The organism is Planococcus sp. NCCP-2050 (assembly GCF_023708025.1).
Taxonomy (GTDB): domain Bacteria; phylum Bacillota; class Bacilli; order Bacillales_A; family Planococcaceae; genus Planococcus.
This window is the reverse complement of record NZ_BRCX01000001.1, coordinates 860,490-1,783,235: the sequence shown is the minus strand read 5'-3', so window position 1 is coordinate 1,783,235 and position 922,746 is coordinate 860,490. Positions and strand designations below refer to the sequence as shown.

The 922,746-nt window shown below is 44.1% G+C and carries 912 protein-coding genes, 1 tRNA gene, 6 pseudogenes, 12 riboswitches and 2 other annotated features (2 of these 933 running past the window's edge); of the genes and pseudogenes, 679 read left to right on the top strand and 240 right to left on the bottom strand.

What is annotated here, in order from left to right:
* The 9 genes from mnmH to NFU07_RS08855 form a co-directional block, all read left to right on the top strand.
* On the top strand, nt 1-358 hold the final stretch of the coding sequence (mnmH, locus tag NFU07_RS08895) for a tRNA 2-selenouridine(34) synthase MnmH (protein ID WP_251476878.1). 704 nt of this gene lie to the left of the window's left edge; only the last 358 of its 1,062 coding nucleotides appear in the window; the start codon falls outside the window, past its left edge; its stop codon occupies nt 356-358.
* Nucleotides 359-502: 144 nt separating this feature from the next.
* The gene (locus NFU07_RS08890) at nt 503-3,667 is read left to right on the top strand and encodes a DEAD/DEAH box helicase (protein WP_251476875.1); all 3,165 of its coding nucleotides are present in this window, start codon (nt 503-505) and stop codon (nt 3,665-3,667) included.
* A 9-nt stretch (nt 3,668-3,676) separates the two neighbouring features.
* Nucleotides 3,677-4,291, top strand: coding sequence for an NUDIX hydrolase (locus NFU07_RS08885; protein ID WP_251476872.1), 615 nt, complete (start codon nt 3,677-3,679; stop codon nt 4,289-4,291).
* Nucleotides 4,292-4,442: 151 nt separating this feature from the next.
* On the top strand, nt 4,443-5,516 hold the full coding sequence (locus NFU07_RS08880; RefSeq protein ID WP_235199342.1) for a branched-chain amino acid aminotransferase: 1,074 nt from the start codon (nt 4,443-4,445) through the stop codon (nt 5,514-5,516).
* A gap of 142 nt (nt 5,517-5,658) precedes the next feature.
* A complete protein-coding gene (locus NFU07_RS08875; RefSeq protein ID WP_251476869.1) occupies nt 5,659-6,531 on the top strand; it encodes a proline iminopeptidase-family hydrolase in 873 nt (290 codons plus the stop codon).
* 203 nt (nt 6,532-6,734) lie between these two features.
* A complete protein-coding gene (locus NFU07_RS08870; protein WP_251476867.1) occupies nt 6,735-7,943 on the top strand; it encodes a multidrug effflux MFS transporter in 1,209 nt (402 codons plus the stop codon).
* A 179-nt stretch (nt 7,944-8,122) separates the two neighbouring features.
* Nucleotides 8,123-8,473 (top strand): PadR family transcriptional regulator, encoded by a 351-nt coding sequence (locus NFU07_RS08865; protein WP_251476864.1) that lies wholly within the window; start codon nt 8,123-8,125, stop codon nt 8,471-8,473.
* Complete coding sequence (locus NFU07_RS08860) at nt 8,460-9,458, top strand: HAAS signaling domain-containing protein (protein WP_251476841.1); 999 nt, start codon at nt 8,460-8,462, stop codon at nt 9,456-9,458. Before NFU07_RS08865 ends, NFU07_RS08860 begins: the two co-directional genes overlap by 14 nt.
* A gap of 295 nt (nt 9,459-9,753) precedes the next feature.
* Nucleotides 9,754-10,524: a TerC family protein gene (locus tag NFU07_RS08855; protein ID WP_251476837.1), complete on the top strand. Its 771-nt coding sequence runs from the start codon at nt 9,754-9,756 to the stop codon at nt 10,522-10,524.
* Nucleotides 10,525-10,585: 61 nt separating this feature from the next.
* On the opposite strand, the gene NFU07_RS08850 is transcribed toward NFU07_RS08855, so the two are convergent.
* The 7 genes from NFU07_RS08850 to ytvA form a co-directional block, all read right to left on the bottom strand.
* The gene (locus tag NFU07_RS08850) at nt 10,586-10,900 is read right to left on the bottom strand and encodes a DMT family transporter (RefSeq protein WP_251476832.1); all 315 of its coding nucleotides are present in this window, start codon (nt 10,898-10,900) and stop codon (nt 10,586-10,588) included.
* Entirely contained in the window at nt 10,900-11,241 is a 342-nt protein-coding gene (locus tag NFU07_RS08845; RefSeq protein WP_251476828.1) for a DMT family transporter, read from the bottom strand. Before NFU07_RS08845 ends, NFU07_RS08850 begins: the two co-directional genes overlap by 1 nt.
* A gap of 59 nt (nt 11,242-11,300) precedes the next feature.
* Nucleotides 11,301-11,400, bottom strand: a riboswitch (guanidine-I (ykkC/yxkD leader).
* Nucleotides 11,401-11,480: 80 nt separating this feature from the next.
* Entirely contained in the window at nt 11,481-12,092 is a 612-nt protein-coding gene (locus NFU07_RS08840; RefSeq protein WP_251476824.1) for an FMN-binding negative transcriptional regulator, read from the bottom strand.
* 13 nt (nt 12,093-12,105) lie between these two features.
* Nucleotides 12,106-12,624: a spermidine/spermine N(1)-acetyltransferase gene (gene paiA / locus NFU07_RS08835; RefSeq protein ID WP_251476821.1), complete on the bottom strand. Its 519-nt coding sequence runs from the start codon at nt 12,622-12,624 to the stop codon at nt 12,106-12,108.
* Between the two features lie 23 nt (nt 12,625-12,647).
* Nucleotides 12,648-13,100, bottom strand: coding sequence for a MarR family winged helix-turn-helix transcriptional regulator (locus tag NFU07_RS08830; protein WP_246809000.1), 453 nt, complete (start codon nt 13,098-13,100; stop codon nt 12,648-12,650).
* 126 nt (nt 13,101-13,226) lie between these two features.
* Nucleotides 13,227-13,817, bottom strand: coding sequence for a hypothetical protein (locus NFU07_RS08825; protein WP_251476818.1), 591 nt, complete (start codon nt 13,815-13,817; stop codon nt 13,227-13,229).
* Nucleotides 13,818-13,894: 77 nt separating this feature from the next.
* On the bottom strand, nt 13,895-14,689 hold the full coding sequence (ytvA, locus tag NFU07_RS08820; protein ID WP_246808998.1) for a YtvA family blue-light photoreceptor: 795 nt from the start codon (nt 14,687-14,689) through the stop codon (nt 13,895-13,897).
* 229 nt (nt 14,690-14,918) lie between these two features.
* Between ytvA and NFU07_RS08815 the strand changes: the two genes are divergently transcribed.
* The 5 genes from NFU07_RS08815 (at nt 14,919) to NFU07_RS08795 (ending at nt 20,096) form a co-directional block, all read left to right on the top strand.
* On the top strand, nt 14,919-15,497 hold the full coding sequence (locus NFU07_RS08815; RefSeq protein WP_251476817.1) for a DeoR family transcriptional regulator: 579 nt from the start codon (nt 14,919-14,921) through the stop codon (nt 15,495-15,497).
* Between the two features lie 88 nt (nt 15,498-15,585).
* Nucleotides 15,586-16,965 carry a PepSY-associated TM helix domain-containing protein gene (locus NFU07_RS08810; protein ID WP_251476815.1) on the top strand — a complete coding sequence of 460 codons (1,380 nt, stop codon included), beginning with the start codon at nt 15,586-15,588 and terminating at the stop codon, nt 16,963-16,965.
* Nucleotides 16,966-16,983: 18 nt separating this feature from the next.
* Entirely contained in the window at nt 16,984-17,454 is a 471-nt protein-coding gene (locus NFU07_RS08805; protein WP_251476814.1) for a FixH family protein, read from the top strand.
* A 254-nt stretch (nt 17,455-17,708) separates the two neighbouring features.
* Nucleotides 17,709-18,833, top strand: coding sequence for a glutamate 5-kinase (gene proB / locus NFU07_RS08800; RefSeq protein ID WP_251476813.1), 1,125 nt, complete (start codon nt 17,709-17,711; stop codon nt 18,831-18,833).
* Complete coding sequence (locus NFU07_RS08795) at nt 18,834-20,096, top strand: glutamate-5-semialdehyde dehydrogenase (protein ID WP_251476812.1); 1,263 nt, start codon at nt 18,834-18,836, stop codon at nt 20,094-20,096.
* A 201-nt stretch (nt 20,097-20,297) separates the two neighbouring features.
* Here the strand turns inward: NFU07_RS08795 and NFU07_RS08790 are convergent, their stop codons facing one another.
* Nucleotides 20,298-20,711, bottom strand: a complete 414-nt coding sequence (locus NFU07_RS08790) for a DUF4395 domain-containing protein (protein WP_251476811.1) — start codon at nt 20,709-20,711, stop codon at nt 20,298-20,300.
* Between the two features lie 195 nt (nt 20,712-20,906).
* On the opposite strand from NFU07_RS08790, the gene NFU07_RS08785 reads away from it, so the two are divergent.
* Nucleotides 20,907-21,908 carry an EAL domain-containing protein gene (locus NFU07_RS08785; RefSeq protein WP_251476810.1) on the top strand — a complete coding sequence of 334 codons (1,002 nt, stop codon included), beginning with the start codon at nt 20,907-20,909 and terminating at the stop codon, nt 21,906-21,908.
* Nucleotides 21,909-21,949: 41 nt separating this feature from the next.
* Here NFU07_RS08785 and NFU07_RS08780 read toward each other — a convergent pair whose 3' ends face one another.
* From NFU07_RS08780 to NFU07_RS08765, 4 genes are all read right to left on the bottom strand, one after another.
* Nucleotides 21,950-22,957 carry a FecCD family ABC transporter permease gene (locus NFU07_RS08780; protein ID WP_251476808.1) on the bottom strand — a complete coding sequence of 336 codons (1,008 nt, stop codon included), beginning with the start codon at nt 22,955-22,957 and terminating at the stop codon, nt 21,950-21,952.
* Nucleotides 22,954-23,952 (bottom strand): FecCD family ABC transporter permease, encoded by a 999-nt coding sequence (locus NFU07_RS08775; protein ID WP_235197663.1) that lies wholly within the window; start codon nt 23,950-23,952, stop codon nt 22,954-22,956. Before NFU07_RS08775 ends, NFU07_RS08780 begins: the two co-directional genes overlap by 4 nt.
* An 85-nt stretch (nt 23,953-24,037) precedes the next feature.
* The gene (locus NFU07_RS08770) at nt 24,038-24,964 is read right to left on the bottom strand and encodes an iron-hydroxamate ABC transporter substrate-binding protein (protein WP_251476806.1); all 927 of its coding nucleotides are present in this window, start codon (nt 24,962-24,964) and stop codon (nt 24,038-24,040) included.
* Between the two features lie 3 nt (nt 24,965-24,967).
* A complete protein-coding gene (locus NFU07_RS08765; RefSeq protein ID WP_052649651.1) occupies nt 24,968-25,759 on the bottom strand; it encodes an ABC transporter ATP-binding protein in 792 nt (263 codons plus the stop codon).
* Nucleotides 25,760-25,892: 133 nt separating this feature from the next.
* On the opposite strand from NFU07_RS08765, the gene NFU07_RS08760 reads away from it, so the two are divergent.
* Complete coding sequence (locus NFU07_RS08760) at nt 25,893-26,942, top strand: NAD(P)/FAD-dependent oxidoreductase (RefSeq protein ID WP_235197661.1); 1,050 nt, start codon at nt 25,893-25,895, stop codon at nt 26,940-26,942.
* A gap of 41 nt (nt 26,943-26,983) precedes the next feature.
* Here NFU07_RS08760 and NFU07_RS08755 read toward each other — a convergent pair whose 3' ends face one another.
* The 3 genes from NFU07_RS08755 to NFU07_RS08745 all read right to left on the bottom strand — a co-directional run bounded on the left by NFU07_RS08755 (nt 26,984) and on the right by NFU07_RS08745 (nt 29,103).
* A complete protein-coding gene (locus NFU07_RS08755) occupies nt 26,984-28,183 on the bottom strand; it encodes an MFS transporter (protein ID WP_251476804.1) in 1,200 nt (399 codons plus the stop codon).
* Complete coding sequence (locus NFU07_RS08750; protein WP_251476803.1) at nt 28,180-28,581, bottom strand: MarR family winged helix-turn-helix transcriptional regulator; 402 nt, start codon at nt 28,579-28,581, stop codon at nt 28,180-28,182. Before NFU07_RS08750 ends, NFU07_RS08755 begins: the two co-directional genes overlap by 4 nt.
* Before the next feature lie 183 nt (nt 28,582-28,764).
* Complete coding sequence (locus tag NFU07_RS08745; protein ID WP_235197658.1) at nt 28,765-29,103, bottom strand: heme oxygenase; 339 nt, start codon at nt 29,101-29,103, stop codon at nt 28,765-28,767.
* 157 nt (nt 29,104-29,260) lie between these two features.
* Here NFU07_RS08745 and NFU07_RS08740 point away from each other — a divergent pair, with 157 nt between their 5' ends.
* From NFU07_RS08740 to NFU07_RS08730, 3 genes are all read left to right on the top strand, one after another.
* Complete coding sequence (locus tag NFU07_RS08740; protein ID WP_251476801.1) at nt 29,261-30,073, top strand: PP2C family serine/threonine-protein phosphatase; 813 nt, start codon at nt 29,261-29,263, stop codon at nt 30,071-30,073.
* Nucleotides 30,074-30,084: 11 nt separating this feature from the next.
* On the top strand, nt 30,085-30,642 hold the full coding sequence (locus tag NFU07_RS08735; protein ID WP_251476799.1) for a GNAT family N-acetyltransferase: 558 nt from the start codon (nt 30,085-30,087) through the stop codon (nt 30,640-30,642).
* 76 nt (nt 30,643-30,718) lie between these two features.
* The gene (locus NFU07_RS08730) at nt 30,719-31,576 is read left to right on the top strand and encodes an AraC family transcriptional regulator (RefSeq protein WP_251476797.1); all 858 of its coding nucleotides are present in this window, start codon (nt 30,719-30,721) and stop codon (nt 31,574-31,576) included.
* Nucleotides 31,577-31,623: 47 nt separating this feature from the next.
* Here the strand turns inward: NFU07_RS08730 and NFU07_RS08725 are convergent, their stop codons facing one another.
* Nucleotides 31,624-32,082: an RDD family protein gene (locus NFU07_RS08725; protein ID WP_251476795.1), complete on the bottom strand. Its 459-nt coding sequence runs from the start codon at nt 32,080-32,082 to the stop codon at nt 31,624-31,626.
* A 97-nt stretch (nt 32,083-32,179) separates the two neighbouring features.
* Nucleotides 32,180-32,435: a binding site (T-box leader), on the top strand.
* 61 nt (nt 32,436-32,496) lie between these two features.
* Here NFU07_RS08725 and NFU07_RS08720 point away from each other — a divergent pair.
* A complete protein-coding gene (locus NFU07_RS08720; protein ID WP_251476793.1) occupies nt 32,497-33,735 on the top strand; it encodes an MFS transporter in 1,239 nt (412 codons plus the stop codon).
* Between the two features lie 292 nt (nt 33,736-34,027).
* Entirely contained in the window at nt 34,028-34,495 is a 468-nt protein-coding gene (locus tag NFU07_RS08715) for a DUF4279 domain-containing protein (RefSeq protein WP_251476792.1), read from the top strand.
* Nucleotides 34,496-34,666: 171 nt separating this feature from the next.
* On the opposite strand, the gene NFU07_RS08710 is transcribed toward NFU07_RS08715, so the two are convergent.
* From NFU07_RS08710 to NFU07_RS08700, 3 genes are all read right to left on the bottom strand, one after another.
* Nucleotides 34,667-35,395 carry a MerR family transcriptional regulator gene (locus NFU07_RS08710; RefSeq protein ID WP_251476790.1) on the bottom strand — a complete coding sequence of 243 codons (729 nt, stop codon included), beginning with the start codon at nt 35,393-35,395 and terminating at the stop codon, nt 34,667-34,669.
* Between the two features lie 59 nt (nt 35,396-35,454).
* Nucleotides 35,455-36,315, bottom strand: coding sequence for an Hsp33 family molecular chaperone HslO (locus tag NFU07_RS08705; RefSeq protein WP_235197648.1), 861 nt, complete (start codon nt 36,313-36,315; stop codon nt 35,455-35,457).
* Nucleotides 36,316-36,656: 341 nt separating this feature from the next.
* Nucleotides 36,657-37,508: a MurR/RpiR family transcriptional regulator gene (locus NFU07_RS08700; RefSeq protein WP_251476788.1), complete on the bottom strand. Its 852-nt coding sequence runs from the start codon at nt 37,506-37,508 to the stop codon at nt 36,657-36,659.
* A 126-nt stretch (nt 37,509-37,634) separates the two neighbouring features.
* On the opposite strand from NFU07_RS08700, the gene gnd reads away from it, so the two are divergent.
* The 18 genes from gnd (at nt 37,635) to panB (ending at nt 55,356) form a co-directional block, all read left to right on the top strand.
* Complete coding sequence (gene gnd / locus NFU07_RS08695) at nt 37,635-38,519, top strand: phosphogluconate dehydrogenase (NAD(+)-dependent, decarboxylating) (protein WP_235197647.1); 885 nt, start codon at nt 37,635-37,637, stop codon at nt 38,517-38,519.
* A gap of 35 nt (nt 38,520-38,554) precedes the next feature.
* Nucleotides 38,555-39,895 carry a GntT/GntP/DsdX family permease gene (locus tag NFU07_RS08690; protein WP_251476786.1) on the top strand — a complete coding sequence of 447 codons (1,341 nt, stop codon included), beginning with the start codon at nt 38,555-38,557 and terminating at the stop codon, nt 39,893-39,895.
* A 65-nt stretch (nt 39,896-39,960) separates the two neighbouring features.
* Nucleotides 39,961-41,508, top strand: coding sequence for a gluconokinase (gntK, locus tag NFU07_RS08685; protein WP_251476784.1), 1,548 nt, complete (start codon nt 39,961-39,963; stop codon nt 41,506-41,508).
* 413 nt (nt 41,509-41,921) lie between these two features.
* A complete protein-coding gene (locus NFU07_RS08680) occupies nt 41,922-43,577 on the top strand; it encodes an FAD-binding dehydrogenase (RefSeq protein ID WP_251476782.1) in 1,656 nt (551 codons plus the stop codon).
* A gap of 22 nt (nt 43,578-43,599) precedes the next feature.
* Complete coding sequence (locus NFU07_RS08675; RefSeq protein WP_251476780.1) at nt 43,600-44,064, top strand: DUF4181 domain-containing protein; 465 nt, start codon at nt 43,600-43,602, stop codon at nt 44,062-44,064.
* A gap of 41 nt (nt 44,065-44,105) precedes the next feature.
* Complete coding sequence (locus NFU07_RS08670; RefSeq protein ID WP_251476778.1) at nt 44,106-44,543, top strand: GNAT family N-acetyltransferase; 438 nt, start codon at nt 44,106-44,108, stop codon at nt 44,541-44,543.
* Nucleotides 44,544-44,773: 230 nt separating this feature from the next.
* Nucleotides 44,774-45,700, top strand: coding sequence for a DMT family transporter (locus tag NFU07_RS08665; protein WP_251476776.1), 927 nt, complete (start codon nt 44,774-44,776; stop codon nt 45,698-45,700).
* Between the two features lie 38 nt (nt 45,701-45,738).
* A complete protein-coding gene (locus tag NFU07_RS08660; protein WP_251476774.1) occupies nt 45,739-47,619 on the top strand; it encodes an EAL domain-containing protein in 1,881 nt (626 codons plus the stop codon).
* 136 nt (nt 47,620-47,755) lie between these two features.
* A complete protein-coding gene (locus NFU07_RS08655) occupies nt 47,756-48,289 on the top strand; it encodes a GNAT family N-acetyltransferase (protein WP_251476772.1) in 534 nt (177 codons plus the stop codon).
* Between the two features lie 102 nt (nt 48,290-48,391).
* Entirely contained in the window at nt 48,392-49,021 is a 630-nt protein-coding gene (locus tag NFU07_RS08650; protein ID WP_251476769.1) for a nitroreductase family protein, read from the top strand.
* A 255-nt stretch (nt 49,022-49,276) separates the two neighbouring features.
* Nucleotides 49,277-49,825: a GNAT family N-acetyltransferase gene (locus NFU07_RS08645; protein WP_251476767.1), complete on the top strand. Its 549-nt coding sequence runs from the start codon at nt 49,277-49,279 to the stop codon at nt 49,823-49,825.
* On the top strand, nt 49,822-50,526 hold the full coding sequence (locus NFU07_RS08640) for a Type 1 glutamine amidotransferase-like domain-containing protein (protein WP_251476765.1): 705 nt from the start codon (nt 49,822-49,824) through the stop codon (nt 50,524-50,526). Before NFU07_RS08645 ends, NFU07_RS08640 begins: the two co-directional genes overlap by 4 nt.
* A 10-nt stretch (nt 50,527-50,536) precedes the next feature.
* A complete protein-coding gene (locus tag NFU07_RS08635; RefSeq protein WP_251476763.1) occupies nt 50,537-51,112 on the top strand; it encodes a nucleotidyltransferase family protein in 576 nt (191 codons plus the stop codon).
* Between the two features lie 17 nt (nt 51,113-51,129).
* Nucleotides 51,130-51,636 (top strand): GNAT family N-acetyltransferase, encoded by a 507-nt coding sequence (locus NFU07_RS08630; RefSeq protein WP_251476761.1) that lies wholly within the window; start codon nt 51,130-51,132, stop codon nt 51,634-51,636.
* 168 nt (nt 51,637-51,804) lie between these two features.
* Nucleotides 51,805-52,443, top strand: a complete 639-nt coding sequence (locus tag NFU07_RS08625) for a class I SAM-dependent methyltransferase (protein ID WP_251476760.1) — start codon at nt 51,805-51,807, stop codon at nt 52,441-52,443.
* Nucleotides 52,440-52,880 (top strand): hypothetical protein, encoded by a 441-nt coding sequence (locus NFU07_RS08620; RefSeq protein WP_251476758.1) that lies wholly within the window; start codon nt 52,440-52,442, stop codon nt 52,878-52,880. Before NFU07_RS08625 ends, NFU07_RS08620 begins: the two co-directional genes overlap by 4 nt.
* Complete coding sequence (locus NFU07_RS08615; protein ID WP_251476756.1) at nt 52,873-54,006, top strand: DUF3885 domain-containing protein; 1,134 nt, start codon at nt 52,873-52,875, stop codon at nt 54,004-54,006. The genes NFU07_RS08620 and NFU07_RS08615 overlap by 8 nt, the downstream gene beginning before the upstream one ends.
* Nucleotides 54,007-54,519: 513 nt before the next feature.
* Nucleotides 54,520-55,356 (top strand): 3-methyl-2-oxobutanoate hydroxymethyltransferase, encoded by an 837-nt coding sequence (gene panB / locus NFU07_RS08610; protein ID WP_251476754.1) that lies wholly within the window; start codon nt 54,520-54,522, stop codon nt 55,354-55,356.
* 43 nt (nt 55,357-55,399) lie between these two features.
* On the opposite strand, the gene NFU07_RS08605 is transcribed toward panB, so the two are convergent.
* Nucleotides 55,400-56,701 carry a murein hydrolase activator EnvC family protein gene (locus NFU07_RS08605; protein WP_251476752.1) on the bottom strand — a complete coding sequence of 434 codons (1,302 nt, stop codon included), beginning with the start codon at nt 56,699-56,701 and terminating at the stop codon, nt 55,400-55,402.
* Between the two features lie 266 nt (nt 56,702-56,967).
* Nucleotides 56,968-57,429 carry a universal stress protein gene (locus tag NFU07_RS08600; protein ID WP_251476750.1) on the bottom strand — a complete coding sequence of 154 codons (462 nt, stop codon included), beginning with the start codon at nt 57,427-57,429 and terminating at the stop codon, nt 56,968-56,970.
* 203 nt (nt 57,430-57,632) lie between these two features.
* On the opposite strand from NFU07_RS08600, the gene NFU07_RS08595 reads away from it, so the two are divergent.
* The 17 genes from NFU07_RS08595 to NFU07_RS08515 all read left to right on the top strand — a co-directional run bounded on the left by NFU07_RS08595 (nt 57,633) and on the right by NFU07_RS08515 (nt 70,710).
* Entirely contained in the window at nt 57,633-58,184 is a 552-nt protein-coding gene (locus NFU07_RS08595; protein ID WP_235197628.1) for a methyltransferase family protein, read from the top strand.
* A gap of 152 nt (nt 58,185-58,336) precedes the next feature.
* Nucleotides 58,337-58,999 (top strand): Crp/Fnr family transcriptional regulator, encoded by a 663-nt coding sequence (locus NFU07_RS08590; protein ID WP_251477165.1) that lies wholly within the window; start codon nt 58,337-58,339, stop codon nt 58,997-58,999.
* Nucleotides 59,000-59,293: 294 nt separating this feature from the next.
* Nucleotides 59,294-59,416 (top strand): cytochrome C oxidase subunit II, encoded by a 123-nt coding sequence (locus NFU07_RS08585; RefSeq protein WP_251476749.1) that lies wholly within the window; start codon nt 59,294-59,296, stop codon nt 59,414-59,416.
* Between the two features lie 31 nt (nt 59,417-59,447).
* Nucleotides 59,448-59,915 carry a cytochrome c oxidase subunit II gene (locus NFU07_RS08580; protein WP_251476747.1) on the top strand — a complete coding sequence of 156 codons (468 nt, stop codon included), beginning with the start codon at nt 59,448-59,450 and terminating at the stop codon, nt 59,913-59,915.
* 2 nt (nt 59,916-59,917) lie between these two features.
* Nucleotides 59,918-61,570, top strand: coding sequence for a b(o/a)3-type cytochrome-c oxidase subunit 1 (locus NFU07_RS08575; protein WP_251476745.1), 1,653 nt, complete (start codon nt 59,918-59,920; stop codon nt 61,568-61,570).
* A gap of 241 nt (nt 61,571-61,811) precedes the next feature.
* Complete coding sequence (locus NFU07_RS08570; protein WP_251476743.1) at nt 61,812-62,294, top strand: GNAT family N-acetyltransferase; 483 nt, start codon at nt 61,812-61,814, stop codon at nt 62,292-62,294.
* Nucleotides 62,291-62,821 (top strand): mycothiol transferase, encoded by a 531-nt coding sequence (locus NFU07_RS08565; protein WP_251476741.1) that lies wholly within the window; start codon nt 62,291-62,293, stop codon nt 62,819-62,821. The genes NFU07_RS08570 and NFU07_RS08565 overlap by 4 nt, the downstream gene beginning before the upstream one ends.
* A complete protein-coding gene (locus NFU07_RS08560; RefSeq protein WP_251476739.1) occupies nt 62,814-63,362 on the top strand; it encodes a GNAT family N-acetyltransferase in 549 nt (182 codons plus the stop codon). The genes NFU07_RS08565 and NFU07_RS08560 overlap by 8 nt, the downstream gene beginning before the upstream one ends.
* The gene (locus NFU07_RS08555) at nt 63,359-63,904 is read left to right on the top strand and encodes a GNAT family N-acetyltransferase (RefSeq protein WP_251476737.1); all 546 of its coding nucleotides are present in this window, start codon (nt 63,359-63,361) and stop codon (nt 63,902-63,904) included. The genes NFU07_RS08560 and NFU07_RS08555 overlap by 4 nt, the downstream gene beginning before the upstream one ends.
* 96 nt (nt 63,905-64,000) lie before the next feature.
* The gene (locus NFU07_RS08550; protein WP_251476736.1) at nt 64,001-66,289 is read left to right on the top strand and encodes a bifunctional diguanylate cyclase/phosphodiesterase; all 2,289 of its coding nucleotides are present in this window, start codon (nt 64,001-64,003) and stop codon (nt 66,287-66,289) included.
* Between the two features lie 91 nt (nt 66,290-66,380).
* Nucleotides 66,381-66,572 carry a DUF3934 domain-containing protein gene (locus NFU07_RS08545; protein WP_235197619.1) on the top strand — a complete coding sequence of 64 codons (192 nt, stop codon included), beginning with the start codon at nt 66,381-66,383 and terminating at the stop codon, nt 66,570-66,572.
* Nucleotides 66,573-66,708: 136 nt separating this feature from the next.
* On the top strand, nt 66,709-67,131 hold the full coding sequence (locus NFU07_RS08540; protein ID WP_251476733.1) for an organic hydroperoxide resistance protein: 423 nt from the start codon (nt 66,709-66,711) through the stop codon (nt 67,129-67,131).
* A 44-nt stretch (nt 67,132-67,175) separates the two neighbouring features.
* Nucleotides 67,176-67,613: a MarR family winged helix-turn-helix transcriptional regulator gene (locus NFU07_RS08535; RefSeq protein WP_251476731.1), complete on the top strand. Its 438-nt coding sequence runs from the start codon at nt 67,176-67,178 to the stop codon at nt 67,611-67,613.
* A gap of 35 nt (nt 67,614-67,648) precedes the next feature.
* The gene (locus NFU07_RS08530; protein ID WP_251476730.1) at nt 67,649-68,125 is read left to right on the top strand and encodes a glutathione peroxidase; all 477 of its coding nucleotides are present in this window, start codon (nt 67,649-67,651) and stop codon (nt 68,123-68,125) included.
* Between the two features lie 120 nt (nt 68,126-68,245).
* On the top strand, nt 68,246-68,833 hold the full coding sequence (locus NFU07_RS08525) for a cysteine hydrolase family protein (RefSeq protein ID WP_251476728.1): 588 nt from the start codon (nt 68,246-68,248) through the stop codon (nt 68,831-68,833).
* A complete protein-coding gene (locus tag NFU07_RS08520) occupies nt 68,830-69,570 on the top strand; it encodes a class I SAM-dependent methyltransferase (RefSeq protein WP_251476726.1) in 741 nt (246 codons plus the stop codon). The genes NFU07_RS08525 and NFU07_RS08520 overlap by 4 nt, the downstream gene beginning before the upstream one ends.
* A 15-nt stretch (nt 69,571-69,585) precedes the next feature.
* The gene (locus tag NFU07_RS08515; RefSeq protein ID WP_251476724.1) at nt 69,586-70,710 is read left to right on the top strand and encodes a GNAT family N-acetyltransferase; all 1,125 of its coding nucleotides are present in this window, start codon (nt 69,586-69,588) and stop codon (nt 70,708-70,710) included.
* A gap of 26 nt (nt 70,711-70,736) precedes the next feature.
* Here NFU07_RS08515 and NFU07_RS08510 read toward each other — a convergent pair whose 3' ends face one another.
* Nucleotides 70,737-72,044 (bottom strand): MFS transporter, encoded by a 1,308-nt coding sequence (locus NFU07_RS08510; RefSeq protein WP_251476719.1) that lies wholly within the window; start codon nt 72,042-72,044, stop codon nt 70,737-70,739.
* A 442-nt stretch (nt 72,045-72,486) separates the two neighbouring features.
* On the opposite strand from NFU07_RS08510, the gene NFU07_RS08505 reads away from it, so the two are divergent.
* The 26 genes from NFU07_RS08505 to NFU07_RS08380 all read left to right on the top strand — a co-directional run bounded on the left by NFU07_RS08505 (nt 72,487) and on the right by NFU07_RS08380 (nt 97,721).
* Nucleotides 72,487-73,311: an undecaprenyl-diphosphate phosphatase gene (locus NFU07_RS08505; protein ID WP_251476706.1), complete on the top strand. Its 825-nt coding sequence runs from the start codon at nt 72,487-72,489 to the stop codon at nt 73,309-73,311.
* 81 nt (nt 73,312-73,392) lie between these two features.
* Nucleotides 73,393-73,570, top strand: a riboswitch (cobalamin riboswitch).
* Nucleotides 73,571-73,726: 156 nt separating this feature from the next.
* Complete coding sequence (locus NFU07_RS08500; protein WP_251476704.1) at nt 73,727-74,212, top strand: acyl-CoA thioesterase; 486 nt, start codon at nt 73,727-73,729, stop codon at nt 74,210-74,212.
* Nucleotide 74,213: 1 nt separating this feature from the next.
* Nucleotides 74,214-76,496 (top strand): ribonucleoside-diphosphate reductase subunit alpha, encoded by a 2,283-nt coding sequence (locus NFU07_RS08495; protein ID WP_251476702.1) that lies wholly within the window; start codon nt 74,214-74,216, stop codon nt 76,494-76,496.
* Between the two features lie 12 nt (nt 76,497-76,508).
* Nucleotides 76,509-77,555 carry a ribonucleotide-diphosphate reductase subunit beta gene (locus NFU07_RS08490; protein WP_251476700.1) on the top strand — a complete coding sequence of 349 codons (1,047 nt, stop codon included), beginning with the start codon at nt 76,509-76,511 and terminating at the stop codon, nt 77,553-77,555.
* On the top strand, nt 77,536-78,012 hold the full coding sequence (locus NFU07_RS08485) for a flavodoxin domain-containing protein (protein ID WP_235197609.1): 477 nt from the start codon (nt 77,536-77,538) through the stop codon (nt 78,010-78,012). The genes NFU07_RS08490 and NFU07_RS08485 overlap by 20 nt, the downstream gene beginning before the upstream one ends.
* A 169-nt stretch (nt 78,013-78,181) precedes the next feature.
* Complete coding sequence (locus NFU07_RS08480) at nt 78,182-78,871, top strand: GntR family transcriptional regulator (protein WP_309296769.1); 690 nt, start codon at nt 78,182-78,184, stop codon at nt 78,869-78,871.
* Nucleotides 78,872-78,952: 81 nt separating this feature from the next.
* Nucleotides 78,953-79,954, top strand: coding sequence for a C4-dicarboxylate TRAP transporter substrate-binding protein (locus tag NFU07_RS08475; RefSeq protein ID WP_251476698.1), 1,002 nt, complete (start codon nt 78,953-78,955; stop codon nt 79,952-79,954).
* A gap of 7 nt (nt 79,955-79,961) precedes the next feature.
* The gene (locus NFU07_RS08470; RefSeq protein WP_251477161.1) at nt 79,962-80,447 is read left to right on the top strand and encodes a TRAP transporter small permease; all 486 of its coding nucleotides are present in this window, start codon (nt 79,962-79,964) and stop codon (nt 80,445-80,447) included.
* A gap of 153 nt (nt 80,448-80,600) precedes the next feature.
* Nucleotides 80,601-81,881, top strand: a complete 1,281-nt coding sequence (locus tag NFU07_RS08465; protein ID WP_235197608.1) for a TRAP transporter large permease — start codon at nt 80,601-80,603, stop codon at nt 81,879-81,881.
* 34 nt (nt 81,882-81,915) lie between these two features.
* Nucleotides 81,916-82,674: an SDR family NAD(P)-dependent oxidoreductase gene (locus tag NFU07_RS08460; protein ID WP_251476696.1), complete on the top strand. Its 759-nt coding sequence runs from the start codon at nt 81,916-81,918 to the stop codon at nt 82,672-82,674.
* A gap of 27 nt (nt 82,675-82,701) precedes the next feature.
* Nucleotides 82,702-84,105 (top strand): glucuronate isomerase, encoded by a 1,404-nt coding sequence (gene uxaC, locus NFU07_RS08455; RefSeq protein WP_251476695.1) that lies wholly within the window; start codon nt 82,702-82,704, stop codon nt 84,103-84,105.
* A gap of 18 nt (nt 84,106-84,123) precedes the next feature.
* Nucleotides 84,124-85,194: a mannonate dehydratase gene (gene uxuA, locus NFU07_RS08450; protein WP_251476694.1), complete on the top strand. Its 1,071-nt coding sequence runs from the start codon at nt 84,124-84,126 to the stop codon at nt 85,192-85,194.
* A gap of 138 nt (nt 85,195-85,332) precedes the next feature.
* Nucleotides 85,333-86,760, top strand: a complete 1,428-nt coding sequence (locus tag NFU07_RS08445) for an FAD-binding oxidoreductase (RefSeq protein ID WP_251476693.1) — start codon at nt 85,333-85,335, stop codon at nt 86,758-86,760.
* Nucleotides 86,757-87,311 (top strand): MFS transporter, encoded by a 555-nt coding sequence (locus NFU07_RS08440; RefSeq protein ID WP_251476692.1) that lies wholly within the window; start codon nt 86,757-86,759, stop codon nt 87,309-87,311. Before NFU07_RS08445 ends, NFU07_RS08440 begins: the two co-directional genes overlap by 4 nt.
* A 140-nt stretch (nt 87,312-87,451) precedes the next feature.
* Nucleotides 87,452-87,781 carry a PadR family transcriptional regulator gene (locus tag NFU07_RS08435; RefSeq protein ID WP_251476691.1) on the top strand — a complete coding sequence of 110 codons (330 nt, stop codon included), beginning with the start codon at nt 87,452-87,454 and terminating at the stop codon, nt 87,779-87,781.
* Complete coding sequence (locus NFU07_RS08430; RefSeq protein ID WP_251476690.1) at nt 87,778-88,962, top strand: DUF2812 domain-containing protein; 1,185 nt, start codon at nt 87,778-87,780, stop codon at nt 88,960-88,962. The genes NFU07_RS08435 and NFU07_RS08430 overlap by 4 nt, the downstream gene beginning before the upstream one ends.
* An 81-nt stretch (nt 88,963-89,043) precedes the next feature.
* Nucleotides 89,044-89,667 (top strand): anthranilate synthase component II, encoded by a 624-nt coding sequence (locus NFU07_RS08425; RefSeq protein WP_251476688.1) that lies wholly within the window; start codon nt 89,044-89,046, stop codon nt 89,665-89,667.
* A complete protein-coding gene (gene pabB, locus NFU07_RS08420; protein WP_251476686.1) occupies nt 89,645-91,381 on the top strand; it encodes an aminodeoxychorismate synthase component I in 1,737 nt (578 codons plus the stop codon). The genes NFU07_RS08425 and pabB overlap by 23 nt, the downstream gene beginning before the upstream one ends.
* A gap of 139 nt (nt 91,382-91,520) precedes the next feature.
* Entirely contained in the window at nt 91,521-92,546 is a 1,026-nt protein-coding gene (locus NFU07_RS08415; RefSeq protein WP_251476684.1) for a LytTR family transcriptional regulator DNA-binding domain-containing protein, read from the top strand.
* A 119-nt stretch (nt 92,547-92,665) separates the two neighbouring features.
* Nucleotides 92,666-93,514 carry an ABC transporter ATP-binding protein gene (locus NFU07_RS08410; protein ID WP_251476682.1) on the top strand — a complete coding sequence of 283 codons (849 nt, stop codon included), beginning with the start codon at nt 92,666-92,668 and terminating at the stop codon, nt 93,512-93,514.
* Entirely contained in the window at nt 93,511-94,218 is a 708-nt protein-coding gene (locus tag NFU07_RS08405) for an ABC transporter permease (RefSeq protein WP_251476680.1), read from the top strand. Before NFU07_RS08410 ends, NFU07_RS08405 begins: the two co-directional genes overlap by 4 nt.
* Nucleotides 94,219-94,531: 313 nt before the next feature.
* Nucleotides 94,532-94,729 (top strand): hypothetical protein, encoded by a 198-nt coding sequence (locus tag NFU07_RS08400; protein WP_251476678.1) that lies wholly within the window; start codon nt 94,532-94,534, stop codon nt 94,727-94,729.
* A gap of 40 nt (nt 94,730-94,769) precedes the next feature.
* On the top strand, nt 94,770-95,186 hold the full coding sequence (locus NFU07_RS08395) for a hypothetical protein (RefSeq protein ID WP_251476676.1): 417 nt from the start codon (nt 94,770-94,772) through the stop codon (nt 95,184-95,186).
* A 34-nt stretch (nt 95,187-95,220) separates the two neighbouring features.
* Nucleotides 95,221-95,625 carry a GNAT family N-acetyltransferase gene (locus NFU07_RS08390; RefSeq protein WP_251476674.1) on the top strand — a complete coding sequence of 135 codons (405 nt, stop codon included), beginning with the start codon at nt 95,221-95,223 and terminating at the stop codon, nt 95,623-95,625.
* 218 nt (nt 95,626-95,843) lie between these two features.
* Nucleotides 95,844-96,914, top strand: coding sequence for a hypothetical protein (locus NFU07_RS08385; protein WP_251476672.1), 1,071 nt, complete (start codon nt 95,844-95,846; stop codon nt 96,912-96,914).
* A gap of 102 nt (nt 96,915-97,016) precedes the next feature.
* Entirely contained in the window at nt 97,017-97,721 is a 705-nt protein-coding gene (locus NFU07_RS08380; protein ID WP_251476670.1) for an aspartate/glutamate racemase family protein, read from the top strand.
* A 58-nt stretch (nt 97,722-97,779) separates the two neighbouring features.
* On the opposite strand, the gene NFU07_RS08375 is transcribed toward NFU07_RS08380, so the two are convergent.
* From NFU07_RS08375 to NFU07_RS08345, 7 genes are all read right to left on the bottom strand, one after another.
* Nucleotides 97,780-98,397 carry a polysaccharide deacetylase family protein gene (locus NFU07_RS08375; protein WP_251476668.1) on the bottom strand — a complete coding sequence of 206 codons (618 nt, stop codon included), beginning with the start codon at nt 98,395-98,397 and terminating at the stop codon, nt 97,780-97,782.
* A gap of 41 nt (nt 98,398-98,438) precedes the next feature.
* On the bottom strand, nt 98,439-99,209 hold the full coding sequence (phnC, locus tag NFU07_RS08370; protein ID WP_251476666.1) for a phosphonate ABC transporter ATP-binding protein: 771 nt from the start codon (nt 99,207-99,209) through the stop codon (nt 98,439-98,441).
* A 14-nt stretch (nt 99,210-99,223) separates the two neighbouring features.
* Nucleotides 99,224-99,979, bottom strand: coding sequence for a phosphonate ABC transporter, permease protein PhnE (gene phnE / locus NFU07_RS08365; protein ID WP_251476664.1), 756 nt, complete (start codon nt 99,977-99,979; stop codon nt 99,224-99,226).
* A gap of 11 nt (nt 99,980-99,990) precedes the next feature.
* Nucleotides 99,991-100,899, bottom strand: a complete 909-nt coding sequence (gene phnD / locus NFU07_RS08360; RefSeq protein WP_251476662.1) for a phosphate/phosphite/phosphonate ABC transporter substrate-binding protein — start codon at nt 100,897-100,899, stop codon at nt 99,991-99,993.
* Nucleotides 100,900-101,002: 103 nt separating this feature from the next.
* Complete coding sequence (gene selD / locus NFU07_RS08355) at nt 101,003-102,052, bottom strand: selenide, water dikinase SelD (RefSeq protein WP_251476660.1); 1,050 nt, start codon at nt 102,050-102,052, stop codon at nt 101,003-101,005.
* Between the two features lie 22 nt (nt 102,053-102,074).
* A complete protein-coding gene (locus NFU07_RS08350; RefSeq protein WP_251476658.1) occupies nt 102,075-103,070 on the bottom strand; it encodes a glycosyltransferase family 4 protein in 996 nt (331 codons plus the stop codon).
* Between the two features lie 203 nt (nt 103,071-103,273).
* Nucleotides 103,274-103,370 (bottom strand) — tRNA-Sec (locus tag NFU07_RS08345).
* A gap of 142 nt (nt 103,371-103,512) precedes the next feature.
* On the opposite strand from NFU07_RS08345, the gene selB reads away from it, so the two are divergent.
* The 6 genes from selB to NFU07_RS08315 all read left to right on the top strand — a co-directional run bounded on the left by selB (nt 103,513) and on the right by NFU07_RS08315 (nt 110,620).
* Entirely contained in the window at nt 103,513-105,411 is a 1,899-nt protein-coding gene (selB, locus tag NFU07_RS08340) for a selenocysteine-specific translation elongation factor (protein WP_251476656.1), read from the top strand.
* Nucleotides 105,412-105,442: 31 nt separating this feature from the next.
* Entirely contained in the window at nt 105,443-106,849 is a 1,407-nt protein-coding gene (gene selA / locus NFU07_RS08335; RefSeq protein ID WP_251476655.1) for an L-seryl-tRNA(Sec) selenium transferase, read from the top strand.
* Between the two features lie 412 nt (nt 106,850-107,261).
* The gene (locus NFU07_RS08330; protein WP_251476653.1) at nt 107,262-108,686 is read left to right on the top strand and encodes an anion permease; all 1,425 of its coding nucleotides are present in this window, start codon (nt 107,262-107,264) and stop codon (nt 108,684-108,686) included.
* 228 nt (nt 108,687-108,914) lie between these two features.
* A complete protein-coding gene (locus NFU07_RS08325; protein WP_251476651.1) occupies nt 108,915-109,592 on the top strand; it encodes a serine/threonine protein kinase in 678 nt (225 codons plus the stop codon).
* Between the two features lie 12 nt (nt 109,593-109,604).
* Nucleotides 109,605-109,964, top strand: coding sequence for a hypothetical protein (locus NFU07_RS08320; protein WP_251476649.1), 360 nt, complete (start codon nt 109,605-109,607; stop codon nt 109,962-109,964).
* 62 nt (nt 109,965-110,026) lie between these two features.
* Complete coding sequence (locus NFU07_RS08315) at nt 110,027-110,620, top strand: kinase (protein ID WP_251476633.1); 594 nt, start codon at nt 110,027-110,029, stop codon at nt 110,618-110,620.
* Here the strand turns inward: NFU07_RS08315 and NFU07_RS08310 are convergent.
* The 3 genes from NFU07_RS08310 to cyoE form a co-directional block, all read right to left on the bottom strand.
* On the bottom strand, nt 110,617-111,750 hold the full coding sequence (locus NFU07_RS08310; protein WP_251476627.1) for an MFS transporter: 1,134 nt from the start codon (nt 111,748-111,750) through the stop codon (nt 110,617-110,619). The two genes, NFU07_RS08315 and NFU07_RS08310, sit on opposite strands and share 4 nt — an antisense overlap.
* Before the next feature lie 56 nt (nt 111,751-111,806).
* Nucleotides 111,807-112,334, bottom strand: a complete 528-nt coding sequence (locus NFU07_RS08305) for a TetR/AcrR family transcriptional regulator (RefSeq protein ID WP_251476625.1) — start codon at nt 112,332-112,334, stop codon at nt 111,807-111,809.
* Nucleotides 112,335-112,454: 120 nt separating this feature from the next.
* Nucleotides 112,455-113,354, bottom strand: coding sequence for a heme o synthase (gene cyoE / locus NFU07_RS08300; RefSeq protein WP_251476623.1), 900 nt, complete (start codon nt 113,352-113,354; stop codon nt 112,455-112,457).
* Between the two features lie 232 nt (nt 113,355-113,586).
* Here cyoE and NFU07_RS08295 point away from each other — a divergent pair, with 232 nt between their 5' ends.
* Genes NFU07_RS08295 through NFU07_RS08285 form a run of 3 tightly spaced genes read left to right on the top strand, consistent with a single transcriptional unit; the run spans nt 113,587 to nt 116,610 of the window.
* On the top strand, nt 113,587-114,582 hold the full coding sequence (locus NFU07_RS08295) for an ROK family transcriptional regulator (RefSeq protein ID WP_251476621.1): 996 nt from the start codon (nt 113,587-113,589) through the stop codon (nt 114,580-114,582).
* 26 nt (nt 114,583-114,608) lie between these two features.
* Entirely contained in the window at nt 114,609-115,835 is a 1,227-nt protein-coding gene (locus tag NFU07_RS08290) for an MFS transporter (protein WP_251476618.1), read from the top strand.
* Nucleotides 115,836-115,872: 37 nt separating this feature from the next.
* Nucleotides 115,873-116,610, top strand: coding sequence for a MerR family transcriptional regulator (locus NFU07_RS08285; protein WP_251476616.1), 738 nt, complete (start codon nt 115,873-115,875; stop codon nt 116,608-116,610).
* Nucleotides 116,611-116,654: 44 nt separating this feature from the next.
* Here the strand turns inward: NFU07_RS08285 and NFU07_RS08280 are convergent, their stop codons facing one another.
* The gene (locus NFU07_RS08280; protein WP_251476615.1) at nt 116,655-117,347 is read right to left on the bottom strand and encodes a CPBP family intramembrane glutamic endopeptidase; all 693 of its coding nucleotides are present in this window, start codon (nt 117,345-117,347) and stop codon (nt 116,655-116,657) included.
* A 242-nt stretch (nt 117,348-117,589) separates the two neighbouring features.
* Between NFU07_RS08280 and NFU07_RS08275 the strand changes: the two genes are divergently transcribed.
* The 4 genes from NFU07_RS08275 to NFU07_RS08260 all read left to right on the top strand — a co-directional run bounded on the left by NFU07_RS08275 (nt 117,590) and on the right by NFU07_RS08260 (nt 121,262).
* Nucleotides 117,590-118,120: a YdhK family protein gene (locus NFU07_RS08275; protein WP_483879663.1), complete on the top strand. Its 531-nt coding sequence runs from the start codon at nt 117,590-117,592 to the stop codon at nt 118,118-118,120.
* Between the two features lie 84 nt (nt 118,121-118,204).
* Complete coding sequence (locus tag NFU07_RS08270) at nt 118,205-118,492, top strand: metal-sensitive transcriptional regulator (protein WP_052649850.1); 288 nt, start codon at nt 118,205-118,207, stop codon at nt 118,490-118,492.
* A gap of 74 nt (nt 118,493-118,566) precedes the next feature.
* Nucleotides 118,567-118,770 carry a copper chaperone CopZ gene (gene copZ / locus NFU07_RS08265; RefSeq protein WP_052649851.1) on the top strand — a complete coding sequence of 68 codons (204 nt, stop codon included), beginning with the start codon at nt 118,567-118,569 and terminating at the stop codon, nt 118,768-118,770.
* A 71-nt stretch (nt 118,771-118,841) separates the two neighbouring features.
* The gene (locus NFU07_RS08260; RefSeq protein WP_251476611.1) at nt 118,842-121,262 is read left to right on the top strand and encodes a heavy metal translocating P-type ATPase; all 2,421 of its coding nucleotides are present in this window, start codon (nt 118,842-118,844) and stop codon (nt 121,260-121,262) included.
* Between the two features lie 63 nt (nt 121,263-121,325).
* Here NFU07_RS08260 and NFU07_RS08255 read toward each other — a convergent pair whose 3' ends face one another.
* The 3 genes from NFU07_RS08255 to NFU07_RS08245 all read right to left on the bottom strand — a co-directional run bounded on the left by NFU07_RS08255 (nt 121,326) and on the right by NFU07_RS08245 (nt 124,854).
* Nucleotides 121,326-121,637 carry a hypothetical protein gene (locus NFU07_RS08255; protein WP_251476608.1) on the bottom strand — a complete coding sequence of 104 codons (312 nt, stop codon included), beginning with the start codon at nt 121,635-121,637 and terminating at the stop codon, nt 121,326-121,328.
* A 187-nt stretch (nt 121,638-121,824) separates the two neighbouring features.
* Nucleotides 121,825-122,058 (bottom strand): hypothetical protein, encoded by a 234-nt coding sequence (locus tag NFU07_RS08250; protein ID WP_251476606.1) that lies wholly within the window; start codon nt 122,056-122,058, stop codon nt 121,825-121,827.
* A gap of 375 nt (nt 122,059-122,433) precedes the next feature.
* A complete protein-coding gene (locus NFU07_RS08245) occupies nt 122,434-124,854 on the bottom strand; it encodes a PAS domain S-box protein (protein ID WP_251476603.1) in 2,421 nt (806 codons plus the stop codon).
* 391 nt (nt 124,855-125,245) lie between these two features.
* Here NFU07_RS08245 and NFU07_RS08240 point away from each other — a divergent pair, with 391 nt between their 5' ends.
* The 8 genes from NFU07_RS08240 (at nt 125,246) to NFU07_RS08205 (ending at nt 135,511) form a co-directional block, all read left to right on the top strand.
* Nucleotides 125,246-127,180: a fructose-1,6-bisphosphatase gene (locus tag NFU07_RS08240; RefSeq protein ID WP_251476601.1), complete on the top strand. Its 1,935-nt coding sequence runs from the start codon at nt 125,246-125,248 to the stop codon at nt 127,178-127,180.
* A 206-nt stretch (nt 127,181-127,386) separates the two neighbouring features.
* Nucleotides 127,387-128,739, top strand: coding sequence for a 3' terminal RNA ribose 2'-O-methyltransferase Hen1 (locus NFU07_RS08235; protein WP_251476599.1), 1,353 nt, complete (start codon nt 127,387-127,389; stop codon nt 128,737-128,739).
* Nucleotides 128,736-131,324 carry a polynucleotide kinase-phosphatase gene (locus NFU07_RS08230; protein ID WP_251476596.1) on the top strand — a complete coding sequence of 863 codons (2,589 nt, stop codon included), beginning with the start codon at nt 128,736-128,738 and terminating at the stop codon, nt 131,322-131,324. The genes NFU07_RS08235 and NFU07_RS08230 overlap by 4 nt, the downstream gene beginning before the upstream one ends.
* A 223-nt stretch (nt 131,325-131,547) precedes the next feature.
* Nucleotides 131,548-132,237, top strand: a complete 690-nt coding sequence (locus tag NFU07_RS08225) for a response regulator transcription factor (protein WP_251476595.1) — start codon at nt 131,548-131,550, stop codon at nt 132,235-132,237.
* Complete coding sequence (locus NFU07_RS08220) at nt 132,234-133,472, top strand: sensor histidine kinase (protein ID WP_251476593.1); 1,239 nt, start codon at nt 132,234-132,236, stop codon at nt 133,470-133,472. The genes NFU07_RS08225 and NFU07_RS08220 overlap by 4 nt, the downstream gene beginning before the upstream one ends.
* A 117-nt stretch (nt 133,473-133,589) precedes the next feature.
* Complete coding sequence (locus tag NFU07_RS08215) at nt 133,590-134,561, top strand: alpha/beta hydrolase (protein ID WP_251476591.1); 972 nt, start codon at nt 133,590-133,592, stop codon at nt 134,559-134,561.
* A 98-nt stretch (nt 134,562-134,659) separates the two neighbouring features.
* Nucleotides 134,660-135,277, top strand: a complete 618-nt coding sequence (locus NFU07_RS08210; RefSeq protein ID WP_251476590.1) for a hypothetical protein — start codon at nt 134,660-134,662, stop codon at nt 135,275-135,277.
* A gap of 96 nt (nt 135,278-135,373) precedes the next feature.
* Nucleotides 135,374-135,511 carry a hypothetical protein gene (locus tag NFU07_RS08205; protein ID WP_251476589.1) on the top strand — a complete coding sequence of 46 codons (138 nt, stop codon included), beginning with the start codon at nt 135,374-135,376 and terminating at the stop codon, nt 135,509-135,511.
* 16 nt (nt 135,512-135,527) lie between these two features.
* Here NFU07_RS08205 and NFU07_RS08200 read toward each other — a convergent pair whose 3' ends face one another.
* Nucleotides 135,528-135,806 carry a hypothetical protein gene (locus NFU07_RS08200; RefSeq protein WP_251476588.1) on the bottom strand — a complete coding sequence of 93 codons (279 nt, stop codon included), beginning with the start codon at nt 135,804-135,806 and terminating at the stop codon, nt 135,528-135,530.
* A gap of 20 nt (nt 135,807-135,826) precedes the next feature.
* Entirely contained in the window at nt 135,827-136,102 is a 276-nt protein-coding gene (locus NFU07_RS08195) for a hypothetical protein (protein ID WP_052649866.1), read from the bottom strand.
* A 143-nt stretch (nt 136,103-136,245) separates the two neighbouring features.
* On the opposite strand from NFU07_RS08195, the gene NFU07_RS08190 reads away from it, so the two are divergent.
* The gene (locus tag NFU07_RS08190; protein WP_251476587.1) at nt 136,246-137,283 is read left to right on the top strand and encodes a tetratricopeptide repeat protein; all 1,038 of its coding nucleotides are present in this window, start codon (nt 136,246-136,248) and stop codon (nt 137,281-137,283) included.
* A gap of 99 nt (nt 137,284-137,382) precedes the next feature.
* Nucleotides 137,383-137,682, top strand: a complete 300-nt coding sequence (locus NFU07_RS08185; RefSeq protein ID WP_052649870.1) for a hypothetical protein — start codon at nt 137,383-137,385, stop codon at nt 137,680-137,682.
* A gap of 32 nt (nt 137,683-137,714) precedes the next feature.
* Here NFU07_RS08185 and NFU07_RS17705 read toward each other — a convergent pair whose 3' ends face one another.
* Complete coding sequence (locus NFU07_RS17705) at nt 137,715-137,846, bottom strand: hypothetical protein (RefSeq protein ID WP_267882892.1); 132 nt, start codon at nt 137,844-137,846, stop codon at nt 137,715-137,717.
* A 287-nt stretch (nt 137,847-138,133) separates the two neighbouring features.
* Here NFU07_RS17705 and NFU07_RS08180 point away from each other — a divergent pair, with 287 nt between their 5' ends.
* Together NFU07_RS08180 and NFU07_RS08175 are read left to right on the top strand one after the other, a co-directional pair.
* Nucleotides 138,134-138,652, top strand: a complete 519-nt coding sequence (locus NFU07_RS08180; RefSeq protein WP_251476586.1) for an RNA polymerase sigma factor — start codon at nt 138,134-138,136, stop codon at nt 138,650-138,652.
* Complete coding sequence (locus NFU07_RS08175; protein ID WP_251476584.1) at nt 138,636-139,676, top strand: anti sigma factor C-terminal domain-containing protein; 1,041 nt, start codon at nt 138,636-138,638, stop codon at nt 139,674-139,676. The genes NFU07_RS08180 and NFU07_RS08175 overlap by 17 nt, the downstream gene beginning before the upstream one ends.
* A gap of 78 nt (nt 139,677-139,754) precedes the next feature.
* Here the strand turns inward: NFU07_RS08175 and NFU07_RS08170 are convergent, their stop codons facing one another.
* Nucleotides 139,755-140,966: an RtcB family protein gene (locus NFU07_RS08170; protein ID WP_251476582.1), complete on the bottom strand. Its 1,212-nt coding sequence runs from the start codon at nt 140,964-140,966 to the stop codon at nt 139,755-139,757.
* Between the two features lie 217 nt (nt 140,967-141,183).
* On the opposite strand from NFU07_RS08170, the gene NFU07_RS08165 reads away from it, so the two are divergent.
* The 4 genes from NFU07_RS08165 to NFU07_RS08150 all read left to right on the top strand — a co-directional run bounded on the left by NFU07_RS08165 (nt 141,184) and on the right by NFU07_RS08150 (nt 144,598).
* The gene (locus tag NFU07_RS08165; RefSeq protein ID WP_251476579.1) at nt 141,184-141,726 is read left to right on the top strand and encodes a dihydrofolate reductase family protein; all 543 of its coding nucleotides are present in this window, start codon (nt 141,184-141,186) and stop codon (nt 141,724-141,726) included.
* Nucleotides 141,727-141,974: 248 nt separating this feature from the next.
* On the top strand, nt 141,975-142,814 hold the full coding sequence (locus NFU07_RS08160; RefSeq protein WP_246807788.1) for an alpha/beta fold hydrolase: 840 nt from the start codon (nt 141,975-141,977) through the stop codon (nt 142,812-142,814).
* A gap of 186 nt (nt 142,815-143,000) precedes the next feature.
* Nucleotides 143,001-144,065, top strand: coding sequence for a DmpA family aminopeptidase (locus NFU07_RS08155; protein ID WP_251476577.1), 1,065 nt, complete (start codon nt 143,001-143,003; stop codon nt 144,063-144,065).
* A gap of 29 nt (nt 144,066-144,094) precedes the next feature.
* On the top strand, nt 144,095-144,598 hold the full coding sequence (locus tag NFU07_RS08150; RefSeq protein WP_251476575.1) for a hypothetical protein: 504 nt from the start codon (nt 144,095-144,097) through the stop codon (nt 144,596-144,598).
* Here NFU07_RS08150 and NFU07_RS08145 read toward each other — a convergent pair.
* Together NFU07_RS08145 and NFU07_RS08140 are read right to left on the bottom strand one after the other, a co-directional pair.
* Nucleotides 144,546-145,124, bottom strand: a complete 579-nt coding sequence (locus tag NFU07_RS08145) for a hypothetical protein (RefSeq protein ID WP_251476573.1) — start codon at nt 145,122-145,124, stop codon at nt 144,546-144,548. The genes NFU07_RS08150 and NFU07_RS08145 overlap by 53 nt on opposite strands.
* A 111-nt stretch (nt 145,125-145,235) precedes the next feature.
* Nucleotides 145,236-145,532: a hypothetical protein gene (locus tag NFU07_RS08140; protein WP_246807800.1), complete on the bottom strand. Its 297-nt coding sequence runs from the start codon at nt 145,530-145,532 to the stop codon at nt 145,236-145,238.
* A 949-nt stretch (nt 145,533-146,481) separates the two neighbouring features.
* Between NFU07_RS08140 and NFU07_RS08135 the strand changes: the two genes are divergently transcribed.
* Complete coding sequence (locus tag NFU07_RS08135) at nt 146,482-147,267, top strand: nucleotidyltransferase domain-containing protein (RefSeq protein ID WP_251476571.1); 786 nt, start codon at nt 146,482-146,484, stop codon at nt 147,265-147,267.
* Here the strand turns inward: NFU07_RS08135 and NFU07_RS08130 are convergent.
* Complete coding sequence (locus NFU07_RS08130) at nt 147,219-147,416, bottom strand: MepB family protein (protein ID WP_251476569.1); 198 nt, start codon at nt 147,414-147,416, stop codon at nt 147,219-147,221. The two genes, NFU07_RS08135 and NFU07_RS08130, sit on opposite strands and share 49 nt — an antisense overlap.
* A 263-nt stretch (nt 147,417-147,679) precedes the next feature.
* On the opposite strand from NFU07_RS08130, the gene NFU07_RS08125 reads away from it, so the two are divergent.
* The 3 genes and pseudogenes from NFU07_RS08125 to NFU07_RS08115 all read left to right on the top strand — a co-directional run bounded on the left by NFU07_RS08125 (nt 147,680) and on the right by NFU07_RS08115 (nt 150,495).
* Entirely contained in the window at nt 147,680-147,862 is a 183-nt protein-coding gene (locus NFU07_RS08125) for a glycerol-3-phosphate responsive antiterminator (RefSeq protein WP_251476567.1), read from the top strand.
* A 25-nt stretch (nt 147,863-147,887) separates the two neighbouring features.
* A pseudogene (locus NFU07_RS17775) lies at nt 147,888-148,181 on the top strand (glycerol-3-phosphate responsive antiterminator).
* A 295-nt stretch (nt 148,182-148,476) separates the two neighbouring features.
* Nucleotides 148,477-150,495: a lysophospholipase gene (locus tag NFU07_RS08115; protein ID WP_251476563.1), complete on the top strand. Its 2,019-nt coding sequence runs from the start codon at nt 148,477-148,479 to the stop codon at nt 150,493-150,495.
* A 247-nt stretch (nt 150,496-150,742) separates the two neighbouring features.
* Here the strand turns inward: NFU07_RS08115 and NFU07_RS08110 are convergent, their stop codons facing one another.
* Nucleotides 150,743-151,288 carry a GrpB family protein gene (locus tag NFU07_RS08110; RefSeq protein ID WP_251476561.1) on the bottom strand — a complete coding sequence of 182 codons (546 nt, stop codon included), beginning with the start codon at nt 151,286-151,288 and terminating at the stop codon, nt 150,743-150,745.
* A gap of 960 nt (nt 151,289-152,248) precedes the next feature.
* Between NFU07_RS08110 and NFU07_RS08105 the strand changes: the two genes are divergently transcribed.
* The 4 genes from NFU07_RS08105 to NFU07_RS08090 all read left to right on the top strand — a co-directional run bounded on the left by NFU07_RS08105 (nt 152,249) and on the right by NFU07_RS08090 (nt 154,606).
* A complete protein-coding gene (locus tag NFU07_RS08105; RefSeq protein WP_483879662.1) occupies nt 152,249-152,656 on the top strand; it encodes a cytidine deaminase in 408 nt (135 codons plus the stop codon).
* A gap of 215 nt (nt 152,657-152,871) precedes the next feature.
* A complete protein-coding gene (locus tag NFU07_RS08100) occupies nt 152,872-153,366 on the top strand; it encodes an RNA polymerase sigma factor (RefSeq protein WP_235197537.1) in 495 nt (164 codons plus the stop codon).
* A complete protein-coding gene (locus NFU07_RS08095; protein ID WP_251476557.1) occupies nt 153,363-153,911 on the top strand; it encodes a zf-HC2 domain-containing protein in 549 nt (182 codons plus the stop codon). The genes NFU07_RS08100 and NFU07_RS08095 overlap by 4 nt, the downstream gene beginning before the upstream one ends.
* A 2-nt stretch (nt 153,912-153,913) precedes the next feature.
* The gene (locus NFU07_RS08090; protein ID WP_251476555.1) at nt 153,914-154,606 is read left to right on the top strand and encodes a YfjL-like protein; all 693 of its coding nucleotides are present in this window, start codon (nt 153,914-153,916) and stop codon (nt 154,604-154,606) included.
* Between the two features lie 91 nt (nt 154,607-154,697).
* On the opposite strand, the gene NFU07_RS08085 is transcribed toward NFU07_RS08090, so the two are convergent.
* Nucleotides 154,698-155,597, bottom strand: coding sequence for an AraC family transcriptional regulator (locus tag NFU07_RS08085; RefSeq protein WP_251476553.1), 900 nt, complete (start codon nt 155,595-155,597; stop codon nt 154,698-154,700).
* A gap of 234 nt (nt 155,598-155,831) precedes the next feature.
* Between NFU07_RS08085 and NFU07_RS08080 the strand changes: the two genes are divergently transcribed.
* Together NFU07_RS08080 and NFU07_RS08075 are read left to right on the top strand one after the other, a co-directional pair.
* Entirely contained in the window at nt 155,832-156,086 is a 255-nt protein-coding gene (locus tag NFU07_RS08080; protein WP_251476550.1) for an Atu4866 domain-containing protein, read from the top strand.
* A gap of 20 nt (nt 156,087-156,106) precedes the next feature.
* A complete protein-coding gene (locus NFU07_RS08075; protein WP_251476548.1) occupies nt 156,107-156,838 on the top strand; it encodes an SDR family oxidoreductase in 732 nt (243 codons plus the stop codon).
* Nucleotides 156,839-157,031: 193 nt separating this feature from the next.
* Here NFU07_RS08075 and NFU07_RS08070 read toward each other — a convergent pair whose 3' ends face one another.
* A complete protein-coding gene (locus NFU07_RS08070; RefSeq protein ID WP_251476546.1) occupies nt 157,032-159,275 on the bottom strand; it encodes a putative bifunctional diguanylate cyclase/phosphodiesterase in 2,244 nt (747 codons plus the stop codon).
* 331 nt (nt 159,276-159,606) lie between these two features.
* Between NFU07_RS08070 and NFU07_RS08065 the strand changes: the two genes are divergently transcribed.
* From NFU07_RS08065 to NFU07_RS08050, 4 genes are all read left to right on the top strand, one after another.
* Nucleotides 159,607-160,068 carry a GNAT family N-acetyltransferase gene (locus tag NFU07_RS08065; RefSeq protein WP_251476544.1) on the top strand — a complete coding sequence of 154 codons (462 nt, stop codon included), beginning with the start codon at nt 159,607-159,609 and terminating at the stop codon, nt 160,066-160,068.
* The gene (locus tag NFU07_RS08060; RefSeq protein ID WP_251476542.1) at nt 160,065-160,457 is read left to right on the top strand and encodes a nucleoside 2-deoxyribosyltransferase; all 393 of its coding nucleotides are present in this window, start codon (nt 160,065-160,067) and stop codon (nt 160,455-160,457) included. The genes NFU07_RS08065 and NFU07_RS08060 overlap by 4 nt, the downstream gene beginning before the upstream one ends.
* A 23-nt stretch (nt 160,458-160,480) precedes the next feature.
* A complete protein-coding gene (locus tag NFU07_RS08055; protein WP_251476540.1) occupies nt 160,481-161,032 on the top strand; it encodes an NUDIX hydrolase in 552 nt (183 codons plus the stop codon).
* Between the two features lie 294 nt (nt 161,033-161,326).
* Complete coding sequence (locus tag NFU07_RS08050) at nt 161,327-161,701, top strand: DMT family transporter (RefSeq protein WP_052649928.1); 375 nt, start codon at nt 161,327-161,329, stop codon at nt 161,699-161,701.
* A 92-nt stretch (nt 161,702-161,793) separates the two neighbouring features.
* Here NFU07_RS08050 and NFU07_RS08045 read toward each other — a convergent pair whose 3' ends face one another.
* Nucleotides 161,794-162,084 (bottom strand): hypothetical protein, encoded by a 291-nt coding sequence (locus NFU07_RS08045; RefSeq protein WP_251476538.1) that lies wholly within the window; start codon nt 162,082-162,084, stop codon nt 161,794-161,796.
* Between the two features lie 187 nt (nt 162,085-162,271).
* Between NFU07_RS08045 and NFU07_RS08040 the strand changes: the two genes are divergently transcribed.
* From NFU07_RS08040 to NFU07_RS08030, 3 genes are read left to right on the top strand one after another with little or no spacing between them, the layout of a single operon-like run.
* On the top strand, nt 162,272-163,255 hold the full coding sequence (locus tag NFU07_RS08040; RefSeq protein ID WP_251476536.1) for a M23 family metallopeptidase: 984 nt from the start codon (nt 162,272-162,274) through the stop codon (nt 163,253-163,255).
* A gap of 36 nt (nt 163,256-163,291) precedes the next feature.
* Nucleotides 163,292-163,450: a hypothetical protein gene (locus NFU07_RS08035; protein WP_251476534.1), complete on the top strand. Its 159-nt coding sequence runs from the start codon at nt 163,292-163,294 to the stop codon at nt 163,448-163,450.
* A gap of 58 nt (nt 163,451-163,508) precedes the next feature.
* Nucleotides 163,509-164,285: a hypothetical protein gene (locus NFU07_RS08030; protein WP_251476532.1), complete on the top strand. Its 777-nt coding sequence runs from the start codon at nt 163,509-163,511 to the stop codon at nt 164,283-164,285.
* 71 nt (nt 164,286-164,356) lie between these two features.
* On the opposite strand, the gene NFU07_RS08025 is transcribed toward NFU07_RS08030, so the two are convergent.
* Together NFU07_RS08025 and NFU07_RS08020 are read right to left on the bottom strand one after the other, a co-directional pair.
* Nucleotides 164,357-164,542, bottom strand: a complete 186-nt coding sequence (locus tag NFU07_RS08025) for a hypothetical protein (RefSeq protein ID WP_251476530.1) — start codon at nt 164,540-164,542, stop codon at nt 164,357-164,359.
* Nucleotides 164,543-164,706: 164 nt separating this feature from the next.
* Nucleotides 164,707-165,102, bottom strand: coding sequence for an SRPBCC family protein (locus NFU07_RS08020; protein WP_251476528.1), 396 nt, complete (start codon nt 165,100-165,102; stop codon nt 164,707-164,709).
* A 129-nt stretch (nt 165,103-165,231) separates the two neighbouring features.
* On the opposite strand from NFU07_RS08020, the gene NFU07_RS08015 reads away from it, so the two are divergent.
* The 20 genes from NFU07_RS08015 (at nt 165,232) to NFU07_RS07920 (ending at nt 180,336) form a co-directional block, all read left to right on the top strand.
* Entirely contained in the window at nt 165,232-166,260 is a 1,029-nt protein-coding gene (locus NFU07_RS08015; protein WP_251476526.1) for an aldose epimerase family protein, read from the top strand.
* 83 nt (nt 166,261-166,343) lie between these two features.
* Nucleotides 166,344-166,646 carry a TIGR04104 family putative zinc finger protein gene (locus NFU07_RS08010; RefSeq protein WP_251476524.1) on the top strand — a complete coding sequence of 101 codons (303 nt, stop codon included), beginning with the start codon at nt 166,344-166,346 and terminating at the stop codon, nt 166,644-166,646.
* Between the two features lie 38 nt (nt 166,647-166,684).
* Nucleotides 166,685-166,867, top strand: coding sequence for a hypothetical protein (locus NFU07_RS08005; RefSeq protein ID WP_251476522.1), 183 nt, complete (start codon nt 166,685-166,687; stop codon nt 166,865-166,867).
* Nucleotides 166,864-167,847, top strand: a complete 984-nt coding sequence (locus NFU07_RS08000; RefSeq protein ID WP_251476520.1) for a 2-hydroxyacid dehydrogenase — start codon at nt 166,864-166,866, stop codon at nt 167,845-167,847. The genes NFU07_RS08005 and NFU07_RS08000 overlap by 4 nt, the downstream gene beginning before the upstream one ends.
* Nucleotides 167,848-168,325: 478 nt before the next feature.
* Nucleotides 168,326-169,876, top strand: a complete 1,551-nt coding sequence (locus tag NFU07_RS07995) for a class I adenylate-forming enzyme family protein (RefSeq protein ID WP_251476518.1) — start codon at nt 168,326-168,328, stop codon at nt 169,874-169,876.
* A gap of 34 nt (nt 169,877-169,910) precedes the next feature.
* Entirely contained in the window at nt 169,911-171,026 is a 1,116-nt protein-coding gene (locus NFU07_RS07990) for an acyl-CoA dehydrogenase family protein (protein WP_251476516.1), read from the top strand.
* Between the two features lie 12 nt (nt 171,027-171,038).
* Nucleotides 171,039-171,806, top strand: coding sequence for a 3-hydroxyacyl-CoA dehydrogenase (locus tag NFU07_RS07985; protein ID WP_235197514.1), 768 nt, complete (start codon nt 171,039-171,041; stop codon nt 171,804-171,806).
* Between the two features lie 36 nt (nt 171,807-171,842).
* A complete protein-coding gene (locus NFU07_RS07980) occupies nt 171,843-172,763 on the top strand; it encodes an amidohydrolase family protein (protein ID WP_251476514.1) in 921 nt (306 codons plus the stop codon).
* Nucleotides 172,764-172,840: 77 nt separating this feature from the next.
* Nucleotides 172,841-173,626, top strand: a complete 786-nt coding sequence (locus NFU07_RS07975; RefSeq protein WP_251476512.1) for an enoyl-CoA hydratase/isomerase family protein — start codon at nt 172,841-172,843, stop codon at nt 173,624-173,626.
* A 45-nt stretch (nt 173,627-173,671) separates the two neighbouring features.
* A complete protein-coding gene (locus NFU07_RS07970) occupies nt 173,672-173,977 on the top strand; it encodes a hypothetical protein (protein WP_235197511.1) in 306 nt (101 codons plus the stop codon).
* The gene (locus NFU07_RS07965) at nt 173,974-175,458 is read left to right on the top strand and encodes a sodium:solute symporter family protein (protein ID WP_251476510.1); all 1,485 of its coding nucleotides are present in this window, start codon (nt 173,974-173,976) and stop codon (nt 175,456-175,458) included. Before NFU07_RS07970 ends, NFU07_RS07965 begins: the two co-directional genes overlap by 4 nt.
* Nucleotides 175,459-175,488: 30 nt before the next feature.
* Nucleotides 175,489-175,914, top strand: a complete 426-nt coding sequence (locus tag NFU07_RS07960; RefSeq protein ID WP_235197509.1) for an acyl-CoA thioesterase — start codon at nt 175,489-175,491, stop codon at nt 175,912-175,914.
* Between the two features lie 161 nt (nt 175,915-176,075).
* On the top strand, nt 176,076-176,678 hold the full coding sequence (locus NFU07_RS07955; RefSeq protein ID WP_251476508.1) for a flavin reductase family protein: 603 nt from the start codon (nt 176,076-176,078) through the stop codon (nt 176,676-176,678).
* 117 nt (nt 176,679-176,795) lie between these two features.
* A complete protein-coding gene (locus NFU07_RS07950) occupies nt 176,796-177,119 on the top strand; it encodes a PadR family transcriptional regulator (protein ID WP_251476506.1) in 324 nt (107 codons plus the stop codon).
* On the top strand, nt 177,106-177,705 hold the full coding sequence (locus NFU07_RS07945; RefSeq protein WP_235197506.1) for a DUF2812 domain-containing protein: 600 nt from the start codon (nt 177,106-177,108) through the stop codon (nt 177,703-177,705). Before NFU07_RS07950 ends, NFU07_RS07945 begins: the two co-directional genes overlap by 14 nt.
* Before the next feature lie 134 nt (nt 177,706-177,839).
* Complete coding sequence (locus NFU07_RS07940) at nt 177,840-178,190, top strand: hypothetical protein (protein WP_251476504.1); 351 nt, start codon at nt 177,840-177,842, stop codon at nt 178,188-178,190.
* 154 nt (nt 178,191-178,344) lie between these two features.
* The gene (yiaA, locus tag NFU07_RS07935; protein ID WP_246807833.1) at nt 178,345-178,800 is read left to right on the top strand and encodes an inner membrane protein YiaA; all 456 of its coding nucleotides are present in this window, start codon (nt 178,345-178,347) and stop codon (nt 178,798-178,800) included.
* 58 nt (nt 178,801-178,858) lie between these two features.
* Nucleotides 178,859-179,077: a hypothetical protein gene (locus tag NFU07_RS07930; protein ID WP_251476502.1), complete on the top strand. Its 219-nt coding sequence runs from the start codon at nt 178,859-178,861 to the stop codon at nt 179,075-179,077.
* A gap of 121 nt (nt 179,078-179,198) precedes the next feature.
* On the top strand, nt 179,199-179,693 hold the full coding sequence (locus NFU07_RS07925; RefSeq protein WP_251476501.1) for an RNA polymerase sigma factor: 495 nt from the start codon (nt 179,199-179,201) through the stop codon (nt 179,691-179,693).
* Nucleotides 179,680-180,336, top strand: coding sequence for a zf-HC2 domain-containing protein (locus tag NFU07_RS07920; protein WP_251476500.1), 657 nt, complete (start codon nt 179,680-179,682; stop codon nt 180,334-180,336). Before NFU07_RS07925 ends, NFU07_RS07920 begins: the two co-directional genes overlap by 14 nt.
* 106 nt (nt 180,337-180,442) lie before the next feature.
* Here the strand turns inward: NFU07_RS07920 and NFU07_RS07915 are convergent, their stop codons facing one another.
* On the bottom strand, nt 180,443-180,898 hold the full coding sequence (locus tag NFU07_RS07915) for a YehR family lipoprotein (protein WP_251476499.1): 456 nt from the start codon (nt 180,896-180,898) through the stop codon (nt 180,443-180,445).
* Nucleotides 180,899-181,172: 274 nt separating this feature from the next.
* Between NFU07_RS07915 and NFU07_RS07910 the strand changes: the two genes are divergently transcribed.
* Nucleotides 181,173-181,655 (top strand): DUF2975 domain-containing protein, encoded by a 483-nt coding sequence (locus NFU07_RS07910; RefSeq protein ID WP_235197500.1) that lies wholly within the window; start codon nt 181,173-181,175, stop codon nt 181,653-181,655.
* Nucleotides 181,656-181,679: 24 nt separating this feature from the next.
* On the top strand, nt 181,680-182,099 hold the full coding sequence (locus NFU07_RS07905; protein ID WP_251476498.1) for a hypothetical protein: 420 nt from the start codon (nt 181,680-181,682) through the stop codon (nt 182,097-182,099).
* A gap of 28 nt (nt 182,100-182,127) precedes the next feature.
* On the opposite strand, the gene NFU07_RS07900 is transcribed toward NFU07_RS07905, so the two are convergent.
* The gene (locus NFU07_RS07900) at nt 182,128-182,538 is read right to left on the bottom strand and encodes an Lrp/AsnC family transcriptional regulator (RefSeq protein WP_251477158.1); all 411 of its coding nucleotides are present in this window, start codon (nt 182,536-182,538) and stop codon (nt 182,128-182,130) included.
* A 117-nt stretch (nt 182,539-182,655) separates the two neighbouring features.
* Between NFU07_RS07900 and NFU07_RS07895 the strand changes: the two genes are divergently transcribed.
* Nucleotides 182,656-183,417 (top strand): MBL fold metallo-hydrolase, encoded by a 762-nt coding sequence (locus NFU07_RS07895; protein ID WP_251476497.1) that lies wholly within the window; start codon nt 182,656-182,658, stop codon nt 183,415-183,417.
* A gap of 85 nt (nt 183,418-183,502) precedes the next feature.
* Here NFU07_RS07895 and NFU07_RS07890 read toward each other — a convergent pair whose 3' ends face one another.
* Nucleotides 183,503-184,300: a hypothetical protein gene (locus NFU07_RS07890; RefSeq protein ID WP_251476496.1), complete on the bottom strand. Its 798-nt coding sequence runs from the start codon at nt 184,298-184,300 to the stop codon at nt 183,503-183,505.
* The gene (locus tag NFU07_RS07885) at nt 184,287-184,811 is read right to left on the bottom strand and encodes an RNA polymerase sigma factor (protein ID WP_251476495.1); all 525 of its coding nucleotides are present in this window, start codon (nt 184,809-184,811) and stop codon (nt 184,287-184,289) included. Before NFU07_RS07885 ends, NFU07_RS07890 begins: the two co-directional genes overlap by 14 nt.
* Before the next feature lie 328 nt (nt 184,812-185,139).
* Here NFU07_RS07885 and NFU07_RS07880 point away from each other — a divergent pair, with 328 nt between their 5' ends.
* The 8 genes from NFU07_RS07880 to NFU07_RS07845 all read left to right on the top strand — a co-directional run bounded on the left by NFU07_RS07880 (nt 185,140) and on the right by NFU07_RS07845 (nt 191,045).
* Nucleotides 185,140-185,862, top strand: a complete 723-nt coding sequence (locus NFU07_RS07880) for a hypothetical protein (protein ID WP_251476494.1) — start codon at nt 185,140-185,142, stop codon at nt 185,860-185,862.
* A gap of 15 nt (nt 185,863-185,877) precedes the next feature.
* On the top strand, nt 185,878-186,267 hold the full coding sequence (locus NFU07_RS07875; RefSeq protein ID WP_251476492.1) for a GntR family transcriptional regulator: 390 nt from the start codon (nt 185,878-185,880) through the stop codon (nt 186,265-186,267).
* Between the two features lie 3 nt (nt 186,268-186,270).
* The gene (locus NFU07_RS07870; RefSeq protein ID WP_251476483.1) at nt 186,271-187,116 is read left to right on the top strand and encodes an ATP-binding cassette domain-containing protein; all 846 of its coding nucleotides are present in this window, start codon (nt 186,271-186,273) and stop codon (nt 187,114-187,116) included.
* Between the two features lie 22 nt (nt 187,117-187,138).
* On the top strand, nt 187,139-188,071 hold the full coding sequence (locus tag NFU07_RS07865; protein WP_251476481.1) for an ABC transporter ATP-binding protein: 933 nt from the start codon (nt 187,139-187,141) through the stop codon (nt 188,069-188,071).
* Nucleotides 188,064-189,272, top strand: coding sequence for an ABC transporter permease (locus NFU07_RS07860; protein WP_251476479.1), 1,209 nt, complete (start codon nt 188,064-188,066; stop codon nt 189,270-189,272). Before NFU07_RS07865 ends, NFU07_RS07860 begins: the two co-directional genes overlap by 8 nt.
* 71 nt (nt 189,273-189,343) lie before the next feature.
* A riboswitch (SAM riboswitch) is annotated at nt 189,344-189,445 on the top strand.
* 94 nt (nt 189,446-189,539) lie between these two features.
* Nucleotides 189,540-190,286 carry a cyclase family protein gene (locus NFU07_RS07855; protein WP_251476476.1) on the top strand — a complete coding sequence of 249 codons (747 nt, stop codon included), beginning with the start codon at nt 189,540-189,542 and terminating at the stop codon, nt 190,284-190,286.
* Nucleotides 190,287-190,435: 149 nt separating this feature from the next.
* Complete coding sequence (locus NFU07_RS07850; RefSeq protein ID WP_235197485.1) at nt 190,436-190,669, top strand: hypothetical protein; 234 nt, start codon at nt 190,436-190,438, stop codon at nt 190,667-190,669.
* Between the two features lie 28 nt (nt 190,670-190,697).
* On the top strand, nt 190,698-191,045 hold the full coding sequence (locus NFU07_RS07845) for a hypothetical protein (protein WP_251476474.1): 348 nt from the start codon (nt 190,698-190,700) through the stop codon (nt 191,043-191,045).
* Between the two features lie 50 nt (nt 191,046-191,095).
* Here the strand turns inward: NFU07_RS07845 and NFU07_RS07840 are convergent, their stop codons facing one another.
* On the bottom strand, nt 191,096-191,542 hold the full coding sequence (locus tag NFU07_RS07840) for a hypothetical protein (RefSeq protein WP_251476472.1): 447 nt from the start codon (nt 191,540-191,542) through the stop codon (nt 191,096-191,098).
* Nucleotides 191,543-191,750: 208 nt separating this feature from the next.
* On the opposite strand from NFU07_RS07840, the gene NFU07_RS07835 reads away from it, so the two are divergent.
* The 4 genes from NFU07_RS07835 (at nt 191,751) to NFU07_RS07820 (ending at nt 193,877) form a co-directional block, all read left to right on the top strand.
* Entirely contained in the window at nt 191,751-192,230 is a 480-nt protein-coding gene (locus tag NFU07_RS07835) for a DUF2975 domain-containing protein (RefSeq protein WP_251476471.1), read from the top strand.
* 9 nt (nt 192,231-192,239) lie between these two features.
* Nucleotides 192,240-192,461 carry a helix-turn-helix domain-containing protein gene (locus NFU07_RS07830; RefSeq protein ID WP_235197481.1) on the top strand — a complete coding sequence of 74 codons (222 nt, stop codon included), beginning with the start codon at nt 192,240-192,242 and terminating at the stop codon, nt 192,459-192,461.
* 313 nt (nt 192,462-192,774) lie between these two features.
* Complete coding sequence (locus tag NFU07_RS07825) at nt 192,775-193,461, top strand: FusB/FusC family EF-G-binding protein (RefSeq protein WP_251476469.1); 687 nt, start codon at nt 192,775-192,777, stop codon at nt 193,459-193,461.
* Between the two features lie 146 nt (nt 193,462-193,607).
* Nucleotides 193,608-193,877, top strand: a complete 270-nt coding sequence (locus tag NFU07_RS07820; protein ID WP_251476467.1) for a hypothetical protein — start codon at nt 193,608-193,610, stop codon at nt 193,875-193,877.
* Here the strand turns inward: NFU07_RS07820 and NFU07_RS07815 are convergent.
* Both NFU07_RS07815 and NFU07_RS07810 read right to left on the bottom strand, forming a co-directional pair.
* Nucleotides 193,855-194,244: a hypothetical protein gene (locus NFU07_RS07815; RefSeq protein WP_251476465.1), complete on the bottom strand. Its 390-nt coding sequence runs from the start codon at nt 194,242-194,244 to the stop codon at nt 193,855-193,857. The genes NFU07_RS07820 and NFU07_RS07815 overlap by 23 nt on opposite strands.
* Nucleotides 194,245-194,250: 6 nt before the next feature.
* Nucleotides 194,251-194,700, bottom strand: a complete 450-nt coding sequence (locus tag NFU07_RS07810) for a hypothetical protein (protein ID WP_251476463.1) — start codon at nt 194,698-194,700, stop codon at nt 194,251-194,253.
* A gap of 161 nt (nt 194,701-194,861) precedes the next feature.
* Here NFU07_RS07810 and NFU07_RS07805 point away from each other — a divergent pair, with 161 nt between their 5' ends.
* Entirely contained in the window at nt 194,862-195,422 is a 561-nt protein-coding gene (locus NFU07_RS07805; protein ID WP_251476461.1) for an HU family DNA-binding protein, read from the top strand.
* Between the two features lie 309 nt (nt 195,423-195,731).
* Nucleotides 195,732-196,088: a DUF1304 domain-containing protein gene (locus tag NFU07_RS07800; RefSeq protein ID WP_251476459.1), complete on the top strand. Its 357-nt coding sequence runs from the start codon at nt 195,732-195,734 to the stop codon at nt 196,086-196,088.
* Nucleotides 196,089-196,268: 180 nt separating this feature from the next.
* Here the strand turns inward: NFU07_RS07800 and NFU07_RS07795 are convergent, their stop codons facing one another.
* Nucleotides 196,269-196,700 (bottom strand): hypothetical protein, encoded by a 432-nt coding sequence (locus NFU07_RS07795; protein ID WP_251476457.1) that lies wholly within the window; start codon nt 196,698-196,700, stop codon nt 196,269-196,271.
* Between the two features lie 196 nt (nt 196,701-196,896).
* On the opposite strand from NFU07_RS07795, the gene NFU07_RS07790 reads away from it, so the two are divergent.
* The 8 genes from NFU07_RS07790 to NFU07_RS07755 all read left to right on the top strand — a co-directional run bounded on the left by NFU07_RS07790 (nt 196,897) and on the right by NFU07_RS07755 (nt 206,874).
* On the top strand, nt 196,897-199,863 hold the full coding sequence (locus NFU07_RS07790; protein WP_251476447.1) for an AAA family ATPase: 2,967 nt from the start codon (nt 196,897-196,899) through the stop codon (nt 199,861-199,863).
* A 1-nt stretch (nt 199,864) separates the two neighbouring features.
* Complete coding sequence (locus NFU07_RS07785) at nt 199,865-200,890, top strand: McrC family protein (protein ID WP_251476445.1); 1,026 nt, start codon at nt 199,865-199,867, stop codon at nt 200,888-200,890.
* 21 nt (nt 200,891-200,911) lie between these two features.
* On the top strand, nt 200,912-201,160 hold the full coding sequence (locus NFU07_RS07780; protein ID WP_251476443.1) for an NUMOD4 domain-containing protein: 249 nt from the start codon (nt 200,912-200,914) through the stop codon (nt 201,158-201,160).
* 25 nt (nt 201,161-201,185) lie between these two features.
* Nucleotides 201,186-201,581 (top strand): (deoxy)nucleoside triphosphate pyrophosphohydrolase, encoded by a 396-nt coding sequence (locus tag NFU07_RS07775; RefSeq protein WP_251477155.1) that lies wholly within the window; start codon nt 201,186-201,188, stop codon nt 201,579-201,581.
* Between the two features lie 169 nt (nt 201,582-201,750).
* Nucleotides 201,751-202,584 (top strand): EcoRI family type II restriction endonuclease, encoded by an 834-nt coding sequence (locus tag NFU07_RS07770; protein ID WP_251476441.1) that lies wholly within the window; start codon nt 201,751-201,753, stop codon nt 202,582-202,584.
* 20 nt (nt 202,585-202,604) lie between these two features.
* A complete protein-coding gene (locus NFU07_RS07765) occupies nt 202,605-203,579 on the top strand; it encodes an adenine-specific methyltransferase EcoRI family protein (RefSeq protein WP_251476439.1) in 975 nt (324 codons plus the stop codon).
* Nucleotides 203,580-204,194: 615 nt separating this feature from the next.
* Nucleotides 204,195-205,796, top strand: coding sequence for an ATP-dependent nuclease (locus NFU07_RS07760; protein ID WP_251476437.1), 1,602 nt, complete (start codon nt 204,195-204,197; stop codon nt 205,794-205,796).
* Nucleotides 205,786-206,874, top strand: coding sequence for a UvrD-helicase domain-containing protein (locus NFU07_RS07755; RefSeq protein WP_251476435.1), 1,089 nt, complete (start codon nt 205,786-205,788; stop codon nt 206,872-206,874). Before NFU07_RS07760 ends, NFU07_RS07755 begins: the two co-directional genes overlap by 11 nt.
* Nucleotides 206,875-206,940: 66 nt before the next feature.
* On the opposite strand, the gene NFU07_RS07750 is transcribed toward NFU07_RS07755, so the two are convergent.
* Together NFU07_RS07750 and NFU07_RS07745 are read right to left on the bottom strand one after the other, a co-directional pair.
* Nucleotides 206,941-207,591, bottom strand: coding sequence for a recombinase family protein (locus NFU07_RS07750; RefSeq protein WP_251476432.1), 651 nt, complete (start codon nt 207,589-207,591; stop codon nt 206,941-206,943).
* 237 nt (nt 207,592-207,828) lie between these two features.
* On the bottom strand, nt 207,829-209,661 hold the full coding sequence (locus tag NFU07_RS07745; protein ID WP_251476431.1) for a DNA/RNA helicase domain-containing protein: 1,833 nt from the start codon (nt 209,659-209,661) through the stop codon (nt 207,829-207,831).
* A gap of 143 nt (nt 209,662-209,804) precedes the next feature.
* On the opposite strand from NFU07_RS07745, the gene NFU07_RS07740 reads away from it, so the two are divergent.
* Complete coding sequence (locus NFU07_RS07740; protein WP_251476428.1) at nt 209,805-210,692, top strand: HNH endonuclease; 888 nt, start codon at nt 209,805-209,807, stop codon at nt 210,690-210,692.
* A gap of 21 nt (nt 210,693-210,713) precedes the next feature.
* Here NFU07_RS07740 and NFU07_RS07735 read toward each other — a convergent pair whose 3' ends face one another.
* The gene (locus NFU07_RS07735; protein WP_251476425.1) at nt 210,714-211,028 is read right to left on the bottom strand and encodes a hypothetical protein; all 315 of its coding nucleotides are present in this window, start codon (nt 211,026-211,028) and stop codon (nt 210,714-210,716) included.
* A 214-nt stretch (nt 211,029-211,242) separates the two neighbouring features.
* On the opposite strand from NFU07_RS07735, the gene NFU07_RS07730 reads away from it, so the two are divergent.
* From NFU07_RS07730 to NFU07_RS07705, 6 genes are all read left to right on the top strand, one after another.
* Complete coding sequence (locus tag NFU07_RS07730) at nt 211,243-212,961, top strand: S-layer homology domain-containing protein (RefSeq protein WP_251476423.1); 1,719 nt, start codon at nt 211,243-211,245, stop codon at nt 212,959-212,961.
* Nucleotides 212,948-213,196 carry a DUF3006 domain-containing protein gene (locus NFU07_RS07725; protein ID WP_246807877.1) on the top strand — a complete coding sequence of 83 codons (249 nt, stop codon included), beginning with the start codon at nt 212,948-212,950 and terminating at the stop codon, nt 213,194-213,196. Before NFU07_RS07730 ends, NFU07_RS07725 begins: the two co-directional genes overlap by 14 nt.
* Before the next feature lie 108 nt (nt 213,197-213,304).
* Nucleotides 213,305-213,631, top strand: coding sequence for a nucleoside triphosphate pyrophosphohydrolase (locus tag NFU07_RS07720; protein WP_251476421.1), 327 nt, complete (start codon nt 213,305-213,307; stop codon nt 213,629-213,631).
* Nucleotides 213,624-216,053, top strand: a complete 2,430-nt coding sequence (locus NFU07_RS07715) for a DEAD/DEAH box helicase family protein (protein WP_251476419.1) — start codon at nt 213,624-213,626, stop codon at nt 216,051-216,053. Before NFU07_RS07720 ends, NFU07_RS07715 begins: the two co-directional genes overlap by 8 nt.
* Before the next feature lie 74 nt (nt 216,054-216,127).
* Nucleotides 216,128-216,577, top strand: a complete 450-nt coding sequence (locus NFU07_RS07710) for a methionine sulfoxide reductase (RefSeq protein WP_251476417.1) — start codon at nt 216,128-216,130, stop codon at nt 216,575-216,577.
* A gap of 281 nt (nt 216,578-216,858) precedes the next feature.
* On the top strand, nt 216,859-217,851 hold the full coding sequence (locus NFU07_RS07705; protein WP_251476414.1) for a DNA/RNA non-specific endonuclease: 993 nt from the start codon (nt 216,859-216,861) through the stop codon (nt 217,849-217,851).
* 90 nt (nt 217,852-217,941) lie between these two features.
* Here NFU07_RS07705 and NFU07_RS07700 read toward each other — a convergent pair whose 3' ends face one another.
* From NFU07_RS07700 to NFU07_RS07685, 4 genes are all read right to left on the bottom strand, one after another.
* Nucleotides 217,942-218,622, bottom strand: a complete 681-nt coding sequence (locus tag NFU07_RS07700; protein ID WP_251476412.1) for a hypothetical protein — start codon at nt 218,620-218,622, stop codon at nt 217,942-217,944.
* Nucleotides 218,623-218,797: 175 nt separating this feature from the next.
* Nucleotides 218,798-219,736, bottom strand: a complete 939-nt coding sequence (locus NFU07_RS07695; protein ID WP_251476410.1) for a Gfo/Idh/MocA family protein — start codon at nt 219,734-219,736, stop codon at nt 218,798-218,800.
* Between the two features lie 461 nt (nt 219,737-220,197).
* Nucleotides 220,198-220,449: a CPCC family cysteine-rich protein gene (locus NFU07_RS07690; protein WP_251476409.1), complete on the bottom strand. Its 252-nt coding sequence runs from the start codon at nt 220,447-220,449 to the stop codon at nt 220,198-220,200.
* 79 nt (nt 220,450-220,528) lie between these two features.
* Nucleotides 220,529-220,747, bottom strand: a complete 219-nt coding sequence (locus tag NFU07_RS07685) for a hypothetical protein (protein ID WP_251476407.1) — start codon at nt 220,745-220,747, stop codon at nt 220,529-220,531.
* Between the two features lie 200 nt (nt 220,748-220,947).
* Here NFU07_RS07685 and NFU07_RS07680 point away from each other — a divergent pair, with 200 nt between their 5' ends.
* Both NFU07_RS07680 and NFU07_RS07675 read left to right on the top strand, forming a co-directional pair.
* Nucleotides 220,948-221,235 carry a hypothetical protein gene (locus tag NFU07_RS07680; RefSeq protein WP_251476405.1) on the top strand — a complete coding sequence of 96 codons (288 nt, stop codon included), beginning with the start codon at nt 220,948-220,950 and terminating at the stop codon, nt 221,233-221,235.
* A 180-nt stretch (nt 221,236-221,415) separates the two neighbouring features.
* Nucleotides 221,416-222,366: a ribose-phosphate diphosphokinase gene (locus NFU07_RS07675; protein WP_251476403.1), complete on the top strand. Its 951-nt coding sequence runs from the start codon at nt 221,416-221,418 to the stop codon at nt 222,364-222,366.
* A gap of 61 nt (nt 222,367-222,427) precedes the next feature.
* Here the strand turns inward: NFU07_RS07675 and NFU07_RS07670 are convergent, their stop codons facing one another.
* The 3 genes from NFU07_RS07670 to NFU07_RS07660 form a co-directional block, all read right to left on the bottom strand.
* The gene (locus NFU07_RS07670) at nt 222,428-223,042 is read right to left on the bottom strand and encodes a hypothetical protein (RefSeq protein WP_251476401.1); all 615 of its coding nucleotides are present in this window, start codon (nt 223,040-223,042) and stop codon (nt 222,428-222,430) included.
* 100 nt (nt 223,043-223,142) lie between these two features.
* Nucleotides 223,143-224,273 carry a M20 peptidase aminoacylase family protein gene (locus tag NFU07_RS07665; protein WP_251476399.1) on the bottom strand — a complete coding sequence of 377 codons (1,131 nt, stop codon included), beginning with the start codon at nt 224,271-224,273 and terminating at the stop codon, nt 223,143-223,145.
* Entirely contained in the window at nt 224,273-225,103 is an 831-nt protein-coding gene (locus NFU07_RS07660; RefSeq protein WP_235197449.1) for a MurR/RpiR family transcriptional regulator, read from the bottom strand. Before NFU07_RS07660 ends, NFU07_RS07665 begins: the two co-directional genes overlap by 1 nt.
* Nucleotides 225,104-225,220: 117 nt before the next feature.
* On the opposite strand from NFU07_RS07660, the gene NFU07_RS07655 reads away from it, so the two are divergent.
* Complete coding sequence (locus NFU07_RS07655; RefSeq protein ID WP_251476397.1) at nt 225,221-226,642, top strand: YfcC family protein; 1,422 nt, start codon at nt 225,221-225,223, stop codon at nt 226,640-226,642.
* The gene (menC, locus tag NFU07_RS07650) at nt 226,643-227,749 is read left to right on the top strand and encodes an o-succinylbenzoate synthase (protein ID WP_251476395.1); all 1,107 of its coding nucleotides are present in this window, start codon (nt 226,643-226,645) and stop codon (nt 227,747-227,749) included. It abuts the gene before it with no gap.
* Between the two features lie 158 nt (nt 227,750-227,907).
* On the opposite strand, the gene NFU07_RS07645 is transcribed toward menC, so the two are convergent.
* Complete coding sequence (locus tag NFU07_RS07645) at nt 227,908-228,498, bottom strand: TetR/AcrR family transcriptional regulator (protein WP_251476393.1); 591 nt, start codon at nt 228,496-228,498, stop codon at nt 227,908-227,910.
* Between the two features lie 148 nt (nt 228,499-228,646).
* On the opposite strand from NFU07_RS07645, the gene NFU07_RS07640 reads away from it, so the two are divergent.
* A complete protein-coding gene (locus tag NFU07_RS07640; protein WP_251476391.1) occupies nt 228,647-229,381 on the top strand; it encodes a glucose 1-dehydrogenase in 735 nt (244 codons plus the stop codon).
* A gap of 52 nt (nt 229,382-229,433) precedes the next feature.
* Here the strand turns inward: NFU07_RS07640 and NFU07_RS07635 are convergent, their stop codons facing one another.
* The 4 genes from NFU07_RS07635 to NFU07_RS07620 are packed head-to-tail and all read right to left on the bottom strand — an operon-like array spanning nt 229,434 to nt 232,186.
* Entirely contained in the window at nt 229,434-230,543 is a 1,110-nt protein-coding gene (locus tag NFU07_RS07635) for a metal ABC transporter solute-binding protein, Zn/Mn family (protein ID WP_251476389.1), read from the bottom strand.
* A gap of 40 nt (nt 230,544-230,583) precedes the next feature.
* A complete protein-coding gene (rpsN, locus tag NFU07_RS07630; protein WP_251476387.1) occupies nt 230,584-230,853 on the bottom strand; it encodes a 30S ribosomal protein S14 in 270 nt (89 codons plus the stop codon).
* A 54-nt stretch (nt 230,854-230,907) separates the two neighbouring features.
* Complete coding sequence (rpmG, locus tag NFU07_RS07625; RefSeq protein WP_052650078.1) at nt 230,908-231,057, bottom strand: 50S ribosomal protein L33; 150 nt, start codon at nt 231,055-231,057, stop codon at nt 230,908-230,910.
* A gap of 4 nt (nt 231,058-231,061) precedes the next feature.
* The gene (locus tag NFU07_RS07620; protein WP_251476385.1) at nt 231,062-232,186 is read right to left on the bottom strand and encodes a GTP-binding protein; all 1,125 of its coding nucleotides are present in this window, start codon (nt 232,184-232,186) and stop codon (nt 231,062-231,064) included.
* 183 nt (nt 232,187-232,369) lie between these two features.
* Between NFU07_RS07620 and NFU07_RS07615 the strand changes: the two genes are divergently transcribed.
* Nucleotides 232,370-232,726: a DUF4181 domain-containing protein gene (locus tag NFU07_RS07615; RefSeq protein ID WP_251476383.1), complete on the top strand. Its 357-nt coding sequence runs from the start codon at nt 232,370-232,372 to the stop codon at nt 232,724-232,726.
* 28 nt (nt 232,727-232,754) lie between these two features.
* Here the strand turns inward: NFU07_RS07615 and NFU07_RS07610 are convergent, their stop codons facing one another.
* The gene (locus tag NFU07_RS07610) at nt 232,755-233,144 is read right to left on the bottom strand and encodes a DUF3221 domain-containing protein (protein WP_251476381.1); all 390 of its coding nucleotides are present in this window, start codon (nt 233,142-233,144) and stop codon (nt 232,755-232,757) included.
* A gap of 103 nt (nt 233,145-233,247) precedes the next feature.
* A complete protein-coding gene (locus NFU07_RS07605; RefSeq protein ID WP_251476379.1) occupies nt 233,248-234,099 on the bottom strand; it encodes a metallophosphoesterase family protein in 852 nt (283 codons plus the stop codon).
* Between the two features lie 155 nt (nt 234,100-234,254).
* Here NFU07_RS07605 and NFU07_RS07600 point away from each other — a divergent pair, with 155 nt between their 5' ends.
* The 8 genes from NFU07_RS07600 to NFU07_RS07565 all read left to right on the top strand — a co-directional run bounded on the left by NFU07_RS07600 (nt 234,255) and on the right by NFU07_RS07565 (nt 241,947).
* A complete protein-coding gene (locus NFU07_RS07600; RefSeq protein WP_251476377.1) occupies nt 234,255-234,869 on the top strand; it encodes a glycerol-3-phosphate responsive antiterminator in 615 nt (204 codons plus the stop codon).
* Nucleotides 234,870-235,056: 187 nt separating this feature from the next.
* Entirely contained in the window at nt 235,057-236,355 is a 1,299-nt protein-coding gene (locus tag NFU07_RS07595; protein ID WP_251476375.1) for an ABC transporter substrate-binding protein, read from the top strand.
* A 57-nt stretch (nt 236,356-236,412) separates the two neighbouring features.
* Nucleotides 236,413-237,261, top strand: coding sequence for an HAD family hydrolase (locus tag NFU07_RS07590; RefSeq protein ID WP_251476372.1), 849 nt, complete (start codon nt 236,413-236,415; stop codon nt 237,259-237,261).
* Nucleotides 237,254-238,333, top strand: coding sequence for an ABC transporter ATP-binding protein (locus NFU07_RS07585; RefSeq protein WP_246807913.1), 1,080 nt, complete (start codon nt 237,254-237,256; stop codon nt 238,331-238,333). Before NFU07_RS07590 ends, NFU07_RS07585 begins: the two co-directional genes overlap by 8 nt.
* A complete protein-coding gene (locus NFU07_RS07580) occupies nt 238,320-239,249 on the top strand; it encodes a carbohydrate ABC transporter permease (RefSeq protein WP_234398911.1) in 930 nt (309 codons plus the stop codon). Before NFU07_RS07585 ends, NFU07_RS07580 begins: the two co-directional genes overlap by 14 nt.
* A 14-nt stretch (nt 239,250-239,263) precedes the next feature.
* Complete coding sequence (locus NFU07_RS07575; RefSeq protein ID WP_246807915.1) at nt 239,264-240,088, top strand: carbohydrate ABC transporter permease; 825 nt, start codon at nt 239,264-239,266, stop codon at nt 240,086-240,088.
* A 15-nt stretch (nt 240,089-240,103) separates the two neighbouring features.
* Complete coding sequence (locus tag NFU07_RS07570; RefSeq protein WP_251476370.1) at nt 240,104-240,817, top strand: glycerophosphodiester phosphodiesterase; 714 nt, start codon at nt 240,104-240,106, stop codon at nt 240,815-240,817.
* A 26-nt stretch (nt 240,818-240,843) separates the two neighbouring features.
* Complete coding sequence (locus tag NFU07_RS07565) at nt 240,844-241,947, top strand: acyltransferase family protein (RefSeq protein WP_251476368.1); 1,104 nt, start codon at nt 240,844-240,846, stop codon at nt 241,945-241,947.
* Nucleotides 241,948-242,048: 101 nt separating this feature from the next.
* Here the strand turns inward: NFU07_RS07565 and NFU07_RS07560 are convergent, their stop codons facing one another.
* On the bottom strand, nt 242,049-242,903 hold the full coding sequence (locus NFU07_RS07560; protein ID WP_251476365.1) for a metallophosphoesterase family protein: 855 nt from the start codon (nt 242,901-242,903) through the stop codon (nt 242,049-242,051).
* Nucleotides 242,904-243,068: 165 nt separating this feature from the next.
* Here NFU07_RS07560 and NFU07_RS07555 point away from each other — a divergent pair, with 165 nt between their 5' ends.
* Genes NFU07_RS07555 through NFU07_RS07545 form a run of 3 tightly spaced genes read left to right on the top strand, consistent with a single transcriptional unit; the run spans nt 243,069 to nt 244,942 of the window.
* Nucleotides 243,069-243,839 carry an isocitrate lyase/PEP mutase family protein gene (locus NFU07_RS07555; protein ID WP_251476364.1) on the top strand — a complete coding sequence of 257 codons (771 nt, stop codon included), beginning with the start codon at nt 243,069-243,071 and terminating at the stop codon, nt 243,837-243,839.
* 18 nt (nt 243,840-243,857) lie between these two features.
* On the top strand, nt 243,858-244,442 hold the full coding sequence (locus tag NFU07_RS07550) for a bifunctional transcriptional activator/DNA repair enzyme AdaA (protein WP_251476362.1): 585 nt from the start codon (nt 243,858-243,860) through the stop codon (nt 244,440-244,442).
* On the top strand, nt 244,439-244,942 hold the full coding sequence (locus tag NFU07_RS07545) for a methylated-DNA--[protein]-cysteine S-methyltransferase (RefSeq protein WP_235197437.1): 504 nt from the start codon (nt 244,439-244,441) through the stop codon (nt 244,940-244,942). Before NFU07_RS07550 ends, NFU07_RS07545 begins: the two co-directional genes overlap by 4 nt.
* A 70-nt stretch (nt 244,943-245,012) precedes the next feature.
* Here NFU07_RS07545 and NFU07_RS07540 read toward each other — a convergent pair whose 3' ends face one another.
* Entirely contained in the window at nt 245,013-245,774 is a 762-nt protein-coding gene (locus tag NFU07_RS07540) for an SDR family oxidoreductase (RefSeq protein ID WP_251476360.1), read from the bottom strand.
* 142 nt (nt 245,775-245,916) lie between these two features.
* Between NFU07_RS07540 and NFU07_RS07535 the strand changes: the two genes are divergently transcribed.
* Nucleotides 245,917-246,483 (top strand): TetR/AcrR family transcriptional regulator, encoded by a 567-nt coding sequence (locus NFU07_RS07535; protein ID WP_251476358.1) that lies wholly within the window; start codon nt 245,917-245,919, stop codon nt 246,481-246,483.
* Between the two features lie 251 nt (nt 246,484-246,734).
* The gene (locus tag NFU07_RS07530) at nt 246,735-246,899 is read left to right on the top strand and encodes an aspartyl-phosphate phosphatase Spo0E family protein (RefSeq protein ID WP_235197434.1); all 165 of its coding nucleotides are present in this window, start codon (nt 246,735-246,737) and stop codon (nt 246,897-246,899) included.
* Between the two features lie 79 nt (nt 246,900-246,978).
* On the opposite strand, the gene NFU07_RS07525 is transcribed toward NFU07_RS07530, so the two are convergent.
* Both NFU07_RS07525 and NFU07_RS07520 read right to left on the bottom strand, forming a co-directional pair.
* Nucleotides 246,979-247,884, bottom strand: coding sequence for an ABC transporter ATP-binding protein (locus tag NFU07_RS07525; RefSeq protein WP_251476356.1), 906 nt, complete (start codon nt 247,882-247,884; stop codon nt 246,979-246,981).
* Nucleotides 247,884-248,633, bottom strand: coding sequence for an ABC transporter permease (locus NFU07_RS07520; RefSeq protein WP_251476354.1), 750 nt, complete (start codon nt 248,631-248,633; stop codon nt 247,884-247,886). Before NFU07_RS07520 ends, NFU07_RS07525 begins: the two co-directional genes overlap by 1 nt.
* 119 nt (nt 248,634-248,752) lie before the next feature.
* Here NFU07_RS07520 and NFU07_RS07515 point away from each other — a divergent pair, with 119 nt between their 5' ends.
* The 4 genes from NFU07_RS07515 (at nt 248,753) to NFU07_RS07500 (ending at nt 252,625) form a co-directional block, all read left to right on the top strand.
* Complete coding sequence (locus tag NFU07_RS07515) at nt 248,753-249,469, top strand: response regulator transcription factor (protein WP_251477153.1); 717 nt, start codon at nt 248,753-248,755, stop codon at nt 249,467-249,469.
* The gene (locus NFU07_RS07510; RefSeq protein ID WP_251476352.1) at nt 249,456-251,165 is read left to right on the top strand and encodes a sensor histidine kinase; all 1,710 of its coding nucleotides are present in this window, start codon (nt 249,456-249,458) and stop codon (nt 251,163-251,165) included. The genes NFU07_RS07515 and NFU07_RS07510 overlap by 14 nt, the downstream gene beginning before the upstream one ends.
* Nucleotides 251,166-251,374: 209 nt before the next feature.
* Nucleotides 251,375-251,764 (top strand): RDD family protein, encoded by a 390-nt coding sequence (locus NFU07_RS07505; RefSeq protein WP_251476349.1) that lies wholly within the window; start codon nt 251,375-251,377, stop codon nt 251,762-251,764.
* 126 nt (nt 251,765-251,890) lie between these two features.
* Nucleotides 251,891-252,625 (top strand): class I SAM-dependent methyltransferase, encoded by a 735-nt coding sequence (locus NFU07_RS07500; RefSeq protein ID WP_251476348.1) that lies wholly within the window; start codon nt 251,891-251,893, stop codon nt 252,623-252,625.
* Between the two features lie 62 nt (nt 252,626-252,687).
* Here the strand turns inward: NFU07_RS07500 and NFU07_RS07495 are convergent, their stop codons facing one another.
* Complete coding sequence (locus tag NFU07_RS07495; protein WP_251476346.1) at nt 252,688-253,524, bottom strand: YsnF/AvaK domain-containing protein; 837 nt, start codon at nt 253,522-253,524, stop codon at nt 252,688-252,690.
* Between the two features lie 301 nt (nt 253,525-253,825).
* Between NFU07_RS07495 and NFU07_RS07490 the strand changes: the two genes are divergently transcribed.
* Nucleotides 253,826-254,023, top strand: a complete 198-nt coding sequence (locus tag NFU07_RS07490; RefSeq protein ID WP_052650118.1) for a hypothetical protein — start codon at nt 253,826-253,828, stop codon at nt 254,021-254,023.
* Nucleotides 254,024-254,098: 75 nt separating this feature from the next.
* Here NFU07_RS07490 and NFU07_RS17700 read toward each other — a convergent pair whose 3' ends face one another.
* The 4 genes from NFU07_RS17700 to NFU07_RS07470 all read right to left on the bottom strand — a co-directional run bounded on the left by NFU07_RS17700 (nt 254,099) and on the right by NFU07_RS07470 (nt 258,023).
* Nucleotides 254,099-254,941: an STAS domain-containing protein gene (locus tag NFU07_RS17700; RefSeq protein WP_285835942.1), complete on the bottom strand. Its 843-nt coding sequence runs from the start codon at nt 254,939-254,941 to the stop codon at nt 254,099-254,101.
* A 229-nt stretch (nt 254,942-255,170) separates the two neighbouring features.
* A complete protein-coding gene (locus tag NFU07_RS07480; RefSeq protein WP_251476344.1) occupies nt 255,171-256,226 on the bottom strand; it encodes a hemolysin family protein in 1,056 nt (351 codons plus the stop codon).
* Nucleotides 256,227-256,292: 66 nt separating this feature from the next.
* Nucleotides 256,293-257,597, bottom strand: coding sequence for a hemolysin family protein (locus tag NFU07_RS07475; RefSeq protein WP_251476341.1), 1,305 nt, complete (start codon nt 257,595-257,597; stop codon nt 256,293-256,295).
* A gap of 39 nt (nt 257,598-257,636) precedes the next feature.
* On the bottom strand, nt 257,637-258,023 hold the full coding sequence (locus tag NFU07_RS07470; protein ID WP_251476339.1) for a MerR family transcriptional regulator: 387 nt from the start codon (nt 258,021-258,023) through the stop codon (nt 257,637-257,639).
* Between the two features lie 482 nt (nt 258,024-258,505).
* Here NFU07_RS07470 and NFU07_RS07465 point away from each other — a divergent pair, with 482 nt between their 5' ends.
* Nucleotides 258,506-259,870 (top strand): copper amine oxidase, encoded by a 1,365-nt coding sequence (locus tag NFU07_RS07465; protein WP_251476337.1) that lies wholly within the window; start codon nt 258,506-258,508, stop codon nt 259,868-259,870.
* Between the two features lie 670 nt (nt 259,871-260,540).
* On the opposite strand, the gene NFU07_RS07460 is transcribed toward NFU07_RS07465, so the two are convergent.
* A complete protein-coding gene (locus NFU07_RS07460; protein WP_251476335.1) occupies nt 260,541-261,491 on the bottom strand; it encodes a class F sortase in 951 nt (316 codons plus the stop codon).
* Between the two features lie 65 nt (nt 261,492-261,556).
* Nucleotides 261,557-262,891, bottom strand: a complete 1,335-nt coding sequence (locus NFU07_RS07455) for a hypothetical protein (RefSeq protein ID WP_251476333.1) — start codon at nt 262,889-262,891, stop codon at nt 261,557-261,559.
* 281 nt (nt 262,892-263,172) lie between these two features.
* Here NFU07_RS07455 and NFU07_RS07450 point away from each other — a divergent pair, with 281 nt between their 5' ends.
* The 7 genes from NFU07_RS07450 to NFU07_RS07420 all read left to right on the top strand — a co-directional run bounded on the left by NFU07_RS07450 (nt 263,173) and on the right by NFU07_RS07420 (nt 269,406).
* Nucleotides 263,173-263,745 carry an RNA polymerase sigma factor gene (locus tag NFU07_RS07450; protein WP_251476331.1) on the top strand — a complete coding sequence of 191 codons (573 nt, stop codon included), beginning with the start codon at nt 263,173-263,175 and terminating at the stop codon, nt 263,743-263,745.
* Complete coding sequence (locus NFU07_RS07445; RefSeq protein ID WP_251476329.1) at nt 263,733-264,431, top strand: anti-sigma factor; 699 nt, start codon at nt 263,733-263,735, stop codon at nt 264,429-264,431. Before NFU07_RS07450 ends, NFU07_RS07445 begins: the two co-directional genes overlap by 13 nt.
* Nucleotides 264,432-264,583: 152 nt before the next feature.
* Complete coding sequence (locus NFU07_RS07440; RefSeq protein ID WP_251476328.1) at nt 264,584-265,483, top strand: SDR family NAD(P)-dependent oxidoreductase; 900 nt, start codon at nt 264,584-264,586, stop codon at nt 265,481-265,483.
* A 19-nt stretch (nt 265,484-265,502) separates the two neighbouring features.
* A complete protein-coding gene (locus NFU07_RS07435) occupies nt 265,503-266,405 on the top strand; it encodes an SDR family NAD(P)-dependent oxidoreductase (RefSeq protein WP_251476326.1) in 903 nt (300 codons plus the stop codon).
* Nucleotides 266,406-266,676: 271 nt separating this feature from the next.
* On the top strand, nt 266,677-267,477 hold the full coding sequence (locus NFU07_RS07430) for an alpha/beta fold hydrolase (protein ID WP_251476324.1): 801 nt from the start codon (nt 266,677-266,679) through the stop codon (nt 267,475-267,477).
* Nucleotides 267,478-267,488: 11 nt separating this feature from the next.
* Nucleotides 267,489-268,427 (top strand): GGDEF domain-containing protein, encoded by a 939-nt coding sequence (locus tag NFU07_RS07425; RefSeq protein ID WP_251476322.1) that lies wholly within the window; start codon nt 267,489-267,491, stop codon nt 268,425-268,427.
* A gap of 136 nt (nt 268,428-268,563) precedes the next feature.
* Entirely contained in the window at nt 268,564-269,406 is an 843-nt protein-coding gene (locus NFU07_RS07420) for an STAS domain-containing protein (RefSeq protein ID WP_251476320.1), read from the top strand.
* Nucleotides 269,407-269,461: 55 nt separating this feature from the next.
* Here the strand turns inward: NFU07_RS07420 and dapA are convergent, their stop codons facing one another.
* Nucleotides 269,462-270,352 carry a 4-hydroxy-tetrahydrodipicolinate synthase gene (gene dapA, locus NFU07_RS07415; protein WP_251476318.1) on the bottom strand — a complete coding sequence of 297 codons (891 nt, stop codon included), beginning with the start codon at nt 270,350-270,352 and terminating at the stop codon, nt 269,462-269,464.
* A gap of 126 nt (nt 270,353-270,478) precedes the next feature.
* Nucleotides 270,479-270,657, bottom strand: a riboswitch (Lysine riboswitch).
* 107 nt (nt 270,658-270,764) lie between these two features.
* On the opposite strand from dapA, the gene NFU07_RS07410 reads away from it, so the two are divergent.
* The 7 genes from NFU07_RS07410 to NFU07_RS07380 all read left to right on the top strand — a co-directional run bounded on the left by NFU07_RS07410 (nt 270,765) and on the right by NFU07_RS07380 (nt 280,039).
* Complete coding sequence (locus NFU07_RS07410; RefSeq protein WP_251476316.1) at nt 270,765-271,370, top strand: class I SAM-dependent methyltransferase; 606 nt, start codon at nt 270,765-270,767, stop codon at nt 271,368-271,370.
* 59 nt (nt 271,371-271,429) lie between these two features.
* The gene (gene ypfJ, locus NFU07_RS07405) at nt 271,430-272,278 is read left to right on the top strand and encodes a KPN_02809 family neutral zinc metallopeptidase (RefSeq protein ID WP_251476314.1); all 849 of its coding nucleotides are present in this window, start codon (nt 271,430-271,432) and stop codon (nt 272,276-272,278) included.
* A 134-nt stretch (nt 272,279-272,412) separates the two neighbouring features.
* Nucleotides 272,413-273,579: a TraB/GumN family protein gene (locus tag NFU07_RS07400; protein ID WP_251476311.1), complete on the top strand. Its 1,167-nt coding sequence runs from the start codon at nt 272,413-272,415 to the stop codon at nt 273,577-273,579.
* A gap of 118 nt (nt 273,580-273,697) precedes the next feature.
* Nucleotides 273,698-273,943 carry a hypothetical protein gene (locus NFU07_RS07395; protein WP_251476309.1) on the top strand — a complete coding sequence of 82 codons (246 nt, stop codon included), beginning with the start codon at nt 273,698-273,700 and terminating at the stop codon, nt 273,941-273,943.
* A 119-nt stretch (nt 273,944-274,062) separates the two neighbouring features.
* Nucleotides 274,063-277,119, top strand: coding sequence for an efflux RND transporter permease subunit (locus tag NFU07_RS07390; RefSeq protein WP_251476306.1), 3,057 nt, complete (start codon nt 274,063-274,065; stop codon nt 277,117-277,119).
* Nucleotides 277,120-277,293: 174 nt separating this feature from the next.
* A complete protein-coding gene (locus NFU07_RS07385; RefSeq protein ID WP_251477151.1) occupies nt 277,294-278,658 on the top strand; it encodes an MDR family MFS transporter in 1,365 nt (454 codons plus the stop codon).
* A 166-nt stretch (nt 278,659-278,824) separates the two neighbouring features.
* The gene (locus NFU07_RS07380; RefSeq protein ID WP_251476305.1) at nt 278,825-280,039 is read left to right on the top strand and encodes a NupC/NupG family nucleoside CNT transporter; all 1,215 of its coding nucleotides are present in this window, start codon (nt 278,825-278,827) and stop codon (nt 280,037-280,039) included.
* Nucleotides 280,040-280,243: 204 nt separating this feature from the next.
* Here NFU07_RS07380 and NFU07_RS07375 read toward each other — a convergent pair whose 3' ends face one another.
* Nucleotides 280,244-281,197 (bottom strand): nuclease-related domain-containing protein, encoded by a 954-nt coding sequence (locus NFU07_RS07375; protein WP_251476303.1) that lies wholly within the window; start codon nt 281,195-281,197, stop codon nt 280,244-280,246.
* 406 nt (nt 281,198-281,603) lie between these two features.
* On the opposite strand from NFU07_RS07375, the gene NFU07_RS07370 reads away from it, so the two are divergent.
* The 3 genes from NFU07_RS07370 to NFU07_RS07360 all read left to right on the top strand — a co-directional run bounded on the left by NFU07_RS07370 (nt 281,604) and on the right by NFU07_RS07360 (nt 283,524).
* A complete protein-coding gene (locus tag NFU07_RS07370) occupies nt 281,604-282,902 on the top strand; it encodes an NCS2 family permease (RefSeq protein ID WP_251476300.1) in 1,299 nt (432 codons plus the stop codon).
* 118 nt (nt 282,903-283,020) lie between these two features.
* Complete coding sequence (locus NFU07_RS07365) at nt 283,021-283,206, top strand: hypothetical protein (RefSeq protein WP_251476298.1); 186 nt, start codon at nt 283,021-283,023, stop codon at nt 283,204-283,206.
* A gap of 84 nt (nt 283,207-283,290) precedes the next feature.
* Nucleotides 283,291-283,524, top strand: a complete 234-nt coding sequence (locus tag NFU07_RS07360; RefSeq protein WP_251476296.1) for a DUF3953 domain-containing protein — start codon at nt 283,291-283,293, stop codon at nt 283,522-283,524.
* 49 nt (nt 283,525-283,573) lie between these two features.
* On the opposite strand, the gene NFU07_RS07355 is transcribed toward NFU07_RS07360, so the two are convergent.
* The 4 genes from NFU07_RS07355 to NFU07_RS07340 all read right to left on the bottom strand — a co-directional run bounded on the left by NFU07_RS07355 (nt 283,574) and on the right by NFU07_RS07340 (nt 288,473).
* The gene (locus tag NFU07_RS07355) at nt 283,574-284,479 is read right to left on the bottom strand and encodes a MerR family transcriptional regulator (protein ID WP_251476294.1); all 906 of its coding nucleotides are present in this window, start codon (nt 284,477-284,479) and stop codon (nt 283,574-283,576) included.
* A gap of 143 nt (nt 284,480-284,622) precedes the next feature.
* A complete protein-coding gene (locus NFU07_RS07350) occupies nt 284,623-285,822 on the bottom strand; it encodes an MFS transporter (RefSeq protein ID WP_251476292.1) in 1,200 nt (399 codons plus the stop codon).
* A gap of 149 nt (nt 285,823-285,971) precedes the next feature.
* Nucleotides 285,972-287,204 (bottom strand): MFS transporter, encoded by a 1,233-nt coding sequence (locus NFU07_RS07345; protein WP_251476290.1) that lies wholly within the window; start codon nt 287,202-287,204, stop codon nt 285,972-285,974.
* A 36-nt stretch (nt 287,205-287,240) separates the two neighbouring features.
* Nucleotides 287,241-288,473 carry an MFS transporter gene (locus NFU07_RS07340; protein ID WP_251476283.1) on the bottom strand — a complete coding sequence of 411 codons (1,233 nt, stop codon included), beginning with the start codon at nt 288,471-288,473 and terminating at the stop codon, nt 287,241-287,243.
* Nucleotides 288,474-288,869: 396 nt separating this feature from the next.
* On the opposite strand from NFU07_RS07340, the gene scpC (NFU07_RS07335) reads away from it, so the two are divergent.
* From scpC (NFU07_RS07335) to scpC (NFU07_RS07325), 3 genes are all read left to right on the top strand, one after another.
* Nucleotides 288,870-290,363, top strand: coding sequence for a succinyl-CoA:acetate CoA-transferase ScpC (gene scpC, locus NFU07_RS07335; RefSeq protein ID WP_251476281.1), 1,494 nt, complete (start codon nt 288,870-288,872; stop codon nt 290,361-290,363).
* Between the two features lie 113 nt (nt 290,364-290,476).
* Complete coding sequence (locus tag NFU07_RS07330) at nt 290,477-291,121, top strand: LytTR family DNA-binding domain-containing protein (protein WP_251476279.1); 645 nt, start codon at nt 290,477-290,479, stop codon at nt 291,119-291,121.
* A 228-nt stretch (nt 291,122-291,349) separates the two neighbouring features.
* Entirely contained in the window at nt 291,350-292,864 is a 1,515-nt protein-coding gene (scpC, locus tag NFU07_RS07325) for a succinyl-CoA:acetate CoA-transferase ScpC (protein ID WP_251476277.1), read from the top strand.
* Between the two features lie 43 nt (nt 292,865-292,907).
* Here the strand turns inward: scpC (NFU07_RS07325) and NFU07_RS07320 are convergent, their stop codons facing one another.
* Nucleotides 292,908-293,378: a VOC family protein gene (locus NFU07_RS07320; protein WP_251476275.1), complete on the bottom strand. Its 471-nt coding sequence runs from the start codon at nt 293,376-293,378 to the stop codon at nt 292,908-292,910.
* Between the two features lie 157 nt (nt 293,379-293,535).
* Between NFU07_RS07320 and rlmN the strand changes: the two genes are divergently transcribed.
* Entirely contained in the window at nt 293,536-294,606 is a 1,071-nt protein-coding gene (gene rlmN, locus NFU07_RS07315) for a dual-specificity RNA methyltransferase RlmN (protein ID WP_251476273.1), read from the top strand.
* Between the two features lie 316 nt (nt 294,607-294,922).
* Here rlmN and NFU07_RS07310 read toward each other — a convergent pair whose 3' ends face one another.
* The 3 genes from NFU07_RS07310 to NFU07_RS07300 are packed head-to-tail and all read right to left on the bottom strand — an operon-like array spanning nt 294,923 to nt 298,088.
* A complete protein-coding gene (locus tag NFU07_RS07310; RefSeq protein WP_309296768.1) occupies nt 294,923-295,837 on the bottom strand; it encodes a carbohydrate ABC transporter permease in 915 nt (304 codons plus the stop codon).
* Nucleotides 295,838-296,749 (bottom strand): carbohydrate ABC transporter permease, encoded by a 912-nt coding sequence (locus tag NFU07_RS07305; protein ID WP_251476270.1) that lies wholly within the window; start codon nt 296,747-296,749, stop codon nt 295,838-295,840. It abuts the gene before it with no gap.
* Nucleotides 296,750-296,765: 16 nt separating this feature from the next.
* Nucleotides 296,766-298,088: an ABC transporter substrate-binding protein gene (locus NFU07_RS07300; protein ID WP_251476268.1), complete on the bottom strand. Its 1,323-nt coding sequence runs from the start codon at nt 298,086-298,088 to the stop codon at nt 296,766-296,768.
* 241 nt (nt 298,089-298,329) lie between these two features.
* Between NFU07_RS07300 and NFU07_RS07295 the strand changes: the two genes are divergently transcribed.
* The 7 genes from NFU07_RS07295 to NFU07_RS07265 all read left to right on the top strand — a co-directional run bounded on the left by NFU07_RS07295 (nt 298,330) and on the right by NFU07_RS07265 (nt 304,027).
* Nucleotides 298,330-299,472 carry an ABC transporter ATP-binding protein gene (locus tag NFU07_RS07295; protein WP_251476266.1) on the top strand — a complete coding sequence of 381 codons (1,143 nt, stop codon included), beginning with the start codon at nt 298,330-298,332 and terminating at the stop codon, nt 299,470-299,472.
* A gap of 20 nt (nt 299,473-299,492) precedes the next feature.
* Nucleotides 299,493-299,596, top strand: a riboswitch (TPP riboswitch).
* Between the two features lie 87 nt (nt 299,597-299,683).
* The gene (tenA, locus tag NFU07_RS07290; RefSeq protein ID WP_251476264.1) at nt 299,684-300,367 is read left to right on the top strand and encodes a thiaminase II; all 684 of its coding nucleotides are present in this window, start codon (nt 299,684-299,686) and stop codon (nt 300,365-300,367) included.
* A 1-nt stretch (nt 300,368) separates the two neighbouring features.
* Nucleotides 300,369-301,154: a hydroxyethylthiazole kinase gene (thiM, locus tag NFU07_RS07285; RefSeq protein ID WP_397443709.1), complete on the top strand. Its 786-nt coding sequence runs from the start codon at nt 300,369-300,371 to the stop codon at nt 301,152-301,154.
* Nucleotides 301,151-301,987, top strand: coding sequence for a bifunctional hydroxymethylpyrimidine kinase/phosphomethylpyrimidine kinase (gene thiD / locus NFU07_RS07280; protein ID WP_251476259.1), 837 nt, complete (start codon nt 301,151-301,153; stop codon nt 301,985-301,987). Before thiM ends, thiD begins: the two co-directional genes overlap by 4 nt.
* Entirely contained in the window at nt 301,971-302,627 is a 657-nt protein-coding gene (thiE, locus tag NFU07_RS07275; RefSeq protein ID WP_251476257.1) for a thiamine phosphate synthase, read from the top strand. The genes thiD and thiE overlap by 17 nt, the downstream gene beginning before the upstream one ends.
* Nucleotides 302,624-303,112 (top strand): energy coupling factor transporter S component ThiW, encoded by a 489-nt coding sequence (gene thiW, locus NFU07_RS07270; protein WP_251476255.1) that lies wholly within the window; start codon nt 302,624-302,626, stop codon nt 303,110-303,112. The genes thiE and thiW overlap by 4 nt, the downstream gene beginning before the upstream one ends.
* A gap of 102 nt (nt 303,113-303,214) precedes the next feature.
* The gene (locus NFU07_RS07265; RefSeq protein WP_251476254.1) at nt 303,215-304,027 is read left to right on the top strand and encodes a YkuS family protein; all 813 of its coding nucleotides are present in this window, start codon (nt 303,215-303,217) and stop codon (nt 304,025-304,027) included.
* A gap of 149 nt (nt 304,028-304,176) precedes the next feature.
* On the opposite strand, the gene NFU07_RS07260 is transcribed toward NFU07_RS07265, so the two are convergent.
* Both NFU07_RS07260 and NFU07_RS07255 read right to left on the bottom strand, forming a co-directional pair.
* Nucleotides 304,177-305,163: a nuclease-related domain-containing protein gene (locus NFU07_RS07260; RefSeq protein ID WP_251476252.1), complete on the bottom strand. Its 987-nt coding sequence runs from the start codon at nt 305,161-305,163 to the stop codon at nt 304,177-304,179.
* Nucleotides 305,164-305,288: 125 nt separating this feature from the next.
* Nucleotides 305,289-306,566: an MFS transporter gene (locus tag NFU07_RS07255; RefSeq protein WP_251476250.1), complete on the bottom strand. Its 1,278-nt coding sequence runs from the start codon at nt 306,564-306,566 to the stop codon at nt 305,289-305,291.
* Between the two features lie 206 nt (nt 306,567-306,772).
* On the opposite strand from NFU07_RS07255, the gene NFU07_RS07250 reads away from it, so the two are divergent.
* From NFU07_RS07250 to NFU07_RS07235, 4 genes are all read left to right on the top strand, one after another.
* Nucleotides 306,773-307,540, top strand: a complete 768-nt coding sequence (locus NFU07_RS07250; protein ID WP_251476248.1) for an exodeoxyribonuclease III — start codon at nt 306,773-306,775, stop codon at nt 307,538-307,540.
* 87 nt (nt 307,541-307,627) lie between these two features.
* Nucleotides 307,628-308,959, top strand: coding sequence for a hypothetical protein (locus tag NFU07_RS07245; protein ID WP_251476245.1), 1,332 nt, complete (start codon nt 307,628-307,630; stop codon nt 308,957-308,959).
* Between the two features lie 27 nt (nt 308,960-308,986).
* A complete protein-coding gene (locus tag NFU07_RS07240) occupies nt 308,987-311,338 on the top strand; it encodes a coiled-coil domain-containing protein (RefSeq protein ID WP_251476243.1) in 2,352 nt (783 codons plus the stop codon).
* 12 nt (nt 311,339-311,350) lie between these two features.
* A complete protein-coding gene (locus NFU07_RS07235; RefSeq protein WP_251476242.1) occupies nt 311,351-311,947 on the top strand; it encodes a class D sortase in 597 nt (198 codons plus the stop codon).
* Between the two features lie 62 nt (nt 311,948-312,009).
* Here the strand turns inward: NFU07_RS07235 and NFU07_RS07230 are convergent, their stop codons facing one another.
* Nucleotides 312,010-313,200 (bottom strand): CDP-glycerol glycerophosphotransferase family protein, encoded by a 1,191-nt coding sequence (locus NFU07_RS07230; protein ID WP_251476240.1) that lies wholly within the window; start codon nt 313,198-313,200, stop codon nt 312,010-312,012.
* 177 nt (nt 313,201-313,377) lie between these two features.
* Between NFU07_RS07230 and NFU07_RS07225 the strand changes: the two genes are divergently transcribed.
* From NFU07_RS07225 to NFU07_RS07210, 4 genes are all read left to right on the top strand, one after another.
* On the top strand, nt 313,378-314,991 hold the full coding sequence (locus tag NFU07_RS07225; RefSeq protein WP_251476238.1) for a catalase: 1,614 nt from the start codon (nt 313,378-313,380) through the stop codon (nt 314,989-314,991).
* Between the two features lie 200 nt (nt 314,992-315,191).
* Nucleotides 315,192-315,656 (top strand): RNA polymerase sigma factor, encoded by a 465-nt coding sequence (locus NFU07_RS07220; RefSeq protein WP_251476236.1) that lies wholly within the window; start codon nt 315,192-315,194, stop codon nt 315,654-315,656.
* Nucleotides 315,653-316,867, top strand: a complete 1,215-nt coding sequence (locus tag NFU07_RS07215; RefSeq protein ID WP_251476234.1) for a hypothetical protein — start codon at nt 315,653-315,655, stop codon at nt 316,865-316,867. The genes NFU07_RS07220 and NFU07_RS07215 overlap by 4 nt, the downstream gene beginning before the upstream one ends.
* A 19-nt stretch (nt 316,868-316,886) precedes the next feature.
* On the top strand, nt 316,887-317,051 hold the full coding sequence (locus NFU07_RS07210) for a hypothetical protein (protein WP_235197366.1): 165 nt from the start codon (nt 316,887-316,889) through the stop codon (nt 317,049-317,051).
* A gap of 32 nt (nt 317,052-317,083) precedes the next feature.
* Here the strand turns inward: NFU07_RS07210 and NFU07_RS07205 are convergent, their stop codons facing one another.
* The 10 genes from NFU07_RS07205 to NFU07_RS07160 all read right to left on the bottom strand — a co-directional run bounded on the left by NFU07_RS07205 (nt 317,084) and on the right by NFU07_RS07160 (nt 325,132).
* The gene (locus NFU07_RS07205) at nt 317,084-317,785 is read right to left on the bottom strand and encodes a P-II family nitrogen regulator (RefSeq protein ID WP_251476232.1); all 702 of its coding nucleotides are present in this window, start codon (nt 317,783-317,785) and stop codon (nt 317,084-317,086) included.
* Entirely contained in the window at nt 317,769-318,512 is a 744-nt protein-coding gene (locus NFU07_RS07200; RefSeq protein WP_251476231.1) for a DUF1538 domain-containing protein, read from the bottom strand. The genes NFU07_RS07205 and NFU07_RS07200 overlap by 17 nt, the downstream gene beginning before the upstream one ends.
* Nucleotides 318,509-319,204 (bottom strand): DUF1538 domain-containing protein, encoded by a 696-nt coding sequence (locus NFU07_RS07195; protein WP_251476229.1) that lies wholly within the window; start codon nt 319,202-319,204, stop codon nt 318,509-318,511. The genes NFU07_RS07200 and NFU07_RS07195 overlap by 4 nt, the downstream gene beginning before the upstream one ends.
* Nucleotides 319,205-319,328: 124 nt before the next feature.
* Nucleotides 319,329-319,712, bottom strand: a complete 384-nt coding sequence (locus tag NFU07_RS07190; RefSeq protein WP_260107654.1) for a Na+/H+ antiporter subunit G — start codon at nt 319,710-319,712, stop codon at nt 319,329-319,331.
* Entirely contained in the window at nt 319,690-319,974 is a 285-nt protein-coding gene (locus NFU07_RS07185) for a Na(+)/H(+) antiporter subunit F1 (RefSeq protein WP_235197363.1), read from the bottom strand. The genes NFU07_RS07190 and NFU07_RS07185 overlap by 23 nt, the downstream gene beginning before the upstream one ends.
* Complete coding sequence (locus NFU07_RS07180; protein ID WP_251476227.1) at nt 319,971-320,456, bottom strand: Na+/H+ antiporter subunit E; 486 nt, start codon at nt 320,454-320,456, stop codon at nt 319,971-319,973. The genes NFU07_RS07185 and NFU07_RS07180 overlap by 4 nt, the downstream gene beginning before the upstream one ends.
* A 42-nt stretch (nt 320,457-320,498) precedes the next feature.
* The gene (locus NFU07_RS07175) at nt 320,499-321,986 is read right to left on the bottom strand and encodes a Na+/H+ antiporter subunit D (protein WP_251476225.1); all 1,488 of its coding nucleotides are present in this window, start codon (nt 321,984-321,986) and stop codon (nt 320,499-320,501) included.
* Nucleotides 321,979-322,317 (bottom strand): Na(+)/H(+) antiporter subunit C, encoded by a 339-nt coding sequence (locus NFU07_RS07170; protein ID WP_235197360.1) that lies wholly within the window; start codon nt 322,315-322,317, stop codon nt 321,979-321,981. The genes NFU07_RS07175 and NFU07_RS07170 overlap by 8 nt, the downstream gene beginning before the upstream one ends.
* A gap of 3 nt (nt 322,318-322,320) precedes the next feature.
* The gene (locus NFU07_RS07165; protein ID WP_052650260.1) at nt 322,321-322,743 is read right to left on the bottom strand and encodes a Na(+)/H(+) antiporter subunit B; all 423 of its coding nucleotides are present in this window, start codon (nt 322,741-322,743) and stop codon (nt 322,321-322,323) included.
* Nucleotides 322,730-325,132 carry a Na+/H+ antiporter subunit A gene (locus NFU07_RS07160; RefSeq protein WP_251476223.1) on the bottom strand — a complete coding sequence of 801 codons (2,403 nt, stop codon included), beginning with the start codon at nt 325,130-325,132 and terminating at the stop codon, nt 322,730-322,732. Before NFU07_RS07160 ends, NFU07_RS07165 begins: the two co-directional genes overlap by 14 nt.
* A 321-nt stretch (nt 325,133-325,453) precedes the next feature.
* Between NFU07_RS07160 and NFU07_RS07155 the strand changes: the two genes are divergently transcribed.
* Entirely contained in the window at nt 325,454-326,143 is a 690-nt protein-coding gene (locus tag NFU07_RS07155; RefSeq protein ID WP_235197359.1) for a universal stress protein, read from the top strand.
* A gap of 63 nt (nt 326,144-326,206) precedes the next feature.
* Complete coding sequence (locus tag NFU07_RS07150; protein WP_251476221.1) at nt 326,207-326,842, top strand: pentapeptide repeat-containing protein; 636 nt, start codon at nt 326,207-326,209, stop codon at nt 326,840-326,842.
* Nucleotides 326,843-326,914: 72 nt separating this feature from the next.
* Here NFU07_RS07150 and NFU07_RS07145 read toward each other — a convergent pair whose 3' ends face one another.
* Entirely contained in the window at nt 326,915-328,411 is a 1,497-nt protein-coding gene (locus NFU07_RS07145) for a peptide MFS transporter (RefSeq protein WP_251476219.1), read from the bottom strand.
* A gap of 387 nt (nt 328,412-328,798) precedes the next feature.
* Here NFU07_RS07145 and NFU07_RS07140 point away from each other — a divergent pair, with 387 nt between their 5' ends.
* From NFU07_RS07140 to NFU07_RS07060, 18 genes and pseudogenes are all read left to right on the top strand, one after another.
* Nucleotides 328,799-329,155: a helix-turn-helix domain-containing protein gene (locus NFU07_RS07140; RefSeq protein WP_251476217.1), complete on the top strand. Its 357-nt coding sequence runs from the start codon at nt 328,799-328,801 to the stop codon at nt 329,153-329,155.
* Nucleotides 329,156-329,243: 88 nt separating this feature from the next.
* Nucleotides 329,244-329,762 (top strand): RDD family protein, encoded by a 519-nt coding sequence (locus tag NFU07_RS07135; protein ID WP_251476215.1) that lies wholly within the window; start codon nt 329,244-329,246, stop codon nt 329,760-329,762.
* Between the two features lie 189 nt (nt 329,763-329,951).
* Complete coding sequence (locus NFU07_RS07130; protein ID WP_251476213.1) at nt 329,952-330,737, top strand: SDR family oxidoreductase; 786 nt, start codon at nt 329,952-329,954, stop codon at nt 330,735-330,737.
* Nucleotides 330,738-330,750: 13 nt separating this feature from the next.
* Nucleotides 330,751-331,233, top strand: a complete 483-nt coding sequence (locus NFU07_RS07125) for a DUF4334 domain-containing protein (RefSeq protein ID WP_251476211.1) — start codon at nt 330,751-330,753, stop codon at nt 331,231-331,233.
* Nucleotides 331,234-331,375: 142 nt separating this feature from the next.
* On the top strand, nt 331,376-333,148 hold the full coding sequence (gene recQ, locus NFU07_RS07120; RefSeq protein ID WP_251476209.1) for a DNA helicase RecQ: 1,773 nt from the start codon (nt 331,376-331,378) through the stop codon (nt 333,146-333,148).
* Nucleotides 333,149-333,399: 251 nt separating this feature from the next.
* On the top strand, nt 333,400-337,986 hold the full coding sequence (gene gltB / locus NFU07_RS07115) for a glutamate synthase large subunit (RefSeq protein WP_251476207.1): 4,587 nt from the start codon (nt 333,400-333,402) through the stop codon (nt 337,984-337,986).
* A 64-nt stretch (nt 337,987-338,050) separates the two neighbouring features.
* The gene (locus NFU07_RS07110; RefSeq protein WP_251476206.1) at nt 338,051-339,538 is read left to right on the top strand and encodes a glutamate synthase subunit beta; all 1,488 of its coding nucleotides are present in this window, start codon (nt 338,051-338,053) and stop codon (nt 339,536-339,538) included.
* 239 nt (nt 339,539-339,777) lie between these two features.
* A complete protein-coding gene (locus NFU07_RS07105) occupies nt 339,778-340,200 on the top strand; it encodes a hypothetical protein (RefSeq protein ID WP_251476205.1) in 423 nt (140 codons plus the stop codon).
* Between the two features lie 87 nt (nt 340,201-340,287).
* Nucleotides 340,288-341,193 carry an HD-GYP domain-containing protein gene (locus NFU07_RS07100; protein ID WP_251476204.1) on the top strand — a complete coding sequence of 302 codons (906 nt, stop codon included), beginning with the start codon at nt 340,288-340,290 and terminating at the stop codon, nt 341,191-341,193.
* 166 nt (nt 341,194-341,359) lie between these two features.
* Nucleotides 341,360-341,890, top strand: coding sequence for a hypothetical protein (locus NFU07_RS07095; RefSeq protein WP_235197348.1), 531 nt, complete (start codon nt 341,360-341,362; stop codon nt 341,888-341,890).
* Nucleotides 341,891-341,993: 103 nt separating this feature from the next.
* Nucleotides 341,994-343,457 (top strand): circularly permuted type 2 ATP-grasp protein, encoded by a 1,464-nt coding sequence (locus tag NFU07_RS07090; protein ID WP_251476202.1) that lies wholly within the window; start codon nt 341,994-341,996, stop codon nt 343,455-343,457.
* Nucleotides 343,450-344,334 (top strand): annotated as a pseudogene (locus NFU07_RS17770) (alpha-E domain-containing protein); the annotation flags it as partial. The gene NFU07_RS07090 and the pseudogene NFU07_RS17770, both read left to right, overlap by 8 nt.
* A 135-nt stretch (nt 344,335-344,469) precedes the next feature.
* Entirely contained in the window at nt 344,470-345,321 is an 852-nt protein-coding gene (locus tag NFU07_RS17765; protein WP_397443720.1) for a transglutaminase family protein, read from the top strand.
* Between the two features lie 95 nt (nt 345,322-345,416).
* Nucleotides 345,417-346,862 carry a DEAD/DEAH box helicase gene (locus NFU07_RS07080; RefSeq protein ID WP_251476199.1) on the top strand — a complete coding sequence of 482 codons (1,446 nt, stop codon included), beginning with the start codon at nt 345,417-345,419 and terminating at the stop codon, nt 346,860-346,862.
* A gap of 252 nt (nt 346,863-347,114) precedes the next feature.
* Nucleotides 347,115-347,681 carry a 3D domain-containing protein gene (locus tag NFU07_RS07075; RefSeq protein WP_251476197.1) on the top strand — a complete coding sequence of 189 codons (567 nt, stop codon included), beginning with the start codon at nt 347,115-347,117 and terminating at the stop codon, nt 347,679-347,681.
* A gap of 270 nt (nt 347,682-347,951) precedes the next feature.
* Nucleotides 347,952-349,478, top strand: a complete 1,527-nt coding sequence (locus NFU07_RS07070) for a phytoene desaturase family protein (RefSeq protein WP_251476195.1) — start codon at nt 347,952-347,954, stop codon at nt 349,476-349,478.
* Nucleotides 349,475-350,932, top strand: coding sequence for a phytoene desaturase family protein (locus NFU07_RS07065; RefSeq protein ID WP_251476192.1), 1,458 nt, complete (start codon nt 349,475-349,477; stop codon nt 350,930-350,932). Before NFU07_RS07070 ends, NFU07_RS07065 begins: the two co-directional genes overlap by 4 nt.
* The gene (locus tag NFU07_RS07060; protein WP_251476190.1) at nt 350,932-351,762 is read left to right on the top strand and encodes a phytoene/squalene synthase family protein; all 831 of its coding nucleotides are present in this window, start codon (nt 350,932-350,934) and stop codon (nt 351,760-351,762) included. The genes NFU07_RS07065 and NFU07_RS07060 overlap by 1 nt, the downstream gene beginning before the upstream one ends.
* A 61-nt stretch (nt 351,763-351,823) precedes the next feature.
* Here the strand turns inward: NFU07_RS07060 and NFU07_RS07055 are convergent, their stop codons facing one another.
* Genes NFU07_RS07055 through NFU07_RS07040 form a run of 4 tightly spaced genes read right to left on the bottom strand, consistent with a single transcriptional unit; the run spans nt 351,824 to nt 355,831 of the window.
* Nucleotides 351,824-353,299: a phytoene desaturase family protein gene (locus NFU07_RS07055; RefSeq protein WP_251476189.1), complete on the bottom strand. Its 1,476-nt coding sequence runs from the start codon at nt 353,297-353,299 to the stop codon at nt 351,824-351,826.
* Nucleotides 353,296-354,399: a glycosyltransferase family 2 protein gene (locus NFU07_RS07050; protein ID WP_251476187.1), complete on the bottom strand. Its 1,104-nt coding sequence runs from the start codon at nt 354,397-354,399 to the stop codon at nt 353,296-353,298. The genes NFU07_RS07055 and NFU07_RS07050 overlap by 4 nt, the downstream gene beginning before the upstream one ends.
* Entirely contained in the window at nt 354,399-355,076 is a 678-nt protein-coding gene (locus tag NFU07_RS07045) for a lysophospholipid acyltransferase family protein (protein ID WP_251476185.1), read from the bottom strand. The genes NFU07_RS07050 and NFU07_RS07045 overlap by 1 nt, the downstream gene beginning before the upstream one ends.
* Nucleotides 355,073-355,831, bottom strand: coding sequence for a carotenoid biosynthesis protein (locus NFU07_RS07040; RefSeq protein WP_251477144.1), 759 nt, complete (start codon nt 355,829-355,831; stop codon nt 355,073-355,075). Before NFU07_RS07040 ends, NFU07_RS07045 begins: the two co-directional genes overlap by 4 nt.
* A gap of 473 nt (nt 355,832-356,304) precedes the next feature.
* Here NFU07_RS07040 and NFU07_RS07035 point away from each other — a divergent pair, with 473 nt between their 5' ends.
* From NFU07_RS07035 to NFU07_RS07020, 4 genes are all read left to right on the top strand, one after another.
* Nucleotides 356,305-357,147 carry a MurR/RpiR family transcriptional regulator gene (locus tag NFU07_RS07035; protein ID WP_251476183.1) on the top strand — a complete coding sequence of 281 codons (843 nt, stop codon included), beginning with the start codon at nt 356,305-356,307 and terminating at the stop codon, nt 357,145-357,147.
* Between the two features lie 71 nt (nt 357,148-357,218).
* Nucleotides 357,219-358,061 carry a transporter substrate-binding domain-containing protein gene (locus NFU07_RS07030; protein ID WP_251476181.1) on the top strand — a complete coding sequence of 281 codons (843 nt, stop codon included), beginning with the start codon at nt 357,219-357,221 and terminating at the stop codon, nt 358,059-358,061.
* Nucleotides 358,062-358,081: 20 nt separating this feature from the next.
* Nucleotides 358,082-358,747 (top strand): amino acid ABC transporter permease, encoded by a 666-nt coding sequence (locus tag NFU07_RS07025; protein ID WP_235197335.1) that lies wholly within the window; start codon nt 358,082-358,084, stop codon nt 358,745-358,747.
* 14 nt (nt 358,748-358,761) lie between these two features.
* On the top strand, nt 358,762-359,484 hold the full coding sequence (locus NFU07_RS07020) for an amino acid ABC transporter ATP-binding protein (protein ID WP_251476180.1): 723 nt from the start codon (nt 358,762-358,764) through the stop codon (nt 359,482-359,484).
* A gap of 48 nt (nt 359,485-359,532) precedes the next feature.
* Here NFU07_RS07020 and NFU07_RS07015 read toward each other — a convergent pair whose 3' ends face one another.
* Entirely contained in the window at nt 359,533-359,949 is a 417-nt protein-coding gene (locus tag NFU07_RS07015) for a hypothetical protein (protein ID WP_251476178.1), read from the bottom strand.
* A 146-nt stretch (nt 359,950-360,095) separates the two neighbouring features.
* On the opposite strand from NFU07_RS07015, the gene NFU07_RS07010 reads away from it, so the two are divergent.
* Nucleotides 360,096-360,395: an AraC family ligand binding domain-containing protein gene (locus NFU07_RS07010; RefSeq protein ID WP_251476175.1), complete on the top strand. Its 300-nt coding sequence runs from the start codon at nt 360,096-360,098 to the stop codon at nt 360,393-360,395.
* Nucleotides 360,396-360,547: 152 nt separating this feature from the next.
* Here NFU07_RS07010 and NFU07_RS07005 read toward each other — a convergent pair whose 3' ends face one another.
* Nucleotides 360,548-361,264 (bottom strand): DUF6904 family protein, encoded by a 717-nt coding sequence (locus tag NFU07_RS07005; protein WP_251476173.1) that lies wholly within the window; start codon nt 361,262-361,264, stop codon nt 360,548-360,550.
* An 11-nt stretch (nt 361,265-361,275) separates the two neighbouring features.
* Nucleotides 361,276-361,983 carry a 23S rRNA pseudouridine(2604) synthase RluF gene (rluF, locus tag NFU07_RS07000; protein WP_251476171.1) on the bottom strand — a complete coding sequence of 236 codons (708 nt, stop codon included), beginning with the start codon at nt 361,981-361,983 and terminating at the stop codon, nt 361,276-361,278.
* Between the two features lie 233 nt (nt 361,984-362,216).
* Here rluF and adh point away from each other — a divergent pair, with 233 nt between their 5' ends.
* The 4 genes from adh (at nt 362,217) to NFU07_RS06980 (ending at nt 365,172) form a co-directional block, all read left to right on the top strand.
* Nucleotides 362,217-363,737 carry an aldehyde dehydrogenase gene (gene adh / locus NFU07_RS06995; protein WP_251477141.1) on the top strand — a complete coding sequence of 507 codons (1,521 nt, stop codon included), beginning with the start codon at nt 362,217-362,219 and terminating at the stop codon, nt 363,735-363,737.
* A gap of 35 nt (nt 363,738-363,772) precedes the next feature.
* Nucleotides 363,773-364,135 carry a DUF779 domain-containing protein gene (locus NFU07_RS06990; RefSeq protein WP_251476169.1) on the top strand — a complete coding sequence of 121 codons (363 nt, stop codon included), beginning with the start codon at nt 363,773-363,775 and terminating at the stop codon, nt 364,133-364,135.
* Between the two features lie 253 nt (nt 364,136-364,388).
* Complete coding sequence (locus NFU07_RS06985) at nt 364,389-364,583, top strand: hypothetical protein (RefSeq protein ID WP_235197328.1); 195 nt, start codon at nt 364,389-364,391, stop codon at nt 364,581-364,583.
* On the top strand, nt 364,576-365,172 hold the full coding sequence (locus tag NFU07_RS06980) for a Fic/DOC family protein (RefSeq protein WP_251476167.1): 597 nt from the start codon (nt 364,576-364,578) through the stop codon (nt 365,170-365,172). Before NFU07_RS06985 ends, NFU07_RS06980 begins: the two co-directional genes overlap by 8 nt.
* A 24-nt stretch (nt 365,173-365,196) precedes the next feature.
* Here NFU07_RS06980 and NFU07_RS06975 read toward each other — a convergent pair whose 3' ends face one another.
* A complete protein-coding gene (locus NFU07_RS06975; RefSeq protein ID WP_251476165.1) occupies nt 365,197-366,018 on the bottom strand; it encodes an AAC(3) family N-acetyltransferase in 822 nt (273 codons plus the stop codon).
* Nucleotides 366,019-366,144: 126 nt separating this feature from the next.
* Here NFU07_RS06975 and NFU07_RS06970 point away from each other — a divergent pair, with 126 nt between their 5' ends.
* Both NFU07_RS06970 and NFU07_RS06965 read left to right on the top strand, forming a co-directional pair.
* Nucleotides 366,145-366,627 (top strand): acyl-CoA thioesterase, encoded by a 483-nt coding sequence (locus tag NFU07_RS06970; RefSeq protein ID WP_235197325.1) that lies wholly within the window; start codon nt 366,145-366,147, stop codon nt 366,625-366,627.
* 278 nt (nt 366,628-366,905) lie between these two features.
* Nucleotides 366,906-367,118, top strand: coding sequence for a hypothetical protein (locus tag NFU07_RS06965; RefSeq protein ID WP_251476163.1), 213 nt, complete (start codon nt 366,906-366,908; stop codon nt 367,116-367,118).
* 30 nt (nt 367,119-367,148) lie between these two features.
* On the opposite strand, the gene NFU07_RS06960 is transcribed toward NFU07_RS06965, so the two are convergent.
* The 3 genes from NFU07_RS06960 to NFU07_RS06950 are packed head-to-tail and all read right to left on the bottom strand — an operon-like array spanning nt 367,149 to nt 369,657.
* Nucleotides 367,149-368,168 (bottom strand): SEC-C metal-binding domain-containing protein, encoded by a 1,020-nt coding sequence (locus NFU07_RS06960; protein ID WP_251476162.1) that lies wholly within the window; start codon nt 368,166-368,168, stop codon nt 367,149-367,151.
* A gap of 49 nt (nt 368,169-368,217) precedes the next feature.
* Nucleotides 368,218-368,742 (bottom strand): GNAT family N-acetyltransferase, encoded by a 525-nt coding sequence (locus NFU07_RS06955; RefSeq protein ID WP_251476154.1) that lies wholly within the window; start codon nt 368,740-368,742, stop codon nt 368,218-368,220.
* A 12-nt stretch (nt 368,743-368,754) separates the two neighbouring features.
* A complete protein-coding gene (locus NFU07_RS06950) occupies nt 368,755-369,657 on the bottom strand; it encodes an acetamidase/formamidase family protein (RefSeq protein WP_251476152.1) in 903 nt (300 codons plus the stop codon).
* A 139-nt stretch (nt 369,658-369,796) separates the two neighbouring features.
* Between NFU07_RS06950 and lepB (NFU07_RS06945) the strand changes: the two genes are divergently transcribed.
* On the top strand, nt 369,797-370,330 hold the full coding sequence (gene lepB, locus NFU07_RS06945; RefSeq protein WP_251476150.1) for a signal peptidase I: 534 nt from the start codon (nt 369,797-369,799) through the stop codon (nt 370,328-370,330).
* 56 nt (nt 370,331-370,386) lie between these two features.
* Here the strand turns inward: lepB (NFU07_RS06945) and NFU07_RS06940 are convergent, their stop codons facing one another.
* The gene (locus NFU07_RS06940; protein WP_251476148.1) at nt 370,387-371,550 is read right to left on the bottom strand and encodes a pyridoxal phosphate-dependent aminotransferase; all 1,164 of its coding nucleotides are present in this window, start codon (nt 371,548-371,550) and stop codon (nt 370,387-370,389) included.
* A gap of 89 nt (nt 371,551-371,639) precedes the next feature.
* On the opposite strand from NFU07_RS06940, the gene NFU07_RS06935 reads away from it, so the two are divergent.
* Nucleotides 371,640-372,428: a carbon-nitrogen family hydrolase gene (locus NFU07_RS06935; protein ID WP_251476146.1), complete on the top strand. Its 789-nt coding sequence runs from the start codon at nt 371,640-371,642 to the stop codon at nt 372,426-372,428.
* A 52-nt stretch (nt 372,429-372,480) separates the two neighbouring features.
* Here the strand turns inward: NFU07_RS06935 and NFU07_RS06930 are convergent, their stop codons facing one another.
* Complete coding sequence (locus NFU07_RS06930) at nt 372,481-372,657, bottom strand: hypothetical protein (protein WP_251476145.1); 177 nt, start codon at nt 372,655-372,657, stop codon at nt 372,481-372,483.
* A gap of 188 nt (nt 372,658-372,845) precedes the next feature.
* On the bottom strand, nt 372,846-373,406 hold the full coding sequence (locus tag NFU07_RS06925) for a GNAT family N-acetyltransferase (RefSeq protein WP_251476143.1): 561 nt from the start codon (nt 373,404-373,406) through the stop codon (nt 372,846-372,848).
* Nucleotides 373,407-373,576: 170 nt separating this feature from the next.
* Between NFU07_RS06925 and NFU07_RS06920 the strand changes: the two genes are divergently transcribed.
* Entirely contained in the window at nt 373,577-374,518 is a 942-nt protein-coding gene (locus NFU07_RS06920; RefSeq protein WP_251476141.1) for a carbohydrate kinase family protein, read from the top strand.
* A gap of 26 nt (nt 374,519-374,544) precedes the next feature.
* Complete coding sequence (locus NFU07_RS06915; protein ID WP_235197317.1) at nt 374,545-374,997, top strand: OsmC family protein; 453 nt, start codon at nt 374,545-374,547, stop codon at nt 374,995-374,997.
* A gap of 125 nt (nt 374,998-375,122) precedes the next feature.
* Here the strand turns inward: NFU07_RS06915 and NFU07_RS06910 are convergent, their stop codons facing one another.
* Nucleotides 375,123-375,800, bottom strand: coding sequence for an oxidoreductase (locus NFU07_RS06910; RefSeq protein WP_251476138.1), 678 nt, complete (start codon nt 375,798-375,800; stop codon nt 375,123-375,125).
* 141 nt (nt 375,801-375,941) lie between these two features.
* Between NFU07_RS06910 and NFU07_RS06905 the strand changes: the two genes are divergently transcribed.
* The 5 genes from NFU07_RS06905 to NFU07_RS06885 all read left to right on the top strand — a co-directional run bounded on the left by NFU07_RS06905 (nt 375,942) and on the right by NFU07_RS06885 (nt 381,122).
* A complete protein-coding gene (locus tag NFU07_RS06905) occupies nt 375,942-378,062 on the top strand; it encodes a type IA DNA topoisomerase (protein WP_251476137.1) in 2,121 nt (706 codons plus the stop codon).
* Between the two features lie 66 nt (nt 378,063-378,128).
* The gene (locus NFU07_RS06900; protein ID WP_251476134.1) at nt 378,129-378,341 is read left to right on the top strand and encodes a heavy-metal-associated domain-containing protein; all 213 of its coding nucleotides are present in this window, start codon (nt 378,129-378,131) and stop codon (nt 378,339-378,341) included.
* A 673-nt stretch (nt 378,342-379,014) separates the two neighbouring features.
* On the top strand, nt 379,015-379,707 hold the full coding sequence (locus tag NFU07_RS06895; RefSeq protein WP_251476132.1) for a Na-translocating system protein MpsC family protein: 693 nt from the start codon (nt 379,015-379,017) through the stop codon (nt 379,705-379,707).
* A gap of 121 nt (nt 379,708-379,828) precedes the next feature.
* Complete coding sequence (locus tag NFU07_RS06890) at nt 379,829-380,335, top strand: DUF2243 domain-containing protein (RefSeq protein WP_251476130.1); 507 nt, start codon at nt 379,829-379,831, stop codon at nt 380,333-380,335.
* 1 nt (nt 380,336) lies between these two features.
* Nucleotides 380,337-381,122 carry a cytochrome c oxidase assembly protein gene (locus NFU07_RS06885; RefSeq protein ID WP_251476128.1) on the top strand — a complete coding sequence of 262 codons (786 nt, stop codon included), beginning with the start codon at nt 380,337-380,339 and terminating at the stop codon, nt 381,120-381,122.
* A gap of 49 nt (nt 381,123-381,171) precedes the next feature.
* Here the strand turns inward: NFU07_RS06885 and NFU07_RS06880 are convergent, their stop codons facing one another.
* Entirely contained in the window at nt 381,172-381,756 is a 585-nt protein-coding gene (locus NFU07_RS06880) for a protein-L-isoaspartate(D-aspartate) O-methyltransferase (RefSeq protein WP_285835941.1), read from the bottom strand.
* A 106-nt stretch (nt 381,757-381,862) separates the two neighbouring features.
* Nucleotides 381,863-383,347 (bottom strand): D-alanyl-D-alanine carboxypeptidase/D-alanyl-D-alanine endopeptidase, encoded by a 1,485-nt coding sequence (gene dacB / locus NFU07_RS06875; protein WP_251476124.1) that lies wholly within the window; start codon nt 383,345-383,347, stop codon nt 381,863-381,865.
* A 153-nt stretch (nt 383,348-383,500) separates the two neighbouring features.
* Here dacB and NFU07_RS06870 point away from each other — a divergent pair, with 153 nt between their 5' ends.
* From NFU07_RS06870 to NFU07_RS06825, 10 genes are all read left to right on the top strand, one after another.
* Nucleotides 383,501-384,178 carry a peptide-methionine (S)-S-oxide reductase MsrA gene (locus NFU07_RS06870; protein WP_251476121.1) on the top strand — a complete coding sequence of 226 codons (678 nt, stop codon included), beginning with the start codon at nt 383,501-383,503 and terminating at the stop codon, nt 384,176-384,178.
* Nucleotides 384,179-384,324: 146 nt separating this feature from the next.
* Nucleotides 384,325-385,020: an MgtC/SapB family protein gene (locus NFU07_RS06865; protein ID WP_251476119.1), complete on the top strand. Its 696-nt coding sequence runs from the start codon at nt 384,325-384,327 to the stop codon at nt 385,018-385,020.
* A gap of 122 nt (nt 385,021-385,142) precedes the next feature.
* On the top strand, nt 385,143-385,532 hold the full coding sequence (locus NFU07_RS06860) for a GntR family transcriptional regulator (RefSeq protein WP_251476117.1): 390 nt from the start codon (nt 385,143-385,145) through the stop codon (nt 385,530-385,532).
* Entirely contained in the window at nt 385,529-386,629 is a 1,101-nt protein-coding gene (locus NFU07_RS06855) for a DUF1648 domain-containing protein (protein WP_251476115.1), read from the top strand. Before NFU07_RS06860 ends, NFU07_RS06855 begins: the two co-directional genes overlap by 4 nt.
* Nucleotides 386,630-386,664: 35 nt before the next feature.
* Nucleotides 386,665-386,859 carry a PLD nuclease N-terminal domain-containing protein gene (locus tag NFU07_RS06850; protein ID WP_235197303.1) on the top strand — a complete coding sequence of 65 codons (195 nt, stop codon included), beginning with the start codon at nt 386,665-386,667 and terminating at the stop codon, nt 386,857-386,859.
* Nucleotides 386,856-387,740, top strand: a complete 885-nt coding sequence (locus NFU07_RS06845; protein ID WP_251476113.1) for an ABC transporter ATP-binding protein — start codon at nt 386,856-386,858, stop codon at nt 387,738-387,740. The genes NFU07_RS06850 and NFU07_RS06845 overlap by 4 nt, the downstream gene beginning before the upstream one ends.
* The gene (locus tag NFU07_RS06840; RefSeq protein ID WP_251476111.1) at nt 387,737-388,522 is read left to right on the top strand and encodes an ABC transporter permease; all 786 of its coding nucleotides are present in this window, start codon (nt 387,737-387,739) and stop codon (nt 388,520-388,522) included. The genes NFU07_RS06845 and NFU07_RS06840 overlap by 4 nt, the downstream gene beginning before the upstream one ends.
* Before the next feature lie 139 nt (nt 388,523-388,661).
* A complete protein-coding gene (locus NFU07_RS06835; RefSeq protein WP_251476110.1) occupies nt 388,662-389,048 on the top strand; it encodes a VOC family protein in 387 nt (128 codons plus the stop codon).
* Between the two features lie 69 nt (nt 389,049-389,117).
* On the top strand, nt 389,118-389,942 hold the full coding sequence (locus NFU07_RS06830) for a metallophosphoesterase (protein WP_251476108.1): 825 nt from the start codon (nt 389,118-389,120) through the stop codon (nt 389,940-389,942).
* Between the two features lie 117 nt (nt 389,943-390,059).
* On the top strand, nt 390,060-390,557 hold the full coding sequence (locus NFU07_RS06825) for a GNAT family N-acetyltransferase (RefSeq protein WP_251476106.1): 498 nt from the start codon (nt 390,060-390,062) through the stop codon (nt 390,555-390,557).
* A gap of 55 nt (nt 390,558-390,612) precedes the next feature.
* Here the strand turns inward: NFU07_RS06825 and NFU07_RS06820 are convergent, their stop codons facing one another.
* Nucleotides 390,613-390,939: a CHY zinc finger protein gene (locus tag NFU07_RS06820; RefSeq protein ID WP_251476104.1), complete on the bottom strand. Its 327-nt coding sequence runs from the start codon at nt 390,937-390,939 to the stop codon at nt 390,613-390,615.
* Nucleotides 390,940-391,026: 87 nt separating this feature from the next.
* Nucleotides 391,027-391,257: riboswitch (FMN riboswitch) on the top strand.
* A 302-nt stretch (nt 391,258-391,559) separates the two neighbouring features.
* On the opposite strand from NFU07_RS06820, the gene ribE reads away from it, so the two are divergent.
* The 11 genes and pseudogenes from ribE to NFU07_RS06765 all read left to right on the top strand — a co-directional run bounded on the left by ribE (nt 391,560) and on the right by NFU07_RS06765 (nt 402,203).
* On the top strand, nt 391,560-392,189 hold the full coding sequence (gene ribE / locus NFU07_RS06815) for a riboflavin synthase (RefSeq protein WP_251477139.1): 630 nt from the start codon (nt 391,560-391,562) through the stop codon (nt 392,187-392,189).
* 14 nt (nt 392,190-392,203) lie between these two features.
* Nucleotides 392,204-392,815, top strand: a pseudogene (ribB, locus tag NFU07_RS06810) (3,4-dihydroxy-2-butanone-4-phosphate synthase); the annotation flags it as partial.
* A 69-nt stretch (nt 392,816-392,884) separates the two neighbouring features.
* Complete coding sequence (ribH, locus tag NFU07_RS06805; protein ID WP_251476102.1) at nt 392,885-393,349, top strand: 6,7-dimethyl-8-ribityllumazine synthase; 465 nt, start codon at nt 392,885-392,887, stop codon at nt 393,347-393,349.
* Between the two features lie 242 nt (nt 393,350-393,591).
* On the top strand, nt 393,592-394,299 hold the full coding sequence (locus NFU07_RS06800) for a DUF421 domain-containing protein (RefSeq protein WP_251476100.1): 708 nt from the start codon (nt 393,592-393,594) through the stop codon (nt 394,297-394,299).
* 11 nt (nt 394,300-394,310) lie between these two features.
* Complete coding sequence (locus NFU07_RS06795; RefSeq protein ID WP_251476098.1) at nt 394,311-394,835, top strand: histidine phosphatase family protein; 525 nt, start codon at nt 394,311-394,313, stop codon at nt 394,833-394,835.
* A 57-nt stretch (nt 394,836-394,892) separates the two neighbouring features.
* Nucleotides 394,893-396,713, top strand: a complete 1,821-nt coding sequence (locus NFU07_RS06790; RefSeq protein ID WP_251476095.1) for an LTA synthase family protein — start codon at nt 394,893-394,895, stop codon at nt 396,711-396,713.
* A 67-nt stretch (nt 396,714-396,780) separates the two neighbouring features.
* Nucleotides 396,781-397,794 carry a GTPase gene (locus NFU07_RS06785; protein ID WP_251476093.1) on the top strand — a complete coding sequence of 338 codons (1,014 nt, stop codon included), beginning with the start codon at nt 396,781-396,783 and terminating at the stop codon, nt 397,792-397,794.
* 112 nt (nt 397,795-397,906) lie between these two features.
* A complete protein-coding gene (locus NFU07_RS06780; RefSeq protein ID WP_251476091.1) occupies nt 397,907-398,590 on the top strand; it encodes a response regulator transcription factor in 684 nt (227 codons plus the stop codon).
* Nucleotides 398,571-399,977, top strand: a complete 1,407-nt coding sequence (locus NFU07_RS06775) for a sensor histidine kinase (protein WP_251476089.1) — start codon at nt 398,571-398,573, stop codon at nt 399,975-399,977. The genes NFU07_RS06780 and NFU07_RS06775 overlap by 20 nt, the downstream gene beginning before the upstream one ends.
* Before the next feature lie 146 nt (nt 399,978-400,123).
* A complete protein-coding gene (locus tag NFU07_RS06770) occupies nt 400,124-400,993 on the top strand; it encodes a peptidylprolyl isomerase (RefSeq protein WP_251476087.1) in 870 nt (289 codons plus the stop codon).
* Between the two features lie 13 nt (nt 400,994-401,006).
* Nucleotides 401,007-402,203, top strand: coding sequence for a S1C family serine protease (locus tag NFU07_RS06765; RefSeq protein ID WP_251476085.1), 1,197 nt, complete (start codon nt 401,007-401,009; stop codon nt 402,201-402,203).
* A gap of 76 nt (nt 402,204-402,279) precedes the next feature.
* On the opposite strand, the gene NFU07_RS06760 is transcribed toward NFU07_RS06765, so the two are convergent.
* Together NFU07_RS06760 and NFU07_RS06755 are read right to left on the bottom strand one after the other, a co-directional pair.
* Entirely contained in the window at nt 402,280-402,489 is a 210-nt protein-coding gene (locus tag NFU07_RS06760; RefSeq protein WP_251476083.1) for a preprotein translocase subunit SecE, read from the bottom strand.
* Nucleotides 402,490-402,545: 56 nt separating this feature from the next.
* Nucleotides 402,546-403,250: a type 1 glutamine amidotransferase domain-containing protein gene (locus NFU07_RS06755; protein WP_251476081.1), complete on the bottom strand. Its 705-nt coding sequence runs from the start codon at nt 403,248-403,250 to the stop codon at nt 402,546-402,548.
* A gap of 205 nt (nt 403,251-403,455) precedes the next feature.
* Here NFU07_RS06755 and NFU07_RS06750 point away from each other — a divergent pair, with 205 nt between their 5' ends.
* The 4 genes from NFU07_RS06750 (at nt 403,456) to NFU07_RS06735 (ending at nt 405,953) form a co-directional block, all read left to right on the top strand.
* Nucleotides 403,456-403,875, top strand: coding sequence for an organic hydroperoxide resistance protein (locus NFU07_RS06750; RefSeq protein ID WP_251476079.1), 420 nt, complete (start codon nt 403,456-403,458; stop codon nt 403,873-403,875).
* A gap of 181 nt (nt 403,876-404,056) precedes the next feature.
* Complete coding sequence (locus tag NFU07_RS06745) at nt 404,057-404,308, top strand: hypothetical protein (protein ID WP_251476077.1); 252 nt, start codon at nt 404,057-404,059, stop codon at nt 404,306-404,308.
* Between the two features lie 64 nt (nt 404,309-404,372).
* Nucleotides 404,373-405,197, top strand: coding sequence for a manganese catalase (locus tag NFU07_RS06740; protein WP_251476075.1), 825 nt, complete (start codon nt 404,373-404,375; stop codon nt 405,195-405,197).
* 60 nt (nt 405,198-405,257) lie between these two features.
* On the top strand, nt 405,258-405,953 hold the full coding sequence (locus tag NFU07_RS06735; RefSeq protein WP_251476073.1) for a YqjF family protein: 696 nt from the start codon (nt 405,258-405,260) through the stop codon (nt 405,951-405,953).
* Nucleotides 405,954-405,993: 40 nt separating this feature from the next.
* Here the strand turns inward: NFU07_RS06735 and NFU07_RS06730 are convergent, their stop codons facing one another.
* The 6 genes from NFU07_RS06730 to NFU07_RS06705 all read right to left on the bottom strand — a co-directional run bounded on the left by NFU07_RS06730 (nt 405,994) and on the right by NFU07_RS06705 (nt 412,143).
* The gene (locus NFU07_RS06730) at nt 405,994-406,389 is read right to left on the bottom strand and encodes a DUF2512 family protein (RefSeq protein WP_251476071.1); all 396 of its coding nucleotides are present in this window, start codon (nt 406,387-406,389) and stop codon (nt 405,994-405,996) included.
* A 125-nt stretch (nt 406,390-406,514) separates the two neighbouring features.
* Nucleotides 406,515-407,390: an SDR family oxidoreductase gene (locus NFU07_RS06725; RefSeq protein ID WP_235197280.1), complete on the bottom strand. Its 876-nt coding sequence runs from the start codon at nt 407,388-407,390 to the stop codon at nt 406,515-406,517.
* A gap of 123 nt (nt 407,391-407,513) precedes the next feature.
* On the bottom strand, nt 407,514-408,098 hold the full coding sequence (locus NFU07_RS06720; protein WP_251476069.1) for a superoxide dismutase family protein: 585 nt from the start codon (nt 408,096-408,098) through the stop codon (nt 407,514-407,516).
* 119 nt (nt 408,099-408,217) lie between these two features.
* A complete protein-coding gene (locus tag NFU07_RS06715; protein WP_251476067.1) occupies nt 408,218-410,800 on the bottom strand; it encodes a YfhO family protein in 2,583 nt (860 codons plus the stop codon).
* A gap of 4 nt (nt 410,801-410,804) precedes the next feature.
* Complete coding sequence (locus NFU07_RS06710) at nt 410,805-411,215, bottom strand: GtrA family protein (protein WP_251476066.1); 411 nt, start codon at nt 411,213-411,215, stop codon at nt 410,805-410,807.
* Nucleotides 411,202-412,143, bottom strand: coding sequence for a glycosyltransferase family 2 protein (locus NFU07_RS06705; RefSeq protein WP_251476064.1), 942 nt, complete (start codon nt 412,141-412,143; stop codon nt 411,202-411,204). The genes NFU07_RS06710 and NFU07_RS06705 overlap by 14 nt, the downstream gene beginning before the upstream one ends.
* 315 nt (nt 412,144-412,458) lie before the next feature.
* Here NFU07_RS06705 and NFU07_RS06700 point away from each other — a divergent pair, with 315 nt between their 5' ends.
* From NFU07_RS06700 to serA, 11 genes are all read left to right on the top strand, one after another.
* Nucleotides 412,459-413,073, top strand: a complete 615-nt coding sequence (locus tag NFU07_RS06700; protein ID WP_251476062.1) for a TerD family protein — start codon at nt 412,459-412,461, stop codon at nt 413,071-413,073.
* Between the two features lie 15 nt (nt 413,074-413,088).
* The gene (locus tag NFU07_RS06695; protein WP_235197275.1) at nt 413,089-413,667 is read left to right on the top strand and encodes a TerD family protein; all 579 of its coding nucleotides are present in this window, start codon (nt 413,089-413,091) and stop codon (nt 413,665-413,667) included.
* A 94-nt stretch (nt 413,668-413,761) separates the two neighbouring features.
* The gene (locus NFU07_RS06690; protein WP_251476060.1) at nt 413,762-414,907 is read left to right on the top strand and encodes an HpcH/HpaI aldolase/citrate lyase family protein; all 1,146 of its coding nucleotides are present in this window, start codon (nt 413,762-413,764) and stop codon (nt 414,905-414,907) included.
* Entirely contained in the window at nt 414,840-416,210 is a 1,371-nt protein-coding gene (locus NFU07_RS06685) for a phosphoribosyltransferase family protein (protein WP_251476057.1), read from the top strand. Before NFU07_RS06690 ends, NFU07_RS06685 begins: the two co-directional genes overlap by 68 nt.
* Nucleotides 416,207-417,316 (top strand): cysteine protease StiP family protein, encoded by a 1,110-nt coding sequence (locus NFU07_RS06680; RefSeq protein ID WP_251476055.1) that lies wholly within the window; start codon nt 416,207-416,209, stop codon nt 417,314-417,316. The genes NFU07_RS06685 and NFU07_RS06680 overlap by 4 nt, the downstream gene beginning before the upstream one ends.
* Nucleotides 417,313-418,128, top strand: coding sequence for an HAD family hydrolase (locus NFU07_RS06675; RefSeq protein ID WP_251476053.1), 816 nt, complete (start codon nt 417,313-417,315; stop codon nt 418,126-418,128). Before NFU07_RS06680 ends, NFU07_RS06675 begins: the two co-directional genes overlap by 4 nt.
* Nucleotides 418,129-418,144: 16 nt before the next feature.
* On the top strand, nt 418,145-419,758 hold the full coding sequence (locus NFU07_RS06670) for a YceG family protein (RefSeq protein WP_251476051.1): 1,614 nt from the start codon (nt 418,145-418,147) through the stop codon (nt 419,756-419,758).
* 20 nt (nt 419,759-419,778) lie between these two features.
* Nucleotides 419,779-420,858 carry a toxic anion resistance protein gene (locus NFU07_RS06665; RefSeq protein WP_251476049.1) on the top strand — a complete coding sequence of 360 codons (1,080 nt, stop codon included), beginning with the start codon at nt 419,779-419,781 and terminating at the stop codon, nt 420,856-420,858.
* Between the two features lie 26 nt (nt 420,859-420,884).
* Complete coding sequence (locus tag NFU07_RS06660; RefSeq protein ID WP_251476047.1) at nt 420,885-421,463, top strand: TerD family protein; 579 nt, start codon at nt 420,885-420,887, stop codon at nt 421,461-421,463.
* Nucleotides 421,464-421,682: 219 nt separating this feature from the next.
* Nucleotides 421,683-421,908: a binding site (T-box leader), on the top strand.
* A gap of 87 nt (nt 421,909-421,995) precedes the next feature.
* Nucleotides 421,996-423,153: a pyridoxal-phosphate-dependent aminotransferase family protein gene (locus NFU07_RS06655; RefSeq protein ID WP_251476045.1), complete on the top strand. Its 1,158-nt coding sequence runs from the start codon at nt 421,996-421,998 to the stop codon at nt 423,151-423,153.
* Between the two features lie 2 nt (nt 423,154-423,155).
* Complete coding sequence (serA, locus tag NFU07_RS06650; RefSeq protein ID WP_251476043.1) at nt 423,156-424,742, top strand: phosphoglycerate dehydrogenase; 1,587 nt, start codon at nt 423,156-423,158, stop codon at nt 424,740-424,742.
* Between the two features lie 18 nt (nt 424,743-424,760).
* Here serA and NFU07_RS06645 read toward each other — a convergent pair whose 3' ends face one another.
* Nucleotides 424,761-425,567 (bottom strand): HAD family hydrolase, encoded by an 807-nt coding sequence (locus NFU07_RS06645; protein ID WP_251476041.1) that lies wholly within the window; start codon nt 425,565-425,567, stop codon nt 424,761-424,763.
* Between the two features lie 127 nt (nt 425,568-425,694).
* Here NFU07_RS06645 and NFU07_RS06640 point away from each other — a divergent pair, with 127 nt between their 5' ends.
* Both NFU07_RS06640 and NFU07_RS06635 read left to right on the top strand, forming a co-directional pair.
* On the top strand, nt 425,695-426,798 hold the full coding sequence (locus tag NFU07_RS06640; protein WP_251476040.1) for a nitric oxide synthase oxygenase: 1,104 nt from the start codon (nt 425,695-425,697) through the stop codon (nt 426,796-426,798).
* Between the two features lie 12 nt (nt 426,799-426,810).
* Entirely contained in the window at nt 426,811-427,050 is a 240-nt protein-coding gene (locus NFU07_RS06635) for a hypothetical protein (protein WP_251476038.1), read from the top strand.
* A 22-nt stretch (nt 427,051-427,072) separates the two neighbouring features.
* Here the strand turns inward: NFU07_RS06635 and NFU07_RS06630 are convergent, their stop codons facing one another.
* A complete protein-coding gene (locus NFU07_RS06630; protein WP_251476036.1) occupies nt 427,073-428,212 on the bottom strand; it encodes a TerD family protein in 1,140 nt (379 codons plus the stop codon).
* A 181-nt stretch (nt 428,213-428,393) separates the two neighbouring features.
* Here NFU07_RS06630 and NFU07_RS06625 point away from each other — a divergent pair, with 181 nt between their 5' ends.
* From NFU07_RS06625 to NFU07_RS06485, 29 genes are all read left to right on the top strand, one after another.
* Nucleotides 428,394-429,113 (top strand): YebC/PmpR family DNA-binding transcriptional regulator, encoded by a 720-nt coding sequence (locus tag NFU07_RS06625; RefSeq protein ID WP_251476034.1) that lies wholly within the window; start codon nt 428,394-428,396, stop codon nt 429,111-429,113.
* 240 nt (nt 429,114-429,353) lie between these two features.
* A complete protein-coding gene (locus NFU07_RS06620; RefSeq protein ID WP_251476033.1) occupies nt 429,354-430,934 on the top strand; it encodes a class I adenylate-forming enzyme family protein in 1,581 nt (526 codons plus the stop codon).
* Nucleotides 430,927-432,156, top strand: coding sequence for an acyl-CoA dehydrogenase (locus NFU07_RS06615; protein WP_251476031.1), 1,230 nt, complete (start codon nt 430,927-430,929; stop codon nt 432,154-432,156). The genes NFU07_RS06620 and NFU07_RS06615 overlap by 8 nt, the downstream gene beginning before the upstream one ends.
* 29 nt (nt 432,157-432,185) lie before the next feature.
* Entirely contained in the window at nt 432,186-433,166 is a 981-nt protein-coding gene (locus tag NFU07_RS06610; protein WP_251476029.1) for an NADPH:quinone oxidoreductase family protein, read from the top strand.
* Between the two features lie 17 nt (nt 433,167-433,183).
* Entirely contained in the window at nt 433,184-433,960 is a 777-nt protein-coding gene (locus tag NFU07_RS06605; RefSeq protein ID WP_251476028.1) for an enoyl-CoA hydratase/isomerase family protein, read from the top strand.
* 60 nt (nt 433,961-434,020) lie between these two features.
* Nucleotides 434,021-435,133 (top strand): TRAP transporter substrate-binding protein DctP, encoded by a 1,113-nt coding sequence (gene dctP / locus NFU07_RS06600; protein ID WP_251476025.1) that lies wholly within the window; start codon nt 434,021-434,023, stop codon nt 435,131-435,133.
* A 76-nt stretch (nt 435,134-435,209) separates the two neighbouring features.
* Complete coding sequence (locus NFU07_RS06595) at nt 435,210-436,535, top strand: TRAP transporter large permease (RefSeq protein ID WP_251476022.1); 1,326 nt, start codon at nt 435,210-435,212, stop codon at nt 436,533-436,535.
* Nucleotides 436,536-436,558: 23 nt separating this feature from the next.
* A complete protein-coding gene (locus NFU07_RS06590; protein ID WP_251476020.1) occupies nt 436,559-437,107 on the top strand; it encodes a TRAP transporter small permease in 549 nt (182 codons plus the stop codon).
* A 37-nt stretch (nt 437,108-437,144) separates the two neighbouring features.
* Nucleotides 437,145-437,729: a TetR/AcrR family transcriptional regulator gene (locus NFU07_RS06585; RefSeq protein ID WP_251476017.1), complete on the top strand. Its 585-nt coding sequence runs from the start codon at nt 437,145-437,147 to the stop codon at nt 437,727-437,729.
* Nucleotides 437,730-437,754: 25 nt separating this feature from the next.
* On the top strand, nt 437,755-438,501 hold the full coding sequence (locus tag NFU07_RS06580) for a 2-phosphosulfolactate phosphatase (protein WP_251476015.1): 747 nt from the start codon (nt 437,755-437,757) through the stop codon (nt 438,499-438,501).
* A gap of 15 nt (nt 438,502-438,516) precedes the next feature.
* Complete coding sequence (locus NFU07_RS06575; protein ID WP_251476013.1) at nt 438,517-439,299, top strand: enoyl-CoA hydratase/isomerase family protein; 783 nt, start codon at nt 438,517-438,519, stop codon at nt 439,297-439,299.
* Between the two features lie 18 nt (nt 439,300-439,317).
* The gene (locus NFU07_RS06570; protein ID WP_251476012.1) at nt 439,318-440,163 is read left to right on the top strand and encodes a 3-hydroxybutyryl-CoA dehydrogenase; all 846 of its coding nucleotides are present in this window, start codon (nt 439,318-439,320) and stop codon (nt 440,161-440,163) included.
* Nucleotides 440,164-440,184: 21 nt separating this feature from the next.
* Nucleotides 440,185-441,240: a phosphotransferase family protein gene (locus NFU07_RS06565; RefSeq protein WP_251476011.1), complete on the top strand. Its 1,056-nt coding sequence runs from the start codon at nt 440,185-440,187 to the stop codon at nt 441,238-441,240.
* 23 nt (nt 441,241-441,263) lie between these two features.
* The gene (locus NFU07_RS06560) at nt 441,264-441,701 is read left to right on the top strand and encodes an FAS1-like dehydratase domain-containing protein (RefSeq protein ID WP_251476010.1); all 438 of its coding nucleotides are present in this window, start codon (nt 441,264-441,266) and stop codon (nt 441,699-441,701) included.
* Nucleotides 441,698-442,048, top strand: a complete 351-nt coding sequence (locus NFU07_RS06555) for a MaoC/PaaZ C-terminal domain-containing protein (protein WP_251476008.1) — start codon at nt 441,698-441,700, stop codon at nt 442,046-442,048. Before NFU07_RS06560 ends, NFU07_RS06555 begins: the two co-directional genes overlap by 4 nt.
* A gap of 62 nt (nt 442,049-442,110) precedes the next feature.
* On the top strand, nt 442,111-442,884 hold the full coding sequence (locus tag NFU07_RS06550; RefSeq protein ID WP_251476006.1) for an SDR family NAD(P)-dependent oxidoreductase: 774 nt from the start codon (nt 442,111-442,113) through the stop codon (nt 442,882-442,884).
* A 19-nt stretch (nt 442,885-442,903) separates the two neighbouring features.
* Nucleotides 442,904-444,427 carry a class I adenylate-forming enzyme family protein gene (locus NFU07_RS06545; RefSeq protein ID WP_251476004.1) on the top strand — a complete coding sequence of 508 codons (1,524 nt, stop codon included), beginning with the start codon at nt 442,904-442,906 and terminating at the stop codon, nt 444,425-444,427.
* Between the two features lie 12 nt (nt 444,428-444,439).
* Complete coding sequence (locus NFU07_RS06540) at nt 444,440-445,831, top strand: short-chain fatty acid transporter (protein WP_251476002.1); 1,392 nt, start codon at nt 444,440-444,442, stop codon at nt 445,829-445,831.
* Between the two features lie 22 nt (nt 445,832-445,853).
* Nucleotides 445,854-446,840, top strand: coding sequence for a quinone oxidoreductase family protein (locus NFU07_RS06535; protein WP_251476000.1), 987 nt, complete (start codon nt 445,854-445,856; stop codon nt 446,838-446,840).
* 435 nt (nt 446,841-447,275) lie between these two features.
* On the top strand, nt 447,276-448,514 hold the full coding sequence (locus NFU07_RS06530) for a dicarboxylate/amino acid:cation symporter (RefSeq protein ID WP_251475992.1): 1,239 nt from the start codon (nt 447,276-447,278) through the stop codon (nt 448,512-448,514).
* 110 nt (nt 448,515-448,624) lie between these two features.
* The gene (locus tag NFU07_RS06525; RefSeq protein WP_251475990.1) at nt 448,625-448,894 is read left to right on the top strand and encodes a hypothetical protein; all 270 of its coding nucleotides are present in this window, start codon (nt 448,625-448,627) and stop codon (nt 448,892-448,894) included.
* 185 nt (nt 448,895-449,079) lie between these two features.
* Nucleotides 449,080-449,649, top strand: coding sequence for a hypothetical protein (locus NFU07_RS06520; protein WP_251475988.1), 570 nt, complete (start codon nt 449,080-449,082; stop codon nt 449,647-449,649).
* A 1-nt stretch (nt 449,650) separates the two neighbouring features.
* Nucleotides 449,651-450,763, top strand: coding sequence for an MGDG synthase family glycosyltransferase (locus NFU07_RS06515; RefSeq protein WP_251475986.1), 1,113 nt, complete (start codon nt 449,651-449,653; stop codon nt 450,761-450,763).
* 20 nt (nt 450,764-450,783) lie between these two features.
* Nucleotides 450,784-451,374, top strand: coding sequence for a DedA family protein (locus tag NFU07_RS06510; protein ID WP_251475984.1), 591 nt, complete (start codon nt 450,784-450,786; stop codon nt 451,372-451,374).
* Nucleotides 451,375-451,415: 41 nt separating this feature from the next.
* Nucleotides 451,416-451,525: riboswitch (SAM riboswitch) on the top strand.
* A 100-nt stretch (nt 451,526-451,625) separates the two neighbouring features.
* Complete coding sequence (gene ssuE / locus NFU07_RS06505) at nt 451,626-452,171, top strand: NADPH-dependent FMN reductase (protein ID WP_251475982.1); 546 nt, start codon at nt 451,626-451,628, stop codon at nt 452,169-452,171.
* Between the two features lie 28 nt (nt 452,172-452,199).
* Nucleotides 452,200-453,582 (top strand): LLM class flavin-dependent oxidoreductase, encoded by a 1,383-nt coding sequence (locus NFU07_RS06500; protein ID WP_251475980.1) that lies wholly within the window; start codon nt 452,200-452,202, stop codon nt 453,580-453,582.
* A gap of 154 nt (nt 453,583-453,736) precedes the next feature.
* Nucleotides 453,737-454,459 carry a gamma-glutamyl-gamma-aminobutyrate hydrolase family protein gene (locus NFU07_RS06495; protein WP_251475978.1) on the top strand — a complete coding sequence of 241 codons (723 nt, stop codon included), beginning with the start codon at nt 453,737-453,739 and terminating at the stop codon, nt 454,457-454,459.
* Nucleotides 454,460-455,419 (top strand): dipeptidase, encoded by a 960-nt coding sequence (locus tag NFU07_RS06490; protein WP_251475977.1) that lies wholly within the window; start codon nt 454,460-454,462, stop codon nt 455,417-455,419.
* Nucleotides 455,420-455,429: 10 nt separating this feature from the next.
* Nucleotides 455,430-456,203, top strand: a complete 774-nt coding sequence (locus tag NFU07_RS06485) for a class I SAM-dependent methyltransferase (RefSeq protein ID WP_251475974.1) — start codon at nt 455,430-455,432, stop codon at nt 456,201-456,203.
* A 41-nt stretch (nt 456,204-456,244) separates the two neighbouring features.
* Here NFU07_RS06485 and NFU07_RS06480 read toward each other — a convergent pair whose 3' ends face one another.
* The 4 genes from NFU07_RS06480 to NFU07_RS06465 form a co-directional block, all read right to left on the bottom strand.
* Entirely contained in the window at nt 456,245-457,093 is an 849-nt protein-coding gene (locus NFU07_RS06480; RefSeq protein ID WP_251475972.1) for a YihY/virulence factor BrkB family protein, read from the bottom strand.
* A 118-nt stretch (nt 457,094-457,211) separates the two neighbouring features.
* Nucleotides 457,212-457,571, bottom strand: a complete 360-nt coding sequence (locus NFU07_RS06475; protein ID WP_251475969.1) for a YolD-like family protein — start codon at nt 457,569-457,571, stop codon at nt 457,212-457,214.
* Nucleotides 457,572-457,818: 247 nt separating this feature from the next.
* Nucleotides 457,819-459,120 carry a hemolysin family protein gene (locus NFU07_RS06470; protein WP_251475967.1) on the bottom strand — a complete coding sequence of 434 codons (1,302 nt, stop codon included), beginning with the start codon at nt 459,118-459,120 and terminating at the stop codon, nt 457,819-457,821.
* A gap of 94 nt (nt 459,121-459,214) precedes the next feature.
* Complete coding sequence (locus tag NFU07_RS06465) at nt 459,215-459,841, bottom strand: YfbR-like 5'-deoxynucleotidase (RefSeq protein ID WP_235197252.1); 627 nt, start codon at nt 459,839-459,841, stop codon at nt 459,215-459,217.
* Between the two features lie 93 nt (nt 459,842-459,934).
* Here NFU07_RS06465 and NFU07_RS06460 point away from each other — a divergent pair, with 93 nt between their 5' ends.
* Entirely contained in the window at nt 459,935-460,414 is a 480-nt protein-coding gene (locus NFU07_RS06460) for a metal-dependent hydrolase (RefSeq protein ID WP_235197251.1), read from the top strand.
* A 67-nt stretch (nt 460,415-460,481) separates the two neighbouring features.
* Nucleotides 460,482-460,670, top strand: coding sequence for a hypothetical protein (locus NFU07_RS06455; RefSeq protein ID WP_235197250.1), 189 nt, complete (start codon nt 460,482-460,484; stop codon nt 460,668-460,670).
* A 123-nt stretch (nt 460,671-460,793) separates the two neighbouring features.
* Here the strand turns inward: NFU07_RS06455 and NFU07_RS06450 are convergent, their stop codons facing one another.
* The gene (locus NFU07_RS06450; RefSeq protein WP_251475965.1) at nt 460,794-461,225 is read right to left on the bottom strand and encodes a hypothetical protein; all 432 of its coding nucleotides are present in this window, start codon (nt 461,223-461,225) and stop codon (nt 460,794-460,796) included.
* Nucleotides 461,226-461,526: 301 nt separating this feature from the next.
* Between NFU07_RS06450 and NFU07_RS06445 the strand changes: the two genes are divergently transcribed.
* From NFU07_RS06445 to NFU07_RS06435, 3 genes are all read left to right on the top strand, one after another.
* Nucleotides 461,527-463,014 (top strand): GGDEF domain-containing protein, encoded by a 1,488-nt coding sequence (locus tag NFU07_RS06445; protein ID WP_251475963.1) that lies wholly within the window; start codon nt 461,527-461,529, stop codon nt 463,012-463,014.
* A 90-nt stretch (nt 463,015-463,104) separates the two neighbouring features.
* On the top strand, nt 463,105-463,782 hold the full coding sequence (locus tag NFU07_RS06440) for an SOS response-associated peptidase (protein ID WP_251475961.1): 678 nt from the start codon (nt 463,105-463,107) through the stop codon (nt 463,780-463,782).
* Between the two features lie 55 nt (nt 463,783-463,837).
* Nucleotides 463,838-464,686, top strand: a complete 849-nt coding sequence (locus tag NFU07_RS06435; RefSeq protein WP_251475959.1) for a patatin-like phospholipase family protein — start codon at nt 463,838-463,840, stop codon at nt 464,684-464,686.
* Between the two features lie 41 nt (nt 464,687-464,727).
* Here the strand turns inward: NFU07_RS06435 and NFU07_RS06430 are convergent, their stop codons facing one another.
* From NFU07_RS06430 to NFU07_RS06415, 4 genes are all read right to left on the bottom strand, one after another.
* Nucleotides 464,728-465,756, bottom strand: a complete 1,029-nt coding sequence (locus NFU07_RS06430) for a DUF4097 family beta strand repeat-containing protein (RefSeq protein ID WP_251475957.1) — start codon at nt 465,754-465,756, stop codon at nt 464,728-464,730.
* Nucleotides 465,749-466,072, bottom strand: coding sequence for a PadR family transcriptional regulator (locus NFU07_RS06425; RefSeq protein ID WP_235197244.1), 324 nt, complete (start codon nt 466,070-466,072; stop codon nt 465,749-465,751). The genes NFU07_RS06430 and NFU07_RS06425 overlap by 8 nt, the downstream gene beginning before the upstream one ends.
* A 212-nt stretch (nt 466,073-466,284) precedes the next feature.
* Entirely contained in the window at nt 466,285-467,376 is a 1,092-nt protein-coding gene (locus tag NFU07_RS06420; RefSeq protein ID WP_251475955.1) for an FAD-dependent oxidoreductase, read from the bottom strand.
* A 16-nt stretch (nt 467,377-467,392) separates the two neighbouring features.
* Nucleotides 467,393-467,974: a CDP-alcohol phosphatidyltransferase family protein gene (locus tag NFU07_RS06415; protein WP_251475953.1), complete on the bottom strand. Its 582-nt coding sequence runs from the start codon at nt 467,972-467,974 to the stop codon at nt 467,393-467,395.
* Nucleotides 467,975-468,128: 154 nt separating this feature from the next.
* On the opposite strand from NFU07_RS06415, the gene NFU07_RS06410 reads away from it, so the two are divergent.
* The 15 genes from NFU07_RS06410 to NFU07_RS06340 all read left to right on the top strand — a co-directional run bounded on the left by NFU07_RS06410 (nt 468,129) and on the right by NFU07_RS06340 (nt 481,614).
* Nucleotides 468,129-470,015: an FAD-dependent oxidoreductase gene (locus NFU07_RS06410; RefSeq protein ID WP_251475951.1), complete on the top strand. Its 1,887-nt coding sequence runs from the start codon at nt 468,129-468,131 to the stop codon at nt 470,013-470,015.
* A complete protein-coding gene (locus tag NFU07_RS06405; protein ID WP_397443704.1) occupies nt 470,012-470,677 on the top strand; it encodes a TVP38/TMEM64 family protein in 666 nt (221 codons plus the stop codon). Before NFU07_RS06410 ends, NFU07_RS06405 begins: the two co-directional genes overlap by 4 nt.
* A gap of 25 nt (nt 470,678-470,702) precedes the next feature.
* The gene (locus NFU07_RS06400; protein ID WP_251475947.1) at nt 470,703-471,950 is read left to right on the top strand and encodes an ABC transporter substrate-binding protein; all 1,248 of its coding nucleotides are present in this window, start codon (nt 470,703-470,705) and stop codon (nt 471,948-471,950) included.
* On the top strand, nt 471,934-472,818 hold the full coding sequence (locus NFU07_RS06395; protein ID WP_251475945.1) for an ABC transporter permease: 885 nt from the start codon (nt 471,934-471,936) through the stop codon (nt 472,816-472,818). The genes NFU07_RS06400 and NFU07_RS06395 overlap by 17 nt, the downstream gene beginning before the upstream one ends.
* Entirely contained in the window at nt 472,818-473,645 is an 828-nt protein-coding gene (locus tag NFU07_RS06390) for an ABC transporter permease (protein WP_251475943.1), read from the top strand. The genes NFU07_RS06395 and NFU07_RS06390 overlap by 1 nt, the downstream gene beginning before the upstream one ends.
* On the top strand, nt 473,642-474,721 hold the full coding sequence (locus NFU07_RS06385) for an ABC transporter ATP-binding protein (RefSeq protein WP_251475941.1): 1,080 nt from the start codon (nt 473,642-473,644) through the stop codon (nt 474,719-474,721). The genes NFU07_RS06390 and NFU07_RS06385 overlap by 4 nt, the downstream gene beginning before the upstream one ends.
* Before the next feature lie 84 nt (nt 474,722-474,805).
* On the top strand, nt 474,806-475,252 hold the full coding sequence (locus NFU07_RS06380) for a GNAT family N-acetyltransferase (protein ID WP_251475940.1): 447 nt from the start codon (nt 474,806-474,808) through the stop codon (nt 475,250-475,252).
* 33 nt (nt 475,253-475,285) lie between these two features.
* Nucleotides 475,286-476,890, top strand: a complete 1,605-nt coding sequence (locus tag NFU07_RS06375; protein ID WP_251475939.1) for a gamma-glutamyltransferase family protein — start codon at nt 475,286-475,288, stop codon at nt 476,888-476,890.
* 41 nt (nt 476,891-476,931) lie between these two features.
* Nucleotides 476,932-477,483, top strand: coding sequence for a chromate transporter (locus tag NFU07_RS06370; protein WP_251477136.1), 552 nt, complete (start codon nt 476,932-476,934; stop codon nt 477,481-477,483).
* On the top strand, nt 477,480-478,013 hold the full coding sequence (locus NFU07_RS06365; protein WP_251475934.1) for a chromate transporter: 534 nt from the start codon (nt 477,480-477,482) through the stop codon (nt 478,011-478,013). Before NFU07_RS06370 ends, NFU07_RS06365 begins: the two co-directional genes overlap by 4 nt.
* Before the next feature lie 172 nt (nt 478,014-478,185).
* Nucleotides 478,186-478,668: an RrF2 family transcriptional regulator gene (locus NFU07_RS06360; protein ID WP_251477133.1), complete on the top strand. Its 483-nt coding sequence runs from the start codon at nt 478,186-478,188 to the stop codon at nt 478,666-478,668.
* Between the two features lie 22 nt (nt 478,669-478,690).
* The gene (locus NFU07_RS06355; RefSeq protein WP_251475932.1) at nt 478,691-478,915 is read left to right on the top strand and encodes a DUF896 domain-containing protein; all 225 of its coding nucleotides are present in this window, start codon (nt 478,691-478,693) and stop codon (nt 478,913-478,915) included.
* A 28-nt stretch (nt 478,916-478,943) separates the two neighbouring features.
* Nucleotides 478,944-479,822 (top strand): Hsp33 family molecular chaperone HslO, encoded by an 879-nt coding sequence (gene hslO, locus NFU07_RS06350; RefSeq protein WP_251475930.1) that lies wholly within the window; start codon nt 478,944-478,946, stop codon nt 479,820-479,822.
* A 169-nt stretch (nt 479,823-479,991) separates the two neighbouring features.
* Entirely contained in the window at nt 479,992-480,594 is a 603-nt protein-coding gene (locus NFU07_RS06345) for an alpha/beta hydrolase (RefSeq protein ID WP_251475928.1), read from the top strand.
* A 54-nt stretch (nt 480,595-480,648) separates the two neighbouring features.
* Nucleotides 480,649-481,614 (top strand): glutaminase, encoded by a 966-nt coding sequence (locus tag NFU07_RS06340; RefSeq protein ID WP_251475926.1) that lies wholly within the window; start codon nt 480,649-480,651, stop codon nt 481,612-481,614.
* A 23-nt stretch (nt 481,615-481,637) separates the two neighbouring features.
* On the opposite strand, the gene NFU07_RS06335 is transcribed toward NFU07_RS06340, so the two are convergent.
* Nucleotides 481,638-482,195, bottom strand: coding sequence for a hypothetical protein (locus tag NFU07_RS06335; RefSeq protein ID WP_251475924.1), 558 nt, complete (start codon nt 482,193-482,195; stop codon nt 481,638-481,640).
* Between the two features lie 270 nt (nt 482,196-482,465).
* On the opposite strand from NFU07_RS06335, the gene NFU07_RS06330 reads away from it, so the two are divergent.
* From NFU07_RS06330 to NFU07_RS06310, 5 genes are all read left to right on the top strand, one after another.
* Nucleotides 482,466-483,713 carry a DUF2382 domain-containing protein gene (locus NFU07_RS06330; RefSeq protein ID WP_251475921.1) on the top strand — a complete coding sequence of 416 codons (1,248 nt, stop codon included), beginning with the start codon at nt 482,466-482,468 and terminating at the stop codon, nt 483,711-483,713.
* A gap of 102 nt (nt 483,714-483,815) precedes the next feature.
* A complete protein-coding gene (locus NFU07_RS06325; protein ID WP_251475919.1) occupies nt 483,816-484,016 on the top strand; it encodes a YwbE family protein in 201 nt (66 codons plus the stop codon).
* A 31-nt stretch (nt 484,017-484,047) separates the two neighbouring features.
* A complete protein-coding gene (locus NFU07_RS06320) occupies nt 484,048-484,275 on the top strand; it encodes a hypothetical protein (RefSeq protein ID WP_251475917.1) in 228 nt (75 codons plus the stop codon).
* A gap of 87 nt (nt 484,276-484,362) precedes the next feature.
* Nucleotides 484,363-486,489, top strand: coding sequence for an ATP-dependent helicase (locus NFU07_RS06315; RefSeq protein ID WP_251475915.1), 2,127 nt, complete (start codon nt 484,363-484,365; stop codon nt 486,487-486,489).
* 42 nt (nt 486,490-486,531) lie between these two features.
* Entirely contained in the window at nt 486,532-487,803 is a 1,272-nt protein-coding gene (locus NFU07_RS06310; RefSeq protein WP_251475913.1) for an MDR family MFS transporter, read from the top strand.
* 30 nt (nt 487,804-487,833) lie between these two features.
* On the opposite strand, the gene NFU07_RS06305 is transcribed toward NFU07_RS06310, so the two are convergent.
* Nucleotides 487,834-488,142 carry a DUF3243 domain-containing protein gene (locus NFU07_RS06305; protein ID WP_052650535.1) on the bottom strand — a complete coding sequence of 103 codons (309 nt, stop codon included), beginning with the start codon at nt 488,140-488,142 and terminating at the stop codon, nt 487,834-487,836.
* Between the two features lie 160 nt (nt 488,143-488,302).
* On the opposite strand from NFU07_RS06305, the gene NFU07_RS06300 reads away from it, so the two are divergent.
* The gene (locus NFU07_RS06300) at nt 488,303-489,142 is read left to right on the top strand and encodes a VLRF1 family aeRF1-type release factor (RefSeq protein WP_251475912.1); all 840 of its coding nucleotides are present in this window, start codon (nt 488,303-488,305) and stop codon (nt 489,140-489,142) included.
* Nucleotides 489,143-489,174: 32 nt separating this feature from the next.
* Here the strand turns inward: NFU07_RS06300 and NFU07_RS06295 are convergent, their stop codons facing one another.
* Nucleotides 489,175-489,870, bottom strand: coding sequence for a hypothetical protein (locus NFU07_RS06295; protein WP_251475910.1), 696 nt, complete (start codon nt 489,868-489,870; stop codon nt 489,175-489,177).
* Nucleotides 489,871-490,018: 148 nt separating this feature from the next.
* Between NFU07_RS06295 and NFU07_RS06290 the strand changes: the two genes are divergently transcribed.
* Nucleotides 490,019-490,396 (top strand): VOC family protein, encoded by a 378-nt coding sequence (locus NFU07_RS06290; RefSeq protein ID WP_235197221.1) that lies wholly within the window; start codon nt 490,019-490,021, stop codon nt 490,394-490,396.
* A 76-nt stretch (nt 490,397-490,472) separates the two neighbouring features.
* Here NFU07_RS06290 and hmpA (NFU07_RS06285) read toward each other — a convergent pair whose 3' ends face one another.
* Complete coding sequence (gene hmpA, locus NFU07_RS06285) at nt 490,473-491,654, bottom strand: NO-inducible flavohemoprotein (RefSeq protein WP_251475908.1); 1,182 nt, start codon at nt 491,652-491,654, stop codon at nt 490,473-490,475.
* Nucleotides 491,655-491,824: 170 nt separating this feature from the next.
* Nucleotides 491,825-493,015: an NO-inducible flavohemoprotein gene (gene hmpA / locus NFU07_RS06280; RefSeq protein ID WP_397443492.1), complete on the bottom strand. Its 1,191-nt coding sequence runs from the start codon at nt 493,013-493,015 to the stop codon at nt 491,825-491,827.
* A 91-nt stretch (nt 493,016-493,106) separates the two neighbouring features.
* Between hmpA (NFU07_RS06280) and NFU07_RS06275 the strand changes: the two genes are divergently transcribed.
* Entirely contained in the window at nt 493,107-493,541 is a 435-nt protein-coding gene (locus NFU07_RS06275) for an Rrf2 family transcriptional regulator (protein ID WP_235197218.1), read from the top strand.
* 35 nt (nt 493,542-493,576) lie between these two features.
* Here the strand turns inward: NFU07_RS06275 and NFU07_RS06270 are convergent, their stop codons facing one another.
* The 3 genes from NFU07_RS06270 to NFU07_RS06260 all read right to left on the bottom strand — a co-directional run bounded on the left by NFU07_RS06270 (nt 493,577) and on the right by NFU07_RS06260 (nt 495,326).
* Entirely contained in the window at nt 493,577-493,999 is a 423-nt protein-coding gene (locus tag NFU07_RS06270) for a pyridoxamine 5'-phosphate oxidase family protein (protein ID WP_251475906.1), read from the bottom strand.
* A gap of 95 nt (nt 494,000-494,094) precedes the next feature.
* Nucleotides 494,095-495,000: an EamA family transporter gene (locus NFU07_RS06265; protein ID WP_251475904.1), complete on the bottom strand. Its 906-nt coding sequence runs from the start codon at nt 494,998-495,000 to the stop codon at nt 494,095-494,097.
* Nucleotides 495,001-495,095: 95 nt separating this feature from the next.
* Nucleotides 495,096-495,326 carry a hypothetical protein gene (locus NFU07_RS06260; protein WP_052650542.1) on the bottom strand — a complete coding sequence of 77 codons (231 nt, stop codon included), beginning with the start codon at nt 495,324-495,326 and terminating at the stop codon, nt 495,096-495,098.
* Nucleotides 495,327-495,502: 176 nt separating this feature from the next.
* On the opposite strand from NFU07_RS06260, the gene NFU07_RS06255 reads away from it, so the two are divergent.
* Nucleotides 495,503-496,522, top strand: a complete 1,020-nt coding sequence (locus NFU07_RS06255) for an STAS domain-containing protein (protein WP_251475902.1) — start codon at nt 495,503-495,505, stop codon at nt 496,520-496,522.
* 22 nt (nt 496,523-496,544) lie between these two features.
* Here the strand turns inward: NFU07_RS06255 and pepT are convergent, their stop codons facing one another.
* The 6 genes from pepT to NFU07_RS06225 all read right to left on the bottom strand — a co-directional run bounded on the left by pepT (nt 496,545) and on the right by NFU07_RS06225 (nt 502,797).
* Nucleotides 496,545-497,768 carry a peptidase T gene (pepT, locus tag NFU07_RS06250; protein WP_251475899.1) on the bottom strand — a complete coding sequence of 408 codons (1,224 nt, stop codon included), beginning with the start codon at nt 497,766-497,768 and terminating at the stop codon, nt 496,545-496,547.
* A 132-nt stretch (nt 497,769-497,900) separates the two neighbouring features.
* On the bottom strand, nt 497,901-499,103 hold the full coding sequence (locus NFU07_RS06245) for a M20 family metallopeptidase (RefSeq protein ID WP_251475898.1): 1,203 nt from the start codon (nt 499,101-499,103) through the stop codon (nt 497,901-497,903).
* A gap of 174 nt (nt 499,104-499,277) precedes the next feature.
* Nucleotides 499,278-500,114, bottom strand: coding sequence for a MetQ/NlpA family ABC transporter substrate-binding protein (locus NFU07_RS06240; protein WP_251475896.1), 837 nt, complete (start codon nt 500,112-500,114; stop codon nt 499,278-499,280).
* Between the two features lie 30 nt (nt 500,115-500,144).
* Nucleotides 500,145-500,795, bottom strand: a complete 651-nt coding sequence (locus NFU07_RS06235) for a methionine ABC transporter permease (protein ID WP_235197212.1) — start codon at nt 500,793-500,795, stop codon at nt 500,145-500,147.
* Entirely contained in the window at nt 500,785-501,816 is a 1,032-nt protein-coding gene (locus NFU07_RS06230; protein ID WP_251475894.1) for a methionine ABC transporter ATP-binding protein, read from the bottom strand. The genes NFU07_RS06235 and NFU07_RS06230 overlap by 11 nt, the downstream gene beginning before the upstream one ends.
* A gap of 123 nt (nt 501,817-501,939) precedes the next feature.
* Nucleotides 501,940-502,055: riboswitch (SAM riboswitch) on the bottom strand.
* A gap of 103 nt (nt 502,056-502,158) precedes the next feature.
* Nucleotides 502,159-502,797 (bottom strand): glycerol-3-phosphate acyltransferase, encoded by a 639-nt coding sequence (locus tag NFU07_RS06225; RefSeq protein ID WP_251475892.1) that lies wholly within the window; start codon nt 502,795-502,797, stop codon nt 502,159-502,161.
* Nucleotides 502,798-502,929: 132 nt separating this feature from the next.
* A riboswitch (SAM riboswitch) is annotated at nt 502,930-503,041 on the top strand.
* Between the two features lie 103 nt (nt 503,042-503,144).
* Between NFU07_RS06225 and NFU07_RS06220 the strand changes: the two genes are divergently transcribed.
* The 16 genes from NFU07_RS06220 (at nt 503,145) to NFU07_RS06145 (ending at nt 518,262) form a co-directional block, all read left to right on the top strand.
* The gene (locus NFU07_RS06220) at nt 503,145-504,434 is read left to right on the top strand and encodes an O-acetylhomoserine aminocarboxypropyltransferase/cysteine synthase family protein (RefSeq protein WP_251475890.1); all 1,290 of its coding nucleotides are present in this window, start codon (nt 503,145-503,147) and stop codon (nt 504,432-504,434) included.
* Nucleotides 504,435-504,446: 12 nt separating this feature from the next.
* Nucleotides 504,447-505,460 (top strand): homoserine O-acetyltransferase MetX, encoded by a 1,014-nt coding sequence (gene metX, locus NFU07_RS06215; RefSeq protein ID WP_251475888.1) that lies wholly within the window; start codon nt 504,447-504,449, stop codon nt 505,458-505,460.
* Nucleotides 505,461-506,186: 726 nt separating this feature from the next.
* Nucleotides 506,187-506,984: a Flp pilus assembly protein CpaB gene (cpaB, locus tag NFU07_RS06210; RefSeq protein ID WP_235197207.1), complete on the top strand. Its 798-nt coding sequence runs from the start codon at nt 506,187-506,189 to the stop codon at nt 506,982-506,984.
* Between the two features lie 11 nt (nt 506,985-506,995).
* On the top strand, nt 506,996-508,135 hold the full coding sequence (locus tag NFU07_RS06205) for a CpaE/TadZ family protein (protein WP_235197206.1): 1,140 nt from the start codon (nt 506,996-506,998) through the stop codon (nt 508,133-508,135).
* Between the two features lie 28 nt (nt 508,136-508,163).
* Nucleotides 508,164-509,528, top strand: coding sequence for a TadA family conjugal transfer-associated ATPase (locus tag NFU07_RS06200; RefSeq protein WP_235197205.1), 1,365 nt, complete (start codon nt 508,164-508,166; stop codon nt 509,526-509,528).
* A complete protein-coding gene (locus tag NFU07_RS06195; protein ID WP_251475880.1) occupies nt 509,519-510,448 on the top strand; it encodes a type II secretion system F family protein in 930 nt (309 codons plus the stop codon). Before NFU07_RS06200 ends, NFU07_RS06195 begins: the two co-directional genes overlap by 10 nt.
* A gap of 9 nt (nt 510,449-510,457) precedes the next feature.
* Entirely contained in the window at nt 510,458-511,393 is a 936-nt protein-coding gene (locus NFU07_RS06190) for a type II secretion system F family protein (RefSeq protein WP_251475879.1), read from the top strand.
* A 20-nt stretch (nt 511,394-511,413) separates the two neighbouring features.
* Entirely contained in the window at nt 511,414-511,635 is a 222-nt protein-coding gene (locus NFU07_RS06185; protein ID WP_235197202.1) for a hypothetical protein, read from the top strand.
* Between the two features lie 81 nt (nt 511,636-511,716).
* Nucleotides 511,717-513,126: a VWA domain-containing protein gene (locus tag NFU07_RS06180; RefSeq protein WP_235197201.1), complete on the top strand. Its 1,410-nt coding sequence runs from the start codon at nt 511,717-511,719 to the stop codon at nt 513,124-513,126.
* 96 nt (nt 513,127-513,222) lie between these two features.
* Nucleotides 513,223-513,609, top strand: coding sequence for a TadE/TadG family type IV pilus assembly protein (locus NFU07_RS06175; protein ID WP_251475877.1), 387 nt, complete (start codon nt 513,223-513,225; stop codon nt 513,607-513,609).
* Complete coding sequence (locus NFU07_RS06170) at nt 513,606-514,343, top strand: pilus assembly protein TadG-related protein (protein WP_251475875.1); 738 nt, start codon at nt 513,606-513,608, stop codon at nt 514,341-514,343. The genes NFU07_RS06175 and NFU07_RS06170 overlap by 4 nt, the downstream gene beginning before the upstream one ends.
* 10 nt (nt 514,344-514,353) lie before the next feature.
* A complete protein-coding gene (locus NFU07_RS06165) occupies nt 514,354-514,542 on the top strand; it encodes a hypothetical protein (protein ID WP_251475873.1) in 189 nt (62 codons plus the stop codon).
* A gap of 18 nt (nt 514,543-514,560) precedes the next feature.
* On the top strand, nt 514,561-515,283 hold the full coding sequence (locus NFU07_RS06160; protein ID WP_251475871.1) for a hypothetical protein: 723 nt from the start codon (nt 514,561-514,563) through the stop codon (nt 515,281-515,283).
* Between the two features lie 24 nt (nt 515,284-515,307).
* Nucleotides 515,308-516,639 (top strand): hypothetical protein, encoded by a 1,332-nt coding sequence (locus tag NFU07_RS06155; RefSeq protein ID WP_251475869.1) that lies wholly within the window; start codon nt 515,308-515,310, stop codon nt 516,637-516,639.
* A gap of 44 nt (nt 516,640-516,683) precedes the next feature.
* A complete protein-coding gene (locus NFU07_RS06150) occupies nt 516,684-517,466 on the top strand; it encodes a hypothetical protein (protein WP_251475866.1) in 783 nt (260 codons plus the stop codon).
* A gap of 142 nt (nt 517,467-517,608) precedes the next feature.
* Nucleotides 517,609-518,262: a DUF4309 domain-containing protein gene (locus NFU07_RS06145; RefSeq protein ID WP_251475864.1), complete on the top strand. Its 654-nt coding sequence runs from the start codon at nt 517,609-517,611 to the stop codon at nt 518,260-518,262.
* 46 nt (nt 518,263-518,308) lie between these two features.
* Here the strand turns inward: NFU07_RS06145 and NFU07_RS06140 are convergent, their stop codons facing one another.
* Complete coding sequence (locus tag NFU07_RS06140; RefSeq protein WP_052650566.1) at nt 518,309-518,539, bottom strand: helix-turn-helix domain-containing protein; 231 nt, start codon at nt 518,537-518,539, stop codon at nt 518,309-518,311.
* A 109-nt stretch (nt 518,540-518,648) separates the two neighbouring features.
* Here NFU07_RS06140 and NFU07_RS06135 point away from each other — a divergent pair, with 109 nt between their 5' ends.
* The 4 genes from NFU07_RS06135 (at nt 518,649) to NFU07_RS06120 (ending at nt 522,869) form a co-directional block, all read left to right on the top strand.
* The gene (locus NFU07_RS06135) at nt 518,649-519,524 is read left to right on the top strand and encodes an EamA family transporter (protein WP_251475862.1); all 876 of its coding nucleotides are present in this window, start codon (nt 518,649-518,651) and stop codon (nt 519,522-519,524) included.
* A gap of 358 nt (nt 519,525-519,882) precedes the next feature.
* Nucleotides 519,883-520,575, top strand: coding sequence for a response regulator transcription factor (locus tag NFU07_RS06130; protein WP_251475860.1), 693 nt, complete (start codon nt 519,883-519,885; stop codon nt 520,573-520,575).
* Nucleotides 520,553-520,714 carry a hypothetical protein gene (locus NFU07_RS06125; RefSeq protein WP_235197191.1) on the top strand — a complete coding sequence of 54 codons (162 nt, stop codon included), beginning with the start codon at nt 520,553-520,555 and terminating at the stop codon, nt 520,712-520,714. The genes NFU07_RS06130 and NFU07_RS06125 overlap by 23 nt, the downstream gene beginning before the upstream one ends.
* A gap of 1 nt (nt 520,715) precedes the next feature.
* The gene (locus NFU07_RS06120; RefSeq protein WP_251475858.1) at nt 520,716-522,869 is read left to right on the top strand and encodes a sensor histidine kinase; all 2,154 of its coding nucleotides are present in this window, start codon (nt 520,716-520,718) and stop codon (nt 522,867-522,869) included.
* Between the two features lie 34 nt (nt 522,870-522,903).
* On the opposite strand, the gene NFU07_RS06115 is transcribed toward NFU07_RS06120, so the two are convergent.
* From NFU07_RS06115 to NFU07_RS06095, 5 genes are all read right to left on the bottom strand, one after another.
* Nucleotides 522,904-523,539 carry a response regulator transcription factor gene (locus NFU07_RS06115; RefSeq protein ID WP_251475856.1) on the bottom strand — a complete coding sequence of 212 codons (636 nt, stop codon included), beginning with the start codon at nt 523,537-523,539 and terminating at the stop codon, nt 522,904-522,906.
* Complete coding sequence (locus NFU07_RS06110; protein ID WP_251475854.1) at nt 523,517-524,560, bottom strand: sensor histidine kinase; 1,044 nt, start codon at nt 524,558-524,560, stop codon at nt 523,517-523,519. The genes NFU07_RS06115 and NFU07_RS06110 overlap by 23 nt, the downstream gene beginning before the upstream one ends.
* Entirely contained in the window at nt 524,557-525,252 is a 696-nt protein-coding gene (gene liaF / locus NFU07_RS06105) for a cell wall-active antibiotics response protein LiaF (RefSeq protein ID WP_251475852.1), read from the bottom strand. Before liaF ends, NFU07_RS06110 begins: the two co-directional genes overlap by 4 nt.
* A gap of 65 nt (nt 525,253-525,317) precedes the next feature.
* The gene (locus NFU07_RS06100) at nt 525,318-525,956 is read right to left on the bottom strand and encodes a PspA/IM30 family protein (protein WP_251475851.1); all 639 of its coding nucleotides are present in this window, start codon (nt 525,954-525,956) and stop codon (nt 525,318-525,320) included.
* Nucleotides 525,957-525,968: 12 nt separating this feature from the next.
* Nucleotides 525,969-526,310, bottom strand: coding sequence for a lmo0954 family membrane protein (locus NFU07_RS06095; protein WP_251475849.1), 342 nt, complete (start codon nt 526,308-526,310; stop codon nt 525,969-525,971).
* 174 nt (nt 526,311-526,484) lie between these two features.
* On the opposite strand from NFU07_RS06095, the gene NFU07_RS06090 reads away from it, so the two are divergent.
* The 4 genes from NFU07_RS06090 to trhO all read left to right on the top strand — a co-directional run bounded on the left by NFU07_RS06090 (nt 526,485) and on the right by trhO (nt 530,363).
* On the top strand, nt 526,485-527,570 hold the full coding sequence (locus NFU07_RS06090; RefSeq protein ID WP_251475848.1) for a metallophosphoesterase: 1,086 nt from the start codon (nt 526,485-526,487) through the stop codon (nt 527,568-527,570).
* Between the two features lie 13 nt (nt 527,571-527,583).
* Nucleotides 527,584-528,201, top strand: coding sequence for a DedA family protein (locus NFU07_RS06085; RefSeq protein WP_251475846.1), 618 nt, complete (start codon nt 527,584-527,586; stop codon nt 528,199-528,201).
* A gap of 84 nt (nt 528,202-528,285) precedes the next feature.
* Nucleotides 528,286-529,236, top strand: coding sequence for a 2-hydroxyacid dehydrogenase (locus NFU07_RS06080; protein WP_251475844.1), 951 nt, complete (start codon nt 528,286-528,288; stop codon nt 529,234-529,236).
* A gap of 164 nt (nt 529,237-529,400) precedes the next feature.
* Nucleotides 529,401-530,363: an oxygen-dependent tRNA uridine(34) hydroxylase TrhO gene (gene trhO / locus NFU07_RS06075; RefSeq protein WP_235197181.1), complete on the top strand. Its 963-nt coding sequence runs from the start codon at nt 529,401-529,403 to the stop codon at nt 530,361-530,363.
* A 218-nt stretch (nt 530,364-530,581) separates the two neighbouring features.
* On the opposite strand, the gene NFU07_RS06070 is transcribed toward trhO, so the two are convergent.
* Nucleotides 530,582-531,442, bottom strand: coding sequence for a MerR family transcriptional regulator (locus tag NFU07_RS06070; RefSeq protein WP_251475842.1), 861 nt, complete (start codon nt 531,440-531,442; stop codon nt 530,582-530,584).
* 251 nt (nt 531,443-531,693) lie between these two features.
* On the opposite strand from NFU07_RS06070, the gene NFU07_RS06065 reads away from it, so the two are divergent.
* From NFU07_RS06065 to NFU07_RS06055, 3 genes are read left to right on the top strand one after another with little or no spacing between them, the layout of a single operon-like run.
* The gene (locus tag NFU07_RS06065) at nt 531,694-533,175 is read left to right on the top strand and encodes an aldehyde dehydrogenase family protein (protein ID WP_251475840.1); all 1,482 of its coding nucleotides are present in this window, start codon (nt 531,694-531,696) and stop codon (nt 533,173-533,175) included.
* Nucleotides 533,176-533,195: 20 nt separating this feature from the next.
* Nucleotides 533,196-534,362, top strand: a complete 1,167-nt coding sequence (locus NFU07_RS06060) for a saccharopine dehydrogenase family protein (protein ID WP_251475838.1) — start codon at nt 533,196-533,198, stop codon at nt 534,360-534,362.
* A gap of 22 nt (nt 534,363-534,384) precedes the next feature.
* Nucleotides 534,385-535,578 carry an acyl-CoA dehydrogenase family protein gene (locus tag NFU07_RS06055; protein WP_251475836.1) on the top strand — a complete coding sequence of 398 codons (1,194 nt, stop codon included), beginning with the start codon at nt 534,385-534,387 and terminating at the stop codon, nt 535,576-535,578.
* A 31-nt stretch (nt 535,579-535,609) separates the two neighbouring features.
* Here NFU07_RS06055 and NFU07_RS06050 read toward each other — a convergent pair whose 3' ends face one another.
* Nucleotides 535,610-536,521: a diacylglycerol/lipid kinase family protein gene (locus NFU07_RS06050; protein ID WP_251475834.1), complete on the bottom strand. Its 912-nt coding sequence runs from the start codon at nt 536,519-536,521 to the stop codon at nt 535,610-535,612.
* A 196-nt stretch (nt 536,522-536,717) separates the two neighbouring features.
* Between NFU07_RS06050 and NFU07_RS06045 the strand changes: the two genes are divergently transcribed.
* The 5 genes from NFU07_RS06045 to NFU07_RS06025 all read left to right on the top strand — a co-directional run bounded on the left by NFU07_RS06045 (nt 536,718) and on the right by NFU07_RS06025 (nt 542,699).
* On the top strand, nt 536,718-537,911 hold the full coding sequence (locus NFU07_RS06045; protein ID WP_251475832.1) for an alanyl-tRNA editing protein: 1,194 nt from the start codon (nt 536,718-536,720) through the stop codon (nt 537,909-537,911).
* A gap of 56 nt (nt 537,912-537,967) precedes the next feature.
* The gene (locus tag NFU07_RS06040; protein WP_251475830.1) at nt 537,968-540,115 is read left to right on the top strand and encodes a beta-propeller domain-containing protein; all 2,148 of its coding nucleotides are present in this window, start codon (nt 537,968-537,970) and stop codon (nt 540,113-540,115) included.
* Between the two features lie 101 nt (nt 540,116-540,216).
* Entirely contained in the window at nt 540,217-541,356 is a 1,140-nt protein-coding gene (locus tag NFU07_RS06035) for a zinc-dependent alcohol dehydrogenase (RefSeq protein WP_251475828.1), read from the top strand.
* A 107-nt stretch (nt 541,357-541,463) separates the two neighbouring features.
* Complete coding sequence (locus tag NFU07_RS06030) at nt 541,464-542,219, top strand: threonine/serine exporter family protein (protein ID WP_251475826.1); 756 nt, start codon at nt 541,464-541,466, stop codon at nt 542,217-542,219.
* Between the two features lie 12 nt (nt 542,220-542,231).
* Nucleotides 542,232-542,699: a threonine/serine exporter family protein gene (locus tag NFU07_RS06025; RefSeq protein WP_235197172.1), complete on the top strand. Its 468-nt coding sequence runs from the start codon at nt 542,232-542,234 to the stop codon at nt 542,697-542,699.
* A gap of 74 nt (nt 542,700-542,773) precedes the next feature.
* Here the strand turns inward: NFU07_RS06025 and NFU07_RS06020 are convergent, their stop codons facing one another.
* Nucleotides 542,774-544,780 (bottom strand): sensor domain-containing protein, encoded by a 2,007-nt coding sequence (locus NFU07_RS06020; protein WP_251475824.1) that lies wholly within the window; start codon nt 544,778-544,780, stop codon nt 542,774-542,776.
* 146 nt (nt 544,781-544,926) lie between these two features.
* Here NFU07_RS06020 and NFU07_RS06015 point away from each other — a divergent pair, with 146 nt between their 5' ends.
* The 5 genes from NFU07_RS06015 (at nt 544,927) to NFU07_RS05995 (ending at nt 551,292) form a co-directional block, all read left to right on the top strand.
* Complete coding sequence (locus tag NFU07_RS06015) at nt 544,927-545,502, top strand: copper resistance CopC family protein (RefSeq protein ID WP_251475822.1); 576 nt, start codon at nt 544,927-544,929, stop codon at nt 545,500-545,502.
* Nucleotides 545,499-546,560: a copper resistance D family protein gene (locus NFU07_RS06010; RefSeq protein ID WP_251475820.1), complete on the top strand. Its 1,062-nt coding sequence runs from the start codon at nt 545,499-545,501 to the stop codon at nt 546,558-546,560. Before NFU07_RS06015 ends, NFU07_RS06010 begins: the two co-directional genes overlap by 4 nt.
* 120 nt (nt 546,561-546,680) lie before the next feature.
* Nucleotides 546,681-547,586 carry a DMT family transporter gene (locus NFU07_RS06005; protein WP_251475818.1) on the top strand — a complete coding sequence of 302 codons (906 nt, stop codon included), beginning with the start codon at nt 546,681-546,683 and terminating at the stop codon, nt 547,584-547,586.
* Nucleotides 547,587-547,748: 162 nt separating this feature from the next.
* The gene (locus tag NFU07_RS06000) at nt 547,749-549,476 is read left to right on the top strand and encodes an ABC transporter ATP-binding protein (RefSeq protein ID WP_251475816.1); all 1,728 of its coding nucleotides are present in this window, start codon (nt 547,749-547,751) and stop codon (nt 549,474-549,476) included.
* Nucleotides 549,469-551,292, top strand: coding sequence for an ABC transporter ATP-binding protein (locus NFU07_RS05995; RefSeq protein WP_251477130.1), 1,824 nt, complete (start codon nt 549,469-549,471; stop codon nt 551,290-551,292). The genes NFU07_RS06000 and NFU07_RS05995 overlap by 8 nt, the downstream gene beginning before the upstream one ends.
* Nucleotides 551,293-551,335: 43 nt before the next feature.
* Here NFU07_RS05995 and NFU07_RS05990 read toward each other — a convergent pair whose 3' ends face one another.
* The gene (locus tag NFU07_RS05990) at nt 551,336-552,385 is read right to left on the bottom strand and encodes an acyltransferase family protein (RefSeq protein WP_251475814.1); all 1,050 of its coding nucleotides are present in this window, start codon (nt 552,383-552,385) and stop codon (nt 551,336-551,338) included.
* 195 nt (nt 552,386-552,580) lie between these two features.
* On the opposite strand from NFU07_RS05990, the gene NFU07_RS05985 reads away from it, so the two are divergent.
* Nucleotides 552,581-553,426 (top strand): GNAT family N-acetyltransferase, encoded by an 846-nt coding sequence (locus NFU07_RS05985; protein ID WP_251475813.1) that lies wholly within the window; start codon nt 552,581-552,583, stop codon nt 553,424-553,426.
* 80 nt (nt 553,427-553,506) lie between these two features.
* Here the strand turns inward: NFU07_RS05985 and NFU07_RS05980 are convergent, their stop codons facing one another.
* The gene (locus NFU07_RS05980; protein WP_251475811.1) at nt 553,507-554,013 is read right to left on the bottom strand and encodes a YusW family protein; all 507 of its coding nucleotides are present in this window, start codon (nt 554,011-554,013) and stop codon (nt 553,507-553,509) included.
* 130 nt (nt 554,014-554,143) lie between these two features.
* Here NFU07_RS05980 and kynA point away from each other — a divergent pair, with 130 nt between their 5' ends.
* Complete coding sequence (kynA, locus tag NFU07_RS05975) at nt 554,144-554,998, top strand: tryptophan 2,3-dioxygenase (protein WP_251475808.1); 855 nt, start codon at nt 554,144-554,146, stop codon at nt 554,996-554,998.
* A gap of 29 nt (nt 554,999-555,027) precedes the next feature.
* Complete coding sequence (locus NFU07_RS05970) at nt 555,028-555,741, top strand: glycerophosphodiester phosphodiesterase (RefSeq protein ID WP_251475807.1); 714 nt, start codon at nt 555,028-555,030, stop codon at nt 555,739-555,741.
* 69 nt (nt 555,742-555,810) lie between these two features.
* Here NFU07_RS05970 and NFU07_RS05965 read toward each other — a convergent pair whose 3' ends face one another.
* From NFU07_RS05965 to NFU07_RS05950, 4 genes are all read right to left on the bottom strand, one after another.
* Entirely contained in the window at nt 555,811-556,830 is a 1,020-nt protein-coding gene (locus NFU07_RS05965) for a DUF2804 domain-containing protein (RefSeq protein WP_251475805.1), read from the bottom strand.
* 126 nt (nt 556,831-556,956) lie between these two features.
* A complete protein-coding gene (locus NFU07_RS05960) occupies nt 556,957-557,814 on the bottom strand; it encodes a DegV family protein (protein WP_251475803.1) in 858 nt (285 codons plus the stop codon).
* 137 nt (nt 557,815-557,951) lie between these two features.
* Nucleotides 557,952-558,518 carry a glycerol-3-phosphate acyltransferase gene (locus NFU07_RS05955; protein ID WP_251475801.1) on the bottom strand — a complete coding sequence of 189 codons (567 nt, stop codon included), beginning with the start codon at nt 558,516-558,518 and terminating at the stop codon, nt 557,952-557,954.
* Nucleotides 558,519-558,650: 132 nt separating this feature from the next.
* Nucleotides 558,651-560,024, bottom strand: a complete 1,374-nt coding sequence (locus tag NFU07_RS05950) for a dipeptidase (RefSeq protein WP_397443702.1) — start codon at nt 560,022-560,024, stop codon at nt 558,651-558,653.
* 146 nt (nt 560,025-560,170) lie between these two features.
* Between NFU07_RS05950 and NFU07_RS05945 the strand changes: the two genes are divergently transcribed.
* The 3 genes from NFU07_RS05945 (at nt 560,171) to NFU07_RS05935 (ending at nt 563,753) form a co-directional block, all read left to right on the top strand.
* The gene (locus tag NFU07_RS05945) at nt 560,171-561,418 is read left to right on the top strand and encodes a CNNM domain-containing protein (protein WP_251475797.1); all 1,248 of its coding nucleotides are present in this window, start codon (nt 560,171-560,173) and stop codon (nt 561,416-561,418) included.
* A gap of 224 nt (nt 561,419-561,642) precedes the next feature.
* Nucleotides 561,643-562,179 carry an RNA polymerase sigma factor gene (locus tag NFU07_RS05940; protein WP_052650605.1) on the top strand — a complete coding sequence of 179 codons (537 nt, stop codon included), beginning with the start codon at nt 561,643-561,645 and terminating at the stop codon, nt 562,177-562,179.
* 113 nt (nt 562,180-562,292) lie between these two features.
* Entirely contained in the window at nt 562,293-563,753 is a 1,461-nt protein-coding gene (locus tag NFU07_RS05935; RefSeq protein ID WP_251475793.1) for a phospholipase D family protein, read from the top strand.
* Nucleotides 563,754-563,834: 81 nt separating this feature from the next.
* Here NFU07_RS05935 and abc-f (NFU07_RS05930) read toward each other — a convergent pair whose 3' ends face one another.
* Nucleotides 563,835-565,400, bottom strand: coding sequence for a ribosomal protection-like ABC-F family protein (gene abc-f / locus NFU07_RS05930; RefSeq protein ID WP_251475792.1), 1,566 nt, complete (start codon nt 565,398-565,400; stop codon nt 563,835-563,837).
* A 461-nt stretch (nt 565,401-565,861) separates the two neighbouring features.
* On the bottom strand, nt 565,862-566,044 hold the full coding sequence (locus tag NFU07_RS05925) for an SE1832 family protein (RefSeq protein WP_052650608.1): 183 nt from the start codon (nt 566,042-566,044) through the stop codon (nt 565,862-565,864).
* A gap of 151 nt (nt 566,045-566,195) precedes the next feature.
* On the opposite strand from NFU07_RS05925, the gene NFU07_RS05920 reads away from it, so the two are divergent.
* Together NFU07_RS05920 and NFU07_RS05915 are read left to right on the top strand one after the other, a co-directional pair.
* On the top strand, nt 566,196-568,058 hold the full coding sequence (locus NFU07_RS05920) for a cation:proton antiporter (RefSeq protein ID WP_251475791.1): 1,863 nt from the start codon (nt 566,196-566,198) through the stop codon (nt 568,056-568,058).
* A 105-nt stretch (nt 568,059-568,163) separates the two neighbouring features.
* Nucleotides 568,164-568,727 carry an NADPH-dependent FMN reductase gene (locus NFU07_RS05915; RefSeq protein ID WP_251475789.1) on the top strand — a complete coding sequence of 188 codons (564 nt, stop codon included), beginning with the start codon at nt 568,164-568,166 and terminating at the stop codon, nt 568,725-568,727.
* A 131-nt stretch (nt 568,728-568,858) separates the two neighbouring features.
* Here the strand turns inward: NFU07_RS05915 and NFU07_RS05910 are convergent, their stop codons facing one another.
* Nucleotides 568,859-569,797 (bottom strand): nuclease-related domain-containing protein, encoded by a 939-nt coding sequence (locus NFU07_RS05910; RefSeq protein ID WP_251475787.1) that lies wholly within the window; start codon nt 569,795-569,797, stop codon nt 568,859-568,861.
* 235 nt (nt 569,798-570,032) lie between these two features.
* Between NFU07_RS05910 and NFU07_RS05905 the strand changes: the two genes are divergently transcribed.
* The 9 genes from NFU07_RS05905 (at nt 570,033) to NFU07_RS05865 (ending at nt 580,452) form a co-directional block, all read left to right on the top strand.
* Nucleotides 570,033-572,192, top strand: a complete 2,160-nt coding sequence (locus tag NFU07_RS05905) for a DNA topoisomerase III (RefSeq protein ID WP_251475784.1) — start codon at nt 570,033-570,035, stop codon at nt 572,190-572,192.
* A 62-nt stretch (nt 572,193-572,254) separates the two neighbouring features.
* A complete protein-coding gene (gene ybaK, locus NFU07_RS05900; RefSeq protein WP_251475783.1) occupies nt 572,255-572,746 on the top strand; it encodes a Cys-tRNA(Pro) deacylase in 492 nt (163 codons plus the stop codon).
* Between the two features lie 58 nt (nt 572,747-572,804).
* Nucleotides 572,805-573,452, top strand: coding sequence for a YczE/YyaS/YitT family protein (locus NFU07_RS05895; RefSeq protein ID WP_235197151.1), 648 nt, complete (start codon nt 572,805-572,807; stop codon nt 573,450-573,452).
* 100 nt (nt 573,453-573,552) lie between these two features.
* Nucleotides 573,553-574,188, top strand: coding sequence for a class I SAM-dependent DNA methyltransferase (locus tag NFU07_RS05890; RefSeq protein WP_251475780.1), 636 nt, complete (start codon nt 573,553-573,555; stop codon nt 574,186-574,188).
* A gap of 39 nt (nt 574,189-574,227) precedes the next feature.
* Nucleotides 574,228-574,701 (top strand): S-ribosylhomocysteine lyase, encoded by a 474-nt coding sequence (locus NFU07_RS05885; RefSeq protein WP_052650615.1) that lies wholly within the window; start codon nt 574,228-574,230, stop codon nt 574,699-574,701.
* 11 nt (nt 574,702-574,712) lie between these two features.
* Nucleotides 574,713-575,648 carry a PLP-dependent cysteine synthase family protein gene (locus tag NFU07_RS05880; RefSeq protein ID WP_251475777.1) on the top strand — a complete coding sequence of 312 codons (936 nt, stop codon included), beginning with the start codon at nt 574,713-574,715 and terminating at the stop codon, nt 575,646-575,648.
* On the top strand, nt 575,645-576,778 hold the full coding sequence (locus NFU07_RS05875) for a bifunctional cystathionine gamma-lyase/homocysteine desulfhydrase (protein ID WP_251475776.1): 1,134 nt from the start codon (nt 575,645-575,647) through the stop codon (nt 576,776-576,778). Before NFU07_RS05880 ends, NFU07_RS05875 begins: the two co-directional genes overlap by 4 nt.
* A 221-nt stretch (nt 576,779-576,999) precedes the next feature.
* A complete protein-coding gene (locus tag NFU07_RS05870) occupies nt 577,000-579,147 on the top strand; it encodes a M6 family metallopeptidase (RefSeq protein ID WP_251475774.1) in 2,148 nt (715 codons plus the stop codon).
* Nucleotides 579,148-579,261: 114 nt separating this feature from the next.
* On the top strand, nt 579,262-580,452 hold the full coding sequence (locus NFU07_RS05865) for a glycine C-acetyltransferase (protein ID WP_251475772.1): 1,191 nt from the start codon (nt 579,262-579,264) through the stop codon (nt 580,450-580,452).
* Nucleotides 580,453-580,512: 60 nt separating this feature from the next.
* Here NFU07_RS05865 and NFU07_RS05860 read toward each other — a convergent pair whose 3' ends face one another.
* The 4 genes from NFU07_RS05860 to NFU07_RS05845 all read right to left on the bottom strand — a co-directional run bounded on the left by NFU07_RS05860 (nt 580,513) and on the right by NFU07_RS05845 (nt 584,155).
* Nucleotides 580,513-581,706: a M20 metallopeptidase family protein gene (locus NFU07_RS05860; protein ID WP_251475770.1), complete on the bottom strand. Its 1,194-nt coding sequence runs from the start codon at nt 581,704-581,706 to the stop codon at nt 580,513-580,515.
* Between the two features lie 122 nt (nt 581,707-581,828).
* Entirely contained in the window at nt 581,829-582,578 is a 750-nt protein-coding gene (locus NFU07_RS05855) for an amino acid ABC transporter ATP-binding protein (protein ID WP_251475768.1), read from the bottom strand.
* A 52-nt stretch (nt 582,579-582,630) separates the two neighbouring features.
* Complete coding sequence (locus NFU07_RS05850) at nt 582,631-583,332, bottom strand: amino acid ABC transporter permease (RefSeq protein ID WP_251477125.1); 702 nt, start codon at nt 583,330-583,332, stop codon at nt 582,631-582,633.
* Nucleotides 583,319-584,155, bottom strand: a complete 837-nt coding sequence (locus NFU07_RS05845) for an amino acid ABC transporter substrate-binding protein (protein WP_251475766.1) — start codon at nt 584,153-584,155, stop codon at nt 583,319-583,321. The genes NFU07_RS05850 and NFU07_RS05845 overlap by 14 nt, the downstream gene beginning before the upstream one ends.
* A 403-nt stretch (nt 584,156-584,558) precedes the next feature.
* Here NFU07_RS05845 and NFU07_RS05840 point away from each other — a divergent pair, with 403 nt between their 5' ends.
* Nucleotides 584,559-585,503, top strand: coding sequence for an L-threonine 3-dehydrogenase (locus NFU07_RS05840; RefSeq protein ID WP_251475764.1), 945 nt, complete (start codon nt 584,559-584,561; stop codon nt 585,501-585,503).
* A 54-nt stretch (nt 585,504-585,557) separates the two neighbouring features.
* Here NFU07_RS05840 and NFU07_RS05835 read toward each other — a convergent pair whose 3' ends face one another.
* From NFU07_RS05835 to NFU07_RS05825, 3 genes are all read right to left on the bottom strand, one after another.
* Entirely contained in the window at nt 585,558-586,922 is a 1,365-nt protein-coding gene (locus NFU07_RS05835) for a YjiH family protein (RefSeq protein ID WP_251475762.1), read from the bottom strand.
* A 158-nt stretch (nt 586,923-587,080) separates the two neighbouring features.
* Complete coding sequence (gene bshB2 / locus NFU07_RS05830; RefSeq protein ID WP_251475760.1) at nt 587,081-587,770, bottom strand: bacillithiol biosynthesis deacetylase BshB2; 690 nt, start codon at nt 587,768-587,770, stop codon at nt 587,081-587,083.
* Nucleotides 587,771-587,784: 14 nt separating this feature from the next.
* On the bottom strand, nt 587,785-588,135 hold the full coding sequence (locus NFU07_RS05825) for a YojF family protein (protein ID WP_251475758.1): 351 nt from the start codon (nt 588,133-588,135) through the stop codon (nt 587,785-587,787).
* Between the two features lie 138 nt (nt 588,136-588,273).
* On the opposite strand from NFU07_RS05825, the gene NFU07_RS05820 reads away from it, so the two are divergent.
* Both NFU07_RS05820 and NFU07_RS05815 read left to right on the top strand, forming a co-directional pair.
* A complete protein-coding gene (locus tag NFU07_RS05820) occupies nt 588,274-589,137 on the top strand; it encodes an ABC transporter permease subunit (protein ID WP_251475756.1) in 864 nt (287 codons plus the stop codon).
* A complete protein-coding gene (locus NFU07_RS05815; protein ID WP_251475754.1) occupies nt 589,138-590,148 on the top strand; it encodes an ABC transporter permease in 1,011 nt (336 codons plus the stop codon).
* Here NFU07_RS05815 and NFU07_RS05810 read toward each other — a convergent pair.
* Nucleotides 590,136-590,897, bottom strand: a complete 762-nt coding sequence (locus NFU07_RS05810) for an HAAS domain-containing protein (RefSeq protein WP_251475752.1) — start codon at nt 590,895-590,897, stop codon at nt 590,136-590,138. The genes NFU07_RS05815 and NFU07_RS05810 overlap by 13 nt on opposite strands.
* Complete coding sequence (locus NFU07_RS05805) at nt 590,897-591,220, bottom strand: PadR family transcriptional regulator (protein WP_251475750.1); 324 nt, start codon at nt 591,218-591,220, stop codon at nt 590,897-590,899. Before NFU07_RS05805 ends, NFU07_RS05810 begins: the two co-directional genes overlap by 1 nt.
* A gap of 200 nt (nt 591,221-591,420) precedes the next feature.
* Here NFU07_RS05805 and NFU07_RS05800 point away from each other — a divergent pair, with 200 nt between their 5' ends.
* A complete protein-coding gene (locus NFU07_RS05800; protein WP_251475747.1) occupies nt 591,421-592,305 on the top strand; it encodes a GNAT family N-acetyltransferase in 885 nt (294 codons plus the stop codon).
* A 65-nt stretch (nt 592,306-592,370) separates the two neighbouring features.
* Here NFU07_RS05800 and pdxK read toward each other — a convergent pair whose 3' ends face one another.
* Nucleotides 592,371-593,204: a pyridoxine/pyridoxal/pyridoxamine kinase gene (gene pdxK, locus NFU07_RS05795; RefSeq protein WP_235197132.1), complete on the bottom strand. Its 834-nt coding sequence runs from the start codon at nt 593,202-593,204 to the stop codon at nt 592,371-592,373.
* A gap of 60 nt (nt 593,205-593,264) precedes the next feature.
* Nucleotides 593,265-593,519 carry a hypothetical protein gene (locus NFU07_RS05790; RefSeq protein ID WP_052650633.1) on the bottom strand — a complete coding sequence of 85 codons (255 nt, stop codon included), beginning with the start codon at nt 593,517-593,519 and terminating at the stop codon, nt 593,265-593,267.
* Nucleotides 593,520-593,563: 44 nt separating this feature from the next.
* Here NFU07_RS05790 and NFU07_RS05785 point away from each other — a divergent pair, with 44 nt between their 5' ends.
* The 4 genes from NFU07_RS05785 to NFU07_RS05770 are packed head-to-tail and all read left to right on the top strand — an operon-like array spanning nt 593,564 to nt 595,712.
* Nucleotides 593,564-594,310: a DUF4230 domain-containing protein gene (locus tag NFU07_RS05785; RefSeq protein ID WP_251475745.1), complete on the top strand. Its 747-nt coding sequence runs from the start codon at nt 593,564-593,566 to the stop codon at nt 594,308-594,310.
* A 12-nt stretch (nt 594,311-594,322) separates the two neighbouring features.
* Nucleotides 594,323-594,997, top strand: a complete 675-nt coding sequence (locus NFU07_RS05780; protein WP_251475743.1) for a uracil-DNA glycosylase — start codon at nt 594,323-594,325, stop codon at nt 594,995-594,997.
* A gap of 58 nt (nt 594,998-595,055) precedes the next feature.
* Nucleotides 595,056-595,313, top strand: coding sequence for a YwdI family protein (locus NFU07_RS05775; protein WP_251475741.1), 258 nt, complete (start codon nt 595,056-595,058; stop codon nt 595,311-595,313).
* A gap of 21 nt (nt 595,314-595,334) precedes the next feature.
* Nucleotides 595,335-595,712 (top strand): DUF423 domain-containing protein, encoded by a 378-nt coding sequence (locus tag NFU07_RS05770; protein ID WP_251475739.1) that lies wholly within the window; start codon nt 595,335-595,337, stop codon nt 595,710-595,712.
* A gap of 50 nt (nt 595,713-595,762) precedes the next feature.
* Here the strand turns inward: NFU07_RS05770 and NFU07_RS05765 are convergent, their stop codons facing one another.
* Both NFU07_RS05765 and hemQ read right to left on the bottom strand, forming a co-directional pair.
* The gene (locus NFU07_RS05765) at nt 595,763-596,776 is read right to left on the bottom strand and encodes a beta-carotene 15,15'-monooxygenase (RefSeq protein WP_251475737.1); all 1,014 of its coding nucleotides are present in this window, start codon (nt 596,774-596,776) and stop codon (nt 595,763-595,765) included.
* A 275-nt stretch (nt 596,777-597,051) separates the two neighbouring features.
* On the bottom strand, nt 597,052-597,801 hold the full coding sequence (gene hemQ, locus NFU07_RS05760; RefSeq protein WP_235197125.1) for a hydrogen peroxide-dependent heme synthase: 750 nt from the start codon (nt 597,799-597,801) through the stop codon (nt 597,052-597,054).
* A 172-nt stretch (nt 597,802-597,973) separates the two neighbouring features.
* Here hemQ and lipL point away from each other — a divergent pair, with 172 nt between their 5' ends.
* The 3 genes from lipL to NFU07_RS05745 are packed head-to-tail and all read left to right on the top strand — an operon-like array spanning nt 597,974 to nt 600,665.
* Nucleotides 597,974-598,795 carry an octanoyl-[GcvH]:protein N-octanoyltransferase gene (lipL, locus tag NFU07_RS05755; RefSeq protein ID WP_251475735.1) on the top strand — a complete coding sequence of 274 codons (822 nt, stop codon included), beginning with the start codon at nt 597,974-597,976 and terminating at the stop codon, nt 598,793-598,795.
* A gap of 55 nt (nt 598,796-598,850) precedes the next feature.
* Nucleotides 598,851-600,155, top strand: coding sequence for an HD domain-containing protein (locus NFU07_RS05750; RefSeq protein WP_235197123.1), 1,305 nt, complete (start codon nt 598,851-598,853; stop codon nt 600,153-600,155).
* On the top strand, nt 600,156-600,665 hold the full coding sequence (locus NFU07_RS05745) for a YwgA family protein (protein WP_251475733.1): 510 nt from the start codon (nt 600,156-600,158) through the stop codon (nt 600,663-600,665).
* 11 nt (nt 600,666-600,676) lie between these two features.
* Here the strand turns inward: NFU07_RS05745 and NFU07_RS05740 are convergent, their stop codons facing one another.
* Nucleotides 600,677-600,847: a hypothetical protein gene (locus NFU07_RS05740; protein WP_251475731.1), complete on the bottom strand. Its 171-nt coding sequence runs from the start codon at nt 600,845-600,847 to the stop codon at nt 600,677-600,679.
* A gap of 36 nt (nt 600,848-600,883) precedes the next feature.
* Nucleotides 600,884-601,069: a 2-hydroxymuconate tautomerase gene (locus NFU07_RS05735; RefSeq protein WP_052650641.1), complete on the bottom strand. Its 186-nt coding sequence runs from the start codon at nt 601,067-601,069 to the stop codon at nt 600,884-600,886.
* Nucleotides 601,070-601,130: 61 nt separating this feature from the next.
* Here NFU07_RS05735 and NFU07_RS05730 point away from each other — a divergent pair, with 61 nt between their 5' ends.
* The 28 genes from NFU07_RS05730 (at nt 601,131) to NFU07_RS05595 (ending at nt 630,989) form a co-directional block, all read left to right on the top strand.
* Complete coding sequence (locus tag NFU07_RS05730) at nt 601,131-601,646, top strand: YwhD family protein (RefSeq protein WP_251475729.1); 516 nt, start codon at nt 601,131-601,133, stop codon at nt 601,644-601,646.
* 376 nt (nt 601,647-602,022) lie between these two features.
* Nucleotides 602,023-602,856 carry a spermidine synthase gene (gene speE / locus NFU07_RS05725; RefSeq protein WP_251475721.1) on the top strand — a complete coding sequence of 278 codons (834 nt, stop codon included), beginning with the start codon at nt 602,023-602,025 and terminating at the stop codon, nt 602,854-602,856.
* A gap of 1 nt (nt 602,857) precedes the next feature.
* A complete protein-coding gene (speB, locus tag NFU07_RS05720; RefSeq protein ID WP_235197118.1) occupies nt 602,858-603,730 on the top strand; it encodes an agmatinase in 873 nt (290 codons plus the stop codon).
* A 331-nt stretch (nt 603,731-604,061) separates the two neighbouring features.
* Nucleotides 604,062-604,559, top strand: a complete 498-nt coding sequence (locus tag NFU07_RS05715; protein ID WP_235197117.1) for an antibiotic biosynthesis monooxygenase family protein — start codon at nt 604,062-604,064, stop codon at nt 604,557-604,559.
* Between the two features lie 139 nt (nt 604,560-604,698).
* On the top strand, nt 604,699-605,109 hold the full coding sequence (locus NFU07_RS05710) for a YwiB family protein (RefSeq protein WP_235197116.1): 411 nt from the start codon (nt 604,699-604,701) through the stop codon (nt 605,107-605,109).
* Complete coding sequence (gene argS, locus NFU07_RS05705; protein WP_251475713.1) at nt 605,106-606,767, top strand: arginine--tRNA ligase; 1,662 nt, start codon at nt 605,106-605,108, stop codon at nt 606,765-606,767. The genes NFU07_RS05710 and argS overlap by 4 nt, the downstream gene beginning before the upstream one ends.
* A 47-nt stretch (nt 606,768-606,814) precedes the next feature.
* A riboswitch (cobalamin riboswitch) is annotated at nt 606,815-607,000 on the top strand.
* Between the two features lie 132 nt (nt 607,001-607,132).
* The gene (locus NFU07_RS05700) at nt 607,133-608,110 is read left to right on the top strand and encodes an ABC transporter substrate-binding protein (RefSeq protein ID WP_251475711.1); all 978 of its coding nucleotides are present in this window, start codon (nt 607,133-607,135) and stop codon (nt 608,108-608,110) included.
* Nucleotides 608,111-608,117: 7 nt separating this feature from the next.
* On the top strand, nt 608,118-609,095 hold the full coding sequence (locus NFU07_RS05695; protein ID WP_397443719.1) for a FecCD family ABC transporter permease: 978 nt from the start codon (nt 608,118-608,120) through the stop codon (nt 609,093-609,095).
* A 1-nt stretch (nt 609,096) separates the two neighbouring features.
* Nucleotides 609,097-610,557 (top strand): adenosylcobinamide amidohydrolase, encoded by a 1,461-nt coding sequence (locus tag NFU07_RS05690; RefSeq protein ID WP_251475706.1) that lies wholly within the window; start codon nt 609,097-609,099, stop codon nt 610,555-610,557.
* On the top strand, nt 610,554-611,507 hold the full coding sequence (gene cbiB / locus NFU07_RS05685; protein ID WP_251475704.1) for an adenosylcobinamide-phosphate synthase CbiB: 954 nt from the start codon (nt 610,554-610,556) through the stop codon (nt 611,505-611,507). The genes NFU07_RS05690 and cbiB overlap by 4 nt, the downstream gene beginning before the upstream one ends.
* On the top strand, nt 611,494-612,573 hold the full coding sequence (gene cobD / locus NFU07_RS05680) for a threonine-phosphate decarboxylase CobD (protein WP_251475702.1): 1,080 nt from the start codon (nt 611,494-611,496) through the stop codon (nt 612,571-612,573). Before cbiB ends, cobD begins: the two co-directional genes overlap by 14 nt.
* Complete coding sequence (locus NFU07_RS05675) at nt 612,555-613,103, top strand: bifunctional adenosylcobinamide kinase/adenosylcobinamide-phosphate guanylyltransferase (RefSeq protein WP_251475700.1); 549 nt, start codon at nt 612,555-612,557, stop codon at nt 613,101-613,103. Before cobD ends, NFU07_RS05675 begins: the two co-directional genes overlap by 19 nt.
* Nucleotides 613,104-613,110: 7 nt before the next feature.
* Nucleotides 613,111-613,878 carry an adenosylcobinamide-GDP ribazoletransferase gene (cobS, locus tag NFU07_RS05670; RefSeq protein ID WP_251475698.1) on the top strand — a complete coding sequence of 256 codons (768 nt, stop codon included), beginning with the start codon at nt 613,111-613,113 and terminating at the stop codon, nt 613,876-613,878.
* A complete protein-coding gene (locus NFU07_RS05665; RefSeq protein WP_251475696.1) occupies nt 613,842-614,435 on the top strand; it encodes a histidine phosphatase family protein in 594 nt (197 codons plus the stop codon). The genes cobS and NFU07_RS05665 overlap by 37 nt, the downstream gene beginning before the upstream one ends.
* Nucleotides 614,387-614,797, top strand: coding sequence for a bifunctional adenosylcobinamide kinase/adenosylcobinamide-phosphate guanylyltransferase (locus NFU07_RS05660; RefSeq protein WP_251475694.1), 411 nt, complete (start codon nt 614,387-614,389; stop codon nt 614,795-614,797). Before NFU07_RS05665 ends, NFU07_RS05660 begins: the two co-directional genes overlap by 49 nt.
* Nucleotides 614,794-615,381, top strand: a complete 588-nt coding sequence (locus NFU07_RS05655) for a cob(I)yrinic acid a,c-diamide adenosyltransferase (RefSeq protein ID WP_251475692.1) — start codon at nt 614,794-614,796, stop codon at nt 615,379-615,381. The genes NFU07_RS05660 and NFU07_RS05655 overlap by 4 nt, the downstream gene beginning before the upstream one ends.
* Nucleotide 615,382: 1 nt before the next feature.
* Nucleotides 615,383-615,856, top strand: a complete 474-nt coding sequence (locus NFU07_RS05650; protein WP_251475690.1) for an ECF transporter S component — start codon at nt 615,383-615,385, stop codon at nt 615,854-615,856.
* Nucleotides 615,856-616,548: an alpha-ribazole-5-phosphate synthase gene (locus tag NFU07_RS05645; protein ID WP_251475688.1), complete on the top strand. Its 693-nt coding sequence runs from the start codon at nt 615,856-615,858 to the stop codon at nt 616,546-616,548. The genes NFU07_RS05650 and NFU07_RS05645 overlap by 1 nt, the downstream gene beginning before the upstream one ends.
* Before the next feature lie 303 nt (nt 616,549-616,851).
* Complete coding sequence (locus NFU07_RS05640; RefSeq protein ID WP_251475686.1) at nt 616,852-618,990, top strand: (Fe-S)-binding protein; 2,139 nt, start codon at nt 616,852-616,854, stop codon at nt 618,988-618,990.
* 570 nt (nt 618,991-619,560) lie between these two features.
* Nucleotides 619,561-620,757 carry an acetyl-CoA C-acetyltransferase gene (locus NFU07_RS05635; protein WP_251475684.1) on the top strand — a complete coding sequence of 399 codons (1,197 nt, stop codon included), beginning with the start codon at nt 619,561-619,563 and terminating at the stop codon, nt 620,755-620,757.
* Between the two features lie 2 nt (nt 620,758-620,759).
* On the top strand, nt 620,760-621,611 hold the full coding sequence (locus NFU07_RS05630) for a 3-hydroxybutyryl-CoA dehydrogenase (protein ID WP_251475683.1): 852 nt from the start codon (nt 620,760-620,762) through the stop codon (nt 621,609-621,611).
* 16 nt (nt 621,612-621,627) lie between these two features.
* The gene (locus NFU07_RS05625) at nt 621,628-622,764 is read left to right on the top strand and encodes an acyl-CoA dehydrogenase (RefSeq protein WP_235197103.1); all 1,137 of its coding nucleotides are present in this window, start codon (nt 621,628-621,630) and stop codon (nt 622,762-622,764) included.
* Nucleotides 622,765-622,779: 15 nt separating this feature from the next.
* Complete coding sequence (locus NFU07_RS05620; RefSeq protein ID WP_251475680.1) at nt 622,780-623,919, top strand: acyl-CoA dehydrogenase; 1,140 nt, start codon at nt 622,780-622,782, stop codon at nt 623,917-623,919.
* A gap of 15 nt (nt 623,920-623,934) precedes the next feature.
* On the top strand, nt 623,935-624,576 hold the full coding sequence (locus NFU07_RS05615) for a TetR/AcrR family transcriptional regulator (RefSeq protein WP_251475679.1): 642 nt from the start codon (nt 623,935-623,937) through the stop codon (nt 624,574-624,576).
* 6 nt (nt 624,577-624,582) lie between these two features.
* Complete coding sequence (gene icmF / locus NFU07_RS05610; protein ID WP_251475678.1) at nt 624,583-627,834, top strand: fused isobutyryl-CoA mutase/GTPase IcmF; 3,252 nt, start codon at nt 624,583-624,585, stop codon at nt 627,832-627,834.
* Nucleotides 627,835-628,116: 282 nt separating this feature from the next.
* Nucleotides 628,117-628,413, top strand: coding sequence for a hypothetical protein (locus NFU07_RS05605; protein ID WP_251475677.1), 297 nt, complete (start codon nt 628,117-628,119; stop codon nt 628,411-628,413).
* Nucleotides 628,414-628,659: 246 nt separating this feature from the next.
* Nucleotides 628,660-629,238 carry a DNA-directed RNA polymerase subunit delta gene (gene rpoE / locus NFU07_RS05600; protein ID WP_251477122.1) on the top strand — a complete coding sequence of 193 codons (579 nt, stop codon included), beginning with the start codon at nt 628,660-628,662 and terminating at the stop codon, nt 629,236-629,238.
* Nucleotides 629,239-629,393: 155 nt separating this feature from the next.
* Nucleotides 629,394-630,989 carry a CTP synthase gene (locus NFU07_RS05595; RefSeq protein ID WP_251475676.1) on the top strand — a complete coding sequence of 532 codons (1,596 nt, stop codon included), beginning with the start codon at nt 629,394-629,396 and terminating at the stop codon, nt 630,987-630,989.
* A gap of 43 nt (nt 630,990-631,032) precedes the next feature.
* On the opposite strand, the gene NFU07_RS05590 is transcribed toward NFU07_RS05595, so the two are convergent.
* Complete coding sequence (locus NFU07_RS05590; protein WP_251475675.1) at nt 631,033-631,518, bottom strand: DUF2529 family protein; 486 nt, start codon at nt 631,516-631,518, stop codon at nt 631,033-631,035.
* Nucleotides 631,519-631,689: 171 nt separating this feature from the next.
* Here NFU07_RS05590 and NFU07_RS05585 point away from each other — a divergent pair, with 171 nt between their 5' ends.
* The 34 genes from NFU07_RS05585 (at nt 631,690) to NFU07_RS05420 (ending at nt 662,261) form a co-directional block, all read left to right on the top strand.
* Nucleotides 631,690-632,049, top strand: coding sequence for a response regulator (locus tag NFU07_RS05585; protein ID WP_285835940.1), 360 nt, complete (start codon nt 631,690-631,692; stop codon nt 632,047-632,049).
* Between the two features lie 85 nt (nt 632,050-632,134).
* Nucleotides 632,135-632,992 carry a class II fructose-bisphosphate aldolase gene (locus NFU07_RS05580; RefSeq protein ID WP_251475673.1) on the top strand — a complete coding sequence of 286 codons (858 nt, stop codon included), beginning with the start codon at nt 632,135-632,137 and terminating at the stop codon, nt 632,990-632,992.
* Between the two features lie 103 nt (nt 632,993-633,095).
* Entirely contained in the window at nt 633,096-633,758 is a 663-nt protein-coding gene (fsa, locus tag NFU07_RS05575; protein ID WP_251475672.1) for a fructose-6-phosphate aldolase, read from the top strand.
* Between the two features lie 94 nt (nt 633,759-633,852).
* Nucleotides 633,853-635,151: a UDP-N-acetylglucosamine 1-carboxyvinyltransferase gene (locus NFU07_RS05570; RefSeq protein WP_251475670.1), complete on the top strand. Its 1,299-nt coding sequence runs from the start codon at nt 633,853-633,855 to the stop codon at nt 635,149-635,151.
* A 69-nt stretch (nt 635,152-635,220) separates the two neighbouring features.
* A complete protein-coding gene (glpX, locus tag NFU07_RS05565; protein ID WP_251477120.1) occupies nt 635,221-636,186 on the top strand; it encodes a class II fructose-bisphosphatase in 966 nt (321 codons plus the stop codon).
* A gap of 125 nt (nt 636,187-636,311) precedes the next feature.
* Nucleotides 636,312-637,595 (top strand): transcription termination factor Rho, encoded by a 1,284-nt coding sequence (gene rho / locus NFU07_RS05560; RefSeq protein WP_251475662.1) that lies wholly within the window; start codon nt 636,312-636,314, stop codon nt 637,593-637,595.
* Nucleotides 637,596-637,748: 153 nt separating this feature from the next.
* Nucleotides 637,749-637,964, top strand: coding sequence for a 50S ribosomal protein L31 (gene rpmE / locus NFU07_RS05555; RefSeq protein ID WP_074510520.1), 216 nt, complete (start codon nt 637,749-637,751; stop codon nt 637,962-637,964).
* A 167-nt stretch (nt 637,965-638,131) separates the two neighbouring features.
* On the top strand, nt 638,132-638,725 hold the full coding sequence (locus NFU07_RS05550; protein WP_235197091.1) for a thymidine kinase: 594 nt from the start codon (nt 638,132-638,134) through the stop codon (nt 638,723-638,725).
* Between the two features lie 398 nt (nt 638,726-639,123).
* Nucleotides 639,124-640,197 carry a peptide chain release factor 1 gene (prfA, locus tag NFU07_RS05545; RefSeq protein ID WP_251475661.1) on the top strand — a complete coding sequence of 358 codons (1,074 nt, stop codon included), beginning with the start codon at nt 639,124-639,126 and terminating at the stop codon, nt 640,195-640,197.
* The gene (gene prmC / locus NFU07_RS05540) at nt 640,190-641,047 is read left to right on the top strand and encodes a peptide chain release factor N(5)-glutamine methyltransferase (protein WP_251475659.1); all 858 of its coding nucleotides are present in this window, start codon (nt 640,190-640,192) and stop codon (nt 641,045-641,047) included. Before prfA ends, prmC begins: the two co-directional genes overlap by 8 nt.
* A 90-nt stretch (nt 641,048-641,137) precedes the next feature.
* Nucleotides 641,138-642,130: an L-threonylcarbamoyladenylate synthase gene (locus NFU07_RS05535; RefSeq protein WP_235197089.1), complete on the top strand. Its 993-nt coding sequence runs from the start codon at nt 641,138-641,140 to the stop codon at nt 642,128-642,130.
* A gap of 24 nt (nt 642,131-642,154) precedes the next feature.
* On the top strand, nt 642,155-642,598 hold the full coding sequence (locus tag NFU07_RS05530) for a low molecular weight protein arginine phosphatase (protein ID WP_251475657.1): 444 nt from the start codon (nt 642,155-642,157) through the stop codon (nt 642,596-642,598).
* Nucleotides 642,599-642,760: 162 nt separating this feature from the next.
* Entirely contained in the window at nt 642,761-643,198 is a 438-nt protein-coding gene (gene rpiB / locus NFU07_RS05525; protein ID WP_235197087.1) for a ribose 5-phosphate isomerase B, read from the top strand.
* A 21-nt stretch (nt 643,199-643,219) separates the two neighbouring features.
* The gene (locus NFU07_RS05520; protein ID WP_251475655.1) at nt 643,220-643,804 is read left to right on the top strand and encodes a TIGR01440 family protein; all 585 of its coding nucleotides are present in this window, start codon (nt 643,220-643,222) and stop codon (nt 643,802-643,804) included.
* Nucleotides 643,791-645,026 carry a serine hydroxymethyltransferase gene (locus NFU07_RS05515; protein WP_251475653.1) on the top strand — a complete coding sequence of 412 codons (1,236 nt, stop codon included), beginning with the start codon at nt 643,791-643,793 and terminating at the stop codon, nt 645,024-645,026. Before NFU07_RS05520 ends, NFU07_RS05515 begins: the two co-directional genes overlap by 14 nt.
* 182 nt (nt 645,027-645,208) lie before the next feature.
* Nucleotides 645,209-647,383: an EAL domain-containing protein gene (locus NFU07_RS05510; protein ID WP_251475651.1), complete on the top strand. Its 2,175-nt coding sequence runs from the start codon at nt 645,209-645,211 to the stop codon at nt 647,381-647,383.
* Between the two features lie 159 nt (nt 647,384-647,542).
* Nucleotides 647,543-648,172, top strand: coding sequence for a uracil phosphoribosyltransferase (gene upp, locus NFU07_RS05505; protein ID WP_235197082.1), 630 nt, complete (start codon nt 647,543-647,545; stop codon nt 648,170-648,172).
* 388 nt (nt 648,173-648,560) lie between these two features.
* Nucleotides 648,561-649,679, top strand: a complete 1,119-nt coding sequence (gene wecB, locus NFU07_RS05500; RefSeq protein WP_285835939.1) for a non-hydrolyzing UDP-N-acetylglucosamine 2-epimerase — start codon at nt 648,561-648,563, stop codon at nt 649,677-649,679.
* A gap of 237 nt (nt 649,680-649,916) precedes the next feature.
* Complete coding sequence (locus NFU07_RS05495; protein ID WP_251475648.1) at nt 649,917-650,138, top strand: AtpZ/AtpI family protein; 222 nt, start codon at nt 649,917-649,919, stop codon at nt 650,136-650,138.
* 2 nt (nt 650,139-650,140) lie between these two features.
* A complete protein-coding gene (locus tag NFU07_RS05490) occupies nt 650,141-650,512 on the top strand; it encodes an ATP synthase subunit I (RefSeq protein ID WP_251475647.1) in 372 nt (123 codons plus the stop codon).
* Between the two features lie 27 nt (nt 650,513-650,539).
* Nucleotides 650,540-651,250 (top strand): F0F1 ATP synthase subunit A, encoded by a 711-nt coding sequence (gene atpB, locus NFU07_RS05485; RefSeq protein ID WP_251475645.1) that lies wholly within the window; start codon nt 650,540-650,542, stop codon nt 651,248-651,250.
* Nucleotides 651,251-651,307: 57 nt separating this feature from the next.
* Nucleotides 651,308-651,532 (top strand): F0F1 ATP synthase subunit C, encoded by a 225-nt coding sequence (atpE, locus tag NFU07_RS05480; protein WP_006829234.1) that lies wholly within the window; start codon nt 651,308-651,310, stop codon nt 651,530-651,532.
* 163 nt (nt 651,533-651,695) lie between these two features.
* Nucleotides 651,696-652,217, top strand: coding sequence for a F0F1 ATP synthase subunit B (gene atpF / locus NFU07_RS05475; protein WP_251475643.1), 522 nt, complete (start codon nt 651,696-651,698; stop codon nt 652,215-652,217).
* Nucleotides 652,214-652,744, top strand: a complete 531-nt coding sequence (locus NFU07_RS05470; RefSeq protein WP_251475642.1) for a F0F1 ATP synthase subunit delta — start codon at nt 652,214-652,216, stop codon at nt 652,742-652,744. Before atpF ends, NFU07_RS05470 begins: the two co-directional genes overlap by 4 nt.
* Nucleotides 652,745-652,772: 28 nt before the next feature.
* The gene (gene atpA / locus NFU07_RS05465) at nt 652,773-654,281 is read left to right on the top strand and encodes a F0F1 ATP synthase subunit alpha (RefSeq protein ID WP_052650690.1); all 1,509 of its coding nucleotides are present in this window, start codon (nt 652,773-652,775) and stop codon (nt 654,279-654,281) included.
* Between the two features lie 106 nt (nt 654,282-654,387).
* Entirely contained in the window at nt 654,388-655,245 is an 858-nt protein-coding gene (atpG, locus tag NFU07_RS05460) for an ATP synthase F1 subunit gamma (protein ID WP_235197076.1), read from the top strand.
* Nucleotides 655,246-655,472: 227 nt separating this feature from the next.
* Nucleotides 655,473-656,888: a F0F1 ATP synthase subunit beta gene (gene atpD, locus NFU07_RS05455; RefSeq protein WP_251475640.1), complete on the top strand. Its 1,416-nt coding sequence runs from the start codon at nt 655,473-655,475 to the stop codon at nt 656,886-656,888.
* 24 nt (nt 656,889-656,912) lie between these two features.
* A complete protein-coding gene (locus NFU07_RS05450) occupies nt 656,913-657,317 on the top strand; it encodes a F0F1 ATP synthase subunit epsilon (protein ID WP_235197075.1) in 405 nt (134 codons plus the stop codon).
* A gap of 205 nt (nt 657,318-657,522) precedes the next feature.
* On the top strand, nt 657,523-657,756 hold the full coding sequence (locus NFU07_RS05445; RefSeq protein WP_235197074.1) for a DUF1146 family protein: 234 nt from the start codon (nt 657,523-657,525) through the stop codon (nt 657,754-657,756).
* Nucleotides 657,757-658,099: 343 nt separating this feature from the next.
* Entirely contained in the window at nt 658,100-659,398 is a 1,299-nt protein-coding gene (gene murA / locus NFU07_RS05440) for a UDP-N-acetylglucosamine 1-carboxyvinyltransferase (RefSeq protein WP_251475638.1), read from the top strand.
* A gap of 263 nt (nt 659,399-659,661) precedes the next feature.
* Nucleotides 659,662-660,654, top strand: coding sequence for a rod shape-determining protein (gene mreB, locus NFU07_RS05435; protein WP_251475636.1), 993 nt, complete (start codon nt 659,662-659,664; stop codon nt 660,652-660,654).
* A gap of 345 nt (nt 660,655-660,999) precedes the next feature.
* Nucleotides 661,000-661,266, top strand: coding sequence for a DNA-directed RNA polymerase subunit beta (locus tag NFU07_RS05430; protein WP_251475634.1), 267 nt, complete (start codon nt 661,000-661,002; stop codon nt 661,264-661,266).
* 60 nt (nt 661,267-661,326) lie between these two features.
* On the top strand, nt 661,327-661,764 hold the full coding sequence (fabZ, locus tag NFU07_RS05425) for a 3-hydroxyacyl-ACP dehydratase FabZ (protein WP_052650698.1): 438 nt from the start codon (nt 661,327-661,329) through the stop codon (nt 661,762-661,764).
* A 113-nt stretch (nt 661,765-661,877) separates the two neighbouring features.
* Entirely contained in the window at nt 661,878-662,261 is a 384-nt protein-coding gene (locus tag NFU07_RS05420; RefSeq protein WP_251475632.1) for a hypothetical protein, read from the top strand.
* Between the two features lie 105 nt (nt 662,262-662,366).
* On the opposite strand, the gene NFU07_RS05415 is transcribed toward NFU07_RS05420, so the two are convergent.
* Entirely contained in the window at nt 662,367-662,804 is a 438-nt protein-coding gene (locus NFU07_RS05415) for a YwpF-like family protein (protein WP_251475630.1), read from the bottom strand.
* A 291-nt stretch (nt 662,805-663,095) separates the two neighbouring features.
* On the opposite strand from NFU07_RS05415, the gene NFU07_RS05410 reads away from it, so the two are divergent.
* Together NFU07_RS05410 and NFU07_RS05405 are read left to right on the top strand one after the other, a co-directional pair.
* Nucleotides 663,096-663,509: a single-stranded DNA-binding protein gene (locus NFU07_RS05410; RefSeq protein ID WP_251475628.1), complete on the top strand. Its 414-nt coding sequence runs from the start codon at nt 663,096-663,098 to the stop codon at nt 663,507-663,509.
* A gap of 23 nt (nt 663,510-663,532) precedes the next feature.
* The gene (locus tag NFU07_RS05405) at nt 663,533-663,676 is read left to right on the top strand and encodes a hypothetical protein (protein ID WP_235197068.1); all 144 of its coding nucleotides are present in this window, start codon (nt 663,533-663,535) and stop codon (nt 663,674-663,676) included.
* Between the two features lie 52 nt (nt 663,677-663,728).
* Here the strand turns inward: NFU07_RS05405 and NFU07_RS05400 are convergent, their stop codons facing one another.
* Nucleotides 663,729-666,452: a DEAD/DEAH box helicase gene (locus NFU07_RS05400; RefSeq protein ID WP_251475626.1), complete on the bottom strand. Its 2,724-nt coding sequence runs from the start codon at nt 666,450-666,452 to the stop codon at nt 663,729-663,731.
* Nucleotides 666,449-667,981 carry a hypothetical protein gene (locus NFU07_RS05395; protein ID WP_251475624.1) on the bottom strand — a complete coding sequence of 511 codons (1,533 nt, stop codon included), beginning with the start codon at nt 667,979-667,981 and terminating at the stop codon, nt 666,449-666,451. Before NFU07_RS05395 ends, NFU07_RS05400 begins: the two co-directional genes overlap by 4 nt.
* Before the next feature lie 349 nt (nt 667,982-668,330).
* On the opposite strand from NFU07_RS05395, the gene NFU07_RS05390 reads away from it, so the two are divergent.
* From NFU07_RS05390 to NFU07_RS05360, 7 genes are all read left to right on the top strand, one after another.
* Complete coding sequence (locus NFU07_RS05390) at nt 668,331-668,687, top strand: hypothetical protein (RefSeq protein WP_251475622.1); 357 nt, start codon at nt 668,331-668,333, stop codon at nt 668,685-668,687.
* 107 nt (nt 668,688-668,794) lie between these two features.
* Nucleotides 668,795-669,250, top strand: a complete 456-nt coding sequence (locus tag NFU07_RS05385; protein ID WP_251475620.1) for a transcriptional regulator — start codon at nt 668,795-668,797, stop codon at nt 669,248-669,250.
* Between the two features lie 526 nt (nt 669,251-669,776).
* On the top strand, nt 669,777-670,601 hold the full coding sequence (locus NFU07_RS05380) for a M55 family metallopeptidase (protein WP_251475619.1): 825 nt from the start codon (nt 669,777-669,779) through the stop codon (nt 670,599-670,601).
* A 41-nt stretch (nt 670,602-670,642) separates the two neighbouring features.
* Entirely contained in the window at nt 670,643-671,566 is a 924-nt protein-coding gene (locus NFU07_RS05375) for a S66 peptidase family protein (protein WP_251477117.1), read from the top strand.
* 480 nt (nt 671,567-672,046) lie between these two features.
* The gene (locus tag NFU07_RS05370) at nt 672,047-672,268 is read left to right on the top strand and encodes a DUF2187 family protein (protein ID WP_052650706.1); all 222 of its coding nucleotides are present in this window, start codon (nt 672,047-672,049) and stop codon (nt 672,266-672,268) included.
* Between the two features lie 318 nt (nt 672,269-672,586).
* The gene (locus tag NFU07_RS05365; RefSeq protein WP_251475617.1) at nt 672,587-673,204 is read left to right on the top strand and encodes a hypothetical protein; all 618 of its coding nucleotides are present in this window, start codon (nt 672,587-672,589) and stop codon (nt 673,202-673,204) included.
* Nucleotides 673,197-674,504 carry an efflux RND transporter periplasmic adaptor subunit gene (locus NFU07_RS05360; protein ID WP_251475616.1) on the top strand — a complete coding sequence of 436 codons (1,308 nt, stop codon included), beginning with the start codon at nt 673,197-673,199 and terminating at the stop codon, nt 674,502-674,504. Before NFU07_RS05365 ends, NFU07_RS05360 begins: the two co-directional genes overlap by 8 nt.
* A gap of 120 nt (nt 674,505-674,624) precedes the next feature.
* On the opposite strand, the gene NFU07_RS05355 is transcribed toward NFU07_RS05360, so the two are convergent.
* A complete protein-coding gene (locus tag NFU07_RS05355; protein WP_251475614.1) occupies nt 674,625-675,536 on the bottom strand; it encodes a C40 family peptidase in 912 nt (303 codons plus the stop codon).
* Between the two features lie 346 nt (nt 675,537-675,882).
* Here NFU07_RS05355 and NFU07_RS05350 point away from each other — a divergent pair, with 346 nt between their 5' ends.
* From NFU07_RS05350 to NFU07_RS05270, 17 genes are all read left to right on the top strand, one after another.
* Complete coding sequence (locus NFU07_RS05350; RefSeq protein ID WP_235197057.1) at nt 675,883-676,152, top strand: YhdT family protein; 270 nt, start codon at nt 675,883-675,885, stop codon at nt 676,150-676,152.
* Entirely contained in the window at nt 676,149-677,609 is a 1,461-nt protein-coding gene (panF, locus tag NFU07_RS05345; protein WP_251475612.1) for a sodium/pantothenate symporter, read from the top strand. Before NFU07_RS05350 ends, panF begins: the two co-directional genes overlap by 4 nt.
* A 28-nt stretch (nt 677,610-677,637) precedes the next feature.
* Complete coding sequence (locus tag NFU07_RS05340) at nt 677,638-678,549, top strand: DMT family transporter (RefSeq protein ID WP_251475610.1); 912 nt, start codon at nt 677,638-677,640, stop codon at nt 678,547-678,549.
* Between the two features lie 199 nt (nt 678,550-678,748).
* Complete coding sequence (locus tag NFU07_RS05335; RefSeq protein ID WP_251475608.1) at nt 678,749-679,909, top strand: aminotransferase class I/II-fold pyridoxal phosphate-dependent enzyme; 1,161 nt, start codon at nt 678,749-678,751, stop codon at nt 679,907-679,909.
* Nucleotides 679,910-679,924: 15 nt separating this feature from the next.
* A complete protein-coding gene (locus NFU07_RS05330; RefSeq protein WP_251475606.1) occupies nt 679,925-681,538 on the top strand; it encodes a M20/M25/M40 family metallo-hydrolase in 1,614 nt (537 codons plus the stop codon).
* Between the two features lie 530 nt (nt 681,539-682,068).
* Nucleotides 682,069-683,025, top strand: coding sequence for a nuclease-related domain-containing protein (locus NFU07_RS05325; RefSeq protein ID WP_251475604.1), 957 nt, complete (start codon nt 682,069-682,071; stop codon nt 683,023-683,025).
* A 486-nt stretch (nt 683,026-683,511) separates the two neighbouring features.
* Entirely contained in the window at nt 683,512-684,633 is a 1,122-nt protein-coding gene (locus tag NFU07_RS05320; RefSeq protein ID WP_251475602.1) for a mandelate racemase/muconate lactonizing enzyme family protein, read from the top strand.
* A complete protein-coding gene (locus NFU07_RS05315; RefSeq protein ID WP_251475594.1) occupies nt 684,634-685,728 on the top strand; it encodes an amidohydrolase in 1,095 nt (364 codons plus the stop codon).
* Between the two features lie 134 nt (nt 685,729-685,862).
* Nucleotides 685,863-686,897, top strand: coding sequence for a CAP and S-layer homology domain-containing protein (locus tag NFU07_RS05310; RefSeq protein ID WP_251475592.1), 1,035 nt, complete (start codon nt 685,863-685,865; stop codon nt 686,895-686,897).
* Nucleotides 686,898-687,019: 122 nt separating this feature from the next.
* The gene (locus NFU07_RS05305) at nt 687,020-688,432 is read left to right on the top strand and encodes an alanine/glycine:cation symporter family protein (RefSeq protein WP_251475590.1); all 1,413 of its coding nucleotides are present in this window, start codon (nt 687,020-687,022) and stop codon (nt 688,430-688,432) included.
* Between the two features lie 94 nt (nt 688,433-688,526).
* The gene (locus NFU07_RS05300; protein WP_251475588.1) at nt 688,527-689,003 is read left to right on the top strand and encodes a VanZ family protein; all 477 of its coding nucleotides are present in this window, start codon (nt 688,527-688,529) and stop codon (nt 689,001-689,003) included.
* A 98-nt stretch (nt 689,004-689,101) separates the two neighbouring features.
* Nucleotides 689,102-691,285, top strand: a complete 2,184-nt coding sequence (locus tag NFU07_RS05295; RefSeq protein WP_251475586.1) for a 5'-nucleotidase C-terminal domain-containing protein — start codon at nt 689,102-689,104, stop codon at nt 691,283-691,285.
* 222 nt (nt 691,286-691,507) lie between these two features.
* Nucleotides 691,508-692,959 carry an N-acetylmuramoyl-L-alanine amidase gene (locus NFU07_RS05290; RefSeq protein WP_251475584.1) on the top strand — a complete coding sequence of 484 codons (1,452 nt, stop codon included), beginning with the start codon at nt 691,508-691,510 and terminating at the stop codon, nt 692,957-692,959.
* Nucleotides 692,960-693,195: 236 nt separating this feature from the next.
* Nucleotides 693,196-695,094 (top strand): S8 family peptidase, encoded by a 1,899-nt coding sequence (locus NFU07_RS05285; RefSeq protein WP_251475582.1) that lies wholly within the window; start codon nt 693,196-693,198, stop codon nt 695,092-695,094.
* A 317-nt stretch (nt 695,095-695,411) separates the two neighbouring features.
* Nucleotides 695,412-696,467 carry a C40 family peptidase gene (locus tag NFU07_RS05280; RefSeq protein ID WP_251475580.1) on the top strand — a complete coding sequence of 352 codons (1,056 nt, stop codon included), beginning with the start codon at nt 695,412-695,414 and terminating at the stop codon, nt 696,465-696,467.
* 211 nt (nt 696,468-696,678) lie between these two features.
* Nucleotides 696,679-698,637, top strand: coding sequence for an S-layer homology domain-containing protein (locus NFU07_RS05275; protein WP_251475578.1), 1,959 nt, complete (start codon nt 696,679-696,681; stop codon nt 698,635-698,637).
* Between the two features lie 317 nt (nt 698,638-698,954).
* On the top strand, nt 698,955-700,985 hold the full coding sequence (locus NFU07_RS05270) for an S-layer homology domain-containing protein (protein ID WP_251475576.1): 2,031 nt from the start codon (nt 698,955-698,957) through the stop codon (nt 700,983-700,985).
* A gap of 186 nt (nt 700,986-701,171) precedes the next feature.
* On the opposite strand, the gene murJ is transcribed toward NFU07_RS05270, so the two are convergent.
* The 3 genes from murJ to csaB form a co-directional block, all read right to left on the bottom strand.
* Nucleotides 701,172-702,692: a murein biosynthesis integral membrane protein MurJ gene (murJ, locus tag NFU07_RS05265; RefSeq protein WP_251475574.1), complete on the bottom strand. Its 1,521-nt coding sequence runs from the start codon at nt 702,690-702,692 to the stop codon at nt 701,172-701,174.
* A gap of 106 nt (nt 702,693-702,798) precedes the next feature.
* Nucleotides 702,799-703,971 carry a glycosyltransferase family 4 protein gene (locus NFU07_RS05260; RefSeq protein WP_251475573.1) on the bottom strand — a complete coding sequence of 391 codons (1,173 nt, stop codon included), beginning with the start codon at nt 703,969-703,971 and terminating at the stop codon, nt 702,799-702,801.
* Nucleotides 703,972-703,995: 24 nt separating this feature from the next.
* On the bottom strand, nt 703,996-705,105 hold the full coding sequence (gene csaB, locus NFU07_RS05255; protein ID WP_251475571.1) for a polysaccharide pyruvyl transferase CsaB: 1,110 nt from the start codon (nt 705,103-705,105) through the stop codon (nt 703,996-703,998).
* Nucleotides 705,106-705,241: 136 nt separating this feature from the next.
* On the opposite strand from csaB, the gene NFU07_RS05250 reads away from it, so the two are divergent.
* The 5 genes from NFU07_RS05250 to NFU07_RS05230 all read left to right on the top strand — a co-directional run bounded on the left by NFU07_RS05250 (nt 705,242) and on the right by NFU07_RS05230 (nt 710,982).
* Nucleotides 705,242-705,955: a WecB/TagA/CpsF family glycosyltransferase gene (locus tag NFU07_RS05250; RefSeq protein ID WP_251475569.1), complete on the top strand. Its 714-nt coding sequence runs from the start codon at nt 705,242-705,244 to the stop codon at nt 705,953-705,955.
* A 17-nt stretch (nt 705,956-705,972) separates the two neighbouring features.
* Complete coding sequence (locus NFU07_RS05245; RefSeq protein ID WP_251475567.1) at nt 705,973-707,244, top strand: nucleotide sugar dehydrogenase; 1,272 nt, start codon at nt 705,973-705,975, stop codon at nt 707,242-707,244.
* 14 nt (nt 707,245-707,258) lie between these two features.
* Nucleotides 707,259-708,128, top strand: a complete 870-nt coding sequence (galU, locus tag NFU07_RS05240; protein WP_251475559.1) for a UTP--glucose-1-phosphate uridylyltransferase GalU — start codon at nt 707,259-707,261, stop codon at nt 708,126-708,128.
* Nucleotides 708,129-708,455: 327 nt separating this feature from the next.
* Nucleotides 708,456-709,571, top strand: a complete 1,116-nt coding sequence (locus NFU07_RS05235) for a glycosyltransferase family 4 protein (protein WP_251475557.1) — start codon at nt 708,456-708,458, stop codon at nt 709,569-709,571.
* 16 nt (nt 709,572-709,587) lie between these two features.
* The gene (locus NFU07_RS05230) at nt 709,588-710,982 is read left to right on the top strand and encodes an O-antigen ligase family protein (protein WP_251475555.1); all 1,395 of its coding nucleotides are present in this window, start codon (nt 709,588-709,590) and stop codon (nt 710,980-710,982) included.
* Between the two features lie 46 nt (nt 710,983-711,028).
* On the opposite strand, the gene NFU07_RS17695 is transcribed toward NFU07_RS05230, so the two are convergent.
* Entirely contained in the window at nt 711,029-711,154 is a 126-nt protein-coding gene (locus NFU07_RS17695; RefSeq protein WP_285835938.1) for a hypothetical protein, read from the bottom strand.
* Nucleotides 711,155-711,368: 214 nt separating this feature from the next.
* Nucleotides 711,369-712,646 (bottom strand): ArnT family glycosyltransferase, encoded by a 1,278-nt coding sequence (locus tag NFU07_RS05225; RefSeq protein WP_251475553.1) that lies wholly within the window; start codon nt 712,644-712,646, stop codon nt 711,369-711,371.
* Nucleotides 712,647-713,347: 701 nt separating this feature from the next.
* Here NFU07_RS05225 and NFU07_RS05220 point away from each other — a divergent pair.
* From NFU07_RS05220 to NFU07_RS05195, 7 genes and pseudogenes are all read left to right on the top strand, one after another.
* Nucleotides 713,348-716,092, top strand: coding sequence for an S-layer homology domain-containing protein (locus NFU07_RS05220; protein ID WP_251475551.1), 2,745 nt, complete (start codon nt 713,348-713,350; stop codon nt 716,090-716,092).
* A 354-nt stretch (nt 716,093-716,446) separates the two neighbouring features.
* Nucleotides 716,447-716,722, top strand: coding sequence for an excalibur calcium-binding domain-containing protein (locus tag NFU07_RS05215; RefSeq protein WP_052650735.1), 276 nt, complete (start codon nt 716,447-716,449; stop codon nt 716,720-716,722).
* Between the two features lie 124 nt (nt 716,723-716,846).
* Complete coding sequence (locus tag NFU07_RS05210) at nt 716,847-718,100, top strand: serpin family protein (RefSeq protein ID WP_251475548.1); 1,254 nt, start codon at nt 716,847-716,849, stop codon at nt 718,098-718,100.
* Between the two features lie 228 nt (nt 718,101-718,328).
* Nucleotides 718,329-718,748: pseudogene (locus tag NFU07_RS17745) on the top strand (lamin tail domain-containing protein); the annotation flags it as partial.
* Between the two features lie 771 nt (nt 718,749-719,519).
* The gene (locus tag NFU07_RS17740) at nt 719,520-720,320 is read left to right on the top strand and encodes an endonuclease I family protein (RefSeq protein ID WP_397443717.1); all 801 of its coding nucleotides are present in this window, start codon (nt 719,520-719,522) and stop codon (nt 720,318-720,320) included.
* 323 nt (nt 720,321-720,643) lie between these two features.
* Nucleotides 720,644-724,255 (top strand): DUF6359 domain-containing protein, encoded by a 3,612-nt coding sequence (locus NFU07_RS05200; protein ID WP_251475544.1) that lies wholly within the window; start codon nt 720,644-720,646, stop codon nt 724,253-724,255.
* Nucleotides 724,256-724,419: 164 nt separating this feature from the next.
* Nucleotides 724,420-725,715, top strand: a complete 1,296-nt coding sequence (locus NFU07_RS05195) for a S1C family serine protease (RefSeq protein WP_251475543.1) — start codon at nt 724,420-724,422, stop codon at nt 725,713-725,715.
* A gap of 466 nt (nt 725,716-726,181) precedes the next feature.
* Here NFU07_RS05195 and NFU07_RS05190 read toward each other — a convergent pair whose 3' ends face one another.
* Entirely contained in the window at nt 726,182-726,940 is a 759-nt protein-coding gene (locus NFU07_RS05190; RefSeq protein ID WP_251475541.1) for a C40 family peptidase, read from the bottom strand.
* A gap of 646 nt (nt 726,941-727,586) precedes the next feature.
* Here NFU07_RS05190 and NFU07_RS05185 point away from each other — a divergent pair.
* Complete coding sequence (locus NFU07_RS05185; protein ID WP_251477114.1) at nt 727,587-729,758, top strand: S8 family serine peptidase; 2,172 nt, start codon at nt 727,587-727,589, stop codon at nt 729,756-729,758.
* Nucleotides 729,759-730,085: 327 nt separating this feature from the next.
* Here the strand turns inward: NFU07_RS05185 and NFU07_RS05180 are convergent, their stop codons facing one another.
* Complete coding sequence (locus tag NFU07_RS05180) at nt 730,086-731,138, bottom strand: acyltransferase family protein (RefSeq protein ID WP_251475539.1); 1,053 nt, start codon at nt 731,136-731,138, stop codon at nt 730,086-730,088.
* A 174-nt stretch (nt 731,139-731,312) separates the two neighbouring features.
* On the opposite strand from NFU07_RS05180, the gene NFU07_RS05175 reads away from it, so the two are divergent.
* The 4 genes and pseudogenes from NFU07_RS05175 to NFU07_RS17690 all read left to right on the top strand — a co-directional run bounded on the left by NFU07_RS05175 (nt 731,313) and on the right by NFU07_RS17690 (nt 741,251).
* Nucleotides 731,313-732,332: an acyltransferase gene (locus NFU07_RS05175; RefSeq protein ID WP_251475537.1), complete on the top strand. Its 1,020-nt coding sequence runs from the start codon at nt 731,313-731,315 to the stop codon at nt 732,330-732,332.
* A 260-nt stretch (nt 732,333-732,592) separates the two neighbouring features.
* Nucleotides 732,593-736,822 (top strand): S8 family serine peptidase, encoded by a 4,230-nt coding sequence (locus NFU07_RS05170; RefSeq protein WP_251475535.1) that lies wholly within the window; start codon nt 732,593-732,595, stop codon nt 736,820-736,822.
* A 422-nt stretch (nt 736,823-737,244) separates the two neighbouring features.
* Nucleotides 737,245-737,439: pseudogene (locus NFU07_RS05165) on the top strand (helix-hairpin-helix domain-containing protein); the annotation flags it as partial.
* A 182-nt stretch (nt 737,440-737,621) separates the two neighbouring features.
* The gene (locus NFU07_RS17690) at nt 737,622-741,251 is read left to right on the top strand and encodes a S8 family serine peptidase (protein WP_285835937.1); all 3,630 of its coding nucleotides are present in this window, start codon (nt 737,622-737,624) and stop codon (nt 741,249-741,251) included.
* Nucleotides 741,252-741,545: 294 nt separating this feature from the next.
* On the opposite strand, the gene NFU07_RS05145 is transcribed toward NFU07_RS17690, so the two are convergent.
* Together NFU07_RS05145 and NFU07_RS05140 are read right to left on the bottom strand one after the other, a co-directional pair.
* Entirely contained in the window at nt 741,546-742,607 is a 1,062-nt protein-coding gene (locus NFU07_RS05145) for an S-layer homology domain-containing protein (RefSeq protein WP_251475533.1), read from the bottom strand.
* 32 nt (nt 742,608-742,639) lie between these two features.
* Nucleotides 742,640-743,722, bottom strand: a complete 1,083-nt coding sequence (locus NFU07_RS05140; RefSeq protein ID WP_251475531.1) for an S-layer homology domain-containing protein — start codon at nt 743,720-743,722, stop codon at nt 742,640-742,642.
* A gap of 371 nt (nt 743,723-744,093) precedes the next feature.
* On the opposite strand from NFU07_RS05140, the gene NFU07_RS05135 reads away from it, so the two are divergent.
* Nucleotides 744,094-746,454 carry a bifunctional 2',3'-cyclic-nucleotide 2'-phosphodiesterase/3'-nucleotidase gene (locus NFU07_RS05135; RefSeq protein WP_251475529.1) on the top strand — a complete coding sequence of 787 codons (2,361 nt, stop codon included), beginning with the start codon at nt 744,094-744,096 and terminating at the stop codon, nt 746,452-746,454.
* 416 nt (nt 746,455-746,870) lie between these two features.
* Here NFU07_RS05135 and NFU07_RS05130 read toward each other — a convergent pair whose 3' ends face one another.
* Nucleotides 746,871-747,806 carry a nuclease-related domain-containing protein gene (locus NFU07_RS05130; protein ID WP_251475526.1) on the bottom strand — a complete coding sequence of 312 codons (936 nt, stop codon included), beginning with the start codon at nt 747,804-747,806 and terminating at the stop codon, nt 746,871-746,873.
* 408 nt (nt 747,807-748,214) lie between these two features.
* Here NFU07_RS05130 and NFU07_RS05125 point away from each other — a divergent pair, with 408 nt between their 5' ends.
* Complete coding sequence (locus NFU07_RS05125; protein ID WP_251475524.1) at nt 748,215-749,612, top strand: trypsin-like peptidase domain-containing protein; 1,398 nt, start codon at nt 748,215-748,217, stop codon at nt 749,610-749,612.
* A gap of 159 nt (nt 749,613-749,771) precedes the next feature.
* Nucleotides 749,772-749,981 carry a hypothetical protein gene (locus NFU07_RS05120; RefSeq protein ID WP_235197017.1) on the top strand — a complete coding sequence of 70 codons (210 nt, stop codon included), beginning with the start codon at nt 749,772-749,774 and terminating at the stop codon, nt 749,979-749,981.
* Between the two features lie 167 nt (nt 749,982-750,148).
* On the opposite strand, the gene NFU07_RS05115 is transcribed toward NFU07_RS05120, so the two are convergent.
* A complete protein-coding gene (locus NFU07_RS05115; protein ID WP_251475523.1) occupies nt 750,149-751,051 on the bottom strand; it encodes a hypothetical protein in 903 nt (300 codons plus the stop codon).
* A gap of 176 nt (nt 751,052-751,227) precedes the next feature.
* Between NFU07_RS05115 and NFU07_RS05110 the strand changes: the two genes are divergently transcribed.
* Together NFU07_RS05110 and NFU07_RS05105 are read left to right on the top strand one after the other, a co-directional pair.
* Nucleotides 751,228-753,081, top strand: a complete 1,854-nt coding sequence (locus tag NFU07_RS05110) for an S-layer homology domain-containing protein (protein ID WP_251475521.1) — start codon at nt 751,228-751,230, stop codon at nt 753,079-753,081.
* A gap of 122 nt (nt 753,082-753,203) precedes the next feature.
* Nucleotides 753,204-753,971, top strand: a complete 768-nt coding sequence (locus tag NFU07_RS05105; protein WP_251475519.1) for a tyrosine-protein phosphatase — start codon at nt 753,204-753,206, stop codon at nt 753,969-753,971.
* Here NFU07_RS05105 and NFU07_RS05100 read toward each other — a convergent pair.
* The 6 genes from NFU07_RS05100 to NFU07_RS05075 form a co-directional block, all read right to left on the bottom strand.
* Nucleotides 753,929-754,264: a hypothetical protein gene (locus NFU07_RS05100; protein WP_251475517.1), complete on the bottom strand. Its 336-nt coding sequence runs from the start codon at nt 754,262-754,264 to the stop codon at nt 753,929-753,931. The genes NFU07_RS05105 and NFU07_RS05100 overlap by 43 nt on opposite strands.
* A gap of 512 nt (nt 754,265-754,776) precedes the next feature.
* Nucleotides 754,777-755,826: a hypothetical protein gene (locus NFU07_RS05095; protein ID WP_251475515.1), complete on the bottom strand. Its 1,050-nt coding sequence runs from the start codon at nt 755,824-755,826 to the stop codon at nt 754,777-754,779.
* A gap of 11 nt (nt 755,827-755,837) precedes the next feature.
* Nucleotides 755,838-757,280: an MBOAT family O-acyltransferase gene (locus NFU07_RS05090; RefSeq protein ID WP_251475513.1), complete on the bottom strand. Its 1,443-nt coding sequence runs from the start codon at nt 757,278-757,280 to the stop codon at nt 755,838-755,840.
* 608 nt (nt 757,281-757,888) lie between these two features.
* Nucleotides 757,889-758,257, bottom strand: a complete 369-nt coding sequence (locus tag NFU07_RS05085) for a DMT family transporter (RefSeq protein ID WP_251475511.1) — start codon at nt 758,255-758,257, stop codon at nt 757,889-757,891.
* Nucleotides 758,254-758,613, bottom strand: a complete 360-nt coding sequence (locus NFU07_RS05080) for a DUF2304 domain-containing protein (RefSeq protein WP_235197008.1) — start codon at nt 758,611-758,613, stop codon at nt 758,254-758,256. The genes NFU07_RS05085 and NFU07_RS05080 overlap by 4 nt, the downstream gene beginning before the upstream one ends.
* A gap of 15 nt (nt 758,614-758,628) precedes the next feature.
* Nucleotides 758,629-759,318, bottom strand: coding sequence for a glycosyltransferase family 2 protein (locus tag NFU07_RS05075; protein ID WP_251475509.1), 690 nt, complete (start codon nt 759,316-759,318; stop codon nt 758,629-758,631).
* A 548-nt stretch (nt 759,319-759,866) separates the two neighbouring features.
* Here NFU07_RS05075 and NFU07_RS05070 point away from each other — a divergent pair.
* From NFU07_RS05070 to galE (NFU07_RS04990), 17 genes are all read left to right on the top strand, one after another.
* A complete protein-coding gene (locus tag NFU07_RS05070; RefSeq protein ID WP_251475506.1) occupies nt 759,867-760,595 on the top strand; it encodes a YveK family protein in 729 nt (242 codons plus the stop codon).
* A gap of 5 nt (nt 760,596-760,600) precedes the next feature.
* On the top strand, nt 760,601-761,308 hold the full coding sequence (locus NFU07_RS05065) for a CpsD/CapB family tyrosine-protein kinase (protein WP_251475505.1): 708 nt from the start codon (nt 760,601-760,603) through the stop codon (nt 761,306-761,308).
* Between the two features lie 332 nt (nt 761,309-761,640).
* Complete coding sequence (locus tag NFU07_RS05060; RefSeq protein WP_285835936.1) at nt 761,641-763,479, top strand: polysaccharide biosynthesis protein; 1,839 nt, start codon at nt 761,641-761,643, stop codon at nt 763,477-763,479.
* Nucleotides 763,480-763,533: 54 nt separating this feature from the next.
* Nucleotides 763,534-764,646 (top strand): DegT/DnrJ/EryC1/StrS family aminotransferase, encoded by a 1,113-nt coding sequence (locus NFU07_RS05055; protein WP_251475501.1) that lies wholly within the window; start codon nt 763,534-763,536, stop codon nt 764,644-764,646.
* A 2-nt stretch (nt 764,647-764,648) separates the two neighbouring features.
* Nucleotides 764,649-765,284 carry a sugar transferase gene (locus tag NFU07_RS05050; RefSeq protein ID WP_251475499.1) on the top strand — a complete coding sequence of 212 codons (636 nt, stop codon included), beginning with the start codon at nt 764,649-764,651 and terminating at the stop codon, nt 765,282-765,284.
* A gap of 20 nt (nt 765,285-765,304) precedes the next feature.
* On the top strand, nt 765,305-765,823 hold the full coding sequence (locus NFU07_RS05045) for a GNAT family N-acetyltransferase (protein ID WP_251475497.1): 519 nt from the start codon (nt 765,305-765,307) through the stop codon (nt 765,821-765,823).
* Between the two features lie 4 nt (nt 765,824-765,827).
* Entirely contained in the window at nt 765,828-766,889 is a 1,062-nt protein-coding gene (locus tag NFU07_RS05040; protein WP_251475495.1) for a DegT/DnrJ/EryC1/StrS family aminotransferase, read from the top strand.
* Nucleotides 766,890-766,923: 34 nt separating this feature from the next.
* A complete protein-coding gene (locus tag NFU07_RS05035) occupies nt 766,924-767,982 on the top strand; it encodes a GNAT family N-acetyltransferase (RefSeq protein WP_251475493.1) in 1,059 nt (352 codons plus the stop codon).
* Between the two features lie 121 nt (nt 767,983-768,103).
* Nucleotides 768,104-769,558, top strand: a complete 1,455-nt coding sequence (gene wzy, locus NFU07_RS05030; protein WP_251475491.1) for an O-antigen polysaccharide polymerase Wzy — start codon at nt 768,104-768,106, stop codon at nt 769,556-769,558.
* Nucleotides 769,549-770,940 carry an O-unit flippase-like protein gene (wzx, locus tag NFU07_RS05025; RefSeq protein ID WP_251475488.1) on the top strand — a complete coding sequence of 464 codons (1,392 nt, stop codon included), beginning with the start codon at nt 769,549-769,551 and terminating at the stop codon, nt 770,938-770,940. The genes wzy and wzx overlap by 10 nt, the downstream gene beginning before the upstream one ends.
* A 67-nt stretch (nt 770,941-771,007) precedes the next feature.
* Nucleotides 771,008-772,018, top strand: a complete 1,011-nt coding sequence (locus NFU07_RS05020) for an NAD-dependent epimerase (protein ID WP_251475486.1) — start codon at nt 771,008-771,010, stop codon at nt 772,016-772,018.
* Nucleotides 772,018-773,298: a nucleotide sugar dehydrogenase gene (locus tag NFU07_RS05015; RefSeq protein ID WP_251475483.1), complete on the top strand. Its 1,281-nt coding sequence runs from the start codon at nt 772,018-772,020 to the stop codon at nt 773,296-773,298. Before NFU07_RS05020 ends, NFU07_RS05015 begins: the two co-directional genes overlap by 1 nt.
* A 20-nt stretch (nt 773,299-773,318) precedes the next feature.
* Nucleotides 773,319-774,203, top strand: a complete 885-nt coding sequence (locus tag NFU07_RS05010) for a glycosyltransferase family 2 protein (protein ID WP_397443699.1) — start codon at nt 773,319-773,321, stop codon at nt 774,201-774,203.
* 2 nt (nt 774,204-774,205) lie between these two features.
* A complete protein-coding gene (locus tag NFU07_RS05005; protein ID WP_251475470.1) occupies nt 774,206-775,408 on the top strand; it encodes a glycosyltransferase in 1,203 nt (400 codons plus the stop codon).
* 16 nt (nt 775,409-775,424) lie between these two features.
* Nucleotides 775,425-776,756, top strand: coding sequence for a polysaccharide pyruvyl transferase family protein (locus tag NFU07_RS05000; RefSeq protein ID WP_251475468.1), 1,332 nt, complete (start codon nt 775,425-775,427; stop codon nt 776,754-776,756).
* Between the two features lie 15 nt (nt 776,757-776,771).
* Nucleotides 776,772-777,896 (top strand): glycosyltransferase family 4 protein, encoded by a 1,125-nt coding sequence (locus NFU07_RS04995; RefSeq protein WP_251475458.1) that lies wholly within the window; start codon nt 776,772-776,774, stop codon nt 777,894-777,896.
* 97 nt (nt 777,897-777,993) lie between these two features.
* Nucleotides 777,994-778,992, top strand: coding sequence for a UDP-glucose 4-epimerase GalE (gene galE / locus NFU07_RS04990; RefSeq protein ID WP_251475456.1), 999 nt, complete (start codon nt 777,994-777,996; stop codon nt 778,990-778,992).
* Between the two features lie 61 nt (nt 778,993-779,053).
* Here the strand turns inward: galE (NFU07_RS04990) and NFU07_RS04985 are convergent, their stop codons facing one another.
* Nucleotides 779,054-780,574 (bottom strand): YifB family Mg chelatase-like AAA ATPase, encoded by a 1,521-nt coding sequence (locus tag NFU07_RS04985; RefSeq protein ID WP_285835948.1) that lies wholly within the window; start codon nt 780,572-780,574, stop codon nt 779,054-779,056.
* 173 nt (nt 780,575-780,747) lie between these two features.
* Here NFU07_RS04985 and NFU07_RS04980 point away from each other — a divergent pair, with 173 nt between their 5' ends.
* The 5 genes from NFU07_RS04980 (at nt 780,748) to NFU07_RS04960 (ending at nt 783,061) form a co-directional block, all read left to right on the top strand.
* Nucleotides 780,748-781,221 (top strand): ParB N-terminal domain-containing protein, encoded by a 474-nt coding sequence (locus tag NFU07_RS04980; protein WP_251475451.1) that lies wholly within the window; start codon nt 780,748-780,750, stop codon nt 781,219-781,221.
* Nucleotides 781,222-781,259: 38 nt separating this feature from the next.
* Nucleotides 781,260-781,796, top strand: coding sequence for a DUF7713 domain-containing protein (locus tag NFU07_RS04975; RefSeq protein ID WP_251475449.1), 537 nt, complete (start codon nt 781,260-781,262; stop codon nt 781,794-781,796).
* A gap of 246 nt (nt 781,797-782,042) precedes the next feature.
* A complete protein-coding gene (locus NFU07_RS04970; RefSeq protein ID WP_251475447.1) occupies nt 782,043-782,336 on the top strand; it encodes a type II toxin-antitoxin system RelB/DinJ family antitoxin in 294 nt (97 codons plus the stop codon).
* Nucleotides 782,336-782,626 carry a type II toxin-antitoxin system RelE/ParE family toxin gene (locus NFU07_RS04965; protein ID WP_251475445.1) on the top strand — a complete coding sequence of 97 codons (291 nt, stop codon included), beginning with the start codon at nt 782,336-782,338 and terminating at the stop codon, nt 782,624-782,626. Before NFU07_RS04970 ends, NFU07_RS04965 begins: the two co-directional genes overlap by 1 nt.
* A gap of 285 nt (nt 782,627-782,911) precedes the next feature.
* Nucleotides 782,912-783,061, top strand: a complete 150-nt coding sequence (locus tag NFU07_RS04960) for a hypothetical protein (RefSeq protein WP_251475443.1) — start codon at nt 782,912-782,914, stop codon at nt 783,059-783,061.
* 179 nt (nt 783,062-783,240) lie between these two features.
* Here the strand turns inward: NFU07_RS04960 and NFU07_RS04955 are convergent, their stop codons facing one another.
* A complete protein-coding gene (locus NFU07_RS04955) occupies nt 783,241-783,873 on the bottom strand; it encodes a hypothetical protein (RefSeq protein WP_251475440.1) in 633 nt (210 codons plus the stop codon).
* Between the two features lie 12 nt (nt 783,874-783,885).
* Nucleotides 783,886-784,470: a hypothetical protein gene (locus tag NFU07_RS04950; protein WP_251475437.1), complete on the bottom strand. Its 585-nt coding sequence runs from the start codon at nt 784,468-784,470 to the stop codon at nt 783,886-783,888.
* A gap of 283 nt (nt 784,471-784,753) precedes the next feature.
* Between NFU07_RS04950 and NFU07_RS04945 the strand changes: the two genes are divergently transcribed.
* The 21 genes and pseudogenes from NFU07_RS04945 to NFU07_RS04845 all read left to right on the top strand — a co-directional run bounded on the left by NFU07_RS04945 (nt 784,754) and on the right by NFU07_RS04845 (nt 805,699).
* Nucleotides 784,754-786,388 carry an ABC transporter substrate-binding protein gene (locus NFU07_RS04945; protein ID WP_251475435.1) on the top strand — a complete coding sequence of 545 codons (1,635 nt, stop codon included), beginning with the start codon at nt 784,754-784,756 and terminating at the stop codon, nt 786,386-786,388.
* 17 nt (nt 786,389-786,405) lie between these two features.
* A complete protein-coding gene (locus tag NFU07_RS04940) occupies nt 786,406-787,476 on the top strand; it encodes a M42 family metallopeptidase (protein ID WP_251475433.1) in 1,071 nt (356 codons plus the stop codon).
* An 846-nt stretch (nt 787,477-788,322) separates the two neighbouring features.
* Nucleotides 788,323-788,529, top strand: coding sequence for a hypothetical protein (locus NFU07_RS04935; protein ID WP_251475431.1), 207 nt, complete (start codon nt 788,323-788,325; stop codon nt 788,527-788,529).
* A 510-nt stretch (nt 788,530-789,039) separates the two neighbouring features.
* Nucleotides 789,040-789,645 (top strand): competence protein ComK, encoded by a 606-nt coding sequence (locus tag NFU07_RS04930; protein ID WP_251475429.1) that lies wholly within the window; start codon nt 789,040-789,042, stop codon nt 789,643-789,645.
* Nucleotides 789,646-789,723: 78 nt separating this feature from the next.
* A pseudogene (locus NFU07_RS04925) lies at nt 789,724-790,787 on the top strand (SDR family oxidoreductase).
* A 255-nt stretch (nt 790,788-791,042) separates the two neighbouring features.
* A complete protein-coding gene (locus NFU07_RS04920; protein ID WP_251475427.1) occupies nt 791,043-792,635 on the top strand; it encodes a PucR family transcriptional regulator in 1,593 nt (530 codons plus the stop codon).
* Between the two features lie 127 nt (nt 792,636-792,762).
* The gene (locus NFU07_RS04915; RefSeq protein WP_246808434.1) at nt 792,763-793,410 is read left to right on the top strand and encodes an aspartate/glutamate racemase family protein; all 648 of its coding nucleotides are present in this window, start codon (nt 792,763-792,765) and stop codon (nt 793,408-793,410) included.
* Nucleotides 793,407-794,969, top strand: coding sequence for an OPT/YSL family transporter (locus NFU07_RS04910; RefSeq protein ID WP_251475425.1), 1,563 nt, complete (start codon nt 793,407-793,409; stop codon nt 794,967-794,969). The genes NFU07_RS04915 and NFU07_RS04910 overlap by 4 nt, the downstream gene beginning before the upstream one ends.
* A 12-nt stretch (nt 794,970-794,981) precedes the next feature.
* Nucleotides 794,982-796,031, top strand: a complete 1,050-nt coding sequence (locus tag NFU07_RS04905; RefSeq protein WP_246808436.1) for an S-methyl thiohydantoin desulfurase family protein — start codon at nt 794,982-794,984, stop codon at nt 796,029-796,031.
* A gap of 13 nt (nt 796,032-796,044) precedes the next feature.
* Nucleotides 796,045-796,986: a DUF1177 domain-containing protein gene (locus tag NFU07_RS04900; protein ID WP_251475423.1), complete on the top strand. Its 942-nt coding sequence runs from the start codon at nt 796,045-796,047 to the stop codon at nt 796,984-796,986.
* Nucleotides 796,983-797,651, top strand: a complete 669-nt coding sequence (locus NFU07_RS04895; protein ID WP_251475421.1) for an AroM family protein — start codon at nt 796,983-796,985, stop codon at nt 797,649-797,651. Before NFU07_RS04900 ends, NFU07_RS04895 begins: the two co-directional genes overlap by 4 nt.
* A gap of 41 nt (nt 797,652-797,692) precedes the next feature.
* Complete coding sequence (locus tag NFU07_RS04890) at nt 797,693-798,553, top strand: DMT family transporter (RefSeq protein WP_251475419.1); 861 nt, start codon at nt 797,693-797,695, stop codon at nt 798,551-798,553.
* Nucleotides 798,550-799,461 carry an aminopeptidase gene (locus NFU07_RS04885; protein WP_251475417.1) on the top strand — a complete coding sequence of 304 codons (912 nt, stop codon included), beginning with the start codon at nt 798,550-798,552 and terminating at the stop codon, nt 799,459-799,461. Before NFU07_RS04890 ends, NFU07_RS04885 begins: the two co-directional genes overlap by 4 nt.
* A gap of 259 nt (nt 799,462-799,720) precedes the next feature.
* Nucleotides 799,721-800,122, top strand: a complete 402-nt coding sequence (locus NFU07_RS04880) for an S-layer homology domain-containing protein (RefSeq protein ID WP_251475416.1) — start codon at nt 799,721-799,723, stop codon at nt 800,120-800,122.
* Complete coding sequence (locus NFU07_RS04875) at nt 800,094-800,783, top strand: S-layer homology domain-containing protein (protein WP_251475414.1); 690 nt, start codon at nt 800,094-800,096, stop codon at nt 800,781-800,783. Before NFU07_RS04880 ends, NFU07_RS04875 begins: the two co-directional genes overlap by 29 nt.
* Before the next feature lie 90 nt (nt 800,784-800,873).
* The gene (locus tag NFU07_RS04870) at nt 800,874-801,251 is read left to right on the top strand and encodes a PLC family EF-hand domain-containing protein (RefSeq protein ID WP_251475412.1); all 378 of its coding nucleotides are present in this window, start codon (nt 800,874-800,876) and stop codon (nt 801,249-801,251) included.
* 453 nt (nt 801,252-801,704) lie between these two features.
* Complete coding sequence (locus NFU07_RS04865) at nt 801,705-802,799, top strand: NAD/NADP-dependent octopine/nopaline dehydrogenase family protein (protein ID WP_251475410.1); 1,095 nt, start codon at nt 801,705-801,707, stop codon at nt 802,797-802,799.
* A 93-nt stretch (nt 802,800-802,892) separates the two neighbouring features.
* Nucleotides 802,893-803,102, top strand: a complete 210-nt coding sequence (locus NFU07_RS04860; RefSeq protein ID WP_251475408.1) for a hypothetical protein — start codon at nt 802,893-802,895, stop codon at nt 803,100-803,102.
* Nucleotides 803,103-803,394: 292 nt separating this feature from the next.
* A complete protein-coding gene (locus tag NFU07_RS04855; RefSeq protein ID WP_251475405.1) occupies nt 803,395-804,213 on the top strand; it encodes a transporter substrate-binding domain-containing protein in 819 nt (272 codons plus the stop codon).
* A 110-nt stretch (nt 804,214-804,323) separates the two neighbouring features.
* Nucleotides 804,324-804,980, top strand: coding sequence for an amino acid ABC transporter permease (locus NFU07_RS04850; RefSeq protein ID WP_251475403.1), 657 nt, complete (start codon nt 804,324-804,326; stop codon nt 804,978-804,980).
* Nucleotides 804,977-805,699 carry an amino acid ABC transporter ATP-binding protein gene (locus NFU07_RS04845; protein WP_235196961.1) on the top strand — a complete coding sequence of 241 codons (723 nt, stop codon included), beginning with the start codon at nt 804,977-804,979 and terminating at the stop codon, nt 805,697-805,699. The genes NFU07_RS04850 and NFU07_RS04845 overlap by 4 nt, the downstream gene beginning before the upstream one ends.
* Before the next feature lie 58 nt (nt 805,700-805,757).
* Here the strand turns inward: NFU07_RS04845 and NFU07_RS04840 are convergent, their stop codons facing one another.
* Nucleotides 805,758-806,315 carry a hypothetical protein gene (locus tag NFU07_RS04840; protein ID WP_251475402.1) on the bottom strand — a complete coding sequence of 186 codons (558 nt, stop codon included), beginning with the start codon at nt 806,313-806,315 and terminating at the stop codon, nt 805,758-805,760.
* A gap of 221 nt (nt 806,316-806,536) precedes the next feature.
* Between NFU07_RS04840 and NFU07_RS04835 the strand changes: the two genes are divergently transcribed.
* The 8 genes from NFU07_RS04835 to NFU07_RS04800 all read left to right on the top strand — a co-directional run bounded on the left by NFU07_RS04835 (nt 806,537) and on the right by NFU07_RS04800 (nt 815,058).
* Nucleotides 806,537-806,872 (top strand): hypothetical protein, encoded by a 336-nt coding sequence (locus NFU07_RS04835; RefSeq protein ID WP_251475400.1) that lies wholly within the window; start codon nt 806,537-806,539, stop codon nt 806,870-806,872.
* A 186-nt stretch (nt 806,873-807,058) separates the two neighbouring features.
* On the top strand, nt 807,059-807,601 hold the full coding sequence (locus NFU07_RS04830) for a DUF2179 domain-containing protein (protein WP_235196959.1): 543 nt from the start codon (nt 807,059-807,061) through the stop codon (nt 807,599-807,601).
* A 278-nt stretch (nt 807,602-807,879) separates the two neighbouring features.
* A complete protein-coding gene (locus NFU07_RS04825) occupies nt 807,880-808,305 on the top strand; it encodes a hypothetical protein (RefSeq protein WP_251475398.1) in 426 nt (141 codons plus the stop codon).
* A 70-nt stretch (nt 808,306-808,375) separates the two neighbouring features.
* On the top strand, nt 808,376-809,167 hold the full coding sequence (locus tag NFU07_RS04820; RefSeq protein ID WP_251475396.1) for a hypothetical protein: 792 nt from the start codon (nt 808,376-808,378) through the stop codon (nt 809,165-809,167).
* Between the two features lie 63 nt (nt 809,168-809,230).
* Nucleotides 809,231-809,893 carry a hypothetical protein gene (locus NFU07_RS04815; RefSeq protein ID WP_251475394.1) on the top strand — a complete coding sequence of 221 codons (663 nt, stop codon included), beginning with the start codon at nt 809,231-809,233 and terminating at the stop codon, nt 809,891-809,893.
* Nucleotides 809,890-810,429, top strand: a complete 540-nt coding sequence (lepB, locus tag NFU07_RS04810) for a signal peptidase I (protein ID WP_251475392.1) — start codon at nt 809,890-809,892, stop codon at nt 810,427-810,429. Before NFU07_RS04815 ends, lepB (NFU07_RS04810) begins: the two co-directional genes overlap by 4 nt.
* A gap of 447 nt (nt 810,430-810,876) precedes the next feature.
* On the top strand, nt 810,877-813,318 hold the full coding sequence (lexA, locus tag NFU07_RS04805; protein WP_251475390.1) for a transcriptional repressor LexA: 2,442 nt from the start codon (nt 810,877-810,879) through the stop codon (nt 813,316-813,318).
* Between the two features lie 288 nt (nt 813,319-813,606).
* Complete coding sequence (locus NFU07_RS04800; protein WP_251475388.1) at nt 813,607-815,058, top strand: amidase family protein; 1,452 nt, start codon at nt 813,607-813,609, stop codon at nt 815,056-815,058.
* A gap of 52 nt (nt 815,059-815,110) precedes the next feature.
* On the opposite strand, the gene NFU07_RS04795 is transcribed toward NFU07_RS04800, so the two are convergent.
* From NFU07_RS04795 to NFU07_RS04780, 4 genes are all read right to left on the bottom strand, one after another.
* Nucleotides 815,111-815,935, bottom strand: a complete 825-nt coding sequence (locus NFU07_RS04795; RefSeq protein ID WP_235196954.1) for an aldo/keto reductase — start codon at nt 815,933-815,935, stop codon at nt 815,111-815,113.
* A 250-nt stretch (nt 815,936-816,185) separates the two neighbouring features.
* The gene (locus tag NFU07_RS04790; protein WP_251475386.1) at nt 816,186-816,584 is read right to left on the bottom strand and encodes a DUF2512 family protein; all 399 of its coding nucleotides are present in this window, start codon (nt 816,582-816,584) and stop codon (nt 816,186-816,188) included.
* 97 nt (nt 816,585-816,681) lie between these two features.
* Complete coding sequence (locus NFU07_RS04785) at nt 816,682-817,524, bottom strand: ABC transporter permease (RefSeq protein ID WP_251475383.1); 843 nt, start codon at nt 817,522-817,524, stop codon at nt 816,682-816,684.
* Nucleotides 817,525-817,539: 15 nt separating this feature from the next.
* Nucleotides 817,540-818,517 (bottom strand): ATP-binding cassette domain-containing protein, encoded by a 978-nt coding sequence (locus NFU07_RS04780; protein ID WP_251475382.1) that lies wholly within the window; start codon nt 818,515-818,517, stop codon nt 817,540-817,542.
* A 371-nt stretch (nt 818,518-818,888) separates the two neighbouring features.
* Between NFU07_RS04780 and abc-f (NFU07_RS04775) the strand changes: the two genes are divergently transcribed.
* The 16 genes from abc-f (NFU07_RS04775) (at nt 818,889) to NFU07_RS04700 (ending at nt 835,125) form a co-directional block, all read left to right on the top strand.
* Entirely contained in the window at nt 818,889-820,517 is a 1,629-nt protein-coding gene (abc-f, locus tag NFU07_RS04775) for a ribosomal protection-like ABC-F family protein (RefSeq protein ID WP_251475380.1), read from the top strand.
* Nucleotides 820,518-820,797: 280 nt separating this feature from the next.
* A complete protein-coding gene (locus tag NFU07_RS04770; protein WP_251475378.1) occupies nt 820,798-821,793 on the top strand; it encodes a GNAT family N-acetyltransferase in 996 nt (331 codons plus the stop codon).
* Between the two features lie 139 nt (nt 821,794-821,932).
* Nucleotides 821,933-822,094, top strand: a complete 162-nt coding sequence (locus NFU07_RS04765; protein ID WP_235196933.1) for a hypothetical protein — start codon at nt 821,933-821,935, stop codon at nt 822,092-822,094.
* A 181-nt stretch (nt 822,095-822,275) separates the two neighbouring features.
* Complete coding sequence (locus NFU07_RS04760; protein ID WP_235196932.1) at nt 822,276-823,100, top strand: sugar phosphate isomerase/epimerase family protein; 825 nt, start codon at nt 822,276-822,278, stop codon at nt 823,098-823,100.
* Between the two features lies 1 nt (nt 823,101).
* A complete protein-coding gene (locus NFU07_RS04755) occupies nt 823,102-824,004 on the top strand; it encodes a sugar phosphate isomerase/epimerase family protein (RefSeq protein ID WP_251475376.1) in 903 nt (300 codons plus the stop codon).
* 92 nt (nt 824,005-824,096) lie between these two features.
* On the top strand, nt 824,097-824,861 hold the full coding sequence (locus tag NFU07_RS04750) for an IclR family transcriptional regulator (RefSeq protein WP_251475374.1): 765 nt from the start codon (nt 824,097-824,099) through the stop codon (nt 824,859-824,861).
* Between the two features lie 153 nt (nt 824,862-825,014).
* Nucleotides 825,015-825,662, top strand: a complete 648-nt coding sequence (locus NFU07_RS04745; RefSeq protein ID WP_251475372.1) for a bifunctional 4-hydroxy-2-oxoglutarate aldolase/2-dehydro-3-deoxy-phosphogluconate aldolase — start codon at nt 825,015-825,017, stop codon at nt 825,660-825,662.
* Nucleotides 825,663-825,677: 15 nt separating this feature from the next.
* Complete coding sequence (locus NFU07_RS04740; protein ID WP_251475370.1) at nt 825,678-826,700, top strand: 2-dehydro-3-deoxygalactonokinase; 1,023 nt, start codon at nt 825,678-825,680, stop codon at nt 826,698-826,700.
* 21 nt (nt 826,701-826,721) lie between these two features.
* On the top strand, nt 826,722-827,705 hold the full coding sequence (locus NFU07_RS04735; RefSeq protein WP_251475368.1) for a tripartite tricarboxylate transporter substrate binding protein: 984 nt from the start codon (nt 826,722-826,724) through the stop codon (nt 827,703-827,705).
* A 92-nt stretch (nt 827,706-827,797) separates the two neighbouring features.
* Nucleotides 827,798-828,241 (top strand): tripartite tricarboxylate transporter TctB family protein, encoded by a 444-nt coding sequence (locus NFU07_RS04730; protein ID WP_052650813.1) that lies wholly within the window; start codon nt 827,798-827,800, stop codon nt 828,239-828,241.
* Between the two features lie 15 nt (nt 828,242-828,256).
* Nucleotides 828,257-829,747, top strand: a complete 1,491-nt coding sequence (locus NFU07_RS04725; RefSeq protein ID WP_235196926.1) for a tripartite tricarboxylate transporter permease — start codon at nt 828,257-828,259, stop codon at nt 829,745-829,747.
* Nucleotides 829,748-830,896, top strand: coding sequence for a galactonate dehydratase (gene dgoD / locus NFU07_RS04720; protein WP_052650815.1), 1,149 nt, complete (start codon nt 829,748-829,750; stop codon nt 830,894-830,896). It abuts the gene before it with no gap.
* A 15-nt stretch (nt 830,897-830,911) separates the two neighbouring features.
* A complete protein-coding gene (locus NFU07_RS04715; RefSeq protein WP_251475367.1) occupies nt 830,912-831,898 on the top strand; it encodes a 2-hydroxyacid dehydrogenase in 987 nt (328 codons plus the stop codon).
* Nucleotides 831,899-831,923: 25 nt separating this feature from the next.
* Nucleotides 831,924-832,754 (top strand): aldo/keto reductase, encoded by an 831-nt coding sequence (locus tag NFU07_RS04710; RefSeq protein WP_251475365.1) that lies wholly within the window; start codon nt 831,924-831,926, stop codon nt 832,752-832,754.
* Between the two features lie 202 nt (nt 832,755-832,956).
* Nucleotides 832,957-834,180 (top strand): MalY/PatB family protein, encoded by a 1,224-nt coding sequence (locus NFU07_RS04705; RefSeq protein ID WP_251475363.1) that lies wholly within the window; start codon nt 832,957-832,959, stop codon nt 834,178-834,180.
* A gap of 522 nt (nt 834,181-834,702) precedes the next feature.
* Nucleotides 834,703-835,125 carry a hypothetical protein gene (locus NFU07_RS04700; protein WP_251475361.1) on the top strand — a complete coding sequence of 141 codons (423 nt, stop codon included), beginning with the start codon at nt 834,703-834,705 and terminating at the stop codon, nt 835,123-835,125.
* Nucleotides 835,126-835,202: 77 nt separating this feature from the next.
* Here the strand turns inward: NFU07_RS04700 and NFU07_RS04695 are convergent, their stop codons facing one another.
* Nucleotides 835,203-836,165, bottom strand: coding sequence for a GNAT family N-acetyltransferase (locus tag NFU07_RS04695; RefSeq protein WP_251475359.1), 963 nt, complete (start codon nt 836,163-836,165; stop codon nt 835,203-835,205).
* 266 nt (nt 836,166-836,431) lie between these two features.
* Between NFU07_RS04695 and NFU07_RS04690 the strand changes: the two genes are divergently transcribed.
* Nucleotides 836,432-836,776: a hypothetical protein gene (locus NFU07_RS04690; protein WP_251475357.1), complete on the top strand. Its 345-nt coding sequence runs from the start codon at nt 836,432-836,434 to the stop codon at nt 836,774-836,776.
* 72 nt (nt 836,777-836,848) lie between these two features.
* Here the strand turns inward: NFU07_RS04690 and NFU07_RS04685 are convergent, their stop codons facing one another.
* The gene (locus NFU07_RS04685) at nt 836,849-837,850 is read right to left on the bottom strand and encodes a GNAT family N-acetyltransferase (protein ID WP_251475355.1); all 1,002 of its coding nucleotides are present in this window, start codon (nt 837,848-837,850) and stop codon (nt 836,849-836,851) included.
* 362 nt (nt 837,851-838,212) lie between these two features.
* On the opposite strand from NFU07_RS04685, the gene NFU07_RS04680 reads away from it, so the two are divergent.
* The 10 genes from NFU07_RS04680 to NFU07_RS04635 all read left to right on the top strand — a co-directional run bounded on the left by NFU07_RS04680 (nt 838,213) and on the right by NFU07_RS04635 (nt 848,492).
* Nucleotides 838,213-839,121, top strand: a complete 909-nt coding sequence (locus NFU07_RS04680) for a GNAT family N-acetyltransferase (protein ID WP_251475352.1) — start codon at nt 838,213-838,215, stop codon at nt 839,119-839,121.
* Nucleotides 839,122-839,173: 52 nt separating this feature from the next.
* Complete coding sequence (locus NFU07_RS04675; protein WP_251475350.1) at nt 839,174-840,181, top strand: GNAT family N-acetyltransferase; 1,008 nt, start codon at nt 839,174-839,176, stop codon at nt 840,179-840,181.
* Nucleotides 840,182-840,247: 66 nt separating this feature from the next.
* Complete coding sequence (locus NFU07_RS04670; RefSeq protein ID WP_251477107.1) at nt 840,248-840,718, top strand: VanZ family protein; 471 nt, start codon at nt 840,248-840,250, stop codon at nt 840,716-840,718.
* Between the two features lie 200 nt (nt 840,719-840,918).
* The gene (gene galE, locus NFU07_RS04665; RefSeq protein WP_251475348.1) at nt 840,919-841,980 is read left to right on the top strand and encodes a UDP-glucose 4-epimerase GalE; all 1,062 of its coding nucleotides are present in this window, start codon (nt 840,919-840,921) and stop codon (nt 841,978-841,980) included.
* A 133-nt stretch (nt 841,981-842,113) separates the two neighbouring features.
* The gene (galE, locus tag NFU07_RS04660; protein ID WP_251475346.1) at nt 842,114-843,097 is read left to right on the top strand and encodes a UDP-glucose 4-epimerase GalE; all 984 of its coding nucleotides are present in this window, start codon (nt 842,114-842,116) and stop codon (nt 843,095-843,097) included.
* A 299-nt stretch (nt 843,098-843,396) separates the two neighbouring features.
* On the top strand, nt 843,397-844,599 hold the full coding sequence (locus NFU07_RS04655; RefSeq protein ID WP_251475338.1) for a glycosyltransferase: 1,203 nt from the start codon (nt 843,397-843,399) through the stop codon (nt 844,597-844,599).
* Nucleotides 844,600-844,688: 89 nt separating this feature from the next.
* Nucleotides 844,689-845,426, top strand: coding sequence for a YveK family protein (locus NFU07_RS04650; RefSeq protein WP_251475336.1), 738 nt, complete (start codon nt 844,689-844,691; stop codon nt 845,424-845,426).
* Nucleotides 845,423-846,109 (top strand): CpsD/CapB family tyrosine-protein kinase, encoded by a 687-nt coding sequence (locus tag NFU07_RS04645; protein ID WP_251475334.1) that lies wholly within the window; start codon nt 845,423-845,425, stop codon nt 846,107-846,109. The genes NFU07_RS04650 and NFU07_RS04645 overlap by 4 nt, the downstream gene beginning before the upstream one ends.
* Nucleotides 846,110-846,334: 225 nt before the next feature.
* The gene (locus NFU07_RS04640; protein ID WP_251475332.1) at nt 846,335-847,465 is read left to right on the top strand and encodes a right-handed parallel beta-helix repeat-containing protein; all 1,131 of its coding nucleotides are present in this window, start codon (nt 846,335-846,337) and stop codon (nt 847,463-847,465) included.
* Nucleotides 847,466-847,517: 52 nt separating this feature from the next.
* Nucleotides 847,518-848,492, top strand: coding sequence for a hypothetical protein (locus NFU07_RS04635; RefSeq protein WP_251475330.1), 975 nt, complete (start codon nt 847,518-847,520; stop codon nt 848,490-848,492).
* 60 nt (nt 848,493-848,552) lie between these two features.
* Here the strand turns inward: NFU07_RS04635 and NFU07_RS04630 are convergent, their stop codons facing one another.
* Complete coding sequence (locus NFU07_RS04630; protein WP_251475325.1) at nt 848,553-849,554, bottom strand: GNAT family N-acetyltransferase; 1,002 nt, start codon at nt 849,552-849,554, stop codon at nt 848,553-848,555.
* 514 nt (nt 849,555-850,068) lie between these two features.
* On the opposite strand from NFU07_RS04630, the gene NFU07_RS04625 reads away from it, so the two are divergent.
* From NFU07_RS04625 to NFU07_RS04510, 24 genes are all read left to right on the top strand, one after another.
* Nucleotides 850,069-851,034 (top strand): glycosyltransferase family 2 protein, encoded by a 966-nt coding sequence (locus tag NFU07_RS04625; protein ID WP_251475324.1) that lies wholly within the window; start codon nt 850,069-850,071, stop codon nt 851,032-851,034.
* A 39-nt stretch (nt 851,035-851,073) separates the two neighbouring features.
* Nucleotides 851,074-852,567: a lipopolysaccharide biosynthesis protein gene (locus NFU07_RS04620; RefSeq protein WP_251475323.1), complete on the top strand. Its 1,494-nt coding sequence runs from the start codon at nt 851,074-851,076 to the stop codon at nt 852,565-852,567.
* A gap of 18 nt (nt 852,568-852,585) precedes the next feature.
* Nucleotides 852,586-853,737 (top strand): DegT/DnrJ/EryC1/StrS family aminotransferase, encoded by a 1,152-nt coding sequence (locus NFU07_RS04615; protein ID WP_251475322.1) that lies wholly within the window; start codon nt 852,586-852,588, stop codon nt 853,735-853,737.
* Between the two features lie 17 nt (nt 853,738-853,754).
* Entirely contained in the window at nt 853,755-854,642 is an 888-nt protein-coding gene (gene rfbA / locus NFU07_RS04610) for a glucose-1-phosphate thymidylyltransferase RfbA (protein ID WP_251475321.1), read from the top strand.
* Between the two features lie 17 nt (nt 854,643-854,659).
* Nucleotides 854,660-855,676: a dTDP-glucose 4,6-dehydratase gene (gene rfbB / locus NFU07_RS04605; protein WP_251475320.1), complete on the top strand. Its 1,017-nt coding sequence runs from the start codon at nt 854,660-854,662 to the stop codon at nt 855,674-855,676.
* Between the two features lie 115 nt (nt 855,677-855,791).
* The gene (locus tag NFU07_RS04600; RefSeq protein ID WP_251475319.1) at nt 855,792-857,900 is read left to right on the top strand and encodes a hypothetical protein; all 2,109 of its coding nucleotides are present in this window, start codon (nt 855,792-855,794) and stop codon (nt 857,898-857,900) included.
* A gap of 20 nt (nt 857,901-857,920) precedes the next feature.
* Nucleotides 857,921-859,387 (top strand): MOP flippase family protein, encoded by a 1,467-nt coding sequence (locus NFU07_RS04595; protein ID WP_251475318.1) that lies wholly within the window; start codon nt 857,921-857,923, stop codon nt 859,385-859,387.
* A gap of 304 nt (nt 859,388-859,691) precedes the next feature.
* On the top strand, nt 859,692-860,642 hold the full coding sequence (fcl, locus tag NFU07_RS04590; RefSeq protein ID WP_251475316.1) for a GDP-L-fucose synthase: 951 nt from the start codon (nt 859,692-859,694) through the stop codon (nt 860,640-860,642).
* 11 nt (nt 860,643-860,653) lie between these two features.
* Nucleotides 860,654-861,727, top strand: a complete 1,074-nt coding sequence (gene gmd, locus NFU07_RS04585; protein ID WP_251475314.1) for a GDP-mannose 4,6-dehydratase — start codon at nt 860,654-860,656, stop codon at nt 861,725-861,727.
* 230 nt (nt 861,728-861,957) lie between these two features.
* Nucleotides 861,958-862,914: a glycosyltransferase family 2 protein gene (locus tag NFU07_RS04580; protein WP_251475312.1), complete on the top strand. Its 957-nt coding sequence runs from the start codon at nt 861,958-861,960 to the stop codon at nt 862,912-862,914.
* A 48-nt stretch (nt 862,915-862,962) separates the two neighbouring features.
* On the top strand, nt 862,963-864,327 hold the full coding sequence (locus NFU07_RS04575) for a hypothetical protein (protein ID WP_251475310.1): 1,365 nt from the start codon (nt 862,963-862,965) through the stop codon (nt 864,325-864,327).
* Nucleotides 864,328-864,355: 28 nt separating this feature from the next.
* On the top strand, nt 864,356-865,504 hold the full coding sequence (locus NFU07_RS04570; protein WP_251475308.1) for a glycosyltransferase family 4 protein: 1,149 nt from the start codon (nt 864,356-864,358) through the stop codon (nt 865,502-865,504).
* A gap of 11 nt (nt 865,505-865,515) precedes the next feature.
* Nucleotides 865,516-866,757 carry a glycosyltransferase family 4 protein gene (locus tag NFU07_RS04565; RefSeq protein ID WP_251475306.1) on the top strand — a complete coding sequence of 414 codons (1,242 nt, stop codon included), beginning with the start codon at nt 865,516-865,518 and terminating at the stop codon, nt 866,755-866,757.
* Between the two features lie 368 nt (nt 866,758-867,125).
* A complete protein-coding gene (locus tag NFU07_RS04560) occupies nt 867,126-868,511 on the top strand; it encodes a sugar phosphate nucleotidyltransferase (protein WP_251475304.1) in 1,386 nt (461 codons plus the stop codon).
* A gap of 32 nt (nt 868,512-868,543) precedes the next feature.
* Nucleotides 868,544-869,527 carry a mannose-6-phosphate isomerase, class I gene (gene manA / locus NFU07_RS04555; RefSeq protein ID WP_309296767.1) on the top strand — a complete coding sequence of 328 codons (984 nt, stop codon included), beginning with the start codon at nt 868,544-868,546 and terminating at the stop codon, nt 869,525-869,527.
* A gap of 262 nt (nt 869,528-869,789) precedes the next feature.
* Entirely contained in the window at nt 869,790-869,951 is a 162-nt protein-coding gene (locus NFU07_RS04550) for a hypothetical protein (RefSeq protein WP_251475302.1), read from the top strand.
* 450 nt (nt 869,952-870,401) lie between these two features.
* Entirely contained in the window at nt 870,402-871,292 is an 891-nt protein-coding gene (galU, locus tag NFU07_RS04545) for a UTP--glucose-1-phosphate uridylyltransferase GalU (protein ID WP_251475300.1), read from the top strand.
* A gap of 15 nt (nt 871,293-871,307) precedes the next feature.
* Complete coding sequence (locus NFU07_RS04540; RefSeq protein WP_251475298.1) at nt 871,308-872,633, top strand: UDP-glucose dehydrogenase family protein; 1,326 nt, start codon at nt 871,308-871,310, stop codon at nt 872,631-872,633.
* A gap of 78 nt (nt 872,634-872,711) precedes the next feature.
* A complete protein-coding gene (locus NFU07_RS04535) occupies nt 872,712-873,368 on the top strand; it encodes a sugar transferase (RefSeq protein WP_251477101.1) in 657 nt (218 codons plus the stop codon).
* Between the two features lie 166 nt (nt 873,369-873,534).
* A complete protein-coding gene (locus NFU07_RS04530) occupies nt 873,535-874,080 on the top strand; it encodes a glycerol-3-phosphate responsive antiterminator (protein ID WP_251475296.1) in 546 nt (181 codons plus the stop codon).
* Nucleotides 874,081-874,321: 241 nt separating this feature from the next.
* A complete protein-coding gene (locus tag NFU07_RS04525) occupies nt 874,322-875,155 on the top strand; it encodes an MIP/aquaporin family protein (RefSeq protein ID WP_251475294.1) in 834 nt (277 codons plus the stop codon).
* 21 nt (nt 875,156-875,176) lie between these two features.
* Nucleotides 875,177-876,700: a glycerol kinase GlpK gene (gene glpK / locus NFU07_RS04520; RefSeq protein WP_251475292.1), complete on the top strand. Its 1,524-nt coding sequence runs from the start codon at nt 875,177-875,179 to the stop codon at nt 876,698-876,700.
* A gap of 129 nt (nt 876,701-876,829) precedes the next feature.
* Nucleotides 876,830-878,530, top strand: a complete 1,701-nt coding sequence (locus tag NFU07_RS04515; RefSeq protein ID WP_285835935.1) for a glycerol-3-phosphate dehydrogenase/oxidase — start codon at nt 876,830-876,832, stop codon at nt 878,528-878,530.
* Between the two features lie 176 nt (nt 878,531-878,706).
* Nucleotides 878,707-879,801, top strand: coding sequence for a threonine aldolase family protein (locus NFU07_RS04510; protein WP_251475288.1), 1,095 nt, complete (start codon nt 878,707-878,709; stop codon nt 879,799-879,801).
* Between the two features lie 49 nt (nt 879,802-879,850).
* On the opposite strand, the gene NFU07_RS04505 is transcribed toward NFU07_RS04510, so the two are convergent.
* Nucleotides 879,851-880,255 carry a GIY-YIG nuclease family protein gene (locus NFU07_RS04505; protein WP_235196884.1) on the bottom strand — a complete coding sequence of 135 codons (405 nt, stop codon included), beginning with the start codon at nt 880,253-880,255 and terminating at the stop codon, nt 879,851-879,853.
* 201 nt (nt 880,256-880,456) lie between these two features.
* Nucleotides 880,457-880,653: riboswitch (cobalamin riboswitch) on the top strand.
* A 173-nt stretch (nt 880,654-880,826) separates the two neighbouring features.
* Between NFU07_RS04505 and NFU07_RS04500 the strand changes: the two genes are divergently transcribed.
* From NFU07_RS04500 to NFU07_RS04490, 3 genes are all read left to right on the top strand, one after another.
* On the top strand, nt 880,827-881,375 hold the full coding sequence (locus NFU07_RS04500) for a hypothetical protein (protein WP_251475286.1): 549 nt from the start codon (nt 880,827-880,829) through the stop codon (nt 881,373-881,375).
* Entirely contained in the window at nt 881,372-882,322 is a 951-nt protein-coding gene (locus tag NFU07_RS04495) for an ABC transporter substrate-binding protein (protein WP_251475284.1), read from the top strand. Before NFU07_RS04500 ends, NFU07_RS04495 begins: the two co-directional genes overlap by 4 nt.
* A 122-nt stretch (nt 882,323-882,444) precedes the next feature.
* On the top strand, nt 882,445-884,289 hold the full coding sequence (locus NFU07_RS04490) for a glycosyltransferase family 2 protein (RefSeq protein WP_251475282.1): 1,845 nt from the start codon (nt 882,445-882,447) through the stop codon (nt 884,287-884,289).
* A gap of 50 nt (nt 884,290-884,339) precedes the next feature.
* On the opposite strand, the gene NFU07_RS04485 is transcribed toward NFU07_RS04490, so the two are convergent.
* Both NFU07_RS04485 and NFU07_RS04480 read right to left on the bottom strand, forming a co-directional pair.
* A complete protein-coding gene (locus NFU07_RS04485; RefSeq protein WP_251475280.1) occupies nt 884,340-885,641 on the bottom strand; it encodes a glycosyltransferase in 1,302 nt (433 codons plus the stop codon).
* Nucleotides 885,628-885,837: a hypothetical protein gene (locus NFU07_RS04480; protein ID WP_251475278.1), complete on the bottom strand. Its 210-nt coding sequence runs from the start codon at nt 885,835-885,837 to the stop codon at nt 885,628-885,630. Before NFU07_RS04480 ends, NFU07_RS04485 begins: the two co-directional genes overlap by 14 nt.
* A gap of 289 nt (nt 885,838-886,126) precedes the next feature.
* Between NFU07_RS04480 and NFU07_RS04475 the strand changes: the two genes are divergently transcribed.
* From NFU07_RS04475 to NFU07_RS04460, 4 genes are all read left to right on the top strand, one after another.
* Nucleotides 886,127-886,684 (top strand): DUF4126 domain-containing protein, encoded by a 558-nt coding sequence (locus tag NFU07_RS04475; RefSeq protein WP_251475276.1) that lies wholly within the window; start codon nt 886,127-886,129, stop codon nt 886,682-886,684.
* An 80-nt stretch (nt 886,685-886,764) separates the two neighbouring features.
* Nucleotides 886,765-887,469, top strand: coding sequence for a GDSL-type esterase/lipase family protein (locus NFU07_RS04470; RefSeq protein WP_251475275.1), 705 nt, complete (start codon nt 886,765-886,767; stop codon nt 887,467-887,469).
* A gap of 185 nt (nt 887,470-887,654) precedes the next feature.
* Complete coding sequence (locus NFU07_RS04465; protein ID WP_251475273.1) at nt 887,655-888,707, top strand: HEAT repeat domain-containing protein; 1,053 nt, start codon at nt 887,655-887,657, stop codon at nt 888,705-888,707.
* A complete protein-coding gene (locus NFU07_RS04460; protein ID WP_251475271.1) occupies nt 888,704-890,113 on the top strand; it encodes a glycosyltransferase family 2 protein in 1,410 nt (469 codons plus the stop codon). The genes NFU07_RS04465 and NFU07_RS04460 overlap by 4 nt, the downstream gene beginning before the upstream one ends.
* A gap of 39 nt (nt 890,114-890,152) precedes the next feature.
* Here NFU07_RS04460 and NFU07_RS04455 read toward each other — a convergent pair whose 3' ends face one another.
* The 4 genes from NFU07_RS04455 to NFU07_RS04440 form a co-directional block, all read right to left on the bottom strand.
* The gene (locus NFU07_RS04455) at nt 890,153-893,356 is read right to left on the bottom strand and encodes a hypothetical protein (protein WP_251475269.1); all 3,204 of its coding nucleotides are present in this window, start codon (nt 893,354-893,356) and stop codon (nt 890,153-890,155) included.
* 162 nt (nt 893,357-893,518) lie between these two features.
* Nucleotides 893,519-894,547, bottom strand: coding sequence for a LysM peptidoglycan-binding domain-containing protein (locus tag NFU07_RS04450; protein WP_251475268.1), 1,029 nt, complete (start codon nt 894,545-894,547; stop codon nt 893,519-893,521).
* A gap of 480 nt (nt 894,548-895,027) precedes the next feature.
* A complete protein-coding gene (locus tag NFU07_RS04445; protein WP_251475266.1) occupies nt 895,028-898,201 on the bottom strand; it encodes an efflux RND transporter permease subunit in 3,174 nt (1,057 codons plus the stop codon).
* A 13-nt stretch (nt 898,202-898,214) separates the two neighbouring features.
* Entirely contained in the window at nt 898,215-899,033 is an 819-nt protein-coding gene (locus NFU07_RS04440; protein ID WP_251475255.1) for a TetR/AcrR family transcriptional regulator, read from the bottom strand.
* A 244-nt stretch (nt 899,034-899,277) separates the two neighbouring features.
* Here NFU07_RS04440 and NFU07_RS04435 point away from each other — a divergent pair, with 244 nt between their 5' ends.
* Both NFU07_RS04435 and NFU07_RS04430 read left to right on the top strand, forming a co-directional pair.
* Nucleotides 899,278-899,799, top strand: a complete 522-nt coding sequence (locus NFU07_RS04435; protein ID WP_251475253.1) for a GyrI-like domain-containing protein — start codon at nt 899,278-899,280, stop codon at nt 899,797-899,799.
* Between the two features lie 282 nt (nt 899,800-900,081).
* Nucleotides 900,082-900,576 carry a sigma factor gene (locus tag NFU07_RS04430; RefSeq protein WP_251475251.1) on the top strand — a complete coding sequence of 165 codons (495 nt, stop codon included), beginning with the start codon at nt 900,082-900,084 and terminating at the stop codon, nt 900,574-900,576.
* A gap of 55 nt (nt 900,577-900,631) precedes the next feature.
* Here NFU07_RS04430 and uvsE read toward each other — a convergent pair whose 3' ends face one another.
* Complete coding sequence (gene uvsE, locus NFU07_RS04425; RefSeq protein WP_251475249.1) at nt 900,632-901,510, bottom strand: UV DNA damage repair endonuclease UvsE; 879 nt, start codon at nt 901,508-901,510, stop codon at nt 900,632-900,634.
* A gap of 136 nt (nt 901,511-901,646) precedes the next feature.
* Here uvsE and NFU07_RS04420 point away from each other — a divergent pair, with 136 nt between their 5' ends.
* Nucleotides 901,647-902,132, top strand: coding sequence for an SRPBCC family protein (locus NFU07_RS04420; RefSeq protein WP_251475247.1), 486 nt, complete (start codon nt 901,647-901,649; stop codon nt 902,130-902,132).
* A 68-nt stretch (nt 902,133-902,200) separates the two neighbouring features.
* Here the strand turns inward: NFU07_RS04420 and NFU07_RS04415 are convergent, their stop codons facing one another.
* On the bottom strand, nt 902,201-902,989 hold the full coding sequence (locus NFU07_RS04415; protein ID WP_309296766.1) for an NRDE family protein: 789 nt from the start codon (nt 902,987-902,989) through the stop codon (nt 902,201-902,203).
* A 232-nt stretch (nt 902,990-903,221) separates the two neighbouring features.
* Here NFU07_RS04415 and NFU07_RS04410 point away from each other — a divergent pair, with 232 nt between their 5' ends.
* The 4 genes from NFU07_RS04410 to NFU07_RS04395 all read left to right on the top strand — a co-directional run bounded on the left by NFU07_RS04410 (nt 903,222) and on the right by NFU07_RS04395 (nt 908,387).
* Nucleotides 903,222-905,249, top strand: coding sequence for a sensor domain-containing protein (locus NFU07_RS04410; RefSeq protein ID WP_251475245.1), 2,028 nt, complete (start codon nt 903,222-903,224; stop codon nt 905,247-905,249).
* 21 nt (nt 905,250-905,270) lie between these two features.
* Complete coding sequence (locus NFU07_RS04405) at nt 905,271-906,926, top strand: sensor domain-containing protein (RefSeq protein WP_251475243.1); 1,656 nt, start codon at nt 905,271-905,273, stop codon at nt 906,924-906,926.
* Between the two features lie 185 nt (nt 906,927-907,111).
* Nucleotides 907,112-907,942, top strand: coding sequence for a DUF3100 domain-containing protein (locus NFU07_RS04400; RefSeq protein WP_251475241.1), 831 nt, complete (start codon nt 907,112-907,114; stop codon nt 907,940-907,942).
* Nucleotides 907,935-908,387, top strand: a complete 453-nt coding sequence (locus NFU07_RS04395) for a hypothetical protein (protein WP_251475239.1) — start codon at nt 907,935-907,937, stop codon at nt 908,385-908,387. Before NFU07_RS04400 ends, NFU07_RS04395 begins: the two co-directional genes overlap by 8 nt.
* Nucleotides 908,388-908,577: 190 nt before the next feature.
* Here the strand turns inward: NFU07_RS04395 and NFU07_RS04390 are convergent, their stop codons facing one another.
* The gene (locus tag NFU07_RS04390; protein ID WP_251475237.1) at nt 908,578-909,501 is read right to left on the bottom strand and encodes an LCP family glycopolymer transferase; all 924 of its coding nucleotides are present in this window, start codon (nt 909,499-909,501) and stop codon (nt 908,578-908,580) included.
* Nucleotides 909,502-909,799: 298 nt separating this feature from the next.
* Between NFU07_RS04390 and NFU07_RS04385 the strand changes: the two genes are divergently transcribed.
* The 6 genes from NFU07_RS04385 (at nt 909,800) to ystJ (ending at nt 915,847) form a co-directional block, all read left to right on the top strand.
* Entirely contained in the window at nt 909,800-910,498 is a 699-nt protein-coding gene (locus NFU07_RS04385; protein ID WP_251475235.1) for a response regulator transcription factor, read from the top strand.
* Between the two features lie 98 nt (nt 910,499-910,596).
* Nucleotides 910,597-911,289 carry a CpsD/CapB family tyrosine-protein kinase gene (locus tag NFU07_RS04380; protein ID WP_251475233.1) on the top strand — a complete coding sequence of 231 codons (693 nt, stop codon included), beginning with the start codon at nt 910,597-910,599 and terminating at the stop codon, nt 911,287-911,289.
* 16 nt (nt 911,290-911,305) lie between these two features.
* Nucleotides 911,306-912,664 carry a phenylacetate--CoA ligase family protein gene (locus tag NFU07_RS04375; RefSeq protein WP_251475231.1) on the top strand — a complete coding sequence of 453 codons (1,359 nt, stop codon included), beginning with the start codon at nt 911,306-911,308 and terminating at the stop codon, nt 912,662-912,664.
* 139 nt (nt 912,665-912,803) lie between these two features.
* Nucleotides 912,804-913,946, top strand: a complete 1,143-nt coding sequence (locus NFU07_RS04370; RefSeq protein ID WP_251475229.1) for a YeiH family protein — start codon at nt 912,804-912,806, stop codon at nt 913,944-913,946.
* A 143-nt stretch (nt 913,947-914,089) separates the two neighbouring features.
* A complete protein-coding gene (locus NFU07_RS04365; protein ID WP_251475226.1) occupies nt 914,090-914,419 on the top strand; it encodes a hypothetical protein in 330 nt (109 codons plus the stop codon).
* Nucleotides 914,420-914,605: 186 nt separating this feature from the next.
* Entirely contained in the window at nt 914,606-915,847 is a 1,242-nt protein-coding gene (gene ystJ / locus NFU07_RS04360) for an NADP-dependent malic enzyme (protein WP_397443697.1), read from the top strand.
* A gap of 104 nt (nt 915,848-915,951) precedes the next feature.
* On the opposite strand, the gene NFU07_RS04355 is transcribed toward ystJ, so the two are convergent.
* Nucleotides 915,952-917,127 (bottom strand): aminotransferase class I/II-fold pyridoxal phosphate-dependent enzyme, encoded by a 1,176-nt coding sequence (locus NFU07_RS04355; RefSeq protein ID WP_251475225.1) that lies wholly within the window; start codon nt 917,125-917,127, stop codon nt 915,952-915,954.
* Nucleotides 917,128-917,231: 104 nt separating this feature from the next.
* Nucleotides 917,232-917,337, bottom strand: a riboswitch (SAM riboswitch).
* 207 nt (nt 917,338-917,544) lie between these two features.
* Here NFU07_RS04355 and NFU07_RS04350 point away from each other — a divergent pair.
* The 5 genes from NFU07_RS04350 (at nt 917,545) to NFU07_RS04330 (ending at nt 921,132) form a co-directional block, all read left to right on the top strand.
* The gene (locus NFU07_RS04350) at nt 917,545-917,850 is read left to right on the top strand and encodes an antibiotic biosynthesis monooxygenase family protein (protein WP_235196844.1); all 306 of its coding nucleotides are present in this window, start codon (nt 917,545-917,547) and stop codon (nt 917,848-917,850) included.
* A complete protein-coding gene (locus tag NFU07_RS04345; protein ID WP_251475223.1) occupies nt 917,847-918,218 on the top strand; it encodes a hypothetical protein in 372 nt (123 codons plus the stop codon). Before NFU07_RS04350 ends, NFU07_RS04345 begins: the two co-directional genes overlap by 4 nt.
* A gap of 4 nt (nt 918,219-918,222) precedes the next feature.
* The gene (locus tag NFU07_RS04340; protein ID WP_251475221.1) at nt 918,223-918,876 is read left to right on the top strand and encodes a cobalamin B12-binding domain-containing protein; all 654 of its coding nucleotides are present in this window, start codon (nt 918,223-918,225) and stop codon (nt 918,874-918,876) included.
* Nucleotides 918,854-919,627: an STAS domain-containing protein gene (locus NFU07_RS04335; protein WP_251475219.1), complete on the top strand. Its 774-nt coding sequence runs from the start codon at nt 918,854-918,856 to the stop codon at nt 919,625-919,627. The genes NFU07_RS04340 and NFU07_RS04335 overlap by 23 nt, the downstream gene beginning before the upstream one ends.
* 497 nt (nt 919,628-920,124) lie before the next feature.
* A complete protein-coding gene (locus tag NFU07_RS04330; protein WP_251475217.1) occupies nt 920,125-921,132 on the top strand; it encodes an LLM class flavin-dependent oxidoreductase in 1,008 nt (335 codons plus the stop codon).
* A gap of 65 nt (nt 921,133-921,197) precedes the next feature.
* Here the strand turns inward: NFU07_RS04330 and NFU07_RS04325 are convergent, their stop codons facing one another.
* The 3 genes from NFU07_RS04325 to NFU07_RS04315 all read right to left on the bottom strand — a co-directional run.
* Entirely contained in the window at nt 921,198-921,365 is a 168-nt protein-coding gene (locus tag NFU07_RS04325) for a hypothetical protein (protein WP_251475216.1), read from the bottom strand.
* Between the two features lie 122 nt (nt 921,366-921,487).
* Entirely contained in the window at nt 921,488-922,057 is a 570-nt protein-coding gene (locus NFU07_RS04320) for a hypothetical protein (RefSeq protein WP_251475214.1), read from the bottom strand.
* 92 nt (nt 922,058-922,149) lie between these two features.
* On the bottom strand, nt 922,150-922,746 hold the 3' portion of the coding sequence (locus NFU07_RS04315; protein ID WP_251475212.1) for a hypothetical protein. It continues 294 nt past the right edge of the window; only the last 597 of its 891 coding nucleotides appear in the window; the start codon falls outside the window, past its right edge — the gene reads right to left on this strand; it ends in the stop codon at nt 922,150-922,152.

The following is a 922,746-nucleotide window of genomic DNA, read 5'->3' as shown; positions in this document are numbered from 1 at the left end:
CAGCCTTCATCTGATCATCGACTTGCCGATGGAAGAGCGCATCAAGGAAATCATGGAAGATTACACGCCTTCAAAATACCAGGAGGAATGCTTGGAAGCTTTCCATCGCATCCAGACGCGCATCCATGTGCCGGTTGCGAAAAAAATCGAAGAAGATCTCCAAACGGGTAATTTTGAATCCGCTATTCGCCTGCTGCTGGAGTATTATTACGATTCCCGGTACAAGCACACCGGCCTGCAATACCCGGATTCCCAAAAACTGCATTTAGACGTCAAAAATCTTGAAGAAGCCATTCAGGCAGTCAAAGAGCAATTGCCTGAAACGGAAAGCAAACTGTCGAGCCCGATAAATTCATAAATGCGCCCAAAGCCAGCTCTTTAAACCGAGCTGGTTTTGTTTTCTTTTACCGCCGTCGGAAATTTTGACCCTTTGTTGAGCGGGTGGTAGGGTGAAAAGACAAGAAAGTTAGCTTGATCTGAAAAGCTAGGAAAGGATGGCTGAATGAACTTTGCATTAAGTGAACAAATGATTAAAGAACTGTGCGGAATCGCCGCTTATAAAAAAGGAAAAGCATATTTCGAAGCAAATAAAGTAATATTGCATGCGGGCTCCAAAGAGGAAGCAACGATTAAAGCTACAGTAAAAGCTGGGGAAGATTTCACTGTTTTGATTCGCCAAGGCGAGCACAATCAGCTTGTCGCCGAATGCAGCTGCCCGCCTGTCGGTTTTATCAAAACCCATTGCCAGCACATTGCAGCCGTACTGCTTGCAGCAAGAGATGTTCAGGCTGTTGGCAGTCCATTGGCTGACCAGATGCTGAGTTTGTTCAGCAATCCATCCGGGCGTCCTGCCGGAAAGCAGCTCCATTTTGATACGCGCCAAACAGTAGCGGTGGAGTTTACCTGCTTTCCTTTTTTGCTGGAAAACGCGGAATATGGAATTGGCCTTCGTTTGCAGGCAGGAATCAGCGAACGGCATCCCGTCCTAAGGGTTTTAGAGTTCTTGAAGAAAGTCGAACGGAAAGAACCGGCGGAAATCACCAGTGATTTTACCTATAATCCACAATGGCATAATTTCAACCGTGAAACCGATGCGGTCCTGCAGTTCCTTATTAAGAGCTCCCGCATTCCAAGTTTGCTGACGGACCGGGAAGGCATGATCTTAGTTTCGGTGTCGGATTGGCTGCAGCTTCTGCCGCTATTGCAGCAAGCGCCCCACGTCAGCATCCAGCAAGGAGATCAATTATATAAAGAGCTGCGGTTAGCGGAGCGGCTCCCTGTCCGTTTTGAAATTGAAGAAGGGCCGTCGGGGAGTTATGTACTGGAAGCAAAAGGCCTGAATGGCATTTTGGTATTAAGTGCTTACGGCTACGCGTTTACTGGCGGAGAGCTTGTGCCGCTGCCCGAAGAAAGCTGCAGGCAGCTGATGGAACTGAAGAACCTGCTGGAGTTGGCGGGAGAACCGCGTTTAACGATTCCGGCAAGCCAAATGGAGCATTTCATGAAAACGGCCATTCCAGGACTGATGAAGCTTGGAAATGTGAAAATGGATGATGGCGTAGCCAGAAGTTTAGGCGAAGTGCCGCTTCGGGCAAAATTATATCTGGATCGCGTCAGCAACCGGCTTCTCGCAGGCCTTGAATTTCATTATGGGCAATTGATCATCAATCCGTGTGAAGAAGAGGAAGCAGGCCTTGAACATTACCCGGGGCTTCGCCGGCATATCGCGGAAGAGCAGCGCATCATGCAGATGATGCACGACAGCTTGTTCAACCAAACAGACGGCGGCTTTTATATCCATAACGAAGAGGCGGAATACGATTTCCTTTATCACTGGATCCCGAAATTTGAAGAGGTGGTTGAAGTATATGCCACCACTTCGGTAAAGATGCGCCTCCATACTGGCTACATTGGACCGAAAATCAAAATGGATTTTGGCGAAAGGACGGACTGGCTTGAATTCCGCTTTGATTTGCAGGGGATTCCGGAGAAAGAGATCCAAAAACTCCTGAAAGCTCTTGAACATAAACGAAAATATTACCGGATTCCGAATGGCCAGCTGTTATCGCTTGAAACGCCGGATTTTCTTGCATTCAACGATTTTATGAATGAAGTGGAACTGACAGCGCAGCAATTGGATGAGCAGGAATTCCGGATTCCGCTGCTGCAGGCGATGAAAATGCTGGATGTGGTGGAAGGCGGAGAAGTGATTGAGCCAGGCGAGAATTTTGCGCAGCTTCTCAAGAACTTGAATCATCCGCTTGACCATGCTGCGGCTATTCCGAAACGTTTGGAAAGCATTATGCGGGACTATCAGAAAGCGGGCTACAGATGGCTGAAACTGCTCGCGAAATATCAATTCGGCGGCATTTTGGCAGATGATATGGGACTTGGGAAAACCTTGCAGAGCATTGCTTATATCGTGTCGGTGCTGCCGGAAATCCGTGCGCATAAACGGCCGGTGCTCGTCGTTTCACCGGCCTCGCTCACCTACAATTGGCTTAATGAAATGAAAAAATTCGCACCCGAGCTGAATGTCCGCATCATCGACGGGACAAAAGCAAAAAGAAAAGCCGTCTTCGAAAGTTCGGTGGGTACGGATATCTTCATCACCTCTTATCCTTCACTGCGCTCAGACGCCGCTTTTTACAGCGGGAAAATTTTTCATAGCCTGTTCTTGGACGAAGCCCAGGCATTCAAAAATCCATTGACGAAAACCGCCCGGTCGCTGAAGTCGATAGAAGCGGATTATAAATTTGCATTAACGGGAACACCAATAGAAAACTCCATCGATGAATTATGGTCGATTTTCCATGTGGTTTTTCCAGAGCTGCTTCCGGGAAGAAGGGCATTCAGTGAACTTAGACGTGAAGAAATTGCGAAAAGGGTTCGTCCTTTCATTCTCCGCCGCTTGAAAAAAGAGGTATTAACCGAGCTGCCAGAGAAAATAGAAACGATGCAGTATTCTGATCTGCAGAAAGAACAGAAAAAAATCTATGCCGCTTATTTGGCTGAACTCAAACATGACGCGTTGAAGCATTTAGCGAAAGGCAGCCTGAAGAAAAACAAAATCCGGATTTTAGCCGGACTCACGAGGCTTCGCCAAATCTGCTGTCATCCTGCGCTCTTTGTAGAGGGCTACACGGGAAGTTCTGCGAAATTCGAGCAGTTGCTTGAGATTATTGAAGAAAGCCGGCTAGCAGGCCGCAGGGTGCTGATTTTCTCGCAGTTTACCCAAATGCTTGGACTCATCGGCCGGCAGCTTGCACGCCAAGGCCAGCCGTACTTCTATTTGGATGGACAGACGCCTGCTGCAGAACGTGTAGCGCTTTGCGACCGCTTCAATGAAGGGGAAGGCAATCTCTTCTTGATTTCATTGAAAGCGGGAGGTACGGGCTTGAATCTGACAGGGGCTGATACGGTGATTTTGTACGATCTTTGGTGGAACCCTGCAGTTGAGCAGCAGGCAACAGACCGTGCCCACCGGATGGGCCAGCAAAATACGGTGCAGGTGATTCGTATGGTGGCCAAAGGAACGATCGAAGAAAAAATCAACGAACTTCAGGAGAAAAAGAAGAACCTGATTGATGAAGTCATCCAACCTGGAAGCGAAGCGCTGACGGCAATGACAGAAGAAGATATCCGGGAAATCTTGATGATTGAATGAGGTGATGGAATGGAACCGGAAAAAATACTCGAAAAGATAAAAGCGCATGACCCGGCTGTCTTGGGCAGCAAGGATTTCTCGAAGTACGCCATCTTGTTGCCGCTGTTGGAGCGGAACGGAGAAATCCACATTGTTTTTGAAGTCCGGGCCCATACATTGCGGAGGCAGCCGGGAGAAATCTGTTTCCCGGGCGGCCGGATCGATGCGGGAGATGCGACCCCGCAAGCTGCGGCGCTTCGGGAAACAAGAGAAGAACTTGGCATCCGTTCAGAAGAAATTGCCGCTGTTTATCCGCTCGATTACATGGTCTCGCCGTTCGGCATGATCATTTATGCTTTTGCAGGTACAATCGACGCAGAAGCGGAATTTAAACCAAACCCTTCCGAAGTCGATAGCCTTTTTAGTGTGCCTTTGTCTTTTTTCTTAGAAACCCGGCCGGAAATTTACTATATGAATTTTAATATACAGCCAGAAGAAAATTTCCCATATGACTTGATTGAAGGCGGACAAGATTACAGTTTTCAGCCAAGGCAGATGGAAGAGTACTTTTATTTATATGAAGACAAGGTCATTTGGGGGCTAACGGCCCGTATATTGGCACATTTTATGGAGATCATTCGCTGAATGGTCTCTTTTTTATGAAAAAATGGTTCGGGTCTTTTTTCTTAATTTTCACTAAGTGGATAAAAATAAACTTGAAATTAATTTAAGAGAATGTATAATTATTCAAATACCTGCAATTATATTGTTTAAATGAGAGGAGTGCCTCACAATGGTGAATACATATCAATTGGAAGTTGTAGAAAGCACAAATAAGAAGGACAAGCCTTTGCATGACCAAGTGCCGTTTGGCACCATCTTCACGGATCACATGTTCACACTGGAATATGAAGAAGGAAAAGGTTGGCATGAACCGAAAATCGTTCCTTATGGCCCGATCACATTGGATCCGGCAGCAATGATTTTCCATTATGGGCAAACCGTTTTTGAAGGCATGAAAGCTTACCGTACAGAAGATGGCCGCGTCTTATTGTTCCGTCCGGAAAAGAACTTTGAACGTTTGAATTTATCAAGTGAACGTTTAAGCATTCCGCCGGTAGATGAAAAAGCGATGCTTGACTATTTGACGGAGCTGATCAAACTTGAGAAAAATTGGGTACCCGCCACACAGGGCACTTCCTTATACATCCGTCCGTTCATCATTTCGACAGAAGCGAACCTTGCAGTAGCCCCGGCAAAAGCTTACAAGCTGATGATCATCCTTTCACCGGTAGGTTCGTATTTCACAGGCGGATTGACGCCTGTCATCATCCATGTTGAAGACCAGTTTACAAGAGCGGTAAAAGGCGGCACAGGAATGGCGAAAACGGCCGGGAATTACTCTTCCGGCTACCAGGCACAAGCGAATGCGAAAAAAGCTGGGAATGCCGATGTATTATGGCTTGATGGAATTGAGAAGAAATACATCGAAGAAGTCGGAAGCATGAATATTTTCTTCAAGATTAACGGAGAAATCATAACACCGGAGCTTAACGGCAGCATCTTGAATGGCATTACCCGGACATCGATCATCGAATTGCTGGGTTCATGGGGCATTTCAGTCACGCAGCGTAAAATATCGATCAACGAAATTCATGAAGCATACGAAGCGGGACAGTTGGAGGAAGTATTCGGAACTGGAACGGCTGCTGTTATTTCGCCAGTCGGCGAATTGAACTGGCAAGGGAAGAAAATGGTCGTCAACAATCACCAAATCGGTGAATTGTCTCAAAAATTATATGACACGATTACGGGCATCCAGACAGGAAAAGTGGAAGATTCGCTTGGCTGGACTGTGGAAGTGAAATAAGAAAAGAAGGTGCGCATCTGCAATGGATGCGCGCCTTTTTTTGTAAACGTGAAAGTTAGCCATAAATGACTGAAATAAAGGAATTACACGCAACCTGGAGAATCAATAAACGAGTGATGGTGAAAAAGGGGGAGAAAAAACAATGAATGACGTAACGGAAGGGTTTATTCCAGTCAATGGCGGGAATGTCTGGTACCGCATTACGGGCAATGGACGAGGAACACCGCTCCTTCTGCTGCACGGCGGCCCTGGAGGGAAAAGCAGTGATCGAGATCCGCTGCGCTCGCTAGGACAGGAACGTCCGATTATTCAATATGACCAATTAGGCTGCGGTAATTCAGGGCATCCTCGCAATACCGAACTTTGGACAGTCGAGCGCTATGTGGAAGAACTGGAACAGGTTCGAAAAGCGCTTGAGCTGGAAGAAGTCCATATTCTTGGCCATTCGTGGGGAACGATGCTTTTAGCAGCCTTTCTTTCGAAACAGCCGAAAGGGGTAAAAAGCGTCATTTTTTCAGGACCGGCCCTGCAAGCGCGAAGGTGGGAGCGAGACCAGCGAAATCATTTGAAAAAAATGCCTTTGGAGCTGCAGGCAGCCATTGAAAAAAATGAGCGTCAGAAGACAACCGATTCCCCTGAATACCAAACGGCCATGTATGGCTTCTATCATCGTCACCTTTGCAGGCTCGATCCGTGGCCGCCGGAAGTAAGCGAGGAATTAGAGAATATGAATCAGCAAATCTATAATTTCATGTGGGGGGCTTCAGAATTTACAGTGACGGGTACATTGCAAGATTATGATGCTGCAGAATGGCTTCGAGAATTGAAGATGCCGGCCCTTTTCACTTGTGGCCGCTACGATGAAGCGACACCGGAAGCCACTGCTTATTACGCGAGTCTAGTGCGGGATTCCCAATTTCATGTATTTGAAAACAGCTCCCATATGCCAAGTGTGGAAGAACCGGAAGCCTACACGAAAAAAATCCGGGAATTTTTAAATCACCAGAAAACATAAATGGACTCCATGCCTTCATTCTCAGGATGAAGGTTTTTTATATGGATTAAAAAAGGCATTTCATGCGATGCAGGAATAAGAGAACGAAAAAGTCAAATAAATTCAAGCCGGCAAAGTTTTATGCTACTGTATAAAGATGTATTTCAAGTCTCGAAATAAAAAGCAAGATTTCATGTTTTTTATGCAGAAAGGTTGTTGCACGAATGGAAACACTGGTTGGCTTTAAACGTATCCGCTTCATTCTTTTATTAGGAGCCCTTACTTCTTTGATCCCCTTTACCATCGATATGTACCTGCCGTCTTTTCCCGTCCTGGCAGAGGTATTTGAAACAAATGCTTCATCTATCCAATTAAGTTTGACAGCTTGTTTGCTTGGACTTGCCGTAGGACAGCTAGTCGCAGGGGCTTTAAGTGACGTGCATGGACGGCGCAAGCCTTTGGTGATTTCGCTGTTTGTATACGCAGCAGCTTCTGCAGCTTGTGTATTTGCTCCCAACATTTATATTTTTGTCTTGCTTCGTTTTTTGCAAGGCTTTGCGGCTTCTGCCGGCCTCGTTATTTCCCGGGCAATAGTAAGAGATGTGAGCAGTGGGGCAGAATTGACTCGGCTGTTTGCACTATTAATGGTGGTAAATAATCTTGTGCCCTTATTGGCACCATCTGTAGGCAGCGGCGTGTTATTGTTTGCCGACTGGAAAGGGATTTTCCTGGCCCTAACGATTTTAGGAGTGGTTCTATTATTGATTACCGGTTTCCGCCTTCCTGAAAGCTTGCCGGTAGAACGGAGAGTGCCAAGCAATTTAAAAGCTACATTCTCCAATTTCGCTTCCATATTAAAGGACAAACAATTTACGGGGTATGCACTGGCACAAGGCTTTTTAATCGGCGGCGTGTTCGCCTATGTTTCCGGAACGCCTTTCATTTATCAAAATATTTACGGCGTGTCCCCTCAAGTATTCAGTTTGCTTTTCGGTATGAATGGCATCGGCTTGATTGCCGGCAGTTATGCGGTAGGACGGTTCAGCCATGTATTTTCCGAAAAGAAATTTCTTGAAACCGCTCTTTACGGGGCGACTCTTGCCGGAGCTGTGCTGCTCTCCGTAGTGATTTTACAGGGGCCATTATGGGCAGTCGTAGTGCCGATTTTCTTTTTCGTTACATCGATCGGAATTGTCAGCACGGCTTCCTTCACATTGGCGATGGAATCGCAAAGCCAAGCGGCCGGTAGTGCTTCAGCGTTATTGGGGCTTTTGCCGTTTGTTTTGGGTGCGTTAAGTGCGCCGCTCGTCGGGATTGCTGGAGAAGAAACAGCGGTGCCCATGGGCTTGACCATTTTTTCCATGTGTCTGATTGCTTTAATGGCTTATTTGTTCTTAGTTAAGAAGACGGCGAAAAAAGCCGCAAGTTTATAAGTAAAGCAGGAATTAATAGGAACGAAATGCAATGTGGAATTGGCTCTTTAAGGGGCCAATTTTTTTATATCCATAAGTATATTTAAATTATCAGATTATTATTGTTTTATTTTTCATAATAGTGTATGATACACAGTATAAAGGTGTACGTCGTACAGTATAGCTAGGGAGGTGTAAAAATGGACAATTCCTTATTTAATAGCTTATCCACTGAACTGCGAAGAGGAACTTTGACTTTAGCCGTGTTAAGCCAGCTCCAAACTCCGCAATACGGTTATTCGCTTGTTCAGTTATTGGAAAGCAGCGGAATTTCAATGGAACAAAGCACCTTGTATCCGCTGCTCCGCAGGCTGGAAAAACAGGAACTTGTCACAAGCAGTTGGGATACGACCGAAAACCGTCCGCGGAAATATTATGTTTTGAGCGATTACGGGACAGAGATTTTTGGCATGCTGAAAGAAGAATGGGAAAAGACGTCGCGTGAGCTCTACACTTTACTTAAAGGAGCGGAGACAAATGAATCTGATTGAGCTGTACATTGGAGAAGTGACGCGCAGGCTGCCTGAGAAGAACAGGGAAGACATTGCCTTGGAATTGCGATCGACCATTGAAGACATGCTGCCAGAGGATTATACGCTGCATGATGTAAAGGAAGTGCTGGCAAAGCTCGGAAATCCTGCGATTCTCGCCAGCGGCTATAAAGAACGGCCGATGCATTTAATCGGGCCGCGATTCTATGATCTTTACATCGATTTATTGAAACTGATATTGCCGATTGCCGTCCTTGTCTCACTGATTGCCGTCGTCATTACGTCGATTTTCACTGCAGATGGAGGCGCTACGATTACAGAAACCATCACGGCGCTTGTGGGGGATGCCATTTCAGCGAGCGTAAATGCAGCCATCCAGGTGTTTTTCTGGCTGACGATTGTTTTCGCGATTATCGAAAGAGCCGATCATTCCACATCCCATGCGCCTTTGACGTCGAAATACCAGGAGTGGACGCCGGATGATTTAAAGGAAACGATCCATATTCCAAAAGAAAAAAAGATCACCAAGTATCAAATTGCAGGAAGCTTGATTTGGACCGCCATTTGGTCTGTGTTCTACTTTAATGCGGATGACTGGATAGGGGTTTACCAAAACGGTGAACTGATCACGCCGACGTTCAACCAGGAAGTTCTCGTGTCCTATTGGCTGCTCGTGGCACTTGTCATCGTATTGGAGATTGCATTATCAATCTATAAATGGCGTGAAGAGCAGTGGACAGTGAGGTTGGCCGTGTTGAATGCTGCTGTCCAAGCAATTTCGACCGTTGTTTTCGTCATCATTTTCACAGATGCGACATTATTCAACGAGCGCTTCCTAGTTGAAGTCAACGCCATATTCGGCGCAGATTTCAATATGAACTGGGTGATTGGCGGTATTTTGCTGCTTGTCATCGTGACAGCTTTAATGGATATTGTGCAAGGTTTCCAAAAAGCCCGTATCCAAGAGGCGAAAAGAAAAATTTAAAAAGTCGAGAAATCGCTGGTACAGCTAAGCTTCATCTGTTGAAAAATGACTGCGCCATAATTTAGACAAATGTGATGATTCATCGTGTTTAAAGAGATGCTATACTAACCGTACAACTCAATAGACTTTGACTTTATGTCAAAGGGGAGTAGCTATAGGGAAACCTATTTCACAGTCGTCATTACATGGTTCGTAGCCATCGGTTGTGATAGCAAACAATTTTGCTTAGCGAGACCTTTGCCTTTTATTAGGCAAGGGTCTTTTTTGTTGGCAAAAATTAGGAGGAGGATGAAAGATGGAAGCAATTTTATTGGAATATTTATGGGTGCTGCTCGTACTGGTAGCATTGGAAGGGTTGTTGGCGGCCGATAATGCGGTGGTCATGGCGGTCATGGTGAAGCATTTGCCGAAAGAGCAGCAGAAAAAAGCGTTATTTTACGGGTTATTAGGAGCGTTCGTTTTCCGTTTTGCCGCATTGTTCATGATCACGTTATTGGTAGACGTTTGGCAGATTCAAGCGCTTGGGGCAGCGTACTTGCTATTTATCGCCTTTAAGCATATTTACGATCAGCGAAAAGGGAAAGACCACACGATTGAGCCGGAAGCGACAAAAGGCTCTGGTTTCTGGATGACGGTATTGAAAGTCGAATTGGCGGATATCGCTTTTGCGATCGATTCCATGTTGGCTGCAGTTGCTCTGGCAATTACTTTGCCGCATTTGGATTTATTCGGCGTCAGTGAAATTGGCGGCATCAACTCCGGGCAATTTGCAGTGATGCTAGCGGGTGGATTGGTCGGACTCGTCATTATGCGATTTGCTGCTCATAAATTCGTTAAACTATTGGCGAACTATCCGCAATTAGAGACGACGGCCTTTGTTATTGTCGGGTGGGTGGGCGTCAAATTGACTGTCCTCACTCTGGGACATAAAGAGCTTGAGATCATCCCTTATGAATTTGCCCATTCGACAGAATGGAAACTGATTTTCTGGGGAGTCCTACTCGGAATTGTAGCAGTCGGCGCATTGATCAGTGTGAAAAAGAAAAAACAGGAACAAGCACAATAAATAACTGTATAAGAAATGAAAAGAAGGCAAAGTCTCCTGCAGACTTTGCCTTCTTTTCCGTTTAAGAAACCAATTTCAACCCCACAGCTGCCCCCAATACCAACGCAATGAAGAAAATCCGTTTCCAGTCTTTTGATTCGTTGTAAAAAAGCATTCCGAGAATAGCGCCGCCGGATGCACCGATGCCGGTCCAGATGGCATAAGCGGTTCCCATCGGCAAAGTTTTCATCGCGTAGGCCAAAAAGACAAAGCTTGCCCCGAACCCTAAAACGAGTAGAACAGCGGACTGCCAATTGCGGTCCTGATGCAGTTTATTGATCATTGCGACGCCGAACATTTCACAGATGCCAGCTAGTATTAGTGCTGCCCAAGCCATTACGCATCGCCTCCTTCCGGTTTTGCATCAGGGGTGACGAGCTTCAGCCCGATGACGCCAGCCAGCAAAACGCCGACCAAAATTAATTTTTCGATTTTCAGCGGTTCATTGAATAATAGAATGTCTGAGAGAACCGTCCCAGCGGTGCCAAGCCCGACAAATACCGCATAAACTGTTCCAACCGGCAGTTTTCGGCCGGCCATAATCATCACGGTAAAACTGATGATGATCGCAATGACCGTAATCGTCCATTCCAAAAAATTATCCGCATGCTTTAATCCGATGACCCAAACCACCTCAAAAACAGCTGCTAGTATGACTTTTAGCCAATTTAAATTCACGATTGCTACCTCCTTTTGGATAATAAAAATAAAAAGCCTGGGAGAACTGTAAAAACAGTTTCTCCCAGGCTTTTGTCCTTCCGTGGCATAGCAACAAGCTATGAGTTTTCTCTCGGACCAGGCCAGCACGGAGGCTGCGGAACCCTAGAAAACATTTCCGATATGCAGTTAATTCAAAGCTTACTTTATTTAGAGCGATGTTTCAATCCAAAAGGGTCAATGGACAGAAAAAGCAGCGCTCAACGTTTCTTTTCCATCACACGCGCCATTTCCTGAGAAGCAGCAGGCTTTTCTTCCTGCAATTTTTGAACGATGTTCCGGTAATCCGCTTCATTGCGATTTTGGCTGAGTTTATTGGCAGCTTGGATTTCGGTCACGCGGATCTTGAAACCGACGATGCCTTTCAGTTCTTTTTCGAGCAATTCAGGAGATAAGTTTTCCCAAAGTACAGCGTGTTCGCGGTGTTTCTCGTAGTTATTCAAAAACTCCGATAAGTCGTGCTCCAGTTCTTGTCCGGATAGAATTTGCGGCGTTCCGTAAATGTGGACGGACTGATAGTTCCAGGTTGGCACATTTTCCTGTTCGTACCAGGAAGAGGAAATATAGGCGTGCGGCCCTTGGAACATGACGAGCACTTCTTCCGTATGTTCGAATGTTCGCCACTGGGGATTTCCATAAGCCATATGCCCGGTTAAATAATAGTCTTCCTGTTCTTTTGTAAACTGGAAAGGGAGGTGGGTGGCAATGGGCCGCCCTTTTCTTGTGGTGACGAGCGTTCCAAACGCGTGCTGCCGGAGAAACTCACGGACTTCTTCGAAATCGTTGACTTTAAACTGTTTTGGAATGTACATAGCGTTCCGCCTTTCACGAAAGGGTTTTGATCATGATCAAATCGATTTGCTCGTCATCGCCCATAAAGAATGAATGCGCACCTGTCTGGACGAATCCTTTGTTCTGATAAAAGCCGATGGCATTTTTGTTATCTTCCCACACGCCAAGCCAAATTTTCTTTTTCCCTAATTGCAGCGCAAGGTCGATCGCTTTTTGCAGCAATTGTTTGCCGAGCCCATATTTATGGAATTTTGTTCTGACGTAAATCCGCTCGATTTCAAGCGCATCCTCGCCTGATTCTTCTGTCTGGGCTGATCCGGTATTGATTTTCAGATAGCCGGCAATATCCTGGCCGCTGTAGACGAAAAAGAAGTGGGAGAGCGGATTCGCCAACTCCTTTTTCAATTGCTCTAAATTATAGGCTTTTTCCAGGTAAGCCTGCAAATGTTCGGGCGAATTCTGCTCCTGGAATGTATCCGTGAAGGTTTCAATACTGATTTTCTGAAGTTCCTGCAAATCTTCTACGGTGCATTTTTGTATAATTGCTGTCATCGGGCCGCCACTCCTTTTCCATCTTAATAAATTCGTTTATGTCCTTTTTTCACGAATTCCCAATCTTTTTCTACATTTTTTCGGATACGTTGGAGTAAGGAAAATGCCATTTCCTTCTCTTCTTCTGAAAATCCATCCATAGCCATACGATCCGAATGGACATTTTCCTTTTTGATAAAAGGATAAGCTGCTTTCCCTTTTTCAGTAGGAAACAGCTTTTTCGTTTTTTTATTCTGCGGGTCTTCGCGTTTCTCGATAAAACCGTTAGCTTCCAGCTTTTGAACGGCCCGGGCTGCGGTGGAACGGTCAACTTTAATCAGTTCCAGCAACTTCTCCTGAATGATGCCGGGATGTTCACAAATCCGGACCAGATAGAGGTATTGCCCTTTTGTCAGATTCAATTCCTTGAATTCGATATTGCTGATGGAATCCAATGCTCTGGAAATCATCCCAATTTCCCGAAGAATTTCTTTCATGGCTGCCGCCTTTCTTTTTGTTGCAAATGCAACAAAAAATACGTTAGATTCAATTTAATTCATTTTAAGATCAATTGCAATCGTAATCGTATTTTTTATGAATTAATAATCAAGCAAAAAATCCAGTCAGTCTTCCCAATAAAAGAAAGCATCAAGTATCAAGTAATCTTTCGGCTTGCGATAAAGGGTGGGAATCCGGCTCTTAAATGGGAGAAGTTCACCAAGCTTTTCGGCTTCCATTTCTTCGTAGCCAAATTCTTTCAATGCTTGGACCAATTGAGAAGCAAGAGGCTGTAATTTCTCCGGCACGTTTAATCGTTCTGGTCCGTCCAGAAGGGAGCCGTATGCTCCACTGATTTCTTCGCCTGTCCTTCTGTCGATGGTTCGATAACGGACATCTCCACCTAAAATGGCTGCGGGGGCCAATCGGCATATATCAATAATCAAGCCTTCTCTTTTTTCCTCACGGATCGTTGCTTTTTCTTGAATGACAGAAACATCCTCGTTTCGATAACAGAAAAACTCCACAAAAGAAGCATAGCCGCTGCCGAAATGATTCCATTCGGCTTCGCACACCACATTCGGAATTCTGCAGATCCGGTGGAACAAGCGGTTAATATGGGCGCTGACTTCCTTTTCGTCCCGAGTATCGTATGGGAATTGATCGCTGATGATTCTTCCGGCAATCAATTGTTGCAAGTCGTCGTTCGAAAACATAAACAGCCTCCTTAAAAATAAGCCTTGATCCCTCGTTGGTTGCGAAAGGATTAAGGCTTCTGATTTATCTAGTTGTTTTAGTTGTTCAGTTTTCCGTTAGCACCCATCACGGTTTCGATCGCTTGCTGAACGGTCGAGAACGTCCGAAGGGAATGCTCAGGTGCTTGCATGCTGGAGATTTCGATAGCAGTCTTTGGTGTGATGCCGGTAATATACAAAGTTCCGCCCATTAGGCGAAGGACATCCTGAATCATTAAGAGCCGGACATATAAGAAGCTTTCTTCCCAAATGACGCCGGAAATATCAATAATGATATGGCGGGTTGCATTCTTTTGGACGTATTCACTCAATTTTTCAGTTAAAACAGTAAAACGCTCTTCATTCATTTTGCCGACTAATGAGACAGCACCCAAGTTTTCGTGGATGGGTAAAATCGGCAGCAGCAGACGATTGATTTCGTCCTCTTTTTCTGCAAGCAAAAGGCGCTGATATTCTTCAGTTGAAACATCTGTCTGGGTTCCGATGAAGTATAGATGGTCTTCTATAGTTATAGGTTCAATATTCAAACGGTTCCAGAAAGCTGTACCGTCTTTACGGAAGTTCTTTATGGTCACAGTAGTTTGCTCTTTGTTGGCAATGGCATCTCTTAATTGCTGAATCGCTGCTTGATCCGTTTCCGGCCCTTGCAAAAAGCGGCAATTGTGTCCGATTGACTCTTCACGGGAGTAGCCGGTCAGTTTTTCAAAAGTTTTATTCGTATAAATAATCGGGTTATCTTGCTGCTGCGGATCTGTCACAACAGTCGCTACACGACTGCCATTCAACATTGCTTCAAAAATAGCAATTTGTGTTTCAGGGGTTAAATTTTTCATGAAGATTACTCCAGTCTATTATGGATTCGCATACTGTTTTCAACTATTTCAATTTTATAGATAAATTAAATTCTACAGAATATGAGAGGTTTCAGCAAACTGGAAACAAGGGATTGTGAATGTTCATCATAAATTCACATTTATCAACAAGAAGTACTAGTTCTTTCATAGCCTTTCTTTTAAGATGAAACTTAAGAGCAAAAATTATAAATGAGAAGAGGGACAAGCCATGCTTCCTATTGAACGGCAGCAACAAATACTAGACTGGTTAGAAAAAGAAGGGGCATTAAAAGTTTCCGCCATCAGCAGTCGATTAGGCACATCAGAAATGACAGTGTACCGGGATATACAATCACTCGTCGAAGAACAGAAAGTGGAAAAGACATCGAACGGGGTAGCGTTAAAAGCAGCGATTTCCGCAGCGGCAGATACGTGTTCTTACTGTTTTAAAAAAGCGGATACGCGGTTAGCGTTCCAACTGATCAAAACGAATCATCAGGTAGAACAAGCTTGCTGTGCTCATTGCGGGTTGCTGCGTTATCGCGACATCGCTGATGAAGTGGCCTATGTCATCGGCAAAGATTATTTAACAGATACAACCTTCAATGCGAAAACGGGGACTTTCTTGATGAACGCGGAGATTAAACTCAATTGCTGTGAACCACAATTGATCCCGTTTGCAAACAGCAATCAGGCAACTCGCTTCCAGCTTGGTTTCGGTGGTGAAAGTTACCCCTTTGAAGAAGCGGTGGAACGCTTAGCCAAAGAGATGGGAAGCGGACCATGCTGCAGCAAAAAAGAGATCTAAAACTGGAGTTCTCCCGTTAGATAAAGTAAAAGATCAAACTGCAGGGATTCACCGGAAATCTGTAAGTTTCTGAAATGAGGCAAACCAAATGGAAGAAAACAAAGAACAAAAGGGTATTGCTGGCACAAAAAAAAGTTCGAAAAACAATCAGCTCCATAAGACCATTTGGCGTTGGCATTTTTATGCGGGCATTATTTTTGCGCCGATTCTCGTGCTATTGGCAGTAACAGGATCCATTTATCTATTCAAGGCGGAGATTGAGAATGTACTATACGCGGATTATTACCAAGTGGAGCCTCTAGGCGATAAAGTATCTGTATCGGCGCAGCTAGAGGAAGTGCAAGCTTTGCATCCAGGGGCAATTGTCACCAAATACCGTCCCGGAGAAGATGAAGCGCGATCCAACGAAGTGACGGTCAGTTCAAATGGAGAATCGCTTACGGTATTCATGGATCCTTATACGGGCAAATCAATAGGTGAATTAAAAGATGACGACCGAATCATGGATAAAATCGAAGAAATCCATGGGGAGCTGATGGCGGGTACGCTTGGCGACCGCATTGTAGAGTTAGCTGCCTGCTGGACGATTGTGCTGATGGCGACCGGCTTTTTCCTGTGGTTTCCGAAAAAGCGGAAAGGCCTCGGCGGCGTATTATTCCCCCGCTTTGGAAAAGGCAGCAAAATCCTTCGTCGCGATTTACACGCTGTACCGGCTTTTTGGGTAACGGGCGGTCTTCTGTTTTTAGTAATGACCGGCTTGCCGTGGTCCGGCTTTTGGGGAACCAATTTCCAAGCCATCATCACAAATTCCGGTGAAGGCTATCCGCCATCAGTATGGATCGGGGACGCTCCATCTTCAGACATCGAGACCCAGGAAATTGCAGAAGTTCCATGGGCAGCAGAAACATTGGATGTCCCGCTTTCGTCTGTGCAGGGACTGATTCCTATGCCAATAGATAAAGTAGTGGAAATTGCAGATCAGCAAGGAGTCTATCCGGGATACTCGATTTTCATTCCGCAAGAGCAAGACGGGGTTTATACTTTGTCAGTCTTTCCGCCGAAAGCACAGGATGAAGCGACGATGCACATCGATCAATACTCAGGTGCTGTTTTGGCCGATTACCGGTATGACAATTACGGCATCATCGGAAAAATAGTGGCATGGGGAATTACGCTTCATAAGGGGTCGCAGTTTGGGTTGGTTAACCAGTTAATCAGTTTAGCCATCTGCCTAGGGGTGATTTTCACCGTTTTCACCGGTATTTATCTTTGGTGGAAACGCAAACCGAAAAAGGGGTCAGGCGCTCCGAAAGTACCGGCCATCTTCAAGACAAAACCATTCTTGGCGCTAATAATCGGCTTGGGGATTTTGTTCCCATTGGTCGGATTGTCGATCCTGATTGTTTGGCTTGTGGATTGGGCAATCATCCAGCGCGTGCCTGCAGTTAAGCGATGGTTGAATGCTTAGTGAAAGGGGGAGATTCAGATGAAATCAATTCGTTTGCTGCTGTTGCTCTTTAGCAGTTTGTGCATTCTCTCCGCTTGTTCTGCAAGCGAGGATGCGGGAGACTTATATAAAAAAGAAAAGCCGCTTCAAGTGGAAGTCGATATGCCGGAGTCGCTGTCGGCAGAAACCACACAGACAGTGAAGGCTATCTTAAAACAAGACGGAAAACCGGTGGAAGATGCCGGGTTTGTCCATTTTGAAATTTGGAAACAAGATTATTCAGTCCGTTACCCGATGGAAGAAGCGGCAGAAGCCGGAAACGGCGTCTACCAGATGGATGTCCGGTTTAAAGAAGATGGCCTGTATTACCTGGAAGTGCATGCCGGAAACGAAGGTTCGCTGATCAGTCCGGTCCGGCAATTCATCGTTGGTGAATTGTCCGAACAGGAGATGGAGAGCTTGAAGCAAGGTGCTCCAACTCAGCAGGAAGTTCCGGGACACCATCATTGAAGGTGTTTTGCTGCGAATTCAACAATTCCATTTCTACGAAAGCCTGAGAAAGTCATTCTCGGGCTTTTATTATGCATTGAAAAAGAATAAATATACATAACAGGTAAATTGAAATTGTCGAAAAGCCAGAAAATAAAAGAAATAATCCGAAATGATTTCTAGTATAGTGTTGACTAAAAATTCAATATAACGCATAATAATGCTATTATTCTTTTTCAGAAAAGTCTCGGAATACAAACAGGTGGTGTCGGTGCGTGAAAAAGAAAAGAATCGTAGTGAAAATCGGCAGCAGCTCGCTGACGAACAAAAATGGGGGCCTGTGCCTGGAGAAATTGCAGGAACATGTCGAGGCGCTTGCCCGGTTAAAAGAATTGGGCCATGATGTAATTTTAATTTCGTCTGGGGCGGTTGCGGCTGGTTTTACCGATCTTGGCTATACAACGCGTCCGGTCAGCATTGTTGGAAAACAGGCAGCAGCTGCTGTCGGCCAAGGGCAATTGCTGCACGCTTATTCGCAGGAATTCAAAAAACATGAAATCGTGTCAGCCCAATTATTATTGACGAAGCAAAACCTGCTGGCCAAAGACCTTTATCAGAATGCGACAGCGACTTTAACCGAATTATTAAAACGCAATGTGCTGCCGATCATCAATGAGAATGATTCGGTATCCGTAGACGGCCTTACATTTGGAGACAACGATATGCTGTCGGCGCTTGTCAGTGGATTGGTACAAGCACAGATGCTTATTATTTTAACCGATGTAAACGGAATTTACCGGGACGACCCGCGCGTGAATCCGGAAGCCGGAAGATATAATTTTTTGTCGGAAATTCCGGATGAGCTGATCAAAGCCACGTCCAGTGAAGGTTCACTTGTGGGAACCGGCGGCATGAAATCCAAAGTTGAAGCGGCACAAACCGCTTTGGCCCTTGGATCGCAAATTTTTATCGGCACCGGTTCAGGCAGCGAAAAACTCGTGCAGATTCTTGAAGGCAATGGCGATGGCACCTATATCGGTGACGATCCGCAGGCGACGGTCAAGAATTCCAAACAATGGCTGGCGCTCCATTCGATGCCAACAGGAAAAATCGAAGTGGACGACGGAGCAGCGCTGGCAATTTCAGCGCAAGGAAGAAGTTTGCTGCCGGTAGGCATTACAAAAATTGGCGGCCGCTTTAAAGCGGATGATGTTGTCGAAGTCCTAAATCCAGCCGGCGAAGTAATCGGCAGAGGACAAGTGAATTTTTCTTCGGAAGATTTAGCGGAAATTAAAGGGTTGTGCAGCGAGGAAGCCCGAGTCATTACAAAAACAGGAAAAAGGCAAGTCGTCATCCATCGAGACCAGTGGTTCAGCGCTACCCGAAAGGAGCAGTTGTGAATGAGTGAAATTCTTCAGAAAACCAATGACCTTTTAGAAAAAGCAGCGCTTGCCAAAAAAGCGGCTGCTGAAATGGCCAAACAGTCCACTGACGCAAAAAATAGGGCTTTGCTGCTGATGGCGGATCAACTGTTGGAGGAACAGGATTTCCTTCTGGCTGAAAATGAAAAAGACATCGCTGCCGGTAAACTGGCAGGAATGAGCGATTCGCTGATTGATCGGCTCCAATTAGATGCAAACCGGTTAAAAGATATAGCGGATGCGCTGGTTTTATTAACCGAATTAGAGGACCCGGTTGGAGAAGTGTTGGAATCATGGAAGCAGCCGAACGGTCTCGAGATGACCAAAATCCGTGTGCCGCTCGGTGTCATTGGCATGATTTATGAAGCGCGCCCTAACGTAACAGTCGATGCATCGAGCCTTTGCCTGAAGACAGGGAACGCTGTGGTGCTTCGCGGCAGTTCAACTGCCATCCATTCCAATAAAGCTTTGGTTGCCGTCATTCACCGGGCGCTGAAAAGGAGCGAACTGCCGGTTGAGGCGGTTCAATTGATCGAAGATACCAGCAGGGAAACCGCATCCGATATGTTCAAGCTGAGTTCTCACTTGGATGTCTTGATCCCAAGAGGCGGTGCTAAATTGATCAAGACAGTGGTGGAAAACTCTACCGTTCCCGTTCTGGAAACAGGAGCGGGCAATTGCCATGTTTATATTGATGAAACGGCGAATGTGGAGATGGCTATCGCCATTGCACTGAATGCGAAAACGCAGCGTCCATCCGTCTGCAATGCGTGTGAAACGATTTTAGTGGAAAAAAATTGGGCAGCTGCCCATCTTGGAAAGCTAATTGAAGCCTTGCAGAAAAAAGAAGTCGTGATTCATGGCGATTCTTTTGTGCAGCAATGGGAGCATGTGATTCCGGCAACGGAAGAAGATTGGGGGACGGAATACCTCGGTCTTGAAGCTTCGGTGAAAGTGGTGGATACAGTGGGAGAAGCGATCCGGCACATCAATTCATACGGCACCAAGCATTCGGAAGCCATTATTTCAGAAGCCCCTGGAAATGTTGAAAAGTTCTTTATGGAAGTAGATGCAGCAGCAGTCTACCATAATGCGTCTACGCGTTTCACAGATGGCTTTGAATTTGGTTTCGGCGCAGAAATTGGCATCAGCACGCAAAAATTGCATGCACGGGGCCCCATGGGGTTGCCAGCTTTAACATCGACGAAATACTTGATTAAAGGCAATGGCCAAACAAAATAAGTGTATGAAAAAGGAGTTGTCCCAAAAGTAATTTGGGACAACTCCTTTTTGCGATGAAGCTAGCGCAGCGATGCAATTTTTTTCATGTCTCGAAGCTAGCATAGCGATGCAGAGACAGGAGCAATAGTATAATCACACGCTTTATTAGAAAAGAAGGGGCTGTCCAATAAGTCTTTATTTGACTTATTGGACAGCCCCTTTTTAATTTGCCGCTTTCGTGCGATGATGCTTCCACATCATATAGCGGTAGCGGATGGTACAGCCAATGCAATATCCGAGGAGTGCTACGCCTGCTGCAACCACGACCATGATGCTAAAAGCATAGCCTATTATGGTAAAGCCAAAAGCGAAAAATGCCAGCGACAAGCCAAGGCAGATTGTCGCAATCCATTGGTTGAACAATTGCTGGTCTTTGTCTTCCTGAATATAAGACATGGGAGGATTTTTCAAGAATCGTTTGCTGAACCGGATGACCGGATTGGACTTTGTAGCCAAGGTATAGACGCCGACTGCAAAAGGAAGGAGCAAAATCGCTTTATGGAAAATAAGCGCTATTATTACAGTCAAAACGATAAAAGCTTGATTGGTTTGCACAAGCGGTTTTGGAATGGTCAAGAAGAGCCCTCCTTTTTTTATTATTATACCAGGTTGTTTACTCGGGATAAAAGAATTCCATCCTATTTATCTTCTCAATAGTAAAATATTTTGCTTTAAATAAATATTTCCTGCAAGTTAGGTACAAAATACTTTGTTTGATTAGGTATTTTGAAGTAGACTCAACTTATACAAGAAAAAGGGAGGCTTCCTAATTTGGAATGCAATAATTGTTCCGTTAATGAACTGAAGTTTGAAATTAAAGTTGAAGGCGAATTGAATCAGTCGATTTTGCCGCAAGTCATTGACCATTTAATGAGAAGAGATATAGAAGTAAAAGAAAAAGAGCAAGGCATCATTATCCCGGAATCCGGCGCGAAAGAATTTATGGATTTTTGTGAGCACTTCATGGTGACGGAGCAGGTCGAATTCCGTGTCAACAAAGAAGAGTGGAAGCCATTTTCTCAAATTGAAACAGTCATAGATATGCAATGGATCGACAACGTCATTAAAAAAGAATTGATCACGTGCCATTATCAGCCAATAGTTGATGCTAGAGGTAATGTGTTCGCTTATGAGATGCTGTCGCGTTTTAAAAACGAAGACGGTTCGATGATTTATCCGAATGAAATTTTCCCGGCTGCGAAAAGCCGTGGCCGCTTGTACGCGCTTGACCGGGTGTGCCGGATGACCGCTGTGAAATACGCAGCTAAACTTGAAGATAAAAAAGCATTCATCAATTTCATTCCGACATCAATTTATTCTCCTGAATTTTGCCTGCGTTCTACGACGCTTTTGGCAAATCAATTGGACGTGGATCCTAAGCAATTGGTATTTGAAGTCGTGGAAACGGAACAAGTCGACGATTTGGATCATTTAAAGAAAATCCTTACCTACTACAAAGAAAAAGGCTTTAATTACGCCTTGGATGATGTGGGCGAAGGGTTCAGTACGGCGGAAGTATTGGCTGAGCTGAAACCGAAATACATGAAGCTTGATATGCAATATGTACAAGGCGTCGCCGAGGAAACTGGCAAGCAAAAAGTTGCCTTGTCATTCCTGGAAAAAGCGCTTGCTGTGGGTTCTGTGCCACTGGCTGAAGGGGTGGAAACCGAGGAAGACTTCAATTGGCTGAAAGAAAAAGGCTATGAATTATTCCAAGGCTATTATTTCGGCAAACCTGAAGCGGAACCGAGAACGGAACTCGCATTTGCATAAAATCGAAAAAGCACTTGGGAAGCAGCCGCTTCCCAAGTGCTTTATTTTTTAAGCAATAAATACATAAAATACGGTGCACCGATCAGAGCAGCGACAATTCCAGCTGGAATGCCCGTAGGTTCTAAAACATTCCGGCCGATCGTATCTGCCAAAAGCAGCAGCCAGCCGCCGATTAAAATAGCGAGCGGCAGTGCCAATTGATTGCGCGGACCGATTAATGATTTAGCGATGTGCGGTGCCATCAGTCCGATAAAAGCAATTCCGCCCGTAACCGATACAGCAGAAGCTGCTAAAGCCACAGCGGCAAGCAGCAGCACAATCCGTTCTTTCTCGATGGAAAGGCCAAGGCCGATGGCGACAGGTTCGCTAAGGCTCAGCATATTCAGCTTATTCGCTTTGTATAAAGTGAAAGGGATCAAAATGAGCAGCCAAGGCAGTAATGCCCAGATAAACGGCCAATCGGCCCCCCAGATATTGCCGGCAAGCCAGCTTGCGATGAAGTCGACTTTTTCCCGCTCGGTAGAGGATATCAGGACAATCATGACACCTGACAAAGCTAGGGAAAAACCGATCCCTGTCAATACGAGGCGAACAGGCTGCAAGCCCGTCTGGCGGCTATAAGAAAACACATAAATCAGTACAGCTGTAAGCAAGGCGCCACAGAATGCCACAACCGGCATCAAGTAAACGAAAGAACCGGCTTCAACTGGGATGAACAAAAAGAACACAGCAATGGCAACACCAGCACCGGAGTTGATGCCGATAATGCCGGGATCTGCTAAGTCATTCCGCGTCACACCTTGAAGGATGGCACCAGATAACGCAAGGGCCATACCTGCGAGCAAAGTGATGAGAATGCGCGGCAAGCGAATAGAGAATAAGATGAAATCCTCTTTAAATGTTCCGTTTCCAAGAAAAGCGGGCAACAGTCGGTCAATCGGGATGGAAGAATAGCCTAAGCTGAGTCCCAGAACAATCGTGGTAAGGATCATAGCCAAGAGAATTATCATAAGTATGCGTTGTTTTCGCAATAAGGCAGGTTGCATCATGAGAAAGCTCGCCCTCCTTTACGGACAATGAATAAGAAGAACGGCAAGCCGAAAATGGAAACGATGGCAGCGACCGGCGTTTCGAAAGGCGCATTGATCGTGCGTCCAAGCAAATCTGCAAACAGCATAAAAATAGCACCGGCAATGGCAGACATCGGGATGATGAAACGATAATCGGTTCCGACAATCGCACGGACGATATGCGGGATCATCAAACCGATAAAGGCCATATTTCCTGCAAGGGCCACTGCGGCCCCGGCTAAAATGGTGATGCCAAAAAACAGCACGGCTTTGATCAAGCCTGTTTTTTGCCCAAGGCCGATAGCTGTTTCTTCGCTTAAACTTAAAATCGTCAATTGTCTGGCAAGGATCATGGCGATAATCAATCCAACGGCGATAAACGGCACGACGATCTGCAATTGTCCCCAGGAAGTACCGATTAAACCGCCTGCAGTCCACATGGAGACGTCTTTTGAAATTTTAAAGTAAAGGCCGATGCCTTCCGCAATAGCGGCAAGGAAGGCCGACACAGCGGCTCCCGCAAGGACAATGCGAAAAGGCGAAAAGCCGCCGCGCTTGGATGCACCAAGGCCGAAAACGATGCCGGCGCCAGCCGCTGCTCCGATAAAGCAGGCAACCGTAATCCAGAAATAATTTGCCGCAGGGATGAAGGCAAGCGTTAAGGCCAAAGCAGCGTTAGCGCCCGCTGTAAGTCCGAGAAGTCCGGGATCCGCTAGGGGATTCCGGGTCATTCCTTGCATCATGGCACCGGAAACCGCAAGAGCGGCACCAACAACAATAGCGGCTAATTCACGCGGCAGGCGAATTTCCTGGATAATGGCAATGCTGTCATTCGAGGCATTCGAGAAGAGGGCAAGCCAAACATCTTTCAGGCTGATATCTGCTGCACCAAAGACGATAGAAGCAACGAACATGATGATGAATACAGCGAGGCTGATTATTATTTTGATTGAAAAAGACATTTTCCCGGGCATAGTCTACCATCATTTCTGTTATAGAGTGAAAAGAGGGATTCTCATAAGCAGAATCCCTCTTTTTTGTATGGTCCAGATTCTAAAATTACTTGCCTAAAAAATTCTCCAAGAAGAACTCAAGCTGATACTCTAATGAAATGGGGTCATTAAAGTAAAATTCTTTTGCATTGGCTTCAAATACTTGGCCGTTTTTAACAGCAGGCGTATTTTTGAACAAATCGGTTTCTTCAAATGAATTATCTTGCTCGCTGTCTTTACTGAAGATGACATAATCACCCATGTATTCAGGAAGCACTTCCTGAGACAATGCATAGAATCCATCAGCTAATGCCATTTCTTTTACTTTTTCAGGCATTTTCAATTTCATTTCCTGATAAAGGATTTCTGTGCCACGGCCCCAGTTATCCCCGAAAACGTATAATTGCTTATCAAAATTTTCGATGACCGAAACTGTAGCGTCTTCGCCGATTTCAGCACGGACTTCTTCTCCAGCTTCCTGAGCGCGTTTTTGGAAATCTTCAATCCACGTTTTTGCTTCTTCTTCTTTATTCAACAGCTTGCCAATCTCTAAATGCTGATCAAGGTAGCTGAGTTTGCCGTATGTGAATGTCACGGTTGGAGCGATTTCTTCTAGTTTATCGATATTGTTGATCGTAGACAAGCCGATAATCAAATCGGGATCCAATTCGATGATTTTCTCAAGGTTCTGGTCGGTCACTTCTTCTACGCCTTCCAGATCTTTATCGAAACGAGGGTTCATCTTTGACCAAGAATCAACGCCAACTAAAGGCACGTCAAGCGCCATAACATCACCGGCGTATGTAGACAGCACGATGACACGTTGAGGATCTGCAGGTACTTCGACAGGTCCGTTTTCAGATTCAAATGTGATGGTTCCAGATTCTTCTTCCGGTTTTTCTGCCGCATTTTCATCTTTTGCTTCATCATTTCCGCATGCTGCCAGCAGCATGACAACAATCAGTAAAAATGGAAGGATTAATTTCTTTAACATGATTCAGGCCCCTTTTATTAAGTTATAAGTAATGCACATTGGTTTTTGCGTTCGCGGATCCAGGCCGATTTCTGCGTCGATTCGGAACACTTCTTTTAACACAGGTTGTGTGATGATTTCGTGGCAATTTCCTGCTTTCACCACTTGGCCGTCTTTCATCGCAATGATATGGTCGGCGAAGCGGGCAGCCTGGTTTAAATCATGGAGCACCATAACGATAGTGCGGTGCTGTTCGCGGTTCAACTTTTCAAGAAGTTCAAGGATTTCCAATTGATGGGCCATGTCCAGATAAGTGGTCGGTTCATCGAGGAAAATCATTTCCGTTTCTTGGGCGAGTGCCATCGCAATCCAAACACGCTGGCGCTGTCCGCCCGATAAAGCATCTACCGGGTGGTATTTAAAGAATTGTGTGCCTGTGACATCCAATGCCCAATTGATGATTTCATAGTCTTTTTTCGAAAGGCGGCCGAATCCTTTTTGGTAAGGGAAGCGTCCGTAAGAGACCAGCTCTCCAACGGTCAATCCATTGGCGCTTTCCGGCGTCTGGGGAAGAATCGCCATCTTTTTCGCCAATGCTTTGGTGCCTTCCTTGGCAATATTGCCGCCATCCAATACAACAGAACCTGATTGATGGGAAATAATGCGCGTAATCGTTTTCAGAAGCGTCGATTTGCCGCAGCCATTCGAGCCGATAATTGTTGTGATTTTTTTATCCGGAATTTCAATGCTTAAGTCTTTTACGATTAATCGCTCACCATAACTTACATTCAAATCCTCTGTAAAGAGACGAACCATAATGAAGGCCCTCCATTTCTCAAAAATTTATTAACAAATCAATTGATAATGATTATCATTTTCGGTACAATACATACTATAAGATGAAATTTTTTCAATGTCAATTGAAAATATGTGAAACGGGAGTGATCACGTGAGGGAACAAGAGGTTTTCGACGTAACGATTATTGGTGGGGGTCCGGCTGGATTGTATTCAGCTTTCTATAGCGGGTTGAGAGAGATGAAAGCGAAACTGATTGAATATCAACCGCAATTAGGCGGAAAGATTCATGTCTATCCTGAAAAAATGATTTGGGATGTTGGCGGCCAAATGCCGATTCAAGGAGCGAAGCTCATTGACCAACTGGTTGCCCAAGGACTGACTTTCAATCCCGAAGTCGTGCTGAATGAAAAAGTTGAAATGATTTCACGCAATGAAAAAGGGCTGTTCGAATTAACAGGCTCTTCAGGTGAAATCCATCTCTCAAAAACCGTAATCGTTGCAGTCGGCGGCGGAATCTTGAACCCTCAGAAACTCGAGATCAAAGGTGCAGAACGTTTCGAGGTCTCAAACTTGAATTATACAGTAAAATCCCTGGAACGGTTTAAAGATAAGGTTGTCTTAATTTCCGGCGGCGGCAATTCCGCAGTGGATTGGGCAAACGAATTGGAGCCGATTGCTGAAAAAGTTTTCGTCACATACCGAAAAGGTGAGTTGGCTGGCCACGAAGCGCAAGTTAAACAATTGATGAACAGCTCAGCCCATTGCCTCCTGAATACCACCATCACAAAATTGATCGCTTCGGATGGACGGGATGCGATTGAGTTGGTGGAACTGACAAACCAGGAAAACGGCGAGGTTTCCTTATTGCCGATTGACGAAGTAATCATCAACCATGGCTATGAACGGGATGCCACCTTATTGGAAGAAAGCGATCTGGATATTGAAATTGCTGACGGCTATTACATCTCAGGCAACGCCAACAGCGAATCATCGGTTCCAGGGCTTTACGCAGCAGGCGATATTCTGCAGCATCCAGGGAAACTGAACCTCATTGCCGGCACTTTCCAAGATGCAGCGAATGCGGTCAATAAAGCGAAGAAATACATCGAACCGGATGCAAACGGCATCGCGATGGTTTCCTCGCACAACGACGTCTTCAAAAAACGCAATAAAGAACTTGTCAAACAAATGATGTCTTAATATAGAAGAGGTTCCTCGAAATGAGGAACCTCTTTTTTTATTTATTGAAGAATGGTTGTGCGGTTGGCTCGGTGTTCTTTTATGCCGTGCAGGAAGTAATACAGAACGGCAAAACCGAGCGCTGCAAAAGCTAGAATGACATACATGGAACTATAGCCGATCAACGGAATGATGAAGCCCAAAACATAAGGCCCAAAACCGAGTCCGGCATCCATAAAGATGAAGAAGGTCGAAGTTGCCAGCCCCATCCGATGCGGCGGCGTCAATTTGACGGCCACGGCTTGAGTCGTGGACTGCATGTTACCGAAGCCAAGACCGATCAATGCACCTGCCAACAATAACGTAACGCTATTGCCCGCGGTGCTGAGCAATAGCAAGCCGGCGGCGAAAAGGATAAAGGCCGGATACATGACATAATTAGCTCCTTTGATATCCATCAAACGCCCAGTAAAGGGACGGGAAACCAACACCGCTAATGCATAAACCACAAAGAAAAAGCTGGCGGCGTCGACCAGGTCAATTTCAATGGCATAGAAATTGATGAACGATAGGACGCTTGAATAGCAAAGGCCGACCGCTAACGTAATGACGGCAATTGGAACCGCTTTTGGTTCCAGGAAGTTCGAAAGCTTAAAGCCTTTAGAGTCGTCTCCTTTTGGCGCTTCTTCTAATGGCGGAACTTGCACTAATAAGGAAATCAAGAAACTGATGACGCCTAAAGCAAGGCAAAGCGCAAAGATGGTTTCGAAGCTGGTGCGCTGGCTCATGAACAGCCCGATAAATGGTCCGATGGCCGTTGCCATGGTGGCGCTCATACTGAAATAACCGATCCCTTCCCCTTTGCGCGACATCGGAATGATTTGCGCGACAATTGTTCCGGCAGCGGTGCTCGCTAAACCGAGTGTCATGCCGTGCAGCAACCGGGTGACGATGAGGAACGCAGTACCGAGATGCACGAAGTACAAGAGACTGGTGGCTGTAAATAGGATGAGCCCGATGATCAAGGTCCGTTTGCGCCCGATCTTATCGATATAGCGTCCGATAGCAAGACGCCCGATTAATGTCCCGATGATGAAGATGCCGGTTACGAGGCCGGCTTCACTTGTAGTGGCACCGTATTCTTTAACTGCAAAAGTGGCAATGGTGACCATCAATAGATAGAAGATAAGAATGAGGAAAAAATTGATTCCGGAAGCGGCGATAAAGTTTTTTGTCCATAATTTAGGTTTGTTTTCGTTCATTTCGTTGACTCCTTATTGATTAAATTCATACGGATCGCTTTCATCGATTCGATGATCAACTGTTGAGTGTCTTCAGGAATTCCTTCAAGAATTTCCTGTTCGAACTTATCGATGGTAATCCGTACTTTCTTATAGACCTTAGTGCCTTCAGCTGTCAGCTGCATGCGTTTTTCCCGGCGGTCTTTGCCAGGGAGATGCTCGACATAGCCCAATTCTTCCAAACGGCTGACTGTGCGCGTCATGGTCGGTTTCTCGACGCGTTGATAATGGGCAAGTTCAACAAGGGTGGATGGGCCTTCATTGACCAAGTAATAAAGAATCGTCCATTGGGCTCTATGTAAACCATGCTTGCCAAGCTCCTGGTTCAGCTGGCTTTCGAATGGGCGGTACATTAACATGTATTGCTGAAAAAATTCCTGAAACGTTTTGATCGGACTCACTCCTTTAGTTAGTTTAGCTAATGGTTAGCTTGGATAACTAAATAACAATAACAAATTAAAATAAAGTTGTCCACTAGACAAGACCAATAAAAAAAACGATCCGCCTCTTACAAAAGCAAGAGGCGGATCGTTTTTTTCGTCTTATTCAGCTGGTGCTGCTTCAATTGATGAAGCCACTTTTGTGATGACCAGTTCGCTGCCAAGCATTGGAGATTCTTTTGGAGCTTCGCTGGAATCGGCTTCTGGGCGTTTATGGGATTCTTTGAAAGCGTCGCTGTTTTTCCAAGCGTCAAAACTTTCAAGGTCTTCCCAATACATGTTCACATTCAGTTCATCGTATTCAGTTAAGTTTTGTGTAATCGTCACTTCGACTTTTACAAAACCTTTCATTTGCTGCAAAGCTCCTGGGCGAGTGAAGTTCGGCGCCATTCTTTCGGCAAAGCCGGGTTTCATTTTAATGCGGTTCGTTACGATATACATGAGGCAGATCTCCTTTAATATGATTTGTTTTCGTTTTTCTATTCGTTTCTATTATAACGAAGCGATAAATAGGAATCTATTATTTGCATGAGGCCATGTACCAATAACCGGTACGTGCCTTATAATTGTAAGAATATTGTCACGGGGAGCTGCAGATATGAGAAAAGTTGAAGAACGTATCAAGTGGACAGGCAATGAATATTCTTTCGTTGATGAGCCTGATGTAACGAAGTTTAACGATCTGGTTCTTGGGCGTTTTGGCGGCAACTCGTCGGCAGGGCAGTATAAGAACGAAGACGGCTGCCTAATATGGGCAGATGGCGACAAGCAATGGGAATTCGTTCTGCTTCTGGATGCCCATAAAACAGCGGAGAGTGCAGAACTTGTTGCAAATTGGGTACAGCAGGGTGAAACAGATTTGCATAAGCTATTGAATCATAAAATCCATAGCACCTATTTTAAGGAGTTGGAAAACTATTTCGTCTCCCTTTTTGAAGAAACGCGGTTTTTAGATGCATGCCGCAGTGTTCAAGGAGAGACAGCTTGTTTGATTGCGGTTCGAAAAGAAAAGTACCTCTGGTGGTTTTCTGTCGGTGATTGCCTGCTGTACTTATTTCATCCGGAATTGATGAAGCTTGGCCAATATGCGGTAAATCAACGCCAGTTTTTTGAGTGGGTCGGAGCAGTCAATACTTTCGGGCAGGCCGTTCCTTGTTACTCCAGCGGCACACGTGAATTGCGACAAGGGGAAAACCATGTGTTCCTTACTACAGACGGTTTGGTTGAATGCCCCGGTCTTCCTTTTGCTGACCCAAAAGCGATTGTAAAAAGCTTTGAAGGGGCAACAAACGAGCAAGGCGTTGAAAAATTATTGAAAACGATACAGGAGCATGGTGTCAGAGACAGCACGACGATTGTATCCTGGAACATTAAGAGGAAAGAAACAGCTGCGATGCCGAGTGATCAATAGGAGGAGAGCGAATGGACGCTGAAAAGTTTTATGGAAAAATGCCAATTATTGAAACGGAAAGACTGATATTGAGGAGTTTAAGAGAAGGGGATGCAGAGGATTTGTTTGACTATGCTTCAGAAGCAAAAGTTTCACGTTTTATGCCTTGGGAAGCCCATAGAACCATTGAAGATTCCAAAGAATTCATCGCCTTTGTATTAAATGCGTACAAGCAAAAAAATAAACTGACATGGGCAATCGAATTGAAAACGGATGAGAAAATGATTGGCACCATCGATTTTGTAAAATGGCTGCCGAAACATTCACGGGGGGAAATCGCCTATACGCTATCGCACCGGTATTGGGGAAAAGGCTTTACAGCAGAAGCTGTAAAAGCACTGCTTGAATTCGGTTTTACAGAAATGCAGCTGAATAAAATTGAAGCACCGATTGTACCGGATAATTTCCAATCGCAGCGTGTCCTTGAAAAAGCGGGAATGAAATTTGAAGGCGTAGCGAGGCAGCATTTTCGGATAAAAGGGCAACTCGTCGACTTAGCGCAGTATTCGATTTTAAAAGAGGAATTTTGAAATGGTCTGAAGAAAGCACAAACGGACAGGAAAAACGCAAAAGATGCCGATAAGATGGAAGCAAGGGGTGAGCAATATGGGGTGGGTAGAATCTTTGCAGCAGGCAATCGATTACATGGAAGCGAATATAACGGAATCGATCAGCATGGAAGATATTGCACGCGAAGCGAATAGTTCGGTGTTTCACTTTCAACGGACATTCTCGATTTTGACCGATATGTCAGTAGGCGAGTATTTGCGGGGCAGGCGCTTGACTTTAGCTGCACATGAATTGGCGAGTACAGACCATAAAATCATCGATATCGCCTCCAAATATGGCTATGACACCCCCGAGGCTTTCACGAAAGCTTTTCGGCGACAGCACGGCGTCACGCCGAGCGGTGCGCGAAAGCATGTAGGAGAGCTGAAATCCTATAATCGCCTGGGAATCCAGGTGAATCTGAAAGGGGCAAGTCCGATGAAGTACCGTATTGTGGAAAAGGAAAGTTTTCAGGCAGTGGGCATCAAGGAAGAGTTTTCACTGGTAGACGGAGAAAATATGCAAGGCATCCCGAAAATGTGGGAAAGAGCCAATGCCGACGGGACAAGTGATTTGTTAGCCGGCTTGAACAATGGAGAAATCAAAGGGCTGCTCGGGATTTGCGATGGCAATGCGGATGGCCAAAAAATGGACTATTGGATTGGTGCAGAGTCGACTGAAAAAGCACCGGCTAATCTAACGGCCCTTGAAATACCCGCTGCAAAATGGGCGGTATTCGAAGTGCACGGCGCCATGCCGGAAGCCATGCCTATTGTATGGAAGCAAATTTTCTCGGAATGGTTTCCGTCAAACCAGTATGAACATGCACCGTCTCCTGAGTTGGAAGTTTATCCGGCTGGCGATGCTTATCGAGATGACTATTACTCCGAAATTTGGATTCCGTTGAAAAAATAAGAAAAGAAAAGCGGCTGGAGTTTCTCCAAGCCGCTTTTGCCATTCAATTATTTATAGACCACATATGAATTTGCAATGTAATCGTGAAGTCCGCGCTTCTTTTCGGTGAAGGCAATCATGATATAGCCGAAAAACAGCAAAAAGCCGGACGGGATATAGCCTAGATATCGGTTCGCGGAACGAAGAAAGCCCATACGCTGGCCATTTGCATCTACAACTTTAATGCCCATCGCCATTTTGCCGAACGTCGCTTGTTTTTTAGACGAGGTCAGAATTCCGTAGTATAGGATGCCGGCTAAGGTAGTGAAAAGGAAACTGTACCATAGATAGGAAGGCGGGGCACCAGCTGTCGAAAGTTCATTTAAAGCATAATATTGTTCTTCGGTCATCCCGGTTACTTGTTTAAAAATAACTTGATCGACTATAAAAATAGGTATGCCGAGAATAATGCCGTCGATCAAGTTCGCGATGAAACGAATCCAGAATCCTGCATAATCTTTAGTCATGAGATGCCCTCGCTTCCACTCGATTTCTTTTAACTTTAACATGAATTTTTAATTTTTTGTTTACTTTCCATTCTATCAAATGCTATTATTAGCAAAATCAAATGCAATGAAGAGAAGAGTAAGTGAGGAATTTCTTCAAAGAGAGCCTTGTATGCTGAAAATAGGCAAGAACCATTCACTGAACCAAAACTCTGAGCAGCGCATCGGAACCGTTTTTCGGAGGTGATGCGACAGGAGCTCCTGTTATCGGGCAAGAGTATAAGCAGTGAGAACTGCCGTACTTAATGAGCTTAATATGGCGACATATTAAAGGAACTGGAGTGGCACCGCGATTTTCGAATCCCGCCTCCAAGACAAACAGGTCTTGGAGGTGGGATTTTTTGCGTTTTATGAAAATCGAAAGGGTGGGTGCACATGGCTGAAACACGATGGAGAAATCCAGTAATTTTATTGATGAGCATTGGGATTGCGAATATCGGTGCCTGGATCTATTTAATCGCTTTAAATCTAACGGTGCTGGAAATGGCAGAGGGCTCCGCTTTGGCCGTTGCGGCATTATATGCCATTGCCCCTGCTGCGATGTTAGTGACGAACGGCTGGAGCGGCAGCGTAGTGGATCGAATAAATAAGAAGCGGCTGATGATCGGCTTGGATATTTCCCGGGCAATACTGATCGGGCTGCTGCCATTCATCCACTCACTTGAGATGATTTATTTATTCGTATTTTTATTGGGGATATTAAACGCCATTTTCGTACCTGCATCCATGGTGTATGTCACCATGCTGCTGGCGCCGGAACAACGCAAACGCTTCAATTCCTTTCGGAGTCTGGTGGATTCAGGAGCCTTTTTACTAGGTCCGGCAATTGCGGGAGTATTATTCGTCATAAGCACACCGGAAATAGCGATAGAGATAAATGCAGCCGCTTTGTTGGCATCCGGTCTGCTCGTAATGGCTTTGCCGAATTTAGAAGGAAAGAAAGCGAGAGGAGAAAATGCCGAATCGATCTCTTGGACTCTATTAAGGAAAGATCTTGCGATGGTCTTTGCTTTCAGCAAATCTAACCCTAACGTTGCGAGAGCGTATTTGATCTTCAGCGGAATGATGGTAGCTGCCACTGCTTTAGATTCAATGGAAGCGGCTTTTTCCACTGAAGTCCTGCAGTTGGAAGAGGATGAATACGGATTTTTAGTCAGCACCGCGGGAGCGGGAATCATCGCCGGCTCCATTACGACAGCGATTTTTATCAAGAAGCTCGCAGTATCATCTCTTATGCAAATCGGTGCAGCGGGTACGGCTGGCGGATATTTGATTTATGCATTTTCATCGTCTTTCTGCGGTGCTGCAGCCGGTTTCTTTGTGTTGGCATTTGCCCTCGCATTTGCCAACACAGGCTTTCAGACTTTTTATCAAGAGCAGATTCCTGCAGAAGTATTGGGGAGAGTATCCAGCATCTATGGTCTTGTAGAAGCGATGGGCATTATTGTCCTGACAATGGGATTCGGTTCGGTGTCTTATTTCTTTTCCATCCGGTTGGCTGTCATTATCGGTTGTTTCGGGATAGCAGCTATTGCACTGGTTCTTTGGCGGTTGGACTTTCCAAACAGTAGGGTGCAACAATTGAATGCGGAAACTTCTTTGAAAGAATCATAGAAGCGGAAGGGCTTGTTATTTCAAAAATCGGCCTATAAACCGTTCGTAAACATGTGTCGGAATCGGCGGACGTTCGTAAAGTATTTTGACACGTTTACGAACGCTCTTTTCGGTCATTTTCGGCCCTTTTTAAAGCGTTCGGAAACGTGTACTTTTACGAACGGTTCACGAAATTCTTATATAGCTAATAGTATTTCAATTATTCATATTATTTGATAAGATAACTGGAAGAGTTTGTATAATAGCAGATGCCGAACATAGTATTTTTAAAATATATGATATGGGGTGTCCAATGGAAAAAACGAGTAGTTATACTTATTTTGGAATTCAAAGTAACGGTACGAGTGATAGAGGGTTCGTTGCGTATGAAAAAGGGATTTTTAATCCGGAAGACATTACGCGTCTTCTGGAAATTCATCCATTTAAAAGCTGGGCTTATGGAGATAAGCGAGTCGACGGATCTGAGTATCTTTTCTCCAGATGGAGTGCTGAAAAATCTGAGGTTGGCCGATTGGATGTGGAAGCCCAGTGCAGAGACACCATCAAGAATCTCAAAAATAAAATCCCTCAACTGAATCAAATAAAGGAACAATATGACGTGAGCTTTGTCCTTACGATTGTTCCGACTATTCATGGAGAAGAACAACCTTGGATATCATTTGATAAAGAGATTATTGAGTTTTGCTATTTAACAGGCACAACCATCGGAGTGGATATGTATATTTATCCGCTGGAGAATGAAGACAAAGAATTGCTGTGAGCGATGAATTCTAAAAGAAAAACCGACACCCACAGATTCGGTCTTAAAACAGAATAATCAGCTGGATGGAAGTTTACATATCATGAATTTATCGGAAGTTTCTTTTAAAAAAATACAAGAAAGGAAGAGGGAAGCCAACTTATCAGCTTTTCCTCTTCCTTTCATTTAAAATCACTTATGATTCAAAGCTTGATTGATAAATTGGTATAGCTCGCCATCTATTTCATATTGCAGTTCGTTCCCTGGGTTTTCGGCGTGGAAATGTTCGGCTTGCTTGCGGAAAGTCCTATCGTCTTCGGAAAAGGCATTCACGATGTCATTCCATTTTTTCGCTAAATCTTGTACTTTTTCATCGGAAGGAGAAGCGCCTTTTTCTTTTTCCAAACGTATTTCCTTGATAAGATCGTTAAACTCTTGCTCGGCCTGCTTTAAGAGTTGTTTATCAGCATTCTCATATCTGCTTTCCATGGTATCCAATTGCTGCTTCGAAAAGTATTTTTCCTTATTCATTTTCAGCGCCTCCATTAATTTAGTAAGTTCTGGAATCGACATGGTCCGATTGCTGCGCGCAGCCGATAACGCATTTTCCAGCTCTGCTACTAGTTTTTGCTGAACCTCTATCTCTTTTTTGACGCGGGAAATTTGGGTTTGCAAAATCTCTGCAACGGTTTGTTCCTCCGGATTAGACAACAGAAGTTGTATTTCTTCTAACGACATGCCCATCTGCTTTAAGGACAAAATTGGCTGAAGACGGACCAAATCTGCTTTCGTGTAAAGCCGATGCCCTGACTCCGTATACTGAGAAGGTGAAAATAAACAGATTTGATCGTAATAGCGTAAAGTTCGAATCGTTAAACCCGCCAATTCGGCAACTTCTCCGACTTTCCAATGTTCCTTCATTCGCTTAGCCTCCATTTAACAACATTTCTATTCACCAACTAAAACCGAGAAATTCGAAGTTAGAAGAGTTGCTGCATCTCCTTTTGCTCAAACGTGTAGGTTTTCCCGCAAATATGGCAAAAAGCTTCAATGTCTTCCTTTCGTTCAATGCTCCGTTTGATTTCCTCTTCACTCAATGAATAAAGCATGCCATAGAACATTTCTTTACTGCATCCGCAGAAAAATTGACTGGAGCTATGGCCAATAATTTTTGCATCCCCAAACAACTGGGTTAACGCTTCTTCGCTGTCACTCGCTTCTTCAGCGTTTAGTTTACTGAAAATATCCGGATTGGCTTTCACAATCATTTTCACTTCTGAAAGCAGTTGTGGTGGTGCACCGGGAAGCAGTTGTGCATATAGTGCATGGCTGGAAAGAAGGGAACCTCCCTTATCCAACTGAATGTCGGAATAAAGATAGGTCGGCGTCTGATCACTCTGCACAAAATAGTTGGCGATATCATCCGTGATATGTTGATTTGGCATATCGGTAATGCTGGTGAATTGATTCATCTCAGAACCCTTTATGACACGGATCATCCCAGAAGGTCCAATCAAATCTTGCATCGACTTTTCTTCTATATTAGAAGATCTCAAAAGTTCCTCGTTCAGGTATCCTCTGACATTTCCATTGGCTTCGGCTTCCGCAAAAATCTTATGGCGAGTGTTGCTCAACGTTACCTGGAGGCTCATTCGCTGGTTCCCTTTGAGCGTACCAGAGAGTATGCTCATTGCTGATATCGTTTTGCCTAACAGTAGTTTAAGCGGTTTAGGAAGTTCCTGGTTTAAGGCATAGATATCGCGAAGCAACTGGGAATTATCAATAAAATATAGACGAATCTGTTCTTCTTTAATTAATGCCTTAACAATGGCATTTTGCACAACGATTCCCCCTTTGCAAAAGTAAGCTAGTTTCACTATAAAACATTACCCTACGTAAGGTTCAAGGGGAGAATGAAATTTTCACGATATTTATTTTTAGTTAACATATGAGGGCTTATCGGAAGTTTATATACGAAGTAAAGAACTTGAAAAGCTAGTGACCTCTTTATTTAAGGTTATTGGTCTTTCAAATTTTATGCAGATTAAATCCTGAATTGATACAATTTTTATTTAAAAGTGACATTCATATTTATACAAGCAATTATCAAATAGCTACATAAATTTCATAGAGAAAAAAATACTCGGTAGCCAGTCGACTGGATTACCGAGTATTTTTTAAGTCACAGCCGCTTTTGGGACATCGCTTCGCGCATGCTTTGAAGAGCTTTTTTGCCTTCTTCTCCGCGTGCAATCATCAAGTTCGTATAAAGGGCATCGATCAAGGTGAGCTGAGCAATGCGGGAAGAAAGTGCCTCAGAACGGAAATCCGTTTCTTCAGACGAGGTGTATAAGGCGATATCCGCGTCTTTAGACAGCGGGGACTTGCCGAAATTGGTGATGCAAATAATGGTCACACCTTTTTCTTTTAAGATGCGCAGAACATCAAGGACGTCATTGGTTGATCCGGAATGGGAAATGACAATGGCCGCGTCTCCTTGCTGAAGCTGGGAAGCAGCCATCAGCTGCATATGGGCATCAAGGTTGATGGACACTTGGAGGCCGAGCCGGATGAACTTATGGTAGCCGTCCATGGCAATAGCCGCCGAGCCGCCGTTCCCAAAAAACTCGATTCTTCGTGCCGTTATGACTGCATTGACCGCTTGCTCCATCGCAGAAGCGTCCACGATCTGCAGCGTATCTTCTATCGTCTTGATATTGGAGCGGAAAACTTTTTCCGTGACGCGCTCGACGCTGTCGCCTTCTTCGATTTTTTCATGGATGTCTTTCAGCGGCGCTACTACTTCAGCGGCTAATGAAATTTTGAATGCCTGAAAACCTTTAAAGCCGATTCGCTGGCAGAAACGGAAGATGGTGGACTCAGCTAAGCCGAGTTCATCGGAAATTTGGTTGATGGTCAAATGGATAATATTTTTAGGATCGTTCAAGACATAGTCGGCGATCTTTTTTTCTTTTTCGCTGAAGTGGCGGTAACTGCCCCGGATGGCAGCCAGCGCAAATGCCTGTTCTTTCATAAATTCGCGCCTCATTTCTTTGGTGAGTTTCCTTTAATTATAGAATAACATGTTGTGTATGGAAAAATATTTGATATAATATTTTTAATACGGAAAAATATTCTTTTATTCATAGGAGGTTTTATTATGCAAATCGGTGTAATCGGTTTAGGCAAAATGGGATTGAACTTGGCCCTTAACTTGGTGGACCACGGACATAAAGTGATTGGCTACGATAGCCATGCGGCAATTGAAGAAAGCGGTTTCAAGAAAACTTCTTCGATTTCAGAGCTTGTGGAGAAATTGGAAACACCTCGCACAGTATGGCTAATGGTGCCGGCAGGGGAAATTACGGAGTCGGTGATTACGGAACTCACGCCGCTATTGGAAAAAGGCGATTCGATTATTGACGGCGGAAATTCCAATTACAAAGACACGGTGCGCCGTGCTGAGCAATTAAAGGAACAGGGCCTTTACTTTTTTGACTGCGGAACAAGCGGCGGAACAGAAGGGGCACGCAAAGGAATTTGTTCGATGATCGGCGGAGACGCTGAGAAGTTCAAGGAAATCGAGCCTTTGTTCAAAGACATTTCGGTAGAAGACGGCTATTTGTATACGGGAGAACCGGGAAGCGGGCATTTCTTGAAAATGGTGCATAACGGAATTGAGTACGGCATGATGCAATCGATTGCCGAAGGATTTGAAATTCTGAATAAAAGCAATTTCGATTTCGACTACGAGAAAGTGGCGGGCGTTTGGAACAACGGATCTATCATCCGTTCGTACTTGATGGGCTTGACGCAAAATGCATTTTCAAAAGACGAAAAATTGGATGGCATCCGCGGCGTCATGAACTCATCAGGTGAAGGCAAATGGACAGTTGAGACAGCTTTGGACTTGAATGTTCCGGCTCCGGTTATCACATTATCGCTGATGATGCGCTACCGTTCGTTGGAAGATGACACCTTCACAGGAAAAGTTGTGGCGGCACTCCGCAATGAATTCGGCGGGCATGCAGTAGAAAAAAAGTAAGATAATAAGGCTTTACACAACGAGGAGGGACGAAGATGTCAGGTTCAACATTGATTTTGGTGGCGGTAGCCGGTATTTTTCTTTTATTGTTTTTGGTTATGCGCACGAAATTGCATGCGTTTGTGGCATTATTGCTTGTCAGTTTATTAGTCGGCATTGCGGCTGGCATGCCGCTTGGCCAAGTAATTGAATCGGTTCAAAATGGTATGGGCGGTACGCTCGGATTCGTCGCAGTCGTCGTCGGACTTGGTGCAATGTTCGGTAAAATGCTCGAAGTATCGGGTGGCGCTGAGCGCTTGGCAGGCACGCTGATCAGTAAATTCGGAGAGGAAAAATCACCTTGGGCTCTTGGGCTTACCGGATTCATCGTTGCCATTCCCGTTTTCTTTGATGTCGGTTTTATCATTTTGGTGCCGATCGTCTATGGTCTGGCCCGCAAAACCGGAAAGTCGCTTCTTCATTACGGAATTCCGCTGCTCGCAGGTCTTGCCGTGACGCATAGCTTTATCCCCCCGACTCCAGGGCCGATTGCCGTTGCGCAATTAGTCAATGCGGATATGGGCTGGGTTATTTTATTCGGCGCAATTGCAGGGGTGCCCGCAATGATTTTAGCCGGGCCGCTCTTTGGCCGTTACATAGGAAAGAAAATTCACGTCGCCATTCCGGATTACATGGAATTGGAACAGAAAGAGTACGATAAGGAACTGCCGAGTTTTGGTTTGATCACTTTCCTTATTTTGATTCCGCTTATCTTAATTTTGATGAATACGGTTTCAGGGGTTGTTTTAGAAGAAGGAAATACAGTACGGGATATTTTGACATTCCTGGGCCATCCATTTGTGGCTTTGACAATTGCTACATTATTGACTTTCTATATTCTTGGAACGAAACGCGGCTACACACGCCAGGAAGTTCAGGATATCGCGACGAAATCGCTTGAGCCAGCAGGAATCATCATCCTTGTTACTGGAGCCGGCGGTGTTTTCAAGCAAGTTCTGATCGATTCAGGCGTTGGGGAAGTGCTTGGGGATATGATGGCGGGTTCACCGCTGCCGCCAATCGTTCTCGCTTTCCTAATTGCCACAGCTGTCCGGGTAGCGCAAGGATCGGCAACAGTCGCTATGGTAACTGCAGCCGGATTAATTACGCCGCTTTTGGAAATGGTCAATATGACGGGGCCGGCACTCGGTTTAGTCGTTATTGCCATCGCTTCAGGTGCGACGGTTCTGTCGCATGTCAACGACTCGGGGTTCTGGCTAGTAAACCGGTATTTCGGGCTTGACGTGAAGGATACACTTAAATCATGGACCATTATGGAAACTATTATCGGGTTAACCGGATTCGTGGTCGTTTTAATCATCAGTTTCTTCATTTAAACAACTTCGAAAAAGAAAAAGGGGAGATTCCTTTTTCTTTTTCTTGTATCTAAAGGAGGGCTACCATGCCTGAACAAGCATATTACTTAGGAGTCGATATCGGCACGACGTCGACAAAATCGGTTTTATTCAATAAAAAAGGAAATGTTATCGCAAGCGACACGATTCTTTATCCGCTGGATACACCAAGTCCGATTATCGCAGAGCAGGATCCGGAAGAAATTTTCCGCGCTGTCCTGGGGACGATAAGAGAAACGATTCGAAAAAGCGGCATCGGTCCGGATCAGTTGAAGTTGGTATCGTTCAGTTCGGCGATGCACAGCTTGATCGCAATCGACAGTGAAGGGGAATTGCTGACGAAAAGCATCACGTGGGCGGATACGAGAAGTTCAAGGCATGCGAAAAAAATCAAGGAACAGCACGATGGACACGAAATTTACTTGCGCACCGGAACGCCGATCCACGCAATGTCGCCGCTTGCGAAATTGGTTTGGCTGAAAGATGAAAAGCCGGAAGTTTGTGAACGGGCGGCTAAATTTATCGGCATCAAAGAATACGTCTTCTTTAAGCTTTTCGGCGAATATGTCGTCGATCATTCCATCGCTTCTGCTACCGGCTTATTTAACCTGGAAAAGTTGGACTGGGACCGGGGAGCACTCGAACTGGCCGGTATTTCACCAAACGAGTTGTCGCGTCCTGTGCCAACAACCCATCAGATGAAGGGAGTCTTGCCGGAGTATGCCGCGTTCATGGGGATTCCTGAGCAGCTGCCGTTTGTAGTAGGGGCGAGCGACGGCGTCTTAGCGAATCTCGGCGTGAACGCCATCGAACCTGGCGTCATTGCTGTCACGATCGGCACAAGCGGGGCCATCCGCACCGTTTCACCTGTTCCGAAAACAGATCCAAAAGGGCGGACGTTCTGCTATGCTTTGACGGAAGACCACTGGATTATCGGCGGTCCCGTCAATAACGGCGGAATCGTGCTGAGGTGGCTGCGGGACGAGTTCGCATCCTCTGAAGTCGAAACGGCCAAACGCTTAGGAATCGACCCTTACGATGTGCTGACCAAAATTGCATCGACTGTCAATCCGGGATCGGACGGCCTTCTGTTCCACCCGTATATGACCGGTGAACGGGCGCCGTTATGGGATGCCAATGCACGGGGATCGTTTTTCGGCCTCAGCATTCACCACCAAAAACAGCATATGATCCGTTCGGTTTTGGAAGGCATCGTTTACAATCTGTACACGGTCCTGCTCGCGGTAGAAGAATTGACCGGTGAACCGCTGCGCATTCAGGCATCCGGCGGCTTTGCACGCTCTGAAATGTGGCGCCAGCTGATGGCGGATGTGTTTGATAAACCGGTAATCGTGCCGGAAAGCTTCGAAAGTTCTTGTCTTGGAGCTGTCGTGCTTGGCATGTACGCCCTCGGTGAAATAAAAGATTTCTCCATCGTTTCGGAAATGATCGGAGAAACCCATACCCACTATCCGGAAGCTGCAACGAGTGAAATCTACCGTGAATTACTGCCGATCTACATTCGCTTGTCACGTTTGCTGACGGAAGAATATGAAAGCATTTCTGAATTCCAGCGAAAGCATTTGGAAGGATAGGAAAAAAGCCGAAACCGGTTGAAGGTTTCGGCTTTTATTGTTGATAAGGGAGTGATGGATGGGAATATTTTCTATTATTTTATTTGAAAGCTGCATTTTCTTCATGGCTATGAATTTGCGCGCGTTCAAATGAAAATGCGCGCGCTCACTGAAGTTTGCGTGCGTTCAGACAGAAATGCGCGCGTTCAAAATCATTTGCGCGCGTTCGTCATAGATTCGACCGCTTTTCTCAAAAATTTTTATAACAACAAAAGAATATTCCAATATAAACCAAATCCAAAACGAAATAAATTCATCGTCATTCCTGCCTTACTACGCAATCCGATTAATTATCAGAAAATATCTATAATTTACCAATCGTTTCTGCTACGATGAAAGAAGAAAGAACAGCGGACTGCAAAGGGGATGTCGGCGTGGGATATGATGCGATTATAGTGGGGGCAGGTTTAGCCGGATTGGTGGCAGCAGCGGAAATTGCGGATGCGGGAAAAAGGGTTTTACTATTGGATCAAGAACCTGAAGCATCTTTTGGCGGCCAAGCGTGGTGGTCATTTGGCGGATTGTTTTTAGTGGATTCACCTGAACAGAAACGCATGGGGGTCAAAGATTCGAAAGAGCTGGCATGGCAGGACTGGCTTGGGGCAGCCGGTTTTGACCGCGAACAAGACGAAGATTATTGGGGAAGAAAATGGGCGGAAGCCTACGTGGATTTTGCTGCGGGTGAAAAGCGGGCGTGGCTAGCGAGTATGGGCGTAAAGTTTTTTCCTGTCGTCGGCTGGGCAGAACGCGGCGGCTATTTAGCGGAAGGCCATGGCAATTCCGTTCCGCGTTTCCATATTGTTTGGGGTACTGGCCCAGGGATTGTGGCACCTTTTGAACGCCGTGTACGCGCGCATATGAAAGCAGGATTGGTCGACTATAAGCCGCGCCATCAAGTGGATGGACTGGTAAAAGAAGGCCATGACGTTACGGGAGTGTTCGGTTCGGTGCTTGAGCCAAGCGAGGCGGCAAGAGGAGAAGCGAGTTCCAGAAAAGCGGTCGGGGATTTTCTGTATCACGCAGAAGCGGTCGTAGTGACAAGCGGCGGAATTGGCGGGAACCATGAATTGATTCGGAAGAATTGGCCGGAGCGGCTAGGGGCAGCTCCTGAAAATATGCTGTCGGGTGTCCCTGCCCATGTGGACGGGCGCATGCTCGCCATCACTGAAAAAGCAGGCGGGCGGCTTGTGAACCGGGACCGGATGTGGCATTACACGGAAGGCATTAAAAATTGGAATCCGGTCTGGCACAAGCACGGCATCCGGATTTTGCCGGGACCGTCATCGATGTGGTTCGATGCCACAGGCAAGCGTTTTCCGGCGCCGAACTTTCCGGGATTCGATACTTTAGGGACATTGGAAACGATTCAAAAGAGCGGCTTCGATTATTCGTGGTTCATTTTGACGCAGGCGATGATCGAAAAGGAATTTGCTTTGTCCGGTTCGGAACAGAATCCCGATTTAACCGGCAAAAGCATTCCGCAAGTGCTATCGCGCGTGCGAAAAGGGGCGACTGCACCGGTTCAGGCGTTCATGGACAAAGGGGAAGATTTTATTGTTGCCGATTCGTTAGAAGAGCTGGTAGCCGGAATGAACCGGTTGACCGGCGAAAATCTGGTGGATGTTAAAGAAATCGAACGCCAAATCATGGCAAGAGACCGGCAAATGGACAATGCTTTTACGAAAGACCTTCAAATTACTGCGTTGCGCGGCGCCAGAAATTACCGGGGCGACCGGCTGATCCGGGTAGCAGCGCCGCATAAGATGCTCGATCCGAAAAAAGGTCCGCTCATTGCGGTCCGTTTGAATATCGTCAGCCGCAAAACGCTTGGCGGTTTGCAGACAGATTTGTCAGCCCGTGTCCTTGATGAGGCCGGCCAACCGATTCCCGGGCTTTATGCTGCAGGGGAAGTCTGTGGTTTTGGCGGCGGCGGTGTCCATGGCTATCGCTCGCTTGAAGGAACGTTCCTCGGCGGCTGCCTGTTTTCAGGAAGAGTGGCAGGCCGTGCAATAGCAAACAAACAAAAATAACGCTAGAAAGGGGGAGATTGATTTGAGTACTTATCCGAGCGGCTTGCCGCCTGAATACACTTCTCAGTTCACTTCGGAATTCTGGTGGAGCATGGCATTTTTCTTGATTGGGAGTGCAGTGGTGATTTTCCTTTTGAACATGCTATTAAGAAAAATGTTAGGCGTCGAGAAAAGAAAAAGATTCTCTAATAATTATGTAAATGAAAAGCATCAAAGAATCGATTGGACCATTCGGATGGTGGCGGTATTTGTGGTTGTCATCACTGCCATTTTTGCGTTCTATTCCATTCAGATTTACATGATGTTCATCTTTGTCATCTTCGGTGCCATACAGGAAACTGTCCGGGCCGTCATGGAGAAAAAGTATGCTAAAAATCCGAATGATTATCTTTTCACTTTGATTCAATTTCCATTGTCGATCATCGTAATTTTCACTTTGGCTTATGCGGCGTTTCCTGAGGTTTTTGGAGAGTTGCTAAGCGCCTAGGAAGGAATGCGGAGTGAATAAAATAGTAAAGGAAGAGGAGCATGACCATCAAACAAAGCGATTTTTCAATACGTCCATATAAAGAATCCGATTTTCCAGCCATTCACCAATTAAATCAAAAAGAAGGCTGGACGAATCTGGCTGCTAAACAAGACGAAACGAAATCAGCCTGGAACCATTCCCAAATCGCTTTTGTAGCGGAACGAGATGGAGAAGTCATCGCCTGCATAAGAGGGTTGACTGACGGATCGATTAGTTTGTATATATGTGAACTGCTAGTCGATGAAAAAGAACGCGGAAAAGGCATAGGCCAAGCGTTGTTGGCATATGTGCATAAACTTTATCCAAAAACACGGATGGAGCTGCTCGCGAGCACGACTTCACAAACATTCTATGAAAAACAGAAATTCCGTCCCTTCTATGGATTTCGGAAAACACTAGAGGAATTGGAAAGCCCCATTGATTCTAATGAAGCATAGGGGAATACGGTTGCTCCTATCTCTGTCTTTGCGCTAGCTTCGCCACAAAAGGAGTTGTCCCAAAATTATTTGGGCCAACTCCTTTTTGTACTTTTCTAGTGAAGTGGTAAAAAATGCGTTTACAAGGGTCCGAAAAAAGGGAAATCTAAGACATTACATGACGAACAGCTCCTTTTGAAAGCGTAAGGTTAAGAAAATGGGAACTATAGCCGATAAAAAGAGGGATGAGCATGAGCCAATTTAAAATTTATCTGTTGCTGGTCGCTATTATGTTTATTTGGGGCGTTAATCTTCCAGCAGTAAAATATTTAACTGCACAAATGGGACCGGTCACCATGACTTCACTCCGTATTTTTTTAGCGGCGTTAATGGTCTTTGGCGTCCTGTTTTCATTTGGCATGGCCCGAAAACTCACAGCTAAAGAGTGGCGGTACGTAGCGGTCGGATCGCTGCTCAATGTCGTCATCCACCATTACTTTATTTCGGTTGGACTTTCTTTAACTTCCGGAACAAACGCCGGATTGATTCTCGGGACCAGCCCTATCCTGACGGCTATCTTCAGTTTGGCGCTGCTTCGCATGCGGCCGTCGAAACTGCAGTGGATTGGCCTGATGCTCGGGTTTATCGGCGTATCCGCGACCGTATTGTCCGGAAATAGCGAAACGAGCCGAGTATCTATAGGGGATGTATACATATTACTCGCCATTCTTGGCCAGGTGTTGAGCTTTTTGGTCATCAGCAAAGCTTCTGAAACTTTGGATCCAAGGCTGCAGACAGGCTATATGTTTCTTGTGGGCTCGGCCGGCCTGTTTATGATCAGTTTGATCCAAGAGCCCGGGGAATGGCGGATGTTCGCTGAAATGAATGCAGCATTTTGGCTATTGGTGATTGCCTCCGGTGTGATTGCGACGGCACTTGGCCATATGCTTTATAATTATTCACTGGGCCAAGTCGGACCGCCAAAAGCCGCAGTTTTCATTAATTTAAATACATTATTCGCTTTGCTCGGTTCTGCGGTTTTTCTTGGGGAAACGATTACAGCCGTACATTTGGCAGGATTTGTCGTCATCATGTTCGGTGTGCTTTTTGGTTCAGGCGCTGCAGAAGAACTCTGGCGGATGAAAGCCAGAAATGCGAATCGGAAGAAAACGGTATAATTGAGCAGCACAAGTTTTTTTGAATGGAGTTTGAATAGATGAACATTCATCGCGTGAATGGAAATTATATAAGTGAGGCTGATCGATTGAAGGCTCGTTTCTACAGTTTAATCGGGTATGTCATCGGTTGGGGAAATATTATAGGCGGATTGGCGTTTGGGTGGTTTGTAATCGCCGATGAACAGGGTGCGACTTTTAGCGAATACCCGGTGCCTCTCGCCATGCTTATTTTAGGCGGATTTTCGCTATGGCTTGGGAAGACTACGATTCAAGGTACGGTTAAAGAGCATTTATACGCCATAAATTCCGTTTCGATTCCGCTTATTTTGTTTTATTTTATTGATGAAGTGGCGGTTTCGATTTGGGCCGTCGTCTTTTTATATTTGATGGTGGCTTTGATCCTTCAAAGTTTTTTGCTGGTTTCCTACGTGCTGGCGGTTTCACTCGCTGTATTAGTGAGCTTGATCGTCCTCGTGCCGGAGGAGCTAATGGTCGTGATTGGTACAGATCATCATCTTTTCCGCTTGGCTTTAATGATTTTGGCTGCAGGGCTCGCCTATTGGGGGCTGAAATCGATGAACAAACGGGAAAAGATGCTTTTTCACTATATGGATCAAGCGGAAGAGATGGCTTATCAGGATCCTTTCCTGAAAATCCCGAACCGGATGGATTTTAACTTATACATAGATTACATGCTGAAAGAAAAGCATTTCATTGTCGGCAAAATCGAAATCAATCATTTTCAATCGGTTTATGATGTGCTGGGGCATCAAAAAAGCGATGAATTGCTGAACTTAGTCAAAGTTCGCTTGGAGGATAAGCTGACCGGACATTCCTATTTGGCAAAAGCGGAAGGCAGCACATTTTTGATTGCTGTAGAAAATAGTTTTGCAAAAGAAGAAGTCGTTTCCTATTTTCAAGATATTCTGCAGGTCTTGTCAGCACCTTACGAATTGAAAAATCACAATTACATGCTGACATTCAGCATTGGGACGAGCTGCTCCAAAACGGATGGCCAGACCAGCGATGAATTGATGCGGCATGCACAATTTGCACTGGATAAAGCGAAAGATTCGGGCATCAACCGCTGGGTGTATTGTTCTGAAGAAATCAAACGCGATAGCATGAACCAAGTAAGAATTTCTGAAGCTTTATACCAAGCGGATTTGGAAAAGGAATTCTGTGTTGTCTATCAGCCTCAAGTTCAATTGGAGACAAACCGCATGGTGGGAGTCGAAGCGCTAGTGCGCTGGCAGCATCCGGAAATCGGCCCCATCTCTCCAGGAGTCTTTATCGAGATTGCGGAGAAGAACGGCTTCATTGTCCCATTGGGCAATTGGATTTTAGAGCGGGCATGCCGGCAAGTACAGGAGCTTACGGGGGTTTCCGAAGAGCCGCTGAAATTGGCGGTCAATGTCTCCTTTATCCAGATTCAGCAAGAGCATTTTGTGGAAGAAACGCTAGCCATCCTGAAAAAAACGGGATTCCCGCCGGAAAATCTGGAAATTGAATTGACGGAGCGGTCGCTGTTTGAAAACCGGATGGAAGATCTTCAAAAAATCGAAGAACTGAGGTCCCATGGCATCCGCATTGCCATCGACGATTTCGGAACCGGCTATTCTTCTTTCGGCATCTTAGCTAAGGTCAAAGTCGATAAAATCAAAGTGCCGCGCGAATTCATCGACCGGGTCGACAGCAACCAAAACAGTCAGCGCATCGTAGAGACCATCACCTCGATGGCAGAGCGTTTCGAGTTGACTTGCCTTGCCGAAGGCATTGAGCGGGAAGAGGAAAGTACGTTTCTCCGTCAGCTCATCTGCCAGGAAGTCCAAGGCTATTATTACGCTAAGCCCGTTGAAATCCATCAAATCAAGCAATGGAATAAACCCAAAGAAGAATTTTCGATCGAACTTCAGTAAAAATAACCATTCAAGCCGGTCCATCAAAGGACCGGCTTTTATTTATCCGAAATGAAAGTTTCATGTGGAACATGGAAGTTGGGGAATTATGATAAAGTTGAATGACAAGATGATTCTAGCAGAAATGGGGAGAAGTATGGAGAGCGAAAAAATTGTTTTGCGAAAATTGACAGAAGCGGACTTGCCGGATATTTTAGCAGTGGAAATCAAGAACAAGGACTTATTTGAACAATTTTCAGTAACGCGGAGTGCGGATTACTACACTTTAGAAGGACAGGCAGCGAGGCTGCAAAGGCAAGAAGAAAACCGTCAAAAAGACAAAGAGTATAATTTCGGGATCGTCTTAAAAGACGGGACTTTGATCGGCAGCATCAACTTGGTTCAAGTGGTTCGCGGCCCTGTTCAAAGTGCCATCATGGGCTATACCGTAGACCAGGACCATAACGGCAAAGGCTATGCCACAGAAGCCGTGAAGCTGCTCGTCAACTATGCATTTGAAGAATTATTGCTGCACCGCATCGAAGCAGGGGTGAAGCCGGATCATATCGCGTCCATCCGGGTTCTGGAGAAAGCAGGCTTCCATAAAGAAGGGATCAGCCAGAAAAACGTTCAGATCAATGGTGTCTGGGAAGACCATCAAATGCTTGCCATCATCAATCCGAACGATTAACGAAAGGCGTGCAGGTCAACTTCTTTGACAGGCTAAAGGCTGCGTGATAAATTACTCTTTGTCAACTTACTAAAAGTAAGTGTAAACAGAGGAGGCATTTCCATGTCAGTAAACGTAGAATCACCCTTATATAAAGTAATGAAAGAAAGAAAATCGGTGCGTATTTACGATCCGAGCTTCAAAATCGAAAAAGAAGAACTGGAAGAAATGCTGACACTTGCAACAAGTGCTCCGTCTTCTAGCAATCTTCAAGCTTGGAACTTCATCGTGATCCAAGATCAAGACGTTAAAAGAGAATTGCGTGCTATTGCGAATAACCAAGCGCAAGTCGAGCAATCATCAGCTGTTATTGCGATACTCGGCAATATCGACGCATACAAAAACGTTGAAAAAATCTACACGCAAAATGTAGAAGCCGGACATATGGACGAGTCCATTAAAGAACGGACTGTCGCTAATACGTATGCAACGTACCCGAACGCTCCTGTAGAAGCGAGAATGAATATCGCAGCATTCGACGCTGGGCTTGTCTCCATGCAATTGATGCTGATTGCAAAAGAGCGAGGCTACGATACAATCCCAATGGGCGGTTTCGACAAAGCGAAATTTGCTGAGAGATTCGAACTGCCGGAACACCTTTTCCCGATCGTCTTGATCGCTGTCGGAAAAGCGGCGGCTCCAGCTTTCGGAACAACGCGTCTGCCGTTAGAAGAAGTAGCAAAATTCATCTAAACCAAAACCTGAACTGCCGGCCGGCAGTTCAGGTTTTTTTATTGGATCGCGGCCAATCGGCGGAGTTGGGCGTATTTATAGAGAAGTTGGGAGTATTTCAACTAAAGTTGAGAGTATTCCAGTTAAAGTTGGGAGTAAAAGAAGGAACCGCCATTTACGGACGGAAAAAACTGCGAACTTCCGAGCGAGGCAGGGGAAACAGCCGGCCGTGGCGAAAACAGGTAGATGGATTCGTTAACTCAAGGAGGCAATCTAATGGCATTTCCTATATTTGAAACGGAACGATTGAATTTAGTACATATTACACAGCGCTACAAAGACGAGTTTTTTGATATCATGTCACGGGATGAAGTGACAAAATACTACGGGAGCGAAAGTTTAACCGATCCGGAAGAAGCAGCCCGCATCATTGATGCCTTTCAGTTTGGATATGAAAGCGGACGAGGCATGCGCTGGGGAATCATCTGGAAAGAGAGTGGACAATTTCTGGGGACGGTAGGATTGAATAATTTGAATGTCCGTGCGAAGAAAGCGGAGGTCGGCTACGAATTGCATCCGGACTTTTGGGGGAAAGGAATTACGAAAGAAGCAGTCAGTGAAATCTTGCGGTATTGCTTTGAAGAACGTGAGTTGTACCGTATCGGAGCCGTGACTTTCCCGGAAAATGAACCATCTAGCGGGCTCTTGAAGAAACTAGGTTTCAGCGAGGAAGGACGTTTGCGCGGCTACCTCTATCAAAAAGGCGAATCGCATGATGCATTGATTTTTTCATTGTTGAAGCCGGAATGGGAGGAAAGAACATGAAGCAAATTATCGCGCTTGGTGGAGGCGGCTTTTCCATGGAGCCGGATAACCCCTTATTGGATCAATACATTCTTCAGCAATCTGGAAAAGCAAAGCCCAAGATTTGTTTTATCCCGACAGCGAGTGGCGATTCGGAATCTTATACGCAGCGTTTCTATGATTTTTTTGAGAAGCAGGAATGTTCGCCTTCGCACCTTTCTTTATTCAACCCGCCTGCCGGAGACCTTGAGGAATTTGTGTTGGATCAGGACATTCTCTACGTCGGAGGCGGCAACACAAAAAACCTTTTGGCTTTATGGAAAGACTGGGGATTGGACGGCATCATTCGAAAAGCTTGGGAACAAGGAACGGTACTTGCGGGAATCAGTGCTGGGTCTCTCTGCTGGTTCGAAGATGGAATCACGGATTCTTACGGGGAACAGTTGGAGCCGATTCACTGCCTCGGTTTTTTAGCAGGCAGCAATTGCCCGCATTACGACGGCGAAGAAAATCGACGGCCGGTATATCAGCATTCAATTGCATCGGGAGCGATAAAAGGCGGAATTGCTGCAGATGATGGAGCCGCTTTGCATTATATCGGAACGGAACTCCATCAAATCGTCAGTTCAAGGCCGGCAGCAAAAGCGTACCAAGTTTCTTTTGATGGGGCTTTGCAGGAAATGGAATTGCCAGTCGTTTACTTGGGCAACCGGAATGACTGAGGAGAAAAAGATGAAAAACGAAGAAGATATTTTACGCGCGATCCAAGCGGACGCCTGCATGATGGCTGCACTCGAGACAGCGGGGCGACTGAATCTGCCGGATTGGTGGATCTGCGCAGGCTTTGTCCGGACCAAAATCTGGGATGAATTGCATGGCTTTAACGAACGGACGCCGCTTGAAGATATTGACGTGGTTTACTTTAATCCGGAAGCGGTGGATGAAGCGGAAGAAAAGCGCTTTGAAGAAAAGCTCCTTCAGCTGATGCCGGATTTGCCTTGGTCGGTGAAGAATGAAGCCAAGATGCATCACATCAATAGCCTTCCGCCATACGCATCTTCTATTGATGCCATATCGAAATTCCCGGAAACTGCAACGGCGCTTGCCGTTAAATTGGACGAGCGAGGGCAATTGGTTTTAGCAGCTCCTTGCGGATTAAACGATGTATTGAACTTAATCGTGAAACCGACACCGCATTTTATTGAAAATAAAGAACTAAAAGCGGTTTACGAAAAACGCTTGAAGACAAAGAACTGGCTTGTAAAATGGCCAAAATTAACGATTGATCGGATGGACAAAAACAGTTAGCGAAAGGACCTTTCACCATGAAAATACAGACAGAACGATTGGATTTCCGCTTCTATCGCGACGAGGATTTCGAATTCCTTTATTCCATGCTGGCGGACCCGGATGTCGTTCGCTATATCGGCAACGGCCAGACGCGGACTCGTGAAGGCGCAATGGAATTTTTGTACTGGATTTACCGCTCGTACCGGGAAGATCCGGATTTTGGTTTGCGCGTGCTTGTCCGGAAAAGCGATGGACAGCCCATCGGACATGCAGGGCTTGTCAGACAAACAGTCGAAGGGCAGCCGGAACTTGAAATCGGCTATTGGATCGCCAAGGAATATTGGGGGCAAGGGTATGCAAAAGAAGCAGCAAACGGCCTCCGCTATTACGGCACCCATTACCTTGCCAAAAAACGCTTCATTTCCCTCATCCAGCCCGGGAATATCGCTTCGCAAAAAGTAGCTGAATCGATCGGCATGGCGTTGGAGAAAAAAATTGTCATGAATGAAAAAGAAGTATGGGTTTATGCGTTGAAAGTTTGAGGATATTTTTCTGTAAAATTATGCTAATATTTAATTAACAATGAAAGGTGGAGATTGGAATGAAACAGGCAAGATTAAGTAAAGGACAAACAAAACGAGGACAACAGCGCACCAACTGAAGAGTGGAGAATACTCTCGGTTTGGTTTAGCTAACAGGAGGAGTATTCAATGTTAAACAAGCAAGGTTTTGATTTATGGGCAGGGCAGTATGACAAAACGGTTCAACTGAGCGAAGAAAATAACCAATACCCGTTTGCCGGTTACAAGGAAATCTTAAATACAATTTATAACGAAATTAGAGAACGGGAAAATTCAGAGGTGCTGGATATCGGTTTCGGAACAGGGATACTGGCGAGCCAGTTATATGAAAACGGCCACCAAATCGACGGCATCGATTTTTCATCGGAAATGATTGCCATTGCGAAAGCGAAAATGCCGGAAGCGAATTTATTGGAATGGGACATCACGGAAGGCTTGCCAAACGAGCTGGCAGGCAGAAAATACGACGCGATTGTCAGCACTTACGCTTTGCATCATCTTTCGGATGAACAAAAAGTGGATTTCCTGAAGAATCTTCGGCCGCTGCTTAAGGCAGAAGGCAAAATCTATATTGGGGATATTGCGTTCCAAACCCGTGCAGACTTGGAGAAATGCCGAAAAGACAGTGAAGGTTACTGGGATGAATCGGAGCATTATTTCGTCTACGAGGAAATAAAAAACAGTCTGGAAAATCTTTTCCATTGTGAGTTTTATCCGCTTTCACATTGCGGCGGTGTCATTGTACTGGATCCAGAGGCGACTAGATGAAAACGGTGAAAATCGGACCGTGGACAGTGAAACTCGATACGGAAAAAACACGCGATTTTTATAAAAAACACCATCGCATCACCGAAGATTGCAGCTGCCATCACTGCGAGAATTACAGTTTGGCTGTGGACTCATTTCCGGAACAAGTGCAAACTCATTTTGAACGGCTCGGCATCGATCCGCAAAAAGAAGGCGAAGTTTTTGTAGGAGAAGATGACGGGAAGGATATGCTTCTTTATATGGGGTTTTACCACGTGGTCGGCGAACTGGTCGAAGGGCCAAAACAGGCAGTGGCTGAAGAAGATGGATTGAGATTTTATTTTTCAGATCAAACGGATCTAGTGCCGGAAGGGTTTCCGGAACCGGTCCTGCAATGGGAATTTGAACTGGAAGTGCCGTGGCTTCTTGAGAAAGAGAAAAGGGATGCTTATGAATAAAGCGCGAATGGACGGCTTCACATCCTTCATGGATAGCCATTTTCCGGATTTGACCTTGTTGCCTGCCTTGTTTTATTCGTGGCCAATCGGCATTCGTTTTGAACTGGGCACTCACTGGAACAAAGGTTTAGGCTATGAAGGCAGCCCTTACCTTGAAAAAGTCTATAGCCGGGCCATTCGTTTATTTGAAGCGGGGCACGGCGAACAGGATGAATTGTACATCGTTACGCATCTCCCGGATTTTGGCGACTTGAAGCGAAACTGCAAAAAGCTGCTGATGACGCGCTATGTGAATAAGAAATCTTTGCGTTACCGCTTGATGCATCAAGAACGGCTGTACGTGATTCCGGAAGACAACGAAGAAGGACATTACAAAAGCCATTTTTTCGTTTTGCCGTGCCGGCGAAGCGAGATGGATTACACGGGTTTATTGAAGGAATGCTGCAACGAAGACATGGGATTCAAAAAAACGGTCTACCAGGAGATCTTCATCGTCAATAAAACCCGGAAAACCGTTTTCCATGTGTACGACGACCGAGGTTGCGACTTGATCGCCGCGTCTGTCGAAGCTATCCGGCCGATGTATGAAACCTTCAACGGCTGGATATTGGATTACGACCGCTTGCAAATCGATCAAGTTTTCAATGGAGGGAACACGATGAAGCCGGTAATGAAGAGAAGCGAACTGCAAAGCAAAGAGGACATCTGGAATGCCGTAATCTCAGCCATCAGCAATGTGGATTTTCCTTCCGGAGATCCGGCCGCCGATGAACTTTCCATCCTTTTTCAGTATTATTCCGAGAATGAAAGCGGCGGGCATGAAATTTTGCTGAATTGGGGCAGTGAATCGATTGAAGAGCAGGGCATTGATGCTTATCTCGAGAAACTCACATCAATCTTGGAGAAAATTGGAGCGGGCGAATACGCAGCAATCGAGCAGCGCTACTTGAAGGGAATCTGGCAGCTCTACAAGGAGCTGGAGCAAGACGAACTAAAAGAAGACGCTTTTCTAAAAGCGGTCGAGCAGGCCGATCGAGCCTACCAAGCCCTTGGAAAGCAGTTGGAGAACAAGATGGAAGCGTATTTTGTGGATGTTTATCCTAAGTTAATTGAAATCGTCGAATGATCGACAAGAGGCAAAGGGGTTGTCCCAAAAGTAATTTGGGACAACCCCTTTTGCGACGAAGCTAGCGCAGCGATGCAGGAGCAATAGTATAATCACACGCTTTATTAGAAACGAAGGGGTTTCTTGGGTGCGGACAGTAAAACAGCGAAAACGGACAGTATTTGGACGCGAATGGACAGTATTTTGAGGTGAACGGACAGTATTTGGCGCTTCATGGCAAGTAAGTTTACTATTAGACTGTACACCAGCCAAAAAGTTCATGGGGAAAAATAAAAAATTTCACCAGAAATAGCCGTTTGTCAGACTATTGCCATTTCTGCTATAGTACGAGTAAGGGCGGTATCATTGTTGAACTGCACCTGGCTATCCCATTTTCAACAAATGAATAGTTCTGCCTTGATCTTAATATGACAGGGACGGAGAAAACCAATTAACGTAAATTTCTGTCCGTCTGTCCATTTTTGGATTAGACGGGCTTTTTTGTCGGTTTTCCTCCCGGAAGGAGAGAAAAAAATGAAGAACACTGCATCATTCAGCAAAATGAAAACACAAAGCGAGAAAATCGCCATGCTGACAGCGTATGATTATCCATCAGCAAAATTGGCGGAAGAAGCTGGCATCGATGTCATTTTAGTAGGAGATTCGCTCGGCATGGTCGTGCTTGGCTATGATTCCACGGTGAAAGTGACAGTCGAAGACATGATCCATCACGGCAAAGCTGCACGCCGGGGTGCACCGGATACTTTCCTTGTCGTCGATATGCCGTTCGGTTCATTCCATGGCAGCTTGGACCGCACTCTTGAAAATGCTATCCGAATCTTTCAGGAGACAGGGGCAGAGGCTTTGAAACTCGAAGGTGCCGATGAAGTGATCGACGTCATCCGTTTACTGACGCGCACCGGTATCCCGGTAGTTGGGCATCTGGGACTGTTGCCGCAGACAGCCGGCGTTCTCGGCGGTTATAAAGTGCAAGGCAAAACAGCAGGTGCAGCTCAGAAATTGATCGAAGATGCCAAAGCCTGTGAAGCGGCAGGTGCTTGCATGGTCGTACTTGAATGCATCCCGTACCAATTGGCACGTGAAGTCACGGCGGCTGTATCAATCCCAGTTATCGGGATTGGCGCCGGCGCCGAAACAGACGGCCAAGTGCTGGTTTATCATGATACGTTGAAATACGGCTCGCACCATTTGCCGAAATTCGTCCGGTCCTATGCAGAAAGCGGAGAAATCATGAAAAACGGTTTGACGGCTTATGTAGAAGAAGTGAAATCAGGGGCATTTCCTGCCGAAGAACACCGCTTCACGATGAAAGAGGAAGAACTCCAGCAATTATATGGAGCCGGAAAATAGTAAAAAGCCCTGCTTGAAGGTTCAAGCAGGGCTTTTGTTTGGTTTATCTGATGTATGGAGCAGGGTTTACTGCATTTGAACGTGCACCGTTCCAAGATCCGATATGGATTTCAAAGTGAAGGTGAGGACCGGTTGAACGTCCTGTACTGCCGACTTCTCCCACTTTTTGTCCTTGGGAAACAGATTGGCCGACAGAAGCGCCAATCGAGCTCATGTGTCCGTAAACTGTTGCGTAAGACCGTCCGTTAATGGAGTGGGTCATGATGACAACATTGCCGTAGCCGTTCATATAGCCGGCATAAGTGACATAGCCGCTTGCTGCAGCGACAATCGGTGTGCCTGTTACATTGGCGATATCCATTCCAAGATGCGATTCCGCGCCTGCACCGATGTCGCGTCCGCCGAAGCCAGATGTAAATCTTCCTGGAGCCGGTTGGATGAAGGTTGCGCTGCCTGCCGCCGGTGCGACATAAGAAGAACCGGAGCTTGCGCTCTTAGCTGCTGCCGCTTTACGGGCAGCTGCTTCTTTTTTCTTGCGCTCCGCCTCCGCTTTGCGTGCAATTTCAGCTAGACGGGCTTGTTCTTTCGCAATTTTCTTTTCCAAGCTTGCGCTTAAGTTAAGTGCTTCATCGCGTTGTTTCTCCAAAGTGGATTTTTCTTTAGCCAAGCGGTTTTGTTCAGCTTTTAAATCTTTCTCAAGCCCAGCTTGTTCTTGTTTCTTGGCATCAAGCGAGTTTTTCAATCCGACCAATTCGGCTTTTTGCTTTTCTTGTTCGGCTAGTTTATTTTCAACTTCCGCTTTTTGCTCAGCCAAAAGTTTTTTATCATCCGCTTGTTCTTTCATGATTTGGCGGTCAGCTTCGATTAAGGTATTCACTGCTGAAAAACGGTCGATAAAATCGATGAAGCTGTTTGCTCCAAGCAATACATCTATGTAATCCACAGAGCCGCCGCTCAATTGGATGGCGCGCGCCCGGTCTTTCAATAATTCTTCACGTTCGGCAATTTTCCGTTCCAATTCTTCGATGGATTTTTTCAGTTCGTCGATTTCAACTTTTGTTTGATCGATTTGTGCTTGGACCCCGTCGATTTTCGCTTCGGTTTCCTGGATTTGCTGGTCCAATTTCTCGATTTGGCTGATGATCTTTTCAAGTTTCGTCTGATTTTCTGAAATCTCGCTCGCTTTTTGCTGGATTCCGGAATTCAATTCGTTTTTCTTTTGTTCGGCTTGCTGTTGCTTTTTCTCTAGGTCGCTTAATGCATCTGCATTCGCTGATGGCATGATAAGCGTCAAAGACAACACCGCGGCAATGGCCGTCGCAGCCCATTTCGATAATTGCTTCATGTGTTCATTTCCCTCCTGCATAACTGGTTCTCTCTATAAAATATTTTACTTGGATAATAAATTCATTTAATGGCTGGTACTGAAAAACAGCAACGAACCTATTGTAACATGATTGAAAACTGTTTTTTATTACAGTTTTGTATCAAAATTATGCCGATATACTTTGCGTGAAGAGACCTAATGCTCATAAAAGAGGAAAACCCCTTCCTTTAAAGAAAATGTAAAGGAAGGGGTTTTGTATCCTATATGAAAGTTTACTTAAAGGATTACGCTTCAATGCTTTCAGGATCCTCGGTTCGGACGACAAGTACATCACAATGGGCAGAGCGGATGATCCGTTCGGATACGCTTCCGAGGAAGATGCGTTCTGCTGCATTCAAGCCGGTAGCTCCGCAAATAATCAAATCGATATTGTATTTCTTGACCAAATCGACGGGAATCAACTTTTTAGGCGAACCGTACTCGATCACGACGTGGACATTTTCTGCTCCAGCGGAAGCGGCTGTTTGCTTATAGCCCGCCATCAATTTTTCAGAAGATGCCATCGCTTCTTTTGCGATTGCTTGGCTGTAAGCCTCCACTGAACCAAAAGATTGATTGTCGATAATATGGACAAGATACAAGTGGGATTTATTGCGGGCAGCGATTCCGATCGATTTTTTGAAGGCAAGGTCTGCTTCATTCGAACCATCCACCGCAACTAAGATATTTTGATATTGTAAGGGCATTTGAATTCCTCCTGTCTATATTGTTCTCTTTCCACATCCGTGCTGTAAATTCCTTTTTTATTTCATTATTCTTACATTAAAGTATGTCGATAAGGTGAAGAGCTGTTGAGTTTAACCCGGGAAGGGAAGAGATTTGTTTTGAGAAGCAATGTTCTATATATTGACTATAAGAGAAACTGAAGATTTGGGTGAAGATGATGGCGATGGCGGAATGGATTTTTATTGGAATTAGCGTGGTTTGGATCGGAGAATTCATTTTCTTTCGAAATCGGGGCGTCGGAGAAGGCGATCCTTACGAAAAAAAATCTTTCTATTATATTTTAGCCGCGCTCGGAGCTACGATTGCTGCGGCATTATTGCTGCAGGAGATCGGAACAGACACAGAAATTGGCCAATTTATGCGCTGGACTGGCCTCGTGCTATTTGCTATGGGTGTATTCTTGAGGTTCTGGGGAATCCTTCATTTGAAAAGCCAATTTACCCGGCATGTCACAGTCCGAGAAGGCGATGAAATCGTCAGTTCCGGCCCTTACCGGATGCTGCGGCATCCGCTGTATACGGCCTTGCTGCTGATTGGTATTGGCATGGCTTTATTTTGTACAAGCCTGATTGCGGCAATTTTGGGCGGAGCCGTCGTCATTTGGACTTTGCTAAAGCGCATCAGCTACGAAGAAGAGCTTTTGATCGAAAAATTCGGTCCGGAATATGTTCGATGGATGAAAAAAAGAGCAAGACTGGTTCCCTTCATTTATTAATGCCACAGCTGCCATAGTTGGCAGTTTTTTTATTGGGAAATTACATTTTTTGCTTCCGAAATATGATAATCTTTACATACAGGGAACAATATTCTGAGGAGTGAGGGTTCAATTTGGAACGGACGGCAGCAACTCAAAAATTCACGATAGAAATGGACCTGCATGCGGGCATTAAAAAAATAGAGAAGTCTTACTATAAAAATAGTTATCTTTTTCGAGAAGGCGATGATGTTGAAGGAATCTACATCATCCAGTCCGGAAAAGTCCAGATCGGAAAAGTGACGCCGGACGGTCGCGAACTTACATTGAAAATTTGCGGTCCGGAACAGATTGTCGGGGAAGTCACCGTGTTTTCCGAAGCTGCGAAATACATGCTGGATGCAAAAGCGATTGAAGATGTTGTTTGTACGAAAATCGCGATAGAAGATTTGGAAGAAGGGCTTCTGAAGAATCCTCGATTATCGGCGGCTTTCATGAAATGGATGGGCATCGATCAGCAAAAGACACAGACAAAATTCCGCGATCTTCTCCTTCACGGCAAAAAAGGAGCGCTCTACTCTACGTTAATTCGTTTGAGCAATAGCTACGGAATCCAGCAGCCTGAAGGCATTTTGATCGATATGGTCTTGACCAATCAGGAACTTGCCAACTTCTGCGGAATGACCCGTGAAGTGGTGAACCGGATGCTCAGCGACTTGAAAAAGGAAAAGATGATTTCGATGGTGGGTGGAAAAATGTTGATCCACGATCTTTCCTATTTAAAAACCCAGATCAATTGCGAAAATTGCCCAATTTCATTTTGCAAAATCGACTAGGAAAGTTAAACCAAATTATTGAATCAAAAAGGAGCTGTCCAATAAGTCGAGTAAGGACTTATTGGACAGCTCCTTTTACTTCTAATAAATCGTAGGGGAAAAATATTGCTCCTGCATCGCTTCGCTAGCTTCGTCGCAAAGGAGTTGCCCCAAATTACTTTTGGGGCAACTCCTTTTTTGTCTAAAATTCGACAGACGCCATAAAAAGGGGGGCATGTGTGAGAAATATCACAATGTTCGAAGGCAGAAAAGATTACTTTAGGAGTAAGAGATTGATAGAAGAGGTGAAGGGAAATGAGAAAAAAAAATGATCATGCGAATATAGACCTCCGCGGCACCTTGATCAGTGTATTTTTTGTGGGTGTTGTGATTGTGGCCATGTGGGTCATCGTCTATTCCATGTATGTGGCAAGGTGAAAAAGGAACAAAGAAAAAGGAGTAGAGGAATATGCATCTTCATAAATTCGAAAAAATTTGGCTGGCGTTCGGAATTGTTGCGTTAGCAGTGTTTCTAGGTGTCGTCGGCGTGAGCGCATTTTCACAGGACCATACCCCAGCAGGCGGGATGGACACGATCGATCCGAAAAAAGTGAACGAGACAGCGCCTTTCGATAAACCGGGAGTGACGCAATTGGATGACGACACATACCAAGTGGCAATCGTCGCTATGGCTTTCGGCTATAATGCGCCGGATCTGCGGGTGCCAGCCGGAAAAGAAATCATCTTCAAAGTGACCAGCACCGATGTGGTCCACAGTTTTACGATTGATGATACAAAAGTGAATATGATGGTCGTGCCGGGGCGCATCACGACAAAATCCTATACATTCGATAAACCCGGAAAATACTTGATTCTCTGCAATGAATATTGCGGAACAGGGCATCATATGATGTTCAATGAAATAGAGGTGTATTAAACATGATTGCTGCACAAGATCGAAAAATAGCTTTATGGAATATCGGCGTTGCGTATACGGCCTTTTTAATCGGGACCTTATGCGGGCTGCTTCAAGTTTTTATCCGGAATGATGCACTTCAATTGCCGGCTTGGCTGGATTATTATCAAATTTTAACGGCACACGGTGTGCTGCTCGCACTTATATTTACGACCTTTTTCATCTTTGGATTTTTCATTACCGGCATGAGTAAAAGTTTGGGGACGTTCGGCCCGAAAGTCCGTCTGTTTTCATGGATCGGCTTCTGGGTAACTTTGCTTGGCACGGTGATGGCGACAGTCATGATCGTTTCCGGTGAAGCTTCAGTCCTTTATACATTTTACGCACCGCTTAAAGGCAGCGGCTGGTTTTACGTCGGCTTGGCATTGGTCATTGTCGGAACATGGATCAGCAGTTTCGCTTTAGTCGGCCATTATGTGGTGTGGCGCAGAAACCATAAAGGGGAACTCAGCCCTTTATTCGCTTTTATGACGATTACGACGATCATCCTTTGGATTATTGCCTGTTTAGGGGTTGTGGCAACGGTCTTATTCCAATACATCCCGTGGGCATTCGGCTGGACAGATACCATAAATGTTGAATTGAGCCGTTCCCTGTTCTGGTATTTCGGACATCCGCTTGTCTACTTCTGGCTGCTGCCTGCTTATATGGCTTGGTATGTGATCGTACCGAAAATAATTGGCGTCAAAGTTTTCAGTGATTCCTTGGCACGCTTATCGTTTGTCTTATTCATCCTATTTTCCATTCCGGTCGGGTTCCACCACCAGTTGACGGAACCGGGGATATCGAACTTCTGGAAATTTCTTCAGGTAGTTTTGACATTCATGGTTATTATTCCGTCTTTGATGACGGCATTCTCCATGTTCGCCAACTTTGAGATAGCGGGACGCAAAAAAGGCGGAACCGGTCTATTCGGCTGGTTCACAAAACTTCCGTGGAAAGATGTCCGCTTCACTTCCATCTTTATCGCCATGGCATTCTTTATTCCCGGTGGTGCCGGGGGAATTATCAATGCAAGCTTCCAGTTGAATGAAGTTGTTCACAATACCTTATGGATTGTCGGCCACTTCCATATTACGGTCGGTACACCGGTAGCGATGACTTTTATGGGGATGACGTTCTGGCTCATTCCTTACTTGACCGGCCGTAAATTTACGAAGTCAATGCAAATTCTCGGATTCGTCCAAATCATCACATGGTCGATCGGGATGCTTCTGATGTCAACAGCCCAACACGTCCTAGGGCTTCTCGGTGCGCCGAGACGGACCGCGTATTCAGGCTATAACGGGCACGAGTCCGCTCTTGAATGGTTCGATGGCATTTTAACCAATCATGTAACGATGGCAGTCGGGGGAAGCATCCTCTTCCTCTCCGCCATGATTCTCATCTATATCGTCGTCATGACGATGTTCTTGTCGCCGAAAGCTGTAAAGCCGGAAGATGTAGTCGAATTTCCGCTGGCAGACAGCGACAAAGAAAATACACCGAAATGGCTGGAGAATTGGTGGATTTGGATCGGAATCGCTGTCTTCCTGATTGTCGCAGCTTATGCGATTCCGTTAAGCCACATGATTCACCATGCACCGCCTGGATCGGAAGGATTCAAAACTTGGTAGGAGTTGAGTGAAATGTTGATCACCGCGTTATCATTAATGATTATCTTCATCGTTTTTACTGCCATGCTGATTGAAACGAGTATTTCTGACGAAGAATAAAACGAAAACTGCCTTTCCGGACAACGGAGAGGCAGTTTTTTTCTTTCCAATAAAAAAACAGACTATTCAGCAATGAGGCTTCATGCCTATAATGAATTACTACAATAAAAATTACTTAAGTCGGGGAACAGGAAGTGGCAGGATGGAAATATTTTTAGAACAGGCTACAGCAGAAGATGCAGCGGCACTCCATGGATTGCAGAAAGCGGCTTTTCAGCCTTTGCTGGATAAGTACCAGGATTTCGAAACCAACCCTGCCAACGAATCCATAGAACGGCTGTTGCTGAGAATCGAACATCCGGCAGGGCGCTTTTATAAAATCATAGCAGACGGAAAGTTGGCTGGAGGTATCCGGATCCATTGGAAAGACGACCGTCAATACTGGATCGGGCCGTTATTTGTCGACCCTTCGTTTCAAGGTTGCAGCATTGCCCAGAAAGTGATGAAGCGAGTGGAAGAAGATTTTGCACAAGCGGCTACGTGGGAATTGGCCACCATTCTGGAAGAGCGGGGCAACTGCCATTTGTACGAAAAACTGGGGTATGGACAAACAGGAAAAACCGAAAAATTGAATGGGAAAACGACGCTCGGCTATTTCAAAAAAGAAGGGGCTGCCAGAAAATGAACTACACCATTAAACCGCTTCAAGGCTTCAGCGAAAAAATCGGAGAATTGCTGTTCCAGCTTGACCACACACGTTCTCTTACCAAAGTTGAAGTTGCTGGGCTTCAAGTATGCGAATTGGATTATGTGGAAGACGCCGCCAGCAATTCAATCGGGGCGCTTCTATACCATATGGCAGCGATTGAAAAAGTCCATCAAGTGATTGCGTTTGAGAAGCGTGATTTGACAGAAGAGGAGTTGGCAGATTGGTCGGCGGCTCTTGAGTTGGGGGAAAGCGGACGAAAAGAGATTCCTGGAAAATCGGTGGGCTTCTATCTTCAGCTGCTTGATGACACACGAAAAGAAACCTTGCGCCTCTTTAAAGAAAAAGAAGACCACTGGCTTTACGAAGAAGGCGTTTGGCCGAACGGCGTTTCGTTCAATCATTATTATTTATGGTTCCATGTGATGGAAGATGAAATTAGCCACCGCGGACAGATCCGGCTGCTTAAACGAAAATTAAAAGCGGAGACGACAGCCGATGAATGAGCCGATAGAGAAAAGAATTCAATTGCGGGAAATCGTGGAAGAAGATTGGGGAAGTGTCCATGCTTACGCATCTTTGGAAATAGTTTCTCGCCATCAAGCCTGGGGACCAAATTCAGAAGAAGACAGCAGGGCCTACGTGCATGAGGTGTTGAAGGAAGCAGAAGCCATTCCGAGAAGGCAATTCGTTTTCGCGATTGCAGTCGGAGAAACGAAAAAGATGATAGGAGCAGTTGAATTGAATATCCGGGACGAAGTCAATCGGACTGGTGAGATCGGCTATATTTTGCATCCGGATTTTTGGGGCCGGGGCATTGCGGGAAAAGCAGCTGACCAGGTTTTGCAATTCGCATTTAATGGCCAGAAACTTCATAGGGTGTTTGCGACCTGCGACCCTAGGAATACCGCTTCCTATAAAGTGCTTGAGAAGTTAGGCATGTCAAAGGAAGGACGGCTCCGGGAAAATATTCAATTGCGGGACGGTTGGCGGGATTCCTTCGTCTACAGCATCTTAGAACAGGAATGGAGAGAGTCAAGGCAATGAAGAAAATCCAATTAGTGAAACACGACTTGAAATACGCGGAAGACATACATACATATTCCTCAGCACCTCCTGTGAAAGATGCATTAGGATTGCCGGATGGCACGGTTGAAGATACAAAAGCTTTTATTAGAAGAGTGCAGATAGAAGAGCAGGAAAAGAAAACGGTGCCTCGCGTCATTTTAAATGAAAATGGAGAACTGATTGGACTGACCGATCTGATGTTCATCGACAGAAGCAAAAAATCCTGCCATATGGGCACCTGGATTGCCCATCCGTTCTGGGGGCAAGGATACAATAAGGCTTCTAAAATCGCCATTTTGAAAATCGCATTTGAAGAGTTGGGCTTGGAGCATGTGTTTGCCGGTGCGCGGAAAGTGAACATCCGGTCGCAAAAAGCTCAGGAGAAATTGCCGTTCATCCGCCTTAACGCAGAATCGGCTTTCCCGGAGGAGCTGGCGGCCCTGGAAAAAAAGGAAAAACAGCCATGTGTATTAAATGCCTTTTATCGCGAGGATTTCTTGAATTTCGTCAAGTATCGTTAATTTCCATTAAGAAAATCAAAAAACTGCCGATAGTAAAAGAAAAGCCGTTTTCGTAAAAACGGCTTCAAAACATCACGAAGATTTGGGAGAGACGATATGACACTAAAGATGAAGACTGCGGGAACAATTGGACTCACGATGGCAGCATTTATCGTATTGCTTTTCCTTTTTATACGTCCGGTTCTGCTTGATGACGCCGAGTTGTTGGATGAACAATCCCTTGAAATCGATATGGAGAGAGTGAAGAGCTATATCCAGTCAGAAAAATCGGATTTACAGCGGCTGAATAGGGACTGGGCCATTTGGGATGATTCGTATACATTTGTACAAAACCGCAATGAGGCATACATCGATTCTAATTTGATGAAGGAAACCTTTGAAAACAATGCTGTCAATTTAATTATCTATACAGATAGTAAAGGAGAAATCGTCTACGCTGAAGGATACGATTTAACGGACGGTTCGGCATTGAATCTGAACGACAGCTTGCAGAATATTCCTGAAATCCTCGAGAAAACTAAAAAAGAGGATGGCCTGGCGATTATAAGAGACGGAAACTATAGCCATGTATTATTTAGCGCGGGAGAAATTTTGACGAGCGAAGAAGAAGGACCGCCAATGGGCCATCTGATCATGGGGATTTTTATGGATGAAGCTTTTTTTGAAGCGATGCGCAATGAATTGGCGATAGACGCTCAGGCAGTGAACGAAGAATCGGTAAATCCAGGTATCCGGGAGCTCGATAACGAGATTTTAATCGGCTCAATCGCAGTCGGCGATGGATTAAATCTTGAGGTGCTGAAGGAAAGAAAATATTTTCAGCAAAAATCAAACAGTATGAATGATCTGTTCCTTGCTTTATCGGTAGCTACAGTATTGTTGGTCATCCTTGTCTACTATTTAATGGATATGCTGGTCTTATCACGGATTTCGTATCTTTCCGTGCAACTGAAAGATGTAGATTTCGACAAAGCCCAATCATTGGAAGTCGAAAATTCCAGAAATGTGGAAGATGAAATCACCGATCTGGAAAATTCGATCCAAAATATGCTGACAAGTTTGGAAAAAGCCCATGCCGATGTATCAAAGCTGGCCTTTTTTGACCAACTTACCGGCCTTCCAAACCGATTCAGCTTGTATAAAGATTTCTTAAAGCGCATCGAAAAAGAACAGGCTTCTTTTTCCGTCCTGTTTTTCGACTTGGATGGCTTCAAGCGGATTAACGATTTATATGGCCACAATAGCGGCGATGAAGTATTAAAACAGATTGGCCGGCGCCTGAATGCCAAGTCTTTGCGGAAAGGAAGCCGCTTGTATCGGATCGGCGGCGATGAATTCATTTTGATTTCAGATACTGCCGAAAGGACGAAATTGACCGGTGAAATCACAGAAGTGATGGCAGCGATCCAGAAAGTATTCAATCTAGGCAAAGTGACCACCAGCGTTTCGGCAAGCATCGGGATCAGCTTTTATCCGGCGAACGCCAGAACTTTGGATGACTTGTTGCAATACGCGGATGTCGCGATGTACGCAGCAAAAAAGAATGGCAAAAACAATTACGTTTTCTACGAAGACATCACAGACAAGCATCTGTACAAATATTTGTTGAATCTTAAAAATGACTTAGTGGATGCCGTTGAAAATAATGAGTTTTTCTTGGAGTACCAGCCCATTATGGACAATAAAGGCGAGCGCATCCAAGCTGTAGAAGCGCTCATCCGCTGGAATCACCCGAAAGAAGGACTGATTGCGCCTTTGCGTTTCATTCCGTTGGCAGAAGAAACGGGAATGATGAAAGACATCGGCGATTGGGTCATTCGCAATGCGGTAAAGGATATTCAAAAATGGAACGAAGAAAATGGACAGGCGCTTTCACTGGCGATCAACGTTTCAAAAGCCCAGCTGAGATTTAAAAGCGAATTGATCGAACTGATTGACGACGTCCTGGAAGAAAACGATTTTCCGGCGCATCAGCTGCAAATCGAAATCACGGAAAGTGATACGGTAGCAGAACATGAAGAAATCGTGGCTTTCATCAATGAGTTGAAGCTGCGCAATATCCAAGTTGCCTTGGATGATTTCGGCGTTGGGACTTCCTCGCTGTACCATCTCCTGGAACTGGATGTCGATATCGTGAAAATCGACCGCAGTTTCCTTCGGCAAGTGCCTGCCAGCGAAAAAGACACGGCCTTGCTGAAAGGAATTTACAGTACCTTGTATGACTTGAATATTCAATTGGTGACGGAAGGAATCGAAACGGAAGAGCAGCGCGATTTCGTTTCCGCAAAAAACGGCTCGTATCTGCAAGGCTTCTATTTCAGTAAACCGGTTCTTCTGAAAGAGTTGAAGAAGATGCAGGAGAGTTGGGAAAAGACTTTATTGTAAAAGGGAGCTCGTCCATATTTTTAAGAAAGATGTGAAAATGGCAAAAACCTGTTATGATAAGAGGATTCCCAGAAAGTAACGGAGTGATAACATGACTAAAAAAGCGAAAGCCAAAAGCGGCGTAGGCCAAGGGACCGGAAAAAAAGGCTGGAACCGTTGGAAAACCGGCGCCAACAAAGCGAAAAGCTTTAAGCCGTATACGAGCAAAGCCAACAAAAAATCTGATGGATCAAAATCTGATCAATCGGCTAACAACGAGCCGCCTGAATGGATTGACGGTTAAATACAGAATGATGAAGCTGCCCTTTAAAGGCAGCTTTTTTTGATAGGAAATAAAAGCGGGATGAGCAGATTCGTTTACATCGTGCGCGATGCAGTTTAACATAGATCGTGTAAGATATAAAATATTGGAGGGATGAATGATGAAAGCACTTTATGAAACAACCATCATCAACACTGGCGGAAGACAAGGGGAAGTATATTCGGAAGACAATATCTTCTTCATGGATGTAGCGAAACCGAAAGCACTTGGAGGAGAAGCGACAACTGCTACGAATCCTGAACAATTATTTGCAGCAGGCTATAGCGCTTGCTTTAACAGTGCCTTAGAATTAGTACTAGAAAAAGATAAAGTGGAAGTTGAAAAAAGCGAAGTCAAAGCTACAGTTTATCTGATTGGCGATAAAGAAAAAGGCGGCGTGAAGTTAGCTGCGAAGTTAGAAGTCGACATTGCCGGCATCGATCAAGAGAAAAAACAGGAATATGTGGCAAAAGCGCATGACTACTGCCCGTATTCAAAAGCGATCAAAGATTCCATTGACGTGGAAATCGTCGTCCTGTAAAACGCTCTTGGGTGCCGGTGAAATATAAAATAGGTGTGATGGAAATGGAAAGAATGACTCAACTGGATCAGCAATTATGCTTTGAAGTCTATAAAGCTTCAAGCAATTTTACGAAAATGTATGCGAGGGTCCTCGAACCGTTCAATCTGACATTCACGCAGTACTTGGTTTTGCTTGTCCTCTGGGAAGAAGACCGGCTGCTCACAAAAGATATCGGTGAGCGGCTCGGCCTTGGAACCGGAACGTTGAATCCGATCATCAGCCGGATGATTGCACAAGGCCGGCTCAACAAGGAGCAGTCAAAAGAGGATAAGCGTGCCTACATTATTTCACTGACCGAAAAAGCGAAAGCAGAACATGAACCGATTGAACAGGCAGTTGCAGAAAAGCTGATTAGCTGCAATTTCATGGATGTGAATGCCATTACGCTGATGAAGAATTTAAAAGAGCTGAATGCCTTCTTCAGTGAAATGGATTTATAAAAGCGAAACGAAGCGAAGAACGGGAGTGATGTGGGATGAGTATTTATGATTTGACGGTTCCAAAAGCAGATGGGGATGCCTATTCTCTCAGCGAATACAAAGGCAAGGCTATGCTCATCGTCAATACGGCGACAAAATGCGGATTGAGCGATCAATTCGACAGCTTGGAAAACCTGTATTCCACTTACAAGGATGACGGCCTGGTGGTGCTCGGTTTTCCTTCGGACCAATTCAAGCAGGAGCTTGGGAGCGCAGAAGAAGCGGAGGAAGCGTGCCGCATGAGCTATGGGGTCACTTTTCCCATGCATGGGATTGTCAAAGTCAATGGCAAAGAAGCGCATCCGCTTTTTAACTACTTGACGTCCAACAGTAAAGGCTTCTTGTCGAAGAGCATTAAATGGAATTTCACCAAGTTTCTAGTGGATCCTGAAGGAAATTTGATTGCGCGCTATGCACCGCAGGAAAAGCCGGAAGCATTTGAAAAAGACATAAAAAAAGTTTTGGGAAAATAATCACCCATCCTTGCTTGGAAAGCTGCTGCAGCTTGCCAGGCTTTTTTTATTTTCAAAGGAGTTTGCGCTTCGAAAACAGAAATAACTACAGACGATGGTATTCAGGAAAGGAAGATTCGGATGGATAAAGGAAAAACGGCATTATTGATGGTTGATGTGCAGCAAGCTTTTGATGATGAATCGTGGGGAGAGCGAAATAACCCGGAAGCGGAAGCGAAGATGGCTGAGATTTTGGCAGCATGGAGAAACAACAATGGATTCGTCCTTCACGTTCAACACCGGTCTGACAATCCGGAATCGCTGTTCTATCCCCACAAGGAAAGCTATGAAATTAAAGAGGACCTTCAGCCAACAGGCAAGGAAACGGTCATCACGAAGAAAGTGAACAGCGCCTTCATCGGCACCAATCTGGAAGAAATCTTGCGCATGAATGGAATCACGACAGTAGTGATTGTAGGATTGACCACACCTCACTGTATTTCCACTACTGCGAGGATGAGCGGAAACCTGGGCTTCTCGACTTATGTCGTCTCAGATGCAACGGCTGCCTATGAACTAAATGATCCGAATGGAAACCGGATAGATCCGGAAACCATCCATTCGGTTTCGCTCGCAACTTTGCACGGGGAGTTCGCGCATGTCGTGACAACGGCAGAATTAATGCATGAATTTACTTCTCAGCCTTCCAGAAGTGAGGAGGAGAAATGAACGAAGAACAATTTTATGAAGCGGTCGGGAAAGTGAATGGCTGGGATTTCAGCCGTCTGCGGAGCCGGACGGAAGGAGAGCTCTGGGATTTCTATAAGATTGTGGCGGAAAATGCAGAAGGAGCCGCCGCGCTACTGGATCTTGGGACAGGCGGCGGTGAAAAAATGCTGGAAATCGCCTCTTCCTTTTCAGCCGTGACAGCGATTGACCGGTCAAAAGCCATGATTGAAACGGCTAAGGCCAATTTGGCTAAAACCGGTTATGCACATGTGCGTTTTCTGGAAGCATCTTCTGAAACACTGCCGTTACCGGATAGTTCTTTTAATCACCTATCGAGCCGACATGCTCCGTTTGATGCCAAAGAAGTATGGCGAGTATTGAAAAAAGGCGGGACTTTCTATACACAGCAAGTCAGTGAGGCGGATAAAGCAAATCTGAAGGCCGCATTTGGACGCGGCCAGTCGTTTGGAGAGCAGGACGGCACATTACGGGATGCTTGCAAAAGCGAACTGGCAGATGCCGGGTTTTCGAACATAGAAATTCGTGAATACGATGCAACGGAATACTTGGAGCGCCCGGAAGATTTGCTTTTTCTTCTCATGCATACACCCATTATTCCGGGCTTCGGGGAACAAGAAGGAGATTTCGCTCGCCTTCAGGAATTCATCGAGCAATATCAAACTGACAAAGGAATCCAGACGAATTCAAAGCGATTTCTGGTGATTGCTAGGAAGTAAGGAGATCTGAACAGAATGGAAAGCCGCTATCTATCAATTGAACCTTTAATTGAATATAAATCAGGGTTTCATATAGTGCTCTATCATGGCTGGGGCACTTCTACAGAAAGTTTTAACTCATTGGGGCGCCGGATGGCAAAAGCAGGCCACCGGGTTATCATTCCGGAAATTCTCTACCACGATTCCAGAAATCGGCTCAAAAATCCGTTTACAAAAGAAGCCATCCAACGCCACTTTTGGGAAACCATTTTTACGAGTATAGAGGAATTCAGCGATTTAGCGACGGCTGCTGATTTGCCGGTTTCGAGAACAGTCGTAATTGGCAGTTCAATGGGTGGTTTTATTGCCAACGGAGTATTTTCAAGAATGCCAAATTTAGCCGGAGCGGCCAGTATTAATGGCTCCGGTTCCTTTTTATTCACTGAAAAACGCTTCCGGGAAATGGATGGCCGGCCAAAGCCGACTGAAAAAGAAGAGGCCAATCTCAGAGAATTCGATCCGAAGGGAAAGGGGATAGGGGCTTCTCCTGTCTTACTGCTTCATGGAAGCGAAGACCGAACCATTCCGGTAGAGGGACAAAAAGATTATTACGGTTATTTGATTGAAAGTGGAAAGTCCAATGTTGAATTGAAATTATATGAAGGTATTAACCACCAATTTTCCGAAGAGATGGTCTTGGATTTAATCGGTTGGTTAGCAGATTTGAGCATAGAAGAGATTATTTCCAAGAGCCTGCATCCAGACATCCGTCAACTTCTGGCCTATGCCACATCAGAGGAGCGGATAGAAGTGGAATATGCAGCCTATCAACACGATCCAAACCGGAGATTGTACGGCTTGAAAAAAGAAGGGAATTTTATAGGCTGTATTGGAGTCGAGCAAAAAGGACTCGGGCAGCTTGAAATTATCCATTTAGCTGTTTCTCCGGTAAATCGGAAAGCTGGAGCTGGAAAGAAGCTTGTGGAGTGGGTTTTCCGCACATATTATCCGAAGGTCATGATTGCTGAGACAGATAGCGAAGCTGTCGGTTTTTACCGCAAGTTGGGATTTGAGGTTCACAGCCTAGGTGAAAAATATCCAGGGGTTGAGCGTTTTCTCTGTAAACGAAGTTCGGCCAACTCTGAAGAACAAAATAAATGATTTTAATGTCTATATACTAAGAGCCCTTACTCATGGAGTAAAGGCTCTGTCTGTTTTTGAAGAAATTCTTCTTTGAACGATTCCGCGCTTTGTTCACCTTGTTTACGAGGCGGGCTCGCAAGGAAAGCGGCGAACATGCCAAGCAGCGGAAACAGCAAGATTCCCCAAAGAATTTCCGTATAGCCGCCGAACAGATCATACGCGATGCCGAGCGGCAATGGGCCGAGTGCTGAGCCGGTCACGATCATCGCCATTGAAATGCCGCTGATGCTGCCAATGTGCTTGCGCCCGAAATAATTCGGCCAGACGACAGCCATGACAATGCGTTCAACGCCCATGCTGACTCCCCAAACAAGACCGAACACAATGGCCATTGCTAAGGTGCTAGTGTTTTGAAGCAGCAGCAAAGAAATGATTTCTCCGAAAAACAGCAATGCCAGCATATATTGCACTTTCACTTTCTCAAGCAGCATGCCCGTCAAGAAAGTCACAGGCAAACCGATCAAAGCAGTGATACTTAAAACGCTGGCAGCTGTTTCAAGAGATAATTCTTTTTCTTGGAAAATCGAAACTAAATGAAAAGTAAGGCCGGTATTAACAATGCCCGGAATGGCTGCACAAAACAGCAAAAGCCAAAACGCTTTTGTTTTGGAGGCTTCTTTCACCGTCCAGCTGATTTCTTCCACAGTCTTCTGCATCTTTCCTTGTTTTTTGGCGTCTCCATTATCAGGCAGCAAGCCCATGTCTTCCGGTTTGTTCTGAATCAGGAAAAAGGCCAGCGGGGTAAAGCAGATAATAATGATAGCGCCGAGGATCAGCCAAGAAGCGCGCCAACCAAAAGAACCGATCAGCCACACGTTCAGCAGCGGAAATGCGGCCGAACTGACCAAGCCGCCGATTGCTGCGATGCTGATGGCTCGGCCTCTTTTTTTCACAAACCATTGGGGGATCAAGGAGCTGGAAATCAGCGCCATCGATCCTTGGCCCAATAAGCGGATGAAAAAGAAACCGATAAAGAGCATGACAAGGCTGGTGACAAAACTATTGAACATACAGGCAACCGCAAGTGCCAAAGAAACAATGACGGCCATTTTGCGGGATCCGTTGCGGTCGATCAAACGGCCGATAAAGAATAGCAGAAATCCGGAAGCCAGAGTGGCCGCTGAATAGATGCCAGAAACCGTTGAACGGCTCCATCCAAATTCATCTATGTAATAATCAATGAAAATTGAGTTGGAATAAGTTTGTCCGGGACCAGAAAAAAACTGGGACAGCGCTGCAAGCGCGATAATCACCCAGCCGTAATGAAAAGAATATCCTGTAATTTGTTTCATCGTACATCTCCATTTTTAGCGGAAAATTAATAAGTTAACGCCATTAATATATTGAAATCACAATTTATTATCATACCATCATTTTTTATTATTAAAAGGTATTAATATCAAAAGACAAAAAGAAAAAGGATTCAGAAATTAATTATTATGGAAAAACAAAAAAATCTTCTTAAACTTAGGATGAATAGATTAGAGTTTTTCTTTTTAATGGTTTCGAAGCAAAAAGAAAGGAAAAAAGGTATAAGATAAACAAAGCCATTGCTTTCTGGAAGCGGAGAGTAAAGAAACGTGCAAATAAGCACTTCAGCGCTGCTTGACTTTATAGGGCACAGTCGAGTTAAATGAAAAAGACTTCTTTTTTAGCTGCTCACGACATGGAAGAGAAATTAGATAAAATAAAACGAATCGGACAATATGAACGATTTTAAGGAGAAAGAACAGAATGGATTTGTGGGAAATTTTTGTTGCGATTGTACTGGGAATTGTGGAAGGTTTAACAGAGTTTGCGCCAGTTTCTTCAACAGGGCATATGATCATCGTTGATGACATCTGGCTGAATTCAAAAGAGCTGTTCAGTGAACCGGTGGCGAATACGTTTAAAGTCGTCATTCAGTTAGGTTCTATTTTAGCGGTAGTGATCATCTTTAGAGACCGTTTCAAAGACTTGCTTGGTTTAGATAGAAGCAAAACGGCTGAGAAGAAGCAGCGTTTGAGTTTGACGAAAGTAATTGTCGGGTTAATCCCGGCCGGAGTGCTTGGTTTGGCTTTCGAAGATTACATAGATGAATACCTTTTTTCGGTTGAGACCGTTATTATCGGCTTAGTGCTGGGTGCAGTGCTTATGCTAATTGCGGATTACTTTACCAAAAAGAAACCGCATATCGATACGGTTGACCAGATGACTTATAAACAAGCGCTTGGCATGGGGCTTTTCCAATGTCTTGGTTTATGGCCAGGTTTCTCCCGTTCAGGATCGACCATAGCCGGCGGGGTTCTTTTGAAAATGAGCCACAAATCAGCAGCCGATTTTACCTTTATCATGGCAGTGCCGATCATGCTTGGAGCAAGCGGCTTGTCGTTATTGAAAAACTGGCAGTACATTACGGTGGACGCTCTTCCATTCTTTGTGGTCGGATTCATCAGTGCTTTTGTGGTAGCTTTAGTTGTTGTTAAATTCTTCTTGAAATTGATTGATAAAATCAAATTGGTGCCATTTGCGATTTATCGAATCGTACTTGCGGCCTTGATTTTCGTTGTTTACCTGTAATCGCTTGTAAAATTCATAAAGCTGGATTATAGTAAATAAATACAATAATTAGTGTTTAGATTTATTTTTGAACACTATATATAGTGTCGCCGATAATGATGGTGCCTGAAAAGGCTTAATAGGGAATCCGTGAAAACCGGAGCTGTACCCGCAACTGTAAGTGCTGACGAACTATGGAAAACCACTGTCCAATGGATGGGAAGGCCGTAGTGTAGGTGGAAGCACAAGCCAGGAGACCTGCCTCGTTATAAGTTTATGATCTTCTCCGGGAGCTGGGAGGTATAACGAAGGTACTCTGCAAGGAACAGTGGTTTTCTGCTGTTTTCCGTTGGATTATTTGCGTTTATATACCCGTCTTCTCTCAGAGAAGGCGGTTTTTTTGTCTTTAAAACAAGTAATGGAGGATTGAGCTGCAATGGAAAAACAAATTTCGGCAAGCATTTCACGGACGGTGCAAACAAGACTCGTGCTGCCGCCTGACACAAATCATATGGGAACTATATTCGGCGGGACGGTACTTGCCTATATTGATGAAATTGCGGCAATTACCGCCATGAAACATAGCGGAAAAGCAGTAGTGACCGCTTCGATCGATACGGTCAACTTTTTATCTTCCGCTACAGTCGGGAATGTTCTTCTTTTGGAAGGAGTTGTGATCTCGACAGGCCGGACATCAATGGAAGTCTATGTAAAAGCGGAATGCCAAAACATTGAAACAGCCGAAAAAACCTTGACCACAACAGCCATTTTGACAATGGTCGCGGTAGATGACGCTGGCAAACCAACGCCGGTGCCCGCAGTGGTGCCGGAAAGTGAGAAAGAAAAACAATTATTTAAAAGCGCACAAGATCGAAAGCAGCAGCGCATGAAAATCAATGAATTTGCAAAGGAGCTGATTTGATATGAATACCATCAACCAGTTGGAAAAAGACACAGTTGAAAAAGCCATCCAACGGGCAAAAGAAGTCTATAACTTGGATACAGCACCTCTTCTCGATAAACTGGCAACACTTGAAAGTGCAGCGAAGGCGGAGCAGTCGCTTATCTATGCCCTCAACCGGATTTCCATGGCAGAACCCGATTGGACATTTGTAGCGGCGGAGCTATATTTGGAAGAATTGTACAAAAAAGCTGCAAAGAACCGAAACTATCCGCCGCAAGATAAATACGGCGATTTCTATAAGTTGGTGAAGAATTTAAGTGAAGTCGGCATCTATTCGAGCGACTTGATGGAAAGCTATTCCGAGGAAGAAATCAAGGTGTTGGGCAAGGAAATCGATGCTGAGCGAGACTTGCTGTTCAATTATATCGGCCTGTTTTTATTGGCAGACCGCTATGTAGCGAAGGATTATGAAGGAAATATCCACGAATTGCCGCAGGAGCGCTTCCTGGTCATCGCGATGACTTTGATGCAAAATGAACCACGAGAAAAACGGCTAGATCTGGTAAAAGAAGCTTATTGGGCGATGAGCAACCTTTATATGACAGTGGCAACACCGACCTTATCCAATGCCGGCAAGAGCTTCGGGCAGCTGTCTTCCTGCTTTATCGACACGGTGGACGATTCGCTCGACGGCATTTACTTAAATAACTGGGATATTGCCCGCCTGAGCAAAGACGGAGGCGGCATCGGCATTTACTACGGCAAAGTCCGCGCTCTAGGATCGGACATTAAAAAATTCAAAGGCAACTCATCCGGAGTCATTCCATGGATCCGCTTGGTCAATGATACAGCAGTCAGTGTGGATCAGCTTGGACAGCGCCAGGGTGCGGTAGCTATTTACTTGGACGTCTTCCATAAAGATATTATGAACGGCTTCCTGGACTTGAAAACGAACAATGGCGATGAACGCCGAAAAGCGCATGATATTTTCACGGGAGTTTCGATACCGGATCTATTTATGGAAAAGCTGAATGAAAAAGATGAGAATGGCCGGAGCATCGGTGAATGGCATACCTTCTGTCCGCATCAAGTTAAAAGCGTTATGGGCTGGAAGGATGAAAACGGGACGGCACTTGGACTTGAGGATTTCTATGATGAAAACGATGTAAAGCATTTTACTGAAAAATACGAGGAAGCGGCAGCGAATCCGCTCTTGCCGCGAAAAACTTACCGGGCGATGGATATCATGGCGCGCATCATGGTGTCGCAGCTTGAAACGGGGACACCTTATATGTTTTATCGCGACGAAGTGAACCGGCAAAATCCGAACAAGCATATGCGCGGAAAAGGGCGTACGTCGATCTACTGCAGTAATTTGTGTACAGAAATTGCACAAAACATGTCAGCGACAACGATTACAAAAGAATATACCGACGAAGACGGCAACCTGGTCATGATCCGGAAACCGGGCGACTTCGTTGTCTGCAACTTGTCGTCGATCAACTTGCCGCGTGCGGTGAAAGCGGAAGTGCTGGAGCGTCTCATTCCAATCCAGATGCGCATGCTCGATAATGTCATCGACTTGAATACGATTTCTGTCGGGCAGGCGGATGCGACGAATAAAAAATACAGAGCGGTAGGAAATGGGACTTTCGGATGGCACCATTTGCTCGCACTTGAAGGTATCCACTGGGAATCAGAAGAAGCCGTAACGTTCGCTGATAAGTTATATGAAGAAATTGCCTACCATACGATCCGCTCTTCTATGGAACTTGCCAAGGAAAAAGGTGCTTACCGCGAGTTCAGCGGCTCGGAATGGCAGACAGGCGAGTATTTTGAACGCAAACAATACACAAGCGGCCGCTGGACCGATCTGCAAAAAGAAATCACTGAGAACGGCGTTCGCAACGGCTGGATGATGGCAGTCGCGCCGAACTCGTCAACAGCAAAAATCGGCGGTTCAACGGACGGCATCGATCCATTGTATGCAGTCGAGTATGCAGAGGAAAAGAAAAACTTCAAATTCAAAGTGACAGCACCTGACTTGAACCACAATACGTACGATTACTACCGCCGGGCCCGCCATGTCCTGGACCAAAAATGGAGCATCCGTCAGAACGCGGCACGCCAGCGCCATATCGACCAAGGCATCAGTTTCAATTTGTATGTTCCGCATACGATCAAAGCAAAAGATTTGCTGGAAATGCATATTGAAGCCTGGGAACAAGGGTTAAAAACGACTTATTATGTCCGCAGCACATCACAGGCGGAAATTGAAGAATGCGAAGCATGCCAAAACTAAGGAGGAACGAATATGTCCATACATGCACCTTTATCCAAAATTAAGCTGCTTAATCCGGAACATCCGAATAAATCGACAGGTATCCTGAATGGCCAATCTTCCGGTTTATTGAATTGGAACGACATTGCCTACCCGCAAATGTATGATCTTTACCAGACGCTGCTATCGAATTTCTGGAAAGCCCAGGAAATCAATATGCAGGATGACATCAAACAATGGGATAGCTTAACTGCAACCGAACAGGATGTATTCTTGCGGTTGAATACACAATTAGCATCACTCGACAGCCTGCAGACGCCGACGATGAGCCAGGTGATGGACTACGTGACCGACTCGAGCTTTAAAGCGATATTCGCTGTTATTGCCCAACAGGAAGCAGTCCATACGGAATCATATTCCTATATCCTCAGCTCATTAGTGGCGGTAAGTGAACAAAATGAACGCTTCAATCAAGCCAAAAGCGATCCGATCGTCCGCAAGCGCAATGAGCTGATCTTGGATGCATACGAGGAATTCCGGCAAAATCCGACTGCTCAGAACCTCTTCAAGCTAAGCGTCAACTCCATTAACTTGGAAGGGATTTATTTCTACGCCGGCTTTGCTTTCTTCTATCATTTGGCGCGCCAGCAGAAAATGCTGAAAACCAGTACGATGATCAGTTATATCCAACGCGATGAAATGCAGCATGCTTATTTCATCGCCCAATTCATCCGGATCCTGTTGACGGAAAACCCGGAATTGAACACAGATGAAAATATTGCTTATGTCTATGAAGCAATTGACAAAGCAGTTCAGCTGGAAAAGGAATGGGCTCACTATATTCTAGAAGGCATTGAAGGGCTCGACCTTCAGGAGTTCGAAGGCTACGTGGAATATTTGGCGAACAAGCGCCTGCGGCAGCTCGGGCTCGATAATCTTTACGAAGAACGCAGCAATCCGATGCCGTGGATACAAGTATTCGGTGATGACATGATGAATGACACGAAAACCGACTTTTTTGAACAAAAATCCCGGACTTACTCGAAAGTGTCGCAGTCCAATGGATTCGACGAATTATAAGCCGAAAATCGCCATTGTCTATGCGTCCATTACCGGCAATACAAAAGCAAGCGCAGAAATGCTCGCGGAAATCTGCCAGGCGAATGGTTTAGAAACGGAGCTTTGGGCCATCAACGATTTCCCTTTAACTGAACTCTTACGTTGCGATATTGTCTTAGTAGGCACCTATACTTGGGGAAACGGCGAGATCCCAAAAGAGCTGTACAGCTTGTTCCATGCCTTTGAAACCTTGGAGCGGAAGCATCTCGTAACGGCAGTTTTTGGCACCGGCGACAGTTTTTTCGCAGAATTCTGCGGAGCTGTAAACCGGTTTCGGGATATGCTATTTGTCCAGACCGCTTTAGCGGCTACCTTGAAAATCGAGTTGCAGCCGCAAGAAATAGATAAAATCCGCTGTGAAAAATTCATTGAAAGTGCATTGAAAAAGCATATAGAATTAAAAACAGAAAATACATGAGAATGTAGTATGAGAACAGATCCCTTAAATTTAAGGGGTCTGTTTTTAGTTAATCCGAGTGAAATTATCGGAAAAGTCATTGAAACTGAATTGAAAAATAATTTGAAAAAATACTACCATACAAGTATGCTAATGTGGTAACATGAAATCCAAGCAAAGGAGGGATTAAGTGCTGAACATCGATTCAACTAAGAAAATCAAAAGTTTTTCTACTAAAGACTACGTTTATGAAATATTGAGAGAAAATATCATTTCATTGGCTATCGAACCTGGCCAACAAATTTCTGAAAAAGAAATTTCGGATTTGCTGCAAGTAAGCAGGACGCCAGTTCGGGAAGCATTTGTTAAATTAGCGCAGGAAGAATTACTGGAAGTTTTCCCGCAGCGCGGCACGAAAATCGCTTTAATCGATTTATATCATGTCGAAGAAGCACGCTTTATCAGAGAACATTTGGAAAGAGCTACTGTACGAGTGGCCTGTGAAGATTTCCCGGAAGAAAAGTTGAAGGACTTGGAAGCCAATCTGCAATTGCAAAAGAAATGCGTGGCTGAAAAAAACTTTACCCGGCTTTTTGAACTGGATGAAGAATTTCATAAAATCATTGCTGAAGGAAGCGGAAAAGAGCGGATTTGGGCATTGATCCAACAGATGAATGCACATTTAAACCGGATTCGGATGCTGAGCTTGGCAGCCAACTATAATTGGGAATTGATCCTATCGCAGCACGAAAAGATCTTTACTGCCATTAAAGAGAAAAATGCCGACCTGGGAGAAAAAGCCATGGAGGAACATTTGAAAAAGCTTCTTTTCGAGCAGGAAAAACTGAAAAGCGAATACCAGCAATATTTTAAGCAATAAGCTTTTGGGACCAAATGTAAGCGCTTTAAATAAACGGATTAAAAAATTTTGCTATCCAATAAAACCAAGGGGGATTTACGGATGAAAAAACGCAGTATTATGTCAGCATTAATGATTTCTTCAGCTTTATTACTAGGGGCTTGCGGCGGTGAAAGCGCTGCCGAAGGGGACGACAAAGTCTATACACTGAAAGTCGGAACCGCTTTAGCTGAAACAGATCCGATTTATGAAGGATTGGTGGAGTGGAAAGACAGCGTAGCTGAAAAGACGGACGATAAAGTGAATATCGAAATTTTCGGCAACGGTTCGCTTGGGGATGACAAAGATATCCTGGAACAAGCAAAAGTGGGCACGAACGTGGCAGTTATCGTAGATGCTGGGCGTCTTGCTGAAATGGAGCCTGAAATGGGCATTTTGGCTGCTCCTTACGTAGCGGACAGCTACGATGAAGCGAGCAAAATTGTCCAGTCGGATCTATTCAAAGGCTGGGAAGAAGAACTTGCACAAAACCATAACCTGAAAGTGCTTTCGTTCAACTGGTACCAAGGCGACCGCCATCTGTTGACGAATAAGAAAATTGAAAAGCCGGCCGATCTTAAAGGTTTGAAATTGCGTACACCGGGAGCGGAAATCTGGACAGAAACCATTTCTGCAATGGGAGCAAGCCCTTCAGGCATGGCCTTCTCAGAAGTTTATCCGGGGATCCAACAAGGAGTTATTGACGGAGCGGAAGCGCAGCATCCGGCCACTTACGGGGCGAATCTTCAAGAAGTCGTTAAATACATTACGAAAACGAGCCACTTCCAATTGTTGACGGGCATTGTAGCAGGGGCTGACTGGATGAATGGCCTGCCGGAAGAATATCAGGACATCGTCATTGAAGAATCGTTCAAAGCGGGAGAAGAAGCTTCAGAAAATACGATCGGCATGCTTGATGAATTCGAGCAGAAGATGATTGACGCAGGCGTAGAAGTCAATGAAGTGGACATCGAGCCATTTAAGGAAGTAACCAACACAGTTTATGAAAAATTCGACGGATACACAGAACTTCGTGAAGAAATCAATAAAATCCTAGGAAAATAAGTGAGTGATGAAAATGATAAAAAAAGTAGCTGGCGGCTATGCAAAATTCGAGAATTTTATTACTAATTTATTGATGATCGGTGTTGTAGCGTTTGTCTTTATCGCCTCAATCATGAGATGGGTGGGATTCCCCCTCTCATGGTCTGTGGAGTTTGCTCAATTCTTATTTGTTTGGGTCATTTTTTTAGGTGCCAATCGCTGTCTCCGGGAAGACCGCCACATTGGAGTGGATTTTTTCGTGAAAAAACTGCAGCCGAAAACAAAGGCTGTGCTAGAAATCATTATTAACGTATTGATTATGGCCTTCCTGGTTTTCCTGATCAATTTTGGAATCCAGTTAAGCATCGAAAACTCAGTGCGCTTAATCAGTAACCTTCCACTAAGTTATTCCTTTATCACAATGGCTGTGCCGATTGGAAGCATCTTAATGTTGATCACCCTGATTTTTAAAGTGGCACAGAAAATCAACGTTTTAAAAACAACATCTGTATAAATTGAATAAACGTTACGGATAGTCCGCTAAACTGCTTTGAAGTTATTGGCCGAATTCAATTCGGCCGATGGCTTTTCTTCGGGAAAAGCCTAAAGCAAAGAGCGATTTCTTTCGTTCAATTTTTACAGTCATTCAGAATAAGAGGTGGAAACCATGTTACTTGTCGCTGTTATATTTTTCGTTTTGCTCTTTTTGAATATGCCTGTGGCTTTTGCCATCGGTATTGCAAGTTTGTCATTCTTTATCTTGGAACCGAATTTGCCGGTTGAAATTACAACACAGCGAATGGTAGCGGGGACGCAGTCATTTCCGTTGCTGGCTGTGCCTTTCTTCATTTTAGCCGGAAACTTGATGAACTCTTCTGGGATCACAAAACGGCTGATCCGTTTTTCCAATGCGTTAACAGGACATTTAGTCGGAAGCTTGGCGCACGTTTCCATCGTACTTAGTACGATCATGGGCGGTGTTTCTGGATCTGCCAATGCGGATGCAGCGATGCAAAGCCGGATCTTAGGACATCAAATGATTGCTAGGGGCTATTCAGGCGGCTATTCGGCTGCAGTTATTGCAATCAGCTCATTGATCACCGCAACAATCCCGCCGAGTATCGGTTTGATCCTCTACGGATACGTTGGCCAAGTGTCTATCGGCAAGCTCTTTTTAGCGGGAATCATTCCCGGTATTCTCATGATGATCGTATTGATGCTGGTTTCATACCTCGTCGCTAAAAAACGCGGATATGATCAAGATGAAAATATCAAACGAGCCACATTCAAGGAAGTGGCTGTTTCTTTCAAAGACAGTATTTGGGCGTTATTATTCCCGGTCATTTTAGTCGTGGGAATTCGTTTCGGCATTTTCACTGCTTCAGAAGCGGGCGCTTTTGCCGTAGTCTATGCACTTGTAATCGGCTTCTTCGTTTACAAAGAATTGAACTGGAAGAACTTTATCGAATCCATCGAGCAATCGGTTACCGATAATGCATCCATTCTCTTGATCATTTCAACATCATCCATTTTAGGATTCTTGATTACATACGACCGTCTTCCGCAGAACGCAGCGGACTTCCTGATCGGCATTACAAGCAATGGCACATTGATGCTGCTGTTGATCTTGCTGTTCCTGGTCATCGCAGGGATGTTCATTGAATCCACCGTATTGGTTTTACTATTAACACCGATTTTCCTGCCGATTGTCACCCAAGTGGGCGTAGATCCTGTTCATTTCGGTATTTTGATGATGACAATCGTTACATTCGGAGGCATGACGCCGCCGGTCGGGGTAACGATGTATACGACAACTTCCATTATGAAAGTGCCGATTGAAGAATACATCAAAGAAGCCCTTCCATTTATCGGAGGCGTGGTCGTATTGGTTCTGATCTTGGTATTCGTACCGGAAATTGTGACATTCATCCCTGATTTATTGATGTAATGCGTAAGCTTTGAATAGAGTGGAGGAGCATTTTATGTTTTCTTTTGAAGGAAAAGTGGTTTGGGTTACAGGCAGCAGTATGGGAATCGGAAGAGCGATTGCTGAGAAGTTTGCAGAATGCGGAGCAGATGTCGTCGTTCACGGAAATTCCAACGCGGCAGAAGCTGAAATCACATTGAAAAATGTCCAGGATAGAGGAGCGAAAGCTCATTTGGTTATCGGCGACGTGACGGACCGCAAACAAGTGGATGAAATGGTTGAAGACATCAAAACCAAATTCGGCCGAATCGACATCCTCGTCAATAACGCCGGCACGATGGTCAAGCGTGCCAAAATTGAAGACCTTGAAATCGAAGCATTGGAAAAAATCATCAACATCAATTTCACTTCCGTATTCCATGTGACGCAAGCGGTCTTGCCGCTTATGAAGAAGAGCGGGCAAGGCAATATCATTAACATGACGTCAATTGCTGCACGAAACGGCGGCGGTGGAGGCGCAGTGGCTTATGCTGCTGCTAAAGGAGCGGTCAGTACATTTACAAGAGGGCTTGCAAAAGAACTGGCTGGAGACCGTATCCGGGTGAACGGAATAGCGCCGGGAATCATTACGACGCCGTTCCACGACCGCTACTCCACACCGGAATTGAGAGCATCGATGGCACAACAAGTGCCGCTTGGCAGAGAAGGCACGCCTGAAGAAATTGCCGGTACTGCCGTGTATCTGGCTTCTGACATCGCGGGCTACATTACGGGTGAAATCATTGAAGTCAACGGCGGATTATTGACGGACTGATCCAACATTCGCCAGAGGAGGATTTGTATGAAAGCATTCATGGATGAAGATTTCCTACTGGAATCCGAAACGGCTAAAACTTTGTATCACGAATTTGCAAAAGACATGCCAATTTTTGATTACCACTGCCATTTGACGGCTAAGGAAATTGCAGAAAATAAAACATTCGCCAATTTAGCGGAGATTTGGCTGGACGGAGACCATTATAAATGGCGCGCATTGCGCAGCAATGGCGTGCCGGAAGAATGGGTGACCGGGAAGGCAGACGACCGGGAGAAGTTTCAAAAATGGGCGGAAACCGTTCCTTTTACATTAGGAAACCCGCTTTACCATTGGACGCATTTGGAATTGAAGCGGTATTTCGGCATTGCTAAACCGCTCAGTCCAAAAACAGCCGATGAAATTTGGGAAACGTGCAATGCATTGCTTCAAACAGAGGAGTTTACGGCGCAGCAGCTGATCAAGCGATCGAATGTCAAAGGCTTGTGTACGACAGATGATCCGTTGGACGACTTGGCGTATCATAAGCAAATTAAAGAAGATGAGTCGTTTGATGTCCATGTCTTGCCGACATTCCGGCCGGATGGTGCGTTGAATATCGAAAGCCCGTCGTTCAAGGAATGGATTTCCAGAATGGAAGAAGTCACGGGCGTAAAAGCCGAAAACTTCGCCGGATTGGTGGAAGGCTTGGAAGCACGAGTCCAGTATTTCCATGAGTCAGGCTGCCGTTTGTCCGACCACGGATTGGATTCGAATTTTTATCTCGAAGCAAGCGATGACGAACTAAATCGTGTCTTTGCAAAAGCTTTGGCGCAGGAAACTTTAGAAAAAGATGAAATCGTCAAATACAAAACGGCTGTCATGAAAGCCCTAGGCAAAATGTATGCGCAGCATGGCTGGGCGATGCAGTTGCATATCGGAGCGCTAAGAAGCAATAACCAAAGGAAATTGGAATCTGTCGGACCGAATACCGGATTTGATTCGATTCACGATTTTACTTATGCGGAAGATTTATCGAACTTGCTGAACGCATTGGATTACGAAGGGGTATTGCCGAAGACCGTCATTTACAACCTCAATCCGCGGGACAATCATATGGTGGCATCCATGATCGGCAATTTCCAGGAAGAGATTCCGGGAAAAATCCAATTCGGTACGGCGTGGTGGTTCAATGACCAGCGCGACGGCATGGAAGAGCAGATCAAAGTGTTGGCCAATCATGGCTTGCTTGCCCGGTTTGTCGGCATGCTGACGGATTCGAGAAGCTTTTTGTCCTATACAAGACATGAATATTTCAGAAGAATTCTTTGCAATATTATCGGGAAATGGGTTGAAAACGGGGAGTATCCTGCAGATTTCGACATTTTAGAGATTATCATAAAAGATATTTGCTACGGCAATATCGAAGCGTATTTAGCAATAGAGTCCTAGGATGATTGGGTGATAGACATGCAAATGGTATTTAGATGGTTTGGAGAAAACGATGATCATATTCCGCTTTCAAATATTAAGCAGATACCAGGCGTGACAGGCATCGTCTGGGCACTGCACGACCAGGCGGCGGGCGACAGATGGCCGCTGGATAAAATTCAAGCGATGAAAACAGAAGCTGACAATTATGGATTCAATATAGATGTAGTGGAAAGCGTGAATATCCATGAAGATATTAAGCTCGGGCTGCCTTCGCGGGAGCAGTATATTGAAAATTACAAAGCGACGATCCGAGACCTGGCTACAGTAGGAGTCAAAGTGATCTGCTATAATTTCATGCCGGTCTTTGACTGGATCCGCACGGATTTATTCGGGGAAGTGGGAGATGGCTCGACGGCTTTGTTCTATGAGAAAGCAAAAATCGATGCAATGCAGCCGGAAGAATTGGCGGCAAGCTTCCTTTCAAACGATGAATTTTCATTGCCGGGCTGGGAACCGGAACGGCTTGGGCAATTGGCAAATTTGTTTGAAGCTTACAAGAACGTTTCAGAAGAAAAGCTGTGGGACAATCTTCAATATTTCCTCGAGCAGATTATTCCGGTAGCAGAAGAGAACGGCATCAAAATGGCCATCCATCCGGATGATCCGCCGTGGCCGATTTTCGGTTTGCCGAGAATCATCACTAATCAGGACAATATTAGACGGTTCCTAAGTCTAGTGGATAGCCCGTCGAACGGCTTGACGTTTTGCAGCGGCTCACTCGGCGCCAATCCCGAAAATGATTTGATCAGCATCGTTAAAGAATTTGGCGAACGAATTCCTTTCGCGCATATCCGGAACTTGAAGCATTTCGACAACGGAGATTTTATCGAATCCTCCCATAAAGCGAGCGATGGGTCCGTAGACATTGTAGGCATTGTCAAAGCCTTTCATGAAATTGGATTTACCGGCTATACAAGACCCGACCATGGCCGCCACATTTGGGGCGAAATCTGCCGTCCAGGATACGGTTTATACGACCGGGCGCTTGGCATCATGTATTTATGGGGAATTTGGGATAGCCTGACTCAAAGCAGGAAAGTGAACTAAAACCGATTTAGCCGAAACCACTAAGGGATTTCCCCTTAGTGGTTTTCTTTTGGAAAAATATCCTATAACGCCATAAACTCCAGCCGCTTCGTGTAATATAAAGGGTAAGGATTTGTGAAGGAGTCGATTTTTAACTTTATGAAACGCTATATCATGCTTATGGCATATGTTCTTATTTTTGCTGCATCGCTCCATTATTTTACAGACCAATCAGCCGGTCCGACTGTAGAAGACCGCAGCCGTCTATTGCCAGTGAAAATGAAGGCAGTTAAAGCGGGCGACAGCCCTTCCGCTATCCAGCAGATTGTACGGGATGCGAATGCTGCAGATGACGAGATTGCGATTGCCGGCATGCAGCATAGCCAAGGCGGCCATACGGAATACCCGGATGGAATTCTTTTGGATATGAAACCGTATAATGAAATTTTGGATTTTGATGCTGAAAAGAAAACCATCACGGTCCAGGGCGGAACTACGTGGGCGGATATTCAAGAACGGATCAATCCATACGGACTGGCCCTGAAAGTTAGCCAGTCGCAAAATATATTCACAGTCGGCGGATCCATCAGCGTGAATGCCCACGGCCTTGATATACGAAACCACGGTCTGATCGATACGATTGAATCCATGCGCCTGCTTGATGCAACAGGAACTATCCTGGAACTCAGTGCGGACCAAAACTCAGAACTTTTCAAAGCGGCCGTCGGTGGCTACGGTTTAATGGGTGTAATTTTGGACGTGACGTTAAAACTGACGGACGATGCCCTTTACCAAATCGAGTCGGAGCAGCTTCGTTACGACGAGTATAGTGATTACTTCAAAGAAAAAATTAAAAATGACCAAGTGAAAATGCACTTGGCCCGCATCTCCATTTCCCCGGAATCTTTTCTGGAAGAAATGTATGTGATGAATTACAGCGAAGTGGCACAGCAGGACCTTTTAACAGAGCCTCAGAAACTGAAAGAAGAAACACTGATTGCTGTGCCGAAATTCTTTTTAGGTCTCGCCCGGTTGAATGATGAAGGGAAAGAGGCCTTCTGGAAAACCCAGAAAACGTATGCCGAGTCGGTTGATGGGAAAAAGATTTCACGGAATAACGTCATGCGCTCGGATTCCGAGTTTATGGAGTACAGCCATCCGAAAAACACCGAAGTGCTGCAAGAATATTTTGTCCCCGTGGACAATTTTGAAGCGTATATCGATGATTTAAGAAAAACCTTAGCCGAGGAAGAGTCGTTTAATCTATTGAACATCACGATACGGTATGTCGAAGAAAATGAGAAAGCAGTGCTGTCCTATGCAAAAGAAGATATGTTTTCCCTTGTCCTCTTGATCAATCAAGGAACAGATAGCCAAAGCATTGAAGATACAGGAAGAGTCATCCGCAATATGATTGACGTCACACTCGATCACGGGGGAAGCTACTACTTGCCGTATTATGGTTATCCGACAAAAGAACAAATGGCGGAAGCCTATCCAAGAACAAAAGAATTTTTTGAGCTGAAAAGAAAATACGATCCAAAAGAGCGATTTATGAACCTTTTCTATGAGGAGTACAAGCAATGAACTACAAACGATTTATCGTCTATCAAGGTGCAATTGGCATGGCTTCAACTATGATTTTTCCATTCTATATTTTATTGATCAATAATGTCGGCAATTCGTATTCCCAGTTTGGCTGGGCGTATGGACTTTTTGCATTGACTGCTGCTATTTGCTATCCATTTATCGGCAAAATGGCAGACAAAGTGGGTGATAAATGGCTGCTTGGCGTTTATTCGTGGGGGATGGCGCTGACGCTCTTATTCTTTCCGCTGGCCAATGAAATCTGGCACGTTTATATTCTACAAGTGATTATGGGTGTCTTCGGGGCAGTGCAAAGAAATTCAGAGAAAACGGTGCTCGCGCGGCATGTCATCAAAGAAACGGCAGGAAAAGAAATTGGCAAATACCATATCTGGACCTCCATTGCGGCAGCTGCGGCTGTCATCGGAACCGGTTACCTTGTAGACTTTTTCACCATCTCCAGTATTTTTTATATCGCTTCCGCTGTTTTTGCCTGGAGCGGATTTATCGTCATGAAAAAAGAAAAGCAATTCTCCGGTTTATCCGAATAGGCGGTTCTGGACGAATTTCTTTAGATAAGAGGAGCCGATTGCCAAGAGCAGTCGGCTCTTTTTAATTAAATTTGATTGCCTTAATATATCACGTCGTGATATAGTCGTGGTGTGACATAGTAAAGGGAGAAGGAATTTCAATGAATGCAGATAAAGTGATGAAAAAATATATTCCGATGACAGAAACGGCTTACTACATCTTGCTGTCGTTGACAGAGCCGCGGCATGGCTACGGCATTGTAAAGCATGTTGAAGAGATTTCAAGCGGCAGGCTGCGCCTAGGGTCAGGGACTGTCTACGGCACATTGACGAAAATGCAGAAAGATGGTGTCATCACAGTGTTTGCCGATGAAGAAAGAAAGACCCTGTATGAAATTACGAATCTTGGCAAACAATTGATCCTTGCGGAAATTAGCAGGCTGAAGGAACTTCATCAGAATGCAGTGAAATACGAGGGGGATTTTTTATGAAAAAAGCAATGAAGCTATTTTGGAGCTATGACGTTGAACAAACAGAGAACTGGCTGAAAGGTATGGCTAGTCAAGGATACATTCTGAAAAAATTAAAAAGAGCATCACGGACTTTCTATTTTGAGCAAGCTACGCCGCAGAAGCTTTCATACCGAATCAGCTTTGATCGAAATCAGGGGCCGGTGCTCGCATCCAGTTTGACGGAAAACGGCTGGGAAATTGCTGCAGCGAGCGGCAAATGGCAAATCCTTAAAAACAGCTATTCCGAAAAAGACATCAAGACAGCGCCAGTCCGCCAAGGTGTCATCACCCACAACCGGAATGTTTCCTTCGTTTTCTTCGGCCTTCTGTTTTATCTGTTAGGTGTGCTGTTGGCGAATGTGTCGACGCTTGCTTCTTCCTGGTTCCAAGATGGAACAATCGCAGTGGAACCAAGTCCGTTATGGGCCATTACCTATCTTTTCCTGGCTTTAACGCTTGGAGCCATTGGTTTGGCAAGCTACTCAATTTATAAAATTAAAAAATCCAATCAGGCGATGCTGCGAGAAGAAGCGGGTGCAGCAGCTGCAAAACAGAAGCATCATCAGCCAGTACCTAAAATTCCGCAGCCCTCCGGTAATTTTGTAAAAAAGGTCAAGCTTGGCTGGATGTATGCTCCTGACCGCTTGGAAAGCTGGCTCGAAAAAATGGAGCAGCAAGGCTATCAGCTGCATCACGTCGGAACGATCGGTACGGTATTTTACTTTGTGAAAGGTGAACCCCGGCGCATGAGCTATCACGCTGAATACATGAGCACGGTTGAAAGCAGTTATTTCTCGATTTATGAAGACGCGGGATGGCTGAAAATTTTTGAATCCTGGTCGGCAATGGAAAAATGGGTGATTTGGAGCCGGGAATATGGAGAAGGCGAAGAAAAGCCGCGTATTTATACGGAAGGAAGCAGCCATTTAAAACGTGCGCGCCGGATGGCCAGCCTCTATACAATTCTGTTTTTGCCAATGCTTTTCATTTATGCGTTGAATGCCAATAGGGAATTTCAACAGTTCATGCATGAAGGCACTACGCTTTCTTTGTTCGGAGTGCTGCCGGCAATTGCCTTTGTCTTATTTCTTAGCTTTATTTATCGGATGTGGGCGTATTACATCCGATTGAGAAAACATTACTCCGTTCTGAACAGTTAAAGGACAAGCTGTAAAACTCGCTCTCATCCTTGAAATGCCCGTATAATGGAGCTATCAACGATTCTTAGAAAGAGGTCAGCCATGATAATTGTCATCGATAACCATGACTCCTTTACGTATAACCTAGTTCATTACCTGGAACAATTCGACCCCGAGCTTTTGGTTTTTCAAAATGAACAAGTGACGGCAAATGAAATAAAGAAACTGGTGCCTGATTTGATCGTGTTGTCTCCAGGACCTGGGCGTCCAAAACAAACCGGAGCAACAGGAGAGATTCTATCGGGATTAAGTATGGAAGTCCCCATTCTTGGCGTATGTCTTGGCCATCAAACCATCATCGAATATTTCGGGGGGAAGGTCGTGAAAGGGCGGCAGCCCATGCACGGAAAGTCTTCCTTTATCAACCATGACGAAACAGGAGTGTTTGAAGGGGTTGCTTCGCCGACAAGCGTAGCGCGTTATCATTCGCTGGTTGCTGATGCGGCGGCCTTGCCGGACTGCCTGGAAGTCACAGCTAAGACAGAAGATGGCGTCGTAATGGGCGTGCGCCATCGTACGTTGCCGGTTACCGGCATCCAGTTCCATCCGGAATCCGTGAAGACTTTGGAAGGGTTTCAGATGCTGAAAAACTGCTATGAACAGGCAGTTGCTTGGAAAAAAGACCGACAGGGAGAATCATCGAATGAATCCATATTTGCTGTATGAATTTCGCAATAGCGAGGGAAAGATAGAACCGAAAGCTTTCAAAGACCCGGTAGAAGTTTTGCAGACGGAACGTTTGGAAGACATCCCTGCAATCATGGAAGCGATAGAAGCAGCTATCGACAAGGGATTTTATGTGGCGGGCTATTTGTCTTATGAAGCAGCACCTGCATTCAATCCAGCGATGAAAGTAAAAGGTTCAACCGAAATGCCTCTTGTCTGGTTTGGAATTTTCGATCAGGTCCATATCCAAAGCGAAGAATTCCCGGAAAAACCGTATCAAGTATCCGAATGGATAATGGCGAGTTCGAAAAGCCTTTATAAAGAAGGCATTAGCCGGATTAAAACGGCTATTGAAGAAGGGCATACGTACCAAGTGAACTACACCGAACGGCTGCATGCCGATTTTACTGGCAGCCACCGTTCTTTTTATCGTCAATTGGCCCGCAATCAGCAGGCAGATTACGGCGCTTATTTGGACTTAGGAAAGCATCGGATCCTGTCAGCATCGCCCGAACTGTTCTTCCGTATAAAAGACGGAACAATCGAAGCAAAGCCTATGAAAGGAACGGCTAGAAGAGGACGTACACTAGCAGAAGACAAAGTGAAATCCGAGGAATTGCTGGCTTCCGAAAAAGAGCAGGCTGAAAATTTGATGATTGTTGATTTGCTGCGAAATGATATGAGCCGTTTGGCGAAAAAAGGAACCGTCCACGTATCGGACCTGTATAAAGTGGAAACATACCCTACGGTGCACCAGCTAACTTCGACAGTTAAAGCAGAGCTGCAAGATGCACTGACAGTTTTTGATTGGTTCAAAGCCTTATTTCCTTGCGGATCGATAACAGGAGCACCAAAAGTCAGTACGATGGAATACATTGCAGCGCTCGAACAAACTTCGCGTGATGTGTATTGCGGGGCTATCGGATTTATCACACCGGAAAAAGAGGCAATATTCAATGTGCCGATCCGGACCGTTGTCATCGACACTGAAAAACAGACCGCACGCTACGGTGTCGGTGGCGGAATTACATGGGATTCCACTTCTGAAGGCGAGTATCAGGAATTGGTTGCAAAAGCGGAAGTGCTGACAGAGAGACGCCCTGAGTTTCAACTGCTCGAGTCGTTGAAATTGGAGGATGGCCAATATCCTTTGATCGACTACCATATGGAACGAATGAAAAATTCAGCTGCGTATTTTTATTTCCCGGGAAATGAAAGGAAGATTCGCAAGCAGTTGAAAGAATGTGCGAAAAAGCATTCACAAGGTGTTTATAAAGTGCGCTTATTGCTCAGCAAGACTGGGGAAATAACAGTGGAAGCGCAGAAAATCACGCCGATAAAAGAGCCGGTCCTCTGTAAATTGGCCGTCGAACCCGTAAACAGCCAAAACCCTTTTCTTTTTCACAAGACGACGCACCGGCAAGTATATAAACAGCATGAATCTGAAGTGGAGGGTGTATTTTCAGTCCTTTTATGGAATGAACACGAACAACTGACGGAGTTTGCCATTGGCAATCTTGTTGTGGAAATGAAGGGCCGCCTGTACACACCGCCGGTAGAAAATGGCTTATTGGCAGGTACGTACCGGCAATTTCTACTCGATACCGGAAAACTTGAAGAAAAAGAGATTTACAAAAACGATTTGGAAGATTGTGAAGCTGTCTGGTTTATAAATGGTGTACGCGGATGGCTTAAAGTGAAAATTATTCAATAATCGATCGAAAAAAGCTGCAGAAGTAAAATTCTGCAGCTTTTTTATCGTTGCAGTGAACCGAATAGCCGATTCTTCGATAGGGCAAATTTTGCTATAATTTTATTATTGAGAAAATACAAGCAAGAGAAGAGGTCATCACATGGCATTGGCATTTATTGATGCAGAAAAGCATAAAAACGATGCGTTGGTTTTTCCTGCGTTCAATTTATCCTTAATTGCAGGGGAAGTTTTGGCAATTTATTCGAATGTGAACATTCGATCCCAATTGATAGAGCTGCTTTTACAGAAAAGTTCTTTATCGCGAGGCGAAATTCAGTTGGCGGGTCAGGCCTTAGCCAAAAAATCAGTGAATATGGGCTTTCTATTCCTAAACGATGGCGTATACAAAAGGCTCACGGTTTTAGAAGCTCTGCGCTTTTATAAAAAACTTCATAATTCCCCTGATAAAGTGGACGATATCCTTCGGAAAGTCCAATTAGAGCTAAAGAAAAATACCAAGCTTGAAAAATTGACGCTCTCCGAAAAAAGGCGAATCCAATTGGCAGCTCTGTATATTCAAAACCCTGACGTATGGGTGATGGAAGAGCCGGACCAAAACCTGGATATGGAATCGAAGCGGATTTTACTTTCGCTGTTAACTGAACTCCGAGCAGCCGGCAAGACCGTTTTCATCTTGTCTGGAAATCTGGAAAACGCCGTAATCGCAGCAGACCGCGTATATCGGCTTGATGAAAATGGGCTTTATCAAATTCAAACTTTAGAAGAAGAACCGGCAGTGGAAGAAGAAATCGAAGAACCGGAAGCAGCAGAAAGTATCCAGCCCATTCGTTTTGAAAAGATCCCGACCAAAGTGAATGAAAAGATTGTTCTATTTGATCCGCCCGAAATCGATTACATCGAGAGTTCCGAAGGGCAATCCTTTTTATACATTAAAGGCGAAGCCTTCCCGAGCTATTTTACATTGAGTGAACTTGAACAGCGATTATTGCCTTATGGGTTTTTTCGCTGCCATCGTTCCTATATCGTTAACCTTCAAAAGGTGCGGGAAGTAATCACTTGGACGCGAAACAGCTATAGCCTTGTTCTTGAAGATGCAAAAAAGTCATCGATTCCTTTGTCAAAAAGCAAAATGGCAGAGTTAAAAGGAATATTGGGCATGAAATAAGCTCCATTCACCCCAGAAATGGCTCCTTTCATCTGAAATATGATGTTTCACCTGTCTTTTCCCTTTAATCTGTAATTAGCAACAGGCAGAAGCCGAAACAGATTCAGGAGGAATGACAAATGGAAGATATCATCGAAGTAAACGCAATGGCAAAAATCTTTGCCAACCAGCCAGCAATTGAAGATTTGAGTTTTACGGTAAAACGGGGAGAGATTTTCGGTTTTCTCGGACCAAGCGGATCTGGGAAGACCACAACGATCAAAATTCTTACCGGGCAATTGGAGCCGACTGCAGGAAGCGCGACTGTCTTCGGAGAATCCATTTCTAAATTAAAGAAGCCCGAATATCGCCAACGATTTGGTGTTCTTACCGATAACAGCGGCTTGTATAAAAGAATGACCGTTTATGAAAACCTGAAATTATATTGCGAACTGTACGGCATGCCCCTCAGTAAGATCGATGAAGTGCTGGAATCGGTCAATTTGCAGGAAGACCGGAAGAAAAAGGTTTCCACCTTATCGAAAGGCATGACGCAACGTGTGCTTTTGGCACGTACCTTGCTCCATGCACCGGAGCTGCTGTTTTTGGACGAACCGACGTCAGCGCTTGATCCGGTCAACACCCGCCATATCTACAAAGGGCTTCGTGCACTGAATGAAAAAGGGACGACGATTTTCCTGACCACGCATGATATGGAAGAAGCGGATACTTTATGCGATCGGGTGGCTTTCCTGAACAAAGGGAAAATCCAGTTGATGGATACACCGGATCAACTGAAGAAACGCTATGCAGACGGCACGATGACAGTCGAATTGAAAAATGAAGAAAAAGTGGTGCTGTCTACAGGCACTGAAGATGCGCAGGTGTTATATGAGTTCATGAAAAATGGACAAGTAGCAACCATCCATTCAAATGAACCGACACTCGGCGATATTTTTGTAAAAGCGACAGGGAGGGTATTAGCATGAACGAATCAATCAAACGGGTAAACGCAATTTTTCAAAAGGATTTCAAGGATTTTTCACGGAATATAGCGGTTTCAGTCGTCCTCTTTATGCCATTATTTGTAGCGGCACTTTATGGGCGCATGGGAGTCGACACGCTTGATGCACATTATATGATTATCAATTTGACGTTTGCCATGGTCGCAACCTTTGTCCAATGCTGCTTGATTGCAGAAGAAAAAGAACAAAATACGCTTCGCGGTTTGATGCTTTCACCGGCCAGTACGTTCGAGATCCTTAGCGGCAAAAGTTTGCTAACGTTTGTATTGACCATTTTGGTTATAGTAGCCGGTGCCCTATTGTCCGAATATCAGCCAGCGAATCTACTGATTGTGTCACTTGCGATTGTCTTGTCTTCGTTTTTCTATATTGCGCTTGGGACGCTGCTCGGCTTATGGGCAAAATCCGTTATGGAAGCTTCCGTCATTATCTTGCCGGTTCTTGGCATCTTCTCGTTCGGTTCATTCTTATTGCCTTTAGCAGAAAAGTATTCTGTTTTAAAAGTGGTGGAATACCTTCCGAGTGTGCAGCTTATTGAAATTGCATCGAAAGTTGAAAATGGCGCCGGTTTTAGTGAAACGGCTATGCAATTTGGCATCATTTTCATCTGGACGATAGCTGCAGGCGCGCTAACTGCATTGATTTACAAAAAAAGAATGGTGGATTAAAAAAGGTTTAAGTGAAATACATAAGGGGAAATGATAAACTAAAGGCCCCTTAACATCAAAAAAATGATATTTAGGTAATTAAAGTATAACTTACCGGGACTAACGACTTTACAAACCCTAAATTTTGTATTAGTCTGAAAGCAGCTAAAAAACATCAATTTGTTGTTTGGCCTCAAAGTTGCTGAGGATAAACAATTGGATAAAAAGGCAGGATGGAACAGACAATAGTGCTGTAAACAACGCCGCAAAGAATTACGTCAAATTCTTTTCGGTGTTTTTTTGCGTCTTTTATTAACTAAAAGGGGCTTTGTTTATGAATTATTTCATTGATCATCGAAAAAAAAGTATCCATCTCCAGAAGTTTGCCGGTGACCGTTGCGGATTTGTCGGAACCCCAGCTGCATTGAGAGAATTTACGAATTGTGTCAATTACATCAATCAGTTAATCCAAGCGAAGCGGTACAAAAAATGCTGTTATTGTGAAACGTTTCATACGAGCTTAGAAGATTAAATAAATGAATGGAGAAAAGAATCAATAGGAGCTGATGGAAATGGATCGGTTAGAGCAAATGTGCGAAAAAGTCGGAATGGTCATGAATGCGGAGATTGAATGGTTGGGTGAAGAATGCACAGTCAAAAAACAGCGGACATTAGAAATACGGGCAAGTAAGTCTTGCTTTTATTGCACATTGGACCTTGATATTTCTTTCCGCCATTTGAGAGATGACGGTTCTGCTTTCAACAAAGCGGAGATTTATCTCTTGCCAGAAGAATACCCGGCTTTTTTAAATCGATTAAGAAAGCATCAGAATCCGTTGCCGACGAATTATCGGCAGAGATTGGTTTCTAATCCGAATATTGTGTGCGTTTATATGGAATCGAAAGAGCCCCCTGAATTTTTTGCAGAGCGGCTGGCGGCAGCTTTGGAAATTATTGATCAATTGGACGGACGAGTTTACATGAATTGACCACCAACAGGATCTACGAATCGAGGATGTGCTTATGTTAGTCAGATACAAGAAATCATGTGAAAAGATTGCTATGGGATTACTGTCGTTCATGCCTCAGGAGAAAAATTTAACTAATTTGCGCCATACCATGCGCTGCTATGAAAAAAACCCGTCCTGGCAATTGTATTTGCTGAAAGTCAGCGAGCGTTATGTCGGGCTGATCGGGATTGAAGTCGAAGAAGATTATTTTACTGTCCACCACGTCTCGGTTCTACCTTCGCATAGAGGAGAAGGATACGGTCTAATGATGGTGGATAAACTTCAGCAAATGATATTGAAAAAAGAAATGAAAACCACTGAAGAAACAGAAGAATTTCTCGCTAAATGCAGAAGTAAAATGGCGCATAGCGGAATTACTGGACTTGCACATACTGGATTAAACCATTCATATAAGTAAACGAGAAGACGGGTGACAGTTCATGTCACCCGTCTTCTTATTATTTCCGGATTATAAAATCTAAATATTCTAAATTTTATTGTATTTTAGTAAAATTCCATTTATACTTAAAAAAATTCCATACCAAAATAACCTTTCAAAATATTTACAAAAAAACTGCATGTTTTATGAAGTGTCTGATTCTGCTGGAGACGGCTTACAAGGAAAGGGGAATGACCATGGAGCGGATTGAAAGAGAGCTGCTGGAAGCAATTTCTGAAAATCAACTGCAATCATTTAAGAACCAGTTTATCAAAGAAACGAGTTTTCCTGTTGCAAAAAAGGAGCTTCGCAGTTTCCAATATGCCAAAGAAGTGCTTGAGATTCTAGGCGTAGAAGCGAAATTGAGTTTCCATGACAGCTTTATCAGTTTACCGATCCATGCCCGTTTATCCTTGCATAGCGAAGAATTTCTTTGTTCGGCACATTCGATGTCAACTTCTACGGGGGAAATCGGATTAAACGGTAAGCTTCGCTACGTTACATGCTGGCAAGAAAACATCGCACCTTCAAAAGAGATTTTTGTAACTGAAGGGATCGCCTCTTCAGAAATTGTCAAGAGGGCTGAAAAGGCAGGAGCCAAAGCAATTGTTTTCATTGAAGGCGAATCGGTTCGGGAAGCCTTATCTCTAAAAAGACAAGAGGCCAAAGTCGACTTTGACTCAAAATACTTTGCAGGCATCCCTGTTCTGTCCATGAGCGAGAAAGAAGGAGAGAGATTGAAGAACGGCTGGTCTGCAGCTCCAGAAGAAGCGTGCTGTTGGCTGATGACCGAAGTGGAAACGGGCTGGCGGGAAATTCCAACGCTTACAGCCGAAATCAGGAGCCGAGTTTCCCCGGACTTTATCCAAGTCAGCAGCACCATCGATTCTTCAGAAAGTGCTGGAACTAATGCACTGCTATTAGAGATGGCACGTGTCTTGTCATTGCAGAACCTCTTCTTGGATAAATCGGTTCGTCTGCTCTTTTTATCCAAGCACTATCAGGCTTCATGGGAAGAGCAGCAAAGTGAATGCCTGCTGCATCTTCATTTGGATGCCGGACATCACGAAGGCTTCGAGCTAAGAAAGGGCAGCCTCCCTGCAACTGCAAGGGCTTCGATTCAAGCAGAACGAAGTAACCGAAAGACGGCAGCAGAAGATTTAAGAGCAGATTGCCTGCAATATATGACCATTATTTTCGAAGCTTGTACAGATCAGTTGCCATTTACGATAGAAACGGATGAAGAAGGATTTAAAGAAGCGAAATAATAAGGTGAGGAAGAATTTTATTATTCTTCCTCTATTTTATTGCAGCTAAACGGGTATACATCAAGAGAGTGGGTTTTAGCCGACAGGAGGAGTGGATTTGATATGAAGACTTTAGGATTGGTCGGAGGCACTGGCCCCGAGTCGACCGTTGAATATTATCAGGCGATTATTTCAAAATTCCAGAAGAAATCCGGAAATCCGGAAAATCTGCCTGAATTTCTGATAAACAGCATCAATATGTATAAAATTTTCGAGCTGTTGGAAAATGACAAGACGGATGAATTGATCGATTACTTAGTAGGGGCAGTGCATCGATTAGAAAAAGCAGGTGCCGACTTTGCTGTCCTTGCAGCAAATACGCCTCATATCGTTTTTGGCCAAGTCCAGGAGAAAGTGGGCATTCCGCTGATCAGCATTGTAGACGAAACAGCAGAAAAGGCGCGCCAGCTCAATATTAAAAAAGTAGGGCTGCTTGGAACAAAGTTCACGATGGAAAATGACTTTTTCATCCATCCTTTTGAAGAGAGCCGCATCGAAGTGCAGATGCCGAATGAAGAAGAGCGGCAGTATCTCCATGAGAAGATCGTCAAGGAATTGGAGAAAGGCATTGTTGAGCCGGACACGAAAGAGCGGTTCCTGGACATTATCTCCAAGATGGAAAAGCGCAACGGGATTGAAGGGATTATTCTCGGCTGCACCGAATTGCCGATGATCATCAAGCCGGAAGATACAAAGATGCCTCAGCTGAACACCACTGACATCCACGTGGACGCAATTGTTGCCGCCATTTTAGAAATGAACAAATAAAGAGGCCTGGAACTTTGAAAAACACAAAGTTCCAGGCCTCTTCGGTTGAAGAAATCCATTAAGCATCCAGTAATTTGAACGTATAACCTTGCTCACGTATCGCTTGGATCAATTTTGGCAGCATCTGAACGGTATGCTGAAGTTCATGGAGCAGAATAATCGCGCCGTCTTCTAAATTATCAACAACAGTGGGCACTAGATTTTCCGGGTTCTTTTGAAGCTCCCAATCCATAGAGGCCACCCGCCACATGACGGTTTTTAAATTCAATTCACGTGCGGCCTTTAAGGTGTCATCATTAAATTGACCAAAAGGAGGACGGAAATAAACAGGATCTGCTCCAGTGATTTCACTGATTTTTGATAGGCTGTTTCGGATATCCTGATACTGTTCCTCGTAGGAAAGAGCCGTCAGGTTTTTATGCTTTACCGTATGGGTTCCAATTAAATGGCCTTCATCCAAAACTCTTTGCCATGGACGTTTCGGGTGGAGAAGGCGTGTCTGCCAAAAGAACGCAGCGGGAACATTTTCTTGTTTCAAGATATCCAGAATTTCCGGCAGCACCCGGCTCGGGCCGTCATCAAACGTAAGGGCGACCGATTTTACAGCTGGATCAGGCTTTAGGCTAGTTACAATTTCAGGGTTGGAAGAGCCGTACACGACTCTGGTGTAATCCACTGCTCAAGGGCTTTTAATCATCAAAAAAACTCCTTTTGATGTCAGATTTCGGCGCCAAAGTATGCATCTGCCGATTGGGATTCGTAAGTTTCCTGGTACTCGGCTTCCTTGAAATCTTTCGGAAGCCCATCAAAAATCACTTTTCCGTCTTTTAATGCCACAATACGTGTCGCGTAGCGCTTGGCCAGTTCAATGTCGTGGACATTGATAATGGTCAACAGTCCAAGGCGTTCATGCATTTCTTTCAATAGCGTAAAGATGCGGTCAGATGTTCCGGGATCTAGACTTGCGACCGGTTCATCGCCGAGCAAAACACGCGGCTGCTGGACAAGTGCCCGTGCAATGCCGACGCGCTGTTTTTGGCCGCCGCTTAGATTTTCAATCCGTCGAGTGGCCATTTCAGCCAATCCCACTTCGGCAATGACGCTTTTAGCCCGCTTTAATTCTTCTGCCGTAAACATGCCGAAAAGATTTTTAAAAGAATTGCGGTAGCCGAATGTTCCCGTCATGACATTTTGCAAAACGCTGAGACGGGGAATCAAATTGAAATGCTGAAAAATCATTCCCATTTCCCGGCGTATTTTCCGCAGATTTTCTTCTTTTGCATAAGTGATCGTTTTCCCGTCCAGAAGAATTTCTCCGCCGGTCGGTTTTTGCAAACCATTGATGCAGCGGATAAAAGTGGATTTCCCGGCGCCGCTTTTTCCAAGTACGCAGATAAAATCTCCTTTTTGAAGAGAAAGATTCACATCCGAAAGCGACTCTTCGGTATTTCCGGCATAAAGCACCGATAAATTCTTTATCTCAATCATGGATCCTGCCTCCTTCATATAATCCGCTTCCGGATGGAGCTGGCCAGAAAGTCGATGATAATAACCATAATCATGATGATTAGCACATCAAGTGAAACGGAAGAGTATTGGAAGGTCTTGAAATCATTGAACAGCCGTTGTCCGATTCCGCCGCCGCCGATAAACCCGAGAATCAGGGAAGTGCGGATGGCCACTTCGAAGCGATAGAAAAATTGAGACAGCACATTCGGCCAGATTTGCGGCAAAATGCTGAAAAGATTGGCTACCCAAGTTTTCGACCCGACCGCTTTCATCGCTTCTTGCGGACCAGGATCGGCAGCTTCGATCAATTCCGAAATCAGTTTTCCGAACACGCCGATATTGTGGAACATAATCGCGATAACGGCTGGGAATGGTCCAAGGCCTAAAGTGGTCAGCAAGATCAAACCGAACACAATTTCCGGAATCGAGCGTACAAAGCTCAGCGCGATTCGCGAAAATTGGAAGAGAATCGGTGAAGGTGATGTGTTGCGGGCAGCCAAGAAGCTGATCGGCAAGGCAATGAGCAAACCAAAGACACTCCCGAGAAACGCCATTGCCAAAGTTTCAAGCGTATCTTGCACCATATTCGGGAGCAAGGAGAAGTCCATCGGGAACCATTGCGATAAGAAGTCGATCATATTGCGGAAATCCTTGAATTTCGACAAATCGAATTCCGTCAGCCGCATGCTGAAGAACACCAGTAAGATCAGTATAGCTAATGTAAGGAAATTGCTTTTTTTAAACCACACACGGATCAACTCTATTCTTTAATGATTCCCTGCTGAATTGCTGCCTGTTTAATGCTTTCATAATCTTCGTTTGAAGCTTCAGTAAACCCGCTCGCTCCGAATGCACCTAAAATTTCAGGGTCTTCGATAGCTAAGAAAGTTTCCTGTAAAGTCTTGATCGTTTCGTCATCTGTGCTTTCAAGGACTGCCCAAGGGTATTGGAACAATTCCTCAGATTGCCAGATCGTTTTAAACTGTTCGCCGTCCACTTTGCCGGATTCAACCAGCTGATCATAAATGGCGCTGTCAATCGCTGCTGCATCAACTTGCTTGTTCTGTACAGCTAAAGCTGTCGCATCATGTGAACCAGTGAAGCGCACTGAAGCAAATTCGTGGTCGTCTTCTGATTTGTAGACACCTTGCTCCTGCAATTCAATCATCGGGATCAATGCACCGGATGTGGAGTTCGGGTCACCAAATGCAAAATTTGTTTCCCCTGCACTTGCCACCAAATCTTCCATTGAAGTCAACGGGCTGTCTTTATGAGTCACGATGTAAGAATGGTAATAAGGTTTGCCATCGATCAGCTGGGTAATGATCGCTTTCGCATTGCTGCTCGCTTCAGCGATAACGTAAGTAAGAGGCCCTAAATAAGCCATATCGATTTGATCGTAATTCATCGCTTCTACAACACCATTATAGTCTGGGTAGACCTCAACAGAAACTTCGCGGTCAAGCTCTTCGCTTAAAAGCGCTTGAAGCTTTGTCATGGCTGTATCCATTTCGCCTTCTGTTTGAACGGGAATAACGCCGATCGTGAAGGTGTCTTTCGCTTCTTTTGTATTGCCGGATTCTGAACTTTCATCTTCTGAAGCATTGCCGCAGGCTGACAATATCAATGCCAAAACCAATACGAATGCCAATAAATTCCACTTTTTCAACTTGCACACCTCATTTTTAGTATGGTTCCATTAAATTGGAAAACAAGGGCTCTGCATGAGCCCTTGTGGGTTAATTGGTCTGTTCCCTATAAATCTTCGGAGATCAAATGACGCGGATTCTTCCGGCATTCTCGCTTGTCACTTCTCCAACAATAGAAGACTGGACATTACGCTCCAACAAGTCGCGCTGCAGCGCATCCGCTTCATCAGCAGGAACAGAAATCAAGAGGCCGCCCGAGGTAACAGCATCGCAAAGGATCAATTGATCGAGTTTGCTGATATCACTGCTGTAATCGATGTCTTCGGCTAGCCAACTATGATTTTTGTATGTGCCGCCAGGAATCACGTGTTTTTCAGCAAGCTCTCTTGCTTTGGATAAGACTGGAACATCTTTATTGGAAATCGTGACACCGACGTTTCCGCCTTTTGCGATTTCCATCGTGTGTCCAAGGAGCCCGAAACCAGTAATATCGGTACAAGCGTTGACCTGGTAATTCTCCATCGCTTCTGCCGCATCCTTGTTCAAAGCAGCCATGACGTTCATGACTTCTTCCAGATCTTCTTTTTCCAAAATGTCCTGTTTGATGGCCGTCGTTAAGATGCCGACGCCGATCGGTTTCGTCAAAATCAGACGGTCGCCCGGTTTTGCGCCCGCATTCGAACGGATGCGCTCTGGGTGGATCGTGCCTGTGACTGAAAGGCCAAACTTCGGTTCCTTGTCGTCGATGGAATGGCCGCCGACCAAAGTAGCGCCGGATTCTTTCACTTTATCGGAAGCGCCGGCTAAAATATCTGCCAAAATGCTTTTATCCAAGGTATTGATTGGGAAAGCAACAATGTTCATGACCGTCAGCGGTTTTCCACCCATGGCATAAACGTCGCTCAATGAATTTGCGGCACCGATTTGCCCGAACATATAAGGATCGTCGACAATCGGTGTGAAAAAGTCCAAAGTCTGCACTAGTGCGACTTCGTCGTTGATTTTATAGACACCTGCATCATCAGCGGTATCCAACCCGACAAGCAGGTTAGGGTCTTGCACATTTCTCGGTAAATGGCGCAGAACCTGCGCCAGGTCCTCAGGACCAATTTTGCAGCCTCAGCCGCCTTTCGTTGATAAAGTCGTTAAACGTACATTTTCTTTTTCAGCCATTTTTTTTCTCTCCTTTAATAAGTCAGTTTAAAAGCCTTTTGTAAATTTCGAGGAACTTTTCGGCCTCGTTCTGGCCAGAATGCTGTTCAGCAACATGCTTTTGGGCATTCATCCCAACTTTCTGCCTCAATTCACTATTTTCCATCAATCGCCTTGCGTATTCTATGAATTCAGATTTGCTCTTATAAAGCAAACCCGTTTCCAAATGAGACACAATGCCATTATTGCCTTGGACATCTGAAACCAATACAGCGCATCCATAACCCATTGCCTCTAAAATCGCAGCGGGCTGGCCTTCTGAAAGGGAGGTGTTGAGCAAAACATCTGCTTGGCCGTAAAGGGATCCCATGGAAGAATGGGGCAGTTGGCCAAGGTAAGAAACCCAGCCGCTGTGTTTTTGTGCAAGCCCCAAAACAGTTTCGCCTTCGTCCTCTTCAAGGACCGGACCCACAATCCATAGCCGCAGCTCCGGCTTCATCTTATGAAGTTCTGCCAGCATTTCAATCGCCGCCGGTACATTCTTCACTTTGCGGATGCCTGCCGGAAGAATGAAGAGAAAAGTACCTGGCTCTTTCAATGCAGGAGAATCCGAGTCAGAAAAAACACTGTTGCCTTGAGCGATGACCGAAATCTTCTCGGCGATTTCAGGTAATTCTTCTACTAGTATGCCCGCAGCCTGTGCATCAAAAACATGGACAGCTGAAGCGCCTCTTAAAGAAGAAAGGACATCATTCCGCTTATCCTTATCGAATAAGTCGAGATTCAGATCAGTTCCGGTCAAGGTGACTACATATTTTTTAGGCGGAGCTGCTAATTTCTTCATAAACTGATAAAACTGGTAGGCATGGAACCCATGCACAAGATCAGCTTCCGGAAGCGACTGTGCGGAAAGATCATCTGTTGTAGAGATGATCGTTGTTTCAACCCCGAGCTTCTGCAGATTATCGGAAATTCGCTGCACGGTTACCGTATTTCCGCGGGGCTGAGGAAAATTAGGTGAAGCCAAAATAATTTTCATGCTTTTCAGTCCTTCATCTACTCGATTTTGAGTATGGTTGAGGAAATACAGAATAGAAATTCCTCTTTCAATTATCATGAATTCATGCTAATTTGTCACTTTTAATGCTTTAGTGAACTGAAAAGGAAAAATTTTGAGCGCGCCAGGCGGATTCAAGACAAAAAATAAAAAACCGCCCGCAGGCGATTTCCAACAAATATGTATGGCGGGATTGTGTGGGAATCGAACCCACCGAGCCTGGCACGCAGGCCCCTCAGGGTTTTGAAGACCCAGGAAGACACCAGTCACCCATCCAACCCCATAGATGAACCTGTTCCAGTTTATAACGAAAAAATCAGGAGTGCAACAAAGCTGTTTTCCAGATGGATTCCTTTCCTTGAATACGCACTCGCCAAGGATTAAAGTAAAGATACGAATCACTCAAAGAAAGTGTGTGAAGGCAATGGCGGAGACTTATTATACGATTGGAATGGCAGGGCATATCGATCATGGGAAAACGACTTTGACGAAAGCTCTGACCAACGTCGATACGGACCGATTAAAAGAAGAGAAAGAGCGGGGCATTTCCATCGAACCGGGTTATGCGCCATTAAAAACAGAAGAGGGCACCCATGTTTCGATTGTCGATGTGCCAGGGCATGAAAAATTCATCCGGCAGATGATTGCAGGCGTTGCAGGAATTGACTTAGTGGTTCTTGTCGTAGCGGCAGACGAAGGGGTGATGCCTCAGACAGAAGAGCATCTCGAGATCCTTCAGTTTCTTGGCATCGAACGCTGCATTGTAGCGATTACAAAAATCGACCGGGTCGATGAACTCATGCTCGAACTAGTTACTGAAGACATTCGGGACCGGTTAACGGGCACCATCTTTGAAGAGGCGCCGTATGTCCTGGTCGACAGCGTGTCGGGCAAAGGCATCGAAGAATTGAAAACAGCGATATTCCAGGAATTGAAACAAGTGCAGATTCGCGACGCTTACGGGTCTTTCCGATTGCCAATTGATCAGGTTTTTTCGGTTCAAGGACAAGGCACCGTAGTAAGGGGAACGATTTACGAAGGGGCTGTCCACAAAGGAAGCCAATTGACCGTTTTGCCTAAAGGACTGAGCGTGAAAGCACGGCAAGTTCAAGTTCATAACGAAGAACAGGAACTGGCTCGGGCGGGCCAACGAACCGCCATCAATCTTGGCGGAATTGAAAAAGATGAAGTTTTACGCGGAGACGTACTCGTAACGTCCGATCATTTCCTTGTGACGGATACAATGGATATCGCATTGAAACTTGTCGATAGCCCGTTTGTTCCTTTGAAGCAGCGGGCTCCGGTCAAAATTCATACGGGAACCTCGGAAGTGATGGGCAAAATCGTCTTTTTCGACCGCAACGAATTGGCAGCAACAAAAAAGGAAGTGCTGTGCCAAATAAGGCTTGATGAAGAAATCGTCGTTCGCCGCGGCGATCGTTTGATCTTGCGCCGGCCAACACCCGTGGAAACGTTAGGCGGGGGGTGGGTAATTCAGCCGAAAGGCGGTAAATACCGCTTCGGTGAAGAAACCATTGCCATGCTGCAGAAGATAAAAGAAGGAACACCGGAAGACCTTTTGGTGGATATGCTGCAAAAACACATTGTTCTTGATTTCAAAGAGCTGATCCAACATACTTCGTTGGACGAGTCGGTATTGAAAGATACAGTGAGCAAAGCGTTAAGCAAAGGAACAGTACTTGAAATTGGCGGCCAACGATACAGCTTGCTTAAATCTTTTATCAAATTAGCCGATGAAATAAAAGAACGGCTAAAAGAGTATCATGAAGAATACCCGATGAGACAAGGATTAGGCAAAGCTGAACTTGTTCAGTCATTCAGTGCCGTTTACCCGAAGCCGTTTATCGAGTACACATTGGATAAAATGGCGGTAGAAAACGAGCTGAAAAAAGCGGATCAATTTATCGCTCTTGGTTCTTTTAAGCCGCATCTTCCAAAACAATGGAAGGCGCGGATGGATCAGATGGTTGCCGCCCTCCAGAAAGACGGGTTGCAAGCAGAGAAATGGGACAGTTATTCAATGGGGACGCCTATACCGAAACAAGAGCTGTTGGATCTGACATTTCATCTTCTGCAGACAGGGCAGGCATATCGCCTGACAGAGGACGTTTTGATCCATCATACTGCTTTGGATCGTTCTATAGCTGAGCTGAAAGAGGCGACAGGGGCAGCATTCACTTTAAAAGAAGCGAAAGACGTCCTTGGTGTTTCAAGGAAATACTTAATCCCGTTTTTGGAATTGCTGGATCAATTGAAATTGACGGTCCGAACAGACGAACAGAGAAAATGGACTGAATCATAGAAAAAAAGTAAGTGGGAAATGAGGAAATAGGATGAGAGATTATCTTCGTGAAATTCCGCCTGTCCATGAATTGCAGAAAGACGCACGATTTGCTGCATTGCTGGACGAACAACAATTGTCTGCAGGGCAGGCGACGAAATTCATCCAACAGGAAATCCAGGCACTTCGTGAAAGGCTGCTTTATGGTAAATTGCCATACGAACCGGAAAATCCGGATTTTCCGGAAATGATTTTTGCAAATGCCCAGAAAAAGGCGGCAAAGTGGAATGAAGATCGGTTAATGCGCGTCATTAACGGCACAGGCACGGTCCTTCACACAAATTTAGGGCGATCGAAATTGAGTGAACGCGCAGTGGAGCACGTGGCAAGAGCAGCCAGACATTATTCGAATTTAGAGTACCGAGTGGCAGATGGAAAGCGCGGGTCCCGCCATGAACTGATTGAAGAATTAATAAAGGAAGCGACCGGGGCAGAAGCGGCAATGGTCGTAAACAATAACGCTGCAGCAGTGTTTTTGGTCTTGGCTGCACTGGCAAAAGGCCGTGAAGTCATTGTTTCTCGCGGACAATTGGTCGAAATTGGCGGTTCTTTCCGTGTATCTTCCATCATGGAAGAAAGCGGAGCACATTTGGTGGAAGTCGGTACGACGAACAAAACACACCTTGCCGATTACGAAAAAGCGTTGTCTGAAGAAACGGCGATGGTGATGAAAGTCCATACAAGCAATTTTAAAATGATCGGCTTTACAGAAAGCGTAGATACACAGAAACTCGTAGAACTAAAGAACAATAACGATGGGTTAGTGTTCTATGAGGATTTAGGAAGTGGGGCTTTATACGACTTTAAAAAGCACGGCATCGGCGATGAACCGCTTGTTAAAGAAGTAATCGAAGCAGGAATGGACCTGGTGTCTTTTAGTGGAGATAAACTGCTTGGCGGTCCGCAAGCAGGCATCATCGCAGGGAAAAAAGAATTGATCGATCGATTAAAAAAACACCAATTGGCGCGTGTCTTAAGAGTAGATAAAATGACGTTTGCTGCCTTGGAGGAAACGCTAAAAGCGTACCTTTCAGGAGAAATGAAAACCCGGGAACTTCCAACTGTGCGGGATATCATGAAACCTTACGAGGAAATCCAGAAGCAAACTGAAGATTTTGCAGCTGAAATGGCTCTTCAGGCAGACACATTCCAAATCGACATCAAAGAAAGTGTTTCACAAATAGGCGGCGGAACGATGCCTGGAGTAGAATTGCCGACTTGCATCGCAGCTATATCGCATGCGCGCTACTCTGCCCAGCAGCTTTCCAATAAGCTGCGGAACTGCCGCCCGCCAATCATTGCCCGGATTGAAGGAGAAAAGGTCTGCTTGGATTTTCGGACAATTGATCCAGCAGAAATGACGGAAATCGTTGCCGGTTTTCAAAAGCTTGGAGTATAAGCATCTGCAGATGCAGTTAAGCAATAGTACTGCCAGTACTTAGACAGCAGAGTGAAAATGTATGGGTGATAGAAATGAAAAAAGAGGGTCCAGCGATTGCTGGTCCCTCTTTTTATTTGGTTAGTTATACGTAAACAGGCCAAGGGCTCGAACGATGGCCTCCCATCTGGATTTTCAAACCGTATACGCCAGTTCTGTTCTTATCTACCTTCTTCAGATTAACAAATGTATAAATATTCTAATAAATTCTATAGGATAAATAGAGTCTCATTGTATTACAAAATTTGTTTTTATATTCTAGTTCTTTAAAATGTTTTTTTATGTACAAAAAGGGGCATGGAGCACAAATAAGCAACTTGATTTAGCCAACCTACGCCGCCATAGATAACTTAAATTGAAAGGGTTGAAGACAATGGCGATTGAAAAACAAAGTGAAGTTAAGTGGGGATCCTTATTGTTGTGTTTAGCTATTGGACTTACTTTATGGCTCATTCCTGAACCCGCTGGTCTGGAACCGGATGCATGGCAGCTGTTTAGCATTTTTGTAGCAACAATTATCGCTTTGGTGATAAAGCCGATTCCTATGGGAAGTACAGCCATCCTCGCTTTGACGTTTATTGTATTAACGAAAACTCTTACTTTGGAACAATCGCTGAGCGGGTTTCAAAATACAACGATTTGGCTGATCGTCATTGCGTTCTTCATATCGCGCGGATTCATAAAAACCGGTCTCGGCACTAGGATTTCTTATCTCTTTGTCTGGCTGTTTGGCAAAAAAACTCTCGGCTTGTCGTATTCAATGCTCCTAAGTGATTTAATATTGGCTCCTGCGATGCCTTCGAATACCGCACGCGCTGGAGGCATCATCTTCCCGATCATCCGATCGCTCTCAGAAACCTACGACTCAAGAGTAGGGGACGGGACAGAACGCAGAGTTGGTGCGTTCTTGGTAAAAGTTTCTTTCCAAGGGGATATGATCACTTCAGCGATGTTTGTTACGGCGATGGCGGCCAATCCGCTGGCTGTACAGATTACAAAAGAAATAACAGGAGAAACGATTACTTGGGGCGGCTGGGCACTTGCAGCACTTGTTCCGGGTTTGATTAGCCTTGCGCTCATCCCATTGGTCATCTACAAACTGTATCCTCCGGAATTAAAGGAAACGCCCAAAGCGGCAACAATCGCCACCCAAAAGCTGGATGAGATGGGGAAACTAAAAAAGACAGAGTGGTATATGATTGGCGTCTTTGTGCTTTTGCTTGCCCTTTGGATTTTTGGGGGCAGTATCGGGCTTGGGGCAACTGAAAGTGCTTTTGTCGGCTTGAGTGTTCTCTTGCTAAGCGGCGTTCTGACATGGTCTGATATTAAAAAAGAGCAAGGCGCATGGGACACGCTTGTCTGGTTCGCAGTTCTTGTGATGATGGCCACCTATTTGAATGAACTGGGCATGATCCCCTGGTTCAGTGACTTGATGGGCAATGCAGTAAGCCAGCTGTCCTGGACCCTCACTTTGGTGATACTAGCCATTGTCTACTTTTACTCGCATTATTTTTTCGCGAGCAATACTGCACATGTCAGCGCGATGTACGCAGCGTTCCTGTCGGTAATTGTAGCAGCCGGAGCTCCACCGCTTTTATCGGCCTTGATTTTGGCCTTTTTCTCTAACTTATTTGGATCCCTTACCCACTATGGTGCCGGTCCTGCACCCGTCTTTTTTGGAAGCGGCTATATCTCCCAACAGAAATGGTGGATGCTGGGCTTTATTATTTCAGTGATCCATATCATTGTATGGTTTGGAGTTGGCGGCCTTTGGTGGAAAGTTCTTGGCCTTTGGTGAGATAATTCGATTAAATGAAGTCCCTGGATAACGGACAGCGCTGTCACGGTTCCGCCAATTTTACTTCGAAGCTTTATATTCTAAAATGCTATACTAGCGGTACATTTGGAGGCGCTTTTATCACGTGCTGAATCCGGTAGTCGATTCGCGGGAATTTTTATCTTGAAAAGTGTCAACGGTTCTAATGAACACTGTTAGGCTGAAACGAAAAGAGAATAGTGGGGACTTATGGGACATACATGGCAACATTTAGCAGATGCTTTAGAAGATGTAAAAGTCATTTCAAATCCAGGCAATGAACCGGTTACGATTGAAGGGATTGCAGCGGGGATGCGGTGTGTCGGTGTTGGAACGGATGCTGCTGTATTTCAATCGATGGTCCTGCCGCAATTTGCTTTTAAACTGTTTGCTGAAGGCAAGCAGACTAAGCTGCAGGCAGAAGCAAAAGTATATAAAATACTTGGCACAGCACCTGGTTTTTCTCGGTGCTACGGTGTTTCAACCCGATTTTTAGTTTTGAAATTTGAAGAAGGCCCCACTTTTTTTGATTGTCTTCTGCAAGGGATTCATATTCCCGAGGAAGCTGTCCGAGATGTTGAAAATGCAAGGGAATTTGTACGCCAAAAAGGATTGAATCCGCGGGATATCCATTTGAAGAACATCGTGCTGCAAGAAGGGCGTGCAAAACTGCTGGATGTTTCAGAGTATATTAAACCCGGCAATGACTTCAGATGGGATCACTTGAAAATGGGATATACGGAATATTATCACTTGATTGACAGCAAGCCAATGCCATTTTGGGTGCTTGATACGGTACGCAAAGGCCATCATCGCTGGCAGCGGTATTTCACGTCCTTTGACGAATTCATGTCTATCATATCGAAGCAAATTGGATACAGGAAATGAGGGGGTGATCGCTTGGTAGATAAAGAAAAACAAATCAAAGTTTTGCTATACGGAGATCCACGTCCATTCCAATTTGCTTGTGAGATACTTGGCGTGGAAAATATGTATGATCGCCGATATTCGGAAGTTTTTACCGTCAGCAAAGAAGAGGTATTGGCATACACCGCTTTCCATGGTCTCCCGCATAGTGAGAGAACAGGCAAAGAGGACCGAAACGAAGGGTTTCACTTTTATGAAGAAAACGGCGAATGGATTACTTTCTTCAGAGAGCGGGGCCAAATCTATGATGAAAAGAAGTTTAAAGATAGTAAACTTGCCCATCACTACATTGTCGAAACGTGGCTGAAGCTTGATGGGACTGGATTGTACTAGTCTATTAAAAGAACATAAAATTAATCTTGAATATCGATGTGTTATTGAAGGGGCAAGAGCATATGGAAGAAGAACTGAGTGAAATCGTTAAGAGAATTCCGAGAGTCGAACGGGGAAAGCGAATCATCGTCGGAATAGACGGACTAAGCAGATCCGGAAAAACCACCATCAGCATACGATTGAAAGAAGCCTTTCTGGAAACCCAAGTCTCCGTATGCCTTTTTCACATCGATGATTTCATTGTCGACCGAAAAAGGCGCTATCACACGGGACATGAAGAGTGGTTTGAATATTATCAGCTGCAATGGGATGTCCAGTGGCTGAAGGAAAATTTTTTTGAGAAATTAAAACAGGCACAAGAGTTGCAGCTGCCGCATTATGTACCACATGAAGATAAGATGAGGGTGGAAAAAGTTAGAATTCCAGAAACCTGTGTGATTCTGGTCGAAGGCGTCTTTTTGCAGCGGCTTGAATGGAGAGGGTCCTATGATTTTCTGCTATACATAGACAGTCCAAAAGAGAAAAGGTTCAATCGCGAAAGCGAACTGACGCAAAAGAATCTCGAAAAGTTCAGCCGGCGATACTGGAAAGCTGAGGACCATTACCTGGAAACGATAGAACCAATGCATCTAGCGAACGCTGTTATTCAAAATTAATCAGTTCCTTTTGAAGGAACGATAGCGGTTTTGCCAAAAACAAAAACGAATCCAATGGCTGAAAAAAGAAGAAAAGTAAAAGGATAGGAAGTCGCTTCGATCAAGTTGCCGGCGATTGCTGACCCCAGTGATTGGCCGATGCCTAGCGAGAAAAAGGAAATGCTTACGCCGACTGATGGCGTTTCAGGAAACTGGCGGGTGCCCCAGACGATAAATAAACCGGTCATAAAGATGAAGGCGATTCCGAAAAGGATGGCTGAAAAGTAAATGGCCGTGTTTTGGGAAAGGGTTAATCCGGCAATGGATAAAGCGATCGCCATCACACCGAGCCGGTAGGAAAGGCGAAGTCCCATAGATTGAATGATAGAACCTGCGATGCCGCCGAAGACGCCGGATGCCCCCATGACTATCCAAAACACGACACTTTCATTCAGCGACAGCCCATGAATTTCGGTGATATACGTTCTCGAGAAAGTCCAATAGATAGAGGAGCCGAAACCGATGCCGAGTGACGCAGCGATTAAAAAAAGCGCTTTTTTTAATGTGCTGCTGCTGAAAAGGCGTTGGACGGGCGGAGCTGATTTCTCTTTAGCTTCTTTAATGGCAACAGCATTCCACCAAAAGACCAATAAGGTGAGAAGCGCAAACAACCCGTAGCTCCATCGCCACTCTTCTGCAAGCAGCAAAGCCGAAAAGCCAGTGAATACAATTCCAAAACTGGTCCCGGTATTGATCCATGTATTTCCTTTATGCTGAAGTTCGGGTCTCATCGATTGGGCTACGACTTGGCTGAATGCCGGAGAAATCCAGCCGCTCCCAAGGCCAGCCACAAAAGCACTAAAGGCGAGCGTATAAAATCCTTGGGAAAACGCCATCCCTAATATCCCGACGAAGGCGGTCATACCTGAACAAAGCACGATGCGCCGGGCGCCGTATTTCCGAATCCATCCAGAAGAAGCAAGCAAAGCAAGCGTGTAAGCGGCATAAGCGGCTGAACCGACCGTTCCAGCTTGGCTTTCGGATAGGTTCAGCGATGCACTGATATCCGGCAAGAACAAACCGAAACTATACCGTGCGAAAGCGTAAGTCACAGCGATCATCGCAATTCCAGGCGCTATTAATTTCCACATTTCTATTCCTCCTTTATAGATAGAACGATCACTCTAATTTTTGAAAAAGTAAGAGCTTAGCTTACTTTTAGATGGTTAACTAGTGCAGTTAATGTATCTTCAACTTCCTGAATCGAAGTGGTTTCTGCGAGAGCCGTACTTCCTTCGAACAAGAGCGAAAGCCGAAGAGCTTCAGCATGCGAGAGTCCATGGGCTTGGAAAAAACGAAGCATATTTTCTTTATGGTTTTTCACGGTTTGCGCTATTATTGAAGATTCCTCGCTTCCGAACTCTTCTTTCGCGCGTAAAAACATGCAGCCGTTGGAAGCATGGTTCTTCAGCCAAGTTAAATGGGCGGCGGCCAACTCCTGTTCGACGGAGCCTGATCCGGTTTTTACTGTTTGCTCCAATAAATCAAAATAGGTTTGTTCTCTTCTATTCAAAACCTCTAAAATCAACGCCTCTTTCGAATCAAAATGGTTATATAGCGTCATAAGAGCGATGCCGGCTTCTTGGACAATGGCTTTTAATCCGATTGCATGAAATCCGTGGCGGTAAAAAAGTTTTTCTGCAGCAACCAGCAAATCTTCTTTTTTTGAGCTCATAAAATTCTCCTTTAAGATATAGATATAACGGTCACTCTAAAACTAACACGTTTTGAGATCTTTCACAATGAAAAAGCAGGGTTCCGGCTTTACGGAATCCCTGCTTTTTTAGTTTGATATTCATGAAAGAGAAGCTAGAACCAGCCCGATAGAAGCGTAGATGATGACTGTAGAGAAAATAACCATCATATGGATAAGAGAAAATAGGAACATCTTGTTTGCCCAATCTTTTACCTTCATTTTGCGTGAGCCGAACAGGCTGAGGCCCAGCCAAATCAAACCTAACAGCAAGGAAACCAGAGTCAGCCCCAAGCTGAGCGGCAGAAACAGGAAGCTCGATAGCACCAGCAAAACCAAATAGATATTGCTTTGCAGGAAAGTGCGTTTTGCCCCTTTTGCGACAGGGAGCATAGGAATTTTCGCAGCAGCATAGTCATCATGTTTGCGGATGGCAATCGCGTAGAAATGCGGCATTTGCCAAATGACCATGATCAAAAACAATGCCCAGCATGCTGGGTGCCAAATGTCGGGTGCAACGGCAGCCCAGCCGATTAAAGGCGGCATTGCTCCGGAGATGCTTCCTACTTCCGTATTCCAGATCGTATGGCGCTTTGTCCACATCGTATAAGGGACGACATAGAAAAATACCCCTAAAAAGCCAAGGAAAGCGGCTAATGGAGAAGTGAAATACAATAGCGTCAAGCCAATTACAAGCAATAGGCTAGCGACGATGGCAACTTTCTTAATGGAAATGGTGCCGGTTACAGTTGGACGCCCTTTTGTGCGGGCCATCACAGCGTCGATATCCCGGTCGTATATATTATTGAAAGAACCAGAGGCACCGATGATAAGAGCCGTTCCGATAAAGGCCAGAACAATGTCGCCGATATGATCGATAAAGCTGTACTCGTATGTGTATAAAGCGAGCATCAATCCTGCCACCATTGGAATCAGATTCGATTTGATGATTCCGGTTTTCACGACTTGAGCCCATAATGTTTTCTGTGATTGCTTTTTCATTATTTATAATATCTCCTCTTATAGCTACGAAGATTACTTTAACCTAGCCGATGCTGAATTTCCATCCTTTTCGCTTTTTGTCTTATAACTTTCATTATTCAAAGACAAGTTTCTGTTCAAAAAGTCACAAACGATAAAAAAAGCCATTGTTTTCCGGCCAGTCGGGTGATAAAGTAATAAAAAAACTTATTAAAGAAGTTTAATAAGTTGGGGGAATGGAGCGGGAAATTGAATGGGTGACTTGATAACAACACCAAAATCCATAAAGCAGACAATTTCGACAAGCATTCGCTCAACCCTTTTGGAACTTGGAAGCGCCACGAAAGCAGAGCTGAGCGAAGCGTTGGATATCAGTTTTCCGACTATCAGTAAATTCCTTGGACAAATGGAGAAAGAAGGCGAAGTTTTAGAACTTGGCCAAGACGATTCAAGCGGCGGAAGAAGAGCGAAGCGCTATGCTTACAATCCTGAATATAGCTTGGGACTGGCTATTTTCTTAGAAAAGTCTGCAACGCATTATGTCCTATTTAATTGTGCCGGAGAAGTAAAAGAGCAGGGAACAGAAGCAAGCGTTCTTACAGGGAACAGCATTGAATTATTGGAAGCTCTTATCACCGCTCGTTTGGAAAAACGCCCCAAAATCAGCTCGCTTTCGATAGGGGTCCCTGGAGCGGTCAACAATGGACGGGTCATTTACATACCGGATTACGGCCAGCTGCAAGACTTCGATTTGAAAACGCATCTTGAGAAGCGCTTTTCAATGCCGGCAGCAATTGAAAATGACATGAATGCAGCAGTGGTCGGCTACCATCGCCATCAAGGAATGACAGCTGAGCAATCGCTAGTCTACATCTATTTAGGAGAGAATGGTCCGGGTGCTGGAATTATGGTGAATGGTGATGTAGTGCGCGGAAGCACATTTTTTTCAGGGGAAATTTCGTTGATTCCGCAATATGACCAAGCGAACTTCTGGCAGGCCTTGAAGCTGAAAAACCAAAATGATGCATTAGGACGCATGGTAGCTTCGATTTCAGCCATCCTTAATCCCCATCAAATAATTTTCAGCCATGAAGACATTTCTCAAAGTGAATTAAAAGAAATTACCGAAGCCAGTTCGCAGTTTATCCCTCCCGAACATTTGCCGGAGCTTATAAGCAGTGACTGGAAACAAGATTATTTGCACGGACTCGAAAGTCTTGGGCTTCGTTTGATGCTCAACCAAAATTGAACTGTTGATAAATGGAGGGACTGCCCGTGGCTGTATTGTTTCTGATCATCATCTATTTAGCATTTATCAGCCTTGGCTTGCCGGATTCACTTCTTGGGGCTGCTTGGCCTGCTATGCAGCCTGCATTCGGCGCGCCGCTCGAAACAGCCGGGTTTTTGTTTATGGTCATTGCAGGAGGCACCATTCTTTCAAGCTTAGTGAGCGGTACGCTGCTGAAACGTTTCGGCACGGGAAAAATCGCCTTCGCAAGTTGTTTGATGACGGCTGCGGCCTTGCTCGGCTTTTCTTTTTCGCCTTCGCTTTTCTGGCTATTCCTTTTTGCCATCCCGCTTGGTTTAGGTGCCGGATCAATTGATGCCGGCTTAAATCATTATGTAGCGGAAAACTATAAAGCCCATCATATGAGCTGGCTTCATAGTTTCTGGGGAGTCGGGGCTACGCTTGGCCCGATTATTCTCGCCTTTTCATTAGCGGGCGAACGGTCCTGGAGAAACGGATATTTGATCATTGCCTGCATTCAATTCGCTTTAGTGGTGATTCTGTTTTTTGCCCTTCCTTTATGGAAGAAAAACGAAAAGCCCAAACCGGTTCTAGAAAAACAGACAAAAGAGGACGCATTGCCTGTAGAGAAAAAAAAGCTTAAAGAAACAAAGCCGCTCCGGATCAAAGGCGTGAAATTCGCTTTGGCCACATTTTTGTTTTATTGCGGTGCTGAAGCCACAATGGGCTTATGGGGCGGCAGTTTCCTCGTTGAGATGAAAGGGCTTGAAGTCGACACGGCAGCACGCTGGGTTTCATTTTACTTTGGCGGAATCACGGTAGGCCGATTCATCACCGGATTTGTGACGTTCCGTGTCAATAACCGAACCTTAATCCGAATGGGCCAATTAATCGCGCTAACCGGCGCTTTACTGCTCGTGCTGCCTTTGTCGATCGGAATTTCACTGGCTGGATTTATCCTGGTCGGTTTAGGCCTCGCGCCGATTTTTCCGTGCATGCTGCATGAAACGCCGGCACGTTTTGGCAAAGAGCATGCCCAGTCGATTATGGGGTATCAAATGGCTTTCGCTTATACCGGCAGCACGTTTATCCCGCCATTGCTTGGGGCGCTCGCAGCTTATACGACACTCGGCATTTTCCCGATTTTCGTGACAGTTTTGATCGCAGCAATGTTTTTAGGAGCGGAAAGGCTGAATACATTGATGAAAAACAAAAAAGAATTGCAGGGAAAAATAAACTCTTCTGTAACGTGATAGTATTAATGACGATGAAAATCTAGGGGGAAAAGGATTGGAAACAGAAAAAGACACAGTTTACGTTTCAACAGGCGAACTGGCAAAACGATTAGCAGTTTCTGTCCGCACCATCCGCTATTACGATCAGATTGGGCTTGTGCAGCCGGCAAAAAAAGAAGCGGGCGGCAAGCGGTATTATTCGGATGCGGAAATTTTGGATCTGGAAAAAATCCTGCTGCTCAAATCGCTGGACTTATCGCTTGAAGACAGTCGGAAAGTTCTTTCGGAACAATCACTGTCTGCAGTATTAACTGCCCATAAAGCGTTGCTGGCAGAAGAGATGGAACGCCTTCAGCTTTCAATGGACCATACGCAATCGCTGCTGAATGTACTGGATTTGGAAGGGGCGCTTCACTGGGAAGACCTGATTGAACTGGTAGCGAAGTCTAAAAAGGATAAGGATTGGAACCGGTATTTTTCTGAAGCGCAGCAAGGCCAGTTGAAACAGGCGTTGCCAAAACTTGAAAGCGCGGATGTTTCGACAAAAAAATGGATCAACCTCATCAAACGGATTGAGCTTTGTCTGGCGAGTGGTGTTTCTCCTGAGTCCGTGGAGGCACAGTTAATTGTGGAAGACATGGATTTTCTTTCAGCGGAAACGTTCGGAAATGATCTCCAGTTGGCGGATGATTTCTGGGAAGTCCGAAAATCAGCTGAAGCATCCGAACAATTAGGTTTGTATCCCATTGATTCGGCAGTCATTGAGTTTTTGGAAAAGGCGGCAAAAAAATAAACCCTTCGAGGCAAGAATCATTCTTGCCTCGAAGGGTTTTACTTTTAGGCGAATGAAGTCAGGATGACAGCCAGTCCATTGAAAGCACCATGTATGATGATGCCAGGGATGACTGAACCGGTTTTTTGGAAAGCCCAAGCAAAAATAAGTCCGGAAACAAAATTCACAGGCAAGGTATTATAGGTTGGAATGTGGACAATCGTGAAAATGGTTGAACTGATTAAGAGTCCACCAATGATGCCGAAGCGGCTGCTGAAAAAGCGATAAAGGAACCCCCGATAGAAAATCTCTTCATAAACAGGCGAGATGATCGCAGCCGAAACAAAGGCAATCGCGAAATTTAGAAGCGTCATCTGCGACTGCAGGCTTTCCGTTTTGCTGTTAGCTGTTCCGATGCCAAGGAAGGACATGCCGACGACAATTAATATACTGGCAACAATTAAAATAACAGTCCACCAAAGGATAAACTTCCAATGCTTAATCGCAAAAGATTGCACGCCGAGCGCTTTCCAAGATTGATGATTTGGCTTCAGAACGATCAAATACAGTCCGCCCAAAAAGATGAGGGACATGGCAAATCCGGTGGCAGTGCCTGCGTATAATTCATTTTCAAAAAAGCCAAGTAAGTAATGGAAAAGTCCGTATTCAATAACAATAGGTACAGCGATTAAAGTTAGAAACAATACGTACAGCAGTTCTTTCCAACTCCAGAGATTCATTTTTACATTCATTTTCATTGGTTAATTTCCCTCCAAAATTTATCTTCTTACTCTCAGCGTAGCGGGTGACGTAAGGTCACCTGCAAGCGTTTTTTTAAAAATAGCTATTAATTGGCCAAAACACTTTACATACTATAGGGGGGTATTGTATATTATTGGTGAAGCAACGAAAGGTTCTTTAATAGCGCGGGCAGCCAAACTTTTCATCTCGTTATCAAACAGCAAAGGAGACGATCACCTTGAAATTCTCAAATCTTCTCATGTATGGTCTCATGTTGGCTATTGCCATTGCATTAGCTGCCTGTTCCGGCAACGAAAGCGGGAACCAGGAAACGATGGACCATGAGAACGGGCATATGGAACATTCAAGTACAGGGGAGCTGCCGGATGGCTTGGAAAAGGCCCTAAACCCTAAGTATGAAGAAGGCAGCAGCGTTCTTATGAGTACAGAGCATATGGAAGGAATGCAAGGCGCCGAAGCAACTGTTGCGGGTGCATTCGACACAATCGCCTATGCCATTTCCTATACACCTGTAAATGGCGGAGAGCGAGTCGAAAACCATAAATGGATCATCCATGAAGAAATCGAAAATGCCGGAGAAGAAGCCTTTCAGGCAGGAGACACGGTGACGGTCGAAGCGAGCCATATGGAAGGAATGCAAGGTGCTGAAGCCATAATTGAATCTGTCGAAAAAACCACGGTCTATATGGTGGATTTCACTCCCGCTTCAGGCAATGAAGAAATAAAAAATCACAAATGGCTCGTCGAAAATGAGCTTTCAGCCGAATAAAAGCAACAATCCGCTTTTTTGACATTTTTACGGATTTGCTCTACAATACGGGTATAGGGTATTATGATTCGGGAGGTTCATTATATGGAAGAGACAATCAAATCGACAGTGCAGCCAAACAAACAGCAGCTTTTGAACCGGCTGAAGCGGATTGAAGGGCAAGTACGGGGAGTCCATCAAATGGTGGAAAACGACCGTTATTGCGTAGATATTCTTCATCAAGTAAGCGCCATTCAGTCTGCGATGAACAAAGTGTCACTTGCGTTGCTGGAAGATCATACACATCACTGCGTATCAAAAGCCATCAAAGAAAACAAAGGCGAAGAAGCGATCAATGAATTGATGGATGTTATGAAGACGATGACGAAGTAATCAAAGCAAAATCATTGTATACCCTTTAGGGGTATGGTAAGTTGAAGGAAATCAATCATTAGGAGGAATATCAAATGAATGAAACATTAAAAGTTGAAGGCATGTCTTGCGCGCATTGCGTGAATGCAGTGGAATCAAGTGTAGGAGAGCTGCAAGGCGTTTCATCTGTAAAAGTGGACCTTGAAAAAGGAGAAGTGGCAGTTGCGTTCGATAACAGCCAAACTTCATTGGATAAAATCCAGGAAACAATCGAAGATCAGGGATATGACGTCGTATAAGAGTGCTTTTCAGCACTCTTTGTTTTTAATGAAAATATACCCCCTGGTAGTATAAGAGAGGAGGACTGACGATGGCAGTAGAATCTAAGCAAGCAAATTTCCAGATTACGGGCATGACTTGTGCAGCTTGTGCGACCCGCATTGAAAAAGGCATTAGCCGAATGGATGGCGTCGAAAAAGCCAATGTCAATTTAGCGCTTGAAAAATCGTCTATCCAATACGATCCATCAAAGCTTAGCGAAGCGGATTTTGAAAAGAAAATTGATGCGCTCGGCTATGGCATCGTGAAACAGAAAGCGGAATTTGATATTACGGGCATGACGTGCGCAGCTTGTGCGACCCGTATCGAAAAAGGCATTAGCCGACTTGACGGAGTAGCATCAGCCAACGTCAACTTAGCGCTTGAAAGAGCGACAATTGAATTCAATCCGTCTGAACTGGCGATTGGCGATATCATCAAAAAGGTAGAGAAATTAGGGTACGGTGCTCATCAAAAACAGGAAGACCACGAACAAATTGATTACCGCGAAAAGGCGATCCAGGACCAGAAGCGGAAATTTATCATCTCAGCTATTTTATCTTTGCCCTTACTCTGGACAATGGTCGGCCATTTTTCATTTACGTCGTTTCTCTATGTTCCGGAATTTCTGATGAATCCATGGGTGCAAATGCTGCTGGCAACTCCGGTTCAGTTTATCATCGGGAAACAATTCTATGTGGGAGCTTATAAAGCCTTACGCAATGGCAGTGCCAATATGGACGTGCTTGTGGTGCTAGGAACATCTGCAGCCTATTTCTATTCGGTCTATCAGGCAATTGTGATGGCAGGGACGCATCACGGGGCGCAATTGTATTTTGAAACAAGTGCGGTTTTAATTACATTGATTATTCTTGGAAAGCTCTTTGAAGCAAAAGCGAAAGGCCGCTCTTCAGAAGCCATCAAAAAACTGATGGGACTCCAGGCGAAAACGGCAATGGTTTTGCGCGGCGGCGAAGAACGGGAAGTTTTGTTAGAAGAAGTTGTCATCGGCGATACGATTTTCGTGAAGCCGGGAGAAAAAATTCCGGTTGACGGAGAAGTGCTGGAAGGGTCGACAGCGGTGGATGAATCAATGCTGACTGGAGAAAGCCTGCCGGTCGATAAAACCGAAGGCGACGCTTTATACGGTTCAACGATCAACAGCAATGGATCCATTAAAATGAAAGCCACTAAAGTAGGACGGGATACCGCACTCGCGCAAATCATTAAAGTGGTAGAAGATGCGCAAGGAACCAAAGCGCCGATTCAGCGAATGGCCGATAAGATTTCGGGCATTTTCGTGCCAATCGTCGTCGGCATTGCGATTCTGACTTTCCTCGTGTGGTTTATCTGGGTGGAGCCGGGCAATTTTACGCCAGCACTTGAAGTGTTGATTGCAGTGCTTGTAATCGCTTGTCCATGTGCGCTCGGACTGGCGACCCCAACATCGATCATGGCAGGGTCTGGCCGGTCAGCCGAAATGGGCATCCTTTTTAAAGGCGGCGAACATTTGGAACAGACGCAAAGCATCGATACGGTCGTGGTCGATAAAACAGGCACTGTTACGCACGGGAAACCGGTACTGACGGATGTTCTCCTTGCAGATGGACAGGAGCAAGAAAAGTTTCTGGCACTCATTGGAGCAGCGGAAAAACAATCCGAGCATCCGCTAGCACAAGCTATTGTTCAAGGAATTCAGGAAAAAGGCATTGAACTTGGACAGGTGCAATATTTTGAAGCGGTTCCGGGCTACGGGATCCAAGCAACAGTTTCAGGGCAAGGCGTGCTCGTCGGCACCCGGAAATTGATGGAGCAATATGGTATTGACGTGTCAGCGGTAATGCCGCAAATGGAAAGTTTGGAGAGCGGCGGCAAGACAGCGATGCTTGCAGCCATTAACGGAGAATATGCCGGGCTGGTTGCTGTAGCCGATACCATTAAAGACACATCTAAAGGGGCCATCAAGCGCCTTCAGGAAATGGGCATCCGCGTCATTATGATGACCGGTGACAATGAACGGACCGCACAGGCAATCGGCAAACAAGTCGGTGTCGATGCGGTGATCGCAGAAGTGCTGCCCGAAGGAAAAGCAGACGAAGTGAAAAAACTGCAGCTCGAAGGCAAAAAAGTGGCGATGGTCGGCGACGGCATCAATGATGCACCGGCACTGGCCACAGCCGATATCGGGATGGCAATCGGCACCGGTACGGACGTAGCGATGGAAGCGGCAGATATCACGCTGATCCGCGGCGACTTGAATAGCATTGCCGAAGCGATTCTCATGAGCCGGAAGACAATGCGCAATATCAAACAAAACCTATTTTGGGCATTTGCTTATAACACAGTAGGGATTCCGATTGCTGCGATTGGCTTGCTGGCTCCTTGGGTAGCAGGCGCCGCAATGGCTTTCAGTTCCGTATCTGTCGTTTTAAATTCATTGCGCCTGCAGCGGGTAAAATTAGGCAAAAACTAAATCTTTACGAAAAAAAGCCGAAAGCATATAAAAATGCTTTCGGCTTTTGCTTAAGATAAAAAGTTAGTAAACCGCATGATTCGGTTCTATGAAATGTGTTTCTACAGCGGCAGCGACTTTTTTCAGGATTTCTGTCTTTGTAGCGGAGGTCTTAATCTCCAGAGGCAAAACAAAGGCTTCCGGTTCTTTCGCAGGGAGATGCTCAACCAATAGGGCTTGGCAAGACTCATTACGCGAGCCACTTGAAGATATCAGAAAAACCGAATACAAGCTGGTATCAATAATTTTAGATCTTACATCTTGTTCCTGGTTGAGGGCAAGGGCATCAATCACGCGGCTCACTTTCGTGTCATGATTTTCATCTCGTGTCGGCATAGTTATCCAGATCCTCTCTTTGTATCTGCCTTTTCTTTTATTTATAGTTTCCCTTTTCGTTTGGATATTAATCACTAGTGAAAATTATTTTTCGAAGGTCAATTCACCTATATTTTATCAAATGAAAAATCCGTGCTGGCTTTCGGCACGGATTTTTCTGTTCTATGAGTATCGTCTAAACGAATGATTAAGCAGTTATAGAAGAATAGAGCGCTTGGTGGATAACCTCTGCCGCCTCTATCACCGATTGATATTGTTCAATGGTTCCGGTGTGCAAGTAAGTCAGTTCAAGTATTTGGGTATTGGGTACACATTTTACAAGAATCTGATCTACGTCATCTTTTGTAAACGTTTGAGTGATTCGAACATTATTGTATTCGCAAATCGTTTCTAAAAGAGCGCGGATACTTTCTTTTTTCATAAGGCATTCTCCTTTCGCATCGGAAATTGACTAAAAAAAGTCTGGAGAATCCAAAGCTATGCTTTTGTTCTCAGTATAACACCTTATTTTCTTTCGATCGGCGAAATACAAAAATGATACAGCAATGAAATAATTGTAGTTATCAATAATTGTATTGCTGATTTTTAGAGAGAAGGTTGAATGCTGTGCTGGGACTCCCTTTTCCAAGTTTATTGAAAATCCAATTGAAGTTGATCGAACAAAAAAGGGGAGAAAAAGAAAATTCCGCTTCTATTGACAGGCAGCGGAAAAGTAGAAAATAACCTAAGATATTGAAAAAAGCCGGCGAAAAATGCTAATTTTCACCGGCTTCTTCATTTGTAGAAAAGGCTGTCTTTAACGATAGAAGCGGTATTCGTTGCGATTCGATTTTTTCGCTTCATACAAAGCCATGTCAGCGCGTTTAATCAATTGTTTTTCAGTCGTCGCGTGGTCTGGATAAATGGCAATGCCAATGCCGGCACCGATTTGAATATCGACACCATTATAGCTAAGCGGGGCTTCAAAGGACTGGATGATCCGTTTGGCCATATCTTCAGCGGCCAGCATAGAATCGATCGCCGGAAGGATGACGCCCATTTCATCTCCACCGAGCCTTGCAGCTGTCTGGCCTGGCCTCATGGAACCTTGCAGGCGCATAGCCATTTCTTTGATGACGGCATCTCCAGCATCATGTCCGAAACGGTCGTTGATTTCTTTGAATTTGCGTCCATCAAGCATCAGAATGGCTGCCTTCTTGCCGGTTTGATTCGCTTCCAGAACCGCTTTTTCAAGCCGCTCGTCAAAAGTTCTCCGGTTCGGGATGGCGGTCAAATGGTCATAAAAAGCCATTTTCGCAATTTTATCCTGGAGTTTCCGGCGCTCTGTAATGTCGCGGGCAATCGTGAAGAATTTCTTCACTTTTCCATCTTCGACAACAGGGGTTGGCGAAACTTCCATCCAGATATATTGGCCTTCATGGTTCAGGAAACGGACTTCAATCGTTGCCGGTTTTCCGCCTTCAATGACGGAGGTCACAGTACTGAGCAACAGTGCCCGGTCTTGCGGATGCACATTTGTCGTAAAGGGTTTACCGATAAACGAGTCGTTATCAAAACCCGATACCCGTTCGTAGGCAGGGGATACATACTCAATCTGCCCTGAAAGGTCGACCAAAGTGATGATATCAAATGTACTTTCGGTGATCAGTTTGTATTTTTCCTGACTTTTTTGAAGTTCGATTTCAGCTTTTTTCAATTCCGTCACATTTTTGTAAATGATCGTGGCTCCGACAATTTCCTTGTCTGCATTTCGGACAGGCGAATACGAAGAAATGATATTCAATGATTTCCCGGACTTTGTCATGCGGATGGTATCATGGGAATTCACCGTTTCCCCTTTTGAAATCCTTTCCACAATGGCAAGTTGATCTTCTAGCATATACGGTGGAATGATGGTGCCTTGTCCGTTCACCATTTCTTCTTCCGTAAAGCCGAAAGTTTCTTCAAATGCTGGATTTACTCTTACAATATCTCCGTTCATATCAATAAAGAAAATAGGGTCAGCCGAATTATTCCAAAAGACTTCGAGATTTTCTTTCGTCTCATTCAGCGCGTTATAGGCATGTTTAACTTCTGTAATATCCGTTGCAATTCCGTGGATCCCCACCAATCTTTCGTTGACGATGATCGGAATATTCATGGCCTGTAAATCAATGAGCTGCCCGTTTTTATGAAAGAAACTCAGTTCATAGCGCTGTGGCTGCTTTGTCTTGACGGTTTTAAAGAAAAGTCGCTTCACTTTATCCATTTCAGGAGGCATAAGGGCGGTTTTAAAGTACCCGTCTTTCAACTCTTGGATTGTATATCCCGTTATGTTTTCAGCGCCTGCATTAATACTTTCTAAAAAACCGTGGCGGTCAAAAGTGAAAATGCCATGCGGGTGATTGGCATACAAGGATTTATAGCGCTGCTCACTTTCCTGCAGCAGACCCATCATTTTTTTCTGTTCGGTAATGTCTTTTGCAATTATGTAGACCCCAATCACTTCGTCGTCGACAACAATCGGAATGGTATTTACATAAAAATTAATGATGGCTCCGTCTTTGTTATAGATGGCAGTCTCAAAGTCAATGGCGTGCCCTTGAAGAGCCTGGTCAAAATGGTAAAGCGTATCTTCCAGACAGGATTCCACCACCATGGCAACAACGGAATGGCCAATCAGCTCTTCTTCCGTCAACCCTGTCACTTCGGTGACTTTTTGATTGATGCGGAGGAACTTTTTCTGCTCATCAAATTCGAAGACGGCATTCGCATTATTTTCAACGATGGAATCGAGCCGTTTCCGTTCAATTTCAATCTGTTTTTGGGTTGCTTGAAGGTCTTTTTTCTTATACTCCCGTTCTGTCACATCCCGAATGATGGATAAGATATGGCGGCATTGCCCATCTGCGGAAAATATCGGATTAAGCACAGTTTCACCGATAAACTCCCCGTCTTTTGTATCCACTTTTTCAAGAAATTCAACAGATTTTCCAGCAGTAATCACTTCCTGGTGATAGCTATTGATATTCTGGCTTTGTTCTCCGTTTAATACGTCTTCTATTCGTTTTCCGATGAGATCCTGCGTCGGCATAAGTGCTAAAGCGGAGGGATTTACATAGAGGTAGCGAAAAGAACCGTTATCTTCTTCCATGAGGAATACGGGGTCTTTGACAACATCAAAAAGAGCGGTAGAAGCCAAAATGTCTTGCCCCAATTTCATTGATAAATCCTTCATATAAATTATCCCTCCCTCCCTTCATTAAAACCTTCTAGCTTCATCATCCTAAAGTCGATTTTCAAAAATAGAAGGCTTACATTCTCCAAACTTTCTTTATTTTACATGACCGTCAAAAAAAACTCACCGATTCTTTTCTAATTGTTTGAAATAAAAAGGATATAATTACCATTGTGACTATTCTACTGGGTTGCTTCCAAAGAAGATAGTACCGAATCTGGAATTTTGAATTATTTTAATTGTACATAGAATAGAAACAATATTCTCCAATTAAGCAAACACATATACTAAAGACAGTCCCATATCTGCTAAAATAGACGTACAGAATGAATTTCTGCTGAACAGCTCAGATTCAGATTCATCAGAACGAAAAATTGAAGGGGGATTCCTGATGTTAAATTTAAAGTATTTGGATTTGCTGGCGCAAAAATACGATAGTGAAGAAAAAGTCGTCACCGAAATCATCAATCTTGAAGCCATACTTGATTTGCCAAAAGGAACGGAACATTTCGTCAGTGACTTGCATGGCGAATATCAAGCATTCCAGCACGTATTGCGCAACGGTTCCGGCAACGTGAAAGTGAAGATCCGCGACCTTTTCAAAAACGAAATGCAGGAAAAAGAGCTGAACGAGTTTGCGACTTTGGTTTATTACCCGGAAGAAAAGCTGCAAATGATCAAGAGCGCTTTCAGCAGCAAACAGGAGTTGCGGGACTGGTACATTGAAGTTATCGAGCGAATGCTGAAACTTATTTCCTATGCTTCTTCGAAGTATACCCGTTCCAAAATCCGTAAAGCCTTGCCGAAGCAATTTGTTTATATTATTGAAGAATTATTATATAAAACCGATGAATTTAAAAATAAAAAAGATTATTATGACAAAATTTTAGAACGCATCATCTCCCTAGGCCAAGCCGATAAATTGATTATCGGCCTTGCCTACACGACACAGCGGCTGGTAGTGGATCATCTTCATGTCGTAGGCGACATTTATGACCGGGGCCCGGATCCGCATAAGATTATGGATACGCTCATCGACTACCATTCCGTCGATATCCAGTGGGGGAATCATGATGCATTATGGATCGGTGCTTTTGCCGGATCGAAAGTCTGCTTGGCGAACATCATCCGCATCTGCGCGCGCTACAACAACCTCGATATTATCGAAGATGTCTACGGCATCAATTTACGGCCGCTTTTGAATCTGGCGGAGAAGTATTACGAGGACAATCCGGTATTCCGTCCGAAGCGCATCTCCGGTGAGAACTTGACCGAACAGGAACAGCTGCAGATTACCAAAATCCATCAAGCGATTTCAATCATCCAGTTTAAATTGGAAGCGCCGATCATCAAGCGCCGCCCGTGCTTTCACATGGAAGACCGTCTTCTATTAGAAAAAGTGGATTATGAGAAAAACGAAGCGACCATCCATGGAAAAACTTATCCCCTTGAAAATACATGTTTTGCGACCATCAATCCGGAAAAACCGGATGAATTATTGGAAGAAGAGCAGCAGGTGATCGACAAATTGCTATTTTCAATCCAGCAGTCGGAGAAATTGGCGCGCCATATGAAATTCCTCATGAAAAAAGGCAGCCTTTATTTGAAATACAACGGCAACCTGCTGATCCACGGATGTATTCCCTTGGACGAAGACGGCAGCATGAAAGCGATGGAAATCGAAGGCAAGACCTATGCAGGACGTGAACTCTTGGATGTATTCGAACGCTATATGCGCCATGCATTTGCACATCCGGAAGAAACGGATGACTTTGCGACCGACATGATTTGGTATCTGTGGACAGGCGAAAACTCCTCGCTTTTTGGAAAACGCGAAATGACGACGTTCGAACGTTATTTCATCAAAGATAAAGAGACGCATAAAGAACGCAAAAATCCGTACTATTACTTGCGCGAAGACGAAAATGTATGCCGCCGCATGCTTGAGGAATTTGATTTGAATCCAGACCAGGGCCGCATCATCAATGGGCATACCCCGGTCAAAGAGCGGGACGGAGAAGATCCGGTCAAAGCGAACGGCAAGATGCTTGTCATCGACGGAGGATTCTCAAAAGCCTACCAGTCAACAACAGGGATTGCCGGCTACACGCTGCTGTATAATTCTTACGGCATGCAGCTCGTCGCCCATCAATTGTTCAACTCGAAAGAAGAAGTGTTATCGAAAGAGACAGATGTCTTATCAGTAAAGCGTCTCGTGGATGAAGAACTTGAACGGAAAGTGGTCCGCGAAACGAATATCGGTGAAGGATTGCTCCAGCAAATTGAAAGCTTGAACAGTTTAAGAGAACATCGGTATATGGACTGATTTACAGTGCAGCCAACGAATGAAGTCAGGAGGAAACCTCAAATTGGTTTTTTTCTGGCTTTTTTCGTTTTATATAATTGAAATAATGAGAGCATGTTTAAAAAGTAAAAAAATGAGTGGAATTAAATGGACATCGATAAAATCATTTCCAGCTAATATGATATATTGGTTTTATCTTATATGAAGTGAGAGATGGGGGATTTATTATGCAATTGACGATTCGTGCAACGGGTGAAAATGTGAAGTCGATTTCTCATCTGTTGTCTAAAAATCCAAACAATCTATATGAAAGAAATCAAAAAGGCCACTTAGTGCGCTTTTTCTATAGCAAGTTCACAGAAGATGAACTGGAGGCAACAATTTTTGTCACGCCGGACCCGATTGGACTGATTCAAAATAAAACAAATTCGTATGACATCACCCATTATATAAACGACCGGGAATTTGCAGCGAGCAGCATCTTTTTATCCTTAATCCGTTCTGCGTTGGGGACTGCTTTAAATGGCCAGCCTAAAGAAGAACAGATGGAATGGGTGGAGCATCCCTTCGCCTTTACGCTCGAACTCGGGCCAGTAAATTCAACGCTTTCAGACCGCCAACTAAGAGAATTGTTCGAACCGCTGGGCTATGGAGTGGAAATTACCCAACCGGAGCTTCACTATTCCTTTCGTTTAAAAGAAAGCAGCCAAGTACGCATGATTTCTTTGGCGGGAATCCAAACTTTACAAAATTCCTTGCGTCATTTATTTGTCCTGATTCCAGTAATCGACGACTACAAACATTATTTCATTGACGAGAAGGAGATTGAAAAGCTGGAGAGGTACGGCGAAGGATGGCTGGAAAAGCACCCCCTGAGAGAAGTGATATACCGCCGAGCCCTGCGCTTTAAGGAAGTATACAGTCTCGTTGAAAATACCACTGCAGAAGCTCCGAAAGCGGAACCTGTGAAAAAATCACGGTTAAATGAATTGCGGTATGAAAAAATTGCAGAAACTGCAGAAACGCTGCACCCCAAAACGGTCGTGGACTTTGGTTCAGGCGAAGGGAAACTGGCTGTCAAATTAGGGTTTGTCAGCGGGGTCAGAGAAGTTCTTGCAGTTGAGCCCTCTGAAGTTGAAATTATCAAAGCGAAAAAACGTTTTGAAAAAGCGAAAGGCCAAGAAGCTTTCGTTGAGCCGGAAACCTTATGGGGTTCTTTGTTCTATTACGATGAACGTTTAAAAGATAAAGATTTGATGATTCTATGCGAAGTGATTGAGCATATTGATGAAATGCGGCTTCCGAAAGTATTTGATACACTTCTTCATTTATACAGCCCGAAATCCTTGATTGTCACGACTCCTAACCGTGAATACAATGAAATCTATGATATGGCCGAGCATTTCCGCCATGATGACCATCGGTTTGAATGGACACGGGCGGAATTTCGCAGCTGGTGTGCTGAACGCAATACGAAAGGAATCTATGAACTTGAATTTACAGGAATTGGCGAAGAACACCAGGAGCAGGGAGCGCCGACGCAAATGTGCCTATTTAGAAGGAAGGTGAATGCAGGATGAGAATTGGCTTGCCGCATGCAGGAATCGTTTTGCTGATTGGTCCGTCCAACAGTGGAAAATCTACGTTCCTAAAAAGACAAATTGAGGAAAAGGCTGTTCTGCCATCTGAAGTGGTCAGTTCTGATGACTTCCGTATGAGGGTTGGCGATCTGGAATTCATTGACTGGAAAAACCGGCCGCAAGATGAAGCGAATGGTTTGATGGATGAATATCAGGAGCTGTCAAAAGAGGCATTTACCTTGATGGACAACGTGATTAAAGCGAGATGCCGCTTAAATAAACTGGTTTTTGTCGATGCAACGCACCTTCGTTCTGAGGACCGTAAAAGATACATTGAACTAGCGAAAGAAAATCATGTGCCCATTCAAGCAATCGTCTTTGATGTAAATGAACGCATTCTAACTGCCCGCGATGAAGTACGCGACAACCCGCGAGGAAAGCGTCGGATTAAGCAGCAGTACCAGATCTTCAGAAATGAAAAGCGTTTTATTAAAAAAGAAGGCTTTACAGCCGTTCATACACTGAAGGAAGAAGAAGTTGAATTCTTCCGGAGAACAAACCCGATTGAACTGGATATCGATAAAGGCATCGATGTGATTGGCGATATTCACGGATGCTACGAGGAGCTAATAGAGCTGTTAACCAAACTTGGGTATGAAGAAAATTCAGAAGGGTTTTACATACACCCCGAAGGCCGCCGGTTCGTTTCCGTCGGTGATGTAATGAGTCGAGGGCCTGAGTCGCTTAAGACAATGATGTTCTTTTATCAGCATGTCCAAAAAGGACTTGCGCTGATGGTTGACAGCAATCATGGCTGGAAGATTGCCCGGTGGCTGGATGGGCGTCAGGTCGTATTGAGCCATGGGGATGAAAAAGTGGAAGAAGAATTCCGTGTATACGAACAAAAAGTGGGAATTGAAAAGCTTCAGGAAATAAAACAGCAATTAAAAGACTTTCTTTTAAATGCTCCCTCCCATTACGTCTTTCAGAAAAACGGCGTACCGGTGGTAATCGTCACACATGCAGGCATAAAAGATGAATTTATCGGCAAACAATCCCAAACCATCAGTGACTTCTGCCGTTATGGAGATTCCGACGGATCCCGAGAAAATGGGCGGCCAGTCCGGAAAGACTGGACAATCGGCCATCACAAAAGTGTATTGGTTGTCTGGGGGCATGACCCGAAACCGAAGCCGCTTTTGGTCAATCAGACGATCAATATCGACCAAGGAGTTGTTTTCGGTGGTCAATTAACGGCATATCGATACCCAGAAAGGGAATTTGCAGCAGTCGAGGCAAAGCGGGATTACTCCGGACATCCTGATAATCCGCTTATAGAATGGGAAAAGAATCGATTGAATCCTCCCGATATTGCCAAATTCCTGAAAGGTTATTCAGTTTTGACGGAAGAGTTGGGGGAAGTGCGGATTCCGCCAGAACTGGTGAAACCGGCAATTGATACAGTTTCGCATTTTACGGTTCCGATCGAGCAATTGGTTTACATTCCGCCAACAATGAGTCCAACACCAAATCCTTCTGCGATGGAAAACTATTTGGAGCATCCAAAAGAAGCAATCGAGTATTTCAGAGCAAATGGAATCCATACCATGATTGCAGAAAAGAAACATATGGGCAGCCGCGCTATTCTGTTTTTATTCAAAGACGAGGAAGCTTCCGAAAAGCATACCGGTATCCGTTCTTTAGGGACAATCCATACGAGAACCGGAAAGCGCTTTTTCGACCGCGAAACGGAAGCGCAATTGTTGAGACAGATTAACGAGGATTTAAAGCGGATGAACTATTTTGAAGAGAAAGAAACTGAGTTTGTTCTATTGGATGCCGAAATCATGCCGTGGAATTTAAAAGCCAAAGAATTAATCAGCAGCCAGTACGCGCATGTAGCAGAGAACGCCTTATTAGACCGGACGTTTTTGAGAGACAAGCTGGCTGCAGCTGCGAAAAGCAACACAGAACTGCAGCATTGGTTGGAGGAGTACGAACAAAAACTTGGAAATGCGCAAGATTTCAATGACGTTTTTCAAAAATATTGCTGGGATGTCGATTCAGTAGAGGCCATTCAAATTGCGCCTTTCCATATCCTTGCCCACAGTAACCGGACATTCTTCGACAAGCCGCATACTTGGCATATGGAAATGAACCGGCATTTGGCCAGCCATTCTAATTTGTTTGTGGAGACGGAATACAAAATGATTTCCGATGAAGCCAGTGAAGCGGAAGTGATTGACTGGTGGAAAGAAATAACGGAAGACGGCCATGAAGGCATTATTATCAAACCGGAGTTCTATATAACCAGGCAGAAAGGGAAGCTGTTGCAGCCGGCTATTAAGGTAAGGGGCAGCCGCTATTTGAAAATCATTTACGGCATGGATTATTTAGAACCGGCTAATTTAATAAGATTGAAAAACCGAAACACCGGCAAAAAGCAGAAACTAGCCTTAAAAGAATTTACTTTGGGGATAGAGGGAATCAGTCGCTATGTAAACGGGGAAACGATTGAACGGGTCCACGAATGTGTATTAGGGGCACTTGCTTTAGAATCTGATCCTGTAGACCCGAGATTATAACAAAATGGCTTAAAGAAGTAGAAAACGTTTCAAGTTCATCAAATCAATTTATTATCTATAAGTCGAAAGGAACTTCATCTCGAGGTTCCTTTTTTTCATACACTCTAAAAAAAGCAAAAAAGTGACAAGATTGATTTATAGTTGATTGTATGGAAACATAGAAGATAAAGGCTTTGGATAAAATTCAGTGAAAGCAATTTTGACGAATGGAGGATGTATGGTGATGGATCCACGCATAATGGTGTTGATTTGTGATGATAATATTGCTGTCCATGAGAGCCTCAATGCTTATCTGCAGGCCGAAGGAATGGACAGTGTTTCTGCATATGACGGGGAACAGGCACTTCAGCTCTTAGCGGAAAATCCGTTTGACTTAGTGGTGCTGGACATTATGATGCCGGGAATTTTCGGTACGGAGGTATGCAAGGAAATCCGTAAGACGAGCGACATTCCGATTCTGATGCTGAGTGCGCGAAGTGAGGAAATCGACCGGATTATTGGGCTGGAAATCGGGGCTGATGATTACATCACCAAACCTTTTTCGCCTCGGGAAGTGGTGGTGCGCATCAAAACCATCCTAAAGCGGGTGCAGCCGAAAAAAGAAAGTTCGCAGCGTTTAACGGGCGGCAATCTTTCAATCGATGTGGAAGGCTACGAGGTGCGCGTGAATGGGAAGCTAGTGGAATTGACCGCCAAAGAAACAGAATTATTGGCGTTTCTGCTCCGAAATGCCGGGACGGTCGTGAACCGGGAAGAGCTGTTGTATAAAGTATGGGGCTATGATTACTTGGGCGATACCCGCACCGTCGATACGATGATCAAGCGCATCCGCCAAAAAGTTGCGGCCGTTTCCCCGGACTTTTCCATTAAATCGATTTACGGGGTCGGCTATAAATTCGAGGCAAACTTATGAAGCGGTTGTTTTCCAGTAACCTGTGGATCGCCTTTGTCATCTTAGCCATTTTCATCTCCGGCCAATTGCTCGGTGCTTTCGCGATCAAGCATTATTTCATCGAATCCAAATTTGAAGAACTTCAGCCGTCGCTTTCCCTGGTCGGGGAAGAAGTAGTAAAAGGCGAAAAAATCAGCAGGACCGATGATTTTCTTATCAAAGCCTATGACGTTTACGGCAAGGAAATCGATGTTTACAAGGATGGATCGGTTCCGCCGGCAGCTGAAGACGAACAAGTGAACGACAAACTCATTTCACATTTGCCAAAAGTCATCAGCGGGAAAACGGAAACGGAGATTCGGGAAGTGCCGGGCTTTTCTTCACAAGCGATCATCATTGGGCAGCCGCTTGCCGAAGGCGGTGAAGTAACCGGAGGCATTTATCTGTTGAAGGAAGCCCGTGCCTACCAGGCGGCGCTAAACGGGTTCTATTTGGTTTTCTTCGTAACCTTGGCAGTTGGGACAATCATCATTCTGGCCTTCCTTTGGACGTTCATCCGGCAGAAAAACGAATTGGAGCAAATGCGCAAAGACTATGTAGCGAACATCAGCCACGAGCTGAAAACGCCGCTTGCTTCCATCAAAGCTCTGACGGAAACGTTAGCCGATCATGTCGTGACGGACCCTCAGAAAGTGGACCAGTACTACAGCATCATTTTGAGGGAAAGCGCGCGCCTCGAAAAGCTCATCGCGGATTTACTGGAACTTTCAAGGCTCCAGCATAAACGGGCGGCTTTCACAAAATCGGTGGTAGATGCCAACGAAGTGCTCCAGGAAGCTACCGAACCTTTTGAAATATTGGCAGACGATATGGAACTGCGGTTCCGCATTACCGAGGAAGCCAAAAACCTTCCGGCTGTCTATTCCAATAAAGATCGGATTGTCCAGGTGCTGATGATTCTATTGGACAATGCGTTTAAATTCACGCCGCCCCATGGCCAAGTGACCATCGATGCGAAAACAACCGGGAGAAAAGCGGAGATTATCGTATCGGATAACGGGCCCGGCATTTCAAAAGAGATCCTTCCGCAAGTTTTTGGGCGCTTCAATAAAGAAGATTTGTCCCATACAAGCGTTGGCAGCGGCCTTGGCCTTGCCATCGCACAAGAAATCATGGAACAGCTGGGCGAAAAAATCAAAGTGGATAGCAAGCTCGGTTCCGGCACCACTTTTACGATCACGTTAAAAAGAGCATAAAAGCAATCGGCAGAAAAACGTGCGTTTTGTATCGTTTTTCTGCCATTTTTGTGCCACATTGTTTTGTTATGGTTTGGTTATAGAAAAAACGACAAAACAAAAAGGAGTGTTTGATTCGTGAAAAAATCAGCTGCAGCCATCCTCTTATCCTTCTTTCTCGCAACTCTGCTTGCGGGATGTTCACCCGATTCGGTGGACGACGTGGCAGTAGAAGCCAGTGAAACTTCCAATGAAGCCCTTGATGCTTCGTTCGTTGAAAATAAACAATTGGATGTAGCCTACGGCGGTCCTTGGGAAACGCAAAAGCTCGACCTCTATTTGCCAAATGAAGGAGAAGGTCCGTTCCCGGTGATCGTAGCCATTCACGGCGGCGGCTTTATGCAAGGGGATAAAACCGGAAAAGACATTGAACCCATGTTAGAAGGTGTGAATCGCGGGTATGCGGTGGCAGCAGTCAATTACCGCCTGTCAGGCGAGTCCTTGTTTCCCGCAGCCATCAGCGACGTAAAAGCAGCCATCCGTTATTTAAAAGCGAATGCTGAAGAATACAATTTGGATCCTGATAAAATCGCCGCATGGGGCAGCAGTGCCGGCGGTCATTTAGCAGCGCTCGCAGGAACTAGCGGGGACGATAATGCATTGGAAAGCAAGAACATGGCAAATGCCAGCTATTCTTCAGATGTGCAGGCAGTGGTTGATTGGTACGGGCAGATCGACTTCCTTAAAATTGATGAACAGTTTGAAGGTTCGGGAATTGCACCGAAAATCGGCGATCGCAGCGCCGCCGATTCACCTGAAAGCAAATTTTTAGGCGGCAGCCTTGCCGATAAAGCGGAAGCGGCTGAAAAAGCAAATCCTGAAACGTACATTACGGAAAACGATCCGGCTTTCCTGATTCAGCACGGTTCAGCCGATCCGAACGTGCCCGTCCAGCAATCCATTGATTTTGCAGAAGAACTGACGAAGACCTTAGGGGAAGACAAAGTGGAGTTCAGCCTGTTTGAAGATGCCGTCCATGGCGGCGAACCGTTCCAATCTGACGACAACCTGGATGCCGTTTTCGCATTCCTCGACCGTTTCTTGAAATAAAATAAAAAGTTTTAAAAAAACGATTCTTTTTTCCAAGTCATCCGTCTATTCGGGTAACAGCTCTTTTGAAAGAAAAGAGTGAATGAGGAGGAAGAAAGATGGAGAGAAAGAAAAAGGGGTTTTTGAAAAAAGCAAGAAACGTGATGCTGCTGGTGGCGGCATGCCTATTGATGTTGGGAGGCTTGCCGAAAGGGTTTACAGAAAACGTGCAAGCGGCGGAAGTGAAGCTCGATAACCGGACAGCCATTCAAACGGTCATCGAAAAAGAATTCAACGGACCGGACAAAAAGTACCGCGAACTTTGGAATGCAGCGATGAAAGAACTCTCGAAAGAGTTGACGGAAGAGCAGTACCAGGAATATCTGAAATCACCAACCAACTTGAATTTATTGGCTTATACGGAAAAAACCTATGCACCTTATTTCACTGAAAAAGGCTATGACGTGTTCACTTATACAGGAGATGCGTTCATGGCAAGCATGTATCCAGGCGATTTCAATTTGAAAGTGTCCAATATCAAAATCAAACAGAATATGAAAAGAACCAAATCGTATAATTTCACTTTCGAAGTGACTTACACAAATCCGCACAAACAATCTTCCGTCTTCAATTACCGAGGAAAAGCGAGTTTGCCGCAGCCCGGAAAGATCAGCGTCATCGAATTTACGGACTTGAACGGGCTTGAAGACGAATTGAATAAACTCAACAAAAAATAAAAGCTGCCTATGGCGGCTTTTTGTTTTGGCTGGAACTTTTATCGGTTTTCTTCGTTTCATTAATGAATAAGAATTCCGGTGAAGCGAGGTGGGAAGATGAAATGGTTAAACAGCAAATGGTTTGAAAAAATATTTCTGGGTGTATCCGGACTCCTGCTGATCTGGCTGATTTTCGGATTTGTAACAGTAGGAGGCTTTATACTTCTGTTATTTATGGAAGAACTTCAAAAATGAGGCTGCATAGTTCATGTCATGTGTGTTGAACTTTTTTAGAAGTGTAGCCAATGTACAAAAAGACAAAACCTGTAATTACCGTAGCTGCGGCATGCACGAAACCGCCTATGCTTGCGCTAATCCCGCCACCCGTTACGCTTGCCGCAATGTTCATAAAAAGGAACCAGACAGGAATCGGCAGCAAGAATGCCGTGAGATAGCCAGCATGAATCCACCTGTGCGATTTGTTCCCGGCAAACAGTTTTGCCGCAAAGCTCAACAAAGCGATATAGACGGCTAAAACCAAAAGCTCCATCAAAATCCCTCCTTATGCATCTAATGACCGGATTTTTTATCCCGCTCATACTCCGCTAAAAATTTCTCGTCTTTCTTTTTATCGACAAGGATCCAGATCACGTAAAGAAGAACTGAAAAAGCGAGAATCAGTAAAGACGCATTAAACACAAAATCAAAATCCATTTCTGTGATGGAATAGTTTTCTCCATTGTCATTAATCACTTCAAACGTTGGGGCGCTGTAATCCCACAAAAAGAAAGACAGCACGCCGCCTATTAAGAGCCCGCCTAAAACAGAAAGCAAAAATTTCTTCATCCGCCACCTCCTAAGCTAATTCTATCGCAACGAGAGGGAAATACTATAAGAAGTTTGACTATTCTGGATTTATTTCCAGAATAATGAAACGCTTGCCTTTTCAATGCTTATAAGAAAGAAAACCAAAAGAGGGAATGAGCGAAATGGAAAATTCTCTGAATCACGCTTTAAATTTGCGAAGAGAGGGCAAGCTGTTCGAATCCCACCACATTCTTGAAGAAATGATATCGGTGGATCCGGAAAATGCATTGCTGCGCTATGAGTATGCCTGGAGCTGCGACATCCTGGCGAAAGACGATGAAGCGATTTCTTCCTATAAACTAGCGCTAAAACTCGGACTGCCAGAACCCCAAGCGGTGAATGCATATGGACAGATCGGTTCTCTTTACCGGTTACAAGGGTGTCTTGAAGAAGCCGAACACATTTTAATGTCGGGCATGTCTAAAGTACAAGATGACAGCCTTCTTAAAATTCACTATGCATTCACTCAATATGATTTTGGGGACTCAGAAGAAGCGATGCGTTGGATGGTCGAGGCGCTCCTAAGCTCAACGAGGAAACCGGAAATTCTCTTGAATCAACGGGCAATCAGTTATCTTGGCAGCAATTTGAATGCGCCGGATATTATAGGAATCCTTAAGGGGCCTTTTGGTGACGAAATCAAAGCTTCAGAAAAGGAGAAATCACTTATAGAAAAAGTGGAGGGTGTTCTGAAGGTTTTTGAACCCACGTATTTCCATGGAGCTTGGACATTCGAATTTCATCGCTATGATCTGCATTTTGCCGATTCGGATGATCAAACCCAGCGTGCAGCATTTGCGGCATTCTCCATGATGGCTGGCATTTGGGAGACCGGAAGTGCCACTTCTTTTATGCCGCAGCACGAGCGGAAATACACCGGAGGATTTCGTCCGGATAAGCCCTATTTCGAACTCAATGGCTATATCGCTGCTTTTTATTCAAATTACACTGCTCTCGAGCAGGAATTTCCGGTCATGACGGTTTATGCTGTGGCTGCTCTTAGTGCCATTGATGGAAGAAGCAAACTTGGATTGGAACAAGATTTCCCGGAGATGGACCCGACCCTATTTCAGCAATTTAGGAAAGACATTCTTATGCCGTACCGGCAAGTAAAGAAAAAGCTCCCGCCATTCGAAGATTTCCTTAATGAAATTGGATAAAATTCTTCCTATAGTCCGTGGTAAAATTTGGAGCTGGATAAAAGAAGGAAAATGTGAGAGAGGTGTTTAAGAAAAGCCGAAAAAGAGAGGCGGGAGATCATGAAGAGGACGAAGAAGGTAGCCAGTATCGCAGTTGTGGCTTTTTTAGCTTTGGGACTTGCAGCTTGTGGAAACTATGAGGGAATTGTGGCGGGAAAAGGAGATACAAGTTTCACCGTGACGACAGATGAAGAGAAATCGGAAAAAGTGGAGGTCCATCTTACCGATATTACTGAGTTCAGCGGAAAAATCAGTTCGTACGAAGAACTGGAAGAAGGCGACCAGCTCAAGGTCGTGCCTGTGGACACCACTACTGAATTCCCGTATATCCTGGCTTTGGAAGTGGTTGTAGAAGAATAGAAGATAAGCCACGGAAAAAGTAGGCGCAAAAGCTATCGCGTCGATTTTTTCCGAGATTTGACCACTAATAGAATCAGCCGAATCAACCCGATGATTCCGAATAAGACGAAGAAAGTAAAAAGCCAATCTCCGTAATTGATGTTAGCTTCTGCAAGGCTGTTCATAACCGCTCATCTCCTTCCTTCTTTATTATACATATTAATTGCCAATAAAGTTTCAGTTTTTCTAAAAAAAGGCAGATGAACCATTATAAATCGAATGGTAAAGTAGAAAAGACTCTACAATTTCCTGTTATCTTTTATTCCAAAAGTAAAACCGATAGGGAGAGCCGAAGTCTCGCAGCTTCGCTTCTCCTTTTTCTATGCCTTCAAATGGATAGAAAAAATAATTTCAGAAACGCTGTTAACTTTTTACAAATGAAAGGGTCTTATAAGCGGAAGGAGGGGAGCAATTGAATCCTCGGGAAGAGTTGATGGCGGCATTGCATGGAAAAACAGACATCATCTTTAAGTATTTGATGAAGATCGGCGCGAGCAAAAGCGATGCGGAAGACACTGTGCAGGAAGCGGTGTACCGGCTGATGCTGTACATCGATTCAGTTGATGGGGCAAAAGCCTATAGCTGGCTGTTCCGGGTAGCCGTCAATCATTACTACGATTTGTGCCGGAAACAGAAAAAAGAAATACATACAACTTTTGATAACCTTGAATTTGTCGATGACTCGTTTTTGCCGGAAGATTTTGTCCGGCAAGGAGAGATGAGAAGTGAAATTGAGCAGGTGCTTGATCAATTGCCTCCTCTCCAGAAGCAATTACTGCTAATGAAATATGAAATGGACTTAAGCTATGCTGAGATTTCTGAAATGCTGGACTTGAATGTAGGAACGCTCAAAACTTACCTGTTCCGAGCGAGAAGAGCATTCAAAGAACAATACGAAAAGGAGATGGCAAGGCATGAAAGATTCTCATAAAGAAAAAGAACTGGATCAGCTTTTCAATCAGCATTCAACTGATGACTCATTTGGAAAGATCATTAACAAAGCCAAAAGAAAAACAATTTTTCGGAATGCCGTCATTTCAGTTTTTGTTCTCGGATTATTCACTATCGCTGCTGGAATTGGCTGGCTGTCAATTATGCGCTGGCAGGAAGCAAAAGCATTGCGGGACATTGAATTGTTTAGCCAGATTACCGATCCGAATATCGAGGAAATGGGTCCGCAGCAGCAGAGTAATGGTTTGTTTGAAAGCTTTTTAAGGTTTGAACGCTATAAAGTGATCGAAGGGATTCCGGTAGATTGGAGCGAGGAGACGATAACCTACAGCCTTTTTGGCGGCGTTAGCGGGTTTTCCGGCGACCATTCCTATATTCAAATTGTCGATGAAGCAACTGATCAAATGAAGTTTTACGACCGGAAAACGAAGCAGCGCGTGCTCGGTTTTTATCATCCGGAAGTGGAATACGCCGGACTCGCAGATGGGCTAGGCGAATTCGGAAATTTCCCGGAAGAAACGATAGCTGAACTCGCTTTGTCTTTTGACCAAGCCTATACGCCCGAACAAATCCGGGAAAGTTTGCCGGAAGAAGTCACATTGAAATGGTATTGGATCGACACGTATTCTTCGGATGACCTGGAGCGGATGAATCAAAAATTTGAAGGAGAATTCGTTAATTTCCCTGAACTTTCGGATCAAGTATACGGTATCGAAGAATTTCAATTTGATGAAGAAATCTTCGCCGAAGAAGAACAGCCGACAAGCGAAGAAGGGTTCGTAAATAGGATTCAAGAGGGGATGACGCTGGAAAATGGCAAATACTTTAGCGAATACAAGCGAATCCATGACTTGTTGAAAGGAGGCGATGAACGTTTAACGTCAACAGATGTAAAGGTTATCGGTGCAGTCGTAACGGGAACGAAAAAGAACTTGCAGGCTTTAGAAGACATGCCGATAGTGCGGGCATCAGCTTTGGGCGTCACAGTGAGTCCTTATCAATGAAGTCCGGTATTTACAGAAATAAACGCGTTTTCTAAAAAAGAACGGCTAAAAGGATCCCTCCTTTCAGCCGTTCTTTTTTCATTTTCGTCTCCAGCCTTGGAATTCCGCAGCCTTAAAATTATAGAGCGGTTTTAGAATGGACTGGATTTCAATGGTTTCTTTCGTGTTTTGGATAATTTCATCCATCGGTTTATAAGCAAATGGCGACTCATCGATAGTGTCCTGGTTCACGCTCGTCGTATAGACATCTTTCATCGTATCCGTGAAATCGTCCAAGTTCAGAAGGGCTTTCGCTTTAGTGCGGGATAGGATGCGTCCTGCACCGTGCGGGCCAGATTGGTTCCAGTCGTCGTTGCCTTTGCCTTTTGCCAGAAGGGAGCCGTCGCGCATATTGATCGGAATCAGCACAAGCTCATCTTTTCTGGCTGAAATGGCGCCTTTTCGCAAAATCATATGGTCCAGGTCAATGTAATTATGGACCGTGTCGATGCGCCCGGCTTCGTCAAAGTTCATCGCTTCCAACAACACCTGCATCATCGCTGCCCGGTTCCATTTGGCGTAACTCTGGGCAATCTTCAAATCGTTGAAATAATCTTCCATCAGGGAATCTTGCAAGTAAGCGAGATCATTCGGAATGGCCGGCTTCTTGGATTTATAAGATTTCATCGCGGCTTGGATTTCCCGCTCGCGCCCCTCGGCTTTCAGTTGGGCAATCATTTCATTGAGCCCTTCTTTATCACTGGTTAAGCTTTCAATCGCCTTTTTCTGATGATAATTCGCAACTCGCACGCCTAAGTGGCGGCTGCCGCTATGGATGACCATAAACAGCCGGCCATCTTCTGTTTGGTTCATTTCAATGAAATGATTGCCTCCGCCAAGCGTACCGAGCGAAAGAGCGGCTGTTTCTTTTGAAAAATTCGCCAGTACTTGATCAAGGTCGATGTGGCGGATATATTCATGAGCGGTTTGGCGAATCGATTGGCCGGAAGGGACAAGCGTCTGCACCGCTGCATCCAGTTTCGCAAAATCCACATCGGTCTTTTTAACTTCCACACACAGCATTCCACACCCAATGTCCACGCCCACCAAATTAGGAACGACACGGTCAGTCACTTTCATGGTAGTGCCGATAACCGCGCCTTTTCCTGCATGGCAATCTGGCATAATGCGTACATTTGCTTCATGCGTAAGTTCTTCGTTTAAAAATCCTTCTATTTGAGCAACCGTGACTTCATCAATATTATTTGTGAAAACTTTTGCATCGCTGTATTTGCCTTTAATAACTTTCATCGCCCTCAACTCCATTTAAGTGATTCATCATAATCTGCTTTATAAAATCTCTATTGTAACGGAATAAAAAAGAAAAGAAAGAAAATTCTCGCGGAATTTATTTGACAAGAGGAACTAGGAGGATAATTCCTGATTCACAATGAATGTAACAGCAAGACAAAAATCACGGCTGCTATGTGGATGGCAGGAAATTTAAAAGAGAAAAGGAGGGAAGAAGATGGCAAAAGTCTGTTTTGGAATGATCATGTCGCTCGATGGGTTTGTGAACGACCGAGACGGGGAGATGGGCAAGCTGTATGCAAGTTTTGAGCCGAACGAGGAGATCAATAACATGATGGCACGGACGGGTGCCGTCATACTCGGCCGCCGCACGTTTGACTTGGCAGACGCCGATTCCTATGCAGTGGATTACGAGTTTCAAGTGCCGCTATTTGTGGTGACCCATCATCCTCCGGCCGTACATCCGAAAGAAAATGACCGGTTGACCATCACGTTTATCACTGAAGGCATTGAAAGCGCAGTCCAGCAGGCAAAAGAAGCGGCGGGAGAAAAAGACGTGCTGATTCTCGGAGCGGATGTTTTCCGGCAAGCATTAAGAGCCGGGCTCGTGGAAGAGCTGCAGATGGCGATTGCCCCGATTCTTCTTGGGAAAGGGCTCCGTCTATTCGAGGAGCTGGAAGAACTGGAAATCCAATTAGAAAAAATCCGGGCCATCGAAACCCGCGAGCAAGTGGAGATTTGGTATAAAGTGCTTCGGTGAGACCCCTCTAACGCAAGAGTTGAAAGCCAGTAGTGAATATTCGCTCTCTATTCTACTGGTTTCAATTGAAAGAAACTTTTCATATTCCATAAATATTTCTTCTGAATTTCTACGCCTTTGACGCAACACCCTGAAAAAGGCATCCATTAATAAAATTTTCGAGGGGCAGATAAAAAGGATTAGACGACTTCAAAACAGGGGATAGGAGATACACGCTGAAAGTATTTCATGAATTGGAGGAATGGCAAATGAGCAAGGTGACAGTAGGAACAGAAAACGGTGCGCCAATTGAACTTCATGTGGAAGATGTAGGTTCAGGAAAACCAGTCGTCCTGATTCATGGCTGGCCGCTTAGCGGTAGATCGTGGGAGAAGCAAGTGCCGGCATTAGTGGAAGCAGGCTACCGGGTTATTACATACGATCGGCGCGGGTTCGGGCAATCTTCGCAGCCTTGGAGCGGCTATGACTATGATACATTTGCAGCCGACTTGAATGAAGTTTTGGAGCATTTGGACCTCGAAGATGCAACCTTGGTTGGATTTTCGATGGGCGGCGGGGAAGTGGCGCGCTATATTGGCACATATGGAACGGGACGCATTTCAGGCGCCGTATTGGCAGGGGCAGTGCCGCCGTATCTTTATAAAACAGATGAAAACCCGGACGGCGGCTTTGACGATGAAGCGATTAAAGGCTTGGAGGACGGAGTCAAGGCCGACCGGCTCGCTTTCCTTAATGACTTTTCAAAGAACTTCTTTACTGCAGGAGAAAAAAGCGATTTAGTCAGCGAAGAATTCCGGATCTACAACCGCGACATCGCTGCTTTTGCTTCACCGAAAGGTACACTGGACTGCATCGCTGCGTTCAGCAAAACCGACTTCCGGCAAGATCTCGAGAAATTTGATGTACCGACCTTAATTCTTCACGGGGATTCCGATGCCATCGTGCCGCTCGAAGTAAGCGGACAAAAAGCGCATGAACGCATCGCAAATAGCCAGCTTGTAGTTGTGGAAGGCGCGCCGCACGGGTTCAACGCCACACATGCGGAAGAATTCAATCGAGCGCTTCTTGACTTTTTGAATAATAACTAAATCATTAGTTGGCTACGAGTGGGCCTGTTCTTCGGAATAGGCCTGCTTTTATTTTGTCTATTCAACAAGGTGGAAATGGTAGAATTGATGAAAGCCCATTGTTTTGTGTAACATAGCAGGAATTTTATCGGGTACTATGGAAGGCTTCTATAAGAAAAATGAAATAAATGTGCAGGGGGAGAAGCGATGTTTAATCAAAAAAGAATACGTGATTACGGTGTGGAGATTGGCCGGCTGAAGACCGGAGCGCGCAATGCAATCACCGATGTCGAAGGCGTGTCTGTAGGACATGTGACACTCAGCGACGGCAATATGCAGACAGGGGTGACCGCGATATTGCCGCATCCAGGAAATCTCTTTAAAGAAAAATTAGTTGCTTCAAGCCATGTTATCAACGGGTTCGGGAAAACGATGGGTACAATCCAGATGGCCGAACTCGGTACATTGGAGACACCGATTCTGTTAACAAACACCTTAGGCATCGGAGTGGCAGCCGATACGTTAATCGATTACATGATGGAGCAAAATCCGGAAATTGGCCGGACAACGGGCACGGTCAATCCGGTCATCGGGGAATGCAACGACATGTTCTTAAATGACATCCGGGCGAAGCACGTAAAACCGGAACATGTGCGCGAAGCACTGGAAAATGCAAGCATCGAATTTGAAGAAGGCGCGGTTGGAGCAGGAAGAGGAATGCTTTGCTACTCGCTCAAAGGCGGCATTGGTACGGCTTCCCGCATCATGGAAATGGAGAGCGGAGAATATACAATCGGTGTTTTAGTGCTGTCGAATTTCGGCATGTTAAGCGACTTGCTGGTCAAAGGCAAAGCGGTCGGCGAAGAATTGAAACAAGCGATGTCGGATTCCCATAAAGAAGAAGACAAAGGCTCGGTCATGATTATTGTGGCAACGGATCTTCCGGTATCCGAGCGGCAATTAAACCGGATTCTCAAGCGCTCAGTGGCCGGCTTATCGAGAACCGGTTCGATCATTACGAACGGCAGCGGCGAAATCGCTCTCGGCTTTTCTACAGCGGCGAAAATCCCGCATGATAAACCTGCGCAGCTTTTGGAAATTAAACAAATCCACGAAGAAGAAATGGACATCGCTTTTCGGGCAGTAGGCGAAGCGGTGGAAGAAGCCGTCTTGAACTCACTTGTGACTGCAGAAGCGGTCGTTGGACGCGATGGAAACTCTCGCCCCGCGTTTAAAGATTTAATTGAAGAATTCGGCATATCTCTTATTTAAAAAGAAGTCCGCAAAGCAGGAGTGAAAAGATGGATAGGAAAAAGGACGAAGCAAAGAAAGGGTTAGGAAGCTATAAAGGAGGCGCACTCTTATCAGGAGTGCTTCTCATAGTGTTAATCCTTCTAAACGACCAACTCTACAGTAACGTTATGAATTTGAGTTTGCCGGTTACGCTGATTGTATTACACATTCTCATTTTTAAGCACCTGATACCACAAAAACGATATGTGGCGTATTCCGGTTTCCTGCTTGTACTGGGGCTGGCCATTTACTTGGCGCTTCCAGCACTCACGCAACAGGAGGCTCAGCATAAAGCGGCAGGGCGCTATCAGCTGGAGCAAGTAGAGGCGACGACTGTGCCTACTCTTCCAGCCAGCTCCTGGAATCCTTTTGAAGCGGATAGTGCCTACTTTTTCATGGGGCAATCGCCAGCCGGCGAACAAATTTATTTACTGGTGAACCCGGCGAATGGAAAAGTGGTTATGAGTGAACCGTATGAAGGATTTGGAAAGGATAAAAGAGATGGTGCATAACATGAGCTTTAAAAACAAAAAAGAAATCGGCTTTAAGCTGATTTCTTTTTTGTTTGGTGATGAGATCAAGCAGAATCTGCTGGTCTTCAAAAAATTCGACAACCTTTTCAGTCGGGACAAAAGAAGGGATCGTGAACTTTTTTTCGCTGCCGTCGTTCAAATAGAAGCGAAGGGTTCCGGTAGCCGTTCCGACCGTATGGAAAGTGGACTTGGTCTTTAATTCAACCTTATTGATGGCCGTGAGATGAAGATCAAAATTGTTTTTTGCTGAAAGCAGGGTTTGCGGATTCTCGCTCATTTGGCGATCGACGGCAGCTTCCCGCTTCTCGATGCGTTTGGTTAAAATGAGCTTTCGAAAAGCCATAAAGGCAATGCCCGCAACGAGCGGCAGGTTGTCGTCGCTTGCTTTATCATAAAACTGGCCGCCGACTTTTGCGAAAACGAGAGAAGATTTGGTTGGATAAACTTTATAATAATGATCCAGCGCCAATGTGCTTGGTGCAAGTAAATGGATGGTCGAATTCATTGATTTTCCCCTTTAACTATTCATTTCTTTCCTAGTATGCGTGATGAAAGAAAGAAAATAAATGAGAAACTGCCGGAGGGTGGCTTTTTTAGCATAAAAAAAAGGCGGCTGTTATACATCCGCCTGTCTTACGTTTATAATTTGTTTTCTGACAGACACCACAATCCAGCAAAAAACCAGCGAGACTGCAGGCAGTATCAGATTCCAAGGTGAATAGTAGATGCCTCCACTAAAGCCGTAGCTGCTGAAATACCAGGTTTCATAGGCCAGATTCAATAGCAGTGTCACCAATGGGCCAATAAAAATCTTTCCGGTGATAAGAGATACGGCGATGCCGATGCCAATCACGACAATGGGAAGAAGGACAAGTTGAAAGAGAAATGGATCGATTGAGTTGGTAAATTCCATAAGTAGCCTCCGCTTCAGTTGATAGAAATCCATTGTATCAAACATTTCCTTTTTTTGGTGAAAAAGTTAGATTGAAACTTTCTTTGGGATTTAACTGTCTAAATGGCACAAAGGGGAGGGAAATTAATTGATAAGAAAACGCATTCGCGATTTTTTCTTGTGGAGTTGATGGCTGGTGGTCAGCAACTGAACTTCCGGATCAACAATGGGCAGTTTGGAATGATGAAGGACAGCCCCCGTACCCTTTTAAAATTTTTAATCGATGGGAAGAAGCGATTGCCTTTCTTTGTGAAGAATTGAAAAAGAGGAAATCGATGAAGAAAATTGGTGTCCAGAAGGATTTGCCGAAGGGAAAAATGTATTCGAAAAGAAACCGGATAGGTCCATTAAATGAAGAGGTAAAAAGACAAGCTATTATTGCTAATTATTTTCAGAATACATTTTAGGTGCTATCAAATTAGTACGCTTTGTCACTGCCGGTGATAAAATGATTCTTCCGCAATTTTGATGAAGCCTCTTTTCGGGAATTACAGCAGTAACGATTCTTTCAGCAGGAAATATGCATTTGTTTTTTGAAGTCTTTTATTCACACCAGCGCACCGCAAGTTCAATTAGTAAAAGGTTCTCGGAGTGATGGGAAGCAGACCTTGTAAAAAGAACCAAAATTGAAGTAGATCATTACAACCGGAAGTATTATTATAAGCTGTCCAAAAGGGGCTATTGGTTTTTGGAATAGGACAGGTATCTGACGGCAAAACAAATAGAAATTCGTTTGAAGCATCAAGCTGCCACTAAAATACCGTACGCTCACAAATATGTATTGGTATGGATTGAGTATTTTTGAGAAAGCTAATCGGATTTTCCCATCTACTTAGTATTCTTTAATAGGTTGGGCCAGACATGGGGAAAGAATAGTTTCAATTTTTATTGATAGGAAGGAAGAGGTAGTATGCAATTTCCAACACGAATAGGCATTGATCCGGCTGGATATATCTTAAATCAAACATCAACACAGAAAATCCATCCAGTATATCGGGAACTGCTGAATCAGATCCTTGCGAGGTTAAAAAGATGCGCAGGAGCTAAGTTACATAGCGTCTATATCTACGGCAGTGTAGGAAGAGGGGAAGCGGTCCAAGGAACTTCAGATATTGATTTGACGGTCCTATTGACATCCCCGCTGCTCCCGAAAGAAAAGGCTCTTTTGGATCGTGAGACAGCAGCGCTTGTTCGCTTGAATCCGCTTGTGCCAAAAGTAGATTATGATATGGGAGTCGTAGGCGAAGTCCTAAAACAAGAAAACCAATTTTATTGGGGATTTTGGTTGAAGCATGTATGCAGCTGCATTTATGGAGAGGATCTATCCGTGAAATGGCCCCAAATGAAACCCGATATTCGAATCTGTCAGGCCATGAACCAAGATCTTATGGAGACACTGGCCGGCTATCGAAAGGCGATTTTGGAAAAAGAGACCGATGCGTATACGCTGCAATCCATTTTAAAACGGATTGTCAGGGGCGCTTATTGCTATGTAGCGGTGAGAGATGAAAGCTGGTCCACCGATATCCGTGAAAATCTCCAAATTCTCCAGCATTATTTCCCGGATGAAGCATATTTCAAGGGAATTGAAGAAGGGCTTCTTCTCCAGAAGCCCCTCAACAGAGATGATGTCCTAAATTGTTTGGATTACTTCATTACTTGGTTTAGCGAACACTCGATCGAAGGAAAAGAATAAGGATTGCAAGAATAGAAATCGTTTATTTTTTCTGTATTCAAGTCATTGGGGTTAGACGCATCCAGAAAGTAGGATGATTGCCATTTTTGGCTTTGAATCGCTTGTTTACTGCTTGGACTATCCCGGATTGGATAAATTCTTATCGCCATTTTTCCCCTGGGACGAAGAAGGTCTAAGAATATGAAATAGAAAAAAGGAGACCGGTAGTGCACCCCGAAAGTTAGAGTTCTAATCTGATTTTGGGGCGCACCACCTTCTCGACTGCGATCATAGAGGCTGATAAAGTCTTATACCAATTTTTACTGTTTTTCATTTCTTGCTCCTTATAGTGTTTTAAGTTGTGCGAGTCCAATAAACATTTGTTCAACTTATATAGAAAAGTAAATGTGAGTGAACAGAACGGAGGAAAAATATGTGCAGCCAAGGCGTCCCGGCAATCCGGAATCTGAAGGATCTGGTGAAGGTATTAAAAACTGATCATGAAAGAATTATCTTTTTAGAGACGCGCCTCTCCCAAGTGGAAAGTACAGTTACATTTGCTAAGAAGCATGGCAAAGAAGCGCTAATGCCTGTCGATTTTATTACAAGGTCTTAAAATCGATGAGTTTGGTTTAGGGTACTTGCTTAATAATGTAAAAGTCGACGGAGTTATTTCCACGCGGGCAAATGTCATTGCATCTGTAAAAAAATGAAGCATTATAGGGAGTCACAGATGGTTTGCTCTGGATTGTCATGCACTTGCCCATAATATGGATATATATCGGGAAATCCAACCGGAATTTACTGAAATACTTCCAGGCATAATTCCAAGTATTATTAAAGAGATTCAAAATGCCACTGGGATACCAGTAATAACCGGAGGCTTGACCGAACAAAAGGGCATATGGCTATCAAATCTGGGGCTTATGCTGTAATTGCATCTAATGTAAAATTATGCAAAGACCGTTAGGAATAAGAAACGAATTTATAATAATTAGAAAAATTAACGCGATTGAATTGACAGCGTTTTCATAAACTATTATACTAGGTATAAGTTAACAGCTTGTGACGAGATTAAGAGACACATTGAGTACTTTGGGCAAACCCCGAAGGTATTTGATGTGTCTTTTTGTGTGATGAGTATGAGAATAGGAGGAGTCGAGGGAGAGTTCAGATATCAAAATTACATTGAGTTACAAGTAATAACTTTGTGAAACAAGGGGGATCATCATGAAAAATGTAAAAAGACCATTAATTTTATTGATTGTCGCACTATTACTTATTGGTATCGGCAGTGCAGTTGCTGCTAGCTTTAACAGTGCCGGCGGGGATGTAGATGTGTCCCGTATTTATTTTGACACTGAGCGGGGAGAGCTGTCGGGTTTGCTTTATAAGCCAGAAGGGGCAGACGAAGAGGCAAGGCCGACAATCATCGCCACGCACGGGTATTTGAACTCTGGTGAAATGCAGGATGCCCAAGCCATCGAAATATCTAAGCGGGGTTATGTAGTCCTGGCACTGGATATGTATGATCATGGACATTCTACTGGAACGATGGAGAAACCGATTCCGTTCTTCTCCTTCTGGCCGCATGCTATGTATGATGCGGTCCAATACATGTATGAACAGGATTATGTATTGAAAGATGGCGAAGGAAATGGGATTATCGCTGTTTCCGGGCACTCCATGGGTGGCTTCTCTTCAACGCACGCAGTGATGTTGGATGAGGTTGATTTCCAGGAATCAGGTATCCGTAAAATTCAAAGTTCCTTGACGATGGGTTCTGATTATCAGTGGTTGAAAACACTTGGCTATACAGACGAACAAATCAACGCTTCCTATGGGCCGCGTCCTTCAGGGAAAATTGCTGGCGTTTACGATGAATTTTTCTTTAATGCAGAAGCAGCTGCGGCAGGTCAGCCTGTCGTTAAGAAAGACTACGTCAGTACAGCCGAAGGCCTTGGGTTTTTAGGCGGACTGGAATCAGCGCAAGCGAGTGAATTTTATGAAGTGGATGGCGGTCAACGGATTATTTACCAGCCTAATGAAACACATCCATGGAATCATTTTTCACAGCAGTCTACTGAATATGCAATCGACTTCTATGACACAGCTTTTTCGGATTACGGTAATTTAGTGGAAATCGGTGAAGATGGACAAACATGGATGTGGAAAGAGTGGTTTTCATTTATAGCTTTGATAGGTTTCTTCCTCCTTTTCATTCCAGTTATCAGCTTGTTGACGAAACTCCCATTCTTCAATTGGGTTTACACAGAGCGTCCGGCGGCGCTTTCTGCACCAAAATCAGATGGTGCGAAACTTGCTGGTTATGTACTGCTTATTGTGGGAGCGCTTTATCCGGCCCTTTTCTTTACGGCATTATACAGCGCTAATGAAACAGGGATGACCTTGCTGCGTCAAATCAGCATGATCGCCATTGGATTATCTGGGCTGATATTATTGTTCAGCTTTGTAAAAAATTCGGCCAAGTCAGTAAAAATGGGCTCGGGGCTAATTCTTGGCTTAAGCATCGTACAATATATTTTCCTCCGTCAGCAGGAACGATTTTTTGCGACTACAGAATGGTTTGGCGGAGCTACTGTCAATCCAATTCTCTTCTGGGCTATCAATGTTGCGATAGTGACGCTGATGATTTTGGTTGGTTATCACTTTGTTTCGAAAAAAGCAGAAGGAGCACGTTTCGCGAATTATGGATTACGTGCTAACATCAAAACGATCGTCTCAACTTTTGTTACCGCTATACTTGCTGTCATTATCGGATATGCTGTCCTCTATTTAGTGGATGCAATTTTCCAAGTCGATTTCCGTCTATGGACCGTAGCAGTAAAAACATTTGAAGAACAGCATGTATGGGCTCTTTTACGCTATGCGCCATTATTCTTCATCTACTATTTCATCATCGGAATATCAGTCAATGTCAATACAGCCAGCAGTTTTTATGATGGATGGAAAGGTTATGGCATATCCATTCTCCACTTTATCGGTGGATTGATCCTATATTTGATCTATCATTATGGCTTGTTGTTCATTACAGGGACGGGCGGCTATCCTGCAGAGTCATTATCATCGATTATTGTAATCGGTCTTGTGCCGATCCTTTTGGTAGCAGCAGTTTACAATCGTTACTTTTTCAGAAAAACTGGAAATGTCTATGTTGGGGCATTTCTGAATACAATTCTATTAACGATGATTACTTTAGCAAACACAGTTCTTTATACAATACTCTAGTGATTTAAAGAATGAAGGAGAAGGGAGAAGGGATAAATGAACCGCACCCCAAATGGGTCACTTTTTTAAAGTGTCTACCATTTGGGGTGCGGTTCAGTCATGTTACAAGCCCTTTTTTTATTAATAATAGAGGATTATCGATACTCTTTTCTAAAATGTTTACTCAACAATCGTACCCGATGGCTATAGACTACTACAAACTCCTTTGCCATCCGTTTATTCATACAAAATACAATTCTGTTGTGTATCATGACCGAAGAACAAGATTAACAAATTTTGTTTTTGCTTCCGTGTAGGCTTCTCGATCAAGATTAAATTCTTTTGCTAGATTACTCTTGAGACGGGCATACTCAAAAACTAGTTGCGGATCATCCCTTAATTTATCACGGAAAAGTAATTGCTTTTCCCATCGTTGTTCTCCCTTTAGCATTAAGTGAAGATGGGCTACACGTTTATCGTTTTTTACCTTCACAAAAAATCTTCTCCAGTCTTTATTATCTAAATGGGGAGGTACATAATGCCAGTCATCGCTAGATAACAACGCAGAAATATCAGTGACCCGTTCAAATGAATCAACATCAGCCATTATATCGATGATTGGTTTTGCAGGAAGATTAGGAACAGAAGTACTGCCTATGTGTATTACTTGCCCTATTCCAAATGGAGAAAGAAGTTCATAAAGCTGTTTTTCCTCTTGTTTGCCCTTTTCTAACCACATGGAATCAGGATCAGCTATTTCAATCGATTCCGTTGCCCAGACTGGCCAATTAGTTTGGTCCTCATTTTTGCTCATAATTAACCTCCTAAATAAAATGAGTTATCGGCTAATCCTTACATTTGCTAACCTTGGACATTTATTAATATTTAAAAGTCTTTCCTATATTCCACAAAAGGGCGCGTTTCTTGAAGATTAACCTTTTTTATTCACAACTATTTAATCTAACATGTCAATAAGCCATCACATCAACAGATTCATTTATACTTTCTTTTTATAAATATACCACTTGGTTATGAAAATAGAGGATTATTTTATTTAAACCGTTTTTATGAATAAAAAAATAGACAAATAAGGCCTTTTCTTTTATGTACTTTATAACGCTTTGTGAGAAACTGATATTGATATTTCCAAAAGGAAAAGCACCATCAATGTAGGATGGCGCTGTAAAGTGTAAGCATCAACTAAGGGGGATTGATTAGCTGACTCCACATATCAAGGCATTCCTCCTGGAGGAGAATGTCCCAATCATGCTTGACGCGTTTCGGGATTTCGAATGATTTGAAATCCTCTTGGAAAATTTCTGCTTGTTTGAAAATCTCAAGCAAAAAAACACCAATCAAAGATGTGGCTGAAAAATGGAATTTTTCCCGAGCCGCCATTTATCATTGTTTGGAAAAACAGTAAATCGGAAAGGTTGCTGCTTATGCAGAATGTACCACTTCCTTTAACTGGCTCTTCAGAAGAACATTGTAAGAATCCGAGAAATCGATCAACTTAGTTAGACTACACTAGAAGTGGTTGAAGCTGATCACGACAATTTAGTTATCGGTATTAAATAAACATAAAAGCTATCTTCCTTAAAAAAGGAAAGATAGCTTTTATGCCAAGTAAGACTTGAACTAGGTGCAAAATAGCACTTAGAGTGCCTGAATACGCAATTGACTATTTTCCCAATAGACTGTAAAATCAATAGTCCTGCCAGCTAAATGCTGGCATCAAGGGAACTGTGAAAAGTTCATTCTTCTAGTGAAAAGGATGGAGACCATGAATAAAGAACAATTGATGGAAAGCGCACGCAGCATGAAAGAAAGAGCATATATTCCCTACTCGAAATTCCCGGTAGGCGCTGCTTTGTTGATGAAAGACGGCACAGTGGTCAACGGGGTAAACGTAGAGAACGTTTCACTAGGCGCTACAAACTGTGCGGAGCGGACAGCTATTTTTACAGCTGTTGCCCAAGGATACAAAAAAGGTGATTTCGAAGCGATCGCAGTCGCAGGCAACACGGAAAACTACCTTCCGCCTTGCAGCATCTGCAGACAAGTTATGGCTGAATTCTGTTCGCCTGAAATGCCGATGTATTTAACGAATGAGAAGAAAGAAATATTGGAATTAAAGCTAAAAGAGTTATTGCCATATGCTTTCTTAGATTTAGAAATGTAAGATCTGGACCATCAAATGAATTAGAGAAAAGGAGTAATCCCAAGAGTGATTTGGGATTACTCCTTTTCTTTTTGGGCCAGGGTATACAAAACATTTTTAAAACTTTATTCTAGAGAAATCGTTGAAATGATAGAAGGAAAATTAATTTTAAAATAATTGTAACGAAATAGAAGGCCAAGGTATTAATACTAAGAACAGGGAAAGTGAGGGCCGCCATGAACCAGCTTGAAAAGGAGTATGAAGAAATCCAACCGAAAATCTATGCATTCTTTTACGCCAAAACAGGCAATCGGGCAACCTCACAGGATCTCTGCCACGATACGTTTTACGAGGCGTGCAAAAATATTGCGTCATTCAATGGCGAGTCCACTTTGTCGACATGGATGTTCGCCATTGCGAACAACCTCTTGAAAAAGTTTTACCGCAAAAACAAATATCAGCAAAATTTGATGGAAAAGCTAGCAGCGATTCCGGAAGCGGACATCCACTCGGTCGAAGAGTTAACGGAAATCAATGAAGATGCAAAAATGCTGCTGCATCATATCTCGAAACTCGATGATGCGGCGAGGGAAATTTTACTTCTGCGGATATACGGAGAATTGAGCTTTGCAGAAATTAGCGTGCTGATCGGCAAATCCGAAAACTACGCACGCGTTACTTTTCACCGGTTGAAATTGAGGATTCAAAAAATGATGGAGGTGACTTTATGAACAAGGATTGTGCAATCGTACAGGATTTGCTGCCTTTATACGAAGAGGAATTGCTTCAAGAGGAAACGAAAAAATTTCTGGAAGAGCATTTGCAAAGCTGTGAAGAATGCCGCCGAATTGCGGAGCAGTCGCAAATTCCGTTGCCTGCACATGTAAAACCTGGAGCTTCTTCAAAGAAAATGATCCGGAAAATAACCATGCGTTTAACAACAATCCAAATTTTCTTCGTGGCCATCGCCTTTATACTTGCGATGAGCACGACCATCATCAATGACAACAAAACTTTTATCCTGACCTATGCCATTTTAGGAGCGGTGACTTACCTGTTTTATCGTTCGGTGCTTGTTGCCGTTTTGCTTGCAGGCGTCCCGAATTTCATTTGGAATTGCTTGCTTTACATGACGGACTGGTTCGGCGAATTTTATGTGGAAAGCTTTTCGGAAGCACTTCAATTATCGCTGTTTTCTTTAGCTGTCCATCTCGTATTTACGTTTATCGGAATCGCCATCGGCTTTTGCATTCTTAAAATAAGAGAGGAACATTGATCATGAAAAAGAAACTACTATACGGTGGAATTGCGGTTTTATTGATTGGCGCCGTGATTTTTGCTTACATTCAGATGAGCGGAAATCCCATCGAAAAAAACAAGGCGAAGGAAAGCCTGGAAGCGTATTTGGAAGAAAACTATCCGGATATGGACTATAAGATCAAGCAGTCGGCAGACTATGGTTGGAGCGATGCTACATTCCGCTTTACAGTAGTCGAGCAGGATTCCGCCGCGGTTGAAACCACTTATAAAATCTATGTTTCCGCTATGGAGCCGTACGAAATACTGGGAGATACCATTCATTTTTCCAAGATCGACAAAGAGGCATCAGAAAAGTTAAATGCACAGGCAGAGGAGCACATTCTGACGCTTCTCCAGAAAAAAGTTCCAGAAGTTGAAAGTGTATCTACAGATGTAGAAGTTTATCACGACGGAGCCGACAAATGGACACCGGAGCTCGAAACGCCAAAGCCGATGCTGATCATGCTGGAAATTGAAAAAGCTGAGTTGACGAAAGATCAAATGCTGCAGCAAAGCAAAACAATCCAACAAGAGCTAAACGGCGAGTCCATCAATTATTACATGGCTGAAGTGGGTTATCGCAGTGTGGTGGACGGAGAAGAAATTTATGATTATGTCAGTTTTGCTCCGGATCAAAAATTAACGCTGAAAGATGTAAATGAAAGCAGATAGACCATGTATTTTATCGTGATCTGCACGGAAAACCTTAGATGTAGTTAAGGTTTTCCGTGCAGTTTTTATTTGCTCTGGTTACTTGGAAATTTCAAAAAGTATTTTCTTGCAGAGATTCACGTAAAAGCCGAAGATCCTGCCCCGGAGGCAAGCCGAACTTCCGGGCATATTCTCTGCTGAAATGTGAAGGGCTTTCGTATCCGACTCGGAATGCTGCTTCTGCTGCGTTCATTTCTCCATCAAGGAGCAGCCGGCGAGCTTCCTGAAGACGGAGCGATTTTTGATACTGTACCGGGCTCATACCGGTAACCTCTTTAAAATGACTGTAAAAGGAAGAGAGGCTCATTTGTGCATCTTCCGCCAGTTCTTCTACATGGATAGGTTGGTCGAATGTACAGTTTAGCCGTTCAATGGAATGGGCAATCCGTTGGGACTTGCTGCCGATAAGTGCAAAGTGTTTCAAATTATTGCTTTGTTCCGATTGCATAACTCTGTAAATAATCTCTCGAATAATACCCGAAGAAAGAAATGGAATGTCTTGCGGGGCATTCAGCAGCCGGACAAGCCGGAGTGCTGCATCTAAAAGCTCTTCATTCATGCGGCTAATGACAAGTCCTCGCTTTATTTCGTTTTTAGGCAGTTTTATTTGATCGAACGATTGAAGAATATCGAGAACCTCTTTCATATCTAGCTGCAGCTGCAAACTCAAATAAGGATTTCGAGGAGTAGCCTCGACAACCTGCCCGGCAATCGGCAATTGGACGGAAGCCGTCAAATAGCTCAATGGGTCGTAATGATAGGCCTCTCTTCCCAGTGTGACTACTTTTGAGCCTTGAGCAATGATACATAGAGAGGGCTTGTAGACAGTGTAGACCGGTTCGGAAATTTGGGAGGTTCGGATAAACTGCAAACCTGGAATAGCCGTTTCCTTTGTGCCATCGGTTTGTATAAATTGTTCAATTGCTTGCGTCAATGCTTCATTCGATTTCATAGGTGCTCCTCCAAGTTTCTAGCTGTCTTAATCTGTTTTTTCTTTCTATCCTATTTTTTTTCGGAGGATTAGGCAAGACTTAAGTAGAATTCGACTACCGCCTTGTTTGGCTGACGATTCATACTAAAACTAGAGTCAGAGATAAGCAGGTAATCAAAATTTTATTGCGCTTTCGTTTATGAAGGGAAAGGATCCATTATAATTCATGACTCGAAATTGAAAGGGGAAAATAAAATGAGCAATCAACAGGTTACATCACATCCATATATCGGCATGTGGGTCACGAAAGACGGTTATATTCGGCATGAATTGTTAGCAAACGGCCGGTATGATGAAGCTCGCGGAAAGCGCAAAAGCGCTTATCAAGGGAACTATGCAGTTAAGGGGAATCACATTGAATATGTGGATGACACCGGTTTTACAGCTGACGGAGATTTTGTCGACGGTGTTCTGTATCATGCAGGAATGGTGCTGTACCGGGAAGAATGAGAAAGAAAGGGGCGAATTGAATGTTTCCGCTTGAAGGGAAGACCGTTATTATTACAGGGGCAAGCAGTGGTATAGGGGAAGAGACTGCCCGGCTGCTTGCGCGCCAAGGAGCCAATATTGTAATTGGTGCAAGACGAACAGAACGGCTGGCCGCATTGGCAGCGGTGATTCAAAAAGATGGGGGAGCTGTAATTGCCCAAAAATTAGACGTAACAGAATTGGAACAAATGCAGGGAATTGTCGAGTTGGCTAAAAGAACTTTTGGACAGGTGGATGCAATTGTCAATAATGCCGGTGTGATGCCGCTCTCGCCGCTAGAAGCGTTGAAGGTCGAAGAATGGAATAGGATGATCGACGTTAATATCCGGGGAGTCCTTCATGGAATTGCTGCAGGACTCCCGGTTATGAAAAAACAGGGGTTTGGACAATTCGTTAACATCGCGTCCATCGGCGCCTACGAGGTGACACCCACGAGTTCCGTTTACTCCGCAACTAAATACGCAGTCCGAGCCATAACAGATGGATTGCGGAAAGAGATGGCTGGCCAAAATATTCGTGTAACGCTCGTATCTCCAGGCGTAACGGAGTCTGAACTTGCAGACAGTATTACCCACGAAGAAACCATAAATTTTATGAAGGAATATCGGCAGACTGTGCTGCCTGCTTCAGCCATTGCTCGTTCAATCGCTTACTCAATTGAGCAGCCAGCGAATGTCGATGTAAATGAATTAGTAGTGAGGCCGTTGGTTTAATATTATTTCATCTTTGAAGAATGGGAAATGAATCCATGGACTGAAAAGGACAAATTAAAAGACGGGCGAAGAATTCTGAACTGCACCTAATTTGTTAGACACCAATCTAACAAGGGGGTGCAGTTCATTCTTCAGCCCGTCTTTTCTAATGCGTTTTAGATTTCTCCAACAATTCCTCCACAACGTAAAGCGATTAATTTTCGCGAATCAGCTCTGCGAATTCACTTGCTTGTAAGGGCTTCGAGAAAAGATAACCTTGCCCGACAATAGGTCCGTTCTTTTGCAGGTATTCCATCTGTTTTTCAGTTTCAATGCCTTCAGCTACGATGCTCAAATTTAAGTTCAACCCAAGTTCAATGATCGCTTTGATGATCGGAGATTCATCCATCTGATTTAATACATCAATGAAAGATTTGTCGATTTTAATGGTGTTGATCGGCAATTTCGAGAGAACGTGCAGTGAAGAATAGCCGGTGCCAAAATCGTCGATGGAAATCTTAACGCCCAGTTCTTTTAACTGCGTTAAAATAGGGACGCTTTCTTTCACATTTTGCATAATACTTTCTGTAATTTCTAGTTCCAGGAAACTGGCGTCCAGCTGCGTCTCTGTTAAGACGTTTTTTACAGTCATCAAAAATTGGCCGTTCTGGAGCTGCGGAACCGAGACATTGACCGAAACATTCAAAGGGGGCAGCCCTTGATTCTGCCAAGCTTTGTTTTGTTTGCAGGCGGTCTCCAAAACCCAATTGCCGATAGCAATAATTTGCCCGGTCTCTTCCGCAATGGGAATAAATTCAGCGGGAGAAATAGCACCCAATTCCGGATGGTTCCATCTTAATAAAGCTTCCGCGCCTACGATATGCTTAGTTTGCAAATCCACTTTAGGCTGATAGACAAGAGATAATTGATTGTTCTCAATGGCTCTTTTCAGGTGGCTTTCAATCTCCATTTTCCGCTTCATATAGGAATTAATCTCAGCATTGTATAAAGTAAATCCATTTTTTCCGTTTTCTTTCGAAAGATACATGGCCGCATCGGCATTTTTCAGTAAATCGTCTGAAGTTTCCCCGTGGCCAGGAAAAAGGGCTATCCCAATACTTGGGGTAAGGTTTATCTCGTTTGCCAATGCCATAAAAGGAGACTGGAAACTTTCCACTATTAATTTCGCTGTAGTGAGGGCGCCAGCTTCTCCGGCATCTGGAAGGAGAAAGACAAATTCATCACCGCCCAATCGGTAGATTTGATCTTCCGGTTTCGCTGCTTTTCTGAATCTCTTTCCGGTTTCAATTAAAATTTCGTCCCCAATGTGATGGCCCAGCGTATCATTCACCATTTTAAACCGATCTAAATCGATGAGCAGTAAAGCAAACTTGCCATCCTTGCTTTCCATCATCATTTCAATATTTTGCTTTAAACTGGATCGGTTGAATAGTCCGGTAAGGGGATCGTTGTAAGCTAAATCTTTGAGTTCTTCCATAAGCTTGGCATTTTTGGATACGACATTAAGCTGCCGTACAATGACCAGCAAGAAAATGATGAGCAGCGATACATCCAAGACAGTGAGGCTAAGATGCCATTGTTTGCTGTAAATCACTAAAGCGGTAAGAAGAAAGATGCAAATATATGGGAAAAAGAATTCTTTCTTATCGAACAGCATTTCCGGTTTTACGGATTCAATTGGTTTAATGCCCTTTTTATATAAGGCTGTAAAACCGATGAGAAGCAAAACAATTATCCCGATAAGGCTTGAAACGTATTCGCTGTAATGATTTCCTGTAATAGAAACGTACGGAATTACAGCATCCGAAAGTATCTGCAGTAAAAGACCTGCAATCAAAAACAAAAGAAATCTTTTTTCGCTTTCGAATCGTATCAAATAGTAAAGGATGATGCCGAAAAACAACATGCCTAAATCAGCCAGCTGGTAGCCGATTGTATAGAGTTTCATTAATGAAGAAGTATCTTCGGTAATGAGGATCGGTTTAAGCAAATATTGATAGCTTACGCCAATAGCGCTTACCATATACACGGAAATATTGAAAAGGTACGTTTTATTGGAAAGAGAAATGCCGATCTCCTTCGATTTGTAAATTAATGCAGCCAGAAAAAAGAAATACGAAAGCACCCAAAAGAATGAAGAGCTCGCTGTCGAAGCAAGCACTTGTTGACTCAATTGGAGATAAAGCCAGATGGAGGTGCCGCTTATAGAACACAGCATCCCGATGCATAATAATAGCCAAAAATTCCGGTAGCGGCCGGGGTAGCGAAGGTATACCTGAAACAGCCAAATAAAACTAAGAACCCCTACCGTGATCTGAATTCCATTTGTCCCGATTAATTGCAGCAACTCCGAATCTGTAAAGGCCATATTCCACACGAGGAACACGGAAATAATGGAGATTATCGAGATAGCTGCTATTCTGTTCGATTTGAACACTTTATATTTCACCTGCCTATACGGTGGTTTTTATTTGAAACAAGGAGGTGAAGGTACTTCATCTATGAAAGTTTGCACCAATGAAAATTTCAATTAGTAGAACGAAAAAATTTATCATGCATTTATATGTATCGGCATAAAAAGACATTTGTGAATAGAAAAAACAGTCGAGAGAAAAATAAATGAGTAAGAGAGAAATGGCTAAGACAATGGCAATATCCCTGATCCTACTATAGCCGAATATTCTATTTATTTCCACGTGTTCCCGGTAGAATAGAAGAAAGCGGAGTAGATAGCTTCTACTAATTTTCAGCAAAAAGGAGACCCTTAAATGAAAATCGAAACAGGAAGACTCGAAATTCTCCCGTGCAGGAGAGAACATCTTCAAATGCTGGAAGAACAATATTACGAAAACGGTCCTGAAATCATAGTGTATTTGAAAGCATTGGAAGAAGATCCTGAGCTTTTGGCGTGGGGGCATTGGCTCATTATCGATAAAATGACGGGGCAGGTGATCGGCGATGCCGGCTTTAAAGGAAAGCCGAATGCCGATCAGGAAATTGAAATTGGCTACGGCCTGCTTGAACGGTATTGGAATAAAGGCTACGCGACCGAAACGGTAAAAGGGCTGATCGCGTGGGCTTTTGAAACTGGAAAAGTAGAAAAGGTGCGCGCTGAAACAGAAAAGGACAATATCGGTTCAATCCGGGTACTGGAAAAAGCGGGCATGCACAAAACCATGAAGACGGATAAGATGATTTCCTGGGAAATAAAAAAGAGCAGCGCCGTATGAAGTTCTATATTGCGTCGAGCTTTCGAAATATTGAGGCTGTTAGATTGGTAGCGGAGCGGCTGACAAGCAATGGATTCGTCCTTACCTATGATTGGACCCATGGTGCAGCCACATCCATTGCGGAACTTGAAACGATCGGCAAAAGTGAAAAACAAGCAGTGATGGAAGCGGATGTGGTGATTATCATGCTGCCAGCCGGAAAAGGAAGCCATGTGGAGATGGGCATCGCTTTAGGGACGGGCAAGCAAATTTTTCTGTATTCACCAGACGATACGGTGAATGACTTGGCGCTCACCAGCACATTCTATCATTTGCCGGAAGTTTTTAAAGTCATTGGAACGATTGAGGAATTGATAGCAGAGGTTTTTTCAAAAGCAGCTTTCTACTAAAAATGCTGAGTTGGAGGGTGGATATGGAAAAGTGGAAAACTTTAAAGTCGGAATACCTTTATCAAACACCATTCGGTAACTTACGGAAAGACAGTTGCCGATTGCCAAACGGATTGATTATTGATGATTATTACGTCAACGAATTTGCGGACTGGGTAAATGCTATCGTCGTGACGAAGGAACAACAGATTTTATTGGTTGAACAGTACAGATATGCAGGACAAGGTGTTTATCTGGAAATTCCAGCAGGGAAAATCGAAAAAGCTGAAAGCGATGAAGAAGGCATTCTCCGTGAGATTCGGGAAGAAACGGGCTATGCTTCCTTGGAAAAACCGGTTCTCTTAGGCGAATTCATGATCAATCCGGCAACGCAAACCAATAAAATCAAAACCTTCCTTGTGAAAGAAGCGTACCAAGCGGGGGACCAGGAGTTGGATGCAACCGAAGACATTAATGTAAAACTCTATGATTTTAAGGAATTCGGGCATATGATTCAAACTCAATCCATTCAGACGCAGCTTTTTACAGTCAGTGCCTACTATATGGCAAAAGCTATTTTAGAAGAGGAATGCTAAGTGTATGAAAAGAAACCGTTCAATGATGCCATCGACCATCTAGCAAGCTGAAAAGCATGCAGCGGTTATAGTAGGGCAGTTCTTACAAGGAAGGGTTGAAGAAATGAGTAAATATTATTTTTATCATCTATGGATTTCGGTCTTATTTTTAACGGTATTTATTTATGATATCTATCAAAAAGGCTCTTTCTTAACTGTAATGGCAGCCATATTATGCTCTATTTTAATTCTTATCAATAGCAAAAAGAACCGGAAACCGAAAATGAAAACGACGACCTGAAGGGAGGAGAAGAAATGCATTATCTGTTTCTTGGGCTTGCGATTGTCGGGGAGTTGATTGGGTCGTCCTTGTTGAAGGCGTCGGAAGGCTTTACCAAAATTTTTCCGACCATCGGCTTGCTGTTTGCTTTCGCCGCTTCATTTTTCTTTTTATCGTTGGCATTGAAAGTCATTCCCTTGAATGCGGCTTACGCCATCTGGTCGGGTCTCGGCATGGTCGCCACCACGATTATCTCCGTATTGATCTGGAAAGAAAAGATTAACGGGGCGAGTATAGCCGGCATTCTGCTAATTCTCGCGGGAGTGGTGATTTTAAATTTGTTTGGACCTGGCCATGGTGAATCTCGGCAAAGCGATACGTCAGTTATTGAAGAAGCAGAATCGAAATAAAAGAGAAGCATCAATGAAAGGAGAATGACATGAATAAAAAAACAAAACTACTCATCATCTTCGCTTTTGGAATACTTGCGGGTTTTCTCATTTCAGCGATTTTCAGGTAAGGTCTTGCTCGGAACGAATGGCAGCAAGACCGCATTCAGCCATGTCAGGACAGGGATTGCCAGCAATGGCATAAAGGCTTTTTCGAGGCCGACGCCGAAAGACTGCATTTCATGGTCCAAGCTATAAACGAGTGAAACAGTTACGCCAATAATGACAGTATTGATGAGAAGCGCTGAAACGATGATTCTTATTTTTCGCTGCTGCTTGCGGATCATCAGCCCGGACACGAACATTGAACTCATAAAAGAAAAGACGATTAATAAAAGATTCAACGGAGTGCTCCTTTCGTGAAAAGGGAATTACTCATTAGACTTTATTGCATAAAAGAAGTTCCGTCCAACTCCGGATCATTTTTTCGTATTTATTTACAATTGATGGAAACTTTTGGCGGCCCTAATCGTACATATAAGAATAGATAATTTAAGTTCAGTTATTCGGCGAAAGGAGCGGATGGTGTTTATGGGCAGGGGCAGGAAGAACGGATTCAAACCCGAGGAATTTGGAGAACGTTTTTTAGCGGAAGATTTTACTGCGATTTACCGCCAGTGCATCAAGGAGTTTAGGGAGACGAGTGCCCTTCGGGATTTTATCGAATTGGCGAAGTCATTCAATAGAGGCGTGAAAGGCTATCATTTGGCTTATGAGACCACCATGCCCGGATTTAAACAGTATATCTGGCTGGATGACCGAAAACAAAAAGCGATCAACGTTTCTTATGACGGCAACGAGATTCAAGGAATGTACATAAAGCCTTACGTAACGTATCCGAAAAGCGATAACCAAGTTACCAAGACAGAATTCATCATGCCGATTGCGGATGACTGGTTTGTGTTTTGGGGCGGGAAAAACGAGTTCATCAATTACCATTACGCGTACGAGCAGCAGCGCTACGCTTATGATTTGGTCGTCATGAAAGCTGGGCAGACCTACAGAAACCAAGGATTGCGCAATGAAGACTATTACGCTTTCGGCAAAAAAGTAGTAGCTCCTGCGGGTGGAAAAGTCATCGAAGTGGTTGATGGAATTTGGGACAATCCGCTTGGTGAGATGAATGAGTCAGATCCTGCAGGCAATTTTATCGTTCTGGAGCATGGACAGGGTGAATACAGTTTGCTGGCGCATTTTAAGAAAGGATCGATTCGAGTGAAGAGTGGGGATTCCGTAGAACAGGGCCAACTGCTTGGGCTATGCGGCAATTCCGGGAATTCGTCGGAAGCGCATATCCACTTTCAAGTGATGGATTCACCAGAAATGGAGCAGAGCAGCTCACTGAATATCCGCTTCAAAGGTGGTATTGAACCGATTCAAGGAGATACGGTCCATCCTGCCGCATTCGAAAAGAACAAACAGGAATTCGATGCTTTCGATAAGGCGGAAGCCGCTTTTTCCTTAGCTGATTTTTTCTTATTCATTCCGCGCCTTATCGGACAGTTTTTCAAGTAACTGAAATGGCTTGGCAGTAAGGAGGAGAGCTAAGGGATGATTTACCGGTACTTCATTATATTTTTCCTGTATTTCGCCTTGACGTTCTTATTGGATATCGATTTTTCGAATGGGTATTGGCGCGTCTTGTTTGCTTTATTCGGAGTTGGCGTCATTTGGCTCGTGCAGTCACCCAGGAAGAAAGAATCGAGTTAACTGTAACCGGCTTGTTGTTGATGCGTCTAATAAGAAAAGCGGAATGTGAGGGGGAAGTATGAAAAAGATCATTTTACTGATTTTACTGGCCTTATTTCTTGCGGCATGCGGCGCTAACGAATCTCCAGCCGCTTCTCCAGAAGAGATGCAAGAGGATGCTGTAAATGCCAAGCCGCAAATTCAGGAAGAAGGACCGGAAGCGATTTTGGATTGGGTTGATTTCATCCAATGGGATGGAAACTATTACATAGCGTTAGACTCTGCTGTTCTGGCTGATCCGGAAAAGATTGGCGAAAAAGCAGGCGAAGTAGCATTCAGGGTAAGCGACAATATCAATTCCACCCAGTACAAAGTGAAAAACGGGGATGCGGCCTTCTGGGAGCCTGGCACTGAACTCTATTACGTGGAAGGGCTGCCGGATTTTTTAGCAGCGAAAGACTCTGCAGAAATCAACGGGTATAGCCTGTACATGAATGAGGCAAAAAGCGAGGGCTACCCGCAGCATTTCAAAGACCTTAAACTGGAGGAAATAGCAAAAATCGAGATTTACGATCTATTTCTCTATGATAATTTCAGTTCACCGGAGCTGCTCAACATGCTGGAAGATGAGCAAGATGTACAAGAGTTTTTGAAGATACTTAAAGGTGAACACGCCCCGCAAGATCCGGAGCTGATCAGAAATCCGCCAGATCCTGAAATTTATGCAGCTGTTTTACATAATGGCGAGGATATTGCAAGAAAGTTCCATATTTATAAAGAAGGCAAGCAATGGCTGTGGTATCCGTGGGACCGTGAATTCCTGCCAATTGAAATGAGTTCTTTTATAAGGAAGTAATGGCGATTAAATAAAAATGGACATCAAAATGAGCTTGGATCAATTGATCCAAGCTCATTTTTGCGTCCCGGCTAAAACATGCCTTGATTGTCGCTTCGTCCCGCGTGCCGGCGGGCATCTGCTTCAGCTGCATCCTGGTTTTGCGTCTTCGCCGGTTTGCTTAGCTTATATTTTCCTTTCGTCACCACATCGACTAGAAAAGCAATTAAGAATATCGCTACAAGAGATCCCCAAAAAACCCACATCATCCAATGCATATCCAACTCCTCCTTCATTGATTTAACGTCCAACAATTTCGGTTTATAGTTAGTATACGGTTAAATCTGTAAAAAGTTTCAATAATTAATATTTTCAGAAAATAATTTGCGTATAAGACGAAACTGGAAAGACAGCCGGAGATGCATCTCTGGCTGTCTTTTTGTTAACGGTTTGGCAATTCGCGGCCTTCCGCAAATGCTTTGAGATTGGCAAGGCTCAGCTCAAATCCGTCCATATTAATATGCACGCGTGTACCGGACTCTTCCGGTACGAGGTCAAAGACGAACTTCAGGCCATCCATATCGGAAGAATAGGAAAAACGGCGATTCAAAATGACTTCTTCAATCGTAAAAATCATTTCGACATGTTCGCCTTCCTCCAATTGGTTGTGTTCATTCGGCATTAAGGTGAAAACGGCTTTTTCTCCGGCTTCCAGACGTGGAATTGTCCATAAGGAACCCGGTGCGTACCAAGTGGAAAAACTCCCTTCAATCGTCAGGGCTTTCCAGACGGTATCCAAATCGGCATCGATAAAGACAGAACGTTGATCAACACTCATCGGAAGGACCTCCCATTTCTTTACATCGTATCGAATCCGTCCAATTATTTCAACTTTCAGCCAAAAGCATTGTCAGTGTGCGGGGAAAGTGAAAGAATAGAGGAAATAGAAATTCAGGGGGAATGAAAGATGAAAGTGGAAGAAAAAGTGATTGGGACAGTGGAAGGCGAAGCGGTGAAGGCATTTACCGTCAGCAATTCAAATGGCGTGGAAGCGACATTCCTTGAATGGGGCTGTGCTATTCAGGAAATCCGTGTGCCGGACCGTGAAGGTAAAGTGGAAAATGTGGTTCTAGGCTACGAAACCTTGGATGAATACGTGAACGACCAAGCGTTTTTAGGGGTGATAGTTGGCCGGGTTGCCGGACGCATTCAGCAAGCTGTGCTTACTATAGACGGGGAATCTTTAGAATTGCCGGCAAACGACGGAAATAATACGCTGCACGGAGGGTCGGAAGGATTTCACCGGAAAGTGTGGAATGGCCAGGCAGAAGTGGACGACAAAGAAGTTCGCGTCCGTTTCACTTATATCAGCGAAGACGGGGAAGAAGGCTTTCCTGGACGCCTTGAAACCGAAGTTGTTTACACCTTGAATGAACAAAACGAACTCGCAATCAGCTATCGGGCAGTGACTGATAAAAAGACTGCTGTCAATTTGACGAACCATTCGTATTTCAATTTAAGCGGTGATTTGAAACGCAATGCTTTAGAACATGTGCTGACAATGGAAAGCGAACAATTTGTTGAACTGGATTCTTCCCTTATCCCCACAGGCAATGCGCTTAATGTAGAGGATTCAGTATTTGATTTTCGGAATGGCCGGATAATTGAAGAAGGAGTTGAATCGAAACATCCACAAATTGAAATGGTCGGCGGCGGATACGACCATCCCTTTCTTTTGAACGGAGAAGGAATGTCAAAATTGAAACTCGAAGATCCGGAGAGCGGACGGGTTATGGAAGTGGAAACGGACCGGCCGGCCGTGATTTTCTTTTCCGGCAATAATCTAGACGGCGATATCCAGTTGAAAGAACGCAAGTCCGAACGGCATCTTGGCATTTGTTTGGAAACGCAGGTGGCGCCTGGAAATCTGGCGGCTATATTGCTTGATGCAGGAGAAGTATTTGAATCGAAAACGGTTTTCCGCTTTAAAAACTAGGAAAAGGGAAAATTTTGAAACTATTTTCAGTTTGGATCGTAAGTAATAGTAAGAAGAATTAGAGAAAACAGGAGGGGAAAATCATGCCGACATGCCAAAACTGCGGACAGCAATGGAGTTGGAAGAAATCGTTTAAGAAATACATCAAATTCAATCATGGAATGGAATGTCCGCATTGCGGCGAAATCCAATACGTGACGTCCAAGAGCCGTGGCGAGGCAGGCATGTTTAATTTTCTTCCGCTTGCCATCCTGATTTTCAGCGATTTATTGTTTGATTTGAGCATTCCGGTCTATGTCTTGCTGGCTGTTGTTCTTTTTGGAATTGCGTTAATGCTCTACCCATTCAAGATGCAGCTGACAAGCAAAGACGAACCATTATGGTAAGAGAAATGATGAAGTGGTTGAGATAGGAGTGAAAACGAATGGAGCTGCAATCTATTTTCAGCTTAGTCGGATTACTGGCAATTATGTGGTGGATGCTTTCAGTTAAGAGAAGTTTGAGTGAGCAGGTACGGCAAAATCAGGAATTGATTGCGTTAATAAAAGACCAGAAAAATCATTCATCCAGAAAGAACAGACTTGAAAGCAGGGAGGAGTCCAGATGAAGCCAAAAGTTTTTATTGCGAGACCGGTGTCGCCTGAAGTGGAAACTTACATAGCGAAGCATTGCGACTATAAAATCTGGAAGAATCCAGAGAAGATTCCGAACCATATTCTGCTCGAGGAAGCAAAGAAAGTAGACGGATTGCTTGTGCAGAATGCAGCTGTGACGCGCGACTTTCTCTCGCAGCTGCCGAATTTAAAAATCATTAGCAATACTGCAGTCGGCTACGATTCGTTTGACCTGGAAGCCATGAGGGAGTTTGGCGTCATCGGCACCCATACGCCGTTTGTTCTGGATGAAACGGTTGCTGATCTTGTATTTGCATTGATTTTATCAGCGGCGAGAAGAGTTCCGGAGCTGAACAACTACGTAAAACAAGGGCTTTGGAGCAAAGACACAAAAGCGGAAGAGCTTTTCGGCACGGATGTACATCATGCAAATCTAGGAATTGTCGGAATGGGGCGCATTGGTGAAAAGATTGCACGAAGAGCAGTCTTCGGTTTTGAGATGAACGTCCGTTACTACGCAACAACGCCTAAGCCTGACCTTGATGAAAAATATGGCATGCAGTACAGCGGGCTGGACGAGCTCTTGGAGAAATCCGATTTTGTCGTCTTGATCGTTCCGCTCACCGATTCGACCCGCCATATGATGGGCATGGAACAATTCAAACGCATGAAATCTTCCGCCTACCTGATCAACGCCGCAAGAGGGGCAGTAGTCGATGAACAGGCGTTGATCGAAGCGCTGACATCCGGTGAGATTGCGGGAGCTGCACTCGATGTTTTTGAAAAAGAACCGGTCGATCTGGATAACCCATTACTGAAAATGAAACAAGTCACCGCACTTCCACACATCGGCTCAGCGACAGCTAAAACCCGTGAAGCGATGGTCATGAAAGCGGCCGAGAATTTAGTAGCGGGTGTAACAGGGGAAGTTCCGGAGAATGTGATGAAAGAATTAAAAGATACTTACAAGTGAAGTAGCTAAATTAATTCCAAGGAAATTTTTTTGATGAAAATTTGAATAATAATTTATATAGTTTTATTTTCAATTTTAGTTTCAAATAATACTATTTACAAATCCGCGCCTTGAGGGACGCGGGTTTTTTTGTTTTTCTTTCTTATTTCTTTAACAAATAGTACCATTAATTTTTTTTGATGTTTTTTAAATATAATTTATTTTTTTATGTTTTATTAATTTTCTGAATACTATTGACGGAACTATCTACCTAAGCTAGTATTTCTAAATATAAGAAAGTTCACAGAAAATTCACTAGTTAGTTTAAATGTTTATCGTAACCAAATTAACTATTCATTAATTTCTTAAATGAAAGCGCTTTACTTTAATTCTGAAATTATTAACAAGACTAAGTTTCAAAAGAACCATATTTTTTTATTTTCAAAATGGTTACGTATTCAATTTCCGGTTATAAAAATTAATTTTAGGAGTGAGAAATATGTATAAGAAGCACAATCACCGGGTAGTAGGTCAAATTCCTGAGTTTTTTGGAGAAAGTTTTCACACGAAAAATAAATTAGCTGTGAAATCCAATAATGGCTTTGAAATTACCTGGCAGCAATTAAATCGACGAAGTAATCAAGTAGCACGCATCATGAGTGAAGATTATAGTCTGCAAAAAAATGATAAGGTTTTAACTTTTTTAGTTAATTGTGGAGAGTACCCCGAGATTATATATGGGTTAGCAAAAATGGGGATTGTGGTAGCACCGATCAGTTATCGTTTTGTCTCAAGAGAACTGAAATATGCAATCGATCATTCTGATGCAAAAGCCATTATCATTTCCGAAGAATTATTGGAAACTTTTTACGAGATACAAGAAGAGGTGAATATTTCTCATGATCGAATTCTGGTTATTGGTTCAGGCAAGAAAGCCAATTACGAAGAGCGAATCCGGACAAAAGATATCTCAACGATTAGTGCAGAGGTTTATGAAGATGATTACTTTTGGATGGGCTTTACCGGAGGAACCACAGGTTATCCGAAAGCGGCTTTAACTACGCACAAGACAATCATTCAAAATTGGGAAGTGATTACAAAAGAATTTAGAGTGCTTGATGACGATTATGAATTAATTGCGGGAGCTTTTTATCACGGGCTTGGCTTCTTATATGGGCTCCAACAGCTCAATGTCGGGGGAAGTATTTACATCTTGGATAAATTTCATCCGGAAACAGTCCTTTCTTTGATTGAAAATGAAAAGATTACGGCTACTCCGATGGTGCCAACTATGTACAACGATCTTATTACTTTTAAGAGCAAAGAGAAATTCGATGTTTCTTCCATGAAAGTTTTAATTTGTGCAGGTTCAGCATTACTAACCAAAGTAAAGGAAGGGGTCATCAATTACTTCGTCAATGCTGGCCTATACGAATATTACGGCTCAACTGAACATGGTCTTTATACAATTATGAAACCGCAAGATCAAATGAGAAAAACCCGTTCATGTGGCATACCGATTTTCGGCATGGAACTCAAGATTTTAGATGAAGATGGAAATCCTGTAGAAGAGGGAGGAGTAGGAGAAGTTTATAAAAAAGGTCTATTGCTGGGAGCAGAATACTATAAAAATACACAGGCTACAGAAGAGTGCTTCCGAGGCGACTGGGTTTCTTCCGGTGATATGGGCTACTTTGATGATGAAGGTTTCCTCTATATTGTAGACAGAAAAAAAGACATGGTAATTAGTGGCGGCATAAATATTTTCACTACGGAAATCGAAGAGATAATTCTGTCGCATCCTGAAGTAATAGAAGTCGCAGTAGTAGGATTGCCGGATGAAAAATGGGGAGAAGTTTTATCCGCTTATATCGTCAGCAGCAATGAGTCTTTGTCTCCTGAAGAAATCAAGTCATATTGTGAAGGGAAAGTATCTGGCTACAAGAAACCAAAGCATGTGACTTTTGTCGAAAGCCTACCGCGTACCGCTGCAGGGAAAATTTTAAAACGTGAACTTCGGGATTACCAGCTGAGCAGCTCCAAAAATTGATCGCTTTCTGATAGAAAAGAGAAGGGGGAAAAAGATGTTTCTTTCTAAACAATGGAATCCTCAGTTAACTGAGGATTTTAGGGGATTTTATCATGCTCAAATTAGTGAACAAGTAGAAAAGACGGAAGTCCTCGGATACATTCCAAAAGAGTTGATGAAATCTCTTGGAGATGAAGGATATTTTAATTCAATCGGAGATGATTTCAAGCAAGAAATTCATTTTTTTGCAGCTGTACTAAAAGAAATTGCGAAAGTCTCCGCTTCAGTCGCCTTGTCGTATCACATCAATCATCTATGTGCACTGGTAATCAGTATGCGAATGGAAGAGAGTGATATAAAGCAACAGCTTATAAAGCGAATTAAAAGTGGAAATGCCTTATGTGCTTTTGCTCTTACAGAGCCAAGAAACGGTTCGGACCTTTCTTCGATGGATACCGTAGTAGAAGAGGATGAAAATGGTTACTCAGTCACTGGAACCAAAAAATATATCGTAAATGGTGTGAATGCAGATTTCTTTATTGTTGCTGCTCGACAAGATCAAGATGTCTATACTTTGCTGCTGGAAAAGGAGCAAAATGAACATGGAATTATGGGAGAAAAGTTAGAGACTCTAGGTGTAAAAGGTTCTGGACTTGCAACGGTTTCTTTTAAAACGGCTAAAGCAAATCATCAAAACCTATTGGCTACTAGTTTAAAGGACGTTTTGTCCGCTATTAACTTTGACCGTGTTGGAGCTATTATCATGGCACTTGGGATGGCAGAATCGGCCTTTGAAAAGGCTTTAGCTTACATAAGAGAACGCCAGCAATTTGGCCAAAACATTGGTGACTTCCAAGGTATACAATTTATTATTGCCGAAATGGCTGCTGATTTAAAAATTATTAATCATTTGGCAGATACAGAACTTAAAGACTTTGCCGCCGACAGAGTTAACATCACGTCACTTGCGGTAGGAAAATTAGAAGCCACACGCCTGGCAGAGAAAATTGCTTCAAAAGCAGTCGATCTAATGGGCGGAAATGGATACTTGATGGAAAACGAAGTCGAACGCATTTTCCGGGACAGCAAGAGTGTGGCGATCGGGGGCGGGACTCGTGAAGTATTAAAAAACATGATTGGAAAACAAATGGTTTATAAATATCAGATTTAAGGAGGAAATGAAATGGAGATTAAAGATTCAGTAGCGGTAGTGACAGGTGGAGCTTCAGGCTTAGGGGAAGCTACAGTGAGAAGAATAGTATCAGAAGGTGGAAAAGCAGCCATCTTTGATTTGAATGAAGAAAAAGGGCGTTCTTTAGCGGAGGAATTTGATGGTGACGTTAGTTACTACAAAGTAAACGTTACGGATGAGGTATCTGTTAAACAAGCACTCAATGAAGTGGTGGAATCATTCGGAGATATTGGAATTCTAGTTAATTGTGCCGGCATCGGAAATCCACAAAGAACTCTTGGGAGAACCGGAGCTCATAGTTTGGCAGATTTTACAAAAGTCGTTCAAGTAAACTTGATTGGCACTTTTAATGTAATCCGTTTAACTGCAGAAAAGATGGCAGAAAATACGCCGAATGAGGAAGGCGAAAGAGGTGTAATGATCAATACAGCTTCCGTTGCTGCCTATGATGGACAAATAGGGCAAGCATCATACAGTGCTTCGAAAGGCGGCATCGTTGGTATGACATTGCCTATTGCTAGAGATCTATCTAAGATGGGAATCCGGGTAATGACCATTGCGCCTGGCCTATTCGAAACACCATTATTCAACGAACTTTCTGAAGAAGCGCGTGCATCTCTTGGAAAATCAGTTCCTTTCCCATCGCGACTCGGGCAGCCAAAAGAATATGCTTATTTGGCCAAGTCAATCATTGAAAATCCTATGCTAAATGGTGAAACCATTCGCTTAGATGGGGCAGTTCGCATGGCTCCAAAATAATAAAAATACTTGTTTTGGAAGGGGAGTGTGTTTCCTTTGCCCATTATTGATTTTTTTGGATATGTGCCGCATGAAGCAGCGGCTAGCTTCGTAATGGAATCTGTTATTCAACAGGAAGGCTATCCTGAAACATTTGGTTCGGGTCTGGCGAAAAACCTGCATCTGGATGCTGGCCTATTAGATAACTTATCAACAAGCAAAAATAAACTAGAAAGGTTCGATCAGCTAAAAAAACAATTGAAATACAGACTGTCAGCGGAAGAATCAGTGCGAAAGCAAAAAGAAATAGGGGTTCAGCATAGTGTGGTTTTTTGCACTGCGCCCGAAGAAGCTCGATTACTAAGTAAGTTTGATTCATTCATCATTCCATTTTTAGCTCTAGATCCGTTAAATAGTGAAGGAGTAGCAATAGCTCTAGATGCAATCGAGAATGATGAGGTAGCAGGACTTTGTCTAACACCTTTCGTTTCAGGAATTCCACCAGATGATGAACGCTATTCGGCAATATATGAGGTTTGCGAAACACGTGGGCTTCCTATATGGATTCATTGTTCTGCAAATCGGAAGCCTAATAGCTCTAACTACTTGGGGCATCCAAAAAATATTGAAAAAGTGGCAATGGAATATCCAAAATTAAAAATTGTAGCAGGCCATGGAGGTTGGCCATGGCTCCATGAAATGGTAATGCTCGCTTGGAATTATGAAAATATCTATATTGATATTTCTGCACATCGGCCTAAGTATATGGAGAAGTCAGGCAGTGGGTGGGAACCTCTTTTAAATTATGGTCAAACTGTGATTCGAAACAAAGTCTTATTCGGTTCCGCTTGGCAACTTATGGCTATCTCTCAAGAATCTATTATTCAGGAAATCTTAGCACTCGATTTGAGCGATGAAACAAAAGAACGTTGGTTATATAAGAATGCTGCCGAACTCTTGGCGATACCTATAAATTAGCCTGACTTTCTGGAGCAGAAGCAGAAAAAATATTTTAGTTTAATAAGACTGAATTTTAAGAAAAGGAGGGCGTGCTAATGAGTATTGTAGAAATGTCAGTCGCCGGTCCAATAGCAACCCTAACTATCGATAATCAACCTGTGAATGCATTAAACAGTGCGATTGTTAGCCAGTTACTTAGCCATTTGCAAGAGATTGAAAAAGATGATGAATTAAAAGTGGTGCTGATAACAGGAAAGGGAGAGAAAGCTTTTGTAGCAGGAGCAGATATCAAAGAGTTTCCTCAGTTTTTGAAAAATAAAAAAGTTGGAGAAGTAGCGGGATTTGCTGGGAAGACCCATGAAGTTTTAAACAAAATCGATCACTTTCCAAAACCAATAATTGCTGTTATTAATGGTCTAGCTCTTGGAGGGGGATGCGAGTTAGCTTTAGCTTGTGATTTTCGAATTGCAGCTGACACAAGCAAGCTAGGATTGCCAGAAATTAATTTGGGGCTGTTACCAGGAGGCGGAGGGACTCAGAGGCTGCCGCGTTTAATCGGCACAGCAAAAGCAAAGAGAATGATGTTCCTTGGAGAAACCATCTCGGCACAAGAAGCGGAAAAAATTGGGTTGATTGATGAAATTGCCCCTCCTGATAAATTAATGGAATGTGCCAATCAATTGGCCGGAAAATTAGTCGATAAACCTGCAATCGCTATTACATTAATTAAAGAGTTAGTTAATCGAGGAAGTGAAATCCCGCAGGAAGAAGCTTTAAGAAAAGAAGTGGATTACTTTGAGCGAGTCTTCTTTTCAGAAGATGCAAGAGAAGGAATAACTGCTTTCATTGAAAAGCGAAAACCGGAATTCAACAATCGATAAATTTTTTGAAGTGCTCTAACAAAAAAAAAATAGGGGTGAATTCAAATGAAAACTAAAAAAGCAACAGGGTTTTATCCATTGGCACGTCATCGATTGGTTTGGAGCATTGTGATTATAGTGGCCATACTCGTTACAATGAATCCATACTCTTACCAACTCGAATTCAAAGGAACAGCTTTAATTAACTGGATGCTGCTTGGAATAATGGCATTGAGCTTTGTAATTATCCTTTATGATTTGCTGAAAGTAGAAGTTAAAGATCCTGCTGCAGTTAACGAAACAAGTAAAACAAAAGAATTCAAACGTGAAGTTCCCTTTACACAGATTGAGAAAGAGGGGGAGATGAAATGAACATTCAAATTTTACCTACATCCATAACAGTTTTATATTTGCTGCTGTGTATCGGAATCGGTATTTATGCTAAGAGATTAGAGAAAAGTGGAACGAGTCATGAATACTTAACTGGAGGAGGCGGCGTCGGATTTTGGGTCAATGGATTTGCGATTTTCGCCGCTTTTGCAACTGGCGGAACGATGATGGGGAATATGGGAGTATCCTACGCTGGCGGCTGGGGATACATTATGGCCTATAATGGTGGGGTGGCTGTAGGTTACGTCATTACGGTATTCTACTTAGCAAAAATCTTCCGCAATATGAGCGTTTCGACCGTTCCAGAGTTTATAAAAGTTCGATTTAATAGCAAGCTTTTAAATATAGTTATACCGATTGTCCTAATTTTAACTCTTGGAGCCTATGTAGTGGCACAGATGAAAATTGGCGGCTTAATCGGCGAAAGGCTTCTTGGCATTCCTTATACATGGTCAGTTGTAATTATCGGCATCGTTTATATTTTCTATACGGCTTACGGTGGCATGAAAGCGGTTACTTTGACTGATTTTTTCCAAGGTTTATTAATGATTGGTGTTGTTATTGTGACAGGAATCATTGCGTTGATGTATGGAAGTGGACCGATTGATCTGTATTCCGCAGCTCAGGCTATCAAACCAAGTTGGACAACATCTGAAACCTATCCTTATATAGCCTATTTAGGGGCATTTATCGTATGGGCTACAGCAGTGACCGTTTTACCTCATACAGTTATGAGGATTTTCGCAGCGAAAGATGAAAAAACTGGCCGAGCATCTCTTACGCTTGGGTTAGGGCTATATATCGTAACATGCGTAGTGACGTTAATCCTCGTGGTAGGATCTACAATGGTAGTAACAGGAGGAATCGCTTTACCGGATGCAGATACTGCTTTCTTAGTTTTCTTAGAAGAATTGACCCCAAGCTGGATCGAAGGAATCGCATTTGCTGCAATTTTCGCAGCAGTTATGTCTTCCGTAAGTGCAATGCTTCTGGCTCTTGGAGCGGCATTTGCATACGATCTGATTGGAACAGTCAAACCTGATTATCCAGAAGAAAAGAAAAGAAAATTAGTGCCAATCAGTATTGTTGTTTTCGGTATCATCACAATGTTGTTTGCGTTTAATCCACCTGCTTTGTTGTCGCTTTTGTATTCCGCAGCGATGGGCCTGCTTGCTTCAACGCTTTTCTTCCCACTGTTGTTAGGAGTATGGTGGAAACGGATGAACAAAGAAGGCGCGCTAGCAGCTGCTCTTTCCGGAGCTATATCTTATCTGATTTTATTCTTCGCATTTGATTTGCCAGCGCTGTCAGAAATTGTTTACGCATTGCCAATTTCATTGGTATTTGCTGTGGGAGTAACATTATTAACTCCAGAGCCTACAGAAAAAGAATTGCGTCGAATGACGATTGCCCATCAACGGGAATTCTTGCCAGAGGATATTGAACCCGTAGAACCGGTATAGAAAAGAAAAAAGAAGCAAGGAAGTGAAAAGATGTACCGTACAAAAGTGGAGCCGCGTGTTTCAGAGACGGATGGAGTTGGGCATATTAACAACACCACAATTCCAGTCTGGCTAGAAGCTGGTCGAAATCCAATTTTCACTTTATTCACTCCGGACCATTCATTTGAAAATTGGCGAATGATTATATTGAACATGAATGTCGATTACGTGAGCCAAATCTATTTTGGAAAAGATGCAGAAGTACTGACATGGGTGAATCGTATTGGAAATTCCAGTCTTGAACTGTATGAAGAAATCCATCAGGATGGAATTTTATGTGTGAAAGCTAAAGCTGTTTACGTGAATTTTAATATTGAAAAGCAAAAAGCGGAAACTATTCCAGATTCGATTCGTTTAGAATTGAAAAAGCATTTGGTTGAAGACACGGAAGTTGCTGCAGTATCTAATGGACAATAATGAAAATCTCTGTGTCTTTTACAGGACCCAGAGATTTTTTGATTTATATTTATAAATAATATTGAAAGCTTCAGGCAGTGTTTCTTGCCACCACCCTTAAAGGAATGGTAGCTTAAAGGCAAGCCTTTAGTTACAGAAATGACTTGTCTGGAGTGATGGAAATGGATGTCGACTTACGAAAAATTGATACGCAGCAAGCCTATAAACTGATGTCAGGTTCGGTCGTTCCGCGGCCGATTGCCTGGGTCTCAAGTATGGATACGGAAGGGGAGCTGAACCTTGCGCCGTTCAGTTTTTTCACAGTGGCATCAAGAAATCCGCCAATGCTGTGCATCTCCATTGGACCGGGAGTCGGCGAACGGCTTGGCACGGTCAAAGATACGCTTGAGAATATCCGGCAGCACAAGCAATATGTCATCAATATCGTCAATACGGATCTTGCCAATGAAATGCATGAAAGCGCCAAAAACTTTCCGATGGATGTGGATGAATTTGCGGCGGCTGGCGTGACGCCGGTTGCGAGCACGTCGGTTTCCGTTCCGCGTGTCGGGGAAGCGCCGATTTCGTTCGAGCTGGAACTCGACCGCATCATCGAACTCGGCAGCGACCATCTCATCCTCGGAAAAGTTGTCCACTATCACATCAAGGACGAATACTACCTCGGCAATTACAAAGTCGATCTCGACAAATTGAAGCCGCTTGGCCGTATCGCGCATCAATACAGCGAAATGCATGGATTTTTCAGTTTGCCAAGGGAAAAATAAAAGATTTTCGCTTACAGAAGGCCCTCTTTTCGAGGGTCTTTTTTATATAAAGTTGACCTATATAGTTAGACTGTATATAATGGAACTATATAGTTGAACTGTATAGGAGATGGGAAAATGAAAAGGCATAAACTGCTTCCGTTAACGGAAACGATGCACTATATTTTATTGGCCGTCAGAGAACCCCTTCACGGGTATGCCATTATGCAAGAAGTGGAAGAGATGAGCAACGGGGAAGTCCGAATCGCGGCAGGCACGTTATATGGAGCGATTGAAAACCTGCTGAAATACCAATTGATCGAACTTTTACCCGCAGAAGATTCCAGACGGAAAGTCTACCGGATTACGGATGAAGGCGTAGGAATTTTGACGATTGAACAAGGACGGCTGCAGCATATTCTTTCTCTTTATGAAGGGAGACTGACTCATGAAAAAATTTAAATTATTCATGGATATCCAAAAAGAAGAAGACTGGTTGAACAGCATGGCGAAAAAAGGCTGGTTGTGCAAACACGTTAGCGCCTGGGGAATCTACGATTTCGAAAAAACGGCTTCTGTGGAGCAAGTCATCCGCATTGACTACCCGACTTTTCGGACAAGAGATGCAAAAAAGCGCTATATCGAATTGTATGAGGATTACGGCTGGCAGCACCTCGGCGGAAACTGGCTGCATTACTGGCTCAAACCGGCTGATGGAAGAGACGAACTGTTTTCAGACCAGGCGTCGCAAAAAGCTTATCTTCGCCGGCTGCTCGAGTATTACGGCTCGTTTGGATTTGTTTTCTTGATCATCGCTTTTTCGGTCATGGGCAACGGCTCTTATTCGAAAAGTTTAAAAGGCGCCTACCTCACACCGGGATTATGGGAGAAAGAAGGAAGCGACTTTCTGTTTGCCTTTCTTTTTGAAACCCCTTTTGCCTTAATGAGATTCGGCATGCCTTGGCTGCTCCTGGTCTGGGGAATCGCTTTTATGGTGGTGTATTCGAAATACCACAAAAAAGCGAAAGAATTGGATAAGACGACTTAAGTTCAATGTATGCGGATTCGAGGAGGAAAGCCTGGCTTTCCTCTTTTTTTATTGATGTGGAATCAATAAAATAAAAAAGGAGAATTCTGTAAAATGCTCTATAATGAAAGAAAAGGCAGGAAAAGGAGATTCCCATGATACAAAACGCAGTTTCGATTATATTGGATATCTTGCTTCTAGGGTTTTTGCTCCTTACATTTTACTGGGGCTACGAATTTTTAGTAGCGACACGCTTGCTGTTAGTGGCTTTCGCGGCCGTATACCTGATTGTCCAGCTGCGAAAAAATTACATATCGATAAGCAAGTCTGTTTTCATGATCCTAAGCGCGCTCTTCCTTTTGGTGTTGACCGGGACAATTGTATTCGACCATTATTTGAGCCCAAGTTTCGCAAGCGATAGAGATTTCTTAATTCCGGTGTTTGCACTTAATCTGCTGGGTTTGCTGTATCAAGATTTAAAAACGAAAACCCAAGAGGAAGAATGATCCGGTCTGCTGAAAATATTCTCGGCCGGGTAGTTATTTGAATTGTCTAACTGTGATAAAATAGAACCATTCACAGGGGAGAAAATGGAAGAAGAGAAAATAAATTGGTGGATTTTTCTAAGCGTATTAGCTGTAAAGGAAAGGGGTCAAGTATATGTTAGGGGATAAAGACGAAGAAGTGTTTGCGGAAAAGCCAAGAACGCCGCGCAGGCTCGGGGAACCGACAGGCGCATTCAAAGGGGCTGCGTGGGGAGCGCTACTGATCGGTGCGTCATCGTATTTGATCGGATTATATAACGCCTCTATGGAACTGAATGAAAAAGGTTATTACATTGCGTTATTGATTCTCGGGCTCTATTCGGCAGTTTCGCTGCAGAAAGCTGTTCGGGACCGCGATGAAGGCATCCGGGTTACAAACTTGTATTACGGCATCAGCTGGTTCGCGCTGATTGCTGCGATTGCCCTTATGGCCATCGGCTTGTTCAACGCGGGAAGCATCATTTTGAGCGAAAAAGGCTTTTACGGCATTTCGTTCGTCTTGAGCTTGTTTGCAGTGGTCACGGTTCAGAAGAACGTCCGGGATACCGAAGAAGCAAATCAGGATAAATAAACAAAACGCCTAACTGTTTCGATGGTTAGGCGTTTTTCATCAAAGCGGGGTGAACAAAATGGGTGAACGATTTGAAATGAGTTTCCGGAACATCGAATTTCGGGCATGGTGCTATATTATGCTGCCGTGCGCAATTGCAGCTCTATTAGTTGTCTGGTATACGGACTACCGCTACCAATATTTCGGTCCGGTAATTGTTTTGCTTGGTTGGGTGATCTATTACGGTTGGCGGTACGTACATAGGAAAAAACGCAAAGAAGAAAGGAGTCGCTCATAAGGGCCGACTCTTTTTTTGCGGATTCTTTTATTCCACCGAAATGAAGCGATTCAAAAAAAGATAAAAAAGTTGTAACACAATCCGGATTCGGGAGTTGTATAAACGAGGGGGTGAAAATGGGATGGACTTTGAGGAAATCTATCGCCGCTATTTTAAAGAAGTTTTTTTGTACATCCGATCATTCAGCCGCAATGAAAAAGTGGCGGAAGAAATGACACAAGAGACATTTTTTAAGGCCTTAAAGGCCATTGAACGGTTTGATGGATCCCAAGATATTCGGGCGTGGCTTTTTGCTATTGCTAAAAATACATACTTTTCGCATTACAAAAACCAGAAAAGGCAGGTCGACTTAGAAGGAATCGAAGAACCAAACACAGGAATTCACATAGTGAAGCACTTAATGGATAAGGACGACGCGTTTATCGTCCATCAATTTCTTCACACGATGGAAGAGCCGTACAAAGAAGTGTTTTCCTTGCGGACGTTCGGCGAACTGCCATTTGAGAAAATCGGAATTCTATTTGGAAAAAGTGCAGGATGGGCGCGCGTGACTTTTCACAGAGCCCGAAAACAAATTAGAAAATACATGGAGGAGATGGACCGTGAAAGAAGTTAAATGCACAATCATCCAAGATATACTGCCTCTCTATGTCGATGAGGTAATCAGCCCGGATACAAAAGAAATGGTGGAAGAGCATTTGCAGCATTGCCCAAGCTGCCAAAAGGACGTTGAGTCGATGAAGCGCGACCTGATCCTGCCAGCGGAAAACAATGCTGCACCGCTCCAAACCATCCGCAGAAAATGGCGCAATAAAAAATGGATGATTTCCCTGGCTTCCGTGTTAACTACCGCCATTCTCTTAGCAGGGGTATTTTCATACGCGTTGTATTATGAAAGCGTCATTCCGTATTCGGGGGATCTCGTTCAGATCGAAGGCGAAAGCGGCGAATTGGTTGCCCGTTACTACGGGAAGAGCTATGCGACAGTTTATGAAACCCACCCAATGCTACTTGAAGTGGACGGAGAAAGCAAAAATGTCAGCTTTATCTACTATACGAAAACCATGGTGGACGGACCAAGCCGCAACTTGATCAACACCGAGAAAACGTCTAACGAAAATGGATACACTTTTAACATTGTCGAAAGCGAAAAAGTTGATGCAATTTATTACGCTGATTACGACATAGAAGATATAACAGAAGGCGAAGATTCATGGGAGTCCGTGCTAAAGCGCGCTGACTTGATTTGGGAAAAGTAAGATCAGGCTGTACCGGGAGACAGATTTAACAGAACTGAAAAATAGGAAGAGAAAAAGCCCAAACACTGCTTTTACTCTTCCTATTTTATTTGCCGATTTCAGTTTGTTAGTCCACTTCTTTGAAGCCTTGGCTTTCCAGAATTTCAAGGGACTTTTCCATGCTGACGCCGTTGTCTTTCGGGTCATCACTGAAGGACATGCCCGGCAAATTCTCGATTTCATCAAAATCGACCGCTTCGTAATCAATTTCCAGTGTTTCCACTGCTTTTTCTTCGTCGTATTCCATATTATGCGTGATGCCTTCGATGCCTTGGAATTGCTCGATCAACGGATCGAATACTTCCTGTGCCTGTTCTTTCGATTCGAGGCCGGCTACATCATACTGAATCAGATTTTCCGTCGATTGTTTCGTTACTTTGTCTCCTTCAGTCGTGTAGATCATCGTCGTGACAACGCCGTCATTCTCCAATTCAAATGTTCGGGTTGATTCTTCTTCTCCTCCGCATGCTGCTAATAGCATTGCTGCTGCCAATAAGGCCATTGCCCCTTTGAACTTTTTCATTCGTGCACCCCTTATGTCATCATATGTATTACATTTTTAACCATACCACTCTTCAAACAAGTTGAAACGGCAAAACAGGGCTACGGCAAGAAGAATTTCTGGTGCATACTACAAACGCCTTCAATTTCAAATTAATCAATAGGAATGTACGAGCATAAGAGTGGATATCCTAAAAAACAATACAATAGTTCTCTTAATCAATATTAATTTATTGTATTTCGATAAATATGATGATAAAATCAAATCAATATTAAAACGAAGCGAGGTGCTTATCATGAGCAGGGGATCTACACTTTTTCTGAAGTTCGTCATCATCCTCATGGGAATGCCGATTCTTGCCGGCTGCATCTACGGCTTATCACGGTTCGATCCGGATTCGCCGTACTGGGCAACCGAGGAGCTGGCAAAATTACAGTATCCATTGCTAATCGGCATGTACGCGGCCATGGTCCCGTTTTTCATCGCGCTTTTCCAAACCTTGAAACTGCTGAGCTTCATCGACCGGGATCAGGCATTTTCGCAGCTGTCCATAAAAGCGCTGAAAACCATCAAATACTGTGCTGTCGCGGTCAGTGCGCTGTTCACTATTGAGCTGCCATTCTTTTATCTCCTGACAAAAGCGGATGATGCACCGGGTGTGCTGATCGGAGCAGTCGTCATTTTCGCCTCGCTGGTCGTCGCAGTCTTTGCAGCTGTGCTTCAAAAATTGCTGGAGGACGCGATCCGGATCAAAGAAGAAAACGATTTGATTGTCTGAATGATTGAAAAGGGGGAAATGGATTTGTTGAGGAAATATGTGAGTGGATATAACTTATTATTGGCTTTGGGTGCGTTCTATATGGGGACTAGCATATTGCTTAGTGAAGGGATATTTGGGGAATTCCCGCCAGAATGGACTGGCCGTATGTCGTTTAACAGCTGGGAGAGCTTAGCGCTATTCGGAATCGTGGTTTTTGGAGTTGGAAATGCAGCGATTGCGGTAATGGGATTCGTAAAAAACACGAAACACGTATTTGGGCTGACGGCCATGATGGGTGCTTTGCTGTTCGCAGCATCCGTCATGCCTGCGGTTTTGGTAGGGGAATGGTATTTGCCGACCGTTCAACTTCTTGCGATAGGCATTCTGCAACTGGCGCTGGGGTTATTCGGAGGATTAAGGGGACAACTGAAAAGAACACAGCAACTAACAAAACAGCTCTGAAAACGAGCTGTTTTTTTATAAATGAGAATTATTTGCTGATGATGATGGATAACTTGTAATTGGCAAATTCGCTCAATCCAATCAAAAATTCATCGAGTCTTTCGTTGGAGGGGAATTTGCATTCAAGGAGGTAACAACTGTCTCCGCTGATTTTGTAGTTCTGAATGACAAAAGGAGCTTGTGCTTTTGTATAGGAAAGATAGGCTGCTTGATAGTTGCTTTTCATGATGACATTAATCATTGCATGGACAAAACAGCCCATCTTCAGCTGGTTTACTTTAATGGTATAGCCTTCAATGATGCCCGCAGTTTCCAGTTTTTCCACCCGTGCCGAAGTGGCGGGGCTGCTTAAATGCACCTTTTCGCTCAACTCTTTCATGGTGATTCGGCTATTCTTGGAAAGTTCGTCTAAAATTCGCAAATCCGTCTGATCCAAGATTTTTTCAACTCCTTTTATTAATAAAGTCAAAGCGGCAAAAGACTTTATTTAATCTATATAAATTCGAATGGGCTCTAGTATACAATGGTTGGACATCAAACAAAAGGAGTTGGAATCATGAACATTCGCCACATTCGCAACGCAACCTTGGTTGTGGACTATGCAGGGAAGAAATTTTTAGTGGATCCATTTTTATCTGAGAAAGGAACGCTTCCCCCTTTCCCGAATTCAGCAAGACAAGACCAGAACAATCCGCTGGCGAGCTTACCCGCTTCAATTGAAGAAGTAATTGCAGGCGTGGATGCTGTAATTGTTACGCATACCCACTTGGACCACTGGGACGATGCAGCAAAAGACGCATTGCCGAAAGACATAAAAGTGTTCACACAAAATGAAGAGGACAAAACCGAGATTGAAGGCGCCGGCTTCACCAACATCGAAGTTCTTCAGGAAGATACGGTATTTGAAGACATTCAATTGATCAAAACAAAAGGCGAACACGGCAGAGGCGAAATCCTGAAAATGGCCGGCCATGTATGCGGTGTCGTCTTCAAGCATGAAGATGAAAAAACGCTTTATGTTGCCGGAGACACGGTTTGGTATGAAGAAGTGGAAAAAACGATCGATGCCCACAACCCCGAAGTTATCGTAGTAAATGCAGGAGACAACCAATTCCTTGAAGGCGGTTCACTCGTCATGAATGAAGAAGATGTCTACGAAGTGCACAAAGCGGCACCGGAAGCGACGATCCTCTCGGTTCATATGGAAGCGGTCAACCATTGGAAACTTTCTAAAGCCGATTTGAAGAGATTTGCGGAAGAAAAAGGCATGGCTTCGAATGTGGTTATTCCAAATGACGGGGATTCCTATTCATTCTAAATAGCAAAAAGAGAATAAGCTTTAATCAGCTTATTCTCTTTTGTATATGAAAGTAGACAAAGAAAAACGCTGCCCAAAGGCAGCGTCAATAAATGTCTTCGTTCATGGCGGTGAGCAAGCCATCCTTATCCAGAAATTGCAGCTCCTCGATTTTTCCTTCTTCCGAAGCTATGGCTTCGCCTTCGAACGCATACGGCTGGACTTCTCCGTCTGCATTTTTGTAGTCGACTTGGAAAGTGAATTGATACATTTTCAGGTTGTTTTCGTTTTGGCTGATTTTAATATCCGACGCTGTCAGGTCATAGTCGCCCTCAAAACCGCTGTACATAAAAGCAGGAGTGGCATTTAAAAACTTGTCATAGCCGTTTTCTGTGAAGTAAGAAGCATACGTCTCCGCCATGTAGTCTAAATAATTTTGCCATACCGGCGTTTCCTGCAGGGCATCGAACTCTTCTTGAGTTGAGATATTGCTCTGAGCTTCCATTGCCGCTTCCGATAATTCTTTATACTTCTCATCGGGCCCGTCAAATTCTTTTTCAATGACAGCCTGAATGGATTCTTTGCTCGTTTCGGCATCGACCGCTTCGTTTCCTGACAAGGCAGGTTCTTCTTCTGTGTTATTTCCCGTCGTTGTTCCGCTGTCTCCTTGAAGGAGCGTTTGCGAAAGGAAAATGATCCCGGCCACTAAAAGGATGGAGCACAGCACTAAACTGGAGGTGAATTTAAAGCCATTGAAAAATCGGGTCTTGGATTCCTGCTTATCCAAATTCGATAAAATCCGGCTATGCAGCCTTGCTTTATGGCTCCCGCTCCAAACGATATCCTGATCCAATTGTTTCAACTGATTGTCTAAGGCATTTTGTGTGCCATCAGTTTTTTTCATGGATAATTCCCTCCTTATTCAACTGTTTTTCCAATGCGGAAAGGGCACGGGAAAGCGTGTTTTTCACTTTGCTCTCGGACCAACTTAAAATTTCGCCAGTCTCCTGGATACTGAACTCCCTTATTTTCCTCAAGACAATGACTTCCCGGTACGGGGCTTTCAGCTGGCCTAAGGCATCATAAAGTTCGGTGGAATTCTCCTTGATCTCCACGATGCCTTCAGGTGCCGCGTTCGCGCTTTTCCCGAGCAGCACGAGCTCTTTTAAAAGCTCCAAAGGCTTTTGCTTTCGAATAAAATCAATGGTGACATTATGCGCAATCCGAAAAAGCCATGTTTTCGGATTTGCTTTTCGTTCAAAGCTGTCATAAGACCGGAATGCTTTGATAAACGTCTCTTGTGTTAAATCTTCCGCTTGTTGATGATCGCGCACCATCAGCAAGATATATCTGAAGACCGGATCGCCGTGCTGCTGATACCACTCAGTGATTTCGACTTTTCTTTCGTTGGCCAAGGAATCTCGCCCCCTAATTTAGCTTTCTACTTGTTAGACGGAATTAAAAATCAAAAGTCGTGTTTTTGGGAAATTAATTTATTTTTTTGCATATTAGCAAAGTATACAAGAACAGTAAGCCTGCACACGGATATTTTACAAGCAATATTGCAGCTTTCCATAGTTGAATAGAGGAACCCTTCAGGAAAGAGCCCTCTTTTCTGGAGGGTTTTATCGTGTCGGAAGAATTGTCAAACTATTTTACACAATCGGTTGACAAGTCCAAAAAGGATTTGTTACTGTGTATATGAGTATAAACAGTATAACAGTTAAAAAGGAGTGTATATAAATGAGTGAATGGAAACAGGCTTCCCGGCTGGCAGCTTTTGAGCTGAAAGCCTCGATGAAAAGTTTGATCACGATTTTTGTTTTTTATATCGCCATGGCACTGATCGTCATGGCATCGTTTGACCTTTACCTGGATGGCGAGTTTCAGTTTTTTGATCTCTTATTCTTGGTGATTTTCTTCCTGTTCCCAGCTTGGATGAAGAGCAAGGAATTCCAGATGCAGAAGCTGGACGGGGATTTATGGACAGCGCCGTCGATCGTCATGCTGCAGCAGCTCCCCATCCCAAAAGATGTCATCATCAAAAGCCGATTTGTCGTACATGCCGTTTGTTCGTTTCCGTTTCAGCTGCTTTTGCTGATCAGTTTGCCGCTGATGTCGGAAAATTTCAGGAATCTGATGACGCCGGTCACCTATATCGCATTCGTCCTGATTTGGCTCGCGCTATCGATTGCAGTTGGATTCATCATGGCATCGAGTGAAGCAGGCGGCAATTTTAAGACCCGCGCGATTGTGAAGTCGTTTATCTATATGATTGCAGGCATTGCGGCCATCTACGGACTGATTTACTTATTCGCAGACCACGGAATTGTTCGCTGGACGATCACACTTGCAACGGACTGGACGTGGGTGTCTGTGATTGTGGCCATTGTTTTGAGTGTCGCCGGCTGGAAATACTGGCAGGCGGATATGCGGAAAATGATCAAGAAAACGGATTACCTGTGAGAGGGGGACTAGAGTTTGCTGCCGATACGTTTATCCAAAGATTCTCGTGAACCCATTTACCATCAAATTGAAAAGCAGCTGAAAGCCTTGATTGCCGGCGGCCATCTCGCAGCCGGAACGCCGCTTCCGTCGATCCGGGCGCTGTCGAAAGACCTGGAAATCAGCGTCATTACGATACGCCGCGCCTATCAGGATTTGGAAGCACAGGGCTTTATCGAAACAGCCCACGGCAAAGGAACGTTTGTAAAAGAAATACAAGGCACCATGAAACAAGACACGATGACAGCTTCGGTCCGGGCGGAATTCGAGCGGGCTATCCAAAACGCCATGGACTATGATTACACGGCCGGTGAAATCAAAGCGGTCTTTGAAGAGATTCTAGAAAAACTCGGAAAAGGGGAATGACAGATGCCAGCATGGATTGAACTAAAAGACGCCAGAAAGAAAGTGGACGATTTTCAGCTGGGTCCGGTAAACCTTGAAATCGAAGCGGGCACCATCACAGCACTCGTCGGGAACAACGGCTCCGGCAAAAGCACATTGCTGAAGCTGATGATGAACCTCGCCAGCATGGACGGAGGAGCAATCCGCATCCTCGGCAAACCGGTTGACGGCGGAGACGAAAGCTGGAAACGGCACATCACCTTTCAGCCGCAAAAACAGGTCGGCTGGAACGCCTATACCGGAAATGAATTGAAAAACCTCATTGCGCCGCTCTATTTAAAATGGGACGACAAGCTTTTTGAACACATCACCCGGCTCTTTGATATCCCGCTCGAAAAGCGCTTCGGCAAATTATCGCCCGGCATGCAGCAGAAGCTGAGCTTAGCACTCGCTTTGCCGCGCAAAACAGATATTTTGATCTTGGACGAGCCGACTGCATCGCTCGACATCCCTTCAAAAAAGCAGTTCATGGATTTGCTGGTTGATTGGATGGAGCCGGAAGACCGCGCCGTCGTCTTGACGACGCATCAGGCGGACGATTTGCGGAAACTCGCAGATTACCTGTTTCTCATGCAAGACGGACAAGGCGTCGGTCTGTACGAGAAAGACCGGCTGGTTGCGGGCTACCGCCGCTACTGGCTCACGGAAATGCCGGATGGACCGGTGCCGGGAGAACTTTCCCGAGAGGGACGCCAACTGATCAGCGAGAACCCTGATGCAACAGAACAGTTTATCGTGGCGCAAAAGATACAAGTCCTCGATGACCAAGCATTGGAACTGGAAGAAATCATCAGCCTGCTGCTGAAATAACAATCCGGAAAGGATGAAGAACATGGAGACGATGCTCGCTGTAGAAGGTTTAGGCAAATCATTCAAAGACAAACAGATCATCTCGAATATTTCATTTGAAGTGAAAAAAGGGGAAATCATGGCGCTGCTCGGGCCGAACGGGGCCGGAAAGTCGACGACGATCCGAAACATCATGGGCATCATGTACCCGGATGCGGGGTCAATCACATTCCACAACAGCAAAAACAAAGAAATCCCGCGCAACAAAATCGGATACCTGCCGGAAGAGCGCGGCCTTTATAAAAACGTCAACGTTATGGACATCCTGCTGTATCTCGCAGAGTTGAAAGACTATCCGAAAAACCGCGCAAAAGAACGGGCACTCGAGTATTTAAAAAAGTTCGGGCTTGAAGGAAAAGACAAAGTCGCCGTGGAAGAACTGTCAAAAGGGATGGGCCAGAAAGTGCAGTTTATCGCATCGATTCTCCATGAACCGGAGCTTCTGATTCTCGATGAGCCGTTTTCAGGGCTTGACCCGGTCAGCCAGGAGCTGTTCAAGGAAGAAATTCGTTCCCTTGCGGAAAAAGGCACAGCGATTCTCTTGTCTTCGCACCAGATGAATCTGGTCGAAGAAATGGCTGACCGTCTGTTTTTAATCCACCGTGGAACGAAAGTGATCTACGGGACGCTCAGCGAAGTGAAAAGGGAATACGCCAACTTCAAATGCACAATCAACGGCGTGAACAGCCGGAGCCTGCTTGAAGGGTTGCCGGAAGTGGAACGGGTTGAACAAAACGGGGAAATCGCGGTGCTGTATCTGTCGCGGAATGTGCAGCCGGCCGTCTGGCTGAAGAATCTGCCGGCGGAACTGGACATCCAGGAACTGTCGATCGACCGCATCTCGCTGCACGAAATCTTCATCGACATCGCCACTGACAAGAATCTTTTGAAGGAAGCGGGTGAAACACATGCGTAACACGATGAAAGTCGCCAAATGGGAAATCAAACGCAATATGAAAAGTAAATCGTTCATCATCGGCTTGTTTCTGACACCGATCATTTTCCTGGCCTTCTTCTTGCTGCCGGACCTGTTCCGTTCAGACGACGAATCGGCTGCAACGAAAGTCTACGTCAACGACGAGCTTGGAGTCTACGAACAATTGGAAGCCGCTGCAGCCTCAACCGAATGGCAGCTGGAAGAAACGCAAATCGCCGAACAGGAAGCGGAAGCGGCGCTTGAAGTAGAAGAAGATGCCGCATACGTCTTTATCAACGAACAGTCGGTTGAAAACGGCAAAGTCACGGTCTATACAAACGAAGATACCGATTCGGGTTTCATGGAGGAAGTCCAAGTGCTGAGCGGTCCGCTGCAGATGATGCAGATCGAACAGCTTGGATTGACGCCGGAAGAAGCGGGAATGGTCGCGCAGGGCATCGTCTTTGAAGACGCTTCCGTTGAAGCGGAAGATGGCGGACTGTTCAGCGAAGAGATGCTCGAACGAATCATTCCAGGCGCTTTCGCTGCTGTCGTCATGCTGTCGATCGTCTTCACGGGTATGGCGATCTTTCAAAGCGCGTCTCAGGAGAAGAAAGACAAAATCGCCGAAATCATCCTGTCGTCTTTGACGCCGGCCGATTTGATGCAAGGCAAGATCATCGGCTATTTCGTCCTCGGCATCATCCAGCTGATCGTCTATGTTGCGATCATCTTGCCGGTGCTGCTGTGGAAAATCGATATGCCGATCATGGAATACTTGCTTGTGCCGGAACTGGCCGTCTTGCTGCTGATTGCGGTACTCGGCTATCTCTTGTATGCTGCACTGTTTGTCGGCATCGGCGCCACCATGGCCGACATCTCGACCGCCGGAAACTTCCAGGGTCTTGTGATGATGCTGCCGTTCAGTCCGTTCCTGTTCATCGGTCCTGTATTCAGCGACCCGAGCGGATTCTGGGCACAGCTCGGAAGCTACATCCCGTTCACATCACCGGGAGTCTTGATCTTGCGCCTATCGCTCCTTGAAGAATGGCCATGGGTGGAAATCGGCATCGCTGTCGCCATTCTCGCCATCAGCGTCTGGGTCTTCATGAAGCTTGCCGGAAAAGTCTTCAAGACCGGAATTCTCATGTACGGCAAGAACGCAACACCGGGCGAAATCTGGAAATGGATTCGCGCTTAAAAAGAATTCAAAATAGATTGACTTTTCACTTGGCCGATTGTAGGATTATGAATAACTAATTGAATATAACTTTCTTATCAAGAGAGGTGGAGGGATTTGGCCCTTTGAAGCCTCAGCAACAGACTGCAAAGTACTGTGCTAATTCCAAAAGCGTTCAAGCTTGAAGATAAGAAGAGAACTTTGACCTTCATCTGCCAAACCCTCTTCTTAATCCAGGAAGAGGGTTTTTAGTTGCCCTCTATCCACAAACCCAAGGAGGAATTTACCATGCCCATCAAAACACTCGAAACGATCGAAGCCATCAATTTACTGAAACAGAAGACTTGGGTCGACTTGACTCATACATTCGGTCCTGACTCGCCGCATTTCTCGGCGTTTGAAGATGCGAAATTCGATACTTTGTTCAACCACGATGATGGATTCTTCGCCCAGCGCTTTACATTTCCCGGGCAATACGGAACCCATCTCGACGCACCGATCCATTTTGTCCGCGATGCCCGCTATCTTCACGAACTGGGGCTGAAGGAACTCGTTCTTCCGCTCGTTGTCATCGACAAGTCAAAAGAAGCGGAAGCAGACCCTGACTTTACGTTAGGGGTTGACGGCATTGAAGCGTTCGAAGCCGAACACGGCAAAATCGAAGCCGACACGTTCGTCGCGCTGCGCACGGATTGGAGCAAACGCTGGCCGGACAAGGAAGCCTTCGACAATAAAGACGAAGAAGGCAATAGCCATGCACCCGGCTGGTCCGTTGAAGCATTGAAATTCCTTTTTGAACAACGGGGAGTACGGGCAGTCGGCCATGAAACGTTCGACACCGACTCCGCCATCGACTACCGCAGAAACGGAGCGCTCCTCGGCGAGTATTATGTACTCGACCAAGACACGTATCAAGTCGAGCTGCTTGCGAATCTCGATCAGCTGCCGGCAAAAGGGGCCGTAATTTTCAACATCGTCCCGAAAGCGGACAAGGCTTCCGGCTTCCCGGTGCGGTCGTTTGCGATATTGCCATAAGAAATGAACGGATAGCCGATGCATCCTTTAAGGGGGCAGCGGCTTTTTCTATCCACCTTTTTCTGCAGCGCTTACATCCGCTATACAGTTGCGCTATAATGGGCTTACTCCATAGAGCTTTCACGGAGAAAACGAAAAGGGGTGACGGGATGGGAAACAAAAGCCACGGCTTGAAGCACGGCTGGACGTTTATTGCACATAAATCCTACAAGATCTATTCAAATGCCAATACCTATGTCGTCATTGATTACGAAAACGACGTCGTCCTCCAATTTACTGTGACGGACGCCGAGCTGGAAATCATCACCGCCAACTGGGGGCTCAATTTCAAAATCATTCTTGGCTTCAAGACCATCAAGATTTTGGACTACCCGGAGGAGTGATCCTAAAAAAACAGCAAAGGATGAGAAGATGCACCCGGAAATTGCTGAAATTTTAACAGACTGGACCCGCAAAATAAATGACGATGAATTTTACTTGGCCCGTTCCTTCGACCGGCTTATTGAAAAGAAGAGCAGCAGCGATGCTTTCAATTTCATTCCCGATATGATTCAGGCCATTCTTTTGACGGACGATGATTTTATCGCATCTCAGCTGGTGTTCTATCTGAACTGCCTGTACGGAAAAGCGGATACGACGGAGATTCATCCGGTGTTTCAAGAAACAAGAAGCGAACTCGAGCAGCATCTTATCCGTTTAGACGGCGATGATGCCCGAAACGAATACGAGGATTTGAAAAGAGACCTGCGTTTAACTTAAAAAATCAAAAAGCGCCTGACAGTCCGCTGTCAGGCGTTTCTTTTTGGATGTTAGTCATAAATCGACAGTTTCCCGGCATACTGCGCGCTTCCGCGGTCGGTCCGGAGGTTCACTTCGATCAAGTAATCGCCTATTTCGTCCGGCAAAGTGAACATGATGTCCTCGACTTCGACTGCTGTTTCTTCGCCGTCATGCCACAGCGTGACGCTTAAACTTTGAAGGTCAAAATCTCCGTGCTCAAAGAGTAAATCCACCTTTTCTCCCGCCACTAAGCGCATTTCCGGTTGCTTAGCGGCAAACGCCGAGAAGTCCTCCACTTCTTTATCGATCCGTTTATTTTCCGGCCCCAGCCAATCGACGTTCGCTTCCGCGAGTTTATCCCATTCGACAGGCGCACTGCTAGAAAGAGTAATGCCTGGCGGCGTAAAATCGTAGTTCTCTCCGATGCAGCCGGCCAAACAAATGAGCAGCATCAGGCCAATTGCCAATCGTTTCATCTCGCACCCCGATTCTTGACGTTCTTCTTGCTAATCTAGACCGCTTCCTTCGCGTAAAAGTTTCCATTCGCGGGGATCAAGCGGTCAGGGATGAAGAGAAAAACTAAAATTTAGGCTAATAAATTTCGCTAAACGACATTTATTTATTGATTTACGATAAATAATATGGTAAATTCAATTTAACAACAAACGAGTGAGGTGCTTTTTCATGAAACGGGAAACAATCTTTTTAAAGCTGGTCATTGTCCTGATGGCATTGCCGGCTTTGGCCATCTCTATTTTCGTCGTGCCGCCGATGACCGGTTTTGTCGGTGAGATTCTGCCGAAATGGGCGTTCCTGCAATACGTCTTTATGCTGACTTTATACGGTTCAGCCATCGCTTATTTCGCAGCGCTCTACCAAACGCTGAAGCTTCTGGGGTATATTGATAAAGGCATCGCTTTTTCGGAACGGTCGGTAAAAGCGCTGAAGAACATCAAATACTGTGCACTGACGATTACTGTGCTGTTCATCTTGAACTTGCCGATTATCCTGTATACGGCGCAGATAGATGATGCACCGGGCCTTGGGGGCTTGGGGATGATCATCACTTTCGGAGCGATCGTCATTGCGGTTTTCGCAGCGGTGCTCCAAAAGCTGCTGCAGAATGCCATCGATATAAAATCTGAAAACGATTTAACTGTGTGAGGTGCAACTATGGCGATTATTATCAATATTGACGTGATGCTGGCCAAACGGAAAATGAGTGTGACGGAACTGTCGGAACGGGTGGGCATCACCATGGCCAACCTGTCGATCCTGAAAAATGGCAAAGCGAAAGCGGTGCGCCTGTCGACACTCGACGCCATCTGCAAGGCGCTGGACTGCCAGCCGGGCGATGTGCTTGAGTACCGGGAAGACGAAAATCTGCAAGGCTAATAAACTTTTGAGAAACAGGACCCGCCAAAGCCGGCAGGTCCTGTTTTATTTTTAGAAAAACTGGCTCAATGGAAAAACGGGAAATTATGCAGTATGATGGAAGAGCAGGGAAGAGACCTGCTCCAAAGGAGTGATATCAGATGGCAATAAATCGATTGTCAGCGTCAGCAAAAACTCACGTAAAGCCTGGTATGCGGAATGGCGATACTTTATGTGGGGCAAGAAGTACGGATTAAATCGCCTGCAGATGTGTCATGGCCGATACACGGCTTCCTTATAGCATTTATCCAACAAACCATAAGGAGTGGCTCGAATGATACATGTAAAAGAAACGAACGACAAAATAGGAAACACGAATAGCGGACCGGAAGCATTTATCCGGAACGACCAATATAATTTCATCAAAGACCAGACGAAGATCCTCGTGAACGGACAGGCGACCGGCAACGACGCCGAAGTGCTGAACGTCCTTCGCCACCTGGCGCATGAAAAAGTTTTCAAGCTGTTCCCGTCGCTTGACGCCGAACAGAAAGCGGTCTTGAATCCGCTCGCTTCGGTCAAGGAAACCGCAGATGCGGAAATTTTCCTGGAACAACTATCCCCTTACGTCATCCCGTTCAAAAACGTGACCGACCAAGGCTTGAAGAAACTGTTCCCGAAAGCGAAAAAGCTGAAAGGGCCGAAACTCGACACCATCGATTTCAAGAAACGCTCGTACCTCAGCTGGATCGAAAGCTCGACACTTATGTACATGGTGATTGAAAAAGACGGCCGCTTCGAGGCGATCCACGGCAGCTTCACCCGCAGCGCCAAAAAAGGCATTTGCTCGATCTGCAACCGCCACAGCGAAGTCGGCATGTTCACCGCCAAAACGAAAGGGTCCAGCCAGGACAATTTCGTCAAACGCGGCAATTACGTCTGCCAAGACAACGAAGTCTGCAACAGCAACATCAATACATTGGAGCGCCTGCACGAATTCGTCGAGCGCCTTCAGAAATAGAAAAATGAAAAACGGCTTTCCAGGAGACTGGAGAGCCGTTTTTTTGTTTAACATATACTCGAATCACAACAACTAATCACAACACACGCTTACTTATAATATTTTTCGATTTCCGCTATAGTGAAAATACAAAGGGGGAAATAAGAATGAAAACATTAATAAGCATGGTTGATGTGGTTTCGAAAAACGGAATGTACCGCTTCTATCAATACAAAGACGGAAATCCGTTATTGCAAGTCGAGATTTATAAGATTGAAAAAGACCGGGAAATCAAAATCAATAATGTACTGAGAGAAACAAAAAAACTCAATGATGAATTCGGATTTGGAATCGAATACAGTCCAAAAAACAGGAAACATCCCTTAAACACCCGTGAGTTCAGCGACAAATTCATCAGAAGGTATCGTGAGATTTAAAATTTTTGGAGGCATGATCATCAATTGCCTGTATTGCCAACTCTAGTGATTTGATCCGCCGTTCAAGCAATGTTTTCTGCGGACTTCCTTCTTTTTGATTGGCATAAGCCTTTTCAATCGAAAGAAGCATCCCTGCTAGAACTTCGCGGACTTCCGCTAATTTTTCTTGGTCATAAGGGAGCAGCTTCCGATGCCAAACAGCTTCAAGCATTTGGAGTCCGATATTGAGGGCATTGAGCCGTTTTTCCAATAGAACCGTATTCGATCTCTTCTCGTTCATCTGCGCTAAAGCCGTTTCGCATTTGCGGATGGTGGATTTGAAAGAGCGAATGGATTCGGTTTGTTCTTTGAGGGTGACGGGTTGCATACTTGATCAGGCCTCCTTGTTTTTAATGTGCTCTCTCCAAACCTTTACCCAATTCCGGTAGATCCGCGTATTCATTTCCCAGCTTGTGATGGTTTCTTGCAATTCTTCAAACGCCAATAAATAATGATAGATTTCTTTTGAGAATACACCATCACTTCCGGCAAGTGCATAAAACGTATCAAAAAGATCCGTCGATTCCTGAATGTCTTGAATCATTTCTTCCTTTTTCAGCGATCCGCTTCTCCAGTAGTTTGTATACAAATCTTCCTCATAATGGGCAGCCCAATCTCCATAAATTCTTCGAGCAGCTTCGTAATCTTCGATATACGGATGTTTGAAATCATTCGGTGAATCATCAAACAAGTCATAGCATTCGTCCGAACAAAAAACGATTCCTTCACAATTCATCCTGCGTTCAAGCTTCGGTTTCTTCCGGCAGACTTTGCATCGTTTCATCAGTGCTCCTCCTTTGTCATTTTCAATTGCCACTATACATAGGCTTCCGAAAAACTGTTACGGAGAAAAGAAGCGTAGGCTATTTCAGCCTGCAGGAAAATGTATAATAGGAAGTAAGAGAAAGAGAGGCACGACGTCTTCTCAAAACAGGAGGAAGTATGATGAATAAAAAAGAGCTCGTCCAAGCCATTTCACATAGGAGCAAAATCTCAAAAGACCAGGCAGCGAAAGTCCTTAACGAAATCACTTCCCGCATCACTGAAGCATTAGCAAAAGGCGATGAAGTGAAGATCAACGACTTCGGCACGTTCCAGCTGACGGAGAAAAAAGAGCGGAAAGGCCGCAATCCGCAGACGGGCGAAGAAATCACCATTGCCGCATCAAAAGCACCGCAATTCAAAGCAGCCAAAGTGCTGAAAGACATCCTCAATGAAAAAAGCTTCATTGAGAAATTTGTCTCAACCGGAAAACTCAACGAGGAAGAAGCAAGCGTCCTCACGTATGTTTTCGAAGAAAGCCGGAAAGCGAAAGAAGCAGGCGAAGATGCAAAAGAAGGCAAGCTCGTAGAAGTAAAAGCAATCGCAGAAAAGCTCGGCATGGAATACCCGGAAGCGGAAATGATTGCGAGCCGATTGATCGGGAAGAAAATCCTGAATACGAAAGTGTTCACGAGCCAGATTGAAGAAGTGTTTTTGAGAGGGAATTACCGGAAGTACTTATAAGAACTAAAAAATTCAAAGCGCTTCAGTTTATATAGCTGAAGCGTTTTTTCTTGCAACTAGATTATTTATTCATTAAATCTTGCAGCTGCTTTACTGAAAATCACATAAATTAAAAGCTTGAACAATCAAATTACCGAAGAGCTGGGACAGACTTTCAAATTGGGCATAGTTAAATTTGTAGGTAACTCTTATAAAGTGGATACTGCCAAGCGTAAGTGCCTTCGGATTATAGATCACACGCTATTTTTCTAATGACTTAAATGTTTAAATAAAGGTAGTTAAAAATTTGGAACAGGGAGGTTATCGTCTATGGCTACTTTGGCAACTATTTTTGTATTGATTGTTTCACTTGAGCATTTTTATATCTTGGCTCTTGAAATGTTTTTTCTTTCGTCTAAAGCCGCTAAACGTTCATTTGGGCTAAGTGATGAAGCGGCGGCGTCCAAGCAAATACGAACACTTTTCGCCAATCAGGGATTGTATAATGGCTTTTTAGCTGCTGGTCTTATTTTCGGATTGATCCGTAATGATACAGGGGTCGTCATTTTCTTTTTATCATGCGTCATTATTGCAGCTGTATACGGCGCATTGACATCCAATCGATCCATCCTAATCAAGCAAGGTTTTCCTGCCATTATCGCTCTAATTCTCGTATTACTAATATGACAATTAATGTTTAACTTTTTAATTAGGATTCTGTGCTTGAAAAGACAGTAGGCGACGCAACTCCTAATTGATTTAGAAATGATGAAGTGTTTTGAGAGGGAACAATAGAAAATATTTTTAATAATTAAAAAGTAAAAGCGCTTCAGTCTTTATAACTGAAGCGCTTTAATCGTAACTAGATTATTTATTCATTAAATCTTGCAGCTGTTTCACTGAGAACTCTCGAACCGGGTAAGCTTTGCTGCTGTTCTGGTGATTGAAGATATAGTGAGTGCCGCCGGATACTTTGACGCGGAATTTCCAATGCGGCCGGCCGGAGCTGTTGATCACGTATTGATCGGCAGGCATCATTTCACGAATAAAGCGGTCAAGATCGGCAACAAGCAATTTGTCGAAAAAGCGGAGAACAAGAAATCCTTTGTATGTTCTTTCTTGGTAGCGATCTACGGAAGACTTACTCAAGTCAAACCAATTATGCTGATTTTGAGCAGAGGGCGAAAGAACAAAAAGCCCTTCTCTTAAAAAAACAGCCGTATTTGAGACTTGCCTTAAGCGAAGATCTTGCGTCAATACATGCTTGTTCACATTCATCGAACTTTGTTTATCGGTCATGTTTGGTACTCCTTCTAAAATAGAGTGGATATCTCAACATAAAAAGCGTAGATTGGAGCTAAACAAAGATGTTAAGTGCATCCTCATTATAAATGTAACTTCTAAAAAATGTAACTAAAGGCATATAATGAATATAGAAAAGCGCTGACATGATCCAATTGAAAGAAAAAGATTTGACCCAGGAAGGAAGATTCATATGTCCAATAAATATATATATGACACTCCACTTGAAATAAGCTCTGAACAATGGCTTGAAATGCTTCAAAATGATGAAGTGTTTAATGACCAAGATAGATATATGATTTTAGCAGTTCTTCAATATGATGGACAGCCTCATGCTACGCTGATTGCTCATGCAATTGGTTTAAAAGGTAGGGGTGCTATTAACTTGCAAGTAGATAGACTGGGTAAAAAAATTATGAAGCATCTACCCGAAGTTCTTTATCTAAAACAGGATAATGGAAGTGATCGACCGTGGCATATTCCTTTTTTAGGCGAAGAAGATCGGGTAAGCAACCACTTTCTTTGGACTTTGCGACCAGCATTAAAAGAGGCTGCAGAAATATATTTTGCCAAAGAATTAAAGGCAGAAAAAGAAATGTTATCTGAACAAGCATATTCCAAAATAAAAAAACAATTACTAAATGGTTCCTATATAGACATTTCATATAGAAGATATAAAAAGTTTAAAGAAAACGAGCTCTATGATGAGTCTTATAAATTAGAAATTCTGTCTCGCTTAAATGAATTCTTAAGAGGACAAGAAATAAACGAAATGACTGTCTTAGATATTGTAAAAAAACTACAAAAAGAAAATCCAAGTGCCGGTAGCTTTGTCCATTGGAGCAATACGGCGGATCTGGTCAAATTTACTGAAGCTAGACCAGAAGAAGTGTCGTTGCTTCTCAATAAATTATACAATCCCGACGCTCCAATTAATGAAAGGATCGAAAATTTTAGGGGGAAAGCAAAAGTTTTTAATCCGGATATTTCATTAGGTGCTCCCCTTTTTGGTTATCTATTAGCAGCAAAAGATTATACAAAGTACCCAATATATAAACAAGAGGTCTTTACTAAAATTAGGAATGATTATGCTATTGAACAAAAGTTAGGGGCGGTTGGACAAAATTACGAAGTTTATTTATTTATATGTGACTTTGTATTAAGTCATTTTAAAAGAAAAGATAGCTCATTGACGATATTAGATATCCAAGACTTTTTCTATTGCAGTACAACGTACAATCAAATAATAGTAGAAAGTGCCGTAGATTATTTATTTGAACAGGCTGTTATACTACGAGAATTTGAAGAAAACCAAGAGCAAATGTTAAATGTAATAACTAATATAGATCCTGAGATATTAGAACAGTTAAGGAATCAATATAGAAATAGTGAAAAAATCAATTTAATACGCTATAAATTGATTGAAGAAATTCTTGAGAATGGATCAGCTTCTCTTTCTAATTTAAATACCATTAAAGAAGAAATTCGAGTTAAATACGATACAAATATTCTGAATTCTTGGAGTGATTTCTCGATATTATTTCAACTTTACTACTTTGATAAAAAGAAAAAGGTGCAAGATGAAATCGGTAAAATACATCAAGCTATCCGTAGATTCGAAGAATTAAAAGACCGCAAATTTGTGGAGAATAAAGTTTTGAATGGCTTTAGTTGGAACAATCAATTTGGTACATCTCGTTGTTGGCTAGCGGTGTATGAAGTAGAATATCCGAACCATCGTCCTGCTCCACAACTATTTGTTGCAATTGATTCCGAAGGTATTGAATATGGTCTACATTTTGGCGATCAGCACGCACAGTCTGGCAGAAGAAGTGTCGCACATATAAAAAAAGCTCAAGAATTTTCTTATGAGGATTTTTACCGAAAAATTATAGAAGTGATAGGGGAATTTGACGATGATTCTTTAGTGGTTGAGCCAGTAATCCCTTATACAAAAGAACTGGGCAAAGAAACCTGGCTAGAGTTAATTGCAAATAAAGATATATTCCATGAAAAAGATTTAGTGTACCTATACAAGATGTATGAAATGGGTGGACAAGCTAGCGCTATTCAATTAGCAGAAGCTCTTGGTAAGAGTCGATCTTCTTTTAATACTCCAGTGGTTCAACTAGCGAAAAGAATCCAACAAGAAACTGGAATTGAAGATATGCACCGTGACGACGGTAGCATCTGCTATTGGTGCGTGTTATTTGAAGAAGAGTATGGAGAAAACGATCAGTTTTTCTGGCGTTTAAAACCCAATTTAAAAGAGGCTCTATCAGAGAGTTACAATGATCCTACGAGTGTTAAATATGAATCTTATTCAAAAGAAGACTTTCTTTCTGAAGTATTTATTGATGATAAAAAATATGATGAAATTACACGTCTTCTAAAATACAAAAAGAACATCATTTTACAGGGACCACCGGGTGTAGGGAAAACTTTCGTGTCAAAAAGATTAGCCTATTCATTAATGGGCTCAAAAGATGAAAGTAGAGTAGAAATGATTCAATTCCATCAAAATTATTCTTATGAAGATTTTGTTATGGGTTTCCGCCCACAAGAAAATGGTTTCTCACTTCAATTTGGAGTATTCTATGACTTTTGCCAGCGCGCAATTGATAATCCCGAAGAAAATTATTATTTTATCATTGATGAAATTAATCGTGGAAACCTTTCAAAAATCTTTGGTGAACTTTTCATGCTAATAGAAAGTGATAAAAGAGATGAATTTGTTACGATGGGCTATTCAAAAGACAAGTTTACAGTGCCTGCTAATTTGCATCTTATCGGTACCATGAACACCGCAGACCGGTCATTAGCCCAAATAGAAGTAGCCTTACGCCGGCGTTTTGCTTTTGTGACGTTAACACCTACTTTTAATGAAAAATGGCGTTTAAATTTGATGAAATCAAATGTTTCGGCAGAGATGGCTAATCAAATTCACCAGATAGTTGATCGCTTAAACAATGATATCGTTAACGATTACCAGCTTGGGTCCGGCTATGCTATTGGGCATTCATTTTTCTCTGCAAAGCCTGAAGATATTGAAGAAAAAGTATGGCTAGAAAGCATTATGGATTTTGAAATTAAGCCTCTTTTAAAAGAGTATTATTTTGATCGTCCCGAAGAGGTGGAGAAATTACTGGAGGAATTATAAGGTGAGCGAATTCTTTAAAGTACCGATCCGTAATTTATTTGTGCTTCTGAGTTATGCTGAAAATATGCCAGAATTGGCCAATAGCTTAAATGATATAGATGAAGATATTATTACGTATGATTTTATTTGCAATCAATTTTTAAAAGAAGTAGAGCGTGTGAACCACCGTGGTCTGGTCAAAAATTATATAGCAAAAACCGAGCTTACAAATCGATTGGCTGGCAGAATGATTATGGAAGAATCTATGCCATTTATTAGTGCTAAAAAACCGGTTGTAGTCTGTCAAAAAGACGAATATACAGCTAATGTTTATTTCAATCAGTTGATCAAATCTACACTAAGATCTATTTCATTAAATCGGCAGGTAAAACAAGAAACTCGAAATCGTAGTTTTAAATACATGGAGTTATTACCTGACGTCGACATAATACCGTTAACGAAATCAGCTTTTGTCAATATACATTTTGGAAGACATGATATTCATTACAAACGTGTTCTGCACATTGCTCGCATCTTAAATGAAATGGTCTTACTGTCTCATAAGAATGGAAATTGGAGCCTCTTCTCAGCGGAAATAGATGAACATATGCTAAATCATATCTTTGAGAAATTCTTATTTAACTTCTATAGGTTGGAACAGCAAGACTATCAAGTAAAGGCTGAAGGCATACAATGGAAACTTGAAGGTAATAAAACCTTCTTGCCTGGCATGCGGACAGACGTATCCTTAACTCACAAGCAGAAGCCGGAGAAAATAATTATTGACGCGAAATTTTATAAAAATATTTTCCAGGTACATTATGGCAAATCATCTTTCCATAGTCACAATATGTATCAATTGTTTACCTATTTAATGCATCAGTCATCAGAATTAAAGCTAAGAGGCGTATTAATATACCCCATGAATGATATCGAAATAGACGAAAGGTATAGTTGGAATGAACGAATAGAGGTAGAAGTGAAATCAGTGGATTTAAATGATTCTTGGGAACAAATATACAGTAGTTTGAAATCGGTACTCGTATAAATTTAATGAAGGAGAAGGATAATGAAAGAAGAACATAGAGCAATAAAAAATTATGAAGGCTTATACGATATAACAGTCTCTGGGAAAGTATTTTCTTACGCACGCAATAGATACCTAGCAAGAAAAGAAGATGAGTATGGGTTTCATATTGTCAAATTATCTAAAAAGGGCCTATCGACTAATTTTAAGGTTTTTCAAATTTGGAAAGAAGCTTTTCCAGAATTAAACGAAAACATGTTTAAAGGAACAAAAATAATTAAATATAAATAACGGTTAGGGAGGTAAGTTTTTGAATTTGAAACGAAAAAATAATATTCATGTAGTAGGAGCAGTCATTACCGACGGCGATAGAATACTTTGTGCCCAACGTGGATATGAAAAAGCTTTAGCCGGACTTTGGGAATTTCCAGGCGGAAAGATTGAACAAGGAGAATCACCACAAGATGCCTTGCGACGAGAAATCCAAGAAGAAATGCAATGTGAAATCGAAATTGGCGAACAAGTAGAACATACCGAATACGAATACGATTTTGGCGTTGTTCATTTAACCACGTTTTACTGCAAGTTAGTAGATGGAGAGCCTGTATTAACAGAGCATATCGCTATTGAATGGTTGAAGTCGGATGAATTAGAAGAATTGGAATGGGCACCAGCAGATGTTCCGGCGATAAAGAAGTTAAAAATGAATTAACCAATCCTATTAAGTTTATTAAAATACTTTTTGAAAAAGTTTAAAAGCCCTACTTGTACTTTTTCATAACTTTAGATAATAGAGGATTGTCTATAGAATGAACTGGTATAATTACGATATGGAAAAAATTACGTTTAGTTGAAAATTAAAAATAAAGGGAATGAAACTTGTGTCTAAAAAGAATCAGTCAATTAGATTAACAGATCAGCATACAAAATCAAAAGGGGTACTTGGAATATTTGGAGAGTTGGCTAAGGTACATGATATATCTGTAAGTGATATATCTAGAGCAGTTCAAAAACAGTTGCAAGAAAAATACCCTAACTTACAATTTAGGTATAGAAAAACACTCTCGAAAGCAGAAATAAATGCTTCATTACAAGAAATAGATCCTTATTTAGGCCAGACTCTGTTTTTACCAAGCTCAAGCATCATACCCGATGGAGGATTAATTGAAGTGAAAGATGATAATGACAAATGGAGATTGGTTCTAGTTTCAGAAGCAAAATTTCAAGGAAAAGATATTGAAAATATAAAAGCAGGTAAATTAGTTGGTAAAGGTATGGACCAAGACACTATGGCTGCAGGAAATGCAATAGAACGCTCACATAAAAATATATCGGAAATCGCTAATTTTATGCTAGCTGAATCACATTTCCCATACGTGATATTTTTAGAGGGATCAAATTTTTTGACAGAGACAATAGAGGTGACGAGACCTGACGGGCGTAAAGTTGTGCTAAAATATAATTCTGGATCATTAAACAGATTGGACAGGTTAAGTGCTTCAAACTACGGAATGCCTTTTAATACAAATTTATGCCAGAATAAATTTGTTAGTGTTAATGATAAATCAGTAATGCTCCAAGCAGCCTCAATATATACAACTGGCGATGGGAGTAAGTGGGAACCGGAGAAGATGTTTATAATTATGCAGAGCATAGCCGAAACATCTTTACAGTTGCTAGGGAAAGATCTTTTTAAACAAATAACGGAAAAATAATGAGATTGGACAGGATATAAATGAGGAAAAATGGTAATACGCTTTTACGCAAAGCGAAAAAAAGTAAAAATGACGAGTTTTATACCCAACTAATAGATATTGAAAGTGAATTGAAACACTATCAAAATCAATTTAGAAATAAAATAGTTTACTGTAATTGTGATGACCCCACTATAAGTAACTTTTATAAATACTTTGCTCTCAATTTCGAAGAGTTGGGATTAAAAAAACTAATAGCATCATGTTATCTAGATAATGAATCAAGTTTATTTAATTACAATCAAAAAAAATCTAGTGGTTATTATTATGAATACACAGGAGAAAAAGATGAAGTAATTATACCGACTTTTGAAGATGTAACATATTTTAAAAACAATGGTGACTTTAGGAGCGAAGAAAGTTTAGAGCTGTTAAAACAAGCAGATGTAGTTGTGACAAATCCTCCTTTCTCTTTATTTAGAGAGCATATCAATCAGATAATGGAATATGAAAAAGAGTTTTTAGTTATAGGAAATATTAATGCAATTACCTACAAAGAAATATTTAAATTAATAAAAGAAAATAAAGCTTGGATGGGCATAAATATGGGGCGAGGCATATCTGGATTTATTGTTCCCGATTATTATGAACTATATGGAACAGAAACACGTACAGATGACTTTGGAAACAAAATAATCTCTCCAAACAATGCTTTATGGCTAACAAACTTGGATAATTATCAAAGACATACAGATATTCTTCTAACCAAAACTTACAAAGGAAATGAAGAAGAATATCTGAAGTATGACAATTACGATGGAATTAATGTAAATAAAACTAAAGATATACCTAGTGATTACACAGGAGCGATGGGCGTACCTATAACATTTCTGCATAAATTTAATCCAGATCAATTTGAAATAATAAAATTTAGAAAAGGGAATGATGAAAAAGATTTGTCTATAAATGGAAAGACTCCTTACTTTAGAATTTTGATAAGAAATAAGCGAATATAAAGTATAATCATAAGATACTCCTTCCAGAATATTATTTTGGAAGGAGTATCTTTGATAAGAAAAGAGAAAGCCAGTATCGGCCAGGTCAAGTAAGCGAATACCGAAAAAGTAGTGAACACTAGTCTACTGGTGCTATAAAAATGAATTCAAAATTCACACAATGAAATATTGTATATTTTGCAACTAAAAATTGAGCCACTTGTGACTGGCTCTTTTCTACTCGTTTTTGCTTATGGCATTCTATCATTCGATAGGAAGGACCCACCACATTTACCAAATGTGCTTTATAGCCGAGGTGATTCGTAAATGTCTTTGATATATTTACTTTCAAACTCTCAAAAACGATGGTTTATAAGAGTCAGAGAAGAAGGCGTTAATTTTCTTCTCTGGCTCTTTTGCTTTGTTTCATTACTTTTTTCAAAATCAATCTCTCATAAATATTGTTTCATAATGGTTTTGAAAGACCCTTGAGGAATTAAATGATTTTTAAATACTTGATGGGGAATAAAGAAGATGTTGGATATTTATGTTAAAGTTAGAGTAGTTTGTTAATTTGGAATATATCTTATTTTTCTATGAATAATATCAGAAATTATAAAATGAGGGGCGTTTAAGATGATTGAGAAAGTAGTTATTAAGAACTTTAAATCGATCGAATCTTTATCTTTAAATGTTGATAAGGATATAAATATTTTGGTAGGGGATAATGAACAAGGAAAATCTACAATACTTGAGGCAATAAATTTAGCTTTAACTGCGAGTTTGAACAAAAGAAGCATACACAATGAAATATCACCATTTATATTTAATAGGAAAACAGTTAACAATTATCTCGAAATTCTCCGGAATAAAGCGACTATTGAGCCACCTAAAATTTTAATAGAAGTATATTTTCAAGAAAGTGAAATTGTAGCAAGTTTGAAAGGGACTAATAATTCACGAAAAGAAGATACTTGGGGGATTAGTTTATCAATAGAACTGGATGAAGAGTTTGAAGATGAGTATGCAGAATACATTAAAGACCCTGATAATATTAATAATATTCCTATCGAGTATTATACGGTTAAATGGTATTCGTTTTCTTTTTCTCCTTTGACTTTAAGGAGTAACCCAGTGAAATGTGTATTGATCGATGCTACTGAAGGAAAGGCTTGGAATGGCACAGAAAGATATATTTCTAATATTATTGGTAATACATTGGAGTTAAAACAAAAAGTAGCTTTGAATATAAACTATAGAGACTTAAAAGAAAGCTTTTCTAGTATAGGCGCTATTCAAGATATCAATACGAATCTATCGAGCAAGACAGGAGAGATATCAGATAAGGATTTAAGCATTTCTTTAGATGTTTCTCAAAAGAGTGGGTGGGAGAGCCATTTAACAGCATATTTAGACGAAATACCTTTCGATTTAATCGGAAAAGGTGAACAAAATTCTATTAAACTAAAATTATCGCTTGAAACTAACCTGGAAGACGTGCACGTTATTTTAATAGAAGAACCTGAAACACATTTATCCTATACAAATATGAGTAGGTTAGTTAAGCAGATTTCTGAGAAATGTGTGGGAAGGCAACTACTAATTACTACTCACAGTACCTATGTTTTGAATAAATTAGGTTTAGATCATGTTATTTTTCTGAACGATGGAAACACAATGACTTTAAAGGACCTTGAAAAAGAAACCTATAACTACTTCAAAAAGCTTCCGGGTTACGATACTCTTCGACTAATTTTAAGTGAAAGAGCCATCTTAGTTGAAGGACCATCTGATGAATTGATTGTTCAAAAAGCCTACATACAAAAACATGGTCGACTCCCTATAGAGGATGGAGTTGATGTAATTACTGTAAGAGGTCTTTCTTTTAAAAGATACCTGGAAATCGCTGATATTTTATCAAAAAATGTTGCTGTAATTACAGATAACGATGGGGACATTCAAAAAAATATAATAAATAAATACGGTGATAGATATTTAACACATGATAATATCAGTGTTCACTATGGTGATGATGAAAATTATAAAACACTAGAGCCTCAACTTGTAAAAGCAAATGGGGTAGAGCTTTTAAATAAAATCCTAGAGGTTGATTATTCTACTGAAGAAGACTTAATAAAGTATATGACCAGTTCGAATAAGAAAAGCGAGTGCGCAATGCAGTTATTTGATAGTGAAGAAAATCTGGAAATACCGGAGTATATAGCAAATGCAATATAATAATGAAGTTGTCATTGCTGCTGCGGGATCTGGAAAGACAAGCGAACTAATCATTAAAGCAAATGAAATATTAGATAAGAGAGTATTAATTACCACATTCACTATTGAAAACTCTGAAGAGATAAAAAAGAAGTTTTTGGAAGACTCAGGATGTCCGCCTTCCAATGTGAAGATTCAAACCTGGTTTTCATTTCTATTAAATGAAGGTGTAAGACCTTACCAAAATTTCTTATACGATAAAAAGAGAATTGATAATATCGAATTTATCACTGGACGGTCTACCAATTATGTAAAGAGAACCAATGTTGAAAAGTACTATTTTAGAGATGGGAAATATATTTATACAGACAAAATGTGTGATTTCATTATGGAAGTCAACAGACTTTCTCAACATGCTGTTATTAAAAGATTAGAGGATTTGTACGATGTAATTATGATTGATGAAGTACAGGATTTAGCTGGTCATGATTTAGAGTTTCTATTAGAACTGTTTAAGTCTAAAATTGAAATTATAGTCGTGGGAGATAATAGACAGGCCGTGTTTTTTACTAATCAATCAGCTAAAAATAAGAATAAAAAGGGTGTACATATCTTTAGTTTATTTAAAGAATGGGAAGACAAAGGCCTTTGTAAAATAAGTTATAAAACAGATTGTTATAGAAGCAATCAACAAATTTGCGATTTAGCAGATTTACTTTACCCTGAGATGCCTAAAACAAAATCTTTAAATGAAAAAGTAACCGGACATGATGGTTTGTTTCATATTAATAACCAAGATATCGAAAGCTACATATCAACATACAATCCTCAAGTCTTGCGATATGACAGAAGAACCAAATTTATAGGAGAAAGTCTGCCATTGAATTTCAGAAAATCAAAAGGACTTACATTTGATCGAGTCCTTATATTATGTAATGGTCCATTAAATAAGTTTTTGAAATCAGGGGAGTTTGAAGCGCTTTTAAAATCGAGAGCACCGTATTATGTTGCTTTCACTAGGGCGCGTTACAGTGTGTGCTTTGTAAGCCATCAACAAGACATTGAAAATAAGTACATTGAAACTTACAGGCTTGAGTAGTCGGGACAAAATAATAGAGCCTTTCTATTTAAATTAAAGAAGACCTATTAAGTTATTTTAATAACTTTAATAGGTCTTCTTTGTTTGAGTTTCTTCTATATATAAGTTGTTGTCTGTCTCTTCTTCGATGGCTTTTACTAATTTATAAAAACTAGTCTTTTTCACTCCAGCTTCCTGCATAGCTTCCACTGCCGTTAACTCTTTAGCTTTCCACCTTCTATAAACCTCTTTGAATTCCTCTGAAACAAAAACAGTTGGCCGGCCAAATTGAATGCCTTTTCGCAAGGCCAAATCGATACCTTCCCGCTGCCGTTTTCGGATACGTTCTCGTTCCTCTTCAGCCATCCAAGAAAGAATTTGCAAAACCAAGTCCGCAATAAATGTCCCCATGCTGTCTTTATATTGAGTCGTATCAAGTAACGGCATATCCAGCACCACAATATCCGCTTCAACATTTTTCGTGAGGTCATTCCATTCCTGGAGAATCTCTTCTTTGTTCCGGCCAAACCGATCCAGTGAGTGGATATACAAAATGTCTCCCTTTCGGATAACCCGTTTCAGTAATTGATAGTTTGCCCGTTCAAAGTTTTTCCCACTTTGTTTGTCCAAATAAATGTCCCGTTCAGTGATGCCCATTTTCCGCATGGCTTCCAATTGACGGCCCTCATTTTGATCTTTGCTGCTGACACGTATGTAACCAAATTTGCGATGTTCCATAATTCACCTCTATAAACGATTGTTTCCTCACATTATACCCCAAAAGCGTTCGTAAAAGTATATGTGATTTCGCGAACGTTCGTAAAGTCATTTGACACGTTTACGAACGCTCTTTCCGGTGATTTTTAGCCATTTTAAAAGCGTTCGTAAAAGTGTGCTTTAAAGAACTCTGCAGATCAGAGTAAGTCGAAACCTCCTTATTAACAGAGAGAATGTCACTTTTGTTTTAGTTAAAGATCATAACTCAGGAATTTTCAGCTCATTTTTAAAAAAAGCCCATGTTTCATCTAAGCTTGTCTTAGGGGGGACATAAATGATTGTGCCATCTCGTCCTCTTGTCAATATGACCCTATACGCATTTAATTTTATTTGAAAAGGATTTTCAACGCCCCATTGGAAGTGCTTGCCTTGCCACTTTCTGTTTTGAAGAGTTAAGTCATCATCCCAGTGAACAAGCGCCATATCTAATTCAAGTCCTTGCGTTTGAAATTCTGTCGTGCAATAGGAAAGCGTTCTGCAATAGTAAGGGGAAGAAGGATAATTGAAATACTGAGCTATCTTAGTAGGGCGCTCGTATCGTTCATCTCGAGGTAAAATTTGTACATGTTTTTGATCGTCAGCTCCACCAGTACATACGACTCCCACTGTTTTGGTATCTTGAAAATAAAGCTGGTTCAGTATAACTTTAGCTCGATCTAAATCGCGTGTGATAAAAAGATTATAATGTTCTTTAGGTAATCCTTGAATTAGTAATTTGGTCTGTTCGAATTCTTCTTGTAAGAGCGAATTGACAATCTCATAATACTGTAATGCAGCATGTGTTCGTAGAGAACAGTTTAAATGAAGATGGTTATGGGTTTTATAATTATTAGCATTGCTAAACAGAGTATTCGGATGTTTAGAGTGAACCATTACATTTTTGTCTTTAATTGCAGTATTCCATAATCCTAGACCAGCTTCTTCTCCTGAATAAATTTCTTGTCCCTCTCCAAGCAATCCAATCGTGACACTCCAAGGTTTACTAACTGTAGCAATGTTCATTATAATATCGGGTTCACTTAAATATTGTGCCTTCAGCTTTTTTCTTTTCAGTGAATGATCAACTTTCTTCGAATCCCACGCTCGTTGTGCTTCGTCAAATATAATTACATTTTCCTTAGGTATAATCCCTTTTTCAAGATAATCCATTTTATAACTATATAAACCTTGAACGAACGTTTGATTCTTTAGAACATCCTGTAAAACATTAATTAAAGGTCCATTTCCAGATAAATATACTGCGTTTTTAATATTATGAGCTAAGTTAAGTCCTAAATATGTTTTTCCTGCTCCTGGTTCACCAGACACCAAAATTAAGTGATGAGTATTCGTAATTTGAGCTTCTTTTATTACTTCTTGAACCGTTTGTTGAACATCTAGAAAATTGCTGCTAGCGACCGCTCTTATATTAGGAAGCGATTCATTGTTGAAAATTAATCTAGCAGCTTCCAACATGGAGGGGGAGGGTTCATAAGCCCCGTTTATAACATCTTCAATACTTAAAGAACTTTGAAAAGGTTTTTGGATGATTTTTTTCAGAATTCCTGATAATCCACTCATTGTCGATACTGTAACATCGTATTCTTTTATGTGAGAAGCTTTATCTCCTTCATAATTAGTTAGAAGTAAAACACCAGCAACTTTTACGTTGGATTTTTGAATAGCAGAATGATAATTTTCTAAATCTCTTACGTATAGAGAAGTTTGTATATATTCCGCTGGTGAGGTAGTGTTATAACTTTTGCACTCAAGGACAAGTAAGTAGCCATTCAAAATTAATAATACATCTGGACGGCGTCCGCCTCCACGCAAAATTTCATATTCAAATATAAGTGATGCATCGATGGTCGGGGACGTTTGAAACATTTCTTGAAGCTTATGAAAACTATCAGTCCAAGCTCGTAATTGAGCGTCCCTCTTAAGCTCATTCGTCCCAGGATTCTTGTATACATGTTTTATTAAATAAGATAGAAAAGTATCTAGTTCCAATTCAAGGAATTGAAAAACAGTACCAGCCCAACCGTAATTCATAGTCTACTTCCTCCGTTCAATAATTTAATAATAGATTTTTTTTGATACTTCATTATACTTGAAATAAATGGTTTTTTAGCAGGATTCGATATTTTAAAAAGAGGAACTAAAAGACATTTTGATAGTAGACTAGGAGGAGAATTATGGTTGTAAGGCGTCCATTAGCTATAAACGACATTATTAATAATCAAGAGTTATGTGAGGTATTTCTTTGTGCGCCACAAGGTGGAATGCGGAAATCAAACCGAACAAATACACTTACTTTGATTTCAGATAAAACTAAACTTTATGATGATCGAATTATCGGAAATATCTATCACTACACTGGGATGGGGCAGAGTGGTGATCAAAAGATGAGTGGGCAAAATTTAACTTTAGCAGAATCACACAGCAATGGAGTTGAACTGCATTTCTTTGAAGTACTGAAACCAAAACAATATACATATCGAGGTCAGGTAGAACTTGCAGGGGAGCCATACCAGGATAAACAGAAGGATCAAAATGGTCGAGAGCGGATGGTTTGGATTTTTCCACTTCAGTTAAAAGACAAACATGCAAAATTTACGGATTTATCCACTACGAAAAATAGTGTACAAGAGTTAAGAGAAGAGTTTAAAATAATCCAGCAAGTTGAAAATTTACCAATAACTGAAACTGAGAAGGAACGTTTAGTCAGAACGCGTATAGGACAAGGGAAGTTCAAAGATTTGCTACTAAAAAGAGAATGTAAATGTGCTTTATGCGGTGTAATAGAAGCTCGTCTTTTAATTGCTAGTCATATTAAACCTTGGAGTATTTCTAGTAGTGAAGAAAGACTTGACGTGAATAATGGACTTTTATTATGTCCAAATCATGATGCCCTATTTGATAAAAATTTAATCTCATTTAATGTGAACGGAGAGATAGTTATCTCAAAAACACTAAGTGAAATTACTAAAGTATTCATGAATATTAATAATAAAATGAAAATTAATTTGACTGGTAAACAAGCGAAGTATATGGCTAAGCATTATGAAAATCTGGTTATTTAAAATAAAAAATAGAAATTAAATCTATTGAATAAATAGTTCGTTTGCTTGCCAACCATTCATTACTAGCAATAAGTCTAAGGCTGACATTTCAGGCAGATCCATTACGAATTTTTTTGCACTAGCGTAACTTGAAAATACGAATGTTTCGAGTTCTTTTTGAATACGCCATTCAGAATTTGATTTGTTTATTAAATAAACTTTAATAATTGGCTGTTTAGAGTCAAGAAAGTATTCTTCGCCAGTAATTAGAATTCCTAAATATGGATCACTGGGGCTTTGCAAGGTCGCGAGTATATTTATGTTTTCGAAAATTTCTTCTTTGAAATTAAAGATCATGTATATATTCCTCTTTTCTTTATTGAAATAATCATATTCTATAAAAATATTTAGTACAATGATAGAAATACTATGTATTTGCGCTTTTTTGTTCTTTAGATATATTTATTGATTATTAATTTCTAGATATTATCAAATTTTTAGTTCATTGTATTGTTAAGTTCTTACTTCCCATTTATGATAATTATATTGGATAAGAAAAGGGGGAATAATGATGAAAAAAATATTTTTAATTACACTGATGACTATTTTATTTTTGTCAGTGGGATTTGGCGCTCAAGCAGAAGCAGCAATTTATAAAGATGTACCGAATTCTCATCGGTTTTACGACGATATTACTTACTTGTTAGAGAAAGGAGTAGTAGGATCAAATTCTTCTTATGGAGTGAATAAACAAATTACTCGTGAAGAAGCTGCAGTAATGATTTCTAAGGCTCTTGGACTTAACGGCAAGCAAACTAATACACCATTTAAGGATGTACCATCTTCTTCACCCTGGTCAGGATATATTAATTCTGCCGTTAAAGCAGGCGTTATATCAGGTTATCCAGACGGGTCATACAAACCAAAAGCAGTTGTAGATCGTGGTCAAATGGCGATTTTTTTAGCTCGTGCTTTCAAACTTAGTACGGAGTCGTCCAAGACTTTTAAAGATATAAGCCCTTCTATGGCTTCCTATTCATATATTAAACGTATAGTACATGCGAATATAACAGTTGGTAATCTTGACGGAACTTACAAGCCATATGACGTAGTTACGAAAGGTCAACTTTCTGCATTTTTAGCTCGTGCTATGGTAATGAAAGAGACAGGTAACAAGGCTGCTAAAGTTCATTTTATTAATGTCGGACAAGGCGATTCTATTCTTATTCAATCTGGTAATGGGAAGAATATGTTGATAGATGGAGGAACTAAGGCGCAGGGAGATAAGGTCGTCTCTTTCTTAAAAGCTAAAGGGGTCACAAAACTTGATATTGTGGTGGCAACCCATCCAGATGCTGATCATATAGGCGGATTAATAAATGTTTTAAATAATTTTCCTGTAGCTAAGTTCGTAGATTCTGGGAAAACTCATACTACCGATACTTATCTAGAGATGCTTAAATTAATCGATTCTAAAAATATCCCATTTGAGGTTCCAACAAACGGTAAAAAAGTTAACTTTGATAGTGTAATGGATATTCAAGTATTGAATGTAGATTCTAAAGCGAGTGACAATAACGATGCTTCTATAGTTTTGAAAGCCAAATACGGTAAAATTAGTTTCCTTCTTACAGGAGATGCTGACACAGCGATCGAGAATGTTATAATGTCGAAATTTGACGTAAAATCTACGTACCTTAAGGCTGGTCATCATGGATCTAATACAAGTTCATCGGCAAACTTTATAAATGCGGTTCGACCAGCAGGTACTGTTCTTTCCTATGGGAAAGATAATTCTTATGGTCACCCCCATGATGAAGTAGTAACAAGATTAAATAATATTAAATCGAAGATTTATTCAACTGCTGTCTCAGGGGATATAACGGTGACAACAGATGGAAACTCACATAGCGTTAGTGCTAAGCCATGGATTGTAAATCCAACTCCTGCGCCAACTAAACCAACTCCGAAGCCGCCGGTTACAGGGACTACAGGTGACTTAGATATTATTAGTAAAGATTTAAAAGCGGAAATAGTCACTATTAAAAATATGGGAAAAAAAGATATTGCGATGGAAGGATGGAAGTTGGTTTCTGTTCAAGGTAACCAGACTTTTATTTTCCCTAAATTCACTTTAAAAGCAGGGTCGTTAGTAAAAGTTACAAGTGGCCCTAATGCTATTAGCGGCAGCAATACACTTAAATGGACTACAGCTAATATATGGTTAAACAGTGGCGATGCTGCTAAACTATACGATTCTAAAGGAGCACTTATACATGAAGTCAAATAGGTATACTATAGACCGTTTTGATGGAGATTTTGCAGTTCTTCTTTCAAAGGAAGATGAAACACAGCAAAAATTAATTGAGCGTTCAAAAGTAGAAAACTATGCAAATGAAGGAGACATCATTGATGTTCAATGGAACTCAGATGGCTCTTTCAAGAAAGCTTCGGTGCTGAAATTAGAAACAGAACGGCGAAAATTAGAAGTAGAAAATTTAATTGAAAAGTTAAAACGTAAATGATTAAAAGCTATTCTAGAGATATTGCGCTCTAGAATAGCTTTTTGAATTAAACTAAATTATCTATATAATTAACTAAAGACATTATTAAATATGAAATGAGGAATTTCCTTGCCAATCTATAACAAACTAGTCCGTGATCATATCCCGGAAGTCATACAGAAAACAAATAAAGAATTTTCAACGCGTATTTTGTCAGAAAAAGAATATGAAACAGAACTAAAAAAGAAATTGTCGGAAGAACTTATCGAGTATGTAGAAGCGAGTAGCGATAAAGAAGCGGTCGAAGAGTTGGCTGATATTCTAGAATTACTACACTCTGCTGTAAAACTTCATGGTTCGTCTTTCGAAGAGCTGGAAGAAGTTCGCAAGCAAAAAGCAGAAAAGCGTGGAGGATTCGAGAAGCGTATTTTTCTTATTGAGGTCGAAGATGACTAAGCTGGAACTGGTCACTTCCCAATTACTTTCTCACTTGGAGAGATTGTCTAAAGAGGCAATAGAAATCAATTGGATTACCGCATTTGCTATGAAATCAGGTGTTAAAAAAATCATTCCATTTTTGAAGCAAGCTGCTAACAAGGGAGTACCGATTAAACTACTGGTAGGCGATTATTTATTCGTCACACAACCCGATGCATTGCAAATGCTTCTGGAAGGTTTACCTTCAGCGGAAGTACGTATCTGGAAGAGTGGCGGGACTTCTTTTCATCCGAAATCTTATTTGTTTCGGGGGAAAGATGTGTCTCATTTAATCGTAGGCTCTTCCAATTTATCCTCTTCCGCTCTGACTACAGGAGTTGAGTGGAGCTTGATTGCGCCCACTTCTGTCGATGCAGAAGTGTTTGAGGAAGCCACAACACAATTTCTTACAAGCTTTTACGCGGATCAAACGATTCCTTTAAATCCGGAGACGCTTGCTGAATATCGTTCCTTACATAAAAAAGCGAATATAAAAAATCCAATCAGTCCGGTGTGGTCGGAAGCAGAAGAAGTGGAAATGACGGTTGGACCAGGCCTTCCCCAAGAACCAGAAATTGCTGAAACTTCTGTGTCGTATGAAGTAGAAATTACTCCGAGACCTGCACAACAGGAGGCTTTAGCTGCATTAGAAAATGCAATGGCTGAAGATTATAGCCGGGCGATGGTGGTTCTTGCAACGGGGCTTGGCAAAACCTATCTCGCTGCATTTTTTGCAGAAAGATTTAAGCGGGTGTTATTTGTCGCGCACCGGGAAGAAATTCTGATTCAAGCGGAAGCGTCGTTTAAACATGTTCACCCAAGACGTTCGAGTGCTTTTTACAATGCTTCTGAGAAAAAAACAGAAGCCGATTTTATCTTTGCTTCAATTTATACCCTAGGCAGTGACTATCATTTGAACCGTTTTGAGAAAGATGCTTTCGATTTAGTCGTTGTGGATGAATTTCATCATGCAGCAGCACCTACGTATGAGCGATTATTAAACCATTTTGAACCTCAATTTTTATTAGGGATTACGGCTACACCGGATCGAATGGACAATAAAGATGTATACGCCCTATGTGACGGCAACGTTGCCATCTCAATACACTTTTTAGACGCGATCGAACGAAGCTGGCTCGCACCTTTCCATTATTATGGTGTCTACGACGACACCGATTATTCAGCAATCCCTTGGCGCGGCACTCGCTATGATGAAGAAGAACTTTTGCAAATTCAAATGCGCGAAGATTTTGCAGAGAAAATTTTTGATGAATGGATTCGATATAAACAAACGAGAACGATTGTTTTCTGTTCTTCAGTCAAACAAGCGATTTATATGAATCGTTTCTTTCAGCAAAAAGGCGTACGATCAATTGCACTTCACGGAGAATCGCATTCAAGCGAAAGAAAGTCTGCTCGGACTAAATTGGAAACCGGAGAACTGGAAACGATTTTCACAGTGGATCTGTTTAATGAAGGTGTAGATATTCCAAAAGTGGATACGCTGCTTTTTATTCGGCCGACCGAATCATTGGCGGTTTATACGCAGCAGATTGGACGTGGCCTTCGAATTGCAGAAGGGAAATCACATTGTGTCATCATCGATTTTATCGGGAATTATCGCAATGCGGACTTGAAAATGGCTGTTTTTGACAAGCAAGAACAGACTGTTGGCAATAAAGCCATCGAACCGCTTGTGCCAGCCGTATGTGAGTTCAATTTGGATCTGCAAGTGATTAACCTTTTGGGAGAGATGCGAAAGAAGAGAGCTCCGCGAAAAGAATCCATTGTCATAGCTTATAACGAATTGAAGAAAGAGCTGGGCAGACGCCCAACTTATTTAGAGTTCCATCTACAGGCGAACATCGATTCCAAAGTCGTGAAACAGGAATGCGGAAGTTACATCGGCATGCTCGCCTATGCAGATGAGCTGAATGAGGAAGAGAACGAACTCTGGCTAAAGTTCAAGCATTGGTTTATTGAGTTAGAAAGGACAGGGATGACGAAGAGCTATAAAATGGTGGTTTTAAGTTATATGTTGTCGAAAGAGCCAGAACATTGGCTGGATCCTGTGACACCTCAAGAAACAGCGCCATTCTTTCATCACTATTTAACGGCAAAAGATTACCGGTTGAATACGGATTTTAATGATGCACAAGGCAAAAGATTACGCCAGTACGATGAGAAGAAAGTCGCTAACCTTATCTCAACGATGCCGATGACTAAATGGAGCGGCAGCGCAGCAAATGGTTTAATAACGTTTTTTAATAATGAGTTTAAACTTCATTTAGACCCGGCATCAGGTGAAAAAGAGTTCCTATATAACTGGACGAAAGAAATTACGGACTATCGTCTGCATGCTTATTTCGAAAGAAAAACCAATCTTCTTCCGGTTAATTAACAAATAGGTATCTCTTAGAGCCAATCATCTCTATATATTGAGTAAAAGAAAGACAAACTTGAGGAGATGATCAAATGGCGCAGGAAATCTATGTGAAAAAGTTAGTAAATGAAAAGTACGGAGAACTTTATCAATTTTTAAAAGTAGATTTGGAAACAGGAAAAGAGGAAGTGGTTTTCCCTTTTGATATGGCTCAATTCCCGGAGATTGTTCAAGAAGTAGAACCCGAGCTTTTGACCATCCAGTCCAAAAGAGGTGCGGATGCCGTTGGCTACTCCAAAGCTTCGAGCTTTGTCGTGAAACAAGGTTCGAAATTTGCTGCATCTACCTCGCCAAAGTGTCCGAAGAAGTACATCAAACTGCGGGAAAAGTTGATATTGGATAAAAAACTTGTCCCTCTTCATAATCAATTGCTCGTCATGGAAGATATTGAATTTGATACGCCGATGGCTGCCATGGGAGCGGCAATCGGCGGTTGGGTAAGAGGGCCGCATGATTGGAAAGAAAAAAATAAGCGAAACTAATTGAAAAAAATTCTTCAACACCTTATTTAATGGAGTTTCTGTTCATTCAGAAATTCAGTAAATGAGGTGTTTTTGTTTTGGCGAGTTGGATGGATTAAGCGTTCTTCGATCAGATACTGAATAGAGCTTGATATATTAATTATTAAAGTCAAATGTTTACAATTCAGCGTTTTTATTCACTATAAAATGCTATACTTAAATACGAATCTTTAACGATTCGAAACGAATGCATATTACAGAAGCCAATAGTCGATGAAAAAACATTATAGGAGCGTCATGAAATGAAAAAGAATTATTTGATCTTACTTTTAATGGCCGTCTTCCTGGTCGGTTGTACCGACGCAGAAGATGTAGCCTCTGTTGAAGAAACAGATACAGATTTAAAGGAAGTAAGCACGGTTGAAGAAGAAAAAAGCAGCGAAGAAGAAGTGACTCCTGAAGTTGTAGAAGAAGAACCAGCAACTGAAGTTGTCGAAGAACCTGCAGTAGAAGAAACGCCGGCAGAACCTGCGAACGACCTGTTCGCTGGATACACACCGATTGAAGTGGACGGCGGCGATTTGTCCGGATATCGTGAAGCGAATGTCGTGGTCGACATTGGTTTTGGAGACCGGGAATACTGGGCTTTCACCAATGAAAACGGGCAGCTTGTGCGTGTTGTGGCAAGTGAAATCATTCTTCAAGACGATAATACTGAACCTGTAACTTCGGCAGGCAGATATTATCCAGACGAGGCGAAGGTGCCTGGCGTTGAAAGTGCTGCGTTAGACGAAGGGCATGTCATTGCGGATTCGCTTGGCGGCGTATCGAATGCCTACAATATCACGCCGCAGGAAAGTACATTGAACCGCTACGGTGACCAGGCTTATATGGAAGATGTCATCCGTAAAGCTGGAGGTGCTGTGGATTTTGAAGCAATCATCACGTATCCGGATACGGAAACGCAGATTCCTTCCCATTACCAGTACACGTATACGGTCAATGGCAACAAAGTCGTAGACAACTACGATAACGTGAACCCGGATGAAGTGAACGAATCACTCGGCTTAACGGGCGGCGATGCTGCTGAATCTGCGGAAGCTGAAACCGAAAGTGCGCCTGCAGCGCCGGCTTCAGATGCTGGTGGCGACGTTTCGACAGTTGACACAGACGGCAATGGCCAAGTGACGATCAAGGAAGCGAAAGCGGCGGGCTTCAGCATGCCGATCATGAGCGACCATTGGTTGTACCCGTATATGCGGGATAACGACAATGACGGCATGGTGGGAGAATAAATCAAATAAGATTAACACATGTAACCAGGCGGTCTCCAAAGACGCCTGGTTATTTTATTATCAAGCGGTTAAAAATTAAAAGTAATTGGATTACGAAAATGGAATAGAATGAGATTCGAAAAATTTCTTTTCATGTACTTCTTTAGTTTGAGTTTTATGTTCAGCTACAGATTTTTCTAAGTAGATTTCAAAAACAGTATTTGATAATCCTAGAGACATCTCTGCTTTGACATTTTTCGATAATTTCAAGTAAGTATTTATAATTGGATTAAGAATAATTAGAAAGAAGGACGCGCCTAATGTAATTAATATAATACTCACAAGAAATTGTGGGTATATTTGAGCGGTGATTGAACTTGTAAAAAGTAGAACAGGCAAAATCATAGATAAATAAGGAATAAAATTATACGACCTTTTATTTTCATCTGCATATTGTTTCAATAAAACTGCAAATTCCTTGTATTGCGATGAATGATTAAGTAATAGTTTTTGGCTTAAAAATTTTTTAATGTAGTTTTTCGAGTCTATTTTCATTTTAGAATAATATTCATTTAGCTTAATATCCATTAATTTACCCAAATGCTTCATATAAATATATAAACGAAATAAAATCAAGTAAGAGAAAAAATCCTCATTAATTAATATATGTAACCAAATCGTCATTAAAAGAAGGATTACAATAACAAATTGATATGTTAAATTATTTCCAATAATTTTGTATCCTTTAATTGAGTATCGAGTATAAAAATTTTGCAAGAAATTCTCAAGCATTAATCCAGCTCCTGTCTCATGATGTAATCTTTAAATATATATACGTGTTATGGCGTGAAAGGCTTCAAATAAAGAAGAATAATAATTAAGAATCTCGTTTCAATTAAAGGTAGTTAATAAGAGAACCTTAGGATTAACTATAAAAATAAATGGATTAAGAAATATTATTCAGCTCTTACATCAACAATCTTACCGTCTCCCGAGAAATTGCATGCGTATTGACCGGAGATTCAATTTCCCCATTCTCCACGCAGCGAATGAATTCCGCAAGTTCGTAGTACATCGTATCGAACTCATGCGGAACGGACAGGTCTTCGGTTCGGCCGTTGCGGTATTTCAAGGTGATGCGTTTCGGGTCACTGATGCGGTCGATTTCGATCGTGCCGTCTTCGCCTTGGATTTCGCTTGGCAGTGCGGAATCGGAAATCTTCGAATAGGTGACGACCGCTTCTTTGTCTCCGTAGTTCAGAATCATGCTGCCTTGGCCGTCGGCGCCTGTCGACAGCCGGTAATCGTTACGGAGGAACGACTCCGGTGCGCCGGCCAGGTGGACGACCGGGGCGATGCCGTAGACGCCAAGGTCCATGCGGGCACCGTTGCCGAGTTCCGGCTTGAAGGAATTTTCGATGATGCCTTGTTTGTAATTGTCGTAGCGCGACGAGTATTGGTTGTAATGGAAGAAAAAGCGGCGGACCGGTCCGATCTTGCCGAGATGTTCTTTCATGTTCAGGAACGACGGCGTCACGGTCGACTTCATCGCTTCCATGAACGTCGTCCCGTATTTTTGTGACGCTTCGATGATGCGGTCCATTTCTTCGACCGTCGTTACCGCCGGCTTTTCGCACAGGACGTGGATTCCGTGCTCCATCGCAAGGATGCTTTGTTCAGCGTGCAGCGAATTGGGGGAAGCGATATAGACCGCTTCGATGCCGCCGCTTGAAAACATTTCAGCAAGGTCCGTGTAGACGGAATCGACGCCGTATTTTTCCGCGAATGCGCGCCCCGTTTCTTCCTTTCGGGAATAGACAGCGCTGAGTGTGAAGCTTGGGTGCTGCGCGGCCGCTTTCAGGAAGCGGTCCGTAATCCAGTTCGTGCCGATGATGCCAAATTTCATAGATCTTCCTCCTCGGGTAAAAGATGGGCTTTATTCTCTCTTTTATTGCAACGTACATTGGAAACTGCTGGTCTTTACTTATTTTTTCGGCAAATTTGCTGTCAGAAAAAGGGAGATAAAGAGAGGAAGGCGTTCAACCCCTTCGTCCTTAGGGGAGTTAGAATACTAAAAATCCATCGATTTTTCCGTCTTTCGTCCAAGGAAGCGGTTCAGATTTTGGCTGATTAATATCTTCAATGACTGTGTTGTTTGTTTCAGACTTAAGAAATGAAGAGGAGAATTCTGTGTCGGCTGCATTTCCTGCTTCTAAATCCTCTTCATCAGCTTCCAGATCAAAATAAACGGTCCATTTTGTAAAATTTGAAGTGTCGTCGGCACGTTGCCAGGCAGTGCATTCTGGATATTCGAAAAAATTTTGCTTCGCTGACCCCTTTTTCTTAAATTCCTTCTGAAAATGCCCTTTACGTAAGGTCTTTTACATCCTTTTTAGTCGGTTTTCTGACAGACTCAATCGAAGCTTCATCGCACGCACCGAATGCCGCGTAGTTTCGCTGCGCTTGTCTGAGCGAAACTCCATTTGCTCCACCTTCATAATCCGGGTCATGAAATTGGACGGCATCATCTTCCCAATAGCAAATGCCGCATATCTCATACGTTCCCGGTGGTTCCTCATTTAGCGTTTTATATCCGCAGCATGGGCAAGTGTAGTTCATTTTTTCACCTTCTGTTATTTTTCATTTTACCCACTGTAGCACAAATTTTCTCTGTGAATAAAGAAGGAACCCCCAACGTTTATTTGGCTGGTTTACTTCGGTGAATCAGGACGTGCAGGCCGCCGAAAATAAGAGCCGTCGCTGCGATTTTCACGACGGATACTTGTTCGATATAGGGAGTATGTGTCGCACGGTTTGAAGAAAAAATAGACCACCAAACCACTTCTGAAAAATTGGCTGTAGAAAATAAGAACCACGCTATATAAAACAGCAGAACGGCTAGCCAGTAGAATTTCATCGGAACATCCCCTTTTAAACTTAGACGGACAGAGAGATGAAATGTCACAGCGAGAAAGCGAAACGTCGATAGGGAAAAAAGATGTAAAAGGTTAGCTTTTTCTTTTTGTGGAAACTTTTGTAAAAAAACCAACGTTATGATAAAGTAGTTAAATTTATAACGTATAAAATTAAGTCTAAAAAAAGATGGAGGAATGGTCAATGTGGTTCATTTTAGGGCTTATCGCCATTGCAGCAACTTTTATAAATCTCTACCTGTACGCAATAGGCAAAGACTATAAGTTGGCCATGGCAATTGGTTTATCATTCACCGCATTGAGCGTTGTGGCAGACTACTCGATGGTGTCCGATTGGGTACAGGCGGAAGATTGGTCTGCTTTACAGGATGTGGTGCCCATAATGGCAGGAGCATTATGGGTTTTGGTGATACTTTCGATTTTGTTGAATATAACGCCCATGTTTTTAGAGTGGAACAATAAAAAATATTAAGGTCATTCTATTCTTTATTTTGATTCCTTTTTTTATTTAATTGCATCAACGGAACTTTTAACCATTGGCTATTCCTCCCGCAAAAAGGTATCATAAAAGCAACAGATAGCGGCTGTGCGGCAAGGGTTGCCGGCCGGCCCATCATTTGATCAACCGATTTTTGCGGAGGAGGAGCACGACATGCCTTATCAATTAAGAAAGAACTTTAAATTATTCACCTTGAATTCAAATCCGGAGTTGACTCAGGAGATTGCCGACTTGCTTGGCTGCGAAATGGGCAAGAGCTCGATCAACCGTTTCAGCGACGGGGAAGTGCAAATCCATTTGGAGGAAAGCGTGCGCGGGGCGGAAGTCTTCATCGTTCAGTCCACTTCACAGCCGGGCTATGAACATACGATGGAGCTCTTGATCATGATCGATGCGTTGAAGCGGGCTTCCGCCGAGACGATCAACGTGGTCATTCCGTATTACGGCTATGCGCGCCAGGACCGGAAAGCGAGTTCGCGCGAACCGATCACCGCAAAACTTGTGGCGAATATGTTAGAAACAGCGGGGGCAACCCGCATCATCACGATAGACCTCCACGCGCCGCAGATCCAAGGCTTCTTTGATATGCCGGTCGATCAGCTGCTGGGTGAAACGGTCATCGCCGAGCATTTCCTGAACAAAGGGCTGGAAAATGCGATCGTCGTAGCTCCGGACAACGGCGGGCTGAGCCGCGCGCGGAAACTGGCGAACGACCTTGATGTGCCGATTGGCTTTATCGACAAACGCCGTCCGCAGCCGGGAGAGCCGGAAATCGTCAACATCGTCGGCGATATCCAAGGCAAGAACGCTATCATCATCGTCGACATCGTCGATACGGCAGAAACGATTTCCAAAGCGGCCAAAGTGCTGGTGGAAAACGGGGCAAAAGGCGTCTACGCTTGCTGTACGCACGGCGTATTGTCCGACGGTGCCGTCCAAAAAATCGAAGATTCCGCAGTGACGGAACTGGTCGTTACCAATACGATCTACGTCCCGGAAGAAAAGCGCACACCGAAAATCACGATCCTGTCCGTTGCGCCATTGCTTGCAGAAGCGATCGAGCACGTCCACAACGAAAAACCGGTCACGCCTTTATTCGAATAAATTCAATGAAAAAGCACGCCGATTCAATGGGTCATCGAGACCTTTTGAATTGGCGTGCTTTTTAGTTTTTGGGCATTTTGTTTTTGTTCAGCCACATAACGAGCACAGGACCAAGAATCGGAATCCACGCAAGCGCTTTTCGTGACGCATCCGGGAAAAAGCGGTAAGTGGCATAGACCGATAAGCCCCATAAGACGAACCAGTCAACAGTCATAACGGACACGAGCCCGGAATCGAAAAAAGCTTCCCGGTAAGCCGCCAGTGAAAATCCTTGCAGCAAAGTCAGTAAATTGCCTGCCCACATGAGCATCAAAACAATCAGCCAGAAGCGCGAGGACAGGAAACTTACGAGCCAATGAGGCGTCCGGTTGTTCGACCGTGATTTAGCTGGCTTGTCGCCGAACGCGAAATACGGCAGCAGTGAAAAAGCGCCGGTTCCAAGCGATAAAAGGGCAAACGGCCAAGCGGGCCATCTTCCGTGGTCGTGCAGCAAGAGAATGGTCAAAAACACGAGAGGAAACAGGCCGAGTGAATTGAATACGGCAAAGACAAGCGGATCAATTTCTCCCCATTCACCACTTAAGATTCTGGAGAATACGGGATCAGGGTTTTCACCCGCAGGAGCTAGAAATGCGGCATAACCGATTAGCAGAAGCCAAATCAACTGGAAAATCACGTCATCACCTCTTTTTTTCCATCATACAGGAAGTATGGGAGCGAGGCACAGAATTAAAAGAACCGCCCTTCGCAAAAGGGCGGTTTCGCTGTTTTTTCGGTTAATTCTGAAGTCCATAGGTTTTAAGGATGGCTTCGTGCAGAATGTTTACGCCGTCCATCATCGAGTCGTGGTTAAAGCTCATATTGGGGTGGTGAAGGCCCGGTGCCAGACCACAGCCGAGTCCGAGCATTGTCGCTTTCAATTCCGGTTTTTTGATCTTATAGAAGTGGAAGTCATCGCCGCCCGTCGTGACCAGCGGTTCTTTCAGTTTATCTTCACCGAGAACGGCAACGATGGCTTCAGTCATGATATCGATCGCATCCTGGTCTTTTTCAGCAGCTGCGATGCCTTCTCCGAAAGATGTCTCAATTTCGATGGCGTGCTGGCTCTGGATGGTTTCGAAGATTTTCTGCACTTTCTCGGTCAATTGCGCCATCAGTTCGTTGGTCTGCGCACGCATATCCAGTGAAAACGTCGCTTTGCCGGGAATGATGTTTGCACTTTTTCCGCCCGCATGGAAAGCCGTCATTTTAACGGAATGGGGCTGTAGGGGATCGAGATGGATCTGATTGAGCATATTGACGATTTGCGCGCCGATTTCAATCGCATTATTGGTGAGATGCGGTCTCGCACCGTGGGCATCATCGCCGTTGATGACACCGGTTACGACTTTTGCAGCACCATGGACGATGACAGGGGACGCATAGCCGACTGCCGTTTCCTGAACCGGCCGCAAATGGACGCCGTAGAAATAATCCACGTCATCCATGGCGCCTTTATCGACGAGCTTTAACGCGCCTTCCCCTTTTTCTTCCGCTGGCTGGAAAACGAATTTCACAGCGATTTGATCTGCCAGTTCTGGATTTTCTTCGAGTTTCCACAATACGCCGAGCACCATTGCCATATGGGCATCATGGCCGCAGGAATGGTTCGCTCTGAATTCCCCGTTCACTTCCTGCCATAGGGCATCGATATCGGCGCGGATTCCTACTACTGGCAAGCCTTTATCAAAGTTGCCGTAGCGTCCGATGACGCCGGTGCAATCATCGAACGTTTCCGTCGTGCAGCCGTGCTGCTCCAACAATTGCTGAAGGTATTTGGTCGTTTCGACCTCTTCCCAGCTGATTTCTGCGTTTGCATGCAGATGGTCGAATGTTTCTTGAACTTTTTTTGTCAGTGTATTTTCCATTAATTTTTCTCATCCTTTACAAAGTATTTGTAAGTCGGTTGAAGGCTGCCTTGGCTTTCGCCGCGTTCGATAATTTCCATCAGCAGTGCATTGATGAACGAGAGGGTTACCGGTCCTTTGGCTACAAAAGCTTTTTGGTAATTGACCTTGAGCGGAATGACGATGTCCGCAAATTCCGCAACCGGTGAAACCCGTGAATCCGTAATGGTGATGATTGGAATTCCCTTTTCTTTCGCTTCTTTAGCCAAGGCAATGGTGTCGACTGCATAGCGATAGAACGAAAAAATGACGATGCAGGATTTCTCGGCCGGCAGATTTAACAGGCCGGTATCCGTTTCAGGCCGGTATAGTGAAGCGTTTCCAAGAATGTAGTTCAAGTTGAATGATAGCCAATGGGCAAAAGCAAAAGAATGATAATAGCCGGCCACAAGAATTTTTTCGCTCGTTAAGATTTTTTGAATCGCTTTTTCAAGCGTTTCTTCATCCATCTGATCCAAATTGTCCTGGATTCTGTGGATGTCGCCGCTCATATGGCGGGCGAAAGACTGAACAAGAGCCGTTTCGCCAATCTGCTGCTTGGACTCAGTCTTTTCCAGATCCAAAAAGATGCTGCGAAGTTCGCGCTGCAGATCGGAATAGCCGGCATAGCCGATTTCATGGCAGAACCGGATAACCATCGTTTCGCTGACGCCGATAATGGCTCCTACTTTTTTAGCCGGATGGATGGCAAACGAAAGCGGTTCGGTCAGTAGCTCATCAGCTACTTTTTTAAGCCCCTTGGAGAGCTCTGGAAATTTCTTTTTCGTTTTCTCAACATAAGTGAGAGACATGCGTTCACCTCTTTTTTTTGAAGGATATACTTTATTTTGGTATTGATTTTAAGTATAAACTTCAATATAATTTGATTCAAGTTCAATTTTCGGAAAATTGGGAATGGAGGAAATAATATGACTGTCCAAGCAAGCAAGGCAAAGAAAGAAAAGAAAAAACGGGGATTGCCTGATGCTTATGTGATTTTGTTCGGGATTCTGATTCTTGCAGCACTCCTAACGTATATTATTCCGGCCGGAAGCTTTGAACGGGAAACGGTCGAAAGCGGCGCATCGGTCATCATACCAAACAGCTACGAGGCGATTGAGCAGACGCCGGTTAGTCCGATTGGTGTGTTTACAGCGATACAAGAAGGGATGATCGGCGGCGCGGGATTGATTTTCCTGGTTTTGATCATTGGCGGAACGTTCGCTGTCATTGAAAGTACAGGCGCCATCAACACCGTGATTTTGAAAACAATCGATAAGACGCGCAATAGAGAATGGCTATTGATCGTAATGGTAGCTCTTCTGTTCTCCGTTTTCGGGGGATTGGGTATTATCGTCAACGCAGTCATTGCTTTTATTCCGATCGGGATCATTTTAGCCCGTGCCATGAAAATGGATGCCATTGTCGGCGTTTCAATTATCTATTTGGGCGCATATTCCGGCTTTGCCGTCGGATTTCTGGATCCATCGACGACCGGCTTTGCCCAAACGATTGCGGAATTGCCGCTGTTTTCCGGGCTTGGCTATCGTTTGTTGATCTATGCAACAGTAGTTACTGCAACGATTCTTTATATTCTGTGGTATGCAAACCGCATCAAGAAAGATCCGAAAAAAAGTATTTTGAGAGACAATCCGTTCCCGCGGGATGAAAAAAACAACATGGAAGATGCTTCAACCGAATTGACTCTTGTTCACAAATGGGTTTTGGGTGTATTGGTTATCGGAATTGCTGCTTACGTTTACGGTGTATTCCAGCTGGAATGGGCCATTAACGAAATGGCAGGTGTCTTTATCGTCATCGCGATTCTGACAAGCCTCATCTCGAAAATGGGTGCCAATGAAATGGTCGCCGAGTTTATGAATGGCTGTAAGAGCGTGGTTTATGGCGCGTTGATCATCGGGATGGCACGATCCATCGTTGTGGTCATGGAAAACGGGATGGTATTGGATACGATCGTTCAAGGGATGGCGACGGTTCTTGAACCGTTTTCAAGCGTCATGGGCGCAGTCGCGATGTTCGTCGGCAACGGGCTGTTCAATCTGATCGTCACTTCAGGAAGCGGCCAGGCAGCCATTGTCATGCCGATTATGACGCCGCTCGCCGATTTAATGGATGTGCCACGACAGGTTGCGGTACAGGCATACTCGCTTGGCGATGGATTCACGAACATCATCACACCGCTTTCCGGTGTCTTGATGGCGACGCTTGCGATTGCCGGTGTGCCTTGGTCGAAATGGATCAAATTTGCGATTCCGCTTGTATTGATCTGGTATGTCATTGGAACGATTTATATTGTTGTCGGAGTATTGATCGATTGGGGGCCGATGTAAATGAAAATTGAAGAAATCAACTTGTACAAGATGAACATGAAGATGAAAAATCCCTTTACCACCAGTTTCGGGACGCAGCAGGAACGCCTGTTTATCCTGGTGGAGGTGAAAAATGAAGAAGGCATGTCGGGCTGGGGCGAGTGTGTCACTGCCGAACTTCCTTTGTACATTGAGGAATTTACGGATTCCAGCTGGATTATGCTGGAGAAATTCCTGGTTCCGCTCCTGCTGAAAAAAGAACTGGACCATCCGGATGAAGTGCATGAATTGTTCCGTCCATATAAGCGGAACCATTTGGCAAAATCCGCACTCGACGGGGCTGTATGGGATTTATACGCGAAAACAAAAGGCATTTCACTTGCGGAAGCGCTCGGTGGAGAAAAGTGGGCAATTGATGTCGGGGTGAGTTTAGGAATCAAGGACGATATTGAAGACTTGCTGAGCGAAGTGAAAGAAAAGACCGAAGAAGGCTATAAGCGGATTAAAATCAAGATCAAGCCCGGAAAAGACGTCGAAGTGGTCAGGCAGGTACGGGAACGTTTCCCGGATATTCCGCTAATGGTTGATGCAAACTCCGCATATACCTTGGATGACATCGACTTATTGAAAGAGCTGGATCAGTTCAACTTGATGATGATCGAACAGCCGCTGACGGCTGGCGACTTGATCGACCATGCCAAGCTGCAAAAGCATTTGGAAACGGCCATTTGCCTGGATGAAAGCATCCATTCCTATGATGATGCGAGGCAAGCGATAGAGCTTGGCAGCGGACGCATCATCAATATGAAAGTGGGACGCGTCGGGGGATTGACCGAAGCGAAGAAAATCCATGATTTCTGCCAGCAGGAGAATATTGAAATGTGGTGCGGCGGGATGTTGGAGTCCGGCATTGGCCGTGCCCACAACATCGCCATCACGACATTGGCCAATTTCACTTTGCCTGGGGATACAGCCTCATCTTCCCGCTACTGGGAAAAAGACATCATCAAGCCGGAAGTTGTGGCGACGGGTGGACAAGTGCAGGTGTCCAAAGAGCCGGGAATCGGCTATGAAGTCGATTTAGATGAGATCATGAAACATACGGTTGAGAAAAAACATTTTGTCTAATGATAAAAGCTGTGGATAACTGATTTTCCTTTTCAAAAAACTTACCCACATGTGGGTAAGTCAAAAAGGATGACGAAACGGTACAGTTATCCCCGTTTCGGCTCAATTTCATCCACATATCCCAAGCCCACCGGTTCGACCGGTGGGCTTTTCCTGTTTTATTCGCCTATAACGATGCTGCCTTCGTAAATTTTGCCATGCAGATCGGCTATTTTCTTCGCCATCGTTTCCGGTGAGTCCAGGAAGTTCTGTTTGCTCCAATAGATGAAGAAACCAAGCATTCCATAAGTGAGGTAATAATTCAATTCCGGAATTTCCATCTTAAGTTCGTTCTCGCCTGCGAGTGCCAGTTCCGTAGCGGATACCCGTACCAAGCTTTCGCAAAATTGGTTTTGCGACCCTGGCAGCACTTCGCCTTTGATGATAAGCGAGAAAATCGGCTGGTTCTGATAGATGTATTCGAAAATCGGCAAATGCCGCTGGACGTCTTTCGAAGAAAAGTGGTCCAGGTGTTTAAAGCTTTGACGGAAATATGTGATGAGCCCCTGTAGGTAATCGTCGAAGATTGCCGACAGCAATTCGTTCAAATCTTTATAATGCGCATAGAAAGTCACCCGGTTGCATTTTGCTTTCTTGGTGACTTCCGTAATGGAAAGTTCGCGAAGTTCTTTTTGTTCCAGCAAGGCGAGCAGTGCGTCTTTCAAGTTTTTCTGGGTCCGCAATACACGCCGGTCTTCAGTGGCTGCCACGGCAAGCCCTCCTCATTCGTGTCGATAAATTGAACGACAATGGTGAATTTATTATGACATGAATTCCTCCGGATGGACAAATGGATTATTTATCTGTAAATTTACAGTTGTAGTATAAAATAAATTAATCTAGTTGGAGGAATTTTTCATGGCTCGTTTAGAAGGAAAAGTTGCCATTATTACAGGAGCGGCTCAAGGTATGGGCGCATCTCACGCGAAAAAGTTCATTGAAGAAGGCGCGAAAGTTGTTTTAACGGATTTGAACGAAGAAAAGGGCCAAGCGCTTGCAGCTGAATTAGGTGAAAATGCGTTATTCGTCAAACAGAACGTAACAAGCGAAGAAGACTGGGCGCAAGTTGTAGCAGAAGCGGAAAAAGCATTTGGACCGGTCAGCATCTTAGTTAACAATGCGGGAATTTCAGTAGCTAAATCGATCCTGCAGACAACATTGGAAGAATATCGCCGCATCGTCGAAATCAACCAAGTTTCTGTGTTCCTCGGCATGAAAGCGGTAATTCCGTCCATGCAGAAAACGGTTGGCGGTTCCATCGTCAATATTTCATCGATGAACGGGCTCGTTGCCGGTGCGATCGGCTACACGGATACAAAATTTGCGGTGCGCGGCATGACGAAAGCGGCTGCGATTGAATGCGCGCATTACGGCATCCGCGTCAACTCGGTTCATCCGGGCGTTATCGCAACACCGATGATTGTACAAGAAGATTCAAAAGCGCTTATCGAAGAGTTTGCAAAAACGATTCCGCTTAAGCGTATGGCCCAATCAGAAGAAGTATCGAATATGGTATTGTTCCTTGCATCAGATGAAGCAAGCTACTCTACCGGCTCTGAATTCGTCATTGACGGCGGATTAACGGCGCAGTAACGAAAATATAAAAACCCAACTGTTACGTGACAGTTGGGTTTTTTCAGCTGAATTAATTTAAAATCTTCTCAAGCGTCTTTCGGTTTTCTTCCATCAAGGTAAAGTAAGTTTCCTTGTTCGCAACATCTTCCTCAGTCAATACGCCGAGATTATGAAGCTGGACGGCTTCTGCACCGATTTCCTTCTGGATGACTTCGGTCAATTTGGAGGAGACGTTCTGTTCAAAAGCAACATAGCGGATGTCCAGTTCTTTTGCCTGGTCGACAATCTGAGTCAGTTCTTTTTGCGACGGCTCATCTTGGCTGTTCAAGCCAGCGACCGCTACTTGCTCAATCCCGTACGTATCCGCGATGTAGCCGAAAGCGGCATGCGACACAAAGAATATTTTGTTCGCAGCGGCATCAGCTGTTTCATGGAAGGATTGATCAAGTTCTTTTAACTCTTCGATTAATGCTTCGTAATTTGCTTCATACGTTTTTGCATTTCCGCTGTCCTGTTCAACCAATTCGTTCTTGACCGATTCCGCTAATTGTTGGCTCAAGACTGGTGAAATCCATACATGGGGATCAACTGAACCGTGGCTATGGTCGTGGCCGTGATCATGGCTGTGTTCTTCATTAGCTTCGTGGTCATGATTATGTTCTTCGTCCGTTCCATGGTCGTGGTTATGCTCGTCTGCCGCTTCATGGTCATGGCTGTGTTCTTCATCAGCTTCATGCTCGTGAGTATGTTCATCTTCCGCTTCACCTTCGTGGTCATGGGAATGGCCTTCGCCAAGTGCCTCTTCTGGAATCGTTGCTGCAGTTGCGACAAATTCCACATTTTCGTTTTTCAATGTTGTCTGTGCTTTATCGATAAAGCCTTCCAGCCCCATCCCGATATAGAACACAAGATCCGCATCTGCCAGTGAAATCATGTCTTGCTGTGTCGGCTCGTAAGTATGCTCGTTTGAACCGGCAGGGTAGATGGATTCGACTTCGACCAGATCGCCGCCGATCTGTTCAGTGAAATAAGTCAGGGGATAAACGGTCGTGTAAACCGATAATTTATCGTCTTTAGCAGTATCGGCTCCGTTAGCTGCATCTGTAGAGGAATCGTTTGTTGAACCGCATGCACCAAGGAACAGCGCAAGCAGAAGGAGTAGGAATAATAGTTTCTTCATTGGACACCTCGTTGAAATTTTTTGTGTAGTTTCTCGTTGTTTACCAGCTGGCTTTTTTGACGCCCGGAATCTGCCCTTTATGCGCGAGTTCCCGGAATGCGATTCGGGACATGCCGAATTTCCGCATATAGCCGCGTGGTCTTCCGGTTAATGCGCAGCGATTGTTCAAGCGGGTAGGTGAAGCATCTTTTGGAAGGGCCGACAATGCCGCGTAGTCGTCTTGCTCTTTTAAGGCTCTGCGTTTTTCAGCAAAACGGGCAGCGGTTTCGCGCTGTTTTCGGTCTTTCGCGATCTTGGATTTTTTTGCCATGGGTTTATCTCCTTTAGTAGTAATCATTACGATTTGAAAATAACTAAAATTTTTTTATTTGGTTTCGCGGTGCAAGGTCACTTTTCGAAGGCGGGGGCAATATTTCTTTAATTCGATGCGTTCCGGATTGGTGCGTTTGTTTTTTGTCGTACTGTAATTGCGGTCACCGGTTTCGGTGCAGGCTAATGTAATATTCACTCTCATCGTTTCACTCCTCCTTAAGGGTTTGAAATGCTGGCAATGGGTCGTAAAAGCTATTCCAGTCCTGCAGCATTTCATCTTCGGCCAGCAGGCATTGGCTGAGTGAGTCAGTCAGTTCTTGTTGATCCATGCTGATGCCGATCAGTACAAGTTCGGTCATTTTCACCCCATAATCGAGATCCCAGGCACCGGCGTATTCGATGCTGAGCGAGGGGCCAGCTTGTGAAAGCAAGACGGCTGCATCGTCACGGGAGGCAATCCGTAGAAACCCCTTGGCGCGGACGACTTCCACCGGCCATTCCATCATCCAGGCCATGAGGCGCTCGGGATGGAACGGCTTCTGGCTGCGGTACACAAACGAAGTGATGCCATATTCTTCTGTTTCAGGAATGTGTTCGCCGTTAAGTTCTTTCAGCCAACCGGCGCTGTGGCTGGATTTTTCAAAATCGAATAGCTTCGTGTTTAGCACCCGGTCCAACGGGACAGTTGAAAATGCGGTCTCGATCACTTCTGCATCTGGGTTCAAGCTGCGGATGACTTGTTTCAGTTCCAGCGTTTTTACGGGCGAAAGCAAATCGGTTTTATTCAATAAAATCACATTGGCGAACTCGATCTGATCGATCAGCAGATCTGCAATTTCCCGCTCATCTTCGTCTGTCGTCTGCTGTTTGCGGTCAAGTAAAGTGTCGCCGGAAGCGAAATCTTTCCAGAAAGCATTGCCGTCCACCACGGTCACCATTGTATCAAGGCGGCAAAGTTCCAGGAGGCGTGAATTCAGGCTTTCATCCAAGTATGTAAAGGTCTGGGCAACGGGGATGGGTTCGCTGATGCCGGAAGATTCGATAACGATGTAATCGATATCACCTGACTCCACCAGTTTTTCGACTTCCAGGACAAGGTCTTCGCGGAGCGTGCAGCAAATGCAGCCATTCTGCAGTTCGACCAGCTTTTCCTCGGTTTTAACAAAACCGCCTTGTTTAATGAGGGACGCATCAATGTTCACTTCGCTCATATCGTTGACTACTACCGCAACTTTCAATCCTTCACGGTTTTGCAGAATATGATTCAGCAAAGTGGTCTTGCCGGATCCGAGGTAGCCGCTGAGCACTGTAATTGGTATTTGGGCTGTCATGCGGAAATTCCTCCTTCAAAAACTAAATAGTAATCATTACGTTTTAAAGTATAGAGAAGATGAAAATAAAACACAAGCGGTTTTTTAAAAATTTTATTCTTAGTCTTAATTTGGAACTTTTCTCCAAATATTACGTAAAGAAGGTAGAATAAAAATGAAATTGAGAGAAAGGGGGCGGCATTCATGGAAACGGTTCTCTTGTTTCTTGGTTTGATTGTGGTATTTTTCGGAGCCGAGTATTTAATGCGGAAACTCTTGAAAGTCGAGAAAGTCAATCTCTCGGAAACACCTGGCGGAAAGGTCAATAACTGGGGAAGGGGAGTTATTTTAGGGGTTGCTCTTATCGGAGTCATCCTATTTCTGGACGATTTTGCTGATGCAATTTTATGGTTCTGGATTTACTACTTTCTGTCTGTGGGTATACTCGAAGCGTTCTTGGAATGGAGATACTTCCCGGATTCCAAGTCGTATCTTGTATCGCTGCTGCAAATCCCTTTCGTTATTGGGTTCCTGCTCATCGCTATTTACCTGCTTAGTTAGCAAAAGCCTTCCGCTAAGGAAGGCTTTTTTAGTTGTATTCAGATTTTAGGATGAGGGAGGTTCCGGGAATTTGGGGAGGGTCGGACTGGTTCACCCATCCATGCCAGTAGATGCGCACCCGGTCGCCCGGCTCATATTTCGATTTCAGGTTACGATTGATCCACGGAATCGAGTACGTGGCTCCTAAGGTCGGATCTTCACTGCTTTTTTCATCAATCAACTCGAGAATTTCTTCTTGCGTCTTGCCCTTTGTTTCATCTTTCGGCAATTCAACAACGTGGAGACGCTGTTCACCATCGGTCGTTTTCCTAATCTCCATCACATAGCCGACATCAACATTTTGACTCATCCGCCAAAAGACAATAGCCAAAATAATCACGATAACGATAACTAAAGGAACCAGAATTCTTTTTCTCATTATTCCCCACCGCCTAGCATTTCACTGTTTAGAAGATTTTACCATAAAGAAAGTGAAAAAACAGGCGTACCCGGAAAAGGCCTGCCTGTTTCGATAGGTCAAATTATATTTTTTCAGCTGCTTCTTTCTCCGGCAATAGCACAATGGTATGCCGCACATCCTTTTCCGTACCAAGCTGATGAGGATTAAGCCCGAAATGGCTGATGGCGTTTCCGATATATTGGGCCCGTGTGTAAAGGTCCGGATCATACAGATCGACTGAATCGATGGAAATCTGTGAATCCGTCACTTCAATGATCCGCACGGCCTGTTCATCCAATACAGCGGACAGCTGAACGAAATTCCACTGGCTTCTTTCTGCAATCGAGTTGAAGTGATTATGGCCGTTGACGTAAAGGCCGGAGCCCTGCTTTTTATTCAACAATTCCCATACGGGGATATCGGAAGAAATGCATAACTTGTCTTTCTCAGAATTAGCAGTGGTAGCGTGGACGGGATGATGTGCGAAAACAAGCAATGGTAAATTGCCGCTCTTCTCAATCACATTGCCGAGCCAGTCGATTTGTTCGGCATCGAGGGTACCGCCCCAATCTTCGAAGTCCTGCTCTTTCGCCGTGTCAAGAAAGGCCAATACCGCAGATTCCAAAGTGATGGAATGATAACGCTGCTGGCCGGTCAGGGAAAGTACCTTTTCCCGGGTTTGGGCATAGACATCGTGGTTGCCGAGCACATGGATGAACGGTTTGCCGTGCCGATTAATCATGTCGTAAACCTGGACGAGCTCTTCCTTCAAGCCGAAGTTCGTCAAGTCGCCGATGGATACATAGAGGTCTGCGGGAATTGAGAAAAAGCGCTCAAGAAAATTCTCATAGAATATTTTGCGGTCCTCTTCGATAAATTCGTATTCCTCGTCCAAAGCCGGGTAATGCAAGTCGCCGATTACTGCAATCTTCATATCTCCATCTCCTCTCAATTGCTTACCCTCACAGTATTGCAGAACATTGCTAAGCTGCTTTAAAGAACTTGTAAAGCTTTGTAAATTTCCGGTTCCTGCGGTTTCTGGAAATTATAATGGGAGGTGTACATAAGATGAAAGGGGATTTGAGGAACATGAAAACCCAATGGAATCATGACGACATGATTTGCCGCCTAAAGCAGCGTAAGAAAATCGCCGCGGTGAAATGTCCGAAATCGATTGAGAAGGCACTCGCGAGTAAAGAAGAGATTGCTGCTGTGTTTTTATTGATGGGGTCTATTATGAACGTCAAACGCTATGTCGACCTGTTCCAGGAGGAAGGAATTCCTGTTCTGATCCATGCGGAAAAAATTGGCGGACTGCTGCTGAATAATGAAGGGCTCGATTTCATTGCCAACTACGTCAAGCCGTTCGGCATTGTTACAACCAAGCCGGCGCTGATAAAAAAAGCGAAAGAACGGAATCTTTTCGTTGTTCAGCGGGTCTTCATGATTGATTCGGAAGTTTACGGCAATGTGCTTGAGAACAAGCAAAAGCCGACTCCGGATCTGATTGAAATTATGCCGGCCACTCTTTATGGCGTCATTCGCTCCTATTCCGAACTGCTCGATATCCCGATCATTACAGGCGGTCTGCTGTCTGCGCCGGAACATGTGAGAGCTTCACTTGAGGCAGGGGCACTTGCAATCAGCACCTCCAATGAAGCCCTGTGGGCGGAAAACTTTTCCACAGTTGAAATGTTAAGGTGACTTTTACATTTTTCATACACTGGATTAACAAGCGCGCGTTACAATCAAATTGAAAAGTAGATAGATGACAGGGTGCACTAAGAGAGACCCCAAATGCCTTCGCACAAATGTATGCGAAAAGGTTATTTGGGGTCTCTTTGTTTTGCCTTGAGTCTGTTTGCTAAAAAAAGAAATTGGAGGCAGGGAAATGAAAAAACTAAGCTTTTTATTGATCTTGATGTGTACATTGCTGGTGCTTGCGGCATGCGGCGGTTCGGAAAGTGACGGAAGCGCGGAAGCGAACTCCGCTGAAGCTTCTGACGGCAAAGTGGAATTGACCTATTGGTACGCTTGGGGCGACAAAATCGGGGAGAACAATGAAAACTTAGTGAAACAATTCAATGAATCCCAAGACAAAATTCATGTAACTGCGGAATTCCAGGGTACTTATGACGAGCTTCATGCGAAGACACAAGCGGCTTTTGCTGCAGGGAACGCACCGGAAGTGACGCAGAACGAAATCGCCTCCATCGGCGTCTTTGCGAAATCAGGCATGACACAGGATTTGACGTCTTTTGTTGAAAACGACGAAGAAATCAATATGGATGACTTTAACCCGGGGCTGATGGGGAATTCATACGTCGATGATAAATTGTATGGACTGCCGTATTTGAGAAGTACGCCAATCATGTATATGAATACGACTTTGGCAGAAGAAGTGGGACTTGATCTGAAAGGTCCGAGTACGTGGGAAGAGTTCGAAGAATATGCAGCGGCATTCACAGACGGCAATGGCCGGGTCGGGATGTCCTTGCCGATCGATATCTGGTTCTATGAAGCTTTCATCGCTCAGGCTGGCGGATCGACGATGAATGAAGACGGGACGGAAGTCGCATTCAACAGTAAAGAGGGTGCCGAAGCCTTTGATTTGTTCAGAAATATGTCCAATGAAGGCACGATGAAAGTTTCTGCAGGCACGGAAGCGGGTGAAAAGGCGAGACAGGATTTCATTAACGGACATGCCGGCATGCATTTCGCTTCAACTGCAGACCTTTCGTACCTTCTGCAGCTGGCTGAAGAAAAAGGATTTGAACTGCAAACGTATTTCATGCCAAGCGGCAAAGAAACGAAAGTGCCGACTGGCGGTGCTAACTTGGTGATGACGAGTGGCTTGGATGAAGAAAAGCAGCAGGCAGCTTGGGAATTCATCAAATTCATGACAGCCACAGAACAAACGGCTTATGCTTCCGAATTCACGGGCTACCTGCCAAGCCGCTTATCGGCTGCGGAATCCGAGAAGATGCAGGCGCTTTATGAAGAAAAGCCGCAATTCAAAGTGGCAGTCGACCAGCTTGAAAATGGCGTAGCGCGTCCGATGGCTGAAAATTACCCGGAAGTCGTAAAAATCATGATTGACGAAATGACCCGCGGCATCTTGGATGAAAGCATTCCGACAGAGGAAGTTTTGGATACAGCGGCTGAAAAGGCAAATGCGGTCTTAAAATAACCAAACAAAAAGAAAGCACTTCACCGTGCTTTTTTTTCAAATCAGGAGGGCACCGGCATGAACTGGATGAAAGACATCAAAGCATTGATATTTGATATGGACGGAACACTTTATCAGGATTATTCCTTTATGGGACGCTATATTTCGAAAATGATGGCAAATCGCTTTCCGGAAGCGGAAATCGATGAAACTGTTGTCTGGGCTTATGATTTGCTGGAAGGCCGAAAGCCGATCAAACTCGGTTTCATGTATGACCCGGCAGAATTGCTTTTTTATAGCCATAAAGAATTGCAGCCGGCTGCGGCTTATAACTGGGAAGGCATCGAGACGGAAGCGCTTCAGGATGGGAGAGTTCCGCTGGTGTACCTTGGTGACCCGTGGGGAATTGCTCAATTGATCGCTATCAAAAAAGGGATTTCACCTGCCATAAGAGAACAAGCTTTCACTGACGTTAGGTTAGAGATGCTCGAGAAAGCGTATTGCATCAGCAAAAGGACAGACCTTTTCGATGAAATCAGTAAATTGGAAGGAAAACGGCTCATATTAATGACCAACTCGCCATTGCCGACTGCCCAGGAATTTGTGGATTTCATGGAACTCAACGAGGTATTTGATGAATTTCATTTCGACGGCAATAAGCCGCATGGCATTAAAGCGCTTTTCGAAGGACTGGTGGAGGAAGGATACGAGCCGCATGAAATCCTGTCTGTCGGCGACCATCCGTGGAACGATTTGTACCCGGTGCACCAAGCGGGCGGACAAACTTGCCTAATCAGTGAATACAAGCATGACGATGCGACAGAGTGGACGGTTTCCGTTGAGACAATCGATGAATTAGTTCAATTGGTGAAAAGGATGAATGGAGAATCGGCAATGGCCAATAGAAAGGAAGAAACTTATGGCTGAAATTAGACTGGACAATATCTCAAAGACCTTTAACGGAGACCAGGTCGTCAAAAACATTTCCCTGACGATCAAAGATGGCTCGTTTACAGTGCTAGTCGGCCCTTCCGGCTGTGGGAAATCCACCATTTTGCGGATGCTCGCGGGCTTTGAGCAACAGACTGAAGGCGATATCTGGATTGATGGAAAGCGGGTCAATGATCTCGCTCCCAGCAAGCGTGACATCGCGATGGTGTTTCAGAACTATGCCCTTTATCCGACCATGACCGTTAAAGGGAATATCGAGTTTGGACTAGCCAACCGGAAAGTGCCGAAAAAGGAACGGAATCTGTTGATTGCGGAAATCGCAGAAATAGTCGGCTTGTCCGATCATTTGGACAAAAAACCCGATAAGCTGTCGGGAGGCCAGCGCCAGCGGGTAGCCCTTGCACGTGCCATGGTCAAGAAGCCGAAAGTCTTCATCTTGGATGAACCGCTATCTAACCTGGATGCTAAGCTCCGCACGCAGATGCGCACGGAATTGATCCAGCTGCACGAAAAATTAGGGACGACTTTCGTCTATGTTACCCATGACCAAGTTGAAGCGATGTCGATGGGCGATGAAATCATTATCTTAAACAAAGGAGTCGTTCAGCAAAAAGCAGCACCGATTGATGTGTATCAGAGTCCGGGTAATCTATTCGCGGCGGAATTCATCGGCCAGCCGCCAATGAACGTTTTCAAAAAAGAAGAATTCCACGAACTCCAAGATGCCCTGCCGGAAGCTGCGGCATATATCGGGTTTCGGCCGGAGCATGCGGGCCTTGCTTTGGAATCCGCTCATGTGCCGCATACCATCGAACTGGAAAGTGAGATTTTGACACTCGAAACGCTAGGGGCGGAAACGGTCTATAAAGTGAAAAACCGCGTCGGTACGATGAACATCCGCAGCTTTACGGCCCCCGTATCCAAGCGAGGCAAGTGCTTTGCTACGATTCCGATGGAAAAGCTGTATGCTTTCGGAGCCGATCAGACAGCATTGCCTGCATTGGATTTCCCGTTCCAAAAGGAGGCGGCATTGAATGGCGTTCGCTAAAGTCCAGCTTGATATGGAAGAAAAGAAAGCGGAGCGGCAAGGTTTCCTTTCCTGGGTGAAACTGCGTCCCTATGCGATGATTTTTCCGGCGATCCTCATTTTTTGTTTGTTTTTCATCTATCCTATCGGCTATATGATCTATTTAAGTTTTCATGACTGGAATTTTGTCAGTCCGGTCAAGGACTTTGTCGGAACTTCCAATTTCAGCTATTTGCTGAGCGACCGGGATTTCAGGGAAGTCATTTCCAACTCATTCATCTATACGTTTTTCACTGTGTTTTTGACGATCAGCTTATCCTTGCTTTTAGCTCTTTGGCTGAACCGAGGCGGTGCTGTCTACTCATTCATGCAGGCATCGATCTTCAGCCCGCATATTATTTCACTGGTATCGGTTTCCATGCTGTGGATGTGGATCATGGATGCCGATTACGGCTTGTTGAATTGGTTCCTTAACCTGATTGGCATGGAATCGGTCATGTGGCTGACAAGTCCCGATTATGCACTCACTTCCTTGATCCTTGTGGCGGTATGGAAAGGAATCGGTTTCAATACCCTCGTTTTTATCGCCGGTTTGCAGAGCATTCCAAAAGACTTGTATGAAGCGGCGGAACTGGATCACACGCCGCCGTGGAGAAGGTTCTTGAAAATCACCGTGCCGATGCTGTCGCCAACTTTGTTTTTCCTGACAATCATTGGTGTCATCAACTCGTTCCAAGTGTTCGAGACCATTAACCTGATGACAGCGGGTGGACCGATCAACTCGACAAACACCTTTGTTTATTACATCTATCAATACGGGTTCCAGTTCTTTAAAATCGGCTACGCTTCAGCTGCCGGCGTGATTTTGCTGGTCATCCTAAGTGTGCTGACCGTCGTCTATTTCAAAGTGTTGAGCAAGCGAGTACATTACCGATAAGTGAGGGGAAACAGATGAATTCATCACCCATTTTCAAAATTGCCAACGGAATCGGATTGGTTCTGTTGTTCATCATTTTCGCCGTTCCATTCGTGTGGATGGCGAGCACCGCTTTTAAATCGCTGGGGGAGACCATGACGTTTCCACCGGTCTGGATTCCGGAAACTTTGCAATGGCAGAACTTTGTAGAAGCATGGAATTCGGGTCCATTCCTTAAATACTTTGTGAATAGCGTCGTTGTGACGCTGCTGATTCTGATTCTGCAATTTGCCACTATCATTCCAGCAGCTTATGCGTTTGCGCGCTATGAATTTCCGCTGAAGAATTTTTTCTTCGCTTTGACCATGATCTGTTTGATGATCCCGAGCCAGCTGATCTTTTTGCCGGTTTACCTGAATCTCAGTTCATGGGGCATCCTCGACACAATTTGGGGACTGATCCTGCCGTTTGCGACCAGTGCGTTCGGAATTTTCCTGCTGCGCCAGTCGTTTATGCAAGTGCCGGAGGAATTGCTCGAAGCGGCGCGCCTGGATGATGCTTCAGAATGGCAGATCATCCGCAAAATCATGCTGCCGCTTGCCAAACCTGTTTTGATCACGCTCGCGCTATTCAGTTTCATCGCGCACTGGAATGATTATTTCTGGCCGCTTGTCATGACGACAACGGATCAAGCACGAACACTGCCGCTTGGCATCGCCATGCTGCGGCAAGTGGAAGGCGGAGCGGCCTGGAACGTGGTGATGGCTGGGAATCTATTGCTGGTGCTGCCGATTCTGGTCATTTTCTTCTTTGCACAAAAGCATATTATTCGGGCTTTCGTTTACACGGGTGTGAAATAAAGAGGAGGTATTTGCATGGGACAACTTATTGCTCATAGGGGCTGGTCAGGAAAAGCGCCGGAAAATACATTGGCTGCCATCGAATTGGCGCTTGAGGAACCGAAAATCACCAGCATTGAAATTGATGTTCATCAGTCAAAAGACGGAATCCCGGTCGTCATCCACGATCACCGGGTGGACCGGACGACAGACGGCTCCGGTTATGTGATGGATTTGACTCTAGCTGAGTTGAAGAAACTCGATGCTGGAAGCTGGTTCGATCTGGCTTTTACAGGTGAACAGATTCCAACGCTTGCAGAAGTGCTTGAACTGGTTGGGGGCAAGAAGAATTTGCTGATTGAATTAAAACAGATGGCTGGCCTTTACGAGGGGCTGGAAGCGAATGTGCTGACGCTTATCCAAAATTTCAATACAGAAGCGCAGTGCAGCCTGATTTCATTTGACCATAAAAGCTTAAAGACCTGTCTGGCATTTAATCCGGAAGTCAAACGGACTCTGGTGATGCTCGGTTCGCCGCTTTTGCTGGTCGATCAAGTGAATGAAATCGGAGCTTCCGCGGTATCGATGCACCACCAGTATGTTGATGAGGAAATGATCAGCAGCTTGAAAAACAACGGCACAGATCTTGTCGTCTGGACAGTGGACCAAAAAGCGGAAGCGGATAGAGTCCTCCGTTTCGATCAGGGCATCGCGTTGACAACCAATCATCCAGAGCGGTTGTGGGTATAGAAATTTTCAGGATGAAAGGGTCTGCCATGAAGAAATCAATTCACCTTAGTTTGGAAAAGCTAAAATCCGAAAAACCGGCAGAAAAAGGGAGGGACCCTTATTTCGACAATGCCCGCTTCCTTTTAGTCGCGCTGGTGGTGCTTGGACATCTGCTGAGTCCGGTACGGGAAAGCAGCGAAGCGCTATATTTTGCAAATAACTTTTTGGCTTCATTCCGCATGCCTGCACTGATTCTGATAACCGGCTATTTCACGAAGCGTGTGTGGAAGGACAAAGAGCGGTTCGTCAAGCGTCTCGTGCTCGGCATTCTGCTTCCTTATTTGGTATTTCAAAGTTTTTACTTGTGGATGCTTGGGCTGGTTCAGACATTTCCGGAACTCGCAGCGAATCTTTTTGCACCGAGTTTCGGGATGTGGTTTTTGCTGAGCCTGCTTTTCTGGAATTTATTGCTGCTGCCGTTTTCCAAATTGAAGCATCCGATCTTGGTGTCGGCTGTTATCGCGCTTGCCATCGGCTGGGTGGATGGAGCTGGAGAATTCCTGAGCCTGTCCCGGACATTCGTTTTCTTGCCGCTGTTTCTTATGGGCCATTACGCGAAAAAAGAACAGCTGGATTGGTTCAAGACGCAAAAAGCGAAAGTTGTGTCGCTTTTCAGTGCAGCTGCAAGCCTCTTTCTGCTTTCTGCTTTTTCATTGGATCAAGCGAGAGACGCACTGTTAGCCAGGCACCCTTATGTCCAAGTAGCAGATTCCATGCTGGAAGGCACGTGGCTGAGGCTGGTTTTCTACCTCATTATGCTTTTGGGCATCATCGCTTTTCTGCCATGGGTGCCACGGCAGAAATGGTCATTTACATATCTGGGCAGAAGGACGGCCTACGTTTATGTCCTTCATCTATTCTTCATCAATCTCTTCACGCTTCTGGAACTTTTCCCGAAAGAATTGGACTGGTCGTTCTATCTCGGGTTGCCGGTTGTATGGTTCGCCATTGTCATGTTCGTCAGCTCAACACCGGTCATTTTTCTCGCCAAGCCAATTGTGGAAGGGAAAATTTCCGTTCCGGTATTGCGGGAATGGATTTTTGGAATGAAGTCATTGGGGCATTCCGGAAATTTAGCAGATAAGAAATAACGAGGACGGGTTTTCAGAACTCGTCCTTGTTCATTTTCAGCTCAAGTAAAAATCCCCTCATCCGAATAGGATGAGGGGATTGAAGGCTATCTGCTGTTTTGTTAGACTCTTTGTGCCTTCCGCACCGGCAGCGGAATCACATGCTTCACGTCGCTGTCCGGACCGAGAAGCTGACGGTTTAAAGAGAAATGTGGAATGGCGTGGCCAATCACCTGCGCACTTTTTTGAAGTTCAGGGTCGTAAAGGTCAATCGTCTCAATACTGATTTCTGTATCGGACAGATCAATGATGCGCGCCGTCTGTTCATCAAGCACGGCTGCCAGCTGCATGAAATTCCACTGTTCACGAACTGCAATGGAGTTGCAGTGGTTATGGCCGTTTATATAGAGGCCAGCCCCTTGTTTTTTATTCAACACTTCCCATACCGGAATGCCGGGATGGATGCTGCGGGATTCTTTATCTGATTGGATGGTGGTGTCGTAGACGGGATGGTGCCCGAAGACGATGAGTGGGCGATTGCCGCTTTGTTCGACGACGCCTTCTAGCCAATATAGCTGAGCGGGGTCAAGTGCACCGCCGCAGTCGCGATAATCCTGCTCTTTTGCCGTATCGAGAAAAGCGAGCACTGCTTGGTCGGTTGAAATGTCGCGGTAGCGTTTCTGCTGCGTGATGGTCAGCACTTCATGGCGGGTTTGCCCGTAGAGATCGTGATTGCCAAGGACTTGAACAAACGGCTTTTGGTGCTGATCGATGATCGCATAGATTTCTTCGAGTTCCTCTTTCAAACCGTAATTCGTCAAATCGCCGATGGATACGTACAGGTCTGCCGGAATCGAGAAAAAACGTTCCATAAAATTTATATAGAACTTTTTTCGGTCCTCCTTTATGAACGCGTATTCCTCTGCAAGTGCTGGATAGTGCAAGTCGCCGATTACTGCAATTTTCATCGTCTTCATCGTCTCCTCTCTATCATTCCTTTTAAGTATCGCAGACGAATGCTAAGCCCGCTTTAAGCCCATGTTAAGATTTGTAAACTTGCAGACCATAAGTGCAAGAATGAGGACGAACCCGTCTAAACCGCTTGGTAGAATGAAACCAAGAAGACAAAGGGGGAAGCAATCATGGATAACATCAACGCTTTTTGGGAAATGCATCAAGGGGGCAAGGTATTATTTCTGGGAAATGCCTGGGACGGTGCCTCGGCGAGAATGCTCGCAGCAGCTGGATTTCAAGCGATTGGCACCACCAGTTGGGGAATTGCCGATTCTTTTGGATTACCGGATGGTGAAAAAATGGCGTTTAATATGAATTTGAAAATCATTCGGGAAATTGTTGAGAGTGTGGAGATTCCTGTGTCTGCAGACATTGAATCTGGATATGCGGAAGATAACGAGACCATCGTCCGGCATGTATTGCAAGTCGCAAAAACCGGAGCGGCAGGCATCAATATTGAAGATTCGATGAAAAATGGAGATGGTCTTCGGGATCTAGCAGAACATGCAGAATACTTGAGCGCCATTCGTTCGGCACTGGATGCTGCCGGTTATGAACGTTTCTTCATCAATGCGCGGAGCGATATCTATCTTCAGGAAACTCCGTCGCAGGAAGAGGCGGTGAAACGTGCAAAAGCCTATGAACAAGCAGGGGCAAGCGGGATTTTTCTGCCGGGGTTAACGGAAGAAAATGCCGTCCGCGAGCTGGTGGATGCACTCGAAGTGCCCCTGAATTTATTGTCGCTGCCGGGTTTGACGAATGTGGAAAAATTGAAGAGTTGGGGAGTTCGCCGCTTCAGTATCGGCAATGCGCTTTCGGATAAAATTTTCGCTATAATGAGAGAAGAAGCTAAGCAAATGGTAAATTCCGGCGGGACATCCCGTTTATATGCCAGGTAAAAGGAAGGGGTTCCGAAAATGAAAACCACGCATTTTTCATTTGAAGAAATGTGGGAGAAAATCATGGCCTGCGACCCGGGCTATGACGGCTTGTTCTATACGGCGGTAAAGACGACCGGCATTTACTGCCGTCCATCTTGCCGTTCCCGGAAACCGAAAAAAATCAATGTTGAGTTTTATTTCTCGCAGCACGAAGCGGAAGCGCACGGCTATCGCGCCTGCAAAAGATGCCAGCCGAATGCCGGACTGTCGCCGAATACGGAAGTGGTGCGGGAAGTGGCATTATTTCTCGCGGCTAATTATAGAAAGCCTTTACTGCTGCAGGAAATTGCGGATCATGCAGGCCTCACGCCGTCTTATCTGGACCGGATTTTCAAACAAGAGACCGGGGAAACACCGCTCGCTTATTTGAAAAAAATCCGCGTCGACAAAGCGGCGCATCTTATTGAACACAGCGCTTTATCCAATCTTGATATCTGCTACGAGGCGGGATTTCAAAGTCCGTCCAATTTCTATAAAGCGTTTAAAACAATCAAACAATTATCTCCCGGCGACTACCGCAAAAACGGTGTACAAGCCGGGACAAGGAGGGCCTTATCATGAATGAAATGCATTTGCTCGATTTGCCGTCACCGGTCGGCATTATTGAAATTGCCGGAAATGCAGAAAGCATCCATTCGATCCTATTTACAGACCGAACGGAGCCGCAGCATCTTCTGACCGCCGAGACACCAAAGCCACTCAAACAATGCGCGCAGCAGCTTGAAGAGTATTTCAAAGGTGAACGCATGGATTTCGATTTGCCGCTCTATTCCATCGGGACGCCTTTTCAGCAGGAAGTTTGGCAGGCGTTGATGGAAGTCGAATACGCGAAAACCGCCTCCTATAAGGAGATTGCCGTTGCGATTGGCCGCGACAAAGCAGTGCGTGCAGTGGGGAGCGCCAACAGCAAGAACAAGCTGACCATCGTTGTCCCGTGCCACCGCGTAATCGGTTCGAACGGTACGTTGACGGGCTATGCCGGCACCCTCGAACGGAAAGAATGGCTGCTTGGGCACGAGCGGGCGGTGAGAGAACGGCAAGCGAATGCAGTAAGCAGGTAACAGCAAAAAAGCCCCGGTTCGAAGTGAACTGGGGCTTTTGCTGTTTTATTGTTTAGCGGACAAGGTTTTTTTAGAACGCTGATGTCCAGCCGCCATCTGCTGTTACAACTGTGCCATTGACGAAGTTTGATTCGTCAGATGCCAAGAACAAAGCAACTTGTGCAATATCTTGTGGCTGGCCAACGCTCGGGATAACCGCTTGAGCTAAGCGTGATCGGCCCATGCCAAATTCGTTGATGTTCTTCATAGAAGCGCTGATGTTGGTTTCAACTGCTCCTGGGGCAATCGCGTTGCAGCGGATGCCTTCTTTTGCGTACATAAAGCCAGTGTTTTTCGTCATGCCGACTACTGCGTGTTTGGATGCGCCGTAAGTAGCGCCAGCATGTGCACCGTTCATGCCGCCAGTTGACGCGATGTTGATGATATTGCCTTTCTTTTTCTCCAAGAAGATCGGAATGGCTTTACGCATAGCGCGCATTACGCCTTTCGTGTTGATGTCGAAAATCAGGTCCCAGCGTTCATCTGTAATGTCGCCGACCGGCTCGAATCCGTCCATGATGCCGGCATTATTGACTAAGATATCAAGCGTGCCGTAATCGTTGACTGCTGCATCGATCATGCTTTCCACGTCTTCTTGCTTTGCTACGTTCGCTTTAACCGCTTTTGCAGTACCGCCGTTTGTTGTGATGCCTGCAGCGACTGCTTCTGCACCTTCCAAGTTCAAGTCCGCTACGATGACTTTCGCACCTTCAGCTGCGTATAATTCCGCAATCGCTTTTCCCATACCGGATGCTGCGCCTGTTACTACTGCTACTTTGCCTTCTAATTTCATCAATAAAACCTCCTGTTTTTTAATGAACAACTGTATAATAAAATTATAATCCTTTTGAGCAATCGCTTACAATAAGCAAAAAATGAATAACTGTCTATTAAAGAACACAAATTAAAAAACTGTCTAATAAGAGGTGGAAATAATGAAGCAAGTGGATTTGCGCATCATCAAAACGAAAGAGTCTTTAAAAGAAGCGTTAATGCTCCTCTTGAAAGAAAAGACCTTGAACTCCATTTCTGTGACGGAAATTTGCCGATTGGCGAAAGTGAACCGCGGCACTTTTTATACGCATTACGGCCAAGTGGAAAATCTTTTTGAAGAATATTTCAAGGAAATCATGCAGAATTTAAAGGATTCTTATCTGGAACCCTACAAATATGCTTGGACCATCCATACGAAAGAATTGAATCCGGCGACGATCCGGATTTTCCATCATATCGAAAAATACGAAGAATTCTACCGGATTGTATTTTCCAAAACAGCTCCTTTGAACTATTATTATTTGCTGTTCGACCATCTTCAGCAATTGCTGGACGAAGATATGCGCCTTCATGGCAACGACAAAATCGATACGGGCATGCTGAGTGCATATCAGGCCAATGCCATCCTTGGGTTAGTTATAGAATGGCATCGCCAGGATTTCAAACAAAACGCCGAAGAGATGAATAAACTATTGGTGGAATTATTGAAATATGTAACTCAAGATTAAGCGAAACAGGACTTTTGATTTTTTATTTAATATTCTAAATAGAGTAAATAAGACGATTGAACCATTTCATTATTTATGTAATGATTGCATTAAGGGGAAATCTTTTCCTTTTTTAGGAGGGAATTGATAGTCTCGTGTAGAAAGTCTATAATAGAATAGATTCTATTGGATGTACGATGTCTCAACCAAGCAGAAAAGCTTGGATTTCCCGCATGGGCACTAGGCCCGCCAAAGAAGGAGGAGGTTCGGTGATGACGGACTTTGAAGAAAAGCAAGCATTGATGATCCATTCCGGATTAACAAAAGGTTTGACGCATCCTGAAACCATCCGCATTTCACAAGAGCTGGATGACCTACTTAATGAATTGATGAAACAGTCTTCGAATTTGAAAAGACATAGTGAAACCAAGAATTAGAAAATACCCGTAAACAATGAACCGCAGTGAAATGGCCGATGCCTTTCACTGCGGTTTTTGCTTATCTTTTGTTTATATTCTACTCCGCTAAGAACATTTCCTCTAACGAAGGCTCATTTACTTCCACCCGGAAAATATCGACTTGGCAGCGGGTGAAGGCCCGTATGATTTCCGCAATTCTTTTTTCGCTTCCGACTGTAATTGAAGTAGAGCCCGTTTCTTTCCGCAATTCAGAACCCGCTGTCTCAAGCCAATTGTAAAGATTGTGGGATTCGCCTGCTGGAACTGGACCGTGCTTCAGTTCAACCGTAATGGCGGAGCGGTAATAAGAGCGCAGCTCGTCCATCGTCCCACTTTTGACAATCCCGCCGTCTTTCATAATGGCAATCGTCGTGCAGATCTTTTCGACTTCGTCTAGGTTGTGGGAAGTCATGAAAACGGTCTTGCCGCGCTCTTTCAATGATCCGATCAATTTATGGATATGCAATGCCGATTCCGCATCGAGGCCGGAAGTCGGTTCATCGAGGAAAATCAGGTTCGGGTCGTGAATGATGGCTTGGGCAATGCCAAGTTTTTTCTTCATCCCAAAAGAGAACTTGCCGACTTTTTTATTGCCGGCATTTTCTAGGCCGACTTGGTTCAAGACCTGTCGGCATTCGGCAGTGGAAACCGGCTTTCCGGATAAGGAGGACAAGAACTTCAGATGCTTCATGGCGTTCATTGAATTGAATAAGGTGGAGTAATCCGGCATGACGCCGATATGCTTTTTCATCCGTTCGTCCGGCCCTTCGACGCCTAGAATCGTAAAGCTGCCGCTTGTCGGACGGGTGATGCCGGTCAGCATATTGATGAACGTGGATTTTCCTGCCCCGTTGCGCCCGAGGAAGCCGAAGATTTCCCCTTCTTCAACAACAAGGTTAATGCCGTTCACGACGGAGGTGGAGCCATATGTTTTGTTCAGTAACTTCGTTTCAATCGCTTTCATCAAAATTCCCTCCTGTTAAAAATCAGTGCAGCCGCTGCCAGCAGCAGCCCGGCGAGCCCAAAAATAATCAAAAACTGATACGTGTCTTCCATCAAATAATAATACGGGCTCGCGAATTTGAGCCATGAAAACCACGGATTGTCTGTAAAGACCAACCAAGCGCCGAGCGCCGGAAACAATAAGCCGATGACGATTCCGAGAAACATGGTCGCGGACGGTTTCGGGATGGCGACAGACAACAAAATCGTCAAGGCGATCTGGAATGTGAGCAAAGCCATCACTTGAGAGAAGATGAAGAAATCGAACTTCAAAGCAAAAATGGCGATTACTAAAAATGAAATCACAAGGCATGTAAACCAGAACAGCCAAGCACCGGCAAATTTGCCGAGCAGGATTTGCAGCCGGGAAGTCCGGGTGACGAGAAACCGCATCGTGCGTTCATGGCTTTCTTTGTTGATGCTGTCATGCGACAAACCCATCACGAATAATTGGCCGAAGATGAACAGCAGGATCAGCAGCCCGACGGTATGGATATCGGCCATTTCCTTTTCAGTAAGCGCGATGCCGGATGCTAACAGTCCGGAGAATTTCGCTGAATAATAAGAGGTGAGGAGCAGGATGGCGATGATGATAATGGATTTAACGCTTTTGAACATGCTGATGAATTCTCTTTTTCCAATGGCAATCATGATGATTTCCCTCCAAAGTTCTTTTGGGCGCACGGCCCGTTTGCTTGTATCTGTCTTCATTATAAAACCGGTTCCTTAAGCTGAAAGAACCGTTGCCTTAATTTTTCCTTAATTCTCCTTATTTAAATCACTGGGATGATATGATAAATAAAGGAAACAAGATGGAAGGGAATGTCTCGATGAAAGACCCTCAATTATTGATCGTAGAAGATGAACAAGCGATTTTACATATGCTGTTAACCATTTTAAAAAGGGAAGATTTTCGGCATATCGATACGGCCGGCACTGCGGAAGAGGCGCTGGAATTATGCAAATCGAAATCTTATGATCTGATTTTGCTGGATGTCATGCTGCCGGGGCGGAGCGGCCTCGAAATCTGTCCGCTCATCCGGGAGATCTCGGACGCGTCGATTTTCTTTTTGACCGCCCGCTCAACCGATCTCGATAAATTGACCGGATTTGCGATGGGGGCGGACGATTACATCACGAAGCCCTTTAATCCGCTGGAAGTGGCAGCCCGCATTAAAGCGCATCTCAGAAGGCGGCTTGGCAATGTGCCAAAGCTTGAACCGGCATTTTTTGACTACGGCGCACTTTCTGTCAATCCGAACGCAGGTGAAGTGAAAGTTCACGGGAATCCCGTTGAATTGCCAGCTCAAGTATATCAATTGCTGCTGTTTTTCTGTAAACATCCTAATCAATTATTCAGCAAAAGCCAGCTTTATGAAAATGTATGGGGCGAAGAATTTTTCGGCGAAGACAATACCGTCATGGTCCATATTCGGAAATTACGGGAAAAAATCGAAGCCGATCCCAGCAGTCCGGCGTTGATCGTAACCGTTAGAGGACTTGGCTATAAATTTGTTCCAGGAGGAGGCAGCCATGAATCTGCATAAGCGGTTTATGGTGCAGTTCTTTATCCAGCTCTTCCTGTTGTCATTCGTTTTTCTGTTATTCATGCTGACGCTTTGGGGAGCAATCGGCTATTTCATCACTGAAGATGAAGCAGCCCGGGATTTAGCGGATGCAGAAAGCAGTTATTTTGTGAATCAATTCGATTTCGATAAAAATGGCGCTTCGATTAAAAGCGATTTGAGAAAATTGGCGGAAGCTCAAGACGGCTGGCTGATCTTATTGGATTCCAATGGGCGGGTCCTGGATTCTTTCAATACCGATGGAAAACTGCCTGAACAGTTTGCAGTCGAAGAAATAGCAGCGCGAATTTGGAGCGATTCGGCTGACGGGCAGCATCATTATTGGGAATTGGAAAATACGGAGCGGGGAACCTTGTTTTTACTTTACGGCAAGGAGAACCTTGCTGCCCAATGGCTCGCTTCGGCTGAACCGGCAATTGACTGGGAAAAAGAGGACTTGAATTTAACGGCGGAGTTGAAAGCAGAACTGGAGGAAGAAGCGGCTTGGATGCAATTGATTGGTCCGGATGGCAAAGTCCTTGATAGTTACGGGGATGTAAAAGAACAGGAAAACTATACTATCCGAAAAGTTGGCGAGTTGACTGCGGACCACCGTTCTACGGCGATAAAGACAGATCCTGAAACCGGAAAATCGGTGATTGCAGGAGCTGCTGCGCCACCATCCGATGCGCTGGAAACCATATTGAAAACACAGAATTTCTATATCGTGCTGGTCGTCCTGTTGATTCTGTTAATCGGCGGCACGCTTTGGTATGCGCGGAAATTCGGCATGCCGCTTCTTGTCATGATGCAATGGATTAAAAATCTCGGGGACGGACGCTACGAACAACCCGTGAACCAAAAAAACGAGTCATTGATTACTAAACGAAATGGCAAAACCAAAAAGAAATACCGGCTTTATAAAGACCTTGTGGCCACGCTCGAGCAGTTGACGACTAAGCTGGAATTGCACCAGCATCAGCAAAAGCAGTTGGAACGGACGCGGGAAGACTGGATCAGTGGGTTGTCGCATGATTTGAAAACGCCTTTATCGTCGATTTCAGGCTACGCGCAAATGCTGGAATCACCGGATTATGAATGGTCTGCACAAGAGATCCGGGAATTTGCGGCCATTATGAATGATAAATCCACTTACATGATGGATTTATTGGAAGAATTGACCTTGACATTCCGTTTGAAAAACCAAGCCTTGCCGCTTTCGAAGGAGAAGGTGAACCTTAATGAGTTCATCCGCCGTATCGTCATCCAGTTCATCAACGATCCGGCGAACGGAAATTGGAAGTTTTCCTTTCATGCCGCTTCTGACAGTGTCGAGGCTGCGATCGACCCGAAGTGGTTCCAGCGCATTATTGAGAACCTGATTGTCAATGCGATGAAATACAATCCAGCGGGAACGGAAATCAAACTTTCCATTTCAGCGATTGAACAGCATCTAGCGGTGATTGTCATTGAAGACGACGGTGTTGGCATGGAAACGGAAGTCCTGGATAAATTGTTTGACCGCTATTACCGCGGGACGAATACACATGATTCCAGCGCAGGCACCGGACTTGGGCTTGCGATTACGAAACAGCTGGTCCAGCTGCACGGCGGTTCTGTCCAAGTAGCGAGCAAACTTGAAAAAGGCACATCTGTCCGAATCATCGTGCCAGTTTGAAAAGAAGGAGGCAGCCGCAGCGGCTCCAATATATGTAGAAACTGAAAAAGAAAGAGATTCATTGAATGCTTTTCCGAATCCAGAATGATAAAGACTCCGTTCCTTGAAAAGGGACGGAGTTTTTAATGTTTTGCATTTTGCTGAATAATTGCCTTCTACCCCAGAGTCTTCTATCATAAGGGTAAATCTATTGGAAAGTGGGGGATTTAATGTACGAATTGACGAAAAAACGCACGAAAGCAGTTATGGTTGATTCGGTCGTTTCTACAATGGTTACGGCAGCTTTAGAACCGGTTTTGCGTAAAAAGATCAAGAATGAGACGTTCCTTCAAGTGGTGCTGCCCACAGCCGTTTTCTGGGGGCTTGAATATGCGCAGCTTCGCCTGAAAGGGCAGACGCTTGGCCAAAAAGCGTTCGGCATTAAAGTGGAAAGCGAAGACGGTGGCGACTTGACAGATGCCCAGATTTTGAAACGTGTTGTGCACCGAGATACGATCGGTCCGCTTGCTTATTTGCGCGACCGCCAAAAATACGCAGATTCCCAAGGCGAGAAATTCCCTCACGATGCCTATGCGAATACGATTGTAAAAGAACAATGAAAAAGCGAAGCGGCTCCGAAAAATTTTCGTGGCCGTTTTTTTGCGGGTTCTTCAAGCCGTAAAACTATTTCTCCAATTGTCAGCTGATTATAATGAAGGAAAATAAGAAGGGCGGTGCAGGAAATCATGAAATTGTACAAAGAATTGGCAGAGTGGTGGCCACTCATGTCGCCGCATACGGAATATGAAGAAGAAGCTGCAATTTATGCGGAGATCATTCAACGCCATCACCCGGGTGTGAAAAAAGCTGTGGAGTTTGGATCAGGCGGGGGCAGCAACGCTTTTTATCTGAAACAGCATTTCCAAATCGTCTTGGCGGATCTTTCGCCCAATATGCTCGCTGTCAGCCAGCAGTTGAACCCGGAATGCGAACATCTGCAAGGCGATATGCGCACTTTGGATGCAGGAGCAGATTATGATTTGGTTTTCGTCCATGACGCCATCACGTATTTTAAGGAACCCGATGATTTGCTGGCCGTTTTTCGGAATGCAGGACGGCATTTGAATCCGGATGGCCTGCTGCTCATCATGACCGACCAGTTCACGGAAACTTTTTCAGGCGGCACCCATCATGGAGGAATCGATAAGGATGGGGGCGGTATGCGGTATTTGGAATGGACCTATGACAGCAATCCCGACGATCATATGACAGAGACGCATTACCTTTATATGATGAGAAATGAGAATGGAAAGGTTTTTACTGAATCGGATAGCTCGCAATCTGGTTTATTTTCTATGCCGGAATGGAAAAGCCTTTTAAAAGAGGCAGGATTTATCGCAACATTTGAACCGGTGCATTACACGACAGAGCCTGGAGATTATTATGCGATTGTTGCAAGGCTAAGTGAAGGCGCAGTATAACGAGGGGAAATCCTAAAAAAGCAGCATGGAACGGCTCTCGCCACCCATGCTGCTTTCGGTAATTATAAAGGCTTGCGCCCGTTTGTAGTTGAATCATTATCCTCATCAATATCCGCTACTTCACGGCGAGTCGTTTCTGTGACTTGTTCAGTATCTTGGACTTTGCGCTTCCCAACGACGATTTCTTCAGAAACAACATCCGTTTTCGAAACTTCCACACGCTCTTCAGAAACTGGAATGTGGATGTTGTCTCCGTCCTGATAAGCGTCTTTCCCTGTCAATCCGCCAGTAGTGGTGGAGTCTGCCGCTTCATTTACAGGGCGGCGTTCAATGTATACTTCTTCACGTTCTACTGGTACTTCAATTGTTTGCGTATCTTCAACGACATGCTTTCCGACATTGACTTCACCGGTTTGAACGCGTTCTTTATCCACTTTCAAATGCTCTTCATGCAAGCGAAGGCGCTCTTCGTCTGTTGTTGAAGCATCTGTTCCATTTGTGAAAGTAGAGCTCGCGCCGCCGGTATTTGCGCGTGATTCGCTGTAGCGGTCATAAGATGGACCATATTCACTGTCCACATAAAGCAGAATTTTGCCGTTTTCAACTTCGCGTTTATAAACATCGGACTCATCCGAATCGATTCCCATCGTATCGAATGCTTCATATGATGAAGATTCTCCTGCCAATGTGGAAATGAATCTTCCCATGAAGCCTTGATCTTCCTGGGTATCCAGTTTCACATCTGTTTGTCCTTTAATCATGGATAGCTGATCTTCATCTTGAGCAATCACATACATATCTTCTTCTCGATAACCTTGAGATTTCAGTTCTGTGATTTTGCTTAATACTTCTGCCTGTACATCAAAAGTTCCGATAAATGTATTTTCACGTTTAGCCATTATTAAATTCCTCCTGTGTAAAATTGGATTCCTGTAAAGTAAGGTACTGCTAGTGTACCCCCGTTCTTTCAAATGCTAAACATTTTAGGGCGTAAATAGGAACTAAGGAATAGAGAATCAGCCGGATTTACGAGATGTTCAAACGGCCGCTGAGCCCATGGGAGAGTAAGCTTATGTATTTTTTGTGACTTGCGTGTTTTTCAGGTTTGAATACTAGAAAAATAAGGAATGTAAAAGTACAATTATTATTAAGAGGCTGAAGAAACTTAGCCTATAATTTATTTCAAAGGAGTTGAAGGCGATGAAATTGGGAACAGTCCGAGGGTCAAGTATGATTGTCAAAACGGCACGCAGCCTGGTTGAGGAAGGCTGGTCATTCATGGTGGATGAATTCGATGTCATTATTAAAGCAGAGCACAAAGCCACCGGTGAAGCTGTGTCTTTCAACTCCATGGGAACATTGAAGCGATGGATGTATGAAAAAGCGTTGAGCTATTAAATAATTCAGTATAAAGAAAGGGCCGCTGGAAATTCAGCGGCCCTTTCTATGTGTAGTTTTATAACAGCAATCACTTTAGACGAAGTTCAATTTATTCAAACGCATAGCCTGGGCTAACGTGTTATGAATTTCGATGTTGGTGAATTTGAGGCCTAATTGAACGGCTGTCTGTGCAATATCCGGGCTGATTCCTGATAAAGCGGTCCGTACACCGATTAAATTCAGTCCATCAATTAACTGGAAAATCTGGTGGGCGACCATCGTGTCGATAATCGGGACGCCGGATAAATCAATGAAGAGCTTGTTTAAGCGTTGTTCAGCACATTGCGCCAGTGCCTTTTCAAAAATGATATACGCGCGATACGTATCGATTTCACCGACTAGCGGAAGAAACCCGATATCATGTGTTAATGAAATGACAGGGGCACTCATCTCGACAATCATTTCACGTTGGGCATTCAACCGATTTTTCGTCGCAAGTGAATTCTGGAGGGTAAACTCCAGAATAATCCGGTTGATTGTTTCAACAACCCCACGATTCCAGGCTGCCACTTGTCTGATTGAAAGCACATCTAAATTTGCCTCGGTGTATTCCTCGATCAAATTGAGGTATTGCTGCTGGGTTCTGAAAAACTCCTCGATGATTTCTTCAAGAGGAGTAGTTAAATGGGCTTCATCTTTGGCAATGGTTTTAATCCACTCTTGGAAATCCTCTATGCATTCCGTGTCGTCTTTTTCGAACATGCCGCAAAATTTCACATGGAATGCATGGTTTTGTGCTTTTACACGTTTAATGGTTTCCGGATCTGTAGCCCCGTAAACTCCGTCTTTTGATTTATCTAGCGATTCATACCATTGCTCTGTCAGGAAATCCGTTTTGCTGCACAGGAACTCATGCAGTTTTTCGTCTCTCATCATTTCTTATTCCGCCTCCGTCATTTCTTCTTGCTTCATTTCTCTGCACTCTGCAGGGCCTACAGGATGCAGTCGAATTGCATTCTGAAAAATGGCTCTGAGGCTTATTGTAATATAGAATACCCACTCAAATCAAAATATCTAGTAAAAGGGAGGGGGAAAATAAAAAAGTCCAGCAAAATGCTGGACTTTAGAATTGGGAAAACCATCTTTAGGATAGTTGCTGCATTTGTTAAATGGGATTGATCTCGAGAGACTCCTCACTGATTTCACCGACAATTTCCTCTAAAATGTCTTCCATCGTTACAATGCCTGCCGTGTGTCCGTTCGGAGCTGTAACGATTGCCATATGGGTGCGGCTTTGCTGCATTTTGTTCAACACTTTTTGAATTGGCGTGCTTTCCGGAAAGCTAGGCATTTTATGGAGCAGCTCAGCAGGATCTTGAACACGTCCAGCTGCCATTCCGGTCAACAATTCTTTCGTATTGATGAATCCGAGAATTCGATCTTTGTCGTCAGATTCGGTCACCGGATAGCGGGTGTATTCGTGCTGATCCAGTACGCTGAAAAACTCTTCGCGTGATAGCCCTCGATCGACCGTGACGATGTTCTCGCGGGGAATCATGATGTGCTTCACAATCCGTTCATCAAATTCAAAAATGTTCTTTAGATACGTTAATTCGGTTTGGTTAATTTCTCCGCTTTTATAGCTTTCTGCCATAATCAATTTAAGTTCTTCCTCAGAATGCGCTTCTTCGTGTCCGGCAGGCTCTACTTTGAAGAGTTTAAGGAATAGGCGTGCTGAGCCGTTCATGAGCCAAATAAATGGGCTCATGATTTTGCCGAACCAGTAAAGAGGAGGTGCAAGAAGCAAGGTCATTCTTTCCGCAAATTGAATCGCTAAGGTTTTGGGTGCGAGTTCGCCGATGACAACGTGCAAAAACGTGACAATTCCAAGCGCAATTGCATAAGAAAGGGCTGTTGCTAAAGCTTCCGGTACGTCAAAATAGTCGAATGCCGGATGCAGCATTTTTTCAACTGTCGGTTCCCCCAATGCCCCAAGAATCAAAGCGGTTACGGTGATTCCGAGTTGGCACGCCGACAGGTAGTAATCGAGATTGTTGGCTACTTCTTTTGCACGTATGGCCTTTTTATTGCCTTCTGAAATAAGTTGGTCGATTCTTGACATCCGCACTTTTAAAATAGCGAATTCAGCACCGACGAAAAATGCAGTCGCGAGAATCATCAGCGCGACGAGCAGCAGATTAATGATTATTTGTCCTTCCAATATGGCTCCCCTGTGACAGGGGATTCACCTCCATTAAATAGTCAAAAGCAGGATAGGCATTCAGATTTATTCAGGTTCTCGATGGAACATAACTTGTTTAATTTGTTGATTGTCCATTTCGGTGACGGTCCACAATGAGTTTTCTTTCGTCAGCGTATCGCCGGTTTGAACTTCCCCGACACTCTTGTAATGGACCCAGCCGCCAATCGTATCAATATCTGCGCTTTCCTCAAAAGTCAGGCCGAAACGCTCTTCAAGATCTCTCAGTAGAACCCGTCCGTTAATCAAATACTGATGTTCACCGATCTGGTCAATTTCAGGCTGTTCATCTTCATCGAATTCATCGCGGATTTCCCCGACGATTTCTTCCAGAATATCTTCCAATGTCAGCATTCCGGCAGTTCCGCCGTATTCATCTGCTACGATGGCGATGTGGACACGTGCATGCTGCATTCGCAGCAATGCGTTCTGCAATCCGGTCATCTCAAAAATGGTCGGAACTTCAAGGACAAAATCCTGCAATTGCCACGGGCGGCCCGCTACGATATGCGGTAGCATTTTCTTTGCGCTGACGAACCCGATGATGCTGTCTTTGTCACCGTCTTCGGTCACTGGATAACGTGTGTAATTGTTCTCATCCAGTATTTGGACGATTTCTTCGAGCGGCATGTCTTTGTCCAGCGTAATTAGTTCAGTACGAGGGACCATGATGTCTTTCGCTGCACGCTCATCGAATGTGAAGACGTTTTCCATATAAGACAACTCAGTTTCGTTCAATTCGCCTCCTTCATAGCTTTGCGCCATGACAATCTTTAACTCATCTTCCGAGTAGGCTTGGTCGTGTCCGGCAGGCTGAACGCCGAATGCTCTTAAAAGAATCCGGGCAGCACCGTTTAATAGCCAGATAAAAGGCTTCAATACTTTACCAAACCAGAAAAGAGGAGGGGCAAGCAATAACGACATTTTCTCTGCATATTCGATCGCTAATGTTTTCGGTGCCATTTCACCAAGCACCACGTGCAAGTAAGTGACAAGCAAAAACGCAATCGCGTAGGAAGAGGCAGAAGCAACCGCATCTGAAACGGAAAGAAATTCAAATATTGGATACATCAAACGTTCAACTGTCGGCTTACCAAGGGCACCGAGTCCAAGTGCCGTCACGGTGATTCCGAGTTGGCAAGCTGAAAGGTAGTAATCCAAGTCGCTGGCGACTTTCTTTGCAGTAATCGCTTTTTTATTGCCTTCTGCAATTAGCTGATCCAGGCGTGACATGCGAATCTTAACGACCGCAAATTCCGAGCCGACAAAAAATGCCGTCAGCGCAAGTAATAGTACCAATAACCCTAAATTCAGTATCGTAATTATGTCCACTTATGTTCCCTTTTAAAAGGGATTCACCTCCGTAATTAGTTACAGCAGAGCGAGCAGGGAGGCAATGGCCACCAATTTGCTCTCAAGTGCTTTGCTGATCTGCACTTTGACATGAGTCGGTGCGTTTTTCATTTGTTCCTCTAAGCGGATGATTTTTTTCTGCAGACAATCGAATTCTTCATATACGTCTTCAGCTAGCACTTCAGTTTCCGGCAGTCGGCTCGAATCGAGCAGTTCTTTAATCTCGGCAATCGACAGCCGCTGTTTTTTCAACTGGTGAATCCGTTCGAGCGTTTGAAGGGTTGAATCGGGATAAAGCCGGTAATTCTTTTCCGAGCGCTCAACTGACAATAACCCGCGATTCGTATAATAATCGATTGTTCTGGTCGATACTCCGCTTAATTGTGCAATTTCGCCAATCTTCATTAATCCCTTCCCAATGCAAACGCCTCCTTTTTGAAATTAAAAATAGTTTAGCACGAGAGCCTAAAAACCATACAGTATAACGTGCTGGTTTATCAGAGGAATTATTCCTTTTTCTTTGCAAGCCGACATTGTTTCGACAATTTTCTGGAAATTACTCGCTTTTACCGGGATAAAAATTGCTGCCATAAATCGCTTTTTTGGAAGACATTCTTAATATATTTGATTAAAATTGGAGGATTTCAGCACTTGCGCGCGCTCAGAGAAGAATGTGCGCGTTTAATCGGATTTACGCGCGTTCAAAAAGAAATGCGCGCGTTCAAGGTGAAATTCCAAAAGAAAACCACTTCCATGGCAGGAAATCGCTTCTTTCCGACAGCTTTCACTAAAATAAAATCTTTTATTCAAAAAAGTGATCTAAACCATTTCTTCCTGCGTTTTGTTGGCAGTACAAAAAATTAAATAGGAAAAAGGAGATGTTTTAGATGAAAATGAACAAACTTTTAGTAGCTCTTCCATTAACCCTTTCATTACTGGTGCCGACAGCGGCTTTGGCAGACGGACATGAATCGCATTCAGCACCGGCTTCGGCTTCAGCAATGGAAGCCGGTACAGCAACACCGGCGGCTGAACTTCGGATCGCATTGGACACGGTATTGACGGAACATGCTTTTCTGGCAGTTGAAGCAATGAGAAAAGGTGTGGATGGCGCTGAAGATTTTGATCAGGCGTCTGGAGCGCTTCTCGCAAACGCCGATGATTTAAAAGCGGCAGTCGCTTCTGTTTACGGTGACGAAGGCGCAGCGCAATTCGATGAAATCTGGAAATCGCATATCGGCTATTTTGTTGATTATGTAACAGCGACTGCAAAAGAAGACCAGGCTGGAAAAGACAAAGCCTTGGCAGATCTGGAAGAATACAAGAAAACACAATCGGACTTTTTCGATGCAGCAACTGAAGGACGTTTACCGGCAGCGGCTGTGAAAGAAGGATTGGATATGCACGTAGATCAATTAGTAGAAGCTTTTGATGCATACGTAGCTGGTGATTTTGAGACAGTGTACGCACTTGAACGCGAATCGATCCATCACATGAGCATGTTCGCGGAAACTTTGTCCGTAGCGATTGCAGACCAATTCCCGGAGAAATTCGATAATACGAATCCGGATACACCAGCTGTTGACTTGCGTGCTCAATTGAACATGACCTTCACAGAGCATGCCGGCTTAGCAGCAATGGCAATGCAGGACGGGGCAGACGGAGCTGAAAGTTTTGACCAGGCATCTGCCGCTTTGCTTGCGAACGCTGACGATTTAACTGCAGCTGTTGCATCTGTTTACGGCGATGAAGCAGGAGCTCAATTTGAAGAAATCTGGAAATCACATATTGGCTACTTTGTTGATTACGTAGTAGCAACAGGCGAAGGCAATATGGAAGGCCAAGAAAAAGCGAAAGCAGATTTGGACCAATACATCATCGAACAAGCGGCACTTCTTGATGCAGCCACTGAAGGCCGTGTACCAGCAGATGCATTGGAAGAAGGCTTGAAAGCACATACGGGCCAATTGTTAGTAGCCTTTGACTCTTACGTTGCGGGAGACTACGATACCGCTTATAACTCGATTCGTGAAGCATATGCGCATATGTCGATGCCAGCAGCCGGATTATCAGCAGCCATCGTTGACCAGTTCCCGGATCAGTTCGGGGCTGCGGAAATGCCATCTGAAATGCCGGCAACAGGTATGGGCGGAACAGCCGCTTCCTCCACAACGCCGTTCCTATGGATCATGGCCGGCTTAATGTTAGCAGCTCTTGCGACAACAGTAGCGGTCCGTTACCGCAAGCAATAAAGAATAGAAAAGCTTAAAAGCAAATCCGGATTTACCGGATTTGCTTTTTTTTCTTGCTTGTTATTGACCGTAAAATTAAAGAAGCGGCTGTTTCTGCGAATTTAAAATACGCTCAGTTAAGGAAGAAATACGCCCAGTAGTCGAAAGAATACGCCCAGTTAAGACGGAAATACGCCCGGATAAAACCGAGAGTGAAAATAGTCTTAGAAAAGAGTTTCCGCTCGAAGAAGTCGATTCGCTGCTTCAGTCGAGGCTCTCATTACTGTTCGAATGAGGACATAACTTTATTAAAAGCGAAGAAAGTAAAAATCAGCATGAGTCGCAAAGGGGAGCCCTACGACAACCCCTGCATCGAATCGTTTAAGAAAGAGCGAATGTAACGAAACCGCATCATTGCAAGGGTGGACGCCCGAGAGGCTGCTTCAGCATCCATCGTATAGAAAATATTCCACACTTTTTTCACCGCATAGACTCGAAGAAAAATACCGCCTGAAAATCTTTTAACTTATCTTCAAGTTATAAAAACGAAGTGCGTCAGGTATTAACAAAAAGAATCAGTAAAACCACAATCCACTTTCTTGGCTAAAGTCCAAGAGATGCCTAATAACCAGAAAAACTTTTAAAAGCAAATAAAAACTGTGGAAGCGCATCTCGACGACTTCCACAGCTTCTATTTTAACGCTTCTGCTTTCTTTGATTCTTTCAAATCCACGTCGACGGAGGAAACATAGTAACGCTTGCCTTCGCTTGGCTCGATCGTAATATTCTTGCGGTCGAACAGGGAGACGGTTTCAATTTTCTTCATCTCACCGGATGCAATGTCCTCTTCATAGACGCGGTAGCCGATAATGGCATCGTCCCGTACAGCGTGCCACGAAACATTGAAATCAGTTGCAGTGACGTTCTCCGGTGCTTTGGGAGCTGCAATTTCAACTGCCGAGTCGGAGATGAGTTCAGCTGTTACCACCAATCGTTCTTCGTGCGAACCGATATCACGGTTAAAGTCGCCAGTACAAGTAATGAGATTGATGAACCGTCCGTCTGCATTTCCGAAGATTTCTTCAATCGGTGCTGCATCGGTTTCATAGCTTGCCAGTTTTTGAACTTCAAATACCATTTCCCGGCCTGTTGCATCAAATAGTTTCACTTGATCACCAGGCTTAACGTCTTTCAGCTCGTAGAATACGGCTGGGCCGGTCAAGCTGTCGACATGGCCAGCAAGGACAGCATGTCCTTTAGCGCCAGCTTTGAAACCGGGTTCAAACCAGCCTACTTGATCGACATCTTCTGGGACGCCCATTTCGCCATTTTCAAGGATCCCGGTCGGTTCGATTGCTGCCTCAACTCCGATGGACTCGATTTCGATGCGCGTCGGCTCCATGCCTTTAATGCTTTCTTGCCGTTGTTTTTGGACCATTTCCAGTTTTTCGCGCTGTTCAGGAAAGATGGGGAATTCGGCGATTTTGTCGACAACATTTCCCGCCGTCACTTCTTTTTCACTGTTTTCTTCAAGTTGTACGCTTTCTTCTTTATCCGCCGGGCCATTCGCCAACGGCTTTAAAATGAAAAATAAGGCAGCGACCAAAAAAACGGCGATGCCCATTGTCACAATCTGCTTCATTTTCCATCCCTCCCATTAAAGTAGGAATAGAGAGGGCTAAAAAGCCCTCTCTTATTTCCTGTCATTTATGATTGTTGTTTACTTTGACGATACGTGATAGTTCCTGCGCCAACTAAGATCAATGCGCTTAAAGCTACCCAAAGCATCATCGTGCTGGATTGGCTTTCACTGCCGCCAAATCCGGTAGCGGGCATTTTTTCAGGGGCTGCATTGACAAAGTTCTCAGGGAATTGATCCACAACTGCACCACTTAAGCCTTTGCCGATATCGAACATGATGGCATAGCCAGTGCGGTAAGTCTCGTAGGAAGCTGCATAATCACCTGAAACATATTGCTGGAATGTATCTACTACTGATTTCTCGTGTGCCGCAACAGCAGCAATCGTTTCTTCAAGCGGCATACGGTCTTCAGTTGCAGTGTTTAGGAAAGTACCTAATTCATTTGCAAATGTATCTGTTAATGTCATGACGGCACCGTCTACAGCTTCCTGATCTTCAGAAGCGGAAGCAGCGGCTAAGTTGCCTTGGATCGAAATGTGTTCGTTGTTCCAAAGAGCGGTAAATTGGTTGCTCGCTTCCTCCCCATAGACAGAAGCTAAAGCACCGCGGAACTCTTCTGTATTCTGGTCCTGTGCCCAATCGGCAAAGTCAAAGTCTGCCGAACCGTTATAGCCTTTTGCCATGCTCAATTGCGCGAGTGCAACATGTTCTGCCGCAATGCGGTTCACTGTTGAACGGAAATCGCCGGCCGGTGTATTCGGGTCCGTGAACTGGTCAGGGAATTGAGTGGCAATTGCACCGCTGATGGCACTGCCAGCTCCGAAAATCTGCTTAAAGCCTTCGAGATAAGAAGTATAAGCCGCTTCGTATTCACCAGCTGCATATAAGTCGAATGTATCTTGTACGAAATCTTCATGCTGGCGCAACGCCTGTTTGGCTCCTTCTTCTGGAAGGTTGCCTTCCGTTGCTGTTGCGAGGAACGTGCCCATCTCGTCAACAAATGACTGGATCTGTTCAAGAGATTCTTGCTTCATTTCTTCGTTGCCGTCTTTTACAGCCATTGCATAGTCATCTGTTTCAACATTATGCTTCGCGAAAATTTCCTCGAATGCCGCGCCGCCTTCTTCGCCATAAACCGATGCGATGACCGGCTCCATATCCGCTGCATTTTCATCCAGTGCAGCCATGGCCGCTTCGGCTGCTTTGTCGCCGTCGTAGATTTTCATCATCGAGTCGACAGCCAGAGCATAATGCTCAGACAGCAAACCATCAAGCGTCGCCCGCAATTCATCTCCTGTTGTATCCACGTGCGGGCCATCGTGTGCAAATGCCGTTGCTCCCATTCCTGGCAGCAGCAGCGCTGCCCCTAATACCGGCGCTAAAATTTTTCTCCATTTCATCGTCAACACTCCTCTTTTTTCATTTCTTGCTTACCTAACGGAACCTGTTGGAAAATAGATCACTCTTTTTTAAAAAACTTTTAAAAGTGAACTAAAAAACGAATCGATCCGTTAGAGGAGTAGGAAAGCAAAAAGAAGTAGCTGCGAATAAAAGAATGAAAATGCATCGTTCATTTTCACTCTTCTTATCTTCGAATTCTCGATTCCTTAACTTTATTGTGTTGGCTAACGCTGAGTTATAGTAAGCTTGAGGAATGAAATCTGAATAAAGGGGACCAGTTATGGAGAAAAGTTCAGACTTTGTTCTATATGAACGTGTACGGAACAAAGACAAAGAAGCGCTTGAACAATTATACGACCGCTATGAAAAAATTCTTTTCTCGTTTCTTGTGAAAATGACCGAAGACCGGGATTTGGCAGAAGAAGCGCTGCAGGAAGTTTTTATAAAAGTTTGGCGGGGGGTTGGGGAGTACGATGAAAGCAAAGGGAAATTCACTTCCTGGCTGTTCACGATGTCACGGAACGCCGCCATCGATTTGATCCGCAAGAAGAAAAAACCGTCAGTGGCGCTTGAAGAGGCTGGAGAATTAGTTAGTCCAGCATCGAGTGTGGAAGAAACAGCAGAATGGCAGGAAAAGAAAGAACAGATTCAATTGGCTGTGAAAGATTTATCTGCCGAGCAGCAAAAAATGGTCCAGTTGTTTTATTTTAAAGGATACACACATGAAAAAATCTCTGAACTATGCGAGGTTCCGCTCGGGACCGTCAAAAGCAGGATACGGCTCGCTTTGAAAAAACTGAAAGGGACTTTGCATGATGTGCAGGAAAGGGGGGACTCACCATGGCGAAACTGAATTGTGACCACGTCATCGATTATTTGAACGGAACGCTCAGTAAAGAAGAACAGCTTGAATTTGAACAGCATTTGAAAACCTGTGCAGATTGTCAGGAAATCATTGAAATGACGGGCGATCTCCCTTACCTTGCAGATCCTGTCGATCCGCCTGCCGGGATGAAAGCCAGAATCTTGTCTACTGTCTTCGAAGAAGAAGAGCAGGAGAAATCCGAAGAAGTGAGGCGGGAAACCACTCCGCTTATCACACAAAAAACGGTGAAAAAGAAGAATAGATGGCCGGTGCTGATTGCAGCTGCCTTGTTTGTATCGCTGCTCGGCAATGGCTACGCCCTGCTGAAGCTGTCGGAGCAGCCGGACTTCCAGTCCATCGATCTTCAGCCGAATGAAGTATTTGGCGGAACGGCGAAAGCAGCAATCATCCGGGAAGAGGAGTCGCTTGAATTGGTCGTGCAAGCCGAACAATTGGAAGCCCTTGAAGGCGAACAAGTTTATCAGATTTGGCTCTTGAAAGAAGGTAAACCGATTCCGGCAGGAGCCTTTACACCGAGTGCCAATGGAGAAGGAAATGCGTATTACAGTCTGGAAGGCAATACCGAAGACTGGGATACCATCGCGATTACGCTTGAACCGCAGGCTGGCAATGCGTCGCCGCAGGGAGAAATCGTCTTGAGCTCCGAGATTTAAGAATAGAAGGAAGAAACGGACACTCCATTCATGGGGTGTCCGTTTTTTTAGATTTAATTCTTTGAGCGATATGCCTGATGCCCGCGTTTTCATTGCATAGAAAGGGGTATGGCAGAAGCAACAAAACATTCTCTACCTGAGGAGGAGTTTAAATGGCAGACAAAAAATCCAGGCAAGGCCTGACCGTTGTTATCACCGGTGCTTCAAGCGGTTTTGGCAAAGGGATGGCGAAGCGGCTTGCAGCAGAAGGCGCGAATGTCGTCTTGGCTGCTCGGCGAACGGAGCTGATCGAGCAGCTGGCAGAAGAACTGGGGCCGAATGCAGTTGCTGTCACGACGGATATCAGTATTGAAGGCGACATGGAACGGCTGATGGATACTGCGCTTGCGGATTTCGGAAAAGTGGATGTCTGGATCAATAATGCGGGGCTTGGGATTATCGGTTCATTCACGGAAATTCCACTAGCGGATCAGATGCGCCTCGTCCAAGTGAACCTCATGGGAACGATGTACGGCAGCCGCTTCGCTTTAAAGCAATTTAAGCAGCAAAGCTACGGCACATTAATCAATCTCTCTTCTTTTGCCACAAGCGTCCCGCTTCCATTCGGGGCTGCCTACACGGCGACGAAATACGGAATATCCGGCCTCAGCAAAGGCTTATATCAGGAAATGCGGCTGGACGACTGGAAAGATATCCAAGTTTGTGTAGTCCATCCGTGGGTGACGGACACGCCTTGGACAGAACATGCCGGAAATTACAGCGGGCATGCCATCGAAATTGGTCCAGCTGACGACCCGGAGGAAGTCATCGAAGAGATTCTCGAGCTGATCGATAATCCGCAAGAAAGTCTGGAAATCGGCTTTAAAGTAAAAGGCACAGCGGTCATGCACAAATTGATGCCGGACACCGTAGAGAAATTGGATGGCCATTTTCTGGACAAGATGCTGAAAAGTTCGCCGCCTGCTGAACCGACATCCGGCAGTTTGTTCGAACCGAGAATGGAAGGAACCGGAGTCTCAGGGAATATGCGTGAACGTTTCCGCAATAAATAAGCGGCAAGGAGGAATTCGCATGGCTGAAAATGAAAAAAGGCAGGGTTTGGCGGTTGTTATTACCGGTGCTTCTAGCGGTTTTGGAAAAGGGGTAGCGAGGCAATTGGCGGCTGACGGAGCGAATGTGGTTCTCGCTGCCCGACGGACGGCATTGATAGAAGAATTGGCCAATGAACTGGGTTCGAATGCCATTGCCGTTACCACAGACGTCAGCAAGGAAAAAGATATGAAGCATCTTTTTGAGACGGCGCTATCCACCTTCGGGAAAATCGATGTTTGGATCAATAACGCAGCGGTGGGGGCGATCGGCCCTTATACGGAAGTGCCAGGGGAAGACATGGCACGCGCAGTTGAAATCAATGTCATCGGTACGCTGATTGGAAGCCATTATGCACTGCGCCAGTTTAAGCAGCAAGGTCATGGCACCTTGATCAATATCGGATCGGTCGCAGGAAAAGTGCCTTTCCCGTATTACACGCCTTATAGCACGACAAAATTTGCAGTGATCGGATTAACGGCCTCCCTCTATCAGGAAATCGAATTGGAAGGGCATGAGAATATTCATGTCTGCATGGTCCATCCATGGGCAACCGACACGCCGTGGTTTCTGCATACGGCCAACTATACAGGCCACGAAGCGGAAATGAAGCCGATGGATGAACCGGAACCCGTCATTGAAGCGATCATCAGCTTGATCGATGACCCGCAGGAATCCATTGGAGTAGGATCGAAAGTGAAAGGTACTGCGTTGTCACGGAGCCTCATGCCGAAACTGACGGAAAAGATGAATTCGGTGCAAGTAAAGAAAGTGATAGAAGATGCGCCGCCAGCCCCGCCGACTTCCGGCAGTCTGCACGAACCGCTTGAAATCGGCACTGAGGTTTCAGGTGGAATCCGAAAACGCATGAAGTTGGAAGAGTGACCACACAAAAACGAGCCGCACGGGTTCGTTTTTAGTTTGTAGATTAAAAAATAATGGCTGGTTATAAAGGCCTTAACGGTGGTTGGAGATTTTTAGTATTTTGACTCAGCCAGAAACGTATCAACTATCTATTTGCCGGACTAATGGCGGGAATTGGGTATACATTCGAACACTTGAATTCAACTGCTGTTACTTTTAGCTAGAGATGGTAGTATGAACGATAGCGGGTATTTTTACGTAATCGGCATTGATGCATTGGGAGTGGTAAAGGATGAAAGAAGCGATTATCAAAAGAAATAATGTACGGATTATAGGGGAAGGAAAGCAAACATTGGTATTTGCTCACGGATTTGGATGCGATCAATATGTATGGAATCATATTGCGCCTGCATTTGAAGGCCAATACCGAGTGGTGCTTTTCGATTATGTAGGATCAGGAAAAAGCGATAAATCGAAATACTCGACGGAACGCTACAGCACGCTGCACGGCTATAAACAGGACTTATTCGATTTATGTGATGCTTTGGATCTTCGGAATGTGGTTTTTGTCGGACACTCCGTCAGCAGCATGATCGGCATGCTGGCATCGATTGAACGCCCCGAATTGATGACGAAACTGATTATGATAGCGCCGTCGCCTTATTATATGAATGAGGGGGATTATCGCGGTGGGTTTGAACCGGCTGATATCGATGAATTGCTTGATATGATGGAAGTGAATTATAAGGAATGGGCAAAGTATTTGGCGCCTGTTGTCATGCAAAATGATGATCGGCCCACTTTAACGGACGATTTTGAAAATGTTCTTTGTTCAAACGATCCTGTGATTGCGCGCCAATTTGCAGAAGTCACATTTAAGTCGGATATGCGAAAAGAATTGGGGAAAGTAAAAGTTCCGACCTTGATCTTGCAGACGCAATTTGATGCGATTGCACCGGTTGAAGTCGGGCGCTACGTAAATGCTGAAATTGATAACAGCCGACTGGTTCTAATGGAAGCCAAGGGACATAATCCGCATTTAAGTGATGCAGAAGAGACCATCGCTCACATCCAGGCATATTTGAAGGAATAGGGGCGAGCGAGATGGAGGAACGGTTAAATCAGGCGCCATTCGGTTATCTGGTGATGGACCACGAATGCCGGATTATCGAGACGAACGAAGAAATGAAAAAGATAATCGGAAAAGAAGAAGTTCCCGAGCATGTGCATCAACTATTGACGGTTGCTTCGATGGTTTATTTCCAAACTTATTTTTTGCCGGCCATCACTTTGCATAAAAAAGTCACTGAGATGTCCCTCACCATTAAAAGCCAGAAAGGGCCAATTCCGGTTTTGATGAATAGCATCGAGCGAAATGGCTTTTTTGAATGTGCATTGATCGAAATGAGTATCCGGGGTGAATATGAGAAGGAGCTGCTTTTGGCGAAGCAAAAGGCCGAAAGAATCAATCAGGAATCGGCGGAAGCCTATGCAAAGCTTCAAACTCTTCTTTCGGAAGTAGAAATGAAACAGCTGGAACTCGAAAAGCTCAATGGCGGCTTGAAGCACCTCGCCAACACGGATCCTTTGACCGGCTTGAAAAATCGGCGCTATTTGGAAAAGGAAATGGATAATCTAATTGGACGGGCACGAGAAGGATTGCCGCTCGCTGCGATGGTGATCGACATCGATTTTTTCAAGAACGTCAATGATACATATGGCCATCATATAGGGGATTTGGTGCTCCGTGAACTGGCTGATAAATTGCGGAGCGAAGCAGAAGCCTTCGGCATTGTAGCAAGACTTGGCGGAGAAGAGTTCATCATCGTATTGCCGGGATTTGACCACTTGCAGGCAAAGAGCTTAGCGGAAGAAATCCGAATGCGTGTAGAGCGGGATGAATGGACTCATGCAGCGATTACTGTCAGTATCGGACTGGCATCTTTTTTAGAAAAAGATAACGGCATCACGTTATACAGCCGGGCGGATAAAGCTTTGTACGCTTCGAAAAAGGGCGGCCGCAATCGGGTGACGGCATTTTAAGAATAGCAGGTGCGGGTGGCTTGTCAAGCTTGCTTATAGGCGGTTTAATTTCTTTTGAATAAAAGTATGCCGTGAACCTGAAAGGCGGTTATAATGAATTCAAAACACTACTGAATTCAAACCATGGGGGATCAGGATGGATAAAGAAATTAAAATGCTCGGCAAACGGGTGGAAGAAGAACGCTATGTCATCGCTGAATTGATACAGGAAGAAGTTTCTAAAGACATCAGTTTTGAAGAAGCAAAAGAATATGCCGGTTTTATCGATGCAGTTACTGAATTTCGCGCGGGCTTTATCGGATTGCTTGCCCAGTCATTTGAACATTTTTTGGATCCGCAAACAGCTTATGATGAAATTTCTGTCTGGGGAGAAAAAACCGGAAATTACTTTCTCGATCAAAATATGGCGCTTGATGCTGCTTTGGCAGAGACATCCCTTTACCGAAAGCATATCGGCAAAATCATTAAGACCGAAGCGATGCGCAATCAAATCAAACTCGAGCACCTTTTTGAAATCATGGAGTACTTTCATACACTTTTGGATCACGCTGCTTATTCCTATAGCTTTGCCTATATCAATTCATACCAGAAGAGCTTAAGGGAGGCTCGGGACGAATTCATGAAATTGTCTGCCCCGGTAGTGCCTGTAAACGATCAAATCGCTATTTTGCCATTGATTGGAGAAATTGATATCGATCGGGCTCAGTACATATTGGAAAAGACCTTACTGGAAGCCAGTCGTTTAAAAATCTTAACCTTGATTATTGATTTGTCCGGGGTCGTTAAAGTCGATGCGGTAGTAGCAGAACAGATTATCCGAGTGACCCAGTCATTAAGGCTGGTCGGCGTGCACAGCATGCTGACCGGCATCCGTCCGGAAATGGCACAGACGATGATCAGCCTGGGAATCGATGTCAGCCAGCTTTCGCTTGGCGGCAGCTTGAAACAAACGTTTAAAAAACTTACTGCCAATCCATAAAAAACTGCTGAAGCATCAAGCTGCTTCAGCAGTTTTTTCGTTGAATGAAATGGATTTAAAGTTTAGAAAGATTAGCTGGACTTTCCGAAAGCACGTGCTGAAGAGCTTGCTGTTCCTGCTCATTCAATGGGATCATTGGCAAACGCACACCGCCAACTTCTATGCCGCTTAAGTTCAAGGCTGTTTTTACAGGCACCGGGTTTGGCGCCGCAAATAACGCATGCATCACCGGCAAGAGTTTACGGTGAAGAGCTGCCGCTTCTTGGACATTGCCGCCTTTGAACAGGGTAATCATTTCTTGCATATCGTTCCCGATAATATGGGCTGCGACCGAAACGATGCCTTTTCCGCCGATTGAAAGCATTGGCAAGGTCAAGCCGTCATCGCCGCTGTAAACCGCAAAGTCAGCCGGTGTATTTTCAATAATTGCCGCTGCTGCATCCAGATCGCCGCTGGCTTCTTTTATCGCCACGATGTTTTTGATGGCAGACAGGCGAATGGTGGTTTCAGGAGACAGGTTCACGACACTACGCCCTGGAATATTATAAAGCATCACAGGCAGGAACGTTGAGGCGGCGATTGCTTGGAAATGCTGGAACATGCCTTCCTGGGAAGGTTTATTGTAATATGGGGTCACGAGCATGACGCCGTCCACGCCGATTTCTTCTGCTGCGCGCGTGAGCGAAATCGAAGAACGCGTATCGTTAGAGCCTGTGCCTGCAATGACCGGGATGCGTCCGTCGGTTATTTTAACCACAAACTTAAATAGCTCAATTTTTTCATCCGTTGACAGCGTAGGAGATTCACCGGTTGTGCCGGCTACGACTAGCGCGTCCGTGCCGTTCGCGATCAAATGCTCCACTAGTTTTTTGGTTGCCTGAAAATCTATATCACCTTGTGCGTCGAATGGCGTCACCATTGCTGTCACTACTTGTCCGAAATTCATCGTACCACCCTTTTCTCGTTTTTTTGGTTTGCTTTTAGAGGTAAACGGGTCGGTCATTAACAAACAAAAAGCAGCAACGAGGGTCTCGTTGCTGCCATAGAAACAATGTCATGCGTTTGTTTCTTTGTGTCAGATAGCCCTCCATATAGTTTCCTATATGACAGTTCAGCATTTGTTCAATGCAGAACCAGCGATAGCTAGTATGAGCCTTTCATCGCTTCGGCAAATTCCCCTTTCAGCATACGTCAACGGATCCCATACTCCTCGGTAAGCGTACTGATGGTCTTTGCACCTCTATCCTCACCCGGAATATCCGGGCAAGAAAATATTGAATTAGCTAGACCATATCAAAAATAATGGAATATTGCAAGCCATGCTGATTTGATTTAGTTAAAAAGAAAGGAGATGTGTTATGGAAGAACAACGAAGAGACAAGGAACTAACTATCCAAACGTCGGAAATCCAGCAAGGGTTTCCCGAATCGATTCATCACAATCGCTATGAACCGACGCCTTATTCGCTTCTTGATCAATTGTTCGACCGGTACTCCTTATCTTCTTCGGATCGGCTCGTCGATTTTGGCAGCGGGAAAGGGCGATTGAACTTTTACATTCATCACCGCTTCGGAGCCCAAACTACCGGGATAGAAATGGATCCCCATTTTCATCGGCAGGCGCTAGAAAATTTACAGGCTTATGAAAAGAAACGGAAAACAGGAGGCGGAATCCAATTTATCCAGTGTTTGGCTGAGGAATACAAGGTGCAGGAAACGGATAATAAATTCTATTTCTTCAATCCCTTTTCTGTACAGATTTTCATCGCGGTCGTCAATAACATTATGAAATCATATGAACAAAGAACGAGGGAGATGGACTTGATCTTATTTTTCCCGTCCGATGACTTTATCGATTATTTGGCGCAGCGGACTCCGTTTGAAGTGGCTGAAGAAATTGAATTGCCTGCTTCCGGAAAGAATCTTCGGGAACGGTTCTTGATATACCGGCTTTCCGTGTATTGATTTGAAAACTTGTAAATAGGGGTATAACGGGAGAAAGAGGTTGTTGAAGGAGTGGTTTGATGAAGTGGCGAGGCAGAAAAGCGAGTGGAAATGTAGAAGACAGGCGTGGGTCGGGAGGCGGCGGTAAGCTAGTTGCCGGCGGCGGAATTGGCGGATTGCTGATTGTTCTGCTTGTTGCATTTCTTGGCGGAGATCCAGGAGCGATATTGAATGGCTTAGATTCAGGCGAAACGCAGACAAACGAACCTTACGTGGAAACCGAGCAGGAAGCAGAGCTATCCGATTTTGTGGCAGTTGTCTTGGCGGATACGGAAACGGTATGGGCGCAGGTTTTTGAAGAGGAAGGGATGGAATACGTGGAGCCGACCTTAGTGCTTTTCGATGGCAGTGTAAATTCTGCTTGCGGAACAGCAGGGGCTGCAGTCGGACCGTTTTATTGTCCGGGAGACCAGAAATTATACATCGACCTCAGTTTTTATGAAGAGCTTCAGAATCAGTTCCAAGCACCCGGTGATTTCGCGATGGCTTACGTAATCGCCCATGAGGTCGGGCACCATGTGCAGAACTTGCTCGGGGTCATGAAAGAAGTCCAGCCGCTCAGAAATCAATTGAGTGAAGAGGAATACAATAAGCTGCAAGTGAAGCTCGAGCTTCAAGCGGATTATTATGCCGGCGTCTGGGCCCACCATGCACAAGGGATGGACCTTCTCGAAGAAGGGGATTTGGATGAAGCGTTGACTGCTGCAAGTGCAGTCGGAGATGATACGATCCAGCAGCGCTCGCGCGGCTACGTCGTGCCTGAAAGTTTCACGCACGGCACTTCTGAACAGCGCAAGAACTGGTTCTACAAAGGCTTTGAAGCCGGTAACCTTCAAGCCGGGGATACCTTCAACGCAAATGATTTGTGACGGGGGATCCGTGAAAATTGAAGAACTGAAGAGTCGGGCATTGATATTTTTGGCAATGTGATTCATTATTGAAATAGACAGTCTTTTCACGCAGTGCGCGAGGGGAAATTAGGTTCTATAAAGGAAGTAAATTCATGCAGGAAGAAAATATTACACGCATCCAGCTGGACGGCCGCGAGATTGTTTTAATCGGTACGGCCCACGTTTCCCGGCAAAGTGCGGAACAAGTAAAAACCGTCATTGAACAGGAACGCCCGGATTCGGTTTGCATCGAGTTGGATGCACAGCGTTACCAGTCCGTTACTGAAAATAGCAAATGGAAAGAAACGGACATCTTCAAAGTGTTAAAAGAAAAGAAAGCCAGTCTATTATTGATGAACTTGGCCATTTCTTCTTTCCAGAACCGGTTGGCTGATCAATTCGACATCAAACCGGGACAGGAAATGATTCAAGGCATTGAATCGGCAAAAGACACAGGCGCTGAATTAGTGCTGGCTGACCGGAATATCCAAGTGACTTTCTCGCGGATTTGGGGGAATCTTGGTGTCATGGGTAAAGCGCAGCTTCTGACTTCGGTGTTTTTCAGCATCTTCAGCAAAGAAACCATTTCAGAGGAAGACCTAGAAAAGATGAAATCGCAGGATACGTTAAACGCGGTCTTGGATGATTTCACGCAGTCTTTTCCAAAGTTGAAAAAACCGCTTATCGATGAGCGGGACCAATATCTAGCCCAGAAGATCAAAGAGGCTCCCGGCGAAAAAATCGTGGCGGTTCTTGGAGCGGCCCATGTACCGGGAATCACTAAAGAAATACACAACGAACATGATTTAGCGAAGCTATCAAAAGTGCCGGAGAAATCGAAATGGCCGAAAATTATCGGCTGGATGATTCCGCTCGTGTTGGTCGCATTAATTGCGATTACATTTTACAACAATCCGGCAGCGGGAATCGACCAGACCATCAGCTGGGTGCTATGGACTGCATCGCTTGGTGCAATCGGAGCAGCGGTGGCGTTTGGCCACCCGTTTGCCATCTTGACTGCATTTGTCGGAGGTCCAATCGGCGCACTGCACCCTTTGCTTGCAGCAGGCTGGTTCTCGGGCCTTGCCCAAGCGTATATACGCCGGCCGAATGTCGGAGATTTTGAAACCCTTTCAAAAGACGTATTTACGATTAAAGGCTTCTGGGACAATAAAGTTACGCGGGTTCTGCTGGTTGTAGTCCTTACCAATTTAGGAACAGCAGCAGGCAATATCATTGGCGGCGCCGATGTCATCCGCCTATTCATCAAAAATCTATAACATACGAAAGCCGAACGGAGATCCTTGCCGTTCGGTTTTTTTCTTTTTATTGTATAAAAAAGTAAGGAATAGGGTATAGGGGAGAAAATCATCCGTTAGCAGGTAAGGAGGAGCAGGAATGGGATTCTTCCTTGTTGGCATTCTTTTATGGGCACTGGTCATTGTCTCAATTGTTTTGTTCATCTACGGTCTATGGAAACAGTCTTGGAAAACCTTGGTTTGGAGTGGAGCTGCGCTGTTAGTTCCGATGCTCTCGATTTTTCTTGGCGGCCAAGGGATTTGGTTTCGTTTATGTATCGTTCCTCCGCTTGCTATTTTTGCAGTTGCTTACTATCTCAAGCAAAAAACGATACAGCCTCTTTAAAGATGAATTGAGGAAAACCTCCTCAATTCATCTTTTTATGAGAACTTAGAACTGAATCGTGGAAATAGTCAGTAGTTAGTTATACAATACTTATACAAAAATGTGAAAGGGGTTTGAAAATGAAATACATATTGGAGCGGGGAAAACTTTTTTTATTCCTGATATTTATATTAATGCTAATTGGTGTATATGTATTCACTACATTGCCGCAGCGTGAAATTCCAGAAACTCCGCCTAGCCTGGTATTGATTTCGACCATTTTGCCAGGGGCTGGCCCGGAAGAAATCGAGAATTCGATCACTAATCCGATTGAAAGGGAAATCCAGAAAGCAGATGGTGTGGCTTCTGTGCAATCCATTTCTTCGAATTCAGCTTCCATCATTACGCTGGAAATTGAAGATGGCTTCGATCCCGATGAACGGGTGAATGAAATTCAGCAGCAAGTGCAGCGGGCAACGGGCCAATTCCCGGATCAGACCCAAACACCAACCGTTGAAAAGCTGGATCTGACATTCCCATTAGTTTCCTATATGTTTTACGGAGATGAGGCAGAGCTTGCGAATATGGAAGAAGCGCTTGCTGAGTTGTCCGATGAAGTGGAATCCGTGGACGGAGTTGCCGGTACAACAGTCAAAGGCTTGAACAGCCAGCAAGTATTGATTGAACTGGACACGGAACAGTTGGCGGCCAATCAGCTTCAGCCGTTTGAAGTCATTGAATCTTTGCAACAGGCGAATCAGCCGATTTCTCTTGGAACCCATGACAACGGCAACGAACAGCTTGTATTAACGGTGCAGCAAGAAGACGGCATTGAGAAGTTGAAGGCTTTGCAAGTCGGATCTGCGGCTGTTCCATTGGAAGAGGTTGCAACGATTGAACTTGTCGACCAGGAAACGGAAGACATCGTGACTTTTGAAGGCGAGTCTGCCATTTCTTATACAGTTTTCCTGAAAACCGCCCAAGACGTACCTTCTGTTGATGAAAATGTTTCCGAAATCATTGAAGCATTTACGGACGAATTGCCTGCAGGAGTAGAGGCAGAACGCTATGAGTCGCAAGCGGAAAACGTCAATGCGATTTTCGAAGGTTTGTATGTTTCTTTATTGATCGCCGTACTTGCTGTTTTGGTCGTTACGACAGCCGGATTGACGATTTATGGCGCGTTTACAGTAGCATTGACGGTTCTGGCTTCTGTATTAATCGGGCTAATTCCGATTCCGCTGCTGGGCGTCGACTTAAATCAAATTTCGGTCATCGGGTTGATTATTGCCATCGGGATACTGGTCGACGACAGTATTGTAGTGAATGATAATATTCAACGGCGCTATAAGCTCGGCGATTCACCGTTGGACGGTGCGATTACGGGCGTCAGGGAAGTTTATCCTTCCATTATCTCTTCGAGTCTAGCGATCGTTGTGACGTTTTCTCCATTATTGCTCCTCTCTGGAGGAAATGGAGCGTTTATCAAAGCGCTGCCAAGCATTTTGATTACGACCATTATTGCTTCTACGGTGCTTTCCATCACATTAGTGCCGATGATGCAGTATTTGAAGACGAAGCGCAAGGTGAAGAAAATCTCCGATACTCCCGGATTTTTAGGGAAACCGCTTGAGTGGCTTGCAAAAGTCTATTCGGATAAAATCCTGCGCGGTGTTTTAAAACGTCCGCTTTTGGTCGGCCTTAGCGGCTTGCTGGTTGCTACTGGACTATTGTCGCTTGCTTTCTTTACACCGTTCGAGTTCTTCCCGGCAGCTGACCGCAAAGAAGTGACGATGGATGTCCGCTTGGCGGAAGGCACAAGCATTGAAGAAACAGATGAATTCTTGACTGAATTAACGGAGCAATTGAGAAATGAAGATGAAAATATCGATGAAATTTCTGTTTTCAGCGGAGAAGGTTTGCCGAATCTATTTGCTTCTTCAATGGACAATACGGGAGCGAATACAGGACAAGTCGCCTTCCGCATTGACCGGGAGCAGACTACCGCTGCAGATTTCATTGAAAAATGGCAGCCGGAATTGCGTGAACGCTATCCGGATGCGGAAATTTTCTTGAGCACGATTGTCCAGGGGCCGCCGACAGGTGCACCGGTAACGGCCACAATCAGTGGAGTGGACCTGGAAGAGCTGACAGCGATTCGCGACAGCTTAAAAGAAAAGATGCTTGAGAATGGGGCGGATGTCGTAACCGATGATTTGGGCGACAAAGTTCCAGCAATTGAATATGTACCAAATTCAGAAGCGTTAGAAGAAAACCAGATTCCGTTGAGCACGGTAACCGGACAATTGCAATTGCTGACGCAAGGTGTGCCTTTAGCGAGTATTTACGAAGGGCAGACACCTTATGATGTTGTCTTAAAACAAGCAGGCATCGAAGCGGGGGAACCAATCGATTTGGCCCAATTCCAACTGCCTGCAGCAGCTGAAGAAGGGGCGCCGCCAGGACCGCCGCAATTCGTCGGACTCGATAAGTTGTTGACGGCCGAAGAGACCACTTCTATTGCACAAATTCCTCACCAAAGCGCAGAACGGGCGATTACATTAAAAGCATTTGGCGAAATTGAAGGCTTTGAAGACAAGATGCTCGAAACCGTTGATGCACAAAAAGAGGAGTTGGCAGAAGGCTACGAAATTTCAACTGGCGGAGAGAACTCAGACCAGCAAGCTTTCTTTACCGAGATCGGGATTTTATTCCTGGTGGTTATTCTCCTTGTGTATTTAGTCATCGCTTTCCAATTCAAATCGTTCAGCTTGCCATTCCTGGTATTGCTGGCAGTTTACCTTGGGATTTCAGGAGCGATTCTTGGCTTATTCATCACACAGACGCCGCTTAGTTTCCTAGGTGTCATGGGAATCGTGTCACTGACCGGGATTGTTGTGCGAAACGCAGTTGTCTTGATCGACTTCGTGGAAACACGTCGTTTGTCCGGTGACTTTGAAATCAAAGAAGCCATCATGGAATCTGGATATGCCCGCATTAAACCGATCATCTTAACGTCGGTCACTTCGATTGTGGCGCTGATTCCAGTAGCGTTGACAGGAGATCCGCTGTTTGAAGCGCTGGCCATTACCATTATCGCAGGCTTGGCATTCTCGAGCTTGTTCACATTGGTCATGATTCCATCGTTATATCTTGTCTTTTACCGAATTAACCACCGCAAAAAGAAAGCAGCTTAAAACATGTTGCGCATAGCTGAAAAGCTATGCGTTTTTTTCTTTTGGCAAAGGGTAATCAGGGTATTAAGGATAACTGCTGTTTTTAGCAGGACAAGGCAGGTGAAGCTATTGGAGAATGCGAGTATTTCCGTAAAAGAAAATGACTTCCGGCGAGGCCCATTTTTAGCTGTATTGATGGCGGGCGTTTTCGTTGCGATTTTGAACCAAACTTTACTCGCGACGGCATTGCCGCATATTATGGAGGATTTGGAGATAAATGCGAACACTGCCCAGTGGCTGACAACCGTATTCATGCTGGTCAATGGGGTCATGATTCCAATAACTGCATTTTTAATCGGAAAATTTTCAACCCGGCAATTGTTTCTTACGGCAATCGGTTTATTTGCTTTAGGTACGATTATTTGTGCAGTCGCGCCTGGATTTAACTTATTGATGCTTGGCCGCATCATTCAAGCTTCTGGCGCCGGCATCATGATGCCGCTGACCCAGACAATTCTCTTTTTGGTTTTCCCAGTGGAAAAGCGAGGGCAGGCAATGGGGCTGTTCGGCCTTGTCATTTCGTTTGCACCAGCCCTCGGTCCGACTTTGTCCGGCTGGGTCGTTGGCCAATATCCTTGGCGGGCGCTGTTTTACATTGTTATCCCGATTGCCGTCATCGATTTGGTTCTCGCCTATTTTGTGCTGCGCAATGTGACGAAACAGACGTTTCCTGCTCTCGATATCTTATCGGTGGTGCTGTCGACGCTTGGGTTCGGCGGAATCCTATACGGCTTTTCCAGTGCCGGCAATATGGGGTGGGGCAGCGTACCGGTCCTGGTTTCTATCGCGGTCGGAATCGTTTCTTTACTCATTTTCATTCACCGGCAATCGATTTTAAAAGAACCGCTTTTGGAGTTTAAAGTTTTTTCTTATGGCATTTTTACCTTATCTACCATCTTAAGCGTCATCGTCTTCATCTCGATGATCGGCAGCGCAACGATTTTGCCGATTTATATGCAGAATATGCATGGCTTCAGCGCGCTTGAATCGGGTCTGATGCTGCTGCCGGGTGCTTTGGTGATGGGATTCATGAATCCCATCACGGGGAAGATTTTCGATGCGGTTGGCGGTAAGTGGCTGGCCATCGTCGGTTTGTCGATTGTCACTGTGTCGACTTTTCAATTTACGGTATTGACGACGGCTACTTCTTTTACTTATTTAACGGTCATGCACGCCATTCGCATGTTTGGGGTTTCTATGGTGATGATGCCGGTCACGACTGCGGGTTTGAATCAGCTGCCTGAACGCCTTGTTCCGCACGGCACGGCAATGAGCAACACGATGCGCCAAGTATCGGGGTCAATCGGCACGGCGCTGCTGGTGACGATTATGACCGGTACTGCTTTGGATCCACAGCAATACGGAATAGAAGGCCTGGTGCGCGGCGTTAACATTTCCTTTATTGTCGTAGGCGTGCTTAGCGGCATCGGTATTTTCTTGGCGTTCTTCTTAGGAAAGAAGCAACCGCAAAAAAATAGAAAGGAAATCAAGAAAGAGTGAATTTTCACGGCATTGGAACTTTTTATGGACAGCCATTTTGTCACACGATAGCCATTTACATCTCTTTTAGAATTTGGTAAGATGTCTGACGACAGAGGACTAATCTGCTAGACGACCGTCATGAAATGAAAGCGTTTCACGACGGAATAAATAATGAGGTGAAGTTGTGAATTTATTATGGGGCATCTTTGGGATTTTCGTAGTATTGGGAATCGCCTTTCTCTTATCAAGCGGTAAAAAATCGATCAAGCCACGGACAATCATTGGCGGTTTGGCCATCCAAATCCTTTTTGCATTTATGGTGCTCGAATGGGAGCTAGGAAGAAAAGCGCTGCTTGGCCTTTCTAACCTTGTGCAAAACGTAATTAACTACGCAGGAGAAGGGATTGCTTTCGTATTTGGACCAGCGGCTGACACGACAAACTTCGGTTTCGTTTTCGCCTTCCAAGTACTGACAATCATCATCTTTTTCTCTTCTCTAATTTCAGTTCTCTACTATCTTGGTATTATGCAAATCATTATCAAACTTCTTGGAGGCGCGTTATCAAAGCTTCTTGGAACAAGTAAAGCGGAATCGATTTCAGCGGCAGCGAATATTTTCGTCGGCCAAACGGAAGCACCGCTAGTTGTCCGTCCATTTATCGCAGGCATGACGAAATCCGAATTGTTTGCTGTTATGACGGGTGGTCTTGCGTCCGTAGCCGGTTCAACGCTTGCGGGATACGCACTTCTTGGAGTGCCGCTTGAATACTTATTGGCTGCAAGTTTCATGGCAGCTCCTGCCGGTTTGATCATGGCTAAAATGATGATCCCTGAAACAGAAGATGTTTCAGACAGAGAAGACATTGTGATGGAAAAAGACAAAACATCTGTAAACGTTGTAGATGCTGCAGCACGCGGTGCATCTGACGGTTTGCAGTTGGCATTGAACGTCGGTGCTATGCTTTTGGCCTTCATCGCATTGATCGCTTTGTTAAACGGTGTGCTTGGCGGAATCGGCGGCTGGTTCGGCGCTGATAACCTGACTATCCAAAGCATCCTTGGCGTCATCTTCGCACCACTTGCTTGGGCAATTGGTGTTCCTTGGGCGGAAGCCGTCCAAGCAGGTAGCTTCATCGGACAAAAATTGGTACTCAACGAATTCGTTGCTTATACTGCATTTGCCCCTGAAATTGCCGACTTATCACCAAAAACAGTAATTGTAGTCAGCTTTGCCCTCTGTGGTTTCGCTAACTTGAGTTCACTTGCTATCCTTCTTGGCGGACTTGGTGCAATGGCACCTTCACGCCGCCCTGACATTGCACGTCTAGGTATTCGTGCAGTTGCGGCAGGTATGCTCGCTTCACTTCTAAGTGCTGCAATCGCTGGTATGTTCATGTAATAAGATTCAATCAACCCCTTATCTGCAGAGAATTTCTTGCGGATGAGGGGTTTTTGTTTTGTCGGGGTGTTTCGCTGGCGAAACACTCCTGGTTTTGGCATAGCAATTGATTTTTCAGCGGGGTGATTTTGTTTGCGCGCGTTCAAATGGGAATGCGCTCGTTCAAACAGATTTGCGCTCGTTCAGCAAAAAATACGCGCGCTTCTAATTTTTCAACTGATACCGCCGTGCTTTCGATGCGCCAATCGTTTGCAAATCAAATTGGCTTAATAGCCGCCCAGCCACATGGCGAGAATCGAGTCCGCAAAACTCGCGAAATCTTTCGTTCGTGATGGTTGTATCGATTAAAGAAAAGTATTCCTGCAGCGCAAATTCGTGAGCCAGCAGGTCATGATGATGACAGGTCTGACAATGCCAGCTCCGTTTCGTACGGAACATTGTTGGCAATTGACAATTTCGGCAATATACGCCTGTCTTCAATTCACCAGGATGAATAAAATATCGTTGACACAATGGAATTTCTATAAAAGGGGTTTGACTTGATAGAAGTACATTTTTTATTTTGAGAAGTGAAAGGTTCGCAGCCGTTGGGGGGAGGGCTTCGTAAATTTTCAAAAGCATTTCAGGCATTTGATAAGTTTTGCAAATAGGCGTTCGGGTGGGTTTCGTAATAAACTCGCATTTTTTCGCTGTGAAAACGATAAGGCCGTGAATTGGCAATAAGATCTTATGTTTCTTGAACCAGACGGACAAAAAGCGGATATTTTTGCGAAGCTGAATCTGGGGATCTTCCATAACAGTCTTTAAGCCATCATCATCAATTCGGTAAAACTCACCGATCTGTTCGTCGAAATGGATTTGGCCGCTAATATTTTTGGATTCGATGATGATTGCGCAGCGTTTTGTCAAAAGCAATCCATCTATTTGGACCGGCCAATTCCCTAATTGTAATTGGACATTCCACATCACACGAAAATCCTCATCTAAATAAAACTCGTTGAACCGCGTTTCGATTCGCTGTTCACCTCTTGCACCGGAAGCCGTGCGGTGTAGCTCTTTCTGAAGATAACTTTGACTTTGATGCTCAGCCGGCAGCCGATTAATTAACCGCTTTAATCCCTCAGCACGGGGCATCATTCCGATTGGTCTCTTTTCCATAAAACACCTCTTTCGATTGAATTAAATGAAGTATAGCATTCTCTTAATAAATTGAGGCAAGCAATTTTTACAAAAGAACTAAATGCTTACTTTTCGCCTGTGAAAAGTGAAAGAAAAAAGACGGATGAGCCGATGCGCGCGTTTATTTGAATTTGCGCGCGTTCAGTGAGAGATACGCTCGTTCAAAATAAGATGCGTGCGTTCAGGAAGAAATGCGCGCGTTCAAATAGATTTGCGCTCGTTCAGCAAAAAATACGCGCGTTCGCAAATTCTGCCCTCTTTTAGTATCAAGCTCCATACCTTGACACACCTGGTTTTTTCGATTAAACTCCTATATTGGCTCACCTATTTTATTTGTTGGGAAGAGCGGGTTGGGAGAGGGCTAATTTAATAGAAGGTCGTATAAATGAGTAATTGGATGGACCGGTTTTTTGGTCTTCAAATGAACGAAACGACAGTTAAACGGGAGATGTCGGCAGGTGTTATCGGCTTTTTCACAGTGGTGTACATCATTGCCGTCAACTCATTGATCTTGTCTGAATCGGGAATGCCGCTTGAAGCAGCGATAATTGCAACCATTGCAGCGTCTGTATTTGGCTGCCTCGTCATGGGCTTCTGGGGCAATGCGCCGATTTTGCTTGTGCCGGGCATGGGAATCAATGCGTTATTCTCTTATACGATGGTGCAGTCGATGGGCTTGTCTTGGCCAGAAGCATTGACTGTGGTTTTTGTATCCGGCATCATTTTTGTCATCATCGCGTTTACGCGTTTGGCGAAAATGCTGAGTGCTGCAGTGCCATATTCGCTGAAAGAAGCGATTACGGTTGGACTTGGTTTGTTCCTCATGCTGATCGGTCTTGAAAAAGGCGGCATCGTGGTGAATGGTTCCAATTCGATTTTGGCGCTGGGTTCTCTTGGCGAAGCGCATGTATTGGCGACCGTTTTGACGTTTGTCGTGGCGATTGTCTTATTCATCCGCAATGTGCCGGGGAATTTCCTGATTACAATTGTGCTGGGTACAGTGATTGCTTCGTTTTTCGGATTGATTGATCCGAGTGGAATGAGCGGATCCGGCGTCGAATTGTCGGAAGCATTCGCTGTTTTCGGGGCGATGACTTTCGATGGCATCTTGTCCATGACGTTCTGGATTGCTGTATTCTCATTGACAATGGTCATCGTCTTTGAAAATATCGGCACCGTGCAAGGTCAGGTATCTTTCATCGAACGTCCGCAAAAATTCGGACGGGCATTCCAGGCGACTTCAGTGTCAGCGATGGCTTCCGGCATTTTCGGTACGAGCCCGACAGTAGCGAGTGCTGAAAGTGCTTCGGCGATGGCTGCTGGGGGCCGTACAGGTTTGACCGCTGTCACAACCGGATTGCTGTTTCTCGTTTCGGTATTCTTCATCCCCGTCATCAAACTGATCCCGGATAGCGCAATTGCGCCAATCCTGATCATCGTTGGCGGCTTGATGCTCCAGAATATCCGCAACTTGGACATGAAAGACATGAGCGAAAGTTTCCCTGCACTATTTATCATTGCATTGATTCCGTTTACGTACAGTATCGCGGATGGTATTGCCATTGGCTTTATCTTGTATCCCGTGCTGAAAATCGCAATCGGAAAATGGCGGGAAGTCTCGATGACGCTTTATGTCATTGCAGGTCTATTCCTGATGAATTTCGTCTTCCACGTCATCAGCTAAACGCAATAAAACAAGAAAACGCATCTGCAGAAGCAGGTGCGTTTTTCGTTATTTTGAAGCTTGCCGCGGCTAGATGGTATAATGGAGGCAAGAGATCTGAAAGGAGTTGGCACGAAACATGAAATACACGAAATCAAAGATGGAGCAGCTCGTGAACGATCATCCGGAGCTGAAAAAGCGCTTGAAAGTATTGATGAAAGACATGGAACTGGAAAAAAGTTTTGCATTGAAAGCCTTGTATCATTCGGAAGTAACGGATAACGGACCTTACCAAAAAGATTATCAAGACTTGGATTTGCTATAAATAAAAAAACTAATCAAAATGGCCATCAACTGGATGGCCATTTTTAATTACACTGCTTTGATAAATTTTTTGGAGGCGCCGCCATTGAAAAAACTCATATTTCTTTTAGCTGCCATAGTTTTGGCTTTATCTGTCTATGTTTTGGCCGCAAAAGAATCAACTAAGACCATAATCTCTTATTTGCCACTGTTTTTAGCCCTCATGCTTATCACTTCAGGCATCACTGAATTTCGCCAAAAAAATAAGGTGATGGGGACGATGAATTTCTTGGTGAGCGGCATTGTTTTGTATTTCTTATATTCTATCCATTATTCTTAAACCCAATTTTAAAATAGAGCAATGGCCTCCGTATAAACACAAAAACCCCTTAAGCTCTGCTTAAGGGGTTTTTCGCTTGTTGATCCAGCCATTCTTGCCATGATTCGTAGGAATTGCCAAGGAACCATCTGTTTTTTTCGGCTTTCTGTTCGCTGATGCCTGCACCGCCAATTAAGAATTGCATTTCGGGCTTTTCTGCGGCAATGCTGTCGATGTATTGATTGACCACAGGCAGCATGCGCGGGGAAGAAACCGCCATACAAGTAATTTCAATATCGTGGTCGACTGTCAGTTGCGCAATGCCGTCAAGCGGCGTATTTTCACCAAAGTACATCACTTGGAAGCCATTTTCGCGCATGAACAAACTAAAGAGCAATAAGCCTAATTGGTGATGCTCGCCGCTCGGGCACAATGCCATGACTTTCGGAAGCTCAGGCGAAATCGGAAATACGCGGAAAAATTGGTTAAAGCGCTGCTGGACAATATTAGTGATCAAATGTTCATGCGCCACCGTCAACGAACCGTTTTCCCATTCTTCGCCAATCCGCACCATTAACGGCACAATGATGGAAAAGAATACAGTCCGGTAGTGGAACAACGAAAAATGGAGGTCCAATAAATAATTGAAGCGTTCGGTGTCCATTTCGGAAGCTGCCAAATACAGTTCCTGGACTTGTTTATGATAAGGCTCTGAACTTACCGGTTCAGGCGTTTTCTCTTTTTCAACAGGATTTCTTTTGGAAGCATGCAATTGCTTTACAGCTTCACTGATTTTGATGCCTCGATCTTGCACTTGAATTTTAAGCCATTTTAAATCTTCGAGGTTCTGATCCGAATAAAGCCGGTGTCCGGATTCCGTACGCGCAGGCGTAATGGCGTTATAACGGGTTTCCCACGAACGGATCGTCACTTTCGGCATATCTAAAATTTTGGCAGCTGCTTTAATATTGTACATAGCATTACCTACATTTCTTTAGATTGTTTGTATAATAATTATACAACTATATAAGGAATACCGCAAAGTTTAGCCGGAATTGTATAAGCAAGAGGCAATAAAACAAGGGCTCCTATAAAAGGAGCCCTTCGCTTTAGACTTTATTAAACGGTTGCCGTGGATTTGGCAGTTCTTGAACGTTGCCATAAAACGGTGATGAACATCGTCACTAACAGCATCGCAAGGCCCAGAATGAACGGGTAGATGATGTTGACGTCATAAAGTACACCGGCAAGAAGCGGTCCGATGACATTGCCGATGCTCATATAAGCATTGTTCATGCCCATCGCGAATCCGACTTCGCCTTCTGCCATTTTTGAAATCAGCGTGTTCAAAACAGGGCGCAAAATGGAAGTCGCCATGAAGATCACGAGCGATACGCCGAAGAACATGGCGTAGCTTCCGGCAAATAATGAAAAGAGGAAACCGACTGCTGTAACTCCGAGGAAGAAAACTAAAATCGCTACTTCTCCGAAGCGTCGGACAATGCGGTCAACGATAAATAATTGAACGATGACGCTGACGACGCCTGTAGCCGTAATCATGAAGGCGATGTCTTTAGCCGTCGAGTTGAATTGGTTGTCCAAGTACAGGCCGACTACCGATTCGTAAGCAAGCAATCCGAAACTCATAACCAATGTAATAACGAGGGGAATGAAATACGGCATTTTTACTGAACGGCCGATTTTCTTGAACATGGATTCATCATCAGGTGCAGCTGCAGCCACTACTGGGTTTTCTTCCACAGCGTCGCTGTCTTTTAAAAGCGCCACAGAAAACAGCACTGCTACTAATGAAACAAGTGCCGAAATCAGGAAAGGCAGCTTCAAGCTGTAATCAGCTAAAAATCCGCCAATCCCCGGCCCCACTACAATCCCAAGCGACATAGCAGCCGAAACGAGGCTGGTGCCTTTTGCACGCTGATCAAAAGTTGTAATATCAGCGATATAGGCGAAGATAGCTGGAACGAGCATCGCAGCCCCGATGCCGCCGATTACACGGGAAATGTAAAGGACCCAAATAAGGTCTGACGCGTAAAAGACAAACATAGAGATTGTCAGGCCGAGCAAGCCGTAGATAATCATTTTCCGGCGGCCGTATTGATCCGCCCATTTGCCGGCAATCGGAGAAAACAGGAATTGCGCGGCAGCGAAAATGGCGATCATTAAGCCGGCAGCCATACCGCCCTGATTGATCGATTCTAAATAAGAAGGCAGAATCGGAATGACAATTCCGAAACTCGCAATGGCAATGAACATATTAATCATTAAAATAAAAATCTTTTTTCGTTGGTCTGGCGACATCGAAACACCCTCATTTCTTCTATATAATGTTGTGAATATTTTTTCTCAGCTTCCCTATATTATTTGAGTACATAGTCCGTGTCAACGGAATGAACTTATGCGTTAAATTATTTTTTTGCCGAAATTTTTACAATAAAAAAGCTGAGCCTCTAAGCAAGAGGTTCAGCTTTCAATTCTTCATTGTGAATGAGTGCCAAGGCCTTAGCAGCACGTGAACTGCGCCACGCCACAGCGATTGATAAAGTGACAATCAGAAGCCCGAGTCCCAGGATAAAGGGAAGATTGATATTGAAATCGAATAGCAAACCGGCAGACAATGGCCCAAGTACATTGCCAAGGCTCATATACGAAGTGTTCATGCCCATCGCAAATCCGACTTCACCTTGCGCCATCTTCGAAATCAGGATATTGAGCACGGGACGCAGGATCGCCATCGCCAGGAAAATGACAAGCGAAACGCCAAAGAACGTGGCATAGCTTCCGGCAGCCAGTGACAGCATAAAGCCGACTGTCGCGAGAGCAAGAAATGCGATCAATACAGGCACTTCTCCGAAACGGCGAACCAGGCGGTCAACGATGAACATTTGAACAATGACACTAATTGTTCCGGTTGCTGTAATCATCAGGGCAATATCTTTCGAAGTGGAGCCATATTCCGTGGTTAAGTACATGCCGATGACCGATTCATAAGCCACCAAACCAAAGCTCATTACGAAGGTGATGATGAGCGGGATAAAATACGGCATTTTGACCGAACGCCCAATTTGTTCGAGCATCGATTCGTCTTTCGCAAATTCCTCTGCCTGCTTTTGGCTGTCTGCAGTCGGTGCAATTTCTTTCAGCATGACAAATGAGAACAGTACGGCTGTTAATGTGACGAATGCTGAAACCAAAAACGGCAGCTTCAAATCGAATTCAGCCAAAAATCCGCCGATTCCAGGTCCGATGACCAAGCCGAGCGACATGGAAGCCGTCACAAGCCCGGTTCCTTTAGCGCGCTGGGCAGGCGTAGTAATGCCTGCTACATACGTGAAGATTCCGGGGACGAGGAAAGCGTCGCCGATTCCGCCGACGATGCGGGAAGCGTACAATATCCAGATGGAATCTGTGGCATAGAACATCAGCATAGAAATGGTCAGTAGCGATAAACCGATGATGATGACTTTACGCGGTCCGTGGACATCCGCCCATTTTCCGCCGAGCGGTGAGAACAATAATTGAGCGCCGGCGAAAATGGCGATCATTAATCCGGCCGCCGTTCCTCCTTGATTGATGGAAACCAAGTAGGCCGGCAGGATAGGGACAATAATTCCGAAGCTTGCGATTGCGATAAACATATTCACCATGAGGATGGTGATTTTCTTTTTTTGTTCGGGTGACATTACAGGTAAATCCTCTTTTCTTTAAAATGAATTCTTTTATTTATCGGCCAAGGCTGAAACACTGAGATCAGTTGAAAGCTCGACCGTTTTCTTATAGCGGGATAGGTGCCAAATGGCCGTAATGGAAATTGTGATGCCAAGCATAATCAGTCCCAGGATGAAAGGGAAGACTAAATTGATATCGTAGAGCATGCCGGCAGAAATCGGGCCGATAACATTGCCAATGCCCATAAAAGAAGTGCCGAGCCCCATCGCAAATCCGACTTCGCCTTTGGCCAATTTTGAAATCAGGATATTGAGCACGGGACGAAGAATCGACATTGCCATGAATATGATCAACGTTACCAAGAAAAACAGGCTATACGTATTGGCTACAAGGGCGAGCAGGAAACCGGCCGATGCGACAATCAGGAAAGTAAGGATGACACGGACTTCCCCGAAGCGGCGAATCAGCCGTTCGACTGCGAAAAGCTGTGTCAGCACACTGACGCCTTGAATGGCGATGCACATGATGGCGATATCCTGGACGCTGGCATTGAATTCATCATTCAAGACCAAGCCGAAAATCGATTCATAGGCGATCAAACCGAAGCTCATAACAAAGGTAATGATTAAAGGAATGAAATAAGACATCTTGGTCGAACGCATAAATTTCTTGGAAAGCGACTCTTCGTCTCCGAAATCTCGGATATTTGCTTGTCCGGTTCTAGCAGGATCACTTTCTTTCAAGAAGATGGTTGAAAACAAGAACGCCGTCAAGGTAATGAAAGCAGACAATAGAAACGGTGCTTTCACACTGAACCCGGACATAAACAACATGATTACTGGTCCAGCCACAAGCCCCATGGACATAGAAGCTGCCACCAGTCCAGTGCCTTTTGCCCGCTGTTCAACGCTTGTGATATCCGCTGTATAGGCATAAACTGCAGGAATCAGAAAAGCATCGCCGATTCCGCTAATGACTCGTGAAGCGTATAGAACCCATAATGTATCGGTCAGGTAAAATAAAAAACCGCCGGCAGTAATCAGCATCAACCCGATGATGATCATTTTTCGGCGGCCGAATTGATCGGTCCATTTTCCGCCAAGGGGAGCGAACAGAAGCTGTGCGCCGGCAAAGATGGCGATAATCATTCCAGAAGCCATGCCGCCTTGGTTAATCGATTCCAGGTAAGCCGGAATGACCGGTCCTGTGATTCCGAAACTTGTTATTGTAATAAATAAAGTAATCATTAAAATTATCATCTTTTTTTGTTGGGGTGAAGCCATAAATGGTGCCTCGTTTCAAATAATATTATTTCATAAACCTCACTAGTTTTAACAACTTTCCTATATTATGATGAAAAAAACGTAAAGTCAATGATTTTTAAACATAAAAATAGTATGTTATCAAAGTAATTTATTATTTCGTTATATAAATATTCACAAAACTTATAGGCCCTGCTGGAATAGGGTTTTTAACATTAAATTATTTAAATATCATAATTTTTGCGGTCAAATAAAACGCTTACATTTAGGCGTGGAATTTTTTCTATTTGTTACAGTGCTGTGAATAACTAACTTAATATAGTAGAAACACAGCGCAGGGGTTTACGGAAGAAGGGCTGAGGTAAGGTATAATTAAGATAAATAAGAACGGCATTCAAGCCACGAAAGGTGACTGTAATGGAAAAAACCATTGAACGCATCAAAGCCATTCAATTGCAGGACCGAGTTATCGACGCCGACCTTGCAGCTTCTTGGATCCAGGACGGCATGACGCTCGGATTAAGTGGATTTACACGCGCCGGAGACGCTAAGGCGGTTCCGCTGGCACTTGTTAAACGTGCTGAAACTGAAAGCTTTAAAGTGAACATATTCACGGGTGCTTCTCTAGGTTCGGATATTGACAAACTGTTTGCAGAAGCGGGCATTGTCAACAAACGCCTGCCGTTTCAGGCAGATCCGGTGATGCGAAGAAAAATCAATGAAGGCGATTTGCTGTTTGTCGATCATCATTTGTCTCAGACGGCGGAGTGGATTAAAGCGGGTGTTATTGAACCCATTGATTTTGCCATCATCGAAGCGCTTGGAATTACAGAAGATGGATTAATCATTCCAACGACTTCTGTCGGAAACTCGGCTCTTTTTGTACAGTATGCGAAAAACGTCATTGTAGAAATTAATACAGCTCAGCCAGTTCTATTCGAAGGAATCCATGATATTTATGATACCGGCAAGCAAGGGGAGCGATCTCCGATTCCATTGACGCATGTAAGCGACCGAATCGGCGTACCGGGAATCCCGGTGGATTTGGAAAAAGTGCGTGGAATTATTTTTACGCATCAACCGGATTCACCTTCAACAATTGCAGAAGCGGATGAGGAAACGGAATTGATGGCGGAGCATTTGCTGAACTTTCTGCGTTCTGAAGTCCGGGCAGGACGGCTGACTGAAAAACTTGCTCCGCTGCAATCGGGCATCGGAACGGTGGCGAACTCTGTTCTTCATGGATTGATCGATTCTGAATTTGAAGATTTGGAGGTTTATTCGGAAGTGCTGCAGGATGCGGTGTTCGAGCTGATTGATGCCGGTAAAGTCCGTTTCGCTTCCAGTTCCTCCATCACTTTGTCTGAAGAAAAAATGAAGCAGGTATTTTCGAATTTCGAAAAATACCGGGACAAACTCATATTGCGGCCCCAGGAAATTTCCAATCACCCTGAAATCATTCGCCGCCTCGGACTGATTTCCATCAATACGGCATTGGAATTCGATATTTACGGCAACGTCAACTCGACCCATGTATCCGGGACAAAAATGATGAACGGCATCGGTGGATCCGGGGACTTTGCAAGAAATGCCCGGCTTTCCATTTTTGTGACAAAATCGATCGCAAAAGGCGGGCGGATTTCAAGTGTAGTGCCTTTCGCCACCCATATCGACCACACGGAACATGACGTCGATATCGTCGTCACGGAACAGGGCTATGCAGACCTGCGCGGACTTGCGCCGCGGGAGCGTTCGAAGCTGATCATCGAAAATTGTGTACATCCGACATACAAGAAAAAAATGCTTGAATACTACGAGGAAGCACTGGAACGAGGAGGGCAAACGCCGCATGTTCTGGAAAAAGCTTTCTCTTGGCATGGAAAATTAGCTCAAACCGGCACGATGCTTTAGAAAGAAACGCAGCAGCTGTCCTATTACGGGCAGCTGTTTTAACTTTTAGTGATAGTCAGGAGACAGACCTGTATCATTAAGAAATAATAGTGAAGAAAGGCAGGGGCCGTCTTATGGAATGGTTTACACAAAGCTCGTTGCTTGATGTCATGGGAGAATTGTTCTCCGATGAAGTATCGATTGTCGTCACCAATACGAAAGAATATGTCTACTACCGGCCGAGCAAAAGAATCGATTTGAAAATTCGTCCCGGAGATCCGATAAAAGAAGGCAGCATGGCGCATATGGCATTAACAACTAATCAAAAATCTTCTGAATTCGTCGATCGGGATGTTTTTGGGGTGCCTTATCATGGAATGGCTGTGCCTTTTGAAAAAGAAGGGGCGCTCGAAGGCTGTGTGATTGCCATTTATCCGGCGCTCACCGAAGGGAAATCGGTGGTGACAGTAAAAACTTCCGATGGTTGGAAGCCCATTCCTTTTGCGCAAGTGGCTTATTTGGAAGTGAAAGAGCGGAAAACCCATGTCTATGCAGCTGAGCTATCCGGCACCAATAAAAGTACCTTGCAGGAATTTGAATTTTTATTGCCGCGGGATATGTTCATTCGTTGTCACCGCTCGTTTATCGTCAATGTTCATCATATAAAAGAAATTTATCCGGATACTCATTCCACTTTTGTGCTGGCAATGAACAATGGAGACCGAATTCCCGTCAGCCAATCCTACTCAAGTTATTTTCGGAAAATGCTCGGATTTTAGAAAATGCTGCTTGAGGCGGAAAATTTTCTGCCTCACTCATTTTTCTCACTCTTCTAACCGGTAAAACACATTTTAGACACATTTTAAGATAAAGTTATCTAATAATTAAAAAACTAGTCCCTAATTAGATTGAATGCGGATTTTGACTGAGCGCACGCTCATGAAAACGCTTTATCTTGTGAATATATGCTGTTTTATTGACTAAAAATCGGAAAGAGAGTGATCAATATGGAGAACAAACTTGGACGCATCAAGGCGGCTGAATTACAGCAGCGCATCGTGACACCGGAAGAGGCTGCTTCATGGATCCATGACGGAATGACTTTAGGCCTTAGCGGATTTACGCGTGCTGGCGACGTGAAAGCGGTTCCTTTTGCTTTGGTAAAGCGGGCAGAAACGGAAAACTTTAAAGTGAACATCTTTACTGGCGCGTCACTCGGATCAGATATCGACCGCATATTTGCAGAAGCGGGCATTGTCAACAAACGCTTGCCGTTCCAAGCCGAGCCGGCGATGCGCAAAAAAATCAATGAAGGCGAAATGCTTTTTGTCGACCATCATTTATCCCACACAGCTGAATGGGTCAGATCTGGGGTCACTGAACCGATTGATTTTGCGATTGTGGAAGCGCTGTCCATTACTGAGGATGGCATGATCATTCCGACGACTTCTGTCGGAAACTCTTCTGTTTTTGCCAAGCACGCAAAAAACATCATCGTGGAAATCAACATGGCCCAGCCTGAATTATTTGAAGGGCTGCACGACATTTATGATACCGGCAAACAAGGCGAGCGTTCACCGATTCCATTGACAACAGTCGATCAGCGCATCGGAACGATCGGCATTCCAATCGATATGGAAAAGGTCAAAGGGATTGTCTTCACAGAACAATTGGATTCACCGTCCACCATTGTTGCGCCTGATGCCGAAACCAAAATCATGGCTGATCACTTGCTTGAATTTTTCCGTGCTGAAATCCGGGCGGGGAGATTGACGGAAACTTTGGCACCGTTGCAGTCAGGCATCGGATCAGTCGCGAATGCGGTTCTCCACGGCATGCTGGATTCGGAGTTTGAAGGATTGGAAGTCTATTCGGAAGTGCTGCAGGACGCGGTCTTCGATTTGATCGATGCCGGCAAAGTGGAATTCGCTTCTTGCTGTTCCATCACCTTGTCAGAGGAAAAGATGAAACAGGTCTTCAGTGAATTCGATAACTATCGCAATAAAATCGTCATGCGCCCACAGGAAATTTCCAACCATCCGGAAGTGATCCGCCGCCTTGGTTTGATTTCCATCAATACAGCGCTGGAATTTGATATTTACGGCAATGTCAATTCAACGCATGTGTGCGGAACGAAAATGATGAACGGCATCGGCGGATCAGGCGACTTTGCCCGCAATGCCCGTCTAGCGATCTTTGTAACGAAATCCATTGCCAAAGGCGGCAATATCTCAAGCATCGTGCCTTTCGCATCTCATATCGACCACACGGAACATGACGTGGATGTCGTCGTCACTGAACAAGGCTACGCCGATCTTCGTGGACTTGCGCCGCGTGAACGTGTTGAAGTGATTATCGAAAACTGTGTGCATCCTTCTTACCGGGGAGCGCTGCGTGAATATTATGAAGAGGCATTGACGCGCGGAGGGCAAACGCCGCACGTTTTGGAGAAAGCTTTCTCATGGCATGCTAATTTTGCGAAGCACGGCTCCATGCTTCCTAAAAAAGAACAACTTGTCTAAACGAATAAAACCAGCTGATCGGTAAAAAATCAGCTGGTTTCTTTTATTTATTGGCGTACATTTCAGAGGTATTTCGCGTATAAAGCTCTATGATATTGCCGAAAGGATCTTCGGTGTAGACCAGGAAATGCGGCTTGCCTTTCGTCGTTTGCCAGATTTTGCTGCGCTGTTTGCCTCCGTGCTGGACAATTCGTTCAATCGATTCCACTAAATTATCGACAATCAGGCAAATGTGGAAAAATCCCTTATGGAGCGGAGGATTTTCATCGTTGAAAGCGGGTTGTTGGAATTCGAATAATTCGATGCCGATTCCATTATGCGACATTAAATGGGCATTGCGCATTTTTTGTATATCGGTTCCTTGCAAATCTTGTGTCATGTTTTCTTCGTCTGCTTCAACCGCTTCAAATTCAAATGGCCCTGCCAATGTGTAAAATCCGAATACTTTGCTGTACCAGTCAATGGCTTGGTCGAGATCCGGAACCGCTAAGCCGATGTGCGTAATTTCTCCCATAAACAGACCTCCTTTACCCGATTCTTTACCCGGAAATGCCGAAGATTAGACAATCTTAAAGACAGATTTTTCTGTGTAAACAAAAATAGTTGTTGTCAAGCCATATTTTTAGTATTATAATAAGCAATTGTGAAATTCTGAAATGAGGGTTCTAATAATGAAAAATTCCATCTATGGTATGACGATCGATCAGCTAAAAGAATGGTTTTTAGAAAATGGACAGAAAAAGTACCGTGCTGAACAAGTATGGGACTGGTTATATATTAAACGCGTGACTGAATTTTCCCAGATGAACAATCTGAGCAAAGAAGTCATTGAATTACTGGAAAATAACTTTGCCATCCGTACGCTTGAAGAAGCGGTAAAACAGGAATCGGCAGACGGCACGATTAAATTCCTCTTCCGTTTACAAGATGGAAACTTGATCGAAACCGTTTTGATGCGTTTTAAATACGGAAACTCGGTCTGCGTAACGACTCAAGTCGGATGCAACATCGGCTGCAGTTTCTGCGCCAGCGGACTTTTGAAAAAGAGCCGCGATTTAAATGCGGGCGAAATCGTTGAGCAGATCATGCAAGTACAAGCTCACTTTGATGCTCAGCAAAAAGATGAGCGCGTGAGCCATATCGTTGTTATGGGTATCGGCGAACCGTTCGACAACTATACGAACTTGATGGGCTTCTTGAATGTCGTCAACTCCCAAAAAGGTTTGGCTATCGGAGCTCGCCACATCACGGTATCGACAAGCGGAATCGTACCGAAAATCTACGACTATGCGGATGAAGGCTTGCAAGTTAACTTGGCCATCTCCATCCATGCGCCGAACAATGAATTGCGTTCACGCATTATGAAAATCAACAAAGCGTATCCAATCGAGAAATTGATGGCTGCGATCGATTACTATTTGGAGAAATCAAATCGCCGCATCACATTCGAATATATTTTATTGCGCGACGTGAACGACCATGTCGAAGAAGCGAATCAATTGGCGAAATTGCTTGAAGACAAGCGCCATCTGTCATACGTCAACTTGATCCCGTACAACTCGGTCAGCGAACACGATCAGTATCAGCAAAGCACGCCGGAAGCCATCAGTGCATTCTACGATGCATTGAAGAAAAAAGGCATCAACTGTGGCGTTCGCCAAGAACAAGGCGCCGACATCGATGCAGCTTGCGGACAATTGCGCAGCAAGCAAATCAAAAAAGAAAAAACAGCTGCTGTTTAAGAGCAGGGTAAAAGGGCATCCGGACATTCGGGATGCCCTTTTTTGTATGCTTGAATTGCTGAGCGCAAATAACAATGTTTTAACGCAAATAAAATCCGCTGAGCGCAAATAAAAATTTCTAAGCGCAAATAAACTTCCTTTGAACGCAAATAAAAAAATTTAAACGCAAATAGCCTTCGCTTCTCGCAATTGAAAGCGCATTTCACCAGAAAAACGCAACATTTCTGGACATGCATCCGCGCGTGTTCAGGGCAAGACGCTTTTCGAGTGAAAAAACCCTTCGCAAATTTCTGCGAAGGGTTTTTTGCAACTACATTTATTTTCCGCCGGACTGGAGGTTGATGCCTTGGATAAAGTATTTCTGGAAGAAGAAAAACAATAGAATGACGGGGAGGAGCACGAGAAGCGATCCTGCCATCAAGTAATTCCATTGCGTATCCAGCTGCCCTTTAAACACGGCTAGCCCGAGCTGCAAGGTATAGAGATTTTCATCATTCAAGTAGAGAAGCGGGCCAAGAAAATCATTCCAAGCGCCGTTAAATGAGAAAATTGCTACGGTCGCGAGTGCTGGCTTCGTCAACGGAAGTCCGATTTTCCACCAAATGTAGAAATGGCTGGCCCCTTCGATTTTTGCTGCTTCGATCAGTTCTGTCGGAATGGTCATATAAAACTGGCGAAGCAGGAAAATGTAAAAGGCACTTCCGAAAAAGTGCGGAACGATGAGCGGATAATACGTATTGACCCATCCCAATTTAGAAAATAGCACGTATTGGGGAATCAGCGTAACAAATCCGGGAATCATCATGGTCGAAAGCACAATGGCGAACCAGACGTTTTTACCGCGGAACGGAATTTTTGCAAATCCGTAGGCAATAAACGAATTCGCCAATACACTTCCGATCACAACCAAGGTTGTGATGGTCAAGGTATTGATTGTGTAGGTAGTAAAAGGCGCTACTTGCCAGGTACGGATGTAATTCCCCCATTCCCACGATTTTGGGAAGAAAGAAGGGGGATAGGACATGACTTCTGCCATCGTCTTCAGAGACGTCGCAAACATCCACCAAAGCGGCGACAAGATTAGCAGGCTTCCCGCTGCCAATAAAACGAAATTGAAAAGGCGCCACATATTATTGCGGTTTCCGCGATGTTCAAAAAATCCGGTTTTTGAAATCGTCTGAAGTTTTTCCGGTTCATCGAGATAAGCTGTTTTTTCTTCCGGCTTGTCCATTTACTTGTCCTCCCCTTCATAATGCACCCAACGGGGAGCAAGTTTCAGGTTAATGACGGTCAAAATGAATACGATGACGAATAGAATCCACGACATTGCCATGGCGTAGCCCATATCGAAATTCTCGAATGCCTGGTTCCACATATACAAATTGTAGAACAAGAGGGAATTGGCGGGACCGCCTTCACCATTCCCGGACATAATGTAAGCTTCCTGGAAAATTTGGAAGCCCCCGATTAAACTGGTCACCACGTCGAAGAAAATGACGGGCGTAATCATAGGGATGGTGATATGGACGAATTGCCGCCATCGGCTTGCGCCGTCAATTTCAGCAGCTTCATACAGTGATTTGGAAACGCCTTGCATGCTTGCAAGGTAGAGGAGCATCGAACCGCCGACGCTCCACAATTTCATCAGGATTAAAGATGGCTTAGTCCAATCCGGGTCAAAGAGCCAGTTCGGCCCATCGATGCCGACCCAGCCTAATAGCAGGTTGACCATCCCGGTTCCGGGTTCCAGCAATTGCATCCATAAAAGGTAGACTCCGACGCCTGATAGAATTGCCGGCAAATAGTATAAAGTCCGGAAAAAACGGATTCCCGGTACATCCTGATTTAAAAGGGCCGAAAGGAAGATGGCACCTAATGTCGTCAACGGGACAGAAAGCAGGACATAGTACAGCGTATTCCACAAAGAAGTCCGAAAAAGACCATCTTCCACGATAAGCGTTTGGTAGTTTTCAACTCCGATGAATTCCATCTGTGATGTTATATTGTAATCTGTGAAACTTCCCGCAAATGAAAAAAGCAATGGCCCAGCGGTAAAACCGATGAAACCGATGATGAACGGCAATATGAAAATGTAACCGTAGATGCTTTCTTTGCGCCTCATGGACAATCCTCTTTTTCCCAAAGGACCTCCTCCTAACTTATTGATTTTTTTCGATTAAGCTTTCTACATCCGTCTGGGCTTTTTCGAGTGCCTCTTCAGCCGTTTTTGATCCAAGGAAGAACTCATCGACCTGCGGATTAATGTAGTTGAAATAGCTAGGAGCTGTTACTGGTGCCGGCGTCAGCAAAGTATCTTCCATGCTGTCGACGGCCATTTGATAAACCATCTGGCCTTGTTCTGTCAGCTCATCGGATTCTGCAGCAGCCTCAGCTGCTTCGATGTTCGCTACGTTATCGAAGTTCTTAACCGCCCAGTATTCTTGCGCTTCGGCGCCAGTCAAGTATTCGATGAATTTCCATGCAGCTTCCGGATCGCTTGAGCCTTCGGGAATTTCAGCTACAAATCCGCCGCCCCAGCTCGTATGGCCGTTTCCTTCCTCGTATTCAGGCATCTGGACAACACCGAAATTCAAATCTTTCGCATAATCGCGGATTTGCGTATAAAAAGTCGGCTGTTGAACAATCATTGCCAAGTCGCCGCTGAAGAATGGGTTTCCTTGCTGGCTATCGATTTGGGCTTGGAAGGAGTTGACAACATCTTCACCGATGCGCTCTTTCCACGATTTTAGCCAGTTCAGGACTTCGACATTCTTTTCCGTATTGATATTGACGGTTTCGGTATTATGATCCGGCCCGAAATAGTTTTCGCCATTGGCGTTCAAAAGCCAGACATCGTAGCCAACTCCCCATAATGGGTAAAAGCCGAGACGGTCGTAGCTATTGCCGTTTTTGATATCCAATTTCGCTGCATATTCTTCCAGTTCAGCCCATGTTTCCGGCGGATCTTCTGGATCCAGCCCCACTTCTTCGAAGGCATCTTTATTATAGAAAAGGACGCGTGTATCAGTATTAAAAGGGATTCCGTATGAATCGCCTTCGTGAAGTGTAGCATTCCAAAGTTCTGGGTAGAATTTCTCTGAGAAACTGTCATCGTAGAATTCCGATAAGTTCATTGCTTGTTGTTCCTGTCCGCGGATTGCTGTGGCATTAATATCGTTAATGACAACATCAGGAGGATTGCCGGCAGCAATCGCCGCTAATTCCTTCGTCCAGATATCTCCCCAAGGGCTATACGTGTGCTTGACTTCGATCTCATCCTGGGATGCGTTAAAATCTTCAACGATTTTATCGACAATCGGACGGCGGATTTCAGAACCCCAGAATGTCCAAAAATCTACAACCACTTTACCGTCTTCATTAACCGCTTCTTCATCATTATTGCTGGTCTTGAAGCCGGCGCAACCACTTAACATTAAAGTAAGGCCAACAAGCGCGATGATGAATATCTTCATGTTTTTCATCCGGTTTCACTCCTTTAAGTTTATAAATACTGCTTTATTTACCGTGAAATTACTTTGATTGACGAAGTAATTAGGGGTACTCGAAAGAATTATTTATACTCGATCCTCCTTTCAAATTGAAGAAGCATAGAAGCTCCTTCTTGTGGGTAAGTATATAACAAGTTCTTCTGCTTTTCTATGTTGTATTTGTAATAAACAGAAAACTGTATATAATTAAGAAAAAGAAATGGGGAAATTGAAAATGGCAGAGATTTCAATTAAAAATCTGGGGAAAACCTATGACAACGGCGCAACAGCGGTAACAGACTTTAATCTTGAAATCCAGAATGAGGAGTTCATCGTCTTCGTTGGTCCTTCGGGCTGTGGGAAATCGACGACTTTGCGTATGATTGCTGGCCTCGAGGAGATAACGGAAGGCGAATTCTTCATCGATGGAAAACGGATGAATGAGGTCCAGCCGAAAGAGCGGGATATTGCCATGGTTTTTCAGAACTACGCTTTATATCCCCATATGACGGTCTTCGAAAACATGGCTTTTGGACTAAAATTGCGTAAGTTTAAGAAAGCGGATATCCGAAAGCGCGTAGAAGATGCGGCGGACATTCTTGGCTTGCGGGAATACTTGGATAGAAAACCGAAAGCTTTGTCAGGCGGGCAGCGGCAGCGGGTGGCGCTCGGGCGCGCAATTGTCAGGGATGCCAAGGTATTCCTCATGGATGAGCCTCTTTCAAACTTGGATGCAAAACTGCGCGTCCAAATGCGGGCGGAAATTGCTAAGCTGCATCATCGGCTGAAAACTACGACCATTTATGTCACGCATGACCAGACCGAAGCGATGACGATGGCAACGCGCATTGTCATTATGAAGGACGGCCATATCCAGCAAGTCGGCAGCCCGAAAGAAGTCTACGATTTTCCAGCCAACCGTTTTGTTGGGGGCTTCATCGGGTCGCCGGCAATGAACTTTTTTGATGGACGATTGGAAAAAGGGGCATTTGTGTTGGGAGATCGGACAATTAGCATCCCGCGGGAAACCTTGGATGTTCTGAATAGCCGCGGGTATGAAGGCAAGCATCTGACACTTGGAATTCGGCCGGAACATATCCACGTCAACAGCGAAGATTTATCCGGGCTCCCGGTCAGTGAGTTTGATGCGACGATCACCGTTTCCGAATTGACCGGTGCAGAAACCATTCTCTATGCCACTTATGCTGAACAGGAATTTATTGCGCGCGTTGAGGCAGATACCGCGATCGAGCCGGGCCATACAGCTCGCCTGGCTTTTGATATGTCGCATGCCCACTTTTTTGATACCGAGAATGGGATGCGCATCAAAGCTGAAAACTCAGATAAATCTTTTGCAGAAGTTGAATCTGTGCTATAGTGATTTCGACAACCAAATAAAACACCCACTAGGGGAGCCGGATATCGGCTGAGACGGGCATAAGCCCGGACCCTTTGAACCTGATCTGGATCATACCAGCGTAGGGAAGTGGCGAGAAGCATGCTATTTCTCTATCTTTCAATGCATACGCACACGCCGCTTTCCTTAACTGGAGAGTGGCGTTTTTATTTGCAAAAAAGGAGATGGCGAAATGAAATTTTGTGAAGAAGTCCGGTTGGAGTGCAATGGATTATGGGAAGCAAGTTTTGAACATCCGTTTGTCAAAGGAATCGCAGACGCGACACTGCCTTTAGACATTTTTCGCTATTACGTTATGCAGGATGCCTATTACTTAACACATTTTGCAAAAGTACAGGCAATCGGTGCGGTAAAAGCCAAAGATTTAGAAACGACCAAGCGCTTCGCATTTCATGCCGAGCATACTTGTGCAGCTGAAATGGCTTTGCACGAATCATTCATGAAACTTCTTGGAGTGACCGAAGAGGATTGGGCTGAGTTTGAACCATCGCCGAATGCTTACGCGTATGTATCGCATATGTACCGCTCGGCTGAAGGGGATTTGGCGGACGTCCTCGCTTCAATTCTTCCTTGTTACTGGCTTTATCAGGAAATCGGCGACCGGCTTAAAGAAGCGAAGCCGGATCATCCAATCTACAGCCGCTGGATCGAAACTTATGGCGGAGAGGAATTTGCGGCACTTGTAAACGAACAGATCGAGCGGATGGACTTTCTCGCAGAAGGACTAACCGAAACACGACGCAAAGAACTGAAGGACCGTTTCCGCAGAAGCAGCTATTACGAATGGAATTTTTGGGAACAAGCTTGGACGATGCAGACATGGACGGTAAAGCCATACACGAAGGCGGGTGTTTAAAGTGAGTGAGAAATTGCGCGCTGAAAATCCGATTGTCCACTGCATTACGAATCACGTCGTTTCAAATTTCCAGGCCAATGGATTGCTTGCAATTGGAGCTTCTCCGATCATGGGTGAAGCGCCGGAAGAGGCCGCTGAACTTGCGGCAATTGCTGGAGCCGTGTCACTCAATATTGGAACTTTGAACGCTCAAACTTTGGAAAGCATGATCATTGCCGGAAAGACAGCGAATCAATTGGGCCGCCCTGTCGTATTGGATCCTGTAGGTGTAGGAGCGACAGCTTTCAGAGCGGCTGCGGCTAAAAGAATTTTAACGGAAGTGAATATTGCCGTGCTGCGCTGCAATGCAGGCGAGCTTGCCGCGATTTGCGGAACCGAATGGCAAGGGAAAGGGGTCGATGCCGGCAGCGGTGAAGCGGATGTGAAGCAGCTGGCAGTCGAAGCTGCCGGTAGGCTCGGGCTGGTTGTAGCTGTAACAGGTTCAACTGATATTGTTACGGACGGAAAAGAAATCGTGGAAATTCCTTTTGGGCACCCGCTCATGTCGGCGATTACGGGATCTGGCTGCCTGTTAAGCGCAGTGGTTGCCGCCTATCTAGCCGTCTATCCGGAAAAGGTTTTAAGTGCTGCCGCAGAAGCCTTGCGTTTTTACGGGGAAGCGGGGGAGCGGGCAAGCCATTCAGCTCCTGAACCTGGCAGTTTTCAAATCGAATTCCTGAACCAATTGTCTCGAACTGGAAAAGGCGATACCGAACTGCCAACCGGAAAGGAGCTGCAGCAAAAATGATTCCACAAGTATTAACCATTGCCGGATCGGATTCTGGAGGAGGAGCAGGAATTCAAGCGGACATTAAAACATTCCAGGAACTCGGAGTTTATTCGACTTCTGTTCTGACGGCCGTGACCGCTCAGAATACGCTAGGCGTTGCCGCTATTTACCCAATGGCAAGAGAAGCCGTTCAGACTCAATTGCAGGCTGTCGGAAAGGATTTTCAGCTAGCGTCATTGAAAACCGGAATGTTATTTAATGAAGAAATCATTGAAGAAACGGCCAAGTGGATTCGGCATTTCAATTGGCGGCAGCTGGTTGTCGACCCGGTCATGATTGCAAAAGGCGGAGCGAATTTATTGCGCGCAGAAGCAGGGGCTGCACTTAAAAAGGAATTGCTGCCCTTAGCTGCCGTGGTGACACCGAATGTACCGGAAGCGGAAGTCTTGAGCGGTATCGAAATCATTGACTCCGCGTCCCGGAAACTGGCGGCGCAAAAGATCCTGTCGTATGGCCCTGAGTCGGTCATCATCAAAGGAGGCCATGGCAAGGACGAAAATGTCGCAGAAGATTTCTTTCTTGGTCAGGACGGTGAAGAGATGCTGTTCCGGTCGCCTCGAATTGCGACAGTGCAAACACATGGAACCGGCTGTACCTTTTCAGCAGCGCTGACTGCGGAACTGGCAAAAGGAAAATCGCTTAAAGACGCGGTTTACACGGCTAAACAATTTATCCATGCAGCTTTGAGCAGTGAATTGAATATCGGAGCTGGCCACGGGCCGACCAATCACGCCGCCTACCGGAAATATATGAACGAAAGAAGGGAAATGAATTATGTCGAAATTCAGTGAAAGACCGGTCGTTTATTTTATTCTTGGAACGGAGAATGCGGGAGGAAAAGATCCATTAGCAGTTTTGGAAGAGGCTTTAAAAGCCGGCATCGATTATTTTCAGTTGCGGGAGAAAGGGCCCAATGCGTTGAAGGGCGCGGAGTTGCTGAAATTTGCGCTCGACTGTAAAGAGTTGTGCCAGCGCTACCAAACCCCTCTCCTGGTCAATGACGATATAGAGCTAGCCTGGGCAATTGGCGCAGACGGCGTCCATATCGGCCAGGACGACGCACCAGCTGCAGCGGTTCGCAAAATTTTGGGTGCTGACAAACTGCTCGGCGTTTCGGTGCATTCCTTGGCGGAGGCAAAACAGGCAGTAGAAAGCGGAGCGGATTATGTTGGCATGGGACCTGTATTTGCGACTTCAACAAAGGCTGATGCGAAACCACCAGCTGGAGTGGCAGGCATCCAAACGGTTAAGGAAGCTTATCCAAACCTGCCGATTGTCGGGATTGGCGGAATCAGTTCTGAAAATGCTGCCGCTGTTTGGAAAGCAGGGGCTTTGGGAGTTGCGGTCATCACCGCTATTTCACATGCCGCTGATATTGCAGCAGAAGTATCAGCCTTAAGAGATTCAGCGATGGAAGGTGCCCATAAATGAAAACGAGAAAATTGGTCATCCTTGCCATGCTTTCGGCAATAAGCGTGGCAGGTTCTGCATTTGTTTCTTTCCCAGCCGGCATTGCACGCGCCTATCCGATCCAACATGCGGTGAACGTGATCACAGCGGTTATTTTCGGACCTGCCGCTGCAGTATTAGTGGCTTTCCTGACAGCAGTCGTCCGGGTTATGACAGGCACCGGCTCGTTGCTTGCTTTTCCGGGTGGCATGATCGGTGCATTGCTTGCCGGGTTGCTTTATATGAAATTCGGCAAAGTTTGGATAGCGGCACTCGGGGAAGTGGTCGGCACCGGCATTCTCGCCGCACTCATTGCAGTTCCTTACGCCAAATTATTGATGGGCACAGAAGCGGCAGCGCTGTTCTTCATGCCGCCATTTCTCGTCTCCAGCTTATCCGGAGCTATTCTTGGGGCAGTGATTGTTCGCCGTCTAGTTATGAGCCAAGCGAAATTACCCTTATATTAAAAATGTTTCATTCTTGCTACTGCGTTTATCCGACCGCTAAAGAGGGGAAATAAAACACTATAAGCAAAATTGAGACAAATTTGAAAAGGGAGTGGACAAAAGATGGTGAAAATTGCAGTAGAAGAACCGTTTGTATCCGTAAAAAATGCATTAGAACAAAAAGGCTATAAAGCGGAAATGTTGACCGACAAGACAGATTCAATGGACTACGATTGCGTAGTCGTCCGAGATCAAGAGGATTTAGCTGATTTTCACATGAATGTCCCTCTTGTTGATGCAAGAGGACGCACTTTGCAGGAAATCGTTGATGAAGTGGAAGAACGCTTAGTGCGGACTGGGAAAATTGATCAACCCTTGTCGCAAACTGGAGGCAAAGGCGGCGTTGGCAGCTCTGCATTTATTAAAGGAGCGGCTACAGGCGCCATTATTGGTGCAGCAGCCGGCCTTCTATTGACACCGAAAAGCGGTAAGGAAATGCAAGCAGTAGTAAAAGATAAAACTTCCGGCTCTTCGCAAAAACTTTCCGATACCGCGGGCAAAACGAAAGAAAAATTGAGCGACACAGTTGGGCAAGTCAAAGACAAAGTCGGACAAGTTAAAGAAAAAGCTTCCGGCGCAACAGAAGCAACAAAAGGCAAAGTCGATGAGCTGAAAGCGAAGCGTACGGAGAAAAAAGAAGAAAAAGAATTGAAGAAGCAGGAAAAAGTTGTCATCAAAGAAGCAAAAGCAGAAGAAAAAGCGAAAAAAGAGCACGAAAAAGCAGAGAAGCAAGTTGAAAAAGAAGTGAAGAAAGCTGAAAAAGAAGCCGATCAAGATAAAGGCAAAACGCAGGTAGTGGAATTGGGCGATGCCGATATCACGCAAAATGATTCAGGCGGCGCAACCATTACACCGAAGAATAAAGACAATAAATAATAAAACGATGGCTCAGGATCCGTTTTTAACGGGTTCTGAGCCATTTTTGATGTTACAGACTTTGGTTTATGAGCGAGTTTGAGTCGAATACGAGGGACTTTTCCATATTAATGAGCGACTTTTAAATTATACGAGCGACTTCACACCTTTTACGAGCGAATTGCCTCAAAGACATAATTTGTTCCTTTAAATGATCCCTGTTTTTTAATTTCCATTCCTGCCATAAGTCTTTTGACTACATGCCGATCCTCTATTTGCAAAATCTCCCGGCATCTTTTATTCGTCAGCGGTTCGTCGGTCAGCATTATCCAGTCTTTGAGTGTGCGAATGTGGGCATTTTTGTTTGAAACGCCGCAACTCGGACAAACCCATGTCCCGTACTTGCGTTTCATGCCAATGCGGCTGCAAGGCTCACACCAGACGCCGTGCTGCATCGCTTCGACAGGAAAAGCGGAATTCGCGCAGATCGGCTCGTGTGCATAAGGGGAATGTGCCGCTGCCAATTCAGTTGCGAGCTTCTCCATTTCGCTCAAACTCAGGATTTCTTTTTCAGACTGCAGTTTTCGTAAAAACATCGGCAGCTGATTCGAAAACAGCGCGATTTGCTCTCTCGGCAAGTTTTCCGGCATCTGTTTCGTATAAGAAAATACGAGCACGGAACGGATCGGTAAAAAATACGCCCGAGAAGAAAGCCATTCTTCGAGCAGCCATTCGTTTGTCGCCATTTGTTCAATGGGGCTTTTGCGCCCGATGACTGAGCCGTCTTCTTTCGTTTGGATGAGCTGTGGAGGCGATTGTTTAAAGAACAGGCGGCCGGACATATTCTTCACTTCGAACACATAGACACACCAAGGTGTGATCAACAACGAATCCAACTGGAAAGGGAGGACCGATTTCAGTGGAACATCATGTAAAATAAGATGCGGAAAATCGATTTTGCTCATCGAAAAATACGCATCAAATCGTTTTTCCCCGTTAATTCCAGATTCAGCATTCCATAAGTCATTTTTCGCCAATATATACGATGGATGGGTTTTGGGCAATCGCCTCAACAGTACTTCTGCACGTTCTTTATCAGCAGTCTCATTCCTCGTTTTCCATAGCACAGGCATCCCCGCTTTTTTAACTAAAACCATAGCACGTCCGCAAATTCAAAAACAGACTTCCTTCCATAATAAATATTTGAAGCGCCAAAACGCACCAAATCTCGAATTTGAAAAATAAAAACTGCCCAAGCCGAAGCATGGACAGTTAAAATACTTTATTCCGGAGCGACTTCATCGACTGGTGCATGGGGAGTCGGTTCTGGGACTCGTGATAGGATGACCAATCCGATAATGAACAGAACCACTAAACTGAAAACGCCCATGCTTGAATTCCCGGTTACTTGAGAAGTGACAGCAACAAGCAATGGCCCGAGAATCGCTGCGAATTTCCCAAAGATATTGTAGAAGCCGAAAAATTCGTTGGAGTTCTCTTTTGGTACAAGTTTTCCGAAATACGAGCGGCTTAGCGCCTGGATCCCGCCTTGGCTCGTTGCAACGAGCATAGCGAGAATCCAGAAATCGGTGATCGTTTCCAGGAAAAAGGCATAAATGCAGACAACGATGTAAACGCAGATGCCGACATAGAGCATTTTCTTGCCTGTGAAACGTTCAGACAGGCGACCGTATAAAATAGCAAAAGGTGCAGCCACCACTTGAGTGACGAAGAGCACAATCAGCAAACTGGTCGAACTTAAACCGAGATCGGTGCCGTATGCTGTCGACATGGAAATAATTGTGCCAACGCCGTCAATATAAAAGAAATACGCAATCAGAAACAAGAACAGCGCGCGGTATTGGCGGATTTCCCGAATGGTTTTCCCAAGACGCTTAAAGCTTTGGGCAACGGGACTCGGTTCGCGTTCAATGTAATAGCGTTGATGGACGTTTCGGAGCAGCGGGATGGAGAAAACGATCCACCAAACAGCAGTGATCAAAAAGGCGATGCGGCTGGCGTTGATGACGGAAACCGGAATGACATTATTCGTAGCAAGCAAAATGACGGCAATGGACAAGATAAACGGAATCGTCGAACCGATATAGCCTAGCCCGTATCCAAAAGCCGATACATTATTCATCCGTTTTTCTGTCGTAACGTCAACGATGAAAGCATCATAGAACAAGTTGGCCCCAGTTGCACCTAAAGCTGCGAAAGTATAGCAAATGAGCAGCATAAGCCAATTATCGCTTGGAATAAATGCGAGCATGGCGGTTGAAACGGTGCCAAGCAGGAAAAATCCGGTGAAAAATTTCTTTTTCATGCCTTCGTAATCAGCGATGGTGCCCATAATTGGCCCGATCATGGCTAAGATGAACGTGAAAATAGCGATAGTATAGCCTAAATAAGCGGTTGAATCCGATAAACTGACTCCTGCTTCGGTAGCTGCAGACTTATAGAACAGCGGAAAAACAGCAGTAGTGATGATAATGGAATAAGCTGAATTCCCCCAGTCATAGAACGCCCAACTCTTTTCTTCCTTTGTGAACTTTTTCATCTCTCTATCCCCTTTGTCTTTATCCCCCGTAATTTCTAGCTGTAGATAAATTCATTGTACAAGAACGTCCTTAAGAAAACTGCAAGTTTAGCGATATTCACTGAAATTTTACATAATTTTATTTGAACTGACAAAAAATCGCTTGTTTGAGAAGGTGCTGCCTTTTCAGTACACTAAAGGATAGAAGAGAAAAGGAAGGTGCAGTTTTGAAGTTTATTTCATGGAATGTCAATGGCTTGCGGGCCGTTATGAAAAAAGGATTTATGGATTTCTTTAAGGAAGTCGATGCAGATGTATTTTGCCTGCAAGAAATTAAATTGCAGGAAGGGCAGATTGAAATGGATCTTCCCGGTTATTACACCTATTGGAATTATGCAGAGAAAAAAGGCTATTCGGGTACGGCTATTTTCACCAAACAACAGCCGCTCTCTGTAAACTATGGGCTGGGAATAGCGGAGCATGATACAGAAGGGCGCGCCATCACCTTAGAATATGAAGACTATTATATTGTGACCATTTACACGCCTAATTCCCAGCACGGCCTGCTTCGATTAGACTATCGTTTGCGCTGGGAAGATGCGCTTCTTTCCTATATAAAAAAACTGGATCACCAAAAGCCAGTTATTCTTTGCGGGGATTTAAATGTTGCGCATGAAGAAATCGATTTGAAGAACCCAAAAGCCAATCGGAAAAATTCGGGCTTTACGCCGGAAGAACGCGGGAAGATGACGGAGTTTCTTGGAAGCGGCTTTATTTATACATTCCGCTATTTTTACCCGGAGCAGAGCGGGAGCTATTCCTGGTGGTCGTACCGCTCGAATTGCCGGGAAAAGAATGTAGGCTGGCGCATTGATTACTTTATTGCTTCTGCCAAGTTGGCGTTGAAATTTAAAGGGGCCAAAATACATAAAGACGTCTGGGGATCAGATCATTGTCCGGTGGAATTAACTCTCAAAAATTTAATAGAAAAATAATCCAAATAAGTTTTAAATAAACTCTTGTAGGGAATCAGATAATCATCATGTGAATTATTTGATAATTCGCGCTAAGGAGGTGAAAATTTGAAAAAGGGAATCTGTACTTTTATCATGGGTGCCTGTTTAGTAGCCTTATCGCCGTTCGCTGCACATGCGGATGAACTGGAGAAACCCGAAGAAAAGCCTGCAGGATTAATTAGCGGCACCTTGGATACGGTTGGAAAAACAGTTGGAAATGTCACAGGGCAAGCAGCTGAGTCGACGGGTTCAATCTTAAAAGAAACCGTTGGAAGCGTTGACAAGACGGTTAAAAATACGCTCGAATTTACAAGCAATACTTTGAAGAAAACCGCTGATCCAGTTGGCAATAAAATCATTTCTTCCACTTTAAAAGATACGGGGAAACTTGTAGAAAAAGTGGTCGGCAACACAAGGCCGGTAGCGAAGACTACTGTGAAAGAAGTGACAAATACTACTGAAAAAACGACTTCCGAAGTATTTAAAACAGTTGATCAGACGGTCAATAATTTGCCGGAAGTTCCAGTAGTGACGCCTGTCGTGAAAGAAGTGAATAAAACCGTAACCAAAGTGACGTCAGGTGTTCAGAAAACAGTTGAAAAGACGAATGACGCGGTCAATGGGACGGTGGAAGCGGTAACGGATACGGCAGAAAAAACAGTCGGCAGTACAACAGAAGTTATTGATAAAACAGCCGATTTGCCGTATCAGGAAGAAAAAACGCCAGCTTTGCCGGCCCCAGAAAAGGGTGAGCAAGCTGCACCGGCTCCAGTTGAAAATCCTGTGACAGCTCCGTCTCCAGAACCGTCAATTCCTGTCGTCGACACGCCTGCGGTAATTGAAAAACCAGTTGCAGAAGAAACTGTAGAAATTCCAACTCCTGCAGTTAATGAACCGGCTAAAGTTCCTGTCGAGTCGATGAAGCCAATTGTTGAAGAAGCATCAGCAGTGGTTCAAGGAGAAACGCCTGTTTTAGAAATTGAAAGCGGCCTTACTCCTTCAGCGGCACGCGGAGCTGATATTGACGCGACTACAGAAGCTTTAATTTATGTGGGTGAATTGGCAGAAGGGGAAAAAGAACTGGCTGCAAGTGGAGAAAATAAAGCAGCGGCAACTGTCAACAACACAAAGCAGCCGGCTTATCCGGAAGACCAAGACCAGGGGCGTTCGATAGCTACTGTACCTGCATCGTCAAGTTCTTCTTCATCGGTCTTTGCTTCAAATTCTTTTGCCGCACATCATGCGGACCTAGGTATGGGCACCTTGTCGGATGCCGAAGTTTTTAAAGCATCCACCGAAAAGCTATGGTATCACAAGAACAGTTATGCGATTATTCAATGGATTCACACTCCGTTAAGGAAACCACCCATTCATACTCCTTTTTTATATGTGATTTAAATCATAATAAAAAAGGAGAGGGAATTAATGAAAAAAACTTGGATAACTTATACTGGAGCGGCTTTTGGGATTTGGGCAACATTGAATTTTGCACCTTCGCTTGTGCAGGCGGAAGGCGAAGCATCAGGACAGCTTGAGTTGAATATTGATTTATTGAGTGAAGAGGAAATCCTGAGTGTTGAAACTTCTGACCTTCCCGTTGCAGGAAGTGTGGATATCGAAATTCCTAAAACACAAGAAGCCGCAAGCAGTGAAGAAAGTATAAGCGAAGAAGCTGCAGTAAATGTCTCGTTGGAAGATTCTGTTTTGGATGATGTAGAAGTTCAACTATTGACCAGCACAGAATCTGAATCGACTGAGAAAGAGGCCGCAGTGAATATATCCGTGGAAGATGCGATCATCGCGGACCAAGTGGAAGCCGAAGTGCTGAAAAGCGAAAGCTCGGCAACAGCTGCTGATTCTTCCGAGAAAGAAGCTGTAATCGATGTATCGATTGAAGAGACGATCATTACGGAGCAAGCAGATGTCGAAGTGCTGAAAAATGAAAGCACAGCATCAGAATCAGGCACTTCCGAGAAAGAAGCTGTAGTAGATGTGAAATTGGAAGAAACGCCTGTTGACCAAGTGAACGTAGAGGTGTTGAAAGATGAGAACACGATAACCGAAACAGACAGCTCTGAAAACCAAGCCGTCGTTGATGTCTCAATCGAAGATGCATTAGTTGCGGATGAGCTGGAAGTGGAAGTGCTTAAAAACGAAAGTGCCGCGACGGAAACAGACAGTTCCGAAAAGCAAGCCGTAATCAATGTATCAACAGAAGACACAGTTGTTACTGATGAGGTAGCGATCGATGTTTTAAAAAGCGAGAACTCTTCATCTGAAACAGAATCTTTCCAGAAAGATGCAGTGGCTGATGTTGCGATCGAGGAATTAATTGCGGTCGGGCAAACGGATCTTGAAGTCTTGAAGAACGAAAGCTCGGTAACCGAAGACGAACTTTCTGAAGAACAGGCAGCAGTTGACCTAGCTTTGGAAGAGTTGATCGTTGCAGGGCAAACAGATCTTGAAGTCTTGAAGAACGAAAACTCAGTAACCGAAGATGAAATTTCTGAAGAACAGGCAGCAATTGACCTAGCTTTGGAAGAGTTGATCGTTGCAGGGCAAACGGATCTTGAAGTCTTGAAGAATGAAAACTCAGTAACCGAAGACGGACTTTCTGAAGAACAGGCAGCAGTTGACTTAGCTTTGGAAGATTTGATCGTTGCAGGGCAAACGGATCTTGAAGTCTTGAAGAACGAAAACTCAGTAACCGAAGACAAAATTTCTGAAGAACAAGCAGCCGTTGATTTGGCTTTGGAAGATTTGATTTTAACGGGGCAAACAGGATTGGGGCTTCTGAAAAATGAAAGCACTGCCACAGAAAATGCCTCTACTGAAGAACGTTCAGTGTTGGATCTTTCACTTGAAGATCTATTGGTTGCAGATAATTTAAATCTTCAAATATTGCCGGAACGAAACTCAACATCTGTTGATGGAGCCGCAACTGAATCTTCAGGTTTCGAAGGGATTCTGCATCTTGGATTAGACAATTTGCCTCTTTTGGGAAATCTTCATGTAGGATTGCTTGAAAATCAAAACAATGCAGATGAAAGCGGGCGTTCTGCAGGTTCAAGTCTTTTGACCATCAGTTTACTGGATGGAATTCTAGGTGGACTTGATGTAACCTTATTGGGCAATGAAGGATTTGCAGCGGCACCGCCAACTGCAACACCAGAAACTCCGGGTGAAGAAACGCCAGGCACAAACCCAGGTGAAGAGCCAGGTACAGAAACGCCGGGAACAAACCCAGGTGAACAGCCAGGCACAGAAACGCCGGGAACAAACCCAGGTAAACAGCCAGGCACAGAAACGCCGGGAACAAACCCAGGTGAACAACCAGGTACAGAAACACCGGGAACTACGCCAGGTGAGCAGCCGGGCGCGGAAATACCGGGAACTACACCAGGAGAAGAAACCCCAGCATTGCCAGGTGCTCCGGTAGGCGATGGATCTCTATCAGGTGGAGATGTGATTGGAAATGATGGAAATACCGGAAATGCCGGAACAGGTACCTTGAATGGATCAAATGGAGAAAGAAATGGAAACAATGATTCTAGCGGCCGTGATGCATTAATTGGATTGACGGCTTCGGCAGGAACTTCTCCTCTGGACTTGATGGATTCCCAATTGGCATTTGGATCTGACGGCAATGCGGCAAACGGCGATTCGGCAATGGCTTCTACTTTGCCGAAAACTGGCGGTCCAGTCGACAGCATGGTGGTTTTGATTGCAGCATTGCTTTTACTTGCAGGCGGAATCACAATGCGCCGCTTTGCTTAAAGGAAAATAGCTATGAAAAAATGGATGAGCAACTTAATGATTGTTGCAGGATTAGTTTTATTGATTGTCCTCGCTTGGGGGATGAAACAAACAAAAGAAGAACAGCTGGGATTAATTGAAGCATTCGAGTCGGTGAAAACAGAAGCAAGCACCGAACTGCCTTTGCAAAATGAAGCTTTTGGCATCACTGCTGAAGCAGCTGAACTGCCCGACGGGGTGGAAGCTGTTTTGACGATTCCTGCCATCGAGTTGAAATCGCCAGTTTTAGCAGGTGCATCGCCTGCCAATCTGGATAAAGCACTGGGTTCGATCGAAGGGTTGGATGAACCGGGGGAAATGGGTGGGAGCTACGCCATAGCTGGCCATCAAGCCCATGTGTTCGGCAAGTTTTTCAATCGCTTGGACGAACTCGAATCAGGAGACCGTTTCACTCTTGAAACCATCAATGAGGAAATGGCTTTTGAAGTGTTTGATATTCAAATTGTAAAGCCAGAGCAAGTGGATGTTCTGAAACCGAAAAAAGGGATGGCGTTGGTATCGCTAATTACCTGTTATCCCGAAAATTCGAATGAATTCAGATTGATTGTCCAAGCAAAAAAAGTGGAATAACCGAAAAAGCACAACCGGAAGCTGATCACTTCTGCTTGTGCTTTTTCATTTGGCATTTTATTTTAAGCTACTCCCAGAACGCGCTGGGCCAAACGTTCGCAATTTTGCTGATCAAAAAAGTCGATATATTTTGGTGCGAGCGGATACCATTCATTGGTGTTTATGCCGCCTTCAATAATCTTCGCAAGGCTTTGGTAAACTTCCTCCACGGTTGCAGCTTTGTAGCCATACAAATCTTTATCCAAGTCCAAATAGGAACCGCGTTTTGCCTCATATTCTTCCTGGTCGAACATATTGAAGATGATGGGCTTATTCTGATACAGGAAGTCCCAGGAAACGCTTGTAATGTCAGTCAGCAGCATGTCGCTTTCTTGAATGCTGCGTTCAATGGAGACGCGCTGGGAATCGAGAAATTCAATATTGCCTTCGGAATCGCCGAGGCTTGTAAAGTAATTCTCAAATTTTTTCATGAAAGGATGTAGGGCAATTTCCAACAAAACCTCATTGCGCTGAAGCAGCTCACGGATGCCTTTATGCTGGATGATGCCGACGGTGTTTTTAAAATAAGCGCTGTTTAAAAACTCTTCTTCGCTTAATCCGTAAAGCCATTCCCGCCAAGTCATCATCATTAGGATGTTTTTGACTTGTTCTGCAGGTTTATTGGTCGGGTAGCGGTCGAAACGAGGGAATCCGGTGACAATCAGTTTGTTCTCTGGGATCTTCCATTTCGTTAGCTTCAGTTCTTTTTCATAGTTCGATGCGCAATTGAAATAATCCGTACGCTTTAGCAACGGTACATCTTCTTTTTGAATCAGAATTTTCTTGAATCCTTCGATGCCATGGCTAATATGGGTAATGACGGTTTTTTTATTGAGGAATAAAAACTTATCGACAGAAGGCGCAATGTCATACATTAGTGAATGTCCATGGAACGTATAATCTGCTTTGAAAAAAAGAAAATAATTCTTAAAGCTGCCAAGCGGAATCGCATTTGGAATTTTGCCGTTTAAGGCATATGTAGTCTTCGGATCATACATCCAGTACGCAGTCACTTGGTCTGAATGGTTTTTGGTGAGGTAGGTGTGAAAAACGGATGCGTTGTCTTCGTATTTTTCACCGAGGTTACCGCCGACTAAAACGATCTTTTTCTTCTCTTTGCGAGTGGAAAAGCGGGTAATTAAATAAGCAGCCGAAACTTTCAAAAAGACTTTCAATGGATCCAATTTTCCTTTTTCTTTTAATGTTACACTCATTTCCAGCCCTGCTTTCTCTCTGTTGTTATTCCTTCAGTTTTTCATATTTCTGTCAGTTTGTCTATCTGCAAGCAAGGACAAAAACTTCTTTATTAAAAAGAGGGATTCTAAGTTTAGCTTGGGCGGATAAAGGGAAGATGATAGGGTGATAGACTATTGTGGAGGAGGATTCTTTTAATGAAGGAAAACCATGAAGAGTTTAAAAACAAAATGGGCACTGGTGAAGACGAATCAACGTTAACAGACCGTCAAGGCCATCCGATACGAGACAATCAGAATATACGGACTGTCGGCAACCGTGGCCCGGCTACTTTAGAAAATTATCATTTCATCGAAAAAATCTCTCATTTCGACCGTGAAGAAATCCCAGAACGAATTGTTCATGCGCGAGGAGCGGGTGCATTCGGTTATTTCGAAACTTACGGCAAAGTCGGCGATGAGCCGGTAGAAAAATATACACGCGCTAAAGTATTTTCAGGTGCAGGCAAGCAGACACCTTTAATGGTGCGCTTCTCGACAGTGGCAGGATCTCGCCATTCTTCTGAAACGGCACGCGACCCACGCGGGTTTGCAGTTAAAATGTACACAGAAGACGGCAACTGGGACCTAGTCGGAAATAACTTAAAGATTTTCTTTATTCGTGATGCAATGAAATTCCCGGACATGATTCATGCTTTTAAAAACGACCCGGTTTCAAACGTTCCAAACCCTGAGCGCATGTTTGACTTTGTAGCACGCACTCCGGAAGCGACGCATATGATTACGTTCCTGTTCTCGCCATGGGGCATTCCGGCGACTTACCGCCATATGCAAGGTTCAGGCGTAAACACGTATAAATGGGTGAATGATAAAGGCGAAGCCGTTCTTGTTAAATACCATTGGGAGCCAAAGCAGGGCATCCGCAATTTAACGCAGGCGGAAGCCAACGAGATTCAAGCGGAAAATACAGGCCATGCAACAGAGGATTTGTTCGAATCAATTGAACGCGGAGATTATCCGGAATGGGAGTTGTTCGTTCAAATTATGAGCGACGACGAACATGCGGAACTTGATTTTGATCCACTAGATGATACAAAGTTATGGCCACAGGATCAATTCCCATTCCTTCCTGTCGGAAAAATGGTCTTGAACCGCAATCCGGAAAACTACCATGCAGAAATTGAACAGGCTGCATTCGGTACAGGAGTTTTAGTTGACGGACTTGATTTCTCTGATGATAAGATGCTGCAAGGACGTACATTCTCGTATTCCGATACACAGCGCTATCGCGTTGGAGCGAACTACCTGCAATTGCCGGTTAACGCACCGAAGAAACGTGTGGCAACAAACCAATATGGCGGTGCGATGGACCGTAAAGTTGAGCATGTGCCAAATCCGCATATCAATTACGAGCCATCTGTACTTGGCGGCGTAAAAGAAGCGGAGCTGGTAACACCGGATCATGAGCCGGCGTATAATGACAAAGTGATGAAAGCGCCAATCGACCGTACGAACAATTACGGGCAAGCGGGTGAAACTTACCGCAGCTTTGAAGATTGGGAACGCGAAGAATTGATCAATAACTTGGGCGACGCATTATCTGTTTGCGATCCACGCATCCAAGAAGAGATGATCCATCATTTCACGCAGGCGGACGAAGACTACGGACGCCGTGTACGTGAAAACATGGAAGCGAAAATCCAAGCAATGAAAGAAATGAAAGACAATGGCCCGAAAGTATACGGCAAGCCTGCAGCGAGCAAAGTAGCGCAAGCGGCAGCGAGCAAAGGGCATGAAGCAGACCCTTATTAAGAATTAAATAAAAAAACCGGCAAGCCTTTTGAAGGTTTGCCGGTTTTTTGCTGTGAAAGATCGAGAGAAGGAACGGCTTGAAAAGAATATGCTTCACATTAATTTAGTGTTTCAAAATTTTTTTGTTTTTTTCAAACACTTTGTCCTTCCCATCCGTTATCTTAATGAATAAGGAAATACAGCAGAAAGCGGGGAGTGGGATGGAAGCGAATACGATGTATGACAGTTTAATAAAAGACATCACCCGGTTCGCCCGCTCCATCTCCCGCCACGAGCAGGAAGCAGACGATTTGGTTCAGGACGCTTGGGAGAAGTCATTGAAAGAAAAAGAGTTAGAGCACTTACCGGTTTACAAACAGCGCGCTTGGTTTTTTCGGGTGATGAAAAATCGCTTAATTGACGATCGGCGAAAAGAAAGCCGGTTGTCTGCCTGGGAAGAAGAAATCGATTTTCCCGAAAAGCCGGCTTCATTGAATCATTTAGAAATGGTCGAATTACTGGGCCAGTTAACGCCGGAGCTAAGTGACCTCGTATTTAAGCGGTATTGGCTGGGCATGGCCAGCAGCGAAATCGGAAAACAAGTGGGAGCGCCTGCTGCAACCATTCGCTACAAACTGCACCACGCAATAAAGCAATTGAGAAAACAGTTGGAGGATGATTTATGATGGGACAAAAAATTGGCAATGTGGGACTGCTGAATTTATTGAATGCTACAGAGGAAAGCGTAAAAAAAGTCGAACGAATTGAAAATGTAGGAGCGGTGATTTATCGTTCCGGCAATGCGCATCTGCTCGGCGCATTAACGATCGGCAATTTAGGAGCAAGCCTCGAACTGCCGGAAGATTACCGTTATTATAACGGGGAACTGGCAGTCGATTCCGCCTATCTTCAATCGCTCGGCGGCGAACAGAAATTATTAGTGAACGGCACGGTCGTATTCAAAAAGGATGTTGCAGCAGAAGATCTAGAAAAGCGGCAGCTAATACTGATTGTCAATGGCGATATATATGCGCCAGAACACCTAATAGGATTAGTCAGCCGGCTGTTTCCTGAAGGCAATCGAACATTAAAACCGTACACAGGGCAAACTCCTTACTTTGAAAATAGCCATTTCAAACTCAGCAACTCTTTCTTGCATGCGGCAGAAGCGCCGATGTATTTAGTGGTTAGCGGTGTCGTCGATTTTGCAAAAGACCTGGACATGGTTCTGTTTGACGAAAAAATCGGCCAAATCGACGTTAATGGGGTTCTTCGGATCCACGAAGAACAGGAAAGCGCACTTTACCGAAAAATGAAAACGGCAGCCAATGGCATTATTCAAGTGATTCCCGCCGGTTATGCCGTTTTGCAAAAAGCATTGCGCATCAATTCCCGCTCTATCCGAAGTTTTAAAGAGAAAAAGCTGTTTACTAAAAAGCCGTTGATTTTTGAACCAGGAATTGCACGTGAAGCATTTAATGAAGCTATCGATAATATCAATTCCAAGTCCTATATCATCTGCAGCGAAGAGCTGGAAGATTTGATGTACGAAAAACTGGATCGATTGGAAACTGAGGTCCTATCATATGGGCAGCATTATATGTGGGTGGAAGGCGAGCAAAAATGGTCGGATGCGCAATTCCAGTCACTTGAACCGGCAACCAACCTGATTGTAGAGGGCTTACTGATTTTGGATGAAGACGTGACAGAAGTAACCTTGAACAGCAAGTTAGCAGCAATAGACAATTTTGGCGAAATCAAAGTTTCAAAAGATATTCAAAAAGGGGTTGTCCAAAACAAGTTGCGGGCCAATGAAGGGCAGATAAAAAATTCATCTGATGAATCTGCTGAACATGAACATACAGGCTTGCAGAATGTGGGCGAACTTGCTCTTTAAAGAGAGGAGGCGATTCCGAATGTTCTATACTGATGAAACGGTCAGGCAGCAAAAAATGAAAGATATGAAGGCGGAAGTGGAATATGGGCGAATGCGGAAACGGCAAAAAAAGGACAAGCAGCAATCAAAACGCTCATTATGGATTGTTATTGTCAGCATGCTGCACCTGCATAAGAAAAAATGAAAAAGCTTGGAATCTTCAGGATTCCAAGCTTTTTATTGGTTGAAGCTGTCAAATGAAGAATGATTGACCCCAAAGACTTTTTCAACGTCGATTAAGAAAGCGATTCCTTTGCCGGGAGCATACAAATCAATGGCATTCTGTATGCTTTCAATGACCGCTTCAGTATAGTCTTCAGGTATCAGGGTCAACACAACATCTTTTTCAGGATCTATCGTAAAATTCATGAATTTCTGCTGTTCATTGACACCGGTGCCGCGGCCCGTGAGGATCGTTCCGCCTTCCGCGCCTGCTTTAGCTGCCGCTTTTACTACTTTACTGGAGTCTCCGCTATTAACGATCGTCACAATCAAATTGAATTGTTCATGTGCAGCTCGCATCGATTGCCCACCTTTCTTTTTTTTGCCGTCATTTGGACGGTCGGAGAGATGAGGAACGCCTAAAAGCTGGCTTAAATGGACAGTGAATCCCAAACCGTAGCCTGGTTTTCCAAGTTTCCCGGCCTTGGTCACGGCATCAGCCACTGGATCTACCAGCGTGCCATCAATCGCGATGAAAATCACATCTTTTTCATGTGTGGCCGGCAATCCCAGAAAAGTAGGTTTTTCATTGCGTCCAATGCCTTCGCCGTAGAGAATAGTGGCCCCGTCAGCCCCTGCTTTTTTAGCAGCAGCGATTACTTCTCTCGAATGTCCGCGTTTAACAACAGCAATCATCAATCTATGATTCAGGTTCATTATTTTTAGCCCCACCTTTACTCTTGAAAATCAGCCCCAAAATGAGAACCGCCAATATGGGTGTCAATGCGACCAAAGCAATCAGGCCGAACCCGTCTGATAGCGGATCCCGGCCTTCGGTGACAGAAGCCACACCGACGGCCATAGCCGAAATGAACGTCACAGTCATCGGTCCCGTAGAAACTCCTCCAGAGTCAAAAGCGATAGCGATGAAAATTTTCTCGGAAAAGAAAATTAGAACCAGGGCCAGCAAGTAGCCCGGGATGAGAAAATACCAAAGCGAAACGCCGGAAAGAATGCGGAACATAGAAAGAGCGACAGACAATCCGACGCCAATCGAAACGGTATATAGCATCATTTTTTGAGAGATATACCCTCCGGTCACCCGGTCGACTTCATTATTCATGATGCTAACTGCTGGTTCCGCAAAGGTTGCTACAAAACCGAGAATGAATCCTATGGGAATAAGAATCCAAGTGGCTGACTTTTCCCCGAGTGTTTTTCCCATCATTTCGCCAATTGGGAAAAAGCCCACATGAACGCCTTGAAGGAAGAAAGCCAATCCGAGAAAAGTTAAGAAGAATCCGAGTAATATTTGCAATACCCGTTGTTTAGGCAGTTTAAGCATGAAAACCTGGAAGAGAGCAAAGAAGATAAATAAGGGGACAAGCGCAATGCCAACTTCTTCGAGGATTTGTGAAAATCCATCAAACACATGAAGGTTCACTGAAATAGCACCCCCAAAATCATAATCGCCAGGACAGGCCCTATGGAGGCTAGCCCGATAAGGCCGAAGCCTTCACTGGCAGAAGAGGAGTTTGTGCGTAAAACGGACGCTACACCGACACCGAGCGCGAGGATGAAAGGAACGGCCATTGGCCCTGTTGTCACTCCGCCGGCATCGAAAGAAATCGAGACAAAAGCATCTGGAACGAACATCGACAAAGCAAATACAGCGATGTATCCGCCAATCAGCAAATAATGGATAGGGATGCTGTAGATTGTCCGTACCATGGCTAATGCGACAAAAATCGCCAAGCCAAGGGCAACTGAGAGGATTAATATTCCGGCACTGATACCGCCGCCAGAAACTTGGTCAATTTGCTTGGCAAGCACCCGGACATCCGGCTCTGCGATTGTGACCGCCAAGCCGAGCAAAAAGCCGGTGCCGATGATAAGCCAGGATTTCTTCGTTTTCGGCAATCGTTTGCCGATCATTTCACCGACAGGCAGAAGACCGGCAGTTACGCCGAGCAAAAAGAGGAAAAAACCGATGCTGACAAATGCAGCGCCAATCAAAAATTGCAGCAAAGCCTCTAAAGGCAATTGGATGATTGTCAGCTGTAAAAGGATGACGACAATCGTGACGGGGAGAATAGCAGCGGCTACTTCTTTGAAAGTATCCTTCACATTTTCCATCTCAACACTCCTTCACCGCTCGTTTGTTTTGGTATTCCCTTATCAATTTTGGTGTAAACGTGATAAAGGGAAGAAATCCATAACCTTCCAAGTGTTCATGACAATAGAAAAAGCGGCGTTCCTTTTAGGATTCGCCGCTTTTATTGTCCGTATTTTGAGGTCTTGCAATCACATTCTCTAACGCATCTTCCGTGGAACTTTCGGATAATTTAACGTTCGAGCGATAAGCTGCCCTTGTAATCAAATGGCCAGCCACCGGAGCCGTTAAAAAGACAAAGGTGATACCGAGCAAAAGCCGGACGCTGATGAAATCCTCAGATGCCCAAAAGTAAATGAACGTGCCGATTAATGAAAGCAATACGGCTAAAGTAGAGCTTTTCGTTGCGGCGTGGGATCGCGTATAAACGTCAGGCAGCCGAAGGATTCCGATAGCGCTGATGACAGCCATTATCGAACCGATGAGAATCAGAAGAACGCCTGCGAATTCAATTATTTCTCTTATGCTCAACGATATCCCCCCTCTCAACAAAGCGAGCGAGTGCCAGGGTACTGATAAAAGCCAATATCCCGACAATCAAAATAACTTCCAAAAAAGCATGTGTATGGAGCACGACAGAAAAAACTGCAACACCGGAGATAAGGTTAACACCAATCATATCCAAAGCGACAACACGGTCTGGCATCGATGGCCCGACAATGATGCGGTAAAGAGCCAATAGGATCGCTAAACAGAAAAGCGATAAGGCAATAGTTAAGATTGTTTGTATCATCCGCGTGTCACCTCCATAATTGCTTTTTCAAAAACTTTAATTGATTTTAATACAGAATCCCGTGATTCTTCCACATCCATCGCGTGAATGTAAAAAGTTTTGCCATCGGGTGAAACTTCCATTACGACGGATCCGGGAGTCAAGGTCAATAAAAGTGCCAATGTGGTCAACTCATAATCGCCTTCCATGCTGTGTTCGTAAGTGAAAATGCCAGGGCTTATATTAAGCTTCGGACTCAGAATCTGCTTCATGATCAGCAAGCTTGACTGAGCGAGCTCAGATATAAAAATGAATAAAAGTTTTATCGTCGAGTAGACGCGGATCAAATAAAACTTCGTTCCGAAAAATCGGTGCATGAGAAAGAGAATTCCGATCCCTGTTAAATAACCGCCGATAAAAGTGGAGATATGAAACGCATCTTCATCCATCAATAATGTCCATAGAAACGCAATCATAATATTAATCAGGAACTGTGCAGGCATGTGCATCCACTCCTTTCATCGCAGCGGGCGAGCATATCCATATCATGATTCGCCGCCTCCCATCACTGCATCGATGTAGATATCCGGATTGAGAAGGGTTTCAGCTGCGTCGGTTACATAACCGGAAATCAATTCTGTACCGAGTCCAAGGCCGACAGTCAGCAATACCAGCAGTAGGCAGGGGATCAAAAGCGTCTTCTTCAAAGGCACTTGATCTTCCTTGCTGACGATGGTCTCGCCCCAAAAGCTGTTTTTGAAGATTCGCAGCAATGAGTACAGGACAAAAAGGCTGGACAGCAGAGCAAGCGTCAACAATCCATAAGAGCCGCTTTCGACAGCTCCTTCTGAAACCAGCACTTTCCCGATGAATCCACTAAGCGGCGGTACTCCGGCTAATGAAAGCATCGTAATGAAGAAAGACCAGCCAAGTAACGGATAGTTTTTCATCAATCCACTCATTTTATCGAGCATGGCAGTACCGGTTAATGAAATGATCGTGCCGACTAATAAGAATAATAATGCCTTGATCACCATATCGTGAATCAGGTAGTAAATCGCTCCTTCGACCGCATTCGGAGTCGAAACGGCCAAGCCGACTAAGATAAAGCCAACAGCGATGACTACATTGTAAGCGGCAATTTTGCGGATATCATTGAAGGCGATAGCCCCGAGGCTTCCGCCAACTAAAGTTAGCGCCGCCATCGCCCCGATAATCGTATGCGTAATTTCCGGCTGATGATAGAAAATCAATGAGAATACACGGAAAAGCGCATAAATCCCGACTTTCGTCAGCAACGCTCCAAATAACGCCGAAGTGACAGCTGGCGGTGCGCTATACGATCCTGGCAGCCAAAAGTAAAGAAGCAATCCGGCTTTTAAGCTGAAAACAATTAAAAAGATGATGCTGACTGTAGTGAGAAGCGGACCTTGTCCGGTCTCGGCCACTCTGACGGAAACATGTGCCATATTCAAAGTGCCGACAGCTCCGTAGAGATACGCTAAAGCCACCAAGAAGAACCAAGAAGAAACGATGTTAATGACTACATATTTGATTGCTTCACGAAGCTGCCGTTTATTGCCCCCAAGTGTAAGGAGAACATAGGAAGACAAAAGCATCACTTCAAAACAGACAAATAGATTGAACAAGTCACCGGTTAAAAAAGATCCGTTGACGCCGGCTATCAAGAAAAGAATGGTCGGATAGAAATAAGTTGTCTGCAGAAATTTTCCAGCTGAAAACATGGCATACAATAGGATAATCGTAGCGACAATGGTAGTGGTCAGAACAAGAAGCAAGGAAAAAGAGTCTGCCACAAACAATATACCGAAAGGCGGCTCCCAGCCACCGAAATCCAGCCTAAGAATTCCATTCGTCTGAACTTGTTCCAATAAGTAAAAGGCAATTCCGGCACTGACCGCCATGACGCCGATACTGAACCAAGCCTGGACGCGCCCGTAAGCACGTAAGAATATTAACACCACTCCTACCAGAATCGGCAAAAGCATGGGAAGCAAGACTATATTATTCATCATTTACACCTCTCATTTCTTCCAAGTCATCCGTGCCAAGTTCTTGATAAGCACGGAAGGCCAAAACAAGAATGAAAGCTGTAACGGCAAAACTGATGACGATGGCCGTCAAAATCAAAGCTTGCGGCAAGGCATCGACATAGCTTGGCGCTTCTTCGCCGAGAAGCGGCACCGTGCCTTTTTTCAAGCCGCCCATAGATAAAATCAATAGATGGACAGCATGGGAGAAAATAGCAGTGCCTAAAATGACGCGGATCAAACTTTTAGATAAAACTAGATAGATGGCGACAGCTGTAAGGACGCCGACCAATAATATGATTAAGGTTTCCATCGGCTACTCATCCTCACTTATGCTAAAGATAATATTTACGACAACACCGATAACCGTCAGTGCAACCCCAGCTTCGAAAACGGTCACTGTCGCAAGTTCTGTTTTGCCGAAGATCGGCAAGTCGAAATAGCCAAATGACTGGCTCATGAACGGCTGTCCGAAAAACATCGGAACCGTGCTGCTTGCGAAAGCGATTAAGACCCCCAAAGCTGAAATTTTCTTGAAGTCGAGTGGGATGGCATCACTGATCGTTTCCGAATCGTGAGACAAGAATAAGAGAACAAAGGCAGAAGCAAGGACAAGCCCGCCGATAAACCCGCCGCCCGGCTCATTATGGCCGGACAGGAAAAGGTAGATGCCAAACGTGAAAATAATCAGGACGGCAGCTTTGGAGACCGTTTTTAAAATGACATCATTTATCTTCATTTTTTTTCGGCTCCTTTCCGCTTTTAATCCGAATCAAGGTATATACCCCGATGCCCGCGATGAAAAGTACAAGAGATTCGAGCATCGTATCAAAGCCGCGGAAATCGCCTAAAATTGCATTGACGATATTTTTTCCGCCAGCCAGTTCATATGAATTTTCAAAATAGCTGGAAATGGATTCAAATAGTTTTCCGCTATGCACAGAAAGGGCGATCAAAACGACAGTAGCCCCGCCAGCAACAGAAATAATGGCATTGCGTATTTTGGCGCTTCTCGGAATTATGTCTTTTTTCAGTTCCGGCAAGAAATAGAAGCATAGCAGGAAAAGAACAGTCGTAACGGTTTCAATGACCAACTGCGTCAACGCTAAATCCGGCGCGCGGAATAATACAAAGAAAATCGCAATGGAAAATCCAAGGACGCCGTTCAGCAAGATAGAAGTCAATCGTGATTTTACAAATAAGATTGCTACAGCGGCAATCATCATGACCAACACCAACAAAAATTCATAAGGGCTAACAGGCGCATCGTTGGAAAAATCAATGGACAACGCACCGGTAAGCACTAGAGTGCCGCCTGCTACAAAAATGAAGAAGGTGAAGATATAAGCGAAATAATGCGGCAGATAACCGGTCATATAAAAGGAAGTCAACGTATTTGAGTTGTTTTCCAATCCGGCTAAGAAGCGGTTGTACAGATTATTGAACGTCCAAGTATCTGGAATGAACGTATAAATTCTTTTCCAGTAGCGGAAAGTCGCGAATAGAATACTGCCGACTACGATAACGCCAAGCGTCATCCAGAGTTCCGGCTGGAAGCCATGCCAAGCCGTAATATGAGGGGCGGCTCCAGTAATTCCAGGCAGCACACCGCCTAATGCCGGACGGAGCAGATGGTCTCCCAATAAATTCGGGGCAAAGAAGATGCCAACAATTAAAATAGATAGAATTGCCGGAGAAATCAGCATCCCGATCGGTGGTTCCACTGGTTTTTTATCCAGTTTTTTCAGCTGCGGCTTTCCAAGGAAAGTCCGGAATACGATAATCATACAATAGACGAAAGTCAGGACACTGGCTGTCCAAGCAATCACCGGAATTAGCCAGCCCCACGTGCCTGCTGAAAAAATCGGAAGCGTGGTCGAATTGAGAGACGCCGTAAAGAACATCTCTTTGCTTAAAAACCCATTGAAGAAAGGAAGTCCAGCCATTGAGAAGCTGCCGATCATAGCAAACGTGAAGGTAATCGGAAGAAACGAAATCAATCCGCCCAAACGCCGGATATCCCGCGTGCCGACCTGGTGATCGACAATGCCGACAACCATAAAGAGCGCGCCTTTGAATGTGGAATGGTTGACTAAGTGGAAAAGAGCTGCGAAAGTCGCGAGTCCGTACAAGGCGCCGTCGCTGCCGTCGCCGAAATAAAGAGCCGCTGACCCCATTCCGAATAAGCTCATGATCAATCCTAATTGGCTGATAGTGGAATACGCGAGCAAAGCTTTTAAATCTGTTTGGCGGACTGCGCAGAAAGAACCCCAGAACAGTGTGACCAGCCCGACCAAGGTGACTGTCCAGAACCAAGCAGAAGTGCCGCCGAAGACAGGCGTAAACCGCGCGACCAAATAGATGCCGGCTTTTACCATCGTAGCGGAATGCAGATAAGCGCTGACGGGTGTAGGAGCTTCCATAGCGTCAGGCAGCCAAATATGGAAAGGAAATTGAGCTGATTTAGTGAATGCGCCGAGCAGCACTAGGAACATAGCTGGATAAAAGAGTGCGTGGTCAGTGTACTGGCCGATCGTTGCAGCAATTTCACGTACACTGAAAGTGTCTGTCATCGTATGAAGCATGATGAAACCTGCTAACATCCCAAAACCGCCGAATACAGTGATCAATAAAGATTTTTGGGCACCGTAGCGTGAATTTTTGCGGTGGAACCAAAAAGCGATTAATAGAAAAGAGGATATGCTTGTTAACTCCCAGAATACATAAAGCACGAGCAAGTTGTCGGAAAGTACGACTCCTAGCATGGCGCCCATGAAAAGAAGCAAATAAGCATAGAAATGCGGCAATGAGTCATATGGAGATAGATAATAGATGGAGTAGAGAATGACCAAGCTTCCCATACCCGTGATCAATAACGCGAGAATTAGGCTGAGGCCGTCCAAATAGATGGAGAAGTTGATGCCCAACGAGGGAATCCATTCCAATGTTGAGGCGATCGTGTCGCCTGCAGAAACATCCGGAATCCGTAGAGCGAAAATGATGAATAATATCAATGGCACAATGAGAACAAACCAACCGATATTTAACTTTCCGACCCGCCTATAAAGAAGAGGGATGAGGGCGGCCGCAAAGAATGGAATTAAGATTGCGAAAATCAATAGATGCATAAAGTGAACCTCCTGAAACAGAATAAAAAACGGCAAAACGGGAAATAGATATGTAACGCAAAGAATAAATGTTTTCAATAGGAATAGAAAGACAAAAGACTCCATAAAGACACAAAGCCCTATAGAATAAATTATACAGGAAATAGGGCTTGCTTTCACTTGATAACTTCGATATGGTACAGATTAAGCGATAAAAAACGGAACAAAATTAAGGTGAAACACAAAAAGTATAAACCCTTGATTTTTATTAAGATCCGCAGTATAATTTCATAGTTTTGAAATTGCGGCTTACGAATATTAATCCCTGGAGGGGTACAGATAATGAAAAAAATTAGAGGACGGATGGATGAAAGCATATTGGTGTGTGTGTTTTATGGACCAAATGGTGAACGTTTGATTAACCGCGGCCATAAACTCTCAAGCATGCTTGACTGCCCGCTGTATATTTTAACTGTCGATTCGCTTCCATTTGATGAGTTTGACGCGGAGAAATCCGAGTATGTTGAGCGCTGGAAAGAATTAGCTGAAGAATATGAAGCGGAAGAATTCATAATCCGGGACAATGAAAAACGCCCCTCCGCAAAAGTCATCGCGGAAGTGGCACATGATTTAAATATTACGCAAATCATCGTCGGACAGACAGCTAAGAGCCGGTGGGAAGAAATTACAAAAGGTTCGTTCATGAACTCGCTGCTGCGTGAAATTCCTTTTGCCGATTTTCATGTAGTTTCAGTTGATCGAAGCATTAAAGGTGAAGACCATGAAGAATTTGAAAAAGGTGTGCGCTGCTATTTGGTGAAAGATGCAGATACCTACAAAATCAGTTTCTCTCAAACAAGAGAATGCCAATACGAAGGCATCTTCTTTAAAGATATTGGAACGGATTTCAACAACGGGATTTTCAAGTTTATGCACAATAACAAATTGCATCAAGTGGAAGTGACGGATGATCGGATTGTCGAACCGACTGTCGTCAATTCATGCCTGAACCGGCAAACTGTTCCCAAATAATCAATCATAAATAAACGGCCGCTGTGAATTGAGCGGCCGTTTATCTATTAAAGGAGAAATTCTGTGAGAAAATCGAAAAGAGCTGAACCGCTTATTCCTGAAGACCTGACTGTTAAAACGTTTCAGTCAGCATTGGATGACCATTACTTAACGGATTGCAAAATTTCGCAGGAAACAATCGAATACGAAGCGGAAGAAGCGCTGCATATCGATAAAGTGATATTTGAGAACGTGAACTTTCTGGAAGTCCAATGGCCGCGCAGTGAATTTATCGACGTGCAATTCATAAATTGTGATTTATCAAATGCAGACTTTAGCCGGTGCGTTTTTCACCGGGCAGAATTTCATAACTCAAAATTAGTCGGCACGAATTTTGCTGAAGCAGGCATCCGCCATACTTTATTCAAAGACTGTGTTTTAAATTATGCCACTTTCGGTTTTTCGCTTTGCAACACATCACGCTTTGAAAGTTCGTTGATGCGGTATGCTGATTTTTATGAAGCGGAGTTGAAGCAGACCGAATTCAACGGCTGCGACATGAATGATGTGAATTTTGTGGGAACCAGCTTAAATGGGGTAGATTTGAGCAGCAACGCGTTTGAAAACATTCAAGTGACCATTGAAAAATTGGCAGGCTGCAAAGTATCGGAACAGCAGGCCTTGGCTTTTGCAAGACAATTAGGATTGGAAATTGAATGAAATTAATATAGTAGAATATAAAACAAAACCCCTGAAGCGTCTGCTTCAGGGGTTTTGTAATAATTTGGCAGTTTAGCGAACGCCTTTCATATAGCGCTGGATCGCAGGAGCAGCCAAGAATAGAAGAATACTTAGTGCAATAGAAGCACCACCGATGATTCCGAAATACATCATTTCGTTTTCAACGGTATAGAATTTAACCAATTGAGCATTGATTGCTTGAGCAGCAGCATTAGACAGGAACCATAAGCTCATTGTCTGTGCTGAGAAAGCAGATGGCGCTAATTTTGTCGTAGCGGATAAACCGACCGGCGACAAGCAAAGTTCTCCAAGAACAACGATCAGATAGCTGAGTACTAGCCATAGCGGGTTGACTAAAGCATCTGTTCCACCGAAATAAGCTGGCAAAAGGATAACTAGGAATGACAATCCGGCAAACAGAAGACCAAGTGAGAATTTCTGCGGAATTGACGGTTGGCGTGTCCCTAATCTCACCCATAACCAAGCAAATACAGGGGCTAGCGTAATGATGAATAATGGATTCAGCGACTGGAACCAAGCAGGTGAAATCGTAATGCCTGCAAATTCCAAGTCAGTCCGTGTATCTGCATAAGCAGCTAAAATTGTCGAACCTTGTTCTTGAATCGACCAGAACATAACTGCAGCAATGAACAAAGGAATATACGCAATCAGGCGTGAGCGTTCCACTTCGTTCGTCTTCTTGCTGCGGTACATCACGATAAAGTAAGCGGTAGGAATTAAAATACCCAGAACACCTACAGTTGCGATGAAACTATCGAATGTCAAGAAACCATATTGAAGCCCTAAGATGACGACTGCAGCAATTACAACAGCTGCAACAGAGAAAATCTTGATCGTTCTTGATTTTTCAGCTGGCGTTAGCGGGTTGTGGACAATTGTACCGGCTAAACCAAGGTTTTTCTTTTTTGTAACCATGAAAAGCACTAAACCTAAGAACATGCCGACGGCGGCAATACTAAAGCCAAGGTGGAAGTTGATATCCATTCCGACAGTACCGACGATCAAAGGTGCGATAAATGCCCCGAGGTTGATCCCCATATAGAAGATACTGAAACCGGCATCCCGGCGGTCATCGTTTTCTGCATACATTTCACCGACCACACTGGAAACGTTCGGCTTCAATAAGCCGGTTCCGAGTACGATTAAGACCATTGAAACGAAGAATAGAGACAAACTGCCCGGAATCGCTAAAGCGATATGTCCAAGCATAATGAGGATACCACCGTAGAAAACGGCTTTTGATGTTCCGAAAACTCTATCGGCAAGCCATCCTCCGATAATTCCCGACATATATACAAGCGAACCATAAATAGACATGATGGAAAGAGCTAATGTACGGTCAAGTCCGAGTCCGCCTTGAGAAAGTTCGTAATACATATAGTAAACAAGAATTGCTCTCATTCCATAGTAAGAAAAACGCTCCCAAAATTCAGTGAAAAATAGTGTGAACAGGCCTTTTGGATGGCCAAAAAATCCTTTTTGAGGAACACTGTTCACGATGTCTTCGCGACTATATTTGTCAGACATCTTACGACCCCCTTTTAATGTATGTTACTATAATACTTTTTTTAGATCCAAAAATCAAAATAAATCTACAAATTGGGAAAAAAGCCTATGTTACAAGTTAATAATGATATTTAAAAATGATTTTTAAAATAGATAAGCTTTATTGGAATAATTATTTGATTTTGAATAATTAGCATTATAGGCTGAAAGCTGAATTTAAAAAGAATAATTCTTCTTTTATTTTCCAAAAATATTGAAATTTCAATTATTTGTATAACGGTTTTGTTCACTAGTTGTACAAATTTTTTTAAATAAATTATAGAAATATATAGAAATATCTTGAAAAAAATTATAATATACATTATATTTAAAATAGTTAGAATTTAATTTAAAAGGAGATAAAGTATTATGAATGATCTAGGGAAGAAAATCAGGGATTTAAGAGAAGCGAAAAAGCTGTCACCAGAAGAAATGGCGGAGAAGATCGGTTTTGCCAAAAGCACTGTTTGGGCCTATGAGAGCGGCAAAAAACAGATAACGGTCAGCCATCTTTCTCGTCTCGCTGATTTCTTCGACGTGTCTGTTGACCTCTTGCTAGACCGGTCTGAAAGAGTCATTGACTTGGATCTTCAAAATGCTGCCGCTATTGAAGAGTATAATTTAATGCTAGATAATAAGCCCTTGGATAAAAATGAAATTGCTGAAGCTGCTTCTTATATACAAGTCAAACGTCGCATGGGAAGTTATGGAGCGGCGAGTTCGTGAGCCATATGGATCAATTGCATAAAAACGCCTACTTCAATTAAGGTAGGCGTTTTTTGCTGTTCCCTAGTTTAACAGAGGAGGATAGTCGATGAACGCTTCTGTCATTCAGCGATTTAAGGCTTTTCTGATTGATTATCTGTTGATTGCCGGATATCTTCTTTCACTCATGGTACTTACTGTTTTTATTTTCCCTTCTCTCCAAAGCTTTTTTCAAGGATCTTTAGTAATTGCACAATTTACTGGATTTCTTATGGTCACACTTCCAGTTACCATTTATTTCGCCGCTTTTGATAGCCTTGGCAAAGGGCAGACCTTTGGAAAAAGGAAGATGAAAATACGTGTAGTCACTTTAGATGGCCAAAAGCCTGACTTGCTTCGGTCCGCTATCCGCAATCTCTTGAAGTTTGTCCCATGGGAACTATCGCATTTTCTCGTCTATCGTTTAATGGTTCTTGGAAATGATCCGGTTCCGGTTTTTTATATGGTGGCTGGCGGCTTCGTATATGTTCTTATGTTTGTTTATCTAACGACAGCAATTTTTTCAAACAGAAAACAAACTCTTTACGATTGGGTTGTAAAGACGCAAGTGGTAAAGAGTTCTTCTTGATGGTGATAGCGGCTAAAATATGCCGATTGAATCTAAAAAGCATTTGCTCCATAAAGAAGGCCTATATTATAGAAGGAAGTCAATTGTTGCTGGCCGCATCTTTCGGAAATGGTTGTTTATTTCTCTAGCGGAAGGGAAGAAGAATGATAGAAGAATGATAGAAGAAAAGATTGCTAGGAGGACGATTGTATGTCAAAGACAATATTTATTACCGGAGCAGGAAGCGGATTAGGCAAAGGGGCAGCTTTAGGACTGGCTGAAAAAGGCCATCGAGTCATAGCGCCTGTTGAAACAGCACCGCAAGTTACAGCTTTAAGAGAAGATGCTAAAGCTGCGGGAGTCGAACTTGAAGTATTCAAAATGGATATTAAAAACCCGCAGGACCTTGCTCAAATGCTTGATTACGATTTTGATATATTCGTGGCCAATGCCGCTGTGAATGAAGGCGGGCCTCTTGGCGAAGTGCCGATGAGAAATTTCCGTGAATTATTTGAAGTGAATGTGTTCAGTACGCTTGAAACCGCTCAAATTGCGGCACAGAAATTTGTAGCAAAAGGTGAAGGGAAAATTATTTTCATGTCTTCAATGGCTGGGATTATGGCAACCCCTTACGTGGGGCCCTATACGGCTACTAAACATGCAATTGAAGCGATTGCAACGACGATGCAAAAAGAACTTGAAGGATTTGGCGTAAAAGTGGCAACCATTAATCCCGGGGCTTTCGCTACAGGGTTTAATGATCGCAGTGCGGAAGCAAAATGGAAATGGTATGACGAGAAAATCCATTTCACGAAAAAAGAAGATATGGAAGAAGCGGATAAAGCATTGGAAGACCAATACGATCCCGCTGATATGATAGCGAAAATGGTGGAAGTCATCCCGCTTGATTCTCATAAATTCCGTACAGCTTATCCAGAGGAAACCGAAAAGCAAATGAAGGAAGAAGAAGCGAAACGCTGGGAGATGGAAATCTAGAGGAGTGTCAGAGATGGAAGCGAACAGTGAGTTTTGGGCGATTCTAGCGGCGGGCGGATCAGACACGCACACCGCTTGCCGGCTCTATGATGGATTAGAAACAGTAAACTTGGAAGAGCTGATCGGCACATGGAAAGGCAGGGAATTTCCGACCGGCCACCCATTAGACGGCGTATTAAGCGAGTTGAATTGGTACGGCAAAGCTTTCCATGACGCTGAAAATGTGGATCCTTTATTGTTTGAGATGTCGAATGGAGAAGTTGTGGCGATGGATCCTGTTCCGCTGATGGACAAGCGAAAGCTTCTGAAAGCAGCTGTGGGCAAAGCGCGGATCCGGATGGTGAAGCATAGAGGTGTTTTAAGTGCAGCCATGATTTACGACAACCTGCCGATTCACGATCATTTTCGTAAAGTGAATGAACAGGTCCTGTTAGGGATGATGGATTGGAAAGGGGATAAGAAACCATTCTTTTTTCTGTTGGAAAAAGTGGAATGAAAGCGAAAACAGCCTGAGAGCCTATACTCTTAGGCTTTTTTTAGTTGATCGCCGGGCATGCAAAGAGGGATTCTGGCGCAAGAAAAAGGGAAGGAAATATGATAAGCTACTCATACGAGACGAGTATTAGGAGTGTTTAATTTTGTTGGAAGAAGCAAGAAAAATATTGCAGTCGTATTTTGGATACGAGTCATTTCGGCTAGGTCAGGAACAAGCGATTTCCCAGGTTTTTGAAGGGAATAATTCCATCTGTGTCATGCCGACCGGCGGCGGGAAGTCGATGTGCTATCAAATTCCTGCACTTGTTATGGAAGGGACGACGATTGTCGTATCGCCATTGATTTCTTTGATGAAAGACCAAGTGGATTCTTTGCTGGCGGCTGGAATTCCGGCTGCGTACATTAATAGTTCGCTGGATTTTGAAGAAGTTCGTGAAATTTTATATGACGTCCAACGCGGCGCTGTGAAATTATTATATATCGCACCGGAACGCCTGGATTCGGAAATGTTTTTAAACGAATTGCAAGGCGTCCATGTTCCGCTGATTGCAGTCGATGAAGCGCATTGTATTTCGCAATGGGGGCATGATTTCCGTCCAAGCTATCGTTTGATCAGCAGAATGACGGAGTTATTCCCGAACAATCCGACTGTGTTGGCGCTGACGGCTACTGCGACGCCTCAAGTCCGTGAAGATATATGCCGTATTTTAAATATTGAAGAACAACATACGATCATGACCGGTTTTGAGCGCGCGAATTTAACATTTTCCGTTGTGCAAGGGCAGGACCGCGATCGGTTTGTAAAAGAGTATGTCCAAAAAAATGAAAAGGAAGCGGGCATTATTTATGCCGCTACCCGAAAAACGGTCGATTCGGTTTATGAGATGCTGATCAAAAAAGGCGTCAAGGCTGCAAGGTATCATGCAGGCATGCCGGATATGGAACGGAAGCTTGGACAAGAACGCTTCTTGAACGATGAAGTGACTGTGATGGTAGCCACCAATGCGTTCGGGATGGGCATTGATAAATCGAATATCCGTTATGTCATCCATTATCAGCTGCCGAAGAATATGGAAAGCTATTATCAAGAGGCAGGGCGTGCTGGCCGTGACGGGCTGCCGAGTGAATGCATCGTCTTATATGCTTCACAAGATGTGCAGACCCAGCGTTTTCTCATCGATCAAGCCCAAGATCCAAGCCGTATTCCGGGAGAATTGGTGAAACTTCAAGGGATGGTCGACTATTGCCATACGGAAAATTGCCTCCAACAATTTATCATCCATTACTTCGGCGATAAAACTGCTGAACCTTGCGGACATTGCAGCAGCTGCAACGACGACCGGGAAAGTATGGACGTGACGACGGATGTGCAAATGGTCTTGTCTTGCGTCATCCGGATGGGGCAGAAATTCGGAAAGATGATGACAGCTCAGGTATTGACGGGTTCCCGGAATAAAAAAGTGATCGATTTCGGTTTTGATAAATTATCGACTTACGGCATCTTGAAGCACCATAGCGCAAAAGAAGTGGCGAATTTAATCGAGTTTATGATTTCCCAAGAATTGCTGGCTGTAGAACAAGGATCTTTCCCGACTATCTATGTGCCGGATGGCGGCCGTGATGTGTTATTAGGCAAAAGAAAAGTGCTCCGAAAAGGAGCGGTTGCCACCAAGCAGATTGCAGACAACGATCCATTGTTTGAAGAATTGCGGAAAATCCGCAAAACTTTAGCCGATGAAGCAGGAGTACCTCCATTTGTTATATTCTCCGATAAAACTTTACAGGATATGTGTTCAAGAAGACCTAAAAACAGCGAAGAATTTTTAGAAGTAAATGGAGTCGGATCCAATAAGCTTGAAAAGTACGGAGCAGCTTTTTTAGAAACGATAAAAGCATATGATATGGTCAATAATTGAATAAAATATACAAAAAAGATCCCTTTTGTTAAGGGATCTTTTTTATTTTTATTAAGTAAATCTGTATAAATATTCAATTTATTACATGGTGAATTTTATGTAAATCATTAAATATGTAAACGGTTACATACATGGCCTGTATTCACGAAACAATGTGAAAAAAATATCAAGATGGAATTGTATATATATTCAGACATGTGGTATACTATCAAAACATTATGACACTTTATCGTAATGAAGGAGGCGATTTGATGAGCAAGAGAGAATATCCACAACAACAAGGACTCTATCATCCGGATCAAGAGCATGAGGCATGCGGAATCGGGATGATTGCTAATATTAATGGAGAAAAATCACATGCGATTGTTCAGAATGCAATCAACATTCTTTGCAACTTGGAACATCGGGGAGGCCAATCTTCGGATACGAGCACAGGGGACGGAGCGGGAATTTTAACACAGATTCCTCATCGTTTCTTTTTAAAGCAATGCGAAAAAGAAGGGATTACTCTTCCTGAAGCTGGAAAATATGGCATCGGGATGGTTTTCATGCCCCAGGATTATGAGCTGCGCATGAAAACGAAAGAAATCATCAAGCAAATTGTAGAAGAGGAAGGCCAGGAATGCCTAGGCTGGCGGCCAGTTCCTATAAATGATTCTTTTGTTGGGAAAGTGGCTTTGAAAACAAAGCCGGTCATACGCCAAGTATTTATTGCGGCTTCTGAAAATCTGGGAGACCGTATGGCGCTTGAACGCAAACTCTATGTCATCCGCAAACGCATCGAAATGGTTATGGGCGGCAATGAGGATTTCAAAGATGTCTATTTCAGCAGCCTTTCAGCAGGCACGATCGTTTACAAAGGCATGCTAATTCCTGAACAACTGGATTCCTTCTATATTGACCTCAACCACCCTGAATTCAAATCAGCGTTGGCATTAGTTCACTCCCGTTTCAGTACGAATACCTTCCCGAGCTGGCAACGGTCCCACCCGAACCGTTACTCAATCCATAACGGTGAATTCAATACCCTCAGAGGAAACGTGAATTGGATGCGTGCAAGACAAACGCTTTGCAGTTCTCCTTATTTCAATGAGCAAGAACTACAAAAGGTCTTGCCCGTTATTGATGAAAGCGGAAGCGATTCTTCAATGTTCGACAACTGTTTTGAATTCCTTCACTTATCAGGCCGCTCACTGGCGCATACCGCAATGATGATGGTTCCGGAACCATGGGTTAACGACCCGACCATTCGAAAAGAGAAAAAAGACTTTTATGAATTCCATAGTACGTTAATGGAGCCATGGGACGGACCGGCAGCACTGGTCTTTACGGACGGCCGTCAAATAGCGGCTTGCCTGGATCGCAACGGTCTTCGCCCCGCGCGTTATTACGTAACGAAAACCGGAATGATCGTTCTTGGATCTGAAGTTGGCGCATTGGACATATTTGCTGATGACATCATTTACAAAGATCGCTTGCGTCCAGGCAAAATGCTCCTAGTCGATTTAGAGGCTGGAAAAATTATTCCGGATGAAGAAATCAAAATGCAGATTGCCAAGGAACTTCCTTATAAAGACTGGATTGAGAACAATCTATTGGATTTGGATGATCTTCCTGCCCCTTCAATTCCTGGTCAGACAGTAACTAAAGAAAAATTTGTGGAGCAGCAGCTGGCATTCGGCTATACGACGGAAGAAGTTCAAAAAATCATCAAGCCATTGGCTACGGAGGGCAAGGACCCGGTTGGTTCAATGGGCTATGATTCACCGTTAGCCGTCTTATCCAAAAAACCGCAGCTTCTTTATAATTACTTCAAGCAATTATTTGCACAAGTGACGAACCCGCCGATTGACGCGATCCGTGAGCACATCATCACTGCTGCCCGCACAACGATCGGTGCAGAAGGGAATCTAGTGGATCCTCGGCCGGAAAGCAGCCGCCATATCCGTCTCGAGACACCTGTACTGACAAACGATGACTTGGAAAAATTACGCCAGCAGAAGCTCGTGGAGTTCCAAACGATTACGCTGCCGATTCTTTTCAAAAAATCCGGTGGACCGGAAGCGATGGAGCAGGAACTGGAAGAGCTATTTATAAAAGCCGATCAAGCTTATGAAGCTGGAGCTACTCTTTTGATTCTTTCAGACCGGGGTGTGGACGAGGAGCATGTGGCCATCCCTGCATTATTGGCCGTTTCCGGTTTGCACCACCATTTTATCCGCAAAGGAACCCGGACGAAAGTCAGCATTTTGCTGGAATCTGCAGAACCGCGGGAAGTCCATCATTTTGCCGCATTGCTCGGGTATGGAGCTGAAGGAATCAATCCTTATCTGGCTTTGCGCACCATAGAAGACCTGATTGAACAAGAAGACATTGTCGGTGTTCCTTATAAAAAAGCGGAAGCGAGCTATGTGAATGCCGTAACCGATGGAATCATCAAAGTTTTGTCGAAAATGGGGATTTCAACCATCCAAAGTTACCGAGGTGCACAAATCTTTGAAGCGGTCGGAATTCATATGGATGTCATCGATCGTTACTTTACGCGTACTTCTTCGCGGCTTGGCGGGATTGGCCTTGATATTATTGCAAAAGAGGCGCTGATGCGCCATGAACAGGCATATCCGGAACGCAGAACAGGAGATCGATTCTTGGAAGCTGGAGATGAGTACCAATACCGGGCAAACGGTGAGACGCATCAATACAATCCATTAACGATCCATACGCTGCAGCAGGCTTGCCGGACGAATGATTATCGAGTGTTTAAAAAATACACAGGCCTATTAACGAAAGAAACTTCGAATGTCCAGTCCTTGCGCGGGTTAATGGAGTTCAAGAAGCGGACTCCTGTTCCAATAGAAGAAGTGGAAACGATTGAAGAAATTTGTGCGCGCTTTAAAACAGGCGCGATGTCATTCGGTTCAATCAGCCAAGAAGCGCATGAAGCATTGGCGATTGCCATGAACCGGATCGGCGGCAGAAGCAATTCGGGAGAAGGCGGAGAGCAAGTTTCCCGTTTCATCCCTGATGAGAATGGCGATAGCCGCCGAAGCGCGATCAAACAAGTGGCTTCTGGCCGATTTGGCGTAACCAGCCATTATTTGGTCAATGCAGATGAAATTCAGATCAAAGTAGCTCAAGGAGCTAAGCCGGGAGAAGGCGGACATTTGCCAGGCAAAAAAGTATATCCATGGGTAGCGGAAGTCCGTGGTTCAACTCCTGGAGTAGAACTGATTTCTCCGCCTCCGCATCATGATATTTATTCGATCGAAGATTTGGCAGAGCTGATTTATAATTTGAAAAATGCTAATCCAATGGCCCGCATCAGTGTGAAACTGGTATCGGCAGTTGGCGTTGGAACCATTGCAGCCGGCGTTGCAAAAGGCCGTGCTGATGTTGTGTTGATCAGTGGATACGACGGCGGTACTGGCGCTGCGCCGAAGACGAGTTTGAAGCATACCGGTTTGCCATGGGAAATCGGATTAGCGGAAACACACCAAACGCTTCTGCTGAATGGTTTACGTGACCGGATCGTTGTCGAGACGGATGGGAAGATGATGACAGGCCGCGATGTCGTTACCGCTGCTTTGCTCGGGGCGGAAGAATTCGGCTTTTCAACGGCTCCATTAGTCGTTCTTGGCTGCGTCATGATGCGTGTATGCCATATGGATACATGTCCGGTCGGAATTGCTACGCAAAATCCTGAGCTGCGCAAGAAATACATGGGCGATCCGGAGCATGTCGCAAACTTTATGCGATTTGTCGCACAGGAAGCACGCGAGTTAATGGCGGAACTTGGATTCCGGACCATCAATGAAATGATCGGAAGAACAGATGTGATCGAAGCAAAACAGGCTGTAGACCATTGGAAAGCTAGTGGACTCGACCTTTCCGCTTTATTGTATCAGCCGGATCTGCCTGAAAAGGTAGGGCGTTACGCGACTGTAAAACAAGATCATGAATTGAAGAATACATTGGATTATACCGAATTGCTGCCGCGCGCCAGAAAAGCGATTGAATCGGGTGAGCGGGTTGATGTCACAACAGCCATCCGAAACATCCATCGCGCAACCGGCACGATCATCGGTTATGCCGTATCCAAAAAATACGGAGCAGAAGGATTGCCGGAAGACACGATCAATTTCAATTTCCAAGGGTCAGCCGGACAAAGTTTCGGTGCGTTCATCCCTAAAGGAATGACGCTTAAACTGATTGGAGATGCCAATGATTTTGTAGGGAAAGGTTTATCCGGAGGGAAAATCATCGTCTATCCGGCAAGCGATTCGACGTTTATTCCTGAAAATAATGTCATTATCGGGAATGTTTCATTTTACGGAGCTTCTGCCGGCGAAGCGTATATCCACGGAATTGCAGGAGAGCGTTTTGCGGTCCGTAATAGTGGGGCCAATATCGTCGTTGAAGGTGTCGGAGATCATGGCTGTGAATATATGACAGGCGGTCGCGTTGTTATTTTAGGCAAGACTGGCAAAAACTTTGCAGCCGGCATGTCGGGCGGCATCGCTTATGTATTGAATGAAGACGAGACATTTGCTGAACGCTGCAATGCCGAGCTTGTTCACATGCAGCCGCTTGTCGAACCGGGAGAAATGGAAGAATTGCGCCATATGATCGAACAGCATGTTCAGTATACAGGCAGTAAAAATGGCAAACGCCTGCTCGACAACTGGAAAATCTATTCGGCTAAATTCGTTCGGGTCATTCCGAAAGCGTATTTGAAAATCAATGAACGCATCAGCAAATTGCAGGAAAGCGGAATGGCAAAATCTGATGCCGAAATGGCAGCATTTGAAGAAAGCAAAATGGCAACAGGAAAAGCGTAAGCGGCTGGTCAGCTCTGAAAGGCATAAGCGGCCATCTATGCAAGTAAAGAATTGGAGGGGTTTGATGGGAAAAGCGACTGGTTTCATGGAATACAGCCGGCAAACAGTGAAAGAACGAGATCCGGCAGTACGGAAAAAAGATTGGTCGGATTATACAATCCCTCTTTCAGATGAAGAAGTGAGAAAGCAGGGGGCACGCTGCATGGATTGCGGCGTGCCGACATGCCAATCCGGCATGGAGTTGGAAGGATCAACGACGGGTTGCCCAGTTTACCATTTAATTCCTGAATGGAATGACTTGGTGTACCGAGGGCAATGGAAGGAAGCGTTGCGGCGGGAACACGTTATGAACAATTTTCCGGAATTTACAGGAATGGCTTGTCCAGCTCCTTGTGAAGGGGCTTGTGTCCTCGGAATTAATGAACCGCCAGTAGCTATCCGAACAGTTGAGCGTTCCATCATCGAAAAAGGGTTTGCGGAAGGGTGGGTCGTTCCGGAACCGCCTCTTTCAAGAACCGGCAAAAAAGTGGCGGTTATCGGCTCGGGTCCAGCTGGATTAGCAGCTGCAGCCCAATTGAATAAAGCGGGACACCTCGTGACCGTGTTTGAAAGAAGCGACCGAGTCGGAGGTTTGCTGACTTATGGAATCCCGGAAATGAAATTATCGTATGACGTTGTGCTTCGCCGCGTCAAAATTTTGGAACAAGAAGGCATCACATTTATTACAAACACTGAAGTTGGAAAAGATTATCCGGTATCAGCGCTTCGCTCGGATTTTGATGCTGTGATTATGTGCACAGGAGCTGCTGTACATCGTGATATCGTTGTAGAAGGCCGTGATTTGAAAGGCGTCCATTACGCAATGGATTTTTTGCATGCCAATACGAAAAGTTTACTGGATTCGAATTTAGCGGATGGCAATTATATTTCCGCTGAAGGAAAAAATGTGATTGTCATTGGCGGTGGAGATACGGGAACAGACTGCCTGGCCACATCCGTTCGCCACAATTGCAAAAGCTTAGTGCAATTTGATGTCTACGATAAAAAAGGCGCATTGCGCGATGACTTAGGAAACCCATGGCCGCAATATCCACGTGTGCACCGGGTGGAATATGGACAAAAAGAAGCGGCAGCTGCATTCGGGGAAGATCCACGAGCATTCGCTGTTATGACGAAGAAGTTTGTAGGCGATGAAAATGGCCAGCTTAAAGAAGTTCATACGGTGAACGTTAAGTTAAGAATCGATGAATCAGGCAACCGAATCCGCGAAGAGATTCCGGGCACGGAAAAAGTCTGGAAAGCGGATCTTGTCTTGATTGCCATCGGATTTAGCGGACCTGACCAGAAGTTCATTGAACAGATGGAAGTTGAAACAAGCGCAAATTCCACGGTCAATGCGGAATATGGAAAATATACTACCAATGTCGAAGGCGTTTTCGCAGCTGGAGATATGCGAAGAGGCCAGAGCCTGATTGTATGGGCGATTAATGAAGGAAGAGAAGCAGCAAGAGAATGCGACCGTTATTTGATGGGTTCGACCGTGTTGCCTTAATTTTTGGAAGACCAGACATTTGTCTGGTCTTTTTTTTAGGTGAAAAGTCTTTACAAAAATAGAATAGAAAGAAAATTTAGAAAATGTTGTGTAAAAAACATGATTCATATATACTATAATAGGTGCAGCGAGATTAACTTTAATAGGTATTACTGCTAGGCTCGAAAGAATCAGGCATTACTACATAGAACAGTTAAACTTGTGTTCACCACATCATTTAATTGTCGGGAGGAAGAAGAATGTTCAAAAAAGGTTTTGTTGCATTGTTACTATCTGTACTTCTTGCTGTTATGGTTGGAACTACTGCTTTTGCTCAAGAAGCAGTGATAACTCCAGAAATCGCACAAGCGCTTAACGAAGTGGAACAAGTAAATGCTGAAATTTACGATGTAATTGCAAAAGGGCAAGCCCAGGCAGATCAATTATATGAAGACTATCTTTTAGCTGTTAGTGAAGCTGGAGACCCGGCTTTGTTGAAAGCGGATTATGAACAAAAATTGACGAAAATCATTTCTGAAGTTGACGTAAAAACTCAAGAAATTACACGCCACGGGGTTGAAAAAGCCAGAGAATCAGGGCTTAATGTAGAAATCGAATGGATTCCTGTCCAGTTCGCAGATCGCATCGCCTTAATCGATCCAATACGAGTAGTAAGCTGGTAATTTTCAATGGATAAAACCTCATAGATACAGTAAGATGAGAGTATCGGGATACCGATACTCTCATCTTTTTCTAAAGGACGTGTAATCGTGAAAGGCTTAGACATATTGAAGAATGGGTACCTCGAAAAAGTGAATAATGATTCGACAACTCTAAGTCTACTTGGACGTGGAAATAGTTTAGAAATAATGAAGCAAGCGATTCAAAAAGATCGGTTATTCATTCTTTTTCCAGGGGAAGATGCCGACGTTGAGGAGTTTTACTATATAATTGAAGGCGAAATCGAAGGCGAAATCGATGATGAGAAAGTAAGATTGTCTGCCAATGATTTTTTTTCTACAAAAAATTTAGAAACTACAGTAGATTTTTATACCAAATCGGACGTTATCCTTTTGTCGATTTCGACAGCTCCAGTGTTTCAGGAATTAAGTGGAGAAATCAAGGAACTGAGAAAAATCGGGGAAGCGGTCGAGCAGAAAGACCGCTACACTTTTAATCACAGTTCACGTGTTGCGCATTATGCAGTAAAAACAGCGACTAAAATGAAATTGCCGAAGCAAAGAATCCAGAATTTATATTCGGCCGCTTTTCTTCATGACATTGGCAAGATTAATATACCTGAAGAAGTTTTAAAGAAACCCGGTAAACTGACAGATGCTGAGTTTGAACTGATTAAGAAGCATCCAGGTGATGGTGCAGCAATGATCAGAGAGACTCCTTACGCAGAACTTGCGGATATCGTTGAGCAGCATCATGAACGAGTGAATGGGCGAGGCTATCCTTTCGGTTTAGTGGATGAAGAAATTTTAATGGAAGCGAAAATCATCGGTGTCTGTGATACGTTCGATGCGATGACGGAAGACCGCGCTTACCGAAAAGCCTTTACCGCTGAGTTCGCTTTGGCAGAAATTAAGCAACTTGCGGGCATTCAATACGATCCGGAAGTGGTCAAGGCTTTTGAACAAGTGATAAAAGAAGAAGGCAAAATTACGTAAAAAGCTAAAGCTTTTTCACATGGCAAAATTGAATGAGTTGTATAATTTATGTGGCACCTTTGGCTTAGAAGGTGTCTTTCTTTTTTCCTTTTTTATGTTTGAAATAGGCTAAAACAGTCAATACTATGAGCACAGTGTATTTTAAAACTGAAAAGGAGAGATGAAAATGGCTAGAAATTCAGGCGGTATGTTTGGCAAGCTTGTGTTATTAGGCGTCGGGGCAGTAATTGGTGCAGCAATGACCCAGAAAAAAGTAGATTCCAACGGCAATGAAACTTCTCAAGCCGGCAACTTGAAAGAGAATGTGAAGAAAGGGCTAGACCGCTTCAATGAACAATCAGGCGGAATGGTCGACAAAGTGAAACCAGGCGTGAGCAAAGCGGTGGAAACAGTGAAAAGTGCCATTGAAGGCCAGCAAAAAATGATGGATAAAGAAAAAGACATGTTGGATAAAGCCAACCAAACTTTGCAGGATGAAGTGGGCGGCACGTCTACTAAAGATTCTTCTTCTACATCAAAAACGGCTGGGTCCAGTGCTTCAGGCTCATCAAATACGAGTTCTTCAAGCAGTGTTTCTCCAGACACTTCAACCCCGAGCGGCGGAGTCTATGGCGGCAGTACGGATTACAGTGAGTCATTGAAAAAAGATTTATCAAATGATTCTTCTTCAACCGATAAATCGACTTTCGACAAATAAAAGTGAATATCCCAACAGAAAAGCTATTGCTCGCAAGCCTATGAGCTATAGCTTTTTTTAAGCTTTAAAATTAACGGAATATTAAGAAAGGGTGAGTTGTATTATGTTTGATTCCTATCAGGTCAAGCCTTTTTTCGATGAGATGTTCAACGAGCAAAAGGTTCCGAAACCGCATTACCGGAAGTTTTACGACATCTTGCAGCGGTTTACCGAAGAAGAACTTAAAGAAAAGCATGATACAGCTCAACTTGCATTCTTGCGGCAAGGGATTACGTTCACGGTTTACAACAACAATGTCGGGACGGAAAGGACCATGCCTTTTGATTTTGTACCGATTATCATCTCTCGGGACGAATGGCAAACAATTGAAAAAGGCATGATTCAGCGTACGGAAGCTCTTAACCGATTTCTCGATGATGTCTATCATGAACAGAAAATCCTCGAAGACGGCATCGTGCCCCGATATTTAGTTGAAGAAAATCCCTATTATTATTCAAAGCAAGTGAAAGGAATTGATATTCCTCTCAAGAACCATATTTTCCTGGCTGGCATCGATTTGATACGCGATGAATTTGGAAAATACCATGTTCTTGAAGACAATCTGCGGAATCCTTCGGGCATGTCTTATGTGTACCAGAATCGTTATGTCATGAGGCAGGTCTATCCTGATTTCTTCGCTAATCATTCAGTGCATGCGCTTGAACATCAATTATCTTATCTTCATCAGGCCATGCTTGACCATATGCCGAACACCTCGAATGAAAAACCTTTTGCGGTTTTATTGACACCTGGAATGTACAACTCAGCGTATTATGACCATGTTTTTTTGGCTCAGCAAATGGGCATCGACTTAGTGGAAGGAAGGGATTTAATCGTCAAAAAGAATATCGTCTATATGAAGTCGATCCGTGGACTGCAGCGGGTGGACATCATCTACCGCCGGATTGATGACGATTTTCTTGATCCGCGAGCTTTCAGAGCGGATTCAGCACTTGGCGTGCCTGGGCTGCTTGAAGCTTACCGGCACGGGAATGTAGCCATATTAAACGGCATCGGCAACGGAGTCGCAGACGATAAGGCAATTTACGCATACGTGCCAGACATGATCCGCTACTACCTCGGCGAAGAGCCGATTATCGATAATGTAAAAACGTATTTGCTTAGCAACAAAGAAGATCGCGAATGGGTTCTTGAACATCTTGAAGAACTCGTCGTAAAAAATGTTGGCGCATCAGGCGGCTACGATATGCTTGTCGGTCCCCATGCTTCGAAAGAGCTGATAGAGAAATTCCGGGAGAAAATCATCGAATCTCCTCATCAATATATTGCACAGCCTACTATTAAGCTTTCAAGGGCTCCTGCCTACCAAGGTGAAGAATTTTATCCGTGCCATGTAGACTTGCGGGTATTTGTCATGAGAGGCAATGAAACGAAAGTGCTTCCGGGCGGCCTTTCGCGAGTTGCCTTGAAGCAAGGTTCTTTAGTCGTAAACTCCTCTCAAGGAGGGGGCGGAAAAGACACGTGGGTGTATAAAGAAAAAGAGGATAGGGGGCTTCTTGATGCTTAGCCGAGTAGCAAATGCCTTATATTGGATGTCACGGAATGCGGAAAGGGCAGAGAATAACGCACGGATACTTGACGTGCAATTGCTCCAGATGATTGAAGCTTCGGATGAAGATTTGGTCAGGGACAGCGATTGGAAACTGATCTATGAAATTTGTGCCACTCAGCAAGAGTTGGATTATTTGAAAAAGCAGCAAGCGTATGGCGAAGACCACTTGATCCATTATTTAGCAATAGATGATCAGAATTTGAATTCCATTTCGAATTGCGTACGAATGGTGAGAGAGAATGCTCGGGTAAGCAGGGACCATATCATAGATGATTACTGGAAAACTTGGAATGGCTGTTATTTGGCTCTCCAAGAAATGAATCGAGCCGAATGCGAAAACGGCCAGATCCGTTCGTTTTTGGAGCGGGTAAAAACAACGGCACTGACATCGCAAGGAATCATCGAATCATCGATGTCGAGAGGCGTGGAATACCAAATCATCAAAATCGGCAAATGGCTTGAACGGGCAGAAAAAACGGCCCGAATTTTGAATGTTGTATGCGACCGCACGTACGAGCAGCAGCTGGATGAACAGACCGAAGACTACTACTATTGGCTATCGGCTCTCCGAATGACCAATGCCTATGAAGCATATTTGAAATCGCATCCGCCGAAAATGGATCCTCGGCAAGTATTGAGCTTTTTGATTTCGAACAAAGCTTTTCCGCGCTCGATCCGCTATTGCCTCGACCATGTAAGGGAAGCGATCGATGTGTTGGAAGACGGCAAAGTTTCGCATTATTCTTGGGAACTTTATGCCAAATTGGATGAAATGCGCACCGAATTCAACGAAGTAAAAATTGAAGAATTTACGACAGATGAAATGATGAATTTTCTCAACCATTTCCAGGACGGCTGCAATGAGATTTCGCAGCTTTTCTCCAAGACCTATTATTTAATCGATCCAACCATTCAAGAAACAGGTTTCAGCCAATCCCAAACCATGAGTGCAGAGGAGATCAGTTCTATGAAATATCAAATTGAACATACCAATATTTTTAAATATGAATCCATCGTCGACCAAAGCATGAACTCAATCCGGCTGAAGCCCAGAACCGATGAATGCCAGCGTCTGCTTTCTTACCGGGCTGACATTACTCCTGCTTCTGTAACAAAAGAACATATCGATATTTGGGGGAACCACGTCGAAACCTTTTTCATTGCGGAGCATCATGAGCATCTTGAAGTGAAAGCGACCTCGATTGTCAGCATCCAGAAAAGCCCATTTATCCACCGCATCGACTATTCGCCGGAAATGAATGCGATTTTCCATTCTCAATTATTCAGCGAACATTATTTAGCTTTCCTGAGCAATACCGCTTACACTTACCTGTCGCCGGAACAAATGGCGCGGGTGGATGAAGAATTAGGAGAGATGAAGAATCCGGTGCAGTATTCGATTGACGTCATGGAATACATCCATAGCCATTTTACTTATGATGGAGAATCGACCAATGTGTCGACAAAAGCGGAAGAATCATTTGACTTGCGGAAAGGGGTTTGCCAAGACCTGACCCATGTCATGCTGGGAATTTTGCGGGCCAAACAGATTCCTGCGCGTTATGTGAGCGGCTATTTGTACGTGGGCGAAAATTCGGCGCTTGTCGGAGATGCGGCAAGCCATGCCTGGGTGGAAGTGATGGTGCCGGGAATCGGCTGGGTCGGCCTGGATCCGACCAATAACGTGGAAGCGCTGGAACATCATATTCGCGTCGGAGTGGGACGGGATTATAACGATGTCAGCCCGGTCCAAGGCGTCTACCGCGGCGGCAGCCAATCTCTAGAGGTGAAAGTTTCCGTCAGTCTTCTGGATCAATGACAGTAGTTTCAATAATTGATTTACGGCAAAAAAATCCGATCCGTGAGATAATGAAATAAGGTGTACGTTTTTGAACGGAAAAGGAGCAATAATAAATGAGCAATCAACAATTTAATGATTTTCAACTAAGTGAACCGATTTTACGGGCACTCGAAGGCCTTGGCTACAAGAGTCCGACCGAAGTACAGGAAAAAGTGATGCCAGCTGCACTAAAGAAAACGGATGTAGCTGTGAAATCACAAACCGGCAGCGGGAAGACGGCAGCATTCGGCATACCGATCTGCGAACTCGTGGATTGGGAAGAAAACAAGCCGCAAGCGTTGATTTTGACGCCTACGCGGGAATTGGCCGATCAAGTAAAAGAAGACATCACGAACATCGGACGCTTCAAACGCATAAAAGCAGCCGCAGTTTACGGCAAACAGCCTTTCGCTTACCAGCAAGCCGAATTAAAACAGAAATGCCATGTTGTAGTGGGAACGCCAGGCCGTGTACTCGACCATATTGAACGCGGGACAATCGACTTAAGCCGCATCGCTTATTTGGTTCTGGACGAAGCGGATGAAATGTTGAATATGGGCTTTATCGAGCAAGTGGAATCCATCATCAATAAATTGCCGAAAGAGCGGACGACCATGCTGTTTTCTGCGACATTGCCGGAAAACGTTGAAAAGCTGCAGCAAAAATACATGAGGGATCCGGAACATATCGAGATTGCCTCCACGCACACATTAACGGATCAGATTGAACATTCACTTTATGTAGTAGATGAAAAAAGAAAGTTCTCTTTGCTGCGGGATGTCACTATTATAGAAAATCCAGATAGCTGCATCATCTTTTGCCGAACAAAAGACAATGTGGATTTCGTTATGGAGCAACTTGAAAAACATTATTACACATGCGATAAATTGCATGGAGGAATGGTTCAAGAAGACCGTTTTGAAGTAATGAATGATTTTAAGCGCGGAGAATTCCGCTACTTGGTGGCGACGGATGTCGCAGCGCGAGGCATTGATATCGACAGCATCACCCACGTCATCAACTACGATCTCCCGTTGGAAAAAGAAAGCTATGTTCACCGGGCAGGAAGAACAGGGCGTGCAGGCAAGACGGGGAAAGCGATTACGTTTGCTACACCTTACGAAGACAAGTTTTTAAATGAAATTGAGTCTTATATCGGTTTTGAATTGGAGCGGAATGATGCTCCATCTAAAGAAAGAGTAGCGGAGGCAGAGATAGCCTTCACTGAAAAAATGGAAAGCCGTCCAAAATTGAAGAAAAACAAAAATGAATTGGTCAATAAAGACATCATGAAATTGTATTTCAACGGCGGTAAGAAAAAGAAACTCCGTGCTTTTGATTTTGTCGGCACCTTGACGAGTATTCCGGGAATGACTGCGGAAGACATCGGAATCATTAAAATTCAAGACACGGTAACTTATATTGACATCTTAAACGGCAAAGGGCCGATGGTACTAAAAGCCATGAAAGACAAAACGGTCAAAGGCAAGACATTGAAAGTCCATAAAGCCAATAAATAAAAAGAATTTAGAGAGGTTCTGTCCGTACAGAATCTCTCTTTTTTTTGTGGGCAAAAAGCTTCAGGTGTTTTGACAACAAGGCAGTAAAAGAGAAAAGAAAAGCATTGAAAACGAAGTATTTTGAATATTCAGAGGTACTTTTGTCACAAAAAAGAACCCAATTGTAATAAAGTGACCTACGGAATGTTACACGATTGTAATGTTTACATGCTATTTTGGTTGTACTGCTAAAACAAAGAAGGAGAGAACAACTTGAAAAAACTACTTATAGTATTAAGTTTTGCACTAGTTTTGTTCCTTGGCATGTCACTTGAGAGCTCAGCAGCATCATCTACCTATACAGTTAAAAGTGGAGACACATTATATAAAATAGCAAAAACACAAAAGGTATCGGTTTCAAATTTAAAGTCATGGAATAATTTGAAGTCCAATACGATTCATCCGAAACAAAAGCTTAAACTTGTAAAGTCTACAGCAAAAACTGCATCTAAAACAAAAACGCCTTCGCGTTCTACTTCAGGTTCAGTGGTCAAAGAATTCACAGTTTCTGCATCTGCTTATACAGCATCGTGCAAAGGCTGCTCAGGAATTACAAGAACCGGATTGAACTTAAAGAAAAACCCAGGCCTTAAAGTCATTGCAGTAGATCCGAAAGTGATCAAGCTTGGCACGAAAGTCTATGTTGAAGGCTATGGCTACGCTGTTGCTGGAGACACTGGCGGAGCGATTAAAGGCAAGAAAATTGATGTCTTCATCCCATCGAAAAGCAAAGCCCTTAAATGGGGACGCAAAAACGTAAAAATTAAAATTCTTAAGTAATTGAATAACTAATAAAAGCGCTGATTCAATCTTTAATTGATTGAATCAGCGCTTTTTTGTATCTTTTTGGAAAGTGTATTGTTTATTTGTTTTTAAGGATGGGAAAGAGGGAAAGTTAGAATTGATTAGTAAATAGGGAGAATGGAAAATAAATTATTTTTCAGAATTTAAAAAGCTTATTTCTAGTTTTTTTTCATTCTACGTCGTATAGTATTTGTATAATAAAAATATAATTTAAACAGGACATTTGAAGCGGAATGGGGTCATATAATGAGAGAACGTATAGCAGTAGTGGGAGCTGGGCCTGGCGGATTAGCGGCAGCCATGCTCTTGGCTGCCAAGGGTTACCAAGTGGACGTCTATGAAAAAAATGATAAAGTCGGGGGGCGCAATGCCGAATTAAAGTTGGGTGAATTCACTTTTGACACGGGACCGACTTTTTTAAGCATGCTCCATATCGTTGAAGAATTATTCGAGGCTTCCGGGCGCAAGCTGAGCGATTACATGAATGCAATTGAACTGGATCCGATGTATGAACTGGTGTTTGAAGACCAGAATTTAATCATGACACGGAACCATAAAGAAATGAGAGCGCAAATTGACGAGAATTTCAAAGGTAACGGAGAAGGCTACGAACGGTTTATGAAAGAAACCGGAAAAAAATTAGAGGTGTTATCACCGATCCTCCAATCGCGAATGGATAAATTCATCCATATGATGCAGCCGAAAGTGATTAAAGCGTTGCCGGAACTTGAAGTCAATAAAACGCTTTATCAAGTCCTATCACGCTATTTTAAAGACGAACGCCTCAAGATGGCTTTCGCGTTCCAATCTAAATATCTGGGCATGTCTCCATGGGAATGTCCGGGCGCTTTTTCAATTCTTTCTTATATGGAACATGCTTATGGCATCTACCATCCGATTGGCGGCGTTAACCAGCTTTCTCAGGCAATGGCCAAAGTTGTTGAAGAATTAGGTGGAACGATTCATACAGGCCGCGGAGTCAAAAACCTATGGATCGAGAAACGGGCTGTGAAAGGGCTGGATCTTGAAGATGGAACACGCATCGAAGCGGATGAAGTCGTAATCAACGGAGATTTTGCCCATGTCATGAACCATCTGGTAGAGCCTGGCATCCTTAAAAAATATACACCGGAAAAACTGGAGAAGAAAAAATATTCTTGTTCAACATTTATGATTTATCTGGGGCTAGATAAGAAATACGATTTGTCACACCATACAATCGTCTTCTCAAAAGATTACAAGAAAAATGTAGAGGAAATAACGAATTCACGCATTCTTTCTGAAGATCCTTCAATTTATATCCAAAATGCCAGTGTGACAGATCCGACGCTTGCACCGGAAGGAAAATCGGCTTTATATATTCTAGCTCCTGTTCCGAATAATTTCAGCGACATCGGTTGGGAAAATGAGCAGGAAGCTTTCCGTGACCTTGTGTTGGATATTATAGAAGAAAAAACGCAATTCAAAGGTCTGCGCGACCATATTGAAGTGGAAAAACTGCTCACTCCTTTTGGTTGGGAACAAGACTATTCGGTTTATAAAGGTGCCACGTTCAACTTAGGACACCAATTAACTCAGATGATGGTTTTCCGCCCGCACAATAAATTTGAGGAATTGGATAATTGCTGGTTGGTCGGCGGCGGCACTCATCCCGGAAGCGGTCTTCCGACTATTCTTGAATCTGCCCGCATTTCGACCAATGGTATTTTGGAACAGCATGGAAGAAAAACACTTCCTGTTTCTCCGCTTCCTGCATTGGAGGGGTTCGCATGAACGTCGCAATTATCGGCGGAGGCGTCGGAGGATTGATGGGCGCCTTATACCTGACACAACAAGGATATGACGTCACCATCTATGAAAAAGACAGCCAATTAGGCGGACGCCTTCGCTTCGTCGAAAAAGACGGCTACCGAATAGATGAAGGGCCGACCATCGTCCTTCTTCCTGAAATGTTTCAGGAATTATTAGGCGAAGCGGGAATATCGAAACAGCGATACGAACTGCTGCTTTGCGACCCTCTCTATACCATTCGTTTCCCGGACGGAAAAGTCTACACGAAATACCCGGATATTCAAAGGCAAGCCGAAGAAGTGGAACGCACGTTTCCTGGGGAAAAAGAAGGTTTTCTGCGTTTTATGACAGAAGGCCGGGAACGCTTTGAAATTGGCAAGTCTGCCTTCCTTGAACATTCTTTTGTAAAGAAATCGGATTTCTGGACGCCGGGCAATGTCAAAAATCTTTTAAAGCTGAAACCGCAGCAATCTGTAAAAAAACTGATGTCCAATTATTTTCGGGATGAGCGGCTTCAATTAGCTTATACGCTGCAGGCACTTTATATTGGTGGAGATCCGTTTAATGCTCCGGCTATGTATTCGCTTGTGCCGTTCAGTGAACATGAACATGGCGTGCATTATTTAAAAGGCGGTTATGGAAGCCTGATTCCGCTATTGGAAAGTGAATTAAGGAGCCGTCCGAATCTCAAGATACATACGGACCATCCTGTGGAGAATATAGTTGTGGAACAGGATAAAGTAAAAGGAATCGAAACAAAAGAAGGATTTAAGGGCTATGATGCCGTAATCTATAATGGAGACTTCCCATCAATTGGAGAAGTATTGCCGCAAGCGAAAAAAAGGGAATTTACACCTTCCTCAGGTTGCGTCCTGCTTTATTTTGGTTTAGACCGTGTTTATGAAAATGCGAACGTCCATCAATTCTTCATTGGAAAAAGTTACAGCGACCATATGAAACACGTATTTTCAGATAAAAAACTGCCTGACGATCCGGCTTTCTACACATTCCATCCATCCATTATCGATGATTCTTTGGCGCCGGAAGGCAAAGGCGTCATGTACGTATTGATTCCTGTCCCTGCAGGTACGGATATTCAATGGGCAGAGGAAAAAGAATGGATTGACGGCGTCATTGATCGCATGGAAGAATTGGCATTTCCGGATTTCACAGAAGCTGTGGAATGGATGGAAGTGCGTACGCCTACTGAAGCTGAAGCTTTTGGACTGTTTCAGGGAGGCAGTTTTGGAATCGGGCCGACATTGTTTCAATCCGGGGTTTTCCGTCCGCAAGTCAAGCCTTTTAAAACACAGGGGCTATACGCAGTCGGGGCTTCAGTTCATCCAGGCGGCGGCATTCCGATTGTCATGCAAGGAGCAAAACTACTCGCTGAACAAGTCCAACGTGATTTAACGAGTGAAGGGAGCGGTTCATAATGGATTTAAAAGATGCCTATCTTTATTGTGAAGAAGTGATTGCAGCAAACTCCAAAAGCTTTTACCGAACATTTTCTTTATTGCCCAAAGCTAAGAAGAAAGCAGTTTGGGGAGTGTATACATTTTGCCGGACTGTCGATGATATCGTAGATGAAGGGGATAATCCGGCAGTGGAGCTGGAAAACTTCGAGCAGGAGTTTAACGAATTCCTGCAAGGCAATTTTGATTCGGAAAATCCGATGTGGATCGCTTTAGCAGATGTATTTGAACGATATGACATGGAAGCAGAGCCATTCCATGCCTTGATCAAAGGACAGGAAATGGATTTGACCATTAAACGCTATTATACCGTAGAAGACTTATTGACTTACAGCTATCACGTAGCCAGCACGGTCGGCTTGATGCTTTTGCCAATTCTTGCGCCTAACAAAATCCAGGTGCTTCGCGAAGGGGCGATTGCCCTTGGGCACGCGATGCAAATCACGAATATTTTACGGGATATCGGGGAAGATTTGAAGATTGGCCGAATTTATCTTCCAGCCGAAGTGATGAAGAAAAACGGCTTTGCCGAAGAGGAGCTGTATTCAGGGACTGTCAGCCCTGAATTTATCGCGATGTGGGAAGAAATGGCCGAGCTTGCTGAACATTATTACCGTTCTGCTTTCGAAACCATTCATGAGTATCCGATGGATGCCAGAATTCCTGTGAAAGGGGCAGGACTCGTCTATAAAGAAATCCTATCCACAATCCGTGCGAAAAACTACAATGTCTTCAATGAAAAACATTTTGTGCCGGATGAATCTAAAAAAGCGATTCTGGCTTGCCTATAATCAGTCGGCGCGATGAATGAAAAAGACGACGGGAAATGATTCATTTCCCGTCGTCTTTTTTTTACCGGTATTTTTTGATGATGCGCTTGGCTAAATTCTGGCCGCTCATCGTCACCATCGGGGACCCGCCGCCAGGATGTGTGCTGCCGCCGATGAAATAGAGGTCTTTGATGTCACTGCTGGCATTTGAAGGTCGCAGGAAAGCGTCTTTTTTCCGGTGCGAAGACGGGCCATACAAAGCGCCTTGGTACGCCCCGAATTTTTCCTGGATAAAGGAAGAGGTAAAAACCTTGTCCTCGATCAGCGAGCTCCTGATATCAATTCCGTATTGGTCCAAGTAATCGTAGATTTTTTCTTTATACTGCTCCGGCTCAATTTGAAGTTTTCCATTTTCATCAAGTGCCGGCGCGTTGACCAGGATGAATAGATTATCGCCATCAGGCGACACCGACGGGTCAGTATAGGAAGAGTTGCTGATATAGATGGTCGGCTCTTCGCTGTAGTCTTTTAGCGCAAACAATTCATGGAATTCTTTTTCGTAATCGCTTGAGAAAAAAACATTGTGATGCTTTAAGCCGTCTAAATGTTTATTCAGCGCAGCTGTGATGACAAAAGCAGAGATAGAAGGTTCGAATCGGCTGATTTTAGCATCCGTAAAGGATGGTCGATGTTCTTCGCTGACCAGCTGGGGGAAAGCCGATAGGAGATCTCCATTTAAAATCACAAGATCCGCTTCCAGTTGTGAACCATCTGCCAATTCGACGCCCACTGCTTTTTTATCTTTTATCAGGATTTTTGAAACCTCTGTATTTTTTCGTAAAACTGCGCCTTGCTTCTCGGCAACTGCTGCAAAACCATTGGCAATTGACACGTTTCCTCCTTTTGCATAAAAAACTCCCTGCACCAATTCAAGATAAGCAATCATGGAAAATGTGGCCGGCGCTTTAAAAGGAGACGAACCGATATAAGTTGCGTACCGATCAAGCGCTTGGACAAACTGCGGATTTGTAAAATAGCGTGAAAAGAAATGATGCATATTTTCCAATGGCCGCACTTTTAATAGGGACTTCCCTAAAGAAGGCGAAAGGTAATCGGTCCAGGATTGGAAGATGGAAGGGAAGAAATAACGTTCGGACATATCATATAGACGGCTGACTTCTTTGATGAAATCAGGATAGTTGCTGGCATCTCTTTCGGCAAAAGGCTGCAGCTGGCGAACCATTTCGCTGGCATCTGAGCTGAAATCGATTTGTGTGCCATCCGGAAAATGATTTCGTGTGTGCATTTTCACTGGCAGCAGTTCGAAGTGATTATCAGCCGACTCGCCGGTTTGTTCGATGATGTTTTGAAAGACTTGAGGCATAGTGATGGTATTAGGGCCGAAATCGAAATGATGGCTGCCTAATTTTACGGGCATGAGTTTTCCCCCGTAATGGCTATTTTTTTCGATCAATTGAACCTTGAATCCGGCATGGGCAAGCGTGACTGCGGCAGACAAGCCGCCGAGCCCGGCACCGATGATGATTACATCTTTCATGAATATTGCCTGCCTTTCCATGAATAGGTCTTCTTTCGCCAAGATTTCCACATGGCTGTGAGCAATACCGCAATCATTGCTGCGGCTTGAAAAGGCATGGGGAATGCGAGAAGAACGCGCTGCTGTGTTTTGATAAGGACGTAGCCTTGCTGCAGCACTGTCAGCAAATAAGGAAGAACGAAAAGGAATTCGCCTTTAAACAAACCGAAAACAGCTAAAAATAGAGGAGCAATGTAAAACAGCGTATAGAAAAGAGTCAAACCGCAAGCGATCAGCGGTGATCTGCCGATTCCGGTATAGCTATTTTTAAGAAAGCCTTCCCACACTTCGCTGTTCTTTTCGTACATTCGGCACCAGACCGATTTGGTGATATTCGCCAACAGCATTTTATGGCCGGACGCTTTGATTTTTCTGGCGATATGTACGTCTTCTACAAGTGAGCCGCGCACAGCAGCGTGGCCGCCGATCTCGTCGTAAGTTTTCCTTTCGAACATCATCCACATTCCGTTTGCGGCAGTGGCTGCCGGCATTTTCGTATAATTGGCTAATGCAATCGGCAAGTGGAAAAACACCACAAAATGAAGCATCGGCACCATTAATTTACTGAGCAGCGGCGGCACATCGAATGCAGGAAAGCCGGAAAGCAAAGCTGCGTTTTTTTGTTTCATAAGGGAAAGGGTTTGTCCGACGCTGGAAGGAAGGAAGCGGATGTCGGCATCGGCAAACAATAAATAGTCGCCGTGCGCCGCTTGCTGCAGCTGATGGCAGGCATGCACTTTTCCTACCCAGCCATCCGGCAATTCTTTTCCTTGGATGATTTTAAAGCGGGTATCACCAGCGATTTCCTGCTCCAATAATTCCTGCGTCCGGTCAGTGGACTGGTCGTTCAGCACAATCATTTCCAGATGGGGATAGCTCAGCGCTTTCATCGAAGAAATGATTGTCTCTACATTCCGTTCTTCGTTGCGCATCGGGACCAAAACCGAAATGGCGGGTGTTTCCTTGTTGGAAAATGAAACCGGTAAGGCTGGAAGGAAAAAACTGTTGAAGATGGTCCAAAGCAAAAAACAGGAGAGAAGCATAATATAGATGCTGAGCATCACGATTTCCTCCTTTTTCGGAGTTCTTGAAAGGCCTCCGTCTGTTCAGCCACAACAAATTCTTTTAATTCATCCAGATGCTCTGTGCAGAAAGTTTCCAAAAAAGCGGTTTTCTCTTTTCTTTTCTCGCCCGGGATGTCTCGGTAGTAAAAATCCTTCTTTTGGTCGATCCACACTTCCGGTTTCCGCTCATGCCGGAACGAATAGTAAAGGCTGATAGGGATGATCGGAATATCTGGGCAGCGCTCCAGCAGATAGATGACGCCGTTATGAAAAGCCAGCGGACGGCTTTCTTGGTGAAATTCATCGCCTTGCGGGAATAAGACCACCGATTTCCCATCCTTTAATAATTGTTCCGTATATTCAAGTGATGCCATAATGTCTTTCGGCTTTTTCCGGTTGATTGAAAAAGCGCCGAGAAAACGGAAATAAGGATAGCGCGTCAGTCCGCTTTCGTGCATCATCATATGGATATCATGCTTCCAAAGTTGTTTATTCAGATAAAAGAAAATCAATCCGTCCCACCAGGAACTGTGATTGGCGATGAAGATAACGGGCTTTTTGGACGGAGCTTCGATGCCCCGTCCAAAAAGATTGGAAAAAGAAGAGCGGAGCAAAGGCTTCAAATAAGAATCGAAGGCAAGCTCAAATGATTTTTTCTTTTTCGCTTTAATCATGAAATCCTCCTTCTCCAAGCCGTTACTGAGAAAATCACGGTTAATACAGTAGTCAACCCTGCTGCGAGCCAAAGTTTTCCTAATAAGGCAAGCATCACGAACATGGCAATCATCAATACATAAAGCAAAGCCATGCGCTTTTCCGGTACTTCAGAATAGACTGCCAATGATTTCCGCTTCATCAGCCAATCGATCAGCATATGTAAGAGGAACGCTACGACAAACCAGCCAAAGAAATTGGTCCAAGGAATATCATAGTAAAAGCCGGTGTCTTCCCAAATCCAGTAGCCTTTAATGAGATAAGCGACAGGGTCAATGATCAAGTCCATAATAACAGCGCCGATTCCGCCGATAATTGCATAAAATACGCCGCCTGAAGGGTAAATCCAGCGTGCCAGTACATGGGTGGTCGCCATAACCATCAGCCAGGCGAAACCGATGGCAATCGGGACGCCGAAAACATTCGGTGCAAATTTCTCCGTGTAATCATAGGAACCGAACAGAAAACCGACGCCAGCTCCCATTCCTTCGACTACAAAAGTGAAAATGAATATGACAGCACCTAAAACACTCCCCGTAATGGACCCAAATCTTTTCAGGAAATAAAGAAAACCTAAGGTGCCTGAAAGAATTAAGAAGAAAGCATTGGCCCACTCGAGCCAGGCAGGCAAGATATCAAATCCTAATAAGATGATGCCGATGCTGTACCAAAATAAAAACAATCGAAAGATCCAATCTTCCAAAGCCAAACTCATCACTCCGATACAATAGTTATACAACGAGTATAAGACATTCTCAGAAAAATAGCGTCAATCACACTCTATTTTCTCCATACCCTTCTTTTATAGAAATACTTCTCCCACTTTGACTTTCTCTTTTTCCTCAATTTATAAAATCATTTACAGGAATTTGAAATAGCGTTTAGAAATTGAAAGACTAGGGAATGATTTTTCTAAGTCTCCGAAATCCTGCATTTTTCTCTATTCCCCTTTTATTTTTTAAAAGATTTTGTAGCTCGATTTACATAACCGGATTTGGTCCGTAATACGTAAGGAATACACTTCTATCGCAGATATGAGCAAACATGAAACAAAAGTTTGTCATATTTTCTAATTATTTATGATTATTTCATTAAGAAGAATTTTCAGAGAATGGTTGCAGGATATCCTGCATAATAGTATGCTTAATTTGTGGTATTGAGTAAGTTCTTGTTTTGGGGGCGTAGAATATGCAGGATTTACTGCGAATGGTTTCGGATTCTTATAAAGATTTTAGTTCCGGGCAAAAAAAGGTAGGAGATTTGTTTTTTCAAGAACCAATTTTTCTTGCATTTTCATCCGCTCTCGAAGTAGGAAGGAGAGTAAATGTCAGTGAATCGACAGTGATTCGATGGACACAAAAATTGGGATACAAAGGCTATGCAGAATTTCAGCAGATTGTTCAGCGGAAATTGGCACAGGAGCGCATTGAGAAAGTGGAAGAAGAGCAGCCGGAACCATTGGCTGATCAATCTTTTCTGGAAAACCTGTTGGATGCGGATATTTCAAGCATCGTCAAACTGAAGAAATCGATGGATGAGGACAAACTGCTCTACGTAGTCGATCGAATCAGCCAGGCGAAGAATATTTGTGTAACAGGAAATTTCTTTGATTTCGGATTGATCCATTGGTTTACCGAATGGCTCAATATGTCGCTTGGGAAAGCGGAAATGCTGATGCCGGACAATAGTCAGAGTTACAGCAAGCTAGCGAAAGTAGTGAAAGGCGACTTAGTCATTGCTTTTGCCTTTCCGCGGTACACAAAGCAGCTGGATGGATTGCTGCGCACTGCCAAAGGCAAAGAGGCTGAAATCATCATTCTAACGGATTCCACGGAATCTCCAGCGATGCAATATGCCGATACTTCCCTAATTGTGACAGTCACTTCCAATTTGAACATCGATTCCTATACAGCCGTCCATGCTTTGTTGACGTCGATTATGCGTTTTGTTTACGTGAAGGACCATGCTAAAGTCCGGGACAATTTGACAAAAGTGGAAGCTGTATATCGGGACAATGACATTTTTTATTAGAACATGCTCATGACCGGCAATTCCCAAACGGCTAAGCCGATTTGGACACTTATAAAAAAGGGGAGATTACTTTGAAAAAGAAATTATCATTTTTAGGGGTTATTTTATCAGCTGGAATGCTTATGGCAGCATGCGGAGGATCCGATGATTCTTCAGATTCTTCAAATTCATCAAGTTCTGAAGGCAGCGGAGACAGCGGATTGAATCTATTGGAAGAAGGTAAATTCACGACAGCTGCAAGTGGACTTTATAAACCATTCAACTATGAAGAAGGCGGCCAATTAACGGGCTTTGACATTGAAATCGGAGCTGCGCTGGCAGAAGAGATGGGGCTTGAGCATAATCCGGTAACGAACCCTTTTGAAACGATCATCCAAGGATTGATCGGCAATAAATTCGATGCGATTATCGGTTCGATGGCGATTACAGATGAACGTTCTGAAACTGTCGCATTCTCAGATCCGTACTACTTGTCCGGCGGTAAAATCTGGGTTGCTGAAGATAACACCGATATCACAGAAGCAGCTGATTTAGAAGGCAAGAAAATCGGCATCGTTGCCCAAACAACATACGAGCCTGCTGCAAAAGAATATACAGATGATATCCAGTACTACAATAGTGATGTTGTGGCTTTGCAGGATTTAGTGCCTGGTCGAGTAGATGCTGTCATCACGGCGGATGTTGTCGGATTTGAAGCACAGAACGCCGGCCTTGAAATCAAGGACATCGGTGAAAACCTATGGATTGAAGAAGCGGCAATCGCTGTACGCAAAGAAGATAAAGAATTATTGGATGAAGTCAACAGAGCTTTGGATGCAATCGTCGAGAATGGAACATATGCAGAGATTTCCGAAAAATGGTTCGGCACTAACCTTCTCGAAGTAGAGACAGAAGGAATTGAAGTTCTGCGCTAAACTGAGAGAGGGGAATCGCCATGGAGACACTTCGTACGATATTCGATATTTTTATGACCACCTATCCAGGATTTTTAGAAGCCGTAGTCATCACGCTTGAACTCACAGCCATTTCAGTTGTACTCGGCACAGTGCTGGGACTGTTCTTTGCACTGATGAAAATATCGAATTCCAAAATCCTTCAAGGTATCGCAAATCTATACATCACCATTATCAGGGGAACTCCATTGCTGGTGCAGATCATGTTCCTGTATTTCGGGATTACGCAGCTGATCATCTTGGATAATTTCTGGGCAGGGGCCATTGCACTTGGTGTCCATAACGGGGCCTATATTGCCGAGATTTTCCGCGGCGCTATCCAAGGAATCGATTCGGGACAAACAGAAGCCAGCCGGGCTCTTGGAATGACGAACAACCAGGCGATGCGGAGAATTGTTTTTCCGCAAGCGCTTCGGCGTTCAATTCCGCCGCTTGGCAACCAGTTCATCATCACATTGAAAGATTCGTCCCTTGTGTGGATGATCGGCGTAGCTGAACTGTTCTCAGTAGCCAATCGTTCCGCGGCAAGTTCTTTTAAACAGTTCGAGACCTTCATCGTTGTCGGTTTCTATTATTTAGTATTGGTCATGATTTTCACATACATTGTCAGATGGTATGAAAACAGACTGGATGTAGACAAAGCATAAAGGTGGGACAAATCATGATTATCGGAGAAAACATCCATAAATCCTTCGGAGACCTGGAAGTGTTGAAAGGCATCGATCTGCAAGTGAAGCCGCAGGAAGTAGTCGTTCTTGTCGGTGTCAGTGGATCAGGGAAAAGTACGCTTCTGCGCTGCTTCAACTTCCTGGAAGAGATGAATAGCGGGAAAATTACGATCGATGGCCACACCATTAACCCGAAAAAAGATAAACTTGCGAATATCCGTGCGGAAGTCGGCATGGTATTCCAGCATTTCAACCTTTTTCCTCATAAAACCGTATTGGAAAATGTGATTGAAGCACCAATCATCGTCAAAAAAATGGATAAAGAAAAAGCAAAGCAGCTGGGACGCGGACTGCTTGAAAAAGTAGGGCTTGCGGATAAAGCGGAAGTCTATCCAAGCAAACTTTCCGGTGGACAGAAGCAGCGGGTCGCTATCGCCCGTGCTTTGGCTATGGAACCGAAAGTGCTGTTGTTTGATGAGCCAACTTCGGCATTGGATCCTGAACTTGTGGGTGAAGTGCTGCAAGTTATGAAGCAGCTCGCTGAGGAAGGCATGACGATGGTCGTCGTCACCCATGAGATGAAGTTTGCAAAAGAAGTGGCAGACCGAGTCATCATGTTGGATAAAGGCGTCATCATTGAAGATGCAGATCCAAAGACATTCTTTGAAAATCCCAAAAATGAACGGACGCGTCAGTTTATCCAATTGGTTGAGTAAAAAACATAAAAAAGATGAATTCCGCAACAATCGGAATTCATCTTTTTTTTATTCGGCAACTTCGATAATCGATGCAGAGACAAGCGGCATGCCTTCTTCCGCATCGCCTTCAAAGATGCCTTGGATGGTGACTGAATCACCCGCTTCAACCGTTGTCTCAGCGATGTTCCGTACGAAAATCTCTTCCTCTCCGTTGCTCATGATAAAAGCGGGGAAGGCGCCGTCATCGGTTAGTTCTTCGGCGGTTCCTGAAAGAGATACCGGGTCTCCTTCCTCAGTGCTCCCGTCCATCAGCGCTGAAAATTCAATCGGTTCTGCTTCATCAACTGCTTCAGGTGCTGTAGGATCTAACTCACCTTCCGGGGCGGCCACTTCTGTTTGGGCACCGTCCGCCGGTTCGGGATCTTCGTTTCCGCAAGCGCCAAGCAATAAAAGAAAAGCGAAAGGAATTATCATTTTTTTCATGCGAATCACTCCTGTATAGTAGAAAAATTGTCTTATAGGAGATATACCCGTTGTGATGGCGACCTTAAACGGTGAAACGCCTGTATTGATTTGTTCTGGATAGGGTATGGATAAAGAAAGAAGGATGGAAGAAAGGAAGAGAAAAAATGGAAGTGATTGAAACACCCCACATGCTTGGAGAAAAGCAAAAGCATATCCAAAAATTAACTTCTTTCGAAAACACGACGATCGTGAATATCCAGTTGGAAAAAGAAGAGATAATTTTAGAGCATGACGTGGATGCAGACGTCATCATCATCGTAAAAAAAGGAAAGGTAACATTCAAAGTAGATAGGAAGACTGTCCAGCTGACCCCAGAAAATATGCTCCATATGAAGCCGAAAGAAAAACATAGTTTAAAAGCAGAAGAAGCAAGCGACTTGATCGTAATGCAAATCAAGCCATAAGAAAAGAGTTGTCCCAAAAGTAATTTGGGACAACTCTTTTACGGCGAAGCGATGCAACTCTTTTCCATGTCTGGAAGCTAGCGAAGCGATGCAGAGCCAGAGCCAGGAGCAATAGTACAACCCTACGCTTTATTGGACAACCCTTTTTTTGCTCACCAAACGATATCTTCCGGATATTCTGCTTGAAGCCGAATTTCGTGGATTGGGCGTTTTTCAGGATTGGAAGCCGCCAGTACCTGGTTGCGAAAAGCCAGATAATCTTTGTCCTGGGCAGCAAGTTTCAACGCAATTAACGGCAGCGTCTTCTCTTTTTGGACTTTAGGCATTTCAATGTATTTCAGATTTAAAAAATCGACGTATTGAATGGCGTAATCTTCTAAAGGAGGCGCTTCCTGGAACGTTTTCAAGATTGCCTGATATTCTTCTTCCGGCACTTGGCCGTGGAGGCAGTCAAGGATAAGTGCCTGGAAATGTTGAATAACCGGCAAATATACATCCCAATCAGTAAGCTTTGCTTGCTTACGGTGCAAGGCAGAAAATTCTTTTAAGGCAAGAGCTGCATATAATAGTTCAGGCCAAAGGATTTCGGTGGAGAAGTAAATGTTCTTATCCGGAGCGATAAAACCATGCTGTTTTTTCGTATGGTCATGGAGACCGTTGAATACGGATTCCACATTCCGGTCACCTTGGGCTGCATGCCGAATTTCATAGGCGATTCCAAGGATGCGCATACGGGAGCCGGCATAATCATAGTATTTGTTTTCATCGCCAATAATATGATAAATGGCCTGGTTTAATTCATCCAAGTCAAAATAATCACCGCTGATTTTAACGCCTGTGTGATTCGGGGTATTCATTAATGTGAGCATCCGCAAATCTCCTATCGTTTAGGTTTGTAATCCAATTCGGTGAAGAGTTCGTTTCGTTCGCTGTCGGATAGGTCCCGCCATTCACCGACCGGAAGATCTCCAAGGTGAATATTCATGATCCGCACACGCTGCAGATTCCGGACTTCATAGCCCAAAGCTTGGCACATGCGCCGGATTTGCCGGTTTAATCCTTGGCGGATCGTCAGGCGGAAAGTGAATTTTGACAGTTTCTCCGCTTTTGCCGGCAATGTAACCGTATCTAGAATCTCTACACCTTCAGCCATTTTTTTTAGGAAAGAATCTGTTACCGGCATATCAACTTTAACGATATATTCTTTTTCATGTTCATTTTCAGCGCGCAAGATTTCATTGACGATATCTCCATCGTTCGTCAGCAAAATCAAACCTTCGGAATCTTTATCGAGTCTGCCGACATGGAAAATACGCAGCGGATGATTGACGAAATCGACGATATTTCCTTTAATGTGGCGTTCGGTTGTACTAGTGATTCCGACCGGCTTATTCAATGCGATATAGACGTATTGCTGTTCAGGCTGCTCGATGATCTTGCCGTCTACCCGAACGACATCACCGTCTACCACTTTGCTGCCAAGTTCCGCTTTCTTATCGTTTATCGTAACGCGCCCGGCTTCGATGAATTTATCGGCGCCGCGGCGGGAGATGATGCCCGTTTCACTCAAAAATTTATTAATTCGCATAGGAAACTCCCTTTACTTCTGTAATTTCTTTCTGTTTTCATTATACCCTCTCTGTCATTTAAACAAAACGGCGCTGGGTTCAATAAAAGAAGTAAATAATGATTGCAATTTTCCGATTAATTTGACAATATAGAGTTGAAGCCTTTTCGTTTTCCCGTTATCTAAATTAAAAAAAATGAAAGCGGATACATCGAAAAGAGCAAACCAATCAAAGGGGTGGAGTATGAATGGTAATGGCATACGCAAGACCGAACAGTGATGGTGCAAAAAGTTCATTCAAAGAGAGATATGAAAATTATATAAATGGAGAATGGCGTGCGCCGGCAAAAGGCCAGTATTTTGACAACGTCTCTCCAGTCAACGGCAAGAAATTTACTGAAATCGCCCGTTCAACGGCAGAAGATATTGAAGCAGCTCTTGACGCTGCCCATGCTGCAAAAACAGCCTGGGGGAAAACGTCTACAACAGAACGTTCCAATATCTTGTTGAAGATTGCAGACCGGATGGAAGAAAATTTAGAGATGCTAGCTGTAGCTGAAACGTGGGACAACGGGAAAGCGGTGCGGGAAACGTTGAACGCTGATATTCCGTTAGCAATTGACCACTTCCGCTATTTTGCGGGCGTCATCCGTGCGCAGGAAGGCTCGATCAGCCAAATTGATGAAGATACTGTAGCTTATCATTTCCATGAACCGCTTGGGGTCGTAGGGCAGATCATTCCTTGGAACTTCCCGTTATTGATGGCTACTTGGAAATTGGCTCCTGCGCTTGCAGCCGGAAACTGCGTCGTCTTGAAACCGGCTGAACAAACGCCTGCGAGTATTTTAGTATGGGCAGAGCTTGTCGGCGATCTTTTGCCGCCGGGTGTCTTGAACATCGTCAACGGATTCGGCCTTGAAGCAGGGAAACCGCTGGCATCAAGCCCGCGCATCAGCAAAATCGCCTTTACGGGTGAAACGACAACAGGCCGTATGATCATGCAATACGCTTCGCAGAACCTGATTCCGGTTACGTTGGAGCTTGGCGGTAAATCACCGAATATTTTCTTCAAAGACATCATGGATGAAGATGATGCATTCCTTGATAAAGCGGTTGAAGGATTTGTCATGTTTGCGCTGAACCAAGGCGAAGTATGTACATGTCCGTCCCGAGTATTGATTCAAGAAGACATTTATGAAGAATTTATGGAGCGTGCATTGAAACGTGTCGCAGCCATCAAACTTGGCAATCCGTTAGATCCGGAAACGATGATGGGCGCTCAAGCGTCTCAGGAACAGATGGAGAAAATCATGTCGTATTTGGACATCGGAAAACAGGAAGGTGCGGAAGTGCTGATTGGCGGCGATCGCAATGTTATGGAAGGTGAACTGTCAGAAGGCTTCTACATTAAGCCGACGGTTTTCAAAGGCGACAACAAAATGCGCATTTTCCAAGAAGAGATTTTTGGGCCAGTCGTATCTGTAACAACGTTTAAGACAAAAGAAGAAGCGTTGGAAATTGCCAATGATACTTTATATGGATTAGGCGCAGGCATTTGGACGCGCGATACAAATACGGCTTACCGTTTCGGCCGCGGCATTCAGGCGGGGCGCGTCTGGACAAACTGCTACCATCAATATCCAGCCCACGCTGCTTTTGGCGGATATAAAATGTCCGGCGTTGGCCGCGAGAACCATAAAATGATGCTAGACCATTACCAGCAGACGAAAAACATGCTTGTCAGCTACAGCGACAACAAGCAAGGATTCTTTTGATCTGACTGGAATGGCTGATGAAAGAAGGGATTAGCATGGTCGAACGCGTAACAGCAACAGCTGCAGCGCTTGAATTGATTGAACTGCTGAAACAGAAGCACGGGCCAGTGATGTTCCATCAGTCAGGAGGCTGCTGTGATGGAAGCTCGCCTATGTGCTATCCGGAAGGGGATCTGTTTCTTGGCGACCAGGACGTACTGCTCGGCGAGATTGGGGGCACCAAGTTCTATATGCACAAGAACCAATTCGACTACTGGAGCCATACTCAGCTGATCATTGACGTTGTCGACGGGCGCGGCGGCATGTTTTCTCTCGAAGGAGTGGAAGGCAAGCGATTTTTGACAAGATCGAGGGCTTTCACTTCTGAAGAAACGAAAGAATTGCAAGAACAGGCGTGAAAAAGTGGCCAGCATTTGCTGGCTACTTTTTTTATGCCATTTTTAGCGAATCGCAAAATCTAAAAGGGGCTTATCTATTTTATGCAAAATTTCATGAGAATATGCTCAACTTTTATGATTTATGACCAACTTAGCCAACGCAATTTTGAGGCTAGCTAATCGTCGGAAAAAACCGGTTTTTTCCTTTCAAATCCAGTGGCCACAATGGATTTAAGCCTTAGAAAATGGTATAATTAAAGAATGAAAGGTGGTCATGATCTTGACGAAATTAGTAAACCGGGTCTCCCATGAACAAGCCAATCAAGCAATTTCCTATGCGTCGCATTCCTTGGTTACGGAGGGATTTGAAGTGACACATGACGACAAGAATTTTGTGCGGTCGGTCTTGACGGGTGAACAGACGGAAGCTCAATTCCATCGGGCCATCAAGATGAAATTCGATGTCTAAGTATCAGCACACCTCCATGTATTGCTACCCGGATTCGGACGTATTGATTAATCTATTCGATATAACAGATGAGGAAAAGCTGAAAGAGCTGGAAAAAGTGTATACGCTTTTCCGGCTTTCCGAGCTAAAGATCAATCCGCCGAAAAAGCCGGCGAATATGGATGCTTTTTTGGGAATTCATCGCTATATTCTGCAGGATGTTTATCCGTTTGCTGGAGAATTGCGAAGAGAGATGATCTCCAAAGGTTCTTCTTCTTTTGCGCATCCTCAATTTATTGAGCCTGAACTGAAGAAGATTTTTCAAGCTTTAAAAGAAGAAGATTATTTGTACAATCTGCCGCGTGAGGAATTCATTTCCCGGCTGGCTTATTATTTAGCAGAGCTGAATGCTCTTCATCCATTCCGAGAAGGCAATGGACGAACAACCCGCGAGTTTGCCCGGCAGCTTGCATTAAACGCTGGGTATCAGCTGGATTGGGAGAAGATTCCCGGCACTGCTGAAATTATCAATGCGTTTGTGGACTCCTTTAATGCCAATAACGACAAACTTGAAAGCATATTGGATGAAATCATTTCGGTTCAAGCGTAAAGCCGGTCCACAAATGGACCGGCTTTACGTTTGCGGCGTTTCAGGAGGAGCGGGATGTTCCCGGAGCCACTTGATGCCAAATTCGATGAGCGGCTGCATATCGGCAATTTTCACCGCCGCTTGGCCAAGTGTGCCTTCCTGAATTCGGCCAGGGTAATCTTTTACGAGCTCCGGAAAGCGGTCAGAGTCCATGTCTACGCAGTCATAGCTGCACCAGACGCGCTTTCCATTTTCTAATAAGGCAGCACCTTGAGGCGAAGTGGTGCGATTCTCTTGCATGAATTCTGCATAATGCAAAGCGGTGCAAGAATCAAAGCCTGTGCCGATCAAGAGAATCTTAACGGGTTCTTTCAGCATTTTTTCAAGCGGCGATCCAACGCCAAAAGATTCTTCCAGCGGCTGTTCTCGCATCCACTCAGAAGCCATGTTGCCCCAGGCGATAAAGGAATGCGAAGGGTGGGGGCTGCGAATCGTGCCCGGATGGCGGTGGAAGCATTCCGCAATTTTGCCCATGCCGCGCATTTCACTTAAAAAAGGATCGAATGCCGGCAAATTTTCCCGAATTGGCTGATGCCAGTTCTCAGGGACTGGGGGATTCATCCAATAGACGGGATCTGAGTTGTCCGTAGACTGCGAAGGCATCACTAATGTGCCGTCAGCTGTAATGGTCTCTACTAACGCTTCTACAACAGCCTGTGCGCCTCCAGCAATCCATCCCATGGATTTAAGCGAGGAATGGACCATGACGTTGTCGCCAGCTCCAAATCCTAGCCTATGTAATTGTTTTTTTAATGTGTCTTTCGATTGGAATTCAGGTGTGTTTAAAATATTCAGCAATTCACTCATTTTTTATTCCCCCTCATTTTCACTATAGCATAATCGTGAAACTTGCTGTTTTGCATTCAGCGCGCTAGCATTGAGAAGGGAATTCAATCAGGTTTACCGATAGAATCAACGAAAGGAATGTAGAAAATGGAAGCAAAACCAATGAAAGAATCAAGAACGATCCAAACGAAGCTGGTATTGCCGCCGGATACGAATCATATGGATTCGATCTTTGGAGGAAAAGTATTAGCCTATATTGATGAAATTGCGGGAATCGCAGCGATGAAGCATTCGAGCCGCCAAGTGGTCGTTACAGCTTCAATTGACTCTGTGGACTTTTTATCTTCTGCCCATGTTGGAGACGTGTTGGAATTGGAAGCCAATGTGACTTCTACTGGACGGACTTCTATGGAAGTATATGTCCGTGTTAAATCACAGAATTTGCAGACTGGCGAGGAAAAACTGACGACCGAATCGTTCCTGACTTTAGTAGCCATGGGCGATGATGGAAAGCCTACTCCTGTACCGGCTGTCATCCCGGAATCTGAAGGCGAGAAGCTTTTCTTCGAAACGGCTCCTGCCCGAAGAGAATACCGGAAAATGCGCGCTAAAACTCCAAAAACCCAATGAAAAAAAGTGCCCCGAGTGTTCTCGGAGCACTTTTTTCATGTATGTGAGAAGATTTCTTCTCTCCCATGAAAACTTATCCACATGTGCATAAGTGAAAAAAACAGAGTTATTCCACATAAAAACTGTATAACTTTTCAGAAATGTGTATAAGATCCTTTTTTTTGCCGAAATATCAAGATTTTATCCGTTTTTGTTCGATTTCCCTAAAGTTATCAACAAGGGTGAATTCTTCAATCCGTTGAAGGGTATGTAGAGAGAAATGCAAAGGAGGACGGAAAATGCAAATCGTATTGAAAATCCTAAAAGCCTTGGGTTTAACCATTTTTGCGTTGGGAATTTTAGGTTCGATGGCTACAACGTTGAATTTCCTATTTCAGTTCACTGAGAGTTCTTGGTTGGGTATTCGTTTTTTGAGGCTGTATTTGTTTTTAACGGTTATTGGCATACTTATTTATATATTGATCCAGTTTCGGAGAAAGCCTGGAGAATGAAAAAAGCAGCCGAGGCTGCTTTTTTACTGTTTATTTTTTTGCTAATAATTCTTCGAAATAAGCACCGAATTCTTTTGAACGTTTTAGGATAGTGCTTGAAGAAACACCGAATTTCTCGCTAAGGTCCTTAGGAGCAAGCATCGGTCCATCGATCAATTCATGATCCTGAAGGAATCTCCAGTAACCGGCAACCAAGGCTTCCGGTTTTTGGACCGTCGGCTGCTGGCTAACCAAGTAGCTGTTCAAGATGCTCGTCACGTTATCGACAGTTTCTTTATCGAATTCCGCTTGAGCGATATGGCTGCGAAGTCCGGCCATAACCGATTCATGTTCCGGTGAAAGTTCAATGCTTTCTTCAACTGTTCCAGTTGAATATTTAACGATATGTTCCACTACAGTCAGGTAATTATCTGTAATGTACTGGCTGCCGTCGCTAGCATTGGCAGTGTCCATCGCCGCTTTCAATTGTTCAAAGAAAGGAGCAAATTCGCCAACGACTGTCAAATAGCCGTTAAGGAATAAAGCGCCATTTTCGCCAATGCGCGCATCTGGAAGCAAGATAGCAAGCAAGCCTTGTCCATCTTCCATATCCGTTGGAGGCTGATCAGTCATTTGATAAAGCTCTCCTGTGAACGAATCTTTAAATTGGGCAGATTCTTCATTGCCTTGAATGTATTGTCCAAGGAATACGCGGACGTCTTTCCAGTTTTGAAGAACTTCTTTCGTCGTCGGACGCTGTGCAAGCTCAATTTGCTTCATCAAGAAATCTTCCCAAAGTTCGGGTTTCTGCATGAACAAGAAGTTCTCGATTACAAAAGCCTGAGCATCGTTTTCTGCCATCGATTCCATTAACCGGGGCTGCCATTCCTGCTGAAGCTGACGGAAAGCCGGTAATTGTTCCTGATTCGGATTTTCCGAAAAGAACTGTTGGCGTACTTTGAATAATTCTTCGTTCACCAAATCATTAATTGAAACGGATTGTTGTTTTCCGTGACATTTTTTATATTTTTTGCCGCTGCCGCATGGGCACGGGTCATTTCTTCCTACCATTCTAATCACCTACATTTTTTCTTGAGTGTAACACAAAATGGCGTTCCGCTCAAAAGTCGGAAGGTTCTGACGCCAATTTGCCGTATAAATACATATCGAATCGCTTGCCGTCACGCTGTAGAAATTCACGGAAAACGCCTTCTTTTTGAAAGCCTAATTTCTCGTAGATTGCAATCGCGGGTTTATTGTATTCAAATACAGTGAGCTGCAGGCGATGCAGATTCAATTCATTCCAAGTATAATTCATCAGCAGCTTCATCGCTTCGGTGCCGCAGCCGCTGCCTTGATAATCAGAACCAAGAGCGATTGACAGCCAGCCGACACGATGCGGCCATTCAATGTCTTCAATGGCGCATACGCCCATGAAGTTCTCGTTTTCAAGCGGCCGGATAGCGAAGCGGAAATCCCGATTGGAATTTTCATGAAGCCATTCCTCTGCTTGTTTTTCCGGAATTTCGCGGATTGGTGAGGAATTATAATTGCGGCCGAACCCCGCTTCGCTGTTCCATTTCCTGTACTCAGGCAAATCTTCAGCCCGCATGGCGGTCAAGCGGATTTTTTCACCGATAAACATAAAAATTCTCCTTTAAGCAAATAATTTTATTTGGAATGAATCAAGAATGTGCTGCGGCACAAAGAAACGGACAGTCACAAGCGGATCAACCACTTGGCTGATTTGTGTTTCTCCCGCTGCGCTCATTAACATGGTCATTTCACTGACGCTCAAATCGGTATAAGGCAAAAGCAAGTCAATGGTTTCTTCGACGGCGATTTTCACCGCTTCGTCCAGCGTCATTGCCGATACAAGAAGTGCAAGGCCATCATCATTTTGAAGAATCGGGTAATTGGGATGCACGCCTTTGATCAAGTCGAAAGTGACAGTCGCCCGTCCAGGCACTTCAATACCGGAAACACTGACTTCACCGTCACCCATTGCGGCATGGAAATCCCCAAGTGCAAAAAGGGCGCCATCAGTGAAAACAGGGAAGTAGAGAGTTGCACCTTTTGTGATCAGTTTGGTGTCCATATTGCCGCCGTGCGCACCAGGCGTTCCGCAAGAAACGGGTTTGCCTTCCGGTGCAACGCCGATTACGCCGATCATCGGATTCAGCGGCAATTGAACGAGGTCGTTAAATACGGCTTGTCCATTGCGGATCGGAATGATTTTAGCTTCCATTTTCTCAAGTCGATGGCCCATTACGCCGAGTTCGGGACCCGTGACCATAACGCCTTGGTCCCCAATTTCCAAATCATCGATTGTCACTTTCAGCAAGTCGCCGAATTGTGCTCCTTCAATGAAGATAGGGCCGGTGGCGGGATTGATGGCATTCCAGTCAATGGCAGCCACTTCCTGGTCTTCGGATTGAATCTGATTTTTAAAGCAGTCATAAGTTTCAATCGCTACCGTTTCTCCCGGTTGAACGCGAAGCACGGGGGCGTTTAATTGAGAAAAGCTGTAAATGACATCTTGGGTCGATAAAGTTTTCATGGCAGCCACTCCTTTTTTATAATATTTACACAATTGTAGCAAGACAAAGCCTCAATAGCAAAAGCCTAAAAGCTGAAGTGCATAGCGGAAAAGTCTGTAGTAAGATAAAATTACCATTAATTTTAAAGGAGGGATTCCAGTGGTGCCTTATTCAGTGGAGACATTGATCGCATGGATGAAAGTCATTTTTTTAACGGCGCTGATTGTCCTGGTGTTCCGTGAGTTTTTGTTTGAACCGGTTTCGGTCCATGGCCATTCCATGATGCCGACATTTGAAGAAGATGATAAAGTCCTCCTGGCTAAAATAAGCGGAATCGATCATTTCGATTTGATCGTGTTTCAAGCTGCAGACGATAAAAACTTGATTAAACGTGTGATCGGATTGCCCGGTGATCGGGTGGAGATGCGCAATGATCAATTGTATTTAAATGGAGAAGCGGTGGAAGAGCCGTATTTGGAAGAAAATCGGGAATGGGCAAAGCTGCATGGATTTCCATTTCTGACGAGCGATTTCGGGGAGTTCCTTGTGCCGACAGGCTGTTATTTTGTGCTTGGGGATAATCGCTTGAACAGTGTAGATTCGCGGACGATCGGCTTCATTTTGGAAGATGCTGTTATCGGTGAGGCAAAGCTCCGCATTTCGCCATTTAAACATTTCGGTTTATTAAAATAACTAAAATACGAAAAGGCCCCGGATTAACTCATCCGGGGCCTTTTCGTATTTGCTAATTAAAATAGGTTTAATTTTTCAATCCGTTGGACGGCTTCGACAATCCGGTCTTCTGGAACCAGCAAACCGACCCGGACATAGCCTTCGCCGCTTTGACCGAAGCCGCTTCCTGCCGCTACCGAAATATCGGCGTTCGCCAGTAGATGATCTGCGAATTCGACGCTGGTGAACCCATCCGGGACAGGAAGCCAGGCAAAGAAAGAGCCTTTTGGCGCTTCCGTCTTCCAGCCGATGCGGGCGCATTCTTGCTCAAGTACCGATCGGCGACTTTCATAAGTTTCAAGCAGCTCCGCCACACATTGCTGGTCGCCGGTAAGCGCTTCTGCAGCAGCGAGCTGAAGTGCAGGCGACTGTCCGGCAAAGAAATGGTCCTGGATCAGGTTGAGTGCTTCGATGATTTTGGAATTGCCGACAGCAAAGCCGATGCGCCATCCAGCCATATTATACGTTTTTGATAAGGTATACATTTCCACCCCAATGTCTTTCGCTCCTTCTGACTGCAAGAAACTCGGCGGCTTCACGCCATCGAATCCGATAGCTGCATAGGCAAAATCGTGGACGACGGCCATCTGGTTCGCTTTTGCAAATTCCACTGTTTCATCGAAAAAGGCACGGTCTGCAACTGCTCCGGTCGGGTTATTGGGGTAATTCAAATACATGAGCTTCGCTCGTTCGATTACGGAATCAGGAATTTCCTCAAAGTTAGGCAAATACCGGTTTTCGGCTTTTAACGGCACCGTTTCAAACTGCGCATCAGCTAAAGGCACACCCGAAAGATAATCCGGATAGCCTGGATCCGGAAGCAGCATCAAGTCATCCGCATTTAAAAAGGCGAGCGGCAATTCCACCAGGCCGATTTTTGTGCCGCCGAGAATGGCTACTTCCAAATCGGGGTCAATGTCGACATCGTATTCGCGTTTGTAGAAATCAGCAGCTGCTTGACGCAGTTCGCGGATTCCGCGGAAGGGAGCGTATTTATGGTTTTTGGGATCTGCTACGGCTTCCTGCATCGCCTTAATAATATGGGAAGGTGTGGGCTGGTCTGGATTTCCTTGGCCTAAATTGATGACGTCGCGGCCTTCTGAAATCGCCATGCTGGTTTCGGCAGCCAGTTTTGAAAAGAATTGCTGCGGCAATTGCTGCAGCCTGTTGGAAAATTCCATGGATAGGCCCTCCTTATTTTCTAAATAATTGCACATCTACTCCAAATCTTATAGAGTTGAAGATAAATTGTCTACTGGAGGAGAAGAATATGAAGCTTGCATGTATACAGATGGATATCGCTTTTGGCGATCCTGAAGCGAACTTCCAAAAAGTCAGGGGCTATCTGGAAGAGGCAGCGGCAAATGGAGCAGATACGATAGTTTTGCCGGAAATGTGGAACACAGGTTATGCGCTGACAGAACTCGAGGCGCTGGCTGATGGCACAAAGCGGACGGAAAAATTTCTCGCAGATTTTGCAAAAAAACACAAAGTGAATATTGTAGGAGGATCTGTTTCAACTCAAAAAGGACAGGGATTTTACAACACGATGTATGTGGCTGATAAAGCAGGGGAAGTAGTGGCGGAATATGATAAAGCCCATCGCTTCGGATTGATGGACGAACACATCCATTTAGAAGAAGGAGAGGCGCTCGGCATTTTCTCTTTGGAAGAAACACAGTGTGGCGGCGTCATCTGCTACGATATCCGTTTTCCGGAATGGATCCGGGCACTTGCACTTAACGGAGCGAAAGTTATCTTCGTGCCGGCGGAATGGCCGTTGGCACGTATCGATCATTGGCGAATTTTGCTGCAGGCAAGAGCGATTGAAAACCAGTGCTTTATCGTCGCAGTTAATCGCATCGGAAAAGATCCGAAAAATGAATTCGGCGGCAGTACGATGATTATTGCTCCTTGGGGAGAAATCCGTTTGGATATGGCATTGCAAGAAGGCATTGGCTATGAAGAAATCGATTTAAACGAAGTGGAAGAGGTCAGAAAGCGGATCCCGGTCTTTGAAGACCGCCGCGAACCCCTATACGAAAAGTATAAATTATAAAACGAAGAGCCGCCTTGTGAAAAGGCGGCTCTTCGTTTTGGATATCTCTTACTTAAAAAAGCTTTAAATCTTGGAAAAGCGAGACTGTGAGAATGACTGTCAGTAAAGTCCCAGCAGAAGTTAAAGTCACTATCTTTCGGCTGCTTTGCTTTTTTTCAGGTTTTGAAAACTCCTGGATGGCAACATACCATACGGCAATGGATAATAGAGCGATCATCAAAATGACCATAGCTATGTCCTCCTTTTTTCAAATCATTAGATTTCTGGCAGTTCTTTGTCTATAAAAACAGAAGAGAATTTTGATTTTTCAATCAAAATAGTTAAAAATATCATAACATATATTTCCTGTTATAAAACCTATTTTCCAAATTTAGTATAAAAATTTTGTTTTCTCTTGGCTATCTTCGATTTTACTGCTTAGATGGTTTTCACCATGTGGTGAAAAGGTTCACCGATAATGGTCCATGGTTCTGTAATGGCAAAACCGAGGCGATGGTACAAGCGGATTGCACCTTCTTTTTCAAGGTCGACGTTGAGGGCAAGTTTTCCGCCGCCATTTTTTGCGACGATCGTTTCGGCATACTCGAATAGCCGGCTGCCGATTCCTTGTCCTTGAAAAGCGGGATCAACGGATACGGTATCGATATACCATTCGTCTAAATGGGCTTCGGGCTCGATGGTGCGCGCATGTCCTTCTTGTTTAAGCTGTTCGATTAAATAGCGGTCTAATGCTTCCGCGTCTTTTCCGTGATAGAGGACTAAAATTCCAGCAATCGACTGATCCACTTCCGCTACATAAGTAAATCGATGGCTATGCCGCGTATGTTCTCCTTCAATCATGGCTTGAAGTTTCTGTAAAATTTTCTCGGGTTGGTTTTCCGCTGTCATATGATCGGCGATTTCGCCGATGGCATTAACGATGAGCGGGGCAATGGCTTGACTGTCGTCTGGTCTCGCTTGTCGAATTTGGAAATTCATAAAATCGCTCCTTTTACTTGCTATCTGGCTGCTATGCTTGAAATAATAGAGAGTGTGCATATTCGTTTATTCATGCACTTATTCTACTGGCGTTTCATCCAGTATATCGGAAAAAATATTTTTATGGAAAGCGGCTGAATTGAGCCGCGATTATCAGGAGGCACAGCTACATGGGAAATACGAAGCACGTCCTTGTTTATGGGGATGCTTTTGTTGATTATATTGCAAAGACGATCGAGAACAATTCTTTCAACCGGCATTTAGGAGGTGCTACCGTCAATGTAGCTGCCGGCGTCAGCAGACTCGGTATCCCTTCGGCATTTATCACCATTTCAGGGGATGATGAAACTTCTGCTTTTGTCAGAGAGGAATTGGAAAGAGAAGGCGTCAATTTAGCCTACTCGGTTTTATTGCCGGAAAAGCGGGTCAGTGGGGTTTACGTGCATTTGACGCCTGAGTTTGACCGCATATTCGCCAAGTATGAAAATGACACGCCGGATCTTCAAGTGATGAAAGCCGACTTGCAGGAAGAAGCTTTTGAAAATGCCAGTGTCTTTCATATTTGCTCTGGTACAACTTTTCATCCGGATGCTTTGTCTACCACATTGCAAGCGATGAATATGGCGAAAAAACATGGGGCACTTTTTTCGTTCGATGTCAACATCCGGCCGCTTCGCTGGGAAAGCGAAAAGCAATGCCGAGAAACGGTAAAAGGGTTTTTGCCGTCTGTGGATGTATTGAAACTTGCTAAAGAAGAGGCAATTTTCTTGATGGAAACGGCGACTTGGGAAGAAGGCGTTGACCGCCTTTCTGAGTTTCAGATTCCTTTGGTTTTTGTAACTGATGGTGAGAACGGAACCTATGCCATCTTTGAAGGGGAGATTCTTCACATCCCGGTCGTGCCGGTGAAGCCGGTCGATACAACAGGAGCAGGAGACGCATTTATGGCGGGAATTCTGCGTCATATCCATTTGAACGGCTTGCCTGCAACACGTGAAGAAGTCATGGAATGCGCTCATTTTGGCAATAAACTCGGTGCCATCTGTACGACAAAACCGGGTGCTTTGACCGCTCTTCCGCGGCTCGAAGAGTTGAATGATTTTTTTGATTGAGTGATTTAAGCAAAGGAGAGATGGGAATGGCAAAGCATCGTTTTCATTTAACAGCGAATTGGCCAGGATTGCGGAATGATTCTGGAGAAATTGAAGCAGGCAATCTAAAGACGAAAATTTCGATTCCGCCCGAGATGGACGGCCCTGGAATCGGGACGAATCCGGATGAAATGCTCCTCGGCGCAGCCGCAACTTGTTACATCATCACTTTGGCGGCAATGATGGAGCGCAGCAAACTGGAAAAAGAATCATTGACGATGGAAGCGGAAGGGATTGTAGATGTGACGAATGGTGTATTCACGTATGAACGCATCATTCATCGTCCCCATGTCGTATTGAAACAGGACGCTTCAGAAAAAGATGTATCATTAGCTAAAAAGCTCGCCGAAAAAGCAGAGTCGTCTTGCATGATCAGCCGGGCGATCAAAGGCAATGTAGAAATCGAATTGCAGCCTACGATTGTTTTGGCAACTCAATGAAAAGGCAAAAGCCGACGGGAAGCATCGCTTTCCGTCGGCTTTCGTTGATAGAGAATGAAGTATGAAAATTAGACTTGCGCTTTTTGATGTCCAGACTTCAGCGCTTATCGGGCACTTCCGCTTTTCTATTTTTCCAGGCTTTGGTTTCTGATTTCATGGATCTGGTCAGAAGGATAAGTGAAAGGGCCGGCCAAATGGGTTTGGCCGATAACATACATGGCATAAGCTACTCTCCGGGCTCTGACTGGCTTGTATCTTTTCAGTTTGCCCAGCATGAATGGACTATAAATCGGACTTAAGACGCTGGCAAGCTTTTCCCCAAGGCGGAATTCTTTGCGGTCGCCAAGCAGCAGCGATGGCTGGAATATATGGAGCGCCGGCAGCTGCAATTTCTTCAAATCCCTTTCCAATTCGCCTTTTGTGCGGCTGTAAAATACTTTAGAAGCTGCATTTGCACCAAGTGCGGAAACGACAAGGAAATTATTCACGCTATGCTGTTTTGCGAGTTCCGCCAATTTCAAAGGATATTCATAGTCCACTTTTCGAAAGGCTTCCTGCGAGCCGGCTTTTTTAATGGTAGTCCCTAGGCAGCAATAGACATCGTTTACATTCAAATGTTCTTCATAATTTCCAAGCCGATTGAAATCGACCAGGACTTGCTCAAGCTTCGGGTGCTGAACGTCTATATATTTTCGAACTAAAATTTTCACGGATTCATAATTAGAGCTTTCAAGCAGAAAATGCAATAACTCATGTCCCACCAGACCACTGGCTCCGGCAAGTAATGCGGACTTATTTTCCATTCTCATCTACTCCTTCAAGCTTTTTTATATTGTACAGCTATTTTCATAAAAACAATAGGTCGAGCACCAGCTTTTGCTTTGTTTATTTACTTGAAGGAGTACAATAAAGATAAAGAACAACGAAGTGAAAGGACGAAATAGATGAAACCCGTTATCGTAGCCGAAAAGCCGAGTCAGGCAAAAGCATATGCTGAAGCGTTTAAGACGACAAAACGCGACGGCTATATGGAAGTGGCACCCGATCCGATTTTTCCGGAAGGAGCTTACATCACTTGGGGAATTGGCCACCTGGTGGAATTAAAGGAACCCAAAGCCTATGATCCAAAATGGAATAGATGGTCTCTTGCTGCTTTGCCCATTTTGCCTGAGCGCTATCAATTTCAAATAGCACGAGGCAAAGCCCAGCAATTCGGTGTGATTAAAAAGCTGATCCAGCAGACCGATACCGTCATCAACGCCTGCGATGTAGACCGGGAAGGCTCTAATATCTTCTACAGTATTTATTATCATACCGGCGCTAAAGGGAAAACCATCCTGCGCTTATGGATCAATTCCCTGGAAGTCGATGAAGTGCGGAAAGGATTCCAGCAGCTTCGGGACAACCGGCAGGATCTTTTGCTATATCAGGAAGCGAAAGCCCGGCAAATCAGCGACTGGCTGGTCGGCATGAACGGCTCCCGTTTGTATTCGCTGCTGCTCCAGGAAAAAGGAATCCGTGAAGTGTTTGCAATCGGCAGGGTCCAAACGCCGACAGTCTTCCTTATTTATCAGCGGGAAAAAGAAATTGAAGCTTTTGTGCCTGAGCCTTTCTATGAAATCGAAGGCATCTTCAAAGCGGAAAAAGGAAAATACAAAGGCAAGGCAAAAATCAAAGCAAAAGAACGGCAAGAAGCGGAAGCCCTGCTATTGAAGCATCAAATCACCGGCTTGGAAGACGGCTTGGAAGACGGCTTAGTAAAGCAGCTGAAAACGACAGAAAAACGGATTCAGCCGCCGCTTTTGCATTCATTGTCCACCTTGCAGGCTGCTGCAAACCGGAAATGGAAATACAGCCCTGCTAAAGTATTGTCGGTTATGCAAGGCTTGTATGAAAAAAAACTGGTCAGCTATCCGCGTACGGACGCCCAGCATATCACGCCTGCTGAGTTCAGTTATTTGGCGAATCAGGTGGAAGCGTACCAAAAATTAATCGGTGCGGAATTTCCTGTAGCTTCGCGGTCGCCGAAAAAACGCTTTGTCGATAGTGCGAAAGTGCAAGAACACTACGCCATCATCCCGACAAAGTCGATTCCGACTGCCCGGAAATTGGAAGGGCTCGCCAAAGACGAGCGCAATTTATACGAGGAAGTGCTGCGGACATCGCTTGCGATGTTCCATCGCGATTACCGCTATGCAGAAACCAAAGTCACGACCGATGTTAAAGGCCTCGATTTCTTTACGACGGGAAAAACCGATTTGGAGCAGGGCTGGAAAGAATTGTTTCCGCCAGCGAAAGAAGCAAAAGCGGAGCCGTCTTTGCCGGAACTTCGGGAACAGGAACCGGTAAACGCGAAAGTGGAAATCAAAGAAGGCATGACAACACCTCCTAAGCCCTACACGGAGGGGCAATTGATCGCTATGATGAAAACATGCGGGAAATTGGTGGAAGATGCAGAAGACACCGAAATCCTAAAAGAAATCGAAGGTCTTGGAACAGAAGCGACGCGAAGCGGCATCATCGAGACCATCAAGCGGCATGAATACATTGAAGTGAAAAAGAATATTGTCTCCATTACCAATAAAGGGCGCATCCTTTGCCAATCGATTGAAGGCAATCTGCTTTCCAGTCCCTCGATGACTGCGAAATGGGAAACGTATTTGAAGAAAATTGGCAAAGGGGAAGGCTCTGCTGAGGTGTTTTTGGCAACAATCGCGAAGTTTATCCAAAAATTGCTGGACGAAGTGCCGAACCAAATGAAAACCAACGGCTTGCCGGAAAAAATGCCGGATTTGGAAGGCAAAGATGAAATTGCGGTTTGCCCAAGATGCCAAAAAGGCAAAATTGTTTTTCGAAGAGGATCCTTTAACTGTACGGAATACGAGAATGGCTGCAAGCAATCGTTTCCTGCCATTTTCGCGAAGAAACGACTGACGGCCAAACAAATCGAGTATTTGTGCACAAAAGGAAAAACGCCTGTCATCAAAGGCTTTGTTTCAAAAAACGGTAAGAAGTTCAGTGCTAAATTAGTGCTTGAAGAGGGAAAAATTAAAATGGAATTTTAAGGAGCTTTTCAAAATCAGAAATTCGGGTAAACATAAGAAACGATTTACTCGAAAGGATGATGGAAGATGGCGACTATGACCATTTATGTAAAAGAGGCAACAGCAGAAAATCCCATTCAAGTACTTGAAACGATGTTAATGGGCATGGAGGAAATCGAACGGGCCCTTGTCGATACAGAAGAAGGCGAAGTGAAAATCACTTACGACGACGCGCAAATCGGCGAGGATCAGATTGTTAAAAGAATCCAGTTGGAAGGATTCGAAGTGAGGGAACAGTAAGTACCCAGTTTCCTTTACGTTAGTGGAAAAGTAATGTAAACTGAACTTACTCAGAAAACAATAGAGTTTCTGATATGCCCTAGTATCACTTGCATTCAGTTGCCATTCCAACTTTAAATTCATATCCACTACTATATTTTGGTACGATGCTGCAGACAATAGAGCTGTTAGCAAAGCCGAAAAGAATCTTTATGATTCTTTTCGGCTTTTTTTCGGTTTGTCTTAAAAAAGGGATGGAAAAAAGCATTGTTTCATTGAATATATGCAAAAAGATTAATGGAAGAGAATGTGCGGGAGATAAATGCAAATTTTAAAGGCTATTGGAAATCGGGAATTTACAAATACTCAGGCATATCCAACGGCTTGAGGTGCAGAACATTACCAGCTTTCTCAGAGTAGAAAAAGTTTCAAATTAAAATGGATTGAAGCACCTCCAAGTTTTACACTAGCTGTTCCCTTTCTTTCTTTTCCTTTTTATTGGAAATATTGGAGAGCGATTGTTTGAGGGAGGTCAAACGATGTATAGAGCAGCTAAAGAAAAGAAACTTGAAGGTTTTAGTTTTTTTGTTGTCGGAAAGCATGGGGCATTAACGGATTTGCATTTTTTCTCCTTTGTTTCCATCTCATAAAAAAACCATGTTAACGACTTTTCGGGGAAAAAGGAGCATATACCATGTCTACAGAAAAAATGATTCAAAAAGAAATCGGGAGCTACATTTCTACTTTGCTGCGCAATTACTTTGGCAAAGGCCCGATTTCTGTTTATGTGACAGTGGCCGACCGCTACATCACAATTCATCTCCGTGGCTTTTTATCGCAAACAGAGAAAATACTTTTAAAACAACAGGAAATAAAGCGTGTTTTGGAAATCCGGAATTTATTGATGAAAGACTTGAAACCAGAAATTAAACTGCATTTGTATAAAATTGGGCAGTTTTCGGTATCTGAAATTTATACCGATTGGAATGTGGATGACCAAACTGGACTCATCTTTGTCATCTTAAAAGAAAAAACGAAACAGGCTGCGTTGCCTTGGCCTGCTAAAGTAGATGAATCAGCTGTCTACCGGGAAGTGATGATTTCCAGTGAGACTGCCCAGAAGGTTCCGGATTCCATTAACATCAGCTGGTTGAATAACCGGACAATCTTAATAAAGCGTTCCGGAATTTTCATGAAAATTGAAGCAGAATTAATTGAAGACGGTTATATAGAGCAATTGAAACAGGCGAAAAGGCGGCTTGAAAAGAAATTGCTGAAGCAAAGCGCATTAGAGGAGCTGCTTCGAAGGAAAATTGAAGAAATCTATCTTGATTGGAATTTTAAAGAAGATGAAGGATACATAATTTTGCTGCTAGAACCTCAGTAAGCAAGAAAACGCTTTGTGTTGGCATCAGCGTTTTGTTTGAAAGGGAATCGGGTATAAGTCATCAAAAATAACTCCATGAAAAATAGATTTTTTTCACTACTCTGGTCATAAGGAGGATGCTATGCCTGCCAACAGCCTAAACTCTATCGCATATGCCAATAAGAAGAATCGAGTGGTTTTCAAAGCACGCAATTTTTGGTCTGGGTTGTTATTCGGTGTTGGATTAGCAGCTTTTATCGATGAAGTGGGTTTTCACCTTCTGCTGCAATGGCATCATTTCTATGATCAGTCCACTTTGGCAGTCGGTTTATTGTCGGATGGATTGTTTCATGCTTTTGGCTGGTTTGCGACAATCAGTTCTCTCTTTTTATTCGCGGATCTTCGGCGAAGAAATGCGTTATGGGGGAAAAGGTGGATCGGAGCTATGCTATTTGGGTTAGGGGCATTTCAATTATATGATGGGTTGGTGCAGCATAAGCTTTTAAGACTTCACCAGATTCGCTATAATGTCGACATTTTCCCATATGATCTGGTGTGGAATATTGCTGGAGCAAGCGTGCTTGGAATAGGGGCTTTTCTATTGCTGCAGACCCGCAAAGCGTTGAAGAAGCCGAAAGAGGAAGAATGAGATGACGCAACATCTAGAGAATGGTTCCGTCGTCCAGTTCTTGGTTGTCGTACTTTGTCTGGCACTGATTGCAGCTTATGTCCACGCTGCTCTCTTTTCGAGCAGATCTTACCGGAAATGGCCGATATATCGTACCGTTCTATGGGTTTTTGCTCTATTGATGATTGCCTTTTCCGTCGGAGGATTCGGAACTGCTGGGCAGTCACATGCTTTTACAGACCATATGTGGATTCACTTAATGCTTGGGATGGCAGCTCCTTTACTCGCCGTGCTGGCAGCTCCCATGACCCTGCTCTTGCGCACGCTTCCCGTTGGGGCAGCAAGAAAAGTATCGCATTTCCTGAAGAGTCCATTGCCTGTATTCATCTCCCATCCCGTTACAGCAGGGGTACTGAATACAGGCGGCATGTTCGTTTTATATCGGAGTGAGCTATATAGCTTGATGGATGCCTCTCCTTTGTTGAATGGATTAATTCATCTTCATCTTTTTATGGCAGGCTACCTGTTCACGGCAGCAATTCTTTGCATAGATCCGTCTCCGCATCGTGTCAGTTATCTCGCGCGCGCAATTTTGCTGATTCTTTCACTGGCTGCGCATGGCATTTTGTCGAAAATGATTTATGCGTTTCCGCCTGATGGTACAGCGCTTGCTGACGCACAAGCGGCAGGAAAGTTGATGTACTACGGGGGAGATATCGTCGATGCCTTTTTGATTGGCCTTTTTTGCTGGAAATGGTATCAAGCTGCCCGTCCTCGACAATTGTTGAAGGAAATCGGAGAGAAATAAAAAAGCTATGGCCGCAGTTTTTTCTAGAAACTGCGGCCATAGCCTTTCGTTATTCGTATTTTCCCTTCAGCGGCACAAATCTAACATAATTTAAAGTAGTGGTAGTCAATTTTCCTTGTTCATTTTTTTCTACGAGTTTCAATTTCTGGACCACGGCGCTGCCGATCGGAATCAGCATTTTCCCGCCCGGCTTTAATTGGTCGACTAACTCTTGCGGCATTTCGGAGGCAGCAGCAGTCACCATGATCCGGTCAAAAGGCGCTTTTTCTTTCCAGCCTGCACTGCCGTCATCCAGTTTAAAGTAGATATTTTGGAAACCGGCTTTTTGGAGGCGTTCTTTTGCTCGCGTGTGTAATTCTTCGATTCTTTCTACGGTGTAAACCGTTTTTGAAAACTCAGCGAGCAATGCAGTTTGGAATCCGGAACCGGTGCCGATTTCAAGAACCGCAGAATCCTTTTGGAGATTTAATGCCAGCGTCATTTCCAACACAAGGGAAGGCTGGGAGATTGTCTGCTCATACCCAATGGGAACCGCTTCATCCAGATGGGCTGCTTCTTTATGGATATCCATAAAGAAGCTCCTGTCCAATTCGCGGAAATAAGATAGAATCTTTTCTTTGCGGCCTTCTTCCATAGCGCTCACTCACTTTCCAAAAGTGGAGTTCGATCATGAAAAACAGCTAGCAGCATGCACTTTATATCTTTATTTTAATAAAAAGCAGCAGAATTGCCTAATCCGATTACTTGGTTTTCTTTGAATTGGCGATGGTTGAAGCTAGGCGGTCAATGACCGGCACTGTGCTGGATTTTGTATTTTGGGTCAGGATGGAATAAGTCAGCCATTCGCCGTCTTTTGTTTTGATGTAGCCTGAAAGGGCGCTGACGTTATTCAAGCTCCCGGTTTTGGCAATAACATTGCCTTTCGCTGCCCCTGTCGTCAAACGCTGGCGCAATGTGCCGCCGACAAATCGTTCTTTCGCTCCTGCGACCGGAAGGCCTTTCAGGTAGCTGTTGTACCAAGGTTCGGAACGGACATGGATCAACAATTTACTCAATTCTTTTGAAGTGGTTTTATTGGCATGGGACATTCCGGAAGCATCTTCGAATTTCCATTTGCTTGTATCCAAGCCGATGGAAGCCCCGTATTCACGCATTACCTTCAGGCCTGAATTCCAACTGCCATCCCCATAAACTTTTTTGCCCATTTCTTTCGCTAATACTTCGGCATGAGTGTTATTGCTGAGTTTTAAAAATGGCACCATCAATTGCTTTAGAGGCATTGAATTTTTGGTCAATAAAACACGTGCATTCGATGGAGTTTTGCCTGATACCGTTTTTGAGGTGGCAACAAAACGAATCCCTTTTTCCGAAAGTGACTTTTTGAAGACATCCAAAGCATAAGCGGTTGGATTTGAAACAGCTATCCATTCTTTTGTCCCGTCATTGCCGATTGGTGCATTCCCGGTAATGACCACTTTTTTTGTCCCATGTTGGCGCACAATTTTTAAGGTGTTGCGGGATCCTTTGGCAACCGTTTTTGATTTATTGATGATCTGAACGACGTTTGTTGCAGGAGTTAAAGTGATTTTTGCCGGTTTTCCTTGGCTTGATGCTTTCGCATGCACGATGACCGATCCTGTATCGTAATCGGTATTTGGCGATAAGCTCAACGCGGAGATTTGAGCAGCGTAATAATAGGATTCATCTTCTTTTGAAATTCCGGGAGACAAACGGTCAGCGTCATACCAAGTGTCATCGCCGATTAAATGGCCGGATAAACGTTTAACTCCGCGTTTGGAAAGTATAGAGGCAAAGGCATCGAAATCTTTTTTCAAAAGAGTTGGGTCCCCTTGTCCGCGAAGATAGAGATTGCCGTATAAAGTTCCTTTTGAAACAGAGCCATTTGTCAAAACTTGTGTAGTGAAGCGGTGGTTTTCACCAAGCGTCTCCAAGGCGGCCGCGGCCGTCAAGGTTTTTATGGTGGAAGCCGGTGTGACCAGTTGGTTCGGATTTTTTTCGTATACGACTTCACCTGTTGCTGCATTCTGGACCGTGACGCTATGGGTAACACCCTTTAAGCGATTGTCTTTCAAGACGGATGCGGCAGAACTTTGAAGTGAAGAGTATGGGGAAGCTGCATCAGCGGATGGAGCCATAAATGCGGAGCCGCTCAAGAAAACAGCGAAAGCGACCAACCCTGCCATGAGTTTTTTTTGGATTTTCATAATTTCCTCCTAAAATTTTTTTAAATTTATTCCATTTTATCATGAAATTATCAGATAATACTGTAATTATTAAAATCTTTTTTGTAAAATACACCCAAACTTTTCAATTGCACATCAATATGTTCTAATGGAAGCAATTGAGGAGGTAGAGAAATGGCCGAAGAATTAACGATTCGAATCATTGAACAAGGATTGACGGCAACGGCAGAAACTATTGAAACCGCTACATTTGGAATGGGGTGTTTTTGGGGGCCAGAAGCCCGTTTCGGAAGCCTCCCTGGAGTCATCCGTACACGTGTAGGATTTTCTGGAGGAACTTCTTTAAATCCAAGCTACCGAAAAATGGGTGATCACACAGAAACGGTGGAAGTTGACTTTGATGCAGCGGTTCTTTCGTATGAAGAAATACTTCTGCACTTCTGGAACAACCATTATCCGAACCGTGATCAATACAAAGGACGGCAGTATATTTCTTTGATTCGCTTTCGGAGCCCTGAGCAAGAACGAATGGTTGAGAAAGTAAAACGGCAAATGGAGCAGAAGATAGGCGAAGAAATTGAGACCGATATTGGGGCTTTCACTGATTTTACATTGGCCGAAGAAAGGCATCAGAAATACTATTTAAAGCGTTATCCGAAAGCGATGGAGCAATTAGCGCCTTTATATCCAGATGTTGGACTGCTGGCCGATTCTACGTTTGCAGCCCGGCTGAACGGCTTTGTCAAAGGCTTCGGAAATCGCCAAAATCTTAAATCAGAGATTACGGGGTGGAATATTGCTCCTGAATACCAGGAAATCCTGATCAATAGATTGATGGCAATGAAATGGTGAGGAAAAGGGCTGTCCAATAAGTCTCTATTTGACTTATCAGACAACTCCTTTTTCTCGCTTATTTATTATTTGGGATGCGATGTTATTGGGATTTTGCGGGTAAACAAAAGGAAAGGTGTTAGAACGAGAAGCCGAGGAGGAGGAAGATGGACTTTCTACCCCATGATTACGCAGTAATTGCAGGGCGGCTGCTGCTGGCGGCTTTACTGAGTGGAATGATTGGTGTGGAACGGGAGTCTAAACAACAGGCAGCTGGGCTGCGCACCCACCTGCTCGTTGGAACCGGCTCCTGTTTAATGATGATTTTGTCCGTAACAGGTTTTGATGTATTTATCCAAAATGATGACGGGACGATCCGCTACGATCCTTCGAGGATTCCTTCCTATGTAATCAGCGGAATCGGGTTTTTAGGAGCGGGGACCATCATTGTCCAGCGGGGATCGGTTAGAGGGTTGACCACTGCTGCGTCTATTTGGGTGGCTGCTGGACTAGGGCTTGTTACAGGCATCGGCATGTACTATGTCGCTCTTTTAGCTACAGTTATCGTATTGATCACGTTGTATGTTCTGGAGAAATTGGAAAAAAAGTATTTTTCGTTTCACCGCCAAAAAGAGATTTTAATCATCGCTGAAGATCGGGAAGATACCTTCGAAAAAATTAGTGAATTGTTTGAAGGCAGCGGGATCCCGATTCTCGATTTTCAAATTGAGTCCATTGAAGCCTATAGCGACAGAAAAGTTTCGAGCTATATCATCGTTATTACCGAAGGGCAGCTTAAAAAAGAAATGGAGGTCATAAAAGCATTGCAGTGCTTGGATTTTGTTTCTCATATAAAAATTTAAGAACAGAAAGGATTAGGCTTTGAATGAAAATTCATAGCCTTTTTAGATTGATTTTTCTTGAAATCTGTTCTACTATTTATATAACAACTGTTCTAATAAGAATAGAACAAAGAGGTGGAAGAATGTTTATTGAAATCGAGCCGGACTCGGCTATACCCATTTATCTTCAATTGGCCCAGCAAATCATGGAAGGCATCGCGAGTGAAGAATTAGCGCCTGAAACATCGCTTCCTTCAGTACGAGCTTTTGCAGCGGACTTAGGCATGAACATGCATACGGTAAATAAGGCATATCATTATTTGGAAGAGAAAAAGATGATTGAGATTATTCCAAAGAAGGGTGTTTTCATACACAAAGATGCGGTGCGCTCGGCCACTGCCGAAGAGAAGATTCGTATGGAAGAAGAACTGCGGCCAATTTTGACTGAAGCTTTATGCCTTCAAATAAGCCGGGAAGAATTGGCTGCGATGGTGGAGAAGATGGTAAGGGAAATAAGGGAGGGGTCTAAATGACAATAGGTTTGATGGTTTTCATTCTGGTATTGCTTACGGGAATTCAAGCATTTATGCCTTATTTGGTAAGAGCTACGGATGTTTTTGGCATTTACGTTCCGGAGCCTTATCATCAGCAAAAATTTCTTAGCCGGTTAAAAAAGAATTATAGCGGCTTTGTTCTAGTAGGCGGGCTGGTAGCTGCTGTTTTTTATGCATTAGCGGTGAATTTCTTGAATGTCCAAGAAGGGCAGGCAGTGATATGGGGAGTTGGGCTGCAGTTAGGCCTCGTGGCATTCAGCATGGCTCTTTATTTCAAAAACCATTTGAAAGTGAAAAAAGAAAAACAGGAACAAGGATGGGTACTTGGAAAAAAAGAGAAAGTTATTGTGGACCTTCAGTTCCGCAATGATCTGGAAATGGTTTCGGGCATCGCTTTTTTGCTGCCCATGCTTATCACAATCGGATTAATCGCTTTGACTTTAACGGTCTACAGCCAATTGCCTGAACAGATACCGGTCCATTGGGGAGCAGATGGCGAAGCGGATCGTTTTTCCGATAAAACCATTTTCTCCAGTATTTCGATGCTTTTGATCCTGCTCATTATGCAAGGGCTCTTTTATTTCATCAACCAAGCAAGAAAAACAAGCGGCTCAAAAATCCGGGCCACTCAAAAGGTTCAATCCCGCAAAAGGGAGTTGGCCTCCCGGAAATACGGAAGCTGGCTCCTATTCGTCACTTCTGTAGCCGTGACGCTTTTACTCGGAAGCCTGCAGTTATCCCTTATCTATCCGGAACTTGGCAGTTCACTCTGGGTGATGGCGATGACAATCGGATTCACCATTCTCGTTTTAGCCGTGACTGCTTTTTACACCATCAAAGTAGCCAAGTTCTCTGCAAGTCCTGCAACCGGGGGAAGCGATCCGGATATCATAGATGCAGACAGCGACCGATACTGGAAAGCAGGTCTCTTTTACATCAATAAGGAAGATCCATCGATTATGGTGGAAAAACGGTTCGGCATCGGCTGGACAGTCAATTTAGGAAATCCGAAGAGCTGGATGATTCTATTTTTGCCGCTCGCTGCAATTTTGATCATTGCATTTTTAACCCAGTAAAGTGGTTTTGAAGATAAAAGAAAGGAGGAAAAGTGATGGATCAGTCGACTATAGTCTTATTGCTTTTGCCTATATTGCTCATTCAAATCGGATTAATGATTTTCACATTAATTGACTTGATTAAAAATCCAAATCCAAACGGTCCGAAATGGATGTGGGCCGTCCTCATCGTTGTTGTGAATATCATCGGGCCTATTTTGTACTTAGTGATCGGGAGGCGAAACTATTGACGATTTTAGAAGTTCAGCATTTGACTAAAAGATACGGGGAGCAGCTTGCAGTAAGCAATCTTTCTTTTGCTTTGGAAGAAGGAACAGCAACGGCATTGATTGGACCGAACGGCGCCGGGAAAACCACAGCATTGTCTATGCTAGCCGGGCTGCTTCGGGAAACGAGCGGGTCGATCAAATGGAATCGGGAATCGGGTGTCGGCTTCTTGCCGCAGCATCCTCATTTCTTCCCTTGGATGACGGCGCTTGAATTCATGGAAATGGCTGCGAAGCTGAGTGGAGTGGATTCAAAAAAAGCTTTAGCGCAATCGAAAAAAACATTGGAATTTGTCGGTTTGGGATCGGTTCAAAACAAAAAGACCGGCACATTTTCTGGCGGGATGAAACAGCGGCTCGGCCTTGCACAGGCGATTGTGCATGAACCGAAGCTATTATTGCTGGATGAGCCGGTATCTGCTCTAGACCCGACGGGCCGCAGGGAAGTCATGGATTTGTTGAAATCTTTGCAGCCGGATACGACGATTCTTTACTCCACCCATATTTTGAACGATGCGGAACAAATGACCGATCAACTGCTTTTTATGCAGCAAGGAAAATTAGTTGAGCAAGGATCTTTAGCAGAAGTGAAAGAGCGATACGCGGAACCGCGCATTCGAATCCGTTTCCAGACAGCTGCACAAGCTTCAGCATTTGCTGGGTTTAATTCATTGCCGGCGAGCTTGAATGGCTCGACGTTAGAGCTGGCTACTGGAGAAAATGGCGGTGCGGCTATGAAAAAAGTGTTAGCCCAGCTCGCTGAAAACGCAGAAGGCGTAGTCGGGGTGGAACAGAAGACGGTTTCACTGGAAGAAATTTTCATAAAGGTGGCGGGCGGCAAATGAATCAATTCGGTATTTTATTTCATAAAGAATGGCGAGAAAACCTCCGCAGTTATAAGATTTTCTGGATACCGATTGTTTTTATCCTTTTTGGGATTCTCGAGCCTGTCACGAATTATTTTTTGCCGCAATTATTGGATTCGCTCGGCAATCTGCCGGAAGGGGCAGTCATCGAATTGCCGGTGCCGAAGCCTGAAGAAATTCTGCAGGCAGTCATTGGACAATATCAACTGATCGGGATGGCTATATTGATCTTGGCTTACATGGGGACGATAGCGGGCGAAAGAAGGAGCGGAACAGCCACTTTGCTTTATGTAAGGCCGCTATCATTCCGGGATTATTTCTTGAGTAAATGGCTTATGGCGAGCATTACTGGAGTTATCAGCGTTTGGCTTGGATTGCTGGCTGCTTACTACTATATTTTTCTCCTATTTGATCAAGTGGAAATCATTCCTTTCTTGCAATTTGCAGGAACTTATAGCATCTGGATTTTATTGGTTGTGACGATAGTGCTCGCATCAAGTGCGACCATGCCCAATGCTGGACTCGCGGCAGCCGTTTCCTTAGCTCTTGTTTTTTTCATGCAAATCGTAGATAGCCTAGTCGGAGCTTACTGGACATTTTCTCCGATGAAAATCCCGGCCTACGCAGCGCAATGGCTGTACGGGGGCCCGGATCTGAGCGATTATTGGTGGACTCTTTGCATTGCTTTTGCTTTAATTCTTGCCTTACTCTTCTTCGGAACCTGGATGGCGAAAAAGAAAGCTTCCACTGCAAAAGTTTGACGGCATGCGCCGCAGCAAATAGCTGCGGTTTTTTGCATCTAATCTGGAAGCTGATTAAGGCTGGAATCTGCATCTGGCCTTTTCAAATTCGAAATCCGCTGCTGCTATCTGTTATGATGAAAAAAAGGGGCGAAAAAATATGCTTCATCACGTAGAAATCAATGTATCCGATTTGACGAAAGCACGGGAATTCTATGAAAGCTTTTTGCCGGATTTAGGCTACAAGCTGTATCAGGAATGGCCGGAAGGTTTTAGTTATCGAATGGGTAAGACCTATGTGGTATTTGTCCAAACTGAAGAAGCTTTTTTGCCTGAAGGCTATCACCGGAAAGCGACTGGCTTAAATCATTTGGCGTTTCACGCGGATTCCAGGGGCCATGTAGATGCATTAACGGAAAAAGCCAGGAAAATGGGCTTTCGCATTTTATATGAAGACCGCCATCCATTTGCCGGCGGACCGGACTATTATGCCGTATTTATAGAAGCGCCGGACCGAATGAAGTTCGAAATCGTGGCGCCTGAGTGAAAAAGAGAGAAAATGACTGGTACGAAAAGGAACCTAACCATTCGGCCAACTGTGAATAGAGGTTAAAATATGAAAAAATTAGGTGCTCTATTATTTGTGCTGCTCCTTCTATGGGGCTTTATTTGGGTTAATAATAATTGGATCCAAACGACGGAATTCACCATTGAATCGGACAAGCTGCCTGAGGCTTTTGACGGCAAAAAAATTGTTCAAATTTCCGATTTACATAACGCCAATTTTGGCGAGGGGCAATCGTCTTTAATTGAAAAAGTGGAAGCGGCCAAACCCGATGCCATTTTCCTGACGGGCGATTTGATCGACAGCAATCGCTATGATTTGGATACAAGCTTAACGCTTGTGGATGCCTTGGTCGAAATGAGTGAAGTCTACTATGTTCTTGGAAATCATGAAGTGGCAGTGAACAAAATCGATGAAATTACGGAAGCGCTGGAACAAAGAGGTGTCCATGTATTGATGGACGAATCGATGGACTGGGAAGTGGAAGGTGAATCTGTGCAGATTGCCGGCATCAATGACCCGTTGATCGATGTCCAGCAAACAGAACAGGACTTCACACGCAATGCACTGGCAGATGCAGGCATCGATGAGCGGTTTACACTCTTGTTGGCACACCGTCCGGAAATGTTCAGCATTTACGTAGAAGAAGAAATCGATTTAGTATTTGCAGGGCATGCGCACGGCGGGCAGATCCGTTTCCCAGGTCTTGGCGGCTTATTTGCACCGGGCCAAGGATGGTTTCCGACCATGACAAAAGGGCTTTTCGAAGAACAGTCGACACGTCTGGTGCTGAGCCGTGGCCTAGGCAATAGCGGTTTTCCAGTGAGAATTTTCAATTTACCAGAAATTATCGTGGTCACTTTGGAGAAAGCTTAGTAATTGCCCTATTTTGCCGAAATTCCAAACTTTACAATCTTGAAAACTCAATAAAATAAAAGCGTGCTATAATCGGAGTTAAAATGGAATTCCATGAGCAGCAAGGAGGCGTTTATCATGATAAAAAAGAAAGAAGTATCGCTTCATCCTTACTCATCAAAAGTGGCTGTCACGTACGATTTGCCATCCGATCAGCTTGAATTTACCGGCCTTCCCCGAGACATCATTGAGCGGGATGCGGAAAATCCGTTAAAGCATTTAATCATCATCAAAGCGCGTGATGAAGTGGCTGGATTTTTCGAGCTTGATGAATCCGATGACCGGAAAAAATACTCCAATAATCCCCGGGCCTTATTGCTTCGCGGGTATTCAGTAAACCCTAAATTCCAAGGCCGGGGAATCGCTACAGGCTCAATTTACGCCCTTCCGGAATTTATCAGAAAAGAATATCCGCAATTTGATGAAATTGTACTCGGTGTGAATGCGCGGAATCTTGCGGCGCAGCGGGTTTATGAGAAAGCCGGATTTGAGGATACCGGCCGGCGCTTGATGCGTTCAAAAGGCGAGCAAATCGTCATGTGCCTAAGAGTTGAACAAGCCACTGAAAGTGCTTGAAAAAATAGAAGGGCTGCCCCATAAGTCGAATAACGACTTACCGGGCAGCCCTTTTTTATGCAGCAAAATATAAATGTTTATGCAAACTGCATCCAGGATTAAAAGAGGAATTACATGACGGGCATTCAGAACGGCATTCCAAATACTCCGTAACACTCAATTCTTGGCCGCAGCTGCCGCAAAGAATCGCTTTTTCATGAAAAAGCTCCAAAGGCCATACTTGATGTTGGCCGCATCCGACCGCTTGATGGCATTCAAAGCAAGGGTAGTAGATTCCACAGCAATAAAATTTAATCGCAATGCGGTCTACTTCTGAATGGTAATGCCGACAGCGGGTTTCGGGGTCTACATCCAATCCTTTTACAGTCATTTCGTGTGTCATTCTTTTCACCCCTTTTTCAAAAAAATTTTCAATATAATCGGATTCCTCTTTTAATTATGTTACCCTTATAACGACAAATAATCGAATCAAATTCTTCGGGGCAAGGTGAAATTCCTTACCGGCGGTGAGCAGGAAACTGTAAGTCCGTGACCCGATCTTTAAGCAAATGTAAGCTGCAGGCATCCCCGCCTGAGTTTTTGCATCGCCCAGTTCCGGCATTCGCCGGTTCTGGACATGCCCGTTTGCTGTTGTTAAAGAGCGGTGGAGCTGGTGAAAATCCGGCACCGACAGTGAAAGTCTGGATGGGAGAAGAATTTGAAGGCTTATTTTGTTATACACTTTTTTAATAAACAGCTTTCATTTTTCATTTCGCAGCCAAGAAATGAAGCTTATTTGGTGCACGCTTTTTACGGTGCCGATTAAAAAGTGTATTTTTACCTCTCTTGTTTTTCCTTTCCTTGCCACCCGACAGCCCCTTGGTGGAAAGAATCCAACTTAGCAACATCGAAAGGGTGTCTCTGACACCAAAGAACCCAGCATATCAGAAATACAGGTGCTTTTTGGTATGCACAAAAATAGGCCAGCGTATGGCCAAGCGTTAAAAGAGGAGCGTGATGCATTTGTTTACCGGGATTGTAGAAGAAGTCGGAAAGATCTCTTCCGTTCAGTCCAAATCGCAATCATTGGAACTGGTGATTTCCTGTTCATTGATTTTAGAAGATATGAAGCGGGGCGACAGTATAGCGGTCAACGGAGTCTGCCTGACGGTTTCAAGTTTTGCCCAGCAGTCATTTACTGCCGATGTCATTCCAGAGACTTTCAAATCTTCGGCGCTAAAAGAGCTGGCAAGCGGTTCACCCGTTAATTTAGAACGGGCGATGCCGGCAAATGGACGATTTGGCGGCCATTTCGTCAGCGGCCATATTGATGGGGTCGGCAAGATTCGAGCTGTTAGAAAAGAAGCGAATGCTTGGACAAAAGAAATTGAGATAGAGCCCGCATTGATGAAATACATGATGCATAAAGGTTCGGTTGCAATTGATGGGACTTCTTTGACTATTTTCGGATTAGGAGCCCGTTCGATTATCATCTCCCTAATTCCGACGACCCAAGAAGATTCAGTGCTTGGCAATAAAGGAATCGGTGCACAAGTAAATGTCGAATGCGATTTGCTCGCGAAATATACAGAGCGAATTCAACAGACTGCGCCTAAAATGACGCGTAATTGGTTAGCTGAAAATGGATTCTAATGGAGGTGGAAGTCTTGTTCTATAAAGTTGAAGAAGCCGTGCGTGATTTGAAAGCAGGAAAAGCTGTGATTGTGATTGATGATGAAAACCGTGAGAATGAAGGTGACTTTATTGCCTTGGCTGAATTTGCTACACCTGAAATCATCAATTTAATGGCTGCCGAAGGAAGAGGCTTAATCTGTGCTCCGATTGACGAATCAATTGCGGCTCGATTAAACATGCCCTTGATGACGGATGAAAACACAGATGAGTTTGGAACTGCATTTACGATCAGCATTGACCATAAAGAAACGACAACCGGCATCAGTGCCTTTGAACGTTCCCATACGATTAAAAGTTTGGCGGATCCATTGGCGCAAGCGCGCGACTTTAACCGGCCCGGCCATGTATTCCCGTTGATTGCCAAAAGCGGCGGGGTGCTTACCCGTACCGGACATACTGAAGCGGCAGTGGATTTAGCGAAACTCGCCGGTTCTGTTCCGGCTGGCGTCATATGTGAAATCTTGAAACCAGATGGTACGATGGCGCGTGTCGATGATTTACAGGAAGTGGCCGAACGCTTAGGGCTGGGAATTTTGACGATTGAATCATTGGTTGCATATCGCAAAGAACGCGAAATGGCCATTTGAAAAATATGCTGAGTGCGATAAAAAATTTACATTAGCGATTGCTGATATTAAAAAGGAGCAAATATGATGGCTATACATTACGAAGGTTATTTAAATGGTGAAGGATTACGGATTGGAATAGTGGTGGGGCGCTTCAACGAATTCATTACGAGCAAATTGTTGAGCGGCGCAGAAGATGCGTTAAAGCGCCACGGAGTGAACGAAGATGATGTAGCGATTGCATGGGTCCCGGGAGCTTTCGAGATTCCGCTCGCAGCGAAGAAAATGGCGCAAAGCGGAAAGTACGATGCAATTATCACGCTCGGAACTGTTATTCGCGGTGCAACGCCCCATTTTGACTATGTCTGCAGCGAAGCAGCGAAAGGTGTTTCTAGAGTTAGTGACAGCGCAGGAATTCCGGTTATCTTCGGCGTCTTGACGACCGATTCAATTGAGCAAGCGATTGAACGGGCTGGTACGAAAGCTGGGAATAAGGGCTGGGAATCGGCTGCAGGGGCGATTGAAATGGCTAACTTGATGAAAAAATTGTAATTTATATAAGTTGAACTAATAACTTTTCCCTGTCGATATTCCGCAAAACAGCTGAGCTTGCCGCGGGCTCGCGTCCGCCTGGAGCGATTTCATCACACTACAATTAATTTAGTTCAACCTATATAGGCTCCGGAGCTTTTGCTCCGGAGTTTTTTTGTAGTCAAGACTGGTTTTGAAATAGCTTAGGAAACTAAATAAGGGGAAAGGGGATGGTAAGAGACTATTGAATGGAGGTCTAGGCAATGGCTTATGTCGATATTGGCTCAAAGTTATTTTTTGGATTGATCGCTTTATTGGTGGTTACCCGGCTGCTGGGCAAAAAGGAAATGTCCCAGCTGACGCCTTTTGATTTTATCTATTCGATTGTATTGGGCGGTATTTTAGAAGAAAGCATCTACGATGACAAAGTTTCAAGTTTGCATGTGTGGTTTGCGGTAGCGGTATGGGGTGCTATGCTTTTCGCTATTGAAAAACTATCTCAGAAGTACGATCGGATTCGCGTGTTGCTAAAAGGAGAATCCTCTATTTTGATCCGCGACGGAGAATTCAATATCAAAGAATTGAATAAGAATCATTTGGAAATGGAGCAATTGCGCGTCATGCTCCGCCAACAAGGCGTCTTCTCGCTGCGGGAAGTGCGGGATTTATACCTGGAACCTGGAGGCACCGTTAGTTTAAGGAAATATCCAGAGTTCGGCGAAGTGACTCCTGCTATGCTGGAGTTGGAAGTGAAGGATGAAGCGCTGAATTTTTTATTTATCGATGAGGGGAAAATGAATGAAGAGATTTTAAGGTATGTTGGAAAATCACCAGAGTGGCTGTACGATGAGTTGCAGAAGCTTGGCTACTCCACTTTGAAGGATATTTTATATGCCGAATGGTCAGAAACAGACGGATTTTTCATTAAGACCTATAATGAGGATAAAGACGATGTTAAAAAAGGGAATTAGGAGTGTGGGGCATGGGGAAAGTAATTTATCTAGTCAGGCATTGCCAGGCAACAGGACAGGCGCCTGAAGCCGCGTTAACAAGGGAAGGTGAAAGGCAAGCCCAAGAATTAGCCGGTTTTTTCAAGGAAAAGAAGGTTTCGCATATTATTTCAAGCCCTTTCACGCGTGCCATTCAATCAATTGAACCGACTGCAGACCTCCGGGGAATTCAAATTGAAATTGACAGCCGGCTTTCAGAAAGGGTACTCAGCACTGAGAATTTACCCGACTGGATGGAACGTCTGGAAGAATCATTCGGCAATTTGGATCTGAAGCTGATGGGCGGAGAATCTGGAAACGAAGCCATGGCAAGGGGGCTGGAAGTGGTGGCGAATGCGCCGGACCGTGCGATTCTTGTTTCCCATGGAAATTTAATCGGCTTGTTGTTAAAAAATATGGATGAAAGTTATGGTTACAAAGAATGGCAGCAACTATCCAATCCAGATGTTTATGAAGTTAATATTGAAGAAGGCAGCATCAAGCGCATATGGAGTTGAATAATTAAAATGAAACATTTAACGCACTCATTCGTTAAGTAAAAGGAGGTGACTTGAATGACGAAACCCCGTAATTTTTCCTATATGTTGATATTTGCTTTGCTGTTAATCAAAGTCATTGCGTTCCGTGTGCTGATTTTTGATACACGGTCTATTGTCCACATTATTTTCGTGGAATTTCCAATGTGGGCATTCGCATTAGCCATTTTGCTTTTGATTGTAAAAAAACGGATTTGGTTGGCTGTTGGAATTTATAATTTTATTGTTTCTGCTATCTTTTTCGCGGTGACTCTTTACATTCGCTATTATTCTACTATTCCATCCTATTATGATCTGCAGCAGACCACTCAATCGGCTTCGGTCGGGCACACCATTGCTTTATTGGCCAATCCTTACGACTTTTTATTCTTCCTGGATTTAGTGGTCGTCTTCATGCTAGCGAAACGGTGGGAAGCGCCAAAAAGAGATGCGCTTATGACATATTCCACTATCGGAATTGCAGCTATATGCCTGATCAGCACAGCATATGCATTTAAGCAGCCCATTATCGACGTTTCTTTTTTTGCGAAAGAAAACGGCTATATCCAATCGCAGCTCGTTCAGATGTACCAACGGGCAAATGAGACAGCTCATGCTTCTTCTACTGAGTTGACCGCAAAAGAATTAGAGGAGCTGAAAGGGAATGAATACGTCCCAGTCAACTCTCACGAAACGTTCGGGTTAGCGGAAGGCCGGCACCTATTCATGATTCAAGTGGAGTCTTTGCAAAATTTCACGATCGGCCGAACTTTGGATGGACAGGAAATCACGCCGAATTTAAATGATTTGATCATGGAAAGCGCTTATTTCTCGAATGTCTTTCAACAAATCGGAGCGGGTACTACATCCGATGCCGAGTGGATTGCGAATACAGGGCTTTACGCAGAGGGCATGGTTCCGACCGTTAATAGCTTAAATGGAAAAGAGGCTGTATCGCTTTCCAGAATACTGAGAGATGAGGGGTACGGTTCTGCTACTTACCATGCTGACGATCTGGGCTTTTGGAATCGGAATGTTCTCTATCCGGTGCTCGGCTATGAAGAAGTATATTCAAGCGAAGAAATCCCCGATATGGAAGAAGTGGGCTATGGCCCTTCAGATGAAGTGCTATTTGATTTTGTAATAGAAAAATTGCCCGGGCAATTAAAAAAGAACGAGCGATTCTATTCGAATATCGTTACGTTAACGAGCCACACGCCGTTTGTTTTGCCTGAAGAAATGCGCTATTTGGATCTACCCGATGCTTATATCGACACCTATACAGGGAATTACTTGCAATCGATTCGCTATGCTGATGAGCAAATCGGCAATTTTATCAGCGACTTAAAGAAAACAGGGCTTTACGATGAATCGCTGATTGTTGTATTTGGAGACCATTCAGGGCTGCACGGGTCTCCTGTAACAAAAGAAGATGAATTGCTCCTTGAAGAATTTATCGGCCACCCTTATACGATGAAAGACCGTTTTACGATTCCCCTCATAATGGCTGGAGGCAATTTATTTGAAGGGCATCAAATGACGCGTTTAGGCGGCCAAGTGGATATTATGCCGACGATTTTAGCGTTGCTTGGAGTTGATGCTGATACCCCAATGATCGGCCATAATCTATTCGAATATAAGAAAAACCTTTTAGGGATGCGCTATTATATGCCGGGAGGATCATTTATTCAATCCGAGCAATTGTATAAAGCGGCCGGGGCAAGGCTTCCCGATACTATGTACGATATGAAGACGATGGACGGACGCGCCAAAAACAGCGAAACCAAAAAACATAAGAAAAACGCCTTGGAAATCTTGAAGTACAGCGACACTTTATTGAAACCATATATTGAAAAGTGAATGAGTAGGCGGAAAAGAGTGAATTGTTTATAATATGGAGTAAACATGGGAAAAGGGGGACTGGACAGTGGTCAGAGAATTTGAAGAAGAAGTAAACCGCATGATGGACCAAATGTTTGAAAATGAAATGAAAAAAGTGAATGACTTATTGGATCAGGAATTGCTCATTTCGCTGATTGGAGAAGTCAACGCTGGAAAATCTTCTACGGTCAATAAAATAATCGGTGAAGATATCGCCAGTACGAATCCAATGCCTGGCGAAACGGTGAGCGTCGATCCTTATAATATTCGCGGGCTGGAGAACATCAAGTTCATGGATACCCCTGGACTTAATGACCCGAACGATGAAAATCCGAAGAAAACGCTTGAGTTTGTCCAAAAATCCGATGTCGTGCTGTTCTTTTTGAACGCGGCAGGTACGGTTTTCTCGGACAGCGAGAAAGAAAAGTTCATGGGCATCGAAAAGCACAACAAAGACATTTTGATCGTTTTGAACAAAATCGATGCGGCGGAGAACATTCCGTCAATCGTCCAATTTGTTAAAAACCATACGAACAATAAATACAAAGTCATTCCGATTTCTTCGAAGACCGGAGAAAATTTGGAAACATTGAAGAAGGAAATTCTTTTTTTGCTCGAGAAGAAGGGTAAAGACCTGCTCTTCGCCAAAAGCATGAAAGAAAAATCTGCTGCAGCGAACCGCTGGATCATCGGTTCAGGTGTTTCGGCAGGCGTAATCGGTGCTTCTCCGATTCCCGGATCGGATGTCATTCCGTTGACCTCATTGCAAGTGGGGATGATCATCAAGTTATCGAAGCTATATGATAAGCCGTTGACAAAAAAAGCGGCAAAAGACATGATTGTCATCACGGCCACTCAAACAATCGGCCATACAATCTACCGCCAAGCCTTGAAATTCATTCCGGGTGCGGGTTCCGTTATTGGCGGAACCGTGGCATCCGCCATGACGCTTGCCCTCGGCTACGGTGTAAAGTACGCCTATGAAAATAACATTGCCATCGACTATGATATGATCGGCGATCTGTTCCAAAAATACAAAAAACGCGAAAAAAAAGCTTAATCGTTTAAACCGCTTCTTATTGAAGCGGTTTTTTATGTGTGCGGGTTCCGTTTCACTTGCGCCTTTTTCGAATGTGATTTACTTTTATAAAAACAGGCAGCGGAGGTAAGACATGAAAATTTTGGTAGTGGAAGACAACCCAAGCGTCAGCTCGATGCTGGATTTGTTTTTTTCAAAAGAAGGAATAGAAGGCAGTTTTGCTTCAGACGGATTAGAAGGATACCGGATGTATACTGAAAATAATTATGACTTGCTCATCCTCGACTGGATGCTCCCAGGAATGGACGGCATCGCCCTTTGCCGCAAAATCCGCGAACAGGGCGATGCGGTGCCAATCATTATGCTGACAGCGAAAGACAGCGAATCGGATCAAGTCATTGGTTTTGAAATGGGTGCGGATGATTATGTGACGAAGCCTTTCAGTCCATTGACCTTAATGGCGCGCATCAAAGCGGTGACAAGGCGGTCGCTGAAAAATGATCAGGTCCATGCGAATGTGATCAAAACCCGGCATTTTCAAGTGAATCAGGAGACGAGAGCTGTGCTGAAAGATGGCGAAGCTGTCCAAAGCCTGACGCCAAAGGAATTCGACTTATTGGTATTTTTCCTGCAGCATCCAAAGCAAGTATTCAGCAGGGAGCAATTGCTCGAACAGGTATGGGGATATCAATATTACGGAGATGAGCGGACGGTGGATGTCCACATTAAGAGGCTCCGTAAAAAAATAGCGGGTGGAGAAGGGCTTTTCCATACGGTTTGGGGAGTTGGCTATAAATTTGAAGAATTTGCGGATTAAGTATTTTTATCAGCTAATTGCCAGCCATCTGAGCATTCTGCTCATCGCATTTTTGATTTTGAGCCTGTTATTTGTCCGTTATGTCGAAGACTTTGCCTACCAAGATAAAGCTGAAGAACTGGAAAGCTATGGACAGCAAATTCTTCAAGCGCTTGAGCAGTCGCGGCCAGGAACCGGCATCCAATCCTTTGTTCCGATTCTCCGGTCACAGAATATCGACTTCATCGTCTTTGATCAGCAAAGCCGGATTCTCTACCCGGTTTCAGGCGCTTTTCCAACAGTTGAACTGACAAGGGATGAATGGAATGTGATTGAACAAGGCGAAACGCTTGTTGTTAAACGGGATGTTGAGCGCTTTGAAAGCACCGTCACGTTTGTCGCATTGCCTTATGTCGATAACGGCCGGTTGGTCGGAGGGGTGCTTCTTGCTTCACCGATCAGCGGCACAAGTGAAATGATTTCAGAACTCAATAAATCCCTTTTGACCACCATTTTGATCGCTTTAGCAATTGCATTGCTTTTGAGTTTATTATTATCCAAAATGCATGTTAGCCGGCTTCAGCGGATGCAAAAAGCGACGGCGATGATCAGTGAAGGCCATTACGATGTAAACTTGCCTGAATCCAATTTCGATGAATTCGGTGATTTGGCGGAAGACTTCAATCAAATGGCCCGAAAGCTCCGGCAGTCCAGTGAGGAAATCGACCGGCTTGAGAATCGGCGGCGCCAGTTTATGGCAGACGTTTCGCATGAAATGCGGACGCCTTTAACGACAATAGCAGGGGTCATAGAAGGGCTTCGCAATAATATGATCGAAGAAGACCAGCGGGAAAAAGGAATTCGGCTTGTCAGCGATGAGACGAAGCGCCTTATGCGCCTGGTTAATGAGAACTTGGATTATGAAAAAATCCGTTCCAACCAAGTTGAATTGGAAAAAGAGGAGATTGAAGCGGAAGAGCTGCTGGAAATTATTCAGGAACAGCTTGAGCTGCAAGCTGCCAAGAAGAACAATCGAATTGTGGTGGAAACGGAACCGGGCCAAGTCATTTACGGAGATATGGACCGGTTGATCCAGATTTTGACGAATATCGTTAGAAACAGCATCCAGTTCACCGAAAACGGACAGATTATTTTAAGGTCATTTCGTACGCCGGGATTCATGGTGATTGAAGTGGAAGACAACGGAGTTGGCATTGATGTTGCGGAAATCGATTTGATTTGGCGGCGCTTTTATAAATCCGATCTTTCAAGAGGCAGCGGCCAATTTGGCTTAGGCCTTTCCATCGTGAGACAGCTTGTCACTTTGCATGACGGGGATATTCAAGTAGAAAGCGAAAAAGGCAAAGGAACGAAGTTCAGTATTCAACTTCCCCACAAAAAAGCTTGAAACCAGTTTTCCATAAGAGCCCGCGAAGAAAAGCATTCTTTTCTTCGCGGGCTCTTCAACTTTACATCTCTGTTAAAACTTCGGTCATAGTTTGTTCATAATTGCTTGGTAAAGTGTTGTTAACAGGAAAAGAAAGAGGGCTGAATATGAAACAAGCAGTATATATCGCAATTGGCATCATCGCAGCATCAGCAATTTTTTTAATTGCCGGATTCATGAATGGAGATTCTGAAGCGGTTGCGACAGTAAATGGCAAAGAAATTGAGAAGGACGCATTTTATGAAGAATTGGTAAAAACGGCAGGACCTGATGCACTGAACGCCATGATCACCGATGAAATTCTGAAGCAAGAAGCTGAAAAAGCGAATATAAAAGTAACTCAGGAAGAATTAGATCAAGAAATGGCCGTCTATGAAAAATCATATGGTGGGGAAGAAGCATTAGCTGCAGCCGTGGAATCGAGCGGAATGACCATGGAAGATTTGACAAACGAAATGGAAACCTATGTAAAAATCGAAAAACTGCTTGGTCCGGATATTGAAGTGACGGAAGAAGAAATTGAAAGCTATTTTAAAGAAAACAAGGAAAGCTTGGCACAGCCTGCTCAAGTGGAAGCAAGCCATATACTTACAGCAACCAAAGAAGAAGCTGATGAAGTAAAAGGCAAACTAGCGGATGGCGGAGATTTTGCTGAATTGGCTAAAGAATATTCAACAGATGCGGCAACAGCCCAAAACGGCGGAGAGCTTGGGTTCTTTGGGACTGGCGAAATGGCAGTTGAATTCGAAGAAGCGGCATTTTCTATGAACGTCGATGAAATTAGCGAGCCGGTAGAAACGGATTTCGGCTTCCATATCATACAAGTGACAGATAAAAAAGAAGCGGCGGAGGCGACGCTTGAAGACAGCAGAGATCAAATCAAAGAATTGCTTTTCGATCAAAAGTTGAACGCGGAATATACATCGTGGATTGCAGAAAAACAAGAATCCTATGAAATTGAAAATACATTAAACTGAGGAGGAATCATCAATGGGATACTATAATTCAAGTGAACCGAAGAAAAAACGCAGCGGCTATTTCGCTTCAAGTTTTAGCGGATTGATTGCAGGGGCGCTCCTTGTCGGAGTAGTGCTCCCGGGCTTTACAGACAATGAGCAAGCTACCGAATCAGCTGTAAACGGCACTTCCACTACAGAAGCGTCTGAGCATGTCCAGAATGTTTCCCAGATTGTTACGACCGACGTGACGGAAACAGTTGAACAGACTTCGGGAGCTGTAGTCGGGGTTTCCAATCTTCAGAAAGCGCAACTAAACCCTTTTATGCCGGCCGCGGATGCTGAGGCTAAAGAGGCAGGTGTGGGTTCCGGCGTCATTTATAAAAAAGACGGTGAATCGGCTTATATCGTGACGAATAACCACGTGGTCGAAGGTGCTGAACAGGTAGTAGTGACATTGGCGGATGAAACCGAATTGGAAGCGGAAGTATTAGGGACAGATGCCTGGACAGATTTAGCCGTTTTAAAAGTGGCAGGAGACAGCATTGAGACGGTGGCAGAGTTCGGCGATTCTTCTGTGTTAAAAGCAGGAGAGCCGGTTATCGCAATCGGCAATCCACTCGGCCTTCAATTTTCGGGTTCGGTTACAACGGGCGTCATTTCCGGAACTGAGCGGTTAATTCCGATTGATATTAACCAAGACGGCAAAGAAGATTGGCAGTCTGAAGTTATCCAGACGGATGCCGCGATCAATCCAGGAAACAGCGGCGGCGCTTTGATCAATAGCCTTGGCCAATTAATCGGAATCAACTCGATGAAAATCGCCCAAGATGCAGTCGAAGGAATCGGTTTAGCCATTCCGATTAATTCAGCCATTCCGATCATCGAAGATTTGGAATCGAAAGGCGAAGTGGAGCGTCCCTCAATTGGTGTCGGCATTATGGACTTAGCCGATATTCCGCAGCAATACCGGGAAAGTGAACTGAATTTGCCAGCTGATGTCAAGGGCGGCATCGTTGTTCAATCTGTTGCGGATGGCTCCGGTGCAGCGAAAGCGGGAATAGAAGCGTACGACGTCATTGTGGAAATGGACGGGGAAGCTGTCAATTCAGTCATGGAGCTTCGCCAGCATTTATACAATGAAAGCGAAATTGGCGATACGTTAAAAGTGAAGGTCTACAGAGACGGAAAAATACAGGAATTTGAAGTTGAATTGACTGAAAGCCTATAAAAAGAAAAAGCTGCCGAATGACTTCGGCAGCTTTTTTATGGCAAGTTATTATTCTTTTCTGGAAATATACAAGGGATTAATTACTGAAAAGTCCCCACATATTGGAACTGATTCCCCAAATAATGATAGCTATCACAAGAATGACAAAAATCACGATTCCGATTTGTACCGGACGATAGCCAGTCGTTCGAGGTTCTTGCAGCCCTTCTTTTTGAGCTGGAGGGCGTTGCATCGTTTCTTCATTTTCTTTCATATACTTTTCTTCTTTAGGATCTTTTTCGCTCATCATATTACCTCCTCAAGTCTATCTCGTTATAATCCAATACCCTTAAACAAAGGTTTTTAATCAAAGAACTTCTCTTCTTCCTTTTCTTCAAGGCTGGTTAACTTTTTGGCAAGTTCCCGGCCGAATAAAGGAGAAGACTGAGGATCACGCCCTGTGAGGATTTGTTCGCTTCCCCAAACCACATACTCTTTTTCATCAGAGCCATCTGAATAATCCGCAATTTTTCTCAATTCATCTTCTAAGCTGAATGGCAATAACCCATCCACTTCTTTAGGTTCCATTTTGTTTGGATAGCCCGTCACTTTCAATCCTTCCAAAATGCCTTTGCCGTTTCTTAACTTCGTATAGACAAGCGGCGCAGGCCCGTGGCACACAGCGGATACGATGCCGCCCATATCGTAGATGATGTTAATGACGGCTTGCAAATCTTCATCGTGCGCAAGGTCAAACATGGCCCCGTGGCCGCCAACGATGAAGATTGCATCATAATCGCTCGCTTTGACGTCAACAATCGGAGTCGTTTTATCAGCAATTCCGCGTTCATATAATTCTTTGTATTTTCCGTCCGGATCGTACTCTTTGCTGAGGCTAAGCGGATCGACCACAGGTTTTCCGCCTTTTGGCGAAGCCAGCCCGACAATATGGCCTTCTTTTTCCAGTTCCAATACGGGAGCGAATAATTCCTCTGCCCACCATCCTGTAACGTAATTATGTTCTTCGTTCACATGTCCATTGGAAAGGACTGCTAATACTTTTGCCATTATGTTTTCCTCCTCAGAGAATCTAATCTATTTGTTCATTTACCCTTTCGCAGGAAGCTGAAACGTTCCCCAAAGCCTCAGAGCTTGTCAGATTTTTTCCAGTGCGTCAAAAAATCAAAATCATTGACTCCTAGCAAAAAAACCAGTACGTTTGATTTGTTATCTAATTATTTGGAAAAATAAAAACAGGAAAGAGGATGAGAAAATGTCAGCATTATTCACTACATCTGTAATTGCAACCGGAGGAAGATCAGGAAGAGTGGTATCTGAAGACAATATCATTGATATGCAGCTTGTTTCACCCAAAGAATTAGGAGGACCGGGCGGGGAAGGAACTAACCCTGAGCAGCTTTTTGCAGCCGGATACTCAGCTTGCTTTGATGGCGCTTTGAATTTAGTGATCCGTAAACAAAAAGCGGACGTATCGAGCACATCAGTTAAAGCGGATGTCCACTTTTTAAAAGACGAATCTGACGGCGGCTATAAAATTGCCGTGACATTGAATGTATCGGTTCAAGGTGTGGACCAAGAGAAAGCGGAAGAACTTGTGGAAGCCGCTCATCAAGTATGTCCGTATTCAAAAGCTACAAGAGGAAATATTGATGTCGAATTAAAAGTGAATTAAACCATAGCCTTACAAAAGCCGTTTGGAGATTTTAACAATTCCAACGGCTTTTTTGTGTAAAACACATATAGGTTTATGACTCTTAGATTAAAAGGTTATCAAAATACATTAAATGGTTTTAATAAGGAAGTGAAGGGTATTCACATAATGTGCATTTAAATTCAAGAAAGGAGGAAAAAGGATGGAGAAGAACCAAAGAGACCATGAAAAGAAATTAAAAGACGTGGAACATGAAAAAAGAGAATCCGGGAACAACAGATATACCTCTAGCGACGAAGAAAAATCCTCCATTACCGAGAGAGGGCAACCCGAAAGAAATTCTACAGAAAAGAACAGCAGTGGCAAAATAAGCGATGACCCATTTAATGCCGGAGGCAACGATTCGGATTATGATGGCGGACACCCAGCTGATGTTTCCTCAGATAAACGGTGAAAGCCGCTTAGACTCCAACTAAATCAACTCCAATTAAACCAAAATATACAGGAGGTTTTTATACATGTTCTTTCACACTGGCGAACTTCAATACCATTCAAAACCGGACTCTCCAGATCCGGTATTTGCTAAAAAGGTCCAAGAACTGATCGGTGGGCAATTCGGTGAAATGTCCGTAGCGATGCAATACTTATTCCAAGGATGGAGCACGAGAGGCAACGAGAAATATCGTGACTTATTAATGGATACCGGTACACAGGAATTAGGGCATATTGAATTACTTGCTACGATGGTAGCCCGTTTACTAGAAGGTGCACCAGTTTATGAACAGGAAAAAGCGGCACAAGATCCAATCATTGGAGCGATTATGGGCGGTATGAATCCGCAGCATGCCATCGTTCACGGTTTAGGGGCATCTCCTAAAGACAGCAACGGTGTTCCATGGAATGCCGGCTATATTGTAGCAAGCGGTAACTTGTTGGCGGATTTCCGTGCCAATGTTAATGCGGAGTCGCAAGGACGCCTGCAAGTTGCAAGACTTTACAGCATGACTGATGATCGTGGTGTAAAAGATCTATTCTCATTCCTTATCGCACGCGACACCATGCACCAAAACCAATGGTTAGCAGCGATTAAGGATTTAGAAGCGAAAGAAGGTCCTATCGTTCCTTCAACTATACCGCCAGAATGGGAAGCGACAGAGTTCTCGCATATTCTTTATACAAATCCAGAAACAAGCACAGCTTCTCAATTGCCATGGGTCAGCCAACCGGCACCGGATGGCCATCCGATTACGGTGGAAAAACCCGCGCCTTTGAGTGGCCGCCCAGTATTAAAGCCAGCTCCTCCAGAAGCACATGATACACTTCCGGCTGAAGATATGAAATAATGGCAAAAAGACACAAGCCTCTTTTAAAAAGAGGCTTGTTTTATTATGGGAGATGAGTGGATGGCTAACGCACCATGGGCAATGAAACAGGAATGGCATCATGTAGTTTTTCTTCACTGGCCGGTTTCAGCAGAATCTTTGCGGTATAAAATACCAGAAGAGCTGGAAATCGATGAATTTAATGGGACAGTCTGGATCAGCTTGGTTTTGTTCAAAGCGGAAAAGACCCGGGGCAGGTTTACGCCGCCGATTCCGACCGTGGAATCCTATAACGAATTGAATGTCAGGACTTATGTGAAATATAAAGGGCGGACAGGCGTCTATTTCTTCTCTTTAGATGCAGACAGTTTTTTAGCTGTCAAAGCTGCAGGAACAGGCGGGTTTCTGCCTTACCGCCATGCGGATATGGAATATGATCAACATAAAGGGCAGTGGGAATTCACCAGCAACAGAACACATAAAGGTTCTTTTCCGGAATCGCTACATTTAAAATTCCGTGTAGTTTCAAAGCCCATTCAATCGAATCCATTTGAACACTGGCTGACCGAACGCTATTGTTTATGGACAAAGCCGCAGAAAAACCTATTGCGCGTGGATATTAGCCATATACCTTGGAATTTGCATTATGTAGAAGGGGAAATTGAAGTCAATACGATGGCCAACTTTCTGGCGAAAGACCTGCACCAAGAAAAAGCGATTTCCCATTATGCAAAACCCGTAAAAGTGTTATTTTATCCGCCAGTAATTGAAAAATAAAAGCTGCCGAAGTATCTTCTTCGTCAGCTTTTATTTCATATTAAGATTGTCTCGGTTCATCATGGGTGGTGGTGTGAGAAGTTTCTTTGCGTTCCCATACACGCTTCGTTAGGTAGATATGGAAGAACCATTCGCCGATAGCAATAATGATTGCAGAAAAGATAGCTGGCATGATTAATGAAGATTCCGGATTCTCGATCCAGACCATCCCGAGCAGCCAGACGAGCAAGAATACAAGAACCAAATCGCCGCCTGTTGCAATTTTGTTCGAAGTTCTTGGGTAAATCACCAAATCCCCGATAAAGCCAACGACGGTTATCACGAGGCTGATTAAGAAAATATCGATCAATTCGATTCCGTAGACAAGGCCGAGTATCACAAATAATACGGCGAAGACCATCGCGAATTTCATAAGGATTGCTTCAATATATCTCAATTCTGTCACCTCCCTGCAGCGTTCTTACTTCGTTTTACCCGAAATGAAATCAAACAATCCTATAAATAACAAGTTTTTTCCAAAGAAAACCCAGTCTTCCAAGAAGACTGGGTTTTCGCGAAAGTTTAAGAAGAAATGAAGTCGCCTCCGTTGACATGAATGGCTTGCCCCGTAACGTAAGTTGAATCTTTTGAAGCGAAATAAACGTAAGCTGGAGCTACCTCAGATGGCTGGCCTCTCCGTTCCATTGGTGTATCGCCGCCATGCACGCCTACTTTTTCAGCGTCGAAAGAAGCCGGAATCAACGGTGTCCAAATAGGTCCGGGAGCTACAGAATTTACCCGGATTCCTTTATCGCTTAAGCTTTGCGACAATGAACGGGTGAAAGTCGTAATGGCACCTTTGGTCGCCGAATAATCGATCAGTTCAGAGGAACCGCGATAAGCAGTGACCGATGATGTGTTAATAATCGAATCTCCTTTTTGCATATGCGGAATAGCTGCTTGGCTCAAGTAGAACATACTGAAAATATTCGTTGTGAACGTCTCCATCAATTGATCAGGTGAGATGTTCAAGAAATCATCTTGCGGGAATTGCTTGCCAGCATTATTAACTAAAACATTCAGTTGGCCAAATTCTGAAATGACATCCACGACCAGTTGGTTGCAGTTTTCAACGTCGGATACATCCGTCGCCGATTTAAAGGCTTTCACGCCGTAAGATTCGATTTCTTTCACCGTTTTTTCTGCATCTTCGTGTTCATCCAGATAAGCAATGGCGACATTAGCGCCTTCTTTAGCGAATGCGATTGCGACCGCCCGGCCAATTCCGCTATCGCCTCCGGTAATTAATGCCACTTTCCCTTCCAGTTTGCCTGCCCCTTTATAATCTTTATCGTCATAAATAGGTTCCGGAGACATGTCATTTTCAAATCCAGGCTGTCTCTCTTGTTCTTGAGGGTCTACTTGTTCATCGATTTTTTCGAATTTATCTTCTGCCATGTAAAAGTCCTCCTTGAAATAATGTCTAATTTATTTATTCCCCAATTAGATGCGGATAAACGCTGATAGGCAAACAAGCAGGGGCAAATCAGTCCAACAAAAAAAGAGCGGCAAGCCGCTCCTTTAGTTTTCTCCTGTGACAACGCCGCATGCGACGCGCTCGCTGGATTCTTCGGATTCAAGGACCAATGAAGTACCGCCTTCTTGCAGTAAGGAATTTTCTTCCTCTGTTTTTAAGGTGAATCCTTCAGCTGTCAGTTCTTCTTGTACCGTCCCATCATCGCCAACATCAACTGATGGCAATTCTTCTCCATACACTTCACCGGCTGTTTGGAAGTCAGGGACTTCGCATTTTCCGGCATCCAGAAATTGCACTTTATGTGTACCCGTTTCAAGGTCTGTCAAATCAAGTACCACGGTAACGCCGTTTTCTTCATCATTAATTTCTGCCGTTCCGATCGCATCGCCGTCCGAATTCATCAAATCGACCGTTACGAACATTAAATCTTCGCTGGACCCCTCATCTGAATTGTCTTCGGCTTCCTCACCGTTCGGCGGATTTTCTTCGCCTTCATTTACGTTCTCGTCTTCGACTTCTGTGGCACCATCTGTTTCAGTGGCCGGTTCCGTTTCTGAATTATCGTTTCCGCAGGCTGCGAGAATAAGAAGAAATGCGATTGCCAGCACAAGCATGAACCAACGCTTCATCTGATCACCCCTTATTTGAAATTGGTTTATTCTCTCATTACACATTTTCATATGAAAATAAACTCTTTTCGCCTAAAGCACTTCTTTTGTAGGAGTAAATTTAAAAAGCTGCTAGATAATTAGGGGCGCCTTTTGCGGCCGAATAAAAGAAACAGGCTGGCGGCTAAAGACAGCACGGATACAATCAGTGAAGCCTTAAAGAATGGAGGGCGATAGCTAAACGAAATCTCGTTTCTTCCTTTTTCAAGAGGCACTGCCGCAAAAGCGTAATTGGCTTTTAATACATTGACTTCTTTTTCATTGACTTCAGCACGCCAACCTCTTTCAAAAGGAATGGCAGTCGTTAAATAGGGTGCTTCTTCTTGATTGTCGTATACCATTTCAACTGAACTGCCATCAATGTCGAGTTGGCTTAGACCTGATTCTTTTTCTGTTTGCTTTTTTAATAGATCGTATGGCTCTTCGTAAATCTCAATATCACTTAATGCATAGCTTCCTTTCGGAAGACGTAAAGATATTTTTTCCGCCGCTTCAGTACGGATGGTCAAATCATCCACAAAGGTCCGGTAAATGGAGTCATTTGCTTTCCGCGTAGTGTAATAATCGTTGATTTTTAATGGGAATCCGGACGAAGCTGCAAAATTTTCCAGATGGAACGAGATGTACAAGTCGCCATCCGTAAAGGCAGAATTCTTTCGGATGAAATCCAATCCGCCTTCATCCTCTGTAATTTCCAGAACGCCATCTTCATAAAGGGCATCAGCTTCGACTATTTCGAATCTATCCGCCTTGTTCTGAATTTCCAGTAATTCATCTTGCCCGCCAGTGCCATCAAGTACGACGCCAGCCAGCATGGCATGTTCACGCATTAATATTGGAGCATCTGCCAGTTGCTGCTCTTGATAAACGGCAGAAGCTGTGCGGGCGAAAGGCAGAACAAATGGGTTTTCATAAACCGTGTAATGGTCAGAAGAAAAAGCTTCAGTAAATCCATAAGGGATGTTGCTGTCGTCTTTTGGCAAGATGATGTATTTTCCTTGCAGCAGGCTGTAAAGGTTGGTGCGTTTGCCGAGTGTTGCATAGCGGCTGACACTTTCGCGGCCCATATCGATTTCCAAATCATATAGATAAAAGTACAGCAGATTTTTATTGAGGATGCTGGAATAAGCGCTCAATCCGCGGAAGTCCTGGACAATAGGCGTATTATTTCTCACACCTTCCATCCATTCGATGCGATAATTTCCGCTTGGTTCCTGATTGTTGATTTGAGCCAGAAGCTCCCTGATTTCGGCATTGTCATATTCGGATCCGGTCAATAATTCTTCACTCACTTGCCCAATTCGTCCGGTTTCAAGCAACTTCTCGACTTGATAGAGGTTTGCAAAGCCGAGGAGAAAAACCAGGAGAAAGGCGATAAAGGCATTTCGAATCCGGACAGATTTCCATTTGATGAGGGAGTAGCTGAAAAGTAAGCTTATCAAAAGGCTTATGAATACAAGGATCGTGGATAATGATTGCCATTCGAAAAGTTCGTCTGCAACACCCGTATAGACGAATAGGAATAACGTGATAAGAGAAGCGGCTAAAAATTGCCTTCCTGTAATATTAGGCAATTCACGAAGCCCCACAGCAATTGCACCACCAACCATCAGAGAAAGAAAATATTCCCACCGGAATTGAGGGGCTGAAAAGCCATTGAATATACTGGCCGCTAATGGACTGAAATGAAGAAGGATACCGATTGCCGCAAGAATCGCAAACAAACGGAATGTCCGGTTTCGGTAAAGGCGCCCCATAAATAACATTAAAACAAAAATTGCTGGCAGCACAATATAGCGGCTTGTAAATAGAATATTATCGGTAAAGTCCAACCGAGCGATTTCCTGTTCAAAAGCAGGGCGATGGTTATTTAAAAATGCATAAACCGCTGGTATGAAAGAAACAGCACTGATGCCAAAACCAAGCAACCCAGCCCAAAGGAACGTCCATAAAGCGTGTAAGCGTTTTGTCTCTCCAGCTGAAAGCGGGATGAATAACCGAACTGCGATATAAATCGCAGCTAACAAAAAGTTAATATACGAAAAATAGAAATTATCAATCATGGAAATTGAAACAGCCAGCAAAAACCAGCCAGGTTTCTGTTCACGGAAAACCTTCTCGATGCCAAGAATTAATAAAGGCAGCCAGAGAAAGGCGTCTGCAAAAAACTCCCAGTATACCGTATGGCGGAAATACATGCCCGATATGCCGTAGATAGAGGCGCCAAGCAAAGCCGAAATCCATGGGATTTTCATATACATAAACAGCCTCGTCACAATGAACAAAATAAAAGTGAGGCGGACGATGCTGATGAAGACAGCGGCATTCGCCCAAAACAGAATATCAGCGGACTGGATAAGGCCGATCGTTTCAAGCAGAAAAACAATAAAGACGCTTACCAAAAAGACAATGGATGTCGAGAAGTAATAGGAAAGCTCGCTGAACGTTCCGGCTCCTAGCCCGAAATCGAAAGAATAGAAAAATTCCCCGGAAGTGTACTGGTCATACAATAACTTTTTGAAAGGAAGCATCTGCGAACTGCCGTCATCGATGCCGACCATAAAGTGGCTGCGTGTCCATTGATAAAAAAAGACCGCATGAGCAACGAACGCTAAAAAGAAGCTGCCGGACAATAAATACAGATTGAAGAAACGACTGCGCATAGATTCACCGTCTTTTTGCGAATTTTGGTGTTGCTGTGCCTTTTAAAATTTTGCTGGAAATGACAAATGTGATGGGCACAGTAAATATGACTGCAGCAAACGGAGCAATGTTGCTGTCCAGTTGCAGCCATTCCACAAAAACAAATACTAAAAAAGTGGATACGGAAATATTCACTACTTGAGTAAGCGGAAAATACAAATACTTTTTCAACGTAGGTTTAATTTTATAGGTTACATAACAATTCAAGAAAAATGAGATGTTCAAGCTGATGAAAAAACCGATCAGATGCGCTGCCATATAAGGCAAGGAAAACAGATTATGCAAAACAAGATAAATACTGTAATACGTGAGTGTGTTGATGACACCGACAACGACGAAACGAGTGAATTCCGTATTCAGTTTATTGAAGTTCATCATATTCATCCACATTGCTGACGTCGATCAAGAAATTCGGCCGCTGCTTTGTTTCATTGTAGATGCGGCCAATGTATTCACCGATTACTCCAAGGCTAATCAATTGAATGCCTCCTAAAAAAAGAATAGCAGTGATCGTTGTGAAATAACCGGGGGCGCTATTTCCATTTTGCATGATTTGATAAAAAGTCCAAATAATATAGATGATGGAAAGGAATAGGACGAGAAATCCGGTGTAAAAACAGACGCGGAGCGGCTTTAAATTAAATGAAATAATGCCGTCGATGCCGTAATTGACCAAACTGCCGAAGGACCATTTTGACGATCCTTCGCTTCTCAGCACATTGTCATAGCAAATGATTTTTTTACTCAAACCAATCCAAGAGTAGATTCCTTTCGAGAATCGATTGCTTTCGCTAAGGGCCAAGATGGAATTGATTGCTTTTCGGCTCAATAACCGGAAATCTCCTTCACCGTCGACAAAATCAACGTCGGTGATGGAATTGACGATTTTGTAATAGGCGGAAGAAAGCAAGCTTCGCATTTTCGATTCACCGCTGCGGGAACGTTTGGCTACAACTTGATGAAATCCTTCTTCAAAACCGGCGATCATTTCCCCGATCATTTGAGGCGGATGCTGCAGGTCGCTGTCCATCAAAATAGCCGCGTCTCCTTTGATGCGGCTCAAGCCGGCAAGGATCGCGGATTCCTTTCCGAAATTTCTTGTCAGCGAAATGTATTTGACATTCGGATGTTTCTCAGCCAATTTTAAAATCTCTTGAAGGGTACCGTCTCGGCTGCCGTCATTGATGAACATAATTTCATAATGGTAAGGAAGCGGTTCGAGTTCCTCGGCCAGCCGGTTGAACATCCGTGGAATATTGGCTTCTTCATTAAATGCCGGAACTACGATGGAGACCAGTTTCATATCGCATTCCCCTTTCAGTATGTATCGTATTTCTCTATGATTCTGTTTACCCTTCCCGCTTTAAAAATATGCTTGCATTTTTCTTTCCGCAAAAGCTTTACAGAATAATTTTAGAAATGAAACTTATTCCATTTACAAACGTAGTATATTCTATCAGCTATTTTTAAAGTTTTGCGCGGCTATCAGCAAGTGTTGTCAATTATAAGGCGGAAAGAATTCATCGTAGCTGTGCAATGACCCTTAATAATTGAAATTTTCCAGATTTACAAATACTATTAACTGTAAGTACATAAAGATGAATGGAGAGTGCTAAGAATGGCTATTAATCTTGTAAAAGGTCAGAAAATCGATTTGACAAAAGGGCGTTCAGGTCTTTCGAGCATCATGGTCGGCCTCGGCTGGGACCCTGTTGAAACGAAAAAAAGCGGCGGTTTCCTAAGTGGATTGCTTGGAGGCGGCGGTGGCGGAGCAGACGTTGACTGTGACGCATCTGTCATCATGCTGGACGAAAATGGCAAACTGAAAGGCAAAGAAAACCTGATTTACTTCGGCAACAAAAAAAGCAAGGACGGCAGCGTTGTCCATTCGGGCGATAACTTGACTGGAGAAGGTGAAGGGGACGATGAGACGATCAACATCGACCTTAAACAAATCTCCCCTTCTATTCACCGACTGGTTTTCGTTGTAAATATCTACAACGCAAAACAGAAAAAGCAAGATTTCGGCATGATCCAAAATGCTTTCATCCGTTTAGTGGATAATCAGTCAAAAGAAGAATTGGTGCATTACAACTTAACAGAAAACTACGCAGGTAAAATGTCATTGATTCCTGGCGAGTTGTACCGCCAAGGCAGCGAGTGGAAATTCTCTGCAGTCGGTGAAGGCACAACAGACGCAGACATTAGTTCAATTGCAAACAAATACGCTTAAGGAGTGGACGAGTAAATGGCTATTAACTTATCAAAAGGACAAAAAGTAGACTTAACAAAATCAAATCCAGGACTATCTAAAGTGGTAGTTGGCCTTGGATGGGATACAAATAAATACGACGGCGGACAGGATTTCGATTTGGATTCATCCGTATTCTTATTAGATGCAAGCGGCAAAGCAGCTTCAGAGGCTGATTTTATTTTCTACAACAATACAATCGGCGCTGGCGGTGCTGTAGAGCATACTGGAGACAACAAAACCGGAGAAGGCGAAGGGGACGATGAAGCGGTGAACATCGATCTTTCTGCTATTCCTTCTTCTATTGAAAAAGTCTCATTCGCTATCACTATCCATGACGCAGAAGCACGCGGCCAAAACTTCGGCCAAGTCAGCAATTCATACGTACGCATTGTGAATGCTGGATCTAACGAAGAGCTGATCCGTTATGACTTAGGCGAAGATTTCTCTATCGAGACGGCAATCGTCGTAGGGGAGCTTTACCGCCACGGAGCAGAATGGAAATTTAATGCGATTGGCAGCGGTTATCAAGGTGGACTAGCATCACTTGTTAAAGACTTTGGTTTAGATAGCTGATTTTGCACAAGTAGAAAGCAAGGGGCCAGTCGTCTCCTTGCTTTTTTAGACTCGATTAAAATTTATTTGTTTAATTGTGCCGGGAGGACGGAAGATGAAACATTTCAACGTATTGACTAATTCGGATTTAAAAGCGTTTTTTAAATATTCCCCGACAGAGTTCTCCCGTGATACGGCAAGGGAAACATTGGGGCTTGCATTGGGTGCAGCTCTTTATACGCCAGGTTCCAGACGAGATATCGCTACGAAAATACTGGCTGGGAACTACAGCCGGGGAGCATTCTCAGGATTAGCCACTTTAATCATTTGTTTAGAAGATGCTGTAGCCGATTCGGAATTGCCTGAAGCTGAAAAGAATGTGGCAGACCAGTTGAAACGTCTCCATGCAGCAAATCCATACCAGCTTGCTGTGAGTCCGGCACTTTTTTTGCGGATCCGCAGTGCAGCTCAGCTGGATGCACTGATTGCGGCTGCAGGGAAAACACTCGGTGTTTTGACTGGAATCGTTTTTCCGAAATGCGACACTGAAAACCTTCGCGCTTTTTTCCAGGCGCTCGATCGGGCAAGTGAAGCAGCAGGGCGCAATTTATACGCTTTGCCGCTCCTTGAGACAAAAGAAGTCCTTTATAAGGAAACGAGACAGCAAACTTTAAAGGAAATTTATGGGATTTTGAAAGAGGAAGCGGATCGCATTCTGACAGTGCGCGTCGGAGCTACAGATTTTTCCAGCCTTTATGGCCTGCGGCGTCCAGTCGAACGCACTATATACGATGTTCATGTGGTCCGAGATTGTCTAGTGGATATCCTCAATCAGTTTGGGCGGGCAGAAGACGGGTTTACCGTTTCTGGTCCTGTATACGAGCACTTTTCGACCGTCCATTTTCCATTTGTAGCCTCAGAAGCTGAAAAAGTTTTATGGGAAGAAGTGCAACTGGACGTTTTAAACGGCTTTAAAGGAAAGACTTGCATCCATCCGTCCCAAATCATGACTGTAAATGCAGGATATATTGTTACAAAGGAAACTTACGACGACGCATCCCTGATTCTTGCAGAAAGCGGCAAATTCAATGGGATCCTGCAAAGTCCGACACGCAATAAAATGAATGAAGTAAAACCGCATTTAAGCTGGGCAAGAAAAATTGCCGCCCAGGCGGAAGTCTATGGGGTGCTGAATGAAAACTTTAAACCAATCGATGTCCTCAACCACATTCGATCAAACCAATTATCAACTCAATTATAAATTGTGGCAGCATCTGGATCTGGCTGTGACAGTCCGCGAGGCCTATCAGGGCTTGCCGGCAGAAGCACTTTTTTCAATGGGCCTTCGGGTCAATAAGAAACGCCAGTTCCTTTTTATCAGCAAACTGATAGCCAAGCACCTTGCTGTGTCTCCGTCTGTTGCACTGGGGACCGGCAGCTTGTTGGCTTCTTTATTGATGGAAAAAGAAGGGCTTCCCAAAGTTCCTCAATCTTCAGAGCTTGTGCGGATTTTGAAAAGCGGGGCGCCGAATCCGGCGGCTACTAAAGACTCGCTTCGGCATATGGCAGCGTTGCCGGAGAAAACCGTATTTATCGGAATGGCAGAAACGGCTACTGGACTCGGGCATTCCGTCTTTCAGCATTTTGAGAATGCTTTTTATATCCATACGACCAGGGAAAATATTAGCGGTTTGACGCCATCATTTGTTTTTGAGGAAGAGCATTCACATGCTACATCGCATAAAGTGTATGCGCCCAAAGGGCTGTTGGAAGACGCAGAAGCGATCGTTCTAATCGATGATGAAATTTCAACCGGCAACACACTGATTAATTTAATCACGGCTTTGGACGAGCAGTTTCCAGGCAAAAAGTATACCTCCCTTTCTATTTTGGATTGGCGCAATGAGGAACAGCAGAAGAAGTTCGGCCAATTGGCTAAGGAACGAAAAATTGAACTAGCAGTGTTGTCCTTGATGGCCGGGCAGTTCGAATTGAAGCACGGTTCTTCTCCTGAGGAACCGGCAATCGAACAATTAGCAAGCGGTGTGCCCAATCAGCCACAGGAGATTGCTGAAGCAGACATGCTTCCTTATGAATCTTCTACAGGGCAGCGATACATAGGATTGACTGGAAGATTCGGACTGTCGAGCGAAGAGCAAAAGGCAATCGACAGCTGGGCATCGAATACAGTCGAGAAACTTGAGCAAAAAGCCAAAAAACCTTTAGTGGTGGGCATAGGCGAAAATATGTACTTGGCGCTCCGGTTCGGGCTTGCGCTTAGCGACGATTCGATTGTCCAAACGACCACAAGAAGCCCGATTTTCGCTTCGACTAAAGAGGGCTATCCGATTCGCGAGAAAGCGAGTTTCCAACTGCCGGATGCAGACGGAGTAAACCAGTTTATCTATAATTTGAACGGATTGGATGTTGACCGGATTTACCTGCTGGCCGAATCTGTTTCAGATCCAGCGGCATGGAGTCCGTTAATCAGTTATTTGGAGAAGAAAGCGCCAGTCGAATGGATTTCATTGACGGCAGCCAAAAGGAGGAATTCCACTCAATGATTGCTACGGGATTAGTGAGAACCAGTTATCCGAAAGAAGATATCACATTTTTATTGAAAGATGTCACAGCTGATTTCGAGGAAAGCACCTTAGAAGAACGTGAAAATGCCGTCCGCACTGGAGCGCATTACGCGGAGCGTCTGCCTATGGAATATCAGCCATCTCAGGAATATACAGAACTCTACCATGCAACTGTTGAGACAACTAAAGAGCGCCTTAGCCATCTGGTGGGAGTAGTATCTCGGCGCATCTTGCTAAATGCACAAACTGAGGATGTCGTGCTCGTATCGCTGGCGCGGGCCGGAAGTCCGATCGGCATTTTGATTCGCCGGTATGCGGAACAAATACTCGGATTGAACTGGCCGCATTACAGCGTTTCGATTCTTCGGGATAAAGGCATTGATGTAAAAGCGATCGAAACCATCCGTAAGGCGCATCCTGAAAGCCGCATTCAATTTATAGACGGATGGACTGGCAAAGGGGCCATTCAAAAAGAGTTGACGAAATCCGTTGATTTGTTGAATAGCCGGGAAGATTGGAATTTACATGATGATATGGCAGTTTTAGCCGATCCGGGCGCCTGTGCCGTGCTATTTGGAACGCGGGAAGATTTTCTGATTCCAAGTGCTTGCTTGAATTCAACGGTTTCCGGTCTTGTCAGCCGCACCATTTTAAACGAACGCTATATTGGGGAAGATGATTTTCACGGCGCTAAATTTTACGAGGAATTAGTGGCAGAAGACTTATCCAATAATTTTGTAGATGAAGTAACTGCTTGTTTCCATCTAACTTCCGAGGCGGTTGAAAAAGAAGTTTTATCCACTCCGGTGACTGCCGAAAGAACGTGGCAAGGAATGAAGGAAGTGGAAGAAATTGGCGCGAAAATGTATAGTGAAACGGATTACCACTTGATCAAGCCAGGTGTCGGCGAAACGACACGTGTACTATTGCGCAGAAGCCCTTGGAAAGTGTTAGTGAATGACTTAGAACATCCAGACGTCCAACACTTGCTGATTTTAGCTAAAGAGAAAAATGTGCCTGTTGAAGTTGTCCCTGAATTATTCTATCGTTCAATTGGATTGATCAAGTCAGGAAAAGAAATATGACGATCCTATTTGCCAGTGACTTAGACCAGACATTAATCTATTCGAAGAGGTCCATGGGAGAACAGGTGGCGGAATCCGATTTGCGGGAAGTTGAACGCTTTGAAGGCAACCCGCAGTCCTTCATGACGGAAACGAGCCAACAAACGCTTCATGAGTTAACGGAAGAACTTTTCTTCTTGCCTGTCACGACTCGGACGCAGAGTCAGTATGAACGCGTTACCGGCATCTATAAAGGAAATGAGGCGCCGAAATTCGCTGTCATTTCTAACGGTGCCGTCATTTTGGAAGACGGCGAACCGATCAAAGAATGGTCAGATCACATCCGAAAACAATGCGTCAGCAAGAAAACCATTGTCGAAGAGCTTTTGCCAAAAATTGATCAGCATTTCTCGGAAGACTGGGTTCTGCGCGTGAGAGAAGCAGACGGATGGTTCGTCTACTTGATTATTGACCGTGAAAAATTTCCGGACGATAAATTAGATTTTTATACAAAGACTTTCCGCGAAATCGGCTGGTCGATGTCGCTCCAGGGAAGAAAACTTTATTTCATGCCTGAAAGCATTACAAAAGCAGGAGCTATGCAATATGTAAAAGAGCGTCTCGGCGCTGACTATGTTGTGGCAGCTGGAGATTCACTTCTGGATCTCGATTTGCTTGAAAGTGCAGACCTTGGACTATTGGCTGCCCACGGCGAAGCAGTAAAAAGCCGGGTGCCTGTTTCAGCGCATATTGAAATTACCGAAAAACAAGGGATAAAAGCGGGAGAAGAAATACTTTTCCGCGTGAAGCAAGAAACTTTGCAGCATAAATAATGTAGGAGGGATTCCCATGGTTCAACTGCATCCGGTACGCGTGAGAACGTGGGATCCGGAAAAGATTGGGGAGTGGCTGAATAAGCCCATCATCAATCATCCAGAAACAAAAATAGAAGAGGATAGCCTGACCTATCCGCAGCTTATCTGTGAATTCGTCGGCATGTCCTTGGACGAAGACGATTATTTTGCTGGTATTTATGATGTCATGGAAGCAGCGGAAGGACGGCTGATCCGCTTATCAGGGAAACTGAATAAACAAATTTCCTCCGAAAGGCTGCGCAGCCTCCAAGATTTGTTTGAAATGAATAAGAAAGAAAATGGCCTGTCGCCAAGCCGGATTGTCGCATTTTTAGATGGCAAAGGGCTCATGCCGAAGTTGAAAGATCCCGGCTTAAATCGCCGGTTGCGCCTGGTGTTGATTGATATCCTCAAAGAATTCCAAACCCACTCAGCGGCTGCCACCACGCATTCTTCTTTCCGGCGAGTAGCGACGGATTTAGTAAAATGGACATTCAACCACATTGAGCCGGAACTTGAAAAGTTAAATCTGGAAAAAGGCTTGCCTGCTTTTTTATGGTATGCCGATATGTCTGAAAGTGAAAAATGGTTCCTGAAATTTTCTGCAGCGTTCGGATTCCATATCATTGCTTATGACCCTGAAGGCAAGCATTGGCTGGCCGATGCGGTAGGAGGCCAAGATCTTCTAAGCCATAGCTTCCAGGTGACGAGTGATAAAGTAGTGCAATTTCCAGAAGAAAAACCGGAACGCGTCGGAACAGTCGCTTTTCGCGCTACACAGGAAGTAGACCGTTTATTGCACCATGACGATTCCGGCTTATACAAGCCTTTTCAGTTCAAATCGTACTCGACTCGCTCGATTCGCTTGAAAACGACCATTGACGAAGCCTTCATGCTCGCCAAAGAACGGGCGATGGTCCGGCCTTCTTTTGGCGTTGAGCGGGGAAGCGTTATCATTCCCGTAGTATTCGCTAAGATTATGGGCATAGAAAAAGATCGAAAGCGCTTTTGGGACAATATCCATAATTTAACGGAACGTGAAGACACATTGTTGATCCGAAGTTTCCCGTTCATTGAAGAACGGAAAGGGAATCAGCTATTTCATTACCGTGCCGCATTGGATAAGAACGGAAGACTGGATCCGGAAAAAATGAAAACGGCCAATTGGTGGAAATACAGCCGCTTGCCTGACGGGGTGCAAACTGCTTTATGCGAGGCAATTGCACGGCATGTAGAAAAGCCGATGTTGACTCCGCAAACAGGAGAGTCGTTTGAAGATCTTCAGTTGTATCTGTTTTCGCAATCGATGTCGCTTCCAGATTCGGTTATCCAATTGATCCAGTTATTTGATTATCCTCAGTTTGTGCCGACTCTTTTGTTCTATAATGAAGAGAAGGATGCGGAATTGAGCCGTGCAGATGCCAACGCTATCGCGCTTATCCATACATTCGGCCTTGACGTGATCATGATAAACCCACAAGGCCATCAAGACATCGAACGCTGGATTGACACGGAAGCCATCGATACGCATTGGCTGGATGAAAGAAGCTTTAATGAACCTTACCGAGAACCATCGGTCGTGAAGAAAATTTTCAAAAAATGGCTATGACCTAAAAAGGAGTGAAGAAGATGAATACATTGCCGCAGCAAATTGACCAGCAGGAATCCCTTATGCAAAATGAAAATGAGTTAAAAGTGAAGTTGAAGCAAGACCCTGAAGTCATCAACTTGGCTTCTTCCATCAACCCGAAAAATCAGATCGAATTATTGGAATTCGGGCGCGAACCGGCAAACGAAATTTCAGCATTCACTGGGAAAGTCTTGAATTCTGTCCAAGCGAACAGTATGGAAGAATCCAGTGAACTGTTAAAGCAGCTCGGAAAGATCATGGACAAATTCGATAAAAAGGACTTTGTTGAAAAGAAAGGCTTCTTGAACAAAATCTTCAACAAAGGCAATAAGATGATCGAGCAATTATTCAGCAAGTACCAGACGATGGGAACTGAAATCGATAAAGTGTACGTGGAAATCACCAAATACGAGTCGGAAATGAAAAAATCGACGACCACTTTGGAAGAATTATACGACCAGAACTTCAACTATTTCATGGAACTGGAAAAGTATATCGCAGCAGGCGATTTGAAAGTCCAGGAATTGAAAGCCCAAGAGCCGGAAGTCCGTGCAAAAGCTGAAAGCGGCAACCAAATGGCTTTGATGGAGCTGAATTCCCTTCAAAACGCAATTGAGTTGCTGGAACAGCGAGTTTACGATTTGGAGATGGCGAAACAAGTATCGTATCAATCCGCTCCTCAAATCCGTATGCTGCAGCGCGGCAATACGAAATTGATCGGAAAAATCAATTCTGCTTTTGTAACGACGATTCCGATTTTTAAAACAGGCCTGATTAATGCAATTGCCGCGAAACGCCAAAGCTTGGTAGCGGAAGGCATGAATGAACTGGATCGCCGGACAAATGAAATGCTATTGAATAATGCGAACGATATCTCGCGCCAAAGCGTCGATATTGCCCGTATGTCTGGACAACCAAGCATCAAAATTGAGACAATTGAACAGACGTGGGAAACAATTATGCAAGGGATGAACGATACACGCGAAATCGAAGCGGAAAACCGCAAGATGCGTGAAGAAGGGCGCCTTCGCATAGCAGAGCTTCAAAAGAAATACGAAGATACACAACGCAAAGCTTAATTAATCAGCCGGAGGAGGAAATTATTATGTCATCGATCAACTTATCAAAAGGGCAAAAGATTGACTTAACAAAAACAAATCCAGGGTTAACGAAAGTTCTCGTCGGTTTAGGATGGGATACGAACAAATACAGCGGCGGTGGAGATTTTGACTTGGACGCATCGATTTTCCTTGTTGGGGAAAACGGAAAATCCCGCGGACCGGAAGATTTCATCTTCTATAACAACCTTGTTGGAGGAAATGGTTCAGTTACCCACACTGGAGACAACTTGACTGGTGAAGGGGAGGGTGACGATGAGCAAGTGATCGTCGACTTGCCGAATGTACCAGCTGACATCCATAAAGTAGTCTTTACGGTAACCATCCACGAAGCGGACAGCCGCGGACAAAACTTCGGACAAGTATCGAATGCATTTATCCGCATTATGAATGAAAGCACAAATGAAGAAATTCTACGCTACGACTTAGGAGAAGATTTCTCAATTGAAACAGCTCTTGTTGTCGGCGAATTATACCGCCACGGCGGTGAATGGAAGTTCAACGCAATCGGCAGCGGCTACCAAGGCGGATTAGCAGCATTAGTCAACGACTTCGGTTTAGCTTAAGCTAAGAAATATCATTTAAAAAAGAAAGCCCGGAAAGTAAAATCACTTTTGCTTTCCGGGCTTTGCTGCGTTAATCGATGCAAAAAAATTTTATTATATTGGAAACGGTGCGGCGATAAGCTTTCTGGGATTTGAAAACGGTTACATATTGTCTGAATATTTTATCTATATTGACAACTTGTTTTTATTTGATTATGATGGACTCAATTCAAATATAACTTAACTATGTTGATGGAGATAAGGTGTAGGCAGAGGAATCTTAAGAGAGCTGATGGGTGGTGAAAATCAGCGGTTCCGGCTTATGGCAGCACTCCTGAATAGATGGATTGAACTTGAGTAGGTCCATCCGGCTCGTGCCCGTTACGCATTTGAACCAATGAGGCTGTCTCTTAAAAGACAGTGAATTAGGGTGGTACCGCGAATCGAAAGGCTCTTCGCCCCTTGCATTTATATGTGAGGGGAGGAAGGCCTTTTTTGGTTCTCAACTAAAAATTTGAGATAAGTGTTTTAAAACGAAAGGGGAAATTTCATTATGCTGACTGACCAACAAATTTTGCGTATTCCGGGGCCGACGCCCATACCGCCGAGTGTAAATCGGGCCATGAGCCAACCGATGATCGGCCATAGAGGACAAAGCACTTCCGATATGATCAGTGATATCCGGCCGAAATTAAAGCGCGTCTTTGGAACGGAACAAGAAGTGATGATTTTAACCGGTAGCGGCACATCCGGTTTGGAGACAGCTGTAGTCAATACGGTTGCTCCAGGAGAAGAGGCTGTGGTGATTGTGACAGGATCATTCGGGGAGCGCTTCGCGAAAATCTGTGAAGCTTATGATATTAAGACCCATATAATCGAAGTAACTTGGGGAGAAGCCTTAAAGCCCTTGATCATAAAGGAATTTTTGCAAGAGCATCCTGAAGTGAAAGCCGTTTTCTCTACTTATTGTGAAACATCAACAGGCGTATTAAATCCGATACCGGAACTCGCGGCGGCCATCAAAGAAGTATCAGATGCCCTCCTGATTGTCGACGGAGTTTCCTGCATAGGCGGGGTGGAAACGAAGATGGATGAATGGGGATTAGATGTGGTTGTAACTGGATCCCAAAAAGCATTTATGCTGCCTGCCGGATTGGCGTTCGTTGCAGCCAGTGAAAGGGCATGGAAAAAGATCGAAGACAATCCGCGGCCGCGTTTTTATCTGGACCTGAAAAAACATCTCGATAATATCGTGAAAGATACGACGCCATTTACCCCCGCCATTTCCCTCCTTTTCGGGCTACAGCAAGTGCTTCAATTGATGGAGGAAGAAGGATTGGAAGAAGTATATGCACGGCACCGGTTGATGATGGAGATGACGCGTTCCGCGTTTAACGCATTGGGAATTCCACTTTTGACAAGCGATGAAGATGCGTCGCCGACGGTTACGGCTGTTGAACCAGCTGATTTCGAATCGCCGGTTTTCCGGAAAATTATGAAACGGGAATTCGGGATGGACATCGCAGGAGGCCAGCAGCATATGGCAAAAACGATTTTCCGCATCGGCCATATGGGATATTGTTCGCCTGCCGATATGCTTCAAGCGATTGCAGCGATGGAAATCGGCATCATTAAAGCAGGAAAAGAGATTGAACTCGGCAAAGGCGTCCGGGCAGCACAGGAAATCTATTTGAACGAAGGGAAGAGATAAGCATGGCTTTTCAAATTTTAATCAGTGATCCGCTAAGTGAGGACGGCATCTACCCTTTGCGTCAGGCAGAGGGATTCAATATCGTGATGGAAACCAAATTGACTCCTGAACAATTAGCAGAACGGATCGGCGAATTTGATGCACTCTTAGTCAGAAGCCAAACGCAAGTGACGCGCGCAATTATTGAAAAAGCCGAAAAGCTGAAAATCATCGGCCGGGCAGGTGTAGGCGTGGACAATATTGATTTGGAAGCGGCCACTGAACGCGGAATTATTGTCGTGAATGCGCCAGATGGCAACACCAACTCAGCTGCCGAGCATACAATCGCCATGCTGATGTCGATGGCCCGGAAAATCCCTCAAGCCTTCCATGCGTTGCGCAATAAAAACTGGGACCGCAAATCGTATGTGGGTGTAGAGCTTAAAAACAAGACGCTTGGCGTAGTCGGCCTCGGGCGCATTGGTGCAGAAGTAGCCGCACGGGCAAAAGGGCAGCGGATGAATGTCATTGCCTATGACCCTTTTTTGACAGCAGAAAAAGCGGAAAAGCTGGGCATTGATTTTGGAACAGTGGAAGAAGTGTTAAAAGCGGCGGATTTTATCACCGTCCACACCCCTTTATTGAAAGAAACGAGGCATTTGATCAATGAAGAGGCATTTAAAATCATGAAAGACGGCGTTCAAATCGTCAATTGTGCGCGAGGCGGAATCATCGATGAAAATGCCTTGTACAATGCCATCAAATCGAAAAAAGTAGCCGGAGCGGCACTTGATGTATTCGAACAAGAGCCAATGGTCGATTTTCGTTTACTGGACTTGCCGGAAGTGGTGGCAACTCCACATCTCGGTGCAAGTACCATTGAAGCACAGGAAAGCGTCGCTGTGGATGTCAGCAAAGACGTCATCAGTTTCTTGACTTCAGGAACAGTGCGCAATTCAGTGAATCTGCCTTCTGTGCCGAAAGAAATCATGGCGAAAATTGAACCCTATTTCGAACTATCAGAACGGCTGGGAATATTTTTGACTGATTTGGCCGATGGCACCGCAGAAGAAGTGAATATCCAATATTCCGGAGAACTGGCAAATATGGAAGTCGGCCCGCTGACCCGAAATACATTAAAAGGCTTATTGAAGCGCCATCTCGGTACGCATGTGAATGATGTCAATGCGATGTATCTGGCCAATCAAAAAGGGATTACGGTCAATGAAAGTAAGTCTACTACAGCGAGAGGGTTCACGAATCTGATAACAGTGGAAGTGAAAACGGCAAAAGGCGTTCGGAAAGCAGCTGGAACTTTGCTGAACGGACAAGGCGTACGTATCGTCAAGGTTGATGATTTTATCGTCGATGTCGTGCCGAAAGGGCATTTAATGTTCATCCGCCACAATGACCGTCCTGGCGTAATCGGGCGCGTTGGAACTTTGCTTGGAACAGAAGATGTTAATATTGCGACGATGCAAGTGGGCCGTTCAAATGAAGGCGGAGCCGCTATCATGATGCTCTCCATCGATAAAGCAGCCCAGCAATCAAGCCTCGAGCAATTAAAAAACTTAGCAGAAATCGAAGAAGTGACAGCGATTAATCTTTAAATAAAAAAGCAGAAAGGCTCATGAGAGCTTTTCTGCTTTTTTCATCGCTTCCAGAATCGGCAGCAATTCCTGGAGGTGTTTGATCTCATATGTAGGAATAATGGTTTCGTGGGGAACTTTAGCTTCCCGGTTGATCCAGACAGAACGGATGCCGGCTTTTTCGGCACCGATAATATCGGTCAGGAGGTTATCTCCGACCATCAATGCGTCATCTGGCTGCAGTCCGAATTTGGATAAGGCATGCTGGAAAATGGCTGGATCCGGTTTGCCGCGTCCGAATGCTCCGGAAATGACAATGTGGTCAAAATAGGGAACGATTTCTGGCGTAATCTCAAGTTTTGTATTTTGCAGAGAAGGAGAGCCATTCGTCAACAGCAGTAATTGATAACGCCCTTTTAACTGATCCAGGATTTCTAAAGATTCTTCGTAAAGAACCGGACTTTGCTTTCTGGCTTCCGGAAAATAAGCGGCTAGCTTCCTTCCGAGTGCAGGGTCATCAATGCCGATCTTTTTCAATCCGCGTTTCCAGGCGTCTCGCTGGTAATCCGATATTAAGGCTTTCATTTGCTGGAAATCATCGCCTTCATCATCAAATGTTCCCCATAATCCTTCGAAAGGGTTGATGCCAATCATTTTCGTATAGGGATAGGTAGCATAGCCGGCATAAAGTTCACTTGCCTCGTTTCTTACCGCTTCTTCAAGGCCGCTGCAGTCTTTCCCGCTGATTTCACCAGCGAGCTTACAAGTTTTTGCGAAAGCCAAAGCCACACTTTTTTTATCCCATAATAACGTGTCGTCCAAATCAAAGAAAATCGCTTTTACCATGGATGGAGTCTCCTTAATTTATATTTTCAAACTATTTCAAGTCTACTGCATCCTTATCTAAAAACAAAGAGCTATCATTTATGAAATGAGAGCCGAGGTGTTATGATGAAACCAAGGAGTGATGTACGTGAAAGCAGTTGAGATAAGGGATGCTTTGCTAGAGGAAGCCGCTGATTTTCTAGCAATTTGCTACACCGAGCTAGAAAAAAATAAACAAGAGCTGGAAAATCGAATAGAGGCTGTAGCCAAGGAAATTGAAGCCACTGGAACTTATCGCCATACTTTCGAAGAATTAGAGCATGGAGCGAAAGTGGCTTGGCGCAACAACAATCGCTGCATCGGCCGGCTATTTTGGAATTCATTGACGGTTTTTGATGAACGCAGACAAAAAACAGCTGAAGGCGCATTTGAGGCCCTCGTTAAACATATTGATTTTGCGACGAATAAAGGGAAAATCCGCCCGACGATTACGGTCTTTCCGGCTGCACATGACGGAGAAGATGAGATGCGCATCTGGAATCATCAATTGATCCGTTATGCCGGATATGAAAAAGATGGAAAAGTGATTGGAGACTCCAGTTCGATCGAATTCACCCGGCAATGCGAAAAACTGGGTTGGAAAGGTGAAGGGACACATTTTGATATCCTTCCAATTGTGATTCAAGTAAAGGGGCAGCCGCCGCGTTTATTTGAGCTGCCAAAAGAATCCGTGATGGAAGTTGAAATCACGCATCCAAGTTTTGAAGGATTTAACGAATTGGCTGCCAAATGGTATGCAGTGCCCATTATTTCTGAAATGATGCTTGAAATTGGTGGCATCCATTATACAATGGCGCCGTTCAATGGCTGGTATATGGGAACCGAAATTGGGGCCCGAAATTTGGCTGATGAAGACCGCTATGATTTATTGCCGGCAGTAGCAGAAGCAATCAGTGCGGACACAAGTTCGAACCGGACGCTCTGGAAAGACCGGGCGCTTGTCGAATTGAATGTCGCAGTCTTAGAGTCTTTCAATGAGGCAGGCGTAACAATTGTGGATCATCACACAGCTGCTAAGCAGTTTAGCAACTTTGAGAAAAAAGAGGCGGGAGCTGGACGCGATGTTACCGGCAATTGGGCTTGGCTCATTCCGCCGATGTCACCGGCCACTACGCATATTTTCCATAAGCCGTATAAGAACGACAAAGTGAAGCCTAATTATTTCTATCAGAAAGCCCCGTACTCATTGTAAGGAGTGTTTTTCATGAAAGAATTTAAAGTCACTTATTTTTTTGATGAAAATCATTACATCCGCAGATTCATCCATATGGAATCTCAGGAAGAGGCGGAGCAATTGATCCGAAGCGAACGGGATCAGTACATTTCGTTCACGGACAGCCGCGGCATTTATCACGAATTGCATACGGGAAACGTCCGTGTGATTCAACTGTCCGAGTATTTCCGGACGGATAAGAACGCAAAGAAAAAGCGGAATCCTCTGTAAAAGGGAATTCCGCTTTTTGCAATTATTTAAATTCTTCGGGTCCGACATTCATTTCGAATGTGCCGTCTTTGTATAGGAGCGGTGAACGCTCCACTCCCGACTTGGAATAGGTTTCCACATGGCTGACTTCCATATCATCCAAGTCGGTCAAATCGATTTTGGCGATAGCGACCCAATAAGCGAATTTGTTTTCTTCAAATAGAGGAGAAGTGATTCGCTGCCCCATCTGGTTATCGACAATCGCCTTCGCTTTCATTTTCTTGAAGCTGCCGATGCCATTGGAAATGGCACTATAAGCGGCGAACAAAACATAGTTCAATTTCGATGGGTTGTGGACCGTGATGGTTTCGATTCCAGCCTGCATGGAATCGCCGCTCAATGTGATATAGGGCGGCTTGTTCCCGTGGCCAAGATTCCGGTAGTAGACTTTTCCTTCGGTGCCGTCTTTCAATACATAGAAGCAGTAGAGGTCCAGATCTTTTTTGCTGTCCCATTCCAAAGTAGCGATAATCTTCTCTGTTTTAGTGATAGAAATTTTTTCTTTCTTTTTCAACGTGATGATCATCGGTTTGACTTCTTTCTTCTCTGGCACGGGTGGAACAGCCGGTGCAGGTTCTTCCTTGATGACATCCAATCCGAAATTTTCACATAAAGACGGAAGGCCGCCGTTAAATCCGCTGCCGACTGCATTTAATTTCCACTCGCCGTTATGCCGGTATATTTCGGCTGCGACGATGGCAGTTTCTTTTTGCAGTTCTTCGCCAAACGTGAAGGTGTAGAGGATGCTATTTGTTGATTGGTCTTTGATCGTCAATTTGGCGGAAGGGACCGACTGGAAGGTCTGGCCGTTTTTCTCGCCGTCGTGAATCGTCAGCGTCAGGGCAATCTTTGCGATGTCTTGTGGAATGGATGCGAAAGATAGGTGGATCGCGTTTCTTCCTGCAACAGGCGCTTTATGTATAACAGAACGGTTGCTGCTTTCGGGCTGGCCATAAAAAATAAAATTCTCATCTTTTTCACAGCGGCCGTTTGCATCGAGCAAAAAAGCGGCGCCGTCGATTTCCATGGCAGCATTCGCAGTAGACCATTCCAATTCAGCTATGATCGATTGAATGGCTGTATTTTTCGTAATATCTGCTTTTTGTCCTCTTAGAATATTCATGAATTCGCCTCCTGTAAGTTAAAGTACTATAATTCTTGGAGCTATGCACTTTATTTGGTGAAGAGCTTTGAATTTTTTTCCTTTTCAATTTCTATAACTCGAAAAAATTCAGGTTTTTATTATATAATAGAAGGAGTGAACGTTCTTCACATTCAAAGTTGAAAGAAAGTGGGAAACCAGAATGGGACGCAAGTGGAATAACATCAAAGAAAAAAAAGCATCAAAAGATGCTAATACTAGCCGGATATATGCAAAATTCGGCCGCGAAATTTACGTAGCGGCGAAACAAGGGGAACCGGATCCTGAATCGAACCAAGCGTTGAAAGTGGTGCTTGAGCGCGCGAAAACCTATAGTGTGCCAAGAGCCATCATCGACCGGGCAATTGAAAAAGCTAAGGGCGGATCAGAGGAAAGCTACGATGAACTTCGCTATGAAGGATTCGGGCCGAATGGTTCGATGGTGATTGTCGATACCTTGACAAACAACGTAAACCGGACAGCTTCAGATGTACGCGCAGCATTCGGGAAAAACGGCGGCAACATGGGTGTCAGCGGATCTGTCTCTTATATGTTCGACCATACTGCAGTATTCGGAATCGAAGGCAAGACCGAAGAAGAAGTGCTTGAACTATTAATGGAAGCGGATGTTGATGTTCGCGACATCATTGCAGAAGAAGACTCTGTGATCGTCTACGCTGAGCCTGATCAATTCCATGTGGTTCAAGAAGCATTTAAGAATGCGGGCATTACAGAATTTACAGTAGCGGAATTAACCATGCTTGCACAAAACGAATTGGAGCTTCCGGAAGAAGCGCAAGCTCAATTCGAAAAAATGATTGATGCCATTGAAGATTTGGAAGACGTTCAGCAGGTTTACCACAACGTGGAATTGGCTGAATAAAATAAGCAAAGTGAAGACCCTTTCCGCTAACGCGGGAAGGGTTTTTGTTTTGTCTATCAGTAGGTTTCAAAAAGAAGAAAATCACCTAGTTAAATAAATATTTTAAATCGTTTGAAAATTGACTTGTAATTCAAAAAAAGAACCCTTATACTATTTTTGAAGATAGATTCTAAATTTTTAATTTTTTTAAAGAGAAATGTAAGGGTTTACATTTTAGTTTTGGAGTAGAGGAGGCAATGTATGGAGATTCACGAAATGAATCTTTTTGGGCGGGAAAATATTAAGGTTTTCAAAAATCGCCCTCAAACGATTACAGAAATTCTTTCGGAAAGCGCGCGGTTTGGTGAAAAAAATGCGATTGTAACGGAACAGCATAAACTTACATACAGAGAATTGGATGAACGTTCATCTATTGTAGCCGCGAATCTTCAACAAGCAGGAATTCGAAAAGGGGATCGTGTGGCAGCGATTATCGGCAATCGCCATGAGTTCCCTTTGGTAGTCTTTGCTTGTTCGAAGATTGGCGCAATCATGGTTCCAGTTAACGTGAAGTTGGCCGTGGAAGAGATTGAGTACATTCTTGGCCATTCGAAACCGAAAGTGATTATTGTTGAAGAGGAATTCAAAGAAAAAGTCGAGCAGGCAGCTGAAGCAAGCGCGGGCTTGCAAGCTGGCTATCAGTTATTCGAAATAGAGGGAGAAGATACTTTCAGTTCATTGCTTGAAAACAAAGCCGCTTTAATTGAAACAGCCGTTGCAGAAGAAGACGGTGCATTCATCTTGTATACTTCCGGCACGACAGGGAGGCCGAAAGGGGCAGTCCTTTCCCACATCAACGTCATCCATAGCGTGATGAATTACAAATTGGTATTTGAGACAAATGACACGATGAAAACCTTGATTGCTGTTCCGATGTTCCATGTGACGGGACTCGTTGGGCAATTGCTGCATGTCCTTTATGTCGGTGGAACTGTCTACAGCATGAAACGCTATCAAAACGAAGCCTATATCGAAAGAATCCTAACCGACCAAATCAATTTCCTGTTCAACGTCCCCACCATCTTTATCATGATGTCGACAAGTGAAAAATTCCAGAATCATTCGTTCGATTTTGTGAAAAAAGTGGCGTTTGGCGGATCTCCAATTTATCAGCAAACATTCAACATGCTAAAGCAAGCTTTTCCAAATGCCCAATTGCACAATGCCTATGGTTCAACGGAAACAACTTCTCCGGCCACCTTGATGCCGGTTTCCTACCCCGAATCTAAAGTGACTTCGGTTGGTCAACCGGTAGCGGTCGCTGATATTAAAGTGATGGATAGTGAAGGCAACGAATGCATCCCTGGAGAATCCGGCGAACTTTACATTAAAGGCCCGATGGTTATCAAAGAATATTGGGACAACCCGGAAGCCAATCAATCGAGTTTTACCGACGGCTATTGGCATTCAGGAGATCTCGGAATAATGGATGATGAAAGCTATATCTACATTCGCGACCGCAAAAAAGACATGATTAACCGAGCTGGAGAAAAAATATTTTCTATCGAAGTGGAAGATGTATTAAAAAGCCACCCGGATGTAGTAGAAGCTGCTGTAATCGGAATTCCTGATCCGATTTTCGGAGAAAAAGTAAAAGCTTTTGTGGTCGGACCATCCTTAAATTCTGAAGACTTTACGGATTTAAAAGAGCATTGCCGAAAATCATTAGCGAAATTTAAAGTGCCCGAAGAATTTGAAGTTATTGAAAGCCTGCCAAGAAATGCATCCGGAAAGATTTTGAAAAATACGCTAAAACATGTAGGAGGAGAAAAGAATGCTTAAAGAGCTATCGCCTAAAGCCCAAGAATTACGAGTGAAATTAATAGAATTTATGGATGAGCACGTCTATCCGAATGAAAAAACGGTTGAAAAATACATCGAGGAAGCAGAAGATCGTTGGACGATTCCACCGATTATCGAAGAATTAAAAACTAAAGCAAAAGAACAGGGCCTGTGGAATTTGTTCTTAGACCATCCTGAATATGGAGCTGGCCTATCGAATTATGATTACGCCCATCTTTGTGAAATTATGGGACGCTCTTTAATCGCTCCAGAGATTTTTAATTGCAACGCACCGGATACAGGAAATATGGAAGTTTTCGTAAAATACGGCACGGACGAACAAAAGAAACAATGGCTCGAACCGCTGCTAAACGGTGAAATCCGCTCGTGCTTTTCGATGACGGAACCGGATGTCGCTTCATCTGATGCGACAAATATCCAAAGCAGCATCGTCCGTGACGGGGATGAATATGTCATTAACGCAAAAAAATGGTGGACGACGGGCGCGATGGACCCGCGCTGTAAAATAGCGATCGTGATGGGCAAAACAAATCCGGATGCACCAAAACACCAGCAGCAATCGATGATACTTGTGCCATTCGATCTTCCAGGTGTCGAAATTAAACGGCCGCTGACTGTATTCGGCTACGATGATGCACCGCAAGGACATGCGGAAGTCCATTACAATAATGTCCGTGTACCCGCATCCAATATGCTGCTTGGTGAAGGGCGTGGATTTGAAATCGCACAAGGGCGCCTTGGGCCAGGCAGAATCCATCATTGTATGCGTGCCATTGGGGCCGCAGAACGTGCACTTGAATTGCTTTGCAAACGTGCGGACAGCCGAGTCGCATTCGGTTCCACTTTAGCTGAAAAAGACGTTATTCGGGAAATCATTGCCGAAAGCCGGATTGAGATTGAACAAGCGCGTCTATTGACTCTGCATGCAGCCCATAAAATCGATGAAGAAGGCGCAAAAGCTGCCCGAAAAGAAATTGCCATGATCAAAATCGCCGCTCCACGCGTATCCTTGAATGTCATCGACCGGGCCATCCAAGTTTTCGGCGGCGCTGGATTGACGGAAGACTTCCCGCTTGCTGCTCATTACGCAAACGCACGGACGCTTCGTTTAGTAGATGGTCCCGACCAAGTCCATTTACGTGATATCGGTCGACTGGAGCTTCGCGAACAATTAAAAGAAGAAGTGAAAAGCAATCAATAGAAAAAGTGAAACTATAAGGAGGTTAGTGAATGAAGACATGGTCTGTGACAAAACTGGCTGATCCACAAGAAGCGTTGGAGCTGGTTGAAAAGCCAAAGCCTGAACCGGGGCCAGGGGAAGTACTGGTGAAAGTCGAGGCAGCTGCTTTGAATTTCTTCGATATTCTGCAATGCCAAGGGAAATATCAGGAAAAGCCGCCTTTGCCGTTTACTCCAGGTGCAGAAATTGGGGGGATTATTGAAGCAGCAGGAGAAGGCGCCGATTTTAAAATTGGGCAGCGTGTTCTTGCTACGCCGCTTCTGCCAAATGGGGGCCTCGCTGAATGGACTTGTGTAAAAAGTGAAGGCATCTTTCCGATACCTGATTCTCTTTCATTCCCAGAAGCAGCTGCGATGTTCATTACGTATCAAACTGCCTATTTTGCTCTTCACCGGACGGCACGCCTTCAACCAGGCGAGGTTCTGCTCGTCCATGCGGGTTCCGGTGGAGTCGGCTCAGCTGCAATTCAGCTTGGAAAAGCAGCCGGCGCCATAGTTATTGCAACTGCAGGAAGCGATGAAAAAACAGAAATTTGCAAGCAGCTCGGAGCAGATCAGGTCATCAATTATCGGACGGAAGATTTTGTTTCCATCGTTAAAGAAGCGACAAATGGCAAAGGAGCCAATGTGATTTTCGACCCCGTCGGCGGTGATACCTTCGACCGTTCGAGAAAATGCATCGCTTTTGAAGGCAGGCTTCTAGTGATTGGATTTGCAGGCGGCCGAATTGCCGATGCTCCGACAAACCACGCTTTGATCAAAAACTATTCGATTGTAGGGGTCCATTTTGGATTATTCCGGAATCTGATGCCTAAAGAAGTAATGAAAGCGCATCTAGAATTGATGGATCTCTTTGAGCAGGGAGCCATCAAGCCGTTGATTTACGAAGAGCTGCCTTTTGAACAGGTACCGGATGCATTGGATTTACTGGGAGACCGTAAAACATATGGCAAATTAGTAGTGATTCCATAAAACAAAGGGGGAAACCGATGGGGAATTTAGTGGAGATTCGAGTCGAGAATGGAATCGGGCATTTGAAATTGAACCGCCCAGATAAGTTGAATGCTTTATCAAAGGAATTGGCTGAAGAATTGCTACAGGGCTTGGATTCATTAAATGCGGATGCAGAAGTTAAAGCGATCATTCTTTCTGGAGAAGGAAAAGCCTTTTCTGCAGGCGGCGACATTGCTTCCATGAAGGAACTGTCCAGTGCTGTGGAAGTGGCAAAGTGGATGGAATTTATCTCGGGTGTGTCCAAGAAATTGATGGATTCGGAGAAATACATCATTGCTGCGGTTCATGGATATGCTGCCGGTGCTGGATTCAGCATCGCGTTGGCTGCAGATTTCATAGTAGCGGACAAACAGGCCAAATTCGCCTTGAGTTTTGCCAATATCGGTTTGATTCCTGATCTTGGGCTGATCAAGTCTTTATCCGAACGAGTTTCCAAACCGATTGCAAAGGAATGGATTTCGTCAGCAAAAGTCGTTTCAGCAGATGAAGCGTACGAAAATGGCATCATCAACCGGATTTCCGACGGGCCAGTCTTGGAGGAAGCTGAACGTTTTGCGAAATTTATCATCAAAGGCCCGGCTATTAGCAATAAATACGTGAAGTACTTAGTAAATCATGTTGGAGAGCTTCACGCCGAAACGGCTTTCACGCAGGAAAACCTTATCCAGGCAATGCTCTTGCAAACAGCTGACCATAAAGAAGGCGTTTCCGCTTTCTTCGGGAAACGCGAGCCGCAGTTTACAGGCAAATAGAGGCATACATTAAACGGTATTACAAAAAAAAAAGATAAATAGACGGATGGAGGGAAATTAATGAAAAAGTTCAAATTGCAGTTGCTGGTCGCAAGTCTTGGTATAGCGGTCTTATTGAGCGGATGCAGCAGTGATGATTCTGGAGGATCTGCGGCAGAAGGAGAAACAATCACGCTAAGAGCCGCAACCGGGTTAAGTGCCCAGCATGCTTGGTGGGAAAACTCGATGGTGCCGTGGATGGAACGGGTGGAAGAGCTGACGGATGGCCAGGTCGAGTTTGAAACCTTTACAGGTGGAGAACTGGTAGCCGTACCGGATGAAGCGGAAGCGCTGGAGACAGGTACAGTTGACGTGGCACTCGTATTGCCGATCTATCAGCCAGACCAATTCCCGATGGCTGAAGTAACCATGCTTCCATTAAACCATTCAGATACCTTGATCGCTTCGAATGCATGGAAAAAGCTTTTAGAAAGTGATGAAGAGTTGGCTGATGGGCAAACGTATACGGAAATGCAATTTGGAGACTTTAAAGTTTTCCCTGTATCCACTACTCAGGAATATTCAATCTCGACTACTGGCCATGAATTTAATGCGGTAAGCGATGTAGAAGGTACTTCACTTCGTACGCCTTCGCGAATCCATGAAATGTACGCTGCCAAAACGGGGATCAACAGTGTAACGATGCCGGCAGTTGAAATTTATGACGCGTTAAGCCGTGGAACATTCGAAGGTGCTTTCTATAGCATCGCCGACTGGACAGGGTATGGTTTCCAAGACCTCTTTACTTATACCGTAACCGGCATTAATTTCGGCCATTTCAACGCATTTATCGGAATGTCCCAAGACAAATGGGAAGAGATGCCGGAAAACGTCCAAGAAGCGATGACTCAGGCAAATGAAGAGATATTCGAACCAGGAGCACAGGAATGGATGGACCGTGCAGAGGCAATCATTCCGGAAAATGAAGCGAATGGCGGCAAATTTGTCGATTTCAGTGAACTGGACCAAGAAGTCCAAGACCACTTTAACAAAGGTATTGAAGATACGTGGACAGATTATGCGAAGCTTTTAGAAGATAATGGCCTCCCAGGAAATGAGCTTGTCGTCAAATGGAGAGATCTGTTGGTTGAAGAAGGCGGCGAAGTGCCGGAAGCCATTATGAACTTGAAATAGCATCACCATCAAAAGGGATAGCGCGGATGAAAATCGCGGTCCCTTTTCTTTTCAGACTTTTGAAGGGTGGCTTCATATGGATAATTTAATGGTTATTGGAATTATTATAGCAATGATGATTGTCTTGTTGATTGCGGGTTTATACATTCACTCCGTACTCCTTGCCAGCGGAATCATCGGCTTGATCCTATTAGAAGGCTTCGGCATTCTGCCGGGGTTGCTCGGAAACGAACCGTTTAACCGGGTAGCAAGCTATACGCTGACAACAATTCCCCTTTTCGTTTTAATGGCTCAATTTATTCTGCAGTCGGGGCTTGTGCAGGATATCTTCTATATGGTCCATAAAGTATCAAAAGGAAAAAACAGTCTTCTCGGAGTGCTCACATTGATTATTGGAGGGATGCTTGGAGCGGTGTCAGGTTCAGGTACGGCAACAGCCGCTTCGCTTGGACAAGTAGCGATTCCTGAGCTTCGAAAACATGGCTACAGTGCACCACTCGCTGGAGCAATCGCTTCATCAGGCGGATCTTTATCCGGCATCATTCCGCCAAGCATTATCTTAATTCTTTACGGAGTCGCGACTGAGACGCCTGTAGGCAGCTTGTTTATCGGCGCTTTTATCCCGGGCATACTCACGATGATTGTCTTTATCTTAGTGATGCTCGTGTATTTCCGTTTGGAGAGGAAAAAAACGGTGCCCGTGAATGAACCGGAAATTAAAGAAACAGCCGGAACGCCTGAAAAATTATCGGCATTTCGACTAATTACAGTTAGCGTTATCGCACTTGTCATCGTTCTCGTTATCTTCGGAGGCATTTACTCGGGCCTTTTCACACCTACTGAAGCTGGAGCAGTCGGAGCATTTGTAGGATTGCTGGCAGCACTGGTCCTCGGAAAAGTCAATTTCAATTTCTTTAAAGTATCGGTTGTTGAAACGGTCAAGCTGACGGGGATGGTCATGATTATCATGATTGATGCACAGATTTTTGGGCGCTTTGTCTCTCTGTCGCTATTGCCGAGAAAATTGATTGAATTTATCGAGCCGATCATGGATACGCCAGTTCTTGTGCTAATCGCCATTTCAGTTGCTCTTTTCATTATGTTCATGTTCATTGAAGGGGCCGCTGTCATTTTGATGTCCATTCCGGTCATCTTGCCAATTATCCAGGAGCTTCAGGTTGATGTCCTTTGGTTCGGTGTCTTTATCGCTGTTATTTGTACCATTGGATTGATCACTCCTCCGGTTGGCCTTAGCGTTTATGCTGTAGCAGGCGTCAGCGGAATCAACTCAGGCTCAATATTCAAAATCGCAATGGTATTTGCTATTGTGGCCATGATTGTGGTCTGCGGTTTGATGATTGCATTTCCGGGACTCGCTACATGGCTTCCGAATTCGATGTGAATTAATGAAAGGAGGTAAGCTTCATGAATGGTGTATGGAAAGCCTATAAAATTTTTGATTATGTAAAACTGGCAGGAATATGGGTCAGCGGCATCAGCGTTTTAGTGATGATGTTCCTCATTGTCTACGACGTAGCCGTCCGCTCTCTTTTCTCTAGTTCAATCCGCGGCGGATTTGAAATTATCCAGAATTATATGATGCCGCTCGTGGTATTTCCGGGTCTCGCGTATGTGTACGCTTCTGGAGTATTGCCAAAAATGGATTTAGTGTTAGATAAAATTGGGAAAAAAGCGAAAAAAGTTCTTATCTTCCTGATGATTTTATTGGAACTTTTTGTACTCGTCCTTATTGTCCAGTTTAGCTGGGAATATGCAATGAGTGGACTGGAAAGAAAGACGGCTTTCCCTGCTGCCGGAACACTTTATCCTTTATATCCGTTATTTTTCTTGATCCCGATCGCATTTGCCATGATTGTCATTGAGAATCTATTCATTCTGATCCGGAACATTTTGATAAAAGAGCCTTCTTTGACGATGGTTGAAGTGGAAGACAAGCCGGAAGAATTACTATAATACACATTTTTATACTATTAAAAAATGAGGTAATGCCATGAGTTTACGTGAACGAAAAGCAGCTAAGAAAAAAGAGGATATCCTTCGCTCCGCAAGTTCCGTCATATCACGGCAAGGATTTCATAAAACGACTATGGAAGACATCGCTGCCGAACTGCTAATGACGAAGGGCTCGCTTTATTATTATTTTAAAAACAAGGAAGAATTGCTTTTTCACTGCCATGATCTTATCCTCACGGGTGCCATGGAGTTGATGGAAGACATCTATCAAGAAGACATTTCTTCGAAAGACAAAATGGAGAAAGCCATAAAAGTGCATTTGGATATCGCGATACAGGAAAAAGAAATCTTTAATCTGATAGTAAAACCGGAACAAATTTTTTCGGAAGAGAATATTGAAGATATCGTGAAAAAACGGGATGCGTATGCCGGGCTGTTCGATAAAATCATTGCACAAGGCGTAGAAAGAGGCGAATTTAATTTAAGGCAGCAAAAAATGGCCCGCATGATCATACTTGGAGCCACAAACTGGATTCAAGTATGGTATTCGGAAAAAGGAGAATTCAGCAAAGAGGAAATCGAAGAAATCTACGCAGAATTCCTCATTAAAATGTTGCTTTGAAAATACACATGAAGGATTGGAATACATGAGGAGAATTCACGTAATTACACAGAAAGAAGCGGTCAAAGAAGAAAAGCTAATCGGCTGTTCAGCAGTTGTCATTGATGTGTTTTTGGCAACTTCCACGATTGCTTTTCTGTTGGAGCATAATTACGGGCCCATTTATGCAGTAAAAGACAGTGAAAGTGCGTTGTCTCTGGCAGCGGAACAAAAAGGCGATTATCTTCTTCTCGGAGAAACAAAGGGAGAGTTAATCGAGGGATTTCAATATCCGGATCCCTGCATGATCGAACCATGCAGCGCCCATGAGGCAGCTATCATTTGCTCAACCAACGGCACGAGAGCGATTGAGAAAGCAGCAAAAGCGAAAACACTTTTCATTTCATCTCTAGTAAATGGCCATGTGATTGCCGAACAGCTTCACATTCAGCAAGATGGGTCATCGATTGTGTTGATTTGTTCAGGAAATGATGACCGGTTCTCTATGGAGGATTTTGTTGGAGCCGGGCAGATTGTGGAACACTTGACTGCAAAAGGTGATTACGTGCTTTCTGATGCAGCCAAATTAGCAAAGTCATCCTATCAAGCATCTTTAGCCCATGGTTTTATGGAATTGTATGAAAGCGAAACGGCAGAATTGCTGAAAAGATTCAATTTCGCAGATTCCATGGAACTGATTATCCGAAAGCATGAGCAGTTAATAGTCATCCCAGTGGTGGAAGACGGGGAAATTAGAAACGCAGCCGCTAAAATAAATTCCAGAAATGGGTGAAGGGGTTGAATAGAAATGAAGGAGAGCGAGTTCGTCCAGTTAGAGCGTGATGGGCATTTAGCCATTGTGAGATTAACGAACCCGCCAGTAAATGTGCTGACGGATCAAGTTATTTCTGAATTGGGGACAGCAATTGAGGAAATCGCCGAATGGCCGGATATCCGAGTCGTTATTTTATGTGCAGAAGGCGAAAGAGCATTTGCAGCAGGCGCCGATATTGGCCAATTCCCTTCATTAACAGAAGAGACGGGAATCCAGCTTGTCGAAAAGGGAAAACGGGTTTTCGATAAGTTAGCAGACTCCAAGGCTCCGGTTATTTGTGCCATCCAAGGTCTGGCGTTGGGAGCAGGGCTTGAACTCGCGATTGCCTGCGATATCCGCGTAGTTGAAGAAGACGCAAAGCTCGGGCTTCCAGAAACGGGGCTTGGAATCCTGCCGGGATATGCAGGGACGCAGCGCCTGTCCCGTTTAGTCGGCATTGGAAAAGCAAAGGAACTCGTACTGTCAGGTATTTTGTTGTCAGGAAGAGAAGCTTATGAAACAGGGCTTGCAGAACGGATCGTTCCAAAAGGCGAGGCTTACGAAGCCGCGAAACAACTTGCAGAAAAGATAGCAGCGAAAGGACCAGTTGCTGTGCAAAATGCAAAACGGGCAATAAATGAAGGAATTGAACTTTCGCTTGCTGAAGCCCAGGAATTGGAAACGTATTTGTTTTCGAAACTGGTGAGTACAGAAGATATGCAAGAAGGAGTGAAGGCCTTCAAAGAAAAAAGAAAACCTGTCTTTCAAGGGAAATAAAGCGAAGGAGGATCGCCTATGAAAAAGATTGCAGTGGTTGGAGCCGGAATTATGGGCAATGGAATTGCCCAAGTGGCAGCAGAAGGAAATTATCAAGTGGTTTTATATGATTTGAACACAGCAGGGCTCGAGAAAGGCATCAAGCGAATTGAAAAAACATTGTCCCGGAATGTGGAAAAAGGAAAAATCGGACAAGCAGAAGCGGATGCGATTAGAGAAAGGATCCAGCCAACGGGCAAAATAGAAGAACTGAAAGATGTGGATATGGTCATCGAAGCGATTATTGAACAGATTGAACCTAAGAAAGAACTATTTGCTGAGCTTGATAAAATTTGCAAGCCTACTGCTATTTTTGCTTCCAATACGTCAGGGCTAAGCATTACAGAAATGGCAGCAGCTGTAGAACGGAGCGGCCAAGTCATTGGAATGCATTTTTTCAACCCGGTTCCCGTCATGCAATTGGTTGAAATTATCCGCGGTGAACAGACAAGCGATGACACTTTTAAAGTGGCGCACGAAGTAGCTCAGCAATTCAATAAGACCGCGATTTCGGTAAAAGAAGCTCCATTATTTGCGGTCAACCGGATTTTGACGCCCATGATCAATGAAGCCATTTTTGTATTATCGGAAGGCATCGCTTCGGCTGAAGATATCGATAAAGGGATGATGCTTGGAGCGAGCCACCCAATCGGTCCGCTTGCCTTAACGGATCTGATTGGCCTGGATACGATGCTCTTTGTAGCGGAGACGCTTTACAACGAAACAAATGATTCCAAATACCGCCCCGCGCCTTTATTGAAAAAATACGTACGGGCCGGCAAACTGGGAAGGAAATCAGGAGAAGGATTTTTCAAATACGAATGAGCTTTGAAAGGAGAGATAGCTATGAGCGCTGCGAAACAGGAAATCGGGAAAGTACAAGACGCCATCAACTGGGAAATCGTAGAACAGCATTTGCGGAAATCGATTCCGGATTTACCAAATGGAAAATTGAATGTCCGCCAATTTTCGGAAGGGTATTCCAATTTAACGTATCTATTGAATATTGACGATTGGGAAGGCGTTTTGCGCCGGCCACCATTTGGGGAAGTCCCGCCAAAAGCGCATGATATGCAACGTGAATTTCGCATGCTTGAGAAAGTGAATCCGGTATTTCCATTAGCGCCAAAGCCTTATGTATATTGCGAAGACCCGGCAATCATGGACAAGCATTTCTACGTCATGGAAAAAAAACAAGGCGTAGTGATTGATGACGTGCTCCCAGAAAATTACGGAGGATCCGAGCAGGCGGGGCCGAAGATCTCTCAAACGGTTATTCAGACACTTGCACAGCTTCAAGCGATTGACTATCAAAAAGCGGGACTTGCTGATATGGGGAAACCAGAAGGCTTTCTTGAGCGGCAAGTAAAAGGCTGGATTAAACGCTATGACCATTCTAAAACGGAATCCATCCCGCAATTGAGCGAATTGGAACAATGGCTGGCAGCCAATTTGCCAAAGACCCAAGAAACGACAATTGTCCATAATGACTTTAAGTTGAACAATATGGTGCTGGATGCTCAGGATCCAGGAAAAGCGGTTGGCATCCTAGATTGGGAACTTTCTACGATTGGCGATCCAATGAGTGATTTGGGATCGACTGTAGCTTATTGGGGACAGCCCGATGACCCGGATATGGGCATCAATATCGTCACTAGCCAAAAAGGATTTTACACTAGACGCGAATTTGTGGAAGCTTATGCAAAAGCAAGTGGAAGAGACGTATCGAATATTAACTATTACGTAACGTTCGGGTTCTATAAACTGGCAGTCATTCTGCAGCAAATCCACTACCGTTGGAAAATCGGTGAAATTGATGATGACCGTTTTGGTGAATTGAATATTGCCGTACGCAATCTAATTGAAATGGCCAATGAAACACGCAGGAATAATTTGCTGTAAAGCGATAAAAAGGCGGGTGTATGATGACTGAATTGATCACATTCGATTATGTACCTTTCCAAGTAGAAGCAGGCAAAATAAAGGAATTCGCAAAAGCAATCGGCAGCAATAATCCCGTTTACTTCGATGAAGTCCGCGCAAAAGAAAACGGCCATCCGGCAATACCGGCTCCGCCAACTTTTGCGACGGTGATCGATTTTTGGAACACACGGGATTTTTATCAATTGTTTCAGGAAATCGGCTTAAATCCGAATTATGTGCTGCACGGTGAACAGGAGTACGTATATATCCGTCCTATTTACGCAGGCGATACCATTGCTGCACAAGCAATTGTAAAAGAGTGTATACAGAAAAAATCAATGAATTTTTTTAAGCTTGAAACGGTCTATAAGAACCAGCAAGATGAACTCGTATTGATCAATCGTTCGACTTTGATTGAAAGGACGGTTGCGAAAAAATGAAAGAATTGCCGCTGATAAAGAAACCGCCGATCAAACCGATAGATTTAGTTAAATATGCAGGAGCATCAGGCGATTTTAACGAAATACATACGGTTCCAAGTGTAGCTCGTGAAAAAGGATTGAAAGACGCCATTGCCCATGGCATGTTTTTGATGGGATGGGCAGGCGAAGCGATTTCCGAATGGTTTCCGGATAGACAGCTCAGCTTATTCAAAGTCCGGTTTCAAGCAGTCACCTATCCAGGGATTGAACTTTTCATCAATGGATCGTTTGATGGGAGCAAAGGAGAAATCGTGATTAAAGATTCAGATGAAGAAATTAAACTCACGGGGTATTTTGAACTTTAACACGTATTGGGATAACTTAAATTTTTGCAACATTCGATTAATTTTGTTTAGGAGGCATGGGCATGCAAATTTCTGCTTTTCCAAGTTTTGATCTGACAGGCAAGAAAGCCCTCGTTACAGGGGGAAGCAAAGGCATCGGGTTAGCAATAGCTTCAGGGCTTGTGCATTACGGAGCGGAAGTGATGATTACAGGGCGCCATGAAGATGCTTTGATAGAAGCGTCAGAAGAACTGGGGGCATTAGGCGGCAAAGTCAGTTGGAAAGTTTCCGATGTGACTTCCAAAGAAGAGGTTGCAGCCTTATTCAATCACATTGACGAAGAATTTGGCCAGTTGGATATTTTGATCAATAATGCCGGCATGAATATCCGGAAGCTGTTGATTGACGTGGAGGAAGAAGATTGGGACCGGGTGCTTGATACCAACCTGAAAGGGATTTTTCTTGTAGGACAGCAAGCTGCTAAAAGAATGATGGACCAGAAGAAAGGACGCATCATCAATATTTCATCAATCATGGGCAAAGTCGGAAATGCTTTGCAAACGAGCTATGCAGCAAGTAAGGGCGGCATGGATCAATTGACGAAAGTCTGGGCAGCGGAGCTGGCCGAATACAATGTCACGGTTAATGGACTTGCTCCTGCCTATATTAAGACGCCAATGACCGCGCATTTCCTGGAAGATCCGGAACGACTTAGAAAAATTGTTGACCGTACGATGGTGAAGCGAATGGGAGAGGTGGAAGAAATGATCGGACCCACAGTCTTTTTCGCTTCGGATGCTTCCAGCTACGTGACCGGACAGACCTTATATATCGATGGAGGATGGACCGCAAATTAAAAATTGTGAGGTGGCTTCGATGAACTATCAATCTGTTCAAGCGTTGTTGGCAGAGAAAGCGGCAGAGAATCCTGATAAAGAGTTTGTTTTAGTTGAAGACAGGCTCGGGGAAATAGAAACGATGACTTACCGTGAGTTTGGAGAGAATGTGCAGAAGCTGGCAAATGTCCTGTCAGGATACGGCATTCAAAAAGGAGATAAAGTATTGCTTCATCTCCCAAACGGGATGGCATTCATGCTGTCATGGTTTTCGATTCTGTCCATTGGGGCCGTCATGGTGCCAACAAATATTCTTTCGGCAAAAGAAGAAATGAACTATTTGACTGCACATTCTGAAAGTAAATTGATTATCACAGAAAAAGAATATGAAGGGAAGTTTGCTTCATTCGATTTTCCATTGCTGTTTTCAAGGCTTGGGAGCGGCCAAGAAGGGATTTGGATGGAGGAAGAAATCAGGAAATCCAAAACGCTTCAAGAGCTTCCGGTGATTTCACCTGAAGATGAGGCAGCCATCCTTTATACATCCGGAACCACTTCCAAACCGAAAGGCGTGGTTTTGACCCACCGGAATTACTTGCATACAGGAGAGAAAATGTCTTCGCTTTTAGGCTATCAAAAGACCGACCGTCCAATGATCGTCTTGCCAATGTTTCATGGAAACGGGCAATACTATATGGCGATGCCCGCATTATATGCCGGGGCCAGCATTGCCATTACAGAAATTTTCAGCGCCACGAACTATATGAAGCAGGCAAAGCGGCTTGGCGCTACAATCGGGTCATTATTCTCAGCTCCAATAAAAATGATCCTGAAAAAAGACTACGATCCGCAAGACGCGGATAACAAGCTTCGCTTAATCATCTATGCCCAGGCTTTGACAGATGAGCAATATGCTTTGTTTATAGAGCGGTATCAAGTGCCGCTGCGTCAATTATATGGCATGACAGAAACCGTGGCGATTCCTTTAATGCGGCCGCTGAATGATGATTCGGATCATTTAACGATAGGTGAAGAAGTTTGCGATTACCAAGTCATTCTGCGAGATGAACAAGGAAAGGAAGTGGAAATTGGAGAAGAAGGTGAAATTACGGTCTACGGCAAGCCGGGAATAACCATCATGAAAGAATACTTCAAAAATCCGGAAGCAACGGAAGAGGCTATTCAGGATAGCTGGCTGTATACCGGAGATATGGCAAGGAAAGATCCGGCAACCGGCCGTTTCTATTTTGTCGACCGGAAAAAAGACATGATGAAGCGGGCCGGCGAGAATATTGCAGCAGGTGAAGTGGAAGCTGTTTTAAATGAACATGAAGCTGTTTTTGAAAGTGCTGTCATATCGGTTCCGGATCCCGTATATGAAGAAGCAATTCATGCTTTTGTCATTTTGAAAGAAGGGGTGTCTGCAACCGGTGATGAATTGGTTGAATGGTGCCGGGAACGGATGGCGAAATTCAAAGTTCCGCAAGAAGTTCACATTACAGAAGATTTCCCCCGGACGTCTGTAGGGAAGATTCAAAAACACCAAATGAAAAAATGGGTATGAGGAGGAATGAAAATGGTGGAAGTGAAGAGTGCTGAAGAATTAGAAAGAGAGAGAGTCTTAAATGCCCAGAAAAATAATCCACTGGCGAGAGTCGCTGGATTCTTTGCCCGAATTGCGGAAAGATGGCTGCCGGATGCATTTGTATTTGCGATCATATTAACAGCTATTGCTTTTATTGCAGGAGTTATTTTCACGGACTCGAGCCCACTCGATATGATGCGGTATTGGGGAGATGGCATGTGGGGACTATTAACTTTCACTGCCCAAATAATCACCACATTTGTTTTGAGTTATGCATTGGCTTTGACCAAGACAGTTTCCAATACGCTTGAAAAAATTGCAGCTAAATGCAAAACACCGAATTCCGCTATTCTGATGGTGACTTTCACTGCACTAGCTGCTTCTATGATCAGCTGGGCTTTCGGATTGGTCGTTGCAGGGATTATGGCGAAACTGGTTGCGAAAAAAGTTCTTGATGTCGACTACCGAGTGCTGGTCGCTGCAGGCTATTCCGGCTTCTTAATCTGGGAAGGCGGGTTGTCTTCTTCACCAGCCTTATTCGTTGCAACAGCCGGACATATTTTCGAAGGAGACATTGGCGTCGTGCCAATTTCGGAAACTTTGATGTCGGGCGTGAATATTGCAATCGTCCTTATTCTATTTTTCACTTTGCCTTTTGTCATGCGCTTTATCCATCCGAAAAATCCGAAAGACCGCTACATTGTCGATCAAGCTCGTTTGGAAGATAAAATCGTAGTGGAAGAAAAGATAGAAGAAACGAATTATCCAAACGATAAAATCGAAAAGACGCGCCTTATCCCGCTAATCGGCGGATTTTTGGGACTTAGTTATTTGATCAACCATTTCATTACCAATGGCTTCTCATTGGATTTAAATACGGTCAACTTGATTTTCTTAACAGCTGCTCTTCTCTTATTCGCTAACGTACGCGAACTGGCTGAAGGCCTATTGAAATCGGTTAGCAGTGTGGGGCAATTTGTTCTGCAATATCCGTTTTACGCAGGCATCATGGGGATGCTCGGAGCTTCGGGCTTGGCTGTCCTTTTATCAAACTTTTTCATTGATATTTCCAGCGCTGACACGTTGCCGCTATGGACATTCCTTTCTGCTGGCATACTGAACGTTTTCATTCCTTCCGGAGGCGGCCAATGGGCTGTTCAGGCACCGATTGTCATCCCTGCAGCGCTTGAAATGGGAGTGGATCCGGCAAAAGTGGTCATGGCAGTAGCCTGGGGCGATAGCTGGACAAATATGATCCAACCATTCTGGGCAATTCCGCTGTTGGCGATTGCTGGACTGAAGATCCGCGACATCATGGGCTATACAATGATTGCTTTGATTTACGGAGGCTTGGTCATCGGAGCGTGTATGTTGATATTTTAATTTGTAAAGGCGGCGTTATCGAATGAAAGCTATTGTAGTGAACGAATTTGGCCCACCCGAAGTGTTGGCGCTTCAGGAAATTGACAAGCCGCTTATTGCGTCAAATCAGGTGTTGATCCAAGTTCACGCCATCAGTGTGAACTTTGCCGATATAAAAGCGCGCCAAGGCCAGTATCATGGAGTTGAAGCAGGTTCAGCATTTATTCCCGGACTCGATTGTGCGGGAGAAATTATTGAAATAGGGGAAGCGGTAACCCGTTTTCAAGTGGGTCAGCGCGTCATGGCATTCCCAAAGGAAGGATCCTATGCAGAAGACGTAGCAGCGGATGAAGCTCTCACTTTCAATGCGCCAGACGAATTGGAGATGGAAACAGCTGCCGCTGCGCTGACAATTGGGATTACAGCTTATAACGTCATTAAGAAAATGGCCCGTCTCGTGCCGGGAGAGACGATCCTTATTCACGCGGCTGCTGGAGGCATCGGTTCGACTGCGATTCAACTGGCCAAAATTTTTGGTGCGGCCCAAATTATCGGGACAGTTGGCAGTGATGAAAAAATAGCGGCAGCAAAAAGTTTTGGTGCAGATTACGTCATCAATTATTCGACTGAAAATTTTACAGAGCGGGTAGACAGCTTAACGGATGGCAAAGGGGCAGATGTAATATTAGATACGATAGCCGGCCGCAATTTTGAAAAGAGCCTGGAATGCTTAGCGCCATTCGGCAGGATCGTAAGTTTTGGCCACGCCAATGAAGGTTCTGTAGCGGGCATTATCAAAACGACAGACCTCCATTCCAGCTGCCGCTCGGTACTCGGATACAGTACGGGTACTTACCGAAAACAGCGCCCTGAATTTTTACAGGAAGCCGCTGGGGCCATTGTGGAATTATTGCTGCAGGGAAAATTGAACATCCCGATCTCGAAACGTTATCCGTTAGCAGAAGCTGCAAAAGCACATGCCCATATTGAGAGCAGGCAAAGCATTGGGAAAGTGATGCTGTTGCCGTGAAAAACGAGGTAATTAAACGCAAGGAAAAAGACCGTATCCAGCTATTTTTAGCGGATACGGTCTTTTGTTTTTCTAGAGATAAAAACTGTAAACTAAAATGAGAATTTAAGAATCTACATCTGTTTTTTTATACAGAAATAAAATGACTTTTTGTGAATTATATAAATAGTGAAAAAAGCTATACTTGTATAGCTAATATTAATTTTTAATGCATATTCATACAGTCTTGGAAATAAGGGAAAAAAGTTCTCTACTTCAAGATTAATTAAGATAAATCAAGGGTATTGAGGAACAGAGAATGTTGCAACCCGAACAGTTTTCATAAATCATTACATAAATATACGCTATTTTTATTAAAGTATAATGATATTTTACTGTAAAATTAATTCGTTTTCGGGTAAACTAAAGCCTAATCTAAAAAAAGGAAGATGATGAATGAAAAAAAAGAGTTTAACTGTGAAAGTGTTAACTGGATTGGTCTTAGGGGCAATTGTTGGTTTGCTTATCAATTTGTTTGCACCCGGATCATTTGAGACTTTAAATACATACGTATTTGTTCCTGTTGGACAATTATTTTTGAGCTTGATCAATATGCTCGTTGTGCCGCTTGTATTCTTTTCTATTGTACTTGGAACAGCAGGGCTTGGAGATCCAGCAAAGCTTGGCCGGATTGGTTTGAAAACGATTACTTACTTTTTAGTGACGACGACGATCGCTATTGTAATCGGCCTTTCATTGGCAGCGCTGATTGAACCGGGACTTGCTGGCGATTTTGATTTAGAAGGGGCTTCTTTTGAATCTGAAAAAGCTCCTTCAGTAGTCGATACCTTATTGAATATCATTCCATCTAACCCGTTAGCGGCTTTGACAGAAGGCAATATGCTGCAAATCATTGTTTTTGCCGTATTTGTCGGCTTGGCTTTAACCGCGCTAAAAGAAAAAACAGCCGGTTTGCTTAAATTGATGGAGCAAGGCAATGAAGTGATGATGTACCTGGTAGGCGTTGTAATGAAGTTCGCTCCCTATGGCACATTCGCATTGATTGCAACAGCAGTTGGTTCACAAGGATTTTCAGCGATGAAAGCAATGGGGGCTTATATGCTTGTCATACTGGCAGCGTTAGCAATCCATGCGGCCATCACATATGGCGGGACCATCGCCTTTTTGGCTAAGAAAAATCCAATTTGGTTTTTCAAAAAGTTCGCACCTGCTATGACAGTCGCATTCAGTACGTCAAGCAGTACAGCCACTTTGCCGGTTTCGATGGAAGTCGCCCAAAAAGAATTGGGCGTTCCGAAGTCGATCAGTTCATTCGTACAGCCGCTTGGTGCCACCATCAACATGGATGGCACCGCGATTATGCAAGGGGTGGCGACAATGTTCATCGCTCAAGCTTATGGCATTGATTTGACGGCTATTGAACTGGCAACGGTTGTTCTGACGGCGGTTCTTGCAAGTATCGGTACAGCTGGAGTTCCTGGCGTTGGCCTTATTATGCTTGCGATGGTATTGAGCAGCGTGGGTCTTCCTGTAGCGGGAATTGGCTTGGTGATCGGAATTGACCGTTTGTTAGACATGACGAGAACAGCTATCAATATTTCAGGAGATGCGGCATGTGCAGTTTATGTAGCGGAAACTGAAGGCAAAAGAGATCTTAGAAAACAAGAAGCATAAGCATAAGAAATGGCAGCCCACTTTCACTTTATAGTGAAAGCGGGCTGTTTTCAGTTATCTGAACTTTTGATGGTATACTGTCTTTAAAGAATAGAAGCGGAGGCGAAGAGATGTACGATGTTTGGAAAATCCGATACAAATTGCATAATATACGGGTTGAGAAAAACTTAGGCAGCCAAAAGCTTTACGTCGATGGAGTATTGCAGGATGAATTTATTGGATTTGCATTCGGTTCACGGCTGTTCGGAAAGCTAAAAAATGAAGACGGCGAAACGGAAAATATCAAAGTTTCAATCGGCATCCATTGCCTGGAATCGAAATGTTTGATTTTTATCGGTGAGAAATTGGTTTATTCCACAAAAGTGCAATGGGAAGGCTGAAGCGAGAGATGCAGAAATGCATCTTTTTTTATTTGGCTAAATGTAACAACGGCTTATATCCAACTACGTCTCAAGTCCTGTAAAGGAAAAGTCCTGCGCCCGATGCTCCGTTTTTTCTGTGGAGCTAAACTTAAGTTAACTTATTAACCGGTGCTGCAGAAGGCAGCAGTAGAGGAGATGCGGCAATGGACGTCTACATTCTTTTTACAGACACGAAAACATCCTTATCAAAATTGATCAAAACGTATACGCGCCATCCTTACAGTCACGTTTCGTTAGCGTTTAGTTCTGACTTGGCCGAAGTCTATAGTTTTGGACGGAAAAATGCGGAGAATGCTTTTAACGGCGGCTTTGTAAAAGAAGAAATGGGCAATCACTTATTTCAGCGAGCGCAATGCGCGGTATTCAAATGCTCGGTTGATGCTGAGGGGTTTGGAGCGATGAAAAACTTCGTTTCTGCTATGGAACAGGACCGTGACCGTTATAAGTATAATTTAACGGGATTGTTCGGAGTGGTGGTAAAACGCGGGCTTGGATGCGAAAATTCGTTTTTCTGTTCTCAATTTGTAGCGGAAGTGCTGAGGGAAGGAGGCATCAGAATTTCTGCGAAGCCTCCGCGTTTAACGATGCCAAGAGATATATTCTGTTCCCAGTCCTTGGAACTGGTTTACAGCGGACCATTAGCAGACTATCCGCGTTTAAGTTCTCCAAAGATAGATAAAAAAGAAAGTCAGTTATGGATGGAGGCGCTTTGATATGAAGAAAGTATTGATATTTCCCTTACTGAACAGTATGCCTTCGGGCCATCATCAAGTAGCAGAAGCGATGAGTGAATTCATCGGAGGCCATTCAGCGGAAGTTGAATGCAAAAAGATTGATTTGTTGAGTGAATGGAATGCAAAAATCGAATCGGCAACAGTTAAGGCGTATTTGAATTGGATCCGGAGAGCGCCTAACTCTTATGCATGGATTTATCGGCAATTTGCATACAGATCGCCAAAAGAAAAGAGCCATAGAACGTATGAATGGCTTTTTATGAAAAAAGTCAGCGAAATTTTAGAAAGGGAAAAACCTGACTTGATCATTTGTACGCATGGATTTCCTTCGCTGTTCATCAATAAGCTGAAGAAACAAGGGAAATGCAAAGTCCCTTGCCTGAATGTGTATACGGATTTTTTCGTGAATGATGTATGGGGAAGAGCGTGCATCGATTATCATTTTGCACCAAACCAAGCGATTAAAGGAACGTTATGCCATAGCGATGGAATTCCCGAAAGCCGCGTTTTTGTAACAGGCATACCGGTGAGTGAAAAGTTCAGCAATCAAAAAGATCATCGTTCCAAAAAACAATTAACTGTTTTAGTTTCAGGAGGAAGCACTGGACTAAGCGAAGTCTTGGACCAACTGGATGAAGAAATCAGTGCCGAAAAATGGAGCTTTCAAGTTCTTTGCGGAACCAACAAAAAACTCCAGCAGAAAATCATCGGTTTAAACCATCCGGCCATCCATGCGATTCCTTACATTTCTTCAAAGGAGATAATGAATAGGCTGTACAACGAAGCTGATGCTATTGTGACAAAACCGGGAGGAGTCACTATCAGCGAAGCGCTAAGAAAAGAATTGCCGATTTTCATTCCAGCGGCTCTTCCAGGGCAGGAAGAAATCAATCTGGCTTATTTACTGGAGGAAAAACTGGTGTTTGCGGTTCCTGAAGGGCGCCGGCTAATGGATTTTGTAAATGAGACCTTGGCGGATGAAGAAATCATTGAACGATTTCGAACACGCGTCAAAGCTTATAAAAGTTCTTTGAACCTGAAGAACTCGGATGAGATTTACCCGGAAATCGAAAAGATTTTAGTGGGCAATTAAGCGACTGGAGAGTGAGCGGTATGGTTGAAGGGATACTGGCTTTTCTTGAAAGTTTAGGGATGCTGGGCTTATTCAGTGTGATGTTTTTAGAAGGATCGTCTATGCCGTTTCCCGGAGTGGCCCTTGTGATTGCTTACGGCGGATTGTTGAATCATAGCCTTGCAGTCACTGCCTTGTTATCGGCCGGCTTGGCAGTGGCCTATAGTGTCGCAAGTTTAATTCCTTATTTCCTGGGCAATAAACTTCAAACCTTCTTTCAGAAAAAATTCGATAAAGGATTAAAGAAGGCTTCTATATTATTTCATCGCTACGGCATTTGGAGCATTGCCATTTCACGTCCATTTGGCATCGGAAATTACATTTCTTATCTGGCGGGCATGAGCAGGACTCCAATTGGGAAGTATGGAGCGCTGACTTTCATCGGCATTTATCCTTGGTGCTTTGCCATGCTTCGCATCGGCCATTATTTTAATGGGAATTACGACGCTTTTAAATCTTTTGTGGCAGCCAATCAAATTTCAATGTACGGCTATATTGTTGTTCTCCTTGGTGCAATTGGCATCTGGCTCTATATGAAAACGAGAAGTCAGAATAATAAATTTAATGCTTGACACTTTTAATTCCTAGCATTATGATAGGCATTAATTAAATAAACTTATCCAGAGAAGCCGAGGGACTGGCCCGTTGACGCTTCAGCAACCTCTGACTTTGTCAGAAAGGTGCTAACTCCAGCAAGAAGATTTTTTTCTTGAGAGATAAGGACAGAACCTATTAGATTTAATAGCCTTCTTTTCTTGATATCGAGAAAAGGGGGCTATTTTTTATTTTTGAAAAAAACGGTTCAACAGAAAGGGAGAATGAAATGAGTGAAATTGTGATTTTATCAGGAAGCCCTGCGAAGGAATCCAGATCTGAATTGGTGTTAAAACATTTAGGTGAATTATTAGAGAAACAAGGATTTTCAGTCGCCCACATTTCCGTGAGGGACGTTCCGCAGGAAGATTTGTTCGAAGGGCGCTTCGGCAGTCCGGCTATCGCTGAAATCAGTACATTACTCCACCAATCACGGGGAGTTATTGTCGGATCGCCTGTTTACAAAGCAGCCTATTCAGGTGTATTGAAAGCATTGATCGATCTCTTGCCGCAAGATGTTCTGCAAGCGACTCCGGTTTTGCCGTTGATGACGGGAGGAAGTTCTGCTCACTTATTGGCGCTTGAATACACCTTAAAACCATTGCTTGCGAACTTGAAAGGACAGAGTTTAAAAGGCATCTACCTAGTCGACAGCCAAATTGATAAAACGAATCCACATCAGCCAATCATTGAAGCAGAAGTTGAGCAGCGGCTGAAAAAGCAGCTGGAATACTTCTTAGAGATTATCGAAAGGCAGCCGGTGACGAGCGCATAATATAAGATTTTTTAAGGAGGAGAAGCAATTGGCAGAGAAAAGGATCTACTTGAATGCTTTTGACATGAACTGTGCAGGCCATCAGTCACCAGGCTTGTGGACACATCCAGAAGATCGGTCTCATACGTATAAGACAAGCGAATATTGGATTGAGTTGGCAAAGCTTTTGGAGCGCGGCGGTTTTGATGCTATTTTCCTGGCGGATGTACTCGGAACTTACGATGTGTACAAAGGTTCACGAGATGCGGCTGTTCGGCAAGGCGCCCAATCTCCGGTTAATGATCCTGCTTTAGTGGTGCCATTGATGTCCGCAGTGACAAAACATTTGGGCTTCGGCGTTACCGCTTCGACGACTCATGAACATCCTTATACATTTGCCCGCAGAATGTCGACATTGGACCATTTGACGAATGGGCGCGTCGGATGGAACATTGTCACTTCCTATTTGAAAAGCGCGGCACTCAATATCGGTTTAGAGGACCAAGTAAAACACGATGAACGCTATAATATCGCGGCAGAATATTTGGAAGTCTGCTATAAGCTTTGGGAAGGAAGCTGGGAAGAGGATGCAGTGGTATTGGACAAAGCGAACGGCATCTATGCAGACCCTGAAAAAGTCCATGATATCAATCACGAAGGCAAATATTACAAAGTGCCGGGCGCTCATTTATCGGAACCTTCACCGCAGCGGACTCCCGTTCTCTATCAGGCAGGGGCTTCTAAAAAAGGGGTGGAATTTGCAGGGCAGAATGCTGAATGTGTCTTTATTGGGGCGCCAACCATTCAAGCGGCAAAACGTTCAGTGGATAAATTGCGCAAGCAGGCAGAACTTGCCGGGCGCTCTCGTGAAGAAGTGAAAATCTTGACGATGCTGACGCCAATTGTCGGAAAGACCGAAGAAGAGGCATGGGCAAAATACGAAGAGTACAAAAAACACATCAGCCACGAAGGGGCACTTGCTTTATTCGGCGGATGGACAGGAATTGACTTGTCGAGCTATGCGCCTGATCAGGAATTGGAATACATCGAAAATGATTCCATCCAATCGGCTTTGGAAAACTTCACCAAAATTGATGCAGAGAAAAGATGGACAGTGGAGGACATCAAGGAATTTGTCGGAATCGGCGGTATGAGCGCTTATACAGTCGGTTCAGCCGAACAAGTGGCTGATACTCTGGAGCAATGGGTGGAAGAAGCTGGAGTGGATGGCTTTAATATCGCCTATGCCATAACCCCAGGAACATTCGAAGATTTTATCGAGTTGGTGGTGCCGATTTTACGGGAGCGCGGTTTAGTGCGGACCGAATATGAGGGGAGCACATTGCGCGATAGCTTATTTGGAAAAGGCGACCGTCTGCCCGCTCATCATCACGGAAAAAAGTTTTCATTGGAAAAAGCAGAAGTGATTTAAAACGCTCTTGCAGTTTGCTTGTGACCATGAAGTATCTCCATTGCTTCATGGTTTTTTTTTTGTGAAAAGAAAGAACTTCCCTAAATCATCTAGTAATTTAGCTTTTTATTCTGTATGTTTATTATATTCAGATAAAGTAAATGGGGGAAACAGAATGAGACCGATTATTGGGATTACCGCATCAAAAGAGTTAGGGCACGACCATTATTCAATTGAACAAGCAGATACTGAAGCCATTATGCAGGCAGGAGGATTGCCGATCATGCTTCCGCATTTACGGAGCGAGGACGAAATTGAGCAGATTGCCGAACACATTGACGGCTTGTTTGCAGCTGGCGGATATGATATCGATCCCACCTTGTTTGGGGAAGAACCGCATCCGAACTTAGGCGTCATTATTCCATCCCGTGATGCCTTTGAACTTCAGTTGATGAAGAAAGTATTGGATCTCGGAAAACCGATTTTGGGGGTTTGCCGCGGCGCTCAGATTTTAAATATTGCGGTCGGTGGAGATATGTATCAAGATATCACCGACCAAATAGAAGGGGATTTGCTGCAGCATAAACAAAAGGCACCGAAATTCCACGGCTCCCATTATGTGCATGTGCCGGAAGGTTCTTTGTTGAACCGTTTGACTGGAAGCCGGAAATTGACGGTGAATAGCCGCCATCACCAGGCAAACCGCCGTGTTCCTGAGTCGTTTTTAATCAGCGGCAAGGCAAGTGATGGCGTAATTGAAGCGATTGAAAGTACAGAGCACCGTTTTGTCCTTGGCGTTCAGTGGCATCCGGAAAACATGGCGATTGCATCGGATGAAGCTTCCATGAAGATCTTTAAAGGGTTCATCGAAGCCTGCCTGGAAGAAGGAGATGAATAAATGAAGATTATCGATACGCATTGCGATGCTTTACTAAAACTCCAATTAGCTAAACGAGGCTCTTTTTACGGCACGGAACCGTTGAATTTCACGAACTCTGATCAACTTGATACGAATTTTCAGCGTTTGCAGGCAGGAGGCGTTTATGTCCAGTTCTTTGCCATCTTTTTGTATCCGGATTTGCCGGACAATGAAAAATGGCAGCATGCCTTAGAACAAGTAGATTTGTTCTATACAGAAATTCTTGGGAAGAATCCGGCAATGAAGCATATCAAAAAATGGGAAGACATCGACTCGCTGAAAGACGGAGAGACTGGGGCAGTTCTGACTCTAGAAGGAGCCGATGCGTTTGGCAATGACTTGATGAAATTGCGCCAATTGTATCGTTTAGGCGTGCTTTCGATTGGATTGACTTGGAACAATGCCAATTTATGCGCAGACGGAGCCGGGGAACCAAGAGGAGGCGGTTTGACGCTTCTGGGCAAAGAAGTGGTTCGTTTGAATAATGAACACCGAATTCTTACGGATGTATCCCATTTATCCGTTAAGGGGTTTTGGGATGTCATGGAACTGGCCGATTATCCGATTGCCAGCCATTCCAATGCACGAGCTTTATGCGATCATCCCCGGAATTTAGACGACGACCAAGCGAAAGCGATGTTTGCTAAAAATGGCATGATTGATGTGGTATTCTGTCTTTCTTTCATTAAAGAAGGCGGGAAGAATGTAGAAATAGCCGATTTAGTTAAACACATCGATCATTTTAGCAGTTTAGGCGGCGTTAAAAATATTGGCATCGGTTCGGACTTTGATGGCATAGATGCCTATATGAAAAACTTAGAAAATGCTTCGGAATTCCAGAATTTGATCCATGAGTTGCAAAAGCACTTTAGCGAGAGCGAAGTGGAGGGCTTTGCCTATCGAAATTTCTTGGAGCACCTTCCGAAAGCCAGAGGATGAGGGGTGAACAATGGAGAAAACAGCAAAAGAAAAAGTGAAGGAAGTCTTCGGGAAGAATGCCGATAAATACGTGACGAGCGATATTCATGCAAAAGGCGATGATTTGAACTTACTGGTGGATTGGCTGGAGCCGAAAGAAAACTGGACGGTTCTGGACATTGCAACGGGAGGCGGACACGTATCAAAAGCACTTGCTCCTCATGCGGCTCAAATCATTTCTACCGATTTGACAGAAGCCATGCTTGAAAATACAGCAAAGCATCTGCGGACAGAGCACGGGAATATCTTTTACGTAGTGGCAGATGCAGAAAGCCTGCCATTTTTAAAGGGTACGTTTGATGCTGCCGTTTGCCGAATAGCGCCTCATCATTTTCCGAATCCGGAAAAGTTCATTGCTGAAACTGCCCGAGTATTGAAACCTGGCGGGAAATTCGTATTGATTGATAACGTGGCCCCGGAGAAAGAGGGACTGGCGGCATTTATGAACATGACCGAGAAGCTTCGGGACGACAGCCATGGCAGATGTCTGCAAAAAACGGACTGGCGGCAGTTATTGCAAGGCAATGGATTAGTGGAAATCCAGTCTGTGGACCGGAAGAAAACGTTCCAGTTCCCATCTTGGGTAAGGCGGACAGCAGAAACGGATGGGCAAATCGAACAAGTTCGGGAGCATCTATTATCCGCTGGAGAAGAAGAACAAGCTTATTTTCACATACGTAGAAATGAACAGGAAATTGAGAGTTTTGTCATTGATGAATGGATGGTTTTAGCCGAGAAGAAATAAAAAAAGAAAACACCGGACTCAAGCGAGTCCGGTGTTTTACGTTATTCTTCATAAACTTGTGCAGGCGCATTCTTCACATGTTTGCGCCGATGCAAAATAGCATTGATTTCGGCTCCGATGACTAAAATCAGTCCGGTAAGGAAGAACCAAAGCATTAAGACGATCAATCCTCCAAGACTTCCGTAAGTGGCAGAGTAGCTGCCGAAATTGGCAACATAAAACGAAAAGCCAAGGGAAACGACTTGCCATAAAATTGTGGCAATGACAGCTCCGATGATAACTTCCTTAAATGGAAAATGTTTGTTCGGCGCAAATTTGTATAGAAACGCTAAAACCACACTCATTACAGCAATTGAAATGACCCAGCGAAGAACTTGGAAGATGATTTCCGTTTGCGAAGGCAAGTTCAGGAAAGAACTGATCGTGTCAATGATGGCTCCACCGAAAATCGGCAGCACTAAAGCCACAATTACAGCAACAAGCATGAACAAAGTCAAGATAATGGCCATTCCTTTTAGCTTGATGAAAGAGCGTGTTTCTTCTACATCATAGGCTTGGTTGGTGGCTTCGATAAAAGCGGTCATGGCATTTGAAGCTGACCAAAGCGTCCCGAGAATACCAAAGGTCAATAATCCGCCAGAAGGAGTAGTTACTACGCTGACAATCGTATCCTGGAATGTGTTGGCAACTTCTCCCGGAAGGATGGTGCCGATGAAATCCATTACCCGTGCAGGATCTAATTGAAGATAAGGTAGGATTGCCAGTAAAAGAATTAATAGAGGAACAATTGCAAGTAGATAATAATAGGCCTGTGCAGCAGCAAGCGTCGTCGCGTGGTCTTTCTTGAATTCGCCTGCCAGCTCTTTGGCGATTGATACAGCTTTGCTCATAGCTTTAACCTCCCGTTATAAAATTAGTTATTCATTATATGCCCTATCTTATAAGCATTTAACCCTAAATAGGCAAAGAAGCGGCATGGGAAACTTTCCATGCCGCTTCACGTGCAACTTATTCGATTGTTTTTGCACCAATAATTTCAGTGAAGGAAATTCGCTCGGTTTGAAGCTCTGTGTCTAGAAAGAGGAATTTGGTGTTTAAGTCGATGGCGGCAATGGTCCCGAGAAAACTTTCGGCCTGCTCGCGCCAAATACGGATTTCAATTGTGCATTGCCGTGCTTCTGCAAGATGGATTTCATCGTAAATTGCTTCCAGATCAAAATTATCCAAATCAGGTTTCTGGGTAGAGTGATTTTCTTTTTGCCAATCCCGCAGCATTTGGATGTGCTCGGGGAGCATCATTGCTGTCCACTTGATCGATCCTCGGTCTTTGATTTGGCCATTCATAGTCAGGTGTTTATTTATCTTCATAATTGACCCTCCTTTTAAAATAAGAGAACATTTGTTCTTATCTTATAGAATAAGTGAGGAATGGTCAAACAGGAGAAGGGGAAATTTAAGCATAGATCAGCTGAAAGCTTAAGTTTGCCTGTTTTTATCCATAAAAAAATCCCCTGAATGTACAGGGGATTTTCTTAATAAAAGAGGAAAGCATATGGAATAGACTTGTGCGTAATGGCGAAAATCCAGCGCAAGACGGTCGCCTCCATATTCCTTCTTAATCTCTTAAAATGTCTACAGCGACTTTTGAAATATGGTGGTTATCCATTTCCAAAATAGACCAGCGATGTCCAGCTTTTTCAACTACATCACCGATTTCAGCTTCAATCAGTTGATGCTGAATCCATCCGGCAATTGTGTCAATGTCTTCACTGTCGTCAAATTCTAAATTAAAGCGTTCATGAAGGTCTTTCAAGAGTACGCGTCCATTTAAAATGTAACGGTCATCGCTTTCTTTTATAATTTCAGCTTCTTCTTCGTCGTCAAATTCATCGCGAATCTCACCGACTATTTCCTCGAGAATGTCTTCCATCGTGATAATGCCGGAAGTCCCGCCGTATTCATCAATGACCAATGCAATATGAGTGCGGTCTTTCTGCATTTTCATAAGTGCAGTCTGCAGCGGCGTCGTTTCATGGAAATAAGGAAGATCGTGGATAAGCTCTTCCATTTTGACGTCGCCGGTCACCGCAAAATGCGTCAAGATTTCCTTGGCGTTGATAAAACCGATCAAATCATCTTTGTCGCCATTATTGGCAATCGGGTAACGCGTGTATCGGTGTTCACGAAGTTCACCAAGCAATTCCTCACAACTCAAATCTTGCGGAAACGCTATGATTTGAGTGCGGGGAACCATGACGTCTTTTGCGCTGCGTTCATCGAATGCAAAAATGTTCTGCATAAAAGATAATTCGGTTTGATTGATTTCTCCGCTTTGGAAACTTTGGGCCATGATGATTTTTAACTCTTCTTCTGAATGAGCTTGTTCTTCTTTCGCTGGCTGAACTCCAAAAATACGCAGAAATACACGAGCGGAGCCATTCAAGATGAAAATGAATGGCGACATGATCTTGCCGAACCAGTACAGCGGAGGGCTCAAAAGCAAAGTCATGCGTTCTGCAAATTGAAGAGCCAGTGATTTTGGAGCCATTTCTCCGATGACTACATGCAAGAAAGTCACAAGAGAGAAGGCCAAAACAAAAGAAATCACAATAGAAAGAGAGTTAGGCACACCGAGCGTTTCAAAAAGAGGGTGCAAGAGCCGTTCGATTGTCGGTTCTCCGAGCCAACCGAGTCCAAGTGCTGTAACCGTAATTCCCAGCTGGCAAGCTGAGAGATAGTAATCCAGGTCACCTACGACTTTCTTTACAAGGACAGCTTTCTTGTTGCCTTCTTCAATCAATTGATCGATGCGGGACATCCGGACTTTAACGACGGCAAATTCTGCGCCGACAAAAAAGGCGGTTAACGCGATTAATAAAACGAGTAAAGCTAAATTCAATAAAAGTATGGGGTCCAATAAATTCCCTTAAATAAGGGATTCACCTCCGAGGTTTTTTGGTATTATTATAAATTTAACATAATTTGACTCGGAAATACACAAGGAACTCCCTTTAATCCTCGAGCACTTGGCGGGTAATCTCTTTAATATCAATGACGGTTTCTTCGCTGATTACATCGTCAAGCATCACTTCACGGAAATAAGTGACGCTTGCTCTTAACGGGATGGCCAATAGTTTTTTCAAGGCGATTCGGTACATGGCAACAAATTCCTTGTCCGCATTGCCTCTTTTCAATTCCGCAAACGACTCGTAGAATTGATCGAGCTTGTCAGCCATTTCAAGCAGGCGCCCTTCAATGGTTGCATCTTTTCCTTCCTTCATCCGATCGAAAAACACTTCCTGAAATTCTTCGGGAATTTCGCGCAAAATGAATTTTTCCATCATGCCTTCTTCGACTTTCGCAATCATTTCTTTTAATTCCGGAGATGAATGTTTAACCGGTGTCTTAATGTCTCCGATAAAAACTTCGGCAAAGTCATGGTTGATCGTTTTTTCATACAAGGATTTCCAGTCGATGGTTTGGCCATCGCGTTCTTCGATCGTAGCGAAGAACAATGCGTATTGGCTGACTTTCCATGAATGCGCCGCTACATTGTGTTCTTCGAATTTGAATCTTCCGGGCGCGCGGATAATCCGCTCCAAATCGTTTAATGAAGTAAAAAACTTATGAATTCCCATTCCCTCGACTCCTTTATTATTTTCTATATCAACACCATACCCCATTTTGCGTATAATGAAATAGACATTCTAAAAAAAGGGGAATAATAGCGCATGACAGGGAAAACACACATCACAGGCGGTATTGCAGCAAGTCTTGCTTTTGCCCAAATCACAAATTATGATCCTGTCGTTCTGCTCATATCTGGAGTGGCAGGTGCAATTTTGCCGGATATTTGCCACGGAGGCAGTAAAATTGGAAGAACGTTTCCGCTTCTTTCAAAAGTGGTCAATAAATTATTCGGGCATCGCACTTTTACGCACAGCCTTTTGTTTTTAGTGCTGATTGCCATCTTATTTAATTCTTTTACCGCCAACGAGGCGATTACGGCGGGGCTGCTTGTCGGCATGGCGAGCCATTATGTATTGGACATGGCAACAAAGAATGGCATTAAGCTATTCTTCCCGCTGAAAGTGACGGTTCGCTTTCCGGTTACTACAACCACAGGGGGGACAGTCGAGTACTTTGTTTTTGCAGCTCTTTCTGTTTTGGTCGTCTATTTCGGCTATGATATTTTCCTTTCTTATTTTTAAGGAAATCGTTGTTTTATAGAAGTTTAGACGGGAATACTCTTACAAAATGGGTAAAGGAGGAAAAATTATGGGCAAAGATGATTTTTCTAATGGCAGACATCCACGACAAGAAGGAAACCGGAGACAGCGCGAAGAGTACGAAAGTATTGAGCAAGAATCTGCAGAAGACGGCGAAGAAATGGAAAAAAGAGGGGCTCACAGCAATGAAGGAATTGGCGATGAACAAAATCCAATCGGTGAGTCGGAAGAGAACTAAACGAGAAAGCGAAGCATCCGAAATGGATGCTTCGCTTTTTTAATGGAAAGAAAATGGGAGGCAGCAATTATTATGCAGCTATTTACAAAAAAATCCCGCAATATCGTTCATTGCGGGACGGGCTTATATTTTTTTAAAGAATGAAATGATTTGCTTTTTGGTAGGCTCTTGCAGCCGGTAGCGAAGTTCTTTGTTTTGCGTATTTACCAGATGGTAAGCAGGATTCTCAGCGACAGTGAATTTCCAATGCGGCTTCGTATTTTTCTTTTTAATCTGCAATTCTGGCGGCATCATTTTTGTCCGGAAACTTTCAAGTTTTGCCATTAAAAAGGTATCCATATACCGTACGATCAAAAAGCCTTGCTGACGCTCAGGATCAAACTTAGCCAAGTTGAATTCACTGATATCAAATCCCTTTTCGTAACGCTGAACCGACGGCGATAATACAAAACAATCTTCGTTCGTAAAGATAGTTGAGTTTCCTTGCTGTTTCAGCCCGAGTTCTTCTACCAGAAAATCTTTATTGACCAGACTCATTTCTCGTGCAGTAGCCATGTAATTCCTCCTATTAAAACTAATGATATCTCTATTATACCACTCTTTCGTTCGGAAAGGGGCGAAGACAGCCGTTTCGTTAGGCTTTTACATCTAATGGGCTAAAGTATTGCCAAAAGATTTGAATTTTTTATGAAAATCAAAGCTTTCGTACCAGAAAATAATTTCTTGATTATTAGAATTTAAAAAAATCACCGACGTAATAATAAAGTGGAAAATTCAAAATAAAAATCGTTCTAATCTGTAAATTAGGTAGTATAATAGTCTTGGTAGTTTTGAATTAGTGAGAGGAGGCTGCAAAATGGTCCGGAATTTCAAAATACGCTTAACTTTGATCATTCTTGTATTTTCGATAATGGTTTCTTTTTCTGTAGCCTTCCTAAACTTTCGGCAAATGGAAAAGCTTGCTGAGAGGGAACATTCTGAGAAACTGCAATTAGTAGAGGAAACAGTTGTGAATGCATTGAAATCTGTAGACGGCGCCTACGAATTGTTTGATACGGAAATTACAGACCGCATGAAATGGAATAGCGAAGAATTGCTTAAACGCTATTCAGAGAATCCGGATGTAAAGAGTTGGGATCTTATTGTCTTAAAGCAGAAATTCAATATGGATATTTATATAATCGATGACCGCAATAAGATGGTCCAAAGCACGGATCTATCCGTGGAAGAACGAGTGGACGAACAGTATTTTTCCATTCTCAATGAACGGCGAAATGGCCTGGCTTTCGTGGAGGACGCCATGAAGCTTCAGCAAAAAGATGGGGAAATTAAGAAGTATGGCTATATACCTTCACCTGACCATGAATATTTATTTATACTGGCTTATTCCTTAAGTGATAAAACCATTTACCGCACGTTCAACTTTTTGATTGCTGCAGAGGAACTGATTTCTGCCCATGATTCTTTAGATGGCATACAGATTTATGAAACAGACGGTTCGTTGGTTGATGGTGCCAGAACCATTGAAGACAGCGGCAATCCTGTTATTGACGATTCCAAAAGGGCAATTTTTGAAAACATCATAGCAAACGGAAGAACGGTGGAAGCTGAAGGGGATTGGGAAGGCGAAAAAGCCTTCTACCGCTATATTCCCTATACAGCTTTGAATGGCCAAGGGATGCCAGTCCAGCGGATCATTGAAATGGTCCGAAATGATAAAGAACTGAAAGCGATGTCGATGGAATATAAGCAAAACTTCATTTGGTCGCTGCTCCTCATCTTGGCAATGGCCATCATACTTTCCTATCTAATTGCCCATTGGTTGGCGCGCCCGGTTTACTTAGCTTTCCATGATAGCTTAACGGGCCTTAAAAACCGGGCAGCATTTGATGATAGCTTGAAAGCACTTTTGCAGAAAAAAGACAGCAAACCCGTTTTGATGATGATGGATTTAGATAATTTTAAGCTCGTCAATGATTTTCTTGGCCACGACGGCGGAGATGGGTTTTTAATGCGGACAGCAGCAATCATTCAACACCATGCCGGAAAAGAAATCGTAGCAGCAAGACTTGGCGGGGATGAATTTGCGGTTATTTTTCCGGAGGCGAATCAGGAAATGATTGAACGCACTGCTTCGCTTTTAATCCGCGAAATGCGGACCTTGATGCTCCAGGAGCCGGGGACAGATGCAATTGATGTTACGGTCAGTATTGGCATCGCCTTCGGCCAAGAAAATGATGACGCGGAAACTTTATATAAAAAAGCGGACCTTGCTTTATACGAATCAAAAAATTACGGCAAAAACCAGTATCGCTTTTTTACAGGGGATGCGGTGAATGTATAAACGGATAAGAAAGATGAAAATAACAAAAAACAAATAATTCTGTTATATTAAATGAAAGGAACCGACTTCTTTGAAAGAGGGGATTTCAATATGTGCGGAAGATACTCGTTATATGCGGACTACAGTGCCATATTGCAGCGTTTCGACATTGAAGAAGCAACTGTCCGTGAAGAAGATTACCAACCAAGTTATAATATTGCGCCAAGCCACCAAGTTCTGGCCGTCGTTAACGATGGCTCGAAAAACCGGCTGGGTTTGCTTAGATGGGGATTGATCCCGCCATGGGCCAAAGATGAAAAAGTGGGCTATAAAATGATTAATGCACGAGCGGAAACTGCAGCTGAAAAACCGAGTTTCCGTAATGCATTCAAGAAAAAACGCTGTCTTGTAGTAGCGGATTCTTTTTTCGAATGGCAGCGGAATGACTCCGGGAAGACGCCGATGCGCATAAAGTTGAAATCGGAAGAACCTTTTGCATTTGCGGCTTTATGGGAATCCTGGAAGTCCCCGGATGGAAAAACGATAAATACATGTTCGATTTTAACGACCAAGCCGAATGATTTGATGGCGACTATCCATGACCGTATGCCTGTGGTGCTAACGAAAGAAGCAGAGAAAATATGGCTGGATCCTAAAGTACAAGATCCAGAGATACTTGGAGAGTTGCTGAAACCGTTTAATGCAGAGGAAATGGAAGCCTATGAAGTATCAGAAGCGGTGAATTCACCGAAAAACAATGGGCCGGAATTAATCAAGAAAATAGGGTGAAGGCAGGCTGGCAGAAAATTTGCCGGCTTTTTTGCATAAGAAAGGACGGTGTGCCATGAAAAGCGGTTTGATATTAGAAGGTGGTGGCATGAGAGGGGTCTATACGGGAGGAGTTTTAGAACGGTTTCTGGAGGAAGAAGTTTTTGTAGACTATATCATTGGCGTCTCTGCAGGAGCATGCAATGCCTCGTCTTATGTTTCCCGTCAAATGGGGAGGAACCGTGAAGTCACCATTGGCTATGTCCAGCACCCTGACTATATTTCGGTAAAGAACTTACTGTTGAAAAGAGAGTTGTTTGGCATGAATTTAATCTTTGATGAAATACCAAATCGGCTTGTGCCGTTCGATTATGCTGGCTTTCAAAAAGCGACGGAAGAATTTGTTGTCGGAACCACCGACTGCATGACAGGCGAAGCCGTCTATTTTGAAAAACGGAATCATCCAGAAGATGTTTTATCCATTGTCCGGGCGTCCAGCTCTTTGCCTTTTATGGCAAAACCGGTAGAATTCGAAGGCCGCCTGTTAATGGATGGCGGCGTTGCAGATCCAATTCCTATCCGAAAAGCGCTTGAAGACGGAGTGACAAAACCGATTATCGTGTTAACAAAAGAAAAAGGCTACCGAAAAAAAAGAAACTCTTTCGCTCGTTTAATGCCGGCTCTTTACCGCCAGTTCCCTGGCATCATCAAAAGTATGGAAAATTGGTATCTCCGCTACAATGAAACAATGGAATTTATTGAGCAGCTGGAAGAGGAAGGGAAAGCAATCATCATCCAACCTTCGAAGTTCATAAAAATGACTGGAATGGAACGGGATGTCGAAAAGCTGACAGAACTCTATGAATTAGGCTATCAAGATACAGAGCGGAAATTGGAAGAAATCAAGCATTTTATCCATTCGTGACAAAAAGAAAACCGCTGAGATTCAGCGGCTGAAAAGAAAGCTTATGATTTTTTTACTTCGATGCTGCCATTATCGGTTTTTAGAATGATTGAGTTTTGGCCGGCACCGTATACAGTATGGTTGCTTTTTATGCCGAAGATTTTTGCTTTTCCATAGTCCTTATGGGCATGGATGGAAGCGTTCGCCGGTTCTTCGGAAGTTTCAACGGTAATGCCGCCGTTATCCGTTTTCAAGGTGATGTCCCGATCAAGGTTAGACGTATACAGCCTGATTCGGCCGTTGTCGCTTTCTGCTGATATTTTTCCATCGACATTGTCCATTAAGATGCTGCCATTATCGGATTGCAGCCTTACTTGTTCCGCAGCAATGTTCTCTAGTTCAATCTTGCCGTTATCCGACTTCATTTCAACTTTTTCTGTCCTGCTCGATTTTAATTTTAAAGCCCCATTATCAGAGCGGATATTCAAATCTGCTGTTTTTGTATCTTCAAAGCAGATGCTGCCGTTATCCGATTTGGCAGATAAAATGATGCTTTCCAGATCGGCGCCGTAGATTCTGCCGTTATCCGTTATTATTTTCAATGAATCGTAGAATTTAGAGGGAAGTTGAACACGTACTTGCGGCGATTTGGTATTGATCGTAAAACTGAAAATCCCCCATTTTTTTACTTCCTCTTTTAAAGTGATGACCAATGTCCGGTCTAGGATATCAACAAACAATTGCTGGTTATAGCCTTTATCTTCAACATCCACATGCATTTCCCCGTCTTTGGATAATCCGATTTCCAATGTGCCGTTATCGATTTGTATATCGACTTTATCGAATTCGTCTTTCGAGAGGTTTACTGCTTTCGGTTTTTCTTCAACTTGGCTAAAGTCAAAAGCGGCAATCAATTCTTTGGCGATTTCTGATGGCGTTCCAAGTTCTGCAGCGATTTCTTCGTCCTGTTTTCCATCACGCCGGCCATTTGAAAAGTACTCGCGAATATCCTGAGAAATGTCATTGCGTTCTTCTTTCGGCAATGGATGCAAAGCCGCTTCTAATTCTAAAAGAAATTGGTGTTCAGTCATTGGAAATTCCCTCCTCGATCAATTGGTTGACGCCTTCGGTAAAACTTTTCCACTCCGTTAATTGCTCTGTAAGATAAGTTCGGCCAGCTTCTGTTAAGGTGTAGTATTTTCTCGGAGGGCCTTCGGAAGATTCCTGCAAATAGGTGGTGAAATAGCCTTCTTTTGTCAATCTTCGCAATAAAGGGTACACAGCCCCTTCCGAAATGGAGATGCGGTCTGAAATTTTTTGGACCAACTCATACCCGTATCGATCTTGCTTTTCCAGCAATACCAATACGCATAAATTTAAGACACCCTTTTTAAATTGGACATTCATGTTTAGTCACTCCTTTCTAAGCTATTATTCATTGTGTAGTAGTGAATATAGAACAATATATCACACGGTACTGTTCAGTGCAAGGTAGTGGGTAATAAATAACAGAAAACTTTTAAAATAGGCCAATTATCTAAAGGATAATCTCGCAGAAATGCAAAAAGAGGCCCCCTTTTACAGGGTGCCTCTAATTCCATCTACTGTGATTTCGGGATTTACTCGTAGAGCTTTTGATAGGTTTTCATAAATTTGCGATCGATTCGCTGCTTTAAAATCCACGGCCATTTCCCATGAATAGATTGTTTGCCATATAGAAGCAAAGCTTCCTTATTTCCAGTAGAAAGAATAGATAAGAAACGATTTTGGGGCACAAACGGTTTTAACGGTTGGCTGAAAAGGAAGCTTTTCAGATTTTCCCAAAGCAAGGGACCTTGCCGAACTGCATATACGCCATTTTTGGCAAGAGAAGGATAAGGTTTTATGCTTGCGCAATCACCTGCGCCAAAAATGGAAGGATAGGCATCACTCTGCAAAAATTCGTTGAGCAATAAAAAACCGGAAGAGTCTACCGGCAATTTGGAATTCCGGAACAATGCAGCACTTGCCGGTCCCGTCAGCCAAAGAATTTCTGACCGGTGATATAGACTTCCGCTGCTCGTTGTAAAACTTTGTTCATCGATTTTATTCACGGTTTGATTGGGCAGAACCTGCAATCCTTTGCGTTTGGCGATCGCTTCGATTTTTTTTGAAATGTGCTTTCCTTGGGCAGCCAGTAAAGGGGAAGAACTGGCTAAAATGACATTTTCAGAATAGCCATGCCGTTTTCGCCACGCTAAAACAGCTAATGCCAGTTCCACCCCGGAAGCGCCGCCCCCGACAATTGCCGGGAAGAGGCTTTCACGAAACGAAGTGACGGTTTCTGAAAAACGGAAGTTGGGTTTAACGGAGGAAACAAGATCTTTCCATTCATTCGGCACAGCCGTTTCAGAACCGATATCAAACGAGGCCGCGTCATACGTATAAACCTGGCCTTTGGCTCCGATCATTTCTTTATTGGCTGGATCGATTTGGACAATCCGGTCCTCGATGAAATCTATGCCTGCTTTTTCGCTCAACTTTTGAAGATCGATCTGGATTTCTTCCAGTTCGTAAAACGCTTCAGCAAATCCCGAAAACATTCCTGAATAGTATTGGAAGCGAGAAGGGGAGATCAAGGATACGTGCACATCCTGCAGCCCTTCAAAAACCAGTTGCCTCAAGCCATATAGATGGGCATGGCCGCCGCCGACCATCAAAAGAGTTTTCATCTCATTCACTCTCTTCCTATTTCAAAATCCGCTTAGCTTCAGCCAGCCGTTGAGAAATCGTGAAAATCTGGATTGCGAAAAAAATTAACGTAATCGCCGTTAAATATGTTGAAAAAAGAATCATTAGGGTAAAGAGTATAAAGCCTTCTGTCCGTTCAGCTAAACCAGCTTGATAGTAGAAAGATTTCATTCCTTTTTTGTCGGACAAGGCACCGACTGTCAGGAAGATGGTCATGGCGATAACAATGGATGCACATAGGAGCAGCAATGCCCACATCGAATCGGGAAAGCGAAAAGCAAGCCCCAAAATCACTCCGATTTCCACCAAACGATCAAAACTGATATCGAGCAGAGTCCCCCAAGGCGAAGGCTTCGTTTTGCGTGCCATCGTGCCGTCGACAACATCCAGATATCCAGACAGCCAAAGAGCAATAACCGCAAGGACAGGCTTGTCCAAGTAAATGAGGAGTCCGGATGATATCCCGATGGCAAAGGCTATTTTCGTCACGCCGTTAGCTGTAAAGCCCAGCTTTAATAAGGCATCGGCTGTCTTCTCGACAGCGGGTTGAACATGTTTTCGAGCATGGGTATCAAGCATGGATTTCACCTTTTCGTTTTTAAGATAGTTTTAGTATAGTATAGCTTTTCTTTTCGAACCTCTAATCTTGCTTCTAGTATCGGAAAAAGGATAAGAGAAATGCAAATTGCTGATTCAACCAAATAAAAGGATAAGAGAAAGGAAATGATCAGAAATGGTAAAAAAATACGATATTGCAGTCATCGGAGCAGGAGCGGCAGGTTTGACAGCTTCTTTTACAGCCGCTGGATTTTCAAAAAAAGTGGTGCTTATTGATAAAAATCTTCCAGGGGGAGAATGTACATGGTCTGGCTGTATCCCGAGCAAATCTTTGATCAATATTGCAGAAGAAGTCCACCATGCGAAAAAGTATATGCCGGATCTTCAAGTGGATACAGCTAAAGTATTACGGGATATTAAAGAAATCATTCAAAAAGTGTACGAAGGGGAGTCTCCGGAAGTTTTACAGGAATCCGGCATTGATTTCATCAATGGCTACGCGAAATTTTTGGATTCCCATGCTGTAGAAGTAAACGGCGAGCGGGTAGAGGCAAAGAAATTCATCTTATCTACAGGTTCATCACCAATGGTTCCGCCAATTGAAGGGTTGGATCAGGTAGACTATTTAACCAATGAAACGATCTTTACGCTTGAGTCTTTCCCGAAAACGATGACCATCCTTGGCGGCGGAGCAATTGGTGTGGAATTAAGCCAAGCCTTGAACCGTTTAGGGGTGAAAGTCACATTAGTGGAAAAATCGGAACGGATTTTGCCGAAAGACGAAGAAGAATTGGTATTAATGGTGCAGCAGCGGTTGATTGATGAAGGGGTAACGATTCATACATCGGCAACTGCTGTGAAAGCGGAAAAGAATGGCGGAAATATCACGTTGCATATCGAAAAAGACGGCAAAGAGATGAAAGTGGAAGGCGAAGGCCTCCTCGTAGCGCTTGGCCGAAAAGCGAATGTAGAAGGTTATGGACTCGATAAAGCGGGTGTCGAATACGATTCGAAAAGCATTCAAGTTGACGATCATTTGGAAACGACGGCTAAAGGGATCTATGCAATCGGTGATGTAGTCGGCCCTTACCAGCTTTCCCATATGGCTAATATACAAGGGATTACGGCAACTCAAAATGCCATCTTGCCAATCAATAAAAAAATGGATTACGAACATGTGACGTGGTGTACATATACGGATCCTGAACTAGGCCGGTCTGGTCTGTCAGAAGAAGAAGCCCGTGAAAAATACGGGGATTCCATCCGGATCTACGAGCATGACTATGCGCATCTAGACCGTGCAAACACCAAGAAAGACAGCATCGGAAAAGTAAAAATCATCCTGGATAAAAAAGGCTTTATCCTAGGCGCAAGTGTGCTTGGGGATCGCGCCGGTGAAATCATCAGCCAAATCCAAACCATTAAAACGCTTCACATCAACTTAGGGAAATTATCCGGTGTCATTCATCCGTACCCGACTTACAGCGAAGTGCTGGTGAAGATCGGCAAAAAAGTCTACGTGGATAATTTATTGAACCAACCGGTTGTGAAGGCATTCAATAAAGCGAAAGATGGAGAAAATCCGGTGACGGCTAAAGGTTTGTTGGCGACTGCAGCAATAGCAGCAGGATCCGCTGTGGCTACGATGGCTGTTAAAAACAATGTGAAGCCGAAGCTAGGGGTTGAGGGTGGCCGATTGAAGCAAGTTCCTTCTACCCCAAACGCCGTTTCTTCCCAAGCGCTTGATCTTGAAAAATATGTAGCGGCTTTGCCGTATAATGGCAGCAAGAGCCAAGCGAAGAAGAATTTGATGGGAATGTTGAAAGGATTTGAAGGCGTTACGGTTCTTCAAGAAGACGACAATTACGTATATGCAGTGGCAAGATCCAAAACGATGAAGTTCAAAGACGATATCGAATTTTATTTCAATGATGCAGCACAGCAGATTGAGTTCCGGTCCGCTTCTCGCGTAGGCTATTCAGATGCCGGCGTTAACCGCAAACGCTATAATGAAATGAGAAACCGCTATTTCAGCATTTCCACGCATACCAGAAACGCATGAACCACTTGAAGTTTCCAAAGGTTTTTCTGTGGCTGGCAGCCATTTTAGCGATTGGAACGGTTTACTGGATCAGCCGCTCAGTTTTTCAACTTGATGTAAAGGAAGTCCGCAGCTGGATTCTTTCTTTTGGAATTGCAGCACCCCTTATTTATATGGCGGTTTATACAGTTAGGCCATTGGTGTTTTTCCCTGCTTCTATCCTGTCCATAGCCGGAGGTTTAGCCTTCGGCCCGTGGATGGGAACTTTTTATACCATAATTGGAGCTTCGCTCGGCGCGATGCTTTCCTTTACGGTAGCTAAAAAATTAGGTATAAGTTTAGGCAAAAAAGAATGGCCGGAAAGTATGAAGAAAATCCAATTGCAGATGGAGCGCAATGGTTTTTTTTACGTGTTGGCATTGCGCCTATTCCCAGGATTCAGCTTTGACTTGGTGAGCTATTCGGCTGCAATCGCAAAAGTGAAGTTTATCCCTTTTTCGGTCGCTACGGTTATCGGGATCGTTCCGGGTACATTTGCATTAAACTTTTTAGGCAGCAGTTTTATCAGCGGCAATCCGGCAATTATCGCAGGAGCCGTAGCGGTATTCGTTCTTTTAACAAGCGTTTCGGTCCTCCTTCGGAACCGCTGGAACAAAGCGGGAGACATGGCGGACAAAATGTAATTATCAAAGTTTAGGAAGTGGGAAGATGAGGAAGTTAGCATTCGCAGCAGCTGGATTATTGGCACTGGCTTTAGGGGCATGTTCAAACGAAGCAAATGATACGGCTGCAAACAAAACAGACGATTTGCTGGCTAGCGATTGGGAGACGATTGCGACAGAAGCCGGCGGGCAAGAAGTCAATATGTATATGTGGGGCGGAAACGAAAATATCAATCGTTATTTGGATGACTGGGTGGCTCCCCGTCTGCAAAAAGAATATGATGTGGAATTGCAGCGCGTACCAGTCAATGATGCCCAAGATTTCATCAACCAATTAGTGGACGAAAAATCAGCGGGAAAGAAAGAAGGCAGCATTGATATCATTTGGATTAACGGGGAAAATTTCAAGGCCGCGAAGGACAATGAATTGCTGTGGGGAGATTTTGCTGGAAAATTGCCCAACTTCAATGAATACATAGATCCTGATGCACTTGAAGTGGCAGAGGACTTTGGAGAACCGGTAGAAGGCCTTGAAGCACCATGGGGCAAAGCACAGTTTGTTTTTGTCCATGATGAAAAGAAAGTTGCCGAACCGCCAAAGTCTATGGATGAACTGGCAGAATGGGTCAAAGAGAATCCAGGCCAGTTTACATATCCAGCACTGCCAGACTTTACAGGCAGCGCATTTATTCGCCATGTGCTTTATGAAACAACTGGCGGATATGAGCAATACCAGCAGCCGGCAGCGGATATCGAAGATTTGGAACAGCGTTTAGCGCCAATGTGGCAATATTTGAATGAGATTGAACCTTATTTATGGCGGAAAGGCGAAACCTACCCTGAAAGCCTGGCAAAACTGGACCAATTGTATGCAAGCGGTGAAGTTTCGATGACCATGAGCTACGATCCGGCGCTTGCTGCAAGTGAAGTCATGAAAGGCCGATTCCCGGAAACGACCAAGACCTTCCTATTGGAAGGCGGGACTTTGGCAAACACTCATTTCCTATCGATTCCATTCAACTCTTCAGATAAAGCAGGAGCTTTAGTGGCGATCAATGAAATGCTGTCTCCAGAAGCTCAGACTGCGAAACTGTCTCCAGAGAATTGGGGAGATCTGTCTGCGTTGGATTTCGAGAAGCTATCTGCCGAGCAGCAAAAGGCCATGAACGAAGTGGATTTTGGTACGGCGACTTTGCCGCTGGAAGAGTTGGAAGGGAATCGCTTGCCAGAATTATCCTCTGATTATATCGAAGTGATTGAAAAAGGGTGGATGGAAAATGTTGCGAAAGATTAAACCGTATCTTTTGCTTTTTCCTGCCATCATCACCATAGTCCTCCTGTTTTTTGGAGGGCTTTTTGACGGTTTTCTAAAAAGTTTAGGCTATTTTCCGGCTATTGGCGAAACCGAATTTTCAATAAAGGCCTATTCAAGTCTTCTTCAATCCGATGCATTTTGGGATTCCCTAATCGTCACCATTCGGATAGCTGCCCTTTCTGCTGCTATATCCGCCATTCTAGGGGCCATTGTGGCTGTGGCTCTTTTTATGATGCGTGAAACGTCGAAATCAGGGGCGCTTAACTTATGGAATCGCCTGTTTCAATTGCCTTTGACCATCCCGCATCTGGTGGGAGGATATGTCATCGTCCTGTTGTTCATGCAAAGCGGTTTTTTGTCGAAAATCTTGGCGGCGATAGGTATTCTTGACCAAATCCCGGATTTTCCGGTGCTTGTCAATGATTCATTTGGATGGGGGATCATTCTAACTTATGCATGGAAAGAAGCGCCGTTTGTTGCTTTGATGGTATATCCGGTGCTGGCGAGAATTCACAAGCAATGGCGGGATGTTTCGCGCGTGTACGGGGCAAGAAATCGGGATTTTATCCGTGAAATCGTTGTTCCTGCTATCCTGCCTGCTTGGACAGTTGCCGCCTTTATCGTGTTCGTCTTCACGTTTTCTGCATTTGAAGTGCCTTTTCTGTTAGGCGTCACTTATCCGAGCATGCTGCCGGTTTATTCCTATCAGCTCTATTCGAGCGGAACGTTAGCCGACCGGCCGGAAGCTTTGGCTGTTAATCTCGTTTTGGCGCTGCTCACTGTTCTATTAGGGCTCATCGCCTATTATTTCAGCAAGCGATGGAACGTATTGAAGGGGTGGGAATGATGAAAAAAAATCACCTGCCCGCAAAAATATTCCTGTTTCTCTTCTTGCTCATGTTTATCTTTCTCCCATTTCTCCCACTCGTTCTGACGAGTTTTTCCTATAATTGGATATGGCCAAATGTTTTGCCGGAATCCTTTAGTCTTAGTGCCTGGGATTATGTGCTATTCGGCAATTCAACCACTTGGCAAGCCATTGGCGTCAGTTTGCTGATTGCTTTTATCGTAACGGCGGTTAACATCATTCTTGCAGTGCCAGCGGCTAATGCGTTTGTGCGTTACCCGCTAAGAGGGAAATGGCTGTTTGAAGCGATTATTTTTGCGCCTATTGTTATCCCGCCTTTTGTAGCAGTCATGGGAATCCATTTAACATTTCTGCGTATAGGTTTGACCGAAACGATTTTTGGTGTGGTTCTTGCCCATATTTCGCCAACGCTTCCCTATGTTGTACGGGCTGCAATAACCAGCTACAGCACGTTATCAGTTGATTGGGAAAACCAAGCAAGAATGTTGGGGGCAGGCCCGTTTTCACGTTTTTATCATGTCGTGCTTCCGCATCTAATGCCAGGTATCGCTGCAGGAGCCAGTTTGAGCATTTTGATTTCCTTAAGCCAGTATTTGATCACTTTCATTATTGGCAGCGGACAAGTGATGACTTTGCCAATCCTGCTATTTCCATTTATCAGCGGCGGGGATCCGGCGATTGCCTCTTCTTATTCCTTGCTTTTTGCAGGGATGGCCATTGTTGCCTTGCTGATCCTGGATTTGGCATTGAAAAGGTATTATAAGAAAAAGCAGGCTGCTGTCGCCATTAAAGGAGTGAGGGAATGAACCAGCTGCGCATTCTCCAGCTTGAAAAAAAGTTTGGAGAGAGAAAGAAAGAAGAGAACCCGGCATTTTCACTTAAACCGGTTCATTTAACGATAGAAGAAGGCGAATTCTTTTCGCTTTTAGGGCCATCCGGCTGTGGCAAAACGACGCTATTAAAATTGCTGGCAGGTTTGGAGCAAGCGGATAACGGAGAAGTTTGGGTAGGCGAGGCAGATATAACAAATGTTCCTTCGGAAGCGCGGAACTTTGCAATGGTCTTTCAACAGCCGCTATTGTTTCCGCATATGAATGTGGAAGACAATATTGCCTTCGGTTTGAAAATGAGGAAAGTGAAACGAGCCGAACGGATTGAACGAGCGCGTGAAATGCTCGATCATGTTGGTTTAAAAAGCTACGGACAACGTTTTCCGGATGAACTGAGCGGCGGCCAGCAACAGCGGGCTGCGCTTGCACGGGCTCTCGTATCGGACCCGCGCATCCTATTGATGGACGAACCATTCAGCGCCCTCGATCCGAGCCTGCGGGAAGAAATGCGGGACTTGCTGAGCCGTATCCACAAAGAATTTGGGACGACTGTCGTATTCGTCACGCATGACCGCGAAGAGGCTTTCCACCTTTCCGACCGAATCGGAGTGATGAGCGACGGGGAGTTGCTGCAAGTAGCGGGGGCAAAGGAATTATACGAAAAGCCGGCTAGCGCTCAAGTTGCAGCTTTTCTCGGCCTAAAAAACATCTTAAGAGGAAGCGTGGAAGCCGGCAATTTCATCGTGGAAAATAGCGGCTTGCAAGTGGCGATAGCGGGTCAAGGAGAATCTTCGATGACCCATTTGGTCATCCATCCTGAAAGGCTGCAACTTTCCACTGATTTAACGGAGCAACCGACAATTGAGGAGATTTTCTTCAAAGGAATTGTAAAGCAATTGCGTTTCAACCATGGATTTTATCTTTGCATCGTCCAAACAGAAAAAATCGAGCTGGAATGTTCGATTTCCTGCAGGCAGGCAGAAGCAGTTTCCATTGGGGAAAAGGTGAAGCTAAGCGTCCATTTAAAAGATTTGCACTTCGTCAGCCAATAACGCTTCTGTTCTTTTTTCCTAATATTGCAATAAATGCTTTATCCTCTTGATGCGAATGTTAAAATGAGTCATGGGGGTGGGGTTGTGATTTGTAAATTAAACCATCGCAATGAAGAAACTGCGGAAAATATACAACGCATTCAACAGCCGGCCTATCTTGTCGAAGCCGAGCTGATGGGTTTTCACGGAATTCCGCAACTGACGGAATCGATTGAGGATATACAAAACAGCGGTGAAAGCTTTATTGGATTTAAAGAAGAGAAATTAAAAGGTTTTATATCATATGTTGATGAAGAAGGTTTGATTGATATTTACCGCTTGGTCGTTCATCCGGATTCTTTCAGGCAAGGAATTGCGAAGAAACTGCTTGCAGATTTGTTGATGCGATACAAGGGGCGGAAGTTTATTGTTAGTACAGGGACGGCCAATGAGCCTGCCAAAAACCTTTACCGGTCTTTCGGTTTTATTGAACAAGACGAATTTGAAGTGTCTCCGGGCATTACGTGTACAAATTTCATGAAACAAAGCTGAAAACTATTGCATGCGAGAGGTGGAGGGATTTACATGGATTACTTACAGCATCCTTTTGATTCGAAACGAACGACCGTTTTTTCAAAAAAAGGCATGGTGGCAACTTCGCAGCCGCTTGCTGCCCAAGCGGGAATTGAGATCATGCGAAATGGCGGCAATGCTATCGACGCGGCCATCGCAGCTGCCGCAGCATTAACGGTTGTCGAGCCTACGTCAAACGGCATTGGCGGAGACGCATTTGCACTTGTATGGGTGAAAGATAAATTGCATGGTTTGAACAGTTCAGGCCCTGCCCCGAAGAATATTTCCATTAAAGCGGTCAAGAGCTTAGGGCATGAAGAAATGCCGGTTCACGGGATGATTCCGATTACCGTACCAGGCGTGCCGGCGGCTTGGGCTGAACTGTCGAAAAAATTCGGCAAGCTTCCTTATTCGGAGCTGTTTAAACCGGCGATCCGCTACGCGGAAGAAGGCTATCCGCTCACGCCGATTCTCGGCAAGTACTGGAAAGCGGCGTACGAATCTTTCAAAACTAAATTTACGGCAGAAGAATATCAGTCATGGTTTGATACATTTGCGCCTCAGGGAAAAGCTCCGGAAATTGGAGAGATGTGGTCATCTCCAGGACATGCAGAAACTTTACGTGAAATTGCGGCAACGGAAAGCCGTTCATTTTATAGCGGCAAGCTTGCAGACCAAATAGATGCATTCATGCAGAAGCATGGCGGTTTCTTGTCAAAAGAAGACCTTGCGGCATTTAAGCCTGAATGGGTAGCGCCTGTTTCTGCAAATTACCGGGGATATGACGTGTGGGAAATTCCGCCAAATGGCCAGGGAATGGTGGCTTTGATGGCATTGAATATCTATAAAAATCTAAACAAGCCGAAATGGCAGTCAGCTGAAACGTACCATGAGCAAATTGAAGCGATGAAACTGGCGTTTACAGACGGCAAGGAATTCATCACGGAACCGGAAGCGATGCCGGTGAGTGCGGAGCATTTATTATCAGAGGAATATGCAAAAAAACGGGCTGAAGTAATTGGAGAAACGGCGATTGATCCCGTACTTTACGAACTGCCGAAAGGCGGCACCGTTTATTTGTCTGCTGCGGATGAAGAAGGGAATATGATTTCATACATACAAAGCAATTATATGGGCTTTGGTTCAGGCATTGTCATTCCAGGAACCGGAATTGCTTTGCAGAACCGGGGAGCAGATTTTTCATTGGATGAACAGCATCCGAATGCATTAAAAGGCGGCAAACGGACTTTCCATACAATCATTCCCGGTTTCTTGACGAAAGACGGAAAAGCGGTCGGCCCATTTGGCGTGATGGGCGGCTACATGCAGCCACAAGGCCATTTCCAAGTGGTGACGAATACGATAGATCATTTACTGAATCCGCAGGCAGCACTCGATATGCCGCGCTGGCAATGGTTAGGCGGAAAAACCATTTTGCTGGAACCGGCTTTCCCGAATTACTTGGCGCAAGAGTTGAGCCGAAAAGGGCATGCCATCCAACTGGCTGTGGACAGCGGATCGTTCGGACGGGGACAGATTATTTGGCGAAATCCAGAGACGGGCGTATTGGCCGGCGGAACTGAAGCGCGGACAGATGGAGCGATAGCTGTTTGGTGAAGAAACAGAAAAACGAAAGCCGTCAAAACCAAACTCCTCGAATGAAAAAAAATGCCGATATTTTCGCCGCTTTTTTCCGCGTCGGCATACTCGGTTTTGGCGGTGGGCCATCTTCTATTCCGCTTTTCCAACGGGAAGTGGTTGATAACTATCAGTGGATGGATAAGGATGAATTCGGTGATACGCTGGCTTTGTCAAATACAATGCCGGGGCCGATTGTGACGAAACTTGCAGGCTATGTCGGCTACCGGGTAAATGGATTGATTGGCTGCCTAGTCGCCATCTTCGCTTCGGTCGTGCCGACTGTTTTGCTGATGATTCTTTTGCTCGGAGTGCTTCAGCAATATAAAGATGTGGAATGGGTAGACAATATGTCAGCGGCAGTCGTCCCGGTGGTCGCGGTCATGCTTGGCGTCATGACTTGGGATTTCTTGAAAAAGTCCGGTGAAGCACTGGGCTGGGCACGCGCCTTGCTGTTGGTGGTGTTCGCCGCAATCCTCATGGAAGTGCTGAATGTCCATCCGGCCATTCTCATCGTCGCTTTATTGGCCATCGTTCTGCTTCCGCGCAGCAAAGGAGGCGAGCGCAAATGATTTATTGGTCGATTTTCCTGGCTTTTTTTATTCCTGGAATATTGGGATATGGAGGCGGTCCGTCATCCATTCCGCTTGTGGAGAAAGAAGTGGTAGATAACTACGGCTGGATGACCACTCAGGAATTTGGAGAAATGGTGGCGCTCGCCAATGCCTTGCCAGGGCCGATCGCTACAAAAATGGCGGGCTATATCGGTTATGTAGAAGGGGGAGTTCTTGGTTCTTTGGTGGCGTTGTTCGCTTCCATCGCCCCTTCATTGCTATTGATGATTGTACTGATGGTTACGTTAATGAAGTACAAAGACTCACCCAAAGTCAAAAATATTACAAAACTCATCCGGCCGGTCATCGCCGTCTTGCTGGGGGCGATGACTTTACAGTTTGTGAACACTTCCATCGGGACAACAGGAGGGGTTCAAACGGTAATTTTAATTGTCGTTAGCTATTGGATGCTGGAGATCCGGAAAATCCATCCGGCTTTTGTCATTCTTTTGGCTTTGGCATACGGTGCATTATCCAGTTTTATATGAATGTGTGAGGACACCTGCATTTTTTGCAGGTGTTTTTTCTATAGTTGATAGTAGTGTTCGATGATCATACCTTTGACTCCAAGTTCAATTGATTTACTTTCATTTTAAAATAAATTATTATGTGATAACGAGGATAATGATTATCCGCGTTTAGAAAGCAGAGGTGATGAATGTGCATATGAAAACAGGCGTTGAGCAATCGGTTTATGCCGTTTTACTGCTGAACATGCTGCCGGATAAAGCCGTACTTCCGGGAGAAGCGATCAGTCAGCAATTAAAAGCATCGCCCACGTATTTCCAAAAATTGCTTCGCAAACTGGTCAGTGCAGATGTCATTGCATCGGTGCCAGGCGTAAAAGGCGGATTTAAACTAAAGAAACGACCGGAGGATATCACGGTTTACGATATCTACCTTGCGATAGAAGGACGACAGTCGCTTTATTCATCCAGCGGTATTTTAGGCGATCTGCTGGAACTGGAAAAAGAGGAAAGCTGCTGCCTGTTGACGGATTTAATGGAAGAAGCGGAAGTGGCTTGGAAATCGGTCATGAAGCGGGAAACCATTTCGTCATTGGCAGAAAAGATGAACGAGCAGCAATTTTTGTTGAAAACAGAAGCTTTGCAGCAATGGGTGCAAAGAAAAATGGTTGCCTAGAATTAGGAAAGGAGTGGATCAGGTGATTCCTCAATTGAAACGAATCAATGAATTATCAAAGAAATCCCGTGAAAGTGGGCTGACAAATGCTGAAAAAGTCGAGCAGCAAGTATTGCGGGAAGATTATCTGCGCGAAATCCGTGGGCAAGTTGAAAATACCGTAACCGGATTGACCGTGCTGGATCCACTCGGAAACGATGTAACACCGGACAAAGTCCGCAATGAAAAAGCAGCAAACTCCATTTAAATTAAAAAAAGAAAGTAAGTGAAAATAGATGAATGATTATTTAGTGAAAGCTTTAGCATACGATGGACAAGTTCGTGCTTATTCCGCACGTACGACTGAAACGGTAAGTGAGGCGCAGCGCCGCCATTATACGTGGCCAACTGCATCAGCAGCACTGGGCCGTTCGATGACAGCGAGCGTCATGCTCGGTGCCATGATGAAAGGCGAAGAAAAATTGACGATCAAAATCAACGGCGGCGGCCCGCTTGGCACTATATTAGTGGATGCAAATGCGAAAGGTGAAGTAAGAGGCTATGTTTCGAACCCGCAAACGCATTTTGATTTAAACGCGCAAGGGAAATTGGATGTCAGAAGAGCAGTCGGAACGGAAGGCACACTTTCTGTTTCAAAAGATGTGGGCTTATTGCAGCCATTCGTCGGTCAAGTGCCGATCGTTTCGGGTGAACTGGGCGAAGACTTTACGCATTATATTGTTACTTCTGAACAGGTGCCTTCATCTGTTGGCGTCGGCGTTATCGTTAATCCTGATAACACAATCCAAGCTTCAGGCGGCTTTATCATTCAATTGATGCCGGGAACAAGTGAAACGATTATTACGGAAATCGAGGGCCGGCTCAGCAAAATTCCGACGATCTCCAATATGGTGCGCCAAGGAATGACGCCTGAGGAAATCCTTTTTGAAGTACTGGGCAAAGACAATGTGAAAATCTTAGACGACATGCCTGTGAATTTCCAATGCCAATGTTCACGCGACCGGATTCATAATGCGATTATCAGCTTAGGGCCTGTTGAAATTCAGGATATGATTGAAACAGATGGCCAGGCAGAAGCGCAATGCCATTTCTGCAATGAAAACTATCTGTTCACAAAAGAAAACTTAGAAGCGATGCTCGAAACAGCCAAATAATTTTTTTCAAACACCCGCAAAGCTTGCGGGTGTTTTTTTTCTGAACAGGAGCTTCTTATTGGGGTTATTCTTTTCTTATGCTATACTTATCTCGAATTCGAGATAAGTTTAACTTAAAACAATTAGGGAAACAGACAAGTAAGGTGTCTGAAATAGGAGGATGATTTAGATGAAACATGTATTCCATCAAGGATCAAACACGGAAAAACCGACTTTTTTATTATTGCACGGCACCGGAGGCAACGAAAATGATTTATTGCCGCTTGCGAACCATGTCGATCCAGAAGCTTCTGTACTCAGTATACGAGGCAATGTTTCCGAAAATGGCATGCCGCGATTCTTCAAGCGTTTGGCTGAAGGCGTTTTTGATATGGAAGATTTGAAAGCGAGAACGGAAGAGCTCAATGAGTTTATCAGCAAAGCGGCCAAAGACCATGGCTTCGACCGAAAAAACGTCATCGCGATCGGCTATTCTAACGGTGCCAACATAGCAGCAAATTTGCTGTTTACTTATTCGGATGCGCTAAAAGGTGCAATTCTCCATCACCCGATGGTTCCAAACCGTGAAACGGAATTACCGGATTTAACGGGTGTTCCTGTATTCATCTCAGCAGGGACCAATGATCCGATCTGCCCGTCGGAAGAGTCTACCGATTTGGAACGTTTATTGAAGAATGCAGGAGCAGAAGTGCATTTGCACTGGGAAAACTACGGGCATCAATTAACGATGCCGGAAGTGGAAGCAGCGAAAGTTTGGTACGACCAATTATAGAAAAAAATCCCCTTGTGGAAACAAGGGGATTTTTAGAAGGCAAGGAGGCGTGACATGCAAAGAAACCCACATATTCAGGAACAATTGGAAGCATGGATTGAAGAAAACAAAGGACATGCGATTTTAGGGACAACTGCGCAATACATTCCGGCGCTTGGGAAAGTTGATCCAAGCCGTTTAGGGATTTGTATGGTGGATGAAGACGGCCATTATTACTGTGCGGGAGATACGGATCAGGAATTCACGCTGCAAAGCATTTCAAAAGCGTTATCGTTTATCGCAGTATGCTGCCATTACGGTTTAGAATTTGTACTAGAGCGAGTTGACGTTGAACCTACTGGTGAAGCATTCAATTCCATCATTCCTTTTGAAATCCACCGTCCGAATAAACCATTCAATCCATTCATCAATGCAGGTGCTATCACCGTATCTGCCTTATTGCCAGGGCAAACCAGCCAAAAGAAATACGAATACTTGCTGGAATTTCTGGAAAAGCTGGTGGGGCATCCGCTCGAAATGGACCGGGAAGTCTATGATTCCGAATGGAAATCTTCACATCGCAATCGGGCACTTGCCTATTACTTGAAAGAAGCGAACTTCCTTGAAATCGAAGTGGAAGAAGCGCTCGATATTTATATCCGCCAATGCTCTATTAAAATAAGTACGCAAGATTTGGCCTTAATCGGGTTAATCATCGCATATGATGGGTTTAATCCGATTACGAAAGAAAAGCATTTTTCAGATGAAATCGCTCAAGTGGCGAAAGTATTGATGGTGACGTGCGGCATGTACAATTCTTCCGGGAATTTTGCAGCCCATGTCGGCATCCCGGCGAAAAGCGGCGTTTCCGGAGGCATATTGGCTGCCGTTCCGCCTAAACTCCATTCCCAGACGTATGAGTTTCGGGCTGGAGCAGGCATCGGTGTTTACGGGCCAGCGATCGATGTCCAAGGAAATAGTGCCGCTGGAACAATGATGCTGCGCCAGATTTCAAAAGAGTGGGACTTGAGTATATTCTAAAAAAACCCGTGAGCTGATAAAGCTCACGGGTTTTCATTTTTGGGGGCATAGGATAGCTCTTTTATCTGGAAGGCTAAGCTGCCGATATTTACGATGCCTTCGAATTTACGGGTTTTTCCCCAATCATAAAATTGAAATGTGACGGAGTGGCTGCTGACCGCTTTAATCGAGGGCCCAATGATATCGCCGCCGGTGTCTTGGTTTTCAATCACATGAGCAATCGCTTTGCTGATGCTTTGGCTGCGTTCGTCGTCATACCGGACCAATGAGATTAAAGTGCCTTTGCCAGGCAAAATATCCGTCGTCTCACGGTGAGCTGTTAAAGCCACCAAATCGCCTGGTTTTAACTGCCCCTGCTCGAGAGGCGCTCCAGATGTTTGTGTGAATCGGCTAGTTGGAGTTACTTCAAAATAGGTGCCTTCAATCAAGATGGCTTGTTCAGCGGGGTGCTGCACAATATGTAGCGTAGAGTAATCCAGCTTCGGCGGAGTGATGCTTTCGGAAGCAACGGGTTCTGCAGAGCAGCCGGAAACTAGTAGAAAACAACCAAATAATAATAGAGCCAGTCCTAAATTGCGCACACAATTCCCCCCTGCCATCATCTTTACTAATACAGACGTTTCAGAAAATGAAAAGTTACAGAAAAATGGAAAATAATATAGAAAGAATTTTGAAATTCATTATGTATTTTATTTTGAAATATTTTCTAAAGAATGATGCTTCAATGATTGTTAAAGTTTAGGCGAAATGGCTCATTCAGTTTCTCGCATGTTTGAGATGCCAAGGCACGGGTAAATCTTTTGTAAGCAAGATTTTTCAAGTTACACATACTGAAATTGGAGGAATCAAAAATGGCTAACAATAAGTTTATGGGAACTTTCGACAATGAAACAGAAGTGTTAAGAAAAATCGAGGAACTGAAAACGCAAGGCACGAGTGAAGATCACATGTACGTGATGGCACGTGACAAAGAGCAGATTTCCATGGTACGGGGCCGGACAGATGTCGATTACAAATCAACAGAAGGCAACTGGAAAGATAAATTCATGGGATTCTTATCCGGCAATGAACCTGTCCGCGAGGCATTTAACGGTTTAGGTGTGGACGGCGATGAAGCTGACCGCTATTACAACGAAGTACAGAACGGAAAAATCCTGCTATTTGTAGATAAGGAAATGGGCGATAATTATTCGCGCACATCTGAGAACTACACAGGCAGAGATGAAGGAAAGAGCACATTGGCAGGCGGATCGGTTTACGGGGATCCTACTGTAGAAAACACCAGAGCTACTGGACATTCGGATTCAGGAATCGTTGCGCGTGACGGCTTGACTGTCGATACGAACGAAGCCAATGATATTGATTTCCATAGAGAACGGAATATGGTGGATTCAGACGATACTTCAGCTGCTTCAAGACTCGATGATGAGACCGCTGGTGTCGGCCGGGATACAGGAACCGGATTTGGATTAGGGACAGGCAACACGGTCGACGATACGCCGCGCCCAAGCCGGGATACAAATGATTTCACTGCAACTAATGAAGTGGATAGATCGGACCGATTCGACGATACGGACCGCACTACTGGCGGTTTGACTGATCGAGATCGGACAACCGGCGGATTTACAGATGCGGATCGTACAACTAGTGGCTTAACAGACAATGATTTGAACCGCGACCATACGCATGATGAAGAAGAGCGCCTGCGCCTGCACGAAGAAAGATTGCATGTTAATAAGGATCGTGTGCAGACCGGTGAAGTGAATGTAGGGAAGCATGTAGTGGAAGATGAACAGACCATCGAAGTACCGGTTGAACGTGAGGAAGTTTACGTAGAGCGCCGTCCGGTAAATGAAGAAAGCACAGACGGCGGCTTGACTGGAGATGCTTACCAGGAAGGCGACAATATTCACATTCCGGTCACGGAAGAACGCGTCGATGTATCAAAAACCGATGTGGTGAGTGAAGAAATCGTCGTCGGAAAACGCAAAGTTCAGGATACGGAAACTGTAAGTGAAACAGTTCGCCGTGAAGAAGCGGATATTGATGAAGATCATGATGTCGATGATTTAGGACGCAACCGAAAAGACCGCTTGTAAGATTTTGTTGGAGTGAACATGCACGGTGAGGCGGGGAACTATCCCCGTCTTTTTTATTTCGCCAAAGAGCGGTATGATAGAGGAAAGTCAGGAGTGAAGACAATGGACGGCAAAAAAAGAAATGATATAAAACCAGGGATTACAGTGAATATTGTGTTGAAACAAGACCAACGATCCGGCAAGCTGACCAAAGGCATTGTAAAAGACATATTAACCAACTCAGCTACGCATCCGCACGGCATTAAAGTTCGGCTTGAAGATGGCCAAGTAGGGCGAGTGGCAGAAATTCTGGAATCAAAATAAACTTCTACTTATTCTGAAAGGGGACATGAACATGTTTGCCAACAAAGAAGAGCACGGAGAACTTTTTGAAGCTGCAGAAAAAGAAAAAGCAAAACGCCAAAACGAAAAACTTTCCACAGAAGACCCGCGTAAAATAGGCGAGCAATTAGGGGAACAAAAAGAGGGGCTGGATGAACGGCATTATGAAAATCCAAAAACCCGTAAAGATAAACGAAATGCAGATCCCATCAGTAAACCGGATGAGAAAAATTTCATTTGAAGTTTATAGAATTACAGAAGAGGACTCATTAATTTGAGTCCTTTTGTGTGTTAAAATAAAAGGAATGAAATTGCGAAGGAGTAGCATATGAGCCATTTTTTTGAACGGAAGCAGAAAGAGCTTGGAGTGGAATTGAATAAGATCCAAAAGAAAGCTGTGGAGCGGACAGATGGCCCGCTGCTTCTTTTAGCATGTCCAGGTTCCGGAAAGACCACAACGATGATTATGAGAATCGGCTATTTGATCGAAGAAAAAGGGGTCAGTCCTCAGAAAATCAAAGCGATTACGTTCAGTAAAGCATCTGCGTCCGATATGAACGAACGCTATAAACGCTTTTTTCCGAAACTTGCCCCAGTCGATTTTTCAACGATCCACAGTTTAGCTTTTCAAATCACACGTGCATATTTTGCAGAATCCCGCTATATCATGATTGAAGGAAGCGAATCAAACGGCCTTCACAAGAAACGCCTCTTACGTGAAATGTATCAGACGGAAGTGGGGGAACCCATCACGGATGATCAGCTAGAGGAACTCACCTCTTTTATCAGTTTTGTTAAAAACAAAATGATCCCACGGGAAAAATGGTCGCAGCTGAAAGCGCCATTTGATGGTGCTAACGAGATTTTAAAAACCTATGAAGCCTTTAAAGAAAATTATGATCACCGCTTGGTGGATTTCGACGATATGTTGTCTTTAGCCAATGAAGCCTTGGAAAAAGACAGAGCATTGCTTTCAAAATATCAGAACAAATGGGAATACGTCATGACAGATGAAAGCCAGGATACATCGCTCATCCAACACGCGATTGTCGAAAAACTGGTTGCCCGCCATCGCAATCTGTGTGTAGTAGCCGATGATGATCAATCGATTTATACGTGGCGGGCAGCTGAACCGACTTATCTACTGAAATTTAAGAATGTTTATCCGGATGCATATGTGATGAAAATGGAGCGTAATTACCGTTCGACTAAAAATATCGTCGATACAGCAAATGTCTTTATAAAAGCCAATAAAAAACGCCATGATAAGAATATGTTCACAAAGCAGCCTTCAGGGGAGCCGATTGTGTTAAAAAGGCTTTCTTCAGAAGAAGCCCAGCTAAAATATCTCTTTAAAGAATTAAAGCAATTAACCGATTTTGGCGAAGTGGCTATTCTCTATCGCAATAATTCCTCTTCAACTTTGTTGATGAGCGAGCTGGAGCGCCATGGCATTCCTTTCTATATGAAAGATGCAGACAACCGCTTTTTCTCCCATTGGATTGTAGAAGATATGCTGAATTTCATGCGCTTTAGCCTAAAGCCGGAACGTGTAGACATTTATGCAAAAATCGCTTCGAAAACCAATGCTTACTGGTCGGGCAGCCAGTTGAAGTTTTTGAGCCGCATGAAGTCGACGCAAAACAATGCATTTGATGAAATCAACCGGACTGTAACATTAAAAGATTACCAGATCAAAATTTTGAACGAGCAAAAGAAATGGTTTGAAGCCTTGAACAGTATGCGTCCGTTAAAAGTGATTCGGACCATCCGGGCAGACCTCGGCTACGATCAGATGCTTTCCAGCCGAGCAGAAAAATTCGGTATGCGTCTGCAATACTTAGAACAGATATTGATGAAGCTGGAGCAAATCGCCGAGCCTTTGGAGTCCATGACGGAATTTGCGGTAAGGCTAAAAGAGCTGGAGCAGATTACCCAAAATGCAAAAGCGGAAAAGACGGATGACATGCTGACCTTATCGACATTCCATAGCTCCAAAGGGCTTGAATTCGACAGGGTCTATATGGTGGATCTGGTGGAAGGCGTAATTCCGACCGAAGAAGATGCAGATAATCCGGCAACGCTGGAAGAGGCGAGAAGGTTATTCTATGTAGGCATGACGCGAGCCAAAAAACATTTGGAATTGATCAGCTACGACAGCGAATCTCGTTTTATGAATGAAGTGAGGGACATCATCGTTCCGGAAAAGAGCGCGGTAAAAACAAAACAGCCGGCTGCTCGAACGCCGATTAAAGTAGATGTGCCGGATAATCCGAATGCTGTAAAAGCAGATGATGAGCTAGCTGAAGGGGTAACAGTTCGCCATCGTGTTTTTGGGACGGGGAAAATTGTTGAACGGGACCATGAGCGGCTATCAATCCAATTCGCAAAAGAGCGGAAAGATTTGATGATTGATATATGTTTAAGCTATAAATTATTGGAAGTGATTGACTGACAGCAAGTTTTATATTCAACTTAGGAACGCGGGGACAGGAAAATGAAAATCAGAGATTGGGATCGAAGTTTAAAAGTCCGCCTTGTAGGCGAATTTTTTATGAATACAAGTTATTGGATGGTATTTCCATTTTTAGCTATTTACTTTGCGGAAGAGTTCGGAAAGGGGACAGCGGGCTTATTGCTCGTCATCTCCCAAGTTTTTTCTGTCGCAGCCAATTTGATTGGAGGGTATTGCGCGGATCGGTTCGGCCGGCGGCGGATGCTCGTTATCGCTTCCATAGCGCAGGGAGCTGCATTTCTGCTTTTCGCTTTTGCCAACTCACCTTGGTTTGATTCGGCAGCCTTAGGATTTGTGGCTTTCACCATCGCTGGAATGTGCAGCTCGCTTTATTGGCCTGCCAGCCAGGCAATGGTGGCCGATGTCGTTCCTGAAAAATACAGAAGCGATGTGTTTGCCATTTTCTACACGACATTGAATATTGCGGTAGTTGTAGGACCGCTGATCGGTGCCATTCTATTCTTCTCGTTCCGCTTTGAACTCTTATTGACCGTAGCGGTTATTTCGATGATTCTCGGACTGGTTTTGCGCCTTTATACAAACGAAACTTTGTCGCAAAAGATGCGGGACAAATGGGAAGAAGGGGAGTCTGCAGGTCTGTCAAAAGCGGTTCTTGGCCAAATCAAAGAATACGGACTGATCTTTAAAGACCGTGTTTTCCTCTTGTTCGTTATTGCCGGAGTCTTAGGTGCACAGACATTCATGCAGCTGGATCTATTGTTCCCGATTTACTTGAAAGAAACGATTGATGTACAGACGATTGCTTCTTTCGGAAGCAAAGAATGGACCGTGACAGGTGAAACGTCTTTCGGCTTCCTGTTATCGGAGAATGGTCTTTTAGTGGCATTGTTGACTGTAGTGGTGACAAGATGGATGACAAAATTCCGCGAAAAATGGGTGTTTTTCTTTTCAGCATGCTTTTACGCAATTGCCATGATTCTTTTCCCGTTAACATCGCTTTTTTGGATTTTTGTCATCGCAATGGCCATCTTCACCTTTGCCGAATTGATGGTAGTAGGCATCCAGCAGAGCTTTATTTCGAAATTGGCACCGGAAGATATGCGGGGGCAATACTTTGCAGCCGCGAGTATGCGCTACACCATCGGGCGAATGATTGCGCCGGTTTCAATTCCGATGACTGCCTGGTTCGGTTTTGGTTGGACGTTTGCTATTTTAGGCGTATTGGCATTAGCAAGCGGCCTCGTCTATCTAGTGATGTTCCGGTTATTCGACAAAAAAGCGTCCCATGTATAGGGACGCTTTTTTTATAGGCGATGATTTTTCCTATTCTTTCTTCACTAAACGCAAGAGCATGTGAGCAAGCATATGCTGCTCTTCTTTTTCTCCGACTTTCCATAATTCCTGCAAAAGATATTCTTCGCGGTTTTTTGGATCTTCGTTTTTCGCTAAATAGTTGGCAACTTTTTCAGTGATTTGAGCCAAACGTTCTTCGCTCAATCCTAATTTTTCACCCATCTCAACTTTGCTGCTTAAGTATTGCTTGAAATGTTCAAAATTTGCTAAGATGTCTTCTTTTTTCTCATCATCAAAAGATTTTAATTTATCGTCTACTTTTTTATCGATATTTTCCATTAATCACACACTCCTTTTATTTGATTGCACTATCTGTTTACCTCTATGAAGCTCTTTTAAACGTCAGAATAATAAAAAAAAGAAGGAAGTCTCTCGTTTAATGTAGAAGACTTAGGGTAATGAACTAAAGAGGATGTATTTTAAGGAGGATGATGGATGAATGACATTATATGACGAAATCCAGAAACTAAAAGCATTTAATTGTGATGACCGTTGCGTATTAAGCGTCTACTTGAATACGAACCCGGCGGATTTGAACGCACAAAATGGCGCTTGGAAAATTCACCTCAAGAATGGTTTGAAACGATTGGATGAATATTTAGAAGCCTCGCAAGATGAGCAAGAAATGAAACGCTATAAAGAGCTGAGAAAAAAAGTGGAGCGTGAAATACTTGACCATAAAGACGACCTCCAAAAGGGTGTCGTTATTTTTGCATCTCCACATGAAGATTTATGGTCTGTGCATTACGTTCAAGTGCCGGTGAAGACGAGTTTCCACTGGGAAGCAAAGCCAGCACTGGATGAATTAAGATATATGTATAAGGCTTATCCATATGCCGGCGTGATTCTGCCGAGCTTTAAAGGGATAAGAGTGCTCGATACTTCGATGGGAATTATTAATGAAGAGATCTTTTATGAATTTGATTCGGGATTGGAAGTATGGACAGAGCAAAAAGGCGTCCATTCTGCATCCAGAAGCGGCGGCACGGGCAATAGCATGGGCGGCGGCGGAGCTCATTTAGGCGGAAACAGCGGAAGCCATGCAGATGACCTAGACCACCGCCTGCGGGAGAACTTGGAACGCTTCTATAAAGATATGAGCATCAAAATCGAGAAACTGAAAAAAGAACGCCATTGGGATGAAATTCATGTGGTGGGAGAAACCGAACATGCAAAATCCTTTGCCAAAGTTTTGATGAAAAAACCGAACAGTTGCGTATATAAAAACTTAATCAATAGTTCACCAGGGCAAATCCTGCATGAAGTGTTTGAAAAATAATCAAAATCCCCAGCGTTATGCTGGGGATTTTTTTATGTTTTCTTTTGGATAGAGGGCTGCGGACAGAACGTACAGGTTTCAAAAGCATCGAGTTCTTTATACAAGCAGCACGTTTTTCGCAAAGGTCGAGTCACAGCAACTTCCAAAGAGGAATTGCCTAAAAGCTTAGCGAGATAAGACGTTTTGATCGGTTCCCAATTTTCAGGTTCCAGCAGCCACTCCAAATCTTCAGCTGCTCTTCGCGGTTGGCGCTTTTCAAAATTGGCATAAAACCACAATAGCGACCCTAAGATGTTTTCCCAAAGAATAATAGGCGAGATTTTTACATAGCGGCGGAATTCCTGGATGGCCTGATCGCCTTGTTCATACAGAACTTCATGCATGGCAGAAAAGCGTTGGGAATCCGTTATCAATACCAGGTTTTCAGCATCAGCATGGGTTTGAAGTAAAGGAAAGCCGTAATTGACGACACGATTAAAGCGTAAATCACTGAACGAGCCTTTAAAATAGCAGTGGTGATTGATGATCAAATCAAATTGAGCCGTGATGAATAAGGCATATTGCCGGAAAAAATAAGAAACCGCGGCGCCGTCATTTTCGCTTCCGGACCATTCTTTTAATTGAGTTATCGCTGTTTTTAAATCTAATGACAGCGGCTTTTCAGGCAGACGGCCAACTGCTACAGAATAATTAGAAAGGATGAGTTTGAGTTGGGGGGATGCATCCATGGATTTTCACTCCTTTAACTACTCATCATGCTAAGGGAAAATAAAAGATTTGCAAAGGGGTAAGCAAAACTTATCGTAATTCATTTATACAATTGAATGTTCTTTTGTATTTTGTTTCATTAAACTAGTGGTAATGGGAGGGGAAGCTATGAAATTTTCAATTAGCAAAATTGACCACGTACAAGTTGCTGCACCAAAAGGGAACGAAGAGCAGGCACGAAAATTCTATAGGGACTTATTGGGAATGAAAGAAGTAGAAAAACCGGAGCCGTTGAAACCGCGTGGAGGCGTATGGTTTGAATTTGGCAGCTTTCAACTGCATGTTGGAGTGGAAGAGCCTTTTTCTCCAGCTAAAAAAGCGCATCCTGCTTTTTTTGTCGATGGTTATGAAGCGCTTAGAAAACAATTGGAAAGCCAAAGCATTGAAGTGAAAAACGATGGCAGCATTCCCGGAGTGGAACGATTTTTTGTTTTCGATCCATTCGGCAACCGGTTAGAGTTTTTAAAAGAGGGTTCAGTAAAATGAGATAAGAAGAAAAGAAGGACAGTCCAGAAGCGTTTGATCAGCTCTGTACTGTCCTTCTTTCTGTTTCTCTAAAATTTTATACAGCTTGCAATGCTACCGCGGGACCGAAGAACTCAAAATGGATTTGCTGTTCGTTCATTCCCATTGCGCGCAATTCACGGATCATCGCTTCCATGAAAGGAACGGGTCCGCATACATACACGTCGCCTGTGATATCCACGTATTCTTCAAGAACCGCACGAGTGATGTAGCCATCCGGAAGGTCCGAATACAAAGTTTTATATGCGGCGTTTGCCATAGTCGCTAGATGCTTTTGAATGTCTTTATCAAATGCATGCAATGATTCATTGCGTGCTGCATGAAGGAAAACAGTCGGACGTTCAGGAGTCAAAGTGGCCACTGTTTCAAACATGCTCATCATTGGCGTAATGCCAACACCGCCGCTGATGAAAGCGACCGGAGAATCTTTTTCAACATCGAGAACAAATTCACCGGCTGGTGCGCTCACTTCAATGGTATCGCCAATCGCTAATTCTTCATGAAGGTAAACCGACACGCGTCCGTTTGGATCATTGTCCGCTTCACACTTGACTGAGATGCGGAATTGATCGGGTTTCGGAGCTTGAGATAAGCTGTACTGTCTATTGAACAAATACTCTTCCCCCGGAATGGACATGCGTACAGAAATGTACTGGCCAGCTTGATAAGCGGGAACAAGAGATCCATCTGCAGGTTTTAAATAGAACGATATGATATTATCGCTTTCTTTTACTTTGTCAGCGACGATGAAGTCTTTGAAGAACTTCCAGCCGTTTTCTTGATTTTCAGCTTTTTCATATATGCCTTGCTCAACACCGATAAAGGCGTCGGCAATCATTCCGTAAGCTTCTGCCCAGGCGTTGATGATTTCATCTGTTGCCGCATCTCCTAGCACTTCCTTGATCGCTTTCAGTAAATATTCGCCGACAATCGGATAATGTTCTGGTTTGATGCCTAGGCTGACGTGTTTGTTCGCAATTTGAACAACCGCTGGCAGAATGGCTTCCAAATTATCGATATGGACAGCTGCTGCGTAAACCGTATTGGCAAGTGCAGCTTGCTGGCGCCCTTTAGCTTGATTGGCGTGATTGAAAATATTCAATAGTTCAGGGTGTGCATCGAATAAATTCTTATAAAAGACCGTGGTAATAGCTGTGCCATGCTGTTCGAGTACCGGTACTGTAGATTTGATGATGGATTTCGTTTCTTGGGATAACATCTTCGATCGCTCCTTTTGTTTTCTATAATTCGACTATAAACCTATCTGTGGTTTAAAGATATATTTAAAATACATCTTTAAAATTTAGACACATTTAGTTTCACAGAAAAGTCACATAAAAAAGAGTTCACGGAGTAACCCGTGAACTCTTTGGCTATGAAAGCAGACAATCAATTGGAATCATTTAAATCTAAAGCCGGACCGAAAAATTCAAAGTGAATGCGGCTATCGTCCATTCCGATATTGCGAAGCTCCCGGATCATGCTCATCATGAACGGCGGCGGCCCACAAACGTACGCATCACCTGAAGGATCGACATATTCTTCTAAAGTTTTGCGTGTGATAAAGCCGTCTTCTTCATCATAAATTGTTTTATAGTATGCATGCTCCATCCGGTTTGTATAGGAGCGGATGTCTTCATCAAAGGCATGCTGCAAGCGATTTCTAGCACCATGTAAAAAGGTGGTCGGGCGCGCCGGAGTCGAAGTTGCCACAGTTTCGAACATGCTCATCATTGGTGTGATGCCGACGCCGCCGCTAATAAAGGCAACAGGGGTTGTTTTGGAGGAATCGAGTACAAAGACGCCAGCAGGTGCACTGACTTCCACACGGTCGCCTTCCTGGATTTTTTCATGAAGATAAATCGAGACAACGCCATTTGGATCATTGTCCGCTTCACGTTTTACTGAAATTCGGAATTCATCCGCTTTAGATGCTTGAGACAAGCTATACTGGCGGATCATAGCATATGGTTCTCCCGGAATCGACAACCGGATGGAAATATATTGTCCAGGTATATAAGCGGGAACATTCGATTGGTCTACCGGTTTTAAATAGAAGGAAGTGATGACTTGGCTTTCTTTTTCCTTCCGGGCGACCACAAAGTCTTTAAAGTAAATCCACCCATTCTCTTGCTCGGCGGTTTTTCGGTACATATTTTTTTCGACATCGATAAATGCATCTGCAATCACGCCGTAAGCTTCAGCCCATGCAGTGATGATCTCATCGGTTGCTGCATCTCCAAGTACTTCTTTCATCGCCTTTAAAAGATATTCGCCGACAACCGGATAATGCTCAGGCTTTACGCCTAAACTTACATGTTTATGGGCAATTTGGATAATTGCCGGCATGATTTCTGCCAAATCGTCAATATGGACGGCCGCAGCATAGACGGCTTTTGCAAGTGCCGTTTGCTGCCTTCCTTGTGCCTGGTTTGCATGGTTGAAAATATTCAGCAATTCCGGGTGAGCTTCAAATAGATTTCTGTAAAAGGCAGTGGTGATCGCGACACCGTGGTCTTCCAATACAGGGACGGTGGATTTGATGATGGATCGTGTTTCGTTTGATAACATGAAAATCATCTCCTTTTCCTTTATGAGTTCTTCGCAATCTCAATTGCTTTATCGAGCTTCCCTTAATCGCTATAATGAGGAAGCAGGGAAGGTGAGATTGATGAAATTGACCATGTATACCGACTATTCATTGCGCGTGCTGATTTATTTGGGTTCCAAACCGGAAGGCAAATTGACGACCATCCAAGAAATTTCGGATGCTTACCATATATCCAAAAATCATTTAATGAAAGTGACATTTGAACTCGGGAAAGCCGGATTTATTCAAACGGTCCGCGGCCGCGGGGGAGGCATCCGCTTAGCCGATCTTCCACAAAATATCAATGTGGGGACGGTTGTGCGCCGGATGGAGGATGATTTCCATCTAGTCGAGTGTTTTGACCGCGAACATAACCGCTGCCCCATAACGCCGGTTTGCGGATTGCGCGGCGTATTAGGAAAAGCGCTCCATGCTTATTTATCGATTTTGGATGAATACACACTGGAGGATCTTCTTTTTAACCGGGAAGGCTTACGTGAAATCCTCCACACATAAAAAAACGGCCCGAAAAATCCGGAGCCGTTTTTTGTTTACAATTCAAGTGTTTGCGGCTCTTGGCCTTTTTTATTGATGATGCGCACACGCGAAGGTTTAATCGCAAGAATCACCAAATGGGGATCGTCCGGACCGCTGAACCAGCCTCTTAAATGCTCGTTCCACACTTTGTCAATGATGCTTTTATCGTCATGGATGCCCATCGTGCCTTCTATTTCAAGAAAAGCATCGCCGACGCCTTCGCCTTCATAGCCAAGGAGAATATGGGCATGAGGATTGTTCTCAAGCTCATCGACTTTTTGCGTTTGATCGCTTGTCGCTGTATATAACGTGAATTCATCATTAAAGAATGTCATATAGCGGGAATGCGGTTTATCGTCTTTCACCGTTGCCAAAACCCCCACATAACTATCCTCTAAAATCTTTAAAGCTTGCTGCTTCAGTTCTTGCTGATCCATATTTTCCACTCCTTTGAATTTAAACTTACTTCTAGTATTCCTGTTTTCTCGGGAAATAAACGTGAAGAAATTGGGCAAAGAAAAAACCTGCTTAGTTAAGCAGGTTCTTCAACACGTTCGACTGGTTTTGGGGTTCGGTTGAACATGCTTGGCAGCACCATTCCAGTAAGGACGACGAAGATGCCGACAATCTGGAGTACTGTCAAAGATTCACTTAAGATGATGACTGAAGCAATAACGGCGACTGGCAGTTCCATCGCACTTAAAATGGAAGCCAGCCCCGACCCTACGTGAGGGACGGCAATTGAGAAAAAATAAATCGGCATGATGATTCCAAAGAATCCTAGAAGGAGGCCGTATATCCATAATCCTTCGCCAAAGAAAGTTCCGTTCCATATGATTTCAGGCGTCTGGAAGACTGCGATGACAAGAGCCGCTGCCAGTGACACATAAAATAGGCGGGTTGTTGTATCCATGCCTTCGATTTGCTTGCCATTGACAAACATGAACGCTGAGAAGCAGAATGCAGCTCCAATTCCCCATGCCCATCCTTGCCAAGGGATGCCGCTTAAATCAGCGTCAATAACTCCGGCAGCAAGAATCGTTCCCCCGAACAGTATGAGAAGCGAAATTACTTCTATGCGCTTCAACCATCTCCGGTTTGCGATACAATCCATGAACATGCCGATCCAAGTGAATTGGAATAAGAGCACGACTGCCAGCGAGGCTGGCAAGTAATTAAGCGAATGGCTATAAACCATTCCAGTCGCTGCAGTGAACGACCCGGATAAGACAAGAATCTTCCAACCGCGTAGGCGCGGCAGGCTTCTCTGCGTTACGGCAAATAAAATAGCCGCTAGCACAAAACCGGTAAAATATTGGCTTGTAACAGCTTCGGCTGTTGTAAAGCCATGGCTCATGGCGACTTTTATAATCGTAGAAAGTACTCCATAACAGCTGGCCGCAACAACGACCATTACTGGGTATATCCAGTTTTTCAAATGTATCCACTCCTGTTCCAAAGAGAATCATAACATAAAAGAACCGCAAGGCATTAGCCTTGCGGTTCTTCAGAAAAGTAGATGTATTTTGATTATTAATCCGGGAACTTTTCTTCGCTGGAAGAATCTTCTTTTGTAGCGCGCGGCTTGCCTTCTTCCGCTTTTTCCTGCTTTAAATCTTCAAGAGGGAGGGAGTCCACTGTTTGTTCTTCTTTGAACATTTCATGCATCGTTTTTTTGTCCGTCTTGAATTGTTCAGGATTATCCATAGGAGCGCCGTCTTTTGTTTCGCGCTCTTTTCCTTCGAAAGGTTTTTTGTCACTCATGGAAAGCACCTCTTTCTTTGTCTGTTACTGGTTTATTCCTTTTATAGAGAGTTTTAAAACATTCCGGTATCGCCTCTGGCATCAAAATGCTCTAAATTCATGCTTATTCGGGCTATTTCTAATAGCTTGTCAAACATTATGGTAAAATAGAGGGAGTGAACGAGAGGAGTTGTATCATGGAAACAAAACCTTCAATAAATGTAGGTGGACTGAGTTTTGAATGGGACCTGGAAGAAGGAAGATTCATATTTGAAGGACAGGATTCGGTGCTTTTCTGGACAGCTTCTGCCATGAAAATCTTTTTTGATTCGATTGAAGAGATTTCTGGAGAGGATGCTGCGAGCGTCGTAATGGAATCGACGGGGTTCCGACAAGGTTTGCTTGTAGGAGATTATTTCTCAGAGATGGAGAATGTTTCGGTTTCTGAAGCAGCCAATCTGATTACGAATACATATGCATCTGCTGGATGGGGACTTGCGAAAATACAAGATATGGACGAAGCCGAACAAACTTTGCGTGTGCATTTGAAAAATAGCTGGGAGCATAAAATCAATGTAGCCCAAGGGAAAAAAGAAGGCGGAAGCTACTTGGCTGCCCATTACGCAGGGATTTTCAGCAATCTTTTCAATACGAGTATTTGGTATAGCATCGTACATCATCAAATTGAAGGATATGAAGAGACTATTATCGAGTATTTCCCGTCAGAGCAGAACATCGAAGAGAATATTCACCGCTTTGCGCGACTAAAAGAGGCCGAGCAAATCGATCAGCTGGAGAGATTGGTCCAAGAAAAGACAGCAGAACTAAACAGTTTGATCAAAGAAATTTCTTCTCCGATTATTCCGGTTCTTGAAGACATCGTCGTCGTGCCGCTTCTCGGAACCTATGACCAAGCAAGAGCAGAAGAGCTGCTGGTGAAAACATTACAGAATCTGCCGACCCATAAGGCGAATTATTTAGTGCTGGATTTGACGGGCCTGAATGACCGATTTACTCAGGAAGCAGCTAGCCTTATCGAAAAGTTGGGATCTACTGCAGGCTTGATCGGAACCAAAACCATTCTGGTAGGGATTTCCCCTCAAATGAGCATGGTCATAACAGAATCAGGCATTGATTTGTCTAAATTTAATTGCTTTCAAACTTTGCAGCATGGCATCCATTATGCGCTTGCTCAAAACGGAAGAGCGATTCTATAAAAAAATAAGCGCCCGCGGGCGCTTATTTTTGTTTTGGAATTCTCGCGATTTCAAGAATTACGCGAGTGGCTTTTTCCATGTTATCAACTGAAATGAATTCGTACTGGCCATGATAGTTTTCTCCGCCTGTGAAGATATTCGGTGTTGGCAAGCCCATATACGAAAGTTGGGAGCCATCAGTACCGCCTCTTACAGGAACAATATTCGGTTCGATGCCAATCATTTTCATAGCATTCTCAGCTAAATCGACGATTTCCATTACGGGTTCGATTTTTTCGCGCATATTGTAATATTGGTCTTCAAGCTCCAGCGTGACCGCCTCTGGACCATATTCCTGCTGCAGTTTTTCGGCTGTTTCTTGCATTAACCGTTTTTTTGCTTCGAATTTTTCTCTATCGAAATCTCTAATAATATAAGAAAGAACAGCTTTTTCAACATTGCCGTTAAAATTATTCAAATGAATGAAGCCTTCATAGCCTTCAGTAGCTTCAGGCACTTCATTTTTTGGCATTTTCTCTTGGAAACGAATGGCGATCGTTTGTGCATTCACCATTTTGTCTTTAGCTGATCCGGGATGCACACTTTTTCCTTGAACCGTCAATTTGCCGGCAGCGGCATTAAAGCTTTCATATTGCAATTCACCGAGAGGGCCGCCATCCATCGTATAAGCATAGTCAGCACCAAAACGTTCCACGTCGAATTTATGCGGACCGCGGCCGATTTCCTCGTCTGGAGTGAAAGCCACACGGATTTTTCCGTGTTCAATTTCCGGATGTTGAACCAAGTATTCCATTGCCGTCATGATTTCCGCTACGCCGGCTTTATTGTCAGCGCCGAGAAGCGTTGTTCCATCAGTAGTCAGTAAAGTATGGCCAACGTAATTTTTCAGGTCCGGAAAATCAGCAGTAGACATGATGACAGAGTCGTTCAATGGAATGTCTTTTCCGTCGTAGTTATCAATGCGCTGCGGGTTCACGTTTTTGCCTGTGAAATCAGGAGCGGTGTCGACATGTGCAAGAAAACCGAAAACAGGAATTTCTCTATCCGTATTCGCTGGAAGCGTACCGAATAAATAGCCATATTCATCTGTTTCGACTTCTTCGAGGCCGATTTCTTTCATTTCTTTTTCAAGTTCGTTCAATAAGTCCCATTGGCCCGGAGTGGAAGGGGTAGCTGTACTCTCAGGATCTGATTGGGTATCGATCTTAGCATATCGCACAAGGCGTTCGATTAAAGTTTCAAACATCGTATTCCTCCTAAAATGTGTTCTATTATTATTTTAGCACGAAAATAATAAATTTTGGAAATACGAGAAGAGAAGGAGGAAAACAAATAAAAAACCGGAACTTCCTTTCAAGGAATTTCCGGTTTTTTCGGGTTATAGCTGTTTGTCTTGCAACGCTTTTGCGTGAGCTTCTTTAACTTCATCCAGTAAAGTGGATTCGGTCAACAAACGGTAGCCAGTATTCGCTAATGCTTTTGCACCTTTGATCAGGGCTTCATTGCCTGCTTCAGATTTTGCTGCTTCACGGAATTCTGCGGTATGGCCGATTAAATCGTCCGGTCCAATTTTGATGTAAGGATGGGCAGTCGGCACGGCATAGCTGATATTGCCAGCATCGGTTGATCCAAGGCCCTTCGCTCGGGAAGTGGCTACGTCTTCGCCCACTGCTTCCAGTTCGCTTTGGACCACTTTATCTAAAGCCGGGGTCAACACAAGATCCTGAACTTCGTTTTGGAAGCGCACAATTTTAACGGTTGTGCCTGTAGCTAGTGCAGCACCTTCTGCAATCGCCCGGATTTTTGTTGCCGTATCTGAAGTTTTTTTCCATGAATCGCCGCGGATGTAGAAACGGGCCGCAGCATATTCCGGAATGATGTTCGGCGCATCGCCGCCGTGGGTGATAATGCCATGGACACGGGCATCTGAAGGCAATTGCTGGCGAAGTGCGTTGATGCTGTTGAAAAGCTGGAGCACAGCGTCAAGTGCGTTAATTCCTTCTTCAGGAGAGCCGGCTGCATGTGCCGGTTTTCCATAAAAATGGAATTCCAATGGATCGACCGCAAGGGAAGGGCCAGTAATGGCCGTTTTTCCAGATGGGTGGATCATCAGCGCTGCATCAACGCCTTCAAGGAAACCATGCTTCACAAAACTGCCTTTAGCGCTGCCGTTCGGTCCGCCTTCTTCTGCTGGTGTACCGAGCACCACTACGCGGCCGCCTATTGTCGGGAGGGTTTCAGCTAACGCAATCGCAGCAGCGACGCTTGTTGTCCCAATAATGTTGTGTCCGCAGGCATGGCCGATTCCAGGAAGTGCATCGTATTCTGCCAGGTAAGCGATAGTTGGTCCCGGCAATGTACTTTCTTTGCTGGCAAAGAATGCCGTTTCATGGCCAGCGACGCCAGTTTCAACAGTGAATCCTGCTTCTTCAAGCAGTTTCACCAAAGTGGCACTTGCGAAGAATTCTTCATTGCCGATCTCCGGTTTTGCATGGATCGCTTGGCTGGTTTCGATGTAAACCCCGCGGTTCGATTCGATTGATTGGGAAATGGTTTGGGCTGCTTCTTTGATTGCTGTCATTGAAATTCCTCCTTAGGTTTTGTTTTATTGTCGGCTCTTTCCGCTTTTCTTATTGTCTAGACTCCGGCAGCTAGCCGCTCGAGGTCGCTTCAGCCTTATCAGCAATGGCAAAACCCGCCATTACTGCTAAGCCTTCCAGCGCTTGTCGCGGCTGACGAGCTGCCTTCGCTTTTCTTATTGATAATCCACGAGTTCTTCTACTGGGATGAATGTTGGGATTGATGCGCCTTTTGTATGTTCGACGATGAAGTCAGCTGTATCATCTTGTTGGTAAAGTTCAACGATTTTCAAGAAGTCTTCGTCTTCGGCATTTTCAGCACTTGCTGCAATTAGGTTGATGTAAGGTGTAGCTGTATCGCTTTCTGCAGCGATTGGATCTTCTGTCGGGTTCAAGCCAGCGTCAACTGCGACACCGTTATTGATGATTGAACCGGCAACATCGGGCATTGCACGCGGTGTATGCCCTGAAACCATCGGCATGATTTCGATGTTTTTCGGGTTTTCGATAATATCGTCCGCTGTTCCAGTCAATCCTGCGTCATCGGATAATTTGATCAAGCCTGCTTCTTGGAGCAATAGCAGTGCACGTCCCATATTCGTCGCTTCGTTCGGTACAGCAATTTGTGATCCGTTAGGAAGTTCATCAATTGATTCGTATTTGTCGGAGTAGAGGCCCATCGGTGCGATTACAGTTGAACCGATCGGCACGATGTCGATATTGTGTTCTGCGACAAACTCGTCGAAATAAGAAATGGTCTGGAATGCGTTTAAGTCAAGCTCGCCTTCAGCAAGTGCCAGGTTTGGCGCTACGTAATCAGAGAACGTAATGATTTCAAGGTCAATGCCTTCTTTTTCCGCTTTTTCCGCGACAAAATCCCAAATGGATGTATCGGATCCGCTAATGCCAAGCGTCACTTTTCTGTTTCCTTCTTCTCCTGAAGCATCATCGCCGCAAGCCGCAAGGACCAAAGCCAATAATGCGAATAAAACCGTCAATGTAATTTTTTTCATGATGTATTCCTCCAAGTAAGTGTTTTTTAGTTAACTTCTTCGTACTTTTTTAGATAGCAAGTTGCCGGCAGACTGAACGCCTTGCACAAGGACAACGAGTATAGCGACTGTAATCAGCATGACGACTGTGTCAAAGCGCTGATAACCATAAGTAATTGCCAAGTCTCCAAGTCCGCCACCGCCGATTGCTCCAGCCATAGCGGATGCTCCAATCAATCCCACAATGGCGATAGTCAGTGCCAGTACCAATGAACTCAAAGCTTCCGGAATGAGGAAGCGGAAAATGATCTGCCCAGGTGTCGCACCCATTGCCTGGGCGGCTTCGATGACGCCTTTGTCGACTTCGAGCAATGAGTTTTCAATCAGCCGGGCAATGTATGGTCCTGCATAGAACACAAGCGGGACGATGGCAGCGGCAGTGCCGATGGATGTACCGACAATCAACCGGGTAAGCGGAATGATAGCAACCATCAAAATGATGAAAGGGACTGAACGGAAAATATTAATGATAACGTTCAATACTTTCGAAATGGGTTCATTTGCCAGTAAATGGCCTTTTCTTGTTACGACTAGCAAGATGCCAAGCGGGAAACCGATAATGATTGAGAATAAGAACGAAGCACCGGTCATATAAACCGTTTCCCACAAAGCTTCTAAAATCTGTTCGTTATCAACTAGCATAATTCTTTACCTCCTCGACTTTGACCGAATCGCTGCGGATCGCAGTCAGCGCACGTTGGATCTCGCTTAAACTTCCTGAAAATTCTACGATCAGGTTGCCGTAAGGCTCACCTTGCAATTCCGTGATATTTCCAAAGAGCACATTGAGGTCGAGGTTGAATTCACGTGATACTTTGGACATGAGCGGCTGTCCGACCGAAGAGCCTGTAAACTGGACGCGGTAGATGGAATGGTTCTGCGTCGGATCCTGGATTTTAGTCAACAAGGATTCCGGCAGTTCATCGTTCATGACCGAACGGACAAAACGCTGAGTCGTCGGTTGCTTCGGATTTGTAAAAACTTCGTAAACGGAACCTTGCTCAATGACTTTTCCGGCTTCGAGGACCGCTACTTTATCGCAAATCTCCCGGATGACGCCCATCTCATGAGTGATTAATAGGATGGTGATATTGTATTCACGATTGATGCGCCGCAATAAATCCAGGATGGACTGGGTCGTCTGGGGATCAAGTGCGGATGTTGCTTCGTCGCATAGCAGGACAGAAGGGTTGGTGGCTAGTGCCCGGGCAATCCCGATCCGCTGCTTTTGTCCGCCTGAAAGCTGGTCCGGATATTTTTCTGCCTGGTCTGCCAGGCCTACAAATTCAAGAAGGTTTTTCACCTGTTCTTTAATTTTGTTTTTCGGTGTTTTTGCCAGAATCAGCGGCATCGCGACATTATGGAATACCGTTTTCGAATTCAATAGATTGAAATGCTGGAAAATCATTCCGATGTCTTTTCGGGTATCCCGGATTTCTTTGCTGGTAAGAGTGGAAATGTCCTTGTCATGGATGAGCACTCGTCCATTCGTCGGGCGTTCCAGTAAATTGACCGTCCGGATCAGTGAACTTTTGCCGGCGCCGCTAAAACCGATGACGCCATATATTTCTCCGGTTTCAACAGTAAGATCGATGCCGTTCAAAGCGTGGATTTCCTGTTTGCCGGAATGGTAGGTTTTCGTAACCCCCTCAAATTGAATCATTCAAATAGCCTCCTCATGCTGTATAGATCGAATACGTACAAACCTGTAAAAAATAAAACAAAAAGAGCCCTCTTTTTTCTTGTCCATAAGAAAAAAGAGGGCTCCGGAATGAAACCATCTCAATTCTCATCTTCCAAATGCACGTACATGCATTTGCAGGAATTAGCACAGTTTTCGCTTAAAGCGAATCCGCTGCCGAAACGTCATAGGGCCTGTCCCTCGGTTTCTCTGGATAAGAAAGTGATGTAAGTATTCGATTTGTAATTTCCACTTTAGTGCGTCAATGCGGAAAAGTCAAGAAACTTTTTTAAAATAAATTAATGAAAAATGAAAAGCCTGCTCTCACGCAGGCCCCGCTTTCTTGCGGAAGACAGAAGAAACCTTGCTTTCCGTTCCGTTTTTGATTCGTTTAATATTTTCAATGTGTTTCCAGAATGCCATTGCAAAAAGTCCGAAGGCAGTGAGAAGCGGCCAACTGCCTTCCGCCGGGAAATAAGCGATGGCAAACAGCATGCCATACAGAACGAGAACGCCCACAACCAAATAATCCGTTGCTAAAGCGCAAGCGACCAGCAGCAATCCGCCGGCAAGCCCCAATTTCCAATCCAGTGCAAGCATAACGCCGATGATGGACGCTGTACCTTTTCCGCCGTCGAAATTCATATAGAAAGGGAAATTGTGGCCGAGGACGACAGCCGCGCTTATCACAAAGAGCATTGTCCATTCCAATTCATTTGATAAATTGAATTGACTTAAAAGAATTCTTAGCCCCAAGACAGAGACAATCCCTTTGGAAATATCGATCAAGGCGACAAGTGCGCCGAATTTCCAGCCAAGGACAATGGCCGCATTGGAAGCACCGGAATTTTTCACCCCTTCTTTTTTGACATTCGTACCTGAAATCAATTGGGCGATGGATGAGCCATGAAGTGAACCGAGTAAATAACCAATAATAAAAGTGCATATAAACCAAAGAATCATAAGATCATCTCCTCTATAAGTATTAAACGTTTTAAAGGATAGAGAGGTTTCGAAATTTTTTGAATTATCCACTTGACAAACGAGAATTATGTTTTTATACTGCTAAACAAGATGAAAAACTAAATCTGAATACTCTTATCAAGAGAGGCGGAGGGAATAGGCCCTATGATGCCCGGCAACCACCAAGCAATTGTTTGGAAAGGTGCTAAATCCTACAGATCGGCAACGATCTGGCAGATGAGAGGAGGTATCTCCGTATATGACGGTCCTCTTCTTAACGAAGAGGGCTTTTTTCTGTTCCCTCCTCGTCTTCAGTTTTCATCAATAAAAACTAGGAGGAAAAAGAAATGACAAATTTTAAACCAGAAACGCTTTTATTGCACGGTGGACAAGAGCCAGATCCAACAACTGGAGCAAGAGGAGTTGCGATCCATAAAACAACTTCCTATGTGTTTAAAGATACGGAGCATGCCCAAAATTTATTCGGATTGAAAGAGACCGGAAATATCTATTCGCGCATCATGAATCCGACGGTGGATGTTTTTGAACAGCGCGTAGCTTTGCTGGAAGGGGGAACTGCAGCTGTCGCCTTGTCATCCGGAATGGCAGCCATTGCATTCTCTATTTTAAACGTCGCTGAAGCGGGCGATGAAATTTTGGCAGACAGCAATCTTTACGGCGGTACTGTCAGTTTGTTCTCCAACACACTCCCACGTTATGGAATCAACGTGAAATTTGCGGACGGAACAGATCCGGAAAACTTCCGTGCAGCCATCACGGATAAAACAAAAGCAATCTTCGGGGAAATTATCGGAAATCCGAGCTTGAACGTATTTGATGTTGAAAAAGTAGCGGAAATTGCACACGAAAACCAAATTCCTTTATTGATCGATAATACATTTGCCTCCCCGTATGGCAGCAACCCCATTGCATTCGGTGCAGATGTCGTCATCCATTCAGCGACAAAATGGATTGGCGGGCATGGGACGACCATTGGTGGAGTTGTTGTGGACGGCGGCAAGTTTAACTGGAACAATCCGAAATTCCCGAATTACACTGAACCGGATGAAAGCTACCATGGCATCCGCTATGGCATAGATGCAGAAGGAGCTTCATTTGCGACTAAACTGCGCGTCCAATTACTGCGCGATTTCGGTCCGTCACTAAGTCCGGACAGTGCCCATGCTTTCCTGCAAGGTTTAGAAACGCTGCATTTGCGGATTCCGCGTCACAACAGCAATGCACGGTTCGTCGCTGAATATCTTCAGCAGCATCCGCAAGTTGAATGGGTGAACTACATCGGCTTTGAAAATCATCCATCCCACCAGCTGGCGCAAAAATACTTGAAAGACGGCTACGGTTCAATTGTGAACTTCGGCGTTAAAGGCGGCCGTGAAGCTGGACGGAAAGTAATTGATGGCGTCGGATTATGGTCGCATGTAGCAAACGTCGGGGATGCGAAATCGTTGATCATCCATCCGGCTTCTACTACCCATCAGCAATTGAACAAAGAGGAATTAGAAGGGGCAGGAGTCACGGAAGAATTGATCCGTCTATCAGTCGGCCTTGAAAATCCGGAAGATTTAATCGCAGATCTTGAGCAGGCCATCAAATCGGCTGTGCTCGAAAACGTCTAGGAGGGAAAGCGGATGACCAGTGTATCCATCGGCAATTTGGTTCTTGAATCTGGGGAAGTCTTAGAGAATGCAGAGCTTGCCTATGAACGATCCGGCAAAGAAGGTGGTCCTGCCGTTCTTGTCTGCCATGCGTTGACTGGAGACCAGTATGCGATCGGGACCGAGGACCTTCCAGGTTGGTGGTCCGGCTTGATTGGACCAGGCAAAGCCGTGGATACCACTATTTTTCAAGTCATCACTTTCAATGTTCTAGGAGGCTGCAATGGCTCTACTGGACCTTTATCCACTAATCCCAAAACAGGCAAAGCGTACCGTTCTTCTTTTCCAGCAATTACGATAAAAGATATGGTCCAAGCTGAATTTCAGGCATTAAAAGAGCTCGGAATTTCCCATTTAGCAGCTGTCATCGGAGGGTCGCTTGGCGGCATGAAGACTTTGGAATGGGGTAGAGCCCATCCGGAATTTGTGGATATCATTTTCCCCCTTGCTGTAACCCCAGCTTATAGTGACTACGGCATCGCTTTTAATTATATTGGAATTCAGGCGATTGAAAACGATTCACATTTCAATAATGGAAATTACAGCCATTCATCTGAAATCAAGGGGTTCGAAGTGGCAAGAATGGCGGGGATGGTCACTTACCGAAGCGCTGAAATGTTTAACCGCCGTTTTAACCGAAAAGCGGTCGCTAAGGGCTATGACGTAGAATCTTATTTGAATTATCAAGGCCAGAAATTAGCGAACCGCTTTGATGCCAATAGTTACTTAACTCTTTTAAAAGCGATGAACACCCATGATGTCAGTGGTGAAATTCTGGATGTAGAAATTTTTGCGCTATCGTTTACGCATGATCTGCTGTATCCGAGCGAATTGATGATTCATTGGCTAAAATCCCAGCCTCAGGCAGAATGGGAAGTCGTTGAAACGCAATTTGGCCATGATGGATTTTTAGTGGAATTTGATAAATGGAGCAGCAGAATTAAACAAAAACTTGAAAATGCCATTGTCCCGCAGCTGTCTCTTTAAAGAAATTTAACCAGCTGCAGCAAGAAATGCAGAGTCGCCGACAGGAGGGACTTGTAATAATTCCACGTAATATTAATTTTAAGAGATTTCCAACCAAATGGAATTGGAAAATTGAATGAATTTAAAGCTATTTTCATCTTTATTAAGATGAAAATAGCTTTTTTTATTGGAAAAATTAAGGGGATTAGCAACTTGTAATTACTGGGAGTCAGGGGTAGGAAAAAGAGGAAACCGTACTAGGATGCCTGTTTTAATGCATCGTATTTATACTAGTTTTAAGATAAAAGTCCTGAGTAAATATCTCTATTAAATAACTCTTGAATTCAAGGTTTTATAATAATGAAAAAATTTAAAAAATGAATAAAAAGTCACGGTTAGAGAGTGCGAATAACAGGTAAAAGAGCAAGGAGAAAAGATAGAGAGGGATTTCAAGGAAAATGTGCCTAAAGAAAAGAGGGATGATAATGAATAGATGGCATTGTAATAGAAGGGGTTAAAAATACCTATATGACTTTTTATCTGTAAAAAATACCTCTAACCGAAAACGGTTTTGACAGCTCTATAAATTTAATGATAAGCATATAGAGGAAATTAAAATATAGACAAAAAGTGAAGGATAATATTGCCAATTTTATTAACTAAAGAAAATTTTAGCAAAGTGCAAAAAGTTTCCTGCTATTGACATGAAGTAGAGAAATAGATGCCTAATGCCAAGGGAGTGCCAAAATGATTGAATCCAAAAGAAAAGCAATTATCTTTTTCGTACTAGCTGCCATTCTAGCAGGAACGGCCGGTTTCCTGACATTATCAAAAGTAAAGGAATTGAACAGCGACTTGGGAACAATGGTTAAAGTTTATGCTGCAAAAGGGGATATCGCCTCTCGAAGCGTCATTACGCCAAAAGATGTGGCTGTTGAGGAAATCCCGAAAAAGTTTTTAACGGACCAGCATATTACAAGCACTGACGATCTCCAAAATAAGGTATCGGTCATTCCTTTATCCGCAGGAGACTTCATTACGAAAAACATGTTGAAGCAAGCTTCCGCAGTAATGGAAGAAAATAATCGCCTGATCACTTTAATGGCCTCAGATCGTGTCTTTTTCGATGAACAGCTTGAAGCTTTAGACCGGGTCGATATTATCGTCTCAGTACGTTTTGACAATGAGAACAAAACGCAAATTTTCATGAAAGATGTAAAAGTAGCACGTGTAGCAAATGATAATAAAAAGTTTGCGGGGGTCCAGTTAGAAGTTTCACTCGAACAAGCACCTAAGCTAATACATATGCAGAATTACGCAGACAGCGTCCGGATCATCAAAGCAAATGTCGGTGCCGGCAAAGAAGATGCACCGGAAACAGACACGGCTGCTGAAACGGAAGCTTCAAAGGAAACGGAAGAAAAAGCAGAAGCAAAACCGAAAGAAGAAAAGCCAAAAGCAGAAGAGAAACCTAAAGCAGAAGAGAAAAAAGAAGCAGAAAAGAAAGAACAGGATGACGCAGCCGAGACGTCTCCGGAGAGCTGAGGGATTTGGATATGAAAGAATCGAAACTATTGATTGTCGGACAGAAAAACGAATTATTTACATTGCTCACCCGGCAATTCGAAGGTGAGTTTGACTATAGTTGGCTCGACCCTACCCATTTGCGTTCGGAGCTGAAAAACGTGGACCCGGCATTAGTTCTTCTATTGCATGAACCTGGGAAAGACTTAGAAACCCATGCTTATCTCCAACAGGAACTTGACGGAACGCCTGTCGTATTTGTCCATGAAAGCCACGATTTCCAGTTATTCCGAGACTTAGTAAGAGCGGGGGCGATCGATTATTTCGTTATACCCGAAGATTTAAATGGTTTAGAGAACCAATTGGCGATTATGCTTGCAAGACTTGAAAAATCTCCAGAAAAAGAAAAACAACTGAGTTTTAAGCGAGGGAGCGGACAAGTCTTCGCTTTCTATAGCGGCAAGGGAGGCAGCGGGAAAACGCTGTTGAGCACCGCTTTTGCCCAGACCTTGAAATTTGAATCCACGGCTCAAGTTCTTTATATCGACTTGAATCTTCAATATGGAGGCGGAGAATCTTATCTGGGTGTGGAAACTGCGAGAAACATCCTGGATTTGGAGCCGGTTATCAAAGAAATGACTGAACAGCATTTACGCAACGTGACAGAAAAAGAACCTTTATCGAAAATGGAGCTGTTAATCAGCCCATGCGATGCGGAACTTGCTGAGTACATTACAGAAGATTTCGTCACGCGTCTTTTGCGGGTATGCCGCCGGGCCTATGATTTCATCATCGTTGATTTGCCCGTGAACATGGATGAACGTACGTATACGGCATTAGTCGAGGCCGACCGCATCTATTACACGACTTTAATGGACACGCCATCCATCCGGGTTTTCAAGCATACGGAAGAACTGTTCCAAAAACTTGGAATTCCTACAGCAGACCGGTTGGAGCTCGTGCTGAACGAAGTCGGCCGGGAAAACGAGTTAAGCAAAAAAGATATTGAACGCTTTATCGAATATCCTGTGGCAGCTGAAATCAGACGCGATATTAAAGGAGTGCAGACCGCTATCAATAAAGGCGAGACCCTTCGAAAATTGCCGAAAGAAAAGAAACTTACTCCCGCCGCTAAAGACATGCGGAAATGGGTCGTATCCATGCTGAAATAATCATTTTTAAAAGGAAGGAGGGAAAGCGATGTCGCTCTTTCAACGGAAAAGAACCGAATCAGCAGCGGCTGTCAGTGAAAGTGTTTCAGTACAAAGCTCACAAGTGTTGAGCCCATATTTAGAAGAATTGCTCGAGCATTACAAAGCAAGGCTGTTGGCAGAAACCAATCTAGAACCGCTGATTGCAGCTGAAGAATCTGAGCGCCGCCTGTCCATTGAACGCCTGATCAGCCAGTTCATGCTCGAAGAAAAAGTAGTCATCTCGAAAACCGACCGCGAAATGCTTTTGACGCGTTTGATTGATGAAACAGTTGGCTTTGGTCCATTGGAACAATTGCTGAAAGATCCGACGATCACCGAGATTTTAGTGAACGGACCAAAAGAGATCCATGTGGAGCGGAACGGTCGGCTGGAATCTTCACATATTACCTTTAAGAACGAAGAACATGTCCGCCATATTGTCGACCGAGTGATTGCCCCGCTTGGCCGGCGAATCGATGAAAGTTCGCCAATGGTCGATGCACGCTTGCCGGATGGCAGCCGGGTAAATGCCGTCATTCCACCCATCAGTTTAAATGGCACATTGCTGTCGATCCGGAAATTCCGGAAAGAACCGTTTGAAATGGAAGATTTGCTCAGGCTCTCTTCATTAGATGAAAGCATGTCGAAATTCATACGTGCCATTGTGGAAGCAAAACTCAATATCCTGATATCCGGAGGAACCGGGAGCGGGAAAACGACGCTGCTGAATGCAGTTGCAAAGTCAATCCCGCTCCATGAACGGGTCATTACGATCGAGGATTCAGCAGAGCTCAGGCTAAACAGAGGAAGCGTCGTTGGAATGGAAGCGCGCCCGCCAAACGTAGAAGGGCAAGGGGAGGTCAGTATCCGCCAATTGGTGCGGAACTCGCTGCGAATGCGTCCAGACCGAATCATTGTCGGAGAGGTCCGGGGAGCGGAAGCTTTCGATATGCTGCAGGCAATGAATACAGGGCATGAAGGATCGCTGACTACAGTCCACTCCAACTCTCCAGTAGACGCCATTAGCCGAGTTGAAGGGATGGTCATCATGGCGGGAATGGATTTGCCGAGTGAAATCGTCCGGGAGTATATCGTAGGGGCCCTGGATTATATCATCCAGGCTGACCGTCTTGGAGATGGACAACGGAAAATCGTCAATATCTCTGAAGTCTATGTAGATGAAGACAAAGGCGTTAAGATCCGGGATGTGTTTATTTTTAAACGGACCGGCACCGGCAAAAATGGTGAAGTAATCGGCCATTTCACGCCGACCGGCTATATACCAAAATGTTTGGACCATCTAAGGGTATTCGGCATCGAGTTGGATGAATCGATGTTCCAGGTGAAGCAGGAGGTGGCCCAATGGACATAAGTATTGCCATTTTATATAGTGCGGCCGTTTTGGCGCTGTTATTTGGGGCTTACTTGTTCCTCGATTACCGCAGGGAAAAGCAGGAGTGGAAGAAAAAGCTCAAAACCTGGTATCCCGAAGAAAAAAGAAAAAGTGCCATCAGCGTTTGGGGAGACCGGTTCGATGAATCTCCAATGTCCGAGAAGCTGGCTAAAAAGCTCAAAAGTGCCAATGTTTCTTTATTAGCTTCTGAATACATCGGCATTCATGTGCTAGGCGTTCTCATGCTTTACGTCGTGTTCAATATGATTTTCAGCATGGCGGCGTTGCCAAGTATTATATTGACCATCGGGATTTTAGTAAGCAGCCATTTTCTATTGTTCTATATCCGCAAAAACAAGTATGAAGAACGCTTGAATGAGCAGCTCAGTGAAGTTTGCCGGCTTTTGGCGAACGGGGCCAGATCGGGAATGACCATCACTCAGGGCATCGATTTGGTAGCAAGAGAAGTAAATGAACCGGCAAAAGATGAATTCAAGCGCCTCTCGAATGAATTGAAACTGGGTGTGCCTTTTGAAACGGCATTAAGGGCAGTCCAAAAAAGGAATAGTTCACGGGATTTCCAATTATTCATCGCTACATTGCTGATTCAGAAACGGACAGGAGGCAATTTGGCAGCGACGCTTGAAACGATGTCGCATACGTTGGAAGACCGGAAGCTATTGCACCAGACGATTCAAACGATGACTTCCGAGCAGCGCTATATATCGTTGATTGTTCCGGCAATGCCTATATTCATCCTGTTGTTTATGAACAATATTATCGATGGATTTACGGATCCGCTGACTACGCCAATTGGCATCATTATGATGATCGCATTCGGCTTGGGAATCATCTTGTCATTTTTCCTGATTCGTCAAATTACAAATATAAAAGTGTAGGTGAAGGGTTTGGATGCTCTCATTATTTTTACGATTATTGTCTTCTGGTTTATGGTCATTTTAGGAATCCGCAACTGGTCCGTTTATGTAAGTGAAAAAAGAGGCGTGCTTGTGCATGTTTCTGAGACGACGAATGTTGATGGTTTCGATAAGAAAAAGAAAAAACAGAAACAAAAAGCAAATCTGTTTAGCCGGTTAAGCGGCTACGCAGATGAATTTTCGGAACTCGGGCAGCGCATCAACTTTTTTAGTGAAAGCATTGAAGTGGCTGACTGGCTGAAGAAATCTGGCAACCCCTATGAATTGACGGTTGCCCGCTTTCAAGGTTTGAAGATTTTATTGTTCATTATCGGATTTTTTGCAGCGATGTTGGCCTTTATCGTCGGCTTGCCATTCTCCAAATATGGGTTGGTTTTCTTGCCGCTGATCGGCTACTTTATCCCGATTTATTTAGTAAGGTCACAAGCTAAGAAACGCCAGGAAAAACTGAGAATGGATTTACCCGATTTTCTGGATACCATCAGTACGAGTATTCAGGCTGGGGTTAGCCTAGACCAGGCATTAAGGGAGGTGATACGCTTTTTCGACGGTCCGCTCCGAGAGGAATTTATGCGCTTCAATCAGGAAATCGACCTAGGGGTGCAACGTGAAACGGCTTATCGGAACTTGCTAGAACGCAATGACAATGAAGAGTTTCAGCAATTGATCAAATCTCTGCTCCAAGGCATGAAACTAGGGGTGCCTATTGCAACGACTTTTAAGATTCAGGCGGAAGATATGCGCCAGCTAAGACAGGAGCGCGTCAAAGAACTGGCAGCCAAGGCTTCGCCAAAAGTTACATTGGTTACAACATTCGTGGTAGCACCGGTTTCAATCATGATGATTGCCGGCCTCATGCTGCTGAATATGATTTACGGAGAAAACAGCATTTTTAACATACTATAAAACTCTAGGAGGAATTTATTATGAAAGAAACATTAAACGACTTTATCTTGCAAATGGTGACATCTATGAAAACGGCAATGGACAACGAAAGAGGATCTCAAACTTTGGAGTGGATCGGGATTGCAGCAGTTATTGTTATCGTAGTGGGCGTTGTTTCACAAGCATTCTCTGGCGGTACTTTCGGAACTACATTAGTAGAAAAATTCAATGGCTTTATCGGAAAAATCGGCGGAGGGGAGTAACATCCCCCTGCTTTTCTTGGTATAAGGGCAATAGCCTGAAGCCTGATATTGCATGAATACGCATCACGAAAGGAGCATACGATGAAATTAGGCAAGGTATTGGTGGCATCGTTGCTTGTGCTAGGGTTAGCAGCCTGTCAACAAGATGAACCTGAAGAACCAAAAGCAGCAGAAACTGAAGAACAAACCAAAGCGGAAGCCGACAAGGATACAGCGGCTGAATCCACAGAAAAAGCCGAAGAAGAGCCAGGTCTGGAAGAGGCTATTTCGGAAGAGGATTTAATTGCCTTGCCGGAGACCGATCAAGACTTAATCAGCCAGCCTGTCGGGAAAATCGGTCATTTGGATTTATCAAGCGGAGATGAAGAAGAGATTGAGCCTGCATTCTTTGAAGCATTCGGAGAAGTGCCGCCTCTAAAAGAAGATGCTTCAGAAGAAGAAATGGATTTATATTTCAATTATCTTTATTCCTTGGTCGCCTATGATTTCCAGAATCCACAAGATGTACTGAATCAATTGGAGTTTGCACTTTCAGGAACACCGGAAGCGGATGAACGTTTTGCTTTTAAAGAAAATTACAATGTAGAAGTCATCTTGGACGCCAGCGGATCCATGGCTAACTATGTAGGGGGAAAAACCCGCATGGAACTCGCGAAGGAATCCATCCGCAATTTCATGGCAGAAGTACCTGAAGAAGCGAATGTATCGTTGCGGATCTATGGACATGAAGGCACAGGTTCCGAAGAAGACAAAGCGGCATCATGCGCAGCTATTGATGAAGTATATGAACGCGGAACATATGATAAAGCGAAGTTCGAACAGGCGCTAAACACGTTTGAACCTGCGGGATGGACTCCGGTTGCTGGGGCATTGGAATCGGCTCAGGCAAGTTTTGAAGGGCTGGACAGTAAAACAAATACAAACTTGATCTACATGGTCAGCGACGGCATTGAAACGTGCGAGGGAGATCCGGTAGCTGTAGCGAAATCGCTAGCGGCCAGTAATGTAGCACCCATCATCAATGTCATCGGTTTTAACGCGGACGCCGAAGCACAGCAGCAATTGAAAGAAGTCGCTAAAGCAGCAGAAGGCATCTTCTCAAATGTGGCAGACGGCAAGCAATTGACCGAGCAATTTAACCAGTCTGAAGAAGTATTGAAAAATTGGAAGAGCTGGAAACAGAATTCCGAGCTGGATGTTTTAAAAGCAAGCAATGACAGCTGGCTAGCCATTCAACAATTTGAAAATAATTGGAGTGCTTCTGCCTTGAAGCAAGAATTGGCATTGAACAGAGGATTGCGCTATTTACGGGAAGCCGGTTATATCAACTGGGATCAAAAAAGCGTTCTCGAGAAAAAAGTGTATGACATCAGTGATGTAGCAAATTCAGCAAAAGGGCCGCTCGTTTCAGAATTGAACGAAGTGAAAGAAAAAGGCCTAGATGAAATGCGGAAGCAAATCAGTGACAAATATCCAGATGAAGCAGAATGACAGTAAAAAGGGGACTCCCCTTTTTCCGGCTTATACGTGCGGACCCCCTGCAAGATAAGCCGGAAAAGCGGGAGTCTATCAGTTGAGGTGGTAGCCATGAAAAGAAAATTAAAAAATGAAGAAGGATCCGCAACTATCGAGTTTTTGGGCATGGTCCCTCTCGTATTTTCAGTAATGATGATCGCTTGGCAGTTTATCGCCGGATTTCATGGATTGATGATTGCAGAATCAGCAGCGAGCGAGGCGGCGAAAGTTTATTCTGTCACGGCGGATGTGGGTGAAGCGACTAACGCCGCACAAAATATTGTAGACGCCGGCGGCAGCTATATCAGTTTTGCAGGTGCACCGATTTCCGGATCAAATAATTTCACTGCATCGGTAAGCGTCAATATTGATTTTGTATTTCTTCCGGCCAGCATGTTTGGAGGAGGAAAACCTACTTTTTCATACACTGCCGATACGTCAGGCAAGGTGATTAAATGAAGAAGTTCAAATCTTATTTAAACAATGAACAAGGCAATATCGCGTTATTCGTCATCGGCATATTAAGCGTCATGATCATCTTGTTTGTGCTCATCCTTAACTTAGCTGGAGCCTTGATCGTAAAGGAGCAGGCCATTTCCACTTCCCAGCAAGCGGCTTTAGCTGCAACTGCCACTTTATATGAGGATCTTCCGGAATTTATTTCAGAGTATGAAATGAAACTAAAGGAAATGTTGGCAGAAGAAGCTGAAGAAGAAGGCGGGGGAACAGAACCGCCTGAAGAGGCTGCACCTGAAGAGGAAGAAGATAGCATAGCTGAACTCATCGAAAAAGAAGTGAACAATCTGTCAGGTGAAATGGCGGATTATTCATTGAATGAAATTCAAAATGAAGCGATCGACCGTGTACTGTCCAGCGAAATGGATAAAGGCTTAGGCGGCGGACTGCTTAAAAAAATGATGAATGATGAAATGGAATACCGATGGGTCAATTCCATGAAAGAAAGTGCTCGAAATACAATTCTGGCAAATGGGGGAGAACTGGCAGGCGCACAAATGACTGTTTTTGAAAACGGACAGGTTGTCGTGGAATCTTCTAAAGAAGCCAGTGCAATTGGCTATAACGGATTTTTTGCCGGGGCTGTTAAAAACTTAACCAAATCTTCCAAAGGGCCAGAGGTCATGTTTGTCCAGAAATTGGCGGGCTGGGAAGGCAGAACGTATTCGTTGGAATAGGGGTGGGAAAATGAAGAAAGAAAAAAAGTGGAGAAAAATATACTTGGTATTGATGATTTTCTTTTATGCCATATTTGTTCCGGTAACTGTAGGAGAATGGCTGTTCAGTGACGGGAGCTTTCCGTTTACGGCAATAGCGGTGGGATTCGCTCTGCCATTCATGAGAAAAAATCATTTGGCGCAGCTTCAGCAATCATAAATGACAGGAGGTTTTAAAATGGAACATCCGATTCGCTCAGCATTCAGCTTTTTCGGACAAAAATATGAACGGTTGCTGTTGTTGGTCTTATTTATTCAGCTTCCAATCATCTTGCTTCAGTTTTTTGCATCAAACTACATTTTAGCTATTACACCAACGAACGGTGCAATGTTTGGCTTCGGAGATATTTATTCTGCTTTTATTGTGTTTATTCTTTTCTTTTTTACGCTCGTGCCATTCGTATACTTTTGGCATTTCGAAGAAACTGGAGATGATCGGCCCTTAAGACAGGCATTTTTTCAATTCGCTTTAAAAGGCTTTCACTATTTTGTCTTTTCGGTAGCCGCCGGTTTATTGGTGACAATTGGGTTTGCGTTATTCGTCGTACCGGGCGTCATTTTATTAGCGATTTTTGTCATGGCTCCGGTCCTTGCGATTATCGATAATCAATCGGTCTGGTCATCAATACGAGAAAGCGGCCGGATTTTTAAACGGCAGCATTGGAAAATAATATTATTGCTTACATGTTTTGGATTTGGGGAGTTTATTATTTCAGCAATCGTCCAAGCATTAGTATTGGATATTACCAATTCTTTCTTAGCTATTGCGATTTGCCATATATTTTTGAATACCTTATTTTTGCCTTTGTTTTATTTAATCTTGGCATCTTTTGTATTGAAATGGAAAGAAGAGCTAAGTTTGTTCTCTATCGATCATCAAGATATGGCTATGCAAGATTAATAAACGTTTAAAGGAGGGGAAGAAATGGAATCAACGATCAAACGCATATTTGCATTAACCGCAATTCTGCTCATCGTAGCCCAATCATTTTTCGGTTCTGTCGCATTTGCGGTTCAGCCATGGACAGGAAATACGTGGTCCGGCGACACATGGTCCGGCGATACGTGGGAAGGAACGCCGTGGGAAGGCAATACCTGGTCTGGAGATACGTGGTCCGGAGATGGCACCAATGGCGAAAGCTGGCAAGGCGACGGTACAAACGGAGATGGAACCAACGGCAACGGAACTACCAGTAACGGTACAAACGGAGATGGCACTTCGGGTGACGGAACTTCAGGAGACGGAACAGCAGGAGACGGAACATCGGGTGACGGGACGTCCGGCAACGGGACGAATGGAGATGGCACGGGTGGCAACGGCACGAACGGTGACGGCACAACTGGCGACGGAACTGGCGGGAACGGCACCACGGGTGATGGCACCTCTGGAGACGGCACAACCGGCAATGGTTCAAACGGAGATGGGACGAATGGAAATGGGACATCCGGCAACGGATCGAACGGAGATGGAACTAACGGAAATGGCACCAATGGCGATGGTTCGTCTGGCAATGGCACCAATGGCGGAGAAGGTGGGAATAACGATAGTTCCAACTCACCGACGCCTTGGGATGTTGCAAGCTATATCGGCAATGATGTCATTCTGGGGCAAGTAGAGTTAGCTTCGGAATCTTTTAATGCGGATGCTGCAGATACGATGGGCGGCAGCACGAATTCATTCTTGCGCTCAACACTTTTAAACGGATTGAAGCTTGGAATTGATAATCCAATTCTCGATTTTGCTTCGGATGTATCAGATGGTGTCGATGTTTATCAGGATGCAAGAGGCGCTATTTCGACGCTTACATCCGGAACGAATATCGCGACTAATACTTCAGCTGCCGGTTCGGTAATGAGTGGTGCAGCACAAGCCGGATCATCGGCAATGGGAGCACTTGGAAAACTGAACGTGGCGACAGCAGCAGTGGGAACCGTTTTTGGAGCGGTTGATACTTACAATAACACTGCCAATGCCATTGAAGTATTCCAAGACAGCAATTCGACAGGTGCGGACCGTACAGTAGCTGTGACGGATGCCACTGCTAGCCTTGGATCTACATTAATGAGTGCCGGTGGAGTAGCTGCAGCGATTCCTGGCGGCCAAGCAATTGGAGCCGGACTTGTAGTGGCCGGTGCTGCTATTTGGGGAGCATCAAAACTGACCGGTTATGTAGCGAAAAACTGGGACGGCATCAAAAATACCGCATCGAAAGTGGGCGGAGCTATTTCTAAAGGTTGGAACGCACTATTCGGTTAATGTTATCATCTAGAAAGTGACAACCAAAGGAGATGAAGGCGACCATGGATGATCAAACGACTAAACTGTTAATGAAAAAAGTGAAAAAATATAAAAAGTGGACGGAAGGCGCATTCGTAAATCCTGTTTATTGGGAAATAAATGGAAAACCGTATTATATGGGTGGATTCACTAAAAATAATGAAGTCGTTGGTACGGCTTATGTCAGTACGGGCGATGAAGTGAGAGAAGAAGCGATGGAAGCACAGTCAAATCTTTCGTTATTTGCAGACTTGAGCTCAAGCATATTGAATGCTGGTGGAGAACGGCTGAATATCCCGACCGAATATTACACCAATCCTTTAAACATCCCAGTTTCCACAACAGATTCGAAAGTAATCGAAGGACAGAAAGCTTTCACTGTTCTATGGGAGCTTCAGCAAAAATTCAACGAAGACACAAGGGCTTACAAAAACTATTATGATGAAGCGCTGAAAATCGGAAGAATTACCGAAGAAGACGTGCTCAAAACGCAGCAAACGGCGAACCGGATGAGTATGTATCAATACACCACTCTTCATACTTTAGTCGAAAAAAATGAAGAGATCCGTTCTTTTGCCGCTTATTTGGAGAAGCAGGACGGATGGGACCGTTTGACGAAAGAAGAACAGAAATTCGTTAAAGGCATTGCTGAAAACATTGACATGCTGCAAAAGAATTTACGGAACTTGGACATGGCAGAACATGCAGATTATGAAAAAATGACTGCAATGAATTTCGAACGAATGGTTGAAAAAAATAAAAAATCAATCGATAGCCAGAAACAGTTTGTCCGGTATCCGCTCTAAATGAAGAATAAGCTGGAAAACGGGTTGTGAAATTTACAACCTGTTTTTTATTTTCATTAAGTTGAATGATAATGAGACATTCTGTTAGCTGAAACGTCTATTTATGTAATGGAAGTTACTCTAATAAAAGGACGTGGACGCTTTGCGTATTAAATTTTTCACTATGGGTGCAGCGGCCGTATTGGCAATCGGTTTAGCTGCTTGTTCCGATGAAGCTGCTGGAGAAGCAGGACAATCGGATTTAGTTGAGCCTTCAGAAAATGCGGTTGCTGGCGACACCGATGAAACAGAAGATGCCGGGGCTACTGACGAAAAGCCTGAAGAAACAGGTGAAGAAATCTCAGGCGAACAAAAACAAATGGCCATTGAAACCTTAAAAGGCATTGTTAAAGATGCTGAAAAAGGGGTGGTTTATCGCTTCGCCTCCGGGTTTACAGTAGGGGAAAGCACACGTGAAGAAGTTTATGCAGAAATCTCCAAACCCGAGGAGCAGACAGGAGAATTTGACTTTTACCACGGTTCGATGGGACAAGCTTCTTATCAAATCAAATATGATGAAAATGAGGTCATGCAAGAAGCACGGTATTTTGGTACAAATGTAGAAAGACAGACGAATTTAGGCGGGATCACGAAAGAAGATTTAATTAAAGAAATCGGTAAGCCGGAAGAGGAAAGAGCTATTTCTGCTACGGGAGAAACCAATATTGTCTATCAGATCGGCGATTATGAATTGCAATTTATTCTAGGTGAAGATGGAACCGCTGACCATGTAAACTTGCTGAAGAAATCCAATTAAAAAGCATCTCGCCGCTGCGGCGAGATGCTTTTCTCATAGGCAAATGTCAGTCTTCATCTTTAATATCAACATCATCCGGAATAGGCGTTGCCCGCCATTCAGCCAGTTCTGCCTTGGCCAGTTCCAATTGCTGAAAATGCGTTTCGAATTGGGAGGTGTTGATCAAGTACTGTTCACCGTCATGGACTGCACGAATACGGCCTTCTAATACATAGCGGTTGACTTGTTCTTCAGGCATCGATAAAAACGCGGCAGTTTCCGGGACTGTCATATACATATGATCATCTCCTCTTTTTCTTCTAATTATAATAGAAGAAAGGTGGTATCTCAAATCTTAGAATTCGTGTAAGCTAGCTTATAAGAGCAAGCAATCAGGAGGGTTTTGGATGAACTTTCGGTCCTATATGTACGTATTGCTGGCCGCTGTACTGTGGGGGACCACGGGAACGGCTCAAAGTTTTATCGAGGGGGCAGCGCATCCGCTGACAATCGGAGCTTTGAGGCTTGGAATAGGCGGTTTCGCACTATTGTTAGTTGCTGTTGCAGCTAAGAAAATCGTTTTTCATGAGGTTCCTTGGCGGGCAGTTTTCCTGTCTGCGGCAGCTATGGCATTGTTTCAGCCATTCTTCTTTTCGGCAGTTCAATTAACCGGAGTGGCTGTCGGCACAGTAGTAGCAATCGGGAGTGCACCGGTATTCTCGGGAATGATTGAATGGATCGTGTTAAAGCGCAGGCCGGACCGAGTGTGGGTTTTTGCTACGGCTTCTGCCATTATAGGCTGTATGCTGCTGTTTATAAACGGTGAATCTTCTACGATTCGGCTATCAGGCGTCTTTCTGGCTTTGGGGGCAGGCGCCGCTTTTGCCGGCTATGCAATGGTCAGTAAAAGCGCCTTGAGGAAAATGGAAGCTGTTCCTGCCGTTGCCGTTATTTTCTCGATAAGTGCGTGTTTCTTGTTCCCATTTTTATTATTTTTGGATGTATCTTACATTGGAAATCCTGTGAATCTCGGTGTCATTGCCTATCTGGGAATCGGTGCGACAAGCATTTCCTATCTTTTATTTTCAACTGGTTTGAAAAAAATCCCTTCTTCTTCAGCAGTTACGCTTTCTTTAGCTGAACCGCTGACTGCTGCCATTCTCGGCGTTTTCATCGTCAGAGAAGTGTTGTCCAATACGGCTTGGATAGGGGTGGCTCTGTTATTAGGCGGAATTCTTATCTTAACTTTTGGCAAGCGGAAAGCTGCAGCTTCAGTTTCGTAAGTCCTATTGTAATAGCGCTTCCGCTTTTCTTAATGTCTAGACTCCGCCGCCTAGCCGCTCGAGGTCGCTTCAGTCTTACCGGCAATGGCAAAAGGCGCCATTGCAGGTAAGACTTCCAGCGCTTGTCGCGGCTTGCAAGGCGGCTCCGCTTTTCTTAATGTCCAGACTCCAGCGCCCAGCCCCTCGAGGTCTTAAGCCACCCAGCTCTGGAAATCAAAATTTCCGTCGCTGGTCGTCTTAAGCTTGTCGGGGCTGACGGGCGCTTCCGCTTTTCTTAAGAATTTCTTCATATTTTTCCTGAGCTTGGCTTAAGAATTGAACCTTACAATAAACTTTATAAACGGAAGAGGTGAAACTGATGGCTCCTTTTACAGTGTTGGTCACAGACGATGATCAGGACATTCGAGACGGCATTGAAATCTATTTGAAAAATGAAGGATATCAAGTCCTTAAAGCTGCTAATGGCCTGGAGGCGATCGAGCTTTTAGAAAGCCATGAAGTCCACGTCATCATATTAGATATCATGATGCCTAAATTAGACGGCATTTCAGCTACATTTAAAATTCGGGAACAGCGGAATATCCCGATTATTATGTTGAGCGCTAAAGCGGAAGATTCGGATAAAATCCATGGCTTGTCTGTAGGGGCGGATGATTATGTGACAAAACCATTCCATCCGATGGAGTTGGTGGCCCGGGTTAAATCACAACTCAGACGTTATGTCACTCTTGGGACCTACCATGACAAAGCACAGCGAATTGAAATTGATGGACTGGTTCTGGATTCGGAATCGAAAGAAGTGACTTTGCACGGAGACTCGATAAAATTGACTCCGATTGAATTTAAAATAACCGAATTATTGATGGCAAATGCAGGACGTGTTTTTTCAATCAACGATATTTATGAGCGGGTTTGGAACGAACCGGCATACAATGCAGAAAATATTGTCGCCGTGCATATCCGGAAAATCCGGGAAAAGATTGAAACAGATCCAAAGAATCCAAGGTACTTGAAGGTGGTGTGGGGCGTTGGCTACAAAATTGAAAAATGATTTTTGGTCGATCGCCGCAGTTATCATCGCGTTATTCAGTTTGGCCTATTGTTTATCCTTCATCTTTGACTTGTTATTGAATTTTCCTGCAGCGGATTTGATGGCGTCTCTCCGTTCATTATCGAAAGGAGATGCTTAAATTGAAGAAATGGATATGGCTTATCACCTTGGCGATCATTTTAGTCGCTTCTTTCAGTGTGTTAGAGTCGGGAAAAGATTATTTTGGCAAGTCCTATCTCGATACCATTGATTTTGACAATGACCTTTCTTTTTTTGAAAATAGCTTGATAGCCTTGGAATTGGATCCACTGGATGCAGAAGATGTGGGAGCTGTTACACAAGAGCAGATCGAAGAATACCGAACGCGTTATGGTACCTTAAGTGAACAAATCCAAAGCATCCAAAATCAATATGCAACGGATATCGAGGAAGCAACTGCAAATGGAAACGCCAGTGTAGAAAAGATTCTAACTGAAGAGCGGGACAATAAAATAGAGGCAATCCGCAGCAATTTTGCAGATGACAATGTGGTTAAAGAAAAAATAATTGCCGAACGGAAAAATGGATTGGAGAAAACCATCCAGGAATTGAACCGGCAAAAACTTTCCTTTAAGGAAGACTATGATTATTTCGTTTATCATCTAACAGATATAGATACAGGCAAGACTTTTGAAAAAGGGGAATTGACGAACAATCCTTATTTCAAGAAAGAATACACGCCTGGCAATCCTCTTTCAATGGATTCCGAGTACTTCTACGGAAGTGAAGTCCAGAGCACGGAATTTGAACTTCCTTTATCAGATGCGAATTTTGAAGGAATTATACAAATCGACCGTAAGCTTTTAAGTGAATCTTTTAATGGCAGCCTGTTTGATCATTTTATTTTCACGAAATATATGTTGTATGTAATGGCAGGACTCGCTGTGGGCGGGATTGTGCTGCTATTGACCAAATTGCCTTTCAACAGAGCCTGGTTCACAGATCTGCGACTCAATGAAAAATGGAGCAACTTGCCGTTAGAAGCACGCCTTTTCCTATTGGTTCTGACCTTACTTCTGGCTTTGCCGTATGGCAGCGGGAAGTTTATAAATATGCTGCAGTATTCCTGGTCTGATAATATGCTCCGCTACGGCAGCGGTTTGGCATGGCAGTTTGCCCTGGCTGTTGTCTTTATCGCTTTAGCCATTCTTCAGATTATCTGGATGATTAATTTTTATAAAAATTGGAACCACTTAGAGCATGATATTAAAAACAGTTCGATTTTCAATAGTTTTAAAACGGCGAGCCAAGCATTTTTGAAAAAATCCATTGGCGTACAGATGCTGATTTTATTGTTCGTTGTTTTCACATGGGGAATGGGAACGATGGCAATGGTCTTTGTTCGGGAAGTCATCATTATCTGGATCCCAACGACGCTTTTCATCGGCATACCCGTTCTCTTGTTTACGATGAACCGCTTTGGGTATTTGAATATTTTGATGCGGGATACGGCTGAAATGGCAGACGGCCGTTTAAATCAAAATATTCCCGTCAGAGGCCGTTCGCCTTTAGCTGACCATGCCCGGCAGCTCACTCGCCTGAAAGAAGGCGTAAGGCTATCGATGTCTGAACAGGCAAAAAGCGAAAGGCTGAAAACCGAATTAATCACGAACGTCAGCCATGATCTCCGTACGCCGCTGACTTCGATCATTACCTACACGGATTTGATGAAAACACCGAATTTATCGGAAGAAGAGCGGCTTTCCTACGCCAATATCCTGGACCGGAAATCCCAGCGTTTGAAAACCTTGATTGAAGATTTGTTTGAAGTTTCGAAAATGGCGAGCGGCAATATGGAACTTAACCGTACACGCCTCGATTTGAATCAGTTGCTTCTCCAAGCGCTGGCAGAGCATGCAGAAGATATCGAAGCATCAGGACTGGATTTCCGCGTCACTTCTCCGGAGAACCCAATTTACGTGCAAGCAGACGGACAAAAATGGTGGCGGGTACTCGATAATTTAATCCTGAACGCCATTAAATATGCGATGCCTGGAACCCGTGTCTATATCAATTTGCAGGAACGGGATGGCCAAGCGGAATTTACGATTAAAAATGTTACGCGTTATGAGCTGGGAGAAAATACAGATGAATTATTTGAACGCTTTAAACGCGGAGATACCTCGCGGCAGACGGAAGGGTCGGGGCTTGGCCTGGCGATTGCCCAATCCATTGTAGACTTGCACGGAGGGGAAATGAAAATTGAAGTGGATGGAGATTTGTTCAAAGTGATTGTGTCGATTAATAGCCTGTAAGGAAAAACGCCGCCTGGGATTCAGGCGGCGTTTCTTATTTCGGCGGTGAGACCAGCTTATGTTGAAAAGCGTAAATCACTGCTTGGGTCCGGTCATGGACCTCCAGTTTTGCGAGGAGGTTGCTGACATGGGTTTTGACAGTCTTTAAAGCGATGAATAGCTGATCGGCTATTTCTTGATTTGTGTAGCCGTTTGCCAGAAGCAGCAAAATTTCCATCTCGCGGTCTGTCAGTTCTTCATGCAATACCCGGTCATGGCGCATTTGCTTCATCATCTTGCTCATGACTTCCGGTTCAAGCACTGGGGTTCCGTTCATCGTTTCGCGGATGGAATCGGCAATGCGCGAAGCTTTCGATGTTTTTAATACATAGCTGACGGCTCCCGCTTTCAAAGCCGGATAAACTTTGTCATCATCGAGGAAACTTGTCACGATCATAATTTTCGCTTCCGGCCATTCACGGATGATGGCTTCCGTCGCTTCGGCGCCATTCATGACCGGCATGACCATATCCATTAAGATAACATCAGGCCGGAGTTCCAAGGCCATTTTGACGGCTTCCTCGCCGTTGGCAGCTTCTCCTGCAACTTCCATATCCGCTTGAGATTGAAGGTATGCGGAGACGCCGATGCGCACCATTTCATGGTCATCAACTAATAAGATTCGGATCATTGGAAATCTTCCTTTCGATAGGGACTTTCACTTCCACAATGGTTCCTTCAGAAGGCACGGAGACAATTTTGCTCGTGGCCCCGATTTCGATCGCCCGCTCTTCAATATGCTTTAATCCGTAAGAAGTAGACTTCGACTGCTCGCTTTCAAAACCGACACCGTTATCCTGTATGCGTAAAATGGCAAAATCATCACGTTCGATAAATAAGATATGGACTTCGGTCGCTTTGGAATGGCGCAGTGTATTGGATAAAGTTTCTTGGGCAATTCGGAACAAATGGTCTTCCGCCCCTTTTTGCAAAGGAACTTCTTCCAGCTTATGTTCAATTTTAAAGTAGACTTTCTCTTTGAGTTCAGATACGAGTTCATATAAGCCTCGGCGCAAGCTCTTATCGTGTAGGGCAGCCGGCCGCAAATGGAGGAGCAAAGCACGCATTTCAAGCTGAGCTTGCTGGACCATTTTTTCGGTCTGCAATAAGCCAGGAGAAGCATTGTCCTGTTCAGTCATCGATGACAAGAGCATGGATGCGGCGAACAATTCCTGAGATACTGAGTCGTGCAATTCCCGGGCAAGGCGCTGCCGCTCCATGACGAGCCGTTCTTGGATCAGTTTGTCTTGGGTTTCAGCTCGTTCGTTCGAGATCCGCGTCAAACTTCTGCGCTGCGACTCCAGCAATTTTTGCAGTTTTAAAATGGAATTTGATAGATTTGCAGGAAGCGTCTTCATATGGGCAGCTTCAATAACCGTTTGGTCTTCATTTCTCAAGAGAGCTTGGAAGATATCCTCGACTTCTTGGACTTTGGAACGCGACAACGATTCTGTCCACCAGGCAATGCCGCCGGATAAAGCCAAAATAAGGACGAACAGCCAAATGCCAAAAGGCAGGCCGGCCACAAAATCTTCCCATAGCACAGACCAGGTTCGAACAGAAGGGAGGCCGAGCAAGACGATCAAAATACTGAAGATAATCGCTGCAAATAATGCGGTGAAAAATAAACTGCGCGGCACAAGTTTTTTCATCGGCGGATCACCTCGACATCTCCCATCCAGGTGGTGATGGTGACAATCATTTCTGTACGGTTATCATCTTCTGAAAAGCCGTCTTCCGCGTGTACAGTTCCGTTCCAGATGCGCTGTTTGCTTCCTGTGAAAAAGCGTGCTTCCCCGAGCAATGTCGTATAGAAAATACGGACGGGAACTTCGTAGGGAAGGATGACTTTCACTTTTCCGAATCCTTGCCGCACGGAAATGACAGAAGTCTTTTTAGGCAAAACGGTCTGCGTGGCATCAATCAGCAAATCACCGACAAATCCTTGGACGTGAATGTCTTTCCATTCGTAAGATTCAATCGGGGTGCTTTGAGCCGAAAAGAATTTATTTTGGATGAGCCCTTTATCGACCATCCCTTGAATCGGAACGGTTTGCTCCCATTCTTCACCTTTCCAAAGCTTGACCAATAAGTAGATGGCTACGCCGAAAACGAGAAGGCGTAAACTCCACATGGACAAAACAGAGATGCCGATTAAGATAAAGCCAGTCCAGATATACGATTTTCTGGATTTCGTGTTTTTTTTCATTCCATAATAGAGCAGTCCGATACCAAGAAGAACCAAAAACACGCTGCCATTTTGGAAAAATGCAGCTTCCACGAATATGAGAAATAAAGCGCTTAAGATGAAAAACGCTTGTTTGTTAGTAGTTAAATTGCGCATCGCAGTTTTTGCCCCCTTCTTTGTAGCAGAAAAATGAGAAGAAGTAATCTTCTTCTCACTTTAGTTTAACCAATTTCCTTTTGTTGTGCGCTGTTTTTTTCTAATAATTCCAAGCGGCGCTCCATGGCAGAACGTTCATGGTCTTGTTCCACTTTGGCTCCCAGGTTTTTAATATAGGAAGCCATATCGTCATAGGAACCTAGACGCTCTGCAGCGAGTTCCGGATTTAGCACTTTATCCATTTGATGATGGGCGCGTGTCGCATTTTCTTTCCCCATCAATTGGAGCTGTTTGACTTTCATGTCTTTTACTTTATGTTTCATTTCTTCGTAGCGCTGTTCAAGAACCGTCAATTCTTCCAAGTTCTCTGAGATGCTGCGCTTCAATTCCGACACCCGGTTTGAATAAGCAGCCACTTCCATTTCGGCGAAAACGGATAAATCGTTTTCTCCGGAAGCTTGGGCTAGTTCAAGCTGAGATTGGCGTTTCTGCAGCATCGTCGTTGCTTCTTCCAATTCCTTGTCCAGTTTAACATTTAATTGGGCTTGGCGTTCCACCCATTTTCCGGTATCGGTTGTCTGTTTTTCTGCTTCTAAGATGTAGCGGTTTAGCACGGCTAGTGGATTTTTTTCTTCTTTTTTGGATACTAATGCATCCAAGTCAGTTGCGACTGCAAATTTAAAACGTTCCCATATTGATGTCATTTCTATTCCTCCTTATTTTGAAAGCTTGTTCCATTGTTTTTCGAAATTTGTAAACGGATCATTTGTTTTAGCAACGGTTACGGGCTGTTCATTCCATTTGCGGTAAATCATCCATAGACCATATGCTGCGGCAACGCCGATCAAAGCCGGTACATTCGAGATGGCAGACAAGACGCCGATTACTCCGACAAAGCCCCACCAAACTTTTGCTGCTGTTGACGTGCTTTTCAAGTAATAATGCACGCCCATGTAAAGAATCAATCCGGAGATGGCCAATCCCACAATAGCGCCGAGATTGGAAAGTACGATAATGCCGGCGATAACGCCGAGTGTAATCATCCAAAACTTATTCAATTTAACTCCTCCTCTCAATTTGTACCCTAATCATATCAAGGGTCTGAATTTCGCAACACGGTCCCTGACTGCATCTTTGCCTAAGACTTGAGGCTTAGCTGCTTCTCAGCAAGGCTGAATAAAGGGTAAGATGCTATAATAGCTTCTATATAAAAAAGAAGAGAGGAACTTCGTATGAAAATAGCAAGTTCTATTATAGGAGCACTCGGCATCTATTTGCTGTTAGTGATCTACTTAGGCTGGAATGTATACCTATGGGTGGAAACCATCGCCCCTTGGATGAATATCGGGCTATTTTCTGTCCTTTGGCTGCTCATCGCATTCAGCTTTTTCATCGGCAGGCTCGGGCATAGATGGCTGGCATTTACCATCATTGGATCTTACTGGTTTGCATTTTTGCAATACGCGATTCTGCTCATTCCGTTGGCCAACATTATCGGCTTATTAATCGATATGGATAATGAAGTTTTCGTTCTTGGCATCTCAGTAGCGATTTTATTTGCTGCTATATTTGCAATCGGCTCTTATTTGGCTTATAGTCCGGTTCTCCGTGAACTGGAAATTGAAGTGGAAGGGCCGGAGCAGGAGCCTCTGCAGATTGTCGTGGGTTCTGATTTCCATTTAGGGGTGTTATCTGGAAAGCGGCATCTAAAACGGTTTGTAGATAGAGCCAACCGGTTAAATCCGGATTTGGTACTCTTGGCTGGCGATTTGGTCGATGATGATCCAATTTGGTATGCCCGCTACGGAATGAAAGAGGAAATGGATAAATTGAAATCCAAACTGGGTGTCTATGGCGTTCTTGGAAATCATGAATATTATGGAAAGAAAATCCCATTGCTTGAGCGGTTGATGGAAAGTTCAGGCGTGAAAATTCTGCGGGATGAAACCATTTTAGTGGGTGGCCGTTTTTACATTACCGGAAGGGAAGATCGGACAAACGGCAAGCGCCATGCACTGGAATTATTAAAACCGCATCGTGATTTGCCATGGATCGTTATGGATCATACACCTTCCGATTTAAAAACGCCGATTCCATTGGGTGTAGATTTTCATATTTCCGGGCATACTCATAAAGGGCAGATGTGGCCAAACCATTTGATTACCCGAAAAGTTTTCGAATTGGATTACGGCTACCGGAAAATAGGCAGTACCCATTTCCTGGTTTCATCTGGTTTTGGATTCTGGGGTCCGCCGATTCGCACCGGAAGCCGGTCGGAGTTATGGTCCATCAAGATGAACTTTAAAGAAATAAAATAAGAGGGGCGAAATAATGGAGCAATGGATTACAGATATCATGTCGGATTATGGATATATCGGGATATTCTTGCTGATCATGCTGGAAAACGTTTTTCCTCCTATTCCTTCTGAAGTGATATTGACAGTAGGCGGATTTATGACAACTACGACCGATATGACGATGTTGGGTGTTATTCTCGCTTCCACAGCAGGATCGGTAGTAGGAGCTGTCATCTTATACGGAGTAGGACTGCTGGTAGATGTGGAGCGTTTAGAAAGAGTCGTCGAAAAATACGGCAGTTGGCTAAGAGTGAAAAAATCAGATATCCACCGGGCAGATCACTGGTTTGATAAATATGGAATTTGGACCATCTTTTTCGGACGTCTGATTCCGCTCGTGCGCAGTCTGATTTCCATTCCTGCTGGAATGTCCAATATGAAGTTATGGCTGTTCCTTACCTTTACCACACTTGGAACTTTGCTTTGGAATACTGTACTCGTATTTGTCGGAGAAGCGGTTGGCGATAACCGGGAAGCGATTTTAAAACAATTGGATATCTATTCAAATGTGGTGTACGCTGCAATTGCTCTTTTCGCGATTGCAGTAGTTTGGTATTATTTCAAAAAAATAAGAACTCGTGAAATGGATTGAAGATATTGGGAAAACTGTTGGCGTTTGCCGGCAGTTTTTTTAGTTGCTATAATTGTTTGATAATAGAAAAAATGGAGGTATTGTATGAAACCGATCATTTATATTACACAAAAATTGCCGGATGAGGCAGTGGCAGAATTACAGAACTCTTATGAGGTCCGAATGTGGCACGACGATCAAACTTCCGCTCCTAAAGAAGAGATCATAAATCAGGTAAAAGAGGCGCATGCGCTATGGGCAATGTTGTCCAATCAGATTGATGAGGAAGTTTTTGAAGCCGCACCAAACTTGAAAGTCGTTGCTAATTTAGCAGTCGGCTATAATAATATCGATTTGGATGCTGCGCGGAAACACGGAGTAATGGTCACGAATACACCTGAAGTTCTAACAGAAGCGACGGCTGACTTAACATTTGCATTGCTGCTGGCGACAGCGCGCCGCATTATTGAAGCGGAAAAATCAGTCCGCTCTGGGGATTGGAAATCGTGGTCGCCTATGGGTATGGCAGGGCAGCAAGTCGGCGGTGCCACTCTCGGGATTATCGGCATGGGGCGGATCGGAGAAGCGGTGGCTAGGCGCGGTCAAGGGTTTGGCATGAATGTCCTTTATCACAATAGAACAAGAAGAAGCTTGGAAGATGTAAAATATGCTGAACTCGATGATCTTCTGCAAAACTCGGATTTCGTCGTCATTCTGACGCCGCTTACAGAAGAGACAAAAGGAATGATCAGCGAACGCGAACTTTCACTCATGAAAGATACGGCATGCCTGATCAACGTAGCACGCGGCGGCATTGTGGATGAGCAAGCCCTGTACGAGGCATTGAAGTCTGAAAAAATTTGGGGAGCGGGTCTGGACGTTTTCGAAAAGGAACCGGTGCCATTAGACCATCCGCTTCTGACTTTGCCGAATGTGACCGTCCTTCCCCATATCGGAAGTGCGGCCATTCAAACACGTTTGGCAATGATGGCATTGAATGCCGAAGCGATCCGTTCTTGCTTGGAAGGGCGTTCTGTCAAAAATAGAGTTTGCTAAATAACAAGAAGGACAGCTGCCGAGGGGCAGCTGTTTTTTCATTATCAGGGCATTCGCAAAATCTTGTAAAAGTTGAAATTTACCGGCTTATGATGTAAAATAATCTAGGTTTTTAAAGCCTAAAATGGCTAAAGGGACAAATTGAAGAATAGGGGGTATGATTCATGCAAAATCATACACACAATGTTTTACTTTACTATCTATATACGCCGATTGAAGATCCGGAAACGTTCGCAGCTGAACATTTGGCAGCGTGCAAGGAACTTGGATTAAAAGGACGCATCCTTGTTTCCGAGGAAGGAATCAACGGTACATGTTCAGGTACAATCGAACAAACAGAAGCATACATGGAAATGCTGAAGAGCGACTCGCGCTTTTCAGATATCGTTTTCAAAATAGATGCAGCTGATGGCCATGCATTCAAAAAAATGCATGTACGCCCTAAAAAGGAAATCGTCCACTTAGGATTGGAAGAAGACATCAATCCACATGAATTGACGGGAACTTATTTAGAGCCTGCAGAATTCTATAAACGCATGCAGGACCAGGATACAATCGTGCTAGATGCACGCAACGATTACGAATATGATTTAGGCCACTTCCGCGGCGCTGTGCGTCCGGATGTTGAAAACTTCCGTGATTTGCCGGAATGGGTCCGTGAAAACAAAGAGATGTTTGAAGGCAAGAAAATTTTGACTTACTGCACAGGCGGAATCCGCTGTGAAAAATTCTCTGGCTGGCTGAAAAGAGAAGGCTTTGAAGACGTGGCTCAATTGCACGGCGGCATCGCAACTTACGGAAAAGATCCAGAAGTAAAAGGACAGCTTTGGGATGGACAAATGTACGTCTTTGATGAGCGTATTGCCGTGCCAATCAACCAAGTTGAGCATGTTGTTGTAGGGAAAGACCACTTTACTGGCGAACCATGTGAACGCTATGTAAACTGTGCAAACCCGGAATGCAATAAGAAAATTTTGGCCTCTGAAGAAAACGAACACAAATATATGCGTTCTTGCTCAGACGAATGCCGCGAGCATCCACGCAACCGTTATGCGTTTGAGCACGGGTTAACCGGTGCTGAAGTGCAAGAGCGGTTAGATGCGATTAAAGAAACAGCTGAAGTATAAAAGAAAAGCGGAAACAGCCGCTTAGATTCGAATCGGGTTGTTAATATCAGGAGAATAAGAAAAACGCTGCCGAAATCCGGCAGCGTTTTTTTCTGTTTTATTGTTCTTGTTCTTCCGCACAGTCAAAGCAAATCAGTTCACCGTCAACATAAACCCCATCAAGAAATCCGTCCCGGCAATAGATGTCTTTGCCACAGCTGCTGCATGGCCCGATTAACTCACGCATCTTGCAAAATGGAAGCGTAAACGTACATCGCTTCTTTCAAATAGTTTGCCAATCCTTGTCCATGCTGATCAATATTATTAGCGAAACGGCTATCAGCTGCATAAAGGTCGGCAAGGCCACGGAACATTTTAGGCGTGCAATCATAGAAGCGGTTCAGCAAAGTGAAATAAGCATGCATTTCTTTCTGTACTTCCGCCGCTTCCGGAGAAAGGTGCATCAAACTTGCAACTGATTGATAGATGCGATTTCCTTCCCGGTTGATTTCTTCCAAATCTTCTTCTTCCTTTTCGGGTTGAGGCTCTTCAATGGAATTTGTTTCTTCAATAAACTCTTCAAGTTCTACTGGCGAGTTTACAAAAGGCGTAAGCTCTTCAGCGCTAACTTCAATTATTTCATCGTCCGTTACAGTAGAATCGGCAATTGGCTTCGCATCAAGTTCAGTTGCAGCCAGTTTATATTTTTTGATGTCATCGTCTGTTTTTTTGATGGAAAAAGCTGCAAAGCGATCTGCATTAGCCAAAGGTTCTGCTCCTGCATTCTCAAGCAAAGTTTGCTCAGCGCTGCTGATCAAGCTTTCAATCCGCTCTTTTTTCTTTCTCAACAAATCAATATGTGTGGTCAATGCGTAAGTAGTGTCGAACCCTTCAGCAACGATTTCCTGGATTTTTTTCAATGAGAATCCAATTTCTTTGAAAAATAAAATATGCTGGAGCAAACGCAAATCTTCATCATTATAATAGCGGTAACGGTTGGAACCGATATTCGATGGTTTCAACAACCCGATGCTGTCGTAATGGTGAAGTGTGCGAACACTGACACCAGCAATTTTTGCCACTTCCTGTACTTTGTACATATGATCACCTCTTCTTTTAGATTAGACTATGACGCACCGTTAGTGTCAATAGATTTCGAGCAATTTCATAGAAATGGCTATTTGTTCACATCAAAATGTCCAAACGCTTATGAAAAGCAGGGCTATTCACATAACAGTAAAATAAAAGAAAATTTTGAATTTTAGCTACAAAGGGGTAGGATTCTCCTGTACCTTATGAAATAATGATAATGAAAGCGGTTACATATATTTGCAGCGGAGGGGATATGAATATGAAATTGGTTAACTTTATCAATGGAAAATGGCAAGATCCACAAAATGCGAAATTTACGCCTGTATTAAATCCAGCGACAGGTGAGGAGTTAGCGCAGGTTCAGATGTCCACAAAAGCCGAAGTAGATGAAGCGGCTAAAGCGGCAAAGCTGGCGCAAAAAACATGGGCTAAGGTTCCTGCTCCTAAAAGAGCAGATTATTTATACGAAATTGGCCGTTTGATGAAAGAAAGAAAAGAACATCTGGCGCAAGTGCTCACCAAAGAGATGGGCAAGGTAATCGAAGAAGGACGCGGAGAAGTGCAAGAAGGAATTGATATGGCCTATTATATGGCAGGTGAGGGCCGGCGGATGTTTGGTGAAACCACGCCATCAGAGCTAGCCGATAAATTCGCGATGAGTGTTCGTGCCCCAATTGGCGTTGTGGGTCTCATTACTCCTTGGAATTTCCCTGTAGCCATTGCCACATGGAAATCTTTTCCTGCCATCGTCGGAGGAAATACGTTCTTATGGAAGCCCGCTACTGAAACGCCAATGATGGCTTATGAAATGGCGAAGATTTTTGAGGAAGTCGGACTTCCGGAAGGGGTTGCCAATATTGTCTTTGGCGCAGGTTCCGAGGTTGGTACGGCAATGATCGAACATCCGGATATTCGGGTTATTTCATTTACCGGGTCTACGGATACAGGGCGGCAAGTAGCAGAAATGGGCGGACGCCATCTGAAGAAAGTGTCTCTAGAAATGGGTGGAAAGAACGCCGTGATTGTTATGGAAGATGCAGACCTTGATCTGGCAGTTGAAGGGATATTGTGGAGTGCTTTCGGAACTGCTGGCCAGCGATGCACGGCCTGCAGCAGGGTGATTGTCCATAAAGATGCAAAAGAAGAACTGCAAAAACGTCTTTTGGAAAAAATGGAAACATTGACGATTGGTGATGGAATAGATGAATCCGTAAAAGTAGGGCCGGTGATCAATCAAAAAGCGTTGGAGAAAATCCATTCTTATGTAGAAATCGGCCAACAGGAAGGGGCAACACTGCTTGTCGGAGGAGAAACGCTAAAAGGCGGGACTTACGATAAAGGGAACTATTACGCACCGACATTGTTTACAGACGTAACGCCTGAAATGCGCATCGCCCAAGAAGAAATTTTCGGACCGGTCGTTTCCATAATTGAAGTTGATGGATTCGATGAAGCGATCGAAGTGAATAACGGCGTTATTTATGGGCTGTCCAGTTCCATTTATACGGCAGATGTCAATCGGGTCTTTAAAGCGCAGCGTGACCTGGATACGGGCATCGTCTACATTAACGCAGGGACAACCGGCGCTGAAATCCACTTGCCGTTCGGAGGCACGAAAGGAACAGGCAATGGCCACCGCGATTCGGGGGTCGCAGCTCTAGACGTGTTTACGGAATGGAAGAGCATCTATGTCGACTACAGCGGGAAATTGCAGCGTGCACAAATTGATAATGATATCTGAATCCGGAAAGGGGAATGACGATGAAAATCGCAGTATTGGGTGCAGGGTTGATGGGGAAACAAGCAGCAGGAGATTTGATTGCCAATGAAAAAGTGGAAAAAGTGTATTTAGCTGATTTGAATGTAGCGCAGGCTGATTTGTTCGTTGAACATTTAGGCAGCGCGAAACTCGAAGCTATTTATCTTGATGCTAATGATGATGAGGCTCTGAAGGCTGTCATTTCGAAAGCGGATGTCGTCATCAATGCGCTGTTTTATACGTTTAATGAAAAAGTCGCGCGCTTGGCAATCGAATGTGGTGTGCATTCAGTCGATTTAGGCGGACATATTGGCGGCGCAACAGACACAGTGCTAAGTATGCACGAAGAAGCGGAGAACAAAGGTGTGACACTGATTCCGGATTTAGGCGTAGCTCCCGGAATGATTAATATCCTGAGTGGATACGGGGCAAGCAAACTTGACCAAGTTCAAGACATCAAGTTGTATGTAGGTGGAATACCGGTAGATCCGGAACCGCCGCTTGAATACAATCATGTTTTTTCACTGGATGGCGTATTTGACCATTATACCGATCCTTCTCACGTCATTCGCCGTGGCGAACTGCTGGAGGTGGATTCATTATCTGAAATTGAACATATCGAATTTGAAGGTTTTGGCGAACTCGAAGCATTCCACACTTCTGGCGGAACTTCGACATTGACCGAAACTTTTGAAGACGTAGAAACATTGGAATACAAGACGCTTCGCTATAAAGGGCATGCAGAAAAATTCAAACTCCTCGTCGATTTAGGATTTACGGATCGTGATAAAACCGTTACCATTGCCGGAAACCAAATCAAGTTGAGAGATGTATTAAGGGAAGTCCTCACGCCGATTACAGAGCTTGGCGATAAACAGGATGCCGTGCTTCTACGGGTTCTGGTTTCCGGGTTGAAAAATGAGGAAACATTGACGTTTGAATACACAATGATTACGGTAAGAGATCAAGAAACAGGCGTGACGGCAATGGCTCGCGCTACTGCCTATACGATTTCAGCAGTTGCCCAGATGATCGGAGAGGGGATTATCGACAGAAAAGGTTCTTATCCGCCAGAACTTATTGTTCCGGGGGCTGAATACATCGAGGAAATGGCAAAGCGCGGTGTGGAAATCAAAGAAACGGTTCATCGTTCAGCTTATCAAAGCTGACTTATGGAAGGAGAGGGCTTTTGTGGATTTCGATTTTTCATCCGAACAAGTGTTATTGCGGCAAACCGTCCGAAAGTTTGTTGATGATGAAATTTTACCCCATATCGCTGAATGGGATACAGGCGGCGCATTCGATCCGGCAATTTGGAAGCGGCTTGCAGATCTTGGGCTGATGGGCGTATGCATCCCGGAAAAATACGGCGGCAGCGGAATGGATTATAATTCGCTGGCGATCGTTTGTGAAGAGCTTGAACGAGGAGATACTGCTTTCCGTACTGCAGTTTCTGTCCACACCGGCTTGAATTCCATGTCCCTTCTCCAATGGGGGACTGAAGAGCAAAAAGAGCAGTTTTTAGTTCCACAGGCAAAAGGCGAAAAGGTCGGGGCATTCGGTTTGACTGAACCTGGGGCCGGATCGGACGTTTCAGCGCTTTCGACTACTGCTAAACGCGAAGGCGATGAATATATTTTAAACGGCCAAAAAACCTGGATTTCTTTATGTGATGTGGCCGATCATTTTATCGTTTTCGCATATACCGATAAATCATTGAAGCATAAAGGAATCAGCGCTTTTATCGTCGAGCGTTCAAGAGAAGGGTTTTCATCAAAAGCGATCAAGGGAAAATACGGTATACGCTCGGGCAATACAGGGGAACTTTTCTTTGAAGATGTGCGAATTCCTGTCGGCAACCGCCTTGGCGAAGAAGGGGAAGGTTTTAAAATTGCTATGGCTTCATTGGATAATGGCCGCTTTACCGTCGCGGCAGGAGCTTGCGGCTTATTGATGGCATGCATTGAAGAAAGCGTGAAGTATTGCCAGTCGCGTTCGACATTCGGCAAGCCGATTGGTGAACATCAATTGGTCCAGCAAATGATTGCTAAAATGGAAGCTGGTTTTCAGATGAGCCGCTTACTCGTCTACAGAGCGGGTGAAATGAAGAACAAAGGAATCCGGAATACGCGAGAGACTTCACTCGCTAAGTGGCAGGCTTGTGATTTTGCCAATCAGGCAGCTGATGATGCTGTGCAGATCCATGGCGCATACGGCTATTCGGATGAATACCCGGTTGCTCGGTTCCTGCGAAATTCAAAAGCTCCGGTAATTTATGAAGGAACGCGTGAAATCCATACCTTAATGCAAGCGGATTACGTGCTCGGAAAGCGCGAAGACCGAAAACTGAATCAGATGCTGCCAGCTTGGCCATTTGAAGATTGAAAAAACCGGCCACTCGAATGGCCGGTTTTTCTTAAAATGCTTGTTCCTGCACTTTGGGGACAAGCATTTTTATATTTTGAGGCTGAATCTTTATTTCTAAAGGAGTTTTGAGATAAATCTCCCCGTCTGTATCCACATCCATATCCGTCTCTGTTTTGAGAACAATATCTTTCCCTTTGAAATGGGTGATATGCTCCAGTTCATCTGCAGTAATATCGGGTTGAGAAAGCGAGAACCATTCACGAATTGCTGCAATGGAGGATGTTTGAATGACAAAGATATCGAGCAGTCCATCTGTTGGATCGATCTCGGCTAAAGGAAGCGCATGGGTGCCGATGGATTTACCATTCATGACTAAAACGAGAACTGCATTTTCGCTGTAGTGGATACCGTCAATTTCCAAATTGACTACAAAACTTTCAGCTTGTCTCATCATTTGCAAGGCACTCATGAAATAGCTAAGTTTTCCATAGCGTTCTTTTAAATTTGGATCAATATTCGATGAAGCGTCAGTGATCAAGCCGATGCCCGCAAAATTCAAGAACGAATGATTGTTGGCTAAAGCGATATCCACGTTCTTAATTTCCCCATCAGCTAAAGCTTGCGCAGCTTCATCAAGTGCAAGTGGAATATCCAATGTGCGCGCAAAGTCATTGCATGTCCCTCCAGGCAAAATTCCCAAAATCGGCGCATTTTCGAGATAGCAGAGGGCCTGGACAGCAGAATGTACAGTGCCGTCGCCGCCTGCGACGAAAAGTACATCGGCAGAATCCGCATGCCTGATGCAGGCTTCTTCAAATTCTTCTTTTGTTTCAGTTTGGATTAAGGTCAGATTCTTGGATGCTTTAGCGAGTGGGCCGATAACCAACGGCAAAATTTCCTGGTTCGTGGACGCTCCAGCCGCCCCGTTATACAATAAAACCGAACGTTCAAATCTCGGCATTTCGTTTCCTCCTAATTGGCTTCCTGATATAGTGATGACAGAATGGAAGTTATCAACTGATTACTAGGTAACATCCTTTAATGGAAAAGCGGATTGCCGCAATGATTACATACTGTCTTTATAGAATGTTTTCCACTAACCAGGAAATCATAAACTCAAGCCTCTGTATTCAATTCAATGGAAAGAAGGAATTCAAATGACTGAAAAACTATATTATCAGGACCCGGAAATGAAAAAGGCAATTGTAAGAGTGAATAGGAATGGCCAAAACAGTGTTGGCTTTTATGCAGTTCTGGACCAGACCTGCTTTTATCCTGAAGGCGGCGGCCAGCCTGCAGACACAGGCAGAATCGGAGAAGTTCAAGTAACGGATGTCCAAACCCTAGACGGAGAAATTCTCCATTACACTGAGTCCCCTGTTCCACCCGGCCAGTACGAAGCTGAAATTGATTGGAAAAGAAGATTTGACCATATGCAGCAGCATGCTGGGCAACATGTACTGAGTGCGATTTTTGATGATTTCCATCAGATGAAAACAACCAGTTTTCATCTTGGGGAAGAGCGGGTGTCCATTGATTTGAATACGCCTTCCATTGATGCGGTGACTCTTGAGGCAGTTGAAAAGAAAGCGAATGATGTGATTCGCCGGCATCTGCCAATTGAAACCGAGTGGGTGACACAAGAGCAGTCCCAAGGAATGAACTTGCGGAAACCGCCCGCTGTGGAGGGCGATATCCGATTAGTGTCTATCGATGGAGTGGATTTGAATGCATGTGGAGGAACCCATCCGAAAAACACAGCGGATATCGGACTGATTAAAATTATTAGCAATGAAAAAGCAAAAGGCGGAACGAGAATTTACTTTTTATGCGGATATCGGGCAATGGATTATTTCCGGCTATTGGCCGCTACAACGGACGAATTGGTCAAACAGATGAATGCACCGGTTGCGGAATTAGGAAATGCGGCCTCAGAATTATTAAAAGAAAAAGCGGCAAACGAGAAAAAGATGAAGGAGCTGCAGCAACAGCTCCTTGAAAAAGAAGCCGAAAGCTTAGCTTCTGAAACCGGAACAGTTATCGAACAAATTTTTCATGAACGTCCCATCAAAGAAGTTCAGCAGCTGGCCCGTCTGGTTATGGCACAAAATCCGGATGCCTACCTCTTATTTCTGTCTATAGATGGAGAGGATATCCGTTTTGTCGGGGCAAAAGGAGAGAATGCTGAAGGCAATATGAAAGAAATTCTGCCTGAATTATTGTCGTTAACGGATGGTAAAGGCGGAGGAAATGCGGGGTTTGTGCAAGGCGGCGGAAAATCCGCAGAATCCCCGGAAGTATTTATAGAGACATTCCGAAAGGCTCTGGAAATAAAACAAAGAATTCTGTAACTTTTTTGCCATACTTCTGTCTAATGGATAAAGGCGGATGAAAGGGCGGGATCAAGATGAAGAAAAGGAGTGTGTGGTTAATCGCAGCAGCTGCAGTTGCGATTATTGGATTGGCTGTCGCTTTTATGATGGACAAAGTGACAGTCAGTGCCTCTTCGATTGCTTTGGCTGACCAAGGATGGAAGGCGAATTTTTCTTCGCCGCTGAATCCGGATGCAATTGAAAAAGGTGATTTGTACTTGACTGATTCGAGTGGAGAGCCGGTCGATGCGGAAATAACGCTTCTTGAAAACGGCAAGACGATTGAAATTCCTTTGCTGACAACGGGGGAATATAAGCTCCATATCAAAAAAGCTGCGGTTAGAGGAAGCTTATTGAAGAGTTTGGCTCTGTCAGAAGTTTCTTTTGTCGTGCAGGAAGAATTGAAGAACCTTTCAAATGAAGATGAATTGAAAGCGTATTTTGCCCGCTTGCTTGAATTGCAGCAGCAAAGTGATGGAAGTGGGGCTGTTAGCGGCTCAACAGACTCCATGGCTACCGAAGAATCCAGTTCGGCAGATGCTGCTGGCGGCGAGAGCGGTGATTTTTCGTCTACGAACAATCAAGTAGAAGGGGTAGATGAGGCAGATCTTGTGAAAACGGACGGCTCTTTCGTTTATTCAATCAGCGATTCATCAGTAGTGATATCGGATGTCAGAAATCCGGCAGAAATGAGCGTAGCAGCCAAACTCCTGTTTAAGAAAGATATGTATCCTCAGCAATTGTTTTTGTCTGAAAACACGCTTGTCGTATTAGGGAGTCAGTATTCTGTTTTACCGACCGAAGGCAAAATCAATGATTATCAGCCACATATCGGCCTGACTTCTGTCTATTTGTATGATATTGAAAATCCCGCATCTCCGCAGTTAATTCGTGAATTCGGAACTGAAGGCAACATAAATGGCGCGCGGTTGACAGGAGAGATGCTGTATTTTGTAACGAATGTCTATCCGGATTATTGGATCATGGAAGAGCAGGAAGATCCGGAATTGCGTCCTCACCATTACGATTCCAATAAAGACGAGGAAATGCAGCCATTGCCTTATGAAAATTTATCCATCCTCCCGGGAACGATGGAAGGCAATTACAGTGTCATAACCGCGATCGATTTAACGAACCCAACCGAAAACTCCATTTCGACCGAAGCCTATTTAGGTGGAAGTGAACAAATGTACATGAATGCCGAAAATCTCTATATTACGGCTTCCGTTTATATGCCGATTGATGAAGCAGAACAAGACGATAGCCCGGATATGTCCGTGTGGCAGCCGCAATCAGCCAATACGGAAATCTTCAAATTTCATCTGGAAGGAGAAAGCGTAACATTTGTTGCTTCCAATGAAGTTGCAGGAACGTTGCTGAATCAATTTTCAATGGATGAGTATAATGGCTATTTCCGAGTGGTCACGACGGAAGGATTTGCCTGGGATGAGGCAGCACCTTCTAAAAATCACTTATTCGTATTGGACGGAGGCATGAAGCAAATTGGATCTGTAGAGGATTTAGCACAAGGGGAACGAATCTACTCGGCCCGTTTCATGGGAGATAAAGCGTATATGGTCACATTTAAAGAAACGGATCCTTTATTCGTCATTGATGTATCAGCCCCGTCTTCACCTAAAGTGCTAGGCGAATTGAAAATTCCTGGATTTTCAAACTATCTTCACCCCTTGGATGAAAATCATTTGATCGGCTTCGGCTATGACACAAAACTCGAACCGGTCAAAGGCGAAGAGCCGAGGGTTGTTACAGGCGGCATGAAGATTTCTTTATTCGATGTCAGCGATTTCAGCAATCCATTAGAAAAAGATACAGAAATCATTGGAGGTCCGGGAACGTATTCGCCCTTGCAATATGACCATAAAGCCTTATTCACTCATAAAGAATCCAATCTTTACGGATTCCCGGTTGCAGAATATACAGAAGGCGAAAACGACTCCATTTTATTCAAAGGTTCGGGAGCAATGCTCTTTACCATCACACCAGAAGGAATTGAAAAAGCAGCCGATTTGATAAAAGATTCCACAATGCAATATGAAGATTGGGAAACGAGCGTACAACGCCTCCTTTATATTGACGACAGTTTGTATACAATCGCGAATAGTGAAATCACCAGCTATGGGTTGAATGATTTCAACTTAATTCAAACTTTAAGCTATAAATAAGCAGCACGGGGGAAGAAAAGATGCCCCTGTGCTTTTTTTGACGTTTTTTTTTATACGAAATAGGGAAGAAGTGAAGTATTCTGAAAAATGGAGGGATATGGATGAAAGCAGTAACGTTTCAAGGCGTCAAGGATATGAGAGTTAAAAATGTGAAAGATCCGGAGCTTTTGAAAAAAGACGATATCATTGTGAAAATTACTTCTACAGCGATTTGCGGCTCCGATTTGCACATGTATCAAGGGGCATTGCCTGCCAGAAAAGATTATGTCATCGGACACGAACCGATGGGGATTGTCGAAGAAGTTGGACCTGAAGTCACAAAAGTGAAAAAAGGCGACCGCATTGTTCTGCCATTTAACGTAAGTTGCGGACAATGCCATTATTGTACCCATGATATGGAAAGCCAATGTGATAATTCAAACGGCAATCCGCATTTTGATACAGGCGGCTATTTCGGCTTTACAGAGCGCTACGGGAATTATCAAGGCGGTCAAGCCGAATACTTAAGAGTCCCTTATGGAAACTTCCTGCCATTCGTCATTCCGGAATCTTCAGAGTTAGAAGATGAATCTGTCCTCTTCCTGTCGGACGTATTGCCGACAGCTTGGTGGAGTGTTGAACATTCAGGCGTCAAACCAGGCGATACAGTAGTTGTACTTGGCTGCGGACCTATTGGTTTAATGACCCAAAAATTCGCTTGGATGAAAGGCGCGAAGCGTGTTATTGCCGTGGATGAAATTCCATACCGCATGCAAAAGGCAAAAGAAATGAATAACGTCGAAGTTTTCGACTTTTCGCAGCACGATAATATGGGTGCCTATATTCATGAAATTACAAGCGGTGGAGCCCATGTCGTGATTGACTGTGTCGGAATGGACGGGAAGAAATCAGCGGCAGAAGCAGTTCAGCAGAAATTGAAATTGCAAGGCGGTACGTTAAGCGCCATTGATATCGCAAAAGATGCGGTAAGCAAATTTGGTACGATTCAATTGACTGGAGTTTATGGCTTAAATTACAATATGTTCCCGCTCGGCAATATTTTCGAACGAAATGTTACGATGAAAATGGGACAAGCACCAGTCGTTCACTTGATGCCAATGCTTTACGAGAAAATTGAAAACGGGGAATTTGATCCTCGAGAAATCATTTCTCATATTATGCCGCTTGAAAAAGCGAGCGAAGCTTATCAAATTTTCAATGACCACACAGACGATTGCACAAAAGTTATTTTGAAACCTTAAAAGTGAATAATGGGAATACAAAGTATAAACGCCTCTGGCTTAAGAGGCGTTTATATTTTTGCGTTAATGCGTTATGATGAATTGTGAAATGTAAGGAGGGAAAGCATGTGGCTGAAATTGGAGAAACAAGGCGCGAGCTTGCCCTGGATTGTTTTTTATTGGCTGGTAAGATTTTGATGGAGAACGGTGCAGAAACTTACCGTGTGGAAGACACGATGATCCGGATGGCAATTTCACAAAAGATGACACATTCGCATTGTTTTGTTACACCAACGGGTATCATGTTTTCGCCAACGGAAGAAATGGCTACCCGTTTTGTCCGCATTAATGACCGGCAAACAGACTTGGAGCGGGTGGCATTAGTCAACGCTGTTTCGCGTCGGTTGGTTTCTGGAGAATATACTTTGCAAAAAGCTTATGAAGAATTGCAAGTGATTGATCAGACAAATTATAAATTTCATATATGGCTGCAAATCCTTGCGGCTGCCATGGCAAGCGGCTGTTTTCTCATATTGCTTGGCGGCAGCTGGAGCGATTTGCCATTCGCTTTTGTATTTGGAGGAACGGGTTTTATCATAGTTGAAACGATTTTAATCCAAACCCGTGTCAAGTTCTTTGCGGAATTTATCGGAGCATTGGCAATCGGAATTCTCGCGTTGCTCGCGGTCTATTCGGGCTATGGAACTGATCTCGATACCATCATTATCGGCTCAATCATGCCGCTGGTACCAGGGCTATTGATCACGAATGCCGTCCGCGATTTGATGGCCGGCCATTTTGTTTCGGGGCTTTCAAAAGGAGCGGAAGCTTTTCTGACGGCTTTTGCGATAGGTGCCGGAATTGCTTTGGTGCTGTCATTTTAAAGGAGGGATTGGATGAATTGGCCATTAGAAGCGTTTCTTAGTTTTTTAGCAGCAGGCTCATTTGGCGTTATTTTCAATACACCTCGAAAAACTTTGCTCAGCTGCGGGCTGGTAGGTATGACCGGATGGCTGATTTACCGGAGCTATGTATTGGTGTTGGACGATACCACGCAAGCCTCTTTCGCCGGAGCTTTTGGGGTGGCGTTAGTTGCCCACTTATTGGCTAAAAAGTTCAAGATGCCGATGATCATTTTCAGTGTTGCGGGCATCATTCCGTTAGTTCCAGGAAGCAAAGCTTATAATGCGATGCGTAATATTGTAGAGAATAATTACTTGGAAGCTATCACTTACGCTTCTGAAGCTTTGATGATTTCAGGCGCGGTCGCAATGGGACTGGTATTTGCAGAAGTCTTGATGCAGCTCTTTTTCAAGCGGCAAGCGAAACGCATCCAACGAAAAATCGGCATGACCCAAAACTGATGTTTTGGACATGCCGATTTTTTATAGTTATAGGTGTTTTGGAAGTGGAATGTGGCCGCTTCCGCTTTTCTACATTAATTCAACCATTTCTTCAACTCTTTTGCTTCCATTGGGTGCCCGGTGATGAAGCCTTGGATCATGTCGCAGTTCATGGCACGTAAAAGTTCCAGTTGTTCATTGGTCTCGACGCCTTCGGCAATGACTTGGAAGTCCAGACTCTTGCCGAATTGGATCATGCCTTTGATCATTTTCTGCATTTTTTCTTGTTTCGTGATGGATTGGATAATGGTCCGGTCGATCTTCAAGCTCGATATCGGCAACATCAGCATATAGCGGAATGATGCATAGCCCGTTCCAAAATCATCAAGGGCGAACGAAATGCCTGCCTGGTTTAATTGTTTCATCTGTTTAATGATGGAGCGTTCTGCTTCTGCTTCCAATGCAAATTTCTCAGTGATTTCGATGGTCAAAGCACTTGGATCACAGCTATTCAACTGGATTTGTTCCAAGAATGATTTTGCCATATCCTTGTCGCGGAATTCACGGATAGACGAGTTGATGCTGACGTTCATGTGGATGCCGCGGGAGTTCCATTCTTTTATCTGGGCGCAAACCGTTTCGAGAACGAACATGCCGATTTCATGGATCATGCCATTTTCTTCGGCAATCGGAATCAGTTCTTCCGGAGTTACGATGCCCACTTCAGAATCTTCCCAGCGCACCAAAGCTTCGACACGCTCGACGATTCCTGTGCTCAAATTGACTTGCGGCTGATACATTAAATGCAAATTGTGGCGATCTAATGCATGGATTAGGCGCTTTTCAATCAAGGATTTGCGGTTCAACCGTTCATGGTCGTCGGAAGTCAATGCTGAAATCGCACTGCCGCCGCGCTCTTTTACTTTTTTGATGGTGACATGAGAAGCTTTGATCAAGTGGACAAAGGATTGCTGATCTTCCGGATAGCGTGTAATGGCACCGCTCACGGTCAACGGAATCGCAGTTCCCTGGATATAGATTGGGTGTTGCTGCAAATAATGCAGGAAACCTTCGATAAACCAATTGCTGAGAGGCGTAATCAAAGCAAATTCATGCAATCCTGCACGCGTAATGATCGAATCCGAAAAATACATGCGCAGGCGTTTTGTAAATTCAGTCAATAATTCATTTTCGGTATCTGTATCGGAAACGTCGCGCAATGTGTAAAAACGGTCAATATCGAAGAAGACGAATGAAAAATGCTTTCCTTCTTTAATATGGTCATTGACTACTTGTTCAAGGCGATGGCGGTTCTCAAGTCCTGTAATCGGATCAATAAAGGCAATTTCTTCTAAATGGTGCTGCGCTTTTTTAGCAGCAGTGATGTCTTTTTCCAAGAAGATGTAATACGTATCGTCTCCTTTTAAATCCATCGGAATCGCTGTTAATTCCACCCAATACTCTTCGCCGTCTTTTTTCAATTTCTTGGCTTGGCCATTCCATACTTTGCCGCTTCTTAACGTGCTGATCAAGTTTTCGACGAAATTCACATCGTCGCTTTCTTCACCGAACATTTGCCAGATGGGTTTGCCGAGAATCCGTTTCGGCGTCCATTTGCTTAATTTCAGGAACAGCGGATTGGCATAAGTGATCAAGAATTCTTCATCAAAATACAACAACATGAATGAAGCATCCAAACCATCGCGCAGGCTGTTCAATTCGCGGCTAGCCGATATTTCTTCCGTGGATTCATCCACTTCAAATATGGACATCACAAATCGCTCATCGCCGGAAGCGAAAGCTTTGGTCACAATTGTCGTATACGTACGTGTTCCATCTCCAAGGCCAACTTCTACCTCTTCGAAACGGATCGGCTCTTTGCTATGTATGATGTTTTCCCATGTTTGTTTGTAAAGAGCTGCTTTTTCGGGATTCATATAAGGATATAATGTGCCTTTAATCGTTTCAGGTTCTAATTGAAATACACGCTCCGCATGACGGTTGCACCATACCACAAGTCCGTCTTTATCCATAATGATGATTGGAAAAGGGATATGGTTAAAAACCAGGTTGTCGGAAAGTATTTGTTGCAATTCGCTCATGCCATGACGCTCCTTCTCGTAAGTCTACCTTCATTATAGAGAAGAAAAGGACTATCGTCATCCTTTTCCCAATTTTTGTATCAATTATTTTACTATACATTAACTATATTTATTTTAGCAATCATGAGAGAATGGGGGAAGAAAAAATGAAAAATTTGAAAGAAGTGAGAGCGTTCATGAGAAAAGTTGCCATTTTGTTAATTTTATTTATTTTCCTCGTGCCATTTACTGCAATGGCGCATACCACTTTGACTGCATCCAATCCATCCGAAGGGGAAGTATTATCTACTCAACCAGAAAAAATTGAACTGGAATTCGGAACAGTGATCGAAGAAGGCAGTTCCATGACGTTAAGTGGGCCAGAAGATTCCATTGAGTTAAGTGAAATCACCGTAGCTGATAATATTATGACCGGTGAAGTAACGAACGAACTGCCAAATGGCCAATACATCATCGACTGGAAAATCATCGGTGAAGACGGACATCCGATTGAAGGGCAAATTCTTTTCGGTGTAGATGTTGAAGCTCCTCAAGAGGAAGCTTCAGAAGAAACGGCTGAAGAAGAATCGGCAATTGAAGAAGAGTCTGGTGAAACGGCAGAAGCTGCCGAAACCGCACAAAGCGAGGAAGAAAACAGCAACGTATGGGTGACTGTATTGATTGTTGCTGCCATTATTTTAGTCGCGGCGGGAATGGTTAAGCTCATGAAGAACAAACGATGATCGCTTTTACAGCTTTGTCCGATGTTTTCGTCTACATCGCATTTTCATACTTGGCAGGCTCGGTTGTTTTGAAGTTCGTACCGATTTCGAAAAAGCCGGTTCTCCGTGAATCGAAAGTTCTTGAACTGTTGAGCGTAGCTGCCATTGCTTTGTTTTCCATGGCACCGGTCATCGAATTGACGAACTTCCTTGCAGATGACCAAAGTTGGTTTGCTGTTTTCTTTTCGGTGCTAGTGGATTACCGGACTGGCCATGGCTGGATCGTGACGGGATTATTCTGCGTCATTTTAGCAGCAGCAATCTTGCTCAATTTTTCAAAACATATCACCGTGTATTTTTTAGGCGTCCTTATATTAGCGGTCGGCTACTTTAGCCATGTTTCGACCTTGAATTTATGGGGAGGATTCGCGAGCCACACGATTCATTTTCTTGCTATGGCCGTTTGGACAGGAATTTTGCTGCACGTTTCGTGGTTTGCGGAAAGCAAAACGGAATGGCGAAGTTTTCTTTCGTGGTTTACGCCGTTTGCCATCGCTTGTGTCGCCATCTTGTTTGCGAGCGGCATTGCCATCATGTTGTTTTTCGTAGAGCCTTCGCAATATGCCCGCTCTTGGGTATTGCCTTATGGCCAGCTCCTGTTGCTGAAGCATTTGAGCATCTTGCCGCTGCTCGCAGCAGCAGCGATCAATGGCTTCTTGAATAAACGAAAATATTATGAACGGGCATGGCTCCGCGCAGAAAGCGGCCTATTGCTTCTCGTTTTCCTATTTACGGCAATCATGAGCAAGCAAGCACCGCCGCATAATATCAATAACACATTCAGATCGGAAGGACCGGCGCCATTTTTAGAAATGTTGAAAGGTCCTCTCTATATCCCGATCGATGGAAGCTGGGATGCATCCATTAACGGTATCTTATTTATTGTACTCGGGCTGCTGCTGCTTGCCATGATGGTCATTGGCTACAAGCGCGCATTATCGCCTTGGCTATCAATTTTATGCGGAAGCGGATTTATCATTGCATCTTATATCGGTTTAATGTTAAATATGTCTTATTGAAAAAACAGTGCAGCGCCTATCTGCGTCTATGAGAATCAGTGAAGCCGTACTGGAATTTAGTCAATGAAAACTGGAACCAATCTCCCGGGATTGGTTTTTCATATGGAAAGGAGCGATTTGATGGAACGTTTGAAAGGGATTGCCATGATTTTATCGGGGGCTATGCTGTGGGGTGCGACAGGCCCATTAATGGAGTGGACAATGGCAGAATTCGGCATTTCAGTTTCGTTCTTACTGACCATTCGGCTGACCGTTGCGGGATTGCTTCTATTGCTTTTCCTGAAGCTGAAAAAAGTTAGGGTAACAGCTATTTTCACGGGGAAGATCTGGATAATGCCATTGATCATCTTTTCGTTATTCGGTATGCTCGGTGTGCAATTTAGTTTTGTTGCGGCCATAGAAGCAAGCGATGCGGTAGTTGCGACCTTGCTGCAGTTTCTAGCGCCTATTTACATTATCCTCTTCATTTCACTGCGCCAACGGAAATGGCCGCCGGTTTATCAAGTGGTTGGGATGATTGGAACCTTGGCCGGGCTGTTTCTGCTTTTGACAAACGGCAAGCCGACGCAATTGATCATTAGCGGTGAAGCTTTATTCTGGGGAATTCTTGTAGGGCTGACTTTTGCTTTCTATACGCTGTATCCCGCTAGGTTGATGCAGGAATGGGGAGTGCTGCTCGTAGTTGGCTGGTCGATGTTGTTTGGCGGGATTTTTCTCGGCTTGGCGAATCCGATTTTCCTTTCGGATGAATGGCCGAAATTGTCACAGGGCGGATTGGTTCTCGCAATCTGTACCATCATCATTATCGGCACGATTGCTTTTGTGTTGTTCTTGAGCAGCATGCGCTATATCACAGCCGTTGAGACGAGCATTCTTTCTTCGTTCGAACCGCTGACGGCAATGGTGATTTCAGTCCTTTGGTTCAATCAATTATTGGAGCCGCTTCAACTTGCCGGAGCGCTCGTCATGCTCGTTTTCGTCACTTGGCTGTCACTTGCTGGAGAGAAGAAAACAAAAAAAGCATAAAACTTCAGGTCTGGACGTATACATAAGCTTAAACCAAAAGGTGATGCAAAAAATGCATCGCCTTTTTCATTTTCTAATGACTTTTGCTACCTGTTGTCAGAAAACTGTGGCATAATAGTCAACAAAAGATTCGTGTTTCGAAATGTTTAGGGGGCTACACCAATGAAGACTGTTTTTGCATATGCTAAACCCTATAAGATCCCCATAATTTTTGCGTTGTTTCTTATGTTGCTTGAACTCACGGTTGAGTTGATGCAGCCTCTCGTCATCGCCAAAATCATCGACGATGGGATTCTGGAAGGAGATCAGGACCGGATTGTCCAATACGGAATTGTTCTGATGGCCCTTTCATTTATTGCCTTGCTGTCAGGCATCGTGAATTCCTACTACGCTGCGCATGTCTCCCAAAGTTTTTCATTTGATCTTCGCAAAGCCGTTTATGGCAAGATCCAATCCTTTTCGCTTGCGACGTTCAATAAGTTTCCGGCTTCAGGGTTGATCACCCGTTTGACGAGCGATGTGACGCTCGTCCAGCAGATTCTGTTCATGGGACTGCGCATCATGCTGCGTGCTCCGCTCCTTGTAATCGGCAGTATGATCATGGCGCTGGTGGTCAATGCGAAGCTTGCGGTTTACTTAGTTCTCGTGTTCCCATTTCTATTGGCATTCCTTTATTTCATGGTATTGAAAGGCGTCCGCTATTTCAGCTTTGTCCAGCAGCGGTTGGATCGCCTGAATCGGATGATCCAAGAAAATCTTCAAGCTGTCCGCTTGATCAAAGCGTATCTCCGCGGCAAGTATGAATCGAACCGCTTTTCTGAAGTGGCCGATTCCTTGAAAATAGATACAGTCAAAGCATTCCGGATCATGGAAACAATTTTGCCGATTTTACTTTTTGGCATGAACGTGTCGCTGCTTGCTGTTTTATGGTTCGGGGCTTCACAAATACAGGCAAACGGCGCCCAGATTGGCGAGCTGGTGGCGATTGTCAACTATGCGATGCGCATGACCGGTGCATTTTCGATGTTTTCATTCATCATTATGGCTTTTGCCCGTTCAAAGGCTTCATCTGAACGGATTGAAGAGATTTTATTGGCTGAAAATGTTTTGGAAAAGGATGGACAAGGAAAGCAGGCAGCTGTCGAAGACGGAACAGTCGTTTTTGAAAATGTTTCATTCTCCTATCCGGGAACTTCCGCTCAAGTGTTAAAAGACATTTCGTTTGAAATAAAACCAAACGAGAAACTGGCGATCATGGGTGCGACAGGTTCAGGGAAATCCTCATTGCTTCAGCTTATTCCGCGTTTTTACGACGCGACTGAAGGCAGCGTGCGGATACATGGCGTAGATGTCCAAGAATGGTCATTGCCAGCGCTGCGTAAAAGCATCGGGATTGTCCCGCAGCAATCGCTTCTGTTCACGGGAACGATTTCAGATAACCTTTCTTGGGGCAAAGACAAGGCTGCGCAAGATGAACTCGAGGATGCGGCCATTAAAGCGCAAATCCATGATACGGTAGAACATTTCCCGAAAGCTTACGATACAAGGGTCGGACAAAAAGGCGTCAATTTATCCGGCGGCCAAAAGCAGCGGCTATCGATTGCCCGTGCACTCGTACGGGAACCGGCCATTCTGATTTTAGATGACAGCACAAGCGCCTTGGATGTGAAAACGGAAGCCGCTCTTTGGGAAGAACTGGACCGCGAGCGCGCGACGATGCTTGTAGTTACCCAAAAAATCCGGACGGCCATGAAAGCGGACCGGATTCTCCTGCTGGAAGAAGGCGAGATTTCAGCTTACGGAACTCATCAGGAGTTGTTGGAAAAATCCGCTTTATACAGACAGATAGCCTTGTCACAACAGGAAGAGGAGGTGGATGAATATGTTTGATGCCATCCGGCGCCCTTTTGGATATGAACCGATCATCAGAAAAGAGGATTTAAAAAAGAAAGACGATAAAAAGACGGAACGCGCAAACAATTGGAAATCAACGCTTCTGCGCATCTGGAAACTCGTGGACGAACACCGTCTCCTATTGATTGCCGTATTGTCATTGGTCTTCGTGAGTTCAGCACTGGCTCTGTTGGGGCCGTTTCTGATCGGCCATATTATAGACCAGTATATTGTGCCGGAAGCTTTTGACGGGATGGGAATCATTATTGCCTGGCTGATAGTGGTGTACATTGGCCATTCCGTTTCCTTGTATTTGCAGAATTACTGGATGGTCGGCATTGCTCAACAAGTCATTTACCGGATGCGGAACGGTTTATTCGAACATCTTCAGCGCTTGCCGGTATCTTTTTTCGATAAACGGCAGCACGGCGAATTGATGAGCCGGATGACCAATGACATCGAAAACGTATCTTCTACTTTAAACAGCTCGTTTATCCAAGTATTTTCGAGCCTGCTGACTTTGACCGGAACAGTTGTGGTCATGTTATGGCTCAGCCCTTTGCTTACCGTATTGACGCTCATCATCATTCCGTTGATGTATATTTCCATGCAATGGATTACGAAGCGCACAGGCCGCCTTTATAAAGAACAGCAGCATGCCATCGGCGAATTGAACGGGATGATCGAAGAAACCATCTCCGGGCAGAAAATCGTAAAAGCTTTTTCCCAGGAACCGAGAGTGATGGAGGAGTTCTTGGAAAAAAGCGAGCGCCTGCGCCAGACCGGTTTCTGGGCCTGGACCTATTCCGGTTTCATTCCAAAGGTGATGAACTTTCTTAACAACGCGAGTTTTGCAATCGTAGCTGGAGTGGGTGGGATATTAGCCCTTAACGGCAGCGTTTCAATCGGTGTGATTGTCATCTTTACGGAGTATGCACGGCAATTCACGCGTCCACTAAATGATTTGGCAAACCAGTTCAACACGGTATTGTCGGCCATTGCTGGAGCAGAGCGCGTTTTTGCCATCATGGAAGAAACGGAAGAAAAAGACGATCAAGTATTGAATGCAGAGAAAGAATTGCAAGGTTATGTTGAATTCGATAATGTATCGTTCAAATATGAAGGGGCAGAAGAGGATTGGACCATCCGCGATGTCAGTTTTAATGTGGGGATTGGTCAAACAGCCGCTTTAGTCGGCGCTACCGGTGCTGGCAAAACGACGATCATGCAATTATTGGCAAGATTCTATGATGCCAATGAAGGCGAGATCCGTCTAGACGGCACCCCGATTGCATCAATGCCGAGAGAAACATTGCGGAAGCAAATCGCTTTTGTCCTGCAAGATCCTTTTTTATTCGAAGCCAGTGTTTATGAAAACATTCGCTACGGGCGGCTGGACGCGACTGATGAGGAAGTGAGAGCAGCGGCAGAAAAAGCCAATGCCCATGAGTTCATCGAGAAGCTCCCAGATGGCTATGAAACGATTCTCAAAGGAGACGGCTCTATGATCAGCCAAGGGCAGAAGCAATTGCTGTCGATAGCCCGTGCGCTTATCGCCGATCCGGTTATCCTTCTTTTGGACGAAGCGACTAGCAGCATTGATACCGTCACCGAATTGAAAATCCAGGAAGCCCTTGAACGCTTGATGGTCGGCAGAACCAGCTTTGTCATTGCCCATCGATTGAATACGGTCCGAAAAGCCGATGTTGTATTCGTGATGGAAATGGGCCGGTTGGTTGAGTCAGGCACGCAACAGCAGCTTCTTGAAAAAGGCGGAATTTACGCGAACATGCTTGAAGATGCAAAATTATAAAATGAAAAGGGTTGTCCCAAATTGCTTTTGGGACAACCCTTTTTTAATGAGTTTGGATGGCGGATCGCGGTTTGAAACGGCCGATCAGGATTTCTCCAAGTGGGATGGTTTTAGGAATAAGGATGGACAACACAATCGGAACCATCAATCCGAAGAAAGAATACGTAAAGACATTGTATGGCAAGAAATCTTCTACCATAAAGCCGATGAAGATATGCAAGTACATAATCGAAATCGAATGCGCTTCAATTTTTTCAAACCAAGGCATCCGAATAATCGGTGTGACTTTTTGAAAAAAGCCGATGATGACGACAGTAAACGCTAATGGAATGACTAAATCCAGAACAGCATGGTCATAGCGGAGAAATTTCATGCTCAAATGATAATCGATCCACCCCATTTCATCAGCACGGAATGCCATAAAGGCGACAGCTGCAGCGGCAGCAAGTGCAAGTGTAGGAATATTCATCCAAAATTTCTTGAAATAATAACCGATGGCAAAGTAAACGACCGCCATCAAGACGACATCCAAATTCCAAATCATTGGAATTTGCATAGAGGCGATATCGGGTTCGTTAGCTAGACCCATTGCAAAGGCCCCTTCAATTTCAGCAACTGCATAACAAGCTGCGAGAATCATGAATTGGAACAGGCGCTTCATGCGCGTGATCCATAAGAACAGTAAATGAGTAGCGAACATTACGGTGATAAACCAGAAGACGCCATGCTCTCCGCGTAGAAAACGACCGCCGACGGCCAGTTCAATCAGATCCTGCTTGAAGAAGGCCGCTGTAAAGGTGCCTTCTCCAATAGCCATTCCATATTTTATGGATGTAAGAAGAAGCAAAAAGAACAAGTAAGGGACCATCAATTGCATCAACCTTTTATGGATTGCCGGTTTCAATTTACTGTTTTCAGTTATGGGTTTAAAAAATAATCCACTTAAAATAAAGAATGCGGGCATGTGGAACCAGTATATGTATTTAATAAATGGAAAATCGGTCATAGTCGGACCAGAATAATGTCCCACCACAACGAGAATCATTAAAAAACCTTTTGCTGCATCTACCCAAGTTAAACGTGCTTTAGCCATTTTGCCTACCTCCAGAATTTTGCTAACCAGACTAGTATAGCCGAAGAAAAGGCGATTTAAACCGATGTTACACAACGGTAAAAGTTCGTTAAATTCTGTGATCATGTGATACCATAAACTAAAGAATGTCATCATAATATGTTATGTGAAAAATTAGCAATATTTATTAAAAAGTTAAAGGAAGGATGGTGGGAAATGAATATTTCACTATCAATCGAATCATTTCCGTTGGATTCCTACACAATCCAAGATATGAAGCATTTGCTGACAGAATTCGGAGGGAGCTACAGCACAGTTCTTCAAGAAGCTTCTTGGAATCAACCGAATATCCGAGGCTTTGCTGTTTTGGCTTATACAGAAGAGGGGCAGCTTATCGGTTTTGCGACTTCTACGGATATTGTCAACCTCCATCATTATGAATGGTCTGTATTTGTGCATCCTGAATATCGCAGAATGTCGATCGGTTCAGCACTTGCTGACGGCATTCATCATGGACATGAACAGCGGCAGGCAGACGGAGCACTGGCTGCTTTTATCGAAAATCCAGACGCAGAGAAATTTCTGCAAAGCTTAGGGTATGGTCCTGATTTTAAAGAAATCCAAATGGCTGCCGACTCGTTAAAAGAAATCGCTTTGCCAGAGGGACTTTCAATTCTTCCTTTTGATGGCCGAATCGAAGAGCTGGAAACCCTGCTCGTATCCGCTTTCGATTCTGATATCTTGCCAGTAATCGCTTTTAATCAAGCCGAAGAGGGCCGGGAAATTTGGGTGATGAAAAAAGACGGGGAACTTGTCGCTACTGCTACACTCGTGCAAGAAGATGGCGCTTTATGGCTGACTGCTTTCGCTGTCGACCCAGCTCAGCAAGGCAAGGGATACGGCAAAGCCTTTCTCTTATGGAGCCGCTACATGGCCCATATACAAGGGATGGAGCAAATTATGCTGGATGTAGAAACGGCCAATGACGCATTGCAGATTTATCGGAAATCACAATTTGAACCTGTCCAGACAATTGCGTATTGGACAAAACGAAAAGCGTAATAGAAAAGAAGAGCGGAATTCAGGCAATGTAAAAACCGCCTGCAATTGCAAGCGGCTATTTTGAAAACCAATCTTACTTATTAGTTTTGGGCTCTGAATTCTTTTTCAGTGCCATCTTCAAAGCGGACTTCGACTTCCATTGATGTATAGCCGTCTTCTAGACCGAATGCTTCGACGACTTGCTGGATCGCTTCGTCATCAGTGGAATCTTTTGTAATCTCTAATTGCTGGAAAGCAGGTTCCAATTCGTCCATTGCATCATTACCGGATAAATTCTGTTCAGAGAAACGGTTGCTGTATTCCGCTTCGACTTTGTCCTTGTCTTCTTCATAGCTGACGTCAACTGCATCATCAAGTTCAGGGTAATCCGCGTCTACGCTGAATTCAGTAAAGCCGAATGTTCCGCCGCCAATATTTTCTTCTTCAATGCCGCCGCTTGGGCTTGCATCGCTTGTATTTTCAGATTCCTGGGTTTCCTGTTCAGGGGCTACGGGTTCAGTCACTTCATCTGAATCTCCGCATGCAGCCAAAACTATGGCAGAAGATAGCATCAAGGCAGTCAATAAAGGTTTTTTGGTTGAAATCATGAAAGTCATCCTTTCGATTGTCATTCGTTATAACTATGTATTCCCGGTTTTTAGCTTTTTAATCGTTATTTTAGAATAGTTAAAACAAAAGACGAGCCTAGTAGAAGAAGAGCCAGAACGGAGTTTTACAATGGATAAGTATACAAATGGGCAAAATATAGCTGCTGCAGCTGAAAAGAACATACGCACTGATTTTAAGGAAAGTATGACTTATGGGGAGTATTTGCATTTGGATAAATTATTGGATGCGCAGGAGGGGGTTAGTGGACATCACGATGAATCTCTTTTTATTATCATCCACCAAGTATCTGAATTGTGGATGAAACTCATCTTGCATGAACTGCATGCTGCCATCCGAAATATCGATGAAGACGATCTCCAGCCCGCATTCAAGCAAATGGCCCGGGTTTCCAAAATCCAAACCCAGATTATCCAGGCCTGGGACGTGTTGGCAACGATGACTCCCGCTGAATATATGGAGTTCCGCGACGACTTAGGCAATGCCAGCGGATTTCAATCCTATCAATATCGGTTAATTGAATTTGCATTAGGGTATAAGACAAAACATGTACTTAAAATCTACGAAAAAGATGCAGCTCTTTCCAATACATTAACGGAAGCTTTTCAAAAGCCTGGATTATACGACGCCGCTATTCAAAAATTGGCGAGAAGCGGCTTTAAGATTGATGAAGCTATCTTAAGCCGGGATGTCACGACCGTTTACGAATCAAACGACAGCGTTAAAGCTGCATGGAAGACGGTTTATCGGGACGTAGACAAGCACTGGGAGCTTTATCAACTTGCAGAAAAACTGGTGGATATTGAAGATTCCCTTCAGCAATGGCGGTTCCGCCATATGAAAACTGTAGAACGGATCATCGGCTTCAAGCAAGGGACAGGCGGATCTTCTGGCGTGCATTATTTGAAAAAGGTGCTGGACCAATACTTTTTCCCTGAACTTTGGGAACTGCGTTCAGATATTTAAGTGATTAAGCAGGGGAGAGAGAAAAAAAGATGAAGATATATGCACATAGAGGCTGCTCGGGAACGCATCCCGAAAATACATTGGCTGCTTTTAAAGCAGCGGCCGAATTGCCGATTGACGGGGTGGAAATTGATGTCCATCTTACGAAGGATGGGGAAATTGTCGTCATTCACGATGAAAAGATCAATCGCACCACAGACGGCAAGGGTTACGTAAAAGACATGACCTTATCGGAATTAAAGGAATTTGATTGTGGATCTTGGTTTTCGGATAATTGGAGAGGTGAACGCATCCCGACTCTTGAGGAAGTATTGAGCGTTTTCGAAAACACATCTCATCGTATTAATATCGAAATCAAGTCGGATATTTTCCCTTATGATTCCTTGGTCAATAAGGTCATCGAAAGCGCTGAAAAGTTTGGAATGGGCAAACAGATTGTCATTTCTTCTTTCAATCACGAAGACATTCAAAAAGTATGCCGCGATACCGACATAGAATCTGCCATTTTAACGTCTCAGATCTTTGTAGATGTTTACGATTATGCGCGCGTTATCGGCACGACACGCATCCATTTGTCTTTGCCTTCCGCATTCCGGAGAATGGCGACAGATGCTTTGCGTAAAGGCGCGATTGTCTATGTCTATACAGTAAACAGCGTGGAATATGCATCAGAGCTACGGAAAATAGGCGTCCATGGAATTTTCACCGATTATCCAGAACGCATGTTAAACGAATTCAAATAAAAGAGGCGCTGCTCAGCGCCTCTTTTATTTATGAAGAATGAATTAGGGCTTTTAACTATTTCTGCTTTTTCACCATTTTGCATAATGTTCTTCAATGGCTCCGAGCATTTGAAGAATTTTGACTTTTTTGCCGTCCGGATAACGGACGTAGCCATTATAATAGCCGAAAAGCTGATGGACTTCAGATTTAATCACTCGCACATCTGTTTTTGAGACCCGTTCAAAAAAAGGCGTAAAAGTCAGCTTTACGTCATCTGAGAATTTGGTGTGGATCAGCCACGGTTCTTTGTAATTCTCTTTATTGTAATGAAAAATGACATCTTCGTGGATTTTGGTCATTTTGCCGTTGACGAAAAATGCATTTTCCGTCATACCGGTTCCATCCGTCCATTTACCGCCGAAATTCAAGCCGATTGATCTTCCGAGTGAACGTTGGGAAGCCATCGCCCAATTCCACGAAGATTCACGCGGCCAAACGCCTCGCCCATAATCGAGGACGGCGAAGCTCTCATCCGGTTCAAATTCAAAGCGTTGGCTGCCAATTTTCACTTCGCCCGAAGTCGGGAGGGAGTGGTGCTTGCCAGTGAATTGAAAAGTTTGGCGGTTCCATGGAATGACCACATTCAATGATTCATACGATTCAGGATGCTGAATAACAAGAGATGCTTGAAGCGGTTCTCCGTCAAAGTCTTTAATCCGGACGTTGAGGAGGGTCTGGTTTTCTTTGTATTCAAAGTTGATATCCATTTCCTCATGGCGGAAATGGCTCGTATCCAATACTTCATTGGATAATTTAAGTTGGCGGGTAAAGGGCACCACCACGGTTTTTTCAAAGAATCGCTGAGTTTCATAATTTAAAAAATAGACAAAGCAGACAGTTGCATAATCAAGATGGCTGATAGTGGCAGAGAACATGATGTCTTCTCCGAAAACGCACCAATAATTCCATTTCTTTTTACGCATAAAATTGCCGCGCAAATTGCTGATGACAAGCGGCTGGCGCGCGTATCCAATCGCTCCAGGATTTAATTGGCCTTTTGCATCACAAAGCATTACATTTTCCGTAAGTTCCCGTTCAACATGTTGCATTAAATCCACCTCACTCATCATTCTACTTACTATTGTATCAGACGAGTTATCAAATAGCCGATATGACCGGTTTAGAAAAACAAATTTTCAAATAAAGACTCGAATCATTTTTAGGTGGACAATAAATCAGATGGCGTTCTTTCTCCACATTAAAGCAATGGTGCCTTCACCGGCATGGACTGCTAAAGAAGAGCTTAAGTCTCCGATCAGGATTTCTGCTTGCGGAGCAATCTTCAGCAGCTCCTGTTTTAAACTTTCAGCTTCATTGTGTACATTGGCATGCATGATTTGAAAACGATTTATGCCGTATTCCTGATGGTCCTGCTTTGCATGGTCAATTAAATATTGAACGGCTTTTTTATGTGACCGCACTTTATCGATCGGCTGCAATTCACCTTCTGCACTGATTTGTACGATTGGCTTTACTTTCAGCAAACTGCCTAAATAGTACTGAGCTCCGCTCATCCGTCCGCCTTTGTAAAGCTGGGAAAGGTTGCCGATCAAGATATAGTTGCGGAAGTCATGTGCTTCCTGCTCCAAGCGATGCGCGATTTCTTCAGCTGTTTTTCCTTGCTGTTCAAGAAGCATTCCGCGTTCAATCAATCCGCTTAATCCATAAGAGAGGGCAAGAGAATCCACTGCATAAACCTTGAAACCGGTCATTTCAGCTCCAGCTGTCGAAGAGGCGATAGTGCCGCTCATTTTGGCAGACGCGTGGACGGCAATGGCACATTCATATTGTTCGTTCAATTTTTCATATAGCTCTGCAAATTTTCCGGCCGAGGGCTGTGAAGTTTTAGGGAATTCTTTGGCACTTTTAATTTTTTCATAGAGTTCGGTATTGGATAAATCGATTCCATCGTCAATGTATTCTTCAGCGTCAAAGTGGATATTCAAAGGAACGATATACACGTCCGGATGGGACTTGAATTCGTCGGTTACATAGCCTGTAGTGTCCATGATCCAAGCAATTGGTTTTTTCATAGGTTTAATCATCCTGTCATTTAATAATTTTGAATAATTAAACTATAACACGAATAATATTTTCCTCATAGAGAAAACAGCGAGGCAAGGTAACGGGATGGAAACACGAAAGAAAATAACTTTTTACAGAATAACTTTTAAGCGTTTGAAAAGCGTTGGCGAAACGATTCTGCAATGTCGTTCCGGTGTTTTGCCAAAATGAGAAAAATCGCTGCAGCCATCGGCCACCAGACCAGCAATTCTCCGAAAATAAAAATCCCGATGATGTATGCAGCCATGGCAAATAGCATGGTTAAGGTAGCACTTTTCACGAACGGAAAAAATAAGAGAAAAACGACAAACATAATAGCAAAAAGTTCCGGCGTGAAATAAAGTGAAGCCCCGATAAAAGAAGCAATTCCTTTCCCGCCTTTTCCTTTTAGCCAAAAAGGAAATAGGTGGCCGCAAATGACCAATAAACCTCCGACTGCAATGGCCCACTCGCTATATTGCAGATAGTGGCCAAGCCAAATAACAGCTACGGCCTTTAGGGCGTCGCCGATGAAAGTCAGCAAAAATGCCGTTTTTCCAATGACTGCGCCAGCATTTCGCGCACCTAAATTTCCGCTTCGATGCTGTTGAAGATCGACGCCTTTCCATTTGCCGATCCACCAGGCGGTTAAAAAATTTCCGATAAGGTATGCTGCTATCCAATACAAAATCATGAGTTTCCTCCCGAATGCCGTCTTTTCTTCTATTTTATACAGCTTGTGCTTTAGAAGGAAGTGATGGGCCCTAATTATATGAAGGCAAAAAAAAGCCCCTGCTTTAAGGAAATAAAGCAGGGGCTCAGCGTCTTATAATTTGGCAGCTTCGAAAAGGTAATCGCTAATAACACGAAGTCCCTTATCGAAATTCTCCAAATGGAAATGTTCGTTTGGCGCATGGAAGTTTTCAGATGCTAAACCGAAGCCCATCAACACGACAGGAAGCTCAAGAACTTCGTCGAAAACTGCCACGATCGGCACGGAACCGCCCATTCGTGTAAAGGCAGTCGGCACTTGGTAGATCTTTTCATACGATCGGCCAGCCGCTTGGATCGCAGGGTGGTCAAATGGTGTCAAGAAAGGTTTCCCTTTATCAAAATCTGTGATTTCAACAGTAACACCCGCTGGTTTATGGGCATCGATATGTGCGCGCAATTTAGCGACGATGTCGTCAGGGTCTTGGTTGGGAACGAGACGGCATGTGATTTTCGCACTTGCTTCTGCTGGCAATACGGTCTTGATGCCTTCGCCGGAAAAACCGCCAGTGATGCCATTGATCTCCAAAGTCGGGCGAATCCAAGTGCGTTCGACAAAGGAATAGCCTTTTTCACCAAAATCTTCTGTGATGCCAATTTCTTTTTTCTCGTGTTCCAAATCAAATTCAAGCGAAGCAAATTCGGCACGTTCTTCATCTGATACCGGCAAGACGTCTTCGTAAAATCCTTCGACTTGAATGACACCTTCTTTATCGCGGAAAGATTGCAGGATTTCCACCACAGCGTGCAGCGGGTTTTGGACAGCGCCGCCGTATAGGCCGGAATGCAAATCTCCTTTTGGCCCTTTGACATCAATTTGGATCCCGGCTAATCCGCGCAGGCCGTAGCATACAGCTGGACGTCCAGGCCCTTGCATGCCTGTATCTGAAATCACGATGACATCAGCTTTTAGCTGGTCTTTGTTTTGTTCGACATAAAGCGGCAAGTTCGGGCTGCCGACTTCCTCTTCGCCTTCAACGATGAATTTGATGTTGACCGGAAGCTCACCGTTCAATTGAAGCAATGCTTCGACTGCTTTAACATGCATAAAAGTCTGCCCTTTATCGTCGCTGGCACCGCGTGCAAAAAGCTTGTTGTCACGGATTTGCGGATCGAATGGAGCGGATTCCCACAGGTTAAGCGGATCGACAGGCTGGACATCGTAATGGCCATAGACAAGCACTGTTGGCTTGCCCTCCGCATGGAGCCAGTCCGCATAAACGACCGGGTGTCCTTCTGTTTCAAACACTTCAGCATTTTCAAGTCCGGCTTTCAGCATGGCCTCTTTCAGCCATTCAGCGCCTTTGCGGATGTCGTCTTTGTGCTCAGACAATGATGAAATGGAAGGGATGCGCAAAAATGCTTTCAATTCTTCTAAATGTTCTTCACGATGGTCTTTAAAATATTGGTCAATCACTTGTGCATTCATAATATCCCTCAATCCTTCTAATTTTATTATGGGAAAATTATAACATACGAGATATGGTTTTCGACATTTGGAAAATCGCTATGGTATAATTATGGATACGGAAAGAGCTCGTAAAATCTGTGTTTAAAACACTGGAGGAACTAAATTTGTTTATCGCATTAGGATTTTTTTTAATGATGTCGTTTTTCTTGTCAGGAAGCGAAACGGCTTTAACAGCAGTAAATAGGATGAAGGTCCATCTTCGCGCAGAGCAGGGCGATGAAAAATCGCAAAGGCTGCAAAAATTGATTGCGAAGCCGGACCGAATGATTACAACGATTTTAATCGGAAATAATATAGCCAATATCATGTTGCCGACTTTAGTGACGACTATTGCCATCACACGCGGATGGGAAGTGGGGATAGCTACTGCCATTTTAACAGTGGTATTGATTCTATTCGGAGAAGTTTTGCCGAAAACCATCGCAGCAACTTTTGCTGATAAAATGGCCTATATCGTAGCCCCAATCATCTCGATTTTAGTGGCGGTCCTTCGACCATTAACTTGGCTAATTTCACAATTCACGAATATCTTTATTCGCATCATTTCCAAAGGGACTGTTAAAGAAGCCACTTTAACAAAAGAAGAATTGCGCTCAATGGTAGACATTGCGTCTACTGAAGGGACTTTTGAAGAAGGCGAATCTGAACGGATTAAAGGGATTCTCGATTTCCCCAATAAAGACGTTTCGGATGTAATGTCTACTCACCGTACCGATACGGTGGGCATTTCAATCGATTCTACGTATGAAGAAGTTCGCGATTTAATCTTGGATTCTTCATACACCCGTTATCCTGTCTACGAAGAAAGCATGGACAACGTAGTAGGCTTGTTTTATTCAAAGAAACTAATTGAATGGTCAATGGATCCCAATTTAACGCTTCGAGATTTAATGGATGACAACCCGCTATTTGTGGTTCAATCTGTAAGCGTCGAAAAAGTGTTTAAGATGATGCTTGCGAAGAAAAAACATATGGCGGTTATCTTGGATGAATACGGCGGGACATTGGGGATTGTGACCCATGAAGATATTATTGAAGAAATGATTGGCCAGGATATCGAAGACGAAACCGATGATGAAGACGATGAACTTGTTTTTGAAATCACGGATACGCAGCTGATTTGCCATGGCCGCTTGGAAATTGAAGACGTAAATGAAATGTTCGAAGTCGAAGTGCCGGATGACCACGATACCATCGCGGGCTTTGTTATGCAGCAGCTAGGACATGTGCCGGATGAAGGCGAAGAATTTTCTTATGAAAACCTTCATGTGAAAATCAATGAAATGGATCGCAATCGGATCATGCGATTAACGATCACGAAACAAAATGCAACAGAAGAAGTATTTGCTTAAAAGCTTTGTCTCCGGACAAAGCTTTTTTATTTTGAACGTTTTTTTGCCTTTTTCAGTTAACTAAGGAATTCTGCTATTATTCCGGCAATATTACAATTTTGTAAGCAAAATGAAAGTGAGAGCGATAGAGTGAAAGCTTGGCTTGAGGCACAATAAGGGTAACAAGAAAACCGGAACGGTTCGAACGGACCGCATTAAGAAAAAATCGGATGGGGGCAATTATCATGGAAAGTTTATATATAGAGTACAATCGCTACATTTATCACTTGTGTTTAAAACTGACGCGCAATAAAGCGGAAGCAGAGGATTTGATGCAAGAGGTTTGGTTGAAGGTCGTGCGCTATGAATCATCAATTCAGGAAGTCGATCACGTAAAAGCTTGGCTGACTACGATTTGCATGAATACTTTCCGTGATCGTTACCGCAAGAATGTCCGACGCAGCAAACACATCCAGCAGCAGCCGGAAGGGCTTGACGTTTCCTTATTGGATTTGATTCCTACAGACGAAGCGGGAGCACCTGAACTTCTAGAGCAACAAGATGTATCGGTAATGATCCGTAGCAAGATTTCAGAGCTGGACGCCATTTACCGGACAACGATTGTGTATTTCTATGTGCACCAATTGTCATTGATCGAAATAGCTGAAGCGATGAAAGTTTCAATCGGAACGGTGAAATCGCGTTTGTTCCGAGGCAAACAGCGCCTGAAAGATATGCTTTTAGAAGACGCACGCACACGGGAATACGTCCAAACAGCTTAAGAGCGAATTAACTAAAGAATTTAGAAGCCAATCGATTTCGTCGATTGGCTTTTTTTTACAATTAATTAATAAATTCCTTTTCTGTTCTTATTGCTATAATAAGACCAGAGGAGATGAATCGATTGAAGAGAAGAGCAAGAAATTGGAGCAAGCGCAGAAGAATCGTCTACGCCACCGCAGGCGTTCTCGCGTTGATCTACATTGGCATCATTATTTGGCATACATACAAACCGCTGCCTCCAGGCGTTTCCTATACAAGTGAATTGCATGAAGTGGAACAAGTAGAGATGTTTTATGATCTTTCGTATGCGCAAGATAAAAAAGGAACCGGGATGGAACACGAATTAAGGATTTTTGATGAAATCAATGGAATGATTGACCGTGCAGAAGAATTCATCGTTTTGGACTTTTTCCTATTCGATAATTATAACGATCAAAATACGGACTTCCCGGAAGTGGCCGATAGTTTGACCGAACATCTCCTGAAGAAAAAAGAAGCATTTCCCGAGATGCCGATTTATTTTATTACGGACCCGCTGAATCAAGGATATGGATCTTATGACAGCGAATTGCTGGATGCTTTGGAAGAGGCAGGAGTAGAGGTGGTTGTGACGGATCTCGATAAGCTGCGCGATTCAACTCCGTTGTATTCCGGATTCTACCGTGCGTTTTTCCAATGGTTTGATACGGACGGTAAAGGCTGGTTGCCAAATGGCATGTCAAGCGATGCCCCGGATCTGAAATTGGCTTCTTATTTGAAGATGATGAACATCAAAGCCAATCACCGGAAAGCGATCATTACGGAAAAAGAAGCATTAATCAGTTCTGCTAATCCCCATAATGCGAGCGGCTTCCATGGCAATATGGCATTCAAGGTCAGCGGCCCTATTTTGAATGACATATTGGAATCAGAAGAGGCAGCATCGAAAATGTCAGGCGGCCCTGAACTTCCAAGAGTGGAAGCAGAAGAGCAGCAGGGAGAATACCAAGTTCAATATGTAACTGAAGGAAAAATTTTAGATGCGCTGCTCCAAGATTTTGAAAAAGCGAAAAAAGGCGACCGCATCCGATTAGCGATGTTCTATGTGGCAGAAAGTGATATTGTAGAAGCGCTGACTGAAGCAGCGAACCGGGGAGTGGAAGTCCAATTGATCTTGGACCCGAACCAGAACGCATTCGGCAATGAGAAAACGGGGCTGCCAAACCGTCCCGTAGTCAATGAAATGCTCGAAGAGTCGGATGATCAAGTACAGGTCCGCTGGTACAATACCGTGATTGGCCAGTTCCATACAAAAACCATCATGATTGAAACGGCGGAAGAAACAATTATTTCCGGCGGGGCCGCCAACTACACAGAGCGGGCTCTCGATAATTACAATCTGGAAAACAATATCCGCATCATTGCACCGAATGACAGTGAGCTGACGGACAATATGAATACTTATTTTGATCGTCTTTGGGAAAATGAAGATGCGCTTTATACGTTGGATACCGAGGAGTACCAAGATACTTTTTCATTCCTGCAGCGCGGCATTTATGGATTCCAGAAGTTGTTCAAGCTGACGACCTATTAAAAAAAGGCTTTTCGCATTTATCTGCGAAAAGCCTTTTTTAGTCTTTAAAAGAAATGATTTTTAATTTGCGAGCCGGATTTATTATAAAGTCGATTGCTTTCCAGCATTGACCCATTCTTCGACGTTCCAGACTTTGGTTGCAAGTCCTTCGTAGAATTCAGGTTCGTGGCTGACCAGTACGATCGTGCCTTTATAAGCTTGCATCGCACGTTTCAATTCAGCTTTGGCATCGATGTCCAAGTGATTCGTCGGCTCATCGAAAATCAGCCAATTGCTTTCTTCCATCATCAATTTGCATAGACGGACTTTGGCTTGTTCGCCACCGCTTAGTTGCGTCATCGATCTGGAAATGTGTTCGTTTTTCAAACCGGTGCGCGCAAGGGCTCCACGGACTTGGCCTTGATCCAAACTTGGATACGCTGCCCAGATTTCATCCAGCGGCGTATGCGTAGGCGCTTTGACTTCCTGCTCAAAATAGCTAGGCGTCAAATATTCTCCGCGCAGCACATTGCCGTCGAGCGGTTTGATCTTGCCAAGCATCGTTTTTAGCAGCGTCGATTTACCGACGCCGTTCATGCCGACAAGCGCGATTTTTTCTCCGCGTTCGATCATGAAGGTAAGCGGCGGAAGAAGCGGCTTATCGTAGCCGATCGTCAAAGCTTCGGCTTCTACGACATAACGGCTCGGGCTCCGTGTTTCTTTAAACGAAAATTGCGGTTTTGCTGCAATTTCCGGTTTTTCAATCCGGTCCATCCGGTCCAATTGCTTTTGGCGCGATTTAGCACGGCCGGTAGTTGAAGCGCGGGCTTTGTTTTTCGCGATAAAAGTTTCGGTTTTCTTGATCATGTCTGCTTGTCTTTCATAAGCATCCAAATGCTGCTTTTTCGCTAGTTCCGCAAGCTCGATGAATTTTTCATACGTAGCGGTATAGCGGGACAGGCGCGAGAATTCCAAATGGAAAATGACGCCCGTGACACTGCTCATAAACTCGGTATCATGCGAAATCAACAAGAACGCATGCGGGTAATTCTTCAAGTAATTGACGAGCCACTGGATGTGCTCTTCATCCAGATAGTTGGTCGGCTCATCGAGCAAAAGGACTTTCGGTTTTTCAAGCAATAGTTTCGCAAGCAGCAATTTCGTGCGCTGGCCGCCGGAAAGAGCTTCAACCGGACGTTCAAGGCCGATGGCATCCAGGCCAAGCCCGCGTGCAATCTCTTCGATTTTCACATCAAGCGTATAGAAATCGCCAGCGTCCAAGGCATCTTGGACCTCCGCCATTTCTTCTAATAATTCTTCCAAGCGATCCGGATCTGCTTCGCCCATTTGCATGGCGATATTGTTCAATTCCGCTTCTTTTTCATAAAGAGGCAAGAACGCGTCCTGCAAAGTTTCACGGATGGTGCGCCCAGGCGTCAATTGCGTGTGCTGATCCAAATACCCATAATGCGTTTTCGGCTGCCATTCAACGCGGCCGGAATCGTACATGATCTTTCCTGTTAAAATATTCATCAAAGTCGATTTGCCGACGCCGTTTGCGCCGACAAGGCCAACATGTTCGCCTTCCACTAAACGGAACGACACATCATTGAAAAGCGTGCGGTCACCGAAAGTGTGGCTTAAATTCTCTACTGTTAATAAACTCATTTATTGTATTCCTCCATTATTTAAGAAAAGTGTAAGCGCCTTGACAGCCCCGACAAGCGCTGGAGGCTCAATCGAAAATGGCGTACTTTGCCATTGGCGATTGGGCAGAAGCGACCTCGAGGGGCTAGGCGCTGGAACTGGACAAAAGAAAAGTGTAAGCGCCATAGAAAAGCGGAAGCGGCCGTTTAGATTCGAAGGGCGTAAGACGATTTGGCGAAGCGGTGTATTTCCAACCGCACAGCCGAAGTGGCTTATGACCCGAGAATCTGGCTGCTGCAGCTAGACAGCAAGTTCAGCCCCGACAAGCGCTGGAGGCTCAATCGAAAATGGCGTATTTTGCCATTGGCGATTGGGCTGAAGCGACCTCGAGGGGCTAGGCGCTGGAACTGGACAAAAGAAAAAGATAAAGGCCATGAAAGGTTAAACAAACTGGGGCGAAACGCCAAAAAAAAATTCGCGGGCTAGAGTTCCGCGAGTTTTTTGTTTAATTCCGCAAGTCGCTGTTCCATTTTTTCCAATCGTTCTTCTGCTTGCTCGACCATCCGAGCATGGCCAGTGGTCTCTAATTTTTCAATATCCCCTTGGTGGCGGACATAATCGCTTTTCAAATCAGCAATCTCAAACTCGATTTCTTGTTTGTTCATACGATTCACCCTTAGATTTTTTTCTATTATAGCATAAATTCCATATTATTAAATCCCTGACGGCTCGGTTCTCGCTTTTCAATACCAGGCCAAACCCTCTATAATGGTCAAATAGTCGGGCTGGAAATGGAATCAGCCCTAAATTACAGACATGGAGGTACCTATCATCGATTCTTTATTATTCGATCTCATGCTGATTCTTTTCCTTGGCGTTCTGTCGCAATGGATTGCGTGGCGATTGCAGCTTCCTGCGATTGTGATGATGTCCATTGCCGGCTTGGTCGTAGGGCCGTTTTTCGGCATCATTTCGCCATCGGAAAGTTTCGGTGATTTATTCAACCCAATCATTTCATTGGCTGTGGCCATTATTTTATTTGAGGGGAGCCTGAATTTAAACTTCAAAGAAATAAAAACGTTTAGCAAACCGGTCCTGCGGATCGTCACGCTCGGAGCGTTTATCGCCTGGATTGCGGGATCACTCGCAGCCCATTACTTGGCAGGCTTGTCGATCGCGGTTTCTTTTGTAATCGGCGGCTTGTTCATCGTAACGGGACCCACTGTGATTTTGCCTATGCTGCGCCAGGCGAAATTAAAAGCGCGGCCAGCCGCAATCCTGAAATGGGAAGGCATCGTCGTCGATCCGTTTGGGGCGTTGCTTGCTTTGTTCGCTTTCCAATTTGTGCTGTTTGCGATGGGCGAAGAATCGGCTGCGGCATTTGGCTTGTTCTTCTTGGCGGCGCTCTTCGCTGTCTTGCTCGGTTTACTCGCGGGATGGGGAATGGGGCGCATGTTCGAGAAAGGGCAAGTGCCAGAATTCTTGAAATCGCCGATGGTCTTTGCCGTGGTGCTGCTGGTGTTTGCCGTTTCAGATATGGTGATGCATGAAACAGGGTTGCTTGCCGTCACGGCGATGGGGATCATGATGGCGAATATGAACATTACGTCGATCAATGAAATGCGCCATTTTAAAGAAAATATCTCTGTTTTATTGATTTCGAGCATATTTGTCATGTTGACTGCTTCATTAAGTCTGGAAGTGCTTCTCAAGATTTTGAATTGGCAAATCATCGCCTTTGTGTTGGCCATGCTATTTGTGGTTCGCCCTTTATCGATTTGGCTTTCTACAATCGGTACCGACCTGACCAATCAGGAGAAAACTTTGATCGGCTGGATTGCACCGCGCGGAATCGTCGCATTGACGGTATCCGGATATTTTGCCAGCACTTTGCTTGAAGCGGGATTTGAAGACGCAGAACTCTTGACGGCGTTGACTTTTGCCTTGGTGTTTTCAACGGTAGTGGCGCATGGGTTCAGCATCAGCTGGCTAGGAAAGAAACTGGGCCTTGCTTCATCTGATGAACCGGGTATTTTAATTGTCGGCAGCAGCCGCTTTAATATCAGGCTCGCGGAAATTCTGCGTACGCTCAATAAAAACGTTTTGATAATGGACCCGGCGTGGGGCAGTTTACAGCTCGCTCGCCAATTGGGAATTCCGAATTTTGTAGGGGAAATTTTATCCGAGCATACGGAATATGAACTCGACTTGACGCCTTATGAAACGATGATTGTAGCGACGGATACCGATTCCTATAACTCGTTGGTGGTGAATAATTTCGTGCCGGAGTTAGGGCGCGTGAATTTATACCAGACGGCGATCCACATCGGCAATCCTGCTGATTTCCATTCATCGCTCAGCGGCCGTACTTTATTCGGCTCCGAGTGGAATATCCATGCACTCGAAGCGAAAATTGATGAAGGCTATGCAATGCGTAAAACGCAATTGACGGAGCAATACACCTACGCTGATTTCCAGGAGAAGTCGGTTGAAGGGACAATTCCTCTCTTTATCGAGCGGGCGCAAGGGAAAATTGAATTCTTTACGGATGAAAATAAGATGGAAGCGAAAATCGGCGACACGATTGTCAGCTTCTCGCCGCCTGCGCACCAGGAAAATCGGATTCAAGGAAAGCTGGAAACCAGTCGCTTAAAAAGTGAAACTCAGTCTAAAGAATGAAATTCGGATTTCGTAAGATTTATCGATGCGTATAACGAAACGGTCTTTGCTATGATGAAGATAACAAAGCTGCTCGGCAGATACGCATTCAAGGAGGATTTTCTTATGAAGATTTTATTAGTGGACGGCACCATTATCGGGAGAAAAACAGGAGCCATTTTAGAACAGGTGAAAACATATATCCAAGATTTCAATCAGGAAATGGAATTGGTGATTTTGAACCTGGCCGAATATGAGCACCAGTTCGTCGATGGCCGGCCGCTCGGCGAATACAATAAAGACATGCAGGAAATCGTTCATCGCTTCGAAAATGCGGACGGCTACATCATTGCGACGCCGATTTTCCAAGGTTCGATTCCCGGTGTCTTGAAAAACACATTCGATATGCTGCATCCGCGGACGATGCGCTACAAGCCGGTTTCAATCGTAGCGAATGGCGGAACGTATCAGCATCACTTGGTTATTGAAAATCAGCTGAAGCCGATTCTTGATTATTTCCGCTGCCTTGTTACGCCGAACTACGTCTACACGCATACGAGCCATTTTGATGAAACCAATACCATTATCAATGAAGACGTTCACGACCGCTTGCGTGAGCTGGCCCGTGTTTTCGTGGAATATGCAGAAATGAGCAAGAACCTTTCGAAAGAAACGATTGATAATCCGTAATTTGCAGAAAAAACCTCCCGCGGGAGGTTTTTTTGTTTTGATGAATACGCCCAGTAGTGGCTGAAATACGCTCAGTTAAATGAAAAATACGCCCAGTTGCCAATCAAATACGCCCAGTAACACCGAAAATACTATTCCAAATTTCTTCGGAGATCCATTTCAGGGATGACATAGCGTAGGCTTTTTTGATTGCCGATAGTCTGGAAATTGCAATTTTGAAGAATAGTCCAGGCATTTGTACGCGACTGTATGCCGGTAAATTTGCGGAATTCCCGATTCGAGATTGTGGGACCTACGAGCAGGCGATAGTCCTGAAGCGCTACCAGATGAGCATCTTTCGTCTTGTACAAACAAGCTGGACAGCGCCAAAAGCTGCGAGAGTAATTCATTTTGCTGCCTGGACAATAGGTGCAGAAAACACCTTCTAAAAGGGGATAGGAAATTGCTGGTGGTGCAGGAGTCTGCAATGGGGGTTGCAAGGAAAGAATCTGTTCATAATAATAGTCAATATCAATTTTATCCGATTTTCGAAAGTTGGAAATCAGTTCGTCAAGGACGAATGGAAGGCCTGAAAGGTGGATGACTCGCCGTTTAATATTTTTTATTTCTAATATGGCAGAAGTGTTTGTGAAAATAGCAATGCCGATTATTGGAATTTTTTCGCCTATTAGGCGGCGCATCAGTTTTTCATGCCGATAAAGTTGATCGTCTGGGTTTGCCATACCAGTCACAATTCCATTAAGTGTACGGGTAAATTGGCGCTTCTGTCCGTCCATTTGAATCAGGCCGCGGATATTCTTCACTTCGACTAAGACAATAAAAGACGGGAAGATACAGATTCCATCAATTTGATGGCCTTGTTTGTTGAAGTCGGGTACCACTTTGAAGAGCGTGTCAGCTGCATATTCGGAACAGGCTCTGTCAAATTGGATCTCGCCAGCGAATCCCGCTGAACGCCTTCGTACTTTTTCTTTTATTAATAAATAATTCCTGTTTATGGGAGAAGTCCGTGCAAGCAACGCTTCCTGATACATCAGCCGGTATGGACGAGACCGTTTGATTGGGTGCAAATGCATCAATCCTTTCGTTTAAATTGAACATACTATACCTTTTAAAGAGAAGAATATCAATGGGATTTGAAAATACGCTCAGTAGTCGATAAAATACGCACAGTAGTGACTGAAATACGCTCAGTTAAATGAAAAATACGCCCGATAGCCAGTCAACCATGCTCAACCCCCGCCAAAAGCCAGCAAATCCGGAAGATGTTATAATTAATCCATATAGAAATGAGGGTGACCATAAATGAAATCAGTAGTACTAGCAGAAAAGCCATCCGTGGCGCGCGATATTGCACGCGTTCTTGGATGTTCACAAAAAGGCAACGGTTATTTGGAAGGCAAGCAATACATTGTGACTTGGGCGCTTGGCCATTTGGTGACACAGGCGCAGCCGGAGCAATATGACAACGACTTTAAGGAATGGAAGATGGAGAACTTGCCGATCATTCCGAATCCGTTTAAACTCGTGCCGATCAAACAGTCAATGAAACAATACAACGCTGTAAAAGCGCAGCTGTCGAGAGGCGACGTCAATGAAGTCATCATTGCGACCGATGCCGGGCGTGAAGGGGAGCTTGTCGCGCGCTGGATTTTAGAGAAAACGAAAACGCGCAAGCCGATCAAGCGCTTGTGGATTTCGTCCGTGACGGACAAAGCGATCAAAGACGGCTTCAACAATCTGAAAGACGGCAAAGCTTACGAAAACTTATATCAAGCGGCAGTTGCCCGTTCAGAAGCGGACTGGGTCGTCGGCATTAATGCGACGCGCGCGTTGACCGTGAAATACAATGCGCAATTATCGACTGGCCGCGTGCAGACGCCGACGCTTGCGATGATTGCAGAACGCGAAAAGCAGATCCGCAATTTCCAGCCGAAGCCGTATTACGGCATGCAGGCGATTACGGACAATGCTGCCTTCACTTGGACGGACGGCAATTCGACGCAGTCTTTCGATAAAGAAAAAATCGATAAGCTGTTCAGCAAACTTCAAAATACACATGAAGGAACAGTTACTGACGTAAAAGTCACGCCGAAGAAACAGCCGGCTCCGCCTTTATTCGACTTGACCGAACTTCAAAAAGAAGCCTACAAGCGCTATAGCTGGTCGGCGAAAGAGACGCTGAACACGCTGCAAGGCTTGTACGAGCGCTACAAAATCGTTACCTATCCGCGGACAGACTCGAAGCATTTGACGTCCGATATGAAAGGGACGTTGAAAGACCGCATCAAAGCGGTGCAAGTCGGACCGTATCGCGCGCTTGCCGCGACTATCCTGAAAACGCCGGTGGCTCCGCAAAAAGGCGTGATCGATGATAGTAAAGTCAGCGATCACCATGCGATTATCCCGACGGAGGAAACACCGCAGCTCCACAACTTGTCCGACAAAGAGCATAAATTATACGACATGATCGTCAAGCGCTTCCTGGCTGTCTTCTATCCGGCGTACGAATACGACCAGACGACGGTGAAAATCACCGCAGGAGGCGAAACGTTCCAGACGAAAGGCAATACGATCCGCAACGAAGGATGGAAACGCATCTATAAAGACGACGAAGAAGACGGCGATTCCACGCTGCCGCCATTTGAAAAAGGCAAGAAGCTGTCGATTAAAGGCATCGCTTTAACCGATGGCAAAACGAAGCCGCCTGCCTTCTTCAATGAAGGAACTTTGCTTGGTGCGATGGAAAATCCGTCCCAGTTCATGGCCGGCGAGTCGAAGGAATTGATCCAGACACTCGGTGAAACAGGCGGGCTCGGGACAGTGGCGACGCGTGCGGACATCATCGACAAATTGTTCAATACGTTCTTGATCGAGAAAAAAGGCAAGGATTTGACCATCACATCAAAAGGCCGGCAATTGCTGGAGCTTGTTCCGGAAGATCTCAAGTCGCCGAAACTTACAGCGGATTGGGAGCAGCAGCTCAATAAAATCGCCAAAGGGCAATTGAAAAAAGAGCAGTTCATGAAAGAGATGATTGCGTTCGCCGAGAAATCCGTGTCGGATATCAAGAAGAGCGATAAGAAATTCAAGCATGATAACGTCACTGGCAAGATGTGCCCGGACTGCGGCAAACCGCTTCTTGAAGTCAATGGCAAACGCGGCAAGATGAATGTCTGCCAAGACCGCGAATGCGGCTACAAGAAACAAGTGGCGATGCTGACCAATGCCCGCTGCCCGAATTGCCATAAGAAATTGGAAATGCAAGGGGAAGGCGATGGCAAGATTTTCGTCTGCAAATGCGGACATCGCGAAAAATTGTCGGCATTTGAAAAACGCCGCAATAACAATCAGTCGAAAGCGAATAAGAAAGACGTCAATAAATTCTTAAAACAACAAGAAGAGCCGCCGGCAAACACTGCGATGGCTGAAGCTCTGAAAAAATTATTAAATCAAAACGATTAGAAATCGATTGAATTTGATGATATGCTGTTGAAAATGAACAGTGAAAGGCAGAGATGGTGCGAGTGGCGAAGAAAATTGCGAAAACCAATGCAGCCCGAATATTAGATAAAGAAAGCATTTCCTATGACATTCTTCAATACGAACCTGGCGACGGGTTGAATGACGGCGTATCCGTTGCAGCTAAGATTGGCCAAGATGCGGAACTCGTCCATAAAACCTTGGTGACGGTCGGAAGTTCCAAGCAGCATTACGTATTTGTCATTCCGGTTGCGGAAGAGCTGGATTTAAAAGCGGCGGCTAAAGCGGCAGGCGAGAAAAGGATTGAAATGATAGCGGTCAAAGAACTCCAAGGTTTGACCGGCTATATCCGTGGCGGCTGCTCGCCGCTCGGCATGAAAAAACTATTTCCGACGTTTATTTCAGCATCTGCTGAGCAGATGGCTGAAATCATTGTATCGGCTGGAAAAGTCGGAATGCAGCTAAAGCTTCGACCCAACGATCTAGCGAAAGCGACAAACGCCAAATTTGCCGCAATCACTGTGGCGGCAAATTGAAAAATCCGTCCATTCACTTGAGTGGATGGATTTTTCATAATACATAGCAGAAAGAAGGATGAAAATGAGGCGTTCGCTGTTCTACCGCTGGCTGTTTTTTATTGTCGGCTTGATCATCATGTCTTTCGGTTTCACGCTGGTCCTAAAAGCAGACAAATTAGGCATCAGCCCATGGGATGTGCTGCACGTGGGGCTGCATCTTAACTTCGGTTTGACCATTGGCAGTTGGGTAGTCATCATGGGGCTCGCCATCATTTTGTTCACGATGCTCTTCACGAAAAAGTTGCCGCAAATCGGCGCTTTTTTGAATATGCTGCTGGTCGGTGCATTTATCGATATCTTCAACTTCCTGATTCCGGATATCACGACGTGGACAGGGCAAGTGCTGATCTTGATTGCGGGAATCATCATATCCGGCTATGGCGTCGGGATTTACGTAGCCCCGAAAATCGGTGCCGGCCCGCGTGATGGACTCATGCTCGTCATCAACGAGAAAACCGGCATCAGCATCAGCTGGGCAAAGACCATTATTGAAGTGTTTGCGGCAGTAGCTGGCTGGTTGCTTGGCGGTCCGGTGGGAATCGGGACGATTGCGGTTGCCCTTTTAACCGGCAAAATCGTTCAGGCGGCATTGCCTTTATTTGAAAAAATGCTTAAGAAAATCATTGGAAGAAAAAGCGACGTTCCACCCGTTTTGAAGATTTAGCGCCCGGTTCAGAGAGTTGAATCCGGGCTCTTTTTATGGTATAAATAAAACCTAGTAAGTCTATTGGTTTTATAGAAAAACCATCCAAAGGAGAATTGAAATGGGACGAGAGTTCGTAGAAATTTTTGATGAATGGGTTCACACTTATGATGATTCAGTAAATGGAAAAGACAAAGAATACGAAGATGTCTTCGTTAAATATAATGAGATTTTGCAAGCAGTCGCAGACCGGGCAATCGAGCCGGTAATTGAGTTCGGAGTAGGTACGGGCAACTTGACGCAAAAGATGGTGGACCGCGGGCTTGAAGTAGTGGGCATTGAGCCGAATCAGGCGATGCGCGAAGCAACAGCCGAAAAGTTTCCGGCATTGAAAATCATTGACGGTGACTTTTTAGAGTTCGAGCAGCCGGTTAACGTGAAAAGTTTTACGAGTACGTATGCTTTTCATCACTTGACCGATACCGAGAAAGCGCAGGCGTTTAAACTTTACGCAGAAAAGCTTCCGGCAGGCGGAAAAGTGGTATTTGCGGATACCGTCTTTAAATCCGAAGAAGCAAAACAGCAAATGATTGAATTTGAAGAGTCGCGTGGGTATGCTAATCTAGTAGAAGATTTAAACCGAGAATATTACACGACCTTGCCGGTGATGAAAGAATTGATCGAAGCAGCAGGATTCGAAGTCGAGTTTACGCAGCTCAATAATTACGTGTATCTGATTGACGCGACAAAACAGTAAGATTGAAAAGAAATTTTTATACTAAGGGAGACGATTCACTTGAAAAAAATGAATGTTGAAAGCTTTAACTTAGACCATACAAAAGTAGTGGCGCCTTATGTACGCTTAGCTGGAGAAAAAACAGGGGCGAATGGCGATACGATCAAGAAATACGATATCCGCTTTAAACAGCCGAACAAAGAGCATATGGATATGCCAGGCCTTCACTCGCTAGAACATATGATGGCGGAACATAGCCGCAACCATTCAGACCAAATCATCGATATCGGGCCTATGGGCTGCCAGACCGGCTTTTATCTGTCTGTTATCAACCACGATGATTACGAAGACATTCTCCGCATTTTGGAAAACACATTGACGGATGTGATTGCAGCTGACGAAGTGCCGGCGTGCAACGAAGTCCAATGCGGATGGGCTGCAAGCCATAGTTTAGAAGGCGCGAAAGAATTAGCGCGTGAAATGCTGGCTAAAAAAGACGAATGGCGCCAAGTGTTCGCCGAAGAAACTGTTTAAGGGGAATGGGCATGAACATTGCAAAGAGCATTCAGCAGTTGATCGGGAACACACCGGTTCTGGAATTGACGAATATTGAAATTCCGAATGGCTGCCGGATTTTTGCCAAACTTGAATTCTTTAACCCAGGCGGCAGCGTAAAAGACCGCCTGGGTGTTTCGTTGATAGAAGATGCAGAGCGGCGCGGTGTCTTAAAGCCAGGCGGTACGATGATTGAACCAACTGCCGGAAATACCGGAATCGGCCTGGCGCTTGCTGCAATCGGAAAAGGCTACCAAGTGAAATTTGTGGTGCCTGAGAAATTCAGCCAGGAAAAACAGGCCTTGATGCGCGCACTTGGAGCTGAAGTGATCAACACACCAACTGAACTTGGGATGAAAGGCGCAATTGCAAAAGCGAATGAATTAGCTAAAGAGCTGGATGCATTTTCCCCATCCCAATTTTCAAATCCAGCGAATCCGGAGACCTATGTCCGGACACTCGGCCCCGAATTATGGGAAGCGCTGGATGGCAAAATCGACGTATTTGTAGCAGGTGCCGGATCTGGCGGAACATTTGCCGGGACGTCGCGGTTTTTGAAGTTGAAACGGGAAACCATCAAGACGGTGATTGTGGAGCCGGAAGGATCGATCATCAATGGCGGGGAATCCGGCCCTCATTTAACGGAAGGCATCGGCATGGAGTTTTTGCCTGCCTATATGGACCACTCCCATTTTGAGGCCATCCACACCATCTTGGATAAAGAAGCATTTGCTGCTGTTGGCGAATTGGCGAGAAAAGAAGGTTTATTAGTAGGAAGCTCTTCAGGTGCAGCATTTGTTGCTGCGATGAGAGAAGCCGAGACAGCTAAACCAGGAAGCCATATTGTCACGATTTTTGCAGATTCAAGCGAACGTTATATGAGCCAGAATATATATGGTAGAACATTTGAGGAGGATCATTCATGAAACCGAAAACAAGATTAATACATGGCGGCATTTTTGGAGACGAAGCGACAGGCGCCGTATCCACACCGATTTACCAAGTAAGCACATACAAGCAGGAAGCCGTTGGGAAATTCAAAGGCTATGAATATTCACGTACAGGAAACCCGACGCGCCATGCACTCGAAGAATTGATTGCAGACGTGGAATATGGACATGCCGGATTTGCATTCGGTTCCGGAATGGCGGCCATTTCTTCTGTCATGATGTTATTTTCAGCAGGCGATCACATCATCTTAACGGATGATGTGTACGGCGGAACTTACCGTGTGGTCAATAAAGTCTTGAACCGCTTCGGCCTTGAATTCACTTTTGTAGATACAGGCGATTTGGAAGCGATCGAAGCCGCTGTAAAAGCGAATACGAAAGCGATTTTCATCGAAACACCGACGAATCCTTTGTTGAAAGTAACGGATATTGAAGCGGTTTCGGCTTATGCAAAATCGAAGAACTTATTGACGATTGTCGACAATACATTTATGACGCCTTATTTGCAGAACCCGTTGAAATTGGGCGCAGATATTGTCTTGCATAGTGCGACAAAATACATCGGTGGACACAGTGATGTCGTGGCTGGGCTTGTCGTGGTCAATTCAGAGCAATTAGCGACGGATATGCATTTTGTCCAGAATTCTGTAGGCGCCATCTTAGGGCCGCAAGATTCTTGGCTATTGATGCGCGGGTTGAAGACGCTAGGCATCCGTATGGAAGAAGCGGTAGCGAATGCACAGAAAATCGCTGAATTCCTGGATCAGCATGAAGCAGTCAATGCCGTCATCTATCCTGGATTGCCGAATCACACGGGACACGAATTGATGAAAAAACAGGCAACCGGTTTCGGTGCGATGATTTCATTTGATGTCGGCAGCCGTGAAAAAGCGGGCGAATTGTTGGCGAAATTGCGTTACTTCACCTTAGCGGAAAGCTTGGGTGCTGTTGAAAGTTTGATTTCAGTGCCTGCACAAATGACGCATGCTTCGATTCCTGTTGAACGCCGCGGTGAGCTTGGGATCCTTGAAGGCCTTGTACGGATTTCCGTCGGGATTGAAGATGTAGAAGACTTGATCGAAGATCTTGAGAATGCTTTAAAATAAATCATGATAAAAAACCGCCATTTGGCGGTTTTTTTGTGTCTATGAGAGTAAAATTTACTAAAAAATAATTTTTTTAATAATTTTCCAAATTTTCATTAGCAATAAATACCTCAAATTTCGAAATCCGAAATAAACCATTTACCTCATTCGTCTGAATAGTCTGCATGTTATTATTTTATTCAGCTATAAAATTCTGACAACTTGAGAGGGGTAAAAATAACATGGTTAAAAGCAAGTGGGTTTCCATTCTTTCAGCAAGTGCTCTAGCATTGTCGTTAATGGTGCCGGCAGCAGCTGCACCAACGGAAGCGGCAACAACATCAATGACAAAAGCGGAATGGAACAGTGAACGATACGGGGACCGTGTCGACATCGACCAAACCTTAAATGACATGGCGCAAGATGAAGCGTTCATGAAACAAGCCGATAAAAAAATCAAAGCCCAGGCCAATGATGTGGCGGCTTCTGACGCTGAAGAATCAGCTGATGGTCCATTTACATACGACGGAGGAACTAAATTATTCCTAGACCGCAACTTGTCGTTTAAAGAATTCACTTTGCGCAGCGTAGGCGATAATGTGGAAATCTGGGTAGCGAATGATTTGGCTTACGGCCCGGATAACCCAAAACCCGCTGATGTCGTAACGCAGGCGCAAGTAGATAAATTGAAAGCGGAATTCGACAGCAATATCTATCCGAAAGCGACTGGATTCTTCGGAATGCCGGATCAGCTTGATGGTTCAAATGCGACAGTTCCAGGAATGGTCGGATTGCCTGAAGATTATTACGAAGGCTCAGACAAAGTCATCATGCTCGTTGACAATGTACAAGATGAAGGTTGGAACGACCCGTCGTATCCATTCTTCGTAGCCGGCTTCTTCTGGCAGACGCTTGAAAACTATACAGACCGCAATATCATCACAATCGATACGAATTCATGGGAAACACGCCTAGAGTCGACATTCTTCGGAACGACGATCCACGAATTGCAGCATTTGATCCATGCAGACAATGACGGCGCTGAGGAAACGTGGTTGAACGAAGGAATGTCCACTTTCTCTGAATACCTTGGCGGCTACGGACACAGTGAAGGATCCATCAACTTCTATCTGGATCATCCAGAAAACTCACTCGTAAGCTGGGATGAACACGGAACAGCTGAAACCGGTCCGGAAACAATTGCGGACTACGGACAAGTTTATTTATTCACCCTTTATATGTACGATAAATTTGGCCAGGAATTCATCCGTGAATTGGCAGTCGACGGCGAAAAACAAGGCATGGCGAGCGTAGACCAAGTGTTGAAAGACTACGGCACGAACAAAACATTCATTGAAGTCTACCAAGATTTCATGACAGCATTGACACTTGATAGCTCAAAAGTCGACAGCGACTATGATATTGACAGCATCGACCTTCGCGAGTTGCCGGTTGGCACGGACGAGAAAGTGCGCGGCAAAACAATCGATTTTGAAAGTGCAAAAACGTATGAAAAAGCGGGAGTTCCAGCATGGGGCGGCGATTTTAAAGAATTCAACTTTGGCAAAGACGTACGCGGTTTGAAATTTGACGGCGTCGACTTCTTGCCATTGCAATGGAGCACAGTCGCGGATCCTAAAGGATCCGGCAAACAAGTGTTGCATCCGAATAACGGAGACGAGGCGGACCAAGCGTTGATCTTCGGCGCAACGGTGCCAGCAGCAAACCCGACCTTAACATTCGATCACTACTACGATATTGAAGAACAATGGGATTTCGGCATGGTCCAAGTTTCAACAGACAACGGCGAAACATGGAAATCTCTTGAAAACGAAAACACACGCAGTGATGTAGTGGAAGAAGGCTACCCGACCATCAAAGAAAATGTTCCTGGATTTACAGGCACGAACGGTGATTGGGCAACAGAAAGCTTCGACTTGTCAGCTTATGCTGGCAAAGACGTACTGGTTTCATTCCGCAACTTGACGGACTGGGGTTCAAACAACCCAGGCTGGTACATCAAAGACGTGAAACTAGGCAACTTCTCGAATGACGGTTCTTCAACGGATGCATTCCAGTCACTTGGACAATTGAAAGGCGACTACGTGAATTTCACAACGACGTTCATCCAGACGAAGAAAAACGGGAAAGAGCACGTATTCCACGTGAATCCATACAATGTGACGAACCAACAGGCATTGGATCTGAAGCAAGTGCTTCGTGAAGGCAATGTGAAAATGATCACGTCTTATGCAGCTGCTGAAGGCCAGAAAGAAGCGCAGGAATTCAGTTATGAAGTATTGTATAAAGACCAAAAAGGGAAAGACAAAAAAGACAAAAAGAACAAAGGCAAAGGCAATAACAATGGAAAAGGGAAAGGCAATCAATAAGTGAAAAGCGGACCTCGGTCCGCTTTTTCTTTTGCCTGAATTTCTTTTCAGTTTGGAGAAGATTACCGTTATGGTAAGATGGGAAGTGAAATCGTTTGCGAAAGGAAGAGGACATTGTCAAAAAAATTAGATGCATTTTTAGATCAAAACCTTGGCGAATTAAAAGAGCAAGGCTTATATAATGAAATCGATCCAGTTGAAGGACCGAACGGCGCAATCATCAAAGTCCGCGGCAAAGACTTGATCAACTTATCATCAAATAACTATTTGGGGCTTGCGACAAACGAAGACTTGAAGCAAGTGGCAAAAGACGCAATCGACAAGTACGGCGTCGGTGCTGGTGCGGTCCGCACAATCAACGGAACATTGGACCTCCACGTGAAATTGGAAGAGAAGCTTGCTGAGTTCAAAGGAACAGAAGCTGCGATTTCCTACCAATCCGGATTTAACTGCAATATGGCAGCGATTTCTGCTGTCATGGATAAGAACGATGCGATTCTTTCCGACCAGTTGAACCACGCGTCCATCATTGATGGCTGCCGTTTGTCAAAAGCGAAAATCATCGCATTCAAGCACTCGGATATGGAAGACCTTCGCGCGAAAGCGAAAGAAGCGACAGAATCCGGTTTGTACAATAAAGTCATGGTCATTACAGACGGTGTATTCTCGATGGATGGCGATATCGCGAAGCTTCCGGAAATTGTAGAAATCGCAAAAGAATTTGACTTGATTACATACGTCGATGACGCGCATGGATCGGGCGTTACTGGAAAAGGGAAAGGGACTGTGAAGCATTTCGGCCTTGAAAAAGAGATCGATATGCAAATGGGTACTTTATCTAAAGCAGTCGGCGTTGTTGGTGGTTATGTGGCCGGCAAGAAAAACTTGATCGATTGGCTGAAAGTGCGTTCCCGCCCGTTCTTGTTCTCAACAGCTGTCACTCCTGGTGACGTGGCTGCCATCATTTCAGCATTGCAAATGATCATCGATTCGACAGAACTGCACGATAAACTTTGGGATAACGGCGATTACTTGAAAAAAGGCTTGAAAGAGCTAGGATTCAACATCGGCGATTCTGAAACACCGATTACACCTTGCATCATTGGCGACGAGAAGCTCACACAAGAGTTCTCAAAACGTTTATTTGAAGAAGGCGTCTATGCGAAATCCATCGTCTTCCCGACGGTTCCAAAAGGCACAGGACGTGTCCGCAACATGCCGACAGCGGCCCATACAAAAGAAATGCTCGACGAAGCGATCGAAGTGTATGCGCGCGTCGGAAAAGAACTTGGAGTTATTCAATAATACAGCGAAACACGCTCAGCTAGCAGCAGCTGAGCGTGTTTTATTTTCCAATCTAAGGATTTACTTAGTACTTTCCATCCCCATATTTTGCTCCTCAAAATAAATGGCCGCAAACACTTTTGCCGCAACAAGCATGGCGCGCTCATCAAAATCGAAGTTCTCATGATGATGCGGGAAGCTTAAACGCTCATCGTGCATTTTAGCTCCAACGAAAAAGTAAGCACCCCGCCGTTGTTGGGTAAAATAAGCGAAATCTTCCACTGGCATGATTGGGTCCGCTTCCATCACTTGTTCTTCGCCAATCGCTTGGCGAGCTGCACTGCGGACCACTTCAGCCGCCTCCGGATGATTCCATAAGGAAATATAGCCGGCTTCAATCGTCACTTCCGCTTCTGCACCCATGGCCAGCGCTATGTTTTCAGCAATCGCTTTTACCCGCTCCGTTGCCATCTTCCGCAGTTCCGGATCAAATACGCGGATTGTGCCTTCCAGTACCGCTTCGCTTGGAATGGCATTATCGGCATCGCCTGCATGAAATTTCCCGATAGACACCACCAATTCTTTCAGTGGATCGGCATTTCGGCTGACGATCGATTGCAGAGCGATCATGATATGGCTGGCTGCGAGAATCGGATCCACGCCAGTATGCGGTTCTCCACCATGGGTTCCGTATCCGCGAACGATGATTTTCACCGTGTCTTCAGAAGCTTGCAAAAAGCCATCACGCACAAAGACTTTGCCGCTTTCCATCTTGCTTTGCAGATGGGCACCGTAAACGGAATCGACTCCCTCCAAGCAGCCATCGGCGATCATCGCCTGAGCCCCGCCCGGCGCTACTTCTTCGCCGAATTGATGGATCAGCACAATCGTGCCCGGCAATTGATCTTTGAATTCAGCCATCGCTTTGGCAAAGCCTAATAGCCCTGCTGTATGGCCGTCATGGCCGCAGGCGTGCATAACTCCAGGGACAGTCGATTTATAAGCAGCTTCTTTTTGGTCGGTGATCGGCAACGCATCGAAATCTGCCCGGAAAGCCACGGTTTTACCCGGCAAGCTGCCGCGGATGTAGCCGACCACACCACGGCCGCCAACGCCGAGACGAACCTCTACGCCCATGCTTTCCAATTGCTGTGCAATAAACTCCGGTGTATGGACTTCTTGATGGGAAAGCTCAGGATGCATATGCAAATAGCGGCGGGTTTCCACCATTTCTGTATAAAGTGACTCGATTTTTTCATAGATTAACGGTTTCATCTTTTCGACTCTCCTTCAAAGCGGATAGATTCAGTATACAATAAAATCCTCAAAAGGAATAAAAAACGATAAAACAGAATAAAAATACAAAAAGAAAACCCGCGCCATAAATGGCTGCGGGTTTAGATGATATCTGTTTTTTGAATCAAATTCAGGAATTGCTGAGTACGGGCTTCTTTTGGATGTTCAAAAATATCCTCCGGTTTGCCGCGTTCGATAATATGTCCGCCGTCCATGAACAGGACTTCATCAGCCACGCCTTTTGCAAAACGCATTTCGTGGGTGACAACGACCATCGTCATTCCTTCTGACGCTAAATCTTTCATAACTTGCAGCACTTCACCTACAAGTTCAGGATCGAGTGCTGAAGTCGGTTCATCAAAGAGCATCACTTTTGGTTCAAGTGCGAGCGCACGGGCGATGCCGACGCGCTGCTGCTGTCCACCGGATAGTTGGAACGGGTATTCGTTCACTTTATCGGCAAGGCCAACTTTTGCAAGCAATTGTTCCGCTTTCTTGCGCGCCGTTGCTTTATCTTGTCCTTGCACGGTAACCGGACCCTCCATGACATTTTCAAGCGCCGTCATATGAGGGAAAAGGTTGTAGTGCTGGAATACCATCGCGGATTGTTTCCGGAAAGCATTCACTTTTTTCTTCGGAACCGGTTTCGCAAAGTCGACCGATTGTTCATCGATGGAAATAGCGCCGGCTGTAGGTGTTTCTAAAATGTTCAAGCAGCGCAGGAAAGTCGTTTTCCCGGATCCGGAAGGGCCGATGACCACAACGGCCTGGCCCTTTTTCACTTCAAGGTCAATGCCTTTCAAAACCTCCAAGTCGCCGAACTTCTTATGCAAATTCTTTATTGTAATCATATTTCGCTCCTCACTGCAGCCAGTGCTTTATTATTCGCTTCGTAAGCATTCATCATCGTGAAACGTAACGGTCAAACCGGTTTTCCAATCGGCCCTGTCCGACAGATAGAAGGAAACAGACGACCCAATAGATAAGAGCGGCTTGGCCATACAATAATAGGAATTCGTAGTTGGTCGCAGCGATTTGCTGGGCAATGCGGAACATTTCAGTTACGAGAATGAGTGATGCGAGCGACGTGTCTTTCACTAGACTAATAAAAGTATTGGATAAAGGTGGAACGGAAACGCGGGCCGCTTGCGGCAAAATAATGCGGCGAAGCGATTGTACATATGTCATACCGATAGTATCGGCAGCTTCCCATTGGCCTTTCGGAATAGAAAGGATGGAAGCGCGGATCACTTCAGATGCGTATGCCCCGACGTTCAATGAAAAACCGATGACCGCAGCCGGGAAAGGATCAATCGTCACACCGAGCGACGGCAGGCCATAGAATAAGATGAACAATTGAACAAGCAAAGGTGTGCCGCGAATGATGGATACATAGATCCGGGCAATCACTTGCAGGATTTTGATCGTAGAAATACGTGCCAACGCTGTCAAAACTGCTAATATCAAACCAATGATAAAAGAAATAATCGACAAAGGGACAGTAAACTGGATCAGCCCTTCCAAAAGGGGCAGCCAGGACGTCTGCGAAATGTCCATTAGCCGCTCCATCCGGACAGGGTCAGAGAAAATACTATTCAAGTACATTTTCGCCGAACCATCTTTCGGAAATTTCATCGTACGTGCCGTCTTCGATCATTTCAGCAAGGGCTTTATTTGCTTCTTCAACGATTGCGCCGCTGTCTTTACGGAACAATAGGGCACTTTGAGCTGCATCGTCTGCTTCATCGACAATTTCGATGTTTGCATCCGGACGCTGTTTCAAGAAATCAAGCACAGTCAAGTTATCGTTTACCGTCGCTTCAACGCGGCCAGAGTTCAATAGCTCGATCGCTTGGTTAAATCCTTCTACACCTTCGATTTCAGCTCCGTACGAACGGGCAGTTTCTGCGTAGTTGCTTGTCAAAGATTGCGCAGAAAGTTTGCCTTCCAAATCTTCAAAGCTTTTGATCTCCTCGTTGCCTTTAGCGACAACCAGTACCGCAGTAGAAGTGATATAAGGATCTGAGAATTCATAGCTTGCTTGGCGTTCTTCGTTGATGCCGACCTGGTTAGCTACCATATCAAAACGGCTTGCATCAAGCCCTGCGAAAATCGCATCCCATTGCGTTTCAAGGAATTCGACTTCAACGCCTAGGCGCTTCCCGATTTCACGTGCAATTTCAACATCAAATCCTGTCAGTTCACCAGTTTCGTCATGGAAAGTGAAAGGAGGGTATGTACCTTCAGTCCCTACGATCAATTTGCCTTCTTCTTGGACTTCAGCCAGCAAATCTCCTTCCGAGCTGCTAGAACCGCCAGATCCTGCTGCATCATCTGTCGTCGGATCTTCTTCAGATGATCCTCCGCCACATGCTGCCAATACGAGTGCGGCAATCAATAATAATAGTGCAAAACTAAATTTCTTCATAAAATAAATGCCTCCATTCTATATGTTTTATTAATGGCCTTTCCAAATTCTCCACAAAAGGCATCCCAGTCTGTTTCGCATAATATACCCCTCTTCAAGAGCAGGGAAACTAACGCAATAAAACACAGCGGAATACTTGGTTTAAAACTTAAAAAAAAGCGATTAATAAGTTTTGGTCAGCTTTTTGAAAGGCCAAAACAACTTTCTCATTATAGCACCGGCTATTCAAGAGATACAAGTGAACTGTTTAGCCCATTTTCGGCCAAATACAGTAAAATCCGTTGTATTTTTAAAGAGAACAAATTATAATGGCAAGATAGAAAAGCTTATTTAAACAATGATCTTAACGATTTAAATGTTTTTATGCAGAGGACAAATGTTTTAATTGAGAGGAGCACTTAAAATGAAACGAATAATGATCACCGGAGCTCTAGGGCAAATCGGTTCAGAATTGACCACCAAGCTGCGCACTATCTATGGAGCCGACAATGTTTTGGCGACAGATATTCGCGCAACCAATGATGAAAGCGGCCCTTTTAACGTATTGGATGTAACAGATGGCCAGAAGATGCACGATTTAGCGAAAGACTTTGAGGCGGATACGATTATGCACATGGCCGCATTACTGTCAGCGACTGCTGAAGAAAAGCCATTGCTTGCCTGGAACCTGAACATGGGCGGTTTAGTGAATGCGCTAGAAGCAGCGCGCGAATTGGATATGCAATTCTTTACGCCGAGTTCGATTGGCGCATTCGGACCATCGACACCGAAAAAGAATACACCGCAAGATACGCTGCAGCGTCCGACGACAATGTACGGGGTCAATAAAGTTTCCGGAGAACTCCTATGCGATTATTATTTCCAGAAGTTCGGGCTTGATACACGCGGAGTCCGTTTCCCGGGATTGATTTCTTATGTAGCTCCTCCAGGCGGCGGTACGACCGACTATGCAGTGGACATCTATTATAAGGCGGTTGAGCAAAAGAGCTACGAATCCTTTATTGCCAAAGGGACTTATATGGACATGATGTATATGCCGGATGCACTTCAAGCAATCGTCGATTTGATGGAAGCGGACGCTTCGAAGCTTGAACACCGCAATGCCTTCAATGTCACGGCGATGAGTTTTGAGCCGGAACAGATTGCTGCATCGATCCAAAAGCATATTCCTGATTTTAAAATGAGCTACCGGGTAGACCCGGTTCGCCAAGCGATTGCAGACAGCTGGCCGGATAGCATAGATGCCTCGGCTGCGCAAAAAGAATGGGGCTTTAAAGCCCAGTACGATTTGGATGCAATGACTGCAGATATGCTGGAAAAATTGAAAAAAAAATTAATGCACGCTTAATCGAATAAAAAGAAAAAAATGCCCTTCGCAGCTGCGAAGGGCATTTCGTTTTGTTTAAAACAATAAATGGGCAATTCCTGCAACGATCGGCAATGCGATAATCGTACGCAAAAGGAAAATAACGATCAAGTCAAGAATGTTGACAGGAATTTTCGATCCGAGCAGCAAGCCGCCGACTTCGGACATGTAGATCAATTGCGTCACAGACATTGTTGCGACAACAAAGCGGGTCATATCTGATTCAATGCCTTCAGCAAGAAGGGAAGGCAGGAACATATCTGCAAAACCGACGACCATCAGCTGAGCCGCTTCAGCCGCTTCAGGAATGCCGAGCAAGTTCAAGTAAGGGACGAAAGGCGTTCCAAGAATAGAGAAGACAGGTGTATACTCTGCTAAAATCAGCGCTACAGTACCAAATGCCATAACGACCGGTGCTACGCCAATCCACATATCCAAAACATTTTTAAAGCCATCTTTGAAAAACTCTTTGATGGATTTGTTTTCAGAGGCTTTCGTCAACGCATTTTCAATGCCGTGAGAAGCGACGCTGTATCCTTCAGGAACTTCTTCCGTTTGGGATTCCTGCGGATCGCCATTCATGAAATTGGTCGACTTTTGGGCAAGCGGATAGATGCGCGGCATGATGAGCGCTAGAACGATGCCAGCCAAAATGACAGTGCCGTAATAAGGCAAGAAGTATTGGCTCAATCCGACTTGCTGGATGACAACGATAGCGAAAGTGATGGAAACAACAGAGAAAGTTGTCCCGATAATCGCTGCTTCGCGCTGTGTATATTTGTTCTGTACATATTGGTTATTGGTCAATAAGACACCGATGGTTCCATCACCGACCCAAGATGCCAACGCATCGATGGAAGAGCGGCCAGGAAGGCGGAATAATGGGCGCATGACTTTCACCATCATCGTTCCGAAGAATTCCAAAAGACCGAAATTCATGAGAAGCGGCAAGAACAAGCCCGCAAATAGGAAGATAGTAAATAGGAAAGATAAAAGTCCGTCACCGGATAAGAGCATTCCGCCTGTATCTTCACTCCAAACGGCTTCAGGGCCGACTTGGAAGAGAACCATGACAGCGAACACAGCTCCAAGGATGCGTACAATCGTCCAAAATAAATTCACATTAAACAGTTTATCGAAAAACGATGCGGAATGGTGTTCATTCACTTTTTTCGCAATGGCCGCAATTGAACCGATTGCTGCAATGATCAAGATCCCCATCATAATCCAAGGGACTACGGATTCAATGGCACCGGCCATCAGGTTAGCCAAAACGGCTATGGTGACCATCCAGACAGTTTCGCCTTCATCTTTTGTTGGAATTGGCACTAAGAAGAGCAAAATTCCCAACAAGGATGGAAGCAGGAATAAAATCCAAGTTGAAGCTGAAAACTTTTTCACAAATAAATCCCCTTTTCTCTGTGCATGAAAACACAACATTAATACTAATTATACAACATTCTCCCCGATGAAACCGCTGTACAATCAATGTTTATATTATCTGAAAACAGCACAGAAAAATACCCTTATTTTCAAAAAGAAAATAAGGGTATTTTTGGTTAAAACTTTTCTTCAAAATCCTGGTCCCAGCGGTAATTATAAAAACGTTCTTTCGTCAGCCAGTTTTCAGTTTCCTGATCGCCTTGTGCCAATTTGTTTTCCATTTCTTCAAGCATCCAAACTGTTTGCGAAATATGGGCCTTCATCGCACCCATCTTTTGGTCGCGGACAGCCGATACATCGTGCAGGACATCCGGAGCGCCAAGAACTTCCAACGTATTGTTAGCAAAAGCTACACAATGAAGTTTCGGGCGATTTTCCATCCGCCGAACAGCACGTACTACAGCGCGTGCCGTCGCTTCGTGGTCAGGATGCACGGAAAGGTTCGGATAAAACGTGATGATCAAGGAAGGATTCAATTCGTTGATTAGGTCGGTCATCATGCCGACCATTTTCTCATCGTCTTCAAATTCAACCGTCTTATCCCGCAGGCCCATCATTCGTAAATCGGTCAAGCCCATGGCATCAGCCGAAGCCTGCAATTCCTTCTTGCGGATTTCCGGCAGTGATTCGCGGGTAGCGAAAGGCGGATTGCCTAAATTTCGGCCCATTTCGCCAAGGGTCAAGCAAGCATATGTAACCGGGGTGCCTTGTTTGATATGCGTCGAGATGGTCCCGGATACGCCGAATGCTTCATCATCCGGATGGGGGAAAACCACCAATACATGACGTTCTTGTGGAATTGTCATTTTTTTATGCCTCCTTAATAACTGAACGGTGTTTCGCTGATTTCAAGCGCTACCGCCAGTTTTCCTGATCCGTCGTGTCCAGCCAGCAATAATCTGCCGTGCTCATCTAATTCATAATGTGTAATGCCTTGAGCGTAAACCCAGCCATGTGGCAACTTCAGTCCGACACGATGCGGGCTTTCGCCGACCACTTTGCCAAGCTCGTAGTTAATGACAACATTGCGGATAAAAGCTCCCGCATTGAAAAACCCTTCATTAAAATGAGTCGCATAAGAGCCATTCGTCGTTTCCAGATGAAGATAAACATCTTTATTGGCGAACGCATCCAAGTGAACCTGTAATTTTTTTACTTCAACTAATTCCATTTCTCTCACTCCTCAGACATTCCGTATTCTTTTAGTATAGGGAATAAGAAGCGAGAATGCGATTAGGATGCTTTACGGAAACCGAAATAATGCTATGATAATGAATGAAAGAATTTTCGAACAAAAAGGATGGCTAAATTGGGAATAATATTAAGATTTGTGTTTTCACTGCTTGGCATCGTTTTAATCAGTGGCTTTCCCGTACTTATCGGGGGATTGACGGAAGGCGAACTAAGAATCAGTGAGTATATTTCATCACTTCAACAGGTACTAAAAGAAATTTGGCCGCTGCAAGAGTTTTCTGTTATGAATATGCGGACGGGACGGGAGATTTTCTTGTTTCCAACCATTGCCGAATACATACTTTATTCACTTCAAATTTTATTTTTAGCATTTGCGGCAGCTGTGGTTTTCGCTTTAGTATTCACGGTGCTGACGATGCTGTTATCTGAAAAGGCTCGCGAGCGGGTAAAGCTCTTTTTGTATTTTCTGGAGTCGCTCCCGGATTTGCTCATCATCATGGCAGCTCAGCTCGGCATCATCTTCATCTATTTAAAAACGGATGTTTTGATCTCCAAGATTGCAGTCGTAGGCGGGGACAAAATCTATTGGCTTCCGGTCTTATTTTTATCAATATTGCCGATGATCCAGCTATACCGGCTTTGCATGCTTACTTTCCAGGAAGAAGAGCGGCAAATGTATGTCGAACTTGCTCGATCACTCGGCTTTTCGAAAGTCTTTATCGTTTGGATGCATATGTTCCGGAATGCCATCATTTCAGTGTTTTTCCAATCCAAGAAAACGATTTGGTTCATGTTGTCGAATCTGTTTGTCCTGGAACTGATGTTCAATATGCCGGGTATCATGCTGTTCATGCGCGATAATATTTCACCTGAAGTGTTTCTTGTGACGATTTTCAGCTTTTTCTTGCCGATGTTTATCTTGTACAGCGTGGGCGAATGGTTTTTCCTCCGCCATTTCCGTGGAAAGGAAGTGGCTTAAATGTGGAGACAGCCTTATTTTGTGATTGGTTTCAGTATTATGGCTTTGCTGCTTTTCGGAAGCTTTGCCTTCGAATGGCTTTTCGGCAAGGTGCCGAAGCAAGTCTTTTTTATCGAGGAAAATGGCCGGGCAGTCGAAGGGCCGCCGATTTCGCCTAAATGGGAATTTCCACTTGGAACCGACCAGTATGGCTATGACCTCTTTGGCAAAATCATGCTTGGCGGAAAATACACCATTATCGCTGCACTCGTAGTCGCTGCAATTCGAATGCTAATTGCCGTCCCGTTCGGTTATCTTCTTGGGACTTACCTGCAAAAGCATCGTGCATGGATTGGCGGACTTGCTGATTCTCTGCATTATATCCCTTTGACTTTATTTGCGGCTTATGTGTTATATCCCGTTCTTTGGATGCCGCCGGAAGGGTTTTCGAACGGGGTATGGGAACGCATCGCGATCCAAATTGTCTTGATGTCGTTATTGACGATGCCGATCGTGGCTGTATTGGTAGGAAATGAGGCGGCGCTTCTATACCGCAAAGAATATGTCCTCGCTTCCCGCGTACTGGGTGCAGGGCGTTTCCGGATTATCCGGAAGCATCTGTATCCGCAAATGCGCGAAAAGTTAGCAGTTCTATACGGCCAGCAGGTGATGGAGACTTTTATCGTGATGGCACATCTTAGTTTATTGGACTTGTTCCTTGGAGGGACGAAAGTTAGCTACGACCCGATGTTCGGAGATCCACCCATGTCCATTTCGTATGAATGGGCAGGGCTGTTCGGTTCAACGTTCCGTTATCTGCAAGGGGCACCTTGGCTGCCTTTGTATCCGGTGTTTTTTATCGCCTTGGCAATTCTTTCAGTCTCATTCATGATGGAAGGATATTTACGGTCGAAAAATCCGCAAGTGAAGAAACGGATAGGCATCGCTTCACCGTCCGAGAAAATCGTCGAATGGAATAAAGAACAATTGCGGGAGAAAATGATCCGTTTAAAAAACCCTCACGATTTGTGAGGGTTTTGTTTTTTATTCTGCGAATAAAGAATGAGGACCACAACAGCCATCCCGAGGTAGAGGCCGCTTGCGCTGATAATCAGCTCTGTCGTTTCATTATATTGAAGGAATTGCAGGATAAAATCCGGGCCGAATAAAAACAGCGGAAGGATTAACGTGAACCAAGTTTTCGACCAAATGGCGCCTGCAATGAAAACCAGAGCTCCAAGTGCTGCAATGACCCACATGGTTTCGCGAGAAGGTATATAGAAAGGCTCAAAGAAAAAGATGTCCATGAAAAGAACCGCCGCTAACGAAAGGGTGGTGATGATTTGAATAGCGATAAAAATCGACAGCTCTTTTTTCGTCGAATAGTTAGCCGCACTCATTTTCCGGAAGAAATAAATATAAGTACCGATGCTCAAAAGTGCAATGGCCGGGTAAGCAATCAGCTTCAGCAAAGAAAAACTTAGATCGCCGCGGATGGCTGAACCGGTGATGAAATAAGCGATAAGCAGCAGAATGAACATGGGCGCAAGTCTCACTAAACCGAAATAATCGGTTTTCATTTCATTGCTGATGTTCTCCAAATACGTTTGAGGCGATCCGCCTGTAACACTGTCCAACGTTTTCCCGTGGTTTTCGGCATCTTCCAAATGTCCCCGTAATTCTTCCGCTATCTCATTGATTTCGTGATCGTTCTTTCCAGAAGTCATCAAATACATCCTCAAATTAGCAATGAATTCTTCGCTTTCTCTTGATAAGACCATTAGTTTTCCTCCTTTACGAGTCGATTGACAGAATGGGATAAGCTTTCCCACCTTTCTTTAAACTGTTCGTATTCCTTTTCGCCTGACGGTGTTAAAGTGTAGTATTTCCTTTTCGGGCCGCTCGGTGATTCTTTCATGACCGAATGGACAAAACCGTCTTTCTGCAGTCGCATCAAAACGGGATAAATGCTGCCTTCGCTGACCATCCGAAAACCGTAGATCTCCAATTTTTCGATCATTTCGTATCCGTAAGTCTCGCCTTTATGAATAATGCCGAGCAGACACCCATCAAGTATTCCTTTTAGCATCTGGCTAGATGACATATACACTCTCCTTCCTAGTAACTTGTAAAACAAGATAGTGAAAAATAAAACTACTACTTTGTAATACAAGATAGCATCTGAAACAATACAAGTCAACTACTTTGTTATACAAGTTAGCTAATCGTTTTGGAAAAAGGAAATTCAATTGGTTCTGTCGAAAAAATAACGGGGGAAGTTAGCAAAATGGGGAGGTACAGCAAATGTCCGAAATAAAGAAGATGTCCGAGTGTTCAATAGAAGAAAAGGTCGAAGCCTGGAACAAAGGTTTCGAAGGCTATTATTTTAATATGGAAACGACTGCAGAAGCATTTGAAAAAAGAGGAGCAACGGAAGACCTGAATGAAGAATTATCGATCGTTGCATTTGATGGGAACAATCCGGTAGGCATCGTCCGTAACGGGCTTCGCGAAAATAGCGGAAGAAAAGTTTCCTGGAACGGCGGAACGGGCGTCGCTAAATCGGTTCGGGGCCAATGCGTCGGAAAACGCATGATGGAAAAAACGATCGAGTGGCTGGGGGATGCCGGAGTACAGTTGGCGACACTTGAAGCTGTCAGTGAAAATAACGCAGCGATCGAACTTTACCGAAAAATAGGATATGAAATAGTGGATGAAGTGGATTTCATGCAGCTCAAAGCGAAAGTCGAGAAGCTTCCAGAAGAGTTGGAGTCGGGGCAAGAAATCACGCTGAAATCGGCAACTGTAGAAGAGGCCGGCAGTTTGGATTTCTATCGCCATGATTTCACATGGCAAACCCAGTGGCAAAGTGTCAAAGACGGCGAGGCGCTGATTGCCTATAATGCAGAAGGAAAAGCGGCAGGCTATGCGTATTTCCGGAAATCCAAAGATGAAAACGGCAAGCATATCGCGACAACGCTTTATCAATGTGTGGCAAATCCTTTGGCCGAAGATCCCCAATCTCTTACTGCCCGCTTGATTGCAGAAGTTTTTGAAGGCTTCTCAGGAGAGATCAATCGCGTAGCGGTCAATATCCCGGTGGAAATGAACAAATTCACCCATCAAGTTCTGGCAGAAGCGGGCTTTAAAGTGACGACGAAACAAGTGATGATGGCGAAGGAATTATAAATCGCAGAAAACAATAAAAGCCGAAGGAGAAAAGCGATGCTTCTCTCCTTCGGCTTCGTCTATGATTAAAGTTCAGTAACTGTCACTTCAGGTTTCGGGAATTTATTAGCGGCGCCGTGCATAACCGGCCCCACGTATTCGTTGAGTTTCCATCCGTGTTCAATTGCCGCAGAAACAAAGATCTTCGCGTTTAATACAGCATCTTTAACCGACTGGCCATTGGCCAAATTAGCGGTGATTGCGGCAGCGAATGTGCAGCCTGCACCGTGGTTGTAAGTCGTCTCAGTTTTTTCAGCTGTCAAAAGATAATGCTTTTTGCCATCGTACAAGAGATCAGCCGCTTTTTCATGCTGCAACTGCTTGCCGCCTTTGATGACTACGAACTGTGCACCATGTGCATGGATTTTTTCGGCTGCTGCTTGAAGGTCTTCCACTGTACGAAGAGTGCCCATGCCGGATAGTTGGCCAGCTTCAACCAAGTTTGGCGTAACGACTTTAGCATTCGGAAGCAAATGCTGGATCATGGCATCGACATTTTCAGGGAATAGCACTTCATCTTCGCCTTTGCATGCCATGACCGGGTCAATGACAACGTCTTTCAAGCCGGAGTCTTTAATGGCTTTGCCAGCCATCTCGATAATGTCGACTGTCGGCAGCATGCCGGTTTTCAATGCATCCACCCCTGTAGAAAAAGCGGTCTGCAATTGAGCATGCAGCGTTTCAACCGGAATCGGATGGATGCCGTGGCTCCAGCCATTATTTGGGTCCATTGTGACAATGACGGTCAACGCGTTCATACCGTATGTGCCATGTTCCTGGAAAGTTTTCAAGTCTGCTTGTATGCCGGCTCCACCGGAAGTATCCGATCCAGCGATCGTTAAAGTCTTTTTCAATGACATCATCAAAACTCCTTTTAAATGGATTCGTTTATCACTTTATTTTAACAAACGGCGAAACATTTACATAGTATTCAGCTTATGGGGAAACGCCAGTACATACGCGGTCGCAGCTGATAATAGAAAAAATAGGCTGGCGATGGCAGCTAAGATCCAGTTGCCGTTTCTGAAAAGACCAATTGCTATGATAAATGTTAGAATGGAAACAGCTGCCGCCATTGCGGCGATGACCCATAACCCGATGCGCTTGGCGCTTTCCGGGGCATGGTCCCCTTTGGTGGAGGAGATTGTTTTTATTTTTTCACGCAAGTCCGCCATAATCATCGCTCCTTTCTTTAATCCTATCACGGAGCGAGGATGAAATGAATAAAAAGAAAGAGGGAGAGGAATTGGCAAAAGACCCGAAGTTAACGGAAATCGAACGCTTATTAAAAGAAGTAAAAGGGAAAGAAGATACGAAAGAATCCGGATTCTGGAAGAGCATCAAAGTGATGATGGGCGTTTGGCGCAATTCATTTTTAGTGTTGATCGTCATCCTTCTTCTATTATTGATCGCGTTGCCTCTCGGAACTTGGTGGATGATCCAAGGCAGCACAGCAACGGAAAGCAAAGGGGCTTTTTTAGAGCAGATCCAGGATCTCAATGAATTGTCGACTGCGGAAGCTTTTTCGAAAGTGATTATTGAGCGGGAAGACAATAAAGTGTTTGGACAAGATATCGGACTTGATCTGCCGGGAACAAAACGCCAGATTTTAGTCGTGATTCCAGGTTCGGTCCGTGCAGGGGTGGATTTCTCCGAACTAACGGAAAATGATATTGAACTGGATGAAGAAGCGAAAACGGCTACACTTACATTGCCGAAAGCCGATTTTCTGGGAGGTCCGGAATTATTCATGGATAAAGCTGAAATATACACCTACGAAGGGCTGTTCAGTGGTGGTTCCGATATTTCCGAAGCCTTTGAATTAGCCGACGAAGCAAAGCAAATGATTCTGGAGGAAACTAGAGGACAAGGCGTATTGGAACTTGCAGAAGAAAATGCTGCACAATCCGTCCGCAGTATGTTCAATCTGGTGGACTATGACGTTACAGTAGAATTTGAAGAATAAGGAGTGGCCGATATGCCAAAGAAAATTTTTCGAAATGACTGGCAAGAAATTGTAGGAGAAGAATTTGAAAAGCCTTATTATTTAAATCTGCGTGAGTTCCTTAAAAAGGAATATGAAAATGAGACGGTTTATCCGCCGAAAGAAGACATATGGAATGCTTTTGAGCACACTGCTTACCGAGATGTAAAAGTCGTTATCTTAGGGCAAGATCCTTATCATGGCCCGAACCAAGCGCATGGCCTCAGCTTTTCCGTCCAGCCAGGCGTCCCGCACCCGCCGAGCCTTCGCAATATGTTCAAGGAACTGAAGGAAGATATCGGCTGTGAGAAGCCGAAAGACGGGACGCTGACAAAATGGGCAGACCAAGGGGTGATGATGCTGAACACGGTGCTCACAGTGCGTGGAGGCGAAGCCAATTCGCATCGCAATCAAGGCTGGGAGATTTTCACTGACGAAGTGATCCGCAAACTATCCGAACGCGAAGAACCTGTTATTTTTGTGCTTTGGGGAAAGCCTGCCCAAAAGAAAAAACAGCTTATCGATTTGGAGCGGCATTCGGTCATCGAATCGGTGCATCCGAGCCCATTAAGTGCGAGCCGTGGATTTTTTGGCAGCAAGCCTTATTCAAAAGTGAACGAACTGTTACAAGCTCGTGGAGAAAAACCGATAGATTTCTGTTTGGCCTGACGGCTTTTCCCTGTGCGTGATAAAATAGGATGATTAGAAGTGGAGAGGGGGAGTTCAAATGGCGATTGAAGCTGTCCGGATACTAACGGAGATTGAAAAGCATACCGCACAGGCGAGAAATGCTGAACCGGCAAGAGTCCGTGAATCGGTTGCGGCCATTCGGGCTTTATGCGACTTATTGCTGAACGATGAACCGCTGCCTGAATCCAGCAGACCGAAAGCGATGCCGCTCGCGTCTCCGCAAGTGCAAACCGTCTCATCTATCAACAAGCTCAAAGAAGAAGATGCAAACGGCGATTCATTATTTGAATTTTAACAGGAAAGTAGAGGACCTAATATGAAGTTTTTCTTAATTGCAGGCGCAGTCAATGCGATGCTGTCTGTTGCATTTGGAGCCTTTGGAGCGCATTTGCTCGAAGGGCGTGTTGCAGATAAATATTTGGACACATGGCAAACGGCTGTCCAATATCAAATGTTTCATTCCATTGGCTTAATAGCCATTGCGATTTTAATGAGTTCGTCGCTGATCGGCAACTTGGGTTCATTAAGCTGGGCAGGCTATTTGATGCTTGCAGGCATCATCATTTTCTCTGGCAGCCTATATGTCTTGAGCTTGACTGGCATCAGCGTGCTGGGCGCCATCACGCCAATTGGCGGAGTAGCTTTTATTGCTGCGTGGATCCTAGTGGTTGTGGCAGCTGCAAAAGCATTATAAATTGTGTGAAAAAGGAGTTGTCCCAATTTATTTTTGGGACAACTCCTTTACTATTCCAGTAAGTTTTTCAATTTTTCCGGGTTATCCACTTTCAAGGCGATTTGCGAAACCTCTTTCGTACGGCCGTAGAATAACGTCGCTTTTTGAGGCGCCTTGAAGTTGATGACGAGTTGAGGTTCGCCGGTTTCGATGTCGTTTGCGATAAATTCCAAGGCGTCTTTTTTAGCAGGTTCGCCCCACCGGATGGACTCGATGGAATCTAAGCGGAACGTCATCCGTTTGCTCAACCCGAGGGACAATTGGACAGAACCGTCTTTGACCGTCAACGGATTTAAGCGGATGGCCTGGATTTCAGCAAGGAAATAAAACACCGAGTAGATGTTCAGGACGAGCAGAATAATCGATAGAACCGCTGATTTTTCATGCAGGAACCAGTGGATGCCGATCGTTTCAATAACGATTGCGTGGATTAGCATGATATTGAAAGCGATGGCACTGGTGTTCTTATGGAGCGACACGGTATGAGAGTTTTCTGGTGCTTGTTTTTTCCAAGTAAAGAATGCGTAGTACACCATCAAAGCTTCCGAAAGCACAATCGAAACGAGCGGATTGGGTTTAACGACTGCAAATGTCGCAGGGAAAAGAGAAAAAAGCGGGCTTTCTGCCTGGCTTTTAATGGTCCGCAAGATTTTCGGGAAATGATAGAAAAGCAAGAAGATCAATGCAGCCTCTGCCGCTATGGCGATTGCTTCTAATCCGATTGCTACATAGACCAGCCCAGAGAATGGTTCAATGTAAGCAGAAGGAATGAGCAGGCGGGCAAAGATCAAGCCACCAGCGACAAAGCCGATGAATTGCTTGGTTGAAAGCCTGTAAGAAGCGAGCAAAAGAAGCGGTGCCACAAGCGCTAAATCGAGAAGCGAACCGCTGACGACCCAAATCGCTTCTTCTGGAATGATAATAGTGGAAAGAGGAGAACGGTAAAGCAGGAAATTGCTGGTGAGGACGAGTGCAAGCAAAAGTAAAGCCCATTTTGCAAACTGGGTTCGGCGCATGGCGAACATCTGAACACCCCATTTTTCTTTTAGTATAGCGCAGTGCACGGGAAAGGTCAGCGCTGATCTGTGACAGAATTCTGAAAACTTGAGCCGAGCAGGGAATTAAGGCATGCGTAAAGTATTTGAAGAGGAAAGGCATTGCAATCATGAAGGTTTTAATTTCGAGGTGCGGAAATATCAATTTGAGGTGCGAAAAAGCAGCATTGAGGTGCGAAAATACTGATCCGGGGTGCGTTCACAGCTCAAACACATAAAAAACCGCCCGAGGGCGGTTTTAAAACTTAAACTTCCAAAAATTTAGCTGTACGGTCAGCGTCTAAGCGAGTTCCCACATAGAAAGAACCGAATTCCGCATAGCGCGCGCTGACTTCGTCAAAACGCATTTCGTAGATCAATTTCTTGAATTGAAGAACGTCGTCTGCGAATAACGTAACGCCCCATTCGTAATCGTCAAAGCCGACAGATCCTGAAATGATCTGTTTAACTTTGCCGGCATAGCTGCGACCGATTTTGCCGTGGGACAGCATCAATTCTTTGCGTGTGTCCATTGGCAGCATGTACCAGTTGTCGTCGCCTTCGCGGCGCTTATCCATCGGATAGAAGCAGATGTACTGTGAACGTTGAAGTTCAGGATACAAGCGCGCACGTACGTGAGGGTTTTGGTAAGGATCTTCGTCTGATTTTCCAGCCAGGTAGTTGGAAAGTTCAACAACCGATACATACGAATACGTAGGAACGGTATAAGCGATCAATGTCAGCTTATTGTATTCTGTTTCAAGCTCACGCAATTCGTCCATCGTTTCGCGAAGTAGCATCAACATCAAGTCCGCTTTTTGGCCAACGATTGAATACAATGCGTGGGCACCTGTTTTATTTTCATCGGCTTGGTTTACTTTGTCCATAAATGCCTGGAACTCGTCGATCGCGAATTGGCGTTCTTCGTCCGTCAGCATTTTCCATGATACCCAGTCCATCGAACGGAAATCGTGGAGGACGTACCAGCCGTCTAATGTAATTGCAGCTTCATTCATTCTCTAAACACTCCTTTGATCTGAATCTCTCCCATCCAGTTTATCACATCGGCCATTCAAGTTCCTATAAAACAGAAGGCTGTCACCAATTCGTCATTGCTGCACCTGCTTTTCAGCAAGGCAAGAGTCGGGTAGACTGGAATTAAGCAAAATGCTTTTGAGGAGAATGAATATGAGCTTATTTTCACAACAAACCAATTGGCGTTTCTGGGACCAATCCTTGAGCGCAAAAAAACGTTCGGCGCTGGAATCGTTTGCGGCGGATGATACATTATGCGAACTGGTTGGCAGCGGGAGAAGTGAGCCGACCGTCCGGACTTGGGTCCATGACGATACGGTAGTGCTTGGCATCCAAGATCACCGTTTGCCGCATGTCGGAGCGGGTATGGAATACTTGGAAGCAAACGGCTACCACCCGATTGTCCGGAATTCCGGCGGTCTCGCAGTGGTTCTTGATGCCGGTGTTTTGAATATTTCACTGGTCGTTTCGGAGAAAGAACATGCCATCGATATTTCGGCTGGCTACGATATGATGCTTGAACTGGTGCAGGCACTGTTTCCGGAAGCACCAATAGAAGCTTACGAGATCGTGGGATCCTACTGTCCGGGATCTTATGACCTCAGCATCGGGGGCAAGAAGTTCGCCGGCATTTCCCAACGCCGCATCCGCAAAGGGATCGCTGTCCAAGTCTATCTTTGCGTCGAAGGCTCTGGTGCAGAGCGTGCAGAACTGATTCGCGGCTTTTATGAAAAAGGGCTGCAAGGCGAAGACACAAAATTCGATTACCCGGCAATCAAACCGGAAGTGATGGCGTCGCTCAGCGAATTGCTGGATAAAGAAGTTACGGTCCAGGAAGTTGTCATAAATTTATACGAATTGATCGGGTCGCCCGCGCCGCGCCCGCTAATGCCTGATGAGACTGAACTTTACGGATTTTATTTGAATCGTGTCGTTGAACGCAACGCGAAAATGCTTCCGGGGCCTCTTGAATGAGGTCCTTTTGCTGGTGTAGAATACCTGTTACGCAGGAAAATTTGGAGGTGGGCTTATGGATTACGCATCGCAAAAATTAGCTGAAGAAAAAGTGTTTAAAGATCCGGTTCACCGATACATACATGTGCGCGACCAAGTGATTTGGGACTTGGTGAGCACGAAGGAATTTCAGCGTCTGCGGCGCATCAAACAGCTTGGCACCTCATATTTAGTCTTCCACGGCGCTGAACATAGCCGTTTTAACCACTCCCTTGGCGTCTACGAAATCGTCCGAAGAATTTCTGACGATATTTTCCACGGCCGCCCCGAATGGGATGAAAGTGAACGGCTTGTCGTTTTATGTGCGGCCCTTCTTCATGATCTTGGACATGGTCCATTTTCACATTCGTTCGAAAAGGTTTTTCAAGTCGACCACGAGGAATTCACCCGTGAAATTTTGCTTGGCGATACTGAAGTCCATCGCGTCCTTAAGAAAGTGGGGGCGGATTTTCCTGCGAAAGTCGCTGAAGTCATTGCCAAAACCTATGGCAATAAACAAGTCGTCTCGCTGATTTCGAGCCAGATTGATGCGGACCGCATGGATTATTTGCAGCGGGATGCGTACTATACGGGAGTTTCCTACGGCCATTTCGATATGGAACGGATCCTTCGCGTCATGCGTCCGGTGGATGATCAAGTGGTGATCAAATCGAGCGGCATGCATGCCGTTGAAGATTACATCATGAGCCGCTATCAGATGTACTGGCAAGTATATTTCCACCCGGTTGCCCGAAGCGCCGAAGTGATTTTACGGAAAATCCTCCAACGTGCGAAAGAATTGAGCGAAGGCGGCTATAAATTTGCCCAGCCACCCACGCATTTCCTGTCATTTTTTGACCGCACGTTCACACTGAAGGATTATTTAGCGCTGGATGAGGGCGTCTTGATGACGTATTTCCAATTGTGGATGACGGAACGCGATCCGATTTTAGCGGACTTAAGCGACCGCTTCGTGAATCGGCGCTTATTCCAATACGTCGACTTCGATCCGGGGAAAGACTACCGGAAGCTTGGGGAACTTGCACAATTGTTCCGAAAAGCCGGAATTGATCCGGATTATTATTTGATTGATGACTCTACGTCCGATTTGCCATATGACTTTTACCGTCCGGGAGAAGAGGAAGAACGCCTTCCGATTCATTTATTGATGCCGTCGGGTGAGATTAAGGAACTGTCCCGCTTGTCCCAGATCGTTGATGCGATTTCAGGTAAGCGGCGCACAGACTATAAATTGTATTTTCCAGCTGAGCTATTGATCGATGGCAAGAAAAAAGCCATCAAGCAGCAGATACTGGAAATGTTAAGAGAAGGGGGAATTTAGTTGCTCCAGGAACATGCGAAAATTGTGGATTTTATTGCTGCAGCGGAAGGGATTACCGGACGCAAAAAGATGCAGAAGATGATTTACATCTTAAAGAAGATGGGCGTTCCTTTTCAGGAAAAATACGAATTCCATATTTACGGACCGTATTCAGAAGAGTTGACGGCCCGCGTAGAAGAACTTTGCGATATGGGGTTTTTGTCGGAGGAATTGGAAGACAAAGGGTCTTACGTCCAATATAAATACAGCGTTACAAAAGAAGGCGGCGATTTCCGGAATACCTTGAAAGAATCGGTGCTGGAAGATTCGGCTTACGCCGCAAAGCTCAATGAAAAGAGCGCACGTTTTTTGGAATTGACCGCGACGCTTTTGTACTTTGACCAGCTGGAACGAAGCGAACAAATCGAAAAACTCCATGTTGTTAAAGGGAAACTAAACTTTACAGAGGAAGAAATCGAAGAGGCGTTTGCTTTTATAGAAGAATTGAGTGCATTAAAAAAACTCCCGTAACGGGAGTTTTTTTATCCAAATGAATGGGTTTTTTCATTGTCTAGACTCCAGCGCCCAGCCCCTCGAGTCGCTTCAGCCTTTCCAGCAATGGCAAAGAACGCCATTACCGGCAAGGCTTCCAGCGCTTGTCGGAGGCCCGCAGGATGCGGGTCAGCTAACCGTTGCGACAGGAAGTCGCGCACTTAGGTTAGCTTCAGTTAGTGAACGCTTCCGCTTTTCTAAATATCAGAAAATAATTTTCCTTTAACGCCGTAATCGGTTTTCTTCATGTCTTCGATAAAGACGACAACGTTTTCGACTGGAGCGCCAGTCGTTTCAGAGACAGCTTCAGTTACTTTTTCGACGAGTGCGCGCTTTTGGTCTTCTGTGCGGCCTTCGAGCATTTTCACAGTTACGTATGGCATAATGGACACAGCTCCTTTTTTAGGGATATTCTTATCATATCAGAACGGAGGGAATGTACACATGGCAAACGAAGAAAAACCAAAACAAAAAGTAGGATTTACCATTATAAAGAACGACCCGACGGATGGCCATAAAGGCTATGGCATCGGTTCCTTGTCACTCGAAAACGTGTCACCGCTGTTCATCGACATCGAAGAGCAGGAGGCATTTATTGATATCGGTGCCATGCACGCCCGCAGCCAAGTCGAACGCGGCATCAAGTTTACGGTCAACCGCGAAGACTCGGAAGGCGGAAAACCTTATTGGCTTGTGTGGATCACGATCGACTTCAATCCGGAAGGCCCTTATTACGCTGGCGTGACGGCTTGTGAAATGGTTGTGAACCGGGAAAAACGCCGAGGCTATAAGATATTAGCCGATCATGTGAACCTCATGGATAAATCGATGAAACGGAAGATTATCGTCGAGCAGATGGACGAAAGTTCGAAAAAAGTCTTGGCTGAATACTTGAGAAGCCACAATCCCGAAATGTGGGAGCGCAGCGAAAATCAACTGAAACAAGATTTAAACGCATAAAGGCTAAAAAAATTTGTACGATTTGTGACATTTGCAATTGCTTCCAACAGGCGGTTGAAGTTGTTTAAAAAAGGCAGTACACTATAACTACAGCTTTTAAATAGAAAGCTAGGACACCTGATTGCGGACAAGTGACGTGAGCCATTGCGAGAAAACCCAAGCCCAATGCCTCATGTCTCTTTCTTCGCGCCGTCAGGCATAAAAAGGTTTTCTGTACAGGGAAAAGTTCTCTGCGCAGAAAACCTTTTTATTTTGGGGATAATTGGATGGGATTCGGGTAAAGAAGACTGTGCAAATAATGATTGCACTTTCGTTGAAAAGATTTATACTTTTTTAAGTAGATTTTAATCTGAAAGTTAAAGGAGTTTGATTATAAATGGCAGGATTCTGGTATACAGAAAAACAGACCGAGAATTTCGGGATTACAATGAAAATCAACAAGACGCTTCACACGGAGCAAACGGATTTCCAATATTTAGAAATGGCTGAAACGGCGGAATGGGGAAATATGCTTTTCCTCGACGGCATGGTCATGACTTCTGAAAAAGATGAATTCGTCTACCATGAAATGGTGGCACATGTTCCATTGTTCACGCACCCGAACCCGGAGAACGTGTTGGTTGTAGGCGGCGGAGACGGCGGCGTTATCCGTGAAGTGCTGAAACACCCTTCTGTTAAAAAAGCGACGCTTGTCGACATTGACGGCAAAGTGATCGAGTACTCGAAAAAATTCCTGCCATCTATTGCGTCAGGCCTTGAAGATCCACGTGTAGACGTCATCGTTGGCGATGGCTTCATGCACATTGCAGAATCTGAAAATAAATACGATGTGATCATGGTTGATTCTACGGAGCCGGTCGGGCCAGCTGTGAATTTATTCACAAAAGGCTTTTACGCTGGCATTTCACGCGCGTTAAAAGAAGACGGCATTTTCGTCGCCCAATCGGACAACCCATGGTTCAAAGCGGATTTGATCACACAAGTCCAAAAAGACGTGAAGGAAATTTTCCCGATTACGAAATTGTACTTGGCGAACATCCCGACGTACCCATCAGGCCTTTGGGCGTTTACAATCGGTTCGAAGAAATACGATCCGACAGCTGTTCCAGCTGAACGCTTCCATGACATCGAAACAAAGTATTACACGAAAGAATTGCATAACGCGGCATTCGTCTTGCCGAAATTCGTGAAAGATATGGCAGGCGAATAAGATGCGCTTCGACGAGACGTATTCTGGAAAAGTATTTATCAAAAGCCATCCGAATTATGAAGAATCGAAAGCGGTCCTTTACGGCATGCCGATGGACTGGACAGTCAGCTACCGTCCCGGTTCCCGGTTTGGCCCGAACAAAATCCGTGAAGTGTCGATCGGCCTGGAAGAGTATAGCCCTTACCTAGACCGTGAACTGGATGACGTGAAATTCTTCGATGCCGGCGATATCCCATTGCCATTCGGCAATCCGGAAAAATCGCTGCTTGAAATCGAAACGTATATCCATACTTTATTGGCAGACAATAAAATCCCAATCGGCATGGGCGGCGAACATCTAGTATCGCTTCCGGTGATGAAGGCAGTTGCGAGCAAATACGATGATTTAGCGATCATCCATTTTGATGCGCACACCGATCTTCGCGAAAACTACGAAGGCGAAGAATATTCGCATTCGACGCCGATCCGCAAAATCGCAGATCATATCGGACCGAAAAACGTTTATTCGTTCGGCATCCGTTCAGGAATGAAAGAAGAATTCATCTGGGCAAAAGAAAACGGCATGCACATTTCCATGTTCGAAGTATTGGAACCATTGAAAGAAGTATTGCCGACACTTTCTGGCCGTCCAGTTTATGTGACGATTGATATCGACGTCCTGGATCCGGCGCATGCACCGGGTACTGGAACCGTTGACGCAGGCGGCATCACTTCCCGCGAGCTGCTCGCATCGATCCACGCTATTGCCGCTTCAGGCGTCAATGTCGTCGGCTTCGATTTGGTGGAAGTGTCTCCGGTTTACGACCACTCCGACCAAACAGCCAACACCGCGAGCAAATTGCTGCGCGAAATGATTTTAGGCTGGGTGAAGTAGGAAAAGCGTAGCCGCCTCGACAGCCGCGACAAGCGCTGGAAGTCAGAGCGGGAATGGCGTTCTTCAGCCATTGCTGATATGACTGAAGCGACCTCGAGCGGCTAGGCGGCGAAGCTGGACAATAAGAAAAGCGGAAACGGCCTGGAAATCTCCAGGCCGTTTTTTATTTCGGCAACTTTTCGGACGGCGGAATGCAGTTTCTTGGTGAATGATCATAAAATGGCGAAAGTCGCTCATAAAAACACAAAACTCGCTCGTAAGACCTGCAAAATAGAATCTTTCAAAAAGAAACGGTAAGATGAGAGAGAAAATATTGAAAGAGGTGCTGACGATGGAATTATATAAGTGGACTGGACCGCGCGACCAGGGGGTATCGATCCTTGCGTCCTCGCCGAATTCGCGATTGATTTACTTGGTGGACGGCGAAGAGGCAACGGTATTGTTTGAAGCGGAAGATGGCACATCGGCGCAAGGGTTTGAAGCATTTCAGATCTTGAACGCAGTCGGTGATATCAATGACGGCTTTTATGCGGTCTTCAATAACATTCCGGTAACTGAGGAAGGACGCGAGCTGTTTGAAGCGCGCTTTCAAAATCGCGCCGGCAAAGTGGAAGAAGAGCCGGGGTTTGCGGCGATCCGGGTACTTCGCCCGCTAAATTCAGATACGTATATCATTTTGACTTTGTGGAAAGATGAAGAATCGTTTACAAACTGGCAGCAATCCCAAGCCTATAGCCATGCCCATGCGAAACGCGGCACAGCAGAAGGCATTGATAAACGCCCGAATGTTTTTCCGCGCCCTTCTTTCGTTAAAACGTATACGCGATAAATGGCTCCAAGTGGCGCACAGCATGGCTGTGCGCCATTTTTTTATGCGATGCCGCGAGCTATCCCAAACTTAATTGAAAAACCAGTGCAAAACAGGCTATAATATAAAGGTTATCAATCGACAGGAAGGCGGAAGCGTTTTGAAGAAATTCGTGAAAATCAAACTGACAACTAAAATCCGCCAACCGGATGTTGAAGAGCAAGTGTTGGAAATGCGGTCGGAAGGCACAATGACGGTTAAAAATAACCGGCTTTATTTGCAATATGAAGAGCAGCTTGAAGAGCTCAGCATCCGAACCACAGTGAAAATCAGCGATGATGAAGCAGTAATCATGAGAAGCGGAGGCTTGCAGATGCGCCTGCCGTTTTTATTACATAAAGAGCAAACGGGGAATTTAACGAACGAACAAGGGTCTTTTATGCTGACGACGAAAGCGCACGAATTATCAGCAAGCGATACGCGTTTCAAAGTTCGATACGATCTGGCGATGGGCTCATCCCATGTCGGGGAATACGAAATGGAAATACAATTTACGGAGGGTAAATCATGAATGCAGTAGAAAAAGTGCAACAGGCCATCAAATTGGCCATCAGTGAAGCGGTTCAAAAAGCCGAATTAACAACCGAACCAATGGAAATCCATTTGGAATCTCCAAAAGACAAAGCGAACGGCGATTATGCAACGAATATCGCCATGCAATTGACGCGCATCGCTAAAAAAGCACCGCGTGCGATTGCGGAAGCGATTGTGGAAAACCTGGATAAAGAATCAGCGAATATTGAAAAAGTGGAAATTGCAGGACCTGGCTTTATCAATATCACGATTAAGAAAGACTATTTACTGGATGTCGTCAAAACCGTATTGGAGCAGAAGGAAGATTACGGCCGCACCAATTCCGGCGCAGGCGAACGCATTCAAGTCGAGTTCGTTTCAGCAAACCCGACTGGTGACTTGCATCTTGGCCATGCCCGCGGTTCGTCTGTCGGCGATTCGCTTTGCAATGTACTCGACCTTGCAGGCTATGACGTTTCACGTGAATATTACATCAACGATGCCGGAAACCAGATCAATAATTTGGCGCTTTCGATCGAAGCCCGTTATTTTGAGGCATTAGGAAAAGGCGACAGCATGCCGGAAGACGGCTATCGCGGACAAGACATCAAAGATATCGCGGAAGACCTTGTAAAAGAACACGGCGATAAATTTGTTGCGATGACGCATGAAGAGCGTTTTGAAGCTTTCCGTAAACACGGCTTGAAAGTGGAGTTGGCGAAGCTTCAGAAAGACCTTGCGGATTTCCGTGTGGAATTCGATGTATGGTATCCGGAATCATCCCTTTATGAAAATGGCAAAATCGATAAAGCATTAGCGAAACTTCGCGAAAATGGCCATGTCTATGAAGAAGACGGCGCTACATGGTTCCGTTCAACGGCATTCGGAGACGATAAAGACCGCGTATTGATCAAGAACGACGGATCTTACACGTATTTGACTCCGGATATCGCTTACCATGAAGATAAATTGCAGCGTGGATTTGATAAATTGATCAATATTTGGGGCGCTGACCACCATGGCTATATTCCGCGTATGAAAGCGGCAATCGAAGCGCTTGGCTACGACCGCGACACGTTGGAAGTGAACATCGTGCAGATGGTTCAGCTTTACAAAGACGGCGAGAAGATGAAGATGAGCAAACGTACTGGCAAAGCGGTCACCATGCGTGAATTGGTTGAGCTGGTCGGCTTAGACGCAGTCCGTTATTTCTTCGCGATGCGCTCAGGCGATTCGCATATGGACTTTGATTTGGATTTGGCCGTTTCCCAGTCCAACGAAAACCCGGTTTACTATTCGCAATATGCGCATGCCCGTATCTGTTCGATTGTGCGCCAGGCAGAAGAGCAAGGTTTCATCGCTTCAACTGACCATCTGGAATTATTGTCATCAGAAAAAGAAGTAGATGTTTTGAAGAAAATCGGCGATTTCCCGAAAGTGGTTGCCGATGCTGCGAAGCTGCGTGCACCGCACCGCATCACGACGTACATTCAAGATCTTGCTTCGAACTTCCATAGCTTCTACAATGCCAATAAAGTATTGGATGCGACGAATGAAGACTTGACGCGTGCACGTCTGGCATTGATTACGGCAGTTAGAACGACGATTGCGAATGCGTTAAAAGTGATCGGCGTTTCTGCACCGGATAAAATGTAAACTTTCTGTTTTTTAACTGAATGTGTATAATGAAAATGAATCAATTGAATAGTCGAAATCATAAAGGTGCTTATGTGTAACAGCATAAGTTAAAAGGGAAGCCGGTTCGAATCCGGCGCGGTCCCGCCACTGTAAGTGTGAGCAATCTGTTGAAGCCACTGGAGCAAGACTCCGGGAAGGCGCAGAAAGCGTTGAGCACGAGCCAGGAGACCTGCCTTTATGAAACGCCCCATTAGCCTGCGAGGACCGGCTGGATGCATAGTCTTCTTTATGCCGTCCTTTCGTCCTTCCGCAGTCCTATGCGGAAGGATTTTTTTATTTTTAACACATCAAAACAGAACATCAAGAGAAAAGGGGATACAGCAATGAAAAAAGTTTGGAAGTTTGGAATGAGTGCGGGTATGGCGGCTTTGCTGCTGGCAGGCTGTGGTGAAGAGGCAGCACCGGTAGAAGAACAGGACGTAGAAACACCGGCAGAACCGCCCAAAGAGGTGGCGGAAGTCGAATTCCCGGTAACTTTAACGGATGCTGTCGGCGAAGAAGTGGTGATTGAAGAAGAGCCGGATGCGATTGTCTCGATGGTGCCTTCTAATACGGAAATCGCTTATGAACTGGGATTGAGTGAAAAGATGGTCGGGGTTTCCGATTTTGATAATTATCCGGAAGAAGCAGCAAGCGTTGAGAAAATTGGCGGACAGGAATTCAATGTGGAGAAAATCATTAGCCTGCAGCCCGATATCGTATTAGCGCATGAATCGAATTTAGGAATCGGAGACGCTGGATTGCAGCAGCTTCGAGATGCTGGCCTAGATGTATTTGTAGTTGAAGAAGCTACCACTTTTGATGAAGTTTTTGAAACGATGACCATCATCGGCCAAGCGACAGGCACCATGGAAGAAGCGGATGCACAAATTTCGGAGATGGAAGCGCAATTGGACGAAATTGAAGAAATGGCTGCAGAAGTAAAAGAACCGAAAAAAGTGTTTGTCGAAGTGGGAAGTACGCCGGAAATTTATACGACCGGCAAAGGTACATTCATCGATGAAATGCTGTCAACGATCAATGCTGAAAACATCGCCGGCGATCAGGAAGGCTGGGTCAGCATGGATCCGGAAGCGATCGTCAGCAGCAATCCGGACGTAATTGTTACTACTGAAGGCGCATACGTACCAAATGCAGTCGAGCTCATCATGGGACGCAATGGTTTTGCTGAAATCACAGCAGTACAAGACGAAGCGGTTTATAACCTCGACTCGGACAAATTGACACGCCAAGGCCCACGAGTGACAGAAGGATTGCTGGAGCTTGCACGAGCAGTATATCCAGAGGTCTACGGTGAATAAAAACCTGATCGCCTACACGATATCCCTCATTTTATTGGCGGGAGCTGTAGTGTTGGGTGTAACGGTCGGCACGGTAACGATTTCGCCGCGGGTGCTATGGAATCCATCTTCGGATGAAACAGCAGCTAATATCCTTTGGAATATTCGGATGCCGCGTGTGGTTTTGGCAGGCCTTGTCGGAGCGGCGCTGGCCATTGCCGGGGCAGCTTTTCAAGGGCTTCTGAAAAATCCATTGGCCGATCCTTACACGTTAGGAGTGTCTTCCGGTGCCTCAGTAGGTGCCGTGACGACGCTCTTTTTCGGCATTACCATTCCTTTTTTAGGAATTTTCACCTTACCGGTCATCAGTATGGCGGGCGCGCTGGCTACGATGTTGGCGGTTATGGCATTTGCCAAATTAGTGGACCGTTCGATGAAGATGGAAACGGTGATTTTGACGGGAATCATTTTCAGCTCTTTTCTCGGTTCGGTCATTTCGTTGATGATCGCTTTGACGGGGGAAGAGCTGCGCCAAATAATCGGTTGGCTTCTGGGTTCAGTTTCCATGCGCGGTTGGCCTTATGTGCAGATGGCGCTGCCATTTCTCTTAATCGGATCGTTTCTGTTATGGCTGAACCGCAGAGAGTTGAACGCCATGCTTTTTGGTGAAGAACGGGCACAGTATCTCGGCGTCAATATCAAAAGGAGCAAAATGATGATTTTGGTCAGCGGTTCGGTTCTGACTGGTGCAGCCGTTGCCGTTTCTGGAACGATTGGATTTGTCGGGCTCGTGGTTCCGCATATGGTTCGCTTGCTGTGGGGATCGGACCATCGGCATGTGCTGCCGCTGTCCTTTATCAACGGAGCCGCATTGCTGATCGTCTGTGACTTAGTTTCACGTACGATCATTTCACCGACGGAACTTCCGATTGGCGTGATCACAGCCTTTATCGGTGCACCGGTCTTTGCTTTTATCTTTTTCCGCCAACGCAAAGGAGTGGCATAATATGTTGAAAATAAACAACTTAAGCGGCGGATATGGGGACCGGAATATTGTCCAGAACGTCTCTTTTTCCGTAGCGAAAGGAACCATGCTCGGCATTTTAGGTCCGAACGGCAGCGGCAAATCGACTTTAATGAAGTTGATCAGCGGGGTATTGCCGGCAACTGCTGGGACAGTCGAAATCGGCGGCAAAGAAATTGGCGCATTCCAAGCAAAAGAATTGGCGAGAGAGATGGCTGTTTTGCCGCAGCTTCACGCCCATGCTTTTGCCCATACGGTCCGTGAAACAATTTCGCTTGGCCGCTACCCGCATCAAAGCGGCTGGTTTTCTTCCTGGTCAGCGGAAGATGAAAGCGAAGTGCATGAAGCGATGCGCCTGATGAACATCGGTCAGTATGAAAAGACGCAAATTGACCAGCTGTCAGGCGGAGAACAACAGCGCGTTTTTGTGGCGCAAGCTCTAGCCCAAAATGCCCGCGTTCTATTATTAGACGAACCAACCAATCATTTGGACATTAACCACCAAAAGGAATTATTAGACACGATTAAAAAACAGGCAATCGAAAAAAATCTGACGGTCGTTTCGATTTTCCATGACATCAATATCGCCTCTATGTATTGCGACCAGCTCTTGCTATTGGATCAAGGACAGATTGTCCGCATGGGCGAACCGCACGAAGTTGTGCGGGAGCAAGATATCGAAGCGGTTTACCATACACGCGTCAGCAATCATCCCCATCCAGAGCTTCCGAAGCCGCAGATTACTTTGCTGCCTGGGGTGGAACGTAAAACAGCCGCTGTTAAAATAGCAGCAGCCGATTTTCTGGTTTCTCCTGAAATGGTCGTCTACCAAAGTGAAATGCCTTTGAAAACCGTTTCTTCCGCGGTCATCAATGCGGGGGCGGGCTGGTTCCGTACCTTTATCAACCGCCACGTGGATATGGATTATAATATCGACGACAGTGTCCAGGAAATGACCGGTTTCATTGAGAGCAAAGGCTATAAGCCGACAGAAACAGTCGGGATGATGACGGCTGTCCGAACAGAACATGCGGTTGTAAAAGAATATCAGGGAGATTTCGGATCGGTTGTCATTGCTGTGACTGCAGGTGTTGGAAATGCCGTCGATGTCTCAAGGGCGCTTGACCGGGAAGTTGGCGTCGGCACCATCAATACATGGATTATGGTCAATGGCCATTTATCGGATGAAGCGTTTATCCAGGCGATGATAACAGCGACAGAAGCCAAGACTAAAGCGCTTCATCAAGAAGAGGTAAAAGATCCATTGACGGGCACGATCGCTACCGGAACATCTACAGACAGCTGTCTCGTCTCTGCTACGCAGCAAGGCGAATATTTGCCTTATGCCGGGCCGATTACGGAACTGGGCAAATTGATCGGTACGGGTGTATTTGAATGTACGTTGGAAGCGCTTGAATCCTACCGGCAGGCGAAACGGCAATGACGGCGCATGTCTTAGCCATTGCCCTTGGTATTTTAATCGACCGGATCATTGGCGATCCCGAGAATTGGCCGCATCCGGTTCGCTGGATCGGATCGCTCATTATGAAGCTGACTCGAAAGTTGAACCGTGCGCCACATGCATTTCGCAATGGTTTCTTGCTAATCGCTTTAATGGCTGGTGGTGCTTTTGCGATTGCTTATCTAATCGTCAGCTTAGCTTATGAAGTGCACGGAATAGTGGGCTTCTTTGTTGAAGCTGTATTGATCGCGGTAGGACTCGCACAAAAAAGCTTGAAGGACGCAGCAGAAGAAGTGCATCAGCCGCTTTTGCGGAAGGACTTTTCAAAAGCACGCGAAAAGCTATCCTGGATTGTCGGTCGGGATACCGGGCACTTGAACGAAAGCGAAATCACAAGAGGCGTAGTCGAAACCGTATCCGAAAATACAAGCGATGGCGTCACGGCTCCTTTGTTTTGGGCGTTCTTGCTGGGTGCACCCGGGCTGTGGATGTATAAAGCGGTCAATACATGCGACTCGATGGTCGGTTATCAAAACGAGCAGTTTAGCCGATTCGGCTATGCTTCTGCCAAATTGGACGATGTGCTGAATTTTATCCCAAGCCGGATTACGGGAGCGATTATTCTATTGTCTACGCGAAATAAAAGAGGGCTCACCTTACGTCAGCGTTTTGCTGAATGGCTGATCGATGCTCCGAAACATCCAAGTCCGAATAGTGGCTGGCTAGAAGCTGCGACTGCCATCCAGCTTGGCATCGAACTAGGCGGCATCAATACTTACAAAGGGGTCCAATCCGTTCGTGCGCGAATGGGAATGCCAATTTTTAAACTGGAAGCACACCATATTAAAGAAACAGTGGCGCATATGCATCTAGCTGTCTTTTGGTTTTACATTTTATTTGCAGGAGGAGCGATGATTTTTGAAATTGCCTGACCATGGAGCAAATCCACACCGGCTTTACCAGCAATTGAATATCGAATGTCCGGAGCGGATTTTGGATTTCAGTGAAAATGTCCATCCATTTGGTCCGCCAGAATTCATCCGGAACTCTTGGCATTCCATGCATGGATTAATTGAACGTTATCCGGATCCGGAAGGTGAACCTTTTCGGAGCGCCGCTGCCAGTTTCCATGGGGTTTCAACTGAACAAGTGATTACAGGAAACGGTGCTGCTGAAATTTTTACATGGTTAGCACGCCGGTATCAGAAAAAGAAAGTGGTGCTTATTGAACCGGCTTTTTCCGAATACCGAAAAACACTGGAAGCGGAAGAAGCCCAAATCATAACCGTCCAATTGACGGAGGAAAATGACTGGCAGCTTGATATCGAATTATTGGCATCTTCTCTTGCTGGCTGTGCCGCTGTCTATATCTGCAACCCGCATAATCCGACAGGCCTTCTGATTAAACAGCCGCAGATGGAATCTATTGCTGAAGCATGCAAGAAGGCGGGATGTGAATTGGTGATCGATGAAGCCTTCATCGATTTTGCGGGAGAAGCTTTTTCATTTATTCCGCGCCAATCGTCTTACCCTAAAACCATCGTCGTCCGGTCGATGACAAAAATGTACGCGATTGCCGGACTCCGGCTCGGTTATGCAATTGGCACCCCGGAAATCATGCAGGCGCTAAAACAAGGAGCGGCCCATTGGAATGTCAACGCCATTTCTGCTCAAATCGGAGCCGAATGTTTTAAGGAACAGATTTACAGGGAGCGGGTAATTGCTTCGGCGAATGAAGAACGGGAGCGCATGGCAGTCTTTTTAAAAGGCGTTCAATGCAAGGTGAGTGCATCCGCAGTGAATTTCTTATCTTTCAAACTGCCGGAAGAAAAAGATTCCTGCCGGTTTTTCATCGATTTTCTTGAGCAAGGCTTTGTTCTTCGGCATACCAAATCGTTCCGAGGAATGGATGGCGAATGGTTTCGCATCGGCATGAAGACACCTGCGCAAATGGATCAATTGCAGGAGGCGATCGGCAGATGGCTAATGGACAATTGATCTTTGTGAGCGGAGGTGTCCGCAGCGGGAAAAGTGCGTGGGCTGAACGGAGAATTCAAGAGTCAGCTGGGACTCGCAAAGTTTATTTGGCGAGCGGGCAAGCGCATGACCCGGAAATGGTGCAGCGAATCCATCGCCACCAGGAGGACCGGAAAGAACAAGATTGGATCACCATCGAACAGCCTTTGCATTTGGAAAAGGCGCTTCCATTTATAAAAGACGGCGACGCGGTCTTATGGGATTGCGCCACCACCTGGCTCGCCAATGAATTATACGAAGGCTGGGAAAAAGGGGCCCCGTGTGCCGGACAGCCAGGATGCATGGAGCAAAAATGGGCAAACTTGAAGAACACGATCCACAGTTTGCAGTGCCGGACAAAACTGCTGGTTATTGTCTCGAATGAAGTGTTGGATGATTTCGTCCGGGACGATACGTATCAGCGCTGGCTTGGACGAATCCATATTTGGATCGTTGCACAAGCAGATGAAGCTTATGAAATGGAAAATGGCATGGCCCAAAAAAGGAAGTGATGGAAAGATGCGTCATGTAGTGAATGGAATTGCACTGGCTTTTCAGTTTTTCTCTGCCATTCCGGTTAAAAAGGAATTGCCGATGGAGAGAAAAGACATCACCGCAATGTATGCGGCTCTGCCTTTTCTGGGATTGTTTTTTGGCAGTGCAGCAGCAATTACTGCGTTCGTATTCAGGGATTTCACAGAACTCAGCTCATTAATTGCCGCATTCTTCATCACGGTTCTCTTCGTTATTTTAACAGGCGGCTTGCATTTGGACGGTTTGGCGGATGTCGGAGATGCCTATTTCTCTTATCGGGACCGGAAAAAACGGCTTGAAATCATGACCGACCCCCGTATCGGTGCATTCGGGACAATGGTGCTGCTATTTGCAGTAATCGGGAAAATCCTTATTATTTCGGAAATTATTTACCAGGCTTCACTCATTGCGGTTTTATTCATCCCATTCCTGTCCCGAACGGGTCTTCTGCTGCTGTTCAATACGCTTGGCAGTGCAAAAGAAGAGGGCCTTGCGTTCTTTTTTCAGAATAAAGCGAATAAAAAAAGTTTGCTTGCAGCATCGGCCCTATACTTAGCAATCGCATTAAGCGGGTTGGTCATATTGCTTGGCTGGAAAATAGCTCTTGCTTTATCTCTCGCCTTAGCCATTTCTTTAGGGCTTTACCGGAATTGGTGCAAGCGCCATTTCGGAGGGGCGACGGGAGACTTGTTTGGAGCTTATATAGAAGGGACGGAATGGCTACTATGGGCAATTCTTTTATTCTTCATCTGATCCGCCACGCACCGACCGCAGGAAATCAAGCAAAACAATATATCGGCTGGACTGATGAAGCGGTGTTGCCGTTTAAAGCAGAACCGAATTCTTTACAGGCATCCGTTTGGGGAAGTGACCTGAAAAGATGCAAGCAAACGGCAGCCCTTCTTTTTCCGAATGCGATTTATCACCCGTCGCCGCGTTGGCGCGAATGCCATTTCGGCGATTGGGAGCAGAAAACCTATGCAGAACTCGAAAACGACGAATTGTATCGGAACTGGATTGACGATCCGCTAAACTTGGCACCTCCTAATGGAGAAAACTTGCAGCAGCTAGCGAAACGTATTGAAAAGGCGTTAAAAGTTTTGCCGGAAGGCGATGAATTTACCATTTTGACGCACGGAGGACCCATCCGTTATGTATTGGCGAGAGCAACGGGACAGCCGTTCCAACAGCAAACTGCGCCGCACGGGCACCAAATTACATTGGAATGGAAAAACCGGAAAGCCATGGAGGAGGGGGAATTATGCACATCGTTTTCGGCGGTGCCTTTAATGGCAAACGTGAATACGTAAAAAAACGTTTAGCTGGCCAGGAAGTGGCATGGTTGGAAAGCGAACTTCCAAAAGGCTCGGTTGTTTTTTCAATAATTGTGGTCGCTGGAATTGAGCACCGCATCAAAACCCAATTGGGCAATGGGATCTCCGAATTTCAAATTCGTGAAGAAATCCAACAGATGCTGGCTAAGTACAAAGATTATAAGCTGATTTGGGTATTAACCGATATGAACCGGGGAATCGTACCGATTGATCCGCTTGAACGCGAACTGCGCGATGTGCTCGGCAGGATCTATCAATTTTTATTCTCCGAAGCGACTGAAATTACACGAATCTGGTACGGCATACCACAAAACTTAAAAGGCGGGGATGAAAGATGAAAATCTACACAAAAACAGGCGACAAAGGGCAGACGGGTTTAATCGGGGCGCGGGCGGATAAAGATGCACCACGCGTTGAAGCTTACGGAACGATTGATGAAGTCAATTCGTTTATCGGCAAAGCAATGACAGAGTTGGATGCAGAAAAGTACGCCGACTTGTTGGCTGATCTGGAAGCCATCCAAAACGAATTGTTTGATTGCGGCGGGGATCTTGCAGATGTCCGGAAAGAGCCGAATTACAAAATGACCGAACAGCCGGTGGAAGTGTTGGAATCGCGCATTGATGATTTGATGGAAGAGCCGCCGCTTCTCGAGCGTTTCATTTTGCCGGGCGGATCGCCGGCTGCAGCCACTTTGCACATCGCACGGACAATCACACGCCGGGCAGAACGGCAAACAGTGACTTTGATGAAAACAGGAGAAGAATTTCCGTCGGTCGTGCAGCGCTATTTGAACCGCTTGTCCGATTACTTGTTTGCAGCAGCCCGTGTGGTGAATTCGCGTGCAGGAGTGCCGGATAACGAATACGTCAGAAGTGCAAAAGTTTTCAAAAACGGCGGCCGTGCGAAAAAGCAGGATTAATATGAAGACAAAGACGCTTGCCCTCACTGCTATATTTATCAGTTTATCTGCAATCGGCGGCTTATTGAAAATTCCAGTCGGCATCGCTTCTATTGCACTCGATTCCATGCCGGCGTTAATTGCCGCCTTATTTTTGTCAGCCCCGCTTGCTGGGACAGTGGCTGCGGCCGGTCATTTACTATCTGCGATGCTCGGTGGTTTTCCGCTCGGTCCATTTCACTTTCTGATCGCGTTTGAAATGTTTGCAGTTGTTTGGCTGTTTGCGAAGATGAGTGAACATGGATGGAATAAATTAAGATGGCCGGCGTTTGTTATAGGGAATGGAATCATCGCCGCCATCCCGTTCTATTTTTTATTGTCTCCCGCATTTTTCTATGCTTCTGTTCCAGGACTCTTGCTTGCTGCAGCGATTAACGCAGGCGTTGCCGCAGTCGTTATGCCCTTCATGTTCCGAGTTGGCGAGAAGGTGAGCTGATGCGAAACGGGATCGAACTGGATGGCTGGGTGATTACATCCGATAACTCAGCGGGAATCGGCAGTAAGGAGTTGGATGTAGTCAATGCCCCGGACCAGCTAACTGCAAAATTTGCAGCTCGTGTTGCATTGCTTGAACAATGGGCTGCCGGAAGTGAACCGGAAGCTGTGCTCGTCCACAATTTTAGCGGGGATGCGCAATGGGCTTCTTATAAGGCTGGCATCGAAGAAATTTTCCGAGAAGCAGATATGGACGTGCCGCAAATCAGTGGAAGTTCCGAGACGAATATGGCGACGCTCCAATCCGGAATTGCGGTGACGATGCTTGGCCGGCAACAGCGTCACTTCGTTTCGGAAGGACTGCAATGGTATGTCTACGGGAAGCCGCTCGTCGGTGAAGCTGTACTTGCACAAAAAGAAGCGGTTGCGGATTTGAAGAAAATCCGCAACGCAATGCAAAATCGCTTAGTCGAACGGATCTGGCCGGTCGGCTCCAAAGGAATTCAAGCAGAAGCACGCCATTTATTCGGTGCAACTGCAGCCGTTTCTGCAGATGTTGAATTGGATGCATCCGCGGGCCCGGCATGCTGCGTACTGCTCGGTGTAGAAAAAGAGCGGACAAAGGAAGCCGCTTTGTTTTTCGGTAAATTTTTTGAACCATTGATTGTAGAACTGGAAGAAGGCTGCGTTTAAGACGCTGCCTTTTTTCTATTGGCAATAATTCGCATTCAAGAATCAGCTACAGCAATTTCGAAATAAAAAATCTGACACGATTCTGGATAGCTTGATATCAAGCCAATGAGAGCGATTCCAGAAAAAGCTTTTATTCAACTGGAGCCTGTGTATAATAAAAAGATGAAACCCCTTTCAAATAACAGTTGACTGAATGCTCATTCATATTTTAAACTAGACTTAGCATCGACATTTAAAAAGGGTTCACGTACACTTTGCTTAAGGAATTTTTGGAATTTACACATAAAAAAGGGGGATAACATCATGGAGCCATTGCTCATTGCGAACTGGGTCTTCTTCATAGCCATTTTGGGATATGCAGTTTATCTGTTTATTTATTTGCTGAAAACGCGCTACGATTTCATCAAGCTCGGGAAAAAAGTCGAGTTTGAAGAAAATTTCAAAGAGCGTTTCCGCAAAGTCATGGTCAACGTTTTTGGCCAAAAGAAATTGATGAAAGATAAGAAGAGCGGAACGATTCACGTTATGTTCTTTTACGGGTTCTTATTGGTGCAGGCAAGCGCCATCGATTTCATCATTAAAGGGCTTGTGCCTGGAGCACATTTGCCGCTAGGACCGTTATACCCAGCCTTCACATTCTTCCAGGAAATCGTGACATTGACGATTCTGGTTGCAGTGGTTTGGGCGTTCTATAGAAGATACATCGAGAAATTAGTACGTTTGAAACGCGGATGGAAATCCGGCTTAGTGCTGATCTTCATCGGCGGATTGATGGTTTCCGTACTTGTCGGGAACGGTGCCAGCATGATTTGGCTTGGACACGAAACTGCATGGACAGAGCCTGTAGCTTCTGTATTTGCCACTTTGTTCTCAGGACTTCCTGAAACAGCAGCAGCTGCAATTTTCTACGTAATGTGGTGGGCGCATTTATTGTTCCTTCTGACATTCTTAGTTTACGTACCACAATCAAAGCACGCGCATTTAATCTTCGGACCGGTCAATACTTGGTTCCACCGTGTGGACCACGTCGGCCGCTTGAAACCGATCAATTTTGAAGAAATGGAAGACGAAGAGGACGAGGAAGCGATGCCTTCATTTGGCGTCGGTAAAATTACCGACTTCAGCCAATCGCAGATGATCGACTTTTACGCTTGCGTAGAATGTGGGCGCTGTACGAATATGTGTCCAGCAACCGGAACAGGGAAAATGCTGTCTCCAATGGACTTGATCACGAAACTTCGCGACAATTTGACGAATACAGGCGCAGTTATGACACGCCAAAAACCATGGGTTCCGGCACTTGCATTCAACGGAACAAAAGGGAACCAGTTGGCAATGGCTGCCGGTGCTGAAGGGGTTAGCATCGATGAACTTTACAGCCCGAGCTTGATCGGAGACGTCATCACAGAAGAAGAAATTTGGGCATGTACAACTTGCCGTAACTGTGAAGACCAATGTCCGGTTATGAACGAGCACGTGGATAAAATTATCGACCTTCGCCGTTACCTTGTAATGACGGAAGGGAAGATGGACAAAGACGCTCAGCGCGCGATGACAAACATCGAGAAGCAAGGGAATCCTTGGGGCCTTAACCGCAAAGAAAAAGAAAACTGGAGAGATGCACGTCCAGATATCTCAATCCCGACTGTAAAAGAAATGAACAAAGCAGGCGAAGAATTCGAGTTCCTATTCTGGGTAGGTTCGATGGGATCATTCGACAGCCGCTCTCAGAAAATCGCTTTATCGTTTGCCCGTTTGATGAACGAAGCAGGCGTGAAATTCGCGATTCTTGGAAATAAAGAAAAGAACTCCGGCGATACACCGAGACGTCTAGGAAATGAATTCTTGTTCCAGGAACTTGCAACAGCGAACATCAAAGAATTCGAAAAAGCGGAGATCAAGAAAATCGTGACGATTGACCCGCACGCATACAATATCTTCAAAAACGAATATCCGGATTTCGGCTTTAAAGCGGAAGTCTACCACCATACGGAAATGCTGTTTGAACTTGTGCAAGAAGGCAGACTGAAACCGCAATTCCCGGTAAATGAAAAAATCACATTCCATGATTCTTGCTACTTGGGCCGCTATAACGACGTCTACGACGCGCCGCGTGAGATTTTGAAATCGATCGAAGGCGTCGAATTGGTCGAAATGGTCCGAAACCGCCAAGACGGCATGTGCTGTGGAGCCGGCGGCGGATTGATGTGGATGGAAGAAGATGCTGGACACCGCGTCAACGTAGCGCGTACGGAACAAGCGTTGGAAGTAAACCCAACCGTCATCTCATCTGGATGCCCGTACTGCTTGACGATGTTGTCGGATGGAACGAAAGCGAAAGAAGTAGAAGAAACCGTCAGCACTTACGACGTAGCAGAACTTCTGGAAATGGCAGTCATCGGCAGCCAGACACCAGAACTAGAACCGGCAATCGTTCAATAATTATTGCCAAAACAACAAAAATTCTATAAGATAGAATCATAAGCAACAGAAATGAAAGGGAGTCTAACCACTCCCTTTTCTTTTGAACCAAAATCCGAGCGAGCGTTCAGTCAACGTTTGATGCCGCAGGAAACGCGGCATCAAATGTTTGCGCCGAAGCTAGCGCAGCGATGCAGGCGCAATAGTATTATGCGATGCTAAGTACAAAATTTGCCTCGAAGCTAGCGAAGCGATGCAGAGGCAATAGTATTAAGCGGCATCAAATGTTTGCGACGAAGCAGCGAAGCGATGCAACGCACTTTCATGTTTCGAAGCTAGCGAAGCGATGCAGGAGCAAACGGTTTGCCGAAGCTAGCGCAGCGATGCAACGCACTTTCATGTTTCGAAGCTAGCGCAGCGATACAGGCGCAATAGTATTAAGCGACACCGAGTATGAATTTGCGACGAAGCAGTGAAGCGACGCAGAAACAAACCAATTGTCTTCATGTATAACCCAATTTCATTTCATAAATGAATTTTTTTATACCACTATGAAACCGTTTACACCTACACAAAGGGGAGGAAAAGAAAATGGCAAAAACAGTGATCATCGAAGGGGCACGGACAGCATTCGGCAAGTTTGGCGGGAATTTAAGTGCACTTACAGCAAGCGAGCTTGGGGCAGCAGCGATCAAAGAAGCAATGGCGCGTGCTGGCATTGAGCCGGATCAAGTACAAGAAGTAATCATGGGCAACGTGTTGCAGGCAGGGCAGGGCCAGATCCCCTCTCGCCAGGCAGCCAAAAAAGCGGGGATTCCGTATAACGTCAAATCAGAAACAATCAATAAAGTGTGTGCTTCCGGCATGCGCAGCGTGACACTTGCCGATCAAATCATTCGCTTAGGGGATGAAGAAGTCATCGTGGCAGGCGGCATGGAATCGATGTCCAATGCGCCTTACTATTTGCCGAAAGGCCGATGGGGGCTTCGCATGGGCGATGCTCAAATGATTGACGGGATGGTTCACGACGGATTGTCTTGTTCGTTCCACCCGGACCGCGTGCACATGGGAACATACGGCAACTCGACTGCAGAAGATTTCGGTTTGACGCGTGAAGCGCAAGACGAATGGTCCGTGCGTTCGCATGAACGGGCGATCAAAGCGAAAGACCTTTTTGCTGAAGAAATCGCGCCGATTGAAATTCCACAACGTAAAGGCGATCCAGTAACAGTTGATTTTGATGAAGCACCGCGTGCCAATTCAACGATCGAAGCGCTTGCGAAATTAAAGCCAGCATTCGGAAAAGACGGCACGATTACAGCAGGGAATGCACCAGGAATCAATGACGGTGCCGCAGCATTCGTATTGATGAGCGAAGAACGTGCTCAAAAAGAAGGCAAGAATCCGTTGGCACATATTCTGGCACATACGGAAGTGGCGATTGAGCCGCACCGTTTCCCGGAAACACCAGGAATTGTCATCAACGAATTATTGAAGAAAACAGGCAAATCTCTAGAGGAAATCGATTTATTCGAAATTAACGAAGCATTTGCGGCAGTGGCGCTGGCAAGCTCGAAAATTGCTGGATTGGATGCTGAAAAAGTGAATGTGAACGGCGGGTCGGTTGCGCTTGGACATCCGATCGGAGCAAGCGGAACTCGCATCATCCTGACGCTCGCGTATGAGTTGAAGCGCCGCGGAGGCGGAATTGGCATCGCAGCCATTTGTTCAGGCGGCGGCCAAGGCGATGCAATTATGATCGAAGTACCGAAACAGGAGGCAAACTGACAATGGCGATTCAAAACGTAATGGTAATCGGTGCCGGCCAAATGGGTTCAGGCATCGCGCAAGTTTGTGCACAAGCTGGATTTAACGTGAAACTGAATGATATGAAACAAGAAGCTTATGAACGCGGAATCGGGACGATTACGAAAAACTTATCCCGCAACGTTGAAAAAGGACGCATGACGGAAGATGAGAAAGCAGCGGTTCTCGGCCGCATTACACCATCTCTTGATTTAAAAGATGCCTACGATGCAGATATCATCATCGAAGCTGCAGTAGAAAATATGGAAATCAAGCACAGTATTTTTAAAACGCTTGATGAAGTAGCACCGAAGCATGCGATTTTAGCATCGAACACATCGTCGCTTCCAATCACGGAAATTGCAGCGGTCACAAACCGTCCAGAGCAAGTGATCGGCATGCATTTCATGAATCCGGTACCGGTCATGAAATTGGTTGAAATCATCCGCGGATTGGCAACTTCTGATGAAGTGTACCAAGCGGTTGAAGAAATGACGCTCAAACTTTCGAAAACGCCGGTTGAATGCAACGACTTCCCAGGATTTGTTGCAAACCGCATTTTGATGCCGATGATCAACGAAGCGATTTTCACGCTGCAAGAAGGTGTCGCAACGAAAGAAGCGATTGACGACATCATGAAACTCGGCATGAACCACCCGATGGGACCGTTGCAGCTTGCCGATTTTATCGGGCTTGATACTTGCCTTTACATCATGGAAGTTTTGCACGATGGATTCGGGGACAGCAAATACCGTCCAAGCCCATTGCTTCGCCAGTACGTGAAAGCCGGCTGGTTAGGCAAGAAAACGGGCCGCGGATTTTATGAATACAGCTAATTTAGGGGGAACAGCAATGGATTTGCGATTTACAGAAGAACAATTGATGATGCGCAATATGGTGCGTGATTTTGCAAAAGAAGAAATAGCACCATTTATCGACCGGATGGAAGAAGGGGAATTTCCCCGCGAAATCATCAAGAAAATGGGCGGACTTGGCTTGATGGGCATCACCGCACCTGAGAAATACGGCGGTTCCGATATGGACTTCACTTCTTATATCAGCGCCATTCATGAATTGTCAAAAGTCAGTGCAGTTGTCGGTGTAATTTTGTCCGTTCATACGTCAGTCGGCACGAATCCGATTTTGAACTTCGGTACAGAAGAGCAGATCCAGCGCTATGTTCCGAAATTGGCTTCAGGCGAATATTTGGGGGCATTTTGCCTAACAGAACCGGCTGCCGGTTCTGATGCAGGCAGCTTAAAGACAAAAGCAGTGTTGAACGGCGATCATTACGTCTTAAACGGCTCAAAAGTATTCATCACAAACGGCGGAGAAGCGGATACATATATCGTTTTCGCGTCGACAAAACCGGAAGCGGGCTCGCGTGGAATTTCTGCATTTATTGTGGAAAAGGATTTTCCGGGCTTGGTAATCGGCAAAGATGAGAAGAAAATGGGGCTTCACGGTTCACGGACAGTGCAGCTGACATTCGATAATATGAAAGTGCCGGTTGAAAATCTACTGGGCACGGAGAATAAAGGCTTTAGCATCGCCATGGCGAATTTGAACGTCGGACGCATCGGGATTGCGGCACAGGCACTCGGCATCGCAGAAGCGGCTTATGAACATGCAGTGGCTTATGCGAAAGAGCGCGTGCAGTTTGGCAAACCGATTTCACAGCAGCAAGGCGTCGGCTTTAAATTAGCGGATATGGCAACACAAGTGGAAGCGGCAAAATTGCTGGTCTACCAGGCGGCTGATCTTTATGCACAAGGCAAAGACTGCAATAAGCAAGCTTCAATGGCGAAATTATTCGCATCAAAAGCAGCAATGGACGTTTCCATCGAAGCCATCCAAGTTTTTGGCGGCTATGGCTATACGGAAGATTATCCGGTCGAGCGCTTATTCCGCGACGCGAAAGTGACGGAAATCTATGAAGGCACGAGTGAAATTCAACGCATTGTTATCAGCAAGCAACTATTAAAATAATTGGGGGAAATGAAAATGAATTTTCAATTGAGCGAAGAACATGAAATGATCCGCAAAATGGTACGCGATTTCGCAAACAAAGAAGTGGCGCCGACAGCAGAAGAGCGCGACGAAGAAGAACGTTTTGACCGAGAAATTTTTGATAAAATGGCGGAACTGGGATTGACAGGAATTCCATGGCCGGAAGAGTACGGCGGTATCGGATCTGACTATTTGGCATACTGCATCGCTGTAGAAGAATTGTCGCGCGTCTGCGCTTCAACTGGCGTAACGCTTTCAGCCCACACATCACTTGCAGGCTGGCCGGTATACACATTCGGAACAGAAGAGCAGAAACAGAAATACCTTCGCCCGATGGCAGAAGGTACGAAAATTGGTGCTTACGGTTTGACGGAGCCCGCTTCAGGATCGGATGCAGGCGGCATGAAAACTTCTGCTAAAGAAGACGGCGACCACTACATCTTGAATGGTTCGAAAATCTTTATTACAAACGGCGGAATCGCTGACATCTACATCGTCTTCGCGGTGACAGATCCAGAATCCAAACATAAAGGCACGACCGCTTTCATCGTTGAAAAAGATTTTGAAGGATTCTCGGTCGGCAAAAAAGAGAAAAAACTCGGGATCCGTTCAAGCCCGACAACTGAAATCATTTTTGACAACTGCCGCGTACCGAAAGAAAACATGCTTGGCGAACTTGGCCAAGGCTTTAAAATTGCGATGCAGACACTTGACGGCGGACGCAACGGAATCGCTGCACAAGCAGTCGGAATTGCACAAGGTGCGATGGACGCTGCAATCGGCTATGCAAAAGAGCGCGAGCAATTCGGCAAACCGATTGCTGCGAACCAAGGTGTGTCGTTTAAATTGGCGGATATGGCAACATCGATTGAAGCTTCCCGTCTATTGACTTACCAAGCAGCTTGGCTTGAGTCGAACAAACTTTCTTACAGCAAAGAATCGGCAATGGCGAAATTGATGGCTGGAGATACGGCGATGAAAGTCACAGTAGAAGCTGTTCAAGTATTCGGCGGCTACGGCTATACGAAAGACTATCCGGTCGAACGTTTCATGCGTGATGCGAAAATCACTCAAATTTACGAAGGCACACAGGAAATCCAGCGTTTGGTCATTTCCCGTATGGTCACTAAATAACCGGAGGGCTGCTTTATGAATAAAAAGCGTGAAATTCAGTCCTCCGTAAAAGACGAAAGCCTGATTGAAAAGCGCCGTGCACAGATGATTCGCGGCGCTGTCACGCTTTTTAAAGAAAAAGGCTTTCACCGGACGACGACAAGAGAAATTGCCAAAGCTTCAGGTTTCAGCATCGGGACTTTATATGAATACATCCGGACAAAAGAGGATGTCCTTTACTTGGTCTGTGATTCGATTTACGACGAAGTGCATGCACGGCTCGATGCGCTTGACATTGATAAAGGCTCACTTGAAGTACTGATTACGGCAATCGAACATTACTACAGCTTGATCGATGACATGCAGGACGAATACGTGGTCATGTACCAGGAATCGAAATCGCTGCCAAAAGACGCACTTCGCTATGTGCTGGATAAAGAAATGGAAATGGTGTCTCTCTTTGAGCGTTTGCTCGCAGAATGTGCGGACAGCGGAGAAATCACCATGGCGCCGAAAGAAATTAAACTGGCAGCCAATCATTTATTTGTCCAAGGCCAAATGTGGGCATTCCGCCGCTGGGCATTGCGTGATTACACAATTCAGGAATTCATCGAACTTCAAACGAAATTTCTGCTGCAGGGGATGGCAGGGGAGAAAATTACGCTACGGGGGGTTTAATAGATTATGGCGACAATTCAAGAAGAAACGAAATACAAGCCGCAAAATCACGTTCGCTTTGTAACGGCATCCAGCCTTTTCGACGGACACGATGCATCGATTAATATCATGCGCCGCATTTTGCAGGCAAGCGGGGCTGAAGTGATTCACTTAGGCCATAACCGCTCTGTCGAAGAAGTGGTAAATGCAGCAATCCAGGAAGACGTTCAAGGAATCTGCATTTCCTCTTATCAAGGCGGCCACATGGAATACTTTAAATACATGTACGATCTGCTTCAGGAAAAAGGCGCTGGCCATATCCGCATTTACGGAGGCGGCGGCGGTGTTATCCTGCCGCGCGAAATCAAAGAATTGGAAGAGTACGGCATTGCCGGTATCTTCTCGCCGGAAGACGGCCGTAAAATGGGTCTTGAAGGCATGATTCTGGAAATCGTCAAAGAATGCGATTTCTCGACAATCAAAGAAACGCCTGCTTTTGATGTGATTTCAGCTGACAACCCGGTAGCCTTGGCAAACTTGATCACCGCAGCCGAAGAAGCGCATACGCGTGAACTCGATACGGATAAATTGCTTCAGGCAGTACGCGCCCAAACGAAGAACACGCCAGTTCTCGGCATCACCGGAACAGGCGGGGCAGGGAAATCTTCTCTGACCGATGAATTGATCCGCCGTTTCTTGTCTGAACTTCCAGATCAGAAAATCGCGATTCTTTCCATTGATCCGACAAAGCAAAAAACGGGCGGCGCTTTGCTCGGTGACCGGATCCGCATGAATGCGATCTTCAACAAACGCGTCTTTATGAGAAGTTTGGCGACTCGCGGTTCAAGAACGGAAATCTCAAGCGCATTGGGCGATGTCCTTGATGTCGTTAAAGCGGCAGATTTCGATTTGATCGTAGTGGAGACAAGCGGAATCGGACAAGGGGATGCGGAAATCGCTAATTTCTCAGACGTTTCAATGTACGTCATGACAAGCGAATTCGGTGCGCCGACACAGCTTGAGAAAATCGATATGATCGATTACGCAGATTTGATTGTCATCAACAAATTTGAACGCAAAGGTTCAGAAGATGCGCTTCGCCAAGTGCAGAAGCAATTCCAGCGCAGCCATCTTTTATGGGATAAAGACTTGGACGAAATGCCGGTATTCGGCACGATCGCAAGCCAGTTCAACGACAAAGGCACGAACTCACTTTTTGCAGCGCTAGTGCATGCAGTCAATGAAAAATGCGGCACCGAGTGGACGACGGATTACGACCAATTCGTCAAAACGCAAAAAGAGAACTTGATCATTCCGAATGACCGCCGCTATTATTTGCGGGAAATTACGGATACGGTCCGCAACTACCATGCGAAAACACAAGCGCAAGCAGCATTTGCACGCCGCTTGTTCCAATTGGAAGGCGCCATCGAAGCGGTAAAAGAAAAAGCGCCGGATGATGCGCTTGTTGAATCGCTTCAATCGCTTGCTTACGGTGTACGCGAAGAATTGACGGCAGAGTCTAAACGCATTCTTGAAAACTGGAAACAGCTGAAAGAAGCCTATGCTGGAGATGAATTCATCACGACAGTCCGCGACAAGGAAATCCGCACGATCTTGCGTACGGAAAGCTTGTCAGGATTGAAGATTCCACGAGTGGTGCTGCCGAAATTCGAAGACTACGGTGAAATCCTGAAATGGGTTTATTTGGAAAACGTTCCAGGTTCATTCCCTTACACGGCTGGAGTATTCCCATTCAAACGGGAAGGCGAAGATCCAAAGCGCCAGTTTGCAGGAGAAGGAACACCCGAACGGACGAATAAACGATTCCACTACCTATCCAAAGACGACGATGCGAAACGCTTATCAACGGCTTTTGACTCGGTAACGCTATACGGCGAAGATCCTGACCACCGTCCCGATATTTACGGAAAAGTTGGCGAGTCGGGTGTATCGATCTGTACATTAGATGATATGAAGAAACTATACGCAGGCTTTGATCTATGCGCACCATCTACATCGGTGTCGATGACGATCAATGGACCGGCGCCGATCATTTTGGCGATGTTCATGAACACTGCCATTGATCAGCAAGTGAAAATAAACGAAGAGAAATTCGGCCGTCCGTTGACGCTTGAAGAATTCACGGAAGTTCGTGAATCGACGCTTCAAGTAGTGCGCGGGACGGTGCAGGCGGATATCTTAAAAGAAGATCAAGGCCAGAACACATGCATCTTCTCAACGGAATTCGCACTTCGCATGATGGGCGATATCCAGCAATATTTCATTGACCATAAAGTGCGCAATTACTATTCGGTATCGATTTCCGGCTACCACATTGCAGAAGCGGGAGCGAACCCGATTTCACAGCTCGCGTTCACCTTGTCGAACGGTTTCACTTATGTCGAATATTATTTGAGCCGCGGCATGAACATTGATGACTTCGCACCGAACTTATCGTTCTTCTTCTCGAACGGTTTGGATCCGGAATATACAGTCATCGGACGTGTGGCACGCCGCATTTGGGCAGTCGTGATGCGCGATAAATACGGCGCAAACGAACGCAGCCAAAAACTGAAATACCATGTGCAGACTTCCGGGCGCAGCTTGCACGCACAGGAAATCGACTTCAATGACATCCGTACGACGCTGCAGGCATTGATGGCGTTGCAGGATAACTGCAACTCGCTTCACACAAATGCTTATGACGAAGCGATTACAACGCCGACCGAAGAATCGGTTCGCCGTGCAATGGCAATCCAGATGATCATCACAAAAGAGCACGGCTTGTCGAAAAACGAAAACCCGCTGCAAGGTGCGTTCATCATTGAAGAAATGACGCAGCTAGTTGAAGAAGCAGTATTGCAGGAATTCGACCGCATCAACGACCGCGGCGGAGTTCTTGGTGCGATGGAAACGCAATACCAGCGCGGCAAGATCCAAGAAGAATCCATGCATTACGAAATGAAAAAGCACACAGGCGAATTGCCGATCATCGGCGTAAACACGTATTTGAATCCGAATCCGCAAAGCGACGACGATATCAATGCAATGGAAATCGCCCGTGCGACGACCGAAGAAAAAGAAACGCAAATTGCCAACTTGCGCGCTTTCCAGGAGCGCAATGCTTCAGAAGAAGCGCTTAATCGCTTGAAACACGTAGCGAAATCCGGCGGCAACATCTTCGAAGAATTGATGGAAACCGTAAAAGTCGCAAGCCTCGGCCAAATCACGACAGCTTTATATGAAGTTGGCGGACAGTACAGACGGAATATGTAGTTAGAAAAGCGGATCCGCCCACGAAAGCCCCGACAAGCTTAAGGCGACTTGGCGAAGCGGCATGTTTTCAGCCGCACAGCCAAGTTGACTTAAGACCTCGAGGGGCTGGGCGGAGGAGCTGGACAATGGAAAAGCGGAATCGGCCGTTTTGCTCCGACAGGCGTAAGACAGGCCGCGAGGAGGCTGTTGCCGCCGCAGCGGAATGGTTTACGACCCGAGGAGCAGGCCGATGGAGCTGGACATCAAGAAAAGCGGATCCGCCCACGAAAGGCATAATCCAGCTTGAATAACACCAAAAGTGGTTCGTGGAGCATCCACGAACCACTTTTTCTTCTTCTTTTATTGAAATTAGATGGTTTAAATCCATTTGCGCGCGTTCAATTAGAAATACGCGCGTTCAAACGGATTTGCGCTCGTTCAAAAGAAAATGCGCTCGTTCAAAAGAAAATACGCGCGTTCAACCAAGAATACGCGCGTTCGACCCCATTCCAGATCCGTGCGAATGTCATCGCCGCCGAGAAGTGCAGCAAGTCGATAAAGATGGCAATTTTCTGTATAATAGAAGGAAGTTCACTGTAGAAAACACAAAGGATGATCACTCATGTCGAAATACGCACATTATCTTATCATCCTCCTCTGCCTCTTCCTTACTTTCTTTCTCTACAACAAAGCGCTCGGATCAATCCCGTTTTTGATCTTGTCGTTTTACTTGTTTTATTTCGGCTGGACGCAGCTGAGTAGCAGAAAAAAGAAAACACGGTAGCGGAGCGCAACTACTTTGTATATAATGAATTAAGTTAAGATAGAAGAAGGGACGTGCACAGATTGAAAATCCGTGAATTATCAAAAGAAGAATTAGTGGAAGAGTCGTTTGTCGACTTAGCCTATGCACTTTTAGAAGAAACACACGAAACAAAAACTTATCCGGAGATTGTTGCAGAAATTGAACAATTGCTCGGTTTATCTAAAGAGGATATGAAAAAACGTCTGGCTCAGTTCTACACAGACATGAATATTGACGGCCGTTTCTTGATTCTTGGCGAAAACCGTTGGGGCCTTCGCGAATGGTACCCGGTTGAACAGATCGAAGAAGAATCGGCACCAACTGTTAAAGCACGCAAGAAAAAAGCGAAAGTGGCAGGCGACGATGGCTTCGACGATTTGGATCTTGATCTTGAAGATGAATTGGAATTCGATGACTTCGGCGAAGGCGACGACGATGAAGACGACGATGAAGACGACGATGACGATGATACAGATGAGCTGTTGAAAGTTCCAGAAGTGGAAGTCCTTGATTTCGACGTGGAAGATGAAGACGATGATAATGACGGCGTCTTAGTAGAAGATTTGGACGGCAACATCATTGATGATGAAGATGACGAAGAGGAAGATGATCTGAAGTAATCAGAACAATTTTACCTTGACTTATGTGACTGGACTGGATAAGATTTTACTGGGCTCCTTAAAAATAGGAGAGATGATTCGTATAGTTTACGCGCTCCCTCTGCACTTGCAGACGGGGCGCTTTTTATTTTTTCAAAATTGAAGGAGGAACCGGCATGACAAAGTATATTTTTGTAACTGGCGGCGTTGTATCGTCATTAGGTAAAGGGATAACAGCTGCTTCACTTGGGCGTTTATTGAAAAACAGAGGGTTGAACGTCACAATCCAAAAATTCGATCCATATATCAATATTGACCCAGGAACGATGAGCCCATACCAACACGGAGAAGTTTTCGTAACGGATGACGGCGCGGAGACAGATTTGGATTTAGGGCATTACGAACGTTTCATCGATATCAATTTAAATAAATACTCTAACGTAACGACAGGGAAAGTATATTCCACTGTCATTCAAAAAGAGCGTCGCGGCGATTACTTGGGCGGAACTGTCCAAGTGATTCCGCACATCACAAATGAAATCAAAGACCGCCTTCTGCGCGCTGCGAAAACAGCAAAAGCAGATGTCGTCATTACCGAAATCGGCGGGACCGTTGGGGATATCGAATCGCTTCCATTCCTTGAAGCAATCCGCCAAATGCGTTCAGACCTTGGCCGCGAAGAAGTCATGTACATCCATTGTACGTTGATCCCGTACTTGGGCGCTGCGAAGGAAATGAAAACGAAGCCGACTCAGCACAGCGTGAAAGAATTGCGCAGCTTAGGGATTCAGCCAAACTTGATCGTTGTCCGCACCGAGCATGAAGTGCCTCAGGACATGAAAGACAAAATCGCTTTGTTCTGCGATATCAAAGCAGAAGAAGTCATCGAATCCCGTGATGTTGACGTGATCTACGAAATGCCGCTTCGCTTGAAAGAACAGCATATGGACCAAATCGTTCTTGACCATTTCGGCATTGAAGCGCCGGAAGCGGATATGGGCGAGTGGATCGAACTTGTGGATAAAGTGAAATCATTATCGAAAGGAGTCCGCATCGGTCTTGTCGGAAAATATGTGGAACTTCAAGATGCTTACATCTCTGTAGTTGAAGCGTTGAAACACGCCGGATTTGCATTTGATGCAGATATCGAAGTGGATTGGATCAATGCAGAACACATCAACGCTGAAAACGTTGAAGAGAAACTGGCAAACTGTGACGGAATCTTAGTTCCTGGTGGATTTGGAGACCGCGGAGTCGAAGGGAAAATCGTGGCAACAAAATATGCACGCGAAAACAAAGTGCCATTCTTCGGGATTTGCCTGGGCATGCAATTGGCTTCAGTCGAATTTGCACGCAGTATCATGGACTTTGACGATGCGCATTCATCTGAGTTGAACCCGAAAACCTCGTATCCGGTCATCGACCTTCTTCCGGAACAAAAAGACATCGAAGACTTAGGTGGAACGCTTCGCCTTGGCCTTTACCCGGCAAAATTGGAAGTTGGTTCAAAAGCGCATGAAGCATACGGCGAAGAATTGGTGTACGAACGCCACCGCCACCGCTATGAATTCAACAACGAATACCGTGAGCAATTCGAAGCAGCCGGCTTTAAATTCTCAGGAACGAGCCCAGATGGCCGCCTAGTGGAAATTATCGAGATTGCAGACCACCCATGGTTTGTCGCTTGTCAATTCCACCCGGAATTCATCTCGCGCCCGAATCGCCCGCAGCCGCTATTCAGAGAATTCGTTAGAGCTTCTTTGAACAACTAATATCAAAAATCCTTCCCAGGAACTTTCCTTGGGAAGGATTTTTTTATTCTGCGAGCATTTCATCAATGATCATTTTGACAGCATGGTAAATAAACAATGCGCCCATGGCATAAGGAACCACCGTGCGTCCGCCGTCGTCTGTAGGGACAAGGCCCTTCGAAATGCCAAGTGAAATGAATGCATCGGCTTCTACCGGATCTCTTGCGGCACCCGTCAGCATGGCGAACGGAATTCCGGCATCATTCAAGCGTCCTGCCAGTTCGTCGCCTTCATCATTGGGTGCAAGAATCCATACACGGTCTGCGCTTGTCAAAATACTATCAGGTTTCCAGTCGATACTGCTTTCGAGCGGTTCAGCACCGTTTAGCGCCGTTTCAACGACTGCTTTCATTTCACCAAAGGCTGCGAGAAAGATAGTTCCTTCGCCGACTGCAGCCTGAGCCAGGACTCTTGCCGTATCTTCAACGGCCACTTCTTGCTTTGAAAGACGCTGGAACAGTCCGGCGGTTTGTGTAGCTAACATTTTCATTTCATTCACCTCACTTTTCATTATAGCCAAATGAAAGAAAAGAATAAGCTTTCCAGTCGTCCAATTTAAACGAATCAAAAAGTAATTGGAAAGTATTGGTGGAAATGCATGCGGCTATTCAGTAGAATGAAACTAGAGTTGAGAAAGCTGGAAGAGAAGGGGGCAATACGGTTGAAGACGATATTGATTGTAGATGACCAAATGGGAATCCGTCTTTTATTGAATGAAGTATTTAAAAAAGAGGGGTATGACACCTTGACGGCTGCAAATGGCAACCAAGCCCTTCAAACGGCAGGCGAAAAGCATTTGGATATCGTATTGCTCGATATGAAAATTCCAGGGATGGACGGCATCGAAATATTAAAGAATTTGAAACAGATTCAGCCGGATGTCCAAGTAATCATGATGACAGCCTATGGCGAACTGGATTTGATCGAAGAATCGCTTATCAACGGCGCGTCCTGCTATTTTACAAAACCGTTTGACGTATTTGAGATACGTGAAGCTGTAAAGCAATTGTTAACAGACTGATACACGCAGAAGTGGCGAAAGCACGGCGTTTTTGGTATAGTATAAAGGATATTTGGATAAGAGTAGAGCTTAGGAGGAATTGTGAATGGCATTAGTTTCAATGAAAGATATGATGATCAAAGGGAAACAAGAAGGTTATGCAATCGGTCAGTTCAATTTGAATAACCTGGAGTTTACCCAAGCAATTTTACAAGCTGCACAAGAAGAGAACTCGCCAGTTATTTTAGGGGTATCTGAAGGGGCAGCACGTTATATGGGCGGATTCACCACTGTAGTACATATGGTGAAAGGCTTGATGCACGATTATAAAATTACAGTGCCAGTGGCGATTCACCTAGATCACGGTTCTAGCTTTGAAAAATGCAAAGAAGCGATTGATGCTGGATTTACATCTGTCATGATTGACGCTTCCCATCACCCATTCGAAGAAAATATCGAAATCACGAAACAAGTGGTAGAATACGCACATAAACACAATGTTTCAGTTGAAGCGGAACTTGGAACTGTAGGCGGCCAGGAAGATGATGTCATCGCTGACGGCGTTATTTATGCAGATCCGCAGGAATGCAAACAACTCGTTGACCAAACAGGAATCGATTGTTTAGCGCCAGCTTTAGGTTCTGTCCACGGGCCTTATAAAGGCGAACCGAATTTAGGATTTAAAGAAATGGAAGAAATCTCCCAACTATGTGATGTTCCGCTAGTATTGCACGGCGGCACAGGCATTCCGACAAAAGATATTCAACGTTCTGTGTCACTTGGAACAGCGAAAATCAACGTCAATACAGAAAACCAGATTGCGTCAGCGAAAGCGGTCCGTGAAGCATTGGCTAAAGATGCAGAAATGTATGATCCACGTAAATACTTGACGCCAGCTCGCGACGCGATCAAAGCGACAGTCATCGGCAAAATGCGTGAATTCGGAAGTTCGAACAAAGCGTAATCGATTCTCTGGAATCAGCAAACAATAAACTAAAACTGTGGAAAGGGAGAAGCGTCCGAGTGGTCTCTTCTTCCTTTTTCCAAATTACAGGAGGAAAACAACAATGAAATTTTTTATTGATACAGCAAACTTCGAAGAAATCAAAGAAGCACATTCATGGGGCATCCTTTCAGGCGTTACGACGAATCCGTCATTAGTGGCAAAAGAGAAAAACGTTTCTTTCCATGATCGTTTAAAAGAAATCGCGGCTTTGGTCGACGGTTCAATCAGCGGTGAAGTTATCGCACTAGATGCTGAAGGCATGATCAAAGAAGGCCGTGAACTGGCTGCACTTGCTCCAAACATTACTGTGAAATTGCCAATGACTCCAGATGGTTTGAAAGCATGTTCAACACTTGCAGCAGAAGGCATCAAAGTAAACGTTACATTGATTTTCAGTGCGAACCAAGCTCTTCTTGCAGCTCGTGCCGGCGCTTCATATGTTTCTCCTTTCCTTGGGCGTTTGGATGATATCGGACACAACGGCATGGATTTAATCGCGACAATCGCAGACATTTTCGCTATCCATGACATCAAAGCTGAAATCATTGCTGCATCAATCCGCCATCCACAGCACGTAACGGACGCTGCTTTGAACGGTGCGCATATTGGAACAATGCCGATTAAAGTTATGGAGCAAATGTTCAAGCATCCCCTAACCGACAAAGGCATCGAAGCGTTCCTGGCAGATTGGGAAAAACGTTCAATTGAAGAACAAGTAAAATAAATCGGCACGGCAATCAAATTTCGAGATTCAACAGGCTTTCCAATGTGAAAGCCTGTCTGATTCTTGAAGTAGGGCAAAGGAGAAATTAGATCTGATGGATGTATATAAAGTAAAAGGCGGTAAACGCTTGTCGGGCACGATAAAAGTGAATGGCGCAAAAAACAGTGCAGTGGCTTTGATTCCTGCATCAATTTTAGCGAATTCGCCTGTGCAAATCGAAGGTTTACCGGAAATTTCTGATGTCTGGACACTGAAAAATATTCTTGAAGAGATCGGTGGAGAAGTTTCTTTCGAAGACGGAACCATGAACATCGATCCGACCAATATGGTTGATATCCCTCTGCCAAACGGAAATGTTAAAAAACTTCGCGCTTCCTATTATATGATGGGCGCTATGCTTGGACGATTCAAACATGCGGCAATCGGTTTGCCGGGCGGCTGCTTTTTAGGGCCTCGTCCAATCGATCAGCACATCAAAGGATTTGAAGCACTCGGAGCGAAAGTGACAAATGAACACGGCGCGATTTACCTGCGTGCAGATGAACTTCGCGGCGCGAAGATCTATCTGGATGTCGTGAGCGTTGGTGCTACGATCAATATCATGTTGGCTGCTGTTCTTGCGAAAGGGCAGACGGTCATTGAAAATGCAGCGAAAGAACCTGAAATCATTGACGTTGCTACCTTATTGACGAATATGGGCGCAAAAATCAAAGGGGCAGGCACGAATATTATCCGGATTGACGGCGTTGAAGAATTGCATGGCACGAACCATACCATCATTCCAGACCGCATCGAAGCCGGAACATTCATGATCATGGCGGCAGCAGCAGGAGACGGAATTACGATTGATAACGTTATTCCATTCCATATGGAAGCTTTGACGGCGAAACTTCGTGAAATGGGAGTCGACGTGCAAGAAGGCGAAGAATCCATTTACATTCCGAAAGCTGAGAAACTGCAGGCCATTGACGTGAAAACGCTTGTGTATCCTGGATTTGCAACGGATCTGCAGCAGCCGTTTTCTGTATTGATGACGCAGGCCACGGGGTCTTCGATGATTACGGATACCATCTATTCGGCCCGCTTCAAACATATTGATGAACTTCGCCGCATGAATGCAAGTGGGCGTGTGGAAGGTCGGGCTGCCATTATTACCGGACCGACGCCGTTGACTTCTGCTACTGTTGTAGCATCTGATTTGCGTGCCGGTGCGGCATTGATCATCGCCGGTTTGCTTGCTGAAGGCGAAACCGAAATCCGCGAGATTTACCATATTGAACGCGGCTATTCTGCAATTGTCCAGAAACTGCAAGGGCTAGGTGCGGATATCCGCAGAGAAACAATCGATCCCGTCAGCAGTGTAAAGTCTGACCTCGGGCATAATGCGAATTGACTTCTTTTTGGCTGATTTAACTATGCTACAATTAAATTGAACTTATAGCTGAACTGGAGGAAATGCATGATGGAACGAAGTTTATCGATGGAATTGGTACGTATTACAGAAGCGGCTGCAATCGCATCCTCAAAATGGATGGGCCGTGGACTGAAGAACGAAGCTGACGATGCAGCAACTACCGCAATGAGAAATGTATTTGATACGATCCCGATGCGCGGAATCGTGGTCATCGGTGAAGGTGAAATGGATGAAGCTCCGATGCTTTATATCGGCGAAGAACTTGGCACTGGCCAAGGGCCGGAAGTCGATGTGGCAGTTGATCCTTTAGAAGGAACGAATATTGTCGCAGCTGGCGGATGGAATGCATTGGCTGTATTGGCAATTGCCGATCGCGGAAACTTATTGAACGCACCGGATATGTACATGGAAAAAATTGCAGTGGGACCTGAGTCGGTTGGTAAAATCGATATTAATGCACCTGTAATTGATAATCTCCGTGCAGTGGCGAAAGCCAAAAATAAAGATATAGAAGACGTAGTGGCGACTGTTATGAACCGTCCGCGGCATGATAAAATCATTCAGGAAATCCGCGACGCCGGAGCCCGGATCAAACTGATCAACGACGGCGACGTAGCAGGAGCCATCAATACAGCTTTTGACCAGACGGGCGTCGATATTCTGTTCGGAACTGGCGGCGCACCGGAAGGCGTAATTGCTGCAGTCGGCCTGAAATGCCTGGGCGGCGAACTGCAGGGCAAATTATTGCCGCAAAACGAAGAAGAAGCACAACGCTGCATCGATATGGGAATCGACGTCACTAAAGTCCTGAAAATGGACGATCTTGTTAAAGGCGACGATTGCATATTCGCTGCAACGGGTGTAACGGACGGGGAATTATTGCGCGGCGTTCAACTGAAAGGCGGCTTTGCAGAAAGCCATACTTTAGTTATGCGTGCGAAATCAGGAACTGTCCGCTTTGTAGAAGGCCGTCACAGCCTGAAGAAAAAACCGAATCTTGTCATGCACGATTAATGATCCTACTTCTAAAATGGGTCCGGCTTAGTGCCGGGCTCCTTCTTTAAAGATCTTCCAATCATTGCAACGACTGATCCTCAACAAATTAACCCTAAAAAATGACTAAGAGTGGTGTCTGATACATGACAACGATAACAATTTCCGCATTGGAAAACATGACGCTAAAAGAGCTTTATAATTTAGCGAAAGAATACAAATTGACGAATTACAGCAAATTGACGAAAAAAGAATTGATCTTTGCTATCTTGAAAACACGTGCTGAACAAGAAGGCTTTTTCTTCATGGAAGGCGTTTTAGAAATCATCCAGTCAGAAGGCTTCGGTTTCTTGCGTCCAATCAATTACTCTCCAAGCTCCCAGGACATCTACATTTCCGCTTCACAAATCCGTCGATTCGATTTGAGAAACGGCGATAAAGTTTCAGGGAAAGTCCGTCCGCCAAAAGAAAACGAACGTTATTTCGGATTGCTGCAAGTCGAAGCTGTTAACGGTGAAGATCCGGAAGTGGCAAAAGAACGCGTGCATTTTCCAGGTTTGACTCCGCTTTATCCGGATCGCCATATCCGTTTGGAAACATCGCCTAAACATTTATCTACACGCATTATGGATTTGGTGGCACCTGTCGGATTTGGGCAGCGCGGATTAATTGTAGCTCCGCCTAAAGCCGGAAAAACAATGCTTTTAAAGGAAATTGCCAATTCAATTACAACCAATCATCCGGAAGCGGAATTGATTGTTCTATTGATTGATGAGCGTCCAGAAGAAGTAACCGATATTGAACGCTCGGTAAATGCAGATGTTGTTTCTTCAACTTTCGATGAAGTTCCTGAAAATCACGTAAAAGTGGCGGAACTTGTTTTAGAGCGAGCAATGCGCTTGGTCGAACACAAACGGGATGTTATTATATTGATGGATTCCATCACGCGCCTTGCGCGAGCATATAATTTGGTCATTCCTCCAAGTGGGCGTACACTATCAGGAGGGATAGACCCAGCAGCATTCCACCGTCCGAAACGTTTCTTTGGGGCTGCCCGCAATATTGAAGAAGGCGGCAGTTTAACGATTCTTGCAACGGCTTTAGTTGATACAGGTTCACGTATGGATGAAGTCATTTACGAAGAATTTAAAGGGACCGGCAATATGGAATTGCATTTGGACCGCAGCTTAGCGGAACGCCGCATTTTCCCGGCACTTGATATTCGCCGTTCAGGGACTCGGAAAGAAGAATTGCTCATCGGAGCCGATCAGTTGGACAAGCTATGGACAATCCGTAAAACTTTCTCGGATACGCATGATTTCGGAGAGCGTTTCTTGAAAAAACTTGGCCAAACAAAAACCAATGAAGAATTTTTCGAACAGCTTAGCAGCGAATTGAAAGCTCATCGCAGCAATAAAAAGATGATCTAATTAGTTGCAAACAGATGAAAGATTTGTTATGATTATGAGAGTGAATTAAAACAGTGCTATTGCATATATGGCCTAAAGAGCCATGTAAGGCAATAGTCAAAATAGATTATTAAACTCTGTTCCAGATGGTTCAGGGCGGGAGGAGAAACAATAATGAAAACAGGTATTCATCCAGATTACAAACAAGCTACAGTAACTTGCTCTTGTGGGAACTCTTTCACAACAGGTTCTGTAAAAGAAAACATCAACGTCGAGCTTTGCTCTGAATGTCATCCATTCTACACTGGACGTCAGAAATTCGCAGCAGCAGATGGCCGCGTAGACCGTTTCAACAAAAAATACGGCATCAAAGAAGAAATCAACGAGTAATAGTAAAGAATATACCTGCTTTGCGCGAAAACGCGAAGCAGGTATTTTTTCGTTTAAAAGACACATTTTGAGCGTTAATTCTTTTACATAATCGAGAAAAAAGCAGTAATTCAGCCTGATTTTGGGTATGATGAATAATGATAAAGTTGTTTGAAAGGGGCTTATTTATGTACGTTATGAAACAATCCGGTTGGGTAGAACTGATTTGCGGAAGCATGTTTTCAGGAAAATCAGAAGAGCTGATCCGCCGAGTGCGCCGCGCACAATTTGCCAAACAGAAGATTGCAGTTTTTAAACCGAAAATCGATGACCGCTATAGCAAAGAAGCGGTTGTTTCCCATAATGGCACGACCGTAATTGCTTTGCCAATCCAGCATTCACAAGAAATTTGGGATTATATTTCCGATGATTTCGATGTAATTGCCATTGATGAAGCCCAGTTTTTTGATGAACAGATCATTGAGAACGTACAAAAATTAGCGGATCATGGATTCCGCGTAATCGTTGCCGGATTGGACCAGGACTTCAGAGGGCGTCCGTTTGGACCGATGCCGAATTTGCTGTCGATAGCTGAGCAAGTGACAAAATTGCAGGCAGTATGTACAGTTTGCGGATCTCCAGCAAGCCGGACGCAGCGCCTAATTGACGGCAAGCCTGCCGGTTCTGATGATCCCACCATTTTAGTTGGCGCTTCAGAAGCCTACGAGCCCCGTTGCCGCCATCATCATGAAGTGCCTGCTGGGGTGACAGTGACGAAATAGGTTATTTTGGAAGCTTCCTAAACAATGTGAAACTATTTTTTTGCCCGTTTTATTAATTAAATCGTTGTATAAGTTGAACTAATGATTTGTACAAACCGATATTCCGCAAAACAGCTGCGCTTGCCGGGGGCTTGCGCTGAGCTAACTCGGGCTTAGCGCCCGAGTGGATCTCACCACTTCGCTTGGTCCCCAAGGCGTCTCCGCTGTTTTGCTCCATATCTTTGGAGAGTCGCAAGTAGCCGGCGCGTTTCCGGACTGAGCGGAGTAATAAGACGAGTGGTTTTCTCGGCTTATTGCGGGAGCTGTGTCCATAGCGCCGAAGCGGTGTATAAATGCTACTTCTTTAATCCAACTTATATAGTTTAACAATAAATATGTGAATTAGAGGTGATGCAGCAATGTTCGATAGATTACAAGCAGTAGAAGACAGGTACGACCGTTTAAACGAATTATTGAGTGACCCGGCGATTGTCAGCGACACAAACAAATTGCGCGATTACTCGAAAGAGCAATCGGATTTGCAGGAAACGGTGGAAGCGTACCGCGAATATAAGGAAGTCACTTCCCAATTGAATGAAGCAAAAGCGATGTTCGATGAGAAGCTGGACGCCGATATGCGCGAAATGGTCAAAGAAGAAGTGAGCGAATTGGAAGCGCAAGCGAAAGCGATTGAAGATCGTTTGCATATATTATTGATTCCGAAAGATCCGAATGACGATAAAAACGTCATTATGGAAATCCGGGGAGCTGCAGGCGGAGACGAAGCAGCTTTGTTTGCGGGAGATCTATACCGCATGTACAGCCGATACGCTGAATCGAATGGCTGGAAAGTGAGCATCATGGATTCCAATCCGACTGGACTCGGCGGATTCAAAGAATTGGTCTTCATGGTTACCGGCAAAGGCGCATATTCAAAATTGAAATATGAAAACGGTGCACACCGTGTGCAGCGGGTGCCAGAAACAGAATCAGGCGGCCGGATCCATACTTCGACAGCAACAGTCGCTTGCCTGCCGGAAGTGGAAGAAGTGGAAGTTGAAATCCATGACAATGATATCCGCGTCGACACTTATGCATCATCCGGTGCAGGTGGCCAGTCGGTTAATACGACAATGTCAGCTGTCCGTTTGACGCATATCCCAACCAATACGGTCGTAACGTGCCAAGACGAGAAATCACAGATTAAAAACAAAGCGAGTGCGATGAAAGTTCTTCGTGCACGTGTTTACGATAAATTCCAGCAAGAAGCACAAGCGGAATATGATGCAGTCCGGAAATCTGCAGTCGGAACAGGCGACCGTTCTGAGCGAATTCGTACGTATAACTTTCCGCAAAACCGCGTTACAGACCATCGAATCGGTTTGACGATTCAAAAGCTGGATCAGATTCTTCAAGGCAAGATGGACGAAGTCGTCGATGCGTTGATCATTGAAGAACAATCAGCAAGAATGGAAAGCTTAAACAATGACTAATAAAAAATACATTTTTGAGGCCCTTCAAGGGGCTTCTTCTTTTTTAAAAAGCAAAGGCCGCGAGGAAGCAGCGGCACGGATTATTCTTCAGCATGAGCTAGGCCTTTCACATGCGGGGCTGCTCGCTTCAATGCGGGAAGAGTTGGAAGAAGAGAAATTCCGTGAGTTTTGGTCTAAAATTGAATTGCATTCCTTAGGGACGCCAATTCAGCATATAACGGGCAGCGAGGAATTTTATGGGCGTTCATTTGGAGTAAATGAGCATGTACTGATCCCACGGCCGGAAACAGAAGAACTAATCGAAGAAACTTTGCAGTTGGCCGCTCGCTATTTTCCAACTGGCAATCCGTCTATCGCAGATATAGGAACTGGGAGCGGCGTTATCGCCATCACGATGAAATGCGAGTTGCCTGCTGCAGACGTGACAGCAACGGATATCTCACAAGCAGCTTTGGATGTAGCGGCAGACAACGCAAATCGGCTGCATGCAGAAGTCACATTTAAATTAGGAGATTTGCTGGAACCGATCAAAGACCGGAAATGGGATATCGTGTTATCCAATCCTCCTTATATCGGCTATGAGGAAGCTCCTGATTTATCGGATAGTGTCCGTGACTTCGAACCTCACTCGGCTTTATTTGCAGAAAACCAAGGTTTGGCCTTGTACGAAAAAATGGCTGAAGGGTTACCGGGAATTGTGGATAAACCAAGCATTATCGGTTTTGAAATCGGTTATACACAGGGAGAGGCTGTAAAAAATCTCTTAAAAGATGCTTTTCCAGAAGCGAATGTGTATATCAAAAAAGATATCAACAAAAATGACCGAATGGTTTTTTGCATAAACGTGTAAGTTACTAACATATTTTGAACAGGGTAGGTGAAGTTATCCACGTAATGTGCATAACTTTATCGAAAACTAGTTATAATAGGAGATGTTTATATGGAAACGGAAACCATACTTGTGGATAGAAATGTGAATAAAGAAGAAACTTATTCACAGGCTGTGGAAAGACTGCAAAATGGAGAAGTTGTCGCTTTTCCGACAGAAACCGTTTATGGACTTGGAGCAGACGCTACAAATGCGGAGGCTGTGGCAAAAATCTTTGCTGCAAAAGGGCGTCCAGCCGACAATCCATTGATTGTCCATGTGGATTCAAAAGAAAGCGCATTGAATTATGTTCAAAATGTAAGTCCAAAAGCGATCCAATGCATGGAAGCATTTTGGCCAGGCGCATTGACGTTGATTCTACAAACGAAACCGGGAGTTTTTGCTGAAAACGTAACAGCCAGTCTATCCACAGTTGGAATTCGAGTGCCGAATCATCCGGTAGCGCTGAATTTGCTAAAACGTGTGAAATTGCCGATTGCGGCGCCAAGTGCGAATACAAGCGGCAAACCAAGTCCGACTTTAGCGGAGCACGTGTATCACGATATGGAAGGAACCATTCCATTGATTTTAGATGGGGGTGCGACAATGATCGGCATTGAATCGACCGTATTGGATATGACAAGTGAACCGCCCGTTATCCTTCGTCCGGGCAAAATCACGAAAGAAGATTTAGAGGCTGTTATCGGCACAGTCCGGCTTTCTTCGGAAATTCAAGGGAATATACCCAAATCACCGGGAATGAAATACATTCATTATGCACCAGAAGCTCCGGTCTATTTGATTGAAAAAGCAGATGGCTTGATTGAAAAAGCGATCGCACATGTGCAAAATGACGGCAAAAAAGTGGCGATTCTAAGTTCGGAAAAGCATCCGAGTGCGGATTATTGCTTCCCGCTTTCAGCGGAAACGCTGTATGCCAGCTTGCGCAAATGCGACCAAACGGATGCGGACTTGATATTGGCTGCAATTTCTACAGATGCCAATAGAAGTGAAGCGATGATGAATCGCTTGGAGAAAGCGGCTGACCATAAATGGTTCAGTTAATGAAGTAGAAAGAGAGGAAATAACATGAATATTTTCTTTGTTTGTACGGGGAATACCTGCAGAAGCCCGATGGCGGAAGCAATTTTAAAAGCGAAGGAATTGCCGGATGTGAAAGTTCGTTCAGCCGGCATTTTTGCTGGAGAATCTCCCTTGTCATCCCATGCCCAAACGGTTTTAGATGATCAAGGGATTGATTTTACCCATACTTCCAAACAGTTGCTGCCTGGCGACATGGAATGGGCGACATTGATCTTGACGATGACCGAATCGCACCGGAAATTCCTTCTGCAGAATTTTCCGGAATACGCAACGAAAATCTATACATTAAAAGAATTCGCGAATGGTTCTACAGCAGACGTCAGTGACCCATACGGAGGCTCTTTAGCCACTTATCAGTCCACTTTCAACGAATTGCATGGGCTGATCAACCAGGTAGCCGAAAAATTGAATGATGAAATAGAGGGATAACATACAAGCCTATGCGGGTTTGTATGTTTTTTCATATAATGATGTTAAAATGAAGTGAACCATCACTAAGGGCGCGTTAATCAACAAAGCCCTTAGCGAAGCAAAAGTAAGTGAAGTGCATTTCTGTATTCCACTTTATCCGAAAAGAAAAGAGGGTTTTTAATGAAAATTGCAATCTCATCAGATCACGGCGGAAATAATCTTCGTAAAGAAATCGTCAACTTATTAAATGAACTTGGCATGGAATATCAAGATTTTGGACCGCATACAGATGATTCGGTCGATTATCCGGATTATGCAACACCGGTTGCGGAAAAAGTGGCTAGCGGAGAATTTGACCGCGGCATTCTAATTTGTGGAACAGGAATCGGCATGTCGATTGCCGCAAACAAAGTAAAAGGCATCCGCTGCGCGCTTGTACATGATGTGTTTAGTGCGAAAGCGACGAGAGGACATAATGATTCAAACGTTCTGGCGATGGGCGAACGTGTCATCGGCCCAGGACTTGCACGTGAAATTGCAGAAACTTGGCTAACTGAAGAATTCGAAGGTGGGCGCCATCAAAAACGCGTTCAAAAAATCTCGGATTTAGAAAAATAATAAACTGAAGGAGTGGCTGGCATGCAACCCTTATGGCAATTACAGCTTGAAGAAGCTTTAAGTGAATTGGAGCAGGAAATTCAATTTAAAAATGGCCAGATATTTGTCGTCGGCTGCTCGACTTCAGAAGTGGTAGGCAAACGGATCGGGACGTCAGGCGGCCTTGATATAGCTGAAAGTTTGTTTGAGCCTTTGCAGAATTTTGCGGATCGCCACCGAATCTTTCTGGCTTTTCAAGGATGCGAGCATATCAATCGTGCGTTGACGCTTGAGCGGGAAGCCGTAGAAAAATACGGCTGGGAGCCTGTGTCAGTGGTACCGGTGCCAAAAGCGGGTGGTTCGATGAGCGCATTCGCTTATTCGAATTTGAAAGATCCGGTTGTCGTGGAAGAAGTGCAGGCGCATGCCGGAATCGACATCGGCCAGACAATGATTGGCATGCATTTAAAAAGAGTAGCCGTTCCTGTGCGAACTTCTGTTAAACTAGTAGGAGAAGCGATTGTCTCAGCTGCAACCACTCGGCCGAAATTGATCGGCGGGGAACGTGCTAGGTATAATCGTGAGCTTGTTCAACTACAGGAGGGATTAACAGATGGAATTGATTAAGACGCAGGACCAGGCAGTTTATGAAGCAATGCAAGCGGAAAAGGAACGTCAGGAATCGAATATCGAACTTATCGCATCTGAAAACTTTGTATCACAAGCAGTAATGGACGCTCAAGGCTCTGTACTTACGAATAAGTATGCCGAAGGCTACCCAGGCAAGCGCTATTATGGCGGCTGCGAATATGTAGATATCGTAGAAAACATTGCTCGTGATCGCCTGAAAGAAATTTTCGGCGCAGACCATGCAAACGTACAGCCACATTCTGGATCACAAGCCAATATGGCAGTTTATACAGCGGTTCTTGAAAAAGGCGACACGATTTTAGGGATGAACTTGAACCATGGCGGACATTTAACGCATGGCAGTAAAGTGAATTTCAGTGGAATGCAGTACAATTTCGTCGAGTACGGGGTAACAGAAGACAATCAATTGATCGATTATGAAACGGTTCGACAGGCCGCTCTTGAGCACAAACCGAAAATGATTGTTGCTGGAACAAGTGCTTATTCACGCCAACTAGACTTTGCTAAATTCCGTGAAATCGCGGATGAAGTTGGCGCGTATTTAATGGTGGATATGGCGCATATTGCGGGACTTGTTGCAGTCGGGGCCCATCCGAACCCGGTTCCTCATGCCCATTTCGTTACATCAACAACGCATAAAACTTTGCGCGGACCTCGTGGCGGATTGATTCTTTGCAAAGAGGAATTCGCAAAGAAAATCGATAAAACGATTTTCCCGGGAATCCAAGGTGGACCGTTGATGCATATCATTGCTGCAAAAGCAGTAGCATTCGGCGAAGCGCAGCAGCCAGAATTTAAAACTTATATTGAACAAGTAGTGAAAAATGCAAATGCGTTAGCTGAAGGATTGATTGCTGAAGGCGTGGATATCGTTTCTGGCGGAACAGACAATCATTTGATGCTGATTGACCTTCGTTCGTTAGGTCTAACTGGAAAAGTAGCGGAGCACGTGTTGGATGAAGTCGGCATCACGACTAATAAAAACACGATTCCATATGATCCGGAAAGTCCGTTTGTCACGTCAGGCATCCGTTTAGGAACGCCGGCAGTCACTTCCCGCGGCTTTAAAGAACCTGAAATGAAGGAAATTGCATCCATTATTGCAACATTGCTAAAAAATCCTGAAGATGAAAATGCGAAAAAAGAAGCTGCTGAGCGCACTGCGAAACTTACAGCTAGTTTTCCATTATACAAATAAGGGAATACAGCTGCCAAAGAGGGATTAAGGCAGCTGTATTTTTTCCCCGATTTTTGAAGAATAGCAACTAGATTTTTGGTATATAACTGGTAATTTCATTAATAATGTTACTTATTTCTAATTTCTTCAGAAACCAGCAATACATAGAATACATTAACTAAGGGAAGCTAGGTGAACCGCGTATGCCGACTCACGAAATAAATGAAGAGAAACAAGTGATCATAAACTGGCTGCGGCGTTTGGGGATGGAATTCCAGACAGGTTTTATTGTGCTGAATCCAGAAGCGAAAGACCATCCGATCATCTATGCCAACCAATCTTTTTTAGAGATGAGCGGCTACGAAGAAGAGGAAGTTTTAGGGCAGAACGGCAGGTTCATGCATGGCCTTAAAACAGATAAGCAGGTTGGGCAGGAAATCAGGAAATGCATGGAATCGAAAAAAGCAGGGATTTTTGAAATCGTCAATTATCGCAAAGACGGGCTGCCTTTCTGGAACGAAATCACGATCCAGCCAATTATCATGCATGAAACGAACTTTACGTTCACGATCATGCTGCAGCGGGATATTACCGACCGCAAGCGCGCAGAAGCATTGATCAATTTGCAGCAGCAAATCTACAACGATATGGGCAAAGGCTATCTACTAAGCTTTTTGCTTCAAAAAGCGTGTGATACAGTGGAATCTTTCTTCAAAGATGATACGAAATGCACCGTGCTTTTTGTCAATGATGCCGGTTACTTTCAAGTAGGTGCCGGAAAATCAATGCCGAGTGAATTTCATGAAAAAGTCGAGAAAATCCAGTCTTCTCCGTTAACCGGTACGTGCGGAGCCGCTCTCCATACAAATAAGACGGTCATTGTGGAAGACATGAAGGTGAGTCCACTCTGGAATGGCCTTCAATATTTGGTGGAGGAACACCACTTAACTTCAAGTTGGTCTGTGCCCATCAATGATGCAGACGGCCAAGCAATCGGTACGTTCGGGATCTATTTCGCAGATAAGGTATTGCCGACTGAAGAGGACATCGCCTTCATGGAGCAGGTCGGCTCTATTGTGTCGTTAACCGTAAGGTATTCTCAGCAACAGGAAGAAATCCTGCGATTGGCATACACCGACAAAGAGACTGCCTTGCCAAACCGGAATTATTTTATCAATGAGTTAAAAGAATTGCTGGATGAAAAGAAAGAGGGATTTGTCGCTTTCGTTTCAGCAGATGAATACATCAAAGTTGTCGATCAGTACGGCCATACGGCAGGAGATACGCTGATAAGGGAAATCGGCAAACGTTTTTTGAGAGCCGGCATGTCTGCAAATAATGTCATCGCGCGCTTTTCCGATTCGACCATTGCTTTAGTGAATTTAAATCCGTTAGGGGATGTACCGGCGTATTTAGAAAAGTTATCGCAATGCGTGATCGAACCGATCAGTGTACAAGACATGGAATTGTTTTTAACTTTAAAAATGGGCGTCGCGCTTATCACCCCAAAACAGCAGGATGAGAAAGAACTGATCCGCTACGCAGACAGTGCGCTGTCGAAAGCGAAATTGCGGGCGGGAGAATCCATCTGTTATTTTGAAAATGAGCACGATGATTTCATGATGAGGGATTTGCGGATTGCCAATGAATTATCGGCAGCGTTACGACGCGAAGAAATCGATGTCCATCTTCAACCGAAAGTGGATTTGAGATCAGGCAAAATCATCAGCTTTGAAGCTTTGGCCCGCTGGAACTCTCCGGAGCTCGGCAATATTGCGCCGGATGTCTTCATTCCGGCAGCGGAGAAGAACGGGAAAATCCGACTGCTGGAGCAAGTCGTTTTAAAACGCGTGCTGACATGGTTAAGGAAACGTAAAGAAATCGGACTTGAATTGCGCCAAGTCGCCATCAATGTCTCAGCTGATCATTTCTTCCACCATTCGTTCATCCCGCATCTGGTTGATAAAATGGCTGAATATGGTATTGAACATAAATGGATTCAGCTTGAAATCACCGAACGCATTGGCTTCGTTGACATTGAAACCGCTCATCAAGTGTTTAAAAAATTAAACCGCTACGGATTCACCAGTTCTGTAGATGATTTCGGGACAGGCTATTCTTCGCTTAGTTATTTGCAGAAACTTCCGGTCAGTGAAATCAAAATCGACCGTTCTTTCATTTCCACTATGCATGAACAAGGGACGCTCGCGATTGTCAGAACCATCATTCAACTAGCTGAAAACTTGAATATGACAGCAGTTGCGGAAGGCATTGAAACCGATCAGCAAAGACGCGTGTTGGTATCGCTCGGCTGCCGGGTAGGGCAAGGGTATTTCTACTACCGTCCGATGTCACTCGAAGAAGCCAACCTTTTATAAAAAAAGCCGGAGTTTTTAACTTCGGTTTTTTGTTTTGTCCATTTTTCTTTTGCGGGAAACTCCAATTAACTGAAAAGTTGCAATGCTATCTACAGCCCCAAGCGGCCTAAATTTTCTGTTATACTATTTAAGATAAAGTTTGAAAAGGAGAGATGTGCCGTGGGAAAAGTACATGTATTTGATCATCCGTTGATCCAGCATAAAGTGACTTATATCCGTGATAAATCTACAGGAACGAAAGAATTCCGCGAATTGGTAGACGAAATTGCTACATTGATGGCTTTTGAAATTACGAGAGATCTGCCGTTGGAGGATATTGAAGTTGAAACGCCTGTTCAATTGACAACTTCAAAAGTGCTTTCTGGCAAAAAATTAGGCATCGTGCCGATTCTCCGCGCCGGTCTTGGCATGGTAGATGGTATTTTGAAAGTAATGCCTGCTGCTAAAGTGGGGCATATCGGTTTATACCGTGATCCGGAAACTTTGCAGCCGGTTGAATACTACTTTAAAATGCCTTCAGACGTTCAAGAACGTGAATTGATTGTTGTTGATCCGATGCTTGCTACAGGAGGATCTGCAATCGAAGCAGTGGATTCACTTAAAAAACGTGGCGCTGTTAAAATCCGCTTCATGTGCATCATCGCAGCTCCAGAAGGTGTAGAAGCTTTGCAAAAAGCGCATCCGGATGTGGATATTTACATCGCGGCACTTGACGAAAAATTGAATGACCACGGTTACATCGTTCCAGGACTCGGAGACGCCGGAGACAGATTGTTCGGCACGAAGTAAACAGAAAAGCGGAAGCGCCTGGTCAGCTCTGACAGGCATAAGATGATTCGGCGAAGCGGCGTTTTTCAGCCGCACAGCCGAAGCAGCTTATGTCCCGAAGAGCTAGGCGCTGGAGTCTGGACAAGAGAAAAGCGGAAGCGCCCGTTTAACCCCGACAAGCGCTGGAGGCCTTGCCGGTAATGGCGGTTTTTGCCATTGCCGAAAAGGGCGAAGCGACTCGAGGGGTTGGGCGCTGGAGTCTGGACAGTAGAAAAGCGGAAGCGCCCGTTTAGCCCTGTGTAGTTGGAATTTATCTGGACAAGTAAAAGCAATAAGTCAGGTAAGCGATTGCCGGAAACAAAGGCGATTACTTCCTCACTCAAATAATATGAAAACGAGGTTGATTAGTTTGACGAAAAAGTGGAAAGTAATGACGATCTTTGGCACGCGCCCGGAAGCAATCAAGATGGCGCCTCTAGTGCTCGAGCTTCAAAAGCATCCGGAAACAATCGAGCCGATTGTGACGGTCACAGCTCAGCATAGACAGATGCTTGATCAAGTGCTTGAGACATTTCAGATTACGCCGGATTACGATTTGAATATTATGAAAGACCGCCAATCATTGAGCGACGTTACGACACGTGCTTTGCTCGGTTTAGACGAAGTGATGAAAAAAGCACAGCCGGACATCGTGTTGGTCCATGGCGATACCACGACAACTTTTGTTGCCAGTTTAGCAGCGTTTTACAATCAGATTGCCATCGGCCATGTAGAAGCGGGTCTGCGTACGCACAATAAATACTCGCCGTATCCGGAAGAGATGAACCGTCAATTGACGGGCGTAATGGCTGATATCCACTTTTCGCCGACTGAAAAATCTGCGCAAAACTTGCGTGATGAAAACAAAAAAGAAGAAACCATCTACATTACCGGCAATACAGCGATCGATGCATTGAAAACGACGGTGCGCGAAACTTATAGCCATCCGATCCTTGAACAGATCGGCGATGACCGGATGATCTTGTTGACAGCTCACCGACGCGAAAACCTTGGAGAGCCGATGCGCAATATGTTCCGTGCGATTAAGCGATTGATTCAAGAACACGATGACGTCCAAGTGGTTTATCCCGTGCACATGAACCCGGCTGTCCGGGAAGTGGCAGATGAAGTCTTAGGACGCGATCCGCGCATCCATTTAATCGAACCGCTTGAAGTTTTGGATTTCCATAACTTCGCAGCACGTTCATTCATCATCTTGACGGATTCTGGCGGCGTCCAGGAAGAAGCACCATCACTCGGCAAGCCGGTACTGGTACTTCGTGATACGACGGAACGCCCTGAAGGAATTGATGCAGGAACGTTGAAGCTTGCGGGTACGGAAGAAGAAACCATCTATTCAATGGCAAAAGAATTATTGACAGATGAAAACGCATATAAAGAAATGTCGCATGCTTCAAACCCTTATGGGGACGGGGAAGCTTCCCGCCGAATCGTTGAAGCGCTGCACACGTATTTTTCTGAGAAATAAATAGCGGAATTGTTGAGAGGACATGTTGGACACGAATTTGTCAAGAATATGTCGAAGGGTAGTTGCTTGTGAAGTTTTTCACTTCTAGTAATTGACATGATTTTACCCCTATTGTATGCTTACAAAGGGTATGCATGAGAAGGTTTTCTTACATATAGATGTTGTTCCGAAAGCCTGATGCGACTGCTCTTTTATAGGGGTAAAATGTCAAATCAAACGAAACTCGAGGGGTTTATCATGCGCCCAACAAAAAGTCCCTTACAAGCGATGGCGCTTTACAGTGCTATCCTCTCACAACTTGTCGGGTCCGTGCTCATCGGTACGTTCACAGGTATGTGGCTCGATGAACAATTCGGAACCGCCCCGCTTTTCTTAATCATCTGCTTGCTCACGGGCATGTTTGCCGGTGTGTGGGCAATGCTACAGACCGTCCGAAAATTCGAATCAGGAGACAGATAATAATGGATGGACTTAGGGAGATTTATGCAGGACAAAAAAGAATGATGTATTTCATCCTGGCGGCATTCGTTATTGGTTGGGGGTTTACCCCTTATCAAGAAGTTTTCGCAGGCCTGATAATCGGAACTTTGTTTGGTCTTTATAATATGTGGATTTTGGTTCGCCGGATGGAAAAATTCGACCGGGCGGTGGCAGAAGGCTCGAAAGTTCGTTCGCTTGGAACGGCATTACGGTTTGCATCAGGTGTAGCTGCTGTTGCGTTGGCATTATTATTCGCAGAGCATATTCACTTGGTCAGTACAGTAATCGGGTTGATGATCCCTTATGTTCTGCTTTTAGCAGAACGGATTGTTTATCATGTGAAACACCATTAAGAAAGTGGAAAGAGAGGTGAAACTATCGTGGATCATGGCGCTCCTATGCTTAAAGTGTTCGGGATCTGGTTTAACTTATCGAACGTTATGATGCTTCTTGTAGCCGCTATTATCGTATTCCTAATTGCTTTTATCGCTACACGGAATCTGCAGCTCAAACCAACGGGCATGCAAAACTTTATGGAATGGATCATGGATTTCGTAAAAGGGCTTATCAAGAGCAACATGGACTGGAAAGACGGCGGACGATTCCACGTTCTTGGAATTACGCTGATCATGTTCATCTTCGTCTCGAATATGTTAGGGTTGCCTTTTGCAATAGTCGTCAATGGAGATCTTTGGTGGAAATCACCGACAGCTGATCCAACAGTGACAATGACATTGGCAGCCACAGTCATCATTTTGAGCCATTATTATGGCATCAAATTGAAAGGGTTGGGAGAATACAGCGCAGGTTACTTGAAACCTATGCCGTTTTTATTCCCGCTCAAAATTATTGAAGAATTCGCAAATACGCTGACACTCGGTCTGCGTCTTTACGGTAATATCTATGCAGGTGAAATCTTGCTGACGTTATTGGCAGGACTTGCATCAGCAGGTGTATTCGGATTTGCCTCAGCTATCGTTCCAATGATGGCATGGCAAGGATTCTCGATCTTTATCGGAGCAATCCAAGCGTTTATTTTCGTTATGTTGACGATGGTTTATTTATCGCATAAAGTTGCCGACGACCATTGAGTATAAACTGTTCAAAATGAGCAGAAAAAACAACTATCCTGAGGAGGACACATTACAATGACAGGTTCATTAGGTTTATTAGCAGCAGCAATCGCAGTAGGTTTAGCAGCACTAGGCGCAGGTATTGGTAACGGTCTTATCGTTTCAAAAACAGTTGAAGGTATCGCTCGCCAGCCAGAAGCACGTGGCGTTCTTCAAACAACTATGTTCATCGGGGTTGCATTGGTTGAGGCATTGCCGATCATCGCTGTAGTTATCGCGTTCATCGTTATGAACCAATAGTAGCAAGCTCTTCATACATTAAGCTAAATGGCGGGAATGCTTCGGCAGGTTTTTCGCCATTTATGTTTGTATGGCCCATTTCAATTTTGAATAACCATCTTACATTAAAGATCTTATAATAGAAGAAACTGAATTTTAGGCTCTTGAAGGGAGTGAAACAATCGTGTTTTTTGATCACCTCGTACTCGGTGCAGCCGGGGAGTTTTTGAATATCGGAGATATCTTAGCAACACTTGTAATTTTCATCATCTTGATGTTGCTATTGAAGAAATTTGCTTGGGGACCTTTGATGGGAATCATGCAGCAGCGTGAAGAATTGATCGCTAGTGAAATCGTAACGGCTGAAAACAGCCGCCAAGAATCACAAAAGTTGCTTGAAGAACAGCGCAGCTTATTGAAAGAAGCGCGTACGCAAGCACAGGAAATCGTTGAGAATGCTAAAAAACAAGGCGAAGTTTCGCGTCAGGACATTATCTCGACTGCGCGCGCTGAAGCTGGCCGCATGAAAGATGCAGCTGTACAAGAAATTGCGAACGAAAGAGAAAAAGCGATTTCTGCAGTACGCGAAGAAGTTGTGGCATTGTCATTGCTTGCAGCATCTAGAGTGTTGGAAAAAGAAATCTCTGAAGAAGACAACCGTCAGTTGATTAACGAAACGATTGCGAAGGCAGGCGAAGTGCAATGAGCCAAGTCTCAGAACGCTACGCATTAGCTTTATTCCAAATCGCTCAAAAACATGAAGTGGTTGATAAGGTAGAAATGGATTTGCGTGAGGTGAAGAAAGTCTTTGAACTGACTCCTGAGCTTTACAATCTGATTGTTTCTCCAAAATTATCAGCTGAAAAAAGAACGAACTTAATCAATGAAGTATTCAACGGCGTTAACGTCTACGTAATGAACACACTTCAATTGATGGCAGAACGCAGACGTTTAAACGAAGTCAGCGGCTTGGCTACAGAATTCATTAACTTATCAAACGAAGCACAAGGAATCGAAGATGCAAAAGTATACTCAATCCGTCCGTTGACGGAAGAAGAACGTGCATCGATTTCTTCAACTTTCGCTAAAAAAATCGGTAAGCAATCTTTGCGCATCGAAAACATTATTGATCCATCCCTAATCGGTGGATTGCGTCTTCAAATCGGAAACCGCATTTATGACAGCAGCATCAGTTCAAAACTGGGCCGTTTGCAGCGTCAGTTGATCGGTTAATTCAGGAAATTATGAGAGGGTGAAATACATGAGCATCAAAGCTGAAGAAATCAGTGTCTTGATCAAACAGCAGATTGAAAATTATCAATCTGAGATGAAAGTTGACGACGTCGGTACAGTAATCACGATTGGTGATGGTATCGCACGCGCTCATGGCCTCGACAACATCATGGCTGGAGAACTTGTTGAGTTCTCTACTGGTGTCCTAGGTATGGCACAAAACTTGGAAGCCAACAACGTTGGTATCATTATCCTTGGACCTTACACAGACATCAAAGAAGGCGATGAAGTACGTCGAACTGGCCGTATTATGGAAGTACCAGTAGGACAAGAACTAATCGGACGTGTAGTAAATCCGCTTGGTCAACCGGTTGATGGTCTTGGACCGATCAACACAACTAAAACTCGCCCGATCGAAAGCCCTGCACAAGGGGTTATGGCCCGTAAATCGGTTCACGAACCACTTCAAACAGGTATCAAAGCGATCGATGCTCTAGTGCCAATCGGCCGTGGACAGCGCGAATTGATCATCGGTGACCGCCAGACAGGTAAAACTTCTGTAGCGATCGATACAATTTTGAACCAAGCTGACCAAGACATGATTTGTATCTATGTAGCAATTGGACAAAAAGAATCTACTGTACGTAACGTAGTAGAAACTTTGCGTAAAAACGGTGCTTTGGATTACACAATCGTCGTGACTGCATCTGCATCTCAACCAGCTCCATTATTGTACTTGGCTCCTTATGCAGGTATTTCTATGGCGGAAGAGTTCATGTTCGATGGCAAACACGTTTTGATCGTATATGATGATTTGACTAAACAAGCTTCGGCTTACCGCGAATTGTCGCTATTGCTACGTCGTCCTCCAGGCCGCGAAGCATATCCAGGGGATGTTTTCTACTTGCACTCCCGTCTATTGGAACGCGCTGCAAAATTGAATGAAACATTAGGTGCTGGTTCGATTACAGCTCTTCCATTCGTTGAAACGCAAGCGGGCGATATTTCTGCTTATATTCCAACAAACGTAATTTCGATCACTGATGGACAAATCTTCCTTCAATCAGATCTATTCTTCTCGGGTGTACGTCCGGCAATCAACGCTGGTCTTTCTGTATCACGTGTTGGTGGTTCAGCTCAGATCAAAGCGATGAAGAAGGTTGCGGGTACATTGCGCCTTGACTTGGCTGCATACCGTGAGCTAGAGTCGTTCTCTCAATTCGGTTCAGACCTTGATGCAGCAACTGCAGCAAAACTTGAGCGTGGGAAACGTACAGTTGAAGTATTGAAACAAGATTTGAACAATCCAATCAAAGTTGAAAAACAAGTTGTCATCTTCTATGCATTGACTCGTGGATTCCTTGATGATATTCCAGTTCAAGATATTCAACGTTTTGAAGCTGAATTGACAAGCTGGCTGGATTCTAACCACACAGAAGTTTTAGAAACTATCCGCACTACGCAAGGTTTGCCTTCTGACGAAGCATTTGGCGCAGCAATCAACGAATTCAAACGCACATTCGCAAAATCAGAATAAGAGAAACTCCACATTCAGCAGTAACTTAGGGAGCTGCTGAATGGAAGAGGCTCTAACAGACTTTCGTTCGGACTAGAAGAAAAAATAATAAGGTGGTGAAATACCAGTGGCATCTTTACGCGATATAAAAAACCGTATTACTTCAACCAAGAAAACAAGCCAGATTACAAGAGCGATGCAGATGGTTTCTGCGTCGAAGTTGAACCGTGCTGAATTGAATGCGAAAGCATTCGTTCCTTACATGGAAAAAATTCAGGATGTTGTCGCTTCAATCGCGGCCGGATCGAACGATACGAGCCATGCAATGATGACGACACGCCCAGTACAAAAAACAGCTTATCTTGTCATCACTTCGGATCGTGGGTTAGTAGGCGGATACAATAGTAATATTCTTCGTACAGTGATGAGCAAAATCCGTCAGCGCCATACCTCAAATGACGAGTTCGTTATCTTAAGTATTGGCCGTAAAGGACGGGATTTCTTTGCTAAGCAGGGAATGACGATTCTTGATAGTGCAATCGCACTTCCAGATCACCCGAGTTTCGCTGATATTAAAGAAATAACGCGCAAAGCTGTTGGTATGTTCTCAGATGGTACGTATGATGAAGTTTATATGTACTACAATCACTTTGTCTCTGCTATTCAGCAAGAAGTTACCGAAAAGAAAGTTTTGCCATTAACGGATATCGAAACGACTGGTTCAACTGCTTCTTACGAGTTTGACCCATCAGCCGAAGCGATTTTGGAAGTTCTTCTTCCCCAATATGCAGAAAGCTTGATTTTTGGTGCAGTTCTTGACGGTAAGGCAAGTGAACACGCTGCGTCCATGACCGCTATGAAGAGCGCAACCGATAATGCAAGTGAGTTGATCGATGGATTGACTCTTTCATATAACCGTGCCCGCCAAGCAGCGATCACTCAGGAAATCACTGAAATCGTCGGCGGAGCAGCCGCGTTAGAATAGAAAAGTGCAAGCGTCCATCTAGCCCCGACAAGCGCTGGAAGCCTTGCCGGTACTGGCGTTCTCTGCCAGTGCTGGAAAGGCTGAAGCGACTCGAGGGGCTGGACGCTGAAACTGGACAATAAGAAAAGTGCAAGCGTCCATCTAGCCCCGACGGACTTAAGGTCCCGAGGGGGGGAGGCGCTGAAGCCTTGAATAATAAGAAAAAAAGTAAGACAGGAGGGAACAGCATGAACACAGGACACGTTCTTCAAGTTATGGGTCCGGTTGTAGACGTTAAGTTTGCGAATGGCCAACTTCCAGCGATTTACAACGCCCTAACTGTATATATTGATCGTCCAGGCCAACAACAAGTGAAATTGACACTTGAAGTGGCGCTTCACCTTGGTGATGATTCAGTACGCACAATTGCGATGGATTCCACCGATGGATTGCAACGTGGTTCAGTAGTAACCGATTTAGGCAGTGCTATCACTGTTCCAGTTGGAGAAGTAACTTTAGGCCGCGTATTTAACGTACTAGGAGAAGTAATCGACTTAGGGGAAGAAATTCCAGCAACTGAGCGCCGTAACCCGATTCACCGTTCAGCACCGACTTTCGAACACTTATCCACAGAAGTTGAAATTCTTGAAACAGGTATCAAAGTAGTTGACTTGCTTGCTCCTTACATCAAAGGTGGTAAAATCGGTCTCTTCGGTGGTGCCGGTGTAGGTAAAACAGTTCTTATCCAAGAATTGATCAACAACATCGCACAAGAACACGGTGGTTTATCCGTATTCGCTGGTGTTGGTGAGCGTACACGTGAAGGAAATGACTTATTCCACGAGATGAGCGATTCTGGCGTTATCAAGAAAACATCAATGGTCTTCGGCCAAATGAACGAGCCGCCTGGTGCACGTATGCGTGTTGCCTTGACTGGTTTGACGATGGCAGAATATTTCCGTGATGAGCAAGGCGCAGACGTTCTTTTGTTCATCGACAACATTTTCCGTTTCACACAAGCAGGATCTGAAGTATCTGCCCTATTAGGACGTATGCCCTCAGCGGTTGGTTACCAGCCGACACTTGCTACTGAAATGGGTCAATTGCAAGAGCGTATTACGACTACAAGCACAGGTTCTGTAACATCTATCCAAGCGATCTATGTACCAGCCGATGACTATACGGATCCGGCTCCGGCTACAACTTTCGCTCACTTGGATGCGACAACTAACCTTGAGCGTAAACTATCGGAAATGGGTATTTACCCAGCGGTGGATCCTTTGGCTTCAACTTCACGCGCTTTGTCGCCTGAAATCGTTGGTGAAGAACACTATGCAATTTCCCGCCAAGTTCAAGAAACGCTTCAGCGTTACCGCGAACTACAAGATATCATTGCCATCCTTGGTATGGATGAGTTAAGTGATGAGGATAAGCTGACGGTTAACCGTGCACGCCGTATCCAAAACTTCCTTTCTCAGAACTTCCACGTTGCTGAACAGTTCACAGGCCAAAAAGGTTCTTATGTTCCAGTTCAAGAAACGATCAAAGGATTCAAAGAAATTCTTGCTGGTAAATACGATCACTTGCCGGAAGATGCTTTCCGTCTAGTTGGACGTATCGAAGACGTTATTGAAAAAGCTAAAAGCATGGGCGTAGAAGTCTAAAACAAGGGACCAGGAGGGGAAAAAATGAAGACCATTACAGTCAATATTGTCACTCCCGACGGCCCGGTATACGATTCAGAAGTTTCTATGGTAATAGCAGTTACAGCGACAGGCGAGATGGGTATCTTGCCTGGCCATATTCCTACAGTAGCTCCTCTTGGCATCGGTGCAGTCCGATTAAAGAAAGAGAACTCGACTGAATTAGCAGCTGTAAGCGGCGGATTCTTAGAAGTTCGTCCGGATAAAGTGACGATTCTTGCTCAGTCTGCAGAACTTGCGACAGATATCGATCTGGCGCGTGCACAAGAATCTGCAAGACGTGCAGAAGCGATGCTTCAGGCGAATAAAGAAGAAGTCGACTTTCAACGTGCAGAATTAGCATTAAGACGTGCGAAGAATCGTATCAACGTTTATGAGGGTAATATTTAATGACAAAAGCGGAAGCGGCTGTTTAGTTCCGGCGGGTATAAGGCAGACTAGTGAAAGCAGCTTTTGCTACAGAGCTGGACTGGCTGATGACCTAAGGGATGAGCTGCTAATGTTTGGGCATTAAATAAAAAGAGTAGAATTTTACGAGCGGGCAGAAGGGCAATTGACTTTTGCCCGCTTTTTTAAATAGGAGGGAATCAGTTAAATGGAGACCGCCATTGGGCAGCAAGCCCTCATTTCAATATTCAGCCATATCTTTTTTACAGGCGTCGCTTTTTACGCATTGCGTGCCGTGATGTTTGAGAAATGGATCCGCAAGCAGCATGTGCTGCAAGCTCAAATCCTTTATATCTTTCTCAGCATTGCCATTGGAACTGCCGTATCGACTTTCTTTTTGAATATCTCTTCGTGGTCAAGACAATTGCCTTACTTATTCTAGGTTTGCTAGTTTGCCATGAGAGCGATTTTCGCCCATATGGCAAAACAGCAAACCTTTTTGTTTATTTCCTGGGAAATAAACAAAAACCATGTTTATCTCTTAAAAATAAGGGAAATTTAAGTTTGTAATCAAAATGTAATATATAATTTTTTAGGACGGACATAAGGACCCGGTATTGTACGAATGATATACTAACTGGATAATATAACTACTAAAATGAGCGTTAAGTTACTTGTATATTTAATAAAAAACGGGTATTATGGAAAAGGTTTTGTTTCTAAACTATGACATTGGACTTTAAAGGTACATATAGATGAATATTTAACATATGGAGGGCATATCAGTGGATCAGATTATCGTTAAAGGCGGCCAAAAATTAAAAGGGAAAGTTCGGGTAGAAGGGGCTAAGAATGCAGTTTTGCCAGTTCTTGCAGGAGCACTTCTCGCATCAACAGGAAAAAGCATTATTAAGGAAGTACCTAATCTAGCAGACGTTTATACTATTCAAGAAGTGCTTAAAAGCTTGAATGCTTCGATTGAATACTTCCCTGAAAAGAATGAAGTGGTGATTGATTCATCAGAAACATTATCTAGTGAAGCGCAATTTGAATATGTGAGAAAGATGCGTGCTTCAATTTTGGTGATGGGGCCGTTGCTTGCGCGTAATGGATTCGCTAGAGTTGCCTTGCCAGGTGGATGTGCAATCGGTTCTCGTCCGATTGATCAGCATTTAAAAGGATTTGAAGCGATGGGTGCTCAAATCACTTTTGGCAACGGTTTTGTTGAAGCAAATGTAAATGGAAGACTTCGCGGAGCAAAAATCTATCTTGATTTCCCGAGTGTCGGCGCAACGGAAAACATCATGTCGGCAGCTGCTTTAGCTGATGGCGTGACAATCATTGAGAATGCGGCAAAAGAACCTGAGATTGTAGATTTAGCGAACTACATCAATGAAATGGGTGGCCGCGTAGTAGGTGCGGGTACAGATACGATGCGCATCGAAGGAGTAGAAGAATTGCACGGTGCAGTTCATTATATTATTCCTGACCGCGTAGAAGCTGGAACGTTCATGGTGGCTGCTGCCATCACTGAAGGAGATGTTATTATCGAAAATGCAGTACCTGAACACATGGCTGCATTGATTTCTAAAATGGGTGAAATGGGTGTCGAAATCAAAGAGGAAGAGGAAGGATTGCGCATTCGTGCTTCTCGTCCACTACGCTCGATTGATATTAAGACAATGCCGCATCCAGGATTCCCGACGGATATGCAATCACAGATGATGGCTTTGATGTTGACGGCTACTGGAAATGGCATCTTGACAGAAACAGTTTTCGAAAATCGCTTCATGCATGTAGAAGAATTCCGCCGCATGAATGCAGCAGTTAAAATTGAAGGACGCTCAGTCATCATGGAAGGCCCTTCAGAGCTTCAAGGAGCAGAAGTTGCAGCAACGGACCTTAGAGCTGCAGCGGCATTGATACTAGCAGGACTAGCAGCTGACGGCATCACACGCGTTAACCAGTTGCATCATTTAGATCGTGGCTATGTGAACTTCCATTCGAAACTTGCCGCTTTGGGAGCAGATATTGAACGTGTATCGACAGTAGAAGCTGAAGTCAAAGAAAAACAAACGGTCTAATTCTTCTATCATTTATTTTTCTTCTAAAAACCCATGAGGCAAATTCGCCTCATGGGTTTTGTTTTGTTCGATTTTAGAAGCGTATTGCTCCAAATCAATATCACAAAATTTTATGGTCGTTGAAATATTTTATGATGCGAATCGGGTCTTTATTCCTTGAAAATTCTTTTTCTTTTCTAATCACACTATGCTAAAATGTTCATTTAGGAGAGTCTTTTTAGATAGCACATTAGGTTCAGAAAGCTGGAAGGGGAAGCGTAATAATGTTTTCAAAAGATATCGGTATTGATTTAGGAACGGCAAATGTCTTGATCCATGTAAAAGGCAAGGGAATCGTATTAAATGAGCCATCGGTTGTTGCGCTTGACCGAAAAACAAACCGCGTTTTGGCGGTTGGGGAAGAAGCCCGCAAAATGATCGGACGCACACCTGAACATATTGTGGCAGTCCGACCGCTTAAAGATGGCGTCATTGCAGATTTTGATGTGACTGAAATGATGCTAAAGTACTTCTTAAACCGTTTGAAGGTTAAAGGCTTTATGACTAAACCACGCATCTTAATTTGCTGTCCGACTAATATTACGAGCGTCGAGCAAAAAGCGATCCGTGAAGCAGCCGAAAAATCCGGCGGCAAGAAAGTCTTTTTAGAAGAAGAGCCGAAAGTGGCGGCAATTGGTGCTGGGATGGACATTTACCAGCCGAGCGGCAATATGGTCGTCGACATCGGCGGCGGGACGACGGATATTGCTGTTTTATCCATGGGCGATATCGTAACGAGTGAATCAATTAAAGTGGCTGGCGATGTTTTCGACCAAGACATTCTTCAATACGTAAAACGCCAATACAAATTATTGATTGGCGACCGTACAGCAGAAAATATCAAAATCGAGATCGGTTCAGTGTATGGCGGCAGCCGCAACGAAGAAATGGAAATTCGCGGCCGTGATATGATGACGGGACTGCCTCGGGTAGTGAAGATCCAGTCTGCTGAAATAGAAGAAGCCTTGAAGGAATCTGTTGCAATGATTGTTGCTTCTGCGAAAAGCGTGCTTGAAAAAACGCCGCCCGAACTTTCTGCGGACATTATTGACCGCGGTGTGATTTTAACGGGTGGAGGAGCTATGCTTCACGGCATTGACCAATTGCTTGCAGAAGAATTGAAAGTTCCGGTTTCCTTGTCTGAATTGCCGATGGATTGTGTGGCACTCGGAACCGGCATCCTTTTAGATAATATGCAAAAACTTTCTCGCCGTTAAATCAGTTGAACTTATTCGAATGTGGCAGTTAAGTTTTTGGTTAAGCTTTAGCATTGATCCTCTTGGGATTTTAGCCAATCCGGCATATGGCCAGATTTGAACCGTGAATTTCTTCTGTTTCTAAAGGGGTTTAATAGGCATATAAAGGTATCAGGCGACTTTTAAGCAGAATGCCTTATGGCGATGGTAAAAATCTTTAGTATAATGATAATTAATGCATATTACCGAAGTGGAAATCCGGATCTCTTAAAAGGGGATAGAGGATAGATTCACTGCCGTATAGAATTCTTGAAGATTGACTGCCTCGAAATGAGGCATGCATCAATAGAAAGGTTGACTGAGCGAATGGCTGAAACAAAAAAGAAAGTTTCCCTTCGAAAACAAGCAAAAATCGAAAAGGCCCCAGAAAAAGATGAGAAACAGACTTGGTGGGTCCAAATTCGTTTATTTCCAATTTGGCTTCGAATCATCATTGTTCTCGTATTGATTGCCCTGGCTGCAATTTTAGGGGCTATGGTCGGTTATGGCGTGATCGGGGACGGCGAAGCAAGGGATGCGCTGAAATGGGAAACGTGGCAGCATATAATAGATATTATGAGCGGAAAAAAATAATTTTTCCGCTTGTATGAGTTTCAAGCAAGATACATAAATTACGGTTGAAGGAGTGGGATTATGTTAACGACTGAACAAATTCAAGCCATTTTACCGCATCGCTATCCATTTTTAATGGTGGATCGGATTTTAGAAATCGAAGCGGGCAAAAAAGCTGTCGGATTAAAGAACGTCTCAGCAAATGAACAATTTTTCAATGGCCATTTCCCAGGATATCCGGTTATGCCGGGTGTGCTGATCGTCGAGGCTTTAGCGCAAGTCGGAGCGGCCGCTGTATTGCAGTTAGAAGCAAATAAGGGCCGTTTGGCATTCTTCACGGGCATTGACAATTGCCGCTTTAAACGGCAAGTTGTACCGGGCGATCAATTGCGGTTAGAAGTAGAATTGACGAAGCTTCGCGGGTCGATGGGCAAAGGCCATGCGATTGCTACCGTTGATGGAGAAATCGCTTGTGAATGTGATATTCTTTTCGCTTTAGGGCCAGTAGTTGAAAAATAAGCTCGAATTTGAATTTGAAAGTTCATTCCTGTAAAATGATTCAGGGAAATACATAGGAGGGGAATAGCAGAAAGTGATTGCTATTCTTTCTTGCGGAGTGTAGGAGGTTTACCATGTACAAAACATTGCCGACAGGCGTTAAAAGCAGCATCACACGCTCCATCTCAAAAATATTTGAAGCTTACATGGCGAATATCGAATGGGATGAAGAACGTTTTAATTTAGAAGACTTCGTAAAGGTTTGGAAAGACTACATCGAAAACGGAGCCGCTTGGTATGAGAAGGTTCCACTCGAAGTCAAGTTAAGTCCTGAATTCCATGAAGAAGTGGCGAACAAAATGAATCAGATCATTGATAAGATTTTAAACGAGCCGCCTTCAGAAGATCAAATCGCCCGCATTGAAATCATGCAGGAATCGATGAATACGCATTTCGATTATTCATGCAGAGCAGAAGCTGCTTTTGTGGAAACAAAATTAAATGCGATGAAGAAATAAATATAAAAAAAGGCTGGCCGAGATGGAATTCCATCTTGGCCAGCCTTTTTTTGTTTAAAGAAGTGGGATAGGACGCCTTCCAGCGACGAGCTGCCTGCGCTTTTCTTAAGCCTTTGTTTCGTCTTTTCTCAAGCCTGGGCGTGTGCGCATGTCCGATTCGAAACGTTCGAGCAACTCTTCGCCTTCTAGCCCGTCTTCAAGCAATTCCGATAGTAAGGTTTCAGCATATTTCCGTCGTGCACGTTTCAAGGTTCCTTTCATTAAAACAGAAACCTGATTGCCCATGACTTTGACGTCATAGATGGCTACTTCAAAGGTGGCCGGTTCGTTTCCAGGATAAGAGATGACGACTTTAACATCGTAGATATCGCCAGTTTCCATCATTCGATCGAAGCTTTCTTTGTAGTCTAATTCCATCAACATTTCAAGCACCCATGAACGGTGGCTATTTTCTTGGTTGATGATGATTCCATCAATTAAAGGATAATCCGTCACTTCATCTTCTTTAACGACTCCGAGTGACAGCATTTTAAATGTTTTCACGTCAATTCCTCCAAACATCGCTTTTTTTCAGTATAGCATAGCCGAAAACATGCCGCTTACCTGCTGGAAAACCGTTTATTTTTCCTGTTATTATGCCAAATTCCATTTTTCCAAAAGCAAATAAGAACTTCAAAAACCTTATGGCTGCAAGGATTTGAATGAAAAACAATTTTCGTTAGTGATTAAAAATCAGATTTCAAAGGCATTTTTGAGCCAAAAATCGAATTTGCCCTTTTGCGCAATATTCACTTTCCTTAGTATATTGTTAATAAGCCAAAAGGAGGTGAAAAAATGAATCAAGTCGGAATCGTTGGCCGCTTAACGAAAGACCCGACAATGCGTGTGATGAGTGAAGGCCGCGTACATACTTCTTTCATCGTCGCCGTGTCCCGGAATTACAAAAATCAAAGAGGGGAAGTGGAAACGGATTTTGTTCTCTGTTCAACCTGGGGCAAACCCGCCCACAACGTTTCGAAATACTGCACGAAAGGATCTTTGGTTGCAGTAACAGGCAGACTGCAATCCCGCCATTACGACAAAGAAGACGGATCTCGTGTTTATGTCACAGAAGTACTGGGCGATCAAATCCGTTTTCTGGATAAAAAGCAGCGAAAAGAAGAAGCCGCTCCTAAACCGCTGGAACCAGGGTCTGAAGCAGACTTTGATTTCCAGCCGCCAGGAACGGCTACTGTAATAAGCACTTAATTAGGATAAGGAGGCACTTAGTTATGCCAAAAGACGTTCAATTGCAATTGGAAGTGCATATGGAGCAATTAATCAAACTGACCGCCTTGCTTCATCGCCGATTGGCAGAGGCGGAGCGGGAACTAGGTGAACTGAAAGAGAGCTTCCGTTCCGTCCAACAAGGATGAAGTTTTCACTCGCCAGAAGGAAATCCGGTTGGGTGGGGGCTCAGCCGGATTATTATAGATTATAGGTAAACAGTTCTTTCAATTCGCTGTCTGACAGCTCCGTCATCCACTGGCTGGATTGGATAAATTGTTCGGACATGGTCTGCTTTTGAGTAAGCAGCGCGTCAATTTTTTCTTCGATCGTGCCAATGGTCACAAATTTATGGACGTGCACGAATTGGGTTTGGCCGATTCGGTATGCCCGGTCTGTCGCTTGGTTTTCAACTGCGGGGTTCCACCATCTGTCCGCATGCAAAACATGGGTAGCGGCTGTTAAGTTCAAACCGGTTCCCCCTGCTTTTAACGAAAGGATGAAAATCGGAAATTTGCCGTTTTGGAAAGCAGCTACGAGAGAATCGCGCTGATTTTTTGGCATGCTTCCAGTCAAGAATGGAACTTCATGGCCATATAATTCATTGATGGCTTGCTGCAATAAATGCCCCATGCCGATATATTGAGTGAAAATCAGGCATTGCTCTCCGCGCTCGGCAATTTCTCCTGCCAGAGTCACAATGCGTTCAAGTTTTTGGGACCGCGGCAATATTTCTGCAGCGGATGTATAAGGTTCTTTCAAATACAAAGAAGGATGATTGCACAATTGCTTTAATTTGCTGAGCATCTTTAAGACAAGGCCTTTTTTCTCAAATCCGGTGAGCGTCTCCATTTTCTGCACCGTGTCTTGCACTAAACCTTCATATAAAGCCGCTTGTTCCGGCGTTAATGGACAGTATTCCAACTGCTCTTGCTTCTCCGGCAAATTCAATTGCAAATCAGGATCTTTTTTCGTGCGGCGCAGCAAGAATGGCTGAATGCGCTGTCGAAGCTTTTCTTTCGTTTCTTCTGAATCGTCGCGTTCGATCGGAATCATGAAATTCTCCTGGAACTGCTTGATGCGATACAAATAGCCTTTATTGATAAAATCGAAAATCGACCAAAGTTCAGAAAGCCGGTTTTCAATCGGTGTCCCTGTCAAAGCGATATGGTGGTCGCCTTTAAATTTACGGATCGTGCGGGATTGCTTCGTATACATATTCTTGATGTTCTGCGCTTCATCCAGCGTAATGCTGGTCCAATGGATGCCTTGGATCTCTTCCGCATCCGAAGAAGCGATGCCGTACGTAGATAACACGACATCCGGTTTTTCTTTCTGCAGGAAGGCCTGGAATTCCTCGGCTTTTGGACGGGTGCTGCCGTAATGGGTAACCACTTTCAAGTCCGGGCCGAAGCGTTCAAGCTCTTTTTGCCAGTTGCCGAGTACGGAAGTCGGGCAAATGATCAGCGAAGGCTGCTCAGGCTTTTTCGCATGGACATGGAGAAGGTAAGTGATCAATTGAACCGTTTTTCCAAGTCCCATGTCATCTGCAAGGCAAAGGCCGAAGCCTTCTTCGCGCATGAATACAAGATAATCGAATCCGGTCTTTTGATAAGGCCGAAGTTCTGTATGAAGATTTTCAGGAATCGGGGTTTCCGGTAAATCACGTTTATCCAGCAATTTATCGAGCAAGGTCCGCAATGATTTATTCAAATGGAACTCTATCAACGGATCTTCTTCGTCTACGCCTTCATCCAGCATAATTTCAGGCACGTTCTGGAACAGCATATCCTTGATGGTCCAATCGGCATCATCTGCTTCTTCGATCATTTTCCGGAGCTGCATGAGCAAATTGGAGTCTACACGTACCCATTCGTTGCCGATGCGGATAAATTCTTTGTTCTCAGCGACAAGCTGCTGGAAATCCTGCATGCTGAGTTCGTGGCCGTTCAATGAAAATTGCCAGTCAAAGCGCACAATCTGATCCAAACCGACCACAGATGCTTTTTTGACCGGAGAATGGATATTGGCTTTCACTCGGATTTTGGATTCTTGGACCGCTTTCAGCCAAGAAGGGATTGAAACTTCGACGCCAAAAGACTGAAGGATCTCTGCATCATTGCGCAAGAACTCCAACACTTCTGCATCTGTCCATTCCGCATGGTAAAGGCGGTCTTCGTCGTAATTTTCGACAGAAGGGCAGAGGCTCAGAATCAACATCTGTTTTTGTTTGATCTCCTGTTGGTGAGCACGCCATTTCTCAGGCAGCACTTTATCGAAAGGTTCATCCATCCGCCGTTTGGAAGGTGTCCAGTAGACACTTCCGCGTTTGGAGCGAAGAACCACTTTGAATGACCAGAAAGCGTCGTCTTGCGGTTCGCCAAGTTGGACCGCCATGACGTAATCGTCGCTCGCAGGCAAACCGTCCCATCCGGCATGTTGAACAAAATGCTGGATAAAAGACAGCTGTGCAGTTGCCAATCCTTTTTGATGCAATTGGTGCTTGATGGTATCACTTAGGAATGCTTGGATTTCCGGATCTCCATATGCTGGATCGATCAAAATGTCTTCTCCGTCCACTGAGATATGATCCCAAAGCGTTGGATCGTTCAAGGAATCGGCTACTTTTCCAGCGAGATTCAGCCAGGTTTCGTCTTCTTCGGTCTGTCCTGAAAACGACACATAATGATGCGCCTCCCGTTGGAATAAACGCACAAAGTCAGCAGGCGTCAGCAACAGGTCCAGTCCATCAATCCGTGCAGTCAAGCCGAAAAAGCTTTCCTTGTCGAGGAAATACAAGTATGGTTTCCAGACTTCTGGTGGAATCCGGTTGCCGGTTTCATTTATCGCTTGTACCCGGAATTCTTCAAAACGCCGGATTTTTAAATAATAGGTACGGTTTCCTTCCGTTTGGAACTGATTCATACAAGATGTCCTTTCTCGATCTCTTCCTGGAGTGCCCGCAGGCGTTTGTTTTGCGTACGGATCTCATTGATATACGCAGTCCAGAATTCCATTTGACCGCTTTTTTTGCAAGCGGCTTTCATTTTCTTCCACATCCGCACCGCTTGTTTATAGCTGGGGCGATTGCGTTCTTCCAGATAATCCATCGCATAGCGGTGGAACAAAGGCAGAACAAAATCCGGAGCAGCTTCTTGTACTTCTTTTAAGCCGCATTCCTCAGCGAAATAAAGCGGGGAATTGTGAAGATGGTGAAGTTCCGCCCATTGCTTGAATAGCTTTTTCTCGATTAAATAAGTTGAATAAGCTGGGAGGCCGTAATGGCCGAATTGTTTAAACAAATCTTCCCAATCGGTTTCGCTTAAATGAATCAACGAAAACAACCTGCTCAAAACCCGCACATATTGGTGGCGGTATTGTGTATATAGGCCTTCGAAAAGGAAGGTTTTAACATTCGGTTTGATTGACATCAAAATGGCGGTCAATGCTTGTTCATGTGTTTCGCTTTCTGCGAGGATGGCAAGCTGCACCCAATCCGGAGTTTCATCCGGCGAAAGTTTTTTCGCTTTTACATCGTCGCCGAGGAGAATGGCAAAAAATGCTTCAATCCGCGGTTCTGGACGGGCGAATGAAGCAAGCTCTTCCTTACGGAGTTTTGCCGTCGTAAATAAGGAAGTCCAGAATAGCTGGTAAACCGTAAAGCGCTGCGAAAAGGATCCATCTTTCACGGTAACAAAATCATGTACCAGATTTCTCAAATGTTCCAGAAAAGCGTCCGCTTCAAATGTCCGGTGCTGAACGCGCAATTGTTCCAGCAAATCGCGGAGCGCATGCAATTCATCATCGAACCAAGTTTTAAAGAATGAATGGTGCACTTCCTGAGTTCCCGCAATGTAGGTTTCCCATACTTCCATCAAAGAAATCAAATGGGCGTATGTGCGGTAGAATACTTTCCATTCTCTTTCAAGCGGAACGAAGGACAAGGCGTTTTTCAATCTGCCGTCATATAACTGCTCGAAATAGAAATAATTGCGTTTCGTGTAATCCGGAACCGGTTCCCGCCAAGCATTGCGGATGATGTGCACCCATTGCACAGGAGACCGTTTATCGGTCAATAAATTAAGCTGTTCTGCAGGACGTGCACGCCATTTTGCTACCCATTCCGACAATGAGCCGATTTTTTGGTAGAGCGCGAAAACGACCGCAAGCTTATGGCGGCAGTTCTCTTCCTGCGGACAGGCACAAACTGCCGTTAATTTTTCGAAATTCAAAACGACTTTAACTGTATGAGCGTCTTTTACGATGGCTTCGAGCAGGAGCCGTTCTTCGTTGAACGACAGAATCTGAACACCATCATGGCGCACTAAAAAGACTGCTTTTCGAACCATTTCCTCATCCATTTCACGAGATGGATTGAGTGAGTCGTCGATAGCAGCCATATAATTGTGGATCGTATCATCAAAACGTTTTGCCAAATGTTGAACTGTTGCCATTTACATCGCCCCAAAATAAAACTTTCCTTCTATTATACGGCTTTACAGCTCCTCCGTAAACGATGAAGGAAAGTTAATTGCCGTCTTTGTTTAGGTATTTAGATTTTAATCCTTTAATTCGATTTGCTATTTTCTTGATGAAATCATTACGAATGCTGTCAGGTAGGCGGGTGGGGGAAGAAGAGAAGCTTTAGACGGCATCGGCACCTATTCGAATTTAAGTAGAAAATGAATAAAACAATTGTGCTTCTTTCATTTATTGCAACTCTAGATAGGAACGTTTCAGACGAAGTTTGCGGTAAAGATGAACATTTTCAAATAAGCGCGGCCAATTGAGGGGGGAATGGAATTGATTAATTCTTATGTTTTGGAGATACCGAATTTTGGGTATGTATTAAAACAAGAAGATGTGGAAAGATTTGAATTATTTCTATTGATTGCCAATGATGATTATCGAAAAATTGCTTGGAATGCATTGCCGCTAAATGACAGCTATGTATTCGTCGGAAAACAAATTTCCTATAGTACTTTGAAAGCCGTGCGGCTCGACTTTAAAAACAACTGCATCGTCTTTTACAGAGGGCAGTTGAATGAACAGGAATTCGAAGATTTTATATACTATTTGATTGATTCTTTATTTCTTCACATCAATCCGGATCAATTGCATTTTTTGGTGTTGCCTGCCTTGTTGAAAACAGAAAAATAATTTGTGTGGACTGGATCTTGGCGTGCTTTTTTCTATCCGAAACCTCAAATTCATGGTATGATTAATGTAGTAAGAATATTCTAATTTCTTATAAAGGGGGGAGTGTCATGTTGCATGTTAAATTGATGAAGCCTTTTTATACAAAGAAAGAAGATCATTTAGTTAAATTCGTCTTTGCTTATCAATATTTCTCAATTATGAAAGATGATGAGCTGTTTCACTTTATTCCGGTAGAAGGAAAAGAGATTGTCGTCAATTTAAACACCTTCCAAGTGGAAAACCTTTCTGAAGTCTTTGTGTTCCAGAAAGGAAACCGTTTTATCCGTTTGCCGCTTTATCAACTGCTGTTGGTTTCAGATATCCATACGCACCTTCAAGCGATTTTGCAGGAAGAAAGAGCGGGCTTGCTGGAAGTGAACGACCAAGCGAAGCAAGAAGCTGAAGAAGCGATTCATTTTCTTGAAAAAGAAAACTTCAACCGCATGATCGACTATGCATTATCAGAGCGCAATGAAGAAATGTTCCATCATTTGCTCGAAGAACAACAAAATGGAGGTTTGTAAAGTGGATAAGGATTATGGATAAACGCCTGCCCCGGTCAATAAAAAGGAGCAGGCGTTTTTAAATGCGCGAAAACGAATAAAAGCCCATTTCCCGGATATGCGGAAAAGGGCTTTTATTCTTTGGCGTTATTCATAAGTCACCTCTCATAATGCTGTAAAAATCGTCAGCATGACCAGAAATCCCGTCGAACCAACTAATCCTAATGCTAGATCTCCTAATTCCAATTCCAATACTTTTTCAAAATTCATCTGCAATCGCTCCTTTGCTGTTAGAAGATCTAGTACGCTATAGCGGAAATCCTTTTGTGATTTCCTTGTTATTTATAGCTTGTTTTTATCATAAGGCATCTTATAAAATCCGTCATGCATCTAAATGACTAAAAATTCAAAATAATTATTTATTAACATATAATTTGGTTAAAAGATTTGGATTTCCATACTTAGGAGGATAGATAGCGATTGTATTCAGAGCTTGCTATTGCTACATTTGTAAATAAGAAGTTAAAAGGAAAGGAAATCAGCCGATATGAAATTCTATTTGTCGATGGATATGGAAGGCGTTACGGCACTTCCGGATTATACATACGTTATGTCTAGCGAGCCGAATTATGAACGCGGCCGCCGCCTGATGACACAAGATGCCAACGCCATTATCCACGGTGCGTATGATCAAGGGGCTACCCGATTTGTCATTAACGACAGCCATTCAAAAATGAATAATCTCATTGCGGAAGATTTGCATGAAGAAGCGGAATTGATCACGGGTGGAGTCAAGATGCTATCGATGGTAGAAGGGCTGGATTCCAGTTTCGACGGCTTGTTGTTAGCCGGCTACCATGCACGCGCCGGGCAAAAAGGCGTTATGTCGCATGCCATGGTTTTTGCGGTCCGCTCTATGTGGATCAATGAAACGGAAATTGGGGAGCTCGGCTTTAACGCTTATGTAGCAGGATATTTCGGGGTGCCTGTGCTTTTAGTCGCTGGCGATGATTGTGCTTGCCGGGAAGCGGAAGCGCTTATCCCGAATGTCGTCACAGCAGCAGTGAAAGAAACTATAACGCGTTCTGCGGTGAAAACCCTTCATCCGAAAAAAGCCCAGCATTTATTGAAGGAAAAGACCAAAGAAGCGATTCAGAACCGAGGAAATGTGGCGCCGCTCGTACCGCCAGAGTCGCCGCTCTTGCGGATTGAATTCACCAATTACGGTGAAGCGGAGCTGGCCGCGATGATGCCGGGCTGTGAAATTGAAGAAGGCACAACGATTGTACGGTTCCAGGCAACAGATATATTGGAAGCTTACCGTGCAATGCTCGTCATGACAGAGCTCGCGGATCAAGCAAAATTCTGCTAAGAACGATTAGAAAAATAAAAGAGAACTAGGAGTGAATGGATTTGCGCACAATGCCAAAACGATTAAAAAAAGGGGATACGGTCGGGATTATTTCACCTTCAAGCCCGCCAAATCTGGAAAACTTACAAAAAGCTTTGCCTTTTTTAGAAGAGCTTGGCTTAAAAGTGAAGATGGGGAAGTCAGTTGAAGCGAAACATGGCCATTTAGCAGGCAGTGATGAAGAAAGATTAGCAGATCTTCATGCGATGTTTGAAGACCCTGAAATTTCCGGGATTATTTGTGCCGGCGGCGGCTACGGGGCAGCCCGCTACACGGAAAATATCGATTTTCAAATGATCAAGGAGAACCCGAAAGTGTTTTGGGGCTATTCCGATATCACGTTTTTACATACGGCCATTGGCCAATACGCAGACCTTGTCACATTCCACGGTCCGATGCTTGCTTCAGATGTGGGGAAAGACACGTTCCATGAACGCAGTGCGCGGATGTTCGGGCAGCTGTTTGCGCCATTTGAACTGTACTATTCCGATGAAATTTCACCTTTGACTGCGTTGACAAATGGCGTAGCAGAAGGGGAACTTGTGGGCGGGAATTTATCTTTGATCCGTTCAGCGATCGGCACTAAATTTGATTTGGAGACGGCTGGCAAGATTTTATTGATCGAGGACATTGATGAAGAGCCTTATCAAATCGATGAAATGTTGAATCACCTGCGCATGGCACGGAAATTCGATGACGTGGCAGGAGTGGTTATTGGAGACTTCAAGAATGCAGAACCGAAAAAGCCGGAACGATCGTTGACTCTGGATCAAGTGTTAGACGATTACTTTAAAGAAATGAAAGTCCCGGTCGTAAAAGGATTTAAAATCGGCCACTGTGAACCGCATTTCTCGATTCCGCTCGGCGTAAAGGCAAGACTTGATGCGAATGAAAAAACGTTGACCATTCTTCCTGGAGTAGAATAAAGAAAAGCGGAAGCAGCCGTGTAGATTCGCCGGGCATAAGACGAGCTGGCGAAGCGGCGTATTTCAAGCCGCACAGCCGGATTGGCTTATGACCCAAGAATCTGGTTGCTGGAGTCTGGACATAAAGAAAAGCGGAGGTGCCCGTTTAGCCCCGACAGGCTTAAGACAGAACGCGAAGGAAATCCTGATTTCCGAAGTGTACCGGCTTAAGATCCCGAGGGGCTGGGCACTGTAGCTGGACACAAAGAAGAGCGGAAGCAGCCGTGTAGATTCGCCGGGCATAAGCCGAGCTGGCGAAGCGGTGTGTTTCAAGCCGCACAGCCGGATTGGCTTATGACCCAAGAATCTGGCTGCTGGAGTCTGGACACAAAGAAAAGCGGAAGTGCGGCTCTAAACAAGCGCATCTTCAGACGTGAAATCTTCTATAAAATGTGCTATAATGAATAGATATTGTTTCTATAAAGAGAGGCGAGGATAACGATGGCATTTCAACCACATGAAAAAGAAGTTTCTGAATTTGTAGCAGCTCGCAAAATTGGCGAATGGATTTCCTTCACTCGCAATGGTGTGGAAGTCAATGGAACCATTTTTAAAATCATGGACAATTCGGTAATCGTCGAGATTTCGCCGGAAGATGCAAAAGAAATTGGTGCGGCATCCAATATGACCGTAATTTCACATAAGAAATACAAAATCGTTTAAGATTTAAACCTTCCGTTTCGACGGGAGGTTTTTATTTTAGAAAAAGATTGTTTAAGCGAATTAAAGGGAAAGAGCCTGCGAATCATTTGGCATTTTTTCAGTTTTCTGGTGCTTATTCTATGCCTTTTGGCTCAAAGCGTTGGATATTGAAAAATGTGGCAGGTTTTGCGTTTCAAACATTCGTGTTTTTTGGTAAAGTAAAGTATGCAGAACCATCATTTGCACCGAAAGGAATCACATCGCATGATATTTGATTTTAAATTCTGGCATTATTTTACCAGACAGGGAGAACTTATACATAATTTGCACGAATCAGAGATGAGACGATTTAATCAACGGCTTGCCTGGATTTTCGTTTTAGGCTTGCTGGTTTTTGCGCTGCGCGAAATTTGGGGGATGAATACGTCCTCGCTGACGCCTTTCCTAGCTGCAGGCGAATGGGATACATATACGCTGGCACGTTGGACTTCGCTTGCCGGCACCTTGATTTGGGCAGGACTTTACTTGGCATTCCATTCTTACGGAGTGGCTTATCTATTCGCTCGCATCACGAAGATGCCTTGGCGTGCCGCATTGGTCATGCAGACTTATGTGCTGGCCCTTTTACTCATCGAAAAAGCCATCACATTCGTGATTTTCGCAGTCGTCGGCTATACGCTGCCGGTTTCGATGCTATCGTTTGGCCCGATGGCGGCTTCGTTCCTTGATGTACCATTTTTAACATTCTTCTTTAATCAATTGACGCTTTTCACAGCGCTGATCATTGCTGTGCAATACCGTTACGTTCGCAGTTTCACGGAATACTCACCGAAAAAGGTTTTGTTTGCATTGATTCTCATTCACGTGGTCGTGGCTTTGGCAGTTGCCTCATTCAGCTTGATCCCGCTTGATGAAATCATTGCCGATTTCACGAGAGGAGGCGCTTCCGTTGAATAGATTCTTTTTCATCGGCCTCTCCATCGCCGTCACCGCATTTTTGGCGACAAACGCCTTATTGATGTTCGGCGACAAGAGCATATTGGCAAAAGACGTATATGTCAGTGAATACGAACGGGCTTATACGAATACGTATACCGAGAAATTGGCGAAAGAAGCATTGATCGAGCCGCTTGGCACAACGCAAATTTACGTTCAAGACTCAGAAGCGATTGAACAATGGCTTGTTTCTGAAGGTGACGTGATTGAAGCGGGTTCTGAACTGGCGATGTTGAACGAAGCTGAATCCGAAGACCAGCGCGCAATTTGGGAATCTGAACGAGATGCATTGCTGCAAGAGCGTGGAGAAGTCCAAAGCACGAAATCTTCGCTTGAATCGGCTCGCTCCAGCCAGCAAAGCCGCTCGGAATCAAGTGATGCTTCAGATAATTCGACCGTGACAAACGGAGAAGGCGATACCGTTGAACTGAATGTCGACCTTTCAGTCGGAGTGGATGTAGAAGTGCCGCAAGACGGCTCGTATGCAGCGGGCATTGCCCAAGCAGAACAGCAGCTTGCAGCGATCGATTCCAAATTGGCCGTTGTGGAAGCTCAATTGGCGCAAAGTGTTTCAAATCCGGCGTTGATCAGCCCAGTGGAAGGTGTTGTATCTTCCATCCAGCGGAATTCCGAACCACTAAGCATTGAAATTTATTCGAATGAAAGATCATTTGTGACATATGTATTTGAAGACGAATGGCAGGACGTTTCCGAACAGGACCGGGTTTTCGTTCATGCTGAAGGCATGGGGAAAGCAATGCCAGCAACGGTATTGAAAAAATCACAAGTCCCTGCTGAAGAAACAAGATGGCTGGAAGCTTACCGGACACTTGATCCGAAAGAGCAGAAAAATCCGCTCGCATTCTATGCAGTGCATATCATGACCGATGAACCGATTGAAGCTAGCATGCCGTTTGGCAGTAAAGCCAACGCTTCGATTATTACCAATGAGGCAGCGGATGCTGTAGCCTTGCCGGAAACATGGATTTTCGATCGAACGGATATGAATGGCTCGGTGAACGCTTTAACAGAAAAAGGCTATGCTGCTGCTGTACCGGTCATCATCAATTTTGATTTGAACGGCAAAGCTGTATTGTCAGAAGGCGTCGTTCCAGGTGCAGTTGTTGTAACAGATGGCACACTTGAGAATTTCACTTCGCCACCGGCAGTCTTCATGCCGTTCCCGAGCGAACAGCCGGATTTCGAGTTTGCGAAAAACACGAACTGGCGCCATTATGTAGAATATCTGCTTGCGCGATAAGCACGAAAAGCCCCTTGGCTGCAATTGCGGCCAAGGGGTTTTTACGTCTAACCGAATAAAAGAAAGGATTGCCTGCACGGCAGAAAAACTACATAATAAAGAACTGAATGAAATATTTTCCTATTTCAAAGCTTTTAGGCGTTTAAATCCAACGAAATGCTGGTTCCAGTAAGGCGTATCTAAATTCGATACTTCGATTCCTTTGCTGCCGGCATGGATGAAGGAGTTATTGCCGACAAAGATGCCCATATGTGAGATGCCTGGCTTATATGTATCTTGGAAAAAGACCAAATCCCCGATTGCGGGATTCGCGATTTCAGAAGAAAGGTTGTAAAAGCCGACGCTGTCTGTGCGGGACACTTTTAATCCAGCCTGGGAATAAACATAATAGATAAATCCGCTGCAATCAAAGCCAGCAGGGCTTGCACCGCCGAATACATAAGGTGTACGCTCTAATGAATAGGCGATTTTCAATGCAGCTGCATAAACGGAACTTGCCTGATTGCCGACTGGTGCTGCAATAGGTGCAGGAGCAGGAACCGGAGTGGGTTTTTCAGCGGATACCGGAACCACTTTAGAAGGCTGCTTGGCGCTGCCGATTTTCAAGCTTTGATTGACCAGCAGGTTCGTGGATGCAAGTTTGTTCCAAGCAATGATCTGGTCTGCCGTGACCCCGTATTTCTTAGCGATGCTGTAAAGCGAATCGCCTTTTTTGACTATGTAAGTGGTTGTGCCGGTACTTGGCGCTGGTGCGCTTGCTTTAACAGGCACTTTCGCCTTCACCGGATTTTTTACTTTTTTCGGTGCGGCGATTACGGCATTCCCGATGTTGAGGGATTGGTTGGCATAGAGGGAGTCGCTGCTGAGCTTATTCCAGGATTTTAGATCTGCGACGCTTACTTTGTGTTTTTGTGCGATTCGGTAAAGGGTATCTCCAGGTTGTACCTTATACGTTGCGGCTTCCGCCAAGGGAAGAGAGACGGTGGAGAATAGAGCGATAGCCAATACACCGGACAGTAATTGTTGCTTCATGCTTCAACCTCCAAAGGTAAGATGTTTTTTGGTGTCCAGACTTCAGCACCCAGCCTCTCGGGGTCTTAAGTCAGCCCACTACGGAAATCAGGATTTCCTGCGTGTTCTGCCTTAAGCCTGTCGAGGCTAGATGGGTGCTTGTGCTTTTCTTAATATAGGTGATAAAGAATATTCAGTCAATAGATTTTTAGGATATTTTACATAAGTAATAAATGATAAGATAAGAAAAAGGTCATTTTGTTAAGGTTTTGATGAAAGAAGAAGGAAATAGATACGTACATTTAAAATCAAGAAATTGCGCCAAAAGACTAAATAGGAAGTAAGACTATAGAATGGAGTGGAAAAAATGAAAGAAACGGATTGGCGATTTAAAATTGCGAACCGGGAAGCGTTGATCGGCTTGGGACTGGCATTATTCAATTTTGTCTGGTGGTTCGGATTCGCATATGGAATGGGGAGCCGGCCAGTTGAAGAATACAGCTACGTTTTCGGTTTGCCCGATTGGTTTTTCTGGAGCTGTGTAGTGGGTTTCTTGGTGATTGTCGTTTTAGTGATCGTCATCGTCAAATTTTTCTTTGTGGAAGTACCTTTTGATGAGGAGGACGATGATCGATGAATTATGCAGTTATCATTCCAATGTTTGTTTTCTTATTGATCATTTTTGCGATCGGCTATTGGTCGAGCACCAAACTTTCTTCCAATTCAAATTTCATCAAAGATTATTTCCTCGGGAGCCGGGAGCTAGGCGGTTTCGTACTTGCGATGACGATGGTTGCGACTTACGGCAGTGCTTCCAGTTTCCTTGGTGGTCCCGGAACCGCCTATACGATGGGTTTCGGCTGGGTATTGCTTGCCATGACGCAAGTGGTCACCGGGTATTTTGTCTTGATGATCCTCGGCAAAAAGTTTGCAATCATGGCGCGCCGTTATCAAGCGGTGACGATGATCGATTTTCTAAAAGCGCGCTATAACAGCACATGGTTGGTCATTTTATCGGCGCTCAGCATCATCATTTTCCTGTTTTCTGCGATGGCTGCGCAGTGGATCGGCGGCGCACGTCTCGTCGAATCGCTGACGGGTCTTCCGTATAACACGGCTTTATTCATTTTTGCGGTCAGCGTGCTGGTCTATGTGACCATCGGCGGATTCCGCGCAGTGGCTGTAACAGATGCGGTCCAGGGAGCGGTCATGTTTGTAGGGACCTTGGTTCTTCTCATCGCCGTCATTATCGCAGGCGGCGGCATTCCGAATATCATGTCGGATTTACTGAATGAAAACCCGAATCTCGTAACGCCTTACGGAGCGGACGGCAATTTAAGCGCTGCGTATGTTTCTTCTTTCTGGATTCTGGTCGGAGTCGGAGTTGTGGGCTTGCCGCAAATCACGGTGCGTGCGATGTCTTATAAAAATTCGCGATCGATGCACCGTGCATTGATTATCGGAACCATCGTCACCGGATTCATCATGCTCAATATGCACTTGATCGGCGTTTTTGCCCGTCCGATTCTGCCTGGCATTGATATTGGGGATAAAGTCATCCCGTTGATCGCACTTGAAACCTTGCCAGCCTGGGCTGCCGGTATTGTCCTTGCGGCTCCAATGGCAGCCATCATGTCGACGGTCGATTCATTGCTGATTCTGGTCAGTTCTTCAATTGTAAAAGACGTTTATTTGAACTACATCAAACCGGACGCCGATTTGAAATCAATCAAACGATTATCTTTCGGCGTTACAGGAGCGCTTGGCATCATCGTCTTCCTGCTCGCTTTAAATCCGCCAGACCTGTTGATCTTCCTGAATTTATTTGCATTCGGCGGTTTGGAAGCGGCGTTTATCTGGCCGGTGGTTCTCGGCCTGTACTGGAAATGGGGCAATAAATACGGAGCGATTGCGTCGATGGTAACGGGGATCGGCAGCTACGTTTTCCTCCATCTCTACAATACTGCGAATGGCAATTTGTTTGGCGTCCATACGGTGACGCTGCCCGTTCTGCTTTCACTCGTTGCTTTTATCGCATTCAGTTTGCTGATAGGGCGCACAGCATATGATTACAATGTGAGGGCTGCTAAATAATCCGGCAGGCGAAAGAAGGTCTTCTGATTTGAAACCATGGAAAATCTATCTCTTATTGACGCTTGTCATGTTCATGTGGGGAATCAACCTGCCAGTCGTTAAATACATGATTGAATTTGTCGATCCCATCACGCTGACAGCATTCCGGATCATGCTCGCCGGAATTGCCGTGATGGCCATACTGGCTGCAATGCGGCTGTTAAGATGGCCAAAGAAAAATGAATGGAAATACATCGGGCTCGGCGCTTTGCTGAATGTTGTCGGCCATCATTATTTCCTATCAAGCGGATTATCGCTTACGAGCGGTTCGAATGCCGGGTTGATTCTTGGGACTGGGCCGATGTTGACGGCGGTACTGGTGTCGCTGATCATGCGAAGCTATCCGTCGAAACTTCAGTGGATCGGTGTTTTTGTCGGCCTTGCTGGTGTCTCGGCAACGGTACTCGTCGGCAACGAAGCCGCTTCCGGCATGAACATCGGCGACATCTTCGTCTTCTTGTCGATTTTGGTTCAGGTCTTCAGTTATATCGTCATCGCGAAAGCAGCTGCTTCGATGGATCCGCGTGTGTTGACAGGCTATATGTTTGTTCTCGGTTCCGTCGTGCTGCTCGTCATTTCCCTGATTCAAGAACCAGGCGAAATCCAGGCATTCAAAGACATGCCTGCGATTTTCTGGCTGGGCTTTGTCTTTTCCGCAATCATCGGGACAGCGATGGGGCATATGCTTTACAACTACTCGATTGGACAAGCTGGACCAACAAAAGCCGCGATCTTCATGAATTTGAACACCTTGTTTTCTCTCGTCGGAGCAGCCGTCATCCTCGGTGAAAAAATCACCAGCGGCCATATTTACGGCCTCGTGCTGATTATCATCGGCGTGCTATTCGGTTCAGGCGCTGCGGAAGACTTGCTGCGGAAAAGAAGAAAACGGATTGAATAAAAGAGGAAATCTCATTTGCTGTCATTTGAAGGCGGATGGGATTTTTTTGATCTCAGTATGTGGTGGATTTGACTAGCAGCTCGAGCGGTTTGCGGAATTGTGAAAAATGACACAAGGATTACCAGCCCGCCGCCCTTTATTTTCTCATTTATTGCAATATAATAGAGGAAAGCCAAAACGTGAAACGGAGCGTATGAATATGTCTTTACAATTAAATCCACGCGCGGAAGCGCTGAAGATTTCAGGAATCCGCCAATTCTTCAATCAATTGGTCGATTACCCTGATGCCATCAATTTGACAATCGGCCAACCGGATTTTCCCACGCCTGAAAAAGTCAAAGAAGCGGGGAGAGCGGCAATCACGGCTGATATGACGAGCTATTCCCATAACGCAGGCCTGCTTGAACTGCGGCAGGAAGTTGCGTCTTTTTTCAGCGACACTTATAAACTTACATATAATCCACAAACGGAAATCATCGCAACCAACGGTGCCAGCGAAGCACTTGATGCTACGTTCCGTACGATTCTTTGCGAAGGCGATGAAGTCATTATTCCGGCGCCTTGCTTTGCTGGATACGAACCGCTTGTTTCATTGAACGGCGGCAAAGCGGTCTTGCTGGATACTTCTACGACAGGGCTCGTGCCGACTGCAGAATCGATTAAAGCGTTGATCACCAATAAAACAAAAGCGATCTTGTTTAATTTTCCATCCAACCCGACAGGCGTGACCTTGACGAAAGAGCAAATGGAAGTGATTGTGGAAGAATTGAAGAATCATGAGATTTTCGTGCTGACAGATGAAATTTACAGCGAAAATACATTTATCGGTTCGCATACATCTTTCGCCTGCTTTGACGCGATCAAAGACCGGACGTTCCTGATTCACGGCTTGTCGAAATCGCATTCCATGACAGGCTGGCGAATGGGCTTTCTGCTTGGACCGGAGGAATACGTGAAGCATATATTGAAAGTGCATATGTACAATACCGTATGCACGTCGGTTCCGACGCAGTATGCAGCGATCGAAGCGCTGAAAAACAACCGCCATGTACCAGCGGAGATGAATCGAGCGTATATGGAGCGCTTGGAATTCGTCTACGGAAAATTGACCGAGATGGGGCTTGAAGTGGTGAAGCCGAACGGTGCATTTTATATTTTTCCTTCCATCGCAAAATATGGCATGAGCTCGTTCGAGTTTGCCACGCGTTTATTGAAAGAAGCGGGAGTTGCAGCAGTGCCGGGAACGGCGTTTACCGAATACGGCGAAGGCTTCCTGCGGATTTCATACGCCTACTCCATGCCGACGTTGGAACAGGCAATGGAGCGGATGGCGGCTTGGCTAAAGACTTTGGACCAATAGAAAGGGGAAAGTGAAATGGCGTTAATGTGGGGGACACCCGATAAATTGCAAGAGCTGTTATGTGAACTGGTAAGTTGGAAAAGCATGACGCTAACCGAAGGGGAAGTGGAATTTGCCGATCGGCTAAAAGAGAAATTGGAGATGATTCCCTATTTCCAGGAACATCCGGACCATCTGTTTCTCGGCGAAGTCAATTGGGGGCGCCAATACGTGACGGCGCTTTACAAGCATCCGGAGGCGATCGACACAATTGTGCTCATCAGCCATTTCGATACGGTCCATACGGGTGAGTATGGGGATTTGGAGCCGCTTGCTTGCCGGCCGCTTGAACTCGGCGAAGCCTTGAAATTGGTTCGCGATGAACTTGATCCGGAAGCCCAGGCCGACCTCGATTCCGGTGAATATTTATTTGGCCGCGGCACAATGGACATGAAAGCGGGGCTCGCGCTCCACATGGCAATGATTGAAAAAGCGGCCGATGAAAACTGGCCGATCAATCTCGTCTTAATGACCGTGCCGGACGAAGAAGTGAACTCAGCTGGCATGCGCTACGGCGTTTCGAAGCTATTGGATCTCGAGCGTGAACATGGACTCGAATACATTCTGTTCCTAAACGGTGAACCGGTGTTCGCCATGAAGCCTGGCGACACCGCCCATTACCTCTATACGGGGTCCATCGGCAAAATCATGCCGTCCGCTTTATTCTACGGCAAGGAAACGCATGTCGGAGAACCGCTCTCCGGTATCACATCGAGCTATATCTCGACCTATTTGACGCACCGGATGGAATGGAATCCGAGCTTCAAAGAAACCGTCTACGGCGAAGCAACGCCGCTGCCGGTAACCTTGACGCAGCGTGACATCAAACACGAATACTCCGCGCAGACGCCGTACCGCACGAGCGCAATGTATAACGTCTTCATGATGGAGCGAAACGCGGAAGAAGTGTTCGAGATTTTCGAACAAGTGGCGAAAGACGCCGCTGCCCATTGCACGCGCGATTATTTGGCGATGTGTGAACGTGAAGGCGTGGAGCCGGTCGGTGAAATCCGCGTCATGCGCTACCAGGAATTGATGGATTATGCCATCGGCAAATTCGGCATCGACTACGTCAACGAAGCCCTGTACGATACCTTGATGCATCCGGAATGGGACGTCCGCGAGAAATCGATGCACATCGTCGACATCCTGCTCATCAACTGCCAGGAACTCACGCCGGCTATCGTCCTGCTTTACGCACCGCCGTATTACCCGGCCGTCAACTCTTCAGAAGACGAACTCGTCAAGCAATGCGTCGAACAAGTCACAACCAACGCGATGAATAAATTCGGGTTGGAAATGCAGCAAATCCATTACTTCAACGGCATCTCGGATTTGAGCTACGTCAACTACGGCGACCAAGGCGACGGCTGGATCACCTACGAACGGAACACACCCGTTTACGGCGACACCTACAGCATCCCGTTCCAAGCCATGAAAAAACTCAAAGCCCCTGTGCTGAACGTCGGCCCGTTCGGCAAAGACGCCCACAAGCGCACCGAACGCCTGCACATCAAAAACACATTCGAAGAAATGCCGGTGCTGCTGGAAGAGATGATCCTCTCGATTCCGGTAAAAAGCCGGCATTGAATAAAAGCGGGAGCCTCCACTTAGGGTGGGGGTTCTTTTTTTGTGGAGGAAGAAGCTAGTGTCGGTAGCAAAGTGGCTAGTGTCGATAGAAAGGTAAATAGTGTCGATAAGAAAGGAACTAGTGTCGGTAGAAGGTGAATCAGTGTCGATAGATAGGCCAGTTATGTCCATAGAAAAACAGCATCTTCTCACCAATTGGTTTTTCGTTCGCTGCAAGCGAACCAAGGGACGGCTGCGGAGCAGGCGGCTTGGGCAATAAGAGGGTTGTGGTTTTGTCGATAAGAATGAGATTTGTGTCAGTAAGAGAGGAGCTAGTGTCAATAGGAAACATATTAGTGTCGATAGAATTCGAAATAGTGCCGATTGAAGGACAACATTATTAAAATGTATGATCAATAAAATATCAAAAGTTAATTTTTATGAACGTCAAATATCATTTTTGCCACTCTATAGCCTTTCAAAAATGATATTTGGATATTTATGGAATCATCTTAATAGAACTGCTAAACTGTATAAAAGGAGGGCAGACCATGATTATTAAACGTCGAGAAAGGCCGATGAAGATTAAAGGTTATAAAGCGTTATTAGCAAGAATGCCTGAACATCATCCAAAAAGAGAGATGATTCAAGACCTCCTTTATTCAGCAAATGCTGGAATTGGCGGGGAGGAGCGATTGGATGAATGTCTTGAATATTTCGATCCGCCATATCCCCACTTAATCATCCAGGATTTGAGCTTACCGGAAAAATGTCAAATTGATACATTGGTGATCACCCAGCAGGCTATCATTATTTTGGAAGTGAAAAATATGTCTGGAAAATTACGGTTACAAGAGAATCCAAGTATACTAATTCAAACTTTGCCGAGCGGGCAGGTGAAAAGTTATAAAAGTCCAGTTGTGCAAATGGAGACGGCGAAAATAAGGGTGGAGAAAATCGTAAACCAGTATAATTTCGCTCTTCCTATCAAAACATCTCTTGTTTTGGCTTATCCTTCTCAATTTATAGAAAATGTTCCATCCCATGTTACTGTCTGGAGCGCAGATGAAGTCTTATATCGTTTGTATCGCATGAACTATTCAAATCCGCTAATCACAATTGACGAGATGGATCGCTTAGGCAAACACCTTCTTTCAGTAAGTAAACCCCACAATCCTTTCCCTCTTATCCCCAATTTGAAAATTAATCCGGATACAATCAATAAAGGCATGCTTTGTCCGAAATGCCACAATCAAAAAATGAAGCGTCTAAAACGTCACTGGCATTGTCCTTACTGCAAATTGTCTAGCTATGATGCGCACCTACAAGCGCTTGACGAATGGTTCATGCTCTTCCAACCCACTATTAGTACCGAAGAATGCATGGAATATCTTGGATTGCAAAATACGCTCTCAGCCAGTCGAATTCTAAAAAAGATGGATCTGGAACAATCCGGTGGAAAGAAATTTCGCCAGTATCACTTAAAAGAAAATCATAGATTTCAATAAAACCTTCACATTTGTGGAGGTTTTTGTTTGGACGAAATACCGCGCTTTAAGAAGAGAATGCAATCGATGCAGATTAGTATTGAATCAGTATCGATAGAAGTATAAATAGTGTCAATAAAAAATCACCTAGTGTCGAAAGAAAAGCGATTAGTGTCGATAAGAAAGATTCATTAAGAAGAATGGTTTTTCGTTCGCTGTAAGCGAACCAAGGGCTGACTGCGGAGCAGGCGACTTGGGCGATTAGGTCTTGTGGTTTTGTCGATAGGAATGAGAATTGTGTCAGTAAGAGAGGAGTTAATGTCGATAGAAAGTGAACTAGTGTCGATAAGGAACAAAACAATATAAATTAAGAAACTTCATGAAGAAAATATTCCCAGCCTTACAAATCACCGTCTCCACCAACCTAAACCCTACTGAATCCTCATTGTTCCGAGCAATTATCCTGTGTACAATTTACCTTATACATAAACCAAGGGGGCAGAAGTGTTGAAAATTACGAAAGCACAGATCCATGCAGTTGAATTTCCATTAAAAGAACCATTCATCATTTCCTACGCCACGTACCCGAACATGCCGGCGATTATCGTCAAACTTGAAACGGACACGGGGCTGGTCGGCTACGGTGAAGCGGTGCCGGACGAACATGTGACCGGTGAACAAGTAGCGGGGGCGTATGAAATTTTACGGTCGGTTTTGATTCCGCAGATTATCGGGCAGAATCCGTTCGATATTGAACACATCCATCACCTCATGAACAGTGCGATTGTCCGCAACCAAGCGGCGAAAGCGGCGATTGACATTGCTTGCTACGACTTGATGGGGAAGGCGGCGAATCAGCCGGTCTATAACTTGATCGGTGGACGCGCGCACGAACAGCTTCAATACCCGAAAGTCTTAAGCATCGAAGAGCCGGCCGTCATGGCGGAAAAAGCGAAGCTTGCAGTAGATCAAGGCTTTAGCAGCCTGAAACTAAAAGTGGGCGGACCCGATTCAGCGAAAGACATTGAGCGCATCTATGCCGTACGCGAAGCGGTCGGGAAATCGATGCCGATTCGGATCGATGTCAATCAAGGGTGGAAAACAGTCGGACATGCGGTCCAAGTAATCAACCAGCTCGATGCAGCACAACTCACCTGGATTGAGCAGCCGATTCGGATGGGCGATATCCGCGGATTAGCTGAAGTCCGCCGGAAAACGTCGACGCCGATCATGGCAGACGAAAGCGTCCAGACGATGGAAGATGTACTCGAAATCATCCGGTTGGATGCCGCTGACTACATCAACATCAAGCTGATGAAGTCGGGTGGGATCTTCCCGGCGATCCAAATGGCGAAAGCGGCAGAAAGCGCAGGCATCATCGCGCAGATCGGATCGATGGTTGAATCTTCCGTAGGATCTGCAGCCGGCTATCATGCGGTGATGGCGCGCCGCAACATCCAAAGTTCCGAACTGACCGGTCCGCTGCTTTTCAACGAAGAGATCGGCAATCTGAATTACCAATTGCCGAACGTCCATCTATCGGAAAATCCAGGGCTAGGCATTGAGGTAAACGAAGCACAATTGGAAAAGCTGACGACTGCTTCTTGCGTCGTTGAAGGAGGTGCTTGAATGACGAACCATCAAGCGAAAATCCAAGAATACTTCCACCATTTCCACACATATCCGGAAGTGAGCTGGAAAGAAATCGAGACCACGAAAAAATTGGCGGAAATCATGGAAGCGTTAAATGTTCCGTACAAGACATTCGATGACGTTACCGGGTTGATTGCCGAGATTGGGGAAGGGCAAGACGTGATCGCTGTACGGGCGGATATCGATGCGCTTTGGCAAGAAGTGAAGGGCACGGTTCAAGCCAACCATTCTTGCGGACATGATGCGAATATGGCAATGGTGCTCGGTGCGCTTCTGTATTTGAAAGAAGAAACACTAACGAAACGTGTGCGTTTTATCTTCCAGCCGGCAGAAGAGCAAGGGAACGGTTCGCTTGCCATGATTGAGCGAGGCGCACTTGATGAGGTCTCCCATCTATACGGCGTCCATTTGCGCCCAATCGAAGAATTGCCATTTGGAAAAGTCGCACCGGCCATCCATCACGGTTCAGGTATTTTCCTGAAAGGGAAGATTAGCGGAAGCGATGCCCACGGTGCACGGCCGCATCAGGGCAGCAATGCCATTGACGTCATCGCGGCAATCCATCAATTTATCAAAACCATTTATTTCTCGCCATTTGAATCGTATTCGGTGAAACTGACGAATATCCAAGCCGGCGGAAACAGCTTGAATATCATCCCAGGAAATGCGACCTTCGCACTCGATGTTCGTTCCCAGTCAAATGGGTTGATGGACGAACTCCGTAGCCGGATCGATAACGGCTTTGAATCGATTAAAATGCTCCACGACATAGACCTGGAATGGGAGTGGACGGATTATACACCGGCAGCTGAAGTGTCAGAAGAGGCAAGGGCTATCGCAGAAGAGGCAATCCGTGCCGTTATCGGGGATGAGCAGACGGCTGCCCCTATCGATACGACGGGGGCGGATGATTTCCATTTTTATACGATTAAAAACCCGGAATTGAAAGCGGCCATGCTAGGGATCGGTGCGGACTTGAGTCCAGGGCTGCATCATCCAGATATGGAATTTAACCACGGCGCACTGGATATTGGTGCACGCGTCCTCGCTGAAACGATTAAAAGAACATAATTTATTTTTGTTAAAATAAAGGACTTTTTTAATATTTTGGTGTAAAAAGCATGTGAAAATGGGTATAGAAATAATACGCATCGAAAAACCAACTATTTCCTGGGCAATAACATCAAAGAAAGGGCGGTGTATGAATGAAAAAATACCTGTCAGCTGCCATTATCCTCTTCCTATTTCTCATGCCAATGACGGTTAGTGCACATCATTTCACCGATTTATCAAAAAAGCATTGGGCATATCATTCTGTTCATACGCTATCGGATTCAGGAATCTTAACAGGTTATTCCAATGGAAGTTTCAAGCCTAATCAAGAAATCACGCGGGCACAGGCAGCGATGATCTTGGCGAAAGCCTTGAAAATTGATGGAAAGACCAGCTTTAAAGCGAAATTTAGAGATGTTCCCACTTCACATTACGCCTACAAAGAGATCAATGCGCTAACGGAAAAAGGGGTCTTTTCAGATGCCGGCTCTTTTAACCCGGAAGCGGTATTGACGCGGGCGCAGATGGCGAAGATCCTCATCAAAGGTTTTGGCATCAAAGTGGATTCAAATCACTTGGAATCTTATCAGGACGTACCCAAAGATTTTTGGGCACATGATTACATCATCACAATTGCTGAAGTCGGCATTTCCTACGGCGTAACGCGTACGACATTCCAGCCGGGAGCTTCGGTAACACGGGCGCAGCTAGCAGCATTTACGGAACGGTCACTTAAATTCAATCAGCGCGTCAAAGAAAAATCCATTACGTATGACGCTGACTTGAAATTGTATTCCGGCATCAATTCAGTTGCTTTCGACACAATCGCCATGGTCAATAAAGAACGGGCGAAAAAAGGATTAAAGATGGTTAAGGAAGATCCGGCGTTATCGAAAATCGCCCAATTGAAAGCGGAAGATATGGTGGACAATAGCTATTTTGCCCATGTTTCCCCGCTTTACGGCAAACCTTCGGAAATGGCGGTGCATTTCGGCTATCCGACCAATCAGGTAGGCGAAAATATCGCACTTGGCTATGCATCTTCCCGCGAAGCGATGGATGCTTGGATGGAATCAAAAGGACATAAAGACAATATTCTGCTTCCGGATTACACATCGATTGGAGTGGGCTATGTTGAAGACGAAGATGGCATTCCGTATTGGGTTCATCTCTTCGCGATCAACTAAAGTGGGAAATCCTCTCTTACCAGAGGATTTTTTCACTTTTACAAATACATAAGCAATCCGTTTCTCACTGGTATATTAGGGTATAGATAGATATTTACAAAACGAATAAGAGGAGATTTAATATGGATGCATTTATCGATGGCTTAAATTGGATTGTCAATGAAGGCAATGATTTATTATGGACGTACATACTGATTGCGCTCTTATTAGGGCTTGGCGTTTACTTTACCATCCGCACGAAATTTGTGCAGATTCGTTTGTTTGGTGAAATGTTCCGTGTCATCACGGAGAAAAAAGATGGGGAAAGCGGAGTTTCCGCGTTCCAGGCATTTACGATTTCCACAGCTTCCCGCGTAGGGACAGGGAATATCACGGGAGTGGCACTTGCCATTGCCATCGGTGGGCCAGGCGCGGTTTTCTGGATGTGGATCGTCGCTTTGATCGGGATGGCCACCGCTTTTGTGGAAAGTACCTTGGCGCAAGTCTACAAGATTAAAGACGGCGACCAATTCCGCGGCGGCCCAGCCTACTATATGCAAATGGCGCTCGGCAACCGTAAACTTGGCATTATTTTTGCTATTCTTTTAACTTTGGCATTTGGATTCATCTTTAATTCGGTCCAGTCCAACACGATTGCCGAATCATTTGGGGATGTTTTCAACATTCCGAATTGGACAGTCGGCATCGCTTTGGTCATTCTGGCTGCTTTAGTCATTTTCGGTGGAGTTAAACGAATTGCGAGCGTCACCCAAGTATTGGTTCCAGTCATGGCGATTCTTTATATTTTGGTTGCGTTATACGTCATCATTATGAACGTCACTGAAATTCCAGCCGTCTTTTCATTGATTGTGAAAAGTGCGTTTGGGCTTGAAGAAGCTGCAGGCGGAGCAATCGGTATTGCAATCATGCAAGGGGTTCGGCGCGGTTTGTTCTCAAACGAAGCCGGTATGGGTTCAGTTCCGAACGCTGCGGCATCTGCCAATGTTTCGCATCCGGCGAAGCAAGGGCTTGTACAAAGCCTCGGCGTCTTTTTCGATACGATTGTGATTTGTTCAGCGACAGCGTTTATCATCATTTTAGCTGGCGTCTACAAAACAGGGGAACAGGAAGGCATCCTGTTGACCCAAGCCTCCCTTAACGTGCATGTTGGGGATTGGGCGCCTTACTTCTTGGCTGGAGCGATTCTATTCTTCGCATTCAGTTCAATCATCGGGAATTATTATTACGGAGAAACAAATATTGAATTCATCAATGCCCATAAAAACTGGTTGACCGCTTACCGTGTAGGCGTATTGGCGATGGTCATGTTCGGTGCCTTGGCGAAAGTCGAATTGGTTTGGAATATGGCCGATCTGTTCATGGGGCTGATGGCTGTCATCAACTTGGTTGTCATTGCGATTCTTGGAAAGACGGCCTTCAAAGTGCTGGGCGATTACACGAGCCAACGGAAAGCCGGCAAGAATCCGGAATTCTTTGCGAAAAATATCCCTGGCTTAAAGAACACCGAATGTTGGGGAGAACATAATCGAGATTAATAAAAGTTTGACGAAAGCACATTTGCAATTGCAGATGTGCTTTTTTTGCGGAAAAAAATGTAAAAACCGCTTTAACTGATGATACAATTTATGTATGAAAAAATTATTAATCTTCCTCGCCTTATTTATTGTGTTGTTCATCTCATCAAGCCAAACCTATGAACAGCAATCATTGATTCCAGCGCTCGAGAAATATTTTCCTTCCATGCCGTTTTATTCCGTGCTCAGCACACTGGAAATTACGTATTGGGGAAGTGTCATTTCCATTGAAGAAAGGGGCTATTATTTATTCATCGAATTCTTTTTAAGAAAAGGTGCCCACGTAGCCATTTTCGGGCTCATCGCACTGGCTATTGCCAATTTGCTGCCGAAGAAAATGGGGTGGCTCGCTTTGCCGGCAACTGCAACGATCGCTGTTTTGGATGAATTGCATCAAGCCGTTACCGGCGGGAGAAGCCCGATGGCCGCGGATGTTTTACTCGACATTTCGGGTGCCGTCATTGCGCTCAGCTGCCTGATTTTATTCCGGAAAATAAAAGCTAGGAGAAAAGAACAACATTCCATGTTGTAAGATTGTAAAAATTACGCAAATTCTATAGAACGTAAGTCACAAATTTGGTAAAGTAAAGATGCATGAGAAAACCCATTCCCTAAGGAGGAAAAGAACACATGACAAATGTCTTGAAAAACAAAAAGTTTGTCGCTTCAGCAGTAGCGATCGCGGCAGTGGCAACAGCGGTTTCACCAGCATCAGCGGCAGAGATGAAATTTACTGATGTGCCGGACCGTTATACAGAAGCAGTTCAATTTTTGTTTGATCTCGGAATCGTACAAGGTGAAACAGCAACAACGTATGGTACCCATCACAGCGTGAAGCGCCAAGATGCGGCAGTAATGATTGCGAGTGCACTCGGCTATACTTCAGCTGGCAAATATGCAGATTCCGGATTTACAGACGTTCCCGCTAGCGCGAAATGGGCAGTGGATGCATTAGCTGAAAAAGGGTTCATCGATGGAAAATCGGCGAAACGTTTTGGCGCAAGTGATCCGTTGACACGCAACGAAACAGCGAAAATCCTAGCTACTGCAGCTGGACTGGAAATCAACGATGATTTGAAGAAAACTCAATTTACAGACGTCAACGAGCGTTTTGCGAAATACGTAGACGCATTAGTGAAAAATAAACTGGCAGTCGGCAAGACCGCTACGCAATTCGGTTCGAATGCTGCTGTAACGCGCGGAGAAGCAGCTCTTTTCCTTCACCGTACAGCCCAATTCCTTTTGGAAGATGACACATTCTCTTTATCGGTGATGCACGTGAACGATACGCATGCGCATTTAGATGACGCAGCGAAATTGGTGACGGCAACAAAAGAATTCCGCAAAGAAAACCCGAACTCCTTGCTTCTTCATGCAGGTGACGTATTCTCAGGAACACTTTACTTCAACGAATACAAAGGAGAAGCGGACGTTAAATTGATGAACTTGATGAATTTCGATGCAATGACTTTCGGGAACCATGAATTCGACTTGGGTTCATCGACTGAAGGCCATAAAGCGCTGCAGGAATTCGTAAAAGCAGCGAACTTCCCGTTCGTTTCAGCGAACGTAGATTTCTCGAAAGATCCATTATTCGATGGCCTATTCCAAACGAAAATTTCTTCTGCACCTGAAAAAGCGAATATCTACACAGGAATCGTCAAAGAAGTGAATGGCGAAAAAGTGGGGATTTTCGGTTTGACGACGAAAGAGACGGAAGACATTGCAAGCCCGGAACTTGTTTCTTTTGATGAAGACTACATCAAGGAAGCACAAGACATGGTCGATGAGTTCGAAAAAATGGGCGTCAATAAAGTAATCGCTTTGACGCATATCGGCTATGACGATAACCCGACAATCGACAACGATCTGGAATTGGCGAAAGGCGTCCAAGGAATTGACGTAATCGTCGGCGGGCACAGCCATACAAAATTGGCTGCACCGGTCGTTGCGGGAGCTAAAGAAGAGCCTACTGTTATTGTCCAAACTGGACAGTACGGCGAAAACTTAGGGACATTGGATGTCACGTTTGATGACGAAGGCGTTGTGATGAGCCATGACGGAGAATTGATCGAAGTCGGCAAATTGGCTGAAGACGAAGCAGCATTAAAAGTGTTGACACCATATAAAGAAGGCGTGAAGAAAGTTTCTGAAACTGAAACGAAAGCGACTGCAACAGCAGCCCTTGAAACTCCGCGTACGGGTGAAAACCCAGCAGCGCCAAGTGTCCGTAAAAACGAAACAGCTCTCGGAAACATCATTACGGACGGTATGTTGACTAAAGCGAAAACATACAACGAAGATGTCGTAATGGCATTCCAGAACGGCGGCGGAATCCGTGCAGGAATCGATGCTGGACCGATCACTGTTGGTGAAATCATCACAGTTCTTCCATTCGGAAACACATTGGCAACGATGAAAGTCACAGGTGCAGAACTTAAAGATGCATTTGAAACAAGCGTTGGCCAATATCCGAAAGAAAATGGCGGATTCCTGCATGTATCTGGAGCAGAAGTGAAATTCGATTCTTCTAAACCAGCAGGTGAGCGCATCGTTTCGATCTCATTGAAAAATGCGGACGGTACGTTGACAGCTATTGCAGACGAAACAACTTACACAGTTGCAACAAATGCTTTCACTGCTAAAGGCGGCGACGGCTTCGATGGTTTTGCTAAAGCTTATGAAGAAGGGCGCGTAACAGACCTAGGCCTTTCAGATTGGGAAAACTTGAGAGAAGAATTGGAAAGAATCGGTACAGTTACACCGAAAACAGAAGGCCGCATCGTGGATGTAAATCCAGCTGCAGCTAATTAATTTCTTTTCAATTAATTGTAAAAGTTAAATTGCAGAGATATGAAGAAATTATTAAAATCAAAAGCCCAACCTCATGCCGAGGTTGGGCTTTATTTCTTTTTACCTATGCGCTATATCTAAAAGTCAGGGAGAAATGTCGAATTAGACCAAATGATACATAGAAATTTTCAATAAATTGGGTTAAGGTATGTGAAGAGAACTAAACCTAGGAGGAAATGAGATTTGAAAAAATGGATTATGATGCTATGTTTTGCATTAATTGCCTCAATAATCGTCCCACAAAGCCAAGCGAATGCAAGTGCGAATTTTAAAGATATCGGAGATACTCATCGTGCAAAAGCGGAAATCACCTATTTGGTGGATAAAGGTTTTGTCAACGGTGTTTCGAACACTCATTTTGTCCCGAGCAGACAAGTTACCCGGGGAGAAGCGGCAGCAATGCTTGGCCGGTCACTCGGTTTAAATGGAACCAAACAAAATACGGAATTCAGTGATGTCGGCTCAGGAAACTTTGCATCCGGCTACATAAACGAAATGGTTAAACGCGGCGTCATCTCTGGCTATCCTGATGGCACATTCCAACCATACAAAGTGTTGAAACGCGGCGAAATGGCGATCTTGATCAACCGGGCTTTCGGCTACGGCGGCAATAGCGTTTCGGCAGCAGCAACCAACTTGATGAATAAAGGAATTGCCCAAGGTTTTCCGGATGGCACATTCGGAACTGAAGCAACAATCATCCGTGCTGACTTTGCCGTATTTTTGGCACGCAGCTTGAACGAAAGCTTCCGCGTGAAGCCAGGCGAAGTTTCATTCAGCACAACGATGTACGTAAACACAGGATCTGATACATTAAACATGCGTTCAGCGCCAAGCAATTCGGGTGCAGTCATCAGCAAATTAAAAAGCGGAACAGCAGTCGGCGTTGGCAAGTCGTCTAACGGCTGGTCTCATATCCGTGTAAATGGTGTAATCGGCTATGTCGCAACAAGCTATCTTTCTACAACGAAACCAGGGGCGGTTTTGCCAAGCCCAGCACCGATCGGCGGAAGTGATTTGACGGTTATCATTGATCCAGGCCACGGCGGATCAGATCCTGGAGCAGTTGCTAACGGATTCCAAGAAAAAAATGTGGTTTTAAATGTTGGGAAACATATGAAAGCTTATTTTGATCAAACACCGATTAAAACGAAAATGACACGTTCAACAGATGTCTTTATCAGCTTAACGGACCGTGCGAAATTCGCTTCGAAAAATGGCGGAGATGTATTTGTAAGCATCCATACAAATGCATTCAACAACTCAGCGAACGGTCAAGAATCGTTCTATTATGCATCAACAGCTGCAACTAATCCAAAAGTCCAGCAATCACGGGCTTTATCGATTTATTTACAAGCACGCATGCAAGAAGCATGGAACTTATCGAACCGTGGGGTTAAAGTCGGCAACTTGGCTGTACTTCGACAAAACACAGTTCCAGCTTCATTAATCGAGATGGGCTTTATCGATAGTTCAAAAGATATTCAATACATCAAGTCAGAAGCAGAACGCAAGAAAATGGGTAGAGCGTTGTTCCTTGGAACACTTGACTACTTCTATAACTACGAAGGCCGTACAGATATTGGCCAGTACTACAGCACAGCTGGTGCTTCACCAAGCAACAAACTTCACTAATCCGAGATCCCGCTAACGAATTTGTTGGCGGGATTTTTTTAACATTTTCACTTTTCTAGTCCTATTCAGACAAGTCAGCTGTCTCAAATACCCATGAAAATAACAAAAGCTAGTTTTTTATTTTAAATTAATAATAATAATGTTAAAAAAATACGTTTTTCTATCTTTTGTCCGGTTTTTTAAAATCCCGGTTAGGGTATTATGAGAAATATACTGAGAAAAGAGGGATCCTCACCATGAAACGCGTCGGCTTACTTACTTTACTATTCGCATTCCTATTTCTGCCTTCCCACATTTTTGCCGAAGAAACCGATACATATTTAATCCACGCAAACGAAGATCAATTAGAAGAGATCAAGGTCCAGTTTGGTGCAGTCACAAAAGAGTTTGAAGAAATTCCGCTTGTCGAATTGAAACTGAGCGAGTCAGATAAAGCCGCTTTGCAAGAGCAATTCTCAAGCGCTGAGATTTATCCAAACCAACAGTACGAAACGGCAGCAGAACTGGTATCTCCCTCATTTTCAATGATTAAGAGTACACCAAAACAAACTTCTCCTTATACCGGCAAAGGCGTGAAAGTGGCAGTCCTCGATACAGGGATTGATACAGAGCATCCGGATTTGAAAGTGGCAGGCGGCGTCTGTACGGCTGCTGTGTGTGCGAGTAAAGTCCCTTATGATGACAATTTCGGCCACGGTACCCACGTAGCAGGCATCATTGCTGCGCAAAAAAATGATTCAGGCATCATCGGAATTGCACCGAATGTGCAATTGTATGCGATTAAAGCGATGAACAACCGCGGATCAGGGTCAACTGCGCAAATTACGAAAGGCGTGGAATGGGCGATTCAAAATAAGATTGATATTTTGAACTTGAGCATTTCGATTTCGGTCAATGACCGTCCGCTGGAGTTGATGCTGCAAGAAGCTTATAAGCAAGGCATGATTATCATTTCGGCAGCCGGAAATGAAGGCGGTTCCGGGCAGATGGACACAATGACATACCCAGCCAAATATTCCTCAGTCATTGCTGTAGGGGCCGTAAATAACGACTTTTCAAGAGAAGAAAATTCATCGATCGGGCCCTCGATGGAATTTGCAGCTCCCGGAACGGAGATTTTCAGCACTTATCCGAAAGAGTTGGATGAGTGGGACAATAAAATAGACGGCTACCGGAATTTGACGGGAACTTCGATGGCCGCTCCGCACGTAGCAGGTGTATTCGCCATTTACAAAGAGCAGTATCCTGGCCTTACAAATGTGAAATTGCGCGAAATGGCGCAGGCTACGGCTAGAGATTTAGGAACGCCAGGCCGCGATAATGTCTATGGATTCGGCGCCATCCAGTACGAAAAAGAAATCAAAGCCGTTCCATTTATTCAAGCAGCCATCACGAAAGGCGGCATTTCCTTTACCTTAAAAAATCCTGAACTGGCAACTTCACCGTCTCTAAAAGAAGGGACGACGGATTTAAAGAGTACAGGGACGAATAAATGGGAAACGTATAAAACGAAAGGGAATTATTCCTTTACGTTCAGCTATACCGATGCAAAAGGCGTGAAAAAGACAGAGAATCTGTCAATCGGTTTGACGGAGCCTGCTTTTAAAGACGTGACGATGACGTCTTGGTTTGCGCCGCATATCAGCTATCTTTACAGCAACAACATGATCAGCGGCTATACAGATGGAACTTTTAAACCCCGAAAAGAAATTACCCGCGCGGAAGCTTTGATTTTAATCGGCAGAGCGAACGGGCTTGATGGCAAAGCGCGCAACACCATTTTCAAAGACGTCAGCGCGAATAATGCGGCATCCGGCTATATTCAATCGGCCTATGATAAGGGCATATTATCCGGCTTCCCTGATGGCACATTCCGCCCTTATCAATCCGTTACGCGTGCTGAAATGGCGTTATTGATCCAGAATACGTACCAATTCAAATTTGATCCTACGGCTAAAATGCCATTCACTGACGTAAACGAAAGCATGGCGAGCTATGAAGCAATCCAAGCAATGACGCAGCAAGGCATTACTTTAGGCGTGAGCGAAACAACTTTTGGACCGAGCCAGAACATGAACCGCTATTCGTTCAGCGTGTTCTTAGCAAGAGCAGAAAATCCGTTGCTATTTAAATAATAAAAGTAAATAATTACTATAAAAACCGCAAAACGGAAGACCCGTTTTGCGGTTTTTTAGATTTCACATATGTAAGATTCGGTTTAAATAAAGGTCAATCAGTTGATTTCAGGACTCACTAATCATACGTCAACTCTTTATATTGCCCGCTTTGCCCGGGTTCTAAACCTGTTTATAGGCAATGTTACACAACTGTAATACAACCGTAACCTAATATTGTTATATTCTCTGTTAGAATCTAAAACAGGTTAAGAAAACAGAAAGATTCAGTGTCTGATCAACATCTTGAATCGCCAAACTTACTTAGAGGTGACGAATTGAAAAAACGTATTATACTAATGATGATTGCTGTCCTATTGATAACAGCTAGTCCGTTTATGACAACTAAAGCCGATGCCAGTGGAGCAACACCAGATGATATTGCAACATACGCTTTGAAATTTAAAGGCACCCCTTATAAATTTGGAGGAACAACACCTTCAGGGTTTGATTGTTCAGGCTACATCCGATATGTCTTCAATCATTTCGGAATTTCCTTGCCAAGAACTTCAGCAGAACAATATAACGTTGGAACGTCCGTATCAAAAAGCAACCTGCAAAAAGGAGATCTTGTATTTTTCGCAAATACATATAAAAAAGGCATCTCGCACACAGGAATATACTTAGGTGACGGCAATGTAGTATCTGCCGAAAGCGGCGGAGTCAAAGTTTCAAATATTAATACGAACCCTTATTGGGGACCTAAATATGCAGGCGCAAAACGCTTGAGCAGCGTACAAAGTGCAGCTCCGGTAAAAGCAGAGCCGAAGCCGTTGCCGCCAGTAACAAACGGCAAATTCGTGGATGTAAAAACATCACATCCGGCTTATGAAGCCATCAAAACATTGAACACTTCAGGCGTTATCAGCGGCTACCACCAGCAAGACTTCCGTCCATCAGAGGAAGTAACGCGTGGACAAGCAGCAACGATGATCAACCGCGTGCTCGGCCTTTCAGCGAAAGGCAAAGTCCAATTCAGCGACGTAGCAGCGAACCACTCGTTCGCGAAAGACATTGCAGCGATGAACGAAGCGGGAATTCTGCAAGGATTCACAAACGGATCGTTCGGAATGTACGCACCATTATCAAAAACGCAATTAGCAGTCATCCTGGAAAGAGCGTTCCAGATGTCTAAATCAGAAGAAGTTCAAGCACAAACAGCTTCAGTGAAATATTTGGATGTGGCACCTTCTTTCTGGGCGCACGAGCCAATCGTAACATTGAAAGCAATCGATCAAACAACTGTTTTCCAAACTTCAAACTATTATGGTGAGTCAAATACAGACCGTGCAGAATTCGCTGCAGCACTTTACAGCGCGATGAACGCAAAATAATAGAAGCGTAAAGCTGTCCTGAAAGTCGTTAAATGACTACAGGGCAGTTTTTTTAATTTCAGGTATAAGTTCAACGAAACAATCTTTAGGATTTCCAGTTAATTACCTGATTTTATCTTTGATTCAAGATAGGCTTCGCTTATAATTGTAGGAGTAGACAAATTCATCCAAAAAATATCTAAGGATAGAAAATAAACCCTAGGAGGCGACAATGAAGTTTATAAGCAGGTTACTCATTATTTTATTAGCAATTACAGGCATTTTCGGTTTTGCGGCCGCAAGCAATGCAGCAAGTTCGCTTGAAAAAGAAATGAACGAAATGGTCAAGCGAGGGATTATCTCTGGCTATAAGGACGGAAGTCTCGGTGAGAAAGACAACGTGACACGTGAACAGTTCGCAGCGTTTATCAGCCGTGCGCTTGACTTGCCGGAAGGAGAACATTCGTTTAAAGATGTTCCGGCTAACAGTAATTTATCGAGCGATGTGGCAAAAGTTTATTCGTCTGGCATCATGGAGGGGGTTTCGGCAGACCGCTTTGCGCCAAAAGCCAATATTACCCGTGCGCAAGTCGTCTTGACGCTGCAAAAAGTTCTTGCATACAGCGACATGAAGATGGAACGCAATGCCGTGGAGTTCAAGGATAGTAAAAACATGACGTCGGTCGTTTTATCAGCCATCTATAATATCTCAAGCTATAACATTGTAGCCGGCCATTCAGACGGCAGCTTCAAACCAAATGCAAACGCGACGCGCGAACAAGCGGCAGCTTTTATTTACCGTTTCCTGATGGCGAAAGAGCAAGTGCCAGGCGAGAAATATGATTCCAATACATACTATATCGGCACCGTAGAGAACGGGAAATTAGTGGTTCCGACTGATAATAATTACGCTACCCATTCAGCAGCTTCAACGTCGTTCAATGCGGATGCTAAAGCCGACGCCTTGTTGAAAGGAACGGACATCGTTGCAATCAAAGATGGCGTCGTATACGGCGACCGTACTTCGATTGTGAATGGCAAAAAGGTTTTAGATGTAACGACGATCTACAGCAACGCGGATTTTAAAACTCAGCTGACTTACATGGAACCAGGCCGCGAAATGCGTTTTATTGAAGCGACTGGACAATATGTAAAAGTCCAAGCAGGCGGAACAATCGGCTATGCGAAGCAAGGGGAAGTGGATTTCGTCCCTGCTGAATTGATGAAAGGCGAAGAATACTATGAGGTAATTGGCGCGGAACTGAATCATTATCAGTACAATCACTTGTCAGGTAAACAAGAAACTAGATATCCTGTAGGGCCGGCGCCAAGCGGAATGAAAGAAGGCGTGAAATACAAATCAGTGGACGGTGTCCATTTCAAACCTTTCGCTGGCGGCGCGGAGATTAAACATTATCCGTATTTCCAATACCAATCAGTCCGCTCAAAAACGAGTTATACGGCAGAAGAGTTGGATCGTTATATTATGACAGCCTTGAATGGCGTAAATAATAAAACGGATCTTTATAAAAATGCTATCACTCGTTCAAAATTGATCGGCCAAGGAAAATTCATCCTGGAGATGCAGGAAAAGTATAATGTCAACGGCCTCTATATCCTGGCGGCAGCAATGCACGAAAGCCAATACGGCATGAGCGAAATTGCGCATGAGAAGAACAATCTTTTCGGGATTGAAGTTTACGACAACGGCTTGAAGGATGGCAAAGTCTATAACACGCCCAAAGAAAGCATTGAGGACTTCGCTAAATACCGGATGGACAGCGACTACGTCGATACATTGCACGGAGGCTATTACAACGGAGCCGCTCCGGGCAATAAAACCACAGGCATCACGGTAAGCTATGCTTCTGACCCTGCATGGGGTTCGAAAGTGGCTGGACATATGTACCGTTCGGATAAAGCATTAGGCAAGAAAGATCTTAATAAATATCAACTGGGAATCACGAATACTCCTGGAGTGAAGGTCTACCCGACACCGGCGGTCAGTGCTAGATATTTATATCATTTCTCAAGAACCGATCTTGGGGTTAATGGAGCATTCGGTTATCCAGTTATCATCACTGATAGCAAAGACGGTTATTACCAAATCATTTCCGAATTAAAAGCGGAAGATGATGACTACAACGGCATCGGCTGGATACTTGAAGAAAATGTAACAAAAATTAATTAAGAACAGGAAGGGCCGGCAAATGCCGGCCCTTCCTGTTTGCTTACGAGCAACTCAAACCGTTTTGAGAGAAACTCACCCATGTTTGCGAGCAACTCACGCCACTTTGAGAGCAACTCAACACTACTTACGAGCAACTCAGAGAAAAAAACGTTCTTCTCAATTTTTCAAAACAAAAGAACTAGTTCTATAGAAGAAACTTTTTTTATCGTATTTTTGTTAAGGCAAAGGACTCGTTCTTTAAGGACATACCATAAAAAACCTTTTTTAAAGGACAAAAATGCATTACACTGAAATCAGGCAGAAATAAGGAGGACTTCATGAAGAGTATTAGTAAATTCGTTGCGTCTATCTTGTTGATTATGGGAGTTTTAGGGTTCGCATCATCACCAAGCCAGGCCAGTGACATAGTCCCGGGCAGCGCCCTGGAAAAAGAAATGAATGAAATGATCAACCGCGGCATCCTATCAGGTTATAAAGACGGTACGTACCGTCCAACTGAAAACGTGACACGCGAACAGTTTGCCGCTTTTATTAGCCGGGCCATGAAGTTGCCGGCAGGGACGCATACATTTAAAGACGTCCGCCGTGATTCGAGCCTTGGTGCTGAAGTCGGCAAAGTCTACGCTGCAGGCATCATGCAGGGGATTACAAAAGATACATTCCAGCCGCAAGCATTGATTACGCGCGACCAAGTGGCGATTACAGTGAAAAATATGCTGGAATACAGCAAAATGAGCCTGCAGCCGAAACGCATGAGTTTCACAGATGAAACTGAAATGTCATCCGTAACCTTGAGCGCCATCTACAATATCGCCAATTATGACATCGTTTTCGGTTATCCGGATTACAAAACTTCTCCAGTTACTTACTCGTTCAAACCGAAAAACAACGCGACTCGCGAACAGGCAGCTGCCTTTATTTACCGTTTCTTAACGGCTTACGAAGCGGCTCCAGCGCCTGCGCCTGAGCAGCCGGCTCCATCTGATCCAACTCCGACGCCAACACCGCCAACTGACAACAGCCTTTATTATTTAGGGTATGTGGAAAACGGCAAATTGGTGAAACAGGCATTCGGCCATAAAGATTATTTGAGTGCAGCCGATTCTTTCAAAACAGTCGATTCGGCAAAAGCGATTTACCGCGGCAATGAAATCATCCGCGTGAAGAGCGGCCTTGCTTTTGGCGACCGTGTACTGAACGGCGTTAAGCAAGTGACGACGATTTACTTGGACACGGCATTTAAGACGCAAGCCACTTATGTAGAGCATGGCCGCGAAATCCGCTACATCGATTCGAATGCGGATTTTGTCAAAGTTCAAGTCGGCGGCACAATCGGCTACGCGAAGCACAGCGAAGTGGATTTCGTCCCTTCTGAATTGATCAAAGACCGCGATTATTACATCGTCAGCCAGTGGGGGACGCTTAGCCATTACCAATACAATTACGTGAACAAGCAAGGATCGAGCTACTCTATCGGACCGGCTCCATCCGCGATGAAGCAAGGTGTGAAATACTACAGCCACGACGGCGTCCACTTTACAGCTGGTTCGTCGAAAGTGACGCATTACCCGTATTTCCAATACCAGTCTGTCCGAACAAAAACGAACTACTCAGCAGCGGAACTCGACAAATACATCATGAACCGCTTGACGGCTTTGAATAGTTCATCTGGAACTTACAAAGACGCAGTCACAAAATCAAAACTGATTGGCAAGGGGAAATATTTCCTTGAAATGCAAGAGAAATACAACATCAATGCATTGTTCATGCTTTCTGCAGCGATGCATGAAAGTGCTTATGGCATGAGCGCGAACGCACAGACAAAGAATAACTTATTCGGTATCCGCGTTTACGACGGTTCGCCGCATGAAGGCACTACGTACAAGCAGCCGGAAGGCAGCATCGACGCATTTGCGCGCGAATACATGAACCGCAACTACGTCAACCCGAACGGCTCTTACGCAAACGGAGCAGCTCCGGGGAATAAAACCACAGGCTTCAACGTCAGCTATGCTTCTGACCCGACATGGGGATCGAAAGTGGCGGGGCATATGTACCGCGCTGATTTGGAACTTGGCCAAAAAGACATCAATAAATACAAACTTGGCATCACAAACACCGCTTCAGTAAATGTACGCAACGCTCCAGAAGGCGCTTTGCTGTATCAATACAAACGCACTTACTTAGGCGTTGAAAATGCCTTCGGCTATCCAGTTGTTATCGTCGAAACGAAAAAACACACGGACGGCTACAACTGGTATAAAGTCATTTCCGACTTGAACCCGGAACACGATACAAACAACGGCTTTGGCTGGATCCGTTCAGATCTGGTCGATGTCATCAACTGAAAATGAGAAAAGGGTCAGCTGCGGCTGGCCCTTTTTTTATGCATATTTTTTTGAAATCAACCATTATGTATCTGAAATCAACCCGTACGTGCCTGAAATCAACCATTTCCTCTTCGAAATCAACCCTTGTCCCAAAACCACTAAAAAAGACCCGCCGCAGCGGATCTTTCATCAAACAAACTTATTTTATTTCTTCCCGCGTCGTGCAAGCCCGAGGAAACGCTTGAAGCCATGCGGATGAACGATGCGCAGCATCACTGCGTAGACAATAATCCCGAGCGGCACTAGAACCGCCAATTGGATCAGTGAATACCAGTCTTCTGCGCCGAGAAGCTGTTTTGCTCCCCATACGACTGCGCCCATGACAATAGCCGGGATCAAGATGCGCCAAGCTGTCGTGCCGAAGCGGCGCAACTGGTCCCAGCCCAAATCTTTATACACGACAATCATCGAAACGGTGAAGTAGTAAATCGAAACGACTGAAGCGGCAAAAGCGAGCGCTGTGTAGCCGTAGCGGTCGACCAATAGCCAGTTCAATAGCAAGTTAACGGCAATCGTCGTCACGGAAATGCGGAAGACGACGGCTGTTTTGCCGCGTGCGTACATCGATTTCGAAAGAATCAATTGCATCCCTTGGAAAATGATGATCGGCAAGTAGAACAAGAGTGCAAGATGCGTGTTCGCTGTGTCTTCAGCGGTAAAGAGCCCGCGTTCGTAGATGAAGGAAACGACTGCGTCTCCGACAACCGCAAGTCCGACTGCAATCGGTACGAGCGTGATGAACGAAATCTCCATGCCGCGGAAGACCGTGTCTTTGAATTTCGGCAGATCGTCAATCTGTTCCGACATCAGCGTAAAGATGATGGCAGCGAGCGTTGCTGCATAAATTGCATTCGGAATGCTGACAATCAATTGCGAGTTGTTCAAATACGTGACGGCACCTTCAAGGCCGGTGCCGGATGCAAAGGCTTTATTGACAAAAAGGTTGATCTGTCCGACCACTGAGTTCAGTAGGGAAGGGACGATCAGGATAATAAATGCTTTTTTGAAATCGGATTCCATATACAAAGTCGGTTTCCAGGAATAATCGGAGCGAATCAAATAATAGATTTGAATCAGCGCACCGACGATCGTACCGAAGACGAAACCGTATGCCAGTGAATAAATTCCCCAAATATCTGAGAATAATAAGGCGAACACAGCTGACATCAAGGTTGCCAGCAATTTCGACATCAAGGTCGGCACGAAAATGCGGCGAGACTGCAGATAGGATTCCAATAAGCCGGCAAGGGCGATAAAGACCATGAAGATAAAGAACACTTCGGTCATTTCAACGGCAATCGGCTCAGCGCCTTCCGACATTTTCGGATAAATGAGCGGCACGAGCCACTGGGCAGAGAACCAGCCGGCAACTGAAATGCCGACGAAAAGAATCATCGTCCAGTTCAATAAGGCATTCGCGTTCGTATCGTCTTTATCTTCACCCGATTTCCGGCGCTTGATGTACATCGGCAAAAAGACGTTGTTAAAGCCGGTGGCGATCATCGCTACGACCAGCGTGATGAATGAAAAGGCCAGGAAGTAAGCATCAGTTGCATCAGAAGCCCCGAATTCTTTGGCGACGATTGATTCGCGCAGGAAGCCGGATAATTTTAATAGGAGTGCAAGACCGGTTGTCCATATGGCCGCTTTTTTAAGACTGGACATCAATTTCCCTTCTTTCTGAAAGTATGTGCGCATCTGGCACAGACAAGCAAAGCGGCTGACCCTTAAAGCCCTGAGTCAGCCGCCGTTTGTAGTTATGCCCAGCGCATCATTTCTTTAGCGCTTTTTTATAGATGGCTTCGTATTTCTCAGCCGCTGCGAAATGCGAGTATTCCGCGATGATCTTCTCGCGGGCTGCTTTCGCAAGCTCCTGTCCATACGCAGGCTCATCCAATAAGCGGATCATGGCATTCGACAGGTCTTCCACATTGCGTTCTTCAACGAGCAAGCCGTCTTTCTCGTGGTCGACGATTTCTTTCAAACCACCGACAGCACAAGCGATCAACGGAATGCCGGAACCCATCGCTTCCAAAGCGGAAATCGAAGTCGCTTCTTCAACGCCGGCCGAATAGATCGACGGCACTAGGGCGATATCGCTCAAAGCATAATATTGGATCATGTCTTTATGGTCGACAGCGCCAAGCATCGTCACGCGTTCTTCGATGCCGAGTTCGCGCGCTTTCGCTTTCATGTCGTCCATCATTTCACCCGTTCCGGCAAATACCAAGCGAGCGTTCGGGTATTTCTCCAGTACAGGAGGGAATGAAAGAATCGGGTAGATGACGCCGTTTTTCTTCGTCAATCGGCGCGGGATGAAGAATATCAAATCATCCTGCGGCAAATTGTATTTCGTACGGAATTCAGCGCGGCGTTCGACTTCCGGTTTAAAGTCTTCCACATCGATGAAGTTTTTGATCATCGTCGCATCCACACCGGATTCACGCTTGATGTATTCTTTGATGCGCGTATCCACCGTAATGACGGCACGCGTTTTCTTGTACATACTGAATTCGACATCAAGCAAAGTCTGCTTGTGTTTGCTGTCTTCAGCAACCGAACCTTTTGAAATTCCTTCATATGTCAAATAGCCGTGGGCCGTCGTTACAGTCGGAAGCCCGGCGTTCAACGACGCGCGCGTCGCGAAAACGTCCTGGCCGTTGACGATGTCGAAGGATTTGTATTTCTCTTGTTTCAGCATCGCTTCCAAGAAACCTTGGCGGCGGTTTAATGTCCAGACATATCCAGCACCTAAAGACATTTTGTTCAAAACGAACGAAGGCCCGCGGGCAATCAAATCGCGGCGCCATTTGGCGACGTCTGAGAACGATAACGTCTCAACCGTATGCCCCAAGTTCTCAAGCCCAGTTTTCAGCGTCGTCATATGCGTCGACAAACCACCGAGGTGAGGGTAATCGTAAGATGTTGCCAATAAAATTTTCATGATTCTGTCCCTTCCATAAATCCTTTATTTCACAAAGTTCTCTTCTAATAATTCCACATTGCGCATGGCTTCTGCGTGAAGTGTTGCGACATTCGGTTTGATGATCGCTTGCGCAGCTTCTTTGTTGTCTAATAGATATAACGCATTCTCGAGCAGTTTAGTTTCATCGATTTCGCCGAGGCGGAACGAATAGTCCCACATGCCCGAACGCTTCAAGAAACTTTCCACTTTTTTGTCGTAGCTGAAGCCGAGATGCGGCACATTTGAAAGTGCTGAGAAAATCAACGCATGGAGGCGAAGGCCAACCGTCAGTTCTGCGTGGCGAATGAAGTTCAAGAACTCATTCGGCGTGAAGTCAGAACCGAGCAGCATCGCTTTATCCGCATGCTTCATTTTCGATAGCACATCGTTTGAAGCGGGGACGTCGTATTTTCCTTCCATTGGAACGAATACCGGCGTCACGCCGCGAAGCTCGATCAACTGGTCTAAAAGACGAGCCGTTTTTTCGATGTAATCGGGATTATCGAACCACGGGCGCACTGTCACAGCGACAATTTTTTCATTGCCAGTCAAAGGCAATGAGTTATACGCGCGGTCTTCTTCGTCCGCTTTGAACGCGAACACGATATCCGCCGTCACAACCGTTTCCGGACGTGTTACGCCAAGCTTCTTCAAATAATCCTTCGAATACTGATCGCGCACGGTGATAAAATCGGCGCGGTTCGCGAAGACTTTCATCAAAATCTTGCCCCAAGTCGAAGTGACCGGGCCGATCCCTTGAGAAAAGAACATCACTTTCGTTCCGCAAAGTTTTGCCAGCATCACGATCAGCAAATAATACGGAAGGGGGCCGAACAGGAATTTTGTCGGGTATGTATCCTGCAGCAAACCACCGCCGCCGGAAATCAGCAGGTCGGCGCTCCGCAGCGCTTTGACTTTTTCTTTATTTTCACGGCGCCATGCGCGGTAAACTGATTTCACATTGTATTCTTTAGCCGTTTTTTCCGGTGACAATGAAAAGACGGTGATATCCGGGTTATTCAACTCCGCACGCAAATTATCAATAATCGCTTTCAGGATGGCTTCGTCACCCGTATTGCCTAATCCATAGAAGCCAGATAGTACAATTTTCACATATTTTCCTCCTCAAACTAAAGCTCGCAAGCCTTGTCCTCGCTAAATTCTACCACTTGTCAAACAGCCTGTGCAACTCCTCTAAAAATCTGCTATACTAATAAAATTGAAAGCGACTGAATCGAGGGTTTGACTAATGAAGGAAAAATATTTAGGGGTGGACGTTTCGCCTCTGTCATATGAAGGTATAATAAATGATTTGAGGGTGCGCATAAATGGCGGCAAACAGTCGACCATCATTGCGGTGAACCCGGAAAAAGTAATGAGCGCCCAGCGCAATCCGGAAGTGAAAGAACTGATCAATGCTTCCACGTACCAAATTGCGGACGGGGTCGGCATCTTGCTGGCAGCGAAAATCAAAGGCGGCGGCATTACATCGCGCGTCACTGGCGTCGATATGATGGCACGTCTTTTGAAGTTTGCGGAAAGTGATGGCCATTCTGTGTATTTTTACGGCGCGAAGGAAGAAGTCGTGACGAAAGCGATCGCGAACATCCAAGCGCAGCACCCGAATATCCGCGTCGCCGGCTACACGAACGGCTATGAAAAAGATGAAGCGGCGCTTGTTTCACGCATCCACCAAAGCGGGGCGAAAATTCTTTTCGTTGCGCTTGGCAGCCCGAAACAAGAACTTTGGATCAGAAGAAACTTGAAGAGCTTGCCAAACGTCCAAGTATTCCAGGGGGTTGGCGGCAGTTTTGATGTGTTCTCAGGGACCGTCAAACGCGCACCGGCACCGTTCCGGAAACTCGGAATCGAATGGCTGTACAGGTTGCTTGCCAGCCCTTCCCGATTCAAACGCCAGCTCAACTTGCCGGTTTTCTTATTTAAAGTATTGCGATCACGATAAAAGGAGATAATGTCAAAATGAAGAAATCCATCTGTGTTGTCGGACTTGGCTATATCGGCTTGCCGACAGCCGTTATGTTTGCGAACCACGGACACAAAGTCCATGGCGTAGACGTCAATGAAAAAGCGGTAACAATGATTCAAAATAAAGAGCTACATATAGAAGAAAACGGATTGCAGGAACGTCTGGATATGGCAATCGACGGAGGCATGCTGACCGCTTCGATGAAGCCGGTAGAAGCAGACGTTTTCATTATTGCCGTGCCATCACCGATCAAAGCGGATAAAACCGCTGAACTCGAATATGTTCGCAAAGCCACAGCTTCGGTTGTCCCTTTCCTGAAAAAAGGCGATTTGGTCATTTTGGAATCGACTGTGCCGCCAAGAACGGTGGAAGATGTCATGATGCCGGAACTTGTCCAATCCGGACTTGAAATCGGAACGGAACTCTTCGTTTCCCATTCGCCAGAACGCGTCATCCCAGGCCGTGTGTTCCAGGAACTTGTCACAAACGACCGCATCATCGGCGGCATCAACGAAGAATCGGCACGCCTGACTTCTGAATTGTATGCATCCTTCGTCGAAGGGACGATGCACGAAACAGACGCAACAACAGCTGAACTGGTTAAAGTTATGGAAAATACATACCGTGACGTCAACATCGCATTCGCCAACGAACTCGCTATGATCGCTCAAGGTATTAATGTCAATATTTGGGAAGCTATTAAACTGGCCAACTACCACCCGCGCGTGAACATCCACACACCAGGACCTGGCGTCGGCGGACATTGCATCGCCGTTGATCCATGGTTCCTTGTTGAATTGGATCCGGAAAAATCGAAAATCATCCACTTGGCGCGTAAAACGAACGACGGCATGCCGTCTTACACAGCGCAGCTCACAGCGGATATCTTAAAAGCCAAAGGCATCAAAGATCCGAAAATAGCGGTTCTTGGCCTTGCATTCAAAGGCAATATCGACGACATGCGCGAAAGTCCGTCTGTTGAAGTCGTATCGCAATTCCGCGAACGCGGCATGAACTTGACTGCCCACGATCCGCATATCAAAGTCAACAACTTGCCGGAACAGACGCAAAGCTTCGATGAGGCGATCCAAGACGCATCTGCGCTGGTCGTTTTGACGGATCACCAAGCGTTCCGCGACATCGATCCGACAACTTTGACAAATGTAGCGAATAAAATCATCATCGACACAAAAAACTGCATCAACCGTGAAAAATGGGAGAACGCAGGATTTGACGTCTATTTGCTAGGCGATTCGAAAAACTAAGAGGAGGAAACCGAATGAAGAAAGTCAGAAAAGCGATCATCCCCGCTGCAGGACTTGGTACGCGTTTCCTTCCTGCCACAAAAGCCATGCCAAAAGAGATGCTGCCGATCGTCGACAAACCAACGATCCAGTATATCGTAGAAGAAGCGATTGAATCCGGAATCGAAGACATTATCATCGTGACCGGAAAAGACAAGCGTGCAATCGAAGACCATTTCGATTCTGCACACTTGCTTGAAACGCGTCTAGCAGAATCGGAGAAATTCGAACTATTGAACGCAGTCCAGCTTTCCAGCAAAGTGGACATCCATTACATCCGCCAGAAATCACCGCTTGGCCTTGGCCACGCCGTGTGGACAGCGCGCAAATTCATCGGCGATGAACCGTTTGCGGTTCTTCTCGGCGATGATATCATCCAAGCGGAAACGCCAGGATTGAAGCAATTGATCACCCAGTTCGATGAACAGCAATCATCCGTCATCGGCATGATGGAAGTGCCGGAGAACGAAACTTACCGCTACGGCATCATCAATCCAGCCGAACAAATGGGCCAGCTTTACCGTGCGAAAGGTTTTGTTGAAAAACCGAGAGCCGGCACAGCTCCGTCAAATATGGCGATCATCGGACGCTACGTCTTCACGCCGGAAATCTTCAAGTATCTCGACCAGATGAAAGTCGGCGCAGGCGGAGAAATCCAATTGACCGACGCCATCGAACAGTTGAACACGATCCAAAACGTCTACGGCTATGCTTTCGAAGGCAAGCGCTACGACGTCGGAGAAAAACTCGGCTTTGTCGAAACCACCATCGAATTCGCCTTGCAGCGTCCAGACCTGCGCGAAGACTTGATCAAGTTCATGAAAACGAAGCTTGAGGGATTGTAATATAGTAGAAAAAATTGTTATTGATATTCCGTAAAACAGCTGCGCTTTCCTGCGGGCTTGCGCCGAACTAACTTTGGCTAAACGCCAAAGTGGATTTCGGCACTTCGCTGTCCCGCGGGAGTCTCCGCTGTTTTACTTCATATCTAAAATATTTCATAAGAGAACTTAGCGCCGCCGCGCCCATGGGCTAGACGAAGTAAGAAGACAGGCGTTCTGTGCCTGGCTTCTTACGGGAGTCATGCCCTAAGCGGCGAAGCGACTATAGAAAATTATCCTTCATACCGCACTCATAAAAACACATTCACGAACAGGAAGGGAAGGGACAATTTGAAGATTTTATTGGTATCGAATATGTATCCTTCTGAGGCATTTCCTAGCTATGGCGTTTTCGTCCAAAACACGGAAGCCATTTTGAAAGACGAGGGATTTAGCATCGACAGAGCGGTGCTGACGAAAAAGACCGGCAAGGCTCAAAAAGCACTTGGCTATGCACAGCATTACGCCAACGTGATCCGCAAAGGCGCAAGCGGCAAGTATGATGCGATCTACGTCCATTACGCTGCCCACAACGCATTGCCTTTACTTGTTTTAAAGAAACTGAAGCCGTCAGTGCGCATTGTGACCAATGTCCACGGCAGTGACGTGGTACCGGAAGTGGCTTCGCAGGAGAAATTCCAGCCGAATGTCAAAAAGCTTCTCGGCCAGTCCACACTGATTATTACACCTTCCCATTACTACGAAAAACTCGTCAAAGAAAAATACCAAGTCCGCACCCCGATTCGGATTTTTCCTTCCGGCGGCGTGAACTCGGCTGTCTTCTACCCGAATAAAGAAAACAACGCTGAACTTATGGCGACTTATAAACTCGATCCGAATTTCCGCTATTTCGGCTATGTCGGCCGCATGGACGTCGGAAAAGGCTGGGACCATCTATTGAACGGGTTCGCCGCATTCCTGAACGAACATCCGGAAGAAAAAGCCAAGACCCGCTTGATCATGGTCGGCTCCGGCAAAGACGACGCCGCATTTTTCGAACTTCGCAAACGCCTTGGATTGGAAGAATCAGTGGTGCATTTCCCATTGATGAAGCATGCAGATCTTGCTGCGATTTACAATATCATCGATTTATTCATCTTCCCGACCACTCGGAAAGGGGAGAGTTTAGGGCTCGTCGGCCTGGAAGCGATGGCTTGCGGTACGCCGATTCTCGCCAGCCGCATCGGCGGGATACTCGATTACACGAAAGACAACGAAAACGGTTGGCTCTTTGAACCCGGCAATCCACAAGATTTGGCAAGGGGCTTAGCCGCCTATAACAAGCTTTCAAAGGAACAGAAACAACAAGTCGGCCAAGCCGCTTATCAAACAGCTCAACAGTATGAACAAAAAACGATTCAATCGAAACTTTCAGCGATTTTTCATGAGCTTCGGTTAAAAAAATGAAAGAGGATTCCCAACCATGAATTATAAAAAAATTCTTATGCTCCTAGTGGCGTTCATCGCCCTGCAGCCAGTCATTGATGTTCTGACGACCGCGTCCATCTTCATCGTGGACACCAGCATAACAGTGGGAGTACTTATCCGCGCCGCTTATATGGTCGCTTTGCTCCTTGTCCTTCTCTGGGCTTCAAAGAAAAGCAAGATCAGTCGGATCTTCACGATTTACTTGGTGGGATTAGCAGTATTGCTCGCAGCCAATGTGCTGGTCAACTTGCAAGTCAAAGATCCCTATTATTTATTCCAAGAGCTTAAATTTTTCAATAAAGTAATTTATTTCCATATCGTGTTGCTTGGATTGATGATCGTCTACCGTGAGTTGAAAGACCGCGATTACGACATTTCCGGGAAAACGACGAAGTTTTTCTGGCTTTCCGGAATGATTATCGGAATCGTCTTCATCGTGGCGCAAATCACAGGAACAAGCCTGTCCAACTACTCGCATACAAAAGTCGGTTTCACCGGCTGGTTCTATGCGGGCAATGAAATCGGGGCCATCATGGCTATCGTATTGCCGATTATGGCGCTTTACGGGGCAGAGAAAACCGATTCCTGGAAGAAGCCATGGGCATGGATTCCGTTTGTGCTCTTATCCATCGGGATGTTGGCACTCGGCACGAAAGTCGGCTACGGCGGCATCATCATCGTTCTCTTATCTGTCTTGATCGGCAGTTTGATCATGCTGTTCTTTATGAAGAAAAAGACGGCCAATGTAAAATCAAACCTATTGATTTCAGCAGTTTTGACGGTAATTTTAGTGGTTGTAACACCATTCACACCAGTATTTGGCAATATGTTTGCACACTTAGAATCATTTGGCCTCAACTTCGGTGAAGCTGTCGAACGTCCAGGAGACGGAGAGCTAGTCGAAGGCGACGAAGGATTTGAAGAACAAGAACAACCAACGATTACGAATGACCAAGTGCAAAACTTGATCTTCAGTTCGCGTGAAAAGTACAAAGAAGTCATGAAAGACGATTTCTACAGTTCACCGATTTCGCAGCAACTGTTCGGTATGGGCTTTGCCGGAAACTACGAACCGCAGCTTCCGGGCAAGACACCGAAAATGATTGAAATGGACTTCCATGATTGGTTCTATTCGTTCGGCTTTATCGGATTCATTTACTTGATGGCGCCGTTTGTCTACTTCGCTGCAAGATACTTGATCCACTTTATCCGCAACATCAAAACGCATTTCACGTATTTCTACGTGCTTTACGGCGTCGGGTTCTTGCTTGGCATCGGTATTGCCTATACAGCAGGACACGTGCTGACAGCACCAGCCGTATCGATTTACCTGGCAGCAATCCTTGCGATGCTGGTTGTGAAAGAGAATTTAATTAAATCGAAGAGCTAATAAAAATCCGCATCAGAAATTCTGATGCGGATTTTTTTATTGAAAATTAGATGAAGCGCTTTAGGCGGACGATTTCCGCGGGCACGGCTTCTGCCGCTTCCCTCACTGCGTTCAGTCCAGTGGCTCCAGCTCGCGCTATTCCCGCTGGAGTCGCCGCCTTCCGCTTTTTCATCTAAGGTTTGTCTAAATGCACTTGGAGAGAGGATTAAATTTGTTTTTTACAAGATGATATGGAGCAAAACAGCGCAGACGCCTGCGGGATAGCGAGACAGCCGAGACCCCGCAAGAGCGAAGCGATGAGGAGGCTTGGCGCTCGCCCGCGGCAAGCAAGCTGTTTTGCGGAATATCATAAAAAACTAGATAAAAAAGAAGCTGGTGGAAAATCGTTATAAACGATCTTCCAACTCAGCTTCTTTTGTTTTGTTTCTATTAACAAAGCTCACGAGCACATGGACCATGCCGCCGATTGCCAGGAAGAAATACGGCAGGAGCGGCTGATTATAGCGTGGGTAAGCCAAGTACAGGTTGTTCATCACAGTGAAGTACAGGATGAATAGAATGATAAACAGCCATTCTTTCCAGATTCGCGATTTCACAGCGAACATCAAGAGAAGGGAAGCGAGCCCAGTCCAAAACAAAACAAGATAAGCGGAACGCATCGTCTCTTTTTCAATGCTCAATACCTGGAGCCAATAGAAAGGGTCTTCCCATTGGATTCGTAGCTTAGCCGTCGTGTACGTTTCCCAGAACCAGTCAGAATTGTGCTCTCGCATCATTTTAATCCGTTCTTTTGCTACTTCCATCTGGTAGATATTCTGTTCGTAGCGGCTTGCTTCCGGATGTTCGTCGACAAGCTGCTGTACGACAACGTCAAAAGGCGGTCCATATTTATAGCCGTTGCCTTGGTAAGTGCCGAGCAAGGTCGGATTGCCTGCGCCGCCGGAAAGCGGGATAAAGGCGTCATAGGCGATGTAATTACGCGCCCACCATGGTCCCATCACAAGCAACAGTAAAACGGCGGCGATGCTGAACTGCTTCAGTGCAATTTTGACGGGATATTTCTTCAATACTAAATACACAAGCAAAATGACTGGGAACAGCGCAATCGTCGGACGGAACATCAGCATGAACAGATACAAGCCGATGACCCAATAGAAATCTTTCATCGAATGCGTGTCAGCGAGCCGCAGCGAGAAATAGACAAAGAAGATAAAGGCGGCTGTGACCGGCGACTCGGTAGCGATCAAGTTATCCGTCACTGCAATCGGTACATAAAGCGCGAGGATCAACGCAGCAATCGAACCGGCCAAGGGATTGAACAGACGCTCTCCGATTTTGTAGATGCCGAAGATACTGAGGCATCCGATTAAAATCATGAGCATTTTAGCTGCAGCGAGACCGACAGTTCCTGTGCCGAAAAAGAAAAACACGCTGGCGACTAGGAATGGAAGACCGGGCATAATGTGTACAGTCGGCTCTGAGTGGTCGACATAAACCAATTTGCCTTCTTCCAATAAAAACTTCGCGCTGTCAATATAAAAGTAATCATCGCTGTTAAGTGACAAGCCAGGTCCGTAATAAATAAGAATCCCTAACCTGAGAATGAAACCGATAGCGAGGGGAATCCAAAGCCAGAGATTCAGTTTTGTAATCTTTGTAATCATAATATCCTCCTAAATGCATAGCACTTCCTATTATAAAGGAAAACGGGAGAGTTCTCAGCCATTTCATGAAGAAAAGGAAAATATATCTAGTTTTTCACAACGCTTCTTTAGTCACAAATGGAAAAAATTAAGAAATCCTGAATTTACAATGAAACTAAACGTTTCGGACTAGTATATTTACTTAAAAACGAATAATAAATCAATATTTTATTGGAATGATAAATAATTTTCATAATAATCTGATATGAACAATCTGACCCCTTACTCGTCAAACTGGCACAATAAATTATTAACAACAATTTATGAATGTAAATCCAGTTTTCATGTATAATTAAACATTAGTAAGAGCGGAGATCTTCCAGAATGATAGGTGAAAAACCCCTAAAACACACGAAAAGCTTCGAGATTCTGTATTTTTTGTAATACTATAGACTCTTTTTTACAATAAAGTGTAATTTTTAGGATACATTTTTAATTTATCAGTTGAAATCTTTAATATCTTTGTTAAACTAAGTTAGAGTTTAATTTTCTGATAATCTCTTTCGAACTGCCTAATCGGATTTACTATTACATTTTAGACTTTAGTCATAATATTTTAGGATTAAGTGGCAAAGAAGAGCTTTTATCAGTATAATTAAATTGGGTTAACCAATACTCAACATTTAACACATTAACACCTAAAACAGGGAGGAATTACACACATGGCTTACCAACCAAAGTCTTACAAGAAATTCGTTGCTACTGCAGCGACAGCTACATTAGTAGCAACAGCAGTAGTACCAGCAGCATTCGCTGACGAAGTTAAACCAGCAGCATTCACGGACGTTGCTAAACAATACGAAGCAGCAGTTAACTTTGTTGTTGCAAACAACATCGCAAAAGGTTTGAACGAAACTCAATTCGGAGTTAGCGCTCAAATCAAACGTGGCGACGCTGCGATCATGATCGCAAACGCTGCAGGCCTTAACAATGAAGAAGCTCCACAATCAGGATTCTCTGACGTTCCTACACGTGGCGTTCTAGCTATCAACTCTTTGAAAGCCGCTGGCGTAGTTAACGGTAAATCTGCAACTAACTTCGGTTTCAACGATTCAATCACTCGTGGTGAAGCAGCTATCATGCTTGCTAACGCTTTTGATCTTGATGGAAGTGCAGAAAACGTTAAATTTACTGATGTAAACGCTCGTTACCTTGAAGCAGTTGCTGCTTTAGTAGAAAACGAAGTTACTAACGGTATCTCAGCTACTCAATTCGGTACCACTAACAACATCAAACGTGGGGATTTCGCTCGTTTCCTTTACGCTTTGGAAGAATACATCGTTCCAGTTGGAGCTCCAGCAGTATCGACTGTGACAGCTACAAATGGTGAAGTTACAGCTACTTTCGGTGTAGCTCCTGAAACTGCTCCAGCAGCTGCAGACTTCACAGTAACTCGTTCTATTAATGGTGGAGCTGCGGTAACAGTAACTCCTACTAACTTTGAATATAACGAAACTACTAAATCAGTATCTTTTGATGTTCCTGAAGTTGCGCAAACAAATGCAGCTCAAACTGTAACTTACTCAGTTAAGTACAAAGACACTGCAGCTCAAACAGGTTCATTTAATATTGCAGCTACACCAGCATCTGCTGTTCACAGTATCTCTGCTAACGCAGCAAATCAAACTGTAACTGTAATTTTCGCTTCACCAGTTTCTCAAGAAGCGGGTACTACTCGTACAAACTATACTTATGATGCTAATGCAGGTGCTGCAGGTGCGTTATTCAACCCATCTACAGTAACATTAAATACTTCTGCAGTTGGACCATTTGCAGCTGGACAAGTTGCTACTTTAACTTTCCCAGCAGGAACTATTTCTGCAGCTGACGAAGCTACTGCTTCTCTACGAGTTTCTGGATTCAGTGCAACTGCTGAAACTTTTGAAACTACAACATCTGCTAACCCAACAGTATTTGCTGGAATCGTAGGTACATCTGATGCTACTGCTCCAACACTAGTGTCTGGAACTTTTGAATTATCAGCTGGAGCTACTCAAGCAACTTCAGTATCACCAGGAACAGCTGTAACAGTTGATTTTGATGCAACTGATACAGAAACAAGTGCAGTAGGAGCTCAATACCGCCTAGTTCGTCCTGATGGCACTCGTACTGGCTTCTCAAACCTTTCTCTTGCTGATGGTGCTGCTGATGAAAACCCAGAATCATTTACTGGTTCTATCAACACTGCAGGTTTGACACCAGGTCAATACCAAATTGAAGTTCGTACAGTAAACTCAGCTGGTGTTGTTTCATCTGTTACAACTCCAGGTTCATTATTCATCACTGGTCAAGATTTAGCTGCTCCAGTAGTAACTGCTGGTACTGCAAGTTATAACCTTCCAGGAAACTCTGCTGGTCAACCATCACGCAGTGTTACTGTTACAAGTTCTGCAGCGGTAGATGCTGATGCAAATGTTGCAAGTGCTGAGTACCGTGTTGAGAGCTATAATGCTTTAGCTGGAACTTACACTACAGTAATCGGTTGGACAAATGCAGCAGCAAATGATGGTGCATTCAACGAATCAAGTGAACTATTTAGCTTCAATACAGGATCTTTAGCTCCAAACACTACTTACAGAATTCAAGTACGTGCAACAGATGCTAAAGGAAATGTTTCACAACCTGTCTCAGTTTCTGCTGTAGGTACTGATCTTCCTGGTATCGATGGCGAAAGATTCACTATTCCAAGTGCGGCAGGAGTATCACCAACTCTTACAGCACCAACATTCGATGCTACTCGCCCTGCGGGAACTACTGCAGCACCAACTTCTTATCGTACTTTAGAAGTTGATGGATCTGTAACTGCTGGAACTGGCGAAACAGTTACTAGCGTAGAATACTCAATCTTAAAAGATACTGATCTAGATGGCGCTTATGAAACAACTACTCAAGCGTTTACTTCTACAGGAGTAAGAGCTAATGATGGATCGTTTGATGAAAATGCAGAAGCTTACACAATTAACGCTGAAGTACCTACTGATGGTAACTACAGAGTAATCGTGAGAGCAACTAACTCTGCAGGAAATACTACAACTTCTTCTGATGTATTAAATACTGTAATTGATGCAACTGCACCAACAGCTACTATTACTCCTAATACGGCTACTGTTGCAGCTAACGACTACGTTGTTACTTTCAGTGAAGCAGTTGTAGCTTCAGCAGCTCTTGCAGATGGAGATATTTCTGCAAGCGCACTTGATGAAGACAACTACACATTGCGTGTAAATGGTCAAATTCTTGATGTTGCTTCTGAAGTAGTAGTAAATGGAAATGTAAATAACTCATTCATCGTTACTTTCGCTGGTACACCAACACCAGCTGCTGGAACTACTGTAAACGTAGTAGCAGTTGAAGATATTGCTACACCAGGTAACGAAATTGCACCAGCTTCTTACACAATTCGTTAATATTTTGTTATCGGTTGTATAGAATAATTGTAAAAAACCCTTTGCCTAAGAAATTAGTCAAAGGGTTTTTATTTCTCTTAATTTCCATTTCATACATACTAGTCGTAGAGGTTTGTTCAATTAAAATAGAAAAATATTAAGTGCCGTATAGATATTGAAAGGTAGAAGCAACCAAGATTATTTGAAAATACAAAAATAGTTTTAAGAATTAATATTACTGTAAAGATTTAATTCTAAGTCTATATTTATGGGAATAAATACCTGTTATAATATTGGAGTTAACAGTGTTTTTTAGATTCTTAAAATTTTTTCAAATACTGTCTAAAAATAGCTCAAAGGGAGAGGAGAAATACTATGAAAAAACTTAGTTTTGCATTCATGTCATTGATGGTAGCGCTTAGCTTCACATTTAGCGCAGCACCAATGGAGGCAGATGCTGCAGGGACAAAAGTGAAGACGTTCGCTAACTGCAAAGAGATCAACAAGGTCTATGCAGGCGGCATTGCCCGTTCTTCAAAAGCGACAAACAAAGGCGGGAAATCGAAGTACAAGCCGTTCGTTTCTCAAGCCTTATATGATGCCAACAAGAAAAGCGACCGCGATAAAGATAACATCGCTTGTGAGCGTTAATAAAAAAGTAATAGAGCCATCCAGCAGAACTAATCTGCAGGATGGCTTTTTTAGTAGGTTTACATGAGCCCAAAATTGTAACTTATCTCAAGTTATCCAGTCTAATGGATAAGGAGTGATGACAATGCGAAAGTTGCCGATGATTTTATTCATATTGATGATAGCCGGCTGCGGTACGACTGAGCCCACTGTAACTTCTGGATCCTTAAAGATTTCAAAAGATGTAGAGTACGGAGAAGCGGATTATCAAAAGATTATTGAACCGAGCAATGAGCTCGGCTGGAAGCTGCTGCCGGTTGTGGAGCCGAATGAAGAAGGAAATCGGTTTATCTCTTTACCAAGTTTGTTTATGGCATTATCGATGGTATATAACGGAGCGGATGGTGTGACGGAAGAGGAGATTTCAAATGTCTTGGAGGTTCCAGGGATGGATGCGAAGGAATTGAACAAAGCCAATGCCTCTCTGATGAACCAGCTTGCAAGCGATTCTGAAGCGATTCAATTATCGATTGGCAATTCCATTTGGCTGAATAAAAGTTATCAGTTCCAGGAAGATTTTGCAAAGAACAATGAAGATTATTTTAATGCAAAGATTGAGGAAATCGATGTAACGGATAATGAATCTGTCGATCGGATAAATAGATGGGTAGAGGACTCGACCAATGGCAAGATTAAAGAAATGATGGAAGCTCCCTTAGATCCAAAACTTGTGACGGTTTTGCTGAATGCGATATATTTTAAAGGAGACTGGCAGTATCCGTTCGAAGAAGAAGGAACAAGTGAGCAAGATTTCCATCTAGCAGATGGTACTTTGAAAAAGATGCCATTAATGACTCTCTATGAAGAGCTGTCTTATCTGGAAACGGATGATTTTCAAGCTGTTACTCTGCCTTACGGCGAAGGGGAAATGGCGATGAAAGTATTTCTGACGAAAGAAGGCTCTTCACTCGGCGACTTTGAAGAATCGCTGACCGGTGAGAATTGGGATAAATGGAATGAAACATTTGGGGAAATAGAAGGGACGCTAAGGCTACCGAAGTTCCAACTGGAGTATGAAGTGGAGCTGAATGATGCGTTGAAAGGATTGGGAATGGCTTCGGCGTTTGACCGGTTTACGGCAGAGTTCCCGCAAATGGTGAAAAAAGAAGACGAGGAATTATTCATCAGCAAAGTAAAACAGAAAACGTTCTTGGATGTAAATGAAAAAGGTACAGAAGCAGCTGCTGCGACTTCGATCGAAATTGTAGAGGAATCAGAAAGCAGGGAGAAGACTTTTGAGATGAAAGTAAATCGGCCATTTTTCATCACGATTGAAGAGGTGGAAACCGGATTAATCCTATTCATGGGAGCGATAGAAGAGCCGACGGCGGGGAAATAAGAGATGATGCGCTGTAAGGGGAGTTTCCCATGCAGCGCTTTTGCTTTTATTAAGTTCATGTAATAGTTTCCAAATAGCGTTGACGTAGGAAAGGCAGTTGGTTAAAGTCGTAAGTAGAGAATAGTTAAAATTGTAAATTTACTTTATTTAAAGTAAATAATTTACAATATTTATTGGTGGGATGAGGGGAAACGTTCGAACGTAAGAAACAGAGGAGGAACAGTACAAATGGCCAACAGAAAATGGAGCAAGCCTGTGAAAGTCCTATTGTCACTCGGATTGGCGGCAGGATTATGGGTGCCGACAACACAATCGCCGGTTCAAGCAGCGGCAACTGCAAGTGATCTTTTTATATCGGAATACATTGAAGGCAGCAGCATGAACAAGGCAATCGAACTTTACAATGGGACGGGTAATTCAATTGACTTAAGCGCCTATTCGCTGGCTTTATATGCCAATGGCAGCACGGCAGTGCAAAGCGAAATGGATTTGACCGGAACAGTGGCAAACGGAGAGACAGTCGTTATCTATAACGGCCAGGCAGCTGAAGGCATCAAGAGCAAGGGGAAGCTGCAAAATAATAATGTCATCAATTTCAATGGCGATGATGCTTTGGTGCTGAAGAAAGATGGCGAAGCAATCGATTCTTTTGGACAAGTCGGCACGCGCATTGAAAATGCAAAAGATGTTACGCTGGTCCGTAATCCCGATATCCAAGCGGGCGATGGCATCGTGGATGATGCATTTAATCCTGCGGAAGAATGGATTGCGTATCCAGTAGATACGTTTGAGCACCTCGGAGCGCATACAATGACGGGATTCGGTGAAACACCAGCTCCAGAACCTGAACCGGAACCAACGCCAGATCCTGAACCGTTACCAGGGATAGAACCGATTCAACCTCAAAAGTTCCTTCATTATAAGAACCTGAATAAGAAAAAATTGAATATCGGCCAGCCAAGCGTGTCATTGACGCTAGAAGGAAAAACAGCGATTTCTGATGCGGTTTACTTAAAAGGAAAATACGCTGAATTTCATGGAATGGGTTTTAAAGATGTGAAAGTGGTGTTGAGTCCGGCGCGGGCTGAATCCATATTTGATTTTAAAGGAATCGAAGTGGCAAAAGTGGTAGTTGATGGCCAGAAAGTTTCCCAAATTAGAGGAGCAGAAAACATCAAGAACATCGAGTTTACCAACGGAGCGGATCACGAAGCCATCGGATTTTATGACGCAGCTGGCCAGCCGATGAATTCGCCTCATTTGCCGGCAGAGAATAAAGCACCGGTTGTGCTGAAAGCATTTGCCAATGAACAAGTGAAGAGCGGGGAAAGTTTGCAATATGATTTAACGGAATACTTCGCGGATCCGGAAGGGGAAAATCTGGCTTTTACTTCCACTAAAGGAAGTGTAGCAGGATCTATCCTGACAGTGAATCTGCCGGCCGGTTCTCATATTATCGGTGTGACTGCGACTGACGGCCAGAAAAGCATCACGCAATCGTTCTCGGTAACGGTGACAGAAGAAGTTCCAGCAACGGGAAGCTATTACGAAACAGCCACTGGTTTGAGCGGCGATGCATTGAAAGATGAGTTGCATGCTATCATCGACGACCACGATCAGCTGAGCTACTCAGCTGTTTGGGACGCATTGAAAGTGACGGATGAAGACCCGAATAATCCAAATAACGTCATCCTTCTCTATAGCGGCGAGTCGCGTTCGAAATCGTTGAACGGCGGCAATGTTGGCGACTGGAACCGTGAACACACGTGGGCGAAGTCGCATGGCAATTTTGGAACCTCGCGCGGCGCAGGGACGGATATCCACCATTTACGCCCAACAGATGTGCAAGTGAATGGAGCTCGCGGAAATCTTGATTTTGATTATGGCGGCAGTAAAGTGAGCGGCTGCGATGGCTGTTTACGAACTGCGAATTCATGGGAGCCGCCTGATGATGTGAAAGGCGATGTAGCGCGCATGTTGTTCTATATGGCTGTTCGCTATGAGCCGGGCGATCCTGTAGATTTGGAGCTGAACGAGCAATTGAATAATGGATCGGCGCCTTACCACGGGAAATTGTCTGTTTTGCTTGAATGGCATGAGCAGGATCCCGTCAGCGACTGGGAGCGCCAGCGCAACGATAAAATTCAAGACATCCAAGGCAACCGTAACCCGTTTGTTGACCATCCGGAATGGGCAGCGTCAATTTGGGATGCGAGCTGAGATTTAGAGAGTCCTGCAGAGAGAAATCTTTGTGGGGCTTTTTTTAATGTTAAGGAATGCGTTCTAAATGATAAGCAACCGTTTTGTTAACAATGGCACACGATCGACTGATGAAAAAGTCGTTTGAAAAACAGATATGAAAAGTATTTATCAAATATTTTTAATATGAAATGCGTAAATATAATTAATATATTGAATTAATTTACAATTAAATGCGATTTTAGGGCAATTAGTTGGAATACTTACAAAAAATTTACGAAGCGCTTACATTCTCCCTGTATAATTAATTTGTAACGCCAAAAAAATCCAAGGAGTGAAAAAGTTTGTCAAAAAATGCATGGATTAAACTGTTTTTGAGCCTAATATTGGTTCTGTCCGCAGCTTTGCCTTATACGGCGACTGCAAATGCGGCTGAACCGATTACGGTTGCAGAAGCAATTGCGAATAATACAGGAACTCAGACTGTGAAAGGATATATTGTGGGGGTCGCTAACAGTGGTACGAGTTATGACCAGGAAGCGCCTTTTACAGCGGCTACGAATATTGGACTAGCGGATTCACCGGATGAAACCAATCCGGCTAAGATTTTGCCGGTTCAATTACCGTCAGGCTCTATCCGTGCTGGATTGAACCTAGTCAATAATCCTGCAAACTTTAAAGCAGAAGTTACTATAACGGGAAGCCTTGAAACTTATTTTACAGTTCCGGGCTTGAAATCTCCTTCTGCTTTCACAATCGTTTCTGAAGGCGAAACTCCGCCAGAAGCGACACCTGTAGCTTCGGTTGCTGAGGCACGTACATCAGCAGGCGAATTGATCCAAGTGGATGCCATTGTAACAACTGGCACAGGTTTCTGGGGCGGCAATGCATTTTACGTCCAGGATGAAACTGCTGGGATTTATGTTTATACAAACAGTGCTGATGTGAGCCCTGGAGACAAAGTCCGTTTGACGGGTTCAGTTTCTGAGTATTCGGGCGAACTACAATTGCAGCCGAATACAGTTGAGAAGCTTTCTTCAAACAACGAACTGCCAGCCTTGCAGAACATTACTCCAGCAGGCGTTAATGAAGACACTCAAGGAGAACGAATCGAACTTCAAAATGTAACAATCACCGGTTTGAAATCAGTTAATGATTTCGGGACATTCGAATTTTCAGCAACTGCTGAAAATGGCGAAACGGTTGTTGTGCGCAACGATAACCGCAACGGATTGACTTTCGAGCAATTCACGAAGCAATACAAAGAAGGCGATTTGATTCATGTAACGGGAATCGCGTCAAAATTCAACACATCGTACCAAGTGAAGACTTTAGGCAGCGAAAGCTTTGATTTAGTCAATAAACCTGCAGTTTACGCAGACATCTTCCCAGGAGTCGTTTCAGAAGGAACGGCAATTACCCTTCAATCAGGCTGGGAAAATGCAGACATTTACTATACGTTGGATGGCTCAAATCCAACTCCATCAAGCACAAAATACACAGTACCAATTGAATTGACAAAAGACACCGTAATTAAAGCCATTGCTGTGGGAGACGAGACTTCAGAAGTATTCTCGTTTGAATACACAGTTCTTAAAACGAAAGATTTGAAAATCCGTGATATTCAGGGCGATGGCCATTACTCGGAGTATCAGAATGCAACAGTTACGGGAATTACAGGTGTGGTAACGCATCTTTACAATTCAGCAAATTTTGTTATTCAAGACACGAATCCGGATGACGATTTAACAACATCAGAAGCGATCATGGTCAATAGAGCTTCGAACGGATTGAAAGTTGGCGATTTGGTCACAGTTAACGGAACAGTTGAAGAGCATTACCAAGAAGGCTATTCTGATATGAAAGCGAATGACTTGCCAATTACGCGCATTCGCGCAACAGACGCAGTGAAAACCGGTACTGCGGAACTTCCAGCACCGATTATCATTGGAAAAGATGTTTTCCCGCCGACGAAGAAAATTGATACAGATGGGTTAGCTCAATTCAATCCGAATGTTGATGGCATCGATTTCTGGGAATCGCTTGAATTGATGCGTGTCGGCGTAGCGGATGCACAAATTGTGGGCCCGCAAAGCTATGGAGAAGTATTTATTGTTTCTAAAGATGCGACAAATAATGATTTCCATAAACAGGGCGGCATTTTGATCTCAGAAGATGATTACAATCCGGAACGTATCTCAATTGATATGGATAACGAAAAATTCATCGCAAAATCCGGCGATTCGTTTAACGGAACTCCAGTAGGCGTCCTAGGCTACGGCTTCGGCAACTACAAGATCTGGGCAGTTGAAAGTGACCTTCCAGCACTTGTGGATGGCGGCACTGCACCAGAGCAAACTTGGATTAAAAAACAAGAAGATAAATTAACGGTTGCTTCTTATAACGTAGAGAACTTCTCTGCAGATTCAAACCATACATCTAATTCGAAAGCACAGCGCATTGCTGAATCATTCGTCAATGATCTGAACTCGCCGGACATCATCGTGATGGTGGAAGTACAGGACAATGACGGCCCAATCACTTCAGGGAACAGCGATGCAACAGCAACTTATGAACGGTTGATTAGCGGAATTGAAACTGCGGGCGGTCCAACATATAAATGGACGGATATTGCCCCTGAGTACAATAAAGACGGCGGGGAGCCGGGCGGGAATATCCGCGTTGGCTACTTGTATAACCCTGAACGCGTTACTTTATCAGAAGGAACGAAAGGGTCAGCAACAGAAACGAACTCTTGGGTAAATGGTCAACTTGCATTGAATCCAGGTCGTGTCCAACCGATTCCGATGCCGGGTACACGAAAACCACTGGCAGCACAATTTGAATTCCAAGGCGAGCAAGTAGTCGTTATCGGTGCTCATTTAAATTCAAAAGGTGGAGACCAGCCGCTATTCGGCAAGAATCAGCCTCCTACTTTAGGGTCTGTACCTGAACGCATTGAATTGGCAAAAGCGATTAATGGTTTCATCAAAGAAGGCTTGGCTCAAAACCCTAATTTGAATGTGGTTGTAGCAGGAGATATGAATGATTTTGAATTCACACCAGCTTTAGCTGCATTAAAAGGCGATATTTTGGCGAATAAAGTCGAAGATGTGCCAGTAGAAGATCGTTACTCTTACTATTACCAAGGAAACTCCCAGGTTCTTGATCATGTATTAGTAACGAAGAACTTGAAAGATAGAACAGAAATCGATATGATTCACATCAACTCAATGTTTATGGAAGAGCACGGACGTGCTTCTGACCACGATCCGGTTCTGGTACAAATGGATTTGAAAAAGCCGGTAACAATACCTGAGAATCCATCATATCCAAATCCGCCAGTTGAACCGGAAAAACCAACAGAACCGGAAAAACCGGAAGTTCCAGAACCTGTAACATTCGATGATATCCAATCCCACTGGGCGAAAAAACAAATTGAAGCACTTGCTTCAAAAGGGATTGTCTTCGGTAAATCCACAGAAGCGTTCGAACCTGAAAGCAAACTTTCACGTTCTGAGTTCGCAGTTTTATTAGCTCGTGCTTTGGAACTGCCATTAAAAGAATATGAAGGAACTTTTAAAGATGTTAGAACTTCAAAAGAATGGGCTTACCAAGGAATCGAAGCGGCTGCACGTGCAGGCATCGTCTTCGGTAAAACAGATGGTACATTCGATCCGAACGCTGAAATTACACGTGAGGAAATTGCTGCGATGATGATTCGCGCAATTGAGTATCAAGATGCATCGCTTTTAGATGGCATCGATGAGTCCCACAAGTTTGCAGATGCGAAAAAAGTCGGCAAACACGCAGTAGAGGCAGTAGCGAAAGCTTACGGCCTTGGCATCATTTCTGGCCGTATGCATAATAAGTTTGATCCAAAAGCTGATATCACACGCGCTGAAACCATTGTCATCCTTTACCGCGGACTTGATAAAATGGATTTACTAGATTAATGAAAGAGCTGCAGCCTCCATGGCTGCAGTTTTTTGCTGTAAATAGCCCCCTCGTTTCTGGCAACCGCACAATTCACTTGCTATAATAGGTAAGAATTGAAACCAAATGGCTTTTGGGCCGTCTATTATATGACGAGAAAAGCAGAAGCGAGTTGAATGAATAGATGAATAACCGAACAGGAAAACGCAAACAGCAGAACCAATCGCGCAAACGGTTGCTTCTTAGCATAGTTTCTTTGATTTTATTGGCAGCGATTGGGCTAGGGGCTTACTTTTTAGCCTCTACACCGGATTCAAAATCGAATGCCGCACCGTCATTGAAAGAAGATTTCGCGGGAATGGTGTATACGGGATTTGATGTCAGTGAAATCGAAGAACTGGAAGCGCCGGAAGAAGTCGTGCAGGGCAAGGTCGAGAATACGGTGGAAAGTAAACCGGAAGAGCCGGTGAAGACGGAAACCGTCATCATCCCGCCGAAAAAAGACAGTTCGTTGATGATCGCAAATGCCAAAGCGCATGTCTATACGATTTACACGGATTTGGAACAGGGATCTGGTTTCTTATTTAATACGGAAGGCGATATCGTGACGAGCGCACATGTGGTGCGGGATGCGTCGTATATCGTCTTGAAAAATAGTGACGGCCAGGAATTCAGCGGCCAAATTGCCGGAATTTCTGAAACAGAAGACATTGCATTGGTGCGAGTTGAAGAACTGGCTGGCAAACAGCCGATGGGCATCGCGACATCGCCTGCAGAGCCAGGAACGGATGTAGTGGCGATTGGCAGTCCAGGAGACGTCAGCAATACCGTAACCGAAGGGGAAATCACCGCAACTGGTGCAAGCTTCTCAGACGGCTACGAGTACACAGATATGTATGAAATGACTGCCGTATTGAAGAAAGGGTCGAGCGGCGGACCGCTGATCGATTTGGAAAGCGAAAAAGTACTGGGCATCAACTCAATTATTCTGGAAGAAAATCCGGAAATTGGCTATGCCATTCCAATGTATTCGGTTGTAGATCAACTGAATGCATGGGCAGCAGATCCGATGACGTATGAAGAAGAGGAAATCGTCTTGCCGGATGTCAAAGATGCATTCTTTGAAGAAACGATTCTGCGCGACTTCATCACAGCGTATTACGAATTGCTGCCGTATTCGTTGAATGATCCGGAATTGGCATATTACGAGTCCTATTTGCTGCCGGATAGCCAGGGAGCGACAGAAGGCAAGAACTTCGTTGAAACGAATCGCAGCGAGACGCGGACATTCGATGCCGTTGTTCCTTCTATTGAAAGTGTCGTAATTGGTGAGGAAGAGGCGCTTGTCGAGGCGAGAGCTACATTAACTTATCACGATGAAGAAACAGGAGAGACGTCAACCATCGAGCACACAGCGATTTATACCGTTGTGATTGATGGATATGGGGATTATCAGATCAAGAATATTGAAATGAAGTAAGAGAGTTGGCTTAAGTGCCGGCTCTCTTTTTTTTGAAGTTTTGTGTGAAATCAACTTATTTCTTATCGAAATCAACCTTTGCGCGTGCGAAATCAAACATTGTACTCCTGAAATCAACCATTTGCATGTCGAAATCAACTCACCTCAATCATTGCGGTTCGCGGTAAGTGAAACGCATCCATTAATGTATTTAGTTTTGCTTTGGAATGTGAAATCAACTTGTTTCTTATCGAAATCAACCTTTGCACATGCGAAATCAAACATCTTACTCTTGAAATCAACCATTTGCATGTCGAAATCAACTCACCTCAATCATCGCGGTTCGCGGTAAGCGAAACGCATCCATTAATGCTTTTGATTGGCGAATCAACACGCCCAACCACCCTTTATAAAAAGTTCCTTCTATATAAAAGAACGCATAAAAAAAGAGCCAAGCAATAACTGCTTGGCTCTCTATCATATTTGATTAGTTGATGCGTTTGAAGCTGTGGAATTTTGGTCCCCAGTAAGAGTTGTTTAAGCTGACAACTTCTGCTTTAGATCCGCCAGCGTGAACGAACTGGTTGTTTCCGATATAGATCCCGACGTGAGAGATTCCAGCGCGGTATGTGTTTGCAAAGAATACTAGGTCTCCAGCACGTGGAGTTGAAACTGTTGTTGACTCAGCAAACTGAGTTGTTGTAGTGCGTGAAATGCTCTTGCCTGCTTGCTTGAATACATATTGAGTGAATCCGCTGCAATCGAATCCAGCAGTTGTTGTGCCGCCGAATTTGTATGGAATTCCTTTAAGTGCCAATGCTTTAGAAACGATTGTTGAAGCTGAAGCTGTGTTTGATACTTTTGCTACTGAAGCAGAAGTTAAAAGTGAGCTCAAAACCCAACCGGCTTTGCCGTTCGCTTTTACTTTGTACCAAGTTTCTTTGCCGACTTTCTTTTGGTGAGTGGCAGTAACTTTAGTGCCTGCTTTAGCTAGAGTGACAACTTTATATTTTGTGCCAGCATCCTGGCGTACGTTCGTGTTGTATTTTGTTTTGAAAGTTCCGGATTTAGCAGTTGCTTTGCTTGCTGCAACTTGCTCGACTTCTACAGAAGTTTCTACGGAAGTAGTGGATTCATAAGTTGAAAGAACCTCGTCGTTTGTATTGAAGGCTGCTTGTGCATCCGTGGCTGTTTGGCTAAGGAGTAGTGTACTTGCTGCTAATACTGAAAAGACAAATTTCTTCAAATTTATTTCCCCTGTCGTTTTATATTATCTAAATATAAGTTTTTAATTTCGTTGGAATCTGTTTTTAACTATATAGGCTTGAGTATTTAAAAACAACGTCAGTAAGATTGCAGTTATATTACAGTTTCATTACAAAGAAAAATTTGTTTAATAAACCCAGTTATATCAAGCTTTTTCAAGAAATAAAAAATCGCTTCCAAATGTTTAAAAATCAGAAATAGTGGTTATATGCAATAAATATTTCAATTTTGCACTCGTTTAGATCCTTAAAAATGTAAAAATAAGGGTTTAAAACAGGATATATTTCAAGATAAACGTGGTAAACGGGAAAGTGTACTATTACACAATCCAGCATCGATCTGGAAAGACAGCATTTAATTTATTACGAAATAATTGAATTTTGAGATTTTTTGTATGACAAGAAAATTTTACCTGGACTCGTAAAAAGTTTTACTTTTTCTTACATCTACCTAATAGATTGATAATTTTCTCTACTTTGAAATAACAATTTAATAAAAAGGGAAGAAAATAGACGTCCAGCATGCAAAAATTATATACTGATAATGGAAAGATACTAAAAATAATGTAAATTTATGGATTAGTTCCATGGGTTTTATTTCATAAAGGAGTTCTGCGATTGAAAGTTATGGGAAGTGGATTTATGGCGTTGGTGCTGCTCGTATTTGGGGCAAGCGAAATCCAGGCATCGGCACAAGGCGAAAAGGAACAAAAGGTGATTGTAGTTTTTGACGAGCAAGTTGATATGGAAGAAGTCATTGAGGACGCAGGTGGAACCGCAACAGAAGCATTCGAGGAAGTTGATATTGCTTTAGCGGAACTCACAGGCTCTGCAATCCATGAATTGCGTCAAGATCCTGCAATCGTTTCTATAGAAGAAGATGCGGTTGTCGAACTTCAAGCGCAGATGGAAGATTGGGGGATTGCTTCAAGCAACATCCCGGCTGCATGGAATTCCGGCTTTACGGGAGAAGGCATCAAGATTTCTGTCATCGACTCTGGAATTTCGCGCCATGAAGATTTAAAGCTGGCTGGTGGCATATCGACTGTAGATTATACAAATTCCTACGCTGATGACCAAGGGCATGGCACTCACGTAGCGGGAATTATAGGCGGATTGAATAATAGCTACGGCGTTAAAGGAGTCGCATATGATGCTGAGCTTTACGCGGTGAAAGCTTTTGATGCAAAGGGCCAGGCTTATGTGTCCGATATGATCGAAGGCATCAATTGGTCAGTTGCAAATGACATAGACATCATTAATCTAAGCGCCGGTTCTCAGACGGGTTCGGCCGCTTTTAAATCGGCAGCGGATAAAGCATATGCCAGCGGATTATTGATCGTAGCCGCTGCAGGGAACGACGGCGATTCAGTAGGAGCAGGCGATACGGTCGATTTCCCTGCCCGATATCCATCCGTTATTGCGGTAGGGGCGGTTGACCGCTATTCGAAACGGGCTGATTTTTCTTCAACTGGCAGCACAGTCGAAGTGGCGGCGCCGGGCGAGCGGATTTTAAGCACCTATACCGGCAACCAGTACGCTTACTTAAGCGGAACATCGATGGCGACGCCTTATGTGGCCGGCGAACTTGCTTTGATCAAACAAGCTTATCCGAATTTAACGAATAAAGAATTGCGGCAAGTATTGATCGACCATACCCGAGACGCAGGTCCGGCAGGAAAAGATCCGTACTATGGCTACGGCATCATCCGGGCATCATCCTTTACAGCAGCGCCGCGTTCTCAACAGGTAAATGCGGTGGCCAATCTGGCATTGAATTCAAAAGCCATAACGGGAGCGCCCGGCGATTCAATCAGTTTATCTGCGACGGCGAAGTTCCAAGACGGCGCTGTACAAAATGTAACGCCTGATGCGGTCTGGTCGTCCGCTGATGTAAAGGTTGCCACGGTTGCAAACGGCAAGGTTCAATTAAAAGCATATGGCAGCACAACCATTACAGCGACTTTCGGCGGCAAATCGGCAACGGCGACCATCACGGTTCCGCAGCCTGAAGCAAATCCTGTTGTGAAGTTGGAAGCGGACCAGACGACACTCGTTGGAAAACCTGGTGACATGTTCACAGTTTCTGCAGCAGCCACGTTTAAAAATAACCAAAAAGAAACGGTGACGAACGAAGCCGTTTGGACTTCGAGCAATGAAGCGATTGCGACGGTTTCGAATGGCAAGATCACTGTTCAAGGCTATGGCATGGCAACCATCTCGCTCTCATTCGGCGGCCAAACGGCGACTGTTATAGTCAACAGTCCAAATCCTCAAGCGGCGCCGAATAAAATCCATTTCGACGATGTACCATCGTTCTATGCCCCGGCAGTCGATTATTTGGTGCAGCGAGGGATTACGCAAGGAAAATCTGCGACGCAGTTCGGCGTAACCGATAGCATCATCCGCGCGGATGCAGCGGTCTGGCTCGCGAAGGAACTCGGCTTGAATACAGCGAATGCTCGTCCATCCGGTTTCGGCGACGTGCCGGACCGTGCAGCAGGAGCCGTTAATGCCTTGAAACAAGCGGGCATCATCGGCGGCAAGACAGCGACGCGGTTTGGTTCCTACGATCCGCTCACGCGCGGCGAAGTGGCGATCATTCTGCAGCGGGCTTATGACTTGGAGGCAGGCAATCAAACATCCGCTTTCACAGATGTTTCGTCCCGCTACGCAGATGCGGTCAACGCCTTAGTTGCAAACGACGTGACCGACGGATTGACGCCAACGCAATTTGGCGTTTCGCGAAATATTACAAGAGGCCAGCTAGCGGTATTCATTTACCGATTAGCGGAATAAAGAAAAAGGGACCGATTCAGTTTGCGAATCGGTCCCTTTTTATAGGTACGGGAAACTCACAGGGAAATGAGGGAAACCCAAGGGTATTTGCGAGCAACTCGGATGGATTTGAGGGAAACTCAAAGGTTCTTACGGGAAACTCATTCAAATTATAGAGCAATTCATCAAATGGAAAAGCCTCTCATCCAAGACCAAGTTCAAAAGAACGATTGGATGCTTTCCGCTTATAGCAAAAAGCGGGAAAGAAGGCAGCGTTTTTTACAAGCGACTCCCATTTTCCAGCGCTATCTATAAAAAAGACCGATTCAAAATCGAATCGGTCTTTCTTTATTCAAATCTCGCAAGCAGCCGGTCCATCAAGCGGTTGCGTCCTGTAATCCACTGTGTCCAGCGATAAAGATACAACAATGCGCCGACGCCGACGCAAATTCCGACGGTGAACAACAGCAGCGATCCCGTATATAGAAGGAAACTGTTTTCAAAAACTTTCACGATGCGGCCGAGTGCCAAAATGAACAGCATATGCGATAGGTAAATGAAAAACGAAAAGCTGCTGACGATTTCCAGCAAGGGGCGCGGCTTTTTCATTTTCTGGAACAGCACCGTTATCAGGAAATAAACCGATAAGGTGTAGAAAAACATATCGTAGCGGTCGCTTGAAACCAAGGTATAATCGGTTTCCGATGCATTAAAGTAAATCCAGCCGAAGCTTGCTACTGCTGCAAGCAAAGGCAGCCAGATTTTATTCGACAGAAAGGCAAAGATCCGGTCGTAATAGACGCCGATATAAAAGCCGGCAACAAAATAGAACAGCCAAGCAAAGATGAAAGTCCGGTACCAGAGCGGATATTCTTCAAAAATGAATAGGCGGTAGCTTTCCAAATGCTCCAAGGCGTAGAGATGGGCAAATGACAGCGCAAATGCGGCAGCAAGCGCAGCAAAAGGATTGATTTTTCGCAAGAAGCGGTTCAGCAAGTAATACAAAAGATAAAACTGGAAAATGACAAGGATGAAAAATCCGTGCCAATCACCGGCACCGATAATATTCCAAGCGGTTGGCCAAAAGGCGCTGCCGCTTTGTTCGGCAGTGATGTAAGCAGACAACAAACCGATCAAAACGTACGGCAATAAAATGTATTGAACCCGTTTCCACAGAAAATCCTTCGGCAGCTTATCCGGGTAATTCCGGGAAAGCAAGGTGATGGAAATCAGGATGAAAACAGGAGTAGCAAATAAGAATAAATAGCGGATGGCCAAAAATACAGGGGTTTCAGTGAAATCCGTTTCGGCAAACTTTGCGTAATTCGTCAGCACGTGGTTATAGACGACACTGAGGCAGGCAAATGCCCGGATCATATTGATTTCGTTTAATTGTTTCAAAAAAATACTCCATTTCTTGCAAATGCATTTTATGATAACGGCACCTATTATATCAAATGAAGCGGGCACGATGAACGGAGGATGTGTCCGTTTCGTTTCAGTGGAACAGGAGTTTCAAGAATTGATGGGAAGGGGAAGTGTAGGGTAAAGAGATTTTTGCAAAGGGGCGGGGCTATGAACGAGCGTTATGATTATATGGACTGGCTTCGTGTATTCTCAATTGTGGCGGTTGTCGGCGTTCATGTGGTGTCAAAAATAATCAATAGCGCGGCGACAGATGAATGGGCGTGGCAATTTGCGAACGTCATCGATTCCGGCTTGCGCTGGTGCGTGCCGATTTTCTTCATGCTGAGCGGTGCGCTGCTGCTGACGCGGCATCCGGATGAACCGGTCGGCGATTTTTTGAAAAAGCGTTTAAGCAAATTATTGATTCCGCTGGTGGTCTGGAGCGGTTTTTATATGGTTTATAATGTGATGGAACTCGGCGAAAGCTATACGGCCTGGGAAATGGTCAAATTGTTCTTGACGGATGATGTCTACTACCATCTTTGGTTCATGTACACGATTCTCGGTTTGTATTTGATGGCGCCATTCCTCCGCATCCTCGTCCATTACATGTCGCAGCAAGCATTTCAATGGTTTCTCGGATTCTGGCTCCTGTTCTCGGCCATCCTTCCGTTCTTTCCGAAATACTTGGAGTTTGAACTTGCCGTGCCTGCCGGATTGTTCTCGCCGTATATCGGCTATTTCATGCTCGGTGCCTACCTCGTCATGTATCCGCTGGCGAAAAAGCATTTGGTCTGGCTCGGTGCAGCAGCGCTGCTCAGTTATATAGCGACGATCTGGGGAACCGTGGCATTGACCAATCAGGCAGGCGAACTTGATGAATTCTACTATGAACATTACAGGCCGAACGCTTTTTTCATTTCGCTGTTTTTATTCGTCCTCTTCCAAAAGCTCAGCAATCGCCTAAACCCGAATCCTATCATCACCCGCATCAGCATGGCGACGCTCGGCATCTACGTGATCCATCCGCTGATCCAGCTTTACTTGAATAAATTCTTCGGAATAAATGAAACGATGATCCACCCGGCATTCGGCATTCCTGTATCGTGGATTCTCATTTTCCTGATTTCACTCAGCATCATTTTGGTGCTGCAGAAGATTCCGGTCGTGAAGAATATTGTGCCATAAATGGCTTTTAGAAAACCCGTCTCTATTCTGGAGACGGGTTTTACATTTGAAATATAATCACAAGTCCCAGGAATAATTTTATGAGTAGTCCATAACTCCTCATAAGAGTGGATGGGAAACATACATATACCTATGTAAAAAGAGCTGGAAAAAAGAAGAAATAATCCCATCAGACTAGTTAGAATATTTTAATAATATGGTAAATTTGAGATGCCGCTAAATTTAATTTAGCAAACACATGATCATAAGGGGGAAAACAATTGAGTAATTTACGCAATCTTGTCATCACGGCACTTGTGGTTTTGTTGACGTTCAGCTCGGTGGCCTTCGGGTTCACGGGAGCATCCGCTGCACCGAACACTTCGGCCGCAGGGGTTGCGAAACAGGTGAACCAGAAGCCGGCTGTTAAATTGCCGGACAAACTGGCAAACCCGGAAGATCCGAAAAAGCAGGTCCGCATCATTGTCGAGCTCCAAAAAGAGCCGGCAATTGAAAATGCGACTCGCAAAGGGGTTCTTTATAAGAGTTTGCCGGATTCCACAAAAGACAGCTTGGAATCAGCAGTGGTCACTGATCAAAACACGGTCAAATCAAAAATCAAAACAGCAGCACCCGGCATTACATATCTCGAGAACTTTACCACGGTGTTCAACGGCTTTTCAGCGAACGTACCAGCTGGACAAGTCGAGAAAATTGCTGCACAATCAGGCGTAAAAGCAGTCTATGAAGCAACAGAATACGAACGTCCGGCGATCAAACCGGAAATGAAGTATTCAAAAGCATTGGTCCAGGCACAGCAGGTCTGGAATGACTACGGTTACAAAGGCGAAGGAATGGTTGTCGGCGTTATCGATACCGGCATCGACCCATCGCATAAAGATATGGTGTTGACTGACAACGCAACGGGTGAAATCACCAAAGCGGAAGTCGACGCATTGCGTTCAGACAAATCATTGGAAGCAGGGAAATACTATACAGCAAAAGTGCCGTTCGGCTACAACTATATGGACGGCAACGATACGATTCTTGACCTAGGGCCCGAAGCTTCGATGCACGGCATGCACGTTGCCGGTACAGTCGGCGCGAACGGCAACGAAGAAAACGGCGGGATCCAAGGCGTTGCACCGGAAGCGCAGCTTCTGGCATTGAAAGTATTCGGCAACGATCCGCTTTACCCGTCAACTTATGGCGATATCTACATTAAAGCAATCGATGATTCAATCAAATTAGGGGCAGACGTCATCAACATGTCTCTGGGTTCTACTGCAGGTTTCGTGGATTCTTCCAATCCTGAGCAGCAAGCAGTTGAACGTGCAACAAACAACGGTATTTTAGTATCGATTTCTGCAGGGAACTCGGATATGTTCGGTTCTGGTTTCTTCTATCCATATGCAGAAAATCAGGATTACGGATTAACCGGTTCACCGAGTGTTTCTTACGACTCTTTCGGTGTCGCTTCATTTGAAAACGATGTGATTACAGCACTTAGCTTCGGCTACCAATTCGGCGGTGCAGAAGCAGGACGTGCATTATATTTACTCGCGAACGATAAAGATCCGCGCGATCTGCCGGAAGAAAATTATGAAGTGGTCGATGCAGGTCTTGGTTTGCCAGCTGATTTTGAAGGCAAAGACTTCACCGGCAAATTCGCATTGATTTCACGCGGTGAAATCAGCTTTGTCGAAAAAGGCCAGGCGGCACAGGCAGCCGGCGCAATCGGTGTTATCATTTACAACAACACATCAGGCACGATCAATATGGCATCAGATCCATCCATCACGATTCCATTCATGTCAACGGTTCAAGACGCAGGCTTAGCGATGAAAAATGCGCTTGCTTCCGGACAGACGGTAACGGTTTCATTTGATGGACAGTATTTGGAAACGCAAAATCCGGCAGCTGGCCAAATGAGTGATTTCACTTCCTGGGGACCAACGCCAAACCTTGACTTCAAACCGGAAATCACAGCGCCAGGCGGCAATATCTTCTCGACGCTGAACGACGATGAATACGGTTTGATGAGCGGAACTTCAATGGCAGCGCCGCACGTGGCAGGTGGAACGGCATTAGTGTTCCAGCGCATTGAAGAACTTGGCTTGCAAGGGAAAGACCGCGTACAATTCGTGAAAAACATCATGATGAATACAGCAAACCCAGTGGAATTCGCTGATGGCCAGTTTGTATCGCCTCGCCGCCAAGGTGCAGGATTGATGCAATTGCACGATGCGCTTTCAACTGACGTAACGGTCGTGAACAAAGCGACAAACGAAGGAAAAGTGGCATTAAAAGAAATTAAGAACAACCAATATTCATTCACATTGACAGCGCAGAACTATTCGGATGAAGCTGCGGAATTCGCAGTGGATGTCAATGTGCAAGTGGATGCAACAACGGACGGCGGCGGTGTCCTAGTGACGGCTCCGAACGAAATCGGTTCGGTGAATGTCTCTGACGACGTAACGATCGCAGCTCCGGCAACTGTAACAGTTCCGGCAAATCAAACAGTCGACATCCCGGTAACGGTTGACGTTTCAGCGATCGACGCTGAACTGGATGCAAGTTTCACAAACGGCTATTTCGTTGACGGATTCGTCACATTAACGGATGCAAACGAAGAAGTGACAGGCAACACGGAATTGGTCGTTCCATATTTCGGCTTTAACGGCGAATGGGACGATGCCAGCATTTTCGATGATTTTGCTTGGGATCCAATGACGTATTACGGACAAACGATGCTTGCAGACGATAAAGGATTCATCCTGAACGGCGGCACGCATATCGAAGGATTCGATCCAACGAAATTTGCGTTCTCACCAAACGGTGATGGTCTGCAAGATGGGGTCATTCCAGTATTCTCGCTTATGCGGAATGTGAAACAGTTTGAATTGAATGTACTCGATGCAAACGGTAAGAAATTGCGGACGATCCGCACCGAAAAAGAATTGGTTAAAAACTACGACAGCACAGAACCTTTCATCTTCTCACCTAATTTCACGTGGGATGGAAAAGCACTTGGAAAAGTGGTTGCGGATGGCAATTACAAATTGCAGCTTCGCGCTGTGATCGATTATCCGAATGCTGAATGGCAGTCAATCGAATTCCCGGTTATCGTGGATACGAAAGCGCCAACAGCAAAAGCATCATTCGATCCAAAAACGAAAAAAGTTGTCGTCAACAGCTTTACAGACAACACAGCGCCTGACCGCTGGGAAGTCTACTTGAACGGCAAGGAATTGACGGAAGATGCGGCAACTCCGGCTGATGAATCATTGGCACCGGCTATAACAGACTTTACCGTAACGGCAGAGTTGAAAAAAGACGACAAATTGACAGCCGTCTTCTATGACGTCGCTGGCAATAAAACCGAAGTGGAATTGCCGGTTACCGGTTCTGAAGATAAAGAACCTGTGATTTTCATTGATTCCCCTGGAGTCCTTTCTGCGCATGATAAAAATGAAGTAACTGTAAAAGGGCGCGTGGAAGACGATTCAACCATCAAGTCATTGACTGTGAACGGCGCGCCGGCAAAAGAATTCGACGGCACGAACTTCACGCATACCTTGACGTTTGAAGACGGTTCGCAGTATGTAACAGTGAAAGCGGTAGATGAATTCGATAACGAAATGGAAATCCGCCGCCAGATCCTGGTGGATACGAAAGCGGCAACCATCACATTAGTGGATGCGCCGAAAACAGTTGGCCTGGACACGGATGAAGTGGAAATTACATTCAACGTTAAAGACAACTTCGACCAAATCCGCGTTTACTTGTATGACAGCGAAATTTTTGCGCACGAAATGGCTTCATACAGCGGCAAGAGTTTTGACCAAAACATCAAAACAACGGTGCCAGTGCTTGAAGAAGGCGTCAACGACTACAAATTGGTCGTTGAAGATTTGACGGGCCACCGCACAGAGCTGGATTTCACAATCACGAAACAAGCAGCGGCGCAAGATGGCTCGAACTTAAGCGTGAATAAAGACAATGTTGAATTGAATGTCGGCGATAAAGAAAAATTATCGGTAACAGAAGAAACAACGCTGCCAAACGGCAAAAAGAAAACAAAAGACGTAACGAAACAAGCTTCTTATAAAGTAGCAGATTCATCCATTGTCAGTGTGAAAAACGGTGAAATCACTGCGAAAAAAGCAGGTAAAACAACGATCACTGTTTCGCATGGCAAAGAGAAAGTTGTCGTCAATGTGACAGTCGCAGATCCGAAACCGGTCGTAACGCTGGAAGTGGATAAAGCGAACCTGTCATTAAAAGAAGGCAAGAAAGAAAAAATCAAAGTGACGCAAACGACGGTGAAAGGCAAAGCCAAGCCAGTCAAAGAAGATGTCACGAAAAAAGCGAAATTCAAAGTGAAAGACAGCAAAATTGCCGAAGTGAAGAGCAATGGCCAAGTCACAGCCAAGAAAAAAGGCTCGACAACGATCACCGTTTCGTACGGCGGCAATGAAGCTACCATTAAGTTAACTGTGAAGTAAAAAGGGAAGCCCGGAGCAGCAGAAGCTGCTTCGGGCTTTTTGGTGTTTGCAGGGTACCTGAGTGGGGCAGATGTTGCTTTGAGTTTCCTTATAGAATTTTTCCTAAAAAGGTAGAGACTCACTCAAAAGATCAAAACCTAGTTGCCGGCTTTCCGCTTGCAGCGAAAAGCGAAAGTTCAAAGGACGATTTAATGGGGGAAGGGTGAATTCGCAGCGGGTCGGGGTGATTTCGAGGAGGCTTAGGGTGAATTCGAACAGGAATGGGGTGATTTCGGAAACGATTGGGGTAATTTCGCACGGACTTGAGAAAAAATCACAATAATGAGCAACTCAGAAGCAATCTTCGCCGCCTTTTCAATACGCGCCGATTTATTTATACTAGGGGCAAACGTTAACTGAAAGGATGACCTTCAATGGCAAACCCAGTTGATCCATTTCTTTCCCGGTTTTCAGCGCCGGCGAGGCGGGCATTAGAAGCACACGGCATTACCTCAGCTGAAGAACTATCAAAGTTCACGGAAAAAGAAGTGCGGCAGCTCCACGGCATCGGGCCGTCTTCGCTGCCGAAACTAAAAGAAGCATTAACCGAAAAAGGATTCACTTACCAAGACGAATAAAGAAACCAATCAAACTCAAGCCGCAAGCTTGGGTTTTTTTGTTACTTTAAAAGGACTAAAGTACCTAATAAGAATAATTTGTAAATTATTTAAAATAAACCTTGGGATTTTCGAATCATGTGATATTATAAAATTATCTAATTATTCAGATAATAATGATAGAACGGAAGGAGTTATGTCCCATGAAGAAGGTTTTGCACGTGAAATTCTTCAGAAGCTTCCTGTCCCTTGCCCTGGTTCTTTCATTGCTCATACCCTTTGAAACTGCGGAGGCTGCGGAAACTGCGGAAACCAATCCGTATAAAAAATCAGCCCACACTGCAGGAGATCTCCAAGCCCAAGCGGCGATTATCGAACAGCTTCAATTGTCCCACCGTACGGCAAAGTTACATAAAGATTTGCAGGATCTTTCCGGCAGCCAAAAAGTGCCGGTCATCATCCATCTATCGGAAAAGCCGGTAGCTTTGCAAAAAGGAATTGTAGAGTCAGCCGGACAAGCCTTCACTGCTTCGCTGGAAAGTTCAGCGGAAGTGAAAGTGGCGAGCCAGCAAAGATCGGCCAAAGAAGAAATGGCCAGCGAACAAATTTCATATGAAGTAGGATTCAGCTACAAAACCGTGTTGAACGGTTTTTCGGCAACAGTCAAGGCCGATGATTTGGACAAATTAATGGAGATTGACGGCGTGACGTTAGTGGAACCGGATGTCACGGTACGGACTGCTTCATCCGGAGCAGGCAATGCTGAAGTCAAGCCGGCGATGAATGTCAGCGCCCCGTTTCTCGGCATCGAGAAGCTTTGGGCGGAAGGCATCGACGGCAAAGGCATTAGTGTCGCCGTCATCGATACGGGAATTGATGCCGACCATCCTGAATTTAAAGGAATTTACAAAGGCGGCAAAAACTTCGTTAAGCATTCATCCATTTACACGCGGCCGCGAGCAGACAACGATGCTTCTGAAACGCGCCCGTCGGAACGTCCCGGCAACTTGCCGGAATTCGATGAAAGCGGCGATCCGTTCTATACGACGCACGGCACGCATGTCGCCGGGATCATTGCTGCAAAAGGCGCCAATAAATATAAAGTGAAAGGCGTTGCGCCGAAAGTGGACCTTTACGCCTACCGTGTGCTTGGCGCTTACGGCAGCGGCTTGAATTCCAGCATCGTCGCCGCCATCGAGGAAGCGGTCAAACAGGACATCGACGTCATCAACTTATCGCTTGGCGGCGGCACCAATTCCGAAACGGATGCCGGTTCATTTGCCATCAATAATGCGATGCTTGCCGGCACGGTCGCCGTTTCTGCCACCGGCAATTTCGGTCCGGACCGCGGGACGATCGGGACGCCGTCTACTGCGCGCCTCGGAATTGCGGTGGGGAACACGACGACGCCTGAATCCGTCTACAGCGGAAAAGTGCAAATTAAAGCAGGTCTCTTCAATTATTCGAAAGTGAACAAACTGATGCTCAACGCATTTAATGCGGATCCGGCCAAGCAATTGGCAGGAAGCTACGGAATCGTCTCCATTCCTGGATTCGGCAAAGCGAATAACTTCAATGGACTGAATGTGAAAGGGAAAGTGGCACTTATTTCGAGAGGCGACATTCCGTTTGTCGAAAAAGTTAAAAATGCTAAAAATGCCGGGGCCGTAGCGGTTCTCATCTATAACAACAGCAGCCTTTCCGAGCCATCCGGCGCATCTCTCGGCGAAGGGCTTGATGCTTTGCCGACTTTCGATTTATCAAAAGGGGACGGGGAAGCGATCAAAATCATGATTGCGCAAAATGCCGGAACGGTCTCGTTCAGTGATTTCACCGAAACCGTCGTAAAAGGCGATGACATCAACGACACCAGCTCGCGCGGGCCGAGTACGCCGAACTACGACATCAAACCGGATGTTGTGGCACCCGGCACCAATATCATGTCGACGTTGCCGATGTATCGAGCCGACAACCCGAAAGCAAGCTACGATCTCGCTTATGGCAATGAAACCGGAACGTCCATGGCCGCACCGCATATCGCCGGGATTGCCGCGCTGCTTTTGCAGAAGCATCCCGACTGGTCGCCGTTCGACGTGAAAGTGGCGCTATCCAATACCGCGAAGATTTTGGATACGAAAAAATATGATGTGTTTGCCCAAGGCGCCGGACGGGTCGATCCGTACGAAGCGCTCCATCCCGATATTTTGGCTTATGCGGAAGACGAAGCGATTTTAGATGAAACCGGCAGACGCGTGCCGAATGTTAAAGGCACCGTCACATTCGGTTCGCTGAATCCGGGAACCGGACCGATTTCCATCACTAAAGAAATCCGAGTGAAAGATATGGACGGGGGAGGCGGGAAGTACACCGTTTCAGTGGACACGCTGAAGACGTTTGCAGACGCCAAAGTCACAGTCGACAAGCCGTCCTTTACGTTAAGCGGCGAAGAGCTGATTAAAGTTACGCTGACGGCATCCCAAAATGCCAATTTCCAATTAGGCGATGAAGCCCTGGGCTATATCCGCATCAAACCGGAATCCGGAAATTCCAAGGAAATTTCCTTGCCGTTCGCTGCAGATTTCGGCGGCGCACCAACTGAAGTGAAGAATTTTAAAATGACGGAAACCGATCTTTCATTTAATAAAGACGGCATCAACGACAAAGCGGAATTGAGTTTCGTGTTGACGGAAGACGTCAAAACGAACTTCATCCAGCTCTGGAACATCATGGATCCGGCAGCCGGGGTGGAAGGAGACGGCTATATCGGCTATCTCTATGCAGCGTCCACGCTTTCAGCGGGCTCCTACCGAATGGACATCGACGGCACTTACATTCCTGGTAGCGGTCCGGAGGAAAAACCGATTCCGGACGGCTTGTATACGATCGATTACATGGGACAGACCGTTTCCGGCAATCCGCCTGTCGTCAGCGCTTCCATCGGCCCGGTTGTCGTCAAATCGACCGCACCGAAAATTTCAGGGGTTATGAGCGGAGGGAAAGCAAGCGGGAAAGTCACTGACAAATACATCGACTATTACAAAGAACTGACGAAATACGGAACGGCGTTTGACCTCAATGAGAAATTGAAGGCAACGTATACCGTGACGTCTGGCGGAAAAGAAGGGGCGCCCATGCCGATCAAGCTATCAACGGATGGCTCATTCACATTCGCTGTCACGGCAGGAGAGAAAGATACCGTCACCGTCCGGGTAGAAGACGCAGCCGGAAATGTCGGCAAGCAAGTGATTTCCGGAAAAGGGGCAGCAGGCCCATCCGGCTTTGCGGATACTCAAAACCACTGGGCTCGCACCCAAATCGAAGCGTTGGCGAGCCGCGGCATCATTGCCGGAAAAACAGCGGCGACGTTCGAGCCGGAAAGCGATTTGACCCGTGCAGAGTTTGCGGTGCTACTTGCCCGGGCACTTGAATTGCCGCTCCGGGAATATGAAGGGAAGTTCAAGGATGTGGGTGCGAGCAAGGCGTGGGCATATCCGGGCATCGAAGCCGCTGCCAGAGCCGGAATTGTGGCCGGGAAAAAAGACGGCAGCTACGCCCCGGATGCCCCAATCACGCGGGAAGAAATGGCCGTCATGGCGATTCGCGCCGTCGAGTTCCAAAATCCATCGTTGCTGAAAAACTTAGGGAAGCCGCATGAGTTTTCGGATGCGAACCGAATCGGCGGCTTTGCAAAAGACGCAGCCTCAAAAGCGTATGCATTAGGGATTATTACAGGCCGTACAGGCAATAAATTCGATCCGAAAGCCCGCACGACACGCGCTGAAACAGCCGTCATTCTGCACCGTGCGCTTGGCAAAATGAATTTGTTGAAATAGAAGTTTGTGAGAGGCATCCTAATTGGATGCCTTTTTCATTTTGTTTTAGGGATAAACCCAGTCAAGTTCAAAACCTCGAATGGATGCTTTCCACTAGAAGCGGAAAGCGAAAGGGCAAAAAAAGGGGGCGAAAATTCATTTGCGAGCAACTCAATCGGTTTTAAGGGGAACTCACATCGCATTTGGGGAAACTCAGCGAACTTTAAGAGCAACTCGCAGCCACTTAAGAGCAACTCGCCAAAAATAATAAAAAAAGAACCTTCTCATAAAAGAGAAGGCTCCAATCCAAATCAATTATTTCACGCTTGAAAGTTCACTTACTGTTTCGCCTAGGGCATTCAATGTTTTCACTGTTCCGTATCCTTCAACCATATAATATTTGTCGCCGCCAGAAGCTGTGATTTCTACAGCGTTGGTGAACTTTTTATATGGAGTGTCGACAGTTTTGTTGACGCCGGTAATGGTAGAGATGTAGATTTCGCCTAGGCCGTTCTCAAACGTTTTGCCGACTTTGATCGGGTAGACAATGTTTAAGTCAGACTCAGAGTACGGGTAGCCGTAGCGCAATTCGTCTTTGGTTTCAAGTTCCATATACAATAGCGTGCGGGAACCGAAGTTGCTGCGGTCCACCCACATATAGCCATATTCGCTGCCGTTGCGCGGCGCGATATACTCATAGGTTGAAGTGACAATTCCTTGTTTAGATGTATAGCTATATGTCTTCGTTTTGTCTCTTAAATACGAATTGGCCATGTGCGTATCATTCTGGAATTTCGGCTCAAGTGCACGGGACATGAAAGCAGAAAGCTGGCCGCGTGTAATTGACTGGTTCGGACGGAATGTGTTGTCCGAATAGCCTGCTGTGATATTGCCGGTAACCATTGCACTGATTGCATCATACGCTCTCATGTTTTCAGAAACGTCGCTAAACGGCGTGCTGCCAATATGGATGATATTGAATACACGGTCTAGAATGATCGACATATCGCCGCGCGTGATCGGTGCGTAAGGCTTGAATGTGCCATCCGGGTAACCGCTGATATAGCCGGCTTTTGCCGCTTCAGCGATATAGCCGCTTGCTTTTTGGGACTTCGAAACATCTTTAAAATTAGTGGAAGTTTGCGTCCCTTTAAAGTTTTTCAATTTGCCGATCATGATAGCTGCTTCTGCACGCGTCACGATCTTGTCAGGTTTGATAGTGCCATCCTCGTAGCCGGAAATGACGCCTTTATTCACCAAATAGGTCATTTCATCATAAAATCCGTGGCTTGCGGGCAAATCTGTCGCCGCCTGTGCTGGCGAGACAAGTAGGGTAAGTGCGAGTGCTGCTGCTGAGATCATCGAAAATTTCTTCAAAGAATCGTTCCCTTCAATAATTTATTTGATGTTTATTTTACATCCACTAATTCATAAAGCGTATCGCCGTCGTAATGGACGGTTTTAATTAACCCATAACCTTCTGCCATGTAGTATTTATAGCTTTTGCCATCCCATTCAGGATCCAAGACGGAAACTTCGACAGCGTTGGTGAACGTTTTATAAGGAGTCGTCACTTTAACATTCACGCCGGTAATTTTGAATGGCGGCGAATCGGTATCGCCGCTATCGAAAGTTTTGCCTTTTGTGATCGGATAGACCAAGCTAGCTGTAAATCCATCTTCCGGGAAGCCGGTAATGTACATTTCGCGGTTTTCGTATTCCCCGTAGAAATAATCTTCACTGTCTTCTTTATAATCTACCAACCAGAAGAAGCCAAGCGGCTCGTCGAAGTATTTCGCGCTGTCCACATATTTTTCAGTCGACACTTCGCCCGTGATTTCACGGTACGTATACGTTTTTGTTTTATCTTTCAAATACGAATGCGCCATATGCGTGTCGTTCTTGAATTTCGGCTCAAGTCCGCGAGCTAGGAAAGCGGAGAATTGTGCGCGAGTCGTTGCGTTATTCGGCTTGAACGTGAAATCTTTGTAGCCGGCTGCGATGTTTGCGCTGACGACTTCGCCAATGGCATCAAAAGCACGCATATTCGGCGATACATCTTTGAATTCTTCAATGCCTTCCATCGCCATCGGGAAGACTCTTGAAAGGATAATGGCCATATCGCCGCGTGTAATTGCTGCATTCGGCTTGAATGTACCATCCGGATAGCCTGTGATATAGCCTGCTTTTTCAGCTGCCGCAATATAGCCGCTCGCTTTTTGGCCAGACGTCACATCTTTGAATTTCGTTGCACTTTGCGTTCCGTTAAAACCTTTCAGCTTGCCGATCATGATGGCAGCTTCTGCACGGCTGACGGTTTTATCCGGTTTCACCGTGCCGTCTTCAAATCCGGAGACGACTCCTTTGTTGATCAAATACGTCATCTCGTCGTAGAACCCGTGGCTCTTCGGTAAATCAGTTGCTGCGAATGCGGGTGATGCAAGTAAGCTGATTGCTAATACGGCACCTGTGATTAATGGAAACTTTTTCAAAACGACACCCCTCAAATAGAATTGTTTACTTCCGTGTATAGAAGACAGGCCAGCAATCGTCATATTCCTGTTTTTTCCTAATTACTGTGTTTGAAACCATTTCATGGAATAAAGTCATTTCGTAACACTTCTGTAATAATACTGTAACAAACATTCCAGAATTAGTAAGTAGGTCTTTTTATGCAAATATTTCTAGCCAGCATGCCCTTCCTCCTACTAGACGCTCAGAAATCAAAAAAGTCTCGAAATTTCTTAATTAAATTTAAATTAACTGCAAATTCTTTATAAATTTTATGTAAACGTATTCAATTGTTTTATTATTAGGCATATAATAAAAAAGCTAGACTATTCAATAATAGGGAGATGGGAAAATGGCAATCGGTAAAAAAGCGGCAATGGCTTTAGCGGCATTTGTTTTAGCAACGAGCGCAGTGGCAACAACGGTACCAGCTCAAGCTGCAACAAAAGAAGTGACGCGCGGAGAGTACATCAAACAATTGGTGACGGCTCTTGATGTGAAGCTGGGAGATGGCTCGACAATCGCTTTTAAAGACGTGGATGCTAAACTTGCACCTTACGTGGAAGCAGCTTTCAATTTGGGATTAACAAGCGGCAAGACAAAGACAACGTTCGCGCCAAATGAAAAACTATCACGTGAGCAAGGATTCTCAATCGCAGCACGCGCAGTCGATTCAGAGAAAGAATACCCGAGTTCATTATTGAAGCCGTTCAAAGACAACCGCTACTTAAGCAAAAGCTTGACGCCTGATTTATCAGAAGCTGTCGGCATCGGATTGCTGAAAGGCTATAGCGATGGCACGGTGAAACCGGCAAAAGGAATTGCGCCGAAAGAAATGAGCGCAATCATCAAGCGTTTATTGAAAGAATACCAGCCAGTAAATGCTGAAGACGTATCGCTCCGCATTCTTGGAACGTCCGATCTTCATACGAATTTCGTCAACTACGATTATTACCAAGATAAAGTATCGAACAGCTTAGGGCTTGCGAAAACAGGCGTCTTGATCGAAGAAGCACGTGCGCAAAACCCGAACAGCCTTCTATTTGATAACGGCGACTTGATCCAAGGAACGCCATTCGGCGGCTATAAAGTGACGGTTGACCGCCTCGAAGACGGTGAACTTCACCCAGCTTACGCGGCGCTTGAGTCATTGGATTTTGATGCATCGACTCTAGGGAACCACGAATTCAACTTCGGCCTCGATTATTTGGACGAAGCACTTGATGATGCACCGTTCCCGGTATTGAATGCAAACGTCTACGATGCAGCAACAAAAGAAAACAAATACAAGCCATATGAAATCATCGACAAAGAAGTGGTTGATGGCAATGGCGACAAACACACGATCAAAGTCGGCGTCATCGGCGTCGTTGCACCGCATATCATGAAATGGGACCGCGCGAACCTTGAAGGCAAAGTCATCGCTGAAGATGCGGTCGAATCTGTAGAAAAATTCCTTCCTGAAGTCGAAAAAGCGGGCGCAGATGTGGTCGTTGTTCTTTCTCACTCAGGGATGGGCGATGAAAAACACGATGTCGGCGAAGAAGACATCACGTACCAGCTTTCTGAAATTGACGGCATTGACGCCATCATCACAGGGCATAACCACGATCTATTCCCTGGATCTTACGGCGATTTGAAAAACGTCAACCAAGAGCAAGGCACAATCAACGGTACGCCAATCGTAATGCCAGGTAAATTCGGCAGCCACTTGGGCGTTATCGATTTGAAACTTTCGCCTAAAGGGGAAGAGTGGGAGATCGTTTCTGAAAAAGCGGCACTCCGCGCAATCGATTCTAAAACTGACAAAGTAGCAGCACAAGTCATCGAGGCAGTTAAAGAGACACACGAAGCGACGATTGACTATGTCCGCAGCCCAGTCGGCAAAACGACAGCACCGATCAATAGCTATTTCTCCCAAGTAACAGATGATCCATCAATCCAAATCGTCAACAATGCACAAAAATGGTACGTAGAGAAGAAAGTGGCCGGCACAGCAAATGCTGACTTGCCAATCCTTTCAGCTGCAGCACCGTTCAAAGCAGGCGGACGCAACGGTTCGGATTACTACACAGAAATCAACACAGGCGAAATCGCAATTAAAAACGTTGCAGATCTTTACGTCTTCGACAACACCATCTTCACATTGAAATTGACGGGAGCCGATTTGACGGAATGGCTGGAAATGTCAGCAGGCCAATTCAAGCAAATCAACCCGTCGGCAACAGGCGAGCAGCAATTGATCAACCCGGATTACCGCACATACAACTTTGACGTAATCGACGGCGTCACGTACGACATCGACGTAACGCAGCCATCGAAATACGACGCGGACGGCAAATTGATCAACGAAAAAGCAAGCCGCATCAAAAACTTGCAGTATGATGGAAAAGCAGTAACAGCGACTCAAGAATTCTTGGTCGTAACGAACAACTACCGCGCAAGCGGCAACTTCCCAGGCGTGACAAAAGCGAGTGAGAAAGTCGACTACGCTTACGAAAACCGCCAAGTCATCATGGACTATATGGTCGAAGTCGGCACAATCGATCCATCGGCTGACAGCAACTGGTCATTCGCACCAATCGCTGGCAACCCGAATGTTGTCTTCGAAACATCTGGCAAAGGCCAAAAACTAGTGCCAGCAGACAGCGGCATCAAATACCTTGGTGCAGCAGCAGACGGCTTTGCGAAGTACAGCATTGAAATGAAATAAGAGATTGTTGCGGGAGAGCCCTTCACCATTTGGTGAGGGGTTTTTTGTGTGGGGGGATGTTTTTATTTGCGGGAAACTCAGAGTGATTATGGGGAAACTCACGTCAGTTTACGAGCAACTCACGAATGAAAGAGGGAAACTCGAACAAATTTAAGAGCAACTCGCTCAAAATCCAGAGATTAAGATCAGATTACCGGCTTTTCATTGCATGAAAAGCGACAAAAGCAGGCCTTCGCAAGCGAAGGCCCTATAGAGTTAAAAGTCGAATATAGTTGCGGGAAACTCAGGGTGATTATGGGGAAACTCATGTCAGTTTGCGAGCAACTCATCGACAAGAGAGGGAAACTCATCGCACTTTAAGAGCAACTCACAACTTCCAGAACGAAAAAGAGCCACTCCAAGAGCAGCTCTAATCTTCACTTCATATAAATACGGCCACGACTTTTGCCACTCCTTCGAAGAGCCATCTTCTTCAAAAGATATTTTGCTGCATGTCGATCCTTCATCCGCAAAAAATCCCGGCATTGGATGTTTGTAATTTCAGGAGAGACTAATTCAAACCAATCATCGAGTGCATCTTCATAGCCATTACTAATTGTAATTTCGCAACGAGTGCATTTGTGATGCCGCTGCGTAATTTTCAAACAAGCATTTCCGCAATTGTTGCAAAGCACACCTTTTCTTAATTGACTTACCGAGAGATTAAAAGTATCCAAATAATCGGTTCTGGGAAAAGGAGTATGCAGTGAGAGAATTTGCTGGCCGACCTTTGTCAGCGCAGTTGCAGATAATGGTTTACCGGTACGGGGGAGAGTTGAGATGAACCGGTTCAAGGAGTATGCATAAATTACGGGTATATCGTCTGGCGCTGACTCGACGAAGGTAGTGGAATAAGGAAGAACAACGGAAGTAAAGACAGGCAGCGAGATCTCTAAATCTTCCAAAGCAAGAATCATTTCTTCGCGGGCGTGCCAAGCTTGTGTCACAGGCGAATTATGCCCGACCAATTTCTCATCGCGATTATATTGCTTCATATGAAAACTCTTTTCATCAAAAACCAATTTCCCAGAAAAATTCTTCACCTCAAGAATTAAAATAAAATACGGCGTCAACACAAGTGTATCAATTTGGCAGGAACGAGAGCCGAGCTGTAAGTCACCAATGATGAGTCTATTTTTATCAGAAGACTTCTTAAGATACCCATCGACTCGTTTTTCACCGCCATAGCCAGCCTTCTTTTGATAATGATACAAGTGAATCTCATCGTAGCTCGCATGGTGGTTTGGCAGGCGTACCAGTAATCGGGGCAGCCAAATCACTTCGTGCGGCATCTCTCTTTCTTTAATGAACATTAAATTCCTCCTTTAAATAAAGTATAACAATAATAAAAAGAAAATTAAGAAAAATAAAATCTTATTAAATAATTTTTAGGGAAACTCATCAAGGTTTAAGAGCAACTCATGAACTAAAAGGGGAAACTCAAAAGGCTTTACGGGAAACTCAACGTATTTTTCGAGCAACTCATCAAATTCAAGTCAATATTCTATCGTTGCGTATCTAGAACCGAAGCAAAAGGAACTAACCCCGCCCAAAACACGTCTACTAAACGTATCCACTAACTCTTACATAACTCACTCATCCCTTAAAACACACCTTTTGTCAGCTGTTCATGGCACTATTTCCCATGTATAATGGCGATAATCAAAGGGGAATGCCATAATTAGCAAAAAAACATTTGGAAACCAATAGGAGGAACCACTATGTACTGTTCGAATTGCGGACATAAGAATAAGGAAGGCGCTCGCTTTTGTTCAAGCTGCGGCGAACCGCTAGAAGAAAGACGCTCGAAGAAGCCGAAGAAGAAAAAGGGCATGTATATCGGCATCGCTGCGGCAGTCTTGCTTGCAGGGGGCATCGGCGCGACGCAATTGCTCGGAGACGATGACGATGAACGGAAGCGGACTGAGCAACCGACAGAAGAAACAGCTGACGTCAACGAAGAGGAAACGCCGGAACCGGAAGAGCCAAAAGAAGAAGAGACAACCGAGCCGTCTGCCGGTGAAGTGACGAAAGTCGAAACGATTCAGCCGCCTGCGGAACAGCAAGAGTTATCCGAACCGAAGACGCGTGAAAAAACCGCTATCATCAAAGAAACGCAGCAAAAAGTTTATACGATTAAAACGGAAAATGGCTACGGATCCGGCTTCTCGTTTAACGATAACGGAACGGTCGTCACCAATGCCCATGTAGTCGCTGGCTTCACAGACGTCATGGTCCGGAACGTCAATGGACAGGAACAGCCCGGAAAAGTTATCGGCATTTCCGATAAATACGACGTTGCACTGATTAAAGTCGACGCGTACGAAGGCATTGCACCGCTTGAAATTGAAATGAACCCGACCGATGTCGGCACCGAAGTCATCGCACTCGGCAGCCCGTCCGGTTTTGAAAACACCGCATCGATCGGCTATTTGACAGGAATCGACCGCGATTTCGAGCAGGACTTCCTTTATGAAGACATTTACCAGATCGATGCTCAGATTGCACCGGGTTCAAGCGGCGGTCCGCTGATCGATGCAAAAACGGGCAAAGTCATCGGCATCAACTCATTGCTCTTCATGGACGGCAGTGAAATCGGCTTCTCGATTCCGATGCATTCGATGGTTGACCTAGTAACGAGCTGGGCAAACAGCCCGATGACGGCGGACCAAGTCGCAGCCTTGTTCCCAGCCTATGATGACTTCGAAAACTACGAGGGCGAAGACTATGAATACGACTACGAAAACGAAGGCAATCTCGCGTTTGACGAAGTTTTCCTGAGTGAATTCATCGGCGACTTCCGCTATTACTACGAAATCGCACTTAATAGCGAAGATTTCTTCTACGTCGAAGACATGCTCTTGTATGATAGTCCGGCCTATATCGGCCTCCGCGATTACATCACGGAAATCACCGGCCAAGGTATGGAATATACATTCACTGACCTGGAAATCACCGGCGTGGAAATAAACGAAGATCACGCACTTGTTCATACCTACGAAGCCTTTGACTTCCTTAACGCGGCAGGGGAGGCAACGAAAGAAGAACGCAATAAAACCTATACCGTCGTAATGGACGATTCCGGCTTTTATTACATCTCGGATATTATTAACCAGTAAATTTCAAATAAACCCATTTATTCTCAAAAAACTTCCGAATCTCTATAGGCAAAAATTACTGATTAAGCTATAATGAATGTAACTTATAGCCCTCGTAATTTTTAATGTAAGATAAAACACTATAGAGAGTAGGTAAAAAGGTTTATGGAGGAGTTCGAAATGTATCAAACCAAACTTGAAGAACAATTTGGCAAACCCATGAAAGAGATCATTTACGAATACTACATCACGAAAAACTACGGGCCGTCCGTGGGGGCAAAAGAACTCGGAATTCCACGCCGCGTCTTTATCTACTTCCGAAACTACTATAGTCTAAAAGAAGTCAAACATGCGCTGCATGCCGACCAGAACCTTTGCCCGGACAAATGAAAAACGCCATCCACTTTTGAAAGTGGATGGCGTTTTTTGCTTTCCTTTATTGTCCAGACTCCAGCGCCTAGCTCCTCGGGGTCTTAAGTCAACCCACTCCGGAAATCCGGATTTCCTGCGTGTTCTGCCTTAAGCCTGTCGGAGCTTGATAGGCGCTTCCGCTTTTCTTATAATCCAGTTGCCTTGCTGATTAAATCGCTCTTGCGCTGTTCTTTGCGTGCTTCGTATTCAGAAACTAAGGAATCGGCATGCGATTCAGCTAAGCCGTTCGCTTTCAATTCTTTTTTCATCGATCCAAGCACCGCGTAAAAGACTGTGTCTGTGCGGCCTTCGAGTTCAGTTGCTGCGGACATGTACTTATTATAGAAGTAACCGTAGCTGATTGATTCGCCATTTGCTTTTTTCGAGTCATACTCGCTCTTCGCACGGCTAACCAATCCATTGATGCGTGAATTTGCCTGGTTTTCGATATCTGCTAAACTTGGTTCATATTTCTGTTTGATCTGTGCGACTGTTACTTTGCCTGATCCAGCATCTGAACCGGAGTTGCCAGAACCTGAATTTCCAGATCCGCCTGCAGAACCTTTGCCTGAGTTAGAAGAACCGGATCCGTTCGACCCTGTATTTCCAGTTGTTGAACCAGAGTTTGATCCAGAACCGCTTGCTTTATCCGAGCTGCCAGAACTTGTTCCGCCATTTGAAGTGGATGTGCCGGCTGTACCAGAAGTAGAGCCAGTCGATCCGCCTTCAGAAGCGCCGCTTTCGGAATTGCTTGAACTTGATCCTTCGGATGAATTTCCATCAGTTCCAGCAGCTGTTTCAGATGAAGAGTCTTTCGAACCATCCGCTGAACTTCCATCAGAACCTTCTTCTATCACATTTCCATCACCGTCGACAATAATCTTAGAACCATCAGGTAATTCCACCTCATAATTCTCTTTTGTTATTTCGTCCACCTGTTCGTCCGCTACGTCGTACTCCTTAAATTGGAATAAATACACTAAATAGCCTGCGACACTTAAAAAGATGATCCCCAGTACCAAAACAATCTTTTTCCAATGCTTTTTCATCGTTAAATCCTCCCATACCTCAATAAATAATCTAATCATATTAGCCATAATAATTGCTAATTATATACAAATAACCACCGAATTACTAACTTTTTACATAAATTATTATTGTAGTACCAATATTATTAAGCTACAATTAGACAATACCACAAAATTGAATCAAGAGGTGAGCAAGGTTGAGTAAAAACAAAAACACGAAAATGTTCCTAGCTGGAACTATGGCTTTATCATCAGTTGTTGCAGTAGGAATCCCGGCTGGTACAGCAGATGCTGCAACAGAAGTGCCAACAGATGCACAGATTGCAGCTAAAATTGCAGCTGACTATAAAGCTTTGAATGGAGACCAAAAAGCAATTCTCGAAATTGCACAAAAAGAAGTAGCAAAACAAACTGGAATTTTTATCGATGCGAACTATGCAGATAAACCACAACTAGTTCAAAACTTAAACACTTTAATATCACCTTTATCTTCTACTGAGCAAAACAATGTTGAAGCAGCTGCATTAACAAGAATTACGAATTTCAAAAACAGCGCTCGCTCATACTTAAAAGATGATCTTCAAGTACAAGAAGTATTCGCTTATGCAGAACTAGTTCGTACAAGCTTATACGAAGGAGCACTAAACTCTACAATTAAAGACTTAGATCCGCTCTATAGCAAAGCATTAACATTCTTCCAAAATAATGCTGCTCCAGCTTCAATTAAAAATATCGTTGTTAAACCTTCTGCAGGACAGTTAGCAACTATCGTTTCAAACATTGAAAAAGCAGTAGCAGATTTAGATACTCCACCAGTAGTAACACCACCAGGCGGCGGTGGCGGCGGTGTAGTAACTCCACCAACAACACCAACTGAACCACCAACAACAACTCCAGGAGGCGGCATCGAAACTTCTCCGGACACGTTGAAAAACAACCCTGAAGATGTGATCAAAGCAATCGAAGAAGCAGCATCTGTGAAAGAATTAGCAGTTGATGTGAAACCAGGCGAAGCGGTATCAATCCCGATGACAGTAGCTTCAGCACTTGAAAACAAAAACGCGGATGCAGTAATCGTGATTGCTTCATCAGAAGCTTCATACGAATTGCCAGTATCCGTAATTGATGCAGCGAAACTTGCGAAAGATTTAGGTGTCGCTTCTTCTGAACTAAGCATCACAGTTGAATTGACAAAAATCGCTAACCAATTGACAAAAGAAAACTCAATCGGCTTCGCTATCGAATTCAGCATCAAAGCAGTAGCTCCAGACGGTAAATCTATTGACATTACATACTTGGGTTACCCAGTATTGCGTTCAATCGAAACTCCGACGGCACTTAACGCAGCGACTTCAGTCGGCGTACGGGTAAACCAAGACGGTTCATTTACAGCAGTTCCAACATACATTGATGGAAAAACAGCGAACTTGTACTTCTCTGCAAACTCGGCTTACACAGTGATCCAAAACGCAAAAACATTCAAAGACATCGATAACCGCGGCTACTGGGCTGAGGAATACATCGAGAAATTGGCTTCGAAAATGATCGTTTCGGGTAAATCAGCTGATAGCTTCTCGCCATCGACTTCAATCACTCGCGGTGAATTCGCAGCAGTACTTGCTCGTGGCCTTGGTTTAGTTGCTGAAGACGTGAACTCTGCAGACTTCACTGACGTATCACCAACTCAAGCAGTTAACCGCAACGGGGAAATCGCAGCAGTTGTTGAAGCGGGAATCGTTTCAGGCTACGGCAACGGAAAATTCGGTCCGTACAACGAAATCACGCGCAACGAAGCAGCAATCATGATCAGCAAAGCAATGGACTATATCGGTTCTGAAGATGTAAAATTAGATGCGACGAAGAAAGTTTCAAGCTTCGCGGATTACCGTTACATTTCGCCTGCAGCGCGTCCACACGTAGAGCGCGTACTTCAAGCGTCTTACCTGTCTGGATTCAAAGACAACACGTTCCGTTCACAAAATGAAACAACACGTGCAGAAACTTCAAGAATCCTGTATAATTTCCTTAACTCAATTAAATTCATTAACTAATCATATCAATAGGCACTTCTTAACCGGAGTGCCTGTTTTTTAAATAAAACCCGAAAGCCCCCTAATTAAAACCTACGAAAGGCTTCCACTCAACATTTTTCAAGCAACGGAGGAGAACACCTATGATTGACACGCATTCACACATTTTGGCAGGCCTCGATGACGGCGCTGAAACCATGGAACAGACAAAGCGCCTGCTCGAAAAAGCAGTCGAAGAGCAAATCACCGGCATCATCGCAACGCCGCATGGCCACCATCCGAATTTCAAAACCGATATTGGGGCCATCCAAACTCAATTGGCTGCAGCGAACGCCTACATTGAAGAACAGCAGCTGCCCATCAAAATATACAGCGGACTTGAAAACCGCTTATCTGAACAATTGCCTCAGCGCCTAAAAGACGGCGAAGCATTGCCGCTTGCCGATTCGCAATATGTCTTGCTCGAATTGCCATCGTCCGGCATTCCAGCATACACCGTGCCAATCATCCAACAGCTGATCATGGCGAACTACGTACCGATCATTGCACATGCTGAACGCAACCAAGGCATCATTGAAAAGCCTGAACGTTTGCGTAAACTTCTCCTTCACGGAGCAGTCGCACAAGTAACAGCGGGTTCGCTCGCAGGAAGCTTCGGCAAAGCCATCCAGAAAACGGCATTGACTTTGCTGGATGCAAACTTGATTCATGTCTACGGCTCCGACGTACATAGCTTGGACAAACGCCCATTCCTATTCAATGAAGGACTCGATTACCTGGAGAAAAAGAATCGCCACGAAATGGTCGACTTGATGCTCGAAAATAACGAGCGCATCCTGCTAAACCGCAACTTAATCGTCTTGGAACCTCAAGACATCCCAAAACCAAAATGGTGGAACGTCTTCGCATAATGCGAAGGCGTTTTTATTTTGCCGGAGGAAGCTGGGGGGAACTCACAGTGATTAGAGGGAAACTCATCTAACTTTGCGAGCAACTCATCAACGTAATAGGGAAACTCACAACCATTTAAGAGCAACTCGCCCAAAACCTTAAAACCCAATTGGCCAAAACCATGGCTTTTTGCTCCGCAAAAAGCGATAAAAGACAAAACCTTAGAAAGCAGGATGATTTCATTTGCAATTAAGGAGATTTCAGAAGGGTGAAGCTTGATTTCGAAGTGAATACGTGTGATTTCAACACCCAACCAGTTGATTTCACCGAAATCCTATACAAAAAAGCCGCTTGCACCAAAAGGTACAAGCAGCTTCATAAATTACTCTCAATTTTCTCACCCTACTTACAACCACAATCGAATTGAGGGAGCGTAATGGGGAAGACGAAGTAAGAAGACAGGTGCTCTTCCTGGCTTCTTACGGGAGTCCCCCCTAAGCGGGACGAACGGCTAAAGAAGCTGCACTCTTTCTTGCTATCTTCTTGATCAATCCCAGCAACCCAAAACGTCCCTGTGTCGGCCACAAATTGAAAAACATTTGAGTCCGACCCAGGGACGAAAAAATGCCAGCCATAAATAAAGAACATTTGTGTCTGGCATAGAAAGCTAAAAAAACGAGTTTCCACAATAAAACTAATCATCCCACTTACAACCACAACCCAAGTGAGGGAGCGCCATGAGGGAGACGCAGCCAGAAGACAAGCGCTCTTTGCTTGGCTTCTTGCGAAAGTCACCCCCTAAGCGGGACGAACGCCTCCAGAACCTCACTCAATCTCCAGCACTCCAACCAACTCTCTAACATCTTCCAAATGCGCATCAATATTTTCAGCCGTCACAAAAACCCCGAAATCCTCCGGCACCGCAGCGTCCTCACCTTGCTCCACGCGCTTCGCGATCAAATTGCCGATCTCCGGATAAAAATGATGCCCATCATAATAATTCGTAATCTCATTCGTCACCGAGTTCGGATACATGAAATTCCACACGCCGCCGTATACTTCAACCAAGTCGCGCAGCCAGACCTCATAGTCATCATACAGATCCGTCGAAACGAGCGACTTGAACAATTCTGTCGAAATCGGTGTCGTATAAACAAGCTTTTCAATTCCAGGCTCCGTATCCCGGACAATCCCCATAATCTCTTTATAGCGAGGATAATACACATAATTTGAACCGTAAAAGGTCTTCTCAAACGTAGCAATCTTATCGGCTGTATCCGCCGCCGTCTCTTCAGCGCTTAAGCGCCGCGCAAATGCATTGCCTTCGCGGTTATACAAGCGGTCTTCAGAAATCTCATTGGCCGCGGACAAACGTAGATTCTTCAGCGATGTCTCAAATACATCCAATGACAATAAATTCTTCGTCCGGTAAAACGATTTCTCGGTCCGCGCCACATGATTCGTGATGTCTTTCGGCGCTTCCGCTTCCTGGGTGCTCGACTTGAAGAAATCGACACCGAGTACAATACGTTCATAATCCGGATTCTTTTCAAACGCATATTCAATCATCGTACGGTATTCACGCATCGACAGATTTGCCACCGAATAATTATAAACGTCCCAATCCTCAAAAGCCGTCGTGTGGATATACGTACTGCGGCTCGAACCGATCAACAGCGTATCGGCATCTTTTGGCTGATACTTCTGGTTCGCCGTCTTTTGCTCGCGCTCATCCGTCACCACCTGAACATCATTGAACAAATGCGCATGGGCATAATGCCAAAGCGGATCGATCCAAAAATTCACCGCCACCACAATCGCGGTCAACGAGGCGAAGATCGCCATGACCGTAACTGTAAAATTCTTATCGTCCACGGGATCTCCTCCTAGAAGTTAAAGTACAGGAATTCGCTGACTTGCTGCAATTGCATCGTGCTGTAGAACAACAGCAGCGCCACAAAAATCGCCATCGGCACATTCCGTTTCATCTCATTTTTGATTTCAATCGAGTTTTTCGCAAACCAGCTGAGCAATAAACCGATCAGCAGCAAGAAATACATCTGAATGGTCGGTGTATCAAACGGCAGCAACACGACCCAGTCCGGATTGAAGTCCGGGAACAGTTTGTAAATGCCGGCAGGGAAGTAGAAGCCGTTGAATCCGAACATCGCTTTTAGCACCGTCATTGCATCTTCCAATGTCAAAGCGCGGAAGAATACCCAAGCCAAATGGACGAATAAAAACGTCGTCGCCCAGGCGGCAATGCCGTTCATCTTATGTCCCACAAGTTTCCAGTAACGGCAGATGATGCTTGCCACACCGTGCATGACGCCCCATATGAGGAATGTCCACCCCGCCCCGTGCCAGATGCCGCTCACCAAAAAGATGATGAAGATGTTCAAATAGGTCCGCCGCGGTCCTTTCCGGTTCCCGCCAAGCGGTATGTAAATATAAGCGGTCAAGAAATGCGACAAGGTAATATGCCAGCGCCGCCAGAAATCCTGGATGTCCCGCGCTTTATACGGCGAGTTGAAATTGATCGGCAAGCGGATATTGAACAGCAAAGCAAGCCCAATCGCCATATCCGAATAGCCGCTGAAATCGAAATACAATTGCAGCGTGTAAGAAAGCGTTGTAAACCAGCTATCCAGGAAGGTCAGCGACTCCACATCGCTGTATCCCGTATTCGCCCAAGCGGCAAACGTATCGGCAATCCCCACTTTCTTGAACAGCCCGATCGCAAACACCAGCAATCCCTTTGAGATATTCTCATACTGGATCCGGTAATTCTTCTTGTCCGTAAACTGCGACATCACTTGCCCGTGATGCACAATCGGACCCGCGATCAACTGCGGAAAGAAAGAGACGAATAAACCATAATTGAGGAAATTGTATTCCTTCGTCTCCAACCGGTACGAATCCACCAAATACGCAATCTGCTGGAATGTATAGAAACTGATCGCGAGCGGCAAAAGAAGCTCCTTCAGCACAATCTCCGACCCAAACACGATATTGATATTCTCCACAAAGAAATCATAATACTTATAATAGCCAAGCAAACCGACATTAAACAAAATGCCGAGCGTCAAAATCCCTTTACGCAGCGGCTTCGCCCGGTCCTTGCCAAGAAAAGCCCCGATGATGTAGTTGATCACCATCGACACCAAAATCAGCGGCAAATACGCCGGATTCCAGTAGCCATAGAAAAACAGTGAAGCGATCAACAGCCAACTTTTCGCAAAAGGAATATGCAAACGACCGAGTATGTAATAAACAACAAAAACAATCGGAAGGAACAAAAAGATAAACTCAAACGAATTAAATATCACAACGAAACCCCTCTGATCTATAGAATGAAACAATCACTCCATTTTACTAAACTCTTGGAGAAAACAAAATGGGAAATAAAGGATGTGACAAGAAAAAGAGAGTGGGGGAAGAATTCGCTCTAGGTGGACGCTTTCCGCGGGCACGGCTTCTGCCGCTTCCCTCACTCCGTTCAGTCCAGTGGCTCCAGCTCGTGCTGTCCCCGCTGGAGTCGCCACCTTCCGCTCATCCTTCTAATTATCATCTTTTAAAAAAGGAGAAGAACAGCTTTCTCCATAGGTATAGTGAAATCGACACAATTAAAGTAGAAACGAAAAGAGTCTAAATAAAAGGCGTCACAATTTAACTAAGAGCCGACATAATTCAAATTAAAGAAACCTTTCCAACTATCCACTCGAAGCCCAGTGGTTTAGGTTCTGTAATAGCCCACTATCATACTTATACTAGAGGGGATCGCGCCACTCCCGCGGAAAAACGAGGGACCGAGACCCCGCAGACCGTGCGTCTTTTTGCGCGGTTGAGGAGGCTTGGGCGTTCGTCCGCAGGAAAGGGCGCGTATTCCCTCTAATCTACAAATAAGAAAAGCCCCCAAAAAGGGAGCCAATAAAACTTAACGCATCTCACTAATACCGATAATCGAAACCCCAAGCATGATAAAGCACACACCTGCCACTTTCCAAAGCGTAATCGCCTCACCGAAAATGAAAAATGCTCCCACAACCGCAATCACATATGCGCTCGACTGCAGTGGATACGCCACACTGAGCGGCACCCTAGTCAAAATGAACAACCACAACACCGTAGCAAGCCCATACATCGTCAGCCCCGTAAAAATATACGGCGTGAAAAACAACTTAACAACGGAGAAAACCGAACTGAACGCATCCGTATTTTTTTCCATACCGACCTTCCATAAAAACTGGCCGGCAACCAATATCAATGTATTACACAATACCAATAACAGCGACACAATATTCATGAACGAGAATCCTCTTTCCGTACTTCCTGTATTTCACGCTGCAAAAACGCAACGTCCTGCACGAGCGTCTTAATGCGATGCTCTTGCTTCGACAACAAATGCGTATGGTAGATGAGCAAGCTCAACACCACCAAAAACGCCAGTAAAAAAATCAGCGACGGCAAATAACTGATGCCGATCGCGCGGGCAAAATCATTTAAATAAGGCAAAGCGAAAGCAAGCACCACGCCGATGATCGAAAACGTCAGCCACATAAATGCGTACTGATCCGTCAGCTTATTCTTCGCCGTCATCCCAATCACCACGATCAAAAAGAACAGGGAAGAAGCGATCACGATGAGATAAACCGTATTCATGAACAAAACTCCTTCCTATATATAAGAACGTATCAGCGAAAAGAACGTCACTTTCGCCATATAATAGACCGACTTGCCAGGCGTGATCGAAGACGCGCCGCCTTGCCGCGCATTCATCTCGACTTTCGTCTCTTCCACTTTAAAGCCTTTACGTGCGAGCTTCACAATCACTTCCACTTCCGGATAGTCCACCGGGTAGTCTTTCGCAAACCATTCAATTACACGACGGTTCACAATCCGGTAGCCGGAAGTCGGATCCGTGATATTCACCCGTGCAATCATACGCAATAAATAATTGAAATAAAGGATGCCGGTCCGGCGTGTCAAACTGCCTTTATAATTCGATTTCTCCAAAAAGCGCGAACCGATCAGCATATCCACATCACGCTTCTTCATCTCCGCTACCAAATGGTGAAGATCTTCCGGATCGTGCTGCCCGTCCGCGTCCAATTGAATCGCATAATCGTAGCCGAAGCGTTCCGCATAACGATAACCGGTCTGCACGGCACCGCCGATGCCCAAATTCACAGGAAGCGTCACATGTGAAAAGCCGTGCTGCTCGAGAATTTCTTTCGTCCGGTCCGTAGAGCCGTCATTAATCACCACATAATCATATTCATGGAATTGTTCCAATTGCTGGACCGTCCCAACAATGGCCTGTTCCTCGTTATAAGCAGGAACAATAATCAAAATCTTTGAAGTCATTGCCAAAAAGCCCCTTTTTCATAGTCCTTCTCATTATAGGATGAAATTCAAAAGAAGTCATGCCAATTCCTAAATTCATACAATTAGAATAAAAACTGTTCCGTTTAGCTCAGTCCGAGTGGGGAGCAATTTCAAGGCCATAAACCCTTGTTCACCTCTCGTCACATAAGGAGAAAGTCTATTCATCTTCACTTCTATTGGTAAGAATCTCTTTTCCACAAACTGTCTGAGCTCTATATAGAAAAACTCAAAAATATCTTCTCAGCGCATGTTTTTCGACAAAATATATCCAACTGGACATGCAGAAATACCTGCATCATTCCCATTAAAGGAAACAATACCTACGAAAATTTTCCAAAATAATCCGCAATACCCTTATAACTTCGTGTTATACTGAGATAAAGAGAAACGATGAACAGGAAATTATTTACCATCGTTTAGACCAATCGCACTTTAACCGCCAGCTGATTCCCGCATCAAAAGAGGGATTGCCCTGTCATTTAAAGTAAGATAAAACCACATTTACCTTTAAAGGAGTCAAACGGCACATGGAAGAAACCATCTCGTTACAGGAACTTTTTAGCACCTTGAAAAAAAGGTTAGGCCTAATCCTCATCTTGACGATTCTGGCAGTCATCATCGCAGGCGTTGTCAGCTATACCTTGCTGACGCCAATTTACCAGACGTCAACGCAGATTCTCGTCAACCAGGAACAGACAGAAGCGACGCAGCTGACCAACCAGAACATCCAAACCGATCTTCAATTGATCAATACATATTCGGTCATCATCAAAAGCCCGGCAATCTTGGACCAAGTAGCACAGCAATTGGATCTTGGGTTGACGGCTGAACAGCTGAACAGCAAAATCACCGTCAGCAATGCTGAAAACTCACAAGTCGTGAATGTGGCAGTTGAAGATGCAGACCCGGCAATTGCTGTAGACATCGCGAACACGACAGCAGACGTTTTCCAAAACGAGATTCTGGAATTGATGAGCGTCGATAACGTTTCGATTCTTTCGCCGGCTATGTTGAAAGAAGACCCAACTCCGATCAAACCGAATCCGATGCTCAATATGGCGATTGCCGCTGTCATTGGCCTAATGCTTGGAGTTGGTATCGCATTCTTGCTTGAATACTTGGATACAACGATCAAGAGCGATCAAGATATCGAAGACGTACTGGGCATTCCGGTACTTGGCATGATTTCACCAATCGAAGAAAAAACCGATATGCAGGAAGCTGCAAAAACTTCATCTAAGAGAAGGGGAGCGTAAGCCAGATGGCAAGAAAGAAACAAAAAAAAGTATTGCAGGAAACTGCGCGTAAAGTAATTTCGTTTACCAATCCCCGCTCTTACGTAGCGGAACAATTCCGGACGCTCCGGACGAACATCAACTTCTCGTCTCCGGATTCAGATATCCGTTCACTGCTTGTGACGTCAGCAGCACCTTCAGAAGGCAAGTCAACCGCTTCAGCGAACCTGGCTGTCGTTTTCGCTCAAGAAGGAAAACGCGTCTTGCTAGTCGATGCTGATATGCGGAAACCGACAACGCATTACACGTTCCATATGGGGAATACGCAAGGTTTGTCATCTGTTTTAACTCGCCAGATCGAAGCGGAAACGGCGATCCGGGAAACGGAAATCGAACGCCTCGACTTATTGACATGCGGACCGATTCCGCCAAACCCGGCAGAACTCCTCGCATCCAAATCGATGGACGCTTTAATTGAACAATTGAAAGAAACTTACGACATCATCATTTTCGATGCACCGCCGGTTCTTTCCGTGACAGATGGCCAAATCCTTGCCAGCAAATGCGAAGGAACGATCCTGGTCGTCAATTCCGGTACAACGGAAAAAGAAATGGCCCTAAAAGCGAAAGAAGCGATTGCTTCATCCAATAGCCGCTTGATTGGTGCCGTCTTGAATAACTTCATTCTTCCAAAAGACAACTACTATTACCAATACTACGGAGCTGAAAAGTAAAAAGGGCTTCCCTTTTTACTTTTTTCTATGCCTAAACGAGCTCGGAAAAAGGCCTATAAACGGATTTTTCAGTTTTAGACCCCTAGACCCATTTCTCAGGACTATTCATACATAAGGTTTTGAAATAAAAAACGAAACGAATTCTTTATCGGGAACTAAGGATTACGTATTCATCAATTTGTAGGAATTGTAAGTTATCTTAGAAATTTTTAACAAAAAAAGTAAGAATTTGTTTTAGAAATCTATTCTTTTCCAAATACTAGTATGCTAAAATAGATTAATAGTCTAATTACCTAGATCTAAAGTACTTAAAAAGGAAAGGAGTGAACGATGTGTCTTTAAAAAACCGAGTATCCCTGTTGGTGTTGCTGGATTCATTTATTGTCTTCTTCTCCATCTTTATCGGTTATTACTTGCTTCATCCACTGACAAACCCATTTGACAGTATCTTCTTGCTGGCGAGCGCTACGACGATCTTTGTCGCGCACCACGCATTTGCGATGTATTACGGACTCTACCGGAAAATCTGGGAATACGCTTCAATCGGTGAACTCACATCCATCTTTAAAGCGGTGACCTTCTCCATCATTGCAGTCGGAATGGTTCAATTCCTTGTGCGGGGAGATGTGCTGCTTCGGGCGCTAGCGATTACATGGATGCTGCATCTCTTACTAATCGGAGGTTCGCGCCTCTCTTGGCGTTTGTTCCGGGATATGTTTGTGGGGAGTCAAAAAAGCGACCAAAAACGGACATTGATCATCGGAGCGGGGAGAGCGGGGACACTAGTAGCTCGCCAACTCATCAACAACCCGGAAAAAGGCTTGATGCCGATTGTCTTTGTCGATGATGACATCAAAAAGCAGGGATTGGAAATTTACGGTGTACGGGTTCAAGGTGGCACCGAAGCCATCGCCGACATTGCAAAAGATAACAGAATCGAACAAATCGTCTTTGCCATTCCTTCCTTGCCAAAAGCAGAAACCGCAGAAATCATCACCCGCTGCGTCGATACCGGCATCAAAACGCAGATCATCCCGCTCATCGAAGACTTGATGACAGGAAAACTGTCCGTTACCGATATGCAAGACGTGAAAATCGAAGACTTGCTTGGACGCGACGAAGTGAAGTTGGACATGAATAAAATCCAAGGGCAACTGACGGGGAAAACTGTTCTCGTCACTGGGGCTGGTGGATCGATCGGTTCAGAAATTTGCCGCCAGATTTCACGCTTTACACCGAAGAAGCTCTTGCTTCTCGGCCACGGAGAAAACTCGATTTACTTAATTGATATGGAACTGCGCAACTCGATTGACTGTGATACCGAAATCATTCCGATCATTGCAGATGTCCAGGACCGTGAACGCATGATGCAGATCATGATGGACTACGAACCGGATGTCGTCTACCACGCAGCAGCGCATAAACATGTTCCGTTAATGGAAGGAAATCCGATGGAAGCCGTGAAGAACAATATTTACGGCACGAAAAACGTTGCGGATGCAGCGCATTTTGCAGGCGTCAAAAACTTCGTTATGGTGTCGACGGATAAAGCGGTCAACCCTCCGAACGTGATGGGCGCAACAAAGCGTTTTGCTGAAATGATTGTCCAGAACTTAGCGAAGCGCAGCAAGACAAAATTTGCCGCAGTTCGTTTTGGGAATGTCCTCGGTTCACGTGGATCGGTTATTCCGTTGTTTAAGAAACAGATTGCTGCAGGCGGACCAATTACAGTCACGGATGAACGAATGACTCGTTATTTCATGACAATACCTGAAGCATCGCGTCTTGTGATTCAGGCGGGAACACTCGCTGAAGGTGGAGAAGTGTTTGTGTTGGATATGGGTGAGCCTGTAAGAATAGTGGATCTTGCAGAAAATCTCATTCGCTTGTCTGGGTATGAAAAAGAAGACATTGGAATTAAATTTGCGGGGATTCGTCCTGGTGAGAAGCTATACGAAGAACTGTTAAATAAAGACGAAATTCAAAGTGAGCAAGTGTTTCCGAAAATCCATATTGGGAAGGCGAATCCAGTTAGTGAGGGAGAGCTGACAATCTTACTGGATAAGTTATTAGATATGGAGTCAGACGTTCTGAAAGATACATTAATTGCACTAGCGAATCGTAAAAATGTAGGAATGAGTGAAAGCAACTTATTAAAAGCTGCAAAATAAATCATTAAATGCGCAATCGAATGTTGTGGCACATCAGGAAGGAAGCATCAGACAATGGCAGAACGAATTTTCCTCTCATCACCGCATATGAGTGACGAAGGCTACGAACAGCAATATGTAAAAGAAGCTTTTGATACAAACTGGATTGCCCCTCTTGGAACGAATGTAAACGAATTTGAAAATGAACTAGCTGCAAAAGTCGGTTCGAAAGCAGCAGCGGCGCTTTCTTCCGGGACAGCAGCCATCCATTTGGCATTAAAAGCAGCTGGAGTCGGAGAAGGGGACATCGTCTTTTGTTCGACACTCACTTTTTCCGCAACTGCAAACCCGATCATCTATCAAAATGCCATTCCAGTTTTTATCGATAGCGACTACGAAACATGGAATATGTCTCTGAAAGCATTGGAAGAAGCATTTGAGAAATATCCAAAAGTGAAAGCAGTTCTCTTAGTGCATCTATATGGTTTATCGGCAGATATGGATCAAATCGTAGCACTTTGTAAAAAGTATAATGTCGCTTTGATAGAAGATGCAGCTGAATCATTGGGTACTTACTATAAAGGTCAGCATACTGGTACTTTCGGTGATTATGGAATCTTCTCTTTCAATGGAAATAAAATCATCACCACTTCGGGTGGCGGAATGTTAGTTTCTAATAATGAAGAACGAATCGCTAAAGCCAGATTTTGGGCTACTCAGTCGAGAGACCAAGCAAGACATTACCAACACAGCGAATTAGGCTATAACTACCGCATGAGTAATGTAGTCGCTGGGATAGGCAGAGGACAGTTAAAAGTGCTAGATAACCGAGTTGCAAAGAAAAACTATATTTATAATTTTTATAAGAGCCACTTAAGTGATCTTGAGGGTGTAGAGTTTATGCCAGATAACGAATGGGACAAAGCGAACTATTGGTTAAGTGCAATGACTTTAACTGGCAGCATCCGACCGAATGATGTAATGGATGCTCTTGAAAAAGAAAATATTGAATCGCGTCCAGTATGGAAACCTATGCATATGCAGACTTATTTCGAGAAATATGATTTTGTTGGAGCAAAAATTTCGGAAGAATTATTTAAAAATGGAGTTTGCTTACCAAGTGATACGAAAATTACGGATGAGCAGTTAGATAGAGTTGTAAAGATTATTAGAGGGTTGTGGGAATAAGAATGGTTGTTTCTAAAGGCGGATTATATAGAAGGTTTTTCAAACGGCCTATGGATTTTGTGCTTTCTTTGTTAGCGATTATTGTACTTAGTCCTGTATTTCTTATAGTGGCTATTCTGGTGAGAACGAAGCTTGGGAGTCCGGTTTTGTTCAGACAGAAGAGGCCGGGGTTGAATGAAGAGATATTTGAGATGTATAAGTTTCGGTCTATGACTAGTGAAAAGGATGCTAATGGAGATTTGTTGCCTGATAGTATTCGATTGACTAAGTTTGGCAGAATTTTGAGATCTACTTCTTTGGATGAACTTCCTGGGCTTTTGAATATTTTGAAGGGTGACATGTCTATTATTGGACCACGACCTTTAGCTGTTCAGTATTTGCCATATTACAATCATGAAGAAAAGACAAGACATTCGGTTAGGCCTGGATTATCTGGATTAGCTCAAATTAACGGTAGGAATACCGCAACTTGGGAACAAAGATTTTACTATGACATTCAATATGTAAAGAAAATTACTTTTATTTTAGATATAAAGATTATTTGCCAAACACTTTTAAAAGCGGTTAAGCGAAGTGATATTGGTGAGCGGGGTATAGATGCGCCAATAGATTTTGATCAGTATCGAAAGAAAAAATAAAAGATGGGTGGGTTATTTAAATGAATATTACAGGTGAAAAAGTTTTGTTGCGAGCTATTGAAATCTCAGATAAAGAAACTTTGTTGAAAATCATAAATGATTCAGAGACAGAGAATTCTCTTGGTGGATGGTCATTCCCGGTTTCAAGTTTTAATCAAGAGGATTGGATTAAAAATCAAAAGCCTAATATTGGAGTTTTAAGGTGCATGATTGATGATAAAAAAACTAAGCAGGTACTCGGTACAGCCATATTATCTGATATAGATTACAAGAACGGTAATGCTGAAATTCATATTAAATTAACTGAAGATGCTAGAGGCAAGGGGTATGGAGCTGATACAATCAAAACTTTAGTAGAGTATGCATTTAATGAGTTGAGGCTTAAATGTGTATTTGCAAGTATCAACGCTTATAATACCCCTTCGCAAAAATTATTTGAGAAATGCAACTTTATCGTAGAAGGCAGACTTAGAAATAGAATTTTTAAAAAAGGGAACTATCATGATGTGTTAGTTCTATCTATATTAAATGAGGAATAACATTATGGAGATAGGTAGTGAATTTTGGTTAGAAAGTGTAGACGAGAATTCAAAACGTAAGACTCCAGATTTCTTGAAGGAATATAAAAATGTAATTTTAACTTCATCAGGAAGGGGAGCCATAACCCACCTCTTACAACAGATACAACCAAAAAGAAAATCTGCTCTTTTGCCAGCGTATATTTGCGAATCAGTAATCATACCTTTTATTGAGATGGGGTATGAATGTAACTATTACGAAGTAGATGAAAATTTAATTCCATCTCTGGAAAGCATAAGGAAATACAAAGATGTTGGAGTGTTTTTACATCTTGGATATTATGGATTTTCAACGAATTCTAATTTGGAAGAAGTTCTAAAATCTTTTTGCGAGAATTCAACTATTGTAATTGAAGATGTGACACACAGCCTTTTTTCTAAATTTATAAGATCCAAGTTTAATCATTTTTATGTTGGTAGTATTAGAAAGTGGTTTGGTATACCAAGCGGAGGATTTTTGGCTTCGAAAGAAATCCTTGATAGTAAACTTGAAGAAAAACCTTTTTTTTCATCGAAAAGACTTGAAGCTCTTATTAATAAAAGGAATTATATTGAGACTGGAAATGTTGAATTAAAGGACAAGGCGTTAAGTCAATTCTCTGAAGCTGAAAAAAATATAAATAATGATTTTTATCCATATCAAATTGATAGGTTATCATTTGAAATTATAAACTCAATAAATGAAGAAGAGCTTATTAGAAAAAGAAAACATAATTATTTGATTTTAACTTCTAGCTTAAAAGAGGTATCTTATCTTCAACATGTTACTTTGAAGAATGATGATAATACATGCCCTATGTTTTTCCCCGTATTTATAGAAGGAGAGCTTAGGAATATGGTTAGAAGTAAACTCGCAGAGCAAGGTATTTACTGTCCGATTCATTGGCCAATACCACCACAAATTGATACAGATACTATATCTGCAACAAAAAGGATATATGAACATATTTTATCAATTCCTTGTGATCAAAGGTATGATGGGAAAGATATGGAGAGAATTCTGACGGTGCTTAAATCCATATACTAATTAGATATTCAGTATTAAGTAAGGAAGTGGATTCATGATTTCAGTGATTACAAATAATGAAACAGAAAAATGGAATAAGATAGTAAAAAAATTTGAAAATTTCGATATTTATTATTTAGCTGAATATACAAAAGCATTTGAGATTCATGGCGATGGGGAACCTATTCTTTTTTATTATCAAGGAGATAACTTTAAAGCCATTAATGTCGTAATGAAAAGAGATATTGCACTAGATGAAAAATTCAAAGGGGAAATTCCAGCACAAACATTTTTTGATATCGCTACTCCCTATGGCTATGGAGGATTTTTGCTAGAAGGAGAAGTAACAGAGAAAAATATTTGTATGTTAAATAGAGAGTATAGTTCCCTCTGTAATGAAAGAGGAATAGTTAGTGAATTTGTACGTTTTCATCCGCTTCTAAAAAACTCGAGTAGATTAACTTCTATATATGATGTTATAGATCTAGGTAAGACAATTACTATGAAGTTAGAAACCCGAGAACAGATTTGGAATGATTTAATTGGTAAAAATAGAAATGTTATTAGGAAAGCTAGAAATAGTGGCATTAATATTTATTGGGGCCGTAATTCTCAGCTTATTGAATGTTTCATAGAAATGTATAATGCGACGATGGATAAGGATAATGCTAAAGACTACTATTATTTTAAAGAAGATTTCTATGCAAGCATACTTGAAGATTTAAAATACAATTCAATGATATTTTATGCTGTTTACGAAGAAAAGATAATATCGATGTCAATGATATTGTTTTCGAATACTCAGATGCATTACCATCTTTCTGCTTCTGATAAAAAATTTCAGCACTTGGCACCAACAAATTTATTGTTATATGAATCTGCATGCTGGGGAGTAGAAAATGGGTATAATACTTTCCACTTGGGCGGCGGTCTTGGCAGTCAGGAAGACAGCTTATATAAATTTAAAAAAGCATTTAATAAAGGTTCTAATTCTTATTTTTCGGTAGGCAAAAAGGTTTTTGACGAAGTCAGATACAAAAATTTAATGGCATTAAGAATGGAAACGAAATTTAAAGGTATTAAAGAAAGTTTTTTTCCTGGATATAGAAGTTGAAAAAAGTTTGATGAAATTATTTTAATTATTATAGATTTTAGTAATTCAGAAAAAATGAAGTGGAAATTCAAGTTTTTTATGCAATTTTTATTCAAATAGGTGTAAAAAAGAGGTAACTGTGATGAATAAAAAAATCGTAATTACGAAAATCATTTTTATAGCAGGTTGGTTATTTATAGGCTTATTGATATATATTTTTAATCCATACATTAATATTTTGTTTACCAATAATCATCCCCAAAAGGTAAAGTTTTATTCCATAGTAGGATTAATCATGTTCTTCTTATCGATATATAGCTGGAAAAAAGTGAATGGAACAATTATAACTCCATTTATACTTTGGATTACATCATATTACTTTTTTTGTTTTGGTCAGTTTTTTTTGTATATATTTAATATAGATTTTGATTTTTTGATATTCCATAGATACTCATATGAAAGAATCTTCGATGCGCAGTTATTTACACTATATACAATTGTGGCCTTTATGATAGGTGCATTAATGTCGGTAAATAGTATAGAAAAGAAAAGTTTAAAACCGAGAGAAAATACAGAATTTACACAATCGGCTAGAACCATTGGTTGGTTATTGTTCAGTATTTCAATTATACCGACTGTCATAAATTATTATGAAATTTTAACGATTTCTTTTCAGTATGGATATTCTGGTCTTTTTAATGTAAGAGAAGTGAAGACAAGCTTCGGAAATATAGGTGGTTTTTTAGCATTATTTACAATTCCTGCGATGTTCTTATTACTCTATTCGTATAGAAATCATTTTAATATGTATAGAATCTTTTTCTGGTTAATAGTTGTTTACGCAATAATTGGACTAATAAGTGGAGATCGTGATAAACCTCTCCCAATTTTAGTTGGAGTAATTATATTAAATTTAATTTTAAAAAACCAAAAAATAAAAATAAAAAAATTGATACCTTATCTAATCGGCTCGTTGATTGTTTTAACTATGTTTCCCGCCTTTTTAATCTACAGAAGAGGCACAGAAAATAGAGGTCTTAGTACTTTTTGGAATAATTATATAGATAGTTTTACTGATAATAACCCATTATTTTTTGTTTTTGCAGAGATGGGAGCTTCTGTCATTCCATTAATTGAAACTATGGCAGTCATTCCGGAATTTTTTCCATTACATTATGGATCTACCTATCTTTGGGGGCTGACCGCAATTATTCCTAACTTATTTTGGGATGTTCATCCGGCTGCTGTACATTCGAATATAGCGGCTTGGGTAAAAGAGCTTATGGGTATAAGTTATGGCGCAGGAAGTTCATTGCCTACTGAAGGATATTATAACTTTGGTAAATTTGGATTCTTATGTTTAATACCGATAGGTTATATTGTTGCTAAATTCTCAAATTTTAATAACAAGGATATATTAATGAAAAATCCCTATAAATTGATTTTTGTATGTCTCTTTTTAATATTCTCGCTTACTTTAGCGAGAAGGGGTTTATATGACATGATTAGAGGCGTTTCATATTACACTGCTATACCATTACTCTTAGTATATCTACTAATATTAGTGAAAAGAAGGTATGGAAAAAAATGGGGATAAAAATCTCTAATTCAGACGTAAAATGGAGTTACATAAGTTTAGCTCTATCTAATGGAATCAATATAGTGTTATTACCATTTATATTGATATATTTGAACTCTAAAGAAGTTGGCTTATGGTATGCGTTCGCAGCAATTGCGGGACTTGTAGTCATATTAGACTTTGGGTTTATGACTACGTTATCTAGAAACGTAACATTTGTATGGTCTGGAGCTCAGTCAATTAAAAGTTCTGGTTATGATAAAGAATCTATAAATAGTGATTCACCGAATTATGGGTTATTCGTAAAATTATTTAAAACTACCAAGCTCATATATCTATTGATTAGTTTAGTTATTTTGATTCTTATGTGTACCATAGGAACACTTTATGTATATAGTATTTCTAAAGAATCAATCGATTTAGCCATAGTTTTTTTTTCTTGGACATTATATTTTCTCGCTGTTTTTCTTAATATGCGTTTTGCATATTGGAATGCAATTTTAAAGGGTATTGGAGCAATAAAAAGAAATCAACAGATATTAATTGCGACTAAGATAACTCAATTAACTATGACTATTATTTTTTTAGTATTAGGATACGGCCTTATTGGAGTTTCTTTGGCCTATCTAATCTCTGTTATAACTAATAGAGTTTTAGCTCATTTTGTCTTCTTTGCTTATCAAAATAATAAAGAAAAGCTTCAATCACTTATGAAAGAAAAAGTGACATTTAATGAATTAAAAAAAATTGCTGTAGATATTTGGCCAAATACTTATAAACAAGGGCTGATATCAATTTCAAATTATATTAGTTTGAGATCTCTGCCACTGATTAGTGCTTCTTTTTTAGGACTGAGTATTACAGCTGCATTAGGTTTATTACTACAAATAATCACAGTAATAACAGTAGTAAGTAATACATTTTTCAATACCTATTTACCTCAACTAAGTTCATACAGAATACAGAATAGGTATAATTTATTAGAAAGTAAGTTCAAAAAAGCGATTTCAATAAATTATATAATCACACTTTTCAGCTTCACGATCTTACTTCTTTTTTCTGAACAAATTTTGAATATATTAGGTTCCGATATTGAAATGCCTTCTATAAGTGTTTTAATTACTTTATTGGCATACTATTTCCTACACAATAACCACTCTTTATTTGCAGGTTATCTTGCTACTGCTAATACACTCTTGCATTATAAAGCATTTATTATCTCGAGTTTATTGACGCTAATTATTCAACTGTTTAGTGTCTTCATAGTAGGGCCGTCAATTTGGACATTATTATTGCCTATGGTTATAATTCAACTATTTTACAATAATTGGAAATGGCCATTATCGGCAATCAAAGAAATAAACATAAATAAAAAGTTTGCAAAAAAAGTAGAGATATAATTTAGTTTGATAATAACTCGTTTTTAAATACAAAATTTTTTTGGTTTTAAGAAAGAAGGGTATTTATTTGAAAATATTAATTACTGGTGCTGCAGGTTTTATTGGATCAAATTTAGTAAAAAAAATATTGACATTAAACCATTGTGTAATTGGAATTGATAATATGAATGATTATTATTCAGTTTCTCTCAAGGAAGCGCGATTAAATTTATTAAAACATCCTGATTTTACTTTTTATAAAACAGATTTAGAAGATGAGGAAGTAATTACTGCTATTTTTAAAAAAGAGCAACCTGATGTAGTGGTAAATTTAGCTGCACAAGCAGGTGTTCGATATAGTTTAGAAAATCCACGTGCATATATCGACTCTAATATAGTAGGTTTTATAAACATTCTTGAGGCATGCCGCCACAATGAAGTGAAGCATTTAATATATGCTTCATCAAGCTCTGTATATGGTGCAAATGCTTCTTTGCCTTTTTCAGTCCATGACAATATCGACCATCCGTTAAGTCTCTATGCCGCGACGAAAAAAGCTAACGAATTAATGGCGCACACTTATAGCAGTCTATACAATATTCCGACCACTGGACTGAGATTCTTTACAGTTTACGGTCCTTGGGGACGCCCAGACATGGCTTTATTCATGTTTACGAAAAACATCATTGAAGGAAAACCAATAGATGTTTTTAATAACGGAGAAATGATGAGAGATTTCACTTTTGTGGACGATATTGTTGAATCGATCTCACGTTTAGTTGACAAACCCGCACAGCCTAATCCGGAGTGGACTGGAATGAATCCTGATCCAGGAACGAGTTATGCACCATATAAAATTTATAATATAGGAAATAATAATCCGGTGAATTTAATGGATTTTATAGAAGCGATTGAAGAAAAAACTGGAAAAAAAGCTATTAAGAACTTTATGCCCCTTCAAGCAGGTGATGTGCCAGCTACTTATGCAGATGTCGCTGATTTATATAGAGATATTAATTTTCAACCAGAAACAAACATCAAAGATGGAGTCGAAAAATTCGTTGACTGGTATGTTGACTATTATGGAGTGAAATTATAATGAATAGAAAAATCGGAGTAGTAGGATTGGGTTATGTTGGTTTACCGGTAGCAGTAGCATTTGGCAAGGAACATAACATTGTAGGATTTGATATAAATGAAGGAAGAATTTCTTCGCTGATTAGTGGAACAGATTATACGAACGAAGTAACTGATAAAGAACTGACAGAAACATCGATTCAATTCACTTCTGATCCCTCAAAATTGAAGGAGACGGACTTTATTATCGTAGCTGTACCGACTCCAATTAACGAACATAATCAACCTGATTTGACTCCCTTAGTAAAAGCGTCTGAAACAGTGGGTAAAAATTTGTCAAAAGGCACAATAGTGGTTTTTGAATCTACTGTTTACCCAGGTGCGACAGAAGAAGTTTGTGTGCCAGTTCTAGAGGGATTTTCCGGTTTGAAATGCGGAGCAGATTTCTTTGTAGGGTATTCTCCTGAGCGTATAAATCCAGGCGATAAAGAGCATACATTTACTACAATTACAAAAGTAGTCTCCGGCCAGACTCCAGAAATATTGGAAATAGTTGCTGATACTTACAGTAGTGTAGTAAAGGCAGGTGTCCATAGAGCGAGTTCCATTAAAGTAGCGGAAGCAGCGAAAGTTATTGAAAATACTCAGCGTGATGTAAATATCGCATTAATGAATGAATTAGCTTTGATTTTTGACTTGTTAGATATTGATACTGCAGAAGTATTGGCTGCTGCAGGTACGAAATGGAACTTCTTAAAGTTTTCACCCGGTCTTGTCGGTGGACATTGTATAGGGGTAGATCCATATTATTTAACACATAAAGCTCAAGCTGTAGGATATCAGCCAGATGTTATCTTGGCTGGTCGACGGATTAATGATGGTCTTGGCAAATATATCGCAGGTACTCTGGTTAAAAAAATTATAAAACAAGGTACTGCTGTCCAAGGCGCTAAAGTGACTATTCTAGGCTTAACTTTTAAAGAGAACGTTCCTGATCTTCGTAATTCAAAAGTGATTGATGTAATCCGTGAACTTCAGGAATATGATATTGACGTCCAAGTTACTGACGCAGAAGCAGGAGGTAATGAAGCGTTGCGTGAATATGGAGTTAACTTAATCTCTTATGAAGAATTAGAAAAGGCAGATGCGGTAGTTCTAGCTGTTCCTCATAGAAGTTATATTGAAAAAAGCTGGTCCAACATTCAGTCATTATTTAAAAATGAAAAGGGTGTACTTGTTGATGTAAAGAGTGTATTACCCCTGGATAAAAAACCTGATGGTATTTCAGTTTGGAGATTATAAATAGTTGAGGATGGATGAAAGTGCCCTTATTAACAGTATATACACCTACTTATAACAGAGCTTATATACTACATGAATGTTATGAAAGTTTACTGCGTCAAACAAATCAAAATTTCAAGTGGTTAATTGTCGATGATGGGTCAACAGATCAAACAAATGAACTGGTTAATATATGGATTAAAGAGGGGAAAATTGATATAAATTATATATATCAAGAAAACCAAGGAGTTCATGTGGCTAGGAATAAGGCAATCGAAAATATTGATACTTACTTAAATGTTTGCATCGATTCCGATGATCATCTGCCAGATAATGCAGTTGAATTAATCACCAAACTATGGACTGAAAAAGGCGGAGAACAATATGCTGGTATTATAGGTTGGGATGTTTATAAAAGCGGGAAAGTAGTTGGGAAAAAATTTCCAGAGAGCTTAGAAGTAGCTACTTTAATGGATTTATATGAAGTTTATAATATTCCAGGCGATAAAAAGCCAGTTTATAGAACAGATATTGCAAAACTATTCCCTAGTCCACAATTTGAGGGAGAGAACTATTTTCCAAATCGTTATAAGTACAGCTTAACTGACGAAGTCGCTCCATGTCTGTTATTACATGAACCGTTATGTATAGTAGAATACTTACCTGATGGAATTACGGCTAATTTGTTTACTAGATATTTAAAAAACCCAAGAGGTTTTATATTTTATAGAGAATTTTTAATGAAAAAAAGCAATAGCTTATATAAGCGTTTGAGACAAGCAATTCATTTGAACGCTATGCAATTGCATATAAAAAATAATGGATATATTAAAAAAAGTGAGTATCCAATAACAGTTGCATTTGCATTACCATTGGGATGGATTTTATTGAACTATATAAAATATAAAGCTAAGAAAAAGGGATAACTATGAAAAAGAAAAGAATATTATTTACAATAGCGAATTTTAACATAGGCGGACCTCAAAAAAGTTTATTAGCTCTTCTTCATAAGATAGACTATACAAAATACGAATGTGATTTAATGATTTTAAGTGGTGAAGGGGCTCTTTTGAAATATTTACCACCAGCTGTAAATGTTTTAGAAACACCCATAGAAATAAAATTTGCATTGATTTCGAAAAAAGAGCTAAGAAAATCAACTTTTAAACTGTTACAGAGAAAGAAAGCTAAGTTGGTGTTTAAAGCACTAAATACTTTGAATGATGGATATAAATTAAATAATATGGGACAGGCAAGGCAAAAATTTTGGTTAGAAAATCATAAGTATTTTCCTGAATTAAACCAAAAATATGATGTTGCATTTGGTGTATCAGGCGGTCACTCGATGATGTATATTAATGATTGTGTTTCTTCTAATAAGAAAATAGGATGGATAAGATCTGATTATAGAGTTTTGAAACGAAATATAAAAATAGATAACATTTATTTTAGAGGAATGGACTATATATTATCTGTTTCTAAAGAGTGTAAAGTAATCTTTGATGGCATGTTTCCAGAACATGCTCATAAAACGGTGACAATGTATAATGTACTCCCATTTGATATTTACAAAAATATTAAATCTGATATTTCCTTTTTAGAAAAGGAACATAATACGATTAATGTTTTAACTATATGCAGATTAGATCCTAATAAGGGAATTGACATGGCAATGGAAGCTATGTCGAAATTATTGGAAAAAAAAATAAATATAAAATGGTATGTCCTTGGTGATGGGAGTTTTAAAAAGTCAATAGAAGATGAAATAAAAAAAAGAAAATTAGAAAATAATTTCATACTATTAGGTTTTCATCTTAATACCATGGATTTTATTGAAAAGTGCGACATTGTGGTTCATCCTTCAAGGTTTGAAGGTAAGTCTAATGTTATTGACGAAGCTAAATATCTAAATAAACCGATTATAGCTACTAATTATGAAACTGTAGGGGAACAAATTCAAGATAATATTAACGGGATAATTGCTGAAATGAATGGAGAATCTATTGCAAATAATATAGAAAAGTTAATAAACTCTAAAGAGTTAAGAGAGAAATTAATAACTAATCTATCGAATGAAGAAAGTACTGAGGAACAAAGTTTAAAAACATTTTACAGAATTATTGAAAATTAAATTTAGGGAGAAATAAATGGCTAATTATTTGATTGTTCCAGGAAACACCGATTTAAACAGAGGAGATCAAGCGTTAATTTGGGAATCAATAAATATTCTAAAGGAAATCAATAATAACGCTAACTTTAGAATAATTCTAAGTGGAGAAACCGAAAAAGAAAGACATATTCAATCTTGGCAAACAGCAAAAAAAGGTTACGAATTTGTATATCCCTTAATAAATCATCCAAATAGGGGGGAAAAAGAAGAAAAAAATCAATATTACTCTAAAAACCAGTATATTAGATGGGGTTTAAGAGCAGTAAAAGATTTTGTGCCAAGATTATTATTATTAAGTAGAAATAGTCATATAGAAAAACTTGCATTAAGGAGTTTATCATATGAATTTCAACAAACATATGATCATTTAAAAAAATCTAAAGGTATTATATTTAAAGGTGGTGGATTTATCCATAGCTATGGTTCAATTCGAGATCCATATATAATGTTTTATTTTTTATATTATGCTATGTTGGCAAAAAAACATAATATAAAAGTAGTTTTTATGCCGAATTCTTTTGGACCTTTCAAAAATAAAATAGCAGCAAGAATGGTAAAAAATGTGATGAAAAAAATTGATTTGATAGCAGTAAGAGAAAAGATTTCTTTAAACGTTTTAAAAGAAGAATTAAATATAGATTCACAATATTATCCAGATTTAGGTTTCTTTTTAAAAGAAGATCCAAACTTTGAAGTAGAATCTTATCTGAGAAAATTTTCAATTCCAAAAGACAGAAAAAAAGTGGGTATCACAGTTAGGCCGTATCGTTTTGACGGACATACAAATCCACATCAAGCATATGAAAATTATATAAATTCTTTTAAAGAGTTCATAAATTATCTGGAAAAAAATAACTTCCACCCGATTTTGATTGCACAAACTATGGGACCGAGTTTTAATGAAGATGACAATGAGGCAATTAAAGCAATTTTAGATGGTGGTATTCAAAACAATGTGACCGTAATTTCTGATATTAACCTGGATGCTAGCTCCATAAAAAAAATATATAAATCTATGGATTATGTCGTAGGAACAAGATTCCATTCTGTCATATTCTCTATTTCTTCTGGAACGCCTTCTATAGCTATTTCATATGGAGGGAATAAAGGAAAGGGAATAATGGAAGAACTAGGATTAAAAGAATATGAAATAGAAATTGAACAATTAGCTAGTGAGAGATTAATCAAAGTGTTTAATGAATTATTATTAAATGAAGAATCTTACAAAAAGATAATTCGCGATAAAATGAAGGAATATAATAAACTTCGTGATGATTTTAAACTTGAGTTAAATAGAAAGTTCCATTAAATGAGGTATTAAAATATGAGAGTTCTTTTTGTAGCTTCAATTTATCGACATTTGGAATTTTTTCACATTCCTTTTATGTTGCTTTTAAAATCCAAAGGTTATGAAGTATATGCGGCAGCGGCAAGTGATACATTTTCTAGAAAAGAGTTACTAAAACATGGTATTCCCTGTTATGATATCCCCTTTGCTAGAAGTCCACTTAATGCTCAAAATCTGAAAGCTTTGAGGGAGTTAAAAACGCTTATAAAAGAAGAAGATTTTGATCTCATACATGTTCATACACCTGTAGCATCTCTTTTAACCAGGTTTGCTTATAAAAAATATGGTAATGGAAAAATTATTTATACAGCACATGGTTTTCATTTTTATAAAGGTGCTCCCTTATTAAATTGGCTCCTTTACTATCCGGCGGAAAAAAGTGTTGTTAAATGGACGGATGCGTTAATTACTATAAATAATGAAGATTACAATCGTGCACTTAATATGGGATATAAAAAAGAAAATGTTTATTTAGTACATGGTGTAGGAGTAGAACAGAATTCTTTAGACGAAGAAGTATTTGATAAGAAATTATACAAACAAAACTTGGGATTAAAAGAAAACGATTTAATCATTTCATATATAGCAGAGATAAATGAAAATAAAAATCATCGCTATTTAATTGGAAATTGGAATAAAATAAAATTAAAAGTCCCTAATTCTGTGCTTTTGATTATAGGTGACGGAGTGCTAAAAGAAGAATTAGAAAAAAAGATACTAGCCGAAGAAATCGAAGGAATCATTTTTTTAGGGCAAAGAAATGACGTAAATAAATTGCTTCAAATAACAGATATACTAAGTTTATTATCATATCGTGAAGGTTTACCTAAAAGTATTATGGAGGCAATGATAAATAAAGTTCCTTGTATAGTGAGTAACACCAGGGGATTAAGAGATTTAATAATTCACAATGAAAATGGCTATGTGGTAAATCAAAATAAAAATGAAGAACTTGTAAATGCTTTCATTAAATTATTAAAAGATGAAAATACTAGAAGAACAATGGGCGAAAAATCGAAAGAGTTTATTCAACCATATCTATTAAAAAATGTTTTAGAAGAATATGAAGAGATATATGATGAAGTATTAAGAAATAATTAGAAGTTTTAATTTATTTTTTTGAATTAATCATTATAAAGAAAATAATGAAAGATTAAGAGCATTAAAGCAGTAAAAATTTTTAGGGGGCAAGACCTAAATGAATATACTAGTAACTGGCGGAGCGGGCTATATAGGTTCTCACACATCCATTGCTTTGCTGGAAGCAGGTCACAAGGTGATAATTGCAGACAACCTTTCAAACAGTAGGCTTGAAACGGTGGAAAATATTTCAAGGATCACAGATAAAGAAGTGCAATTCCGAGAAATTGATGTTACAGATGCCCAAGCTGTTGAAGTGATTTTTAAAAATCATAAGATAGATGCTGTCATTCATTTTGCTGGACATAAAGCAGTTGGTGAATCTGTAGAGAAGCCACAAGCTTATTATTATAATAACTTGGTCAGTACGATGGTTCTTGCCAATGCCTGCCTCAAATACGATGTGAACAAATTTGTTTTCAGCTCGTCGGCGACAGTATATGGAGACAATCCTGTTGTACCATTTACAGAGACGATGAAACTCTTGCCAACGACGAATCCATATGGTGAAACGAAAGCGATGAGTGAACGTATTTTAACAGATATTGCTCAAGCAAACCTGGATTTTTCTGTATCGATCCTCAGATATTTTAATCCTGGTGGTGCTCATGAAAGCGGATTGATTGGAGAAGCGCCAAATGGTATTCCAAATAATATAATGCCCTATGTGACTCAAGTAGCCAAAGGTAAATTGAAAGGATTAAAAATCTTCGGAGACGACTATCCAACTTCCGACGGCACAGGAGTCCGCGATTATGTTCATGTCGCAGATTTAGCAGATGGCCACCTGGCTGCATTAAATAATCTTACTGATGGTGTCAAGGTCTATAATCTAGGAACCGGTAAAGGTACTAGTGTATTAGAATTAGTGAAAGCTTTTGAAGAAGCAACCGGAATCGATATTCCTTATGAAATTACAGAACGCCGCCCCGGTGATATTGCTTCCTGCTATGGTGATGTTTCCAAGGCAGAACGAGAATTGGGTTGGAAAGCGAAGCGGGATACTATTGCTATGTGTCAGGACGCTTGGAGATTTGAGAAGAATTTTAAGGATTAAAAATTATTGCCGCGCATAATGACGTGGTAATAGGAATTGGGATTGAACTCGCGCCGAGGCGTCATCTCAACAGCGACTGATGGGCCCGGCGTGCACTGATTTTCCATTTCAGCGCCTCGTCCACTGCCGCGTCCGGTACCGTGTCGCAATCCAGCACATCAGCAATCGTCCGGGCCAACCGCAAAATCTTCAGCGTTGCTCGGCTGCTCAAATTTTCCTGGAAACTGGCGGCTTCGATGCGTTCCAGTTGAGCCGCGCTAAACTGGACTTTCTCCTCAAATAACTTAACCGGCACAATGGCGTTCGTGTAATTCGAACCGTAGCGCAGCCGTTGCCGGGCTCGTGCCGTTGTTACGGTTTGCCGCAAGTCAACGGATGTCGCGGCAGTAGTTTGATCCAAAACGCTTTGGCTTTTCATCGCTAGCACAAAATCGATGCGGTCGATGATCGGCCCCGTGATTTTCTGCATGTACTTCAATCGTACTTTGTCGCCGCAAACGCAATAATTCTCCCGGGCACCGTAATAGCCGCAGGGACACGGGTTCGTCGCTGCGATTAAATTGATGCTTGCAGGGAACTGGTCAGATCCTTCCACGCGATTGACCACCGCAAAACCGGATTCCAGCGGCTGCCGCAGCGTATCGATGACGCGGCGCGGGAAATGGCCCAGTTCATCGAGAAATAAAACGCCGCGATGCGCAAGCGACATTTCACCCGGTTTCGGATAGCGGCCGCCGCCGATGATCGCCCCTTCAGAAGAAGAGTGGTGCGGCGCGCGGAACGGCGGACGTTCGGACAGAGAGCGCGGCTGCTTCGCCAGCTGGTAGATGCTATAGACTTCCAGCACCTCGTCATGCGTCAAATCCGGCAAAAGCGTATGGAATGCATTCGCCAACAGGCTTTTGCCGCAGCCCGGAGGTCCGCTCATCAATAGGTGATGGCCGCCAGCTGCCGCCAACAAAAGTGCACGTTTTGCTTCAACATGTCCACGGATTGCTGAAAAACAGACATGAGGGATCTTCTCGGTTTCTTCGTAAACGGGTTCATTTTCAAGTAAAGACAGGTCATCATCAAAAAGGGAAGGTTTGCCTGCTAAATGGGCAAGTATCGAAGGCATGTCCGGCATGCGGATCAATTCAATATCCGCAGCTTTCGCAAAAAGGGAGATTTCAATAGGTGGAATGTAGATGCGTTTAAAGCCCAACAGAATCGCTTGGTGGATCGTCGGGATCATGCTGTGGAACGTCGTCAGCTGGCCGTTCAGTGTCAATGCGCCGATGAAACAGGTTTTATCCGGAATCTTCACAGGGTGTTTCGCCATTGCCTGCAGAACAGCCAGCAGCATCGCCGCATCATATGACGTGCCTTGTTTGCGGACATCCGCCGGCGACAAATGGATCGTGATTTTCTTCATATCGATATCTTCTTTGAGCGCATGCAGGCAATTCAAAATCCGCTCACGTGACTCCTTGATTGATGCATCCGGCAGACCGATAATAATGCACGACTCCTTATCTTCCCGCACCGTCGCCTCAACTTGGATCACTTGTCCGGTAAGTCCGGACATTCCGACACTGTAAATGTAATTGCTTATGGGAATCCCTTCTTTCCTTTTAAACTGGCTTACTTTTTCATTGTAGGTGAAGTGAGAAGAATTGTCTAAATATTCTTTTGTTAAAATCGTGTTGTTCCTAGGAAACGAAAAAAGAAGATATGATATCCTATAGAAAACATAATGTGAAGTGAGGAGAAGTAATGAGGAAACTAAAAGAGAATCCGAATTTCAAACCGTGCGAACCGGTTGTGGGCGATGAAACTTTGGGCGGCTATCCATTCAGGTGGAATATCACACGCGCAGCAAGCTGGATTGAAGAAAATCTCGATCAAGTGGAACTGTCCGTTGTGCAGATCGGACCGCCGGGGCAAGGTGCAGACTCAGCGCATTTGGATGAAGACTTTATTCCGCAGGCGGATCTTTCGAAGCCGGTCATTATGGCTTGGATGCGCCCGGAGTTTTTCCGGTTGATCGACGGCAATCACCGCGTCGCAAAAGCGAGGCGACTCGGCATTAGTGGACTGCCCGCTTATTACCTGACCGAAGAGCAGCACCGTCAGTTCTTCACTTTAGCAGAAGCGGACCGTATCTACGTCGATTATTGGAATGATAAACTGAAGACGATGAAGAAAGACCGTGGAAGCTGGGGAGTCGTTGGGGAATCTAGAGTTTAAGTGGTTCGAGATTCAGAGGGTGAAAGGGGAAACTTGGGATGATGGTATGTGAAAGTTGCCATAAAGCGGAAGTTTCTATCCGGTTTGGGGAGGCGCAGATGTGCCTGGATTGCTATAACGGCGAAATGGCGAAAGAGTTGGGCGTACAAGCGGAGAGCTATCCGGAAACGGTATCGATCCGAGACGGCGAAGGGGAGCCACATGTATTTCACTTGAAGAAGCGTTTGGATCAGGAAGGCATTTTCATGGAAGCGGTGGAGAAGGGAACCGGCTATTGCGCGTTTGAGATCGAGGGCGATTTGCACGGGAACCAAGGCGAGCTGCTGCTGGAATTGTTTGCGAAGATTGAGCGGGGGTTGGCCGAACGGTTTGTCCTAGCCGGTGAGTTGGTGAGCGATCGCTTAGCAGGGACCATCGCCTATGATAAAGACCGGGAAGAGATTCCGTTCGTGGTAGTGGACGGCAAAACGTACAAGTGGGAAGAAATCGGCCAGATGCTCGCGAGGTTCGAAGGATTTCAGCTGAAGCTGGAAATGGTCGATCCGCTGGATGAGATCCGTTGGGAAGAAGACTGATGGCTGGTCTCCTCGGGAAAGAAGAAATCCCGAAAAATTCTAATCATACATGGTAATTGCCTAAAATAACGCCCTTCCGGTGAACACAAGATTCACTGGAAGGGCGTTTTATTTTTTATGCAGCAACCGAGATTGGCATGAATTGTGCCCTTGCTTGAAAAAACAAAAAGCTTTTGTAATGCAAATGTATTGCAATTGTCATTACAAATAATTATAATTTAGGATATAGAAAAGGAGGCGAGTGTCTTGTTAACGAAGACAAAAAAAGCCACTATTCAAGTGCGGATTGATGAAGATGTTAAAAGCCAAGCAGTAGAAGTTTTGAATGATCTCGGAATGGATGCAAGCACTGCCATTAACGTATTCCTGCGTCAAGTGATTGCAGAAAACGGCTTACCTTTCCAGCCGACGAAAGCTCGTTTTAATGAAGTGACATTAAAGGCGATAGAGGAATCAGATGCGCTGGTTAAAAGCGGTTTATCAAATCGCCAAAAATCAGTAGATGATCTTTTCGACGAAGTCCTTGAGGACCTGGAGTAATGCTAATTGCAAATTGGACAAGTCAGTTTAAGAAAGATTTAAAACGATTAAACAAACGCGGTAATGACTTGGAAGAATTAAAAAAAGTAATGAAGATGATTGAAGAAGAAGTTGAGCTGCCTGAAGAAATCTACCGTGCCCATAAACTGCGGCCTACAAAAGATTATAACGACTGTTGGGAGTGCCATATTGGCGGGCGCAATAGCGATTGGCTGTTAGTTTACAAATTTTACTCTTCAGAAGATTTAGTCGTATTCATTCGAACAGGAACACATGCTGATTTGTTTTGAAATGTGCAATTATTTGAAAAACAGTTCCTTTTAAAATTCACTTCCCTTGGAAAGAAATAATGCTCAAGAACGCTAACTATATATGGCAATTATTAAGAAATTCCCTTCCGGTGAACACAAAGTTCAATGGAAGGGAGTTTTCCTTTTCATGCAGCAGCTGGGATTGTCGTAGGTTACGTAGATTCCTGGAAACAAAAATAGAACATGTTTAACAACTCATATACTGGGAATAGAGAATATACGAGCGAAAGCGCACAAAATATTTTAAATGATGGAGGCAGAACAATGAATCATGCAAATCAAGTGAAAGTCATGGAACATCGCAATACTGAGGTCATCTTTTTTAAAAGCCAGGAAGAATTCGCAAAAGCCTTAAGAGAAGGCACTGGATCAGCTGAAGAAAAAGGTCTTGTAGTCGAATTGACAGAAGAATAATCAAGTGATGCAGCTCCTATAGGGAGCGCTTTTTTTATTTTACGGAAAATTTACTTTAGGAAAGAACCGGTTCAAGAGAACATTAACTATACACGTCATTTTTATGAAAAAACTCCCTTCCTGTGGATGCTAGGTTCAAAGGAAGGGAGTTTGAGTTGTGCCGTTCCCTGGGACGAACTTTATAGATCACTCTCTATTCTGGCAGCTAATCCGTCCAGGTCGATCATAGTCAAATGTGAAATCACCCCATCAGGCGTACACAATGCCCAGCCGGTAAAATCATAAGAGCCGCCTTCTCTTCGCGTAGAATATTCTACTTCAGCAGTGAAGTCGAACGCACTGAATTCCTGATCCGTGTCTTCTATCTCCACTTTCTCCACATAAACGGCGGCATCCATCCAATAATCAAGATTATGCTGATGAAACTTGAAAACATCCGGAAAATCTCTATTGATGAATTCCACATATCCCTTTTCCGTAAAATAAGACCTATAGGTTTCCCGGGCATATGCAAAAAATGCATCTATCTCGGGTCCGCTTTGCATATAGCCTGGATGCTGTACGAGATGACCGTATTTTTCATCAAATTCTTCCAACATGTCATCAACTTCCTGTTTCATGCGACTCACTTCTTTGTCGGGACCTGTAAGCTCCGATCCGACAACTTCACTCACAGCTGCTTCACAGCGGTCACTGCCGGATGCCGCTTTCGGCTCTGGCTCCTTGGGCTTGTTTGGATTGCATGCGCTTACCATGAGACAAAGCATCATAAGTCCAGCCAGTTTCAACGAATGCCTAACTTGCTGTCCCATCCTGTTTCCTCCTCATTGATTGAAAAAGCTCTTGATGCCTTTGATCGATGACCCCTTACCCTCGAAATATGTCCAAACATCTTTTGCTTTTTGGATGCGTTCCCTCTCTAGGTTCTCATTTTGGTATACGTATCCTTTCATGTAAATAGTAAGCCGCACATTGTAGCCGCTAGAGCTGATGGAATAGACCATCGTTTCTAAACGGGCTTCCAAAATGGTGTTGCCCCGTTTGAAGACCAGGTAGCCGCCTTCGTCCAAATTGAATTGCATGAGCTTCATGAAGGCTTTTTGGTGGGGCGCTTTGACCACCACATCGGCCATCATTGACCGGAAAATTTTTTGGTCAATCACCGATTCTTGCAGGAGCGAATCCCTCACCAAGATATCAATGCCATTGACTTTCCAATGCCCCATCTCCAATTCCGTTCTAAGTTCAAGCGTGATTCCAAGGCCTTGGGCATCCATCTCTGCCAGTATCTCGTCGATAATTGCGGCATCGTCTCTAGCTCCGTCACTGTTTCGTTCTTTCCCCAGTGTATACCCGTTATGGAGAATCCATAGTGCTTGTGAAAAAAAGAAACGAATTAAGAAGTTCACTTCCTTGGGGACGAAAAACAAGTGAAACGTTTAAAAAAACCTATGAAAATATACATAAATACTGTATCTCTCTTTTTGTTAAAAATGAACGATATGTGTAATTAAAGGGATAATATTCGCTTTTGATGTAACAAAGATGGAAAAATTAGATGAAAAAGGAAAAAATAAAGAAAATGATGAAAATTTTAATTCGTAAATCGAATTATTTTTATGAATACTATGGTTATTTATTCGTAATTATTGTATTATTATAAACATTCACAACAAGAAAGGGGCAGACAAGATGAAGAAAAGAGTACATAGTTCATTTTTAATCGGATTGATCTTGGTTTTATTGTTGGCAGCTTGTTCCGGAAATGAAGGAGCAAGTGAAACAGAAAGTGGAGGAGAACCCGCTGAAGGCGATAAGCAAGGCGGTACGCTTGTTTACGGACGCGGAGCGGATTCAGTTGGGCTCGATCCAATCAATGTGACGGACGGCGAATCGATCCGGGTCACACATAACATCTTTGAGACATTGCTGGAGTATGATCAGAATTTAGAATTGCAGCCGAAGCTTGCAACGGAATACGAGTCGAGTGAAGACGGCTTGACGTGGACGTTCCAACTTCGTGAAGGCGTGAAATTCCACGACGGCACGGATTTTAATGCAGATGCAGTGGTGTTCAACTTTGAACGCTGGATGGATCCGGAAAACCCGTACCACCAAGGGGATTTTGCTTACTATCCGTTCTTGTACGGCGGGTTTAAAGGCGATGAGAATCATTTGATCGAATACGTGAAAGCAAATGACGATTATGAGCTGGAAATCAAATTGAAGCGCAAAACCGCACCGTTCTTGAGTTACCTAGCGATTTCGATGTTCGGGATTGCGAGCCCGGCAGCGATTGAGAAATACGGCGAGACCTTGAATGAAAATCCGGTTGGAACGGGGCCGTTCAAGTTTGAAAGCTGGAACCGCAACGATACGATTACGCTAGCGAAAAACGAAGATTACTGGATGGAAGGCAAACCGCATTTGGATAAAGTCATCTATCGCGTCATTCCGGAAAACTCCGCGCGCTTGAATGCTTTGCAGACAGGTGAAATTGATGTGCTGGACGGAATGAATGCAGGGGATACGACGGTTGTCGAAGATGCGGAAGGGTTTGAGTTGTTGAAACGTCCAAGTTTCAATATCGGTTATATGGCGTTCAATATGGAGAAAGAACCGTTTGACGATCCACTGGTTCGACAAGCGATTAATATGGCGATTGATAAAGAGGAAATCGTTGAAGCGTTCTATAGCGGACTCGCTGATACAGCGACTAGCCCGCTGCCTCCTTCTTTATGGAGCTATGACGACAGTTTAGAGAAGTACGATTACAACGTGGAAGAAGCGAAGAATTTATTGAAAGAAGCCGGGCTTGAAGATGGCTTCAAAACGAAGCTGTATACGATGAGCAATCCGCGGCCGTATTTGCCGGAGCCGATGAAGATTGCGGAAGCGATTCAGGCGGATTTAGCTGAAGTGGGCATCGAAGCGGAAATCGTGTCGATGGAATGGGCGACGTATTTGGATGATACAAGTGCCGGGAAGCACGACATGGCGCTTTACGGCTGGACCGGCGTTATGGCGGATCCAGACAACTTCCTTTACCCGAACTTGAGCAACACGAATATCACGAAACCGGCGCAAAACATCGCGTTTTACGATAGTGAAGAGTTTACGGCGTTGATCACGGAAGCGCGTGAAACGATCGACCAGGACAAGCGGACTGAGCTTTACAAACAAGCGCAGCAATTGTTCCAAAAAGATGCGCCGTGGACGATGCTTGCCTATACGACACCGCCGCTTGCGCAGGCGGATTACGTGGAAGGCTACGTACCGCATCCGATGAGCAATGATTTACTGACAGACGTGTATTTGACTAACTAAACGCTTGGAGTGGTTTTGTGTATCAATTGTTGAAGGAACTTTGTGAACTCGTTGGACCGAGCGGATTTGAACAGGACGTCCAGCGCTATATTCGGGATAAAGTAGTGGACCAGGCGGATTCAGTCGAAGTGGACGCTTTGGGCAATCTGATTGTTAAACTCAATGCGACGGATGCTAATATGCCGTCGGTCCTGCTTGCAGCGCACGCGGATGAAATCGGCTTTATCGTCAAAAAGATTGAACCGAACGGCACGCTTCGTTTTGAATTGCTAGGCGGATTCGACCCGCGCATCTTGCATGCGCAGTCGGTGAAGATTAAAGGTGTGGATGGATATGTAGATGGGGTGATCGGGACTTTGTCGACCCATTACATGAAATGGGACGACCCGAAACGGATTGCGAATCACAGGGAACTCTATATTGATATCGGTGCAGCGAATGCCGAAGAAGTGCTGGAAATGGGTGTGCGAGTCGGGCAGCCGATCAGCTATGGCAGTGAACTGAAGCGAGTGGGACGTAACCGGGTTGTTGGGAAAGCGTTGGATGACCGTGCGGGTTGTGCGACGTTGATCGAATTGATTTCTTTATTGAAGGGAAATCCGGATCGTTCGCATGGTGATGTCTACTGTGTCTTTACGGTGCAAGAGGAAGTGGGACTCCGGGGAGCATCCGTCTTATCGCCGGCCTTCAAACCGGACTTTGCACTGGCGATCGATACGACGCCGACAAGCGATACGTATGATGTATTGATGACCGGCACGCGTACGCTTGGTGCAGGTCCATGCATCAAGATTGCGGATAAATCGTTGATTGCGCATCCGCTTGTGACCGGTTTGTTGAAGCGCGTCGCAGAGGAAAAGGCGATTCCGGTTCAAACGGAAATCTTCATGGGCATCGGGACAGATGCAGGTGCGATCCATATGACATCGACCGGCGTTTCATCCGGCGTCATTTCGATTCCGTCCCGCTATACGCATTCGCCAGTGGAGATTGTGGATTTGGATGATTTGGAGAATGGTGTGAAGCTCGCAGCGGAATTTATTTTTCATGCTGGAGAGTTGGTTGGGAAGAACTTTTTGGATACGTGAGTGAATGAGAGAGCCGTTTCTGGGATCCGTTTTGGGTTCTGGGGACGGTTTTTTTATTGTTGGTAGTGGTCAATCTGTTTCGGATAGAAGAAGGGCGGGGAAAGCGGAAATAAGAATTTACGAGAAACTCAAAGCGGTTTAAGGGGAACTCAAGCGACTTAGGGGGAAACTCCTTACTGGTTGAGAGAAACTCAAGTAATTTTGCAAGGAACTCGCCCGAAAGCACAATCTAATTGCCTAAGACCGGCTTTCCGCTTTGCGAAAAGCGAAAAAAACAGTGCGGGGTGATTTCGTGTGTCCCAAAGTTGATTACAGTACGTACTTGGTTGAATTCGGATTGCTTTGGGCTGGATTCAAAAAGATGCGAGATTACACACAGAATCAGCTTAGTGCAAGAAGAAAAGGGGATAGTGCAAGAAGAAAAGCAATTAGTGTAAGAAGAAATCGAATTAGTGTCGATAGAAAAGGAAATAGTGTCGATAGAAGCGCGATATAAGAGAAATGAAAGGAGGCAGTGATTTAAAAATGAACGAGACAGAAAAAGCTCTCCGCTCCTTTCAACCGAAAGAAGCGGAAAGCTTTTTAATTTCCTTCTATAATAAGTAGGAATCGATAAGGAGAGTTAGGGAGTACTGCTAGAAAGCTGATTTAAATAAGTAAAGAATAATCTGCGAGAGCAAGGAGAAAATACCTTTATAGCGATAGGAGCTTGTGCTATTGAGGTGAAAAGTTGATCTCATTCCTATCATTCATTTCTTGGAGAATTAAACCAACAATTCTTTGATAAACCGTTAAACAAAAGATTCATTCCTACCGATATTTCTTATGAATAGTAGGAGGGATATTATGGAATTGGATTTTAGTCCGATGCAGCCATTCATGGATGAATTGTTGATGAATCTTTTATTGGTCGTGGGCATGCCTTTAATTGCGGCTGTCATATTAAGATACATTTTAGTGAAGTTAAAGCTGCCTATTTATTTCGCAGGCGTTTTATCATCTCTCGCATTTTTGTATTTAGCGTATAAAGCTTTTATGACTATTTCTGTATAACAATATGGTTCGGCACTTTTTTAAGAGAGGTGTCGGACCCTTTTATTTATAGAAAGATTTCTGGAAAAAGACGGTGTGGTTTTGATAACACGCTTCCTGAATGAATTTATTCAAAAGAGCGGTATTTGTGAAAACGGGGTGGGAAAATCAATCGAAAATGCCCGTTTTTTGCGTGATTTCATAAGTATTTCCGAACATAAAAAAGAGCAGAAAATAAAATAGTTTAAAATTTAAAAATAGTTTTACAATAGTTCAAGATGACTATATACTTATCACAGAAATAGGAAAAGATAGGAAGCGATGAGAGTTGAATTCCGTCGCTTCCTTGTATTTCCAGAAAGAAGGTGAGAAGTGAAAAAGAGCTTAAAAACAAAAAGAAACCCCCGGGTGTGAAAGTCGTGGCTGACCATCACCCGGAGGCTGTTAGCTGGAGTATACCAACTACCTGTTAGTATACTCCTTTTTTATTGGATTGATAAAGGGTTTAATTCAAAAGGGGGAAATTTAGAGATGAGAATGAATAAGAATTATGCAATTACGGCCGACACGCTGATGATTGTGCCGCATTATAATAATGGCCATTTGTATTCGTTAGTATGTGGGAAGGATGGCTACCTTGAGGCGGATAAAAGCCCTTATCAATTGATCGATACGAATTTTCTCTACCGGGGGACGAGCCTGCGTGGAGCAATGGAAGGTGCGCACGATATTCTCGGGAAAATCAGCATGTATCCAATCATCTTGGATTATGAGAAGGAAATCATCCTGCTTCCCTGCAAATCGCCGTCGCGGAAAGACTGCATCTGGTTTTCGCTGCGCCACATCCATGCAACAGACATTTTACAGGACAAACATACACTCGTGACGCTGAGCAATGGCAGCACGATTGTCATTGACATCAGCAAAGAGATTTTCGATAAAAAGATGCGGAAGGCGTACGAGCTTCAGTTTAAAATGGCTGTGAGACGAAAGCTTGAAGAACTCGACGAATTGGCATCGGAAACGCCGTATCATTTGTTCAAGATGGTGAACGGTGTGAATTACGAAGAGCGGACGATGACGAACTTGTCTTTTACGGCGAAGCTGGATTATAAAAAGCCGGCTGCGAAGAAATGAAACGGAATACCCTTTAATGTGCTTACCCTCCTCGAAATCGGGTAATAGACGACCATACAATTTTTAGGAGGGATCAGCATGAATGGAAAAACTTCAGCTCTTGCAAGCAGCCAAAAGGGTCTATTCAAGAAGCTATCCTTAAAGAAATTAGAAGATCAGGTTATCGTTATTACGGGGGCCTCAAGCGGTATCGGGCTCGTGACGGCGCGCATGGCCGCAGCTAAAGGCGCAAAAGTCGTCGTTGTTGCACGGAACGAAGAAGCGCTGCGGCAATTGACAGACGAGCTGACGGGTGAAGGGCATTCGGCAGTTTGGGTGAAGGCAGATGTCGGCAAGGAAGAAGACGTCAACCGGATTGCAGAAACGGCGATCCGGGAATTTGGAAGTTTTGATACGTGGGTCAATAATGCCGGCGTGTCGATTTTTGGGAAAGCGATGGACGTCACGATTGACGACATGAAGGGGGATTTCGATACAAATTTCTGGGGTGTTGTCTATGGTTCCAGAGCAGCCGTCAATCATTTCAAAGAACGCGGCGAGCCGGGTGCCTTGATCAATATCGGGACGGTTTACGGCGACCGGGGCGTTGTACTGCAATCAACATATTCGGCAAGCAAGTTCGCAGTTCACGGCTTTACAGAAAATTTGCGGATGGAGCTCGAGAAGGAAAAAGCGCCGGTTTCGGTTACGCTCGTTCGTCCAGGACGGATCGATACGCCTTACAATGAACACGCACGCAGCTACCTTGAAAAGCAGCCAGCCCATATCGGCATGATGTGTACGCACCGGAAGCGGTAGCGGATGCCATTCTTTTTGCAGCTGCGCATCCGAAACGTGATATGTTCGTCGGTTTCCAGGCGAAGTTCGGCGCATTCGTTGGAAATGTCTCACCGCGCTTCATGGATAAATTCATGGAGCTGACAATGTTCCGCACCCAGCAATCGGAACGTCCGTCGCGATCGGTTGAAGACAACGCCTTGTACGAAGCGGGCTACGGCATGCATGAAAGAGGCACGAATACCGGCTGGGTCCGCTCGAAAAGTTTGTATGCGACAGCTGAAAAGCATCCGGTGATTGCGGCAGCGGTCCTCGCCGGGGCTGGATCGATGATTTGGAATGCGGCTTTTAAGAAGCGGTATTGAAGGGGAATCTTTGTTTATTGGTTTACAAGCAAATAAGAAATCTTAAAATCCATTTTCGGAGAAGAGAATTCTCTGGAAATGGATTTTTTATATAAATTGGAAGGTAGGTATTATTTGGATATAATTAACAATTATTCTGAATCTAAAAAAGAAACTTACTTCTTCATTTTACTGGTAGTAATATTTAATTGATTAACTATATATACTACTTTTTATATTCTGATAAAATTATATAAATATAGAGGAGGGGTTCCGATGATCATGGAAGAAGCCTTACGGATTGGGGAGCTAGCGAAAGGGGTTTTGATTGCTGGGAAAGCTGGAGGGTCCAGAGAAATAAGGTCGATTGAAGTGATGGAAGTGCCGGAAGTGGTTTCTTGGATTAATGAAGGGATTCTGGTGATGACTGCTTTTTACTCGATCAGTGAAAATCCGGACAAGCAGGTAGAGGTGCTTCGAACATTAATTGACAAGAAAGCAGCAGGAATTGTCATCAAAATAGGGAGATTCGTGAATGAATTGCCGGAAGAAATGATCCGGTTAGCTGATGAATCTTCGTTTCCGATTATTGCTTTGCCTAAAAATGTGTCTTATATCAATGTATTAACGCCATTATATGAGCGGCTGTACGAAGAAAAGAAAATGAAAATCGACCAGTCGGCCAACCCGTTTAGTGAGTTTGATGATACTGATTTTCCTACGGTAAAGAAAGCACTTAACTTTTTAGAGAAACTGACAGACTCACCCGTGTATATCGAAGACATGGAAGGAAAGTTATTATATATATGCAATGGATTCCAGCCAGATAAATGGCGTAATTCAGTGTTATTGTTTTCGGAGCCTCGCTATGAACAGTACCCTAAAGTACTGGAACAATGGCGAATTGAATTTCAGACGAAGAAAATTATTGAATTCAAAATGGAGGGGCAGCGAACCCGTTATATAATTCCGTTGGTTTCAAAAAACAATGTCTTTGGAACCCTCCATTTATTGCACAAGGGACAGACTGCCTTTGAGGCAATAACTTCCCATCACATCGCTCAAGTGGGCGTAAGCATGGCTGAACTGATACTGAAAGAACAGTTGAATTTTCAAAAAGATCGGATGCAGGATTTAGAAGCTTTAGAGAAGTTTACGAATGGAGAAAACAGCATCCAGCCAGATGAACGGGCGTTGGTGCTTTGCTTTAGGGGCCGGACAATGGATGCCAGCAATTACCCGGTGATGTCGCTGCTGGATTATTCCTGCCTGTGCCGGCACTGGCTTCAATTCTGCAGCAGAAAAGCGGAGAATGCCTCGACTCTCATTTTTGAAAAATATCAGCAGTATTATGCATTAATCGTCTGTAAAGAAGAACACTACCAAAAAATCATCCAGCAATGGATTGAAATTGCAGTGAAGAGCAACGAAGCATTCCCAGATAACGGCTTTCGGCTTGCTATCAGCCAGCCGTTTAACCATTCAAAGAAATTTAACGGCAATCTCCGTTCAGCTGTTAAAACCATGGAAATTGGATTGAAAATCCAGCCGAAAGAACTCGTTTATTCGCAAGACAAACTAGGCGTGTACGAAATACTTTTTCAATTGAATGAGGAACCTCAAGTGAGGAATTATATTGAATCGGTTCTTGGAGAAATCAGCCAGGCCGATAATGAATTGTTTATTTCCTTGAAGACATATTTAGAGGAAAACGGAAACGTATCACGCACGGCGGAAAAACTATTTATCCATAGGCGGACGATGACCTATCGCCTCCAAAAAATTCAGGAACTGCTGATGATGGATTTAGATAATGCAGAACATCGGTTTATTTTACAGTTTTGCATCAAATTGAAAGAGTTAAACTAAAGGCGGATGATTCCGCCTTTTTGATGTGGTGAAAAAGTGAGCAATGGGCAATTGAATACTTTTCCTATCTTTTGCATATAAATAAGTAGTGTCACTATTTATAATTTTTCAAAAGGGGGATGAAATCATGTTAGGGATTATACGTGTACTTACAACAGATAATGAAGAGGTCTTACAAGAACATGGGAAAAAAATCGAAGAAAAATCCTTCGCCAAGACGGTGACCCACTGTATCGGAAGTCAGCCGAATGGCATTTTTGACGATGCTTCTGAACGGGAAGCGATACCGAAAATAGTCGAGCTTGCGAAGGAAATGAGCAGAAAGTATAAATTGGATGCCATTACCATAAGCTGTGCTGCCGACCCGGCGTTGGAGGAAACAAGAGCGCAAGTCGATTTGCCGATACTTGGAGCGGGGGTCAGCGGTGCCCATGCAGCTGCAATGGTCGGCAGTAAAGTGGGGATCGTCGGCATCACAGATGAACCGCCGAGCAGGATGAAAGAAGAGCTTGGCCAGCGGTTTTTCAAGCATCGATTTTCATCAGAATTGCGGAAAACCACTGATTTATTTAATGACGGAGCGAAAGAAGAGTTATTGCGTGTTGTAGAAAGTTTAATAGATGAAGGTGCAGATGTTATTTTATTCGCTTGTACAGGATTTTCGACCATTCGCTTAAAAGATTATTTGACTCTGCATATCAAAATCCCGGTTATCGATTTAGTTGAAGCGCAGGCAATCGCCTATCAATTGATAGGCAAGGAGGATTCTAAATGAAAAAAACCTTTGATTTGCCATTTATCTTATTTTCAATTGTGATTGCCGCTTTCGGGGCAATCATCGGGATGCAGTTGATTACTTCGCTTGGGATTACGCCGAATACTTCGATCATTGGAGCATTAATTGCGATGATGATTGCTCGAATTCCAATGCAGATGTTTTATAAATATCGTTCACTGGAAAACCAGAACTTGGTTCAGACGACCATTTCAGCAGCGACGTTCGGTGCGGCAAATAGTTTACTGATACCGATTGGACTGCCTTATGTCATGGGAATGCCGGAACTAATGGTTCCGATGCTAATCGGTGCAGGAATTGCCTTATTCATTGATGTATTCATTCTTTACAAAGTTTTCGATTCGAAATTATTCGGTTCAAATGAGCCTTGGCCGCCTGGAATCGCGACAGCCGAAGCTTTGAAAGCCGGAGATGAAGGCGGAACAAAAGCAAAGTACTTGGGTCTCGGGATTTTAGGGGGAATGATTGGTTCTCATTTCGGGATTGCGATGTCCGCTTTCGGAGTAGCTTTTATCGGAAACATTTGGGCGTTGGCGATGTTCGGTATCGGTTTATTGCTGCGAGGCTATTCTGTGCAATTATTTGGAATCGATTTGAACGAATTGTATATTCCTCATGGCATGATGATTGGCGCTGGGATTGTGGCCCTTTTGCAGTTCGTCATGACGTTGGTGCGGTCAAACAAAGAAAAAGTGAAACAGCATGTCGAAGGAGACCATGTCTATACACGTTCTGAAGCAGATGCGAAAAGAGGTTTCGGCATCGGTTTTGCGCTTTACCTTGGCGGTGCCGCTTTGGTGGCGGTCCTGGGCGGCATCGTAGCGGATATGCCGTTATGGCAAACGCTTTTGTTTGTCCTATTCGCAGCATTCGCAGCGCTTGTCAGTGAAATCATCGTCGGAATTGCGGCAATGCATTCAGGCTGGTTCCCGGCCTTTGCCGTGACTTTGATCGCTTTGCTGATCGGAATGATGTTAGGCTTCCCGCCAGTGGCTTTAGCATTATTAACAGGATTTACAGCAGCAACAGGTCCAGCATTTGCTGATTTAGGCTATGACTTCAAATCCGGTGTCATCATCCGTAAAGGCGCTGACATCGCCGCCGAGCTGCATGGCCGCCGCCAGCAATTGAAAAGTTCCCTGATCGGTTTTGCCGTCGCAGTAGCAATGGTCAGCATCTTTGCCCAATCATTTTTCGAGCAGGATCTTGTGCCGCCGGTCGACCGTGTATATGCGACAACTATTGAAGTGGGGTTGACGGGTGATGTCGGCATGCTATTGCTCCTATGGGCTATTCCAGGTGCCATCATTCAATTAATTGGTGGACCGAAAAGGCAATTGGGAATCATGTTATCAACGGGTCTATTAATTATCAATCCGATTGCCGGTTGGGCAGTAATAATCGGAATTCTTATCCGCATTACGATTTTGAAAGTCAAAGGGCCAGAAGCGGAAAATGCGATGTATACAACAGCAGCAGGATTTATCGCCGGAGATGCTATTTACAGCTTCTTTACGTCGATTTGGAAAGCAAGATAAGGGGGAGAAGAAATGTTAACCAAAATTTTAACGATTGAAGATGCAGTAAACGCGGTGTACGGAGGATGTATCCTTGGCGGTGGAGGTGGAGGCTGGATCAAAGACGGCCTTGAAAAAGCGGAACTGATTTTTGAATCGGGCTCTCCACGCTTAGTATCAGTAGAAGAGCTGAATGATGATGATTTCATCGCGTGCGTTTCTCTTGTCGGTGCACCTTCCGCTAAAGAGCAGTTTGTGAGTGCTGAGCAAATGGTGGATACGGTGCTCCGTATGCAAAAGGAATTCCCTAAACCATTAAAAGCCTTGATGACAAATGAAAATGGTGCGGCAACAACGATTAACGGATGGCTGCAAGCTGCCATGACTGGATTGCCTTTTCTGGATGCGCCATGCAATGGGCGCGCTCATCCAACAGGTTCGATGGGATCGTTGAACTTATCGGAACTGGAAGGTTATGAATCGATCCAAACCTTTTCAGGTGGTGCCGGAGCGAAAAAAGTGGAAGGGGTCGTTACAGCTTCCCTTGATTTATCATCGAGTGCTATCCGCTCGCTATCCGTTCAAGCGGGGGGGATGGTTGGCGTATGTCGCAATCCGGTTGATGTTGCTTACATTAAAGAAAATGCCGCCATTGGCGGGATTACACAAGCTATTGAATTAGGAGCCGCATTCTTGGGAGCTCCTGAAGGGCCGGAGCGAATTGAAACGGCAGCTTCCTATTTGAAAGGACGCATCATCCATTCGGGCAAAGTAAGTAAATTTGAACTGAAAGCAATTAACGGTTTTGATGTCGGTTTTGTCCAAATTGATGATTTAGAACTGACCTTCTGGAATGAATATATGACCGTTGAAATGAATGGTGAACGCAGAGGGACTTTCCCGGATTTGATCATGACGTTTAATGCGGATACGGGAATGCCGATCGTCAGTGCAGAAATTGAAGATAATATGAATATCGCTGTAATCTCAGTGCCTAAGGAAAATTTGAAGTTAAGCTCTACAATGTTCAACTTAAAATTATTGAAAGCAATCGAACCGATCGTCGAAAAGAAAATCATCTAAGGGAGTGGAGCTCATGGCTTTAAAAGACACAATGGACGTCTTGGAACTATTGGACGATTCAAAAGCAAGCGGAAAAAATGTAGTGGAATTATTCAAAGACTTCGAATTTGCCGAAGCAACATACCAGACAGTCACAGGAGAAAAAGGGAACACAGACTTTGTGAAAATTCTTATTAAAGGAACGGAAGGTAAAGCGGGTGGGGGAAATGCTCCTACTTTTGGAGTGGTCGGGAGATTAGGCGGGCTAGGTGCAAGGCCGGCACGAATCGGTTTTGTATCAGACGGCGATGGTGCAGCAGCCGCTGTAACCACTGCTTTGAAATTGGCGAAAATGTCTGTAAGAGGCGACCGGTTACCGGGAGATGTCTATATTACAACTCATATTTGTCCGGATGCGCCGACTCAGCCGCATGAACCTGTCGATTTCATGGGATCTCCCGTAGATATCTTAAGCATGAACAAGTACGAAGTATTGCCTGAAATGGAAGCTGTGCTTTCCATAGATACGACAAAAGGCAATAAAGTCATCAATCACCGGGGCATTGCCTTATCCCCGACTGTAAAATCGGGCTATATCCTGAAGTTCAATAATGAATTGCTGCGCATCATGGAAATGACAACCGGCGAACTGCCTGTAACTTTTGCAGTGACGATGCAGGATATAACGCCATACGGTAATGATGTCTATCATATTAATAGCATCCTTCAGCCAGCTGTCGCAACCCAGGCCCCAGTGGTCGGCCTTGCCATAACGGCAAAATCAGCGGTTCCAGGGTCAGGGACAGGGGCAACGCATGAAGTGGATATTGCTCAGGCAGTCCGTTTTGCAATTGAAACGGCAAAAGAATTTACCCAAGGCCAGATTGATTTCTATGATAGGAATGAATTTAATCATCTTGAAAGCTTATACGGTTCTATGCGCCATCTCCAAACATACGGAGAAGCTGAATCATGACACGCTCAAAAGTTGGTGTTTTGACGATTGGACAGTCACCGCGTACTGATGTAACGCCTTCTATTCAGCGTATTTTAGGTGAGGGAGTTGGCATCATCGAAGCAGGAGGATTGGACATTTTAAAGGACGATGAAATGCATTTGGTTTCCCCGGGAACTGTAGACACGATCTATATCTCTAAATTAAGAAACGGCGCATCGATTAAAATTGGGAAATCGAAACTGTTGCCTTTGCTGCAAGATGAACTGAGTCGATTAGAAGAGCAAACAGAGGTCACAATCATGCTGTGTACGGGCGATTTCCCGAGCCTTACAGCTGCTAAGCCGATTATTTATCCGGATAAAATTTTAAATGCGACCGTACAGTCTTTGATGGACAATGGTACGCTTGGACTGATTATCCCGTTGGAAGAACAACGGGGAAGCTTGCTGGAAAAATGGCATCAACCTAATATAGAACTGAAAACTGAAGTGGCTTCGCCCTATGAGGAAAGCGACATACGTGGAGCAGCTCAAAAACTGAAAGAACAGGGCGCTTCCGTCATTGTCATGGATTGCATGGGCTACAACGAATTTCATAAAGAAGAAGCGGTAAAAGGAAGCGGCTTGTCTGTCCTATTGCCGAGGACTTTAGTGGCTCGCATCGCTGCAGAATATTTAAGTTAGTAGATCCGGCGTGCCGGATCTTTTTTGGTAGGAGGAGTTAGATGCCAATAATCGCTTTGCTGAGTTTGAGTTTGTTGTGGGGTTCCACTTTCTATTTGACGAAGATGCTGCTGCCCGATTTCCATCCTGTATCAATTGTCTTTTTTAGATGTCTATTTGGCGGTCTTGCTTTGCTTCCTTTTTTCATATGGCAAAAAAGAAAAGATGAATTTAAAAGAGTTCCCCTGCTGATTTTTATTTCCCTTATCAGTGCAGGTGTTCCATGGACTTTCATGAGTATCAGTATGGGTGGACTTGATACCACCGTGAGTTCTGTGTTGAATGCTACTGGACCGATTTTTGGGATTTTGCTGAGCAGCCTGATTTTTAAAGTAAAGGTGAGCAGGCAAGAAGTTTTAAGTGTATTGATTGGCTTCGCCGGCATTGCCATTGCTTTTCTTATCGGTTCCGAAGAAGCAATCGATTTTCAAATGAGCAGTGCAATGCTCTTATTATTTTCGGTTAATATGTATGCGCTATCAGCCGTTTTGGCAGGGAAATATTTAAAGGGATACTCTGTTGTCACCATTTCCTTTGTTGCGATGGCGGTTGGAACCGTTTTTACTAGTTTTTTTATGCTTTCAATAGACCCATCAAGCTATAAAGGCCTGTTCAATTCGACAAATTTAATGCTCTTTTTCATATTAGGAGTTTTCAATTCAGGTCTCGGCAATATTCTTTTTTATTATTTAGTCAAAAATGGCGGGGCGGTTTTCGCTCTGCTGATTACTTATTTGATGCCTTTCACTACGTTGATTTTAGGCGTATTCTTGTTACATGAACCACTTGGCGGAGGAACGCTTATCGCATTGGTTTTTGTACTGGGTGGACTATATCTTTCAAAAAGGGGCAAACGAATATGACAGATTTTAATACGACAGTTAAAAAGTTGATGAGCGGTAATTTTTCATTGGACAAGAAAAGCTCAGTATTGGTGCTGGCTGACCAAAGCACGATGTCTTTAGGCATTAAATTTGCAGAGGCGTTGAAAAAAGATGAATGGAATATAGAAATTCATATTATGGAAGATCGAACGAAATCGGGTGAAGAACCTCCAGAGGAAACTGCAAATCTCATGTTGAATTTTGATGCAGTATTTTGTCTGACCAAACATTCCTTAACTCATACAGTTGCCAGAAAAACAGCGAATGCAAAAGGAATCAGCGTCATCACGATGCCAGGCATAACGGAAGAGATGTTTTTAAACGGTGCGATGAGTGCCGATTACAGCAAGGTGGAAAAAGAGACGATAGATATGACGGAGAAATTAACAAAAGCTAGATCTCTGTCTATCCAGACAGGCAACGGACTGAGGCTGAAAATTGAAATGGATGGCCGCGATGGGGTGCCGAGTACCGGCGTATTTAAAGAAAAAGGCGCTTCCGGCAACCTTCCTTCAGGGGAGGCATATATTGCTCCAGTAGAAGGGAAGTCGGAAGGGGAAATTGAAATCAATGGCTCTATAGCTGGAATAGGCTTGGTGCAGGAACCTATCATACTGACTATTGACAAAGGACGTCTGATAAAAGCGACCGGTGAACAAGGAGGAAAGTTGTTGGAACTGCTGGGGGATGGCGACGGCCGTCTTCTTTGTGAACTTGGCATCGGAACGAATCATGCCGCCCGTGTCATTGGAAATATCCTCGAAGATGAAAAAGCCTATAATACGATTCATATCGCATTCGGCTCCAACCACACGTTTGGCGGAACGATTAAAACAAATGTCCATATTGATTGTGTGACTCGAAATCCTGAACTGGATTGGGAATAAGAATATTACTTCTATAATCAAAAAGAAATCCATGCCTCTGCACTAAGATTAAGCAGTCAGAGGCATGGATTTTTCCAGTTTAAGTTAGCGATTGCACATTGTTTTTTTCTAGTTTATTTTCATTATATTTCTTAAAAGATTCTAAGAAAGAATTCTTCGTTTAATATTTTCTGAATATTTAATAAATAATATAGATTTTAATAACTTTCAACGGTAGAATGAAATTAACAACCAATCGAATCAGCAAAGGAGTGGCATTATGAAAAAGCTATTATCTCTCGTAATCGTCTTACTGTCTTTGTTTCTTGCGCTCCCAGCAGCGGCAGCGCCTCCCGATTTACCGGAAAAACACGCTTTCTACGATGAAATGACATATTTAATGGAAAAAGGCGTCGTAAGCGGCTATTCCGATGGCACGATGCGGCCGGACGCGGAAGTCACACGGGCACAAGCAGCCGTCATGATCGGGCGTTTGAAAGGTTTTGACGGTGCGAAAGGGATGACGCCATTTAAGGATGTGCCGAGCGCTCATTATGCGAGCGGCTATATTGCAGATGCAGCAGGAGCAGGTTATCTGAGGGGCTACGGCGACGGGACGTTTCGGCCGAACGCGCCAATTATCCGGGGGGGATATGGCATTGATCATCGAGCGGGTTTTTGATCTGGCGTTCACGTTCAATTCTTCGTTCGAAGACGTTGGTCCGAATGCCGTCTATTCCGAAGCCATCAGCAAAATTCTCGCTGCGAACATCACCGTTGGTTACCCTGACAATACATTCCGCCCGCGCCAAGCCGTCACACGCGGCCAATTTTCTGCGTTTCTCGCACGGGCACTTGAACCGAAATTTAAAAATGATGCGGTGATTCCCGATTCCTACTTGAAAGACAAGACGAAAACCTACACTTATCAAATGTCTGATGGAACGACAGCTGTCCATCGCTATCAGAATGTGCCGAACCGCGACGGGCTCGTCTACGGATTTATGTGGACAGCGCAAGTCGACGGTGATTCTTACGAATACTTGGAGCTTGAAAACTATAGTATCTTTGCCTATGGCTATCCGTATTCCGAATACGACATCGCGCTCGCATATCCGGTTCGTGTCGGCAGGACTTTTGATACCGGACTCGGAGATGAAATCATCAAAAACACCATCACCGGAGTCAATAAAACCGTAACGACCAAATATAAAACGTTTACGAATGCGACAGAAGTGATGACGCAAAGCGGCCTCAAATACTATATGGTGGAGGGCTATGCGACCGTCAAATCGGTCAATGCGCAAGGACGAGTGGAAATGGAATTGGTGAATGTGCGATAAATAGTTGAAGTTACTGCCAGCAAGAGTCCGAACCGTGTGCTTGCGCACAGTCGGACTCTTTTGTATGGTGAAAGTACAGGAGGTGGGGAGATGTTCGGAAAGAATAATTTAGTACTCGTATTAGAGGATTATGACTTGTCTTTCAGTGTACGCTTGATGGACCGGGATGGACTCGTCTACAGCGACAACCGCTTTATGGAAAAGCCATCGCTATCAAAAATCCGTTCACTGGTCAGCGCACTCACCCAGATTTTCGGCAACTTCAACCGCGTCACCTACAGCAAAAACTTTCAAATGGTCTGGGACCACGAAGCGCGGCCGGACGCCTTCGGCAAATTTCTCGCTGAAATGTTCACATCCCATGAAGCAGCTGATCCCCGTTATTCGACGTGGGAGCATTTCAGTGAATTCCTGGCTGAACAGGAGAGGGAAGCGAAGGACAGCCGGCTTGGGGATTTGCCTTTTTGAGAGAGGGGATATTATAGGGATTTGGTTAACCTTAGGACAGTCAAATCAATTGAAAAGCCAAGCGGAAATCCTTTTGTTCTCTGCTTGGCTTCTTTAGAGTCTTTAATAATCGGATCAAATTGTATAAGCAATAAGATTTATTGGGCTAAGTCCAGTCTGCTGAAATTAGTCTTTCTTTCTACACTGCTGAACGCTGATTTTACTCATGAACCGGAGCCAGACAATTGTGTAGAAACATCGGACAATAAAATTACTGTGATATACTAAAAATTAGGAAATCACGGAAAGTTAGGCTGTGATTTGAATCTTTGCATCTAGAATAAACACGTGAATAGCCAGGCGTTGAAAAATCGATTCCATTAGAGGGAATGGGTTTATTTTATTGTTCTGGATTTACAGATATCTACAGCTATGGAAATATCAAATAGGTAGATAAATAAGGGGGAATGCAAGATGAAAATTGCGGTATTGGGAGCAGGAAATGGCGGCTGTGCAGTAGCAGCTGATCTATCGCTAAAGGGGCATGAAGTGACATTGATCAAGACATCGAATTCGATGCACAATGAAAACTTCCAGCATTTATTGGATCACGACGGGGAAGTGCGGATTCACGAAAAAGAGGAAATCAAGACGGCGAAAATCGCTCATGTCACGAAAGAATTAGCGGAGTTGTCCGAAGCTAAAATTGTAATCGTTTACATTCAAACGAATTATCACGAAGAGTTGATCGCTAAAATGTCGAAGTATTTGGTTGACGGCCAGATTGTGCTCATCAATCCGGGGTACTTGTCGACCGCTTACATGTTGAAATACAATTCTGGGAAAAAAATCACCATCGTCGAAGCAGAAAGTTCGTTCCTCGATTGCCGCATCTTAGAGCCGGGGCTCATCAAAGTCGGATTCCGAAACGTGCGCAATCCGCTTGGCGTTTATCCAGCAGCAAATCTTCCAGCGGTGAAAGGCGATTTGGAAGCGCTCGGATTCCCGTTCGTTTACTTGTCTTCCGTCGTAGAAGCGGCGCTCCATAATCCGAACTTGATCGTCCACACGGTCGGCGCCATCATGAGCATGCCGCGCATCGAAAAAACGAACGGCGATTACGTCATGTACCATGAAGTCTTTACGCCAAGCGTCTGGAACATTCTAGAGAAGCTGGACAGCGAAAAGATGGATGTCTTGGAAAAGCTCGGTTTTCCTCGGCTTTCGTATGTCGAAGCTTGCAAATACCGCAACACCTTGGACGATACGGAAGATGTAAAGGAAGTTTTCTTCTGGTATGCAGCGATGCCGACCCGTGCAAAAGGCCCGGTGAAAGTCGATTCCCGCTATATTACAGAAGATGTACTGGAAGGGCTTGTGATGTTAGAAGCACTCGGCAAACAACTGTCCGTTGCGACGCCGATCTGCACATCACTCATTGAAATGGCTTCAGCGGCACTCAATCGGGATATGCGGACGCAAGGACGGACGCCGACGCGTCTCGGCATTGAAAATATAGAGATGATTTTAACTGACAGCTTTGTTCAAAAGGAAGTTGAAAGGGTTTAAGGCATCATGCGCGCATCGGAGATTTTCTCTGATGCGTTTTTTTAATGGAGTGAACGGGAAAGGAATAAATAAAGATTGAAGGAGGCGTTCAGTATGGCTGAAAACGGAGAATCAGGAATCGATAAATTTGCGAAGAAAGCGAAGCAAATGGTTCGAGGCGATAAAGATCCGGATGCGCAGACGGATAAGAATTTCCAGAACGCACCGGATGAAGGCTCCGAAGACGTTCCAACAGAAGACAAAATCATCGAAGACCATCGTACAGGTGAAAAGACATTCGTGAAGAATGAAACAAAACGATAGGATTTCCACAATAATAATTGAGGGGCATGAACCGATTTGGGTTCATGCTTTTCGTTTGTCTAAAATGTTGCAAGCAAAAGATGTGCTTGACGGAAATAGATTCCGTTGATAGTATTTTAATAATTAAAAATTTTCATTCAATATAGTAATTTCGTCTTTAGTTCCTGTATTTTTTCAAGGGATTAAGTAATGGATTATTTAAGATTTTTAGTATTTATTTTTAAGGGATGGTTTTGCCGTACTGTCGTCAGTACGTGGAGGAAATGCATAGAGACAAAGGGGGAAATGACAAATGAAGAAAAGGTCGTTAATCAGTTTAGTTTTGATGGGGACGCTTTCGCTTGCACTGGCTGCTTGCGGAGAAGAGGAGACGGCGGGCGGAAGTTCAGGGGATTCCGGCGGCGAGAAAGAAAAACTGCGCCTCGTAACAGACGGGGCCTATGCACCGATGGAATACTTGGACGGCGGTGAAGTCACAGGCTTCGGCGTTGATTTTGCGGAAGCGGTCGTTGAAGAAGCAGGCTACGAAGCAGATATCGAAGTCATCGGCTGGGAGCCGATCTTTGTTGAGATTGAAGGGAAAACGGCCGATCTTGCGGTGTCGTCCATCACAATCAACGATGAGCGGAAAGAGACATATGATTTCTCCGTCCCTTATTATTTGTCGACGAATATGATCATGGTTCCGGAAGACAGTGATGTAGAGAGCGGCGAAGATTTGAAAGGAAAGAAAATCGCGGTATTGAACGGCTCAACAGGGCAGGAAGCGGCTGAAACGATTGCCGGTGAAAACAGCACCGACGTCTTGAAATTTGCCGATAATAACTTGGCGATCCAAGAACTTCTGGCAGGCGGAGCGGATGCGGTTATTGCGGATAATACCGTAGTTGAATACTATACGCAGATGAATCCGGAGCAGAACTTGAAAGTCGTGACGGATGAAGATTTTGCAGATGAATTCTACGGCATTCTTTTCCCGAAAGGAAGCGAGCTGAAAGCTGATTTTGACGAGGCGATCAAAGCCATTATCGATAACGGCACCTATACGGAAATCTACCAGGAATGGTTCGGCACCGAACCGGATCTTGAAACCTTAAAAGCGCAGCAATAATAAAACAGCTCCAATTGCGCAACTCCGATTCTAGGTGTTGCGCAATTTTTGTCAGGAAAATCCGGTTCTTCCGCTGCACGCAAGCGGAATAAAGAAAGAGAGGGCGATTTATGGATTTTCGGATGGATTTGATCATCGACTACATGCCTTTTTTCCTGAAAGGCGCATTATATACCATTGGCGTTTCGCTCGTGGGGATCTTGCTTGGCACTATTCTTGGGTTACTCATCGGCATGGGGAAAATCATGCGCAACAAATTGCTGGCGCTGCCTTTTATTCTCTACATCACCTTTTTCAGGGGGACGCCTTTATTCGTTCAAATTCTATTGATCCACTTCGGCTTGATTCCGCTAGTCATCGGACAGACCAATGCGATAGTGGCCGGGATTGTAGCGTTGACGTTGAATGCCGCCGCTTATATTGCAGAAATTTTCCGGGCCGGCATCCAGTCAATCGACCGGGGGCAAATGGAAGCCGCGCGTTCGCTCGGGCAAACCCACGCCCAGGCGATGCGCTACGTCATCTTGCCGCAAGCGTTCAAGCGGATGGTACCGCCGCTTGGCAATGAATTCATCGTGCTATTGAAAGATTCTTCCCTGCTCGCCGTCATCACCGTGCCGGAATTGATGTACTGGGGTCGTGCGTTTCAAGGGCAATACTATAAAATTTGGGAGCCTTACTTAACAGCAGCGCTCATTTACCTCATCCTGACGCTGTCGATGAGCTATCTGTTGGGCCGTTTAGAAAAGAGGTTGGCTACAGAATGATCAAAGTCGTAAATTTAAAGAAAACCTTCGGGGATAATGAAGTCTTGAAAGACATTTCTGTGGATATTCAGCCGAAAGAAGTGGTCGTCGTCATCGGCCCTTCAGGTTCCGGAAAATCCACTTTCCTCCGCTGCATCAATTTGCTTGAAAGCATCACGGACGGACACGTCTACATTGAAGGCGTCGACATCACCGATAAAAAGACCAATATCAATAAAATCCGTACCGATGTCGGCATGGTGTTCCAGCAATTCAACTTGTTTCCGCACCGCACCGTTTTGGAGAATATCACCATGTCGCCGATGAAGGTGAAAAAGGAAAGCCCGAAAGTGGCAAAAGAGAAAGCCTTGGTTTTATTGAAAAAAGTCGGGCTTGTCGAAAAAGCCAACGCTTATCCGGATTCGCTGTCCGGCGGCCAAAAGCAGCGCGTCGCGATTGCCCGGGCACTCGCGCTCGAACCGCGAATCATGCTATTTGATGAACCGACGTCAGCGCTCGATCCGGAAATGGTCGGGGAAGTGCTTGAAGTTATGAAACAACTCGCGCTTGAAGGCATGACAATGATCGTCGTCACGCATGAAATGGGCTTTGCCCGGGAAGTGGGTGACCGCGTCTTGTTCATGGACGGCGGCTATATTGTCGAAGAGAATGTGCCGTCTGAATTATTTGCCCGGCCGCAGCATGCGCGGACGAAGTCGTTTTTGAGTAAGGTTTTATAGCTAAAGAAGAACAGCTCTCGGAGAGGTCCGGAAGCTGTTCTTCTTTTCGTTTGCTATCCTATTTCCAAAGGGACGTAATCTCTTTATCGTCTTTATCTAAGAGTGTCAAATAAGGCAACAAAGGCTGTTTTAGCTTGTCAGGTAATCTTCTGTAAATGATAAATGTTTCTTTCTTGGGGACATCTTCTGTCATTGTAAAGTCTTCTTCATAAGCACTTGCGCTTATCCGGTCTATCTGGAATTCCGGATTGCTGCCGATAATAATTCCGTAGCGGCCACTGTCTGTGTTAACAAAATTATAAGAGACAATATTATTGCCTTCCCCAGATTGATGGATTTTGAATTTTCCGTTCCATCCTTTTATCAGTTGGGCATAACCTACGAATTGTCCACCAGTGTCATGGGTATAAAGCACAACATGACTAGTTGTTTCGGCTAAATGATCAAATTGGATGACAATAGGCTTATAAGTTTCTCTTGGCACTCTATTTAGCCACTCTGTTAAAGCCGCTTCAATGGATGCTTTCTCATCCACAATCGAGTACTGGTTGTTATAGTAAATTATGTAGCTTCCTCCAGCTATTAAGAGGAGCAGAACAATGATTTTTTTACGCATATATTGAAAACCTCCATTAAAAATAAGAATGAGAGCTCCATCTATTATAACCATTATTTTCCTGATTTAGTGAAGCAGATTTATAATTCTTGTTTGTAGAACATGAGAAAAAGTTTAACGGCAGCAGAGGATGGGAACGTTAATAGAGGATAGATAGTTTTAGACGGGTTTGGTAAGCCGCTAATTCTTCCGATACTTATAGATTAAAGGAGCTGGAATAGATGAGCATGCAGCATATTGTTGCTTCTGATTTAGTGCGCGACGAATATGGAAATTACTACGAAGTGGTCGGCACGCATCTTGAAGGGGACACCTTGAAAGCACTTGAAGTGTCCAATCTTTATTTTGAAAAATCATTCCAAGTTCAAATGAACGATGCTTATAAGGACAAGCCGGTTGGGGTTTTAGTCCAAGAGCATATGAATGCCTACATCGAAGCGATTGAAAAGAATAACCGTCCGATTTACGGAATCCGTGATTTGATGGTTAATAAGATCAAAGTGTATGCAGTTGATGTGACAAAACCACATCCGAAACGCAACGTCACAGTTGAATGAAATCGAGCTGCCTTCCTTTTACGGGAAGGCATTTTTTTATTGTTTAAACGGGTAGGAAGTTATTCTGCCATCGTATTTGGTTCACATTTTTGCAATTTCACGTTTAAGGGGAAGATGAGCGGGAAAAGGTACATAAATCAAAATAGTATATGGAAAATATAAACTATTAGGAAGAAGGGTTTCTATTTGGGCTTAAATCCTATTGTATTAGTTATTGTCATTTTCATGATCAGTATCGTCTATGTGACTTTGTCGACGGTCCGCATGATTTTGATGATGAAAGGCTATCGGTATTTGGCAGCTGGGTTATCCGTTATCGAGGTCATTATTAATATTCTCGGCCTCGGATTGGTGCTGGAAAACATTTCGCAAATTCAAAACTTGATTTCATATGCGGTCGGTTTCGGAGCTGGGGTCGTGGTCGGCTCTATTATTGAAGACAAATTGACCTTGGGCTATGTAACGGCTACGGTGGTTTCACCGGACAATTCCGATCACTTGGCCAAGCAATTGCGTGAGCAGGGTTACGGGGTTACGGACTGGGAAACGAATGGGCATGAAGGTCCGCGCCGCTCTCTGCAGATATTGACTCCGAAAAAGCGGGAGCTGAAATTATATCAGTCGATTAAGGAATTGGAACCGCAAGCGTTTGTTGTAGCGAATGATTCCAAAACGATTCATGGCGGCTTTTGGATCCGCACGGTCCGCCGCGGAAGATTGTTTAATTAAAAAAACCATTCTCGGTTTTAAATCGAGAATGGTTTTTTGTGTTCTCTAGTGAATAATTGCTTTTGCAATTTAAATTGTCCTGAGCAGAAATAAAAAAATTTTCGGTTGAAAACCTTGATGTACCAATAGAACTATCTAAATTGAATAAAATATTCAGAAAAATTTAAAAATAGTGCTTGCATTACAATTATTTATTTGATAAGGTAATTCTTGTAAGGATGACAGGTCAATATGTCCCATACAAATTAAATTAAATAGTTCAAAAGAGAGGTGAGTGGGTGAAAAGGTTCACGACTATGGTGTTGGTTTTAGGTTTAGCACTATTTTCTCTAACTGCCTATGGAAACTCAGACAGTGGGTTGAAACTGAAGAACTGGTACGACCAGGCATTTGGTTTTGCGGTTGATGAGGTAGTAGGCGACTATTTCGCTGGAGTGATCCAACTGAAGAAAGCCGTCAGCAAAGACAAAAAAGAGCAGGCGGTGTTAGCGGGGGATGAATTGGCCAGTTTCTCTAATTTATTATCTGAAAATTCAGGTAAAGAAGTAGAGAACTACCAGAAGCGCTATATCGACATAGCCAATGCCACAGAGCAGCGGCTCAAACAGCAAGACTTCTCCGAAGTGGAAAACGAACAAAAGAAATCAGTTGAAGCGGAACTGGAATCTGAGATCGATGAGATTTTAGAGGATGCACTGCGATGATCGGTTTTAATGAAATCCTATATAAATTTTTATTAAGACAAAAAACTAAAATCAAAGGGGAGAAATGAAAATGAAAAAAATCAAACTAAACACAGTAAAAAGCAAAATGGTAGCAGGAGTTGCAGCAGTCACATTGTTCTCAGGAGTCGGGTTTGTAGCGGCGAATACGGATGCTGGTGGGGCTTTGCAAGGTTGGTATAATAAAGCACTTGGCAAAGCAACAGTAGAACTAGAAACTGAAGTTGTCAAACACGGAGCAGAAAAGCTGGTCGAATTTAAAGATCATGCAAAAGAAGAAAAAAATAATGGGATTAATTCAATTAATACTACCAAAGCAGACGAATTAAGCACGAAGAAAGAAACCATCAATGCTGCTAAACAATCTCACATTGATTCAGTAACTGCTAGAGAAACTGCTATTAAAGATTATATGGATGACCAATTTAATAAGCTTTCTGCAGCAAATATCAATACCTTTAATGCTCTTGGTTCGCTAGCATACTTTGCTGCCGACTTAGATTTGACATATCAAGTAAATAAAGTTGGAAAATCTGCATTTAGTTCTTTGCAAGATGAATTGAATGCAGAGAAAGAAGCAGCAGTTACTGCGTTGGATACTAGAATTGTAGAAGCGAAGGGGAACTTGTTTGCTCAATTGGAAACAGAAAAAAATGGAACCACTGAAGAAATTAAAGCTGCAATTGATGCGAAAATTGCTCAATTGAAACTAGACATCACTGCTAAAAAAGATGGTTTAGTAACAACATGGACAACAAAGCTGACTGACGAAGCAAATAAAATTGAAGCAGCAGCAAAAGCTGACTTAGATGCTCAGATCATGATTTCAATTAACAAAAACTAACCATAACCACAAACTCATTAGGGCCTCGTAACGGGGCCCTAATATTTTAGTAGGAGGGGCGAAATGTTAAATAGAAAAGACACCTACCGAAAAAAGAAAAAGACGGCTTTTGCGAAAGTATTGCTTGCGATGATGACCGTGCTGGTGATCATGGGAGGGACTTTAACGGTTTCATTTGCCAATGAGGATTTGAATGCAGTGTTGACGAAATGGTTTGATGACAAACGAGAGAACGCAATTGTTCACATAAAAGAAGCGGTTTCGAGCGAGAAAGAGATTCAAAAAGAACGCTTGAAAGCGGCTTTAAAAGAAGAGATGAATGCTGCAGAAGTCGAAATGAACCAATTCACAGCGGCTGAGAAAGAACGCCGTGTCCAGAATATCCGCAATTACGCCGATCAACTGATCCAAGGAATCGATATCGACAACTCTGCGAAAGAGCAGGAATTGAAGCGCCAATTGGATTCCATTTACGCCGAAGCGCAAAAAGCGATGCAGACGGCAAATTCTAACTGGAAAAGCAGCATCGTCCCTGTAGAAAAAGCGGAAACGGAAAAGCCGAAAGAAGAGGAAGCGAAGCCGGAGGAGCCGAAAGCAGAAACTCCAGCACCTGAAGCAGAAGCACCAGCTGCGCCTGCCCCGACGCCAACGGCTCCTCCGGTCGAACAGCCTGCAGCGCCAGAAAGTGAAACACCAGTCGAGCAACCGGCAGGTGATGGTGAATGACAACGACGACGGTAGCCGAACAAAAGACAGAGGCGAATGTGAAGAAAAGGAGCGAAGTGTTCGGCTGGATCCGCTTCTGGCTTTTGCTGATCAGCATCTATGTTTTCTTTAATTACGTAATTGGCTTATCGATCATCAGCGGCGATTCGATGAACCCTAGCTTTGAAACGAATGACGTCATTCTCTCAAGCAAGGTGTTTAATGAATACCAAAGGGATGATGTGGTGATTTTCAATAACGAATACGGTTTTTCAGTCGTAAAACGCGTGATCGGAGTTCCAGGAGATACGGTAGCGATTCAAAACGGCCAAGTCCTTTTGAATGGCAGCGTACTGGAAGAGGCTTATACAACGGGAACGCCAGATGACATGGCTGCGGTGGAAGTGATGGAAAATGCCTACTTCGTGATGGGGGATAACCGCACACCCGGCGAAAGCCTCGATAGCCGAAGTGCAGAAGTCGGCCTCGTGCCAGCTTATATGGTCGAAGGAAAAGTGCTCATGTCGTTAATGCCTTTCCAGCTTTCAGTTAAATAGAAGGAACCCGATGGACTGCCGAATTGGCGGTCCATTTTTTGGGTTGTACTTGAATTGTGACGAGTTCTTCATGAATTGTGTCAGACTATACATGAATTGTGACGTCTTCTTTATAAGTTATACCGATTTCTTCTTGAATTGTGTCAGTTTTCACCGACTTTCGTTGGTTTTTGGTTTCTTTTTTATACTAATTCCATTTCTATCGACATTAATTCTACCCTTATCGACACTAACTTCATCTTTATCGACACTATTCCACTTTCTTCTTACATTAAGCCACTCCAACTAGTTCGAATAAGGATTAGGCTATATAAATAAAGAACTTCCTTACTGCCTATTCAGCGATTCCTTATTTTATTCCTTCGCTAGCCTTTAGAATTATTCAAAACCTTGCTATTTTATGACAATATTCATAAAATATAGGGAGAACTTGTAAATGACAAGGGGGTGCGAAGATTGAAGCTGAATGTTGAACAACGCAGGATTGTCGAACTGGAACCGTCTGGGCCAATGCTTGTTAAAGGGGTGGCGGGGTCAGGGAAAACAACAGTTGCCATTCGCCGGATCAATTTCTTAAAAGAACATTATTGCCACGAATCGGATGATAAGATTTTGATGGTTACTTATAATAAAACTTTGCTCAATTACATACGTCATCAATATGCCCGCATGGCTGATTCTGATGATGTTTCAGGTATGCAGCTTTTCGCTTCGGACGCAGAAGTGGACATTTCAACAATCGATAGTTTGATGTACAAAGAATTTATACGCTATCAAAATCGAACGGGTAAAAAAATAGAGATGGCGGCACCGGATCAAATGCATAAGACGATGGTTCAAGCCGTACACTTGGCAAAGAAATCCTATCCAGATGTGAAGCTGTTGTCACCGAAAAACAGCAAGTTTTTATTGGAAGAAGAAGAATGGATGCAAGCTTGTTCCATCAAGGAACTGGAGGCGTATCAATCAGCTGACCGGATTGGACGAGCTTCTGGCGATGGAAGCACTCCGCAAAAGCTGTTAAAGAATTCGAAGCTTCGAGAAGCTATATTTGAAGTGTGCACGCTATATAAAAATCTATTAGAAAAAGACAATTTAATCAGCTACAAACAGATGAATCTATTGGCATTAGAAGAAATTCGGCGCAGACAAACAGGCAAGTACACGCATATCCTCATTGATGAAAGCCAAGACTTGACGCGTGTCCAACTGGAATTTCTGAAGGAGCTGTATAAGGAAAAGGAATATTCTTCACTGATGTTTGTGGCGGATAACACGCAGAGTATCTACACGCAGTCATGGCTTGGAAAAGGTAGGCCTTATACGACCATCGGTTATGATATGAGCGGGAAATCGCGGACGTTAAGTAAGAACTACCGGACGACAACGGAAATTTCGACCGCTGCTTTTCATTTAATCGAAGCGGATGAACATATCCGATCGAATGTCGATTTCGTCAAGCCGGCTTTGATTGATCGGCATGGCCATCCACCGATTTACCGTTTTTTCCTGACACCGGATCAACAGCTACAGTTTTTAATAAATGAAATCAATATCTTGAAGAATGATTATGCGTTATCGGAAATTTGCATTGTGGCAAAAGGGAATCGCTATATCGAAAATGTCGCAATCGGTTTGGAGCGAGCTGGCATTCCAAATACGGTTCTTCAACGCAGCGAGCCGGATTTCGAAAGCGATAACGTCAAACTTGTCACAATGCATTCGATCAAAGGACTTGAGTTCAAAGTCATTTTCTTAATTGATTTGAACAGTGGATTGATCCCGATGGAAGTATACGCGGATGAAGAGGATCAAAAAACGGTGGATTCGGATGAACGGAAGCTGATGTATGTCGGCATGACGCGTGCAAATGAATTGCTGTATATGTCCTCGGTTAAAAAGCCCTCGAAATTTATCAAGGAGATTGACCGAAAGCACTTGCGGATGAAAAAAGACGCTGCTCTTCGGCCATTTGAATCGATTAGCATAGCAGAATATCAATTAACAAATCAGTTAGTGGATCTCCATTCCAAAGAAGAAGTCATCAGACAATGGCTGATCCGTGAATTGAAAGACACTTACGGCTATCCATTGGAGTTACTGGAACTGGAGTTTCCAGTACAACAATTCTCGAAAAAAGGCTATTGTGATATTGCTGTATTGGTTTATTCCGACGGGGAAGCAAATCCCTACATCATTGCAGAAGTGAAGCGTTTCGGAAGTGGAATCGATGAAGCGCTGAACCAATTAAAATCCTATCTTGAAGCTGATGGAAGAGCATTTTACGGCATTGCCACAGATGGCCTCGAACTTAAAATCATCGACCGAAATGGTGAAGAAGTTCAAGACTTGCCGAAGTGCCGCGCACAGTTCTTACCGGAAACGAAGAATAAACAACAGTATTTGAATCTAAAGAATAATCGTCAATACGACTATGCCGTGGACCATGACGAAGCAGATCAAATCGAAGTGAAAGAATCAGGGCAGGACGTCCTCATGCAAGTGCACGAGAAAGTGAAAGTGCCTTTACTCGGCAACGTGGCTGCCGGTATACCGATTCTTGCAGCCGAATCCTTCGAGGCCGAAATCTATTTGCCGCGTGATTGGGTGGTTTCGCCGAATGAAACCTTTGCGCTCACAGTCACAGGCGACAGCATGACCGGTGCAGGCATCGAAAAAGGCGATCAAGTCATTGTCCATCAGCAAACGACAGCATCTAGCGGTGACATCGTCATCGCCGTCATCGATCAGGAAGCCACCATGAAAAAATACATGCCAATGGGGAGCAATATCCTTTTAATGTCAGAAAATCCTGCGTACGAACCCATTATGATGCGCAGCGAAGATGTCCATATTAATGGTCGGGTGATTGGGGTCTTAAAGAAGTAGACGAGAGGCGGACTGTGAAAAGGCAGTCCGTCTTTTTGTTGTTTGGGGGAGTTCTTCTTAAATTGTGTCGGGCTCTACATTAATTGTGACGAGTTCTTCTTGAATTGTGTCGGCTTCTACATGAGTTATGCCGGATTCTACTTGAATTGTGTCAGTTCTCTCCAGCATTTGCTTCCTTTCACCAAAACAAAAAATCTTCCAATTCATTCGAATAATTGGTTTAATTGACGGAGATATTTATATAATAGAAGAAGATTGATGATTATATTAGCCAAAGGGGATAGCAGCATGGAAAAGACAGCTTTTGAAATAGAAGAAACGACGATATATGAGATCCAGCAGGCGTTTGAAAACGGCCAACTGACATCGGTGGAACTTGTGCAGGCCTACCTGGACCGCATTGAGCAATTCGACAAGAACGGCCCGAAGATCAATTCGGTTTTATCGATCAATCCAGACGCGCTTAAAATCGCAGCGGAATTGGATGAAATGCGCGGACAAGATGGGCAAGGGCCGCTTTACGGCATTCCGGTCCTATTGAAAGACAATATCGATACGGTCGATGCGATGCCGACGACGGCTGGAACTATTGCGCTCAAAGATAATTTTGCGCGGAAAGATGCGTTTGTTGCGGCGCAGCTTCGAAATGCCGGAGCGATCATTCTGGGGAAAGTGAATATGAGCGAATGGGCGTATTTCATGACGAATGATGTGCCGAGCGGTTTCAGCAATCTCGGCGGCCAAGTGTTGAATCCTTACGGCATTGATGTGTTTGAAGCGGGGAGTGTCGGCGGTTCGAGTTCAGGGACCGGGGCGAGCATTGCTTCGAATTTCGCGGTGGTCGGCATCGGGACGGAAACTTCGGGTTCGATTTTAAGTCCGTCTAGCGCCAATTCACTTGTCGGCATCAAACCGACTGTGGGATTGATCAGCCGAACAGGCATTATCCCGATTGCCGAAAGCCAAGATACTGCAGGACCGATGGCGCGCACAGTCGCGGATGCGGCGATTACGCTTGGTGTTTTAACAGGCGTTGACGAAGAAGATCCAGCGACAGCCCAAAATGAAACCCATGCGCTATCAGATTACACACCGCATTTAAAAGTGGACGGCCTGAATGGAGCGCGGATCGGTGTTGACCGGGCATTCTTGAGCGAAATCGGAAAAGAAGAGCGGGACTTGATGGAGCGCGTGATTATCGAAGTGGTGGAACTCGGGGCAACCGTTGTAGATGTAGAGATTCCGCAGTCCGACGCAAGATCCGAAGTGCTTTGGTACGAGTTCAAGCGAGGAGTCAACGACTACTTGAGCAAAGTCTCAAGCGATGTTCCCGTTAAATCTTTGGAAGACGTCATTGCGTTCAACAAAGAAAATCCGGAAGAGCGGATGAAGTTTGGCCAAGTGGAACTCGAAAAAGCACAAGCGCTGAGCGATGATCCAAAAGATCCGACTTACGTTTTCCACCGCGAAACGGACATCCGGATTTCCCGCAGCGAAGGCATCGATGCCGTGATGGACGAACACCTTCTGGATGCTTTGCTGTTTCAAAATAACCACGGTGCGGCACTCCCGGCAAAAGCGGGCTATCCGTCCATTACAGTCCCCGCTGGATACATCAGCACCGGTTTGCCGGTTGGCGTGACGTTCTCAGCGAAAGCGTACAGCGAACCGAGATTGATTGAACTTGCCTATTCCTATGAGCAGGCAACGAAAAAGCGCCAAGCGCCGATATTCGAATAAAACACAAAAACAGCCGCTAGTGGAGAGTGATTCCACTAGAGGCTGTTTCATATTAACGTACGTTCATCTCGTTTGGATGAGAACCTTTGCGGCGGTTTTTATTCAACGCATGGATCTGTTCCATTTCATCAGAAGATAATTCGAAATCGAAGACTTGAAAGTTTTCTTCGATACGTGAAGGCGTCACGGATTTTGGAATGACGATTGTTTGGTTCTGTAAGTGCCAGCGCAATACGATTTGTGCAGGCGATTTTTGGTGAGCTTCTGCAATTTTCTTGACGGTTTCGTCTTGCAGCACTTCGCCGCCTTGGTCAAGCGGGCTCCACGCTTCTACAAAAATATCGTGTTTTGCACAGAACTCTTTCAATTCCGTTTGAGCCAAGTACGGATGGCATTCCACTTGGTTCAACACTGGCGTCACTTCACATTCAGCAAGCAAGCGCTCCAAATGTTCGATTTCAAAGTTGCAGACACCGATCGCTTTTACGCGTCCGTCATGGTACAGCTTTTCCAAAGCTTTGTATGTATCCACGTAGTCATCAAATTGCGGAGTCGGCCAATGGATCAAATACAAATCCACATAATCCAATCCTAAACGTTCCAAACTTTCATCGAAAGCACGCAAAGTATTTTCGTAACCTTGGTCGCTGTTCCAGACTTTTGTCGTGATGAACAATTCTTCGCGCGGAAGGCCAGCATCTTTGATCGCTTTGCCGACACCTTTTTCGTTTTGGTAAATCATTGCTGTATCGATCGAGCGGTAACCTGCTTTTAATGCATTCGCTACGGCTGCGGTTGCTTCGTCGTCAGGAACCTGCCACACACCGAAGCCAAGCTGCGGCATTTTCAAACCGTTGTTTAACGTTACGTAATCCATTATCCATTGCCCCTTTTCAAAATAAATTCAAGCGCTTTATTTGATACCCTTTTAGTGTAAATAATAATCCTTTAAAACGCATTTACTTTGACTCACGAAGGAATAACTTTGTGAATACGCACGGTAGTTTTAAAAATACGCCCAGTAGTTGAAGAAATACGCACGGTAAAGTTGAAAATACGCCCCATAACGCAAAAGTATCAAAAAATGCACTTGCTTCAGCCGTTTAAAGGCAGAGCAAGTGCATTTTTTATTTTGCAGCTTTGTAATTGTTGTACCAAGGCATCACGCCGCGGTCCATATAAATATGGAAGAACCATTCTCCGGCAGCAAGCACCAGTGCGGACACGAGAGCAGGTGTCACCATTTCGGCCATCGTGCCGCTGATCAATTGGCCAACATACCAGATTACGAGAAAAGCTAATACAAAATCGCAGACGGTCGCAATCGTATTGCGTGTGGACTGGTCATCCGCTTTGCCGGCATTCAGGAAAATCAGCAAATCGCCCATCAAGTAGGCAATCGCGGTCAGTCCCAAACTGATAATCAAGGTGTCGACAAAGGATACATCGAAGATCCACGTCAATACGATCAGTAAAACAGCAGTAATCATCACGAATTTAATTAAGAACGCAATCACATGATTCATTTTCCACTCTCCTTTGAAAAAGTTTTACTTAGAGAAACTGTACCCGATTTTTCAGGAATATAAGCAATCTCTCACATAAAGCGATTCCAAAAAGAGCTCATTTCTTATTCCGATAGAGATACATGGTCAGTGGTGCAAAAATCGCAACAAATAGCAGCGAGACAATCAACACCCACATCACTTGTTGGAATGTTGCCGTGCCGTGCATGAATCCGCGGACGGCCGTAGCCAGAATAGAAATAGGATTGATTTCTACAAATCCCTGCAGCCATGAAGGCAAAGTGCTCGGATCCACAAAAACATTGCTGACGAAAGTCAGTGGCATCATGACCAAGAAACTGAGCATCATTAAAGATTTTTCTGAACGGACGATTAATCCTAAGGTTGTCCAAATCCAGGAAAGGCTGAATGAAAAGATTAAGATCATCCCGATGGCCATTAGAACACCAGAAAGTCCGCCTTCTGGACGGAAACCAAGTGCGAGTCCCAATCCAATCATGATGAAAGAAGCCATGGAATAGCGGATGACATCGACCAAAAGAGCGCCGATCAATGCAGACGGCAGCCAAATCGGCAAGGTCCGGAAACGGTCGAAAATGCCTTTGCGGATATCGTTATTCAAATCGATCCCGGTATACATCGTAATCTGCGCAACAGTCATGACCAAAATTCCGGGCAGTAGGAACTGGAGATATTCAGCAGTGGATCCAGCAATCGCGCCGCCGAACAGGTACGTGAACATTAATAAAAAGATGATCGGGAAAAGCGTCACATCGAACATTTGCTCAGGGACATGGCGGATGCGCAATAAAGCACGGGTGGCAAATACCCTAGTTGACGAAACCGCGCTAGGGCGTTTCGGCCGGCTAGTGGCAGAAATCGCATCTTGCAAACGCTCATCTACCGTAATTTGTTTACGAAGTTCCGTGGAGTCAATCATGAGTTTTCCTCCTCGTTAAACGTTTTCTGTTTCAACAGCTTGTCCGGTAAGGGTCAAAAAGACTTCGTCTAGGCTAGGGCGTCCGAGTGAAAAGTCACTGATGGCAATCCGTTCTTGTGCAATGGCGCCTAAAGCTTCTGCAACTAATGAAGGGTCGCTTACTTGAGCTGTCAGCATCGTTGGATCGGTACCGGTATGGATGCCGACTGAAAGCTTTTGCTTCAACAATTCGATTGTACGGTCACGATCTTCAGCGTTTACCAGTTGGACCGTGAGCGTTCCAGTGCCGACAGAAGCTTTCAATTCGCTGCTGGTGCCTTCTGCAATAATTTTCCCTTGGTTGATCACGGCGATGCGGTCTGCGAGCTGATCAGCTTCCTCTAAATATTGCGTAGTCAAAAGGACAGTCGTTCCTGTAGAAACGAGTGTACGCACGATATCCCAAACTTGGTTGCGGCTCCGCGGATCCAGTCCCGCGGTAGGTTCATCCAAAAAAAGCAGATCTAGCGTGACCACTAGGCTTGCGGCAATATCGATGCGTCTTCGCATACCTCCCGAATAATTCTTCACTTGGCGCTTGGCCGCATCTTCTAATCCAAAAGCGGTGAGCAATTCTTTTGCGCGTGTTTTGGCTTCTTTTCGTCCATAGCCCATTAAGCCTGCCATCATCACCAAGTTCTCGATGCCGGTCAAATCTTCATCTAAAGAAGCATATTGTCCAGTCAACGAGATGCGGCTTCGAATACGGTCTCCTTCAGTTGCGAGGTCATATCCGAAGATCCGTGCAGTTCCGGCATCAGGCTTTGACAATGTTGCAAGCATGCGGATCGTTGTCGTTTTGCCCGCTCCGTTTGGTCCTAAAAATCCATAGACAGTCCCTTCTTGAATAGTTAGATCCACACCATCGACGGCCCGGTGCTTCCCAAATGTCTTCACGAGCCCTTTTGCTTCAATGGCCCATGTGGTTGTTTCCCTCGTCCGATTTGCATCCACTAGAATCCTCACCTTTCGTTTGGATTATTGTGCAGCTCTTGAAAAGAGTATACTACCATTTGAAGAAAAATAAAAGAACAAATGTTCTAATTTTTCAATTTTCTTTTATTTAATTCTCCTTCTATGCTATAATCATCTCAACTAAGCGATAGAAAGGCTGATGGGTGGACGATGAGTAACTAATCTTATTTTTTCATTTGAAATGGATATTTCAAATCACGTGAAATAGGATTAGTCTGCCCACTTATAAAACTGTCGAGCTATTCATTTATCGAAATGGCTTATTTAAGTTAGGCAAATACCGGCTAATCCTTCCAAGAAATTTTTGGGAGGATTTTTTAATTCTCCCTTATTCAGAAGGGAATGGTTAGATGAAAGAATTAATGAAATTGCAGCAAGTCGGTTATGAAATAGAAGATACGGTGATTTTTGAAGAGGTGAATGCAAGTGTCCGCCAAAAGGAGATTATCGGGATCATCGGCAAGAACGGCGCTGGAAAATCGACATTGCTTGAATTGATAGCCGGCAAATTGGCACCAAGCAAAGGGCAGATTCACCGCATAGCGGATCGCCTGGAAATCGCATATGTCGAACAGGAAGCGGAATCGTATGAAGTGGATCAAATTGATTCAGCGGAAAAGGTTTTATTGAAGAAATGGCAGGTACCGGTACACCATTATTCTTCTTTGAGCGGCGGTGAGAAATTGAAGGCCCGGCTTTCAGCAGGAATTGCCAAAGGGGCACATTTGCTATTGCTCGATGAACCGACCAACCATCTTGACCAGCCAGGCATCGAATTATTGCTGGAGCAACTCAAACACTACACTGGAACGATTATTTTAGTTTCGCATAACCGGACATTCCTGGATGCGATTGCGACAAAAATTTGGTCGATTGAACACGAAAAACTGATTGAGCATATTGGGAATTACACGAGTTATGTAGAAGAAAGAAAGCAAAAGCGGTTATCGCAGCAGCGCGATTACGAAAAGCAGCAGAAGATGGTGGAGCGGATCGAAGGCCATATGGAAGAACTTAAATCCTGGTCCCATAAAGCGCATGCGGAGTCCACAAAGCAAGAAGGAGCGAAAGAATATTACCGCAAGAAAGCGAAGCGCATGGACAAGCAAGTCAAATCGAAGCAGAAGCGCCTCGAAAAAGAATTGGAGAAGCATCAAGCAGCGCCGCCGGAAGCGGAATACGAAGTATCATTTTCCGTGAAAGCTAATGAAAAAATGGGCAGGCGGTTTTTGGAAGCGAAAAATCTGTCTAAGGCATTTGGCAGCCGCATTCTTTTTGAAAAGGCCAACTTCACGGTTCAGCACGGAGAAAAGATTTCAATTGAAGGACCTAATGGCAGCGGAAAAACGACTTTACTGAAAATAATCATGGGAGAAGAAGAAGCGGAAGGGGAGATTTGGCTTTCTCCTTCAGCAGATATCGGCTATCTGACTCAAGAAGTATTCGACTTGCCACTAGAGAAGACACCGGAGGAATTGTTCTATAAAGAAACATTCGCAGCGCGAGGCAAAGTCCAAAATTTGATGAAGCATCTCGGGTTTACCGCAGCGCAGTGGACGGAGCCGATCGGATTGATGAGCATGGGTGAACGCATCAAATGCAAATTGATGGTTTATATATTGGAAGAAAAAGACGTCTTGATTTTGGATGAACCGACAAACCACCTGGATTTGCAATCGCGTGAGCAATTGGAAGCGACGCTAGCGGAATATCCAGGAACAATGTTAGTGGTATCGCACGATAAAACCTTTATCGAAGAAACAACGTCTGCCAAACTGGTCATCAAAGACGACGCGATCCATAAACAATTGGAGCAAATGGCGCCGGAGCGGGAAGCTATCGACGACTTGCGGCTGAAACTAGAAACAGAACGCCAAGCGGTGCTGGGGAAATTGAGTTTCATGACGCCGAACGATAAGGAGTATGCCTTGTTGGATGGCCGATTCAATGAGTTGACGAGAGAAATTAAAAGTTTGTAACAATGGAATAAAATTTGATGGTCTGAAATCCTGTTAAGTCAGGATTTCAGGTTTTTTATATAGAGGAACGTTTTTAATTTTATTTCCATCAAATTTACATTTTTTACGAGAAACCACTAGACGCCTTGTATATTAACAGCTAAAATAAATAATTATAATCTGAATTATTAGAATAATTTAATTCGGATACAACCGTACTGCATTTATTAACCAAATACACGGCAAAAATTTAAAAATGCTTTCTAAAGGACGCTCCAGTTTACGAAAAGAGGTTTTCCAGTTGAGTGATATCTATTTTGAAACAGCTTACGGCCAGTTATACGAGAAAATTGAAAATGGCAAATGTGAAGTCTTTCATTATATAGGAGAAGAAGGGGAAGTTCGGCATCTGTATATCAAAAAGGAAATTCCATTTCGGTTGGAGGGTGAAGTTTACTATGATTTGGTAACTCCCTACGGGTATGGCGGGCCGCTGATCATCCGAGTAAAAGAAGCGGGAAAAGCACGTCTTGTGGAGGCTTTTCAACGTGCCTTCCAGGAGCATTGCTTGGAACAGAACATCATTTGTGAGTTCGTCCGTTTCCATCCGATTTTAATGAATGCCGAGGATTTTTGCGATTGTTATGAGTTGACCCTGCAGCGTTATACGACTGGCACCAATTTACGGGATTTTGAGAATCCGATTCAAGCAGAGTTTTCGAAATCCAAGCAGAAAAGCATTCAGAAAGCCTTAAATGCAGGTGTGGAATACCGGATTACTCAAAACCCGGCAAGTTTGAAGGGTTTTAAAGACATATACGAACGGACGATGAACCGGAAAGAAGCGGATGCTATCTATTATTTTGATGATGGATATTTCGATCAACTGCTTCGGAATTTGGGGCAATACATCTTGCTCGTGGAAGTTTTCTATGAAGGCCGGGTGATTGGAATGAGTTTGAACTTTGCCTATGGAAAGTTGATCCACATTCATCTATCGGGGACGTATTTTGAATATCGCCATCTTTCGCCTGCGTTTGTTATGCGCTATGCACTCGTGCTCTGGGGGAAAGGGCAAGGATGTGAAATGATCCACGAAGGCGGGGGAAAAGGAAGAGGCTTGGATGATCCGTTGTATCTCTTGAAAAAACAATTTGGAAAGAACACGGATTTCAATTACTATGTCAGCCATAAAATCTGGAACCCTGAAATCTACAGCCGCTTATGCCATATGCAGCGAGTGGGGGAAACGGTTCAAGCCTTTCCGGCATACCGCTATGCCCACACAATAAGCTAATTTTCATTAGCAAAACTGCCGTTAAATGCCGGGCTTTTTGCGCTATTCAGCTAGAAGAAACGCCTGGTTTATACGATTAGAGCAAATCGTTGTGAAATCAGATCCATTCCTGTAAGATGAGCAAAACGGGGTGAAGCATATGGCATTTCTTGATAAGCTCAACGAATTGAAAGACAAGTCAATCGAAAAAGGCAAAGCCCATTGGGAAGAAAATAAAGACGATTACAAAGAGAAAGCAGCAGACTATAAAGACAAAGCAGTGAACTTGAAGAATAACCTCAAGGACAAAGTTTCTAAATAACAGAAAAGCTAAGCGGCCAGGCACTTTGTGTCTGGTTTTTTATTTGTCTAAAGAAAGGATTAAACAAATTAAACTCAAACTAAATTGACAACGCTTTCTTTTTTTCCTACAATTGATGAAAGATTCAATTAATGAAACAAGGTTCCGTATAAAGGAACAAAAAATTCAAGGAGGAAAATAAATGACTATAAAATATGGATGTCATGGATCGACTTGGGAGCTGGATTACGATAAAAAATCAGATTATTTTCCAGAAATAGCAGATGTAGTGGAGTATGCTGGATTTCAGGGAGTGGATATTCAAGTCTCTTTACTAGGAAGATTTAAAGGCGATCCACAAGCATTAAAAAAAGAACTAGATCAGCGAAGTCTTCAATTGGCTGCTCTGACGATCCCATTCAATTGGTTAGAACCACAAGAAACGGAGGAGGAAAAAGCTTTAGCTGACTATTATATTGAATACATAAAGCATTTTCCTAATGCCTTATTAAATGTAGCTCCAAGAACCGGAAACTTACGGGAAAACTTGGTGAACCGCCAGCAAAACATCATTCGTTGTGCTAATCAATTAGCGAAGAGAGCGCACGAACAAGGGGTGCTCTGTTCATTTCATCCTAATTCACCAGCAGGGTCTGTATTCCGTTTAAAGGAAGATTATGAAATTCTTTTTGAGGGGTTGGATACGAATTATATTAGCTATACTCCGGATGCCGGCCACATTGTATTTGGTGGGATGGATGCATTGGAGATTTTCAAAAAATATTTGCCTTTCATCAAGCATGTCCACTTCAAAGATGCTACTAAAGATTTTCAGTGGAGAAAGATGGGAACCGGGGATATTGATTTCCCTGCAATTGTCCAATTGCTGACTGATTCAGGATATGACGGATGGATCATGGTTGAAGAAGAAACTGAGGAATCTACAGCTAACCCGAAACAAGCGGTAGTCGATATCAGCAAATACGTGAATTCGAATCTTAAACCAATCAGTCAAGGGGTTAACTAATATGGAAAAACCGATTGAGTTTTTGCCCACCATTCTTATGCCTGAAATTTATCGCCCATTTACGGGAGATGAAAGCTTTTTTGTTTCAAAAATAGAGGAGATTGCAGAAGAAGGTTTTTACCGAGGAATTGAAATTGCGAACATTCATGACAAAGAAAAAAGAAAAAGGATTCAGGAGGTTACTTCTGCCTCAGAGTTAATCGTAACGCAATGGATGACTGCGATTATTACGGAGCATGGATTGAACTTATCTGCTATTGATGAAAAAGCAAGACAGCATGCCGTGGACGAAATCTTAAGGAATATTGAATGGGCTAATGAAGCGGGAGCCTCGAATATCGCATTGGTAACCGGACAGGATCCAGGAGAAGAATTGCGGATAAAAGCCGGAGAAAACCTAGTAAAAAGTCTTTCGTCAATTTGTGCAGAAGCGGCGCCTTATGGCATAGAAGTGCTTGTGGAGCCTTTAGACCGACATGCCCATAAAAAAATGTTCCTTGGCCCTACAGAAGACACTTACAAAATCTTATCAACCGTTAAAAACAATCATCCCAATATTGGCTTTGCATTTGATACAGCACATGCTGCTTTGAATGAAGAAGAAATTGAAACTGCAATAGAATTGGCTGGTCCCCTTATGGGCCAATTGCATCTTTCAAATGCTGTTTTAAATCCGGTAGATCCGCTTTATGGAGATCATCATATCCCTCTAGGTGCACCTGGATTTTTGACATATGAAAAAGCGCTAAGCATTATGCAGAAAGTAAAATCTCAGGGACTTTTTGCTGCAAAGCCATTCCGAATCTCTGTAGAAGTACGGACAAATGAACATGAAAATGCCCATTCCACCGAGCTGCAAACTAAGCAATTTTTAAAGAGATTACTTACCGAAGTAAGAGGATAGGGTGAGTTTATTGTATGAATCTAGGAGACTATCCTATAGAATTTAGGAAGAATCTTTATTAGATGATTGTTATATTGCCAGGAGGAAAGTATATGAAAAAAGAAGCCATTACTGTTCAGTCTGTTGACCGGGCTTTACAAATTATTGAGATTTTGCAGCAAATTCCCCAAGGGCTAGGGGTAACCGAATTATCGAATCGTCTTGACGTTTCTAAGAGCACAGCACATCGCCTCCTTATGTCTTTGTACAATAAGGGGTTTGTCCAACAAGATCACCAGACAGAAAAGTATATGTTGGGTTTAAAGTTTATTGAAGTCGGACAAGTCGTGACAGATAATTTAGATATTCGAAAACTTGCTTCTCCGTATTTGCATCAATTGACTGAAATAACGGGGGAAACTGCCCATTTGGCAATTATGGACAAACACGAAATCGTTTATATTGATAAGTTGGAAAGCAATGCGACGATACGCATGTTTTCAAATATTGGCAAGCGGGCTCCAATTCATTGTACAGGGATTGGCAAATCCATTTTTGCATTTCTGCCGGACGATAAAATCGAGGAAGTAATCACTGAAGCCGGTCTTCGCAAATACACAGAGAAAACTTTAATTACAAAAGAAGCGATGTTAGAAAATATTCAGCTGATTCGCAAAAGAGGCTATTCAATTGATGATGAAGAGCACGAAGCAGGCATCAAATGTGCTGCAGCTCCAATCTTCAATCACCATGGAGAAGTAATTGCCGGAATTAGTGTAGCTGGTCCGATAATGCGGGTAACTGAAGAAAAGTTGGAAATGATGGCTAAAGAAGTACTGCGAGTTTCTACTGAACTTTCAAAATTACTAGGCGCTTAAAGAAAATTCAAAATATTCGTTGACAGCGCTTTCTTTATTAAATATACTAAAAAAGAATCTACTAAACAAAACGGCGTTCCACATTAAGGAACGCCAAAAATATAACTAAATAAGAAACGGTGTTCCTTAATAAGGAACTAAGGGGGATTGAAAATGATAAATGTAATCAACCAAGTCAACAAACATAAAATTGTTGCCATTATCCGAACGGATTCAATCAGTGAGTTAGAACAAACAGTCCAAAGTTTGTATCGAGGCGGCATACGGATAGTTGAAATAACGTTGAATACACCAGGAGCATTAGAAGGAATCTCTTTACTTCAAGGAAAGTATCCAGACTTGGCCATTGGAGCCGGAACAGTTTTGGATCCTGAAAGTGCCCGTCAGGCAATATTGGCAGGAGCCTCATTTCTGCTAGCTCCAACTTTGAAAGAAAGTTCAATTTCAATGGCTAATCGATATAACACTTTTATCGTACCAGGAGTTTTAACACCGACAGAAGCATTAACAGCCTATGAATATGGTGCTCGTATGATTAAAATCTTTCCTGCTAGATCAGTTGGGTCTAAATATATCACTGATCTCAAAGGGCCTTTATCACATCTTGATATTATGGCTGTTGGTGGAATTTCTCTTGAAAATGCAGAAGAGTTTTTGGAAGCTGGCAGTTCCGCTTTAGGTATCGGCAGCTCTCTCGTTGATAATAAGTTAGTTAAACAAGGAGATTTTGATGAAATTGAGAAACGTGCTAGAGAATTTGTCGAGTTAGCCAATCGATTTGAATTGTCTAAGAAATTATAAAAAGTGGTGGATTTGATGAAAACAATATTAATAGATTCAGGGACAACGAATTCACGGCTTCGCCTCGTAGATAGAGGCAGTAGTGAAATCTTAGATCAACTAAAAATAAATATCGGCGTAAGAAACACGGCAATAGATGGCCATAATGAACAGTTAAAGAGTGGCTTAAAAGATGCTATTGAAAAAATTCTGGAAAGAAATTCGCTGGCGTCGAAAGATATTCGGTACATGGTTGCTTCGGGAATGATTACTTCTGATTTAGGCGTCCATGAGGTTCCTCACATTACCAGTCCAGCCAGCTTCGATGATTTTGCCCGAAAATCCGTAGTTATCAAACTTGAAGAATTCTTCTCTATTCCTTGTATTTTCGTACCGGGCATGAAGAATAATACTGAGGATATTTCAGACTCTCTGGCATTTATCAATGACTATGATGTGATGAGGGGAGAAGAAGTTGAAACAATCGGCTTATTAAAACAGATTGAGGTCCAAGGGAATGGGATTATGGTTTTGCCGGGTTCTCACACAAAATACGTCGCAGTCGATAACCAAAAAAATCTGCAGTCGTGCCTTTCGACTCTAGGAGGAGAAATTCTTCACGCTATCCAGAAAGAGACAATTTTATCAAAATCTCTTACAACTAGCCTTGTGGAGGAAATTGATATAGAAATGTTGGAAAAAGGATACGAAGCATCAAAAAAATATGGATTTACAAGAAGTTTCTATCATATTCGGCTATTACAGATGTTTTCAACTTTAAATGAGAATCAGCGTGCTAATTATTTTGTCGGAGCTGTCATTCACGACGATATTAAAGCCCTGATGCAGACAACTGAACACAATGAAGTGGATTGGGTTATCGTCGGGGGGTCAGATCCTTTGCGAAAAGTGTTTGTGCATTTATTAAAGTATTTAGGAAATGGTTGGCGCATTATCGAAGCAAATGATCAGCAGGTGGCTACTTCTATGGTCTTCGGAGCACAAGAAGTCGCATCAGTTTATCTGACAGGCAATGAACTGAATGTAAGCGATTACTAAAACAAAACAGGGGGTTTTATGATGAAGAAATTTTTATTGGCTGTTACATTATCCGCGTTAGCTTTGACAATCGGTGGGTGTGGTGAAGAAAGTTCGGGGGCTTCTTCCGGTGATGGCGGGAATTTCCCAGAGAAATCTATTGAAATTATTGTTCCAGCAGCTGCTGGAGGCGGGACGGATGCCACTGCTCGTGCGCTGGCAAATGAAGCGGAAGACGTGTTTGGACAATCTATCGGTGTATTAAATAAAACAGGCGGAAGCGGTTCAGTCGGCATGTCTGAAGGTGCCAATGCAAAGGCTGATGGCTATAAAGTGACGATGGTTTTCGTAGAACTGACAATGTTCAAGCATTTAGGCTTATCTCCACTTACTTATGACCAATTCAAGCCTATCGGGATGATTAATTTTGATCCAGCGGCTTTGACTGTAGCAGCGGATGCTCCATACGATACACTTGAAGAATTTATCGCTTATGCAAAAGATCATCCAGGTGAAGTAAGTGTTGGTAACTCAGGGACAGGATCGATTTGGCATATTGCGGCAGCGAGCCTTGAAAAAGCGGCGGATATTAAATTGAACCATGTTCCACATGAAGGGGCTGCTCCAGCAGTCACTGCTTTAGTAGGCGGCCATATTGATGCAGTTACTGTTAGCCCGGCAGAAGTTAAGACGCAGCTTGAAGCTGGAAATGTAAAAACGCTTGCAGTGATGGCTGACACAAGATCCGATATCATACCTGATGTTCCGACGTTTGGAGAGGCTGGACTTGAAGTTAATCCAACAGGGACTTGGAGAGGGTTGACTGTACCGAAGGATACGCCGGATGATGTGGTAGCAAAGCTTGAAGAGGGCTTCATGAAAGCGGCAGAAGATGAAGATTTTGCAGAATTCATGAAAACGAACGGCTTAGGGATTGAACTTAAAGATTCCGGAGAGTTTGAGGAATACATGAAGCAAAATGAAGAAGATTTCGGTGAAATCATTGGTGATTTAGGGATTAATTAAATCCAGTTGAAAAGTTCAGAGAACATTACCCAGACGATTGTCATGAAAGGGGCTTGGCATTTGTCAAGCCTCTTCTTTAAGGAGTGAAATGCGTGAAGAAACCCAATTACATTAGTGGACTGATCATAATCATTATTGCTGGCTTTTTCTATTCGTTAACTTTCAATTTTCCGAAATTGGAAAATCAATTAATCGGCGCAGAATTTATGCCGCGCGTATATTCCGTTATGCTGATTATTTTAGGTTCCATTCTTCTGATTCAGACATTTCGTAACAAGGAAGAATCGGATGAACAAGAGAATACAATGAAATATTCAATCGGAGCCATGTTGTTCGTTATTTTGTATGTTGTTGTCATTCCATATATCGGATTTTATATCTCGACTTTCTTGCTGGTGTTAGGATTGTTGCTGTTCTCTAAAGTTAAGAACAAAATCCTGCTTATTACGATACCGGTTGGAACCAGTCTCTTCATTTTTGTTTTCTTCCAGATTCTGCTGAAAGTATCGATACCGATGGGTACGTTATTTTCTTAATTAGGGGTGAATAGTTTGGATTTATTATTAGAAGGTTTAACAGGTGTATTTCAACTAAATGTACTGCTCATCCTTTTAATGGGCATTATTGCTGGTATCACAATTGGATCACTTCCAGGTCTTACAGCTACGATGGGGGTAGCTTTGATATTGCCAGTCACTTTTGGAATGGAGCCGGTTACCGGAATCCTCTTATTAATTGGAGTCTATTTCGGAGCGGTATACGGAGGGTCCATCACAGCCATTCTGATCAACACTCCAGGGACCCCATCTTCTGCAGCTACTGCAATAGATGGCTATGCGATGTCAAAGAAAGGATTAGCGCATAAAGCATTAACCGTATCAACAGTTTCTTCGGCTATTGGCGGTATATTAAGTGTCATTGTTTTAATTTTTATCGCACCGCAACTGGCTACGTTCGCTTTAAAATTTAGCGCTCCGGAAACATTTGCATTGGCAGTTTTCGGAATTTCCATTATTTCAAGCATTGCTGGAAAGTCCATGGTTAAAGGGCTGATTGCTGGTTTTATCGGCTTATTGATTGCCACTATTGGTATCGATCCAATCGGTGGTTTCCCTCGTTTTACTTTTGATAATGTCAATCTCTCAAGCGGCATTAATTTGATACCAGTAATGATTGGGCTTTTCGCTGCTTCGGAAGCTTTCAGGGCGATGGGGAGTATTTTCTCGACACGAAAACTTACAATTGTAGTTGAAAAAGTAAAGTTGAAATGGATTGAATTTAAAATTTTAATTGGTACAATCCTTCGTTCAGGGGCTATCGGAACATTTATCGGAATGATTCCAGGAGCGGGCGGAGACATTGCCGCTTTTGTTGCCTATAACGAAGCAAAACGTTTTTCGAAAAATAAAGACGGCTTCGGCAAAGGGGAAATGAAAGGTGTGGCAGCTCCAGAAGCAGCAAATAATGGTGTGACTGGCGGCGCAATGATTCCTTTGCTGACTTTGGGTATTCCAGGTGATGCCGTTACCGCAGTTCTATTAGGTGCTTTAATGGTACAAGGAATTCAGCCGGGTCCGATGTTGTTCGAAAATAACGGTCCGATCGTCTATACATTATTTGTCGGGATGTTGGTTGCAAATTTAATGATTCTGATTGTCGGGTTATTTGGAATCCGGCTTTTCACAAAAATATTACTGGTGCCAACGACTGTATTAACACCGATTATTTTAGTGCTTTGTGTAGTTGGAGCGTATTCTCTTGGAAATAATTATTTTGATGTTCTCGTCATGTTGATTTCAGGAATTGCAGGATACTTCTTAATGCGCTACGGCTTCCCTGCCTCTCCAATAATTTTAGGGATTATACTGGGGCCATTAATGGAGAGTAATTTCAGAAGGGCTTTAGTAATGTCTCAAGGAAGCTTTGACATCTTCATCACTAGACCTATTACAGTGGTCTTGCTCATCTTGGCGGTTATAACATTATTTTCTCCGCTGTTGACTAGAAAAGTGAAAAAACCGACGACGGAAGGAGAATCTTAAATGAAAATCATCAGCTATGAATTGTTTCAAGTTCCACCGAGGTGGCTGTTTTTAAAAATTGAAACAGATGAAGGAATTATCGGATGGGGAGAGCCGGTAATTGAAGGTCGAGCATCTACGGTCAAAGCTTGCGTCCATGAATTGATGGAGTACTTGATTGGAAAAGATCCTTTACGAATTGAAGATCATTGGAATATGTTATACCGTTCAGGTTTTTACCGGGGAGGTCCAATTCTGATGAGTGCAATTGCCGGTATTGATCAAGCGTTATGGGACATTAAAGGGAAGTATTTTGATGCCCCTGTCTACCAATTGCTCGGTGGGGCTTGTCGCGATTCGATTAAAGTGTATTCATGGATTGGCGGCGATCGTCCAGCTGATGTTGGGTTAGCTGCACAAAAAGTGGTGGATGCTGGATTTACAGCGATTAAAATGAACGGCACCGAAGAGCTCCAATACATTGATTCTTATGAGAAAATCGATCAAACACTTGCGAGAGTTGCGGCGGTCAGAGAATCAGTTGGCCCTTATGTTGGCATCGGCATCGATTTTCATGGGCGTGTACATAAACCGATGGCAAAAATCTTAGCCAAAGAACTTGAGCAATTCCGGCCGATGTTCATCGAAGAACCGGTACTAGCAGAAAATAATGAAGCGTTGAGAGAAATTGCGAAACATACCACAATTCCGATTGCGACAGGAGAACGAATGTTCTCGCGCTGGGATTTTAAGCAGATTCTTACAGAAGGCTATGTGGATATTATCCAGCCAGATCTGTCTCATGCTGGAGGCATCACTGAATGCAAAAAAATCGCTACTATGGCAGAAGCATTTGATGTGGCCCTTGCCCCGCACTGTCCGCTTGGCCCTATTGCTTTGGCTGCTTGTTTGCAAGTAGATGCGACCGCGCACAACGCTTTTATTCAAGAACAAAGTCTGGGCATCCATTACAATCAAGGGAATGATCTCCTGGACTATATTAAAGACCCTTCTGTATTTGAATATACCGAGGGTTATGTGAAAATTCCACAAGGTGCAGGTCTTGGAATCGAGATAAATGAAGATTACGTGAGACAGCAAAGTGAAATCGGCCATAACTGGAAAAATCCAGTTTGGCGTCATCAAGATGGCAGCATTGCCGAGTGGTAAATGGGAGGGGAAAAGATGAAGCCTAAAGTATATATTGCTAAACCGATTCCGCTTGAAGTAGAAGAATATATTGCCCAGTACTGCGAGTATAAAATTTGGGATAAAAAAGAAGCGATTCCCCAAGACGTTCTATATGAAGAGATTGCTGATGTCGACGGATTAATGATTTCGAAATGGAAAGTCTCAGAAGAATTCTTGGACCATGCACCAAAATTGCAGATTCTCAGCAATGTCGCAGCCGGTTATGAAAACTTCGATTATGAACTGATGAAAAAACGAAATGTGCTAGGCACCAATACTCCTCATGTTCTGGATGACAGTGTTGCCGATTTGGCATTGGGACTAATCTTGATGACAGCTAGAAAGTTAGGGCGGTTGAATCAATACGTAAAAGACGGAAGCTGGTCCCGTTTAGACGACGAAGATTTCTTAGGGCAAGATGTTCACCATGCCACTTTGGGAATTATTGGGATGGGCAATATTGGTGAAAAGATCGCTAAACGGGCAGCCTTAGGATTTGATATGCACGTACTTTATAACAATCGTTCGAAGCGTCCAGATGCTGAAGAAAAATATGGAGCAGTTTACGCAGAATTGGATGATCTCCTACGAAAAGCTGATTTTGTTTTAGTTATGCTCCCACTTAGTTCTGCGACGGAAGGGCTGATTGGCAAAAGAGAATTCGATTTAATGAAACCGTCATCTTTCTTTTTCAATTGCTCCCGCGGAAAAATTGTGAAAGAAGCAGAATTGATCGAAGCGTTGCAGACCGGTTCAATCAAAGGAGCTGGCCTTGATGTATATGAAACAGAGCCTGTGGATAAAGACAATCCTTTGCTAAAAATGGACAATGTGGTGACTATGCCGCACATGGGTTCCGCTACAGAAGCGACACGATTCAAAATGGCTATGACGGCAGCGCATAATTTAGTAGCAGGAGTTACAGGGCAAAATCCGCCAAATCTAGTCAAAGAATTAAAAGATATGGCAAAACAAAAATAAACTAATAACAAATGGAGGCTACAAAATGTATAAAAGTTTACAAGATACAGTAACACTTAATAATGGGGTTAAGATGCCGATTATGGGGCTTGGAGTTTTTAAAGTGGAAGACGGAAATGTTGTAACAGAGGCAGTTAAAGCGGCTATTCAAAATGGCTATCGAAGCATCGACACAGCCTCGTTTTATGATAACGAAGCAGGAGTGGGAAAAGGGATTATAGAATCTGGCGTTCCTCGAGAAGATTTATTCATTACCACAAAAGTTTGGAATAGCGACCATGGTTATGAAAACACCTTAAAAGCTTTTGATATCAGCTTAGAGAAACTAGGATTGGAATATTTGGACCTTTACCTGATTCATTGGCCAGTTAGAGGCAAATATGTTGAGACATGGAAAGCTCTAGAAAAGCTGTATCATGAGGGGAAAGTCAAAGCGATTGGCGTCAGCAACTTTAATATTCATCATTTAGAAGATATTCTGAGAGAAGGCGAAGTTAAGCCAGTGATCAACCAAGTTGAATACCATCCACATCTGACGCAAGTGGAGCTACGAGAATTCTGTGAACGTGAAGGCATTCAGTTAGAAGCGTGGTCTCCATTGAAAAAAGGCGAATTGCTAGGGGACCCGGTTATTCAACGGCTTGCTGAAAAGCATCAAAAAACTCCCGCGCAAATTATTTTACGCTGGGACATCCAAAATAATGTCCTAACCATTCCCAAATCAATTAAAGAACATCGAATCATTGAAAATGCAGATATCTTCGATTTTTCATTGGAAGAAGAAGATATGCAAGAAATCAACGGCTTAAATATCAACAGCCGTAGCGGTGCAGATCCTGAAACGTTTAATTTCTAAGCTGTACCCAAATGCTGTATCCTTCTTAAAGACGGATACAGCATTTTCTTTTGTTAATTTTCAAACAAATAATGTGAGGCGGACTTATCTCAGCAGGATTTCACCTTATGCTTCAAGAATAGCTTAAGTGGAAATGTATATGATTAGACGAGCCGCGCGTACATATGCCAAACTAGAAATAGAACAGAAAGGGAGTAGTGAAATGAAGTATAATTTCGATGAATTTGTAAATAGAAGAGGGACCTATTCGATGAAATGGGACGGCGGCGATATGATCAAGGAGTTTGGATTGACTGAGCGCTATGATGCGGACACCATTCCTTTATTTACAGCGGATATGGATTTGCCGGTGCCGCAGCCGCTTGTCGATGCACTTCACAAAACAGTAGACCACCGTATTTTCGGCTACTCCGTTTTTCCAGAAGAATATTACGAAGCGATCCAGCGCTGGTTCGAAACGCGCCATGATTGGAAGATTGAGAAGAAGGAAATCGTCTATAGCCCCGGAACTGTGCATGCACTCAATGTAGCGGTTAAAGCGTTGACAAGTGAGGGCGACGGCATCATCATCCAGCGGCCGGTTTATCCGCCGTTTACTTCAGCGATTGAAGGCAACGGACGAAAAGTTGTCAACAATGCGATGGTCAAAAGGGAAGACGGGCAATACGCAATCGACTTTGAGGATTTTGAAGAAAAGGCGAAAGATGAGAGAACGACCATGTTCGTTCTTTGCCATCCGCATAATCCGACTGGCCGCGTCTTCACGAAAGAAGAACTCGCGCGCATGGCGGAAATTTGCCACCGCCACGACGTCGTGATTGTCGCAGATGAAATCCACGGTGACTTGATCCGTAAAGACCAAGTATTCATCCCGATGGCGAAAGCCACTGAGTTTACCGATAAGCTCATCACTTTCACAGCCATCAACAAAACTTTTAATGTGGCCGGACTGCATTGTACGAATGTCATTATCACAAACGAAGATTTGCGCGCAACTTTTGCAACTGAAATGGGGATGCAGCTGCCATCGCCATTCGCGGTGTCTGCGTTGATCTCGGTATACAATGACGGCGAAGATTGGCTCGACCAGCTGAAAGATTATATCGACGGCACGATGCAAATGGTCAAAGACTATATGGCTCTGCATATGCCGGAAGTGAAAGTGGTCATTCCGGAAGGCACGTATGTAATGTGGCTCGATTTCAGCGGCTACAACATCAGTGCGAAAGAAATCCATGACCGGATTTTCAATAAAGCCAATGTCTTGCTCGAAGACGGCAATATGTTCGGAGAAGAAGGGGAGATGTACCAACGGATTTGCATCCCATCTCCGCGTCCATTGATTCAAGAAGCCCTCGAGCGGATCTCTCGTGAGTTTGAAGATCTTTCAAAAAAACAGACTGTTGAAAAACAGGCGGCAAAATAAGAACGATTTTGAGAAAACCATCCCCGATTATAAAATGGGGATGGTTTTTTATTGATATAGCAAAAAGTTTAAAGGTGAAAATAATTTTCTAACCCGTAAATCTTGAATTGCGAGTATTACTATCTACCTCTATGGAAATTCTCTCCTTTGAGAAATTGCTCATTTAGTAGAAGATAATAGATCATACTAACTATTGAAAGTTATAAAATAAAAAAGGTTCTATTATTAAATATTAATAAAATGATTTTTATATTAAATATTCCTAAAAAAATAAAACTAGTAAGAATTTTTTAGGAATAATAATTATGAATATATAAGTCTATTCTAAAAAATAATTAAAAGGTATATAATACCTAGTAAAGATAAAAATTAAAAGTCTAAAGAGATATTTTATTGTATATTAATTCAAGTTAATTTTGTAAAAAGTTATAGGGAACATTCAGCAACAAAAGCACGTGTTAATAGATTGCTGCGGGTTTTCCAGAGAATATTAAAATACTTTATTACGTAGGAGAGGAATTCATGTTTATATTCAAAAGAGAACCAGTAGCAGAAGAATTTGATACAAGTAAATTTAAAAAAATCGTAGGGGAAACCGTAGAGGAAATGTTGAAAACGCGGGAGGAGACGGTGTATTTCCTAGATGAATATGACCTTGTCCTTATCTTCTCGTGGGAGTTCGACTATCTTGAAGGCTCCCTCTATAAATGGTCGGAGTTCCAGACTTCTTTGGAAGGTGGATATTCTATCTATAACGAATCTTTATATACAGAAAAAAGGTATATTTACCGAAAAGACGATAATCTCGTCACTTACATAGATGATGAAAAAATAAAAGATTTCTCGATGGAAAACTTGAAAGTGTTTTATTGTATGTGCGAATTGATTCGCTTATATGATATTCAAGTGGATAAAAGAGGCCGTTATCGATGCATCTGGGCATAATATGAATACGTAAACAAAAACAATGAAAAGACGATTCAAAAAGGCTCGTATTGCCTTTTTAAATCGCCTTTTATTTTTTATTTGGCTTGAATGAGCTGCTCGGATTCCTTCAATTCATGATGGATTTTTTCCATCCAGATTTTGTTTCCAACGTAATAGGAGAATTCTGTATTTTTTCCAAACTGCTTTTTGAAAAGAAACAGGGAATCTTCAGGATCGCTCGTTCTTCCGCCGCCGTCGTGGATCAAAGAGATATGGTTTTCCTTCCCCCATAAGGTTAAAGCATATTGCAGAATTGAAGCAGGGGAAAGGTGATGATACTCTCCTAGAGTGCCCGATAGGTGCGTACTGATGAGCTTGCCATATACAAAATTAATCCCCATTCCGATTACTTTTCCTTCATAAAACACCTCGGTCAACAGAATGTTTTCACGCAGCAATGCCAAGCAATTATCAAAATAAGCTTCATCAAAAAAATAGATTTCTTCAGCTTGGTTTCGCTTCATCGTTTCATAATAAAGTTTCATGAAATCCCCTAAGCTGTCCGGTCGAACCGTTACTTTAAAGCTGACGCCGCTATTTAATGCTTTCTTGATATTCCTTCGGCACGATTTCGAAAATTCAGCTTGGACCGGGTCTTCCGATAATGCCAGATTGGTGCCGGTTGTCTTTCGCTTGAAAGAAACGTCGTAGCAGTCTGCAAAATCTTCTGCATTCGAGAAAACAGGGTGGAAGCGTACAAACTCGCGGACAATCCGCTGCTCGTTGCAGTATTTTTGAAAAGCGGCTTGGAATTCTTTTACTAGAAAGGGCTTGTCGCGCTCAAGGCAATCGGATATCAATGGTCCGCCATAGCCGTAAGGCGTTTTAATTTCATAATAAGTTTGCCCACCCAGTCTTGTATCCAATTCGCATCGAATGTACAAATGTCTGATCGAACCTAAAGAATGCCGAAATTCAAACACCTCACTAGTTCCTTTTTCAATGGCTTCATATAAACGGGCGTAAGGCTTTTCAAAATAAATATCGTTAAAAGTCATGAATTCGCTCCTTTTATGAGATTGAAAAAACATATTGTTTTTAAGTATATACTAAATTCCTTTAAAATTAAACTGAAAATTCAGTTTAAAATTTGGTGAGCATAAATTAAATGAAGAAAGAAGAATAAATCTGCATAAAGTAGTTCTAATTTTCAAACAATATGATATTATAGCACTAGGAAATAATTTCTTCAGTTTCTTTAGCCTCAGTCTCATCTTATAAAAGAGCTTGTCATCGGAGCAAAACCGACAAAGGGGGATTATTGATGAACAGAGATGTATTCTTGCCCATGATTGAAAAGAAATACGCGAAAGGCTTGCACACAAGCGAGGTGCAGAACCCGGAAGATACATATTCACGTTCAGCGCAGCGGGAACGCAGAAAATTCGAGTCGATGAAATTGTTTTTGTCGCTTGCTACTGTCTTTGGGGTCGCCCCTTTCAGTTTTGTGATTTTCGGCATTCTTCATGCTCATCTGGGACTAAACGTATTTCTTGCAGCTGTTTTCATGATGGCGGTCCCGATTGTTTTCAGCCATTTCCTCTCAGGTGTGATCCAGAAAGAATACGATAAGAAAATGAAGGAATTAAAAAAAGAGATGCTTCATTAATTCAAGGCAATAGTTAACTTCAACCATAGAAAAAAGGCGCAGGATGGGGGAATAACCCATCTTGCGTCTTTTTTATCCTACTTCCTTAGTTAGCCGAGCCCGATAAGCCGGAAAGCAAGGGCTGTTTGGAACCGCTCCAACTGCTTCCATCAAACGTTCATAAACAGATGGGTTCCATATCTTATATCCGAAATAATAATTGAACTCCGTATGTTTGCCAAACCGCTTTTTAAATTGGAATAGTTTGTCATCAGGGCTTGAGGTTCTGCCGCCGCCGGAATGGATCAATTTCATGTTCTGTTCTTTCGCCCAAATAGTGAGTGTTTGCATCATTATGTAAACGGGCGATAAGTGGATCGTTTCCTGAAGTGTACCGGATAAATGGATATGGACATAATCACCATGGACAAAATTTAAAATCATGCCGATCACTTCACCTTCATAGATGGCTTCAATCAGCAAAATGGAAGGCCCGAGAAGTGCCAGGCATTTATCAAAATAATCATCTGTAAAAAAGTAGATGTCTTCCGCCTGGTTTTTTTGCAGAGTTTTATAGTAGAACTCTTTAAACAGTTTTAAACTTTTCGGGTGACGAGTCACACGAGTCTCGATTCCAGCCTTTGCTGCCCGTTTAATATTCTCTTTCGCCGATTTTGAAAACTCGCTTTGGACCGGATTTTCAAAATCGGAAATATTGGTGCCGATAGTTTTTCTTCTCCAAACTAATTTATACACCTCTTCAAAATCTTTTTCATTAGAAAAAACAGGATGGAACCGGATAAATTCACTGACGATGTTCTGTTCTTTGCAGTATTGCTGAAAAGCATTTAGAAATTCTTTTGCTAGAAGCGGTCGATTTGATTCTTCCTTGCAGAACATCAGCGGTCCACCGTACCCATAAGGTGTCGTTAAATCGTAATATAAAATGCTATCAAGTTCGATATCAATTTTTCGTTTGATGAATAAGTGTTTAACGCTGCCCAGCGGATGGGTGAATTCAAAAGTTTCACAGACCCCGCCTTCAATTTCTTCATAAAGTTTTCCGTAAGCTTCTTCAAAATAGATGTCTGGCAATCCAATCACCCTCGTTTCTCAAAATAGTGGATCTTTGAACAGAGAAACCTAATAGCTTTTTTGATTACTTCACGCATAAGCAGAAAGTAGAATCAGGCAAATAAATATTTGTGTGCTCCTCCAATTATATTTAAAAGCATTTCAACAAAAATTTCAATAATGTATTCAGAATTATCTGTATTTAATATAGGTCTTTATGATATACTCTTTTCAAATATTTTAGAAATTAATTGATAGGAATTAGCTTATTTATCCTGTTTTTGGAAAGGAATGATGGAGTGAACGTGCAAGTGCCGGATATTTATTTTTTACCAGAGTGGGGGAAATTTTTTGAGACAAAAGAGATAGGCGGTGAATGGCGTATGTTTGAAATAAAGAATGACATCGGACATGTCTATTACCAGTTTATCGTCAGGCCAACGCCGGTACAGATAAGCGGTGCACTCTATTTCGATATCATCACGCCTTACGGATTTAGTGGACCGATTATTTTGAAATGCAAAGATGGGCAGCGGCAGCGTTTAGCTGCAGTCTTCCAAGAGCAATTCCAGCAGTATTGTGAAGATCATAAGATTGTCAGCGAGTATACCCGATTCAACCCATGGTTAAAAAATCGACTGGATTTTGAAGATTATTATGAGTTTCGCGATAACGGATATACGGTCTATATCGATTTGACTGGGGAAGATTATTTTATGGAGCAATTTTCTTCCCAGAGCAGAAGACAAGTGCGAAAAGCGGCTAAAAATAATGTCGTCATCGAACTGGATTTCATTGGCGAAAGCGCAAGTGAATTTCAGCGTCTCTATGAGCTGACAGCCAAAAAAAATAACATTGGCGACTATTATCTTTTCAGTCTGGATTCCCTGCACGCGTCGTTTGAAGTGTTCAGTGGAAAGCAATTTTTCATTAATGCGATTCATGAAGGGAACTACATCTCCTCATCCCTCATTCTTCATCACGGAGATTATATGCATTACCACTTAGCTGCAAATGATCCTGCGGCCTATCCACTGGCAGGGAATAGCCTCGTAATTTCCGAAGCTTGCCGGTGGGGAGTCGAAAATGGAAAAAAGGAACTTCATCTTGGAGGGGCAGGTTCTGATGAGAACCTTTACCGCTTTAAACGGAACTTTACCAAAGCGCCGCCTTTAGAGCTCTTGATGGGGAAGAAAATCCGCATGCAAGAAGCTTATGATCAATTATCGGAAGCGAAGAAGGCCCAGCAGGGAATTGAATATCCAGGCTATTTCCCACTGTACCGGGGTTAACGGTTGGAATAGATGCCTATATAAAGAGAGAGAAGAAAAGAGGTTTTTTAGTATGGAGGATATCTATTTCAAAAAAGATTATGCACGGCTCTATGAAAAAGTCGAAGGCGGCATTGCTGAAGAGTTTTACTACGAAGGGCCGAACGGGGCCGTTAAGAATCTATTTATCAAAAGGGAAATTCCGATTGAAATCGAAGATGGACCGTACTACGATTTAACGACTCCGTATGGCTACGGAGGCCCAATGATTGTTGACTGTAAAGAAGGCAAAAGAAGAGAGCTTGTGAAAGAATATGAAGCGGCTTTTCAGCGTTACTGTGAAGAAAATAAAGTGGTATGCGAATTTGTTCGATTTCATCCACTTTTCAATAATGCAGCTGATTTTAAAGACTGCTACGATACCCATTTCAAAAGAAAGACCATCCAGACACAGTTAAAAGAGTTTGATGATCCTATCCAGCATGAGTATTCCTCATCATGCAGGAGGGACATTCGACAGTCGCTTAGAGCCGGTGTTGAATTCCAAGTGGTTCAAAATCCGGACGATCTTCATGATTTTAAAAAAATCTATTATTTGACGATGAACCGAAATGATGCAGATTCCATTTACTATTTTGATGATGAATACTTTGAAAACTGCATGAAGCTGTTAGGAGAATATCTTGTCACAGTAGAAGTGTTGTACGAAGGGAAAACAATTGGCATGAGCATCAGCTTTGCTTGCGGCAATACTATCCATGCACACCTCACTGGAACGTTAAAAGAATATCACCGGCTCGCACCAGCATATGTCCTGCAATATGCCCTTGCACAATGGGGGAAGGAACATGGCTATGAGCGGATTCATCACGGCGGTGGGAGAACAGGAGAGCCCGACGATAAACTTTATCAGTTTAAAAAGAAATTCAGCAAAAGCGAAGAGTTGGATTATTTCATAGGCCATCGCATCTGGCATCCCGAAAAATACGGTCATTTATGTGAAACGGTTGGTGCAGAAAAGAACGGGAGCATCCCGCAAGCCTACCGGATAACTGCTAAACCTGAAAAAACGATGAGTTGAAAAGAAAGGTAGTCAGAGAAATGGTATAATAAAGCCAAACATTTAGAAAAAGAGGCTAATCGTTTGATGAAAAATATATCTATAGCAGCTTGGGCAGCGGTCCTGATCTGGATGGCAGTCATTTTTTTCTTGTCCCATCAACCTGGAAGCGAATCAGGTGAATTAAGTTCCGTGATTACGGAAAAAATCATCGCAGCAGCTGAGCAGATTTCGCCGGCACTCGGAGATTCAGTAGAGACGCTGCATACTATAATCCGCAAAAGCGCGCATTTTATTGCTTACCTATTGTTAGGCATTTTGGCGCTTAATGCATTGCAAAGAAGCGGGGCAATCGGTTTCCGCAGTTATGCGTATGCTTTCGGGATTGCCGCAGGGTATGCAATGTCCGATGAGTTTCATCAGCTCTTTATCCCTGGCAGAAGTGGCGAAATAAGGGACGTTGGGATAGACAGCGCTGGAGCTGCCACGGGCCTTCTGTTATTTTGGCTTATTAGAAAATTGTTCTTCTCTAAGCCGGTTTCCCGATCATTAAATTGAAGTTTGCAAAAAATCGTTCCTGCATCAAAGGGGACGATTTTTTTATGTTAAAAATTTTTTCTATTATTTACAGTGGAAACCATCCAATAACCTACCCTTATTAAAATTTTTAGATAATTTAGACTATTTAACTTTAATTTAACCTAAGTCATTTAGTATAGAGATTCATTAGAAATCCTTGGTGCAGGAGGAGGACCACTATGATATTTGTAACGGGCGGAGCTGGATTTATTGGCAGCCATGCAGCAGTTGAATTGCTGGAAGCGGGTCATGAAATTGTTGTTGCCGATACGTTGATCAACAGTCAGAGCGAAGCGATCCGGCGCATTAAACGTATTACAGGCAAAGACTTTCCTTTCTATCAAGTCAATCTATTGGATTATAAGAAATTGAACGAGATTTTTTCTTTGCATCCCATTTCAGCCGTCATGCATTTTGCTGGGTTGAAGTCGGCCGCAGAATCGGAAACAGACCCGCTAGCGTATTATCGGAACAATTTAGCAGGTACCTTATACTTATGTGAAATCATGAAGAAGCACGGGGTCAAAAAAATAATATTCAGCTCGTCGGCTATGGTCTACGATGTCTCGGAAGAAATGCCGCTCATGGAAGAGTCGCCTCTCGGTGCATCCAATCCATATGGCCGCAGTAAATCAATGACGGAAGAAGTTCTTCAAGATTTAATCGTCTCGGATCCCGAGTGGCGCATCGCTGTGCTTCGTTATTTTAATCCGATCGGAGCGCATGAAAGCGGGTTGCTCGGCGAAGAACCGAATGGCAGTCCTAACAATCTGATGCCGTTCATTACACAAGTGGCAGTTGGAAGGCGGAAAGTCGTGCAAGTTTTCGGTGATGATTACGAAACACATGATGGAACCGGCGTCCGTGATTATATCCACATTGTCGACCTTGTAAAAGGACACGTAAAAGCTTTAGACTATTTGGAAACGCATAAAGGACTCGAAGTATTTAACTTAGGGACTGGAAAAGGCTATTCCGTATTAGATCTGATCCGTACTTTCTCTTTGGCTACAGGCATCGATATTCCTTATCAAATTGCCCCTCGGCGCAGCGGAGATGCAGCTTCTTATTACGCAGATCCATCAAAAGCCGGAGCGTATTTAGATTGGAAAGCGGAAAGAGATTTAATGCAAATGTGCCGCGACTCTTGGAACTGGCAGGCGAAAAATCCTTTTGGCTACAAAGAATCCACACATCCGGCTGCCGCTTTTTTAGGGCGGGAGCTGGATAAAGCTTTTTAAATTGAATGCTAGAGTGGGGCAGTGATTTCACGCTGCCCCTTATTCGAGGGAAATTACCCATTCCTTTTGAAAATATGCTATGCTTTTCACATATTTTGTAAAATCCAAATGTCAAAAAATAAAGGGGAATTTGATGTCCATATTGATTTGTGGTGGCGCCGGCTATATCGGCAGCCATACGGTAAAAGAGTTGATCGGCAATTATGAGGTGGTTGTATTGGATAATTTGACCACGGGATTTCCTTTCCTGCTGGACGAAAAAGCAACGTTCATTAACGGGGATTTAGGTGATGAGGAGACCTTGGATAAAGTATTCACTGAGCACAACATTGAAGCTGTCTTTCATTTCGCAGCCAATAGCCTTGTAGGTGAATCTGTCACACAGCCTTTGAAATATTATCAAAATAATGTTGGAGCTACAATTATGCTCTTAAAAAAAATGGTTGAATACGGCGTGGATAAATTCATTTTTTCTTCTACAGCAGCTACATATGGAATTCCGGAAACGGCGATTATCACGGAAAATAATCCGACTCAGCCAATCAATCCATACGGCCGTTCGAAATTGATGGTTGAACGGATTCTTGCAGATACCGCTAAAGCACATGATTTCAAATACGTCATTTTACGTTACTTTAATGCAGCAGGCGCACACGCTTCTGGAGAAATTGGCGAAAGCCATGATCCCGAAAGCCATTTGATCCCGATTATCTTGCAGCATCTTCTTGGAGAGCGTGAAAAGATTTCCGTTTTCGGCACTGATTATGAGACTCCAGATGGAACTTGCATTCGGGATTATATCCATGTCACTGATTTAGCGAATGCGCATATTTTGGCATATGAAGGCTTAGTCAAAGGCGTTGTGGAAAATGAAATTTTCAATCTCGGCAATGGTTCCGGTTATTCGGTAAAAGAAGTGATCGACCTTTGCGAGAAAGTGTCTGGCAAAAAAGCAGTAATCGATTATACAGAACGCCGTCTTGGAGATCCTGCTGTATTGGTCGCGTCTTCTCAAAAAATCCATGATGTTCTTGGTTGGACGCCGAAATACAAATTAGAAGAAATTATTAAGAGTGCATGGAATTGGCATAGCAGAAGCCTTAACCATCAAATTTAAAGAGAATCCACCGAAACTTTTCAGCGAAAATGGCAGTCTACCCTTTAAAGAGGGCAGACTGTTTTTTCTTGAAATCTTCTCTTGCTCCTTTAGTATCAAGTGCTTTCAGTCCTTTTAACTATGAAAAGAAAAAATATTTCAAATATTTTCAGAATTATTAGGTATTTCAGTTAAATTCGTATTATAATGATTTTATTAGTTATAAAACCTATGTCCATTCAGCCGTATTTTGATTATAATGAACCAAATCATTTGGAGAAGCAGTCTTTTTTTTCACCTAAGCAATGGGAATTGGAGTGATGAAGATGCAAATTGATCATTTTGTGGTAGCGCCGTCTGGTATTGGAGATGACGCATTAAAGTATAGAAGGCACCGGCTCGTAGAAAAACTATTGCAGCATCCAGATACGGGAAAGGTCTTTTGGGTCTCGCCTATAGAGACGGGCAATAAAGGAGAGCTATTCAGGAAGGAAAAACGTTGGAGAAGAGTGGACCAGACAGAAAAACTCGTGGAGCTGAAAATCAATGATTACAAGAATATCATCAATCTTCAAAGCGGCATGACACTTTCCATTTTCAAGAAAATCGTAAAAGAAGTCAGCGAGGGAGAAAAGCGAATTCTTTGGTTCACTTATCCCGGATTCAGCGACTTAGCAGCGGCTGCGAACTGGGATCGCATTGTTTATGATTGCAGTGATTCCTGGGGAAGTACTTGGGTGCAGCCAAGCGGCTTGAAACGGGTGAAACCGGCTATCTTGAAAAAAATGATTCAGTTGTCAGAGAAAAGAATTGCGAAAAGCAGCATGATTCGCTTCGCAAGTTCACAATTTCTCGGTGATAAAATCGAGCGCATCACCGGCCAACCAGCTGTAATCATTGAAAATGGTGTCGAATACAATGATTTTGCAAATGCACCAATGGCTGAATTGAAGAAAATTCCCTCGCCGAGGCTCGGGTTCATAGGTGGCATAAAAAGTAAACTCGATTTTGAGCTTCTCTATAAATTGGCTATAACAGCGCCTTCTGTCCAACTTATACTCGTCGGGCCTGTAGCGAAAGAAAAAAATGAATCGCTCGATAAGCTCCTGGCATTGAAGAATGTTCATAGCTTGGGTGGCGTAAAATACGAAAACGTTCCGCGGTATATGAAGGCGATGGATGTAGGGTTGCTGCCTTACAAGAAAATTGAATACAATCAAGCAGTCAGTCCATTAAAGATGTTCGAATACTTAGCAGCTGGAATTCCGGTAGTCGGCATCGGAGTGCCGACTACAGAAAAGTATCAGCAGTCCGGCGTCTTTTCTTATGCGAAAAGCGATTTGGAGTTCATCTCCGAATGCCTAAAAAGCATTAAATTTAGAAATTCTGATAGCCTGATTCACGAACGGCAAAAAGCAGCGAAAAAACAGGATTGGGAAGAGAAGCTCTCATTAATGGTTCATCTGGCAAAAGATCCGGTATATGAGGAGAACTTTAATCTCTTAAATAATCTGAATTATTAGATTTAATAAAATGAATAAAGATTATTGGGTTCTATGGGCCTATTAAGATTCGGGATAAAAGAAAAATTCGGAGCAAAGGGGACAGCGAAATGATTGAAGAAATAAATTTGCGGACGGTATACGGAATTATTAAAAAGAGGATTTTGATGATTATCAGCCTGGTCATTTTAGCAGCTGTATTAGCAGGAGCGGCGACTGTTTATCTAGTAACTCCTATTTACCAGACTTCCACCCAGATTCTGATCAACTCAGAGCAAAGTGAAACGATGCCTATTACAAATACAGACATTCAAACAAATCTCCAATTGATCAATACGTACAGTGTCATTATTAAAACGCCTCTTATACTGGATCAAGTCATCGAACGCTTGGGCTTAACGGTTACTGCAGAAGAGCTGACAAATAAAATAACCGTGAATTCAGCGTCCGAGTCTCAAGTTATTGATATCTCCGTAAGAGATGAAAATGCAGCTGAAGGAGTTAAAATCGCGAATATGATCGCAACGGTTTTCCAGGCAGAAATTGAAGAACTGATGAATGTAGACAACGTCAATATTCTTTCAACCGCAACGCTGAGCGAAAATCCGGAGCCGGTTGAGCCCAATTTGGTGATGAATATTGCAGCAGCTGCCTCAGGTGGACTTGTTTTAGGGATTGGCATCGCCTTCTTGCTGGCATTTTTAGATACCACGGTAAAAAGTGAAGAAGATGTCGAGGAACTGCTCGGTCTCCCGATACTTGGTGTAGTATCGCCGATGAATGAAAACCATAAAATCCGAAAGATTGAACAAGTATCCCTTAAAGAGAAGGAGGCGTTCAGAACATGAGTAAAACGAAACGAAAAACAGATCGTACCGGAAGAAAATTGGTTGCTTATACAACTCCAAAAAGTTTTGTTTCAGAGCAATTTCGGAATGTCAGAACAAATATTAATTTTTCAATGCCTGATAAAGAACTTCGGTCGCTAGCGATTACTTCCGCAGCTCCGGCAGAAGGGAAATCGACCGCTGCGGCAAACTTAGCCGTCGTCTTTGCGCAAGAAGGAAAGAAAGTTCTTTTAATCGATGGCGATATGAGAAAACCGACGATGCACCATACTTTTGAAATCCGCAACACGGTCGGATTGTCGAGTGTATTGACTCGCCGTTTGCCAGTAGAAGCTGCAATTAAAAAAGGTCCGATCAGCGGGCTGCATTTACTGACTTGCGGGCCCATTCCTCCAAATCCGGCTGAATTGCTAGCTTCAGAGACAATGGCCCATCTAATCCAACATTTAGGGAAATCCTACGATTTGGTCATCTTCGACTCGCCGCCGATTTTATCTGTAGCGGATGGGAAATTGATAGCGGACCATTGTGAAGGAACCGTGTTGATCATCAATTCAGGCACCACTGAAAAACGTGGGGCGTTAAAAGCGAAGGAGGTGATTGAACTGACCAGCAGTAAGCTTTTGGGAATCGTCCTCAATAACTTTACGCCGACAAAAGAAACATATTACTACCAATATTGAAGACTTTAGCGAAGCCGCAGCTGGAAGGAAATCCACCTCCTTTGGCGAACGGCTTTTCTATTGTCTTTAGATATTAGAAAATTCTAATAATAACTATTAATTTGTGGATTTCTCTGATAATATTAATTAAATGATATCTGTAAAGAGGGGCGTGTGAATTCTCCTAAAACAACCTGGCAATCGTTTCACAAAACTTTATTTTTAAATAGCCAAAGGAGGATTTAATTGGAGAACGCAAAATGGTTAAGGTGGATGGTCGTTTTTCTCGGAATTGCTGGAATCAGTTATCTACTGTATATGAATTTGAATAGACCGGAAGTTGCGATGGAACCAGAAGATGAAAAAATGCTTGCGGATAAGAACGGTTTGGTAGGAGATGGCATAGCGGATGATACCGCTGCGCTGCAAGCAGCTATTAATGAAGTGCCTCCTGGAGGAACCCTGAAATTGCCGGATGGCATCTATAAAGTAAGCCGAAACCCTGATTTGAAGGCCGTCACTGGATACGGAGAAAGTCATTTTGCGCTTGAAATCACCAATCCACTTACCATTGAAATGGATGAGGTGACGATCAAAACGGAAACAGATGGACGTTACGGAATATTTTGGATTCATGATACGGCGGATGTCCATTTGAAGGGCGGCTCGCTCATCGGGGATAAATTTCCACGTGATGCTGAATTGACCTCCAATATTGCTGTGCTCTTGCATGAAACGCAAAATAGTACGATTGAAAACACGTATACGAAAAACCATTCCCAAGGAATCCATCTGCATGATGCGGATAACAATTTAATCCGAAACGTCACATCAGAATACAATTATGGCTCCGGCATCATCAATTTTTCGTCCAACAATAACATCATCGATTCCTGCGTTGTCCGGAATTCGAGCGACGGGCACCTTTCTTTATACGGGGTGGGGGAAAACAATACCGTAGTTAATTGTGTAGTTACGGAAGACCGTCCAGATCATACGATTGAACAAGGGATTACGGTAGAGAGCGAAAAAAATAGCCGCATTGAAAACAATACCGTCAGTGGGTTTTATTATGGCATTGATATTAAAAATGGTGCTGAATCGAATATTATCACCTCCAATAACGTTTTTGACAATGAATACAATATTGCGATTCGCCCAGGAGACGGCGGAGAAAACCTTTTGACGCCGAGCCATGATATTGTCATCACCAATAATTTTGCAACGAATCCGAGGGGCAACTCGCATTTTGGAATTTTCGTAGATATTGGGGAAGGGCATGTCATTACCGGGAACACGGTAAACAAAGGGAATTTGATCATCACAGATCCGAAGATGTTTGCCAAATATGAAAAACAAAATTCTTACGTGGACTAGTTTCAAGCTATGTTTTAAAGCGGATTAGATAAAGAGCCGAAGGGGTGTTGATGTGAAGGAAATCGGGGGATATTTTGAACTTGAGAATTTAGCAGGGCAGGAATTTTATCCAGATCTAATCGCATTAAATAGTGCGCGGAATGCTCTGTTATATGTAATGAAAGCAAGAGCGATAAAAAAAATATACATCCCTTATTATTTATGCGATTGCATACGGGATACCTTGCAGAATTACAGCTATGATTTCGGCTATTACCATATCGATGAGGATTTTAAGCCGAAAATCGATCATAGGCTGGAAAACGGGGCTTACCTTTATCTCGTCAATCATTACGGCCAGCATTCAAATGACACGATTAAGAAATTCGAATCTTTGTATGGCTCGCTTATTGTCGACAATACCCATGCGTTTTTTCAGCCGCCGCTGCAAGGAATCGATACAATTTATTCCTGCCGAAAATTTTTTGGGGTACCGGACGGCGCCTATCTTTCTACGGATGCGGTATTGGATGAAGAATTGGCTGTGGATATTTCCAAAGACCGTTATCCGTATTTATTGGGGCGGTTTGAAGGGAAGGCATCGGATTATTATAAGGAATACCATGAAGTCAATGAATTATTTGATTTGGAGCCGCTGAAACACATGTCTAAGCTAACGCATAATATTATGGGTGCTATTGATTATGAAAAAGCGAAAGAGGTCCGCAGCCGCAATTTCAGTTATTTAGCAAATGAGCTTCGCCTATTGAATCCTTTAAATGTTTTTTCTCCAGAAGGTGCTTTTGCCTATCCATTTTACTGCGAAAACGGACCTGAAATCAGAAAGCTTTTAGCTGGACAGAAAATTTATATCCCTACGCTTTGGCCGAATGTTTTGGCTGATACGGAAGAAACTTCTATTGAGAATCGCTATACGGCCAATATCCTGCCGCTTCCATGTGATCAACGCTATAGCCTTGACGATATGGAGTATATGGCCGGCCTATTGAAAGAAGCGCTGAATAATTATATAGCCATCAAAAGATGAAGCCAAGAAAGTTGCCAGCCATTATGGATTCGGCAGCTTTCTTGGCTTTTGCTAACAGGATTAGACTCTCGAAGGTGTTTCAACAGGGTTGCGATATGCAGGGAAAAAATCACTTTCCATTAAAGTGCCGCTTTTTTCGCATAGCTGTTCATATACTTCCACATTCCAAATTTTCGAGCCGGTATAGTATTCAAACTGTGTGTTCTGTCCAAATTTTTTCTTGAAGAGGTAAAGTTTGTCGTCCGGTTCACTTGTTCTGCCGCCTCCTGAGTGAATCAGCTCGGCGCCATTCGATTTGCCCCATTCTGTGATTGCATAGGTCATGATATAAACGGGAGACAGATGATGAAATTCTTCTTTGGTAGCCGAGAGGTGCGTATGGATCCACTTATTGTAGTGAAAATGGAGTTCCATGCCAATCGTTTTTCCTTCGTATATGGCTTCGACCAAAAGGATATTGTCACCGAAGTAAGCCAAGCAGTTTGAAAAGTAGATGTCATCAAAGAAGTAGATATCGTCTGCGCCAATTCTTTTCATCGTCTCCACGTACATCGTGCGGAATGGTGCCAAGCTTTCTGGTTTTTTTGTGATTCGATAGGTAACGCCGGCCTTTAATGCTTTACGAATCGTTTTTCTAGTGGATTTTGAAAATTCATGTTGGATTGGATCGGTATAAGGGGCTAATGCCGTGCCAGTAGTGAAACTTTTAAAAGAAAGTTCATAGCAGGCCGAAAAATCCTGGGCATTGGAGAATAGAGGATGGAACCGTACAAACTCGCAAATGATTCGCTGCTCTTTGCAGTAAGCGGAAAAAGCTACTTCAAACTCTTTTGCGAGTATGTTTCTTTTTCCTTCTTTGCATGTAGTGATAAGAGGTCCTCCGTAGCCATAAGGGGAGAGAATATCATAAAATTGAATGCCGTTTAGTAAATAAGGGATCTCTTTCTTGATAAACAGATGTCTGACAGAGCCAGTTGAACTTTGGAAATTAAAAATTTCACATTTGCCATTTTCAATTTGCTCATACAAGAGCCCATAATTTTTCTTATAATATACATCCACTAATTAATGCACCCCACTTCGTTTTTATATGAATATGGTTCAGCTAAAGTCGTAGTAAACGAAACCAGCAGACTCCTAAAAATTCCTGAATCAGGGAATCCTGAATTCAATTATATCAACAAGAAATAGAAATGTGAATAAAAAAACTGTTTATTCAGAATAATTTAGAGGAAAATGCTTTCATAGAATTGATTCTAAAGACTAAAATATATAGAAGTAATAAACTTTAAATTATCTTAATAAATAAAATTATCTAAATAATCTGTTACTTATGGTGCATTCTGTGATAGAATGAAAATTAAATAGAATCACTTAAGTAGAAAGTATTAGTATTATTTCGAACTAAAAGGATTATTTTAGCAAATCTATTACTAATGACACTCGCTCTTGGTTAATGGCTCTTTTATGAAAGGAAGACTGATAAAACTTTAGATGAAAATGCCGGAATAAGAGTGGCCTGATGGAAGCGATCTCTTAAAATAGAAGAATTTAATTGAAGAGGAGCCATATAAGGATGGAAAAAGAGATGATGGTGAGCATCACCTGTGAAGCCTATAATCATGAAAAATATATAGCGGATGCACTGGAAAGCTTTCTTATGCAAAAAACCGATTTTCCGTTCGAAATCCTTATTCATGATGATGCTTCAACCGATCGAACAGCAGAAATTATTAAAGAGTATGAAAGAAAATACCCAGATATTATAAAACCTATCTATCAAGTAGAGAATCAATATTCAAAAGGGGTCAATGTAGAACTGATCAACAGCAGCAGAGCTAAGGGGAAATATTCAGCGGCTTGTGAAGGTGATGATTACTGGACAGATCCGCACAAGCTTCAAAAGCAAGTAGATTATATGGAAGCTCACCCGGAGTGCAGCATGTGTGTACATGGTGCCTATAAAGTATCTTCCAGCCGAAAAAAAGTGGTTGCAAAAGTGAGACCGAGTACCGAAAGCAGAATTTTTACCGTTGAAGAATTGATTGAAGGCGGCGGGGATTTTGTAGCTACCAATTCGATTATGATCGCCCGTGAAAAGGTCGGGGAAATGCCGCAGTTTTACTTGAATGCTGTAGTTGGCGACTATCCTTTAGTGATTTACGCCGCCCTCAAAGGCAGTGTCTATTATATAGATGAGATCATGTCAGCCTACCGTATTGGTGTAAATGGTTCCTGGACAGACAGAGAATTAGGCACTTTGAGCAAAAAGAAGCAGCATGTCTATGATATTGCAGCAATGCTGGACGAAATCAATGCGTACACTCACTTTCAATACGACGCGGTGATCAACCGGACAAAGAAGAAAAACCATCTTTGCCTGTTAATTGAAATGGGAGAAAAAGAAGAAGTGAAAAAACCGGAATATAGCCAGTTATACAAAGAGTTAGGGTTGAAAAGAATCGCGACCTTAAAAGTGAAGCATTCATTTCCGCGGATTGCCCGTGTATTAAAAGCAGTGAAATGGAAACTGATTACGTAAAAAAGAGGGAAACCACCTTATTTTGATTGGAGCCAGCTTATGGAAAAGCAGAATTCCTTAAAGAAAAAGACAATAAGCGGATTGCTTTGGAGTTTTGGTGACTTGGTCGGGAACCAAGGTGGGCAGTTTATCATTCAAGTCGTATTGGCCAGAATGCTGCTTCCAGAAGATTTCGGTCTGATTGGGATGATTTTGATTTTTATAGCCATTTCCAATTCCATCACAGACAGTGGATTTACCCAAGCGCTGATTCGTGAGCAGAAAGTGACTCAAACTGATTATTCCACGGTGTTCTATTTCAATATTGCCGTTTCGTTTTTTATCTATACTATCCTCTATTTGACAGCGCCGGCCATTAGCTCTTTTTATAGCCAGCCTGAATTGACCATGCTGATCCGGGTGCTTTCGATTGGGGTGATCATCAACTCTTTTGCCATCATTCCAAGAGCAATGTTCACGAAAGAAGTGAATTTCAAAGTCCAAGCAAAAGTAAATTTAACAGCCAGCATCTTATCGGGAGTTTTTGCTGTTGGAGCTGCTTTTGCCGGGCTAGGGGTATGGAGCTTAGTCATCCGGCAATTGACGATGAATGCAGTGCAATCCCTATTTTTGTCCCTGTCAAGAAAGTGGATGCCTTCATTCGTATTTAGCTGGTGGTCCTTTAAACGATTGTTCGGTTTTGGATGGAAATTATTGGTTTCAGGTTTGATCGATACAATCTATACGAATATTTTCTTCTTGATCATCGGGAAGCAGTATTCGGCAAGAAGCCTTGGATACTATACGAATGCTTCCAAATTCAGTGATGTTGCTGCACAAACTTTGACTGCTACATTGCAGCGAGTGACGTATCCAGTGCTTAGCAGCCTTCAAGAGGATGAGAATCGAATCAAGCAGGCTTTCCGTAAAATCATTAAATTATCCGGGTTCATTATTTTCCCGGTCATGGCAGGAATCGCTGCCATAGCTGGACCGCTCATCCATTTAGTGCTGGGGGAGCAATGGGCAGGAATGGTGGTCTATTTTCAATTGCTGTGCATTGCCGGAATGCTTTATCCCATCCATGCCTTGAATTTAAATATCCTCCAAGTGCGCGGCCGATCTGATTTGTTCCTGTACTTGGAAATTGCCAAAATGATTGTTTTATCTTTGCTCATCTTTTTAGCCATCTGGTTCAAGCTTGGCATCATGGGGCTTGTCGGTGTCATCGTACTCGATTCTTACGTCGCTTTGTATTTCAATACTTACTTTTCTGCCCGTGAAATTTCCTACTCCATTAAAGAGCAGGTGAAAGACTTGTTGCCGATGTATCTCATTTCCCTTGCAATGGGACTCGCAGTCTATATAGGCGGCGAATACCTGTTTGAAAGCAATTTGATGAAATTGCTGTTCCAAATCAGTTTAGGCATCATCCTATACATTACAATCAGCAAGCTCTTGAGAATCAAGGAATTGAATATTATTTTTGATTTGCTTAAACCGATGTTGAAGAAAATCAGCTTTGCCAAATCTAGCGATATAAAAAAAGTATGATCGTGGGGGATGAAGAATATGGCAAATCCATTTGAAAATCCGATATTTATCACCAGTCCATTAATGCCGAAGGTGGAAGATGTCACGAATAAAATCAATGAAATCTGGGGAAGCGGCCAGATTACAAATAACGGAAATCAGCATAAAGAATTGACAAAGCAATTGGAAGCCTATTTGCAAGCGCCGAATCTCTCCTTGTTCAACAACGGGACACTGGCTTTGCTGCTTGGCATAAAAGCGCTTGAGCTAACTGGCGAAGTCATTACGACGCCTTTTACATTTCCAGCCACCGTCCAGGCATTGGATTGGAACGGCCTGAAACCTGTTTTTTGCGATATCGATCCCATCACTTTAAACATCGATGCTTCTAAAATAGAAGCGTTAATCACGGAAAAAACCTCCGCTATTTTAGCGGTCCACGTTTTTGGAAATCCATGTGATGTAGACCAGATTGAGAAGATTGCCAGAAAACATAAATTGAAAGTTATCTATGATGGAGCGCATGTTTTTGGTGCGAAACTGCATGGCAGGCCGATCAGTGATTTTGGGGATATGACGATGTTCAGTTTCCATGCAACCAAATTATTTAATACCATCGAAGGCGGCGCTTTAGCAGTTAAAGACGAAGAAGTGCTTCAGAAATTGAATCTCTTGAAAAACTTCGGAATCCTGAATGCAGAAGAAGTGGTGCTTTCAGGCTTGAACGCCAAAATGAATGAAGTCCAGGCGGGCATCGGAATCGAAGTGCTGAAGCTCGTAGAAGAAGAGCGGCTAAAAAGGCATCAATTGAAAAAAGCCTATGAAGGGCATTTCTCAGAAGTTCCAGGCATCCGTCCAATTACCGTGCTAGAAGGGGAATCGAGCAGTTACCAATATTTCGTCATTGAAGTGGATGAACAGGAGTTCGGCTGTTCGAGGGACTGGCTGCATCAAGAATTGGAGAAATACAATGTCTTCACCCGCAAGTACTTTTATCCGCTATGCAGTGATTTTGAATGGTATCGACAGCTTAAATCTGCGAAACCGGAAAACTTGCCAGTTGCACAAAAAGCAGTGAAGCAAGTCTTATCGATGCCTTATTACGGTAAATTGCCGATAGAAGCAGTAAATCAAATTTGCCAATTGATCAAAGAGCTTCAACAAAGCTTGAAGACCTTGACTCGAATCTAAGAAAAGAGGGATTGGTTATGAAAGGAATCATTCTAGCCGGAGGATCCGGAACACGCCTTTATCCATTAACAAAATCCATTTCGAAACAGATGCTGCCGGTTTATGACAAACCGATGATTTACTATCCGCTATCGGTGTTGATGCTTGCTGGCATCAAAGAAATTTTGATCATTTCGACTCCGCGTGACGTCGCCGGTTTTTTAAGCCTTCTCGGCAATGGGCAAAAATTAGGGATTAAATTGGAATATGCTATTCAAGAAGAACCGAAAGGGTTAGCCGAAGCATTTACCATTGGGGAAAGTTTTATCGGCGACTCTCCGGTCGCATTGGTGCTGGGTGACAACATTTTCTATGGCTCCGATTTCGGGAGCCGATTGATCGAGTCGGCTGAACTTGAGCATGGCTGCATCATTTTCGGCTGTCATGTCGCTGATCCGAGAGCGTATGGCGTAGTAGAAGTCGGGGATGACAATAAGATCCTTTCGATTGAAGAAAAGCCGAAAGAACCTAAATCTTCTTTCGCGGTTCCAGGCTTGTATTTCTTTGATAATCAAGTGATTGAAATCGCAAAGAACATCCATCCTTCAGAACGCGGAGAGTTAGAAATTACTTCTATTATAGATGTCTATCTGCAGCGCGGGGAGTTGACTGTCAACCTGATGGGACGCGGCCTTGCCTGGTTGGATACAGGAACTCATGAAGCGTTGCTGCAGGCGGCCAATTTTGTCGAAGCCATTCAAAAAAGACAAGGGTTATACGTATCTTGCATCGAAGAGATCGCTTATCGCCGGGGCTATATTTCCCGCACGCAATTAGTGGAATTGGCGGAGCCGTTGATCAAAACCGATTATGGAAAGTATTTGATTGATATTGCTGCAGAAAAATCCTTTCAATTAAACAATTGAGAATAGAGGTCTTGCTGATGAAAAAAGTATTAGTAACTGGTGGAGCAGGGTTTATCGGTGGTAATTTCGTTCACTATATGGTGGAAAAGTATCCTGAATACCATATTTTCAATCTGGATGCTTTAACTTATGCCGGAGACTTGACGAAGCATCAGAAAATTGAAGGGAAAAGCAATTATACGTTCGTTCATACAGACATAACGAAAAGCTTGGAAATTCATAAGCTTTTCGAAAAGGAACAGTTTGATTATGTCGTCCATTTTGCTGCTGAAAGCCATGTTGACCGATCAATCCGTGAACCGGAAGTATTTATCCGCACCAATATATTAGGCACGCAAATTCTGTTGGAAGCTGCAAAACGAATTGGAGTCCAAAAGTTTGTTCATATTTCAACAGACGAAGTATACGGAGAGCTGGATTTTGACCCTTCTACATTCTTTACAGAAGAGACGCCGCTTCAGCCGAATAGCCCTTATAGTGCGAGTAAGGCATCTTCCGATTTATTGGTGCGTTCGTATTTTGAGACCTTCGGATTGCCAGTCAATATTACGCGCTGTTCCAATAACTACGGCCCTTATCATTTTCCGGAAAAGTTGATCCCGTTGACCATTTCTCAAGTTTTGAAAGATCAACCCGTTCCGGTTTACGGAGATGGCAAAAACATTCGGGATTGGCTGCATGTAGCGGATCATTGTTCGGCCATTGATTTGGTTCTGCATAAAGGGGAATTAGGAGAAGTCTATAATATCGGCGGCCATAATGAGCAGTCCAATTTAGAAGTGGTGCAGACGATTCTCAAAGGGTTAGGGAAATCCGAAGAATTGATCCAATATGTACCCGACCGCCTTGGGCACGACCGCCGCTATGCCATCGACCCTTCCAAATTAGAGAAGCTGGGCTGGATTCCAGCATATAGTTTCGACAGCGGGATTCAGCAAACCATTCAATGGTATTTGGAAAACCAGGATTGGTGGGAACATATCCTGAAACGGCAGCGGCAGCCTAAACCAGATTTGCAGCCTATCAGCAAATAATGAAAAAAGAAAGCCATATAGGTTCAAGGAGCGTCATCCTTTAGAAGACATTTGGGATGAGGCTCTTCTGTTTTGATTTTTTTCGGCTGTTTATGAAAAGTGGGGAGGTGCAGTAATGGAGAATAGTATGCGCGTCAGTGATTATTTAAGAGAACTGAATGATGATAAGAAGAAAGTGAAAATCCTGCATTATAATGCGGAAGACAATAAGCTGAAAATGGAGCTGGCTGCAGCTGGATATGATAATTATTTAGCAGTGGTTTCTGATATTTCCCATTCGTTCAGTGGGTATGCATATCCCGTAAGCGGCAATGACGTTATTTATAAAAACAATGCGGACGTCCTGATTTTAGGCAAGGCAGGATTCGATGATATTAAAAAAGCGTTTAATTCTTCAGCGGACCTGATTGTCTTTAAACCGAATAATTTGGTGAATAACTTCAGTTTTTTGGCAGTGTGGGCATACAAATATGCTCGAAAACGAAGATGGGAAATGAGTTTTAAAGGGTTTGCTGAAGAAAACGGAACAGTCAGCAGAGGCATCTTATTTAAACGCAAATACAAGAAAGAAAAGAAAGCGCGCTACTATCTATCTCCGGAAACGCCGCTTGATTCACTTTTCAAACGCTTTAATGAACAGCGATTAAGATATGTTGTCCTCAGATGGTTTGATAAAATTCCCTTTTCCGATATTCAGGAAGATGTCGATCTCCTGGTAGCAGATGAAGACATTTTCAGGGTGCAGCAAGTATTAAATGAAAGAGTAGGCATTCTGCCATTCGACCTCTATAGTGTCAGTGGTTTGCCGGGAAGCAGCTTTAAGAATATGGCTTATTACCCGCCGAATTTGGCCGAGAAAATCCTGGCGGAAAGAACGCTTTGGAATGGCCGGTTCTTTGTGCCGGACAAGCGCCATTACTTTTTAAGCCTTCTTTATCACGCAGTTTACCATAAAGGAATAAAATCCGGGATCCCGGTTCGGGACGGAGATGTCGGCAGACAAGAATTGGCCGATCATGAATATTTGAATATTTTACAAGCGTTAGCGAAGGAAAATAACATGGAATTAAAAGAGCTTAATCTTATGTATTTCCATCGTTTGTTAGGAGAAGCAGGGTGGGCGCCGGCGACCGATACGATTCGAAAGTTGCCGGAAGAAAATGCATCTTGGTTGAAAGAGACCATCATCCGTTCTTCAGATGACTTTGAAAAATCGGGAGAAGTGATGGTGTTCGTTATAAGGGATTGGGCTTATAAGAGGGGGCTGACGGGTTTTATCATCAATTGGCTGGAAAAAAGCGGATTAAACCTGGTGAAAGCCATTGAATTGAATCGCGAACAAAAAAGGCAGGCATCTCAAAGGCTGCGCGGGGGCAATTGGGGGCAAGGACCATGGCCAGTAAATGGGGGAGATCCGGCAGTACTGCTTGTCATGTATGATTATCATCCCAAACCTTTAAAGGAAAAATTCAAAAAGAAATATCCGCATGTATCGAACGAACATTATCTCTTTAAGGAAGAAGTCCGGAGAGAAATCAATTCAAATCTTGAAGCTGAAGAGAAGACGAATCCGATCCATAGTTCTGATGATGAAATTGAAGCATTGGATTATATCAATATGGTCGTTCCAGAAACGATGGCTTACGTCCGAAATACCATTACTGAATGGGACAAAGCTTACGTAACAAAAGAGAAAGTCTATAAAGATTTATCCGGTAATCGGCGGCGGGCTAAAGTGGAAGTGATCGAATATCAAGGAAAAAAAGCAGTCAAAAAAACCTATCAAGCAGGAAAAGAACGTTTTTTAAAGCGTGAAGTTTATGTTTATGGAGAGCTTAGCAAAGAATGTGAATTTATTCCGAAACTCCTCGACAGCGGCGACAATTATTTGATTGTGCCATTGTTGGATACACTGAGGATTGCTGAAAACAAACGAGTGAAAAAGTGGATGTTGAAAAAATACAAAGAAGAGATTTTGGGCATCAGCCGGTTCTTTTATGAAAAAGGATTCGCATTGATCGATTTCCATCCTGGCAATATATTAATGACCAAAGAGGGGCCGCGAATCATCGATTTTGAGTTCTTGTATAAATACGATCACAAACCAAAAACAATTGATGAGTCGTTTGATTTCATCGGATATCCCGATAACTTTATGGCGGACATCCCGTATGGCATCGATTTGAAAAGCAGAAAAGATCTTTGGAAAAAAATCCTGTATTGAGATTGGAGTGAGTTGAAGCGATGTCGACTTTAAAAAAGAAAGTGGCCAACAGCATGAAACTCACTTCACTTTCAATGCTCATTACAAGTGTCCTGCAGATTATCCAATTAGTAGTTCTGGGACGCATTCTCGGTCCTGCCGTCTATGGGATTTTAGCGCTTGTGCAAATCGTCATTCAGTTTGCCCAAATGTATATGGATATGGGACTGGCAGATGCAATCATTCAAAAGGCGAAAATCAGTAAAATTCAATTATCGAGCCTTTACTGGTTTTCGATTTTCATGGGTATCGGAATCTTCATCATTTTATTCATTGCTGCACCATTTCTCGCCATCCTATTTAATCATGCTGAATTAAAAGAGATGATTCGGGTGGTTGGCATCAGTTTTCTCATCATCCCGTTCGGTTTACAATTCCAAACGATAGCCAGCAAGAATTTGGAGTTCAGCCAAATTACGAAGAACGAAATCATCGCTTCTTTTATCGGGGTTTCTATTACGATTTTCTTAGCGGCCTTTATAGGAGCGGGCGCGTGGTCTCTTGTATTCGGCCATATTGCAAGTTCTCTCGTCCGGACTGTGCCGTGGGTTTTTTCAGGCTTTAGAAATCCAGAAACACGGCCGATGCTTGTGTTTTCTTGGAAAAACATAACGGAATTGATAACGTTCGGATTGTATCGTCTCGGAACTACGACGGCGAATTATTTCAATACAAAAATCGACCAAATTATTATCGGTGTTCTAATGGGACCGCAAATTCTTGGGATTTACAGTATGGCAATGAACTTGATCATGCAGCCAATCCAGAAATTGAATCCCATGATTACGCGCGTATCATTTCCTGTTTTCGCTAAAATTCAAAGTGATCAAAAGCGGCTGCAAAAAGCTTACCTATTTATCATTCAACTGATTATGACGTTAAATGCACCATTTTTTTCCGGTCTTATCGTATTAGCGCCTTATCTTGTACCGCTTCTTTTAGGGGAAGAATGGACGGAAGCCGTAATCATTGTCCAGATTCTCTGCTTCTATGCCTTATTCCGTGCTTTAGGGAATCCGAGCGGAAGTCTTTTCACCGCGGTAGGGAAGGTGCGCTGGAGTTTTTATTGGCAATTGGGTCTGCTATTTATTGTGCCGGCCGTTGTTTATTTCTCAAGCTTAACTGGGGAAATTGCAGTGGTGGCATTAGCCATGGGCTTATTAAGGGTTGTTCTGTTCTTTATCAATTATTTCAGCAGAATCCGGTTGATTATCGGCAATAGCTTCACTGAATTAATGAAAGCCATCTTTATTCCAATTTTTCATTCAGCAGTGATGATTTTATTGCTCCATGGTTTGATCGGCATCTTAGCAAAAACCAATGACTTAGCTATTATCCTTATTAGTTTTAGTGCGGGAATGATGATCTATGGGTTCATGATGATTATTTTCCAGCGGAAATTGTTGCTGGAAGTAAAAAGTTTTTTTATCCAAAAGGCGACGGTTTGAAATTGCTTTTGGAAGTTAAAAAAATATGAAATTGGAAGATTACTGGTTATAGAAAAGAAATTCTGTAAAATTTATAAAATAATCTAAATAATCTGTTTTATTAAGTCTAAAGTATGCTAAAATGATAAAAATAAAGTATAGTATAAGCATTTAGTATTGGTAAATATGTATAGATATACAGGAAGAATATTAAAGAGTGAAAAGGGCCCGATTTAGCGATATGCAATTATTCAGCGGCATATGCTCTCTGGCAATAGGCAAGAGAGCATTCTCTTAAGAGACCATAGAAAAGGATGGGGTTTAAATGGATGTGTCATCAAAGATTTATGTAGCAGGGCATCGGGGTCTTGTAGGATCGGCTATTGTCAGAGATTTGAAGAAGAATGGCTATCATAATCTTGTCTTACGGACTCATTGCGAATTGGATTTGACAGACCGCGGCCAAGTTGACGCATTCTTCAACTTAGAAAAGCCGGAATATGTATTTTTAGCTGCTGCAAAAGTCGGGGGGATTGTAGCAAACAACGATTTTCCAGCTGATTTTATTCGAGACAATCTAATGATTCAAACGAATGTAATAGATGCGTCCTATAAGAACGGAGTAAAAAAGCTGCTTTTCTTAGGAAGCACATGCATTTATCCGAAATACACCCCTCAGCCAATGAGAGAAGATTCTTTATTGACTGGAGAGTTGGAGCCGACCAATGAGCCCTATGCTATTGCGAAAATAGCAGGGATTAAAATGTGTGAGTACTATAACAAGCAATATGGAACTAAATTTATTTCGATTATGCCGACCAATTTATTTGGCCCTAATGATAATTTTGATTTAAATAGTTCCCACGTGCTGCCTGCGTTAATCCGGAAATTCCATGAAGCGAAAGTGAGTTCTGCTCCAACAGTAGAAGTATGGGGCACGGGAACGCCGAGAAGAGAGTTTCTATACTCAGATGATTTGGCCAATGCCGCTGTCTATCTGATGAACACATACAGTAAAAGTGAATTAGTGAACATCGGTGTAGGCAAAGATATTTCCATCAGAGAATTAGCCGAAAAGATTAAGGACATTACCGGCTATGAAGGGGAAATCAGATTCAATACGTCAAAACCGGATGGTACTCCCCGTAAGCTCGTTGATGTAAGCAAATTGCATAGCCTTGGCTGGAAAGCGGAAACTTCATTGGACCATGGGCTGAAATTAGCTTATGAGTGGTTCTTGGAAAATATCAGCAAAGAAACTATTACGGTTAAATAATGGGGGATTCGATGAGAAAAGCATTGATAACAGGGATTACAGGACAGGATGGATCGTTTTTAGCGGATTTTCTTTTGGAGAAAGGCTACGAAGTTCATGGCATCATTCGGCGAAGCTCGAGTTTTAACACAGAGAGAATAGAACACCTTTATATCGAAGAGCTGAAGACCAGCGAGAATTTCTTTATCCATTACGGGGATATGACAGATACCTCAAATGTCATCCGGTTGATCAGCGAGATCAAACCAGACGAAATTTATAATTTGGCCGCCATGTCTCATGTGAAAGTGTCTTTTGAAACTCCGGAATATACAGCGGATGTAGATGGCATTGGCACACTCCGGATATTGGAAGCGGTACGAATTCTTGGGCTGCAGCATAAAACCCGAATTTACCAGGCATCCACTTCAGAACTGTTCGGAAAAGTCCAAGAGGTGCCGCAAAAAGAAACAACGCCATTTTATCCGCGTTCACCATATGGAGTCGCCAAATTGTATGGCTTTTGGATAACGAAAAACTACAGAGAATCTTATGGCATGTTTGCCGTGAACGGCATTCTTTTCAACCATGAATCAGAGCGCCGCGGAGAGACTTTTGTGACACGTAAAATTACCATGGCCGCAGCGCGAATTGCCAGTGGACAACAGCAGAAGCTATCGCTTGGGAATTTGGATGCCCGCCGGGATTGGGGATATGCAAAAGATTACGTTGAATGTATGTGGTTGATCCTGCAACACGAAACGCCGGAAGATTTTGTCATTGCGACCGGAGAAATGCATACGGTCCGTGAATTTGCGACACTAGCGTTTCTTCATGCCGGAATAGAAATCGAATGGCAAGGCGAAGGGCCGGAAGAGAAAGGCATCAATAAGCGTACAGGAGAAGTAATTGTTGAAGTGAATCCGGATTACTTCCGTTTGGCTGAAGTGGAACAATTATTGGGCGATCCTTCAAAAGCGAAACAGCTGTTGAAGTGGAATCCCACTGCTACATCATTTGAAGAGTTGGTAGAGATTATGGTTAAAAACGATTTGCGTTTATTAGGCAAAGAAAAGCAAGAAGCATACAGCACAAAAGAGTTTTAAGGAAAAAATGCAGAGCTGCGGATGAGAGGGGCTCTGCATATTTTTTCATCCGTATAAGTATTCTGTATTTTCGTGCAACTCAGAAATTAGATTATAGACAAGATATGTATGGCTTCCCGCCGAGTCAGATTCTGTCTTAATCCTGCATCAGTGTTAAGCGTGCAATTAAAAATTTGTAAAATTGTATGTTCAATATATAAGAGGAGACAGACGCTAAGGAGTGGACTCGATTGGGAAAAACAAATGAAAAAGTAAGTGTCGTAATCCCCACTTATAATCGTTCTGAATTATTGAAGAAAGCTGTTTACAGCCTCCAGCATCAGGGCCATCAAAATTTAGAAATCATCATTGTGGATGATTGCTCGACAGATGACACAGAAGCGGTTGTGAAAGAAATGCACGACCCACGCATCAAATACATTCGGCATCAAATCAATAGAGGCGGCTCTGAGGCCAGAAATACCGGCATTAAGCACGCTAAGGGAAATTACATTGGATTTTTGGATTCAGATGACCAATGGCTGCCGGACAAATTACAAAAACAACTGGCGATATTCAATAGCAATCCGGAAGTCGGCGCAGTATACACTGGTGTCAAATTGGTCAATGAGCGCGAAACCATTAAGGAAATTATTCCTCGTTACCGTGGGAATATTTTGCCGATGCTCATGGAATCTAATTGTATTGACACGACTTCTTCGGTTCTAGTTAAAACAGAGCTGCTTCATGAAATCAACGGGTTTGAATCCGCCTTACCCAGTTGCCAGGATTGGGACTTATATCTCCGTTTATCACAGATTACAAATTTTGATTTTGTGAAAGATTCCATGGTGCTGTTTTTCCAGCATTCCGGAGAGCGCATTTCAACGAATAATACGGCGGTACTAAACGGCCAAGTATATATTTTTAAGGCTTATAAAAACTTAGCGAAGGAATTAGGGAACGGCGTTTTCGAGAAATTTTCAATTAATATTTTTAAGACATTGCTGAAAGTGGGCATTACCAGCTGCGACAAAGAAGCGGTTAAATTGGCCAGAAAAGTGTTGCTCGAAGCTGTATTTGAAAAGAATAGCTCGTTAAAAGCGTTCATCTATTATCTTTCTACTTTCTTGCCGCTGAAAGTCCTGGAAATCATGTATAAACAATCGAAAAAGAACTATAAATTCTCTGAAATTCTTTCTACTTAATACTTAATCGAATACCGAAGAGCATTATGAGGATAGAGGGATGAGCATATGGTGAATTACAGTGAATCAGACAATAAAAATGAGCGGATCTTTCAAGTGGCAGTCAATATCATTGCTGGAATAGCGATGTTGTATTATTTTGCGCAAATCGGCCAGCAATTCCATGCGGAAGATGTGTTTCATTTTATTATATTAGGAATTTTTGCCGTTAAATTTGTCATGGATGTCGCCATCTTCAAAGTCGGTTTTGCTTCATTCTCACTTTTGCTGTTGTTCCTGCCGATATTGAGCATTCTCGGATTTGCTCCTGCTGGCGAAGTGCAGCCATTATTTAATGATCGAACGCAGCTAATTGAAAAACATTTTTACATTTTAGCTTTTGGGGCATTATTTTTTTACTTTATTTGGTCGCTTTTACTAGTTCTTGATAATAAATCATTTAAGAAATATGATGCCATCATTTTAAAATTCTTTTTCAGGGACTCGAATAGCTTATTGTCTACCTGGTTCTTCAGCATTGTTGCGATTGCGTCGGCCATCATTTATCTGCCGGATCTTCCGGGGCGGGCCTACCATGAATTCTCGCCAAGCTTGCTGCCGGGGAATGCCTGGAATTCAGTGGTTGCCATTTCTTACTTTTTTGTCCTGATTGGGGTTAAGGGAAGTATGCTGCGAAAAGCTGCTTTGTTGTTTGTGCCTTTTTGGCTGCTTTCCCATTATGCACGGGTGGATATTCTGGGCTTGATCCTGATTTTATACGTCATCATTACGAACACGAAAAAAGGGAAGATTTTTAATGCCAATTTTAATTTTAAGAAAGTCAGCATCATTGCCATCGGGCTTTTGGTCTTTTCTTATTTAGGGATTGTGCGGCATAACGGATTGGTGTTTGATGCAGCAGCCATTTTGGATTCATTTGCAGTTTTAGTGAATTATCCAACAGTCCAGGATTTGGTCTACTCCACTGCTGCTGCCATTGAGGTGACCTATGACCATGGGACAGTTTCTACGCTTCTTGGTTATATCCCGCAATTAATGCCTTCGTTTCTTGGGTCGGAAGCAGGTCCCGGGGCAGCTCATCTTGTGGCGGAGTCGATTCATACCAATTATGGCTTGTTCATATACGGGGAGTATTTCTTGAATTATCAAGTAATGGGAGTCATTCTAGCTCCGTTTTTAACGTATCTTGTGGTGTTTGTCCCGGCATTAATGCTACGGAAGCTATTCGGAGATTTTGGTTTTTCTCTCGGCTATTACTTAATCGTAACCACCATCGCGCGTGTTTTCTGGTATGGATATATCTATTATATAAAGCCGATGCTTGTCATTGTTCCAGTCTTTATCTTAATTTATTTGGTGATCAATGCATTGGAAAAAGATTTGGCTGGAAAGCCGGTATTGAAATTCAAATAGGGATCCTAGGAATGGAGAGGTGAACCGGATGGGGAACATGAAAAAGAAAACTTTAATTTTTGTAGGGCCGCTGCCGCCTCCGATTTTAGGCGAAAGCATCGCTCTTCAATCACTGTATGAAGCAGAAAAGCTCCATGAAATCTATAATGTAAAAAAAATGAATTTGAACCGAAAGGATTTTGAAGATCCCGGGGGTTTGGCATTTGATAAATTACTTTTTGATTCAGTGAAACTTGTATATACTGCTTTTCTCAGTCTGTTTAATAAAAATGCCATCCTTTATATTTCGATTTCTCAAACTAAAATGGGGTTGATCCGCGATTGCCTGTTCATCCGTTTCTGTAAAATTTCGCATAAGAATCGAGTGGTTACCCATCTCCATGGCAATAATCTAGGCGGAACAATTGAGGCGACTTCCGGTAGGTTGCGGAAATTCATCGAAAATACTTTGAAGAAAGTGGATGTTGGCATCGTTTTAGGCGGGAAATTAGCTCCCAATTATAAAAATCTCGTGAAACGAGTGGAAGTGGTTTCAAACGGCATACCTGAAAATTTCATCCGAAAAAGTGAAATCGATTTTAATCGGAAGAAAGACAGAGTATCGATTTTGTATTTGAGCAATTTAATGGCTGAAAAAGGGTATGTTGAATTGATCCATGCTGTGGTGGGTTTGATCAGAGAAGGGTTAGACCTTGAATTGAATCTGGTAGGAGCGATCCAAAGTGAAAATGAATTCCAGGAAGTGAAACGGTTTATTGATAAATACGGAATGGCCGATCGAATTATCTATCATGGAACGAAACGCGGGGAAGAGAAAAAGCAGTTTTTCCTTCAAGCCGATATGATGGCTCTGCCAACAAAATACAAAGTGGAAGGCCAACCGATGTCCATTATCGAAGGCATGGCTGCGGGATTGCCGATTATATCGTCGGATCGTGGAATTATCGCTGAATTGATAGAAGACTGCGGAATTTTAGTCGAACCTGTAGTGACGGATATCAAACAAGCGATTAAACAGTTAGCTGTAAATGAAGAAGAGCGAAAGCTGCTTGGCAAAATCAGCCGGGAGATCTACGAAGAATATTATACAGAAGACAAATATACCGATTCGCTTATAGCCATTTTCAGTGATTTCGATAATCAGGAAGCACCAATCTCTGTTAATTCTTTAGGATAGGAAGGCGACGTATGGAACCTAAAAAGAAAATCGTTTTTGTCATCAATTATTTTTATCCGGACTTAGCAGCCACCAGCCAATTGTTGACCGAATTGACCAAAGATCTCCAAGAAGACTTTTTGATTACGGTCATTGCGGCACAGCCCGGCTATGCAGGGGAAAAGAAAGTAGTAAAGAAGACTTTCGAGGAAGATTATTTGGAAACGATTAAAATTATCCGGATTAAATTGCCTGAAGTTAATAAGAACTCGAAAATTAGCCGAATTCGTTATATCCTTTCGTATTTTAGTTTAGCAAATATAGCATTGCTAAGAGAAAAGGATGTCGATATTATTTTCACGATTTCCCAACCCCCGATTTTAGGCGGGTTAATCGGCTCAATCGGGAAGTTCCTTAAGCGGGCCCAACATATCTACAGTATCCATGACTTTAATCCGGAGCAGGCGCAAGCTGTTTCCTACACGAATAACCAAGCAATATTTAAGGCCGCAAAAATGGTAGATAAATGGAATTGCAGCTATGCTGACCATGTTTTAGTGGTCGGTCGGGACATGGCTGAAACGCTTAGGCAACGATTTTCGAATCAGAGCGTGCCAGATCATTCTGTCATCAGCAATTGGACCAATGAAAAAGAAATCCTCCCGCTTGATAAAAATCAGCCGATGGTAGCTGACTTTTTGGCGAAACACCGATTGCAGGATAAGTTCATCGTCATGTATTCAGGCAATCTGGGCCTCTACTATGATTTGGAGAATATCGTAGAAATTATTAAAGAATTTAAAGAAGAAACGGGCATTGTGTTCTTATTTATTGGAGAAGGTGCTGTGAAGAACCGAATGCAGGAATATGCAAAAGCGAATCACTTAAACAATGTGATGTTTCTTCCCTATCAACCGAAAGAGTTTATCCGTTATTCCTTGAATGCGGCCGATGTCCACTTAGTGGTGAATCAGAAAGGGATCAAAGGTGTTTCGGTTCCAAGTAAAATTTACGGGGTGATGGCAGCTGGAAAACCGATTCTTGGCGTTTTGGAACAAGGCAGTGAAGTGGAGAGGCTAATCTCGGAAAGCGGATCAGGTGTCGTCGTAGAACCACAGAACTATGCGGGAATCGTCGACTCAATTAAAAAGCTTTATGAGATGAACCGGGAAGAGCTAAAAGGTATGGGATTGAATGGCCGTGTGTATTTAGAACAGAATCTTACGCGGGAAAATTCAATCGGCAAATATCGGGAAGTATTAAAGTCTTTATAAGCAACCAAACCGTCTTGTCCGCCTTTGGACAAGACGGTTTTTTGGTTCTTGAAAAATCTAAATACCTATATTTATTTAAGGTTGAAATAGAAATAAACGAGAATAATGATTCTATTTACTTATAAAAATGAATGATATATTCCGTAAAATAATTTAATGATTTCTGATATTTCAAATTAATATGAATATTTATATTGAATTATCAGATAATTGTGAGTACAATGGGGTTATATCCATTTCTTATGCGGGAAAAAAGGATCTTTGGATAAGAATTAAGTAATCCTTTTTACCCAATTAAGAGTCATGTGTTAAAAAGTGACTGAATGAGCGTGAATACAGCAAATTAGAAGGCGATTGGAGGATTTCATATGAGACTTGTTTTATTGTCAGGAGGATCAGGCAAGCGGCTTTGGCCTTTATCAAATGATGCGCGGTCAAAACAATTCTTGAAGGTACTGAATGACCAAGAGGGCAATAAGGTGTCGATGGTCCAGCGTGTATGGCAGCAATTAGAGGAAACGAACCTTGCGGACCATTCCATTATTGCGACGAGCTATTCCCAAGTGGACATGATTAAAACTCAATTGGGGCCATCTGTCCATATCGTGACAGAACCGGAAAGAAGAGATACTTTCCCGGCAATTGCACTTGCTGCCGTTTACTTATTTTCTGTTAAAGGATGCAGGCTGGATGAAGTGGTTGGCATGCTTCCTGTGGATCCGTATGTGGACAATGCTTTTTTTAATCGAGTCCACGACTTAGAGGAAGCGCTGAAGAACTCAGGAGCCGACTTGGCTTTAATGGGAGTAAAACCGACTTATCCTTCTGCGAAATACGGATATATTATTCCGAAAGCTCTGAATGGCGATGACTATTTAACGGTTGATTATTTCAAGGAAAAACCGAGTGAAACGGAAGCGGAGAGCTTGATTGCTGAAAATGCTTTATGGAATTGCGGGGTGTTTGCGTTCCGACTGGATTATATTATCGATCTTCTGATTGAACGGGGCCTTCCGACTGATTATGAAGGGCTCCTCGAAAATTATCATCTTTTGCCTAAAAACAGCTTTGATTACGAAGTGGTGGAAAAGGCGAAGCAAATTATTTCGTTGCCGTACGAAGGCTATTGGAAAGACCTTGGTACCTGGAATACGTTAACAGAAGAAATGGGCGGTTCGATTACCGGAAAAGGCGTTATCGGAAAAAACGTGAAAAACTCGCATATCGTCAATGAACTTGACGTGCCGATTACGCTGCTCGGTCTTGATAATGTCGTAGTAGCTGCAAGTCCGGATGGAATTTTAGTTACGGATAAAGATGCCAGTACGAAAGTGAAAGAATATGTCGACGGCTTCGGCGGCCGCCCGATGTATGAAGAGCGCCGGTGGGGATGGTACCGGGTATTGGAGCATACGAAATATCCGGAAGGCAATGAAGTGCTGATTAAACGGCTAACTGTGCATGCAGGCAAAAACTTCAGTTATCAAGTTCATTATAAGCGAAGCGAAGTATGGACGATTGTAAAAGGTGAAGGGGTTTTTGTGATCAATGACCAGCTGAGCCATGTCCGTACTGGCGACGTGATTCATATTCCTTTGGCTGCAAAGCATACACTGCGTGCTACGACTGAAATGGAGATCATTGAAGTCCAAACTGGCAGTGAACTGATTGAGGAAGATATATTCCGGGCTTTGAATGAATGGGAGGAAATCGAAGCAGTCTGCAAAGGGAGACTGTCGGCTATTCAGCAATAAAATGCGAATTCTTATCTTTAAGGTGGGGAGGCATGTCCATGTACAAGGAGCCGGTTTTTCTTGACCCTGTTTTTCAAGAGCGGATCTGGGGAGGCAGCAGACTGCAAACTTTATTCGATTATCAAATCCCTACTCATTTGACGGGAGAAGCTTGGGTGATTTCAGCGCATGAAAATGGTCCTTCTGTAGTGAGGAATGGGGCATTGAAAGGCAAGAAATTATCAGAGGTTTGGAAAGAGCATCCGGATTTGTTTGGATGCAGCACTTCTGATGACGAATTTCCGCTATTGGTCAAAATTTTGGATGCGAACGATAATTTGTCTGTCCAAGTCCATCCGGACGACCATTATGCTCGGGAAGTTGTTGGGAAACCATGCGGTAAGACAGAGTGCTGGTATATATTGGATTGCGATGAAGATGCGGAAATTATTATCGGCCATAAAGCACAAAGCCAAATGGAATTTCAAGAAATGGTGAAGAATGGAGAATGGCAAAATCTTCTTCAAACCATGAAAGTCCAAAAAGGCGATTTTATTTACGTGCCGAGCGGAACGCTGCATGCCATTGGCAAGGGAATTGTAATTTTGGAGACCCAGCAAAGTTCCGATATCACCTATCGCGTTTATGACTATGACCGGACGGACCGGCATGGCGTTAAGCGGGAACTGCATTTAGAGCAGGCTTTGACATGCACGATGTATCCACACCAGGATTTTTTGTGTGAGAAATTGCGTGAAGACAAAGGAAATCTGGTTTCTACACGTTTAGTACAGGAAATGTATTTCACCGTCTACCATTGGCTCTTGAATGGGAAGATGGAAGCCAGCTTAGCGGCGGGATTTCTGATGATCAGTGTCATCGAGGGGTCTGGAGAATTTGGGACCGAAGACTGTAGGATGGCATTAAGAAAAGGGGATAATTTTATTCTGCCTGCTACTATTAAGGATTATTATATTAGTGGCGAGATGGAGATGATTGTGTCGCATACTTCAAACACCGCTATCGGATTGAAGTGAAAAGAGAAATGCCTATCATTCTGAATTTTAATTTCTGAATATTTAGTTAAAAAGCGATTGGGTTCATCAATCGCTTTTTCTTATGGAAACATTTAAAATCCGGATACGCAGCGAATTTTTTCGGAAAATTTTTGCCTTATCCATAAAAAGTTCCCATTTAGATGGTAAACTTAGAAGATGAAATTAATGGCATAAAGCTGAAATCGCGTAGGGAGTCGGAAAAGTTGAAAAATACATATACTGATAAAAAGAGGAATCGAATATGTGGATGGCGTTAACAGGTGGAATAGCGGTGGTGATCGGTTTTGCATTTTCTTTTGCAAAAACAAGCTCGCGGGCAGAAAAAATAACTGAAAAGCATCGTGAGGAATTATTGAATAGAGAAATTCCGAAGGAAAAAGAAGTCCAACAAAATAATGAGTGAGAGCGGCTAGAGTGTATGTCCTGCAAGGGACAAGCACTCTAGCTTTTTTTGTATTGATGCTTTCAAGTATTCTAATTTACTAGAAAATTTAGAAAAATGTAATATATTCACTGAAAAAGCTTCCTATTTAGGACTATGGATGTTAAAATAATTAAATAAATTGATTATTGAGAATATTAGTAATTATATATAACCATAAAAGGAGGAGGAAACTGATAATTAAAGTTTATTTGGGTATAAAGTATTAGTTAATTTGTGAGGGGTATTTAATTGGAATAAATATGGAATTTTACTTAACGAATTAGCAAATACTTATGGATATCCGTTTTAGTAGATTAATGAAACACCTAATAGAATCATCTGCATCCTTATCTTTAAGCTTTTTAACGTCTCAATACGAATAGCGGAAAGTGGAAATATAATTGATTGCTAATCACAGGAGGGAATCTAATGACAAAAAAAGTGACAAAAGCCATTATTCCAGCAGCTGGCCTTGGAACCCGATTCTTGCCAGCTACTAAAGCAATGCCGAAAGAAATGCTGCCTTTGATTGATAAACCGACCATCCAATACATCGTAGAAGAAGCAATTGCTTCTGGAATCGAAGATATCATCATCGTCACCGGCAAAGGAAAGCGGGCGATTGAAGATCATTTCGATAAGAATTTTGAACTTGAAGATAATCTTTTCAAAAAAGGCAAATACGAATTGTTGGAGAAAGTCCGTGCTAGCTCAAAAGTGGAGATTCATTACATCCGTCAAAAAGAGCCGAAAGGGTTGGGGCATGCAGTCTGGTGTGCTCGAAAGTTTATCGGCAACGAACCATTTGCCGTCCTTCTTGGTGATGATGTGGTTAAGGCCGAAAAGCCTTGTTTAAAACAATTGATGGATCAATACGATAGCCTGCAGTCTTCCGTTATCGGCGTCCAAGAAGTGCCGGACACTGAAACCCATCGCTACGGCATCATCAATCCGATTGCTGTAGACGGCCGGAGCTATCAAGTCAGCAATTATGTGGAGAAACCGAAACAAGGAACAGCGCCATCGAATTTGGCGATCATGGGACGCTATATTCTAACGCCAGAAATTTTCGAATTCCTGGACCAACAGGAATTAGGAGCTGGGGGAGAAATCCAACTGACAGATGCCATTCAAAAGTTGAATGAAATCCAGAATGTCTTTGCCTATAACTTCGAAGGCAAACGTTACGATGTTGGGGAAATGCTCGGTTTTATCCGGACTACCATTGAATTTGCACTGGATAATGAAGAGTTTGCGAAGCCGCTTGAGGAAATTATGAAAGAATTGCTCAGCCAAAAATCAGCCGCATCATTAATCTAGCCTGGGGGAATGAGAATGAAGATTTCGGTAGTCGGTACAGGGTATGTCGGATTGGTGACGGGTGTCAGCTTGTCCGAAATCGGACATCAAGTCACTTGTGTAGACATTAACGAGAAGAAAATAGAAAAAATGAAGAGAGGGATCTCTCCTATTTATGAGCCAGGACTCAGTGAGCTGATGAATAAGAACATCTTGGAGAATGGTCTGGAATTCACTACTAGCCATAAAGAAGCCTTTAAAGATGCGGAAGTGATTTACATTGCCGTTGGGACTCCGGAAGAACCGAGCGGGGCTGCAAATCTGGATTACGTTGAAAAGGCAGCAATCGATATAGCTAAACACATTACGCGCCATGTCACGATTGTGACGAAAAGCACTGTTCCGGTCGGTACAAATCATAAATTGCTGCAACTTATCAAACAGAATTTGGTCCATCCGGTGAGGGTGGATATCGTGTCGAATCCTGAGTTTCTAAAAGAGGGATCCGCTATCAACGATTCATTCCATGGCGACCGTATTATCATCGGTGCTGAAACCGGACATGCTTTCAAAGTGATGGAAACGATCAATAAGCCGTTCGGAATTCCAATCTATAAAACGGACATTAAAAGTGCAGAAATGATTAAATATGCTTCTAATGGATTTTTAGCAACCAAGATCAGCTTTATCAATGAAATTTCGAATATTTGTGAGTTGGTTGGCGCGAATATTGAAAATGTTGCAGCTGGCATGGGAATGGATCAGCGTATCGGCAGCCAATTCCTTAAAGCAGGAATCGGTTACGGCGGTTCGTGTTTTCCGAAAGATACAAAAGCGCTTATCCAGATTGCTGGAGACTTCGAATATGATTTTAAATTGCTGAAAGGCGTTGTCAGCGTTAACAGAAAACAGCAGCGGATTTTAGTGAATAAGTTAAAAGGCTGTTTCTCCAACTTGTATGGGAAAAAAATCGCAATCCTTGGGTTGGCATTTAAGCCGAACACGGATGATATGAGAGAAGCTGCCTCTATCCAAGTGACAAATGAATTATTGAGTTTAGGCGCAAGTGTGATCGCCTATGACCCAATCGCTATCGACAATGCAAAGAGAATTTTAGATCCGCTTGTCGATTATGCCTATTCAATTGAAGAAGCTGTAGACGGTTGTGATGCTGTATTGATATTAACGGAGTGGGATGAAATTAAGAGCATGGATCTTTCTGTATTTAAACGGATGAAGCAGCCGCTAGTCATCGACGGCAGAAATTGCTTTTCGCTCGATTCGATGAAGCAAGCGAGAATCGAATATCATTCAATCGGAAGACCTTCTGTAATTGAAATTATTGAAACTGCCTCTCTGTGAATTTGGAAATTTAACTTCTAGGCGAAAGTGGTGATTTTATTGTCAATTTCCACTCCTGAAAAAACAAAAGATCCGGTGATGAATGAGATGCCGCATCTGACTTTTGATGAGGTCACGACCAATGAAAATTATGCGTACTTAATCACTAAGCGGTTTATCGATATGGTTGGAGCGCTTGTTGGCCTCATCTGCTTAAGTCCGCTATTCCTTCTGGTCGCCATTTTCATAAAAGCGGAAGATTCTTCTGGACCGGTCTTCTTCAAGCAAAAAAGAGTAGGGAAAGATGGGGAAACTTTTTATATGTATAAATTCCGTTCCATGGTCTGCAATGCAGAAGAATTAAAGAAATCGCTGCTGCGGCAAAATGAAGTTTCTGGACCGGTTTTTAAGATCAAGCATGACCCGCGGGTAACAAAAGTGGGAAGTTTCATCCGGAAGACCAGCATTGATGAATTGCCGCAGCTGTTGAATGTGCTAAAAGGCGAAATGAGCCTGGTTGGGCCGCGGCCGCCTCTTCCAGATGAAGTTGAGAAATACACGCTTTATGAACTGAAGCGGCTTAGTGTGACCCCGGGGCTCACTTGCTACTGGCAAGTAAATGGCCGCAGCAACATCGGATTTGAAGAATGGGTCTATCTTGACCTGAAATACATTCGTGAACGCAATACATTCATTGATATTAAATTGATCCTTAAAACAGTGTTGGTGCTATTTGGGTCTAAAGATGCCTATTAAGAACCATTAAAATCCCTGCATCGCTGCTTTGCGATGCGGGGATTTTCCATGGAGAGGCTAATGGAACGGAAAGGATTTTAAAAACTGTTGATAGGCACTGCAAAGGAGTGGATAATGGAATGAATGGATATCTCAAGCAGTTTTCGAAGAAAGGAGGAATTTACTCATGGATGAATTGAAAGGCGTTTTGCCGGCGTTGCGCAATATGAAAGAATTTGAACGCTTATTGAAAAGCGACCATGAATACATCATTTATTTGGAAGTGCGTTTATCGCAGCTGAAAACGCTTGTGCAAGCGGCGAAAAAAGCGGATAAAAAAGTGATTCTTCATGTCGATTTGATTCAAGGGCTCAAAGCGGATATGTACGGAATCGAATACTTGGTCAGGGAAATCAAGCCGGATGGCATCGTTTCTACGCGCAGCAATGTGATTACGCTGGCGAAAAAGAACAAATTGATGACCGTCCAGCGGCTTTTCTTGCTGGACAGCCAAGCGCTTGAAAACAATATCAATTTGATCAATCAAGTGAAACCGGACTACATTGAAATTCTTCCAGGAATTATTCCCTCGGTTATAAAAGAAGTGAAAGAAAAAACGGGGATTCCTGTCATTGCTGGCGGTTTGATCCGGACTGAAGAAGATATAAGCCTTGCCTATAAGGGCGGAGCTGTAGCAATTTCGACTTCTCAAGCAGAATTATGGGGCAAGTGAAGGCGCTTTGCAGAATAAAAAAGTTTCTGGATTAACTATGTCAAATCCAGAAACTTTTTAAAAAAATGATGTTGACAGCGCTTTCAGTAAATGATAGTTTAGGATTACAAGTTAAGAGCTGTGTTGGAGAAAAGGAGACCTGCACTGATATGAGTACTTCGTAAGCGGAAGTGTGCTCATTTCAGTGGAGGTCTTTTTATCTTTTTGGTTCTTAAACAAGTTTATAAAGGAGTGTTGAAAAATGACGGAATTTTTAGCTGAAGTAATTGGTACCATGATTTTGATTATTTTTGGTGCTGGAGTTGTAGCTGGTATCGCATTAAAGGATTCTAAAGCGGAAAACGGCGGCTGGATCGTTGTAACAATCGCTTGGGGCTTAGCAGTAACGATGGGGGTTTACGCTGTCGGCAACTTCTCAGGAGCTCACTTGAATCCAGCAGTTACACTTGGCTTTGCGGCAGTCGGCGACTTCCCATGGTCAAAAGTTCCTGTCTATATTTTGGCGCAGATGATCGGCGCGATCATTGGAGCAGCTATCGTCTTTTTCAATTACTTGCCGCATTGGGAGCGTACGAAAGACCAAGCGACGAAGCTTGGTGTATTTGCAACCATCCCTGCTGTGCGTAAGCCATTCTCGAACTTGGTTTCAGAAATCATCGGGACATTTGTTTTAGTAATGGGCTTATTGTTCATCGGAGCAAACGAATTTACAGAAGGCTTAAACCCACTGATCGTTGGGGCATTGATCCTTGCAATCGGTTTGAGCTTAGGTGGACCTACAGGATATGCAATCAATCCGGCTCGTGATTTAGGACCAAGAATTGCTCATGCATTATTGCCGATTCCAGGCAAAGGAAGTTCAGATTGGAGCTACGCTTGGGTGCCGATCGTCGGACCGATTTTCGGCGGTATCTATGGAGCAGTATTCTATAAAGCAATGTTCTTAGGCGAATTCAATTTGCTTTTCTGGGCGCTTAGTGCAATCTTCCTGCTGGTTTTATTCGGCGCAGCAAGTGTAGAATTGAGAAAAGGCTCAACCGTAGCTGATAAATTAGAAGAAAAAATCATTTCTTAAATCCCAAAGGAGGAGATCGTTTTGACTAAAGAATATATTTTATCCATTGACCAAGGAACTACAAGCTCGCGTGCCGTGTTGTTCAACCATGCAGGTGAAATCGTCAATTCAGCTCAGCAGGAATTCGAACAGTTTTTCCCGCAGCCAGGCTGGGTAGAGCATGATGCCAATGAAATCTGGACTTCTGTGCTTGCTTGTATCGCAGAAGTTTTAAGAAAAGCGGACATTACGCCGGATCAAATTGCAGGAATCGGGATCACGAACCAACGCGAAACAGCAGTAGTATGGGATCGCAATACTGGCAGACCCGTCTACCGCGCAATCGTTTGGCAGTCGCGCCAAACAGACGGCATCTGCAAAGATTTGAAAGAAAGAGGATTGGAAGACACGTTCCGCAAGAAAACAGGCTTGTTGATTGATGCTTACTTCTCTGGAACAAAAGTGAAATGGATTTTGGACAATGTTGAAGGCGCCCGTGAAAAAGCGGACAACGGAGACTTGATGTTCGGAACAATCGATTCATGGCTAGTTTATAAATTATCGGGCGGCAAAGCGCATATCACGGATTACAGCAATGCTTCCCGTACATTGATGTACAATATCTACGATTTGGAATGGGACGATGAGCTTTTGGAAATCTTGACGGTTCCAAAGAGCATGCTTCCTGAAGTGCGCCAGTCATCTGAAGTTTATGCAAACACAGTCGACTATCATTTCTTTGGACACGAAGTGCCGATTGCCGGAATTGCAGGCGACCAACAGGCCGCTTTATTCGGCCAAGCTTGCTTTGAAAAAGGCATGGCGAAAAACACATACGGCACAGGTTGTTTCATGCTGATGAATACAGGTGAAAAAGGTGTGGTTTCAGACCACGGCTTATTGACAACACTTGCTTGGGGAGTAGACGGCAAAGTGGAATACGCTCTTGAAGGCAGTATTTTCGTTGCTGGATCCGCTATCCAATGGCTTCGCGACGGTTTGAAAATCTTGGATAACGCACCTGAAAGCGAAGCGTATGCGGCTTCAGTCGAATCAACAGACGGCGTTTACATGGTCCCTGCATTTGTAGGCCTTGGAACACCTTACTGGGATACGGATGCACGCGGTGCCATCTTCGGTTTGACTCGCGGAACGACCAAAGCCCACTTCATCCGTGCGACTCTTGAATCATTGGCCTATCAAACAAAAGACGTGGTAGATGTGATGATCAAAGACGCAGGAATCGAACTTAAGACATTGCGCGTCGATGGCGGAGCCGTTGCAAATGATTTGCTGATGCAATTCCAAAGTGATATACTTGATGTACCGGTAGAACGTCCGGTCATTCAAGAAACAACTTCACTTGGTGCTGCGTACTTAGCAGGACTCGCGGTAGGTTTCTGGAAAGACAAAGAAGAAATCGCGAAACAGTGGAAAGTGGAAGAAACGTTTACGAGCTTGATGCCAGCTGAGCAAAGTGAAGAACTTTACGAAGGTTGGAAAAATGCAGTAGCTGCAACTCGTACATTTAAAAAACCTGAAGCAAAATCAATTGTTAATTCTTAAGTAAAAGTTAATATTTGGCCGGAGATATCGAGAGACCAAGCCAGTTCAGCTGAAGAAATTCTGCGACTGTAGCTTGGTCTCTTTTATTTCACTTCCAAAAATTGTAAAAAACTAAAGGAGCGGTATATGATGAAATTTTCCAGCTTAAACCGAACAGACACTTATAACAAAATGAAAAATACACCCCTTGATTTAATCGTAATCGGCGGTGGGATTACAGGTGCAGGAACAGCACTTGATGCAACGATGAGAGGCATGAAAGTGGCGGTCGTGGAAATGCAGGATTTTGCTGCAGGAACAAGCAGCCGTTCTACAAAACTTGTTCACGGCGGGCTTCGCTATTTGAAGCAATTCGAAGTGAAGATGGTTGCAGAAGTAGGGAAAGAACGTGAAATCGTTTATGAAAACGGGCCTCATGTAACTACTCCTGAATGGATGCTATTGCCGTTTTACAAAGGCGGAACTTTTGGGCCCCTTAGTACAAATGTAGGCTTGCGCGTCTATGACTTTTTAGCAGGCGTCAAGAAAGATGAACGCCGTAAAATGCTGTCAAAAGAAGAGACTTTGCGCCGTGAACCTTTATTGAAAAAGAAAGACATTAAAGGCGGCGGCTACTACGTAGAATACAAAACAGACGATGCTCGCCTAACGATGGAAGTCATGAAAAAAGCGGTTGAAAAAGGCGCTTTGGCTATGAACTATGCAAAAGTCTCAAGCTTCATCTACCATAACGGCAAAGTGGTCGGCATCCGTGTAGAAGACCAGGTCGATGGTAAAATCCACGAAATCTATGCGAAGAAAATCGTCAATGCAGCAGGCCCATGGGTGGATACATTGCGTGACAAAGACCATTCTAAACAAGGTAAGACATTGCAATTAACAAAAGGAATTCACTTAGTATTCGATGGCCGCCGCTTCCCGTTGAAACAAGCGATCTATTTCGATATGCCGGATGGTCGGATGGCATTCGCGATTCCGCGTGAAGGGAAAGTGTATGTCGGTACAACAGACACAGTTTACAAACAGGACATTGCTCATCCGACGATGACTACAGAAGACCGCGATTATGTCTTGAAAGCGATCGACTTCATGTTCCCGGAAGTGGGAATCCGTACGGAAGATATCGAATCAAGCTGGGCTGGATTGCGTCCGTTGATTCACGAAGAAGGCAAAGACCCTTCAGAGATTTCACGTAAAGATGAGATCTTTGTTTCAAATTCAGGATTGCTGTCGATTGCCGGCGGTAAACTGACCGGATACCGTAAAATGGGCGAAAGCATCGTCGATATGGTAGCTGAGCAATTGGAAAAAGAGCATGGCTTGAAATTCAAAAAAGTATCCACAAAACATTTGCCGATTTCAGGCGGCGAAGTTGGAGGGTCAAAAGGGTTCGTGAAGTTCTCTGAAGATCGGGTGCGTTTAGGTGTGAGCCGCGGCCTTTCTCCGGAAGCTGCACGCAAATTGGTTCAACGCTACGGATCAAATGTTGACCAAGTCTTCAATTTCTTATTTACCGGAAACGAAGAAGCGGCTAAAGAGGGAATCGACCCAATCGCTTTCGCTATGCTGCGCTACGCTTTGGAATACGAAGCAGCCTACAAACCGATTGATTTCTTCATCCGCCGTACAGGTGCATTGTTCTTCGATATCAACTGGGTACACGCCAATAAAGCGGCTGTAAATGCTTATATGGGCAAAGTGCTTGGCTGGACTGAGGAACAGGCAACGGCTTATAATAACGAGCTGGAAGGGCTTCTATATGAGGCTGTGCATCCGGTTGAAGTTGGCGGAAGCCGTTCAAGTGCCTCTTTTAAAGCCGCAGTAAATTAATAAATTCATAGATAAGCCGCTCTGATCTTAATTGATCGGAGCGTTTTTTTTGTATGCAGTTGCTTCTTGCATGAATGGTATTGGCTTCTCCCGATTTCCAGCGATTTGCCCGTATCCTTAAAAATGATATAGTGGATAAAAGCGCAAGTATTCTGAATAGAGACAGGAGCAAGACAATGACATCCAATGAACGGTTAAAGCGAAGTTTTCTCGAGAGTGAGCACCAGTTGGCTGGCCACGGCAAGCGTGATGTGAAGGTGCTGAAAGAGGCATTTGAGGGTATTGATGGAAATGTAGAAAGCGATATTTACGGCCAAGGAACGGTTATTGAAGAGTTTCAGGAGAAGATGGCGGAGCTGCTAGGAAAAGAAAATGCAGTATTTTTCCCGAGCGGGACAATGGCGCAGCAAATTGCCTTGCGTATCTGGTGCGACGCGGCAGGCATTCGGAAAGTAGCTTATCATCCATTGAGCCATCTGGAAATCCACGAAGAAAAAGGGCTTCAAGAATTGCATGGAATCGAGTCTGTGCTGCTCGCTGATATGGATCGCGTCATTGAGCTAGAAGATGTCCTCCAAATGGACGAGAAAGTGGCCTGTGTGCTGTTGGAGTTGCCGCAGCGTGAAATTGGCGGGCAATTGCCAAGCTACAAAACTTTGGAAGAGATTTCGGCTTATTGCCGCAAGAACGAGATCAAACTGCATCTGGACGGGGCGCGGCTTCTGGAAGTGCTGCCTTATTACGGTAAAACCGCAAGTGAAGTCTGCAGCCTTTTTGACAGTGTCTATATCTCGCTCTATAAAGGAATTGGCGGCATCGCAGGAGCGATACTGGCAGGAGATAAAGAGTTCATGGCTCAGTCAAAAGTTTGGAAACGGCGCCACGGCGGCGATTTGATTTCGCTGTATCCATATATCCTTTCCGCTGACTATTATTTTGACAAGCGATCTAAAAAGATGGCGATGTATCATGAACATGCAAAAGAACTGGCCGGCTTTTTCAATAGCTGTGAAGGGATTACCACTCTGCCCGTGGAGCCTGTATCGAATATGTTCCATGTCCATTTCAGCTATGCCAATGACACGATGGAGGAGCTGCTTGCTGAGCTTCACCAGGAAACGGGAATCAGGCTTACAAGCTACCTTAAAACATTGGAAAACGGCGGCAGCTCCTATGAAGTCAGCCTAGGTGATTTGTATGAAACTTTGCCGGCAGAGAAGGTAGAAGAGCTATTTGCCAAGCTTAATGAAAAAATGAAAACTCTTAAATAGAAAGAAGCCTGTAAAAGACAGTAAGCGTCTTTTACAGGCTTTTTTCTATTTATCCTACGTACCATTTCTTGTACACCGGTTCTAAGGTATATGCCAGCATATGTTCAACGATTTCCCTTTTTTCAGGCTGTTCGATTTCGACCCAATGAATCGTGATAGGTGCCTGGATCTCTTGGGAAAATCCGTGAGGGGCATGATTTGTCTTTTTCAGTTTTGCGAAATGGCGGCGTATGCGGTTGTAGATTGGTGCTCCTTTTCCGATATAAAGGATATTTTGATTGGAGTCACAGAAAATATAGATGCCTTTAGCCATTCCCATATTCAATTTAATCTTGTTCAACAACATCGTGGTCTCATCATTTAAAAGAAAAGGAACATTTTCGATGGACTTCCAATTTTCATTATCGAATGCATAGTTTTCTTTTCTCAGAAGCTCATGAATCTTTTCTTTCATCTAATAATCCCCCTTATTTGTCGGTCGTAAAATTCATTTCTATTTCATATTTTCGACTTATCTGATTATTAGTTTAACCAATAAACGATTAATAAGCGAGAGCAGAAGTAAAAGTCATATTATTCAAATATCTGGAAGCGCTTTCTAATCGGAAAATTAGGCTTTTCTAAGGAATAAAATATGCTACACTTGAAACAAGTGAATAATCATGCAGAAAAAAGGTGCTGATTCGTCAGTATAACAGGGAATCCGGTGCGAATCCGGAGCTGTTTCCGCAACTGTAAGTGCGTATGAAATAAGAAAATGCCACTGTCTTAGATGAGTGATCATCCGACGGGAAGGTTCTTAGAGTAAAACGATGCACAAGCCAGGAGACCTACCTTTTTTTGAACGTATTTTTACTCTTCGGAAGATAAGGGAATCATACGGCAACTTTTACAATTTGGGCTTTATAGACGAGCCGTTTAATTGGAATGGTGCCGCCCTTTTTATGAGGGCGGCTTTTTGCTGTTTATCTGAAGTGCGATGCGGAAGATTACCACTGAGTAAAGCAGGAGAAGAGGTGATATGAATGAAAAAAGAAATGCGCTATATTTGCTATCCATTCATGCGGGAGTCCGCATCCACAGTGGATTTTGAAATTCGCACCGATTCACTGACGACGCGCATTGGTGAAGCCATTTCGTTGACGAAAGACATTCCGGAAGTAGAGTGGGATCTTCGTTATTTACAGCCTATGGCCTATCATTTGAATGGTTCGGTGCGTGGCAAAATAGCGATTGACCAAGAAGACCTTGAAAAACTGAGCAGTTTATACGATTTTTACGTGGCAGAGGTGGAAGACAGTATCGGAAATTTTGTCTTGCCGCAAGGGAGTCAGGCTGCCTGTAGCTTGCATGTGTGCCGAAGCGAAGCGAAAAAATCAGTTAGGGCATTGCATAAAGTGAGTTTGGAGCGGGAAGTTCCCGAGATTTTATTTGATTATGCGCAATTGCTCGCTAACGTCTTATTTGTCATGGCAGTTTATACCAATCGCAAACACGGGGTGGAAGAGATTCCGTTCATCAGCAAATCCTATCCAACGAGACCGAAAAAGAAAGAAGAGGAAAAGAGCAAATGAAAAAATCTTATTTATTGAGTGGAACGCTTGCACTGGCTGTATTTCTCGGAGCCTGCCAAAGTGAGGAAAGTGCGGAAACAACTAAAACTGCAGACAATGCAAACACGGAAACGGAAGTGGCTGAGTCTTACGCAGTGACAGATGATTTAGGCAATGAAGTGAAGTTGGAAGAAATTCCGGAAACCGTCGTTTCGCTTATTCCGAGCAATACGGAAATCCTTTATGCATTAGAAGAAGGAGACAAATTGATCGGTGCCACAGATTTTGATAACTACCCGGAGGAAGCTTTGGAAGTTGAGCGGGTTTCTGATTCTGTGAAATTCAATGCAGAACGCATCATCCAATTGGATCCGGATATTGTCCTCGCTTATTCGACTGGCGGACCGACCGGGTTTGAGGTTTTAGAAGAAGCGGATATTCCGGTATTCGTCATCGAATCCGCCGCTTCGTTTGAAGATGTATATGGCGACATCGAACAAATCGCGCAAGTAATGGGAGTGGAAGAAAAAGGCGAAGAACTGATTGCTTCCATTCAAGGAGAAATTAAAGACGTCCAAGACAAGCTCGCTGAAGTTGAGCAAAAGAAAAAAGCTTACATCGAAATCAGCCCGTTGCCTGAAATCTATACAACTGGCGATAAGACCTTCCAACAGGAAATTATGAACCACGCTCAAGTGGAAAACGTATTTGCAGATTTGGAAGGCTGGCCACAACTTTCTGAAGAAGAAGTGGTGAACCGGAACCCTGAACTGATTTTTACAACAGTATCCTATGTTGAGAACGCTGTAGATGAAATCAAAGCCCGCGATAGCTGGTCGGAAATTGCGGCTGTCCAAAATGAGCAAGTCTTCTTGTTGGATTCAGATATCACCTCACGGCCGGGGCCAAGAATAGGAGAAGCCGTGAAACTGGTAGCCGAAACCGCTTATCCAGATTTATTGAAATAAGTTCATTAAAACCACTGTCCGAAAGAAAAGGGCGGTGGTTTTTTAAATTGATTAAATTTTCAGATAACTGGTATAATTTATAATAAGCCTTTGCTTAATTAGGAGAGAAAAGAGGGGGAAGCATGATTAAAGTGACTGTAGCTATTCCCGTATACAACGACGAACAATTTATTGAACGCTGCATTGCCAGCATCCTGAATCAGACATTAGACCAGCAATTTCTGGAAATTATTTGTATAGACGATGGTTCTACTGACCAAAGCGGCGCCATCCTGGATCGCTACGAGAAAGAATTCCCGAATATTCACGTAGAGCATCAGATGAACTCAGGCTCTCCGAGCGGTCCGCGGAATAAAGCGATTGAACTAGCGAATGGCCAGTATATTTACTTTGTGGATGCAGATGATTTTTTAGGGGAAGAAGCGCTGGAACGAATGGTGGCGGTAGGAGAAAAATACGATAGTGATATTGTTGTCGGAAAATACAAAGGGGTGAATCGAGGCGTCCCGGAAGCGATTTTTTCAAAAAATCCGGAGTTTTTCTCATTTTACGGATCCAACGCGTTAACGACTATCAGCTCATTGAAGATGTTCAAAGTTTCTTTGCTTCATGAACACCAGATCCGTTTTTTTGAAGAAACCAATATTGGCGAGGACCATACGTTTACGGTCCCTGCTTATATCTGTTCGAATGGCATAGCCATCGTAAAAGACTATGACTGTTATTATGCGACCCGCAATCCAGATGCCATTAAAGTCCAATTGACAAAGCAGGAAAGGCCATTTTCGAAAGTCTTCCGTTTTATTCAGGCAGCGCTTCAAGCGATCGTTTCGCTTAACGTGGAAGAAAGCAAAATCAATCGCGGGCTTCAGCAGTATTGGGACCGGCTAATGAATTTCGAAGTCATGTATGAAGTGAATAAAAAACTGGATTACTCCAGAAAAAAACAACATCTCGCCAGTTTAGCGCCTTTATTGAAAGATTATGGACCAGGCGAAAGCTTTCAATTCTTCACTCCTATCCAAAAAGTGAAATTCCGCTTATTGGAGCATGGAGAAGCAAATGAGTTGATGGATTATCTCGACAGCGAGAAAAAGCAGGAAGATCTGCAAGTTTACCGAGGAGAATTATACCCGGCCACTAATGCCGCTTTTAAAATAGCGATTGACGAGCGAATCAGTTTTACACATGCCAATAAATATACGGCTTGTGTCATCAATGCTTATATCAAAGGGCAGAACTTCATCATTGAAGGGCATCAATACCATAGCCGCTTTTTACCCGAGAATCCTTTTTTGACGGTGCTGATGAGCAGGCGCGATACGGAAGAAGTCTACCGGATTCCAGCAAAACTCGGACTAGCAGAGAAGAGCTCAGGATCGCCTTTGTTGACAGTGCCGGAAGGAAAAGAAAAACACGGCTATTTCCATGCCATACTCGATTTGTCATTTGTACGGGAAATTGAAGAACCGCATTATTTTGATTTTTCATTGGTCAGCGATTACGAGGGATACAAAGTTCAAACGCGTCTAATGGCGGATGCCCGCTATTTTGAAGATTCGTTCGGTTTGTTCGGAACAGCTAAAATTGGCTATTTTGATGTTAAGCCCTATCGCACAAAGCATGGGAATTTCTCGGCAATTTTTAAAGAACCCGATAAAATCTCAGACAAACTTTCGGTTGAGGAAGCGGTTTTTTATCAGAACGGCGATGAAGTGCGCATTTGTGTGCATGTCCACTCGAAATATGATGGGTTTTTAGACGAAGTAAATCAGGTCTTTTTAGCTGTTGGCGAATGGTCCATCTCCGGCACCGGGCTGACCACTCAATTTAAAAATGGCGATTATTTCTTCTGCATGGACATTTATTTAAGCAAGCACGAACGGCGCAAACTGGCAAATAGCTATGTAGCATTTGTTGTGAATGATGTGGCATTGAAAATGCCGGATATTAAATGGGCAAGATAACGAAAAGAACGGGTAATCCAATGAGTCGCCTCACTCGATTACCCGTTCCATTAAGCCCGTTTGAAAAATTTGCTGAAGGGGCTGGCGGGTTTTGGTTCTTTTAAAAGAGACAGCCAGTTTTCGAGGAATTGTTCGTCGCTGAAACGGTCTGCGGGCCGGACATCAGGAAACTCCGTCTCTACGGCTTTTGCCATCGCTTCGGATAAAGCATAGATATCGTCAGGTGGGACCAAGAGGCCGTTTTGTCCGGAAACAATCAAGTCGCTCGGCCCGTATTTGATGTCATAAGCGACCACTGGGCAGCCATTATTTAAGCTTTCGATCATCACTAATCCGAAGCCTTCAAAACGGCTCGTTAGAAAAGAAGCTTTTGATTGTGCAAATATTTTTTCCGGAGTGGCGGTTTTCCCCATCAATTTTACTTGTTCTTGAAGGCCGGCATCATTGATTTGCTGCTGCAACTGTTCTTTATAATCGCCGTCCCCGTATATTTCTAGTGGGTATGCACGCAACACATCCCGCTTTAGGCGATAAGCTTCAATCAAATGGTGGACCTGTTTTTGTTCATCCAAACGCCCGATAAACACCAGCTTATTTTCTCTTTTTGAAGAGAAGCCCAAGTTTTTCAGTTCAACGGAATGGGGGATAACTTTTACTTTTTGAGTATCCGGTACGACTTCAGCTAAATCCGCCTGTTGTTTGTTCGTTAAGACCACAATTTCGTCTAGATCATCCAAATGTTCAAGTGCGTAGCGGTAGGACGATTTCACGTCGGCCACATCATTGCTGTTCAAATGTGAGTTGTGGAAAAGCAGGATTTTTTTAACTTTTGGCACTTCCATTTCCAGTAAAGGGCGATCCAAAAAGCGGGCATCGCAAATGACGGTGGAATGCTTCTCAATCATTTGTTCAAAACAATGGCGAATCCATTCTTTTTCCGTTTTGAATTCAAATGCCTCTCCTTCTTGGAAAAGATAGATGCGTATCAGTTTTTGTTCTGCCGTTCCGTTATAAGTTTTATTCAAATAGGCTTTTCCGGATTCATCTAAGAAAATCTCTTCTAAGATATAGGTTGTCCCTTGTTTGTAGATGATTTCCTTATGGCAGAGTCCGGCAAGATTATACTCTTTCCGTATTTTTCGGATGCGGTGGTGGGGATCCATGATATCGATGAATTTCAAGCGATTGCCTGGACTTTCATAATTTTTGTATAAAACATATTTTCCATTATCGAAAAAGCGGTAAACCTTGTTTTTTTCCAGTTCATAGCGAGTTAATCCTTTTTCTTCAGGCGGGTGTTCAACTTCTGTCACTTCATAGGTTCTTTTTGATAGGAAGTCATAGATATTCATTAATTTCACTTGTTTTGGGATATAAGCCGTTTTTGTAATAAAGCCGGTAGACGCTTTTGTAATTCGGATTATAATTGGTTGAAATAATGGCGATCGGAAGCTGCCCTTGTTCGCTGAGCAAGCGAGTTCTTTTCAATAATGCTTTTGTACGCCCTGCAAATTCAGCAGGCAAGGTTGAAGTCACCACATAATGCATACAAACATCCTCCTTGGTCAAAGTAAATCGTCTGGTTCGTATACTTTCTTAATCTTCTCTTTCTCAATTTGATGGGATTAACTATAAGGTGGAGTGTTTCTGGGATGAATAGGGCAAATGAGGATTCAAATCATTTATTACCGTAGTAGCAATGATAATCTTTTTTTCCTTCCATGTCATTAAATTCTAATTATCTTACTTGTTCTTACGAGTTGTTCCAAGCAAAAGTTTGAAGAGACGCTTTTCAGGTATAGTAAGAACAAAGCGTTTCAAAGGATGGAGGATTAGGATGGAGACGATACTTGCAGTTTGCATCGGATTGGCTTTAAGTGCCACTACAGGTTTCCGGGTTTTTACACCTTTATTGATTACCGGCATATTCGTGCGGGCTGACTGGCTATCGCTTGCAGAGGGCTTTGGTTGGATTGGAAGTACACCGGCACTGATCGCATTTGGCGTAGCGACGGTTCTGGAAGTGTCGGTTAATTACATTCCGGCTGTCGGCTCTTTCATGAAAGTATTGGAGACGCCTCTAGCAGCACTTGCAGGAATTTTACTGACGGCATCATTTATCGGTGATATGAGTCCATTTTTGGAATGGAGCATCGCCATTATTGGAGGAGGCGGCATTGCCAGCGCTTCACATGCTGCAGTGGCATCCGTCAAAGGGGCAAGTGAAACCGTGCTGATGAGTCCGGTAGTAGCAGGAATTGAAGATGCAACGGCGACAACTGTACCAATTTTGATTTTTATCGTGCCCGTTTTAGCGATTGTCTTCTTGATTGTGCTTATCATCGTCTTCCTGAAACTTTACCGCAAGTTCTTTTCAAGGCCAAGAGCTGCTTAGCCGGGTTTAAAGCCTGGCTAAGAAGGAAATACTTCCTATTGTACATAGAAAAGCAACTAGAGAAACAGGAAGTGGACAATATGAAGAAATTTAAAGTGTTTTTAGGCATATCTGTGGCGTTGAATCTTGCCTTTATCGGCATTGCGGGATTCATCCTGGCAAAACAAGGAGGAATCGGTTTTATCAAAGAACAATGGGATTCACTGGCTTCGGATCAAGGATTTCCGGATTATTACCTGCAGAAAAAAGCGATTTTTGAATCACTGGATACGGAGGCGCCGGATAAGATTTTTCTAGGAGACAGCATCACCGACCATGGAGAATTTCAGGAGTACTATCCGGAAGAGAAAGTGTTGAACAGAGGAATCGCAGAAGATACGTCAAATGGCGTACTGAACCGGATCGCTGAAGTTGTGGATCGAAATCCGAAAGAAGTATACATAATGATCGGCATTAATGACATAGGGGCAGGGGCAAGTTCAGCTGCTTATGAAAAAAATATGCGCAAAATCATCGAATCATTTGACCTGTCAAAAACCCGCCTCGTCCTGCAATCGATTTTGCCGATCAATAACAAAGATTTCAATAATGAATTGTCCAATGAGACAGTCGATGAATTCAATCACATTCTTGAAAGTTTGGCTAACGAATATGGGATTAGCTATGTTGATTTGCAACCGGTATTTGAAGAAGCAAATGGACAGTTGGAAAAGGAAATCACAATTGACGGCATCCATTTAAAAGGCATAGGTTACGATAGATGGATAAAAAGTTTAGAAAATTAAATGCAAAGCCTCCTATTATAACCAATAGGGGGCTTTTTTCATCTGTTTTTTCTAGCTGCAGTTATTGTAAGATTAACTTTGCTATTGTTTGATATTTACAATTCATCAAAGTTAATTAACTTATTTTAGAAAAAATAGGGTATGAAAAAAGGTATAAGCCGTGTTAATGGAAGGGGCGTATGAGAATGGTTCAGACATTTCTCTGGGTAGTGGTGGGATTACTGGAGGTGCAATTGATTTTATTGGCTGTTTTAATTTTTGGCAAACAGAAGGCACTTAAACGGCAACGGAAAATAGCATGGGTTAAAAGCCAAGTCATGCCGATTTATAGTAAGTTTATCGAAGCTCCCGAACAAAAATGGTTGGAACCTCAACTCCCTTCAAATAAATCCATCAGGCAATCTGCTATAGAAGAAATGCTCGTCGATTTTCAAGAGACTTACAAAGATCAAGAAGAGCGGAAACGAATTACAGAATTGGCAGAACGCCACTTGGCTCCGCGCTATAAATCCATCCTGAAAAATGGCGGTTGGGCTGAACGGATTAATTCCCTTTATTTCATCGAAGATTTTCGGATGGCATCTTTAAAAGAAGATGTATTTGTACATTTCAAGAGTTTAGAGAAACAGGACGATGAATATTGGCAATGTCTTCGGGCGGCGGCCATCTTGCAGGAACCAAAAGTAGTGGATGTATTGTTCGAACAATCGAATTTATCTATCGGCTTTTCCAAAGAACTATTGATGAGAATGGACGAAGAACTTCACCAAAGAATCATGGCCCGGATGTTTATGAAAGATGATGCGCCTGAGAACCTTTTGTACGCATTTATTCTGCTTAACGGCGAACGGAAAAGTGAGCGCTTTTTCCCGTTTGTTGAAAAAATGATGACGGACGAACGAAAAGAAGTGCGAATCAAAGCGATGAAGAGTTTGACGCATTACGGCAAAATTTCAGAACCCCAAAAGTTATCAGCATTCTTCATCTCCATCTTTTGGGAAGAGCGCATGTATGCGGCGAAATTGGCTGGAGCTTGTAAATTGAATGATTTTAAAGACCAGCTTATCCAGTTATTCACGGATCCGGTTTGGTGGGTGCGTTTTGCAGCGGCAGATAATCTCCAGGAGTTTGAAGATGGCAATGCTTTGCTGCATGAAATTGCTTCAACCAGCGAAGACGCCTACGCCCGCGATGTTGCAAGACACATGCTGACAAAGAAAGGGGGAGGAAACCGATGAACGTGGTTGAACTAATATCCTTCGGCATCATTGTTTACATGCTTGCAGCCGGCAGTATTTATCTTGTGCTTTTCTTGGTAGCAGGACCGAAAATTAACCGAGAGAAAAAATTGAACCGTACGGAACAAATTGAAGAGATCATGATCAATAAAGATACCTACCCGATTTCTATTTTAGTTCCTGCCTATAATGAGGAGGCGGGAGTGGCAAGCACCGTTCGGTCTTTGCTGGCGTTAAACTATCCTCAATATGAAATCATCGTGGTCAATGATGGTTCGACAGACAAAACGAGTGAAAAGTTGATGGATGTCTTTAAAATGAAGCGAATCGAATTGGCCGCAAGAAGCTATTTTAAGACTGGCAAACTGACGGCTGCTTATCAATCAGAGTTGCATCCACATCTCTATTTGATTGAAAAAGAGAATGGGGGAAAAGCGGATGCATTGAATGCGGGGGTGAATTTCTCTCAATACCCTTATTTTGCAGCGATTGACGGCGACTCTATATTGGAAAAAGACGCTTTGTTGAAGACCATGAAGCCAATTATTGATTCGAGCGGCAGAGTAACTGCAACGGGTGGGACTGTCCGAATTGCCAATGGCTGTAAAATCGTAAAAGGGGAAGTCACAGAAATCAAACTGCCGAAACGGCCGCTTGAAGTGATGCAGATCGTTGAATATTTCCGTGCCTTTTTGATTGGACGCCTAGGTTTTAGCCGAGCGAATATTTTATTGATCATTTCTGGTGCATTCGGTGTTTTCGAGAAAAGCCGGGTTATTAAAGTCGGTGGCTATAATACGAAAACGGTCGGCGAAGACATGGAATTGATCGTCCGGATCCATCGGTCGATCAAAGAAGAGAAATCCAATCAGCGCATCGAATATATCCAAGATCCGGTTTGCTGGACAGAAGCACCGAGTACAATCGCTTCCTTGCGGGCACAGCGCATCCGCTGGCAGCGCGGATTAGCGGAAACGATTTGGATCCACCGGAAGATGCTGTTCAATCCGAAATATAAAGGCATCGGTATGTTTTCCATGCCTTATTATTTATTCATCGAGCTATTAAGTGCTGTTTTTGAAGTCATCGGCTATGGCATTATTATCAGCGGATTGCTGTTTTCGTTTGTTGATACTGAAATTGCTTTAGTGATGCTTCTCGTCATGATTTTATACGGATCCCTTTTGTCAGCCCTTGCCGTGCTGTTAGAGGAATGGACCTATCATAAATATCCGGACGTCAAAAGCATTTTCATTTTATACATCTATGCACTGACAGAAATATTCTGGTATCGGATTTTGGCTAATTTCTGGCGCGTGCAAGGCCTGATTTATTCGCTCCGCAAAAAGCACGCGTGGGGAGACATGGAACGAAAAGGCGTTTTCTCAGACGATACGCCTACCTAAAAAGGAGTTGTCCCAATTATAGTTGGGACAACTCCTTTTTCATTCAATCTTTCCAAAGAATTCCTGGAGGATGTAATAGGATTGTTTCAAGCGTTCGTTTGTTTCCGGAAGCTCCCAAGTTTCCCACGTGTACGACGCCGGTTCTTCGCCAGCAAATGAATCAACGATTTTCTCATCCTGATCGGTCAAAGTTGCTGCAACCGCGATCCGTTCTGCCGTAATGGAAGATTCAAGGCCGTCTTTCCAGAAATCGCCTGCAAACTCCTTTCGACTCGGATCTTTGGCATTGAGCAGCATCCATGGAATTCGGATTTCCAGTACACCGGTTTCTTCCGAATAGTAATAATCGTTCAGTGAGTCGTAGTCTTCACTATTCGGATCGGCAATTCCGAATTGCAGCACACCGGTTTCATAAGAAGAGAACGGGAAGACTTCCCCGGTATCGGGGCGTGTAATTTCTTTGCTCAAAGCGAGACGGATCGGATGGAAGACAGTCGAGATGTCTTCTTTCGATTCCGGAATCATTTCAAGCCTCTCTGCATAATCGTAGTAGAACGAATCGTAATCTCCTGCCACGAGCAGACGTGCGGATTCTTTGCCGTTAATCTGCAAATGGAAATCGGCATTGAATGGTGCAGCAGCACCGGTGTCTACCGGAATTCCTTTACCGTCGCGAATATTGAAATACAGATGGAATTGTTGAAGGTCCCACCAGGCTTTATCAGCTTCGTCAAAAGTGGTTTTGATGTATAGATAGCGTTCATCATGATCCATTTCGATTGACTGCATGGCACCTTCATTTTTTTCATAAAGCGTTTCACCCGTTTCCCAGTCATCCACGCCGTTAACTTTCACTTTGTGGCGGTCAAAACTCAAGATGCCGAATTGCTGTTCGTTTGTTTGCGCATTCGACCAGAAGGGACGCTGATCTGGATTGTCATAATCCATGGTATTCCACGTCCGCTTAAACCATTCGTCTTGCCACGTAAATACAAGGCCGCCAAGCATGCCTTCATTTAGAATATCTTCATAAAGGCGTTGGGCAATATCGCCTTGCTGCTTCTCGGAAATGAAACCTTGGTTCCATCCGGATGGATTTTCGTGTGTTTTACCGCGGGAAGCGGGCACGCCGAATTCTGCTACTAATATTGGCATTTCATGCGAGTCGTTTAAGTCTTTCAAATAGCCGGCGTAGTTGTTTTTCTCGCCGCGATGATCAATAAACTCCGTATATTTTTCCTCTAAATTCAAGAAGTCAGGGTAGTAAGGATAGATGTGATAGGAAGCAAACATTCCGACATTTTCAGTTTGCCCTGTCATTTTAATATGGTTGGGATCGATTTCTGCAATATCTTCATTTTCACTTGGCTCTGAAGGCTGCTCTAAATTATCCGTAGTCACCCAATTTGTAAAACTTAAGGGGCGCATGCTCTGATAATTGTCCATTTCGTATGAAGCGAGCATGTCCAGCTGCTGTGCAATCCAATTTTCCATCGGGCTGGCGCCTTCTGTATAAACATGCTTTCCTTCAAACTCACCGAGATCTGGATACTTGTCCACCATTTGATCCACCATGACCGGATCCCACTCAATGCCGGCAATCCATCCGATGACGTAAGGAGAAATATCCGCATCGTATGTTCCAGCAGCATGGCCGGGACGCGGTTCCACTTCTGCGCTGCCGTGGACGACATCAATCAATGTCCGGATTTCTGTCTGGAACCTTTCCGTGATTTCCGGATCGAAAGCATCGAGTTTTTCGGCAAGCGGCTCCTCGTCAATCCAGATGCCGTGGTAAACATATAAAGGCTGGTCTGCTTGCTCGTTATAGGCTTTCAAAGCTTGATAAAAAGCGGGTGGATGCAATGTGTATACCCGGATAGCATTGGCATTCATTTCACCGATCTGTTTAAACCAGCGATCGTATTCTTCCCGGGTAATTGCAGCTTCCCCCGGGAAAGTTCCTGGTTTTGCCATCCCCATATTGACCCCTTTGACAGTGAAGTTCTCCCACTCGCCATTTTCATAGACCTGGAAATCCTGGCCATTGACCCGTGCTGGGTAAGCGATCCCTTCATCATTTGCCAATTCCGGAGCAGCGGCAACCGTTTCAGGAGAAGCAGTGTTTTCGAGAATTTTCTCCATCATCGGAGCGTAGGTTTTCCAAAAGAAGCTTGTATCTCCTGAAATGCTTTCAAACGATAGCCAAGACCGCACTTTCGCAAATCCGGCAAATTGATAAAAGCTTGGAACTTCTGCAATGTCCACAAAATCCCCCGCAAAATAAAACGTCTCAGCCGTATTTTTTTGCTGATGGACGATGGCTGGGAAAGACGAGGGAATTCCATTTTCAGCTAATAATGCTTTTCCTTTTTCTGAAAGGTCCCATTTATAATTGGCTAAGATGCTGCTTTCAGCTGCTTCATTAATATCAAACCAATAAGTGAATTCAGGAGAATCCTGCATTGAAAACAGCTCTTGCCCGGCTTCTGTGAAATCCAGTTGAATCCCATCATCGCCAATCAGCCCTTCCTGTTCTGAAAGTAACAGGATTTCGCCGGATTGGTCATTTGTCAGAACAAAACCTGCGCCGGCAAAGTTCCAGCGATCTCCTGCTTCTTCATAACGGGAAATAACCCATTTCGGGACTTCCTCTTGCTGTTCATCCAGTTCATTGAATTTTCGGCCGCTCCAGCCAGTTGGCTGAATCCCTAAATAATCTGCAGCCGTATCCCGTACGTCTATGGAAGTGGGGGAGGCGAGCGTGTTAAATTCCACCACAAGGTCGCTGTCTCCAGCATCAACCTGATTTTGGATGCTTTGCCATTCGGCCATTTCAAGTCCTCCGTAGACCAATGAAGGAGCATCTTCTGCTTCCTGGCCTTGTTCATTCCAAGCAAGATCTTCTTGGTAGACTCCGTAAGTATCGGCTAAATAGATAAAATCCGTGTCGCCGAAATCCTCCGGAATTTCGTTTAACTCATAGGATTCATTTTGTTCATCCGGCTTAAAGCCAAAATAGTCTACACTGGCTTGGTAAGCTGAATCGTCATTTTTCAAATAGCCCATATGATTTAAGAGCCATGTCAAACCGTGGTGTTCACGGTAGGTTTCGTTAGGCACCGTTTTATCGATAATGGCGACTTGTAAATTTTCTTTTTCTTGTAAAAACCAGAAAGCGAAAGGCAAAGCGAATATAATGATGAGCCCGAAGATGGAAAATAGAATTTTTCGCACCGGCATTCCTCTTTTCTTCTGCAAAATTGAATCCAGCTTCAATTATAGCGTAAATTAAATTGGAATTATTGTATTTTACTTAGGCTGAAAGAGGTGATTTTTAAACGAAAGAAGGAAAAGATGTCAACAAAAAAGCAGCCAAAGGAGATGGCTGCTTTACAAAAAAACTTATCTGGGAATCGTCAATACTTGCCCAATTTTTATGATGTAAGGGCTTGGGATTTTATTGGCTGCGGCAATTTTAGCTACAGTCGAATTGTACTTTTTCGCAATACTGTAAAGCGTATCACCTGCTTTGACTGTATATTTCACCGAAGCAACAGGAGGTGCAGCCTTGCCTGGAATGATCAATACTTGGCCGACACGGATGATATACGGGCTTGCAATCTTATTGGCGGAAGCCAAAGCATTTACCGTGACATTGTATCGTTTCGCGATGCTGTAAAGCGTATCTCCCGCTTTGACCGTGTACTTATTGCCGGCAGCAGGTGGAGGGGCGGAAGGCAATTTTAGCAGTTGGGATACAGTCACAAAAGAGTAGCCTTTTGCTTTCAATTTGGTGATGATGCCTTGAAGCGCACCCGGAGTTCCGGATGCCCCGGCGCCAGTGTGCATTAAAACAATAGAGCCCGGAACGATATTATTGACGACTTTATTGGTGATGGCTGTGGATGATACGCCTTTCCAATCCAAGGTATCAATATTCCACTGAATCGTATGCGTGTATCCGGCATTTCCAACTGCCGCTAAGACGGCTGCGTTCGAAGCTCCAAAAGGTGCACGGAATAAAGGCTTCGTGGATTTGCCCGTGATCTTTTTGACAGCAGCTTCTGTTTTGTCCAGTTCAGCTTTTATTTGAGACGCAGTCAATTTTGTGAAGTCGGGATGAGAGTAGGAATGGTTGGCAAGTTGATGGCCGCTGGATGCAATATTTTTGATAGCTTGCGGATGATTATTTGCACCGGAACCCGTAAGAAAGAACGTCGCTTTGATTTTATTCGCCGACAAAGTATTGAGGATTTTTTGGATATTGGTGCCATCAGATCCATCATCAAACGTCAACGCGACAACTTTGCTTGAGGTAGTGGCTTTTGAAATGAATTTAGAGCTGGCTGCTTCAGCAAACGGCGAGAATGAGAGGGCGGTATAAAGAATTAATAGGAAGGCTGCGGCAATTTTGAGAAGCTTGCTTTTCACATTGTCCACCCCTTTTTTTCATAACGCATTTTAGTTGAATGCGTATGTATAAGTTTGGAATGAATAATTTTATTAATGAGTTAGAATATATTATTTTGTGCTATTTTATGATTACATTATATCATTTTATCACTATTAAATATCACTTATTTATCTGTATTATAAAAAATGTATATAAAAAGTACTAATTATCTTATCGTACTTTAATTGAACAGAATAAACCATGATTGATAGAAAAGGTTGTCATCATGGAAAAAGGAGAAAGAGAAAGCCCGCTAAACTTTTTAGTTCAGCAGGCTTTTCGATGCTTTTGTGCGTGAGGTGCGAAGTTTTCATGTTGAGGTGCGAAAACTTGGATGCAAGGTGCGAAAAAACCGGTCTGAGGTGCGAAACTTTCATAATAAGGTGCGTTCGCCTTCATTCGTCCACGATTTAAAGGAAAAAAGCAGCCCCTTTCAATTTGAAAGGGGCTGCTTCCAGTTAATCGACTTGCTTTTTACGGAATTTCGCTGTCACTTCATACACAATCGGTACAATAACCAAAGTCAATAAAGTGGAGCTGACGAGACCGCCGATTACGGTAATGCCAAGTCCTTTGGAAATCAATCCACCGCCGTCGCCTTCAGCACCGATAGCCAGTGGGATCAATGCGCCAATGGTTGCCAGAGCCGTCATCAAGATCGGACGGAGACGCGTTACGCCGCCTTCAAGAAGCGCTTCGCGTGTCGTAAGTCCGGCTTTTTCCATGTGGATAACCCGGTCAATCAAGACAATTGCGTTCGTCACTACGATACCGATCAGCATCAGGACACCGATCAATGCGTTGACACTCAACGACTCTCCTGTAATCCATAGCGCGACCAATACACCAATAACAGTGAAAGGCAGCGAGAAAAGGATTGAGAATGGAGCAAGTGCTCCGCCGAATGTTACGACAAGAACGAAGTAGACAATGGCAATCGCAGCAAGCATCGCTAAGCCAAGCTGGCTGAATGATTCATTGATTTGTTCGGTAACGCCGCCATGGTCGATTGAAACGCCTGAAGGCAAATCAAGGTCCGCCACTTTTTCATCGATTTCAGTAGTGATGGCAGCTGCGTTGTTTCCAAGCACATCTGCAGTCAATGAAGCGTACATTTGGCCATCTCTGCGGTTAATGGTATCCGGCGATTTGCCTTCTTCGACTTCCATCACATCGCCAACGGCAACAGTGGTGCCAAGTGCTGTCGGAATTTGGACGTTTGTCACGTCGTCAATTCCTGCATACGTTGTTTCTTCTGTTTCGATATAAACATTAATATCTTTGTCTTCATTTTTCACAGTAGTTAAGATTGGAGCTTCACCGACATTGCTTAAAGCCATGCCAATTTGAGCTGCCGTCAAACCACTTTCACTCAATGCCTGCTGGTTTGCGACTAAAGTGAACTGATCGTAAGCTTCAGTCAAACTCGACTCCGTGTTCTCCAATTCATCATGTTCTTCCATGATGGGTTGGATTTGGTCAATAGCGGATTGGATGTCTTCGATATTATCGCCGTAGACGAACAGTTCAAGTCCTGTTGCACCCATCGCGGCAAAGTCGAGGCTGCTCCATTCGCCCGCTTCTGTATTTTCGTTCAACTCTTCGATCAAGTTCGTGCTTTCTTCACTGAATTCTTCAAAATCAGAATCGTATTCAATATAGAACAACGCGGAATTATCTCCGCCGCCGCCCATCGCTGTCAATGGATTTCCACCGCCAAGCGAGTATTGATAAGAAGTGACGCCATCGCGTTCCCCGATTGCGCTTTCTGCATTAAGGGCAATTTCTTCAACGTCTTCACGCGTCTGTCCAGGTTCCGGGCTGTAAGTAGCCATTACCAGTTTCTGTTCCTGTTCAGGCAAGAAACTTACACCAATTACCGGTACTAAGAAAAGGCTCGCTACGAGAAGTACAGCAGCTCCGCCGAATGTGATGATCTTATGGTTCAAAGACCATTCCAAAATGCGCTTGTAGCCAGCTGCCATTTTTCCAGGTTTGTGTTCTTTGGTCACTGATTTATTGGCATCCAAGTTTTTCAATTGTTTGCCGTACATCAAATGGGCCATCATCGGAACGATTGTTATTGCAACGAGCAGAGATGCGGCAAGTGCAAAAACAACTGCTAATGCGAATGGCAAGAACAATTCGCCGATTTGTCCGCTGACAAGAGCTAACGGCAAGAATACGGCAATGGTTACAACAGTAGAAGAGAAGATCGGAAGGAACATTTCACGTGTTGCTTCACGAATCAATTCTTTGCCGCGCAATTTTTCACCAGGCAATGCCATGCGGCGGTAAATATTTTCTATAACTACGATCGAGTCGTCAATGACACGTCCGATTGCGACGGTCAAAGCACCGAGCGTCATAATGTTTAACGTGATATCAAGTTGATTCAATAGGAAAATCGCCATCAATAAAGATAGAGGAATCGAAATGATCGATATTAATGTTGTTTTAAAGCTGCGCAGGAAGAGCAAGATGATAACAACGGCAAACAAGATGCCGTATAGGGCTTTGCTCAACATCGTTTCAACCGATTGTTCGATCGGCTCCCCTTGGTCAAATGTGGTTGCGACAGTTAAATCAAAGTCTTTTTCCAAGTCAGTGATGACGTCTTTTACGCCATTTACAACTTCCACTGTATTGGCTTCCGGAGATTTCACAATCGAAAGGCCGATCGATTCTTCGCCGTTTGTGCGTGAAATGGATTCCGCTTCACTGACAACTTCAATTTCCGCTAAATCACTTAATGCGACAGTTGGGATTCCGGCTGCAGCAGGCACTTCAGCAGAAGGTGCAGCTGGGGCTGCCGGTGCAGAAGGTGCTTCAGGCGCAGCTCCCGGAGCGCCGGCTGCTGCATCACCCGAAGGTGCTTGCGCAGATTGAGGGACTGCTGGGATTTGAAGGTTCTTCAAATCATCCACAGTCGTCACATTGCCATCAATGACCAAGTTTTTCAATTCGCCATCGAAATTCGTCAATCCTAACGGGAAGGTAAGATTCGAGCCTTGGATCAGTTGTTGGATCGTTTCTTCCGTCAATCCATATTGCGCTAAAGCAGCTTCATCAAAAGTCATCGTCACTTTCTGGACACGCTGCCCAGAAACTTGGGCCTCAGACAACCCTTCAATGCCTTCGACCGCTGGAAGGACATGTTCTTCTACATCTGCAGTCAATTCTTCTAACGAACTGCCAGGCTTACTGACACTCAACGCAAGAACCGGGAAAGCATCCAGGCTAACGCGTGATACTTGTGGTTCATTTGCAGCTTCGGGAATGGAAATCTGTGACAAAGCATCTTCCAATTCGCGTGTCGCTTCGTCCATATCCACCTCAAAAGCATATTGGACCTGGATCGTGGAAGCATTGGCCAGCGAAGTGGATGTCATCAGTTCGACGCCGCTCATGTTTTGAATCCGCTGTTCCATAGGAATTGTAATCTCTTCCATTATTTCATCCGGTGCAGCACCTGGATACGTCGTGACAACGGTCACAGCAGGAAGGGTAATGCTTGGGATGGATTCTTGTTTCATGGTCAAGCCAGCATAAAGGCCGGCAACAACAACCATGATCGTCAAGATCCAAATAGCGAACTTGTTGTTCAATGAAAAATCAATAATTTTCTTCAATCCATACACTCCTTCAAATGAACTTCTCTAAAGTTGAAAGTTCGGTTGCTAATGATTCTTCTTGTTTTAAGTAATCCAGTAGGGCATCAATCAAAAATGACTTGGAATCTTTTTTGCCCATTTCTTCTTTCAGCATCAGAAAAGCAGATAGGTGCTCTTCTCGTTTGGAAGAAGTTTGTTTGATCTGTTCTTCTAATTGGTTGAAAGCTTCTTCTAGTGGAGAAATAGAAGAGGTGAAGTCGGTAAGAACGGGATTGATTTTCTCAGAGTGGTTGACGATGGCATCGAGGCTTGAAACGATGAATTCAGCCAGCAGCTCTTTGTCGATAGGCCGGTTCTCAAAAATCAAATAGAAATAGTATTCCTTTTTAATCCCTTCAAAGATGGTCACCAAATCGTAGATGAACGGTTCGGCTCTATTCCCGTAGACTTCAAGCAAACTGTATTTATGTAAGACTAGCTGCGCCATCCGAAGTTCTTGCAGCAAATTTTGCATTAGTTCATTATCATTTGCCGGAAAATCCTTGAAGACCATTAAAAAGAATTCTTTGTTCATAACTGTCCGTTCGATTTCCAATAGTAGTTTTTTCTTGAAAAATTCACGGTTGGTCAAGCCAGGCTCAAAGTCGGTGCTATTCAAATCTCTTGTCAAATCCTCGTGATATTGCTTGAGGATTTCTACGAATATGCCTTCTTTCGAATCGAAGTGCTTATAGAAAGCCCCTTTTGAAATTCCCGCTGCCTTCGCTATTTCCTGGACAGATGTTTGATGAAATCCTTTGATGGAAAAGAAATGTACAGCATGATTCATCAATTCCTGCCGTTTATCCATGACACCCCTCCTTAAAACCAGTTGGTCATTTTAAGTAACCCTTCGGTCATACTTTAGGATAAAGCTTGGAAAAAACAGAGTCAATTTATAGCAACTCTTATCCTGTGTCTATTTTGTGACTGCCAAACGAGCTGAATGCCACTAGCGTTTACATCAAGAAAATAGGGTAAATAGAAAGGAAATAGCAAATAATTAGCGGCATTCCATATTCGATAAATGCGTTTTAAAGAAGGGAAGGTTATAAATGGCTTCGTATTTATTATCTGGACCAAGCGTGGAATATAGAGTTGAACAGCCGTACGCAGCAATCCCAGTCCAAGCGGCAATGGACGAGTGGGGTAAAACCACCGCTCTAGTGCCCGAACTCTTTCAGTGGCTGGAAAACAAGGGCTTAACGCCTGCAGGTGCGCCGTTCTATCGCTATTGGTGCCTGGAAGATGACAAAAAAGAATTCGATCTGGAAGTCGGAGTCCCATTAGAAAGGATGGTGATTGGGGATGAACGGGTAATTGCCAGTTCGATTCCTGAAGGATCTTACGTTTGTGCTACCCATAAAGGGCATCCAGATAGACTCCTAGATTCCGTTCTGGAAGTGGAAAAATGGGCGGAAAAGGAAGGCCTGTCTTTCGATAAACGCTTTGAAGGGGATACTGAAATTTGGGACGGACGCTTCGAACAGTATTTAACGGATCCTGAAACTGAGCCGGATTTAACCAAGTGGGAAATCGAAGTATCTTTTTTGATTTTGCGCGATGAAATCGCATAAAAACACTGCATTGGAAGATAGGGTGGATGCTCCCCATTTCCAATGCAGTGTTTTTTAAAGAGATTCAAGTTTGATTTGCCAATTGATTGAAAAGAAAATTGTTCGGAATTTCTTGGAATCGGCTAAGGACAAAAGTTTTGCTTGGCAGTATAGGGCTCTAGAGTTGTTGAGAAGAGCGATATGAAGGCTTTAACGCTATAAAACCGATTTTGCTGCTGGAAAATGCAACAGCTATTCTGATAACACCCGGGAATACAAAAGGATATCCAGAAGGATTCGAACTTGAAGGAATATGAAGAATTAGACATTCAATATGCACCAATGATTACCGCGCTCATTCGAAAACTGCATATATACCGAGAATATGAAACTTTTCGCCAAGTAGGAAAAATTGCGCTTTGGCAAGCGAGCATCCGATATGACGAATCGAAAGGAAGTTTCACCGCATTTGCTTATCGGACCATTCATGGCGCCATGCTTGATCATTTGAAAAAAGAGGCGAAATACATTGAACGAAATCTTGTGCAGCAAAATCATGAATTTGACGACCTTGCTGTATGTATGGAACAAGATGAATTGCCGGAATGGATAGATGCCCTCTATTTAAAAAATGAAGAAAAAAGCTTGTTGGAAGAACTTTTCGTAAAAGGAAACAGTTTAACGAGACTTGCGGCCAGTGAAGGGCTCTCACTAGCCGGCATGAAAAAAAGAAGGGAGCGCGTTTTAAAAAAGCTAAAAGAAAACATCAGCCAAGATCAAATCACTTTGGATAGATAAAAAATGGTAAGGTGTTCATAAAAAAATTCCAGAGAAGATTTTCTCCGGAATTTTTTTATGATTTTTTACCCGTTAATTGTTCGACAAAAGGAAGGACCGCTTGTTCTTTCATCTTGGCTTCAAACATGATGTCCGCATCCGTGCCCTTTAGAAGCAGCAGCAATTCGTCAAAGTCTTCTTTCGTGACAATATTATGATGGCGCAGGTCTGTAAATCCTTCCTTGCCAGTGCTAATGTGGATTTTGGGTGTGCCAAAGCCATCCCAAGTTGCCAAGATTTCGGCGTAATCAACAGGATTTCCGTCATTATTGCAATTATGGTGATGAATATCAAAGCAAATTGGGACACCGCATAATTTGCTGACGTCCAGGACATCGCGGACAGTAAATGTTTTGTCGTCATTTTCTAAACGGAGCCGCTGTTTTATGCTAGCTGGCAATAAAGCATAGTTTTCAGCGAATCTTATTTTTGCTTGCTCTTTGTCTCCGTAGGCACCGCCAGTATGGACAATCAAGTCATTGCCTCCTAATAATGCAATAAGCCGGTCGTGATACACCAAATCCTGGACGGATTTCTCCACCACTTCAGGCTTTGGGGAATTCAAGACCGTGTACTGGCCAGGATGCATCGAAACGCGCATCTTATGCGTTTCCACTATCTCTCTTATTTGAGCGGCAATCGATAGGAAATCAGGATCTTCCCACCAAATCCAATCATTGATGGGATGTGTGGAAAGCGGGATCATCGAACTTGAAGCGCGGTAGAAATAAATATCATGCTCAAGATTCCATTGGAGGATTTCCAAAGTCGTCTGCATATTTTTCAATGTTAAGTCCTTAATCTTTGCGATACCTTCAGCTTCCGCTGTTGCAACACGCAAAGTCCGGAACACAGTTTTCAATTCAGTATTCATACAAGCATAACCCAGTCTCATATTATTCAACTCCTTAAAAGCTGTATACCCAGATTTTCTCTCGTTTATCGGCTTCAAAAAATTTTAGGGCTTTTGGAGAAAAACCCTTCTACAAGGGTAAGGAATAATAAAGCACCTAATTCGAGGAGGAAAATGAATGAGAGCAGAAATTATTCAAGATGAGTATGGATATACAGCTACATTTGCGCGCATATTGTCACATCCACCAGAATCTGTATGGGAAATGCTGGTCGACAACCAAAAGATTAAGCAATGGTTTCCCGAATTATCGATTCAGGAGTTGAAGGAGGGAGGCGCCATTCGATTCGATTTCGGAAATGAATCTAATGAAGAAATGGCTATATTGCATTATAAAGAAGGAAGCATCCTGGGATTTGAGTGGGGAGAAGACGAAGTCCATTTTGAGGTGCAGCCGTTGGAAGGCAAAACTCAACTCATCTTAATCGAAACAATTCGTCAACTGACGCCACACACGGCAAAAGACCTTGCCGGCTGGCATGTGTGTCTCGATGTGATCCAAGCGCAATTGGATGAGAAGGAGATAATCCGAGAACAAGAATGGGAAAAAGAACTCACCGCATATCAGCGGCTGCTGGATAGCCTCACCGGTTCGTTGGGGTAAGAAAACTTAATGGCGTAATGTAAAAGAGTTGGCCCAAATTGCTTATGGGCCAACTCTTTTTTTAAATGCTAAGGATTGCTGATTTTGAAATTGAAAACTTGTTCTTCTTTCAATACTCCGTCCTTATAGACACGTTCTGCGAAGGTAAGGTTATTTTCCATATCTACAGCCACGATGGTTGAAGAGCGGGTTCCGTAGTCAGCGGTTTTAATGAACATCGGTGAGAGCATTTTTTCGAATTCCAAGCCAACGCCTGTATTGGGCAAATCTGTTTCGTCAGCTTGTTCTGCATCCGCCAACAGTTCAAAAATCAGGCCTAAATCAAGCTCTTCGTGTTCTGAGAGATACCGGTCCAATTGATTTTTGCCTTTCATTACTTTCGGCCAGGGAGTATTTAAAAAGTGATTGCTTAGGCCATGTACGCCGTTCTCAATAATAGAAAGCCTTTTATCAATATTGTTGTAATAGAAAAGTTCATCCGCCGTGCCAGCAATTAAGTTAAAACCTGTATAATCTTCGGCAACTAAAGAATGAAAGAAAACTTCGGGCGCTTCGTTGGTTCTTAAAAAATCCCTGACAAGGGCTCCGCGTGATAATTTTCCCGCCTCTGGCATAGAAGGATCCCGAAAATTAGTGAGGGCAGCAATTCTGCCGGTTTTTGTAACGCCGAGCCAAGTGCCCATCTGCAAGAGATCACGGCCAGCTAAAATATCCGGTTCATCGTTCCAATAATGCGCTTTTTCTGTTGGCCTTTTGTAAAACTCATCGCGGTTAGCGGCAATGACCAGTTTGTATCGATGGTGAGCATGAAAACTAAAATTGATTAAGCACATCGCCTTCACTCCTTTTGTATTCATTATATAGAAGGAAATAAAATGAAAACAGAAAAGAAGTTTGAAAAATGTGAGATTATAATAGAAGTAATTGATTAATCAAAAGTATTTAGGGGAATAGGATAAGTAGAAATATATAAGAAATTTTATTTAATATAGGAAAAATAATCCAATAATTTATTGTAAATTAGTATATAATAACTATTAATAAAGTACATATTTGATTTTTCAAGATGTGCGAAGGCGGTGTTAAGAGATGGAGAGCGATAAAAAAGCCCTGAGGGAATTGACTGAACCTAACGAAGAACTCGTTCTCATTCTTGATGAAACTGGCTCGATTATTCGAAATATCGAAGGATGGAACGAGTTTGGAAAAGAGCATGGATTAACCGAGAAATACTGGAAGACCAACGGTAATTTTTTTACCTTTATCAAAGACTTTGGAAAAGGCGATGAATTAAGGACGCTGCAAAAAGTCATCAACAAAGAACTAAAGGAATATTTAGACATGATTCCCGTTATATTAAAGGACAATTCACTGCAATGGTTCTCGATCAAAGCGCGTCCTATGAAAACTTTGAATGAAAATTCAAAGGGAACGGTTATTTCATTGAGGCTGGTAAACCTTCATAGTATCCAGGCTATTACGGCAGAAAATGTGCTCGAAAATATGGCAGAAGGTTTCGCGCTGTTGGATGAGAATTACAAAATCCATTACCTCAACGCATACGGTGAAGAAGTACTGAAATGCCCTCGCGAAGAAAACGTCGGAATGAATTGGTGGGATTTATTTCCTGAAGCTGTAGGTACGAAATTCCAGAAGGAGTTTGACAAAGTGATCCATCAAGGAGCCACGGTGCATTTTGAAGAATATTACGCTCCGCTTACGACTTGGTTCCGTCTGAATGCGTACCCTTTGGCGAGTGGAGGCATGGCTTTATATTTTCAGAATATCAACGAACGAAAAATAAATGAAGAAAAGCTTTTGGAATACGCATATACCGATTTCTTGACCGGTCTGCCGAATCGCCGAGCGATGTCGGAACTGGCGAATTTCTTAATACGCAGTAAAACGAAGTTCACTTTATTCTTTGTCAATCTTGATAATTTAAAAGTTGTGAACGCCATGCATAATTTCAATTCAGGCGATAAAGTTCTTGTTTCTGTTGCTGCGAAATTAAAAGAATTGGCTGATCCAAATTGCAAAGTTGGCAGGTTAGACGGGGATGAATTTATAGTGATTCGCCAGCCGAAAGCCAAAGAGCGACTCGAGGATTTCGCGGAGAAACTGAAAGAAATTTTCATGCATCCTTTTCTGCTTGAAAATCAACAATCGGTCAATATCACAGCCAGTATCGGAATTGCCTGTTTTCCTTATGATTCAAAAAATCTAGGTGAAGTGCTTTCCTATGCTGAAACGGCAATGTTCGAAGCCAAGAAAACAAAAGAAACAAGTTTCCAATTCTATCGGAAAGAAATGAATTCAGAACGGGAAAGAAAAATTAAAATCGAAAAAGGGCTGCTCGAAAATTTAAATGGCATCGGCTATTATTTCACGCTTCAGCCTCAAATTGATGGAGTTACCGGATGTATTACGGGGGTTGAAATTCTCTCCAGGTGGAATCATCCAGAGTTAGGGGAATTGTCGCCTTTGGAATTTATCCAAGTCGCTGAACAGTCTTCGACGATTGTCGCGTTGACAACCCATCTATTAAACGAAGTTTTTACCCAATTGAAGGATTGGCAATTGCGTTTTGGGTGGAACTTAAAGACAGCGATTAACATGACGCCGTCATTACTCGCCAATCCGGAATTCTTCAAAGAATTCTTTGCATTGATTGACCGCTACGAAATAAAACCGGAACTGATTGAAATTGAAATTACAGAACAGGCTGAATTGACCTACTCCGACTGTACCTTGGAAAACTTGCAGCTTTGCAAATCAAAAGGCATTTCCATCGCCATAGATGATTTTGGTACAGGTTTTTCGATGATCGCTTATTTGACTCAATTTCCAATCAATAAAATAAAACTCGATAAATTTTTTGTTCAAAAAATAGGAGAAGACAAAAAGTCGGAAGCGGTGCTAACATCACTTATTCATTTAGCCAAAAGCATTGAATGTGAATTGCTCGCTGAAGGCGTGGAACGGGTTGAGGAAGTGGCTTTTTTAAAGAAACACGATTGCATCCATTTTCAAGGTTATTACTTTGATAAACCTTTAACAGTAGAGAATTTTGAAGAGAAGTATCTGCGCAAGCAGTATCAATTTGCGATTGAATGAAGATTAGGGAGGAACAAGGCTGTGGGGGCAACTGAGGAGCTTTTGATCGAACGGGTATTAATGGATAGTACACAAGAGATGGTGTTCATCGTAAAAGTGGATGGCTGCGGGAATTTCTTTTATGAATTTTTTAATCAAGAAGCGATAAAACAAATTGGATTCGATGCAAGTGCCATTGGAAAGAATATGCGTGAAGTGCACTCTTCTGAAATGGGGAAATACTTGGAAAGCCATTATCAACAAGTAGTCGAAAGTGGAGAAAAAATGGAATTCGAAGATGCGTATAAATTGAGTTCCGGTGAAATTCACTTTTACCAAATTGCCTTGACGCCACTTTTAAATGATCAACAGGAATGCACGCATATCTCTGCATTTGTAAAAGACGTGACAAAAGAAAAAAAAGCAGAACAGAAAGCCAGTGAAACATGGAGGCATTTAGAAGAAAGCCGTTCAAGATACAGCTCACTTTATGAAAATAATACGGATGCTGTGTTTACTCTCGATTTGGAAGGCCGGATCTTGGAAGGGAACCAAACGGCGTCGAAACTGACTGGATTCATTATCGATGAATTGAAAGAAAACCGTTTTCTGGATTATGTAGCAGCAGATGATCCTGAAAGATTCCGGCTTTACTTGGAACAAGCGCTGTCGACGCCGTTAGAAGATAGCCGCATCCGATTTTTAACAAGCGCCGGCAATGAGGTGAATTGTTTGCTCAAACTCGTCCCAATTATTGTCGGCGGCAATAGAGTAGGGATATATGCCATTTTGAAAGATATGACTGAGCTCGACAAAATGGCCGGAAAGTTTGCTGAAAGTGAAAATCTCTTTCAAATTATCGCGGAAAATGCGCACGATGTTATCGTGTTATTGAATAATAGTGGTCAATTTATGTATATCTCCCCTTCGTGTTTAAATGTCTACGGATCGACTAGGGAAGAAATCGAAGCCCAAGCCCTTCTTTCGCTTATCCATCCAGAAGACAATGAAGAGTTAGACAGAAAACTTACAGAATCGATTTTAACCGGCAAGCTCTGTAAAATGCAATTGCGTGTCCAACATAAGACAAGAGGCTGGGTTTGGTCTGAGCTCTTGGGTACGCCAGTATTCGATAAAGATGGAGAGTTTATTCATAAAGTCTTGATCTTGCGCGATATTTCGAAGCAAAAAGAGTATGAATCCAAACTTGAATTTTTCGCTTACCACGATTCTTTGACCGGATTGCCAAACCGCAGGATGCTCAAAGAAGCCATGTTTAGAAAAATTGAGCAAAATGAAGAATTTGCCGTAATGATATTAGACATCGATGATTTTAAAGTAATTAATGACGAATGGGGCCATGAAGTTGGGGACCAGGTCATCCAGGAATTTGCGCAAAGGTTAACCCGAAACATTGGGGAAGGTGACTTAGCAGCAAGGCTCGGTGGAGATGAGTTTGTCATTCTCTATAAAGGCCCGATTTCTCCTGAAGAGGTTATGGAAAAAGCGCGGCTTATTCGCCAATCTATGGAATTATCCTGGAATGCATGGGACACTGATTTAAAGATTACGACGAGTATTGGAATTCACATTGCTTCTGCAGAGGCTTTCAATCCTTCTGATGTCCTGAAAAATGCAGATCATGCATTATACGAAGCGAAAAACTCCGGAAAAAATAATTTTCAGCTAAACCGTTAAAAGCATAAGCTTTTAGCGGTTTTTTATTTCCGTAATAGTTTTATAAGAAGAAAAAAAGATTTGAATAAAAATAAATAAAATAGAATAAAAATTAAAATTCAGTATAAATTGTCTGAGAAAACAGTTAGACTAGTGGAAGGTGGTTTTTTAAAAACCGCGATTACATAGAGAAGGCAGGCGGGAATATGGAGAAAAAGGATTTACTGACTGTGCTTAAAGACTGGCGGCTGCACGGTGTCGTCTTTATATTAGTATGCATTACGGAAGCTATCGGCCAGTTCAGCATCAGTGTAGGGCCAGGAGTCATTTTGTTATTGCCCATGCTGTATGCATTTTTCCTCGGATTAGGATTGTATTTTACACCTATGATCAATGAAAAGAATTCCAAGAACGCGGAACCGCTTATTGTGCTAGGGGTTACGTTGTTGATTGCTAAAATCGGATTTACAATCGGACCGCAGATTGAAGCGATAATCGCAGCAGGGCCGGCACTGCTGCTGCAGGAACTTGGAAATTTAGGGACGATCTTTCTAGCTTTGCCGTTAGCGGTATGGCTTGGATTCAAAAGGGAAGCTGTGGGGATGACACATTCCATAGCACGTGAGCCAAACGTAGGGCTCATTGTCAATAAATTTGGTTTTGAGTCGCCTGAGGGACGCGGTGTTATGGCCATCTATATTTTCGGTACCGTTTTTGGTGCAGCTTTTTTAGGTTTAATATCTGGTTTATTGGCTACAGCTACACCGCTTCATCCTTTGTCGTTTGCAATGGCATCCGGTGTAGGGAGCGGCAGTATGATGGCTGCTGCGAGTGGTTCGCTAATCGCTGCATTTCCGGAGATGGAAGATCAAATTGTTGCCTTTGCCGGTGCAAGCAATCTTCTGTCATTATCTACCGGACTATACGTCAGTATCTTTATCGGCTTGCCGCTGACTGAGAAGCTATATGAAATCATGACAAGAAGAAAAGACAAAAAAGACCGCTTAAAAGAAGAAGGGGGCAAGCCGAATGCTTAAAACAATTACTGAATGGATACTCGTTTTGATGGTGTTCGGATTTTCGGCTCTTTTCGGCAACTGGCTTGGTTTTGATGTCCTGCCATGGGAAGCGGTGCCAGGGATGCTTTTGCTTGTAGCTGTCAGCGTTGTTGGCTTGGTGCTTGAAAAAGTTCTCCCTGTAAATATACCGGCAGTCGGCTATATCGGGTTGATAGCAATCGCCATATCTTTACCTATGTTTCCAGGATCGGCATTATTCGTTGAATGGACCGAGAAAATAAGCATCTTAGCGTTAGCAACGCCTATTTTAGCATATGCTGGAATATCCATCGGTTCAAACTGGGCAGATTTTAAGAAGCTTGGATTCCGAAGTGTACTTGTAGCTTTTGCTGTCTTCCTCGGAACCTTTTTAGGATCTGCATTAATAGCAGAGGTAATTTTAAGATGGCAAGGAATAATTTGACAGAAAATTTTTTAAAATAAACACAATTATACCTTGAATCCCCTAAAACGATTTGATACACTAACTTTATGTTATGTGTGCCTTACCTTGTGCCATCCTGTTTAACAGGATGGCTTTTTCATGGGGAAATAAATGTTTTGTTAACAACAAATAAGCAAGGCTCTGCCAATAGCAGAAGCCTTGCTTATTTTTATTCCATCTCTAAATGTTCTTTTAAAAGGTTCTGTACTTCGGCAAGTTCTCCGTCATCCATTCTATAGTACCAAATGCCATTTATTATTTCTCCGCTGCCCCGTTCGAAATTGAGCTGTTCAATTGAATTTATAGCTGAACGGTAATTGCTTTGAACATCCATCATCTCTGAAAAACTCATATTAGTTTTGACATTGTCTCCTAGAGCATCCATGATTTTTGAATAGTTAAAAAGGGTATTGGCAGAAGCGGTTTTTGCTAAAACACTTTTCAAAACTTGCTTTTGGCGGTTCTGCCTTCCAAAGTCACCATCGGGATCTTCTTTTCTCATTCGGACATAGTCCAAGGCATCTTCGCCGCTCAGCAAAATTTCTCCTTCGCTAAATCCATCGAAAGCAAATTCGTTGTAGACGGTGATTCCGCCGAGAGCATCAATAATGTCTTTAAAGCCTTCCATATTGATTTGCATCACATAGTCGATGGGAATATCCAATAAATGTTCTACGGTTTCCAAAGACATTTCGGTACCGCCGAAAGCAAATGCATGATTAATTTTATCGTATTTGCCCATATCCGCTATTTCGGTATAAGTGTCTCTTGGAATACTGACCATTTTAATCGATTGTGCAGATGGATTAACCGTAAGAACCACAATCGTATCCGATCTCCCTTTATCGTTCTCCCGTTCATCAACCCCTAGCAGCAAAATGGAAAGCGGTTCCTTCTCTTCTAACACAATCTTTTCTGGGCGTTTCGCCGACACCTGGCGGGTTAAAGGTTCGTGAATTTCTTCTAAGGTGCTCGTGGCTTTTGGAAACAGGGCTATTAAGCCGAGAGATCCGATTAGCAAGATAGAAGCGAGGGCAATCAATAGCCATTTCGTGTATTTTTTCTTTTTGGGGTTTACATCATAGTTAGCCATTTGCATTCTCCTTTTGAGGATATTTCTAATAAAAGGAATGAGAGACATTTGTACCATTCAAGTTCTTTTTTATAGCGTAAACCGATTCATCTATTAGGTCAATAGTTTTATTTGAATTTTCCGAAAAATTAATATACTTTTTTAATGATAAAAATGGTATGATTTTTGTACGAATAAACCTATACTCAGTCCAAAAAATGGAATATAGGTGATTCTATAATTTCTGAATATTTTATTAATTAAAATAAAGTTATTTATATATTACCGGTCTGGCGGATTTTAGATAGGAGGAAAAGGGATGATAAGCGCGACAGTCATGGTAATCCAAGATGAAAAATGGGTACGTGAGTTGATCAATGCTTTTTTGAAAGAGAAAGGATATAAAGTCATAGAAGTGAACGAAGGTTCTGAAGTCATTGAACTTCTCAAAATAAGAGAACCGGATTTGATTTTATTGGATGCGGAAATGCCAGGCATCAATAGCTTGGAAGTATGTGCGAAAATTCGTTCCCGTTCAAGGCTGCCGATCCTCTTCATCAGTTATCGGAAAGAGTTATCCTTTAAAATACAAAGCTTTGATGCAGGCGGAGATGATTTCATTACGAAACCTTTCGATTTTAACGAGCTGGAAGCAAGAATCCGGGCTGTTTTAAGAAGAACGGGATGGACGCAAGAAACGGTCGATTTAACAGTACTTCGGTATGGGGATTTACATATTCATGCAGATGCACGGCAAGTGTATGTAGGAGGAAATCCTATTCATTTAAATCACAAAGAGTTTCAACTGCTCTTATTGCTTGCCCAACAACCGAATCGTGTTTGGACAGCTGAACAGCTTTATAACCAAATATGGGGGTATTATTCTGCTGGAGAACTTCAAACGGTAAAGGTCCATATTAGCAATCTGAGAAGAAAAGTCGAAAAAGATCCTGCCAATCCAATTTATATCCGCACCATTCGAGGGTTCGGCTATAAATTCGCTCATAACACTAATTGAAGCTTCAATGACATTCAAGCAAACGATGTTTGCCAAGAGGAACTGCTCGCTTAAGAAAGGAGAGCGGAAATCTTGTAGTACGGAGGAGTTGAAACCCGATGGGGATTCAAAAGAAAACGAAGCAAGCAAGTGGGAGCAAGTCGATTGAAATACCAAAAACGAATTCGCTTGCTGCTGAGCAATATAGAAGCATACGCACAAACTTGAATTTTACGATACCGCATTCGAATATAAGAACCCTTCTATTCACATCAGCAGAAAATGAGGAAGGGAAGACAACAACCGCATTAAATATAGCCGTTGTCTACGCAGAATCCGGCAAAAAAGTTCTATTGGTTGATGGGAATATGCGCAGGCCGTCACTCCATCATTTTTTCGGTATTACAAGCCCCAATGGTTTTTCGAGCTTGCTTCTGAAAAAAGGCGAACTTTTGGACACGGTTAAGCGAACTGGCATTGTTGGGTTGGAAGTACTTCCTTGCGGCCATGTCCCGTCCAACCCAGCAGAACTTTTAGGAACTGCCGCTTTGGAACAATTAATGGCGGAAATGAAAAAGTATTACGATATCGTAATTTTCGATTCGCCGCCTATTTTAACCATTGCGGATTCTAAAATTTTAGCCAATAAATGCGATGGCACCGTTTTAGTAGTCAGCAGCGGGAAATCCGATAAAAAAAGAATCGTAAAAGCAAAAGAGGCCTTAATTTCCTCAAAAGCCACTATTCTGGGGGTTATCTTAAACAATCATGAATTGGAGAATAGCCAATATTATGAGGACTATCATCAGTAGCAAAGGAGGAAGTGCATTGCAAAATTTCTTATCGATTATCTATAATCATTTGCCGATATACTTCCAAAATCTTTATATAAGCTTTGAAAACAAAAAGGTGAAAGAAGAGCGGTACGGTGACACCTATACGGGCTTGCTGCACGAACTTGCTTCCCGAAAAAATGATGACCTTGGAGAAGAAGACCGATGGAATGAATTTCGCAGACTGCTAGAGCATTCAATCGGGCATAGTCAATTTTATCGAAAGTTTTATCAAGGGATTGATTTAAAGGCAATCCGGGGAATCGCTGATTTGCAAAAGCTTCCTTTACTGGACAGAGAAGCCATTCATCAGCATATTCATCAGATGTATGCAGTAGAGGGCTCAGCTGCTGCCATTTCCCACGAAATTGACCGAGAAGGGGTGCCGCTGAAGTTTCTGCTAACAAAGGAAGATATTCAAAAGCGCAATGCGTTTATGGATTTTTTCAAACAGCAGAATAGTGGAGTCTCCAGGAAAATGAAACAAGCGATTTTCACTTCCAGAAAAATTATTCCAAAAGCTCAGCAAAAGAAAGCCTATTGGCGGGATAACCGTCCAGAGAACATTCGTTTATATTCGAACTATCATTGCACACAAGAGAATGCCGAGTTGTATATTCAAAACTTGAATGAATTCCAACCCGCCTTTATCAACGGAACTTCTCCGATCTTATATAAGCTTGCTGTTTTTTTGAACGAAGCAGAGGGGAAGTTGGCATTCTCGCCGCAAGCAATCTTTTTGCAAGGGGGGTTGATGGAACCGGCTCAACAAATAGAAATCGAAAAAGCATTTAACTGTCCAGTACACAATTATTTTATTCCTTCTTACGAATTTCCGATCATGTCCGAGTGCTCGACAGGAAATTTTCATGTCCATCCAAGAGCCGGTATCATTGAGCTGGCTGAAGACGGGGAAATGATTGTCACCAATTTTATGAGCTACGGGACGCCAATCATCCGCTGCAAAACTGGAATATACGCTGAACTGAATGATGGAGCTGCAAATTGTGCATGTGGATCTTTTCAGCCCATTATTGAGTGCCGGAAAGAATCCGATTCAAGCTGTTTGAGCACAGCGGATAATATAAAAGTGCCAGTTCCTCAACTTGATGAAACAGACAATGAGTTCTCGGAAAGCGTAAAGAAAATGAAATTTGTCCAGCATAAAAAGGAAGAGGTTGAAGTGTTTGTGGAAGCCGGGGAAACCTATACGAATGAACTCACTAAAACGATTCATCAAAATTTGCAGTCTGCATTCAGCCAAGATATGAAATTTAATATCCGAGTGGTTGAAGAAATGCCTGGAAATGTTAAAGAGGATTTTCAGCTTATCATTAATAAACTGGTTAATTAAAGCGTGATTTTAAAGGTAGAACAGGAAGGAATTCCTGTTCTTTTTTCATGGAGTGCTCCAGAAGCCTGTTCATTCCCTGAAATGCTTTGAAAATGTTACGATAGAAAAAGACTAGTTAGAGATGAGGAGCAGAAGTATTATGGTCGAAAATGTTAAGAAAGCATCTTTTCTCCGCCTGATTCCAGGATTAGTGCTTTGTTTTATTGTTATGATGGCAGGAATCATCGGTGCGGATTGGATTGGCATCGGATTGCAGGCAGCGGGAATTTTACCGGAAGGCGGTGCTAGCCCGATATCAGGCATTTTTGTAGCCATCGTTCTCGGGATTCTGATCCGCAATCTTATCGGTTTGCCGGATGCATTTGCTAAAGGAATCAGTTTTGCCCTTAAATATGCATTGCGTGCGGGAATTATTTTGCTCGGTTTGCGTCTGAGCATGACCGAAGCTTTAAAATTAGGGGCTTGGGGATTGCCGCTCATTGTGGCATGTATTTCCGTCGGACTTTTTGTCACTTTATTTTTTACAGCAAAAATGAATCAATCCAAGCGTTTAGGGACTTTAATCGCTACGGGCACAGGGATTTGCGGCGTTACGGCCATTATGGCGACAGCACCCGTCATTAAAGCGAAGGAAAATGAGATCTCTTATGCAGTCGCCAATATCACGATTTTCGGTTTGCTTGGCATGCTATTTTATCCGTACTTGGCCAATGCCTTTTTCGCTGATGAGCCGATAAAAGCCGGATTATTCCTCGGAACGGCCATCCATGACACTGCGCAAGTCACAGGTGCAGCGTTAATTTACGATCAAATATACAATTCATCAACAGTGGTAGATGTTGCAACCATCACAAAACTGACTCGCAATGTGTTCATCATCGCTGTCATCCCGTTTGTTTCGTTCTTGTTCTACCGAAACAACAAGGAAAATGGACAGGCAGCCCAATTGCCGAAATGGTATAAATTATTCCCATTGTTTATTTTGGGCTTTTTATTCCTGTCATTGCTACGGACAATTGGTGATTCTACAATCGCTTCTTCCGGCTCGGCTTTTGGAATATGGGACCCGAGTACTTGGGAAAGTTTCTATAGCTTTTGGAGTTCGTTCGGTTCTACTTATATGCTCGGCCTCGCGATGGCAGCAGTAGGGCTTGGCACGAACTTGAAAGTGTTCAAAGGAATGGGAATTAAACCATTCTATATCGGATTTATCGCAGCAATTTCCGTCGGGTTGGTCAGTTTACTGCTGATCTCATTATTTGGCGGATTGATTTCCGTGTAAATAATACAAAGGAGCCAGTGGCGGTTGCCACTGGCTTTTTCTATGGAGGAACAGCTTACTTCGATTGAGAATCTCCGGGTAAACGTTTTTTGAAGAAGGGCTAAGGGTATGGAATCACAAAGGACATAAGGAGAGTGGATGAAATGGAAGTTGTAGCGAAAAGGGATTTATTGAAAGACCGGTATGGCAATTATTATTTCGTTTCGTATGCTGGCAAAGATTCATTGACGCTTATTAATGCAGCCTTGTATTATGCCTTTAAGGAAATTATGAGTGAAGAACTTGTAGAAAGAGTAAAAGCACAATACCCAAATGATGTCGCTTGTGGAAAGTATTTTGCAGATCTTGTAAAAACGCATATTGATAAAATCGAAAAAGGGGAAATTCCCGGAAACATTTACGATATTGAAGAAGTAAAAGGCAAATTCGATTTGCATATGAAACCGATTTACGATGAATCGTTTCATTTATAAAAGGTCTTAGCATGAAGCTAAAAAGCTCCTATTGGAGCTTTTTTATATTGAATGATCCAATGGGCAGAAAAGAAAGCGTTTTCAATTTTTAAACTCTCAGTCAAAAGTCCGAATATTACGAAAAAGACTTTCAATTTTCAGAAATCCCTCTATAATGAACCATTATGTGTAGAAGGAGATGAAGCGATGTCGAATCTGAGAAATGACTCTTTACAATTGCATCTGCAGCATAAAGGGAAGTTGGAAGTTCGGTCGAAAGTGGCAGTGGAAAATGGACGCGATTTAAGTCTTGCTTATTCTCCTGGAGTGGCCGAACCATGCAAGGAAATTGCGCAGGAGCCGGCCAAAGTCTACGATTACACGATGAAAGGCAATACAGTAGCTGTTGTCACAGATGGAACCGCTGTACTTGGACTTGGAAATATTGGTCCTGAAGCTGCCTTGCCTGTCATGGAAGGAAAAGCCGTGCTTTTTAAAGAGTTTGCTGGAGTGGATGCTTTTCCAATTTGCCTTGGTTCGACAGATGCAGAGACCATTATCCAGACCGTGAAATTATTGGAACCTGGATTTGGTGGTGTGAATTTAGAGGATATTTCAGCACCGACTTGCTTTATCGTAGAACAGCGTTTAAAAGAAGAAATGAATATACCTGTATTCCATGATGATCAGCATGGGACCGCCATTGTCACTTTAGCCGGCTTGATCAACTCGCTAAAGCTAGTAGGCAAAGGAGTTACAGGGACGAAAATTATCGTTAACGGGGCCGGTGCTGCGGGAATTGCTGTAGTTAAGCTTCTTCATAAATTCGGCTTTAACGACGTAATTATGTGTGATACAAAAGGTGCGATTTTCAAAGGCCGAGCTTATGGAATGAACCCGTTTAAAGAAGAAGTTGCAGAGATGACCAACTCCGAACGCAAGGCAGGTTTGCTCCATGAGGTCATTATTGGCGCGGATGTTTTTATCGGCGTTTCTGCAGAAGGTGCATTAACTGAAGAAATGGTGAGAACCATGGCGGAAGGTCCCATTATTTTTGCGATGGCAAATCCGAATCCTGAAATCTTGCCGCATGAGGCCAAGCGTGCAGGAGCCAAAGTGATCGGTACAGGACGTTCGGATTTTCCGAACCAAGTGAATAATGTATTAGCCTTCCCAGGCATTTTCAGAGGTGCGTTAGATGTGCAAGCCAGTGAAATCAATGATGCGATGAAAATTGCAGCGGTTGAAGCTATTGCCGATTTGATCGAAGAGCACGAACTCCATGAGGACTATGTCATTCCGGCTCCTTTTGATCTGCGTGTGGCTACAGCAGTTGCCAAAGCGGTAGCGGCTGCCGCAATCGAAACAGGCGTTGCCAACTATGCTGCTTGCCCAAATCAGATTGATGAAAACGCGGAAAACTTAACCGCAGTTAACGTAAAAGAATAAAATATATATAGAAGAAAGCCGTTCATCTTTTGCAAAGGTGAACGGCTTTTCAGGTTGGAGAGAAGCACGAGAAAGCTCGATGCCTGTCCGGGTTCATATCTTTTTTATTTAGTTAATACAGGTTGTGGGCTAGCTTCGTGTACTTTTTTTAATGCTTGCTCAAGATCTTCAAGCAAGTCATCGGCATATTCCAATCCAACGGATAATCGCAATAAGCCGTCGGTGATTCCTCGCTGCTCACGCTGTTCTTTTGGCATGGATGCATGAGACATGGTGGCTGGATAGGAAAGAATCGTTTCAACTGCCCCAAGCGATACCGCGAAAACCGGGATTTGCAAGCTGTCGACGAAAATCTTGGCTGCAGCTTTATCGGCGAGGCGCAAAGACAAAACCGCCCCTGCTCCACGTGCTTGCCGTTCATGTATCGGATTTCCCGGATGGAACCGGAAACCGGGATAATATACTTCTTCCACTACGGGATGGCTATGCAAATAATCAGCAATGATACGAGCTGACGCAGAAGATTGTTTCATACGGGCGCCGAGTGTTTTAATGCCTTGGATAAGCGAATAGGAATCTTGCGCCCCTAAAATCGAACCGAATGTGTTTTGGATAAAAGCGAGCCGGCTGCCGAGCTCTTCGTCTTTTGTCACGGCGAGTCCGGCAATGATATCACTATGGCCGGAAAGGAATTTTGTAGCGCTATGCAAGACGATGTCTGCTCCAAGGTCAAGCGGGTTTTGATAAAGAGGCGTCATGAATGTATTATCGACAAAAGTTAAACAATCGTTTGCTTTCGCAAGCTTAGCCGCGATTTCAATATCCGTGATGTTCATCACCGGGTTAGAAGGCGTTTCAATATAGATGACTTTTGTATTTTCGCGGATGGCAGAGGCCATCTCACTGAGATCGGTCATATTGACGAATGTGTAGTCGATATTGAATTTATTCAGCACCTCCGTGACGAAACGATAAGTTCCGCCGTAGACATCTTCAGAAACAAGAACGTGGTCTCCGGCAGATAGAAGCATGAAAGCAGAGGAGATAGCAGCCATTCCGGAAGAAAAGGCAAATCCACGGGTGCCATTTTCGAGTTTCGCAATCGTTTCCTCTAATTTTTGGCGCGTCGGATTGCCTGAACGGCTGTAGTCGAATGGTCCGAACTCATCGATATTGGGCTGATGATACGTGGAGGACAAGTAAATAGGGACATTGACTGCCCCCGTTTCTTTGTCTACGCCAGTTGAATGGATAAAACGAGTCTCTAAATGATTTGCCATAATGAAAACCTCCTATTAGTTGTAGAGAACGGTTCTTGTTGATAAATAGAAAAACGGAGCTTTCTTCAGCAAGAAGAAAGCTCCGTTTCATAAGGAACACGTTCTTCTCATCTTTAAGGCATACGCCTTTTGGAATTAGCACCGTGGCCTTCGTCAGGCTGGTTGCTGAGACATCAAAGGGCCAAATCCCTCCGTCTCTCTTGATAAGAAATAAATAATATGAAGTTATGGATGTTGCGATGTCTTCAAGCTTAAACCATCTCATCAAAAACTGCAAGTGCAATTGTGAAAAAATTCTTTTAAATGGAAAAGCCCACCAGGGTTTAAACGCTCTATAAGCAAATAAGCGATTTCTTTTAATTCGAATGACGAAAGGTTATAATGGATATTAACATTTTATTTCAAAGGGGTAATCTGATGTATATTGTGACATCCACTGTTGTGGTGCCTGAAGAGAAGACTCAGGACCTCATTGATATTTACCGCAAACGTTCAAGACGGGTAGATAAAGCTCCTGGATTCCATTCTTTCCGGCTGATCCAGAATACAAAGAAACGTAATGAATTGACTGTCCACTTGGAATGGCATTCGAAAGAGGCCTACATGGAATGGGTAAGAAGCAATGAGTTCAAGGAAATCCATGATCTCGAAAAGCATTATCCTGACAAAGCGCTTGCAGGCATTGTGCCGAAAGTCCATCAGTATGAGGTGGTAGCGGAATGAATCAAGATTTAAAGCAGCAAATTGCCAAAAGCACGGCTATTCAAATATATGAAGCTTATCCAACCCTATGGGATCGTTTTGGCGAGCGCGGATTTGAACATACGGAAAAAGACAATATGCATCATCTCGACCATTTGGAGACGGCGTATGATTTGAACGATAGACAGGTGTTTCTTGATTATACGTTATGGCTTGAAAAGGTATTAACGAGCCGAAATGTCGAGTCAGACTTGATCGTAGATAATTTTGAAAGACTCACTGGTTTATTAGAAGCGCAAGTTGAACTGAAAGAAAAAGATTTCATGCAACAATGCCTACAAGAGGCGATCGATTTGTTGAAAGGCAGCAATTTGAAGAAGGGAGGTTGATCAGATGATCCAACCAACCGAATTAGCGGAACTTTTTTTGCAAGGCAACGACCTGGAAGCGCTGAAGCAAGTTCAGCAATTTCTCGACAGCCATAATCGGAAAAAACTTTTTGATCAGCTATTAACACCCGCGATGTACCATATTGGTGAGCTATGGGAAACGAATGCAATTTCAGTGGCAGATGAACATCTTGCTACGGCGATTTGTGATTTTGTCGTATCGGTGATTGATAAGCGTGGAGAAGAAACACATTCTTTAAAACGGAAAGTCATGGTGTTGGGACCTGAAGGCGAAGAACATTATATCGGATTGAAGATGGTCTCAAGCCTTTTCCGTGAACACAATTGGGCCGTCAATTATTTAGGGCCGAATATGCCGCTTGACCATGCTGTAGAAGCGGCCAATCGCTGGCAGCCAGACGCAATCGCTTTATCAGCAGCGCTTGTCTATCGTCTGCCAACTTTAAAAGCTTATATCAAAAGTTTCAAAGAGCTGGCGCATGCTCCTGCAATCATCGTCGGCGGCCGAGCCGCTGCATTTGAAAGCAGCAGCATCTTGATTGATGAAGGCGCCATTTTAGTGAAGGACCTCGAGCAATTGGAACACTGGATTAAAACGGGGGAGGAGCCGGATGATGAATACAGAATTTCAATATGATGCCTTGCCGCTCCCGGCTTTTCGGCTAAATGAAAAGCTCTCCGTGGTCCATTGTTCCGAAGAAGCTCGGCGGTTATTTGGCGAGATTTCCTCATTCTTAGAAATCGTGGATGAAGCGAGTGCAAACAAGGCGACGAAGATGCTGACTTCTGGAACGGTAGTCGAAAAGTTTGAGCTGAATGTGATCGCACAGCCAAGCAAGCTGATTTTGGCAGATGTTTTTGCAAAATGGGACAGCCAATTTAGCTTATCTGTAATACTTGTGCCTAAAGACGGCAAAATGGAGAGAATCGTCCAGCAGCTTGGCCAGCTTCGTTCCCGGCTTAATGAGACCGATTATGATTTATTTCTGGAAAAAGAGCGGACTGCGGAATTGCTGAAGCAAGTTCAAGAGTTATCCGCCCCTTGCATCCAATTGGATAGGGACCGGCTGTTGATTCCGTTATTTGGGGAATTATCCAGAGAAAAAGTGGAAGCTGTCAGTTCACGCTTATTGGAAAATATTTATCAAGTAAATGCGGAAATGGTTATTTTGGATTTTACTGCAATGACTAAAATTACAAGCCAAGGATTGATCAGCTTAGAATCTCTTTTGCAGACAATCTCCGTGATGGGCACAGAAAGCATCATTTGCGGAGTAAAACCGATTCATGCTAAAAAGCTTCATCATCTTCAATCGCTATTGTCCATGAAGTTTATTTCCTCTTTGCAAGAAGTAATTGCTTTGCGTCCAGAAACCAGCAAGAGCTGACTCGAAAAAACCGAGTCGGCTTTTTTGTTTTGGGAGGAAATTAGCGGGGGGATAGGGGGGTGATTTTAGCCTGTCAGGGCTAAAACAGCCGCTTCCGCTTTTCTGGTTGTCCAGACTCCAGCGACTAGCCCTTCGGGGTCTTAAGGCAGTCCACTACGGAAATCGGTGAAGGGCAAAGATATGCTCCTGCATCGCTTCGCTAGCTTCGTCGCAAAGACTTGCCCTCACAAACCATCGGCCAATGTCTTTCCTGCGTGTTCTGCCTTAAGCCTGTCAGGGCTAAAACAGTCGCTTCCGCTTTTCTGTTTGTCCAGCTATGCCGCCTAGCCGCTCGAGGTCTTAAGTCGTCTTGCCTATGCGGCAGAAAGCGCCGCTTCGGCAATCCGCCTTAAGCTTGTCGCGGCTGTCAAGGCGGCTTCGCTTTTCTCGAGTGAGCTGATTGCATGCCTTTATTTGGCAAAATCGCTACAATATTAGTGACAAGGAGTGAAGATTAGATGAATCAAAAGAAATTTGAAAATGTTCCCTTATCCGTTTTGGATTTAGCGCCGATCAATGAAGGCAGCAAAACGGCTGAGTCTTTTGCAAATAGTGTAGAACTTGCCCAGCATGTAGAGAAATGGGGTTTTAACCGTTACTGGCTTGCTGAGCATCACAATATGCCAGGAATCGGCAGTTCTGCTACTTCTTTATTAATTGGCCATATTGCAGGCCATACGAATACGATCCGAGTGGGGTCAGGTGGAGTTATGCTGCCTAACCATGCACCGCTGGTCATTGCTGAACAATTTGGAACGCTTGAAACCATTTATCCAGGACGCATCGATCTTGGGCTAGGACGGGCGCCAGGAAGCGACCAGGCAACGGCTTATGCGCTCCGTAGAAATTTGCAGAGCAATGTGGACGAATTTCCGCAGTCTGTCGCTGAACTGCAGAATTATTTTTCCGATAACCCGGTTGGCCGAGTGAAGGCTTACCCAGGGATCGGCTTGAATATTCCTTTATGGCTATTAGGCTCAAGCGGCTATAGCGCACAGCTTGCGGCAGTGAAAGGTTTGCCTTTTTCGTTTGCCAGCCATTTTGCGCCGGACTTTACGATGCAGGCGATGCAATTGTATCATCAGAATTTCAAACCATCGAAAGACTTACAAGAGCCTTATGCAATGGTTGGAGTCAATGTGATTGCAGCCGATACCCAAGAACGGGCTGAGTGGTTAGCGACTTCAAGCCAAGCGCAAATGTTTGCCTTGATGCGCGGAATGCCGACAACTTTCATGCCGCCGATCGATAACTTGGAAGAGGAATGGACGGATCGTGAAATTGCGATTTTCCGTGAGAAATTGGATTCGGAATCGATGATTGTCGGAACACCGGATGTGGTTCGTGAAAAACTGCGTAGTTTCATCAATAAAACAAGAGCGAACGAAGTGATCATCAATTCGCAGATTTTCCACCAAAAAGATCGTCTACGTTCCTATGAAATTGTTGCTGAATTAATGGAATGAGCTAAAAAATGACCCCGAGAAAGCACTGCTTTCTCGGGGTCTTATTTTGTTTGGGAGCCAAAAGTTTATTGAAGCTCTTCCGCCTTTTTAGCGTCGCGCTTCACTTCTTCCGGTGCATCATCCTCAATAGCCGCATAATCCGGTCCGCCTTCGCCAATCATATTCAAAGCTGCATAATAATCTTCATCTAAGAGACGGGAAATTTCCTTTTGGTCCACTCGAGCGCGTTCCATGATGAAATAGCCTCCTTATGAATAAAATCGTTAACTGAAGGATGATGGGTAAATTATTCTCTCTCAATTAATTATACTGATTATTCTGTCTTATTGAAAGCGAATGAACTCGGATTTGACTCTTAGCGAGCGGAAAATCGTTTTGAAATACCGGCAATTAGGAATAAGGATAAAAAGAGCAGGACCGCTACGACCATTCCAAGAGGTATGGCACTCAATCTACTTTTAATAAAATTAGGCATGCTTGTTGCAGGGGGAAGCATGTGTTGCGGGCGATTCTCATGTTTGTATAGATGCACAACCGTATTACCTGAAAGAGCGGGTTTCCAGACCCCCGTCTCTTTTTTTAGCCAAATTTCGATTTCGTCCGATTTGGCAATGTCCATCCGGGCTCCGCCTTCCATCTCTAGCCAAGACGGAATATACGTATAATGCACTTCCACAGATGAACTAGCATCTGCCCCTTCAAGGCCCTTAACGATCGAGGTGATCTGTAAAACCATCTTCCGTTCCTGATGCGGGAAATTCGAGTCATCGATTTGTTCGAGCATCTCGTCTTCAATAACAGTGCCAATCAGATGGACTGGCGCTGCTTGTTTAATCGCTTCCACTTCATTTGGATCGGGTGCTGCGAGTGCAATAGCAGGAAAAGCGACGAGCATAAAGAAAACGATTGTCCATATTTTGGCCATGAGATCCTCCCGTATTTTTAGAGTTAGACGCTTGAAGAGGACGATTGTTACAAAAAAATCCGCAAAAGCGAAACTGCTTTTGCGGATTCTACTCATTTACCTGAATTGATGTGAGCGTTCAGCATCATCGATTCAAAAAAGAGGGAAGGGGATTTTTCATTCCATTCTGCTGAAATTGTATCTGCTGTCCGATCTTCGTTTAAATCATAGGCGAGCTCTGTGCGAAGATCGTCTGTTTGTTCGATTTTAACCAATGGTCCAGCAGGTGTCAGCCAATTCAGCTGCTGTTGCCGGTTTTCAGCGGCAAATTGAATCCATTCGTCTTCCTTTTCTTCGGATTCAAAGAAAGGAGTCTTGGCCAACATAAACCACGTTTGTACTTGGTGTTTTGGCGGGAGCCAGAAACTTTTTAGCAAGCTGCCTTCCTCAATAGTGAGATCAGGAATTTCGTGGCGCAGTTCCTGGACTTTATTGCCGTTTCCAAGAGGGATTTGCCGCGATACATATAAGTTCCCTTGCAATATCTCATTCTCGGAAAAAGAGATTGTACCAAAAGGATTGCGGGTCGGGTCATTGCCGTATACCGGATCCTCATTGCGTGGCACCGGTTCATCATTCCATGATTTTACTTTAGCTTCCTTTAAACCGTCTGTGTTCAATGAAAGTGCGTAAGGCATCCAACTGGTGTT

Bases quoted from the DNA above. Each gene is read 5' to 3' on its own strand.
- NFU07_RS08890 (WP_251476875.1), top strand. From the start codon at position 503: ATGAACTTTGCATTAAGTGAACAAATGATTAAAGAACTGTGCGGAATC.
- NFU07_RS08885 (WP_251476872.1), top strand. From the start codon at position 3,677: ATGGAACCGGAAAAAATACTCGAAAAGATAAAAGCGCATGACCCGGCT.
- NFU07_RS08875 (WP_251476869.1), top strand. From the start codon at position 5,659: ATGAATGACGTAACGGAAGGGTTTATTCCAGTCAATGGCGGGAATGTC.
- NFU07_RS08870 (WP_251476867.1), top strand. From the start codon at position 6,735: ATGGAAACACTGGTTGGCTTTAAACGTATCCGCTTCATTCTTTTATTA.
- NFU07_RS08865 (WP_251476864.1), top strand. From the start codon at position 8,123: ATGGACAATTCCTTATTTAATAGCTTATCCACTGAACTGCGAAGAGGA.
- NFU07_RS08860 (WP_251476841.1), top strand. From the start codon at position 8,460: ATGAATCTGATTGAGCTGTACATTGGAGAAGTGACGCGCAGGCTGCCT.
- NFU07_RS08855 (WP_251476837.1), top strand. From the start codon at position 9,754: ATGGAAGCAATTTTATTGGAATATTTATGGGTGCTGCTCGTACTGGTA.
- NFU07_RS08850 (WP_251476832.1), bottom strand. From the start codon at position 10,900: ATGGCTTGGGCAGCACTAATACTAGCTGGCATCTGTGAAATGTTCGGC.
- NFU07_RS08840 (WP_251476824.1), bottom strand. From the start codon at position 12,092: ATGTACATTCCAAAACAGTTTAAAGTCAACGATTTCGAAGAAGTCCGT.
- paiA (WP_251476821.1), bottom strand. From the start codon at position 12,624: ATGACAGCAATTATACAAAAATGCACCGTAGAAGATTTGCAGGAACTT.
- NFU07_RS08830 (WP_246809000.1), bottom strand. From the start codon at position 13,100: ATGAAAGAAATTCTTCGGGAAATTGGGATGATTTCCAGAGCATTGGAT.
- NFU07_RS08825 (WP_251476818.1), bottom strand. From the start codon at position 13,817: ATGTTTTCGAACGACGACTTGCAACAATTGATTGCCGGAAGAATCATC.
- ytvA (WP_246808998.1), bottom strand. From the start codon at position 14,689: ATGAAAAATTTAACCCCTGAAACACAAATTGCTATTTTTGAAGCAATG.
- NFU07_RS08815 (WP_251476817.1), top strand. From the start codon at position 14,919: ATGCTTCCTATTGAACGGCAGCAACAAATACTAGACTGGTTAGAAAAA.
- NFU07_RS08810 (WP_251476815.1), top strand. From the start codon at position 15,586: ATGGAAGAAAACAAAGAACAAAAGGGTATTGCTGGCACAAAAAAAAGT.
- NFU07_RS08805 (WP_251476814.1), top strand. From the start codon at position 16,984: ATGAAATCAATTCGTTTGCTGCTGTTGCTCTTTAGCAGTTTGTGCATT.
- NFU07_RS08795 (WP_251476812.1), top strand. From the start codon at position 18,834: ATGAGTGAAATTCTTCAGAAAACCAATGACCTTTTAGAAAAAGCAGCG.
- NFU07_RS08780 (WP_251476808.1), bottom strand. From the start codon at position 22,957: ATGATGCAACCTGCCTTATTGCGAAAACAACGCATACTTATGATAATT.
- NFU07_RS08775 (WP_235197663.1), bottom strand. From the start codon at position 23,952: ATGCCCGGGAAAATGTCTTTTTCAATCAAAATAATAATCAGCCTCGCT.
- NFU07_RS08770 (WP_251476806.1), bottom strand. From the start codon at position 24,964: ATGTTAAAGAAATTAATCCTTCCATTTTTACTGATTGTTGTCATGCTG.
- NFU07_RS08765 (WP_052649651.1), bottom strand. From the start codon at position 25,759: ATGGTTCGTCTCTTTACAGAGGATTTGAATGTAAGTTATGGTGAGCGA.
- NFU07_RS08755 (WP_251476804.1), bottom strand. From the start codon at position 28,183: ATGAACGAAAACAAACCTAAATTATGGACAAAAAACTTTATCGCCGCT.
- NFU07_RS08750 (WP_251476803.1), bottom strand. From the start codon at position 28,581: ATGTTAATGTACCGCCCATTCGAAAGCCAGCTGAACCAGGAGCTTGGC.
- NFU07_RS08745 (WP_235197658.1), bottom strand. From the start codon at position 29,103: ATGTATATCGTAACGAACCGCATTAAAATGAAACCCGGCTTTGCCGAA.
- NFU07_RS08740 (WP_251476801.1), top strand. From the start codon at position 29,261: ATGAGAAAAGTTGAAGAACGTATCAAGTGGACAGGCAATGAATATTCT.
- NFU07_RS08735 (WP_251476799.1), top strand. From the start codon at position 30,085: ATGGACGCTGAAAAGTTTTATGGAAAAATGCCAATTATTGAAACGGAA.
- NFU07_RS08730 (WP_251476797.1), top strand. From the start codon at position 30,719: ATGGGGTGGGTAGAATCTTTGCAGCAGGCAATCGATTACATGGAAGCG.
- NFU07_RS08725 (WP_251476795.1), bottom strand. From the start codon at position 32,082: ATGACTAAAGATTATGCAGGATTCTGGATTCGTTTCATCGCGAACTTG.
- NFU07_RS08720 (WP_251476793.1), top strand. From the start codon at position 32,497: ATGGCTGAAACACGATGGAGAAATCCAGTAATTTTATTGATGAGCATT.
- NFU07_RS08715 (WP_251476792.1), top strand. From the start codon at position 34,028: ATGGAAAAAACGAGTAGTTATACTTATTTTGGAATTCAAAGTAACGGT.
- NFU07_RS08710 (WP_251476790.1), bottom strand. From the start codon at position 35,395: ATGAAGGAACATTGGAAAGTCGGAGAAGTTGCCGAATTGGCGGGTTTA.
- NFU07_RS08700 (WP_251476788.1), bottom strand. From the start codon at position 37,508: ATGAAAGAACAGGCATTTGCGCTGGCTGCCATCCGGGGCAGTTACCGC.
- gnd (WP_235197647.1), top strand. From the start codon at position 37,635: ATGCAAATCGGTGTAATCGGTTTAGGCAAAATGGGATTGAACTTGGCC.
- NFU07_RS08690 (WP_251476786.1), top strand. From the start codon at position 38,555: ATGTCAGGTTCAACATTGATTTTGGTGGCGGTAGCCGGTATTTTTCTT.
- gntK (WP_251476784.1), top strand. From the start codon at position 39,961: ATGCCTGAACAAGCATATTACTTAGGAGTCGATATCGGCACGACGTCG.
- NFU07_RS08670 (WP_251476778.1), top strand. From the start codon at position 44,106: ATGACCATCAAACAAAGCGATTTTTCAATACGTCCATATAAAGAATCC.
- NFU07_RS08665 (WP_251476776.1), top strand. From the start codon at position 44,774: ATGAGCCAATTTAAAATTTATCTGTTGCTGGTCGCTATTATGTTTATT.
- NFU07_RS08660 (WP_251476774.1), top strand. From the start codon at position 45,739: ATGAACATTCATCGCGTGAATGGAAATTATATAAGTGAGGCTGATCGA.
- NFU07_RS08655 (WP_251476772.1), top strand. From the start codon at position 47,756: ATGGAGAGCGAAAAAATTGTTTTGCGAAAATTGACAGAAGCGGACTTG.
- NFU07_RS08650 (WP_251476769.1), top strand. From the start codon at position 48,392: ATGTCAGTAAACGTAGAATCACCCTTATATAAAGTAATGAAAGAAAGA.
- NFU07_RS08645 (WP_251476767.1), top strand. From the start codon at position 49,277: ATGGCATTTCCTATATTTGAAACGGAACGATTGAATTTAGTACATATT.
- NFU07_RS08640 (WP_251476765.1), top strand. From the start codon at position 49,822: ATGAAGCAAATTATCGCGCTTGGTGGAGGCGGCTTTTCCATGGAGCCG.
- NFU07_RS08635 (WP_251476763.1), top strand. From the start codon at position 50,537: ATGAAAAACGAAGAAGATATTTTACGCGCGATCCAAGCGGACGCCTGC.
- NFU07_RS08630 (WP_251476761.1), top strand. From the start codon at position 51,130: ATGAAAATACAGACAGAACGATTGGATTTCCGCTTCTATCGCGACGAG.
- NFU07_RS08625 (WP_251476760.1), top strand. From the start codon at position 51,805: ATGTTAAACAAGCAAGGTTTTGATTTATGGGCAGGGCAGTATGACAAA.
- NFU07_RS08620 (WP_251476758.1), top strand. From the start codon at position 52,440: ATGAAAACGGTGAAAATCGGACCGTGGACAGTGAAACTCGATACGGAA.
- NFU07_RS08615 (WP_251476756.1), top strand. From the start codon at position 52,873: ATGAATAAAGCGCGAATGGACGGCTTCACATCCTTCATGGATAGCCAT.
- panB (WP_251476754.1), top strand. From the start codon at position 54,520: ATGAAGAACACTGCATCATTCAGCAAAATGAAAACACAAAGCGAGAAA.
- NFU07_RS08605 (WP_251476752.1), bottom strand. From the start codon at position 56,701: ATGAAGCAATTATCGAAATGGGCTGCGACGGCCATTGCCGCGGTGTTG.
- NFU07_RS08600 (WP_251476750.1), bottom strand. From the start codon at position 57,429: ATGCCCTTACAATATCAAAATATCTTAGTTGCGGTGGATGGTTCGAAT.
- NFU07_RS08595 (WP_235197628.1), top strand. From the start codon at position 57,633: ATGGCGGAATGGATTTTTATTGGAATTAGCGTGGTTTGGATCGGAGAA.
- NFU07_RS08590 (WP_251477165.1), top strand. From the start codon at position 58,337: ATGGACCTGCATGCGGGCATTAAAAAAATAGAGAAGTCTTACTATAAA.
- NFU07_RS08585 (WP_251476749.1), top strand. From the start codon at position 59,294: ATGAGAAAAAAAAATGATCATGCGAATATAGACCTCCGCGGCACCTTG.
- NFU07_RS08580 (WP_251476747.1), top strand. From the start codon at position 59,448: ATGCATCTTCATAAATTCGAAAAAATTTGGCTGGCGTTCGGAATTGTT.
- NFU07_RS08575 (WP_251476745.1), top strand. From the start codon at position 59,918: ATGATTGCTGCACAAGATCGAAAAATAGCTTTATGGAATATCGGCGTT.
- NFU07_RS08570 (WP_251476743.1), top strand. From the start codon at position 61,812: ATGGAAATATTTTTAGAACAGGCTACAGCAGAAGATGCAGCGGCACTC.
- NFU07_RS08565 (WP_251476741.1), top strand. From the start codon at position 62,291: ATGAACTACACCATTAAACCGCTTCAAGGCTTCAGCGAAAAAATCGGA.
- NFU07_RS08560 (WP_251476739.1), top strand. From the start codon at position 62,814: ATGAATGAGCCGATAGAGAAAAGAATTCAATTGCGGGAAATCGTGGAA.
- NFU07_RS08555 (WP_251476737.1), top strand. From the start codon at position 63,359: ATGAAGAAAATCCAATTAGTGAAACACGACTTGAAATACGCGGAAGAC.
- NFU07_RS08550 (WP_251476736.1), top strand. From the start codon at position 64,001: ATGACACTAAAGATGAAGACTGCGGGAACAATTGGACTCACGATGGCA.
- NFU07_RS08545 (WP_235197619.1), top strand. From the start codon at position 66,381: ATGACTAAAAAAGCGAAAGCCAAAAGCGGCGTAGGCCAAGGGACCGGA.
- NFU07_RS08540 (WP_251476733.1), top strand. From the start codon at position 66,709: ATGATGAAAGCACTTTATGAAACAACCATCATCAACACTGGCGGAAGA.
- NFU07_RS08535 (WP_251476731.1), top strand. From the start codon at position 67,176: ATGGAAAGAATGACTCAACTGGATCAGCAATTATGCTTTGAAGTCTAT.
- NFU07_RS08530 (WP_251476730.1), top strand. From the start codon at position 67,649: ATGAGTATTTATGATTTGACGGTTCCAAAAGCAGATGGGGATGCCTAT.
- NFU07_RS08525 (WP_251476728.1), top strand. From the start codon at position 68,246: ATGGATAAAGGAAAAACGGCATTATTGATGGTTGATGTGCAGCAAGCT.
- NFU07_RS08520 (WP_251476726.1), top strand. From the start codon at position 68,830: ATGAACGAAGAACAATTTTATGAAGCGGTCGGGAAAGTGAATGGCTGG.
- NFU07_RS08515 (WP_251476724.1), top strand. From the start codon at position 69,586: ATGGAAAGCCGCTATCTATCAATTGAACCTTTAATTGAATATAAATCA.
- NFU07_RS08510 (WP_251476719.1), bottom strand. From the start codon at position 72,044: ATGAAACAAATTACAGGATATTCTTTTCATTACGGCTGGGTGATTATC.
- NFU07_RS08505 (WP_251476706.1), top strand. From the start codon at position 72,487: ATGGATTTGTGGGAAATTTTTGTTGCGATTGTACTGGGAATTGTGGAA.
- NFU07_RS08500 (WP_251476704.1), top strand. From the start codon at position 73,727: ATGGAAAAACAAATTTCGGCAAGCATTTCACGGACGGTGCAAACAAGA.
- NFU07_RS08495 (WP_251476702.1), top strand. From the start codon at position 74,214: ATGAATACCATCAACCAGTTGGAAAAAGACACAGTTGAAAAAGCCATC.
- NFU07_RS08490 (WP_251476700.1), top strand. From the start codon at position 76,509: ATGTCCATACATGCACCTTTATCCAAAATTAAGCTGCTTAATCCGGAA.
- NFU07_RS08485 (WP_235197609.1), top strand. From the start codon at position 77,536: ATGGATTCGACGAATTATAAGCCGAAAATCGCCATTGTCTATGCGTCC.
- NFU07_RS08475 (WP_251476698.1), top strand. From the start codon at position 78,953: ATGAAAAAACGCAGTATTATGTCAGCATTAATGATTTCTTCAGCTTTA.
- NFU07_RS08470 (WP_251477161.1), top strand. From the start codon at position 79,962: ATGAAAATGATAAAAAAAGTAGCTGGCGGCTATGCAAAATTCGAGAAT.
- NFU07_RS08465 (WP_235197608.1), top strand. From the start codon at position 80,601: ATGTTACTTGTCGCTGTTATATTTTTCGTTTTGCTCTTTTTGAATATG.
- NFU07_RS08460 (WP_251476696.1), top strand. From the start codon at position 81,916: ATGTTTTCTTTTGAAGGAAAAGTGGTTTGGGTTACAGGCAGCAGTATG.
- uxaC (WP_251476695.1), top strand. From the start codon at position 82,702: ATGAAAGCATTCATGGATGAAGATTTCCTACTGGAATCCGAAACGGCT.
- uxuA (WP_251476694.1), top strand. From the start codon at position 84,124: ATGCAAATGGTATTTAGATGGTTTGGAGAAAACGATGATCATATTCCG.
- NFU07_RS08445 (WP_251476693.1), top strand. From the start codon at position 85,333: ATGAAACGCTATATCATGCTTATGGCATATGTTCTTATTTTTGCTGCA.
- NFU07_RS08440 (WP_251476692.1), top strand. From the start codon at position 86,757: ATGAACTACAAACGATTTATCGTCTATCAAGGTGCAATTGGCATGGCT.
- NFU07_RS08435 (WP_251476691.1), top strand. From the start codon at position 87,452: ATGAATGCAGATAAAGTGATGAAAAAATATATTCCGATGACAGAAACG.
- NFU07_RS08430 (WP_251476690.1), top strand. From the start codon at position 87,778: ATGAAAAAAGCAATGAAGCTATTTTGGAGCTATGACGTTGAACAAACA.
- NFU07_RS08425 (WP_251476688.1), top strand. From the start codon at position 89,044: ATGATAATTGTCATCGATAACCATGACTCCTTTACGTATAACCTAGTT.
- pabB (WP_251476686.1), top strand. From the start codon at position 89,645: ATGAATCCATATTTGCTGTATGAATTTCGCAATAGCGAGGGAAAGATA.
- NFU07_RS08415 (WP_251476684.1), top strand. From the start codon at position 91,521: ATGGCATTGGCATTTATTGATGCAGAAAAGCATAAAAACGATGCGTTG.
- NFU07_RS08410 (WP_251476682.1), top strand. From the start codon at position 92,666: ATGGAAGATATCATCGAAGTAAACGCAATGGCAAAAATCTTTGCCAAC.
- NFU07_RS08405 (WP_251476680.1), top strand. From the start codon at position 93,511: ATGAACGAATCAATCAAACGGGTAAACGCAATTTTTCAAAAGGATTTC.
- NFU07_RS08400 (WP_251476678.1), top strand. From the start codon at position 94,532: ATGAATTATTTCATTGATCATCGAAAAAAAAGTATCCATCTCCAGAAG.
- NFU07_RS08395 (WP_251476676.1), top strand. From the start codon at position 94,770: ATGGATCGGTTAGAGCAAATGTGCGAAAAAGTCGGAATGGTCATGAAT.
- NFU07_RS08390 (WP_251476674.1), top strand. From the start codon at position 95,221: ATGTTAGTCAGATACAAGAAATCATGTGAAAAGATTGCTATGGGATTA.
- NFU07_RS08385 (WP_251476672.1), top strand. From the start codon at position 95,844: ATGGAGCGGATTGAAAGAGAGCTGCTGGAAGCAATTTCTGAAAATCAA.
- NFU07_RS08380 (WP_251476670.1), top strand. From the start codon at position 97,017: ATGAAGACTTTAGGATTGGTCGGAGGCACTGGCCCCGAGTCGACCGTT.
- phnC (WP_251476666.1), bottom strand. From the start codon at position 99,209: ATGATTGAGATAAAGAATTTATCGGTGCTTTATGCCGGAAATACCGAA.
- NFU07_RS08350 (WP_251476658.1), bottom strand. From the start codon at position 103,070: ATGAAAATTATTTTGGCTTCACCTAATTTTCCTCAGCCCCGCGGAAAT.
- selB (WP_251476656.1), top strand. From the start codon at position 103,513: ATGGCGGAGACTTATTATACGATTGGAATGGCAGGGCATATCGATCAT.
- selA (WP_251476655.1), top strand. From the start codon at position 105,443: ATGAGAGATTATCTTCGTGAAATTCCGCCTGTCCATGAATTGCAGAAA.
- NFU07_RS08330 (WP_251476653.1), top strand. From the start codon at position 107,262: ATGGCGATTGAAAAACAAAGTGAAGTTAAGTGGGGATCCTTATTGTTG.
- NFU07_RS08325 (WP_251476651.1), top strand. From the start codon at position 108,915: ATGGGACATACATGGCAACATTTAGCAGATGCTTTAGAAGATGTAAAA.
- NFU07_RS08315 (WP_251476633.1), top strand. From the start codon at position 110,027: ATGGAAGAAGAACTGAGTGAAATCGTTAAGAGAATTCCGAGAGTCGAA.
- NFU07_RS08310 (WP_251476627.1), bottom strand. From the start codon at position 111,750: ATGTGGAAATTAATAGCGCCTGGAATTGCGATGATCGCTGTGACTTAC.
- NFU07_RS08305 (WP_251476625.1), bottom strand. From the start codon at position 112,334: ATGAGCTCAAAAAAAGAAGATTTGCTGGTTGCTGCAGAAAAACTTTTT.
- cyoE (WP_251476623.1), bottom strand. From the start codon at position 113,354: ATGAAAAAGCAATCACAGAAAACATTATGGGCTCAAGTCGTGAAAACC.
- NFU07_RS08295 (WP_251476621.1), top strand. From the start codon at position 113,587: ATGGGTGACTTGATAACAACACCAAAATCCATAAAGCAGACAATTTCG.
- NFU07_RS08280 (WP_251476615.1), bottom strand. From the start codon at position 117,347: ATGAAAATGAATGTAAAAATGAATCTCTGGAGTTGGAAAGAACTGCTG.
- NFU07_RS08275 (WP_483879663.1), top strand. From the start codon at position 117,590: ATGTATGGTCTCATGTTGGCTATTGCCATTGCATTAGCTGCCTGTTCC.
- NFU07_RS08270 (WP_052649850.1), top strand. From the start codon at position 118,205: ATGGAAGAGACAATCAAATCGACAGTGCAGCCAAACAAACAGCAGCTT.
- copZ (WP_052649851.1), top strand. From the start codon at position 118,567: ATGAATGAAACATTAAAAGTTGAAGGCATGTCTTGCGCGCATTGCGTG.
- NFU07_RS08260 (WP_251476611.1), top strand. From the start codon at position 118,842: ATGGCAGTAGAATCTAAGCAAGCAAATTTCCAGATTACGGGCATGACT.
- NFU07_RS08255 (WP_251476608.1), bottom strand. From the start codon at position 121,637: ATGCCGACACGAGATGAAAATCATGACACGAAAGTGAGCCGCGTGATT.
- NFU07_RS08250 (WP_251476606.1), bottom strand. From the start codon at position 122,058: ATGAAAAAAGAAAGTATCCGCGCTCTTTTAGAAACGATTTGCGAATAC.
- NFU07_RS08245 (WP_251476603.1), bottom strand. From the start codon at position 124,854: ATGAAGGATTTATCAATGAAATTGGGGCAAGACATTTTGGCTTCTACC.
- NFU07_RS08240 (WP_251476601.1), top strand. From the start codon at position 125,246: ATGTTAAATTTAAAGTATTTGGATTTGCTGGCGCAAAAATACGATAGT.
- NFU07_RS08235 (WP_251476599.1), top strand. From the start codon at position 127,387: ATGCAATTGACGATTCGTGCAACGGGTGAAAATGTGAAGTCGATTTCT.
- NFU07_RS08230 (WP_251476596.1), top strand. From the start codon at position 128,736: ATGAGAATTGGCTTGCCGCATGCAGGAATCGTTTTGCTGATTGGTCCG.
- NFU07_RS08225 (WP_251476595.1), top strand. From the start codon at position 131,548: ATGGATCCACGCATAATGGTGTTGATTTGTGATGATAATATTGCTGTC.
- NFU07_RS08220 (WP_251476593.1), top strand. From the start codon at position 132,234: ATGAAGCGGTTGTTTTCCAGTAACCTGTGGATCGCCTTTGTCATCTTA.
- NFU07_RS08210 (WP_251476590.1), top strand. From the start codon at position 134,660: ATGGAGAGAAAGAAAAAGGGGTTTTTGAAAAAAGCAAGAAACGTGATG.
- NFU07_RS08205 (WP_251476589.1), top strand. From the start codon at position 135,374: ATGAAATGGTTAAACAGCAAATGGTTTGAAAAAATATTTCTGGGTGTA.
- NFU07_RS08200 (WP_251476588.1), bottom strand. From the start codon at position 135,806: ATGGAGCTTTTGGTTTTAGCCGTCTATATCGCTTTGTTGAGCTTTGCG.
- NFU07_RS08195 (WP_052649866.1), bottom strand. From the start codon at position 136,102: ATGAAGAAATTTTTGCTTTCTGTTTTAGGCGGGCTCTTAATAGGCGGC.
- NFU07_RS08190 (WP_251476587.1), top strand. From the start codon at position 136,246: ATGGAAAATTCTCTGAATCACGCTTTAAATTTGCGAAGAGAGGGCAAG.
- NFU07_RS08185 (WP_052649870.1), top strand. From the start codon at position 137,383: ATGAAGAGGACGAAGAAGGTAGCCAGTATCGCAGTTGTGGCTTTTTTA.
- NFU07_RS17705 (WP_267882892.1), bottom strand. From the start codon at position 137,846: ATGAACAGCCTTGCAGAAGCTAACATCAATTACGGAGATTGGCTTTTT.
- NFU07_RS08175 (WP_251476584.1), top strand. From the start codon at position 138,636: ATGAAAGATTCTCATAAAGAAAAAGAACTGGATCAGCTTTTCAATCAG.
- NFU07_RS08170 (WP_251476582.1), bottom strand. From the start codon at position 140,966: ATGAAAGTTATTAAAGGCAAATACAGCGATGCAAAAGTTTTCACAAAT.
- NFU07_RS08165 (WP_251476579.1), top strand. From the start codon at position 141,184: ATGGCAAAAGTCTGTTTTGGAATGATCATGTCGCTCGATGGGTTTGTG.
- NFU07_RS08160 (WP_246807788.1), top strand. From the start codon at position 141,975: ATGAGCAAGGTGACAGTAGGAACAGAAAACGGTGCGCCAATTGAACTT.
- NFU07_RS08155 (WP_251476577.1), top strand. From the start codon at position 143,001: ATGTTTAATCAAAAAAGAATACGTGATTACGGTGTGGAGATTGGCCGG.
- NFU07_RS08150 (WP_251476575.1), top strand. From the start codon at position 144,095: ATGGATAGGAAAAAGGACGAAGCAAAGAAAGGGTTAGGAAGCTATAAA.
- NFU07_RS08145 (WP_251476573.1), bottom strand. From the start codon at position 145,124: ATGAATTCGACCATCCATTTACTTGCACCAAGCACATTGGCGCTGGAT.
- NFU07_RS08140 (WP_246807800.1), bottom strand. From the start codon at position 145,532: ATGGAATTTACCAACTCAATCGATCCATTTCTCTTTCAACTTGTCCTT.
- NFU07_RS08135 (WP_251476571.1), top strand. From the start codon at position 146,482: ATGCAATTTCCAACACGAATAGGCATTGATCCGGCTGGATATATCTTA.
- NFU07_RS08130 (WP_251476569.1), bottom strand. From the start codon at position 147,416: ATGGCGATAAGAATTTATCCAATCCGGGATAGTCCAAGCAGTAAACAA.
- NFU07_RS08125 (WP_251476567.1), top strand. From the start codon at position 147,680: ATGTGCAGCCAAGGCGTCCCGGCAATCCGGAATCTGAAGGATCTGGTG.
- NFU07_RS08115 (WP_251476563.1), top strand. From the start codon at position 148,477: ATGAAAAATGTAAAAAGACCATTAATTTTATTGATTGTCGCACTATTA.
- NFU07_RS08110 (WP_251476561.1), bottom strand. From the start codon at position 151,288: ATGAGCAAAAATGAGGACCAAACTAATTGGCCAGTCTGGGCAACGGAA.
- NFU07_RS08105 (WP_483879662.1), top strand. From the start codon at position 152,249: ATGGAGACCATGAATAAAGAACAATTGATGGAAAGCGCACGCAGCATG.
- NFU07_RS08100 (WP_235197537.1), top strand. From the start codon at position 152,872: ATGAACCAGCTTGAAAAGGAGTATGAAGAAATCCAACCGAAAATCTAT.
- NFU07_RS08095 (WP_251476557.1), top strand. From the start codon at position 153,363: ATGAACAAGGATTGTGCAATCGTACAGGATTTGCTGCCTTTATACGAA.
- NFU07_RS08090 (WP_251476555.1), top strand. From the start codon at position 153,914: ATGAAAAAGAAACTACTATACGGTGGAATTGCGGTTTTATTGATTGGC.
- NFU07_RS08085 (WP_251476553.1), bottom strand. From the start codon at position 155,597: ATGAAATCGAATGAAGCATTGACGCAAGCAATTGAACAATTTATACAA.
- NFU07_RS08080 (WP_251476550.1), top strand. From the start codon at position 155,832: ATGAGCAATCAACAGGTTACATCACATCCATATATCGGCATGTGGGTC.
- NFU07_RS08075 (WP_251476548.1), top strand. From the start codon at position 156,107: ATGTTTCCGCTTGAAGGGAAGACCGTTATTATTACAGGGGCAAGCAGT.
- NFU07_RS08065 (WP_251476544.1), top strand. From the start codon at position 159,607: ATGAAAATCGAAACAGGAAGACTCGAAATTCTCCCGTGCAGGAGAGAA.
- NFU07_RS08060 (WP_251476542.1), top strand. From the start codon at position 160,065: ATGAAGTTCTATATTGCGTCGAGCTTTCGAAATATTGAGGCTGTTAGA.
- NFU07_RS08055 (WP_251476540.1), top strand. From the start codon at position 160,481: ATGGAAAAGTGGAAAACTTTAAAGTCGGAATACCTTTATCAAACACCA.
- NFU07_RS08050 (WP_052649928.1), top strand. From the start codon at position 161,327: ATGCATTATCTGTTTCTTGGGCTTGCGATTGTCGGGGAGTTGATTGGG.
- NFU07_RS08040 (WP_251476536.1), top strand. From the start codon at position 162,272: ATGGGCAGGGGCAGGAAGAACGGATTCAAACCCGAGGAATTTGGAGAA.
- NFU07_RS08035 (WP_251476534.1), top strand. From the start codon at position 163,292: ATGATTTACCGGTACTTCATTATATTTTTCCTGTATTTCGCCTTGACG.
- NFU07_RS08030 (WP_251476532.1), top strand. From the start codon at position 163,509: ATGAAAAAGATCATTTTACTGATTTTACTGGCCTTATTTCTTGCGGCA.
- NFU07_RS08025 (WP_251476530.1), bottom strand. From the start codon at position 164,542: ATGCATTGGATGATGTGGGTTTTTTGGGGATCTCTTGTAGCGATATTC.
- NFU07_RS08020 (WP_251476528.1), bottom strand. From the start codon at position 165,102: ATGAGTGTTGATCAACGTTCTGTCTTTATCGATGCCGATTTGGATACC.
- NFU07_RS08015 (WP_251476526.1), top strand. From the start codon at position 165,232: ATGAAAGTGGAAGAAAAAGTGATTGGGACAGTGGAAGGCGAAGCGGTG.
- NFU07_RS08010 (WP_251476524.1), top strand. From the start codon at position 166,344: ATGCCGACATGCCAAAACTGCGGACAGCAATGGAGTTGGAAGAAATCG.
- NFU07_RS08005 (WP_251476522.1), top strand. From the start codon at position 166,685: ATGGAGCTGCAATCTATTTTCAGCTTAGTCGGATTACTGGCAATTATG.
- NFU07_RS08000 (WP_251476520.1), top strand. From the start codon at position 166,864: ATGAAGCCAAAAGTTTTTATTGCGAGACCGGTGTCGCCTGAAGTGGAA.
- NFU07_RS07995 (WP_251476518.1), top strand. From the start codon at position 168,326: ATGTATAAGAAGCACAATCACCGGGTAGTAGGTCAAATTCCTGAGTTT.
- NFU07_RS07990 (WP_251476516.1), top strand. From the start codon at position 169,911: ATGTTTCTTTCTAAACAATGGAATCCTCAGTTAACTGAGGATTTTAGG.
- NFU07_RS07985 (WP_235197514.1), top strand. From the start codon at position 171,039: ATGGAGATTAAAGATTCAGTAGCGGTAGTGACAGGTGGAGCTTCAGGC.
- NFU07_RS07975 (WP_251476512.1), top strand. From the start codon at position 172,841: ATGAGTATTGTAGAAATGTCAGTCGCCGGTCCAATAGCAACCCTAACT.
- NFU07_RS07970 (WP_235197511.1), top strand. From the start codon at position 173,672: ATGAAAACTAAAAAAGCAACAGGGTTTTATCCATTGGCACGTCATCGA.
- NFU07_RS07965 (WP_251476510.1), top strand. From the start codon at position 173,974: ATGAACATTCAAATTTTACCTACATCCATAACAGTTTTATATTTGCTG.
- NFU07_RS07960 (WP_235197509.1), top strand. From the start codon at position 175,489: ATGTACCGTACAAAAGTGGAGCCGCGTGTTTCAGAGACGGATGGAGTT.
- NFU07_RS07955 (WP_251476508.1), top strand. From the start codon at position 176,076: ATGGATGTCGACTTACGAAAAATTGATACGCAGCAAGCCTATAAACTG.
- NFU07_RS07950 (WP_251476506.1), top strand. From the start codon at position 176,796: ATGAAAAGGCATAAACTGCTTCCGTTAACGGAAACGATGCACTATATT.
- NFU07_RS07945 (WP_235197506.1), top strand. From the start codon at position 177,106: ATGAAAAAATTTAAATTATTCATGGATATCCAAAAAGAAGAAGACTGG.
- NFU07_RS07940 (WP_251476504.1), top strand. From the start codon at position 177,840: ATGATACAAAACGCAGTTTCGATTATATTGGATATCTTGCTTCTAGGG.
- yiaA (WP_246807833.1), top strand. From the start codon at position 178,345: ATGTTAGGGGATAAAGACGAAGAAGTGTTTGCGGAAAAGCCAAGAACG.
- NFU07_RS07930 (WP_251476502.1), top strand. From the start codon at position 178,859: ATGGGTGAACGATTTGAAATGAGTTTCCGGAACATCGAATTTCGGGCA.
- NFU07_RS07925 (WP_251476501.1), top strand. From the start codon at position 179,199: ATGGACTTTGAGGAAATCTATCGCCGCTATTTTAAAGAAGTTTTTTTG.
- NFU07_RS07915 (WP_251476499.1), bottom strand. From the start codon at position 180,898: ATGAAAAAGTTCAAAGGGGCAATGGCCTTATTGGCAGCAGCAATGCTA.
- NFU07_RS07910 (WP_235197500.1), top strand. From the start codon at position 181,173: ATGAGCAGGGGATCTACACTTTTTCTGAAGTTCGTCATCATCCTCATG.
- NFU07_RS07895 (WP_251476497.1), top strand. From the start codon at position 182,656: ATGAACATTCGCCACATTCGCAACGCAACCTTGGTTGTGGACTATGCA.
- NFU07_RS07890 (WP_251476496.1), bottom strand. From the start codon at position 184,300: ATGAAAAAAACTGATGGCACACAAAATGCCTTAGACAATCAGTTGAAA.
- NFU07_RS07880 (WP_251476494.1), top strand. From the start codon at position 185,140: ATGAGTGAATGGAAACAGGCTTCCCGGCTGGCAGCTTTTGAGCTGAAA.
- NFU07_RS07870 (WP_251476483.1), top strand. From the start codon at position 186,271: ATGCCAGCATGGATTGAACTAAAAGACGCCAGAAAGAAAGTGGACGAT.
- NFU07_RS07865 (WP_251476481.1), top strand. From the start codon at position 187,139: ATGGAGACGATGCTCGCTGTAGAAGGTTTAGGCAAATCATTCAAAGAC.
- NFU07_RS07860 (WP_251476479.1), top strand. From the start codon at position 188,064: ATGCGTAACACGATGAAAGTCGCCAAATGGGAAATCAAACGCAATATG.
- NFU07_RS07855 (WP_251476476.1), top strand. From the start codon at position 189,540: ATGCCCATCAAAACACTCGAAACGATCGAAGCCATCAATTTACTGAAA.
- NFU07_RS07850 (WP_235197485.1), top strand. From the start codon at position 190,436: ATGGGAAACAAAAGCCACGGCTTGAAGCACGGCTGGACGTTTATTGCA.
- NFU07_RS07845 (WP_251476474.1), top strand. From the start codon at position 190,698: ATGCACCCGGAAATTGCTGAAATTTTAACAGACTGGACCCGCAAAATA.
- NFU07_RS07840 (WP_251476472.1), bottom strand. From the start codon at position 191,542: ATGAAACGATTGGCAATTGGCCTGATGCTGCTCATTTGTTTGGCCGGC.
- NFU07_RS07835 (WP_251476471.1), top strand. From the start codon at position 191,751: ATGAAACGGGAAACAATCTTTTTAAAGCTGGTCATTGTCCTGATGGCA.
- NFU07_RS07830 (WP_235197481.1), top strand. From the start codon at position 192,240: ATGGCGATTATTATCAATATTGACGTGATGCTGGCCAAACGGAAAATG.
- NFU07_RS07825 (WP_251476469.1), top strand. From the start codon at position 192,775: ATGATACATGTAAAAGAAACGAACGACAAAATAGGAAACACGAATAGC.
- NFU07_RS07820 (WP_251476467.1), top strand. From the start codon at position 193,608: ATGAAAACATTAATAAGCATGGTTGATGTGGTTTCGAAAAACGGAATG.
- NFU07_RS07815 (WP_251476465.1), bottom strand. From the start codon at position 194,244: ATGCAACCCGTCACCCTCAAAGAACAAACCGAATCCATTCGCTCTTTC.
- NFU07_RS07810 (WP_251476463.1), bottom strand. From the start codon at position 194,700: ATGAAACGATGCAAAGTCTGCCGGAAGAAACCGAAGCTTGAACGCAGG.
- NFU07_RS07805 (WP_251476461.1), top strand. From the start codon at position 194,862: ATGAATAAAAAAGAGCTCGTCCAAGCCATTTCACATAGGAGCAAAATC.
- NFU07_RS07800 (WP_251476459.1), top strand. From the start codon at position 195,732: ATGGCTACTTTGGCAACTATTTTTGTATTGATTGTTTCACTTGAGCAT.
- NFU07_RS07795 (WP_251476457.1), bottom strand. From the start codon at position 196,700: ATGACCGATAAACAAAGTTCGATGAATGTGAACAAGCATGTATTGACG.
- NFU07_RS07790 (WP_251476447.1), top strand. From the start codon at position 196,897: ATGTCCAATAAATATATATATGACACTCCACTTGAAATAAGCTCTGAA.
- NFU07_RS07780 (WP_251476443.1), top strand. From the start codon at position 200,912: ATGAAAGAAGAACATAGAGCAATAAAAAATTATGAAGGCTTATACGAT.
- NFU07_RS07765 (WP_251476439.1), top strand. From the start codon at position 202,605: ATGAGGAAAAATGGTAATACGCTTTTACGCAAAGCGAAAAAAAGTAAA.
- NFU07_RS07760 (WP_251476437.1), top strand. From the start codon at position 204,195: ATGATTGAGAAAGTAGTTATTAAGAACTTTAAATCGATCGAATCTTTA.
- NFU07_RS07755 (WP_251476435.1), top strand. From the start codon at position 205,786: ATGCAATATAATAATGAAGTTGTCATTGCTGCTGCGGGATCTGGAAAG.
- NFU07_RS07750 (WP_251476432.1), bottom strand. From the start codon at position 207,591: ATGGAACATCGCAAATTTGGTTACATACGTGTCAGCAGCAAAGATCAA.
- NFU07_RS07745 (WP_251476431.1), bottom strand. From the start codon at position 209,661: ATGAATTACGGTTGGGCTGGTACTGTTTTTCAATTCCTTGAATTGGAA.
- NFU07_RS07740 (WP_251476428.1), top strand. From the start codon at position 209,805: ATGGTTGTAAGGCGTCCATTAGCTATAAACGACATTATTAATAATCAA.
- NFU07_RS07735 (WP_251476425.1), bottom strand. From the start codon at position 211,028: ATGATCTTTAATTTCAAAGAAGAAATTTTCGAAAACATAAATATACTC.
- NFU07_RS07730 (WP_251476423.1), top strand. From the start codon at position 211,243: ATGAAAAAAATATTTTTAATTACACTGATGACTATTTTATTTTTGTCA.
- NFU07_RS07725 (WP_246807877.1), top strand. From the start codon at position 212,948: ATGAAGTCAAATAGGTATACTATAGACCGTTTTGATGGAGATTTTGCA.
- NFU07_RS07715 (WP_251476419.1), top strand. From the start codon at position 213,624: ATGACTAAGCTGGAACTGGTCACTTCCCAATTACTTTCTCACTTGGAG.
- NFU07_RS07710 (WP_251476417.1), top strand. From the start codon at position 216,128: ATGGCGCAGGAAATCTATGTGAAAAAGTTAGTAAATGAAAAGTACGGA.
- NFU07_RS07705 (WP_251476414.1), top strand. From the start codon at position 216,859: ATGAAAAAGAATTATTTGATCTTACTTTTAATGGCCGTCTTCCTGGTC.
- NFU07_RS07700 (WP_251476412.1), bottom strand. From the start codon at position 218,622: ATGCTTGAGAATTTCTTGCAAAATTTTTATACTCGATACTCAATTAAA.
- NFU07_RS07695 (WP_251476410.1), bottom strand. From the start codon at position 219,736: ATGAAATTTGGCATCATCGGCACGAACTGGATTACGGACCGCTTCCTG.
- NFU07_RS07690 (WP_251476409.1), bottom strand. From the start codon at position 220,449: ATGAACTACACTTGCCCATGCTGCGGATATAAAACGCTAAATGAGGAA.
- NFU07_RS07685 (WP_251476407.1), bottom strand. From the start codon at position 220,747: ATGAAATTCTACTGGCTAGCCGTTCTGCTGTTTTATATAGCGTGGTTC.
- NFU07_RS07680 (WP_251476405.1), top strand. From the start codon at position 220,948: ATGTGGTTCATTTTAGGGCTTATCGCCATTGCAGCAACTTTTATAAAT.
- NFU07_RS07675 (WP_251476403.1), top strand. From the start codon at position 221,416: ATGCCTTATCAATTAAGAAAGAACTTTAAATTATTCACCTTGAATTCA.
- NFU07_RS07665 (WP_251476399.1), bottom strand. From the start codon at position 224,273: ATGGAAAATACACTGACAAAAAAAGTTCAAGAAACATTCGACCATCTG.
- NFU07_RS07660 (WP_235197449.1), bottom strand. From the start codon at position 225,103: ATGTCTCTCACTTATGTTGAGAAAACGAAAAAGAAATTTCCAGAGCTC.
- NFU07_RS07655 (WP_251476397.1), top strand. From the start codon at position 225,221: ATGACTGTCCAAGCAAGCAAGGCAAAGAAAGAAAAGAAAAAACGGGGA.
- menC (WP_251476395.1), top strand. From the start codon at position 226,643: ATGAAAATTGAAGAAATCAACTTGTACAAGATGAACATGAAGATGAAA.
- NFU07_RS07640 (WP_251476391.1), top strand. From the start codon at position 228,647: ATGGCTCGTTTAGAAGGAAAAGTTGCCATTATTACAGGAGCGGCTCAA.
- NFU07_RS07635 (WP_251476389.1), bottom strand. From the start codon at position 230,543: ATGAAGAAACTATTATTCCTACTCCTTCTGCTTGCGCTGTTCCTTGGT.
- rpsN (WP_251476387.1), bottom strand. From the start codon at position 230,853: ATGGCAAAAAAATCCAAGATCGCGAAAGACCGAAAACAGCGCGAAACC.
- rpmG (WP_052650078.1), bottom strand. From the start codon at position 231,057: ATGAGAGTGAATATTACATTAGCCTGCACCGAAACCGGTGACCGCAAT.
- NFU07_RS07620 (WP_251476385.1), bottom strand. From the start codon at position 232,186: ATGACAGCCCAAATACCAATTACAGTGCTCAGCGGCTACCTCGGATCC.
- NFU07_RS07615 (WP_251476383.1), top strand. From the start codon at position 232,370: ATGGAAACGGTTCTCTTGTTTCTTGGTTTGATTGTGGTATTTTTCGGA.
- NFU07_RS07610 (WP_251476381.1), bottom strand. From the start codon at position 233,144: ATGAGAAAAAGAATTCTGGTTCCTTTAGTTATCGTTATCGTGATTATT.
- NFU07_RS07605 (WP_251476379.1), bottom strand. From the start codon at position 234,099: ATGAAGATTGCAGTAATCGGCGACTTGCATTACCCGGCTTTGGACGAG.
- NFU07_RS07600 (WP_251476377.1), top strand. From the start codon at position 234,255: ATGAAAACCCAATGGAATCATGACGACATGATTTGCCGCCTAAAGCAG.
- NFU07_RS07595 (WP_251476375.1), top strand. From the start codon at position 235,057: ATGAAAAAACTAAGCTTTTTATTGATCTTGATGTGTACATTGCTGGTG.
- NFU07_RS07590 (WP_251476372.1), top strand. From the start codon at position 236,413: ATGAACTGGATGAAAGACATCAAAGCATTGATATTTGATATGGACGGA.
- NFU07_RS07585 (WP_246807913.1), top strand. From the start codon at position 237,254: ATGGCTGAAATTAGACTGGACAATATCTCAAAGACCTTTAACGGAGAC.
- NFU07_RS07580 (WP_234398911.1), top strand. From the start codon at position 238,320: ATGGCGTTCGCTAAAGTCCAGCTTGATATGGAAGAAAAGAAAGCGGAG.
- NFU07_RS07575 (WP_246807915.1), top strand. From the start codon at position 239,264: ATGAATTCATCACCCATTTTCAAAATTGCCAACGGAATCGGATTGGTT.
- NFU07_RS07570 (WP_251476370.1), top strand. From the start codon at position 240,104: ATGGGACAACTTATTGCTCATAGGGGCTGGTCAGGAAAAGCGCCGGAA.
- NFU07_RS07565 (WP_251476368.1), top strand. From the start codon at position 240,844: ATGAAGAAATCAATTCACCTTAGTTTGGAAAAGCTAAAATCCGAAAAA.
- NFU07_RS07560 (WP_251476365.1), bottom strand. From the start codon at position 242,903: ATGAAGACGATGAAAATTGCAGTAATCGGCGACTTGCACTATCCAGCA.
- NFU07_RS07555 (WP_251476364.1), top strand. From the start codon at position 243,069: ATGGATAACATCAACGCTTTTTGGGAAATGCATCAAGGGGGCAAGGTA.
- NFU07_RS07550 (WP_251476362.1), top strand. From the start codon at position 243,858: ATGAAAACCACGCATTTTTCATTTGAAGAAATGTGGGAGAAAATCATG.
- NFU07_RS07545 (WP_235197437.1), top strand. From the start codon at position 244,439: ATGAATGAAATGCATTTGCTCGATTTGCCGTCACCGGTCGGCATTATT.
- NFU07_RS07540 (WP_251476360.1), bottom strand. From the start codon at position 245,774: ATGAAATTAGAAGGCAAAGTAGCAGTAGTAACAGGCGCAGCATCCGGT.
- NFU07_RS07535 (WP_251476358.1), top strand. From the start codon at position 245,917: ATGAAGCAAGTGGATTTGCGCATCATCAAAACGAAAGAGTCTTTAAAA.
- NFU07_RS07530 (WP_235197434.1), top strand. From the start codon at position 246,735: ATGACGGACTTTGAAGAAAAGCAAGCATTGATGATCCATTCCGGATTA.
- NFU07_RS07525 (WP_251476356.1), bottom strand. From the start codon at position 247,884: ATGAAAGCGATTGAAACGAAGTTACTGAACAAAACATATGGCTCCACC.
- NFU07_RS07520 (WP_251476354.1), bottom strand. From the start codon at position 248,633: ATGAAGACAGATACAAGCAAACGGGCCGTGCGCCCAAAAGAACTTTGG.
- NFU07_RS07515 (WP_251477153.1), top strand. From the start codon at position 248,753: ATGAAAGACCCTCAATTATTGATCGTAGAAGATGAACAAGCGATTTTA.
- NFU07_RS07510 (WP_251476352.1), top strand. From the start codon at position 249,456: ATGAATCTGCATAAGCGGTTTATGGTGCAGTTCTTTATCCAGCTCTTC.
- NFU07_RS07505 (WP_251476349.1), top strand. From the start codon at position 251,375: ATGTACGAATTGACGAAAAAACGCACGAAAGCAGTTATGGTTGATTCG.
- NFU07_RS07500 (WP_251476348.1), top strand. From the start codon at position 251,891: ATGAAATTGTACAAAGAATTGGCAGAGTGGTGGCCACTCATGTCGCCG.
- NFU07_RS07495 (WP_251476346.1), bottom strand. From the start codon at position 253,524: ATGGCTAAACGTGAAAATACATTTATCGGAACTTTTGATGTACAGGCA.
- NFU07_RS07490 (WP_052650118.1), top strand. From the start codon at position 253,826: ATGAAATTGGGAACAGTCCGAGGGTCAAGTATGATTGTCAAAACGGCA.
- NFU07_RS17700 (WP_285835942.1), bottom strand. From the start codon at position 254,941: ATGATGAGAGACGAAAAACTGCATGAGTTCCTGTGCAGCAAAACGGAT.
- NFU07_RS07470 (WP_251476339.1), bottom strand. From the start codon at position 258,023: ATGAAGATTGGCGAAATTGCACAATTAAGCGGAGTATCGACCAGAACA.
- NFU07_RS07465 (WP_251476337.1), top strand. From the start codon at position 258,506: ATGAAAATGAACAAACTTTTAGTAGCTCTTCCATTAACCCTTTCATTA.
- NFU07_RS07460 (WP_251476335.1), bottom strand. From the start codon at position 261,491: ATGAAGCAGATTGTGACAATGGGCATCGCCGTTTTTTTGGTCGCTGCC.
- NFU07_RS07455 (WP_251476333.1), bottom strand. From the start codon at position 262,891: ATGAAATGGAGAAAAATTTTAGCGCCGGTATTAGGGGCAGCGCTGCTG.
- NFU07_RS07450 (WP_251476331.1), top strand. From the start codon at position 263,173: ATGGAGAAAAGTTCAGACTTTGTTCTATATGAACGTGTACGGAACAAA.
- NFU07_RS07445 (WP_251476329.1), top strand. From the start codon at position 263,733: ATGGCGAAACTGAATTGTGACCACGTCATCGATTATTTGAACGGAACG.
- NFU07_RS07440 (WP_251476328.1), top strand. From the start codon at position 264,584: ATGGCAGACAAAAAATCCAGGCAAGGCCTGACCGTTGTTATCACCGGT.
- NFU07_RS07435 (WP_251476326.1), top strand. From the start codon at position 265,503: ATGGCTGAAAATGAAAAAAGGCAGGGTTTGGCGGTTGTTATTACCGGT.
- NFU07_RS07430 (WP_251476324.1), top strand. From the start codon at position 266,677: ATGAAAGAAGCGATTATCAAAAGAAATAATGTACGGATTATAGGGGAA.
- NFU07_RS07425 (WP_251476322.1), top strand. From the start codon at position 267,489: ATGGAGGAACGGTTAAATCAGGCGCCATTCGGTTATCTGGTGATGGAC.
- NFU07_RS07420 (WP_251476320.1), top strand. From the start codon at position 268,564: ATGGATAAAGAAATTAAAATGCTCGGCAAACGGGTGGAAGAAGAACGC.
- dapA (WP_251476318.1), bottom strand. From the start codon at position 270,352: ATGAATTTCGGACAAGTAGTGACAGCAATGGTGACGCCATTCGACGCA.
- NFU07_RS07410 (WP_251476316.1), top strand. From the start codon at position 270,765: ATGGAAGAACAACGAAGAGACAAGGAACTAACTATCCAAACGTCGGAA.
- ypfJ (WP_251476314.1), top strand. From the start codon at position 271,430: ATGAAGTGGCGAGGCAGAAAAGCGAGTGGAAATGTAGAAGACAGGCGT.
- NFU07_RS07400 (WP_251476311.1), top strand. From the start codon at position 272,413: ATGCAGGAAGAAAATATTACACGCATCCAGCTGGACGGCCGCGAGATT.
- NFU07_RS07395 (WP_251476309.1), top strand. From the start codon at position 273,698: ATGGGATTCTTCCTTGTTGGCATTCTTTTATGGGCACTGGTCATTGTC.
- NFU07_RS07390 (WP_251476306.1), top strand. From the start codon at position 274,063: ATGAAATACATATTGGAGCGGGGAAAACTTTTTTTATTCCTGATATTT.
- NFU07_RS07385 (WP_251477151.1), top strand. From the start codon at position 277,294: ATGGCGGGCGTTTTCGTTGCGATTTTGAACCAAACTTTACTCGCGACG.
- NFU07_RS07375 (WP_251476303.1), bottom strand. From the start codon at position 281,197: ATGGAAAAGAGACCAATCGGAATGATGCCCCGTGCTGAGGGATTAAAG.
- NFU07_RS07370 (WP_251476300.1), top strand. From the start codon at position 281,604: ATGAGTAATTGGATGGACCGGTTTTTTGGTCTTCAAATGAACGAAACG.
- NFU07_RS07365 (WP_251476298.1), top strand. From the start codon at position 283,021: ATGAAATACACGAAATCAAAGATGGAGCAGCTCGTGAACGATCATCCG.
- NFU07_RS07355 (WP_251476294.1), bottom strand. From the start codon at position 284,479: ATGTACAATATTAAAGCAGCTGCCAAAATTTTAGATATGCCGAAAGTG.
- NFU07_RS07350 (WP_251476292.1), bottom strand. From the start codon at position 285,822: ATGTCGCCAGACCAACGAAAAAAGATTTTTATTTTAATGATTAATATG.
- NFU07_RS07345 (WP_251476290.1), bottom strand. From the start codon at position 287,204: ATGTCACCCGAACAAAAAAAGAAAATCACCATCCTCATGGTGAATATG.
- NFU07_RS07340 (WP_251476283.1), bottom strand. From the start codon at position 288,473: ATGGCTTCACCCCAACAAAAAAAGATGATAATTTTAATGATTACTTTA.
- scpC (WP_251476281.1), top strand. From the start codon at position 288,870: ATGGAAAAAACCATTGAACGCATCAAAGCCATTCAATTGCAGGACCGA.
- NFU07_RS07330 (WP_251476279.1), top strand. From the start codon at position 290,477: ATGGAATGGTTTACACAAAGCTCGTTGCTTGATGTCATGGGAGAATTG.
- scpC (WP_251476277.1), top strand. From the start codon at position 291,350: ATGGAGAACAAACTTGGACGCATCAAGGCGGCTGAATTACAGCAGCGC.
- NFU07_RS07320 (WP_251476275.1), bottom strand. From the start codon at position 293,378: ATGGGAGAAATTACGCACATCGGCTTAGCGGTTCCGGATCTCGACCAA.
- rlmN (WP_251476273.1), top strand. From the start codon at position 293,536: ATGAAAAATTCCATCTATGGTATGACGATCGATCAGCTAAAAGAATGG.
- NFU07_RS07310 (WP_309296768.1), bottom strand. From the start codon at position 295,837: ATGGACAAGCCGGAAGAAAAAACAGCTTATCTCGATGAACCGGAAAAA.
- NFU07_RS07300 (WP_251476268.1), bottom strand. From the start codon at position 298,088: ATGAAAAACATGAAGATATTCATCATCGCGCTTGTTGGCCTTACTTTA.
- NFU07_RS07295 (WP_251476266.1), top strand. From the start codon at position 298,330: ATGGCAGAGATTTCAATTAAAAATCTGGGGAAAACCTATGACAACGGC.
- tenA (WP_251476264.1), top strand. From the start codon at position 299,684: ATGAAATTTTGTGAAGAAGTCCGGTTGGAGTGCAATGGATTATGGGAA.
- thiD (WP_251476259.1), top strand. From the start codon at position 301,151: ATGATTCCACAAGTATTAACCATTGCCGGATCGGATTCTGGAGGAGGA.
- thiE (WP_251476257.1), top strand. From the start codon at position 301,971: ATGTCGAAATTCAGTGAAAGACCGGTCGTTTATTTTATTCTTGGAACG.
- thiW (WP_251476255.1), top strand. From the start codon at position 302,624: ATGAAAACGAGAAAATTGGTCATCCTTGCCATGCTTTCGGCAATAAGC.
- NFU07_RS07265 (WP_251476254.1), top strand. From the start codon at position 303,215: ATGGTGAAAATTGCAGTAGAAGAACCGTTTGTATCCGTAAAAAATGCA.
- NFU07_RS07260 (WP_251476252.1), bottom strand. From the start codon at position 305,163: ATGGTTTTAGTTAAAAAAGCGGGGATGCCTGTGCTATGGAAAACGAGG.
- NFU07_RS07255 (WP_251476250.1), bottom strand. From the start codon at position 306,566: ATGAAAAAGTTCACAAAGGAAGAAAAGAGTTGGGCGTTCTATGACTGG.
- NFU07_RS07240 (WP_251476243.1), top strand. From the start codon at position 308,987: ATGAAAAAAACTTGGATAACTTATACTGGAGCGGCTTTTGGGATTTGG.
- NFU07_RS07235 (WP_251476242.1), top strand. From the start codon at position 311,351: ATGAAAAAATGGATGAGCAACTTAATGATTGTTGCAGGATTAGTTTTA.
- NFU07_RS07230 (WP_251476240.1), bottom strand. From the start codon at position 313,200: ATGAGTGTAACATTAAAAGAAAAAGGAAAATTGGATCCATTGAAAGTC.
- NFU07_RS07225 (WP_251476238.1), top strand. From the start codon at position 313,378: ATGAAGGAAAACCATGAAGAGTTTAAAAACAAAATGGGCACTGGTGAA.
- NFU07_RS07220 (WP_251476236.1), top strand. From the start codon at position 315,192: ATGGAAGCGAATACGATGTATGACAGTTTAATAAAAGACATCACCCGG.
- NFU07_RS07215 (WP_251476234.1), top strand. From the start codon at position 315,653: ATGATGGGACAAAAAATTGGCAATGTGGGACTGCTGAATTTATTGAAT.
- NFU07_RS07210 (WP_235197366.1), top strand. From the start codon at position 316,887: ATGTTCTATACTGATGAAACGGTCAGGCAGCAAAAAATGAAAGATATG.
- NFU07_RS07205 (WP_251476232.1), bottom strand. From the start codon at position 317,785: ATGAACCTGAATCATAGATTGATGATTGCTGTTGTTAAACGCGGACAT.
- NFU07_RS07195 (WP_251476229.1), bottom strand. From the start codon at position 319,204: ATGGAAAATGTGAAGGATACTTTCAAAGAAGTAGCCGCTGCTATTCTC.
- NFU07_RS07185 (WP_235197363.1), bottom strand. From the start codon at position 319,974: ATGATACAAACAATCTTAACTATTGCCTTATCGCTTTTCTGTTTAGCG.
- NFU07_RS07180 (WP_251476227.1), bottom strand. From the start codon at position 320,456: ATGCCTGCACAGTTCCTGATTAATATTATGATTGCGTTTCTATGGACA.
- NFU07_RS07175 (WP_251476225.1), bottom strand. From the start codon at position 321,986: ATGAATAATATAGTCTTGCTTCCCATGCTTTTGCCGATTCTGGTAGGA.
- NFU07_RS07170 (WP_235197360.1), bottom strand. From the start codon at position 322,317: ATGGAAACCTTAATCATATTATTGGTCGGCGTCCTTACAGCTGTCGCC.
- NFU07_RS07165 (WP_052650260.1), bottom strand. From the start codon at position 322,743: ATGAAGATAAATGATGTCATTTTAAAAACGGTCTCCAAAGCTGCCGTC.
- NFU07_RS07160 (WP_251476223.1), bottom strand. From the start codon at position 325,132: ATGCATCTATTGATTTTCGCAATCTTAATTCCATTCTTTGCGGCCGCC.
- NFU07_RS07155 (WP_235197359.1), top strand. From the start codon at position 325,454: ATGAAAAAAATTAGAGGACGGATGGATGAAAGCATATTGGTGTGTGTG.
- NFU07_RS07145 (WP_251476219.1), bottom strand. From the start codon at position 328,411: ATGTCTGACAAATATAGTCGCGAAGACATCGTGAACAGTGTTCCTCAA.
- NFU07_RS07140 (WP_251476217.1), top strand. From the start codon at position 328,799: ATGAATGATCTAGGGAAGAAAATCAGGGATTTAAGAGAAGCGAAAAAG.
- NFU07_RS07135 (WP_251476215.1), top strand. From the start codon at position 329,244: ATGAACGCTTCTGTCATTCAGCGATTTAAGGCTTTTCTGATTGATTAT.
- NFU07_RS07130 (WP_251476213.1), top strand. From the start codon at position 329,952: ATGTCAAAGACAATATTTATTACCGGAGCAGGAAGCGGATTAGGCAAA.
- NFU07_RS07125 (WP_251476211.1), top strand. From the start codon at position 330,751: ATGGAAGCGAACAGTGAGTTTTGGGCGATTCTAGCGGCGGGCGGATCA.
- gltB (WP_251476207.1), top strand. From the start codon at position 333,400: ATGAGCAAGAGAGAATATCCACAACAACAAGGACTCTATCATCCGGAT.
- NFU07_RS07110 (WP_251476206.1), top strand. From the start codon at position 338,051: ATGGGAAAAGCGACTGGTTTCATGGAATACAGCCGGCAAACAGTGAAA.
- NFU07_RS07105 (WP_251476205.1), top strand. From the start codon at position 339,778: ATGTTCAAAAAAGGTTTTGTTGCATTGTTACTATCTGTACTTCTTGCT.
- NFU07_RS07095 (WP_235197348.1), top strand. From the start codon at position 341,360: ATGGCTAGAAATTCAGGCGGTATGTTTGGCAAGCTTGTGTTATTAGGC.
- NFU07_RS07090 (WP_251476202.1), top strand. From the start codon at position 341,994: ATGTTTGATTCCTATCAGGTCAAGCCTTTTTTCGATGAGATGTTCAAC.
- NFU07_RS17765 (WP_397443720.1), top strand. From the start codon at position 344,470: ATGAAATATCAAATTGAACATACCAATATTTTTAAATATGAATCCATC.
- NFU07_RS07080 (WP_251476199.1), top strand. From the start codon at position 345,417: ATGAGCAATCAACAATTTAATGATTTTCAACTAAGTGAACCGATTTTA.
- NFU07_RS07070 (WP_251476195.1), top strand. From the start codon at position 347,952: ATGAGAGAACGTATAGCAGTAGTGGGAGCTGGGCCTGGCGGATTAGCG.
- NFU07_RS07065 (WP_251476192.1), top strand. From the start codon at position 349,475: ATGAACGTCGCAATTATCGGCGGAGGCGTCGGAGGATTGATGGGCGCC.
- NFU07_RS07060 (WP_251476190.1), top strand. From the start codon at position 350,932: ATGGATTTAAAAGATGCCTATCTTTATTGTGAAGAAGTGATTGCAGCA.
- NFU07_RS07055 (WP_251476189.1), bottom strand. From the start codon at position 353,299: ATGAAAGATGTAATCATCATCGGTGCCGGGCTCGGCGGCTTGTCTGCC.
- NFU07_RS07050 (WP_251476187.1), bottom strand. From the start codon at position 354,399: ATGCTCAGCATCTATATTATGCTTCTCTCCTGTTTTTTGCTTTGGACC.
- NFU07_RS07045 (WP_251476185.1), bottom strand. From the start codon at position 355,076: ATGATTAAAGCGAAAAAGAAAAAATCATTTGAGCTTGCCTTCGATTCT.
- NFU07_RS07040 (WP_251477144.1), bottom strand. From the start codon at position 355,831: ATGAGTTTGGCTTTGGAAGATTGGATCTTTCGATTGTTTTTATTTTGG.
- NFU07_RS07035 (WP_251476183.1), top strand. From the start codon at position 356,305: ATGCAGGATTTACTGCGAATGGTTTCGGATTCTTATAAAGATTTTAGT.
- NFU07_RS07025 (WP_235197335.1), top strand. From the start codon at position 358,082: ATGGAGACACTTCGTACGATATTCGATATTTTTATGACCACCTATCCA.
- NFU07_RS07020 (WP_251476180.1), top strand. From the start codon at position 358,762: ATGATTATCGGAGAAAACATCCATAAATCCTTCGGAGACCTGGAAGTG.
- NFU07_RS07015 (WP_251476178.1), bottom strand. From the start codon at position 359,949: ATGAAAAAAATGATAATTCCTTTCGCTTTTCTTTTATTGCTTGGCGCT.
- NFU07_RS07010 (WP_251476175.1), top strand. From the start codon at position 360,096: ATGGAAGTGATTGAAACACCCCACATGCTTGGAGAAAAGCAAAAGCAT.
- NFU07_RS07005 (WP_251476173.1), bottom strand. From the start codon at position 361,264: ATGCTCACATTAATGAATACCCCGAATCACACAGGCGTTAAAATCAGC.
- rluF (WP_251476171.1), bottom strand. From the start codon at position 361,983: ATGCGAATTAATAAATTTTTGAGTGAAACGGGCATCATCTCCCGCCGC.
- adh (WP_251477141.1), top strand. From the start codon at position 362,217: ATGGCATACGCAAGACCGAACAGTGATGGTGCAAAAAGTTCATTCAAA.
- NFU07_RS06990 (WP_251476169.1), top strand. From the start codon at position 363,773: ATGGTCGAACGCGTAACAGCAACAGCTGCAGCGCTTGAATTGATTGAA.
- NFU07_RS06985 (WP_235197328.1), top strand. From the start codon at position 364,389: ATGATCTTGACGAAATTAGTAAACCGGGTCTCCCATGAACAAGCCAAT.
- NFU07_RS06980 (WP_251476167.1), top strand. From the start codon at position 364,576: ATGTCTAAGTATCAGCACACCTCCATGTATTGCTACCCGGATTCGGAC.
- NFU07_RS06975 (WP_251476165.1), bottom strand. From the start codon at position 366,018: ATGAGTGAATTGCTGAATATTTTAAACACACCTGAATTCCAATCGAAA.
- NFU07_RS06970 (WP_235197325.1), top strand. From the start codon at position 366,145: ATGGAAGCAAAACCAATGAAAGAATCAAGAACGATCCAAACGAAGCTG.
- NFU07_RS06965 (WP_251476163.1), top strand. From the start codon at position 366,906: ATGCAAATCGTATTGAAAATCCTAAAAGCCTTGGGTTTAACCATTTTT.
- NFU07_RS06960 (WP_251476162.1), bottom strand. From the start codon at position 368,168: ATGGTAGGAAGAAATGACCCGTGCCCATGCGGCAGCGGCAAAAAATAT.
- NFU07_RS06955 (WP_251476154.1), bottom strand. From the start codon at position 368,742: ATGTTTATCGGTGAAAAAATCCGCTTGACCGCCATGCGGGCTGAAGAT.
- NFU07_RS06950 (WP_251476152.1), bottom strand. From the start codon at position 369,657: ATGAAAACTTTATCGACCCAAGATGTCATTTACAGCTTTTCTCAATTA.
- NFU07_RS06940 (WP_251476148.1), bottom strand. From the start codon at position 371,550: ATGGAATTTTCCAACAGGCTGCAGCAATTGCCGCAGCAATTCTTTTCA.
- NFU07_RS06935 (WP_251476146.1), top strand. From the start codon at position 371,640: ATGAAGCTTGCATGTATACAGATGGATATCGCTTTTGGCGATCCTGAA.
- NFU07_RS06930 (WP_251476145.1), bottom strand. From the start codon at position 372,657: ATGGTCATTTTGATGATCGCTCTATTATCCATTGCCGTATGGTATGTT.
- NFU07_RS06925 (WP_251476143.1), bottom strand. From the start codon at position 373,406: ATGAATTTCCAAATTCGACAAGCGAGACCAGACGACAGTCAAGCCATT.
- NFU07_RS06920 (WP_251476141.1), top strand. From the start codon at position 373,577: ATGGGAAATACGAAGCACGTCCTTGTTTATGGGGATGCTTTTGTTGAT.
- NFU07_RS06915 (WP_235197317.1), top strand. From the start codon at position 374,545: ATGGCAAAGCATCGTTTTCATTTAACAGCGAATTGGCCAGGATTGCGG.
- NFU07_RS06910 (WP_251476138.1), bottom strand. From the start codon at position 375,800: ATGGAAAATAAGTCCGCATTACTTGCCGGAGCCAGTGGTCTGGTGGGA.
- NFU07_RS06905 (WP_251476137.1), top strand. From the start codon at position 375,942: ATGAAACCCGTTATCGTAGCCGAAAAGCCGAGTCAGGCAAAAGCATAT.
- NFU07_RS06900 (WP_251476134.1), top strand. From the start codon at position 378,129: ATGGCGACTATGACCATTTATGTAAAAGAGGCAACAGCAGAAAATCCC.
- NFU07_RS06895 (WP_251476132.1), top strand. From the start codon at position 379,015: ATGTCTACAGAAAAAATGATTCAAAAAGAAATCGGGAGCTACATTTCT.
- NFU07_RS06890 (WP_251476130.1), top strand. From the start codon at position 379,829: ATGCCTGCCAACAGCCTAAACTCTATCGCATATGCCAATAAGAAGAAT.
- NFU07_RS06885 (WP_251476128.1), top strand. From the start codon at position 380,337: ATGACGCAACATCTAGAGAATGGTTCCGTCGTCCAGTTCTTGGTTGTC.
- NFU07_RS06880 (WP_285835941.1), bottom strand. From the start codon at position 381,756: ATGGAAGAAGGCCGCAAAGAAAAGATTCTATCTTATTTCCGCGAATTG.
- dacB (WP_251476124.1), bottom strand. From the start codon at position 383,347: ATGAAAATCCAAAAAAAACTCATGGCAGGGTTGGTCGCTTTCGCTGTT.
- NFU07_RS06870 (WP_251476121.1), top strand. From the start codon at position 383,501: ATGGCCGAAGAATTAACGATTCGAATCATTGAACAAGGATTGACGGCA.
- NFU07_RS06865 (WP_251476119.1), top strand. From the start codon at position 384,325: ATGGACTTTCTACCCCATGATTACGCAGTAATTGCAGGGCGGCTGCTG.
- NFU07_RS06860 (WP_251476117.1), top strand. From the start codon at position 385,143: ATGTTTATTGAAATCGAGCCGGACTCGGCTATACCCATTTATCTTCAA.
- NFU07_RS06855 (WP_251476115.1), top strand. From the start codon at position 385,529: ATGACAATAGGTTTGATGGTTTTCATTCTGGTATTGCTTACGGGAATT.
- NFU07_RS06850 (WP_235197303.1), top strand. From the start codon at position 386,665: ATGGATCAGTCGACTATAGTCTTATTGCTTTTGCCTATATTGCTCATT.
- NFU07_RS06840 (WP_251476111.1), top strand. From the start codon at position 387,737: ATGAATCAATTCGGTATTTTATTTCATAAAGAATGGCGAGAAAACCTC.
- NFU07_RS06835 (WP_251476110.1), top strand. From the start codon at position 388,662: ATGCTTCATCACGTAGAAATCAATGTATCCGATTTGACGAAAGCACGG.
- NFU07_RS06830 (WP_251476108.1), top strand. From the start codon at position 389,118: ATGAAAAAATTAGGTGCTCTATTATTTGTGCTGCTCCTTCTATGGGGC.
- NFU07_RS06825 (WP_251476106.1), top strand. From the start codon at position 390,060: ATGATAAAAAAGAAAGAAGTATCGCTTCATCCTTACTCATCAAAAGTG.
- NFU07_RS06820 (WP_251476104.1), bottom strand. From the start codon at position 390,939: ATGACACACGAAATGACTGTAAAAGGATTGGATGTAGACCCCGAAACC.
- ribH (WP_251476102.1), top strand. From the start codon at position 392,885: ATGGCTATACATTACGAAGGTTATTTAAATGGTGAAGGATTACGGATT.
- NFU07_RS06800 (WP_251476100.1), top strand. From the start codon at position 393,592: ATGGCTTATGTCGATATTGGCTCAAAGTTATTTTTTGGATTGATCGCT.
- NFU07_RS06795 (WP_251476098.1), top strand. From the start codon at position 394,311: ATGGGGAAAGTAATTTATCTAGTCAGGCATTGCCAGGCAACAGGACAG.
- NFU07_RS06790 (WP_251476095.1), top strand. From the start codon at position 394,893: ATGACGAAACCCCGTAATTTTTCCTATATGTTGATATTTGCTTTGCTG.
- NFU07_RS06780 (WP_251476091.1), top strand. From the start codon at position 397,907: ATGAAAATTTTGGTAGTGGAAGACAACCCAAGCGTCAGCTCGATGCTG.
- NFU07_RS06770 (WP_251476087.1), top strand. From the start codon at position 400,124: ATGAAACAAGCAGTATATATCGCAATTGGCATCATCGCAGCATCAGCA.
- NFU07_RS06765 (WP_251476085.1), top strand. From the start codon at position 401,007: ATGGGATACTATAATTCAAGTGAACCGAAGAAAAAACGCAGCGGCTAT.
- NFU07_RS06760 (WP_251476083.1), bottom strand. From the start codon at position 402,489: ATGAGCGAAAAAGATCCTAAAGAAGAAAAGTATATGAAAGAAAATGAA.
- NFU07_RS06755 (WP_251476081.1), bottom strand. From the start codon at position 403,250: ATGGCAAAAGTATTAGCAGTCCTTTCCAATGGACATGTGAACGAAGAA.
- NFU07_RS06750 (WP_251476079.1), top strand. From the start codon at position 403,456: ATGTCAGCATTATTCACTACATCTGTAATTGCAACCGGAGGAAGATCA.
- NFU07_RS06745 (WP_251476077.1), top strand. From the start codon at position 404,057: ATGGAGAAGAACCAAAGAGACCATGAAAAGAAATTAAAAGACGTGGAA.
- NFU07_RS06740 (WP_251476075.1), top strand. From the start codon at position 404,373: ATGTTCTTTCACACTGGCGAACTTCAATACCATTCAAAACCGGACTCT.
- NFU07_RS06735 (WP_251476073.1), top strand. From the start codon at position 405,258: ATGGCTAACGCACCATGGGCAATGAAACAGGAATGGCATCATGTAGTT.
- NFU07_RS06725 (WP_235197280.1), bottom strand. From the start codon at position 407,390: ATGGCAGAAGATAAATTCGAAAAAATCGATGAACAAGTAGACCCTCAA.
- NFU07_RS06720 (WP_251476069.1), bottom strand. From the start codon at position 408,098: ATGAAGCGTTGGTTCATGCTTGTGCTGGCAATCGCATTTCTTCTTATT.
- NFU07_RS06715 (WP_251476067.1), bottom strand. From the start codon at position 410,800: ATGCGCAGTCGTTTCTTCAATCTGTATTTATTGTCCGGCAGCTTCTTT.
- NFU07_RS06710 (WP_251476066.1), bottom strand. From the start codon at position 411,215: ATGAACTTCAATAAACTGAATACGGAATTCACTCGTTTCGTCGTTGTC.
- NFU07_RS06705 (WP_251476064.1), bottom strand. From the start codon at position 412,143: ATGAAACTGGTCTCCATCGTAGTTCCGGCATTTAATGAAGAAGCCAAT.
- NFU07_RS06700 (WP_251476062.1), top strand. From the start codon at position 412,459: ATGGCTATTAATCTTGTAAAAGGTCAGAAAATCGATTTGACAAAAGGG.
- NFU07_RS06695 (WP_235197275.1), top strand. From the start codon at position 413,089: ATGGCTATTAACTTATCAAAAGGACAAAAAGTAGACTTAACAAAATCA.
- NFU07_RS06690 (WP_251476060.1), top strand. From the start codon at position 413,762: ATGAAACATTTCAACGTATTGACTAATTCGGATTTAAAAGCGTTTTTT.
- NFU07_RS06685 (WP_251476057.1), top strand. From the start codon at position 414,840: ATGAAAACTTTAAACCAATCGATGTCCTCAACCACATTCGATCAAACC.
- NFU07_RS06680 (WP_251476055.1), top strand. From the start codon at position 416,207: ATGATTGCTACGGGATTAGTGAGAACCAGTTATCCGAAAGAAGATATC.
- NFU07_RS06675 (WP_251476053.1), top strand. From the start codon at position 417,313: ATGACGATCCTATTTGCCAGTGACTTAGACCAGACATTAATCTATTCG.
- NFU07_RS06670 (WP_251476051.1), top strand. From the start codon at position 418,145: ATGGTTCAACTGCATCCGGTACGCGTGAGAACGTGGGATCCGGAAAAG.
- NFU07_RS06665 (WP_251476049.1), top strand. From the start codon at position 419,779: ATGAATACATTGCCGCAGCAAATTGACCAGCAGGAATCCCTTATGCAA.
- NFU07_RS06660 (WP_251476047.1), top strand. From the start codon at position 420,885: ATGTCATCGATCAACTTATCAAAAGGGCAAAAGATTGACTTAACAAAA.
- NFU07_RS06655 (WP_251476045.1), top strand. From the start codon at position 421,996: ATGCTGACTGACCAACAAATTTTGCGTATTCCGGGGCCGACGCCCATA.
- serA (WP_251476043.1), top strand. From the start codon at position 423,156: ATGGCTTTTCAAATTTTAATCAGTGATCCGCTAAGTGAGGACGGCATC.
- NFU07_RS06645 (WP_251476041.1), bottom strand. From the start codon at position 425,567: ATGGTAAAAGCGATTTTCTTTGATTTGGACGACACGTTATTATGGGAT.
- NFU07_RS06635 (WP_251476038.1), top strand. From the start codon at position 426,811: ATGAAAGAATTTAAAGTCACTTATTTTTTTGATGAAAATCATTACATC.
- NFU07_RS06630 (WP_251476036.1), bottom strand. From the start codon at position 428,212: ATGAATATTCTAAGAGGACAAAAAGCAGATATTACGAAAAATACAGCC.
- NFU07_RS06625 (WP_251476034.1), top strand. From the start codon at position 428,394: ATGGGACGCAAGTGGAATAACATCAAAGAAAAAAAAGCATCAAAAGAT.
- NFU07_RS06620 (WP_251476033.1), top strand. From the start codon at position 429,354: ATGGAGATTCACGAAATGAATCTTTTTGGGCGGGAAAATATTAAGGTT.
- NFU07_RS06615 (WP_251476031.1), top strand. From the start codon at position 430,927: ATGCTTAAAGAGCTATCGCCTAAAGCCCAAGAATTACGAGTGAAATTA.
- NFU07_RS06610 (WP_251476029.1), top strand. From the start codon at position 432,186: ATGAAGACATGGTCTGTGACAAAACTGGCTGATCCACAAGAAGCGTTG.
- NFU07_RS06605 (WP_251476028.1), top strand. From the start codon at position 433,184: ATGGGGAATTTAGTGGAGATTCGAGTCGAGAATGGAATCGGGCATTTG.
- dctP (WP_251476025.1), top strand. From the start codon at position 434,021: ATGAAAAAGTTCAAATTGCAGTTGCTGGTCGCAAGTCTTGGTATAGCG.
- NFU07_RS06595 (WP_251476022.1), top strand. From the start codon at position 435,210: ATGGATAATTTAATGGTTATTGGAATTATTATAGCAATGATGATTGTC.
- NFU07_RS06590 (WP_251476020.1), top strand. From the start codon at position 436,559: ATGAATGGTGTATGGAAAGCCTATAAAATTTTTGATTATGTAAAACTG.
- NFU07_RS06585 (WP_251476017.1), top strand. From the start codon at position 437,145: ATGAGTTTACGTGAACGAAAAGCAGCTAAGAAAAAAGAGGATATCCTT.
- NFU07_RS06580 (WP_251476015.1), top strand. From the start codon at position 437,755: ATGAGGAGAATTCACGTAATTACACAGAAAGAAGCGGTCAAAGAAGAA.
- NFU07_RS06575 (WP_251476013.1), top strand. From the start codon at position 438,517: ATGAAGGAGAGCGAGTTCGTCCAGTTAGAGCGTGATGGGCATTTAGCC.
- NFU07_RS06570 (WP_251476012.1), top strand. From the start codon at position 439,318: ATGAAAAAGATTGCAGTGGTTGGAGCCGGAATTATGGGCAATGGAATT.
- NFU07_RS06565 (WP_251476011.1), top strand. From the start codon at position 440,185: ATGAGCGCTGCGAAACAGGAAATCGGGAAAGTACAAGACGCCATCAAC.
- NFU07_RS06560 (WP_251476010.1), top strand. From the start codon at position 441,264: ATGACTGAATTGATCACATTCGATTATGTACCTTTCCAAGTAGAAGCA.
- NFU07_RS06555 (WP_251476008.1), top strand. From the start codon at position 441,698: ATGAAAGAATTGCCGCTGATAAAGAAACCGCCGATCAAACCGATAGAT.
- NFU07_RS06550 (WP_251476006.1), top strand. From the start codon at position 442,111: ATGCAAATTTCTGCTTTTCCAAGTTTTGATCTGACAGGCAAGAAAGCC.
- NFU07_RS06545 (WP_251476004.1), top strand. From the start codon at position 442,904: ATGAACTATCAATCTGTTCAAGCGTTGTTGGCAGAGAAAGCGGCAGAG.
- NFU07_RS06540 (WP_251476002.1), top strand. From the start codon at position 444,440: ATGGTGGAAGTGAAGAGTGCTGAAGAATTAGAAAGAGAGAGAGTCTTA.
- NFU07_RS06535 (WP_251476000.1), top strand. From the start codon at position 445,854: ATGAAAGCTATTGTAGTGAACGAATTTGGCCCACCCGAAGTGTTGGCG.
- NFU07_RS06530 (WP_251475992.1), top strand. From the start codon at position 447,276: ATGAAAAAAAAGAGTTTAACTGTGAAAGTGTTAACTGGATTGGTCTTA.
- NFU07_RS06525 (WP_251475990.1), top strand. From the start codon at position 448,625: ATGTACGATGTTTGGAAAATCCGATACAAATTGCATAATATACGGGTT.
- NFU07_RS06520 (WP_251475988.1), top strand. From the start codon at position 449,080: ATGGACGTCTACATTCTTTTTACAGACACGAAAACATCCTTATCAAAA.
- NFU07_RS06515 (WP_251475986.1), top strand. From the start codon at position 449,651: ATGAAGAAAGTATTGATATTTCCCTTACTGAACAGTATGCCTTCGGGC.
- NFU07_RS06510 (WP_251475984.1), top strand. From the start codon at position 450,784: ATGGTTGAAGGGATACTGGCTTTTCTTGAAAGTTTAGGGATGCTGGGC.
- ssuE (WP_251475982.1), top strand. From the start codon at position 451,626: ATGAGTGAAATTGTGATTTTATCAGGAAGCCCTGCGAAGGAATCCAGA.
- NFU07_RS06495 (WP_251475978.1), top strand. From the start codon at position 453,737: ATGAGACCGATTATTGGGATTACCGCATCAAAAGAGTTAGGGCACGAC.
- NFU07_RS06490 (WP_251475977.1), top strand. From the start codon at position 454,460: ATGAAGATTATCGATACGCATTGCGATGCTTTACTAAAACTCCAATTA.
- NFU07_RS06485 (WP_251475974.1), top strand. From the start codon at position 455,430: ATGGAGAAAACAGCAAAAGAAAAAGTGAAGGAAGTCTTCGGGAAGAAT.
- NFU07_RS06480 (WP_251475972.1), bottom strand. From the start codon at position 457,093: ATGAGCAAAGCTGTATCAATCGCCAAAGAGCTGGCAGGCGAATTCAAG.
- NFU07_RS06475 (WP_251475969.1), bottom strand. From the start codon at position 457,571: ATGAAGATAAATAAACACCTGACTATGAATGGCCAAATCAAAGACCGA.
- NFU07_RS06465 (WP_235197252.1), bottom strand. From the start codon at position 459,841: ATGGGAATTCATAAGTTTTTTACTTCATTAAACGATTTGGAGCGGATT.
- NFU07_RS06460 (WP_235197251.1), top strand. From the start codon at position 459,935: ATGACAGGGAAAACACACATCACAGGCGGTATTGCAGCAAGTCTTGCT.
- NFU07_RS06455 (WP_235197250.1), top strand. From the start codon at position 460,482: ATGGGCAAAGATGATTTTTCTAATGGCAGACATCCACGACAAGAAGGA.
- NFU07_RS06450 (WP_251475965.1), bottom strand. From the start codon at position 461,225: ATGGCTACTGCACGAGAAATGAGTCTGGTCAATAAAGATTTTCTGGTA.
- NFU07_RS06445 (WP_251475963.1), top strand. From the start codon at position 461,527: ATGGTCCGGAATTTCAAAATACGCTTAACTTTGATCATTCTTGTATTT.
- NFU07_RS06440 (WP_251475961.1), top strand. From the start codon at position 463,105: ATGTGCGGAAGATACTCGTTATATGCGGACTACAGTGCCATATTGCAG.
- NFU07_RS06435 (WP_251475959.1), top strand. From the start codon at position 463,838: ATGAAAAGCGGTTTGATATTAGAAGGTGGTGGCATGAGAGGGGTCTAT.
- NFU07_RS06430 (WP_251475957.1), bottom strand. From the start codon at position 465,756: ATGACTGAACACCAATTTCTTTTAGAATTAGAAGCGGCTTTGCATCCA.
- NFU07_RS06425 (WP_235197244.1), bottom strand. From the start codon at position 466,072: ATGAATGTCCAATTTAAAAAGGGTGTCTTAAATTTATGCGTATTGGTA.
- NFU07_RS06420 (WP_251475955.1), bottom strand. From the start codon at position 467,376: ATGAAAACTCTTTTGATGGTCGGCGGCGGCCATGCCCATCTATATGGC.
- NFU07_RS06415 (WP_251475953.1), bottom strand. From the start codon at position 467,974: ATGCTTGATACCCATGCTCGAAAACATGTTCAACCCGCTGTCGAGAAG.
- NFU07_RS06410 (WP_251475951.1), top strand. From the start codon at position 468,129: ATGGTAAAAAAATACGATATTGCAGTCATCGGAGCAGGAGCGGCAGGT.
- NFU07_RS06405 (WP_397443704.1), top strand. From the start codon at position 470,012: ATGAACCACTTGAAGTTTCCAAAGGTTTTTCTGTGGCTGGCAGCCATT.
- NFU07_RS06400 (WP_251475947.1), top strand. From the start codon at position 470,703: ATGAGGAAGTTAGCATTCGCAGCAGCTGGATTATTGGCACTGGCTTTA.
- NFU07_RS06395 (WP_251475945.1), top strand. From the start codon at position 471,934: ATGTTGCGAAAGATTAAACCGTATCTTTTGCTTTTTCCTGCCATCATC.
- NFU07_RS06390 (WP_251475943.1), top strand. From the start codon at position 472,818: ATGAAAAAAAATCACCTGCCCGCAAAAATATTCCTGTTTCTCTTCTTG.
- NFU07_RS06385 (WP_251475941.1), top strand. From the start codon at position 473,642: ATGAACCAGCTGCGCATTCTCCAGCTTGAAAAAAAGTTTGGAGAGAGA.
- NFU07_RS06375 (WP_251475939.1), top strand. From the start codon at position 475,286: ATGGATTACTTACAGCATCCTTTTGATTCGAAACGAACGACCGTTTTT.
- NFU07_RS06370 (WP_251477136.1), top strand. From the start codon at position 476,932: ATGAAAAAAAATGCCGATATTTTCGCCGCTTTTTTCCGCGTCGGCATA.
- NFU07_RS06365 (WP_251475934.1), top strand. From the start codon at position 477,480: ATGATTTATTGGTCGATTTTCCTGGCTTTTTTTATTCCTGGAATATTG.
- hslO (WP_251475930.1), top strand. From the start codon at position 478,944: ATGAATGATTATTTAGTGAAAGCTTTAGCATACGATGGACAAGTTCGT.
- NFU07_RS06345 (WP_251475928.1), top strand. From the start codon at position 479,992: ATGAAACATGTATTCCATCAAGGATCAAACACGGAAAAACCGACTTTT.
- NFU07_RS06340 (WP_251475926.1), top strand. From the start codon at position 480,649: ATGCAAAGAAACCCACATATTCAGGAACAATTGGAAGCATGGATTGAA.
- NFU07_RS06330 (WP_251475921.1), top strand. From the start codon at position 482,466: ATGGCTAACAATAAGTTTATGGGAACTTTCGACAATGAAACAGAAGTG.
- NFU07_RS06325 (WP_251475919.1), top strand. From the start codon at position 483,816: ATGGACGGCAAAAAAAGAAATGATATAAAACCAGGGATTACAGTGAAT.
- NFU07_RS06320 (WP_251475917.1), top strand. From the start codon at position 484,048: ATGTTTGCCAACAAAGAAGAGCACGGAGAACTTTTTGAAGCTGCAGAA.
- NFU07_RS06315 (WP_251475915.1), top strand. From the start codon at position 484,363: ATGAGCCATTTTTTTGAACGGAAGCAGAAAGAGCTTGGAGTGGAATTG.
- NFU07_RS06310 (WP_251475913.1), top strand. From the start codon at position 486,532: ATGAAAATCAGAGATTGGGATCGAAGTTTAAAAGTCCGCCTTGTAGGC.
- NFU07_RS06305 (WP_052650535.1), bottom strand. From the start codon at position 488,142: ATGGAAAATATCGATAAAAAAGTAGACGATAAATTAAAATCTTTTGAT.
- NFU07_RS06300 (WP_251475912.1), top strand. From the start codon at position 488,303: ATGACATTATATGACGAAATCCAGAAACTAAAAGCATTTAATTGTGAT.
- NFU07_RS06295 (WP_251475910.1), bottom strand. From the start codon at position 489,870: ATGGATGCATCCCCCCAACTCAAACTCATCCTTTCTAATTATTCTGTA.
- NFU07_RS06290 (WP_235197221.1), top strand. From the start codon at position 490,019: ATGAAATTTTCAATTAGCAAAATTGACCACGTACAAGTTGCTGCACCA.
- hmpA (WP_251475908.1), bottom strand. From the start codon at position 491,654: ATGTTATCCCAAGAAACGAAATCCATCATCAAATCTACAGTACCGGTA.
- hmpA (WP_397443492.1), bottom strand. From the start codon at position 493,015: ATGATTTTCATGTTATCAAACGAAACACGATCCATCATCAAATCCACC.
- NFU07_RS06275 (WP_235197218.1), top strand. From the start codon at position 493,107: ATGAAATTGACCATGTATACCGACTATTCATTGCGCGTGCTGATTTAT.
- NFU07_RS06270 (WP_251475906.1), bottom strand. From the start codon at position 493,999: ATGGATCAGCAAGAACTGAAGCAGCAAGCTTTAAAGATTTTAGAGGAT.
- NFU07_RS06260 (WP_052650542.1), bottom strand. From the start codon at position 495,326: ATGAGTGACAAAAAACCTTTCGAAGGAAAAGAGCGCGAAACAAAAGAC.
- NFU07_RS06255 (WP_251475902.1), top strand. From the start codon at position 495,503: ATGGAAACAAAACCTTCAATAAATGTAGGTGGACTGAGTTTTGAATGG.
- pepT (WP_251475899.1), bottom strand. From the start codon at position 497,768: ATGTTTGAAACTTTAATCGAACGCCTTGTGCGATATGCTAAGATCGAT.
- NFU07_RS06245 (WP_251475898.1), bottom strand. From the start codon at position 499,103: ATGACAGCAATCAAAGAAGCAGCCCAAACCATTTCCCAATCAATCGAA.
- NFU07_RS06240 (WP_251475896.1), bottom strand. From the start codon at position 500,114: ATGAAAAAAATTACATTGACGGTTTTATTCGCATTATTGGCTTTGGTC.
- NFU07_RS06235 (WP_235197212.1), bottom strand. From the start codon at position 500,795: ATGCTAGTTGATAACGAACAGATTTTAGAAGCTTTGTGGGAAACGGTT.
- NFU07_RS06230 (WP_251475894.1), bottom strand. From the start codon at position 501,816: ATGATTCAATTTGAGGGGGTTACGAAAACCTACCATTCCGGCAAACAG.
- NFU07_RS06225 (WP_251475892.1), bottom strand. From the start codon at position 502,797: ATGATTCTTTGGTTTATATGCACTTTTATTATTGGTTATTTACTCGGT.
- NFU07_RS06220 (WP_251475890.1), top strand. From the start codon at position 503,145: ATGACAAATTTTAAACCAGAAACGCTTTTATTGCACGGTGGACAAGAG.
- metX (WP_251475888.1), top strand. From the start codon at position 504,447: ATGACCAGTGTATCCATCGGCAATTTGGTTCTTGAATCTGGGGAAGTC.
- cpaB (WP_235197207.1), top strand. From the start codon at position 506,187: ATGATTGAATCCAAAAGAAAAGCAATTATCTTTTTCGTACTAGCTGCC.
- NFU07_RS06205 (WP_235197206.1), top strand. From the start codon at position 506,996: ATGAAAGAATCGAAACTATTGATTGTCGGACAGAAAAACGAATTATTT.
- NFU07_RS06200 (WP_235197205.1), top strand. From the start codon at position 508,164: ATGTCGCTCTTTCAACGGAAAAGAACCGAATCAGCAGCGGCTGTCAGT.
- NFU07_RS06195 (WP_251475880.1), top strand. From the start codon at position 509,519: ATGGACATAAGTATTGCCATTTTATATAGTGCGGCCGTTTTGGCGCTG.
- NFU07_RS06185 (WP_235197202.1), top strand. From the start codon at position 511,414: ATGAAAGAAACATTAAACGACTTTATCTTGCAAATGGTGACATCTATG.
- NFU07_RS06180 (WP_235197201.1), top strand. From the start codon at position 511,717: ATGAAATTAGGCAAGGTATTGGTGGCATCGTTGCTTGTGCTAGGGTTA.
- NFU07_RS06175 (WP_251475877.1), top strand. From the start codon at position 513,223: ATGAAAAGAAAATTAAAAAATGAAGAAGGATCCGCAACTATCGAGTTT.
- NFU07_RS06170 (WP_251475875.1), top strand. From the start codon at position 513,606: ATGAAGAAGTTCAAATCTTATTTAAACAATGAACAAGGCAATATCGCG.
- NFU07_RS06165 (WP_251475873.1), top strand. From the start codon at position 514,354: ATGAAGAAAGAAAAAAAGTGGAGAAAAATATACTTGGTATTGATGATT.
- NFU07_RS06160 (WP_251475871.1), top strand. From the start codon at position 514,561: ATGGAACATCCGATTCGCTCAGCATTCAGCTTTTTCGGACAAAAATAT.
- NFU07_RS06155 (WP_251475869.1), top strand. From the start codon at position 515,308: ATGGAATCAACGATCAAACGCATATTTGCATTAACCGCAATTCTGCTC.
- NFU07_RS06150 (WP_251475866.1), top strand. From the start codon at position 516,684: ATGGATGATCAAACGACTAAACTGTTAATGAAAAAAGTGAAAAAATAT.
- NFU07_RS06140 (WP_052650566.1), bottom strand. From the start codon at position 518,539: ATGTATATGACAGTCCCGGAAACTGCCGCGTTTTTATCGATGCCTGAA.
- NFU07_RS06135 (WP_251475862.1), top strand. From the start codon at position 518,649: ATGAACTTTCGGTCCTATATGTACGTATTGCTGGCCGCTGTACTGTGG.
- NFU07_RS06130 (WP_251475860.1), top strand. From the start codon at position 519,883: ATGGCTCCTTTTACAGTGTTGGTCACAGACGATGATCAGGACATTCGA.
- NFU07_RS06115 (WP_251475856.1), bottom strand. From the start codon at position 523,539: ATGATCCGAATCTTATTAGTTGATGACCATGAAATGGTGCGCATCGGC.
- NFU07_RS06110 (WP_251475854.1), bottom strand. From the start codon at position 524,560: ATGAAAAAACTTGTGCCGCGCAGTTTATTTTTCACCGCATTATTTGCA.
- liaF (WP_251475852.1), bottom strand. From the start codon at position 525,252: ATGCGCAATTTAACTACTAACAAACAAGCGTTTTTCATCTTAAGCGCT.
- NFU07_RS06100 (WP_251475851.1), bottom strand. From the start codon at position 525,956: ATGACATCAATATGGGAACGTTTTAAATTTGCAGTCGCAACTGACTTG.
- NFU07_RS06090 (WP_251475848.1), top strand. From the start codon at position 526,485: ATGAAAATAGCAAGTTCTATTATAGGAGCACTCGGCATCTATTTGCTG.
- NFU07_RS06085 (WP_251475846.1), top strand. From the start codon at position 527,584: ATGGAGCAATGGATTACAGATATCATGTCGGATTATGGATATATCGGG.
- NFU07_RS06080 (WP_251475844.1), top strand. From the start codon at position 528,286: ATGAAACCGATCATTTATATTACACAAAAATTGCCGGATGAGGCAGTG.
- trhO (WP_235197181.1), top strand. From the start codon at position 529,401: ATGCAAAATCATACACACAATGTTTTACTTTACTATCTATATACGCCG.
- NFU07_RS06070 (WP_251475842.1), bottom strand. From the start codon at position 531,442: ATGTACAAAGTACAGGAAGTGGCAAAAATTGCTGGTGTCAGTGTTCGC.
- NFU07_RS06065 (WP_251475840.1), top strand. From the start codon at position 531,694: ATGAAATTGGTTAACTTTATCAATGGAAAATGGCAAGATCCACAAAAT.
- NFU07_RS06060 (WP_251475838.1), top strand. From the start codon at position 533,196: ATGAAAATCGCAGTATTGGGTGCAGGGTTGATGGGGAAACAAGCAGCA.
- NFU07_RS06050 (WP_251475834.1), bottom strand. From the start codon at position 536,521: ATGCCGAGATTTGAACGTTCGGTTTTATTGTATAACGGGGCGGCTGGA.
- NFU07_RS06045 (WP_251475832.1), top strand. From the start codon at position 536,718: ATGACTGAAAAACTATATTATCAGGACCCGGAAATGAAAAAGGCAATT.
- NFU07_RS06040 (WP_251475830.1), top strand. From the start codon at position 537,968: ATGAAGAAAAGGAGTGTGTGGTTAATCGCAGCAGCTGCAGTTGCGATT.
- NFU07_RS06035 (WP_251475828.1), top strand. From the start codon at position 540,217: ATGAAAGCAGTAACGTTTCAAGGCGTCAAGGATATGAGAGTTAAAAAT.
- NFU07_RS06025 (WP_235197172.1), top strand. From the start codon at position 542,232: ATGAATTGGCCATTAGAAGCGTTTCTTAGTTTTTTAGCAGCAGGCTCA.
- NFU07_RS06020 (WP_251475824.1), bottom strand. From the start codon at position 544,780: ATGAGCGAATTGCAACAAATACTTTCCGACAACCTGGTTTTTAACCAT.
- NFU07_RS06015 (WP_251475822.1), top strand. From the start codon at position 544,927: ATGAAAAATTTGAAAGAAGTGAGAGCGTTCATGAGAAAAGTTGCCATT.
- NFU07_RS06010 (WP_251475820.1), top strand. From the start codon at position 545,499: ATGATCGCTTTTACAGCTTTGTCCGATGTTTTCGTCTACATCGCATTT.
- NFU07_RS06005 (WP_251475818.1), top strand. From the start codon at position 546,681: ATGGAACGTTTGAAAGGGATTGCCATGATTTTATCGGGGGCTATGCTG.
- NFU07_RS06000 (WP_251475816.1), top strand. From the start codon at position 547,749: ATGAAGACTGTTTTTGCATATGCTAAACCCTATAAGATCCCCATAATT.
- NFU07_RS05995 (WP_251477130.1), top strand. From the start codon at position 549,469: ATGTTTGATGCCATCCGGCGCCCTTTTGGATATGAACCGATCATCAGA.
- NFU07_RS05990 (WP_251475814.1), bottom strand. From the start codon at position 552,385: ATGGCTAAAGCACGTTTAACTTGGGTAGATGCAGCAAAAGGTTTTTTA.
- NFU07_RS05985 (WP_251475813.1), top strand. From the start codon at position 552,581: ATGAATATTTCACTATCAATCGAATCATTTCCGTTGGATTCCTACACA.
- NFU07_RS05980 (WP_251475811.1), bottom strand. From the start codon at position 554,013: ATGATTTCAACCAAAAAACCTTTATTGACTGCCTTGATGCTATCTTCT.
- kynA (WP_251475808.1), top strand. From the start codon at position 554,144: ATGGATAAGTATACAAATGGGCAAAATATAGCTGCTGCAGCTGAAAAG.
- NFU07_RS05970 (WP_251475807.1), top strand. From the start codon at position 555,028: ATGAAGATATATGCACATAGAGGCTGCTCGGGAACGCATCCCGAAAAT.
- NFU07_RS05965 (WP_251475805.1), bottom strand. From the start codon at position 556,830: ATGCAACATGTTGAACGGGAACTTACGGAAAATGTAATGCTTTGTGAT.
- NFU07_RS05960 (WP_251475803.1), bottom strand. From the start codon at position 557,814: ATGAAAAAACCAATTGCTTGGATCATGGACACTACAGGCTATGTAACC.
- NFU07_RS05955 (WP_251475801.1), bottom strand. From the start codon at position 558,518: ATGATTTTGTATTGGATAGCAGCATACCTTATCGGAAATTTTTTAACC.
- NFU07_RS05950 (WP_397443702.1), bottom strand. From the start codon at position 560,024: ATGAATGCACAAGTGATTGACCAATATTTTAAAGACCATCGTGAAGAA.
- NFU07_RS05940 (WP_052650605.1), top strand. From the start codon at position 561,643: ATGGAAAGTTTATATATAGAGTACAATCGCTACATTTATCACTTGTGT.
- NFU07_RS05935 (WP_251475793.1), top strand. From the start codon at position 562,293: ATGAATCGATTGAAGAGAAGAGCAAGAAATTGGAGCAAGCGCAGAAGA.
- abc-f (WP_251475792.1), bottom strand. From the start codon at position 565,400: ATGAGTTTATTAACAGTAGAGAATTTAAGCCACACTTTCGGTGACCGC.
- NFU07_RS05925 (WP_052650608.1), bottom strand. From the start codon at position 566,044: ATGAACAAACAAGAAATCGAGTTTGAGATTGCTGATTTGAAAAGCGAT.
- NFU07_RS05920 (WP_251475791.1), top strand. From the start codon at position 566,196: ATGGAGGTACCTATCATCGATTCTTTATTATTCGATCTCATGCTGATT.
- NFU07_RS05915 (WP_251475789.1), top strand. From the start codon at position 568,164: ATGAAGATTTTATTAGTGGACGGCACCATTATCGGGAGAAAAACAGGA.
- NFU07_RS05905 (WP_251475784.1), top strand. From the start codon at position 570,033: ATGAAATCAGTAGTACTAGCAGAAAAGCCATCCGTGGCGCGCGATATT.
- NFU07_RS05895 (WP_235197151.1), top strand. From the start codon at position 572,805: ATGAAAATGAGGCGTTCGCTGTTCTACCGCTGGCTGTTTTTTATTGTC.
- NFU07_RS05890 (WP_251475780.1), top strand. From the start codon at position 573,553: ATGGGACGAGAGTTCGTAGAAATTTTTGATGAATGGGTTCACACTTAT.
- NFU07_RS05880 (WP_251475777.1), top strand. From the start codon at position 574,713: ATGAACATTGCAAAGAGCATTCAGCAGTTGATCGGGAACACACCGGTT.
- NFU07_RS05875 (WP_251475776.1), top strand. From the start codon at position 575,645: ATGAAACCGAAAACAAGATTAATACATGGCGGCATTTTTGGAGACGAA.
- NFU07_RS05870 (WP_251475774.1), top strand. From the start codon at position 577,000: ATGGTTAAAAGCAAGTGGGTTTCCATTCTTTCAGCAAGTGCTCTAGCA.
- NFU07_RS05860 (WP_251475770.1), bottom strand. From the start codon at position 581,706: ATGAAACCGTTAATCTATGAAAAAATCGAGTCACTTTATACAGAAATG.
- NFU07_RS05855 (WP_251475768.1), bottom strand. From the start codon at position 582,578: ATGATTACAATAAAGAATTTGCATAAGAAGTTCGGCGACTTGGAGGTT.
- NFU07_RS05850 (WP_251477125.1), bottom strand. From the start codon at position 583,332: ATGTACTTGAATAGTATTTTCTCTGACCCTGTCCGGATGGAGCGGCTA.
- NFU07_RS05845 (WP_251475766.1), bottom strand. From the start codon at position 584,155: ATGAAGAAATTTAGTTTTGCACTATTATTATTGATTGCCGCACTCGTA.
- NFU07_RS05840 (WP_251475764.1), top strand. From the start codon at position 584,559: ATGAAACGAATAATGATCACCGGAGCTCTAGGGCAAATCGGTTCAGAA.
- bshB2 (WP_251475760.1), bottom strand. From the start codon at position 587,770: ATGACAATTCCACAAGAACGTCATGTATTGGTGGTTTTCCCCCATCCG.
- NFU07_RS05825 (WP_251475758.1), bottom strand. From the start codon at position 588,135: ATGGAATTAGTTGAAGTAAAAAAATTACAGGTTCACTTGGATGCGTTC.
- NFU07_RS05815 (WP_251475754.1), top strand. From the start codon at position 589,138: ATGTGGAGACAGCCTTATTTTGTGATTGGTTTCAGTATTATGGCTTTG.
- NFU07_RS05810 (WP_251475752.1), bottom strand. From the start codon at position 590,897: ATGGTCTTATCAAGAGAAAGCGAAGAATTCATTGCTAATTTGAGGATG.
- NFU07_RS05805 (WP_251475750.1), bottom strand. From the start codon at position 591,220: ATGTCATCTAGCCAGATGCTAAAAGGAATACTTGATGGGTGTCTGCTC.
- NFU07_RS05800 (WP_251475747.1), top strand. From the start codon at position 591,421: ATGTCCGAAATAAAGAAGATGTCCGAGTGTTCAATAGAAGAAAAGGTC.
- pdxK (WP_235197132.1), bottom strand. From the start codon at position 593,204: ATGTCATTGAAAAAGACTTTAACGATCGCTGGATCGGATACTTCCGGT.
- NFU07_RS05790 (WP_052650633.1), bottom strand. From the start codon at position 593,519: ATGGCGGACTTGCGTGAAAAAATAAAAACAATCTCCTCCACCAAAGGG.
- NFU07_RS05785 (WP_251475745.1), top strand. From the start codon at position 593,564: ATGAATAAAAAGAAAGAGGGAGAGGAATTGGCAAAAGACCCGAAGTTA.
- NFU07_RS05780 (WP_251475743.1), top strand. From the start codon at position 594,323: ATGCCAAAGAAAATTTTTCGAAATGACTGGCAAGAAATTGTAGGAGAA.
- NFU07_RS05775 (WP_251475741.1), top strand. From the start codon at position 595,056: ATGGCGATTGAAGCTGTCCGGATACTAACGGAGATTGAAAAGCATACC.
- NFU07_RS05770 (WP_251475739.1), top strand. From the start codon at position 595,335: ATGAAGTTTTTCTTAATTGCAGGCGCAGTCAATGCGATGCTGTCTGTT.
- NFU07_RS05765 (WP_251475737.1), bottom strand. From the start codon at position 596,776: ATGTTCGCCATGCGCCGAACCCAGTTTGCAAAATGGGCTTTACTTTTG.
- hemQ (WP_235197125.1), bottom strand. From the start codon at position 597,801: ATGAATGAAGCTGCAATTACATTAGACGGCTGGTACGTCCTCCACGAT.
- lipL (WP_251475735.1), top strand. From the start codon at position 597,974: ATGAGCTTATTTTCACAACAAACCAATTGGCGTTTCTGGGACCAATCC.
- NFU07_RS05750 (WP_235197123.1), top strand. From the start codon at position 598,851: ATGGATTACGCATCGCAAAAATTAGCTGAAGAAAAAGTGTTTAAAGAT.
- NFU07_RS05735 (WP_052650641.1), bottom strand. From the start codon at position 601,069: ATGCCATACGTAACTGTGAAAATGCTCGAAGGCCGCACAGAAGACCAA.
- NFU07_RS05730 (WP_251475729.1), top strand. From the start codon at position 601,131: ATGGCAAACGAAGAAAAACCAAAACAAAAAGTAGGATTTACCATTATA.
- speE (WP_251475721.1), top strand. From the start codon at position 602,023: ATGGCAGGATTCTGGTATACAGAAAAACAGACCGAGAATTTCGGGATT.
- speB (WP_235197118.1), top strand. From the start codon at position 602,858: ATGCGCTTCGACGAGACGTATTCTGGAAAAGTATTTATCAAAAGCCAT.
- NFU07_RS05715 (WP_235197117.1), top strand. From the start codon at position 604,062: ATGGAATTATATAAGTGGACTGGACCGCGCGACCAGGGGGTATCGATC.
- argS (WP_251475713.1), top strand. From the start codon at position 605,106: ATGAATGCAGTAGAAAAAGTGCAACAGGCCATCAAATTGGCCATCAGT.
- NFU07_RS05700 (WP_251475711.1), top strand. From the start codon at position 607,133: ATGAAAAAAGTTTGGAAGTTTGGAATGAGTGCGGGTATGGCGGCTTTG.
- NFU07_RS05690 (WP_251475706.1), top strand. From the start codon at position 609,097: ATGTTGAAAATAAACAACTTAAGCGGCGGATATGGGGACCGGAATATT.
- cbiB (WP_251475704.1), top strand. From the start codon at position 610,554: ATGACGGCGCATGTCTTAGCCATTGCCCTTGGTATTTTAATCGACCGG.
- NFU07_RS05675 (WP_251475700.1), top strand. From the start codon at position 612,555: ATGGCTAATGGACAATTGATCTTTGTGAGCGGAGGTGTCCGCAGCGGG.
- cobS (WP_251475698.1), top strand. From the start codon at position 613,111: ATGCGTCATGTAGTGAATGGAATTGCACTGGCTTTTCAGTTTTTCTCT.
- NFU07_RS05665 (WP_251475696.1), top strand. From the start codon at position 613,842: ATGGCTACTATGGGCAATTCTTTTATTCTTCATCTGATCCGCCACGCA.
- NFU07_RS05660 (WP_251475694.1), top strand. From the start codon at position 614,387: ATGCACATCGTTTTCGGCGGTGCCTTTAATGGCAAACGTGAATACGTA.
- NFU07_RS05655 (WP_251475692.1), top strand. From the start codon at position 614,794: ATGAAAATCTACACAAAAACAGGCGACAAAGGGCAGACGGGTTTAATC.
- NFU07_RS05650 (WP_251475690.1), top strand. From the start codon at position 615,383: ATGAAGACAAAGACGCTTGCCCTCACTGCTATATTTATCAGTTTATCT.
- NFU07_RS05645 (WP_251475688.1), top strand. From the start codon at position 615,856: ATGCGAAACGGGATCGAACTGGATGGCTGGGTGATTACATCCGATAAC.
- NFU07_RS05640 (WP_251475686.1), top strand. From the start codon at position 616,852: ATGGAGCCATTGCTCATTGCGAACTGGGTCTTCTTCATAGCCATTTTG.
- NFU07_RS05635 (WP_251475684.1), top strand. From the start codon at position 619,561: ATGGCAAAAACAGTGATCATCGAAGGGGCACGGACAGCATTCGGCAAG.
- NFU07_RS05630 (WP_251475683.1), top strand. From the start codon at position 620,760: ATGGCGATTCAAAACGTAATGGTAATCGGTGCCGGCCAAATGGGTTCA.
- NFU07_RS05625 (WP_235197103.1), top strand. From the start codon at position 621,628: ATGGATTTGCGATTTACAGAAGAACAATTGATGATGCGCAATATGGTG.
- NFU07_RS05620 (WP_251475680.1), top strand. From the start codon at position 622,780: ATGAATTTTCAATTGAGCGAAGAACATGAAATGATCCGCAAAATGGTA.
- NFU07_RS05615 (WP_251475679.1), top strand. From the start codon at position 623,935: ATGAATAAAAAGCGTGAAATTCAGTCCTCCGTAAAAGACGAAAGCCTG.
- icmF (WP_251475678.1), top strand. From the start codon at position 624,583: ATGGCGACAATTCAAGAAGAAACGAAATACAAGCCGCAAAATCACGTT.
- NFU07_RS05595 (WP_251475676.1), top strand. From the start codon at position 629,394: ATGACAAAGTATATTTTTGTAACTGGCGGCGTTGTATCGTCATTAGGT.
- NFU07_RS05590 (WP_251475675.1), bottom strand. From the start codon at position 631,518: ATGAAAATGTTAGCTACACAAACCGCCGGACTGTTCCAGCGTCTTTCA.
- NFU07_RS05580 (WP_251475673.1), top strand. From the start codon at position 632,135: ATGGCATTAGTTTCAATGAAAGATATGATGATCAAAGGGAAACAAGAA.
- fsa (WP_251475672.1), top strand. From the start codon at position 633,096: ATGAAATTTTTTATTGATACAGCAAACTTCGAAGAAATCAAAGAAGCA.
- NFU07_RS05570 (WP_251475670.1), top strand. From the start codon at position 633,853: ATGGATGTATATAAAGTAAAAGGCGGTAAACGCTTGTCGGGCACGATA.
- glpX (WP_251477120.1), top strand. From the start codon at position 635,221: ATGGAACGAAGTTTATCGATGGAATTGGTACGTATTACAGAAGCGGCT.
- rho (WP_251475662.1), top strand. From the start codon at position 636,312: ATGACAACGATAACAATTTCCGCATTGGAAAACATGACGCTAAAAGAG.
- rpmE (WP_074510520.1), top strand. From the start codon at position 637,749: ATGAAAACAGGTATTCATCCAGATTACAAACAAGCTACAGTAACTTGC.
- NFU07_RS05550 (WP_235197091.1), top strand. From the start codon at position 638,132: ATGTACGTTATGAAACAATCCGGTTGGGTAGAACTGATTTGCGGAAGC.
- prfA (WP_251475661.1), top strand. From the start codon at position 639,124: ATGTTCGATAGATTACAAGCAGTAGAAGACAGGTACGACCGTTTAAAC.
- prmC (WP_251475659.1), top strand. From the start codon at position 640,190: ATGACTAATAAAAAATACATTTTTGAGGCCCTTCAAGGGGCTTCTTCT.
- NFU07_RS05535 (WP_235197089.1), top strand. From the start codon at position 641,138: ATGGAAACGGAAACCATACTTGTGGATAGAAATGTGAATAAAGAAGAA.
- NFU07_RS05530 (WP_251475657.1), top strand. From the start codon at position 642,155: ATGAATATTTTCTTTGTTTGTACGGGGAATACCTGCAGAAGCCCGATG.
- rpiB (WP_235197087.1), top strand. From the start codon at position 642,761: ATGAAAATTGCAATCTCATCAGATCACGGCGGAAATAATCTTCGTAAA.
- NFU07_RS05520 (WP_251475655.1), top strand. From the start codon at position 643,220: ATGCAACCCTTATGGCAATTACAGCTTGAAGAAGCTTTAAGTGAATTG.
- NFU07_RS05515 (WP_251475653.1), top strand. From the start codon at position 643,791: ATGGAATTGATTAAGACGCAGGACCAGGCAGTTTATGAAGCAATGCAA.
- NFU07_RS05510 (WP_251475651.1), top strand. From the start codon at position 645,209: ATGCCGACTCACGAAATAAATGAAGAGAAACAAGTGATCATAAACTGG.
- NFU07_RS05495 (WP_251475648.1), top strand. From the start codon at position 649,917: ATGCGCCCAACAAAAAGTCCCTTACAAGCGATGGCGCTTTACAGTGCT.
- NFU07_RS05490 (WP_251475647.1), top strand. From the start codon at position 650,141: ATGGATGGACTTAGGGAGATTTATGCAGGACAAAAAAGAATGATGTAT.
- atpE (WP_006829234.1), top strand. From the start codon at position 651,308: ATGACAGGTTCATTAGGTTTATTAGCAGCAGCAATCGCAGTAGGTTTA.
- NFU07_RS05470 (WP_251475642.1), top strand. From the start codon at position 652,214: ATGAGCCAAGTCTCAGAACGCTACGCATTAGCTTTATTCCAAATCGCT.
- atpA (WP_052650690.1), top strand. From the start codon at position 652,773: ATGAGCATCAAAGCTGAAGAAATCAGTGTCTTGATCAAACAGCAGATT.
- atpD (WP_251475640.1), top strand. From the start codon at position 655,473: ATGAACACAGGACACGTTCTTCAAGTTATGGGTCCGGTTGTAGACGTT.
- NFU07_RS05450 (WP_235197075.1), top strand. From the start codon at position 656,913: ATGAAGACCATTACAGTCAATATTGTCACTCCCGACGGCCCGGTATAC.
- NFU07_RS05445 (WP_235197074.1), top strand. From the start codon at position 657,523: ATGGAGACCGCCATTGGGCAGCAAGCCCTCATTTCAATATTCAGCCAT.
- mreB (WP_251475636.1), top strand. From the start codon at position 659,662: ATGTTTTCAAAAGATATCGGTATTGATTTAGGAACGGCAAATGTCTTG.
- NFU07_RS05430 (WP_251475634.1), top strand. From the start codon at position 661,000: ATGGCTGAAACAAAAAAGAAAGTTTCCCTTCGAAAACAAGCAAAAATC.
- fabZ (WP_052650698.1), top strand. From the start codon at position 661,327: ATGTTAACGACTGAACAAATTCAAGCCATTTTACCGCATCGCTATCCA.
- NFU07_RS05420 (WP_251475632.1), top strand. From the start codon at position 661,878: ATGTACAAAACATTGCCGACAGGCGTTAAAAGCAGCATCACACGCTCC.
- NFU07_RS05410 (WP_251475628.1), top strand. From the start codon at position 663,096: ATGAATCAAGTCGGAATCGTTGGCCGCTTAACGAAAGACCCGACAATG.
- NFU07_RS05405 (WP_235197068.1), top strand. From the start codon at position 663,533: ATGCCAAAAGACGTTCAATTGCAATTGGAAGTGCATATGGAGCAATTA.
- NFU07_RS05400 (WP_251475626.1), bottom strand. From the start codon at position 666,452: ATGAATCAGTTCCAAACGGAAGGAAACCGTACCTATTATTTAAAAATC.
- NFU07_RS05395 (WP_251475624.1), bottom strand. From the start codon at position 667,981: ATGGCAACAGTTCAACATTTGGCAAAACGTTTTGATGATACGATCCAC.
- NFU07_RS05385 (WP_251475620.1), top strand. From the start codon at position 668,795: ATGTTGCATGTTAAATTGATGAAGCCTTTTTATACAAAGAAAGAAGAT.
- NFU07_RS05380 (WP_251475619.1), top strand. From the start codon at position 669,777: ATGAAATTCTATTTGTCGATGGATATGGAAGGCGTTACGGCACTTCCG.
- NFU07_RS05370 (WP_052650706.1), top strand. From the start codon at position 672,047: ATGGCATTTCAACCACATGAAAAAGAAGTTTCTGAATTTGTAGCAGCT.
- NFU07_RS05365 (WP_251475617.1), top strand. From the start codon at position 672,587: ATGAGACGATTTAATCAACGGCTTGCCTGGATTTTCGTTTTAGGCTTG.
- NFU07_RS05355 (WP_251475614.1), bottom strand. From the start codon at position 675,536: ATGAAGCAACAATTACTGTCCGGTGTATTGGCTATCGCTCTATTCTCC.
- NFU07_RS05350 (WP_235197057.1), top strand. From the start codon at position 675,883: ATGAAAGAAACGGATTGGCGATTTAAAATTGCGAACCGGGAAGCGTTG.
- panF (WP_251475612.1), top strand. From the start codon at position 676,149: ATGAATTATGCAGTTATCATTCCAATGTTTGTTTTCTTATTGATCATT.
- NFU07_RS05335 (WP_251475608.1), top strand. From the start codon at position 678,749: ATGTCTTTACAATTAAATCCACGCGCGGAAGCGCTGAAGATTTCAGGA.
- NFU07_RS05330 (WP_251475606.1), top strand. From the start codon at position 679,925: ATGGCGTTAATGTGGGGGACACCCGATAAATTGCAAGAGCTGTTATGT.
- NFU07_RS05325 (WP_251475604.1), top strand. From the start codon at position 682,069: ATGATTATTAAACGTCGAGAAAGGCCGATGAAGATTAAAGGTTATAAA.
- NFU07_RS05315 (WP_251475594.1), top strand. From the start codon at position 684,634: ATGACGAACCATCAAGCGAAAATCCAAGAATACTTCCACCATTTCCAC.
- NFU07_RS05310 (WP_251475592.1), top strand. From the start codon at position 685,863: ATGAAAAAATACCTGTCAGCTGCCATTATCCTCTTCCTATTTCTCATG.
- NFU07_RS05305 (WP_251475590.1), top strand. From the start codon at position 687,020: ATGGATGCATTTATCGATGGCTTAAATTGGATTGTCAATGAAGGCAAT.
- NFU07_RS05300 (WP_251475588.1), top strand. From the start codon at position 688,527: ATGAAAAAATTATTAATCTTCCTCGCCTTATTTATTGTGTTGTTCATC.
- NFU07_RS05295 (WP_251475586.1), top strand. From the start codon at position 689,102: ATGACAAATGTCTTGAAAAACAAAAAGTTTGTCGCTTCAGCAGTAGCG.
- NFU07_RS05285 (WP_251475582.1), top strand. From the start codon at position 693,196: ATGAAACGCGTCGGCTTACTTACTTTACTATTCGCATTCCTATTTCTG.
- NFU07_RS05275 (WP_251475578.1), top strand. From the start codon at position 696,679: ATGAAGTTTATAAGCAGGTTACTCATTATTTTATTAGCAATTACAGGC.
- NFU07_RS05270 (WP_251475576.1), top strand. From the start codon at position 698,955: ATGAAGAGTATTAGTAAATTCGTTGCGTCTATCTTGTTGATTATGGGA.
- murJ (WP_251475574.1), bottom strand. From the start codon at position 702,692: ATGTCCAGTCTTAAAAAAGCGGCCATATGGACAACCGGTCTTGCACTC.
- NFU07_RS05260 (WP_251475573.1), bottom strand. From the start codon at position 703,971: ATGAAAATTTTATTGGCAACATCTTACGATTACCCTCACCTCGGTGGT.
- NFU07_RS05250 (WP_251475569.1), top strand. From the start codon at position 705,242: ATGAAGGAAAAATATTTAGGGGTGGACGTTTCGCCTCTGTCATATGAA.
- NFU07_RS05245 (WP_251475567.1), top strand. From the start codon at position 705,973: ATGAAGAAATCCATCTGTGTTGTCGGACTTGGCTATATCGGCTTGCCG.
- galU (WP_251475559.1), top strand. From the start codon at position 707,259: ATGAAGAAAGTCAGAAAAGCGATCATCCCCGCTGCAGGACTTGGTACG.
- NFU07_RS05230 (WP_251475555.1), top strand. From the start codon at position 709,588: ATGAATTATAAAAAAATTCTTATGCTCCTAGTGGCGTTCATCGCCCTG.
- NFU07_RS17695 (WP_285835938.1), bottom strand. From the start codon at position 711,154: ATGAAAAAGCGGAAGGCGGCGACTCCAGCGGGAATAGCGCGAGCTGGA.
- NFU07_RS05225 (WP_251475553.1), bottom strand. From the start codon at position 712,646: ATGATTACAAAGATTACAAAACTGAATCTCTGGCTTTGGATTCCCCTC.
- NFU07_RS05220 (WP_251475551.1), top strand. From the start codon at position 713,348: ATGGCTTACCAACCAAAGTCTTACAAGAAATTCGTTGCTACTGCAGCG.
- NFU07_RS05215 (WP_052650735.1), top strand. From the start codon at position 716,447: ATGAAAAAACTTAGTTTTGCATTCATGTCATTGATGGTAGCGCTTAGC.
- NFU07_RS05210 (WP_251475548.1), top strand. From the start codon at position 716,847: ATGCGAAAGTTGCCGATGATTTTATTCATATTGATGATAGCCGGCTGC.
- NFU07_RS05195 (WP_251475543.1), top strand. From the start codon at position 724,420: ATGAATAACCGAACAGGAAAACGCAAACAGCAGAACCAATCGCGCAAA.
- NFU07_RS05185 (WP_251477114.1), top strand. From the start codon at position 727,587: ATGGGAAGTGGATTTATGGCGTTGGTGCTGCTCGTATTTGGGGCAAGC.
- NFU07_RS05175 (WP_251475537.1), top strand. From the start codon at position 731,313: ATGAACGAGCGTTATGATTATATGGACTGGCTTCGTGTATTCTCAATT.
- NFU07_RS17690 (WP_285835937.1), top strand. From the start codon at position 737,622: ATGAAGAAGGTTTTGCACGTGAAATTCTTCAGAAGCTTCCTGTCCCTT.
- NFU07_RS05135 (WP_251475529.1), top strand. From the start codon at position 744,094: ATGGCAATCGGTAAAAAAGCGGCAATGGCTTTAGCGGCATTTGTTTTA.
- NFU07_RS05130 (WP_251475526.1), bottom strand. From the start codon at position 747,806: ATGTTCATTAAAGAAAGAGAGATGCCGCACGAAGTGATTTGGCTGCCC.
- NFU07_RS05125 (WP_251475524.1), top strand. From the start codon at position 748,215: ATGTACTGTTCGAATTGCGGACATAAGAATAAGGAAGGCGCTCGCTTT.
- NFU07_RS05120 (WP_235197017.1), top strand. From the start codon at position 749,772: ATGTATCAAACCAAACTTGAAGAACAATTTGGCAAACCCATGAAAGAG.
- NFU07_RS05115 (WP_251475523.1), bottom strand. From the start codon at position 751,051: ATGAAAAAGCATTGGAAAAAGATTGTTTTGGTACTGGGGATCATCTTT.
- NFU07_RS05105 (WP_251475519.1), top strand. From the start codon at position 753,204: ATGATTGACACGCATTCACACATTTTGGCAGGCCTCGATGACGGCGCT.
- NFU07_RS05085 (WP_251475511.1), bottom strand. From the start codon at position 758,257: ATGAATATTGTGTCGCTGTTATTGGTATTGTGTAATACATTGATATTG.
- NFU07_RS05080 (WP_235197008.1), bottom strand. From the start codon at position 758,613: ATGAATACGGTTTATCTCATCGTGATCGCTTCTTCCCTGTTCTTTTTG.
- NFU07_RS05075 (WP_251475509.1), bottom strand. From the start codon at position 759,318: ATGACTTCAAAGATTTTGATTATTGTTCCTGCTTATAACGAGGAACAG.
- NFU07_RS05070 (WP_251475506.1), top strand. From the start codon at position 759,867: ATGGAAGAAACCATCTCGTTACAGGAACTTTTTAGCACCTTGAAAAAA.
- NFU07_RS05065 (WP_251475505.1), top strand. From the start codon at position 760,601: ATGGCAAGAAAGAAACAAAAAAAAGTATTGCAGGAAACTGCGCGTAAA.
- NFU07_RS05055 (WP_251475501.1), top strand. From the start codon at position 763,534: ATGGCAGAACGAATTTTCCTCTCATCACCGCATATGAGTGACGAAGGC.
- NFU07_RS05050 (WP_251475499.1), top strand. From the start codon at position 764,649: ATGGTTGTTTCTAAAGGCGGATTATATAGAAGGTTTTTCAAACGGCCT.
- NFU07_RS05045 (WP_251475497.1), top strand. From the start codon at position 765,305: ATGAATATTACAGGTGAAAAAGTTTTGTTGCGAGCTATTGAAATCTCA.
- NFU07_RS05040 (WP_251475495.1), top strand. From the start codon at position 765,828: ATGGAGATAGGTAGTGAATTTTGGTTAGAAAGTGTAGACGAGAATTCA.
- NFU07_RS05035 (WP_251475493.1), top strand. From the start codon at position 766,924: ATGATTTCAGTGATTACAAATAATGAAACAGAAAAATGGAATAAGATA.
- wzy (WP_251475491.1), top strand. From the start codon at position 768,104: ATGAATAAAAAAATCGTAATTACGAAAATCATTTTTATAGCAGGTTGG.
- wzx (WP_251475488.1), top strand. From the start codon at position 769,549: ATGGGGATAAAAATCTCTAATTCAGACGTAAAATGGAGTTACATAAGT.
- NFU07_RS05015 (WP_251475483.1), top strand. From the start codon at position 772,018: ATGAATAGAAAAATCGGAGTAGTAGGATTGGGTTATGTTGGTTTACCG.
- NFU07_RS05005 (WP_251475470.1), top strand. From the start codon at position 774,206: ATGAAAAAGAAAAGAATATTATTTACAATAGCGAATTTTAACATAGGC.
- NFU07_RS05000 (WP_251475468.1), top strand. From the start codon at position 775,425: ATGGCTAATTATTTGATTGTTCCAGGAAACACCGATTTAAACAGAGGA.
- NFU07_RS04995 (WP_251475458.1), top strand. From the start codon at position 776,772: ATGAGAGTTCTTTTTGTAGCTTCAATTTATCGACATTTGGAATTTTTT.
- galE (WP_251475456.1), top strand. From the start codon at position 777,994: ATGAATATACTAGTAACTGGCGGAGCGGGCTATATAGGTTCTCACACA.
- NFU07_RS04980 (WP_251475451.1), top strand. From the start codon at position 780,748: ATGAGGAAACTAAAAGAGAATCCGAATTTCAAACCGTGCGAACCGGTT.
- NFU07_RS04975 (WP_251475449.1), top strand. From the start codon at position 781,260: ATGATGGTATGTGAAAGTTGCCATAAAGCGGAAGTTTCTATCCGGTTT.
- NFU07_RS04965 (WP_251475445.1), top strand. From the start codon at position 782,336: ATGCTAATTGCAAATTGGACAAGTCAGTTTAAGAAAGATTTAAAACGA.
- NFU07_RS04960 (WP_251475443.1), top strand. From the start codon at position 782,912: ATGAATCATGCAAATCAAGTGAAAGTCATGGAACATCGCAATACTGAG.
- NFU07_RS04955 (WP_251475440.1), bottom strand. From the start codon at position 783,873: ATGGGACAGCAAGTTAGGCATTCGTTGAAACTGGCTGGACTTATGATG.
- NFU07_RS04945 (WP_251475435.1), top strand. From the start codon at position 784,754: ATGAAGAAAAGAGTACATAGTTCATTTTTAATCGGATTGATCTTGGTT.
- NFU07_RS04935 (WP_251475431.1), top strand. From the start codon at position 788,323: ATGGAATTGGATTTTAGTCCGATGCAGCCATTCATGGATGAATTGTTG.
- NFU07_RS04930 (WP_251475429.1), top strand. From the start codon at position 789,040: ATGAGAATGAATAAGAATTATGCAATTACGGCCGACACGCTGATGATT.
- NFU07_RS04920 (WP_251475427.1), top strand. From the start codon at position 791,043: ATGATCATGGAAGAAGCCTTACGGATTGGGGAGCTAGCGAAAGGGGTT.
- NFU07_RS04915 (WP_246808434.1), top strand. From the start codon at position 792,763: ATGTTAGGGATTATACGTGTACTTACAACAGATAATGAAGAGGTCTTA.
- NFU07_RS04910 (WP_251475425.1), top strand. From the start codon at position 793,407: ATGAAAAAAACCTTTGATTTGCCATTTATCTTATTTTCAATTGTGATT.
- NFU07_RS04905 (WP_246808436.1), top strand. From the start codon at position 794,982: ATGTTAACCAAAATTTTAACGATTGAAGATGCAGTAAACGCGGTGTAC.
- NFU07_RS04900 (WP_251475423.1), top strand. From the start codon at position 796,045: ATGGCTTTAAAAGACACAATGGACGTCTTGGAACTATTGGACGATTCA.
- NFU07_RS04895 (WP_251475421.1), top strand. From the start codon at position 796,983: ATGACACGCTCAAAAGTTGGTGTTTTGACGATTGGACAGTCACCGCGT.
- NFU07_RS04890 (WP_251475419.1), top strand. From the start codon at position 797,693: ATGCCAATAATCGCTTTGCTGAGTTTGAGTTTGTTGTGGGGTTCCACT.
- NFU07_RS04885 (WP_251475417.1), top strand. From the start codon at position 798,550: ATGACAGATTTTAATACGACAGTTAAAAAGTTGATGAGCGGTAATTTT.
- NFU07_RS04880 (WP_251475416.1), top strand. From the start codon at position 799,721: ATGAAAAAGCTATTATCTCTCGTAATCGTCTTACTGTCTTTGTTTCTT.
- NFU07_RS04875 (WP_251475414.1), top strand. From the start codon at position 800,094: ATGGCATTGATCATCGAGCGGGTTTTTGATCTGGCGTTCACGTTCAAT.
- NFU07_RS04870 (WP_251475412.1), top strand. From the start codon at position 800,874: ATGTTCGGAAAGAATAATTTAGTACTCGTATTAGAGGATTATGACTTG.
- NFU07_RS04865 (WP_251475410.1), top strand. From the start codon at position 801,705: ATGAAAATTGCGGTATTGGGAGCAGGAAATGGCGGCTGTGCAGTAGCA.
- NFU07_RS04860 (WP_251475408.1), top strand. From the start codon at position 802,893: ATGGCTGAAAACGGAGAATCAGGAATCGATAAATTTGCGAAGAAAGCG.
- NFU07_RS04855 (WP_251475405.1), top strand. From the start codon at position 803,395: ATGAAGAAAAGGTCGTTAATCAGTTTAGTTTTGATGGGGACGCTTTCG.
- NFU07_RS04850 (WP_251475403.1), top strand. From the start codon at position 804,324: ATGGATTTTCGGATGGATTTGATCATCGACTACATGCCTTTTTTCCTG.
- NFU07_RS04845 (WP_235196961.1), top strand. From the start codon at position 804,977: ATGATCAAAGTCGTAAATTTAAAGAAAACCTTCGGGGATAATGAAGTC.
- NFU07_RS04840 (WP_251475402.1), bottom strand. From the start codon at position 806,315: ATGCGTAAAAAAATCATTGTTCTGCTCCTCTTAATAGCTGGAGGAAGC.
- NFU07_RS04835 (WP_251475400.1), top strand. From the start codon at position 806,537: ATGAGCATGCAGCATATTGTTGCTTCTGATTTAGTGCGCGACGAATAT.
- NFU07_RS04820 (WP_251475396.1), top strand. From the start codon at position 808,376: ATGAAAAAAATCAAACTAAACACAGTAAAAAGCAAAATGGTAGCAGGA.
- NFU07_RS04815 (WP_251475394.1), top strand. From the start codon at position 809,231: ATGTTAAATAGAAAAGACACCTACCGAAAAAAGAAAAAGACGGCTTTT.
- lepB (WP_251475392.1), top strand. From the start codon at position 809,890: ATGACAACGACGACGGTAGCCGAACAAAAGACAGAGGCGAATGTGAAG.
- NFU07_RS04800 (WP_251475388.1), top strand. From the start codon at position 813,607: ATGGAAAAGACAGCTTTTGAAATAGAAGAAACGACGATATATGAGATC.
- NFU07_RS04795 (WP_235196954.1), bottom strand. From the start codon at position 815,935: ATGGATTACGTAACGTTAAACAACGGTTTGAAAATGCCGCAGCTTGGC.
- NFU07_RS04790 (WP_251475386.1), bottom strand. From the start codon at position 816,584: ATGAATCATGTGATTGCGTTCTTAATTAAATTCGTGATGATTACTGCT.
- NFU07_RS04785 (WP_251475383.1), bottom strand. From the start codon at position 817,524: ATGATTGACTCCACGGAACTTCGTAAACAAATTACGGTAGATGAGCGT.
- abc-f (WP_251475380.1), top strand. From the start codon at position 818,889: ATGAAAGAATTAATGAAATTGCAGCAAGTCGGTTATGAAATAGAAGAT.
- NFU07_RS04765 (WP_235196933.1), top strand. From the start codon at position 821,933: ATGGCATTTCTTGATAAGCTCAACGAATTGAAAGACAAGTCAATCGAA.
- NFU07_RS04760 (WP_235196932.1), top strand. From the start codon at position 822,276: ATGACTATAAAATATGGATGTCATGGATCGACTTGGGAGCTGGATTAC.
- NFU07_RS04755 (WP_251475376.1), top strand. From the start codon at position 823,102: ATGGAAAAACCGATTGAGTTTTTGCCCACCATTCTTATGCCTGAAATT.
- NFU07_RS04750 (WP_251475374.1), top strand. From the start codon at position 824,097: ATGAAAAAAGAAGCCATTACTGTTCAGTCTGTTGACCGGGCTTTACAA.
- NFU07_RS04745 (WP_251475372.1), top strand. From the start codon at position 825,015: ATGATAAATGTAATCAACCAAGTCAACAAACATAAAATTGTTGCCATT.
- NFU07_RS04740 (WP_251475370.1), top strand. From the start codon at position 825,678: ATGAAAACAATATTAATAGATTCAGGGACAACGAATTCACGGCTTCGC.
- NFU07_RS04735 (WP_251475368.1), top strand. From the start codon at position 826,722: ATGAAGAAATTTTTATTGGCTGTTACATTATCCGCGTTAGCTTTGACA.
- dgoD (WP_052650815.1), top strand. From the start codon at position 829,748: ATGAAAATCATCAGCTATGAATTGTTTCAAGTTCCACCGAGGTGGCTG.
- NFU07_RS04715 (WP_251475367.1), top strand. From the start codon at position 830,912: ATGAAGCCTAAAGTATATATTGCTAAACCGATTCCGCTTGAAGTAGAA.
- NFU07_RS04710 (WP_251475365.1), top strand. From the start codon at position 831,924: ATGTATAAAAGTTTACAAGATACAGTAACACTTAATAATGGGGTTAAG.
- NFU07_RS04705 (WP_251475363.1), top strand. From the start codon at position 832,957: ATGAAGTATAATTTCGATGAATTTGTAAATAGAAGAGGGACCTATTCG.
- NFU07_RS04700 (WP_251475361.1), top strand. From the start codon at position 834,703: ATGTTTATATTCAAAAGAGAACCAGTAGCAGAAGAATTTGATACAAGT.
- NFU07_RS04695 (WP_251475359.1), bottom strand. From the start codon at position 836,165: ATGACTTTTAACGATATTTATTTTGAAAAGCCTTACGCCCGTTTATAT.
- NFU07_RS04690 (WP_251475357.1), top strand. From the start codon at position 836,432: ATGAACAGAGATGTATTCTTGCCCATGATTGAAAAGAAATACGCGAAA.
- NFU07_RS04680 (WP_251475352.1), top strand. From the start codon at position 838,213: ATGTTTGAAATAAAGAATGACATCGGACATGTCTATTACCAGTTTATC.
- NFU07_RS04675 (WP_251475350.1), top strand. From the start codon at position 839,174: ATGGAGGATATCTATTTCAAAAAAGATTATGCACGGCTCTATGAAAAA.
- NFU07_RS04670 (WP_251477107.1), top strand. From the start codon at position 840,248: ATGAAAAATATATCTATAGCAGCTTGGGCAGCGGTCCTGATCTGGATG.
- galE (WP_251475348.1), top strand. From the start codon at position 840,919: ATGATATTTGTAACGGGCGGAGCTGGATTTATTGGCAGCCATGCAGCA.
- galE (WP_251475346.1), top strand. From the start codon at position 842,114: ATGTCCATATTGATTTGTGGTGGCGCCGGCTATATCGGCAGCCATACG.
- NFU07_RS04655 (WP_251475338.1), top strand. From the start codon at position 843,397: ATGAAGATGCAAATTGATCATTTTGTGGTAGCGCCGTCTGGTATTGGA.
- NFU07_RS04650 (WP_251475336.1), top strand. From the start codon at position 844,689: ATGATTGAAGAAATAAATTTGCGGACGGTATACGGAATTATTAAAAAG.
- NFU07_RS04645 (WP_251475334.1), top strand. From the start codon at position 845,423: ATGAGTAAAACGAAACGAAAAACAGATCGTACCGGAAGAAAATTGGTT.
- NFU07_RS04625 (WP_251475324.1), top strand. From the start codon at position 850,069: ATGGAAAAAGAGATGATGGTGAGCATCACCTGTGAAGCCTATAATCAT.
- NFU07_RS04620 (WP_251475323.1), top strand. From the start codon at position 851,074: ATGGAAAAGCAGAATTCCTTAAAGAAAAAGACAATAAGCGGATTGCTT.
- NFU07_RS04615 (WP_251475322.1), top strand. From the start codon at position 852,586: ATGGCAAATCCATTTGAAAATCCGATATTTATCACCAGTCCATTAATG.
- rfbA (WP_251475321.1), top strand. From the start codon at position 853,755: ATGAAAGGAATCATTCTAGCCGGAGGATCCGGAACACGCCTTTATCCA.
- rfbB (WP_251475320.1), top strand. From the start codon at position 854,660: ATGAAAAAAGTATTAGTAACTGGTGGAGCAGGGTTTATCGGTGGTAAT.
- NFU07_RS04600 (WP_251475319.1), top strand. From the start codon at position 855,792: ATGGAGAATAGTATGCGCGTCAGTGATTATTTAAGAGAACTGAATGAT.
- NFU07_RS04595 (WP_251475318.1), top strand. From the start codon at position 857,921: ATGTCGACTTTAAAAAAGAAAGTGGCCAACAGCATGAAACTCACTTCA.
- fcl (WP_251475316.1), top strand. From the start codon at position 859,692: ATGGATGTGTCATCAAAGATTTATGTAGCAGGGCATCGGGGTCTTGTA.
- gmd (WP_251475314.1), top strand. From the start codon at position 860,654: ATGAGAAAAGCATTGATAACAGGGATTACAGGACAGGATGGATCGTTT.
- NFU07_RS04575 (WP_251475310.1), top strand. From the start codon at position 862,963: ATGGTGAATTACAGTGAATCAGACAATAAAAATGAGCGGATCTTTCAA.
- NFU07_RS04570 (WP_251475308.1), top strand. From the start codon at position 864,356: ATGGGGAACATGAAAAAGAAAACTTTAATTTTTGTAGGGCCGCTGCCG.
- NFU07_RS04565 (WP_251475306.1), top strand. From the start codon at position 865,516: ATGGAACCTAAAAAGAAAATCGTTTTTGTCATCAATTATTTTTATCCG.
- NFU07_RS04560 (WP_251475304.1), top strand. From the start codon at position 867,126: ATGAGACTTGTTTTATTGTCAGGAGGATCAGGCAAGCGGCTTTGGCCT.
- manA (WP_309296767.1), top strand. From the start codon at position 868,544: ATGTCCATGTACAAGGAGCCGGTTTTTCTTGACCCTGTTTTTCAAGAG.
- NFU07_RS04550 (WP_251475302.1), top strand. From the start codon at position 869,790: ATGTGGATGGCGTTAACAGGTGGAATAGCGGTGGTGATCGGTTTTGCA.
- galU (WP_251475300.1), top strand. From the start codon at position 870,402: ATGACAAAAAAAGTGACAAAAGCCATTATTCCAGCAGCTGGCCTTGGA.
- NFU07_RS04540 (WP_251475298.1), top strand. From the start codon at position 871,308: ATGAAGATTTCGGTAGTCGGTACAGGGTATGTCGGATTGGTGACGGGT.
- NFU07_RS04535 (WP_251477101.1), top strand. From the start codon at position 872,712: ATGAATGAGATGCCGCATCTGACTTTTGATGAGGTCACGACCAATGAA.
- NFU07_RS04530 (WP_251475296.1), top strand. From the start codon at position 873,535: ATGGATGAATTGAAAGGCGTTTTGCCGGCGTTGCGCAATATGAAAGAA.
- NFU07_RS04525 (WP_251475294.1), top strand. From the start codon at position 874,322: ATGACGGAATTTTTAGCTGAAGTAATTGGTACCATGATTTTGATTATT.
- NFU07_RS04515 (WP_285835935.1), top strand. From the start codon at position 876,830: ATGAAATTTTCCAGCTTAAACCGAACAGACACTTATAACAAAATGAAA.
- NFU07_RS04510 (WP_251475288.1), top strand. From the start codon at position 878,707: ATGACATCCAATGAACGGTTAAAGCGAAGTTTTCTCGAGAGTGAGCAC.
- NFU07_RS04505 (WP_235196884.1), bottom strand. From the start codon at position 880,255: ATGAAAGAAAAGATTCATGAGCTTCTGAGAAAAGAAAACTATGCATTC.
- NFU07_RS04500 (WP_251475286.1), top strand. From the start codon at position 880,827: ATGAAAAAAGAAATGCGCTATATTTGCTATCCATTCATGCGGGAGTCC.
- NFU07_RS04495 (WP_251475284.1), top strand. From the start codon at position 881,372: ATGAAAAAATCTTATTTATTGAGTGGAACGCTTGCACTGGCTGTATTT.
- NFU07_RS04490 (WP_251475282.1), top strand. From the start codon at position 882,445: ATGATTAAAGTGACTGTAGCTATTCCCGTATACAACGACGAACAATTT.
- NFU07_RS04485 (WP_251475280.1), bottom strand. From the start codon at position 885,641: ATGAATATCTATGACTTCCTATCAAAAAGAACCTATGAAGTGACAGAA.
- NFU07_RS04480 (WP_251475278.1), bottom strand. From the start codon at position 885,837: ATGCATTATGTGGTGACTTCAACCTTGCCTGCTGAATTTGCAGGGCGT.
- NFU07_RS04475 (WP_251475276.1), top strand. From the start codon at position 886,127: ATGGAGACGATACTTGCAGTTTGCATCGGATTGGCTTTAAGTGCCACT.
- NFU07_RS04470 (WP_251475275.1), top strand. From the start codon at position 886,765: ATGAAGAAATTTAAAGTGTTTTTAGGCATATCTGTGGCGTTGAATCTT.
- NFU07_RS04465 (WP_251475273.1), top strand. From the start codon at position 887,655: ATGGTTCAGACATTTCTCTGGGTAGTGGTGGGATTACTGGAGGTGCAA.
- NFU07_RS04460 (WP_251475271.1), top strand. From the start codon at position 888,704: ATGAACGTGGTTGAACTAATATCCTTCGGCATCATTGTTTACATGCTT.
- NFU07_RS04455 (WP_251475269.1), bottom strand. From the start codon at position 893,356: ATGCCGGTGCGAAAAATTCTATTTTCCATCTTCGGGCTCATCATTATA.
- NFU07_RS04440 (WP_251475255.1), bottom strand. From the start codon at position 899,033: ATGGATAAACGGCAGGAATTGATGAATCATGCTGTACATTTCTTTTCC.
- NFU07_RS04435 (WP_251475253.1), top strand. From the start codon at position 899,278: ATGGCTTCGTATTTATTATCTGGACCAAGCGTGGAATATAGAGTTGAA.
- uvsE (WP_251475249.1), bottom strand. From the start codon at position 901,510: ATGAGACTGGGTTATGCTTGTATGAATACTGAATTGAAAACTGTGTTC.
- NFU07_RS04420 (WP_251475247.1), top strand. From the start codon at position 901,647: ATGAGAGCAGAAATTATTCAAGATGAGTATGGATATACAGCTACATTT.
- NFU07_RS04415 (WP_309296766.1), bottom strand. From the start codon at position 902,989: ATGAATACAAAAGGAGTGAAGGCGATGTGCTTAATCAATTTTAGTTTT.
- NFU07_RS04410 (WP_251475245.1), top strand. From the start codon at position 903,222: ATGGAGAGCGATAAAAAAGCCCTGAGGGAATTGACTGAACCTAACGAA.
- NFU07_RS04400 (WP_251475241.1), top strand. From the start codon at position 907,112: ATGGAGAAAAAGGATTTACTGACTGTGCTTAAAGACTGGCGGCTGCAC.
- NFU07_RS04395 (WP_251475239.1), top strand. From the start codon at position 907,935: ATGCTTAAAACAATTACTGAATGGATACTCGTTTTGATGGTGTTCGGA.
- NFU07_RS04390 (WP_251475237.1), bottom strand. From the start codon at position 909,501: ATGGCTAACTATGATGTAAACCCCAAAAAGAAAAAATACACGAAATGG.
- NFU07_RS04385 (WP_251475235.1), top strand. From the start codon at position 909,800: ATGATAAGCGCGACAGTCATGGTAATCCAAGATGAAAAATGGGTACGT.
- NFU07_RS04380 (WP_251475233.1), top strand. From the start codon at position 910,597: ATGGGGATTCAAAAGAAAACGAAGCAAGCAAGTGGGAGCAAGTCGATT.
- NFU07_RS04370 (WP_251475229.1), top strand. From the start codon at position 912,804: ATGGTCGAAAATGTTAAGAAAGCATCTTTTCTCCGCCTGATTCCAGGA.
- NFU07_RS04365 (WP_251475226.1), top strand. From the start codon at position 914,090: ATGGAAGTTGTAGCGAAAAGGGATTTATTGAAAGACCGGTATGGCAAT.
- ystJ (WP_397443697.1), top strand. From the start codon at position 914,606: ATGTCGAATCTGAGAAATGACTCTTTACAATTGCATCTGCAGCATAAA.
- NFU07_RS04355 (WP_251475225.1), bottom strand. From the start codon at position 917,127: ATGGCAAATCATTTAGAGACTCGTTTTATCCATTCAACTGGCGTAGAC.
- NFU07_RS04350 (WP_235196844.1), top strand. From the start codon at position 917,545: ATGTATATTGTGACATCCACTGTTGTGGTGCCTGAAGAGAAGACTCAG.
- NFU07_RS04345 (WP_251475223.1), top strand. From the start codon at position 917,847: ATGAATCAAGATTTAAAGCAGCAAATTGCCAAAAGCACGGCTATTCAA.
- NFU07_RS04340 (WP_251475221.1), top strand. From the start codon at position 918,223: ATGATCCAACCAACCGAATTAGCGGAACTTTTTTTGCAAGGCAACGAC.
- NFU07_RS04335 (WP_251475219.1), top strand. From the start codon at position 918,854: ATGAATACAGAATTTCAATATGATGCCTTGCCGCTCCCGGCTTTTCGG.
- NFU07_RS04330 (WP_251475217.1), top strand. From the start codon at position 920,125: ATGAATCAAAAGAAATTTGAAAATGTTCCCTTATCCGTTTTGGATTTA.
- NFU07_RS04325 (WP_251475216.1), bottom strand. From the start codon at position 921,365: ATGGAACGCGCTCGAGTGGACCAAAAGGAAATTTCCCGTCTCTTAGAT.
- NFU07_RS04320 (WP_251475214.1), bottom strand. From the start codon at position 922,057: ATGGCCAAAATATGGACAATCGTTTTCTTTATGCTCGTCGCTTTTCCT.